Source organism: Paramylibacter kogurei, assembly GCF_002742285.1.
In the GTDB taxonomy this organism is placed as follows: Bacteria; Pseudomonadota; Alphaproteobacteria; order Rhodobacterales; family Rhodobacteraceae; genus Amylibacter; species Amylibacter kogurei.
The window spans coordinates 514,148-1,316,319 of the sequence record NZ_MDGM01000012.1; the positions used below are offsets into that span (position 1 = coordinate 514,148).

An 802,172-nucleotide genomic window follows, 5' to 3' on the forward strand; every position below is an offset into this window, starting at 1 on the left:
GAAAAAGATGTCGCTTGGTTCACCATCAAAGGATTTTCAATCAAAGAAATCGCTCAGTTGCGTGGATCATCCGAAGGCACAGTAAAGGCACAAAGCAACGCGATTTATCGCAAAGTTGGCGTCAGCGGACGTGCGCAGCTTTTGTCGATTTTGGTTGATGATATGTTGATCAACAATGAAAAATTTGATGATCGCGAAGTATCGGATTTTTAGCCCATATTGTTTTTCCGATACCATCTGCGCTAGGCTTGGCCATATCGGTATCGGAGGTTTTGGTATGTTGGCAAAAATTCTGTTCAAGTTATTCCTGTTTTCAACCGTTGCCACGATGGTGCAGGCCCAAGAGGGCGGAATTGATTTTAGTGCGATGAAGATCGGTACAAAATTGACCACCCGCACCGTTTGGACGCCCCAATCAACCTTTGTTGCGGAATATATTGGCGCCAAAGATGGGTTTCATCTGATTCAAAATTACAAAGTTAAAGATGGATCATTAGAGGAAAATATTCTTGATGCCTATGATGATCAGGGGCGGCGCGTTTGGAGCACGCGCAACGGGCACACCAATCGATTTACCCCGTATTCCTGTCACTTTGTGATTGGCGAATGCAACCATCAATATGAATATTACAATGTGTTGACCAAGAAAATGGTGACCAATCAGTCGCGTTATTTCAATCGCCGAGAGGGTGATGTTTTTTATCTGGGAATATATCGCAGCGATGGATCACTACATGAGGTGGCCCATCAATTAGGCGCATATAATCTTCGCCTGTCAAATGTGCATCAAAACGCATTGGGCCAGGATTCTGGTTTTGAATTTATTGAATTGACCGTTCCTGAATAAAGTCTATTCGCGGTTTTCAAGTTGTTGTTTCATTTCTGCGCGATAGTCGCTGATCAGTTTTTTAGGTTCTTCAATCAAGGGTGTTGAGCGTTGTTTTAACCAACCGCGATAAGGTTTGACTTCATCTTTGATGCGTTGGCTTAAAACATCTGCGCATGCGGCCTCTGGCGCGTTTTCTTTGGTGGCTTTGTTGAAATAATGGATCATCGCCACCTGCCGCGCCGATGGATCGTTGCGTTTATAACAGCCAGCCAAAGAGACATATGCATTATGATAAACCACACCGATACGTCCTGCGTTCAGGTGTGTGCAATAATTGAAACGTGCCTGTTGGGCTTCTGCATCTTTGATCGCATTCAATTGATTGCGCAGCGCATTGGCGTCTTTTGCGGCGAAATATGTGCCCCCAGCAGTGTCCGATATCGCCTGAAGCTGGGTCGCAGTGGCATCGTCCACGTCAAACCCGATTGTATTCACAATGGTATTGATCCCCGCATCAACCAAGGCCGTTGCCGCGCCAACAGGATCACCGCCACAGGTTTCTTTGCCATCAGAAATAAGATAAACAACGGGGGCCAGATCGCCGTCTTTGGGGGGTGATAGCTGTGCCAATTCATTGCCGATAAATTCTAAAACCCCGCCAAGTGGGGTCCAGCCATTTGGAGAAAGATCGGCAATGCTGTCCTTAATTTTGGAGCGTCGGGATTTAAACCCATGCACCATTTCAGATGCGGAACAGGATAACGCCTTGCCATCATCTTGGTTATTTCCTTGGTGTCCGTAAACCACCAATCCAACATTCACTTCGTTTGGAATGTCATTCAAAAATGAAATCGCTTCGCGTTTAGCGATGTTCATTTTCGTGTCCTTGCCCAGTTTGCCCGCCATTGACCCCGATGCGTCAATCGCAAGGATCATATGGCTGGTGGGGCGTTTCGTGATTTTGGTTTGTGGAACAGGACATTCATCAAGCGTGTAGGGTGCAACGCTTACATCACAGCTTGCCAAATCAATCGGATATTCATCGACAAAACGTTGATAGAGCGCATCGCAATCGACACTGGATTCTTGTGCGTTGGCGAATGTGGAAATGCTGACTAAACTGGTGAAAATCAATACCGTGCGCATAACTGTCCCTTTGCTTATCCCTGAAAATATTTGATAAGCTTAGGCGCGACGGCAGGTTTTGTAAAATATTGCGGATTTTTCGGACAGGAAAATAACCACCCAACATGCGATTACGCTGGGTGGAATGTTGTTACAGGTATGGTGTTGGATCAACGGCCTCTGTGCCGCGGCGCACCTCGAAATGCACAAATGGTGGGTTACCACCGGCCACTTTACCAATGGTTTGGCCACGGGTGACTGTGCTGCCTTTTTTCACGGATGCATCCGATACGTTTGAATAAACCGTGTAAAGGTTATCTGGGTGACGCACCAAAATGATGGACGAGCCATTCACCGAATTGGACGTCAGTGCAACCGTACCATTTTCTGCGGCTTTGACATCTGTGCCAGCGCTCGCTGCGAAATCGATCCCTTCGTTACCACCAGATTTTGACGAAAACCCACGCAGGATTTTCCCGTTAACGGGTTTAAGCAGCTTACGTGAACTGGTTGTTGGTTTGCGCTCTGGCGCAGCCTCGGCCAGTTTTTCTGCTGGTTTTGCTGCGGGGACAGGTTTTGGTAAACTTGTTGTGGAACTTGGCGGTACGGGTGCCGATGAACCTGATCCGGGTTTGCTTACGGTTGTTGGGCGCGGGGCAGGTTGGGTGGCTGTGCTATTGCTCGCGACCTTCACTGGTGCGGCGGCAACAGCGGCGGAATTATCTTCGACGGGGATCAACAATTGTTGGCCCGTGCGCAAATTCAAATCCTTGTCCAGCCCGTTCCACGAAGCAAGTGACGTAACCGACACGCCATACAGACGCGCGATTGTATATGCGGTTTCGCCCGTTTTCACCACATGGCGTTTGGGTTCAGTTCCCGTTGGAATACGTGCAGGTGAATTTGGCACATCTTCCAATGCGGAGGATGCGATATCTTCCACGCTGGATGGGGTTGCGGCCGTTTCGACAGGTGTGATTGGAACGCCGCGATCGGCATTTTTCGGCAATGCCAAAACTTCGCCGTCGCGGGGCATATGATCAACCTTTAGCCCGTTAAATCGCGCCAATTCATCGGCGGAAATCCCCACACGCGCGGCCAAATCGGCCATTGTGTCGGATCGATTTGCAACAATCACCTGATAATTCGGGTATGTAATCACACCGCGTTCATCCGCTTGTGGGCGGGCTTGCGTTTTTTTAACATTGCTTCCAGGGATCGGATCAACCTTGCGCCCAATATCTGTGATTGAACGAATATCTTTGATATCATCACACGCGGTGAGTGCGAAAATGCTTGCGAAAATTATACCTGTCGACAGGTGAAAACGTTTCGTTTTCAATGACATGTGCCTGTTTCCTTTGCCTGTTCACCCTCTGCGGGGCTTATCTGTGCACGCGTGGTGCGATGCCTTCTATTAATGGGACAAAACGAACGTCTTCTAATTCTTCGTAATCCAAGCCCGATGCGGTTTTTGTGACCTTGATCAGGGTTTGGACTGTGTCCGACTGTCCTACTGGTAATACCATAATACCGCCCTCTTTCAACTGCGCCAAGAGGGTAGCGGGCGGATCTTCTGCAGCTGCGGTTAAAATGATGCGGTCAAAGGGGGCTTGGTCGGGCAGACCCAGCGCGCCGTCACCCACAATTATCGTCACATTCACCACGCCAAGATCGTTTAACGTTTTTGTCGCGGCCTGTGCCAGCGGGCGGTGGCGTTCAACGGAATAAACACGGCGCGAAAGCTGGCTGAGCACGGCGGCCTGAAAACCTGAACCAGTACCGATTTCCAAAACCTTGTGTCTTGGGCCAACCTCTAATGCTTGGGTCATTTTGCCAACAACCGATGGCATGGATAGGGTTTGCCCACAGGCAATCGGCAATGCCGCATCATCATAGGCATGTTTGGAAAAACTGCCCTGCGCAAATGGGTGGCGCGGGATCAATTCCATCGCATGCAACACACGTTTATCGCGCACACCTTTGTTGCGCAAAAGAAGCATGTATTGCATCATCAATTCGGGCGTCACCTGCATTTAAAACACTTCTTTCAATTGTGCGATCTGTGCATGCGCTGTCAGATCTACATGGCATGGGGTGACGGATATATATCCCGCCAGATTGGCGTGCACATCGGTTCCCGCAGCGGTGCTGGCGTGTTGCGGTGTGCCCTTGATCCAAAGCGTGTTTTCGCGCCGTTCTGTGCTAAACGGGGAACCGTGGCGAAACCCTTGTCTGGTAATTTTATGCCCCAAAACTTCGGCTGCGGGAACAGGTGGGAAATTCACATTGTAAAATAACATGCCCTGATCCGCAGCCCATGCATCTGCATCCAGAATTTTTTGAACGGTTTCAACACCAAAGCTGCGCGCAGGATCGAATGTATAACAATCAGCAAGTGCGGGGCCGTAAAATTGCGACAGGGCGATTGATTTAATATCGTGCATCGCCGCCTCTATCGTGGCACCAACAGTGCCCGAATAAAGCGTGTTTTGCGCGGCATTATTGCCCTTGTTCACACCAGAGAGGATCAGATCAGGTTTGTTGCCACCCAGAATTTCAAACACACCCGCAATCACACAATCCGCAGGGGAACCATGCACCGCAAATGCGCTGTCACCCCGATCATCATAATGCAGCGAATTGGTATAGGTAATGCAATGCCCAACCCCCGATTGTTCAACGGCAGGGGCGACAGTAGTGATGTTATTCGCATCTGTGAGTTTGCGCGCAATATCCAACAGCACCGCAAGGCCGGGTGCATCGATACCGTCATCATTGGTTATTAAAATGCGCATCCCGTCCCCGATGTTAACTGCTGTTATCACTGCTAGCGGAGTTGGGGGGTGGTTAAAAGAGTCTTTTGTTCAAAAAAATGATTTCGCTTACCCTTACGTCACAAATTTGTTGCGCCGAATTGATATGTTGATTTGTGATATGTTCAAGGAGTAGGCTTTGAATAATCTTATAACGACAACACAAAACAGGGTGCTGCTATGACAAAAAAACTCCTCACTTCATTGGCATTGCTGGCGACAACGGCTGGTTATGCTTCTGCTGATTATTCGTTGACGATTCTGCATACCAACGATTTTCACGCACGTTTCGAACCCGTAAGCAAATATGATTCAGGCTGTGGCGAAGAAGATAACGCCGAAGGCAAATGTTTCGGTGGGTCCGCACGTTTGGTAAATGCGGTTGCGGATGCACGTAAACGATCCAACAATTCCATCTTGGTTGATGGTGGCGATCAATTCCAAGGCACATTGTTCTATACATATTACAAGGGCAAGGTTGCCGCGGAAATGATGAACAAAATGGAATATGACGCGATGACCGTGGGCAACCACGAATTCGATGATGGGCCAGAGGTTCTGCGCGGGTTCATGGATGCGGTTGATTTCCCTGTGTTAATGTCAAACGCTGATTTTTCTGGTGAACCAAAGCTTGCGGATAAACTGGCAAAATCTACTGTGATCGAACGCGGTGGTGAAAAGCTTGGCCTGATCGGTTTGACACCAGTTGACACCAAAGAATTGTCCAGCCCAGGTGATAACGTTGTTTTCACAGATCCCGTTGGCGCGGTTCAAGGTGAAGTGGACAAGCTCACCGCAGAAGGCGTGAATAAAATTATCGTTCTGTCCCATTCAGGTTACGATGTTGACCAAGTGGTTGCAGCAGGCACAACAGGTGTCGATGTGATTGTTGGGGGCCATTCCAATACATTGCTGTCCAACACGAATGATCGCGCAGCGGGCCCATACCCGACAATGGTGAATGATACGGCGATTGTGCAGGCCTATGCCTATGGTAAATTTTTGGGCGAATTGAATGTCACATTCGATGACGCAGGCAATATTACAGAGGCAAAAGGTGAGCCGCTGATTATTGATGCCGCCGTTGCCGAAGACGAAGCCACCAAAGCGCGCATCGCCGAATTGGCCGTACCGTTGCAAGAAATTCGCGACAAGGTGATCGGATCAGCGGGCGGTGCCATCGAAGGTGATCGCGCAGTTTGCCGGATCGAAGAATGCTCCATGGGCAATCTGATTGCCGATGCGATGTTGGATCGCGTGAAGGATCAAGGCATTTCAATCGCGTTCCAAAATTCGGGCGGTGTACGCGCGAGCATTGATGCAGGCGAAGTGACAATGGGCGAGGTTTTGACCGTATTGCCATTCCAAAACACCTTGTCCACGTTCCAAGTCTCCGGTCAAACCTTAATCGACGCGCTTGAAAATGGTGTGAGCCAAGTGGAAGAAGTAAAAGGCCGCTTCCCACAGATTGCTGGCATGAAATTCACATGGGATGCAGGTGTTGCACCAAACGAAGGTCGCGTCCAAGACGTGATGGTGATGAAAGACGGCGCATGGGTCGCCATTGATCCAGCCGCGATGTATGGCGTTGTTTCAAACAACTTTGTGCGTGGTGGTGGTGATGGTTATAAAATGTTCCAAACTGCTGAAAATGCATATGATTTTGGCCCTGATGTTGCGGATGTTTTAGCCGAATACATCGCCAAAAACGCCGATTACAAACCCTATGTTGATGGGCGTATCGCCAAGAAATAAAGCATAATACATTTGGAAAAGGCCCTGCATTGCGGGGCCTTTTTGCATCTTTAGGTTGATATTGCGTGATCTGTGTCACTGCGAAAAGCGGTGGGATTTGATTAAAGTCTGGTATTCGATTTTTCATCCCATATTTGGAAGGGAGACTGAAATGACCAATACCGATACGAATTTAGACACTTCAGCAAAAATTGCGGATCAACCAGCGCGTCCTGCGCATGTTTGGGAAGTTGTGGTTGGTTCATTTGTGGGGGGTGCTTTTTTAACAATTGCTGATTTGATCTTCAATAAAAGCAATTCCATCACAGGCAAAATTGTGGATTTTGTCACGGCGCGCAACATGATTGGGCTTGGCCAAATTTGGCTGGAACTGATCGCGTTTGGATTGATGATTGGGCTGGGATTAGGTTTGTGTTTTGTTTATCGCCCACAGACCCGATTTGGTGCATTTACCAGAGGTTCCAGCGTGATTGCGGTGCTGACAGGTATGAATATCAGCGCAACATTGATGGCTGGAGAAGCCATAAGCCAGCAATTGATGTTGCGCGGGAATGTGGATGTTGCCACTGAAAAACCGCAAGCATATGGCCCACTGGGGTTGGGAACGTTGTTAAATGGCGATTCCAATGCACATCTGAAAAACGTTCCGATTTCAGGTATGATATCCGTAAATTGTAAAGAAACCCTAAAGGTGGGGCGCGAAGATTATTGCCCTGTGGATGTCGAACAATTGGACGCGGGCGTGCGTGAACAATTACAACCCGCGGGCCAACAGATTTGGTTCAAGAAGTGATCCGCTAAAATGAGCCGGCAAACCTGCATTAGATGAGCTTGGGGCCAAGCCCCAAGCGATGCCATTTGCACCAAAAAGTGCAAATGGTTTTGGATATTTTTACAAAATGGAATTAGGCGAGTTGCCCATCCGCAGTCACCTGTGTTTTGCCGCCCAAATAGGGGTGCAATACGTCGGGCATGGTGATGGAACCATCGGCGTTTTGGCCATTTTCCAAAACCGCAATCAAGCAGCGCCCAACCGCAAGGCCAGAACCGTTTAGCGTGTGCACGAATTCGGGCTTTTTCTCGCCCTCGCGTTTGAACCGTGCATTCATGCGCCGTGCTTGGAAATCGCCGCAAACAGAACACGAGCTGATTTCGCGATAGGTGTTTTGGCCAGGCAACCACACCTCGATATCATGGGTGCGCTGGGCGCCAAATCCCATATCACCCGTGCAAAGAACCACGGTGCGATAGGCCAGATTGAGTTTTTCCAAAATACCTTCTGCGCATTTGGTCATGCGATCCAACTCTGCGCGGGAATCTTCGGGTTTTGTGACCGAAACCATTTCGACCTTTTCGAACTGGTGCTGGCGCAACATGCCCGATGTATCGCGCCCTGCTGATCCTGCCTCGGAGCGGAAACACAAGCTATGCGCGGTGTAGCGACGGGGCAGGTAATCCTCTGAAATCATTGATCCTGCGACAATATTTGTGAGTGTCACCTCTGATGTTGGCACCAACCACCAACCGTTTGTGGTTTGATAACTATCTTCGGCGAACTTGGGCAATTGGCCTGTGCCAAGCATGGCTTCGTCGCGCACGAGCACTGGGGCGTTAACTTCTGTTAATCCGTTTTCTGATGTGTGGGTATCAAGCATGAATTGCGCCAATGCGCGGTGGATGCGTGCGATTGCACCGCTGAGCAGAACAAATCGTGCGCCGCTGAGCTTGGCCGCTGTTTCGAAATCCATACCGGGCATGACGCCTGTGATTTCAAAGTGTTCTTTGGCGTCGAAATCAAATGCTGGCGGGGTGCCCCATTTGTGAATTTCGACGTTATCATTTTCATCCGCACCCTCTGGCACATCGTCATGTGGGCTGTTTGGCAGGGCCATCAGAATGTCGTTTAATTTGGCATCTTCTACCTTTGCCTGTTCTTCGAGATCGGCAATTTCTGCTTTCTTTTCAGCAACTAAGGCGCGAAGGCGTTCAAATTCTGCATCGTCACCCTTGGCCTTGGCAGCACCCACATTTTTAGAGGCCGCATTGCGATCGGCTAGGGCGGCTTCGGCGGCGGTGATTTTGGCGCGACGTGATTCATCAATGGCCAAAATTTCAGAGGACATCGGGGCCACACCACGTTTGGCCAAAGCGGCGTCAAAGGCAGATGGGTTTTCGCGAATTGCGCGGATATCGTGCATGGGTTTGTCCCTGAATTGAAGTTTCGAATTGGGGGCGTGATACACCAAACCCATCGGATGGTTAAGCCCAAATATCGCCCCAAAACCAGCGTGGGACAACTGGCGGACATGCGTGGGACAAGTGTCGGACAACTGTATGGCGCCAACGCAGGACACAGATTTGGCCAAACACTCACGGTTTTGCGATGTTTGCGCGGTTATGCTTGCCAATATCCCATGCCGCCTATAGTAATCGTGCGACTGAAATTTCACGGGTGTTTTGCACCCAAAAACACGAGGGTTTTAAATGTTTGTTTCTCCTGCTTATGCACAGGCTGCGGGTGCACCGGGTGGTGCGTTAGGGTCTTTTATTCCGTTGATCCTGATTTTTGCGATCATGTATTTTTTGATGATCCGCCCACAACAACAGAAAATCAAACAGCATCGTGCGATGGTGGATGCATTGCGCAAGGGTGATCAGATTGTGACATCTGGTGGTATCATCGGCAAAGTGACCAAGGTAGGCAGCGACAATGAAATCGAAGTTGAAATCGCAACCGGTGTTAAAGTGCGCGTTGTACAGCACACGGTGCAAACGGTTTTGAACAAAACCGAGCCAGCGAAATCTGCAAAAACAGAAAAAACCGTTAAAAAATAATCACACTCATACAGGCGCAAGTTCATGCTCCAATTTTCTCTCTGGAAAAAGATCGTTATCTGGGGGCTGTGTGCTCTTGGTATTTTATTGGCAATTCCAAACGGGTTTTACGACCGCGTTGAACAAAGCAATGATGCCAATGTGGTGTTAAGCGGTGGATTGGCCGCAAACCCAGAAATCGGTGCGATGAGCGGGGCAGAGCTGGAAACGGTGGCGGATCAGTGGCCATCGTGGATGCCATCGTCATTGGTGAACCTTGGGCTTGATTTGCGCGGTGGTGCGCATTTGTTGGCTGCGGTGCAGGTTGGCGATGTTTACGCCACACGCATGGATGATTATTGGCAACAAGTATTGGGTGAATTGCGCGGCGAGCGTGCCACGATTGGCACCATTCGCCGTGTGGACGCCGCAGATGGTGAATTGCGCGTGCGCATATCCAAGCCAGAACAAATGGAACGTGCGTTGGAATTGGTGCGTGGATTGGCCAGCCCGATTGTAACCCTGTCTGGTGCCGGTTCCAATGATATCGAGGCACGTGCCGATGGTGATGTGATCGTCATTACGATGTCAGAGGCCGAGATTTTGGCCACCAATGATCGCACCATGGCGCAATCATTGGAAATCGTGCGTCGCCGCGTGGACGAAGCAGGCACACGCGAGCCGATTATCCAACGCCAAGGCGAAGATCGCATTTTGATCCAAGTCCCCGGTATCGGTAGCGCGGAAGAATTGAAATCCCTGATCGGGAAAACCGCGAAATTGACATTCCACCCCGTGGCAGGGCGCACATCGGATGAAAATACCCGATTGCAAGCACGTCAAATTTTGTTGCCTGCGGGTGATGAGCAGGGCGTGTTTTACATTTTGGATAAAACGCCCGTCATTACGGGTGATCATTTGGTAGATGCATCCGCACAGTTTGATCAAAATAATCGCCCAGCAGTTGGATTTCGTTTGAATACCACAGGTGGTAAGATTTTTGGCGAATATACCGCCAATAATATTGGCCAACCCTTTGCGATTGTATTGGATGAAGAGGTCGTAAGCGCCCCGACCATTCAATCACATATTTCAGGTGGTTCAGGCATTATCACCGGTAATTTTAGCGTTGAAGAAACCACAAACCTGTCCATTCAATTGCGTGCAGGTGCGTTACCTGCGGGGCTAACGTATCTAGAAGAGCGCACCATTGGGCCAGAGCTGGGCCAAGATAGCATTGATGCGGGCGCGTTGGCCTGTATGGTTGCCTTTGGCGCGGTGCTGGTTTTCATGTTCCTCAGCTATGGTTTGTTTGGATTGTTTGCCAATGTGGCCTTGATCATCAACGTGGCCTTGATTTTCGGCCTGTTATCCGCAATTGGCGCGACGTTAACCTTGCCCGGTATTGCGGGGATCGTTTTGACGATTGGTATGGCGGTGGATGCCAATGTGTTGGTGTTCGAACGTATCCGCGAAGAATTAAAAGCCGCCAAAGGCCCCGCACGTGCGATCGAGCTGGGTTATGAACGTGCGTTTAGTGCGATTATTGACGCCAATATCACCACATTGATCGCCGCAATCATCCTGTTTGTGATGGGCAGCGGCCCAGTGCGCGGATTTGCCGTCACACTTGGACTTGGTATCGTGACATCGGTGTTCACCGCGATTTGGGTGACACGCTTGATTATTTCAACATGGCTTGCGCATAAGCGGCCAAAAACAATCGACGTTTAAGGGGCGAAAACCATGCGTTTAAAACTGATCCCATCCGAAACAAATTTTGATTTCTTTCGCTTTTCGCCGATTACATTGGGTGCATCTGCGCTGGCGATGATCGTGTCGATCTTTCTGTTCTTTTCTATGGGGTTGAACTACGGCATTGATTTCAAAGGTGGTACAACCATTCGCACGGATTCCACCCATGCCGTTGATGTTGCGCAATATCGCGCGGCGTTGGATGCGTTGAATTTGGGCGATATTTCAGTGACCGAAGTATTCGATCCGACCAAGCCTGACCAACATGTTGCACAGGTACGTTTCGAAGCCCAAGAGGGTGACGAGGCAGTGACAACCGAAACCATTACGGCGGTAAAGGCAGCATTGAATGCCATCGACCCTGATATGACATTCCCACAGGTGGACAGTGTTGGCCCACAGGTATCTGGCGAATTGGTGAAAACCGCAATCATTGCGGTGTTATTATCCGTAGGCGCGGTGTTGTTTTACATCTGGCTGCGGTTTGAATGGCAATTTTCATTGGGTGCGGTGGCCGCTTTGGTGCATGATATTGTGCTGACAATTGGGGTGTTTTCGCTATTTCAAATGAGCTTTGATTTGAACATCATTGCGGCCTTGTTGACCATTGTTGGGTATTCATTGAACGATACGGTTGTTGTATTTGACCGTGTGCGTGAAAACCTTCGCAAATACAAGAAACGCCCATTGGTCGAGGTTTTGAACCTGTCGATCAATGAAACGCTGAGCCGTACGGTAATGACATCTGTCACCACATTGATCGCATTGATCAGCCTGTTTGTGCTGGGCGGTGATGTGATCCACGGTTTTGTTTTTGCGATGATTTGGGGCGTAGTGGTTGGGACATATTCATCTGTATTTGTCGCTTCTGCTATTTTGCTTCGCTTGGGTGTGAAGCGCGATTGGGAAAAACAAGACGGAGCCGCAGGCACGCAATTCGCCAATATCGACGCGTAATATGGAATTGATCCAGCAGGCATTGCAAATTGACGGGCTTTGGCTGTTGGTTTTTGCGGTGAGCCTTGCTGGATTGGTGCGTGGGTTTGCGGGGTTTGGCACGGCGATGGTGTTTATGCCCATCGCCGCACAGGTGGTGGAACCGATCACCGCCATTATCATGTTGCTGGTTTTTGATCTGTTTGGACCGCTGGCGCTGTTGCCCCGTGCTTGGCATGATGGTGAACCACGTGATGTGGGGTTGTTGGGGCTGGGCGCGATTATCGGGTTGCCGTTTGGCGTGTACCTATTGACCCAGCTTGACCCCGTTGTGTTTCGCTGGATGGTGTCATGTTTGGCGTTAATGATGCTGGTGCTGTTGATTAGCGGCTGGCGGTATCGCAATCCGTTGAACGCAATCATGACATCAATTGTGGGGGTGATCAGCGGATTTTTATGCGGCATTGCCGCGCTGCCAGGACCGCCGGTGATATTGTCATATATGTCCAGCCCACGCGCACCTGCGATGGTGCGGGGCAATACGATATTATATCTGTTTCTTGTGGATATCATGACCTTTGTCGTGTTCGCGATCAAAGGGTTGTTAACCATTGTGCCCATGGTCATCGGCGTGATCCTTGCGGTGCCATATGGCATTGGCGGGCTGGTGGGGCAGTGGATTTTCAATCCTGACAAGGAACATATCTATCGCCGTGTGGCCTATGCCATTATTGGGATCAGTGCCCTTGCAGGCATGCCAATTTGGGATTAGGCAGGGGGTATGCAGTTAAAAGAAATCACATATGACGGCCAGCCACCGATTGATTCATACGGGCCTGGCTTTTTCCGTGTCGAAGATAAAATCCATGACGGCCATTTATTGATGCTGCCAACGGGCGTGTTTCAATGGGGCGGGTTTGACGATTTGGAAAAAATCATCGCAGCAATTGATGCATTGGATGTGATTTTCATCGGGACGGGCGCAGATATGGCGCAAATTCCAGCCGCTGCGCGCGCGATATTTGAAAAAAACGCCGTACCATTCGAAGTGATGGCAAGCCCATCCGCAAGCCGCACATATAATATCCTGTTGTCCGAAGGGCGGCGCGTGGGGGCGGCGTTGATCGCGGTCTAATCCCAAAGGATGACGCAAATTTACGCGCCAAAGAATTATTTACCACTGTAATTGCATGGCAGATACGCTATAGCTGAAACAGAAATTACCACCCTAACGAAAGAGGCATAACATGGCTTTTGAACTTCCTGATCTACCTTATGCGCATGATGCGTTGGCCGCTGGCGGCATGTCTGCGGAAACATTGGAATTCCACCACGATCTGCACCACAAGGCATATGTGGACAATGGCAATAAATTGATTGCCGGCACCGAATGGGATGGCAAATCCTTGGAAGAGATTATCGTTGGCACATATGATGCAAAATCTGTGGCGCAAAATGGTATTTTCAACAACATCAGCCAGTTGTGGAACCACAACGAATTTTGGAAAATGATGGGCCCAACAGGGCGCAAAATGCCATCCGAATTGGAAGCGGCGATCAAAGACAGCTTTGGTTCTGTTGAAGATTTCAAAACAGCCTTTGGCGCAGCGGGTGCTGGTCAATTTGGTTCAGGCTGGTGCTGGTTGGTGAAAAATGCCGATGGCGGTTTGGAAGTAACCAAAACCGAAAACGGCGTGAACCCATTATGCTTTGGTCAAACGGCATTGTTGGGCTGTGATGTTTGGGAACATTCATATTACATTGATTTCCGCAACAAGCGTCCCGTTTATTTGTCAAACTTCCTCGACAATCTTGTTGATTGGGAAAATGTAGCGAGCCGTCTGGCAGCCGCATAAACCAAACCGAATAATTGGACGGCCCAAGAATCGAAGTGATTCTTGGGCCGTTTTCATTTGTGCTCTGCACCATTTGGCAACCAATGGTTGTGCGGCAAGTGGATTTAAAGAAGAAAACACAAAATTTGTGCAAAGTTGCGAAATTTGTGCAGAAAATTCGCATGATTTTCTTGACTCTGAACGCTGTTACCGCGACGTTACGTTCAAACGCTAAACAACGGGAGGACTAGACCTTGGTCTAGGTTGTTGGGCAAAGACCCTGCAGAGAAATCTGCGGGGTTTCTTTTTGCAAAAATGAACAAGGATTCGGATATGCGCGACAGCACAAAAGGTGTGATTGCGATGGTTTTGGCCTGTACGATCTGGGGTCTGTCCGCGCTGTATTATCGCCAAATCGCACATGTCCCACCGTTAGAGGTGTTAAGCCATCGCACGATCTGGTCTGCGTTGTTGTTATTGCTGTTCATCGGGATCAAAGGGCGGTTGCATGAATTGCGCGCATTATTGCGCGATGGGCGTGCGATGGCGTTGGTTGTGCTGGCGGCGGTGATGATTTCAATCAACTGGTTTGTGTTCATCTATTCCGTACAGGTTGGCAAATTGGCCGAGAGCAGCCTTGGTTATTACATATTCCCATTGATCGCTGTTGTGCTGGGTTATCTGTTCTTGGGTGAACGATTGTCACACCGACAATGGTTTGCGGTGGCATTGGCGTTTATCGCGGTTAGTTTGCTGACCTATGGTTTGGGCGTGGCACCGTGGATTTCATTGATCCTTGGCGGCACGTTTGGATTATACGGGTTGATCAAAAAACCATTGGCAGCGGGGCCAACCATTACCGTATTGGGCGAGGTGGTATTGCTATCACCATTGGCCGCGATCTGGATTTGGGGTGCGCATACACAAGGTTGGATTGGCATTGTTGATCGCCCCGGTGGATTTTTTGGCAACGGCATTGATACGTTTTGGTTGATCTTTGCAGGGCCAATGACGGCGGGGCCGCTGGTTTTGATGGCCTATGCGATGAAACGGCTCAGCCTTGCGAGCGTTGGGTTGGTGCAATATGTCAATCCGACAATCCAGTTTTTATTGGCAACGGTTATATTCATGGAACCGTTCACCAATTGGCACCTGATCGCATTTGCGTTGATTTGGATTGGGCTTGCGATTTATTCCATAGAAAGCTGGCGCAATCAGGATAAAACCTGATTAAGCACGCGCATTGCGGCGGGAACTGATTCACATATCGTGAAAAAGTCGCGGTTATGCGGGGCGACAAATCCGTTTTCGATCTGATGATCAATCATTGTCACCATCGGATCCCAATACCCATCGATATTCAAAATCACACAGTGTTTTTCATGCAATCCCAATTGGCGCCACGTCAGTAATTCGAAAAACTCATCCAGCGATCCAAGCCCGCCCGGTAACAGGACAAAAGCATCTGAATTCATCACCATCACCTTTTTGCGTTCATGCATATTTTCGGTGATGATAAAATGGGTCAGATCACGTTTGCCCACCTCTTGGTCCAATAAATGCACAGGGATCACGCCAAACGTTTGCCCGCCCGCCGATTGCGCAGCATTGGCCACAGCCCCCATAAGCCCCACATCACCTGCACCATAAACAAGACGCAAATCTGCATCTGCCAATGCGCGTCCCAGATCAATTGCGGATTGTTGAAAACTATCCTGTTTGCCCATGCGCGAGCCGCAATAAACACATACGGATTTGATTAAATTTTGGGTCATTGGAAAAACCTTTGTGAAAAAACTAGGGAGAATGTGTTTTTTGGCATTATAGTTGGGTGAAATCGAATGTCACGTGGGGGTCACATGAACGACGAAATTAATTCAGTATCACACAAGGGAAAATATGGTGTGTTGATCGCCGCACTGGTGCTGCTTGCGGTGATTGTTTGGCTGGTGCAATCCTTGATCCCCAAACCAGTGATTGATGTTGTCGATGATGTGGTGACACCCCAGACCCCTGATAATTCAGCATCTGTTGACGAAGCGCCAAAACCCGTCGAATTGGCGCAACCCGACGCGCCGAAATTTGATGTGGTACGTGTGGATGAAACGGGGGGTGCGGTGATTGCGGGGCGCGGCGAACCATCCACAACCGTCACAATCACAGGGAACGGTCAGGAAATCGGCCAAGCCGAGGTTGGTGCAGATGGTAATTTCGTCGCCCTATTGGATGTGCCAGCAGGGGATGAACCCACCGCTTTGCGGCTCCAATCCCAAACGGGTGATACCACGTCGGAAGACAGTTTTCTGGTAATGCCCATTGCACCTGAATCAAATGCAACACCGATGATTGTTGGCACACAGGATGGTCAGGTGATCACAACCCCATCCCATGTGGTGGATCAATCCCAACCCCCCAGTGTTGTCAGCGAAATCACGTTGGATACAATTGATTATGCCGCCACGGGCGATGTTGTATTCTCAGGGCGTGGCGTTGCCGATAATTCTGTGCGGGTCTATGTGAATAACGAACCCCAGCAAGTTGGACAAATTGACAATGGGCGTTGGTCTGTTGCGCTGCCTGATGTGGACGAGGGGATATATACGGTTCGCATCGATTCCATTTCACAAACGGGTCAAGTGACATCACGCGTTGAAAGCCCGTTTAAACGCGAAATCCCAGATGGGGATATATTAAGCGATAGCGTGACCATTCAACCTGGGTTTACGCTTTGGGCTTTGGCAAAGCAAAAATACGGGGCGGGGATGCGATTTGTGCAAATCTTTGATGCCAATCGCGACTCGATCAAAGACCCCGATTTGATTTATCCAGGACAAGTGTTCACATTACCGAACTAGGCTCTGGTCATTCTGTGCATCGGGGCGTAGTTTCCCGTCAGGCACGATGAATGAAGGAAATTTCCCTTGCGCAGATCCACCCACACAGAACAATCCGTTGACCGTAAACAAGCCGTAAATGTCGTTCAAAAAGTATTGCCATATCTGTGGCCTGAACAACATTCATGGGTAAAGGTTCGCGTTGTTTTGGCTATGATTTCTCTGGTCTTGGCCAAGGTCGTTTCGGTTGCCACCCCGTTTTTCTATAAAGGTGCGGTTGATGCATTGGCGCCAGAAAATGGTGAACCAAACACGGTGTTTATGCTTACGGCAGGTGCGGTGGGTTTAACCGTTGCATATGGTGTGCTGCGTCTGATGTCGGTTGGGTTTAACCAATTGCGTGATGTGATTTTTGCACGCGTTGGGCAACGGGCGTTGCGCCAATTGGCGCTGGAAACATTTCAGCATATGCATCGCTTAAGCCTACGTTACCATATCACGCGTAAAACGGGCGGGCTCAGCCGTATTATTGAACGCGGGGTCAAGGGCGTTGAATTCCTGTTGCGATTCATGCTGTTTTCCATTGGCCCGTTGATTTTGGAATTGTTGTTCATCGCAGGCATTTTGTTTTTCGTCTTTGATGTTTGGTATTTGGCGGTGGTGGTTGTCACCATCGGGATTTACATTTGGTTTACCTTTGCCGTCACCGAATGGCGCGTCAAAATTCGCAAGGAAATGAACGACCAAGACACAGACGCCAATCAAAAAGCGATTGATAGTCTGCTTAATTTTGAAACCGTGAAATATTTCGGTGCCGAAGAACGCGAAGCGATGCGTTATGACGAAAGCATGCGTGGATACGAGGCGGCGGCGTTGAAAACCAACTATTCCCTCGCATTTCTGAATTTCGGGCAATCGCTCTTTATTACAGTTGGTTTGGTTGGTGTGATGGTGATGGCGGCGTTTGGCGTGCAGCGTGGCGATTTGACCGTGGGCGATTTCGTGATGGTCAATGCGTATATGATCCAGATCACCATGCCGTTGAATTTCCTTGGCACAGTGTATCGCGAAATTCGCCAAGCATTGGTCGATATGTCCGAAATGTTCGAACTGTTGGAACAACCAGCCGAAGTGGTGGATAAACCAAACGCCAAATCATTGCGCGTATCTGGTGGCCAAATTGAGTTTGACGGGATTGATTTTGGCTATAACGCCGATCGTCAAATTTTGGATGATCTCAACATCACGGTTGAGGCGGGCAAAACATTGGCTGTTGTCGGACCATCTGGTTCGGGAAAATCCACCATCGGGCGGTTGTTATTCCGTTTTTACGATGTTGACGGGGGCGGGGTGAAAATTGACGGCCAAGACATTCGTGATGTGACGCAATCAAGCCTGCATATGATGCTGGGGATTGTGCCACAGGATACGGTGCTGTTTAATGATACAATCGGGTATAACATCGCCTATGGTCGTGATGGGGCAAGCCAGAATGAAATCGTTGCCGCCGCTAAATCCGCCAAAATCCATGATTTTGTCATGAGCCTTCCAGATGGATATCAAACCACCGTGGGCGAACGGGGTTTGAAATTATCGGGCGGTGAAAAGCAACGCGTGGGCATTGCGCGCACCTTGCTGAAAGATCCGCCAATTCTGGTACTGGACGAGGCGACATCAGCGCTGGATACCGAGACCGAGCGCGATATCCAAGAATCCCTGCGCGGGCTTGGCCGAGGACGCACCGTGATCACCATCGCGCATCGTCTGTCCACCGTGGTGGATGCCGATGAAATTGTGGTGCTGGAGGCTGGCAAAGTTTCCGAGCGTGGCACACATGATGACCTGTTGGCGCAAAACGGGCGTTACGCACAGATGTGGCAAAACCAAATAGCAGAGGAAGAAGAGCAGGGCGTTGCTTGATAAATAGCTGTCCACAGCAAGCAAAGATGGCCTTGGGGAATACTATTTATTTTACTCTAGAGTTTTGCGAAATTCGGATGGGGTGCAATTGGCAAATTTTAGAAAAGCGCGGTTGAATGCGCTCAGCGATTGATAGCCACATTCGCCTGAAATTTGAATAATTGATAAATCGCCTTCGGCCAAAAGTTGCACACCGTGGATCATGCGAAGTTGAGTTACAAGCTGTGACCATGTGATCCCAAGATTTTGTGAAAATCGACGCTGTATCGTTCGTTCAGATTGATTTGTTGCACGCGCAACGTCTTGTGCTGTGATTTTTTTGGATAAGTGTGCGTCGGAAAAATCTATTGCTTTTTGCAGCACGGGATCGTGCGAAAATGGGCGTTTAATATCAATCGCGCTGTTCGCGAGTGCCGCACAAGCGTTTAAAAGCGCTTGAAAGAAATTTTCAGCCTCGGGCGGATGATCGTTATCTTTTCCCCATTCTTTGCAATGTTGCACCATGTGGCGTGTCATTGGTGACATTTGAAATGCAATAGGGGTGTTGGGCATCAAAGTGCAAAACCCAGGTCTTGCAAGGATGGAACAGGCCGTGACTGGTTTTGAGATTTCAACCAACATTGGTGTATTTGCCGGAACCCATGCCGCAAAAGATGGGGCAAGCAGCCAGCTTTCCCCATTGATTGTGACGCGAAGCGCCCCTGTTTTTGCGTAAATCAGATAATCACGATCAAAACAGGCCCGTGTGGCGGGGCGCGGTTCCAATGATTGGAAAAAACAATAACTCGCGGGTTCCGTATTCGTCATATATTATTGTTTATCAATTTCAGCCACTGTCGTCACGGGCGCCGATGTCATCTTGGGGCGTAATCCTGCACCTAATCGCGCGAATGTTTCGCTGGCACGATAAACATCAAATTGTTTCATTGTTTCCCAATGTTGAATGATCGCAATGCCGTCATTTGATGGTTTGCAATATATTTCATAATGCGCGCAGCCAGACATCTTGCGTACGGTCTGCGCCTGATCGGTGAAAAGCCCGATTGCTGAGTTGATGTCTTTTGCTGCAAAGCTGGCTTCTACGGTGATGAGTTTCATGGGTTGATCCTTTCTTAGATGAATGGATCATGATGTAATCTGGATTTGCGTTCCAATGTACGTTCGCCAATAATGCGCCCCAACCCGCCAATATTTGGGGGGGTAGCTTTTGGCGAAAGTCGATTTTTACTTTATTCCGCTGCGTTCAGCTTGGTAACGTTTCCATCATCCACGTTGTCATCATCCCATGACACGGTGCCAAGCGATGCTTTTTTCGTGGATCTTTGCAATGTTCGATCGCGGCCAACGCGGCTGTTGCGCCCAGCGGTTAATGTGCCAAGCCATGCAGATGAATTATAAACACCTTTGTTAAACCAAACACGCAATGCCAAGAGGGACGGTGTGACGACCAAGGTTAAAACCGTGGCGAGCCCAAGGCCAAAAACCACCGCCGTGGATAGCTGTTTCCACCATAGCGCAGTGGGCGCATCTATCGTGTAACCACCATTATAAAAATCAATCGACAGCCCCAAAACCATGGGCGTAAGACCCGCAATGGTGGTGACTGTGGTCAGGAAAACGGGGCGAATGCGATCTTGTGCGGTTCGCGTAATCGCCGTGATTTTTGGCATATATGCGGCGTATTCTTGATAGGTATCAATCAAGACGATGTTGTTATTCACCACAATTCCCGCAAGCGCGACAATCCCTGTACCGGTCATGATAATCGAAAACGGTTGATCCATGACCAGCATCCCAATCAACACACCTGTGGTTGACAGGATCACCGCCAATAGCACCAGAATAGAATTATAAACGCTGTTAAATTGCGCAAGCAAAATCACAAACATTAGGCCAAGTGCGCCAATGAAAGCTTGGCTTAAAAATGCTTGGCTTTCTTCTTGTTCGGCTTGATCGCCTTTCCATTCGTAATCAATGCCAGCGGGAAGGGGATTTTCCGTTTCCAACCAAGTTGTAAGTTTTGCGATTTCTTCATTTGCATTGGCGCCATCAATCACGTCGGCCTTAATGTCGAAATATCGTTTTGAATCGACACGATCAATTTGACCCAGCTTTTGCACGGGTTCCAATGTGATGAAATTTGAAATCGGGATCAGACCGCTGGATGTGCGCACACGCAATGTTTCCAGCGTTGAAATAAGCCGATCCTTTTCTGGCAACCGCACGCGAATGTCGATTTCATCATCGGAAGTATCCACACGCATGGTTCCGAGCTGTAAGCCACGTGTAACCAGTTGCACCATTGCGCCGACTTGGGCCACATCGGCCTGATAGCGGCCCGCTTTTTCAACATCGACGTTGATTTTCCAATCAATGCCTGGGAGGGGGCGTGAATCTTCGATTTTGATCGCGGTATCGGTGTTTTCGAATTTTGCGCGTACCGTTGCGGCGGCGTCCAGCAAATCTTGCCAATCTTGCCCTTTGACGCGCAGTGCCAGTGGTTTGCCCGATGCAGGCCCCATTTCAAGCACCAAAATTTCGGCCTGAACACCTGGAATTTGCGCGATACGATTTGTGATATCGTCGATGATTTCAGTGCCCGTTGGGCCAGACAGGCGGGTATCCCATTCGGTAAGTTCGACTTGAACCTGTCCCACAGTGTCAAGCGGAGCCTGTGCGCCACCGGTGTTGTTGTTCAAACCACCTTCGCCAGCGAATGCAAAAACGTTTTTGATCCCTTCGGTGCCTTGCATTAATTCCTCGACTTGTTGCACCAATGCGTCTTTTTCTGGCAGTGAAAAATTCCCGCGCGCACGTACATATACGATGGCGTTTTCAGGCTGGGTTTCTACGAAAAATTCAACACCTTTGTTATTTTCGCCAAAATAGCCAAAGACCGAAATGACGAAAAATATCGTCGCACCCAGTGTCACCACGGGCATGATGGGATTGCCGACGATGAAATGAATGAAATGTCCAAACCAATTGCGCTGATAACCACCCTTGATCGGTTTTTCACGCGCCCCATGGCGAAGCGCATGACCAAGCGTTGAAACACCAACACAGCCTGCGATAAAGAATATCGCACCTGGCAAAATGTTTCCGCTAAGGAGTGTCATCAAACCAAACACCAAAAGACAGGCCGCCCCGATCAAGAGTGCAAAGCGGATTGTCCAATGGAATTTTGTCCGCAGCCAGCGGGCACCATTGCCAACACCACGTGAAAAACGCCCCGCAACGCCGCCAATAACAGGCAGATAAACCAGTGCCACTAAAAGAGATGCGGATAAAACATAGATCAATGTAACGGGCAGCATTCCCATAAATTCACCCGGCACACCTGGCCAAAAGAGCATGGGCAAAAATGCACAAAGCGTTGTCGCCGTGGATGAAACAATCGGCCAAAACATGCGTTTGGCGGCCATGCCATATGCTTTCATCGGGCCGACGCCCTCGTTAATTTTTTTGTCGGCATATTCCACCACCACGATGGCGCCATCCACCAGCATACCAACCGCAAGGATCAAGCCGAACATCACGATATTTGAAATCGCAATGCCCGTTGTGCCCATGATGGCAAAGGCGAGCAGGAATGATGTAGGAATGGCAAAACCAACCAACAAAGCAGAGCGCACACCAAGAGCCGCCAAAATCACAATCATCACCAGTGCGATCGCGGTAAAGACAGATGATTCAAGCTGGCTGACCATGCCGCCAACCTGAATGGATTGGTCTGTGGAATAATTGATCGCAATCGCATCGCGCAATTCTTGGGGCCATTCATCAACCGCGGCGGCGACTTCTTGTTTTACCAATCCCACCGTTTCGATCAGATTGACACCTTTGCGTTTTACGACCTGTAGTGCGACGGTGCTGTTGCCGTTAAACCGTGCCGTTCCAGCACGATCTTCAAAGGTCAGTCGAATATCGGCCAAATCACCCAGCGTGATAACGCGATCACCATTCACCTTGACGGGCAAGGAATAAACATCCTGAGGCTCGTCAAAGGATGACGGGATTTTAAAGCTAAACGCGCCTGTTTTGGTTTCCAATTCACCCGCTGCGATCAACAGGTTGTTATTGTTCACAACGCTGATCAATTCGCTGGCGGTGACGTTATATGCCTCTAGCTTGAGCGGATCGATCAGAACCTCAAGCATTTCATCGCGATGCCCTGCAAGACCGGCCTCTAACACGCCTGACATGGCTTCGATGCGATCTTGCAGATCTGTTGCCACGCGCAACATGGTGCGTTCGGGAATATCACCAGATAGCGATACAACAACAATGGGAAATTCGGAAAAATTGATTTCGTTGATTGTGTATTGATCCGCGCCATCGGGAAAATCGGCTTCGGCTTGATTAACCTTGTCGCGCACATCGGCAATGACCGCGGATTTATCCCAGCCAAATTCGAATTCAAGCGCAACCCCGCCATAACCTTCGGCGGCGGTGCCTGAAATGGTTTTTAAACCATCCAATCCCTTAAGCTTGCTTTCAAGCGGTTTGACCAACAGCTTTTCGGAATCTTGTGCGGAAATGCCGGGGAAGGGGACAGAAACGAACAAGGCCGGGATATCGATATCCGGTTCGCCCTCTTTTGGAAGCCCCGTATAGGCCAGAATACCCGCGCCAAGTGACAAAAGCACAAGCGCAACAATCATACGCGCACGTTCAATGGCCCAATCAATAATCCCCGTCATGATTTGTCGCCTTTATAAGTCACCTCTACTGGCGTGCCAGTGACAACATATTCATGACCCAACACAATTACGTCGATATTTTCTGGCAACCCTGTCACCCAGATACCATCTGGCGTGTCGCGGATCATTTGAACCGGCATGAATTGGGCGCGCCCATCAACAGCGGCGCGAATGCCAAAGCGCCCATCGCCATCCAGCGTCATTGCTGATTGCGGTAACAAATGCCCCTTTGTGCCATCAAGGCCAATATAGATATCCGCCGTGGATCCATCACGCATTTTCAGCAATGGGTTTGGAACGGTGGTTTCCACCAAAAATGTGCGTGTAATTTGATCGGCAGAGCGTGAAATATAGGTTACTTGCCCTTGCACCTGTTCACCCGTGATCAGGCTGGCCAATGCGGGCGCGCCGACTGCGATTTTGGCAACCTGTTGTTCGGTGGCATAACCTGTCAATTTAATTGGATCGAGCGCGATCACCGTGGCACAGGTTGATCCCGCTTGCAATAAATCACCAAATTCGGCGGCGTCAGATTCCAATAATCCAGAAAACGGAGCCGTAATTTGCAAATGCGCGATATCGTCTTGGGCGCGGATCACTGCGGCCTGTGCGGCCTCCAATGCCGCTTTGCGGCTGATCACTTGGGTTTCAGATGCAAAGCCTTTTTTAACCAAATCTTCGCTTGTTTTGCTGTTGTTTTGCGCCTCGGCAAGGCGTGCTTGTGCTTCTGCCAATGCGGATGCTTTGGTGCCTGGGTCCAATTCACAGAGCAATTCACCCTGTTCAACCAATGTCCCCTTGCGCAGCGGCTGTGAAACAACCGTACCAGAAGTTTCGGATTTCACTTCGACAAATTTGAATGCGGTGGTTTCACCGCGCAGTAAAATACCGCTGGTCACATCCTGTGCCGTGGATTTCATTGCCAATACGGAAATTTTCCCCGAAGTCTGTGTTGCAGGTGTATCTGTTTTGGTTTCCAGCGCGGATTTCGCATTTTCAACGGCCGCGTTTGCCGCATCGCGTTTCGCACGTGCCGCTTCAAATTCGCTTAATGCGATGGCGGCCTCTTCTTCAGCAATTTTTAACGCTTCTTCTTGGGCGCTGCGTTGTTCTTGTGCGGTGCCGCGTGCCAATTCCATGACAAAATCACGTTTCATAATTAAGAAAAAAGTCGCAACACATACCAGAATTGCGGCGATGATTGATGAAATTTTCATAATAGACCCGTGCGTTGTGAATTTGTAACGAAGTTAACTTACGTTTTTTGCAAAATTTCAGCCATAAGTTGTAGCTGTTAGCAATGCTTACTTTTATATGACTTTTGCAATATATCAACTATGTATCTGTGACCGTTGTGGTTTAGAGTCGCAATGATAAAACTTTGCTTATATATATGGCAGACCGAAACAAGAAGAGGCAGCACATGTCAACCACGAGCACAATCTCTAAAAAATCCGCGGTCGCTGACCCTGAACAAGTGTCGGAAACCATGCCAAAGCGCAAAAAAATGACGGTGCCCGCGTTTACGGCGGCCAAGGGTGGAAAACCATTGGTGTGTTTAACCGCATATACCGCGCATGTTGCACATATTGTTGACGAACAGGCCGATATGATTTTGGTGGGCGATAGTTTGGGTATGGTTATTCATGGTATGCCAAATACATTGGGTGTGACCATGGAACATATGATTATGCATGGTCAGGCCGTGATGCGCGGCGCTGAAAAAGCGTTGGTCGTGGTCGATATGCCATTTGGGAGTTTCGAAGAAAGCCCAGAGGTAGCGTTTCGCAATGCCGCACGTTTGATCAAAGAAACGGGTTGTACGGCTGTGAAATTGGAAGGCGGGCGTGAAATGGCACCAACCATTCGCCACCTCACAAATCGTGGTATTCCTGTGATGGCTCATGTTGGCTTGATGCCTCAGCAAATGAATACAGCGGGTGGATTCAAGGCCGTTCGTGAAAAAGATCAATTTGACGAAGTTGTCAAAGATGCCCAAGCTGTAGAAGAAGCAGGCGCATTTTCCGTGGTTGTCGAAGGTGTTGCCGTGCGTTTGGCAAACAAGATCACCAAATCCGTTGGCATCCCAACCATTGGCATTGGCGCAAGTGTGGAATGCGATGGTCAAATTTTGGTATTTGAAGATATGATCGGATTGTTTCCCCGCGTACCAACATTTGTAAAACGCTATGGCAACATGGAAGAAATGATGCGCGATGCGGTTGAACGTTATTCATCCGAAGTGCGTGCACGTAAATTCCCCAGCGATGATTACACATATAAGATGAAAACAGACTAGGGTTTTTGAACCCCCTTTGATGGTGCGTTTATCTGCTTGGCTTTCCTACGCGATTTACGCTAGTTTCCCCGCAGAAATACGCAGGAGCAAAACGTGAGCAATACAGATTCCTTTATCGAAGAAGTGTCCGAAGAGGTTCGCAAAGACCAACTTTATGGATATTTCAAAAAATACGGCTGGATTGCGGGTCTATTGATCGTGGCCATTGTTGGCGGCACGGCTTTCTCTGAATGGTCAAAGGCTTCGAAATCTGCGGATGCGCAAAAATTGGGCGATGACATCGCCGCTGCGATGGCATCTGATGGAAATGCACAACAAGCCGATGCATTGGCTGCGATTTTACCAGAATCTGGGAATGCTGCGGCATTGATTGAAATCCAACGCGCCGCTGTTTTGGCGGATAATGATAACAAAGCGGGCGCATTGGAAATCCTTGACACCTTGGCGCTTGATGGTGCTGCACCAGAAATTTACCGCGAATTGGCGATGTTAAAATCGTTGATGTTGCGCGGTGCGGAAACGGAATATGGCAAACGCATTTTGGCATTGGACGTCTTGGCAAAACCAGGTGCACCGTTTCGCCCCGTTGCTTTGGAACAAAAAGCACTGGCAATGATGGACGAAGGCAAAACCGAGGATGCGATCAAACAATTCCAAGCATTGTTGTTAGAACCCAAAGTCAGCAACGCCATGAGCGAACGCGCGCGTCAAACCATCATCGCGCTGGGCGGCACATTGCCCGACATTGCAGAAATGCTTTCAAATAGCGTGCAAGCGCAATAAACTATTTTAAACAGTGACAAAGGCGATTGGTGTAAACATGCAATTGAATAAATGCTTGATAAGTGTGGTTACTCTGGCTGTCTTGATCTCCGGGTGTTCTCGTAAAGAGGAAATTCTTCAAGGTGAGCGTTTGGATTTGCGCGCATCAAAGGGAGAAACCGCTGGCGTTACCGATGAAACTGCATTGAATGCTGCGAATGGGCAGGCCATTTCATTGCCCGCTATGCGATCAAACGCAAGTTGGACCCACCGCAATGGGACAACGGCCCATGCAATCTCCCATCCTGCGTTATCAACCACACCAACATTGCGCTGGTCGCGCGATATTGGCACCGGAACCACGGCACGTTTGCGTGTATCCAGCGATCCGGTGGTTGCAGATGGGCGCGTGTTTACATTGGATGCAGATGGGCGCTTGTCAGCGTTTTCCACATCAGGTGGGGCCGTTTGGTCCGTTGATATTTCCGCACCAACAGATACCAAAGATTCCATTTCTGGTGGTGGTTTGGCATATGGTGACGGCATATTGGTTGCCACCACCGGATATGGGGAAGTTTATGCAATGGACCCTGCCACAGGCACCAAACGCTGGAGCCACCGCGTGCACGCATCGGTTTCAAGCGCACCATTGGTGACAAATGGTAAGGCGATTTTAATCGCAGGCAATAACAAGGCGGTGGCGTTGGAATTGTCCAACGGGCGTATCGCATGGGAAAAAGATACCGCACAATCAGGTGCTGGTGTGATCGGCACAGGCAGCCCTGCCGCCGCTGGCAAAATCACATATCTCCCATTCGCGACGGGAGAAATTTCCGCCAACCTGATGGACAGCGGATTGCAATTGTGGACACAGGTTGTGTCTGGTTATCGTTTGGGCAGTGCGCGTGGATTTGTGGATGCGTTTTCAGGTGAACCAGTTGTTTCAGGCGATGTCGTTTATGCGGGCAAACAATCAGGGCGTTTAACCGCATTAAATCGACGCACGGGTGAGCGTCTTTGGACGATCAAAGAGGGTGCGCTTGGCCCCGTTTGGCCCGTTGGCAATTCATTGTTCGTTGTTACGGATGAAAACAAACTGAAACGATTGAATGCATCGGATGGTTCTGTGATCTGGTCACAAGATTTGCCGCAATATAAAAACGCCAAACGCAAACGCGGCGCATATGCACATTATGGCCCAGTTGTTGCGGGTGGTCGTGTGATTGTTGCCGGCAGCGATGGTCAATTGCGAAGCTTTGATCCCACAAACGGTAATTTGGTTGCCAGCACATCCATCCCAAGTGGGGCCGCATCACAACCCGCAATCGCGGGTGGCGTGTTGTATATTCTATCGAACAAAGGCCAATTGCACGCTTTCCAATAGGTTCAATAAACTGTATGGGGCGTGCTACACTTAACACACAGGCAATATCATGTCTTTTACACTTGCGATTGTTGGTCGCCCGAATGTTGGGAAATCAACGCTGTTTAACCGTTTGGTCGGGCGAAAGCTGGCGCTGGTTGATGATCAACCAGGGGTCACACGCGATTTGCGCGAAGGTGAAGCACGCCTTGGCCCCTTAAAATTTACCGTGGTTGATACCGCTGGTTTGGAAGAGGCAACAGACGAAAGCTTGCAAGGGCGCATGCGGATGCTGACCGAACGCGCGGTGGATATGGCCGATGTGTGTTTGTTCATGATTGATGGCCGTGCAGGTGTTTTACCCGCCGATCGCGTTTTCGCAGAAATTTTGCGCAAGAAAAACGCACGCGTAATTTTGGGTGTGAACAAGGCCGAAGGCCGCGCAGGTGAAGTCGGATTTTTCGATGCCTATTCACTCGGGCTTGGCGAACCGTTGCAATTATCCGCGGAACACGGCGAGGGCATGATTGATTTGCAAACGGTTTTGATGCCGATTGCGGATGAATTCAAAGATCGTGCATTTGAACCGGAAACGGATATCGTTCTGGACGAAGATGACGAAGGCGAGGAAATCACATTTTCCGAAAAACGCCCGTTGCAAATTTCCGTTGTGGGCCGACCAAATGCCGGTAAATCTACACTGATCAACCAAATTCTGGGTCATGATCGTTTGCTCACAGGGCCAGAGGCAGGGATCACACGCGATTCAATATCCGTAAATCACAACTGGGGCGGTGTGCCGTTTCGGATTTGGGATACGGCGGGTATGCGCAAAAAAGCCAAGGTTCAAGAAAAGCTGGAAAAGCTTTCTGTGTCCGATGGCCTGCGCGCAGTAAAATTTTCCGAAGTGGTGGTTGTTCTGCTTGATGCGGCAATTCCGTTTGAACAACAAGATTTGCGCATCGCCGATTTGGCCGAACGTGAAGGCCGCGCCGTGGTCGTGGCGGTAAATAAGTGGGATGTGGAAACGGATAAACAAGCCAAACTGAAAGATTTGCGTGAAAAATTCGAACGCTTGTTGCCCCAGTTGCGCGGCGCACCAATGGTGACAATTTCGGGCAAAACAGGACGTGGGCTTGATCGATTGCACGAGGCGATTTTGTCGGTGCACAAGGTTTGGAACAAACGTATTTCCACATCAAACCTCAATCGTTGGCTGATGGGCATGACCGAAAGCCATCCACCACCCGCACCGGGTGGGCGGCGTATTCGTCTGCGCTACATGACCCAAGTGAAATCGCGCCCGCCAAGTTTTGTGATCATGTGTTCGCATCCTGATTTGCTACCAACCAGTTATTCGCGCTACCTTATCAATGGTTTGCGCGTTGACATGGGCATGCCGGGCACGCCGATCCGCATTTTCATGCGCTCGCAAGCGGATAAAAACCCCTATGCAGAGAAAAAAGAAAAACGCGTGACCAAGTTGAACAAACACATTGAAGGAAAATTCCAAAAAGATGTGGGCCGCGGAACCAAGCCGAAATCCAAAAAGTGATCAGGACTTAACCGTAATTGGTGGCGCCATCTGGGCTGGGATACAATCCAGATGGGCTGCGATTATTTCATCCAGTGATGGATCATCGCAACGGTTGCAATGCTCAAACGGATCGATCCGATGATCGTAAAATTCATGCCCGCCATCCCAATACAGGATATGGCGATAATCACTTGTGCGTACGGAAATCGCATGTTTGCATTTTTCGGTATCCAAATTTTTGCCCCAGATTGAAACCGCATGCCCGCGCAGCGTTTCATTTGGATTGGTGAAAAGGGGCGATAGGTTTTGGCCAGAAAATTGATCGGGTTGTGGCAGGTTGCATTGCGCAAACAAGGTTGGTGCGATGTCGATTAATGAAACAGGTTCTTGTGTTTGTCCAACATCAACACCTGCACCTGCAAATATTAAGGGTACGCGCAATGCGCGTTCCCAGAGCGAAAATTTACGAAACGTAAGCTTTTCACCCAATTGCCAACCGTGATCTGACCACAAAACAACCAGTGTGTTATCCCAAAGCGCAAGTTCATCCATACGATCCAATACGCGCCCCAAAAGGGCATCAGCATAAGCAATGGATGCCAGATAAGCGCGAATAAAATCTTTGTATTCGCCCATATCGTGTAATGCACGCCCCAGATTTGCATTGCGATTGGCAATGAAACGACCCGCCTTTGGCAATTCCGCTTGCGGGGACAGGTTATCAGGGTCAAATTGGTTCGCGCCCAATCCCGGGGGATCGGCGATATCGCCATCAAACATGTCAAAATACCGTTGCGGTACAATAAATGGCAAATGTGGACGATAAAGCCCAAGCGCCCAAAATTGACCGGTTGAATCGCGGTTCATCCGCTCACAGATCCAATCGGTGTTATGCTCGTCGTTGAGCGTTTCATCGTTCGGGCAGGGGCCAAAATCAGACAGATGGCCAATGTCACCATTTTTCAGAACCTTGCTGATCGGTGCGAATTTATTCTGGTCCAACAGGTTATAATCGGTCCAGTCATGGGCATCGTGATGCGCCGCAGTTTGGTGAAAAACCTTGCCCGCGCCAAAGGTTTCAAATCCCGCATCGCGCATCCGTCCAACCAATGATTTGCGCGCACCTGTTGGATATACATCATGCCATTTATGCGCGTTCGCATATATCCCTGTTTCCCACGGATTTTGACCAAACAATGTGGCCGTGCGCGATGGCGAACAGGCAGGCACGGGCGCATAGGCGTTTTCAAACAACATCCCACGTTTGGCCAATCGTGTGATATTGGGCGTGATCGTTTGGGGATGCCCGCCAAGGGGTTCAACCCAATCGTTCAAATCCTCGATCGACAAAAATAAGATATTTTTCGCAGCAGTCATTTCGCCACTGTCGCAGGTTTTACAGGCTTTGCAACAGACGGGTTGCCTCGACACTGGGGTGTGTCAGCGCATCGCGATCTTCGCCGGGATGAAACCGTGCACGCGTTGCCGTTGGCATTGGGGCAGGGGTGAATGTATGCACATTTACCTTGCTGTTTTCTGTTTCCAATGCCCAGCTATTAAACAATGCATTTTGCGCCGCTTTGGCCGCGCCGTAGTTGCCGTAAAACTTACCCCCGACAACGGGATCATCAAAATGCACTGCGGTGCCTGATTTCATTTGCAGCAATGGTTCGACATTGGCAATTAATCGCCCCGTTGCTGTGACATTCACGGCAATGCTTTTGGCCCAATCTTTGTCACCAATATGAGGAACAGGCGCGAGTGGTGTGGCGTGAATGGCCGCATGTATCCAATAATCCAAGCCTGACCAACGTTCATAGATAGAAAGGCAAAGACGCTGCAACGCGCCTTCATCTGTGATATCAAGCGGGGCCAATGTGGCGCTACCACCTTTGGATTGAATGCGATCATCCAATTCTTCCAGTGCGCCAGATGTGCGTGCGACGGCGATCACATGTGCACCTTGCGTGGCCATTTGTTCGGCAACTGCCGCACCCAATCCACGCGACGCACCTGTGATCAGCGCAATTTTACCAGAAAATTTTGTCATTATTCGGCAGCCAGCTTGAAACCTTTGGCGATTTGATCGCGCGGTTCAACAGGGTATTCACCTGTGAAACAAGCATCGCAATATTTTGGCGCGGCATTGTCGCGCCCCGATTTGATGCCTGTGGCGCGATACAGCCCGTCAATTGAAATGAATTTCAAGCTTTTGACATTTAAATGCTCGCGCATTTCTTCTGCTGTCATTGTCGCGGCCAACAATTTTTCGCGCTCTGGTGTATCCACACCATAAAAACATGGCCATGCTGTGGGTGGTGATGCAATCCGAAAATGCACCTCTGCAGCGCCTGCATCCAAAATCATTTCTTTGATTTTACGACTGGTTGTGCCGCGCACCACGCTATCATCTACCAAAATCACGCGTTTGCCTTCGATCAGGGCGCGGTTGACGTTCAACTTCAAACGCACACCCATATTGCGGATTTGCTCTGAAGGTTCGATAAATGTGCGCCCCATATATGAATTGCGGATAATGCCCATGCCATATGGTATGCCGCTTTCGTGACTGAATCCGATTGCAGCAGGTGTGCCGGAATCCGGTACGGGGCAAACCAAATCCGCCTCGACAGGGGCCTCGCGCGCCAGTTCAACACCGATCTGGCGGCGGGTTTCATATACGGATTGCCCACCCAAAATGCTGTCTGGGCGTGAAAAATACACATGCTCAAAAATACAAGGGCGCGGTTCGTTACGCTCAAATGGAAAGCTGCTTTCGATGCCCGCAGGGCCGATCACAACCATTTCACCCGGTTCGATTTCGCGCACAAATTCCGCGCCAATTATATCTAGCGCACATGTTTCAGAGCTAAGCGCGTAACCATCACCGATTTTGCCCAATACAAGCGGGCGTACACCGCGTGAATCACGCACACCGATCAATTTGGTGCGTGTCATGGCCACAACGGAAAACGCCCCTTCTACACGGGAAAGGGCGTCTTTGATGCGGTTGGTATGGTTTTTGTGCAATGAACGCGCCATCAAATGAATGATGCATTCGCTGTCGGACGAGCTTTGGAAAATAGAGCCACGCTCGATCAATTCTTTGCGCAATGTATCGGCATTGGTCAGATTGCCATTATGCGCAATCGCACAGCCACCCATTGAAAATTCGCCGAAAAACGGTTGCACATCGCGAATGGCGGTGTTGCCCTTGTTGCCAGCGGTGGAATAACGCACATGCCCAATTGCGTTTTCACCGGGCAGGGTTTCCATCAAGGATTTTTTGGTGAAATGATCACGTACATATCCAAATCTGCGTGCCGAGTTGAACCCGTTTTCCGCATCATAGGCAACGATGCCGCCGGCCTCTTGCCCGCGATGTTGTAGTGCGTGCAATCCAAGCGCCACAAAATTCGCCGCATCTGTTACGCCGATCACGCCGAAAACGCCGCATTCTTCTTTTAATTTGTTGTGATCAAATGGATGAGCAAGGAAAGGCTTTGTATCGCTTAAGCGCATGGTGGGGTTCCGACTCGTGCAGCTGTTTTGGTCAACCTGTTTATAGGGGTTGGCCGAACAAGTGTCACGCGCCGATACGCAAGGTTTATTACAATTTTATGTCACCAAACAAAAAACGGCGCAGATATCTGCGCCGTTCCATCCGATTTTCGCGTTGGCTTAATTGCCAGTGCTTGGTGTTTCTGCGTTTGGCGTTGTGCCACCGTTACAGCTGGTGGTGAGTTCGGCGTATTTCGCCATCAACCAGTTTGTTGATTCTTCGGTTGGCAATGCTTCTTGGGCTTGTGCCTGTGTACCGGCCAGCAATTCTTTGGTCTTGCTTTGCTCAACCATGTCGATGCCTTCGTCACCTGGGATGATGAATTGATACAAGATCAATGCAACAAGGATCAAAACGATGCCGCGTGCGATGCCGAATAGAAAACCCAACCCTTGGTCAAAACCGCTGAGCGCGGAACGCTGTACAGCACCTGCGAAGAGAGGGGTAAAGATCGCAACGATAATCAGTGTCAGCGCAAACACAGCCGTGAATGCAACGATCATTGACAATTCGCATGATGACGACAGAAAATTGGATAAAACAGGAACCTCGGCCACCAATGGTTCAACCTGTGGCGCAAAGATGAATGCAACGATTGCCGCAATAACCCAACCCGCAATTGATAGAATTTCGCGAACGAACCCGCGAGAGTAGGCCAGAATTGCCGACAACAATAAAACAATTGCCGCGCCCCCATCTACGATTGTGAAACCTTCCATGATATTCCCCTTGTTATTGCTCTATCGTGCCGAAACAATTTTCGACGAACTGTGCAATATCCTCTATCTTTTGTACATTCATGCCCGATTCGGACGCAAGTTTCATCCTAGAAGGTGCATATGCGTTCGAAAATCCTAACTTTGTTGCTTCTTTAAGTCGGTTTTCAGCCTGTGAAATGGGGCGAAGCGCACCAGAGAGGCTAATTTCGCCAAAAACGACAGTATCCTTGGGTAACGCTCTATCTTGACGCGCAGAGATGAGCGCCGCCGCAACGGCAAGGTCTGCAGCAGGTTCAGAAATGCGCAAACCCCCTGCGATATTTAAATAAACGTCCAAGCCAGCAAAGCTTATCCCACACCGTGATTCCAGCACCGCAAGGATCATTGATAACCGCGCAGAATCCCAGCCAACAACCGCACGGCGCGGGGTGGCGAGCGATGACTGCGCAACCAAAGCTTGGATTTCCACGAGCAATGGGCGCGAACCCTCGATCCCTGCAAAAACGATGGAACCAGCGGCGGGATTATCCCGTTCGCCCAAAAATAGTGCCGATGGGTTTGTGACCTGTTGCAATCCCATGCCTGTCATTTCAAACACGCCAATTTCATCGGCGGGGCCATAACGGTTTTTTACGGCGCGCAAAATGCGAAACTGATGCCCGCGCTCGCCTTCGAAATACAAAACCGTATCGACCATATGTTCAACAACGCGTGGGCCAGCGATCTGACCCTCTTTGGTGACATGGCCAACAAGGATCACGGAAACACCACGGCGTTTGGCAAATGTCGTAAGCTCATGCGCGGTTGCGCGGACTTGGGAAACCGACCCTGGGGCACTATCCACATGATCAGACCACATGGTTTGAATGGAATCGATGATGGCGATGTCGGGGCGTTCGTCTTCTAATGTTGTCAGAATATCGCGCAGGTTCGTTTCAGTGGCGAGCTTTACCGGTGCATCCGCCAATTCAAGACGCTGTGCACGCATGCGGATTTGGCTACTGGCTTCCTCACCTGAAATATAGATCGCCTTTTGTCCGTTACGCGCAAAACTAGCGGCGGCTTGTAACAACAACGTGGATTTACCAATCCCAGGATCGCCACCAACCAATATTGCCGATGATGGCACCAAACCGCCACCCAAGACACGATCTAACTCTTGAATCCCAGACAGACCACGGGGCAGGGGCGCATCAACGGTTGATAAATCCCCGAGTGGAATTTTACGCCCCTTGTTCGCGCCCAGCGTTTTGCCCTTGGGGCCAGCGGCAAGGGGGGCCTCTTCTTGGATGGAATTCCATTCGCCACAGGTTTCACAACGCCCCGCCCATTTTTTATGGGACGCGCCGCAATTGGAACATGTATATGCAAGGGTTGTTTTAGCCATGCGCGTTTCTAGCCCATGCGTATTTCATTGCGCAAGCATATCATTTTGATTTTGCACCAAATAATGTGATTGCAAAGCTGGCCAGAACACATGCCGCAAATAGATATAACCCCCATGCGGTTTCAAGCCGCCCAACGCCAACGCCCTTGGCCACCACGATATAAATTGCGATCAAAAATATATCGGCCATGGCCAGTTTGCCCAATAATGCAAGCACGGGTTTAACGCTATCCTTTAGCAAATTAAATTGAATCAATGATGTTCCCACGACCTTCACCATTGGTGCGATCAGGGCAAAAAATGTGACCATAAGTGCCAGAAAAACATCCTTATCCCATAATGCTTGTAACCCCGTGATGACGCTGATTTCATCCAGTTTAAAAAACGGCAATAACCCCGCGCGCAACAGGGGGGCAAACCACGCGACGGGAAACAGGATCAACAGGGCAAGGTTGGCAATTTTAAGCATCATAATTTATCGTAAACTTCGGTTTGGAAATATTGTGTTAAATCGGCGTGAAATGTCGCGGCTTGTTTAAATATATCATTCTTGTTGATCGCTTTTTCAACCAAACCAGCCAGTTTTTCAAATCGTGCGATGGCATCATCTTCGGCGGTTTTGATCGCGGGGATTTCGCGCATTTCTTGCGCGATCATGCGCCCGCGCTGATAGGCTTGGTTTTCAAACGGCAGTTCAACATCGTTCGCATCCATCAAATGAAACGCTGGTAATCCGATTTGGGGCAGCTTTTTATTTCCATGGGATGCATAGCCACGCAGCATTTTAACCATAAACTCTGCGCGAGATTTACAATGATAGTGGCGCAGTTGTGCGTATGAATAATCAAAGTCCGAAGCGACATTTGCAGATAGGTTTATATTTCGCCCATCCGGTGTAACCCATCGCCAATTGTGATCCGTGGCGTTCAAGGGACGATGGACATTAAACCTGTTGGTCAGGGGCGGTTTAAACGCGGATTTAACTTGTTTAAACGCACGTAGATTACCGTTATTTGAAATCTCTGCCGCGCGGGTGAAACGCTCGCAAACGGGGTGATGCGCAAAGGAGGTTTGCCCAGCGGACCCGAACATGCGCCACGCAAAACTGATGATGTCAGGATGTTCAACACGGGCCATCAGATCCGAAAACGTGTCATCAACGGATAATTCCAGATATTCATCAATATCAGCCAAGAACATGTAATCAGATTGCGCGACCTTATCCAACAACTGGCCCCAGCCATATGCACGACGTTGCGCGGGAAAATGTTGAATGTCCTTAGGGGCGTGTTCAGGATTGGTGTTATCGTAATAGTCAATAAAACCAGCGTCTTGCAATGCGGAGCAAAGGTTGTTTGAACCATCAACGCTATCATTTTGGAAAATCACAATGTGATCAAAACCCAATGCGCGGTAATGGGCGACCCAGTCGATGATATATGGGGCTTCGTCTTTGATCGATGTGATCAAAGATGTGATCACCGCACGGCCTCTATCGGGCCTTCTGCGCGACCATTTAAAAATTGATCTAGGTAGGGATTGTTTGAATGTTCCAATTGATCAATCGGGCCTGTCCATTGAACCGAACCATCGTGCAACATTGCAACCTGATCAGCAATCGCGCGAACAGATGACATATCATGCGTAATGGTCATGGCGGTGGCGCCAATTTCCACAACAATTTCGCGGATCAAATCATTGATAACGCCAGACATTATCGGATCAAGCCCTGTGGTCGGTTCATCAAAAAAGATAATCTGAGGTTCCGCCGCAATCGCCCGTGCAAGCCCCACACGTTTTTGCATCCCACCGGACAATTCAGCGGGGTAACGATCAGCCACATCCGATTTCAATCCAACACGGCGCAGCTTTTCAATGGCCACGTCACGCGCATCGGTTTTGGACAATTTCAACGGCCCGCGTTGCAAACGAAACGCCACGTTTTGCCAAACGGAAAGGCTATCGAATAACGCGCCCCCTTGGAATAACATGCCAAATTGCGCCAAGAATGTATCGCGATCACCCTTTGTCGCATCTTTGCCGTTCACTGTGATTGTGCCGCTGTCGGGCGTGATTAGCCCCAAAATGCATTTCAACAACACAGATTTCCCCGTGCCCGAGCCGCCGATAATGACCATGCTTTCGCCTTTGCCAATCGACATATCAACCCCGTTTAAAACGCGGTTATCACCAAATGCTTTGTGGAGGTTTTCAACGGTAATCATGCGGAAAAGAACAACTCTGTTAATGTGTAATTGGCGGCCAAGATTAGTACAGATGCCGCAACCACGGATGTTTTGGTGGCCTTGCCCACACCCTGTGCACCGCGATCTGATTGCATGCCGTAATAACACCCCATCAATGCGGCGATCACACCAAATGCGGCACCTTTGACTAGGCTAGAAATGATATCCATCGCCTCTAAAAAATCAGCGGTGTTTTGCAAATACGCAGCCGCATTAAAACCAAGCCGCCCCGTGGCCACAAAATACCCGCCCATGATCCCAATGATATCGCCAATGCCCACCAAAATCGGTACAACACAAAGTGCGGCCAAAACCCGAGGAACGGTCAGATATTTCATCGGATTGGTGGAAAGGGTTGTCAGCGCATCAAGCTGTTCGGTCACCTTCATCGTCGCAATTTCTGCGGCAATAGACGAGGTCACACGCGCAGCAATCATCAGGCCAACCAAAACGGGGCCAAGTTCACGCACCATGCCAACGGCGACGATTTGGGGAACAACGGCCTCTGCATTAAAACGCGCACCACCTGCATAGATTTGCAAGGCAAGTGCAGCGCCAGTGAACACCGCAGTCAATCCCACAACTGGCAAGCTGAAATATCCGATATGCAACAATTGTTGTGCGAATTCTTTGGGGTAAAAGGGTGGGCGAAAAATATGGCTGATGCTGCTGAGTGTGAAAATCACAACACGGCCAATGGATGCAAACATGCCCAATGTCGCCGCGCCAATTGCACCCAGAAATCCGTTAATCCAAGACACCAATATCATTGTACCCTCATGCCCCGCCGATATAGCGCCGCGCATAACGGCCACCAAGCGAGGTTAAAATCTCATACCCGATTGTGCCTGCGGCATTTGCCAAATCTTCAATCGTTTGGGTGCTGTTTAACAGGTGCAGTTCATTTGGAACAGTGTCCAAATCGGTGACATCAACGGTCAACAAATCCATCGAAACCCGCCCAATCAACGGGCAAGGGGTGTCGCCTGCGAATAATGATACAGGATTGTGACCCATTGCGCGGATCAATCCATCGGCATAGCCAGCTGCCAGTGTGGCAACAACGCTGTCGCGTTTTGCGGTCCATGTTGCGGAATATCCAACGGTTTCACCCTTGGCCACTTTGCGGGTTTGGATCACGGGAATGGCCAGATGTGCAACCGGTTTTGCATCCGCAAATGGAAACCCACCATAAAGACCAACACCAGGGCGACAAAGATCAAAATGATAATCCGCGCCCAGCAATGTTCCACCCGTCGCAGCAAGCGAACGACGGGTGTTCACCCCATCGGTCATGGCATGAAACGCGGCCAATTGTGCGGAATTTTGGGGGTGTGTTGGTTCATCGGCACATGCCAGATGGCTGATGATCAAATCCGCATCATTTGCCGCATCTTTAACACCCATAAATTCGTCGGGTTCCAACCCCAAACGGTTCATGCCTGTGTCCAATTGTAAACCATATGCCAAATCAGAGGTTTCGTTGCGAAACCTTGTGACCTGTTCTGGCGCGTTGAGCATTGGGATCAGGTTATAGTCACGAATGGGTTGTGCATCTGTCAGCATCATGCCCGATAGAACATAGATTTTTGCATCATTCCCAACGGATTTACGAATAATGATGCCTTCTTCGGCAAGGGCGACAAAGAAACTCTTTACGCCTGCGCGATGCAATGATTTTGCAACCACATCCGCGCCAAGCCCGTATGCATCGGCCTTGATCACCGCCGCTGTTTCGATATTTGGCGCAGATTTACCATCAAGCGCGCGCCAATTTTGCGCAATCGCATCAAGATCAATTGTTAACGTCGCTGTTGCCATCACCAATTCCTTTGTTGGGATGCATTGGCCACAGCCAGCGTTCAAGGTCAAGTGTGGCATGTTGGTGCAGGTATCAAGGATATCCATCTGTCATGCCAAAATTTCCCGATTTGATTGATTTTACGGACGGAAGCTAAACTTATAATTGTTTAACATCAACACGATAGCGTGAAATTGCTTGGTTCTGCCACAATTCAATACTAATTTATAGATGTAAATTAGTTTTTGGACTCCGCACAGGAGGCGTAAATGCCGACAACATATAGCGCCGTCTTTTTGGGCAATATTCCGGATTTAGATCCAACCGAAACGAACGGCAATTCAGAGAATGCGTCAACCATCGTTGGGTCAACTTTTGGTTCCGCTGGGGCGCCATTGTATGATGAAATCGTCACGATGACCGCCAACAACACCAATGGCGATACGGTTATCGAAGACAATGATTTTAACCAGACTGCCGGTAATTTAGAAACCTTTACCATTGATAATGACGGGGTTGTCACAACGATTTCCCCCGACAGCACCCAAGTTTATAACGCAACAGTCAATTTCGCCGATGGTAGCACGGCAAATGTCACCGCCGTTTTGGTGCAAATGTCCAATGGGGACTTATATCTATTCCCAGAAATTACCGCCAATGCGGATAACACATTGTTTGAATCCCAAGCGATGGAAAGCATCACTCTTGATGGCTTGATCGGTGATAATTTTGATATCACCGCCAATCGCAATGACACGCAATTTGTGTGTTTCCTGCGTGGAACATTGATAAAAACGGATAAAAAATATTGCCCGGTCGAAGAATTACGCGTCGGGCAAAAAATTCGCACCAAAGATAATGGTTTTCAAACCATCCGCTGGATCGGTCGTAGCCGCGTCAGCGGAGGCGGCGTGAATGCACCAGTGCGGATCAAAAAAGGCGCTTTGGGCAATCGTCGCGATTTGTGTGTTTCCCAACAACACCGCATGTTTTTACAAGATTGGCGTGCGGATTTATTGTTTGGCGAAAATCAGGTTTTGGTGCCTGCAAAATCATTGGTGAACGATCATTCAATCATCGTTGAAGAACGCGAAGAGGTGGAATATTTCCACATCTTGTTCGATCAACATGAAATCATTTTCGCCGAAGGTATTCCAACCGAAAGCTTTCACCCACAAGCAATGGGATTGTCAAAGTTAGAGGATGCAACACGCGAGGAATTGCTGCGCCTCTTTCCAGAGCTTGCGAAAAATCAATCGCATTACGGTCAAACCGCACGCATTGCGTTGCGCGAACACGAAGCCGCGTTATTGCAATAACTAAAAGCTGTCTTCGCCACCGCCTTGTTGCCATGCTTGTGCAAGATTGCCAAAGCGGGTGAATTGGCCTTCGAATGATAATTCCACGGTGCCGATGGGGCCGTGGCGTTGTTTGCCGATTACGACCTCTGCCTTTCCGTGCAATGCTTCCATTTCTTCTTGCCAGATCATCATTTTATCCGCTTCGTGATCACCCGGTTTTTCGCGCTCTTTGTAATATTCTTCGCGATACACGAACATGACGATATCGGCGTCTTGTTCGATCGAACCAGATTCACGCAAGTCAGAAAGCTGTGGGCGTTTATCTTCACGGCTTTCAACCTGACGCGAAAGCTGAGACAGGGCAATCACGGGGATGTCTAATTCCTTGGCGATGGCCTTTAACCCTTGAGTGATTTCCGACACCTCGTTTACGCGGCTGTCTTTGGCCGATGCCGGACGAACAAGTTGTAGATAATCCACCATTAACACATCAAGCCCATGTGTACGTTTCAAACGACGCGCGCGCGCGGCAAGTTGGCTAATCGGAAGTGCAGCGGTATCGTCAATATAAAGCGGGCAAGTTTCCAAATCTTTGGCCGCTTGCACAAAGCGGCGGAATTCTTCTTCGGTCATATCACCAGAACGGATCTGTTGTGATGGAACCTCTGCGGCCTCTGATAATATCCGCCCAGCCAATTGTTCGGCTGACATTTCGAGCGAATAAAATCCAACAACGCCACCCTCTACCGCGCCTTCTGTACCATCAGCGGTGATGCCTTTTTTATATGCTTTGGCAACATTAAAGGCGATGTTGGTCGCAAGCGAGGTTTTCCCCATTGATGGGCGGCCGGCAAGAATAATCAAATCGGAACGGTGTAAACCGCCCAGTTTTTTATCCATATCACGCAGGCCCGTTGAAATCCCTGCCAAACCGCCATCACGTTGATAGGCGGCGTTGGCTTGCGTCACGGCCTCTGTCACCGCTTGTAAGAAACTTTGAAATCCGCTTTCGACTTGGCCTTGTTCGGACAGGCTGTATAATTTTTGCTCGGCCTCAACAATTTGGTCTTTGGGTTCTGATGCGACCTCAATATTAGCGGCCTTTTGCGAAATCTCTTCGCCGATGGACATTAGATCACGGCGAATGGCCATGTCATAAATCATTTGTGCATAATCACGCGCGGCGAAAACAGACACAGATGCACCCGCAAGACGCGCCAGATACGCAGGGCCGCCCAGTTCGGCCAGACCTTCGTCGTCTTCCATAAATGCCTTGATGGTGACAGGGGAGGCGAGCGCGTTTTTTTGAATACGCGCAGAGATAACTTGAAAGATGCGACCATGCACAGGATCAAAGAAATGGATGTCTTTGACAACGGATGCAATGCGATCATACACATCGTTATTCACCAACAATGCGCCCAACAATGCCTGTTCAGCCTCGATATTATGGGGCAGGGTTGGTGATTCTGATGCTTCGGCGGGGACACCGTTGCCTAACGCGCTAATCTCATTCATGAATTTCTGCTCGCCGCTGGATTATGGTTTTTCTGATTAAAATCACTATGCCACAAATTGGTTGCAGAAGCTATCTGGATAAGCTGTGGATAAGGTGTGAATTACGAAAATTACGCGACTTTCCAATGTAAATCGAAACCTGGATCGAACACGGTGACGGTGCTGTCTGCTGTTTCAATCTTGCTTGGATAGACCACGGGAGCATCCGATTTCACCAGTGTAATTTTGCTGTCATTCACCGGTAAATTGTAATGTTCAGGGCCATTGAGGCTGGTGAATTTTTCTAATTTATCCAACGCATTTGCGGCCTCAAACACATGCGCAAGACATGACATGGTATTGGTTGCGGTGAAGCAGCCCGCACAGCCACATGCGTTTTCTTTGGTGGGGTCAGTGTGCGGTGCACTATCAGTGCCAAGGAAAAATCGTGCATCACCCGATGTTGCTGCATCCACCAGTGCAACGCGGTGGGTTTCGCGTTTGGCAACTGGTAAACAATAATAATGCGGTTTTATTCCACCCACCAAGATGTGGTTGCGGTTGATAATCAAATGATGCGTTGTGATTGATGCTGCCAAGTTGCGATCCGCCGATTTCACATAATCCACCCCGTTTTTGGTGGTGATATGTTCTGATGTTATTCGCAATTCGGGCAATGCATTGCGCAATGGATCAAGGATGGTTTCCAAGAACACAGCCTCGCGATCGAAAATATCAACCTCTGGATTCGTCACCTCGCCGTGGATGCACAGGTTGCATCCGATTGCGGCCATACGTTCCAAAACGGGCATAACATTTTTGATGTTGGATACACCCGCATCGGAATTGGTGGTTGCACCCGCAGGATAATATTTCACTGCATTGATCAGCCCGTCATGAAATGCCGCCGCCACATCATCTGGATCTGTGTTTTCAGTAAGATACAGCGTCATCAGCGGTTTAAAATCGGAACCATCGGGCAATGCGCCCATGATGCGATCACGATATGCGCTTGCGTCTTTGGCGGTGACAACTGGTGGCACCAAGTTTGGCATGATAATCGCGCGTGCAAAATCACGTGCGGTTTCGGGTAACACGGCGCGCAACATATCACCATCACGCAAATGCAAATGCCAATCGTCAGGGCGGGTAATGGTGATGGATTTTGTCATGCTTGGCTCCGTAAATCTGTTGGGTGTTGTTTAACGGTGCATGGTGCATATGTGCAATGCGGGATTTCTGGATTTTCGCGAAATTTGATTGGTGTGTATGGTCGACACTTGCACAGTAAACCCAACGTTACCGTATATTTTTCCCCTTGGCCTGAATTTCAATTTATGCCAAACAACGCATATTCTCAGGGCGGGGTGTAATTCCCCACCGGCGGTGTTTAAGGAAACTTATCAGCCCGCGAGCGCCTTTTTCGAAAGGGTCAGCAGACTTGGTGCAATCCCAAGGCCGACAGTGAAAGTCTGGATGAAAGAGAAGGGGCAGATGGGGGAATCCGTCTGTCTATCGCTCTGGGTTTTGTCTGGGCGTTTCTTGCGATTGCAAGGCGTCTTATTGAAAGGAACCTAAACGATGACAAAACCCCTTAAAATTGCTTATGTAAAGGCGCGCTGGCATGCGCCAATCGTTGATCAAACTCAAATTGGGTTTGAAGCAGAAATGAAATCCCAAGGTGTTGAATGTGATCTGGAAGTGTTTGGCGTGCCAGGTGCATTGGAAATGCCGCTGGTTGCGAAAAAGCTGGCCGCGACGGGTAAATATGACGGCGTTGTTGCCGCTGCATTGGTGGTGAATGGTGGTATCTATCGCCATGAATTTGTGGCCCAAGCGGTTGTTGATGGCTTGGTTCAGGCGGGGATGGAAACAGGTGTACCTGTTTATTCTGTCAGCCTGACACCACATGAATTCCAAGAAACGCCAGAGCATATCGAATTTTACACCAAACATTTCGTGAAAAAAGGTGCCGAGGCAGCGCGCGCCGTGATCATGATGGCAGAATTGGATATCGACTAGTTTCAACAGATGTTGAAATGAAAACGGCGCGCAACGATTTGCGCGCCGTTTTTGTATTCAATAATGATTTACAGTTTTGACATTGGCTCGTCAGTTGTCATCATTGTGTCTTCCATCATTGGTGCTGGCTCTTCTTTTTTGGCGCACGCAGTTAGAAAGCTGGCAGTCAGAATAAGTAGCAGAGATGTTTTTAGTACAGTCATTTCAATTTCCCTTGTTTTTGCCACAATAGGCAGCGCGAAGCGTTACACCATTATCAGCACAGGTAAAGATATATTGCATTTGAACAGCGATAAATTGCCGTAAGGGTAAGTTTGCTCTACTTTTGCGTGTTTTCCAGCTGGGCCAATCGAGCTTTGGCTTTTTTTGCTTGTGCCAAGCTCCACCCAACAAGGATAACGATCAATGCGATGGATATGCCATACGCAAGCAATACTTCTGTGGTGTGTTTTCCAAGATCAACCATGTGACCGCCCCCGATTTGCCAGCGCATTGGCTCGTCGCAGGCGAATTTCAGTGCGGGTGCGCAACAAAACCAAAGTAATGAATAATAAAACAAATGCGCCAATACAGACCAGCAGTGGAAAATAGAATGCGTTGTCCACATGCTGTTCCTTGTCCAAAGAAAGAGATGCACCTTGGTGCAATCCCTGTGACCAAAAATTCACCGCATAGCGTGAGAGCACGGCAAACACAGATCCAACCATACATAGGATTGAGGTAAGATCAGCAGCGGTGTCCTTATCCTCTATCGCTTCCCAAAGGGCGATATAGCCCAGATAAAACACCAGCAATATTACAAAAGCGGTTAAGCGCGGTTCCCATTCCCAATAGGTCCCCCAAGTGGGCTTGCCCCAAATTGCACCAGTGGCGATTGCGATCAAAGTCATGGTGATGCCAATGGGCGCGGCGGCCTTGGCGGCCAATGCGGAAACGTGGTGGCGTCGGATCAACCAGATCAAAGAGGCAACCAACATCATCACCCATGCATTGATTGCCATCATTGCGGCGGGCACATGCAGGAATATGATTTTAACCGTGGCGCCTTGTTTGTAATCGTGGGGCGTGAAAAAGAATCCCCAGATTAATCCAGAAACCAATAACATCGCCGATAAAATCGTAAGCACAGGTAAAACGCGCCCCGAGAGCGCCATAAATTTTACTGGATTTGCATATTCCCATAATGACATAGGCGGCCTTTTATTTGGTTGGTTTCATCGTCGCAACGGTTCAGAACGTCACGCTTGTGTTATTTTAAGTTCACCTTGAGCGCCATAGCACAGGCAAAGGGCATTAATGCGATGGAAAATAAGCTGATCCCAGTGGTCAGCAATAACGCCGGCATGGGGTCAAGTGAAACCGTTGCACGAATAACCGTTTGTGCACCAAACACCAGTGTTGGGATATAAAGCGGAAGAACGAGCAGCGATAGCAAAAGCCCACCACGCTTTACACCAACGGTCACAGCCGCGGCAAATGTCCCGATAAAGCTAAGTGCAGGTGTGCCGATCAGCAAACTCGCAATCAGCCAGATGTAACCGGAGCTGGGCATTTGCAACAGATATGCCAGTAATGGTGCGATCAGTGTCAGTGGTAATCCCGTGGTGATCCAATGTGCGGCGGCCTTTGATGCGGCAATGGATTCAAGGGGCAGGGGTGATGTTGCCAATGCCTCTAATGTGCCATCTTCGAAATCTAGTTGGAAAATACGATCAAGCGATAGCAAACAAGATAAGATCGCCCCGATCCACAAAATGCCAGGTGCAATACGGGCAAGTATCGCGCTATCCGCACCAACGCCCAGTGGAACAAACAAAATCACGATCAAGAAAAATGCAAGTGTCAGGCCAAATCCGCCACCAGATCGAAATGCCAGTTTAATGTCGCGCAAGAAAAGCGATTTCATGAAAAGCTTCCTTGCAAAAACGGATCCGTTTCGATGGTGCCGCTTGGCGCGAAATCCGCCATATCCAAGGTTTGTGTGTTTGGAATGTGCAAATCAATGTGGCTGGAAAGCACGGCAATGCCACCATCAGCGCAATGTTTGGTGATGGACTTTGCGAACACCGCCGCATGTTCCGCATCCAGTGAATTTGTCGGTTCATCCAGCAACCAAATTTGGCAATCTGTCAAAATCATACGTGCCAATCCCAGACGACGTCGTTGCCCGGCAGAAAGCGTTTGCCCATATCGATCCGCCAATGTTGCCAGATCAAATTTCGACATTACCCGATCAAGATCGCGGGCGTTGTAAACCCCAGCCCAAAAGGCAAGATTTTCACGCACGCTTAATTGCGCCTTGATCGCATCCAAATGCCCTGCATATGAAATTTGCGCGGGATCACAGTGAATTTCGCCCGTGGCGCTGGGCAAAATTCCCGCAAGGGTTTTTAATAATGTGGTTTTGCCGCTTCCGTTTGGGCCGCGCAGCACCAGACAATCGCCTTTGTTGAGATCGAAAGACAGGTTTTCAAAAATCGCTCGTCCCGCACGATGACAGGAAATATTTTGCACAGAGAGGCTCATGTTCAATGGCTTAGCCGATCAATAACCGTTTGGAAAGCAGCCAAAGCAGCGCAGATTATGCGTGCTCTGCATACAATAGTATACAATTACCACTTGCCCGACTCATTATAATGTCGCATAAGCCCACTAACCGTAAACTTAGCCATAAATCGGAGGCCTCATGACCGTAATCGTCGGCAAAGATTCTAGCAACACACGTAAAACGCTGACTGTTGGTAGCAAATCAATTGATTATTATTCCATTCCAGCCGCACAAGAAGCGGGACTGGGCGATTTTTCCAACCTGCCAGCAGCGCTGAAAGTGGTCTTGGAAAACATGTTGCGTTTCCAAGATGACAAAACAGTTTCCGTTGATGACATCAAAGCATTCGCCGAATGGGGCGTTAAGGGTGGTAAAAATCCGCGCGAAATCGCATACCGTCCAGCACGTGTTTTGATGCAAGATTTCACCGGAGTTCCAGCCGTGGTTGATTTGGCCGCGATGCGTGATGGTATCGTTGCATTGGGTGGTGATGCGGAAAAGATTAACCCGCTGAACCCTGTTGATTTGGTTATCGACCACTCGGTCATGATTGATGAATTTGGTAACCCACGCGCGTTCCAGATGAACGTGGATCGTGAATATGAACGCAACCTTGAGCGTTACACATTCCTGAAATGGGGTCAGAAAGCATTTAACAATTTCCGTGTTGTTCCTCCGGGCACAGGTATTTGTCACCAAGTGAACCTTGAATATCTGGCGCAAACCGTTTGGACAGACAAAGACCAAAACGGTGTTGAAATCGCATATCCAGATACGCTTGTTGGTACAGACAGCCACACAACAATGGTGAACGGCGCGGCTGTACTCGGTTGGGGTGTAGGCGGGATTGAGGCAGAGGCCGCAATGTTAGGCCAGCCAATTTCCATGTTGATCCCAGAAGTTATCGGTTTCGAACTTACCGGTGAAATGATGGAAGGTACAACGGGTACTGACCTTGTTTTGAAAGTGGTTGAAATGCTGCGCATCAAAGGCGTGGTTGGCAAATTCGTTGAATTCTATGGTTCAGGTTTGGATAAACTGCCATTGGCCGATCGTGCAACGATTGCGAATATGGCACCTGAATATGGCGCAACTTGTGGTTTCTTCCCGATTGATGGCGAAACAATCCGTTATCTTACAAACACGGGTCGCGACGAAGATCGTGTTGCATTGGTTGAAGCATACGCAAAGGAAAACGGTTTCTGGCGCGATGAAAACTATTCACCAATTTACACAGACACTTTGCACTTGGACATGGGCACAATCGTTCCTGCGATTTCAGGTCCAAAGCGCCCACAAGATTACGTGGCATTGACCGAAGGCCAAAACGCATTCCGTCGTGAAATGGAAGAAAATTTCAAACGTCCGATGGGCAAAGAGGTCGCTGTTGCTGGCGAAGATTACACAATGGAATCGGGCAAGGTTGTGATTGCGTCAATCACATCATGTACGAACACATCAAACCCATATGTGATGATCGGCGCTGGTCTTGTTGCACGCAAGGCAGCGGCACTTGGTTTGAACCGCAAACCTTGGGTGAAAACATCATTGGCACCTGGTTCACAGGTTGTGTCCGCATATTTGGAAGCGGCCGATTTGCAAAAAGATCTGGATGCGCTTGGCTTTAACCTTGTTGGTTATGGGTGTACGACTTGTATCGGGAACTCTGGCCCGATCCAAAAAGAATTGTCAGCAGCGATTGCCGAGGGTGATTTGGTGGCGACATCTGTATTGTCTGGCAACCGTAACTTTGAAGGGCGTATTTCACCTGATGTTCGTGCGAACTATCTGGCGTCTCCGCCATTGGTTGTTGCGTATGCAATCGCGGGTACGTTGGACATCAATCTGGCAACCGATGTGATTGGTACGGACAAAGACGGTAAAGATGTTTACCTGAAAGATATCTGGCCAACGACACAAGAAGTTGCGGAAATGGTTGAACAAACCGTGACACGCAAAGCGTTCTTGGACAAATACGCAGACGTATTTAAGGGCGACGAAAAATGGCAGTCTGTTGAAACAACAGATGCAAAAACATACGATTGGCCAGTACAATCAACATATGTTCAAAACCCGCCATATTTCCAAGGCATGTCCAAAGAACCAGGTGTGATTTCAAACATCAAAGGCGCCAAGGTTTTGGCACTGTTGGGTGACATGATCACAACCGACCACATCAGCCCTGCGGGTTCGTTTGCAGAAAGCTCACCTGCGGGTCAGTACCTGACAGAACGTCAAGTTCCTGTGCGTGAATTCAACTCTTATGGTTCTCGTCGTGGTAACCACGAGGTGATGATGCGCGGCACTTTCGCCAACATCCGTATCAAAAACGAAATGTTGGACGGTGTCGAAGGTGGTTATTCCAAAGGACCCGATGGCAAAGAGACCTCCATCTACGATGCCGCGATGGCATATAAAGATGCGGGTATTCCATTGGTTGTATTTGGTGGCGAGCAATACGGTGCTGGTTCATCGCGCGACTGGGCGGCCAAGGGGACAAACCTGTTGGGTGTGAAGGCCGTGATCGCCGAAAGTTTTGAACGCATTCACCGTTCAAACCTTGTTGGTATGGGTGTTATCCCGTTTGAATTCACAGATGGTGACACACGCAAAACGCTGGGTCTGACAGGTGAAGAAACGGTTTCTATTGCCGAACTCGAAGGTGATATCAAACCACAATCATTGGTGCCATGTACAATTACATATCCAAATGGCGATGTGAAAGAGATCACATTGAAATCACGTATCGATACAGAAGTAGAGATCGAATATTTGGAACATGGTGGCGTGTTGCACTATGTGCTGCGTAACTTGGCCAAAGCGTCTTAAAATACATAAAATTACAATTGTTGAAAACGGCTCCTTTTCAGGGGCCGTTTTTTTTATTCTCAAAAGATTCGGCTCTTGAATATTGAATAGGTTGTTCAAATTCCAATTAAGGCGAAAAAAAGGCAACCTTAGGTTGTTTTTGTAACTGATTGAAAAATCAGCAATGGAATTAATGCTTAAAAAATAGGAATTTGCCGACAAAAGTGACTTTATCGTGACGAAATATGTCTTTAATGTGTTTCGAAGGTAAATGGTATTAATCACCAATTTCGGTGAAGTAACGGGAGACATTTCAATGGGTTTTTTTAGTATTTTTAGATATTCTTCTCATAACTCATACAGCACACGAAATTGGTGGGATCGAGATAGCCGCGATGATCGCGATGATTGTCGCGATGGTGATCGCAATTCGTATGATCGCCATGACCGTTACGACCGCCATGATCGTTACGACCGCGATGATCGGGATTGGTGGTCACATGACAACGACGATTGTCAGACTTCTGGATCGCGTTACGATAATTGCAACGACGATCGTGATGATGATTGCGACAACACAAGCTGGTGGCATTCTCACGATGATGATTGCAACGATGATCGCGATAATGACGATCGCAACGATAATGATTGTGATGATGATCGCTGGGGTCACAATCATGATTGGAACTGTGACGATGATACTGTCGATAATGATGACCACGACGATAACGATGACGACCAAGGTGATGACGACGATCAAGGCGATGATTTGTGTGACGGCACCGACGAAGACGGCAATCCAATTTGTGAAGAAGAGGAAGAAGAAGTCGATTCATGTGATTATGACGTGAGCGATTGGTTCTGTTTACCTTCGCATCACTATAACCACAGCTACGATTGTGATGACGAAGATGACGACGAAGACATCGTCGAAGTAGACTAATCAAATATCACAATAAAATTGAACAACGGCGCAAATTGCGCCGTTTTTTCGTTTATGGGATGAATAAATTACACCAACCGATCTTCACAATCCGTCATGAATTCAACGAAAACCATCAAATTCCCAACGTAACACAATGATCGCGATTTCTTTATTAGCGTTTTATAACTCTGCGGATTAAGTTGGTGAAAATCGACATCAAGGAACTGAAATGCGTATATTGCTCACGTCGCTCTCACTGGTTTGTTTTGGAATGGGCGCAGCCCAAGCAGATCAAAAAATGGTAGTCTTGGAATTATACACAAGTCAGGGGTGTTCTTCCTGTCCTCCGGCGGACAAGATATTGACCGAGCTTTCAAAGCATGACGATGTCATTGGTTTGGGGCTTCATGTGGATTATTGGGATTATCTGGGATGGAAAGACAAATTCGCACAGGCGAAATTTAGCAAGCGCCAATCCACATACAACACAATTCTGTCCACGCGCTATCGTCTGGTCACACCACAAATGATTGTACACGGTGTCGGGCAGGTCGCAGGTGGTACGGGCAAAAGCCCACGTTTGATCGAAGACTATATCGCCAAGGCGCGCGCGCTGAAAGAACGCGCCGTTTTGAATATCGCACGTCACAACAAAACCTTGACCGTGCAGTTGGATAAAGCCAGCGCACCAGTGGGGCGTTCACGTGTTCAACTGGTTTATTTCAAACCGATGGAACGTGTGAAAATTGGCCACGGTGAAAATGGTGGGCGCACAATTGAATATACCAATGTGGTGTCGCAATGGGAAACCATCGCACAATGGAACGGATCTACGCCGTTGAACCTTACTTATGATTTGGAACGCGATGAACCCTTGGCCGTGATCGTCCAAGGTGAAAAGCTTGGCCCGATACTGGCCGCGCGAAAATTACAGTAATATAAACGGGTGCAAACGAAAAAGGCTGGGATTAACCCAGCCTTTGTTTTTATTTGCTTGGACCAATCATCATGGTCATTTGGCGGCCTTCGGTTTTGGGTCGATTTTCAACCTTACCCGTTTCGCCAACGGCTTCTTCTACGCGTTTTAGCAAATCCAAGCCAAGGTTCTGGTGGGCCATTTCACGACCACGGAATCGCATGGTGATTTTCACCTTGTCACCGTTTTCCAAGAACTTCATCACGTTGCGCATTTTTACTTCGAAATCATGCTTATCCGTGTTGGGGCGGAATTTGACCTCTTTAATCTCGATGGTCTTTTGGTTTTTGCGGGCTTCTGCCTCGCGTTTTTGTTGTTCGTATTTGAACTTGCCCAAATCCATGATCTTACAAACAGGCGGTTTGGCATTTGGCGAAATTTCGACAATATCCAATCCTGCTTGTTCGGCCAGTTCAAGGCCGCGTTGAGGGGTCACAACGCCGATGTTTTCGCCGTCTGCGCCAATCAATCGAATTTCGGGGGCATTGATGCGCTCGTTCGCGCGGGGTCCAGTATCGCGCTGTGGTGGCGCATGGTGTGGTCTACGGGCTATGGTCTTAAATCCTTTGTATTGTTAACGTATTTGGCCAATGTAGGTATGATTGCACATCTTGGCAACCACAGGTGACTAACTCGCGCTTTATGGCGCAATGGTCAAGGATTCTTGCAAGATTTCGCCGAAGTGAGGGTAAATAAGTAACTTTTTAGGCTTGGCGGTTGATACTTTGCTAAATTACACACACATACGCGATGTAAGCGTCGCGATCCCCCGTGGCGCAACCGAATGGGGTAATTATGAATAAAATACTGTCTTTGATAATCGTTTTGGCTGTTTTGGCTGGTGGATATTGGTTCCTGACCAAAGAAAACCCAATGGAAGCGGCCAAAGAAGCAACAGAAACCGCAGTTGAATCCGCAGGCGATGCCGCGGGTGCCGTTACTGAAACCGCAACAGATGCCGCAACGGCTGTGACCGAAGGTGCGACAGATGCCGCAACCGAAGCCGGTTCAGCGGTAAGCGAAGCTGTTGAAGCGATGAAAGATAACGCCGCCAACGCCGCATCAGAGGCTGCAGACGCCGTAACCGAAAGCGCAACGGACGCCGTTGAATCTGTGATCGATGGTACAAAATCAGTGACAGATGCTGTTGGTGATGTTGCAGGTGACGCAGCAGACGCTGTGAAAGATGCCGCAACAAACGCTGTTGAAGGTGCAACTGAAATGGCAACAGAGGCTGCGGATACAGCCACAGAAGCCGCATCAGAAGCAACAATGGAAGCAACAACAGAAGCTGCAGAAACAGCAGTTGAAGAAGCAGCAACAGAGGCCGCGACCGATGCTGTCGAAGAAGCCGTGACAGAAGAAATGTCAGAAGAAGCTGAAAAAACCATTACAGAAGCCGCAACAGAAGCAGCAAAAGACGCAGCAGCAGAGGCCGTAGAAGCCGCCAAAGATGCAGCGACAGAGGCCGCAACAGATGCAGCCAAGAAATTATTGGAAACAACAACGGGGAATTAATTCCCCGCCACGCGCGCGAATTGGGCCACCTTCGGGTGGCCTTTTTTGTGCGAAATATTTTGATTTTCGCATCATTCACTGATTAGCATAATTCAGGAGAATGAAATGCCAGACGTCGAACTACCCTTTACCCGCCAAGAATATAAATCCCGATTAACCGCAGTGCGCACAGAAATGGCCGCACGTGGTATCGAGGTTCTGTTTACCTGCGATCCCAGCAATATGGCATGGCTGACTGGTTATGATGGCTGGAGCTTTTATGTTCATCAGGGCGTGATCATCGGCCCCACAGGTGATCCCGTATATTGGGGGCGTGCAATGGATGCGGTAGGGGCGAGTAAAACCTGTTATATGGCGATGGACGATATCATCGGTTATCCAGACAATTATGTGATGTCCACAGAACGCCACGCCATGGAACATTTATCGCATACGATGAATGATCGTGGCTGGGGGCATCTGACACTTGGTGTGGAGCTGGAAAATTATTATTATTCGGCCAAGGCACATGCGGTTTTAACGAACGCGCATGGCGGAAAGTTTGTGGATGCCACCGCGTTAATCAATTGGCAACGCGCGGTGAAATCCGAAACCGAGCTAACCTATATGAACCGCGCAGCACGGATTGTCGAAAAAATGCACGCGCGGGTTTTTGAGATTTTCGAACCAGGTAAGCGCAAAAACGAAGTTGCCGCTGAAATTTATCGCACGGGAATTTGGGGGGCAGAGGATAGCGATGGTATTTTTGGTGGCGATTACGCCGCGATTTGCCCGTTGTTACCAACCGGAGAAGAGGCCGCCGCCGCACATTTAACATGGAACGACAAACCCATCCCCAATAATTCAGGTACGTTTTTTGAACTGGCTGGATGTTACAAACGATACCATGTCCCGCTTAGTCGCACGATATGGCTCGGTGAACCGCCCAAGGATATCACCCACGCTGAACAAGTGGTGCTAGAGGGGATTGATGCGGGGATAAACGCCGCTGTTGCGGGCAATACCACGGGCGATGTGGCGCGTGCATTTTATGCGGTGTTAAACAAATATGGGGTCGAGCGTGATGGGCGTTGTGGATATCCCATTGGCCTAAGCTATCCACCAGATTGGGGCGAGCGAACCTATTCGATCCGACCAGAGGATGACACCGTTTTAGAACCCAACATGACATTCCATTTCATGCCCGCATTGTGGATGCCTGATTGGGGATTGGAAATCACAGAAACACTGCGCATATGCGCAACCGGCGCTGCACAACCGCTTGCAGATGTTCCCAGAAAGCTGTTCGTGAAAAAATGACAAATGATTTAAGCGAAACAATTGAAATCTTGGATCGATTGATTGGGTTTGAAACCATATCATCACAGAGCAATGCAGAATGTATTGCATGGATCCAAGAATATCTTGAAAATTTGGGCGCGAAATGTGTGTTGTCATCGGCGGTGGAAGGCAAAGCGAATTTATTTGCAACCCTTGGGCCAGATGTTGATGGGGGCATCATTTTGTCAGGTCACACAGATGTTGTTCCTGTTGCGGGGCAAAAGTGGTCACATGATCCATTTGTAATGCGCCAAAGTGCGGGGCGGCTCTATGGGCGCGGGACGTGCGACATGAAAGGTTTCATCGCCGCCAGCTTGGTTTGCGCCAAGCATTACGCAACGCTCGATTTACAAATACCGGTGCATTTCGCGTTCACCTATGACGAAGAGGTGGGGTGTTTGGGCGCGCGCGTGTTGATTGACGAATTGGTGAAATCAGGGTTGAAACCGTCCGTCTGTATTGTGGGTGAACCAACCTCAATGCGCATTATCAAGGGTCATAAGGGATGTTGTGAATACACCACGCAATTCACAGGGGTGGAGGGGCATTCTAGCCAACCTGATTTATGTGTTAACGCGTTGGAATATGCGACGCGGTTTGTTTCCAAGTTGATGGAGGTGCGCGCAAATCTGCCCGCAATGGCGCCAAAAAATTCACCGTTTGACCCCCCGCATTCCACATCCAGCATTTGCGAATTTCAGTCAGGCGTTGCCCATAACGTGGTGCCAAATACCGCAACCGTGGGCTGGGAAATGCGCGTGGTGCAAAAATCCGATCACACTTATCTGCGCGGTGAAATGCAACGATTTGTTGACGATGTGTTGCGCCCAGAAATGCAGGCCAAATCACCCGCCGCCGATATCGCCGAAACCTTCGCATCAGAGGTGGACGGGTTGGAACCCGAACCCGATAGCGCGGCGGTGAAAATCGTCCAAGAATTGACAGGTGGCAATTCCACCGATGTTGTTGCCTTTGGTACCGAAGCGGGATTATTTCAACAAAACGGGATTAGCACAGTTATCTGTGGGCCGGGCAGCATTGAACAAGCGCACAAGCCTGATGAATACGTCGATCTGTCGCAGCTTGATACCTGTTTGGCAATGTTAAAACGTTTGGGCGATAAGTTGGTATAATTTCGCATTCACCGCTTGCATATCCCCCAAAGTTTTGGGTAAACGAAGGGTAAGCGGGTGTAGCTCAATGGTAGAGCAGCAGCCTTCCAAGCTGAATACGTGGGTTCGATTCCCATCACCCGCTCCATTCCCTTATCTTTGACTTGTCCAAGCGTGATGTAAGCGATACTCATTTGCGCATGTCTACACCCGAATCCACAGCCGCGATTTCCGAAGAACGCGCCAAGGGCAAAGATGTCGGCGCGTTGCGCGGCCTCTATCCCTTTTTTAAGCCATATAAATGGATGACGATTGCTGCGTTATTCATGTTGACCTTTACCGCATCAATTTCATTGATCATGCCACTGGCCGTGCGCCAAGTAGTGGATGGGTTTAACACCGATGATGTGTCGATCATGGATCGTTATTTCATGATTGCGATTTTTGTCGCTGCGTTGTTGGCGATTGGTACGGCGTTTCGGTATTATTTTGTTACCCGCCTTGGCGAACGGGTTGTCGCGGATATTCGCACAGCCGTTTATAATAAAATGATCGGGATGAGCCCCGCATTTTATGAAAAACTTATGACGGGCGAGGTGTTAAGCCGCATCACAACAGATACATCGCTGATCCTGTCGGTGATCGGGTCTTATATTTCATATGCGTTGCGCAACATGTTGATTTTGGTCGGTGGCTTGATTTTGATGTTGTTCACATCGGCGAAATTAACGGGGTTGGTGTTGTTATTGGTGCCATTTGTGTTGATCCCGATTTTCACCATGTCGAAAAAGGTGCGGGTTCTGTCCAAATTGAACCAAGACAAAATCGCGCAAAGTTCGGGCAATGCATCGGAAACATTATTGGCCGCACAAACGGTTCAGGCCTTTACCCACGAGGCCACAAGCCGTGGTACATTTTCACGAGTAACTGAACAAGCATTCGAAGCCGCACGCCAACGCATCGGCATGCGCGCGATCATGACCATGATCGTGATCTTCTTGATCTTTACCGGTGTTGTTGCGGTGTTATGGATTGGCGCACGTGATGTGCGCGATGGCAATATGTCCGCCGGTGTTTTGGTGCAATTCGTGATCTATTCGGTGATGGTTGCTGGTTCCGTTGGCGCATTGGCTGAATTTTGGGGTGAAATGCAACGTGCGGCGGGTGCGACCGAGCGATTGGTTGAATTGTTAAATGCCGATGATTTGGTCGAAGATCCCGATGCGCCCAAATCACTGGCATCACCTGTGCGTGGTGCGATTGCGTTTGATAATGTCACATTCCGATACCCTGCACGCCCCAAGGTTGCTGCACTTGATGGGTTCACGCTTGATATCAAAGCAGGGGAAACTGTGGCGTTGGTTGGCCCGTCTGGCGCGGGTAAATCGACCGTGTTTCAATTGTTGTTGCGGTTTTATGATCTGACCGCGGGTTCCATATCCATTGATGGTGTGAAAATCACCGATATGGCACGCGAAGATTATCGCAAACATATCGCATTGGTTCCCCAAGATGCGGTTATTTTTGGAACGTCTGCAATGGAAAACATTCGCTTTGGTCGCCCTGATGCAACAGACGCAGAAGTGATCGATGCCGCCAAAGCCGCCGCGGCACATAATTTTTTATCTGCACTGCCAGATGGGTATGAATCCGACGTTGGCGAACGCGGTGTGATGTTATCAGGTGGGCAAAAACAACGTCTTGCCATTGCACGCGCTATTTTGCGCGACGCGCCGATCCTGTTGCTGGACGAGGCGACATCGGCATTGGATGCGGCAAGCGAACAAGCCGTGCAAAAGGCAGTGGATGCATTGGCAAAGGAACGCACAACCTTGATCGTGGCGCACCGTTTGGCAACCGTCAAAAAGGCCGATCGCATCATCGTTCTGGATGAAGGGCGCGTTGTTGCACAAGGTACGCATAGCGAGCTGGTCAAACAAGGTGGGCTGTATGCTCAATTGGCAAAACTACAATTCACGGACCATGTTTAATTCGATTTTTTTCTCGGATTTACTTGCAATTTAACCCAAGCCGCCCCAAGTCTTAGACGGGGCGGACAAATCGCCCAAAAGTTAAAAGGAGAGTCCGATGGGTCTGTTAAGTTTTGTGAAAAATGCCGGTAAATCTTTGTTTGGCGCGGCAGAGGCTGCTGAACCAACAGCAGATGTTCTGAAAAAAGAAATCGAAGAGCTGGGTCTGGATGCATCTGGTCTGGATATTTCTGTTGATGGTGACAAAGTGACCGTAGGTGGCAATGCCGTCGATCAGGAAACCAAAGAAAAAATCATTCTTGCGGTTGGTAACGTTGAAGGCGTTGCAGGTGTCGAAGACAACGCAGGTGGCGGTGGTACATTCCACACCGTTGAAAAGGGCGACACGCTTTGGGCGATTGCGGAAAAAACAATGGGCAATGGCGCAAAATACACAGCGATTTTCGAGGCAAACAAACCAATGTTGTCCGATCCTGACAAAATTTACCCAGGTCAAGTTCTGCGTATTCCAGTATAATCCTTTCGTATTATACAATTGACGGAACGAAATTTAGATCAAGGGCGGGTTTTCCCGCCCTTTTTTGCATTTGTACGTACCGTAAGCCTTGCTCGTGATGTGTTTTTTCACCATGCTATGCCCCTATAAGAGCAGCACAGACTGCCTGTTTTGGGAGGAACACATTGACATATCCATTTCGCGACGTCGCCGATATCACGGCGGTTGAACAAAAAGAGCCACTAGGATCCGCTTGGGAATCGAAAACTGTTTATCAACAGCTATCAAAAACCACTGCGCGTTTTCCAAATAACAACGCGGTAAGTTTTCAAATTAAATCGGGGCCAAAGGACAAGGCAACAACCCTGACCTGGACCGAATTGAAACGCAATGTGACACAGGCGGCGAACCTGTTTCGTTCACTTGGTGTTGGCGAAAAAGATGTGGTGGCATATTTATTGCCAACAACACATGAAACACTGATCACGTTGCTTGGTGGTATGACAGCGGGCGTTGTCGCTCCGATCAACCCAACACTTGAACCCGATCAAATCGCGGCATTGTTGCGTGAAACTGGCGCCAAGGTTTTGGTAACGCTCAAGGCATTTCCAAAAACCGAAGTTGCACAATTGGCGGCGGCTGCGGTGGCAGCAGCGCCAAATGTGAAAACAGTTATCGAAATTGATCTGATCAAACATCTGACGCCACCAACATCTTGGATTGCGTCATTGATCCGTCCCAAAAACCCAGTGACCCATACGGCAAATGTGATTGATTTTGATAAATCATTGGCACGTCAAAATGGTGATGCTCTGGATTTCGAAGAAAACCTAGATGATCGTTTCTGTGCGAATTTCCATACGGGTGGCACAACGGGCATGCCCAAAATCGCCCAGCACCGCCATTCAGGCGTGATCTATAACGGTTGGATCGGTGGGCGTTTGCTGTATTCTGAAAATGACGTGGTGCTGTGCCCATTGCCATTGTTCCACGTTTTTGCGGCCTATCCGATTTGGGCTGGCTGTATGCATTCAGGTGCACATATGGTGTTGCCAACCCCAGCGGGGTATCGCGGGGATGGCGTGTTTGATAATTTCTGGAAATTGATTGATCGCTGGGGTGCAACGTTCATGGTTACGGTGCCAACTGCAGCGGCGGCGTTGCTGCAACGCCCTGTGGGTGATGCGGATATTTCCACATTGGATGCGGCATTTTGTGGTTCTGCACCTTTGCCAATTGAATTGTTCAAAAAATTCCAATCCGTCACGGGTGTTGAAATTGTCGAAGGTTATGGCATGACAGAGGCAACATGTCTTGTGTCTTGTAATCCCAAGGACGGGTTGCGCAAGGTTGGGTCTGTGGGCATTCCATTGCCACACACCGATGTGCGCATTTTGGATTGCGATGCTGCTGGCAAAGTTACGAAAGAAATGGGTGTGGACGAGGTTGGCGAAATCTGTGTGTCAAACCCAGGTGTTGCGGTTGGCGAAACCTATACCGAAGCGGCAAAAAATAACGGTTTGTTTGCCGATGGTGGGTATCTGCGCACGGGTGACTTGGGCCGTATCGACAGTGACGGTTATTTGTGGATCACAGGGCGTGCCAAGGATTTGATTATTCGTGGTGGTCACAACATCGACCCCGCCTTGATCGAAGAAGCATTGGCAGGCCATCCCGCAATTGCATTCGCAGGTGCCATCGGACAACCCGATGCCAAAGCAGGTGAATTGCCATGTGTTTATGTCGAACTTAACGATGGTGCACAGGTGGATATCGCAGAGCTGGAAAATTTCTGTAAAGAACATGTTCCAGAACGCGCCGCCGTGCCAAAATACATTGAAATCATGGATGAATTGCCAAAAACGGCCGTTGGGAAAATCTTTAAACCTGATCTACGTCGTTCTGCAATCACCCGCGTTTACAATGCTGCGCTGGCTGATGCCGGGATTGGCGCAGAAGTGAGTGAAGTTATCGAGGATAAAAAGCGTGGTCTTGTTGCGCGTCTCAGCAAAACTGGTGACGCTGATGATGCGGCGGTCACTGCCGCGTTGGGTGGGTTTGTTCGCCCATGGGAATGGCAATAATTCCACACCACATAATGTGAAAAGAGCGCGGATATTTCCGCGCTCTTTTTGCTTTAGGCTGTTGCCGCGCTAAGTGCTTGATCCAAATCAGCAATCAAATCTTTGGGGTCTTCGATCCCGATTGACAAACGCACCACATCAGATGCCGCACCTGCCGCCGCACGTTGTTCATCGCTTAACTGGCGATGTGTGGTGGATGCCGAATGAATCACCAATGAACGTGTGTCGCCAAGGTTGGCCACATGGCTAAACAGATTCAAGCTATCTACCAATTTCACACAGGCATCATAACCGCCTTTCACCGCGACGGTGAACAGGCCACCCGCACCCTTGGGACAGATTTTCGCAATGCGCCCATGATAAGGTGATGATTTTAACCCTGCATATGTCACGGCTGTGATCCGTGGATCATTTTCAAGCCATGTCGCAACCTCGATCGCGTTGGACACATGTTTTTCCATGCGCAGGCTAAGTGTTTCAATACCCATCAACGTGTAATGCGCCGCTTGTGGGTTCATTGTCATACCCAAATCGCGCAATCCAATGGCGATGGAATGGAAGGTAAATGCCATCGGGCCCAATGCCTCGTGAAATTTGATTCCATGATACGCGGGTTCTGGTGCGGATAGGGACGGAAATTTATCCGAAGCCGACCAATCAAATTTGCCAGAATCCACAACCGCACCACCTGTGACCGTGCCGTTCCCCGTCAGGTATTTTGTGGTCGAATGCACAACCAATGTCGCACCATGTTTAATGGGGTTGCACAGATATGGGGTGGCGGATGTGTTATCCACGATCAACGGAATGCCAGCATCATCTGTAATCGCTGAAATCGCATCCAGATCGGTGATATATCCACCCGGATTGGCGATGGATTCACAAAATACAGCACGGGTATCATCGTCAATCGCAGCCTTGACCGCGTCCAAATCGTCAAAATCGACAAATTTCGCGGACCAGCCGAATTTTTTGATGGTTTGGTTGAATTGCTGCACCGTCCCACCATAAAGGCGCGTTGATGCGATCACGTTTTTACCCGGCGACATCAATGGAAACAGCGCCATCAATTGCGCCGCGTGACCTGATGAACAACATACGGCACCAGCGCCACCTTCAAGGGCAGCGATGCGCGTTTGCAATGCACCAACCGTTGGGTTGGTCAGGCGCGAATAGATATATCCAACTTCTTCTAGGTTGAACAATTTCGCCGCGTGATCCGCATCGCGAAAAACATAGGCGGTTGTTTGGTAAATCGGGGTTTGGCGCGCGCCAGTGGCGGGATCAGGTTCCGCACCTGCATGCACCTGTAATGTATCAAAGCCAAGGGTGGGGGTATCGGTCATTGTGTCCTCCGTTAAATCACGGGTCGACTATATCCCCACCAATCTACTTTGCAATCAACTTAGGCGTTTTGCCCCGCAAACCTTGCTTGCATTTCATCGCGTTGATCATCGCTGATTTTTGCAAACATTACGTCTGGCACGTTAAACGCATGCCCTGCAGGCAAGGCGTTAAGCGCCACAGAAACATCCGTTGGCCAAGCAATATCTACATTCATCGCATCTGCCATGGTTTTTGCGGCGTCAGGGATGAATGGTTCAGACAATGCTGCATAAAGCGGGATCAGGTTTAATGCAAAACGCACAGATGTTGCCGCCGCATCTGGGTTTTCCTTGAACACAGTCCAAGGTGCCGCCGATTGCAAATATTCATTGCCCGCAACCCAAATCGCGCGCAGATCACCTGTGGCCTTGCGCATTTCCATCGCCGCCATATTGGTTTCATATGATTTAAGGCGAGCAGTGATTGTTGCAATCACATCCAATTCCGCCGCACCATATTCGCCCCCTGCGGGGACCTCTTCGCCAAATTTGGCACGACAAAATTTGGTGATGCGTGATACGAAATTTCCCAAGACATCGGCCAAATCTTTGTTCACACCTTGTTGGAAACTGTCCCAAGTAAATTCGCTATCCGATCCTTCTGGAACGTGGGTCATCAACCACCAGCGCCAATAATCGGATGGCAGGATATCCAAGGCTTCGTTCATGAAAACGCCGCGCCCTTTGGATGTGGAAAACTGACCGCCATCATAATTGAGGTAATTGAACGATTTAATGTAATCGACTAATTTCCAAGGTTCACCCGATCCCATAATCGTGGCCGGAAATGACAGCGTGTGAAAGGGGACGTTATCCTTGCCCATGAATTGGACGTAATTCACATCATCCGCGCCCTTATCCGTGCGCCACCAGCGTTCCCAATCGGCATCGGTTTTGCCATTGGCATCGGCCCATTCTGCGGTGGCGGCGATATATTCGATGGGGGCATCGAACCAAACATAAAATACTTTGCCTTCCATGCCGCCCCATTCGGCGTCACCACGTTTGACGGGAACACCCCAATCCAGATCACGCGTAATCCCGCGATCTTGCAATCCATCCCCATCATGAAGCCATTTTTTGGCAATTGATGTGGTTAAAACGGGCCAGTCGGATTTGGTATCAATCCATGCATCCAATTTATCGCGCAGCTTTGATTGGCGCAGATACAGGTGTTTGGTTTCGCGCACTTCCAAATCCGTTGATCCAGAAATTGCGGAACGTGGGTTGATCAAATCGGTTGGTTCCAATTGTTTCGTGCAGTTTTCACATTGATCACCGCGCGCACCATCATATCCACAATTGGGGCATTCGCCTTCGATATAACGATCGGGCAGGTAACGACCATCGGCGTTTGAATAAACTTGTTTTTCGGACACTTCTTCGATCATGCCTGCATCGGCCAAACGCCCTGCGAAATGCTGGGTCAGGGTATGGTTGCGCTGGCTGGACGATCGCCCGTAATGATCGAACGACAGGCGAAAACCACGCGCCAATTCGGCCTGAACATCATGCATTTCTGCACAAAAATCAGCGACATCTTTGCCAGCCTTGGCCGCGGCCAATTCGGCGGGTGTGCCGTGTTCATCAGTGGCACAGATATACATCACCTCGTGCCCGATGGCGCGACAGTATCGGGCGTATACATCAGATGGCAATTGGCTCCCGACAAGATTGCCAAGATGTTTGATGCCGTTGATATAGGGCAGGGCGGATGTAATCAGGGTGCGTGACATATTGCGTACCATTCTATTGCGTGTTTGGTGTGATTTAACGCAAACCATCGCCGACTGCTAGTCGCGTTTTTGTCTCTTTAACAGCTTGCCAATTTGAAATGATGTGCGGGGCATATAGCGATAGCTGGTACGCTTGGCGGCGGAAGGACGCGCCAACATGCGCCAGCCGCCAAAAATGACAAGACCAAAATGCGCTATGGATATAAATGCAAACAGCGCTGTTGGGCCATGCGATTGGATCAGGCTTGATGCGATTAACGGCGCAAAAATTGCGCCGATACCATAACAAAACATCAGGGATGCGTTCAATTCCACACGTTTTTCAGCGGTGGTGAAATCATTGGCGTGGGCGGCTGAGACGGAGAAAATTGGAAATGTCGTCAATCCAAATAATGCTGCCATTGCATAAACGCCCATCGGATGGGTATTCCCAAACATGGTGAGCAGAATACAAACCGCGATGCTGGCCAGTGACAACCAGATCAGCACCCAACGGCGATCAAATTTATCGGCCAGATACCCGACTGGAAATTGTGCAATCGCCCCCCCGATTAAAACCGTCGCCAGAAACGTACCAATTTGGCTGCGCGTTAATCCAATTTCGCTGCCGTAAATTGGGCCGACCATACGAAACGCCGCAGATGAAACACCGGCGACAACCACACCTGCCACACCAAGTGGTGATGTGATTGCGGTGCGGATCGGGTGGAGGCGTGGCGCGGATGGCACGGCGGGTTGTTGCGATGTGGTAAGTGTTAGCGGCAAAATACAGGCACAGGCCAATATCGCGAGGATATTGTATGACACATATGATGCAGGTTCCAAAAACGCGATCATGGTTTGCGCCAAAGCAGACGCAGAAATATCGACCACACGATATGCACCCATCACGCGCCCGCGAATTTCATTGGTGAGTTTCGCTTGAAACCATGCTTCGATCACGGTGTAACATCCCGCGACGCACAGACCACTTAGGATGCGCAAAAATGCCCAAACATTTGGGCCGATGATGATGGGATGCGCCAGCGCCCCAATCGCACCCATCGCCGCAAAAACCGCAAATGCGCGCGAATGCCCAATGGTACCGATCAATCGCGGTGACCACCAACAACCGATAAAAAATCCCAGAAAATGGGACGACCCAAGCAACCCAATTTGTGTGGTCGTGAAACCTTCTTGGATGCCAGACAATACATCCAACGGGCCAATCGCACCTGATGACAATTGCAACAGGGTGATTGAAAACAAAAGTGCCGCGAAGGAAATTAAAAGACGCATTGGAAACTGCCGTGCTGTTTTTTGCACTATGGCAGTTTTTTCCGATTAAGAAAGAGGGGAATGTTAACGTATTGTCATACGGCGAAGCGTGTCATCGCGTTTGATGAAATGGCGATACAATGCCGCCCCCGCATGGGCGAGCGCGAGGATCACCAAAAGGGTGGCGGCAATTTCATGTATGCGAAATAATAACAGTTCTAACGTTTCATTTTCGGGCGCGATATTTGGCATGTTCAACAGGTTGAAAAACGATGCGCCCAATCCGCTCGCCGAACTGCCCGCCCAGCCGAGCAATGGGACCAAGACCATCAACAGATACAGGATGCGATGCATAATTTCCGCCAACCGATTGGCACGCGCATCATCACCCAAAGGTTTTGGCGCAGGGTTTGATTTGCGCCAAAATATACGCATCACGATCAGCGCGATCAGCAATATGCCAAAAGATTTATGCAAACCATAGTAATAAATTAAATCACGGCTGGGTGGCAGACCCGTCATATATCGCCCCAACCCAAACATCGCCATGATCAAAAGCGCCATCACCCAGTGAAATGATTTTGTTATCGTGCCGAAACGATCCTTGGAATTGCGCCACATGTTATTGCGCCTGTATTTTTGCATCAATTGCGATGCGAAGAATATCGCCAACCTCTTTGGCGTAACCTGTCGCACCGAACTCTGTACGATCAATCTGGCCAGTGATTTTGATGGTGAGGTTGTCACGTTCATCCGCGGTTGTACCAACTGCACGAAATAGCTTTGCCGTGAGGGTCAATGGTTTGGTGATGCCGCGCACTGTCACATTGCCATTGATCGTGGCGGTATTCCCACCCCCAGTGATGTTGGTTGATTGAAAGGTAATATTGGGAAAGTTATCTACGTTCAAAATTTTCTTTGAACGCAATGCTTGGGTGGCAAATGGAAACCCCGCCGTGGCCTTGGTTGTATCAAGGCGCACATTCACGGTACTGTTTTTCACGCGGTCAAAATCAATACGCAATTCGGCGTCATAATCATTGAACTTGCCCATGATGGTTTCTGGGCCAAACCGATAGGTGAAACCAACAATACTCGCATCCTTGTCAATGTCATAGCTGATCGGCGCAGCAAATGACATTTGCACGGATAACAGGATGGTTGATATGATCACAGCCAATCGCACATGCACACCTCTCTATGGTGTATCATGGTCAGATTGCGGGCAGCTTAGCAAGCAAAGCTTGCGTGATTAGGCGAATGCCTCTGGGTTAATGGCGCGTGCCATGTGATCCAAAACGGCATTAACAAAATTCGCTTCGCGACCTTCGGGGAAAAACGCCTTGGCGACGTCAACATATTCGCTGATGGCGACACGCGGTGGTGTGTTGCCAAGCACCAATTCTGCGCCCGCTGCGCGAAACAATGCACGCAAGGTTGGATCAATCCGGTCAATTGGCCATTTTGCAACCAATGCTTTGTCAGTCATTTGGTCAATTTTGGCCTGCGAATTCACCGCCTCGAATATCAGGGATTCAAACAGGGCGACATTGCCATCGGCCATCTGACCTTCGGCCATTTCTGCACCAAATCGGTGGTCAATGAATTGCTGGCGCACCTCGTCCATGGTTTGATCGGATGCTTCCATTTGAAATAACGCCTGAACAGCGTATAGCCGCGAGGCTGATTTCATTTGGCGTCTGTCTGTGCCTGTCATGTTGTCTTTTTTCCCTGATCGCGTTCAGCAATCAAAATATGTTCACTAGCAGGCTTAAAGCCGATGCCCTTCTTTTCGCCGTTTAACTTTCTGAACAGCGAGATCAAGTGCAAAGCGGCGGCTGCGGCATCACCGCCTGCATCACCGCGTTTGACATTGGCATCTTTCAAAAGGTTTTTACGGCTGTCGGAACAGATGACGCCCATCCCAATGGCAAAGCCTTGTGTGCTGATCTGGGTAATGGCCTGAACGCATTGAGCATAAATTGTTTCTTGAGCAATATCGCCATCAACAACCCCGCCCAAAACGACATAGGCGTCAAATTTCCCCGTGTTTATCGCCATGCGCAACGCAGGCGCCAATTCCAACACGCCAGGAACCTGATGAATTTCAAAGTCAGCACCAGATTGGCGTAACTGTTCGCGCGCACCATCAACCAATGCTTGTTCAACATCGCTATAATATTGCGCAGATATAACAATCACGCGTGGTGGGTTGTCACCAAAATCAAGTTTTGGTTTCACATTTGTTTTTGTCGCACCCAGCATCACAACCCCCTATATTTGTCGCAGTTCAACCAGACGCGCCACATAGCGCGCCAAGGTATCAATTTCCAAATTCACCTGATCATTTAGCGCCACATCACCCCAAGTGGTGTGTGTTTTGGTATGCGGGATCAAATTGACATCAAATCGGTTTCCATTCACCCCGTTTACGGTCAATGACGTGCCGTTCAATGTGACAGAACCCTTTTGGGCAATGAATTTTGCCAATGCTTCGGGTGCTTCGAATTCCACGCGCGTGCTGTCGCCATCGTTTTGAATATCCGTGATGATTGCGATGCCATCAACATGGCCAGACACCAAATGCCCACCCAATTCATCACCCACCTTTAAGGCACGTTCCAAATTCACAGATCGGCCAAGTTTCCAGCCGTTTTGTTTCGCACCGATATTGGTTTTGGAAACGGATTCTGCGGAAATTTCAACATCAAACCAATCGGCACCTGTTTCGATAACAGTCAGGCAAACACCATCATTTGCGATGGATGCACCCAAATCAATGGTGTCGATTTTATATGCGGTTTTAATACGCGCGCGCAGATCGCCGCGTTGTTCCAATTCGATGATTTCGCCGATGTCGGTGATGATCCCAGTGAACACAACATTATCCTTTTACAGTTATCGCGCAGATATATTTTGTTTGCGTGGCGTGCAAGCCTAACCGCGTGAATACCTTATACATAAAACCACACCTTCGCACAGAATTGTTTCAAACTTTCTCATTCGCCATGATCTGGCCATGTTAAACGATTATTGTTGTTGTATTGATAAATAACTGTCAGATATTATCTGTTCATAATTGGTGATCGTACAAGGGGATGTAAATGTCTGAAAAGGCATCGCAAAATCAAAAGCACTTTGTGTTTTTGCAAGGCCCGCACGGTCCGTTTTTCTTTGAATTGTCACGGACATTGATGGCATCTGGTGCGAAGGTAACCAAAATTGGCTTCAACCAAGGTGATCGCCATTATTGGCGCGACCATCAAACCTATGTTGCATTCAGCGATCAAGCCGACCAATGGCCAGCATTTTTCGAAAACATGTTGGGGCAGGGAGTCACCGATTTGGTTTTATATGGGGATGTGCGGACACATCATAAAATTGCGATTAAAATCGCCAAATCCCACAACATTACCATCCATTGTTTCGAAGAAGGATATTTGCGCCCCTATTGGGCAACATATGAACGTGGCGGTGTGAATGGGCATTCGCGCCTGATGGATATGAGCGTAACGGATATGCGCAAATCGCTCGCTAAAATTGACGAAACCCAGCCAGAGGCACCGGCGCGTTGGGGTGATATGCGCAAGCACATCTTTTTTGGTGCGATGTATCATTGGCATGTGATGTTTCGAAATGGAAATTATCCCCATTATCGCCCCCATCGCAACTTGCCCGTATCACGTGAATTTTGGCATCACTTTAAAAAATTGGTTGGCCTGCCGATGCATTCGGCATTGCGTTTCGCCGCGACGCGACGGTTAAAACGAAGCGGGGATGTTTATCATCTTGTGTTGTTGCAGCTGTCGCATGATGCATCCATTCAAGACCATAGCGATTTTGAATCCACCAGCGAATTTATGGATCTGTGTATCGCAGAATTCGCCGCAAATGCACCGCGCCACCATCATTTGGTGATCAAGGCGCACCCGCTGGAAGATTACCGCATACCCTTGGAACACATGGCGCGGAAAATGGCACAAAAACAGGGGCTATCGGCGCGGCTCCATTTTATTCGCGGCGGCAAATTGGCGGAACTGTTGGATTATGCACGTTCCGTCGTCACGGTGAATTCCACGGCTGCACAACAGGCGTTGTGGCGCGGGCTGCCTATTCGTGCATTGGGCAACAGTGTGTATTCAAAACCAGAATTTACATCAAACCAACCGTTGGGGGAATTTTTCGCCCATCCGCGCAAACCAGATTTAAACGCATATCGCGATTATCGCCGTTATTTATTGGCCACATCACAGGTTTCTGGCGGGTTTTATGCCCGCACCAGCCGTGTGCGTTTAGCACGTCAAGTGGTTGATATGGTGCTTTCGGATCGTGATCCATATGATCTGTTGTTGCAATCTGATGCTGCACCCGTGCAACAGTTGAAACTAGTACTGTAAATGTCATTCTATCTTTGCTAGAAATTCGTCATTGCGTTGAGGATACTTCAGGGCAGAATCATAATGCGCTGCTTTGAGGAGCAATAAATGAATTTTACAAAAGTCATCAAATTCGCAACGATACTTGGTGTTTCCGCTGCGCTGGCTGGTTGTGCAATCTTGCCACGCACAGGGCCAAACAAATCGGAAATCTACAAAGGTAGCGTGAACAAAGGCGGCAATGCCTATGTTATCGGGGTTGATGATCGGGTTGCGAAAACGGCCAATTTGGCGCTGCGCTCTGGGTTTAGCGCGGAATTCCGCAATTCTGGCGCGGTGGTTACGGATCTGGTGCGTCCGGGCGATGTTTTGGTGATTTCCGTTTATGAAAACGTTGAAATTGGTGTTTTGGGCACGGCTGGCGTGCCATCCAACCTGAATGAAATTCAGGTCGATCGTTCTGGCAATATCTTTATTCCATACGCAGGTCGCATTCGCGCAGCAGGGCGCACACCTGATAATCTGCGCCGCATTTTGACAAATATTCTGGCTAGCCAAACGCCTGACCCACAAGTGATCGTGCGCCGCGCCTCTGGCGGTGGTTCTAGCGTGTCCGTCATCGGTTCGGGTATCCAAGGTGTTTATCCAATTGAACAGGAAACGACCCATCTGTCGGGTATGTTGGCACGTGCTGGCGGTGTTAACACCGAACCAGAAGTAACCCGCATCACCGTTGTGCGCGGTAAAAACCGTGGTTCAATTTGGTTGCGTGATTTATATGAACATGTGGACCAAGACATCCACCTGCGCCCAGGTGATCGGATCATCGTCGAAGAAGACATTCGCCGTTTCTCCGTGCTTGGCGCTATTTCATCACAGGGTTTAACAACATTTCCAAAACCAACCATGAGCGCGCTGGAAGCGGTTGCTTATGCGGGTGGTTTGTCTGGGCAAACATCTGATCCAACAGGTGTGTTTGTGATCCGCGATGAACCTGCATCCGTGGCCAATACGGTGTTGAACCGTTCCGATATTACGGAACCTGTGCGCATGGCATATGTGTTGAACCTAACCAAGGCGAACGGTTTGTTCACCGCGCGTGATTTTGATATTCGCGATGGTGATACGCTTTATGTGACAGAGGCACCTTATTACCAATTCACCAAGGTTCTCAGCTCTTTGTTGTCACCCATCAGCACCGCAGGGCAAATCAACCGCACATTGGAATAGTATGAGCACAAAACCAAAGACGGGGCAGGGCACAGCGCGACCGCGTCTTTACGTTTACAGTTTGGGTTTGGTGTTTCGCCCGCGTATTCGCCGTATTTTACGCGCGAGCGGTTGGTCGGTCCGCATAGGCATTCCACGAAAGCAACGCGATAGCGTGGGTGTCTGGGGGCGCAAGCGAACCTATCGGCGTGGACGTATGATCGCAGATTGGCGCCAAGTGCCGATGGTCACCATCGAAGATGGGTTTGTGCGTTCTATTCGCACCGGTCGCCAAGGTGAGCCAAGTTTAAGCGTTATCATTGATAAATCCGGTGTTTATTTTGACACGGGAAAACCCAGCGAATTACATGATTTCATCGTGAATGCGCAAAATATGCGCCCCTTGGAATTGGAACGGGCAAAGGCAGGAATTCAGGCGCTGCGTGAAACGCATCTGACAAAATACAACGCCAATGATTTGTCCCCACCTGTGTTACCTGACGAATTCGTTTTGGTGATCGATCAAACCCGTGGTGATGCATCCATCACGCTTGGTGGGGGTGATGCAAACACATTTGCATCCATGCTGTTGATGGCGCGAACAGAACATCCCGATAAAACTATTCTGATCAAAACGCACCCTGAAACCAACGCAGGCAAACGCAAAGGTCATTTTCAAAAAACCGATATTGATGACAATACGATTTTGTTTGATGACGCTTGTTCGCCGTGGCATCTGTTTGATCGGGCCAGTGCGATTTATTGCGTGACATCGCAAATGGGGCTAGAGGCAATTTTTGCGGGTAAAAAACCGATCGTGTTTGGCCGCCCGTTTTATGCGGGTTGGGGGTTAAGCGATGATCGTAATCCTGACCAAACCCAACATGAAAAACGCAGTGCAGAACAATTATTCTGGGCGGCTTATTTGCGATACACACGCTGGTACGATCCTTATTTTGATCGCGCATCGGATTTTTTCAAAACGGCACAGGTGATGATTGCGCGGCGTCGTGCATGGATTGTGGCGCGAAAACCCATTGTTGCCTATGGCATGCGCTTGTGGAAACGCGGGTTTTTGCGTCGCTATTTAAGCGCTGCAAACAGCGAAATCCGCTTTTCATCGGATGCGAGTTTCGCTGTTAATCTTGCCCGTGCAAATCAGGCACAATTGCACGTTTGGGCAGGCAAAGAACCTGCGAATATGGCGGCAGAGGCCGCACGGCAAAACGTTTCTCTTATCCGTGTCGAAGATGGTTTTTTACGCTCTGGTGGTTTGGGTGCGGCCTTGGTGCGCCCAGCGTCGTTGGTGTTTGATGATTTGGGGATTTACTATGATCCCAAACGCGAGAGCAGGTTGGAACATCATATTAATCACAGCGCAAAATTGAACGCACAGCAATGCGAACGCGCGCGTAAAATTCGCCAAGCATATGTGAAACTTGGCCTTTCAAAATATAACCTTGATGGGGCGACATTGGATATTAATCCAACAGGTCGCCAAAAGGTGATTTTGATCCCAGGCCAAGTCGAGGATGACGCATCCATTTTGACCGGTGCGGGCGATGTGCGCACCAACAAAGATTTGGTATGGGCCACGCGCCAGATATATCCCAATGATTACTTGATTTATAAACCTCACCCCGATGTTGCGGCAGGTTTGCGCAAAGGTGTGGTGGAACGTGAGGTATTGAACGGATTGGTCAACAAGGTTGCAACCGATGTGGATATTGCCAGCTTGCTCGGGCAGGTTGATCGGGTGGCAACCATTACGTCATTGACGGGGTTCGAGGCATTGTTGCACGGCAAAACTGTCATCTGTTTTGGAATGCCGTTTTATGCGGGTTGGGGATTGACCGATGATCAGATTTCGCCCCCGTCGCGGCGCATTGCGCGGCCCAATTTGGATCAATTGGTTCATGCCAGTTTGATTGATTATCCAATGTATTGGGATCCCGTAACGGGTGCGCCATGTCCGATTGAAACTGTGGTTGAACGGTTTGAAAATAAACAATTTGGCGCATCAGGATTTGGGGTGCGGATGCTGGCAAAATTACAAGGTGTGTTTGCCAGTTATGCTTATTTGTGGCGCTAGGATCGCGCCCATGTGGCCATCACATCACCATTGAATTTATCCAACGATTTCAATGTGAAGCGCGGTGCATCGGACAGTTTGTCAATACCCATTGATGCAAGTGATGCCGCACCATCAGCGCCGATGGCAACGCCTGCCTGAAACGTGATCAATTGATCCACCAGATTGGCGCTTAATAATCCTGCGGCCAATGTGCCACCACCCTCGCATAAAACACGGGTTAATCCGCGAGCGCCAAGTTGTTGTAACACATCGTTTAAATCCAAACCGTTTGTGGAATTTGCACATTGTATCAAATTCGCGGTGGTGCTGCCCCAAGCGGTGGTATCCGCCGCATGACCGTGACACATCCAAACGGGTGTTTCATCCGTGGTTTGGCCAAGCACGCTTTGCGTTGGTGTTTTCAGATTGCTGTCCAAGACGATACGTACAGGATTGCGATCATCCAACCCATTGGTGCGAATGCGCAAATCAGGATTGTCAGCCAATGATGTTCCACGCCCAACCATGACCCCATCATGATTTGCACGCAGCATGTGCACATAGGCACGTGATTGTGCATTGCTGATCCATCGGCTCTCGCCTGTGCGGGTTGCAATGCGCCCATCAATGCTATTGGCGAGCTTGAGCGTCACCATCGGGCGCCCCTTGGTGATGCGCGTGAAAAAACCGATATGCGCGGCATCTGCTTGTTCTTGCAGGCATTGCGTTTCAACGGCAATCCCCGCATTGCGCAGCAATTGAAACCCTTTGCCACTAACGCGATCATCGGGATCTTGGGTGGCGCAAACAACACGTTTGATGCCCGCATCAATCAACGCCTGTGCACATGGGGGTGTTTTGCCATGATGTGCGCAAGGTTCCAATGTGACATAGGCCGTTGCGCCGCGTGCGGCGTTGCCCGCTTGTGCAAGCGCGACAACCTCGCCATGAGGGCGGCCTGTGGGTTGGGTCCATCCGCGCCCCAAAACAATTCCGTCTTTGACAATAACACAGCCTACGGATGGGTTGGGCCAGACACGCCCCAATCCGCGCGCACCCAATGCGAGCGCGAGGCGCATCCAGCGTTCATCAATGGAACGCGACGGCATGGTTATTTGTCTTCTTTGGGGGCAGGTGGGCGCAATTCGTGAACGAAATCTTCGAAATCATCGGCGGCCTGAAAGTTTTTGTAAACCGAGGCAAAACGCACATAGGCCACGGTATCAATCCGCGCCAATGCGTCCATGACGATTTCACCGATTTTATCGCTATCGACATCGCTATCGCCAAGGCTTTCAAGGCGGCGAACGATGCCGCTGATCATTTGATCAACGCGTTCAGGTTCGATTGGGCGTTTTTGCATGGAAATACGGATCGAGCGATCCAATTTATCACGATCGAAATCTTCGCGTTTGCCGTTCTTTTTCACCACAACCAAATCGCGCAATTGCACGCGTTCGTATGTTGTAAAACGCCCGCTACATGCGGGGCAGAAACGACGCCGGCGAATGGCGACGTGATCTTCCGCAGGGCGGCTATCTTTGACTTGGGTGTCGGTATTTCCACAAAACGGACATCTCATTTGGCCTGTTCCTCGATGTTTTCTTCTTTTTATTGTGGATAACTATAAATTATTTGGCACTGCTTGGGTAGAGTCTATTGCGCAACACTAAATAATGTATGAATGACTAGTGCGCAGCGTCATCACCGATGGCCGCACGCCAGTGTTTTCGACACAGCGAAACATAGGTATCGTTGCCGCCGATCAGGATCTGATCACCTGATTTTTGCACGTTTCCCTTGGCGTCTTTGCGCACAACCATTGTCGCCTTTTTCCCGCACCAACAGATTGTTTTGACCTCTCGCATTTCATCGGCCATGGCAAGCAATGCTGCCGATCCGGGGAACGCATGGCCCAGAAAATCCACGCGCAATCCATAACACATTACGGGCACGTTCAGATCATCAACAACCCGCGCCAGTTGCCAGACCTGATCGGGTGTTAAAAATTGCGCCTCATCAATGAAAACACAGGCAAATTCATCGCTGGCCAAGGCCGATTGAATGGTGTCAAACAGATCGGTTTCTTTGGTGTAACGTGTGGCATCTTGGGAAATGCCGATGCGCGATGCAATTTTGCCCGCACCCGCACGATCATCAAATGCAGCCGTGAGCAAAAACGTATCCATGCCCCGTTCGCGATAGTTATAGGATGCTTGCAACAACGCCGTTGATTTACCCGCATTCATGGTGGAATAATTGAAATATAACTTTGCCATGAACGCCCCCAAATCGCTGTTCAACCCTTGTGGCGGATTGCTTGGATTCGGGCAAGGCTTGGACGCAGAAATATTCAAGAAATTTTGAACGCAAGTGCGACGGAAATCAGTTTATGATCCGTATAAGTCAAACACCCCCAACAAGGAGAGACCAAAATGAACAGAATGACCGCAAAGGATTTCGATCAGGAACTGCTTGATTTATATGACTATTATGCTCATGGCTTAATGTCCAAGCGCGAGTTTTTGGACAAGGCTGGCAAGTTTGCAGTGGGTGGAATGACCGCTGTTGCCTTGCTGAATATGTTGTCGCCTGATTATGCGATGGCCGAACAAGTATCATTTAATGACCCTGATATTTTGGCCAGTTACGAGACCTATAATTCGCCAAACGGCAATGGCGATATCGAAGGCTACATGGTGCGCCCCGCCAATGCGACGGGCAAGTTACCAGCGGTGTTGGTGATCCATGAAAACCGTGGTTTGAACCCTTATATCAAAGACGTTGCACGCCGCGCTGCCAAGGCCGGATTTTTGGCATTCGCACCTGATGGATTGTCATCTGTTGGTGGTTATCCTGGCAATGATGTCAAGGGCAAGGAATTACAGGCCACGGTGGATAACACCAAGTTAATGAACGATTTTTTCGCAGGGTTTGAACATTTGTTGAACCACGCAGACAGTACCGGCAAGGTTGGTGCGGTTGGTTTTTGTTATGGCGGGGGCGTGTGTAATGCGCTGGCGGTTGCCTATCCTGAAATGGGGGCATCTGTGCCGTTTTATGGCCGCCAAGCCAGCGCCGAGGATGTACCAAAAATCCAAGCACCATTGTTGTTGCAATATGCCGGTCTGGATGAGCGCGTGAATGCCGGCTGGCCAGCGTATGAAGCAGCACTTAAGGAACATGGCAAAACTTATACCGCGCATATTTACGAGGGCGTGAATCACGGTTTCCACAACGATTCAACGCCGCGTTATGACGAAGCCATGGCAAAATTGGCATGGGATCGCACGATCGCATTTTTCAACGAACATTTGGCGTAAAAGCTGCGTAGGACACATGTCGGACAACCGTGCGACATGTGTCAGACACCCGTGTGACAGATTGTCAGGCGAAATGTGCAACAACGCGGCGTGCATATGGCGCGTCGCGATGTTCAAACAGATAAATCCCCTGCCAAGTTCCCAGCGCCATACGCCCGTTTGAAACGGGAATGTTTAACGACACGGGCATCATCGCCGATTTGATATGCGCGGGCATATCGTCCACGCCTTCGTAGGTGTGGGTGAGGTATGACATCGATGGATCACTGGTGGGTGGGACAAGACGCGCAAAATAATTGCGTAGATCGGTCTGAACCTCTGGGTCGGCATTTTCTTGGATCAGTAACGAACAAGATGTGTGTTGCACAAACAGGGTCAGTAATCCGTTACCACTTGCCCCTGAAATCCACGATTTCACGTCGCGAGTAAATTCATACAACCCTTGGCCGTTGGTGTGGATTGTGAATGTATCCTGCATCTTATGTGAACCACACGGCGAGCAGGGCGATTGTGGCAGGAACCGTTTGGACATAGAGGATTTTTTTGGATGCGGTTGCGGCACCAAAGATCCCAGCCACAGCGACAAAGATCAAATAACACGTTGCCACATTACGCGCCCAAACGGGATCGTTGATGAACAGCGACCAGAGCAACCCAGCCGCCAAAAACGCATTATAAATCCCTTGGTTCGCCGCCAATGATTTGGTTGGTGTGAACAAATCCTTGGGGAAGCTCGCAAACACATTTGGCCCACGTGTTTCCCACGCAAAGATTTCAAACCACGCGATGTAGAGGTGGAGCAGGGCGATCAGAGTAACGAGAATGATGGCGAGCATGGACATGGGATGCGGTTCCTTTTGGAGGAACCTAGCATGTGGGGCAGGTTTGTAAAATGGGAGAGAAAATACATATTAAGTTAGTTCAGTGAGCAGGCTCCACGCATCACGATACTCTTCAAGCCAACCAGCAGGGTACGGTGTTTCATCAGGGTGCCAAGCTTTGCTATAATCCGGTAAAAGTCTTCGTACCGTACTATCTTTTCGGATGTGACCGTTTTTACCCGGGCGACTTAGCCAAGCTTGATGACTTTCGCGAATGGCATTGCTTACGATTGAAGTAGGAATTACAAAAAACTGTAAGTCGTCATTCAACGTACTACCTAGGTCGACGAACACATAAAATATTCGAGGCTCAGAAAACATCTCGTGTTTTGGTCTCATGTGCCACCCGCCATCGCTCCCAATGTTTCTACGCGTTTTGACTTGGATTCCGCAAAGACTAGTTCCGTCCACGTCAGTTACGACTATGTCCATATTGGGAGCACCTTGTGGCGCCAGCGCTGCTATAAAGTCACGGCGTAATAATTCCGCCATGACATAGTGTTCGCCACACGCACCGGTTAAAGATGTGGTGTTGATGGCCAAACTTACTGATCCAAGAAACTCCGCAGCTTGCGTGACCGCGACGGATGTTTCAGTTTCCGCAGTGCTTTCGCCTCAATCTGGCGGATACGTTCGCGGGTCACGCTGAACTGTTGACCGACTTCTTCGAGCGTATGATCGGTGTTCATGCCGATGCCAAAGCGCATGCGCAGCACGCGTTCTTCGCGTGGGGTCAGGGATGCCAGCACGCGTGTGGTGGTTTCCTTGAGGTTGCCTTGGATCGCGCTATCCAGTGGTAGGATCGCGTTTTTATCCTCGATGAAATCGCCCAGTTGTGAATCTTCTTCGTCACCAATGGGTGTTTCCAGCGAAATTGGTTCCTTGGCGATTTTCATCACTTTGCGCACCTTTTCCAGTGGCATTTGCAGCTTGGCTGCCAATTCCTCTGGTGTGGGTTCGCGACCAATTTCGTGCAACATCTGGCGCCCTGTGCGCACCAATTTGTTGATCGTTTCGATCATATGCACCGGAATACGGATCGTGCGGGCCTGATCGGCAATGGAACGTGTGATCGCCTGGCGGATCCACCATGTGGCATAGGTTGAAAATTTGTAACCGCGACGGTATTCAAATTTATCCACCGCCTTCATCAGGCCGATGTTACCCTCTTGGATCAAATCAAGGAATTGCAGGCCACGGTTGGTGTATTTTTTCGCAATCGAAATCACCAGACGCAGGTTTGCCTCGACCATTTCTTTTTTGGCGATGCGGGCTTCTTTTTCACCCTTTTGCACTTGGTTCACGATGCGGCGGTATTCGGGAATATCCACACCCACATATTGCCCCACTTGTGCCATTTCAGCGCGAAGCTCTTCGGCCTTGTCGCGGTGTTTTTCGATGAATAGCTGCCAGCCGCGTCCGTCTTTTTCGGCGATTTTATCAAGCCAATTTGGATCAAGCTCTTCGCCGCGATAGGCGTCGATGAATTCACGACGGTTGATGCGGCTTTGGTCGGCCAGTTTCACCATGCCGCTGTCCACAGACATAATTTTGCGGTTGATGCCGTAAAGCTGATCGATCAAGGCTTCGATACGGTTGTTATGAAGGTGAAGCGAATTCACCTGTTCCACAAGCGTTTTGCGCAGTTTTTGATAGGATTGCTCGGACTTGTCGGAAAACTTTTCGCTTTCGTTCAGGGTTGCCGAAATCCGCACGTCCTGCATATCGGACAGTTTTGCGTAGTTTTTCGCGATTTTTTCCAGCGTGATCAACACTTCTGGTTTCAATGCTGCTTCCATTGCGGCGAGGGACAGGTTTGCTTGTTCGTCCTCTTCGTCGTCGTCATCATCATTGGTAATCGGGTCGCCGTCTGCGTCCAGCTCTTGCGCTTTTTCGGCATTGCCATCAGCGCCAGCGGTTGGGGTTGCGGTGACCTCTTCTTCGTCGCCTTCGTCAAGCGTGTCACCGAATGTGGTTTCCAGATCGATCACATCGCGCAGCAAGATTTCCTCTTCCAAAAGCTCGTCACGCCAAATGGTGATCGCTTGGAATGTAAGGGGGCTTTCGCACAGGCCTTCGATCATGGTTTTACGACCCGCTTCGATACGTTTCGCAATCGCGATTTCGCCTTCACGAGACAACAATTCCACGCTGCCCATTTCACGCAGATACATGCGCACAGGATCATCGGTGCGATCCAGCGTCGCCTTGCCCGTTTCGGCCAATGCGATGTCTTTTTTACCGTCATCAACGATTGTGACGTCTTTGACCGCTTCGTCATCATCAACTTCGTCGTCTTCGATAATGTTAATGCCCATTTCAGAGAGCATAGACATCACGTCTTCGATTTGTTCGGATGACACCTGATCAGGGGGCAGAACCTCGTTCAATTCGTCATAAGTGATATAGCCACGCTCGCGCGCAACGGCGATCATCTTTTTGACGGCGGCTTGGGACATATCGCCCATACCCTCTTTTGCGTCGCCCTTGTTTTGATCGTTGGTATCTTTTGCGGCCATGTGATGCTCCTTAAGCGGTGCGGTGATCGCGAATCATGCGAATCACTTAATGTGAGGCGAATCAACACGACAGGTGACTGATTCGCAATGCTATTAGCGTTTTTTCTTTACCCAAATCTCGTCATCGAGCATTTTTTGAAGTTGATTTTTCAATTCTTGCGTGTTTTCATTGCTTGAACCTTGGTCTTCGTCCTCTGCGCGGATCGCTTTTTCGCGTGCTTGGGTGGATTGTTGAATGCGCCATGTGATGCCTTCGTCGGCGAGACCTTGTAAATCTTGTTCTGCTTCTTTGATTTCGTGGGCAGAGCCGATTAATGCGGCATGTTTATCTAATTCTTCTTTAAGAGTGCGTTCGCTGAAATCTGGATTTGTGTTTGCCTTTAAATATGGATGTTCGCGTACAGGTTTGAGCGTGAACAACCGTTCAATGGGGTTATAGCCAAGCTGTTCTGACATCGCTGAAATAAGCGTATCAGAGGCATTATCATTAGATAGTTCGATATGAAGCTTTGCCAAGAGGGCGTTTTGAATTTCGTGCAAATCGGGTGTGGAAATTGGACAGCGTTCCAATGCGGTTTCAAATTTTTGTGCGGCGAATGGATTGCGCATAGCCGCGGCAAGGATCACAGATTCACGCAAACGCGCCATGCCCTGATCCGCCTGCGCGAGCAGTGTGGATTTCGTACCAGCAAGGGCAGGGGCATTGAATGGTTTTCGTGCTGTTCCCGGTTTCCAATTGGGTTGCCACGGGCGATTGGTTCCCGCATTTTTTGGCGCAAATAATGTTGCACGCAAATCTTTGATCGCAGCGCCATAATGATTGCGAATGGATCGATCCTGAATGGTTTTGATCGCATTGCGCAGGCTTGCATCTAATGCGGCGCGTCGCTCTGGGCTATCAAAAACCTTGCCTTCTGTTTCGCGTTGCCACAACAGATCGACCATGGGTTTTGCACCATCTAACACATCTTGCATCGCTTCTGCGCCAGATGCTTTCAACAGATCGTCAGGATCAAGTCCTTCTGGTAAGATACAGAAACGTAACGATTTTCCAGCCTCAAGCAATGGCAGGGCAAGATCAATTAATCGCATTGCTGCATTCATTCCCGCCTTGTCACCATCAAGGGCGATGATGGGTTCGGGATGGATGCGCCACATCAAGGCGAGCTGATCCGCAGTGATTGCGGTACCAAGGGGGGCAACCGCGTGGTTAAACCCAAATTGCGCCAAGGCGATCACATCCATGTAACCCTCGGCAACGATCAGGCAATCGGCCTTGCCTGCGGCCTCGCGTGCGGGGGCGTGGTTGTATAATGACTTGCCCTTATCAAACAGCGGAGTTTCGTTGGAATTGAGATATTTTGCCCGCGCATTTGGGTCCATCGCCCGTCCACCGAATGCAGTACATGCCCCTTGGGCATTGCGAATGGGGAACATGATGCGCCCGCGAAAACGGTCATATGGATGGCCGCCATCATCGGGTTTGATCGCCATGCCACATTCCACGATTTCATCAATCTTGGCACCTTTATCCAACAGGTGTTTGGTCAGCGCAGCGCGATCATTTGGGGCGTATCCCATTTCAAATCGTGTTTGGATTTCACCGCTTAAACCGCGCCCATTGATGTAATCACGCGCAGCAGCGCCAGCGCCCGTATTTAATTGCAGACGAAAATATTGCACCGCCTGTTCCATAACGCCCGCAAGAACCTTGTTCCGGTCATATTTTTCTTGTGCCTTTGGATCACGTGCAGGCATGGGCATGCCAGCCTCGCGTGCCAGAATTTCAATCGCTTCGATAAATCCGACATTTTCAGTTTCGCGCACGAATGTAATCGCATCACCTTTTTGGTGACAGCCAAAGCAATAATAAAATCCCTTGCGGTCATCGACATGAAAGCTCGCGGTTTTTTCGGTGTGAAATGGGCAGGGTGCCCAATAATCACCTTTGGCTGCATTGGTTTTTTTCGATTCCCACATCACCTTGCGCCCGACAACATCGGACAACGACAAGCGATTGCGTAATTCTTCGACAAAACCGGGTGGTAAACTCATGTGGTGAATATCTGTTTTGTGAACGTCCGATGCAAGTGTATAGCAGTGTTATGGATAGAAAAACTTTTGATCAATATTGCGCAAGCCTTCATGCCAGCGAAAACGTGATCCAATGGGGCGATGCGTCTGTGTGGAAAATCGGTGGCAAGATTTTTGCGATTTGTTCCAATTGGGGCGAAGGCGCGGGCAATATCAGTTTCAAATGTTCCGATTTGGCGTATCAGGTGTTAACCGATATGCACGATATCATTCCCGCACCATATTTGGCACGCGCAAAATGGGTGCAATTGGCCGCGCCCGACGCATTGTCGGATGATGAAGTTCGCGCCCATATTGATGCAGCCTATGATATCATCGCGCGAAAACTGACACGGGCGAAACGCGCTGAACTGGGCATTGTCGTGACCTAGGTCATTTCACATCTATGTCATGGCGCAGCGCACCATTGGCACGATCAAACACCAATATCCGATCATCATCGGTGACGATCGCATACCAATCGCGCCCCTGAGTAAATGCCGCAGGCTTTGCACCATCGGGCAGCGTGATTTCAGAAGGTAGCGCAATTGGTGCAGGTTCTTGCGAGAAGCGCATGACAAACAATAAAATCAACGCTACAAAGCCCACGATCATTGTGATCAGCAGGATTGTAATCAAGCGACGCAGAAAGCGCAGGTTGGCTGGTTCTGGCATTTCTTCTTGGGACGTATCGCTCATGGTTGACCTTTCGGATGACATTCTCGTTTTGACGGTAACAGAAACACCGCCGCCACGTCTTGATAAAGCCTTGGCCGAGGTTGTGCCAGAGGGTGTTGCGTTATCGCGCTCGCGTTTGGGCAAATTGATTGAAACGGGTGGGGTGCGCGATGGCGACGGCAATGTGATTGATGTGCTGAAATACAAAGCCAGTGCATTGCAAGAATTTCAAGTTCAATTGCCAGCACCCGAAAATTACGAAGCCGCACAGCCCGAAAATATTCCGTTGGATATTGTGTATGAGGACGATCACCTGATCGTGGTGAACAAGGCGGCGGATATGGTTGTGCATCCCGCACCCGGATCGCCCAATGGCACGCTTGTGAATGCATTGCTGCATCATTGTGGCGATAATTTACAAGGTGTTGGCGGCGAAAAACGCCCTGGCATCGTGCATCGCATCGACAAAGGCACATCGGGTATTTTGGTGGTGGCCAAAACCGATGCGGCGCTGAACGGGTTGGCAGCGCAATTTGCGGATCATTCGATTGATCGACGCTATCAAGCGATTGCAATTGGCGTTCCCAGTAAATCAGATCCACGCTTGGCTGGGATTTCAGGGGTGGGCTTCGAAGATGGCGGGGTGGTGCGCATTGCAACCAATATCGCACGTCACAAAACCGATCGCAAACGCATGGCCGTCACCGCGCATAGCGGACGACATGCCATTACCCGATTGACGGTGTTGGAACGATTTGGTGATCCAGATCGCCCCAATGCATCACTGTTGGAATGTCGTCTGGAAACCGGGCGCACCCATCAAATTCGGGTTCACATGAGCCATATTGGCCATGGGTTGGTGGGTGATCCGATTTATGGACGGCGGCGCAAGCTGGCAACAAGCGGTTATTCGCCTCAAGATGCTGTCTTTATAGACAGTTTCCCGCGCCAATGTTTGCATGCCAGAAGCCTTGGGTTTATTCATCCCGAAACGCAAGAATACATGGAATTTGCTGCGGAAATGCCCGCAGATATGCAGCGGATACGCGAAATTTTGCTGAGCTAATTGATTATTAGGAATGTTGAAAATATTTACTGTGATATTGTAGAATTTACATGAAATAACGCTGCGTATCGCATACAGATACTTGAAATTAACGAGTCGCGTACATAGGTCAACGATGCAGACCTAACTATGCAAGCCGAGGGGGCAAATATGAGCTACCAAAATTTACCAGCACCTTCACCCGAACAAGGGTTGAACCGCTATATGCAAGAAATCCGTACCTTTCCCATGTTGGAACAGGAACAGGAATATATGTTGGCAAAATCTTGGGTTGAAAACGAAGATACGGACGCCGCACATCAATTGGTGACGTCGCATCTGCGTTTGGCTGCAAAAATTGCCATGGGTTATCGTGGTTATGGCTTGCCCACCGCCGAGGTGATTTCAGAGGCAAATGTTGGTCTGATGCAGGCCGTGAAACGGTTTGATCCTGAAAAGGGTTTTCGATTGGCAACATATGCCATGTGGTGGATCCGTGCCAGCATTCAGGAATATATCCTGCGCAGCTGGTCATTGGTAAAAATCGGCACGACATCGGCACAGAAAAAGCTGTTTTTCAACCTTCGCAAAGCCAAGAATAAAATTGGCGCGCTCGAAGATGGCGATATGCGCCCTGAAAATGTGAAACGCATCGCAACCGAATTGAATGTTACCGAGGACGAAGTGATCGCCATGAACCGCCGTATGTCGGGTGGGGATGCGAGCCTGAACGCACAAATCGGCGATAGCGAAGAAGGTGCCGCCGAATGGCAAGATTGGTTAGAGGATGAAACCGCAGACCAAGCAGGCGATTACGAAATGCAAGACGAATTACAAACGCGCCGTAAATTGATGGCAGAGGCCATGAGCGTGTTGAATGATCGCGAAAAAGACATTCTGATGCAGCGCCGTTTACAAGATCGCGCCACAACATTGGAGGAATTGTCAGAGCAATACAGTGTCAGCCGTGAACGCATTCGCCAAATCGAAGTGCGCGCATTTCAAAAGTTACAACATGAAATGCGCAAACTGGCGGTTGAACAAGGCATGATGGCGCCACGCCCGCGCGGGAAATAATCCTGCAAGATTTTTGCCTGTCGGTTATTCTGGCAGGCGGTCGCGCAACACGCGGATCATATTTTCACCCATGACTTTGCGAATTTGCACCTCGGTTAATCCAAGGGCGATTAATTCATGGGTTAATGCGGCCAATTCGGATGTGTCATAACCCACCCGCACAGAGCCATCATAATCCGATCCCAATGAAACGTGATCTTCGCCCAGCAATTTAATTGCAGCGTTTATTGTGGCGGCAACACCTTTGGGTGTGGCATCACAGGTAACATCGGCCCAATACCCGATTGCGATCACGCCACCTTTTTGGGCAATCTCTTTCATCAAATAGTTGGGATAGTTGCGTTTCGCAGGACAATGATTGTATATGCCCGTGTGGCTGACAACGATGGGTGTATCCACGATTTCCAAAACGTCTTTGGCCACTTTGGGGCTGGAATGCGCCAAATCGAGGATCAAGTTTTCATCGTTAAGGCGGCGCACAACCGCGCGCCCAAGATCGGTTAACCCATGATTGCCAACGCCGTGCAATGAACCGCCAAGCTCATTATCAAAGAAATGTTGCAACCCGAACATGCGATACCCCGCATCAATCAGACGATCCAAATTTTCGATGTCACCTTCCAGTGGGTGTGATCCTTCGATGCCGAGCAATCCACCAACAATGCTTTTCCCCGCAGCGCGTTGTTCCAAGACAAATTCCAGATCTCGTTGATTACGGATGATATGCAAATCTTGGGGCGATTTTTCTGCAAATTTATGAAGCTTTTGCGCCTGATAAACAGCGCGTTCAAACAGGCTATTCCAGGTGCGCACGGGCCACATCTGTCCCATTGCAAGCAGGGTGATATTATCACCTGCATCAGCCGAATTATGTTCATAATTCTGGTTTTTCGGGCTTTTGGTGACGACTGTGAACATTTGAATGGCAACATTGCCTTCTTGGAGGCGGGGAATATCCACATGCCCACGATCCGCGCGTTTCAAAAGATTGCGTTTCCACAACAAGCTATCTGCGTGCCAATCCCCAATTGTGAGCGTTTCATGCAATGCCGCAGCATCAGCGGAAACGGGATAGGGATCATGGGTTAACATTGTATTTTGCCCTTTTTCCACAATGGCAGGTGCAAAAATCAGAAAGGCGGCAATGCCCAAAATTGCCAAAACGGGCACGACAATGGCCAAAAACTTTATAAAACGCATGATAGATCCTCCTGTTTGGTGCTATGCAAACAGAAAGAATTGCACCTGAATAGCCCTAACGTGGCGTTGTTTCGTCTTGTTCAAAGTTTTCCATCGGTTAATGTTTCTTTATGTCAATTAAACGAGCCCTTGATCGCGCCAAAATTTGCGTTGAACATTTCCAGCAAACCCATTTTTGCACGGAAAAATTTACGTTGACACGGTTGATGGGTAAAACCAACGCGGTGCACGATCATCATGTGTTTTTGATGCAAAGTAACGCGCGAAAATTGGTGCTAAAGCTGTGTTTTACGGCACGTGAAAAACATGGTCTTGGCGAAGAATTTCGAAACCTGCAAAAAGTGTTTGGTGATTTGGGAAATCAAGGCAGATGTCGCGTTCCCGAGCCCATAGCATATTGTGATGAACCGCGGTATTTTGTGTCTGAATTTATCGAAGGCGAAACAGTTTTTGATCTGTTGCATCGTGCAAAAACCGTTGCCCAACGTGATGACCTGTTTGCAAAGCTGGGTGAATTTACAGCAGCACTACATTTGTCAACGTATGTTGAAACGCGCCCGTTTTGGCCCAAGTTTTATATGTCAAAATTGACCGAGCGTTGGGAAGAAGCCAAAAAAATGGACCTGTGGCGCGATCATGATGTCGACGGATATATCAATCAGTTGCGCAAACAAATGAAACATGTGCGTGGGCGCGATGTGATCAAAGTGTCATCGCATGGTGATTTACACGCACGCAATGTGATGATTGGAGCGAACGCCATTTGGGGTATCGATTTTGCAGGCGCGGGGCATATGATGAATGTGATCGATGTGACAGGATTGATGATTGCGTCTGATTGTAAAACGCCGCCACTTGGCGGTGCGCTGTCCGATCTTGGCTTGGTGAAATCACATCAGGATGCATTTTTCAACGCCTATGCGCCAGCGGGATCATTGACCGAGGTTATGGCATTTTCCATGCGCGCAAATTTGCTGCGCACATGGATTGGTTATAGCGATCAAGACTACGCCACCACCAAGAAACGCAAATCATTTGCCTTGGTTGGTGCGCGTGTGAAACATGCCTTTGGCGATTAATCTTCCATCGCTTCCAATTCATCGATCATGCTGGAAATCAGGGATAAACCTTTGTCCCAGAATTTTGGATCGGACGCATCAAGCCCAAAGGGTGCTAGCAATTCTTTGTGATGTTTGGAACCACCAGCGGACAGCATTTCGAAATATTTGTCTTGGAAATCTGCGCCACCTTCTTCGTACACGGCATAAAGCGCGTTTACCAAACCATCCCCAAACGCATAGGCGTAAACGTAAAATGGGGAATGGATGAAATGGGGGATATAGGCCCAGAATGTTTCGTAACCGTCGCCAAATTCAAACACAGGGCCAAGGCTTTCGCCCTGAACAGACATCCAGATTTCATTGATTTGATCTGGGGTCAGTTCACCATCGGCACGCGCGGCGTGTAATTTACATTCGAAATCGTAAAACGCGATTTGGCGTACGACGGTGTTGATCATATCCTCAACTTTACCCGCCAACAGAATTTTACGCGCAGCCTGATCTGGCGCGTTATCCAACAATTTTCGAAATGTTAGCATTTCACCAAACACACTGGCGGTTTCGGCCAATGTGAGAGGAGTGGAAGACAGCAATTCGCCTTGCTCTGCGGCCAGCACCTGATGCACACCGTGCCCCAATTCATGCGCCAATGTCATTACATCGCGCTGTTTGCCCAGATAGTTCAACATCACATAAGGATGCACATCCGTAACCGTTGGATGTGCGAATGCGCCTGGTGCTTTGCCTGGTTTTACACCTGCGTCAATCCAGCCTTTGGTGAAAAACGGTTCTGCGATCTCTGCCATTTTTGGTGAAAACGCACCATAGGCATCCATCACCATTTTTTTCGCATCATCCCATTGCACCACGGTGTTGTCTTCGCGGGGTAGGGGCGCGTTGCGATCCCATGTTTGCATGGTTTCAAGGCCAAGCCATTTTGCCTTGAGCGCGTAGTACCGGTGCGACAGTTTGGGATAGGCCGCAACCACCGCATCGCGCAATGCCTCCACTACCTCTGGTTCCACATGGTTTGCCAGATGACGCCCCGCTTGGGGTGTGGGCAAACCGCGCCAACGATCTTCGATTTCTTTTTCTTTGGCGAGCGTGTTGGTGATGCGTGCGAACAGATTGATATTATCGGCAAACACGGCGGACAAAGCATGGGTTGCTGCCTCGCGTTTTTCACGATCTGGATCAGACAGCAAATTCAACGTTGCTTCCAAATTCAATTCATCGCTTCCAACAATGAATGTCAGGCTGGCCATGGTTTCATCAAACAAACGGTTCCACGCGGTTGCCCCCACAACCGATTGGTCGTGCAGGAATTTTTCCAATTCGTCAGACAACTGATAGGGTTTCATTGCACGGGTTTTTTCGATGATTGGGGTGTAGCGTGCCAAATCGTCATTTGCCGCCAACAATGCATTGAGCGCATCATCATCAATACGGTTTAATTCAAGCGAGAAAAACACAAGCGGCGTGGAAAAATCGGTGATTTTACCCTGCATGTCAGACATGAATTTTGCGCGTTCCGTATCGGTGGTGTTTTGATAATACCGCAGACCCGCGAATGACATGATACGCCCGCTAATCGCTTGGATTTGTTCATAACGCTGAATGCATTTCAACATGCCAGCGGAATCCAATGATGCCAGTTTACCCTCGTAATCATTGGCAAACGCGCTGCATTCGGTTTCCAGCCATTTCATATCACGCGTGATTTCGGTGCCATCCGTATTGGGATACAGATCCGACAAATCCCATTCTGGCAAATCGCCGAATCCATCCGCATTTTGCGCATCACGCGCATCAAATGTCATTTCGGGGCGGGGCATTGGGTGAAACATGGCAGAATCCTATTGTTTGGTTTGCGAAAACCTAGATTGAACGAAAGGGATGGTCAAAGGGCAAAGCGTTATAATTCGATTTGCTCTTTTTCGGGTGTGGGTTTGATCAGCTTGGGTTCGGGCGCATCGGGTTTGCGCCGAATGATGATATCGCCATTTGGCAGAACCTCTGGCGTTTCATAATAATTCAAATCCCCGATTTGATCGCGCAATGCTTCCATTGTTGGTGCAAATTCTTCGATCATATCTTCGAGTATTGCGGGGGCCTCTTTTGAAAATAGTTCAAGCAATTCCATCAACCGATCAGCGGGCTTTTCCTCTGCTGTGGCGGGAAATGATTGAAGCGCAATCGCGCATAATATCGCAATTCTTGTTTTCATTATATGAATATGGGTGAAACCAGATCGAATTTCCAGCCCCTAGGGCATCGCCAAATCAATCGTCACAGGGAAGTGATCGGATGCCAGCAACAATGCTTTGCGCAGTTTTGGTTTGTTAAAACATTTTGGATGATCAAACGGGTGCCAGATTTTCCAATGCGGGGCCAGAGTTTGCGTGATCGTGTTTGATACCATGATGTAATCTAGCAGCGCATTCAAATATGTTTTTGTGCGATGGTTATAAAATCGTGATGTGGTGGGCATGGCACCAATTCGCGCGGTAAACGCCGCCGCAGCATTTGGATCATACAGGTTCATCGCCTTGTCCGCATTATTGCCCAGCACGATTTCAACGCCGGATTGGCCAAATAATTCTTCGTATACATCCAGCCCTGGACCATCATTAAAATCACCCATGACAATCACATTTTCGCCATCGGACAAATGGGTGTCGACACGTTGGCGTATCCAAATGCATTGCGCCAATTGTTTGCGCCGATTGGCGATGGAAATCGAAATTTCCTCTTCTTTGTTTTTGGCGCCATGTGGTGCTTTTGATTTTGCATGTACTCCGATCAGGCGAAATGTTTCGCCTGTGGCAGCACGCATCGCAACCTCTAGCGGGGGTTTGGAAAATGTCACCAGATCGGGTTGACCATCGGTATCAAGATCAACCTTGAACACAGAGTCAAATCGTGGCGCATTGCGCGCCCCCAATTCGGTGCTTTCGAACCCTTTTGGATCGTGTGAAACCTGCATTTTTTTGGGGTCATACAACAGCGCAATTTCTTGCTGTGTGTCATTTTCAAACCCGACCAATGCCTGATTTTGACGCAAATTAAAATGGTTTGCGAAATTTTCCAACGCGTCCTTTGTGGATTGAACAGAGCCTGAATTGGGCGCCTCTATGATCATGATTGCATCGGCATTTATTGCGCGAAATACACGCCCCAAGGCATTGATTTGTTGACGTTTTGTCACATCATATCGCCCAGACCAGCTGTCGTCGTTGATCAATTCATTATTTTGATCGAACAAGCTGGCGAACCATTCAACATTATATGTGGCCAGTCGCATTATGCTGGCTCATGTGCTTCGTAGATTTCTTCCCATGCTTTGTTGGCGGCAATCATGCGTTTGGTTGCCATGCTGATGGCCTCTTCTGGCAAACCTTGCGCCATCAATTGATCTGGGTGCGTTTCGCGAATGATTTTGCGCCATTTTGCGCGGACTTCGTCGATTGGTGTATCCACATCCACGCCAAGCACATCATATGCATCGGGTTCGGCATCGGGAACAAAGCGCGTGCGCAAACCACGAAAGCTACGTTCATCAATGTTGAATTTGCGTGCAACGGTGTGCACGAAATCGTCTTCGGCAGGGTGGTAATGCCCATCTGCCATTGCAATGTGAAACAATCCTTCGACCAAGTTTTCCAATACGGATGTATCTTGGCTGAACATTTTATAAATCGTTTGGGCGTATACCTCGTAACCGGCAACATCGGTACGGGCCAAATTAAATACTTTGGCGGCCTGTGCTTCGTCGCGTTTGGCGATATGGAACACTTGGCGAAATGCGGCGACTTCGTCTTTGGTTACCAGACCGTCTGCCTTGGCCATTTTTGCTCCAAGCCCGATCACAGCGATGGTAAACGCCACGGATCGCTCCGGTTGTGAACGCAATTTTTCCAATACGGTAGATAGGCTTTCGCCCTTGCTCAATGCGCCGATTGCATCCGATATGCGAAGCCAAATAGACATCTATTATTCCTCGTTATTCATTTAGACAAAAATTTCTGCATTAAAACCAAATCATGCCATTTGGAAAATTTATAGCCCACTTCGCGCAAGGTGGCGACAGTTGAAAAACCGATTTTTTTATGAAATGCGATTGCGGCGGTGTTTTGTGCGCTGACACCTGCCATCAAACAATGCACACCATTTTCGCAACAGTGGTTTTCCAAAACCTGCATCAGTTTGCTGCCAAAGCCCCCTTTGGGCGCATCAGGGGCGAGCATAATGGTGTGTTCCTTGCTATGCGCATAACCAATTCCGTTTCGAAACGTGCCATATGTGGCAAACCCAATCACGCGCCCATCACATTCAGCACAAAAAGTAGCGTGATTTTCATCTGCTTTTTGCGCCAGCATCAATTCAATATCGCTCGCGGATTTTTCCACGGCGTTAAACGTCACGAGTGTTTCGCGAATATAGTGGTTCCAAATATCTGCGATAATTGCAGCGTCATTTTTGGTAGCTGGGCGAATGGTCATAAATTCAGTTTGGGCACAAATTTCAGAAGTGCAAGCATGTTTTCACACTGCAATGAATTGACTTCATTCTCATAAGACGGTGTTATTCGCGCAAACAAAGGAATGATTATGAAATACAATGAATTAGGTGGCACCGGGATCAAAGTTTCAGAACTTTGTCTTGGATCAATGACTTGGGGTACGCAAAACACAACCGCAGAGGGACATGCGCAAATTGATATGGCCTTGGAACATGGGGTTAATTTCATTGATACTGCGGAAATGTATCCCGTAAATCCACTGACCAAGGACACCCAAGGCGACACCGAACGTGTGATTGGGGAATGGGTGGCCAAATCGGGCAAGCGTGACACCGTGGTGATCGCAACCAAAGTGTCGGGTTCGGGATATAAAAACGTGCGTGATGGTGCCCCAATTTCACGCAAGACCATTTTAACGGCAGTGGAAAATTCGCTTCGTTCTTTGCAAACTGATTATATTGATTTGTATCAGTTGCACTGGCCAAATCGCGGATCGTATATGTTTCGGCAAAATTGGCATTACGATCCCAGCTCCCAAAATAAATCGCAAACCATTGACCATATGAACGAAGTGTTGAATGTGCTGAATGAATTGGTACAGACAGGCAAAATTCGCGCGGTAGGTTTGTCAAACGAAAGTGCATGGGGCACAACACAATGGGTGCAACAGGCGGATTTAAACGGTTTGCCGCGCATGGCGACGATTCAAAATGAATACAGTTTGCTGTGTCGTTTGTTCGATACTGATCTGGCGGAAACATGTCACAACGAAAACGTTGGGTTGTTGGCTTATTCACCTTTGGCAACGGGATTGCTCACGGGGAAATATCAAAACGGTGCCGTGCCCGAAGGTTCACGCAAATCGCTGGTAAATAATCTAGGCGGGCGCACGTCGGATCGGGTGTGGGAAGCGGTTGATGCGTATTTAGCGGTGGCGAACAAACATGGCATTGATCCAACACAAATGGCATTGGCGTGGTGTTTAACGCGCCCGTTCATGGCATCAGTCATTTTTGGTGCGACCAGTTTGGATCAGCTTGAAAATAGCCTGAAATCATCACAACTTACACTTTCGGATGATGTGTTGAACGACATCGCCGCCGCTCATAAATCGCACCCGATGCCTTATTGATGGCACGTAATTGATGGCCCTGTGGATTCCCATCACGATTGGTGCTGCGTTTGCGCAGAACCTGCGGTTTATGTTGCAAAAACATTTGCGCGCGACAGGGTTATCAACGGGTGGGGCGACATTTGCGCGATTTGTGTTTGCCTTTCCATTGGCGGGATTATTGTCCGCGTTGATATTGTTTACACGCAGCGAAACCTTGCCCACGTTTGGTTCGCGGTTTTGGGTGTTTGCCAGCCTTGGGGGTGTGGCGCAAATTATTGCAACCATGTGTGTTGTAGCATTATTTGCACAGCGCAATTTTGCCGTTGGCATCACCTTTAAAAAGACAGAGGTCGTTTTGGCGGCGGTGTTTGGGCTGATTGTTTTGGGGGATCGCATTTCGGCCAATGGATTTTTTGCGATTATACTTGGGCTTGTTGGTGTGATTATTCTGTCGGACAAGCCTGATTTGGTCATTGCGAAAAAATGGTATCAATCGCTTTGGAACAGATCAGCAGCACTTGGGATTTCATCGGGTGCATTGTTTGGCTTTTCAGGGATCGCATATCGCGGCGCATCGCTATCGCTGGGGCATGGTGATTTTTTGTTACGTGCGACAATTACATTAGCCTGTGTTACCGCGTTTCAAACCCTGATTATGGCGGTGTATTTGCGCATCTCCGAACGTGGGGAATTGCGCCGTGTATTTGCAGCCTGGCGTGTAACGGCACTGGTTGGTTTAACGGGCATGATCGGGTCGTGGTTCTGGTTCATGGCATTCACCTTGCAAAACGCAGCCTATGTCAAAGCGTTGGGTCAGATCGAATTGGTGTTCACCTTTATCGGATCATATTTTGTGTTCAAAGAACGCAACAGCAAACGCGAATTGATCGGGATTGCGTTGGTGGTTTTGTCGATACTTGTGCTTATTTTATGGCACTAAGAAGCATTGGCGATAATCGCGGCCAATGCGATGGATGCAAGGCGTGCCTCTGCGGGGTCGGCGCGGCTGGTTAATAGTATCGGAACTTTTGCGCCCATCACAACACCTGCGGCACATGCGCCAGCGGTGTAAACCAATGCTTTGAACAACGCATTGCCTGATACAATATCTGGAACGATGATTGCATCGGCATTGCCCGCAACGGGATCATCCATGCCCTTGGTTTTTGCGGCATCGCGAGACAAGATCAAATCCATTGCCAAGGGGCCAGATACATCTGCATCTAAAATTTCGCTTGCTGCCCAGTCGGACAAATCTTTGGCATCAATGGATGATGGCACGGATGGAATGGGTGTTTCTGTTGCCGATAAAATCGCGATTTTTGGGCGTTTTTGACCCAACAATTGCATCAGCTTTGCACATTGTATCACCGCAGATTGGCGGGTTTTCATATCGGGGGTTACATTCACCGCCGCGTCTGAAATCAACAATGGGCGGCTGTTGCCTTGGGTCATGTGGAAAATATGAACTAGCCGTTGATCCGTGCGCAAACCTGCATCACGGTTCAATGCAGCCTTCATGAACACATCTGTGTGCAAATGGCCCTTCATCAATACATCTGCGCGGCCTTCACCACACAAATGTGCCGCGGCGATTGCGCTTTCTTCTTCGCCCTGTGCATCAATGATTTCAAATTGCGATATGTCCCAGCCCAATGCGATGGCCTGAACAGAAATTTCATTGGCATCACCTGTGAAAACCGGGGTCATTAACCCCGCTAGCGTTGCCTCCATTGCTGCTTGCATCGGAAGGGTCGCACCCGCCTGTGCAATTACCACACGTGGCGCTGGGCACTTTTTGGCCTGTGCCAGCAATGATTTGGGTGCTGTGATTTTTGCATCGTTCAAAAAGGCAGTGTTCGTCATAAATGTCATTCTCTGAGATGTTTCACAAATCCTAGCAAAGCGCGCAATAGATGAAAAGCCACAGAAAATCCCGAGTTATGTGGTTCTGCCAAACCCATGCATTCGTTTGGCCCATTGCAGCGCAATGAATGCACCCTTAACGCGGGGTAAGAAATAGAGCGCGAATGCAACAAACAAGATGGAAAATCCAACGCTCATTACCAATGGTTCGGGTTCGTATCTTTCAAATACAAAAACCATCATTGGCCCCAACAAATGCGCGGATAATAATATGGTCACATATGCTGGGCCATCATCGGCGCGATGGTGGTGTAATTCTTCGCCACACACAGGGCAGGCATCGCGTACCTTTAGAAAACCATCCATAATGCTCCCTGTTCCACAATTGGGGCACAGGCGTTTCCAACCACGTTTTACCGCTGGCTTAACCGGGCGTTCATTTGACATTGGTTTTCTCGATCGTTGTTTGTGTGATCATTGTATATGGGAAATGGGGGGCATGCGCAGTGGGACAACCTGTCTTGCGGCGGGATGTCGCAAATTTTTTGTTTTTCTTGCGACGGAAGTTTCGCATTTGCGCGTTTTACACTTGAAGCGCACGAAATGGCGCTGAGTAAACCTATGGAGCAGTAAATGAAAAATTATATGACCACGGCAATGATTGCAGCAATTATCACAACAAGCGCAAGCTTGGCATTTGCACCAATCGCATCCGCCAAAGAGGGACCAGCACGTCACGGCATGGCATTTGAAACATTGGATGCAGACAAAGATGGTTTTGTAACCGAACAGGAATTGGTTGCACATAAGACCGTTCGCTTTAACGAAATTGATGCAAACAAAGACGGCGGAATTACTCAAGAAGAAATGGGTGAACACATGAAGGCCCGTTTTGAAGAGCGTGCCGCGCGAAAGAAAGATTCTGAACGTGCTGAAAAAGCAGCCGATCCAGAACGCGCTCAAAAACGTTTGGGTCGGATGTTTCGTGCCATGGATGAAAATACCGATGGTAAAATCGTGATCAGCGAATTGAGCGGGCCAGAGGCCAGCGCGGTTGTTGAACGTCTGGACACGGACAAAGACGGCAAAATTTCAAAGGCTGAAATGGACGCTGCAAAGAAGATGCGCAAAGGCAATAAAGCAGGCAAGCGTCATTCACACGACTAATCTTTGGCAAGCCAGAGGGAATTCTCTCTGGCTTGTCCAACAAGGGGTAATGGGTTAGGCAAAAGGAATATGATGGCCTTTGATGCAACAAATGAAATAAGCGATGACGCGCTCATGGTTCTGTATGCCAATGGGGATGAGCAGGCGGCGCATCTGTTGGCATCGCGCCATGTTTCGCGTGTTTTGGCGTTGGCCTATCGGATGCTAAATGATCGCACCGAAGCAGATGACGTTGCCCAAGATGCGATGTTGCGATTGTGGAAAATAGCACCCAAATGGCGCCAAGGAGAGGCAAAAGTTTCCACATGGTTATATCGCGTGGCGTCCAATCTTTGTACGGACCGGTTGCGAAAACGCCGTGGGACAGGGCTTGATGATGTGCCAGAGGTCGAAGACGACGCCCCATCTGTTGAGGCTGATATCATGGCACGTGATCGCGCGACCGCGTTGCGCAATGCCTTGCAACAATTGCCAGAACGGCAACGGCTGGCGGTGACATTGCGCCATATCGAAGAATTGGCAAACCCAGAGATTGCCGAAATCATGGGGATCAGCGTCGAAGCTGTTGAAAGCCTAACAGCGAGGGGCAAACGTGGTTTGGCAGAAATTTTGTCAGATCAAAAAAGTAAGATTGGATTAGCGACATGAAACCAAGTCAAAATGAAAAAGATGCATTTTTGAACGATTTTTTCGACGCGGAAAAATCCGCTTCGCCCATTGTTGGGGATGAATTGATCAATGCCATTTTGGACGATGCCAAGACCGCGCAATTGCCCAAATCGGCGATTGCCCCAACAATCGATGGGCCCAATATTTGGGAACAGATCGCCAATGCATTTGGCGGTTGGCGCGTCGCGGCCGCTTTGGCCACCTGTGTTTGTATGGGTGTTGGGCTTGGTTACACCAGCTCAATTTCCGAAGTGATCGGAACAGATTATGCCGTTGCCGGCGAAGAAGAATTTGAACTTGGCCTGAGCGGCCTGTTCGACGTAGCAGAATTGTAAGGTGGGGTGATTATGGAAAATCAAATCAAACAAAACAGAAATTGGAAAAAATATCTGTTGATTGGTTCTGTTGGGCTGAATCTGGTCTTTGCAGGATTGATTGCGGGGGCGGCTATCAAAGGCCCGCCAAAACATCATTCGTCTGTTTCTGTTGCGAATATGCGTGCGGTCATGATGGCATTACCCGAAGATAAACGTAAAGAACTGCGTGCAAATTTCGAACAAAACAAAGAGAAAAACAAATTTGACCGCGTTCAATTTCGTGCTGCGAAAGAGGACATCACCAATGCGATAGAGGCGGTTCCTTTTAATCGCAGCGTTTTGGAAAATGCGCTTAACCAACAGCAAAACTTGGTTTCTGTTGCCGCGCAATCCAGCAGCCAAGCATTTGTCGAAGTGATCGCAAATATGACGGATGATGAACGCGCGACATTTTCAAAAAACATGCGTGAACTTCGCAACAAGTCCAAGCGCAACAAAGACAAATAATCAAACTTTGCAAAAATGAAATTGATCACGCCCGTGTTTTTTCGATTGGAACAATGCCGCATCGGCGCGAGATATTAAACTGTCCTTGGTTTCGCGCCCATCGTGAATTGCAATGCCAATGCTGGCAGTAACGTGAAGCCGTTTTTCCAATTTATCAGAAACAAATTCCACCGTTCGAATTTTATCCAATATTCGTTGGGCGATTGTTTGTGCGGTGGGTAAAAAGCAATCGGGAAGCATGATTAAAAATTCTTCGCCACCAATGCGCATGATCATATCTGCGCTGCGCACACTGTTTTTCAATACATCGCCAAGTTCGTTTAAAATTTGATCACCAATGACGTGCCCATGTGTGTCATTCAGTGTTTTGAAATTGTCCAAATCCAACATCATTACCGCCAACGGTTTGGTTTTCGCATTTGGTTTGTGCATCAGGTGGGATAAATATTTCATCCCATAGCGCCGATTATAAAGACCGGTCAGGGAATCCATTTTTGCTTCTTGCACATGGTTGGATAAAATTTCGCGTGTTGATGATTTGCGTTTGGTAAAATGAACGATTGATTGCACGCGCAAGCCAAGCCGCGCAAGATTTTCAGAACCACAAGAATATTCCGACAATCCCAATCGTACCGCCATCGCATGAGATTGCGCATTGGCATGTTCAAAAACCACCAAGACAGGTATTGCGGTTTCCTTGATCAAAGCGTTTATTTTCCACACGATCGCATGATCGGATCGGAACAATTTATCCAAAAACGGAATGATAATCACATCGGCACATGCAATGTCTTTCATCAAAGAAGTTGGTGTATTGTTTATTGAGACACGTTTGGTTTTGCACCGCGACAGGGATGCCGCGATTTGATCGCAAAATAATGACCCATCATCAAGAATATGAACGTTTAAATTCTTTTTGGCATGTTGAAATGCGCTGGGCGTCGTTTCAGAAAATCCAACCAATTCAGCCGCGTGAAGATGGATTAAACTCGCGTCCAACTCTGCTTTGCGCCGATACAGCGTGCGAATGCGTTGGATCAAATATGTTTTATCCAGTGCCATTGAAATGAGGTCGTCCGCACCACAATCTTCTGCCAACACCCAATTTTGAGGCTTTGTATCGTTGATGATAATGACGGGAATATCACTGGTGTCTGGGTTTGATTTTATGGTGCGACAAACATCATATCCGGTGGTTGTTGCAAACCGTTGTGATAACAAAACCACATCCGCGCGGCGCTTTAAGATTGTATCACAAATGCCATCGGGGCACCCGATGAGACAAAGATCAAAATATTCTTTGGACAGCAGCATTTTTAACGCGATACGGTTTGTCACAATCGGATCAGCGACAAGTATTTTTCCAGGCATTTCGATCATTCCACGCTAAAAGTTATGGTGAATTGAACGCTTTTTCTGTTAACGAAAGATTTACAATTTTAGGAAAATTTAAGGAATGCAAATGGCCATGAACAAAGACCGTGCCGAAACAATTGCTTTGCAATGCTTGGAGTGGCTGGTGGGGAATGATGAATTGCTGCCTGTGTTTCTGGGGGCCACGGGCGCATCGGCGCAAGATCTGCGTGATGGTGCGGATCAACCTGCGTTTTTGGGAGCGGTTTTGGATTTTTTATTGATGGATGATAATTTTGTGCGTGATTTTTGTATGGCACAGAACCTTGAGCCTGAATTGCCATTTATGGCGCGCCAAATGCTGCCTGGTGGGGACATCCCCAATTGGACCTAAAGTTGAGAAAAATCGCGTTCTTCACCATCGAGCAGCTTGTTCAAGATATTTTCAAGCTGTTCCAATTCCACGGGTGATAATTTTTCGCGAAACCATTTTCCGATAAATGCCACGCGCGGAATGGCTTGGTTTAAAATGCCCTGCGCTTTGGTGGTCAGCGTAACATTTGTGCTTCGCTTATCGCCAAGCCCACCTGTGCGTACGATCAATCCTTCTGCCTCCATCTGGCGCAGGGTGCGCGATGCGGCGGTGCGATTGATTCCGATAAATTCCGCAATTTGTGATGGCTGGTGAAGCTTTTCTTCGCCAACGGCAACCAGAACGCACCATTTCATCCGCGTCAGTCCAAGCTTTTGTAGCTCGTTTTCAAGCCTGCGCGAATTTGTTTGGCCGATCATCGTAAACCGATAGCCAAATCCAGTTTGTAAGTTATAGCGTTTTGCATTCGACATAGTTCGCAATGTTAATTAACTTGTGCGCACTGTCAAACCCAATCGCGAAAGTTTCGAACATGTCACAGCCCAAAATCAAGGCCGTTCTTTTTGACAAAGACGGAACCTTATTTGATTTCAATGCCACTTGGGCGGCGTGGTGCAAAAATGTGATTTCATTACTCGCACCTGATGATTTACCCCGCCAAATACGTTTGGGAAAATCTTGTGGGTTTGATGTGGAAACAATGGCGTTTGAAACAGGTTCGATCATCGTGAATGGAACAGCAGAGGAAACTGTTGCTGCATGGCTTGGCGCGGATGATGCGCTGACGTTTGAAATGATTGAACAGATCGGGCGGGTTGAATTTGAAAAATTGCTGGCTGTACCAGTAAAAGAGTTGGTGCAAACCTTGCAAGGATTGAAATCATCAGGCTATGCATTGGGTGTTGCAACGAATGATTTGGAAGAAAATGCCATCAAACAATTGCGTGACGCAGGTATTTTCGAAATTTTTGATTTCGTTGCTGGGTGCAATAGCGGGTTTGGCGGCAAACCTGATCCGGGCATGATATTTGGATTTGCCGAGGCGGTTGGTATTCCAGCAAACGCCATTGCCATGGTCGGTGACAGCACACATGATCTTCACGCTGGTGATGCCGCGGGATGTTATCGCGTAGGCGTGTTAACCGGCCCAGCGGTGCGCGATGAAATTGAACATGCCGCCGATATTGTGTTGAACGACATTTCCGAATTGCCAGCGCATTTGGCAATTTAGCGTAAATTTCGCCAAGTCAGACGTTCAAACGTCGCTTCTGCGCATTTTTTGTTCTTGTGCTTGCTAAGCTGTTGGAAAACAGCGGAGGTTCACGTGGCATTACGAAAAAGAGGCGGTGGGCGTGCGGGCAATCAACGTCGCGCGATAAAAACGGCGATTGAACAAATGCCGTTTCGCCAACCCATCAACATAGATCGCCCGACCGAGCCATTGGACAAAGATGGCATTCAAGCCATTCACAATGGTGCAATGGACATTCTGGAAAACATCGGCATTCAATTTATGAACCCAGAGGCGCTTGCAATTTTGCGCAAATTTGGATGCGCGGTGGATGGTGAAAACGTACGCATGGGGCGCGATATGGTGATGGAAATGGTTGCCAAGGCACCATCTGAATTTACCATAACCCCGCGCAATCCCGCCCATCAAATTACACTTGGTGGCAATCACATGGCGTTTGTGAATGTATCGTCGCCCCCAAACATGTGGGATCTGGAACGTGGCAAACGACCAGGTGACATGAACGGGTTTCGCGACTTCATGAAGCTGACGCAATATTTCAACTGTATCCATGTGGCGGGGGGCTATCCTGTGGAACCCGTGGATGTTCATGCATCGGTGCGCCATTTGGATTGCTTGTTTGAAAAGCTCACACTCACAGACAAAGTTGTTCATGCCTATTCATTGGGCAAAGAACGGGTCGAAGATGTGATGGAAATGGTGCGTATCGCGGGTGGGCTTTCTCATGATGAATTTGACGAAACTCCGCGCATGTATACGAATATCAATTCGGTTTCGCCGCTGAAACATGATTATCCTATGCTTGATGGCACCATGCGCCTTGCGCGTCGGGGGCAACCCATTGTGGTGACACCATTTACCTTGGCGGGCGCAATGGCGCCGGTAACAATGGCAGGGGCAGTAACACTTTCATTGGCCGAAGGTTTGGCCGCGATTGTTTTGATCCAGATTATCCGCGCAGGTTGCCCATGTTTGATTGGCACATTTACATCGAACGTTGATATGAAATCAGGCGCACCAGCATTTGGAACACCTGAATATATCCGCGCAACCCAAATGACGGGACAGATGGCGCGGTTTTACGGTTTACCCATGCGTTCATCTGGGGTGTGTGCGGCCAATGTCCCTGATGGTCAGGCCATGTGGGAAACGTCAAATTCATTATGGGCGGCGGTGCAGTCGGGTACAAATTTGGTTTATCACGCGGCAGGTTGGCTTGAAGGTGGTTTAATCGCCAGCCCCGAAAAATTTGTGATGGATTGCGAAGTTTTGCAACACATTCAACGTTATTTTGATCCATCAATCACCGCAACAACACCCGATGACATTGCCATTGATGCCATCCGCGAGGTCGGTCACGCACCTGGCGCGAATTTTTTCGCGATCGACCATACCCAAGATCGGTATGAAACCGCGTTTTACGCCCCATTTGCATCTGACTGGCGAAATTACGAGGCTTGGGAACTGGATGGCGGCGTGTGGACCGCAGAGCGCGCGCATAAAATATACAAAGACATCATAAATGAATTTACGCCCCCACCGATGGACAGCGCGATAAAAGAGGAATTATCCGCATTCGTGGCGCGGCGCAAATCAGAAGGCGGAGCTCCAACCGACTTTTAACCACAGTCTTTGTATCAAATTTGAAATTTCATCAATTTGTTAACCATTCTTCGCAATAGTTGCCCAAAGCGAGAAGGATTGGTTGTGCATGGAATTTTGAATCGGGGATTGCAGTGTTTTATTCGCGATATTTATGGCGGACAGGCGTGGAATCAGGTGCGCGAAACCGTTGGGCTAACGTTTTGTAATTTTGAAACGATGCTCACCTATGAAGATATGATTACCGAACAAATGATTGCATCTATTTGTGACACGACACGACGCAATCGTCACGAAATATTAGAAGATTTTGGAACATATCTGGTTTCCGAACATAGCCCGCCTTCGGTTCTAAAGTTATTACGATTGGGCGGTGAAACCTTTGTTGATTTTTTATACTCGCTCGAAGATGTAAATGATCGGGTTCACATCGCGATCCCAGAATTGGATCTGCCGCGTTTCACATTGTTTGAATTCAACACCAAACGATTTCAATTGAAAAGCGAATTTCATCATACTGGATACGGCGCCATTTTTCTTGGGCTTTTATGCGCGATGGCGGATCATTATCAAACATTGGTATCGATTTCGCGGCGCAATGAATTCATTGCCGGGCAAACATGTGATCTGTTTGATATTGAAATTCATCAACAAGACTGGGCCGCAGAAAAATCACCGCGCAATGCAATGGTGACATATGATGCCTGAAGCCGTGATAAACCTTGGTCAAAATGACCTCGCGCGTTTAATGCCGATGTATGTGATCGTTGGCACCGATGGGAAAATTCGCGATGCGGGCCCGTTGCTTCGAAAGGTGTTGAAAGGCACGCGATTTCGGGGACGACATTTCATGACTTTGTTCGAATTTCATCGGCCGCAAGGGTTTGGTGAATTTGATCAGATTGAATCTCTGATCGACACCAAGGTTTTGGTGAACACACGTTGTAATCGGTTGCGTAAAATGGCCTGTGTATTGGCGCCATTGCCTATGGGCGATGGTTATTTGTTGAATTTCAATCTTGGGATCGGACTGGAACAAATTGTTGATCAGCAAAATCTGGTTGCAACTGATTTTGCACCAACAGACGTCAGCATTGATTTGCTGTATATGATCGAAATGCAAAAGGCCGTGTTGGGGGCGGCGCAGGGGTTAAACCACCAACTTCACGGGGCCAAAATCGAGGCCGAGGAATTGGCAATTACTGATCCGTTGACCGGTCTTGGAAATCGTCGGGCATTGATGCGGTTCGTGCGTCGGTTGCTTTCACGTGAATTGGCAAAAAACTTTGCTGTGATCTTGATGGATTTGGATCATTTCAAGGCTGTAAACGATAGCTTTGGTCACGCCGCGGGTGACTATGTGTTGAAAACGGTTGCCAACCGATTGCGTTCTGAAACGCGCCCATTGGACATGGTCGCGCGATTGGGGGGGGATGAATTTGTGATGGTTTTGCCAAATTTTGGCAATGTCAAAACCTTGGAGTCATTTTTCGATCGTATCATTCGAAAAATATCCGAGCCGATTCAATTCAAACAGGACAATTGTCAAATCGGAATCAGCTTGGGTGCCATCGTAACCAATGGTGATCAATTTGATTCCATAGATCAGATTTTGTCAGTTTCAGATACCGCGCTATATGAATCCAAAAATCAGGGGCGGGGACGATTTACAATTGTTTCGCACTGATACGAACAAACTGACGCTGTGATCGAATTTTGGGAAATGGTACCAGCGCCCCGGCTCGAACGGGGGGCCTCTTGATCCACAATCAAGCGCTCTAACCTACTGAGCTACGCCGGCACTGGGCGTTCAATTAGCGATCCTCGCAAAGGATTGCAAGCCTTGATCGACCTCTTGCATGAAACTTCTCTTATTGTTAGCGAGTTTTATAAAAAGGAGAATAAGATGGGTATCAATACACCAAGCGATGTCGAGGCGAATTTGCAAATTGGGCCAACCACGGATGGTATGGTGCGGTTGTTCATTTTGGGCGAAGCATTTGAAATTCCAATGGATTTTGACCCTGAAGAGGCAGAAGAAATCGCCGAAGAAATCAAGGCAGCCGCAGCGCAGGCGCGGAACGTTAAAGGTGCAAAATAGACTAGATTCGCGGATCAATTTGTTGATGAAGCCGCTGCGCCGCGCAGCGGGCAAAATTCAAAATCAATTTTTTTCGCCGCGCTGGGTTTAACTTTGTAATGGGTGCTGGTCGATTGATTGCCGCACCATACGAATCTGCGAAAATTAACCCTTGATCCGATGGCAATATATCGGTGGGAAAATCTGGTGGCGTGGCAAAATAAAACTGATCGCACCAATCGATATATCCCTGCCATTTATTGTCGGATGTGAAATCAGCACGGCTTGATTTACATTCCACAATCCAAATGTCACCTTTTGGAGTGATTGCCATCACATCGACGCGCAATCTACGAGTTGGCGTCAATTCGGTAATACTGGCGAAATTCATTTCACCAAATAAGCGCTGAACGCCTCGCGCCAAAAGTTGCCCAGCCTGAAGTTCGTGTTCCATACCGAACTGTATCGTTCACGCGAGTTTTTGGTCAAGTTTGCTAGATCACACCAATTGCCTGGAGACGATCAAAACAGCGTTGAGTATAGCGTTGTGCACAATATCGGGTTTGGATTTCCCGTTGTCCACGAAATGCGCGTTGTTTCGCCAAATCATAATCAGTGTATATCTGTTGCAACGATTTTGCGATCGCATCGGGTGAAATATCCGCCCATTGTGCGTTTTGCGTAGGATAAATGGCATGATTTTTGGGAACATCAATCATCGGCGCAACAATTGGATAGCTATTGTCATAGTTGCAAAAATCCTGCGTGCCACCATAATTGGTGACAATCAACGGTTTTGCCAGTGCCAACGCATAGGCGGCAAAATATCCAAAACCTTCGCCTCTGTGGGGGGAAATCAAACAGTCAGCGCTGGCGAGCAATCGGAAATAATTGGCTTGGGTCAAAATTGATTCACAGATTTTTATCCGACTGTCCAAAAATGCGATACGGCGAATTTGTCCGAATTGATTGTTGGGATCACCCCAATGATCCGACTGTGTTTTGGTTGTTTTTATGATGAACTCACAATCAGGAAAACGACGACGTGGGAATGCCTTTTGAAACGCATAAACTGCGGCGATTGGGTTTTTGCGTTCCACCGAAGAATGAAAATCAAATGCAGTTAAGCATCTGAATTTATCCCCGTCGCGCTGACGTGTTTTTGACAAAACGTCCAGCATATCAAGCTCTGGCATGGATTTTCCCATCAGCTGTATATTCACAGACGTTTGGTGGGCATAAAGGTCAGCGACAAATTTGCTTGGGACCCACAATTCGTCGAGCATATCAATGCCAAGGTGATGGATGTCGGGAATGCGTGATAATTCCCAAAGGGGAAACCCGATTTGATAGATGTCATTGCGCCGCGCCAATTCCGGCGTGATCAGTTGGAGCGGAACACGCTCTGCGTTGACATGATGTATCAATACATTTCGTTTTGGGCTGATCGTGTTTCGCTGGTGGGTGGGGGCATCTGTATGTGGTTGAAATGTATCGATTGTTTCAAATTTTAATCCAATCGTATCGAGCGCATTTTGCGTCATGCGCAAATTCGCCGCCAGACCGGAACACCCCGTTGTGATACCATTGATGACAAGCTTGTGCGTTGTTTTGGAAACGGTATTTGGTGTTTGTGGGTGAGCAAAGTTTAAATTTGGGCGTATTTTTGCATCAAACCATTGAACCAAGCGTATGTCGCGCCAAAGCATATCTGCGCCACTTGATTGTGAATGCGCACCACATAACATTGCGAAAAATAGCATTAACCCCGTTGGGCCATGCGCATGTTTTTTGAGCGTGAACAATTCCTGCAATCGGTGGGGAAGCGCGTCGAAATCAGATTTTCCGCTTAAAAACGCGTTGATTTCATCACAATATGGCACCCTAAAAAATTGAGAACGCGGTTTTGTTGAACTTTCAATGCTCTGCGGTATCCATTTTGTGGGAACCTTTGAACGCGCGTTTATTTGATACCAGCTAATATACGCATTGCGTCCACTGGTTGACGATAGATTGAATTTTGATTGGAGATTAAAAACTTGAAATAAATGCAACATATATCGCGTGATATTTGGATATTGAGTAGGTTGCTGTGCCAATTCAATGGGCGATTTTTTTTCGCGTTGAAATGAAATATCTTCGCATGGCCAAAATTGATTTTTGATACGATGTATCATTTCATGTTCGCAAATTTGCGGTGACAAGGCCAAACGGCACAATGTTGCAAGTTCCGCATCATTTGCATGTGGTGAGCGTAAATGACGTAAAATGTAACGCGGGTTTAATGCGCCCGGTTCAAATTCAAAATTGGCATGTCGGGTAAATTGTTGCAGCGATGTTTGATCTTGTCCAACAGATGATCCAACACTTGATGCCAGATCAGACAATGCGTCAATTTCGTTTGTCGTTGATACATAATGAATGCGTGCCCGTGGTTTTGTAAAAAACATAGATTTCATGAATGTGATGCGCTCACGCGCTGTCCCCACAAAAATCACATCTGTGTTCATGTTTACAAAGCGGCGCATCATCTGAACCATGCGGCGGCGTTCCTTGATCCTTTTCCAAGGGTGATCGCCGGTTAATTCTGGTTCAACAATGCATTTTAAATATATGATAATATGAGAAAAATCAGGTAAGTTTCGTCCCAATTGCGCAAAACTTGTTTCATATTTATGCGGGGTTGCGAAATTGATGTGATATTGCGCAAAATCGCGCTGTACACCCGAAACAGTGGTGACCTTTGCCGCCTTGTTTATTGCGCCAGTAACCAGATTTATTGCGTCCCAATTGGGATTTTCATCGGGCGAAAAATGAGCATAAACCAACAGATTAATTGGGGCGTTTTCTGGCGTATTGGCACGAGCGGAATCATTTGTGTTCAAGGCTGAAAATAATTGATGTTTCATAACAATCCCGCATAAATTTTATTCAGATTTACGCCGAGAAAGTTAACGGGCATTTAATGAAAATTGTCTTTGTCGCGCCCCCTTGTGTAGGTCAAACAGAACGACTATCTTAACGCTTGGCGGGTTCTGCCCTTTTGGTGAGAAGTCCTATTCCAGTGGCCGATAATTTTTTTGAGAGGGAGCTGGCTCTGCGACTGGCCGTGGCCTATCATATCTGGCACCCACCTGGTAATCCAGGCTCTCGGGAATAACCCACTTCCACCTCTGCGATCCTTCGGGAATGCGGGCCCGCCACATTAAAGAAATCGGTCAAAATGAATACATCAGAATTAAAAGCAATGGCGCGCAAGGCGGCCTTTGGCGAACGTAAAATCGCACATGGACAAGGGCTTGATGATGATGCGAATGCACAACTTACGTCATTTTTAAAACAACAAGACCAAGCGCTTGTTATCGCGGCATATATGCCCATCCGAACAGAGGTATCCCCATTGCCCAGCATGAAACGCATGGCAATGCGCGGACGGCGCATTTGTGTGCCAGTCATTATTGGCGAGGGTCAACCGCTGGAATTTCAAGAATGGACACCAGATTGCGACATGATTGATGGCCCCTTTGGCGCATCTGTTCCCAAAAACGGTGCAATTTTAGTCCCCGATGTCATTATCACGCCTTTGGTTGCCTTTGATCCATCGGGTTATCGATTGGGATACGGCGGCGGATTTTATGATCGTTCATTCGCACAGATTGGCGAGCAGAAAAAATTCCAAGCCATCGGTTTTGCTTATAGCGAACAAGAATTGATGATCGTCCCGCGCGAAGAAACCGATTACAAGCTGGATGCAGTGATAACTGAAAAGGGCATCTTGTCCTTTTAACCTGTGCAATATACGCAAGGGGCATGAGATTATTATTCCTTGGTGATGTGATGGGCCGTGCGGGACGTGCGGCGATATCAGAGCGGCTTGCAAATCTTCGCAAAGATTGGCGCTTGGATTTTGTCGTGGTGAACGGCGAAAATGCAACGGGTGGCATGGGGCTTTCTGCTGCACATGCCAAGGTTTTATTGGATGCAGGAGCCGATGTTATCACGCTTGGCGATCATGCGTTTGATCAAAAGGACATGCTTTCGTTTGTTGAAACCGAACCGCGTATCATTCGTCCGCTGAACTATGCCGCGACGGCACCTGGTAAAGGTGCGCGTTTGTATACAGCACAAAACGGCAAAAAGGTTTTTGTGGCACAGGCCTTGGGGCAGGTGTTCATGAAAAAACCATTTGCAGATCCGTTTTCCGCGCTGGATCAAGCGTTAAAGGCCGCACCACTGGGTGGACAAGCGCAAGCCGTCATCGTTGACTTCCACGCCGAGGCAACATCAGAAAAAATGGGTATGGGGCATTGGCTTGATGGGCGCGCATCGCTGGTTGTTGGAACACACACACATGTACCAACGGCGGATACGCAAATACTCACTGGTGGGACGGCGGTACAATCAGATGCGGGTATGTGTGGCGATTATGATAGCGTGATTGGCATGGAAAAATTGGAACCGATGCGCCGATTTGTGACGGGCATGGCCAAAGGGCGATTCACCCCCGCAGGTGGGGATGCAACCCTGTCAGGCGTGTTTGTGGAAACCGATGATAAAACCGGATTGGCAATATCGGTGGCACAGGTGCGCGTTGGTGGGCGGTTACAACAATCTGGGCCGCAATAACCGGTTATTAACAAAGACAATTTAGCGATTAATCATAACGGTACTTGAGCAGTGCCCAAACAGTGTTAAATATGTGTTTAACACGCAAAGGGGCAATCAATGCTAGCGAATTTTATTCCTGAATCTTGGCACGCAATTCTGTCGATGGGCGTTGTCGCGGTCATGTTCTATATGTTCATCAAAGAGCTGTATCCAACAGAGGTTGTTGCCTTGTCTGGGGCTTCATTTTTGATGCTGACGGGCATATTGCCCTATGACACGGTGTTAGAGGTATTTTCAAACCCAGCGCCATGGACGATTGCCGCGATGTTCATCCTGTCTGGCGCATTGGTGCGAACAGGGGTTTTAACCAGTCTGACAAACCAAGTGACGACATATGGGGGTAAATACCCCATTCCCGTATTGATTGGCTTGGCAATTTTTGTTGTGGTCGCATCGGCATTCATGAATAATACACCTGTTGTTGTGATTATGATCCCGATTGCGATGCAAATGGCAAAATTGTTCAATGTAACGGCATCCAAGATGTTGATTCCATTGTCATATATGGCAATTCTTGGCGGTATATGTACCCTGATCGGGACATCAACAAATCTGTTGGTTGATGGTGTTGCACGTGCCGAAGGTTTGGAACCATTCACCATGTTCGAGGTTACACCGCTTGCCCTGATCCTTGTTGCATTTGGCACAGTTTATCTGTGGTTGTTTGCAAATCGATTGTTGCCCAGCCGCGAAAGCATGTCCGATCTGTTACGTGACAAAACCACCATGCGATTTTTTACAGAAGTTTTGATTCCAGAAAACAGCGCATTGATTGGTTCAATTCCAGTCGAAGTTGATGAATTCAAACGCGATAGCGGGCGGGTGATTGACGTTGTGCGCGGTGATAAATCATTGCGCCGTCGCCTGAAAACTGTGGAACTGGAAGCAGGGGATCGGGTTGTTCTTAAAACGGCTGTGACAGAATTATTGGGTCTGAAAGAAAGCAAAGACGTGATTGTCGCGGACAAGGTTGCATCGCGAGAGGCAACAACCGTCGAAGCGTTGATCAGCCCAGGATGTAAATTGATCGGTAAACGTTTGGGCAACATGCGTTTGCGCCGCCGTTTTGGTGTTTATCCACTGGCGCTACACCGCAAAAATCAAAACATCGGTAGCCAGTTAGAAGACATCGTGGTCAAGGTTGGCGATACGCTTTTGCTGGAAGGTGCGCCAGACGACATTCATCGCATGTCCGAAGAATTGAACATGGCTGAATTGGCGGAACCAACCGCACGCCCATATCGTCGTCAAAAAGCACCGATAGTGATTTTGGCACTGGGTGCAGTGGTGGTGTTGGCCGCAATCGGTGTTGCCCCAATTTTTGCGGTGGCTGGCGTTGCGGTTGCAACCGTATTGTTGACCCGCTGTATTGATGCGGAAGAGGCATTTGAATCCGTGGATGGAGCATTGCTTGTCCTGATCTTTTCGATGCTTGCCATCGGGGCAGGGCTACAAGCATCGGGTGCTGTGGCGTTGATTGCAAATGCAGTGGCGCCAATGTTGCATGGCTTGCCACCGTTTTTCGTGGTGTGGGCGATTTTCTTGCTGACGTCAGTTTTAACTGAATTGGTGTCAAACAACGCCGTTGCGGTTGTGGTAACACCAATTGCCATCGCATTGGCAACCGCACTTGGTGTTGATCCGCGCCCATTGGTTGTGGCGGTGATGGTTGCCGCATCGGCCAGTTTTGCAACGCCGATTGGCTATCAAACCAATACGCTTGTTTATGGTCCGGGTGGGTATAGTTTTACGGATTTCATGAAAATCGGTATCCCGCTGAACCTGTCGATTGGGTTGTTGACCAGCCTGTTAATTCCATATTTTTGGCCGTTATAATCGGGGCGAGTGATTGCATGTAATTGCCATCACTTGAAACCCGTCGCGCATCTTTCTATAAGGCGCAAAAGCTGTAATTCAAAAGAGGTTCGCACATGGCTGGCCATTCCAAATGGGCAAATATTCAACACCGCAAAGGACGTCAGGATAAACTGCGTTCAAAACTGTTTTCCAAACTGTCCAAGGAAATTACGGTTGCTGCTAAAATGGGCGATCCTGATCCCGATAAAAACCCACGTTTGCGTTTGGCCGTGAAAGAGGCGAAATCAAATTCGGTGCCAAAGGATGTGATTGATCGTGCGATCAACAAAGCGTCTGCTGCGGACGGTGAAAACTACGAAGAAATCCGTTACGAAGGCTATGGTCCAAACGGAGTGGCCGTGATCGTAGAGGCGATGACCGACAATAAAAACCGTACCGCATCCACCGTGCGTTCAACATTCACCAAATCTGGTGGTAATTTGGCGGAAACAGGTGCCGTTTCTTTCATGTTTGAACGCAAAGGTTTGGTTGTTTATCTGGCTGACGCTGGTGATGCAGACACAATTTTTGAGCATGCAATCGAAGCAGGGGCAGAAGATGTGGAAAGCTCAGAAGATGGGCATGACATTTATTGCGCCGATACGGATTTGCATGCGGTTTCAACCGCACTTGAATCCGCGTTGGGGGAATCAGAATCAACAAAACTGATCTGGAAGGCGACAACATCCACAGAAGTGGACTTTGAAGGCGCTGAAAAAGTGATGAAATTGATCGAAGCCTTGGAAGATGACGATGATATTCAGGTTGTCACAACCAACATGGATGCATCTGACGAAGTTATGGCGCAGCTGTAACAATTACAAAGTTTGACAAAGGCGCGGTGGATTTCACCGCGCTTTTTTCGTTTTAATACATAGTATTAAACGAATTTAAGCGTTGCTTTTTATCTTGTTTTGACTTGTGAAATGCGCAATTTTTGTTCAGAAAATCCCGAGTTTTGCAAAATATATTGCGCAGTGCCGTAGGGTATTTTGTAAATTTGCCAGTTTGCCGCATGACCAGCACGTAAATCGATGCTAAGACCGCCCACATGTGTATAAATCCGCTAGCATCCACGCTGGCGACGCTTGAACAAAGGAGGTTTGTCATGCGCATTGGGACTCCGAAGGAGATCTTTGAAGGCGAAACACGGGTGGCGATGACACCCGCATCCGCGCTGGAATTACAAAAACTAGGATATGAATGTCTGATCGAAAAGGGTGCAGGAACAGCCGCACGATTTTCTGATCAAGATTACAAAGACGCGGGCGTAACCGTTGTGCCATCTGCCGCTGCATTGTTCAAACAGGCGGATATTGTTGCCAAGGTTCGCCCACCAGAAGATGCGGAAATCAAACGTCTGCGCAAGGGCCAGACGCTTATTTCATTCTTCTATCCCGCTCAAAACGAAGAATTGATGAATGCCGCCAATAAAAAAGGCGCGCATGTAATCGCAATGGATATGGTGCCACGTATTTCGCGGGCACAAAAAATGGATGCGCTGTCATCCATGGCCAATATCGCAGGCTATCGCGCCGTGATGGAGGCGGGGAATAATTTTGGCCGTTTCTTTACGGGCCAAGTAACCGCAGCGGGTAAGGTTCCACCGGCCAAGGTTTTGGTTGTCGGCGCAGGCGTCGCTGGGTTGGCTGCGATTGGTGCGGCGACGTCGCTTGGTGCGATGGTTTATGCATTTGACGTGCGTCCAGAGGTTGCCGAACAAATTGAATCCATGGGTGCCGAATTTGTATTCCTTGATTTTGACGAAGAACAAACAGATGGCGCCGAAACGGGTGGTTACGCCGCCCCATCAAGCCCTGAATTTCGTGAAAAACAGCTGGAAAAATTCCGTGAACTTGCCCCCGAAATGGACATCGTGATCACCACGGCGTTGATCCCAGGGCGCGATGCGCCAAAGCTTTGGCTTGAAGATATGGTTGCCTTGCAAAAACCAGGTTCGGTTGTTGTTGATTTGGCGGCGGAACGTGGTGGTAACTGTGACCTGACCGTTGCAGATGAAAAAATCGTGTCGAAAAATGGTGTGACCATCATTGGTTATACCGATTTGCCATCACGCATGGCGGCGCAATCATCAACGCTTTATTCCACCAACATTCGACACATGATGACGGATTTGACCCCTGAAAAAGACGGTCAAATCAATCATGATATGGAAGACGATGTGATCCGTGGTGCAACCGCAACGTTTGAAGGGGATATTACATTCCCGCCACCGCCACCAAAGGTGGCAGCGATTGCTGCGAAAAAACCAACCGCACCAGAGCCAACAGCCGAAGAAATAGCCGCTGAACAGGCCGCTGCGATGAAAAAGGCAGGAACACAGCAAACAGCATTGCTCGCGATTGGCGGTGTTTTGATGTTGTTGATCGGTGGCTTTGCCCCCGCATCATTCATGCAGCATTTCATCGTATTTGCATTGTCGTGTTTTGTCGGCTTCCAAGTTATCTGGAACGTCAGCCATTCATTGCACACGCCATTGATGGCGATCACCAATGCGATTTCAGGGATTATCATCCTTGGCGCGTTGCTCCAAATCGGGGGTAATGGTTTCATCGTTGGCTTGTTGGCAGCGGTGAGCGTTTTGATTGCAACCATCAACATTGTGGGCGGGTTCATGGTAACGCGACGCATGTTGAACATGTTCCAAAAATCATAAGGGGGCGATCATGAGCATTGGTATCGTTACCGCTGCATATATCGCAGCATCAGTTTTGTTCATCCTCGCGCTTGGCGGGTTAAGCAATCAAGAAAAAGCCAAACGTGCCGTTTGGTATGGCATAGTCGGCATGGCAATCGCGGTGATCGCAACGGTGTTTGGGCCAGGCGTTGGCGGTTGGTCATATGCCGTATTGATCCCGCTGTTGGGGATCGGTGCATTTTTGGGCATGACCGTGGCACAACGTGTGGAAATGACCGAAATGCCGCAATTGGTTGCTGCATTGCACAGCTTTGTTGGTTTGGCAGCGGTGTTTATCGGGCTAAATTCCGACATCGTTGGCACGCATGGTTTGTCTCATGCGGAAATCGTGATCCACGAAATCGAGATTTTCCTGGGCGTGTTTATCGGCGCGATTACCTTTACCGGTTCGATCGTTGCCTATGGTAAACTGGCGGGGAAACTGGATGGCAAAGCGTTGGTTTTACCCTATCGCCATGGTTTGAATATCGCCGCGTTGGTTATCAGCTTTATCCTGTTGATCATGTATATGAACCATGCGGGAAGTTGGACATTATATTTGATGATGTTCATTGCATTTGCCGTTGGTGCGCATTTGGTTGCAGCCATTGGTGGTGCGGATATGCCCGTCGTGGTGTCAATGTTGAACAGCTATTCTGGCTGGGCGGCAGCGGCGACAGGTTTCTTGCTTGGCAATGATTTGTTGATCGTCACGGGTGCACTTGTTGGGTCATCCGGTGCGATCCTGTCATATATCATGTGTAAGGCGATGAACCGTTCATTTATCAGCGTGATCCTTGGCGGTTTTGGTGGGGCAACTGGCCCTGCGATGGAAATCGATGGGGAAATGGTCGCAACAGATGTGAATACGGTTGCTGCACAATTGCAAGATGCTGACAGCATCGTGATTGTTCCAGGCTACGGTATGGCCGTGGCACAGGCTCAGCAATCCGTGTCCGAGCTAACCCGTCGTTTGCGTGACAAGGGCAAAGAGGTGCGTTTCGCCATTCATCCCGTTGCGGGGCGTTTGCCTGGCCACATGAACGTGTTGTTGGCAGAGGCCAAGGTGCCATATGACATCGTGTTGGAAATGGATGAAATCAACGATGATTTCCCTGAAACCGATATGGTGATCGTGATTGGATCCAACGACATCGTAAACCCCGCCGCACAAGAAGACCCCAATTCACCCATCGCGGGCATGCCCGTATTGGAAGTGTGGAAAGCGAAAAATGTGATTGTTTCCAAGCGGGGGCAAGGTACGGGTTATTCGGGTATCGAAAACCCACTGTTTTTCAAGGAAAACACGCGGATGTTATATGGTGATGCCAAGGCAAGCCTTGATCAATTGCTACAATCCATCAGCTAAGTTTAAGGGCCCCTTGTGGGCCCTTTTATTTGCGTACGTCGATAAATTCAAAAATCGCGGGTTGCCCGCCAACCGACCATAGATCGGTATGATGCCCACCCTTGACGATTTCCATCACTTTATCTTGCGCAGGGGATACGGCGAACACAGATTGCCCAATGGCAAGCGGGACTTCTTGGTCTGCATCGCCGTGAATAACAAACAGCGGTACATCAATATTTTGCAACGTATCCTTTGACATCCACATCGGGCCAAGCGCAAGGCGTACGGGAAAATATGGATACATACCCGCCGCCACGTCGATCAGTGATGTAAACGGTGCCTCTAACATCAATGCCGCTGGTGGGTGTGTGTTGGCAAGTTGGATTGCAACGGCCGTACCAAGACTTTCGCCATAATAAAAAACGTTGCCCGCTGGTGGGGTTCCCAATATCGCAGACAGGTTTTCAATCAGATAAATCGAATCTTGTCTGATCAATGCTTCATTTGGATCGCCCTCTGATCCTGATGACCGCCGATAGGCCATTGCCACCAATCCATATCCACGATCCACAATGGCCTGAAACCGTGCCGCACGATTGGCCAGATTGCCAGCGTTGCCATGGAAATAGATTATGGTTGGATTGTCTCCGACCGCAGGCTGAGCCCAAACGATCAAATTGGTGTTGTCAAAGCTTTTGAAATCAATGGTTTTGATTTGTGGCAAGCTGAATGCGGCTGGGTCGTGTTCGGTGGTATCAAACGAATAAATGACATGGAGCCGCAACGCGTATAACACCGCGAACGCCCCAAGATATACAATAATCCCTGCAAGAAAAAGCTTTCGCATCTTGAACCCTTTTGATGCTTAAAAGCAGCAGGATAGTACGGATTATATTTAATGCAACTCGCTTCGATAATGATCATCCATGCGATCGGCAATCAAATCAAAGATTTCTACAGCAAACCAGCCAACGATAACACCGACGCCAGCGCCCAAAAGAAAAGACATTTTTTATTCCTTTTCTACTAAAACTTGTCGTTATTTTAGGATGTAGTTTATTAAAATTTGGTTAGCCTGCGCATATGCGAGGGGGTTTATTACAATTATTCACGCATGGACGGCATCACTCAAAGGAATGGACATGACCAAAGCACCCAATATTTTGATCATTATGGTCGATCAACTCAACGGGACGCTTTTCCCCGATGGCCCTGCTGATTGGTTGCACGCGCCCAATTTAAAAAAACTGGCGGCGCGTTCCACGCGGTTCAAAAATGCCTATACCGCATCACCGCTTTGCGCACCGGGGCGGGCATCGTTTATGTCAGGCTTGCTGCCCAGCCGAAGCCGCGTTTATGACAATGCTGCGGAATTTGCATCCGACATTCCAACCTATGCCCATCATCTGCGCCGCGCGGGATATCAAACCTGTTTGTCGGGCAAGATGCATTTCGTTGGCCCAGATCAAATGCATGGGTTCGAAGAACGCCTTACCACCGATATTTACCCCGCCGATTTTGGTTGGACCCCCGATTATCGCAAACCGGGTGAACGCATTGAATGGTGGTATCACAATATGGGATCTGTCACGGGCGCGGGTGTGGCCGAAATTTCTAACCAGATGGAATATGATGATGAGGTGGCATATAATGCAACGCGCAAGGTTTACGATTTGGCGCGTGGGTTGGATGATCGCCCGTGGTGTTTAACCGCCAGCTTTACCCATCCGCATGATCCTTATGTCGCGCGCAAAAAATATTGGGATTTATATGAGGATTGCGAACATCTGTTACCCGAAGTTCCCGCGATGACATATGACGATCATGATACACATTCCAAACGGATATTCGATGCGAATGATTGGCGTAGCTACGATATAACAGAAGATAATATCAAACGTGCGCGGCGCGCATATTTTGCCAATATCAGCTATCTCGATGATAAAATCGGTGAAATCTTGGAAGCCTTGGAAAATACCCGCCAAGAGGCAACAATTTTATTTGTATCCGATCACGGTGATATGCTGGGTGAACGCGGGCTTTGGTTTAAAATGTCATTTTTTGAGGGATCGGCACGTGTGCCATTGATGGTATCATCACCCGAAATGGAGGCGGGTTTGATCACTACGCCCGTTTCCAATATCGACGTCACACCAACGCTTTGCGATTTGGCGGGGGTGAGCATGGATGAAATTGCGCCTTGGGTCGAAGGTGAAAGTTTGGTGCATTTGGGGCAAGGGGGGAAACGTACTTCCCCCGTGGCAATGGAATACGCAGCAGAGGCATCCTATGCCCCGATGGTTTCTTTGCGGTATCAACAATGGAAATATAACCGCTGTGAATTGGATATGGATCAGCTGTTTAATCTCGACGATGATCCGCATGAATTAAACAATCTGGCAGAAGCCCCCCAACACCAAGGTACCTTGGTGCAATTACGTGCAAAATCAGAGGCGCGATGGGATTTGGATGCGTTCGACGCCGCCGTGCGCGAAAGCCAAGCGCGGCGCTGGGTGGTTTACGAGGCGTTGCGCAATGGTGAATATTATCCATGGGATTACCAACCACTTCAAAAAGCATCAGAGCGATATATGCGCAATCACATGAATTTGGATAATTTGGAAAATGACAAACGTTTTCCGCGCGGCGAATAATTACCGCGCAAGCAATAACGCCGCCACGTCGCGCACCGCGCGGCGTGCATCAGCAGGGGCGAGCTGTTCGGCCTCTGTCTGTGCTGCTTCCAACCAAACCCCATCCATATAGGCTTGTAACGCACGACGCACCGTTTCGCGGGTTTCAGGGGGCAGCAATTGTTTCAACTCTGCGCGAAAATGCGAACGCACGCGTGATCGGTTAATACGATGCAACCGCGAAAGACTAGTAGAATAGGGCGCGTGCGACCAAAACTGAATCCACACGCTGGTTTGTTCCACGGTGAATAATGCGTCATCAAAATTGGCATCACAAATCGCCATCAGCCGTTCATGGGCATTGCTGGTATTTTCAAATCGCAGCAATAACGCCTGTTTGAGGATATCCAACAAACGCCGCATGGTGGATTCCATCAATTGTTCTTTGCTGCCAAAATAATAATTGATGCTTGCAGCGGACGTTCCCGCACGCGCCGCAATTTCCGACATGGTCACAACGCCATAACCACGTTCGTGCACCGCAAGAATCGCGGCATCTATCAATTCTTCGCTTCGAATATCGCGGATGGTTTTTCGTGTCATGAGAATACAGTGCAGATTTTTTTCTGCTCTTTCAATAGTTTAATTAATTGTTGAAAAACTTAAATGGCTATTTAAATTTTTGTTTTGAAATATTAAATTTGCCGCGTATGCTCTGATCACCAAAAAAGGGCCAAAAAGGTCTGATAAAGGGAGGGTACCAATGCAATTAATACTAACATTTGGCGTATTACTGGCGTTCGCGCTGGTGATTTTTTGCGTCATCAAATGGTGGAACGTGAAATGTATCGGGGTAACACCGGTGCCATTGTTCACATTCATCGCAATTTTGTTCACATCCGGATTGGATGTTGGGCTGATTATGTTTCCGTTGACGGAATTTGGGGGATACGCGGAGGAGGCCGCATATTCATTCACAAATCCATTGGCAATTGAATTTGGATTTTGGGGGTTCCTGATCTGGGCCTTTTATTTCCTGACAGCGTTTTATTTCTGTGTCATCGAACCAAGGGTGAAATTTTTTGAAATTCCTGCCGTTCGGATCTTAAATAACATCGTGATTATTGGCACATGTGCGTTCACCGCCAGTTTGTTTTTGATCTATTTGCCTGGGTATATTCCCGAAATTGGCGATGGTGAATCGGTTGTCGCGACATTTTATGTGATCGTGTTTGCGGTGATTTTGGCCGCGGCATATTCCAGTACGGACATTAAATTTGTGCGTATCCTAAGTGTGGGATCAACATTTTTGTTCATGGCGCTGATTTTGGGCATGTGGATATATGCAGGGATGAGCCTGTCTGAATTTGGTTCAACCATTGGCAATATCGGTGGTTATTTTGGCAATCTGCACAAATTCGTTTTGCCGCTAACAGATTATCACGAATTCTATCTGTTCTGGTGGTTTGCATGGTCAATCATGATCGGGCAATTTACATCACGTTTTGTGGGTGGTTTGACAACATGGCAGGTTTTGCTCTCTTTGTTGATATTCCCATCCATTCCGTTGGCCGTTTGGTTTAGCGTTTTGTATTTCTATCATCTTAATGCCATCCCAACCGAAGGTGTTGTGAATTTGGCCATGATCGTGGTGGGCATAACCTTTGTGATTAACTCACTGGACAGTTTGATCCGCCTTTACACAGATAACCTATCCCTCACAGCGGATCGTTTCGGGCGCCCGTTATATATAGCAGGGAACGTTGCGGTATTGTTCTTGCTCACCATTCTGTTCAAGAGCCAATGGTTGCAAATCCAATGGATTGGTGCTGTGGTTGTCGGAATTTACTTTGCATGTTTGTTGTTCATCTTGTTCACAAAACGCAGCGAAGTGATGGCCATCAATTCATCCCCAGAGGATCGCACGCTTGATTTTTCTAAAATCGAGAAAGCACATTAAATTATAAACAACTGCGGTTTTCGGCATTGTCGAAAACCGCGCAAACCAAAGAAAGTATCGCAGATGCGCGCACAACCAAAAGCAAGCCATTTTATCAATGGCGAATATGTCGAAGACACCGCAGGCAAAGTGATTGAATGCGTCTACCCCGCCACAGGCGAGGTGATTGCAAAACTTCATTCGGCGACACCTGCCATCATTGGACAGGCATTGAATGCCGCGCGCGATGCACAAAAAGCATGGGCAAAATTATCGGGCACCGAACGGGGCCGTGTTTTGCGACGTGCCGCTGATATTATTCGTGAACGCAATCGCGCATTATCCGAGCTGGAAACGCTGGATACAGGCAAACCGATGCAAGAAACGCTTTATGTGGATGCCACATCGGGTGCGGATGCGTTGGAATATTTTGGTGGTTTGGCTGGCAGTTTGACTGGCGAACATATCCAATTGGGCGATGATTGGGTCTATACCAAACGCATACCGTTGGGTGTCTGTGTCGGGATTGGTGCGTGGAATTATCCAACACAAATTGCATGCTGGAAAGGTGCACCAGCATTGGCATGTGGTAATGCGATGGTATTTAAACCATCTGAAACAACACCACTTTGCGCATTGAAAGTTGCAGAAATTTTGATCGAGGCGGGCGCACCCGCTGGTATTTACAATGTTGTCCAAGGATATGGTGATGTGGGTGCGGCACTGGTCACAGATCCACGCGTGGACAAAGTATCACTCACAGGTTCCGCCCCAACAGGGCGCAAGGTTTACGCCGCCGCCGCCGAGGGTATGAAACATGTCACCATGGAACTGGGCGGGAAATCCCCGCTGATCATTTTTGATGATGCGGATGTCGAAAACGCCGTGGGTGGTGCCATGCTTGGCAATATGTATTCCACGGGTCAGGTGTGTTCAAACGGAACACGTGTGTTTGTGCAAAAGGGGATTAAGGATAAATTCCTAAAACGCTTCGCTGAACGTGCCGAACAAATCAAACTGGGTGATCCATTGGATGAAGAAACCCAAATGGGCCCGATGGTTTCCAAAAACCAACGCGATATCGTTTTGGGTTTCATCGAAAAAGGTAAATCAGAGGGCGCGACCCTGATTACAGGTGGCAACGCCGTTGATGGTGATGGTTACTACATTCAGCCTACCGCATTTTCCGATGTGACCGATGATATGACCATCGCACGCGAAGAAATTTTTGGCCCTGTGATGTCTGTGTTGGAATTTGACACAGAAGAAGAGGTGATCAAACGCGCCAATGATACCGATCTTGGGCTTGCTGCTGGTGTATTCACCAATGACATTACCCGCGCACATCGCGTGATTGATCAATTAGAAGCGGGCACATGTTACATCAACACCTATAACGATGCACCTGTCGAGGCACCGTTTGGTGGTGTGAAAATGTCCGGTGTTGGGCGCGAAAATTCCAAAGAAGCGATCAACCATTACAGCCAAATGAAAACCGTCTATGTGAAAATGGGCCCTGTGGATTCACCTTACTGATATGACTATGACTGCTGATTATGTAATTGTTGGTGCTGGCTCTGCTGGTTGTGCCATGGCCTATCGCCTGTCTGAGGATGGTAAAAATTCTGTGCTGGTGATCGAACATGGTGGCACCGATATGGGGCCGTTTATTCAAATGCCTGCGGCACTGTCATATCCAATGAATATGTCGATGTATGATTGGGGATATGAAAGCGAACCCGAACCTCATCTGGGCGGGCGCAAATTGGCCGCCCCGCGGGGCAAGGTGATTGGTGGATCATCTTCCATTAATGGTATGGTATTTGTGCGCGGTCATGCGCGTGATTTTGATCATTGGGATGAAAGCGGCGCGTCTGGCTGGAGCTATGCCGACGTGTTGCCCTATTTCAAACGTATGGAAACTTGGCATGGTGGTGCATCTGAATTTCGCGGCACTGACGGCCCATTGCATGTCACTCGCGGCCCGCGCAAAAATCCGTTGTTTCATGCTTTTGTAAAGGCGGGTGAACAGGCAGGTTACGAAGTTAGCGACGACTATAACGGGGAAAAGCAAGAAGGCTTTGGCCCGATGGAGCAAACCGTTTACAAGGGGCGGCGCTGGTCGGCGGCAAATGCATATTTGCGCCCTGCGTTGAAACGTGAAAATTGTAATATTGTGAATGGTTTGGCGCAAAAAGTTATTGTTGAAAATGGCCGTGCTGTTGGCGTGGAAATCGAACGCAATGGCCGCAGTGAAATCATTCATGCGAATAACGAAGTTATCCTTGCAGCGTCTTCATTCAATACGCCAAAATTATTGATGTTGTCGGGCATTGGTCCTGCGGCACATTTGCGCGAACATGGCATTGATGTTGTTGCCGATCGTGCAGGTGTTGGGCAAAATCTGCAAGACCATTTGGAACTGTATATGCAGGTGGCAAGCCTGCAACCCATCACGCTTTACAAACATTGGAATATATTCAGCAAGGCCATGATTGGTGCACAGTGGTTGTTCACCAAAACGGGGTTGGGGGCATCAAATCAATTTGAATCGGCTGCGTTCATCCGATCAGATAAGGGTGTTGATTATCCAGATATTCAATATCATTTCTTACCCATTGCTGTGCGATACGATGGTAAGGCCGCCGCAGAGGGGCACGGTTTTCAGGCACATACGGGGCCAATGCGTTCCGCTTCGCGCGGATCAGTGACGCTAAAATCATCGGATCCTAAGGATGCGCCAAAAATCCTGTTTAACTACATGTCCACCGAACAAGATTGGGCCGATTTTCGCAATTGCATCCGCTTAACGCGTGAAATTTTTGCCCAAGATGCGTTTAAACCATATGCAGGCAAAGAAATTCAACCAGGTGCAGCCATGCAAACGGATGAAGAGCTGAATGAATTTATCAGCGAACATGTCGAAAGCGCCTATCACCCCTGTGGCACATGTAAAATGGGTGCGATTGATGATCCAATGGCCGTGGTTGATCCAGAATGCCGCGTGATCGGTGTTGATGGGCTGCGCGTTGCGGACAGCTCAATTTTCCCACGGGTCACAAATGGTAATTTAAATGGCCCATCGATTATGGTTGGGGAAAAAGCAGCGGATCACATTTTGGGCAAGAAGATGTTGCCAAAATCGAATTTGCAACCTTGGCTTCACCCTGATTTTGAAAACACGCAGCGTTGATATTTAAGTGGCGATCCGCACGGCGCGTTCGATGCGGATCGTTACAATCGAAGTGATGAGTGCAATAAACGAACTTGCGAAAATACAGGCAACCAGTGGAATGGCCGTGGTGCTATCCACCATCAAGTAACCCGTAAACCCAGCCAATATGGCCCCACCAAAGGTTAAAACTGCACCACCTAAACCGGATGCGGATCCTGCAAGATGCGGATTTACATCCAATAAACCTGCATTCGCACTGGGCAATACCATCCCGTTGCCAAACCCAATGAAAAATGTAAATGCAAACAGGCCAAGGGGATGCGTGACACCCGCCGCAATCACGGCCATTGAAATCAGCATCGGCAAAACGGTTGTAATACCACCCAGCATTAACATGCGTTCAATACCCATTGTTGTTGCAAAACGCCCGCTGATCCCATTGCCGAGCATGTAACCAATTGGGGTAATCATCAGGTAAATACCAATTGTGCTGGGCCCCAGACCATACACTTCTTTTGCGATAAACGGTGCACCGCCAAGATAAGCAAAAAAGGTACCCGCCGCGAACGCATTGGTTGCCGCATATCCCCAAAATCGCCGCGATGACAACAATTCGGGATATGCGCGAAACTGTGCACCGATACTGGTGGATTTATTGATATTTGTTTCGCCTTGGTCAAAATAAGCCAGTGCAAACACCAAAATTCCCGCTGCGGTAAGCACATAAAAATTTGCCTGCCAGCCAAATGCAGCGCCCAAGAACCCACCGATTGGTGGGGCGACCATTGGCGCCAGCGACATGCCCATTGTGACATATCCAATCAGGCTTGCCGCTTTGTCACGCGCCACCATATCGCGCACGGTGGCACGCGAAATCGCCATGCCCGTGCTCGCCGCGGTTTGAAAAGCGCGAAAGATCATAAACATAACAAAGCTTTGCGATAACGCGGCCCCCACGGATGCGAGCGAAAATATCGCGAGCGCACCCAGCATGACAGGGCGGCGCCCGTACCGATCAGACAATGGTCCAATAATCAATTGGATCACCGCCGTTAGTGCCAAATACCCAGATACGGCCAATTGCATCATTGAATTGGGCGTATCAAAATATTCGGCCATCGCGGGCAGCGTGGCCAAGAAAATATTGAGCGGGATCGCAGTAACACCAGCAATTGCAACAAGCGTGAAGATATGCGGCGGGGTCTCTTTATTTAGAAACGTAGGGGGTGGAAGATGTTTCATATGGGAATTGCTATGCCCATGCCCAAGCCTTGTCCAGAATAAAGTTAACAATGTTATCTTTATCCAAGACGATAAGGAACAACACCGCGCGTTTGCATATCAATGTCGAGTTTACGTTCCAATGGCGGAACAGAACGCTGGTGGCAATTTTCCCGCTCGCAAATGCGGCACGAAATACCGATGGGTTCAAATGCGCTGTCTTTGCGCGGCGCAAGATCATCGGCGTAAACCAAGGACGCTGCATGTTTTACCTCGCATCCCAGCCCAATTGCATAACGCCGTGTGGGGGCGTGAAACGATCCACCCGGTTTGCTGACCTCGCGTGCCAAACACAGGTATCGCACGCCATCGGGTGTTTCCGCCAATTGGCGCAAAAATTGACCCGGTGTTTCAAATGCACGGTGCACATTCCACAATGGACACGCGCCGCCAAATCGGGCAAATTGCATCCGTGTGGATGAATGGCGTTTGGTAATCGTACCCGCCTGATCCACACGAACAAAGAAAAACGGTATTCCCTTTAATCCTGGGCGCTGCAATGTGGACAGGCGATGTGCAACCTGTTCGACGGATGCGTTAAACAGATGTCCCAAATGTTCCAAATCATGGCGGTGTTCCTGTGCCGCCTGTAAAAAACGCGCATAGGGCATGACGGCAGCCCCCGCAAAATAATTCGCCAGCCCGATTTTGCAAATCGCGCGCGCTGCATCGGATTGAAACCGCGCGGTATCCAACGTCATTTCCAGCAAATCATCATGTTCGATCAGCGCGGTTTGATGGATGATCTGAAACAATTGCGTTTCGGCGCCCACATGTTGGTTTAAAAATAGGATGTTTTGATCGGGATCAAATCGGCGCAACTGTGTGTCGTGATCATATTTCACATCCACACCGTGGCGCGCCATCAACCAATCCGCGGCGGCCTTGCGCCCATCGCCATCCAAAATATCCGCCTTGGCGGCATAGCTTTCTGCGGCCTTGTCCACCGCATCAATGTAATTGTCGCAATAATGGAAAAAATCGCGCACTTCTTCCCATGGGGATTGCACGATACCGGTTTCTTGACGGCCCAATGCCTCGTCCAAAGAGGCAAGGCGTTCTTGGGTTTGTTTGTAATTGCGATGCAATTCTAAAAAAGCACGGGTTAGGGTGGGCGCGTTGGTGGCCATCAATTGCAAATCGGCCATGGGTGGGGATAGTTCTGCAAACACAGGATCGGCCAATGCCTCTTTCATATCCGCAAGAGACCGTTCTGCGCCCCCTTGGCGAAGTTGTGTCACATCAAACCCAAAGTTTTGCGCAAGGGCGAGTATCACCGAGCTGGCAATCGGGCGATGGTTGTTTTCCATCTGGTTGAGATAGGGCAGGGACACGCCCAAGCGTTGCGCAAAATCTTTCTGCGTGAGATCAAATTTTTGACGGGTTTCACGCAAGGCAACGCCAGCGTAGAGTTTGTTGGACATTTGTATAAACTTTGCAAATTTGCAGTTTGCAATACATCATTTGTCAAATATTTGCAACTATGCCATGTAATCCTTTATTGCTGGCTTAAATTTGCTAAAACAAAGAAACACTTAAGGGAGGATACCGTGCAAGATATTATTCAAGCGCTGGAAGAGCGACGCGACCAAGCGCGCCAAGGCGGCGGGGCAAAACGTGTTGCCGCACAACATGGCAAAGGTAAATTAACCGCACGTGAACGTATCGAAGTCTTGCTCGATCTGGATTCCTTTGAGGAATACGACATGTTCGTGGCACACCGCTGTACCGATTTTGGCATGGCGGATAACAAGGTTCCCGGTGATGGTGTAATCACGGGGTGGGGCACGATTAATGGGCGTATGGTTTATGTCTATTCCCAAGATTTCACCGTTTTGGGTGGGTCATTGTCCGAAACACACGCCAAAAAGATCTGTAAAATTCAAGAAATGGCGATGCGAAATGGCGCACCGATCATTGGCCTGAACGATTCAGGTGGTGCACGTATCCAAGAGGGCGTGTCATCCCTTGCGGGTTATACGGATGTGTTTCAAAACAACATCCTTGCATCTGGCGTGGTGCCACAGATCAGCGTGATCATGGGGCCATGTGCGGGTGGTGCGGTGTATTCGCCCGCGATGACTGACTTTATCTTTATGGTCAAAGGCAGCTCTTATATGTTTGTGACAGGCCCTGATGTGGTGAAAACCGTCACGAACGAAGTTGTCACCGCAGAGGAATTGGGGGGTGCCAAAACCCACACAACCAAATCATCTGTTGCCGATGGTGCATTTGAAAACGACATGGATGCATTGATGGAAGTGCGCCGCTTGGTTGATTTTCTGCCGTTGAATAACCGCGAAAAACCACCCGTGCGCCCATTTTTTGACGATCCAACGCGCCGCGAAAAATCGTTGGATACGTTGATCCCAGAAAACCCCAATACGCCTTATGATATGCACGAGCTGATTGAAAAAATCGGCGATGAGGGGGATTTTTACGAAATCCAACGGGATTTTGCGAAGAATATCATAACCGGCTTCATGCGACTTGAAGGCAGCACCGTTGGCGTCGTTGCCAATCAGCCGATGGTGATGGCAGGTGTTTTGGATATCGACAGTGCGCGAAAGGCTGCGCGATTTGTACGGTTCTGTGATGCGTTTGATATTCCGATCCTAACCTTGGTCGATGTGCCAGGGTTTATGCCCGGCACATCACAAGAATATGGTGGCGTGATTAAACATGGTGCGAAACTTCTCTATGCTTATGGCGAGGCGACGGTACCAAAGGTTACGGTGATCACACGCAAGGCATATGGTGGCGCGTATTGTGTGATGGCACCAAAACATCTGCGTGGTGATGTGAATTACTGTTGGCCAACAGCGGAAATCGCGGTGATGGGGGCCAAGGGTGCAGTTGAAATTTTGTATCGTTCCGATTTGGGTGATCAGGAAAAAATCGACGCTCATGTTGCCGATTACGAAGACCGCTTTGCCAATCCATTTGTCGCTGCCGAACGTGGTTTCGTGGACGAAGTCATCTTGCCCCGCAACACCCGAAGCCGCATTTGCCGTGCATTCGCAGGGTTAAAAACCAAGAAGTTGGATAACCCGTGGAAAAAGCACGACAACCTGCCGCTATGATCAAATATGGCGCGATAGGATTGCTGGCATTTGCTGGTGGGGCAATGGCACAACCTGTGCCTGATTTGCCGTCTGGCTTGGTGGTACAGCTGTATGATCTACGCCAAATTGTCGAGGATGGTGAACCATCGCTCTTATATCTTGGGTTTCTTGCCGATGATCTTTCGTCTGTTGAATATGAAACGGCATCGGTTGATCTGGATTATCTTTGCGAAAATTTCGCACTGGCAGAAGTTGCGCAAAGCGGACAAGAAACGGACGAAGTTTCGATACGCATTATGGATCAGCCAATCGCATATGGCGATGCCGATCCAGACGTAAAACAATTCATGTCATTTTATGACATCACCACGGGCCAATGCACGTGGCACTAACAATAAAGGCTGAAATCAAATGATCAAACATCGTGGGTTTCCATCACGTCTGCCAAGTTCAGACTTTCAATTCACTATCCGCCGTCCCAACAAGGCGGGTGCAACACCGCTTAAGGCGCGCGAACGTTATGCGGATCGCCGTCATGCCGATCGGCTCGCCGATCAGGCGTTTCTAGAAGCATTGATAGAACATTTTGGCGAAGAACCGTTTGAACGTGGCAATTTGGATGCAGGTCGGTTGAGTTGGCTTTTGGGGCGCGAAGTCATGCCCGTTGGTGACTTTGATCCAGCAGATTACGAAGCCTTATTACAGGTGAATATGGCCAAAGCGATGGTGAATTTTCCACAGATATTTGAGGAAGACTAAGCATGGATTGGCTTAACCAACATCAAATTTGGCGGCAAATTGCCGATAACCCAATCACGAAAATGTTAAGAATTGCCGTGGCGGCAGGTGCGCCTTACGCTCGATCTGTGCGTATGGGGAATGTCATTTCCAATGCGCATGCAAAACGGTTGTTGATGCCGTTTGTGGACGCCTGTCCAACACCTATCAACACTATTGAGATGGCCAATTTGGTTAATCCAGTTCGCTGTTTCATTTCCCCTCTACTGACCCCCATTCGTGTTTTGCGAGCGGGGGTTTTTTTCATGGTCGATGCGCCTGAAACCAATTCTGTAACCTGTCTTTCCAATGCAAAGGGTCTCTGATGTTTGATAAAATTCTGATCGCAAACCGTGGTGAAATCGCATGTCGTGTCATCAAAACCGCGCGCAAAATGGGCATCAAAACCGTGGCTGTTTATTCCGATGCGGATAAAAACGCGCTGCATGTGGAAATGGCGGACGAGGCGGTACATATCGGCGCTGCGCCGGCATCCGAAAGCTATCTTGTGATTGATAAAATCATGGATGCGATCAAGCAAACGGGCGCACAGGCGGTGCATCCGGGTTATGGGTTTCTGTCAGAAAACAAACTGTTTGCACAGGCCTTGGAAAAGGCAGGTATCGCATTCATCGGTCCAAACCCGTATGCGATTGAGGCGATGGGTGATAAAATCACTTCGAAAAAACTGGCTGCAGAAGCGGGTGTTTCAACGGTTCCCGGCTACATGGGATTGATTGCAGATGCAGATGATGCTGTGAAAATCAGCAACGAAATTGGTTATCCTGTGATGATCAAAGCCTCCGCCGGTGGTGGCGGCAAAGGCATGCGTGTTGCATGGAACGATGCCGAAGCGCGCGAAGGTTTCGCCCTGTCAAAATCAGAGGCCGCGAGCAGTTTTGGCGATGATCGCATTTTCATCGAAAAATTCGTGACCCAACCGCGCCACATTGAAATTCAGGTGCTTGGTGATGGTCATGGCAACTGTATTTATTTGAACGAGCGTGAATGTTCCATTCAACGGCGCAATCAAAAGGTGATTGAAGAGGCCCCAAGCCCATTTTTGGATGAAAAAACCCGCAAGGCAATGGGCGATCAATCTGTCGCCTTGGCCAAGGCGGTTGATTATAACTCTGCGGGCACTGTCGAATTTATAGTTGATGGGGATCGCAATTTCTATTTCTTGGAAATGAACACGCGATTGCAGGTCGAACACCCTGTTACCGAATTGATCACGGGGGTTGATCTGGTTGAACAGATGATCCGATCTGCTGCGGGTGAAAAATTGTCGCTTAAACAATCGGATATTGGCATTAACGGCTGGGCGATTGAAAGCCGTCTTTACGCCGAAGACCCATATCGCAATTTCCTCCCATCCATTGGTCGTCTGACACGTTATCGCCCACCAGCGGAAACCGCGACAGACGGCGCAATCGTGCGCAATGATACTGGCGTTTTTGAGGGCGGCGAGATCAGCATGTTTTACGATCCTATGATCGCCAAACTGTGTACATGGGCGCCAACACGCGGTGATGCAATTGATGAAATGCGCACCGCATTGGATAGTTTCGAGCTTGAAGGCATTGGCCATAACCTGCCGTTCCTGTCTGCCGTGATGGATCACGAACGATTTGTTTCAGGCAATATTACAACCGCATTCATCGAAGAAGAATACCCTGACGGTTTTGCGGGAGTGACGCTCCCCGATGTATCCTTGCGCAAGGTCGCCGCATCCGCCGCCGCCATGCACCGCGTTGCCGAAATTCGTCGCGCGCGTGTTTCTGGGCGGCTTGGTAATCACGAACGCAAAGTGGGGCGCGATTGGGTTGTCACACTGCAAGACACCCAATTTGCGGTGACGATTGATGCAGATCGCGATGGATCAACGGTTGTGTTCGATGATGGTGAAACCGTTCGGGTGAAATCAGATTGGAAACCGGGCACGAAGCTCGCGACATTTTTGCTCAACGACGAACCATTTGTGATGAAAGTGTCCAAGGTTCCCGGTGCAATCCGGATGCGGGTACGCGGCGCTGATTTAGTGGTGAATGTACGCTTGCCACGCCACGCGGAACTGGCCGAATTGATGCCCGAAATCATTGTGCCAGATACGTCAAATATGCTGCTTTGCCCAATGCCCGGATTGATCGTTTCCATGGATGTTGCCGTGGGCGATGTTGTGGAAGAGGGTCAGGCGCTTTGTACCGTCGAAGCGATGAAAATGGAAAATGTATTACGGTCTGAAAAACGCGCAACCATCACCAAAATCGCGGCACAAACAGGCGACAGCTTGGCCGTTGATGACGTGATCATGGAGTTTGAATGATGTCTGACGTTGAAAACTGGAAAATCGTTGCAAATAAAGAGCTTCGCGGCAAATCTTTAAGTGATCTTACGTGGGACACACCCGAAGGTATCGCGGTAAAACCGCTTTATACTGAACAGGATATGGCTGGTTTGGATCACTTGGGTTCAACACCAGGGTCCGCGCCATATCTGCGGGGGCCAAAGGCTACGATGTATGCAGGGCGCCCATGGACCATCCGCCAATATGCAGGGTTTTCCACAGCCGAAGAATCCAACGCATTTTATCGCAAGGGTTTGGCCGCTGGCCAACAGGGCGTGTCTGTTGCATTCGATCTGGCCACGCATCGTGGATATGATTCCGATCATCCACGTGTGACGGGTGATGTGGGCAAGGCGGGCGTGGCGATTGATAGTGTTGAGGATATGAAAATCCTGTTTGACGGCATCCCGCTGGATCAGGTTTCTGTTTCAATGACAATGAACGGCGCAGTCATCCCGATTTTGGCCAATTTTATCGTTGCGGGCGAAGAACAGGGCGTATCTGCGGATAAACTGGCGGGTACCATTCAAAATGACATTTTGAAAGAATTCATGGTGCGCAACACCTATATCTATCCGCCCGCGCCATCGATGCGGATTGTGTCAGATATTATCGGTTACACATCGCAAAATATGCCAAAATTCAATTCCATTTCAATCAGTGGTTATCACATTCACGAAGCGGGTTCGAACCTTGTCCAAGAACTGGCATTCACACTTGCCGATGGTAAGGAATATGTGAAAGCGGCGATCAAGGCAGGGTTGGATGTGGATGCGTTTGCGCCGCGCCTGTCATTCTTTTTCGCCATCGGCATGAACTTTTTCATGGAGGCGGCAAAATTGCGCGCCGCGCGGTTGTTGTGGCACCGTATCATGGCCGAATTTGAACCAAAGAACGAAAAATCAAACATGCTACGCACGCACTGTCAAACCAGTGGCGTATCCTTGCAAGAACAAGATCCGTTTAATAACGCAATCCGTACTGCATACGAAGCAATGTCCGCCGCATTGGGTGGCACGCAATCCTTGCACACCAACAGCTATGACGAAGCGATTGCGTTACCAACGGATGAATCTGCGCGACTTGCGCGTAACACCCAGCTGATTTTGCAAAATGAAACGGGCATAACCAATGTGGTCGATCCGTTGGCGGGGTCTTATTATGTGGAAAGCCTGACCAAAGAATTGGCGGATAAAGCGTGGGAATTGATCTGCGAGGTTGATGCATTGGGTGGAATGACCAAGGCCGTGGAAAGCGGGATGCCCAAATTGCGGATCGAGGAGGCCGCCGCCCAACGCCAAGCACGCGTTGATCGCGGTGAAGACGTGATCGTTGGTGTGAACAAATTCCAACGCGAAGAAGAGCCCAAAATTGACGTGCGCGAAATTGATAACGCGGCTGTGCGCGATGCACAGATTGCGCGATTGAAACAGGTACGAAAATCACGCGACACGGCGGCTTGTGACGCCGCACTGGCTGCATTGGAAATGGGTGCGAAAAACGGTGGCAACCTGTTGGCGCTGGCCGTTGATGCGGCGCGTGCGCGTGCAACGGTTGGTGAAATTTCCGATGCGATGGAAAATGTGTTTGGACGCCATAGCGCCAAGGTGAAAACCCTCAAAGGCGTATATGGCGCAGCTTACAAAGACGATCCTGATTTTGCAGCGTTACAAACGGAGGTCACAAAATTTGCAGCAGATCATGGCACGCCGCCCAAAATGTTGGTGGTGAAGCTTGGCCAAGATGGTCATGATCGCGGCGGCAAAGTGATTGCATCTGCATTTGGCGATATCGGGTTTGATGTCACCATGGGCCCATTGTTCCAAACACCGGACGAGGCCGCGGATGATGCGGTGGAACAAGGTGTTCATGTGGTTGGCATTTCATCCCAAGCAGCGGGGCATACAACGCTTGCCCCACAGTTGATCCATGCGCTCAAGGATAAAGGCGGGGAAAATGTGATTGTGATTTGTGGCGGGGTGATCCCGCCCGATGATTACAATTATTTGCGCCAATGTGGTGTACGCGCAATTTTCGGCCCCGGCACGAACATCCCACAAGCGGCGAAAGAGGTTCTGCAATTGGTACGCCAAGTGCAAAAATAATATCACATATCGTAAGAGGAGACGATAATGTACAAACAGGTTTACGAAGCATGGCAACAAGACCCAGAAAAATTCTGGATGAAGGCCGCAGAGGCGATTGATTGGGTCAAACCACCAAGCAAGGCATTGTTTGATGACAATGCGCCGCTTTATGAATGGTTTTGCGATGCCGAGGTGAATACCTGTTACAACGCCGTTGATCGCCATGTCGAAAATGGCAAAGGTGATCAAACCGCAATTATTTACGATAGCCCAATCACAGGGCGCAAATCCAAGATTAGCTTTGCTGAACTGCAAGTCAAAACCGCCAATATGGGTGGGGCGCTTTTGGCGCAGGGCGTGCAAAAAGGTGATCGCGTCATCATCTATATGCCAATGGTGCCAGAGGCGATGGTGGCAATGCTGGCCTGTGCACGTATTGGTGCGGTGCATTCCGTGGTGTTTGGTGGATTTGCCGCGAACGAGTTGGCGACACGTATTGATGACGCCACGCCCAAAGCGATTATTGCCGCATCTTGTGGGATCGAACCATCGGGAGTGATCGCATACAAACCACTGGTGGATGGCGCAATTGAATTGGCAAAACATAAACCCGACACGTGTATCATTTTGCAACGCGATGAATTACAGGCCGATATGGTTGCTGGGCGCGATGTGGATTGGCATGAATGCCAACAAGGTATCAGCCCCGCCGAATGTGTGGCGGTTAAGGGTAATGATCCGCTATATATTCTTTATACCTCTGGCACGACGGGTCAGCCAAAAGGCGTTGTGCGCCCCAATGCGGGGCATTTGGTGGCGCTCAACTGGACCATGAAAAACGTTTATGGTGTGAATCCGGGCGAAGTGTTCTGGGCCGCATCCGATGTGGGCTGGGTCGTTGGCCATTCGTATATTTGTTATGGGCCATTGATCCACGGCAACACCACGATTGTGTTTGAGGGCAAACCAATCGGCACACCCGATGCGGGGACATTTTGGCGCGTGATCGAAGAACATGATGTGAAAACATTTTTCACCGCACCCACCGCATTTCGCGCAATCAAACGTGTTGACCCAAAGGGCGAATTTGTCAAAAAATATGACCTGTCTGGTTTGCGCTATTTGTTTTTGGCAGGAGAGCGCGCCGATCCGGATACAATCAAATGGGCGCAAGACCAACTTGGCGTGCCTGTGATTGATCATTGGTGGCAAACCGAAATTGGTTTCCCCGCTGTCTGCAATCCTGTTGGCATTGAAGAGTTGCCAGTAAAACTGGGATCACCCGCTGTGCCGATGCCCGGCTTTGATATTCAAATCGTGGATGATGCGGGTAAACCATTACCAACGGGTGAGCTGGGTGCGATTGTTGCCAAGTTGCCTTTTCCACCTGGAACACTTCCAACGCTTTGGAATGCAGAGGATCGTTATAAATCCGCGTATCTTGAAACATTTCCGGGTTTTTATGAAACCGGTGATGCGGGATATGTGGATGAAGATGGTTATCTTTATATCATGGCGCGCACGGATGATGTGATCAATGTGGCGGGGCATCGTCTGTCCACAGGACAAATGGAAGAGGTGTTATCAAACCATCCCGATGTTGCCGAATGCGCCGTGATTGGTGTGAGTGATGCGCTTAAGGGGCAATTGCCGATGGGTTTTTTGTGCATCAACGCTGGTGTGGATCGTGATCCATCCGAAATTGTGGCCGAATGCGTGAAACTGGTGCGCAGCGAAATCGGCCCCGTTGCCGCATTTAAATTGGCCACGGTGGTGGATCGATTGCCCAAAACACGATCGGGCAAAATTTTACGTGGTATCATGGTGAAAATCGCCGATGGCGCGGAATGGAAGATGCCCGCAACCATTGATGATCCCGCGATTTTGGGTGAAATTGAGACAGCGTTATCCAATCTTGGCTATCCCGCCAAAGGGTAATCTTTGCAAGTTGCAAAGATTTGGTGAAAAATCTATAGTTTAACAAAGCCCTCTGGTTGAGTTGGATTATAGATGTCACCGCGTAGGTTAAAGCCCAGTTTACAAAGCAAATCCGCCAAATCAGCGCAAGATCGCCCGATGATCACGCATGATTTGCAGTCGGCCATGTCGGATGTAATCAATGGGCTAAAGCTCATTGAAACTGATGAATTAAGCAGTGAAAATCAGATTCATTATGATCGTGCGTGCAGCGCCAGCGACACATTGCAACGTATGCTGGCCGTTTTGTTTGACAATCTAAAGGGTGAAAAAAACGATCTGGCCACAGAAATCAGAGCATTCGAACTTGCGAAATTCGTCAGCGACATTCAACGCCGTTGGCATAGCCGTGCATCGGCCAAACAGATCGAATTTAAAATTACTTCGGCGCCAAACTTGCCTGAAAAAATTCAAATTGATCGCACTGCGTTGGAACGTATCCTGTCCAACATTTTGGAAAACGCGATCAAGTTTTGCGACGAAGGTTTGGTGCAGCTTGATATTGGGATCAATCTTGATGAAAACCTGATGTTTGTTGTGCGCGACAATGGTCCGGGGTTTAGCAAAGAAGCATTGAGCCTGTTATATGAATACAAAGGTCGTCCAGAAAATTCGGCAAAGTCGGGGACGGGGCTTGGGCTTCATATTGTGAAACGTTTGGTTGATCAGTTGGATGGAACAATTGATGTTTTCAATCAAACCACGGGCGCGTTTGTCACCGTGGAAATACCATATAGTTCATGGCGCGTATCAGAACAGACCAGCAATGTTCCCGAAGATGAATTTGATTTGTCTGGGCTTCGTATTTTATTGGCAGAAGATAACCAGACAAGCCAAATGGTTTTGCGCAAACAGATCGAAGGATTTGGTGTTATCCCAACGGTTGTCGACAATGGACTAGATGCATTGCGACAATTAGAAAGCGAAGATTTCGACGCGGCATTGATGGATATTGAAATGCCTGTGATGTCTGGCTTGGACACCATTATGCAATTGCGCAAACGCGATGATATCAAGGGGGCGATCCCGATTATCGCGGTGTCTGCATATGTGATGCCAGGGGATCGCGAAAAAATTATGCTGGGCGGGGCGGATCATATCGTGACCAAACCGGTCACAGATGCGGCTGCGTTTCGCGCCACGATTGGCGCAACCATTGCGGCTAAAACCGATGAAAATCAGCGCCGATTTGCCATTCAAAAAAACCGTCGTGAACCGTTGATCGATCAAGAAATCTATCGCGAATTGGAAAGCTCGGTCGGGCGCGAGGATATGCATGAATTGCTGTCAAAAATTTTGATTGATTTGAAATCTGTCGCGGCGGCGTTGAAAAAATTTGTAGCTGCAATGGATGTTGCAGGTGTGCGCGCGCAAACACATGTTTTGGTATCCGTGGCAGGTGCAATTGGCGCAAAATCAGTGCAAAAATCCGCTGAAAGTTTGAACATTTCCGCCAATCACGAAGAAATTGATCAAGTGCGCGATTATTATTTGGAATGCGCAACGGGGCTTAGCAAATTGATCGTAGAGGTTGATCATCTGAAACAGCAAAACGCGCTGATTTCATCATGAAAAAAGTGCTGTATGTCGAGGATACGGATTCAATTTCGATGCTTTACGCATCCTACCTCAGAAAAGCAGGATATATTCCCGTCACTGCCGCAACTGCGCAAGAGGCAGAACAAGAATTCATGGCCCATGATTACGAAGTGATCTTGGTTGATCTTGGCCTGCCTGATCGCAATGGGTTGGAATTGCTTGCGGATTTTTTGCTCCGCAAACCAAAATTGAAGGTCATTGTGATCACGGCAAATGGTTCCATGAACATCGCGGTGGAAGCAATGCGAATGGGTGGGGCGGATTTTTTGGTCAAACCCGTCAGCCAAGAAAAATTTTCCGCAGCAGTAAATAATGCATTTGCACAGCTTGAACAAACCGCTGCACCAGATGTTCGCCATGACGGCGCATTTGATGATCGCCTGAGCGAACGCGTGCGCCCGTTAATCGGTCTGCCGTTTGAAAAGGTAGAACGCGCCTTGATCGAGGCAACAATTCAACATTGCAATGGATCGCTGCCAAAGGCTGCGGATTTATTGCAAGTGGCGCCATCTACTCTTTATCGCAAAAAAGAAAACTGGAAATAGGTACAAAAATTGCCATATTTTGCGGTATAAGACATATCAAATTAACATTGTGATGCTTGAACAATCCAACAATGGCGTTACAAACAGGAATAAATCCGGTGTCGCGCACCTTTTTTACAGGATAAAATGATGATTAACTTGAGAGATTTTGCAATTTTGGCCGTTGTGTCAAGCCTGACCGCAGCTGGTGCTAACGCACAGACTTTGGCCAATTCAAAAGGTCCTGCGAATACCCCACCTGATACATATGGCGGATTGCAATTCGTGGATAACGAAGGTTGCGTTTTTGTGCGTTCGGGATATGCGGGCAAGGTTACGTGGGTACCACGTGTGGATCGCAAGCGTCGCCAATTATGTGATTCATCTTTCGTTCCAACATTTGGTGATGGCAAAGTTGCGCAAGCGAAAACAGGTGGTGGTCTGTTCGCCAAGAAACCAAAACCTGCCAAATTGGAAGAGCTACCAGAGCCAAGCGAAGAAGAAGCTGTTGCAAAAGTTGACGAAAAACCAAAGAAACCTAAATCAGGTCTTTTTGCAAAACGGGTGAAACCCGAGGTCGAAGAAGAAACTGTTTCTGTTCCTGTAGCTGAACCAAAAGCAGCTGAAGAAACAGTACAGGCACCTGCTAAAACAGAAGAAAAGCCAAAACCACGTAAACCGTTGTTTGGCTTGGGCAAGAAAAAGGCGAACACTACAAAAACCGCAGATGCACCAGTTGTTCTTGAAAAACCAGAACCGGTGGCCAAGGTTGAAGAACCGGTTAAAACACCAAAGATTGTAATTTCAAAACCAGCCAAAGTGGTGGAAAAAGAACCCGTCGCGGCGAAACCTGTTGAAAAGGTTGCCAAAACAGCAAAGCCTAAGAAGGTCGCAAAACCAAAACCCGTAAAAACGCCATCTTTCAAAGAGGGATATTACGTGCGCGTTGCGAATTTTTCCAATGCGGATAAAGCAAGCGAAACACTGGATTGGTTCAAGACATCTGGCCATCGTGGGTTGATCACACCAATCGGTGCGAAATCCGAATTGAATGTCGGCCCATTTAGCAGTGCCGCCGCCGCAAAAGCGGCGTTATATCAAGCGGTTGGCGCAGGATATAAATCTGCCAAGATTGTTAAGCATTAATTATAAGGCGCCTTAACCGGCGCCTTTTTTAATATTCTGCGTATGATTTTTCCTCGACCAATGCCGAGCCAAGCGCAATGTTGATTTGGTTTTTCAAATCGGCACGTTTGTCATTTGTCACATAAACCGCGCGCGCCAATTTTACGAATGTATCACCAAAATCTTTGGCGCGTTCGCAATCGCGAATATCATCTTCGATCACCCAAAGCTGTTTATTCACGTCCAGCAATGCTTTTTGCAATGCATTGATTTGGGCCGTGTCTGGAATGTGTTGATCGGCAACGGCCTGTAACGCTGCGCGTTCAGTTTCGACATTCGCCAGTTTGCCCGCATCGGTAATATTTTCGGATTTGATTTCCAAAATGGTCAGCTTGTCCAGCAATTCACCAGGTGCGATAGGGGTTAAAATCTCGGTCATGATTGTTTCTTTACCAATTGTTTTATGTCTTTGTAGAGCGAATTGAAAACGCCGTCCCAATCACCCGCGGATTTCTGTCGGATCAGGCGCATGGTTGGATACCATGGCGTTTCCTTGGGGTGGGGTTCGTATAGCCAGTAAGCCTCGGAATGGAGCAGATTCCAAACAGGCACGCCAAGCGATCCCGCAACATGCGCAATCGCGCTGTCCATCGTGACAACCAGATCAAGCTGTTTGATCAAGGCCGCACTGTCAGCGAAATCGCGATCATGCCCTGCGGCATCAACGATAAATGCATTTGCACCGTCTTTGATGAAATCATCATGCAATGGTCCCTTATAAAGAGAAAACATTTGCAGGTTTTCAATATCAGAAAGTTCCAAAAATTTGTGATGATCAAAGGATCGTTTGTGATTGGCGCGATACGTGACCGAGCCAGACCATAACACGCCCAATTTAAATTGGTTGGCAAAGGGGGCGACAATCGCATTTGCTCGCGCGATTGAATCCTCTGGCGTGTGCAATGTGGCGGGGGCAGGGATCGTGTCAAACGTGGTGTCCAGATATCGGGGCAAATCCATCATCGGCACCCAATAATCAGCACCCGCAATTTCGGATTTCTTGCTGACAAAGGCATCAATGCCCGTCGTTTGCGATAATAATCGCACCAAAGGTTTTTTGCACAGGAATTTCACCTGACAGCCAAGCGCCTTTAATCCCGCAAAAAAGCGCGCCATCAAAATGGTATCCCCAAATCCCTGCTCAGGGGTGACCACAATGGTTTTTCCCGTCAAATCTTGGCCGCGCCAAATTGGAAAATCAAAATCAGGCAGCGATATTTCATCACCCTGCCAACGCCATTCAAATTCGCGAAACCCATCGGGATATTCGCCTAATGACAACAGAGTCATTGCCAATTGAATGCGTAATTCTGCATGATCGGGGAATTTTTTAACCGCTGATTGCAATGCTTTTTGCGCATCTTTGTATTTCCCGGCGCCGCGATAAAATTTGCCCAGCATGGCGTGGTTCATCGGATCATCAGGTTCCAATTTCAAAAGCTGTTTGCGCAGTTTTACCGCTTGCTTTGCATCACCTGCATCAAAATATGCATTGCTGGCGTTTCCCAATATTTGGGCCGAATGTTCACCGCGTAATGCGCGTTCATGTGCAATGACGGCATAATCAAACTGTTGTGTGGAACGGAACAGCGCACCCAGATTTGACCAGATTACATGGTCATTGGGCGCAATCGCCAAATACTGCGCATAAGATTTCTTAGCCAAATCATATTTTTTCGCGCTGTGTTGGGAAATTGCTGTCTGTCGTAATTCTGAAGATTTCATAATTTACGTACCAATATTTCAATTTGCATCAAAATGATGCCTCTCTGTGAGGAATATAGGCATTATATCAACGGTTTGACAGTGAAAATTCATACTGTTTCACATTGTTCTATTCTATTCATGTTTCTAGTTTATATATACCAGCAACATGCGATGTGTTGCAATTACGGGACCAGAAAAAATGACAGATACAATCAGCATTGAACATGCGCAAAGTGATCGCGCCTATGAAATTGATTCAGGGTTTATCAATGCTGTTTTGGCCGCCGCAGAGGATGGCGCGCGTGACGATCTGATCGCCTTGTTCGAACCACTGCACGCAGCCGACATTGCCGATGTTCTGGAACAGGTCAGCGCAACCGAGCGGGAGGCCATTGTTGCCCTTTGGGGGGACGAGGTCGATGGCGAGGTTTTCGCCGAAATGGACGAAGATATCAGTGTCGAGCTGATGGAAAACCTGTCGGATGATATCATCGGCGAGGCGATGCGTGATCTGGATACAGATGACGTTGTTGACCTGATCGAAGATATGGAAGAACCCCAAAAAGAGCGGGTTCTTGGATCACTTGAAGAGGCTGATCGCGCCGCGGTTCAACAATCGCTGTCTTACCCCGAGGAAACAGCGGGGCGTTTGATGCAACGCGAATTGGTCATGGCGCCCACGCATTGGCGGGTTGGTGATGCGATTGATGAAATGCGTAAATCTGATGATCTGCCAGAGCGGTTTTATGATGTTGTGATCGTTGATCCACGTCTGAAACCCGTGGGCAAGGTGCCGTTATCCAGCCTGATGTCGCATCCACGTGATACCGCGCTGACGGAAATTATGGACGAAGAATTTCGCACCATCCCTGTGGGCCAATCCCAAGAAGACGTCGCATATGCATTCAACCAATATAACATGGTTTCCGCACCTGTTGTGGATGAACAGGATCGTTTGGTCGGTGTCATCACGATGGATGACGCGATGGAAGTATTGGAAGAAGAAGCCGAAGAAGACATCATGCTATTGGCCGGTGTTGGCGATGAAACGCTTCACGATAGCACATGGAACACAACCAAGCTGCGCTTTCCTTGGTTGGCTGTGAACCTTGTCACATCAATTTTGGCATCACTAGTGATCGCGCAATTCTCCAGCACGATCGAGGCGATTGTGGCATTGGCCATTTTGATGCCCATTGTGGCCTCGATGGGGGGGAATGCGGGTACGCAAACCCTGACAGTGGCGGTGCGCGCCCTTGCGACCAAGGATTTGACCCCATCAAATGCGTGGCGGGTTATTCGCCGTGAAATGTTTGTTGGCCTGTTAAACGGCTGCATTTTTGCGGTGATTATCGGCATTGTTGGTGTGATCTGGTTTGGTACACCGATGCTGGGTGTTGTTTTGGGTTTGGCCATGATTGTAAACCTGTTGGTTGCAGGTCTGGCCGGTATCTCTGTGCCAATTGTGCTGGATAAATTGGGTGTCGATCCCGCACTGGCGTCGAGCGCGTTTGTGACAACCGTTACCGATGTGGTTGGATTTTTCGTATTCTTGGGGCTGGCGGGCGCGTTATTGTTGTAATTATTTTGTTATTAACAATGTGCGATTGCGCGAACCTTTGGTGATCTTAACCGAGCTTTCACCGATGCCTGACACGCGCCAGCCGCTGACACGTTCCCCGTTTTTCAACGTTACATAACGCCCTGAAGGTGTGCGAAATAATGCGCGGCGTTTTTTGGCAGTGCCAAAAACCCCAACAAGGCTAAGCTGGTTTTTTTGAAAAACCTTGCTGGGCGTGCCACGAGTTACAACGCTTTCTTTTCGTGTTTGTGTGGCAGGGGCAGATGCCAGTTTGATCTGCTCTTTTTTTGTTTTCTCAACGGTGCGTGAAAAACTGGATGATTTGCGTGGGGGAAATGGGCTTACGCGGATGGCGCTACGCGATGCATTTGCGATATTGGATTGAATTTCACGCAAACGGGCCTGTTCAAGCGCACGCGCACGCTGTGCGGCGATTTCTGCAGTGGTGAATTGTGGCTTTGCGGGTTCTGGTTTCGCCGCAGGTTCGGGCGTGGCCACTGGTGCGGCCTTTACCACCAATTGATTGGGGCGTGGTTTGGGTGAAAACCCACGTAACGCAGGGCTTGCGCGATCCAACATGCTGGGCGCGGGCGCTTGTGTTGCGATGTTTTCTGGGCGTGGACGTGGACGCTCACCAGCCAATTCTGGGTTTGCAAGTGCCAACACATCAATTTCGGGTTCTGACGTTGTTTGTGTTTCAACTGGTTGATCAGGATCACTTGGGGAAACGGGGGCATCCGTTTGCACGGAAACCTCTGTTTCAATCGGGGTGGTTTGATCTGCGCGATTGCGCATCTTGGGGCGATATTGCGCCAATTCCGGATTGGCCAATGCCAATAAATCAACCTCTGGTGTGGTTGGTTTTGTGTCCGGCTCAACGGGTGTTTCCACAACCGCCACCGCTGGTGCACCAACGTTTGAATCCAGTGGTGTTATGGGTAAAACGTCGGTTACTTCTGGTGCGGTTTCTGAAATAGCGGGCTGGGCAACGGGCGTTGGTTTTTCACCTGTGGTCAAATGCGCAGGGCGCAATTTTGGGCGTTGTTGATCGGCAGATGGTTCAACGCGTGACGGTGGTAATACCGTTGGCTTACCGCGAAATAGGGTGAATCCATCTGGGCTGATGGTGCCGTCGATGCTTGGTTCCAGTGCTGCAAGTCGGATATATTCCGTAGGGTATGTATGAAGCGAGGTTTTCACCCCTTTGATTGCTTCTTTCGACATCACCGATTTCAAAGCAACACGATCCATTGCAACAGATGTGTTCTGTGTAACAACGATTGGCGTGGATTGCGCCACGACGGATGCATCCACATCCGACCCACCGCTTTGCAAAATGCCAAGGCCCAGAGCCAATGCACCAACCGCAGCAACTGGTTTTAATTTGTTCCAAGGTTTGCGGGCAATCACGGGTTGTTGGAAAATCGGTTCGTTTGCAAAACCAAATTGACGCCAACGTGACGTGTATTCACATGGGTTAAACCCAAGTGTTTGCGCATATGTGCTGGCCTCTGCCAATGTGGTGACAGCCACCGCAGCAACGTTATTTTCACAGGCCGTATCGGCCATACAAATCACCAAATTATCAATGGGAATATCGGTTTGCGCTGAAATTTCATGCGCTACGTTTGTTTCAACGTCGCTGGTAGTGGATGTGAACAAAACTTCGCTTGTGGGGATCATCACCGCAACGCGCGCTGGCATCACGGGGAACGGCTGCACTTGTTTGCGCATATCTTTGATAATGTGATCAAAATCGGGGGCGTCGGTTTGTGTTTCGATCAATGGCACCCAAACATCATCCGTTGCACGGTGAAGCAAACACACACGTTCATTTGAAAGTTCTAATGCATATCTTGGTCGAATCTTCACGTTCGTTTTACCCCTGCGTTGCCCATCACGCTTTGAAATTATCCTATACCTTTTTTCTCCACTGTAAAAGGAAAGCTGTTGTGAACAGGGTATTTCAAGCGAATTTTTACCGAAAAATCAGATCGATAAACCGCGAAATGCGCTTTAGGACATCAAACGGGGATATTCGATTTTTGGACAACGGTTTTGCACCACTTGCAATCCAGCATCGCGTGCGGTTTTCGCTGCACCTTCATGTTCAACACCTAACTGTGCCCAAACCGTTTTTAATGCGGGCAGGGCGCTGATCGCCTCTGTCACGATATCAGGCAGGTTTTCGGAACGGCGAAAAATATCGATCATATCAATATCGATGTCTTTGGGAATGTCGGACAGGCTGGCATAAACTGTTTCACCAAATAACTCTTGCCCTGCCAACCCTGGGTTCACACCAATCACACGATAGCCCAGATCCTTGAGGAACAGCGATACATAATGCGAAGGGCGCGCAGGGTTTGCCGATGCACCCACACAAGCAATGGTTTTCGTTTCGGTGAAAATTTTATGAATCATCGCATCAGTCATGGCGTTACTTTGGCGTGAAATAATAGATGCGCAAGAAAAAAGCGCCCAAAAACTGGGCGCTGAGTGTGGAACGAGGGACAGTTATACGATGAGTTCCAACATCGTATTCTATAGATAGGCATGATCAGTCAAATTTAAAGGGTCTGATCATTTCAACACATCGGGCCAATTTGCATCTGCTCGGCTAATATTGCCGGGGATGTCTTGTTGCCACGTGGCGCGCACATTTGTGTTAAAATTCAGATAAAGTTTATCATCAACGATGGTCCACGCGTCTGGGTCGGTCTTTGCCGTGGCACCATTGGCCACCGCATAGGCACAATACCCACCGTATTGTGGCGCGTATTTTTCAGGATTGTCCATGAACATTGATTTATTTTGTTCGGTTGCAAACAACCACGCGGAACCGTGCCAATCATATGAAATGTCACGATTTCCTTTAACCGGCGCGGATTGCGTGAAATATGCGACGGGATCATACCCATTGATCGCAGCACCATCATTTTCAAACACTGCGGGCTTGGCCGCATGAACGGCGGTGGCAAGGGTGGCAAGGCCCGCAGCAAATGCATGGCGTAAAACACGACGACGAGAGAAAACCATGAGTTTAACCTTTCTATATTCTGATTTGAGATCAGTATAGAAATTCTAAACTCTCGCGCAATTTGGGATACGCGAATGTGAAATCGCGTTACTTTTTCATTGGTCCAAGTGATGTGCGCGCCGCATAGAGCGATACCGCGGCCGCATTGGATACATTCAACGATCCAAATTCGCCCGCAAAATCAATCTTGGCCAAAATATCCACGGTTTCTTTGGTCAAATCACGAAGCCCAGGGCCCTCGGCACCCATAACAATCGCGGTGGGGCGATTGTTATGCACGAACAACACATCATCCAACACATCATTCGCGGTGCCATCCATCCCGATCAGGAAATATCCCATATCCTGCAAGGTTTTCATCGCCGTCACCAAATTGCGAATTTTGATATAGGGTTGGCGTTCCAACGCACCCGATGCGGTTTTCGCCAATGCACCTGTTTCGGGCGCACTGTGGCGGGTAGGGGCGATCACGGCGCGTGCGCCAAACACTTCGGCAGAACGCAAAATCGCACCAACATTATGCGGATCGGTCACGCGATCAAGCAATATGATCAACGGGTTTTCCCCTCGTGGAGCACAAGATTCGGACAGGCTCCCCCAATCTAATGGCTTTACCTCTAGTGCGGCACCTTGGTGAACCGAATTTGGATCAATCGGCACATTGAATTTGCGCGGGTCTTGGATTTCGGGTGTCATTCCGCTTTTGGTGATGGCATCGGCCAAACGATCGGCGGCATTTTTGGTAACAACCAAACGCAAGCGTTCGCGCATCGGGTTTTCCAATGCATCGCGCACTGCGTGAATGCCAAATAACCAGACTGTTTCTGCTGCACTCGCTGCGCGGGCGCGTTCTTTTTCAACCACCCAGATGGGTTTTTTCTTGTTTCGCGGGGCCATAATTACCAATTTTCCTGTGTTGATCCGTCTTTACACGCAACAACAGGCAGGGCAAGTCATCTTGTATCACATTTCTTGCGCTTTTGTGGTTGACGCAATGCGCGGGGCTGACTATTCAGGCGCTCGTTGATAGGCAAATACGCAAATCAATGGGCGACGCGCTGCAAGGTGCGGCAGTGGACTGTAACTCCGCCGAGGTAACTCATGCCTGGTTCGATTCCAGGGTCGCCCACCACTTTCTCTCCTTGATATGATTTCCGCTCAATTCGCTAGGGTCGATCTTTATGGCTATTCTTTTGGGTGAAACTTTCCTAAAGACAATGCCAAGGAACCAGAGGTGAAACCGTGAGCCAGCCATATAACATTTGCGCAATTGTTCAGGCTGGGCGGCTGGAATATGAAGCGTTGATTTTCACGCTGAGCTTTCGCCATCATAATCCCGATTTTGCTGGACGTTTGATTCTGTTGGAACCAGAGCAGGGCGATAAATGGGATCACGATACGCGGGTTTCAAACAATGTGCGTAGGCTGTTGGAACAGTATGGCGCGGAAATTATCCCGTTTCAAAACCGCGATTTTGGACAATGGTATCCACAGGGCAATAAAATCGAAGGTTTGGCGGCCATGCCCGCCAATGAACCCTTTGTGTTTTTTGACACAGATACGTTGTTTACAGGGTCAATTGACGATGTGCCGTTTGATTTTTCCCGCCCAACCGCATCGATGAAGCGCGAAAATACATGGCCCAAGGTCGAATTATATGGCCCCGATGCGCATGTGATTTGGAAATCGCTCTATGATAAATTCGGGCTGGATTTTGATGCATCCCAAGACACCAGTTTTCCCCACGGTTATTGGCAACGTTATCTTTATTTCAACGCAGGTTGGTTTTTTTACAAAGATCCGCACGAATTTTGCGAAATTTATCGCCAATATGCCCATGACATTTTGCATGATTCCCCACCCGAATTGGTGACGCAAACGTTTGATCCGTGGTTGGATCAGGTGGCCTTGCCTTTGGTCATTCATCGCCTTGGCGGCGCACGCAACACGATTCCGACGGGGTTATTGGATGGATCGGTCACATTCCATTATCGGGTGATTTCGCTGCTGTATGCGACAGCACCCGATGAAACCGTGGCGTTTTTACAAGAGCTAGTCGCGCCCAACAAAATCAAAAAGATTTTGAAACAGTACGAGCCGTTTAAAAAGACAATTTATCAATCCAAGGGGACGCGCGCGCGCGATATGTTTGATCGCGAAAATTTGCCGCGCAAAGAAGAAGTGATCCGTAAGCGTTTGAAAAATCGTAATCTTTGGGAACGCTAGGCTTTATTTTTTCTTGCGCTCGGCCTTTTCAACAATGCCAGATTTACCTTCGCGCCGTTCCAATTCGGCCAAGACATCTTCGAATTTCACACCGCGCGATGATAGCATGATCAACAGGTGAAACAAAACATCTGCTGCTTCTTCGGTCAGCTTTTTACGTCGCCCCTTGGCGGCCTCGATGATTGCTTCGACAGCTTCTTCGCCAAATTTTTCTGCACATTTTTCAGGGCCACGTGCAAAAAGTTTTGCGGCATATGATTTTTTCTCGTCTTCGCCTTTGCGCTTTTCAATTGTGTGGGCAAGACGTGTTAATACATTTGGCATTGCTTTAAATCCTGACAGGCACACCCGCGTGCTGCATATACTCTTTTGCTTCTTTTATCGTGTAATCCCCAAAATGGAAGATCGAAGCGGCCAAAACAGCCGATGCGCCGCCCTTTGTCACACCTTCAACCAGATGATCAAGGGTGCCAACACCCCCAGATGCAATCACGGGAATATTCACCGCATCACTAATGGCGCGGGTTAGGGGCAGGTTGTAACCATCGCGCGTTCCATCGCGATCCATGCTGGTGAGCAGAATTTCACCGGCACCTTTGGATGCCACCAATTTGGCAAATTCAACCGCATCAATGCCCGTACCCTTGCGCCCACCATGGGTGAATATTTCCCATTTTCCAGGGGATACGGTTTTTGCATCAATCGCAACCACAATGCATTGGCTGCCAAAACGATTGGCACTGTCTGCCACCACATTGGGGTTGGCCACAGCGGCGGAATTGAACGAAACCTTGTCGGCACCTGCCAGTAACAGATTGCGCACATCATCGGGCACGCGCACACCACCACCAATGGTGAGCGGCATAAAACATTGTTCCGCTGTGCGCCGCGCCACATCAAACATCGTGCCTCGGTTTTCAACAGTTGCGGCAATATCCAAAAAACACAGCTCATCCGCGCCAGCGGCGTCATAGGCTTTGGCCGATTCAACGGGATCACCCGCATCGATCAGATCAACAAAATTGACACCTTTGACCACACGGCCATCTTTGACATCCAAACAGGGGATAATGCGGGTTTTTAACATGTTAGCCTTTCAACAACGCGGTGGCCTCTGCCACATTGATCGCGCCATCATAGAGTGCACGCCCCGAAATCGCACCATTCAGCGGGGCGCCACAGTTTTTCAATGCACGCAGATCATCCATCGATGAAACACCGCCCGACGCAATCACGGGAATGGATACCGCATGGGCAAGGGCGGCTGTGGCCTCCACATTGGGGCCTTGCATCGCGCCATCGCGGTTGATGTCGGTGTAAATGATGGCGGCAACGCCGGCGTCTTCGAATTGTTTGGCCAATTCTGTGACCTCGACATTGGTTTCTTCGGCCCAACCGCGTGTAGCGACCATACCATTGCGCGCATCAATGCCCACGGCCACATGGCCTGGGAATTTCGCCGCCGCTTCGCGTACCAAATCGGGGTTTTCAACCGCAACCGTGCCAAGGATCACGCGTTGCAATCCTTTGGCCAGCCAGTTTTCGATTGTTGCGATATCACGAATGCCACCACCCAGTTGCGCAGGGACATTGCAAGCGGCCAAAATCGCCTCGACAGGGGCGGCATTAACGGGTTCGCCGGCAAATGCGCCGTTCAAATCCACCAGATGCAACCATTCGCATCCATCGTTTTGAAATGATAACGCTTGTGCCGCAGGATCATCATTAAAAACGGTCGCTTGTTCCATCTCACCCTTGTAAAGTCGCACACAATTCCCATCTTTTAAATCAATAGCAGGGTAAAGGATCATGACGATGGCTCCGCAGTTTGGTCATTTTTGCTCCACTTATCCTGTTCAGCGAAACTTTGCAAAGCCTGATCGCGCCGTAACGTTCCGCTTGACGTAACAAGGGCAAATTTTGCACTGTTTGCCCAATCTAGGGAGGATTAATTATGATGAAACGTACACTTTTGGCAGCGGCAATCGCGCTGACCCCATCTTTTGCATTTGCTGATGATATTTTCGGCACTTGGCAAACAGTAAAAGACGACAATGGCAACTATGGCCATATCAAAGTCGAAGCATGTGGTTCAAAAATCTGTGGCACATTGATCAAATCATTCAAATCAGACGGCAGCGCGCTGAAAACCGATAATATCGGTAAAAAACTGATCTGGGATATGACAAATAAAGGCGGCGGAAGCTACACAGGTGGCAAGGTTTATTCACCTGATCGCGACAAAACATACAAAGGCAAAATCAAGCTGAACGGCAATAAGTTGACTGTTCAGGGTTGTGTTGGCCCGATCTGTCGTGATGGCGGTACGTGGTCACGTATCTAAATTCGCGATAAATTCAAATGATCTGACCCGCCTTTTGGCGGGTCTTTTCGTTTAGGGATTCCAACGTAGGAAATTGCCGATCAAACGCAAACCCGTTTCTTGGCTTTTCTCTGGGTGGAATTGCGTGCCAATAATATTATCGCGCCCCACAGCAGCAGTGATCGGCTCGCCATATTCAACCGTGGCCAGCAAATCGGATGGTGCATCTGGCAACATGTGATAGCTGTGCACAAAATACGCATGATCACCCGTTTTGATCCCATCAAACACGGGGTGATCCGAAAGGATATTCAACGCATTCCATCCCATATGCGGGATTTTCAACGAAGGATCATCGGGTTTCAGATGAACAACCTCGCCCTTGATCCAATCAAACCCCGTGTGATCGCCATGTTCACGACCCCAAGTCGCCATCATCTGCATCCCAACACAAATTCCCATAAACGGAACACCTGCATTCACGCGCGCCTCGATCGCACCAAACAACCCGTCAATTGCGCCCAGTTCACGCCGACAATCGGCAAATGCACCAACACCGGGCAACACAACGCGATCGGCGCTGCGCACAACGTTTGGATCAGCGCTGACAATCACATCGCCTGCGTCAAATTCCAGTGCCATGCGTTGGAAACTTTTCTCGGCGGATCGCAGGTTGCCAGAATTGTAATCAACAATGACCGTTTTCATTCGGATAAGGTGCCTTTGGTTGATGGAATTGCATCCGCCTTGCGCGGATCGGTTTCCACGGCGTGGCGTAATGCTTGTGCCACCGCCTTAAACGCGGCCTCTACAATGTGGTGGCTGTTGAAACCGTCCAAGGCCTCTACATGCAATGTAATCCCACCTTGCATCGCAAATGCAGTGAAAAATTCGCGTACCAACTCTGTATCGAACGTGCCGATTTTATCGGTTGGAATGTCGACTTTCCACACCAAATAGGGGCGACCAGATAAATCGAGCGCGGCGCGCACCAATGCATCATCCATCGCCAGCAGGCTGGAACCATAACGGCGAATGCCTTTTTTATCGCCAATCGCTTGGCTCAATGCCTTGCCCAATGCGATGCCCACGTCCTCTACCGTGTGGTGATCGTCGATGTGCAAATCACCGTCGGCGCGAACGGTCATATCAATCAATGCATGGCGCGACAGTTGATCCAACATATGATCAAAGAAACCAACGCCCGTTTGATTGTCGTAAACGCCTGTACCATCCAAATTGATGTCCACGCTGATTTTGGTTTCCGCCGTGTCGCGGGTGATTTTTGCAGTTCGCATATGCTTGCCCAATTGTGGTGAAAGTCATGTTTCAACGCCGTCGAAACAGGGGTGTTATAGAGCGGCGCGCGCATCCTTCCAAGAGGATAACGCGCAGATGGGGCGATCTGTTGCGCCCGCGTGTCAGTCGAACCGATCAACGCGCAGGGCGGATATATCCACATTGGGTGTTTGGTTGCGCACAATCTGGGTTGTGAATTGCGCCAATTTGGGTGCAATGGTCAGACCCAGATGTTGTGATCCAAAGGCAAAAATCACATTTGGATTTGATTTCGCCCGTCCCAACATTGGCAGGCTGTCAATTGTTGACGGGCGGTTGCCCATCCATGTTTCTTCGCCATTCCAAGTGAGGTTCGGAAAAACCTCTTGCGCTGTTTTGCGCAACAGATTGATCGGCATCTGCGAGGGGGCACTATCCAACGGTGCAAATTCCGTTGTCCCAGCACAGCGCAGCCCCATATCCATCGGCGATAACGCCAGTTTCGCATCCGTAACCAAATAGGGCGTTGTAGGTGTCAGATTTGGCGATTTTAGCAACAAATGATACCCGCGCTCGCCTTGCAGGGGAACCTTGTGCCCCAATCCAGCGGTCAGGGATTTTGACCACGCACCAGCGGCCAAAATAATATTATCACCGCGCAGTTTATCCCCGTTTTCAAGGATGACTTCGTTGCCATCAATGGCAGTCACTGCATTTTGCACAAACTGCCCGCCGTGTTTTTGAAAATGCGCAAACAGAGCCTGTAAGTATGCCGCTGGGTTCGAAATGCTGCCATTCGCGCCATAGCGCGCGCCAAAATGATAGGCGTCACCAATCGCAGGGTCTGCCGCCTGTAAATCTGGTAAATCCAGCTTGTCAGGGACACAGCCCAAGCTGGCCTTTAATTCATTGGCAAATGTGCTGTTTTCATAGTCCGCACGGGTGCGATACAGATATGTCAGCGTGCCAGATGTAATGTATTTTTCCGCGCCTGTGCCCTTGGCCAATTGGATATGCTGATCCACGGTATCATGGGTTAACATATCAATTGATGTCGCGATTTTGGTCACACGCGCCGCACTGGCATTGCGCAAAAATCCAAGACCCCAAGGCGCAAATCGGGGCAGATATGACCAGCGCAGGCGCAGCGGGCTATTGCGTGAGAATAATAATTTCGGAAGCTGTGCAAAAACGCTTGGTTCTGCGGCGGGGATGATCGCGGCGCGTGCCAACAATCCCGCATTGCCAAATGACGCCTGGGCAGGGTCGCCAACAGGCACGCGATCAATCAATGTCACCGCCACGCCATCACGGCGCAATTGTTCGCCAATACACACGCCCGTAAACCCAGCGCCAATGATCAATGCTGTTTTTGTCATGATCCCACATTCGGTTTTAATTGCAGACTGTCAAGCAGCGCGATAAGGTTTCGCAATGATTATCGGGGCGGCGTGACCCCAAGATGAAATGCAAAGGCACTCAATGGTTGATACCCCTGGAAAAATGACGCTCTGGGCCGTCGAAATATTTGTCGCAGCGGTGGAAGAGGGCACAATTTCATTGGCGGCCAAACGATTGAACGCCAGCCCGTCATCCGTATCGCAACAGCTTACAAATTTGGAAGCGGGACTTGGCGTTTTGTTATTGAACAGATCAACGCGCCCGATGGAATTAACATCTGCGGGTCGTTTGTTTTTACGCCGTGCGCAAAATATTTTGGGCGAGGTGACACAGGCCAAGGCCGAATTGGCCGTATTCAATTTTTCCAAAATGGTACGATTGCGCATTGGTGTTGTGGATGATTTCGATGCCGATGTCACACCTGCGTTAATGGCCCAATTGTCAAAAAAAATGGATGGCTGTCAGTTCTTGCTTGAATCCGCATCAAGCTATCAATTGGCAGAGGCGCTCGATTCCCGATCAATGGATGTGATCATCACCGCAGATGCTGATATGACCGAGGATTGGATGGATATTCACCCACTGTTGGTTGAACCGTTTTTGGTGGTTGCACCAAAGGGAAGCGTGGATCAATCGGGTGAAGTGATGGAACAGTTGTTGACCATGCCCTTTATCCGATATTCATCGCGCACCATGATGGGCCGCCAGATAGAGGCGCATCTGGCGCGTCAGCGGATCAATTTGCCCAACCGATTTGAATTCAATAATTACCATGCCATCATGTCGATGGTCGCGGATAAGGCGGGGTGGACAGTGACAACGCCGCTTGGCTATTTGCGCGCGCATCGTTTCATTGAATCGGTCGATGTCATGCCATTGCCGTTCAAGGAAATGACACGTGGCATTTCGCTTGTTTCGCGCAAGGATGTGATGGATCGCATCCCCCAAGACGTCGCCGATTTGGCACGCCCCTTGTTACAAGAAAAACTTGTGGGGCCATGCGTTGAAAAATTGCCGTGGCTGCGCGACAAATTTAAAGTGTTGATGTAATTATTCCGCCGCTTGCTGGCTTGATTTCACAGATGCAAGGCTGCTGAGGATAATATCCGCAAGCGTATCCAGATGTTCGCGTTTCAGCGCCGCAGGAAGACGGAGATCACAAGCACGCATCAGCATCGCACGGGTTTTTGGCAAATCTGGCAGGTTTTCCAAAAACTTCCAATTCCAAAAAACACGTGCATTTTCAGACTGTAAGCCAAAGATGCTAATGTTCAATCCGTTGCTAGCGCAGGTTTGCACAAATCGCGTGGCATCGTCATCCGAAAACCCATTGAGGTTAAATTGCATGGAATCTGGTGCGCGATGTTCGCCGTGTAATGCATCGGGAACGGTGATGAAATCCGATTGGTTTAATTTAGCGGCCAGATATTCAAAATTGGTTAAACCATCGCTCGCACGGCGCGCAACCTCGGCCAATTGGGGGCGGATGACAACCGCAGATAGGTTGGACATGCGCGTGTTATATAGGGGCAGCGTATTTTGATACTTCGCAAAAATATTTGCATCCGTCTGATGTTTTTTCCAGTTGTTTTCATAGGCGCCAGACATGATCACAGCCTGTGCATAAACGTCTGCATCATCGGTAATCATAATACCGCCTTCGCCGCCATTTACCAATTTGTAGGACTGAAAACTGAAACAGCCAACCGCGCCAATCGTACCGATTTTTTGCCCATTCCATGTGGTGCCAAGCGAATGTGCCGCGTCTTCGATCAGGGGAATGCCAGCCTGATCACAGGCCGATTTTAGAACATCCATATCGGATGTATGGCCGCGCATATGCGATACCAACACAGCCTTGATATCGCTGGTTAATTTGGTGGCGAAATCATCCATATCCATACGATAATTTTCGCCAACTTCAACCAACACAGGTTCGCAACCTGCGTGAACCACCGCGGACGGCACGGCGGCAAATGTGAAACCAGGGATAATCACCTTATCCCCGTTACCAAGCCCAAGTGCGCGTAGCGATAAAAACAATGCCGCAGAACAAGACGCAACCGCCACGGCGTATTTTGCACCCATCATTTGTGCGAAATCTTTTTCCAGCAATGTCACTGGAGCATTTTCCGCGGCGTGATAGCGAAACAGATCGCCCGATTGCATCAATTCGGTCAAATCTTGGAGTGCTTTTTCAGGGATAGGTTCAGCCGTGTGTAGGTTCTTACCGATTGTCATTTTCTGCTCTTTCAGTTTTTCCGAAACTTACATTCGGGAAATGTTTAGCAGAAAGACTGTCGAAAACATAGGGTAAATACCCGTTTCTTTTCAGGTGCTTATCAGATTGTTACCAAGAAAGAATTGTCGAATTAAACCCGCGATTGCACCCGTTGGCGGGCCAATGCGCTGTCGCGGTCATTGACGCCGAGCAGGTTCGCAACCAAACGCAAAAAGGTGTTTTCTTCGTTATCGCGATGCCCATCGGCCAGCACCAATTCCCACAGGGATTCAACCACGCCAATGCGATCATCGTAATCAACGCTATCCTTGACCACACGGGTAAACCGCACTGTATCTGGGGCCTGTTGTTCCAATTCTTCGGCCTCGCGGCGCAGTGCGTTTGCCTCTGTTTCATCCAAGTGAAACCGGTTGCGCAATACGGCGGAAATGGTCGCCATTTCTTCGGGGGCGTAATCATTATCAACCCGCGCCAAACGTACCATCAATGCGGCGAGCGCAAGGCGGGCATCATCGGTGCCAAATGGGGATGGTTCAGGGGCGGAAAATGCGGCAAGGATATTTTTTAACATGGGCAAAAATTAGGGGTGCGACGGGTGATTTGCAAGCCACAAAACCGTGTAGGACACCTGTGGGACAGGTGGCGGACAAATGGCAGACATGTGGCTGGCAAATCGGGAGGCGTGGATTTATCGAGTGGTTTGGTTAAACCAATCGGCTTTGTTCCACCGCAGCCTTTACAAAATCGCGGAACAATGGGTGTGGTGCGAATGGTTTGGATTTCAATTCGGGGTGGTATTGCACGCCGATATACCAAGGGTGGTCTTTCACCTCGACAATTTCGGGCAATTTGCCGTCGGGTGACATGCCAGAAAAGATCAAACCTTGTTTTTCCAATTGGTCGCGATATTTTGTATCCACCTCGTAACGATGGCGGTGGCGTTCGGAAATGGCGGTGGTGCCGTAGACTTCGGCCACTTTTGATCCTTCGACCAATGTTGCGTTATACGCACCCAAGCGCATGGTGCCGCCTTTGTCATCGTTGACAGCGCGTTCCACGGTGCGGTTGCCCTCGACCCATTCTTTGAGATGGTAAACCACGGGCTCAAAGCGTTTCGCGCCTGCTTCGTGGTCGAATTCTTCGGATCCTGCGGTATCGATCCCTGCCAGGTTGCGTGCAGCCTCGATCACTGCCATTTGCATGCCCAAACAAATGCCCAAATAGGGCACCTTGTGTTCGCGTGCGAATTGTGCGGCCTTGATTTTACCCTCGGTTCCACGCTCGCCAAAGCCACCTGGCACAAGGATTGCATCATAACCCGTCAGATGTGCGGCCGGATCTTCGCGTTCAAAAATTTCCGCATCAATCCATTCGGTGCGTACCTTAACTCGGTTGAACATGCCACCGTGCGTCAATGCCTCTGATATGGATTTATAGGCATCTTCAAGCTGGGTATATTTACCCACCACGGCGACCTTTACCTCGCCATCAGGGTGGTGAATGCGATCGGACACATCTTTCCATGTGGACAGATCGGGTTGTGGGGCAGGGGAAATATTGAATGCATCCAATACGGCCTGATCCATGCCCGCCTCGTGATAGGCCAATGGGGCATCATAGATCGTTTTCAAATCATACGCAGGGATCACGGAATCGGGGCGCACGTTACAAAATAGTGCGAGTTTTGCGCGTTCCTTTTCAGGGATTTCAGTTTCAGAACGACACACAAGAATATCAGGGGCGATACCAATAGAGCGCAATTCTTTTACAGAGTGTTGCGTGGGTTTGGTTTTCAATTCGCCAGATGCCTTGAGGTAAGGGAGCAATGTCAGATGCATGAAAATGCATTGATTTCGTTCCTTGTCTTGGGAAAATTGGCGGATGGATTCGAAAAAGGGCAAGCCTTCGATATCGCCAACTGTACCGCCGATTTCACACAGCATGAAATCAACTTCGTCATCACCGATATTGATAAAATCTTTGATTTCATTGGTCACATGCGGGATCACCTGAATGGTTTTACCCAGATAATCGCCACGGCGTTCTTTTTCCAACACGGTTGTGTAAACGCGCCCTGATGAAATGGAATCGGTTTGGCGTGCGGCCACACCGGTGAAACGCTCGTAATGACCCAAGTCCAGATCGGTTTCTGCGCCATCATCGGTGACGAATACTTCGCCATGTTCAAACGGGGACATGGTGCCCGGATCAACGTTTAAATACGGATCAAGTTTGCGCAAACGCACGGAATAACCACGTGCCTGTAACAATGCGCCAAGTGCGGCAGAGGCAAGACCCTTGCCCAAGCTTGAAACCACACCACCAGTAATGAAAATATAACGCGCCATGGTTCAGGCTGCCCCCGTGTTTTTGTTGTTATTTTGGCTGAAACCACCACGATATTCGATGGGCAAAAGCCATGTATCACGGGATTTAATCTATATTGGATTCGCGAGATTCTGACAAGCCTTAAACCGCTACATGATGTGACGTAACGGTTAAACCTATCAATTTATTGCGTTTATTCCGCGGTTGGCGGCAATGCTGGTTCGTCGCTGGATGATGGTGGCAACAGATTGTCACCCAATGGGTTTTCTGTTGGGGTATCGGTTGTGATCGGTGCAGTGACGCTATCCACAACTGAACCATTGCCTGAACCGCTTGCGGCCAGAATTGTTAATGTGATGCTTGTCGCCAGAAAACAAACCGCCAAAATCCAAGTAAGTTTCGTCAACGCATTTGCCGCTGAACGCCCTGCGGTATTGGCGCCACCGCCGCCACCAATGCCCAAACCGCCACCTTCTGACCGTTGCATCAGAACGACGCCGATCAGGCCAAGCGCCAAAAGAAGGTGAATAGTAAGTACGACATTTTGCATGTGATGCGGCCTTGGGTAAATTTGTTGCAGGTTGTTATGTAGTAAATCAACACGCGCTTGTCGATGGGTATTTACCCACTATTTTGCGATCATTGGGCGGGGCAGGTTTCACATATTTGTGTCACACTGATCTGTTGGTTCAAAATGTCGCCCAATGTTGCGCCGTCACTAAATTGCGTGGTTTTGGTTAGCGTGGTTTTTGAAATGCGATTTTCAAACGACAATGTTTCGCTTTGCGTCAAATCTTCAACGCCGCGTTGATAGATGATATCCAACCCTTGAGAGATCACTTCGGATTCTGTTGGCCAGACCTTGATAATCTGCGGGGATTGCGGGTGGTCATAAATCACCACCAAAACATCGCGTCCATCATGTCTGTGAATGGAAAAATACACATCATCGAATTGGCGCGATTGGTACAAGCGTTTGGAAACACAGCTAAAAAACGCATGATCTGGGTTTGTGGGCAATACATCAATGCATGGGCTGGCCAAATCGGTTTCACGCGCTGGGATCATTTCGCGCCCCAGATAGGTATAAAAATTCGCGGCACGAAGCCCGGATATGTGATATTCGCGCATGGCGTTTGGATCGGCATATGATTGCCCCGCGGAAAATACCGCAAGGGCGACAAACAAAGCGGTTCGCATGTGAAGAATCCTTTGAACATCCCGCGCATTTTCGCGGTGATGAATCAATTCTATAACGGTTTTGCGCCCTCCGCGACTAAATTGTTGTTTCACCCTGCGCGACGCTTGGCTATACACAGCGTCGGAGTTCATAACCGAAAGAATCTAAATATGGCCAATGTAGTTGTTGTCGGTGCCCAGTGGGGCGATGAAGGCAAAGGTAAAATCGTGGACTGGTTGTCAGAACGCGCGGATGTTGTTGCGCGGTTCCAAGGTGGCCACAATGCCGGGCATACATTGGTTGTTGATAGCAAAGTTTACAAATTGCACGCATTGCCATCGGGCGTTGTGCGCGGGGGCAAATTGTCCGTAATCGGCAATGGCGTGGTTCTTGACCCGTGGCATTTAATTGGTGAAATCGAAACCATTCGCGCCCAAGGCGTTGAAATCACACCAGAAAACCTGATGATTGCGGAAAATACGCCGCTGATCCTGCCAATCCACGGCGAATTGGATCGTGTGCGTGAAGAGGCAGCAAGCAAGGGCACAAAAATCGGTACAACTGGGCGGGGTATTGGCCCAGCGTATGAGGATAAGGTTGGCCGTCGTTCCGTGCGCGTTGCCGATCTGGCCGATGCAGCAACACTAGAGGCGCGCGTTGATCGCGCCTTGCAACACCACAATCCATTGCGCAAAGGCTTGGGGTTCGCGGAAATCGATCGCGACGAGCTGATCGCGCAATTGCAAGAAATCGCACCGCAAATTTTGCCCTATGCCGCACCAGTGTGGCAGGTGTTGAAAGAAAAACGCAAAGCTGGCAAACGTATTTTGTTCGAAGGTGCACAGGGTGCGTTGTTGGATATTGATTTTGGCACTTATCCGTTTGTGACGTCATCCAATGTGATCGCAGGACAGGCGGCAACGGGTGTTGGGCTTGGCCCAACAGCGATTGATTATGTGCTGGGCATTGTTAAGGCATATACAACACGTGTGGGCGAAGGCCCGTTTCCAACAGAATTAGAAGACGCAGATGGCCAACGTCTGGGCGAACGGGGCCATGAATTTGGCACAACAACAGGGCGCAAACGCCGTTGTGGTTGGTTTGATGCAGCATTGCTGCGCCAAACATGTGCCACATCAGGTATTACCGGTATCTGTTTGACAAAGCTGGATGTTTTGGATGGGTTTGAGACACTGAAAATCTGTGTTGCCTATGATTTGGATGGCAAGCGATTGGATTATTTGCCAACAGCCGCCGAAGAACAGGCACGCTGCGTTCCAATCTATGAGGAAATCGATGGCTGGTCAGAAAGCACCGAAGGCGCACGCTCTTGGGCGGATCTGCCGGCGAATGCGATCAAATATATTCGCCGCGTCGAAGAATTGATCGATTGCCCTGTTGCATTGGTGTCCACATCGCCCGAACGCGAAGACACGATTTTGGTCACTGACCCGTTTAACGATTGATCGGGGCAGGGCGCAATGAGCGATAAATCCAAAAGCATGTCATACAAATCGCGGCGGCGCTGGTCGTTGATCGTTTTGTTGATTGGGCTGCCGGCCTATATCATCATCTGTGTGACGATCATGAACCTGTTACAGCGATTGCATCCGCTGCTGGAATTGCTGATCTATGTGGTGATGGGGGTTGCTTGGGCATTTCCGGTCAAGGCGGTTTTCATGGGCGTTGGCAAAGACGACCCAAACAGCACCGATACATAAGCAATCATTAAAAATGTGAAGGGCCGCAAACCGAAGTTTGCGACCCTTCCCAACCGAGATAGGTTGTATCTGGTTATTTATTTACGATTTGCAACCAGCACGAGGTTATCTTCTTCCTCGGCGTCGTCATCTAATTGCAAACGAATGCGTTTAAAGCTTTGTGCAACCGCGATTTTGTCCTCATCAATGGGGTCAACCTCTGCCAATGTTGGTTCTTCAACATCTGACATATCGGAAACTGTTGCATCTGGCAGGTCAACAACCACATCGTCCAATTCTGGCAATAGCGCAGATGGTGCAGATTCTGTTGCACCTTCTGTTACGCCAAATTTCAAGCTTGGCGCACCGCGCATGCTGGCCAGAATTTGGCTCGCGCGGTCATCATCGTTTGATGCGGTTTCTTCTGCTGGCAAATCAACCTCTGGCTCTTCGTAAGTGCTACGAATGATGCGCAATGGGCGGCGGAAAACACGGCTCGTGTCAAATGAATCGATGTCGTCAGTCGCGGCGTTCAACGCAGCGGTCAGGCCATCGTCATTATAATAGGGGTCTTCTGGAATTGTTTCGTCCAGGATCAAACGATCTGCGGTATCGTCCGGTTGAATGTATTTTGTATCGAATTCTTGGGTGTCAAAGTTTGCGTCGACGTCGTCTTCAACAAAAATTTCGTTGCTTTGATCGTCCTGTGCATATTCCAGATCATCATCCAAGTTCAAATCGGCACGTGGCAAGATAACCAGACCGCTTTTGGTTGTGGTGATGCTCATTTCATTGTCTTGCAATGTTTTGGCAATAATATCCAACGCACGTGTTTGATCGTTTTCAGACAAAGTACCAAATGTTTTGTCGTCCGATGCAATACGGCGGAAATATTCTGTAACGCGTTTCATGATCGGGAAAGGATCGTCGAACCCTTCGAGTGTGATCGTAAATGTGCCGTAACTAATCGACAGTGCCTTACTATTTACATTCGTAGTCATTTGACCCCCCCGGGTTTGGTTTCGGTTTCCAATAGCCCCTCGCAAGCAGGACTAGATTTGCAGCAAATTCTTGCATAATCAACTAATGACTGCCGTTTGTGGCGAAATAGTGGAATGAAAATGGAAACAGTGCGGTTTAAACACGAACGGGGCGTCACTTTGATCGGTGCGGGACCCGTTGAAAACACACAAGTTTCAACCATTACGGGTATGGCAGATACCGTTTATTGTGCTGATGGGGGCTTGGCCAATGCGCTGTTTGAACCCCATGCTGTGATTGGGGATTTGGATTCAGCGACTGAAAAAATGCCATTTTATCAAAGTGTTAACAAAGTGTTAATTCATGATCAGGATCGCACGGATTTTGAAAAAACCTTGGCAACTGTTACTGCGCAATATTATCTGTGTGTTGGTTTTACGGGCGGGCGGATGGATCATCATTTGGCGGCGTTTAACACTGTTGCAAAAAATCCCGACAAATCGATTTTTTTGATCGAAAAAAACGAGTTCGCATTTCTTTGGTGTGATGAATTTGGCGAATTGTGTCTGAACTTGGGCATCGAATCGCCAATCGGCATTTTCCCAACGACTCGCGCGATGGGTGAGAGTCGCGGGCTTCGCTGGAACATCGATGGGTTGGAATTGGCGCCTGATGGGCGTATTGCCACGTCAAATGAAACCGATGCAGATCAAGTGGTTATCAAAATCACAACAGGCAAAGTTTTGGTAATTTTACCCATTGGTCAACTTTCAAACGTGTTGAAAACCCTGTTTTAACAGGCGGGTAAATTCACCGCCAAACCACCCAAAGATGTTTCTTTGTATTTTTCGTTCATATCCATTCCGGTTTGACGCATGGTTTCGATACAGGCGTCCAAACTGACCAAATGTTTGCCATCACCGCGCATGGATAGGGATGCTGCCGACACGGCCTTGATCGCGCCCAGACCGTTTCGTTCGATACAGGGGGCCTGCACCAATCCTTTGATCGGATCACATGTCATGCCCAAATGATGTTCCAATGCGATTTCTGCGGCGTTTTCGATTTGCTCTGGCGTACCACCCAGCAATGCACATAACCCCGCCGCCGCCATTGCGGATGCGGAACCGACTTCGCCTTGGCAGCCAACCTCTGCACCTGAAATCGATGCATTGTGCTTGATCAACCCACCCACAGCGGCGGCGGTTAACAGAAATTCTGGAATTTTATCCACGCTCGCATTGGGCACATGATCCAGATAGTATCGTAGGGTGGATGGAATAACCCCAGCCGCACCATTGGTGGGGGCGGTCACAACCTGTGCCCCCATGGCGTTTTGTTCGTTTACCGCCATGGCATACATCGAAATCCAATCGTTGATGATATGGGGGGCGGCGAAATTTTGACCATGTTCAGCCAACAGGCTGGTGTGAATATCCTTGGCACGGCGGCGCACGTTTAATCCACCTGGCAAAATACCATCGGTTGCCAGACCCGCATCAATGCAATCATTCATCACCTGCCAGATACGTTTGATCCCCTTGTCCAGCTCTGCTGCGGGGGTTTCAACGGTTTCATTGGCATATTTCATTTGCGCAATGGTTTTGCCGCTGTCACGTGCCATTGCCAACATTTCATTGGCGGATTTAAACGGATAGGGCACACTGGCCTGATACCCGGTGGTTTCCGCACCTGCATTCAATTCTATCGCAGTTTGCACAAAGCCACCGCCGATGGAATAATAGATTTCTTCCAAGATCACACCACCAAGCGCATCATAGGCAAAAAACGTCATGCCATTGGCGTGGCCGGGCAGGGTATTATCATAATCAAACCGCACATCAGCGTTTGCATCAAAATGATAAACAGGGTGGCCAACAGGCTGAATCTGTTTGTTTTTTTCGATGTCCACCATAATTTCCTGTGCCCGTTCGGCATTGAAATTATCAGGCGCCATACCCGCCAACCCCATAATGGTTGCGAAATCCGATTGATGCCCTTTGCCAGTGAACGCAAGGCTTCCATGCAGGCTCGCCCCGACACTCGCGGGTTTTAGACCCAGTTCCAAGATACGATCCAAAAATCGCGCAGCCGCCACCATTGGCCCCATTGTGTGGCTGGAAGATGGGCCAACGCCGATTTTGAAAATTTCAAAGATGCTTAGAAACATGAATTGGGTCTCCTTTTGTGGTCTTGTAACGTGGCTGTGTGATGTTTCCTATAGGAAACCGACGCATCTGTGGCGATTTCGCCCTCGTCGAACTATGTCAAACAACCTATAAGGCGAATAAGAATCTTTTGGGGGGACTTTTGTGATGTTAAACGCTGCTGAAACTGGTAAATTTATTTCCGCAAAACGGGCGTTGGAATTTGTGCAACCCGATATGAAATTGGGACTTGGCACGGGGTCAACTGCTGCTTGGTTGGTGAAATTACTGGCCGATGCAAAATCAAACAATGGTTTGCAGTTTAGCGCGGCGGCAACATCCAGTGTGACGACGCAATTGGCAGAAAGCCTTGGCATTAAAATTCACGCACTTGATGATATCGGACAGCTTGATCTGGCGATTGATGGGGCGGATGAATTTGATCCTGATCTGAACCTAATCAAAGGTGGCGGCGGCGCGTTATTACAAGAAAAAATCGTTGAAACGGCGGCGGATCAATTGGTGATTATCACGGATGCATCCAAACAAGTGCAACATCTGGGCGCGTTTGATTTACCTGTAGAGGTGGTGAAATTTGGTTGGCAAACCACGCAGCGCTTGATCGCTGATGTGTTGAAAACCGCAGATGTTGATGGGCAAACCATCACACGGCGCGGCGGTGATAACCCATTTGTGACAGACGAGGGTCATTTCATCCTTGATCTTCGCCTGAAAAAAATAGGTAATCCAGCCGCCCTTGCCACTGCGCTCACATCCATTGCGGGTGTTGTGGAAACAGGGCTGTTTTTAGATATGACCACCGCGATTGTGGTGGGTGATGGTAATGGCTTGGCGCGTGTTCAACACAAGGGCAGCGCGGATTGGACCGAACAACAATATGATCTGGACGCAGAGGCGGCATTGATCAAACGCGTGATGGGATAAATGATGGATTACGATTTCGACCTTTTTGTAATTGGCGCTGGTTCTGGCGGTGTGCGAGCGGGGCGTTTGGCCGCTGCAACGGGTGCCAAGGTCGCTGTTGCCGAAGAATATCGTTACGGTGGCACATGTGTAATCCGTGGCTGTGTTCCCAAAAAGCTGATGGTTTATGCATCTGAATTTTCCGAAATGTTCGAAGACGCGGCAGGGTATGGTTGGACGGTTGGCGAAACCTCGTTTGATTGGGCGACATTGATCGCGGCCAAAGACAAGGAATTGGAGCGTCTTGAAAAGATCTATGCCAAAAACCTGGGCGGGGCGGGCGCGCAAATGTTTGATACCCGCGCAACCGTAACAGGACCGCATAGTGTGAAATTGGCCAGCGGCGAAGAATTTAGCGCCAAAACCATATTGGTCGCCACAGGTGGCCGCCCATTCGTGCCAAATATTGATGGCAGCGAGCATGTGATAACATCAAACGATATTTTTCACCTAACCAGCCAGCCTAAACGTGCGTTGGTTGTGGGCGGTGGCTATATCGCCTGTGAATTTGCGGGAATTCTCAATGGCATGGGGACCAAGGTCACACAGTTTTATCGCAGCGAACAAATCCTGCGTGGGTTCGATAACCAAGTACGCGATCATGTTGCCAAAGAAATGCGTGCCAAGGGGATTGATCTGCGTGTGAATACCGATTTGGCGGGCGCGATCACCAAAGTGGGTGATGAATTGCACCTGACAGATAACAATGGTGATAAACATGTGTTTGATACCATTTTATATGCAACAGGGCGCGTGCCAAACACCGATAACCTTGGCCTTGAAACCGCAGGTGTAGAGCTCGGCAAATCGGGCGAGGTCATTGTTGATCAATATTCGCGCACAAATGTGGACAGTATCTATGCCATTGGCGATGTAACCAATCGCGTGCAATTGACACCCGTTGCCATCCGCGAAGGTGTGGCATTTGTGGAAACCGTTTTCCATGATAACCCAACCAGTCCCGATCACGATCTGATCCCAACGGCGGTATTTACCCAACCTGAAATTGGCACGGTTGGCATGGGCGAAGAAGAAGCACGCAGCAAAGAAGAGATCGAAGTCTATTCCGCCGCGTTTCGCCCCATGAAACATATCCTTGCGGGTAAGGATGAAAAAATGCTGATGAAATTGATCGTATCAAAAGCAACGCGCGTGGTTTTGGGCGTACATATCGTCGGCCATGCAGCGGGTGAAATGATCCAATTAGCAGGGATTGCCGTGAAAATGGGTGCAACCAAAGAACAGTTTGATGCAACCGTTGCGGTGCACCCCACAGCGGCAGAAGAGCTGGTCACGATGAAATCACCAACGCGCTAGCACACTTGAAATTTTGACAAATGGCTACAGTTATCATTTGATAGCATAAGACCGTAACGAAAGGACGCATTTTACAATGCCAGACAACAAGGGCGGCCCATGGGGCAGCGGCGGTGGAAACCGCGGTTCAGGGAATAACGGCGGCGGAAATCAAGGCGGTGGAAACCGCGGCGGCGGACGCCAACCCGTAAACGAAATCGACGAAATTGTCCGCAAAGGCCAGGAACAATTGCGCGCCATCATGGGCGGCAAATCTGGCAAAGGCGGCACAGGGGGCAATCGCCCATCTGCACCATCTGGTGGTTTTGGCGCGGGGTCTATGGGGCTGTTTGTGATTGCGGCGGTGGCACTTTGGTTATTTGCCAGTGTGTATCGCGTACAGGATGGCGACAACGCGGTCGAACTGTTTTTGGGCGAATGTCGCGGTGAATGTGTCGAAGGTGCGGGCATCAACTTTGCGCCTTGGCCTGTTGTGACCAAAGAAATCTTGCCTGTATCACGCGAAAACACACTGTCCGTTGGCGTTGCACGTGGTGCAGGGGACGACAAAGGTTTGATGCTAACGGGTGATGAAAATATCGTTGATATTGATTTCCAAGTGGTTTGGAACATCCAAAACCCCGAAGATTTCTTGTTCAATCTTGCTGCACCCAATGAAACCATTGCGGCCGTATCTGAATCAGCGATGCGCGAAATTATTGCGCGATCCAACCTTGCACCCATTTTGAACCGTGATCGCGGTGCGATTGCACAAGAGTTGCAAGAATTGATTCAAAGCACATTGAACAGCTATGCCGCAGGCGTGAATATCGTTCGTGTTAACTTTGACCGCGCCGATCCACCACGCGAGGTGATCGATGCATTCCGCGAAGTTCAAGCTGCAGAACAAACACGCGACACGTTGGAAAAACAGGCGGATGCCTATGCCAACCGTGTGGTTGCAGAAGCCCGTGGTGAAGCGGCGCAATTGATGGAGCAAGCCGAAGGTTATCGTGCACAAGTCGTGAACGAAGCCGAAGGTGAAGCATCACGTTTCGTTGCCGTATACGACGAATATGCCAAAGCCAAAGACGTTACACGCAAACGTTTGTATCTGGAAACAATGGAAAAGGTTTTGGGCGGTATCGACAAAATCATTCTGGATGAAAACAGTGGCGGTCAGGGCGTTGTGCCATATCTGCCGTTAAATGAATTAAACAAAAAAGCGGGGACAAACTAATGAACCGTTCTGCATTTATCATGCCAGTCTTGCTGGTGGCCGTTGTGGCCGTAATGTCATCAGTGTTCATCGTGGATGAACGCGAAAAAGCATTGCGTCTTTGGTTTGGTGAAATCACCCAAGAAATCGATGAACCCGGCATGTATTTCAAAGTGCCATTCGCACATGAAATTGTGACATACGACAAACGTATCTTGCCCCTTGATACACAGGCGCTAGAGGTCACACCACTTGATGATCGTCGTTTGGTTGTGGATGCATTTGCACGTTGGCGGATCGCCGATGCCACAACATTCCGCCGCGCGGTGCGCACAGGTGGTGTTGAATTGGGCGCACGTCGTTTGGAACCAATTTTGACCGCTGAATTACGTCAGGTTCTGGGTGGCGTTACTTCCAACACAATTCTTTCTGCGGATCGTGTGAATTTGATGACTCAAATTCGCGATGGCGCACGTTTGGAAGCGGCCGCATTGGGCGTGGAAATTATTGACGTGCGGATCAAACGCGCCGATTTGCCAACGCAAAACCTAGAGGCCACATTCGGGCGTATGCGTGCAGAACGTGAACGCGAGGCTGCGGATGAAATCGCACGTGGTAACGAGGCGGCGCAACGTGTACGCGCGGGCGCTGATCGTACGGTTGTTGAAACGGTATCAGAGGCCACCAAAAACGCCGAAATTATTCGCGGTGAAGCAGACGCACAGCGCAACGCGATTTTCGCCGAGGCATTCGGACGTGACCCTGAATTCTTTGCATTTTACCGTTCACTTAGCGCATATGAAAATTCCTTGAAATCTGGAAACTCATCCATGGTGATGTCGCCAGACAGCGAGTTTTTCGAATATCTGAAATCAGATAACGTAAAATAAATTGCGATAAATAGAATTGAAAAGGGCCGATGTTCGCATCGGCCCTTTTTGCATTTGGTTTGATTGCTGGTTAAATTGAACCCAGATTCGCGCTAAAACCCGCCGATCACAAAATTTGTCTTTAATAATCACATCTATTTGACAGGCTGTGCGCCAGTTAGACTTGCATTGTTGCGCAAACACTACAAATTATAGAACAGGCGCCAGTTTTGGCGCATCGAAGATGTTCCCAAGGAGGATATAAAGTGAAAAGCATCGCGATTACTCGGTCTGATACGACCGACCACAGGCAGACATATTTAATCGGTGCGGTTCTGACGCTCGCGCTTTTGATGGCGCAAACGCTTGTTGCACATGCACGCGGCGCACCAGATAGCTTTGCCGATCTGGCAGAACGGCTCAGCCCATCCGTGGTGAACATCACGACGACAACAACGGTCACACAACGTGCAGATCAACCGATGATGCCCCAAGTGCCAGAAGGTTCGCCATTTCGCGAGCTTTTCCCTGATTTGTTTGGCGGCCCAGACGGCCAAGCGCCATCACGCAAGGCATCCGCACTTGGTTCTGGATTTGTGATTTCCGCAGACGGTTTTATCGTCACCAATAACCACGTGATCGACAAGGCCGATGAAATTATCATCGAATTTTTCGATGGTAAAGAATTAGAGGCCACATTGGTTGGTCGCGATGAAAAAACCGATGTCGCGGTGTTAAAGGTCGAAGCCTCTGAACCGCTTCCATTCGTGACATTTGGCGACAGCGATGTATCGCGCGTTGGCGATTGGGTCATGGCCATTGGTAACCCACTGGGCCAAGGTTTCACCGTAACCAGCGGGATCATTTCCGCACGCAACCGATCATTGCGCGGCACTTATGATGATTACATCCAAACGGATGCTGCGATTAACCGTGGTAACTCTGGCGGGCCATTGTTCAACATGGATGGCAATGTTGTGGGCGTGAACACCGCAATCATTTCACCAACAGGTGGTTCCATCGGGCTTGGCTTTGCGATGTCATCAAATGTGGTGTCCAAAGTTGTTGCACAACTACAAGAATTTGGCGAAACCCGCCGTGGTTGGTTGGGTGTGCGTATCCAAGACGTTGACGCAGAAATGGCCGATGCATTGGGTCTGGACAAGGTCGCAGGCGCATTGGTGTCTGACGTGCCAGAAGGCCCCGCAACAGAAGCAGGCATTTTAGCAGGCGATGTCATCTTGCAATTTGATGGCAAAGACATTGAAGACACACGTGAATTGGTGCGCATCGTTGGCAATTCTGGTGTGGGTGATACCGTGCGTATGTTGATTTATCGTGACGGGAAAACCCAAACGGTCAAGGTTGTATTGGGCCGTCGTGAAGACGCCGAACGTGGCCAGGTTGTGCCTGCATCCGCTGATGCAACTGACACACCAGAAGAGTCTGAAAAATTGGGCATGACGCTTACTGCGATCACACCAGAATTGCGTGAACGTTTGAAACTGGACAATAACGCCAAAGGTGTTGCGGTGATTTCTGTTGATGAAACCAAAGATGCCTTTGACAAAGGTATCCGTTCTGGTGACATCATCGCAGAGGTTGGCCAAACACCAGTGTCCACACCAACAGAATTATCCGACATGTTCAAACAGGCGCGTGATTCAGGACGTAAATCGGTGCTGTTATTGGTGCAACGCGATGGCAATCCACGCTTTGTGGCGCTGTCATTAGAAGAATAAGCCAAGGTCAAATTTATAAAGACCGCGCAATTTGTTAACGCGCAAGTGCTAACAGATCACAATAAATAAACGCTGTCCGATTGATTTCGGGCAGCGTTTTGTCATTGCGCCACACATTATCTGACTTAGCTGCGATTGCTTTTCTGTCGCTGAAAGACAGCTTTGTTCACTCTTTCCAGAGTATTGGCGCGATCGTAGATTTTATGTAAAAATCCAATTACCGCCCCGCGGGCAGACATTTTTGTTGAAATGTTTGGTTCCAAGTTAAAGACATAAAGGAGATATTCTGATCGAAACTGTTTCTACCATAATTTTTGTTGGTGTCCTCCTTGCGATTCCTGTTTTCCTTGGGCGCTCTTTTCACCGTGCTGTCACAACACGAAAGCGCATTGAAAAAGAGGTGCCAAAACTGCACCATGCTTCAGGTCGCATTGTTGGCTTCACGAAAATAAAGTTTGCCTCAGAGAGCAGCTTTGCGGAGCATTATCCGATTGTTGAGTACGAGACCCATGAAAACGAAGTGATCTGGGCGGAAGCTCAACCCTGCAAGGAGGGTATGGTTGGCTTGAACACTGTTGTCGATATCATGTGTCGACCAGGCCGTGCACGGTCAGTCAGGATTGTACAAAGCCCGAACCAAACACAGGGTTTCATAACGCTTGAAAAGAACCTTGAAATCGTTCTGAGCCTTATCGGTATCGGCATCCTATTCGCCGTGGCAATTTGGTATCATGGTTTTGCACTGCACATCCTAGGGCCGATTTTTATCATGTTGGTGTTCGGTTATGCATTGGGTCATCTGACGAAGAAGGGTTTCAGCAAGCGCGAAGAACGATTGGATGCAAACCACTATCAAAGCATTTGTAATCGTCTTATCGCTGCGCAAGACAAAGGCAGTGTCCCTGCCAATCTGGCTGAATGATCCGCTTTATCAAAATCAGCTTTAAACACTGGAAAAAATATAAATGTAACTGCTCGGTCGAAGGTTTCTATTGGAGAACGTTTTGTCGCCTACTGCTGTGAATATGTCAGAATTTTCTGCGGACTTTTTGTTCGGGTTAACAAAAATCCGCAAAGATAAAATCATCTGCTGTGATGTCATCCGCATCCACCCCGCGCAGCTTGATTGAAAAACCTTCGCCCGCAATTGTGATCAATGTTCCATTGCGCTGTTGGGTCAATTGCAATTCTTCGAAACCGCCAATGAAATCGGGCAGGGCGATAACATCCCCGTTGGCATCAAAATCACGGATCGTATCTTGACCATCGGTGTTTTGAAAAAACACGAATGTATCCTGTCCACGCCCGCCACGTAATACATCATCACCAGATCCCGCATTGATCAAATCATCGCCCGATCCACCAAAGATACGATCGTTGCCCGCATCACCTTGGATCGTGTCATTCCCTGCGCCGCCACGCAAAATATCATCGCCATTGCCTGCGAAAATCTGATCATCACCTGCATCGCCATGCAGCCGGTCATTGCCATGCCCTGAAATCAAAATATCATCACCCGCACCACCGCGCCCAAAATTGTTATCAGTTGCATTGCCAAATGTGATTTGATCCGCACCAGCACCCCCAAACAACTGGTTTTGCCCCGCATTGTCGATCAATTCATCATCACCACGCCCGCCAAATATGCGATCATTCCCGTTGGAACCAACGGCAAAATCATCGCCCCCGCGCAAGTGAATTTCATTTGTTTCGCGATAATAACGCGGCTGATGTTCCAGATTGAAAGCATCCATTCCGTGGCCACCATAAAATGCGAAACCTTGTTGCGAGGCGATTTGTAAAATGCTCGGCGCGATATCAACAACCCAACCGCTTTGCCCATTTGCACCGATATTGTCATATGTGGCATCAAGGGTGATCGCGCCGTCAAATGCCAGTTGTCCAATGGCGATTTCTTGCCCTTGTTCCTGACGATAAAGGGTCAGTTGATCCACATTTACGGATACGGTTTGTCCCAGATAAGCATTCGATACTGGCGCGCTAAACTCTGTGCGTATAATCAAATTGGTTCGACCAAGGCTTTCTAAATTTTGCAAATCCTCAGCACCATTCAGCGCGACAAGCTGACCTGCATTATTCTGCGCTGATTGTGTAAACAATGCAGGTGACATTGTGATTTCGGTTGCCGTCAAAGTGTAAAAACCAGCATCTGTGCTGTGAAACGTCATTGCCATAACCCATACCCCTATGTGTTGATTGGGTTTAATTGTGACAAATTTCCATAAAAATCAAACTAAACTATTCGGTTTGGTTAATGCGTAATCTATTATAATTAAACGAAAATTTTCGACAAATTGCATTGATCGCCCCGCGCGCTCACATCGACGTGTTTCACATCAAACCCCTCTGGGCAAAAAGCGCTGGAAATGGCAGGTTTGGCATATTACATAGATTTGAAAGCAAGACATCAAAGGAAATGGCATGGCCAAAATTACCTATATCGAGCATAACGGCAAAGAACATGTTGTTGACGTGGCAAATGGACTGACAGTCATGGAAGGCGCGCGCGACAATAACATTCCAGGGATCGAGGCCGATTGTGGCGGTGCATGTGCCTGTTCCACTTGTCACGTTTATGTTGATGCCACTTGGGTTGAAAAACTTCCTGCTAAGGATGCGATGGAAGAGGACATGCTTGATTTCGCATGGGAACCCGACACTGAAAAATCGCGCCTGACTTGCCAGTTGAAAGTATCAGATGATCTGGATGGCTTGATCGTGCGTATGCCCGAAAAGCAAATATAATGCGCATTGGGGTGAAAATATTTACCCCAATTCTGACATGTGCGGTTGCGCTTGGATTTGGCGCAGCACAGGCTGATATTCTTGCCGCAAAATTTGTCGAACCCACCAAACGCTATGCGCATGCTGTTCTTGGCGACGATATCGAATATGGCGCATTGGAAGTGCGGGTTAAATCTGGGAAAAACCAAGAAACCCGCATTATTACCTTGCCCAAATCCCATGTTTTTGAAGACCTCACACCGCGCCTTGCCGATATGGATGGTGATGGCGATAACGAGGTTGTGGTGATCGAAACCGATGTACAACGCGGTGCAGCTCTTGCGATTTATGATGAAAATGGCAAGATCGCGGAAACACCGCATATCGGAACGTCTCACCGTTGGCTCGCCCCCGCTGGAATTGCCGATTTCAATGGCAATGGAAAAATGGATATCGCCTATGTTGATCGTCCACATTTGGCCAAGATCATGCGGATCTGGGAATTTGATAATGGTCGGTTGAAAGAAATCGCCAAATTGCAGGGGCTAACAAACCATCGCATCGGCGAAGATTTTATATCTGGCGGCGTGCGTATCTGTGATGGACGCGCCGAAATCATCACGGCGGATTCTTCGTGGCAACGGATGCGTGCAACCTATTTCATTGGCGCAAACCTTACATCCAAAGACATTGGCGCGTTGCGTGATAAACAAAGCCTGCAATCCGCGCTCAACTGCTAATCCATTTTGTATAAATATCCAAAACTGCAACCCGTCAACCACCATAAGGTTCAGGATCAGGCGATATCTGGCGTTTTGGATATTTAAAACATTTGGAGATTAGAGCGCCCGCCAGCCGATATCCTTGCGATAAAAACCATCTGGCCAGTCTATTTTCGCAATTGTTTCATATGCAGCGTCACGTGCAGATTGAAGTGTTTCACCACGCGCCGTGATATTTAATACCCGTCCACCATTGGCAAGAACTGTCGTGCCATCGGATTTGGTGCCGGCGTGGAATATATGCAATTTGGTTTCGTTGTTCAGCCCTTCAAGCCCCTTGATCGCGCTCCCCTTGGCATATGAACCAGGATATCCATTTGCCGCCATCACAATTGTAAGCGCATGATCATCCGCCCAATTGATTTGGAATTGATCCAATTGACCCTTGGCACAGGCAAGCATCGCATCAAGCGCTTGCGCGCCAAGGCGCATCATCAACACCTGACATTCAGGATCGCCAAAGCGTACGTTATATTCCACAAGACGAGGTTGCCCATCCTTGATCATAAAACCCGCATAAAGCACACCTTGGTATGGCGTGCCACGACGCGCCATTTCATCGACGGTGGGTTGCACAATTTCAACCAGTGCTTTTTGTGTGACCGCATCCGTCATCACGGGCGCGGGGGAATAGGCGCCCATGCCACCTGTATTGGGGCCTTGATCGCCATCAAAGGCGCGTTTGTGGTCTTGGGCGGTGCCGATGGGTAGGATGTTTTTCCCATCTGACAAGATGAAAAAGCTGGCTTCTTCGCCTTCCATGAACTCTTCGATCACGACCTCTGCACCTGCATCGCCAAATGCGCCGCTGAACATATCATCCAATCCGTCCAAAGCTTCTTGTTCGCTCATCGCGACAATCACACCTTTGCCTGCGGCCAGCCCATCGGCCTTGATCACAATGGGTGCGCCTTGTTTGCGCACGTAATCTTTGGCGGCGTTTCCATCGGTAAAACGTGCATAGGCGGCGGTGGGTGCACCTGATGCATCGCAGATTTCTTTGGTAAATGCTTTGGATGCCTCGAGCTGTGCTGCTGCGGCGGATGGCCCAAATGTGAGGATATTTGCCGCACGTAAATCATCGGCGACGCCTTTGGCCAATGGCGCCTCTGGGCCAACGATGACAAATGAAATGTTGTTGTCTGCGCAAAAGGCAACAACAGCAACGCTATCCTCTGGATCAAGCGCCACACATGTTGCGACATCCGCGATGCCTGCATTGCCAGGGGCGCAAAACAATTCATCGCATTTTGGATTTTGGCGCACCGCCCAAGCCAGCGCATGTTCGCGCCCACCACTTCCAAGGATAAGAATGTTCATTTTTGCGATACTCCTGACTTGGCCTTTGTTGTGATGCGTTCTAAAGTCGTGCAAGAGCAGAGGCAAGGGATCTAACACCAGATGTCCGATTTAATCGACGCACCGAGCGAGGGGCAAAACGCCCCCGAATTTAGCGTGTCTGAAATTTCAGGCGCGGTGAAACGCATGATTGAAGGCGAATTTTCCCATGTGCGGATCCGCGCAGAGGTAGGGCGCGTGTCGCGACCCCGCTCTGGTCATGTTTACCTTGATCTCAAAGATGACCGCGCGGTTTTGGCTGGGGTGATGTGGAAAGGTGTCGTGGCCAAGCTGCGCACCCAACCCGAAGAAGGCATGGAGGTGGTCGCAACGGGCAAGCTCACCACATTCCCAGGGCAATCGAAATACCAAATGGTGATCGAAAATATCGCACCTGCGGGTGTGGGCGCATTGATGGCCATGCTGGAAAAACGCAAACAGATGTTGGCGGGCGAGGGCATATTTGATCAGGATCGCAAACAGCCAATTCCATATCTGCCAGAGGTGATCGGCGTTGTCACATCGCCATCGGGCGCGGTGATCCGCGATATTCTGCACCGCCTTCGCGATCGGTTCCCGCGCAAGGTATTGATCTGGCCCGTTGCCGTGCAGGGTGAAAAATGCGCACCAGAGGTGACAGCCGCGATTGAAGGGTTCAACGCAATGAGCGTGGGCGGGGCGATCCCTCGTCCCGATTTGATAATCGTTGCACGCGGTGGTGGTTCGCTCGAAGATTTGTGGGGGTTTAACGAGGAATCGGTGGTGCGCGCCGCAGCAGCGAGCGATATTCCCCTGATATCCGCAGTGGGTCATGAAACCGATACAACACTGATTGATTTTGCATCCGATTTGCGTGCGCCAACACCCACGGCGGCGGCGGAACATGCCGTGCCTGTGCGCGCCGATTTGTTGGGATGGTTGGGCAATATCGAAACGCGGCGTTTACGCAGCCTGCAATCGGGATTGGATAATCGCCGCCAACGGTTGCGCGATTTATCACGTGCATTACCAAATCCCGCTGAATTGGTTGGAATACAGGGGCAGCGCTTGGATGTTTTGGCGGGGCGATTGCCCCGTGCCTTGCAATCGGTGGCGCAAAACAAACGCACGCGGTTATCCCAAACCAGTGCTGGGTTACGCCCACAGATTTTAAATCAACAAATTGTTCTTAAAAAACAATCCATTGATGCCGTATCTCGCCGTTTTGCCCAAGGTGCAAAAACGCAAGTGTCACAAATTCGTTCTCGTCTGGATGGGTTGGATCGCCTGCGCGAAACATTGGGCTATACCGCCACATTGAAACGTGGATATGCGGTGGTGCGCGACGATGCCGGTGCGTTGGTAAGCAATGCAAAAACCGCAGGCGCGGCGGCGGGGCTGGATATTCAATTCGCTGATGGCCATGTTCAACTTGGTGCTGCGAATAATCACAAACCAAAACCCAAAAAGAATCCGCCACCCAAACCATCAGGTGGGCAAGGTAGCCTGTTTTAGGATGTTAATTCGGGTGCGGGACATTCAATGTCATCATTGGTGATCTTACCCAATTGCAGGTCATAAATCGCAGGGTTTCCATCAATACGCGCGGAATATCCCCGATCACTATGCAATATATTCCAACACGATTTGATTGGGTTATCTTCGTATTCGAAACAAATCTGGTTTCCCTCTGAATGCCAACGCCCGCTTTCGCATGTGCCACCTGCGGGTTTCCAAATGGATTTCCCATCTTGGAAATATTGTTCAACACCGTAAAATTCACCAAATTGGTAGAAATACAATGTCTTACCCTCTGAAATTGCGCGAAATTCTTCGGGTTTGACAATGGTTTCAAGCGTTTGTGCCAAAACCGATTGCATCGAAATAAATGCACAGATGAACACAGCAATAAACCGCATGTCGTTGCCCCAAATTGTTTCGCAAACCATAGAGGATATGAAACCTTGGCGCAAACAATGGTTCAAATTCGATTTAACCGTTGCCAATCGCGCAATCGGGGCTGCATCAGGTTTTGAAACCAACGCGGGAACAAACAGATGAACATCATCGTTATCATGGTGAATGGCAAATGCGGTGATTGCATGTGTGCGCTGTTTTGCGCGGATTTACCATGCGTATGTGGTGAATTTTTCGGCCCGTGCCGACGGGGTGCGATCCAATAATGATGTTGTTGAATTGGTAAATACCGTTTGTAATGATCACGTTCGCGGCGCAATCCATAATGCCGCACATAATCACATAACAGCGTTATCAGCTGTGCCATCATCGACAATCCGATATAAAAACCCAAACCAACGCCACCCATCAGGTGATGAATTGCAATGGAAATCATCAACGGCACAAGCCAATATTTCAAATACGGGTGAAACAGATCCACCTGACCATGATTAAATGCCATGCGGCGTTTGTTTTCGGCGTAAAGCCCCGCCCGATATGATCCAATCCATGCACGCTTGATAAATTGATAGATACTTTCACCTTGTTTTGCGGTGTTGGGGTCAATCGGTGTGGCCTTATGAACCTGATGAATCAAGATTTCAGAGCTGGCGCGATGGCCAAACCACAAGCTTGCAAAAATCAAAGCGCCCAATTGTTGGACATAGCGATTGGGATGACGCAGCAGTTTTTTTGCGTTGGCAAAGCTGATCAATCCGAAAAATGCACCAAAACCCAACAAAAACAAGGGTATAATTGCGTATGGCAACATCGTACAAAGCATGATGACCACCGGAATGAACACAATATGCATAATACCAAAACCAACGCGCCACATCATCTGTGGCCAAAGAATTTCGCGATTACGGGGTTGATGATCTGGCTTTGTCAAAGAGTGTTGCAACAGGTTTCCATGGTTAAGTTCAACGTTCCAACCTTTATAATTTCAGCCGATAAATTTTTGGTAAACCGCCGCCAAGAAGCGTATAAAATTCGATAAAAGTCGTTTTTGTCATGGTTGCACCCATTCAATCCCCGCTATAGCGTTGGGTAACATGAATGGGGAATTCACATGGCATTGGATGACAAAAAAGGCGTTTGGAAATCGGGCAAGGGCAAAGGGCGCAAAACACCCAAAGGTCGCCAAGTCACCGAAGATACGCTGAATGAAATGCAATCCCTGTTGGCGGGGCGCGATATGCGCCGTGATTTGCTGATCGAACATCTGCATGTGATCCAAGATACATTTGGGCATCTATCCGCACCGCATCTGGCGGCATTGGCGGAAATGATGAAGCTTTCGCAAACAGAGGTTTACGAGGTTGCGAGCTTTTACGCCCATTTTGATATCGTCAAAGAAGATGAAGTGGCACCCCCCGCATTAACCATTCGCGTTTGTGACAGCCTGTCTTGTGAATTGGCGGGCTCGGAACAATTGCTACGCAATTTGGCGACGAAATATAATGGCAAGGGTGCGGTGCGTGTGCTGCGCGCACCTTGCATGGGGCGCTGTGATACGGCACCAACCTTGGAAATTGGCCATAATCACATTGATCACGCCGATTTGGGCAAGGTCGCCGCGGCCATTGATGCGGGTGACACCCATGCCCATATCCCTGATTATGAAATCTTTGAAAATTACCGCGATGACGGCGGTTATCGCGAATTGGAAGCGCTGCGCAATGGTTCGAAAACACCAGACGATCTGCAAGACGAAGTGCTTGAAAGTGGTCTACGCGGTATGGGTGGGGCTGGGTTCCCATCTGGCAAAAAATGGTCATTCGTGCGCATGAACAAAGGCCCGCGTTATTTGGCGGTAAACGGTGACGAGGGCGAGCCTGGTACATTCAAAGATCGCTATTTTTTGGAACGCGAACCCCATGTGTTTCTTGAGGGCATGTTAATCGCCGCTTGGGCGGTAGAGGCGGAAAAATGTTTCATCTATATGCGCGATGAATATCCCGCTGTGTTGGAATTGTTGCGCGTTGAAATTGCCAAACTGGAAGCGGCCGGCATCGTTGATGCGGGATATATTGATCTGCGCCGTGGGGCGGGGGCATATATCTGCGGCGAAGAATCCGCCATGATCGAAAGTATTGAGGGTAAGCGGGGAATGCCACGTCATCGCCCGCCATTCGTGGCGTCCGTTGGGATATTTGACCAACCCACATTGGTGCATAACGTTGAAACGCTCTATTGGATTTGCAAAATCGCACGCCATGGCGGCGATATATTCGGGGCGCATGGTGTGAATGGGCGAAAAGGCATGCGCAGCTATTCCGTATCGGGGCGGGTGCGCCATCCGGGTGTGAAAATCGCACCAGCGGGCGTAACCATTCGCGAATTGATCGATGATTATTGCGGTGGCATGGCTGATGGGCATGAATTCAAGGCCTATCAACCCGGTGGCCCGTCATCTGGATTGCTACCTGCCAGCATGGATACCATCCCGCTTGATTTCGACACATTGCAAGAATACGGCACATTCATTGGTTCCGCCGCCGTTGTGGTTTTGTCTGACCAAGACAGCGCACGCGCAGCCGCGCTTAACATGCTGCGCTTTTTCGAAGATGAATCCTGTGGTCAATGCACACCGTGTCGCGTGGGCTGTGAAAAAGCGGTAAAATTGATGCAGGCCGATCACTGGGATCAAGGATTGCTGGAAGAGCTATCAACCGCGATGGTGGATGCATCCATCTGTGGGTTGGGACAGGCCGCACCAAACCCCATTCGTTTGGTCATGAAACACTTCCCAGACGAGATTTAACATGGATATTACCATCCTGATTGGGCTGTCCGCATTGCTTGCGGTTATTCAGTTATTGTTCTTTTGTTATCGCGAAAATTCGTTTGGAAAGACGTTAACAAAAACATCTAGTATATTGTTATTGTTTGTTTTTGCGGTTTTAACAAAATCGCCCATCTTGTTCATTATCGGCCTTGGGCTTTGTGCGGCGGGTGATTATTTATTGTCCCGCGATGGCGATAAAAACTTTATGCTGGGTGTTGGGGCATTTGCGCTTGGTCATTTGTTTTATGCTGCATTGTTCTTAACACATCCTTTGCCCTTGTTTGATATCATTGGCGATGGTTTGGGGCGGCAATTTTTGGCCGCGATTATTGCCATTGGGGCTTTGATGGGGATGATTTTGTGGTCACGCACGGGCGAGTTGCAATTTCCCGTTACGATCTATGTCATCATTATTTGTATCATGGGCATCACATCGCTAAAATTTTTGGGGCTGGATCGGGCAACCATTGTTCTGGGCGTGGGGCTGTTTATGGCATCAGACATCATTCTGGCGCTGGAAAAGTTCGTTTTGCGCGATCATAGCATCTGGCGCAGCTTTACGCCGTTTGTCGTCTGGGCAACCTATTGGGGGGCACAGTTTTTTCTAACTTTCGGTGTTATATACGCCTATCGCATCGCACTGATCTAGTTGCGATAAACCGCACAGACACAGCCACTTGATTTCAGCTTGGAACAAAATGCACCTGCCGCGCGGCGATCATCAAATCCGATCCGTGCGGTATAAACGCGCCGTGTTCCCGCCATGCGTTTGTAAATGTAATCCACCGTTTTTGGGCGTAACAATGCTTTGCAAGATTGCGCACGGCGCCGATAGGCCGCGGCGGCGGCACGTTGGCTATTGCCAGCGGCCAGTTGCACACCCCAGGGTTTATACTGTGGCAGTGCCTTATATTTTGTATAAATTCGCTGCTCCGCCAGATTAAAACAGGCGGGCAGAAACGGTAAATCCCCGCTCAGTCGAAAATCGGGATTGTTTGGCGGATTATCACGCCAGATTTTTGCGCTGATATTGGTGATGATCTGAACATAGTTCCATGTTTCAGTGGGCAATCCCGTATCACCCGCCATAAATGATCGTGCGCGCAATTCACCCGCATTATATGCCGCCGCGGCCAATCCCTCGTTTCCAAATCCACGCACCAAGCGCCCCATGTAACGCGCGGATTCATCCAATGCCTCGGCAGGGTTCCACGGGTTTTTCAGCCCGCGAATTTTTGCAGTGGATGGGATGAATTGTGCAATCCCTTGGGCGTTGGCGGGGCTTCGGGCGTTGGGGTTAAATCGGCTTTCTTGCCAGATCAGTCGCGCAAAAAAATGCGGATTTACACCATGGCGCGTGGCAAAGGTTTCAATTGCGCCACAAACATCTGTTTCAAATTGTGCAGGGTTGATGCAAACGGGCGCGCCGTGTTTATCGCTGGAACATTGTGTTTTTTCATCCGCATCTTGTGCCAACACGGGTGCGGACAATCCACAGAAAACCACCCAGAAAATCATCATAAACAAACGCATGTGCACGTTTACCCTGCTATGATCGGACTGCAAAGATAGAAATCAAAATAACGATGGCTCTTCCATCTTTTGTTGATGCGTATTAGGTGGGGTAAAGGAAATTGGAGCCCGCGTAATGTCTTTCTTCAAAAAACTTAAAACCAAGCTGTTTAAATCTTCTTCCAAACTAGAAGAGGGGCTTGATGCCATTGTTGAAGATGGCGGTGAAGAAGAGATTGTTGAAGAAACGCAAGCGGCCGAACAAGCAAGTGACCAACAAGCGAAATCCGATGCTGAATTTGAGGCACTACAGGGCGATATAGAAAGCGTGAGCGCCGAAGACGCCGCATTGGCCGAAGAACAGGAACCTTGGGTTGAGCCCGAAGATAGTATCGAAGATAATATTGAAAATCAGCTCGATCAGATCGAAGAAAACCTTGACGATTTGAAACAAGAGATCATCTCGCCAGAGCCAGAGCCAGAGCCAGAGCCAGAGCCAGAGCCAGAGCCAGAGCCAGAGCCAGAGCCAGAGCCAGAGCCAACTCCTGAACCTGAATCGACGCCGGAGCCAGAAAAGCCTGTTAAAAAAACAGGGCTCTTGGGGCGTATGTTGGGGCGTGGTGGTGATGATGCTAAGCCAACACCAGAACCAGAAGTTGCACCGACACCAAAGGTAGAAACACCCGTTTCCCAACCCAAAACAGAACCAATAGCAGCGCCACCAGCGCCAGAAGCCAAAGCAAAGGTTGAAAAACCAACACCAAAACCCGCGCCAAAGGTTGAAAAAACAGCGCCCAAGCCTGAACCCAAGGCCGAACAACCCACGCCAGCACCAGAAACACCGGTACGTCCATTGGACACATCAGAAGGGTTACTGGCGGATGATGCGCAAGAGGTTGTTGAAAACAAGGGTATCCTGAATCGCGTACTTGGTCGTTCAAACAAAACAGTGGTGCGTCGCACGTTGGATGATGCGATGCTCGAAAGCCTTGAGGAATTGTTGATCAGTGCTGACATGGGCGTTGACACAGCGCTGCGCGTTTCTGCCAATATGGCCGAAGGACGGTTTGGCAAAAAGCTTTCTGTCGCAGAAATCAAAGATTTGCTGGCCAGCGAAGTGTCACGCATCATGGAACCTGTTGCCAAACCCATGCCGCTTTATGCGAAAAAACCACAGGTGGTTTTGGTTGTCGGTGTGAACGGGTCTGGCAAAACCACCACCATTGGTAAACTGGCATCCCAATTCAAAGCAGCCGGTAAATCCGTGGTCATCGCCGCAGGGGACACATTTCGCGCCGCCGCCGTGGAACAATTACAGGTCTGGGGCGATCGCGCAGGCGTGCCCGTGTTAACTGCACCCGAAGGGTCCGACCCCGCATCATTGGCATTTGATGCCATGGAACAGGCCGAACGCGACGGCGCTGATTTGTTGATGATCGACACGGCAGGGCGGTTGCAAAACCGTCAGGATTTGATGGAAGAACTGGCCAAAATTGTGCGCGTGATCCGCAAGAAAGACCCCGACGCACCCCATAACACATTGCTGGTTCTGGATGCGACCACGGGGCAAAACGCGCTGAGCCAAGTGGATGTGTTTCAGAAAATTTCCGATGTTTCGGGGCTTGTCATGACGAAACTGGATGGCACGGCCAAGGGCGGTGTGCTGGTCGCGCTGGCCGATAAATTTGGCCTGCCCATTCATGCGATTGGAGTGGGTGAACAGATTGACGATCTGCAAGCGTTTGATCCCGACGAATTTGCCCGCGCTTTGACAGGTTTGGAAAATTAACTTTGCCTCATAACGTATTGAAACAATTGCAATAGGTCAAACATGAGCGATTGGATCATCAACATTGCCAACACCCCTGCGGGAAGCAACCTTGCGTTGGGGTTGGCATTATTTGCCGCCGTCATGCATGCCATTTTTGGCGCATTGCAAAAAGGTAAATATGATCCCTGGTTGATGCGTGGTGCGATGGATTTTTGGTACGGTTTGATCGCCGCACCCATCGCATTATTTATCGTCCCTTGGCCCGAACCCCATATGTGGCTGATTTTTGTGGGCATGTTTGTCATTCACGTGATTTACAAAATCACCCAAGGCATGGCGTATAGCCACGGCGCATATACGGTTGTTTATCCCGTTGTGCGCGGGCTTGGCCCATTATTCACGGTGCTTGCGGCGGGGATTGTGTTTGGCGAACATTTTGGCGCGGTGCAATGGGCAGGGGTTGTGTTGCTCACCCTGTCTATCTTGATGCTGGCGCGGCTAAACCTTAATCGCGCCAAACGCAGTGGTGTGAAATTGGAAAGCGATGAATTGAAGCTTGCACTGGCATGGGCGGTAGCGGCTGGGTTCATGGTGGCGGCCTATACCACATATGACGCTTATGGCATTCGCGCCACGGCCAACCCGTTCACATTCCTTGCGTGGTTCTTTTTCATTGATGGGCTGTCGGTGTTTCCTTGGCTTGCCGCTTGGCGTTGGCGGGGGATGGAAAACCGCCCTGATGTGGCACCATTGATGATGCGTGGGCTCATCGGTGGGATTGTTGCCTATTTCAGTTTTGGCGCGGTGATGCTGGCCACAAGATTGGATAAGGTCGGCGAAGCGGCGGTGTTGCGCGAGACATCACCAATATTTGCAGCGCTGATTGGTTGGCTTTTCCTCAAAGAAACCGTAGGTGTAACCCGTGCCATATTCATGGGATTAATCGCGATGGGCGCGGTATTGGTTGAATTTGGCGGCTAAAGGATAGTGAGATGAGCAATAAAAACGTCAGCCCCTTGGTAAAAACCGCATTGGAACTGGGGCCGGTGATCTTGTTTTTCGTGGCTTTTGTTTTGTTAAAAGATCGCGAATTTATCGTGGCTGGCACACCGTACAAAGGATTCATCGCTGCCACCGCGCTATTTATTCCTGTTTTGCTCATTTCCACGGGGATATTGTGGAAACTCACTGGCGAATTATCAAAGATGCAAATCGTCACCGCCGTTTTGGTTCTGGTGTTTGGTGGGCTTGGCATTTGGTTTAATGACGAGCGGTTCTTTAAAATGAAACCAACATTGATCTATCTGATCTTTGGTGGGCTGTTGGGCTTTGGCCTGTTGCGTGGGCAATCATACCTCAAGGTCGTGATGGAACAGGCCTTGCCGATGGTGGATGCGGGTTGGATGGTTTTAACCAAACGCATGACCGCGTTTTTCTTTGCCCTTGCCGTTGCAAACGAAGTTGTCTGGCGCACCATGTCAACAGAGGCATGGGTGAATTTCAAAACCTTTGGGCTCACGGCGGCGCTGTTTATCTTTATGATGACACAGTCAGGATTGTTCGCAAAATACGGAATTGAACAACCCGACGACACGGACGCGGCATAGACCGCGTCCCGAACACTATCGTTTGAACAGATTTTTCTGGGCGGATTTATCGCCCAGTGTTTTGCGTTTTTCCGCCGCCAATGCGCGACCACGGGCAAGGGCAGGGCGCGCCGCACAACGATCAAGCCACGCTGCCATATTGGGGAATTTTGTCAAATCCTGTTCTTGGCGTTCCCACAGGCTCGCCCACGGCCACACGGCCATATCTGCAATGGAAAAATCACCACAAATATAATCCTGCCCCGCCAGTTGTTTTTCCAAAACACCATACAGGCGGGCAACCTCGCTGCGATAGCGATCTTGGGCATAGGGGATTACTTGTGGTGGTTCCAAATTCGGGGCATAGGCCAGAAAATGATGCGCTTGTCCCGCCATCGGGCCAACACCACCCATTTGCCACATCAACCATTGATCGATTTCAATCGCATCGCGTGGTGATGCCCCGTAAAACTTGCCGGTTTTACGCGCCAGATATTGCAATATTGCACCAGATTCAAAAATCGAAATCGGTTCACCATCAGGGCCATCATGATCCACAATCGCTGGCATCCGATTATTGGGGGATATCGCCAGAAATTCAGGTTTGAATTGATCGCCAGCACCAATATCCACAAGGTTCAGATTGTAATCTAATCCCATCTCTTCCAATGCGATGGCGATTTTCCAACCATTGGGGGTTGGCCAAAAATATAGATCAATGGGTTTGGTCATATATGTGTCCTCACTTTGTGAAAACCATTGCAGAAATCGCGCGTATTACAACCCCGTACTACAATCCAGCACGGTGGCGATATGACAATCCGCGCAACCAAGTGAATGAAAGATAGGGCAATTTAAACATCGCACGGATTTTGCGTGGTTGTGCGCCATTGCCCAAACGCATGGATAATTCGGCGGGGGAAAATCCCGCTTCGCGGCGAAAAATGGCGTGATACAATCCAAATACCCCATCACGGGTGTAAAATGACCAGTGGCAAAAACCCGCGCTGGGGCGGGCCATGCGAATGCCCATCATGCCAAGGCATTGTAAAACAGATGTGCAATCAATCTGAATATTCACCCAGTTGGATCGACGAAACGGGAAATCCATACCCAATGCGCGATTGGCGGGGCCGGGGCTGGGCGCGAACCGTTCAAACAGCAAATCATAAAAATCATTTTGCCGCGCGGTGATATTGTAAAATTGTGCACTACGCGCGGCAGGGTATTGCAAAGCGGCCAGCGCCACCGCACCAAATTCCGCGCCCCCCATCATCACAACCCGCCCAAGGTTTTGGTGCAAAATATGGCGCAAGGATTGCAATACAACCCGTGCCCCCATGGAATGCGCCATAATGTCGATTTTGCGGTTCGGTGCGATATCATGCAGGATATTGATCAATCGCGCCAATTGCGCCCCTTCCAATTCGGCGCGGTCATAAACCTGATGCACGGCGGTGCGCGCCAGAAAATAATCAGATCGCGCATGCCATGCAAACCCGATCGCAAGACCGCCCCGATTGTCATATTGCGCGACACCCATCTGGCGCGGCCAAGATCGAATTTTCCAATGTTTACGATCAACATGGCGGGCGAAAATGGTGCGATGGGGGTTATTCGCATGGACAAGGGGGGAAAATTTATACCCATGCACCATGATAATAATGGGGGAACCCACCGGCACGGTTTTCAGATTTTCCGCCAGCAATACCGCCAGATCACGCGCAGGCAAATCGGGGTGAAACAAACGCCCGTTTACAGAATTTACACGAAAGACAGACATCGGACTGCTCGTATCTTGTTTTATCGTTATGTGTTTCATAACCGCTAAAAACAACAAAACCGTAAACATAGCGTTTCAGTTTCATGAACCGAACAAATTTTCTGCAAATTTTTCGTCGCTGCTTGACGTTTTGCCGTTGATGGGCGTAATAACCAACTGTGGCGATTTGTAACCGGATTGTGGGCCACGTTAAACATGCCGCTAAAGAGGTCGAGGCGCGATAACCCCGACTTTGGTTGGGGTTTTTTTATGGGCGGCGCCCAAAGGATATGAATATGGAAAACTGGAAAGCAAAAACAAAATTGGTACACGCAGGTGCCAAACGCAGCCAATTTGGCGAATTGTCAGAGGCGATTTTTCTGACCCAAGGGTTTGTGTATGACACTGCCGAGGATGCCGAAGCACGCTTTATCGAAAGCGGGCCAGATGATTACATCTATGCGCGTTACGCCAACCCAACCGTGCGCATGTTCGAAGAACGCCTTGCAGCACTAGAAGGGGCAGAGGATGCATTCGCCACCGCATCGGGCATGGCGGCCGTGTCTGGCACATTGTTTTCCATGTTACGCGCGGGTGATCATGTTGTATCGTCCAAGGCATTGTTTGGGTCTTGCCTGTTTGTGATTGATGATATCCTGCGCCGCTGGGGGATCGAGGTCACATTGGTTGATGGCACTGATCTGGATGCATGGGCCGCCGCAATGCAGCCAAACACCAAGGTTTGTTTTTGCGAGGCGATTTCAAACCCGACATTGCAAGTGATCGATATCGCTGGCGTTGCCAAAATCGCCCATGCGGGCGGTGCGCAATTGGTTGTGGATAACGTATTTGCCACCCCAGTGTTTCAACGCACGCTGGAACTGGGCGCGGATGTGGTTGTTTATTCCGCCACCAAACATATCGACGGGCAGGGGCGCTGTTTGGGTGGCATCGTTTTGGGAACCAAGGAATTCATCCAAGACACATTTATCCCATTTAACAAACACACAGGCCCCGCGATGAGCCCATTCACCGCTTGGGTGATGCTCAAAGGGCTGGAAACACTTGTTTTGCGCTGCGAAGCACAGGCAAAATCCGCCGCCGCCATCGTTGATGCGCTAAAGGGTCATGCAAAGTTGACCACGGTCATCTATCCCACCGATGAAACCCACCCACAGCACGAATTGGCAAATCGCCAAATGAGCGCAGGTGGCACCGTTGTCGCGTTCGAGGTTAAGGGGGGCAAAGCGGCTGCATTTAAATTGCTGAACAATTTGGAAATCTTCACCATTTCCAACAACCTTGGTGACGCCAAAAGCCTGGTCACACATCCCGTGACCACCACCCATAAAAACCTGACCGATGAAGCCCGCGCAGAGGCCGGGATCACCGATGGCATGATCCGCCTGTCTGTGGGGATCGAGGATACAGATGATCTGATCGCTGATCTGTTGAACGCGCTGAAACAGGTGTAGCGGAATATTAGGGGAAATGTTTCAAAATCAGATCAAAGCGTCGTGATTGCGCCGCTTTGACTGGTAACTTTTGATCTAAACCCCTATATAGACCGTATCAAGGGCACTAGACCGAAAGGAAACCCCTATGAACCTTCCAGATCCATTGAAAAACCAAACAGGCGAATTGGTTGTTGAAAAACCAACCAAGGAACAGGCCGAAGATGCCGTGCGCACTTTGTTGCGCTGGGCTGGGGATAACCCAGAACGCGAAGGGTTGTTGGATACACCTAGCCGCGTGGTAAAGGCATATGGCGAATGGTTTCGTGGATATGAAGAAGACCCGATTGATATGCTGAAACGCACATTTTCAGAGGTCGAAGGGTATGACGAAATGGTGTTGTTAAAAGACATCCGTTTCGAAAGCTATTGCGAACACCACATGGCCCCGATTATCGGTGTGGCGCATGTGGCCTATATCCCAACCGCGCGGGTTGTGGGGATTTCCAAACTGGCACGGGTTGTGGATGCATTTGCCAAACGCTTGCAAGTGCAGGAAAAAATGACATCACAAATCGCAAATGCCATTGAAACCGCATTACGCCCCCACGGTGTTGCGGTGGTGTTGGAAGGCGAACATCATTGCATGTGCACGCGCGGCGTAAATAAAAACGGCGTCACCATGATGACATCCGCCATGCGCGGTGCGTTTAAAACTGATCGCAATCAGCGTCGCGAATTCATGGCGGCAATTGGGAAGTCAGCGTAACCCTTTTGGGTTTTATGCGGATAAGCTGTGCCTCCGGCACGGGTTTTTGCAACTGTTTGGCGCGATGCGGTGGCTGGGTCTTTGTTTGAATTGCTGAGATAATGTCAAAGCAAACCTTTCACCGTTCGCATCTGTAACGCGATTGAAACCCGTTTGCGGGTAAAAGCATTTCGTCGACAATATGATTTTGGGTTTTTGGGATGCATACACATTCCATAAATTATCAACAAACGGATCACTGGTTTTGGGGACCTGCCCATGACCAACAAGGGAAACCTTGTTTTGATGCGGGGGAAACCCTGTCCTGCCATATCATAACGGTGGCGCCGCCAAATCAAAATTCACTTTGCGTGACTTAACCCCTCGCAAACCCCAAGTGACCCCGTTGCAAGACGGGGCGACAGGGTGGTTTGTGGGGCGGTTTTGTTGTGCAATTGTGTGATGGGTGTCACGCTTATCTATCTTGACAGTTTGCCGTCCCTCCACCAAACCTTGCGCATGTTTGATTTTCGCCCTGCGGGTTATGTTATTGGGATGCTGGTCGTAGCGCTGGGCGCTGCGATGTTGCTCCCTATGATCGTGGATATTGTCACGCAGAGCGGCCATGCGGGTGCATTTGCGGTTTGCGCATTTATTACCTGTATTTCAGGGGCGGTGATCGCATTGGCCTGTGCCAATGCCGCCGAGGGCGGATTAACCATTCAACAGACATTTTTCCTGACCACTGGTGTGTGGTTGGTTTTGCCATTTTTTGGGTCTTTGCCGTTTATTTTTGGCGCAACAGAGGCGCGATTTGTTGATGCGTTTTTTGAGGCAATGTCAGGGCTGACCACCACGGGTGGTACGGTATTCACAGGGCTTGATACCATGCCCAAAGGATTGTTGTTTTGGCGTGGGTTGATGCAGTGGTTTGGCGGCATTGGTGTGGTTGTGATGGCGATGGTGTTTTTGCCCATGTTGCGCGTTGGTGGGATGCAGATTTTCCGCACCGAAGGCTTTGATACATTTGGGAAAATCTTGCCACGTGCTGCGGAAATTGCGCGCAATATTTCATCGATTTATATCACGCTGACACTAACCTGCATGGTGGCCTATGCCATGGCGGGGCAATCGTTTTTTGATGCGATGGTACATTCCATGACCACCATCGCCACAGGCGGTTTTGCCAATTATGATTCAAGCTTTAGCGATCTTGGCGCCGCCACCGAATATATCGGTGCAACATTCATGATTTTGGCGGCGCTGCCCTTTGTGCGTTATGTGCAATTCATGGGTGGTTCGGTAAAACCCCTGTTCAAAGACAGCCAGATCCGCGCATTTGCAATGACGCTGTTGGTGGTGGTTTTAATGCTGACAATCTGGCGATTTACTTTTGTGACGCAATCTGGCGAATTTGCATTTCGCAAGGCGCTGTTTAACGGCGTGTCGATCCTGACGGGCACAGGCTATGCCAGCGATGATTATATGCTGTGGGGAGGGTTCCCGATTACGGTATTTTTCCTGATCGGTTTGATCGGGGGCTGTGCGGGATCAACCACATGTTCGATCAAGATTTTCCGCTTTCAGCTGTTATTTGCATCCATTCGTGCCCAAATTCAACGCATTCACAACCCAAGTGGCATTTTTCAGCCCAGATATGAACGCAGACCCGTATCCGAAGATGTTATTTCTTCTGTGATGGCGTTTTTTATGTTATTTATGGTTTCATTAGCCGTTTTGTCCATTGCACTAGGCATGACGGGGCTGGACGCCGTGACCTCAATTTCAGGTGCAGCAGCGGCGCTGGCGAATATTGGCCCAGGATTAGGGGCCGAAATAGGACCATCCGGCAATTTCGCCGGTCTGAACGATGGCGCCAAATGGTTGCTTTCGGCAGGAATGTTGGTCGGACGATTGGAATTAATGGCGGTGTATGTGATGTTTACCGCAACATTTTGGAAAGGTTAACCATGGTAAAGGGTGATTTAGACCCCACCAATTGGGATGAATTTCGCACAACTGCGCATCGCATGTTGGATGCAAGCATAACAAAAATGGAAAACGCGGATCAGGGGCGGGTGTGGACACCTTTGCCCCAAGATTTGCGTGATCAGTTTAGCCGCGATTTACCGCGCACGGGCAGCAATCCCGAACAGGTCATGAATGACATCATGCCATATGGTGCGGGCAATACGCATCCTCGGTTTTGGGGTTGGGTACATGGCGCTGGTGCACCAAGCGGCGTTCTGGCTGATATCATTGCTGCGGCAATGAATGTGAACGCAGGGGGGCGCGATCATATCGCACCCGTTGTGGAACGACAGGTCGTGCGGTGGTGCGCGGATATCATGGGTTTTGGTGATGATGCGTCAGGGCTGGTTGTATCGGGCACATCGCTGGCCACGATTATCGCGCTCAAGGTTGCGCGTGACAAAGCATTGCCAACCGTGCGCGGTGGCGGCATCGGCGATGCACGCCTTGTGGGATACACATCAAAACAAACCCATACCTGTGTAAAACGTGCGTTTGATATGTTGGGTCTTGGCAGCGATGCGTTGCGCATGATTTCCTGTAACGATGCGTTTGAAATGGATCTGGATGATCTTCGCGCTCAAATAGCGGCGGATCGCGCCGATGGTTTGCAACCGTTTTGTGTGATTGGCACGGCGGGTGCGGTGAATATGGGTGCGATTGATGATCTGGATGGGATTGCCGATATCGCCAAGCGCGAAAACCTGTGGTTCCATGTTGATGGCGCCTTTGGTGCCACCGCACGGGTGGGGCATTTGGTGCGCGATCAATTGGCGGGTGTTTCCCGCGCCGATTCACTGGCCTTTGATTTTCACAAATGGCTGCAAACCAATTATGAATCGGGCATTGTCTTGATCAAAGATGAATCTGCCCATCGCCATTCATTTGCCGATCGCCCCGAATATTTGCGTGGTACAGAACGTGGTCTTGCGGGCGGTGCATTTTGGGCGGTTGATTACGGCCCAGAGCTCAGCCGTGGTTTTCGTGCGCTCAAAGTTTGGGCGCATCTGGTGGAACATGGCATCGATAAACTGGGCGCGAGCATTGATCGCAACATTGAAACGGCGCGATATTTGCAGGCCCGCATCGCACGAGAACCCAAACTGGAATCGCTTGCACCTGTGCCGTTGAACATCAATTGTTTTCGCTATGTCACCAATGATGTGAATATGGATGCAATCAACGAGGAAATCGTGATTCAACTCCAAGAAAGCGGTGTCGCGGTGCCTTCAACCACGCGATTGAACGGGCAATTGGCTATTCGTGTGAATATCACCAATCACCGTACACAAAATTCCGATATGGATTTGTTGGTGGACGAGGTGTTGCGCTTGGGCGAAATGTTGAGCGTCGCTGCGGCCTAGCGCAATCCAACTTGTGCATGGCCCGCTTTGCTTTTAGCCTGTTGTGAAAATGGGAGGCGAACATGAGCAAAGAATACAAAGCAGATGTGATCGTCATTGGCGCGGGTCTTGCGGGCATGGTTGCCGCAAGCGAAGCGGTGGCGCGCGGGCGTTCGGTGCTGTTGTTGGATCAAGAAGGCCAACAATCGCTGGGTGGTCAGGCATTTTGGTCGCTGGGTGGGTTGTTCATGGTCGATACCCCGGAACAACGCCGCATGGGCATTCGCGATTCAGTCGCACTCGCCGCACAGGATTGGGCGGGTTCCGCACAGTTCGATCGCACAGAGGATGCAAATCCACGCCTTGTTGCCGATGCCTATCTGGATTTTGCCAGTGGCGAAATGCGCAGTTGGCTGCATAAAATCGGTATGCGTTGGTTCCCTGTTGTCGGCTGGGCGGAACGTGGGGGTGGCATGGCGCATGGGCACGGGAATTCTGTGCCACGCTTCCATTTGACATGGGGCACAGGCCCAGGTGTTCTTGCCCCATTTGAAGCGATGCTCAAAGCGGCAAAAGACGCAGGTAAGCTGCGCTTTGCATTTCGCCACCGCGTCACTGCGCTGGAGGTTCACCATGGTGTCGCCAGTTCCATTGCGGGTGAAATACTGGAACCCACGGATGCACCGCGCGGCCAAAGCACATCGCGCAGCGTTGTCGGTGATTTTCGCGCAATTGGCGAAAGCATCATCGTAACATCTGGCGGTATTGGCGGTGATTTCACCAAGGTGCGCCATGTTTGGCCCACAGATCGTCTGGGGGCAGCGCCCAAAAACATGATTGCAGGTGTACCCGATTACGTGGACGGCCAAATGCAAGAAATCGCACAGGGTGCAGGGGCAGGGATCATCAATGCCGATCGGATGTGGCATTATACCGAAGGCGTGCAAAACTGGGATCCCATCTGGCCCAATCACGGCATTCGGATTTTACCCGGGCCCAGTTCGATGTGGTTTGATGCGCTTGGCAATCGGATGGAGGCACCATTTTTGCCAGGGTTTGACACACTTGGCACATTGCGCCGTATTCTTTCCACGGGGTATGAGCATAGCTGGTTTATCCTCACCCAAAAAATCATCGAAAAAGAATTCGCGCTGTCAGGATCAGAACAAAACCCCGATTTCACCTCTGGCAAATGGGGACAGGTGCTAAAATCCCGCCTTGGCAAAGGTGCCACGGGGCCTGTGGAAGCGTTTAAAAAACACGGCGCCGATTTTGTGGTGGCCGATGATCTGGAAACGCTGATTACGGGGATGAATAAAATCACACCCGATACACCGCTGGCATTTGATCACATCCAATCCCAAATTGTTGCGCGTGATCGTGAAATCGACAATGAATTTAGCAAAGATGCCCAAGTCACCGCCATACGCGGTGCGCGCAATTACCGTGGCGATAAATTGATCCGCACCGCAAAACCGCATCGCATCCTTGACCGATCAGCGGGGCCATTGATCGCGGTGCGTCTCAATATCCTGACCCGCAAATCGCTTGGGGGGATTCACACCAATCTTGATGGGCAAGTGATCGGTCAAGACGGCGAAATCATCCAAGGCTTGTTTGCGGCGGGTGAGGTCGCAGGCTTTGGCGGTGGTGGTTATCACGGCTATAACGCGCTGGAAGGTACATTCTTAGGTGGCTGCCTGTACAGCGGTCGCCAAGCGGGGCGAAAAGCGTAATCAGGCGGAAACTGCTGCGCAGTTACAAGATATTGATCAAAGGGGCTGCCGCCCCTTGCTGTAACGTCATGCAAAGCATGTCATCACATCTACCCCGCGGATATTTTAACAAAATGGAAAGAAATTTGATTCAAATTTGAACTGCGGGACAGGCAGGGATGCCGATGGCCGTCAAAATGGAGGTCGTCTTGCAACTTGCAAGGCGGCTTTTCCAAATGTTCAAAATATCCTCGCCGAAGGCATAAAAGCTTTCGCACGCGATCGGCGAATAAATTGATCCGATTGAATTGACCAAACTCGCACCTTTCCCTAAGTAGGGTTGAACTGTCTATCACAAGGGTTTTGTCAAATGGCTGTCGCTAAACCGCGCTCTTTCCAAGAAATTATTTTGCGCCTTCAGGAATACTGGGCCAAACATGGCTGTGCGATCATGCAACCCTATGACATGGAAGTGGGGGCGGGGACGTTTCACCCTGCAACAACATTGCGCGCACTTGGCAATAAATCTTGGGCTGCGGCCTATGTGCAACCATCGCGCCGCCCAACGGATGGGCGTTATGGTGAAAACCCCAACCGATTGCAGCATTACTACCAATATCAGGTGATCATCAAACCAAGCCCGCCAGATTTACAAGAATTATACCTTGGCTCGCTTGAGGCAATCGGTGTGGATATGGACATGCATGACATCCGTTTTGTCGAGGATGACTGGGAAAGCCCGACGCTTGGCGCTTGGGGGCTTGGCTGGGAGGTGTGGTGTGACGGCATGGAAGTGTCACAATTTACCTATTTCCAACAGGTTGGCGGGCATGATTGCACGCCTGTGTCGGGCGAGCTGACCTATGGTTTGGAACGTTTGGCGATGTATGTGTTGGGTGTGGATCATGTGATGGACATGCCGTTCAATGATCCCGATGCCACGATCCCGCTAAAATACCGCGATGTGTTTGAACAAACCGAACAGGAATATTCGCGTTGGAATTTCGACATTGCCGATACGGATACGTTGTTGCAACATTTCAAAGATGCCGAGGCCGAGTGCGAACGCATTTTGGATGCACCCCATGTGGACCCCAAAACGGGCAAATCCATCATCATGGCGCATCCGGCATATGATCAATGTATCAAGGCATCGCATTTGTTCAATTTGCTGGATGCACGCGGCGTGATTTCGGTGACCGAACGCCAAGCCTATATCGGGCGGGTGCGGGCCTTAGCCAAGATGTGTGCGGATGCATTTGTACAAACGGATGCGGGCGGGGCCGCTGCGGTTGTTTCTTAACTGCGGAGTTTTGGTGTGACCAAACCAACAAGCGACGATAACACCCCAAAGAAACCAGAAGAATTGGTAACACATCTTCGTGCGCAAATTGTGCAAATGCGCGAGACAATGGATAAACAGCGCAGCACCTTGGACAAGCAGCGCGATACATTGGCAAAGCAGCGTAAAAATTTGGAAGACCTGCGCAAACAAATCAAAACACAGGCGGATAAAAAATCCACTGCGAGCGAAAAAGACATCGCCAATTTGCATAAGAAATTAGAAAGCGCAGAGACCAAGCTTGCCACTGAATCTGAAAAACTGGCCAAGCTGCGCAAATCATACAATAGCGCCATGGCCAAGCAAAAAGAGTTGCGCGATCAAAGTGCAGCGCGTCTTGATGCGGTTGCTCAACAGCGCGAAAAAAACGCACATCTGCGCGAATTATCGGTGCATCAATTACAATCAACAGAACGTAAATCCACATCACATGGTATGCTCAAAGGCATGGCGATGTTGCTTGCCCCTGAAGATATCGTTTTTGATTGTGGGGCAAATATCGGTGATGTCACGGCGATTTTTGAACCAACGGGTGCACAGATCACGGCGTTTGAGCCTGATGAAAACTGCGTTGCGAAAATGAAATCTCGCTTTGGCGATGCGCCCAATATCACATTGATCCAAGCGGGTGTTGGCATTTCCCAAACCCGTGCAAAATTATACCACAGTAGCGATTATGCCGATAGCGAAGCACGAAGCCAGGCAAATACCTTGATCCACGGCAATGCGCGGGTGGATTACGATGAGACCCATGCCAGCGAAGTCGAAATTGTTAATCTGATCGAAATTATCGAACAGACAATCGCCAAACATGGTGAAATTGCCGTGTTAAAAATGGATATCGAAGGCGCGGAACTGGACATATTAGAAGCATTGTTTGAAAAATCCCTGTTTGATCATATCCGTTGTAGCGTTGTTGAAACCCACGAACATATTTTCACGGATTTGGCGGATCGTTACGCCGCCATTCGCGCGGCGATTGGTGCGAAATACCCGCCGAGCAAAGTGTTTTTGGATTGGATATAGGGTGATGTCTATGGAACGCCCTTGTACGCATTTGGTAAGTCAAGTAATTGCCATTCCCAAGAACAGGAGAGTACCATGCGTGGAACCGTGTTAATTGGTGGAATTTTGGTTGTTGCGAGTGCGATGGGCGCTGGGCTTTGGTATTCGCAAAACTATGCCTATTACAAAACGGTGGATGGTGTCACGTCCGTGACCGCATATGGCGATGAATTTCCTGTCAGCGATTATCGCGGCATTGATGCGGACACGTCACCATTGAAAATGCGCGCCTGTTTTAATGTGGATTGGGATTATTTCCCAACGGATGAATTCAAGGATGTGGCAACACCGCTGACCGCGCCACGTTGGTTTGATTGTTTTGATGCAAAACAAATCGCAACGGATATCGCCGATGATAATGCGACAACGATCCTGTCGGATGAAAACCAACCCTTTGGGTTTAACACCTATATCGCGCAATATCCCGATGGGCGCGCGTTTATGTGGCGCCAGATTAATGAATGTGGCCATGCGGTGTTTGATGGGCAGGATCTGCCCGAAGGTTGCCCCGATCCAAATGCGCCAAAACCCATTCCAACTTCACCCAGTGATGTGAATATCGCATTAACCCCGATCAGTGGTAGCGCAGAAACAATCGCCATATCCGATGCAATGGGCGTTGCGGCGGGGGATGATTTTTGGGCCTGTTTCACGGTTGATCTGAGTTTTGCTTTTTTAAGCGAAACTTATGAAATCGTCGAAGAGGTTTCGCCAACACCGACTGATCTGTCTTGCTTTGACGCAGATACCGTTGCCAGTGATGTGCATACAGGTGGTGCGCTTGCGGTCATGGGACAGAAAAACATCACACCGGGCGTTGATCGTCTGGTTGCAATTTACGAAGATGGACGTGCCTTTGCATGGCATCAGAAAGCGGCAGAATAAACATGGCTGATTTACTACTTGAACTTTTCTCCGAGGAAATTCCTGCGCGTATGCAACGCAAGGCTGGCGATGATCTGAAAAAGCTTGTCACCGATGCGCTGGTTGATGCGGGCATCACCTATGCCAGTGCGGCTGCGTTTAGCACGCCGCGTCGTTTGACATTGACCATTGATGGATTGCTCAAGGAATCCCCAAATACCCGCGAAGAACGCAAAGGCCCGCGCACCGATGCGCCTGAAAAAGCATTGGATGGATTTCTGCGCGCCACAGGTTTGAACAAGGATCAATTGGAAACCCGTGACGATAAAAAGGGTCAGGTGTATTTCGCCGTGATCGAAAAAACTGGTCGCCCTGCATCCGACATCATCGCCGAAATCGTGCCAAATGTGATCCGCAATTTCCCATGGCCAAAATCTATGCGCTGGGGTGCGGGCAATCTGCGCTGGGTGCGCCCATTGCATTCGATTTTATGCGTCCTGTCCGATGATGACGGGAACGAGGTCGTTTCATTTGATGTCGATGGCATTGAATCGTCGAATTTGACCGCAGGGCATCGTTTTCACGCGCCACAATGGTTTAGCGTGAATAATTTTGAAAACTACCGCGCAGAGCTGAAAAAATCATATGTGATTTTGGACCCAGTGGAACGGGGCGAACATATCTGGGAAGATGCGAAAAACATGGCATTCGCCCAAGGTTTGGAATTGGTCGAAGATGCGGGTTTGCTGGCAGAGGTATCTGGCCTGGTTGAATGGCCCGTTGTGTTGATGGGCGATATTGCCGATGATTTCAAAGACTTACCACCAGAGGTTTTGATCACCTCGATGAAAGAGCATCAGAAATTTTTCAGTGTGAAAAACCCAAAAAAGGGTCGGATTGAAAAATTCGTCACCGTGGCCAACCGTGAAACCGCAGATCAGGGTGCAACGATTTTGGCAGGGAATCAAAAGGTTTTGTTTGCGCGCCTGTCGGATGCGAAATTTTTCTGGGAAAATGATTTGCGTGTGTCCATGGATGACATGGCTGCGAAATTGTCCAATGTAACATTCCACAATAAATTGGGCACACAGTCCGAACGCATTGAGCGCATCGCAGCGTTGGCGGGTGAACTTGCACCCATCGTTGGCGCGGATAAAGATGCCGCGATCAAAGCGGCACAAATCGCCAAGGCGGATTTGTCGTCCGAAATGGTATACGAATTTCCCGAACTGCAAGGTGTCATGGGGCGTTATTATGCGCTGGCCGCAGGGCAGGGCGCGGATATCGCCGATGCTTGCGTTGAACATTATTCACCCCTTGGTCCAAATGATGATGTGCCAACTTCGCCTGTGTCCGTATCCGTGGCCCTTGCCGATAAGATCGACACGTTAACGGGTTTCTGGGCGATTGATGAAAAACCAACAGGCAGCAAAGACCCATTCGCCCTGCGCCGCGCAGCCTTGGGTGTTATTCGTTTAGTGCTGGAAAATGATGTGCGGGTGAATTTGGGGAAAATTTTCGAATGGGGATTGATCGCACACAGATCGCCGCGACCTAACCCAAAGGATGAGGATGATTATACTGGATTGGATAAGGATATGAACCTCCTCTCCTTCTTCCACGACCGTCTAAAGGTGTTCCTGCGCGACAAGGGGATCAGCCACGATATTATCGACGCTTGTCTGGCGATGCCAAACAATGATGATTTTGTGTTGTTGGTCAAACGTGCCGAGGCGTTGCAAGCATTTATCAAAACCGATGACGGTGAAAACCTGTTGCAAGGGTTCAAACGCGCCAACAACATCCTGACCGCAGAAGAGAAAAAAGATGGGGTTTCATACGAGCTCGACCCCGATCTGAAATTTGCCGAGGATGACGCCGAACGCGAACTGTTCGCCGCCTTGGACACGGCGGCCAAATCCATCGCACCTGCGATCAAGTCTGAAGATTTCGCCGCCGCGATGCAGGGCATGGCCACATTGCGCACACCGATTGATGCGTTCTTTACAGCCGTGCAAGTGAACAGCGAAAATCAGATGGTGCGGCGCAATCGTTTGTGTCTTTTGAATCGGATTCGCAATGTCATGGCACAGGTCGCGGATTTCACCCTGATTGAAGGGTGACGCCACGTCATGGGGTGGCGCAATACCATTATGGCGCCACTTCGCCCAATTGAACAAACTAAAATCGCGCAATTGCCCCCATCGTGCCCAAATTTGGTCTTGATTCTAGGTGAAATAGAAAGGGATCAAGCGAGGGTTTAACACCCGGGGGTGGGTAGACTGCTTGGTCAATTCGCGAGGTTTCATACAGCGCGGAACACAAGTGTCCCTAGCCTTGTCCCAGGCTACACATGGTTAGGCGCAATTGATGGCAAATCGCCACAGTTGCGCTTAACTTTTTCTGGCTCCTTGCATATCTGCCCGAATGGGGCGTAACGTGATTGTCAGAGGATTAATCATGGACGGTAGCGCACAAAAATACCCAGATTGCATTGCATTGCTGCCCGGTGCGGATGTTCCATGTGAACTTTACGGCGCACGTGCAGCATCGATTGTGGATCTGATGGCGGCGGATTTGCCTGTGCCAAAAGCATGGGCGTTTTCCGTTGAAACCGTGCGCAAATTTGCCCGTTCCGATTTTAGTGCTGAATTCCCAATGACCGATGCGGTGCGTGCGGGGCGATTGTTATCCGTGCGTGCCAGCGCCCAAGATCGCGCATGGGGTGGGCCTGAAACATTGTTAAACATCGGCATGAATGCGGATTTGCGCGATGTATTGGCCAAACCACTGGGCGAAAATCGCGCTGATGCGCTGTATTTTCGATTTATTCAGGATTACGCGGTCAAGGTTGGCCGTCTTGACGCCGAGGATTTCGAAATCATCCTTGAACGCTGCACGCGTGCAGGTGTGCCCAATTTCGGTGCCGCCGTGCAACAATCATTAGCATTTTTTGAGGATGAAACCGATAGCGCATTTCCATCCGACCCCGAATTACAATTGCGCCAAGCATTGCGATCATTGGCCGTGGCATGGGGTGGCACCAGTGCCAAAATCCTGCGTGGTGCATTGGGTGCACCCAGCGATGCAGGGTTGGGTTTGATTGTCCAAGAAATGGTTCTGGGCGTTGGGCGCGGTGAATTTGGATCGGGCATTGCGCAATTTGTATCCGTTGGCACAGGCGAAAAAACCGCATTTGGGCGGTATCTGAGCCAGAGCCAAGGGCGCGATGCGATGGAAGACACGCAAAAGGCACAGTTTTTGGCCAAGGATCCACGCGGCCCATCATTGGAAGAAATCTATCCAGAGGCATTTGCGCGATTGCAAGAATTGGCCGAATATGCCCGCAAGGCATTTTGCGATGATATGCAATTGGAATTCACAATCGAGGATGGCGCGGTTTGGTTGCTTGATGCGATCCCCGCCGAACGCACGGGGCGCGGTGCGGTGACAATGGCGGTACGCTTGGCAACAGATGGGTTGATTACCCGCCAAGCTGCATTGCAAACCATCAGCCCCAAATCACTAAACGAAATTCTGCACCCCCAGATCAGCGCGAAAGCCGTACGCGATCGCATTGCAAATGGTATCGGCGCAAGCCCGGGTGCCGCAACAGGGCGCATGGTGTTTAGCGCCACCGCCGCCCAAGCATCAGAGGCGCGCGGCGAAGCCTGTATATTAGTGCGCGTTGAAACCACGCCCGATGATATTCGCGGGATGCATTCGGCCAATGGCATTTTGACAGAACGCGGTGGCATCACCAGCCACGCCGCCGTGGTGGCGCGTGGCATGGGATTGCCCTGTGTTGTGGGGGCCGCGGACATTGATATTGATACACGTGCGCGCAAAGTCACCCTGAAGGGGGGCGAAGTTCTGGGCGAGGGCGATGTGATCACATTGGAAGGGGGCACTGGCGATGTTTTGCGCGGTGCACCCGATCTGGTACAGCCCGAATTGGGTGGCGCATTTCAAACATTCATGTCTTGGGCCGATGAATTTCGCAAATTGGGTGTGCGCGGCAATGCCGACACGCCCGAAGATTTCCGCATGGCACAGGCATTTGGCGTGGATGGCATTGGATTGGTGCGCACCGAACATATGTTTTTCGACGAGGGCCGATTAACGGTGATGCGCGAATTGATTTTCGCCGATAGCGATAATGACCGCCAAGCGGCGCTGAACCTGTTGTTGCCGATGCAGCGCGACGATTTCATCGAAATGTTTACGATAATGGGCGAATTGCCGGTTTGTATCCGCCTGCTTGATCCACCGCTGCACGAATTTTTGCCAAGTACACGCGAAGAAATGCAATCGCTGGCCGAAAGCATGGGATTGCCATTGTCCAAGGTGATGACGCGCATTGATGATCTGACCGAATTTAACCCAATGTTGGGCACACGCGGTGTGCGGCTTGGGATTACTGCGCCCGAAATTTACGAAATGCAGGCGCGCGGCATATTCGAAGCCGTCGCCAAGGTGCAAAACGCCAAAGGCATATCAATCAAACCCGAAATCATGATCCCGCTGGTCTCGGCCAAACGCGAGGTCGAATTGGTGAAATCACGCGTTGATGCCGTGGCATCGGCGGTGCAAGTGGAATTGAATACCAAGCTGGATTACGCCATTGGCGTGATGGTGGAAACACCGCGTGCAGCGTTGCGTGCAGGCGACATTGCCCAAAATACGGCGTTCATGAGCTTTGGCACAAATGATCTGACACAAATGACATATGGGTTAAGCCGCGATGACGCCGGACGGTTCATGCGTGATTATGTTGCGCTTGGTGTTTTCCCAGAAGATCCGTTTCACAGTATGGATATTGATGGTGTGGGCGAGCTGATCCAGATTGCTGTGGATCGTGCGAATGCGGTGAACCCAGATATCAAAATGGGGCTGTGTGGGGAACATGGCGGGGATTCTGCATCGGTCGCTTTTTGTCACGAAGCAGGGCTAGATTACGTTTCTTGCTCGCCATTTCGCACACCTATAGCGCGACTTGCCGCTGCGCAAGCTGCATTAAATGTGCCTAAAAATTAGGCAATTTATTTAGACGGTTTTGCTTAACTGCCTCTGAGACAACAAAATTTTCGATGGTGCGGCATTTACGCAGCCCTGCTATGCGTCGAAAATTCTAGACAAGACCCCCTGTGACCCTTTAAAGCCTGCCCGAAATAGAGCAAAACAATGGGATCTGTTCCTCATGGTCACGCGAGTTTCTAAATTTTTGACGTCTGCAATGTGCGGCGCAATACTAAGTCTGTCCGCTGAATCTGCCTTCGCAGAGCAAGCGGCGGAAATCGATGCAGATGTCACACGCATTTTGGCGGATGAACGCATCGTTCTGCGATCTGTACGCAAAAATGATGTCATCATTATGACGCGTGTGGATGAATTGCAGCCAAAATCAAAACCAAAGAATTTGCCAAAAGCGTCTAGCTTGCAACCTGTGGCCGCAAAAACCGTGCCCAGCAAATCGCAACTTGCCGCGATGCCCGTCGCATCTGGCAATGCGGAATGGGCCTGTTTGACCGAAGCATTATATTTCGAAGCACGTGGTGAAACGGTAAAGGGTATGTTTGCCGTGGCAGAGGTGATTATCAATCGCCGCGCATCAAAACGTTTCCCTAATTCCGTTTGTGGTGTGATCAGCCAAGGTTCGCATCGCAAAAACGCATGTCAGTTTTCGTATAAATGCGATGGTCATGCCGAAGTGTATCACGAACCACGCGCATACAACATGGTTGGCAAGATCGCCAAAATCGCATTGTCACGCAAAGCGAGCCCATTAACCAAGGGTGCCACTTTTTATCATGCGAAATCTGTGAACCCAAAATGGTCACGCGCGTTTTCACGCACAGCCCAAATTGGCGCACATTATTTTTATCGCGGCGGCTGATAAATCTTAATCTGCTAAATTTTGCGTCAGGTAGTAGCCACCACAAGGTTGGCTGGTGCGGCGTGAATATCCGATGCCATTCCCGATTTTACGAATACGCGGGTGCATAATGTTTTGTTTATGCCCTGGCGATTTCACCCATAATGCCACCATGCGCGTGGCAAGGCTGGCATAGCTGTGTTGGGGAATGGGGGATTTTGAATCATGAAAAACATAGGCACAAGATTGGCTGTTACGCGCAATAAACGGGGTGCGCCCATAATTTAGCCGCGCATCCAGCCCGACATTTTCCGCCATCACCTTGGCCTTGATGCCTTCTTTGCGATAACGCGGTTTAAGCGAGCCATAGTGGCGGGCCTTGTTGCCACCTGTGCGTGCCATTTTACGGCTATGATCGGCGGCGGCTTGGCGTAATCCGTGAATTTCTTTGAGCTTGGGTTTCCCTGCGCGACACCGGTAATAATTGGTGACCTTGGTCGCGGCAGATGAAAACAGTTTTTGGTTCAACCGATCTGGGCTGATGACTTGCATTTCTTGTTTGGTGAATTTTGGTTTGCTACAACCCATTGCATGGGCCGATGTTGCGCCCATTGTTGCCATTGCCACTGCGTAAATAATGAATTTGCGCATTTCCCCGTTTACCCCGTTTTACGAACCCGTTCACACCTAATATAATTCTGTTTTACCAAAACTTATGTCGTTTTTATGGCATGTTTCCTTGCGAGGGCTGTTATTTCCTGACAAAGAACCTATCTGAAAGATAGAAAGCGACGCCATGACCAATGAAACAACATTAGCATTCGAATTGCCAGAGGCACGCGCGGCCGCAACCAGCGGAAATGCGCCATTGGATCGTATTGCGGTGCGTGATTACACCACAGAAGTGGAAATCGGTGCGTTTCAGGCCGAACGCGGTGTGACCCAGCGTATTCGATTTAATGTGGTGCTAGAGGTTTCATCAAGTGCCGCGGCCAAATTCGACGATGTGGATCAGGTGTTGTCATATGACACAATCACAGAGGCGATTCAGGATCAATTGGCGTTTGAACGCCTAAACCTGTTGGAAACGCTGGCGGAACGTATTGCCGAACAGGTGTTGGTGAACCCGCGCGCCGTGCGTATTTTTGTGCGTATCGAAAAGCTGGATCGCATTCCTGGATCGTTGGGTGTTGAAATCGTGCGCACACGTGGGGATGGTGAAAACCTCCACCCCATTGATACGCCCGCGGCCCAAGAGGTGAGCATTGTGCATCCCTTGGTGGTGTTTTTGCCAAATACAGTTTTGCATGGGGCAGGGTTGCCCGCATGGCTTGATGCCATTGCCGCGCATGAATTGCCCGCAATTATCTGTGTGGAACAGGCGCTTGAAACCGCGCCACAGGCAGATGTGGATGCGGCAAACAATCGTATCGCGTTATTGTCGATCGAACAAAACGCATGGGTTTTGGCAGGCAAAGATAAACGCTGCGTGGTGGTGGACAGCCGCACCGAAATGGATTGGGCGATTAAAAACGGGCAACTATCCGTCTGGGCGCCATCGAAAATGGTGTTGGATGCGGTGCGTAAACCAAAGGTGGGCGCGGATCAACCGCTTGCACTCGCGCAGTGGTTCGCAGCGGAATTTAGCGCCGATCATGTCAGTGTGTTGCAGGGTTTTGATGGCGCGATTGCCAATGAACGCCTGCAAATCGTTGACACAGCCACCGATTTGTAGGATTCCATCAACAGGTTTATTTAAGGTAACTTGTTGATGCAATATTTCAGACCCATCGCGCAAACGGATGCGGCGCGGCCACGCGATGCGTTATCTCTTGCGGGTGGTTCGGTTTGGTTTTCCCATTGCGAGGTTTTATCGCGCGGTGCTGTACCCCAAATAATCCCTGTTTCAGAATTACCAGATGATGTGAAAACGCGCCTGTCGTCCCCACGTGCAGCGATTGCAAATATCGCAATGGATAAACCCGCGATCATGGGCGTGTTGAACGTGACCCCAGATAGCTTTTCTGATGGTGGGCAACATGACGATCGGCTTGGCGCGATATCACGTGCGATGCAGATGATCGGGCAGGGTGCCGATATTATCGACGTTGGCGGTGAATCCACGCGCCCCGGTGCCGATTTTGTGGATAACTCCGAAGAAATCAACCGCACCATCCCCGTGATTGCGGGGCTGAAACTTGCCAAAATTCCCGCACCCATTTCGATTGATACCCGCAAGGCAGAGGTGGCCAGTGCCGCAATTGATGCAGGGGCAGTTCTGTTTAATGACGTAACCGCGCTCAGCTTTGATCCAGACAGCATCGCGCTGGCAGGGGATAAAAAGCCGTTTGTTTGTTTGATGCACGCAAGCGGTGACCCCAAAACAATGCAGGACAATCCGCAATATGATAACGTGTTGTTGGATGTTTATGATTACCTGTCAACACGTGTTGATGCATGCATCGCGGCGGGTGTACCACGTGAAAATATCATTGTTGATCCGGGCATCGGATTTGGCAAAACCCGCGCGCATAACGTTGCGCTGATTAACGGATTATCGTTATTTCACGGGCTGGGTTGCCCTGTATTGCTCGGCGTTTCACGCAAACGTTTCATCGGTGAAATCACTGGTGAGCAAGACGCCGCCAAGCGCGCGGTTGGGTCTGTTGCGGTGGCGTTAAACGGGTTATCACAGGGTGTACAGATTATCCGCTGTCACGATGTAACCGAACATAAACAAGCGTTCGATATGTGGAACGCAATGAACCAAGGATCAAACACATGAGCCGTAAATATTTTGGAACCGATGGTGTGCGTGGGCGTGCAAATACCCACCCGATGACGGCAGAAATGGCCATGCGTTTGGGGGCGGCTGCGGGGCGCTATTTTCGCAAAGATCAAAAAGAGCACCGCGTCGTCATCGGCAAGGATACGCGCCGTTCCAGCTATATGATCGAAAACGCATTGATGGCAGGGTTCATGTCCACGGGGATGAATGTTTTCCCGCTTGGCCCTGTGCCAACGCCCGCTGTTGGGATGTTAACCCGTTCCATGCGCGCCGATGTTGGCGTGATGATTTCCGCATCGCACAATCCACATCATGACAATGGCATCAAATTTTTCGGCCCCGATGGATATAAACTATCCGATGAGGCGGAACTGGAAATCGAAGCCTTGATTGATGGTGATATCGAATTGGCACAGCCCCAAAACATTGGCCGCGCGCGGCGCATTGATGATGGGCTTGGCCGTTATATGGAATTTGCCAAAACGGCCTTTGCCGGTGAAAAGCTTCTTCATGGGATGAAGGTAGTGATCGATTGCGCCAACGGAGCGGCGTATAAGGCCGCACCCGCCGTGTTGTGGGAATTGGGCGCAGATGTGATCGAAATGGGTGTGACCCCTGATGGTTTTAACATTAACGAAGGCGTTGGTTCCACCGTGCCCACCGCCGCCGCCGCACGGGTGATTTCAGAGGGTGCCGATGTTGGCATCTGTCTGGATGGTGATGCGGATCGTGTGATCTTGATTGATGAAAAAGGCCAAGTCGCCGATGGCGATCAATTGATGGGTCTGATTGCCACGCAATGGGCCGGCAAGGGCCGTTTGGCGAAAAACACCCTTGTCGCGACGGTCATGTCCAACATGGGGCTGGAGCGCCATTTAAATGGGCTGAACATCGATCTGGTGCGCACAGGCGTTGGCGATCGCTATGTGGTGCAAGAAATGCGCGCAAATGGGTATAACCTTGGCGGAGAGCAATCAGGGCATATCGTGATGACGGATTACGTCACCACGGGTGATGGGCTGATTGCGGGTCTGCAATTTTTAAGCTCGATGGTGGAAACGGGGCAAAAGGCCAGCCAATTGGCCAATGTTTTCGAACCCATGCCACAGATGTTGGAAAACGTACGCTACGGCGAAGGCAAAACACCATTGGATGCGCAATCTGTCAAAGATGCGATCAAAGACGGCGAAACACGTCTGGCATCCAACGGGCGCCTGTTAATCCGCAAATCAGGCACAGAACCATTGGTGCGCGTCATGGGCGAATGCGAGGATGAGGCATTGTTAAACGACGTGGTGATGGGTATCGCGGCGGCGGTGAAAGGTGCGGCGTGATATAGATGCTGAGTGTGGTAAATGTACATAAAAACAGCATGTTAATACATGTAGTTGCAGGGTTGTTTGCACTTTTATATGCGTGGTCTATTTCACAGTCAGCATATGTCAAAACGGGGATACAGTTTATCAGCCCCTTATTGGTTATAATCACAGTGCATTTGATTTGGCTGGCATTTTGCGATGAATTGAAACGCGGGTTTTCAATGATTGTTTTGACGCGTTGTGCACAAACTGCAATTGTTCTCGCGATTGTCGTGGCGATATCCAGCGTTATCACACCAACACCAGCACAGGCAAATGCTGGGGAATTGATTGCTGCAGTTTTGGGGGTGTTGTTCTGTCTTGCGGTTTTGGCGGCATTGGTCGCAATTCTCGCGTTCGCAATTCTTCTGATCTTTAAGCTGGGGCGCGTTATTTTACGCAAATTGCGCGGATCAAACGATGATGGATCACAGACGCGTTTTTATGATGTGGCATCGATGATCTTGGTGATGACTGTTTTAGGGATCGCCAGCCTTGAAGGGGTGACAAATGCATTCTCATTTGCAACGCGAAATAGCACCACTGCAACAAGGTTGATTAATGCACCTGTTGAACAGGTTTGGGATACGATGGAAACGGCAACCTCGCCACAGTTTGCACTGCCAAAGTTTTTGCAGATATTTCCCCAACCTGTTGATGTGGTGATTGACCAAGGCACAAGTTTAGGCGCGTTAAGACAGGTGGCATTTCGGGGGCGCGAAGGGGCAGGTGACTTAACTCTGCGTGTTGTCAACCGAACGGATGATCGTGCGGTTTTCGCCGTTTTGTCCGATACCAGCCCAATTGCAAATTGGGTATCGCATCGGTTTATCACGTATCATGTTAATCCCGTGCCAAATGGAACCGTTTTAAATGTAACTTTGGAATTTGATCGCGAATTAGCACCAAGTTGGTTTTTCACGCCTTTAACCAATGTTGCAGGGTATTTTGCGATGGACGTTCTTGCGCGCGATGTCAAAATTCGTAGCGAAAACCGGTTGTGATGCGAGAACGAACACCCCAAGAATTGGTCGCAAGCGAGCGGGTGTTTCCAGCTGAAAATACAAACGCAGTTGATGGTGTTATTCGGATTTCTCCAGCCAAAACTCTTTGGATTTTTGGCCATGGTTTGGTTGGTATCGCAGGGATATTTATTTACCCGCAGGTAGGTGCGTTTTTGGTTTTTCTGCTATTAAGTGCGGTCACAATTTGTGCGGGACACAGTGTGGGGATGCATCGCTTATTAATTCATCGCAGCTTTGCCACGCCGCGTTGGGTTGAATATATTTTGGTTTGGCTGGGTGTTTTGGTGGGAATGGCTGGGCCCTTTGGGATGATCCGCCTTCATGATTTGCGTGACTGGCATCAACGCCAAACCCATTGCCCGCCGCATCCTTCGCATGATGCTGTTTTTTGGCGTGATGCGTGGTGGCAGCTTTGCTGTTATTTTGATTTGCGCAATCCGCCAGAAATAATCATTGAAAACAACGTATTAAAAGATCGTTTTTATCGTTTTTTGGAACGTACGTGGATGGTACAGCAAGTCCCATTGGCAATATTGCTGTATCTGTTTGGTGGTTGGGCTTGGGTGTGCTGGGGGATAAGTTTGCGAATTTTTATCTCACTTACGGGCCATTGGATGGTTGGGCATTATGCACATAAACAGGGTGAACAAGGATGGCGCATAGATGGCGTTGCTGTGCAGGGGTATAATCTACCACGACTTGGGCTGATAACCTTTGGTGAAAACTGGCATGGCAATCATCATGCATTTCCCCATTCTGCAAAATTGGGATTGGAACAAGGTCAGATTGACCCAGGGTTTTGGTTGATATCAGTTTTGCATTTCTTGGGGTTAGCATCCAAAGTAAAAACACCTGACAGCGAACCACCAAGAGCGGGGTTGCAGCCGTGTGAAGGTAGCAAACAAATGCACCAAACCTTGTGGCATAGCAATTAGCGCGTACCGATTTGATCCATTGAAACGCTGATCCCAAACAGACGTTCGGCGTTTTTATATGCGATCTTTTCGGCGATTTCGCGGGGGAGCTTGGCCAGCCATGCGCGGTTGGAATCTATGATGCCATCGTAATTGTCCCACTGGCTATTCACCCAAGTGTCGCTGCCAATCATCAAACGATCCGAAAAGGCCATGATGATTCTTTCCCATGCGGGGTTCAGTTTATCGCCATGCCCCAAAATTGCGTGTTCGCGCAGCGATGTATCCGCAACGAGCGCGGGGAAATCATCCATTAACGCATAAACATCACGTGCATTTTCACCAAGCCCCGCATGCGCCCAGATAATTTTCACATCTTTGTCCAAGCTATAAAGCCAACGCACGGGTTCAGTGCCTGAATGCACATGAAGATAGATATCGCGTTCCTTGGCCATGCGGATGACTTCGCGAAACAGTGGTTCGTCGGTTTGATCCAAGCGGTGGATGTGAAATTCACCGATGCCTTGGTGGGTGTAATCCGCAAGCCGTTTTTTAAGATATTTTGTCATCCCCTCGGTCTTGGCCCAATTGGATGATCCTGCTTCGCCGTGATAGGGGCGCAATTCTGGTACGATGCGATTTGGCGCATATTCCCACAACATGATTGTGCCCTGATCGGGGGTGGATGATACCAAACCCATTGCCACGCCGTTGCGATCCATCAATTCGACAATTGATTTCACGGGGTAATCTGCCCATGCAGGTTGTTTGTAATGGATATGAGCATCAAACAGCGGCAAATCGTGAACGCCATCACCAATGGGTGCGTGATTGCCATCTGCCAATGCCAGAGCGCTGGTAAATGCCATATGGATGCAAAAAGAGGCGATGGAAGGGGCGGTGATTTTCATAATGGATGCCTTGCTGCCAGATGTGGTTGGTTTAGGTTAGCTTGGGCATATTATCCTGTCTAGAAAAACACCGCTAATCGCGCCGCAAGATCCCCATGACGGTGAACCATTGGCTGATCAACAGCCCGATTAGGATCAGGCCAAGGGCTGCGATGAATTGGCTGGGCAATGCCTCGCCAAGCAAGAGCACACCAAAAAGCACGGCCCACATGGGGACTTGGTAATTCACAAGGCTCAAAAAACTTGGGCCTGCCGTGTTGATCACAAAGACCAACATCAATGTCGCCAATGCGGTTGGGAAAATACCAAGGTAGATTGTACCAAGCAATGCGGATGTGCTGGGCATATCTGGCCAGCCTTCGACATACAGCGCAACAGGGAGCAACATCAGCGTGCCAACCAACAGGCCAGCGGCGCTAAATGAAATGGTGGGCACAGGGGGGCAGAGGCGCGTATTCATCGCACCAATTGCATAACATATGGCCGCACCAATACAGGCCATGCGCGCAATGGGTTCCATTGATGCACCCGAGTTGGCCAACAGGCTGGCAGGGCCAATCAGAACAACCACGCCAATAAACCCAACGGCAAAGCCGATGAATTTGCGCAGGTTCATTTGTTCCCCTGCAATCAAGAAATGCGCCAGTGGCAGGATCAACAGCGGCACAACCGCCATTGTGATCCCTGCAAAACCGCTGGTGACATAAAGCTGTCCCCAGTTGAGCAAGGTAAAGGGCAGGGCGTTGGTAAACAAACCCATCGCCAGAATATGCAACCAGATACGTTTATCAACGGGCGTTGAAAATCCCGGCAATCGCCCGCCACGCATGGCGTTGATCACCAGTAAAAACACCGCCGCAATCAACAAACGCATTGCCGCCACGCTTAATGGACCAAAACTCGCCAATGCCAGCTTTGCCCCCATGAATGATCCACCCCAGATGATGCCAAGGATAAAGAGCAATGCCCATGCGGATTTAGTTGGTTGAGTCATTGGCACACCTTAGGGGAATTGAGTGAAATAGAAATATGAAAACTTGCGCATTTGGCGCGCGTTACGACATTTTTTGTGATCAGCCCAAAAACAAATTTTGATTAAAAAAGGCCGCCCCAGCGGATGGGGCGACCATGAAAAATTTAAACCTGATTTTGGTTTAGTTCTTTTCTTTGTCGACCATTTTGCCTGCAGAAATCCAAGGCATCATTGCACGCAATTTTGCGCCAACTTGTTCGATTTGGTGTTCGTCATTGGCACGACGTGATGCTTTGATTGTTGGCTGACCAACAGCATTTTCAAGCATAAAGTCACGCACGAATTTACCTTGTTGGATGTCTGACAATACGTCTTTCATCGCCTTTTTCGTTTGCTCGTATGGCAAGATGCGCGGGCCTGTTACGTATTGACCATATTCCGCAGTGTTGGAAATTGAATAATCCATGTTTGCGATGCCGCCTTCATAGATCAAATCAACGATCAATTTTGTTTCGTGCAGACATTCGAAATAAGCCATTTCAGGTTCGTAACCTGCTTCGACCAATGTTTCGAAACCACAACGGATCAATTCAACGATACCGCCACACAGAACCGCTTGTTCACCAAACAGGTCTGTTTCGCATTCTTCGCGGAAATTGGTTTCGATGATGCCTGAACGACCGCCACCAATCGCAGAACAATATGACAGGCCGATTTCTTGGGCTTTGCCAGATGCGTCTGTGTCAACCGCGATCAAACATGGAACGCCGCCACCTTTGGTATATTCGCCGCGCACGGTGTGGCCTGGGCCTTTTGGTGCCATCATGATGACGTCAACGCCTTCTTTTGGCTCGATCAGGCCGAAATGTACGTTCAAACCGTGGGCAAATGCGATTGCAGCACCTGGTTTGATATTGTCGTGGACGTATTTTTTATATGTTTCTGCCTGCAATTCGTCGGGCATTGTGAACATGATCACGTCACACCATGCGGCCGCTTCAGCGATGCCCATGGTTTTCAGGCCTTCGGCCTCTGCTTTTTTGATGGATGATGATCCTTCGCGCAGGGCAACAACCACGTTTTTCGCGCCACTGTCGCGCAGGTTCAACGCATGTGCGTGGCCTTGGCTACCGTAGCCCAGAATAGCAACTTTAAGGTCTTTGATCAGGTTCACATCGCAATCGCGATCGTAATATACACGCATGATTTTCTCCGTATGTCATGTTTGGTGTTCGTCTGGGCCATGTATAATCACGGGCTTGCGAAAGATGCCATCGCATATTGAAAAAAATATCGCGATTTTGTAAAAGTTATTCGTGATTTAACTAATTGGCGAAAAATTCATGCAACAATTGGACGATCTGGACAGGCGGATTTTGCGAATCTTGCAAGATGACGCAAATATATCATCGGCAGAGCTGGCCAAACGGGCAGGGGCAAGTGCGCCATCCTGCTGGCGCCGTGTGGAACGGATGCAGGCCGATGGCGTGATTTTGGACAAGCGCGTGGAAATTGACGCCAAGGCACTTGGCTTCGCGGTCGAGGTATCATTGCGCATCACATTGGATAAAACCCAATCAAATGCATTTGATATTTTCATTGCCGCCGCACGCGATGTGCCAGAGGTAAGCGAAATTCAAACATTTCTGGGTCGTGTGGATGTGCGGTTAACCGTGCTGGCGCGCGATATGCCCCATTACCAAGAAATATATCGCAATCGTATCCTTGCGTTGCCGCACATTGCGGATATCGAGGCATTGATGCTGGTCGCCGATGTAATGAAATCGGAAAGGTTGCCGATATGATCGAACTGGATGATACGGATCGTGCGTTGTTGCGTGCGATGCAGGGTGATGGGAATCTAAGCGCCGCGGGTTTGGCAAAGAAAATCGGCCTATCGCAACCCGCCACTTGGCGGCGGATCAAACGGCTGGAAGATGCAAATGTGATCTTGGGGCGGCATTTGGTGTTGGACAAAGAAAAGCTGGGCTTTGGTGTGACGGTGTTTTTGGGCATTAAACTTGCAACCAAGGGGCGCGTAGGGTTGGCCGATTTTGAACGTGCGGTGGCGGCAATCCCAGAGGTGCAATTGGTGCAACACGTGCTGGGGCTATATGATTATCGGCTCAAGGTCGTTGCGCGTGATCTGTCAGATTTTGAACGGGTGCTGCGCCGTCGCATCATGACATTACCAAGTGTCGGCAATGTGGAAGCAAACGTGCTCTTGTCCGAAGAAAAACGCCCGCTTGCGCTCTAGGGGGTTCAATCGCATTATTTTTTGCCCTAGTGATAGGCCAACATATATCGGAGACCCCCATGAGCGATTTCAAATCCAAAGTAGACCCAAACGGCCACCAAGAATTTTCGGTGGTGTTTACCGATCGTAGCCTCAATCACATGAGCGCGGCGTTTCAGGGGGTAATGAACGATATTTCATCCACCCTGCGCGAGGTTTACAATGCAACCCATATCGCATTGGTCCCAGGGGGTGGAACATACGCGATGGAATCCGTCGCACGCCAGTTTGCGCAAAATGAAAACGTGATGGTGATCCGCAACGGCTGGTTTTCATACCGCTGGACCCAGATTTTCGAGGCGGGCAATATACCCGCATCTGAAACCGTGATGAAGGCCACACAGGTTGGCAACACACCAACATCACCATTCGCACCCGCACCGATTGCCGAAGTCATCGCAAAGGTAAAGGCAGAAAAACCAGCCGTTGTGTTTGCCGCCCATGTTGAAACCGCATCGGGGATGATTTTGCCAGATGCCTATATTCGCGATTTGGCGGCGGCGGTGCATGAACATGGTGGTTTGTTCGTGCTTGATTGTATCGCATCGGGCTGTGTCTGGGTTGATATGGTGGAAAACGGTGTTGATGTATTGATTTCCGCGCCACAAAAGGGGTGGTCGGGTTCGCCATCCGCTGGCATGGTTATGATGAATGATCGCGCCTATGCGCGGATGCAGGAAACAACATCCAACAGTTTTGCCGCCGATTTGAAAAAATGGACATCCATTATGGAGGCATATGAAAACGGCGGCCATGCCTATCATGCGACAATGCCAACGGATGCGCTGCGCGGTTTGCGCGATTTGATGAATGAGAGCCGTGAAATCGGGTTCGATAAACTGAAATCCGCACAGATTGAATTGGGCGACAAGGTGCGTGCCACCTTGAAAAATCGCGGTGTGCAATCGGTGGCCGCCGATGGGTTTGGTGCACCGGGTGTGGTGGTGAGCTTTGCCACGGATGCTGACGTGCAATCGGGCAAAAAATTCGCCGCGATCGGGGTGCAGATTGCCGCGGGCGTACCATTACAAGTGGGCGAGCCTGAAACATATGCCAGTTTCCGCCTCGGCCTGTTTGGGTTGGATAAATTGCTGGATGTGGATGGCACGGTTGCACGGCTGAACGCTGCTCTTGATCAGGTTCTTTAATCCGTCCCAAGCCCCGTTTTCATCAATGTTTGGCGCAGGGGTGTTACATGATGTAATGCCTGCAACCCCTTTAGGCGTAACGATTTTAGCGTATCGTGATCCGTCATGGATGCACGGTTTAACATATCCACACCCTTGATCCGCCGCGCCATATCGGGGTGGCGGATGGATTGATATTGATCCAACATTTCAGCGCTGCCAAAGGTATCGCGATGATCCATGCACAGGGTCAGCAATGTTTCAATATCGGCCAAGCTCATATTCAAACCCTGCGCCCCGATGGGCGGGATGACATGGGCGGCCTCTGCGATTAATGCACTGCGCTGCCCAATCAAATGATCCGCTTGTTGTGTAATAATCGGCCAGATCGCACGGCGGCTGGCAAGGGTCAGTTTGCCCAAGACATCACAGGATCGATCCTGTGCGGCGGCGGTGAATTCGGCATCGTTCAATGCGGCAAGGGCACTGGCATTCGCACCTGTTTCCATCCAAACAATAGATGAATAATGTGCGCCATCCAAATCGGGCATCGGCACGGTGGTAAACGGCCCGCCTGATCGGTGAATTTCGGTGGAAATATCATCATGGGGCTGGCTGTGTTTGACGACAAAAACCAATGCCTTTTGCCCATAACGTTTGGTTTGCGCATTGATACCCAGCGCTTCGCGCACAAACGAATTGCGCCCATCCGCGCCGATCAATAATCGCGCTGATACCTGATCGCCATTATCCAAATTCACCAGCGCATGATCATTGCGCGTGGTCACACGACGCAGCGCCGTTTGGGGAATAAATCGCACGTTTTCAAGGGCTTCGATGCGGTTCAGCATTTCGCGGCGTAACAACCAATTGGGCAGGTTCCAACCAAATGGTTCATCGGAAATTTCCGATGCATCAAAATCGGCAAGTTTTCGAATTTCATTTTCCACACCACCTGCATCGGCCAAACGCATGATTTGCAACGGTGCAGCATACCGTTCCAAATGCGCCCAAATGCCTGCATCGCGCAACGTATTGCGGGCGGGTTGCAAAAACGCAGTGCTGCGCAAATCAGCGCCATCCGCATTGGCATCAGTAATCACAGGGGCGGGATCAACACAGATCACATCAAACCCCGCCGTGCCAAAGGCACAGGCCGCGGCCAAACCCGCGACACCGCCGCCCGAAATTAAGATATCAGTGTGAATACGTGACATGGTGCAATCATAGGCGCAATCATTCAGGCGCGAAACCCTGCGGTATGCAGGCGCGACAGAAAGACCGACAAATCGGTATCGCGAAAATCGATGTAATGGGCATCATCATGCGCACCGATATGAACGGTGGTGACACCCCAAGTTTTGGGGATTTCCAGATTGCGTGCCTCGTCTTCGAAAAAGGCGGATGTTTTGGCATTCACCTTGGCCTTTTCAAACACCATTTCAAACGCATCGGCGCGGGGTTTGGGAATGTAATTTGCATCCTCGACCCCGTAAATTTCATCAAACGCGTTGGTGATCCCACGTGCGGCACAGACACGTTCGGCGTGATTTCGCGACCCGTTGGTATAAATGATCTTGCGTCCTGGCAAATCCGCAATGCGGTTTTGCAATTGTTCATCGGATTCCAGATGATCAAGGTTGATATCATGCACCTGTTGCATGAAATCCTCTGGTTCAATCGCGTAATGTTTCATCAACCCCGCAAGCGTGGTGCCGTATTTCACCCAATAATCGCGGCGCAATGCATTGGCGGTTTTTGTATCAATCGCCAATGTTTCGGTCATGTATTGCACCATCAAGGTTTCAATCTGATCAAATAGCGCGGCCTGTGGCGGATAAAGCGTGTTATCCAGATCAAAAATCCAAGTGTCGATATGTGAAAAAGCCTGTTGCATTTCATAAGGTTAACCGCAGTATACGCACAGGTACAGGGGAAAAGATGACGAACGCAGATGAATGGCAAGGTCAAGTTGGACAGGTCTGGGCGCGACAGGTTTTCGCGCTTGATCGCATGCTATCGGAATTTGGCGATATTGGTATTGCCGCACTTGGTGATCTGAACGGGCGGTGCGTGTTGGATCTGGGTTGTGGTGCGGGGCAGAGCAGTGCGAAATTGGCCGCTGCTGGTGCGCAAGTGACAGGCATCGATATTTCCCCTGATCTGATCAAAGCAGCGCAGGCACGTGGCATTGATGGTGCAAGGTTTTTGCACGGCGATGCGGGGCAGGCGGATATGGGCGGGCCATATGATGCGCTTTATTCGCGATTTGGTTGTATGTTTTTTGATGATCCTGTGGGCGCATTTTCGCATTTGCGTAGGCAGGTTGGTGCGGAGTGTGATTTATCGCTGATTGTTTGGGGGCCATTGGCGCAAAATGATTGGGCGCGCGTGCCGTTTTCATTGTGCAAAGATTTGTTTCCAGAAACACCCGCGGCACCCGCGCCCAAGGTTGGGCCATTTGCATGGGGAAATCCCGATGAATTTGCACCGATTTTGGCCGAAGCAGGATGGCGCGATGTGACATGGGCGGCGCATCAATCACGCGTGATTTGTGCGCTTGGTGATGGTGATGGGCTGGAGATGGGCGTGCAGTTTTGCATGACCATTGGCGCATTGGCGGGACGCCTAAAAGGCACACCCAAGGATTTTCGCGCAAAAATTGCCGATCGTTTGCGCACAGGCTTGGTGTCATATCTGCGCGATGATAAGGTGCAATTTGACGCGTGCATTTGGCATATCAAAGGAAAATCATGACAAACCCATCCCAGAAAATCCAACAGGCACAGCAATTGTTGCGCGAAGCGCGTGGTGAACTTGGCACCGCAATCAAATCGGAGCGCAGCCGTAAACGTGGCGAGCTGAACCGATTGGCGCATCTGGCCACTTCGATGCTGGGTGAAAGCAATTTGTTCTTTTCCCAATCAGGGCAGGATCGTTTGGTGGACAGCTTGCTGGGCGGCAAAACGGGTGGCGTGTTTGTGGATATTGGCGGGTATGATGGGGTGACGGGATCGAACACCTTGTTTTTTGAAATGTTTCGCAAATGGTCGGGCATCGTGGTTGAACCATCGCCAACGCAGTTACGATTGGCGAATGCTGCGCGAAATGTGCCGGTGTTGGGCTTTGCCGTGGCAGGGCAATCAGGACAGGCCGAATTTTTAGAAGTGACCAGCGGTTACACCCAGATGAGCGGGTTTTTGGACAGTTATGATGCCAAACTGTTGGAAAAAGTGCGTGCCAATCCCAAACATCGCGAGGTTTTGCATAAGCTGGATAAAAAAACACTGGGTGAAATTTTGGGTGATCAAGATATCACAAAGGTGGATTTTTTATCGCTGGATGTCGAAGGCGGGGAAATGGGGATTTTAGAAAGTTTCGATTTTAATGCGTTCGATGTGGATATCTGGACCATCGAAAACAATACGCAATCCAGCGATTTACCCAATTTTATGCGATCAAAGGGCTATAATCTGGTGGAATTTGCGGGTGTAGACGACATTTTTCGCAAAATCAGATGATGCGTGACATTGGGTGGTTTTTTGTTAGTCTGCCCCAAATTTAAACGGGGCGGGTATGACGGATCGCAAAGAAAACAAAGACGCGTATGAAATGATCATCAAGGCGATTGATCTGGGCGTTTATGGCCCAGGGGATCGTTTGGTGGAATCCGAATTGGCGGATCGTTTTGGTGTGTCACGCACGCCTGTGCGCGAAGCATTGCAACGTTTGGAAATTGAATCGTTTTTATCGCGTGATGGGCGGTCATTGATTGTGGCGTCACTCGATCATACGCAATTGGGCGAGCTTTATTCTGTGCGTGCTGAATTGGAAGGCTTGGCGGCATATTTGGCCGCGCAACACGCCGCACCCGAAGAAATTCGCGTATTATACGATATGATCGAAAAGGATCGCGAGATTGTTGATGATCCGAAAAAATTGTCACGTGCGAACCGTCGGTTTCACAATCAGTTGCATTTGGCATCGCATAATCGGTTTTTAATCAAACAGTTACACCAAGTGCACCGCACCATGGCATTGCTGGCCAGTACAACATTATCCGCCGATGGGCGCGGGCCGATGGCGCTGGATGAACATCGAGCAATCGTTGATGCGATTAGCGCAGGGGACGGCGCGGGTGCGCGTGCTGCGTTGAAAAAACATCTCTCCTATGCGTTTGAAACCCGTTTGAAATTGGATGCAGGCGAGGTCAAAAGCATCATTTGATTTACGCGGCATGTTCAATTGGGGCATCTGCGCGGGTAAGGCGATCAATTTCTACATCGCAATCATGATCATTGATTCCATGCTGGGTTTTATCCCAATACATCGGATTTACGATCAATTCATATAATGCCTTGTACGCCGCGAAACAGCCAATTGGCCAATAGAATATCATTGTGGGAATGGTGAATGTTAATTGGCGCAAGGATGGCGCGCGCGTGGCAACAAATCCCAATACCATCAACACCAGTTCGGTAAACACAAACCCATAGATTAAGGATAACAAAACACTTTGCGGGATGGCGTTATATATCGGAAGGTCAACGCCCAAACATAATAGCCAAAGCGGTATCACGATTGGCGCACAGAGATAGGCCGAAACCGTGCCCGCCAGCATTGTGTTAAAGGTTAAAAAACCGCGTAGCCCCAGATCGTGGATCAATTCACCTGGGCGGCGCATATGGGTAAGCCATGTAACCATGAAGCCCTTGAGCCAGCGCGAACGTTGTTTCACCCACGGGATGGCGCGATAGTTTGCCTCTTCATAAGTGGTGGAATCCGTCACCTCGCATCGCCAGCCCAAGCGATAGAGCCGCATGCCAAGTTCGGCATCCTCAGTCACGTTATGCGCATCCCATCTCCCCAAGGTTTCAATCGCACTTCGTTTGAAAAACACCGATGTGCCACCCAAAGGAATGGGCAGATTGAAATGTTGAAGTCCCCGCAATATCACACGAAATAAAATAGCATATTCGATTGTAAAACAACGCGATAGCCAGTTTGTCCGCGTGTTGTAATAATCAAGTGCGGCCTGTACGCAGGCCAAATTTTCAGGACCGTTTTGCAAATGTGCGGCCACGGTCAAGATTTGATTTTCTTCTGGCGCGTCTTCGGCATCATAGATGCCAATGATATCACCCTGACAAAAATCGAGCGCATAGTTCAGTGCGCGAGGTTTGGTTTGCAATGTATCATTTGGCACAACAACCACGCGCATCCATTTGGGCAGAATGTGATCGTTCAAATGCGCGCGCGTCGTTGTATCGTTTTCTTCGATCACCAGACAGATTTCCAACAATGAACGGGGATATTTTAACCGTGTCATGCGTAAAATCAGGCGATCAATGATATTTTCTTCGCGTAGCAGCGGGATCATGATGCTGACCTTGGGCAGGTTTAACACAGGCGCAATGTCGGGGGATTTTTGTCGAAAATACCCGATCATACAGATACATTTCATTGCTGTATTAAAAAATAATGTAATGATAATCCACATCACCAATCCCGTGCCAAGCTGATTAAAATAGCCAAGGATACAGAAAAAGATAATTGCGACACCTAAAATGATACGCCGATTATAGGGACGTAATAATTCGCGACAGCTAAATTTTTCGGGGCAGGTGGTGCGTGCCTTTTGCGTTAAAAAATCGCGATGTGTTTCGCACAGATGGTTTAAAACCGCATCGGGTGCGGCGCTGACAAATCGCAAATGAAACGGCAATTTTTTTGCCAACGATTTGATGTGTTCACGCAAACTTGGATCGCCCAAGGCCAAGGTGAGGGTTTTGCCAGATCGTGAAATCGGTACAAACACATGTTTTAAGCACAGGGTTGGATCAAACAAATCTGCCAAAGCAGGATCAATCCGTTCCACATCAATATCAACAAAAGGGAGGTCATAGGTTTGATATAAATGATCAAGCATATCAGCCGCTTGTGCGAAATTCCCCGCACGCGTGACGTCGCTTACGTGTTGATTGGAACCATTGTGCAGTTTTAGAGCATCAAGCAGCGCAAGCGGTGATACACGATCAACATTGCCCACAGACCCAACCGTGGATCGAGATAAACCGCCAGTGTTCGGCGATAAATTTGATTTTAGTCGCGCAACAGCCATTGTCCCAGCCTTTACATGTCATGCAAAGAGCGTCGCGCGATAAGGTTAAATTAGTCTAAATTTTATTTAATTGAGAGAGGCCGCAAAGCGTTCAAACAAATAAAAGCTGTCTTGGGGGCCTGGGGATGCCTCTGGGTGGTGTTGAACGGAAAACACCGGGCGATCCGTCATGCGGATACCACAATTTGAACCGTCAAACAGGGAAACATGGGTTTCTTCCACGCCTTTTGGCAATGACTGGCTGTCCACAGCGAATCCGTGATTCATGGATGTGATTTCAACCTTGCCTGTGCCGTGCTCTTTCACGGGGTGGTTCGCGCCGTGATGGCCGTGATTCATTTTCACGGTTTTTGCACCCAACGCGAGGGCAAGCATTTGATGCCCCAAGCAGATGCCAAAAATCGGAATATCGCCTTTTTCCAAAATGCCTTGGATCATTGGTACAGCATATTCACCCGTGGCGGCCGGATCGCCCGGACCGTTTGATAAAAACACACCGTCGGGATTATGTGCGAGCACTTCTTCTGCGGTGGTGGTGGCAGGCATGACGGTGACATCACAGCCAGCAGAGGCCAAGCAGCGCAGGATGTTGCGTTTCGCACCGTAATCAATGGCGATTACTTTTTTGCCCTTGCCGCTGCGTTTGGGGAAACCATCAGGCCAAGCCCAACGCATTTCATCCCATTGATAGCTTTGCGCGCAAGTAACCTCTTTGGCCAGATCAAGGCCTTCTAAGCCACTGAAATCACGGGCTTGTTGCAACAAATCTTCGATATCGAACACGCCATCGGGGTTATGGGCGATGGCAACATGCGGTGCACCTTGGTGGGTGATTGCGCGGGTTAGGCGGCGTGTATCAACACCGCCAACACCAATGCGACCACGTTTTTCAAGCCACGTAGCAAGGTGTTCTTGGCTACGCCAATTGGATGGATCGGTTGGGTCCCATTTCACCACCATTGCGCGGGCAAATGGATCTGCGGTTTCGTCGTCTTCGTCCGTAACACCCGTGTTGCCAATATGTGGGAATGTGAATGTGACCGCTTGCCCTGCATATGACGGATCAGTCATGATTTCCTGATAGCCCGTCATTGCGGTGTTAAAGCAAAGTTCGGCAACCACTGTGCCACTTGCGCCAAAGCCGTGACCATAGAATATGGTACCATCAGCCAGAACAATACAAGCGGTGGGTTTTGCGAGGGATTGAAGGGAGGATGCAGTTGCGGGCATGGGTGAATCCTTTGGCAAATTTGCGCGAAACTACGCCGTAGTGATCATTCGGTCAAGGTGAGAAAAATGGGTTTTCTGAAAGATTTCAAACAGATGTTTTTATCACTATCTGTTGTGCCTTTGGCAGGGGTTCTATATGCTGTTTCGTTCGAAGAAATGGAAATGAACCGGAGAGATTCCATATGCGCGATACCATTAACACCGCTGTGAAAGCTGCGATGAAGGCAAAAGAATCAGAACGCTTGGCAACCTTGCGTTTGATCAATGCCGCCATCAAAGACCGCGATATTGCCGTACGTGCAGAGGGCAATTTGGACGGCGTGTCCGACCAAGATATTTTGGGTATCCTTGGCAAGATGATCAAACAACGCAACGATAGCGCAAAGGCATTTCACGACGCTGGCCGCACAGAATTGGAAAAGCAAGAACTGTCTGAAATCAAAGTGATAGAGGAATTTTTGCCCAAACAATTGTCAGAGGATGAAACCCGCGAAGCGGTGAAATCCGTGATTGACGATTTGGGTGCGGACAGCATTCGCGACATGGGCAAGGTCATGGGCGCGCTCAAGGAAAACTATGCCGGTCAAATGGATTTTGGCAAGGCGGGCGGTGTTGTGAAAGCGCTGTTAAGCTAATCAAAATCAAACCCGTTTGAAAGCCGCCCATTGAGGCGGCTTTTTTATTTCAGCAGCTTGCTACGATATTGCACAGACCGTGTTTTGCGCGAGCGCAAGTATGGGAAACGTTTCGAGGCTAAAACATCACCTTGCCAATGAAGGTTGCAAACCAATAGTCGATTTGACCAAAAGGGAAAATGTAACTCAGAAGGCTTACCAAAAAATGCAAAATGAGCGCGGTGCCAATACCAACAGACGTACCGAGCAATATGCCATGCATTGTCTTTTCAGGCTTGCGTGCACACCAACAGCCAAGTGCGATGGCAAAAATGCTGGTCAGCATGACGATGACACTTTGGGTCATTGAGATTGAAACGAGCATGACTGTTCCTGTTGGGTGATGCGAGCCTGTGGTGTTTTAGACGATGGCATGTCTGGCTGTCGGCGTAAATGTTTGAGCGCCGTTTCAATATCATTACGCTTTTGGTTATGAATTGAGGTAGCCACCCAAGATTGCGATGAATGCGCCAACATGCACAACCATAATTGCACGATCTTTCCACATGACACCGACGACAAACCACAAAATGATCCCAATCACAAAGGCCAGAATATTCCAAGGTACGATGTTCAGACCCGTCAAGGCATAGCCAACCAGCTGTACCACCGTGGCAACCCATTTTACAATATCAACACGTTTCATCGTTTCGCTCCATTTTTGCGAGACGTTAGAGATTTGCAAAATTGGCGCAATCACAAAACACTAGAGTTGAAATTAATCACGAGCCAATCGGTTCGCGTAAATGTTTGAGCGCGGTATCAATATCATTGCGCAGTGCGATGCGTTCCTCTGGTGACAGAAACGCGCCAAGTTCAATGGTACGTTTGCCATCTGAGGCTGTGAGATAGCTTTGTGCGATGGGCGTGTCTTGTAATTTAAGGCGTACCCAATATGGGTTTGTGACCCAATATTGGTTTGGCGCGCGTGGATTGTTTCGTTCCACGGTGAATGTATCGGGCCAGATGCGGATGCGTTCGCACAGTTTGCTGTCGGTATAGGAACGTTCCAGAAAATACCAAAGGGCCGCGAGTGTGATTAGCATTGCGCCAAGGATTATCCACATCGCTATATGCCCAATGAATGCACCAAGGGGGAGTAGGAACATCACACAGATAATCCCGATCAGCCAGACAAACCCAACACGGGGCAGGGAACGGTGTGCGTGTATCGTATGATCAAACAGTGGGGCATCGTTGCGATTGGTGGCCGCAAAAAAGACCGCTGAATCCTCAGCGGCCTTTGATATTTTTTCAAATTCTACCATGTGAATTAATGGGTATTTTTGTTCCACATATCTTCTGTTGGTAGGATTTCGAATGTGTGCTCTGGCGGTGGGTTTGGAAGTGTCCATTCCAATGTATCCGCATGTTCGCCCCAGTATGCTTTTTCTTCGACCTTTTTACCCCAGCGCAATGTGTAGAACACAACGCCGATGAAGAAGACGAATGAAGCGAATGAAATCAACGCACCGATTGATGATACATAGTTCCAATAGGCGAATTCCACAGGATAGTCGATGTAACGACGTGGCATACCTTGGCGACCCAAGAAGTGTTGTGGGAAGAAGGTAATATTCGCACCGATGAACATCATCCAGAAGTGCAACTGACCAGCCCATTCAGGGTACTGGCGACCAGACATTTTGCCGATCCAGTAATAGATACCCGCAAAGATACAGAAAACCGCACCCAGTGACATCACATAGTGGAAGTGAGCAACAACGTAATATGTGTCGTGATACGCACGATCAACGCCAGCCTGTGACAGAACGATACCTGTGACACCACCAACGGTGAACAAGAACAAGAAACCAAACGCCCAAAGCATCGGTGTTTTCAGCGAAATCGAACCGCCCCACATCGTTGCAATCCAAGAGAAGATTTTAACGCCTGTTGGCACCGCAATCACCATTGTTGCAATCATGAAGTAGCGTTGCTGTGTAAATGACATGCCGACCGTGTACATGTGGTGTGCCCACACAACAAAGCCAAGCGCACCAATTGCAACCATCGCATAAACCATCGGCAGATAGCCAAAGATTGGTTTTTTCGAGAATGTTGAAATCACGTGTGAAATGATACCAAAGCCTGGCACGATGATCATGTAAACTTCTGGGTGACCAAAGAACCACAACAAGTGTTGGTACAAGATCGGATCACCACCACCAGATGGTTCAAAGAATGTTGTGCCAAAGTTACGATCGGTCAGCAACATAGTGATCGCACCGGCCAATACTGGCAATGACAGCAAAATCAAAATCGCGGTGACAAAAATTGACCAAGCAAACAACGGTGTCTTGTGCAATGTCATGCCAGGGGCACGCATGTTCAAGAATGTTGTGATCATGTTGATCGCACCCAAAATGGATGATGCACCTGATACGTGAACAGCAAAGATTGCGAAATCCATCGACATGCCTGCTTCGCGTGTTGAAAGTGGCGCATATAGAACCCAACCAACACCAGAACCAAGCTGGTTATTGCCACCTGGCATGATCAAAGAGAACACGGCCAATGTGGAACCCGTGACATACATCCAGTATGATAGGTTATTCATCCGTGGGAACGCCATGTCAGGCGCACCAATCATCAGCGGCATGAAATAGTTACCAAAACCGCCAAACAGGGCAGGGATCACCACGAAGAACATCATCAAGATGCCGTGGCCTGTGATCATCACATTCCAAAGGTGGCCGTTGGGGGTACAGTTTTCAACGGCTGCTGCGGCAAGGCTCGCGCCTTCCATACACATATGCTGAACACCTGGCTCCATAAGCTCGATGCGCATAAAAACCGTGAAACACACCGAAATAAAGCCCAACAGGCCAGCGGTGAAAAGGTAAAGGATACCGATATCTTTGTGGTTGGTTGACATGAACCAACGGGTAAAGAAGCCTGGACGGGCGTGATCATGGGTGGCTGCGTCTGCCATGTGGTCTCTCCTGACACGTCATTATTGTGATGCGAATCCCGCAAGATACGCATTTTTCCAACGTCCTGATACACAAGCTATGCGTCGGCGACAACTGTTTGAGTTGCCGCAGTTATTCAAAAAGACGGCTTGTCGCAGGCAAATCACCGTTTATTTTTGCACGTCATCGCGTTAACCATGGTAAAAAATGGGAAATGAGCGATGAATTTGAAAACTGTGGTGGGGGCGTTGTTATTATCTATTTCAACCGCAACGGGGTGTTTGGCACAGAATACGGATGAACCAACGGCGCAAATGAAACCTGCAATGGTGGCCTTGCCTGCATTGTTTTCGGTTAGCGGCATATCCAGCGATGATGTGTTAAACGTGCGCAGCGGCCCCAGCGCGAAATTTCGCGATTTGGGTGATTTGAAACTGGGCACAAAAATCGAAGTCACACAAATCGCACCAAACGGTCAATGGGCACGCATCATTTGGAACGAGCGCAACGCATGGGTTTCCAATCGATTCTTAACCCATGTGCCAACCCAACAATTGTTAAACACCAAACTCCCCGCGAATTTGCAATGTTTTGGCACAGAGCCGTTTTGGAATTTAAAAATGGTGCAGGGCAAAGAAATCACATTCGAAGGATTGGGATTGTTGCCTGTTAGCGAACCACTGGATTGGGAACGTGTTTCAGCCAATCACACATTACGCTTCGCCATCGGCAGCGCATCCTGGCGCGCCTTGATGCAAAAGAAAATATGCCACGATGGAATGTCAGACACCGAATACGGTTTGCAAATCGACCTGATGGGCACATCCGCAAGCGATGCGGTTGTATTATCAGGCTGCTGCCGTTTGGTAGAGTAGGGCGCTATTCCTCGCGCCAAAGGTAATTACCCATGGCGTGGTTGCTTCGGAAAATCGAATTCAAAATGAGATCGTCATTTATGACAGTGCGCAGGCTTGGTGTATCTGAAAGCAATGACACCCCCATGTTCGCGCGGCCATCCACGAGCTCATATCCCATCGCATTAAGTAGTGTTGGATAAATATCGAGAGCGATGCCTTCTTTGTCGATTGTACGTGGTTGGGATCCGTCGGAATAATAAAACAAATTCCGTCGCGCATCTTGCATGCTGGATAGTGAGCTTGCCATTGAACTTCGCCGTGCAAAATGATCGCTCATAACTGCGACAACAGTGTTTTCACTTAATCCATTTTCATCAAGGAATTGGTTGAGCTGTTGCAAATGGATGGCTGTGCATCGAATGGCATCAGGAATGCCAGATCCGGTTTTTTCAACATCTTCTGGTGCACAGGTGGTATCCAAAAATCCATCCGGACCATGTGTTGATAGCGTCAACATGGAAAACACAAATGGCTTTTCTTGTGAAGCAAGATATGAAAGCTCCTCGCGTGCCTTGTCGAACAACACTTCATCATTGAACCCCCAAATGTTTCGACGACCTTCTTGTTCGGGCATAGGCACTGAATCTTCGTCAAAAAAACGTGTGAACCCGTGGCTGGCAAGGAAACCACGTTTGGAATATTTTTTCGTACTCGCGCCATTCATGTAGGATAAAATATACCCGTCCTCGGATAAAATATCACCCAGACAGCGGATTTTCGGCATAAAGGTTTCAATAACAACGCCAGAATCTTTGCGCCCATAAAGGCCGTTGTTCAATGCTTTGGGCAACAAAGGAACACCGCATTGTGTGCCGACCATTCCAGCAATGGTATAGGTGGTGCCGATGGTTTGATCGACATTGGTTGCGTTGATAGATTTATCTTCTAGCGCTTGGAAGTGTTTATAAACTTGCTTGGTTTCCGGCAGATCGACATAGCTTCGTTCCAAACTTTCCAAATAGATCAATATCAAGTTTTTTTGCGTTGTTGGTCTGGTGATAATTTCTGGTTCTTTGATCAACTCGGCTGCGGGATAATTCGCGTGAACAGGATTTGGAACCACTTGGCGATATATATATTGCGATAACGGGCTAATCGCCAAATGTGCGATGCAAATTGCAAGTAGGACTTTTGAGAATGATGTGAGGATCTTATTTAAAAAATAGGCCGATAAAATCAAAAGCGAAACAAATGTCATTTCCAAGCCCGCCGCGGATGCAAAACTTCCACGTCCAATTGCGGCGACTTCTTCCATCCCATTGTCACGGAAAAACAATATGATGGGTTCCATGTCATTTGTGCCAAGCGTGATTTTCAACAAGGCAAAGGGCATGGAAATTAGCAGAATAAAAAACCAAAACGCCAGCATACCATAGTGGGTGCGTTCGCTTTGTTGCTTTTTCGCAAAGAAAAATAATGCGAAGAAAAGAATGACAAAGGCATAAAAATAAATGGCTTCTGGAAATGAAACATAATTTATCCGCGTGCCAGCAGTCGCAACCAAATAGTACAAGGAAATAAGGCAAAACAAAAATTGTGCAATAAAACGCACTGTAAACGTTGAAATAAGCTTAATCATTTTGTCCCTTTGCGACGGCTGTGAATGGCTAGGCACCAAATCTATATGGCAAAACTATGAAAAAAATTAGAGTTGTTTGAAAATTCTCGTAAAAGTTGACTTCAACGCCACATCCAGATCATCCATCGTCACAGGGCGGCCCAGATCAACCAGACTGGTCACGCCGTGTTCGGCAATGCCACACGGGACGATGCCGTTGTAATGTGTCAGGTCGGGTTCGACATTGATGCTGATCCCGTGAAAGCTGACCCAGCGGCGCAGGCGTACACCGATGGCGGCGATTTTGTCTTCGGGTGGGGTGCCAAGCGCGGTGAGCGGTTTATCGTGGCGCACAACCCAAACGCCCACGCGCCCATCGCGGCGTTCGCCAACCACATTAAATTCGGCAAGGGTTTGAATAACCCATTCTTCAAGGTTCCAGACAAGTTTGCGCACATCTTTGCCGCGTTTATTGAGATCCAACATGGCATAGGCCACGCGTTGCCCCGGCCCATGATACGTATATTGACCGCCACGTTGGGATTTATAAACGGGGAAACGATCAGGATCGACCAGATCGGCGATATCTGCACTTGTCCCTGCGGTATAAAGGGGAGGGTGTTCCACCAACCACACCTGTTCCGGGGCATTGCCTGCAATAATATCGGCCACGCGATTTTCCATCGCATCAACCGCAAATTCATAGGGTGTTAACCCATCGCTAATTTTCCAATCTAACATGGGGTGTTATTGGCAAAAATGAACGCCAACGTCCAGTTGATAAACAACATAAGGGAATCGCATAAAACCGCTTCACAAGTTGGAATGGCTTCGTTATATCGCCCATACCTTAATGTGCGGCCGTGGCGGAATTGGTAGACGCGCAGCGTTGAGGTCGCTGTTCCTTAACCGGAGTGGAAGTTCGAGTCTTCTCGGCCGCACCAAAAGTCTTTCGTTACAAGGGCTGCAAGGTATTAGGGGTCTCTCGTTAGGCGCACCAAAACAATCTTTAAGTTATTATTATTTAAGCAGCTTTTTGGGTTGCTTGCATAATATTCAACCACGGCGCGAACAAATTCTTTTAGAATGAGTGTTGCAATGCGATATTTTTTGCGCAAAGCTATGCACTGCTCGAACTGACAAAGATCAGGCAATGGGCAAAATGGGAGAATATTTTTGGCTGCTAGCGAAAGTGACAAAGACTTCGTTGTCTTTGACCGCGTACAGAAAAGTTACGACGGTGAACAATTGGTCGTAAAGGACCTTAATCTGAATATCGGTAAGGGCGAGTTTTTAACAATGCTTGGCCCATCGGGTTCTGGTAAAACCACCTGTTTGATGATGTTGGCGGGGTTTGAAACTGCCACGCATGGTGATATTTTGCTGGGCGGCAAGCCGATCAACAATATCCCACCGCATAAACGCGGCATCGGGATGGTGTTTCAAAATTACGCGCTGTTTCCACATATGACCGTGGGTGAAAACCTGTCGTTTCCACTGGAAGTGCGCAACATGAGCAAATCCGTGCGCGAGCAAAAGGTTAAAGATGCGCTTGATATGGTGCAGATGGGCGATTTTGCAGGGCGACGCCCCGCGCAATTGTCCGGCGGTCAACAACAACGTATCGCATTGGCGCGGGCATTGGTGTTTGAACCGCAATTGGTGTTGATGGACGAACCGCTGGGCGCGCTGGATAAACAATTGCGCGAACATATGCAGTATGAAATCAAACATCTGCACGAACGTTTGGGTGTGACGGTGGTTTATGTCACGCACGACCAATCAGAGGCATTAACAATGTCCGATCGTGTTGCTGTGTTCGAAGATGGTCGTATTCAACAACTGTCCAGCCCCGATGATTTGTATGAACGCCCCGAAAACGCGTTTGTGGCACAGTTTATTGGCGAAAATAACAAGCTGTTTGGCAAGGTTGAGGCGATCACCAAAGGTGTTGCCACGGTCAAGCTCCCGATGGGGGGCGTGGTCAAGGCCAAGGCGGTGAATTGTGAACACGGACAGGATACAACCCTGTCGATCCGCCCTGAACGGGTGAAGCTGGGGGCGAGCAAATCCAGCAACGCAACAGACGCCAAAGTTTTGGAGCTGATTTATTTAGGCGATCATATTCGGTGTCGCATGAATGTGCATGGCAACGAAGATTTCGTGGTCAAGGTTCCCAATGCAGCAGGGCATAAACATTTAACCGTTGGTGAAACCACCACGGTGTCATGGCTTGCAGAAGATTGTCGCGCGCTTGACGCATAAGGCGTGCGAATGAACACCTTTTGGGGCAAAGCCCAATCCTAAAAGGCCAAACATAATGGGTACTAACAAGGAGAGAGTTTATGAAGCTCAAATCATTACTACTAGGCGCGGCGGCAACATCGCTTGCAGTTGGCGCAACAGCGGGTGAAATCACTGTTGTATCATGGGGTGGTGCGTATACCACATCCCAAGTTGAAGCATATCACAAACCGTGGATCGCCGAGACAGGCAATTCCATCGTGTCCGAGGATTACAACGGCGGCTTGGCCGAGATTAAATCTCAAGTGGAAGCGGGTAACGTGACATGGGATTTGGTCGATGTTGAATTGTCCGATGCGGTTCTTGGCTGTGACGAAGGTTTGTTGGAACCAATTGATCCATCAATCTTGCCAGCGGGTGCAGATGGTACACCAGCAACAGAAGATTTCTTGCCCGGTACATTGCACGAATGTGCGGTTGCAAACATCGTTTGGTCCACAATCTTTGCTTATGACAGCTCAAAGATGGCGAATGGCCCAACAAGCATTGCAGATTTCTTTGACACTGCAAAATTCCCAGGCAAACGCGGTTTGCGCAAAGGTCCAAAAGCGAACCTTGAATTGGCGTTGGCCGCAGACGGTGTTGCCGCAGCGGATATTTACGATGTTCTGTCCACACCAGAAGGTGTTGATCGCGCATTTGCCAAGCTAGACACCATCAAAGGTGACGTTGTTTGGTGGGAAGCAGGCGCACAGCCACCACAATTGTTGGCAGATGGCGAAGTTGCAATGACAACTGCGTATAATGGGCGTATTTTCAACGCAGTAGCGTCCGAAGATAAACCATTTTCAATCGTTTGGGACAGCCAAATTTATGACCTTGATCTGTGGGTAATCCCCAAAGGCGCACCAAACAAAGATTTGGCAATGGAATTCGTGGCCTATTCAACGGCAACGGAACAACTGGCTGCGCAAGCGTCATATATTTCATATGGTCCTGCACGTAAATCATCGGCACCATTGGTGGGTTCATTCCACAACAAACCCGATCTTGCGATGGGGCCACAGATGCCAACCGCGCCAGAAAACTTTGGCACAGCGATCCAGAATGATTTTGAATTCTGGGCGGATAATACAGACGAGCTGAACGAGCGTTTCAACGCTTGGTTGGCTGGCTGATCTGAACTATTGCGCAGGGGTCATTCCCCTGCGCATCACGACATTGGGTGATCTGCACCCAAGATAATAGCGATTTGGAAACCTAACCCCATGAGCGATGTTGCAAACGGCCCCGTGTTGGCCGCCGATGGCACCCCCCTTAAAAAACGCCTCAGCCAAGCGTTATTTCGCAGTAAGCTGCGCGCATTTGGTTTGGTTATCCCGTTGCTTTTATTGATATTAATGGCGTTCGTTGCGCCAACGATCGTGTTTTTGAAACGCGGCGTTTACAACGATGAATTTGCAAAAGTGATGGTTAATTCCCAACCATTGCTTGCCGCATGGGACGTCACCAGCGAGCCCAGCGATGAAATGTATGCCGCATTGGTTGCCGATTTGGTGCAAGCACGCGAAGACAAAACAATTGGTCGCGTCGCAACCCGTGTGAACCGTGAATTGTCGGGCACACGATCCATGTTCACCAGTACCGCGCGCAAAGCGGCAAAAATGGAACCTCCATTCAAAGACGCGCTGATTGATGCCAATAAAAAATGGGCCACGACAGAGGTTTGGGAAGCGATGAAAATCGCCAATAAAACCTGGACGCCTGCGTATTTGGCCAATGCGGTTGATTTGAAATATAACGCCGATGGCAGTTTCGAGCGTAAATCAGAAGAACGCCGCATTCATTTAAAACTGTTTGTGCGGACCATGGAAATTTCGGTGATTGTAACCTTGATGGGAATTTTGCTGGGCTATCCCGTGGCATTTTTAATGTCGAGCTTGCAGGCGCGAACCGCCAATCTGTTATTGATCCTTGTATTGTTGCCGTTTTGGACATCGCTGTTGGTGCGCACAACCGCATGGATTGCGTTGCTACAGGGCGAAGGTGTTATGAATGATCTGTTCGTTCTGTTTGGTCTGGCCGAAGATCAAAACCGTTTTTCATTGATATACAATAAAACAGGGAGCCTGATTGCCATGACGCATATTTTGCTGCCGTTTATGATTTTGCCACTTTATTCCGTCATGAAAACAATCCCGCCCAGTTATGTGCGTGCCGCGAAATCCATGGGCGCGTCGAATTGGACTGCGTTTTGGCGTGTGTATTTCCCACAAACCATTCCGGGCATTGGTGCAGGGGGAATATTGGTTTTCATCCTTGCGATCAGTTTTTACATTACACCTGCCTTGGTTGGTGGTGAAAGTGGCACGATGATTTCCAATTTCATCGATTTTCACATGCGCAGTTCATTAAATTGGTCGCTGGCGGCCGCAATGGGTGCGGTGCTGTTGGTGATCGTGCTGTTCTTATACTGGCTCTATGATCGGATCGTGGGCATTGATAATATGAAGTTAGGATAATCTAGTGACGCAAAGTTATCGTTATATCCCGCCAAAACCCCCGATGTGGTTCAATCTGGCATGGACCGCTGGATTTGGTGCGATTGCTGGGTTTTTAACGGCCCAAGGTGAAATTCAGCGTATGATCCCATATGCATTAATTGGTGCCGCGATTTTTGCCGCGCTCGCGTTTGGCGTCATCATATTGGTAAAATCCAAAAACCTGTCTGGTCTGATCGGGGCCGTGGTGTTTTTTGCGTTGGGATTTGGATTTATTGGTCTGTCTTATGGCGTGTTGATGGCGGTGATCGGGTGGATCATTGGGCGTATGTCAATTTGGTTGGCCACGGGTGAATACCGCGCGAACCAACCACCATATGCCAGTTCAAACGAAGTTTTGTGGTTTTACAGTTTTCGCACAATTTGCGGTTTCATATTTGTGTTTTTGATTGCGCCCATCATCGTGGTGATGCCGCTGTCGTTCAACCAAGAACCTTATTTCAGCTTTACCGCGGGGATGTTGTCATTTGATCCAGATGCCTATTCATTGCGTTGGTACCAAGACATTTTCCACAACGGCATGGCCGCACCTGATGCGGTTGTCGGCTGGTGGTCGGATATGTGGAATAATGCGCAATGGGTGCGTTCGGTGCGCAACAGTTTCTTTATCGGGATCATGGCCACCATTTTGGCAACGACGCTTGGCACATTGGCCGCGATTGGTTTATCGCGCCCCGAAATGCCATATCGTCGTGCGATCATGGCATTGCTGATTTCTCCGATGATTGTGCCATTGGTGATTATCGCATCTGGCATGTTCTTTTTCTTTTCTGACATGAGCTTGCCCGGTTATGAGCGCGGATTGGCCAAAAGCTATCTTGGGTTGATCATTGCGCATGCCGTATTGGGCACACCTTATGTGATTATCACCGTTACGGCGACGCTGGTTGGGTTTGATCAAAGTTTGGCACGTGCTGCCGCGAATATGGGGGCATCCCCTGTGCGCACGTTTTTCAAAGTGCAAATGCCGTTGATCCTGCCCGGTGTGATTTCAGGTGCGCTCTTTGCGTTTATCACCAGTTTCGACGAGGTGGTTGTTGTCTTGCAAATGGCGGATGTGAAACAACGTACGATCCCGCGCCAGATGTTTAGCGGCATCAAAGAACAAATCAGCCCCACCATTTTGGCGGTGGCGACGATTTTGGTGATCTTGTCGATTATCCTATTGACGGTGGTTGAGCTGTTACGCCGGCGCAGTGAAAAAATGCGTGGGATGAGCCCAGGTTAACCCGTCGTATTTTGGATATTTAAGCAAAATGGAATTGGGGGTGTTATGCCCCCAAAAACGCCAGCCAAGCCGAAATGGTAAAGACACTGATCGCTGTGAGGATAACCACCGCAGATGCGGCCGTGGCCTTGCCCCGATCATAGAGATTAGCAAAGATATATGTATTGATACCTGGCGCCATCGCGGCGGTGATCACAACCGAATTGCGCTGTGCAACGGATAGATCAAACACATGTTGTGCGAGGATATAAGCAAATGCTGGAAACAAGATAAGCTTGAGGAGGCCAAGCACGGCGACCTCTGGCAGGTTATTGGTGAAATGATACCGCACCATCACTCCGCCAAGCGCGAACAGGGCACAGGGAAGTGCGGAACGCACCATCATCTCAATCGCCGAGTTAAGTACCGTTGGTAGGGTAACACCGCTAAAGTTCACCAAAAATCCCAGCATTAGACCGATGGCGAGGCTATTTTTAAATATCGCTTTGAGCACGGATTGAAACGTTGCCATTGCGCCGCGACCATCGGCGCGCAAAACCTCCATCGAAGTGATGCCAATGATATAACAAAACGGCGCATGGATCGAAATCAACGCATAATTTGCCGTGAGTGAATCCGCGCCAAAGGCTCGTTCCATGATCGGAAGACCTAGTAAAACCATATTGGAAAACAGGGCGGTGAAGCCAATTGAAACCGAGGCACCGGGTGTGCGGCGAAATCCAAATGCGGCGATCAAGCCAGAAAGCACAAAAATGCTGGTCGCGGGGATATAATAAGACAGGATCAGATCAAGGCTAAACACCGCCGCAAGATCTAGGTTGGCAACCGCAGTGAACAACAGGCATGGAATAGCGTAGGTTTGGGTGAAATTCATCAGCGCATCGACATGGCTTTCGGCGAACAAGCCTTTCCACACGGTAAAATACCCAGCCCCGATGATCAGGAAGACTGGGAGAACGATTTCAATGATTGAGAGCATTAGATTTTTGCCGTTATTTCAAGGCCGTCATACGCGGCGGTGACATGTTCAGGGGTGTCGTCACAGATTGTTTGATAATCCAGATCGACATGCATATTGGTCAGGATCGCACGTTTTGGCGCGTATTTTTCAATCCATTCCAAGGATTGTTCAAAATGTGTGTGGCTGGGATGGGGTGTGTAACGCAATGCATCAAGAATCCAGCAATCAAGATTTTGCATCGGTGCATCCGCTGGGATTGCGGAAATATCAGGCGTGTAGAGAACATCATTGATCCGTAATGCGCGCACTGTGATATTGCCGTGATCAACATCAAAACTGTCAATTGAAATCGGCCCACCCGCGCCATCAATGGTTAGTGTCGTTAGCAAATCATGCATTTTGAGAATTGGTGGATAGGGGCTCCCGATGGGCTTTTCAAATGCATATCCAAACCGCCCCATGATGGCGGCCCGTGCAGAGGGTGCGGCGTAAACATTGATCAGTTTGCGCATATTGATCACGATCATCCGTAAATCATCCAGCCCATGCACATGATCGGCATGTTCATGTGTATAGATCACGGCGTCCAGTTCGCCGACTTTGGCGTTCAACAATTGTTGGCGCATATCAGGGGATGTGTCGATCAACACATTGGTTATACCTTCCGTACCGATGCGTTGCACCAGTAACGAACAGCGCGTGCGCAAATTGCGCGGGTTTTGTGGATCACATGCGCCCCAGTTATTGCCAATGCGCGGCACACCACCAGACGAGCCGCAGCCAAGTATAGTGAATTTGATCTCAGACATTATGATTTCACCCAAGCGCTGGCCTTGGCAAAGAGGCGATCAAAATTGGCGGTGGTTTGGGCTGCGAATGTTGCGTAATCAACGCCAAATACTTCGGCCCCAACTTGCGCGGTATGGGCGCTAAAGGCAGGTTCGTTGCGTTTGCCACGATGGGGGACGGGTGCCAAATACGGGCTGTCGGTTTCGACCAACACGCGATCAATGGGGGCAGCGGCGAAAATATCGCGCAAGTCTTGGCTTTTGTTAAATGTCGCAATGCCAGACATCGACAGGTAAAAATCAAGATCAAGCGCGGCTTTGGCCAATTCGGCGCTGGATGAAAAACAATGCATCACACATGTATATGCGCCGTTGTCATATCCTTCGCGCAGGATTTCTGCCATGTCATCATCCGCAGCGCGTGCATGAATGATTAACGGCAGGCCAGATTCACGCGCCGCATCAATATGAATGCGCAACGATTGTTTCTGAATTTCGCCACTTTCGCTCGTGTAATGATAATCCAACCCCGTTTCACCAATGCCCACCATTTTGGGATGTTTGGCGATGGTTAATAATTCATCCACGGATGTTAACGGTTCCTCTGCGGCACTCATCGGGTGGGTGCCAGCGGCGTAAAATACGCAATCATGTGCATCGGCAATGGCCCGCACGGACGGTTCATTGCGAAGACGCGTACAGATCGTCACCATCCGCTCAACACCTGCATCATTGGCACGTTTAATTAAATCGGGAATTTCGCCATCAAAATCAGGGAAATCAAGGTGGCAATGGCTGTCAACGATTGAAGGGTTTGTCATTCTATTGGCCCGTTCAGCGCCGATTAGTTACGCGCCGTTTCATCAAGTTTAAGAAACATATCTAGGATGACAGAGGAAGGGTCAAGGTTCACCGCACGCGCATGTGTTGAACGTGATGTGATTTCTTGCAACAGATTGGCCCATTTACGTGCGGCGGCTGCATTGGGTGCGAGTTTGGCGAATAGCGATGCTTCACCCTGTGCGGCCTCGATCACGGTGCTGGGTTGCAACGCGCCGTGGCGTGCAAGACGGGCAAGAAATGTTGCGAAAAGGCGCAATGTCATATCGTATTTTTGTTCCGCCGCTTTGCCAACACAGGCATTGGCCAGTGTAAGTGCCGCGCCACGATCAAGCCCCGGTGCACGTGCGGCGATGGAGACGATGGACGCATAAAGTTTCAAACCATCCGCGCCCAACATTTGAATCGCTTGTCCCGCTGATCCATCGGCTAGGGTGGCAAGTGCAAGGCTATTTTGGGATGCTTCGAATCCTGCCTGTGCCAATACCCCATCCAATTCGGTTTCGTTTAATTGCACACAGCGCAATTCGCGACAGCGCGATCGAATGGTGGGCAACAGGCGCGCGGGTTGATGGCAAACCAGCAAAAGGATCACCTTTTCTGGCGGTTCCTCCAAGATTTTTAGCAATGCATTGGCAGCGGCTGTATTCAATTCATCCGCTGCATCCACAATCGCCACGCGCCATCCACCATCGGCGGCGGAAAAATTGAAAAAGCTTTTCAATTTGCGCACCTCTTCAACGGTGATTGCTTGTTTAAGTTTTTTAGATTTTTCATCATATGGGCGGCGTGCCAAAAACAATCGCGGTTCACCAAGCGCTGCGATGCGCCGTGCCACGGGATGATCAACGGGCACAGATAAATTTGTTGGGGTGGGGGCGGCATCCACGAACATGCCACCATCATCATCAGGTTGTGCCAATAAAAATCGCGCGATGCGCCATGCCAATGTGGATTTGCCCACACCGCGTGGGCCATTGATCAGCCATGCATGATGTAAACGCCCTGAATTAAAGGCCGTTAAAAACGTGTCTTCGGCGGCAGATTGCCCGATCAGTTTTTCGGTCAGGCGCGGGTGTGGTGCGCCATCAATCACATCGGATTGGGGGATTGAATCATCGCTCATCCGATTGCGGCCTTGGCGATGGAAAGAACATCAGATGCAATAGCATCAATCGGGCGATTGCCATCAATCACGCGACAACGGTTTTCATTTTCGCTTGCGAGTGCCAGAAACCCCGCACGTAAATCCATTTGAAATTGCAAACCAAAATCTTCGAACCGATCTTCGCCGCTATTGCGTGCCAAACCACGGGTGAGCGCTTGTTCTGGATCAACGTCGATGATGAATGTCAGGTCTGGTTCAACCTTGATGATCGTATCATGCAGTGCATCCACCGTTTTGCGCAGGTCGGCGCGTGCCACACCTTGGTAAACACGAGTGGAATCGGCAAAACGATCAGAAATCACAACGGTGCCATTGGCCAGTGCAGGGCGTATGGTTTTTTCCAAATGATCGCGACGTGCGGCCGTAAACAACAGGATTTCCGTTTCAGGCGACCAGCGGTCTGTTTCACCCTCTACCAACAATTTTCGAATGTCTTCGGCGCCCACACTGCCACCTGGTTCGCGGGTAATGATGACATCAACACCCTGATCCGCCAGTGTTTTGGCGAGTAATTTCGATTGTGTGGATTTTCCCGAACCGTCGATACCTTCGAAGGTGATAAATATTGCGGTCACGCGATTACTCTTTGGAAAATAGTTTGCCGCCCAAAACATCCTTGCTCAGGATTTCGGCAGAGGCACGCATACGCGAAAGTAAGCCACCTTTGGCAACTTCTTTTTCGGCGTAAAGCGGATATTTTGACGGCTCCATCCCATCGGGAATAACTGTCAGCGTTGCGATGGGTTTATCCGTGCTGATCGGGGCGGCGATGGGGCTTTGGTAGTTTACTTCCAATTTAACAGGGGTGTTTTTATTATATGGGGCAAGGGTTGTGATACCTTCTTTGGAAACAAGATTGACGGAGTTTTCCTTGCCAATCCATACCTTGGCGGATGCGATACGGGTGTTTTTTTCAAACAGATCCTTTTTCACAAATTGGCGAAATGCCCAGCTCGTTAAACGTTCTGCCTCATTGGCGCGATCAGATTCGGAATTCAACCCTGTAATCATGAATATGATGCGTCGATCACCCTGTTTTGCAGACCCAACCAGACCATATCCTGCCTCTTCTGTGTGACCCGTTTTCAACCCATCCGCACCAATACCCAGTTTCAACAGTGGGTTACGGTTTTTCTGGCTGATATTATCCCAGGTGAATTCTTTTTCCGCGAAATAGGCATAAAATTCAGGGAATTCGGTGATAATGCGATTGGCCAAAAACACCAGATCACGTGCGCTCATCCGTTGGCCAGGATGCGGCCAGCCGGTTGAATTGGCGAAAATGGACGATGTCATGCCCAATTCCTTGGCACGTGCGGTCATTTGACGGGCGAACTCTGCCTCTGATCCGGCCAATGCCTCTGCCACTGTGACACAGGCATCGTTTCCTGATTGTACGATAATTCCGCGCAACAGGTTATCGACAGATACGCGTTCCTTGGCACGCAAGAACATTGTGGAACCGCCCATATTATGAGCCTTTTCCGACACAGGGAATTTGGTATCCAATGAAATACGCCCAGCACGCAATGCTTCGAATAACATATTCAGCGTCATCAGTTTGGACATGGATGCAGGGGGCACCGATTGATCGGCGTTTTTCGCCAATAATACCGTACCCGTGGTTTGATCCACCAACATCGCCGATTTTGCCAGCGTTTCAAACGCTTGTGCAAATGACGCGCTAGACATCAATCCAATACATGCCAGAACCCGAACCAGACGCATAAATATTATCCTTTTACCAAATAGGCATCGTTGAAACCCATTGCCTTGACCTTGCCAAGCAATGATTTTTGCGACGCAGCAGTATCCGCAGGGCCAGCAAGCACGCGCCAAAACGATTTGCCTTTTGCCGATGATGCAACGATTTTCCCAGAAATGCCGTTTGAATTCAACTGTGCCAATGTTGCGTCGGCATTTGCCTTGACGCTAAAGAAACCCATTTGCACGAAACGCGCATTCGCGCTTGCCTTGGGGGCAGGGGCGGCGCTTGGTTTTGGCGCGGCTGGTTTTGCGGCGGCAACTGGTTTCACATCACTTGGACGTGGCAGAGGTTTAACCATACCCACCATCGCATCTTCGCCTGAATCCGATTGCGTTGTGGGGGCTGCATCAAGCGAGCTTGCCGCAACGGTTTCGGGTTCACCCGCCGGTGTGACATCCGCCGCCATTTCATCTGCAGGGCCAGCAACAGGCACTTGTTTTGTGCGCATCGCGGTGACGGTTAATTCAACAGGACCACCCGCAAGTGCGCCAATTGCTTCGGCTGCATCGGATGAAAGTTGAAATTCTGGGCCAGGGTTATCACGTTCACGGCGAAATAACGCACCGATCACAAATTTTCCATTGGCGTTGTTTTTGATCACAACACGTTCGGGTTTTTTGTTATCCGCATGTGCAACCCACACACCACCCAATGATGGGCGACCATCCCATAAACCTTTGGCGGTTTTTTGGAATACTTCGGGTGCTTCGACATCTTGTTCAATGGTTTTGCCAACTTGTGCGGCTTGTGCAGATTCTGCACCTGTCGCATCGGTTGGTTTATTCTTTGCCTTTAAAAAATTTGGCGTTTTGCCTTCTTCACAGGCAGATAAGCCCGCGAAAAGCAAAAAGCTGCAGGCGATTTTGGTGGGGAATGCCCCAATACGGTTGCGTGTCACGCCAATCCTCCTGTTGCCACCCGCTGTTTTTCAGCTTGTTCGTGGCATACTGTCTAACCTCTGGGCAAAAAATCTGCCGCTGTGCCATAGTTTAACAGCCTGTTTACATAATGAAAGCGTGTTCTTGCCAAAAAAAATGCAAAAGGCGGTGTTTTGCCACCGAAACGGGCTTGCAGTTTCTGTTCAGCGGATTTATGCAGCACCTCGTAAACGATCATGTTCGCGAATATTTCGCGATCAATGACACGGAGAGGTGGCAGAGTGGTCGAATGCGGCGGTCTTGAAAACCGTTGAAGTGCGAGCTTCCCAGGGTTCGAATCCCTGTCTCTCCGCCATAAAACACATCTATATTATTGATTTTAAACAATTATTATTTACTTTAGATTTTTCAGCCCCACATCTAGCCCCACATTTGTAATGCGCGCTTAGGCTAAATAACTAGCTCTAGAAAAACCTGTTGCACGGCGCTGCAATCTGTAGCAGGTTGTGTCTTGTCGTCACAGTGAACGACATTCGTAAGTCGAAGCATAAGATGTGCTTCCCTTCTTTTTTGAAAAAAAGCCCACGTCGTGGGAAGGGAAACATCTATGTCTAACACACCAAACACCCCCGATCTGTTTGAGTATAATAATTCTGCTGCTGTTAAGCCGCGTGCCGCTTCTGGCGAAAAAACGCCAATATCATCGGAAAACCCTCATCAGCCGTTAGCTACAAAATCAATTCAATCGCCAGTTAATGATCGTATTTATTTGCGCGTCGAGGATGTTGCGGCGCGTTACGACGTGTCTATTGCAACGATTTGGCGTTGGGCGAGTGAAACAGCGAATGCGTTTCCAAAGCCCATTCAGTTGAGCAGGGGGACAACGCGATGGTTGCTTGGTGAGTTGGAAAATTATGATGCGCAGGTGAAAGCGGATCGGGATGGTTCCAATGGCTAAAAGAAACATGAAGAGTTTGTTTAAGGCCAACCGCGTTTATAGCGTCAAGCAAGTCTGTGAAATATGTGGCGTGACCCAAAATGCCGTATTGGGGTGGGTAAAAGTTGGATTACATCCATCAGATGTAACCAAACCATGTGTGTTCCAAGGCTCGTCGCTCATAGCGTTTTTTGAAGCGCAGTCGAAACGAGACAATAGAAGTTTACGAATAGGTGAATTCAAATGTTTCTCATGCCGCGGGGTCTTTTGGCCAGATGCGGAAGCGATCGAATGCATGCTTTCAACGAAATATGGAAACGTGCAGGTAAAGGCCTATTGTGACGGCTGCAAAACCTGCGCCACAAAGTTATTGAATGCAACACAATGGGACAGTGTTCAAAAATGTAAAAACACGGGCGCTAGCCTAGATACAATAGACGAAGGAAAAGCAGGTTTTAAGGCTAAAACAGGCATAAAACAGATCACTAGCGAGAATACTTTCTACTATTCGAATGATAGATTGCTGCATGGGTACATCGTTTTTATGGGCAAGTATGCGACGAAAACGATAGATGCGCATCTTATTGCGATCCGAGATTTCGAACGATTTAGCAAGGGTGTCGCGTTCAAACAGATCACCCCGCAACTTGTTGCGCAATATCGAGAAGACCTTATTCAACGCGGGAGTGAACTTGGCGAAGACGCCATCAGCAATTCGACGATCCGACATCGCGCATCACAACTGCGCTTATTCCTCACTTGGTTGCTTAAGCAAAAAGGGTATCGCAGCCTTGATCAGACTTTGCCAGAATATCTGGATCTTCCCAACGCGCTGATGGCCAAAGTCATGCCGGCAAAGGAGAAGGTCTATCCAACGCTATCGGAAGCAGAAGAGATGCTTCGATCCATGCCCAAGGCAACGCGGTTGGATCGCCGTCAACGCGCCGTTTTTGCCTGTGCTTTTTTAACAGGATTGCGTGCAAACGCATTGGCAGGTTTGCGGCATCGCGATATGGATTTGCAGAAAAGTATCTTTGTTCAAGATGGCACCAATGGGCGTGCAAAAAACGGCAAGAGTTACCGCGGACGGTTTTTTCCAGTTCCAGAAATATTTCTGAGTGTGTTCACGGAATGGGTCAATGAAATGGAAACGTTAGGAGCAAATCGCGATGATGCTGTGTTTCCAGCAGAGCAATCACTTATTCAAAATCGATCCCCTGGTGTTCAACCGCGCAAACCTTTTGAACCTCTAAAAGGTGGAGATGTCGTTCGACAAGCATTCGTAGTGGCCAGCAAGAATACCGAACACCACTATCACCCACATTTAGCGCGTGACTGTTTGGCAGCGTTTGGTGTTGAATTGTGCCGGAGCGAAAAAGAAAGAACAGCGTGGTCACGAAACTTGAGTCACAAAGATATCGAGACCACCCGTCTTCGTTATGGCCCCATGGCTGAGAAAACTTGGCTCGAAGTCATGGAGGTAATTGAAACAGAAAGAAACGAAACGGATGATGAGAAAGACTTAATTTTAAAGTTCGCGCTGCAAGAATTGCACCCACGCGATCCAGATTATGAAAAAGCGAAAGCTCTCTATAATGCGCGAATTGGAAGGCCTAATGAAAGGTAGAAAAGGGCGGGGAGCGGTCATTCGCTGCCAGTGCAGAGTACCGATGTTCATTTTCCGAAAGCGGACATAACGGTGATGACCTGAGTTCTGAAGTTATGAGACCGTTAACATAGCCAAGAGAACTCTTTACCTAGAATTCAAAGCTTGTACGTGCAATATTGCACAATGATTTTGTGTAGATAGATTTGCGAAAAAATGCCTCAACCCAGTAACTTAACAGAAACGTCGATCGGAGCGATGACGGACGCCGGAGAATTCGAGCGGCTTGCGACGAGCGTTCTGAGGATCGCAGATCCATTATACGAGCAGATTGTTCATACAGGTGTGAATACGTCAGGCCAAACGATTGTTGATCCCTTGGATGGGATATCGATTTGCCAAGACGCCACAGGAATAAGTTATGCAATTGCTTGCGAGCACACTATAACCGCACGACCAAGCCTTTCTGACAAGTGGCTTGACCCCACTGATGGAGACCTAATCAAGGCTATTCGCGTACTAAAATCATTCAAGGAAAAGAACCCTAGCTTCTCTCTTAGAGTAGTTCTGACTAGCAAGATCATCCCTCCATCTAAAGTAGTTCAGGATGCCAAAAGCGAGGCCGCAAAGCACTCGGTGGAGTTGGACGTATGGTCAAACGATAGGCTGTCTAATGTTTTAGACGTCCATGAAGATGGGCAGTCCATTCGCTCAAAGTTCTTCGGCACCGACCAGACTAGGTTATCACGCGATCTTGCGGATGAAATTTCACAATGGCAGTTATCAAGACATGCACCGTTGACCCAACGGGACCAACTGATAGTTCGTGACGTTCGGGCGGCATGTCCATCTCTTGAAACAATATCATCGTCTGTCGTTTATCTGAATGGTTCCTCTGGAGCGGGAAAATCCGCGTTTTGTCACCAACTTTGCAGCGCTGTGGTCGATGGAGGTGGTTTGGGTTTTATTGTTACCCATGACGTTTTGGAGAGGACTTCGTCTCTTGCCCAAGCCATCCGCGAGAGCTTAGTTGCAGAAGTTCCCTCCCTAGCCCTTGATGATCCAGTAAGTGAACTCACTCGTTTGTCTCAGGGGCAAGAGGTGCAAATATGGATCGAAGATATCAATTTATCAACGTCACCAACTGATCTGATTTCAAAGCTGGATCGTTCGGCTAGAGAACTCGACGGGTCAAAAAATAGCCCTCAAGCTAGCCCCCTGAAAGTTCTGTGCCCTATTTGGCCGGAGAACCTCCGAGCACTTCCAACCGAAGTGAATAAAGTAGTTCAAAGCCGTGTAGCTGACCTTACGGATTTTAGTGATCACGAAGCCAGAGAAGCAATCCAGAAGCGACGCTCAGCCGCTGGTGTTGAGTTGACGAATGTAGAAGCAGACGAGGTACGCGAAGACCTTGGTAACGACCCCCTCTTGATTGGGCTTTGGACGGGGCACGGTTCTGTAAATGCGAGCGAAGTCCTTTCTGAGTACGTCGCTAATTGCCTTTTAGAAATCTCTAAGACGAACTCGCGCTCCGTATATTCGCTCCGTCAGTCAGTCATCTCAATTGCTGCTTGGATGCTTGAAAATCGAACCAACGATCCTTCGTTTGACCAGCTATCTGCAGAATTTGAATCGACACCAGTGTTCGGAGATATGGAAGCAATATGCGGTGGCGGGAGTCTATTCAGAGAAGTTTATCAAGGAAATCAATCAAAACTAGGTTTTCGTCATGATCGTGTAAGAGATTTCCTACTAATCGAAGCGATTTCGAATGCACTGAAGAAGGAGGACTATTCTCACGATTACCTGTCCGACCCGTTCTACTCCGACTTGGTCGCTCGAGCTTCTGTCCGAGCAGATATACCAGTTAAGTTTTGGGAATTTGCAAAATCCAGCATTCCTTTGATCTGTTTTGGTGCGTTGAAGCACTGCCAGAGGGGGAACCCATCGATTGCCAAGCGCTTGCTGAATGATTGTGAAGAACTGGTTGATGCGGGCTTGCTCGAAAATGTCCCGAAGCAAATTCGATGGGCCATTGAATGGCAAATTTCTGGCCTGCAAGGTAGCCAGTTCAAAAAACTAATTGAGACCACCAAGGAAGATACGCACGCGGGCCGGGAAGCCAGAGTTCTTAATGGGGACGTTAAGGCAGCAGCAAACCTTTGCTATAGAGTAGAGCCCTCATCCAATGCCCCTTTTCGTGATCGTCTCATTGCGCATGCTCGTGCACGGCATGGAACCAAGTGGCTTGAAGGCATAGCTGCGTTGGTCGGCGACACCACCAACACAGAGAAACAACGAGAAGCAGCACTTTACCTCGCTGGGGAGTGTGCCGACGAACGATTGGCAGAGTCCGTCGCTGAGTGTTGGAACACGATGAAGGATCATGAAAATGAGTTATCTCACGGGATGCTGTTTGCTGCCGTCTCCTGTTTAAGTGGCTTCGACGAGCAGACATTGGAGGATGTTTTCAAGGCTTGGGAGGCATTGCCCACCGAAGATCCAGAGGGCAAAGATAAATCAGGGCTGAGTGACCGTCGGTACAATGTGGCCAAATACTGTCTGGCTGGCGGTTTGCGACGAGTTTGTAGCGACAGGACGCTGGAGCCCTTAATCCAACTTGCTACAAACAATGAAGACATGGGGCATGTGGTTTATGCGTGCTTAGAACAGATTGACCATCCACTAGCTGCCGTTTTTGTGGCTTCTTATATAGCCGGTATCGACCAGCGTGTCGAAGGTAAGAAGGGCTGGTTCAACTCGCTCGCAAGTTCAAGGTTTGGTCTTTTCGGCTCCGACATGGACCACAATGTTCGTTACTCCCGACCTGCCTTACTTTCGCTAAAGACCGATTGGGAGAAGACTGAAAACGAATTCTTCTTCCGAAAACGTTGCTTTCAGCTTTGGCGAGCATCTACCAATGTGAAACAGTTACAACTGCTTTCAGAATACCTGCCAAAAGGGCTTGAGGAAGAGTTGCTGCTTTCCAGATGCCACATCGGCGATATCACGGCGATTCCTGAACTAAGGGCAAAGATTGAAGAACGCCGTTCAAATGGCATCTACTGGTTTCAGTTCATTCGCAAATTCGACAGCCGGTTGTTCGAAGATCTCATTTTGCAAAAGTTAGAAGAGGTCGCTGTCGCATTGAAAACAGGCGAAAAACCGGATTACCGCGCGGATAGAACTATAACTGACATTCTCGCGGAGCGCCGCGATGAGTTCGCAGAGAGTACGATTATCAAACATTGGGAAGATTTGCAGCATCGGTACAACTATCCACATGTTTTGTTGTGTATTGCCACACCCGCGACTCTCAGACTCCATGCGCGTCACTTCGAAGGCATTGAGGACAAAGAAGACTATTTCAAGCTCCTTAGCTTTGCTTATGGTTTCCGTAACCCAGACAGATCAGGCATAACTGAGGTCACCCAACTTAAGGCCTTTGAGCCATACCTCGATCACTTCAAAGCCACTTTGATTGATGAGCTTTGGGATGAATGTAACAATAAAGGATTCATAGACTGGCGCATAGAACACTTAGATAAACGGCTTTCTGAAGAGAGTTGGGCCTTCAAGCAAATCAACGACGAAGCGGCTTTCCGCGATCTAGATGAACAACTGGCAAATGGTAACAGCGTAGAAATGGCTGCTTACTCATGGTCAAGCATCCGGCGACGCGACTCAAACTCCCCCTGGCAGCTCATCGACACGGCTGTTCGTTATGTCCAAAGCCGAGCAAGCAGTGACGCCGCTGAGTTCTTTGCAGAACTGTTGGCCTTGATCGGGACGCGAGATGATTTGAAGTTTCTTTCAAAGCAAGTAAGTGCCGGGCTACTCACCCAAGAGCAATACGAAGGTACGGTGTTTGCTGTCCAAAAAAGGTCTTTGATTTAGGAGTAAGTAATGTGGGAAAAGCCCGCCCATCGCAAAATTGAAGGTACCGCTAGACCTCTGCGAGTGGCGTACCTCGTCGACTTGAAAACGTGTGATGACCTATTGATCGACGCGATCATAGCCGAGAGTTTCAGTCGCTGGTCCGGTCGGCGAACTCCGATTATCCCGGCTTCATCAGATGGCGTTGACCCCGCCTATCAGGCATGGCTACATGCCTTCGACGCAGACATAATATATAGCTTTGCAAATCTGACTGATGATGCTGTAGCGCAACTAGACGAATTGATGGCGCCTGGAATTCTCCATCATCATGAGGACAGATATCGCGATCCCGAAGGCGACCGCCGGTTTCGCGTCGAACTACCGCTTCAAGGTTTGTCATGCCTGTCTGTGTTGCCCATGTTTGCCAGTCGCCGATGGGGTTTTGGTGATAGGCCTCAGAGTATTCTGACTTTCGACAAATATTGGGATGGATCCGAAGACACGTTCCTTCGGGAAAACTTTGGTTTTCTTTCGACGAGTTTTGGAAACAGTCAATTGGCGGATTCTGCACCAGAATTGTTTAGTTGCCTCACTCTGATCTCAAAAGAAGCGCTGGAAAACCGCCAACACGGCAAAAGTGAGTGTGCCAAGTATGAGAGCGATCCTCGCGCCTTTTTGGAGGCACTTGCTGAGCCAGCAGCCATTCTACCTCCATGTCAATTATCCGAGTTGTTTTGCCACTATCTTGAGCCGAAGAACTCTTTGAAAAGAGGTGGCGTCAACGTTGTCGTCGGGGACGATATTTCGGATCGCTTGGTATTTTGGAACGGGCATAACCGGTTTCCCCGCAACGAGATGACCGGGACGTCATCAATTCGAATCTCTGTCGAGCAATCAAACGACACAGATTTCTTGCAATTGATAGGAAAGGTTTTGGATCGTCGTGGCGTCCAGGACGATCAATACTCACCGGTAGCAACGATCCGGTCAACGTCGCTCGATGAAAACGAACTTGCCGAAATTGCTGAGCGCATCAAGCCTGAAGGCAAGTCTTGGAAACGCTATGAGACAGAAACCATTTCAGATGCAAACTGGGCAATTCCAAAGTTTTGGGAGGAACGAGCATTCTTTACAACAGGGTCGGTAGCCATTTCGAGAGAACCAAAGGGGCAACAAAGAAGCGAGCTCGCCAACGGTCGCGCGGAACTTCTTCTTGCGACCCCATGGCACCTGTCTGAAAATTACTTGCCACCCAGCGTGCGCGCAGGCCAGTGGATGGTCGACTTGTCGATTGAACGGGAGAATGACCACTGCAGGTTTTCTAATGTCGTTCACGAGTGGGTCCTGCCTCGCAGGCTTCGCATTGATCCATTTTTCTCACTTAGCAGGGACAACTCGTCTTCTCAGATGTATCCACGATACTGCCAGAGACCGACACGGTCTGGCTACTTGAGTGCTTCGACTGAACTTACAGTTCACCAAGCCTCCATCTCGGTGCCGGATGATGATCATGCACTCTTTGGAGGATTACTGGACTTTCAGAGAGATCGCTTCCTCCGGTCGGAAAAAGACAACGATGGCCGCCAAACACATCCTCCGAAAGTTAGGGATGCAAAGTATTCCGACAAAGGGCGCTATCTGTTAGGTGCTCTCCAACATTTCAGTAATTTGCCCGACGCCTTGCAAGCACTGATGCATGACTTTTGGCGTGAAACCCTGCGCAAGTTGGGTGCTAATCCTTCACACTTGGATGACCAACTTGAAACGGATTTCCAGAATGTCCTTTCCAAACGTCTACGGACAAACAGTAATGAATGGATGGTCAGTGATGAGCAGAGTCGCCAAACCGTAGCCCGAGAAGCGCTGAGGGTTGCTTCACAGCTAAGACGTCCAGATCGATTCATACAATATGATAAGTTGTTGAGCCGCTATGACAAATTAGTTTCGTCTTTCTTAATCGAAAACCCACATATGAAAGAGGAAAATCGTGATCAGTATCTTCCACCACAAGAGTTAGATCCTTCGATACAGTACCTTTGTGAGAGAAAAGTGCTGTATCAAGGTTATGAATGGCAGTGTCGAAATTGTTATAACCGGAACTGGATTTCAATTGATGACTTGTCCCGAGTGATGACTTGCAATGTGTGCCAGAATAAAGCGCTTCCGCCCGTCTCAGGTGGATGGCAGTTCAAGGCCAGCGGTTTCCTTGTCGAAGCGTATAGTGACCATGGAACCGAACCGGCGATATGGGCACTTTGGCAGCTTGCAGAACGTGCGCGGAGATCATTCTATTTCTTGCCCTCGATTTTGATCTGGTTCAACGAATACCGAGAAGATGGGGCAAATGACTGTGAAGTTGATCTTTTGGCAGTCGTAGATGGCGAAACCATCGCAGTCGAAGCCACTACTTCCAAGACATTGAAAGCTTCTGAAATCCAGAAGCTCGCCGCGTTTGCGGAGAGGGTGAGGCCCGACAAGTTGTACGTTGTTTGTGGAGCGAATGGTGAGCGTGCGCGTGATAAACTGGTGAAAAGGATTCAAGAAAGTTTGCCAGAGGCAGTGAAAGTCGAGGTAGCGACGTATCAGGTTTCCAGCGAGAGAAATGACCCCTATCTGCCCAGTTAGTCTTGAAGACGAATTCGAGTTTCTCTGGAGCGGATACCGCCTGAATTTCAATCTTATACCCCATTTTGTGAGTTCAAGCTGTCCCAGATTGCGCAATCGTAGCGCAGGTCATCCGCAATGATCGACCCCACCGCAGCATGGCCGAGGGCGGATCAACGGCAGCAATGAGCCGAAACGAACCGTATTGATACCGTGCAGCGAATATCTGCTCGTAGAAAGTTCAAAAATGTGATTTTTGCTGAAAAAAAGACGGAAAGTTTTCATTCTGTCGTTTAACGTCTAACTTTGGCTTAGAAACACTTTGACCTGAAGTCAGAAATTCAAATATCGACATCTCATGGGAGATCGGAAAATAATGTCTAACAAATTTCTCTATGGGACAGCGGCAGCATCGGTTTTGCTAGCCATCGCTTCATTGGTTTTTTCGCCTTCATCGGCTCAAAATGCAAAGCAGTCAAATGACACTGCGGCTGTCGTTGAGGCGGCAAATTGGGCAGACAATGTCATGATCACGGTTGATACTGACGCAAAAACGTTCCGGTTCCAATCCAATGGCATCCCAGATCATGGTTTCGCGGAACAATACTTGATTCCAAGCAATCCAAGTGATCAACCTTTTGCAGACAAGCCGCTGGAGTTCTTTGATGTGGAGAACTCTACCGATTACTTCAAAGAGACAGAGGTTGATGCAACAATAACAACGCAGCCTGTCTATTCAGACAACTCAACTGACACTTCGCTGGGGAGAATTGGCGTGGCCTTAAGTGGCGCACAGATTTTCAACGATTATGAGAATCCCGCGCGCTCCGTCGTTGCGGTCGATGATCAGGTTGTTCATGATCATGTTGCATTTCTGGACAACTGCAACGGGCACACGCTCGTGGACGGGACGAACTACCACTATCACGGCATCCCTGTTTGCATCGCTGAGGCCGCCGCGCAAGCCGGGCAACATTCGCGGATGATCGGTGTTTTGGCAGACGGCTTTCCTGTCTATGGTAACAATGATGTCGGGGGCATTGTCGTGGTGAACGACGATTTGGATAAGTGCAGCGGCCATTTCGGCCCGACACCTGAATTCCTAGAAGGAATTTACCACTATCACCTGACGGCAGACGAGGCGCCCTATATGATCGACTGCTATCATGGTGAGGTCGAAGTGGCCGCGAACAACGGTCCCGGTGGCGGTGGTGGCGGACCAAAATTTTGCCGCAGTTGCCGAGCAACTGGACATCACTGAGACCGCATTGGTCGAGGCACTTGGTGACTCACGTCCGCCAGACTTTGCTGCGGCGGCCGAAGTTCTCGGGATCAGCGAAGACGACCTGCGCGCAGCTATGCCTGCACCTGGCCAGTAAGGACCTGGTCTGGTGGAAAAATTCGCTTACCTGATCATTGGAGCGTCGATGGCTGTCGTGGCCATGACGCTTTTCCAGATATCGCATGACCCCATGTCATCTGACATGGGCACTGAGACTACGAACATGGATTTGGCGAGCGGGTCCGGCGCGATGGAAGCGCACCAGCATCCTCCGCGCGAAGTTTCAGCGGAACTGCCACAGCCAAGCGTAACGCACCTGGTTTTTCCTGACATAATGGGGGGGTATAATGTTCAGATACTGCCCGTTAATTTCAAGTTCACACCCGCAGCTATCAATCATGCACCACAAGACAACGAAGGTCATGCCCATATCTATGTGAATGGCGTAAAGTTAGCCCGAGTTTATTCCAACTGGTATCATTTGTCTGGCGCTTCACTGGCTCTTGGCGAGAATGAAGTTAGAGTGACATTGAATGCGAATGATCACAGCGAGTGGTCGGTGAACGGCATTACAATTTCATCTACTGTCAAGGTTTTCACACCCATGCCCAACCAATAGTTCGTTATTTCAATAGAATTCCGAGGCTTTTGTCGCGCATGCCCGGGCGATTAGTAGGTGAATTTCGCCGATTATCAATCTCTTGAGTATAAGAACGAGAACTATTCATTCAATATTCACAATCGAAACGTGCATTACTTAACAAGCAGTCATTTAGCTTACACGGATGAATGGCGCCTGTGTCCGCTGACTGGTCACTGAATTAATTTTAAGCTGACAAGATTGGTCAGATGATTGGTTTAGGGAAACCGGCTGAACAAATAAGTACAAAGCTGAGTGTCAACTTTGAGCCGAAGGTACTTGACCCGGCCTTCTGAGAGAGTATGGTTTAGTTGGGCTGACGCTCCAGCCTCCCCCCTCCAACGGGAAAGTATTTAACATGCAGAGTTTGAAATAGAGCTTTTTCTGTCGAGCAGGCACATAAGGAGGGATTGTGTATTTTTGCTCGCAATCGGAGAAACTCAAATGATGCTATCTGCACCAATCAATGAACTGAAACACAAAGCAAAGTTACTGCGCCGTTCCAAAGGCATCCGGCTCAATCGAGCATATGCTGTGATCGCCAAAGAGGAAGGTTATGCGAGCTGGAGTCTCTTGATACGAGACTATGAAGCACATAAACCGACACCAAATATGCAACCAAGAACAGGCTATCAAATCACCTCGTTACCGATCGATGATACCTACCGCAAAGAAGCGATCGAGCTGGCCAACAGCATATTCGAAATGGTTATGCATCGGATAGAACCTAAAAATCCAATTGAGACGCGGAAGTTGTGGGACGCGGCGGAATACGTCGATGAACATCATCTCGACTCAAGTATGCTTCCAATCGATAGTGAGTACGCGCTTTCTTTGATCGAGGCGTTTCTGGTCCATTACGTAATTGATCTTGCAATTAAAGCAGAACGTACGACGAACGTCTAATCAGGAACAGGCTATGGTTGGGGGGCTTATTCCCCCGACCAATGACAACTTTGGGTAAAATTCTGGGTCTTAAATTTGTTGGTGTTGAACGGCAGGCAAGGGCCGGGCATGTCTGCTACCCCAAATAATCCATAATTGGGCAATCCGGCCGCTGATCTTCTCCTACATGACTTTATTAGGTGTTCCAGTTCGTCGTGCAGAGATTGGAGCTCCCATTTTTATCTTCAATTTCCTGAGACTTTTTTTAACGCAATGCGTTTGACCTCTGCGCTCGTGCGATCCCTGTCTTGAAAGAGGTTCAAGAGCTCACTGCACTCATCAATGCTAAAGCCAAACGCGCGTGATCTTCGAACAAAAAACCAACTTCCGCACCGAGTTTTCATCATAGGTTATGTATCACGGCGCCGTATGCGCAGGTGCATCCACCAAGTTTATGTGAGCGTATTGACGGCCTGGTTTCACTGGTAATCCGGCGGCGTTGGTGGCGGATGAAATGTTTATGTCGAATCTCCTTGACCTTCCAGCCACTGGAAAGATTAGATGTACATTACCGCAATGACAAGATCGCCTTTAACTAACTCTTCAAGGACGCAGCCGATGACAAAAGCCACCACGCGCAAACATGCCACGCTTTACCGAATGGTAATGAGCGATCACATGTGCCCCTACGGCCTGAAGGCAAAGGATCTGTTGGAGCGCCATGGGTTCAAGGTCGAAGACAGGCACCTCGAGAGCCGCGAAGAAGTTGATGCCTTCAAGGCGCAACACGACATCAAAACGACCCCGCAAATTTTCATCGGCGACGAGCGCATCGGCGGCTTCGATGATCTGAGCGATCATCTTGGAAAACCGGCCAAAGCGAAAGATGGCAAAACCTATCAGCCAGTCATCGCCTTATTTTCCATCGCTGCCCTGCTGGCCGTCGTCGTGACGTGGCTGACCCTTGAAGCTCTTTTCACGGGCCGAACCATTGAGCTGTTCATCTCGATCTCCATGGTGCTCCTTGGACTGCAAAAGCTGCAAGACGTTGAACGCTTTGCGACGATGTTCTTGAATTACGATCTGCTCGCTCAACGCTGGGTGCGCTATGGGTATATCTACCCATTTGTCGAAACAGGCGCGGGATTGTTGATGATGGCAGGCGTTCTGACGTGGCTTTCCGCACCGGCGGCTCTGTTCGTTGCAGGCATCGGCGCGATTAGCGTCTTCAAAGCTGTCTACATCGACAAGCGCGAGCTGAAATGCGCCTGTGTCGGTGGAGATAGCAAGGTGCCGCTTGGATTTATCTCGCTTACCGAGAACTTGATGATGATTGGCATGGCGATGTGGATGTTGGCAAAACTGTGAAGACCAAAGGCAGTTGCAACACATACTGCGCTAAGCTAAGCTTTTGATGTGAAAATACTTCGTGGCATACTCGCGATCACCCTGATTGCCATGCTCTTGATCGGAAACCTGATCGAGAGCGCTGTGCTTGCTGGAACCTCTGAATGCATAGGAGCGCATTGCCACGAATATACGCCAAACTATGATGCTAGCGAGGCTGGCCATTCACATGAAGGCTCGGATAGCGATCAGGTTACGCACGACTGCTGCAACCAGATATTTTGCCAAGCGGTGGCGTTGTCGGACTATCCAACCATGGTACGCCCCGTTGGCCTTCAATCGGTGTCTTGGATACAAACCGGGCAGCTCGCTGCTGTGAATTGGCCAAGAACACCGAAACGACCACCTAACAGTTGATCACGATTTTCGAGCTCTGTTCCATTCTTTTGGGCAAAGCATGATCTGTCGCGTCCAGCCGGGCGATCGACGTTTTTTCAGCATGTTAGGAAATCAACGTGAACCAAAAAGTCTTACTCATCGGAGCAGGCGCCATTGCGGCCGCCACCGTATTTATCTTGCGACAGTCGGAACCTCGGCAGAGCATTCCTCAGGGCATTGACCAGGCGACCCCAGTCACAGATTCAGCTATGGTGGCAATTACCATGCCAGAAATCAGCGGTAATGCTGTGATCGGGCAAAACATTTTTGAAGGCATTTGTGCGGCTTGTCATGGCGTGCAGGGCATCGGCAATGCAGAGGCAGGGCCGCCGCTCATTCACAAAATCTACGAACCCAGTCATCATGGTGACGAAAGTTTTCAGCGTGCGGTTGAAAACGGTGTAACCAGCCACCATTGGCAGTTTGGAAATATGCCTCCGGTTCAAGGCCTCACACGTGGCGATGTTGCTATGGTGATCGATTACATTCGCGCAATTCAACGCGCCAACGGAATAATCTAAGGATATGATCATGAAAAAACTTACCCTATTCGCTTTGCTTGCAATGCTTTCATCAGGTGCATTTGCCCATTCCCGCGTGGACACAACAGCGCCTCATAATGGTGCAGTGCTTGCAGAAGTTCCAACCGAAGTCAGTTTCAACTTTGCCAATGATATTCGCCTAACACGGGTCGAAATGACCCATGCAGATCACCCTTCTGTTCAGCTCGACCTTGGCGAGCTAAAGAGCTTTGAGCGCGCATTCACGCTTCCTCTGGAAGGCATGGGGCCAGGTATATATCGCATCGAGTGGCGCGGGCTCGGAGTAGATGGTCATGTGATGCAAGGCGACTTCACATTTACGGTGGAATGAGCATGCCGGATATATGGGGTCAGGCCGCAATCCTGACGAAGCTTTTGCTGTATGTCGGGGCCTTAGGTGCGAGCGGGCTGATAATTGTTCAGGTTGTCTTTGCCAATGCAACGACTTCTTTGACCCAACGTTTGCGAAACCAAACAGTTTTACTCACCGCTTTGGCGTTGGTGGCATCGCTGCTGGGCTTCATGCTGCGTGGTGCAGCCCTGACCGGCAGCGCAGACGGAATGACAGATCCGGAAATGCTAGGTCTCTTATGGCAGACCCCTGTTGGCGATGCGCTTTTGTACCGGCTCGCGGGGGGCGCATTAATCATCGTCGGATCCTTGATGCCCCGCTTCGGTCAGTGGGTCGCGCTGGCTGGTAGCGTGCTGTTGCTTTGGTCCTTTGCCAAAGTCGGTCACGTTGCAGACATTGGACCGTTTTATATGCGCCTTCTATTGTTGCTTCACCTGCTTGGCGTCGCATTCTGGATCGGCGTTTTACCACCCTTGCATCGGCTCTCACAAACACCAGATCTCCTCAGCCAGGCGGCGAAACTGGGGCATCAATTTGGTCAGGCAGCAATAATCATCGTTCCCGCTCTTTTATTCGCGGGTCTCGGCATGGGGTGGCTGCTGACCGGCACGCTGTCGGCTTTGATTGGAACGGGTTATGGACAAGCCTTGATGGTCAAAATCGCACTCGTTGTCGTGGTCCTTATGCTGGCCGCGGCAAATAAACTCCGCTTTGTTCCGGCAATACAGGCAGGAGACGCCAATGCGGCGCGGCATCTGGCGCGATCAATACAAATAGAGACAGCGGTCATACTGGCGGTGCTTGCGGCAACTGCAACGATTACCAGTGTGCTCACTTTGCCAAACTGAGGCCCATCATGAACAGACGTGACTTTCTTTTGACCGTCAGCGCGGCGGCAGCCCTGCCAAGCGTCTCACTCGCACGAGGCCAATATGAGCTGGTCGCCGAGGCAGTGGAGGCACAGATCCTGCCCTCTGCCGAATACGCGGCGACGCGCTCATTTGGCTTTAATGGCGGCTTGCCCGGTCCGGAAATCAGGGTGCCGCAAGGCCAGCAACTTGACGTTCTGCTGCGCAACCAATTGAATGAGGGCACAGCGGTCCATTGGCACGGTATCCGCCTTCAGAATGCGATGGATGGGGTGCCAATCCTGACGCAGGAGATCGTCGATCCGCAAAGTACCCATGCCTATCAATTCACGCCTCCCGACGCGGGCACCTTCTGGTATCACTCCCATTACATGTCGCACGAACAGGTGGCGAGGGGATTGATGGGGCCTTTGATTGTCGAGGAGACCAACCCGCCAGATGTTGATCATGACATCACCGCCGTGCTGGCCGATTGGCGTCTGGATGAGACCGGGCAAACGACTGACGATTTCGCCACAATGCACGATGTGGCCCACGCTGGGCGCATGGGCAACTTTGCGCGCGCTTTCCTGCCTGACGTGTCACTGAGGAAAGGGCAGCGCATCCGGCTGCGGATGATCAACGCCGCAACTGACAGGATTTTCCCGCTCACACTGACCGGACTTAAAGGCAAGGTTGTTGCGCTTGATGGCATGCCGCTGTCGTCACCACGGGAGTTTGAAGCCATTGATCTGGCCCCGGCGCAACGCGCCGATGTTATCGCAGACGTGGAAGATACTCCGGAAATCGCAATGGCGACACGCGAGGGCAGCTATTTGCTTGGTCAAATTGCAATCGAAGGCGACGTGGAGCCCCGCGCTAGTGCTATACAAATGTTACCGCCAAATGATATTCCGCACCCGAGAAACGTCACACAAGACCTCATACTAACCATGCAGGGCGGCGCTATGGGCGGCAGGCATGGCGGCGATAATATCTGGGCTTTCAACGATCTTTCGGACCTTCAACTTGTGCCCTTTGCTCGTTTTGAACGCGGAGAGACCGCGCGGATCCGCCTCGTCAATGCTACGAGCTTCCCGCATGGTATTCACCTGCACGGTCACCATTTCTTCGAGGCGCACGATGACGGCAGCCTTGGTGATCTGCGTGACACGACATTGGTGCAGGCGGGCGAAACAAAGGATATAGTCTGCGTCTTCGACAACCCCGGCAAATGGATGTTGCATTGCCATATGCTAAGCCATCAGGCGGGAGGTATGAAAACCTGGGTGGAGGTTCTATGAAACTATTTCTGACTATTACGGTGTGCTTTGCTGCAACGAGCGTACTAGCGGATCACGAATTGGACAGCCGTGATCTGGCGAATGGGCAAGCCTTGTACGTAGAACAATGCGCCGTGTGCCATGGCGCCAATCTCGAAGGGCAACCGGATTGGCGCAGTCCCGGCGAAAACGGCGTGCTGTCCGCTCCGCCGCATGACCAAACAGGGCACACCTGGCACCACGACAATCAACTTTTGTTTGAATACACAAAGCTGGGTGGGGAAGCCGCGCTGGCGGCACGCGGGGTCATCGGTTTTGCCAGTGGGATGCCCGAATTTGATGAAACACTGACGGATCAGGAAATTTGGGACATTCTCGCCTATATCCGTTCGACTTGGCCGGAACGGGTTCAGGGTATCCAATCTGGACGAAATCCACCGCACGAATAATGCAATGGGATCGGGTAAACGTTGCGTCAATTTCTGGTTAGTAGCGCTGTGACTTTCACCTCGACGATTAACAAACTTGGGTCAAACAAGGAGACAAAACCATGCTGACACGCCGGAGAACGCTGGGTCTGCTGACCATTGCGCCAGCCGCAGCCACCCTTTTGCCGTCAGCTGCATTGGCGCGTGAATCAGAGGTTTTTCAAAACCCGGTCGCGATAAATGCAATCGATCCCGTCGCCTATTTTGAGCAACAAAAGCCAGTGCCCGGCCAAGCCGAACATGCAAGACGTTGGAATGGCGCAGAATGGCACTTCGCCAATGAAAACAACGCCAACACGTTCGCGGCAAACCCAGAAGCCTTTGCCTCGGTATTCGGGGGCTACTGTGCCTTTGCTGCGTCGCGTGGTTACCTCGCCCAACGATCCCCGAAGCCTGGACCATCTATGAGGGAAAGCTCTACCTGAATGCGAGCTTGAGCGCACAGGAACTTTGGTTGCGGGACGTTCCGGGAAATATCGCCGCCGGTTTGGGCAATTGGCCAGGCATCCTTGGGTGATCTACTTGGTGCCCATACGTGTCTCTTGGAGTGACTTTCTCTGAGCATATTCACCACGCCCAGATTTGCTCAATGCCCCCTGATCAGTCAGGTCTTTCAGAGCCCGATAACAGGCCTCTTTGGTTAGGCCGATTTCGCTCGCAAGCTGTGTAACTGATCCCCGTAACCGACCACTCGCGACCGCTAGGTAAACCCGCTCACGCGCGGATTTAACGGCATGAAGCGTCAAAAGCTGGCGGTAGTTTTGTACCTGCGTCGCTAAACGCTTTGTTAGCCTTTCAGAAAATACGGCATCCTCGCGCTGACGTGTCTGGATGGCGCTCTTTGACAGGCGAATAACTTGTGAAGGCGCGACTGCTACCGCATCACAGTGGTAATGATCGGAATAGAGGGAAGCCTCCGCAAACATGTCGCCCGCTTTGGCATTTTGAAGTGTCACTGCTGCACCCGCTTCGGTCATACGGGTCAGGCAAATCGCTCCAGAAACAACAAAAAACACACCCCGTGTCTTATCTCCCTGACGAAAGGCGTGGTCGCCCTTTGCAAGGATCAAAATCGTGTTCGCATCTTCTTTCAGAAGATCAAAAGGTTCTGGCAACATATGATTTTAATCATATTTCATTTGGGGCGATTAGTCTATCAGAGATTTAGCTTCAACAAAAAACTGGTCCTTCAATGTTCAAAATTTCGCTTTGCACTTTCCTCGCACTCGCCACCGTTCCTGCATTTGCCCAACAAGCGCACCACCAGTCAGCAGGCCCGACAGAGGTCGGACAATCGGCCTTCGCCGCAATCTCCGAAATCGTTGAGGTACTTGGAAATGATCCAGAAACGGACTGGACCAAAGTGAATGTCAGCTCCCTACAAAACCATCTCGTAGACATGGAGCTTCTTACAATGAGAACGAATGCCACCGTGGAAACGATCGATTTGACTGTTGTGATAACTGTTTTGGGCCAAGGCGAAGCTGTTGGGGCAGTTCAGCGGTTGACAACGGCCCATGTACCGATGCTTGCGGCTGAGACAGGTTGGGAGGTAGACGTCGATCCGACTAGATCAGGAACGATTTTGCGTATAGCCGTGAGTTCTGAGACAGAGCTGGCACGGGTGACGGGACTTGGCTTTTATGGCATCATGACCATTGGCGCTCATCATCAGGCGCATCATTTGCAGATCGCTCGTGGGGATGATCCGCACCGCTAAGGCGTTATTGCACTAAGTAACTTGGCACCATTTGTATGGAATTTGGTATTTTCAATGAGCACCCAGCGAATAGCAAAATGCTCAATTTCGTATTCACAATGAATGTCCGCTGATGCAGGCTGCGACTGCAGAACTTAGTCTCGTTTCGAAAGTTGGCTATGTGCCGCCAGTAACGGCAGCCCAATGTTTTAACTCTCAGCTGCTTCTGAAATAGCCCACGCATATTCTAGTTCTACACCAAGATATCGAACGGTGCCGTCCACTTTGGTGTGACCAAGTAGCAATTGAACAGCGCGTAGGTTACCTGTTTTCTTGTAGATTTGGGAAACCTTAGTTCTTCGCATTGAATGTGTTCCATATACACTTGGCTTCAATCCAACTGACGCAACCCGTTTCCTAACAAGGCGTGCATACTGTCTTGTCGATATATGAAGTGGTTTGTGAAATCTTCTTGGCCAAAGAAACTATGAACCAACCATCAGAGGGTATTTTAGCCAACTGGAAACTGATTTACGCGTCCCCTCTGTAATTTCTAAGCACACAGGGTTTTGTATTTTGCTTTGCAAGACTGACGCACGCTCTTTCATTTGCCCTGCGGCAAAAACATCTGTAACTTTTAATCTTACGAGATCACATCCGCGAAATTTGCTATCGTTGGCCAAGTTGAATAGTGCAAGGTCTCGAATTCTTTCAGAAATTTCCAGTCGGTCGCTAATAGCCCAAACATGCTTTGGTAAAAGTGGTCTCTTTTGATCGATTAATCGCCCTTTGTTCCAAGCTGGACGTTTCGGGCAAATGGCGGGTAAATTTGGTGTATGCATGATGTATTCTCCGATCCACTACATTCCTCCTCTCCGCCTACCAGACGTTGCATAGGCTCAATATCATAGAATAGTTCGATACCGCCAAAGGCTATCTTGAGCCCATTTTACCGATTGCTGCGCTTTGCACGAACGTCAAGTTTTTTAGATGCGGTCAAAAACGTGTCAAAGCTAAACCGAGTTTTGCCAAAAGTTTATGGCGCTAGAATTTTCTGTGATTCCGGATGTTCGGCAGTCAGCGAGAATAAGGACCGTTTTGTTGCCATTAGCTCTTTCTTCACAAGATATAAGTATCGCGAAATATAAGTATCGCGAAGAAATGTTATTTTTTCAAAGACTGAAAAAAACGTGACTTGCAATTTTTGCGTTTCCGTCTACTTACTGAGCAATGGAATACGAACTTACATTCAGGATTACCTCGCTTCTGCGGCAGACGCTGCTGATGTGTGTGATATCTTTGTTATTGTTACCCCAAATTGTGAGTGCGGGTGTGGCCCAATCGAGTAAGTTTATGGTTTCCGATTACCTGCACTGTGCGGAAACGCATCATAATGCTGGTAATCCTTCCGGTGATATTGGCGTGCAGCACAATCATTCGGAATCAGACAGTTGCGAAATTATGGGCGCGTCTACTTGTTCTGGTGTAATGGCTGTCCAAGCCGTGCTGGAGGCGCAGATGCAGCAGCTGTTAGCCCCCGCCGGGCTGTCCTTTGAAATAACGCTATATTCTAGCGTCAATTTAGACGCATTCAGAAAACCTCCCAAAGCAGCTTGATCAGTTTTTAGATCGGTGCGCTACTTATTGTGCGCACTATCCTTTTTTGATCATTGGTTTGACCTGTTTCAACAGGTCATGTGGAGATTATCATGAGCGGACGCTATGCGGCACTCAGCATTCTTGCCTTAGGAGCTGGATTGGCTGGGGGAATTTATACAGAACGATTTCACTTGAACCCAACAGATATGGCCGAAAATTCGGGCCCGGAAATTTTATACTGGGTTGCACCCATGGATGCGAACTTTCGTCGGGATGAACCTGGTCAATCCCCTATGGGCATGGATTTAATCCCGGTTTATGCGGGTCAAGAGAGTTCAGAAGACCCGTCTACGGTCACTTTGTCAGCGGCTGAGATTAACGCAATTGGCGTGCGAACTGCCGTAGCGCAGATAAGCGATATTTCCGAAACCATCGAGACCGTAGGCTTCGTCGGGTATGACGAACACCTGACTAGTCATGTTCACACTCGCGTTGAGGGATGGATTGAAGAATTGACGGTTCGTGCGGTCGGGGACCGTGTTCTGGAAGGTGACATATTATTCGAGATGTTTTCCACGGTTATAGGATCCGCAAGCGCCGAACACGTCCGCATTATGAAGGAAGGTAATCGACGCCTGCTGGAAATTTCGCGTAATAAGTTGCGCAGTCACGGTATGTCGGATCGGCAGATTGAAGAAATCGAAGCGACGGGGACTACGGCACGCAACTTGCAGGTTTACGCCCCCCAAGACGGTGTTGTTATCGCTCTTGAAGCCGCAGACGGCATGTACCTGCAGCCCAACACGCGGGCGGTTTCGCTGACAGACCTGTCCACTGTTTGGCTGATCGTGGATGTGTTCGAGCGTGATATTGCCCGTATGACCGATGACATGACGGCATTTGTCCGTTTTGAGCATTTAAATGGGCAAATCTTTAAAGGCCAGGTCGACTACATCTATCCAGAGTTAGATGCCGCGACGCGTACTCTCCCAGTTCGCCTACGCGTTAACAATTCCAAAAGGCTTTTGAAGCCTAATATGTTTGGCAATGTCTCACTCGTACCCAATAAAACCCGTCAAGCGTTGACGGTTCCAACCGAGGCAATCATCCGAACAGGTGGAGCTGAACGTGTTATTCTTAAAACCGGTGAAGGCACGTTCGCACCGCGACTGGTGACAACTGGCTTGCGCGATAACTTTGGTGGTGGCGGGCGAACGGAAATTGTTCAAGGTCTAGCGCCAGGCGAAGAAGTTGTAGCATCCGCTCAATTCCTAATCGACAGTGAAAGTGCGTTGAGCGCAGGTGTGATGCGGATGGCACCTACGGGTGCGGAACCTGCACGAGGCGCAGGTGAATTGCTCGCATTCGATCCGCAGACTCGCGTGGCAACAATTCGACATGGAGATCTGGCAAGTGTTGGCTGGCCTGCAATGGATACAGATTTTGCTGTAAAAGCAGACATTCCCGTTGGCCGATTAACGGCAGGTCAGCAAGTCAAGTTTGAGGTGATCCGTGGCGCAGATGGTTTGCTCTACATAAATGAAATCGCTCCGGATGACGGCATTGCGGCGACAGGTGTGGGAGTTGTCGAGGCCGTGACCGCTGACGGTAAACTCACAATGAGCCACGACCCAATTCCAGAACTTGGCTGGCCTGCAATGGTTATGGACATGCCAGTGTCCAACCTTGATGTGGTTGAGGTGCCACTCGGTACACAAATGGAGTTCGATTTGGCTGAAAACGCCGATGGTATGTTTGTCATCGTGGGGGTGAGGCCTGTTGATGAAAGTGCCGAGATCCAAGAGAATATGGACGAACGTGATCTTATCTTAGAAATGGCGGCAGAATCTTTCGTCGTCGCCGGCACTATTGATGCGATAGACTCAGATGCTAGACGGGCGACCATTACACACGGCATGATAAAAGAAACGGGCATGCCAAGCATGACGATGGATTTCGATCTTTTGGATACCGTTGATATTGCAGAATTACCCATCGGAACGGAAATGACCCTCACTTTTGAGCGCCCAGACGGAATGACGATGGTTTTGGCAGCCGTAGATACAGCTGCGCCGCCCATCGAAGTTTCAGGAACGATCAATGAAGTGGATCCGTCCAGCGGTACGGCAAATATAACACATGGACCGATGACGGATATTGGCATGCCCGGAATGACTATGGACTTTGAACTGTCGCCGTCAGTGGAAGCCAGTTCATTGCCTTTGGGCGAAGAACTGACGCTGCTGATGACCCGTAATCCTGATTTTTCCATGAGGCTAGTAGGCGTCATAACAACAGAGCAGGTGAGCCAATGATCCCCGCCCTTATACGCGCATCTATCAAGAACCGGTTTATGGTTCTGGCGTTGTCCATGATGTTAGCCATAGCGGGGGGCTGGGCGATCAGGTCTACACCTGTTGATGCCATCCCTGACCTGTCAGATGTGCAAGTCATCATTAAAACGCCTTTTGCGGGACAGGCGCCGCAAGTGGTTGAGGACCAAGTTACTTACCCCATCACTACCGCAATGCTTGCGGTTCCGGGTGCCACTGACGTGCGCGGTTTTTCATTCTTTGGGGACAGTTACGTTTATGTCGTTTTTGAAGACGGTACTGATCTCTACTGGGCTAGAACACGAGTTTTAGAGTATTTAGGCCAGATCACAGCCAACCTTCCAGAAGGTGTCTCTCCTCAACTAGGTCCAGATGCGACGGGAGTCGGTTGGATTTACCAATACGCATTGATTGATCGCACCGGAAATCATGATCTTTCTGAACTGCGCACTTTGCAGGATTGGTTTCTGAAATACGAACTCCAGACCGTCGAAGGCGTTTCCGAGGTTGCCACGATCGGGGGTATGGTCAAGCAATACCAGGTTGTCGTGGACCCAAACAAGCTGCGCGCGTTTGATCTTACGCTTGGGCAAATTCGTAACTCGATACAGGGCGCAAACCGAGAAACTGGAGGCAGCGTCATCGAGATGGGCGAGGCAGAATTCATGGTTCGATCGACAGGATATGTTGACGAGTTATCGGATCTGGCCAGTGCCCCATTAATCGTCAACGACCGAGGTGCTGCGATTACTTTGGAAGACGTCGCCGAAATCCGGCTTGGGCCAGAGTTGCGGCGCGGTGTTGGTGAATTTGACGGTGAAGGCGACGCAGTAGGTGGTGTTGTGATCTTGCGGTGGGGCGGAAATGCACTTACCACGATTCAAGCTGTCGAAGCACGGATCGAAGAATTGCGGTTAAACCTGCCTGCAGGTGTTGAATTAATCACTACCTACAATCGGGCTGGTGTAATTGAGCGTGCGATTGAAAACCTCGAGAAGAAACTGACCGAAGAATTCATTGTCGTTGTGTTGGTCTGTGCCGCGTTCCTGCTGCATATCCGCTCATCTCTCGTGATTATTTTATCTCTACCCCTTGGTATTTTTGCCGCCTTCATCATCATGAAGTTTCAGGGTGTGAACGCGAATATCATGTCCTTGGGCGGTATCGCGATCGCTATCGGGGCCATGGTAGATGCCGCTATCGTCATGATCGAAGCGATGCACAGGCGGATCGAAAAGGAACCGCTGACATCGCAAAACCGTTGGCGGATAGTAACTGAATGCTGTGAAGAAGTAGGTCCAGCGCTATTTTTTGCACTAGCGATAATCGCGGTCAGCTTTTTCCCTGTGTTCGTGCTTGAAAGTCAAGAAGGCCGGCTCTTTAAGCCGCTAGCTTTTACAAAGACATATGCAATGGCAGCTGCTTCTATCCTTGCTGTGACGTTGGTGCCGGTGCTGATGGGATATTTTGTGCGCGGGCGTATCATGCCGGAGCGTAAGAACCCGTTGAACCGATTGGTAATCTGGGCTTACCGCCCATTTCTGGATGCAGCCGTCGCGTGGCCTTGGGCTACAACGATGCTCGCTGTAGGTCTGGTGGTTTCGATGGCGTGGCCCTTGCAACGCGTTGGGACAGAGTTCATGCCAGAGCTGAATGAGGGTGATTTTCTCTACATGCCCTCGCTGTATCCGGGTGTTTCCATAGGCAAGGCGCGCGAGGTTTTACAGCAATCGGACCGTTTGATCGCGACCGTACCCGAGGTTCTAACTGTGCATGGAAAACTTGGCCGCGCCGGAACCGCGACGGATCCCGCACCACTTACAATGATCGAAACGACCGTGCAACTGCGCCCCGAAAGTGAATGGCGCGAAGGCATGACGATGGAGCGCATCCGAGAAGAACTTGACCGTATTGTGCAAATCCCCGGTGTTACAAATGTATGGATCCAGCCAATTAAGAACCGCATCGATATGCTTGCCACCGGGATTAAGACACCCGTAGGCGTGAAAATTTCAGGAGCAGACCTGAATGTTATTGAAGCAATCGGCATCGAGATCGAACAGGTCGTCGGGGGCATTGATGGGACAGCATCGGCCTATGCTGAACGTCCTGTTGGTGGCCGTTTCATCGAAATCAACGTCGATAGGGACATTGCCGCCCGCTACATGATGAGTGTGCGAGACGTTCAAGATGTCGTTCAGACTGCAATCGGTGGCATGCAAGTCTCCGAAAGTGTTGAGGGTCTTGAGCGGTTTCCGATCAATCTGAGGTATCCGCAGGAATGGCGCAATAGCCCCGAACGATTGCGCGATTTACCAGTTGTGACGCCATCGGGCGCTCATGTCCCACTTGGAACCCTAGCGGAAATTCTGATCGTTGATGGCCCTGCGATGATCAGATCGGAAAATGCCCGTCGCACAGGATTTGTGTTTATCGACATCTCAGGTCGCGATCTGGGGGGGTATGTGAGTGAAGCCCGAGAACTTGTGGCTGAAATGGTGAACCTGCCACCGGGTTATTCGATTACGTGGTCGGGTCAGTATGAATATATCGAACGGATGCAGAACCGGCTTAAGCTTGTTGCACCTGCAACTCTTCTGATTATCACACTTATGCTATTCATGGCCTTCAGTCGCGTCACCGAAGTGGCGATCATCCTTGCGGCACTACCCGTGGCGCTTGCGGGTGGCGTGTGGCTGATATGGTATCTGAATTTCGATATCTCGGTCGCTGTTCTGGTAGGTTTCATCGCCCTTGCGGGCGTCGCCGTTGAAACGGCGATTGTGATGCTCCTCTATCTCAATTTGGCTTGGGAAAAACGCAAGACAAGCGCCATGCAAGAGCAACGGGAGTTGACAGCATTAGATGTCGAACAAGTCGTTTTTGAAGGCGCGTTGTTACGTGTACGACCGAAAATTATGACGGTGGCAACGATCTTTGCAGGCCTCATTCCAATCATGTACGGTCACGGTACAGGGTCCGAAATCATGCAGCGGATCGCAGCCCCTATGGTCGGCGGCATGGCAACGGCAACGTTGCTAACCCTACTTGTGATCCCGTCCATTTTTGTGATCTGGAAACGCTTTGCGCTGTCTCGGGTGAATCATGAACTGGCGACGGAATACAGGGGCAGGCCAGCTTCCATCCCCAATGCGGTTCCAGGCGAATGATCGTCGGACACGAATGGATGAAAGTTTATTGCAAGGTCATTTCGCTGCAGGTGCGCTAATGTCGGGTGCAGCGCACCGTTCAACAAGCGGTTGTTTTTGGATGGCTGTGCAGATTGAGAAACAGGCTGCCTTTTAATTTAGGTCACTTGGATAAATTCAAAAGGCCAGTTTGCTTCGTATGCCGATACGCCTTCGTTTGCCGCACATTCCCGCACTGCAGGAGAAATACGTTCTGCTACGAGCACGCCATCAAGGCGACCATGTGCGAAATCATCCCGCTTTCCTAGAGCTAACAGGTGTTCCGAGACCTGATGCACTGCAGCAATGTTGGCTTCGGCGCGTTTAAGTTCGATAATTAGCCGGTCGCCACTAGCTCGGTTCCGCGCTAAAATATCAATTCGCCGCGAGGTTAATCCGCCATCGACAGGAAATTCATCTTGGACAACGTCATAACGATGACCCCATGGCGTTTGTTTCCAATTCGATAGAATTTGACGCTGATTTTAGTCAAGCAAGCACTTTCGACGCTGAGCCGGTTGTTAACTCAAATTGTTAATGACTGATATGGATATTCCTGCTTTTTCTATTTGCTATTCAGAATGATGATGCTCTCCTGCAAACAAAAAACTTCCCCAATTCTCCATCATATCACGTCTTTGTTCCAATAAATCAGTGCGATGATACGCGGATTCTGTTTCGCTCTTGATGGCATGTGCAAGTGCCCGTTCGGCGAGGTCGCGGGCATAACCATTTTCAGAGGCCCAATCGCGAAAGCTTGAGCGAAATCCATGAACTGTGGCAAAGCGCTGGGCAGTATCACTTGCGATTTTTGCATCACGCAATATTTTGCTCAGCGTCATGTCACTGAGAGGGCTACGCCCTGATTTCGAAAATACCCAAGGGCCTTCGTGTGCAAAGGGCTTGCGATGCTTTAGTAGATTGAGCGCGGGTGCCGATAATGGAACATTATGCGGTTTGCCCGTTTTGGTGCGATGTGCAGGGATCGACCAAACATTATTTGGTAGATCAATTTCATCCCATGTTGCACCGCGCACTTCTCCTGATCGCGCTGCAGTCAAAATGAGAAACAGTAATGCCTGTTTCCCGCAAGTCATATTGTCAGCTTGGAACAGTTGTTTTGCTGCGCTGGGCAGATCCCGCCACGCAACTGCTGGGAAATGTTGAACACGGTCACGTTTTTTTGGTTGTTTTGGAAGCAGAGCACTCACAGATGACACAGGATTATGTTCGATATACCCCTGCGCGATGCACCAAAGCATCACACGTTCGCAGCGCTGTTTTAATCGACTGGCTGTTTCTGGTTTCGTGAGCCAGATCGGGCGGAGCGCATCTGCAAAATCAGCAATTCTTAATTGATCAACGGTAACATTTCCTATCTTTGGAATGGCATAGCTACGTAACGTGTTTATCCATTGCTGCTTGTGCTTGTTGTTTTTAAAGGCTGGAGAAATATCCGCAAAAACCTTTTCACAAGCTGTCGCGAAGGTCGGAATATTATTCTCTTGCTCTTGAATGCGTGCATCGCGTGCGCGCTGATCAATAGGATCTATGCCATCTTCGATGAGTGCCTTATATTGAAGGGCTTTGGCCCGCGCTTGTGCAATACTGATATGAGGATAGGTACCCAAACCCATATCGCGTCGCTTACGCGTTTCTGGTGAGACAAACCGCAAGGTGAACTTAGCTTTTCCATTTTGAGAAGAGGGTTCAAAGCGCAAACCAGGTACGCCACCAACACTCACAGGTTTATCACCGGTTTTGCATTTTCGTGCTTTTGTATCAGTTAACAACTCTTTCTCAGCCCCACATCCAGCCCCACATTTATTCTGTGATTTGTTGATATTGATTGCGATGGAATGAAGCAAGAAAAATTAATTATGTGTTAAAATTCATTTAATAACAAATGTTTAGTGCGCGAGTATGATGTTTCATGCAACATGACTTTAGCGGACTGTCTCTCCGCCACCATACCCTTTTCATCAGTTTTGAATCATGGTTTGGCAATTTGTCCGGTGCGGTTTTTGTTCGACAATGATTGAATAAAAACTACAATTTTGGGAATGCCACCAAAAGGATCGTTTCATGAAACCCCAAACACCTCGTTTTGCCCCACCCAAAGATGCGGATAAACGACGCAAAATTTCGCCTGTTATTTGCTATCCGCCAAATGCGTGTATTGAGGCTGATCATGGTGCAATTGCAGATTTACGCAACGAGGCAAAACATATCAAAACTGTAACGGTGCCCGCGCGTGATGCCGCTTGTGTGGATGTGCCAGCGGGTGCGTTTTTCCGTATTTTATCGGTGCAGGGACCACAGGTTGGGGATTTAAACCTTTGGAATAAAGTGGATTTACAAGAAAAGTTTTATTCTGGCAAAACCCGCGCATTGCATGGCACACATTTATCCACGGGTAATCGCATGTGGTCAAGTTTTCCCAACCTGCGCCCGATGGCGACTATTGTTGACGATACGCTGGATTGGTATGGGTTTGATGAATTTGGCGGGTCTGTTCATGATGTGATTGGAACGCGATGTGATCCTTATACGGGGCGGCTTTTGTCGGGTGGGAATTATCACAATTGTTGTCATTCAAACCTGACCCGTGCATTGGCACAGCATTGCGAATTATCATTCATGGATGCGGAAAAACACGTGCATGATGTGTTGAACGTGTTCATGTGCACGGGATTTACACGTGACACAGGGCAATATTTTATGAAAGCAAGCCCCGTGCGCCCCGGTGATTATCTGGAATTTTATGCAGAAATTGATTTGATTGTTGGCCTGTCTGCATGCCCGGGTGGGGATTGTGGACAGGAACATACATCAGATGTTGCGCAATGTTATCCGCTTGAAATCGAAATTTATGATCCTGGTGCTCAAGCACGCGCAATGCATAAAACCCCACCAAAATCAGCATATGATCAAAGCCATGGACAAGGATAATCTTGGGCTAGCTGGGACAAATAAGAATTGCACGAAAATCGTTTACATTGGTTAATGTGGGGCCGGTGATAATCTGACCACCCACTTTGGCAAAAAAGCCATGTGCGTTGTTGTTTGCAAGCGCCAATTTGGGGTCCATTTTATGCTTTGATGCATATGCCAATGTTTCGGGCCCTGCATAGGCACCGGCAACTTCTGCAGCGCCATCAACACCATCGGTATCCGCGGCGATAACGTGGATGTTGGGATGCCCGTTTAATGTGATTGCTGTCGCAAGCACGAATTCCGCATTTGGCCCCCCGATACCATCACCACGACGTGTGACCGTGCATTCCCCCCCAGACAAAAGAATGAGGGGTTTGCCAGTTTTATTGACATGGGATTGCAATGACATTGCCATTTTTGCCTGTGATTGGCCAATGTTGCGTGCTTCGCCTTCGATTGCATCGCCCAGTTCGCGGATTTCGCAATTTGCATCAGTTGCGATGCGCGCGGCCTCTGATAACGACATGGATGGTGCGGCAACAATTTGGTTTTTGGTTGTTTGTAGCTTGGGATGATCAGGTGCAATCACTTGGGACGATTTTGCAATCGCACGGCGCAAATGATCGGACAGTTTGATGTTATAGCGATCCAAAATATCAAACGCATCTTGCGCGGTACTGGTATCACCAACTGTTGGGCCAGATGCAATCATGGCAGGGTCGTCGCCCGGCACATCGGAAATCATCAATGTCAACAATTGCGCGGGATAACAAGCCGCGGCCAATTGGCCGCCTTTAACGCGGCTGAGGTGTTTGCGCACGATATTCATGTCACCAATTGGTGCACCAGATGAAAGAAGCTTTTGATTTAACTCTATTTTATCATTTAACGACACGCCATCAATCGGCGCACATAACAAGGCCGAACCGCCCCCAGAAATGAGTGCTAGAACCAAATCATTTGGCCCAAGTGACGACACACGTTCAATCATGTGCCGCGTGGCCGTTTCGCCAGCGGCATCTGGTACGGGATGTGCGGCCTCGACAATTTCGATCCCTTCACATTCACGCGCATAGCCATATCGCGTGATCACCAATCCTTCACATGGGCCATAGTGTTTTTCAACGGCCTCGGCCATGCGCGCACTGGCCTTGCCAGCGCCAATAACAACCAAACGTCCCTTTGGGCGGGGTGGCAGGTATGGTGCCACAACGCGCAATGGGTCGGCCACGCGCACAGCAGATAGAAAAAGAGATGTCAGAAATTGACGAGGGTCAGTAATGGGGTAAGGCATGGTACGTCGTTATTCCAACCAGTTTTTATAATCGCTGACCAACAGGTGTTTAGGTGCGACGTCTTCATCAATTTTGGCAAAACGCCCAATTGGTTCGCGAAAAACATTGTCTGTTTCATCATCATTCACGGTGGATACCTCGCCAACCAAAACATCGCCACCTTCGCCCCAAAATGCGTGCCAATCACCGGGCATCAAAGTTACGCTTTCACCTGGGGCAAGTTTGAGTTTTTCACCAGCTGCAAATTCTCTTTTGATCCCATCGCAATACACCCGTCCACCGCTGGTTTCATCAAAATTCCCTTGGTCATCGGATCCAAATAATTCTATCACCAACGTCGCGCCGCCGCGATTGATGATATCTTCTGCCTTAATAATATGGGTATGCATCGGACTTAGCTGATCTTGGCGAGAGATGAGGAGTTTTTCCGCATAACACATGCCACCACCGCGTTGTAAATCTGCAAGGCGCCCGTTGCGCAGCGTGAACAAGAACAATCCCATTTTATCAAAATCACCTGCGCCATAATCGGTGATGTCCCACCCACAACGCGCATTGATGACGTTGTTGGCGATATCCTTGCGCTGCCGAAATTCATCGGGTGTCCAATATGCAAAGGGCGGAAGAACAAACCCAAAGGAACGGATCATATCATCAGCCGATAAAAGGATATCATTTATACGTGAACGTTTCATGGTAAGCCTTTGTTTATTCTGCATAAGGTGTATGTGCTAGCGAGCGCAATTTTTTTTGAATTTCAGGCGCAATCATGCACCAAACTATTTTATAATGACAGCCGGAATATATCTCTTGATCAAGGTGCTAGTGGCATCTTTAACAGGGCATCATGCAGCGATGTTATATATTCAGGTTTAAACGGATCGAGATGATCGCAATTCAATGCTGTGACCTGATGTTGTGGAAATTGACTGCGCCAATCTGGTCCTTTGATTTGGGGAATTTGATAAATATCGACTGTTGGACCAGATGCGCAATAGATGAGATCAACAGCATTTGAATATTCCCCTTGTTTAAACGCCCATTCCAACAGGATAAGCCGTGAAGGGGCGCGTTTAATTTCATCAAATCGTTTTGCCAATTCCACCGCGATCATTCCGCCCTGACATACGCCCATAATGGCAAAGTTTTGATCACGTAAAATGCCCTGCATTTGTGTGAAATAATGATCGATTAATGCATCATAAGCGGCGCCTGAATAATTGCGCGAAACTTCGACCAGTGATCGCATGGCATAAACGGGTTGATCCTGTCCCATTTGTTTTGCGAGTGCTTCAAATTCGTCTTTGGCCTGACAAATCAAAAATAGGGGCGGTTTGCACCCTTTGGTATTTGCGCCGATGATTAAGCTGTCTGGGTGGGTGCGCTCGCCTGACCATGCGCCAAAGTACAGTGCGATTTTTCGGCGCAACGCCGCTGGATCATTGTTTATGTCAGCGTCTGACATATTCGCGTTACGCTTGGTTGCGTTTTCCAAACAGCGTGCCAAATTGCGCAACGTTGGTTTTTTATAAAACGCTGGCAAATTTATCCGACAGTTGTACTGCTGTTCCACCGCCCCAACCAATTTCGCACAGGTTAATGAATCACCCCCAACGGCAAACAGGTTTGTTTGCCCATCGGGTGGGGTGGTCATGTTGAACGTGCTTTGCCATTTGGTGATGAGCCAAGGATCAATTTCATCTGTTGATGGTTTGCGGCTAAGCGTTTGATAGGAGTGCGGAATCCACCGTTTGTTTTGGTGATCTGACAATAAACGTTGCCGCAAAAGTTTACCCGATGGGCCAAATGGGAATTCGGATTGGGCAATCAAATACAGATGCGCAATGGCAATACCGGTGCGTTCTGCCACGATTTGTTTGACGATCTGGCAAAGCTGTTCTGTTTTATAGGGGCCAAGTTTTGGCGTGGCGATAAAAACCACGAGCGTATCAGTTGCGCTCTTGTCATCGCGTGCACTTACAGCGGCGACATACGGTGGGGAAATCGGATCAATTTGGCCGATTATTTTTTCAATATGTTCAAGTGCAACGTTTTTACCATTTGAAATAATCGTATTCTTTTCCCGCCCGATGACGGTGATTTGGCCGTTATGCCAAACTCCCAGATCACCTGTGCGAAACCATCCATCATGTGTAATTGCATCGCCGCTGGCGGCTGGATCGTTATAATACCCGCTAAATAGCTTGCGCGGTGCATGAACCTCTATCCGTCCTGATTGACCGTTCGCCACGCGATTGCCATCGTGATCTGTGATACGCACGGAAACGCCCGGACGGCAGGGGCCGCTTGTGACATCTGTTTGGGCAAAAAACTCTGTTTGGGATTGGGCGGGGGCCTGACAGATTAATCCGACCTCTGTCATGCCATACCCAATCCCGATGGCTGGGTTTTTGGCACCACATTTTGCCAAAACTTGCGTCATTTCCCGCACAACCGTTGGAACCGTCATTTCCGCACCAAAACCAAGCGTTTTGACATGTGACAGGTCAAAAATCGCACCAGTGTTGTGAAATTCCGTGATAACACGCGCAGCGAAACTGCTTGAAAGGCTGATCAGTGGGATTTTGAACTGTTCGATGATGCGCAACCCCGACAGCGGCTGCGCGGCAAAATGATCGGGTTGTAAATACACCATTTGCGGCGTGTTCGGTAATATGAGCGTGCTGAGTGATAGTCCATCAAAGGGTTGCATTGTTAATGATGCATCTAAAACGGGTGCACGTTTTTGTGTTGGATAGCGATGAAACAAGGTGGGTTCATCCACCACAACCAATTTTTGTCGTGCCGTTGTGCCCGAAGTTTTAAACAAAAACTTAACGGGTTTGCGCGTAATCGGCGCTGGCGCTGTTTCGCGTGTCGATAACAATTCGCCCAAATCAACGATGCGCTGGTTTGGTAATTTATCCATTAACCCATCAAGCGGAATGGACGTGACGATCATTGGTTCAGATAATCGCACCGCCCAATCGGCAACAACATCCACCACTTGTCCGCGTGCAAGAGTGGCTTGGTTGATATGAACGGGCAAAATATGCACCCCACCAATGCGCATCGCTGCCCAAATGGTTGGGATCAGTTCAAACAGGCTGGTGCAAACCACACAGATTGTATCATTGGGTGTTACACCACGCGCGACGAACCCCGCATGAATACGCAGGCTGGCATGGTGCAAATCATCAACGCTGTTGGAAATTTGATCGCCGCGTGCGTTAATCTCGGTGTATTTTGCTTGTGGGTGAGTGGCGATAAAACCTTGGATCAACGCGAATAGATCGGGATGATTTGCATTCACATATGGTTGGAAATCAAACACGTGCATCCGTCATGGAAAACGCGCGAACAACGTCATAGGCATCTGATAAAATCTGTGCGGCCAATGGGGACATATCTCCATCCGCTTTGATCACGTCATAACCATCAAAAAATCGTTTGCTATTTTTGTTGATTGATTGGGTTAATTCATCGGATGTGATTGCATCCAATGGATTGCTTTTTAACAACATATGATTGAATTCTGCCATGCGCGCACAAACGATTGTTGCGTGGTATATGCCATCCATCGGGCGTGGATCGCTGCGCAATGGCGAGCTGTAATTTTGATCCAGTGGATTAAACACCAACGGGTTATCAAAGCTTAGCCCAAACAGGCGGGCATGGGTCGTTTCATGCACCAGAAAATTCACCACTGATAACAGGGTTTGATGGGCATCAATATTGACGAATGTAGCGCCCCAAGTCATCAAGGACGTGACGCTACCAAAACCAGCGATTTTGGGGTCTTTGGTTTTGCTTGATCCACAGATTAAATTGAAACAACCGTTGATTTCATCCCAAAGCTTCGCATCAGTTGATTTAATGATTTCAAATGCTTGATGCAGATGGGATGTAAAATTTTCAAAATCCGCATCGCTGGGTGGGATCATAGGTGATTGGCCAACTTCGGAAAACAAAAGCGGGGGGAACAAATCGTAATTTGCACCAAGCGCGGTTTTGTTAAATGGGCAAATCGACAACCCATCACCACCGGATGTATTTCGCATCGCATCCCAATGGTTTAGGATTTGACCCGTCGAACCATTTTGCGCCGCAATCACAAGATTAAAATAATGTGCAAACATGCTGGCGGGTTGGCGGGTGGTTTTGATCCGTTCCACCATTTCGCCAATTTCATCATCCGATTGATTGATTAATTCGGAAAATGTTTGCGCAATATGAACAAGGCTTTGCGCGAGGTTGGCGCGCAAAGCCGTATCAATTTCATCTGGGTGTTGAGCCCCGTCGAATATTTTCATCTGAATTGTTCAGGAAATTTGATCGGATCAATCAGATTTCGACTTGGCCGCGTTTGGAAAATAACCGACCAAGTTCAGCAACGCTTTCTTGTTGGGGTTCATTTTCGACAACCCCACGTTTGGAAAACAGACGGCCCAGATCACCATCGGTTTGTTTGTCATCTGTCGCATTCGATGCGTGAAGTTTGTTGAACTGACTAAAACCGAATAATTTACCTGTGTCTAATTTTGACTGTGCCATAAGCTGTCTCCTTGTATGTATGTGTGGATGCTGACATCAAACTTGGAACCGGTCAACATTTGTTAACCAATTGTTCGACCTTTTTTGAAACGCATCCGTCAGAATAGGGCAGGGTTCCAACGTTTCAAAAAATAAATTCAAAAAAATTGAATTTGTTGCGACGGAAAAATCCCGACGTTTCGTTGAACCTTTGGTTGCACCATTTATCAGCCAAGGAAATGAAAGCGCATAAATTTTGCACAGAAGGGGAAAGCGGAAAGTAATCTGGTTTCCAAATTTTTGCTCTTGGTTTTTGGGTTGATACGATTTTGATACGTCTTGCTGGCCAGCAGGGAATAAAATGAAAGGCAAAATGCCGTGAAGAATTTATTGGTTATGTCCACAACGCTCGTCATTTTAATGGGCGCTTATGTTGCATCATTTGGGATACCCGCGCCACTTGCGCCAATTATCGGAATGGATGAAGCCGATCAGCAAGCATCACAACAACAAGATGGCCCACGCAGGGGTGGTGGTCGTAACAGCGCAACCAGCGTTGTGATGAATGCGTTGGAAACAGAAAGCTATACGATTGTTTTGCGCACCATCGGGAGCGCAGTTTCAAAACGCAACGCAACCGTGATCACCAGTGAAACGGGCGAAGTGGTTGAAACCAATCTGCGAGCGAATGCCTTTGTCGAAAAAGGTGACGTGTTGGTGCGATTGGATGATCAAACCCAAGTTTTACAATATGACATCGCATTAGCAGAGCTAAAACAAGCGCAAGACACGGTAGAGCGGTATGAAAATCTGCGCCAATCTGGCAATTCCACCATTACCCAAGTCACCATGTCAGAGGCAATATTGGCACAACAACTTGCCGAGGCAAACGCAGGCTTGGCCAAAATCGCGGTCGAGGATCGCACAATCAAAGCGCCGATTTCTGGGCGCCTTGGGTTAAGCGATATTGATCTTGGCGATGTGTTATCAACCAATGACGTGGTTGTTGAAATTGACGATTCAACCACATTGTTGGCTGAATTTGAGGTCCCTGAGCGATCCATCGGTCTGTTGGTTGAAGGGAAAACCGTTCTGGTTGGCACGCCAAGTTTTGCTGGCCGCACGTTCGAGGGCAAAATTGTCGCCTTTGATAGCCGTCTTGATACCGTCACACGCAGCGCCACCGTGCAAGCAGAGGTCGATAATTCCGATGGGATGTTATGGTCCGGGATGACGCTGGGTGTGCGCATGTTAGAGGAAACAGATCCTTTACCTGTGTTGCCAGCAACTGCAATTACTTGGAACCGCGACGGCTCAGGAATTTGGGTGGTAGATGGCGATGGTAAGACCATTCGAAAACCCGCAACAATTCGATATCGCGATGGCGATCGGGTGTGGGTTGATACGGATGTTACTGTTGGTACATCTGTGGTGGTAGAGGGCGCGGCCAAGCTACGCGATGGTGCAAATGTGGTTGATGTTGCTGCACAATCTGTTGGTGGAGCACGTTCATGAGCATTGAGAAAGTGCTTCACAAAGCAGGCTTTGCCGATACATTTGTCGCGCGTCCCATTTTTGGGATTGTTTTAAATCTGTTAATCATCATTGCAGGGCTGGCGGCATTGTCCAGTGTGGACGTGCGCGAAATGCCCGATGTGGATCAGCCTGTCTTATCCATTCGCACCACTTATGATGGTGCCGTTCCCACAACCGTTGACACAGAAGTCACCCAAGTTTTGGAAGATGCGCTCAGCGCATTAGAAGGTTTATCATATATTGAATCAACCTCTAGCTCTGGTTCGAGCCGTATGACAATTGATCTATCTGATGGCACAGATATTGATATTGCTGCGAACGAGGCACGTGAAATTGTTTCGGACACTTTGCGTCAGTTGCCCGATGATATTGACGATCCAACTGTGAGCAAAAGTGATTCAAATTCCGATGCGATTATTCGGCTTGCGTTGATGGGTGATGCAACATTTGACACATTGACCCAAATCGCAGAAGGCCCAGTTTATGAACGCCTGTCCCTGATCGACGGGATCGCAGAGGTCACAGTGCGCGGCAATCGATCAAACGAATTTCGCGTCACACTTGATATGCTGTCTTTGGCGAGCAGAGGATTAACAGTATTTGATGTGACCACGGCATTGGAAGCCTTGCGCGACGATACGGCGTTGGGGGAATTGGAAACTCAATCACAAACGCTTGCGCTTCGGGTTGGGAATGAAACCGTTACCGTTGATATGATTAAACAAATTCCGATTAATGACACCACACAAGTGTCTGATGTCGCATTGGTTCAATTCATGCCCGAAGATCGCGATGTATTTGCGCGGGTGAATGGGCAAACGGCCATTGGGTTGGATATTACGCGCCAATCTGCGGGCAATACGCTTGAAATTTCACGCGCGGTGAATGTTGCGGTGGATGAATTGCGCGCCAATCTGCCCGAGGGTGTTCAGCTCATCATTGCATCAGATGATGGTATTTTCATCGAAGGATCGGTGAACGAGGTCACAAAATCAATCTTGCTTGCTACTGGAATTGTGATTGCGGTGATCTTTCTGTTTTTACGATCTGTTCGCGCCACGTTTATTCCTGCGGTGACAATTCCAGTCGCACTTATCGGGACGGTTGCGGCGATCTGGCTGACAGGGTTTTCGATTAACACGATTAGTTTGTTGGCACTGGTACTGGCCACGGGGATGGTTGTGGATGATGCAATCGTTGTGATTGAAAATATCGTGCGCAAACGAAAGGCAGGCATGGGTGCCTTTGCGGCGGCGGCTGCCGGTACGAACGAGGTGTTCTTTGCCGTGATTTCCACCACTGCAACATTGGCCGCTGTGTTCATTCCAATTTCATTTTTGCCTGGTCAGGCAGGGGGCGTTTTCTCTGAATTTGGTTTTGTTCTGGCATTTGCCGTGACGCTATCTTCGCTTACGGCATTGACCTTGGCACCTGTATTGTCTGCCTTGCTTGATCCCGGCAAACCAAATGGCAATTCAAACAAACCGTCCAAAATTGTGGCGCAACTTTCGCATGGGTTCGATACGGTGATGGATTGGGCAATCCGCACGCCGGTGTTTATTTTGGGAATTGCTGCCGCATTTGCGATGATCGCACTTGGCGCTGCATCAAATTTGCCATCAACCGTTACCCCATCCGAAGATCGCGGTTTCTTTTTGGTTCAGGCACGCGGCGCATCCGATACCACGGTGGAATATTTGGACACACAAGTGAGCCTTGTTGAAGAAATTCTCTCTCCTTACCAAGAAGCTGGCGATATTGCAGCGGTTCAAAGCATTATCGGCGTTGGGGGTGGAACAAATGCCTTTATCATTGTGCGCCTACCAGATTGGAGCGAACGCGATTTTACTCAACAAGAGCTTGTCGCAAAAATTAGCGGTCAATTGTCCAGTGTGCCCGGTGTTCAGGTCAGCGCACGTTCGACAAATAGCTTGAACATTCGTGGCGCAGGGCGCGGGCTTAGCTTTGCCATTACTGGTACAAATATCGAAAATATGACTGAGGCCGCCGATGCCTTGGTGGTGGCGATGTCACAAGATCAAACATTTTTGAACCCGCAACTGTCCAATGACAGTGTACAAGCACAGCTAGAGGTCACAGTCGATGACGCCGCCGCCAATGCAATGGGGTTAAGTGCTGCCGAAGTGACCAGCACCATTAGCGCATTGGTACAAGGTGAAATCGCTGTGAGTGTGTTTGAAAATGACACCGAGATTGACGTGAATGTTGTGCCCGGTGGCCCGCCCATTGATGATCCATCTGATATTGCATCTGTGTCGTTGCGTCTTGATGATGGTGGCTATGTTCCACTGTCGGCGGTGGCATCAATGGACACAATCGTAAGCCAAGCACAGATCGAACGCCAAGGTGGTGCGCTATCGGTTGCGATTCAGGCAAACCTTGGCCAAGGCATTGATTTATCCGCATCTATGGATCGCATCCAAGAAATCGCCCAAGAGGTGTTGCCCGATGATATGAATATCATTTTCACGGGCGAGGCGGCGACATTAAACGATAGTGAATCGGGGATTTACACTGTTTTTGCCGTGGCATTGATTGTCGTGCTGTTGGTTTTGGCCGCCCAATTCGAAAGCTTTTCAAGCGCGGTGGTTATCATTTTAACCGTGCCATTTGGTATCGCCGCGGCATTGCTTGCGATTTCAATTTCGGGTGGTTCGTTGAATTATTATAGCCAAATCGGGCTGGTGATGTTGATCGGTGTGATGGCCAAAAACGGAATTTTGATCGTTGAATTCGCAAATCAACTGCGCGAGGCAGGCGAAGATATCGACACCGCCATTCGCAACGCATTGCGGTTGCGCATTCGCCCCGTGATGATGACCATGGTGTCCACCGTTTTTGGTGGGCTGCCATTGATCCTTACCTCTGGTGCGGGTGCCGAGGCACGCGTTGCCGTGGGCTGGGTAATTGTTGGCGGGCTTGGATTTGCCACGGTGTTCACATTGTTTCTGACACCAATTTTTTACCGCTGGATCGCGGTTTGGGGCGGTGCGCCGGGTGCGGCGGCAAAACGTTTGCAGGTGGAAACAGGACAATTATCACAACAGGGGTAGGGTGTGTTTTACGTGTCATTGATTTGCCCCGCTAATCATTTGGACAGGTTGTTGATGAACCAGTGATGTCATTTCATTTGTTTTGATATACAAGTGTCATCATGATCGATTTCAACAACCATTTCCCCCCGATGAACGCACGCACACACGAAGTGTGCGGCGCATCCGCGTTATTCTTTGCCTTTTCGCTTGCAGCGCGTTTGGGCGGAACAACCATTTGGGTGCGTGAATCTTGGCGTTCAGAACAAATTAATCCATCTGGTTTCGCGCAATATTTTGACCCACAAAACCTGTTGGTGGCGCAGGCCAAAAATCAAACAGATGTTTTGGCCGTTGGCGAAGAATCCTTGCGCGGAAAATCGGTGTCTTTGGTGGTGATAGAACTGGATCAGGATATTTCGTTAACACAGGGGCGACGGTTGCAATTGGCGGCGCAGGCGGGGAATACAACAGGGCTTTGTCTTATTCCTGACGGTATGGGCAGTAATGCCGCCCAAACGCGGTGGCGCTGTTCGCCAATTTTTGATGAAACGGGGGGTGTTGCGGACTCGACTCTTCAAAATTGGAGTATTATTAAGAACAAATCAGGAACATTGACAGCATGGAATGTGAATTGGGATGCAAAAACGCGTCGTATCAATGTGGTTTCCCCGACTGCCCAGCGATAGGGTTCTACGCGTACGTCCATTTGAAACACATTCTGAAACGCCGTTTGTTTTAACCCAAAATCAACAAAATACGCAGCGCGTGTATTGTTTAAACAGGGCTGCGGAAAAACAGGGGCTTTATCGTGGTATGGGGTTTTCCGATGCACGATCATATTGCCCCGAATTACAAAGCCAACCCGCCAATACCAATGCAGATTCACAATTTTTACATGTCTTGGCGCGTTGGGGGAAACGCTATTGCCCTTGGGTTGGGGTGGATGGTGATGATGGGCTGTTGTTTAACGTCAGCGGATCAACACATTTATTTGGCGGCGAACAGGGGATGCTGGTTGATATGCGCCAGCGTTTGGCACGTGCGCAGATTAACGCGCGTATCGGTATTGGCGATACACGGGGGGCTGCTTGGGCACTGGCGCATTATGGCGATGATGCAACCGTGTCTGATGTGGGCGAAATTGCAAATCTTCCTATTGCGGCGCTGCGCGTTGATGCCAAAACGGACATGTCATTACAGCGCGTAGGATTGCGCAAAATATCCGATCTTTTGACATTGCCTCGCGCCAGCGTTGCACGCCGATTTGGTGGGGATGTGTTGTTACGTCTTGATCAAACATTGGGCCAGCAACCAGAACAAATTTCCCCATTGCAAGACGCCCCGCATTACGGGGTGCGTATGACATTTCCCGATCCCATTGGTCTGTATGATGATGTGATGGCGGGAACGGCGCGTTTATTGGATCGCCTCTGCGCAAAATTAAAGGCACAGGAAATGGGCGCGCGGGTGTTGCAATTAACCCTGCGCCGTGTGGACAAGGGTAATCAACAGGTGGAATTGCGTCTGGCCGCGCCATTGCGTGATCACACCCGGATATTGCCGCTGTTTGAACGTGGCGTGCACGATGTTGATGCGGGGTTTGGTATTGATCAATTGCGCCTTGCTGCTGTGCATGTTGAACCATTGCCGAATGAACAAATCACCCCCAGTAGCGCGAAACCCCGCGATGGGTTGGATGATTTGATCACGCGACTTGGCAATCGCATTGGGTTGGAAAATATCCAACGCTTTCACCCCGCTGATAGCCATATACCAGAACGCAGTTTCCAAATTTCCCCTGCCGCATATAGCGATGCATCGGGGAATTGGGTTGCGCTGCGTCCACGCCCGTTGCGATTATTTCCCCCTGAAACAATTCGTTTTACGGGGCAGATCACATCACGCCCTCCCATGCAATTTCACTGGCGGAAAATGTTTTTTAGCATTGCCCGTGCAACCGGCCCTGAACGTATTGCGCCAGAGTGGTGGTTGCCCGATGATAATTGGCGTTCTGGTTTGCGCGACTATTGGCGGATTGAAACACGTCAGGGGCGGCGGCTGTGGCTGTTTTTTACACCACAAAACCCCAATTGGTTTGCACAAGGGGAATTTGCATGATCGCGCTTAATCCATCCCTGTCATCTGGTTATGCGGAATTATGTGCGACATCAAATTTCACATTTTTACGTGGGGCATCTCATCCAGAAGAGTTGATCATTCGCGCCGCTGAATTGGGGCTAAAGGCATTGGCGATTACGGATCGTAATTCACTGGCGGGTGTGGTGCGGGCGTTTTCGGCACGCAAGGAATTGCGCCGTGAACTTGGTGAAAATGCACCGTTGCCAAAATTGATTATCGGTGTGCGATTGGTGTTGCGTAACAGCACAACACATTGGATTGCATTGCCCCAAGATCGCGCCGCATATGCGCGCCTGACGCGGTTATTGACCTTGGGCAAACGGCGCGCGCCCAAGGGTGAATGTTATCTTGATCTGTTGGATTTACAGGCGGGCTGTGCGGGGATGAACCTGATTGCATTACCACAGGGTAAATTGCGCGACAGCAGGGGGGATATTGCGACATTGCGCAAATCATATCCCGCACATGTATTTGTGGGCGCGGCACCGCGATATGATGGTAGCGATCAGCAATATTTTGATGCCTGTGCCACGCTTGCGCATCGTACCGCCGCCCCGATGGTGGCCTTGGGCGATGTTTTGATGCACCACGCCAAACGGCGCCAGTTGGCGGATGTTTTAACCTGTATGCGCAATCACATCACGATTGATGATATTGGCACGCGTGCATTGCCAAATGCCGAGCGGCGGTTAAAGGGCGAGGCGGATATGTTGCGCCTGTTTGCTCGCCACCCCGCCGCATTGCGCCGCACGGTAGAGATTGCGGATAAATCGCATTTTTGTCTGAGCGAGCTGAGCTATGAATATCCCGATGAAATTGCGGGGGGCGAAGACCCACAAAACCGATTGGCGCGGCTGGCAAAAGATGGTTTGAAACGCCGCTATCCCAAGGGTGCGCCCGCCAGTGCCATTGCGCAAATGGACAAGGAATTGGCGCTGGTGAAAGCGTTGAAATTCCCCGCATATTTTTTAACCGTGCATGATATTGTTACCTTTGCGCGTGATCAGGGAATTTTATGCCAAGGGCGCGGATCAGCGGCAAATTCGATCCTGTGCTATCTGTTGGGGATCACGGATGTAAGCCCCGAAATTATCACAATGGTGGTGGAACGGTTTGTATCCGAACATCGCGGTGAACCACCCGATATTGATGTGGATTTTGAACACGAACGCCGCGAAGAGGTGATCCAACATATCTATGCCAAATATGGTCGCCACCGCGCAGGATTATGCGCAACCGTGATCCATTTTCGATCACGCGCCGCCATTCGCGAAGTAGGCAAGGTGATGGGGTTATCCCAAGATGTGACGGCCAATCTGTCTGGGCAAATTTGGGGGATGTCAAATGGTGGTGCTGATCCTGAACGGGTCAAGGAGCTAGGGCTGGATATGACCAATCCGCGTCTTGCGCAAACCATAAGGCTAATTGGTGAAATTATCGGATTTCCGCGCCATCTGAGCCAACATGTCGGGGGATTTATTATCACCAAGGGGCGGCTTGATGAACTTTGCCCCATTGAAAATGCCGCGATGGAGGATCGCACAATTATCGAATGGGACAAGGATGACATTGATGCGCTGGGGATATTAAAGGTGGATATCCTGTCATTGGGCATGCTGACCTGTATTCGCAAAAGCTTTGATTTAATTGAAAATTTTTCGGGCGAGCGATTGTCTATCGCATCGGTGCCTCAGGCGGATAAACCTACCTTTGATATGCTCTGTGTGGCCGATGCGATTGGCGTGTTTCAGGTGGAAAGCCGTGCACAGATGAATTTTTTGCCGCGCATGAAACCGCGCGCATTTTATGATCTGGTGATCGAGGTGGCGATCGTGCGCCCAGGGCCCATTCAGGGGGGGATGGTGCATCCCTATATTAATCGCCGCCAAGGAAAAGAACCGGTTAGTTTCCCATCCAAGGAATTGGAACGCGTGCTGGGCAAAACCCTTGGTGTGCCGTTGTTTCAGGAACAAGCGATGCAAATCGCCGTTGTCGCGGCGGGGTTTTCCCCATCAGAGGCGGATAAACTGCGCCGATCCATGGCCACGTTTCGCCGGATGGGCACCATCGGGCAATTGCGCGATAAGTTCATTACGGGCATGTTGAAACGCGGGTATGACCAAGAATTTGCACAAAGCTGTTTTTCCCAAATCGAAGGGTTCGGTGAATATGGTTTCCCAGAAAGCCACGCCGCCGCATTTGCCATGCTGGCCTATGTTTCTGCGTGGTTGAAATGCCATCACCCAGCGGCATTTGCCTGTGCGTTGCTTAATTCACAGCCCATGGGGTTTTATGCCCCCGCCCAAATCGTGCGCGATGCGCGTGAACATCAGGTTGAAATTCGCCCAATTAGCGTGAACACAAGTGAATGGGATAACACATTGGAAAAACGTGCGGATGGCACGCTTGCCTTGCGGCTTGGCTTTCGCCAGATCAAAGGGTTTCGCCAAGAGGATGCCGCATGGATTGTTGCCGCACGTGGCAATGGCTATCCTGATCCTGAATCGGTTTGGTTGCGTGCGGGTGTCGGTGCGACGGTGTTGGAACGCTTGGCCGAGGCGGATGCCTATGGTGATATGGGGCTAGGGCGGCGCGATGCGCTTTGGGCGGTCAAGGCGATCAAAGGGCAATCTCCATTGCCATTATTCAGCGATCAAATCGACGGAGAAGGCATTCGCGAGCCACAGGTCAATTTACCCGTGATGCATTTGGGCGAAGAGGTGGTCGAAGATTACGTCGCCATGCGGCTTTCGCTCAAGGCACATCCAATGGAATTGCTCCGCCCCAATATTGTGGGGCTAACAACGCATGCGGATCTGGTCACAACACAATCGCGCCGCGTGAATGTGTGTGGCTTGGTCATTACGCGCCAACGCCCGGGCACGGCATCAGGGGTGATTTTTCTAACACTCGAAGATGAAACAGGGGTTTCAAATGTGGTGGTGTGGCCGAAAATTTACAAACAATTTCGCCGCGCTGTGATGGGCGGGCGGTTGTTGCGCGTCACGGGCCATGTGCAACGCGAGGGTATTGTTGTACATCTGATCGCCCAAACAGTGGAAGATGTTTCGCATCATTTGTCTGATCTTGGTCATCCGATGGATGATGCGGTTGGTGTTACCCAACCCCAAGCCGATGATGCCCCACGCCGCCCGCGCAACCAACCCCGCGCCATGCATCCACGTGACCAAGCCAAACGATTATTCCCAAGCCGTGATTTTCACTAGCAGATGCAATATGTGCGCTAATTCGTAACCGTATCCCGCGCTTGTGCAGGTGTCATTCCTGTCCAATCATGAAACGCGCGGTAAAATGAATTGGGATCTTGGTAGGCGAGCAAATAGCTGGTTTCTTCGGCGCTTAAGCGTTGTTCACGCAAATAGGTGAGTGCCAAAGACGCGCGCGTTTCGTCCAATATGGTTTGAAAATTGGTGCCGTCCTGTTTCAATTTGCGTTGCAGACTACGCTTGCTCATGCCGATGCGGGCGCTGACTTGATCTGATGAAACAACGCCAGAAGGCAATAATTCGGTCACAGCACGACGGACACGTTCGCCAATGGATTGGTCTTGATTAGCCTTGTGCAGGCGCAATTGCAATTCTTGTTCGACGACATTGTAAAATGCGGTGTCCGCAGAAATCAACGGGCGACGGGCATCATCCATATGCAATGTCAGGCGCGAAACATTTGACCGTGTGATCGGTGCGCCAACGTAATCTTTGTACGCTTGCGTGACATGATTAAATGTAGGCAATTCCACCGCCATTGGAACGATATGATGGGCGGTGAATTCGCGCATCAAATCCAAGAAAAATATAATTTCAGTGACCGCATAAATATCAGGAATGTTCAACGCACCTTCGCAGGAAAAGGTGATATCAAAACTGTCTTTGGTTTCGCGAAAATTCAATCGGATCGGGGCAACCAATGGTTTAAATACCGCCAATCGATTTATACCAGTGTAAATATCTGGACTGGCCGAAAACGCAAACAAGGCAGGTTGAAACGGCCCACGTGAAACGCCGCGACCCAATGTAAGCGACAGTTCCGGGTGATCCATTTCAGCGGCAATTGCATCCCAAATGGCGAAATACGTTTCGCTATCTACACCTTTGGTTTCATTTTCCAGATAATCGCTTGGCAATCCGCTTCGCGCCAAAACACGCGCAGGTGACACCCCGTGCTGATTGCAAATTTGGCGCAGGTCACCAGTAATTTTGTAAAACCTTGGGTTTGACATCGGCATACTCCTTTGGGTTTTGCATATCTGGTGCTGGATCACGAAAACAGACCGGAACGGCGCGGTGGCGTTATTTGTTTTAATTTTGGCGCGATTTGCAAGTGTTTTTGCATGGGGATTTGCGCATTGAATGATAACATTACCCAAGGTGGTGTTTTTCGGCACGCATGCGCGATGCGATATTCACACCACAATTCAATGACATAACGGAGGAAACGACGTGACACGTGAACTTAAACTTAACGGTGAAACGATCAGTACCAAGGCACAAGACGGCACGCCCTTGCTTTGGGTGATCCGCGACGAGTTGAAAATGACGGGCACAAAATTTGGCTGTGGCGTGGCATCATGTGGTGCCTGTACCGTTCATATTGATGGGCAACCCACGCGTTCTTGTCAGACATTTATCGAAGACGTCGAAGGCGTTGAAATCACCACGATCGAGGCGATGCGCGACGATAAAATCGGCGCAGCGGTGCAACAAGCATGGACAGAACTTGATGTTGTGCAATGCGGTTACTGTCAATCTGGGCAAATCATGTCCGCAGTTGGATTATTGGCCGAAAACAAAAAACCAACAGCGGATGAAATTGATGAATACATGTGGGGCAACGCGTGTCGCTGTGCCACCTATCAACGGATACGCGCAGGCGTTCAGCGCGCCGCAGAAATTTTGGAGGCTTAAGATGACTTTGACAACTTCGCGTCGCCGTTTTTTGCAAGGTGTCGCCGCCAGCACGGTTTTGCTGGTGGGGATGCGTGCCAATGGCGTTCTGGCCGCGGCCAGTGAAACCACCGATATCAATCCATTCGTGCGCATTGATGCCACGGGTCGGGTCACTGCCATCGTGAAACATTTTGAAATGGGGCAGGGACCGACAACAGGGTTAACAACCCTGATTGCCGAAGAATTGGGCGTTACGATGGATCAAATCGATTTCGATTTCGCCCCATCCAACCCACAGGTATACAACAACTTGTTGTTTGGCACGTTTCAGGGCACGGGTGGATCAACCGCCATGGCCAATAGCTTTGCCCAATATCGCAATGCAGGTGCGGCCGCGCGTGAAATGTTAATTGCCGCCGCCGCCAGCGATTGGGGCGTGGATGCAACCACGCTTGATATTGTGGATGGTATGGTTACCGGTGGTGGCAAAACCGCCCCCATCGCCGACTTTGTTGCCAGTGCTGTAACACAAGATGTTCCTGCCGAACCACGGTTGCGCAAACCTGACGAATGGCGATTGATCGGCAAAGAGGGGCGCGTAAAACGCAAAGATACGCCCGCCAAAATTGACGGTTCAGGCATATTTGCGATGGATCTTCATTTGGAAAATCAACTGGTGGTCATGATTGCACATGCGCCGCGCATGGGTGCCATTGTGAAATCATTTGATGATAGCGGCGCAAAAGACATGCCTGGCTTTGAAATGGCAAAAACATTACCTGATAATTCGGGTGTTGCTGTATTTGCCGATACGACGTGGAACGCAATGCAAGCGCGCGATGCAATAACGGTGGAATGGGACGATACAAATGCAGAAATGCGTTCATCCGACACAATCCGCGCCGAATTGATGAGCGCCGTTGAAACGGGTGATGCAACATATCAAACGCGCGGCGTGCAAGCCGAAACAGCAAGTGCAATGGAAAGCGCGGCAAAGGTTATTGATAAAACCTTTTATTTTCCTTTGCTGGCCCATGCCCCGATGGAACCTTTGACCTGTACCATTGAGCCGATTGCAGATGGTGGTGTAATTTTACATGATGGCGCACAATTCCCAACCTTTGGCCATATGACATTGACCCAAGTTTTGGGTCTGCCAATGGAAAAGGTTCAGGTTAAAACCGTGCTTGCGGGGGGATCATTTGGCCGTCGTGCCAACCCAACAGCGGATTACAATTTGGAATGTGCGATGGCATTCGCGCTCACGGATCGTTCGCGTCCTGTGAAATTGGTTTGGTCACGCGAAGATGACATTCGCGGTGGCTATTACCGCCCAGCGTTTGCGCACCGTGTGCGTGTGGGTTTGGATGATGCTGGGCAAATCATTGGCTGGGATCATCGTATTGCGGGGCAATCCATTATGAAGGGCACGGCGATGGAACCAATGGCCGTTCACGACGGGGTTGATCATTCATCCATCGAAGGCGTTGCCGATACCGTGTACGCCGTGCCAGGAATGTCTGTTGGATTGACAGATCACGCCAAAGCGACAAGCGTTTTGTGGTGGCGTTCAGTGGGGCATACCCATACCGCGTTTGTGATGGAAAGCATGATTGATATGATTGCATCCGAAACCGATACCGACCCGATGGAATTGCGCCTGTCGATGTTGCCAGGTGAAACGCCTGAACAAAAACGCATGGCGGGAGTGTTGAACAAACTGGCTGAGCTAAGCAATTGGAAGGCGGGTGCGCCCGATGGACAATCGCGCGGGTTGGCTGTGCACCATTCATTTGGTTCATACGTGGCAGAGGCGGTTGATGTTTCGGGTGGTGGCGATCAGGCCGTGAAAATCGAAAAGGTTTTCTGCGCCGTTGATTGTGGTATCGCGGTGAACCCAGACGTGATCCGCGCCCAAATGGAGGGCGGCATTGGTTACGGAATTGGCCATGTGATGCGTGATCAAATCACCCTGACAGATGGCGAAGTGGATCAAACTAATTTCCCAGATTACGAACCGTTGCGCATTTCTGACATTGGCACGATCGAGGTGGCGATTGTTGCATCTGCGGATGCCCCAACCGGTGTTGGTGAACCGGGTACACCACCATCAGGGCCGGCATTGGCCAACGCGATTGCCCGTGCGGGTGGCCCGCGAGTGACCATGCTTCCGATGATTGACGAAGTTGAATTTGCATAAAGAAAAACGCCGCCCCAATCTATGTTGGGGCGGCGTTTCACAATTCAAAACTGATTTGGGCGATTAAGTTCCCCGTGCAATCGCCGCAACGCCTGTGCGCGCCACATCAATCAGGCCAAGTGGGCGCATCAATTCCACAAATGCATCAATTTTTTCGGGCGTTCCCGTCAATTCAAACACAAAACTTTCAAGCGTGGTATCAACCACCTTGGCACGGAATACTTCGGATGTGCGCAAGGCTTCGACACGTTTGTCATCTGTGCCCGCAACCTTGATCAACGCCAATTCACGTTCAACGGATGGGCCCTCGACCGTAAGATCATGAACATCATGCACGGCAACCATACGGCCAAGCTGTGCTTTGATTTGCACGATGATGGATGGGGTGCCCGTGGTCACAACCGTGATACGAGACAGGTTTTCGCCGTGATCAACCTCTGCCACTGTTAGGCTTTCAATGTTGTAACCACGACCAGAGAATAGCCCGATAACACGCGCCAAGACACCCGATTCATTATCGACTAAAACCGCAAGTGTATGGGTTTCGATGTCATCGCCCATTGTGCTCTTGAGGTTATAGGCGCTTTTGGATGTCGCAGATTTTTTAATGGCCAACGCGTTCATGGCAATTTCCCTTCTCGGATTCGATGACGTAAACAATAGCGGATTGAAAACGAAGTGTCAGCCCGAAGTTTACACCAATTCGTATCCGTCACGCAGCGGAGGTTCACCAAAACCAGACAATGATTTTCGCTGTTTTATCAATGTATCGTAAAACTGTGGAAATGCGCGCCTGAATGCACGGGATTGGGTGCGCGTCATTTCGTGGCGATAGCGGTCTCTGACAGCTTTGTTCATTTGGGTGAACCGATTTTGTGCAACATGTTTGATCACGCGGCGCGGATCAATATCCAGCTGCAATTGCGCCAAAATCCGTCGTGTCGTGTCGATTTGTGAAAATGCCAAGTCAGAATAGTAAATGGGTAAACAATTAGGTCGGTACAACCATTGGGTCAGGCTATCAATTTGGCTACGGATGTTGCGCATTGCGTCGTCTAAATCTTTGATTTCGCTAAATGCGTTCATGCCCGATTGGCGGCTTTTGCGCCCATGATCCAACATTGAAAGCGCCATTTCACGCGGATCACGATATGTGGCCTGAACCAATGCGTCGCCTTGGTCAATCATATTAATCACCACTGGATCTGGGCGGGTATGTGTTTTAATCGCAATAGGGTGACCAATTGCGCGAACTTCATTTTTCAAAGCATTGATATTATTGCTATTTAAATGCTGGCAGAAATTAATTTTTCGCGAAATACCAAGTGCGGATTCAGACAATCGCGGTTGTGGGAACCCCGACAATTCAAGCGCGGATCGTGTTGTTTCAAATGCGAGCGTGCTTCCACATTTTGTCATGCCATAGCAAAACACGGTCTTTGCGCCCAATGGGTGCGTAGTTGTTGGAAAGCGATGGGTTAATATGCTCATGCCGCGATTTTCCCACAGTGGGTTAAACCAACGGTAAATATTTCGCGTGTCAGTAAAATTTTAGACATAAAAAAGCCCCTCACAATGGAGGGGCTTGTCATTCGTTGGGTGGGGTTAAACCATCACCGCGCCGTCGCTGTCGATTGCATCCTTGGTGGATGCATTGCCCAACAGCATTTCATTATGCGCCTTGCCCGATGGGATCATCGGCAAACAGTTTTCATGTTTTTCAACCAAGCAATCGAAAATAACAGGGCCGTCGTGATTGATCATTTCCATGATTGCATCATCCAAATCGGCAGGGTTTGAAACCTGAATACCCTTTGCACCGAATGCTTCGGCCAGTTTTACAAAATCGGGCAGGGATTCAGACCATGAACTGGAATAGCGTTCACCGTGGAGCAATTCTTGCCATTGGCGCACCATCCCCAGACGTTCATTATTCAAAATGAACTGTTTCACAGGCAGACGGTATTGGGCAGCGGTGCCCATTTCCTGCATGTTCATCAGCCATGATGCTTCGCCTGCGACGTTAATCACTAGGCTTTCGGGATGTGCCAATTGGATGCCAACGGATGCGGGCATGCCATATCCCATGGTGCCAAGCCCACCCGATGTCATCCAGCGGTTAGGGTCTTCGAAACCCAGATATTGCGCGGCCCACATTTGGTGCTGGCCAACTTCGGTGCAAACATAACGATCGTGATCTTTTGTCAATGCTTCCAGACGTTCAAGCGCATATTGCGGTTTAATAATGCTGTCGGATGTTTCGTATGACAGGCATTTAACCGCACGCCATTCGTCAATCTGACCCCACCATTTTCTCACATCATTGGCCATCGTTTTGCGGCCACGTGATTTCCAAACCTTGAGCAAATCTTCCAATACATGGGCAACATCGCCCAGAATTGGCACATCAACATGAATCACCTTGTTAATGGATGATGCATCAATATCAATATGCGCCTTTTTGGAATGTGGGCTGAATTTTGGAATGACGCCGGTGATACGGTCATCAAAACGCGCCCCAACACAAATCATCAGATCGCAATCATGCATGGTCAAGTTGGCCTCATACGTGCCGTGCATGCCCAACATGCCCAACCAGTTGTCACCAGATGCAGGATAGGCGCCAAGCCCCATAAGCGTTGATGTGATCGGAAAATTGGTTTCCTTGACCAATTCGCGCAACAATTGGCTGGCTGCTTTGCCAGAATTGATAACGCCACCACCAGAATAAATAACCGGTTTTTTTGCCGTTTCCATCAAGGTCGCCAATTCGGTGATCGCATCCATATCCCCCTTGAGGCGGGGTTGATAATGGGATGTTTTCGCCTTTTTCGGTGGCATATATTCACCGTTTGCGAATTGAACATCCTTGGGGATGTCAATCAAAACGGGGCCGGGGCGACCGCTTGTTGCGATATGAAACGCTTGGTGCAGCGTTTCGGCCAATTGATCGGTTTCTTTCACCAACCAGTTGTGCTTGGTGCAGGGGCGGGTGATGCCAACGGTGTCTGCCTCTTGGAATGCATCAGATCCGATCATGAATGTGGGAACCTGACCCGTCAAAACGATCATCGGAATGCTGTCCATCAACGCATCGGTCATGCCTGTAACGGCATTGGTGGCACCCGGGCCAGATGTTACCAAAACAACGCCCGGTTTGCCCGTGGAACGTGCGTAACCCTCGGCGGCATGTGTGGCACCTTGTTCGTGACGCACAAGGATATGGCGAATATCATTCTGTTGAAAAATCTCATCGTAAATAGGAAGAACAGCACCGCCTGGATACCCAAATACGGTATCAACGCCTTGATCTTTCAAAGCTTTTACAACGATTTGAGCACCTGTCATTTGCTTGCTCATGTGAATCTCCTATGTGTGTCGATGCGATAGATATAAAAAAACCCCCAATTGGGGGCAACACTGAAAGGGAGCCCTTACAGTGTGTTACATCACCACGACGATATTTTGACATTGCGTTTTCATAGGGGCAATGTAGCGTGCTTATGATCAGCGTCAAGGGCATATTTGCAATTTAATATGCTAAATAGGGTGGTTTTTGGTAATTTTATTTCGAAAACATGTCTGAAACGTATTTTAATTACAAAAATACGCTATCCTTTGCCATCGACCAACACATCGGGGAGCTTGATCGTAGCAACCTGTTCCAAAATTGATCCGCGATCCTGTTTCAACATTTCGGGGTTCACATCCTCTGGGCTGGCAAGGGGCTGCCATTGGTTGGCGATATACACCTCTAGCCCTGAAAATTTTGCTTTGTAATCCATCTTGGGCGATCCGGGCACCCAATAACCAAGATAGACATAATCCAACCCCATTTCCTGTGCCAATGCGATGTGATCAAGGATCATATGGGTTCCGGGGCTTTTGCCGCTGCGCTCTGGATTGAAAAACGAATAAACCATCGACAACCCGTCATCCAAAATATCTGTCAGGCTTGCTGCTTGCAATTTGCGCCGCGCGTTTGGCGCATCTTCGAAATATTCAATGATGCGGGTCTGAACAGGCGTTTCTTCGACCATGGCCGCGAATTCGAACATATCCATATCGGCCATGCCGCCATCCGCATGACGCGTTTCCAAATAATCCTTGAACAGATCATATTGTTCATCCGTGGCCCAAGCGGTGTGTGCCTCGCGCATTAAATCGCGATTTTTGCGCATGATGCGTTTTTGCGAATTGCGCGGTTTGAAATCGGCCACACGAATACGTGCCGATAAACAAGCGGCGCAGTTCGCACATGACGGGCGGTAGAGCACATTTTGCGAACGACGAAATCCTTGTTTAGACAGCGCATCATTCAATGCCTTGCCATGTTCGTCTGCCAAACCCGTAAACAGTTTGCGTTCAACCTTGCCGTCCAGATACGGGCAGGGCTGTGATGCGGTAACATAAAACTGTGGTGCAACGGGCAGGGTGTGACGCATTGGTTTACTCTTATTCGTCAGTAATCATTTGATACTGGTGGTTATACCCTAGGCTAGCAAAGGTTTTATGACGTTTCAACCGAGCGACAATCACAAATCCATGGGTTTATTAATGGCGGTCGTGCCCAATAGATAATCATGCAAACCTTGGCCGTGTGAATTCAAAAATGTCATCAACAAGCTAAGAAGCAATAGCGGAAACACCAAAAAGTTAAACATATAAAGACCCGTGTGCCACATGGATTCCTGTTTGTTTAACCGATTGCCGTATTTATTTCGAATTTCGATACCTGCAATCATCATGCCAACGGTGGCGGATTTCTGGTTCAAGAAATACGCACGATAAGCAAAGTTAAGAACAAAGATGAAAAAACCAAAGACCATCATCAACCCAAGGGTCGCAATCGTGGCGGCCAAAAATATCAGCACCAAAATTATAACATCAATCACCCAGGCGATAAACCGTTTGAATGGAACGCCTTCGTAAAATTGTGCGTCCAGATGTGGATCTGGCAGGCCCGATAGATCGTGATCAAAACTTAACATATCTGTTCCCGAAAAAAATGCTCCGCCCCAATATGGGGGCGAAGCGACAAGTTCACAATAGGGGAGATAGCGGAACTTGCAATGCGTTAAGCCGTTGTTTTCTTGGCCTTTGCACGGTCATTCATGAATTCGTCAAATTCGGTTTTATCCTTGGCATCGCGCAGACGTTGCAAGAAAGATTGAAACGCGGATTGTTCATCTTCAAGACGTTGCAAGGTTTCTTCCTTATACGCATCAAACGCGGTGTTCCCCGTGGATGAATGGCGACGGTTTTGTGAACAGTGGAAAAAAGAACGTGACATACGGTTGCTCCATATCATGTAAAAAAGGATGGCAAGACCAACGGGCCAGACAAATATAAACCCAAGTATCATTGCTGCGATCCATGCCTTTTTGCCTTTTGCATCAAGCCAAGCGACAGCATCGGCGAGCCAAATAGCGGGGGTAGACATTTTGGTATTCCTTTCTGTTTGCGGTTCTGAATAATGTAAATGTTATTCACATTAACATATTTAGCAAGGAAATTTTGAATAACAAGGGGGTGGTGCAAAAATGTGTTGTTTTTCATAACAGATCGGCGCAATGCTGATGATATGAGCAAAGATTCACCAAAATCATATGCCTCGCCACCCTGTTTTGCCCATGAATTAATTCAAACCGACGATGGGTTTGGTGTTGTTGATCCACAAGCCGAACTGGACACCGCGCGATGGCGCAAGGCCACGCGGGCGGCATTGATTGACGCACGTTTGGGTGTTTCTGTGGATGAACGCAAAAAACTAGCGCGTGATATCGGTGATATGCTGGATCAGATTATCAATCCAACGGCGGGGCATATTATCAGCCTCTACTGGCCATTTCGCGGTGAATTAGATTTGCGTGGCTGGATGGCGCGGGCATTCGCGCGGGGTGCAAAAATTACACTGCCTGTTGTTGTGAAAAAACACGCGCCGCTGATTTTTCGCGAATGGACGCCAGACTGTGAAATGACGCGGGGCGTTTGGAATATTCCCATTCCCGCCACAAACGCAGAAATAATACCCAATATTGTGATTTCACCGCTGGTTGGGTTTGATCCCCAATGTTATCGGCTGGGATATGGGGGCGGGTTTTATGATCGTACCTTGGCCGCGATGACGAAAAAGCCATTGATAATCGGTGTTGGGCATCCCGTTGGGGCATTGAAAACCATATTCCCTCAACCCCACGATATTCCGATGGATATGATTATTACGGGCGTAGACCACGTGATGGAACGCCCCGATTAGTCATCATTTGGCAAAACGCCCAAACCACGCAGATATATACCAAGCCCGCTTTCCATCAAATCTTCGGGTGAAAACGGCGAACGCTGTCCTGGTTCACCACGAGCGAACAATTCAACCACACCATGGCTCATCGCCCAGATATGTTGGCTGACCATTGTTGCGGGTGGGCGGCGATGGGCTGGTAAATCTTTGATCAATTCTTCGCAGGCATGCACTAATACGCCAAGTGCGCGATTAGCTACTGCGGCCAAATCGGGATCGCTGTTAATCGCAACACCGCTTTCAAACATTGCGATGTAATGCCCCGAATGTTTTTTGGCGAATGCCTGATACGCACGCCCCGTGGATTCCAGTGCGGCCAGTGGCGTATTCCCCTTGGCATAGGCAAATTCCATAAGATCACCGAAAATACCAAACCCTTCGCGTGCGACCTCTGCGATCAAGGCTTCGCGGCCTTCAAAATGGCGATAGGGTGCAGCGGCGGACACGCCGGCCAGTTTTGCCGCCTCTGACATTGTGAAACCTGTGGGGCCTTTTTCTTCGATCAACTGAATGGTCGAATCAATCAAAGCCTGTTTCAGATTTCCGTGGTGGTATCCTTTTCTAGCCAATGATTTCTGGCCCACCAACGATTTTGGGATCTGGTTTTGATACCACCTTTTCGTTTTTTTGTGCATAGGGGATTTGAGCCAAAACCGTGCGAATGGCATTGATGCGTGCACGTTTTTTGTCGTCAGTACGCACAATCACCCAAGGTGCGTGTTTGGAATGGGTTTTTTTGAAATTTTCCTGAATGGCGGTGGTGTATTCATCCCATTTCGCCAATCCTTTGACATCAATCCCAGACAATTTCCATTGTTTCAAACGATCGGATTCACGCGACAAGAAACGGCGCAATTGTTCGCCCCGACCAACATTCAGCCAAAGTTTGATCAAGATGATCCCATCATCCACCAACATGTCCTCAAATTCATTGACCTGTGCGAAAAAATGTTTGCGTTGTTCGTCGGTGCAAAATCCAAAAACCTTTTCCACCACACCGCGATTATACCAGGAGCGGTCAAAAAATACGATTTCACCAGCACTTGGCATGTGTTGGATGTAGCGTTGGAAATACCATTGGCCGCGTTCTGTTTCGCTGGGTTTGGACAATGCCACAACCCGCGCCGAACGCGGGTTCAGGTTTTCGCGAAACCGTTTGATCGTGCCACCTTTGCCAGCGGCGTCGCGCCCCTCGAATATAATTGCGATACGTGCACCAGATTCTTGTGCCCAAGATTGCAGCTTAACCAATTCCACTTGCAAATCTTCGATTGTGTCTTCGTATTCGTCTTTGTCCATCTGTTTGTCATAAGGAAAAGATTTATCCAAAATCTCTTTCTTGCTGGCGGTTTGGATTGATTTTCGAATGCTGTCGGGGGCTTCGTTTTCATAAAATGCACTGATCGCGCCGTCGAATGGTTTTTGCATGGGCTTCCCTTTGAACTTTCACCAACATATGCGCAGATTTTGCGCGCTTGCAAGGTTAGGGGCGCGTTAATCGTGCGATTGCGCTGTAAATTTCGGGTGTCGCCAATTGATGTGCACCGTGTCCCATACTTGGGATCAATGTTAAGTTTGCGTGCGGCACGCGCTGTTTCATCACCTTGGCGTGGATTGCGGCGGGAACGGAACGATCACGTGTGCCGTGGATGATTTCGATGGGCAGGGATAATTCATCATAACGTTGGGACATCAATTTGATATTTCTCAACAATCCGCGCACCTGTCGTGCATTAGCGCGAAATGATTTTGGTCGCACGGTCAACGCCGTGCCGACGTGATCCAGAAACCCGTCTGGTGGGGATTGTGGCGTGAAAACCCGTGCATAGTCATTTCGAATTTTGCGTGTGGGGACAAAGGCTGAGATGATCGGGGCAACGATATAGCTGGTCAATGGATGCCCAACATAATCATATAAATCGGATGGTGGAATGATCCACGGGTTTGAAACCGAAGAGAGCAATAATATCCCATCCAGCATTTGTGGATAATCCAATGCCCAAGCAATTGCGACCGCACCACCCAATGAATAACCAACAACGACGGCGTTTTTAATGCCAAGCTTTTGCGTTGCTTGGCGCAATATGTCGGCCTGATATTGCGGGCTTTCGCCCTTGATATCGTAAACATCGGTATATCCATGACCCGGGCGATCAAAGGCAATAACGGTATAGTTTTTCGATAGCTCAGGCGCGACCTTGAACGTCCAATCGCGCAGGTTTCCACCCGCGCCATGCAACAAAATGATCACAGGCGCACGCCCAATGGGCGGACCCATTTTCACATAATGCACACGCTTGCCCGCGATATTGAGAAAATCACCAATGGGTGGATGGTTTTTTTCGGCAATCTGTACCGAACGCACCGCACTGATCCAGACAATCAATGTGATTGCAATTGCTGCGAACAGACAGATTATGCCAATTTTAACCAGCATCCACACCTATCTTGTTTAGATCATACGGCGTGGACTGATAAATTTCGTTAATCCAGTTGCCATAAAGCAAATGTGCATGGCTGCGCCAACGATTGGTTGGTTCACGCGATGGATCATCATCGGGGTAATAATTCATCGGAACATTGATCGGCGTATTGCTCGCCACATCGCGATCATATTCTTCTTTCAATGTGCCATCATCATATTCAAAATGGTTGAACACATAAATTGCGCGATGATCGGGGTCTTCGATCAAACACGGCCCTGTTTCGGACGAGCTGATCAAGGTTTTCAGACGATCATTTGCGCTGATATCGGCGGGGTCGATTTCTGTCCAACGGCTTACGGGCATGACGATATCATCGGAAAATCCGCGCAAAAATGGCGATGATTTATCTGTGATCGTATGGCGAAAACAGCCAAATGCCTTGGCATCCAACATCTGTTTGTCGATGTTGTGAAAATGATAGATCATGGCCATGGCACCCCAGCAGACGCCAAAGGTGGAATGCACATTGGTCTGTGTCCATTCCATCACCTCTTTCATTTCATCCCAATAGGTTACATCGCCAAATGGCAGATGCTCAATCGGCGCACCCGTGATAATCAGCCCATCGAACTTGCGCGATTTCACTTCTTGGAAGGTTGTATAAAACGCATCCATGTGATCGGCACTTGTGTTTTTGGACGTATGTTCCGTCATTTGGATCAGGGTAAATTCAATCTGCAACGGTGTTGCACCAATCAGGCGCGCAAATTGCGTTTCTGTTTGAATTTTCTTGGGCATCAAATTCAAAAGCGCGATTTGCAACGGGCGGATATCTTGGCGTTGTGCGTCTTTGTTTGACATCACGCTCACGCCTTCGGATTTCAACACGTCAAAGGCAGGGAGCTTGGATGGAATTTTGATCGGCATGGAATTACTCTTTCAATATTCTTGAAATTTAGCGCGGTGATTAACGCGCTTCAAGGGCAGCGGACACAACAGCGGAAAAATCCTCGCAATTGTGAACATTTGCGATGTCTTTGGCATCAACCCGAACGCCCCAGTTTTTTGCAATCTGTGCATATCGGGGCAGGCGGTTTTCCAATAATTTTTGATATCCCCACAGGATAAAATCATCGGGGTTTACATCAACAGGCGCCACCGATTTTTCGGACAGATAATTTTCCCAACAATCAAGCAAGAAATCTTCTTGGTAATACATTGGCTTGGGTGCTTTGGCGAAACGTTCAACCAATACATCCGTATGGCCCGAACCGCCGTCAATCCAGATTGGAAGAACGTGATCAGATAACAATGACATGACCGGATCGTTTTTATCGTTTGGATCAACCACCTCGACCACGGAACCTGATGTGTCACAAACGAAATTGTCGTAATCATAAAGCTCTTTTGCGCGGTGAATAAAATGAACCGTGTCCTTCATCGCATTGATTTCTGCATCACGATGCAACCGCTGGCGGCGCAAATATTCATCAAACGCGATGCCACCTTTGGACGTATCACCGGGTTTACCCAGATATGTGGACAGGGGTGAAAGATCGGAAAATTTCATATTGGCTGCGATATAAATCGCATCGGATCGTAACAATTCCGCCAAGAAAGGATTACGCATCGCCTCTTTCTTAAAGTTATCGGCGATATGTTCGCCCATATAACGTGTGCCAATACGATAATCGACGCTGTAGTGAAACCAACTGCCTTGGTCGCGCAAAATCTGGCTGATATGGGTTTTCCCAAGACCAGACATGCCAAACAGCATGACGCGTTTGGATTTTGACTGGTTCCAATCATTGGCGGTTTTATAAATCATCGCAAGTCTCGTTTGTTTTTCACTCAATAACCAATTTTTGTGGGGCAATTCAAACGGATTGCGCAGATGTTAAAAAAACAGCCGCCTTTATGCCACGGCGCGTTTTTTGCGGTTTTCATCCCAGATATTGAGATAGTTGGACGCGAATATGATAATCGCACCAATCACAACCCAGATTTCAAGCGCTTCGTTGTAAAATACCGCGCCCACCACCGCGATCAACGGCAGGCGGGTGAAATCAACGGGCATCACCACCGTGGCGGGCGCAAGACGCAGCGCCGTGGTCAGGCAGAAATGTGCGAATAATCCGCCAAGTCCGACAACGAACACCCATGGAATGTTGCGCATAGCAGGCAAGGCGATATCTCCATCATATCCTGCGCAAATCACGCCAAATGCCAATTGCATGACAGTAAGCCAAAACAATATGCAAGTGATGGTTTGTGTGCGGGTTAAAATCTTGGTAAAAATTGCGGAACCGGCAAAGCCAAGCGCACAAAGAGCGGCTGCAATAATGCCCGGTGATATGCCAGCCGCCCATGGTCGCGTCACAATCAAAATCCCAATAAATCCTGTAAAAACAGAGAGGATACGCAGCGAAGTTAATCTTTCTGCCAGTAATAATGGTGCGGCCAGCGTCACCCAAATAGGAACCGAAAATTCAAATGCAAAAAGCTGTGCAAATGGGATCAAGGTAATGGCGAAAAACCAAAGGTTTTGTCCCGTGAAATGGCAAAGATTGCGGATAAAATGAAGCCCCAGCCGATCGCGTTTGATTTGCCCCAGCGTTCCAAAATAGCGGGCACAGATCAAAACGACCACAACACCGATCATCGAGCGGTACATCATGATTTCGAAAGTATCCAGATCAAGGCTCATTTCGCGACCAGCCACCGCCATCGCGCTAAATGAAACAACAGACCCCATCATCCACAGGGCCGCCTTGAGTGTATCGGAAAGGGGCATTTGACGCATTCTTTTGAAAATTATTTGCGCCAGATTAGCGGTGATCGATGAATTTACAACCCATCAATCAACGCATTATTCCCATTCAATCGTGCCCGGAGGTTTTGATGTGATATCATAGGTGACCCGGTTGATGCCTTCGACCTCGTTAATGATACGTGTCGCGGTTTCGCCCAAGAATTCATGGCTAAACGGATAATAATCCGCGGTCATACCATCCACGGATGTGACCGCACGCAATGCACAGGCAAAATCATATGTGCGCCCATCGCCCATAACACCAACCGTACGCACAGGCAAGATCGCAACGAATGCTTGCCAAATATCGTCATAAAGCCCGTGTTTGCGGATTTGATCGATATAAACAGCATCGGCACGGCGTAAAATTTCCAATTTGTCACGGGTAATTTCACCAGGACAGCGAATGGCAAGCCCTGGTCCCGGAAATGGATGGCGGCCAACGAAACTGGGCGGTAGGCCAAGTTCAACACCCAATGCGCGAACCTCGTCTTTGAACAATTCACGAAGCGGTTCAACCAACTTCATATCCATTTTTTCAGGCAGACCACCAACGTTATGATGGCTTTTGATTGTTACCGATGGACCGCCAGAAAAGCTAACGCTTTCAATGACATCTGGGTATAATGTGCCTTGGGCAAGGAACTTTGCGCCAATCGGGCGGGCGTGTTTATCGAATACGTCGATGAACAACTTGCCAATGATTTTGCGCTTGGTTTCGGGGTCTGATTGACCATCCAATTCGCCAAGGAACAATTCTTGTTCCTGTGCATGGATCAATTTCATATTGTAATGATCGCGGAACATTGTGACCACTTCTTCGGCTTCGCCCATGCGCAGCAATCCGTGATCCACAAACACACATGTCAATTGATCGCCGATGGCCTCGTGCAACAACACAGCCGCGACCGAACTGTCCACGCCGCCCGATAGGCCACAGATCACCTGTTCATCACCAACCTGTTCGCGAATGGCGGCAATCGCTTGTTCGCGATAGGCACCCATGGTCCAATCACCGGTGAAACCTGCGATGCGAACGAAATTTTCGTATAACATTGCACCGTTGGGGGTGTGGTGAACCTCTGGATGAAACTGTACAGCATAAAATTGGCGTTTCAAATCGGCTGTCACGGCGAATGGTGCATTAGGCGATGTGCCATATACGGAAAATCCATCTGCGATTTTGGAAACGTGATCGCCGTGGCTCATCCAGACTTGTTCTTTGTCTGTGGCGAACCAACCTTGCAAAATATCTAGTTTTTCTGCGGTTGGGGTGACATAGGCGCGGCCAAATTCAGCAGTGCCGTGGCCACGTTCTACTGTCCCGCCTAATTGATGCATCATCACCTGTTGGCCATAACAAATGCCCAAAATCGGCAGACCCATTTCAAACAGCACATCAGGTGCGCGAGGGCTGTCCTTGTCGATGACGGATGATGGGCCACCCGATAGGATGACGGCCTTTGGATCAAATTCACGCAGAAATTTTTCGTCCACATTGTTGAATGGATGAATTTCGCAATAAACGTTTAATTCGCGCAAGCGCCGCGCAATAAGCTGCGTTACTTGGCTGCCAAAATCGATGATAAGAAGGCGGTCATGTGATGGTGTGCTCATGCCAGCAGGGTTTAGGCGAGGGGGTGGATTCGTGCAAGCGCAATCGCGCAACGATACACTTGCAATTATCATGAAATGTCGTTCTTTGATAAGACTTGCCGAATTTGCATGTGTTTTTGCACCGCAAATAGCGCTATTTATTGGCCAGTTAATTCCAAAAGGTTCCAAAGATGACCGAAACAGCATCCCCAAGACGCCGCGCACGCGGTGGCGGCGCAGCACGTCGCGCAGAACGTAGCGCCGTTGTAATCGAAACAGCACGCTTTATTGAACGCAACATCCCAAATTTTGAGGTGTTGAATGATGATGCGTTGGACATCATTTTCAATAACGCCGAAAAAGTGTTGGAAGAAATCGGCGTGAATTTCCCAGACAATCCATCAGCATTGGAAAAATGGGCCGCAGCGGGTGCAAATATTGATGGTGATCGCGTACGCATTCCACGTGGTTTGGCGCGTAAATTGATTTCGACAGCGCCAGCAAAATTTACTCAACACGCGCGCAACCCTGAAAAATCTGTTGAAATTGGCGGAAATACCATGGTGTTGGCACCTGTGTACGGCCCGCCCTTTATTCGCGACCAAGACGGCGGGCGTCGGTATGCCACGATTGATGATTTTCAAAAGCTGGTCAAACTGACCTATATGTCGAAATGGCTGCACCATTCGGGTGGTACAGTGTGCGAACCCACCGATATTGCGGTGAATAAACGTCATTTGGATATGCTTTATGCGCATATGAAATATTCCGACAAACCGTTCATGGGTTCGGTCACGGCACCCGAACGTGCACAAGATTCGGTAAATATGTGCAACATCCTGTTTGGTGAAGAATTCGTTCAAAACAACACGGTGATGACGTCGCTGATTAACGTGAATTCCCCGATGGTGTTTGACGATATCATGATGGGCGCGATGGAAGTTTATGCGCAAAATAATCAGGCATGTATCCTGTCCCCGTTTATCGTTGGCGGTGCAATGGCACCGGTTTCCGTTGCGGGCACATTAACTCAGGTGATGGCGGAGGCATTGGCGGGCGTTGCCTATAATCAGTTATGTCGTGCTGGTGCACCTGTTATTATGGGTGCATTCGTGACATCAATCGATATGAATTCAGGTGCGCCAACATTTGGCACGCCAGAGGCATCCAAAATCTTATACGGTGCAGGGCAGTTGGCGCGCAAATTGGGCTTACCTTTCCGCTCTGGTGGGGGTTTGTGTGGATCAAAGCTACCCGATGCGCAGGCGGCGTATGAAACGGCGAATACGTTGAATGCGGCATTGCTGGGCGGGGTGAACTTTTGTCTGCACGCCGCAGGCTGGTTGGAAGGAGGACTTGTCGCGTCACCAGAAAAGCTGGTGATGGATGCCGATCAATTGGGTATTCTACATTCAATCGCCAAGGGTGTTGATATGTCCGAAGACGCCCAAGCCATGGATGCGATCCAAGAGGTTGGCCCAGGTGGGCATTATTTGGGATGTGCACATACCCAAGCCAATTTCAAAAACGCATTTTGGCGTTCAAATGTGTTGGATTATCGCCCCTATGAAACATGGGCGGAAGATGGTGAAAAGGATACATTCACGCTCGCCAATGCGCGGGTGAAACAGTTGCTGGCAGATTACCAGCAACCGCCATTGGATCCCGCCATTGATGCGGCATTGATTGATTATATCGAAACCCGCAAAGCATCAGAAAAGGATGCATTTGGTTAACGAAATCTAAACAGCAGCATTACCGCGCTGTTTCAAAATCAGGTTCATTTCCGCCAATAGCGCGGTCAGAACCGAAATATGTTCGATCAAACTGTAAGAGGCTGCACCAGAAATGCGTGCGGCCTCTAGCGCTGATTCCCGCAACATCAAATCCTCTTTTGCGCTTCCTTCACGGGGCAGGCGGTTAACTTTTAACAGGTGCTTTAAATCCTTATCACGCACATAATTTTGTAATCCAATGCGCGCGGCGCGTACCAATAATTTGGGGCGAAAGATGTGTTGGTAAACTTGTTGAATTGTCACGATTGTCTCCTTTGTCGTGGAGTAACTGTTGCACATACAAATCAACCGTTGCGGGAATATCAGAGTCACCGAACGCCAAATATTCAATTTATTTAAATGTTTAGGCAAAAATTAACTTATCGAAAAAATTTAACACAATCTTTAGATTTCAATCAAAGGTTGTTTCGGTAATGAATGGTTAACCAATTTTTTAGGATACGAAGTGAGCGATTTTGGGGTTCAAATACAGTTAAATGATCAGATTTTGGCAACAGATACGGATTGCTTGTCCACAAATCTGTATCTGGCGCATACTGTATTGGGCCGAAGCCTGCGAAGCCTTGCACAGGAAATGGGCGTTCACCCATCCACGGTGTTGCGTCGTGTGCGTCGAATCGAAGAATTGCGCGATGATCCATTGGTTGATGAATATCTTGAACAAGCTGAAACACCCCAAATGGTTGATTTTCTAAAAGAAAGACTTGGAAAAAATATGACAACCAAAACCAAAACCGCAGCCACCAAGAAAGTTACAAGCGAAGATATCCGCGTATTGCGCCGCATGTGTGAAGCGGGGGCATTTATGGCGATTTCACCAAAATTGGACAACGGCGCGATTTTGCGAAAATCTGGCCCTGGGCAGCCGACAAAAACAGCGGTGGTTTCACGTGAGCATGCCAAGAAAATGACGGTTAGCGATTGGATTAAATGCACCAAAAACGGTGCGGTTCACGTGTATCATATAACTGAATCTGGTCGCGGGGCATTGCGCCGCGCACTGTCCGAAAAACCACATTCGGGTGATGGTTTTGCCGAGGCACAAACACCCTTTGCCGCACAGCACCGCGAATTTGGTGATAAAAACATATTTGATACCGCGACAGGTCGGATCACCAAAAAGCGTGTTAATTTGCGTGAAAGCCCGCTCACAATGTTGGCGCGCAAAAAAGACAGCAATGGCGAACGGTTTTTATCCCCTGAATTATTACAGGCGGGCGAACGGTTGCGCGAAGATTTTGAATTGTCGCAAATGGGGCCGCGGATTGCACAAAATTGGGATCGGTTTTTAACCGGAAGCGATCGGGGCGCATTTAACAGCGCCGGTGTTGGTGGGTCCGACGCAGCAGCGAAACGTTTGCGCGATGCCTTATCCGCGCTTGGTACAGGGTTGGGGGATATTGCGCTACGCTGTTGTTGTTATCTGGAAGGGCTGGAAGTGGCGGAAAAACGCATGGGCTGGTCTGCGCGATCAGGAAAAATCGTGCTGCGCATCGCATTGCAACGATTGCGCCGCCATTACGAAGAAGAATACGGTGAAATGAACCGTAAAATCGGTTAAGCGTTGCTGAGCGCATCCACGATTTGCGCAAAATCCGCGGCCTTGAGCGATGCGCCACCCACCAAACCGCCGTCGACATTGGACACAGTTGCAATTTCGGCGGCATTTTTGGGGTTCATTGAACCGCCATATAACACGCGCACCGAACGCCCGACACCTTCGCCAAAGCGGCGTTCAAGACGGGCGCGAATAAAATCATGTACTTCGCCAATTTGATCAAGGGTAGGGGTTAATCCAGTGCCAATCGCCCAAACGGGTTCATAGGCCACAACCAATGTTTCCGCCGTGGCTTTGTCTGGAATGGATGTCGCAAGCTGACCACCGATAATATCAAGCGTGTTGGATGCGTCGCGTTGTTCCAGCGTTTCACCAACACAGACAATCGCCGTTAATCCCGCCGCCCAAGCCGCACGTGTTTTATCGCGCACACAAGAATCGGTTTCACCGTGATCGGCGCGACGTTCGGAATGGCCAAGGATCACATATTTTCCACCCGCATCAACGATCATATCAGCGGAAATTTCGCCCGTATGCGCACCCGTTTCATTGGCGTGACAATCCTGTGCGCCGATATTTATTGCCGATTTATCCGCAATTTGCGCAGCAGAGTTAATCAACGTTGCTGGTGTGCACAATAACACATCGCAATTGGGCTGGCCGATCATTTCTGCGAGGGCTGCAATTTCACCAAGGCTCGATTGCAATCCGTTCATCTTCCAATTGCCAGCGGCCAGTTTTTTGCGCATTACATACCTTCGAATTTAATTGATTCACCACAGCCACAGGCCTCGGTCACATTGGGGTTGTTGAATTTGAAACCAGATTCCAACAATGAAACCTCGTAATCAATTTCGGTGCCAAACAGGAACATTTGCGCCATTGGGGCGATCATGACCTTGGCGCCATTATGTTCGACCAGTTCATCGTTTGGATCAACGGCATCGACATATTCCATCGTGTATTCCATGCCAGCACAGCCGCCTTTTTTCACACCAACGCGCAGGCCTTTTTTGTCGCCGTCACCCATCAGTTTAACAATCTGACTGGCGGCGCGATCGGTGATGCTAACGGCTTGTTTACCTGGAATGCCAAACATTACATGAATCCTAGCTCTAATCGGGCTTCGTCGGACATCATGTCCATGCCCCATTGGGGTTCCCAAACCAGTGATACGCTGACCGATTGTACACCTGGAATCGGTTCAACGGCCTCTTCAACCCAGCCGGGCATTTCGCCTGCAACGGGGCAACCGGGCGCAGTGAGGGACATCAATATATCAACCGCACCATCGGCATTGATTTCAATGGTGTAAATCAAACCCAGATCAAAGATATTCACAGGGATTTCAGGGTCATGCACTGTTCGGCATGCCTCGCAAATCGCATCATACAATGGGTGATCCGTCGTTGATGGTTTAATCAACGGGGTACCTTCCATCAGGGGGGCTGTTTCACTGGTCATATCAACGTCTTTCTTGAATTCCTGACTCTTCTTATATGGATTGGCGTTGGCACTGTCCATAAGGGGCGGCTATCAAATCAGATCAACTTTTGCGGCGCGCCGTTGTCGGGCGGACGGATTTTTCGATGTGATCGTAAACTTTGCCCGCTACATTTAATTTGGATGCTTTTTCCATTCCTTCAAGACCGGGGGATGAATTTACCTCCAGTACTTTGGGGCCATCATGCGAGCGTAACAGATCAACACCTGCAAAATTAAGCCCCATGGCCTTGGCTGCGCGCACGGCGGTTTCGCGTTCTTCTTTGGTGATTTTCACTTTTGCGGCGCTGCCACCTTGGTGCAGGTTTGATCGAAATTCACCCGCGGCGGCGGTGCGTTTGATGGATGAAACCACCTTGCCGCCGATCACCATGCACCGCACATCTTCGCCTGCGGCCTCTTTCACAAAATGTTGCACCAAAAAATCGGCCTTTAGCCCGCGAAAGGCGGAAATTACCGATTCTGCGGCCTTGGGCGTTTCGGCCAAAACCACGCCTTTGCCCTGTGTGCTTTCGAGTAATTTCACGATCAACGGCGTTGACCCTGCCAATGTCACCAGATTTTTGGTGTCTTTGGGGGATGATGCAAATGCGGTTGTTGGCATGCCGATTTTATAACGTGCCAGCAATTGATGTGCATACAATTTGTCGCGCGATGCTGTGATGGCCTCTGATCCATTCACGCAATAGGTGCCAATGGTTTCAAATTGGCGCACAACAGCGGTGCCATATGCGGTGATAGATGCGCCAATACGTGGAATCACAGCGTCGTAATGGGGCAGCTTTTTACCGTCGTAATGAATTTCAGGTGCCAATGTGCGGATATTCATATAACAGCGCGATGTATCAATGGTTTCAATCACATGATCGCGGCTTTCGCCTTCTTCGATCAGGCGACGTGTGGAATAGTTATCAGGCTCGCGGGTTAAAATCGCGATGCGCAACGACCGTTTCGCACCGTCTGGGCGTTGGGATTTTTTATAGAGATCATAGCTTAACTTTGGTTGGACAAAGCTTTCGGATGGGTTCACCACGATATCATCACCCAACGCTTGGCGCCCCAACAACATGCGATAGGCCATATTGGCGCGATCGGTCAGGGTGATTTCGATCGGGCGTTTGTGGTCACCAATTTGCATATTTGTCCGCACAACATAGCGTAGTTCGGATTCACCGTTTGAACTGGTCACTTCGCGTCGATCAATCACATCTGCGGAACAAATAACCTCTAGATCATCGCGCCCCGGGATGGGTTGAATAACAAATCGCACACGTGGCTTTGACGCTGTTCCAAAAGGTTCAATATTAAACGCATGAAGCGCAGATGTTCGCGCACCTGTATCAATCTTGGCCTTTAACGCGGGCAATCCCAAATCGGGCAGGGCAAGCCATTCTTCCCAGCCCAATGCCAGTTCATCATGCTGATTTTCGCCATGTGCCATCGTATTTCCCCCAATTTGGTGTTTTTCGCTTGAAATCATCAACTGGTTCTCTAGGGAAGCAGCATGTCAAAATCATTCTCTTTTCATATATCCGCAAATGACGGTCGCGCAAGGACTGGAATCGTTTCAACTCCAAAGGGCGATATCCGCACGCCTGCGTTCATGCCTGTGGGCACTGCTGCGACGGTCAAGGCGATGATGCCCGAAAATGTACGCGAAACCGGTGCGGATATTTTGCTGGGCAATACGTATCATTTGATGCTGCGCCCGGGTGCAGAACGCATTCACAATCTGGGTGGTTTGCACAAATTCATGAATTGGGATCGCCCGATTTTAACAGATTCTGGCGGGTTTCAGGTGATGAGCCTGACCGATTTGCGCAAACTGACCGAAGAGGGCGTAAAATTCCGTAGCCACATTGATGGCAGCGAATATAACCTGACACCAGAGCGCAGCATGGAAATTCAACGCTTGTTGGGATCCGACATTGTGATGTGTTTTGATGAATGCCCCGCATTGCCCGCAGATCGCGCACGGATCAATGAATCAATGCAATTGTCGATGCGATGGGCACAACGTTCGCGCGATGCGTTTGGTGATCGCCCTGGCTATGCACTGTTTGGGATTCAGCAAGGTGGACTAGAACAGGATTTTCGCGAGGAAAGCGCAGAAGCGTTGCAAAAAATCGGCTTTGATGGTTATGCCATTGGCGGATTGGCCGTGGGCGAGGGGCAAGATGCCATGTTTGGTGTGCTGGATTATGCCCCAAACCAATTGCCACAGGATAAACCGCGATATTTGATGGGTGTTGGTAAACCTGATGATATCGTTGGTGCGGTACAGCGCGGCGTTGATATGTTTGATTGCGTATTGCCCAGCCGATCAGGGCGCACAGGGCAGGCGCTCACTCGTTTTGGTGCGGTTAATTTGCGCAATGCCCGCCACAAAGATGACCCACGCCCGTTGGATGAAAATTGCACATGCCCCGCATGTTCCAATTATTCTCGCGCCTATTTACATCATGTGCACAAGGCAGGCGAAATCATCGGATCGATGTTATTAACATGGCACAACCTGCATTATTATCAGGAATTAATGCAAGGGTTGCGCGATGCAATTGCCGCGGGTGAATTGGATGCGTTTGTTGCGCAATTTCATGCGACGCGTGCACAGGGCGACATTGATCCGATCTAATGTGCGCATGGTCAAAAAACGCTGTGGAAAACACATAAACGCGCATTGTTCTCGGTTTTGTTTTCTGTAATAGTGATTTCGAAATTTGTTTTTCATCTTTTTGTGATGCACCGTGTGCTTGACAGTTTTTGTTTGGATGACCAATTTCTAAGAACCTTAACAGGAGAAATATATCGTTGCCGGATGAACTGGGACGTTGAATTTCTTGCTAATATAAAAGGACATTAAAATGACTGACGCGAGCAGCGTAACCTATCCCGTATTGCCATTGCGCGACATCGTCGTGTTTCCACATATGATCGTGCCACTTTTTGTTGGGCGCGAAAAATCTGTGCGCGCACTAGAAGCCGTGATGGAAGATAACAAAGAAATCGTGTTGTCATCCCAAATTGACCCATCCGAAGACGAACCAACATCCGAGAGCATTTATCAAATCGGTGTGGTCGCAACCGTTTTGCAATTGCTCAAATTACCCGATGGCACCGTAAAGGTGTTGGTCGAAGGCAAGGAACGTGTGCGCATCACCGAATATTTGGATAATGACGATTATTTCGAAGCCAACGCAGAGGTGTTGATCGAACACCGCGGCGATGAGGACACAATCGAAGCATTGTCGCGTTCCGTAAGTGCCGAATTTGATCGCTATTCCAAGCTGAACAAAAATGTTCCCGAAGAGGCATTAAAAGCGGTTGAAGAAAGCGATAGCGCCGAAATTCTGGCGGATACGGTCGCTGGGCATTTGTCCATCCGCGTGGATCAAAAACAAGAATTGCTGGAAACGCTGGATTTGGCCGAGCGTCTGGAAACCATTTATGGTTTGATGCAGGGCGAAATGTCTGTGCTGAAGGTCGAGAAAAAGATCAAAAGCCGCGTTAAAAACCAGATGGAACGCACACAGCGCGAATATTATTTGAATGAGCAAATGAAGGCCATTCAAAAAGAGCTGGGCGATAGCGAGGGCGGTGGCCAAGACGAAACCGCCGAGCTGGAAACAAAAATCAGCGAAACCAAACTGTCCAAAGAGGCCAAAGAAAAGGCCGAAGCCGAATTGAAAAAGCTGCGCAACATGTCACCCATGTCCGCAGAGGCAACAGTTGTGCGCAATTATCTTGATTGGATGCTGTCCATTCCGTGGAACAAAAAATCCCGCGTGAAAAAGGATTTGAACAAGGCGCAAACAGTGCTCGATACGGATCACTATGGTCTGGAAAAGGTCAAAGAGCGCATTGTTGAATATTTGGCTGTGCAACAACGTTCAACCAAATTGAAAGGCCCAATCATGTGTTTGGTTGGCCCGCCCGGGGTTGGTAAAACATCGCTTGGTAAATCGGTTGCGCGTGCAACGGGGCGTGAATTTATCCGAATTTCCCTTGGTGGGGTGCGTGATGAATCCGAAATCCGTGGTCACCGCCGCACATATATTGGCTCTATGCCCGGTAAAATCATCCAAGCGATGAAAAAGGCGAAAACCAATAATCCGCTGATCCTGCTCGATGAAATCGACAAGATGGGCCAAGATCACCGCGGCGATCCCGCGTCTGCCTTGCTCGAGGTATTGGATCCAGAACAAAACGGCACATTTGTCGATCACTATCTAGAGGTTGAATATGACCTTTCGAACGTGATGTTCCTGACCACATCCAACAGCTATAACATCCCGGGTCCATTGCTGGATCGTATGGAAGTGATTGCATTGTCTGGTTACACAGAGGACGAAAAGCAAGAAATTGCCAAACGTCACCTGTTGGAAAAACAGATGAAAAATCACGGGCTGCGCAAAGGTGAATTTGAATTGACCGATGATGCATTGCTGGATGTTGTGCGCCGTTACACCCGCGAGGCGGGCGTGCGGAACTTGGAGCGTGAAATTGCGAAACTCTGCCGAAAGGCCGTGACGCAAATCGTCAAAGGTACGGACAAGGCTGTGAAAATCACCGCCAAGAACATCGAAGATTTCTTGGGCGTGAAACGGTTTAAATTCGGTCTGGCCGAAGAAACCGATCAGGTGGGTGTTGTCACAGGTTTGGCCTATACCAGCGTTGGTGGTGAATTGTTGTCGATCGAGGCATTGAAACTGCCTGGTAAGGGTCGGATGAAAACCACAGGTAAGCTTGGCGATGTGATGAAAGAAAGCATCGAAGCCGCTTCATCATATGTGCGCTCAATTTCTCCTGACATTGGTGTAAAACCACCGGTGTTTGAAAAGATTGATATTCACGTGCACGTGCCAGAAGGCGCCACACCAAAAGACGGCCCATCAGCGGGCGTTGGTATGGTGACATCCATCGTGTCAGTGTTGACGGGCATTCCTGTGCGCAAAGATATCGCTATGACGGGCGAGGTGACATTGCGCGGGAATGTTTTGCCGATTGGTGGGCTCAAGGAAAAATTGCTGGCGGCATTGCGCGGTGGTGTGAAAACCGTGTTGATCCCAAAGGACAATCAAAAAGACCTGCCAGACATTCCTGACAATGTGAAAGCGGGGCTGGAAATCATCCCAGTATCATCCGTGTCAGAAGTGTTGAAACACGCATTGATCCGCGCACCAGAAGCCATTGATTGGGACGAGGCCGCAGAAGAGGCCGCCGCCGCATCCAAACTGGCAGAGGCGCAACGCGCATCATTGGCACATTAATCACCAAGATTAACTAAATTCTAAAACAAAGCGGGCATTCCTTGGGGTGCCCGTTTTTTATTGGAATGCCCATGTCACTTGATTCACCAAAACCCGTCATCATTCGCAAACGCGATCTGTTCGAGGCGGTGGTATTACAAACAGGCGTGCGCAAGGGCGAGGTGCGCGAAGTCATCGAAGCATTGCTTGAAAAACTGCATTTTGCCCTTGAAAACAACGCCGAAATCCATGTGCCGCCATTGGGACGGATCAAACCAATCCTGCGTGAAACCGACGATGGGCCACGCATGATTTACAAATTGCACTTGATGAAAACAGAAAATCAAAAAAACTGTAAAAAACCGTAAAACAGCCCTTGATGCCCGCGCAAACAACGTCTAAACACCGCGACACAGGGTGATTAGCTCAGTTGGTAGAGCGCTTCGTTTACACCGAAGATGTCAGGAGTTCGAGTCTCTTATCACCCACCATTTCCTCTCTTTTTATCAATCGTTTCAATTTGGCTTTGCCTTCATTTGAAATTTCTTCGTGATCAATTTGAAAACGCACAGGATCTACCTTGAGATATCTTGGCGTCATTGGATTTTGGCTCGAGGGTGGCGTTGAGCCTAAACGAACCACCATTATTTTCTTTCTTTGTTACCCAGTGGGTTGCGTATACGGTTGTACGTATTGGAGGAAAGGATGGCCGATACAATTGATTTTGAGAACATGGAACGAGATGGTTGGAGCGATCCTTCCATTGCCAAAGGTTATGCCGATGGTTTTGAAATGGCGACACAACTTGTTGCTGAAAAGCTGGCAGACGCAGTTGGTGCCAACCCGAATGTAGAGGTGCTTGACCTGTGTACCGGACATGGAGTGGTTGCAAAAGAATTGGTGACACGTGGTGCAAAAGTAACCGGATTGGATTTTTCCAAGCCAATGATTTTGCTGGCAAAATCCGCTGTTCCCAAGGCCATATTTGTACAGGGTGATGCCATGGCGATGGAGTTCGCAGACGAAAGTTTCGACGCAGTAACAATTGGATTCGGAGTCCCACATTTCCCCGATACCCGTCGTGGGCTGATTGAAGCTGCAAGAGTTTTAAAAACAGGTGGTAAACTTGCGTTTTCAATTTGGCATGGTCAAGGATCAAACGGCTCATTCGGTTGGTTATTTGACGCAGTCGGGCGTTTAGCTGATCCATCGATTACATTGCCCGCAGGCCCCGATGCGCATGAACTGGCCGATTTTGTTACCGCGAAATCGATTGTCCAAGATGCTGGCTTCACTGATGTGAAGTTGAAAGAGATCGCATCCGAATTAAGCCTGAAAAACCCCGAAGCATTGTTTGATCTGTTCGATGGAGGCGCTGTTCGGACAGCCTCGTTACTTAGTCGACAGCCCGATTCAAGACGGGAAGCTATTAGACGTGATTTAGCGATGCGAACTAAACGTGATGGCACCAAGAAAGGACAAGGATATTTTGTCCCAGCTCCATCAGTTGTCATCTCAGCTGTTCGTATTTAATTTGCGTTTGCCAACAAATGGAATTTTTGGGGTGTGAAGAATTGTCATTTTGTTTATATGGCAGACATCGAGCGGGTATTAAGGTTTAGTAAACTTTCATGTAATAGAGCGGCTAACTAAGTCACATTTGCACCTTTCGATCGAACGTCAGATGTATCCTAAAACCGCCCAGACACCGATGCATCTGGGCGCGTGTTGGAACTAGTCCCAATATTTATTACGACGCGATTCTAGCAAAAACTTGTCAGAATCTTTGATCGGACCCTTCGCCTTGGTATAGGCGCAATTTGCCTTGGCTTTGGACAGATTTTTGGCAGAGCGCGCGTTAGAGAAAAAGCGCAAACCGTTCAGAATATTTTCACCGTTCATGGTTAAATATGTGCCGGTGAGTGCTTGGTTGTTAAAGTTGGCCGTAATTGCCCCCTTAAGGTAACCAGTACCACATACAATAATTTGACCGTTATGTTCTGTAATCAAAATCTTGGCAATATATTTGCCACTGCTTCCCCAATTGATGCCCCAATCAGAAAACGTGTCGTTTACCGCAATTTTCCCAGCTTTCTGCCCTTGTTTTGCGGCAAAGCTAGGGGTGAGTGCCATGCACAACACGGTTGATGACAGGGCGATTGTTTTCAAAATACTCATTCTTGATTCCTTATATTGATACACACAACCTATCGGGAGTTTTTGTAAGCCAACACACCAAAGAAGCGTCAATTCTGTCGGTGTGGCATGCCATCAACAGTGTTTTGCAAAATTAGCGCAATGTGGATAACAGATTGCTGTAATCATCCGTCCACAGGTGTCTGTAATCAGAAGTCATGCTGCGCCATGTGTCGTCTTTGACAAATCGCTCAATAGCGCTCTGGTTACGGGCAAAAATTGCAACAGCGGATGCTTGATCCACATTTTTTGCGTTTGTCGCAGGGGCATAGCGAGTGCCAAGCGCAATCAATCCCAATTCGGATGCAATTTTTGACAAGGGTTTTTGTAATGCAAAATATCGGTTGGAAATATGCATCACCAAAATGCCGTTGTCGTTCATATGCGACAGATACAGCTCTATCGCCTCTTTCGTGATTAAATGTACGGGGATTGCATCAGAGCTAAACGCATCAATTAACAGAATGTCAAAATTCTTGGGTGTTTGTTTGGCCAATACCAAACGTGCATCACCAATATGAGTTGGAATATCAGCTGCGCATTGATCAACGAAATTAAACAGATTTGGATTGCGCGCAATATCATCAACCACAGGATCAATTTCGTATAAATCCCAATTTTGATGTGGCTGGCGATAACATGCAAGCGATCCAACACCCAATCCCACAATACCAATGGACGTTGTTTCTTGTGTTTGTGCCGCCAGCATTATACGCCCCATCGGACCATTTGGATGATAATAGGTAAGCGGAGTAGGGCGCGAACCCTTTTCAGATATACGTTCCGCGCCATGCAATGTTGTGCCGTTAAAATATTCGCGAACACCATCGTTATCCACGATGCGATGTACGCCAAATACGCTTCTGGTTTGATAAACATGATTTGGCTGCGCAGCAAAATAAGTGACCAAAACAAACAATGCCAATGAAATTGCGCTTTGCCATGCGCTGTTTTTTAAAATGAACACCAATAAAAACCCGACAAATGTGACCGCGATCAGGTTTGGTTGTGCGAGCGTGTCGCCAATGAATTTGGGCAACAACAACGCCACGAGAATCGCGATCCCACCAAAAACAATCGCGCGGATCATATCGGTAAGTGTTGGTTTTGTTTTGCCGTTCCAGATCAAAATGCTTGCCGCGGCAATCACAATTGGGACTTCATGAATGTCGTTAAACATATGTGTTGCGATGATCGAATTGAAAAATCCGCCCAAGGCGCCGCCAAGTGACATGAATATGTAAAACTGTGTTAAATGATCTTCGCTTGGGCGCGCATCATACAGGCGCTTATGGGCGATGATCGCGAGCAAAAAAAATGTAACGATCAGGATTAAAAAATTGGTCCAACCAACGGCCGATATGCCTTCGATGCGTGTGGCAAAGAGCAAAAATATGAGACAAGCAGGGATGATCACGGCCTGTCGTTCGGCCGATAAAAAATGCCGACCTGAAAATGCGATGATGAATGACACCAGATATAATGCCAGCGGAATAATCCAAACCAATGGAAATGAACCGATATCTGCACTGATTTTAGAAGTGACAGCCAGCATCAATGACGATGGTATCGCGGCAAGAATGATCCAATATAATCGGCGAATATTATTGGGGGCTGGTTCTATCTGTGGTGCGATACTCGATTGTTCGCGAGTCACATTATTTAGCTTGGCCAAGCGACCCGACCAAAACAGCATCCCACCCAGAATCACGAAACCCGCCGTCCAGATCAACCCGATCATACGCGCCCCTAGCAATGGTTCGACGATCAACGGAAATGCCAGTAATGCAATCAATGAACCCAGATTCGAAGCGCTATATAAAAAATAAGGGTCATCGGCCGACGGTCCGCCGCTTCTTGAATACCATTTTTGGATCAATGGTGCATTTGCAGATAAAACAGCAAAGGGCAAACCAACCCCGGTGGCAAATATTAATAAGGTATTTGTCGTGCTTATGGAGCTTGTATCGGCAATCCAATTGGTGTTCACGCTAAGTGGTACAAACAATAGCGCAACCGCCCATAGCCCAATGTGCAAGGCGATTTGCCAAAAAACTGACAAATATTTTGTGCTGAGATGGGCATAGATATAGCCCAACAACAATACTGTTTGAAAAAACAACATTGCCGTCGTCCACACAGACGAAGAACCTCCGACAAATGGCAAAACCAATTTAGCAAAAAGCGGCTGAACAAAGAACAATAAGCCAGCAGAGAGAAAAATAGTGGGGATGAAAACGATTTTTGAAATATGCGGGCGATTGAATGCCATTCATGAAGTTCCGTGTCAATTTTTTGCGTATCTGCCGCAAATTATCCTCGAAATATGGTCTGAAAATGGCTGGAATCCAAACTTAATTTAAAAAGGTGCTTTGAACCGCTTGACGACACTGAACACGCGCCCTACAAGGCCTCCACTTAGTGTGCGGTTGTAGCTCAGTTGGTTAGAGTGCCGGCCTGTCACGCCGGAGGTCGCGGGTTCGAGCCCCGTCAACCGCGCCACTAAGAAAAATGGTTGCATCGCTTTATGCGGTTGTAGCTCAGTTGGTTAGAGTGCCGGCCTGTCACGCCGGAGGTCGCGGGTTCGAGCCCCGTCAACCGCGCCATTTTTCAAAACTTCAAAACGTATATAACGCCAAAGATTTCGCCATTAAGGCGGGCGTTTTGACGTTTTCGATTTGCATCGACACATCAAATTCAAACAAATATTGGCCTTTGCGACGCTCATTGATGCTGTCCAATCCAACATTCGCGCGGATGCGGGCATTTGCACCAACAGGATGCAAAAAACGCACGCGATTTAACCCATAATTGATTTGCGCACGTGCATTTTTGGGAACAGGCGCAACCTGATTTAACATATGCGTCAGTAGCGCAAGTGTGAGATATCCATGTGCAATCGTGCCACCAAATGGTGTTTCTGATTTTGCGCGTTCTGCATCAATATGAATAAATTGATGATCAAGCGTGACGTCGGCAAAGGCATTGATTCTGGATTGGTCCATTTGAAACCAATCTGATACCCCCAGCGGTTTACCAATTTGTTTTAAATATGCTTCTAAATCCAGCTCTTGTGGTGACATTTTAGCGCCTTTCGTTGAATCCGAATGAAACAGGCTTTGTTGACGCAACGCAAGGGTAGGGCGGCGATTCAATTCGATTGATTCCTTTGGCGAAACGTCTAATCTCTCTCTTTAGATTCGAAATACAGGGAGAGTATTATGATTTTGAAATCACTAGGCACTACATTGGGTGTTATGGCATTGACCGCAACAGTGGCGATGTCCGATACCGTTCGCATGGGTACAGAGGGCGCATACCCTCCCTATAACTTTGTGAACGACAAAGGCGAAATTGATGGTTTTGAACGTGAACTGGGCGATGAGCTTTGCGCGCGCGCAGAACTGGAATGCGTTTGGGTGAAAAACGAATGGGATTCGATCATTCCAAACCTTGTGTCTGGTAACTATGACACAATCATTGCAGGCATGAGCATCACCGAAGAGCGCGACGCTGTGATCGATTTCTCTGACGCTTATTTCCCATCTGATCCATCTGCATATGTTGGTTTGGCGGGTGCTGACCCTGCGTTGATTAACGGTGTGGTTGCCGCACAAATCAACACGATCCAAGCAAGCCATGTTGCATCAAGCGGTGCACAATTGATGGAGTTTGCATCCCCTGATGAAACTGTTGCAGCCGTGCGCAATGGCCAGGCTGACACTGCATTGGCAGACAAAGCATTCTGGGAACCAATCGTTGCTGAAAGCAATGGCGAACTGGAATTCGTTGGCGAAGACATCGTTTTGGGTGCTGGTATCGGTGTGGGTGTGCGCGAAAGCGACGGTGAATTGAAAGCAAAATTCAACACTGCCATCGCTTCCATGAAAGAAGACGGTTCATTGAACACGATCATCAAAAAATGGTTCGGTGAAGACGCCGCAACATTTGAATAATTGGTTTGGGGCGTTAGTTTTAGCGCCCCATTCATTTCAGAATGTTTGAATTTTGTACAGATCCAAAATCACTGGAAACATTCCAGTGGTTTTCTTGTTACCTGACAACGCCAAAGCATATGTCGATGTATTACAGCCTGTTTACGGTTGTGGCATTGATTTTGTTGACGGCGCCATTTGGATTGATGTTTGGGTTTATGGGGGCGTTTGCAAGCCGATCCAAAAACATGATCATCCGCATTTTGGGCAAAGGTTACACATCCATTGTGCGCGGTGTTCCTGACATCGTGTTTTTTCTGTTTGTGCCCATCGCACTGGACCAAGCAATCGAATTTATCCGCCATAAAACGCTGTGTTGGGATGTGACCGAACCGATCTGGCGCGGCAATGATTTTGTGGTCTGTCGTGCCGCAAAAATGCCGCTGAGCGAAGCCGCCGTTTGGACGCATGACGTATATGGCTTTCTGCTCGCAGTGGTGGCATTTGCATTTGTATTTGGCGCGTTTTGTTCAAATGTATTGGCAGGTGCGCTTAAATCTGTTCCGCGTGGCCAAATCGAGGCTGGGCGATCAATGGGGCTTGGTGAACGTCAAATTCGCCGCCTGATCGAAGTGCCACAAATGTGGATATATGCATTGCCGGGGTTGTCTAACCTATGGCAATTATTGATTAAATCAACACCGTTGCTATTTTTGCTTGGTGTCGAAGACCTTGTTTATTGGGCCCGCGAATTGGGTGGATCAAAAACCAGCGCCTATGCCTATAGCCATGCTGATTGGCGCTTGGCTTATTTCACCGTTTTGTTGTTATTCTACTTGTTGGTTACGTCGATTTCACAACGCGGATTTGAACGTATGCGCAAACGCTTGGCGCGTGGCCAGAATTTTTCAGGAGCATCCTAAATGACCTGTGGCGAGGCGGTATCAGCCTATCTTTTCCGCGCGATTGGTGTTGGCGAACGCCTGTTACCAAGCAATGACATTGGCATTTGTGAACAGGCGATTTTGATCGGTTCTGGCGTTATGTGGAACATATATTTCGCATTATTCGCGGTGATCCTTGGATTTTTTGCGGCGACTGCGTTGGCGCTTGGAAAATTTGACGGTGGCAAGTTCACTAAAAAATTCTGCGAATTGTTTATCTATTTCTTTCGCGGCACACCGCTGTTTATCCAGTTCTTTTTTGCATATGAATTATTCGTGCTTTTGCCACGTTTGTCGATTGATATTCCGCTGGGGTTCACAACAATCACCGCCGAAACGCGCTGGTTTACGCGTGCGTGGCTGGGTGCGGCGATTGTGCTGTTCCTTAACACCGCGGCATATTCCGCAGAAATATTTTACGGTGCATTGCGCGCCATTCCACGTGGCGAAGTAGAGGCGGGCGCCGCTCTTGGCCTGTCGCGTTGGCAACGCTTTCGTCTGATTGTGTGGCCCACCATGTTACGCTTGGCATGGCCATCATATACAAACGAAGCGATTTTTCTGTTTCACGCTACGACCTTGGTTTATTTTTCGTCTTTCCCTGCGTGGCAACAAAAGGGTGACGCATTATATTACGCCAACTATTTTGCCGAAAAAACGTTCAACCCGTTTATCGCATATCCGATTGTGGCGGCGTATTTTATCGCTGTGACATTGTTTTTGATCTTTGTATTTGGGCGCGTGAACAAACGCCTGACGCGTCACATTTTTTGATAGGGAAGCGTCACAACAAAGACCGCACCGCCATCATGGGCGACACAACGCAATGATCCGCCAAGATTTTTCATAATTTCTTGGCTGATCGGCAAGCCCAATCCAACGCTTCCGGATGGGCTGTTTGATGACAACTGTATGAATTTTTCAAAAATCATTGCGTGATCTTGGGTCGGAATACCTGGGCCGTCGTCAGTGAAAACCAGTTCTACAGAATCTTGATTTTTACGACACTCAATGCTGATTGTGGGGTTGTCTTTGTCCGAATATTTCACCGAATTTGTGATCAGATTAATAAACACCTGTGACAAGCGATCCGTATCGGTTTCAATCACGCTGTCCAATGCATCACCATGATAGGAAATTTTGGCATTTGCCTGTGTCACAATTTGCTGGGTAGATTTTAACACCCGTTCAACCACATCGGATATTTTTACCCGCCGTTTCGTAAGCTGCAATCGCCCGCTTTCAAGAAAGCTTAGGTCAAGGATTTCATCCAACAGATGGGTTAATCGTTGGCTTTCGTCATTGATTACAGATGAAAAATGTTTCAGCGTCTGTGGATCAAGGTTTTCGCTATTGTGCAAAATCTCTGAAAACGAACGAATGGATGTCATAGGTGTGCGAAGCTCATGGCTCACCTTGCTTAAAAAATCATCCTTTTGACGGCCTAGTTTGGTCAACTTGGTATTGGCGGCGCGTAATTCTTCGGCGGTGTTTTTCAACACTTTTGATTGTTCTTCTAATCGGGCGGAATATTCCAAAACCTGTGCGGTTTCGTCCGCCACGGCGATCAAATCTTCGACAGAGATAGCTTCGCTTGCGATGGCTTGCCCGATCATGGCATGGGCCGTTGCCGCCCCAACAGAGCCTGCAAAATTACGTTCCAACGTTTCCATGAATTTGGTCGTAATATCGGGAAGTCCTTCTAACTTACCTTGTAATTTTGCGTGTTCGGCAAACAGCTTTTTCGCATCGTGTCGCCCTAAAATACGCTGGGCAAGAATATATAATTCCTCTGGCGTTGTGGCTGGTTCGATGGGGCGCGGGTTGGTTGGTTGGCCGTAAACATTAATGAATTGTTGTGCCTGAACACGTTCCAGCGGGCGCGGTGATGTGGCAAGTGATGCGATGACAAATGCGAGTGTATTTGCGAAAATTGACCAGAACACCGCGTGGATCAACGGATCGGAAATGGATATGCCAAATAACGCTTGTGGGCGTAGCGCTGAAATTCCAAATGGGCCATTGATGATCGCGTTTTGTGACAGGATAAAACCACCCGCAAAACTTGGTAAAAACAGGGTATAGGCCCACATGGCGAACCCAACGCTAATCCCAAAAAATGCCCCCATTCGCGTTGCATTTCGCCAGAATAATCCCCCAACCAACGCGGGCAACACCTGTGCCACACCCAAAAACGCGATGTAACCAATTGATGCCAACGCGGATCGCCCACCCGTGAGGATGAAATATAAATAACCAAGCCCCAAAATCACCGCGATGCTGATACGTCGTGAGCGTAACAAAACCATTCGGATATCATCACTTTCGGGGATGCGACGACGAAACGTGTAAAGCCATAATGGCAATACGATATGGTTTGAAATCATGGTTGATAATGCGATTGCGGCGACAATCACCATTGATGTGGCCGATGAAAACCCACCCAAAAATGCAAATGCGGCAAGTCCTGCGCGGTTTTCAGATAGTGGAATCGTCAATACGAACAAATCTGGGTTTGATCCTTCGGGCAGGATGTTTAACCCTGTGACCGCGATGGGAACCACAAAAATACACATTAAAAACAAATACATCGGAAATGCCCAACTGGCCGTGGCCAAATGGCGTTCAGCGGCATTTTCAACCACAACCACCTGAAACATGCGTGGCAAACAGATGATGGCGGTCGCCGACAGGAACGTAAGCGTCACCCAGCGCGGTGAAAATATCCCCTCGGTTTGGGGCAGGCGTTGTTCCATCAAGGCAAGCGTTTCGCTTGGTCCGCCCGACACGCCCCAAACCACGAAAACACCCACCGCAATCAATGCGGCAAGTTTCACAATTGCCTCTACCGCGATGGCAGTGACAACGCCGTGGTGGCGTTCATTTGCATCCAAATTGCGTGTGCCAAACACGATGGTAAACGCGGCCAAGCCAAGCGCGATTAACAAGGCGGTGATGGCGGGGCTTACATCTGCAGGGGAGCCTTGTGTAAATACAGTAAAGCTAAGCGTTAATGATTGTAACTGTAGCGCGATATATGGCGTTGATCCAACCACCGCCAAGATTGTCACCAAAACACCCAATACATTGCTTTTGCCGTATCGCGATGAAATCAAATCGGCGATGGATGTGATGCGTTGTGTGCGCCCGATACGCACCAATTTTCGCAAAAACCACCACCAGCCGATAAAAACCAATGTCGGCCCTAAATAGATGGTTAAAAATTCCAATCCATTACGTGCGGCGGATCCAACCGCGCCGTAAAATGTCCATGCAGTACAGTAAACTGATATTGAAAGCGTATAAACAAACGGAGATTCGATGAATCCCATTTTCCCCTGTTTTGCGCGTGTTTCGGCCAATGCCGCAATACCAAACAGACAGGCCACATACAATAACGATATGGTCACAATCAGATTAAAGCTAAGCATTATTCATCCGCCACTTCGCTGACCAAAAAACGCGACAGGATGAACGCGCAAATGATTAATGCCGCCCATGTGCCAAAGATATATGCCAACAGGCCAAGCTTGTTCGGGCCATCTGATGTCAGTGTAAATGCATTGATCATTGGGGTCAGCAACAGACAAATCCCCAAGCCCAAAATACCCAAAGATAGTTCGGATAATTTACGCCGCCGTCGGCGTTTGTCGATCTGTTGTTGTCCGCTGATTTTGTTCATGATTTCAACAGGTTCAAAACACTTGCGACCAATTCGCTATTGGCAAAAGGTTTGGTCATGAACAGGCTAGCACCCGCGGTTTCCGCCGCTGCGCGATCCTTTTTCTGACCTTTGGCAGTTAACATCAATACGGGTAAATCAGCGAGCGTTTCGTTGCTTCGGATATCTTCGAGAATTTTCATACCCGATATGTTTGGCAACATTAGATCCAATATAACCAAGTCAGGGCGTGTTTTTTGAATAAAAGCGACCGAGCCTTCGCCATCGTTGAATGAAGAAACACGCAAACCTTCGCGTTCCAACAGAAATGTCAAAGCCTCGACAATGAATGGTTCATCTTCGATGATCGTAACGGATTTTGCCAACTCTCCCTCCCAAGATGCAGCGGGGACAACCTAGCGGGATTTTTGAAACTAACAAGGGGTTAGGATTTTCCAAGCAAATAAGCATCGCGCCGCGCGGTGCAATTTGGACGCGGACACACCGTGCACTGTAACCCAACCGCCAATTGGGGAAGGGCGGCAAAATTGGCGTTTGCCAACAATTCATAATTGGCGGTGAATAACATAATGCTTTCGTTTTGCGCAGGCATTCCGATTTGCGGCGGCGCAACGGGATATGAAATGCTAAACGTATAAAACCGCTCGCCCGTGGGCATGTCCAAAAATGCGCTAACAGGTTGGCCCGTTTGCGACATGCAACGATACACAGGCCAAAGCGCACAAGCACCACCAAATCGGGGTAGGTTAAAGGTGGACAATTGTTTGCGATACAAAACGGCACCAGACCCATCACATTGCAACAATCCAAATTTTGGCACATCAGCATCGGTTGGCATATGGGCAAGACGAAAACAGATTGACGATATATCGGTGTTCAGCATCTGTGCCAAAACCAAGGGATCATATCCCACCTGTTTGGCCTGTTCCATGAATGGATCAATCGGCAAGCGATGCGCCATATCAACGTAACTGTTAATCGATGCACGCAGTTTATCGCGATCCGCTGAATCACCATCGGTGTTTTCAATCAGCGCATCCGCCGAGGTGGTTTTATATTCAAGATCAGTCAAGAAATGATTGTTTTGCTCTAACAATGCTTCGAAGGATAATGTGCCTTGGGTCATGGATTGGGTTTCAGAGCTGGGTTCAAAATGTTCTAAGACATCCGAAACCGTGGTTGATAAACGGTTTGCCTCGTCGCGCAAGTTGTCCATGAACCGTCTGGCCACATCAATTGGGACATCTGTTTCATTCGCCAAGATTTCTGCGGTGGATCGGATTGTGGTGATGTTTGACAACATCAAATGCATGGCTTCTGCGAAAAACGGGTCGTGGTGCATTTGATCGGCAAGGGCGGTTAATTGTTGCTCCTGTTGATCGACCTGATCTTGTAGGCGTGCAATCAAACGCGCGAATCCGGGGAAGCGGGCGGCGAATTCGGCGCTTCGGTCTGTTTCAATGGCAAAGCCGCGCATTTTCAACCCCGAACGTTTCACGCGATCAATCAGGGATGTATCCATGCCCTCGGACAGGGTTTGCGCATCAATGCCCAAGCCCTTTGCCAGCGCGATTAAGGTTTTACCAGCAATCGAGCGACGGTTGTGTTCAATCAGGTTAAGATACGACGCAGAAATCCCCGCAAGTGACGCAAGGTCCTTTTGCGAGAGGTTTTTTGATTTGCGGTTTTCACGGATACGTGTTCCCAAATGTGTTCGCGCCATAAATTATCCTTTGAAAACAGGTGGTTTTGCCTGTCTTGTAAATTAATTTACATTTTGTGCAGATGCAAATATAAAATATTTACAAAAAAACTGTTGATAAACAATAAGTTATTGTAAAACTTTCTAATCGCGCTAGCCTAAAGGCGTCAATCAGACACTGGCGTATGCTGCGAGGAGGCATCATGCGGCCAGATTTAGGGAGGATAACTATGTCTAACTTTACACGTCGTGGATTGTTGAAAACAGGTGCCGTTGCCGGTGCCGGTCTTGCAATGCCGACATTAATCACAAGCCCACTTGCGGCCTATACGAATGAACCAACAGGTGGTTCAGTTACATTGGGTTTCAACGTACCACAAACGGGTCCATATGCGGACGAGGGCGCGGACGAACTTCGTGCGTATCAACTTGCTGTTGAGCACCTGAATGGTGGTGGCGACGGTGGTATGATGAACACGTTTTCATCAAAAGCGCTTAAGGGTAACGGTATCCTTGGCAAGAAAGTGGAATATGTAACAGGTGACACGCAAACCAAATCTGATGCGGCGCGTGCTTCTGCGAAATCCATGATCGAAAAAGACGGCGCAATCATGATCACAGGTGGTTCTTCATCTGGTGTGGCTGTTGCTGTTCAAGGTCTGTGCCAAGAAGCTGGCGTTATCTTTATGGCCGGTTTGACACACTCGAATGACACAACTGGTAAAGACAAGAAAGCGAACGGTTTCCGTCACTTCTTTAACGGTTATATGTCTGGTGCTGCTTTGGCGCCTGTGTTGGCAAAAGAATATGGTACGGATCGTCGTGCATATCACCTGACAGCGGATTACACTTGGGGCTGGACGCAACAAGAATCCATCCAACAAGCGACCGAAGCCAAGGGCTGGAGCACAGTTAATAACGTGCTAACACCATTGGCGACGACTGACTTCTCGTCATATATCGCGCCTGTATTGAATTCTGGGGCAGATGTGCTGGTTCTGAACCACTACGGCGGTAACATGGTGAATTCACTGACAAACGCGGTTCAATTTGGTCTGCGTGACAAACAAGTGAACGGTAAAAACTTTGAAATCGTTGTGCCTCTGTATTCAGAGCTGATGGCCAAAGGTGCGGGTGAAAACATCAAAGGCATCTTGGGTTCAACCAACTGGTCTTGGACACTTGGCGATGATGGTACCAAAGCGTTTGTTAAAGCATTCGGTGAAAAATATGGTTTCCCACCGTCAAATGCGGCGCAAACTGTTTATGCACAAACATTGTTGTATGCGGATGCGTGTGAGCGCGCAGGTACATTCAACCCATGTGGCATTGCAGAGGCATTGGAAGGCTTTGAATTCGATGGTTTGGGCAATGGTCCAACATTGTATCGCAAAGAAGACCACCAGTGTTTCAAAGATGTGCTTGTGATGAAAGGCAAAGATAATCCAACAAACGAATACGATGCGTTGGAAATCGTCGAAGTCACACCACGTGCACAGGTTGAATATGCACCAGATCACCCAATGTTTGCGGGTGGCGATTTGGGTCAATGTAACCCAGGCGCATAATTTTATCGCACAACTTAACGATCACGCTGGCGTAAATGCTGGCGTGATCTGCTCACCGCGGGGAACGCGGTTTTCAGATTATACAGGGTAGAGAGCAATGGATCAGTTCCTTTTACAGGTATTGAACGGGCTGGACAAAGGCAGCGCATATGCGCTGATTGCGTTGGGGCTTACACTTATTTTTGGTACGCTGGGTGTGGTGAATTTCGCCCACGGCGCGCTGTTCATGGTGGGGGCGTTCTGCGCCGTTTCCATGCAAAAAATCTTTGAAATTTCGAAGATTACAATCGACGCAACAAAAACAGATTTTTTGGGCAATCCGTTAAAGGTGAAAACGCCCTATGTGATTGAATGGTTTGGGGAATCCGCAGGGAATGCGATGATCAACTGGTCGGTTCCTCTGGCGATTTTGCTTGCCATTCCGGTGATGTTGCTGGTGGGCTACATCATGGAACGCGGTTTGATCAAACATTTCTATAAACGCCCCCATGCGGATCAGATTTTGGTGACATTCGGTTTGGCGATTGTGATCCAAGAAATTGTAAAAGCATCTTATGGCGCGAACCCAATCCCAACACCCGCACCAAGCCAATTTGTCGGTTCATTCGATTTTGGTGTGTTGCTGGGCATGGATCCAAACGCGGTCATCTATCCTTATTGGCGTTTGATTTATTTCGCGTTTTCCGCTGTGATCATCAGCGCGGTTTTTGCATTCCTACGCTTTACCACATTTGGAATGGTTGTGCGTGCGGGCATGGCCGATCGTGAAACGGTTGGTTTGCTGGGGATTAATATTGATCGTCGCTTTACCTTGATGTTTGGCGCCGCTGCCGCGGTGGCGGGGCTGGCGGGTGTGATGTACACGCCAATCAATTCCCCCAATTATCATATGGGGATGGATTTCCTTGTATTGTCATTCGTTGTGGTTGTTGTTGGCGGCATGGGCAGTTTGCCCGGTGCGGTTCTTGCGGGCTTTATGCTTGGCATTTTAGAAAGCTTTGCGTCAATGAACGCAGTCAAAGAATTCTTTGAAATGCTTTACCTTCCGTCGATCGACCAAATCATCATCTATCTTGTTGCCATTATCGTTTTGCTGACCCGACCACGTGGTTTGATGGGCAAAGCTGGCGTAATGGAGGAATAAATGAATACTTTCAGCAAAGCAGACAAAAACACACTGTTATTTGTCATTATCATCACCATGCTCGCGCCGTTCATCTTGAACCCGTTTCCAGAAGGCTCGGCCATGGCACAGTTTAACGCAGGCTATCCCGATTTGATGCAGCGTTTCGCAATCTTTGGTATCTTGGCCGTTGGATTTAACATCCTATTTGGCCTGACAGGGTATCTATCATTTGGGCATGCCGCATTTTTGGGTGTGGGTTCATATTCCGCCGTTTGGATGTTCAAGCTCTTGTCGATGAATATCATTCCGGCATTGATCCTGTCAGTGATTATCGCGGGCATATTCGCGTTGGTCATCGGGTTTATCTCGCTGCGCCGATCTGGGATTTACTTTTCAATCCTTACGCTTGCTTTTGCTCAGATGAGCTTTTCGCTTGCGTATTCGGTTTTGACACCAATCACCAATGGTGAAACGGGTTTGCAAATCACGTTGAACGATCCACGTATTTTGGATGGTGGAACAGGTGCGGGTAACTTGCCAGTCACCGGTTTGTTCGGGCTTGAAATGCGTAACACATTTACACTTGATTTGGGTGCATGGGCGTTTCAATTCAACGTTGGCTATTACATCTGCGCGATCTTCTTGATCTTGGCTTTCTATCTGTCGATGCGGATTTTCCGTTCACCGTTTGGGTTGATGTTGCGTGCGATTAAAACCAATCAAACGCGCTTGAACTACACGGGTCTAAACTCGCGTCCATATACATTGGCGGCATTCGTCATCTCTGGCATGTACGCAGGTCTTGCGGGTGGTTTGATGGCGGCAATGGACCCGTTGGCGGGTGCGGAACGTATGCAATGGACGGCATCAGGTGAAATCGTTTTGATGACAATCCTTGGCGGTGCGGGCACATTGCTTGGCCCTGTATTGGGTGCTGGATTCATCAAATATTTCGAAAACATCTTTTCAAAGATCAACGACAATGTGTTGCACACATGGTTTTCGATCCTGCCTGATGGTTTGGAAAATGCGATTGTTTGGGTGCTTCATTTCTTTGTCGGTAAGGGCTGGCATTTAACACTTGGCATGTTGTTCATGCTGGTGGTGATCTTCCTTCCCGGTGGTTTGATGGAAGGTGCGGATCGTATCCGTGCACGATTTGGCCGCAACAAAGGCAAAGGCGAAGATACGCCAAATGCCACCAACCCAGCAGAATAAGGAGCGGATTTCAAATGGGTATTTTAGAAGTCCAAAATGTGAATAAATCCTTTGGTGGGTTGAAGGCATTGCAAAATGTGAACCTCAATATCGAAGAGGGCACAATTCACGCGATTATCGGGCCAAACGGTGCGGGTAAATCAACATTGTTGAACTGTTTTGTGGGCAAATTGGTCCCTGACACTGGAACGGTGATGTTTAATGGGCAATCTTTGTTGGGGATCAAACCCCACGAGATTAACCAAACAGGCGTTTCACGCGTGTTCCAAACGCCAGAGATTTTTACAGATCTTTCAGTGATGGAAAACGTGTTGATCCCGTGTTTTGCAAAACGCGACGGGGCGTTCAAAATGAACGCGCTCAACCGCGTGCGCAACGAGGTTGATATTCAAGAAAAAGCCGAACAGATGTTGATTGATGTCAACATGATCGACAAACGCGATATGATTGCATCATCCATGTCACGCGGCGATAAACGCCGCCTTGAAATGGCGATGTGTTTGGCACAAGACCCCAAGCTTTTGTTGTTGGATGAGCCAACGGCGGGCATGGCGCGTGCAGATACGAATAACACAATCGATTTGTTATCCGAAATTCAGGATCGCCGCCATATCACCATGGCTGTGATTGAACACGATATGCATGTGGTGTTTTCGCTGGCGCAAAAGATTAGCGTGTTGGCACAAGGCACTGTTATCGTTGAAGACTTACCAGAAAATATTAAGGGCCATCCAAAGGTTCAAGAAGCTTACCTTGGGGGGGCACATTAATGGCGAATATGAACGCAAACCACGCGCAAAACGCACCAGCGTATTTTTCGGCACATGATATCCATGCATATTATGGCGAAAGCTATATCGTACAAGGCGTGTCAATGAATGTTCACGAAGGTGAAATTCTGGCACTGCTTGGGCGCAATGGCGCAGGGAAAACATCAACATTGCGTGCACTTGCACGCCTTGATGATCCTGCGGTGCATAAGGGTGAAATCTGGCTTGATCATCAACCGCTTCATACGATGAAATCATATCAGGCGGCGCAGGCTGGCATCGCATTGGTGCCAGAGGATCGGCGCATCATCCAAGGTTTAACAGTTGAAGAAAATATTCAACTGGCACAAATTGAACCGCCCATTGGTTGGTCGCTGGAACGCATTTATGATCTGTTTCCACGTCTGGGCGAGCGGCGCAAACAAGAGGGCACAACCCTGTCTGGTGGCGAGCAACAAATGCTGGCAATTGGGCGCGCATTGTCCCGTGATATCAAACTTTTGCTGCTTGATGAACCCTACGAAGGTCTAGCCCCCGTTATCGTTCAAGAGATCGAAAAAACGTTGCATCTGATCCGTGAGCAGGGCATCACAACGATCATTGTGGAACAAAACGCAGTGGCTGCTTTGAACCTGGCTGATCGCGCTTTGATCTTGGATACAGGGCAAGTTGTCTTTGACGGCACCGCAAAAGAGGTGTTGGATAACGAAGAGCTACGCCACGAATATTTGGCCATCTAGCGCCAATTCAGACGAAAGGTATTGAATATGACCGACCCGATTTTCCCACCAAGCGCGAAAGTCGCTGCAAACGCGCATGCGGATGCCAAAAAATACGAAGAAATGTATGCAGCATCTGTAAACGACCCAGAGTCATTTTGGGGCGAACATGGCAAACGTCTGGATTGGATGACACCATACACAAAGGTGAAGAACACAACGTTCGCATATCCTGATGTGTCGATCAAATGGTATGAGGATGGTGAACTGAATGTATGTGTGAATTGCGTTGATCGCCATTTGGAAAAACGCGGCGATCAAGTTGCAATTATCTGGGAAAGCGATGAACCAGGTGGTGATGAAAAGATCACTTACAAAAAGCTTCACCAAGAGGTGTCAAAGCTTGCCAATGTTTATAAATCATTGGGCGTTAAAAAAGGTGATCGCGTTGTTCTCTATATGCCGATGATCCCAGAGGCGGCATATGCTATGCTGGCCTGTGCGCGTATTGGTGCGATCCATTCCATCGTGTTTGGTGGGTTTTCACCCGATGCGTTGGCATCACGCATCGCCGATAGCAAGGCAGCATTGGTTGTCACCGCAGACGAAGGCCCACGCGGTGGGCGTGCTGTTGGGCTAAAGAAAAATGTTGATGCGGCCTTGGACATTTGCGGTGATGTCACCACACTTGTTGTGGCACGCACAGGCGGTGGACCCGGCAACAAAGAGGGGCGCGATCATGATTACGCAACCCTGATGGCTGATGCATCTCCCGATTGCCCCGCGGAAAAAATGAACGCAGAGGATCCACTATTCGTTCTTTATACATCTGGTTCAACGGGCAAGCCGAAGGGCGTTGTCCATACATCAGGTGGTTATCTGGTGTCCGCATCCATGACCCATCAATATACGTTCGATTATCATGATGGTGATGTGTATTGGTGTACGGCGGATGTGGGTTGGATCACGGGCCACAGCTATATCGTTTATGGCCCGCTGGCCAATGGCGCGACGACCTTGATGTTCGAAGGCACGCCAACATATCCAGACGCATCGCGTTTTTGGCAGGTGTGTGAAAAACACAAGGTCAATCAATTTTACACTGCCCCAACGGCGATCCGTTCATTGATGGCGCTTGGTGATGATCCGGTGAATAAATGCGATCTATCGGCGCTCAAGGTTTTGGGAACCGTGGGCGAGCCGATCAATCCTGAGGCATGGAATTGGTATCATAACGTTGTGGGCAAGGGAAAAGTGCCCATCGTTGACACATGGTGGCAAACCGAAACGGGTGCACATATGATGACCCCATTACCAGGTGCTACACCGACAAAACCGGGCTCAGCGACCAAACCATTCTTTGGTGTGCAACCTGTCGTTCTTGACCCAACCACAGGCAAAGAAATCACCACAACTGAGGCCGAAGGCGTATTAGCAATCAAAGACAGCTGGCCCAGCCAAATGCGCACGGTTTATGGCGATCATGAGCGTTTCGTGAACACCTATTTCGCCGCCTACAAAGGATATTATTTCACCGAAGACGGCTGTCGTCGTGACAAGGATGGATATTATTGGATCACGGGGCGTGTGGACGATGTGTTGAACGTATCAGGCCACCGTATGGGCACCGCCGAAATCGAAAGCGCACTTGTCGCCCATCCAAATGTGGCAGAGGCCGCCGTGGTGGGATACCCACACGCGGTCAAGGGGCAGGGCATTTATTGTTATGTCACGCTGAACGCGGGTGTTGAATCATCCGATGATTTGCGCGTTGAATTGCGCAACTGGGTGCGCAAACAAATTGGCCCCGTTGCATCACCTGATTTGATACAATGGGCGCCAGGTTTGCCCAAAACCCGTTCAGGCAAAATCATGCGCCGCATTTTGCGCAAAGTGGCCGAAGATGATTTTGGAAGCCTTGGCGACACATCCACATTGGCGGAGCCAGAGGTCGTGGATGATCTGATCGCAAACCGCATGAACCGCGGCTAAATTAACAGATGAATTAAATCCCCCAAGACTCTGATCTTGGGGGATTTTTTTATGATTAGCTTTCGGCTAGCAACGCATCAACGCGATCTGTCACGCGATCTTTGTCATAAAGATCAAAATAGGCCGCGTGCATCAAATGTGGTGGTCCGAAAAAGAACCGCTCGTAAAGCGCTTGGCGATTACCAAATCCCGAAACCGCCACATCATGCGCCAAACGGTATAATGCCACGCGATCCTTGGAATCCAAATTTGCAACTTGGAAATATTGCAATACATCTGGGGTCAGATCATTGGCAAAGTCCGCCTCGGCAGGGGTAGCCATCAATGATGATGATCCCATCATTTGCAGAATTTCCACCATGCGCGGGTAATATTTCGGGAACAAATTGCGCGATGTATCAAGCGGGCTGCGCAATGGGATGAAATTGCCATATTCATCTTCATGTGCTTCGGCTTCTGCTTGGTAAAGCAAGGCGCGGATGGTTTCGGTCATTAACATGACCTCTGACACCATGCCCTTCATCGCCAAATCGCGATCACGGCCCGTGGCCTTGAGGATGGACACCAAAATACCTGTTAAAAACTCGGCCTTTGCCAGTTTCCCACATGCCACCTGATGCGCCATATGCACCACGGCATTGGTGGCACCAAACGCTTGGTTGCACAATTCTGGTTCGCCATACATGAACACGCGTTCCCATGGCACCAAGACATTGTCGAATATCACGACCGCATCCATTTCTTCAAACCGCGATGCAAGAGGGGCGTCAAAATGGGATTTTCCGTGATCATATGTATCACGACAAATCATTTTTAGACCCTTGGTTGCAATCGGAATTGCGAATGCAAAGGCAAATGGTTCATTGGCGGGGTCTGCACGTAATACGGTTGATGGGAAAACCTCAATCTCATCGGCCGATGGGCCAAGTGTTGCGAGCAATCGCGCGCCATTCACGATGATTCCGGCATCGGTTTCTTTCACCACATGCAATGCCACTTCGCTGCTAAATTTACCTGCGGCGGCTTGGGCGTGGCTAATCTGTGGGTTGACCAATGTATGGGTTAAAACCTTGTCATTGGTGCGGACATGGTCATAAAAATTGGTCATGTTTTGCGAAAAATCTGCTTGGCCTTTGGTGCCTTGTGCCAAAAACGATGTGGCGGATGCAAATGACATCACCGATGCGTTCTTGTAGTCAGGTGTGCGCCCAAACATCCCGTTCGACCATTTCGCCCATTCGTAATAGGCGCGACCCTTGGCTAGAATGTCTTCTTTGGATTTTGGAATTTTGAACGACATGGCGCAACGCGATCCGTCGTTATCCTGATAGGTGACAGTGTCGCGATATTTTTCATCATGCTGGCGATCCAGAAAACCCGCCAGAGTTTGCACGCCGCGTTTAATGCCAGGCTCGGTGGTGACATCGGCCACGCGTTTTCCACGTGTCCACACCTCGCGTTCATCTTGAAGCCCCGCAATATATTGCGCACCTGTACGAATGCCATTTCCCAAGGTCATTTGTTCCTCCTAACGCTTTGAATTATCGTTGATAATGTCATTTAACGCGACATCAGTCATATTGAGTTTGATAGTGTCTAAAATTCGTTCCAACGCCGCCCAATCATCTGCACTTACAGAATTTTTAAGATGGGTTTGAATGTCTTGAACCAAAGGCAAAACCTGTTGTTGCAGCGCACGCCCTGCATCGGACACGACGATATAGGTTTTGCGCCGATCCGATTGCGAGCGTACCCGTGCTACCAGTCCCTTTTTTTCCAACCGATCAAGGATTCCAACAAGGCTCGGCGCGGGGAGCAATGCTTGTTTTGAAATCTCGATTGCGGTGGTTTTTTCTGATGTCCATAACATGCGCAAAACACGCCATTGTTGTTCTGTCAGATCAAACCGTGCGAATAATTCTCGGTGAACCGGCATTACCGCATCCAGCGTGTAATTTAGAATCATCGGGAGTGATCGTTGAAAACTTTGCATGATGTACATCCAAATTAATTAATATATTAATAATTTAGATATGCAATTTAATCAAGAAAAATCTAATACGGCAACCCGACATAGTTTTCAGCGATACTTGTTTGGGCCGCATTTGATTGCGCGGTGTAGCGAAGCTCACTTTCTTGGATATGTTGATCGAAATCTGTTTGATCGGGAAAACGATGCAATAGGGTGGTCATCGACCAGCTAAACCGAATAGCCTTCCAAATACGATCAAGTGCGGTTTTGGAATAGTTCGCAAGTTGTTCTGAATTTCCAGTATTAAAATGTACTTGCAGCGCTTCGAACAAATAATGCACGTCAGACAGGGCCAAGTTAAGCCCCTTGGCACCGGTTGGCGGCACGATATGCGCCGCATCACCACATAAAAATAGCGTACCATGTTGCATGGGTTCACAGACAAAGCTACGCAATGGGGCGATAGATTTTTCAATGCTGGGTCCCGTAACCAACGCATTTGCATGTTCCACGGGCAGGCGGCGTTTTAATTCATCCCAAAATGCATCATCAGACCAGTTTTCAACCTTATCCGTTAAGGGAACTTGGATATAATAGCGTGATCGTGTTGGGGACCGCATGGACGCCAGTGCAAATCCACGGCGATGATTGGCATAGATCAATTCATCCGCACAGGGTGGGGTATCTGACAGCACGCCAAGCCATCCAAACGGGTATATTTTTTCGTATTCGGTGCGAATATCATCAGGGATGCTGGGGCGGCTAACGCCATGAAACCCATCGCAGCCTGCGATAAAATCGCATTGAATTTTGTGGTTTTCACCATCCAATTCATATGTGACCCGTGGTGCATTTGATTTCAGATCATGCAGTTTCACATTTTCCACGCCATGAATAATCGTTGCACCGATGTCATCTTGTGCATTGTAGAGATCGCGCGTGACCTCTGTTTGGCCATAAACCATCATACGCTTGCCCGTGTGTTCATGAACATCGACGCGGAATTCTTGGTTGTTATAGGCTAAATGAAATCCATCATGCGGTTGGCCTTCGGCATCCATGCGTGTACCAACGCCTGCCTTGCGCAATAATTCGACACTTCCCCATTCCAAAACACCTGCGCGGATGCGCGACAGGACATATTCACGGCTTTGGCGTTCCAAAACAATGGTTGAAATTCCCGCACGGTTCAAAAGCTGAGATAACAATAATCCAGATGGGCCTGCGCCAATGATTGCGACTTGCGTTTTCATGATCCCTCCCGAAATTTGTTAGGTTACATTAACGCGGACAGGGGCAATTCCAAATTGGTTTGATGTTATGCGTTATTCACTTAGGCTATAGGTGGCTTGATCGCGGTCAACAAAAACTGTTCCAAAACATCTGCATCGACGGGTTTCAGCATAAGCTGCAATCCTGCCTCTTTGCATTTTCGACGCAGTTCACCAGATCGATTTGCCGAAATGATACGGGTTGGGATGTCATTGTGTTTTTGCAAAATGGTTTGCGCCAGATTGATACCGTCATCCCCATAATCAAGTTGATAATCGATCACCATCGCATCGGGCATGATTTGGATTTCATCAAGCAAATCCAACGCCTCTGGTGCGCTGGCGACGTCTAATACGTTGATATCCCATTTGTTTAATAACAACACCATTGCGCGGCGTAATTCTTGATCGTTTTCCACCAACAGGACAATCAAACCTTGGTTTTGCAAACTGTTGCGTGGTGAATATTTTGAATTTTGCGTCGTTGGGTTGGATTGGATTTGATCGGAAATGGGGACATTTACGAAAAACCCCGAACCTTTGCCCAAAACGGACCAAAGCTGGAGCGGATGGCCAAGCTGTTCACAGGCGCGTTCAACAATTGCAAGGCCAAGCCCCATGCCCTCGGATGCGCTGGCACGGGTTTCAAGGCGTTGAAATTCATCAAAAATAATGGCCTGATCTGGTTCGCTAATGCCGCGCCCTGTGTCCCAAACCTCTAGCCTTAGCGATCCACCGTTGCGTCGCGCACCCACCAAAATACGCCCCTGATCGGTATATCGAATGGCGTTGCTGATAAGGTTTTGCAAAATACGGCGCAGATAGGATGGATCGGAACGCACTGTGACGCTGCTATTCACCACAACAAGTTCCAAGTTTTTGAGTGCCGCAATCGGTTGGAATTCATTTTTCAACGTCGTCAAAATATCGCTCAGTCTAAAATTACCAACCTCAAGTGATGCAGAACCTGAATCAAGTTTCGAAATTTCCAACAAATCTTCGATAATGGTTTCAACGCTTAACAATGCCTGTTCTGCCTTGGCCAAGATTTCTTGGTTTGCCTTATCTGACAGCGCAGCAAGATAGAGTTTTGCCGCGGACAGGGGTTGCAATAAATCATGGCTTGCGGCAGCAACAAATCGGTTTTTTGATGCGTTTGCGCGTTCGGCGGATTGCAATGCCTGTTGCAAATTATCGGTGCGTTCTTCGACCCGTAGTTCCAGCGTTTCGTTGGCGCGTGCCAACATACGGGTGGCGGATCGTTCGGCGGATACATCGGTGAGGCTGATTACAAAACCACCATCGGGCATACGGCGGACAAAGGCATCCAGAATTTGCCCACTTTTGGAGGTCACCTCAAATGACAAAGGACGTCGAACATTTGGGGATTCCACCCAATTATTCAAAATTTGCATCACCTTGAGGTTTTCCGCGCCAAAACTGCTGCGCAGATTGTCAACAACCCGCGTAAACCCAACCCCCATACGAAGCGATTTTGATTTCAGGCTCAGCAGGCTATTGAGGCTTCGGTTCCAACCGATCAAACGTGATTGTTTGTCAAAAATCGCAACCGCTTGGTTCAAATGGTCCAACGTGGCTTTGATCATCCGCGCCTGATCGTCCAGCAATTTATCCCGCTCTTCGCGTTCGGTGCGGATGATGTCGGTGACATCGGTTTGCATGATTACGGTGCTGCCGTTCAAAGTGCGATCGGTGCTGACCTGTAACCACTGGTCATCATCAATTGCGATATTGAACACCGCGTGTGGTTTTTTGTGCAACTCCTTGCGATCAGCCGCCCAATTTTGGCGGTTGGTTCCTTCGGGTGGGATTAAATGTGGGCTATTGGCGGCAAGGTCAATGAAATCATTCAACATTAACCCAGGTGCCAATTTCGGGCGGATATCGGGCAGGGCGGTGCAAAAACGGCTGTTGTTCATCACCAGAACATCGTTTGAATCAAACAATGCGAAACCTTCTTCGATGGCCTCGATGGCGTTAAACATATCTTCGCGTGCAGATTCTGTGGCATCCATCGCACTGGCAAGGTTTTCGTTGGATTGATTCAACAGGTGCAATGCCTGTTCCAATTCGGCAGTGCGTTTGCGCACCTGATCCTCTAGCAGGACTGCACGTTCAAATTGGGCATAGGCATCGCCGTTTTTATTGGTGTCTTGTTCAACACGCCGCATCAGCGCATCAACAATTTTCAACAGCTTTTCATTTTGCTCGGTGATTGGTTTGGATGTATCGACCAGAGAATTCATGCGTTACACTTTGTTTTCAGGTCGATAAATCGCGACACCTGTCATGGTTTGGTTCACATGCATTGCGCCAAATTGTTCGCCATAGGTGTTAAATCCGATTGCGCGGTTTTTGGCCATGATGTTGGACAATGCAATTGTTTTTTGGCCTTGGGCTGCTTCTAATCTGCGTAAAATACAATCGCAAATCAACATACAATCGAGTGATCCTTGATCGGCAATTTTGGAAAATTCACGTTCCAGATGGGTTTCCATATCTTCGGCATCTGCAAGCGTTAAAACCAACCCTTCATCAATGGCCGAGAAAAACACCAGATCGTTGTCTTTGGTCACCTGTTGGATGGCACGCACATGATGGCGCCCACCCACGCGTACCACCAATGGGTTGGATGCAAATGTAAATTCGGATAGCTGGTTTGGGTCCTTGCCCAAGATACGCGCATATTCACGTGCTGCGGGTTCGGCGTTGATTTCATGCACGATACGTCGCGCAGGATCGGCGCGGGTCACAACCATTTTTTCGCTGCTTGCCGACAGATGATCAAGGCTAAAGGTTTCAATCACACAATCGCTACGAATAAATGTTAAAACGGCTGCGTTTTGGTGGCTGGTACCATTGAAAGAAACAAAGGTTTTTTCAAATCGCGTACCATCGCCCGCAGAACCGCCAAACAATGGCACAGGGCCAAGGCCCGATGATATTTTGCTGACCAATTGATCCTCAAACAGAGATAATCCATCCACGATCAAAAACGCAACTTCGTGCGAAAATGTCGGATTTGCATCGGTTAATTCGGTGCGCGCACGGATCATATCGCCGATAAGGTCGGTCGCATTCACCGATGTCACATCGTTGATAAGTATCGTTTTTGTCGAAAAATGCGCATTTGGTAATCCTACCGCGACTATCTGATCTTCGGTATAGCCAGACATGATTTCGCCTGCTGTGGTACAGGCGACAATACGATCGGTTTTAAATGCGCTTTGGGCAAGATGCACAACGTTGTCAAAATCTGCACTGGGAGACACGTATAAAAATACATGTGCAAAATCTTGGCCCAATTCATCTGCAAGAATTTGAATAGCATTTGGATGATGCGCCGCAACAGATGCGGATCGCACGATGTGATCAATTTGTTGATTCACCACAAACCCCTCCCAAAGTTGTGGTTAATGTGTATTCACGTCCGTTTGCATTTGCGCAAGGTTTTGGAACTTTGCCTGTTGCAGCAACAAAACCGCCTGTGTGCGATTTTGCGCGTTTAGTTTTCGCAAAATGGCCGTGATATGAGCCTTCACCGTAGCCTCTGCAATCGACAATTCATAGGCAATTTGTTTGTTTAATTTCCCATCACTCATCAGGCGCAAAATGCGGCCTTGCTGACGGGTTAATGTGGCAAGGCGATCAATAACGATTTGTGGTGAATCTTTGTCAGTTTCGGCATTTGGAGATTCCACAAATTCTGGGGGTAGATATGTTTTCCCGCTGCGCAGTGTTTCAAACGCCTGTTTAAACACCTCTTTTGGGCTGTGTTTAGGGATAAATCCATTTGCACCAGCGGCAATTGTGGATCGGATCATTTGATTGTCCGACATGGATGATACAACAACGATAATTAGTTTTTCGTTGCGTGCACGAATGCGCATTAACCCATCTAAACCGTTTACGTCAGGCAGGCTGAGATCGAGCAAAACAATATCGGGGGTTAATCCCGCATCAAGTTTATCCAACGCATCTTGTAATGATGCAGCGGTATCTGGTGTTTCGATGTCTGATACCATTTGCACGATTAACGATAATGCATCACAAAATAAGGGGTGATCATCAACGATCAACGCTGAATTGAGATCAATTTGAAGCTGTTCCGTTGCGCTCTCTGTCATTGATTACTTTCACAAAGTTTGATGGTCACATCAGATAATGGCTTACGCTAGCGAATATGGCTGATCTATTCAACTGATTGGCGACTTGGACATTGGTCGTATTTAGGGTTTTGCAGTTCAAGCATAGAGTTACCCCATTATTGGGAGACAAGAATCGTGGAATTAAAAGATACCCGCGTGATCAAGGCCGATCCAGCAACAGTATGGAAAGCAATCCTTGATCCCGAAGTGTTAAAGGCATGCGTGCCAGGTTGCCAAGAAATGACAGGCAACGCCGAACAAGGATTTACAGCAACCGTTGTACAGCGTGTAGGGCCGGTAAAGGCCACGTTTAAGGGCATTGTTAATTTGTCCGATATGAACGCGCCAAACAGCCTGACAATCAGCGGCGAGGGCCAGGGCGGTGTTGCAGGATTTGCCAAAGGTGGTGCGGATGTAACCCTAACGCCAAATGGCGAGGGTACAGAGCTTACGTATAACGTAGAGGCCAAAGTGGGTGGTAAACTTGCCCAACTTGGATCGCGTATCATTGACAGTTTCGCCAGCAAAATGGCGGATCAGTTTTTTCAAAAATTTCAAGATATCGTCGAAGGTGGGGGCGCACCCGCTGCCAGCACAGCACAACCCGTTAAACAGGGTGGGTTCTGGGCATGGCTAAAACGTTTGTTTGGCGGCGCATAAATTACAATAGCGGAGGAAAAAATGACAAAAATAACGATGACAGTAAACGGAAAGGCCGCGAGCGCGGATGTTTCCGATAACACCTTGCTGGTGGAATATATACGTGAACATCTGCGCCTGACGGGCACACATGTTGGTTGTGATACCAGCCAATGCGGCGCATGTGTTGTGCATGTGAACGGCCAAGCAATGAAATCTTGCACGATGCTTGCCGCCGCTGCCGAAGGTGCTGAAGTAACCACCGTTGAAGGGTTGGCCGCATCCAAGGATGATCTGCACCCGATGCAATTGGCATTTAAAGAAAACCACGGTCTGCAATGCGGTTTCTGCACACCTGGCATGATTATGACAGCCACCGATATGGTCAAACGATATCAGGAAGCGGGCAAAGAATTGACCGAAGACGCCATTCGCCACGAGCTTGAGGGCAATATCTGCCGCTGCACGGGGTATCATAACATCGTGAAATCCATTCAGGACGGCGCGTCCAAAATGACAACCGCTTAAGGGAGGAAAAACCATGAGTGAAGGAATTGGCGCAAGAGTCCTGCGCAAAGAGGACAAACGTTTTATCACAGGCAAGGGGCGTTACACCGATGATATCATCGAGCCAAACCAAGCCTACGCCGCATTCGTGCGATCACCACATGCACATGCCAAAGTGAATGGCATTGATGCATCCGCCGCATTGGCGATGGATGGCGTTGTGGATGTTTTGAACGGTCATCAATTAACAGGTGATGGTATTGGTAATATCATCTGTGGTTGGGGTGTAACATCCAAGGATGGCACACCGATGAACATGGGGGCATGGTCCGCACTTGCCACTGATACGGTGCGCTATGTGGGTGATGCGGTTGCGGTTGTGATTGCGGACAGCAAAGAAATCGCCAAACTGGCGGCGGAATCCGTGGTCGTTGATTATGAAACGCTTCCTGTTGTTGTTGGCTCTGTCGAGGCATTGGCAGATGGCGCACCACAAATTCACGAAAACGCACCGGGCAATCTCATCTTTGATTGGGAAATTGGTAACAAGGAACCAACCGATGCGGCTTTGGCAAGCGCAGAACATATTGTCGAGATGGACATTGTGAACAACCGTTTGGCGCCAAATCCGATGGAGCCACGTTCAGCAATCGCAACATTTAATGAATCCGAAGATCATTATACCCTATATACTACATCGCAAAATCCACATGTTGCACGTTTGGTTTTGTCTGCGTTTTATAACGTAGCACCTGAACACAAACTACGTGTGATTGCACCTGATGTTGGTGGTGGTTTTGGGTCCAAGATTTATATCTATCCCGAAGAAATCACATGTCTGTGGGCATCCATGAAAACCAATCGTTCGGTGAAATGGACATCCGATCGCACAGAGGCATTTTTAACAGATGCACATGGTCGCGATCACGTCACACATGCCACGATGGGGCTGGACAAAAACCACAAAATCGTTGGGTTGAAGGTAAATACCAAGGCCAACCTTGGCGCGTATATGTCGCTGTTTAGCTCGGCCACGCCAACCTATCTTTATGCCACATTGCTGTCTGGTCAGTATAACATCGAAAATGTTTATGCTGATGTGCAGGGTGTTTATACAAACACCGTGCCAGTGGATGCATATCGCGGTGCAGGGCGACCAGAGGCCAGTTTCGTTATGGAACGCATGATGGAAACCGCTGCACGCCAGTTGGGTGTTGATCCGGCCGAATTGCGTTTAAAAAACTTTGTCAAAGAATTCCCGCATCAAACGCCTGTTATTATGGCCTATGACAGCGGTGATTTTGCAGCGAACCAAAAACAAGCAATGGACGCTGCCGATTACAAAGGGTTCGAAAAACGTCGGGCAGAGGCCGCAAAACGTGGCAAGCTGCGCGGGATTGGTTTTTCAAACTATATCGAGGCATGCGGTATCGCACCGTCCGCCGCGGTCGGGAGCCTTGGCGCCGGCGTTGGCCTGTGGGAAAGTGCCGAGGTACGGGTAAACCCCGTTGGCACTATTGAAATCCTGACAGGTTCACACAGCCACGGGCAAGGCCACGAAACCACATTCACACAAATTGTAGCGGAACGTTTTGGTCTGCCGACGGAAAACATTTCCATCGTGCACGGCGACACGGACAAGGTACAATTTGGCATGGGTACCTATGGTTCCCGCTCTGGCGCGGTTGGCATGTCCGCCATCGTCAAGGCAATGGACAAGGTAGAGGCCAAGGTCAAAAAAATCGGCGCACATGTGCTGGAAGCATCCGAAGATGACATCATCATCGAAGATGGCGCGGTCAAGGTGAAGGGTACGGATAAACAGATGTTGTGGCACGAGGTCGGCCTTGCCGCCTATACCGCGCATAATATCCCAGAGGGCATGGAACCAGGTCTAAAAGAATCTGCGTTTTATGATCCAAGCAACTTTACCTTCCCTGCGGGCTGTTACATTTGCGAGGTCGAGGTTGATCCAGAAACGGGTGTGACCAAGATCATCCAATTCACAGCATCCGATGACTTTGGCACAATTATCAACCCGATGATCGTAGAGGGCCAAGTCCACGGTGGCCTTGCCCAAGGTATCGGTCAGGCCATGTTCGAAGGTGTGGTATATGATCCCGACGGGCAACAGTTATCCGCATCATATATGGATTACTGTATGCCACGTGCGGATGATGTGCCGATGTATCAGGTTATGCATCAATCAACCGAATGCCCAGGCAATCCATTGGGTATGAAAGGCTGTGGCGAGGCTGGCGCGATTGGATCGCCACCAGCGGTGATCAACGCGATCACAGATGCCATTGGCAACAATAACCTTAACATGCCAGCAACCCCCAGCGCCGTTTGGGCCGCTTTGCAAGAAGCATCCAAACAAGCCGCAGAATAAGGAGAGCAAAGATGTATACGACAAAATATCACAAAGCGTCTGATGCAGCCAACGCGGCATCCCTGTTGGGGGCATCGCCAGAGGCAAAAATATTGGCGGGTGGTCAAACTTTGATCCCCACCATGAAGCAACGCCTTGCAGCACCAACCGATCTGATTGATATCAGTGGCATCGCAGAGTTGCGCGGCGTGACGATCGAGGCGCGCAAAAAACTGGGCGTGTTAAAGGCAAAGGGTGGTGAAACCATCACCATCGGTGCGGCAACCACCCATTACGAGGTTGCCAATAACGCCGATCTTGCAGCGGCTTGCCCTGCGATCACTGGTTTGGCCGCCAATATTGGTGATCCAGCCGTGCGCCATCGCGGCACGATTGGCGGTTCCATTGCCAATAACGACCCTGCGGCGGATTATCCCGCAGCGTTGCTGGCGCTTGGTGCAACCATCCACACGACATCGCGTGACATTTCTGCGGATGATTTTTTCACAGGAATGTTTTCAACGGCGTTGAATGACGGCGAGGTGATTAAATCTGTGTCCTTCCAAGCACCCGCCGCCGCTGGTTATGGGAAATTCCCCGTACCTGCGTCGCGCTATGCGATGGTTGGTGTGTTTGTTGCCAAATCCATTGATGGTGATGTGCGTGTGTCTGTGACGGGCGCGGGTGATGACGGTGTATTCCGCCATGCCGGTTTGGAATCCGCACTAACATCTGATTGGTCACCAGCATCTGCCGCAGGTGTGAACGTTGGCGCCGAAGGATTGTTATCCGACATCCACGGCAATGCCGCGTATCGTGCCAATTTGATTGGTGTGATGGCCAAACGCGCTGTTGAATCCGCTTAATCGGCGGAAAACAAAACTGAAATCCACCAGCCCCTTGTTGGGCTGGTGAAGTTTGTTAGTGTGGCAATATGACGAATAACATACCCAAATCCATCGACGAAACGCTGACCCTGTTACGGGGCCAAGGCTACATCTGTGATCGCGGATTGGGCACATTAACGTTTCTGTCGCTTTCGCTTGATCGCCCGATATTTTTAGAAGGCGAAGCAGGGGTGGGTAAAACAGAACTTGCCAAAACTTTGGCTACTGGATTGGGGCGCGATTTAATCCGTTTGCAATGTTACGAGGGCTTGGATGCATCCACTGCCGTTTACGAATGGAATTTCGCAAAACAAATGTTGGCCATGCGCGGGGACGATGGGCGCGATATATACACGGATGAGTTTCTGATCAAACGCCCACTGTTACAGGCGATGGAACCCCATGCAAATGGTGCACCGATCCTGTTGATTGACGAAATTGATCGCACCGATGCCCCGTTCGAGGCATTCTTGCTCGAAGCATTATCCGATTATCAGGTTAGCGTACCCGAAATCGGTACGATCAAGGCACCCGAACCGCCGATTGTGATCCTGACATCCAACCGCACCCGCGAGGTGCATGATGCATTGAAACGGCGCTGTTTATACCACTGGGTTGATTATCCCGATTTCGAACGCGAATTGGAAATTTTGCAATCACGCGTACCAGAGGCAAAAGCACAACTCAGCAGCGAAATCGTGGCCTTTGTCCAACGATTGCGGGGTGAGGATTTGTTTAAAAAACCTGGTCTTGCCGAAACGCTTGATTGGGCAAAATGTTTGGTCGCACTTGATGTTGTTGCCCTGGCACCTGATGTAATCGCAGACACTATCGGGGCGGTATTGAAATACCAAGATGACATTGCAAAATTACATGGATCAGAGGTTAGCCGTATTCTGGAAACCGTACGCGCCGATCTGCGCGAGGCGGGATGAGCGTTATCCCCATAACACCCCATGGGCGGTTGCCTGAAAACATTACCTATTTTTGCAAAGCCTTGCGCCGCGCAGGTGTGCCGGTTGGCACGGCCCAAGTGATTGACGCCATTCGCGCCGTTGAAACCGTGGGGTTCACCAATCGGCGCGATTTTTTCATTACCTTACGCGCAAGCCTGATCACCCGACCAGAACATTTACAAGTGTTTGAACAGGTGTTTCGCATGTTCTGGCGCGATCCCGAGTTTTTGGAAAAAATGATCACAAACCTGTTGCCCGTGATCAATGCACCACCGGTGGAGAAAAAACCAAAACCCGCCGAAACCCGTGCGGCGGATGCGATGGCGGATGGTGCTTCGCGTGATGCGCCTGAGCAGGTGCGCGATGAATTGGAACTGGATGCGCAATTATCCGTGTCGCAAAATGAATTGCTCAAAAACATGGATTTTGAAGCAATGAGCAATGCAGAAATGCGTGATGCAGAACGCGCCATCGCAAAAATGGAATTACCCGTTTTAAAAACCCCGTCGCGGCGATACCAAACCGCAAGTTATGGTCATATGATTGATGCACGCGCCGCATTTCGCGCTGCACGTCGTCTGGGTGGTGAAGTATTATCATTGCCACGCAAACGGGCGGTGAAACAGCCGCCCAATTTGGTGGTGCTTTGTGATATTTCGGGATCAATGTCGGCATATTCGCGCATGATGATGCATTTCATCCATTCGGTATCGCTCAAACGCGGGGCAGGTTGGGCGCGTGTGCACGCATTTACCTTTGGCACACGTCTGACCAATATCACCCGAATGTTGAATGAAAAAGAACCCGATGCCGCGCTGAAATTGATCGGCAATCAGGTAAACGACTGGGATGGTGGCACATTGATCGGTACATCGCTTGAACGGTTCAACAAAGATTGGTCGCGCCGTGTGCTGGGCAGCAATGCAATGGTGTTGTTGATCACTGATGGTTTGGAACGAGAGAATGTTGAAAACCTGTCGCAACAAATGCAACGGCTATCATTATCCGCCAAACATATTTTATGGCTGAACCCTTTGTTGCGATGGGATGGTTTCGAACCCCAAGCCATGGGAATTCGTGCAATTCTGCCCCATGTTGATAGTTTCAGCGCGTGCCATAACCTTGCATCATTACAAGAGCTTGCAGCACTGCTCAGCAATGTAAATAATACCGGTGAGAAAAACCGAATGAAGGCCATGTTATGACGCAAATTGAACATATGCCAAGCGTGGCAATGCAATTCATATCCGATGGGCGCGGTGCCGCGCTGGCCACGGTTATTTCAACTTGGGGATCCGCACCACGTCCAGCGGGATCGCAACTTGCAATTAGCGAAGACGGCGCGTTTTTTGGGTCCGTTTCGGGGGGCTGTGTCGAAGGTGCAGTGATACTAGAGGCACAGGCCGCCATTGCAGACGGCCAATGCCGTGTTTTGGATTACGGCGTTGCGGATGAAGAAGCATTTGCCGTTGGCCTTGCCTGTGGCGGTGACATCAAAATTTTGGTCGAACCAATTGGTGTTGGCGATGGGCCAACAGTGGCGTTGATCACCGAATTGGTCAAAGCGGCGGAAGAACGTCGCGCGATTGGGTATCAAGTTAATTTGTCAACTTGGGAGCGTAGCTTGGTTACGCCCGTTAATGCCCCTGACGCGTTTGCCGCAGATAAATCAATGTTGGATGGCGACACATATGTGGGCGTGTTCAATCCGCCGCTGCGCATGGCGATTGTGGGGGCGGTGCATATCACGCAATCACTGGCGGCGATGGCACGCATGGCGGGGTATACCGTTTATTTGGTTGATCCCCGCGACAGTTTCGCAACCAAGGAACGTTTTCCTGATGATCAATTCATTGATGAATGGCCTGATGATGCGATGGATGCAATCGGGCTTGATCCACGCACGGCGGTTGTGACTTTGACCCATGATCCAAAAATGGATAATCCAGCCTTGGAACGCGCATTGAAAAGCGATGCGTTTTATATCGGTGCTCTTGGATCGCGCAAAACCCATGCGAAACGGGTGGCACATTTGCAATCTGCGGGGTTTAGCGAGTCTGAAATCGCCAAAATCCATGCGCCAATCGGTGCGGATATCGGGTCAAAATCGCCCGCAGAAATTGCCATATCCACCATGGCAGAAATCACCGAACGACTACGCCGACCAGAGACACGGCGATGAAATTTGGACCTATTTCAACAACCGATGCACGGGGTGCGATTTTGGCGCATTCGTTACGAGCGGGTGATTTGCACCTGAAAAAAGGACAAGTTTTGGATCAGACGCAGATCGCGGCGCTGGAACAGGCGGGTATTTTTGAAATAACCGCCGCCATTTTGTCCAATGCAGATATTGGCGAGGATATCGCCGCGCAAAAAATCGGGGATGCGCTGCAAAACGCAAATATCGGCTGTACCATGCCAGTTGCTGGGCGCGTGAACCTGTTGGCGGGGCATGATGGTGTTGTGGTGTTTGATGTTGATCAGATCAACGCGATGAACAACATTGATGAATCAATTACAATTGCCACGCTTGCAAATCATTCAAAAGTTGCCAAAGGTAGCCTGATCGCAACGATCAAGATCATCCCATATGCCGTTGATAAACAACATCTAAACAGTATTGTTCATGTGATTTTGGATAACACGGTGCAATTGTTTCCGTTCAAACCCAAATCGGTTGATTTGATCCTGACCAAGACCACAGGGTTTAAGGAAAGTTTGCTTTCCAAGGGTGAAAAAATTATCGCAACCCGCATCGCGCCATTGAATATGACGATAAATCAATGCGAAACGGTTTCACATTCAGAAGATGCGATAAAAGCCGCGATAAAGAATTGCCGTTCCGATGTAATCTTGTTGTTAGGTGCATCGGCCACATCGGATCGCCGCGATGTAATACCTGCGGCCATCGCACGGGCAGGTGGGCAAATTTTGCGATATGGCATGCCTGTTGATCCTGGGAACCTGTTGGTTTTGGGGCAAATTGTTGGGCGGCCTGTTGTTGGCCTGCCTGGATGTGCACGTGCGCCCGCGTTAAACGGGGTGGATTGGGTGTTGGAACGCTTGGCAGCAGGGATTGATGTGCAATCAAATGATATCGCCGCAATGGGTGTTGGTGGATTGCTCAAGGAAATTCCAAACCGTATCCAACCCCGCGCAAAACGTGCAAAGGAACCCACGCTGAATTACGGTGTGATGTTGGCCGCAGGTGCATCGCGTCGCATGGGCGATCAGGATAAGCTGCTGCGTAAAATCGATGGAGTGCCATTGTTGCGCCGATCCGTGGAAACCATGTTGGCCGCAAATTTTGATAAATGCGTGGTAACATTGCGAACAGGGGCAGATGCCCACCGCGCAGCACTGTCGGGGTTAGACGTTGAAATTCAAGAGGTTGTGGACGCAGATCAAGGCATGTCCGCATCGATCCGCGCCGCAATGGGATGTGCAAATGGCAAGGCAAAAACTATCACGTTTGCGCTTGCCGATATGCCAGATATTCGCGTTGATCATTTTAATGCGCTGTTGTCAGCGCATGACCCAAATCAAGATCGGCTGATTATTTGTCCAAAAACCAGTGCGGGCACACGCGGGCATCCTGTTTTGTTTGATGCACGGTTTAGCGAAAATTTAAAAGATATCAGCGGGGACAAAGGTGCGCGCGATGTGCTGCGCGCGGTGCCTGAATTTATCCACGAAATTGAAACGGATAACGCTGTGACGGTCGATTTGGACACGCCCGATGCGTGGAAAAATTGGGAATCCAAAAACAATTAACCCAAATAAAAAGGCACCCCGAAGGGTGCCCTTTCAGGGGAGAATTTTTATATTAATTGGCTGATGCCATTTGCTTTGGCAATTTAAATACCCACATCAAGCCACCTTGGTTCAGGTAGTTCACCTTTTTGGCAACTTCGCCACCCCAAAGTGGAACCGCACCGCCCCAACCAGAGGCCACAGCAACATATTGTTCGCCGTCCATGTCCCATGTGATTGGCTGACCTACGATACCAGAACCGGTTTGGAATGACCAAAGCTCTTCGCCGGTTTCATCGTCGAATGCTTTGAACTCACCCTCTGGTGTACCTGTGAATACAAGCCCGCCAGCGGTGGACATTACACCACCCCAAAGAGGCGCGTTGTTTTTGTATTCCCATTTGATATCACCTGTGTCTGGGTCAACGGCCTTGAGCGAACCAATGTAATCTTCGAACAATGGTTTGATGGTAAAGCCAGAGCCAAGATACGCGGCACCTTTTTTATAGGTTACTGGTTCATTCCAGATATCCATGCCCCATTCATTTGAGGGAACGTAGAACAGGCCCGTTTTTGGGCTGTGCGCCATTGGCATCCAGTTTTTACCACCCAAGAACCCAGGAACGGAGAACGTAGTTTCACCTTTTTTACCATCAGCAGCGGCTGTTGGATCACCGGGGCGATTGTTTTCAATGAAAATCGGGCGACCGTTTTCATCAATGCCTTCGGCCCATGTGATGTTTTGCACAAACGGTGATGCGGAAACGAATTTTCCGTCTTCGCGATTCAAGACATAGAAATAACCATTGCGATCCGCAGTGGCGTAACGCTTGTTACCTTCACGATCGGTATAGGCGACAACTTCGTTCACGCCGTCAAAATCCCAACCTTCACGTGGGGTTGTTTGGAAATGCCACTTGATTTCACCCGTTGCTGGATCAATGCCCAGACGGCTCGCGGCATAAAGGTTATCACCAGTGTTGCCATCGGTGGGTTTACCCGCACCGCGCAGATGGCTGTTCCATGGGGCAGGGTTACCTGTACCAAAAATCAGCGTGTCGGTATCGGCATCATAACTGCCACCCAGCCACGTTGCACCGCCACCTGTTTTCCACATATCACCTGGCCATGTGGCATTAAGTGTACCCGTCATGGTGGATTCTTCGCCGTTCAACGTTCCCATGTGACCTTCGATCACAGGGCGTGTCCAGACCAGATCACCTGTTTCGGCATCGCGCGCTTGCACTTCGCCAACCACACCAAATTCACCACCTGAATTACCAGTGATGACCAAACCGTTCACGATCAAAGGTGCGGCAGTGTATGAATAACCAGCTTTGTAGTCAGCGATTTTTTTGCGCCAAACAACGTCACCCGTTTTGGCGTTCAATGCAACGATACGCGCATCCAATGTGCCAAAATAAATTGTGTCACCATAAATGGCGGCACCACGGTTCACCACATCACAACATGGCAAGATACCTTCGGGTAGGCGGGCGTCATATTGCCAGATCTCTTTGCCCGTTTTGATATCAATCGCATACATGCGTGAATATGAACCGGTGATATACATCACGCCATCATGCACCAATGGCTGAGTTTCCTGGCCGCGCTGTTTTTCACCGCCAAGCGAAAATGCCCATGCTGGCACCAAGTTTTTAACGTTATCTTTGTTCAAAATTTCCAACGGGGAATAGCGTTGCAAATGGCGACCCATACCATTGGTAAGAACGCTACTTGTGTTTGCGGCATCGTTGGCGATATCGGCTTCTGTTACGGGGCCTGCTGATGCTGGTGCTGTTGCGATTAGACACGCAACTGCGGCAGCTACGAAATTTCTCATATTTTCCTCCCTTAGTGCAAGGACACGACCCAAAGAGTCGTCCTTATGGTGGGGGAATTATGGAACAGCGGGCACATACGGGGTATTAGCCTTAGGTCGATACGACCAAAGGCTAATATGAAAATGAACAAAAACCCCGTCGCTAATCATTTGGTCGTATATCCGTGGAAATCCCTGCGAATTAGATATGAATAAAACATATAAGGGAGAGAGATATGAAGCAGCTTCGTCTGATCATAACAGCATTTATCGCAACGATGTTAAGCGCCAGCCTTGGTTTTGCAGAAACACCGGTTCTGCGCGCGGCGGTGTTAAAGGTGGGCACGGTCAATTGGGAATTGGACACAATCAAACACAACGCTCTTGATCAAAAAAACGGATTTGATTTGCAGGTGACTGGCATGGCTGGAAATCCAGCAACACGTATTGCATTTCAAGGTGGCGAAGCGGATGTGATTGTCGCCGATTGGATTTGGGTTGCGCGCCAACGTGCAGAAGGAAAAGATTTCGTTTTCATCCCATATTCCAAGGCTGTTGGTGGTTTGTTGGTGAAAAAAGACAGCCCAATTCAATCACTGTCCGATTTAAAGGGTAAAAAAATCGGTATCGCCGGTGGACCAGTGGACAAAAGCTGGTTGTTGCTCCGTGCTTTAGCGGAACAAAAGGGTGGTTTCGATTTGGCGGGGGAAACTGAACAGGTTTTTGGTGCGCCACCCTTGGTGTTTAAATCAGCACTCAGCGGAGAGGTGGATGCCGCAATAAATTTCTGGCATTTCAATGCAAAAATGCAAGCGGCGGGTATGCGCCAAGTTGTTTCCGTTGCTGATGCAGCAAATGAGTTGGGGCTCAGCAGTGAAACACCATTGTTGGGATATGTGGTGCGTGGTGAATTGGTACGCGAACATCCTGAACTGGTGAACGGATTGGCAATGGCATCACGCCAAGCCAAGGAAATTTTGGCAACAGATGATACTGCTTGGGATCGTTTACGCCCAATGATGCGCGCCGAAAAAGACAGTGCATTTAATGCGCTCAAGGATGGATTTCGCGCAGGTATCCCAACAAGCTATGCCGTGAATGAAAAAGACGCTGCAACATTGTTGCAAGTGATGGCAAAATTTGGGGGTGAAAAACTGGTTGGCAAGGCTGTAACATTGCCACAAGGTGTATTTCTACAACCAGAAAGTTAAACAGATTAAAACGCTTTCGCGAATAATATCGATTGCAGCTTTTATCGCAATCTGGGCGGGCTTGGCCTTTGTTTTGCAAGATCGCGAAACATTGCCAGGGCCGCTTGCTGTTTGGCAATTGATGATTGGGGAATTGCAATCGGGCGAATTGTTGTTTCATATCGCGATCACATTGCGCCGCGTTGCATTTGCATTCGTTATTGCGATGTCCTTGGGTGTTGTATTTGGCCTGATCATTGGGCGAAACCGCAATGTAAACCGTTGGTTTGATAGCTGGCTTTTGATATTCTTAAACCTGCCGGCGCTGGTCACGATTGTGCTGTGTTATTTGTGGATTGGGCTTACGGAAACGGCGGCGATTGTAGCGGTGTCGTTGAATAAAATTCCGATGGTCACCGTAATGATCCGCGAAGGTGCACGCGCATTAGATCCCAAATTGTTTGACATGGCACAGGTGTTCCATATGAACCGCGCCGCTCGATTGCGCCATGTGATCCTGCCACAGTTGGCCCCCCAATTGGCCGCATCCGCGCGGACAGGTTTGGCGTTGATCTGGAAGATTGTCTTGGTGGTTGAATTTTTAGGGCGGTCCAACGGTGTTGGATTCCAAATCCATCTGTATTTCCAACTGTTCGATGTGGGCCGTGTTATGGCCTATTCGATCTCGTTCGTGCTTGTGATGTTGGCGGTGGAATACCTGATCCTTCAACCAATTGAAAACCGCGCTAACCGCTGGAGGCATGCATGATTTCTGTGGCCGTAAAGCGCAAATCATTCGGTGCACAAACCGTGTTGCAGGATGTGAATTTTGACATTGCCACAGACGAACGCGTTTCGATTGTTGGTCCGTCGGGCGTTGGGAAATCAACATTGTTACGCCTGATTGCGGAGCTGGATCGCGATTATGAAGGGCAAATATCAACGGTTAAAAACAGTGCCGTGGTGTTTCAAGAACCCACATTATTAAACTGGCGCGATGTGATGGATAATCTGCGGATCACGACGCGCAAGGATGATCGCACGCTTGAAAATATACTGGCCGAGGTTGGGTTAAGCGACAAGAGCGATATGTTTCCATCACAGCTTTCGCTTGGTCAACAGCGTCGTGTATCATTGGCGCGTGCGTTGGCGGTGAATCCTGAATTGTTGATTTTGGATGAACCATTTGCATCGCTTGATGATGAAATGGTTGATGAAATGCTCGCACTCACAAAACAGGTGGTGGATACGCGCAACATGGCATTGCTGTTGGTTACGCATACCAAAAAAGAGGCGGCATTTTTAACGGATCGTCAATTGATGTTGGGTGGAAATCCGGCCACAATTATTCAATAATTTGGTGCGTATTTCCAATTATCCGCATCGGGTGTGACGGTTTCAACGTCGTAATCATCCATTTGTAATTGTTTGGCGATATCTAAACCGTTGTTCGCCGCTTGATCCACATATTGGCGGCCAAGCTCGATATTTTGCGTTTGCCCATGCCCGCGCATCAGATCTAGCCCGTAATTATACATCCCCATTGCATCACCTGCATCCGCTGCGCGCCGATCCCAATCGGCGGCGGCATCTGGATCGTATTCATCGCCATATCCATTATCATCCAGATATGACATCCAAGTCATGGCCTGTGTCCAACCTTGTTTGGCGCATTCGCGAAAAATTGTGCGTGCCTGTTCGTGTGAACCACCTTTGGTCAACAAATAACCTTGCGAGCAGATTACCATATTCACATCGCCACCCTCGGCGCGTTTTACGGATTTTCGCAATGTCATTTCTTCGGGGTTAAGCGTGCCACCCTCGATATCTTCTTCGTTGGCGGCAAAGCCTGGATTTGAAAGCGATAGCGACAAAAGTAGCGTGGTCAGATAATATTTCATGTGCATTCCTTATGATGCGGCTGAAATAGGCTAGCCCGTTTTTCGGTTGGTCATTGTCTTGGCTGGATTGTATCCCCAAAGGCTCGCAATCATAAATACGACAAAAGATGTAACAACCCAGATCAACGCCATCCCGTTAAATTGCCCATAAAGCGCAAAGCGGATAAGCTCGATCGCATGGGTGAACGGGTTATAGGCGCATATATCGCGTAACAATGGCGACCCTTCGGCCATTTTCCACAATGGGTATAGCGCGGTTGACAGGAAAAACATCGGAAAGATGACGAAGTTCATTACACCAGCAAAGTTTTCCAATTGTTTGATCGTTGATGATAATAACAACCCCAATGCGCCCAACATCAAGCCGCTACAAACCAAGACGGGCAGGGCAAAGACATATCCAATCGGCGGGAATGTAATGCCAAATAGTGCTGCGATCCCAAGGAATGCATAAACTTGTAGCAGTGATACAAAAACACCTGCGAATATTTTGCTGAGCAATAACCACCAGCGCGGCAATGGGCTGGTTAACAACAGCCGCATTGATCCCATTTCGCGATCATACACAAGGCTTAACGATGATTGCATGCCATTGAATAATTGGATCATGCCACATAGGCCAGGCACAATATAAACCTCGTAGGTGATATAGGTTTGATAGGGGGGCATGATGGATAACCCCAATGCCGCGCGAAATCCCGCGGCAAAAACAACAAGCCAAATCAGCGGGCGCACAAGTGCAGATAAAAAACGCGAGCGTTGCCCAACAAAGCGGAGCAATTCGCGACGCACAATGGCGAATAGGGCGGTAAAATAGATCATGCGCCCACCGTTTTTTGGGAAAACCAATGTGCCAGATCATTTGTGCCAACCACATCGGATACTTGTCCTGTTTCCAACACTTGACCATGGTGTAACAACACCATCTGATCGGCGGGGTAAATTTCATCGACCAAATGTGTCGCCCATAAAATGGTGATACCATCATCACAAAGTTGGTGAACATATTGGGTGATGGATTGGCGCGTTTCGTGATCCAAGCCAACGGTTGGTTCATCTAGCAATAAAATGGAAGGCTCATGAACTAATGCACGCGCAATTTCCATGCGACGACGATGCCCGCCATTTAGATTGCGCAATTTTTCATCGGCGCGTTCACCCATTGATAATCGATCAAGCGCATCTGTAATCCTTGGTTTTGCGCGGCGTCGTGATATTCCGTGAAGTGCGGCGAAATACAACAGGTTTTCACGAACACTGACATCCAGATCAAGTGTTGGTTGTTGAAACACAACGCCAATATTTTTGCGCGCAATGCGGCCATAACTGGCCAAATCATGACCCAAAACCGAAACCGCCCCATCGGGGGATCGCACCAACCCCGTTAATACAGAAAACAATGTTGATTTCCCAGCGCCATTGGGGCCGAGCAAGGCGCAAAAGCTGCCCGTTGGAATATCAAAAGAGACATTGTTCAGCGCATTTTTTGTAGCATACGAATAGCTTAGGTCGCATACTGATAAGGCATATTTACTCAATGGTGATGGTCACAGTCTGTAGATCACTTCCAGGGACGCCAAAGCGATAGCTGCCTGGCTTAATTGCCACGAATGATAGCTCTGCTTCACCTGCTTCGTCAAATTCCATACTGTCAATGCCATAGGGGCGGATCTCGATGCCCTCGACCACGAATTCATCCACCCAAATGGCGCGGAAAAATCTTGCACCAGCAAGGGCGAGCTCTTGGCTCCCGTCCGCGGTGATTTCCAATTCGTAATAGGTGCCGGATTTAAGTGTAATCGTATCACCATTTTCCAAAAGTGGCATTCCCGATGACAATGAAATTTCCGGAATCTCACCGCGATTGGTTTTGGATAAAATCCCTGCCTGACCAAAGCCTTTATCATCGTCGTCATCTGCGAACGCAATGCTGGTGGCCAATATCAAAGGGATGCACAATAATTTTGCGATTGAATATTTCACTATAATCTCCGTTATTTTGTTGGTCGGTATGCGGCACCCCAAGGGAACCGCCCAACCTTGATTGTGTTTATTGCGGTTAGCTCTGAAACATCAATTACGCTGACGTCACCAGACACACCATTGGTGGTGAAGAGCAATGATTCATCAGCATTGAAGGCCATATGCCAAACGCGACGCCCCACAAGGATATAATCCAAAACTGCATAGGTATTCGGATCCACGACAGCGACGTAATTCGATGGACCAAGTGCAACGAATGCGTATTTTCCATCATCGGTTAATTTAAACCCAACAGGTTGGATGCGATCACGATGCACACCTTGGATTTCAAAGTTTATCTTGGCCTTTTCGGTTTGATCGGCGGTGTTAAACACGCTGATCGTGCCCCCAATTTCGGCGCTGACCCATAATTCGGAACCATCTTTGGTGAATTCTGCGTGGCGGGGGCGTTGATCCACCAATGTATTGGCGAAAATGGTTTGGTTTTCGGTATCAATCCAATGCGCCATATTGGTGGTTTCCGATGTGGTGATAGCGATTTTTCCATCGGGGGAAACGGCCATGCCTTCGGGTTCAATTCCAACATCAATCTGTGCAATCACGCGGCGCGTGTCCGTGTCAACAACTGTTGTAATCGCATCATCTTCGTTGGCGATATAAAGATGTTTGTTATTGGGGTGTAACACGAATTGTTCGGGGTCTTCGCCTGATGGCAAGTCGTGCAATATTTTGCCGGTGTTTGGATCAATCACCTGCACCGCATCGCTATCGGATGCACAGACATAAAGCACCGAAAAATCCTTGGAAAATGTGATGCCTCGCGGGCGTTGACCAGTTTCAATCGTGCGTGTCACTGTTTGGGTTTCAATGTCGATCACCGAAATGGTGTCGTCTTTCTCATTTGTTACCCAAATTTCATCCCCAAACGCGGGTGAACATAACAGTGCGAATAAGAGCGTGAATCGCATTTAATCCTCCTGAAACGCGGTACAGTTGGATTCTGGTTGATCCAGCCCCAACGTGTCCAACTCGTTATATTGATGTAAAAAACCGGCAAGCGGTGCCATTGCAACCGTGGCGTCGTGATGTGCCAAAACAATGGGTTGGCGCATTTGCCCGTTCCATGATCGAAACGACAATTTGCGTCCCTTAAACCCAGCAAGTGCAAATTCATCTGACAGCAAATATGATTTAAGCGTTTTTAAATCATTGGTGTTGGTACGCGTCACAGCTTCGCCAATGGCGCGTATAGCGGCCCAACTTGCGTAATCAGTTTGGCGCATGTCACGATTTGCAAGATCGCTAAAACGATTTTGTAATTGCACCGCACCATATTGTTCCACTGAACGCGCCCAGCCCGTTGTGACCAAACCAACCGAACCGGCAACGGGGCGGGGCAGCCATGTGTTGTAAACCACATATCGCGCAAAATCATTGGTTTCATCGGCAACCACAAGCAATTGGTGATCCTTGAAATCCTGTGTGAACAGGGGAATTTCATTGCTGGCGCTGCGTCGCATGTCCGTGTCAAATGTCCAATCTTTGCGCCCAACCAGATCAATGCCAAATTTGTTGATTGATTTTTCAAATGATGTTGCGAGTGCTTGGTCCGCCGATTGTGGCCCAACAATCATCGCCCAAAGTTGCCATTTTTTCGCAAATGCAAACTGGGCCAATGCATCCGTTAGCATGGCATGTGATGGGGCTGTGTGAAACATATTGGCCAGACAGGATTCATTGCGCAATGCATTGTCCATTGCGCTGGCATTAAATAATATGGCTGCGCTTTCCACCACCATTTGCGATATAGCAATCAGATCGGGTGTGGGTGCATTGGCCACCAGAATTGTTTCCCCAAAATCAATCAGATCTTTCAGTGTTGAAATGTCTTGGTCGGGCGCGAGGGTGATTATATCCAACGCATAATCATGCCCCAGAAATTTCCCTGTGGTCTGATTATCAACCAGACCAAGCTTTGCCCCAACCACACCCAAATCGGTTGGGATGGGATCAAGATTTGAAAGTGTGGGCGCGTGGTTTTGTTCCCGCATTACATATGTGATCGAAACGCGTAAATCATTGGCAAACGCAAAATTTGCCAGCATTGCAATGCTGATCGCCAAAAGCATTCCCAAAAATTTCATTGTGATCCTCAACACTTCCTCAAGACCACGCTATCGGCTCTGTCAAAATTACAAAATGATCCAAAGGTCTAATAGAAGGTTTTGACGGAGTTTGGCAAAAGGTCACAAAGCAAGCATTCGGGAGGTTCGCAATGAACAAGGGTTTTGGTTTTCTGGCGGCAATGTCATGTGGCGTTGCGGCATTGGTTACAACACCAACAGCGCCAGTAAACGCACATGGTGATGTAGCACCACAAGCGGTTGATACAACTGGTCTGCCAAATTTGGGCGATGAACAGTTAGAGGAAAATCCGTGGCGTGACCCAACTGGCGAGGCATGGTCTGCCGCCGTCACCATTGGCGATTCTGGATATAACCAAAACTGTGCACGTTGCCATGGATTGGGTGCGGTATCGGGTGGATTAGCACCTGATTTGCGCTATCTCGAGGCGGATATTGACGGTGACGAATGGTATTTAGAACGCTTTAACGGCGGGTTCACACAAAACGGAATTACGAAAATGCCTGCCTTTGGTGAATTGCTTTCGCAAGAGGCGGCATGGGCCATTCGAACCTATCTGGAAACGCGCCCTGATGACGGTGCACTGGATGATCACACCGATGCATTGCAGGCGATCAAGCTTGATCTGGAAGCAAAGTCCGCATCAATAACGGAGGGTGATAAAACCGTTTCTGATTACGCAACAGAAATTGGTGCGATCAAACAACAGCTTTCGGATATTGCGCAAACTGTTGAAACAGGATCAGGCGCACCGCTGGCGGATTCCGTGGCATCACGTGCTGTGGCGGCACTTGATGACAGTGATGAGAGTTTGAAAAAAGCCGTTGATATTTTATCCATCGGCCTGTCAGTTGCGCAATAATGCGCGGCGGTCTTGTCGCGCTCTCGCTCTTGATTGCAACCCCTTCGTTTGCGCAAAACTGCGAAGGGGTAAAATCGGGTCTGGAAGCCTACGGTAAACCGCAAAACACTGGGCGTGATATCGTAGGGCAGAGCCTGGATGATATCATTGATCGCGGTTGGATCATGTTTGGCGTGTATGAAAATTACGCGCCTTATTCATGGATGAAGGATGGCGAACTTGTTGGCGTTGATGTCGATCTTGGGCGACTAATTGCACAGGATTTGGGTGTCGAAGCACGGTTTTTCCAAACAGCAGCGGATGAAAATGTTGATGCGGATTTGCGCAACAACGTGTGGCGCGGCAAATTGATCAGCGGCCAGATCGCGAATGTGATGATGCACATTCCATATGATCACGAACTGGGCTGTCGTAATGAACAGGTTGTTTTAACGGGCCAATATTTCAACGAAAAAATGGCTATTGCTTATCGCGATGATGTTTATCCCGATGGTGGGCCAACACCTGCGTATTTTCGGTATGATAAGGTTGGCGTTGAAAACGATACCTTGGCCGATTTCTATCTTGCGTCCATTGGCAACGGTTTAATGGTGCCCAACATGGTGCGATTCAATCATATTGATGATGCGATGGCGGCATTGCGCGACAAACAAATTGCCGCCGTAGCAGGGCCAATTGGGCAATTGGAACATGGCGTGGTCGATGGTATTTCTGTTCATCAACCCCCGTTGGTCGGTTTGGCAAAGTCACAATGGACATTGGGCGTTGCCGTGCGTCACAACTGGCGCCCATTGGGATATGCAGTGGATGATGCAATTCGCATGGCTGTGAGCGATGGGCGCATGGCAGATATCTTTGCCAAATATGGATTGCAATTTACCCCACCAGAGTGGTGATTTTCCCATGCTTGTCGATCAGGATACAGCGCTGAATTACACCCGTTTGTACCAATCGTTGCGCCAAGGATAAATCATCCGCCAAGCAAAGCGCGGTTGATATCCCATCCGCGATGCTCGCGCGTTTTGCCACCACGCTTACGCTTTGCCAAACGCTTGGGATTGCGCCGCGTTTGGGATGTAAAATGTGGCCTGTGTGTCCGTTTAACATTAATGCCGATGGTGCAGATGTTGCAATTGCGGCGTTGGACAGGGTGATTGCACTATCGCTACCGCCAATTGCGATTTTTACTGGATTTGTGCCTGTACGATATTCGCCAATGTTGACGGTGGCGTCGGGAAAACCTGCATTGTGAAGCAGAGTGGATATTTGATCGGTGACAAAACCCTGTGCGATGCCGTTTAATGTCATTGCCATACCGGCACGCGCAAATCGCAGGTGATCAGGTGTATTTTGAACATGCCGCCAACCCACTCGGAGCAACGCTTGTTTTTCTGCATCCACTGGCAAATTGGGGTCATTCGCATATGCTTGCCACAATGGCTGTATCGTTGGGTCAAATAATCCGTTGGTCAACGCGTGGATTTCATTCACTTCATTCAATAGCGCATTGAAATCAAATGAATTTGCCGTTTTTCCTGTGTGGTTTAGCGATGAAATTCGCGATTGTGGTTGATAGATCGAAAATTCACCTTCCAACCGTCGGATATGCGAAACCGCGCGGGTGATGATTTGATCCGTGTTTGATTGCTGACTATGCAGCGTGATTGACACATCCGCGCCCAAGGCCACACCACGCCAAGTCCGTGCATGACTGGGCAGGCCAACACCCATTGCGGCGGCTGAAATAGTGATAAAACGACGGCGTGATATTGTCATAGGCTTCGACCCTTTTGTGCAAGGATAAGCGGCACACATTGGTTTGGATTGTCATGGATTGTGATACAGTCAAGACATTGAAAACATTCGCTATACTTGATTTCACCAGACTTCTTGATTGCACCGTAATTGCATTTTACTTTGCACAGCTGACAGGGCGATCCGCAAGCCTTGCGCCGTTCAATCCAATCGCGCCCGCGGATCAATCCACCAATCGCCATCACCGCACCAAGCGGGCAGAGATATTTGCAAAAGCTTTTAAAAACAAACATGCCCAAGATTAACCAGAGCGCCGCATAGGCCACGTAATACCAGTTGCGCATGAAATAGGTGGTGATGGCGGTTTTAAATGGCTCTACTTCGACCAATTTATCCGCCGTATCTGGGTTGTAAAAGGTCATGAATATCAGACCAAACAACACTGGGTATTTTAGATAAACCAAAACCGCATCAACGCGTTCAGGTAGGTTGATTTGGGGCAATCGCAACAAACGCCCTAAATGATGTGCGAATTCTTGCAATGCACCAAATGGGCAAAGCCAGCCACAAAACAACCCACGCCCCCACAATACAAAAGAAAGGATCACCACGAGCCAGATCAACAACGAAAACGGATCGTAAAGTAAGAACGCCAAACTTTGGCCCTCATACACACTTCTCATCACACCCAGAGGGGTGACAATCGACAGTTGGCCTTGGCCCCACCAGCCGATGAAACCCGTAACAAATGCCAGTATCGACAGGCGTATTGGTGTGTAAAACCGATGCCCCGCCAGCCAGTTTATTTTGCCCAGCATTATCCAGATCAGCGCAAAAAGGGTAACGCCTAATATTATCAGATCCACGATCCGCGATTGAATTGCCTCTAACCATGGTGGGGTGGGGACGTGGATATTTTCACGTATAAAAAAGCGTTCATCGGTTTTATGGTTTGCCTCGAAAACGACGTTACCAATTTCGGGGCGGAATGATCCGTGTTCACGTGTGGCCTTGACGCTGATTGTCCAATCGCGTGTGGGATCAAAGCCCAATCGCCGATCGGTGCGAAAAATCATTGCGGTTTCACCTGGAACACCATCGGCCAATTCCACATCAAGATCGGAATCGCGCAACGCAATTGGAAAACCGTCTTGATGTGCCTCGATTAAATCGGGGCTGGTGTTGCGAATGAATGTATCGCTGACCAACCCATGACGCCCGGCGTCGATCACCAACAGCGGTTCATCATGATTGGAAATCTGCATGAAACCTTGCAATTCATCATATGCATCTTGGGATAACACCGCACGTGCAATGGATTGTGGCCCTACATCAACCAGCCAAAGATCGAGATAGGCTTCGTCGGGTTCATCGGCGGCAATGGGGTCGTCATCTTCCCATAACGTATCTTTGAATGCAGCCTGAACCTCGCTATTTTTCACCAACTGACGGGTAGCAATGCCTTTGTCGACCAGCGTTTGCCAATCCAAATCTTCGTTATAATCTACGTTTGGTTTTGCCGGTGGGCCAGATGGGATTTGTTGCAACATTTCCTTGGCAACCTTAAAGCTTGCCGCCAAAATCGTTTCATGTGCAATGCGCACACTGGCCGTGGCTTTGGTTACGCCATCAAGATAAATCAGCGATGATGCCCCGTCTTTGCCGCCATAGGGAACGCCAACAACCAAGGTATCAAATATTGATTTACCTTTGTATTGTTCGACAAAATTGTGAAACAACGCACCATCCAAGCCAGATACAAATATCGGCTCGTTATGTTCAAGAATTTCGGCGTCGATAAATTTACCCTGTAAATCAATCGTCACGAACAGATTGATCGGTGCGCCAGAAAAACCGGGGATCACCGCATAGGGTAGTGTTTCAAATGCATAGCCGCCAACGCGCCCGTCTAGATTGACAATTTGATATGTGCTCGGCCCGATTTCATCACCCAGCGCAAAGGGCGGTTCAATTTTTGCTGCCAAGGTTTCGTAATCAACCTGTGCATACACAGTGTTTGCGATCATCATGATGCAAACGAAAATTGCGATAAAAATTTGGGAAATGAATTTATTCATAGGGGATGCTAGGCATCGTGCAATTCACCACGCAATACGATGTTGGTATTAGATGGTATAAATCCCGTGATCTTCGACTAAAGATTCATTGAACATTGTGCGTTTTTCTGTGCATCTGTTGGCGATGTTAAAAGCCAGAGGAACACCAAATGTTGAAACCAGCCATCATCGCAAGCGCCGTTTTATTGTCCATTTCGCCAGCCTTGGCACAGGATACAAATGCGCCAGAAGAGGCGACAGCCGATGTTCAAGAAGTCACCGAACCAGTTGCTGATGCAGAGGTTATGGAAACAGTTGCGGTTGATCCCGAACTGATCAAGGCGGGTGAAAAGGTATTTCGCAAATGCAAGGCCTGTCACAAGGTTGGGGACAGCGCCAAAAACGGGGTTGGTCCGATGTTAAACGGCATTATTGATCGCCCTGCGGCAACGGTGGATGGGTTTAGCTATTCTGGCGCGATGAAAAAAGCGGGTGAAGAAGGGGTTATTTGGAACGCTGAAAACCTGACTGCATATCTGGAATCGCCAAAGGGGTTTGTAAAGGGAACCAAAATGTCATTCGCTGGATTGCGCAAAGAAAAAGATGTCACTGCGATTATTGCCTATCTTTCAACATTCGCGGAATAATTAGTTCCCATGAACCATTAACGCCACGACCAGTGGTTCGGGATCGGTTCCAAAATACAAATCTTGTTGATCGCGCAAATCTGTTATCAGGGCGGCGCGATTTTGCGTTTTAACCCGCGTCAAATCCATTGCGGAGTTTATTGCATCACCACCACCATTTTGCACGTCGGCTTGTATGGTATCGTGATTGTCGATAACAAATTTTTTCACTAACGCGCGGCGATGATTATAGGCACCGTTTTGCGCACCTGTTGTGATCGCCTGAACGGGCCACGTCAGCGGGTTGCCCAAATGATTGGGCGCATTGCTAACGCATCCCGCAAGGGTGATATATAACAAGAGCCAACGCATGGGGTGATGTTATGAAATTTCACCCAGAAAAACAGGGTTAAATGCTTGACTCTGCAAACGCTTTTGACGATAAGCCGCCATCTGTTGCGCAAATTTGTGCAGAGAAATGTTCATATCGCACCAAACGGTGCGCGCTGTTCGAGGCGCGATTTTATCGCTAAACAGTTGGTTTTAAATATAAAACCATCGGGCCACAGGACGCGGAAGTTAAAGGAAAGACGCATATGTTTGCGGTTCTAAAAACTGGTGGCAAGCAGTATAAAGTTGCAAGCGGGGATATCCTGCGTGTTGAAAAAGTAACTGGCAATGCTGGTGAAACTGTTCAATTCAACGAAATTTTGATGGTTGGTGGCGACAAGCCAGTAATCGGTGTTCCAACAGTTGCAGGCGCAGCCGTTCAAGCCGAAATTCTGGAGCAGGGCAAAGGCCCAAAGCTGATCAACTACGTTAAACGTCGTCGTAAGCACTCTAGCCAACGTAAAAAAGGTCACCGTCAACAGATCACTGTTTTGCGCGTAACTGACATTCTGGCCAAAGGCGCTGACAAATCTGGCGTTGCTGTTGCAGAAAATGGTGCGGGTTTCGTACCTGGTGCCGTAGAAGCAAAACCAGCGAAAAAAGCAGCGGCGAAAAAGCCAGCTGCGAAAAAAGCCGCTCCTGCGAAAAAAGCAGCAGCAGAAAAGAAACCAGCAGCAAAAAAAGCAGCCCCTAAAAAGGCCGCTAAAAAAGCTGAAGACAAGTAAAGGACACGCGAAATGGCACATAAAAAGGCAGGCGGCTCGTCCCGCAACGGTCGCGACTCCGCTGGACGTCGTCTTGGTGTAAAAAAATACGGTGGCGAAGCAGTCATCCCTGGCAACATCATCGTGCGTCAGCGCGGTAACAAATGGTGGCCGGGTGAAAATGTTGGTCAAGGTAAAGACCACACATTGTTCGCACTGAAAGGTGGCGCCGTGAAATTCCACAAGGGTTTCAAGGGTCGCACATTCATTTCAGTTTTGCCGGTAGCGGATGCTGCTGAATGAGCTGATTGATTTCAGATTAACCATATGGTTATTGAAAAGGGTCGGCTGTTACGTCGACCCTTTTTTTATGTAAAGTGAACCCATGAAAGATGTCATTCAAACCAAACGCTTGACCCTGCGCCATTTTACCAGCGCAGATGCCCCCGCTGTGGCCAAAGCATTGAATGATTACGAGCTGGCGCGATGGTTATCATCCGCGCCCAATCCTTATGGTTTGGATGACGCAAAGAAATTCATCAACAAAACCAAGTCGATGAAAATCAAACCCTTTGCGATTTTTGATCAAAACCAATTTGTTGGCTGTATCGGTACGGATGGTTTGGTTGGGCTGGGATATTGGATTGCTCAGGATCATTGGGGCAAGGGATATGCATCCGAAGCTGTGCGTGAAGTCGTGAATTGGCATTTTTCCAATCCACGTAATACCGAACTACGTTCAGGTTATATTGCCGATAATGATAAATCTGCGGCGGTTCAGGAAAAGCTAGGTTTTCAGATCACTGAATATAATACGGTTGATACCGTATTGCTCGGCACTGTTGATCATGTGAACACGGTTTTAACCCGCGATGCGTGGCTTACGTCATTCAATTTACCAATTGAATCTGCACGGATATTTTTGCGCCCGTTATCCTTGGATGATTGGCATGATATGCAGAGCATTTCAGGCAATCGAGAAACCGCGCGGATGGTTTCAAAAATCCCCGTACCGTGGCCCGAAAGCCAAGTTAAACAAATGATCGCAGATACCGCGTTTCGCGGACAGGTTGGTTTCATGCTGGCCATTTGTTTGCATGGTGGGCGCATGATTGGCGTGATTGGTCTGGGCGGGGACAAAGATCCGTCCGTTGCTTATGTGATGTCAAATCAGTTTAAGGGGCGGGGCCTTACAACCGAGGCAGTAAATGCCTTGCTCCATTACAGTTTTAAAACCTTCGAGTTGCCATTTATTGCATCCGAAGTATTCACCGATAACCCCGCGTCGATGCGGGTGTTGGAAAAAGTAGGCTTTGAAAAATGTGGCGAGTCAATCGAACCATCCAAAGCGCGGCTTGAGCCTTCTCCCGTCTTTCTATATCGCTTGACGCGAAGCAAATTCGAAAGCCAAAACAAATGAAATTCCTCGATCTCGCCCGTGTATATCTGAAATCAGGCGCAGGCGGTAACGGCTGTGTATCCTTTCGCCGTGAAGCCCACCAAGAATTCGGCGGCCCTGATGGTGGCAACGGCGGCAATGGTGGCTGTGTTTATGCAGAGGCCGTGGATAATTTGAATACATTGATTGATTTTCGCTATCAGCAACATTTCTTTGCGCAAAATGGACGCCCGGGTATGGGTAAACAGCGTTCTGGCAAAGATGGCGAAGATATCGTGCTAAAGGTTCCTGTGGGCACTGAAATTTTGGAAGACGACCAAGAAACCGTAATTGCCGATCTGACCGAAGAAGGCCAACGTGTGTTGTTGGCTCAAGGTGGCAATGGCGGTTTTGGAAACCTTCATTTCAAATCTTCCACAAACCAAGCACCGCGCCGCGCCAACCCTGGCCAACCGCTGGTGGAATTAGAGGTATGGCTACGTCTGAAATTGATCGCGGATGTGGGGTTGTTGGGTTTGCCCAATGCGGGGAAATCAACATTTTTGGCAGCAACTTCAAATGCCCGCCCAAAAATCGCAGATTATCCGTTTACGACGCTGCACCCCAATTTGGGAGTCGTTGGTATCGATGCCAAGGAATTTGTGATCGCTGATATCCCTGGCCTGATCGCTGGCGCATCTGAAGGTGTTGGTTTGGGGCATCGTTTCCTTGGCCACGTTGAACGTTGTGCGGTGTTGTTACATCTGATTGATGGCACATCCGAAGATGTCGTGACCGATTATCAAACCATTATCACAGAGCTGGAAAAATACGGTGATGATCTTGCAGATCGCCCACGAGTGACGGTGCTAAACAAGGTTGATGCGTTAGACGAGATTGAGCAAGCCCAGAAAATCAACGATTTAGAACAGGCAAGCGGTGGCAAGGTTTTGGCGATGTCAGCGGTGGCACGCACTGGCACGGATAACGTTTTACGCGCCCTTGCGACACAAGTCGAAGATCGCAACGCTCGTGAAAAAGCGGAGGAAAACGCCGACGAAGGGACGACAGGATGGCGCCCCTAGATCAGACAAATCGTATCGTTATCAAAATTGGTTCTGCGTTATTAGTAGATAGCGAAAGCTCCCAATTGCGCCTGTCTTGGTTGCAAGGTGTTGCTGCTGATGTGGCCGCGATGCGCAAGGCTGGCAAAGATGTGGTTTTGGTTTCTTCGGGTTCCATTGCCTTGGGGCGTTTGGTTTTGGGGTTGCCTGCTGGTGCATTGACATTGGAACAAAGCCAAGCCGCCGCCGCTGTTGGGCAAATCCGATTGGCGCGCGCATATGAACAGGTGTTGGAACCCCTTGGGATAAAGACCGCGCAGATATTGTTGACGCTCGAAGATAGCGCAGATCGCCGTCGTTATTTGAATTCCCGCGCAACCATGACCACATTGCTTGGCCATGGTGTTGTGCCGATTGTGAACGAAAACGACACGGTTGCCACAGATGAAATCCGATATGGCGATAATGATCGCCTCGCGGCACAGGTGGCGTCGATGTGTGGCGCGGATATGTTGGTATTATTGTCCGATGTTGATGGGTTTTACACGGGCAATCCCAAAACCGACAGTCATGCAAAACATATGGGCGTGGTTGAAACCATCACTCCAGAGCTGGAAAAAATGGCGGGCGGTGCGGGCACTGCGGGTGCCAAAGGTGGCATGAAAACCAAAATCATGGCCGCAAAAACCGCAATGCGTGCGGGGTGTGGGATGGTGATCATGCTCGGCGATATTGATCGACCGTTGAATGCATTACAAAACGGCGCAAAGCATAGCCTGTTTTTACCCGAAGGTGATCCTCGCCAAGCGCGCAAAAAATGGATCGCGGGCATGAAATCCAAAGGTTCAATCGTCGTTGACGAAGGCGCTGCAAATGCGCTTGGACAAGGGAAATCATTGCTGGTTGCAGGGGTTGCGCAAATCTCTGGTGTGTTTAGCCGTGGTGACATGGTGTCGGTTGAAAATACTACTGGCATTGAATTGGCCAAAGGATTGGTCAATTACGACGCCGCAGAAGCACGCGCAATTGCGGGATGCAAAAGCGGTGAAATCAAAGAAATACTGGGATACCCAGGGCGCGGTGTGTTAATTCATCGCGACGATATGGTGATATGAGGGCATGATGGATATTCAACAAATGATGGCTGAAATTGGCCAAAAAGCAAAATCGGCAAGTGCGGAACTGGCCTATGCCAGCCCGGACAGCAAAACCGATGCATTGAATTTCGCAGCCGATGCTGTTTGGAAAAACCGCGCAGATATCATCTCTGCTAACGACAAAGATATGGTTTTTGGCCGTGACAAGGGATTGAGTGCCGCAATGCTGGATCGCTTGATGCTGGATGAAACGCGGATCAAGGGCATTGTGAATGCGCTTCGCGAAGTTGCGGCACAACCTGATCCTGTGGGGGCGATATTACAATCATGGGATCGCCCAACAGGGTTGAATATTAAACGTGTGCGCACACCGCTTGGCGTGATTGGCGTCATTTATGAAAGCCGGCCGAATGTGACTGCCGATGCGGGTGCGCTGTGCCTAAAGGCGGGAAATGCCGTGATTTTGCGTGGTGGTTCTGAAAGTTTTCATTCATCAAGTGCTATTCATCAATGTTTGGTGGATGGATTAACCAAAGCGGGTCTGCCTGCGGATTCCATTCAACTGGTTCCCACACGTGATCGCGCGGCTGTGGGTGAAATGTTAACCATGACTGATACGATTGATGTGATTGTACCACGCGGCGGCAAAGGTTTGGTTGGGCGCGTGCAATCAGAGGCACGCGTGCCTGTGTTTGCGCATCTTGAAGGTATTTGCCACATCTACGTTGATGTGGATGCTGACATGGAAAAAACCCGCAAGGTTATCATGAACGCCAAAACGCGGCGCACAGGAATTTGTGGATCGGCGGAATGTTTGCTGATCGATCGTCGTTTTTTCGACGCAAACGGTGCACCGTTTATCAGTGATCTGATCGCAGCAGGGGTAGAGGTGCGCGGCGATGAAACCTTGCAATCCATTGACGGCGTGATGGCCGCGACTGATGATGATTGGGGACGTGAATATCTGGATATGATCATTGCGGCGCGGATCGTTGATGGGGTCGGAGGGGCGATTGCCCATCTGCGCCAATATTCATCCAGCCATACAGATTGCATTATGACGGAAAATGACGATACCGCGAATATGTTCTTTCAACGGGTCGATAGTGCGATTTTGATGCGTAACGCTTCGACACAATTTGCGGATGGCGGCGAATTTGGCATGGGGGGCGAAATTGGCATTGCAACGGGGAAAATGCACGCACGTGGACCTGTGGGGGCGGAACAATTGACCAGTTTCAAATATTTGGTCGAAGGGGACGGAACAATCCGTGCATAACACATAAAAAAACCCGTCAAATTGGCGGGTTTATTTTTTGATGATTAGGGTTTAGCCCCAAGTGCGAATTGGACCACAATCCACATGCACAAATCCAGAGCGGTGATATTTACCAACACCGCCACCACGACCAGCAACCGCCGCACGTGCGATGCTGCTGACAGAACGGGATTTTAGGCGCACATCAGATGCCTGTGCTTTCAAGTGATAGCTTTTCTTAGCCACACCAGAACCCCGCGAACGTAACATATTATTGGTACGGCTGGTGCGATAACCAGATAGCAATGTGAATGGTTCATCCGTATCCAGACGGAAATGCGTTGCGGCGATAACGTCGATCAAATTTGGATCCATTTTCGCAACCGAATTTTCACGCCAGTCGCGCATGAAATAGTTGATCTCTTTCATTGCGGGTTTGATATATTGGCCGTCAATCCAGTAAATCGTATCAACCGATTCACCTGTGCGCGATGAACGCAAACGCACGCGGCGAATGTTTCCCGCGCCTTTAACATAACCAAATGTTTTTGAATAAACTGGCGCTGCCGACACCATTGCAATTCCTGCGAACGCCCCTAGCAGGCCACGCCGAGACAAATTTGAATTATCTTGCGATTCCATTTTTGTAACCTGTCCTCTTTTTTAACAGCCCTATTTTGAGCCTTTGCCGATTGCCCCCCGTGGAAATCGGATATGTTTTTATTACACAGGCCGATTCGAAATCCAAGGTAAACTTTATTTTTCAGCGATTTTTTGCTTAGATAGCAGGGGTTTAGGGGCGTTTGGTCAAATTAGTAACTTTGATCACTTTTTGTTCTAGTTGTATTTTGTAAAATCATGATTAATGCGCGAAAAATTGCCGAAAAATTGATTGGCGACAGTCTAACAATTGGTGATAAAGGGGTTATATTACGTGTATAAAACCATGGTTACGGGGACTAAAGCTTATGATTAAGATATTGAAGCCGCTCAAGGTGGCGAGTTTTGCGCTCTTTGCAATTTCGGCAAGCGCAACATTGAACGCACCGGTACAGGCACAATCATTGCTTTACCCAGGTATTCAAAACAGCGCTGCACGACTAAAAGCTGCAGATGCTGACATTGTAAAATTCTATCAAGAACGTCGTTTCAAACCGATTTGGGTAGGAAACCAAAATTCATCGCGACGCAATGCGTTTATCAAAGTGTTGCGTGATGCAGGTGATCACGGCTTGCCCGTGTCGCGTTATAATCCATCAGGATTGGCCAAAGCGTTGAAAACCGCGCGTTCGCCAGAGGATCGTGGAAATGCCGAAATTTTAGCGTCCAAAACATTTGTTCAATATGCACGCGATATTTCATCTGGTGTATTGCAACCAAGCGCAGTTGATCGCGAAATCGCGGTTCAGCCCAAAAAATATGCCGCTTATGGGTTGCTCACAAATTTTGCGAAAAGTTCACCAAAGGGATATTTGGCAAAGCTCGCGCCAAGCAATCCTGAATATGCCGCTTTGTTAAAAGAGCGTGAACGTCTGTCTAAATCCATGCGTGGTGCATCGGTTGCGGATGTGCCTTTGGCCACAATTAAACCCGGTATCAGTAGCAAAAATGTTGTGATCATGCGCCAAAAATTGGGTGCGCTTGGATACGGAAAATTGGGGAACTCTCCAACCTATGACGGGAAACTGGTTGCGGTTGTGAAAAAATTCCAATCCGATCGCGGGTTAGGGGCGGATGGTATCGTAGGCCCATCAACAATTCGTGCGATGAATTTTGGACCAAAGGCACAAATGGTTAAGGTTTTGGTAAACCTTGAACGTCAGCGTTGGTTGAATTTCCCACGTGGTGATCGCCATGTCATGGTGAACTTGCCTGATTATTCCGTGTCGTTGGTGGATAAAGGCAAGGTTTCGTTTAAATCCCGCACGGTGATTGGCCAAACCAAGAACGATTTCCGTACTCCTGAATTTTACGATTCAATGACCCATATGGTGGTAAACCCCACATGGAACGTGCCCAAATCCATCGCTGTGAAAGAGTATGTTCCAATCATCAAGCGTGACCCAGGATTTTTGGCAAAGCGTAATATGTATATGGTGAACGGAAGCGGTAAGGCCGTGCGCCCAAGCGTGGCTGAATTGTCCAAGTACAACAAAGATAACTACGGAAAATTCCCGTATTACATCAAACAAAAGCCTGATCCGCGCAACGCGCTTGGCTTGGTGAAATTTATGTTCCCAAATAAATACAATATTTATTTGCACGACACGCCATCAAAATCGCTGTTCAACAAAGAAACACGCGCGTTTAGCCACGGTTGTATCCGTGTGCACCAACCGTTTGATTTTGCTTACAAATTGCTGGAACGCCAAGAGGCAAATCCAAAGGCATCATTTGCAAATTGGTTGAATGCAAAAAAGGAACGCTTTGTGAATTTGAAAACACCAGTGCCAGTATATATCACATATCGCACGGTTTATTTCGACGGTGGTTCAAAACCAATCTATCGTAGCGATATTTATGGTCGTGACAAAAAGGTTTTCGATGCATTAACCCGCGCAGGGGTGGCAATGATCGCAGTTGAAAGCTAAACACCACATAACGGTGATAAACGGGGCGCCGATTGTGGCGCCCTTTTTTGTGAAGGGTCGGGCATGACTGAACAAACAGTTGGTGAAATTGCACAGGCATTGGGTGCCGAAGCGGTTGGTGATTTAAATATTAAAATCAGCGCAGTACAAGAGCCAGCGAAAGCAGTTTCGGGTCAACTCGCGCTTGCGATGGAGCCAAGCTACGAGGACGCATTACGCCAAGGGTCGGCAAGTGCAGCCATCGTTTGGCCAGATGCGGACTGGCAGGATATGGGGCTGTCTGCTGCAATCATTGCGCCGCGTTCGCGATATGTATTGTCTGGTGTTTCATATATATTTGAACACAAGCCTGAAATTGCCTCGGGTATCCATCCAACAGCAATCGTTGATCCAACGGCAAAGATTGGCGCAAATGCCGCCATTGGCCCGTTTTGTGTGGTTGGTGCGCGTGTGGTGATCGGGGACAACCTGCGCATGGTTGGCCATTGTACCATCGGTGAGGATGCCGTTATCGGCGACAATGCTTTGATGTATTCTGGCGTGCGCATCGGCGCGCGCGTACATATTGGACATGGATTTATTTCACAATCCAACACCGTTGTGGGTGCCGATGGGTTTTCATATGTCACACCACAGCCAGGCGCGGTGGAAGAGGCAAAAAAAACCGGAAAGATTAGCGAACATACCCGCACAGACGGATTTGCGCGGATCAATTCATTGGGCGCGGTTCATATTGGTGATAATGTGGAAATGGGTGCAAATTGCACCATTGATCGAGGCACAATCGCCAATACCACAATCGGCAATGGCACGAAATTGGATAACCTTGTTCATATTGGCCATAACGTTGTTGTTGGGCAAACCTGTTTGATCTGTGGCCAAGTTGGCATCGCAGGCAGTAGCGTGATCGGCGATCGTGTTGTTCTGGGTGGCCAAGTCGGCGTCGCGGATCACATCAATATCGGATCAGACGTTATTGCAGCAGGAAAATCAGGTATTTCATCCAATGTACCCGCTGGGCGCGTGATGATGGGCAACCCTGCGATGAAAATGGATTTGAATATCCAATCCTACACCGCATTACGCCGTTTACCACGTCTGGTTGCAAAGGTCGCAGAGCTACAAAAATCTGTTTCAAAAATACTGGAAACCAAGTAATAGGCAGACGACTAACTGCAAAGGGATCTGAAAAGATGTCTGTTCAAGATAAGATTGTCGAAATCATCGCCGAACAAGCGGTGCTAGAGCCAAGCGATGTATCGCTGTCAATGGGGATCGAGGAATTAGGGCTTGATTCAATGGGGCTGGTTGAAACCGTTTTTGCCATCGAAGAAAATTTTGATGTATCGGTGCCTTTCAACGCAAATGACCCAAGTGCATCTGATTTTGATGTATCATCTGTGCAATCAATTATCACCGCTGTCGAAGGCTTGATCGCCGCGAAATCTGCCTGATATGAAACGAGTTGTCATTACGGGGCAGGGAACGATCAATGCCTTGGGTGCGGACGTTGCACAAACAATCGACGCGATGGCAAATGCACAATGCGGCATCGGTGCGTTAGAATTTCCAAATGCAGATCGATTGTCGATTAAAATCGGCGGTCAGATTAAAAACTTTGATGCCAGCGAACGGTTCAGCCGCCAACAGCTTAATTTCTATGACCCATTCACACAATTTGCGTTGATCGCAGCGGAACAAGCCATTTCACAATCTGGTTTGGTTTTTGATGGTGAATTGGCCGAATTTTCAGGCGTGATTTTGGGAACTGCGGGTGGCGGTCTTCAAACGCAAGATGAAAATTATCGTTCCGTTTACGAAGATGGTAAAAACCGCGTGCACCCGTTTGTGGTGCCACGTTTAATGAATAATTCCGCCGTATCTCATGTTTCCATGACGCATGGGTTAAAGGGGCCGTGTTTTACGGTTTCAACAGCCTGTGCATCATCAAATCATGCGATGGGTCAGGCATTTCAAATGGTGCAATCGGGCGCGGCCAAGGCAATGATCACAGGTGGTAGCGAAAGCATGTTATGCTTTGGCGGGATCAAGGCGTGGGAAGGGTTGCGCGTGATGTCAAACACCGGATGCCGCCCATTCTGCGCAAGCCGTGATGGCATGGTGCAGGGCGAAGGTGCTGCCGTATTTGTATTCGAGGAATACGAACATGCCCGTGCACGCGGTGCAGAAATACTGGCCGAAGTTGCTGGGTTCGCCATGAGCTCGGACGCAAGCGATATCGTCATGCCAAGCGTGGGTGGTGCGCGGCGTGCTATTCAAGGTGCGTTAAACAGTGCGGGGTTAAACCCCACCGATATTGGTTATATCAACGCCCATGGCACTGGCACGGCGGCGAATGATAAAACCGAATGCGCCGCGATCAAAGATGCGTTGGGCGATCATGCATATGATGTGATGGTGTCATCAACTAAATCCATGCATGGGCATCTTATTGGTGGCACTGGCGCGGTTGAAATGTTGGCCTGTATTGCCGCGATCAAAGATGGTGTTATCGCCCCAACGATTAACCTGGCCGAGGCAGATCCAGAATGCGATCTGGATTTTGTGGCCAATGAGGCGCGACAAAAATCAGTTGATGTTGCGATAAGCAATGCATTTGCATTTGGCGGGTTGAACGCGGTAATCGCATTGCGCAAAATATAAAGCCCGCACAATTTGCGCGGGCTTTAAAAATGCGGTTTTAATAAAACTTATTTTGGTGCGATTGCATCCCATGCGGCGGTGATACCTGTCAAAGATACAGCCAATGGAATTGGTTTATCCGGTGCGCCAACAGATGTGATTGTCATCACGGCATTGGCACCTTTTTTCAAAGCATCCAATTCGCTGTTGGGCAGGCCAAAGCGTGAAATACAGCCAGATTTTTCACACCAGCTATATTCATAATTGCGAACCTTGCCAGAATCGATGCGCATTTTCGCACCTGATGGCAACAAGGTGCCAAGTGGTGTGATGAATGTGACGCCGGCAACGGCTTGGCTGCCTTTTGGCAATGCAACAACGTTGAATTCCGCAACGCTATTGCCATCGCTGTCTTTCAACAGTTGGTACAGGCTACATGCGTCCGCTTCGTCACCTTTGATACAGCGCACTTGCCAATCGCCATGGGTTTCGCGAATGAATTCCTGGCCCAGTTGCACTTCGCCATCATCATCGGATGCAACAGGGAATGTTTCGTTTTGCGCTGGCGCTGCCTCAGATTCGGCAGGTGCTTCTGTTGGTGTGGCTGGCGCCTCTGTGGCAGGTGTTTCGGTTGTGGGCGTTTCGGTTTCATCCGATTGCGCCATCGCCAAAGACGATGCAGTCATACCCAATGCCAAAGTGATTGAACATACAGTCAGTTTCATTTGTAATTCTCGCTGCTCTATTTAATTTCGCTGGTTTTTAACGTTATTTGATGGGCTTGTCAGGTAAAATTTCCATCAGGCAAATTTGATCGCCAAACGGGCAAGATTATGCTGAATTTGTTGGGGTAAACAAAAAAGGTACGCCCGTTGGCGTACCTTTTCTAGCTTTTTAAGCTTTCTCCCCTGTCGGACTGGCCGAACATTGGCTAATGCATACGCCATTCAAACGATTTCGTCAACAAATCTTACGTTAAACCGCCCAAAAATATACGTTTTTTGTGATTGAAACCTAGCGTTGGACACGCAACATGCCTATGTTCACGTTACGAACACAAGGGGATGAATATGTCGCAGTCAGATCGCATTTTTATTGGTGGTGGTGGTGCCGAATATGGCGAACCGCAAAACCTGATTTTGAAATACGCCAATCGTCACGGTATGATTGCAGGCGCAACAGGCACAGGTAAAACCGTGACCTTACAAATTTTGGCTGAAAGTTTTTCCAGCCAAGGCGTGCCCGTGTTCTTATCCGATGTGAAGGGTGATTTATCTGGTCTTGCAAAATCAGGCTCGCCAGAGGCGAAGTTGCATGATGCATTCATGAAACGCGCCGCCACGATTAAATTTGACGATTATGATTATTCCGATTTTCCCGTAACATTCTGGGATATGTTTGGCGAACAGGGGCATCCTGTGCGCACCACGGTTTCCGAGATGGGGCCATTGTTGTTATCCCGTCTGATGGAACTGACAGAGGCGCAAGAGGGCGTGATGAATATCGCGTTTCGCGTGGCCGATGAACAGGACATGTTGTTGCTGGATCTAAAAGATTTGCAAGCAATGTTGGTTTGGCTTGGCGAAAATTCTAGCGAGATCGCTTTGCGCTATGGTTCTGTTTCCACTGCATCCATTGGCGCAATTCAGCGCCGTTTGCTGGTTTTGGAAAACCAAGGCGCGACACAGTTTTTTGGCGAACCTGCGTTAAACCTAGAGGATTTGATGCAAACCACGCCAGGTGGGCAGGGGCGTATTAATATTCTGGCGGCGGATAAATTGATGCAATCGCCGCGTCTTTATGCGACTTTCTTGCTCTGGATGTTGTCCGAATTATTTGAAACCCTGCCAGAGGTTGGTGATCCAGATAAACCCAAACTGGTGTTTTTCTTTGACGAGGCGCATTTGTTATTCGACGATGCGCCAAAGGCATTGTTGAACAAGGTCGAACAGGTTGCGCGGTTGATCCGATCCAAAGGTGTCGGTGTTTATTTCGTGTCGCAAAACCCAGCCGATATACCAGAGGATATTTTGGGACAGCTTGGTAACCGCGTGCAACACGCATTGCGCGCATTCACGCCCAAGGATCAAAAAGCATTGCGCATGGCGGCGGATACATTCCGCACCAATCCCGATTTTGATACAGCCGATGCGATCAAAGAGGTGGGTGTTGGCGAGGCTTTGGTTTCCACATTGGAAAAAAAGGGAATGCCATCCATCGTCCAACGCACATTGATCCGCCCGCCCAGTTCGCAACTTGGCCCGATAACATCTGATGAACGTGCCGCCGTTATCGCGCAATCGCCCGTGGCGGGGTTGTACGAAGCGGCGCTTGATCGTGAATCTGCGTTTGAAATCCTCTCTAAACGATCCGCAGAGGCAGCAGAAGCAGCCGCCAAGGCCGAAGCAGAAGAAGAGCGTTTAGAGGCCAAAGAAAAAGAGCTAAAGCTCGCGCGTAAATTTGACGGTTATACAACCAAGAAAACAACGCGATCCACACGTTCATCACGATCAGACAGTCTTGGAACAACCTTGGCAAAAACCATGATTAAACAATTGGGTACGCAATCTGGGCAAAAAATGATCCGTGGTATTTTGGGTGGCCTGTTCAAAGGCAGATAAAGGAAGAGTGGGAGATCAACTGATTTCCCATTTGCCATCAACCCGTCGAACTTGTTGCCAATTTTTCATCTTTGATCGAAACCAAGTGCGCTGACGTTTGGCGTATTGGCGGGTTTGCACCTTTGCCAATTCAATTGCCGCGTCTAAATCCATGTCGCCATTGATATGCGCGATCAATTCTTTTGCACCAATTGCTTGGCAAGATGGCAATGTTTCATCCCAGCCATTGTTCATTACAGCGCGACATTCATCCAACGCACCCATATCCACCATCATATCAAAACGCCGATCAATTCGATCATTCAGCCATTCTTTATCACTGACAAGGTTGAGTGGGACCGTTTGATCAAGGGGGAGCAATGGTGGCGGTGTTTCATCCTGCCATTGTGCCAAACCTTTGCCTGTTGCGCGTAATACCTCCCATGCGCGTTGGGTGCGCGCAGGATTTAAAATGTCTATTTTTGAATATGTTAGTGGGTCACCTTCACGTAGCTGATCCGCAAAAATCCCCAACCCATATTTTGCGCCCAATGCGTTTGCCTCGGTGCGGATTTCTGCGGGAATATCGGGGATATTGGTCAACCCCATGGTCAGGGCCATAAAATACAATCCTGTACCGCCCAGAATGATCGGGCGTAATCCATTGGATCTGGCATGTGCAATTTGATCGCTCACCTCGCGAAGCCAATGCCCCACGGAATAGTCTTGTGCTAAGCCGACATGCCCATACATAAAATGGGGACAGGCGGCCAATTCATCGCCTATCGGGCGTGCGGTGAGGATTTGCCAATCTGCATAAACTTGTAATGCATCGGCATTAATGATGCACCCTTGAAATTCCCGTGCAATTTCAATGCCTAGCGCGGATTTCCCGCTTGCGGTTGGGCCTGCGATCAACACGGGTAAATCATTTTGCAAAACACGCGATAGCATATTTGGTTTCCTTGGCGAGCGGGCAAGAAGGTGCCGAAGATCACTGTCTATTAAATTTCAATCACATTTGCCATTGCAAGAAACTGGAATTTCAGACATTTTGCGCAAAGATAACGAAGGAGACGCAGATGTCGAATGAAACGGGCGATTCAACGCCAAAATTTAAACGTGTTCTGCTGAAAATCTCCGGAGAGGCCCTGATGGGCGACCAAGCATTTGGTCTGCATCCCCCAACCGTTGAACGTATCGCAAAAGAGCTAAAATCCGTCCATGACGAGGGAATCGAGCTTTGCGTTGTGATTGGTGGTGGCAATATTTTTCGCGGGCTTTCAGGGTCTGCACAGGGGATGGAGCGCACAACCGCCGATTATATGGGGATGTTAGCGACCGTTATGAACGCGCTGGCCATGCAGGGCGCCTTGGAGGCGTTAGGTGTACATACACGCGTGATTTCCGCCATTCCAATGGATCAAGTTTGCGAGCCATACATCCGCCGTCGCGCCGTGCGTCATTTGGAAAAGAAACGTATTTGCATTTTTGCGGCGGGAACAGGGAACCCATATTTCACCACAGATACCGCCGCGACATTGCGTGCAACTGAAATGTCCTGTGAGGGCATTTTCAAAGGCACACAGGTTGATGGGATTTACGACAAAGATCCAAAGACCAACCCAGACGCCGTTCGCTATGATCGCGTGACATATGACGAAGTGTTGCAAAAGAACCTGAAAGTTATGGATGCATCCGCAATTGCATTGGCGCGTGACAATAATCTGCCTATTGTGGTGTTCTCGTTAGAGCAAAAGGGTGGTATGACTGGCATTCTGCGCGGCGAGGGCACATATACCGTCGTGGAAAACGGTTAAGAATATCGAACAAGGAATCTGATTATGGCTGATATTGAAATTGACACCGCCGATCTGGAGCGCCGCATGGAAGGTGCAATGGTTGCGTTGAAAAACGAATTTGCCAGTTTGCGTACTGGGCGCGCGTCTGCGTCGATCTTGGATCCTGTTTTGGTTGATGCGTATGGATCAAACATGCCGTTAAACCAATGTGGCACGGTGAATGTTCCAGAACCGCGCATGATCACGGTGACTGTTTGGGACAAAGGCCTGGTTGGCGCCGTTGAAAAAGCCATTCGTAATTCGGGCATCGGGATTAACCCCGTCGTTGATGGTATGGTTTTACGCCTGCCAATCCCTGAATTAAACGAGGAACGCCGTGCGGAACTTGCCAAAGTTGCGGGTCAATACGGTGAAAACGCCAAAGTCGCCGTGCGCAATGTGCGCAAAGACGGCATGGATCAGGTGAAAAAAGGCAAAGCAGACGGCATGAGCGAAGATGATCAGAAATTCTGGTCCGATGAAATTCAATCGCTGACAGATGCCGCGATCAAAAAGGTTGACGACGCAATCGAACACAAACAACAGGAAATTATGCAGGTATAGAACCCTGTGAATTTGTAACACGCAGAATGTCCGAAGTATCAGAAAACTTGCATTTGGCCATCATCATGGATGGCAACGGTCGCTGGGCGACCGCACGGGGATTCGAGCGGTTAAAGGGACATAAACGTGGTGTTGAACGTGTTCGCGAAGTGGTCGAAGCTTGTCCCGATTTAGGTGTCAGCCATCTAACACTTTTTGCATTTTCCACCGAAAATTGGAAACGATCAGAAAAAGAAGTGAATGGACTGATGGCGCTGTTTCGCCGTTACATCCGTTCAGAAGCGGCTCGCCTGTTCAAAGAGGGCGTGCGTGTGCGTTTCATCGGGCGCCGTGGCGAGCTTGATAGCCGACTACAAGATTTGATGGCAGGGCTAGAGGCGCAAACCGCCGAAAATTCCCGTCTGCATATGACCGTTGCGATAAATTACGGTGGCCGCGATGAAATTGTTCGCGCATCGCAAAAGGTTGCGGGAATGGTTGCCGCGGGACAGATTGAACCGCATGACATCACCGAAGATTTGATTTCTGCACAAATGGATACTGCCGAAATTTGTGATCCTGATTTGGTGTTGCGCACATCAGGTGAATTTCGCACATCAAACTTTCTGCCTTGGCAATCGGTTTATGCGGAATATGTATTCGAAGAATCTGCATGGCCAGATTTTACGGTTGAATTACTGGCACAAACTTTGGCTGAATTTCGCAATCGTGACCGTCGCTTTGGTGCGGTTGGCACGAAATGAACAATCCCGCGCAATTTTCTGATCTTGGAACTCGTCTGGCCTCTGCCGTTGTGATGACCGTGATTGGTGGTTTTGCAATTGTGCAAGGCGGGATGTGGTTTCAGGCGCTTGGGATTTTAATCGGTGGATTGATGGCATGGGAAACATTGCGCATGCACGGCGCATCGACAATGTACACCATTGTTGGAGCAGTCGTTTTTGCATTTGCACTGGGTCTGAATGTGTTGGCGCCAAGTGTAATTTTTGCCTTTGCTGCATTGGTTTTGGTGGCGTTATTGTCGCTTGGTGTTTCCAAATCTCGTCTGACAACAGGCGTTGCATTGGTGTTTATCCTGATCGCATGTGCGGCATTGGTGCAATTGCGCCAAGGATCGATGACGAACCTATTGTTTCTGGCGGGTTGTGTGATTGCATCTGATATTGGCGGGTATTTTGCAGGGCGCATAATTGGCGGGCCAAAATTTTGGCCAGCGGTCAGCCCGAAAAAAACTTGGTCTGGTACAATTGGTGGATGGGTTTTGGCGGCGATTGTTGGGCTGTTATTTGTCCTGTTCGCACAGTTTGGCGTAAAATACATCCTGTTTGGCGTGATCCTTGCCATGGCGGCACAGGCTGGTGATTTGGCGGAATCTTGGATGAAACGTTGCGCCGAAATCAAAGATAGCTCTAATTTGATCCCCGGTCATGGCGGTTTGCTGGATCGATTTGACGGGTTTATGGGTGCTGCGGTTTTGACGGGCTTGGTATTGCTTGCCACAGGAAACTGGGGATAACCCATGCGAAGCGTTTCAATTTTTGGCGCCACCGGATCAATCGGGCAAACCACGCTTGATGTGATTTCACAACAAGCAGATGATATTGAAATCAAGGTTCTGACAGGTAACGGCAACGTTGCCTTGCTGGCCAAACAGGCACAACAGTTCAAACCAAAAACAGTTGTGATCGCCGATGAATCCAAGCATGCCCAATTGCAACAATTATTGTCCGGCTTGGATATTTCGGTTCAGGCGGGCAGGGATGCAATATTGCAAGCTGCACGCATTGATGTGGATTGGGTCATGTCCGCCGTGGTTGGATTTGCCGGGTTTGAAATCAGCCTGATAGCAGCGCAACATTGCAAAACATTGGCGCTAGCTAACAAAGAAAGCCTTGTCTGCGGTGGCCCATTGTTACGCAAAACCTGTGATGAACACGCCACCAACCTGTTGCCCGTGGACAGCGAACATTCCGCAATTTTGCAATGTTTAAATGGCGAAAATTTGAACACTGTTGAACGCGTGATAATCACCGCATCGGGCGGCCCGTTTCGCAAATACACTCTGAAAGAGATGCGCGATGTGGATGCATCACAAGCCGCAGCACATCCCAACTGGTCGATGGGACAGCGCATATCAATTGACAGCGCATCGATGTTTAACAAAGCGATGGAAGTTATTGAAGCAAAAGAATTATTTGATCTGTCCAATGATCAGATAGAGGTCTTGGTGCATCCACAATCCATCGTTCATTCCATCGTTGGATTTAACGATGGGAATATGATCGCACAATTGGGCCCGGCGAATATGGCGGGTGCGATTGGATATGCGCTGAACTGGCCAGAACGCGCAGTTTTGGATCAACCACGCTTGTCAGCCAAAGATCTGGTTTCACTAGATTTTAGTGAATTGGATGATAAACGGTTTCCTGCTGTATCCTTGGCGCGACGCGCGATTGACATGGGCGGATTATCTGGTGCTGTGTTTAATGCGGCCAAGGAACAGGCGTTGGACTTATTTTTGGCACAAAGAATTGGTTTTCTGGATATGGCTACGCTTGTTGAACGGGCGTTGGATCATTACATGTTGTCTGACTGGTCGCGAGAAATGTCGCTTGCGAATATTCAGTTTGCCGATGAAACCACGCGCGAATTTGTGCAAAATTGCTTAACCGAGGATGTTGCCTGATGTTTGAAATGATTGAATCTATTCCCGTTTTTGGCAATGGTTTGTTGGTTGTTGTGGCGATGGTGATCGTGCTTGGCACGGTCGTGTCCATTCACGAATACGGCCATTACATCGTTGGGCGCTGGTGTGGCATTGATGCAGATGTGTTTTCCATTGGTTTTGGCAAGGTGATTTATTCACGTTACGACAAACGCGGCACGAAATGGCAGGTGGCTGCAATCCCGTTGGGCGGATATGTGAAATTTCGCGGCGATTTGGATGCGGCGAGCACGCAGGGCAAGGAAAACTTGGCCAATTTATCACCCGAAGACGCGGCGCGAAGCTTTCCAACCGCTCCACTTTATAAACGTGCACTGACGGTTATGGCTGGGCCAGTTTTCAACTTTATCCTCTCAATTGTGATTTTCACGGGGCTTGGGCTTTATTCTGGTCAGGCTGTGGATGATATGACTCTGGGTAAGGTAATCGCGCCCAAAGGTACCCAATACGAAATCCGCGAGGGCGATAAAATCATCGCGGTGGACGGCGTTGAAATGAACAGCTTTTTGGAAATGGCAGAATGGGCCGCCAATGCAGAGGCTAATAAAAACACGATTTACACCGTGGAACGGGACAATGACATCATAGATGTTACGGGGCCGTTTCCAGCACCCGCATATGCCGCGGCAATCATGCCTGTTTCCGCAGCATCAAGTTCGGATTTGCGTGCCGGCGATTTTATCGTGTCTTTGGCAAATCAAGAGGTGAACTCTTTTCGCCAACTGGTAGAGGTAGTTAAAACTGTGGGCGAGGGTGAAATCCCAATTACCGTTTTGCGCGACGGCGAACGCATGACCGTGCCCATTCGCCCACGCGAACAAGTTTATGAAAATGCTGATGGCGAAATTGAAACACGTATTTTGCTTGGCATTTCGGGGGGCAATGCATTTGAACCCGCGATTGTGCCCGTTGGTTTTGGTAAGGCATTGTCCAATGGCGTATCACGCACGTGGTCTGTGATTTCAGGCTCCATTCGTGGCATAAAATTGATGTTTCAGGGCGCGATTAGTCCCAAGAACCTACAAGGTCCTGTGGGTATTGCGCATATGTCCAGTGACGTAGCAAAATCGGGCTGGATCAGTTTGATTGCATTGATTGGGATTATTTCCACCGCAATTGGGTTTTTAAACCTAATGCCGTTGCCTGTGTTGGATGGTGGTCATTTGGTGCAATTCGCGTATCAAGCGGTGGTTGGCAAACCGATGAATGAACGCGTGGTGCGCTATGCCACGGTGGTCAGCTTGTCATTGTTGCTGACCTTGATGTTGTATTCCACATCCAATGATTTGGTGCGCTGGTTTCAATAGCAAAATCTGGCTTTAACTTTGATCTGAATTATCGTAGTTTACCTCAAAAATATACTTGGGGACGACGATGAGCAGTACCAAACGATTGAGCGCCGCTGGGCGTATGGCCGCGCAACTTACGTTTGTTGGCGTATTATCCGCAACAACTGGGCTGATTTCACAGCCCCATGTGGCACAAGCACAATCCATTTCATATCAATCGGTAGAGGTGCGCGGCAACGCGCGCATCGCATCAAGCACGATTTTGTCCATCGCGGCGGTTGAACTGGGTGTTGTGACATCGCCAGCCAAAATTAACTCTGCCGTGCAGCGGTTATATCAAACGGGTTTCTTTGAGGCCGTCGATATCGACGTTCAAGGTTCAAATCTGGTGATTAATGTGGTTGAAAACCCAACCATCAACCGGGTGAGCATTGAAGGCAACCGACGCTTGAAAGACGACATTTTATTGGGTTTGATTGAATCATCTTCACGCCAAACATATTCACCAACCCGCGCTGAATCCGATACACAAAAAATTGCAGAAGCCTACGCAGCATCTGGTCGTGTCGCGACACAAATCACACCCAAGGTTATCAAGCGTTCGCAAAACCGCGTTGATCTGGTATTTCAAGTGGTTGAAGGAAGCATTTCAGAAATCGAAAGCGTCAGCTTTGTCGGTAACCGCAACTATTCCGATCGCCGTTTGCGCAGCGTGATTGAATCCAAACGCGCCGGCATTTTCCGTGCACTTTCAAAACGTGATACATTCGTTGCAGACCGCATCGAATTTGACAAACAAAAGCTGACGGAATTTTATCTAAATAACGGGTATATCGATTTCGAAGTACTGGGTGCATCCAGTGATCTTACTCGTTCACAAGACAGCTTTGGTGTCACATTTAATGTCCGCGAAGGACAGCAATATAACTATGGCGAAGTAACAATCGTTAGCAACGAACCCGATGTTGATGCCGCAGATTTTCAAAACCTGCAAAAAATCAAAAACGGGCGGCGCTATGATCCGCGAAAATTGAATGATCTAATTGATAATATCGAAGTTCGTGCGAACCGCTTGAATTATCCATTCTTGGTGGCGCGCCCTAATATTAGCCGCAATGATGATACGCGCACTCTTGATATTGAAATTAGTTTGGAACGTGGCCAGCGCGCATTCATCGAACGTATCGATATTGAAGGCAATTCAATTACACTGGACAAGGTGATCCGCCGCGAATTCAAAGTTGCCGAAGGTGATCCATTCAATCAACGCGCCATTCAACAGGCTGCTGATCGTGTTCGCGCACTTGATTATTTCGAAGAAGTAAACGTCGAAGCCCGCGAAGGGTCCGCAGCAGGGCGCGCGGTCATTGATGTGAACGTCAAAGAAAAAACCACTGGTTCGCTTGGGTTTGGCGTTGGGTATAACTCGTCCAATGGCCCGGTTGGTAATGTTGAAATTTCACAACGCAATTTCTTGGGCCGTGGGCAAAGTGTGCGTTTTGGGATTTCCACATCGGGCGAGGCCAAAGATTTCCAACTTGCCTTTACAGAGCCTCAATTCCTGGATCGCGATTTGGCGGTTGGGTTCGATTTAAGCGGGCGCACAACGTCATCGTCTTATCTACCTGTGGATTTTGAAACCATTCAATTTTCACCACGCGTATCTTTCCCAACAGGCGAAGACGGGCGGTTTACGATTTACTATAAATTGGCACGATCAGAAGTGTTACGCCAAGAAACCGATGATTCAACCGATGATATGCCGCTTTACGAGGATGCATCTGCGATCACGTTGGCGGATGTCGATGATGGCGCGGTTATGACCAGCTCGATCGGGTTCGGGTATAAAATTGATAAACGTGATTCAATTATATCGCCTACGTCGGGTTACACATTGTCATTTGACCAAGAATTTGCGGGGCTTGGTGGCGATGTTAGCTTTTCCAAAACATCAGCAAACTTCAAAATGTTCCGCTCATTTTTCAACGACAATGTTGTTGTGACTGCTGAACTGGAAGGTGGATATTTACACAATATAGATCGCGGTTCACGCATCACCAATCGTTTCTTCTTGGGTGGAGATCAATTGCGCGGCTTTGAAGATTATGGGATTGGCCCACGGGACGCATCAACAGGTGATCCTGTTGGCGGCAACACATATGCGGTTGCACGCCTTGAGGCAAGTTTCCCAATTGGTTTGCCAGAAGAATACGGCATTTATGGCGGTCTGTTTTATGACATCGGCTCTGTTTGGGGTATTGATGACACCTTTGGTTCAGACCTCAATGGCGAAGATAGTAGTGCGATTATCCGCTCTGCGGTTGGGTTCTCTATTTTCTGGGATACGGCAATTGGGCCATTGCGTTTCAATTTCGCCAAACCATTGAAAAAACAAGCGTATGATGAAACTGAAACCTTCCGATTTACGGTTGATACGCGGTTCTAATGGGCGTTTCGCGGCTGATTGCATCTGGAATTTTAGCGCTTGAATTTGGCATTGCGGGATATGTTTTTCCCGCAACTGCTCAAACGTATCCCGTGTACAAAGAACCAACAGTCGCATCAATTGACCAAGAACGCTTGTTTGCGGAATCCGATTTTGGAAAACAAGCATTGCAAGAAATCGAAACGGTTTCGCGGGAACTCAGCCTTGAAAATCGCCAAATCGAAGCAGAGCTTACCGCCGAAGAAAAAGAACTGGCTGAATTACGTAAAACCGAATTGCCAGAAGTTTTTAAACAAAAGGCCGCTGATTTTGATCGTCGTGTGAAACAAATTCGCGCCGAACAAGATCAAAAATTTGCCAATATTCGCGCTTCGTTGGATGCCGCACGCCAAACATTTAACACCAAGGCCACTCCAATTTTACAACAATTGATGGTGGACACAGGGATCATTTTTATCTTGGACAACAGCGCAATTTTGATTGGACAGCCTGATGGCGATATCACCGATCAAGCCATCGCACGTATCAATCAAGAATTCGAACAATAATTGACCGCTCGCTTGAACAGGTTCGACAGAGTTGTTAGGCAGTAAAAAGAAAAGAAAAAGGGACAAATTCATGGCCGAAAATCAAACCGATGGCGAACTGCATCACGCGGATATTCAAGACATCAAACGGATGATTCCGCACCGCTATCCATTTTTGTTGATTGATGCTGTGCGCGATATGAAACTGGGCGAAAGTGCCGTTGGGATCAAGAACGTAACCATGAACGAACCTCATTTTCAGGGCCATTTTCCTGAACGCCCCGTCATGCCTGGGGTTACGATTGTCGAGGCGATGGCACAAACCGCGGCGGTTTTGGTGGTGAAAACGCTGGATATGATCGACAATGACATGTTGGTGTATTTCCTGACCATTGATAAATGCAAATTCCGTCACGTTGTATCACCACCCGATCAATTGGAATTGCATGTCAAAGTGGTGCGCGGCCGTGGTAAGCTGTGGAAATTTTATGGCGAAGGCAAGGTGAATGGCAAAGTCGTGGCCGAAGCAGAATTTCAGGCCATGATGGTCCCCCCGGAAGAGGCTTAACAAAAATGGCAATTGACCCTAGCGCAAAAATCCATCCCAGCGCGGTCATCGCAGATGGCGCAACCATTGGTGCAAACGCAACCATTGGCCCGTTTTGCGTCGTCGGTGAAGAAGTAACATTGGCAAATGACGTCGAATTAAAATCCCATGTGGTTGTTGAAGGTTGGACAGATGTGGGCGAGGGAACGGTAATTTTCCCATTCGCATCAATCGGTCATATTCCACAGGATCTTAAATTTGGTGGCGAGCGCACAAAATTGGAAATCGGTGCGCGCAATCGTATTCGTGAACATGTCACAATGAACCCTGGCACCACCGGTGGCGGTGGTTTGACCAAGGTCGGTGATGATGGGCTTTATATGATGTCGGTGCATGTTGGGCATGACTGTATCGTTGGCAACAACGTGATTTTGGCGAATAATGCGTCGCTTGGTGGGCATTGTATTATCGAGGATAACGTTGTGATCGGCGCCCTTGCGGGTGTGCATCAATTCTGTCGCGTTGGGCGCGGTGCCATGATTGGCGGATTGGCCGCTGTGGTGGCTGATGTTATTCCGTTTGGCACGGTTATGGGTGATCGCGCGGATTTGCACGGCCTTAACTTAACGGGTCTGAAACGACGCGGTGTCAGCCGTGCAGAAATTTCAGGTCTTCGCGCTGCATTCAAAGAACTTTTTGCAACTGGCGGAAGCTTGAAAGAACGCGCAGCTGTGATGCAAGGCGAAACAGATAACCCATGGGTGAAAGAGGTAGTTGATTTCATCCTCTCGGAATCTAGCCGCTCAATCTCTACCGTGAACCACGGATAGCGTCATGATGGCCGCGCAACAAAACGGGCTTGCTATAATCGCAGGGCGCGGCGATTTACCAAAATTATTGGCCGAGGAATGTGCGCGGCGCAACGAACCCTATCTGGTGATTGGGTTTGGGAATGCTGCGTTAAAATGGGCCGTGGATCACCCGTTTGAAACAGCCCAATTTGAAAAGGCTGGCGCGTTATTTGACACCATTCGCAATGCAGGTTGCACCCGCGTTGTCTTTGCAGGTAGCATGTCACGGCCCAGTTTGAACCCGTTAAAATACGACTGGAAATTTACCAAACTTGCACCGCGATTGCTTAAATCACTTGGCGCTGGCGACGATGAAACTTTGCGTACAATTGCAAGTGTATTTAACGAAGAAGGTTTTGAAATTATCGGTGCGGATAGCATTTTGGAAAACCTTGTTGCAAAACGTGGCATTCCGTCCAAACGTCAGCCCAGCGAAATTGATCGAACCGATGCCAATCGTGCCCGTGAGATTGTAACGCAACTTGGCCAAGTTGACGTCGGGCAGGGGTGTGTTGTGGCAAACGGGATATGCTTGGCACTTGAAACCATCCAAGGCACAGATGCCATGCTGGATTTTGTTGCACAAACTGCGGCACCTTATCGGCACAATGCGGATGCTGGTGTGTTATTCAAGGCGCCTAAACCGCATCAGGATCGTCGCATTGATTTTCCCGCAATTGGCACCGACACAATCCACGCAGCACATCGTGCTGGTCTGAATGGCGTGGTTGTGCCCGATGGTGGGGCGCTTATCATTGATTTGCAAGAAACCGTTAAAATCGCCGATGAATTGAATCTTTTCCTTTGGATACAGGGTGGCGATGAATAAACCGTTAAACCTGTTCATTCTCGCGGGCGAGGCATCAGGCGACAAACTTGGTGGTGCCTTGATGCAGGGGCTAAACACGCTTTATGACGGCGACATCACTTATCGCGGTGTTGGCGGTGATCAGATGATCGCCAATGGTTTGCCCACCCTGTTTGATATGTCCGACCTTTCCGTCATGGGGTTGGTTGAAATTTTACCCAAAATCCCAAAACTATTATCGCGGGTAAAAACCACAGCGCGCGCCGCAATCGCCCAAAAACCCGATGCGATCATCACAATCGACAGCCCAGATTTTTGTTTCCGCGTTGTCGCAAAGGTTAAAGAAACCTATCCAGACATTCCCGTAATTCATTACGTTGCACCATCTGTTTGGGCTTGGCGCCCTGAACGTGCTCAAAAAATGGCGCGATATGTCGATCATGTTCTTGCATTATTGCCATTCGAACCCCCGTATATGATTGATGCGGGTATGACTTGTGATTTCGTCGGGCATCCCGCGGCATTTGACCCGCCCTTGGATGCGGCGGCCCTTGGCGCGATGAAGCAACAATTGGGATTGGAAGGTCCGGTTATCACGCTATTACCTGGGTCGCGGGCTGGTGAAATCAAACGGATGATGCCAATTTTTCGCCAAGTTGCTAAAAATATCTCTGCAAAACACCCCGATACAAATTTTCTGCTCCCCGTTGCACGCCCCGTTGTCAAACAGGTGCAACGCGCCGTGGCCAATTGGGCACTTCCGGTAAAGCTATTGTTGCCACAAGCCGATGCATCTGCGACCGAAGCTCGTAAAAACGCAGCATATGCCATCAGCGATGTTGCCCTTGCCACATCTGGCACGGTTGCATTGGAATTAGCTGCGCAAAACTGTCCGATGGTCGTGGCATATCGCGCCAATTGGGCAACAACGCGAATGGTTAAAAAACTCGCTCAAATTGATACAGCAAACCTTGTAAATATCGTCACGCAAAGCCGTGTCATTCCCGAATTCCTTTTCGAAAAATGCACAGCAGCACAATTAACCCCCGCGATAATGGCGCTTTTGGATGACAAAGCGGCACTTGGCGCACAGGAAAACGCGCTGCAAGATACTATGAAAGCATTGGGGCGCGGTGATCCAGACATGAAACTGGCCGCCGCGCGATCTGTGTTGAACAAGTTGGGCAAATAAATGGTGTTCAAAGGAAATCTGGATATTGATCCGCGTGGCATGATTTATGAATCATTTCGCATTGAAAATATCACAATCGAAGAATGCCGCGTCATTTTCCTTGATTGGGCTATGTTCGCCCCTGCGGGTGATATGTCTGAACAGCTTTCGCAATTTATCACGGAATATGGTGACGCTTATGCCGAACACCCAATGATGACAGTCATCAAAGAAGGTTTGGAAAAAACACCTCAAAAACGCCGCCGTGGTGGTCGAATGGGGCGGCGCAATTCCTAGCGCCACGCCCATCTCCATTTTGTCTAAATATCCAAATCAACAGCGCGTCAAAACGTAACGACGGTAAGATTAGTTCAACGCTGCCAAAATACGCACCCAGCTTCGGATACCCTTGTGAAATGATCGCAGGTCATATTTTTCATTGGGTGAATGAATGCTGTCATCATCTTGGGCAAACCCGATCAGCATGGATTGAGTGCCGATGATGTCTTGAAAATGCCCCGCAATCGGGATGGAGCCGCCACAGCCAACAAACACGCCTTCATTTTCCCATTCATCAGATAATGCACCGCGTGCCTGTTCAAATGCGGGGTGATCGATTGCCATGCTTGATGCGCCAGAATTGCCATGTCCGTGAAATTCCACGCTGCAATCTTCGGGCAGAAAACTTTCAATATGTGCGCGAAAGGCATCGCGAATTTTGACAGGGTCTTGTTGCCCGACTAAACGAAAGCTTACCTTTGCGCTGGCTTGTGCGGGCAGGACGGTTTTGAAACCTTCGCCTGTGTATCCACCCCAAATGCCGTTCACCTCGGCTGTTGGGCGCGACCATAACATTTCCAAAACGCTGCGACCATTTTCGCCAGCAGGTTTGGATAAACCAACATCACCCAAAAAACGTGCCTCGTCAAAATCAAGGTTTTTCCATTGTTCGGCGATCTGCGCGGGCAATTCTGGAACACCGTCATAAAAACCATCGAGCGTTACGCGCCCCGTATCATCATGCAACGCGCCAAGTGCGCGGGTTAACACACGAATTGGATTGATGGACGGGCCGCCATACATGCCTGAATGCAAATCTTTGCTTGGGCCCTTGATGGTGATTTGTTCACCAACCAAACCACGCAACATGGTGACGATGGATGGTGTGTTGGGTTCCACCATGCCTGTGTCACAAATCAATGCGACGTCGGATTTTAGCTCTGCGGCGTTTTCCTTCATGAATGGCACCAATGATGGTGAACCGCTTTCTTCTTCGCCTTCGAAAAAGATCGACACATTTGTTGGCAATGATCCTGTTGCGGCTTTCCAAGCGCGACAAGCCTCGACAAATGTCATTAACTGGCCTTTGTCATCGGATGAACCGCGCCCGCGAATAACCTTGCCATTTGGGGTATCTTCAACGCGCGCATCAAAGGGCGGATTATCCCACAATTCCAACGGATCAACGGGTTGCACATCGTAATGGCCGTAAAACATCACATGTGTTCCATCGGTTTTATCGTTATGTGCAATCACCATCGGATGCCCAGGTGTTTCGCGTTTGCTGGCTTCAAAACCAATGGATTTCAAATCATCCACCAACCAATCCGCGGCGCGATTACATTCAGCGGCATAGGCTGGATCGGTTGAAATGCTTTCAATTTTAAGCAATTCGATCAAGCGGGCGAGCGCGTTGTCTTGATCGGCATCAACATGCGCAAGAACTTTATCCAAAGACATTTTTTTGGCCTTTCTGGGTAAAACCGTTAAACTGGATTACGGGCATAACACACCCTGTAGATCAAAATGAAAAGACCAAAATGAAAATAGTTTCGATGATTTCTGCGTTGTTCGTCTGCTTGGCACATAATGGCTATGCCAATGATATTGCATTGCAATTCCCGCTTGATTGCACGCTGGGTCAGGATTGTTTTGTACAACAATTCATGGATCATGATGATACGAATGACGCACGTGATTTTACCTGTGGCCATGCCACATATGATGGGCACAAGGGTACGGATTTTCGGATCAAGGATTTGGCCGCAATGAAACGCGGGGTGCCCGTCTTGGCGGTGGCTGATGGTCAGATCGTAGCACTTCGCGATGATATGGCGGATCAACTATGGACGACACCCGAACAAAAGGCTGCGATCAAGGGGCGCGAATGTGGTAATGGCTTGGTTATTCAACACGCCAATGGATACCAATCGCAATATTGCCATATGCGATTGAACAGTATCACCGTCGCCAACAAGGATATGGTCAAGGCGGGTGATATTTTGGGCATGGTGGGCGCATCGGGTAACACGCAATTTCCACATCTTCATATCACCATGCGCAAAGCGCGCCGCGTGATTGATCCGTTTTTCATTGATGAAAATGAAAGCTGTGCATTTGATCCCGACAATACATTATGGAATGACGATTTTCTGGATCAGTTTAACCCTCAAATCACTCAAATTTTTGCAACAGGATTTGCGCCAAATGTGGTCGAAATCAAAGATGTGCAAGACGCGCGTTTTACCAATTTTACGCCCCAAGCAGATGATCCCGCCTTGGTTGCATATGCAACCGCAATTAACATGAAGAAGGGCGATGTCTTTCACATCAAATTTATTGGCCCCAATGGTGTGATTGCAAATACGAAAACTGATCCGCTGGATCGGGCGAAATCGCGTTATTTGCGTTTTGCGGGCAAAAAGAAACCCGATGGCGGTTGGCCATCGGGCGAATATAATGCGGTTTTCACCGTTTTGCGTAATGATAAGGTGATCGAAATCGAAATGATAAAGACGCAAATACGCTAACTCATCCGCGATAAATCCAGCCACCACCAAAAATGCGCGTACCATCGGCGTCGTAAAACACACATGCTTGGCCCGGTGCGACACCTTCTTCGGCTGCGATCAATTCAACGGTTGCGGTTGTTGGCCCCGTTGGGCGAATAATTGCATCACGCGGCGCACGCGTTGAACGCACACGCACGGCGACAGTGCGTTCAGATACCGCATCGAACGGCTCATCGCCCAGCCAGTTAACCTCGCGAATTGGAAATGTGGTGGTGGCGAGCGCGGATTTTGGCCCGACAATCACATGGCGTTTGTCCGCATCCAGTTTTACTACATATAACGGTTCACGCCCACCAATACCCAACCCGCGGCGTTGGCCGACGGTGTAATTGATAATGCCCTTGTGTTCGCCCAATACTGACCCATCCAGATGCACAATTTCACCTGGGCTGGCTGCCTCTGGGCGCAGCTTTTCGATAACGGCGGCATATGATCCGTTTGGCACGAAACATATGTCTTGGCTATCTGGTTTATCCGCCACGGGCAGGCCGAATTTTTTCGCTAATTCACGCGTTTCCGCCTTGGATTTCAAATGTCCCAGCGGAAAGCGTAGGTAATCCAATTGATCCTGCGTTGTGGAAAATAGGAAATAGCTTTGATCGCGATCGCCATCGGCGGCCTTGTGCAATTCCGCTTTTTGATCACCCATAAAGCGTTGGATATAATGACCCGTTGCCATGCAATCGGCATCCAAATCCTTGGCCGTTTCCAACAGGTCGCGAAATTTTACGCGCTCGTTACAGCGGATACAGGGCACAGGCGTTGCACCAGCCAAATAACTGTCTGCAAATTCATCAATTACCGCGTCTTTGAATTTATTTTCGTAATCCAAAACGTAATGGGGGAAATCCATTTCCTCGGCCACGCGGCGCGCATCGTGAATATCGCGCCCCGCACAACAGGCACCTTTTTTGGCCAATGCCGCACCGTGATCGTATAATTGTAAGGTGACGCCAACAACGTCATAGCCTTCTGATTTTAGCTGCGCTGCCACAACCGAACTATCCACGCCGCCCGACATTGCGACAAGCACGCGTGTATCTGCTGGGTCTTTGGCAAAGCCCATGGAATTTAGTTTTTGTGGTGTATCTAGCGCCATCACGGCCTCCTAATACGCAGCAATATAATAAAACCTTAGACACTAACAAGGTTCAGTTTCACGCCTGCTTAACCTTCCACTGCAAAAAAGACCATGCGGTAACAAGGAAGTGTTAATGTTTACGAAAAAAGAAATCGGCCCGATCGAGGTGTCTTTGCCCGATGGCAGTAAACTCAATCGTTCCGATCTTCCAGCAAAAGATACAAAACGTTGGGTGGCGCGATTGAAATTGGTGATCGTACAGGCGGTTGTGCATGGATTGATAACCCATGAAGAGGCATGCGAAATCTATGCGCTTTCATCAGAAGAGCTTGAATCATGGATACTATTGTCAGAAAAAGATGGTTCTATCGCCCTAAAGGCGACCGCATTAAAGGAATATCGCCATTAGCGGGTTGTGTCTACACATATTTGTTAATATTCTTAAGGTTGAGTAACCAATGATTAACCATTTTTCTCGATGTTGTGTGGAATTGGTTTACTAGGACTTGGAGAAGTTACGAATGCGAATACTTTTGGTAGAGGACGATCCAACAACGTCCAAAAGCATCGAATTGATGCTGACCCATGCAAACTTCAATGTGTATGCAACGGATATGGGCGAAGAGGGCATCGATCTGGCCAAACTTTATGATTACGACATCATTTTGCTAGATATCAATTTGCCCGACATGAATGGACATGAAGTGCTACGCCAATTGCGTGTGGCAAAGGTAAATACGCCGATTTTGATCTTGTCTGGCAATGATGGTGCCGAAGACAAAGTCAAAGGATTTGGTTCTGGTGCTGATGATTATCTGACCAAACCGTTCCACCGCGAAGAATTGGTCGCGCGTATCCACGCAATCGTGCGCCGATCAAAGGGACACGCGCAATCTAAAATTGAAACGGGTGATCTCACCGTGAATTTGGATGCGAAAACTGTTGATGTGCATGGTGAACCGGTACATTTGACGGGCAAAGAATATCAAATGTTGGAATTGCTGTCTCTGCGCAAGGGAACAACATTAACCAAAGAAATGTTTTTGAACCACCTTTATGGTGGCATGGATGAACCCGAATTGAAAATCATTGATGTTTTCATTTGTAAGCTACGTAAAAAATTGTCAGAGGCTACAAATGGCGCAAATTACATCGAAACGGTGTGGGGGCGTGGCTATGTATTGCGTGACCCGCGTGAAACCCAAACGGGTGAACCGATGGTTGCCAGCGCATAACGCGGTTCGCATTTCACTGGACGCATCACATAAATCAACGTAATTTCTGCGCAAGAATTCTTGCGCAGAAAGCGATGTAATGACAAACGAAATTCCCGTTGAAAATCTTACACGTGAACAGGCCAAAGCCGAATTAAAACAGCTTGCCGATGAATTGCATCGCGCAAATCAAGATTACCATCGCGACGATGCGCCAGTGTTAAGCGATGGTGAATATGACCGTCTTAAACAACGCAATTTGGCGATTGAATCCAAATTTCCTGATCTTAAGCGAACCGACAGCCCATCAGATCAGGTTGGCGCGGCGGTGTCCGAAAAATTTACAAAAATTGAACATTCCGTGCGGATGTTATCATTGGGAAATGCGTTTTCTGATGAAGACGTGGTTGAATTTGACGAACGCATTCGCAAGTTTTTAGGCATCACCGCGGATCAGCCTTTGATCTATACCGCAGAACCAAAAATTGATGGCCTGTCCTTGTCACTTCGTTATGAACACGGGGAATTGGTTCATGCTGCAACGCGTGGTGATGGTGCTATTGGCGAAAACGTCACGGCAAATGCGCGGGTGATCCAAGACATTCCCAAATCGATTAAAAATGCCCCAGAAATTGTCGAAATTCGTGGCGAAGTGTATATGAGCCATGAAGATTTTTTCGCACTAAACAAGGCGCAATCCGAAACAGGTGCAAAAACATTTGCCAATCCGCGAAATGCGGCCGCAGGATCGTTGCGCCAATTGGATTCAGGTATCACCGCTTCGCGTCCGTTGCGGTTTTTTGCATATGCTTGGGGCGAACTTTCTGCACCACTTGGCGATACACAATCACAATCGGTTGTGCGGATGGGCGAATTTGGATTTAAAACCAATAGCTTAATGAAAGAATGTGATAGCCCTGATGCAATGATAGCTCATTACAATCACATCGATGAAATGCGTGCTGATCTGGGTTATGACATTGATGGCGTGGTTTACAAGGTTGATGATCTGGCGTTGCAATCGCGTCTTGGGTTTCGATCAACCAACCCACGTTGGGCGATTGCGCATAAATTTCCCGCTGAAATCGCACATACACATTTGGAATCAATTGAAATTCAGGTTGGGCGCACTGGCGCGTTGTCACCTGTTGCCCGATTAACGCCCGTAACCGTGGGCGGCGTTGTTGTGTCAAACGCCACATTGCACAATCCAGATTATATCGCGGGCAGGGATTCCAAAGGTAATCCCATTCGTGATGGGCGTGATATACGTGTTGGTGATTGGGTCGAAGTTTATCGCGCAGGTGACGTTATACCAAAAATCCGCGACGTCGATTTATCCAAACGTCCATCAGATAGCGTTCCATATGAATTTCCCACCCTTTGTCCCGAATGCAACAGCCCCGCAATCCGCGAAGAAGGCGACAGCACCGTCCGTTGTATAGGTGGGCTGATCTGCCCCGCACAAGCGGTAGAAGGGTTAAAGCATTTCGTATCGCGCGGCGCATTTGATATTGATGGGTTGGGCAATAAACAAATCGAAGCGTTTTATCATGATGAAACCCTGCCGATCAAAACCTTTGCGGATATATTTACCCTTGAAACACGCGATAATGCACAGCTTGCAAAACTGAAAAATCGGGACGGGTGGGGCGTGAAATCAAGTGAAAATTTGTTTTATGCAATCAATGAAAAACGTGTGGTTGCATTGAACAAACTGATCTTTGCCCTTGGCATTCGCCATGTTGGCGATAGCAGCGCAAGCTTGCTCGCCAAACAATATGGATCATGGAGCGCATTAACGGATGCGATTGATTCAATTCAAGACTACCAAGGCGAGGCATGGGAAAACCTGTTATCAATTGATGGCGTTGGTGATGTCATGGCGCGCGCGATTGTTGATCGCTTTCACACCCCAGAACAACGCAAAATTATTGATGATCTGGTTGTCCACTTGGATATTCAAAACGCGATCATGCAGGATAACGCCGGCAGTCCCGTCGCCGGCAAAACAGTTGTTTTTACGGGTAGTTTAGAATTGATGACCCGCGCCGAGGCCAAAGCGCGCGCAGAAACAATGGGCGCAAAGGTTTCTGGATCGGTTTCGAAAAAAACCGACATCGTTGTCGCAGGCCCTGGTGCTGGTTCCAAGGCGAAAAAGGCCCAAGAATTGGGGATCACGATCATGGACGAGGAAACCTGGCTTGCCCTGATCAGCGCAACCTGAGCATACTAGCCCCATGAGCACACGGCCCGAAATTCTGTTCCCATTTTTCACCGCGCTGACGGGGTTAACAGGCGTGGGGCCAAAAACGGCACAGAATTTGTCAAAAATTGCGATTGAACGGCCAAAGGATCTGATTTTCACGCTGCCACAATCGCTTGTAAATCGTGAACCACGCGAAACAATTCAAGGTGCTGTGTTTCCATCCATTGTAACGGTCGAAGTTTTGATCGGGGATCACAAGCCAAACACCGCAAAAGGGCGGCCCTATCGTGTGACGGTATCAGATGCCAAAACCAGTTTTCAACTGGTGTTTTTCCATGCCCGCGCTGATTGGTTGCGAGAACAATTGCCAACGGGTCAGCGGCGCATTGTGTCTGGCAAAGTTGAAATGTTTGATTCCATCGCGAATATGGTCCATCCCGATTACATCATTCCGGTTGGTGCAGTGCATGAAATTCCGCAACATGAACCAATTTATCCGCTAACCGCAGGGGTAACGCAAAAGACCATGCAAAAAGCGGTGACAAGTGCACTTGATCGCGTGGTCGATTTGCCTGAATGGATTTTGCCATCCTTGGCACAAAAACACAATTGGCCAAGCTGGTCAGAGGCCGTGCGATCTGCTCATGCGCCAAAATCGAGTGCAGATTTTGCACCAATGGCACCGGTGCGTGCACGACTTGCTTATGATGAATTATTTGCCCATCAAGTGACACTGGCTTTGGCACGTCAAAAAATGCGCCGCGCCAAAGGCATTGCCACAAAAACCACTGGAAGATTGCAAGATAAGATATTGAAATCACTTCCATTTACGCCCACGAATGCACAGCGCAGGGCCGTATCGGAAATATTGGGCGACATGGGCGAGCCATATCGCATGAACCGACTATTGCAAGGTGATGTTGGGTCGGGCAAAACGCTTGTCGCATTTTTGGCAATGGCGGGTGTTGTGGAAACTGGTGCACAGGCGGTGATGATGGCACCAACCGAAATACTCGCGCGTCAACACTTAGAAAGCCTTCAACCATTGGCCGAACAAACGGGCATTGTGATGGAGATATTAACAGGGCGCGACAAAGGGAAAGAACGCACAGCAAAGCTCGCAGCACTTGCCGCTGGTAAAATACAAATATTGCTGGGCACCCATGCGGTGTTTCAAAAGGATGTGGAATTTCACGATCTGCGCCTTGCCATTATCGATGAACAGCATCGATTTGGCGTGCGTCAACGCATGGATTTGGGCGCCAAAGGTGCGGCCGTTGATATATTGGTCATGACAGCAACACCCATTCCGCGTTCTTTGGCATTGGCAAATTTTGGCGATATGGATGTATCGGTGTTGGATGAAAAACCAGCAGGGCGCAAACCTGTGGATACGGTTTTGGTGAATAATACGCGGCTGGATCAGATTATTGATCGGTTAAAACAAGCAACCCAAGGGGGCAAACAGGCATATTGGGTTTGTCCATTGGTGGGGGAAAGCGAAGTAAGCGATTGGACAGCCGCCGAAGAACGATATCGTTCGTTGCGCGTCGCACTTGGCGATGAAAATGTTGGGTTGGTTCATGGCCAGATGCCCACGGCACAAAAAGACAGCGCCATGGCCGATTTTGTCGCGGGCAAAACCAAAGTATTGGTTGCCACCACGGTGATCGAAGTGGGGGTGAATGTGCCAAATGCATCCATCATGGTGATTGAGCAGGCCGAAAAATTCGGTTTGGCACAGTTACACCAATTGCGCGGCAGGGTGGGGCGTGGTTCCGAAAAATCCAGTTGTTTGCTGCTTTATGCTGGGCCGCTTGGCGCAACTGCGAAAAAGCGTTTGGAAAAGATGCGCGAAACCGAAGATGGGTTTGAAATCGCAGAAATGGATTTAAAACTTCGCGGGGCAGGTGATGTTTTAGGGGTGCAACAATCGGGTCTGCCCCAGTTTAAAATCGCAGATATCGAGATGCAATCTGATCTGATGAAAATTGCATATGATGATGCCAGATTATTAATGACCACAGACCCAACACTGGAATCTGAACGCGGACAGGCGGTGCGGGTTCTTTTGTATTTGATGGAACGTGAGAAAGCTATTCGTTTAATATCAATAGGTTAGCGATAATTCTCTTTTCGTATTGTCATTTTGTTCTCTTTTGTTCCCTTTTTATTCTTTACAAAGCGTAAATAATTTGGAACAAAGAGTAAACAAATTACAGAAACGGCAGGAATATCACATGTTGAAGTCAATCTATGCACTAATGACACGCAATCCCGACAGCGCAGCCGAAGATTACATCGGTTTCGCAGCACTTTTCGTTATCGTTGTGGTTGGATTGAACCTGCCCGCTGTTTTGTAATTCAGTTTCCGCCTGCGGTCTGGCCGAACCCTTTTTTACCTCGGGGGTGAGATTGTTTTTAATCTTGGCATTGGCCGACATGACTTGCCGCGCTTGGTTTATCCAAGCGCGGTTTTTTTATGCGCTTTCAGATTGGATCGCATCATCGAATGCGGCTAATGTAGCATCAAATGCCAACATGATGGATGCGTGGCGGTTCCGATAATCTTTGGCAGATTCCAAAACGATTAGATCCGCAAACGGGGCATCAGGGACGGGGCCGTTTTGGGTTAACATTTCAAACAACTGATCGCGTCCAGTTTCAATTTCATCACGTGTGCGACCAATGATATTGGCGCCCACGACAGATGCAGATGCTTGCCCCAAGGCGCAGGCTTTCACGTCTTGTGAAAATGCGCTGATAACGCCGTCTTTGACATCAAGCGCAACCTGAATGTTAGAACCACAAAGCGGCGATCGCTTTTTCGCCATGCCCATCGGTGCAACCAATGGATCGGTATGGGGAATTGCCGCTGCAAGCGCAAGAATGCGTTTTGAATAGAGCTTGATCAGGTCGGTTGTATCAGACATATGAATTCGCTTTGCAGATTGGTGTTCATTCCCTAATTAGAGAGTGAAATCGGAATTGAAAAGTGCGAGGGCGGTTATGGCAGCGGAATTTGACATAGAAACACTTAAATTTGATGACGCGGGGTTGATCCCAGCCATTGCACAACAACACGACACGGGCGAAGTGTTGATGATGGCTTGGATGAACCGAGAGTCATTAAAGGCAACTTTGACAACGAAACAAGTAACCTATTGGTCGCGGTCGCGCCAAGAGCTCTGGCGCAAGGGGGCAACGTCTGGGCATATGCAGACGTTAAAGTCATTGCGGATCGATTGTGATCGCGATTGTATTTTGATGCTGATTGATCAGATAGGCGCGGCGTGCCACACGATGCGACGCCATTGTTTTTATACAGATGTCACAAATGGAAACGAAGTAGAGCTGATATCACCGATGGAGCCGTGATGCCGCGTTTCTGGCAATGTCGCGATTTGGATATTTAAGCAAAATGGAGATTAGGCATTTGTATCAAAAAGCGCGCGGAGCATTGCGGGGCTGAAACCCTTGTGGCGATAGGATTGTATTGCCATCGCATCATATCGTTTGGCCAAACGTTTCCCGTTTTCATCGCGGATCAATTTGTGATGACGATAGATCGGTGTGTGAAGCCCAAGCAAATTTTGCAAAAGAATGTGAATTTTTGTGGCATCAAACAAATCATACCCACGTGTTACATGAGTAATATTTTGTGCATGATCATCGATGACAACAGCGAGGTGATAGCTTGTCGCGATATCTTTGCGTGCCAGTACGATATCTCCGATTTTGTTGATCAATTCATTCGCGTCAAAGCGGATTGATCCTGTTTCCTGATTTGGGCCAATTCCGATTTCATTGAATGTGAAGTAGGTTTTAGTCAACGTTTCAATCGCGCGGGCCATATCAAGACGCAGGGCAGCATTATTTGGAATTTCGCGGCGGGGTTTGTTGCGACATGTTCCTGGATAGATGATCCCGTCTGGGCCAAGAATTTGTTCGCCGTCTTCCTGTGGGGCGGAGGCGATTGCGATGTCTTTGCGCGTGCAATCACACGCATAAAGCAAGCCGCGATCCCAAAGCGATTGTATGGCGTTTTGATAGGCATTGGTGCGTTCTGATTGGCGCATAACAGGCGTTTCCCACGTGATGCCAAGCCAAGCCAGATCATCAAAGATGGCGTTTTCAAATTCTGTTTTGCATCGCGTTTGATCGATGTCTTCGATGCGAAGTAAAAATTCACCACCGCCTTGCATTGCGCAATCATATGCGGTGAGCGCAGAATAAGCATGCCCAAGATGTAATAGCCCTGTCGGAGACGGGGCGAAGCGTTCGCGAATGATCATATCGCGACCCTAGAATGGGGTGATTATGACTGCAACCATGCTGTCCAATCGGATTTCGCACGATCTGTGTATGCTTTGTAACGTGTGGCGCGATTGCGACGCCCGCCTTTGATATTTTCAACAGGGGGGAAAAGACCGAAATTAACGTTCATTGGTTGAAACGTTTTTGCATCCGCACCGCCAGTGATATGTGTGATCAAAGCACCCATCGCGGTTGTGTTTAGTGGTGATTGCAATGGCTTACCCAAAGATTCAGCCACCGCCAAACGCCCAGCAAGAAGCCCCATCGCAGCACTTTCAACATATCCTTCTACGCCAGTAATCTGCCCCGCAAAACGGATATTTGGGCGCGATTTCAGGCGCATTTGATCATCCAGTAATCTGGGCGAATTGATAAATGTATTGCGATGGATGCCACCAAGGCGTGCGAATTTCGCGTTTTCCAAGCCTGGTATCATGGATAAAACGCGTGCCTGTTCGGCGTATTTCATCTTGGTCTGAAATCCAACGATATTAAAAAGCGTTCCAAGCGCATTATCACGACGAAGCTGTACCACCGCATGTGCTTTGATATCGGGTTGGTGCGGATTGGTCAGTCCAACGGGTTTCATCGGACCAAAGCGAAGCGTTTCGCGACCACGTTCGGCCATCACTTCGATGGGTAAACAGCCATCAAAATAGGGCGTGTCTTTTTCCCAATCCTTGAATTCTGTTTTTTCGGCGGACAGTAACGCATCGATGAATGACTCGTAGGTTTCTTTGTCCATCGGGCAATTCAGATATGCGGTGCGTTCTTCTTCGGTGTCGCCCTTGTCATAGCGTGATTGCATCCATGCTTTGGACATATCAATGCTATCGGCGTAAACGATGGGCGCGATGGCATCAAAAAACGCAAGTGAATCTTGGTCGGTTTGTTTCAAGATTGATGCGGCAAGAGATTGCGACGTCAGCGGCCCCGTTGCGATAATGGTTTGGCCCCAATCATCGCTTGGGATTTGTGTGATTTCAGTGCGATCAATCGTAACCAACGGATGATTGGTCAGCCGATCGGTGACAGCGGCGGAAAACGCATCGCGATCAACGGCAAGTGCAGAACCCGCGGGCAGGGCATGAGCATCGCCCATTTCCATGATCAAACTGTTGGCCGCGCGCATTTCCCAATGCAATAAACCAACGGCGTTTGATTCATCATCATCAGAGCGAAACGAATTGGAACAAACCAATTCAGCCAAATCTGTCGTTTGATGGGCAAAGGTTTCAACTTTGCCGCGCATTTCATGAATGATCACGGGAATGCCCGCGTTAACGATTTGCCAAGCGGCCTCTGATCCGGCCATACCGCCGCCGATGATGTGAATAGGATTTGTCATAGGCGCGGTTTATGCCAGTCCTGCGCAAAAGAAAAGGGGCCGCGATGCGACCCCTTTGAATATTACTAATTCTTTGTTTGCGAATTAAATCGCGCCCAGAATATCAGTAAATGCCGCGATTGGTGCGAATTTTTCGTTGCTTGGGCCAAAGTTGTATTTCACGCCAACGTATGTTGATGTTGAACTTTCGCCCTCTGCAGAAAGACGTGTAACGCCAGCTTCTAGAGTGACACCACTGTTTGCGATGTCATACCCAAGATCAACACCGTAAACTTCGACATCGCCGTCCAAAGAAGCAAAATTTGCAGTCGCGTTCAGACCAAAGTTGAATGTGTAGCCAGCTTCTAGCCCCAAAACTACCAAATCTTCGTCGAATGCGCTTGCCGCACCAAGTTGGAATTTGGCGTTGTATTTGTTGTTGTCAAAGCCGGTGATGATACCGTATTCGCTCACATCATCGCCCAAAAATTCATCAAGATCAGTGTTTGCTAAATACAAACCAGATTGGAATTCTTCGCTGATTGCGAAACCCAAGGCCAATTGTGTACGGCCAACAGTTTCAGAAATGCCACCAGCAGACAAACGAGTCGCTTTGTGTGACAGTTCGCCCAAATATGATTCATGGCGCAAACCAGCGGCAAGATCCAAAACGGTTACATTGATGCCCGCATCGTCAAGCGTGCCGCCCATGCCGTCTTTTTTGATACCGATAGATGCGAAAGAAAGTTCCGCAGCCTGAGAGAAAGAAGAAGTTGCCATCGCGATTGCAGCAACAGAGAGGAGGAGAGTTTTGTTCATTTGTGTATTCCTTTGATAATGATGGGGAAATGTCATGCATTTCGACCCATCACAATCCAAAAATATGTTTAGAAAAACCTGTGATTTTTCTTTTGCATTTTTGCAACTATTTTAACGCGACTTGCGAATTTTTAACTCGCATATCACGACAGTGATTACGATTTATCGACAGATAAACCACCTGCACCTTTTGAGAATAGGATCAAAAATCCACCCGCAAGCGCGATGTTTTTCAACATGCCATTCATATCGGCAATACCGTGGTAAAGCACACCCGTAACAACACAAAATGCTGCCAATGCGATGGCGATCAGGCGTGTTTGAAACCCAACGATAATTGCAATACCGCCCAACAGTTCAAATAACATCACGGGCCATGCCAAAAATCCCATGCCAGGCAATTGAGTTTCAATAAAACCGCCAAATCCAGCGGCGCCCATCATTGTAATTTTTGAATATCCCGCGAATGCGAAAAGAAGCCCTAGCAAGATACGACCAACCGGGTGCGCATATGAATTGAGTTGTGTCATGAGTATTTCCTTTGATTGATTTGTTTTGCGTTTGCTAACGCAGGGAACAAATCAAAACAAAGGTTATTGTTGATACAAACTGTTCACGATATTGCGACAATCGCCGAGGGTTATTCCCCCGACGATTGGTCTGTTTCTACAGGCGTTTCTTGTGCATCGGCATCAATGACGTCTTCTTCCGACGTTTCCGCGATATAGGCCACGGACACAACTTTTTCGCCATCTTTGGTATTAAACACTGTTACACCAGATGATGAACGCCCTTGGCGTGAAATGCCAGAAACGGGACAGCGGATCGATTGACCGGTGGATGTGGCGAGCATGATCTGATCCTCGTCCTCCACGGTGAATGCGGCCACGATTTTATCATCGCGGCGCGACAGGTTGGCCGCCGCAACGCCCATACCACCACGACCAGAGACGCGATATTCATGCGCGGATGATCGTTTGCCAAACCCGCCAGCGGTGATGGTTAAAATCCAATCTTCCATCGCGGCCAATTCTTCGTAGCGTTCGGTTGAAAGTTCACCCGCATCCGATGCAACTTCGCCGCCTTCTTCGCCCGTCAATGCGCGGCGCATTTTGAAATAGGCATTGCGTTCATCCGCCGTGGCATCAACGTGGCGGATCACGGCCATGGATACGACGTTGTCGCCATCAGCCAATCGAATGCCACGCACACCAGATGAATCGCGTCCTTTGAACACGCGCACATCAGTGATCGGGAAACGGATGGCCTTGCCCAACGAAGTCGTGAGCAAGAAATCATCGGCTTCTGTTGCAATGCGCACATTGACGATTGAAACGCCTTCGGACAGTTTCATCGCGATTTTACCGTTTGCCTTCACATTGGTGAAATCAGACAGCGCATTGCGGCGCACGCCCCCATCAGATGTGGCAAATACAATGTGCATATTGCCCCATTCATCCTCTGGCACATCAATTGGCATTAGTGCGGCAATGGACACGCCCTGTTGGATTGGCAACAGGTTCACAATCGCCTTGCCCTTGGCATTGCGCCCGGCAAGCGGCAGGCGCCATGTTTTCAACGTGTAAACCATACCGTCGGTGGTAAAGAACAACAGGGCGGTGTGAGTATTGGCCACAAACATGTTGGACACGAAATCATCGTCCTTGGTCGACATGCCTTGCAAACCTTTGCCGCCGCGTGCTTGTGCACGGAATTCGGCAAGGTTTGTGCGTTTGATGTAGCCACCATTGGTGATGGTGACGACCATGTCTTCTTTCTCGATCAGATCTTCGTCGTCCATGTCCCCAGACCAGTCAACGATTTCGGTGCGCCGTGGCACCGCAAATTTTTCCTTAACTTCGCGAAGCTCGTCAGAAATGATCGCCATTATCCGTTCGCGCGAACGCAGGATATCCAGATAATCTGTGATCTTGCCCGACAATTCTTGTAATTCATCCGTCACTTCTTGCACACCAATTGCGGTTAGGCGTTGCAAACGCAATTCAAGAATTGCACGCGCTTGAACTTCGGACAGGTTATATGTGCCATCGTCGTTCATCGTGTGGCTAGGATCGTCGATCAGCTTGATATATTGCGCGATGTCTTGGGCAGGCCAGCGGCGAGTCATCAATTTTTCACGCGCTTCGGCTGGATCGTTCGAGCTTCGGATCGTTTGAACGATTTCATCGACATTGGTAACGGCCACGGCCAAGCCACACAAAATGTGGCTGCGCTCGCGTGCTTTGCGCAGTTCAAATGCGGTGCGGCGTGCCACGACTTCTTCGCGGAAACTGATGAAATAATCGAGGAACTTAAACAGCGTCAACTGTTCAGGGCGCCCACCATTGAGCGCGAGCATGTTACAGCCAAACGACGTTTGCAGTGGGGTAAAGCGGAACAACTGGTTCAACACCACCTCTGCCGTTGCATCGCGTTTCAGTTCAACAACTACACGCACGCCAACACGATCGGATTCATCTTGGACATGGGCGATACCTTCGATTTTTTTATCACGGGATAATTCCGCGATCTTTTCGATCATGGTTGCCTTGTTCACCTGATATGGGATTTCATCAATGACAATCGCATAACGATCCTTGCGGATTTCTTCCACACGGGTTTTGGCGCGAATGATTACGCTTCCGCGCCCCTCGGTATAGGCCTTGGCCGCACCAGAGCGCCCCAAAATGATACCGCCCGTTGGAAAATCAGGGGCAGGGACGAATTGCATCAAGCGTGAACTGTCCATGTCCGGGTCTTCGATCAACGCAAGTGTCGCATCAATCACCTCGCCAAGGTTATGTGGCGGGATATTTGTGGCCATACCCACCGCGATACCACCAGCGCCGTTGACCAGCATATTGGGATAACGCGCAGGCAGAACCGTGGGTTCACGTTCCTTACCATCATAGTTATCTTGGAAATTAACCGTGTCTTTGTCGATATCTTCCAACAGAAATTCGGTTGGCTTATCAAGCCGCGCCTCTGTGTAACGCATCGCAGCGGCATTATCGCCATCCATCGAGCCAAAGTTACCCTGACCATCGATCAAGGGCAGGGACATGGAAAAATCCTGTGCCATACGTACAAGCGCATCGTAAATCGCGCTGTCACCATGTGGGTGAAAGCTCCCCATCACGTCACCGACGGATTTCGCGGCCTTACGATAGGATTTATTGTGGGTATAACCATTTTTATGCATCGCATATAAAATGCGGCGGTGAACAGGTTTCAAACCATCGCGCAAATCGGGAATTGCGCGGCTGACAATCACGCTCATTGCGTAATCCAGATAGGAGGTTTTCATTTCCTCTTCGATGGAAATATTTGGCCCATCAAAGACTGGTTTTTCAGGGGTGTCGTCCTGTGGAATATCTGTTTCGTCGCTCACGGATTATCGCCTGTTTTGCTTTTCTATATGTTGTGGGAATTTGTATCAGACATTCCCATAAACCGCAATGATTTGTGGTTTTAAATCTGTTACACGCTTTGGATAAATTATGCCAAGAATTTTGGTGGCATTGTGATGTGTAAGGCGTTGATAATACGCACAATTAGCAGATTGCGTGCAAGCGATTGATGGGTTGTTCACGTGCTGATGTTCGCGAAAACAAAAAAGGCCCCTGAAAAGGAGCCTTTGTCACATTGTTTTTGGATCACCTAGAACGGGATATCGTCATCCATATCGTTGCTTGACGATGCAGGTGCGCTGTAGCCACCGCTGCCACCTTGGCCACCCGTCATTGGGTCTTGTTGGCCATAGCCACCGCCGCCTTGGCCGCCACCGTCACCAGAACGCCCATCCAGCATGGTGAGAGTGCCATTGAACCCTTGCAAGACCACTTCTGTGGAATAACGGTCGTTGCCTGATTGGTCCTGCCATTTGCGTGTTTGCAGTTGGCCTTCTACGAATACTTTGCTGCCTTTGCGCAGGTATTGTTCGCACACGCGCACCAAACCTTCGCTAAACACGGAAACGGTGTGCCATTCGGTTTTTTCACGACGCTCGCCTGTGTTTTTATCACGCCAGTTTTCCGACGTTGCGATACGCAAGTTGCATACTTTGCCGCCATTTTGGAATGTGCGCACCTCTGGGTCAGCGCCCAAATTGCCGATAAGCATTACTTTGTTCAATGATCCAGCCATAATTTCATCCCTCGTGCGAATCCAAATAAGTTATTAACCATAGCGTTTAGCCAAGAATGAACCAATGATCAAAACGTAAAAATTCCCCTAATGCCCAGAGGCATTTCATCAATTACTGGTATTGTTGGCATTTTCCCCGTATATGTTTTGCAATTCAGAGGCTGAAAAAAGATTCTTTTATGATTTTGCGAAACTTTATTGCGACTGTTGTATCCGTTTCAATCTTACCCATTGCAGGGTCGGCCACTGGTCTGTCGGAAAAGCATAAGTTGTTGATTGATAAGCGTTTATCGAAACAATATAACAATTCAGCGCGGCTTTTGCCTAATTCAACCAAGATCAATTACGAAACCATTCCAAGCTATCGTGGCAAATACAAAGGCGTGTACAAACCAATGGCAGAGGCTGCGGCGCGCAAACACGGCATCCCCGTTGATTTGTTCAATCGCCTCGTTCAACAAGAAAGCAATTGGAACCCACGCGCCAAATCACATGCGGGCGCGATTGGTTTGGCACAGTTGATGCCGTTTACCGCAAAAACGCTGGGCGTTAATCCACGTGACCCTGAACAAAACCTTGATGGCGGGGCGCGTTATTTAAAACAGCAATATCGCAAATTTGGATCGTGGCGTTTGGCATTGGCCGCGTATAACGCAGGGCCTGGTGCAGTGGAAAAATATTCTGGCATCCCGCCATATCGCGAAACACGCAATTATGTGAAAAAGATCATGGGGCATTGATTTCGTAATTTATATATTACAAACAATGCGCTAATGCATCTAGTTAATCCTAGGTAACATATAACTTTTAATTGAATTATTACATCGTAATAATTTATTAATGTTCTGCTTGTGTTCCGCGTGTTTCATTGCCATCTTAGACATATTGATTTACAGGTCGCACAGGTATCAAGGGCAGGCATATGGCAGAGCTTAAAAACATTGAAATTCGCGGTGCGCGGGAACATAACCTGAAAAATTTCGATGTGGATATTCCGCGCGATAAATTGGTGGTGATCACGGGGCTGTCCGGTTCTGGTAAGTCGTCGCTCGCGTTTGATACGATTTATGCCGAGGGTCAGCGTCGATATGTTGAATCTTTGTCCGCATATGCACGCCAATTCCTTGATATGATGCAAAAACCTGATGTTGATCATATTGCGGGGCTTTCACCTGCGATTTCGATTGAACAAAAAACGACGTCGAAAAATCCACGATCAACCGTTGGCACCGTCACCGAAATTTACGATTACCTGCGCCTGTTGTTTGCACGTGTTGGGACACCATATTCACCAACAACAGGACTGCCGATCGAAGCACAGCAAGTTTCCGAAATGGTTGATCGGATCATGAGCATGGATGAAGGCACGCGTGCCTATCTGCTCGCCCCGATTGTGCGTGACCGTAAAGGTGAATATCGCAAGGAATTTCAAGAACTTAAGAAACAAGGCTTTCAACGGGTCAAGGTAGACGGCGAATTTTACGAACTGGACGATGCGCCAACGCTTGATAAAAAGTTTCGCCATAACATTGATGTTGTGGTTGATCGTATTGTGATCAAGGGGGGCTTGGAAACACGTTTGGCCGATAGTTTGCGCACCGCTCTTGATCTGGCCGAAGGGATCGCGATTTTAGAGACCGCGCCAAGTGATGGCGAAGCCGAACGCATCACGTTTTCAGAAAACTTTTCCTGTCCGGTCAGCGGTTTTACAATCGCGGAAATCGAACCACGGTTGTTTTCATTTAACGCACCCTTTGGTGCGTGTCCTGAATGTGATGGGCTTGGCGTTGAACTTTTCTTTGATGAACGATTGGTTGTGCCTGATCCTTCCATATCGCTCTATGATGGGGCACTTGCGCCTTGGGCCAAGGGAAAATCCCCGTACTTTCGCCAAACCATCGAAGCGCTCGCCGATCATTATGGGTTTTACAAAGATGCCGCTTGGCGCGATTTGCCGGCTCATGTGCATAAAATCATGCTCTATGGTTCTGGAAAGGATGAAATCAAATTCCGCTATGACGAGGGTGGCCGCGTATACGAGGTAACCCGCGCGTTTGAGGGTGTTATTCCAAATATGGAACGGCGATACCGCGAAACCGATAGCAACTGGATCCGCGAAGAATTTGAACGTTACCAAAACAATCGCCATTGCGGCGCCTGTGACGGTTATCGTTTACGCGAAGAGGCCCGCGCCGTAAAAATCGCCGATATTCACGTAGGGCAGGTGGTTCAGTTTTCGATCAAAGAAGCCTTGCAATGGGTCGAGGACGTGCCCGCAACCCTGACCAATCAGAAAAATGAAATTGCCAAAGCGATTTTAAAGGAAATCCGCGAACGGCTTGGATTTTTGGTGAATGTTGGTTTGGATTACCTCACGCTAAGCAGAAACGCAGGCACTTTATCAGGTGGTGAAAGCCAACGCATTCGATTGGCCAGCCAGATTGGCTCTGGCTTGACGGGGGTTTTATATGTGTTGGATGAACCATCCATCGGCCTGCACCAACGCGATAATGATCGCCTGTTGGAAACGCTCAAAAATCTGCGCGATCAGGGAAATACCGTGATTGTTGTCGAACATGACGAAGAAGCAATTCGCACCGCAGATTACGTGTTGGATATTGGTCCAGGTGCAGGTGTGCATGGTGGCGAGATCATCGCCAAAGGCACACCAGCGCAAATCATCAAAAGCAAAAAGTCCATCACGGGTCAGTATTTAACAGGTGCGCGTGAAATCGCGATACCTGTCGATCGGCGCAAGGGGAATGGCAAAGAAATCACCGTCACCAACGCCACGGGCAATAATTTGAAGGGGATTGATGCCAGTTTTCCCCTTGGCACGTTTACCTGTGTGACAGGTGTGTCTGGCGGCGGGAAATCGACATTGACCATTGAAACACTGTTTAAAACCGCATCCATGCGGTTAAACGGTGCCAAACAAACGCCAGCGCATTGCGATGAAATTCGTGGGCTTACCTATTTGGATAAGGTGATTGATATCGATCAACGCGCGATTGGGCGTACACCGCGATCGAACCCTGCCACATATACTGGTGCGTTCACGCCGATCCGCGAATGGTTTGCTGGATTGCCAGAGGCGAAAACCCGTGGCTATAAACCTGGTCGGTTTAGCTTTAACGTCAAAGGCGGGCGGTGCGAGGCGTGCCAAGGCGATGGTGTGATCAAGATAGAGATGCACTTTTTACCAGACGTTTATGTTGAATGTGAAACCTGTCGTGGCAAACGATATAACCGCGAAACGCTAGAGGTGTTGTTCAAGGGCAAAAGCATCGCAGATGTGCTTGATATGACCGTGGAAGACGCCGAACAGTTTTTCCAAGCCGTGCCAAGCATTCGTGACAAAATGACAGCGCTGATGCGTGTTGGGCTTGGCTATATCAAGGTAGGGCAACAAGCGACGACTTTGTCGGGCGGCGAAGCACAGCGCGTGAAATTGTCAAAAGAATTGTCGAAACGATCCACAGGGCGCACGTTATATATCCTTGATGAACCGACAACGGGGTTACATTTCGAAGATGTGCGCAAACTGTTAGAGGTGCTGCATGAATTGGTCGATCAGGGCAACACGGTGATTGTGATCGAACATAATCTGGATGTGATTAAAACCGCCGATCATATCATCGACATTGGCCCCGAGGGCGGCGACGGAGGTGGTACAATCGTTGCCACTGGCACACCCGAAGATGTGGCATCTGTAAAGGGTAGCTACACGGGTTATTATCTGGATCAAATGTTGAACACGGCAATCAAACGCAAAGCGTAAGAGTTTTGCGCGTTTTTAATGACCTAACCGGTTTTTTCTGCTATAAGTTGATTAATATCAACAGGAGAAATATGCATGCTGATCAGCCAAATTTTAACGTCCAAAGCCAAAGATGGTGTTTTAACAATTGATAAAAGTCAATCAGTGCGCGATGCGATTTCAGATCTGTCTGCACATCGCATCGGTGCCTTGGTCGTTAGCAGTGATGGTCACACCGCCGATGGCATTATTTCCGAGCGCGACATTATCCGCGAGGTCGGAAAACGCGGTGTGGATTGTTTTTCTTTGAATGTGGCGGATATTATGACCGCTGATATCAAACATTGTTCCCTAAAGGATACCGCAGAACAAGCATTGAAAATGATGACCGAAGGCCGTTTTCGCCATCTGCCCGTGATCGAAGATGACAAGCTGATCGGGCTGATTTCCATTGGCGATGTGGTCAAGGCGCGATTGAACGAAGTTGAATCCGAAAATTCTGCCATGATCAATATGATCACAGGGCATTAAACAACTTGACGTTCGCGTCAGTATGGGGTCAACCTGCGCCCAACAAAATTATGGGGGGAAATTGCCATGCGCATCGGTCTGTATCCAGGGACGTTTGATCCGATCACGGTTGGTCATATCGACATTATAAAACGTGCATGTACGCTGGTGGATCGTTTGGTTATCGGGGTTGCGATTAATCGTGACAAGGGGCCGTTATTTTCGCTGGAAGAGCGCGTTGAAATGATCGAGCGCAACATGAGCAAGATCGACAAAGGATCAACAGAAATTGTCGTGGTTCCATTTGAAAACCTGTTGATTGATATGGCCCAAGAGGTTGGCGCATCTGTGATCATCCGCGGCCTGCGTGCGGTATCCGATTTTGAATATGAATTTCAACTGGTCGGTATGAACCGTGCGATGAACGATCAAATTGAAACTGTGTTCTTGATGGCAGAGGCAAAACACCAAGCGGTTGCATCACGTCTTGTGAAAGAAATCGCCCGCCTTGGTGGCGATGTTTCGCCGTTTGTGACCAAAGGCGTTCAAAATGCTTTGAACGAAAAATTCGCAAAAAAATAGGGCTTTGGCTTTTCTCTTTGTTCTGCCTGTCGTAGGGTGCGCGCAAATTCAAAAACGGAGGCCATCTTGGCAGATTTTAAAGACCCAGAAAATACCATCGTAATGACACTTGCAGGGGGCGAAGTTCACATCGAACTATTACCCGATGTTGCCCCATTGCACAGCGCACGCATGAAAGAATTGGCACGCGCAGGAAAATACGACAACGTTGCATTTCACCGCGTGATCGACGGTTTCATGGCGCAAACTGGTGATGTTGCAAATGGCAACATGGAAGACAATTTTAACATTGGTCGTGCGGGCACAGGTGGTTCGGAATTGCCAGATTTGCCAGCGGAATTTTCTAAATTACCACATGATCGTGGCACATTGGGCGCGGCACGTTCTGCGAATCCGAATTCCGCCAATTCACAGTTTTTCATCAACTTTGGCGACAATCATTTCTTGAATGGTCAATATACCGTTTATGGGCGAGTGACATCAGGCATGGAACATGTCGATGCGATCACACGTGGCGAGCCACCAGCGAGCCCAGATCGCATGGTAACGGTACGCGTTGCGGCTGATCTGTGATGCGCAATCTGTTTTTGACAGCCGTTTCAATGTTGTTTTTGGGTGCGGGCGTATTTGCGGCCACACCAGAAAACACATTGGTTATCGAGCTTGACGGTGCAAGCACTGGTATAATTGAAATTGAATTGCTTCCAGAGCTTGCCCCTGAACATGTGGAACGCGTTAAAAAATTGGCACGCGAAGGTTCATATGACGGGGTCGTATTTCATCGCGTGATCGATGGTTTCATGGCGCAAACTGGCGATGTTACGCATGGCAACCTAGAAGGTTTCATTCCACGGTATGCGGGTTCTGGTGGTTCAAACTATGAAGATTTGCCAGCAGAATTTTCAAAAGAGCCGTTTTTGCGCGGTGTCGTGGGTATGGCGCGATCATCTGATCCGAACTCTGCCAATTCACAATTTTTCATTATGTTTGCCGATGGTGAATTTTTGAATGAACAATACACCGTATTTGGTCGCGTAATCGAAGGCCAAGATGTGGTTGATGGGATCAAAAAAGGGCACGCACAAACGGGTGCGCTGGATGATCCAGACTATATGAAACGTGTTTATGTAAAATCTGACAATTGATATGGAGGCCCTGACGGGCCTTCACCTTTTGGTGAGGCACACTATCCAAACGTGATGTCTTGGCCTAGCCTCCGTCGGTGGAGGCACCATGAAAAAAATCATCTTAACACTGGTCTGTATATTTCTAGCATCTGGGGCCATGGCGGATGTGCGGTTTTGGAAAATGGCGTGGAAAAACACGGATTTTACCAAGACCATTGTTGATTTTGACACCATCTTGGATGGTGGCCCAGGCAAGGATGGAATCCCTGCGATCAGCAATCCGACAATGATCCAAAATGCAAAAAAAACCGGGTTAGGTGAACAGGAACCCGTGATGGTTGTTCACATCGCGGGACAAACGACGCGCGCCTATCCCATTCGATATTTAATGTGGCATGAGATCGTGAATGACAGGTTGGGGGACACGCCAATCGCGGTAACATTCTGTCCATTGTGTAATTCTGGGGTAGTCTTTGATCGCCGTTTAAACGGTGTTCAGTATGAATTGGGGGTTTCAGGATTGCTACGAAATTCCGATATGATCATGTATGATCGCCAAACCGAAACCTGGTGGCAACAATTCACGGGGCAAGCGATTGTGGGTGAATTGGTGGGGCAAACATTGGTGAAATTGCCCAGTTACACCATCAATTGGGGAGCGTATGTAAAACAACATCCAGATGGATTGGTTATGGCAACGCCAAAGCATAATCGTTCCTATGGTGCCAATCCTTATGCGGGATATGATACGGGTACTCCGTTTTTATATCGCGGTGAAAACCCACCCCATGGGATTAACCCATTGGAGCGGGTTGTTGTGGTGGAGCAGGCCGCATGGCCGCTTCAACGGGTGCGTAAAGAAGGGCGCATTGTTGAGCGGGGCATTGTGATTGAATGGGATGCAGGCATGGCATCAGCGCTCGACACCAGAGAAATCGCAAAGGGGCGCGATGTTGGATCGGTGCGGGTCACAGATCAATCATCGGGGGTTAATGTCGTGCATGATGTTGGCTTTGCCTTTGCATTTCATGCGTTTCATCCAGATGGAAAATGGATGTTAGGAAACTGAGCAAAATGAGATCGCGATTGCGATCATTGTGATAAGCTTGGCCCAAGGGCCAAGCGTGTTTTTGGATATTTAGACAAAATGGAATTTTAGTCTTGGAGTTTAACCAAGGCGTGCTTTTTCTTGCTGGATGAAATTTTTGGTGTTTTGGCGATGTCATCAACCGTGAGCATCAGGCCAATGTCATTCACGGCTTCGTCATTCAGACGCGCACCACCACCTTGGATGATGCGTTTGGCCTCTTTGCCAGAAGGGGCAAGACCAGCACGCACCAAAGTTTGCGCAAAGCTAATCCCATCACCGATGTCGTCACTGTTGAGTTCCAACGTTGGCAGATCATCACCAACACCGCCTTTTTCAAAAACTTCGCGAGCAGTGGTTTCTGCGTTTTTGGCGGCGTCTGTGCCGTGACAAAGCGCAGTAACCTCGTTTGCCAAAATGATTTTGGCCGCGTTGATTTCAGAACCTTCGAGCGCGCCGAGGCGTTCGCATTCTTCCACGGGAAGTTCTGTGAATAGTTTGAGGAATTTTGCCACATCAGCATCAAGCGTATTGCGCCAGAATTGCCAAAATTCATACGGGCTGAGCAGTTCTGCGTTGAGCCACACCGCGCCATTTGCGGATTTACCCATTTTGGTTCCATCCGCCTTGGTCAATAGTGGTGATGTGAGGCCGAACACTTGGTTTTGGTTAATGCGGCGGGTCAAATCAATTCCGTTAACGATATTACCCCATTGATCGGAGCCACCCATTTGCAATGCGCAATCATAGCGGCGGTTCAATTCCAAGAAATCATAGGCTTGCAGGATCATGTAGTTGAATTCAAGAAAGCTGAGCGATTGATCGCGATCAAGACGTGATTTCACGCTTTCAAAGCTAAGCATGCGATTGACCGAGAAAAACTTGCCAATATCACGCAAAAATTCGAGGTAATTAAGATTATCGAGCCATTCCGCATTGTTGAGCATTACCGCATCGGTTTTGCCATCGCCATATGACAGGTATTTGGCAAAAACCTGTTTCATACCGTCAATATTTGCATCAATCGCTGCATTATCCAAAAGCGGGCGTTCATCGGCGCGAAAGGATGGATCACCAACCTTGGTCGTGCCACCACCCATCAGGGTGATTGGCTTGTGCCCGGTTTTTTGCAACCAACGCAACATCATGATGTTCAACAAATGCCCAACATGCAGCGATTTCGCCGTGGCATCATATCCGATATAGGTTGCAAGTGGACCTTCGAGCAGGCGTTCATCGAGCCCCTGTAGGTCTGTGCAGTCCTGCAAGAAGCCCCGTTGCTGCATCACTTGCAGAAACTCTGATTTGGGCTTGTATGTCATCGGTATTGATCCTTTTTAATTCTGTCTTTGCTTCGTATAACGGGTTTATTGCGAAAGGAAAGACAGATGGTGAAATTTACCCCAATTTGGGCGCTTGGATTGATGTCTGGCACGTCTTTGGACGGGGTTGATGGCGCGATGGTGTTAACCGATGGTCAACAAGTTTTAGATTTTGGTGCCACGTTTTTTCGCCCCTATAGTGAACATGAACACGGAATTTTACGCGACGCCTTGGGGTTGTGGCCCGATGGCGATGCGACGCGGTTGCAATTGGCCAAATCCATTGTTGAACAGGCGCATGCCGATGTAATCGCACATTTTCCAACGGCGGATGTGGTGGGGTTTCACGGACAAACACTTGCGCATGATCCCGCAGGTGGGCGAACGTTTCAAATTGGTGATGGTGCGGCGTTGGCAACCGAAACAGGCAAAAAGATCGTGTGGGATTTTCGCAATGCCGATATGGCCGCAGGGGGTGAGGGCGCACCATTGGCACCATTTTTCCATTTTGCATTGGCCAAGCAATTGGGTGGAAAAGAACCAATTGCATTTTTAAACCTTGGTGGTGTGGGGAATGTAACCTGGATTGACCCGCGCAAAGGATTGCCAACAGAGGCTGGGGCTTTGTTGGCGTTTGACACGGGACCTGCGAATGCGCCGATCAATGATTTGATGGTGGCACGCAGCAATGCCACATTTGACGAGGACGGTGCGCATGCGCTGGCTGGGCGCGTTGATACGAATGTTTTAGAAACGTTTTTTAAACATCAATATTTTGAGCGAACCCCACCAAAATCACTGGACCGTAACGATTTTACCCAGATTGAAAACTTGGTTGTCGATCTGTCATTGGATGATGCCGCAGCGACCTTGACAGCATTGGCGGCATCAAGTGCATATGCCGCGCAGATGCATTTTCCTGACGACCCAGCGCGATGGTTGATTTGTGGTGGAGGGCGGCGCAATCCTGCATTGATGAACGGATTGCGGCAACGGCTGGAACAGGTTGCGCCCTGTGAAGACGTCGGGTTTGATGGTGATATGTTGGAAGCCCAAGCATTTGGATATCTAGCCGTGCGTGTTTTGCGCGGATTGGCGACATCTGCACCAAGCACAACAGGATGTAGCGAGCCCGTGTGCGGTGGGATTATCAGCACCCCATAAAAAAAGGCGGCCAAAGCCGCCAATTTATTATCGTGTGTTTTCTGTCAGCCTTCGGCGAACATATTCATCGACCGATCCGATCATCGTATCCATGTGATCTTTTTCAAAGAAGTGGCCAGCGCCATCGATCACCTCGTGTGTGATAGTGATGCCTTTTTGTTCGTGCAATTTGCCAACCAAACCTTCGACATCTGCGGGTGCAACTACGCGGTCAGCAGATCCGTTGATGATCAAGCCAGAGCTTGGGCAGGGGGCAAGGAAGCTAAAGTCATAAGTGTTTGCGGGTGGAGCCGCGGAAATGAATCCAGAAATTTCAGGGCGACGCATCAACAATTGCATACCAATCCACGCGCCAAAAGAAAATCCAGCAACCCAGCAATGTTTCGCATTTGGGTTTTTCGCCTGCAAGAAATCAAGTGCCGCCGCTGCATCTGATAATTCGCCAACGCCTTGGTCATATTCACCTTGTGAACGGCCAACGCCGCGAAAGTTAAAACGCAAAACAGTAAAGCCCATATTATAAAATGCGTAATGCAGATTATACACGACCTTGTTGTTCATTGTACCACCAAATTGTGGATGCGGATGCAACACAATCGCGATGGGCGCGTCTTTGGATTTTTGCGGGTGGTAGCGACCTTCTAGGCGGCCTTCTGGACCGGGGAAAATGACTTCTGGCATCTGTAGCGCGTGGCCTCACATAATATTTTCGTTTCAAGCGTCGTTAATCTTGACGGAATCGCTCGGAAACTTTAGAACCATTCTAAATTGTAAGGTGCAAGCCCCCACTCGAATAACATCTGATAAGGGTTTGTTCCGTTTTCGTCAATATAATCGGCAGTGAAATCATATGAAACTGAGCACAAAAGGCAGATATGCAATGATCGCGTTGGTCGATTTGGCCATTGAGGGCGAAAAAGGGTTGGTATCGCTTGGTGGGATTAGCGAACGCCAAGATATTTCGCTGGCCTATTTGGAGCAATTATTCGTGAAATTGCGCCGTGCAGAAATCGTTTCATCGGTGCGTGGCCCAGGTGGCGGTTACAAATTGGCAAAAACCGCGGATGCCATTCGTGTATCGGATGTTTTGGAAGCGGTTGATGAAACCATGGATGCACTGGCCAAAGGGGCAGGTGCATCGGGTGCATCATCAGGCAGCCGTGCACAATCGTTGAATAATCGGCTGTGGGAAAGCCTGTCTGCGCAGGTTTATGTGTTTTTGCATTCCACACGTTTATCCGATGTGATTGAAAATCAGTTGGCGCCATGTCCTGCGGTGCCTGGGTTGTTTCAAATGGTGGACGAGGCATGAAGATTTTATGCCTTCGGCGAGGATATTTGAAACATTTGGAAAGCGGTGTTTGATATGAGCCGTGTGTATTTGGATTGGAATGCGACAACGCCGGTTCGCACAGAGGCGCGTGATGCGATGATTGCGGCGATGGATGTTGTTGGAAATCCATCCTCTGTCCATCGAGAAGGGCGGGCAGCCACGGCAATCGTGGAAAAGGCGCGAGGGCAAATTCGTGCGGCATTTGGAGCAGAGAACGCAGATTTGGTGTTCACATCCAGCGCAACAGAGGCCGCGGCATTGGCAATGGCGGGGCGTGATATGGCCGCGAGTGATGTGGAACATGATTGCGTGTCTGCGTGGTCAGACGGTGATTTGGTCACCGATGCAAATGGAATTGTCGCGATCAAAGACCCAGAGATGTCTGCGGTTCAGATGGCAAATAGTGAAACAGGGATTTTACAGGATTTGCCAAATGGTGTTGGCGTTGTTGATGCCGTACAGGCATTTTGCAAGGTTTCATGCGCGTTTGAATGGTCTGGTGCGCAAATGGCGATGTTATCGGCACATAAGCTTGGCGGGCCAAAGGGTGTTGGTGCACTGATCCTACGCCAAGGCATAGATCTTAAGGCGCAAATCAAGGGTGGTGGCCAAGAAATGGGGCGCCGTTCTGGAACCGAGAATGTGATTGGTATCGCAGGTTTTGGTGCCGCAGCAGAAGCCGGTGCGCGTGATTTGGCCAATGGCGTTTGGGAAGAGGTTGCACAGCTGCGCGACAAGATGGAAGCAATGATTGCAGATGCAGTGCCTGATGTGGTTTTGGTCGGGCAATCGGTAAAACGTCTGCCCAATACCAGTTGTTTTGCTGTGCCAAATTGGCGTGGTGAGACGCAAGTGATGCAAATGGATTTGGCGGGTTTTGCAATTTCTGCTGGATCAGCCTGTTCCAGTGGCAAGGTTAAGGCAAGCAAGGTCTTGAAGGCCATGGGTTATGATGACATTACGGCGGCAAGTGCTGTTCGCGTGTCACTGGGCCCGACGACAACAGAACAAGAGGTGACTGATTTCGCGCAAGCGTGGATCAAAGCCTATCGTAAATTTGCAGCAAAAGCTGCGTGAGGAAGACAGATATGAGCGAAGTAATCGTAAAAGAAGGCGTCGATGAAGAAACCGTAGAAGCGGTGAAATCCATTGCGGGCAAATATAAATATGGTTTCAACACCGATGTTGAAATGGAATATGCACCCCTTGGCCTGTCCGAAGATATCGTGCGTCTGATCTCTGAGAAAAACGAAGAGCCAGAATGGATGCTAGAGTGGCGTTTGGCTGCGTATCGTCGCTGGTTGCAAATGGAAGAGCCCAATTGGGCGATGGTTGAATACCCCAAAATTGATTTTCAGGATCAGTATTATTACGCGCGTCCTAAATCCATGGAAAACAAACCAAAATCATTGGATGAGGTTGACCCCAAACTGTTGGAAACATACGCAAAATTGGGCATTCCGTTGAAAGAACAGGCCTTGCTTGCTGGTGTTGAAGCACCCGAAGAAGAACGCAAAGTTGCGGTTGATGCGGTGTTTGATTCCGTTTCCGTTGGGACAACATTCCAAGAGGAATTGAAAAAGGCTGGCGTGATTTTCATGCCGATCTCAGAGGCGATCAAAGAGCATCCAGAATTGGTGAAAAAATATCTTGGTTCGGTTGTGCCACAATCTGATAATTTTTATGCAACGCTGAATTCCGCAGTGTTTTCAGATGGATCGTTTGTCTATGTGCCGGAAGGCACAAAATGCCCGATGGAATTATCCACATATTTCCGTATCAATGCGGAAAACACTGGGCAATTTGAACGCACACTGATTATTGCGGAAAAAGGGTCTTATGTTTCCTATCTTGAGGGCTGTACCGCGCCGCAACGTGATATTGCACAATTGCACGCAGCTGTTGTTGAATTGGTGATCTTGGAAGATGCTGAAATCAAATATTCCACCGTTCAAAACTGGTACCCTGGAGATGAAGACGGCAAGGGCGGGATTTATAATTTCGTCACCAAACGTGCCGATTGTCGTGGTGATCGTGCCAAGGTCATGTGGACGCAGGTGGAAACAGGTTCTGCGGTGACATGGAAATACCCATCATGCATTTTACGCGGCGATGATTCACAGGGTGAATTTTATTCCATCGCGATTGCAAACCACCACCAACAGGCCGACACGGGTACAAAGATGGTGCATTTGGGCAAAAACACCAAATCGCGCATCGTATCCAAGGGGATTTCGGCAGGTGTTGCGCAAAACACATATCGTGGTTTGGTTTCAATGCACCCTAAGGCGAAAAATTCGCGTAATTATACCCAATGCGACAGCCTGTTAATCGGCGATAAATGCGGTGCGCATACCGTTCCCTATATCGAAGTGAAAAACAATTCGAGCCGTGTGGAACACGAAGCAACCACATCAAAGGTGGATGATGATCAAATGTTCTATTGCCGCCAACGCGGTATGGACGAAGAAGAGGCGGTTGCCTTGATCGTCAACGGCTTTGCCAAAGAGGTATTGCAAGCCCTGCCGATGGAATTCGCGATGGAAGCGCAAGCATTGGTTGCGATTAGTTTAGAAGGGTCCGTTGGTTAATGGAAAAATTCCGATCCAACACCGGTTCCCCTGCAAGGACGCGACAATCATTACTGTATTCATACATACGTGTTGCCGGTTTTTTGTCATGGTTTCTGATAGTGGCGGGTGCCTTTGCAGGTGTTTGGGTTGGCATTGTATTCGAAAATGAAAATCTGATCCTTTGTGCGATCATTGGCGCGTTTGTGTTTAAAGTGATCAGCTTGGTCATAGATAGGAAACTAGCTCAACTCGCCACTGCAAAAGACGAAGCATTGTTCAAAGAGCGCATTGAGATCAGAGAACAACATACACAGCGCCAGTTGGCCGAAATGAGAGAAAAAGAGAACAAAAATGTTAGAAATTAAAAACTTACAAGTTGATCTTGAAGAAGAAGAGAAAACAATCCTCAAGGGTGTTGATCTGAAAATTGGCGAAGGCGAAGTGCACGCGATTATGGGGCCAAATGGTTCTGGTAAATCAACCACGTCTTATGTTTTGTCTGGCAAAGATGGTTACGAGGTAACCGGTGGTTCGGCCACGTTGGATGGTGCGGATTTGTTGGATATGGAACCAGAAGAGCGCGCGGCAGCGGGGCTTTTCCTTGCGTTTCAATATCCAGTGGAAATCCCAGGTGTTGGCAACATGACATTCCTTCGCACAGCCGTGAATGCACAACGCAAAGCACGCGGTGAAGAAGAGCTATCCGCGGGTGATTTCCTAAAACTAGTACGTGAAAAAGCAAAAGCATTGAAAATCGATGCGGATATGTTGAAACGCCCCGTAAACGTTGGCTTTTCCGGTGGTGAAAAGAAACGTAACGAGATTTTGCAAATGGCAATGTTGGAACCAAAGATGTGCGTTTTGGATGAAACGGATTCTGGTTTGGACGTGGATGCGATGAAATTGGTGGCCGAGGGCGTGAATGCATTGCGCGATGGCAAGCGTTCGTTCCTTGTGATCACGCATTATCAACGTTTGCTGGATCACATCAAACCTGATGTTGTGCACATTATGGCAGATGGCAAAATCGTTAAATCTGGTGGTCCAGAATTGGCGCTAGAGGTTGAAAACAACGGTTACGCTGACATTTTGGCAGAGGTGGCCTGATATGGCTGTTCCTTCAATCAAATTTGATACGGCGGAAACGCTGATCTCGGCATATAAAATGCCAACGGGTGCGAAATGGTCGGATGCAACACGTACAAATGCGATTGCGCGTTTGCGTGAAATGGGTGCACCGAACAAGCGTGACGAATATTGGAAATATACCGATCCATCCGCATTAACAGCGATACCTGCGGCGAATGCGGCGCTATTTGAAAATGATGAAACACCCATGTTTGATAGCATTGATCGTCTTCGCGTGGTGTTTGTTGATGGTGTTTATGATCCTGCGCAATCGGATGATTTATCTGGTGAAAACGTTGTGATCGAAACCCTTGGCGATGCCTTGGGCAAGGATATCCACTGGGCCAAGGATTTGTTTGGTGCGCTGGAAGCAGACGGGCAAAACCCTGTGCCACGCCCATTGGCAACATTGAATACCGCCGTGGCGAGCGAAGGTTTGGTGATCCATGCAACGGGCAAGGTTAATCGCCCAATTGCGATCCGTTATGTTCATTCATCAGAAAGCTCTGATGCGATGGTGCACCACGTCATCAAAGTGGAAGAGGGCGCAGATATCACATTGTTGGAAAGCGGCCCTGGTGCGGCGCGTTTCAATTCCGTGGTCGAGGTTGATATTGCCGATAATGGTGGTTTCCATCATGTGCGCACACAAGGGCGCGATCATGAACGCAAAACCGTGACACATATGTTTGCGCGCCTTGGGCGCGAAAGCACCTTTAAATCATTCACCATGACGGTGAACGGTGTGTTAACGCGCAATGATACGGTGATTGAGCTGACAGGTGATGATGCACATGCAACCGTTGGCGGGGCATCCGCAGGCGATGGTACAGGGTTTCATCATGATGATACCGTGTTCATCACACATGATGCGGTAAACTGCGAGAGCCGTCAGGTATTCAAAAAGGTGTTGCGCAATGGTGCAACTGGCGTTTTCCAAGGTAAAATTTTGGTAAAACCAGATGCGCAAAAAACCGATGGCTATCAAATTTCACAAGGTTTGTTGTTGGATGAAGATAGCAATTTCTTGGCCAAACCAGAGCTGGAAATTTACGCTGATGATGTGGCCTGTTCACACGGTTCAACCGTGGGTGCAATTGATGATGACACGTTGTTTTATCTGACATCACGCGGCATCCCGCGCCAAGAAGCCCAAGATATGCTGGTTCTTGCATTCCTTGGCGAAGCGATTGAGGAAATCGAAGACGAGGCGCTGGCGGCTGATATCTTGGATCGCATGGATGCATGGATGAAGCGGAGACAAGGGTAATGTCGCTGGTTGGTGATATTTTTCAATCGGTGATTACACCGAGAAAAATTATGCGAAAACAGATGGATGCCGGAATTCGCGAAGAACAAACATTGTTCTATGCCTTGTTTTTCGGTGCTATGCATTTGGTATCGCAGATGCCAAATATCGCGGTGAAAGCAACCAAAACAGAGCAAAGCATTGCCAATCTTACGGCGATGCAATTTGCATCATCGGTGTTTATCACGCCATTGGTGATTTACGGTATCGCATTGATTTTCCATTTTATTATGCGAGCCTTTAATGGCGCTGGTTTGGGTGTTCAAACGCGCCGCGCGGTGTTTTGGGCGGCAATCGTCAGCATCCCATTCATGTTGATCAGTGGCATCGTGAATAGCGTCGCGCCGTTTTACTATGTGCTTGGTGCAGGTGCGATCACGACGCTTGTTTTTGCATGGGTTTTGGCAGCCAATCTTACCGAGGTTCATTTCCCAAATAGCGGAAAAAAACAGATCAAAAAAATCTAAAGGCAAGCCCATGTATGACGTGAATGATATTCGCAAAGACTTCCCCATTTTATCACGTCAGGTGAATGGTAAGCCGTTGGTTTATTTGGATAATGGTGCATCCGCACAAAAACCACAGGTGGTGATTGATGCGATCAATACGGCCTATTCACAAGAATATGCAAATGTTCATCGTGGGCTACATTTTTTATCGAACCTTGCAACCGATAAATATGAAGCGGTGCGTGGTATCGTGCAACGTTTCCTAAATGCCAAACACGAAGACGAAATTCTGTTTACCAGCGGAACGACAGAGGCATTTAACCTGATCTCATACAGTTGGGGCATGCCCAATTTAAAGGCTGGCGACGAAATCATTTTGTCGATCATGGAACATCACGCCAATATCGTGCCGTGGCACTTTTTGCGTGAACGTTTGGGTGTGGTGTTGAAATGGGTCGAAACCGATGTGAACGGTGATCTTGACCCACAGGCGGTAATTGATGCCATCACACCAAATACAAAAATGATTGCAATCACGCAAATGTCCAACGTGATGGGCACGGTGGTGGATGTGAAAACGATTTGTGCCGCGGCGCGTGCCAAGGGCATCGTTACGGTGGTGGATGGTTCTCAATCGTCTGTGCATATGCCAGTTGATGTCCAAGACATCGATTGTGATTTTTTCGCAATCACGGGGCATAAATTATACGGCCCATCGGGATCTGGGGCATTATATGCAACACGCGAACGCATGGCTCAAATGCGCCCGTTTATGGGTGGGGGTGATATGATCCGCGAAGTGTCGCGCGATACGATCACGTATAACGACCCCCCGCACAAGTTCGAGGCGGGCACACCAGGCATCGTTCAAACCATCGGAATGGGTGTTGCGATTGATTACATGACTAAGATCGGCATGGATAACATTGCAGCACATGAACATATGTTGCGCGATTATGCACAGGCCAAGTTAAGTGGATTAAACTGGCTGAATATTCAGGGAAATTCCGCAAACAAGGGCGCGATTTTTTCCTTTACCATCGAAGGCGCAGGTCACCCGCATGACATTTCCACGGTGGTTGATCAGCGTGGAATCGCGGTGCGTGCTGGGCATCATTGTGCACAGCCGTTAATGGAACATCTTGGGGTCAGTGCAACGTGCAGGGCATCCTTTGGCCTGTACAACACAACCCAAGAGGTAGACGCACTGGTAAACGCATTAGAATTGTGCCACGAACTTTTTGCATAAAATCAATCAGTTGACTTGATTTGACAGGTTTTATCGGGAATAATTAACAGAATAGGGCAATTTTACCTAATTTTGCCATAATTGAAGATATATTCTGTAGTGTAGCGTTGCGCGTTGTGTGTGGCGCATCCGTTTTAAATGTAACTGCTAACTTGTCGTATGAGTGCATGTAATCTGTTGAGTAAAGAGTAATGACAATTGCATACACAAACTTTGCGTTTGAGGAATAAAATGGCTTTTTCTAATTTTAAGCACCAGATCACGCGTTTCAAAGATGATGAATCTGGTTCATTTATCTTATTTGTTTTGTTTTTATTTGTATCCTTGTTCGTGTTTGGCGGCATGGCGGTTGATATCGCACGATACGAAAACACACGTGTACGTTTGCAAACGACACTCGACTCGGCCATTTTTGCAGTTGCGGTAAGCAATTCAGATGAATCCGATGAAACTGTTTTCAACGACTTTTTCGCGAAATCTGGTCTGAGCAAAGATGAGATGAACGCCGACTGGGATATTGATCCAGGTGCGACACCGGGTGAATTTATTGCTTGGGCAAGTGCCGATAGCAACAATTTGTTCCTATCGCTTTACGGTATTAGCAAATTTGACGTTGATGCCTCTGCTTCGATTGAACAAGAAATTGGTGACATTGAAATTTCATTGGTTGTGGATGTATCCGCATCAATGTCAGGAACGCGCATCCAGCGATTGCGTACCGCTGTGATTGATTTTGCAACGGATGTGTTTGCGAACCCGAACGCAGATGTTTCGGTTTCAATCATTCCGTTTGACTATCAAACATCAGCCGGCCCTGCAATTTTGGATGCATGGGCTGCCGTTCCTGATCAAGCGTTATCCGTAGAAAATATTCTGTCCGATTGTATTGATTTGGACCGTGGAACCTTTGTTGATGGTTTCGGCGTAAACCCCGATCAGATTGTCGGAGGTGATTATTCCGTTACCGCGTTGACCGAAGACTTGGCCGCTGGCTTGCCAACAACATTGCAACGCGCCGGTGAATTCCGCGATCGTTCATCAGCCTGGTTGTTTGGTGACACGCGCGGAGATTCTGGATTCAACTGGAATAGAGATAATATTGCGTCGTTAGGCAACAATAACTATATTCTCGATTTGGTTGGGCAAGGGCACGACAATCCAACGTGTCGTCATACAATTGATCCTGATACTGGCAATTCTTCTGAAAATAGCATCCTGCCGTTTGCAGATAATGTTGGTGCAGTGACGACTTATATCAACAACCTTCAGGCAGAGGGATCCACCGCTGGCGATTTGGGCATTAAGTGGGGTTTGGCGTTGTTGGATCCAACATTCCGCCCAACAGTTGATCAAATGATCACAAATGGCGATGTAGACCCTGTATTTGCTGGACGTCCACACGACTATACAGAAGCAGGCACGATGAAGGTTATCGTGCATCTTAGTGATGGTGCAAATACGCTTCACCAAGCCTTAAAGGATGAATATCGTTCTGGACCGTCTGGTGTCTATTGGCATGAGGAAACCCAAACATATTCAGTAAAACGTAAAACTGGGCCGTACAAAAATCGATATTTCTGCGCAAGCGGCAAAGAAGCGCTGCCTGTATTGCCGTCGCTTTGCGATATTGCTGGCATAACTGGCAATGCAAAGAATAGCCCACTAACACATAGTCCGATTCCATGGGGCAGCTTGCCAATCGTTTCAGAAGCACGCCAGTTGGACATGGAAGAATTGACACGTCGTTTTTCAATTCCTGATATTATTGATCTGTTCTACGGCATGGATGGTATCGAAGCGGAAGACATGGTTGAAGGTGATGGTGAATACACAGGTGGTGTTTGGCAAAGCCCAGAAGCGGACGCACGGATGCTTTCTGTTTGCAGCCTTGCACGTGGATTGAAAGACCCAGATCGTAATAACTTCCTATTGTTTACAATCGGGTTTGAGGTTCCCGCAGGTGGTCTTGCAGAGCGAGCGCTTAAAGGATGTGTGAACAATGATGATGCGTTTTATGAACCCGCTTCAAATGACAACCTGAGTGAAACCTTCCGTGGTATTGCGGCGGCGATCTCTAAACTACGTTTGACAAGCTGATGTCGAAATTTCGAAACAGTGTAAAACAGTTTTGGCAAAGGGAAGAGGGCACCTCGACGCTCGAGTTTATCTTTATCTTTCCTTTGTTCTTTTTCATGTTTGCACTCGCGCTTGAGGGCGGTTGGTTCACGGCACAAAAGGTTTTTTTAGAACGCGCCGTTGATATCAGCGTGCGAAATCTGCGGCTTGGTAAAATTCGCGGAACAGATGAAAAAGACGCTTATGACGTGCTTAAGGATGAAATCTGTGAACACGCAGGGATCGTTAATGATTGCGCTAATGCAATGAAGCTGGAAATGTATCAAGTGTCGCCAGATGAAACTTTCTCTCTGGGGGTTCGTGATTGTGTTGAACGCAAACCCGAAGATCCAGATGCAACACCAACACGCACATTTACGATGGGCGAATTTGGTGATGTGATGTTTGTGCGTGCATGTATCGTTGTTGATCCGTTGTTTAGCATCACACCGATCACACCTGCGTTTGAATTGGATAGCTCTGGTGGCTTTTTCCTATCAACATTTACGGCCTATGCCGTAGAACCCGATGATAATGATTTCTCTACGGGTGCTACGGTTGCGTCTGGTTCTTAGGAGATACTGACATGTCGTTATTAAAACTAAAACGTTTTGGCAGATCAGAAAGCGGAACGATGACCGTGGAAGCGGTGTTAATGTTTCCAATCATGTATTGGTTGATCATTTTTGGACCTGTCTTGTTTGATATTGTGCGTGAAAAAACATCTGTGGTGCGCAATTCGTTTACCATTGCCGATATTATTTCGCGCGAAGAAAACGTAACAGAAGAAACCATGGAATTTTACGAATCCATGTTTGCTAGTCTGATGCCTCAATCATCACGAACTGGTTTGCGCGTCACGAGCATCGTACGTGATGAGGTAAATCCAGATGACTATGATGTGCGTTGGTCACACGGCAATATTTCCGATCGCCCAGAGATTGCGTCACGTTTGGATGAAATGGATGAACTTATCCCATTCATTGAACCTGGTGAATCAATTTTATATGTCGAAGGTTTCCAAACCTATTCATCGGTTATCAGTTATTCTTTCGCAGGATGGAACCTAGGCTGGCGCGATAAAGAGCTTGGACATAATCTATTTATTCGTCCACGCTATTTCGCCGAAGTAAACTACGTTCCCAAAACCCCACCAGAAGAAGAGGGCGAAGAATCCACCGAAGATCCATGATCTTCATTTGGGTGTAGCTCAAACTTTTCATCGGGAAAATATTTGTGTAATCGAATATCGGCGGCGCGCGCGTGGCCTTCCATGCCTTCCATTCGTGAAATACGCGCGGTGGCCTGTGCCACATCATATGAACCTGCGCGTGTTGCACGTTGATATGTAACCAGTTTCATATATTTGTGCACCGATAACCCGCCTGTGTATCTGGCCGATCTGCTGGTGGGCAACACGTGGTTTGTTCCCGTTGCCTTGTCACCAAATGCCACTGTTGTTTCTTCACCCAAGAATAGTGATCCATAACAAGTTAACCGTGAAAGCCACCAATCTAGATTTTTGGCCTGAACGGTTAAATGTTCGGGCGCGTATTCATCGGATGTGGCGGCCATTTCTTCAAGTGTGTCGCATAAAATAACCTCGCCATAATCACGCCAGGCAGATTCAGCATTTTTACGATTCACATCGGGTAGATTGGCAATTTCTTGTGGCATCAAATCAATCACTTGCGTTGCAATATCGCGATCATTGGTCACCAACCACACAGGCGAATTGTAACCATGTTCGGCTTGGCTAACCAAATCTGTGGCGATAACCATTGGATCGGCGGTTTCATCGGCCAAAATTAAACTGTCCGTTGGACCAGCGATCATATCAATACCCACACGCCCAAAAAGTTGGCGTTTTGCCTCGGCAACAAATTGATTTCCCGGTCCCACGATAATATCCACAGCGGGTAGGCCAAACAGGCCAAACGCCATGCTCGCCACACCTTGCACACCACCAAGCGCAAGAATGTTATGCGCACCCGCCCTGTGCGCGGCATAGATAATAGCGGGATGCACACCATGTTTTGGATCGGCAGGGGAACACGCCGTGATATGTGGAACACCAGCAACCTTGGCCGTTGTGACCGTCATCAAAGCGGATGCGATATGGCTGTAACGCCCACCGGGGATATAACACCCCGCTGCATTTACGGGGATCATGCGTTGACCCGCAAACAGTCCCGGTTGAACCTCAATCTCAAATTCGGACATTGCATTTTTTTGCGCGATTGCAAAACGTTCGATGTTTTGATGGGCAAAATCAATATCGCGTTTTATTGACTCGGGAACACGCGCAAGGGCATCTGTGATTGCGTCTTTGCTTAACAATGCTGGGCCGGGGTATGAATCAAATTTTTGCGCATAATCCAATGCCACCTGATCGCCACCTAATTCAATTTCCTGTAAAATTTGTTCAACAGTATGGTTCACAGATTTTGAATCTGTTTGGGCGGTCTTTGATGCTGTTTTTAAATAATGAATTGGCATGAAAGATTCCTTGTTTTGTTATTGATTGCTCAATCTGGCAATCTGGCAAAGGAAAATGTGAAGCATTCAGGAAATGCAAAACTGATGTTCATGTATTTCATTGTATGTGCAGCTTGATTATAAATTCGTACTTGTAAATTGAACGCCACTGGCACATCGTAAACAGCGCAAACAGGCAAGGGGAAACGATGGCTAAGCATCTCAAAACACTGATCAAAAACGCGGATGTTGTTGTTACGATGAATGACAATCGCCAAGAAATCGCGGCCTGTGATATTTTAATTGAAAACGGTGTGATTGTGGGGGTGGGTGAAAACTTGCCCGATGTAGATCAGGTGATAAATGCAACGGGCTGTGTCGTAACACCTGGTTTGGTGAATACACATCATCACCTGTTTCAATCACTGGTACGTGGAGTGCCTGCGGGACAGGATGCGTTGTTATTTGGTTGGTTGAAAACCCTGTATCCGATTTTTGGGCGCATGATGGGCGAAGACATGTATGTTTCGGCGCAACTTGGGCTTGGTGAATTGGCATTGTCTGGCTGTTCAATGAGCAGCGATCATCAGTATATTTTCCCAAATGATGTGAAACTGGAACATGCAATCGAGGGTGCGCGATCCATTGGTGTGCGGTTTCACCCAACGCGCGGTGCGATGAGTGTTGGCGAAAGCAACGGTGGATTACCACCTGACAGCTTGGTTGAACAAGAACCAAAAATATTAGAAGATTTCTTGCGCGTTGTGGATGCATTCCACGATCCATCTGATGGCGCAATGTTGCGCGTTGGTTTGGCCCCGTGTTCACCATTTACCGTGAGCGAAGGTTTGATGAAAGACGCAGCAGAGATGGCCGTGGACAAGGGCGTGATGTTACACACGCATTTAGCCGAAAATGACGAAGACATCGCCTATTCATTAGAGCATTTTGGCTGTCGTCCTGGGCAATATGCCGAAAACCTTGGCTGGACTGGTGATCATGTGTGGCATGCACATTGTGTGAAACTGGACGCTGGGGAAATTGATTTATTTGCGCGTTCCAAAACTGGCGTCGCCCATTGCCCATGTTCAAATTGCCGTCTTGGATCGGGTATTGCACCGGTGCGTGAAATGCGTGATGCGGGGGTAAAGGTTGCGCTTGGCGTTGATGGTTCCGCCAGCAGTGATGCGGGGCATTTGTTAACAGAGGCACGCCAAACGATGTTATTACAGCGGGTCAAAAACGGTGCGGATTCCATGCGTGCACGCGAAGCATTGGAAATCGCCACACGCGGTGGCGCACAGGTATTAGGGCGACATGATTTGGGTTCGATCGAGGTGGGCAAACGCGCCGATATCGCCATTTGGGATGTCAGCGGATTACAAGCCGCTGGGGCATGGGACCCTGTGGCGGCACTTGTTTTAAACGGGCCGTTTAACGTGCGCGATTTGCTTGTAGAGGGAAAACCAGTTGTTGCAGAAGGCCAATTGGTGAACCAAGAAGAGCGCATGATCGTTGAGCGCGTTCAAAAACGTGTGGCGCGATTGATGGCCTAAATCTGTTCAAGCAATCGGGGTAGGATTTCCGCATCATCGCGGTGTTGCTGATGTTCGAAAACACGCCAGTTTTGCGGGGTATATTTATACGCCGCATCAAATTGTTTAAAAACCTGTGCCGTGCACAAACCATGTGGCAAAACATCGACATCACCACCATGTTGATAAAGATACAACGTGAGCGCACCAGGACCCGCGATCCAAAATATATTTTCAATTTTTTTGTCGTGCAAATTGCGTTGCGCGTGATCCAAAAAACCAAGGATGAATGGATGCTCTGCGGGTGCGGCCATGATCCCGTTGATTGTTGTGCAATTTGCAAGGTGGCTATTTGCGGATAGTGTTACGCAGGTATCGTTAGCACAAAAGCGATGCGAAGATGCCTGTGGTTCTGAATCTGCATCAACATAAACGCCACCAATTTTTGCCAAATAATACAGGCGTATGAAATCTGATTTCAGGGCTGGGTGCCAAAGTTTGTGAAATGCACTGGCCGCATCATTTCCAAAATGTTCCCGAATGAATTCCGATGCCGATGTATCATCAAATGCAATGTAATTCGATTTGCCAATCCCACGCCATTTTCCCATGCCTTCAGTTATTCGAGAGGGTGGCGATTGATCCCAATATTGTGCAATTTCTGGTGTTGATGTGCAGGTATTTTTTAATAAATCGCTTTGGCGATGATTATACAGATTTGCCCATCCCATTGCCTCGAACCGCGTTAGCGGGTGCATGTGTTGATCATTTATAATTGTGGTCAACGCTGTGGTTGCGGTGTTTTGAAAACGATCCAATATCGCATCAAACAATAGCGGTTGGTTTTGATGCAAGAACTTTTTCAATCCGCGTAGCTGTTCAAAATTTGGTTTTTTAGGCGCAGATAAAACGTCGTCAAGCAGGGTAAAAACAAACCCCGCCGCATAATTTGAATCTGTTTTTTCCAAAACCTTTGCGATACGCCCATACGCACCCATTTTACGCAGAATTTTCAGGCGCGTTTTGGAAAATGCCTGTCCCACGTTTAGTAATACGAAACGCTGTTAAACCAATCGCGGATTTTTACCCGTTCGGAATCTTCCATAAAGGTAAGGTTTGATGGGGGCATGGCGTGGCTGACCGCTGATTGGATATAGATATCTTTTGCACGCGCGGCAATTTGAGCAGGTGTTTCCAATTCCACGCCTTTTGGTGCCCATAAAATACCCTCGTAAACGGGTTCGGCGGCGTGGCACATTGAACAGCGCCCCATAACAATATCATGCACACCATCAAAGCCAGCAGCGGCCATATATTTTTCCTGTGCGCTGGTTAAATTAGCCTCTTCTGTTTTTGGTTGTCCAACAACGGATAACCACATGATGATTAAAAACAGCGCGGTCGTCGCCATCCATGTCCAATGCGGATTCCCTTTGCGTGCGTGGATGCTGTTGAAATAATGGCGGATGGTCACGCCCATCAAAAACACCAAGCTTGCAATGATCCAGTTGTATTCGGTCGCAAATGCCAATGGATAGTGGTTGGACAACATCAAAAAAATCACGGGTAGAGTGAGATAGTTATTATGCGTTGAACGTTGTTTAGCAATTTTCCCGTATTTGGGATCGGGTGTGCGGCCCTCAATCAAATCGGCCACAACAATGCGTTGGTTGGGCATAATTACCAAAAACACATTTGCGGTCATGATTGTGGCGGTGATTGCGCCCAGATGTAACAGCGATGCGCGGCCTGTGAAAATTTGGGTATATCCCCAAGATAGTGCAACCAAAATGACATAAAGTAATATCATTAGTCGCCTGTTATCACTGCCAAATTTTGAATTACACAGTGCAGAGTAAACCAGCCAAACACCAACCAATGATGCAAGTGAAATCAATATCGCAACAGGCACAGAAATATCGGCAACATTTGGATCGATCAGATACAGATTGGCACCCGAATAATAGACCAATATCAACAGTGCAAAGCCAGACAGCCATGTTGCATAGCTTTCCCATTTAAACCATGTCAGATGTTCTGGCATGGTTTCGGGTGCCACCAGATATTTTTGGATGTGATAAAACCCACCCCCGTGCACTTGCCATTCTTCGCCGTGCGCACCTTTGGGAAGGTTGGGCGTTTGGCGTAACCCTAAATCAAGGGCGATAAAATAAAACGATGAACCAATCCACGCGATTGCCGTAATCACATGCAACCAACGCACCGCAAATTCGGCCCATTCCATGAAAATTGCAAAATCATACATGGGTTAGCTCCCGCGATAAGTTGAATAGCCAAAGGGCGAAAGCAAAAGTGGGACATGATAATGTGCATCCGCATCATTCATTCCAAAACTGATGGGGATTGTGTCCAAAAACAATGGTTCCGCTAATTTGTCATTTTGGGCACGTAAATAGGAGCCCGTCAGAAAATCCAAACGATATTGCCCCGTTTGAAAATCATCCGCTGGCAAAATCGGGCTGTCTGTGCGCCCATCGGCATTTGTTTTCATCGTTGTGATATGCTGTGCCGTGTCGCCATCGATACGATAAAGTTGGATTTCCAGACCCGCAGCGGGTGCACCGCTGGCTGTGTCCAATACATGTGTGGTGAGGTAACCTTTGGGCATTGTCTTACTCTTGTTATTACAAGGTAACACTGCCAGCAGATCACACAAAAAGAAAGCCCCTTCGGGCTTGATTATTTCGCGACATAATGATGAAACTTGTCGGGTGTCTGTGAAAACGGCACATAATGCAGAATGTAAGGATCTGAAAAATGAAACGATATCAACGTGATATGCGTGGGTTTGGACCCAATGCACCCGTTGTAGAATGGCCAAATGGTGCGCATATTGCCGTGCAGTTTGTGCTGAACTACGAAGAAGGTGGTGAAAATTGTGTTTTGCATGGGGATGAAGACTCCGAAGCATTCTTGTCTGAAATTGTTGGTGCCGCCGCATGGAAGGGCCAGCGCCATTGGAACATGGAAAGCATTTATGAATACGGTGCGCGCGCTGGGTTTTGGCGGCTTCATCGCTTGTTCACCAGTGCGGCTATACCAATTACAGTTTATGGTGTTGCTACATCATTGGCGCGATCCCCAGAACAGGTTGCCGCGATGCAAGACGCCAATTGGGAAATTGCCAGCCACGGATTAAAATGGGTGGAATACAAGGATTATACCCCAGATCAAGAACGAGAACATATCGATGCGGCCAAGGCATTACATGCAGAAGTGACGGGCGATGCGCCGCGCGGATGGTATACCGGGCGCAGTTCGGTCAATACCGTTGATTTGATCACCCAAGATGGATCATTTGATTATGTTTCAGACAGTTACGCCGATGATTTGCCATATTGGTATCATCACGGTGATCGCGAACAATTGGTGATCCCATATACATTGGATGCCAATGACATGCGCTTTGCAACACCCCAAGGGTTCAATACAGGCGATCAGTTTTATACTTATCTTAAAGACAGTTTTGATGCGCTTTATGAAGAGGGCGCGGCGGGTTCACCCAAAATGATGTCCATTGGATTACATTGTCGGCTTGTCGGGCGCCCAGGGCGTGTTCAGGCGCTGAAACGATTTGTTGAATATGCGAAATCACATGACAAAGTTTGGTTTGCACGGCGCATTGATATTGCCAAACATTGGCAAAAACATCACCCCGCACCAATGCGCGGCTTGGAACCGATCCATATGACCAAAGACAGCTTTGTCGAAAAATTTGGCGGGGTATTCGAACATTCCCCGTGGATTGCACAGCGTGCGTATGATGATGAACTTGGCCCTGCACATAACAGCGCGATTGGATTGCACAATGCATTGGCGCGTAAATTCCGTGTGGCCAGCGTCGAAGAACGCCTTGATGTGTTAAAGGCACATCCAGATTTGGCGGGTAAACTCGCCGCCGCAAAACGATTAACGGCGGAATCCACGGCGGAACAGGCGGGCGCGGGGCTTGATGCCTTGACCAAGGAAGAGCACGCGGAATTCACCCATTTGAACACAAGTTATACCAGTAAATTTGGCTTTCCATTCATCATCGCGGTCAAAGGATTGACCAAAGAGGATATTTTGACCGCGTTTAAAGCGCGCATCAACAACACCCGCGAAGTCGAATTTAATACTGCGTGCAAACAAGTTGAAAAAATTGCATTGCTCCGATTGTCGGATATTCTGCCATGACGAATAGCTATTACGTGCCGCGCGGTGGTTTGCCATCACAATCAACACCGCTAAAAGGACGCGCTGTTTTCACAGATGCATACGCATTTATACCCGCCGAAACATATAGCGATATCGTCACAAGTTATCTGCCGCATTGGGATCATACACGGGCATGGATTATTGCACGCCCCTTAAGCGGATTTGCAGAAACATTCACGCAATATATTGTTGAGGTTTCCCCAAATGGCGGGAGCAAAATCCCAGACACAGACCCAACCGCACAGTCCGTTTTATTCGTCGTTGATGGTGAAATAATTGTCACGATCAATGGTGAAAAACACAGCATGGGCAAGGGTGGTTACGCCTATTTGCCCGCTGGGTGTGATTGGTCATTGCTAAATCAAAGCAACAATACCGCAACATTTCACTGGCTGCGTAAACGTTATGAACATGTTGACGGGATCGAAACGCCATCCCCATTTGTCACCAATGAAAACACCGTACCCCCGCGTGAAATGCCCGATTGCGACGGCGTTTGGGCGACCACACGATTTGTAGAACCCGATGATTTGCGCCATGATATGCATGTTAATATTGTTACCTTTCAAAACGGTGGTTTAATCCCGTTTGAAGAAACCCATGTGATGGAACACGGGCTTTATGTATTGCAAGGCACTGCGCGGTATTTGTTAAACCAAGATTGGGTTGATGTGGGGCCGGGTGATTTCATGTGGCTTCGTGCATTTTGCCCACAAGCCTGTGTTGCGACAAGCGATGAACCATTTCGCTATTTATTGTACAAAGATGTCAATCGACATCCCAAATTCGCACCCTTTGGCCGATCATGATTAAGATACAAACCAAACCACTTACCAGCCGCGCATTTGCACCATTTGGCGATGTGATCGAAACCGGTAGCGTTGATCCAAAAATTATCAATCAGGGAAACTGTGAGCGGTTCAATGATTTGGCAAAGATGGATTTCACCGATGGGCGCGCAGGGATCAGCCTATTTAGTGCAAAGCCGCGAAGCTTGCCCTATACCCTTGATTTGTTAGAGCGCCACCCGCACGGAAGCCAAGCATTCATTCCCATGTCACAACATCCGTTTTTGGTGATTGTTGCCCATGATGATGGCGGCAAGCCAAGCGATGTACATGCCTTTGTCACAGACATTGGGCAGGGTATAAATTTGCATCGCAACACATGGCACGGCGTTTTAACACCGCTTCATGAACCTGGGTTATTCTGTGTGATTGATCGCATTGGGTCGGGGAATAATTTGCAAGAATATCCGTTACCAACGCCAATAATTGTCGCCTAAATTAAAGGCAGACTATCTTTTCAGCTACTTTATTTAGTCGATTTTTCTTGATTTTTACAAAAAATACACAAAACCTTGATTCACAGTATGCGGTTAACGCATTTAACGCGCCCACAGATGGCGTAATTTTGAAACGGGGAACAAAAAATGACAGATACTTCGATAGGGACGCCAGAACAGCTGCGCGATCCCAATTATACGCCCGCATTGGGCAAGGCGATACCACTTGGCATTCAACATGTTTTGGCGATGTTTGTATCCAACGTGACACCAGCAATCATTATTGCGGGTGTTGCTGGGTTTGGATTTGGATCACCAGATGTTGGAGCGTTGATATATCTTATTCAAATGTCGATGTTATTCGCAGGCGTCGCAACATTGATCCAAACCATTGGCATTGGTCCCGTTGGGGCACGATTGCCAATTGTTCAAGGAACCAGTTTTGCATTCCTGCCTGTGATGATCCCCGCCATGATCGGCGCGGGAACCGCTGGTTTACAGGGCTTAATGTCTGGTGTGATGATTGGCGGGCTATTCCATTTTTGCATCGGCTTTTTCATCGGGCGCATTCGGTTTGCATTGCCGCCATTGGTGACAGGGTTGATCGTTTTGATGATCGGTCTGGCATTGATCAAGGTTGGCATTGAATATGCAGCGGGTGGAGCTGGTGATTTTAATCGTGGCAAACCCACATGGGGTGGCGTTTCCAATTGGTTCCAAGCGGGCGTGGTTATCATCGTGACCTTGGCGTTGAAATTCTTTGCACGTGGATTGTTATCTGTGGCCGCCGTTTTGGTTGGCCTGATCGCAGGGTACATCGTGGCCTTCGTCATGGGCGATGTCAGCCTTGCTGGCGTTGGTCGTGCAGGCTGGTTCCAATTGCCAAAACCATTTGCATATGGGTTTGGGGTGAACTGGGCGATTGTTATTGGCATGTGTTTGATGGCATTTATTTCCGCGATTGAAACCGTGGGCGATGTGTCTGGAATTACAAAAGGTGGCGCAGGGCGTGAAGCAACCGACGAAGAGGTCACAGGCGCAACGTTCGCAGATGGTTTGGGCACCGCAATTGGCGGCATATTTGGCGGGTTGCCAAATACATCGTTTAGCCAAAACGTCGGTTTGATCGCAATGACAGGTGTGATGAGCCGCCATGTTGTCACCATCGGTGCGATATTCTTGATCATCTGTGGCTTGATCCCAAAAATCGGCGCAGTCATCAATTCCGTACCAATCCAAGTTCTGGGTGGCGGTGTGATTGTGATGTTTGGCATGGTCGCCGCCGCGGGTGCATCAATGTTGTCTGATGTGAATTGGAACCGTCGCAATATGGTGATCTTTGCGGTTGCTCTGTCTGTTGGGCTTGGCCTGCAACAGGTGCCTGATGCAATGGCATTCTTGGGCAATACTGCGAAAATTTTGATGACATCTGGTCTGTTGCCAGCGGCATTTATCGCGATTGTTCTAAATTTGGTTTTGCCAGAAGATATTGGTTAATCAAACGAAATCAACTTATTGGCCGCGCCTCTATTTGGTGCGGCCTTTTTTGTTTTTGTTGATCTTGAAACACAAACCTGATTATCTGGTGTCAATGGCACGCCATCCCTTTACGCCACATCGGGGGATCGCAGATTGGCCAAACGGCAGAGACGGTGGCGGATATTTACCATGGAAATTGCGTTTCTTCTGAATGGGGAAACCCAGAATGTCAGCGTTGATAATCCAACGGTCACGCTGCTTGATTGGTTGCGCGAAACCAAGGGTTTGCACGGCACGAAAGAGGGCTGTAACGAAGGTGACTGCGGCGCTTGCACCGTGATGGTGACAGATGCTGATGGCAGTAAATCATTGAACGCATGTATTCTGTTTTTACCACAACTCCACGGCAAAGCATTGCGCACCGTCGAAGGTGTGGGAACGCAATCCGATATGCATCCTGTGCAATCGGCAATGGTTGAACATCACGGTTCACAATGCGGGTTTTGCACACCTGGGTTTGTGATGTCGATGGTATCTGCGCATGCCAATGGCGCCACTGATCACGATAACCAACTGGCGGGGAACTTGTGCCGTTGCACAGGCTACGCACCGATCATTCGCGCCGCAGAAGCGGTTGAAAATGCACCGCGCCCTGATTGGATTGCAGCGGATCAAGACGGCGTTTCGAAATTTGCAAAACCTACAGGCCCGACAACTAGCAATGAATTGGCAGCGTGGTATCTAAAAAACCCAGACGCCACCTTGGTGGGTGGTGCGACGGATGTTGGGCTGTGGGTGACAAAATCGTTGCGCGATTTGGAACAGGTTTGTTTCCTGTCACAGATCCCCGATTTGGCGAAAATTGAACATCGTGATGATGGTTTACACATCGGCGCGGGGGTCACAATAACCGCGCTGCGTGATGCGGTGGCGGATATTTATCCCGATTTCGCCGAAATGTTGCGCCGTTATGCATCTGTGCAAATTCGAAACGCAGCAACGATTGGTGGCAATATTGCAAATGGATCACCCATTGGCGATGGACCGCCCGCATTGATCGCGCTTGGTGCAACGCTAACGTTACGCCGTGGCGATGAACGGCGCGAAATCTTGTTACAAGATTTCTTTGTTGAATACGGCAAACAGGATCGCAAAACAGGCGAATTTGTTGAAAGCATATTCATTCCAAAACAAGATGATCGTCTAAAATGTTACAAACTGTCGAAACGGTTTGATCAGGATATCTCTGCGGTCTGTGGCTGTTTCAATATTTTTGTCAAAAACGGGACCGTGGAATGTTGTGCCATCGCATTTGGCGGCATGGCGGGAACCCCCAAACGCGCCGATGGGGTAGAGGCCGCGTTAATCGGCAAACCATGGACACGTGAAAATGTTGAAATGGCAATGCAACTTTTCCCCAATGATTACACGCCCATGGACGACATGCGCGCATCCGCTGAGTATCGCATGAAAGCGGCACAAAATATGTTATTGCGCTATTTTATCGAGGATACCACCGATCAACCGTGCGTTTTGGAGGTTTCATCATGAACCATATGAAACCAACCCCACATGATGCCGCCCCATTACATGTGACGGGGGCAGCGCGATATATTGATGATATTCCGATGCCCAAAAATGCGCTGTCACTGGCATTTGGATTGTCCGATGTTGCGCATGGTAAAATCACAGCGATGGACTTAGACGCTGTGCGTTCCGCAGATGGTGTTGTTGCGGTCATCACGGCGGATGATTTACCCGCATCAAACGATGTATCGCCGTCCGTGCATGATGAACCAATGTTGGCAAATGGCACGGTGCATTATATTGGCCAGCCAATATTTTTGGTTATCGCCGATACACATTTAAACGCGCGAAAGGCCGCGCGAATGGGTAAGGTTGAAATTCAACCACTTCCAGCAATCCTCACCATTGATCAAGCCATCGCGGCGGATAGCAAATTTGAAGATCCCATTCGGTTTTTGAAGGGCGAGCCAGATTCTGCAATGAAATCTGCGCCACATCAAATTTCAGGAAGCATTGAAATTGGTGGCCAAGAACATTTTTACCTAGAAGGGCAGGCCGCATCGGCATTGCCCCAAGAAAACGGTGATATGCTGGTGCATAGTTCAACACAGCACCCGACAGAGGTTCAACATAAAGTTGCCGAAAGCCTTGGATTGCCATTCAATGCCGTGCGGGTTGAAACGCGACGGATGGGTGGTGGATTTGGCGGCAAGGAAAGCCAAGCAAACGCGCTGGCCTGTGCCTGTGCCGTTGCGGCGCGGATAACCAATCGCCCCTGTAAAATGCGATATGATCGCGATGACGATATGATGATCACTGGCAAACGCCACGATTTTCGCATCAATTATCAGGTTGGTTTTGATGATGATGGAACATTGCAATCGGTGATGATGGAACATTTCGTGCGCTGTGGCTGGGCGCAGGATTTATCATTACCCGTGGCCGATCGCGCGATGTTGCATTCGGACAATGCGTATCATTTGCCACACGCGAAAATTATATCACACCGATTGAAAACCAACACGCAAAGCGCCACCGCATATCGTGGGTTTGGTGGGCCACAGGGTGTTGTGGCGATTGAACGCGTGATTGATGAGGTCGCCCATTATCTGGGGCGTGATCCATTGGAAATTCGCCGCGCCAATTTTTATGAAAACGGGCAAACCACGCCATACCATATGACGATAGAGGATAGCGTGATTGCACCGTTGGTGGATCAATTGGCGAAAGCATCAGATTATGCCAATCGCCGTTTGGCAATTGAATCCGAAAACCGCGCAAATCCAGATGCGATTTTAAAACGCGGCATCGCGCTAACCCCCGTAAAATTCGGGATCAGCTTTACCTTAACTCATCTAAACCAAGCGGGCGCTTTGGTGCATATCTATGCCGATGGATCGGTGCATCTTAATCATGGTGGCACCGAAATGGGGCAGGGTCTGTTTACCAAGGTTGCGCAGGTCGCAGCACATGAATTTGGCCTACCGCTTGATATGATCAAAATCACGGCGTCTGACACGGCCAAGGTGCCAAATACATCGGCAACGGCTGCATCGTCTGGATCGGATTTGAACGGAATGGCGGTGCGAGATGCGTGTCATACGCTCAAAGGGCGGATCGCTGCGTTTTTTGCGATTCATTTTGAAACCGATGCAGCGGTTGAATTTGTGGATGGGATGGTGCGTGCGGGATCACATGAAATGACATTTGCAGATGCGGCAAGTCTTGCCTATCAAAACCGCATTTCATTATCGGCCACGGGGTTTTATGCCACGCCCAAAATCAAATGGGATCGCATGGCGGGAAGGGGCCGTCCGTTTTTCTATTTCGCATATGGCGCGGCGGTGACAGAGGTTGTTGTTGATACACTTACCGGTGAAAATCGGATTTTACGCACGGATATCTTGCATGATGTTGGTGCTTCACTGAACCCGGCCATTGATATCGGACAGATCGAAGGCGGCTATGTCCAAGGGGCGGGGTGGCTTACCACCGAAGAATTGGTTTGGGATGATAAGGGCAATTTGCGCACCCATGCGCCAAGTACCTATAAAATCCCAGCGTGTTCTGATCGCCCACGCGTTTTCAATGTGGAATTGTTTGATAATGAAAATGCCGAGGATACGATTTATCGATCCAAGGCCGTTGGCGAACCGCCATTCATGTTGGGCATTTCTGCGTTTCATGCGCTGTCACATGCGGTTGGGTATGCAGGGGCATCTGATATTTACCCCAACCTAAACGCACCCGCCACGCCAGAGGAATTGTTGCGTGCGGTGTATCGCAACGCGGATGGTACAGATGCATTTTGATCGCGAACACATTGCGCAATTGATCCAAAACGGTGACATCGTGCGCGTGGTCATCGCCACAGATCACGGGTCGGTTCCACGCGCCACGGGTACGTCCATGATTGTAACGCGTGATCGCCAAATTGGCACAATCGGCGGCGGGGCATTGGAATTGCACGGCACAGAAATTGCGCGTGAAATGCTTGCCGATGGTGGGGATAAAAGGGCCGTAAAAATTCCATTAGGCCCCGCGCTTGCCCAATGTTGTGGTGGCGCTGTGACATTGGTGTTTGAACGGTTTAGTCTCGAAAACCTGCCAGAGAATGACATTGTTTTTGCCCGTGCCATTGCCACAAATGATATGTCACTGGATGTAAAACGCATACTTGCCAATATCCGCAATCAATCGATGCAGCCAAATACGATATATCGTGATGGTTGGCTGATCGAACCGATGAAACAAATCAAACAACCGCTGTGGTTATATGGTGCGGGTCATGTTGGGCGTGCGTTGGTTAATGTATTGCATGAATTGGCGTTTGATATCACATGGGTAGATACCGCAAAGGATCGGTTTCCCGATCAAATTGCAAAGGGTGTAACGCCATTAATTGCAAGCAATCCTGCAATGGTCGCGAAACACGCACCTAAAAGTGCTGTGCATTTAATTATGACCTATAGTCATGCATTTGATTTGGAATTGTGCCATCAAATTTTGAACATTCCTCATCAATCTGTGGGGGTGATCGGATCAAAAACAAAACGCACACGTTTTTGCAAACGTTTGGCGCAATTGGGACATTCGACAAGTGACATTGATAAACTGATCTGCCCCATCGGGGATCCAAATCTGGGCAAAGAGCCGGCAGCAATCGCAATTGGGATTGCGCAAATGTTGATCACATCACAAAACAAAACCGCCAAAACGGCGGTGGCTATATGAAAAACGGGGCAGATTTCTCTGCCCCGTTTCAAACGAGGGGTGGCTAAATTAGAAGCCCATTACAACCGCAAGACCAAGTGTGCTGTCGGTTGATTTCAAAAGATCACCCGCGTCAGAGTTGTGCTCTGTGCGATAGCTTACGCGTGTGGTCAATTTGTTTGACACTTTGAAGTTTACGCCCAAATCGTTGGTTGCAACTGTGTTTGTGCTTGAACCCAAAACGTCTGTGTCATTGGTCAACGATACAGTGTCTGTGATCGCATAGTAATAACGTGAAGACGCGATAAAGCCTGCTTCTGATGTTGAAACTTTGGCTTGATCTTCGATGTAACGCATGCCTGGGCCTGCTTGTACACGCCATGTGTGGTTTGGAGAGTTAACGATACGATAACCAAGACCAACACCTGCGAATGCATCAATACGGTTTTCAGACGCTTCGTTCAATTCACCGCGTGCTGTACCGAATGCATACAGTTTTGGTGTGAAATAGCGGCTACCTTCGTATGTACCATACAAATCAGTTGTCGCGTTTGCTTCGTCGCTATCCAAATATTCAGCGGCAAAACCAAAGCTGTGGCTCCAATCACCAACGCCCAAAGTTGCACGACCCGCCAAAGACAAATCAGAAGAGCTGCTGTTACCTGCGTCTTGTGAAGCAGATAGTGCAACAGAACCTGTCCAACCTTGTGCAACGCCCAATGTTGAATAACGTTCGTCGTCATCAGAACGCTCGATGTTGTCATTCACAGCATCTGTGATGTCATCGATACGATCGTCCAAGCCTTCTACGCCTGTCAGCGCGTCTTGCGCGAAAGTAGGTACCGACAGAACAAGTGCCACTGCGGAGGCTGTAGCGAATTTTACTGCATTTTTCATGTGGGTATCCTTTCCCAAATAAAGAACAAGGGCCGAATGACCCAAGAGCATTTCTGCTGAAACGGTATTTAGGAATTGTTATGAAATAAGTAAAATTCAAAATAATCATGCTTTAAACGAGTTTGACTTATGATAAGTAAACCCAAGTATATTCTGCGATTTTATCGGCTTAAATCAGCTAGATTCTGCAAAATATCGTCTTGGGCATGGTCGATACCATCGGCCATGTCACGTAAACTTGACTTTGCAATGGCCACAACATCCGCATCTGCATCATCGCGCCATACGCTCCAGATCGGATAGGGGAAGGTTGGCGCATGTGGAACCAGATGCAATCGCCCTGCATCCAAATGGCGTTTTACGGATCGTGCGGGTAAATAGGCCGCTGCGCGACGATGAATAATGTAATCCAGTGCCATTGCCCCCAATGCGAACGTTAAACCATTATGATGCAAGTTGGGCAGGGCGGCGTTATGCGCATGAATAAATTCCGGGCCCCAATCCACAAACACATATTGCCCATCAAGTGGAAGCGTTGGATTTTTCCAAGATGCCACAAGCACTAGATCATCATCCAACACAGGTTCCACGGTTAACCCAGGGCGTGTTTGGGGCGTGTAAACCAATGCGGCCTGAATAACGCCTTCGATGATAAATCGGGTCAGACGATCGGGCATGCCCACTTCGCCACGGATAGTTAATTCGGGCATGCGTTTTTGCATATCATCCACCCAACGAAACCCAAGGCGTGGCCACAACGAATATTGCGCACCAATGGTCAGGCTTCTGGTGAAACCTTCGGGGATGGCAATTTGTTGGCGTGCTTCTTCCCAGATTTTAATCAGGCTAAGCGCATAGTTTTCGAATTCTTTCCCGGCGGAGGTAAGTTCCGCACCAGCCTTTGATCGGGTGAACAGCGGCTGTCCCAATGAATCCTCTAGGCGTTGAATACGCAGGCTCACGGCGGATTGCGTGACGAATAAATGATCCGATGCGGAAACAAACGAACCTGTGGCGGCGACCTCAAGAAAGGTTTTGATCAGTGTAATATCCATATGCAATGCATAAGGAATACTTGTTTCAACTTCAATTTAAACTGTGATCGGTTAATAAATGCCATTCGCACGTTGCAGGCTTCGAACATAGGCGATGATTTGTTTCACCTCGCCCTGCGTGATGCCCTCTACCGGAGGCATATCGCCAAATTGCCAATGATGTGCGCGCACACCTTGGCTGGCGGCGCGCAAAAACGATTCATCGCCGTGGTGGTTTGGTTCGTAAATGATATGCACAAGCGGTGGACCGTTTTCTGTACCACTTGCATTTGCGCCATGACATAGCGCACATTTTGCATCAAAGAAAGTTTTGCCCATCACGGCCGCACCTGTCAGGGTTGGGATTTGCATTTGTGCTGTTTGTTGCTGGTCTGGTGCATTTTGGGGCGGTTGGTTTGTAAGCATCAAAACCGCAATCAACACCGCAAAGACAATTCCCGTTACTGTGATAATCATACGCATCTGTTATTTTCCTTGTGAAAGTTCGTTCAAGATCGGGCAATCGGGTCGGTTATCGCCCGCACAATGTTTCATCAAATGCGAAAGCGTGTCACGCATCGCCGAAAGTTCGCTAATCTTTTGATCAATCGTTGCCACATGCGCCTTTGCGATTGCTTTTACATCCGAACTGGAACGTGCGGTATCGTCATAAAGTGCGAGCAGGTTGCGACAATCTTCGATTGAAAAACCCAAACCGCGTGCCTTGGCCAAGAAATGAAGCTGATGTAGCGCGTTTTCACCAAACACACGGTATCCATTTGCCGCGCGATTTGGCGTGACCAACCCGATGTCTTCGTAATAGCGAATGGTTTTTTCTGGCAAACCCGTGTGATCCGCCGCTTGTCCAATGTTCATATCAGGCCTCGATTGTTTGTGTTTTGATGAAACGCAGGCGAAGCGCGTTCGTTAGAACAAATATGCTTGATAGCGCCATCGCACCTGCAGCCAAGATAGGCGACAGCAAAATCCCAAAAGCGGGATATAGAAGCCCCGCCGCCACAGGGATTAGCAGGATATTGTACCCAAACGCCCAAAACAGGTTTTGATGAATGTTGCGAATGGTGTTCTTGCTGATCTCTATCGCATTTATCACACCCATCAAATTGCCGTTCATCAACACCACATCACCTGATTCAATCGCAACATCTGTGCCTGTGCCAATGGCGATTCCGATGTCTGCAGCGGCAAGTGCAGGGGCATCGTTGATCCCATCACCAACAAAGGCGATTTGATCATCTTTCCCGCGCAAGGATTGCAATGCGTCAACCTTGCCATCGGGCAAGACCTCTGCCACCACATGATCAATACCAAGGTTTTTGGCAATCGCATACGCTGTGGTTTGATGATCCCCCGTAATCATTGCGGTTTGAATGCCCATGTCATGCAAAATTTCTATCGTTTTTTTGCTGTTGGGTTTGATGGGATCAGATACCGCGATGATGGCGGCCAATTGACCATCAATGGCCACATAGATTGGCGTTTTCCCATCCATTGCCAGCGAATTTGCATCACTGTGCATAGAGTTTGTTTTGATGCCATGATGATCTATCAATCGCGCGGCACCGATCAATACAGTGTGGTTATCAACGTCACCTGAAATACCCATGCCCGTGATCGCTTGGAAATTTGTGGTTTTATGAATGGGGATATCATGTTCATTTGCATGTTTCACAATGGCGCGCGCGATGGGGTGTTCTGATGCGGATTCCACACTTGCGACATATGACAAAACCTCTGGCTCTGAAAATCCATTCACCACGTGAATATCCGTAAGGGTGGGTGAACCAACGGTGAGCGTGCCGGTTTTGTCAAATGCGATAACGTCAACCTGTTGCAGCGATTGTAACGCGCTGCCTTGGCGAAATAACACACCCATCTGCGCAGCACGACCAGTACCCACCATAATTGACGTTGGCGTGGCCAAACCCATTGCACAGGGGCAGGCGATGATTAACACCGCAACACCCGCAACCAACGCATTGCCAATTGATGGCGCAGGCCCAAAGAAAAACCAAATACCAACCGTGATCACCGCAATTGCCAAAACCATCGGAACAAACCATGTGGTTACGCGATTAACGATTTCTTGAATTGGGAGCTTGGCGCCCTGTGCCTGTTCCACCATTTTAATGATCTGAGACAACATTGTATCATCGCCCACCGCCGTTGCGCGATATGAAAACGCACCATTTTCATTGATAGTGCCACCAATAACTTGTTGATCTGCATATTTTTTAACGGGTGTAGGTTCGCCAGTGATCATTGCTTCGTTCACGAATGATTGTCCTTCGATCACAACGCCATCGGTTGCGATTTTTTCACCTGGTTTGGCGTGGATAATGTCATCCAATTGAATTTCGGCAATCGGCAAATCAATGATTTTACCACCCCGTTCAACACTGGCCATTTTTGGCGATAGGGCGATTAATGCGCGAATGGCGGCACCTGTTTGCCCTTTGGCGCGTGCCTCTAACCATCGCCCAAACAGGATCAGAACCACAATAACTGCCGCTGATTCAAAATAGACGTTGTTGGAATTGCTGGGCAACATTTGCGGCGCAAATGTTGCGATGGTTGAAAATGCATATGCCGCGCCTGTACCCAATGCGACCAACGCATTCATATCAGGTGCACCGCGCAATAGGGCAGGAATACCCTTGGTGAAAAATCGCAACCCTGGCCCGAACAGGATCAATGTCGTCAGGGCAAACTGCACAAGACGTAACATGGGCTCACCAACCAAAGCGTTTAAATAATGATGGAGGCTTGGGAATATATGGCCACCCATTTCCATTACAAAAACTGGCAACGCCAAGGCGGCGGCAATCGCGGTTTGTGTTGCCAGCGTTTTTGTCTCTGATGTTTTGTCGATTGGTTTGTGTTCAGATTTAATCGACGCAGGGTATCCCAAAACCGTTACGATTTTCGCAAGTGTGGCATTATTTGTAAGGGTTTCATCAAAGGTAACATTGGCAGATTCAGTGACCAAATTCACAGCCGCACTTGAAACGCCATTGGTATTTTGAAGCGCCTTTTCCACGCGCCCCACGCAAGATGCGCAAGACATGCCTGTTATTTGAAGCTCGATTGTCTGTGTCATGGCCATAACCTTTGAAGCGTATAGCCCTGACTTAATCCTTCCAGTTAATGGAAGGTCAAGCGAATATATGTTCACAAATTTGAGAACGAAAAACGCCGCCCACATATTATGGGCGGCGTTCAAATGTGATCACTCTTTACCTTATTTTGGCAACAGCACCTTGTTGATCACATGAATAACACCATTTGATTGGTTCACATCGGCGATGGTTACGCGGCTTGCGTTGCCGCTTTCGTCATAAATGTAAACGTTGCTACCTTTGACTTGGGCTGACAATGCGTCGCCTGAAACCGCTTTAAAGTGGAAAAAGCCATCTGGGCTTTTGCGTGCAGCGGCAACGATATCCGCGGCCGACCAATCACCAGCAACAACATGTGATGTTAAAACCTTGGTCAATGTGTCTTTGTTTTCTGGTTTCAACAATGTTTCAACCGTACCAGCGGGCAGGGCGGCAAATGCATCATTTACGGGTGCGAATACGGTAAATGGGCCGTCTGATTGCAATGTATCAACCAAACCTGCGGCTTGTACTGCGGCCACCAATGTTGTGTGGTCTTTTGAATTAACTGCGTTTTCAACAATGTTCTTGTCCTCAAACATTGGCGCGCCACCCACCATTGGGTTTTCTGCAAATACAGCAGCTGTTGACAAAATCGTTGATGCAGCGAATGCGGCGATAATACGTGTGGTTTTCATAATTTCTCTCCTATTGGGTGCCGCCCTGATTGGCAGCTATGAAGTATCCACGGGAAGACATTGGAAAAAGTTTCAACACCGGGTGATTTTTTTTGAAATCGCATAAAAAAGGCCCGCCAAGTTTCCTTGACGGGCCATCACGGTGTGTAATGATTACATTTTCGGTGTTAACACCGCATCAATTACATGGATCACACCGTTTGACTGTTTCACATCAGCGATTGTTACGGTCGCCTTTGTGCCGTTTTCATCTTCAAGGATCATTTTGCCATCTTCATATGATGCTTGCAGTGTGCAACCGCCCAATGTTGGAACAGGGTGCTTACCGCCATCATCCTTGATCATTCCTTGCAATGCGTCGGCCATCACAGCTTTGCCAACGGCATGACAGGTCAAAATGGTTGTAAGTGTTTCTTTGTTTTCTGGTTTCAACAACGTTTCAACTGTGCCATCTGGCAATGCATCAAATGCCGCGTTCACAGGTGCGAAAATTGTGAATGGACCTTCTGATTGCAATGTTTCAACCAGGCCAGCGGCCTGTACCGCAGCCACCAATGTTGTGTGGTCTTTGGAATTTACCGCATTTTCAACGATGTTTTTATCTTCGTACATGGCCGCGCCGCCAACCATTGGGTTTTCGGCAAATACAGCAGTGGATGTCAGTGTCAGTGCAGCAGCAGTTAGAATAGATTTTGTAAACGTCATGAGGGTGTTTCCTTTGTTAGCTGCCCGACGTTATGTCAGGCTACAAAGGAACCACGCAGAGTGTTCAGAATAGTTTCAGAAAAAGCTAAGTTTTCTAATCACAGGTCTGTGATGGGTGTCACAACCAATACAGGGCCAGTTGCTTGACCCGTTGGTGAACCACCAAATGGTTCATCACTGATTGCCAATGTGCCACCTTTGATCGCCGCTGCATGTTCAGCCGCCAATGGCATAACACCGCGTTCCTGTTCTGGGATCACACCCAATGACACCGCAACGGTTTCACCCGCAGGGATCAGCCACAATTCCAATGATCGCCCTTCGCCTGTGGTGCCTTTGTGGCGAATGAAATGTAATTCATCGTCGCCGTCTTGGTATCCGGCATGAATGAACAAACTTTCATCCGCTGTGATCATATCGGCCACTTGGGTTGGTGAAAATCTGTTCAAGTTGTAGCTGTAAAAACCAATCATCACCAATGCAGCAACCGCAACAGCAGAGGCAATAAATCGGCGCAGGCTCCAGAAATGGGCACTCACACCGTGGGACGGTGTATTGGCGGCAAACATATCCAATTCGATCTTGGCCTTAAGGTGATCGGGGGGCGACACGGGTTCGAATTCATTCGCCATTGTTGCGAAATCTTCGTCCCATTCGCGCAAAGCGGCACGCAGCGCTGGTTCGTTTAACAAGCGTTGTTCAAAGGCGGCGCGTTCCTTGGCATCCAACAGATGCAGGGCATATTCGCCAGCGAGCGCGAAATCGTCCTTATCTATGTCTGTTGAACCACTCATCTACTCAAACATTCTTTCAGTTTCAAAAGGCTACGGCGTAGCCATGTTCGCATTGTATTTATTGGCACATCAAAACGATCCGCCAACTCTTGGTAACTGTCTCCGTTCAAATAGGCGCCGCGCACGGCATCTGCATGACCATCGTCCAGCTCATTCAGACATGTATCGATTTGTGCACGTTCTGATGATGCAATCGCTGCCGCCTCTGGTGTGGGGCCTTGATCGCGCAAATCGGGCACATCGTCGATATCTGTTGTTGGTGCTTTTCTTGCGCGTAATTTATCAATCGCAAGGTTCCGCGCCAGGGTTATCAACCATGTCATCGGGCTATATCCATTTGCGGAATAGCTGCTTGCCTTTTGCCAGATCCTGACAAAAACCTCTTGCAATGCTTCCTCTGCATCAGCCCGATTATTTAAGATACGTAAGCAAACACCAAAAAGTTTCGCCGATGTTGCATCATAAAGTGCAGAAAATGCATTGCGATCGCCAATTCCGACGCGCGCAATCATGTTTTCGATGTCAGATACAGTGGTCATTACGGCCTTATGTGGATATTTCCCGTGACAATAATCGACTGAATAATAAATACAAGCAATGGTTTAGGTGAATTTACGAAAGAATTTGGTTTCATCAAACATAGATTCCAATTGTTCCATACGTTCACGGGTATCTGGCCAGATAATTTCTTGGACACGTGCGATAATCGTTTCCAAAATCAACATGTTAACAATGGATGAATCCCACGCCGATGGCACAGAGATACGTGCCGCAAAAACCAAATTTGTGAATTTACTGATTGGTGAAATCCATTGATCGGTGATCAAAACCACCTCGGCCCCTTTGGCGGCGGCCATTTCAATCAGCTTGAGCGTGCTGTTTTCATAGCGCCGCACATCAAAAACCACGATCACATCGCCTTGTTTCACATCCAATAAATAATGCGGCCAAGCATTTGAAATGGATTGGATATGGGTCACATCGGGGCGAATAACCTGCATATGGAGGAAAAAGTAATCGGCCAAAGCATGGGTAATACGCCCACCAACAACATAAACAGATCGATTTTGATCGGCCAATAATTCACATGTGCGATCAAACACTTGCGTATCAATTTGATGATATGATTTGCGGATGTTTGTCATCACAGCATCGGTAAAGCGGTTTAAAATATGTGTATCGGGCGCATTTTCGGCCCAGCGATCATGTTTTTCGATGGGTCCCGATATTTTTGCGGCCAGCTCTTTACGTAATTGTGCCTGAAACTCTGGAAATCCTTTGAAGCCCAGTTTTTGCACCAAACGCGCAACGGATGGGGTGGATACGTCTGCTTTTTCCGCCAATTCGGTGATCGAACCCAAACCAGACACGGGATAGTTTTCCATCACAACATTGGCCAACTGTCGCTCGGCGCGTGTGAGGCTATCAAAATGAAGTGTAAGCCGATCTGAAATATTGTTCGATGCCATGAATGCAGTCTCCATATTGAACATATATCGACATTGTTTTTCTTTTTGAAGAGAAATTTACAGAAATGATTTGACAGGTGACGCAAGACTGAACAGAATTTTTCAAAACACGGGACAGGGGAATCAAGTTGGGTCAACGGCAACACGATCATTCGCACGAAGATGCAATGCATCCAGTTGCGGTTGTAAATGCAAATGGTGCATCACCGATTGTGTTTGTCTGTGAACATGCCAGCAATAATATCCCAAATATGTATCATGAACTGGGTTTGAACGCCGCCGATAAAATATCTCACGCGGCCTATGATCCCGGTGCACTTGGCGTGTTGCGCTGTTTGGTGAATGAATTTGATGCAGTTGGGGTATATGGCACGGTTTCGCGTCTTATCTACGATTGCAATCGCCCACCAGAGGCCGCAAGCGCAATGCCCGCCAAAAGCGAAAAAATCATTGTTCCAGCAAATGCAAATATTACGCCGGCAGAACGAGATGCACGTACCAATGCGGTTTATGTTCCATTTACGAACACACTTGCCGATATCATCGCCCAAAAAGGCGGGCAGGGGATTGTGATCACCATTCACAGCTTTACCCCCACATATTTCGATGAACCACGGCATGTTGAAATTGGTGTCATTCACGATGATGACCCAACGCTTGCCAGTGCATGTGTAACTGAATTGCAGGGCGATGGTTCTTTTGTTTGCGAAATTAACGAACCGTATTCTCGTGAAGATGGGGTTGCGCATACGCTCAATCTGCACGGCACAAAAAATGGATTGCAAAACGCAATGATAGAGGTGCGCAATGATTTGATTGCCACACCCGATGATGAGATGAAAATGGGAATTTATTTGGCGCAACAGTTGCGCAAAACATTTAAGAGCCTTGGCATTGATTTGAACGAGGTATCGGCATGATTAACCTTGCACGGCGCTTTGTGAAAATCGTGGATACGATCAACTATCGTATTGGTCGCGTGGTTATGTACGGCATTTTCGTTATGGTTGGCGTACTGCTCTGGTCATCCATATCAAAAACATTTTTCCTCCCATCACTCTGGACGCTAGAGGTCGCACAATTTTGCATGGTGGCCTATTATATCCTTGGCGGGCCGTATTCCATTCAAATGGGATCAAATGTGCGCATGGATCTGTTTTACGGCGAATGGTCGGATCGGCGCAAAGCACAGATTGATTGCATCACCGTGTTTTTCCTGATCACGTATTTGGGGATCATGCTTTACGGTGCGTGGGACAGCACGGCATATTCGCTTCAGTATAATGAACGCAGCCCAACGGCCTGGCGCCCATACTTATGGCCGATCAAAGTAACCATGTGTATCGGAATATTCCTGATGTTGCTGCAAGCGATATCAGAGCTGATCAAAGACATCTTCAAGATTAAAGGGGTGGCTTTGTAATGTCGCACGAAATGATTGCCATTGTGATGTTTTCATCAATGATGCTGATGCTGTTTACAGGTCAGCGTGTGTTTGGTGCGATTGGCGCCGTGGGCGCAATTGCCGCCGTGACATTATGGGGCACGGGTGGGTCTGATATTCCGTTTTCATCGGCGATGAAGCTGATGAAATGGTATCCATTGTTAACACTGCCGATGTTTATTTTCATGGGCTATGTCCTGTCTGAAAGTAAGATCGCCGATGATCTTTATAAAATGTTTCACGTCTGGATGGGGCCGATCAATGGTGGGCTTGCCATTGGCACCATCGGTTTGATGGTTTTGGTATCTGCTATGAACGGTCTGTCAGTTGCGGGTATGGCGATTGGGGCCACGATTGCGCTGCCGGAATTATTAAAACGCGGATATGATAAACGTATGGTCACAGGGGTGATACAGGCGGGATCTTCGCTTGGTATCCTTGTGCCGCCATCTGTTGTGCTGGTTCTTTATGCCATGATCGCACGCCAACCTGTGGGGCAGCTGTGGCTTGCGGGTGTCATCCCCGGTTTGATGATGGCAACGATGTTCATTATTTACATCGCCGTGCGCTGTAAAATTAACCCAAGCCTTGGCCCCGTTTTACCACCCGAAGAACGCACAGTTTCAACCGCAGAAAAGCTACGCTTGTTACGTGCTGGATTATTGCCACTGGTGATCTTTGCCGCGATGATGGTGCCGTTTGTAAACGGTTGGACATCATTGGTCGAAAGCTCCGCCATTGGCGCCATGACCGCATTTGCCGCCGCCGTATTAAAGGGGCGCATGACAAAGGCGGTGTTTGAAACATCGGTGCGCCAAACGCTCGCAATTTCATGTATGTTCATGTGGATCATTCTGGCCGCACTTGGGTTTGGTGCAGTGTTTGATGGGCTGGGTGCTGTGCGTGCAATTGACAATCTGTTTACACAACAATTGGGGCTGGAGCCGTGGATGATTTTGGTGCTGATGCAGCTGTCATTCTTGTTGATGGGCACGTTTTTGGACGACACGGCAATGCTGGTGATTGTTGCCCCATTATACGTGCCATTGGTTCAGGCGCTCGGATTTGATTTGGTTTGGTACGGCGTTCTCTATACCATCACCACACAGATCGCATATATGACACCGCCCTTTGGCTATAACTTGTTTTTAATGCGTGCAATGGCACCCAAGGAAATCACGCTGCGTGATATTTACGGGTCCATCCTGCCGTTTGTGATGATTATGGTTTTGGCACTGACACTGATTATGCTGTTCCCACAAATCGCGTTGTGGCTGCCAGAATATGTTTACGGGAAATAACAATAAGAACTCGCAACGAGCATCACCGCCCTTTGGGCATAACAACCAAAATAGGAGAGTGAAGATGACAACAAGACGTAAGTTTATCACCAGTGCCGGTGCAGGAGCCGTGGGCGCAAGCCTTGCCGCACCTGCAATCGCGCAATCGAAAATCACATGGCGTTTGCAAACATATGCAGGGCCTGCATTGGCCGAACATGTGGTGAAACCTGCCATTGATGCCTTTAACAAGGTTGCAGGCGATGAAATGGAAATCGAGCTGTACTTTGCCGATCAATTGGTCCCCACGGGCGAATTGTTCCGCGCAATGCAAAAAGGTACAATTGATGCGGTGCAATCAGATGACGACAGCATGGCATCCCCAACAGAAGTCACCGTGTTTGGCGGATACTTCCCATTTGCAAGCCGCTATTCATTGGATGTGCCCGTGTTGTTCAACCAATATGGTTTGAATGAAATCTGGGACGAAGAATATTCAAAGGTTGGTGTAAAACACCTGTCCGCGGGTTCTTGGGATCCATGCCATTTCGCCACCAAAGATCCAATTAATTCGCTTGAGGATTTGAAAGGTAAACGTGTATTCACATTCCCAACCGCTGGTCGTTTCTTAACCCAATTTGGCGTGGTTCCAGTGACATTACCATGGGAAGACATCGAAGTCGCCGTGCAAACGGGTGAACTTGATGGCATCGCATGGTCTGGCATCACCGAAGATTACACAGTGGGCTGGGCGGATGTTACGAATTACTTCCTGACCAACAACATTTCGGGTGCTTGGGCGGGGTCATTCTTTGCCAATATGGATCGTTATCAAGAGCTGCCAGATCACTTGAAAGAATTGCTAAAATTGGCAATGGACAGTTCGCATTATTATCGCCAATGGTGGTATTGGGGTGGCGAAGCCGCATTGCGCGTCAACGGCCCGAAAATGCAACTAACCACAATTCCAGACGAAGAATGGGCAACGGTTGAAAATGCCGCGCTTAAATTCTGGGATGAAATCGCAGCTGAATCCGAAACCAAGGCCAAGGTTGTGAATATATTCAAGCAGTATAACGCGGATATGGTCAAAGCTGGCCGCCCGTATCGTTACGGCTAATACTACTGGGCGCGTGGCAACGCGCGCCCATTCACAGACAACAGGAGTTATCATGTCAGGTAACATGAGTTTAGAAACGCTAAAACCGATGGTTCTGAATGGATCGATTGATACGGTTTTGGTGTGTTTGGTTGATATGCAAGGGCGCTTGATGGGCAAACGGTTCCATGCGCAAAACTTCATTGATCATTCATGGGAAGAAACCCATTGCTGTAACTACCTGTTGGCAACAGATTTGGAAATGGCAACGCCAGATGGTTATGCCTCCACCAGCTGGCAAACGGGATATGGCGATTATGTCATGAAACCCGATATGTCCACATTGCGCATTGTTCCTTGGCTGGAAGGCACGGCAATGGTTTTATGTGATGTGCTGGATCACATCACGCATAAGGATGTGCCACATTCACCACGCGCAATTTTAAAACGCCAAATCGCACGACTGGCCGAGCTTGGCTATGTTGCGCAAACCGCAACCGAATTGGAATTTTTCCTTTTCGAGAAAAGCTTTGATGAAATCCGCAAGGGCAATTTCCAAGACCTTGCACCAATCAGCGCATACAACGAAGATTATCATATCCTGCAAACCACGAAAGAAGAGCACGTGATGCGCCCCTTGCGCAACTTGTTGTTCGAGGCGGGATTGCCGATCGAAAACACCAAAGGCGAGGCCGAAGCAGGGCAAGAGGAATTGAACATCCGTTATGCCCCTGCAATGGACAATGCCGATTATCATTCCATCGCAAAACACGCGACCAAAGAAATCGCATGGCAACAGGGGCATGCCGTAAGTTTCTTGCCAAAATGGCACCACGAACGCGTGGGCAGTTCATCACATGTGCATCAATCATTGTGGACATTGGATGGTGACAGCGCGTTTTACGATGAAAACGACGATTTGGGCATGACTGATACAATGCGCCATTATATGGCGGGTCTGATCAAATATGCGCCGGATTACACTTATTTCCTCGCCCCCTATGTGAACAGCTATAAACGGTTTGCAAAGGGCACATTCGCACCGACCAAAACCGTGTGGTCGATAGACAACCGCACCGCTGGTTTCCGCCTGTGCGGTGCAAAAACCAAAGGTGTACGTGTTGAATGCCGCATTGGTGGGTCCGATTTAAATCCGTATTTGGCAATTGCTGCACAACTGGCAGCAGGGATCAAAGGGTTGGAAGATAAACTTGAACTGGCCGCGCCGACCGCAGGTGATGTTTACGAAGATCAAAACACCACACATATCCCACACAGTTTGCGTGATGCGACGGATTTGTTGCGCAATTCAAAAATGCTACGCGCTGCGATGGGGGATGATGTGATTGACCACTACACCCGCGCCGCGACATGGGAACAAGAAGAATTTGACCGCGTCGTCACTGATTATGAAATCAAACGCGGATTTGAAAGAGCCTAAAATGACAAACACTGCAACTTGTATTTCACCCATTGATGGGTCTGTTTTTGCGACACGTGAAACGCTTGATTTCGCCGCGGCGACCAAGGCCGTTGCCGCCGCCAAATCCGCGCAACGCGCATGGGCCGCACGCCCATTGGATGAACGTATCGCATTGGTACGCGCAGGTGTTGCCGCGATTGGCGACATGAATAATGAAATTGTCCCAGAAATCGCCCATCAAATGGGGCGCCCTGTGCGTTACGGCGGTGAATTTGGCGGGTTCAACGAACGCGCCAGCCATATGGCCGATATCGCCACCGAGGCGCTCGCGCCCATTATCGTTGAAGACAGCGCAAATTTTGATCGCAAGATTAAACGCGTACCCCACGGCGTTGTGCTGGTGGTGGCACCTTGGAACTATCCCTATATGACGGCGATAAATTCCGTGGCTCCCGCTTTGATCGCGGGCAATGCTGTTGTGTTAAAACATGCCTCACAAACCCTGTTGGTGGGTGAACGCATGGCACAAGCGTTTCATTCGGTGGGCATCCCAAAAGACGTATTTCAAAACATGTTCCTGGGGCATGATACCACATCCGAATTGATCGCAAATGGTGCATTTGGTTTCGTGAATTTCACAGGTTCTGTTGGTGGGGGCAAAGCGATGGAACGCGCTGCCGCTGGCACATTCACGGGTGTTGGCCTGGAATTGGGTGGCAAAGACCCAGGATATGTCATGGAAGACGCCGATCTGGACGCCGCCGTTGATACATTGATCGATGGTGCGATGTTTAACAGTGGCCAGTGTTGTTGCGGGATTGAACGCATCTATGTGGTCGATAGCCTTTATGATGCATTTGTCGAAAAGGCTGTTGCGATTGTCAGCGCCTATAAGCTTGGGAATCCGTTGGACCCGGAAACAACGCTTGGCCCAATGGCACATGTGCGTTTCGCAGAAGAGGTGCGCATGCAAACCGCAGAGGCAATCAAAGCGGGTGCCAAAGCACTGATTGACCCAAAACTTTTCCCAAATGATGGCGGCGCATATCTAATGCCCCAAATCTTGGTCGATGTGGATCATTCCATGCGCGTGATGCGCGACGAAAGCTTTGGCCCAGTGGTGGGTATTATGCGCGTCAAAGACGACGCAGAGGCGATCAAATTGATGAATGACAGCGAATTTGGCCTGACCGCATCATTGTGGACACGCGATTACGAACGAGCCGAACGTATTGGCGATCAATTGGAAACGGGCACGGTATTTACCAACCGTGCAGATTATCTTGATCCGGCATTATGCTGGACGGGGTGCAAAAACACAGGGCGTGGTGGTGGGTTATCCGTGATTGGATATCACAACCTAACCCGTCCAAAATCATACCACATTAAGAAAGCATAAACCGATGACAATCACAGCAAATTGGTCATATCCAACCGCTATCCGTTTTGGGGCAGGACGCATCAGTGAAATCGCCGATGCCTGCGCCGCCGCTGGCATCAAAAAACCGCTTCTTGTCACCGACAAAGGTTTGGCAAATATGGCGATCACGCAATCCACATTGGATTTGCTGGACGCCGCCGGTTTGGGCCGCGCGATGTTTAGCGATGTTGATCCAAACCCAACCGAAGAAAACGTTGCCGCTGGTTTGGACGTATACCGTGCCGGTGGGCATGACGGCGTTGTTGCATTTGGCGGTGGATCTGGTCTTGATCTGGGCAAGGTTCTTGCGTTCATGGCGGGGCAAACCCGCCCGTTGTGGGATTTCGAAGATATCGGTGATTGGTGGACAAGCGCCGATCCCGATGCAATCGCACCGATTGTCGCCGTACCAACAACCGCTGGTACAGGTTCCGAAGTGGGCCGCGCATCCGTGATTACCAATTCCGTTACGCATGAGAAAAAGATCATTTTCCACCCAAAAATCCTCCCTTCCGTTGTGATCTGTGATCCTGAATTAACGGTTGGTATGCCACCATTCATAACCGCAGGGACGGGCATGGATGCATTTGCGCATTGTCTGGAGGCATATTGTTCCCCCCATTATCACCCGATGAGCCAGGGTATGGCGCTGGAAGGGATGCGATTGGTTAAGGAATATTTGCCACGCGCATATAAAGATGGCACCGATATCGAAGCGCGCGCGCAAATGATGTCTGCCGCCGCAATGGGGGCAACCGCGTTTCAAAAGGGGTTAGGTGCGATCCACGCGATTTCCCACCCAATTGGTGCCGTGCACCACACCCACCATGGCACCACAAATGCGACCGTGATGTTGCAAGTGTTAAAATTCAACAAGGATGCAATTGCAGATCGTTTAACAGATGCGGCGAATTATCTGGGTATCAAAGGTGGCTTTGACGGGTTTTATCAATTTGTATCCGATTTAAACGACAGTCTTGGCATTCCTAAGAACCTGACCGAGTTAGGCATTCAAAACCCTGACATCGATGCGTTGACCAAAAGTGCGCTGAATGATCCGAGCACTGGCGGCAATCCTGTTGTAATGACATATGAAAATACAAAAAAGCTGATCGAAGATTGTTTGTAATTTAGGCAAACGAATACGCCATTGAAGCTTAAATGCTTCGCGTAGCGTATTGATTATATTGCGATAAAATTTAAGCGCTGCTGTCGATACAATGACAGCAGCGCTTTTTCATACGCGGTGAATAAAATTTAATCGACATATAAAAATTTACCATTTGATAAATTTTTGAACCTGTGCGAACCTGATTCCAACAAATTCCAGCAAAGGAGGAGGCATTGATGCCTAATTCAATAGCAACGAATGGGGTCGTCGCAGAACGTTTGGACAAACAAACGCTGGCCGATAATTTCACAGATTTGCATCCACCACTTGACGATCACGAGGCATTGGTTGCCGCTGATCGGTGCTATTTCTGTCATGACGCGCCGTGCATGACAGCCTGTCCAACGGATATCGATATCCCTTTATTCATTCGCCAAATCGCGACGGGTACGCCAGATGCATCCGCTAAAACGATCTTTTCACAAAACATATTGGGTGGCATGTGCGCACGCGTTTGCCCCACCGAAACTTTGTGTGAAGAGGTCTGTGTTCGCGAAACGGCAGAGGGCAAGCCGGTGGAAATCGGGCGACTTCAACGTTATGCCACCGATACATTAATGGGCAAGGGTATCCATCCGTTTGTGCGCGCCAAATCCACGGGCAAAAAGGTTGCCGTGGTGGGTGCGGGTCCTGCGGGATTATCATGTGCGCACCGTTTGGCGATGCTTGGTAATAATGTTGTCATTTACGATGCACGCGCCAAGGCAGGCGGACTAAACGAATTTGGCATTGCCAGTTACAAATCCGTTGATGGGTTCGCCCAAAACGAATTGAACTGGTTGTTGTCCATCGGTGGGATTGAGTTGAAAACAGGGCAATCGCTTGGCGTTGATATCACGTTGGATGGTTTATCAAATGATTATCACGCCGTGTTCCTTGGCATGGGGCTTGCTGGTGTGAATGCGCTTCGTGCGGATGGCGAGGACAAGGATAACGTGCTGGACGCTGTATCATTCATTGCCGATTTGCGACAAGCATCTGATCTATCTAAACTGAGCATCGGACGGCGCGTTGTCGTCATCGGTGGCGGTATGACAGCGGTTGACGCCGCAGTGCAGGCCAAATTGCTGGGCGCAGAAGAAGTAACAATCGCCTATCGCCGTGGCAAGGATCGCATGAGCGCATCTGTTTATGAACAGGACTTGGCAACATCCAAGGGCGTGCGTATTTTGTACAATGTTCAACCCGAACGTATCCTTGGGAATGGCGCGGCCGTTGGTGTTGAATTTGCCTATACGCAAACCAAGGATGGCAAATTGGTTAGTACGGGTGAAACGTTTGAGCTGCGCGCCGATCAGGTTTTCAAAGCAATCGGTCAAACCCTGACAGGCGCACCAGATGCGCTTACTATCGAACACGGAAAAATCGCGGTCGATGAATTTGGCCGCACATCACAATCGGGCGTTTGGGCCGGTGGTGATTGTGCCAATGGTGGCGAAGATTTGACCGTAACCGCCGTCGCCGAAGGGCGCGACGCAGCAATGGATATACATGCAAGCCTCACGGCCTAAGCATTCGAAAGGAGCCTATCATGGCGAACCTCGCAAGTGAATTTATCGGAATAAAGTCTCCCAACCCGTTCTGGTTGGCCTCGGCGCCACCGACAGACAAAGAATATAACGTCCGTCGCGCGTTCGAAGCTGGCTGGGGCGGGGTAGTTTGGAAAACCCTGGGCGAAGAAGGCCCGCCCGTGGTTAACGTCAATGGCCCACGATACGGCGCAATCTGGGGCGCGGATCGCCGATTGCTGGGCCTTAACAATATCGAGCTGATCACTGATCGCCCATTAGAGGTAAACCTGCGCGAAATTAAAGCGGTCAAGAAAGACTACCCCGATCGCGCAATCATCGTTTCCTTGATGGTGCCTTGTGAAGAAGAAGCATGGAAAAAGATACTACCATTGGTCGAAGAAACGGGTGCGGATGGTGTCGAGCTTAACTTTGGCTGTCCGCATGGCATGTCTGAACGCGGCATGGGTGCGGCGGTGGGGCAGGTGCCCGAATATATTGAAATGGTTACACGTTGGGTGAAACAATATTCCAAGCTTCCGTGTATTGTGAAGCTGACGCCAAATATTACCGATGTGCGCAAACCAGCAGAGGCCGCAATGCGCGGTGGTGCGGATGCGGTCAGCCTGATTAACACAATCAATTCAATCACATCTGTTGATCTTGATTTATTTGCGCCCGAACCCACAATTGATGGCAAAGGTGCGCATGGTGGGTATTGTGGCCCAGCGGTGAAACCGATTGCATTGAACATGGTGGCTGAAATTGCGCGCAACCCAGAAACCGCAAATTTGCCAATTTCAGGTATTGGTGGCGTCACAACATGGAAAGACGCCGCCGAGTTTATGGCGCTTGGTGCAGGCAATGTTCAGGTATGCACCGCCGCCATGACATATGGGTTTAAGATTGTTCAAGAAATGATTAGCGGCCTGTCCGATTGGATGGATCAAAAGGGTGTTACATCAGTGTCTGAAATCGTTGGTCGTGCGGTTCCCAACACCACCGATTGGAAAGATTTAAACCTCAATTACATCGCCAAGGCGAAAATTGATCAGGATCTGTGCATCAGTTGTGGTCGTTGTTTTGCCGCTTGCGAAGATACTTCGCATCAGGCGATTAACATGTCCGATGATCGTGTGTTTAGCGTGAATGACGATGAATGTGTGGCATGTAATTTATGCGTAAATGTGTGCCCAATTCAGGATTGTATCACCATGGAACAAATGCCAGCGGGTGCGATTGATCCGCGTACAGGTGAAAAAGTTTCCGATAAACACGGTGATTGGACAACACACCCAAACAACCCGATGGCCACTGCGGCCGAATAATTATTTGCGCGTTAACATCGCGCGAAACATCATATCCAAATGCGCCTGCGCTTGTTCAAAGCGCAGGTTTGCAGAATCCCCAAGCACCGCTTGCACCTGAACATCGAAATCTGCGTAATGTTGCGTGGTCGACCAAATCGAAAAAATCAGGTGATAGGGATCAACTTCGGCCAATTTCCCATCGTCGATCCAGCGCTGAATAACCAATGCTTTGCTGTCGGTTAATGTGCGCAAAGGCCCGGTAAGCTGATCAATGATATGTGGCGCACCTTGTAAAATTTCATTAGCAAACAATCGGCTTTCGCGTGGATAATCGCGTGCCATTTCCAATTTACGTTGAACATAGCCACATATTTCATCAACGGGATCGCCCTCTGGTGAAATTTGCTCTAACGGTTCCAGCCATGTATCCAGCAGATGTTCCAACAATTGCGCATGCATGGTTTCTTTGCTGTCAAAATAATACAGAATATTGGGTTTTGACAGTTGCGCGTTCGTAGCAATCATATCAATTGTGGAACCGCGAAAACCATGTTTTGAAAACACATCAAGGGCAGCGTTTAAAATTGCCTCGGTCTTTTCACGTTGAATGCGGGTGACTTTTTTGGTTGTGCCAGAACGTGCCAATTCAGGTTTGTCTTTCCGTGCAGATGACCCGCAAAACTGCATGTCAATTTTTACTATTTGATCAAAACTAGCAAAGAAATCGAATGGTGAAAAGACAGAGAAAAACATTTCATTCCGTGATCCACAATCTTGGTTGAAATAAAGCATGAATATTTTGCACCAACATATTGTTTTGATGATAAAATAGTCAATTTATGTTGACCACATTTAACGCATGGAAATTTATGATAAATTCCTTGACCCAATGCTTGTCTGGCGTTCATAATCTTTACCAACTGGTCAGAAAAATTATCCAACAAACAGGAGCAAACAATGCCACCAATGAACAGCAATCTGCGCATCAACGGTGATCGCCTGTGGGATAGTTTGATGGAAATGGCCAAAATTGGCCCTGGCATCGCGGGTGGGAATAACCGCCAAACCCTTACGGACGAAGACGGCGAAGGGCGCGCATTGTTTCAATCGTGGTGCGAATCCGCTGGTGCCAAAATGGGTGTTGATGAAATGGGCAATATGTTTGCCACATGGGGCGGCACCGATCCCGATGCGTTGCCCGTTTATGTTGGATCACATTTGGATACACAGCCGACGGGTGGTAAATATGACGGGGTTTTGGGCGTTCTAGGAGGCTTGGAAATTCTGCGCACGCTCAATGATCTTGATATCAAAACCAAACATCCCATCGTCCTAACCAACTGGACAAACGAAGAGGGCACGCGTTTCGCCCCCGCCATGCTCGCATCTGGTGTTTTTGCAGGAATGCACACCCAAGAATGGGCTTACGATCGCGAAGATGCAGAGGGCAAGAAATTTGGCGCAGAGCTGGAACGCATCGGATGGAAGGGCGATGAAAAGGTTGGCGCGCGTAAAATGCACGCATTTTTCGAACTTCACATCGAACAAGGCCCGATATTAGAGGCCGAAGGCAAAGATATTGGCGTTGTCACCCACGGCCAAGGATTGTCATGGACGCAAATTACCATCATAGGCAAAGAAAGCCATACCGGTTCCACCCCCATGCCCATGCGCAAAAACGCAGGGCTTGGTATGGCGCGTGTTCTTGAACTGGTCGATGAAATCGCATGGTCGCACAAACCCCATGCGGTGGGCGCGGCGGGGCATATCGATGTATATCCCAATTCGCGCAATGTGATCCCCGGCAAGGTCGTGTTTACCGTTGATCTACGCTCGCCAAGTTTAGACGTGATCACCGATATGGAACAACGCCTGCAAGCGGGAGCGCAGAAAATTTGCGACGAAATGGGTTTGGAGGTATCATTTGAAAAGGTTGGGGGATTTGATCCTGTCACCTTTGACGAAGATTGCGTAAACGCCGTGCGCAATGCGGCCGAACGCATGGGATATTCGCATATGAATCTGATTTCGGGCGCAGGGCATGATGCATGTTGGATCAACCGCATGGCACCAACCGCGATGGTGATGTGCCCATGTGTAGATGGGCTTAGCCATAACGAAGCCGAAGAAATTTCCAAAGAATGGGCAACGGCAGGCGCGGATGTTTTAATGCAAGCGGTCGTGGCAACAGCGGGGATTGTGGAGTGAGAATTTATTGTAAACAAACAGGACGTGAAGCACGTAAAATTCAGAACAAGAAAACTGATTTAGTACCAGTGTACAAGTGTTTTCCGCCGAATTGTGGCGTGAAAACAGATTCCAAAGCAATTAAATTTGAGCGAATTGGTGATGCTGCAGATTATCTTTCTTCTGTCGAAGGTTCATCGATTAGAGTTGCTGCAAATGGAGAACATCGTAACGCGGTATTGCTAGGTTCTAAACTGGAAATCGGGTGATCAACGGAGAACAAAAATGACAACCAAAGTTATCAAAGGTGGCACTGTATGCACTGCCGATCGCACCTATAAGGCCGATGTTTTGATCGAGGGTGAAATCATCAAACAGATTGGCGAAGATCTGAAGGGTGACGAATATATTGATGCAGAGGGCGCATATGTAATCCCGGGTGGCATTGATCCCCATACACATTTGGAAATGCCATTCATGGGCACAACGGCGGCGGAAACATTTGAATCGGGTACTTGGGCTGCGGCCTGTGGTGGCACAACGATGGTTGTTGATTTCTGTCTACCGGGCGAAGATGGCAGCATCAAAAACGCAATCAACGAATGGCACCGCAAATCCGCGCCACAAATCTGTTCCGATATTGGCTATCACATGGCGATTACGGGATGGGATGAAAATGTATTCACCGAAATGAAAGACGCTGTTGATATGGGCGTGAATAGTTTCAAACATTTCATGGCCTATAAGGGCGCATTGATGATCGAAGACGATGAAATGTTTGCATCATTCAAACGCTGTGCCGAATTGGGCGCATTACCCATGGTTCACGCCGAAAACGGCGATCTGGTTGCCGAGATGCAGCAAAAATATCTGGCCGAAGGGATCACAGGGCCAGAGGGCCATGCATATTCGCGCCCACCTGAATTCGAGGGCGAGGCAGCAAACCGTGCGATCACCATTGCCGATGCCGCAGGTGTGCCATTGTATATTGTTCACGTTTCTTGCGAACAGGCGCACGAGGCCATTCGCCGTGCGCGCCAAAAGGGCATGCGTGTTTATGGCGAACCTCTTATTCAATTTCTGACACTCGATGAATCTGAATATTTCAACAAGGATTGGGAACATGCCGCACGCCGTGTGATGTCACCACCGTTCAGATCAAAAAATCACCAAGATAGCCTTTGGGCGGGTCTACAATCAGGCAGCTTACAAGTGGTAGCAACCGATCACGCCGCATTCACCACAGAACAAAAACGCATGGGTGTGGATAATTTCACCCTGATTCCGAATGGTTCCAACGGGTTAGAAGAACGTCTTGCCGTATTATGGACAGAGGGCGTGGAAACAGGGCGCCTTACACCAAATGAATTTGTTGCAACAACATCAACAAATGTCGCTAAGATATTGAATATATATCCGAAAAAGGGCGCAATCGTAGAGGGTGCAGATGCCGATATCGTGGTATGGGATCCAAAAATCAGCAAAACAATTTCGACCAGCAACCATCATTCTGTTCTGGATTACAACGTGTTTGAGGGGTTCGATGTGAAAGCACAGGCACGATATACGCTGTCGCGCGGTGATGTGATCTGGGCATGGGGCAAAAATAGCCAACCAAGCCCGGGCCGTGGTCGTTTCGTTCCACGCCCTGCATTTCCATCCGCGCACAAGGCATTGAGCCAATGGAAAGCATTGAACAGCCCGCGCAAAATCGAAAGAGACCCGCTAAACATCCCTTCAGGGATTTAAATAAGGCGGGTTCGCCCGCAACCAAAGGAATACCCGCGTGAGCGAAGCAACTGTTATAGAAGCAAAAAACCTCAGCCTGACTTTTCAAACCAATGATGGCCCTGTGCATGCATTGCAGGATATCAATCTGGAAATAAACAAGGGCGATTTTGTATCGTTCATTGGCCCATCTGGCTGTGGCAAAACCACGTTTTTACGGGTGATGGCGGATTTGGAAACGCCAACCGCGGGTGAAATTACCGTCAATGGAATGACCGCGCGCGAGGCACGTAAAAACCGCGCCTATGGCTATGTTTTTCAGGCGGCGGGTTTGTACCCATGGCGCACGATTGGGGGCAATATCAAGCTTCCCCTTGAAATCATGGGTTATTCCAAGGCCGAACAGGATGAACGTGTTGCGCGTGTGTTGGAATTGGTTGAACTCTCTGGCTTTGATCGCAAATTTCCTTGGCAGCTATCAGGCGGGATGCAGCAACGCGCAAGCATCGCACGCGCCCTTGCGTTTGATGCGGATATTCTGTTGATGGATGAACCGTTTGGCGCGCTTGATGAAATTGTGCGTGACCATTTGAATGAACAGCTGCTCGCACTATGGGCACGTACGGAAAAAACCATTGGGTTTGTGACCCATTCAATTCCAGAGGCGGTGTATTTATCGACCAAGATCGTGGTGATGTCACCGCGCCCCGGTCGCATTGCCGATGTGATTGAAAGCACTTTGCCACGTGAGCGCCCGCTCGATATTCGCGACACGCCAGAGTTTTTGGAAATTGCCCATCGTGTGCGTGATGGATTGCGTTTAGGGCACGGCGATGATGTCTAGCGCGGGTTTCATATCGCGTTTTGCACCCGTGCTAACGATCATCGCGATCATTATTGCGGTCTGGTATGCAAGTGCCGTTGCGTTAAATGCGCCTTGGGCACAGGACAAGGCGAAACGGGCAGGGGTGACGTTATCGTTTTCTGAACTTGTGAGCGATACGTGGGCGCAGGAAAAACCAAAATTGCCGGCACCACACCAAGTTGCCACAGAGATTTACAACACCACTGTGATGAAAAAGATCACATCGAAACGATCCTTGATCTGGCACGGGTGGATAACGCTATCCGCTACGCTGCTTGGCTTTGCGCTTGGCACGGGGCTTGGAATTTTGCTGGCCGTGGGCATTGTACACAGCCGTGCAATGGATTTATCGGTGATGCCTTGGGTGATTGCCAGCCAAACCATTCCGATTTTGGCCGTGGCGCCAATGATTATCGTGGTCTTGAATGCGGTTGGTATTTCTGGCTTGCTGCCAAAGGCGATGATTTCAATGTATCTGTCATTCTTTCCAGTGGTGGTTGGCATGGTCAAAGGATTGCGTTCACCAAGTGCGATGCAGCTTGATCAGATGCGCACATGGAGCACCCCCAAAAGCACCGTATTTTGGAAACTGCGCTTACCCAGTGCGATGCCATATTTGTTTACATCATTAAAAATCGGGATGGCCGCATCGCTGGTTGGTGCCATCGTTGGTGAATTGCCAACAGGCGCGGTTGCAGGGTTGGGTGCGCGTTTGCTGGCTGGAAGTTATTACGGACAAACCATTCAAATATGGAGCGCGTTAATTTCCGCAGCGATCCTTGCGGCAGTTTTGGTTGCCCTGATCGGGTTAATCCAACGTATCACATTGCAACGGATGGGGATGCTACGATGATTTGGATCGCATTTGGCATCGTATTTTGGGCGGCAATGTGGTGGTTAAACCTGCGCCTGTCCAAGGCTAAGCCAAACAAATTTACGGGCTTTGTCGTTCCAACCATTTTTGGTGTCACGATACTCGTTCTTTGGGAATGTTTGGTGCATGGTTTTGAAATTAGCCCAGTGTTATTACCCGCACCAAGCGCCATCGCGACACGTTTTGCAAACAGTTTGCCCATCTTGTGGGTCGATTTTGTGCAGACCTTTGTCAAAGGTGCGCTATCTGGGTATATCCTTGGCTGTGGGGCGGCGTTTTTAACCGCAATCGCGGTGGATCGATCACCGTTTTTACAGGCGGGATTGCTTCCCATCGGGAATTTTGTCGCCGCATTACCCATCGTTGGTATGGCTCCGATTTTGGTGATGTGGTTCGGATTTGATTGGCAATCAAAAGCGGCGGTTGTGGTTGTGATGGTGTTTTTCCCAATGCTTGTGAATACAGTCGAAGGGTTAAAAGCATCCGATCACATGCAACGCGATTTGATGAAAACATATGGTGCTGGATATTTTCAAGCGCTTACGAAACTTCGATTGCCAGCGGCAATGCCGTTTATATTCAATGGGTTAAAGATATGTTCAACCCTTGCCTTGATCGGTGCGATTGTTGCGGAATTTTTCGGATCGCCCATCAAGGGCATGGGATTTCGCATTTCCACAGAAGTGGGGCGTTTGGCGCTTGATATGGTTTGGGCCGAAATAACAGTTGCCGCAATCGTTGGTTCGGCCTTTTATGGTATCATCGCATTAATCGAAAAAGCGGTGACATTCTGGCACCCATCACAACGACGATAAGAAAGAGAAATTAAAACCAATACTTACAACAACAAGGAGACGATCATGAACAAATATGTAACAACAGCACTCACAGGTGTGCTCGCCTTGGGTGCGACGTTGGCTCAGGCTGCGGATGATGTGACGCTACAATTAAAATGGGTTACACAAGCGCAATTCGCGGGATACTACGTCGCTCTCGACAAAGGTTTTTATGGCGAAGAAGATTTGAACGTCACCATCAAACCAGGCGGCCCAGATATCGCGCCCGCACAGGTGATCGCGGGTGGTGGGGCGGATGTTGTTCTTGATTGGATGCCATCGGCACTTGCGTCTCGTGAAAAGGGTTTGGATTTGGTGAATATCGCACAGCCCTTTAAATCCTCTGGCATGATGTTAACCTGTCGCAAAGATGCGGGTGTGGCAAGCCCCGATGACTTTGCCGATAAAACGCTGGGCGTTTGGTTCTTCGGCAATGAATATCCGTTCCTCAGCTGGATGAGCAAACTTGGCCTAAAAACTGATGGGTCCGCTGGTGGTGTGACCGTGTTGAAACAGGGTTTCAATGTTGATCCGTTGCTACAAGGGCAGGCGGCCTGTGTATCCACAATGACCTATAATGAATACTGGCAGGTAATTGATGCAGGGTTAACGCCTGATGATCTTCAGGTGTTCAAATACGAAGACCAAGGTGTCGCGACACTCGAAGATGGCATGTATGTTTTGGGTGAAAACCTAAAAGACGAAGCATTCAAAGACAAAATGGTTCGTTTTGTACGCGCCTCCATGAAGGGTTGGAAATATGCCGAAGCAAACCCAGACGAAGCAGCGATGATCGTTTTGGACAATGATGCATCGGGTGCGCAAACCGAAAAACATCAAAAACGCATGATGGGCGAAGTGGCAAAATTAACCGCTGGTTCAAATGGTGCACTTGATGTGGATGCATATCAACGCACGGTTGATAGCTTGTTATCAGGCGGTTCAGACCCTGTGATTACCAAGGAACCTGTTGGTGCTTGGACACATGAAATTTCGGATATTGCACTGAAATAAATCAATACGAAAGCCGCGTAAATTTGCGCGGCTTTCTATCCCCAAAGACGATCGCGCAAACGATAGGCCATAACCGAGGGCACCAAAAACCACGGATGGCCGAAATAATATGGACGTGTGCGAAATGGTACATCGTCAAATGCGCTGGCCTTATCCCGTAAACCCGCAACCGTTTGCCCAATGCGCATTCCAAGATAGCTGGCCATGCCAACCCCAGATCCACAATAACCCATTGCAAAATGCAAACCACGATCATTGCCCGTGTGCATCATGGAATCAAATGTATATCCAACCTTGCCTGTCCAAGAATGGCTTACCTTAACCCCAAGTAATTGCGGGAAAATACGCGTCAATTCCTGGTGTAGTTTGGGTGCAGATTTTTTGGGATCCGTTTCACTTAATGAAACGCGCCCGCCAAACAGGATACGTTTTCGATCTGGCGATGGGCGGTAATAATATACCAATTTTCGCGTATCAGATAACACGCGATTGGTTGGCATAATTTCATCCATGACACTTGTGGGGATTTCATCGGTTGCGATAATATACGATCCAATTGGGATCACCCGACGTTGATGCCAGTTCGACAATCCCCCCGAATATCCGTTCGTTGCCAAAATCACTTGGTCGGCGGTTATCGTTCCGCGTTTCGTCGTCACACTAAAACAATTGGCGGTGCGATCAATTGCGGTTACGGGGCAGAATGACACCAAATGCGTACCTGCGTTGGTTGCAATATTGCGCAATGATTGATGATATTTCGCGGGGTGAACGCTGGCGTGATGGGGATACACAACCCCACCATGATAAACATCTGTCCCAAGCTCTGAACTTAAATCGTGTTTTGATACAACAAACGCATCCGTTTTAATTTTACTGGCATCAAGAGTGCGTTGTAATTTTTCAAACGCTGATTTGCTATGCGCGCCGTGGAAACGTCCGCAAGGTTGATAATCACATTCAACATTTTCAGCGGCAATAAACGATTTGATGTAATCAAGGGATGCTTGCCCTTCGGCCATGATATTGCAAGCAAGTTCTGCGCCAAATTGATGTTTCAATTTGTCATAGCTTGGCTTTATCGATGTGGAAACTTGGCCACCATTTCGTGTGCTTGCACCATATCCGCAATCATTCGCATCAACGATCAGCGTCGATAACCCCGCGCGTGCCGTTTGGATTGCGGCGTGTAATCCCGTATACCCAGAACCAATAATCAACACATCGGTTTTGGTTGGCAAACTGGCATCTGACGCTGGGGCGAGGGGTGCCGCATCCCACCAATATGGGGTTGGTTTAAAATCGTCGGTAAACAGATTTGTCATTGCGCTGCCTGATCGGCCAATATCATATCGGCCCCTTTTTCACCCACCATAATTGCAGGTGCATTGGTGTTCCCAGATGTCACCGTGGGAAAAATCGACGCATCAACAACGCGCAGATTTTGAACCCCGTAAACCCGTAAACGTTGATCGACAACATCAACCGATGGATCAGTCCCCATTCGACATGTGCTGACGGGGTGAAAAACGGTTCCTGCATTGTTGCGAATAAATTCCAAAAATTCTGTATCGGATTGAATGTGCTCGCCCGGTGAAATTTCAAAATCTATGATTTCGGACAGCGCGGGCGTTTGCGCCAGTTGGCGCAGGAACGACATGCCCTCTATCAATTCTTGTCGATCAAATTCGGTATCAAGGTAATTTGGTTGAATTTCTGGCGCTTGGAACGGATCATTTGTTCGGATGTTCAAATACCCACGACTGGTGGGACGGGTGGGCTGTGCGGCCGTTAGAAACCCCGCAAAGGGATCTGGGTTCATCAAGGGGCGTTTGCCCGGTGGCGCTTTGGTATAGCTGACAGGTGAAAAGAATAGCTGCATGTTGGCGCGCGAAAGTTCGGGGCGTGTGCGGATAAATCCACCTGCTTGGTTAACACCCAATGATAATGGGCCGCGCCGCGTCAGCACATATCGCAATCCCTGCCAGAATTTTCCGCGCATGGAATGAAGCTGATTATTCAGGGATGGCACCTTGGATCGGTATAGAAAATCAACGGCCAGATGGTCTTGCAAATGCTGACCAACACCATTTGATTGATGTACTACGTCGATACCGTGTTGTTTCAGCGTTTCTGGCGCACCCACACCCGACAATTGCAACAACTGAGGCGAATTAACTGCTCCTGCGGATAACACCACCTCGCGCTTTGCAAATGCGCGATGGGTTTGGCCGCGTTGTTGATATTCCACACCAATTGCCCGTTTACCATCAAACAAAATCCGCGTTGCATGTGCGCGTTTTTCGATACGCAGGTTTTTGCGTTTTTTCACACCGTGCAAATATGCGCGCGCCGCAGACATGCGAAATCCGTCTTTAGCGGTGTTTTGATATGTTCCAACGCCTTCTTGGCTTGCCCCATTAAAATCACGGTTATGGGGGATTTGCATTTGCGCGCCGGCCTGAATGAATTGATCGCAAAGCGGATGTAAATCACGATCCATTGTACACACATGCAACGGCCCACCAGTGTTGCGATAATCATTGGCGCCTTGGTCGTTATTTTCCATTTTCAAAAAATAAGGAAACACATCATTCCAAGCCCAGCCATCATTGCCCATCTGCGCCCAATCATTGAAATCATCATGTTGACCACGGATATAAACCATAGCGTTGATTGAACTAGACCCGCCAATCACTTTGCCTCGCGGCCAATATGAAACGCGATTGTTCAGGTTTGGGTTTGGTGCTGTTTCATACATCCAATTTAGGTGTTTGTTATAAAACGCTTTGCCATATCCAATAGGCATCCAAACCCAAAAGTTAAGATCGCTTCCGCCTGCCTCTAGCAACAACACTTTGTATTTGCCAGAATGGGTAAGACGATTAGCCAGAACACATCCCGCGGACCCAGCGCCAACGATAATGAAATCATATTGTTCCATTTTTCAGCTCAACTTGGTGGATCACGTTGTACTGCAACACTGATCAACGCGAGCAGTCCAGAACCGACAATCAAGAAAAACGAAACCGCATTTAGCACAGGTGTTGATCCCACCTTGGCCATGCGATCATACATGGTGATGGTCAGCGGCGATTCAGATCCGACCAAAAACAATGTTGTGTTGAAATTTTCGAACGATACCAAAAATCCAACAATCCCCGCCGCAATCATTGCAGGGCGCAGAAACGGCAGCGTGACACTTCGCAATACTTGAATGCGGCTGGCACCAAGATTTAGCGCGGCTTCTTCCATGGAATAGTCGAATTTTTTCAAACGTGCGGTGATGACCAACGACGTGATTGTTGTGATGAATGAAAACTGTCCCAGAACCACCAGCAAAATGCCCGGGCGCAAAAATTCCAGTTCCAGATTAAACCGATCCTCAACTCCATTTGCCATATTGCTGGCCAAAACCAAAATGGAAATACCCAAGATCACACCAGGGATCACCAGCGGCAAAATCATCAGGATATAGAAAAAGTTTTTTGCGGGAAAATTACCCCGCACAAACAAAAACGCATTTGTCGTGCCAACGAATACGGACAGGGTGGATACCAATATTCCGATGATGAAAGAATAGTATAATCCGCGCAGCAAGCGGCGATCATGGAACATGCCCAGTTTTGGTTCGGTATCATTAAAAAACCAATCCAACGTAAAACCTTGCCAAGGCAGGGCGGGGAACAATGAATCGTTAAATGCAAATGCACCTGCTGCGATCAAAGGTGCGGCCAGAAATATGAAAAATGCCGCGACATACAAGCGATAGCCAAACATAAAGGCAGGATTTTTATTTGGGTTTGCCATGTGATCCTCCGCTAGCTTTTGGCGACTGTGTTGGCCAAGGTTTGACCAGATAATTTCAGGCCGAGCCAAACAACAAACGATGTGAACGCAAGCAACAAAAACCCAAATGCCGCGCCAGATTCCCAATTAAATCGGGTAATAAACTGATCGTAAATCTGTTCGGTAAACCAGCTTGAATTTTTCCCACCAAGCAAGATCGGGGTAAGATAGCTGCCCGCGGTCATCATAAAAACCACGATACAGCCCGACACAATACCTGGCATCGCATAGGGTACGATAATGCGGCGCAACACCGTATACCCATTTCCGCCAAGGTTATATCCCGCCTCGATCATCGCATCATCCATACCATCAAGCGTGGACACAAGCGGCACAATCATGAACAAAATCACGGTATAAACCAGCCCCATCACCACGGTGACATCATTATAGAGAAATTCGATTGGCTCGCTCACCATTCCGCTCCATTGTAGGAAACTGGAAAACACGCCTGTTTCGCGTAACAATAATATCCAACCAAAAGCGCGGATAAGATCGCTTACCCAAAGGGGGATAAGACAGAGCAAAAATAGCGCCCCACGTGAACGCCGCCCAGCAATTTTTGCGATGTAATATGCAATTGGAAAACCGATCAATAGCGCCAGAATGGTTACCAAAATTGACATGGATCCAGTACGCAACAACGTGTTCCAGTAAATGGGTTCGTTGATGAAATCGATATAATTGCCAAAGCCAAATTCATAAACGCGTGGCGCTACTTTTTCACGCAACGATAAAACGACCATGCCCAAATGGGGAAGGATAATCAGCAATAAAATCCACAACGCAAATGGCGCAAATAACAAGATGAGCGACAGGCGTTTGATATCACTTTGCATCAAATTCCCCTTTGTCCGCGAAACACATGGTTTGGGCGTGCGCCCATGACATGTTCACGTTATCACCACTGCGCAAATCACTGGCGCTACCCGTTACGACAATATCAGCTTCGATCAATTGTCCATTATCGCTGCGCACCAAAACCCGGCTGTTTGCGCCGTTAAACAGGATGCTATCCACGGCGCCAGACATGGTATTTTGTGTATCCTTGCTAGATTTTGTTTTGGTCTTTTTCGCGGCGATAAATTCGGGCCGCACAAAAATATTGACCGCATCGCCATTTGACAGACCATCATTGGGGTTGCGCTGACAAACCAAGGCCAAGCCGGTGTCGGTTTCCACCTTTATCTGTTTTGCATCCATATTAATAACCGAACCGTTCCAACGGTTTGAATCCCCAACGAACCCTGCAACAAATGCGGTATCTGGTTTGTGGTATAATTCCTCTGGTTTTCCGATCTGTTCGAATTTGCCATTGTTCATAATCGCAACATGATCGGACATGACCAATGCTTCTGATTGGTCATGTGTAATGTAAATAAATGTTGTGTTGAATTGATGTTGAAGAAGCTTAAGCTCGATTTTCATTGCCTCACGCAATTTCAGATCAAGCGCCCCCAATGGTTCATCCAATAACAATACATCAGGGTCCAAAACCATGCAGCGCGCAATTGCGATACGTTGTTTTTGTCCGCCTGAAAGCTGATGAATTTCACGTTTTGCCACATCGGGCAGGGCGATGCGTTCCAATACATCACGCACCTTGGTTTCGATTTCGCCCGCACTTACCCCATTACATTTCAATCCATATGCGATGTTGTCATAAACATTCATCATCGGAAATAATGCGAGGTGTTGAAAAACCATTTTCACATTTCGCTTGTTTGGGGGGGTGTTCAAAACCGAGCTACCCTTGATGCGAATGTCGCCTGAAGTTGGATTTTCAAATCCTGCAATCATGCGCATCAATGTGGTTTTGCCACAACCTGATGGGCCCAAAATCGAAAAGAATGATCCCTTTGGAATGTTGAAAGAAACATCGTCAACCGCACGCACCGCGCCAAAGTGTTTCATCAAGTTTGTGCATTCCAAATCATAATCTTGGGCATTGGTCATGTGGTATTCCATCAATGGTAGTGGTCGAAAAAAGGGCGGCAATCATGCGTGATTACCGCCCCAATTTGTTTTGATTATTCTGTTGCGGCTTTGATTTTTTCCAATGTCTTGCCTTCCATATCTTCCACACCGGGTGGAATGTTGGCAAAGAATTTCAAATTGGCGATATCCGCATCTGTGAACGCGGCTGTTACGGCCTCTTTCTTGTCCGCTGGTAACATATCAAGCCCACCTTTCACGGCGGCAATCGCGCCTGTGCTTCCAGACATGATTGTTACGTTTTCAGGTTCCAGAACAAAGTTGATCCATTTATATGCCGCGTCATCTGCCTTGCCTTTGCGCGGCAGTGCGAATGTATCAATCCACGCAAGCGCACCGGTTTCTGGTGGCACAAATACGATATCTTTGTTTTGACCATAAAGTTTATATGCTGTGGAATCCCATGTTTCAGATGCCACTACTTCGCCAGATAACATCATCGCAGACAGATCATCGCCGCCTTTCCAATAGGCTTTGATATTTGATTTACATTCAATTAATTTATCCGCAACCTTATCCAACAGCGCTTGGTATTTATCCAAATCGCTATAGGCGGCGAACGGGTCTTCGCCCATCGAGTAGGCCGTGCCAAGCAAAATTGTACGTTTCAAACGCATGGACGTTTTGCCCGCATATTTTGGATCGCACAAATCACCCCAACCCTTGAAATCGGGTGCGGCGGCTTTGTTTGCCATCAAACCAGATGTGCCCCATTGATGTGGCACGGCGTAAACTTCTCCATCAATCGTTGTGTTTGCCTTAACCCCATTCAAATGTGAATCTTCCATCACACTGGTGTTAATTTTGGACAGATCCATCGGTTTGTAGATATCATATTCAAGTTGAGCCGAATAAATGCGGTCATGGCTTGGCTGTGCCAAATCAAAACCAGCACCACCCGTTGCGCGCAATTTTGCGATCATTTCTTCGTTGTTTGAAAATGTCACTTCGACGGTAATATCAGGATATTTTTCTTGGAATTTTTGCACCAATTCTTCTGGTGCATATGACCCCCAAGTTAACAAACGCAGTGTTTCAGCATTTGCATATGATGCGGATGTCAGCATCAGCGCAGCGATCAATCCTGCGCCTTTCTTTGTTGATAACATACTTTTCTCCCTTCGATGAAACGCACCACGTGCGTTAGATAACTTAACGAGCTTAGAAACACATTGGTTTACGAGTTATATCCATTACGGAATTAAAAGCAGACCAATTTAGATTTTATGACGAACCAATTTTGCAAGCGTTTTCATACCGGCGTTAATTTGTTCGGGTGTGCTGCTACCAAATCCCAGAACCAGTCCCTTTTGCGCAATGGGTGTTAAACAGTAACGATTCAGTGGTGCAACGATAACACCGTTTTCACCAGCCGCACGCACCAAATTTTGTTCATCTGCATTTTTGTTTAAATAACCCATTGTGTGAAACCCGCTTTTGGTTTCGCCCAATGTGAAACTGTCAGGCATATGTTTACTGGCATCAATCATCGCATCATATCGCGCCGAATAAAGGCGGCGCATCATGCGAATGTGGGTGGCAAAATGGCCTTCGTCCATGAAATCCGCAACAATGGATTGCACCGATGTTGGGGCGGTGCTGATCCATGATGCAAACAGATGATCGAACGTATCAATCAACCCATCTGGCACCAACATGAAACCCAAGCGCAAGGATGGAAACAAGGTTTTCGAAAATGTCCCGACATAGATCACGCGCGATTGTGTATCGATGCTTTTGAGGGGTGGATGCGGTTGCCCACCAAAATAGAAATCACCGTCGTAATCATCTTCTACGATCATCGCTTGCGCCGTGTTCGCAGCGTCAAGCAATTCTAACCGCCGTGCGAGCGACATCACATGACCCAATGGTTGTTGATGTGATGGCGTTACAAAGGCAAGCCGAAAATGTGGTGATTTTTGAACACCTTGCGAAACAATCAAGCCATCTTTATCCACATTTATGGGCACCATTTGCGCACCGCGTGACAAAAATGCATTGCGCGCGCCAGCGGCACCTGGGTTTTCATACCAAACCTGATCACCCGCATTTAGCAACACCGAACCGATCAAGGAAAACGCTTGTTGCGCACCCGCTGTGATAAAAATTTGTTCGCTATGGCAACGAATACCGCGTGATGCATTCAGGTGGGTTGCAATGGCGTTGCGCAATTGAAGCAATCCCTTTGGCTGGCCATAGCCCATGATGTCATCGCGTGATCCCCGCAAATGACGCGCAGATAAACGCGCCCAATGCGCCATTGGAAATGCATCCAATGCGGGCAGGGCAGTGACAAATGCACCAGTGGTATGTGGCAACCAAGAACGCGGTGCATATGTTTCTGTTGCATGTGTTAGATTATGCGCAAGCCGTGGGCGTGTTTCGGTAAATTGTGCAGTGTCCACATTTGGTGTCACAGGGCGTTGGTTTTCTAAAATCTCGCTAACATAGGTGCCCGCACCAACGCGCGATTCTAACAATCCTTCGGCGACCAATCGGTCAATTGCATCAATCACCGTGGTGCGTGACACTTGGATTTCCTTGGCCAATGTACGCGTCGCGGGCAGACGATCACCCGCCATCAATCCCCCCGTCAGGATGATATCGCGCAACCCCATATAAAGCTGCACACCAATTTTTTTCCGTGCGGAACGATCAATTTTGATCGAGGTTAACAATGCGCCTTGTTGTTTTTTCATATCGGCCTTCGTGAAATTGGTTTGATATATTCACTATAATGGACCTTATCTAAATACCAATCGGAATTATCGTTAAGAAAAATCCATAAAACCCAAGGATAGACTGTGAAAATTAGTTCGATTGAAACTTTTACGAATGAATTCGTTTGTTTTGTACGTGTGACTACGGACACCGGGGCACAGGGTTGGGGGCAGGTCGCGCCGTATTACGCCGATATCACGGCTCAGGTTCTGCATCGCCAAGTAGCGCCATATACATTGGGACAAGATGCAAATGACATTGATTTTTTGGTCGATATTGTGCGCGACCGTGAACATAAATTTCCAGGCTCGTATTTGCGCCGCGCACTTGGCGGGCTTGATACCGCATTATGGGATCTTCGCGGCAAGTTAGAGGAAAAACCAGTTTGCGCATTAATCGGTGGCTCTGTGGGTCGCGTGCGCGCCTATGCATCATCAATGAAGCGTGATATCACCCCCGCGGCAGAGGCAGATCGTTTCGAAAAGCTGCGTGACCAATACGGATTTGATGCGTTTAAATTCCGTGTTGGTGCGGAATGTGGACACGATCAGGACGAATGGGAAGGACGCACCGAAGAAATCATTCCAGCAATTCGCCACGGATTGGGTGATGATGTGGCGTTATTGGTTGATGCAAATTCATGCTATTCCCCAAAACGCGCGATCGAGGTGGGTAAAATCCTGATCGACAATGGCATTTCTCATTTCGAAGAACCTTGCCCATATTGGCATTTTGACCAAACCAAACAGGTCACGGATGCGCTTTCGATTGATGTGACAGGGGGCGAACAAGATTGCATGCTGGACAATTGGAAACGCATGATTGATGGCGAAATCGTTGATATTGTTCAGCCTGATATCTGTTATTTGGGTGGTATGACCCGCACATTGCGCGTCACAGACATGGCGCACAAGGCAGGCATTCCCGTAACCCCCCATTGTGCGAACCTGTCAATGGTTACTTTGTTTACCATGCATTTATTGCGCGCCATTCCAAATGCAGGAAAATATCTGGAATTTTCCATCGAAGGGTTGGATTATTATCCGTGGCAGGAAAACCTGTTTGTAAAATCACCTTTTGACATCGTTGATGGCCATGCCACAGTAACGGATGAACCAGGTTGGGGCGTGGAAATCCGCCAAGACTGGCTTGAAAACGCCACCTATCATATTTCTAAACACGAGGCCTAACATGTTGGACAAACTTGATGATTTGATCACTGGAACCGCCAGCGTGGATTTGCCTGACGGCCATTTTATCAATGGTGGATATACCAAAGCTGGTAAAGACATGATCGAAAGCTTTGATGCGGGGCGCGGGGCGGTATTTGCGCGATTTACCAATGGCACATCGTCGGATGTAGATCAGGCGGTCGCGAATGCCCGCACAACATTTCAAAATATCTGGCGCAAAACCGCACCCGTTGAACGTGGGCGCATATTATCCAAAACCGCCGCTTTGATTTTGGAAAACCTTGAACGCCTTGCCATCATCGAAACGCTTGATTGTGGCAAACCACTATCAGAGGCACGCGGTGATGTGCGTGGCGCTGCGCGTTGTTTTGAATATTACGCAGGCGTTTGCGATAAATTACAGGGTCAAACATTCCCACTTGGCCATGATTATCTTGGGTATAGCATATCTGAACCTATTGGCGTGACAGCGCATATTATCCCATGGAATTTCCCCATTTCCACCGCCGCACGTGGCATTGCGCCCGCATTGGCCGCAGGGTGTTGCGTTGTGGCAAAGCCCGCAGAAACAACACCGTTTAGTGCGTTGTTATTAGGTGAAATTTTACATCAGGCAGGATTGCCCTCAGGGGTCTGTAACGTGATTACTGGCACAGGTTTGCAAACCGGTGCGGCATTGGTTGCGCATCCTGATATTGGTCAGGTGACATTCACAGGCTCTGTTGCCACAGGACGCAATGTGATGAAATCAGCCGCGGATAATATAACGCGTGTTGTATTGGAACTGGGCGGGAAATCACCCGTTGTGGTTTTGGGCGATTGTGATCAAGACGCCGCGCTAAACGGTGTGCTCGGGGCGATTTTTGAAAATGCTGGTCAAATTTGCTCTGCCGGTTCACGATTAATTATCGCACGTGAAATCCACGATGAATTTATTGATCGTTTGGTGAAACGCGCAGCGGAAATTTCCGTTGGGCATGGGCTTTCTGATCCACAAATGGGACCGTTAAATTCACAACAGCATCTGCAAAAGGTTGCAGGTTTTGTTGATCGCGCAAAAACGCGTGGGGCAGAGGTTTTAACAGGTGGCAATATTACCCAAGATCCCAAAACAGGGCAGGGTTGGTTTTACGAACCAACAATCATTGCCAACCGCCCCAGCGATGATGAATTGGTCCAAGAAGAAATTTTTGGCCCAGTTTTAACCGTTCAAATCGCCGATGATGTTGATCATGCGCTTACGTTGGCGAATGATTGTCAGTTCGGATTGGTTGCAGGCGTTTATACCAGCAACGCAACAACGGCACATCGTTTGGCGCGTGATATTGATGCAGGGCAAATCTATATCAACGAATATTTCGCAGGTGGGATAGAAGTTCCCTTTGGTGGTAACAAAAAATCAGGCTTTGGTCGCGAAAAAGGGCTGGAAGCATTGCAAAGCTATTGCAAAACCAAAAGTGTTGTTGCCAAAATTTAAGCAAAAATTCCTGATTGGAATTGCAGCTTATCGTCGAGATAAACCGCATTCATCGGTTTGCCCTTTGTAAATGAACCATAACCGCAATGATCGCGCAGCAACGCGATTGGTGCAGATGTTGCCATGCAAATTGCGGTTTCGATATCTGCGCCAACTTGTTTAACCATCACACGCAATGCCGTTGGCATATCCAAATCCGCCCCGGCCAATGTGCCATCGGCCAAGGTTAAACGCCCATTTTTGCGAAAAATTTTGCGCCCGTTCAGGGTAAAGGATTGGATATCTGACCCAACCGATGCCATCGCATCCGTGACCAAAAACATTTGCCCTGTACCGTGATTTGCACGCATTGCATTGCGTATGGTTGCGGGGTGAACATGGATACCATCGGCAATCATACCCATCGAAACATTTTTGTGATCCAACGCGGCACCAACCAAACCTGGTTCGCGCCCCGTAATCTGGCTCATGGCATTAAACAGATGTGTGGCACAGGTTGCACCGCTGGCAAAACGTTCCATACAGGTTTCGTATGTGGCATCTGTATGCCCCAGCGAAACGATCACACCCGCCGCGCTAAGTTGTGCAATTTGTGCATCACTTACGTTTTCGGGCGCGACGGTAATCAAAACATTGGGCAATCGTTTGGCGGCACTTAGTATAATTTGCAAATCTTGATCTGTCATTTGACGGATCAAGTCTGGATCATGCGCACCTTTACGTTTGACCGATAAATGGGGGCCTTCGAGGTGAATACCGATAATACCCGCAATTCCTTGATCTATCGCCGCTTCAACCGCATCAATCGCATTAATTGTGCGCGTGGATGTATCGGTGATCAAGGTTGGTAAAATCGCACCTGTTCCAGTGCTCGCATGGGCATTGATGATGGTTTGCAATGCATCAACCGATTGATCATCATTGAACATAACACCGCCACCGCCATTGACCTGTAGATCAACAAAGCCGGGGCAAATCGTGCCAGCATCAAGAGAAACCTCTGTGTAGCCTGATGGCAAATTGTTCAACGCAACGATGTCGTGAAAATTCTGACCATCACATAAAAACGCATGGTCATTGATCAACCGATGCCCGTCATGAATTTTTGCACCGGTATAGGCGGTGAGGGTCATATCAAACTGTTTCCGTTACTTTTTTCAAATGGCGTGGTGCATCGGGGTTAATCCCACGTGCAGCGGCAACCTTTTCCACCATTGCATAAAAATGTGCAATCATGACGATGGGATCGGTCAATGCATGCCCGCTGCGCACCACATTTAATGGCGTTGCGTGTTTCACCAGACCACTAGTTGAAAATACAACACCACCTTTTTGCGCGATTTCGTCGGCAACAGATGCAAGGGCAGGTTCCGCCGCATCATGCGCGGCCATCGCGATCACTGGAAACCCTTGATCAACAATAGAAACGGGGCCATGTAACACCTCTGCCGAAGAATAGGATTCAGCGTGGATTTGACAGGTTTCTTTGAATTTCAATGCCGCCTCATTGGAAATGGCATAGGATGGTCCGCGCCCCAAACAGAATAATGAATTGCGTGTTCCAATTGCCTTGCGCAGATCGGACCAATCCTCTTGGACGGCGCGTTCTAATGCTTGGGGCAAGTTTTTAATCGCCTTTTCCAGATCAGCGTCTTTTGACCATTTTGCCAATAACCAAATTGCCGAAACAGCAGAGTTTACAAATGTCTTGGTCGCGGCAACGCTTAGCTCCGCGCCTGCGTGGATGTCCAAGGTAAAATCGCTAACCTGTACCAATGGTGAATCCGCATGATTTGTTAACGCAATGGACGTGGAGCCAGCGGCGGTTGCCATACGTGCCAATTCAACAATGTCTGGGCTTTTGCCTGATTGTGAAATTGAAATACAGGCACTGTTTTTCAGCGCCATTTGGCGCTTGTAAACCGACGCAACCGATGGCCCAACCGATGCCACGGGAATGCCCAATAATAATTCTGTCGCATATTTGAAATAAGTAGCAACATGATCGGAAGATCCACGTGCAACACTGACGATATATGCTGGGTCATGGTCACGTAAAACATCCGCAGCACGCGCAATTTCAGGTTCACCATGCGTTAACAGACGATCAACAGCGACGGGCAATTCCAATATTTCGCGCCGCATTTGGGTTTGTGATTTCGTCAAAGTTTCATTCCTTTGCTAATCGCAATTCCGCCACAAAGTTATAGGCATCCCCGCGATAGATTGATTGTGTAAATTCCGCTACGCGCCCATCCGCAAGATAGGACATGCGTTCAATTTGAAGCCCCGCAGCGCCTTGTTCCATTTCCAGCAATTCGCAATTTTCGCCGATGACGTTGATTGCAGAAATTTTTTGCAATGCGCGTATTGGACGACGCCCATATGTTTCCAGCAACTCGTATAATGATCCCTGAACCAATTCGGGGTCAGGCAGGATTTCTGTTGGAAGTGATGCGCGTTCAATCGCCATCGGGCGCTCATCAGCGGTTCGCAGTCGTGTCATGCGCGAAACTGATGCATCAGGTGCCAGTGCCAGCGATAACACCTCTGCCGGGGAGGGCATGTATATTCCCTTGTCCAACCAGCGTGATGTTGAATTTAATCCGCGCCGTTCCATGTCTTCGCTAAATGATGTCAGGCGTGACAATGATTGTTCGATGCGCGATTGATCTGGTGCAACGAACGAACCTGATCCTTGTTTTTGAATGATCTGCCCGTCTTGTGCCAATGTTTGAATGGCTTTCCGCACGGTGACACGTGATAATCCAGTGATCGCACCAATTTCGCGTTCAGGTGGAAGCGGGCTTGATGGTTGCAAAATGCCATCAGCTATTCCAGACGACAACCGATTGCGAAGCTGTAAATAACGTGGCCCCCCATCAGGCGTGAGCCATTTTTCAGGCGCAAGATATTTTGCAACAGTCATGCGCAGGCCTCGTTTGATTGCAAAACCAATTTGTGTGCCATCGCCAACCCACCATCAAGCGCATCGCCCAATGGTTTTGTAATATTTGTGTTGAACGGTTTGCCAAGGTATTCCAAATAGCTTGGCCCAACACCGCCAGTTAAAACCAAACGCTCGCCCGATTGATATCCAAGCGTAGTAAGCGCAGATCGCAAATACGCAGCCCCTTCATTCATCAATGCACGGCCATGTTGATCGTCATTGCTGGCGGCGCGAATAATATCGGGTGCAAAGCGTGCGTAATCACGTGGGGTTGCGGTGACGCTAAATTTCACCATCGCGTTGATGTTATTAAATTGCGCTAGCAAAGATTGGGTTAGGGGGGAGTGTACCAAGATTTTATCATCACATTGCACAACAATTTCAAGCGATCGACGGCCAAGCCATGCGCCAGATGCCTGATCGGAAATATAAAACCCGCGTCCAGAAACAAAATGCATTTGCCCAGCATTTGACGCCCCACAAAACGTTCCCGTTCCAATGCCGATCACATATCCATCTTGTCCGCCAAGCGAACCCAAAACAGTGGTGGGTCGATCATCGGTTAATGACAGTTTGTGAAATTTGAATTTTTTTCGCAAAATCTGGCCTTGCTTTTCATCCATATAGCCCGCCAAACCAAAATGGGCGCAAATATTGGGCGTGGCATGATGATCCAGATGTGCATCTTTTAATGCAGCATTGATCGCAGCGGCGACATTCACACATGCTGAATCAAGGTTTGATGCTACATTTGCCGCGTCACCAATAGCGCCGCCAAGCCGGTTTCCATCACAATCAGCAATGGCCACACGACAGCCAGAACCGCCACCGTCAACCGCCAGAATATATGGTTTTTGTGAATCACTCATGTAATACCTTTATAATACCTTTGTTGAGATGTGAAGCCCAAAATTGAAATCCATATCGGCTATCGGGGCTTTTTAGATTGAAAGGATATTGATTTTACTTAAGTAATTCTGCGAAAATCTGCCGTTTTTAAAAATGACTCGACAATAGGTATTATAAAGGTATTATTTTTGGAATAAGGAGATTCGACATTGCTGCCGCAAACTGAACAGATCGCCAATTCAAATATGCACATTGATGCCGTTGCGCCAATGCGTGCTTTGACCATCATGTTAGACGTGCAACGAAAATCGCTGGATGCAATTGAACATGTCGCATCAGAGATCATCCTTGCAAGCGAACAGGTCGCAAAAACCATTCAGTCAGGTGGCACAATCCATTACGTTGCGGCGGGCAGTTCGGGGTTAATGGCGCTTGCAGATGGCGCTGAATTGCCCGGAACATTTGGCATTTCACAAGATCAAATTCGCATCCATATGGCTGGTGGCGTCCCCACAAATGGTCAAATGCCAGGTAATACAGAGGATGATATTTCCAGCGCACAAGAAATCGTAAATGCGATGCACCAAAACGATTGCATCATTGCCATTAGCGCCAGTGGAACCACGCCATTCCCATGTGAAATTGCCAATGCCGCCAAGGAAAAAAACATTGCGGTTATTGGTATTGCCAATAACCCAGATACCAGATTGCTTAACATCGCGGATATCGCGATTTGCTTGCGTACCCCGCCAGAGGCACTGGCAGGATCAACCCGCATGGGGGCGGGAACGGCGCAAAAGGTTGCGCTTAATTTCATATCAACACAGGCGGGGATTTTGCTTGGGCATGTTCATGATGGCCAGATGATCAATTTGATCGCTGACAATGCCAAGCTGCGACAGCGCGCTGTAAATATCATTTGTTCCATTGCCCATGTATCACCACAGGATGCAGCGCACGCAATGGATATCGCCAATGGAAACACCAAACACGCAATTCTAATTGCCAAAGGATGCCCAGCATCCGAGGTGAATAAACTGCTTGCAACCTATGGGCCGCGAATGGCCGATTGTTTGCTGGCATTAAATGCTGCGAAAACCGCACAAACATAAGGGAGACCACAATGTTAAAACGTACAATTACCGGCAGTTTGCTTGCCACCACTGTGTTATGCACAAATGCCATGGCTCAGGATGTGACATTAACCATCGAAAGCTGGCGCAACGATGATTTGGCTATTTGGCAAGAACAGATCATTCCCGCGTTCGAGGCCGCAAATCCAGGTATTAAAATCAAATTTACCCCATCGGCACCTGCTGAATATAACGCAGTTCTGAATTCCAAATTGGATGCAGGTTCCGCGGGGGATCTGGTGACATGTCGCCCGTTTGACGCATCACTTGCATTATATGATGCGGGTCATTTGGCAAATCTGTCTGATCTTGATGGCATGAATAATTTTTCTGATGTCGCCAAATCAGGCTGGAGCACCGATGATGGTTCCGCAACATTCTGTGTGCCAATGGCATCTGTGATCCACGGCTTTATCTACAACAAAGATGCGTTTTCAGAGGTTGGTGTCGAAGTTCCAAGCACCGAAGCCGAATTTTTTGCAGCGTTAGAAAAAATCAAAGAAGACGGCAATTACATTCCAATGGCGATGGGCACCAACGACCAATGGGAAGCGGCAACAATGGGCTACAACAACATTGGCCCAAATTATTGGAAAGGCGAAGAGGGCCGTCTTGCATTGATCAATGGCGATCAAAAGCTAACCGATCCACAATGGGTTGCACCATTTAGCCAGCTTGCAAAATGGGGCGCATATCTGGGTGATGGTTACGAAGCGCAAACATATCCAGACAGCCAGAACATTTTCACACTGGGCCGCGCGGCAATCTATCCCGCTGGTTCATGGGAAATTTCAGGCTTCAATAATCTGGTCGATTTTGAAATGGGTGCGTTTAATCCACCGGTACAGGCAGCGGGTGACACGTGCTACATTTCCGATCACACCGATATTGCGATTGGCATGAATGCGAAAACCGCCCATCCAGAGGAAACGAAAACATTTCTTAACTGGGTTGGTTCTGCAGAGTTTGCGAAAATCTATGCCAATGCGTTGCCGGGTTTCTTTTCATTGTCAAACCACGAGGTTGGCATGGAGGATCCGCTTGCACAAGAATTCGTAAGCTGGCGTTCAAAATGTGAATCATCCATTCGATCCACATATCAAATCCTGTCACGTGGCACGCCAAATTTGGAAAACGAAACATGGAATGCATCCGTTGCTGTAATCCGTGGGAACGAAACACCAGAAGCCGCGGGCGAACGTTTGCAAAAAGGTTTGGCAAGCTGGTACGCACCACAACAATAAGCGTTTAATCACAACGGCTTGGGCGGTGTATTCGCCCAAGCCAATCAACAGGGGAACAGCATGAACAGCACACAAAAACCATCGCGTATCAAATGGCATATCTTTGTGTTTTTGGCACCCGCGGTGCTGGTTTACACGGCCGTGATGATTTATCCGCTGTTCAATACATTGCGCCTCTCGCTTTATAGCGAGGTTGCCCAAGCCCGCGAATTTGTTGGCCTTGAGAATTTCAAAACTCTGTTTGGCGATGAAAATTGGTCAAAACAGTTTTGGAATGCGCTTGGTAACAATTTCTGGTTTTTTATCATTCATATGCTGGTGCAAAATCCGATTGGTATTTTGCTTGCGGCAATCCTGTCGCATCCGAAACTACGTTTTGCCAGCTTTTATCGTTCCGCCATTTTCATCCCCACAATCCTGTCATTTGTGATTGTCGGATTTGCGTGGAAATTGATCCTGTCACCGATTTGGGGCATCGCGCCGGGAATGTTGGATGCAGTTGGATTAAAATCGCTTTATGCGCCGTGGTTGGGGCGCGAGGCATATGCGTTAACCACATTATCGCTGGTATCCGTATGGCAATTTGTCGGTATCCCAATGATGTTGATCTATGCCGCGTTGCTCTCCATCCCAGAGGAAATCTTGGAAGCAGGGGAATGTGACGGTATCACAGGCGCGGCGGCATTTTGGAAAATCAAACTGCCCCTGATATTACCCAGCATCGGCATTATTTCGATCCTGACGTTCGTGGCCAATTTCAATGCATTCGACCTAATCTATGCCGCCCAAGGCGCGCTGGCCGGACCTGATTTTTCCACTGATATTTTGGGTACATTTATGTATCGCACATTCTTTGGGTTCCAATTGCAATTGGGTGATCCGCATATGGGATCAGCGATTGCATCCGCGATGTTCGCCATCATTTTAGTTGGGGTGTGTATTTACCTGTTCGCAATTCAAAGCCGCATGCGGCGCTATCAATTTTAGGGGTCGGTTATGAACAAAGCTCGCCATAACAAAACCAATGTGATTGCCGCGCATGCTGCGTTGATCGCCTATACATTGATCGCGCTATTCCCCGTTTTTGTTATTGTTATCAATAGCTTTAAAACACGCCGTGCGATTTTTCGCGAACCGCTCGCATTACCAAATGCTGACACGTTTAGCATGGTTGGATATGAAACGGTTTTAAAACAGGGGGATTTTTTCCTTTATTTCCAAAACTCGATGATCGTCACCGTGGTGTCGTTATTTTTCATCCTGTTATTTGGCGCGATGGCCGCCTTTGCCTTGGCGGAATATCGGTTTAAGGGGAATACCTTGATGGGGCTTTACCTCGCGCTTGGGATCATGATTCCGATCCGTATCGGCACCGTCGCGATTTTGGATATGATGGTGGCCACAGGTTTGGTCAACACGTTATGGGCGCTCATCTTGGTTTACACCGCCCAAGGTTTGCCGCTCGCGGTATTTATCCTTAGCGAATTTATGAAACAGGTTTCGGATGATTTGAAAAATGCAGGGCGCATTGATGGGTTGTCTGAATATCGCATCTTTTTCAATCTGGTATTGCCGCTGGTGCGCCCAGCAATGGCAACAGTGGCAGTGTTTAACATGATCCCGATTTGGAATGATCTGTGGTTCCCATTGATCCTTGCCCCCGCAGAAGAGGTGAAGACACTTACCCTTGGCAGCCAAGTGTTCATCGGCCAATTCGTGACCGACTGGAACGCGGTATTATCCGCGCTTTCATTGGCGATCCTGCCTGTTATGGCGCTTTACGTTGTGTTTTCACGCCAGCTAATTCGTGGCATCACATCAGGAGCAGTGAAATGATCCGCGCGATTGTTATTGGCCTTGGTAATATGGGGCAGAGCCATGCGCTCGCGCTGCAAGCAAACAGCGATGTCGAATTGGTTGGGGTTGTGAACCGTAGCAAGGTCACATTGCCCGAAACCCTAACCAAGGTTCCATTCTATTCTAATTTCAAAACCGCACTGGACACATGCAATCCTGATCTGGTCTGCATCGCCAGTTATTCTGACAGCCATGCAGATTACGCCATTGCGGCGATGAATGCGGGTGCAGATGTATTCGTGGAAAAACCACTTGCCACCAATGTCTCGGATGCAAAACGCGTTGTTGAAACGGCGCAAAAATTGGGGCGAAAATTGGTGGTTGGTTATATCCTGCGCCACCACCCAAGCTGGATTCAATTGGTAGAACAAGCGCGCGCATTGGGCGGGCCATATGTATTTCGCATGAACCTGAACCAGCAATCATCGGGGGATACGTGGGATACACACAAGGCATTGATGCAAACAACATCACCCATCGTTGATTGTGGTGTGCATTACGTTGATGTGATGTGCCAGATTGCCATTTCAGAACCCGTTAGCGTCCATGGCATTGGATTGCGCCTGTCAGATGAAATTGCGCCTGATATGTATAACTACGGCCAGCTTCAGGTGCGTTTTGCCGATGGGTCCGTTGGGTGGTACGAAGCAGGGTGGGGCCCGATGATGTCCAACACCGCCCATTTCGTCAAAGATATCGTTTCGCCAAATGGCGCCGTGTCTATCGTGGATAAATCCGACATTCATTCGGATGATGTCGAAGGGCATACACGCGTTGGTTCCATCCTTGTGCATCGCATCGATGGCGATGAAACAATCACCATGCCAGACGAACCCGGCCACCAAGAATTATGCGATCGCGAACAGGCGTTTGTGATCAATGCAATTCAGAACAATATCGATTTGTCTGCCCATATGAATGATGCGGTGCAATCGCTTAAAATTTGTCTGGCAGCGGATGAAAGCATCCGTTCTGGAAAAATTATCCAGTTAGGAGACTTTGAATAATGCCCGCACTTAAACTTGAAAATGTCTATAAATCCTTTGGTTCGGTTGATGTGTTAAAGGATATTAACCTTACGGTCGAAGACGGTGAATTCGTCGTTTTTGTTGGCCCATCTGGTTGCGGGAAATCAACGCTCTTGCGGGTGATTGCGGGGCTAGAGGATGCAACAAAAGGTTCGGTATTTATTGCAGGTGAACAGGTGAACGACACACCACCGTCACGCCGTGGCATTGCAATGGTTTTTCAATCTTATGCTTTATATCCCCATCTCAGCGTCAAGGCGAATATGTCGCTTGGCTTAAAGCAGGAAAAACAACCCAAAGATTTAATAGAAACACGCGTACAAAAGGCGAGTGAGATTTTATCGCTTAATGATTATCTAGATCGCCATCCTGCGGAATTGTCTGGCGGACAGCGCCAACGTGTTGCAATTGGGCGCGCAATTGTGCGTGAACCAAAACTGTTTTTGTTTGATGAACCACTGTCAAATCTAGATGCGGCATTGCGCATGAACACACGGATTGAAATCGCCGAACTCCATCGCACATTAAGCGCCAGCATGGTTTACGTTACCCATGATCAAACCGAGGCGATGACCTTGGCCGATAAAATCGTGGTGCTCCGCGATGGGCGGATTGAACAAGTCGGAAGCCCGATGGAGCTTTATAACAATCCAGCAAATAAATTTGTCGCGGGTTTCCTTGGCTCGCCTGCAATGAATTTTTTGAACAAACCAGATGGGCAGGGGGGAACGATTGGCATTCGCCCCGAACATTTGCGTGTCGCCAAAGGCGGAAAAATAACAGGGAAAATTACCCATATTGAAAATTTAGGAAGCGATACAAACCTTCTTGTGCGCACCGATACCAATGAACCGATCACTGTGCGTTTATTTGGTCAACATGCGATGGATGTTGGTGCCAAAGTTTCGCTAACCTATGATGAGGATCAGGCGTTTGAATTTGACAATGATGGTTTGCGGGTTATGCGATAGGGTTTCGTTCAACTGTCACGGCTGACCATCTGTAAACCAACTATGATTGGTGGCTTTGATTTCTTCGATCAAAGTCAAAATCCTGCTTAGATGTTTTTTAACAACTTGTGCGACAATCTCCGTATCCTGCGCGGCAATTGCATCAACAATTTCAATATGCTCTTCAAGTGCAAAACGTTGCGATGTTTCGTTAAGTGATAACATACGGATACGGTCCATATGGGCCTTGCTGTCACGAATTAAATCCCAGACGTAACCAACATCTGCCAGAACACAAATTTTTTGATGAAATTCATCGTCTAACTTGTGAAAGGTAACACGATCATTCGCACTTACCGCGGCGCGTTGCAGCTCGATCAAGTCACGCAATTGTTTGATCCCATCAGGGGTAAGCCGATCACAAGCGGCCTGACAGGTGTGCACCTCTAACGCGATGCGAATGAACCGTGCGCGAAGCACGGATTCTTCTGAAATCAGGCTAATCTTTGTGCCGCTTTGCGGACGGATTTCCAAGAAACCCAATTTTGCCAATCTTTTAAATGCCTCGCGCACGGGTTGGCGCGATACGCCCATTTTATTGGCGACTTCGGTTTCTGAAATTTTTGTGCTTGGCGGGAGCTCTAATGTCAAAATATGTTTTTGTAATTCATCAAAAACTTGATCTGCCACCGTTGGAGTAGGGGTATGATGAATGGTTGAAAGCGGCAAAGCGGTTTGTGTTTTATGTGTATTTCCACTCATCGATTGCTTGGCCTTTTTTTCACTAATTTCGTATTTTGATTATACAGTAATTCCCGCATCTATCAACTGGGTTATTAGTTGACATGATGTTTTTGTCAAACTAGGATATCAGTTACAGATGGGCAAGACCCGCATTAATGACCGAAAAGGGGACAATGATATGTTGCTTGATAAAGATCGCTTGTTCCCAACGGATCCTGCCGTGCGAAACTTGGCACGTTCGCTATATGACGATATTTGTGACTTGCCGATAATTAGCCCACATGGGCACACCGATCCGCGTTGGTTTGCAGAAAACAAACCCTTTTCTGATCCCGCACAATTGTTGGTCACACCAGATCACTACGTGTTTCGCATGCTACATTCCCAAGGCATACCATTAGAAGCAATGGGCGTTCCACGCGAAGATGGGGGCAAAACGGAACAAGACCCACGCAAAATTTGGCGACTATTTGCGGAAAACTACTATCTGTTTCGCGCTACACCATCGCGTATTTGGGTGGATCACGTATTACAAGAAGTGTTCGGCATTTATAAACCATTATCGGCAGAAACAGCCGACGAAATTTACGACCACATCGATAATTGTTTAACACAAGATGCGTTTCGCCCACGTGCCCTGTTCGAACAATTTAATATCGAGGCAATTTCCACCACCGAAAGCGCAATTGATGACCTCAAGTGGCACAAATTGATCCAACAAAGCGGGTGGGGCGGCAAAGTAGTGACCGCATACCGCCCAGATGCGGTAATTGATCCCGAATTTGATGGCTTTGCCGACAATGTGCAAAAACTGGGTGAAATGGCTGGCGAAGATACAACCACTTGGCAGGGGTATCTGGCTGCACATCGCAATCGCCGTGCGTTTTTCAAATCATTTGGTTCAACCTCATCCGATCACGGGCATCCAACCGCGCGCACCGAAAATTTTGACCCAAGTGTTGCCGCAAACCTGTTTGACAAAGCGCTGCGTGGCGAATGTTCCGCGGACGAGGCCGATGCATTTCGCGGACATATGTTAACCGAAATGGCGCGAATGAGCCTTGACGATGGATTGGTGTTACAGATCCACCCAGGGGCCGCTCGCAATCATTCCGATGCCATTTTTACAAAGTTTGGCCGCGACAAAGGTTACGACATCCCATCGCGCACTGATTATGTAAATGCGTTGAAACCTTTGTTGAATGCGGTGGGTGGAGAACCAGACCTAACAATCATTGTGTTTACACTTGATGAATCCAGCTACGCACGTGAACTGGCACCACTTGCGGGGGTTTATCCCGCATTAAAACTTGGCCCGCCGTGGTGGTTTCATGACAGTTACGAGGGCATGATGCGGTTTCGCGAAATGGCAACGGAAACTGCGGGTTTTTATAACACTGTTGGCTTTAATGACGATACGCGTGCGTTTTGTTCCATACCTGCACGCCATGATGTTGCACGCCGAGTTGATAGCGCGTTTTTGGCGACCTTGGTTGCCACTGGGCGACTGGCGGAAAATGACGCACGCGAAGTTTCATATGACCTTGCATATCGGCTTGCAAAACAAGCGTACCGGCTCTGACATTCAAATTCACATAAAAAGAGAGATATTCATGCTCAAAACTCAAGTAAGACACGCAATAGATCCCGCATCGGCCAAATCACTGGACACTGAACAATTACGCGACCATTTCCATGTGGGCGGATTGTTCAAAGAAGGTGAAATCAATTTGGTTTACAGCCATTATGATCGCCTTATCCTTGGGTCTGCCGTGCCAAATGGCAAAACACTTGTGCTAGATAATGTCGCGGCCACCGGAACGCCATCAATCCTTGATCGTCGCGAAATGGGTATTTTAAACATCGGCGCTACGGGTCAAATCGTTGTGGAGGGGGTTGAACACACGCTTAATAACGGAGAGGTTCTATACATCGGCATGGGCGCAGGCGCCGTTGAATTTAACGGGGACGGGCGGTTTTATGTGTTATCCGCACCAGCGCATCAAACCTTTCCCACACGCGTGATCAAACCATCCGATGCGCGCCGTGTTGAAATGGGTGCACGTGAGACCGCCAACGAACGGGTCATCATTCAGTTTTTGCACCCTGATGTGTGCCAAACCTGTCAGCTTTCGATGGGATATACGCAATTTGAACAAGGTTCTGTTTGGAATACCATGCCTGCACATCTGCATGATCGACGCATGGAAGCGTATCTTTATTTTGACATTCCTGATGATCAAAGAGTTTTTCATTTTATGGGTGAACCAACCCAAACCCGCCATATCGTGATGGCAAATGAAGAGGCAGTGATTTCACCGCCTTGGTCAATTCATTCAGGCGCTGGAACGTCGTCTTATACATTTTGCTGGGCGATGGCTGGCGATAATATTGATTTCACCGATATGGATATAGTCGCGATGGAGGATTTACGGTGAGCAATCCATTTTCATTATCGGATCGCACGGCCTTGGTAACAGGCGCAAATACTGGCATTGGACAGGCAATTGCCATTGGTCTGGCAAACGCTGGTGCCACGGTGGTTTGTGCCGGGCGACGCGAATGTGGTGAAACCGTTGAACACATCACCAATATGGGCGGCGCTGCGTCATCCATATTGGTGGATTTTTCCGACCCAATGGCGGGGCAGGATTTATTTCAAAACCAAAACATCGATATTCTTGTGAATAATGCTGGCATCATTCGCCGCAATGATGCGCTTGATTTCACCGAATCCGATTGGGACGATGTGATGGATGTGAACCTAAAGGCGTTGTTTTTCACAACCCAAGCATTCGCTAAATCGGTGGTAAATCGCAATGCACAGGGTGCGGTGGTCAACATCGCATCGCTTCTGTCATTCCAAGGCGGCATTCGCGTGCCATCCTATACCGCATCAAAACACGGGGTTGCGGGGCTTACTAAATTGCTTGCCAATGAATGGGCGGCGCAGGGCATAAACGTCAACGCAATTGCTCCTGGATATATCGAAACCAACAACACCACGGATTTGCAAAACGATCCTGTGCGCAACAAAGCAATTCTGGATCGTATCCCAGCAGGGCGATGGGGGCAGGCATCTGATATCGCCGGTGCCGCTGTATATCTTTGCAGCCCAGCCGCACGCTATGTGCACGGCGCGGTATTAAATGTTGATGGGGGTTGGCTTGCCCGTTGATCGTTTAAAACCCGTTGGTGCAACACGTCCTAAAGCGGGCGTGGTTCATCTGGGGTTAGGTGCATTTTTTCGCGCGTTTGGCTGTGTATATATTGCGGATGCAATGGCGGCCTCTGGTGGGGATTGGGGGGTTGTCGGCGTATCATTACAAAGTTCGCGCACCGCGGATGCGTTGCGACCACAAGATTGGGCATACACATCCGTGAGCCTTGGCCCAAACGGCGAAGAAACTCGCGTGATCGAGGTTTTGAACAACGTTCTTGTTGCCCCTGAAAACCCATATGCGGTTTTGAATGCAATGGCGGACCCGAATATCAAAATTGTATCATTGACCGTTACCGAAAAAGGATATTGCCATAATCCTGCAACGGGTCGGTTAAACATAGCACATCCCGATATCAAACATGATCTGGAAAACGAAACGCCGAAATCCGCCATTGGCTATTTGTTTCGTGCGCTGCAAATTCGAAATAACGCGCAAACTCCACCGTTCACGGTTTTAACCTGTGATAATTTGCCAGAAAACGGAAAATTGGTGCGGGGATTGGTGTTGGAATTTGCTGAACTAATTGACCCAACATTTGCGGATTGGATTAAATCGGAATGTTGTTTTCCATCAACAATGGTGGATCGTATCACACCCGCCACCACAGATGCGGACATTGAACGCGTGGCAAAGATCACGGGCAAATTTGACGCCGCACCAGTGATGCATGAACCATTTTCGCAATGGGCAATTGAAGATAACTTTGTCGCCAACACCCGCCCAGATTTCGCCGCTGCTGGGGCGGAAATGGTGGCAGATGTGACCGCACATGAACATATGAAACTGCGCATGTTAAATGGTACACATTCAGCGCTTGCATATACGGGATACCTTGCGGGGCACGAAACGATTGCGGATACTATCGCCGATCCCGTTTTTGCAAAATTTGCACGTGCTCTTTGGGCCGAAATTATTCCAACGGTGATCGCGCCAAACGGTGTGAACCTTGCCGATTATGCCGACGCTTTGCTTGCGCGTTATCGCAATCCCACAATCCGCCATAAAACGTGGCAAATCGCCATGGACGGGAGCCAAAAGCTCCCCCAACGATTATTGGGGACAATCACGGAAAATCTGGAATCTGGTCGCGATAATACCGCGCTATTCCTCGCAGTGGCGGCATGGATGCGATATGTATCTGGATCGGACGAACTGGGCCGTGCAATTGATGTGCGCGACCCAATGGCCGCGACATTACATGATGTTTGCCAAATGCACTCGACCCCGTCGGCAAAGGCAACGGCACTATTATCAATGCGCGAAATTTTCCCACAAACACTGGCTGAAAAATTAAAATCCCCCATTGCCAATGCGGCGGAGCAGATTTGGGAACGCGGTGCAAGAAACGCAATTCAAAAGGAGACAACATGATCGAATGCTGGCGTTGGTATGGTGAATATGATCTGATTTCATTGTCAGAGATCGCACAAACTGGTGCGCGTGGAATCGTAAGCGCATTACACAATATCCCTTACGGCGAGGTATGGCCAAATGATCAAATCCAAGCGCGAAATGATCAGTTCAAGAGCGCTGGCTTTCATTGGGCAGTGGTCGAAAGTTTACCCGTGCATGAACGGATTAAACGCGGTGACGGTGATCTGAGCACCTTGTTTTCCAATTATCGCCAATCAATTGTGAACCTTGCCGATCACGGTGTAAAAACGATTTGCTATAATTTTATGCCGCTATTGGATTGGACGCGCACTGATTTAACTGCACCCGTTTTGGGCGGTGGAACATGTCTTCGGTTTGACGCGGTGAAAATGGCGGCATTTGAAATTCATATGCTGGCGCGAAAAAACGCCGAAGCGGATTATGATGAAAGCGTGGTCATTGCTGCAAAACATTGGTTTGATCGATCAAGCCAATCTGATCAGGATGAATTGCTTGACGCAATTATGGCGGGCATGCCAGGTGCATTTGATCGTTACGATGTTGCAGGGCTTAATGATGCCTTGGCGCAATATCAGGGAATTGATCGCAACGTTTTGCGCCAAAATTACAAACGTTTTCTGGACGAGGTGGTGCCAACCGCCGCGGAAAACGGTGTTAAACTTTGCGTGCATCCAGATGATCCGCCGCGAGATATCCTTGGGCTCCCACGTATTGTTTCAACTGCTGAGGATTTGGAATGGATCATGAAGGCTCATGACAATCCTGCCAATGGCGTAACGCTTTGTTCAGGTTCATTGGGTGCAAACCCGCAAAATAACATTCCAAAAATTGCCGCAAATGTTGCTGATCGCATTCATTTTGCCCATCTGCGTAATGTGCGCAGCGAACCAAACGGATCATTCGAAGAAGCGCCGCATTTGGACGGCGACACCGATATGATCGCATTGATCAAAGTGTTGCTTGATGAACAATCGCGCCGGCGTGAAATGGGCCGTAGCGATTATCAAATCCCGTTCAGACCAGATCATGGCCATCATATTCTTTCTGATGCTGATCGCGAATATATCCCTGGGTATCCGCTTGTTGGGCGGTTACGTGGATTGGCCGAATTACGCGGTGTAATGCGCGCGTTGTCACATGTCTGACCCAATCCTGTTACACCCAAACGATAATGTGGTGGTATTAACCACGCGTGGTAATATCGGAGATGACCCGCTAAATTGCGGCAACACATTACAAAACATTATTCCAACTGGGCACAAAATCGCACGCTGTGATATCCCAAAAGGGGAACACATATTAAAATTTGGGCAATTCATCGCGATTGCAACCCAAGATATCGCAACTGGGCAACATGTGCATGTGCATAACTGTCAGTTTGCGCAAACTGCGCAAGATTATGAAATTGGTGCGGATTTAGACATCGCAAACGCCGCGGTGCCAGCGCCAACCGGTGCTACGTTTAATGGATATGCACGTGCAGACGGGCAGGTGGGTACGCGCAATTATATCGCGCTTATCGCCACGGTGAATTGTTCCGCAACCGTCATTCGAAAGGCCGCATTTGAACTGGAATCCAGCGGTATGTTGGATCGTTATGAAAATGTGGATGGTGTTGTGGCATTTGCACATGGTTCTGGATGCGGCATGGCATCGGATGGGCGCGGGTTTGATATTCTTGATCGCGTGTTGTGGGGCCATGCAACGCATCCAAATGTCGGGGCAACAATTTTTGTCGGATTGGGGTGCGAGGTTATGCAAATCGCACGCATGCAAACGAAATTTGGCAAAACTGGCGGCGAACGGTTTCGGGCATTAACGATCCAAGAATCTGGTGGTACACGCACAACCATTGACCAAATCAAGGCACATGTTTGCGAAATTTTGCCCGATGTGAACACGGCAAAGCGCAGCAAACAATCCATGTCTAAACTGCGCGTTGCATTGCAATGCGGCGGATCAGACGGGTTTTCATCAATCACAGCCAACCCAGCATTGGGCATCGCCAGCGATTTAATCGTTGCAGAGGGCGGGGCGGCAATTCTTTCCGAAACGCCCGAAATTTATGGCGCGGAACAGTTATTTTTGCGCCGCGCAGCGTCCAATGATGTTGCGCAACAATTGATTTCGCAAATCAAATGGTGGGAAACCTATGCCGCGCAAAATGGCGGCTCGATGGACAATAACCCAAGCCCTGGGAACAAACAGGGCGGGATTACTACAATTCTTGAAAAATCACTGGGCGCCGCGGCCAAAGCTGGATCAACACCGTTAACTGCTGTCTATGATTATGCCGAAAAAATCAGCGGTGCTGGTTTTGTGTTTATGGACACACCTGGATATGATCCCGTATCCGTCACAGGCCAAATCGCAGGTGGTGCACAGATTGTGGTGTTTACCACGGGGCGGGGATCGGCATTTGGATCTAAACCTGCACCAACAATTAAGTTGGCAACCTCTGATCGTTTATTTGCACAAATGCATGACGATATGGATTTGAACGCAGGAGATGTCATTTCAAATGGCGTGAGCATTCACGACAAAGGACGTGAAATTTTTGACGCAATCCGTGCAACTGCGTCAGGTCAATTAACCAAGTCAGAAATGCTGGGATTAGGCGATAATGAATTCGTTCCTTGGCCAATAGGTGCCGTGATGTGAAGCAGTTATATCAGGCATGCAATAATCCCATAATACATATTATGTTAATTTAATAGATACTAAAACCTAGCCTAAACGCTTATTTGGCGCGATATCACGAATATCTATGGTCAACTCAATGATACCACCTTGTTCGCTAACCTTTTGAAACGCTGTAATAAATTGCGAAGTTTTGGTGACCAGTTGATAGTCAAAACCATATGCGTTGCTAATGTCTTTGAAATTTGGATTTTGAAGTTCTGTACCGCTAATGCGATTGGCATATTTGCCTTCTTGGTGCATTCGGATCGTGCCATAACTTCCGTTATTAAAGATGATCACAACGGGTTTCAGATCATTTTGCATGGCTGTGCCAAGCTCGTTGCATGTCATCTGAAAATCACCATCACCAGCGAAACAAATCACTTGGCGTTTGGGATGGATGGATTTCATTGCAATCGCGGATGGAAACCCTGCGCCCATGGCACCTGATTGTGGCGCAATAAGCCGGCGATTATGATTAAAATTCAAATACTTACTGTGCCAAATTGCGAAATTTCCAGCGCCGTTGGTGATAATTGCATCATTATCCAGCAATCCATTCAGCGCATCACAAATCTGTGCAGGATTAACCGCACCAATGGTTTCCGGTAATTGACGCGCGTCATGATACCCCGTGCGACATTCATTCATCCATTCGGCCCATTGGCAATTTATATTACAATACAAAAGCTGTGAAACCAAGATATTAGGACATGAATTAATATGTGTATCGCATTGATAAACCTTACCTAATTCGTCTGGCGATATATGTGTGTGAATGATTTTTTGCGTCGGTGTTGGCAGATCAAACAATTCCCAACCATCTGTGACAACCTCGCCAAATCGTTGATTTATAACCAAAATCAAATCTGATTGTGCGATGCATGTTTTCATCGCATCTGATTTTCCAAACGATGCATCACCGATATATTGCGCTGAACTGTTGTCCATCAAATCCTGATTACGAAAACCACAGATCACTGGTATTTTGGCGGATTCAGCAAATTGTTGTAGATCAAGGCGCCCTTGCCTATCCCAGCCACCGCCACCAACCATAATCAACGGCCGTTTGGCATTTTGCAACGCAGATTGAATCGTTTCGATGTCTTGCGCAGACGGGCTAGGTTTTGCGATGCTTATCGCAGGTGGAACCGTTTTTTCGGTTACTTCTCGTAACATATCCTCTGGCAAGGCGATGACAACGGGGCCTGGGCGCCCTGACATTGCGGTGCAGTAAGCGCGCGCGATAATTTCAGGGATACGATCAGGATCGTCAATTTCCGTGACCCATTTCGCAATGGGCCCAAAGAATGCGCGATAATCAATTTCTTGGAACGCTTCTCGTTCGCGCATGTCCCGCCCGATTTGACCAATAAACAGGATCATCGGGCTGGAATCTTGCATGGCGGTATGCACACCAATGCTTGCATTCGTTGCACCAGGTCCACGCGTGACAAAACAAATGCCGGGTTGGCCTGTGAATTTGCCATAAGCCTCTGCCATAAACGCCGCCCCACCCTCGTGTCGTGTGGTGATGAAATTTATCGCATCTTTTTGATCATAAAGCGCATCCAACACCGAAAGATAGCTTTCCCCGGGTACGCCATAAATTACATCAGATTTTTGAGCGATAAGACATTTCACCAAAAGTTCAGCAGCAGTTTGCATGTTGATTCCCGTTTTTTTCATCACGCAACCATTTTTGGCTGTGCCGCGCAAGGCGTGATCATTAATTGACCCAAGGGAAAGCAAATGCAGATAAATGTGCGGTTTGTCACTTTTTGTGCAGCGCAAAAACGTTAGCAATACGCCCAGAGGGACACAGAGCACACGGCTTTCCTAGGGCCATTCGCTTCCTCTTTCTGCGTGGGGTCCTGACACTCCCGGTTCAAAGACCCTACGCAACACATATTTAAAGATTTTTCATTCGCCAGCGTGTGGCACAAAACAAATTTTCATAAAAAAAGCCCAGCGTAATGCTGGGCTTAATTTTTTCGATTTAAACGTTGGGAGAATTAGCCACCCATTGTTTTTGCAACTTCTGCTGCGAAATCTTCTTCTACTTTTTCAATGCCTTCGCCCACTTCGAGGCGTACAAATGAAACAATTTCGGCACCTGCGTCTTTGGCAGCTTGGCCAACAGTCACGTCAGGGTTCATCACGAATGCTTGGTTAACCAAGGTCACTTCGGAGTAGAACTTTTTGATACGGCCTTTGATCATGTTTTCGATGATATTGTCAGGCTTGCCAGATTCACGTGCTTGTTCAGTCAAAACTGTTTTTTCACGCTCGATCACGGCTGGATCAAGATCTTCTTCGGACAAGGATGCAGGGTTTGTTGCCGCAACGTGCATTGCGATTTGTTTCGCAGTTGCTTCGTCGCCGCCTTTCAGCGCAACCAAGACACCGATTTTGCCCAAGCCATCAGCGGCAGCAGTGTGGATATATGAACCCACAACATCGCCAGTAACCTTGGCCATACGACGCACAGTCATGTTTTCACCGATTGTTGCGATCGCATCTGTTACTGTGTCTTCGACAGTTTTGCCGTTTACATCCGCTGATTTCAGCGCATCAACGTCGTCAACATTTACGGCCGCAGCAACAATACCGTTCACCATTTTTTGGAAGTCAGCATTTTTACCAACGAAGTCAGTTTCGGAGTTCACCTCAACCGCAACGCCAACGCCGCCTTCGACCTTTACGCCAACCAAACCTTCGGCAGCAGTACGACCAGATTTTTTAGCAGCTTTTGCCAAACCTTTGGTGCGCAACCAATCCATGGATGCTTCGACGTCACCATCGTTTTCAACAAGTGCTTTTTTCGCGTCCATCATGCCAGCACCTGACAGTTCACGCAGTTCTTTTACCAATGCAGCTGTAATCGCCATTGTATTCTCCAATTCGTTCGGAATTGAGGGGGCTATATCGCCCCCTGATGTCAGTAATGTGACAGCTTAACCAGCCATCAATTCTTTTGCTTGGCCGATCCAATCGTCGCGCTCAATGCGGCCTTTGAATGACAGATTGTCATCAACCCACATGATTTCGTCGTTTGACCATGATGCCACTTGTGCAAATTGGTAGATGCCCAATTTGTTCATTGTTTCTTCCAGTTTTGGACCAACGCCAGAGATTTTTTTCAAATCATCTTTGTCTGCTGGTGCTTCTGTGAACAATTGTGGTTTTGAACCGGCGCTTTCAACAGCTTCTTCTTCTGCTGGTGCAGCTTTTGCGGCTGGTGCTTCTTCTACGATTTCTTCGATTGGTGCTTCTTCCAATGCGCCAACGTCGATACCCGCAGAACCCATTTGTGATGCCATGCCGTCCAATGCCGCACGTGCGATCAAATCACAGTAAAGACCAATTGCGCGCGCTGCGTCATCGTTACCAGGGATTGGGTAATCAATGCCATCTGGTGCAGAGTTAGAGTCAACAACAGCGATCACTGGGATACCCAATTTTTTCGCTTCTGCCACAGCCAAAGATTCTTTGTTTGTGTCGATAACAAAAATCAAATCTGGGGTGCCGCCCATTTCGCGGATACCGCCCAAAGATGCTTGCAATTTAGTTTGCTCGCGTTCCATGCCCAGACGTTCTTTTTTCGTAAGACCATCAGCGCCGTTTTCCAATTTTTCGTCGATTTGTTTCAAACGCGCGATTGAATTAGAAACTGTTTTCCAGTTTGTCAGCGTGCCACCCAACCAGCGGTGGTTCATGTAATATTGTGCTGAACGCTCTGCGGCGTCTGCAATTGCTTTGGCTGCTTGGCGTTTTGTACCAACGAACAAAATTGAACCGCCTTTAGCAACGGTTTGTTGAACAACCAACAACGCCTGATCCAACAGGGGAACAGTTTGTGTCAGATCCATGATATGGATACCATTGCGTGAACCATAGATAAACTGGTCCATGCGAGGGTTCCAACGATGTGTTTGGTGGCCAAAATGTACGCCTGCTTCAAGCAATTGACGCAATGAAAACTCTGGTAGAGCCATTGTAACTTTCCTTTTCCGGTTTCGCCTCAGCGGGGTCGAAGGGCAATTTGCCCAACCGGTGGAGTATCAGGGATTTCTCCCCCAACACCCGCAAGCCCCGCCTGTGGATTGATTTGCGCCGTTTATGCCAAGATTATCATATGTTCAAGCCCCTATTTGAACAAATAAGCACCATCGGCGCGCTTTGGTGGAAATTCACATTGCAATTCGGGCGAGACAGACAATAAATAACGTAACGCATGAAACTTAACGAAATACATTAGCACTGATGGCAAAACCAAAACCTAGCAATGCCCCCCGCCCCAAACGTGCGGGACTATTTGCACGATTACGCAATAATTTTTTAACAGGGTTGGTTGTGGTGCTGCCTGTGGCGCTGACAATCTATTTGTTATGGACATTTGTTGGGTTCGTGGACAACCGCGTGTTGCCACTTGTGCCAGAGGCTTACAACCCCGCCACTTATACTGATGCTAATATCCGCGGCTATGGGTTGTTTGTATTTCTTATCTTCACCACATTTGTTGGTGCATTGGCCAAAGGGATTTTTGGGCGTCAATTGCTCCGCTTTGGCGAAAGCTTGGTCGATCGTGTGCCTGTTGTACGCTCCATCTATAATGGGGTGAAACAAATCGTTGAAACGGTGACGAGTTCGTCCAATTCCAGTTTCGACAAGGCGTGTTTGGTTGAATACCCGCGCAAAGGTATCTGGGCCATTGCGTTTATTTCCACCGAAAGTTCGGGTGAAATTCTAACCAAGACCGGCCAAGAAAAAATGATGAGCGTGTTTTTACCTACCACACCAAATCCAACATCTGGTTTTTTGCTCTTTGTACCAAAATCCGATGTCGTTGTTTTGGATATGGATGTCGAAGCAGCGGCGAAATTGGTGATTTCTGCGGGGCTTGTCATGCCACCAAAAGATGGTGAAATCAAAAATGGCAGTGCGAAAACCGCACGCACAGTGACCAAGAAAACCGCCGTGAAATGATCACGGCAGGTTTAACGGGGTTTTCCACCTCTATTTCATTGATCTTGGCAATTGGTGCACAAAATACATTGGTCTTACGCCAAGGTTTAGCAAGGGCACATGTTTTACCCGTTGTCTTGTTTTGCGCCATTTCTGATGCGGTTCTGATTGCACTGGGTGTGGCAGGGTTTTCGGCGATCGTCGATCAATACCCATCCTTGCCAAAAATAATGGCATGGGGTGGTGCGATATTTCTGTTTGTTTACGGTGCGATGCGTCTTTATGCGGCGGCCACATCAGATTATGCCAATGAAATGGCGGGGCGATCCCTGCCCTTGCGCCAAGTGTTGTTCACGCTTGCGGGTGTGACATGGCTGAACCCACATGTATATTTGGACACGCTTGCGCTGATCGGTGCAATTTCAACAAAATTCCCAGCAATGGATGAAAAGTTAAGCTTTGCATTCGGCGCGGTATCCGCATCATTCGTATTCTTTTTCGCACTTGGTTTTGGCGCGAAATATCTCGCGCCATTTATGCGGTCACCGCGCACATGGCGGGTTTTGGATGTTGGGATCGCAATTGTAATGTTCGCGATTGCGATTTTGTTGATTGCCAAGTAACGCCAAGACAATAAAACTTGGCGTTATCAATGCATTAAACGCTATTCTTCAACCCACCAAACCTCTGGCAGGAACCCCTGCCAATCACCATACATCGGCAAGCGTTCTGGGTATTTCAGCTCTTTTTTGTGGGCAATACGGGATTCCTTGGAATACCAAAGCGGGATCATATAGCGCCCCGCAGTCAGGATCCGATCAAGCGCTTTGACCCCAGCCACAAAATCATCTTGGTTTTCTGCGGTCAAAAACGATTCAATCATCGCCTCTGCGGCTGCGCTATCCATCCCCATGAAATTGCGGGTTCCCTGCTCGGTCACGCCATCGCGCCCCCAATATAATTTTTGTTCATTGCCCGGTGACAGCGACAGATAATAGAAATTGTAAATCATGTCATAGTCATAGGCATTGCGCCGTTCGTTATATTGCGCATCATCAATGGATGAAATGGTGGCGCTAATCCCCAACCGTTTCAATGCATCAAGATAGATATTCACGATACCTTCGGTTTGAATGCCGCCAACCGTACCGCCATTTTTCAATAGAATATCAAATGTAAACGGATCACCAGCGGCGTTTTTCAACACACCATCCTGAATTGTCCAACCCGCCGCTTCCAATTGTTGTTGTGCGACGCGCAGGTTTTTACGATTTCGTTCGCCCCCTTGTGCCACGGGCAATGAATAACCGTCGATCGTGCCTGGAACCAAATCATCTTTAAACGGTTCAAGTAATTCCAAAACCTTACCTGATGCGCCGCCGTGATCCATACCCAAAACGGAATTTGAAAAATACGAAGTCGAACGAGGTTCAACCCCACCATTGGTGGTTTGATTGATAAATTCAAAATTGAATGCATGGATTAACGCATCACGCACACGCCAATCTTTGAAAATATCGCGCCGTGTGTTCATCACGAACCCCTTGGAGCCCGATGGACGCGCGTGTGGGATGGTCGATTTCACAACATCGCCCGACGTGACCGCGGGAAAATCATAACGTGTTTCCCACCGCCCCGCATTACCCTCGCGATACCAAGATGCGGCGCCTGATTTAAACGCCTCGAAAATCACATCGCCGTCTTGATAAAATTCGTAACGCAATTCATCCGCGTTGTGCTGCCCTTTGTTAAAGGCCAAATCATTACCCCAATAATCGGGGTTGCGTTTGAAAGAAATGAAACGGTTAGCTTCGAATTTATCAATGACATAGGGGCCAGAGCCGTGGAATGTATCTAGGCTACTTTCATCAAATGCGCGCCCCTCCCAATCCGCCTTTTTCAAAATCGGGCGTAGCCCTAAAATAAGCGGCGCTTCGAAATCAACCACATTAAACGTAAATCGGACAGAATGCTCGCCTGTCTGTTCTACTTTTTCGACCTTTTGCCACGAACCTTGGTATCGTGGATGGCCAATGGTTCCCATTGTTTCAAAAGACCAAATCACATCTTCGACTGTAACAGGTGATCCATCGGAAAATTTGGCGTTTTTGTTCAGCGTAAACTCAACCCATTCGCGATTGGGGCCTGTTTCAACACTCTCTGCAAGCAGGCCATACAGTGTGAATGGTTCGTCATAGCTTCGGCCAAGCAAGCTTTCGACAACATGCGCCCGCACACCCCATGGGGCGCGACCCTTGAGGATGTACGGATTCAACGAATCGAATCCCCCTTTATCCCCAAAAACGATTCGCCCACCTTGTGGCGCATCTGGGTTTGCATAGGGTAATGACACAAAATCTGGTGGTAATGCAGGGTCTCCATACATAGCGATGCCATGTTTTGGTTCTGCCAATGCCATGCCCCCAAACAACAGCGCCGCCGTTGTAACAAGTGCGAGTCGCTTATTGTTGATCGTTCTTCGTGTCATCTGCGCAACATCCCTGTATTGAATCGCTCGTTTTTTGGTTGATAATAGCCTTGAAACGGAATTGTTCAATTTTTTCCTTGGCCTAAGGCGGGGGCTCGCCTATAAATATTGTACTGCTCGATAGGTTTCTTGCCTGTATGAAACCTGCCTCAATACTTGACGCCCTCTTCGTGAGGGCGTTTTTTTTGGCTAATTCAGAGTTGTTACCCACAAAATTACCGCATCCTCTTGCGACGTGGAAATCACGTTATGCCCCATCGCAGCGTCATAATACACGCTATCACCGCGGCGCATTTCAACGGGTTCATAATGTTCCGTGTAAAATTGAATGACACCCGACAGCACATATAAAAATTCCTCACCATCATGGCGTACCCAGCCGTCAAATTCATCAACGCGGCGTGCACGCACACGGGCGCGATATGGCAACATGCTTTTCTGTGTCATGCTTGCCGCCAACATTTCATGTTCATATGTCGGTGTTAGATGCGGTTTACCCTCACCATTTTTGGTGATCGCCATACGCGCCATTACCTGATCGGTTTTTGGCGGGGTGAAAAGCTGTGGAACGGAAATATCCAATCCTTCGGCCAGTTTTTTCACCGCTTCAAACGTTGGTGACATTTGTTCGTTTTCGATTTTTGACAATGTGGAACGTGCCAATCCCGCCTGTTGTGCCGCTTGTTCCAGCGTCCAGTTTTTCGCTTTGCGCAAATCACGCACGCGCGCGCCCAGGTTTAATGGTTCAAGCGGTTCTGCTTTTTTCCCATCAGCACGTGCGATTTTGATAATACTGGCTTTGTCATGTTCTGTCATGAATGTGATATAGACCGCGCAAAACTTGGTTGCAACTTGGATTAAGATCACGCAAACCTCCCCCCATGACAAAAATTGATATTATATCCGACCCAATTTGCCCGTGGTGTTACATCGGGAAAACCCGTCTTGATCGCGCGCTTGAAGCAAACCCAGAACATGATGTTGTTATTGAATGGCATCCGTTTCAGCTTAATCCCGACTTGCCTGCCGATGGCATGGATCGTCGTGAATATCTGGAAACCAAATTCGGTGGCAAAGAAGGCGCCATTCGTGTGTATTCACAGATCGAACAAACCGCGATTGAAACTGGGCTTGATATCAATTTTGCCGGGATCAAACGCACCCCAAATACGATCAATGCGCATCGCTTAATCCATTGGGCGGGTATTGAGGGCAAACAAAACGCTGTGGTTGATCGTTTGTTCAAAGCATATTTCAAAGAAGGTCGCGACATTTCCGAAACCTCTGTTTTGGTGCGGATCGCATCTGGTGTGGGCATGGATGGGGATGCCGTGCGCAAATTGTTGGACGGCGATGCAGATATCGAAGATATTCGCAATCGCGATAAACATGCACGTCAACGCGGCGTGTCTGGTGTGCCCTGTTTTATTGTCGCCGATACCTATGTGGTCAACGGTGCACAGCCTGTTGAAATGTGGGACAAAGCCATCAAAGAAATTTCTGAAAAAAATAAGAGCCAATAACGGCTCTTATTTTTTGGCTTTGGCCGCAATTGCCAATTCACGCGCAATTACAAATGCACCCTTAACCTTGCTGTCATCAGACAACCAATCGCGGCGGATGATGATCTTGTTATCCTTCACCTTGGCCGTGCCGCGTTGGGCTGCCATATAATCAGCAAGACCAAGTGGATTTGCAAATTTATCATTATGAAATTGGATCACGGCCCCCTTTGGCCCGCCATCCAATTTAGCAATTCCAGCGGCATGGCACATGGCCTTGATCCGAACAACGCGCAGCAATGTGTCCACTTCACTTGGCAATTTGCCAAAACGATCTATCAATTCGGCGGCGAAATCTTCCAATTCGACCTTTTTGGCAAGACTGGACAAGCGACGGTATAACCCCAAACGCACATCAAGATCGGGTACATAACCCTCTGGAATCAATACAGGAACACCTAAATTGATTTGGGGCGACCATGTACCGCTATCATCGGTTAACCCTTCAAGCGACCCAGCTTTCATCTTGGCAATCGCTTCTTCCAGCATTTCTTGGTAAAGTTCATAGCCAACTTCACGTACATTGCCCGACTGTTCTTCGCCCAACAAATTACCTGCACCGCGGATGTCCAAATCTTGGGACGCGAGCGTGAACCCTGCCCCAAGGCTATCCAACGACCCCAACACGCGCAATCGTTTCACTGCCGTAGGTGTCAACGGTTTACGTGGCTTGGTTGTCAGATAAGCATAGGCACGGGTTTTCGATCGCCCTACCCGCCCGCGAATTTGATAAAGCTGTGCCAAGCCAAACATATCTGCACGATGGATGACCATTGTGTTCGCTGTTGGAATGTCTAATCCGCTTTCCACAATCGTGGTTGCCAACAAGATACCGTATTGCCCATCGTAAAACGCGTTCATCCGGTCATCCAATTCACCCGCCGCCATTTGACCATGTGCGACGATATATTTGATTTCGGGCAGTTGTTCTTGCAAGAAACCTTCGACTTCGGCCAAATCAGACAGGCGCGGAACAACATAAAAACTTTGCCCACCGCGGTAATGTTCGCGCAACAATGCCTCTCGAATTGTGACGCCATCAAATTCCGAAACATAGGTATGGATCGGCAACCGATCCACCGGCGGTGTTCCGATGATCGACAATTCACGCACACCAGACAATGACATTTGCAATGTGCGCGGAATCGGTGTGGCGGTCAGGGTTAACACATGCACATCGGATCGAATTTGTTTTAACCGTTCCTTGTGGGTGACGCCAAATTTTTGTTCTTCGTCGATGATCAACAAGCCCAAATTGTTGAATTTTATCTCTTTTCCCAGCAATGCATGGGTTCCAACCACGATTTCAACTTCACCAGTTTTTAATGCATCCTTGGTGGTTTTTGCGTCTTTCGTACTAACAAATCGCGATAGCTGGCGCACCTTGATGCCCGTTCCGCGAAACCGTTCGGCGAAAGATTGATAATGTTGACGCGCCAACAATGTTGTGGGTGCAATCACCGCAACCTGCGTTCCACTGGCGGCGGCCACAAATGCGGCGCGAAGTGCAACCTCGGTCTTGCCAAAGCCAACATCGCCACAAATCAGACGATCCATCGGGCGCCCCGATGACATATCGGCAATCACGTCCTCAATCGCATGAAGCTGATCATCGGTTTCGGTATAGGGGAACTTTGCCACAAACCGATCCCATTGATCTTGTGGTGGTTCCATCACTTCTGCCTTGCGCAATGCACGTTCAGCGGCGATGCGGATCAATTTGTCCGCCATATCGCGAATGCGTTCTTTGAGCTTCGCTTTTTTCGCCTGCCACGCACCCCCGCCCAAGCGATCAAGCATGGCGGTTTCTTGGCCGTAACGGCTCAACAATTCAATGTTTTCAACGGGCAAGTAAAGACGTGCATCATTGGCATATTCCAACAATAAACAATCATGGGGCGCACCCGCCGCCGTGACAGTTTCAAGCCCCATGAATCGCCCAATGCCATGATCGATATGAACGACCAGATCCCCCGCAGACAGGCTTGTGGCCTCGGTCAGGAAATTATCGGCGCGGCGGCGTTTGGCGCCAGTGCGCAACATCCGCTCGCCCATCACATCTTGTTCAGATATGACCGTTAAGTCGTTGGTTTCGAACCCTTCTTCCAATGGCCAAACGGTTAAGTAAAGCCCGCCAGAGCGATCCTTAATATCGCCAAAACGCGCAAGGTTGCTGGCATTTGTTACGTCTTGGTCAACCAACATCCCCGCCAGCCGTTCGCGCGCACCTTCGGAAAATGATGCGATCACAACATTGGTGGATTTTTGTTTTGCAACAACATGGTCGGCGAGTGATTTGAAAACACTCGCGTTTTCATCCAATCGATCGGGGGCAAAATTGCGCCCAATCCGCCCGCCTGCATCGGTAATATTGGGCCCAACACCAATGGGCAGCACCGCCAAATGGCGTTGATCATGTCCGCGCAATTGTGCGTGAAAGCTGTCTTCGTCAAGATAGAGAAGTTCAGGCGCAATGGGTTTATAAACACTTTCCAAACGCGATTTGGATTTCAGCGCGTCAAGGCGTGCCTCGTATTGATCCACCACACTTGCCCAACGTTTTGCGTGGGTCTGTTGCAATGAATCATCAATGAAAACAGGTGCTTCTGGCATGTAATCAAACAGCGTTTCCATATGATCGTGAAAATATGGTGCCCAATGTTCAACGCCTTGGTATTTGCGCCCCGCGCTCACACTTTCATACATCGGATCATCAGTTCCCGCCGCCCCAAATTCAGCGCGGTATTTTGCGCGAAAGCGTTCGATGGATGCATCATCCAGTATCACTTCGGAAACGGGTGCCAATTCAAGGCGTTCCAGTTTTTCCAATGTGCGCTGTGTTGTGGGATCAAACCGTCTTGCGCCATCCAGCACATCGCCAAACAGATCAAGGCGCACTGGTCCCACGTCGCCTGGTGCAAAAACATCAATCAACCCACCACGAATGGCGTAATCCCCCGCCTCGACCACCGTTGGGGTTTGAACAAACCCCATGCGGGTGAAATAGGCGCGTAACTGATTTTCATCCAATTGATGCCCAACCGTTGCGACAAAGCTGGCATTTTCCAACACCGCACGGCTTGGCACGCGTTGGGTGGCCGCATTTGATGTGGTCAATAAAATGAACGGTTGGTTAATTCCGCTGTGCAAAGCGGCCAAGGTGGACATACGCCGCGCCGAAATATCGGCATTTGGCGACACCCGATCATATGGCAAACAATCCCATGCAGGAAAATCCAATACCAAAACATCAGGCGCGAAAAAACCCAGTGCGCGTTGAACATTCAACAGACGTTTTTCATCACGACAGATAAAAACAGTGGGTGTTTTATGCTTTTTGACAAAATCAGCCAGAATTTTTGCATCATACCCTTCGGGAACGCCGCCGATTTTTACGATTTTTGGTTCAGTATTTGCCATGCATTCCACCTAGCCGACCATGTGGAATGCTTCAACCGATTAACTAAAATAAAATATCCGAATGCCCGCCCAAACGGATGTGACGATCATGCTTAACATGCCAAAAATCTGTTTGATACGACGGTGCACAACATATGCGGTATAAAGAGACTGTCCGGTGATTTTTTCTGCTTGAATGCGATAGGCAAAGCGCACCGAAAACAATGTTGCACCTGTGAGTGGCGCCATTAACAAAAATATCGCCTGCATGATTTCCATTCGAAACCCAAACCCAAGCGTTGCCGCAGATGCGAGTAAAAATGCGATCACAGCCATGACCGCAACGCCATATTGATCGAATGCCTCCACCGTGTGGCCAGTGTTGATGCGCATCAATTCTTCGAAATCATGCATATAAACGCCTTCGCGTTCATGCCCAAGACGTGCGTCATGTAATGGAACACCCAATGTGAAATATGTGGCGCGTGACCAAATGAACGCCAAAAACAGCCAATACCATATGTTAAAGAAACTTTTCAGTTCCAGAATCTGTAAAAAATCTTCGGTCATACTGTTCAATCTTGGGTTGCTGCACGCCATATTGCGTGGTTGTGAAACAATTGTCTAATGGCTTTTCACTTGAATGTCGGGCAAAATTTAGGCACGAGTTCAAGAAATCAAGCAAGGATACAAAATGATCACGCCAGCCGCACATTTCCCAATGTCTCGCCCGCGCCGCCTTCGCCAAGCAGAATGGATGCGCCGATTGGTTTCGGAAAACACATTAACCGCCGCTGATTTGATCTGGCCGATATTCATTTGTGAAGGCCAAGATGTTGAAGAACCAGTAGAATCTATGCCCGGCGTTTCACGCATGAGCATTGATCGCGCCGTGATCGCAGCCAACGAAGCCGCGAATTTGGAAATCCCTGCGATTGCATTATTCCCCAACACACCCGATGCATTAAAAACGCCAGATTGCGCCGAGGCGTTCAATCCTGACAATCTTGTGAACCGTGCAACACGTGCGATCAAACAAAATGTACCTGACATTGGTATCATGTTGGATGTTGCCCTTGATCCATATAATTCCGATGGGCACGATGGTTTGGTGCGTGAAGGTGTTGTTTTGAACGACGAGACCTTGTTTGTGTTGGAAAAACAAGCGCTTTCCCACGCAGAAGCAGGCGCGGATATCCTTGGCCCATCTGATATGATGGATGGACGCGTTGGTATGATCCGCCAAGCGTTGGAGCAAAACGAATATCAAAATGTGGCCATCATGGCCTATTCCGCGAAATACGCATCTGCATTTTACGGCCCGTTTCGTGACGCAGTTGGTGCAACAGGTGCGCTCAAGGGTGACAAGGCGACATATCAATTAAACCCTGCCAATTCGGACGAGGCCGTGCGCATGGCCATGCGTGATATCGCCGAGGGTGCAGATATGGTGATGGTCAAACCAGGCATGCCCTATCTGGATTTGTGCCAACGTGTTGCCAATGAAACAGGTGCGCCAACATATGCGTATCAGGTTTCGGGTGAATACGCGATGATCGAGGCCGCCGCGCAAAACGGCTGGATCGATCGTGACAAGGCCATCATGGAAGCGTTGCTTGCGTTTAAACGTGCGGGATGTTCTGGGATTTTGACATATCACGCGCTGGAAATTGCCAAAAAACTGGCTGAACCCATTCTTTGATAAAATCAGCGATTTTTTGCGCGATTGTGCGAAAAACCAAGACAATCAAAGAAATAACAGTTAAGATAAACTTGATTTCGACAAAAGATCGAAACAAGAGGCATAGCAGTTACAGGAGCATTCCATGAAAGATTGGACAAGGCGGGGATTTTTCCTTGGCGCAGGCACGGCCACATTGGGCGCGTGTTCAACCGGAACAGGCAGCACAGAGCGGTTTAAAATTGATCGCCGCACCCAAGAAGCATTGCGCGATATGCGCGGCAAATTACCATTCACAGCCGATCTCGAACAAAAGGCCGCTGGCATGTTGGTTATGCCCGTAGTGGGTAAGGCTGGTTTGATTTACGGCGGTTCATATGGCGAAGGGTCATTGTTAATCGGTGGCGCACCGGTTGATTATTATTCCGTTGCAAGTGCTTCGTTTGGTTTACAAATCGGTGTTCAAAAACTTTCAACAGTTCTGTTTTTCATGAGCCATGATCGTTTGGCGAAATTCCGTTCACGCAATGGTTGGACCATTGGCGCAGATTTGGAATACACCCTGATTGACAGCGCGGAAAACGCCGCTGTGGACAGCAACACATACAAAGACGAAGTATACGGTGTTGTGTTTGGCCAAAAAGGATTGCACGCAGGTGTCACCCTTGAAGGGTCGAAATACTCTCGCATTATCCGATAAATATTGCGTTAGCTATAATAGCTAACGCATTGATTTAATTACTTACATGCGTTTTTGATTGCGGCAATGTTTTTGCCGTAATCGTCAGGTGTGCCACCCTTAAACACAGCAGACCCCGCGACCATCACATCAGATCCCGCTTCCCAGCAAAGCGGTGCGGTTGTTGGATCAACACCGCCATCAACCTCTAGCCAAATGGGGCGATCGCCAATCATTTTGCGTGCGGCGGCAACCTTATCCACCACAGAATGGGTGAATTTTTGCCCACCAAACCCTGGATTGATTGTCATCACCAAGATCAGATCGATTTTATCAAGGCAATATTCAATAACGGATAATGGCGTTGTGATGTTCAATGCCACGCCCGCCTTGCAGCCAAAACCGCGAATGGCCTGTAACGTGCGATCAAGATGCGGCCCCGCCTCTGCATGAACCGTTAAAATATCACTGCCAGCATTTGCGAACGCCTCGATATATGTATCGGCGGGTGAAATCATCAAATGCACATCCATCACCGTTTTCACATGTGGGCGAATGGCGGCCACAACGTTTGGCCCGATTGTCAGGTTGGGAACAAAATGCCCATCCATCGGATCAACGTGAATCCAATCCGCACCCTGTGCCTCGACATCGCGAATTTCTTCACCAAGGCGGGCAAAATCCGCCGACAAAATGGAAGGTGCGATTTTTAGCTCGCGTTTTGGGTCGAAAGTGACGGGCATGATATTATCCTTTGTTCAACCGGCGGATCAGGCTGGATGTATCCCAGCGCCCACCGCCCATTTTCTGAACTTCTTCATAATAGCCATCAACAGTTTTCGCCACCGTGATATCTGCGCCATTTCGCCCTGCCTCTTCGATACAAATGCCAAGATCCTTGCGCATCCAATCAACGGCAAAGCCAAAATCGAATTTGTCATCAACCATCGTGTGGCCACGGTTGGCCATTTGCCATGATCCGGCAGCACCTTTTGAAATCACATCAACAACCGCTTTGGCATCAAGCCCAGCTTGTTGTGCGAAATTGATGCCTTCTGACAATCCTTGAACCAAACCTGCGATGCAGATTTGATTGACCATCTTGGTCAATTGCCCTGCCCCAGCACCACCCATCAGGCGCGATGCTTGTGCGAAACACATGATTGCGGGCTCAACGCGTGCATATGCGTCCGCATCCCCACCACACATAACGGTCAAAACTCCGTTTTCAGCGCCCGCTTGCCCGCCTGATACGGGCGCATCGATGAATGAAAAACCAGCATCATCGGCGATTGCCGACAATTCACGCGCGACATTTGCCGATGCGGTGGTGTGATCTACAAATACAGCACCTGATTTCATTGTTGAAAACGCGCCATCATCACCCGTTGTTAACTGGCGCAAATCATCGTCATTGCCGACACAGGCAAATACGATGTCTTGGCCATCGGCGGCGGCGGCGGGTGTGAGCGCAAGCGCACCCTTATGTTCACCAACCCATTTTTCGGCCTTGGCTGTGGTGCGGTTATATACCGTCACATCATGCCCTTTGGCGGCCAAATGCCCCGCCATTGGATAGCCCATTACGCCCAAACCCAAGAAAGCCACTTTTGCCATAAATCACCTGTTTCCTAAATCACATTGTCAGCTTATGAATGGACTGCTAATCAGTTTGCGTCAATACGAAGGTCGGTGAATGGCAGTTACTTTTAAATGGTTAACGCGGTTATTTCTGTTGTTGTGCGTTCTTGGACTTGGCGCGATGGCAATTGCATATTATTTCGCGTCGCGCTCCATTCCTGATTTTAACCAGAATTATACGGTTGATGGTCTGAGCGGCCCGATTGAAATTGTGCGCGATAATCACAGCGTTCCACATATTTTTGCGCAAAATGACCCAGACGTTTATTACGGGCTTGGCTTTTCCCACGCCCAAGATCGATTGTGGCAGATGTTAATCCTGCGCCGCACTGCCCAAGGGCGGTTATCTGAAATTCTGGGTGAACAAACGCTGAGCGTGGATGAATTTGTTCGCCGTCTGGATATTTACAATCTTTCAAGTGCATCGTTTCAATATCAAACCGATGAAACCAAGACCGCGTTGAAATCATATTCTGACGGCGTGAACGCGTGGTTAAAGGTTGTTCAATCGGATGCGTTGGGGCGCGGTGCGCCAGAATTATTCTTGTTTTCACCCCAAATTGCACCATGGACCCCAACCGATAGTTTGGCGGTCATGCGTGTGATGGCATTGCAGATCAGTAATAACCTGCAAGATGAAATTTTACGTGCGAAGGCCGCGTTAACCGTTGGCAATGAACGCATGCGTGATTTGATGCCAGATTCCCCCAATGATGCCGTGATGGCATTGCCTGAATATGCCAGCCTGTTTGAAAATCCGCCCCGCTCGTTTTCGCCCCAGCCCACACAACATGCGCTGCACCCGATCAAACCCCGCGAATTTGCTGGCGCGTCAAACGCATGGGCGGCGGATGGATCACGCGCTGCGCGAAAGGCACCATTGCTGGCCACCGATCCACATTTGGGATTATCAGCGCCCAGCATCTGGATGTTGGCGCGGATGGAGTTTTCCGATGGTGGCGTAATTGGTGCAACCATTCCAGGCCTGCCGTTTATTGTATCAGGGCGCAGCGATGATTTGGCATGGGGGCTGACCACGACATATCTGGATGATTTGGATGTCTATGTTGAAAAACTGAACCCCGCCAATAGCGACGAATATTTGACCCCAAATGGATATAAGCCGTTTATCAAAAAACGCGTGATCGTTGATATCAAGGATCAATTGGGCAAAACCATTGATATGCGCTGGACGGAAAACGGCCCCGTCATTCCATCCGATAGCTTTGATTTGGGCGCGATCACCCCGATTGGTCATGTGACCAGCATCAATTGGACGGCGCTTCGCGAACAGGATCAATCGGTTTCTGCCGGTATTCGCCTGATGCGTTCAAAATCCATTGCTGCTGCACGAAACGCGGTTTCAATGCATCATGCGCCGGGGCAAAACCTGATCCTTGCTGATAAAAACAGTGTGGCATTACAAGTGGTCGGGCATATGCCCAAACGCGATCCAAATCATGCAAGCCTTGGTCGTATTCCATCACAAGGATGGCTGATCCAAAACCGTTGGCTGGGTGATTTTCCATTTAGCGAAAACCCAAATAGCGTGAACCCAGCCAGCGGCGTTGTTGCCAATACCAACAACAAAATCACAGATGAGAAATTCCCAAAACATGTGGGCCATAACTGGGGCGATACACAACGTATCAAGCGCCTGACCAAATTGTTGAATGCACGCAAGGTACATACGCGTGACAGTTTCATGGAAGCACAGCTTGATCCTGTATCATACACCGCGCGATCACTGCTTACGCTGATTGGGCGCGAATTGTGGTTCAAGGGCGAACCTGCCGCCAGTGGCACAGTGGAACGCCAACGTCAAATCGCGCTGGAATTGTTATCAAGCTGGAACGGAGAAATGGATCAACATGTGCCAGAACCGTTGATTTACACGGCGTGGCTTCGCAATTTGCAACAACGTTTGATTGCCGATGATCTCGGCCCGCTGAGCAAGGAATTTTACAAGGTACAACCGGTGTTTATCGAACGGGTATTTCGCGATATCGACGGTGCATCGAAATGGTGCGATATCCTGCCATCCAGCGAAATTGAAACCTGTGTTGATATTGCGCGGATTGCACTGGATGCCGCATTGCTGGAGCTGAGCGAACAATATGGAAGCAGCATCGATAGCTGGCGCTGGGGTCAGGCACATCAGGCAAAGCATGACCATCAGGTGTTGGGCAATATTCCATTGCTGAGCTGGTTTGTGAATATCCGCCAAGATACACCCGGTGGTGACAATACATTGTTGCGCGCACGCACTGCTGGAAAAGGTGCAGAACCCTATGCCAATGTTCATGCCGCAGGGTTTCGTGCACTTGTTGATTTTGCCGATCCGGAAAGCTCGCTCTATATCATTTCAACGGGTCAATCAGGGCATTTTCTGTCGCGTCATTACGATGATCTGGCACAGCTTTGGCGTCGCGGCGAATATATTCCGATGACACTTGATCCTGAATTGGCACGCAGTGGTTCAGACGGTGTTATGGTGCTGTCACCACGCGCACAACCTTAAACCGTATCAAATGTTGCGGCTTGTCGCGCTGTCCATGTAACCGTGATTTCAAACCCGTAATCGGTTGGATCCTCTCCATCGACCACGTTTTGTGCAAATAACCACGCGCGGCGTTTGCCTTCAGCAAAGCCAAGTTTGATTGTTTCCGTTGTGACAGGATCAAGCAATGAATCCTCAATCGTGTCCAACAGATCCGGGATCCCTGCCCCTGTTAGCGCCGAAATTAATTCGATTTTATCGGTGCGCACCGCTTGGTTGGTTTGGGTTTCCAATGCGCGTTCGTCCAACAGATCGGATTTGTTCCACACCTCCACCACATTTTCGAGTGCCGTATCTGTGATGCCCAGATCGCCCAAAATTTCCATCACATCCATTTTTTGTGTCACGGTTTCTGGATGCGCGATGTCACGTACATGCACGATTAAATCGGCGTCTAGAACCTCTTCCAACGTGGCGCGGAATGCGGCGACTAATTGCGTTGGCAATTCGGAAATGAATCCAACCGTGTCCGATAGGATCACCTCGCGCCCATTTGGCAATTCAATCACGCGCATGGTGGGATCAAGAGTAGCGAATAACATATCCTTGGCCATGACCTTGGCCCCTGTCATGTGATTAAACAGGGTTGATTTACCCGCGTTGGTGTATCCGACCAATGCAACAATAGGATATGGCACCTTGGCACGTGCGGCGCGATGAAGGCTGCGTGTTTTGACAACCTTATCCAATTGGCGTTTCAGGCGCACAATCGCATCATCAATGGCACGACGGTCTGATTCAATCTGGGTTTCACCCGAACCACCGATAAACGACAAACCACCACGTTGGCGTTCAAGGTGGGTCCAACTTCGCACCAATCGCGATTTTTGATAATTAAGCGCGGCCAAATCAACCTGCAACACACCCTCGCGGGTTTGCGCACGATCGCCAAAGATTTCAAGGATCAGACCCGTGCGATCCAACACCTTTACACCCCATTCTTTTTCAAGGTTACGCTGTTGAATGGGTGACAATGGCCCATCAATAATCACCAAACCGATTTCCATATCATGGAATATCTGTTTCAACTCTGCGACCTTACCCGTGCCAAACAACAAACCCGCCTGTGCCTTTTTCAAGGTCACAACGGCGCTGTGTTCGATTTCAAGGTCAGGCAAAGCAGAGGTCAGCGCAATTGCCTCGTCCAAGCTATTCTTGGGCAAGCGGCGTGCGCCGATATTGGCGATATCGGGGTGAATGACGCTAACGCGCATCCTAAAACTGATTACTCACTCGTTGATTCACCATCATACAGAACCACAGGTTCTGCGGGCATAATCGTAGAAATCGCATGTTTATACACCAGTTGTGATTGACCATCACGGCGCAATAGCACACAAAAATTGTCAAACCAAGTGATTGCACCTTGCAGTTTCACACCATTAATCAGAAAAATTGTTACGGATGTTTTTGTCTTGCGGACATGGTTCAGGAATGCATCCTGAAGATTTGCTTTATCGGCAGCCATTATTCCTAGCCTTCTTCGTTTTCCCCTACCAAGAGCAGACTTGATGGGTTTTTGTTATTGTTGCGGGCAGTTTTGCAGCTTTTTACTACGATATTCTAGAAAAAACACCTAGCCCCCTGCACGACAGAACTAAAATATGTGTTATTTTCGCCAATAATTGGGGTTCAAAATGGCAATGACGGCCAATGCCTCTAATCGACCAAGGATCATCAGGGCACACAAAACACCTTTGCTGGTGTTTGAAAGCGCTCCATAGGTTATTCCGTTATCACCTGCGGCGGCCAATAATGGCCCGGTGTTTGACAATGCGCTGATGGATAAAATCAAGCTGTCCTCGAAATCCACGCCCATTAACGACAGACACAGCATTCCTACCGCAATGGACACCAAGAAAAGCATGAAAAATATCCACGCGGCATATGCGCCTTCGCGGCGGATATTACGTGCACGGCTCCCTGATCCACCCACCGAATGAGGATAGCTTAGCCGCTGCATTTCACGAAGCCCATGTTTATAGAGCGCATAAACACGCAATAATTTCACCCCACCCGCAGTGGTCGCGATACCCCCACCCATGACCGCAACCGCCATCAAGATTAGCCCCGTGGTGCCAAGCCCCGACCAATCACGCGACGCAGCCCATCCATTGCTTTCAAACCCTGTGGTGGTCAGGAATGACAGCACGGTAAACATGCTACCCCAAAGTGCGGAAATGGCCTGATAAAATTCATTGCCTTGGTTGACTTCGCTCGCTGCGAGCCAATGGCGGAAAAACAAAACGGCGGGGATGACCACCACCAAATAAAGCGCCATGTTCAATTCTTTGTCACGCTTTACCAAGTTTATCGCCGATTCATTGCGATCTACGAAAAACAAATGGCGGGTAATGCCATAGATGAAAAAGCCAAAGATAAACACCTCGCCGATATATCCGGCCGCTGATCCGCTTAACCCGCCAACGGGTGAAATGCCACTGGTGGAAAGCGTGGACATGGCATGGATCACCGCAACCAACATGCGATCACCGCTGAGGATCAGCAGCAATGCCAACACAGCGGTTAACAAAGTGTAAAGCGGAAAAATGACAGCGGAATAGCGGATCAAACGATCGCGCAATGCCGCGCGTTTAATGGTTTGATTCAATAAAACACCGTCTTTGCTACTGGTGTAAACCTCGAAACCGCCCAGATTAACGGGTTTGAAAATCGCAATCGCGACAACCAGCATTAAAAATCCACCCATCCAGGCGGCCAATGCACGCCATAAATGAATAACATCTGGAACGGTTTGATTTGGTAAAAAAACCGATGCACCGGTTGTGGTAAAGCTGCTGACCATTTCGAAATAGGCCGCAAAAAAACCGATTTGGGGCATCAAAAATGACAAGGGCATCGCCATAAAAAACGGCATCAGGACAAAACCCGCCAGAATATCCATCAAACGGTTTGCGCTGCGATTACTGAGGTCACGATTGGACATCGCAATTGCAATCAATGCCGTAATCAACAGCAATACAATGCTGTGATATAAAAACGTGCGTGCAAACAACCATTGTTCCAGTCGCGCGGCAAACAAGACAGGCACCAGCATAGAACCCGCGGTGATTGCCATCATCACCACAAACAACGGTTGATTTCGAAGCGCGATCATTTCTTAGAAAAAATCGATGTTCACTTGGAACAGGCGTTCAACCTCTGGCACATCAGAGGCAAGGGTAAAGATGACCACGATATCGCCCTCTTCAACCTTGGTGCCACCAACGGGGCGCAATACTTTGTCACCCTTTTTGATTGCACCAATAATCGCACCCTCTGGCCATTCGATGTCACGAATTTCACGCCCAGCGATGGGCGAGCTGGACAGGATTTGTGCTTCGATCACCTCGGCCTCTGCATCGCCAATGGAATAAACGGCACGCACACGCCCGTGGCGAATATGGCGCAGAATGGATGAAACGGTTGTTGCACGCGGGTTGATAAACGCATCGATATTCAACGGTTTCATCAAATTGGAAAGCGTTGGATCATTTACCAATGATACCGCCATTGGACAGCCCATTGATTTTGCGCGTGCTGCGGCCAACAGGTTGGTTTTATCATCATCCGTTACGGCCAAAACCGCATCGGTATTTGCGATATTCGCCTCTTCCAGCAATTCCATATCCAAACCATCGCCGTGCAAAACGATTGTGCGTTCCAATTCATCAGCAGCGCGTTCCGCACATGCGCGATTGGCTTCGATCATTTTAACATGAATTTTGGCAGTACTTTGTTCCAAGCGATGCGCAACACTTAGCCCAACATTGCCACCGCCAATAATCAGAACGCGTTCCTGTTTCGAACTGGTTTTGCCAAAAATTTCCAAACAACGCGCCATGTCATCGGTATGAGTGCAAAGATAGATTTGATCACCGGCATAAAGTTCATCAGATGAATTTGGCACCATCAAAACGCCCTTGCGCCGGATGCCAACAACGGTGGCGCGCAGTGTTGAAAACAATTCGGACAATTGTTTCAGTGGCGTATTTAACACCGCACAGCTTTCTTCAAGAGCGAGGCCGATCAATTCGGCATCACCATTCATGAATGGTTCTGTGTCAAATGTTGATGGGGATGCCAACTGACGCAAGGCCTGTTCGGCAACCTCGCGTTCGGGTGAGATCACCACATCAATGGGCAAATGGTCACGTTGATACAGGTCTGAATAAATCGCATCCAAATAGGATTGGCTACGCAGACGTGCGATTTTGCGTGGAATTTTAAACACGGAATGTGCCACCTGACAGGTGACCATGTTCACCTCGTCTGAAAACGTAGCGGCAATGATCATATCCGCATCACGCGCCCCTGCCCGCGTAAGAACATCGGGATAACTGGCGTTACCTGCGATGCCGCTAACATCCAATGTGTCCGTGGCACGTGCAACCAATTCGGCGTTATTATCCACAACGGTTACATCGTTTTTTTCAGATGATAAGTGGCGCGCGATTTGCCAGCCAACCTGACCAGCACCACAAATGATGACCTTCATTATTGGTCTCCTAATTCATCGAACGGCGCACCGTCCATCGGCGCAATTTGTGCCAATTGGACGGGCGCGTCAATGCCAGATTACCCATCTGTCCCTGTTGCAACAGCCTCTAATTCGGCGACACGTGCGCCCGATTTATTGGTTGTTACAACGTTTAGGGTTTTTAATTTGCGATGCAATGCGGATCGCTCCATGCCCACAAATGTGGCCGTTTTGGAAATATTCCCCCCAAAACGGTTGATTTGAACCATCAGATATTCGCGTTCAAACATTTCCCGCGCATCGCGCAAAGACAGGCTTGCAAAATTGCTGGTCAGACCAAGGTTTTCATCCTGTTGCGTTGGTTCTGCGTTTGGCAGTTCATCTGGCATGATTGGCCCTGAATTTGGCCCCAAGATCAAAATCCGTTCAATCACATTGCGCAATTGGCGAATGTTACCCGGCCAAGATTGCATCTGTAATACCGCGCAGGCCTCGTTACTAATCTCGCGTTTTGTAAGACCCTGTTCTTTGTTCAATTCCTCGACGAAGTGACGTGCGATTGCAGGGATATCATCGCGGCGGTTTTCCAGTGATGGCACTTCGATCGGTACAACATTTAGACGATGGTACAATTCTTCGCGGAAATTCCCCGCATCGATTTCCGCCAGCAAATCGCGATTGGTTGACGATAACACGCGGATATCAACACGCACTTTATCCTTGCCCCCCACACGGGTGAATTGTTGTTCCAACAATACGCGCAGAATTTTTGATTGCGTACCAATGGGCATATCTGCAATTTCATCGAAATATAGTATGCCACCATGTGCTTGTTCTAACAAACCTGGTTCATAACCACGATCCGATGATTCACGCCCAAATAGCACGTCTTCCATCCGTTCGGGTTCGATGGATGCGGAATTAACCGATACAAATGGCCCTGCGGCGCGATCTGAATTGGCGTGGATGTAACGGGCGGCAACCTCTTTGCCTGAACCAGATGGCCCTGTCAGCATCACACGCGCATTGGAAGTTGTAACCTTGTCTAAATTTGCGGTCAGCATTTTAAATGCCGCAGAATCCCCAATCATGGTTGTGGATGTAAACCCAGTTACCTTGAGCTTGGCATTTTCGCGGCGCAGGCGTGATGTTTCCATTGCACGAGAAATCACCACCATCAATTGATCAATATTGAACGGCTTTTCAATGAAATCATATGCGCCCTGTTTGATCGCAGCCACCGCAATTTCAATATTGCCATGACCGGAAATAATCACCACGGGGATATCGGGATTATCACGGCGCACTGTTTTAAGGATGTCGATCCCATCAAGTTTGCTGTTTTTCAGCCAAATATCCAAAATGATCAACGCGGGTGGTTCGGCGTTGATCTGACGAAATGTTTCGTCTGATTCCGCGGCCAATCGCGTGCTGTAACCTTCGTCCTTGAGAATATCCGAAACCAATTCACGAATATCTTTTTCATCGTCTACAATTAATATATCTGACATGCCTACTACCCTTTGTTTATGCGACTTTTGCGTCTGCTTTTTGATTATGTTCGGTGGAATTGCTGCCAAGTGGCAAAATGATGCGCGCTAATGCGCCAGTGTGACGACACCCCTTAAATTTCTGGGCATCGATTAATTCGAGGGTTCCACCGTGTTCCTCGATAATCTTTTTCACAATCGACAGACCAAGCCCTGTCCCCTCGTCACGATGGGTGACATAGGGTTCAAACAGACGTGATCTGTTTTCCGCAGGAAGGCCAATGCCATTGTCTGCGATTGTAATTTCAACGGCGTCGTCATGCATTTGCATGGCAACTTTGATCTTGGGTTCAAACCCATCTTCAATGTCTTTTTCTTGATATGCTTCAATGGCTTCGCCGGCGTTTTTGATCAGATTGGTCAGCGCCTGACGGATCATTGTATCGTCGATATCCAGCCAAATGGTACCGGCACGATTTGACATGGAAATATGCACATCCGTTAACGCGGCCTTTTGTAAGACAACGGCATCTTTGACCAATGCGGTCAAATCATGATTGCGCTTATCTGGCTCTGGCATCCGTGCGAATTTGGAAAATTCATCAACAATGCGGCGTAAGTCATTGGTTTGACGCACAATAACATCAGTGTATTGTTTCAAATCATCTGATTGATCACCCAGCATCGGGCCAAATTTTCGGCTTACGCGTTCGGCGGATAATTGAATTGGCGTCAGTGGGTTTTTGATTTCATGTGCAATGCGCCGCGCGACATCACCCCATGCAGCCATGCGTTGCGCAGAAACCAAATCGGATACATCGTCAAAAGTGACAACATAACCTTCAACTTCGCCACCTTCTTCGCGCCGTTCCGCCATGCGCACCAGCAAAATTTCAGATGTGCCAGCACGTGTAAGGCTGATTTGGCGTTGTTTGGATGAAACGGTTTTATCCTCTACCTCGTGGAACAATTCGGAAAATTCGGGGATTGCATCGTCAATTTCACGATCCATGTCACGGGCAAGATCAAGGTTTAACAACCGTTCCGCCGCGCTATTCATCACACGAATGCGCCCATCTTGGGACAGGCCAATCACCCCAGCGGTCACGCTGGACAATACGCCATCAAACAAACGACGGCGGCGTTCGGTTTCGATATTGGCAGCGATCAAATCATCGCGTTGTTTTTTCACCTGTGATGTCATGGTGTTAAACACACGGCTGAGCATCGCGATTTCATCATCGCCACGTTCTTCGACAACGCGCACATCAAAATCACCGCGCCCCAATCGTTGCGCGGCACCCGCAAGCCGCCCAACGGGGCGTGCCAAACGTTCGGCAAAAATCAAACCAATCCAAATCGCAGACAGCGTAATAATCGCAGCAAACGCCAGATAAATCAGACTAAAATCAAACAACAAGCGATCGCGTTCGCTTTCCATTTGATTGTAAAACTGAACGGTTTCTTTGGTATCATCAAGCAAGCTTAGGATTTCACCATCGACTTCGCGTGATACATATAAAAATCTGTCGGCAAAGCTTTCTAATCGGACAAGTGCGCGGAATTCATCGTTTGACCAATCTTCGATCACCACGGTTTTGCCCGCTATCGCGGCCTCTAGGTTTTCGGGTTTTGGTTCTTCAAATCCAAACAGATAGCTTTGTTCGCCCCGCGCGCGAAGCTCTGACCCGCCATCAATGACATAGGCCTCTTTTAATCCGCGTTGCACATTTGTCTGAAGCTGCGTTAAGGCCACGCGCAATTCGCTGTCTTCTAAAAATGGTTGGCGACGTTTTAATTCGTTTAATGAACGCGCCAGCAATGCCACGTCTTCTTGTAAATCTTCGCGTTGTTCGGTTTCGTATGCTTGTGCTGCTGCTAGCGATGAACCAACCACATCACGCACACGGTTGGAAAACCAACCTTCGAGCCCTGCGTTAATGATAAGTGCTGCGAATAACGCAACCAAAACGGTTGGGATCAATGCGATGATCGCAAAGACGCCGCTTAATCGCATATGAAGCTGTGAACCAGCAGAATTGCGTTTTCGCGCGATATAAACCCGCGTGATGCTGGTTATCACCAAAGACACAATTAAAATACCATAAATAAAGTCGGCAAAAATAATGCCACGCATGATTGGCGAACTGCCTGCATCGGCAATTGTACGAAGCGCAACGATCGTAAAAATGATGAGTAACGGGCCAAGCGCCAACAACCCCCATGCGAATGTCATTCGCACACTGGAAAGTTTACGCCACCTGTTGAGCTTGTCGCCCAATCTTATCAGTGGGAACTGCCTCATAGAGTAACCGTTCCGTTTTTACCTCAGTACCTGTGGCGCTTTTACATCATTTTCTTACTGCGTGTCACGACAATATCGAGATCTGATATCTTTTTTCGCAAAGTATTGCGGTTTATGCCCAATAATTCGGCTGTTTTGATCTGATTTCCGCGTGTTGCAGCCAATGAAAGCGCGATCAAGGGCAACTCCACCTCTCGCAAGATACGGTTATACATGCCAGGTGGCGGTAATGCATCACCATGCAAATCGAAATACCGTTTAATATGCGCCTCCACCGCGGTGGATAGTTTTTCACCTGACAGGTTATCATTTTCAGGTTTCATTCGTGGCATGGTCTGTAAGGATTCAGAAACAAATGAACCTGAAATTTCATCCTCTGGCGCCATAATCACCATACGATTTACGAAATTTTCCAATTCGCGCACATTCCCTGTCCATAATGCGGACCGCATATGTTCCAATGCCTTGGCGGAAATGGTTTTGCTGGGCAATCCAGTTGTCGCCGCTTGTTGCAAGAAATGATGCGTCAATTCGGCAATATCGCCCAAACGATCACGCAATGGTGGCAATGCGATGGGCACAACGTTCAGACGGTAAAACAAATCTTCACGAAAACTGCCTTCGTTTACCAAGTCGGCCAAAACACGCCGCGTGGATGAAATAAAGCGAAAGTTTTTCGCCTTAACCGCATCGGAACGAAGCATTTCCAGCAAATGCACCTGTGAATCCGGTGTCATTTCGGCGATTTCATCCAAATAAATCGTGGCACCTTGAAGCGCGACATCAACGCCTTGGTCTTCGTGCCCACCCAGCAATATTCCCTCGATCTTATCTGCGGTCAGGGTTGGCGCATTGATCACAACGTAGTCTTCTTTGTTGCGATGTCCCAATTCATGCAAGCTTCGCGCAAGCAGGCTTTTGCCCGCACCACTTTCGCCAGAAATCATCACGCTCAGATCCGTGTTCAATACGCGGGCCAGCAAACGGTAAACCTCTTGCATGGCGGGCGCACTCCCGATCAGGGGTAAATCCTGACCTTTGGATACATCCAATGTGTTGTGCAAATCCGACGGGCCACCCTGTGACAAAGCCTTGTTAACTTTGGACAGTAACTCTTTCAAATCAAAGGGTTTTGGCAGATAATCGTAAGCGCCAGATTCCGATGCTTTGATCGCGGTCATCACCGTATTTTGTGCCGAAATAACGATCACGGGCAATTCGGGGCGTTTGCGTTTGATGGATGGCAATAATTCCAAGCCATTGCCATCTGGTAACATCACATCGGATACGATGGCGTCACCTTCGCCCTCTTCGACCCAGCGCCATAATGTATTCACGCTGCCTGTCGAGCGCACCTTACAACCAGCGCGCGTCAATGCTTGTGTCAGCACCGTGCGAATAGTGCGATCGTCGTCTGCAACCAATACTGTACCGTCCATTACACCGTTTCCTTTTGTTTTTTCCAGATCGGCAAACGCACGATAAACGTGGTGCGTCCTTCGCCGCTGCTACATTCAATTAACCCGCCATGGCTGCCGATGATTTTTGAGACAAGCGACAGGCCAAGCCCCGTGCCATTCACCTTGCTTGAAACGAAGGGTTCGAAAATTTCTTTGATCAACGTGTCGGGGATGCCCTTGCCGTTATCCGTGACTTCGATTTGCAGCGGCAGGTTTTCGGTTTTATGTCCCGACACCGCAAATTTCACGCCTGAATTATACGAAGTGCGCAGCTTGATAATACCGCCGCGATCATCCACGGATTCGACTGCGTTTTTGATCAGGTTTTGAAACACCTGAAGCAATAAATCCGCATCCCCAGCCGCATCTGGCAATGATGGGTCAAAGTTTTTGTCAAAGGTCACATGCGCACCATATCCCGCCCGTGCAGAAGCAGAAGCGCGATCCAGCACATCGTGGATATTCACCGATGCGCGCCCAATTGGGCGTTGGTCGCCAAAATGTTCCACACGATCCACCAGTTTTCCGATGCGTTTCGCCTCCTGCCCGATCATTTCGGCCAGTTTGGAATCTTCTGCATCTGCATTCATCGCCAATAATTGCGATGCGCCAATAATGCCCGCCAATGGATTGCGGATTTCATGGGCAAGGGTTGCGGCCATCGCGCTCACGGAACGCGCCGCTGTCATATGGCCCAGTGATTGGCTCATTTTTTGCGCAACCCCCGTTGGTTGAATAATCAACAGGATCTTGCCCCGATCAACATCCAAAAAATGCACATGCAAATTACAGGGTAAAACGCTGCGCTCTGCCGTGGCGACATCGACGCCGTATTGCGTAAACGAAGATGTCTGTTCATGTGCCTGTCGGATGGTTTCAATCACAATCGAATTTTTGCCAAAATAGCGCGACAATGGTTTGCCCATCATCTGTTTAACCGAAGTTTGCGCCAATTGTTCGGATGCGGGGTTGCCCCGTTCGATCAAATTATCACGCCCCACCACAAACGCAGGAAATGGTAACGTTTCCCAGATCAATTCAAGCGATATATCTGTCATGCTGCCACCTGAATATGTTCGGGGAAATCTGCGATTAAACGTCTGGTTTCATGAATATCTTTTTGGGTCAAAACCCGTTTGCGCATTTCGGGTGAAAGGTTCATATCATCCATATACCAACCCAAATGTTTACGTGCGACGCGGTTACCCAATTCATCACCGTAAAAATCAAGCATTGCATTGTAATGATTCAAAATCATATCAATCAATGCCTGTCCCGTTGGGATTTTGGGCGCTTTCGTACCATAAATTTGCGATGCAATTTGGGCCAAGACCCAGGGTTTGCCATAACTGCCCCGTCCGATCATAATGCCATCGGCACCTGATTGGGATAACGCGCTGCGTGCTGATGTGGCATCCACAATATCGCCATTTGCGATTACGGGTATTTCAACCGCGTCTTTGACCGCACGAATTGCGTTCCAATTGGCATGGCCTTTGTAAAACTGTTGGCGCGTGCGTCCGTGAATCGTCACCATTTTCACACCCGCACCCTGTGCCCAAGCGGCAATTTGCGGGGCGTTATGGCTTTCGTCATCCCAACCCAGGCGCATTTTTAGCGTCACGGGAACATCCACTGCGCGAACAACCGCATCGATCAGCGTTAACGCAAATTCGGGTTCCTTCATCAACGCACTGCCGGAATACCCCTGTGTTACCTTTTTCGCAGGACAGCCCATATTGATATCAATTATTTTCGCGCCATTGCCTGCGCAAATCTTGGCGCATTCCGCCATCCAATGCGCATCGCGACCAGCGATTTGAACCGATGTACCCTCTACATCAAACCCAAGTTCAGCACGCGCACGCACAGATGCGCGTTCTTGTACCATTTCTTGGCTAGCAACCATTTCAGACACGACCAAGCCCGCACCAAAGGATTTTACCAAATTACGATAAGGTAAGTCTGTAATCCCCGCCAAAGGCGACAAAAGCACAGGAGGCATGATTGCCTGTTTTCCAATCAGAATAGAAGCCATGATTAATATATGTGCACTAAAATTGGTTGGGCGCAATCACAAATTTTGTGCACCGCAATATTAATTAGGCGATTACCAATATAAAACGCACGTTGCCACGCGAAAATACGCCGCTATAAGCGGTATCATGACAATTGCAGCACTTATCGTGGCCGCTGGCCGAGGCACCCGCGCAGGCGGTGAAACACCCAAGCAATATCGTGCATTGGGCAATAAAACTGTTATCTATCATACAATTATGAACCTTTTGGCACATGATGATATTTCTAAAATACGTGTTGCGATTCACGCTGATGATGTTGCGTTGTTTCATGACGCTACACGAAATATTGATGATGCACGGCTTGTCGGGCACATTATCGGCGGCGCAAGCCGGAGCGAAACCGTGCGCTTGGGTTTGGAATCAATCAGTGCGGAATATGTATTAATCCATGACGGCGCACGCCCATTGTTGCCAATTGAAACGCTGACCCGTGTGATAGATCAGGTGCAGATAACAGGTGCTGCATTTTGCGCCCTGCCCATCACCGATGCGATTTGGGCGGTCGATGATGGGCAGGCAACAACGGCGCAGCCACGCGATACATTCTGGCGTGCACAAACACCCCAAGCGTTTGAAACCGCCAAAATTTTGGCTGCGCATCGCGCAACGGATACCCCTGCGGATGACGATGTTGCGATTGCACGGCGTGCTGGTATGGACGTTGATGTTGTGCTTGGATCAGAGCGAAATATAAAAATAACACATGCTGGCGATTTTGCGCTGGCGGAAAAATTGCTGAGGGAATGACGTGATCGACATACGCACAGGGAACGGGTTTGATGTACATGCGCTGGGCGCTGGTGATCATGTGATTTTGAATGGAATTAAAATTCCACATAATAAATCAATGATTGGTCATTCGGATGCAGATGTTGCCATGCACGCAATTACTGACGCTCTCTTTGGCGCCGTGGCACAGGGTGATATCGGACGCTGGTTCCCACCAAGCGATCCACAGTGGAAAGGTGCCAGTTCAGATATTTTCCTGCGCAAAGCAGTTGAAACTGTGCGCGATTTGGGATTCCAGATTAGCAATGTCGATTGCACCATTATCTGTGAAATGCCGAAAATTACCCCACATGCCCCTGCCATGCGTGAAAATATTGCAGGGATATTAAACATTGATCTGGATCGCGTTTCGATCAAGGCAACAACGTCAGAAAAGCTCGGCTTTACTGGTCGAAATGAGGGCATTGCCACATTGGCAACGGCAACGGTGATCAAACAATGACACGCTTTATTGCAACTTGGTTTTATTCAGGGCTGGCACCACGTGCACCTGGCACATTTGGATCATTGGCCGCACTGCCATTTGCATATGTATTACACATGTTTGGGCAATGGTGGTGGTTGGCCATTGCGGCGGTGATTGTGTTTTTCATTGGCTGGTGGGCAACCGCACTGGAAACCAAAGGCAAGGATGATCACGACCCGTCCGAAATTGTTATTGACGAGGTTGCGGGCCAATGGATCGCGTTGATCCCTGTCAGCTTTGCCGCGTCTTACCATCCGGAATTTCCATTCTCACACGGTGAATTGTTTATCTACAGCCTGCTCGCTTTCGCATTGTTCCGCTTGTTTGACATCACAAAACCATTCCCCGTTAGCTGGGCCGATAAGAAAGACACAGCATTTGGGGTGATGATGGATGATGTGCTGGCGGGCATCATGGCCGCGATCTGTATCGTTGCCCTATTTCGCATTCAGGATATGTTTTGATGTCAGAACTGGTCGAAACGATTTTGGAATCTGCACGCAATCGTGGCATTACCATCGCCACCGCAGAAAGCTGTACCGCAGGTATGATCAGCGCGGCATTAACCGATGTTGCAGGATCATCCGATGTATTTGATCGCGGATTCGTAACCTATACCAACGATTCCAAACAACAGATGCTGGGCGTGAACGGCCATACATTGCAAAAATTTGGCGCAGTCTCTGAACAGGTTGCGCGTGAAATGTGTGTGGGCGCATTAAAACATTCCGATGCAAACCTTGCCGTCGCGGTCACAGGCATCGCAGGCCCCGGCGGATCAGAACACAAACCCGAAGGCCGCGTTTGTTTTGGCGTGGTGCGCACTGGCAATGAACCATCGGTTGAAACCGTTGAATTTGGCGCCATTGGTCGTGCAAATGTGCGTCAAAAAACGGTAGAACATGCGTTGGCGTTGTTATTTGCGCAAATAAATGCAGCAAAACTATAATAACCAATTGGTAATTTTTTAGGCTAACACCGTAATTTCTGCACACAATTTAAACAATTACTCGCAACTGCACATTAATTTGGCGTAATGACCGCAGGTTAAGCAATCCGCGCCTTGATCATGCACAATTTCGTGGCATAGACCCTGACAAAGAAAAAAATCAAAGGGAAATGTTCTTATGAATGGTGCAGATACAGCATGGATCATTGTCGCAACGGCACTGGTTCTGTTTATGACCTTACCTGGCCTTGCGTTGTTTTACGGCGGCTTGGTGCGCGCACGAAATGTGCTGAGTGTTTTTATGCAATGTTTTGCAATTGCATGTTTGATGTCGGTTCTTTGGCTGGCATTTGGGTATTCCATCGCTTTTGGTGATGGCAATATGTATTGGGGCGGTTTGGGCAAAATGTTCCTCAACGGCGTTGATGCCGATAGCCTGTCTGGGACAATCCCAGAAATCCTATTTTTCGCATTCCAAATGACATTTGCGATTATCACCCCTGCCCTGATTGTTGGCGCTTATGTTGAACGGATCAGCTTTGCGTTCGTCATGACATTTTCGGGGCTTTGGATGTTGCTGTGTTATGCACCAGTTGTGCATTGGATTTGGGGCGGCGGATTGCTCGCAGGTGGCGAAGGCGCATTATTCGCTGACGCTGTGAATGATTTTGCCGGTGGTATCGTGGTGCACGAAACCGCGGGTCTGGCCGCATTGGTCATTGCCGTGGTTTTGGGTGGACGTCGCAAGAAAAACGTACCCCCACATAATCCAGGTTTCGTAATGTTGGGTGCTGGTATGTTGTGGGTCGGTTGGTTCGGCTTTAACGGCGGATCACAGTTGGCTGCGGATGGTGGTGCGGCGATGGCATTGACGGTGACACATTTGTCAGCGGCAACTGCATCGCTGACTTGGGCTGCATGGGAACGCATAAAATACGGCAAAGCATCCTTGGTTGGCATGGTCACAGGGACAATCGCAGGCCTTGCATCCATTACACCCGCATCTGGTTCTGTTGGCCCGATTGAGGCGTTAATCATCGGTGGGATCGCCGGCATCATGTGCCAGGAAATGTGCTGGGTCATCAAAGAATGGTTGAACATTGACGATACATTGGATGTGTTCGCTGTGCACGGCATTGGCGGCATGTTTGGCATCATCATGCTGGCATTGTTTGGCCACGCAAGCTGGACCGCGCAATTGGGCGGATTGGTTGTTGTTGGTCTATTCACATTGGTTGTGACATTCGTATTGGTGAAACTGGTTGCGCTGGTCTTCCCAATTCGCGTGAGCGAAGAGGACGAGATCACAGGGCTTGATCTGGCATCACACGGCGAACGCGCATACGATCACGCATCGTAATAAATTTACTATAAAGGTGCATTTGGCCGTCCCTTCGGGGGCGGCTTTTTTATGTGTAGAGGTTTTTTGCGCGGGTTTCGAATGCGCCCACAATGCGTTGCATCGCCTCGTTAAACACAACGCCAATCAACCCTTGTAGGATTTTGGATTTGAATTCGAAATCAACGAAAAAATCCACCTCGCACCCATCAGGGTGATCGTTGAATTTCCAGTGATTGTTCAAATACTTAAACGGCCCATCCAGATATTCGACATCAATCTGCATATCATCGGGGTTTAATGTGACACGGCTCCCAAAACGTTCGCGAAACACTTTGAATGAAATCACCAGATCAGCGTCAAGAATTGTTGTGGAATCCTGTTCTGTGCGTTTGCGAATACGCGCCGCAGAACACCATGGCAAAAAGTCAGGATATGCGTTTACATCCGCAATCAGATCGTACATCTGTTGGGGCGTATAGGGCATCACTCGTTTTTCGGCATGGGTCGGCATGGCGCCTCTTTTATCAGGATGAATGGCAAGGTCACGCTTAATCTTGTCGCGGTTGTACAATTTGCTAGGATGAATTGAGAGGAACCAGAATGAACCACGATAATTACCAAGTTGAACCCATGATTTCCGCTAAATCTATTGCTGCGCGCGTGGAATCGCTAGCTACGGAAATTTCCAAACATTTCGCAGATACCGACAAATTGATCGTGGTCGGCCTGTTGCGCGGATCATTCGTTTTCATCGCCGATCTGGCCCGCGAACTGGATTTGCCATGCGAGGTCGATTTTTTGGAAACCTCGTCTTACGGCAACAGCACGGAATCATCGCGCGAAGTGCGGATATTAAAGGATCTTCGCGGCGAAATAGAAGGCAAAGATATCCTCTTGGTCGAAGATATCGTTGATACAGGGCACACATTGCACCATGTGCTAAATCTGTTGAAATCACGCAACCCTGCCCGTTTGGAGGTTTGCGCATTGCTTGACAAACCCGCACGGCGTGAGGTGGACGTTTCCGCAAAATGGATTGGTTTCGAAATCCCCGATGAATTTGTGGTGGGATATGGCATTGATTATGCCCAACGCAACCGCAATTTGGATCATATCGGCAAGGTCGTATTCAAATGAACCTGCACTGGTTGATGCGCGCAAAACGCTGGGCACAACGACCGCCATCTTGGAAACGTGTGAAACTGGTGATGGCCGTTGTCGCGATTTGTATTGCAATCGCAGTGTTTGAACATTTTTTCGGCTGGCCTGATGCGTTAAATGTGAACAATAACCTGCGCGGACGGATGCCAAAATTCTAATCGCTTGACTTATGTGTGCGAAACCTATTGAAGCGCGATCAATGGCATCGGCCATTTGCGCGTTTTGGAATTTGTGTTTGTCGCATGAAAAGAAGAAGCGCAATCATAAATGAAACGCAATGCGAAACCTGTCGTGCCAATGGCACCAGACGGGCTGTTTCGCGTCAGATAGGTATAATCAATGAATACAGGCACCGTAATTTGGTATAACGCCAAAAAGGGCATCGGATTCATCAAACCAGACGAAGCTGGTGATGATGTTTTTGTACATATGAAAGCACTGAAAAAAACAGGGCTAAAACAAATCAAAGAAGGCGATCGTCTTTTATTTGAAATGGAAACAGATGATGTAACGGGCAAACAAGCCGCTGCAAACATCACTCAAATGACAGACGAAGAAGGCCGCATTTTGCGCAATGCAAGCCGCCCCGCCCCCACAGCAAAAAAACAAAAGTCAGAACCAAAGCCAAAATCAGACGCAAGCGCGTTTGCTTCCTTGGGGCTTGATCCTGAAATCGTCAAATCGCTTGGTTTTCAAGGTTATGAAAAACCAACACCGATCCAAGAACAGGCCATTCCAGCCATTCTAAAGGGGCGTGATATTGTCGGCTTGGCGCAAACTGGTACGGGTAAGACCGCAGCATTTTCATTGCCATTGTTGCAAAATTTGCTGATGAACCCAGCCGAATTGAAACCACGTTCGGCACGTGCGTTAATCTTGTCGCCGACACGTGAATTGGCATTGCAAATCCACACCGCGATCAAAGAATATGGCAAACGCATGCCTTTGACGATCACATCTGTGATCGGTGGTGCGCCCATCCGCAAACAAATGCAGGCATTGTCCAAAGGTGTGGACGTTTTGGTGGCAACACCTGGGCGATTGGAAGATTTGGTTGATCAAAAGGCATTGCGCCTTGATCAAACGAATTTCATCGTACTGGACGAAGCGGATCAGATGATGGACATTGGTTTCTTACCATCGATCAAGCGTATCTTGGGCAAGGTTGCAAGCGAGCGTCAAACGCTGCTTTTCTCGGCCACCATGCCAAAAGCGATTAAAGAGCTAACCAATACATATTTAGATGATCCTGTTGAAGTGGCCGTTGCACAAGTGTCTTCAACCGCAGAGCGGATCAAACAATCGTTGATGTATTTGGTCAAGATGAACAAAGGATTGGCGCTGGAACGCATTGTAAAAGCGAACCCAAACAAACGTATCATCGTGTTTTCACGGACCAAACATGGATCAGATAAGCTGGTTAAGTGGTTGGGAACACAAGATATTAAAGCTGATGCGATTCACGGAAACAAATCCCAAGGCCAGCGCCAACGGGCATTGGATGATTTTCGTAAAGGCAAAACCTTTGTTTTGATCGCCACCGATATCGCCGCGCGTGGGATTGATATTCCGGGCATCGAATTGGTTGTGAATTTTGATCTGCCAAACGTGCCAGAAGCATATGTTCACCGCATTGGGCGCACTGCGCGTGCAGGTGCGGAAGGGCGTGCCATTGCGTTTTGCGCACCAGATGAGCAAAAACAATTGGCAGATATTTTGAAGGTGATCAAACAGGATATTCCTGTTGAGGTGATGGAAGGTTTGACCAACACACCCATGCCATCCATGGATAAACCAGCTGGCGGGCGTGGCCGCGCATCGCGCCCACCACGCGGTGGGAAATGGGCAGGCGCTGGCAAGGGCAAGGCGAATTCATCGCGCAACAAAGGCAAGCCAAAGGCGCGCGGGCGCTAGAGCAGATGCCTGCGGCGCGGATATTTTAAACATTTGGAGAGGGCCAGCAATTCATTTGCTGGCCTTTTTTATTAGTGGCCGAGTGCCTTGAGCCGTGCAGCGCGAAGGCGGGCAAAATCATCGCCTGCGTGATAGCTGGATCGTGTGAGCGGCGTGGCAGACACCATCAAGAAACCCTTGTTAAACGCAGTTTTTTCATAATTTGCAAATTCTTCTGGCGTGACAAAACGATCAACCGCGTGGTGTTTTGGGGTTGGTTGCAAATATTGCCCGATGGTGAGGAAATCGATATCAGCGGCGCGCATGTCTTCCATGACTTGCACAACGGATTGTTTGTTTTCCCCAAGGCCAACCATGATACCCGATTTGGTAAACATGGATGGATCAAGCTCTTTCACCCGTTGTAACAGACGCAAACTGTGGAAATAACGCGCACCCGGGCGGACCTCTGGATACAATCCCGGAACCGTTTCAAGGTTGTGATTGAACACATCGGGGCGTGCAGCAACGACGGTTTCAAGCGCGCTATCATCACAGCGAATGAAATCTGGAGTGAGGATTTCGATTGTGGTGTTTGGCGATTGTTTGCGAATGGCGCGAATGGTTTGTGCGAAATGTTCCGCACCCCCATCAGCCACATCATCGCGATCAACGGATGTGACAACAACATGGTTTAAGCCAAGTTTTTTAACCGCAGACGCGACACGACCCGGTTCAAACACATCAAGATCCTCTGGCGGTTTGCCTGTTGCGATATTACAAAAAGTACAAGCGCGTGTACAAACCTCGCCCATGATCATCATTGTGGCGTGGCCTTGTGACCAGCATTCACCGACATTTGGGCAACCCGCCTCTTCGCAGACAGTGACCAATTTGTTGTCGCGCATGATGTCACGGGTTTTTTTGTAACCATCTGACGTTGGTGCCTTGACCCGAATCCAATCCGGTTTTTTAGGCTGGGCATTGTCAGGCTTATGCGCCTTTTCTGGGTGGCGCTGTTCGGGAATATTTAAATCACGCATCACAATCCTCGCTTGTTGCGATTACTATACATACCGCAGATTGGAATGTAACACTTTGTGCATCAAATCAGCCAAATTGTGATGAATTTCATAGCAGGGTTTCACATTCTGCATAGGTGTTGAAATAACGCCGCGCAAAATTGTCGCAAAGACCCGTATGTTACAAATATGTTGTTGTATTGCACGCCTTGAACAATAGGTTGCGCAAGAGAATAATCGATTCTGTGGTTTGCAGTAACCACATTGAAAACAAAGGAAAATACGATGAAAACTGGTGTCACCCTCCCTGACGTTACATTTCACACCCGCGTGCGTGATGACGCAATCGAAGGCCCAAATCCATTTCGCTGGGAAGATAAAACAACGGCTGATTTTTTCGCCAATAAACGCGTGATTTTATTCTCGCTTCCAGGTGCATTTACGCCGACATGTTCAACATACCAATTGCCCGGCTTTGAAGACAATTTCGCCAAATTCCAAGCCGCTGGAATTAATGAAATTTATTGTTTGTCCGTGAACGACAGTTTCGTGATGAACAAATGGGCGCAGAGCCAAGAGATTAAAAATGTCAAAGTGATCCCAGATGGTTCAGGTCAGTTTACCCGCAAGGTTGGCATGTTGGTTGATAAAGATAACCTTGGGTTTGGTATGCGTTCATGGCGCTATGCCGCCATCGTGAATAACGGCGTTGTTGAAGCATGGTTCGAAGAGCCAGGTCGTGCAGATAACCATGGTGATGATCCATATGGCGAAAGTTCACCAGAAAACCTGTTGGCCTATCTAGACGCAGAAGCAAACAAAGCGGCATAAGCCACGCTTTGCAATTCGCATGTTAAGGGCTACGCTGGGCGTGGCCCTTTTATTTTGGAAATGAGTATGAACGACACATTCAACGGTATCACCACCCATCGCGGACGCGAGCATCATATTTCGAAAATGGGCGAATTCATTAAACAGATCATTTATGGCGGCAATGATGGGATTGTCACAACTTTTGCTGTGGTTGCAGGGTTTGCAGGTGCTGGTCAGGACGGCGTGGCGCAGGTTGGTGCAATTGCGGTGTTGTTGTTTGGTTTGGCCAATTTATTTGCCGATGCCACGGCGATGGGCTTGGGTGAATATCTGTCGGCGCGCAGCGAAAACGATTTGTATCATTCGGTACGCGATGATGAATTGGTCGAGATTGCACAAAACCCAGAGATGGAACGCCAAGAGGCATTGGAAATCCTAGCAGACAAAGGCATGAGCGATGCGGATGCGGTTGCCATGGCCGATATATTACAACGCTATCCCGAATATTATGCGGATTTCATGATGGCCTATGAAATCGGGATGTCCGATCCTGCCGATGAAAACCCTGCGCTTAACGGTTTGGCCACATTTGCGGCATTCATCGCATTTGGGATTATCCCGCTGTTGCCATATTTTATGTTTGATCCCGTGCGATCCACATTTCATCTGTCGGTGATTGCAACGTTCAGTGCGCTAACCATATTGGGGCTTTTGCGTTTTGGGGTTATTCGTCAAAACATTTTGCGCTGTGTTGGTGAAACAGTTCTAGTCGGCGGTGTATGTGCCGCCGTGGCATATGGTGTTGGTTTAGCATTTGCGTAAGGGCGGCGATGCTGCCGCCCCCTGCCCGTTCAATTAAAAATGGATAGCTTTGCCATAGGCATCCAGCACAGATTCATGCATCATTTCAGAAAGTGTCGGATGCGGGAATACGGTGTGCATTAAGTCTTCTTCGGTGGTTTCCAATTGGCGACCAACGACATAGCCTTGGATCAATTCGGTCACTTCTGCGCCCACCATATGTGCGCCCAACAATTCACCGGTTTTGGCATCAAAGACGGTTTTGACCATGCCTTCAGCCTCCCCCAATGCGATGGCTTTGCCGTTGCCGATGAATGGGAATTTCCCAACTTTGATACCGAAACCTTTTTCCATGGCCGCCGCTTCGGTATAGCCAACGGATGCGATTTGAGGATGGCAATAAGTACAGCCCGCAATGCTTTCGGGTTTTACAGGATGTGGTTTTTGTCCTGCGATTAATTCGGCCACCATCACACCCTCATGGGATGCCTTATGTGCCAACCATGGCGGCGCCGCCAGATCACCGATGGCGAAAATGCCATCGACATTTGTGCGGCAATACGGATCTGTCACAACATGGGTGCGATCGGTTTTGATTTTGAGCTCTTCCAGACCCAAATCTTCGACATTGCCAACAATCCCCACAGCGGAAATCACTGTATCGAATTCTTGTTTTTCTGTTTTGCCGTCTTTTTCAATATGCGCGGTCACTTTACCCTTGGCGCGATCAAGCTTTTTGACAGTCGCCTTTTCCATGATCGTCATTCCCTGTTTTTCAAAGGACTTTTTGGCGAATGCGGCGATTTCTGCGTCTTCAACGGGTAAGATGCGATCCATCACTTCAACCACGGTCGTTTCTGCGCCAAGCGTGTGATAAAAGCTGGCAAATTCGATACCAATCGCACCTGAACCTATCACCAAAAGCTTTTTGGGATTATGCGGCGGGTTTAGCGCGTGTTTATATGTCCACACGTTTTTACCATCTGCTTCCAGCCCCGGTAATTCACGCGCACGTGCGCCCGTGGCCAAAACGATGTTTTTGGCGGTAAGCTCTTGCGTATCTTTATCCGTTTTCACGGAAATTTTGTTTTTCGAGGTTAATTTTGCCGTACCCATAATTGTGGTGATTTTGTTTTTCTTTAACAAATGGGTCACGCCAGACGACAATTGTTTCGCAACTCCGCGCGAACGTTTCACCACCGCGCCCAGATCATAGTTGATGTTATCCGCAGACAGGCCAAATTCAGCGGCGCGGTGCATCAAATGGAAAACCTCTGACGATCGCAACAAAGCCTTTGTTGGGATACAACCCCAGTTCAGACAGATCCCGCCAACATGTTCGCGTTCAACCACGCAAACCTTTAACCCCAATTGCGCACCGCGGATCGCAGCAACATAGCCACCTGGCCCTGCGCCAATTACAATCATATCAAAGGATGTGTCAGCCATCATAGATCTCGCATATAGTTTAACGTTAAACTATTATATAATGCACCAAATCAAACGATGTGGCAAGCGTGGCTACTCGTTGGATTCCGCGCTTAGCTTTTCAACAATCGAGCGATACCCACCTTCGGCAATGAATGCGGTTTCTTCTGGGGTGTCTTCGCGGCCCAAGGCGGCGTTACGAAATGGAAATCTTCCAAATTTATGAATAATTTCACGATGCGCGCGCGCGTGAATTTGATTGTTTCCAATGTCGCTGGTACGTTTTTTAAACAACTTCACCGCGATATTTTGATCGCCCAAGTTTTCTGAATGCATAAATGGCATGTAAAAAAACTGTCGTACGGGTTCATCAATTTCCTGATCGAAATTTTTACGAATGGCCCGTCCCGCCACATCGCGTGCAAAGGGATCAGCGTCAAATGATTCAGGGCGCCCACGAAACATATTACGTGCAAATTGATCCAACAGAATGATCAACGCCAATGTGCCCGTGGCGGTTTCTTCCCACTCTTCCAACTTGCCACTGGCGGCCAGATCGTAATCGTTCATAAACCGTTGCGTGATTTCTGCGTCTACTTTTTCGTCCGCCACATACCAACCGTCGGGGCCAACATCGTTTACCCAAAAATCAACAATTTCTTCTGCGCGTTCCATGCTTACTCCTGAGCAGCGTGCTGTTCTTCTTCCAGCGCCATTTCGATAGCATATTCTTGTGCAAGCTCAACTGCAACAGGTGAACCAGATGGGGAAATGGGGGTGTAAACGCTGGTATCTTCCACAGACGGTGCTGCGCGTTGGGTCATACGATACATCGCATAAAGCGACATCATCGCCATCAAAACCCCGATATAGGCGAAAAAGCTGTTAGGGCCAAACTGCGTCATCGCCCAACCCACAATCATCGGGCCAACGATCGCACCAAGACCGTTAATAAAGATCAATCCGCCAGAGGCCGCGGCCATATCTTCGTGTTCCAGAAAGTCATTCGTATAGGCAATATATAATGAATACAATGGGTTAGAAACACCACCGATGATAAACCCAACCACAAGATACATCACAAAGGTGCCATCAACAAATGTGGCGAACAATGATGCAACAAATCCAATCGCAGTTATCGCCACGATTAAAATGCGTCGGTCCATCCGATCAGACAGCCAACCAATTGGAAACTGGCAAAGCATCCCACCGGTATAGATTGACGCCACAAACCAAGTGATATCAGAAACATCCATACCCTTTTCCGTGCCAAAAATCGCCGCCATACCAAAAAGAGCAGAAAACACACCACCAAGCAAAAAGTTACCAACCGCCCCAAGCGGTGATGCAACCATCAAATCATAAAGCCGCATGGGTTTTGTCGTTTGAAACTGTGGCGCGGGGCTTACCGACAACAAAATCGGGGCAAATGACAAAGACACCGCAACCGATACAATCACAAACAACGTATATCCGCCTGGATCGGCAAAGTTCATGACCCATTGCGCCAAAACGATACCGATCATTTGCACGATCAAATACATCGATAAGGTTTGTCCGCGCGTTTCATTTGTTGCGCTATCGTTCAGCCAGCTTTCTGCCACAACATAAACGCCAGAAAAACTGAACCCCAGCACGACACGCAGGAAAAACCAGAAATACTGGTTTGGCCAAGCGGCGTATAGGATCAAACAAGCGGAAATAAGCGATGCGAGCGCTGCAAAAACCCGCACATGCCCAACACGTCGGATCATTTCAGGGGCAAGCCGTGATCCCCCCAAAAAGCCAAGGAAATAACCCGCCATCACCCACGACATGGTTACAGGGCTAAACCCTTCGATCGCGCCGCGAATACCGAGCAACGTGCCCTGCAAGCCATTGCCAAGCATTAACAAGAGCATACCAACCAGCAATGCCCATGAATTTTTAAGAACCCCAAACATGGGCATTACTCCGTAAGATTTAGCTGTGACTTAAACGATCACCAAACATACAAATGTGCTGTTTTCGACGAATTTTGGCGTTAACGTACTATGGAACCAATAACGATGCATCACCATAGGAAAAAAAGCGATAATTTTGGGCGATTGCGGTTTGATAAATCTCTTTCATGCGATCCATTCCCATTAACGCGCTGACCAACATTAACAATGTCGATTTTGGCAAATGGAAATTGGTGATCAATGCATCAGTTGCGTGAAATTCAAATCCTGGGGTGATGAAAATATCGGTATCCCCGACCCAAGGTTTGATTTCCCCACCACGTGCTGCGGTTTCGATCAAACGTAATGCCGTGGTGCCAACGGGGATTACCCGCCCACCACTGGCGTGGGTTTGTGCGATTTCGGCGGCGGCGGTTGCGCTCACCTCGCCCCATTCGGAATGCATTTTATGATCTGTAATGTCGTCAACCTTGACCGGAAGAAAGGTTCCAGCACCCACATGCAAGGTCACTTCGCTGGTGTTCACACCCATTTCGCGCAGTTTATCCAACTGATCCGTTTCAAAATGAAGCGATGCAGTCGGCGCGGCAACCGCGCCCATGGTTTTGGCAAATACGGTTTGATAATCCGACATATCTTGTTCATCGGCGGGGCGTTTTGATGCGATATATGGTGGCAATGGCATAAATCCATTGGCGGCCAATTGTTGATCAAACGCGTTTCCAGACTGATTGAATTCCAACACCATGCCCTGTTCGGATTTGGAAATCACCATGGCCCAAAACCCATCGGCGAAAATGATCTGTTCACCAATATTTGCCCGCTTTGCGGGTTTTGCCAATGTCAACCAATGCCCGTTGGTATCCATGGAAAGCAAGGTAATTTCCAACCCTGCAAATGTTTCGCCATTATCCGAAATGCGCCGGCGTTGTCCGTTCAAACGTGCGGGGATAACCTTGGTATTATTTAAAACCAAACGATCGTTCGGGCGCAAAAATTGCGCCAAATCGGCAAATGTTTGATGTTTGATATCGTTTGATTGCGCCACCAACATACGCGATGCAGACCGCGGTTTTGCTGGACGCAACGCGATCAATTCTTCGGGTAATTCAAAATCAAAATCAGACAGTTTCATGAAAACAGCCTGTGTCCGAACGCAGATATAATTGCAAGCCTATTGCGACGGCTTTGGTTGATTTTGGCGAAAAATTTCACGAAAAATGCCAGGTGTTAAAATGGAAAACGGATTTACGCCCACTTTGGGATTTTTTGCGTCACCTTTCATTGTGTAGGTAAAGCTAAACAAACCTTCGCCTTTTTGACGGCCAAATAATTTTCCAAACACACGTTGAAACGCACCGTTCAACACATAAAGCGGTGTGACCACCCCTTCTAGATCAACCGTTTTTTGACCCAAACTATACCAGCCATTCACCGTCATACCCATTGATGGGCCAACCGCGCTTATGTTTTGAAGCTGGATATTTTTAGGCGTGATCGCAAAATTGCCGATGATTTTATCAAAATGAATGCCCTTGGATTTCATTTGTTGCAACAAGCCAACCACCGACATTGCGTTAAGCAATGAAGTCATACCGTTGCTTTGCACCATACGCCCACCGCTGATGGAAAATTTGCCTTTGAAATGTCCGTCTTGTTGTTGTGGCGCGATTTCAAGTATTAAATCCCCCCCCCGATAGGTTTGCATCACACCACCCCCGCGCAATGTGCCCCCTGCATCAGCGGATTGAATGCGAATGCGTGTGCCGTTTTGGCCATTTTCAAATGTTCCCGCGATGTTGGCCTGATTATTTAATCGCGCGCTAAATCGCCCCACCGCGGATGCACCCGCGCCCCGCGTTGCACGCAAACCATGCAATGTGATGGCATCCGTGATGACAAGCTGATCAAGAGTGACATCAATTGCCCCTGCGCCGCTGGCATTCCCAAATTGAAAACGGCGCATATCGGCGCGACCACCGTTAAGAACGATTTTGCTTGCCTGTACACCCTGCCCGATAAGTGTTGCGGATGTGTTAAACCAATTCCCAACCTTGATTTCATTAAATTTTGCGCCCTTGAATGATCCTTTGTCACCAAGATCAACCGTGCCTTTGGCGGTCAGACCATCCGCTGCAAATGTAAATTGATCAATTTTGGGATTTTGCCCCAGTGTTCCTGAAACACGCAAATCACCCGATGAATTTGCGCCCTTGCGCCACCCCAAGGTTGGCACATTCACAGACAGCCCGTTTAGTTTACTTTGCAACTGAAAATCAGGGGCTTGATTTCTGTTCAATTTGATATCGACCGTCGCATTTGTACGGCCATCAATGCTCCCTTTGGGGAAATTTACATTAAACTTGCGTAAACTGTTTTGATCCAGCCGCAGGGTGGATGTGATATTTTGCGATTGCCCTTGCCCAAATGCCATTGTCCATTGCGTGGTGGTATCCAGCCCGTCAAACCGAATTGGCCCTTGCAATGTCATGCCGGCATTATCAACATTCATTGCAACGCTTTTGGCAGTAATTGTTTTACCTGATACAAGTTTTTCAGAGCTAAGGTTTTGAATGTCGCCGTTGAAATCAATAAACAAATCTTTGTTTTTTGTATTTTTCGATAATGGAACGTGCAATTTTCCGCGGGTGCGCAAATTTCCTTGTGCCACATCGGTTTTCAACCCAACCTTGTCCATGAATTGAAACTGTTCAACATTTAACAATTCAAGCGCGGCTGGTACGCTTCCTTGGGTTTCCAAATCAATTTTTGCAATCGCAGGCTTTGCCGTGATTTCAGGAATTGAAAGCATTGAACCCGCCAAATCCACCTGCTCGCCACGCGGGGTTATGACATGCCCCTTGGCCAGCGCAATTGAAAATGCGGTTTCGGTTAACCGCCCCACCCCAGTAGCGGATTGCAATGGTGGCATGGTGCGCATGAATTTTGCATCAACATCGCTGGCGAAAAAATTCATATCCAACGTGGGCGATCCATCACGTAGAACAATATGCCCGTTTAAATCCTGCACCTTGCCCTTGGTGATATTTTTGGCAATCCAGTCGCGGGTTTTTGTTGCTGCTTCCAACGGCCAAAGCGAAATGAGGCGATTTATACCAATTTCATCAACACGAAATTGATAGCTGTTTTGCCAAATATCATCGTTAATCCAAGATGTCCCTTCAACAAAATAGCTACTGTTTTCATCTTTTAAATATACCTTTGGGACATGAACGCGAAATTTTCCGATGTGAAAATCTGCGTTTATATGCGCTGTTTGAAACGCCAAGGTTTTGGAAAACACATCATGATCTGCAAATTTTAACTGAGACACCTCCAAATCAGTTTGCAGAATTTCAATTTCGCCCAGATCATCGCGAACCAAAATCGCGTCACCCTCTGCGGCTAATTTTAAGCGCGGGGCATCAATTTCAACGCTATCAAATGAAAACCGATCTTGCTCCCCTTGATAATTGAAATAGGCTTTGATCTGATCAAATTTGGGTGCGGTTTCATCCAGCAATCCGCGTATACGCCCGTTCGTTAAATCAAGCACGCCAGAGAAATCTTTGACGATTTCTGTTTCTGACAATTCCAATAAAAACGAACCCGATGCCACCGCATCAACCCCGCGCAACCAGCCAAGCGCGCGCACCTGTTGCGCCAAATGCGTCGGGCTTGCATTATCAAACCCAACCTTAAGCTGGCTTGTATCGCTCCCTAATCGATGGCGCAGTGAAATTTGCAACGTGGTGTTTGCATTTTCGTCCTGTTCAAGTTCAAGATTGCTTTGCAAATCAAATAAATCGTCGCTTCGCGTCAGGCTAACATTGGCGCGATCAAATGTATATTGTTGACCCGAAAACCGATCATCATACCGCACCTTGGTGTTGGTAAATTCGATCGTCTGCAAATCTTGCAACCATTCAATTTTTGCAAATGAATTCAGAACACTATCAATCGAATTAAATGCAATATCAGATGTTTCAGTTTGTGTTTGGAAATTGAATGACCCGTCTTTGTGGCGAATGATTGAAAGATTCATTTCCTGAATGCGCAATGCCTCTGGGCGGGCGTCACCTTGCACAGCGGCTATGCTTGAAAATGCCAGCTCGGCCAAAGGAAAGGATAACATATTCGCCCCATTGGCATTTTTCAGAGCAACATTTTTAAGCTGGATATTCACCGCTTGATCCAAATCCTTGGCGTGGATTTGAAACTGTCCGATCTCCACCGATGAACCGTTAATTTCCCGATTGATACGATTTTCTACAAATTCAACCAATTTGGGATGTTCCACCGGTCCCGTTGAAAACCGCAGATACAAAAAGCCAATAAATAACAATGCGATAACAACAGCCGTTATTGTTACCGAACAGCAAAATCCGATAAAATGCAAAAACGGATGTTTCCGTTTACGCGGGGCAACGGCGGTGTCTTTGGTCATTGGTGTCCCAACTGGGTTCCTAGCGTATTTTGGGTGGCATTTTGGAAAATGCTCCACTATTGCATTTTACGACAGATCGCACAGCGCGCCATGTAAAAAGGATGATATAGATGCATATAGGTCAAAAATTGCCTAACGTAACCCTTCCGCGTGACGGCGGTGCAAATGTGGACCTATCAAAATTGGCAGGGAAAAACGTGGTTTTGTTTTTCTATCCGCGTGATAACACGCCGGGTTGCACCACGGAATCCATTGAATTTTCACGCATGAAAGACGCATTTTCCGATTTAAACACAGTGGTTTATGGCGTGTCTAAGGATAGCGTTGCATCACATGATAAATTCGTAGCCAAACGCGAATTAACCATCCCCCTGTTATCCGATGAAAATCACGATCTGTGTGAAACATTTGGTGTTTGGAAAGAAAAAAACATGTATGGCAAAAAATTCATGGGCATCGAGCGTTCGACTTTTCTGTTCAACGCGGATGGTGATCTAGTCAATGAATGGCGCAAGGTCAAAGTTGCCGATCATGTTGAAACCGTATTGCAAGCGGTCAAAGATTTATGAGCCGTCCAACCTTAACCGCCTTGGCGGTGGATGTGCTGACCACCAAAGACGGGCATGAAAAAACGCAAAAATCAATTGCCGCGGCCAAGCTGTGGTTTGATTCAGTCGATGATGGCGACCCGCTTGAAATCGGGAACACAACGCCACCCGATGTGCCTTCGCGCCCTGATGCGCCTGAGCTATTGCCCCCGAATAAAATGCCGAAACGCAAAACAGGCTCCGTCAAAGGGCGTGCGGCGTTGCTACATGCGATTGCGCATATTGAATTGAACGCTGTGGATTTGCATTGGGACATCATCCCACGTTTTGCCCATGTGGATATGCCCCGCGGTTATTTTGACGATTGGGTCAAAGCAGCTGCCGAGGAATCCAAACATTTCAATCTGTTATGTGATCGCCTACATGATATGGACAGCTTTTACGGCGATATCCCTGCACATCTGGGCATGTGGCGATCAGCGCAATCAACCGCAACCGATTTCATGGGGCGCCTTGCCATTGTGCCAATGGTGCTAGAGGCACGCGGGCTGGACGTAACCCCTGGCATGATCGAAATGTTTCGCAATGTTGGTGATGAGAAAACCGTTGAAACATTGGAAATCATCTATAGCGAAGAAGTTGGCCATGTGGCCTATGGTTCCAAATGGTTCCACTTTTTATGTGGTCGCCATAACAAAGATCCAAAGGTTGAATTCCACCGATTGGTCGGTGAATATTTCCCCGGTGGATTGAAACCACCCTTCAATGATGAAAAACGCGCAGAGGCCGGATTGCCGCTTGATTTTTATTGGCCAGTTGCCGTCAGTTAATCAATTTTCAAATCATAGTTTCGCCACCGCGTTTCATCACCATGCTCAAAGTGGCAAAATCCCGCTTATTTAACCGCATATCGTGGGGTTTTTTGAAACACTGGTAAAAACTGTTTGATTGAACATGTTCCATTCCGTAAAGACTGTGGCGGGGTAACTAAGCCAAGCAAAAAATCAAGAGGCTGGGGAATGAAAAGACTATTTGTTTCATTAAATCGCGCATTGGGAAATCAAGTTCCTGAACAACGTATTTATATGAGATCAGATAAATCAACTCGCTACGTCCGTTTGTCGCCACTGGCACAGACGACCATTGGTGCGGCTATCGCTGTGACGGTGTGTTGGAGTGTGATCGCATCATCCGCGTTGTTAATTGATAAACTGACGGCAAATTCCGAAGGAAAACAATCTGCAGTTATTCAAATTGCGTTTCAGGATCGTTTGGAACAAATTTCTGGTGAACGCGATCAGCGCGCATTAGAGGCACAAACTGCACAAGAACGGTTTTACATCGCACTTGAACAAATTTCAGAACAACAATCCGATCTGTTAGAAGCCGAAGAAGAACGCCGTGAATTGGCGACCGGCATCAAGATTATGCAGCGCAAATTGCAAGCTGCTGTCAAAGATCGTGATATCGCACAGAAAAAATCAGATTCATTGTTGAATGAATTGCAAACTGTTTCTGGCAGCATCGACAATCGCATTGGCAATGCCGAGGATGTGCAAACCACCCTGTCGTTTGTCACCGACGCACTTGGCACCACAAGCCAAGAACGCGATGCGGTTTTAATGGAACATAAGGCGCTGAAAGATCGCGTTGCCGAAATGGAGTTTGATTCACGCCTGTTGCAAGAGCGCGGCGATCAAATCTTTGCCCGCCTTGAAGAGGCCGTGGATGTGTCCCTTGGCCCATTGAAATCAAACCTAAACCGTAGCGGCATCAGCGTTGACAACCTCATCAACGAAGTCAGCCGTGGATATTCAGGCACAGGTGGTCCAATGACTCCGCTTGTTGTATCATCCAAAAGCATTTTTGATGATCAAATTTCAAACCGTGCGAACAAACTGTTGAAAGATTTGGATCGCGTTAATCTGTTGAAATTGGCCGCACGCAAAGTGCCATTGGGACACCCCGTTGCAGGCAGCTTTCGTTACACCAGTGGATTTGGATATCGTAGCGATCCCAAAACTGGTGGGCGTCGTTTACACAAAGGCCGTGACATGGCAGGCCCACGCGGCACGCCCATCGTTGCCACGGCTGATGGTGTTGTAACATTTTCTGGCCGTCAAAGCGGTTATGGAAATTTGGTAAAAATTCGTCATAGCCAAGGTTTCGAAACCTTTTATGCACATCTGAATGCTATTCGCGTTAAAAACGGACAGCGTGTTTCACGTGGCGATCGTATTGGTGATATGGGTAACACTGGACGCAGTACAGGCGTTCATCTACATTATGAAATCCGCGTAGGCGGCCAAGCTGTTAATCCAGCGAATTATATGAGGTCAGTAAACTAATGTTTTCGAAAAGCAAAATCAACACACCTGCAAAAGACGCAGCGCCAGCAAAGACAGAGTCAAGCCCAGCAACGGCAAGCAAGCCTGCTGTGACACCGTCATCATCTGCGTCTCCTGCGCCTGTTGCACCAAAGGCAAAGCCGCCAGCGTCGACATTGTCTGCAGATTTGGCGATCAAGGGGAACATGAAAACCTCTGGTGACATTCAAATTCAGGGCACTGTTGAAGGCGACATTCGCGCGCATTTGCTTACCATCGGCGAAGGCGCCACAGTTAAAGGTGAAGTGATTGCAGATGATTTGGTAATCAATGGCCGCATCATCGGTCGTGTGCGCGGCCTTAAGGTTCGTTTGACATCAACTGCTGATGTAAAAGGTGACATCATTCACAAAACAATCGCAATCGAAAGTGGTGCACATTTTGAAGGTTCCGTCACACGTCAAGACGATCCATTGAACGCAACCGTTGCCAAAACATCAGGTAAAGCAGCGGCAAAAGACGCCTAAGCTTCTTCGATTTCGAATTGAAAAGGCCCGTCCATTTGGATGGGCTTTTTTTATCCCAAGAGCTGTGGGATCATAAGATAGGCCAATACCGCGGCCATCAACAACAACAGCAAAGTCAAAAATTTCTGGACATGCCCCATCAGCCCCTTGCGTGGTTCCGCCGTTGGCTTTTCTTTTTTGGCAAACAATCCGCTTAACATGCCGCCCTTTTTCGCGCCATCGTCTTGAACCACATCATTGGCCACGCTGGCTGGCGATGCTTTGCTATCCTCAGCATTGCGAAACAAGGATCTTAATTCGTCTTCGGCACGATCAAAATCGGGATAATTTTTGGGGCCATCACTCATGATAATCTCTCGCTTTGCTGTGCTTTCTACGTTAACACCATCATCCGCGGTTCCCAAAGCCATTTCTGACGTATTCTCAGAATCTGTGACACCAGATTGAAATGGTTCGATTGGCACATAGTCATCGGCAAGATCGGCGTGTTTTGTGACACGCAGATGCACCGCCCCAAACGGATCTGTGCTTGATTTATCTTTGTGGTAAACGTGGATCACTTCATGCGCGGAACGTCCAAAACTTTCACCATGTTTGGGGATGGTTCCCAGATGCCGACAATATTGCATAAACATCAACGACAATTCCAACAGCGTCTTTAACCCCAGCGGAGATTGTTCAAACACCAGTTTTTTTCCGATGAATTTTTCTGAATTCAAAAATCGGGCGCCAATTGATTGTTGCCCCGTTTGTGGGTCGTTTGATCCAAATAAAACTGGGTGAGTGAACAGAAAAATCGGAAATTTTTCACGTGTGGTCGTTTCAAACCCATTGGCAGTCAGTAAATGTTGTGATGCCACCCAATGTACAAGGCTGGGTTCTTGGGCGCGGTTCATCAATTCCACCAGTTTCAACAACAGCGTTAAGCGAAAGGTGTAGTTTTCTTGGGTTTCTTTGCCACCGGATTTATCGGTGCTGTCAATGGATTGCAGCATCGCCAAAACATCATCAGGCATATCATCAACGCTGGGGGCAACGCCGGTTCCTGTGCCCACATGGATCAACACATGGGTTTGATGCGTATCAATCAACCCTTCAAAATCAACGGCAAGTGATTTGTTAAACGGGGATTCCAACGCTTTTTGAAACGCGTTTTTGGCCAGCTTACCATTGTGCAATTCGATTTTAACAAAGCAATTGCCGATGCTAAAATGCAAATCGCTGCCCGTCGCAGATCCCTGGAACTTTTGCCCAAAGCGTTGGTTTGGAAATGCACTGACGATTGATTTTATCAATGCGTCAAAATCAAGGGAAGGAAGCGTATCCGCATAAAGACAAGCCGCGGTAATATCGTGGCTTTTGGCAAAAATTGCTGGATCAAGCTTCATACTAATTACCCTTCTTGTGCCTCCGCACGTGTTTTACCAGAAACATCCAGCGCCAATGCTGCGGCCATGAATTGATCCAAGTCCCCATCCAACACGCCTTGGCTGTCGGATGTTTCCACATTGGTACGCAAATCTTTCACCATTTGATAAGGTTGCAAGACATAGGATCGGATCTGGTTGCCCCAGCCCGCGTCGCCCTTGTTGTCATGGGCTTCTTGAATGCCTTCGGTGCGTTTGCGCAATTCAATTTCATACAGACGCGACTTTAGCGCGTTCATACATGTGGCACGGTTTTGGTGCTGTGATTTCGCCGATGCCTGCACCACAATTCCCGTAGGAATATGAGTCATGCGCACAGCGGAATCTGTTTTGTTGACGTGCTGGCCACCCGCGCCCGATGCGCGAAACGTATCGACGCGCAAATCGGATGGGTTGATTTCAATTTCGATATTGTCGTCAATCACAGGGTAAACCCAGACAGAACTGAACGATGTATGGCGTTTGGCGTTTGAATCAAACGGAGAAATGCGCACCAAACGATGCACACCGCTTTCGGTTTTCATCCAACCATATGCATTGTCGCCTTTGATTTGATAGGTCACGGATTTTATCCCCGCCTCATCGCCTGCGTTATAGGCGACTTCATCCACCGAATAACCCTGTTTTTCGGCCCAACGCACATACATTCGCGCCAGCATAGATGCCCAATCACAGCTTTCTGTGCCACCAGCGCCTGCATTGATTTCAAGGAATGTATCGTTGCCGTCAACCTCGCCGCTTAACAATGCGGCGATCTCTTGTTTGGCGGCCTCTTTTTGAACTTTGCGAATGGCGGATTCTGCTTCGTCGATGACCTCTTGGTCATCTTCCATTTCGCCCAGTTCGATCAATTCGATATTATCGGCCAAATCTTGGGACAGGTTTTTAAACCCATCAATCGCATCCGATAACATTTGACGCTCGCGCATCAATTTTTGCGCTTTTGCGGGATCATTCCACAGGTCTGGGTTTTCGGACAGCGCATTGAATTCTTCCATGCGGTATTCGGCAGTATCCCAATCCATGCGCTGTTTTAACAGCTCTAGCGATTTATTGATTTCACCAACAAGGTTTTCGATTTCTGCACGCATTATTCTGGTCCGTATTATGAACCATCTTTCTATCCATTCGCATAGCCTAGGTAAAGAGCAACCGCATCAATACAACCCACCGCTGGACAAGGAACCAAAGCTGGCTTTGGCGGGAATTTTCTTTTTCTTACCCGTGGATGTACGCACCACTTTGTCCTTTTTCGGGGCGATGGTATTGCGGCTAAAGTTGCTGAAAATTTCGATATTTGTTTCAGCTTCAAAACCACCATCGATGAAATCAAGCAGGCTGTTTGCGTCGATTTCTTCGCCGATGCGGAACAATTCGCGCACAACATGATCGCCTGTTGCATCATCGGGTAAACGAACACCGCTGAAACGGTCGAATTTATAAAATACAGTATCGGCGGGCTGTTCGAAATTGTCCGCCCCGTATTTTTGCACGGCCTTGGCCATAAATTGTTGGAACACTGGGCCACACATACCGCCACCTGATGCGCCCTTACCCAATGTTTTGGGCGTATCAAATCCCATGTAACAACCCGCCACGATATTACTGGTGAAACCTACAAACCACACATCTTTGGCATCGTTTGTTGTCCCTGTTTTACCCGCAACTGGCACACCAAGGTTTACGGTTTTACGCGCTGTACCGCGTTCCACAACGCCGCGCATCATTGATGTGATCCGATATGCGGTAACTTCGTCCATGACGCGTTCTTTGTCTGATGATAGTGTCACGCCCTGCCCGTCGGCCAATTCACCTGGGCCACAATCGGCACAAACACGGCCATCGTGGCGAAATACGGTTTTGCCGCTACGATCTTGCACACGGTCGATCAAGGTCGGATGGATGCGTTCACCACCATTGGCAAACATCGCATAGGATGACACGATTTTATAAAGCGTGGATTCCTGCGCGCCAAGCGCACCAGATAACACGCGCGACATACGATCATAGACACCAAAGCGTTCCGCATACCCCCCAACAACACCCATGCCCACATCCTGTGCCAAACGAATGGTCATCAGGTTACGCGATTGTTCGATACCAACGCGCAGCGGTGCGGGGCCATAAAATTTGTTTGATGCGTTTTTTGGTGTCCACAAACCTTGGGGTGTGTTGATTTTAATCGGTGCGTCAACAACGATGGTCACAGGGGAATATCCACTGTCCATTGCAGCCGCATATACAAACGGTTTGAACACCGAACCCGGTTGGCGCTGTGCCTGTGTGGCGCGGTTAAACACGCTGTGCTGATATGAAAAACCACCTTGCATGGCCAATACACGCCCTGTGTTGGTATCCATCGCAACAAAGCCACCTTGAATTTGTGGCACTTGGCGCAACGACCAAGATTTCACACTGCGATCTTCGTTCAGCGCAGATTTCACCATCACAACATCACCCGCTGAAAACATATCAGCGGCGTTTTTCATGCGGAACCGATCGCCATCTTTGTTGATCTTGTTTTTGGCCCATTTGTTTTCTACGGAATAATACAAACGGTCGCGCTCTTCGTTATAATCAAAACCTTCAACACCAATTTGCGCGGTTTTTTCACCCACACTTAACACCACGGCAGGATACCAGTTTTCGATATCACGCGGCGCTTTGGCGTTGTCCAATGCATCGCGCCATTTGGTTTCATCGTCCAACAACGCAGGATCAATGGTTGTGATCGCACCGAAATACGGGCTGTTGCGGCGGTCGTATGCCTCTAGCCCACGGCGAAGCGCACGTTCCGCTTCGCGTTGCATATCGGTATCCATTGTTGCACGCACAGCGTAACCACCAGTGAAAAATTCATCCTCGCCAAATGAATTGGTTACTTGGCGGCGAATTTCATCGGTAAAATAATTGCGTGGCGGGCGAGAGGATCGCGCCGTTTCCATATGCCCACCCTGCACTGTTTCCAGATCGCTGGCACGGGCCAGTTTTATATCTTCTTCGCTGGCATATCCGTTTTCCGCCATCTCACGCAGCACGAAATTTCGACGGTTCAATGCACGCTCTTTTTGGCGCACGGGGTGATAATTTGACGGTGCTTTGGGCAAGGATGCCAAATAGGCCACCTCTTGCAAATTTAATTGTTCCAGCGTTTTCCCGAAATAGGTTTCTGCCGCCGCCGTCACGCCATATGAATTTTGACCCAAGAAAATTTCATTTAGATACAGCTCTAAAATGCGATCTTTGCTTAACGATCCTTCGATCCGTGCCGATAGGATCAATTCCTTGATCTTACGCTCTGCAGAACGGTCATTGGTAAGCAAGAAGTTTTTCGTAACCTGTTGTGTAATCGTCGACGCACCGCGCAGCGTACCACCCGTGGCGGCATCAATCCCCGCCTTTACGATACCAAGTGGATCGTAACCTTTGTGGTTATAAAAATTCTTATCCTCGGCGCTGATAAATGCATTTTTCAAAATATCTGGCATTTCTTCGACCGGGGTGAACAAACGACGCTCCGATGCAAATTCATCCATCACACGCCCATCAACCGCATAAACGCGTGAAATTGTTGCGGGTTCATATCCTGCCAAGCTGTCATGATCGGGCAAATCACGGCCATAGGCCATAAACACCGCTGCGATCGTGGCAACACCCAAAATCGCACCCAATGTGAGCACCGTAAAAATAACACCGAAAAATGAAACAATTGATCTTAGCACGGGAATTCCTCGTCGAGTTCGACAGTCATTTAGGCGGTTGTTGGGTTTGGGTCAAAACACAAGTGGTAAAAACCCGTCCAAAATCCGCCGATACATTTCGCTCTACATAGGGAATTTTGTGTTTAATTAAAACCCTATTGTCGTAACAATTTTGCGGCTGCTGCGTCTTCGACAGCCCATGAATCCAATGCCAGAACGATACCATCTATTACTTTGGAACGCCATGATTGTGTGATCAAATTATTAAGATCACGCCGATTGGTCATGAATCCAAGCTCGATCAAAATGGATGGGATATCAGGTGCCTTGAGCACGGCAAATCCAGCGGCCAAATGCGGGCGGCTGCGCAGCTTGCCTACGGATTGCGCGATTTCCAGCACCATCATTTCCGCCAACATATCGCTTCGCTCGAATGTTTCGAGACGTGCTAAATCCATCAAAACACCCGCCAATTCGTCATCTTGATCGGTAAGGTCGACGCCTGCCAGCAGATCAGAACGTGAAAGCTGGCTTGCCAATAATTCCGCACTGGTATTGGACGCTTTGTTTGACAAAGTATAAACCGTAATCCCAGAGGCCGATCCAGATGTCACCGCATCCGCATGAAGCGAGATAAGAACATCTGCATTTTCCGCACGCGCCGCAGCGATCCGCCCTGGAAGCGAGATAAATTCATCATCGCCACGTGTCATGAACGCCTGAAACCGACCCGTGCGAATGAGCGCCTCTTTCAATTCAAGTGCAAATTGCAAAACCAAATCTTTTTCGCGGTGCCCATCGTATATGGCACCTGTATCCAGCCCCCCGTGGCCGGGATCCAGCATAACAATGATCGGGCGCGTGCCATCTTGGCGTTTTTTTGGGATCATATCCCCCTTAAACGCAGGCAAATCCCAAAGCGCATCATTGGGTGGCGTTGAATATTTCGCGAAATCTTCGGCGTTAACCTGTTCTAAATAAACCGCTAGCTGCCCAACCCCTGCACTATTTTCCGTGCCCATTTCCGCTGTTTTCACCACCATCGGCTCTGACAAGGTTAAAACCATGCGCGACCAACCTGGGCGAAAGGCACCATAGCGGGCATCTGTAACCGTTTCTGATTGTTCGACAAAATCGCTTGGCAATTGTGCCCAATCAACTTGTTTGAAATCCATCACCAAACGATAAGGTTCGCCCAATGTGTAAACGCGAAACGGAACGGGTTGGGTTAATCCCAATTCAATTTGCAGCCCCCATAATTTATCATCCAGTTTGGTGCGACTTGGGTCAATACGCGCCAATGCACCGAAATCTTGGGCCATAATGATGGTCGCCCAAGATTGAATGAAACAAAAAATTAGCGCTGTTATGATGCTTTTCACTGCTATTTACCGCTCTTTGGCTGTTTTCAACAATATAGCAAATCAAAAACAGATTGTAATTGCCTAATGTTCAACTTATTGATGAACAATCGGTGTTTGAAAAATCACCACAAAGTTTCGCTGGCGGTATTCTTTGCGACAGGCATTTGCTGAAGACCGCAATGAACCCCCAGCAGGCCAAATGGCCAAACAGAACAGCCCATTTTGCGCAATCAGTGCGAAATCGGCCTTATATCAACGCTCACGAATAAGAGCGTCGGAGAAAACCGCGATGAAACGCGCGCCGAAAAACAGCCAAAACACCGCGGACATGTCTGCGCCTGTTGGCGTATCGCGCGCTATCGCCTTAACTAAACATGTAAATCTTTTGTCCCCTGAACAAGGGAGGCTTTGATTTGCGTGTCAGAAAGAAAACATGTCAAAGAAAATGCTTATCGATGCAACACATGCGGAAGAAACCCGCGTTGTTGTTGTAGAAGGAAACAAAGTAGATGAATTCGACTTTGAAAGTCTAAATAAACGTCAGCTTGCTGGGAATATCTATCTTGCCAAGGTTACACGCGTAGAGCCATCGCTTCAGGCGGCTTTTGTTGATTACGGCGGGAATCGCCACGGATTTCTCGCTTTTTCCGAAATTCACCCCGATTATTACCAAATTCCTGTTGCCGACCGCGAAAAGCTGTTGGAAGAGGAAGAAGCATACGCCAAGGCCGTTGCCGAAGCGGAAGAGCAAAAATCAAAGCAAAAACCAAAATCACGCCGCCGCAGCCGTTCAAAATCCAAAACCGTTGCGGAAACAGCAGCAACGGATGCAGTTGTCACAGGCGATGCCACATCACCCGATGTGATTGATCTGGACGAAGAAAACGGTCTGGTCGATGTGCCAGAAAACCAAACGGAGCAACCAACCCCGTCAACAGAATCGGATTCCGATGCGGGTGAGCCCATCGAAAACGAAATCGAAAGCGTTGACACCGTTACCGAAGTTTCAAGCAATGATGCGGATGAAACCGCCCAAGAGGTTGATTCAGAAATCGTCGAAGAAGGCGAATTGCACGATGCGGAAATCTCTGATGACGAAGTTCAAGCAGAGGTGCGCCCACGCAAACCCCGCCCACGTCGTTACAAAATCCAAGAAGTGGTCAAGGTTCGCCAAATTTTGTTGGTTCAGGTTGTTAAAGAAGAGCGCGGCAACAAGGGTGCTGCGCTGACAACATATCTGTCACTTGCTGGTCGTTACTGTGTTTTGATGCCAAACACCGCACGTGGTGGTGGCATTTCACGCAAGATCACCAACGCCACAGATCGCAAGAAAATCAAAGAGATAACCAACGCAATTGAAGTGCCCAAAGGCGCCGGCCTGATCGTGCGCACCGCTGGTGCCAAACGATCCCGCACCGATATCGAGCGCGACTATGAATATCTGTTGCGTCAATGGGAACAGATCCGCGATTTAACATTGCAATCCATCGCCCCTGCGCAAATCTATGCCGAGGGTGATTTGATTAAACGCACCATTCGCGATCTTTATAATCGTGAAATCGATGAAATCATTGTCGAAGGTGATCGTGGTTACGCGGATGCGGTTGAATACATGAAAATGTTGATGCCAACCCGCGTTGAAAAAATCACGCATTACAAGGAATCAATGCCCCTGTTCGCCCGTTATCAGGTCGAAGCGTATTTGGGTGGTATGTTTAACCCAACTGTGCAGCTAAAATCAGGTGGGTATATCGTGATTGACGTGACCGAAGCCTTGGTCGCGGTTGATGTGAACTCTGGTCGTGCCACCAAAGAAGGCTCGATCGAGGATACAGCACTTCGCACCAACCTTGAGGCCGCAGAAGAATTGGCACGCCAAGCACGCCTGCGCGACTTGGCTGGTTTGATCGTGATCGATTTTATCGACATGGAAGAACGGCGCAACAACTCAGCCGTTGAAAAACGCCTGAAAGACAAGTTGAAAAATGATCGTGCACGCATTCAAGTGGGCCGCATTTCGTCATTTGGATTGCTCGAAATGTCACGCCAGCGACTGCGCCCAGGTATGCTAGAGGCCACAACAGCACCCTGCCCGCATTGTCATGGCACGGGTTTGGTGCGTTCGGACGGAAGCCAAGCATTGGCAATCCTGCGTGAAATCGAAGAAGAAGCGACACGCAAACGCACAAACGAAGTGTTGGTTACAACACCCGTTAACGTTGCCAACTATCTGTTGAACGCAAAACGCGAACATATCAGCGAGATTGAAACACGTTATGGCATGTCCGTGCGGATCGAAGCAGACAGCGCGATGATCAGCCCAGACTACACCGTTGAAAAGCTGAAAACCGCAACACGCATCGTGGCACAACATGCCGATGAATCTGGTGCAATCACCATGAGCAGCACATCAACCGATGATCTGACCACAGCCGCACCTGTTCCATCCCCTACTGGTGATGACGAAGAACAGCCCAAGAAAAAACGGCGTCGTCGTCGTCGTCGTGGTGGCCGCAACAAAGGTGCAGCGGATGCACCACAAAATCAGGACGCAAATGATCAAAGCGTCGAAAATGCGCCAAATGATGCTGATGCCCCAGCAAAAGTTGAAGCAAGTGATGCAAATGATGCCCGTGCAAAAACTGATGCTTCTGAACCAGTAAGCGAAGCCAAGGCGGAAACAGCGGCTGAAGAATCGCCAAAAGCGGAGGAAAAGCCCGTTAAAAAACGTGCTCCTCGCAAACCGCGTGCAACCAAGGCAAAGCCAACAACAGAAACGCCAGCGGCGGAACCTGTTGTGGATGACGCAAAACCTGTGGAAACCGCAGAGGTAGACGAAAAGCCAGCGCCGAAAAAACGTGCGCCCGCAAAACGGACCGCCGCCAAAACCACGGCGAAAAAGGCACCTGCCAAGAAAACCACTGCAAAGGCGAAAACCAAAGCAGATGCATCAGAGACGGTTGAAACAACAACCGAGGATGCGCCTGTTGCGAAAAAGACCGCGCGCAAACCCGCAACAAAACGCAAGCCAGCGGCCAAGAAAACCGCCGCTGCGGATACGCCCGTGGAAACCCCATCGCCAAGCCCAACGCCCGCGGATCCAGCACCAACGCCCGCGGATCCAGCACTAGCGCCTGCGCCGACGCCAGAACCCACACAGGTTCCCGCACCCGATCCAACGCCGGCATCACCACCCGCCGAAGCGGTTGCAAAACCTGCACCCAAGCGACGCGGTTGGTGGTCACGCTCGTAATTAATGATAAAAAGCCTCGCGCAAGCGGGGCTTTTTGGGCATAAATTTGCGCATAACATCACTGTGCATTGTTTTTTACAAATCAGAGCGGCATTGTTTTTGAAACCAAAAAGGGAATATTCATGCTTGGTTCAAAAATATACAAATCTGTGCTTACCGCCGCATTTGTTCTGTCCAGCACAATCAGCCTGTCCGCACAGGGATTGATCCGTGATGCCGAAATCGAGCGAACATTAAAACTGGCGGCCAAACCTATCTTGGCCAAAGCGGGTGTCTCGCAAAGCAACGCAAATATTTTGGTTGTGAATGATCGTTCTCTTAACGCATTCGTGGCAGGTGGACGCCATATTTTTGTGCACCACGGGCTGATCCTGAAACTTAAATCTGTGGAACAATTACAATCCGTTTTGGCACATGAAATTGGCCACATAACGGGCGGGCATATCGCCCAACGTGCAGGTGCCGCCGCAAGTTCAAAATCCGCCGCTGGAGTTGGATTTTTGCTGGCAATTGCCGCTGCTGCCGCTGGTTCTGGCGAGGCGGCCGTTGCATTATCCGCAGGTACGCAATCGGTTGCGACGCGCAATTTTTTAACCCACACACGTGCCCAAGAATCCAGTGCTGATCAATCGGGCGCACGATATATGGCCGCCGCTGGCATTGACCCAAAAGCGGCAATCGAAGTGTTGGAAATTTTTGATGGTCAGGATTTGATGTCCGCCAAACACCGCGACCCTTATACATTGTCCCACCCGATGTCGCGCGAACGTATCGCAAATTTGCGCGCCTTTGCAGGGGCTTACAAACCACGCGCGAGCACGCAGCCACCAAATATGGATTATTGGTATGCGCGTATGGTCGCAAAATTCAACGGATTCACCAATAATCCCGCAAGCGTTTTGCGCCGTGTCAAAAAATCCGACAAAGGCGAAATTGCCACCCTTACCCGCGCCATTGCATACCATCGCAAACCGGATCGTAAACGCGCCTTGAATGAAATAAATCGACTGGTCAACATGCGCCCCAAAGATGCGTATTATCATGAATTGCGCGGGCAAATATTGCTGGAAAATCGTGATGTAAACGGCGCGATTAAATCCTATCGCACGGCAACACAGCTTGCGCCAAATGAATCCCTTATTCTTGCGGGATTGGGGCGTGCGCTTAACGCTTCAAACACCAATAACTCGGAAGCATTGAAAGTTTTGCAACGAGCCTATTCCAAGGATGCGCGTGATGGGCGCATGTTGCGTGAATTGGCCGTGGCCTATGCCCGTGCTGGGCAAAATGGCAATGCATCCGTGGTTACGGCGGAGCGATACGCGCTTGCGTCCAATTTCCAACAGGCATCTGTGCATGCAAAACGCGCACAAGGTTTATTGCCCCAAGGTACCAGTGGATGGCTAAAAGCCCAAGAAATCTTGTCATTAGCAAAACAAGCGACGTCACGTAAACGTTAAGACTTTTCACACTGCCAAAACATCTTTATACAGGCTCAAATGACCTTGCCGAAGATAAGGCACAAAATTTCGAGGGTGAAATGACCAAAAAAGATCAAGATACGGATGTTCAATTTGTACAGGCTTTGGCCGAATTGCTACGTGAAAATGACCTGACAGAATTACAGGTAAAACGCGAATATGGTGACGACAAAACATTAAATGTGCGCGTCACACGCCAAACCGCCGTTACAATGGCCGCCGCTGTGCCACAAACAATCGCAGCACCAGCCGCTGCACCTGCACCCGCTGCTGCGGCACCTGCTGAATCTGCCAAGGCCAGCGATCCCGCCGATCACCCAGGTGCGGTGACATCACCCATGGTTGGCACTGCATATTTGCAACCCGAACCTGGTGCGGCACCATTTGTAAGTATTGGTCAAAAAGTTTCCGCAGGTGACACATTGTTGATCGTCGAAGCGATGAAAACAATGAATCAGATCCCTGCCCCGAATGGTGGCACCGTAAAACGTATCCTCATCGAAGACGGCACGCCCGTTGAATTTGGGACGCCACTTGTGATTGTTGAATAAGCGATAAACGAAAGAAACAACCATGTTTTCCAAGATTCTTATCGCCAATCGCGGTGAAATTGCATTGCGGGTCATCCGCGCCGCCAAAGAATTGGGCGTGCGCACCGTTGCCGTTCATTCAACTGCGGATGCTGATGCAATGCATGTGCGCATGGCAGATGAAAGCATCTGTATCGGTCCACCATCGGGTGCGCAAAGCTATCTGAACGTACCAAACATCATTGCAGCATGTGAAATAACTGGGGCCGAGGCCGTTCACCCTGGCTATGGCTTTTTGTCGGAAAACGCCAATTTTGTGCAGGTGTTGGAAGATCACGACATTACATTTATCGGGCCAAGCGCGGAACACATCCGCATGATGGGCGATAAAATCACAGCTAAGGACACGATGAAAAAGCTGGGCGTTCCATGCGTTCCAGGGTCAGATGGCGGCGTTGATACCATCGCAGAGGCACATAAAGTTGCCGATGAAATGGGATATCCCGTAATTGTAAAAGCAACCGCAGGCGGTGGTGGCCGTGGGATGAAACTGGCGAAAACCAAAGACGATCTGGACGAAGCATTTTCAACCGCGCGATCCGAATCAAAGGCCGCATTTGGCAATGATGAGGTTTATATTGAAAAATACCTCACCCTGCCCCGCCATATCGAGGTTCAGGTTTTTGGCGATGGTCGAGGCCGTGCCGTTCATTTGGGCGAGCGTGACTGTTCATTGCAACGCCGTCACCAAAAGGTGTTTGAAGAGGCCCCGGGCCCAAGCATCGACGAAAAAACACGCGAAAAAATCGGCAAGGTCTGCGCCGATGCGATTGCAGACATCAAATACTCTGGTGCTGGTACAATCGAATTTTTGTATGAAAACGGCGAATTTTACTTCATCGAAATGAACACACGTTTGCAGGTGGAACATCCTGTAACCGAAACCATTTATGGTGTGGATTTGGTGAAACAACAAATCCGTGTTGCCGCTGGCGAAGAGATGACATTCAAACAAGAAGAATTGTCCATCAAAGGCCATGCGATCGAGGTGCGGATTAATGCGGAAAAACTTCCAAATTTCACGCCTTGCCCAGGTAAAATCACAACATTCCATGCCCCAGGCGGTTTGGGTGTACGTATGGATTCCGCGCTTTATGCGGGCTATTCCATCCCACCCTATTACGACAGTTTGATTGCCAAGCTGATCGTATCTGGCATTACACGCGAAGCGGCACTTGCCCGATTGCGCCGTGCACTTGGCGAATTGATTGTGGATGGCGTGGATACCACCGTGCCCTTGTTTGACGCGCTCTTACAAGAAGAAGACGTTCTCACAGGGAATTACGATATTCACTGGCTTGAAAAATGGCTGGAAAAACAAGATTCCGAATAAAAATCAGATGGTTGGGCGCATAACATGACCGCCCAACCACAAAAAGTAACCCCGCACCTATTACTGCAAGCCTATGCCCAAGGCGTTTTTCCGATGTCTGAAAGCGCGGATGACCCCGAAATTTTCTGGGTCGATCCACAGATGCGCGGCATTTTCGAACTGGATGCGTTTCACGTGTCACGATCATTGGCGCGGCGGATTAAACGGGGCGATTATACTTATAAAATCAATTCCTGTTTTCCAGATGTTGTCCGTCACTGTGCGGATCGCGATGAAACTTGGATAAACGCGGAAATATTTGAACTTTATTGTCAGCTCCATGCATTGGGCTATGCGCATAGCTTTGAAATTCATCGTGAAAATCGTTTGATCGGTGGGGTTTATGGCGTGGCATTGGGTGGTGCGTTTTTTGGCGAAAGCATGTTTTCAAAGGAAACGGATGCGTCAAAACTAGCGTTATATCATTTGATCAAACATTTGAAATCGCGCGATTTTACGCTGTTCGACACTCAATTTATCACGCCGCATCTGGCGTCACTGGGTGCGATAGAAATCCCGCGCAGCGAATATCGCAATCGTCTGGATCAGGCGTTGGGAATAAAAGCGACGTTTATTTCGGCGCCAGACATTTGATCACCCAAACATCGTAACGCGGGTGTTCCAGTGCGGATAATGCAGGGCTAGATGCCACCATCCAGCCATCAAACGCAGGATTATCCATGCGGGAATCCAAGATCAACAAATGTGCAAATGCATCTGTGTTCAAACGACGCTGAGGATAACGGCATTCTTTGAGCGTAACTTGAATTTTTGCCACTTCGATGGTGGAACCGCTTTGCATTTCAAAATCGGCAACTTGTCCGGTAACGCGGTCCAACATACGAATGATCGCGCCAGAACCATTGGTGGTTTTCACCGCGGCAAAACCGGGCAACGCCATTAAAAATGCCAATGATGTCAGCGCGATACGGATCATTGTTCGCTGCCCGCCACGAATTTAAGCAGCAATGATATCAGGCTTACCGAACCTTGGGTGTCGATAAATTCGCCGCCCTGTTCCATTGCAAATTCGGACCCACCTGGCACGACCTCTACAAATGTGCCGCCAAGCAATCCTTCTTGGGAAATTTGCACGCCTGAATCTTCGGGGATTTTCAAATCATCGCGCATTGAAAACTGCATATTTGCGCGAAATGATTCAGGATCAAGCGCAAGTGCCGTTACCGTGCCAACCTTGACCCCGGCCATGCGCACATCCGTGCCAACGGCCACGCCATCCGCACTGCGAAAGCTTGCGTTTAATTCGTATCCACCTGATTTAGTGGAAAATCCCACGCTGGAAGATGCGAAAATCAAAAATCCTGCGGCAGCAGCGACAACAACGGCGCCAACAGCAGTTTCAGTGAGGTTATGTGCCATCGCCAATACCCTTTGCTATTCAGGTTGCCACGCTTCGTAATCAGTACGATCAGCAGGTTTCGCATGGCGCAAAGATCCCGCCGGCGCATAGGCCATTGCCGTCCCTGTCAGGTTTTCCTGATGCGGTTTTTCCCAAACTTTGTGTTTCAGCGGCTTATCAGTTGGCGGTTCTTTGAACGTGTGGTGCAACCAACCGTGCCAATCGGCAGATACGCGTGATGCTTCGCATTCGCCATTGAAAATTACCCAACGGCGCTTACCGTCACGTGTTTCATAGAAAATATTGCCCTGCTCATCTTCGCCAACCTTCACACCCTTGCGCCAAGTGTAAAACCGTGTGTTAAGCGTTTGGCTGTTCCACCAAGTAAATAAGCTTTTGATAAAGTCCATCTGCGGCTTCCTTTGTTCTGTTATCTTTGTATATGCTACAAACCCAGACCAACGTCCAGCATAAGAAAAATGCACTGGCGGGATTTTCCGCCAATGCATTCAATTTTTTCGCATTTGAGCGTGGTTTAGCCCGCAGATGCGGTTTCTTCGACCTTATCTGCATAAACGATCAAGGGTTCACCTTCGCCGGTTACGGCATCTTCGTTCACCACAACGTCTTGTACGTTCTCAAGGCTTGGCAAATCGAACATCGTATCCAACAAGATGTCTTCCATGATGGAACGCAAACCACGTGCACCAGTTTTGCGCGCGATGGCGCGTTTGGCGATGGCACGCAAGGCTTCGTCTGTGAATTTCAGATGCGCATCTTCCAATTCGAACAGGCGTTGATATTGTTTGACCAATGCGTTTTTAGGTTCAGACAAAATGGTAATCAACGCATCTTCATCCAAATCGGTCAGCGTTGCCAGAACCGGCAAACGCCCAACGAATTCTGGGATCAGGCCAAATTTCAACAAATCCTCTGGTTCCAATTCCGTGAACCATTCGCCTACGGAACGCTCTTCTTCGTCTTTGACGTCTGCGCCAAATCCGATTCCTGATCCTTTGCCACGTTGGCCGATGATTTTGTCCAAACCGGCAAATGCACCGCCACAGATGAACAGGATATTCGTTGTGTCCACTTGCAAGAATTCTTGCTGTGGGTGTTTGCGCCCACCTTGCGGAGGAACGGATGCAACCGTGCCTTCCATGATTTTTAGCAACGCTTGTTGCACACCCTCGCCTGAAACATCGCGGGTGATGGATGGGTTATCGGATTTGCGGGTGATTTTATCCACCTCGTCAATATACACGATGCCACGCTGTGCGCGTTCCACATTATATTCAGACGCTTGAAGTAATTTCAAAATGATATTTTCAACATCTTCGCCCACATAACCAGCCTCGGTCAATGTGGTGGCGTCGGCCATGGTGAATGGCACATCAATGATGCGCGCCAATGTTTGCGCAAGCAATGTTTTACCACAACCCGTTGGCCCGATCAGCAGGATGTTTGATTTCGAAAGCTCGATATCATCCTTGGTATGTTCGGCATGATCCAGACGTTTGTAATGGTTATGCACCGCCACAGACAAAACCCGTTTGGCAACATCTTGGCCAATCACGTATTCATCCAAGAAATTACAGATATCCGCAGGCGTTGGCACACCCTCGCCAGAGGTGGTGATGCCACCTTTGGCCTCTTCACGAATGATATCCATACATAATTCAACACATTCATCACAGATGAACACAGTCGGACCCGCGATTAATTTGCGGACTTCGTGCTGGCTTTTGCCACAAAACGAACAATACAGTGTATTTTTCGCGTCCGTATTGTTTGAATTCGACATATTTTACTCCGCCTTATTTGCGCTTGCCCGATACGATATGGCAGAACCATGCCCGTTACAATGCGATTATTCGTTTCCTAATGGCCAGTCATGGCTAAATTATGACCATTTTTTTGACACAAGATAGCCATGGCAAGATGAATAAACCCTTGATTGTGCGCCCTATTCGTCCGGCAATTCGCGTTTTTGTACGATTTCATCAACCAGACCCCAATCTTTGGCTTCTTCTGCTGTCATGAAATTATCGCGATCAAGGGCGGTTTCGACCTCTTTCAATTTACGACCACAATGTTTGACGTAAATATTGTTCAGGCGATCTTTCAGTTCCAAAATTTCTTTGGCGTGCAGCGCGATATCGGATGCTTGGCCTTGGAAACCACCCGATGGTTGGTGCACCATCACACGTGCATTTGGCAATGCAAAACGTTGCCCCGGTTCACCCGCAGCCAATAACAATGATCCCATTGACGCCGCTTGCCCAACACAAAGCGTTGAAACCTTGGGGCGGATATATTGCATCGTGTCATAAATCGACAATCCAGATGTCACCACGCCGCCCGGGCTATTGATATACATAAAGATATCTTTCTTGGGGTTTTCCGCCTCAAGAAACAACAATTGCGCCACGATCAATGTGGACATGCCATCATGCACGGGGCCCGACAGGAAAATGATGCGTTCTTTTAACAGGCGTGAAAAAATATCGTATGATCGTTCCCCACGTGATGTTTGTTCCACAACCATTGGAACCAATGTATTCATATAAACTTCGTGTGGGTCTCTCATGATATTTCGCCTGTGTTTGCAAATTTCTGCGATAACTGTAGTGCGCCTTGCGGGGGGCTTCAAGGCGCGTTTTTGTCTTGTTGTTTGATTTCGAACTTATCTGGGATCAAAACAAATTTACCTTAATTTCTGGTGAATTATTTGTGGTGTAAAAATGCCACGAGCCTAAATTCCCCCGCGTCACAAATGTCACATTGCGTTTGACCACAACCACATTGTCGCACTAACGTAATCGTGAAGTTTCTAGGGAGAGAGCATCATGAAAATAAAAACAATTTTGGCGTCAGGTGCAGCCGCGTCAACACTCATCGCATCATCCGCTTTTGCTGGCGGTATGGATCGCGCAACATTCAGCCCAAGCATCTTGTTTGAACAAGGCAACTATGCAGAGGCAACATTGGGTTTAACACTACCAAGTGTTTCACCTGCTGGCGCGCCTCATGCATTTAATGTTGCGGAATCTTTCACAACATTGAAATTTGGCTATAAACACCAATTCAATGACAAACTGGCAGTGGCATTCGTTTACAACAACAATCCAATTGGTGTTGATATCAACTACGCTTCATTGGGGAGCCCTCTTCGCGGCTCAGTAGATTCAACCTCAGCGACCTTGCTTGCTAAGTATTCATTTACCGATCGTTTTAGCGCCTATGGCGGTGTTAAACATCAATGGGCCAAAGCAACAGCAGACCTAACGCCAAATGGTATTCCAGAGCCAACTACGTTCTCAAAAGACTCTGATACTGGATATATCCTCGGTGTCGCCTATGAAATTCCTGACATCGCTTTGCGTGTTTCATTGTCTTATGAATCAGAGCTTGAATTTGATCTGGATACAATCGGTGCCGGTTCTGGTACAAATTATGGCGCCACCACTGCGGGTTCGCCAGAAGCATACACACTAGAATTCCAATCTGGTATTGCTACAGACACATTGTTATTTGGTAGCGTACGCCGCGCAAAATGGTCAGATTCCAACATCATTCTACCCGCAGCATTTGGCTCGACCCCACTATCAAACTTCGAAGACACGACATCTTACTCTCTGGGCATTGGCCGCAAAATTAGTGACGCATTTTCAATGTCTGTAACATTGTCTTACGAAGAATCTGGCGCTGAACCAGTAAGCCCACTTGCACCGACCAACGGCATCGCGGGCATCGGAATTGGTGGTGCATATACGGCTGCCAATGGTGTGAAAACATCAATGGGTATTAACTACTCGAAACGTGGAGATGCCGTTACATCAGCGGGAACAAATTTCGCAGATAACGAAGTTATCACAATGGGCTTGAAAGTTTCAAAAAGCTTCTAATACATTGTAAAATATAATAATTAAGCCCGCCTTGTGCGGGCTTTTTTATGCGCGGTTGACTTTTCGTAAGATTCTACTTACCGTAAGCCATGACTTACGATATGATTTTCACTGCCCTCGCCGATCCGCGCCGTCGCAACATATTGCAACAGATTGCAACGCAACCCATGTCGGTGGCGCAACTGGCTGATCAACATAACGTCAGCCGCCCCGCAATTTCGCAACATCTCAAAATCCTGACTGATGCTGGACTGCTATCCGTCACGCCAAAGGGCACCAAACGGATCTATCAGATTAATCGCGATGGGCTGGAACCCGTGCGCGCCTATATCGACGGGTTTTGGGATGATGCGCTCACCGCTTTTCAAGACCACATTATCAACCAAACAAAGGATTAATCATGCTGCCACCTGTCATTAAAACCATCACGGTTCCCTGCCCGCCCAAACACGCGTTTGATACCTTCACCAAAGACATTGATACGTGGTGGCCCAAGGAAAAAAACAGCGTTTCCGCCATGAATGGCGCGGTGGCGCAACGTGTTGTAATGGAACCAAAAACCGGCGGTGCAATTGTAGAAACCGATCACACAGGCACGGATTTAGTCTGGGGGTCTGTCACCGAATTTTCACCCCATACCAAACTGGCGCTCGCATGGCATATCAATCTGGAACCCAAAGATGCAACATTTGTTGAGGTCACGTTTGAACCCAGCAGCACTGGCACAACAGTCACCCTAAAACATTACGGCTGGGAAGCATTCGGCGACAAGGCGCAGGATATGCATGATGGCTATAACGCGGGTTGGGTGGGTGTGTTTGAAACCGCCTTCGCCAATGCCTGTTCATAGACATCCACATAAAAAAAGAGCGCCACTTGGGCGCTCTTTCAATCCGTAATCTGAAAACAGATTAAGCGTCCAATTCTTCAACTGCTTTTTGCAGCTCTTCTTTGGTCACTTCTTTTTCTGTCGTTTTTGCATTTTCTACAATGTAATCAACAACTTTGTCTTCAAAGATTGGTGCGCGTAGCTGTTGCTGCATCTGCTGGTTTTTCTGAATGAATTCAAAGAATTCACGCTCTTGACCAGGGTAGTTTTGCACCTGTTGCATCACCGCTTGCTGCATTTCTGCGTCTGTCACTTCGATCTTTTGGATCTGACCAACTTCTGCAAGCAACAAGCCCAAACGCACGCGGCGTTCTGCCAATTTGTTATGCTCGTCTGTTGGTGTGATTTCTGGGTGATCGTGGCCCTGAACATCTGGGTTCTCTTCGTGCCACAACTGATGTGCGATTTGGTTTGCTTCGGCTGTGATCAAGCTTTCTGGCAATTCAAATGTCACCAATGAATCCAAAGCATCCATCAAATCGCGCTTCATCACCATACGTGCCGCACCAGCATATTCCGCTTCTAGGCGCTCGCCGATTTGTTTTTTCAAATCATCAAGGCTCTCTGCGCCAAATTTTTTGGCCAATTCATCGTCAAGAGCGGCTGCTTTTGGCTCTTTCACTTCTTTCACTTTGCATTCAAAAACAGCGGCTTTACCAGCCAAGTTTTCAGCGCCGTAATTTTCAGGGAAATCAACGTTTACAACAACATCTTCGCCTGCTTTGGCACCAACCAACTGTTCCTCGAAACCGGGGATAAAGCTGTTTGAACCCAGAACCAGCGGATAATCATCTGCTTGACCGCCATCAAATGCAACATCGTCAACTTTGCCCAAGAAATCGATAACCACTTGGTCACCGTCTTTTGCTTTGCTGCCTTTTTTGCGTGGCTCAAAGTTTTGCGCAGTTTCTGCCAAGTTTGCCAATGCTTCGTCGATATCCGCATCTGCTGGCTTAACAGTCAATTTTTCCAATTTCACTTTGGAAAAATCTGTTTCTGGCACGTCTGGAAGGCGTTCATAGTTCAATGAAACCTCTACATCGTCGCCCTCTTTCCAATCATCATTGGTCATTTTAACATCAGGTTGGCCCGCTGGACGGTCGCCTGATTTTTCAAAATGCTCGTTCATTGCGCCATCAATGCTTTCTTGCATTGCTTCGCCCAAAACTTGCTGACCGAATTGTTTTTTCAACAACGCTTTTGGAACTTTACCCTTGCGAAAACCCTTCATTTCGATGGTTGGCGCGGCTTCTTCCAATTTGGCATCAACTTTGTCTGCCAATTCTTTTGCTGTTAAAACAATGGTATAGCCTCGTTTCAGGCCTTCGTTCAACGTTTCGGTCACTTGCATTTTGCGGTCCTTTTAACTGGGGTTTGGCCACACGCCATAACCCACATGCATGGGAAAAACTGACGTCCTTTTAGGGATGGAACGGCATGGGTGCAAGGGCAGATTTTTAAGGGAAAAATTGCGCAAATATGCGCTTGTCTTGGTTTTCATCAATATAAAGTAAGATGGTACGGGTGAAGGGACTTGAACCCCCACGCCTCGCGGCGCCAGAACCTAAATCTGGTGCGTCTACCAATTCCGCCACACCCGCACATATATTCGATTCATATCTCGAATGACGTGCCTTCTAGCGCAAGTATTTGTGGGATGTAAGAGCAAAATTGATCAAATTCGTAAAATTTTTCACCGATCAATATTGCCTATGAATATGGCATGTCTGAATGTTGCAAAACGCGGCACCTTTCTGCATCGCCTAATTATTGCGCATTATGCCCAATTATTGTGCAAATAGATCAACAAACACCCCCTTCACCATCGTCAAAGCGTATCCGAATTGCAAAGCTGCACAAAAGATGGCTGAAACACATGCAGCATATTAATTTTCGGAGACTTCAGCCCCATGAAAAAGATCGAAGCGATCATCAAGCCATTTAAATTGGACGAAGTGAAAGAAGCCTTGCAAGAGGTTGGCGTCCAAGGTCTGTCCGTTATCGAAGCCAAAGGTTTTGGCCGTCAAAAAGGACATACAGAATTATACCGCGGTGCGGAATACGTTGTGGATTTCCTGCCAAAGGTAAAAATCGAATTGGTGATTTCTGACGATCAATTGGAACCAGCGATCGAGGCGATCATCGACGCCGCGCGCACCGAAAAAATCGGCGACGGGAAAATTTTCGTCTCTGACATTGAACAAGCCATCCGTATTCGCACAGGCGAAAACGGCGTGGACGCACTTTAACTAACGCATCATAAGAAGAGGAGCACTCAACATGAGCGCAAAAGATTTAGTAAAACGTATCGCGGACGAAGACATTCAATATGTCGACATCCGTTTCACCGACCCGCGCGGCAAGCTACAGCACGTTACAGTGATCAATGACGAAGTCGACGAAGACTTCCTCGAAGGTGGTTTCATGTTTGATGGTTCATCCATCGCAGGTTGGAAATCCATCGACAAATCAGACATGAAGTTGATCGTGGACACAGAATCCGCATATCTTGATCCATTCTATGCTGAAAAAACATTGGCTGTTCACTGTCACGTTGTTGAACCAGACACTGGTGAAACATATGATCGTTGCCCACGTTCAACAGCAATGCGCGCCGAAGAATATTTGGTAGCATCTGGTATTGGTGACACATCTTTCTTTGGCCCAGAGGCCGAATTCTTCCTATTTGATGATGTGCGTTTTTCAAACACAATCAACAAAGTGTCTTACGAAATTGATGCTGCTGATGCGTCATGGAACACAGACACCGAATATGAAATGGGCAACATGGGCCACCGCCCTGGTATCAAAGGCGGCTATTTCCCTGTAAACCCAACAGACGCGGCACAAGATTTGCGTTCTGAAATGCTTTCAACCATGAAATCAATCGGCATGAAAGTTGACAAACACCACCACGAGGTTGCGTCATGTCAGCACGAGTTGGGCTTGGTTTTCGGCACGTTGACCAAACAAGCGGACGAGCTTCAAAAATACAAATACATCGTTCACAATGTTGCACATGCCTACGGTAAATCTGCGACATTCATGCCAAAACCAATCGCTGGTGATAACGGCACAGGCATGCACGTGAACATGTCCATCTGGAAAGACGGCAAACCATTGTTCGCAGGCGACAAATACGCTGACCTGTCACAAGAAGCGCTGTATTTCATCGGTGGTATCTTGAAACACGCCAAAGCGTTGAACGCGATCACAAACCCATCCACAAACAGCTACAAGCGTTTGATCCCCGGTTTTGAAGCACCAGTTCTACGTGCATATTCTGCGTCTAACCGTTCTGGCTGTGTGCGTATCCCATTCGCCGAAAGTCCAAAGGCAAAACGCGTAGAGGCTCGTTTCCCAGATCCAGCAGCAAACCCATACTTGTGTTTCTCTGCTCTGTTGATGGCTGGCCTTGACGGTATCAAAAACAAAATTGATCCAGGCGAAGCATCTGACAAAGATTTGTACGATCTACCAGCCGAAGAATTGGCAGGCATTCCAACAGTATGTGGTTCATTGCGCGAAGCATTGGAATCACTCGAGGCTGATATGGACTTCTTGACCGAAGGTGGCGTTTTCACAAAATCTCAAATCGAAGGTTACATTGCTTTGAAATGGGAAGAAGTGTTCAAATACGAGCACACGCCACACCCAGTTGAATATGGCATGTACTACAGCTGCTAATCAGTTGATGAATAACGAAAAGGCCCTGTATTTGCGGGGCCTTTTTTTATGGGTGGTTTTTAAAGTGTGGTTAATGTTTCGCGCTGCTCTTGGCTGAGCTTGTTCATTGGCACCACAATTGTATGAATACCAAACACCGTCGTTCCCGTTTGCGGTAAAAATCGCAAAGATTGGCGTTCCACACGCATCCAACCCTGCCCAATTGGCGCGGGTCGATGGGGTGCATTTTCGGATCGCGGTTGATGCAAATCGGGATCGGCGTAAACCAACCAATTGGCACGCCATAACGCCCGCCCATCGCGCATGGTGTCAAACATGCGCTGCACACGGCGCGCAATATCATCGTTAAATGCAGGCACAGGCACATGAATGCGCGACATCGGTTTGCCGATTTTTTCCGATAACGTCCAACTGGCGGGAAAACAAAGTGCTGCACCTTGCAACACATGTTCATCACCCGCTTTGCCCATCAGGCAAAAATCCTGTTGCACCAATCGACGTGCGGTGATCAGCGGATGATCATCATTTCGCGCAATAACAACCCCATCAGGGCGCGTCACAGTTTGATCCGTAATCTGATAATCTGGGCGTGCGTGCAACGATGCAATCACCATATCCAAAAGCTCTGCCGCGGCATCGCTTGCTATGTTTTCCATCGCAAAAACCGCATCGCGCTTTTTGTCCAACAGATGATCGGCATAAGCCATCTGTTGATCAAACGCATCATCCACCAATAACCAATCCGCCGGTTCCAACGGGTTCATCCCCGGCAAACGAGAAAGCCTCTGCTCTGCCCAAGGCGACAGCGATAATTGTGATTGGCAGATGTTTTGAAAATCAATCGTCATGCGCATCTTTTGACAATCAACCGCTGCAAAAACAAGTGTGACAGTTTGTGTAAATATCACGCCAAATTTGATGGGCAAAAAATTTCTTTTGAAAAACCAATGAATTGTGCCACATTTTGCCTATGTCATTCTCGTTACTCAGATTTACGCTCTATATTACAGGGCTGATGATCGTGGCCATCGGCGCGAGCATCTATCTGTTTGGGATATACCCAATGGCACAAATTTTCGCCCCAATGGCAGATATATTGCTGGGCGATATTGCCCCGCTTGATCAATTGAACCACCCCGATATCGACAGCGAAATGCGGTTCTTGGCGATATTTTATGTGGCTTACGGCATGATCGTATTAAATACCGCATCTGATTTACGCCGGCGAATGCATCGCATTCCATTATTGGCAACGGTGGTATTGTTGGGCGCAGTTGGGCGCGGAATTTCGATATATTTCAATGGCATGCCACATGGGATCATGTTGATATTGCTCAGCGTTGAAATCGTCGTGCCGCTGTTCATCATCATGCTTCAGCAACGCGCAAAACGGCGATTATTCTAAAAAACGACATGATCGCGGCGCAAATTGGCGATACGCGGCGGATAAATCAGACTTTGCTTAACCTGCGGAGGATTGATTTTGAACGACCATTACGCATCAATGCGAAAAATCGACCCAACGGCGGGCGCCACCCTGCCCGATGGAACGCCCAATATTGCCGATCGCATCGAAATCGGGCCAAGTTTACTGGCCTTGGATGAATGGAAATTGGCGGGGCTAACCCTGCCTGATTTGCCTGCCATGCGTAAATTTCGCTGGCAACGCTTGGTCGATCATATCAATGCCCGTGATTACGGCGGGTTGTTGATTTTTGATCCGCTCAATATTCGATACGCCACTGACAGCACCAATATGCAGTTGTGGAATACGCATAATCCATTTCGAGCGGCACTGATCTGTGCCGATGGTTATATGGTGGTTTGGGATTATAAAAACGCCATGTTCCTGTCAGAATTTAACCCATTGGTGCGCGAACAACGATCGGGTGCTGATCTGTTTTATTTTGATCGCGGCGATATGGTGGATGCGGGTGCGGATACATTCGCAAAAGAGGTGCACGATCTGATCAATCAACATGGCGGTGGCAATTTGCGCCTTGGGGTGGACAAGGCAATGTTCACAGGGTTTCGCGCGCTAATGGCACAGGGTTTTGAAATCATGAACGGTGAAGAGCTCACCGAAAAGGCGCGATCAATCAAAGGTGTTGATGAAATTCATGCTATGCGATGCGCCCATCATGCCGCCGAAACGGCGGTACACGAAATGCAAGATGCGGTGCGCATTGGAATGTCGGAAAATGAAATCTGGGCCGAATTGCACCGCGCCAATATCGCGCGTGGTGGTGAATGGATTGAAACGCGATTGCTCGCCACGGGGCCGCGCACAAATCCGTGGTTTCAGGAATGTGGCCCGCGCCAATTGCAAAACAATGAAATTCTGGCGTTCGATACAGATTTGATCGGCTGTTATGGCATGTGCATCGACATCAGCCGCACATGGTGGATTGGCGATCAATCCCCTCGCCCCGATATGATTACCGCCATGCGCCACGCCCATGATCATATCATGGAAAATATGGCGCTGTTAAAACCCGGTGTCACATGTGATGAACTGACATTCGGGGGGCATCAATTGGCGCCACAATATGTGCGCCAACAATATGGATGCCGTTTTCATGGGGTTGGTTTGTGCGATGAATGGCCATTGATCGCATATCCAGAAAACCACGTCACAGGCGCGTTCGATTATGAACTGAAGGCGGGTATGGTCCTGTGTGTCGAAGCCTTGGTCAGCCCAGAAAATGGCGATTTTTCAATCAAGCTGGAAGATCAGGTTTTAATCACAGAGGATGGTTATGAAAACCTCACGACCTATCCTTTTTGCCCGCATTTGATGGGTGAAACCCGCTAATTGTTGGGAACCATCGCGGGCTGTGCATTAAGCAATACGCGCAATCGCAGCCCCAGTAATATCGCCGCCAAGCCAAGCCCAAAAACAAGCCCCCACCAAACACCAGTTGCCCCCAGCCCAAATGTGAACCCAAGGAAATAGCTGGTTGGCAAACCAACAAACCAAAATGACACCACCGCAATCATCATCGGGATTAACGTATCTTTTAATCCGCGCAACAATGCCGACATAACCAATTGCAAGGCATCCACAATTTGAAACATTGCCGCGACAACCAACAAGGTTGAACCAAGTGCCACGATTTCAACAACACGGGTTTCTTCGCGATCCAAAAACAGCGGGATCAATCGATCGGGCAGAACCAGATACAACACCATCGTCACCACCGCAATTGCCACGGCCAAGATAACGGCCACGAATGATGCACGGCGCAATTCGTTGTTTTCGCTACGCCCCCAAAACCGCGCGGCACGCACGGTGGCCGCATTGGACATGCCAAGCGGGATCATGAAAAAGATCGTAACGATCTGTAAAACAATCCCATGTGTCGCCAGTGCCAATGTGCCAAACGCCCCAACCATCAATGTGGATGCGGTGAACAATCCCGTTTCCGCAAGCATGGACAGGCTGATCGGCCAACCTAATGAAAACACCTCTTTCAGACGGTGAAAATCAATTTGGAAAAACCCACGGTAAAACAAATATCCGCGAATTTCATCGCGCCAATAGGCATAGCATAAAAACGCAACCAATGTGGCGCTGGTGGTCATCACCGATGAAATCGCCGCCCCGCGTGCGCCCAATTCAGGCATACCAAAATTGCCAAATATGAACACATAGTTCAAAACCGCGTTCCAAATCGCACCCAGAACCACAACCCAAAACACCACTTGCGTGCGTTCAAGCGCTGAAAAAAAGCTGCGTGTGACAAACACCAATGCACCAGGGATCAATGCCCATTGCGCAATGGACATATATTGCCCCGCAATATGGGCAAGTTCGGGTTGTTGCCCCGTCAACAGCAGGAATTTTTCAAGAAAGCTCAGTGGAATAATCGCAAGCATACTGTAAACAAGCGCGATCAACGCGGCCATGCGTACCGATTGGCGCACCTCGCTATCGCGCCCTGCTGCAATCGCATTGGCCGCCATTGGCATCACCGCAAAGGCAAAGCCAGATCCGATCAACAACACAAGGATAAACACCTGTGTTGCCAAAATCGTACCTGCCAATTCTTCGACGCCATACCAGCCTAGCATGACCACATCCGTTGTTTGGATTAACATCTGTGCCAGATGCGATCCAACCAATGGTGTGCCCAATGCGAGCGTTGAACGAACGTGTGATGACCAGCTTTGCAAGCGTTTACCCGATAAATATGTTTTGCAAATCGCAAAAACCAAATGAACTTTTCGATCGCTATGTAATGTCTTGAACCAGAATGTATAATTTCTTCTTTAAAAAACGTGACTAAAATCACTGTTTTTTGTCAAGTTCGGAATAAATGTCACGTGGTTTTATTGAAACTGAAACAATCAATTCCTATCTGTTTGCCACGCCCAGAGGGAACATTGAAAAATGTTGGGTGATTACTGAGTTGCCGACGTCTGCTGTCGGTTGAATTAAGCCGCCACGCGATGTGGCAATGGGGATAAAATGTTAAAAGCTGCTGTTATCGTGGCCACGCTTGTGGCCTCTCCTGTTTTTGCAGGGTCTTGGAATGGGTCAACAACGGATGGGATCCGTCTGGCCAGTGTCACAACCAAATCTGCCGATGAATTGGCCGTGATGTGTGACGTTGGAATCAACGCCCCGATTTCAGCGGTGACAATGACGATCAACGGCACATCACCCATGCCAAATTCCACCGTCATGTTGCAATTTGACAAAGACGCGCCAATCTATGCCACCACCGATGATGAGGGCGGCATTGGCACATTCACCCACGAAGATGTCGCGCAATTCAACCGCATCATCACGTTGATGAAGTCCAAATCCAAGGTAAAGGCACGTTTGTTCAACGGTGAAACCGCCACATTCGCATTGCGCGGATCATCGGCGGCCATTGGTGATGAATGTGCGGTTCACGGCGATACAATGCAAATGGCCTCGCAATAATTGCTATACCCTGTGGGGTAACTTGTTCTATGATCTTGCAAAACGAGCAATAACGAGAATCAAGAGCCCCAATGGCCCCAAACGACCTATTCAAAGACGAACCTGAAAAATCATATGATGCATCCTCTATCCAAGTGTTGGAGGATATGGAACACGTGCGCCTGCGCCCTGGTATGTATATCGGTGGAACGGATGATCGCGCGCTGCATCACATGGTGGCGGAAATCATCGACAACTCGATGGACGAAGCGGTCGCAGGCCACGCCAATTGGATCGAGGTGGAATTGCACGCCAATTTCCACGTCACCATTCGTGATAACGGGCGGGGCATCCCCACGGATATGCACCCCAAATTCCCCGAAAAATCCGCACTGGAAATCATTTTCTGCACGCTCAACGCAGGCGGTAAATTTTCTGGCGATAGCTATGAAACATCCGGCGGCTTGCATGGGGTTGGTTCATCCGTGGTCAACGCCCTGTCCGATCACGTGCGGGTCGAGGTTGCGCGCAACCGCGAATTATTCGCAATGGATTTTTCACGCGGCATTCCCCAAACCAAATTGGAAAATCTGGGCTCCACGCAAAACCGTCGCGGCACCACGGTCACATTCCACCCTGATCCCGAAATCTTTGGCGCATCGGCAAAATTCAAACCAAAACGCCTGTATGACATGGCGAAATCCAAGGCCTATTTGTTTTCGGGCGTTGAAATCCGTTGGAAATGTGCACCCGAATGTCTGGGTTCAGGCGACGAAACACCGCTCACCGACACATTCCATTTCCCAAATGGATTGGCGGATTATCTGTCACAACGCCTTGAGGGTGCGAATACCTATTCCGATCAACCCTTCGCGGGCAAGGTACAATTCGCCGAAAAATTCGGAAACAACGAAATCGGCAATGTTGAATGGGCGATCAACTGGACCCCATCGCGCGATGCGTTCACCCAATCCTATTGTAACACCGTCCCCACACCAGAGGGCGGCACACATGAAAGCGGATTTTGGTCTGCGATCCTCAAGGGGATCAAGGCTTACGGCGAACTAGTGAACAACAAAAAGGCCGCGCAAATCACCCGTGATGATGTCATGGGCGGTGGCTGTGCGCTGGTGTCCGTATTCATTCGCGAACCCAAATTCGTGGGCCAAACCAAGGATCGCCTTGCCACGGTCGAGGCAACTCGCTTGGTTGAAAATTCCGTGCGTGACCATTTTGATAACTGGTTGGCGGCGAATAATAAATTCGCAGGTGCCATTCTGGATTATATGGTCCTTAAGGCCGAAGAGCGCCTCCGCCGTCGCCAAGAAAAAGAAACCGCACGCAAATCCGCCACCAAAAAACTCCGCCTGCCGGGCAAGCTAACGGATTGTTCCAATTCCGCACGCGAAGGCACCGAATTGTTTATCGTCGAGGGCGACAGCGCGGGCGGCAGCGCCAAAATGGCGCGTGATCGTAAAACCCAAGCGCTCTTGCCGCTGCGCGGTAAAATCCTCAACGTGTTGGGGGCGGCCTCCAATAAAATGGCGACGAATAACGAAATCAATGATCTGTGTCAGGCGCTAGGCGTTGGCATGGGTACGAAATTCAACGTCGAAGATTTGCGTTATGAAAAGGTCATCATCATGACCGATGCGGATGTTGACGGTGCCCATATCGCCAGCTTGCTCATGACATTTTTCTTTACCCAAATGCGCCCGCTGATTGATCAGGGTCATCTCTACATGGCCTGCCCGCCCCTGTTCCGCCTCACCCAAGGATCGCGCCGCGTTTATTGCATGGACGATCAGGAAAAAGACGAAATGCTGGCCAAAGGTTTGGGCGGTCGCGGTAAAATCGACATTTCACGATTCAAAGGTCTTGGCGAAATGGACGCCAAGGATTTGAAAGAAACCACAATGAAACCCGAAACCCGCCAATTGATCCGCATCACCATTGACGAAGACGAACCGGGCGAAACCGACAAACTCGTCGATCAACTCATGGGCAAAAAACCAGAGCTACGCTTTCAGTATATTCAGGAGAATGCGAAATTTGTTGAGGAGCTGGATGTATAAGTTTTCGCAAAAGCGAAAATCTTAGGCCGACAGCCAATTGCAATGCAATTGGTGAGAGGTGTTAGACAAGAGAGAAAAAATGCAATTTAGTATAAGCAAATTCGTATTAGAATTACTAAAGAGTTACCCTGAACAAAAATTTACCGCACGCGAAATCGGAGAATGGATAATGCAAAATTATCCCAAAGCGGTAGAAAATAAACGCAATAATAGTACTGCAAGAAAATTTCCACTCGATACTGACACCGCTATGTTAAACCAAATTGTCGCGGAGATAGGTTCACAACGTCCCCAAATTCAAAAAAAGCATCGTGACATCAAAACAACTGAAGGTCGACCTCGACAATTCTACTATAGCTTGAAATCCGATGATCAAGAGATACTTGATCTAAACCAGTTCGATCAAACCAATAAAAATTCAAACCATTCAGAACAAAAACTTTCAGAAGCAGACCTATACCCACTACTAGCAAATTATCTTGGAACTGAACTTTCGGTTTACAGTAAACGAATAGACGAACGTCGGTCCAAAAACAAAAATGGGTCAGGTGGAAACAAATGGCTATATCCTGATCTCGTTGGAATGGAAGATCTCAGTGCAAATTGGCACCCTGAGATTAAAAATAACGTAAAAGAGTACGCTGACAAAAAGACTAAACTCTGGTCATTCGAAGTAAAACTTATTGTAAACAGATCCAACGTACGAGAAGCTTATTTTCAAGCCGTAAGTAATTCAACTTGGGCAAATTTTGGGTATCTCGTCGCGGCAAATTTGGTAGGTGACAATACTTTAAAGGAACTTCGTGTCTTGTCAGGACTGCACGGAATTGGATTTATAAAATTAGATATCGAGAACATAAACGAAAGCCAGATACTTATTCCAAGCAAAGAGCGTTCTGATGTTGATTGGGATACGGCAAATCGACTAGCTGAAGAGAATACTGATTTTGTGAGTTATATTCAATTGGTACTTCAATTCTACCAAACCGGTGATGCTCGTCCAAATGATTGGGACCATAATCCATCTGAAGATTTTGCTTAATCCGCCACCCACATGTCCGCCACATGTCCCACGGGTGTCCGACGCATGTCCTACACACTAAAAAGTTAACGTGAAATTGGTTGGGATTAGTCCCACTCAAGCCGCATTTCTAGGCGCATCATACAGGCGTAAATTGCCAGTAAATTTTCATCCGCCAGCCCGCGCCATTCATGGCCTTCGCCATATCTGTCTTTCAACGTTTCGCGGGTTTTATCGTCTAAAAATCGCACACGGCGTTTTAATTCGGCGACGCGTTTTTCGACCAAAGCCACTGAATTCACTGCAAATTTTTCAAAAAATGGGGACAGGCCGATCACTTCGTGCATCAAATCCGCCTCTTGCTTGGGCGTCAGCGGTGCACGTTTGTTCGGCGCGGATTTTTGCGCAGTTTTACTTTTGACTGGTCGATGAAACTTTGACCAGATATTCGAAGTCGTCACAGTATCCCCCCACTCAATACATGCAAAAACACGTCTTTTTCATCGTTAAAAATATTAACGAGCGGTAACTTCTACTATAGGGGGTATAGTGCCCTTTTCTACCTGTCCTTTTAGACAGGTCGTTGACACAAGGTCAGCAATAAAAATGCAATGAAATCAAGCCTCTTCGGCTCGCATGGACAGTTCCAGCCATTCATCCTCTGCATTTTGCAGCGCGGTATTGCGTTCCACCAAACCATCGGTGGCTTTTTGAAACTTTACCGGTTCCTTAACGAACAGTTCGGGGTCGCTTAAAAACGTTTCTAACTTCGCAATTTCCGCCTGCAGACGATCAATTTCTGCGGGCAAAACCTTTAACCGATGCGCCTCGGTAAAGCTCAATTTATCATCGGATTGTTTGGGCTTTTCACCGACAGGTGCTTGTTTTTGCGACTTTTTCTTGGTTTTTTCGGCTTTTGCAACCGCACGTCGCTGGCTTTGATAATCAGACCAGCCACCCGCATAAACTGTGGCATTCCCATCGCCCTCTAATGCAATCGTCGTGGTCGCAACCCGATCCAGAAAATCACGGTCATGGCTGACCAACAGCACCGTGCCGTCATACCCATCCAGAATTTCCTGCATCAAATCCAGCGTTTCCACATCCAGATCATTCGTCGGCTCGTCCAAAATCAAAAGATTGCTTTCCTTGGCCATAATCCGCGCCAACAAAAGCCGCGCTTTTTCCCCGCCAGACAGAACGGAAACGGGGCCACGTGCTTGATTTTCATCAAATAAATATTCTTTGAGATATCCCACAACATGGCGCGGATTGCCGCGTACCATGATCTGATCATTCTTGCCCGACACGCCCAATTCTGGGTCCTCGGTCAAGCTATCCCATAATGACATTTCAGGGCGCAGCGCAGAACGGTTTTGATCAAAAACCGCAGGCAGCAATTTTTGCCCCATCCGCACAGAACCCGTATCAGGTGCAAGTTCGCCGGTCAGCATATTCAACACCGTGGTTTTACCCACACCATTTGGCCCCACCAATGCGATACGTTGGCCGCGCGTGACCTTGAGCGAAAAGTCGTGGATGATCGTGCGATCGTCAAATTTCTTTGATATATCAAGTGCTTCTAAAACCAGTTTGCCCGATTTTTGACCGCTATCGAGCACCATCGCGGCGGCACCCTTGCGCATGATTTGTCCGGCACGTTGTTCACGTAAATCGGCAAGGCGGCGAACCCTGCCCTGATTACGTTTGCGCCGTGCGGAAATGCCTTCTACCGCCCAACGTGCCTCTGATTTTATCAAACGGTTCAGCTTGTGGCGTTGTTGGTCTTCTTCTTCTAATACAGTATCGCGCCAATCCTCAAATGCCTCAAAACCCTTGGGGTTGTTGCGCACCATGCCGCGATCCACCCACAATGTGCCACGTGTGAGGCTTCGTAAAAATGCGCGGTCGTGTGAGATTAGGACAAACGCTTGATTTGTTTGCTTTAAATGATCTTCGAGCCATTCAATCGCTTGGATGTCCAGATGGTTTGTCGGCTCGTCCAGCAGCATTAAATCAGGTTCTTCGGCCACGATTTTACACAGTGCCGCGCGGCGCCGTTCCCCACCCGATGCGGTGGCAGGCGTGCGATCCAAATCAAGTTTCAAACCCTCGGCCACGATTTCAACCTTGTAAAAATCCGTTTCCAACAGATCAGAACGCGCATAATCGCCAAGGGTGGCATAATCGGCCAATTCGGGGTGCTGGTCCATGTAACCAACCGCCTTGCCCGGGCGCAAAAACCGCTCGCCATTATCAGGCTCGATCAATTTTGCCATCACCTTCATCAAGGTTGATTTGCCCGAACCGTTGCGCCCCACCAGACATAACCGATCGCCGTCATGAATGGACAGGGACAGCCCCGCAAAAACGGGATCACCGCCAAAGGTGAGATGAATATCAGAAAGGGTCAATATCGGAGGAGTAGCCATGCCAGTGCTATCTTGCATCTGATGGGCGGCGTCAAGGTGAATTGGCGTATGAAATATCGCAAAATATGCGCGCAGCGCTTGCCACTTTTGTGAACTCTGCGTAAAACCCAGTAGCAATAAATTTCTGACAGGTGGTAATAATGCTTTCAGCCATGCGCAGCGGTAAAAATCGCTATTTTTTCTACGCTCTTTTGGGGCTTTTGGCCATTGGTTTGATCGGCTTTGGTTCTGGCAATATTGGCGGAGGTTCAGCGCGTTCAATTGGTAAGGTTGGGGAACAAAGTGTTCCAATCAACACCTATGCAAATACATTGAACAATGCGGTGCAAACAATGGCGCAACGCTTTGGGCGCAACCTGTCCCCTGCGGAAATCGAAGGGCTGGGATTACAGCGCAATGTTCTTGCCGCCGTTTTATCCAGTGCAGCACTTGATAACGAAGCAAAACGTTTGGGCATCAGCGCGGGTGACGTCGCAGTCGCAACAGAAATTCGTCAAACACCATCATACCAAGGATTGGATGGCAGTTTTGACAAAGAAGCCTATGAATTTGCGCTGGAACGTTCGAATGTAAGTGCTGGCGAAAACGAAACCGCAATCCGCGAAGGATTGGCACGTGCAATGGTGGAACGCGCGGTTGCAACGGGTTTGTCAGGTGCGCAAACACAGGCCATGAGCCTGGTATCATTTGCAAATGAAACGCGTGATTTTGACTGGATCGAAATTGATGAAACCCATCTGGAACAACCTGTTGGCGCACCGACAGATGAACAATTAAATACGTATTATTCCGAAAACCCAGACCGTTATACAACACCTGTTGCACGCGAAATCACCTATGCTTGGTTGTCTCCGACAATGATCGAAGATCAGGTTGAAATTTCCGCGGATGAATTGCAAAGTGCCTATGATTTGCAAACTGAACGCTATAACCGCCCAGAACGTCGCGCCATTGATCGTTTGGTTTTTGCCGATAACGAAGCGGCGACAGATGCGCGTAATCGGCTGGACGGTGGTGCCATTACATTTGATGCATTGATCGCTGAACGTGGATTAGAACCCGAAGATGTTGATCTGGGCGAAGTTGAAAAATCAGGCGTTTCAACCAGCGTTGCAGACGGGTTATTCGATCAAAATGAATTGGGCATCTTTGGCCCGTTTGAAAGCGATCTTGGCCCAGCGATTTATCGCATCAACGCCATTTTTGATGCAGAAATCACCAGCTTTGAAGATGCACAAGAGGAATTACGCGCCGAAATGGTGGGCGATTCCGCAGCGCGTTTGGTGGCCGATATGCTCACTGACATTGACGAGCGTTTGGCCGCAGGTGCGACATTGGAAGAATTGGCAACCGAAACAGAAATGGAGCTTGGCCAAATTTCATATACCCAAGATTCCGAAGACAGCATCGCCGCATATGATGAATTTCGCGATGCCGCAGAACAGGTAAATGTCGATGATTTCCCAGAAGTTTTGGAATTATCCGACGGTGGCATTTTCGCAATTCGATTGAATGAAATCAAAGACCCGACATTGCGCCCTCTTGCGGATGTTAAAGAATCCGTCGTCACAGATTGGACAGCCGCAGAAACCGCCAAAGCATTGCAAGCACGCGGCGAAGCGATCATCGCAGAAATCGCAGCGGGTAAATCAATTGCAGATTTTGACATCCCTGTGGAAACCAAAACAGGCGTGAACCGTGGTGCACGCGACGAACAATTGCCAGCATCATTGATCCCTGATCTGTTTGACGCAAAAACAGGCGATAGCGTTCTGGCAGCAACCGATGATACGGTTTTAATCGCACAGTTAAAAAACATCACCGCCGTTGATGGCGACAATGGTGAAACCGCAATCTTGTTGGACACGGTCAATTCCGAGCTTCAATCACAAGTATCAAACGATATTTTGGATTTGTTCGCACAAGCGTTACAACAGGAAGCGGGTGTGACCCTCAATCAGGTTGTAATCAATTCAATTGATTCACAAATCGTGTCTGGCCAATGATTATTTCCCCTTCGTTCGATGATTTCGCACGCGGGTTTGACGCGGGCGAAAATCAGGTGGTTTACACCCGATTGGTTGCCGATCTGGATACGCCCGTATCCTTGATGTTGAAACTGTCACAGGCACGCAAGAATAGCTTTATGCTTGAATCCGTGACAGGTGGCGAAATCAAAGGGCGCTATTCCATTTTGGGGATGCAACCCGATGTGATTTGGAAATGTCACGGCGATACGGTTCAGATCAATCACAAGGCATTATATGATGATGATGCGTTTGTGGATGAAACATCTGATGCGCTGACATCATTACGCGCATTGATTGCGGCCAGCCGCATCGAACTGCCCGACGATCTGCCCCCCATGGCGGCGGGGTTATTTGGTTATCTTGGCTATGACATGATCCGACATGTGGAGCATTTGCCAAATGTGAATGTTGATCCGCTGGGTCTACCAGATGCGGTGATGACCCGCCCATCCGTGGTGGTTGTGGTTGACGGTGTCAAAGGCGAAATCACGTTGATCAGCCCCGCGTGGGCATCTGGTGACTTGTCGGCAAAGGCCGCATATGCACAGGCATCTGAACGCGTGGCGGCGGCATTGCGCGATTTGGATCGCCCTGTTGCGCCCGAAACATTGGAACCCCACGGTGTTGCGGTTGGTGAACCCGTTTCCAACATGACCAAGGATGAATATTTTGACGTGGTGAAACGCGCCAAAGAATACATTGTTGCGGGTGATATATTTCAGGTGGTGCCATCGCAACGGTGGACCTCGGAATTTAATCTGCCCCCGTTTTCATTATATCGCGCATTGCGCCGCACCAACCCATCGCCATATATGTTCTATTTCAATTTTGGAGGGTTTCAGGTGATTGGCGCCAGCCCTGAAATCTTGGTCAAGGTTGAACGCGGCGAAGTTACCATTCGCCCGATCGCAGGCACCCGCCCGCGTGGCGCAACGCCAGAACAAGACAAAGCGTTGGAATTGGATTTGCTCGCCGATAAAAAAGAGCTCGCCGAACATTTGATGTTGCTTGATCTGGGGCGTAATGATGTGGGGCGCGTTTCAAAAATTGGCACGGTTAATCCCAATGAACAATTCATCATCGAACGTTACAGCCATGTGATGCATATCGTATCAAACGTGGTGGGACAGTTGTCCGATGATCACGATGCGCTCTCTGCCCTGCTCGCAGGTTTGCCCGCCGGCACTGTTTCAGGTGCACCCAAGGTACGTGCAATGGAAATCATCGACGAATTAGAGCCTGAAAAACGGGGCGTTTATGGTGGAGGCGTTGGCTATTTTTCCGCCAACGGAGATATGGATATCTGCATCGCGCTTCGTACCGCTGTGACCAAGGATCGCAAACTCTATATTCAGGCCGGTGGTGGCGTTGTTTATGACAGCGATCCAGAGGCGGAATTTCAAGAGACCGTTAACAAATCCAAAGCATTGCGCCAAGCCGCAAAAGAGGCGGCATTATTTTCCGCCCAATCAGGAAATGGTTAATTAACGTTTTTTGCGAATGGCGACGCTGACAGGTACGATGGAAACACCCGATGCTTTGCCGCTTTGAACCCAGCTTTGTAATGCGTCAAATGTGGTAGCCGTGCCTGATGCGATAACGATTGCGCTTCCGTCTTGGTTCGCCTGAAAAACTGCGCGATTCAGATTGTTGTAAATCCCATCAGCATCTTCGCCATTGGCATCGAGAACGCGAAAAACTGAACCTGATCGCATGGAACGTTTTGCGGCCTCTCGCGGGGTTGGATCAAGCCCACGTTTATAAGAAATAATCGCATGACCGCTTTCGGCCAATACATTTAAAACATCCTTTTGCGCGACATGCTTTTTTTGAAGCGAGCCCAGCGGATTATCAATGAATGCCACCGCCGTTGGCACAGCAGACAGATAATCACGCACCACTGTTGTGCGCGTATCGCTATCGCTGCCATCGGTTACGCCTGCGCCCGCGGTCATTGGGTTTTCGACCAAAACCTCAAAGCCAGCACCGTAATATTCGGCAGCGGCGCGTTTGGAATCCAGCATGTCACCAGAAATGGCAAAACTTGCGGCGAAATCGGCCTTGAGCAAATCCGCACGGTTCAAACCATCAGGGCCAAGATCTTGGATCACAATGGCAATGGCGGGTTTGTCATCAGAAATGTATTCTTGGGAAAAACTGTCAAACGCGCCAAAGGTTTCCTCTGGTGTTTCTGGTGTTGCCTCTTTGTTCGTCTCACTTTCAAAAAACAGTTGGTTTTCAGACACTTCTCCGCCAACTGTGGGCAATCCACTGTTTGATTTTTCACCAATGCCAGTGCCAATGCGTACCGCTGGTTTTGTGGTGTTGACCGCCACATCATTGGATTCGGGTTGGTTGAACTCTTCGTTGCTTGGCAGGGTTTCAGTGAACGTTGGTTTTTCTGGCGCAGTCTGTGTGATCGCAGGTTGCGTGGTTTCAACGGTTTCTGGCACACCAACCATGCTTGGTTGAAGCGTTGGCGCGGTTTCAGCCGCACCGATTTGTGTATTTACGGGTTCTGAATTGCTCCCGCTGTCATTTTCATCCGGCTGAATGCTGCCATCGGCATCGTCGGCCTGTGGGTTTTCAGATTCTGTGTTTGGCGCCGCATCTGGCTCCGTATCACCCGCACTGGTTGAATCGCTTGTCGCAGAATCACCTGTTGCTGGTGCAACCTCTGTATTGGCTGTTGGTGGCGTCACTGCGATTGGGCTTCGCACGGATACCAAAAACAACAGTAAACCACATGCCAAAAGGCCGAAAATGAATCCTGAAATGGCTTTGACGATTGTCATTCTGCCCCCTTCCCTGTTTTATTTGTGCCACTGGCCTTGACCATTGGTTGCCACATTGGGCATTTATACGTCCAAACGTTAATGGGTACAGCCCTAAATTACAAAGTTTTTTGGAACCGTGACATGCTTCTGTTAATAGATAATTACGACAGCTTTACATATAACCTTGTACACTATCTGTCCGAACTGGGCGCAGAGGTTGTGGTTAAGCGCAATGACGAACTGGATGTGCAAGCCGCAATGGCGCTGAACCCCAGTGCGATCATGCTATCCCCTGGCCCATGTGACCCCGATCAGGCGGGCATTTGTTTGGCAATGACAGCGGCCGCAGCCGAAACAAAAACACCGCTGATTGGTGTGTGTTTGGGGCATCAAACCATTGGTCAGGCATTTGGCGGCAATGTCGTGCGTTGCGGTGAAATCGTGCATGGCAAAATGGGCACGATGCATCATAACGGAAAATCGCTGTTCAAAGATTTGCCAAGCCCGTTTGAGGCAACCCGTTATCATTCCCTGATCGTTGATCGCGATACACTGCCCGATTGTTTGGAAGTAACCGCATGGTTGGAAGATGGCACAATTATGGGGCTGCAACATCGTGAATTGCCCATTCACGGCGTGCAATTCCACCCTGAAAGCATTGCATCCGAACACGGGCACAAAATGCTGAAAAATTTTCTTGATACAGTAAAGGTTCCCGCATGAGCGACGCAATGAAGCCCTTAATTTTCGCCGCCTCCGAAGGGCCGTTAAGCCGTGCACAGGCGAAACAAGCATTCATGCATCTGTTCGAGGGCACCGCAACACCTGCGCAAATGGGTGGATTGTTGATGGCGCTGCGTGCGCGTGGTGAATCCGTTTCCGAATATGCCGCCGCCGCCGAAGTGATGCGCGCCAAATGTTCCCCCGTGAATGCACCCGCTGGTGCGATGGATATCGTTGGCACCGGTGGTGATGGCATGGGCACATTGAACATATCCACCGCCACTGCGTTTGTGACCGCGGGTGCGGGTGTGACCGTGGCTAAACACGGCAATCGCAATCTGTCATCAAAATCGGGCGCATCTGATGCGCTCTCTGCACTGGGTGTGAATGTGATGGTTGGTGCTGATGTTGTGGAACGCGCCATTTCCGATATTGGCATTGGCTTTATGATGGCACCCATGCACCACCCTGCGATCAAACATGTAATGCCAGTACGCGTTGAACTGGGCTGTAAAACCATTTTCAACATCCTTGGGCCGCTGACCAATCCTGCGGGTGTGAAACGCCAACTTACAGGCGCATTTGCCCCTGATTTGATTTTCCCAATGGCGGAAACGCTCAAGGAATTGGGATCGGAAAAGGTGTGGATTGTGCACGGCTCCGATGGCACCGACGAAATTTCAATCGCTGGCACCACCGCCGTGGCCGCATTGGAAAATGGCGAGATTACTGAGCGTGAAATTCACCCATCCGATGCTGGCCTGCCTGTGCATCCGTTCAAGGATATTTTGGGCGGCACACCTGATGAAAACGCCGTTGCGTTTGGCGCATTGCTGGACGGTGAACAATCGGCATATCGCGATGCAGTGTTGCTTAATTCTGCCGCCGCATTGGTGGTGGCGGATAAGGTTTCTACGCTAAAAGAAGGGGTTGAATTGGCACGCGAAAGCATCGATTCAGGCGCTGCGAAACAAAAGCTATCCGCATTGGCTGAATTTACATCAAAGGCAGCATCATAAATGGCCGACATTTTAGAAAAGATCAAAACCTATAAATTACAAGAGGTTGCAGATCAGAAAAAAGCGTTACCTTTCAGTGAATTGGAACAACAAGCGAAAGCGGCATCACCCACACGCGGATTTGCAAATGCATTGTTTAAGGCATCTAAATCTGGTTATGGACTGATCGCTGAAATCAAAAAGGCCAGCCCGTCCAAGGGTTTGATCCGCCCTGATTTTGAACCAGCAAAATTGGCAAGCGCCTATGCCGCTGGTGGGGCGACTTGTCTATCCGTCCTCACCGATACGCCTAGTTTTCAAGGTGCACCTGAATATCTTACCCAAGCACGCGATGCCTGTACCCTGCCCGCATTGCGCAAAGATTTCATGTATGACACCTATCAAGTCGCCCAGGCCCGCGCATGGGGTGGCGATTGTATTTTGATCATTCTTGCATCCGTCAGCGATGCACAGGCGGCGGAATTGGAATCATGTGCATTCGAATGGGGTATGGATGTGTTGTTAGAGGTGCATGATCGCGCTGAACTTGACCGCGCGTTAAACCTTAAATCGCCGCTGTTGGGCATCAACAACCGCAATCTGAAAACATTTGATGTGACACTGGATACCACACGTGAATTATCCAAAAACGTGCCTGCGGATCGCCATATGGTAACCGAAAGCGGGATATTCACACCCGATGACATGGCCCAAATGGCCGCTGTTGGCGCGCGAAGCTTTCTGATCGGTGAAAGTTTGATGCGCCAAGACGACGTCACCCTCGCCACCAAAACATTGCTGGCAAACCCTGTGTTGGCCGCGTGATGGGTGATAAACTGACCCATTTTGATGCAAGTGGTGCGGCGCATATGGTTGATGTGTCCGACAAAGACATCACCGCGCGTATCGCCACCGCCAGTGGGCGTATTGTGATGCGCCCAGAAACGCTCGCCATGATTGCCGATGGCACCGCCAAAAAGGGTGATGTTTTGGGCATTGCGCGTCTTGCAGGGATTATGGGGGCGAAAAAGACGCCTGATCTGATCCCGCTGTGCCATCCGTTACCCATCACCAAGGTGTCTGTGGATTTGGATGTAAATCGCGATGAAAATTGCGTGGACATCACCGCCACCGTGAAAACCACAGGTCAAACTGGCGTGGAAATGGAAGCGCTCACCGCCGTCAATATCGCAGCCCTTACGGTTTATGACATGGTCAAGGCCGTGGACAAGGATATGACCATCACCGACATTCGCGTGATATTGAAAGATGGCGGCAAATCAGGGCGTTACGAGGCAAAGCTGTGATATCCGTTGACGAAGCGCTAGCGCAGGTTTTAGCATTACTTTCCCCAACAGATATCGAAACAATCGAAATTCGTGATGCAACTGCGCGGGTCTTGGCGCAACCTGTCATCGCGAAACGCGACCAGCCCCCGTTTGCGTCATCCGCAATGGATGGTTATGCCGTGAAATCGGGCGAGCTTGATCCTTATGCACAACTATTGGTGATCGGTGAATCCGCTGCGGGCAATCGGTTTGATGGCACCATCAAAGCGGGACAATGCGTGCGCATTTTCACAGGCGCGCCCGTGCCCGAAGGTGCCGATCGGATTTTGATCCAAGAGGATTGCACCCGTAGCGGCAATGTCATCACCGTTAACCCCGATATCGATACCGCCCATTACATTCGCCCCGCTGGTGGTGATTTTCGCGCTGGTTCCACCATTGATGCGCCAACGCCCCTAACCCCATCCAATATTGCATTGATTGCGACGATGAATGTGAATGAATTGCCCGTCTATCGCAAACCCGTGATCGCGCTGGTTGCCACGGGTGATGAACTGGTCCACCCAAGCGAAACGCCAAATCAGGATCAAATCATCAGCTCAAACAATTTCGGGCTAAAGGCATTGATTGAATCCCATGGTGCCACCGCCCGCCTGTTGCCGATCGCACGTGATGATATGGACAGCCTGACAACGGTTCTGGACCTGTGCGAGGGTGCAGATTTGATTGTCACCCTTGGTGGTGCATCTGTGGGCGATCATGATTTGATGGGCAAAATGGCCGCCGATGGCACGCTAGATACCGAATTTTACAAGGTCGCAATGCGCCCGGGCAAACCATTGATGGCAGGGCGATACAAAGGGACACCGTTGATTGGCCTGCCGGGAAATCCCGTGAGTTCGCTGGTTTGTGGCTATGTGTTTTTGATCCCTGCCATTCGCGCCATGCTTGGCCTGCCCCGCGCGGCGCTCGCCACACAAACCGCAACGCTTGGTATCGATTTGCCCGCCAACGGCCCGCGAAGCCATTATATGCGTGCACATTGCGAAATCACTGATGGGCAAAACATCTGTACCCCGTTTGAACGTCAAGACAGCTCTTTGCTGTCTGTGATGACAGCGGCCAACGCATTGATGATCCGCCCGCCAAACCAAGGCGCATTGTCCGCGGGTGATGATGTGCAATTTGTGCCGCTCTGATGGAATTGCCCATCGCATTTTTCGTAATTGCCGCGATCATGGTATTCCTGACGGGGGTGTCCAAGGTGGGATTGGCCGCAGGTTTTGGTTCCCTTGGCGTGCCGATGCTTTCGCTGTTTGTACCACCCGCTGTGGCCGCTGGCATATTGCTTCCGATATTGATCGTGATTGATACCACCAATTTATGGACCTATCGCAATCATTTTCAAAAACAGTATTTTTTGTTGATGATACCGGGTGCCATTTTGGGCATTGGGCTGGGATCACTTGCCTTTGGCGTGGTTGATCCCAATTTTGTCCGCCTAATGGTGGGCTGTATCGCGCTTTGGTTTGCCGCGATTTATTATGGTAAAAAATACCTGCCCGATTGGGGTGGACGGCTGGATATGAAATGGGGCTTTGCCTTTGCTGCGGTATCTGGATTTACCAGCCATCTGGCCCATGCCGGCGGGCCACCAGTACGGGCGTTTTTGCTTAATCAAAATCTTCACAAAAGCGAATTTGTCGGCACGTTTGGGTTTTTCTTTGCGGTGGTGAATTGGATGAAGCTCCCACCCTATATCGCCTTTGGTCAGATCAATTGGGATACACTACCGATCAGTGCGCTTTTGCTCCCGATGGTGCCATTTGGTGTTTTTGTTGGGATATTTTTGCATAAACGTCTGAAACAAGAACAATTCATGCGCGTTGCTTACGTTTTGTTAACCATGACAGGGCTTAAACTGATCTATGATGCTGTTGCGCAATTGATTTAGCGCTTGTTAACTTTTTTCAAAGCAATAATTGACACAAATCAAGAACGCTTATAGAACAGAGTGGAACATAACAGATACATAACAGGGTGAGGCGCAACAATGTTAACACGTAAACAATTGGATTTGCTTGAATTTATCCACACACGTTTGAAAAAAGACGGTGTTCCGCCCAGCTTTGATGAAATGAAAGAGGCGCTTGATTTACGCTCAAAATCGGGCATTCACCGCCTGATTACCGCATTGGAAGAACGCGGATTTATCCGCCGTCTGCCCCATCGTGCACGTGCGATTGAAATTATGCGCCTTCCCGAAAGCATGGATGGCGGTGGCTTTCAGCCCCGTGTGATCGAAGGTAACGCACCAACACCACCTGCCGCAGCATTACCGATTGAGGCTGTTCATGCCATGAACTTGCCCGTGATGGGGCGCATTGCGGCGGGTACCCCGATCGAGGCCATTCAACAGGTTGCCAATAATGTATCCGTTCCCAGTGATATGTTGCGTAACGCGGGGCGTCATTACGCGCTTGAGGTGAAGGGTGATTCAATGATTGATGCGGGTATCAATGATGGTGATATCGTCGTGATTAATGAACAATCGGATGCCGATAACGGTGAAATTGTTGTGGCCTTGGTCGAAGATCAAGAAGCGACACTAAAACGTCTGCGCAAACGCGGATCTGCCATCGCGCTTGAGGCGGCGAACCCTGCCTATGAAACCCGCGTATATCGCGATGATCAGGTGAAAATTCAGGGGCGTTTGGTGGGGTTGATCCGCACCTATTAATTTCTGCGCTTAAACCCGCGCCGTTGATTATTCCAAACCCGCATGCCAACCGATTGGCGTGCGGTTTTTACATTGAGCACACCGTTTTTATCCTCAAACGCCAAAGCACCCATATCGCGAAAATCGTAATAGCCGAAAAATGTGCACCCCTTTGGCGCATCCTCTTTCCATTTAGGGGCCAAAACAATTGCCGCGCTATCGCAATGCCCCGCCAATTGTTCAAATGTCGATTTTGTATCCCAAAGATACGTGATTTTTTGCCCCGCAAGCGTGTAATAAATCAAATCAGGATCGCCTGAAATCAATGTGTTTTCACGTGCGCGCAGATCACCATCATTTTCCAACCAGTTCGTTGCGGCATAACCGCTCCCACGTTTGCGGTTTAACATCCGCCCTTGGGGTGACATCGCGCCAACAAGACGCCCATCATGGGACACCAAAATATCAGGGCGCGGTGCAATTTTCCAAAACACGCCCCCACACAGACAAGCAACCACACCTAACATACGCAATGTTTTGGAAAACATGATGATGCCAATTGCGCCAAGCGCAATGAACGGCAATGCGTATGGCCCAGCGTCCGGTACGCGTGACACGGCACCGGGTAAGTTGGACACCCAATTGGCCACGGATAATATCCAATCAATCCCCTGTCCCATAATCCAAAATGGCACCCCGTCCAACCCAAAGGGTGCAAATATCGCCGCCAATACCGCCGAAGGCATCACCACCATTCCCATGATCGGCAGGGTCGACATATTTGCGATCAATCCGTAATGCGCGACCTGATTAAAATGATAGGCCGCAAATGGAGCCGTCGCAAAACCCGCCACCAAGGATGAGATTAACAATCCCAAAACTGGTTGCAAGAACCTCATTCCACCACGCCCCATCGCACGCCAAAATGGAATATGTTTCAGCCCATCAAAACAGACAATCAATGCAATGGTTGCGGCGAATGACATCTGAAATCCAGGCTCCATCAGGTTTTCAGGCCAGAGCGATAAAATGATCACCGCCGCAATTGCCACGGCACGCAGTGATATGGCAGGGCGATCAAGCAATATCGCAACCAACATGACAGACACCATAATAAACGCACGTTGCGTGGCCACGGCCGATCCTGACAACATCAGATAGCTTGCCCCCGCCAGCAATGCCAAAATAGCCGCGATTTTCTTGGTTTTGATGCGCAGATTGAACCACGGCCAAAGCGCAAGCGAATAACGCGCGATGGCAAAAACCACACTGGTCAATAACCCCATGTGCAATCCCGAAATCGCCAGCAAATGCGCAAGATTTGATTTGCGTAACGCGTGTAAATCGCTGGGGTCAATATTGGCGCGATCCCCTGTTAAAATCGCACTGGCAAATGCACCCGCCGCGCCACCCACATGCGATTGGATATAGGATGACAACGCCATTCGAGTTTTAAATATCTGAAATTGAAACCCGCGCCCGGCACCCCGATCCAATATTTCCACCGTTTTGCGCGAATATCCCACCGCCCCCAATTGATGAAACCAAGAGCGGCGCTGAAAATCAAAACCATAAGGTTCGCTTGGCGGTGACGGTGGTGCAACATTGGCAATCACGCGGATCACATCGCCCGCCGCTGGCACATAGTTATCATCCTTGGAATGGAGCGAAACACGCACATATTTGGGGGTGCGCGGTTTTGATATTTTGCCCATTTTATCCACCGCCAATGTGATGCGTTGTTTGTTGGATGCAGAACGATCAATTGCAACCACCTGCCCCGATATGTCGCCGTAATAGCGCCAGCCCAATACCGGTGCGGCAACAGAATGAGCGCGAACGCTCCCCAACAAAAAACCGATCACAACCCAAACACAAACAAAGATCACCCAACGCAGTGGATGATGCCAAATAAAACCCAAAACAGTTGCGATCACAGCGCCAATGCAAAGCCCTTGAACCAACACAAATGTCGGTTCAACCATCAGCGAAAAATAGATGTATATCCCAACGCCCAAAAAGACGGGAAACCACAAAAGCGCACGATTACGTTGCGCCGCAATTTCGGATATTATTCCCAACGCGTTCACATCACTTGTCACCTTTGCGTCAATTGCCTAAAGACAAGGAAATGCTACACTCACGTTGGTTTCCAAGAGGTTAATATTCCATGTCCACCCCACAGGTCGTCACCCGTTTTGCCCCATCACCCACTGGTTACTTGCACATCGGCGGCGCACGCACGGCGTTGTTTAACTGGCTTTATGCACGTGCCAAGGGTGGTAAATTTTTGCTGCGGATCGAAGACACGGATCGCGAGCGTTACACCCCTGCCGCCGCACAGGCGATTCTGGATGGTTTGGCGTGGCTTGGGCTTGAATGGGACGAAGAACCGACCAGCCAATTTGCGGGCGCAGAACGCCACCGCGCCGTGGCAAATGAAATGCTGGCAAATGGCAGCGCATATAAATGTTTTTCAACCAAAGAAGAAATCGAAGCATATCGTGAACAGGCCCGCGAGGACGGACATCAAAACCCGTTCCCTAGCCCATGGCGCGATGCTGATCCCGCAGATCACCCCGATGCGCCATTCGTTATTCGCCTGCGCGCCCCACGCGAAGGTGGCGTTGCAATCAAAGATATGGTGCAGAAAAAAGTATCTTGGGCCGCGAGCAGCTTTGATGACTTGATCCTGTTGCGATCCGATGGCACGCCAACATATATGTTGGCCGTTGTGGTTGATGATCACGATATGGGTGTCACCCATGTTATTCGCGGCGACGATCATTTGATCAACGCTGGGCGCCAAAGTTTGATTTACAAAGCAATGGGATGGGATATCCCCGTGTTTGCCCATATCCCGCTGATCCACGGCGAGGATGGCAAAAAGCTGTCGAAACGCCACGGCGCGACAGGTGTCGAAGAATACGCGGCCATGGGTTACATGCCCGAAGCCATGCGCAATTATCTGGCGCGTTTGGGCTGGAGCCACGGCAATGACGAATTGTTCAGCACAGAGCAAGCCATTGAGTGGTTTGATTTCAACGGTATGGGCAAATCACCATCACGTCTTGATTTCAAAAAACTGGATAATGTTTCGGCGCATCATATCAAAATTGCGGATGATCAAACACTGACAGATGCGGTGCTGGGTTATATGAGTGCTGCCAACCTGCCGATGCTCACTGAGCAACAAACAGATGATTTAAAACGCGCGATGCCCTATTTGCGCGAGCGGTCAAAAAAACTACCTGATGTTTTGGAAAAAGCAGCGTTCATATTGTCGCACCGCCCCATTGAAAAAGACGAAAAATCAATGGAAATCCTCAATTCAGTATCCAAAGGTATACTGAAACGATTGACCACCGCGATACAAGATGCTAGCTGGAACCATGAAAGCTTGATGCAAGCTTCAAAGACATTCGCCGAGAGTGAAAATTTGAAACTTGGTGAGCTGGCACAGCCAATACGTGCCGCTTTATCAGGCAAGACAGTATCGCCATCTGTTTTTGACATGATGTTGTTACTTGGTCGTGATGAAACCATCGCACGACTAGAAGAAAGTTCCGTGTAACGCCAACAGGCAACGGAACGCGCAAGAGGAAGCGCATTCTAGTTTAAGATGGAATGGATGCGGGCACGCCTGGTGCCCAGACAAAAGGGAAGGTTAAAAATGTCCGACAACGAACGTTCTGCTACATTAATAATTGATAATAATAAGGTTGATCTGCCAATCTATTCACCATCTGCAGGCCCAGATGTTTTGGATATTACCAAACTTTATGGCCAAGCGGGTGTTTTCACCTATGACCCTGGTTTCACATCCACTGCATCGTGTGATTCAACCATCACATATATCGACGGTGGCAAAGGTGAATTGTTGTATCGCGGTTATCCGATTGATCAACTGGCCGCGCAGTCGCATTATTTAGAAGTGTGTTATTTGTTGCTCTACGGTGAATTGCCAACGACAACACAGCTTGAAACTTTTGAAGATAAAATCACAAATCACACAATGTTGCACGATCAGATGCAGCATTTGTTCCGCGGTTTCCGTCGCGATGCCCACCCAATGGCGATTATGTGTGGTGTGGTTGGCGCATTGTCTGCGTTTTATCACGACAGCACGGATATTTCCGATGCCAAACAGCGCGAAATTGCATCCATTCGTATGATCGCAAAAATCCCAACGATTGCGGCATATGCCTATAAATACTCTGTGGGTCAGCCATTTGTTTCACCGCGCAATGATCTGGATTATGCGTCCAACTTCTTGCGTATGTGTTTTGCGGTTCCTGCCGAAGAATACGAAGTGAACCCGATCCTGTCCAAAGCAATGGATCGCATTTTCACGTTGCACGCAGATCACGAACAAAACGCATCAACGTCAACTGTGCGTTTGGCCGGTTCTTCTGGTGCGAACCCATTTGCATGTATCGCAGCAGGCATCGCCTGTTTGTGGGGCCCTGCACATGGTGGCGCAAACGAAGCGGCACTTACAATGCTCAAGGAAATTGGCACGGTTGATCGTATCCCAGAATACGTGGCTCGCGCCAAAGACAAGAGCGATCCATTCCGCTTGATGGGTTTTGGTCACCGCGTTTACAAAAACTTTGACCCACGCGCCAAAGTGATGAAAGAATCCGCTGACGAAGTGTTGGGCTTGCTTGGTATCGAAAACAACGAAACGTTGAAGGTCGCCAAAGAGCTGGAACGCATCGCATTGGAAGACCCCTATTTCGTAGAGAAAAAGCTGTATCCAAACGTGGATTTCTACTCTGGTATCATCTTGTCTGCGATGGGTTTCCCAACATCAATGTTCACGCCAATCTTTGCATTGTCGCGCACCGTTGGTTGGATTGCACAGTGGCAAGAAATGATTGCAGATCCAAAATTGAAAATCGGTCGTCCGCGTCAGTTGTACAAAGGTGCCACAAATCGCGATTACGTCGATTTGGCGAAACGCTAATCACAAAAACAAAGGCCGCTGAAATTCAGCGGCCTTTTTCGTTTGATAATCGTGGCGGTTAACGCCCCTCGTATTTCGCAGAACGTTTTTCCAAAAATGCCATCACACCTTCTTTGAAATCGCGCGTGCGCCCTGCTTTGCCTTGCAAATGTGCCTCTGATTCCAATTGTTGATCCAATGTTTGATCGAATGACAAACGCATCGCCTTTTTCAATAATCGATATGCCTCTGTTGGGCCTGTGGCCAATTGGTGCGAACGGGCATTGACCACATCCATGAATTCATCATCTGGCACGGCTTGCCAGATCATGCCCCAATCCTCGGCCTGTTTTGCGTCGATCTTTTCTGCAAATAATGCTGCGCCCATTGCGCGTGAAAATCCAACCTGACGGGGCAACCAATATGTGCCACCCGCATCTGGGATCAATCCGATACGGGTGAATGCCTGCATGAAAACGGCCGTTTGCGCGGCAATGACCACATCGGCAGCCAATGCCAAGTTGGCACCAGCCCCCGCCGCGGGGCCATTCACCGCCGCGATCGTAGGAACAGGACAGTCATAAATGGCACGCAACAATGGTTCATATTCGTCGCGAAGCGTGCCTTCCAATTCGATGTCATCGACATTGCCCGCATCACCCAAATCTTGGCCAGAACAAAACCCGCGTCCTGCACCAGTATAAACGATCACGCGTGCTTCGCTCGGGGCGCGGCGAAATGCGTGTAACAATTCGGCACGCATCTGTGTGGTCAAACCGTTCATCGCTTCTGGTTTATTCAACGTGATCGTTGCGATGTCATTTTCCACCGCATAGAGGATTTCAGAATATTGCATAACGGCTCCCTTTGGTGCTGCCCTGTATTTGCGCACAGTTGGCGCAAATTTCGATGCAATGTCAAATCTGTTTGGCTATTTCTGTTGCTTGCGCCAATCCTCTAACGCAGCGTTATAATCAGGATCAAGCGCGCCATCTTGTATCATCGGTAAAAACGACGCCATGGGCGCTAAATTTTGCGGTATTTTTATAGTGTTAGATCGAAAATGATGCATTTCCCGCGCCCCAAAATAAAACGAAACGATTGCACCCAGTAACCACCACAACGGCTCGGGCACTTGGTTCAAGCCAACCATACGCAGGCTAAACGCCGCTGGATTGATCATTGCAAACACAAACAACCCCATCGTGCCAAAGGCGAGCATCGGGCGCGGCAAACGGTTTAACCCATTCACAAAGCTGTTGAACAAACCCATCGGCGCAAGCGTAAATTCCTGTGCGTATTGATCAAGGCTTGCACGATACTGTTGATATTCTTGTTTTTGCTTTTCGGTTTTGTTGGGCACGAATACCTCGCTCACGCGTTCGGCGGTACGCCCGACACGTTCCACGGCCTTGCCCACACCCAAAATTTTGCCAATCAAACCCATTTTGAAATCCTTTGTGAATGTTGTGTCGCGGTGAAATGATAGTGCGCGGATATGAATTCTTCGGCGCGTTTGATCCAGCCACCTTTGGCGCCGCTACGTGTATTGGCATATTTGCGCGATGCTTTGCGCCCGTCGGCCAATTTGTAATAATAATTGCGCCGCGCAATGCCATAGGCATCCACCAGATGTTCAGGTGCGCGTCGAAAAATCCGCGCGGTTGCACCAATGCTTTGGGGACCAAGTGCACCATCCACACCAACATCTTCACCAAATTCACGCAACAAGCGTTGCAGAATTTTCACCGCATTGCCCCCTGCATTTACATACATATCAAATACAGACGCCTGCAACGGTTGGGGCAACTGATCAATCTTGGGCTTTTGGTAATAGTGTTTTTTGAAAATATCTTCGGCTTGGGCGCGGGTCAGCTTTTGCACATCACGCGTATCAATATCGCCGTCACGATCCAAATCCAGACCCAATCGGCGCATGGTATGGATGGTGACACCATATTTTGTCGCCCCGCCTGGATCGTCGGGGTCATTCACATATCCGCCCTCGCGGGCAACGATTTCTTTGGCAATTTCATCAACAGTTTGCATTTTTCACCTATCACCCCGCCGTGTGATAAGGATTCCTGCAAAAGTTAAATATATTAACTATTCACCGTTCGGTCGATACACGCCCTGTTCTTTGAGCGCATCTGCTACCTCTTTGGGCATGTAGTTTTCATCATGTTTCGCCAAAATTTCATCGGCAACGAAAATCCCACCGATAAGTCGACCCGTACCGATCATGCCCTGCCCCTCGTCGAACAGATCAGGCAAAATTCCGCGATAGGTCACGGGAACCGATGCACCGCCATCTGTCACACTGAATGAATATGTTTCACCCGATTGGCGAATGCTATTCTCTTCGACCAAACCACCAATGCGAAACACTTCACTGGATTTTGGGCGTTCTTCCATCACCTGTGTTGGGCTGCGAAAAAACGCAATCCCATCACGCATGGCATAGCCGATCACAACCGTCGCCAGCGCCATCAAAACAAAGCCGATGATGATCAACTGTATCCGACGCCGTTTTTTCAGACCAACCGCCATTATGGGAACAATGGGGCCAATTGAAGGCCCATTTCTTCTGGCAATCCTAACATCAGATTGGCGTTTTGCATGGCTTGGCCTGATGATCCTTTGGTCAAATTATCAAGTGCGGCAATCACAATTGCACGCCCCGCGATCCGATCACCGGTCACACCGATATGGCAATAATTTGAACCACGCACATGGCGGGTACTTGGCGCCGTGCCAAAGGGCAACATTTCGATAAACGGTTCATCGGCGTAGGCCGCGACAAGTGTATCGTAAATCGTTTGGGCATCGCCCTTTACATAAACATTTGCGATAATCCCACGGTTTGCAGGCAACAGGTTGGGTGTGAATTGAACCTTCACCTCGCGCCCTGCGATGGCGCTAAACTCTTGGTCAAACTCGGCCAAATGGCGATGTGTGCCGCCGATGGCATATGGGTGCGCTCCTTCAGATAATTCAGCGTGCAAGAATGGCTCTTTCAATGAACGCCCTGCACCGCTGACACCCGTTTTAAGATCAATGATAATATCATCCAGATCAATCACACCACCCGCAATCAATGGGCGCAAAGCATATTGCCCCGTTGCCGCGTTACACCCTGTGCCCGCAACGACGCGTGCGTTTTTGATGTCATCACGGTAAAATTCCGTCAGACCATAAACCGCCTCGGCCTGAATATCCAACGCATCATGTTGGCCGCCATACCATTTTGCATAAACCTCTGGGTCGCGCAGACGAAAATCAGCGGATAAATCCACCACTTTCATATCCTTTGGCAATTCTTTGATCACGGCCTGACTGGTTGCATGTGGCAATGCGCAAAAGCACAGATCAACATCCGTGAAATCGATATCCTCGATTTTTACCAAACTTGGCAAATCCAAGTGTCGCAAATGGGGAAACACATCGCGCATTTCCATGCCCGCCTTACGCTCACCGCTGAGCGCCACAATATCCATCATCGGATGCGTTGCTATCAAGCGCACCAATTCCGCGCCCGTGTATCCAGATGCCCCAAGAATTGCGATATTTTTTGGCTGTGCCATGTGATTTATCCTGTGTTTAAAGCGGGAATAGGCGATTTTTGCGCTCGGCGCAATCAGGCCGCTTGGAATGTGATTTTCTTGCCCAAAAATCGGGTCGCCGCAAGGGATACTTTCGCCGCATCACCGCTGGTTAGAAAACCACCATCGCGCCCATCGCCGGCCATATGGGGATGACGCGCCAAATAATCGGCAAGGCTTTTGGCAACAATTGTGCCTTGGGCGTAAACCTGAACCGTGTCACCCAATGCCGCTTGAAACGCATCGCGCAAAATCGGATAATGGGTGCATCCCAATACCGCCGCCTGTGGGTTTGGCATGCGGCGTTTTAATGCGGCAACATGGCTTTCAACCAGCGCCTCTGCTAATTCCATATCATTGTCTTCCAACGCGTCCACCAACCCTGCACAGGGCTGTGCCTCGATATCCACGCCAATGGCGCGAAACGCCAATTCACGTTGAAACGCGCGGCTGGCAACGGTTGCGGGGGTTGCGAATAATGCAACTTGTTTCACATCCACTTCGCGTGGCGGGGAATTATCGCCCCAGTTGCGTTCGGTTACCGCCTCGATCATCGGGACAAACACACCAAGCACGCGTTTATCTGCGGGCAACCACGTTTCTTGCATCCGTTTTAACGCCACAGCACTGGCCGTGTTACAGGCCAAAATCACCAGATCGCACCCCTCGTCCCAGAGCCGCTCTGTTGCATTACATGTCAGGCGAAAAATATCATCGGCATCGCGCACACCATATGGCGCATACGCGTTATCACCATAATAAACCAATGGCTGATCAGGCAGGCGCGTTTGGATTGCTTGGTGAACGGTCAGCCCACCCAAACCACTGTCAAAAATCCCAACAGGCATCTAGCGATAATGATCCTCGAATTCAAAACCGTGGTCATAATTGCCCAGCGGTGTTGGCGACAAGCTATAGGTCGCTTTGCGCAGGAATTCCATCATTGCCGTTGGGTTATCACGATATTTTGCCAATGTGTGTTGTTCAATTGGATCACCAATCACCACTGGCACGGATTTCCGAATGCGTTTTTTAAATTCGCGGATCAACAACGCCATGCGCAAATTGTAATTGGCGTGGCTTGCGATTTGAAACAACCGGCTGTTTGATCCATCAAAATAAACCGGCACAACCGCAGCACCAGATTTTTGCACCAGCTTTGCGGTGAAATTGCGCCACTGAGGATCCATCGCCTGCCCCATAGGGCGCGCAGATGTTGATACCGTCCCGCCTGGGAAAATACCAATGCATCCCCCATGGCTAAGATAATCAATCGCTTCTTTGCGGGTTTGCAGGTTTTGCTTCACCGCCTCTTTGGTTTCATCAAAGCTAATCGGTAGAATGATTTTGTTAAGCTCTTCGCTCTTGTTAAATACGCGATGTGCAAGAATGCGAAAATCTTTGCGGGTTTGGGACATCAAATGCCCTAAAACCAAACCATCCAAAATGCCAAATGGGTGGTTTGCGATCACGATCACAGGGCCCGATGATGGGATTTTATCCAAACCGCCACCAACGAAATCAAGCGACACGTCATAGCGTTTGACCATCACTTCCCAAAAATCTTTGCCATTGGCGACGTCTTGGTCATAACCCAGAGCTTTTTTCAAAAGCTTAGGCCGCCCTGTCAGGTTTTCCATCGTGCGAATGAATGCGCGTCCACTGCGTGATTTCGCGGAACTGGCATAACTAATTTCGCGTCCAAAAGATTGATGTTTGCCCATTGTCATCTACCGAAAAATTAATGTCCTAGCGATATAAAACAGTAGCGTAACAATACCATGACACAAGGTGAATTTTGCCGCGCTTATGCATTGTTTAAAAACGTTTCAATCGCAACACTTGCACGATCCAGATTTGCAGCGGTTTCACCGTAATATTGCACAAGTTTTTGACGCGCGGTTTCTGCTTGTTTTGGTGATTTTATAAAATCATCTATGTCGCCCAAGCCATTGATTTGTGGTAATATTTCCAAAGGCAGCCATTGATTTTGCAACACGGCCGTTGGCACGCCAAAATATACCGCATCCAGCACTGCGGTTGAACTGTGCGAAATACAAAAATCACAGATTTCAAGACAATCGTTGATGGTTGAATATTTAAAATCACCTGCGTGACGATCGGACACTACGATATTGAAATGCTTCGATAAAATTGAATCCATCGCAGATTTTTCCGCGTCATTTTGACGACCCCGATGTGGCCGATAAATTACCAGTGTTTTTGGATTGCGTGTGCAAAAATCATCCAGCAATTTGTAAAATCGGTTTTTGTCACCCTCTGTCAGGCGGAAATCTTCGTGAAAGTTCGCGCAGATCAACAATCGATGTTCAAATTTTTGCGCAAATTTCATAAATGTTTCGTTGAATTTACGTGTTGGGAACAGGCTTTTCTTGGGAAAGCCGACAACAGATGCCTTTTGCATAATGTCATCATCATAAAATGAATGTTCCCAATGGTTTACCTTGTCCCATAACAGGAGTTTTTCGGAATGGTATTGCACCTTTGGCATGGCCTCATCGGGCCAATTGACCCGTTGTTGCACCAGCCCGTGCTGAATAAATATTGATTTGGTTCCAACCCGTGCGGCGAATTTATCGCGAAATCCATGTTTGCTGGGTTTGGCCAATAAATCACCATGGCTGAAAACCGCATCGGCACGTGCGATCCGTCTGAACATGCCCAGTTCCATACGCAAACGCCCCATCGGCGTGGGTGACAATCCTTGTTCACGGAAAATATCATGATAACGGGGGTCTATACGCAAAAGACGAGATGAAATCACCACATCCAGATCAATATTATCGCGTTGTTTCAACCGCGTTAAAATAGGATAGCAAATTTCAAACAGCGGTTCATGTGCAATAATGCACAGCAATCGTTTGCGGGGGTTTGTCATGCCTGTCTGCGCTCTGCGTCTGTTATTGTTTTGAAGGGGTTATACCCCAAATCTCATCTTTTCGCCACTGCAAAACCATTTGGCCCCATCGCCAAAAACAGCATTACATAGCAACACAACGCATCAAACTTGATTAGCGCGACGGACAATTTTGCCAACTGGCGACAAACTGATCCGATATATAATACAATCCAAAATCGGCTTTCATTATCATAACGCGGCTGCGCCATGTGTTGCCTTCACCTGCACAATTCGCGTCATACAACGTAGCGGTCATACCGTTTACGTTTACAGGATTTGTAAGTTTGCAATTGTTTTCTATACCATAAACCACATTATTCTTGATTGCTATTGCCCCGCCATCCTGTCCAATCGTGATACAGTCCCAGCCCTCGAACATTTGCCCTACAGGTCGATAAACACCGTCATATTTATCTGCAGCAACTGCAATATTTGCCGCATTCATACCGATAGCCACAATCACTGCTCGTCTAAAAAGTGCTGTGAAATATGTCATTTCATTCAATTCCCTTATCCAAAATAATGAAAAAATTAGACACCAGATAATTCCAAATTACAACGCCTAGGCATGGTTTATCTTTTCGCCACTGCAAAAGAAAAGGGCCAGCAAACGCCAGCCCTTGTCCAATAAATGTGTAAAACTTAACGTTTTGAGAACTGGAAGCTCTTACGCGCTTTGGCTTTACCGTATTTCTTACGCTCAACAACACGTGCGTCACGGGTTAGGAACCCAGCCGCTTTCAATGGTGCGCGCAATGATGGTTCGTACAATTGCAACGCTTTTGAAATACCGTGCTTAACCGCGCCAGCTTGGCCAGACAGACCGCCACCTTTAACAGTTGCCATCACGTCGAATTCGCCAGTTACGCCAGCAACGCTAAACGGTTGTGCCAAAATCATTTGCAACACAGGGCGTGCAAAATATTTGTTCAACTCTTTGCCGTTTACGGTCACTTTGCCTGAACCAGGTTTGATCCATACACGAGCAACCGCATCTTTACGTTTGCCTGTTGCGTATGAACGGCCCAATGCGTCGCGCACTGGTTCGCGTTTGATGGTTTCTTCAACAACAACTGCAGATTCTGCAACTGCGTCCTTCAGATCGTCCAATGATTTGATATCGTCGCTCATGATTGGCTCCGCGTATTTTTAGGGTTCATGGCTTTTACGTCCAGAACTTCTGGGTTTTGTGCTTCGTGACCATGCTCTGTGCCCGCATAGATGCGCAAGTTTGTCATCTGTTTGCGGCTCAATGGGCCACCTGGCAACATACGTTGCACAGCTTTTTCCAATAGGCGCTCTGGAAATTTACCTTCCAAGATTTGGCCAGCAGTGCGGGATTTGATCCCACCTGGGTAACCAGTGTGCCAGTAGTGGATTTTGTCTGTGCGTTTTTTACCTGTCATCTGTACCTTGTCGGCATTGATAACGATAATATTGTCGCCCATATCCATTGATGGTGTGAAAGATGGTTTATGTTTTCCGCGCAGGCGGAAAGCGATGATTGATGCCAAACGGCCTAACACCACGCCTTCGGCGTCGATGATAAACCATTTTTTATCAATATCAGCTGGTGTCGCTGAAAAAGTTTTCATGAGTCATTCCCATAGATTTGTCGCGCGTTATCGCGCTTGAAACTGATATGGGGCTTTTAAGGGTTTTAAATGCACAGTCAATGCACATTTATCCGAAATAATTAATTAAAAACAATGGGTTATAAAATAGGTATAATAATACCCCAAATATTACCCCTATTTTCGTGCAGGCGGAATGGCATATGTCAGGTTTGCATGTGCCACAGGTTCATCCATCCCCTCACTATAAAGCATCACATCCCCCACAGACAGGGTTTTGCCCAGCTTCAGCACCCGCGCCTTGCCGATCATATTGCTCGGTGCGGGTTTGCGCATAAAATCAATGGAACAATTGGTTGTGACGGTCAGCGCCTCTGGCCCAATCCGCGCCATCGTAGCGATGTAATAGGCCACATCAGCCAGCGCAAACATGGATGGGCCTGATACCGTATTACCTGGGCGCAGGTGGCGTTCTTTGACATTCATGCGTACATCAACGGTTTCGCCATCCATATGGATAATCTCAAAATCAGCAGCGATTTGTGGGAACACTTTGGCCAAGAAATCTGTCATCTCTTGGATTGTCATTACGGGTTTCATATGCCACCTTTTTTCTATTGCGATTGTGATAGCGAGGATTTCCCCATGAGCCTAGACATTTTGTTACGCCAAGACAGTGGTAACGTTACGACCCTTACGATGAACACGCCAAAATCATTGAACGCGCTGTCTGATGATATGTTGGCGGCGTTGCAAAATGCGTTTGACGACATCGCACAAAACCCAAAAATTCGCGCGGTGATCCTGCGCGGCGCGGGCAAGGCATTTTGCGCAGGTCACAACCTCAAGGAAATGACAGCTGCACGCAGTGGCGCTGATGGCGGCAAGGCCTATTTTGCCGATCTGTTTGCGCGATGTGCCAAGCTGATGTTAACCATCCAATCCCTGCCCCAACCCGTGATCGCACAGGCACATGGCATTGCCACGGCCGCCGGGTGCCAATTGGTTGCCACATGCGATATGGCTGTGGCGGCGGATGATACACGATTTGGCGTGAATGGTGTCAATATCGGCTTGTTCTGTTCCACGCCCATGGTGGCGCTGTCACGCAATGTGCCACGCAAACAGGCGTTTGAAATGTTGACCACTGGTAAATTTATTGACGCGGAACAGGCAGAAAAAATCGGCCTGATCAATCGTGCGGTCGCATATGATGATCTGGACGCTGCGACAATGGAATTGGCGCAAACCGTTGCGGCAAAGCTGGGTTCGGTGGTGAAAATCGGCAAACAAGCGTTTTATAACCAAGCCCAAATGCCAGTAGACGCGGCATACGATTACGCCGCCGATGTGATGGTGCAAAACATGATGTACCAAGAAACCGCCGAAGGAATTGCCGCGTTTATCGAGAAACGCGCGCCGAAGTGGGCGCAGTAAAAACTCCCCCTCACCGCAACTTCTGCGTCGCTGGATACATCGCCACAAACAATGCGCGCAGTATCAAGCACACAACCGCGACTGCGCCCAGTTGGTGCAGGATCGCAACCTGCCAAGGGGCTGCGTATAATACGGTGGTGATGCCAAGGATCATTTGCAAAATGATGGCGACGATCACGACGTTAAACGCGCCTTTGACGGCCGTTAGCGCCGATGCGCGGCTTTTGAACCACGCAAAAATCGCAAGCGCCATAACGGCGTAGCCCAACATGCGGTGGTTGAATTGCACCAGCGCTGGATTTTCAAAGAAATTTTTCCACATCGGTTCGTAATCAAAACTCTCGCTTGGTAAAATTTCACCATTCATCATTGGCCAATCGATATACCCGCGCCCCGCATCAATGCCCGCAACCAATGCGCCAAGGATGATTTGGACAAACACCGCGATCAACAGGATTTTGGCCCAAGTTGCGGAACGCGTATCGCTGTTTCGCCGCGCTTGGAACAGCTCCATTTCATTGCGCCGCAACTGAAATACGAACCACATCAATGTGCCAAGGATAATAAACGCCAGCCCCAGATGGGTCGCCAATCGGTAAGATGCCACATCAACCATGCGCCCCGTCAGCCCTGATGAAACCATCCACCAGCCAATGAATCCTTGTAATCCACCCAGCAAACCAATGATCAAAAACCGAAATTTCCAACCACGTGGAATGGGTTTGGTTGCGATGAAAAACAACGCCCCCACGGCCCAGACCAGCCCAACCAAACGCCCCAATTGGCGATGGCCCCATTCCCACCAATAGATGAATTTGAATTCGGACAATTCCATTGCGTGATTGACCAGTTGATATTCAGGCGTTGCCTTGTATTTGCTAAATTCGCTGTCCCAGTCCGCTGCATTCATTGGCGGCATCGCACCCGTCACGGGTTTCCATTCGGTAATTGAAAGCCCACTGTCGGTTAGGCGCGTCAAACCACCCACAACAATCATGCAAACAACCATCGCAAACAAGATCAGCATCCAGATTGATGCAGGTTTGCGCCATGAATTACGCCCCCCGTCGATATGCCCACCTTTTGGCGCGCTCGCCACGGGTTTGTCGGTTGCGACCTCTTCAAAAATGCTACGCGGTTTACTCATGATTGCCTCCGTTATTGGCAAACTTAGGGGGTTGTTTTCAATCAGACAAGCGTCAGATAATCGCGCCTAGTCCTTATTTTTACCCAATGCTTTGATAATGCCGTGAAATGTGCGCACATCGGCCTGTGTCAATGGCATGCGCGACATCATATTGCGCAAGGTCAATATCATGCTTTCGGCCTTATGCTCTGGCCAGAAAAAGTTCACATCGTGCAGCGCGGATTCCATGCGTTCCAACAGCTTTTGCACCTCGATCGTTTCGGCGAAATCTGTACCGGCCAGCTCGACCACCTCTGGCGGGGTGGCATCGCCCTGACGGCGCCATTCATATGCGGTGAGCAATACACATTGCGCCAGATTAAGCGATGCAAATGCAGGGTTTACGGGCACAGAAATCAGCGCATTGGCCTGTACGATATCATCATTGGCAAGACCGGATCGTTCAGGGCCAAACATCACGGCAACCTTTTGCCCCTGCCCGATCAATGCGCGCGCATGTTCCATTGCGCGTTCGGGTGTCATCACGGGCTTAGTCAAATCACGGCTACGCGCGGTGGTGGCGAATGTGAAATTCATATCCGACAATGCATCAGCGGTGGTTTGTGTTACACCCACCTTGTCCAAAACACGCGCAGCCCCGCTGGCCATCGCGGTGGCCTTGGGGTTGGGCCAACCATCGCGCGGATTTACAAGGCGCATATGTTCCAGCCCGAAATTCCACATCGCCCGCGCAGCGCCCCCGATGTTTTCGCCCATCTGGGGTTCCACCAAAACAAAAACCGGTTGCGGCCCGCCCCAGCCCGTATCCTTTGCGTGATCTGTACCTGACATTAAATCATTCCATATTTATCCATGCGCGTGATACATTTAGGGTCAAGCGATGGCAAGGAGGCAGATATGGCCTATGACGAAGGACTGGCGCAAATTTTGCGCGATCATCTGACCGCATTGCAAGGTGTGGAAGAGAAAAAGATGTTCGGCGGCATCTGTTTCATGTTCAACGGCAATATGTTGTGCGGCGTGCACAAAGGCGGTGGCATGTTTCGTGTGGGCAAGGATAATCACGCAGAGGCATTGAAAATCGACGGGGTCAGCCCGATGGCATTCACAGGTCGCCCAATGGGTGGCATGGTGGATGTAGACCCCGATTTAATGGGTGATGATGAACGGCGCGGACAAGTGATGCGGCTAGCCCTTGATTTCGTGGGGAACCTGCCCGCCAAATAACATACGGTATACATTCGCATACACGCTTTCATTACGTGGCGTTATACGATAAACAACGCGCAATTCCGATTCCAAAAACAGAGGTTACTATGACCAAGATCAAAGTAGAAAATCCAGTCGTCGAACTTGACGGCGACGAGATGACACGCATCATCTGGCAATTTATCAAAGACAAACTTATCCTGCCATACGTGGATCTGGATCTGAAATATTACGATCTTGGCATCGAAGCACGCGACGACACAGATGACCAAATCACCGTGGACGCGGCAGAAGCGATCAAAAAATACGGCGTTGGCGTAAAATGTGCGACCATCACCCCTGATGAAGCACGCGTCGAAGAATTTGGCCTCAAGCGCATGTACCGTTCACCAAACGGCACCATTCGTAACATTCTTGGTGGTGTTATTTTCCGCCAGCCAATCATTTGTAAAAACGTACCGCGTTTGGTTCCAGGTTGGACAAAACCAATTGTTGTGGGCCGTCACGCATATGGCGACCAATACAAAGCAACCGATTTCTTGTTCCCAGGCGAAGGCAAATTGTCCATCAAGTTTGAGGGCAAAGACGGCACAATCATCGAGAAAGAAATGTTCGATGCGCCCTCTTCCGGTATCACCATGGGTATGTATAACCTTGATGCGTCGATCTATGATTTCGCACGTGCGTCATTGAACTATGGCCTGAACCTTGGCTGGCCTGTTTACCTGTCTACCAAAAACACAATTTTGAAAGCGTATGACGGTCGTTTCAAAGACATCTTCCAAGAAGTTTACGAAAACGAATTCGAAGCCGAGTTCAAGAAAAAAGGCATCCATTACGAACACCGCCTGATCGACGATATGGTTGCGGCCGCGTTGAAATGGTCTGGTGGATATGTTTGGGCGTGTAAAAACTATGACGGCGACGTGCAGTCCGACACAGTGGCACAGGGTTACGGCTCACTTGGCCTGATGACATCACAATTGATGACACCCGATGGGAAAATCGTAGAGGCAGAAGCCGCGCACGGCACCGTGACACGTCACTATCGCCAGCACCAAAAAGGTGAAGCAACCTCAACCAACTCTATCGCGTCAATTTACGCATGGACTGGTGGTTTAAAGCACCGCGCGAAACTGGACAACAACACACAGTTGAACGACTTTGCCAACACGCTTGAAAAAGTGATCGTTGATACGGTTGAAAGCGGCCACATGACCAAAGATTTGGCACTGCTTGTTGGCCCAGATCAAGGTTGGCTGACAACCGAAGGTTTCTTGGAAAAAATCGACGAGAACCTGAACAAAGCGATGTAAACCATTGCTTTGATGAATTACACGAAGGGTCGCTGATTTCGGCGACCCTTTCTTTTTGGATGAATACAATGCCCCTAAACGAACCCCATAAACAAACCGATCATAGCCTGCACGAGGATATCCAAGCCTTTGTTCTTGGTACATTATTGATGTCGCTCGCGATGCAATTCATCACGGCACTTGGCCTGATCACAGGGCAAACCGCGGGGCTTGCGGTTTTGCTCAGCTATATCAGCGATTATTCCTTTGGGTTGATTTTCTTTGTGATCAACCTACCGTTTTACATCTTTGGCTATTTGCGGCTTGGTCCGCGCTTTACCATCAAAACATTCATCGCGGTATTGATGGTTTCCTTTGGCGCGGATCAGATGGGGAATCTGGTTTCATTTGACGCACTCAACCCGATTTTGGGCGCGGTTCTGGGCGGGTGTTGCGCAGGGCTTGGGCTGGTTGTGTTTTTTCGCCACGGTGCATCATTGGGCGGTGTTGGGGTCGTCGCGCTTTGGGCACAAGATCGATATGGCGTACAGGCGGGATGGATCCAGATGGGCTTTGACCTGATCCTCTTTATCCTTGCGATTTTCATATTGGCAGATGCAAGTTTGGTCGCCCTCTCCGTTTTGGGTGCCTTGATCCCCAACTTGATAATTGGTGTGAACCATCGCAAGGATCGATACATCGGGCGCTAAACTGATCGCGCTTGACCCATCGCTTAATTTGCTTCAACTCTGGCGCATCACCTCAAAGGATTGTGCCATGCCGATACATTATGTCTATCTTATCGTTGCAGTTATTTTTGAAACCTGCGGCACGGCCAGCCTTAAGGCCAGCGAAGGATTTACCAAGCTTTACCCCAGTATCGGCGTTGTGATCGGCTTTGCCGGTGCGTTTTATTTCCTGTCACTCACGCTCAATTACATGCCCATCGGGATCGTTTATGCGATCTGGTCGGGGCTTGGCATTGTGTTAATTACATTGATCGGTCTGGTGTTTTTCAAACAACACCTTGATGCACCGGCCTATGTCGGGCTTGCGCTGATTATGGCGGGTGTCTTGGTGATCAACGTGTTTTCACGCACAAATTTGCATTAATCACGCACCCCGATTATGTGTTTTCGCATAAAGCGCGGCCACGGTTTTACTCGCTGTTTTTTCACAGGCCACAGGTACAAATGCATGGATCAACGCCGCAAACGCCGCACCGAACAATTTCATTGAAAAACCCAATGCAAACATGAAATGCTCAATGTAACTTTCATCAACGGATTGCGGGTGGTCTAGGAAAATTTTGCGTATCATTTGGATGCTCCTGTAGAATTTCCAACAGAATACTCAGCCTTGCGCAAAACATATCCCAAAGTTTGCAAAAAATGTTCACTTGATGGGATTTTATCCCATGATATAATCAATCTTATGGAAATAAATACACTAGATCGGAAAATACTGGCGCAATTGCAACGTGATGCGGGGCAATCGCTGGATGATTTAGGCGCGGCGGTTGGATTATCGCGCAATGCCTGTTGGCGGCGGATCAAAACGCTCGAATCCGCAGGGGTGATTAAACAACGCGTGGCGATATTGGATGCAGCGTCGGTTGATCTGGGGTTATCCGTGTTTATATCCGTGCGCACCAATCGCCATGAACCAGACTGGCTCGCTGAATTTGCCCGTGCAACGCGCGAAATGCCCGAAATTTTGGGCGCTTATCGCATGTCTGGCGATTTGGATTATTTAATCCGTGCGCAAGTGCGCGATATGGCCGGGTATGATCGGTTTTACCAACGCCTGATCAAGCGCGTAAATCTGGCGGATGTCTCCGCCAGTTTTGTGATGGAACAGTTAAAAGAAACAACTGCGCTGCCTGTTTGACGGTTATACACCCTCAACAATCGTATAATTGCGGGTTGAAACACCCTCTGCCAAGGCAAAGTTCAGAGCCTCGACATATTCTGGGCTGTCGTAAAACTCCACAGCCGTATCGTAATCTGGGAATTTCACAATCACATTGCGCAATTGTTCTGGCCCCTCTTTGGTTACACAACGTCCACCGCGTGCCAAAAACTCACCGCCAAATTTTGCAACCGCTGGTCCCGCCAATTCGGCGTATTTTGCGTATTCTTCGGCGTTGTGCACATTGATTTGCACCATACAATAAGCTGCTGGCATATTAATTCTCCAATAATTTTTCGACGGCTTCCACCGCTTGGTCTGCATTTGCGGCACTTGCACCACCGGCCTGTGCCATATCGGGGCGGCCACCGCCACCTTTGCCGCCCAATTCACCCGCTGCGGCCTTGACCATATCAACGGCGGAAATTTTTGCGGTTAAGTCATCGGTAACACCTGCGGCCACCGCCGCCTTGCCACCTGCATCTGAAATCAACAAAATTGCAGCGGAACCAAGACGGTTTTTATGTTCGTCAATCAACCCGCGCAAATCTTTGCCCGGCACATCGTTTAGCACCTGAGCAAAGAACGGTACACCGTTGATTTCACGTGCATTTTGCGCATCACCCGAACCAACCATTGCCACCGCTTTGCGCAGTTCTGCAATTTCATTTTGCATCAATTTACGCTCGTCCAATAATGCCGCCACACGCGGTGCGATATCGTTTGGCTGTGCTTTCAGCGTGGTTGCAACTTGGTTCAATGACTGGGATTGTCCACGCACATAATCCAACGCGGCCTGCCCCGTTAATCCTTCGATCCGACGCACGCCAGATGCCGATGCCGCCTCGCCCGTCAGAACAAACAGGCCGATTTGCCCTGTGCGCGCCACATGCGTACCGCCGCACAGTTCAAGGCTATATGTGTTTTTGTCCATGCCCTTGCCCGAACCATCCTCTATGCCCATTGACACCACGCGGACCTCGTCGCCATATTTTTCGCCAAACAACGCTTGTGCGCCCAATGCACGTGCATCATCGGGCGTCATGATCCGTGTTTCCACGGGTGCGTTTTGGCGGATATAGGCGTTCACCTCATCCTCGACTTGCGCCAATTGATAGGGCGTCATCGCCTTGGTGTGAGAAAAATCAAAACGCATCCGATCCGCCGCATTCAATGATCCGCGCTGTGCCACGTGATCACCCAATGCGCCGCGCAATGCTTCGTGTAACAGGTGTGTCACCGAATGATTTGCACGAATGGCGCTGCGACGTGCGTGATCAACGATAAGTTCGGCGGCATCAGTGGCGCTTACATTGCCATCTGTGATCTTGCCCATATGCACAAATACGCCAGCCTTTTTGCGCGTATCGGTGATTTCCACTGTGCCATTGTCCGTTTTTAAAACGCCCTGATCGCCAACCTGACCACCCGATTCCGCATAAAACGGTGTTTGGTTTAACACGATTTCCACCGTGTCGCCCTTGGCTGCGCTATCCACAGATGCGCCATTTTTGACGATGGCCACGATCTGCCCCTCTGCGGTTTCGGTGTCGTAGCCCAAAAATTCGGTTGTGCCTTTGTCCTGCGCAATATCAAACCACACGGTTTCATCGGCTGCATCACCCGACCCTGCCCATGCGGCGCGTGCTTTGGCCTTTTGTTCATCCATCGCGGCATCAAAACCAGCGGTATCAACCTCGATCCCTTTTTCGCGCAATGCGTCTTGGGTCAAATCAAGCGGGAAACCATATGTGTCATACAATTTGAACGCCGTTTCACCCGCCAATGACGCACCCTTGTCCATGCCAGCCGTTTCATCGTCCAGCAATTTCAAACCACGATCCAACGTGGTTTTGAAACGGGTTTCTTCCAGCAAAAGCGTTTCTTCAATCAAGGCTTGGCCTTGGGTCAGTTCAGGATATGCCTGTCCCATTTGTTTTACCAAAGCTGGCACCAACTGATGCATCACCGGATCCTTGGCACCCAACAGATGAGCATGGCGCATCGCACGGCGCATGATGCGGCGCAAAACATATCCGCGCCCCTCGTTTGATGGCAAAACACCATCGGCAATCAAAAATGAAGTGGATCGCAGATGATCGGCAATCACGCGGTGATGCACATTTTGATCACCGTAAGGATCAACATGCGTTGCATGCGCCGATGCTTCGATCAAATCACGCATCAGATCGGTATCGTAATTATCATGGCTGCCTTGCAACAGGGCCGCCATACGTTCCAATCCCATGCCCGTATCAATGGATTGCATATCCAGTGGTTTCATTGATCCATCGGCGAATTGTTCGTTTTGCATGAAAACGACGTTCCAGATTTCGATGAAACGATCGCCGTCTTCTTCTGGTGATCCGGGTGGTCCACCCCAGATATGATCGCCGTGATCATAAAAAATCTCGGTACATGGCCCACATGGCCCCGTTGGACCCATGCGCCAAAAATTGTCATCCGTTGCGATGCGAATAATGCGATCATCGGGCAGGCCTGCGTATTTTTTCCAAATATTCGCAGCCTCGTCATCGGTGTGATACACAGTGACGTAAAGCTTTTCTTTTGGGATACCAAATTCCTTGGTGATCAAATCCCAAGCCAGCGGAATGGCTTGTTCCTTAAAATAATCCCCAAACGAAAAATTGCCCATCATTTCGAAAAACGTATGGTGGCGTGCAGTGTATCCGACGTTATCCAAATCGTTGTGCTTACCACCCGCGCGCACACATTTTTGCGCGGTGGTTGCACGTTGGTAATCGCGGGTTTCTTGGCCAGTGAACAGGTTTTTGAATTGAACCATTCCTGAATTGACAAACATCAAAGTCGGGTCATTGCGCGGGATCAGCGGCGAGCTGTCCACCACACGGTGATCGTTTGATTGGAAAAACTCCAGAAATGTGCTGCGAATGTCGTTGAGGCTGGCCATAACTTACCCATGTAGATGTTGTTTCAAGCGGTTTAGCGCAGCCATTGACCCCTGTCCACAGGACTTGCGTTTCTGTGGGTTATACCTTGGTAATAATGTCGTTTTTTCGCACAACGCCATCTTGGACCACACGGCATAAAATTCCACGCAATCGATACGGGATATGTTCGGGGATGGTGATAAAGTTTTTCGCATCAACGCCGTAGCGCACTTTCCATTTGACGCAAGCGTCGTTGAAAACACCGCTGACCTCTACTATCGCACTTCCAATTTTCAAACGCTGCCCCACCGGCAGATTTTCATGCGAACAATCCAAATCTGCGATAATCGTGTCACCCGGATGGGGTGTATTTTCGCGATCCGTCCAAACCGCATCCAATATGCGCTTGCCAAGGATAGACACCTGAATGCGTGGATCAGGGGAACCGTCATCCAATTTCATCCAAGGTGCGGTTTCCCAGCGTTCGCCCGGAATGCCGCGATCAACCGTAAGGGTGATTTCATCAACAAAATCACGCTCACCATAATCAGGTCGCAGACATAGCGTTTCGATTTTTACGTGATCTTTTGGTGCGTCCAAAATATCTGGCAGGCGTGCCATCAATTCATCATGTGTAATATGTTTCATAAAAACAATTAGACACGAAAAAGGGCTGTGCGCAACACAGCCCTTTCATTGGATTGCAAAAGGTTGAATTAACCCTCTAACACTTCGTCGGCATCGGCCTTTTTCACCGCCTCGATTTCGGGTTTGGGCATATCAAAATCCAAACCATTGGCCGCGCGGATCTTATCTTCGATTTCCCACGCAACTTGTGGGTTATCTTTCATAAATGTCTTGGCGTTTTCACGCCCCTGCCCGATGCGTTGATCACCGTATGAAAACCAGCTTCCTGATTTTTCGACAAAGCCAAGCTTAACACCCAAATCAATCAGCTCGCCACGTTTGGAAATGCCTTCACCATACATGATGTCAAATTCAACCTGCTTGAACGGAGGCGCTGTTTTGTTTTTCACGATTTTCACGCGGGTTTGATTGCCCACAACCTCGTCACGATCTTTGATCGCGCCGATGCGGCGGATATCAAGGCGCACAGAGGAATAAAATTTTAGCGCATTACCACCAGACGTCGTTTCAGGGGAACCAAACATCACGCCGATTTTCATCCGAATTTGGTTAATGAAAATCACCATACAGCCAGATTTTGAAATTGAACCTGTCAATTTACGCATCGCTTGTGACATCAAACGTGCCTGTGCGCCAACCTGATGATCGCCCATGTCCCCTTCGAGTTCTGCACGTGGAGTCAATGCGGCAACCGAGTCAACAACAACCAAAGACACCGCGCCCGAACGGACCAATGTATCGGCAATTTCCAGCGCTTGTTCACCCGCGTCGGGCTGTGAAATTAACAATTCATCAATATCAACGCCCAGTTTTTTCGCATAAGATGGGTCAAGTGCGTGTTCCGCATCCACGAATGCACAAATCCCGCCTTTTTTCTGTTCCTCGGCAATCGCATGAAGCGTTAGCGTGGTTTTACCAGAACTTTCCGGCCCATAAATTTCGATGATCCGTCCCTTGGGCAAACCGCCGATACCAAGTGCGATATCAAGCCCGATTGAACCTGTTGATGTCGCCTCGATATCCATACGCGCGTTGTCATCGCCCAATTTCATGATTGAACCTTTGCCGAACTGTCGTTCGATTTGGCCCAGTGCAGATTCTAACGCTTTTTGTTTATCCATTGCTCGTCTTTCGCCCAGATCTAAAAGTGGTGTTCCCATAACTATTCCCTTTTTTACGAGCAAATTGCAATGCGCAATCTGCACCTGTGTTCGCTTCTTGTTCTATTGTTTATCTATGAGACCAAAAAGAGAACATTTCAAGTAAAACTTTATCTATCGACTGTGCGCAATGATTGTTTATAAATGGTAAATAGGTTCGAAATAGTTCGTAAGGCATTCAAAATGCAGATTTTTATAAGCAAATCACTTGTCTTTTTTGCAGTACCAAAAACAGGAACAACTGCGATTGAACGCCAAATTGAACCGCGTGCAGATATATCGTTGCGCCATAATCCAGCGATTAAACACATTCGGCCACAACGTTTTAACCGGTTCTTGGAACCTTATGTTCTAAAACACGCGCCTGCACCCTTGATTAAAATGGCGTTAATGCGCGAGCCATTGGATTGGTTAAAAAGCTGGTATCGTTATCGTCAACGCCCCGAAAATCTGGGACGATCTACCAGCACGGCCTTGGTCGATTTCAATCAATTCGTCCAAGAATATTTGGGAGATGATCGTCCTGATTATGCCAATCTTGGCTCGCAACATCGTTTTTTGACTCTTCAAAATGGCGATTTGGGTGTGACAGATTTATTCCGTTACGAGGAAATGCAACAAGCCGTTTCATTTTTGGAATCCGTTCTGGATCAAAAAATTACGCTTGAGCGCAACAACGTATCACCCCAAATGGATTTAAAAATCAGCCCGACATTGTTAAAAGAGCTGCAAGCAAAGCGCAAAGCGGATTTTGATCTTTATGAAACCCTATCAACCTAAATCAAGAAAGTGATTTAGAAACCATTTCCACCAAAGCCTGCAGCGAAAATGGTTTGGCAAGAAAATCGTAATCCTCTGTTGTATTATTCTTATCTTCAAATACCTCTTCGGCATATCCTGACATGAAAATAACCTTGGCCTTGGCACAGTCTTTGCGCGCCTTTCGAAGCCATTCTGGGCCATTCAAACCTGGCATGATGACATCAGAAATGATCACATCAATCTGATCACAATGTTTTTTGACCAATTCAATGGCTTCTTCGCCAGAACGCGCCGCAACCACATTGACACCCTGTAATTCCAATGCGCGGGTGGCAAAGGCGCGAACGGGGTCTTCGTCTTCGACCAAAAGTGCAAGCGCACCTGACAAACCTTTGGCGTGAACGACGGGTTTCTCGGCCGACAAATCTTCGGAAACTGTGGCGGGTTGTGCGACGGGTAATAAAACGGTGAATTTGGCGCCGTAGTGATCGCCGTTTTCAACGAAAATGTAACCGCCCGTTTGTTTCACAATGCCATAAACTGTGGAAAGCCCAAGCCCCGTGCCCTCGCCAACTTTTTTGGTGCTAAAGAATGGTTCGAAAATTTTGGATTGGTTTTCCTGTGAAATTCCAACACCCTCGTCTTCGACTTCGATACAAACATATTCGCCTTTTACGATGTCGACTTTATCACGTTTGTGATTTTGGGAATATGTTATGGATTTGCTACGCACCCAAATATTTCCGCCTTTTGGCATCGCATCGCGCGCGTTTACGACCAAATTCAAAATCACTTGTTCCATTTGGCGCCCGTCAACATACGCCAAGGGGAGCGATTTATCCTGTTCCAGATGAAGCTTGATCGTTTCACCGACCAGACGATTTAACAGATGTGTCAAATCCGCAAGGATATCGTTTACCTGTACCTTTTTGGGTTGCAATGTTTGCTTGCGTGAAAACGCGAGCAATTGACCAACCAACGCCGCCGCACGATTGGCATTATTTCCAATTTGTTCCAAATCGTTATAGCTCGCGTCACCTTTGTCATGGCGCAATTTCAACAGATCACAATACCCCGATATAGCGGTTAATAGATTGTTGAAATCATGGGCGACACCGCCCGCCAATTGACCAATGGCTTGCATTTTTTGGCTTTGCACAAATTGTGCTTCCAGCGTTTTCAGTTCCGTTGCATCGCTTAAAACCGCAAGCAATTCGTTCCCGCCGATTTTGGCCAGCGTCACCTGCACAAACACATCGTTATTTGCGCGTTTTACTTTCAATATTTGCGGCTTGCTTGCGCATTCATTGCGTTGTTCTGCAGCAAGCCATTGAGATACCGATCGGCCCAAGCCTTGGGTCAGTTCTGAAAACAATGGGGTTTCATTTTCTGAACACCCCAACAGCTCTTTCGCCGCGGTATTGCAACGTGTCGTTTCACCCGCTGTATCTATGGTCACAAGCGCGATTGGCAAATTATCCAAAAGTTCGAATTTGTTGATCTTTTTGGGTAATAAATGCGCCGGGATCGCCGCGCGTTTGCGTTGAAACAGTTTTGAGGGTGAAATGCGTTGCAACACACGTTTTTTCGTGAGCGCTTCAATTGCATCCGAACCCACCTGCCCCGTTAAGAAAAACACCAAGCCAAATGTGCTTACACTTGCCATTGCGATCAGGAATGAAAGCGACCTTGGTAGCATTAATTGCAAGCCAACCGTGCATAGCCCCAAAATCAAGATGATGGACGTATTGAACGTAAACCAATTGTTTACGCTGTTACGGCGGATCAAATTTTCTGACAAAAGCTTGGATTTCATCAAGATATCAAATAGCGAAAAGGTAAACCAAAGGTTAACAACCCTTAAAATTCACCCTTATTTTGAACCTTTTTAAGAACCGCCAGATAAAACCCATCGCCAGCGCCCGTCAGATGATATTTGCGTTCAAATTCCAGTGTAAATTCCGAATTCTTTACCAAAAATTCAGCAATCTGTGCGCTGTTTTCAACATCCAATAGCGAACAGGTGATATAGGCGATACGCCCCCCCGATTTCACAAGGATTGGTGCGTTACGCAATATCTCTGACTGCGTGCCAATGATGTCATCCAGCTCTTGGCTGGTTAATTTCCATTTCCCATCAGGATTGCGCCGCCACGCCCCTGTACCAGAACAAGGCACGTCCAAGACAACCAAATCATAGGATTTACCCAACGAAACAGGGTCTTGTTCCAACACATTCACAGATGCTTGCGCACGCGCCGCTCGGTTAATGAGATCGGCCAGACGATTTGAATGTTTGTCAAATGCATCAATCGCAAGGCTTGGCGACATCGCCGCGATGGCCAGCGATTTACCCCCACCGCCGGCACAATAATCCAGAACGGATGTTGCATGTTCCAGCGGTAAATCCAGAACCACCTGTTGCGAGCCTGCATCCTGTAATTCAATCAGACCGTTTTTATAAGATTCCGTTTGTGGAATTTTTCGGGTTTGTTTGGACAAGCGCAGCGCGGTTTTCACACCTTCAACTGGCGTGGTTGCAAGATCGTCCAGCAAGAGCGCATCGCGCATCGCATCAACATTCGTTTTTGCGACATTAACCCGCAAATCAATTGGTGCACGCGATTGCATTTCCACAAGGTTATTAATCAACCCTTCCCCAAGGCTATTTTGCAATTCGGGCAAAATCCAATCGGGGATATTGTAGCGTGTTGCGATATCATCGCTGGGCGTTGAGCAAATCGCGCCTATTTCAGTTTCGCTTAACGTATCGGGAGCATATCCCTCACCACAAAAAATATCTTGTGGTTTCAAATCGTTATCAAGCAAATGCCCTAAAACAACGCCGCGCCCGCCCGTTTGCCCCGCGCGATGTTGATATGACCGCTTGCACCGCAAACAATCAAATACAATGTCACGCAAAGCGGCGCGATCCTTGGACCCCGCAAATCGGTTTTTGCGCGCCCAATTTGTCAGCGTTTTTTCAGCGCTCGCGCCGTCAAAAATCTGATCCAGAATGTCAATCGCAGAGGCGTATCGCGCAGCAGGTGTCACTAGCCAATCCGATAATTCGGGGATTCACGGGTGATCTGCACATCATGGACATGGCTTTCTTTTAGCCCTGCACCACTGATTTTCACGAATTTGCAATTTTTGCGCATGTCATCAACCGTGGCACAGCCCGTGTAACCCATTGCCGCACGCAACCCGCCAACCATTTGATGCAAAACAGCGCCCGCTTGGCCTTTGTATGGCACTTGGCCTTCGATGCCTTCGGGCACCAATTTGTCGCTGCTGGCTTCTTTTTGGAAATACCGATCGGCAGAGCCGCGTGCCATTGCACCAACAGACCCCATGCCGCGGTACGATTTGAATGAACGCCCTTGGTACAAGATCACTTCGCCAGGTGCCTCGTCTGTGCCGGCAAGCATGGAACCAACCATGGCACAGCTTGCGCCCGCCGCAATCGCCTTGGCGAAATCGCCCGAAAATTTGATGCCGCCATCGGCGATGATGGGTGTATTTGTGGATGCTGCTGCTTTTGCGCTATCGCTGATCGCGCTGAGCTGTGGCACACCAACACCCGCAACAATGCGCGTCGTGCAAATGGAACCGGGGCCAATGCCAACCTTGACCGCATCCGCACCCGCATCAATCAATGCCTTGGTCGCATCACTTGTCGCAACATTCCCCGCAACGATTTGAATGTTGGGATATTGTTTTTTAATCTTTTCAACGGTTTGCGCCACAGAAATGGAATGGCCATGCGCGGTATCAATCACCAAAAGATCAAGACCTGCATTAATCAATTTTTCTGAACGTGCAAAACCCGCATCACCCACGGTGGATGCTGCGGCAACACGCAGACGACCCAATTCATCTTTGCACGCTTGTGGGTTCAAAACCGCCTGTTCCAAATCCTTGATCGTCAGCAAACCCGTCAATTCATTGTCTTTGTTCACCACCAGCAGTTTTTCAATGCGGCGTGAATGCATCAGGCTGCGCGCATCATCCAGATTTGTCGGCTCCTGTACAATCGCAAGATTATCTGTGGTCATCATCACCGAAACGGGCGTGTTATCGTCCGATACAAATCGCATATCGCGGTTTGTTAGAATACCCTGAACACGGCCATCGCCATCGACCACTGGAAATCCAGTGATACGGTATTTTTCCGCCAGCTTTTTCGCATCCGCCAAGGTTTGATCGGGCGTGAGCGTAATCGGGTTGTAAACCGTACCAGATACAAACCGTTTCACACGACGCACCGCATCGGATTGTTGTTTTTCGCTTAGGTTGCGGTGGATCACACCGATCCCGCCTGCCTGTGCCATGGCAATGGCCATTTTGGCCTCTGTCACCGTGTCCATCGCCGAGGATAGGATCGGAATATTCATGCTGATGGATTTGGTTACTTGCGTGCGAACATCCGCATCAGATGGCAGCACAGTAGATGCGCCAGGAACCAGCAAAACGTCGTCAAAGGTGAGTGCCTCACGAATCTCCATTGGGTATCTCCAAGAGTTATCGGTATTGCCGCCGCTCTATCTCATGGTGCAGCGCAAAAGGAAAGGGTAAATTCCCTCTGTCATACGAATTGTGTGAATTTGAGCAAAGTTTTTGCACGAAAGGCATTCAAAGAATGCGCCATGTGCATTGCCACTGGATGGGGCGAAAATTTCACGCTAGGGTTTTGTTGAAATTCAAATGGGGGGTAAATGGCTGATATTATTTTGGTAATTCTGGCGGGTTTTGGTGCTGGTGTTTTAAATGCGATTGCGGGGGGTGGTACGTTTTTAACCTTTCCTGCACTTGTCATGATCGGCATTCCACCCGTGATGGCAAATGCCACAAGCGCGGTTGCGGTTTTCCCAGGTTATCTGAGCAGTGCATTTGGTTTTCGCGCAGAATTGCGCAATTTTGATCGTGCACAATTGATCCGCCTTACCCTGATTACCCTAGCAGGGGGCGTGGTTGGCGCACTGTTATTATTGGTGTCATCCAATCGCGCATTTAGCGTGATTGTGCCGTTTCTGCTTTTGGCGGCGACATTGGTGTTTTTGTTTGGCGATCGCATTCGCGCGGCTCTGGCCCAAAAATCCAAATCGGTCACGCCATATGGTGCATTTGGTTTGTTTTTGGTGAGTATTTATGGCGGTTATTTCAATGGGGGTTTAGGCATCGTTTTGTTGGCGCTTTTCGCCATGTGGGGAATGCAGAATATCCATCAGATGAACGGGTTGAAAAACGGGCTTTCATTTGCCCTGTCGGCTATATCTGTTGGTGTGTTTGCTCTATCGGGTTTGATCGCGTGGCAATCGGCGATTGTGATGATGATTGCATCCACCATCGGGGGATATTTGGGTGCACCACTGGCGCGAATGTTACCAAAATCGGCAATCCGCGCCATTATCGCAATCATTGGGTTTACCATGAGTGCGGTATTTTTCGCCCGCTTGTTTTAACCGCGAAAACCCGTTGCCACCACGAATTTTTCAGAACTGTCTGAACGGCTTGCGGGGGGTTTCACGTTGGCTACCTTGGTGAATTTTTGTTTCAACAGTTTTTGCAAATCACCCTCGGCACCACCGGCCAGAACCTTGGCCACGAATGTGCCGCCCTCGTCCAGCACATCAAATGCGAAATAGGCTGCAGCCTCGCACAGGTTCATGATACGCAAGTGATCGGTTTGTTTGTGCCCCGAACTGGCCGCGGCCATATCGGACATCACAACATCGGCATTCCCGCCAAGCCATTCTTTCACCTTGTTATCCGCGCCTTCGTCCAAAAAATCCAAAACGTGCAATTCACAGCCCGGGATCGGATCAACCTCTTGCAGATCAACACCCAAAATCGTGCCAATTTTTTTGCCTTTTTTATCACCCAATGCATTGACACGTGGCACGGCAACCTGACACCAACCACCGGGTGCACAACCCAGATCAACAACACGTGCACCAGGTACTAAGAAACGGAATTTATCGTCTAATTCCAAAATCTTATAGGCCGCACGACCACGATAACCATCCTTTTGTGCGCGCTGCACATAAGGATCGTTTAATTGACGTTCTAGCCAAAGTTTGGACGACAAACGCCGCCCCTTTGCGGTTTTGACGCGCACGCGCAAATCGCGTTGACCGCGCCCAGATGTGTTTTTTTCATTCGACATGATTCACGCTCTACTTCAAATGGCCCGCTTTGACCATCTGTGAATATAATAAACCTTCGCGCAGGCCCCGATCGGCGATTGTTAGTGTATCGGTGGACCAGACCCGTAAAATCGCTTGTAGGATTGCGGCGCCCGACATGATCAAATCCTTGCGGTTGCGCCCGATACAGGGTTCGCATTCGCGCCCCTTGGGGCCAAGCTGTAAATAACGATCCACTTCGGCATCGACTTGCATCGCGCTCATCGCTTGTCCATCCACCAGATCACGATCATAGCGGGGCAATCGCAAATGCGTGGATGCGATTGTTGTCACCGTGCCCGATGTGCCGATAATTTGGAAATTTTGCAAAAAATCCTGTTCATTGCTTTCCATTACGGGGCCAAATTGGGCGATGTATTCTTCGAAATACCACGACATCATCGCATAACGATCCTTGTCGCCATCCACATCGGAAAATTGATCTCGCAATGTTGTCACACCAAAGGGAACGGAAATCCAATCGACAACCTTGACCCCATCAAACGGTGTGCCAGTGCGTGGTTTTTTCAAATTGCTGCGCAACCCCATCATTGCGGCGCGGCGCATCTTTGGTTCCACATCGGCCAGATCCAGCCAGACCAATTCGGTCGACCCACCACCAATATCAATCACCAAAACCTGTTCGGTGCCACGGCGCAGATGCGCAGCACAGCCAATCGCGGCAAGGCGGGCTTCTTCTTCGGGTTTGATAATTTCAAGACGCAACCCCGTTTGACGAAACACGCGTTTTACAAAATCGCGCCCATTGCTGGCCTGACGACAGGATGCCGTCGCAATCAAACGTGCGTTTTGAACATTATGATGGCGTAACTTTTTGGCACAGACATGTAATGCGTCCATCGTGCGGTGGATCGCTTTGGTCGAAAGCTTGCCTGTTTTTTCCAACCCTGCCCCCAAATAGACAGGTTTGGAAAACGCATCGACAACTTCGAAATGTTCACCACGTGGGTGTGCAATTAACATTCTGCAACTGTTCGTGCCCAAATCCAAGGCACCAAATAATTCCGTTTCTTGCGCCACCCCCGCGGTCTGATTCCCAGCATTCGGGAACGCGATGACCTTATCAGAGGCGTTTTGTGACATTTTATATCCCTAGGTTACGTAAATGTTACGCGCCAAAGCGCCCCTAATCAAGCAATCATAATGAATGAATCAAATATCCTTTATGCAAGATTACCATTTTCGTCGTTTCTTTTAGCAGTGAAGTCGAAAACCGCACCTGTTAAGACTGCATCACCCGCTACAGAAACTAAAAACGCAAAAGAGGTTGAACATGCCATCAGTCACAATCGTATATTGGCGCGATATCCCTGCTCAGGTCATCGTGGGCAAAGGGCGGCGCGGCGCCAAGGTGCAATTGCCCGAACGTTTCGAACAGGCGATTGACCGTTGCGCGATGAAAATCGGCGCACAGGATACGGATGCCTATTTGGCGGAATGGCGCAAGGGCGAACCGTTCGACGTCGAAGGCGATCAAGATCAAGTCGCAAAAGACCAAGCTGAAATGCTGGATAAAGCGTTTGATCAGGAAAAAATAAAAGCGCTGATTGCCAATGACGGCTGGGCGTAAATCGTTTCTTTCAAGGGTGGGTAAGGCCATGTCATTGTTCAATCTCAAACCAAAAATGGTGACGGATTCTGTCAATCCAAATGTGGAATCATTTCTGCAAGGCTACTCGATTGAGGTCATGCCGCGCACCGCCGCCAAGGTGGAGGATTTTCGCGCCCTGCTCCCATCTGGTACGCGCGTTTACATCGCTCATATTGATGGCACCCCGATTGATGACATGGTGGAAACCGCCAAACGTATTACCGATGAGGGTTACGATGTTATGCCCCATTTTCCTGCGCGTATCATCAAGGATCGCGCAACGCTGGAAAACTGGATTTCGCGCTATGCGAATGAGGCTGGTGTAAAACAGGCGCTATTGCTCGCGGGTGGTTTGGACGCACCACAGGGCGATTTTGAAACATCCATGCAATTGCTGGAAACAGGTCTGTTTGATCGTGCAGGTTTCACCAATTTGCACGTTGCAGGCCACCCAGAGGGCAACCGCGATATTGATCCCGATGGCACACGCAAAAACGTTGATGCGGCATTGTCTTGGAAACAGGAATTTTCCAAACGCACCCATGCGAAAATGGCCATCGCCACACAATTTTGTTTTGAAAGCGAACCGGTGATTGAATGGGCCAACAACCTTGTCGCCCAAGGCATTGATATTCCTGTTCATATCGGCATTGCGGGTCCTGCGAAATTGCAAACAATGGTGAAATTCGCCATTGCCTGTGGCGTGGGGCCAAGCCTGCGTGTATTGCAACGCCGCGCCAAGGATGTGACCAAATTGATGTTACCGTTTGAACCCAACGACATCATCACCGAATTGGCCGATCACAAGGCCGCAAACCCAGATTTCAACATTGCACAGGTGCATTTTTTCCCGCTTGGCGGGATTAAAACGAATGCAACTTGGGCCATGACCCACGGCGGCGCATCAGGCGTTCCCGCCGTTCAATCCTAAAGGAATTTACATGACACGCACTATTGTCGAGAGCAAAACCAGAACTTCAATTATCGGTTTTGATCAACCGTTTTGTGTGATTGGCGAACGGATCAACCCTACGGGGCGCAAAATTTTGAACGCCGAACTCGAAGCAGGCGATTTTTCATCCGTGGAACGCGATGCGATTGCACAAACAATGGCGGGTGCTGGGATTTTGGATGTAAATTCGGGTGCCGTGTTCAGCAATAAAATGGCCGAAGACGTGCGTTATGCCGATAACAACTTTGTCGAACCACCGCTCATGCGCCAACTGGTGGAATTGGTTCAAAACACCGTGGATACCCCGATTTGTATCGACAGCTCGGTTCCCGCCGCACTTGAAGCAGGACTAGAGGCATGCAATGGCCGCCCTTTGGTGAATTCCGTGACGGGGGAGCTGGAAAATCTGGAAAAGGTTTTGCCATTGGTGAAAAAATACAACGTTCCCGTTGTGGCCATTTCCAACGATGAAACAGGTATTTCAGAGGACCCAGAGGTCCGCTTTGCTGTCGCGAAAAAAATCGTAGAACACGCCGCCGATTATGGCATCCCTGCCCATGACATCGTGGTTGATCCGCTGGTCATGCCAATTGGCGCGATGGGGTCTGCGGGCAATCAGGTTTTCGCATTGGTGCGAAAATTGCGTGAAGAATTGGGTGTGAACACGACCTGTGGTGCATCGAACATTTCATTCGGCCTGCCAAACCGCCACGGCGTGAATAACGCGTTTTTGCCAATGGCGATGACCGCAGGCATGACATCGGCGATCATGAACCCCGTTCAAATCCCGGTTGGCCCGAAAAAAATCCAAGCAAAATTGGATGAACTCGCCGCCGCTGGCATTATCGTACCCGATGATATCGATCCAGAAATGCTCGCAAAACTTACCGGTATGGGTTCAACCAAATATACTCCTGGCAAAGAAATGGAAGCCATCCGTGCCGCCAATTTCCTGATCGACCAAGACGCCAATGGTGCCGAATGGATCAAGTTTAACAAAATTGACACTGGCGGCGCCCCCGAAGCAGGCGCACGTGGTCGTCGTGCAGGCCGCGGCCGTCGTCGGGGTTAACACCCGATTGAATACGAAATTGTTAAAACCGGCGCTTGCATCAGGCGCCGGTTTTTTATTGGCGTATATCATATCGAAACAATCTGTTTATCTGGTTTTTATTGAACGGTACGTCTTTGGATGTATGGATCATGTGAACAAAGGAGTTTTCACATGGCAGATACCTATCAAATTCCCGCCAAAACCACAGTTGGCCACGTTCACCTAAAGGTTGCCAATATTGACCGCGCGCTAGCGTTTTATCAAAACTTGCTTGGCTTTGAAATTACAACGCGCCTCGGTGATGACGCGGTATTTTTATCGGCTGGCGGGTATCACCACCACATCGCATTGAACACATGGTTCAGCCGCGATCAACCCGCCGCGCCCAAACGTTCGGCAGGCTTATTTCATTTGGCTCTTCTTTATCCAACACGCAAAGATTTGGCGCAAATTTTAAAACGATTGTTGGATCATGGATATCAATTGGATGGCGTATCCGATCACGGTGTATCAGAGGCATTATACCTGCGCGATCCCGATGAAAACGGTGTTGAACTATACTGGGATCGACCACGCAATGAATGGCCACGTGACGGCGATGGGCAATTGCAAATGGTCACCGAACGGCTTGATCTGGATGCGCTTTTGGCATTGGCCTAGGTGAAATATGTCACTGTGGCGAATATAGACATCAAAACGGCGCAAGCGATGCATTGCGCCGTCTTGCCTGTGGTCAAATAGCAGCCTAGAAGGTTTGCAATGAACACAAAGGCAGCCCCATGAGCGACGATAAAAACCCACTGGTTATTTTCACCCCATCAGGCAAACGCGGCAATTTCCCCGTTGGGACACCAATCCTCACGGCGGCGCGCCAATTGGGGGTTGATCTGGATTCTGTTTGTGGCGGGCGTGGGATTTGTTCCAAATGTCAAATCACACCATCATATGGTGAATTTTCTAAACATGGTCTCACAGTTGCCCCCGACGCATTATCCGAATGGAACAGCGTCGAGGAACGTTACAAATCTAAACGCGGCATGATTGATGGGCGGCGATTGGGATGTCAGGCGACGGTTCAAGGCAACATCGTGGTCGATGTCCCCCCCGAAAGTCAGGTGCACAAACAGGTTGTGCGCAAACGCGCCGAAGCACGCGACATTATCGTCAATCCATCGACAAAATTGTTTTACGTCGAGGTGGAACAACCCGACATGCATGAACCATCGGGTGATTTGGAACGCCTTGTCGCGGCGTTGCGCAAGGATTGGGATTTACCCGAATTAGAAGCCGATTTTTCAATCTATGCCACGCTGCAATCCGCCCTGCGCAAAGGTGACTGGAAGGTTACATGTGCCGTGCATTTGGGTGATGATTACGTCAGCCCACGCATTGTTCAGGTTTGGTCGGGATATTACGACGGTTCCGTTTACGGCATGGCCGTTGATCTGGGTTCCACCACCATTGCCGCGCATCTGTGCGATTTACAAACCGGCGAAGTGGTTGCCAGCAACGGCATCATGAATCCCCAAATCCGCTTTGGCGAAGATTTGATGAGCCGCGTTTCATATTCCATGATGAACGAAGGTGGCGCGGTTGAAATGACCCGTGCGGTGCGCGAAGGCATGAACGCCCTGTTCACCCAAATCGCGGCAGAGGCTGAAATCGACCCTGCCTTGATATTGGATGCGGTATTTGTATGTAACCCTGTGATGCACCATCTGTTTTTGGGCATTGATCCGTTCGAACTGGGACAAGCGCCCTTTGCGCTCGCCACATCGGATGCGGTATCAACACGCGCGAAAAACCTCGATCTGAAAATCCATCCTGCGGCGCGGATTTATATTCTGCCCTGTATTGCGGGGCACGTCGGGGCGGATGCCGCGGCCGTGGCATTATCGGAATCGCCCAATACATCGGATGATCTGGTGTTGGTTGTGGATGTGGGTACGAATGCGGAGATTTTACTGGGTGATAAAACCCGTGTTCTGGCCTGTTCATCCCCCACTGGCCCCGCATTTGAAGGCGCGCAAATTTCCAGCGGCCAACGCGCCGCACCTGGTGCGATTGAACGCGTCGAAATTGATCCCATTACCAAAGAACCGCGTTTTCGCGTGATCGGATCCGATATTTGGTCGGATGAAGACGGTTTTGATACCGCAATTCTATCATCAGGTATCACGGGGATTTGCGGATCGGGCATCATTGAAATGGTTGCAGAAATGCGCATCGCTGGCATTGTCGATCAGGCAGGTTTGATCGGCTCCCCCGAACAAACCGGCACCGATCGCTGTTTCCAAGATGGGCGCACATATTCATATCGCGTCTTTGACGGCACGGCGGATGGCGGCCCGCTGATTACGGTGACAAACCGCGACATTCGCGAAATTCAAATGGCCAAGGCGGCACTTTATTCTGGTGCACGTCTGTTGATGGATAAATTTGAGGTTAATCAAGTGGATCGCATCGTGTTGGCAGGTGCATTTGGTGCGCATATCAGCCCCAAACACGCCATGGTATTGGGTATGATCCCAGATTGTGAAATTGCCAAGGTGACATCTGCTGGCAACGCAGCGGGCACTGGTGCACGCATTGCGCTGCTCAACACCGATGCGCGACGTGATATTGAATCTGTGGTGCGCAATATTCACAAAATCGAAACCGCAATCGAACCGCGTTTCCAAGAACATTTTGTTAATGCATCCGCCATCCCCAATAGTGTCGAACCCTTCCCGATCTTGGCCGAAGTGGTGACATTGCCAGATGTAAACTTCAACGCAGGTAGTGGTGATACAGGTGGTGGACGCCGCCGTCGTCGGCGCGGCTAGCTATTGAGAGACTTCCGGCGTGGTTTCGACGATATTTAAAACCCCCAACGATTCAAACCCGCCCAGCACCGCATCCACCGCAACCGTGGCCAAAACCAGCCCCATTACGCGGCTAATCACACTGGCCCCTGTTGCGCCCAGAAATTTCTGGCTGCGGGTGGCGAACAACAAAACGATCAACGTAATGGCCAGAACGAGGATTAACAAACCTGCCGTAACCAATTGATCTGAAATTGGATTTTCATGGTTGTCAGTCAAGATGACCACCGCCAACATCGCCCCGGGTGATGCAATGGATGGCATCGCCAATGGAAACACCGCCCCCGCCAGATGATCACGTTCGGCCTCTTCAATTTCGCGCATGGGTTTGGATTCACCAAAAATCATCGTCATGGCAAACATGAACAACACTATCCCACCCGCAATTTGAAACGAACCAAGCCGCAGCCCCAAAGATTCCAGCACCAATTGCCCACCAATCAAGAACAACAGCAACACAGCGGTCGCCACGACAACCGCGCGGATCGCAAATCGACGATGCAAGGCACTGGGCACACCCATGGTGGCAAATAAAAATACAGGGATTGAACCAATCGGGTCGATCACCACCAAAAGCGTGATAAATTCGCGTAAAATATTTGACCAATCCATCATCACCAATCCATGAAAAAAATAAACGTAGATATCCCCGTTTGATAGCGCACTATCACAGTGTTCTTACCAATGCCAATGTGCCACATTGTGGCATCACTGATTTTTGACAATCGCCATTGCAGAGCAGGAAAACTCAGATTATGAAAGCGCGACGCGGGTATGGTGAAAAGGTATCACGAAAGCTTCCCAAGCTTCAGTTACGGGTTCGATTCCCGTTACCCGCTCCAGCAAATCAATGTTGTGATTAAACCAGAAATTGTAAACGACCAAATTTACAATAGATCCGCTTACTATCCATACACGGACGTTTTCATTAGCCGGTTCAATTTAACAGGATATCAAACGTCAAAATCAGAAATGTTGCTCTGATCCACTTTCTACCTTAAGCTGATTACATGCAAGACAGCCCGCCAGATACCCCAAAGGCCGCGACGCCAGAGGCGCAATCGTTTATGCGCATTCGTCGTGCTGTGGGATATTTGGGGCTGGCATTTCCATTTGTTTTGGTGATTGGCGGCTTGATGCTTTCGATGGATGATCGGGTACTACCGACATTATCCGATTATTTTTTCACCCCCATGCGTGACGTTTTTACCGGTGGGTTAATCGCCATTGGGTTCTTTTTGATTACCTATAAGGGATACGAGGAACCATACGGGTTTTGGTCGGACAAGAACCTGACATTCATGGCAGGGATGCTGGCGATATGTGTTGCGTTTTTTCCGTTTCGCGCCTGCGTCGGGAACACGATATGCACCCTGCCCCAGCAATGGTTTCAGTTTGATGTCAGTCAATATATCCATTACGGCGCCGCGGTTGGATTTTTTGCCATCCTTGCGCGCTTGTGTCTGGTGAATTTTCGCATGGTCAATCATGGCGTAAAAACCAATAGCAAATCTGGGCGCGATCGGATTTATTTTTTGGCTGGGCGCTCGATTGTGGGCGCGTTGATTGCACTACTATCGCTTTATGTTTTGGATCGGCTGTTTGGCGGTGTGCTTGATTTTGCCTATCGCGTATCGCTGGTATTGATCCTTGAATCGATCTGCATCTGGGCCTTTGCCATTGCGTGGCTAGTCAAAGGGCGCGCCGATAATACAAAAATCATTGGCGCACCGATGAAAGCGATTTTAAAGCTGCCAGAGAGTTAGGGTTTTAGCGCTGCCAACAATCCAAGCGTTGATCCATCTTTGCCATCTGGGGCCTCTGCCCCGCTGACATAGCCTTGCATTTCTGTGGCCAAGACCTTGCCCAATTCCACGCCCCATTGATCAAAACTATTCAATCCCCAGATCACGCCTTCGACAAAAACGCGATGTTCATACAATGCGATAATCGCGCCCAGCATTTTGGGCGTAAGTTGTGGGTAAATCAAAGTGGTGCTTGGGCGGCTGCCTTGGAATACGCGGTGACGGGCTTGGCGTTCCAATTCATCGCCTTTCAATCCAGCTGCGGCCATTAAGGCACGCGCCGCGTCAACGTCGCGCCCCAACATCAATGCCTCTGATTGTGCCAAACAGTTGGCCTGTAACAATTCATGCTGATGTGCCAATTCGGGTTCGTGTCCGGCCTTCGCCACCATAAATTCACATGGGATCACCCGTGTGCCTTGGTGGATCAATTGATAAAACGCATGCTGTCCGTTGGTGCCCGGTTCACCCCAAACAATTGGGCCGCTGTCACGTGGCAAATCTGTGCCATCCATCGCAACACCCTTGCCGTTGCTTTCCATATCAAGCTGTTGCAAATAAGCAGGCAAGCGTGTCAGGCGTTGTTCATAAGGCAGCACCGCACGTGTGGCATAGCCACAAATATTGGAATGCCACACCCCAACCATCGCCAGCGCCATTGGCATATTTTGTTCCATCGGCGCGGTTTTGAAATGCGTGTCCATGTCATGCGCACCTTGCAAGAATTGCACAAAATCATCGCCACCAATCGCCAACATTAACGACAGACCAATCGGGCCCCAAACGGAATAGCGCCCGCCAACCCAATCCTCGAACCCAAACACGCGTTCGGGTTTCACGCCAAAAGCCGCTGTTTTGTCAGCGGCTGTTGACAGCGCCACCAGATGATCCGAAATATCATCCACACCCAGTGCTGATTTCATCCAATCGGTTGCGGATTTCGCATTGGTCATGGTTTCAATGGTGGTGAAGGTTTTAGATGCGATAATCAACAACGTTGTTTCTGGGTTCAGCCTCTTCAACGTGTCATGAATATCTGCACCATCCACATTGGACACAAAATGTGTGCGCGGCCCATCATGATATGGCGCCATCGCTGCCGTTGCCATCACGGGGCCAAGATCAGAGCCACCAATGCCGATATTCACAACATCGCTGAATGGCTTACCTGTGGCACCCCGAAGCGATCCATCACGCACCGCCGATGAAAATAGTTTCATATTTTCAAGCGTTTGCAATACCTCTGGCATCACATCTGTGCCATCAACCTTTATCGGTACACCCGATAGGTTTCGTAACGCCGTATGCAAAACCGCGCGCCCTTCGGTATCGTTGATTTTCTCGCCTGCGAACATCGCATCGCGTTTGGATTCAACACCCGTGTTGCGCATCAATTCAAACAACAATCCACGCGCAGTGCTATCTAAATTTGTTTTGGAATAGTCCAAAACCATGTCCACCGCATTTACCGAAAAATGGGAAAACCGCGTGTCATCCACATTGAACAGATCAACAATTGGGCGGTCTTTGATATGGCTGTAATGGTTTTGAAGGTCGTTCCAAATGTCGCGCATGATGGCTCCGTTAATCTGCGTAGAAAATATCCGTATTCACGTCATCGCTCAGTATAACACGAATTGGCGATAGCGCTAACGGTTGTTCGCGCAATGCATCACTATATGCTGCTTTTTTCTCCGCACCTGCGATCAAAACATGAATGTTTTTTGCGCTTTTTAATGCGGGTGCCGTGAGTGTTATGCGCGGCTCTGGTGCACCAGGGGCACGCATGGGCAAAAGGATCGGTGCATTATCGTCCAATGCTTCGTCCAACAAATCCGCCTCTGGGAAAATGGATGCGGTGTGCATATCCGCCCCCATTCCCAAAACACAGACATCAAGCGGCATCGCCGCCGCAACATCACCAATGATATCGCCCAAAACATCCTCTGGGCGATCTGCCGGTTGATAAAACGGCACAAAACGCGCCGCCAAGGCATTATTTTGTAACAATCGCTGTTTAATTAATGTGGTGTTTGATCGATCCGATGTTTCTGGCACGAAACGCTCGTCGGTCAACATAACCGTCACATTGGCCCAATCCAAATCTGCACGGTTCAGCGCATCAAAAAATGGCGCAGGCGTAGAGCCCCCTGGTACGGCCAAAACCGCGCGTCCATTGGTGGCCAAGGCATCGGCCAATTCGCTTGCAACCCGATCCGCCAATCCTTGCATCAATGCCGCACGGTTTTCAAATGTGTGAAATGGTTTTGTCATTGTTTAATCTCTCTCCAGCGCCGACCATCGCGGTGCATTAACATGAGCGCATCATCTGGGCCAGAGCCCCCTGAATCGTATTGAATGGGTTTGCTGCCCTTTTCGACCCATTGATTAATAATCGGATCAATCCAATTCCATGCGGCCTCTACCTCATCGCCGCGCATAAACAGCGTTTGATTACCACGGATCACATCCATGATCAGCCGCTCATATGCATCTGGCAGATCGATATCTTCGCCCTCCAACGCCTCTGCGAATGTCATATCAAGTGGAACTTCGCGAAGGCGCATGCCGCCTGGCCCTGGGTCCTTGATGGTCATGCGCATCGTGATACCCTCGTCGGGTTGCAGGCGAATAATCAACGCATTCCCGCGCAAATGCGTGCCCGTATCATCAAAAATCGAATGGGGCGGATCCTTGAAAACCACAGCGATTTCGGTCAAGCGATTGCGCAATCGCTTGCCCGTGCGCAAATAAAACGGTGTGCCCGCCCATCGCCAATTGGCGATTTCAACTTTCATCGCAACGAAACATTCTGTATCGCTCTCAGGATTTTCACTATCTTGGATATAGCTCCCTTTATCCTCGGTTGCGCTATACTGTCCGCGCACCACTTCATTGGGTGCTACTGGTGATAATGCCTTGATAATTTTCAGCTTTTCATCTCGAACGGCGTTTGCCTCGAATTTGCTCGGGGGTTCCATCGCCGTGAGACACAACAACTGCATCAGATGGTTTTGCACCATATCACGCATCGCACCCGATTTATCATAGTACGCCCCGCGCCCGCCCACGCCTAAACTTTCAGACGCGGTGATTTGCACATGATCCACATGTTGTGCGTTCCACAATGGTTCAAATAATGCATTGCCAAAACGGATCGCCATCAAGTTCTGCACCGTTTCTTTGCCCAGATAATGATCAATGCGATAAACTTGTTTTTCGTCAAAACATTCGGCGAGCTCTGCATTCAACGCCTTGGCCGTTTCCAAATTGCGCCCAAATGGTTTTTCCACCACAATCCGCGCATCCTGATCCGCCAATTTAAATTGCACCAAACGACGCGCGATTTCACCAAATAGCGATGGCGCAACGGAAAAATAAAATGCGCGGATCACATCACCGCGCAACATTTCCCCCAATGCTTTCCACCCATCATCCGTGAAAATATCCAGTTGCAGATAATCAAGCTGGCCCAAAAACGCATCAACATCGCGCTTTTTCAACAGTGATTGATCGACGTGATCCTTTAATCCTTGATGCACATGTTCGCGAAATGCATCTGCATCATATTCGGATCGCGCGGCACCAATAATTCGCGATGTTTTTGGCATTTGCCCCGATAACATCCGACGATAAAGCCCCGGCAAAATTTTGCGCGTTGCCAAATCCCCCGTGCCGCCAAATATCACCAAATCGAAATCTTCTACGGGTATGACTTTTGCAACCATGCGAACCTCTGTTGTTTTATGCCGCCACGTTACCAAAGCAGCATATTTGCGCAAGGTCTGACACACGCATGCTCACATTTGTGTGGGGAACCAGCAGCGACACTTTCTTTTTGGCAAAAATCAAGTTAGCCAAGATGAAAGCAAGGGGTAATGAATAGAATGAACGACCAAAATTTCGATAAATTGGGTGCAACACCCGTGGGCAAGTTTGAAAACCCAAATGTCACTGCCAAGGGTGAAACGCGGGCCTCTGTTGCGCTGACCAACCCAACGACGCTTTGGTTTAATACGGGCACGTTATGCAATATCGAATGTGTGAATTGTTATATCGAAAGCTCCCCCAAAAACGACAGTTTGGTTTATATCACAGCGGCCGAAGTCAGCGCATATTTGGATCAAATCGCTGATCGTAAATGGCCCACAACCGAAATCGCCTTTACAGGTGGTGAACCGTTTATGAATCCGCAAATGATTGATATTACGCGTCTTTGTCTTGAACAAGGGTTTCAAGTTTTGATCTTAACCAATGCAATGCGCCCGATGATGCGCAAATCTGTGCAAACAGGGTTATTGGCGCTTCGCGATAAATTTGGTGATAAATTGACACTACGCATTTCGCTTGATCACTTCGATCCAGACATGCACGACGCTGAACGTGGCAAAGGCAGCTATGATACCACCCTCAAAGGTATGAAATGGTTGCGAGACAATGATTTTCAAATGCATGTCGCTGGGCGTTCCGCCTTTGGCGATAGCGATGAAACAAGCCGCGCAGGTTACGCCGCACTATTTAAAACATATGGATTTCAAATCGATGCGCAAAACCCGGCCACAACGGTGCTTTTCCCTGAAATGGACGAAACAATTGATGTGCCAGAAATTACCACCGAATGCTGGAGCATTTTAAACAAATCGCCAACCGATGTCATGTGTGCCAGTTCACGTATGGTGGTCAAACGCAAAGGTGCGGCAAAACCCGCTGTTCTGGCCTGCACACTCCTGCCCTATACACCAGAATTTGAACTTGGCGAAACTTTGGAACAGGCCGAACGCCCGGTCCAACTCAACCATCCCCATTGTGCAAAATTCTGTGTGCTTGGCGGGGCAAGTTGCAGCGCGTAACGCTCCAAATGTTCAAAATATCCTCGCCGAAGGCATAAAATTTTATGACCGCAAAGCAAGCGCATCGGATAAAACGCTGCGCACAACATCCAAATCCACTTCACGTGTAACAAATGCATCGCCAATGTCGCGTGCCATGATGAACGCGATTTTACCGTCTTTGACCTTTTTATCCTGCCCCATCAACGCAACAAGCGTATCGGCATCAGGTAAATCGCCCGCGATATCGGCCAAATCCACCTTTTGACCCATTGCACGAAGATGTTCACGCACACGGCTTGGCGCTTCTTGGCTGCATAATCCCAATCGCATGGATGTTTCAAAGGCAAGCGCACAACCAATCGCTACACCTTCGCCGTGCAACAAACGATCCGAATATCCCGTTGCCGCCTCTAGTGCATGACAAAATGTATGGCCCAAGTTTAACAGCGCACGCACACCTTGTTCGGTTTCATCCTCGCCAACGATTTCGGCTTTCATCTCGCAACTGCGCTTGACCGCGTAAATGCGTTTTTCGACATTCCCCGCCGCTAAATCTGGGCCGTTCACCTCTAACCATTCAAAAAACGCGGCATCGCCAAGCAATCCGTATTTGGATACTTCGCCATATCCCGCCAAAAAATCGCGCTGTGTCAGCGTGCCCAACAATTCCACATCGGCCAAAACCAATTGGGGTTGATAAAACGCCCCGATCAGGTTTTTGCCACGTACGGAATTGATCGCGGTTTTCCCCCCGACAGAGCTGTCTACCTGTGCTAGCAAGCTGGTTGGGATTTGCACAAATCGCACGCCGCGGCGCAAAATGCTGGCGGCAAAGCCAACCAAATCGCCGATCACCCCACCGCCAAAGGCGATAATCACATCGTCCCGTTCGATTTTTTGCTCTAACAACCATTCAACGCATTCTTGCAAATGCGCCCATGATTTGGTGGATTCACCTGCTGGTAAAATCAACGTTTGCGCATCCACTCCATTTGCGGACAGTCCAGATTTCAATGCTTCCAGATGGAGCTTGGCGACATTTTCATCCGTAATAACCGCAGCACGTGGACGTTTTAGCAATGGGGCAATAAATGCCCCTGACTGCGCCAATAATCCTGTGCCAATTTCAATGTTATATGAGCGATCCGCCAAATTTACATGAACTGTTTCGCGCATTTTATCCAACCTTTTTCAACCCGCTTTCGGGGGTGTTCAACAATTCAGCGATCACTTTATCAGCCATTTGTTCTTTGCTTAAATCTGCACCTGCTTTGACTTTGATTTCTGCTAATGCATATTTTGGTTTGCGTGCGATGAACAGCTTTTCCAATGTCCCATATGGATCTGGTCCTTGCAACAATGGGCGCGTTGCCTTGGATTTCACACGCGCCCAAAGCAGATCCAAATCCGCATCCAACCAGACCGCAACACCTTTGTCAGCGATTGCGGCGCGATTGTCCGCAGACATGAACGCACCACCCCCTGTTGATAACAAACAAGGCGGGCCATCAAGCAGGCGTTGTAATACTTGGCTTTCTTTCAACCGAAAAAACGCCTCGCCGTCGCGGGCAAAAATTTCGGCAATGGTCATTTGTGCTGCGGTTTCGATTTCATCGTCCGAATCGATAAACCGACAGCCCAGTTTTTGCGCAACAATTGTGCCAATTGCGGTTTTACCCGCACCCATCAGCCCGACCAGAACAATTGTTTTTGATAATTGATACCCCACACGACCCTCATTTTTGCGTATTCAATTACGCCCCTTTCTGATAGCATTAAGGGATAAACAGGCAAGAGCAAAGCCGTGAAAAAAGACGGAGGCACAATAAAAATGGGGCGCTTAATCAAGTATTTGTTCTTTTTGGCCATTTTGGTGGCCCTTTGTTTGGTGGGATATTCCTTTTTTGGGGATTTGTCCGCACCATCGGTAAACCATACCGAAACCATCGAACTTGAATCCCAATAGGCCAAAAATGGCGCATCATTGGATACATCCATTTTTGGAAGCCATCCGCGCCGAACGCGATGCGGCGGACAATACCATTCAGGCCTATTACCGTGATTTGGTGGATTTTGAAGAGTTCTTGACCAAAAAAAACCAAGATTTTTCAAATGCAACTCGTGGCGATGTTGAAGAATATATTGTTGAATTAGACACGCGCGGAATGGCCGAAACCACCCGCGCACGCCATTTATCATCCATCAAACAACTTTATCGATTTGCATTTGAAGAAGATTGGATCACCGACAACCCTGCCATGCAAATTAAGGGGCCAAAAAAGAAAAAGCACCTGCCCGACACCATGAGCGAAGCAGATGTGAACGCGATGTTAGAGGCCGCAACAATCACGGGGCGCAACGATTTTGATAAATTGCGCAACACCTGTTTGATGCAAATGTTATATGCCACAGGCATGCGCGTGACCGAATTGGTATCACTGCCCGTGAATGCCGTGCGCGGTGATCCCGAAATGTTGTTGATCAAAGGCAAAGGTGGCAAAGAACGGCTTGTCCCCCTTTCCACCCCTGCCAAATTGGCAGTGGCTGTGTATTTGCGTGAGCGCGATTTGCGCGAAGAGGCGAAACGGGGCGCGGAATCGCGGTTTCTGTTTCCATCCAGTGGTAAGCTTGGTCATCTAACGCGTGTTCGATTTTATACCTTGATCAAAGAGATCGCGCTAAAGGCAAATATTGATCCAGCAAAGGTCACACCACATACTTTGCGTCATGCCTTTGCCACACATCTTTTGGCCAATGGTGCCGATTTGCGCGTGATCCAAATGTTGCTGGGCCATGCGGATGTGGCCACCACCGAAATTTACACGCATGTTTTGGATGAAAAGCTTCGTGAACTGGTGTTTGAACATCATCCACTGGCGGATTAGGTGCAAAAGATTTTATGCCTTCGGCGAGGATATTTGTTCAAAATGGAGATTGGGCTTGCGCATATCTATGGGCAAATTGTCATCTGATGGCCAAATGCCGCTCAGAAGTGTTTGATCATATCCTTGGGTCAGGTTTACGCCGCGCATCGCAGAATTGGCACCATGATGATCGTATGATAGCGCATTGTTTTTAATACCGTTTTCAGAAATTAGTGAAAAATTTGTCTGTGGACGAGAATCATGAGCAGGCATTCCAATTGCGCCGCTATTGTGCCAAATGGTCGATCCGATTTGACGCGTCATAGGCAGGCCTGTGTGCCCCGCAAGCACAATATCAACCGCACCGATTTGTTTGGTTAAAATGGAGATTTCATTTTCAATATCCTGATCTGGCGTTGTGGGCCAAATAAAGCGGCTAATATCGCTGGCAGCGCCGTGTATCACCCCATATCGCTTTCCCGCATGGGTGAAAGTGATGCGATCGGGCAAACCTGCCATCCATTTTTTGGATTCAACAGATGTTTGGGCACTGCCATGCGCATACCATGCACGCGAAAGCAGATTACATGTTGAATTTTCATCAAAACCACAGCCACAATCATCATCACCAATGGCCAAATTGCGTTCACAGTTACCCGCCAAAACAGGGCCACCAAGGGCGCGAATACGTTGGGCACATGCCTCTGGATCGGCGCAATATGCAACAATATCACCGGTACAGATGATATTTTGCGCTGGAATATTTTGGACGCGTGCAATGTCCAAGAACGCGCGCAATGCGTGCAAATTTGAATAAACCCCACCATAAATCAGCAGATCACCGTGTAATTCGCCCAAATCATGAATGATCATAACGCGCCCTTGTGTCATTGCGCCACTTGAATGGGCGCATTAGAACCCCCATAAAAGAAGCTATGCTGTTTTATGCAAGGAACAAATCAGAATGGAAATGATTATTGGCGCGATTGTGAACCTAGACACAGCGTCTTGGGTAACGATTGGGGCGATTGTAGCGTTGTTGGTGATGTCTGCGTTTTTTTCGGGCTCTGAAACCGCGCTGACCGCGGCGAGCCGTGGGAAATTGCATGGGATGGCGGATAAAGGATCATCGGGGGCGGCGCGTGCGTTGAACCTTACCGAAGATACGGAAAAGCTGATCGGGGCGATTTTGCTGGGCAATAACCTTGTGAATATTCTGGCAGCATCACTTGCAACCAGCCTATTCACCCGCTTGCTTGGTGAGGGTGGCGTAGCGATTGCGACCTTGGTGATGACGCTGTTGGTGTTGATATTTGCGGAAGTTTTGCCAAAAACATATGCGATTAATCACACAGAAACCGCCGCAACCAAGGTTTCGGCCCCCATCCAAGTTTTGGTGATGCTACTGTCCCCCATTGTAAAGGCCGTTCAATGGTTTGTTGGCGGTTTGTTACGCCTGTTTGGCGGCAAACCTGATGGTGATGATCTTTCAGAAGCTGCACAAGAAGAAATTGCAGGTGCGATTGCGCTTGGCCATCGCGAAGGTACATTCGAAAAAGACGCCAAAGACCGCCTGTTGGGTGCGCTTGATCTTAAAGATCGTGAGGTCGAAGAAATCATGCTGCATCGTTCCAACATTGAAATGATTGATGTTGGCTTGCCTGCACAGGATATTATCCGCATTTGTTTGGAATCCGCTTATACCCGTTTGCCTTTGTTCAAGGATGATCCAGAAAACATCGTTGGCGTGGTGCATGCAAAGGATTTGCTGCGATCCGTTGAACGGTTGTTGCGGGATGGAAAAAACCGTGCGGATGCATTGGCGACAATGGATATTCAAAACATTGCAATGGAACCTTATTTCGTTCCTGAAACCACAACGCTTGATGATCAGATGCGTGAATTTTTGCGCCGCAAAACCCATTTCGCACTGGTCGTTGATGAATACGGCGCCTTGCAAGGGTTGATCACACTAGAAGACATTCTGGAAGAGATCGTTGGTGAAATCACCGATGAGCATGACGAGATCGAAGACGTTTGGGCGCAAAAAGATGAAATGGGCGATTACCTTGTTGATGGTGGTGCAACCATTCGCGACATCAATCGTGCGCATGATTGGAACCTGCCCGATGATGAGGCTAATACCGTTGCAGGTTTGGTCATTCATGAAGCGCGGATGATACCGCAACCCGGTCAAGTGTTCAGCTTTCATGGAATGCGGTTCGAAGTTGTGGAGCGCGAACAAAACCGTGTTACGCTGATGAAGGTTCGCCCACTAAATTAATACAACATATGAAAACACGGGCGCATTTCTGCGCCCGTATTCATTACCTGTAATTTGCATCATCGGCCGATACGGCCTCTGGTCGTGCAATGGCGCGAACCATTTGATCCATTGTGATGCTGCCAACTGTTTTGCCGTCTTTTGTCACCGTCGCGGTTTCAACATGGCTGTCCACACAGGTTTGCAATGCCTGTTCAATGATCGTGTCATGCGGGATTTTTGGCCCATCACAAGGTTTTTTGGCAGGTGTCATTGCCGTACCCACCTGCAACACCCGTGCGCGGTTAATATCCTGAATGAAATCAGTGACATAATCATCCGCAGGATGCAAAACGATATCCTGTGGATTGCCCGATTGCACCATCTTACCATCACGTAAAATCGCGATGTTATCGCCGATGCGCAATGCTTCATCCAGATCATGGGTGATAAAGATGATGGTTTTATGCAGCTCTTCTTGCAGATCAAGCAACACGTTTTGCATATCGGTGCGGATCAAGGGATCAAGGGCGGAAAACGCCTCGTCCATCAACAAAATTTCCGCATCGGTCGCAAGTGCACGTGCCAAACCGACACGTTGTTGCATACCACCAGACAGCTGTGCGGGGTAATGTTGTTCAAACCCCTTTAGCCCCACACGTTCCAACCAATACTGGGCGCGATCCGCCGCTTCTGGCGCGGCCACGCCTTGGATATCAACACCGTATCGGACGTTTTCAATAACTGTGTGATGGGGCATCAGAGCAAATTTTTGAAACACCATTGATGCCTTGAACCGACGAAAATCGCGCAAGGTCGCTTCAGACATTTGCAACACGTCTTCGCCATCCACGATCATTTGTCCCGCAGTGGGTTCAATCAATCGGTTGATATGACGAATAAGCGTGGATTTACCCGATCCAGACAGGCCCATGATCACCTGAATGCCACGCGCGGGAATATCGAGATTGTTATTATTCAACCCCAATACATGTCCATGTGCATCAAGCAATTCCGGTTTGGACATGCCGTTTTCAATGTGCTGCACCATATCCGCGGGCCTGCGCCCAAAGATTTTATACAGATTTTTGATTTGTACTTTTGGTTCAGACACCGTGGCCTCCTTCGCGATGTTTTTGCAAACGTTTGCCGTATGCCTGTGACACACGATCAAAGATGATCGCAATGGCAACGATTGCCAATCCATTGAACATACCAAGTGCCAAATATTGATTGTTTACCGCACGCAACACGGGCGTACCAAGCCCACCTGCCCCGATCATCGCGGCAATCACAACCATAGCTAGCGCCATCATAATCGTTTGGTTTACACCTGCGAAAATATTAGGGAGCGCCAGTGGGATTTGCACCCCCCAAAGCCGTTCACGCTTGGATGCGCCAAAGGCATCTGCCGCCTCTAACGTATCCTTGTCGACAAGGCGAATACCAAGGTTGGTGAGGCGCACAATGGGTGGAATGGCGTAAATCATCACCGCAATCAATGCGGGTGCCTTGCCAATGCCCAGTAACATCACAACGGGGATCAAATAAACGAAACTTGGGATGGTTTGCATCACATCCAAGATCGGCACAACAATGGATTGCACCCGATCGGATCGCGACATCCACACCCCAAGTGGTATGCCAAATGCAATGCATAACATGGTTGATACCGAGACCATGGCAACGGTTGCCATTGTATCCTCCCACATATCAAGCCAGCCAATGAACAAGAATGATGCAACCGTGGCTAACGCCAATTTCCAACTGCGCGAACCATAATATGCCAAACCCGCAACAATGATTAAGAACAGCGGCCAAGGCGTTGCAATCATTACCTTTTCAAACCAAACAAGAAAGGATTGGAGCGGATCAAAAATCGCTTCGATCCATTCGCCATTAGCACGTGTAAATTCACGAAAACTGCCATCAATTGATTTTTTTACATCGCGAAGATCCTGACGCCCCATTGTGGGTGGATCAATCCACGTTAATTTAGACCAGTCGATAATGCTATCGCTTGCCATTCAATATTCCCCCGTAATTTTTGGATAGAAAAAAGCCCGCCAAGTTGTCTTGGCGGGCTGATATGCGATTAATTTAAAGCGCTGCTTCGATTTTCGCGGCGGCATCTTCTGATACCCATGCTTTCCACAGATCGCCTTGTGTTAGCAAAAATTCAATCGCGGCATCTTCGCCAGTTGCCTGTTCATCCGCCATGTAAACCAACATTGCGTTCATGGTTGCACCTGGGAAAATACGCGTTGATAGATAATCAACCGCAATACCGCCCTGTTTTTTGAATTCATCCGTGACAACGGTGTGCACTTCTGAATGTGTCCATGATGATGGTTTTGGGTCAGCACAATCTTGTTCTGCCTTTACGATACAACCATCCCAGTTTTCAGCACCCGCGAACGGTACGCCAAAATCAACGGGCTGCATGTCGTATTTGCCAACCAACGCAGTTGGCGACCAGTAATAACCAAACCAATTTTCGCCGCGCTCCGCTGCCTTGGCCATGGAACCGTCAAGACCAGCGCCTGAACCTGGATCAACCAGTTTCCAACCCTTTGCTTCCATGTCGAATGCACGGAACATATTTGCGTTTGCCAATTGGCAACCCCAGCCAGCAGGACAGCCAACCAATGCGCCTTTGGATGGGTCTTCGGAATCTGGGAACAATTCTGGGTGTTCCAGAATTTTCAGAACCGTATCCAATTCAGGATGCTTTTCTTTGAACGCAGGTGTTACCCACCAGCCTTCGCCAAGATCGGTAATTGGACCTTTTAGAAGTGAGTGCAAACGACCTTCTTCCATTGCCACTGCAAGCGGTTCACGCACAGCATTTACCCAAAGCTCACTGGCGACATCTGGTTCGCCTTTTTCATCCATGGATGCAAATGTTGTTGTCGTGGCACCGGGAACCAGTTCCACATCACAGCCATAACCGTTTTCCAAAATGAACGCGTCCACATTCGCCATAAACTCGGCAGATGCCCAGTTCATTTCTGCGATTTGCACGGAACCACATTCAGCGTAAGCGGCACCAGACAACATCATAGCCCCCGCCACTGTTGCACCCATTTTTGCCATCTTAAATTTCATTGTTTTCTCCCTGTCTTTGTGCAGTACACGTTACGCAACTCTTTCCTTCGCCGTCACTGCTTTACGAAGCAATGTGGGCATAAAGCGACATCCCCCGCATAAGGTCAAGGTTCAAAGCGGTCACTTTTTCTTTTGTTCAAAGTTTTACTTTTTGGTAAAATTCAAATTAAGTAACAATTTTATAATAAAATTACAAAAACTCCACGACAGGCGACACTTTTGGCAAATACAGCGCAGTTTGAGAAATGGTCTAAAAACGACATTCGGATTATCCGAAAATTACATTTGGGTAATTTACAACAATGGCATTTCACGGCTTACTGCCACAAACAAAAGGATTTGTCATGTCACGCTTCGCACCTCTGCCCGAACCGCCCTATTACGCCGTAATTTTCACTGCACAATTAAGCAAAGATACCCAAGGCTACGCCGCGATGGCGGAAAAAATGGGTGAACTGGCGGCAAGCCAACCCGGTTATCTTGGCATTGAATCCACGCGTGATGCAGGCGGGCTTGGCATTACAGTTAGCTATTGGTTGGATGAAGCCGCGCTGACAAATTGGAAAGCGGTGAGCGAACATCTTTATGCGCAAAAAATGGGGCGCGAAAAATGGTATGAACATTATACACTGCGCGTGGCCAAAGTTGAACGCGCCTATGCCGGGCCAAAGGGGCGATAGAACGCTATCAATTCAGATCGACATAGCGCCCTTCAAGCATTTTGCCCGATTTATCCTCAAATCGCAATTTGCGCCCATCGCTGCTTGCGTGAATTTTATAGCATGTCCATGCTTTATTTGGCGGCCATTGCGAACAATATTTGTTCCCCCGCACCCGCCAACGCCCCCAATGGCCATCGGTCTGGGTTTGATACAATGTTTTACCTGTCGCCTTAAAATCTTGTTGCTCGGTGCCATAACTGATCGTGCGCGATGTCAGCGCAGATTTTATCTGTTTGCCATCCAGCAAATGCCACCCCTGCGCCAATGTGGGATTGGCCAAGAATATCAATAAAAGAACAAGCCTGAACATCGTGCGACACCCCTTACCTTGTTTTGATTGCAAGACCAGTTTAAGAGACGGCTCGTAACATTCCAACACAAAAGGTCGTCATCAATGATCCCCCGCTATTCCCGCCCCGAAATGGTTTCAATCTGGTCGCCAGAAAGCAAATTCAAAATCTGGTTTGAAATCGAGGCACACGCATGTGACGCACAGGCAAAACTGGGCGTAATCCCAGAAGCAAACGCCAAGGCGGTTTGGAAAGCAAAAGACGTTGAATTCGACGTTGCACGCGTTGATGAAATCGAAGCAGTCACAAAACATGATGTGATTGCGTTTTTGACACATCTTGGTGAAATCATTGGCCCAGATGAGGCACGTTTTGTTCACCAAGGCATGACATCATCCGATGTCTTGGACACTTGTTTCAATGTACAATTGGTTCGCGCCGCCGATATTTTAATCGAGGATACAAAACAATTGCTAGCCGCTTTGAAACGCCGCGCGATTGAACACAAAGACACTATTCGTATTGGGCGATCCCACGGTATCCACGCAGAGCCGACGACAATGGGTCTGACATTGGCGCGTTTTTACGCGGAAATGGATCGCAACCTGAACCGTTTGAAAAAGGCTCGTAAAGAAATCGCAACAGGTGCGGTATCTGGTGCGGTAGGCACATTTGCAAATATCGACCCATCCGTCGAAGAACATGTATGTGCGCAATTGGGTTTGGAAGCAGAACCAATTTCAACCCAAGTCATCCCACGCGATCGCCACGCTGCATTCTTCGCTGCCCTTGGCGTTGTGGGTTCCAGCATTGAAAACATCGCAACTGAAATTCGCCACATGCAACGCACAGAAGTGCTGGAAGCAGAGGAATTTTTCTCTAAGGGGCAAAAAGGGTCATCCGCGATGCCCCACAAACGCAACCCAGTTTTGACAGAGAACCTGACCGGCTTGGCGCGTCTGGTGCGCATGGCTGTGGTCCCTGCAATGGAAAACGTGGCGTTGTGGCATGAACGCGATATTTCGCATTCATCCGTGGAACGCAACATCGGGCCAGATACCACCATTACATTGGATTTTGCATTGGCACGTTTGACAATGGTGATTGATAAATTGGTGATCTATCCCGACAATATGATCGCAAATATGAACAAGTTCCGCGGTCTGGTGCATTCACAGCGCGTCTTGCTTGCCCTGACACAAAAAGGTGCGTCTCGCGAAGACAGCTATAAAATGGTTCAGCGCAACGCGATGAAAGTTTGGGAAGAAGGCAAAGATTTCCTAACCGAATTAAAGGGCGACTCAGACGTCAAATCATTCATGACTGATTCTGAATTGGAGGAAAAATTCGACCTTGGGTACCACACAAAACACGTTGATACGATTTTCAAACGTGTCTTTGGCTAATGGTACATGTCTAAAAGGATAGGTCGGTTAAAACTATTTTAACGAATACCACCTAAACGGGAAAAAGAGTGACTATTGTCACTCTTTTTTTTGTGAAAAGGCGTCACAACTTAGGGGCACCTTTTTAGTATGCTTTTTTAGATTATCGGCGCGATAGGGGTCCTAGCCCTTAAGGATTATTCTGTCCTGCAGCATTTGCGTGTTTCTGCTCGCGTCGATCTTTACTCTTTCATCAGGCTTCATTCACCATCTGATCTTTGGCAACCAGCAACAGCTCGGCCATTTTGGCGCGAATGTCTGCTTCTGTTGCCTTGTCACCCAAATCACCAGACAATTTGCGATAAACGTCTTCATCGCCAGCCTCTTCGAAATCGGCTTTGACCACGTCTTTGGCATATGCTTCGGCCTCGCCTGTGGTTTTACCCATCAATTCCGCCGCCCAAAGGCCAACCAATTTGTTGCGACGTGCGATTGTTTTGAATCGCATTTCTTCGTCATGCGCAAATTTGTTTTCATATGCGCGTTCGCGATCATCAAAAGTGGTCATTTGTTTTCTCCATAGGGTTAGTGTCCCACTATATATGATACGAAACCGCGCAGGTCTCAAGATGGGCGCGTGTTGTTCTTGTTCAAATGCCTGTCATTGCCTATAGAGTGGCGTAAATGTCGAAAGACTCAGCTACGCAACGGAGATGCGAATGGCACGCGGCGCTAAAATTTACGAAGGCAAAGCCAAGATTTTATACGAAGGCCCAGAGCCAGGAACAATCATCCAATTCTTCAAAGATGACGCCACTGCGTTCAACGCAGAAAAAAAAGACGTGATTGATGGCAAGGGCGTTTTGAACAACCGTTTTTGTGAACACATTATGACGGGGCTGAATGCGCTCGGTTTGCCAACCCATTTCATTCGCCGCCTGAATGCACGCGAACAATTGTGCCACAAGGTTGAAATTGTCCCGCTTGAGGTAATCATTCGCAATGTTGCCGCTGGTTCCATGGCGAAACGCTTGGGTCTGGAAGAAGGCTATCAATTGTCCCGCCCATTGGTTGAGTTTTCATTCAAAGAAGACTCGCTTGGCGATCCATTGGTTGCAGAAGAACATATCGAAGTGATGCAATGGGCCACGCGCCACGAGTTGGACGCCATGATCGACATGGCATTTCGTGTGAATGATTACCTGTCGGGTATGATGCACGGCATTGGTATCAAACTGGTTGATTTCAAAATCGAATTTGGCCGTCAATTTGACGAAGATGGCAATATGACATTGCTATTGGCCGATGAGATCAGCCCAGATAGCTGTCGTTTGTGGGATATCGAAACGGGGCGCAAGCTTGACAAAGACGTATTCCGCCGTGATTTGGGCAACCTCACGGACGCCTATTCCGAAGTCGCCCGCCGCCTGAACATCCTGCCCAAAGGTGGCAGCAAAACCGGCCCCAAATTGGTAAAGTGAGATAATCCCATGAAAGCACGTGTACATGTAACCCTTAAAGCTGGCGTTTTGGATCCTCAAGGTGCCGCCGTTCGGCATTCGCTTGGCGCACTTGGTTTCGAAGGCGTTGAACGCGTCCGCCAAGGCAAAGTGATCGAGCTGGAATTGGCCGAAACAGATGCGGCCAAGGCCGAAGCATCCGTCAAAGAAATGTGTGAAAAGCTTTTGTCAAACACTGTGATCGAAAATTACACGGTGGAGATTTTATAAATGCGCGCAGCCGTCATTCAATTTCCCGGATCTAACTGTGATCGCGATATGGCGGTGGCAATGGATCGTGTATCTGGCCACAATAAACCAACCCAGTTGATTTGGCACAAAGAAAGCACCCTGCCCGATGGTTTGGACATCATCGCAATTCCAGGTGGCTTTTCATTTGGTGATTACCTGCGCTGTGGTGCAATCGCCGCACGTAGCCCGATCATGCGTTCCGTCATTGATTTTGCCAACAAAGGTGGTTTTGTTTTGGGTGTTTGCAACGGTTTTCAGGTTCTTACAGAATCTGGTCTGTTACCCGGTGCATTGATGCGCAATGCAAATCTGAAATTCATCTGCAAGGATGCAGGCCTGCGCGTTGAAACAAGCGATAGCGTATTCACATCCGCCTATAAAAAAGGCGCTGTTGTGAATGTTCCAGTGGCCCATCATGATGGCAACTACAACGCCGATCCTGAAACATTGAAAACCTTGATCGGTGATGATCGCATTGCGTTTCGCTATGCCGAAAATCCAAACGGTTCGATGGATGATATTGCGGGTATTTTATCCGACAATCGCCGCGTCTTGGGCATGATGCCCCATCCAGAGCGTTTGAACGACCCACAATTGGGTGGCACGGATGGTGCCAAACTGTTTGAAAGCATCGCATCTGCGCTTGTTTCCGCCTGATAAAAATCACACTGCGGGCAACGCTTGTCGCCTGCCCCAGTGTTATTATAGACTGTCTTGATAATGACAGACTCTGCCACCACTGAAAATTCACGCAATCTAACCCCCGGTGCTTTGCGCATGGGGGTGGTTTTGTTCGTCATTGCGGCGGGTTTGGTGATTTGGTTATCAAACCTGTATTTCACCGAAAAATATTCCGCGCAAACCCGCGCAGATGCTGAAAAACAGCTTACGTTATATTCGGGCCGCCTGATTGCGGAATTACAGCGAAGCTCGGTTGTGCCGCTGTTGTTATCCCAAGATACCACATTGTTGCGCGCGCTGAACGATGACGATTATGTCCGTTCATCGCAAAGTTTGATCAAAACCAGACAGGAAATTGGGGCCAAGGCGATATTCTTGCTCGATTCACTTGGGCGTACCGTTGCGGCCAGTGATCGGCGCGAATTGGGTACGGTGCTACGCGAAGAACCGTTTATGACCAGCGCGTTACGCTCTGCTGAAACGGTATTCACCGCACGCGGCGTTGGCGAAGGGCCGCTTGGCTTTTTCTATTCTCGTAAATTGATATCTGGGGGTGAATTGGTTGGTGTGATTGTGGTCGAGGTGGATTTGGACAATTTGTTCAACACTTGGTCAGGATCAGAATCCACCATCATGGTGACAAATTCCGAAGACATCGTGATCCTCTCCACCGAACGCCAATTTCGCAACCAAACCTTGCAACAAGCATTAGAGGCCAAGCCTGTCCTCACCGCCGTAGAACGCGCCATTCGCGCCACTGGTGAATGGTCAAATGCGGTGGCAGATGCGTATTTGTCGGGCCAGCCGCTGTTTCAATTGGAAACAAAAATCCCGTTTCAGGGATGGAAGTTAACCTATTTGGCATCATCCGAACCCGTGCGTGCGCGGGTGAATGGTGTGATCGCACTTGAAATTATGGGGCTCGCGATTTTACTATCTTTGGCGTTTTATACGTTGTCACGCCGCGCAATTCGCCAATCATTCATTTTCAAGGCGGAATCCGAAGAATTGCGCGCATTGAACGATCAGCTTTCAAGCGAAATCACCCAACGAAAACGCGCCGAGCGTGAATTGGAAGTGGCTGAACAAAGCTTGGCACAAAGCTCTAAATTGGCCGCCCTTGGCGAAATGTCCGCCGCTGTTAGCCATGAATTAAACCAACCACTCGCCGCCATGCGCACATATCTTGCGGGTGCCAAGGTTTTGTTGCAACGCAATCGCCCAGAAGAGGCCGCAAGCAGTTTCCAACGCATTGATGATTTGATCGGGCGTATGGGCGCAATCACCAAACAGCTTAAATCATATGCTCGCAAAGGTGGGGATGATTTATTGGCAATTGATCTGCGTGATGCATTGAACGATAGCCTTTCAATGATGTCGCCCCAACTTGGGCAAAGTCAGGTTCAGGTGGACACGTTGTTGCCCAATGAACCTGTGATTATCATGGGTGATCAGGTGCGAGTGGAACAGGTGATCGTGAACCTGTTGCGAAACGCACTTGATGCGATGAAAGGCCAAGAAGAACAGGAAATTCAGATCAGCCTGATCAGCGGAGAAATGGCCACCCTATCCGTCCAAGATAACGGCCCAGGCATCGCCGATTTAAACAATTTATTTGAACCTTTTTTTACCACAAAAAACCCAGGCGATGGTGTTGGCCTCGGCCTTGCCATTTCATCGGGGATCGCCAAGGATTTGGGTGGGCGGTTAATTGCCAGAAACGTATCCCCCAAGGGTGCTGTGTTTGAATTCCAGTTGCCACAAGTAGAAAATGCGGAAAAACTCGCGGCTGAATAACAGCCACATTATTGGCGGAGCAAATATGCCAGAACAAATTACAATTACCATCGTTGATGATGAACAGGACATGCGCGAAAGCATTTCGCAATGGCTCACCCTTTCAGGATATCGCACCAAAACATTCGCCAGCGCCGAAGACGCGCTCAAGGTGATCGACAGCGATTATTCTGGGATCATCATTTCCGATATCAAAATGCCCAAAATTGATGGCATAACGTTTTTGAAAAAACTACAATCCATCGACAGCCAATTGCCCGTGATCCTAATTACAGGTCACGGCGATGTTGCGATGGCCGTCGAAGCGATGCGCATTGGCGCCTATGATTTCTTGGAAAAACCGTTTGATCCTGAGCGTATGGCGGAATTGACTAAACGTGCGGTGCACACACGCCGCCTCACGCTTGAAAATCGCACGCTGCGCCGTGAACTTTCCGATGGCACAGTTTTGTTGCGTAAATTGATCGGCACCAGCCCTGTGATGGAACGCTTGCGCGAAGACATCCTTGATCTAGCACAGGCCGATGGACATTTGTTGATCAAAGGCGAAACCGGCACAGGCAAAAGCCTGATCGCGCATGCACTACACGCTTGTGGCCCACGCCAAGGTAAGAAATTCATTTCGGTCAATTGCGCGGCCTATACAGAAGACGACTTATCAACCCGCCTGTTTGGCCCGTTGGATGATTCCACCCCCCTCGTCGAAAACGCGCTTGGCGGTACGTTGTGCCTTGAAGATATCGAAAGCCTACCCGCATCCATTCAGGCACGATTATTGTCGGAAATCACCGAACATGATCGCGGCGAAGATGGATCGGCATTACGCATTATCGCAATTTCAAATGACACCAGCGATAATGACGAAAACCTTGAATCTGCTCTGCGCCAAGATTTGTATTACCGACTTGCGGCGATGCACATCACTCCACCCCCTTTGCGTCAACGCGGCGAAGATATTTTGAGCCTGTTTAATCGATATGCCGAAACATTTTCCGAAGAATACGGTTGCGAACAACCCGAAATTTCCGCCGAAGATGCCGCAAAATTGTTGCAAGCCCCCTGGCCTGGCAATATCCGCCAGTTGATCAATCTGGCCGAACGCACCGTATTACAAAGCCGTCGCGGCAGTTATTCCATATCCAACATCCTCATGGCCGATGTTGGCGAAGAAGTCCCCGATGTTGTCACCGACGGCAAACCATTGAAGGAACATGTCGAAGCGTTTGAACGCATGTTGATCGACAACACAATGCGCCGCCACAAAGGATCCATTCAATCCGTGATGGAGGAATTATCCCTGCCACGGCGTACCTTGAATGAAAAAATGGCGAAATACGGGCTGACCCGTTCAAATTACGTCGGTTAATAAAAGAGCGCACCATTGGATGCGCTCTTTTCAGTTCAAATGTTTGGAAATTTATTCTGCAATCGCTTTGTTGGTCAAATTATCCAACGCACCGGTCATCATTTTAAACACCTCTAAATTGGCATCGGCACCATGAGCCTGCGCCATATCCGTGGGTGCGCGATAGGTGATCATTACGTTACCATCTCCATCTTCATAGGCCAAAACCCGCAGCGGCAGATCAAGCCCAATTGTCTGGCTCGCAATCATCGCGGGTGTGCCCAACTTTGGATTACCAAACAATAGCATCTCTGTTGGACGCAAATCCATTTCAACGCTTTTGGCACCCGCTGCGTGATCGACACGCGCAAATACTTTGGCACCCGCACCTTCCACTGCGGCCACCATCCGATCAATGGTTTCAGAAACGGAATGCGCAGAGGATTTGGTGATCATCGTGTCGGCATTCGCCATGGCCGTGGTCGCAAGAATGGCAAAAAAACCAGAATAGAAAACGTTTTTCATATGATGTCCCTTTCATTAAAAACAGTCATGAAATCGTAACGACCCAACCCCAATATTGATATTCACAGTTGCGATAGCACCCAAACTTGGCAAAATCACACCAAGCTACCCCTCCAAATGTCCAAAAATATCCTCGCCGAAGGCATAAAATCTTTGTCAGCGGCGCGAAACATCCGCCAATGCAACCGACAAATCGCCGTAACCTGTGAAACGCCGTTCCAACGGTAAACCCATTTTCTGTGCGATCAATTCCGCCTTGCGATCCAATGTTGGGTCATTCACCTGAGCTTGATAAACCAGCTTGGTATAATTTCCAAAATACATGTCGCGCAGTTCAGGATGACGATCCAACCCCATGGGTTTCCAAACAAAAGCATCAAATTGCTTTACCAAAAAATCGGTCAGATAAAATGCGGTGATTTCATCTTCTAATTTGCCAAACGCATCATTGCCTTCAAAAAATGAATAACAATGCGGGCCGGCGATCATATCCACGCCAAGTTCTTTGCATTTTGACGCCAACATCCCGCCCGTACCACAATCGGCATAAGCGACGAAAATCTGTTCATAATTGGCGCGATGTTTTTCCACGGCGTCTGCCACTGCATCGGTGATCTTTTCAGGGTACAGATGCAATTTTGCGGGCAAACAGGTTAAATCCATATGCCCCCAATCATTTAATTTGATCAGCGCCAATATTTCACGCGCCAATGCCCCACACGCCAGAATCAAAACGCGCCCAGCAGGATCACTGGGCGCATCTAATCCTGTTTCGCTCAGTTCTATATCGCTGAGCTGTGCCATGTTATCCCGCGGCCATTTGGTTGTGTTTCTTTGCCATAAATTCCTTGGCCGTTTCCACCGCAACAGCGGCATCACGACAATAGGCATCTGCACCAATGGCCTTGCCAAACTCTTCGTTCAATGGCGCACCACCGACAAGCACGGTGAAATCATCGCGCATACCTTTTTCCACCATCGTATCAATAACGACCTTCATGTATGGCATGGTAGTGGTCAAAAGTGCGGACATGCCCAGAATATCAAATTCACCTGTTTCCAAGGCTTCGATATAATTTTCAACAGGGTTGTTAATGCCCAAATCTTTTACTTCGAAACCGGCACCTTCCATCATCATGGTCACAAGGTTTTTGCCGATATCATGAATGTCACCTTTCACAGTGCCAATCACCATGGCACCCAAACGCGGCGCGCCGGTTTCGGCCAGCAATGGTTTTAGGATGGCCATGCCACCCTTCATGGCACCCGCGGCCAACAACACCTCTGGTACGAACAAAATACCGTCGCGAAAATCGATCCCAACAATGCGCATTCCTTCGACCAACGCTTTGGTCAACACATCATAAGGCTGCCAGCCGCGTTCAAGCAGGATATTCACGGCCTCTTCAATTTCTTCTTTCATGCCGTCATACAGATCATCGTGCATTTGCAGCACCAGATCTTCGTCGTTCAATTCCGACAGGATGATTTCTTCTTCGTCTGACATGTTCTTATCCTTGCATTGCCAACCGCTGGCCTGTGTTTACCAAATTCTTGAAAATCACTGGTTTTGCTGATCATTTTACGACGAAAACAGCCAAATCACCGACTTTCACAACATTTTTAATGCATTAGCCCCGCCCACGGCGACGTTCGCGCCGTTTTGGGCCACCACCATCTGTCCCATCGCTTTCGGATGAAAACCCACCCAATGCGGCGGCAATTTCGTCCAATGTGGGGGGTGCACCAACTAGCGTTTCCTCCAACGCTTTGCGCATGGCGCGCAAATGGTTTGGCATGGTGCCACAACATCCGCCGATGATTTTTGCACCTGAATTGCGTGCCAGAACCGCATATTGCGCCATCAATTCGGGTGTGCCGTCATAATGGATGTGACCATCGACATATTTTGGAATGCCTGCGTTGCCTTTGGAAATAATCGGCTTGGTTGCGCCACCCTCGACAAACCCCAACACAGTGCGAAGCAGATCAGATGCGCCAACACCACAATTGGCACCAAATGCCATGGGTGCATATCCCAGATCATCCACCATTTTCACCATGCCTGCACTGGTCGTACCCATCATGGTGCGCCCTGCAGTGTCAAAGCTCATGGTGCCCGCCCAGGGGTGACCTGTACGCGCAATTGCATCGGCGGCGGCGGCGTATTCTTCGGGGGCGGAAATGGTTTCAACCCATAAAACATCCGCACCACCTGCGATCAACCCTTCGGCCTGTTCGTGAAACATTTCAACGGCATCTTCATGCGATAACGTGCCCGCCGCACCCATTATTTCACCTGTTGGGCCCATAGAACCCGCAACAATAATATCGCGTGATGATTTATCCGCCACTTCTCGTCCGATTTCAGCTGAAATTTTGGATAATTCATGGGCGCGTTTTTCTGCGTTATGCAATTTCAAACGCGATGCATTGCCACCAAAACTGTTGGTCAAAAACAAATCCGACCCTGCATCAACCGCCCCTTGATAAAGCGCTGTAATGCGATCGGGATGCTCTTCGTTCCAAAATTCAGGTGGTTCACCCGCTTGTAAACCTGCGTTAAACAGGTTTGTACCCGTGGCACCATCGGCCAGAACCCAACCTTGCGTTTCGATCAGTTTTGTAAGTTTATCAGTCACTTGCGTATCCATGTTACGGTAAAAATATCATGCGGTGGTGTGTTGTTTTGCTTTAGGATAGCGCATGCCACAGCAAAACACATCAATCCAATTCATATTGGACATAAAGATTATGAACAATCCTTTAGGATTGCGCTGCCTTTGCGGCCACTTCATTGATCCGTGCGATCATAGCACGCAGCCCATTTGAACGTTGCGCAGATAAATGTTGATCCAACCCCAAACGCCCAAATGCAGCAATCGCGTCTGTTTTAAGGATTTCCCCAACCGTTTGCCCATTGAACAGCGCATGTAATATGGCGATCAAGCCTTGCACGATCATCGCATCCGATGCGCCTTGAAATGTGAAAACCGCATCGTTTCCCGACCCTTCGATATGGGGCACCAGCCATACTTGTGACGCACAGCCATCAACCTTGACCGCAGGCACACGCAGCGCATCATCCAACACGGGCAATGCCTTACCCATATCGATCACATGGCGATAACGGTCTTCCCAATCATCCAAAAATTCGAATGTTTCGACGATGTCTTCAAATTCAGCGCTCATTGCGGACTCTTCCTCGTTTGGCGTTGATTTATGACCCCGCCCCGCATCTGTCCAGTGAATTTGCGCAAAACCCGTCAAAGGGCTTTAATTTAGATGCGCGATTGGCTATCGATAGTGAAACGAAAATGAGGCGACCCCATGCAAAATACCGCGCAAAAACTTTTCAGCACCGCAATTATCGGCGCTTTACTTGCATCCTGTTCGGTTTTTGACGGTGCACGCAATTCATCAGGTAACAGCGCAGGAAGTTCTGCTGGCAGTGGCGGTAGCGTTGGAAGCGGTTCCATTGGCTCAGGTTCATTTGGCAACAAACGCAGCGACGAAGAAATCGGCGCGGCAAAAACCGCTGTGGTGGATAATCGCGGCTTGGTACCGGTGATTAAATCGGCAAAACTTGATCGCACCAAAGATGGTTATATCCTGCGTGTGATCGGTGGTGTTGATCGCACTGGATATTATGATGTGGAATTGGTTGCGCGTAATTTTGGCGAGGACGATGAAAATGGTGCGTTGATCTACGATTTTCGCGCCAATGTTCCAAACCCTGGTATCGATGTGCCAACCGAACGGTCCAAGGAAATTTACGCAGGCGTGTTTATCCCGATTGATACCTATCTTCAGGCCAACACAATCAGCGTACAAGCCCTACAAAACAACCTTCGCGTCACGCGATAACCTGTTAAATATTAACGATTTTTACGGATTTTCCGTTTGATGCAAGTGCAACCTTGCCTTCGCACAGGCGCAAGGCATCATTGCCAAAAACCTCTGCTCGCCACCCTTTGAACATTTTACCGTCGCGTTCCCCTGCGGCGATTGCATCCAGCTCTGCTGCATTCGCAATTAGCTTTTGCGCAACGCCGTAACCTTCGGCCTTTGCCTTGAGCATCACACGAAGCAATTCTGCCAAACCTTCGGCACCTTGGGGTTTGATCCGATCATCAACGGGTTTAGGAATATCTGATGCCTGATACCCGCCCGCACGTTTGATGGCCGCTAAAATACCGTCGGCAATGTCGCCTTTGCGTGCATCACGCAACAACAAGCGAGATTTGTTTAATTCACCAATGTTTTGCGGACGTGTTGCCGCCAATTCCATGATCGCATCATCTTTCATCACGCGATTACGTGGGATATTGCGTCTCTGCGCAAAACCTTCACGAAATTCGGCCAATTCACGCACTGCGGCCAGAATTTTCCATGAATTTGTGCGGGTTTTGACGCGCATATAGGCCAATTTGGGATCGCTGATATAGGTTTGGGGATCCAATAGCACCGCCAACTCTTCTTCGACCCAACTTTGACGTTTGGATTTTTTCAACTCCGCCGCCAAGGTTTCATAAATTTCGCGAAGATGCGTCACATCACCAATGGCATATGTCATCTGTTTCGCCGACAAAGGGCGCGCAGACCAATCGGTGAAGCGCGATGATTTATCCAACCCCTGTTTGGCGATTTTGCGCACTAGGGTTTCATACCCCACCTGTTCGCCATATCCACAAACCATCGCCGCCACTTGTGTATCAAAAAACGGTTTTGGCAGAATCTGGCGATCAACATAGAAAATTTCCAAATCTTGACGCGCGGCATGGAAAACCTTGACCACAGATTCGTTTTGAAACAGCTCATACAGCGGATCAAGGTTCAGCGTATCCGCCAACACATCAATCAACACCGCAGATGAATCATCTTCGCCCGGATGGGCCATTTGGATCAAACAAAGTTTGGAATAATAGGTGCGCTCACGTAAAAATTCTGTGTCGATGGTCACATAATCATAGCCAGAACAAATATCGCAGAATGCGGCCAATTCAGCCGTTGTTTTTATCATTTTCATGAAAACCAGCTTTATGCGCTTCGCGCGATCTGTTCAAGCGGTGTTCGGCGATTTTTGGGGATTTACATTTGGCTCCGACGGTAGGGATCGAACCTACGACCAATTGATTAACAGTCAACTGCTCTACCGCTGAGCTACGTCGGAATGTCCAAATGTAGGGGTGATATAACGAAGCCTTTTTAGGGCGTCCATAGCGTTTTTTACAGTTTTTTGCATATTCTGTGAAATTCCCAAGAAAATAGCGCCATTGTGCGCTCGCCTCTTGTCCTTTGCCCCCGTGCAAAGCTAGGCTCTGGCATTATGAGCCTGTTTCACCTTCGCCGATATATGCCCAAAACCCTGATGGGGCGTTCGATTCTGATTCTGATGATTCCGATTGTGGTGATTCAGTTGGTGGTCGGGTTTATCTTTTTTGACCGCCTGTTTCGCGATGTGACATTGCTTAAAACCGGCGAAGTGGCGCGACAATTGGAATTTGCCCTGCAATCAAGCGATCCTGATGCGCTGGTCAAGCTGGGGTTTGAGGTGGAAACAGTTACGGATTTTACAGGAAGCGGTGATTCCATCGCAGCGCTGGATTTCACCGGACAAAATGTAATTGAAAAACTGCGCACACAATTTTCCAATGTCGCCTTTGTTGATCTGACAACGGATGATCATCTGGTGCAACTGGGCATGAATTTTGATGGGCAGTTTATAAAAGTAAGCTTTGATCGCGCCCGTGCCTCTGCACGTAATCCTCATCAATTGTTGGTGGCGATGACCATTGCATCGCTGATCATGTCAGTGTTGGCCGTTTTGTTTTTGCGCAATCAGGTCAAACCCATCCGCCTATTGGCAAAATCAGCAGAGGCTTTTGGCAAGGGGCGCAATATTCCATTTCGTGCCCGAGGTGCTGCCGAGGTACGATTGGCCGCCCACGCATTTCGCGCCATGAAAGAACGCATTGAACAACAAATTCAGCAACGCACCCTGATGTTATCTGGGGTAAGCCATGATTTACGCACCCCCCTAACCCGCATGAAACTGTCACTTTCAATGCTTGAGGATAACGAAGAAATCGAACATCTGCGCAAGGATGTGATTCAGATGGAAGGCATCATGGAAGAATTCCTTGCCTTTGCACGCGGTGATAGCGCTGAACGCCGCCAACAAGTGGATGTTGCCGCACTTGCCCAAACATTGGTGGAAAACAATAAACGTGCCGGAAAAACCATTGTATTGAATGCAAGCGATAGCCCGATTTATCTGACCTGTCGTAAACTGGCGATGACGCGTGCATTGGACAATTTATTATCCAATGCAGCCCAACATGGCGATCAGGTATCACTGACGATTCATAACACTGAAAAGGATGTGAAATTTTCGATCGAGGATAATGGCCCCGGCATCAATCCCAAAGATCGCGAAACCGCCATGCGCCCGTTTGAACGGCTGGATTCCGCACGTAACCAAAACCAAGCCAGCGGCAGTGGATTGGGTTTAGCCATCGTTGCCGATATCGCGCGAAGCCATGGCGGCAACCTAGCGTTGAGTGATAGCAAAACATTACACGGGTTGTGTGCCACGATCACCATTCCAAAGTGATTAACATCACCAAATCAACAATTTAATAATGTTGTTTTTCAGCAAACGTGAGCGACATCACTGAATGTGCGCGCGTGTTGATATGTTCTGATCCCACAATTTCAATTTCATTTTTTCACCCCAATTTGGGATTTTCAGAAAGGGTTATATTATGCCTCTCTATTATTCAGGTACAACCATTACAGGGTCGGGTGACGCCGACATTATTTTAGCACAAGGCGCAAACAACACAGTTTATGGTGGTTCTGGCGCCGATATTATGTTGGGCGATATTGGTGGTTTCCGAAACACTTTCGGTACAAACAACAGCTTTGCAAATGCTTTTAACTTGGATTCCCCTATAGCTTGGTCGACAGATGAAAACGATCTGTTTGGGAATGACGGCCTTGCACATACAACGCTTTCGATTGCTCCACAGGCAAATCAGCAAGAATATTTTGAAATGACATTGGCTGCTGGTGAAACCATCACGCTTGATATCGACGGGGCTGGCGGCTCACTTGGATCGAACGATGACAGTGACATATCGCTACGCATTTTCAACAGCGCGGAAACACAAATCGCGTCAAATTTTGATTCCCCCATCACCAATGGTGGATTGGGATCAGTCAGCGCAGATGACGCATATCTTAGTTTTACCGCACCTTCTGCTGGGACTTATTACATTTTGGTCAATAACAATGGATTGGATTTCCAAGGCGACGAACATTTTCTGTTGAACATCACATCAACACACCACGCAACAGGTAGCGCGGATTTAGCTGGTGATGATGTTATGTATGGCGGTTCTGGCAATGATTTGATGATGGGTGGTGGTGGTGATGACACCATGTTTGGCGGCCAAGGCACCGATACAATGTATGGCGGCACTGGTCATGACACCATGGCAGGCGGACCATTCACCGGTGATCTTTATGGTGGTAATGGCAACGATATTTTCGAAAACTACGGTGGCGCATTTATCGATAACGTTTACGGTGGGTCTGGTTCAGACACGCTGGATTTACGCAATCGGACCGCAGGGAATGCCGATATCGACCTGTCGACGGGAACCTATACCGCAAGTGGACAAACCGCCGATATTTCATCTGTGGAAACCATTTTTGCAACACATGATGACGACACGATCGATCTAGGTGGCTCGAACGGTTATACCGCAAATGGCGCTGGTGGTAACGATACAATCATTGGCGGATTGAACTATCAATTGCTCCGCGGGAATGATGGTAACGATACGATTGATGGTGGTTTTGCATCTGGGTCTGGAGTTGGCGATTCACTTTATGGTGGCAACGGAGATGATACGATTACCGGTGCAAATGGCGATGATTACGCCCACGGTGGCGATGATTCTGACCATATCACACTCAACGACGGTGATGATGTTGCATTGGGCGGTCTGCACATCGACACCATTTACGGTGGCGCAGGCGACGATACAATGTCTGGTGGCCAGCACCGCGACTATCTGTATGGCGGTGATGATGATGACCGTTTGAACGGCAATGGCGGTGATGATTACATGATTGGCGGCAACGAAAATGACCGCCTTGACGGTAACAATGGCAACGACACCATGTATGGCGGGAATGATAATGATCGCCTTTACGGTGGTTCGGGCAATGACATTGTGAACGGTGGTGTTGGCAATGACGTCATGAATGGTGGTAACGACAATGACACCATGTATGGCAGCAACGGTAACGATCGCTTTTACGGCAGCAGCGGTAACGATTTCATGTATGGCGGCGCGGATAATGACCGCATGTTTGGCGGCAGCGGCGACGATTACATGGATGGCGACACCGGCAATGATGTTATGCGTGGCAGCACTGGATCGGATACGTTCAATTTTGAAATCGGCGATGGCGATGATCGCATTATCGATTTTGAAATCAACGTGGATACGATCGATCTTGCGTCAACTGGACTTGGCTATAACAACTTAAACTTCGTTGCAGTTGGCAATAGCACCCGCGTTGAATACAGCGCAACCGACAGCATCATGTTGCAAGGTGTCAATATTAACGATCTCGATCAGAACGATTTCCTGTTCTAAGGAAACTTGATCATTCAATTTGAAAGCCGCCCTTTTTATTAAGGGCGGCTTTTTAATTAAACTTCTGTCAAAATTTCACTGTAGGGCAAGCGCGATTTGGGCAAAGCTTTGTTATAATCATCTGGCGCTTTATGATACCCAATGGGAACCACGACCAAGCTGCGATATCCTTTTTCCGTCAGGCCAAATTCCGCATCCAGTATATCCGTTTCAATTCCTTCCATCGGGGTGGCATCAATGCCAAGTGCGGCAACGCCCAACAAAAATTGCCCAACATTGAGATAGGTTTGATTATCGGCCCAACCTTGCAGATTGTTTTTCTCGTTCTTAAAAATATCAATGAACATGGAACGCCCGCCGTGCATCTGCGCCTTGTGGGTTTCTGGATCGCTTGCAAAACGACCATCAGATTCTTCTTGGGCCAAGATTTTTAACAAATAGTCTTCGTCAACGTTGGTGCGGCTGGCGAATACAACCACATGGGATGCGTTGCGAATGGATGGGCTGTTAAACGGGAAACGGCCATCGGATGATTTTGCAATGCGATCCTTTCCTTCCGCTGTGCTTGCAAGAATGAAATGCCATGGCTGTGCGTTTGTGCTGGATGCGCTAAAGCGCAACAGCTCTTTCACCTTTTCAATATCAGTGTCAGAGATTTTTTTATCGGGATCGTATGCTTTCGCAGTGTGGCGCGATTTGGCAATTGATGTGATGTCTAGTGGCATTGTTTCGTCCATTTCATTGTTCGTATTTTCGACCCCATTGATAATTCAATTTGGTCGCACAACACTATCCACGGAATTGGGAAATCATTCTTTTGGATATTGAAAGAATGACTTTAAAGAAGATCGCCATACAAATTCATGTTGGTTTCAACGATACGTTGTTGCATGAAATTTAAAAATGTCTTCACCCGTGTGGGCATCATCCGCCCTGGTGGACGCACAGCCCATATTTTTCCCTCTGGCATCAAGGTATAATCGGGTAAAACCCGTACTAAACCACCAGATTTTAGATCCAGCGCCGCGTGCCAAAGCGAGGCGCGCCCAATACCCATGTCTGCACGCACCAATTTGGCAACAGCATCGCCCAGATTAACCGTAACTTGCCCCCGCACCTGCATTTCATGCACAACGCCATTTTTATCGCGCAAATGCCAACTGCGCATTGATCCCAACAACAAACAGGAATGATGCATTAAATCATCAGGTGTTTGAGGCGTGCCATGCGCAGCAAGATACGCAGGTGTTGCCACCAACCATTGTGGATTGTCATCAATGCGCTGCGCCATGAGGCTGCTTGGTTCAAGCTCTCCCATGCGAAATGCCAGATCATATCCATCTTGAACAATATCCACATAGGAATCGGACAGATTCAAATCCAACTGCAAATTTGGATGCGCCAACATAAATTCAGGCAAAAATGGCAGGATATGCTGGCGGGCAAATGATGCCGATGCGGTTACACGCAATTTACCCGAAAGCGTGCCGGTATTTTGCGACAATGCCGCGCGCGTCTCATCTATTTCACCCAGAATATGTTTTGCACGATCACACAGCAATTCGCCATCTGGTGTAAGCGAGATGGAACGCGTCGTGCGGTTGAACAATTTCACACCCAGTTCATCTTCTAATGCTTTGATTCTTTGGGTGGCATTGGTGGGCGATAAATCAAATTCTGCCCCTGCCCGTCCAATCGCGCCAATCGTTGCAACACGCAAAAATAATTCCAATGATTTCAGATCAAGAGACATGCACACCCCGTTTCGCATCAACGATAACAGACGGGCGGGAATTTGGTAGGCCCGGCAGGACTCGAACCTGCGACCAAAGCGTTATGAGCGCTCTGCTCTAACCAACTGAGCTACAGGCCCGCCATGGGCTGTAGGTATCACAAGTGGTGCGAAGGTCAAGACGGTTTACACCCCACAATCAATTCATTAGCGTCTATCTGAACGACGTTTTTTAAGGAATAAAATGCCCACATTTAATTTGAAACCTTTGGTCAAACGATTTGCAATTGCCTATATCGTGGCCATCATTTTGGTCATGGTTGTATTTTTCATCTTGGAAAAACTGTTTGGCGTTTCCGCAAATTCGGCATCGGGGCTTATCTCGATCATGGTTGCCGCCATGGATATGGGGCAAAATTTCTATAAACAAGAAAATCGCGTTCCTGAAAAATCAGAAAGCTGGCGCATGGCGCGTGCAGCAACGGGTGTAACACTTTTGATAAGCGCTTTGTTATTTGTTGCGATATTCATTGCATCACCCGGATCATTTGCAAATGTCGGGTTGCCCGGATTGATAGTGGTTCTTGTGATCATGATGTTGATTACGCTTCTCGCTATTCGGTTTTTTGCAAGCTTTGGCGCCAAAAACTATGCCAAGGCATTGGCCCGTCAAAAGTCATAACCAGTTATCATTGTCGTTAAACAGTGGACAGTTCTCGGTACAATTGGTAATGCGCAGCTAAAATTTACCAACCGAAAGTTTGCGCCATGACCCAAGCCAAAAATCCAATCACCTATGCAGATGCTGGCGTTGATATTGATGCGGGCAATGAGCTTGTCGAACGGATCAAACCAGCGGCAAAATCAACCAAACGTGCGGGTGTCATGGACGGGCTTGGTGGGTTTGGCGCGATGTTCGATCTAAAGGCGGCTGGGTTTAACGATCCCGTCTTGGTTTCGGCCACGGATGGCGTGGGAACCAAGCTGCGCATAGCAATTGATACGGGTCATTTGGATACGGTTGGCATTGATCTGGTGGCGATGTGCGTCAATGATTTGATCTGTCAGGGTGCCGTGCCCCTGTTTTTCCTCGATTATTTTGCCACAGGCAAATTGGACATCGACAAAGCCACAGATGTAATCAACGGCATTGCCGAGGGCTGTCGCCAAGCAAACACTGCACTGGTTGGTGGTGAAACCGCCGAAATGCCCGGCATGTATGAAGGCGAAGATTTCGATCTGGCGGGCTTTTCCGTGGGCGCGATGGAACGGGGCGCCACATTGCCGCGTGATGTGGCCGAGGGCGATGTTTTGATCGGCCTGCCATCAACAGGCGTGCATTCCAATGGATATTCCTTGGTGCGCAAGATTGTCGAATCCTCTGGCCTGTCATGGAATGATGATTGCCCATTTGGTGACGGCGTTTTAGCAAAACACCTGCTGGAACCCACAAAAATCTATGTCAAACCCGCTGTTGCAGCACTTGAAACAGGCAAATTGAAAGCCTTGGCACATATTACAGGTGGCGGTTTGACAGAAAACCTACCCCGTGCCCTGCCCGATGGTTTGGGTGCGCAGATTGATTTGGATGCGTGGCAACGTCTGCCGATTTTTGATTGGCTGATTGCACAGGCGGGTCTGGAACAGGCAGAGGCGTTGAAAACATTTAACTGTGGTATTGGCATGATCGCGATTGCGGGGGCCGATGATGCAGATGACATTATGGCCGCCCTCGCCAGCCAAGATATCGCACCCGTGCGTATCGGCCAGATCACAAAAGGAAGCGGCGTCGCCTATACTGGCGCTCTCTAATATGAATAAACGCGTGGCAATTTTAATCTCTGGCAGTGGATCAAACATGATCTCGCTGGTCGAGGCTATGAAAAATCCCGCGTTTGGCGCTGAACCTGTATTGGTATTGGCAAACAACCCGGACGCCGGCGGCATTGCCAAGGCCGATGCCATGGGCATTCCCACCGCAATCGTGGATCATCGCCCATTCAAAGGTGACCGCCCCGCGTTTGAGGATGAATTGCACCGTGTGATCAGCGCCCATTCCCCCGATGTTATCTGTCTTGCGGGGTTTATGCGCGTGCTGACGGCAGGCTTTATCGATCGATGGGAGGGTAAGATGCTTAACATTCATCCATCCCTGCTCCCGAAATACAAAGGCTTGCACACCCATCAACGCGCAATTGATGCGGGGGATGAGGCAGGTGGTGTATCGGTGCATGTTGTAACCGCCGCACTGGATGATGGGCCGATACTTGGACAAGCCAGCGTTCCAATTTTACCAAATGACACTGCGGAAGATTTGGCGGCGCGTGTACTGGTTCAAGAGCACCGACTCTACCCAGAGGTGTTAAAGGAATTTTTAAACTCCTAGGTAAATTTTCACACCAGATTCGCAGAATAAATGACGGATTTGACGGTAATTTGCGAAAAAATAGGCCTCAATTTAAGAAAAATTTGCCCAAATTTGGCAGGTATAAGGCATCATGTTTAACGCAAACCTAGTGTAAAGAACATGTCCTTTTAGCCAGTACTAAAAAGCTTTCTGCCACATTTTTCAATTTACCCCGCCATCTTAACCCCTAATTAAATTGTTATATATCAATTAGTTAAAACATTCACTCAGCAAATCACTTAAAACCAAGTTCCCTTCAACAACTTTGTCGGTTGCTTGTAACTTTTTCTTCATGATCATTACGTAACGTCGAATTTCAGCGCTCGATTTTCCTAATCTTGGTTAACGAAGGAATAAAACGTCATAATTTGCACAATTGCTGCCACATTTCCGCCCAACACTTCTCTACTATGAGATGTACGGACATTGAGCGATGTCCACTAAATCAAACAACCTAGGGGGTTATCACGATGACACAGGACAACAAAATCTTACACACAATCCGCCGTATGTCATTTATCGCGTTGATCGCAACAGTAATCGGTGTGGGCGTATTTGGCCCCGTTATTGCAGAGAGCTTTGCTGACTACCTTATCCAGCAATAATTCCTGATCCCGAATATATGAAAGGGTCATCTGCGATCCTTTTCTACATTCCATCCGCCACATCCAACACGCAAGCGTGGCAGATAAGACTCATAATTCGATAAAATCGCGCAACATTGGGGAAAATTTCCCCAATCGTGCACCCGCTGCCCTAACAATTTGAAAAACATCTCAAAATGAGGGGGAAGTCGTGGCAGTTGTTGATTTTAACCAAGGGTCTGATCCAGACGCCAGCGAAGGTTTAAATATCACCATGCGCAATATTCGCAGGTTTTCATTTACCGCACTCGTGATTGCAATCATCGGACTTACAATGTTTGCGCCAACCATTGCGGACAGTTTCTTAGAATATTTAAAACAATAAAGGGCCCCGAAAGGCCCTTTAAAAATCAAAATGTCTTGGATTGGGCATTCACACTGTGAATACCCTGTCACCCAACATTGTTGGATTAACCAACCAATTCTAGACCAGAGAAGAAGAATGCGATTTCTTCTGCTGCTGTTTCTGGTGCATCTGAACCGTGAACTGAATTTTCACCGATAGACAATGCAAATTCTTTGCGGATTGTGCCTGCAACTGCTTCTGCTGGGTTTGTTGCACCCATGATTTCGCGGTTACGTGCGATTGCGTTTTCACCTTCCAGAACCTGAACAACGATTGGTTCTGAAATCATGAATTCACACAATTCGTCGAAAAATGGACGCTCAGAGTGAACGCCGTAAAATGTTTGTGCCTGTGCCAATGTCAATTGGATGCGTTTTTGTGCGATTACGCGCAAACCGCCTTCTTCGAATTTAGCAACGATTTGACCAACAAGGTTACGTTTTGTTGCGTCTGGTTTCACGATTGAAAATGTGCGTTCTAGCGCCATGAGGAAAATCCTTTGATTTACGGTTCAACTTGCCCCGCAATCGCGGGTTCGCGCTGCCACTAGCACAGGCAATCGCAGTTGAAAAGCCTGCTGTTGACACCCCCTGCTCACTCCTGCAAAGCAGTCCCATGATACGTATTGAAGACATTTCTTATTCTGTTTCCGGGCGCCAGCTGATTAGCGGCGCATCTGTTGTGATTCCTGATGGCCACAAGGTGGGTATTGTTGGGCGCAATGGTACGGGTAAAACCACATTATTTCATTTACTTACGGGTAAATTGGCGCTGGATGACGGTGCGGTGGAACTTCCGCGCAAGGCGCGCATTGGTGGTGTCAGCCAAGAAGTGCCATCAAACGAAGTGAGCTTGCTGAACACCGTTTTGGCCGCTGATACGGAACGCAGCGAACTTTTGGCGGAATCAGAAACCGCAACCGACCCCACCCGTATTTCGCAAATTCACGAACGCCTTGCCGATATCGATGCCTATAGCGCCGAAGCACGTGCCGCCAGCATTCTGTCTGGTCTAGGTTTTGATGCGGCGGCACAGGCGCGTGCCTGTTCCGAATTTTCGGGCGGTTGGCGCATGCGCGTGGCATTGGCCGCCGTTTTGTTTTCCGAACCTGATATTTTGCTTTTGGACGAACCGACAAACTATCTCGATCTGGAAGGCACGATTTGGCTTGAAACCTACCTTGCAAAATACCCCCATACGGTTTTGGTGATTTCGCACGACCGGACTTTGTTAAATAAATCGGTGACGTCTATTCTGCATCTGCATGATAAAAACCTGACACTTTATACTGGCAATTACGACACATTTGATAGCGTGCGCCGTGCGCGTCTGGCCGAACAGGCCGCCATGGCGAAAAAACAAGAAGCCGCGCGCGATCATTTGCAAAGCTTTGTCGATCGTTTCCGTGCCAAAGCATCCAAGGCGAAGCAGGCGCAATCGCGACTGAAAATGTTGGAACGTATGGAACCGATTGCATCATCCGTTGAAAACGGCGTTGCATCGTTCAGCTTTCCCAATCCAGATGAGCTTTCATCGCCGATTGTACGCCTTGATGAAGTGAACGTTGGCTATGACGACACACCGATTTTGCGCAAATTGAACCTGCGGATTGATGCCAATGATCGCATTGCGCTGTTGGGTGCGAACGGGCAAGGAAAATCCACTCTTTCCAAACTGTTAGCAAGCAAACTTGAACCAATGGGCGGCGAATGGATACGGTCATCCAAGCTTAAGATCGGATATTTTGCACAACATCAGGTCGATGAATTACATCTGGATGAAACGCCATTGCAACATATCGCACGCGAAATTCCAAAAGCGGGGCAAGCCAAACAGCGCGCACGCCTTGCCGCGGGTGGTATTGGCCCCGAACAGGCCGATACATTGGTTGGCAAATTGTCCGGTGGGCAAAAGGCACGATTGTCGATGTTGCTGGCCACCCTAGATTCCCCCCATTTGGTGATCTTGGACGAGCCGACAAACCACCTAGATATCGAAAGCCGCGAGGCATTGGCGCTGGCCTTGGCCAGTTACGAAGGCGCGGTTGTGTTGGTGAGCCACGATCCCCATTTGATTAACGCCATCGCGGATCAGCTCTGGTTGGTGAAGGATGGCACAGTATTGCCGTTTAACGACGATATGGAAGCGTATAAAAAGCTGTTGCTTGCCGAACGCGGTGGCACAGCCAAGGCCAAGGATAAAATCCAAACACAAAAGGTGAAAAAGGCCGACAAAGGCCCCAAACCCGCCACCATCGCCAAACGCAAAAACCTGCAACCGTTACAAGCCGATGTCACCAAATGCGAAGAGCGTGTGACAAAAATCGAAGAAATGAAGGGGCAAATCGAACGCCGCCTTGCCAATCCATCATTTTATGCATCCGATGATCCTGCCAAAATTGCGGAATTATCCAAAAAACATGCGGAAATTATACAAGCCTTGAAAAAGGCAGAGATTTTATGGGAACGTGCGTCCGAACGGCTTGACGCCGCAAAAGAGGGTTAAATGGAATTATATATTTCTGTCTTTGCGACACTGTTTGTGGTGATCGATCCCATCGGGTTATTGCCGATATTTATCGCGCTTACCCAAGGCCAAGGGTTATCGTATCGACGCAAAGTCGCCCTTAACGCCAGCTTGATTGGCGCGGTGTTGCTTACGGTATTTGCCTTTGCGGGGGATGCGTTGTTGTCATTCATCGGCATCGGTTTCCCTGCGTTTCGCATTGCGGGTGGGATGTTGTTGTTTCTGACTGCGGTTGAAATGTTGTTTAACAAACGTTCCAAACGGCGCGAAGAAGACGCCGAACAAGAGGATCACGATGATCCATCCGTGTTCCCATTGGCAACCCCCCTGATCGCAGGCCCCGGTGCAATCACCACCATCATTTTGATGACAGGCGATAGTGTGAACGCATGGCAAACCACTGCCATCGTATTGGCCGCAACGTTTAGTGTGATCATCATCGCCTATGTTTTGTTTTACTTTTCCAACCTCTTTGAAAAAATGTTAGGCCAGACAGGGATCAATGTGATTACCCGCCTACTCGGCATGTTATTGGCAGCATTGGCCATTCAATTTATCATTGACGGTATGCGCGGATTAGGAGTGTTTGGATAATGGAAGGCCAAGGTGCAAATATCATTTATCTGCTCGCCTATTTGGCGATGATGGTTTTTTTTGGCGGGTATTTTTTGCGAGAAAACCGCGGTGATATGTCGAAACATATCAAACAGGCAGGTATCTGGATGATGATATTTCTGGGTGTGGCGTTGATCTACAAAATGTTCAACTAGCACCAGAAGACGCCTTTAACGCCCAAGGCCCATCGGCCTGTGACCAATATTTTGCAACGACACCAGCATCGGTAAGCCGTTTCCATTCACTTCGCGCAGCATTCAGTGCGTCGGGATTATTCCCATCAAACAACAGACATGTGCGTTCATATCCGTTGATTTCATCCGCGGTTGCGGTTGCACCATCGACTAACATCAAAACCTGTGCGTTGTTCACATTTTTGTCCGCCTCGGTCAGCAACACCGGTTGACGTGCATCATTCGCACCTGTCATAAACCCATGCGGCAGAAAACTGTCAGGCGTTCCACCCCACAGTATTTCATCCAACCAAACCATGCGTTTGGTATCGGTTCCGCGCACAATCACGCGCCAATCGCGTGACAAACACTTGCCCAATAATTCGGGCAAGGTTTGTTCCAATGGGCTTTGTACGAGATGATAGAAAAAGATTTCGCTCATTCTGCGGATGCGGCAGGTTTCGCTGGTTTTTCTTCGTATTTATCGGCGATCAAACGGTTTAATGCGCGTACACCCCAACCTGTTGCCCCTTTGGGTGCAAAATCGGTTTCGGTTTTCACTGATGCAACACCTGCGATATCCAAATGGATCCATGGCATGTCTGGTTCAATGAAACGTTGCAAGAATTGCGCCGCCGTGATCGAACCCGCCGCACGGCCACCAACATTTTTAATGTCGGCAATGCGTGATTCAATCAATTTGTCATAACCCGCACCCAGCGGCATACGCCATGCGCCTTCGGCCTCTGCGCTTGCGGATTTTAAAAAATTCTCTGCCAACACATCGTTGTTGGAAAACACACCTGCGTTTTCATGGCCAAGCCCGATAATGATTGCACCCGTCAAGGTGGCAAGGTTAATCACACCCGTTGGTTTATACGTTTTTTGCGCATACCAAAGAACATCGGCCAAAACCAATCGGCCCTCTGCATCGGTGTTAATCACTTCGATCGTGTCACCTTTCATGGATTTCACAACATCGCCTGGACGCTGTGCCAGCGCATCGGGCATGTTTTCAACCAACCCAACCAAGCCAACAACATTTGCTTTGGCCTTGCGCAGTGCCAGTGTTTTCATAGCACCCGCAACAACACCGGCGCCGCCCATATCCATTGTCATATCTTCCATGCCACCTGCAGGTTTCAATGAAATGCCGCCCGTATCGAACACAACACCCTTACCCACAAAGGCAAATGGTTTTTCTTTGCCGCCACCGTTCCATTCCATGATCACAATTTTCGATGGGCTGGTTGAACCCTGTCCCACACCCAGCAACGACCACATGCCAAGTTTTTCCATGTCCTTTTCTTCCAAAACCTTGACCTTGACGCCCAGCTTTTCCAAATCGATCAAGCGTTTGGCAAATTCGGTTGTGGTTAAAACATTCGCAGGCTCATTGACCAAATCGCGCGTGAAAAACACACCTTCGGCGATGGCAGATAAATCGGAATAGTCATCCGCGATTGATTCGTGTTTATCTGACATGACGGTCACTTCGCCAAAACCCTTGTCTTTGTCGGTTTTGTGATCCTTGAATTCATAACGGCGCAGGGTCAGGCCAAACACCAATTCGGCAACTTTAAACGGTTTTAAAAACGCCAAGGTTACGGGTTTCGTGCCAACCGCTTTGCCCAAATCCGCACCGATTTTGCGTAGCTCTTCTGATTTGGTTCTTGGATCAATTTTTAAGACCAGAACGCTATCAACCTGCATTCCCAGAGGCGCAGAAATTTCAATGAATTCACCTTGTTTTAGGTTTTCAAACCGCGTTGATTCAACAAATGATTTGATCACACCTTTGGTCAATTTATTCACACGGCGCGCGGCGCTATCCATGCTCCCTGAAGGGGGTAATGCGATGGCGATTTTGCCTTTGATGTCTCCAAATTTTTCCAGATCAACGTCGATAAATTTTGGTGTAATTGGGGCGCTCATTTAAAATACTCCGCTAGCGTGTTTGACTTTGATGGAAACTTAGCGCGTTTGCGCGCAATTCACCACTCTGCTCTGTTGTTTTTTGCAAAACTAAGTTAGAAAAAATAACCAGAACCATTTCAACGGGATAGCGATTTGAAACAGCTTGATCAATATATCCTCAAACAGCTGTTTGGCCCGTTTGCGTTTTTTATGATCGTGTTTATCGGATTGTTATGGTTGAACCGTGCGCTTGGGCTGGTGGATGTGGTGGTTGAAAACGGACAGCCTGCGTCAATCTTTGTTGAACTTGCGATTAATCTTTTGCCCAAAACAATAGAGGCTGCGATCCCAATCGCAGGGTTTGCCGCATCCGTAATGGTAACGAACCGCTTGTTTTCAGAGGCGGAATTGGTGGTGATGATGAATGCGGGGCGTTCGGTTGTAAGCCTTGCGTTTCCTTATTTCATGTTTGGCGTGATTTGTTGTTTGGCGATGTCATTTGTGGTGCATTATCTTGCGCCATTTGCCACAAAACGGCTGGCAGATCGGCAAGAAGAAATCGGGCGCCAATATGTGACGCAAATCGTAAAAGAAGGTGAATTTGTCACTAATGATGGGCGGTTCACCTTTTTCTTTGGCGAAAAAGGCGCGGATGGCACATTGCGCGACATAATGATTTCGGAACAGGTTTCACCAAACAAAACCGTCACCCATGTCGCCCAAAAAGGACAAGCAGTCACCCAAGATGGCACAACCAAACTATTGTTATTTAATGGTTCGATCCAAGATTTCACCCTGCCCGACGTGGCATTGAATGTGATCCAGTTTGGTTCACTTTCATATGATCTAAGCCAGTTTGAAACCGCCGTGAAAACACGGATCACGCGGCCAAATGAATTATATACCTCCGATCTTTATGATTATATCGAGGCACGCACACTTGATGTCAAAAACCAAGCGGGTGCCGTTGCCATATTACAAGATCGTTTTGTGAAACCCCTGTTGTCATTGCTGACCCCAGTGATTGGCATGGCCACATTGCTGGTGGGTGGGTTTTCACGATCAGGGTTTATTTTGCGCATCATCGTTTCCATTGTTTTGATGTTTTCCATCGATACATTTCGTGGCGTCAGCCAATCATGGGTGTCATCTGATGGGGCGCATTGGATTGTATCTTATGCGCCTGTGGCACTGGCGATAATTGTATTGGTTGTTTTGCTGTTTTTGGGATCGAATGATCTAAAAACCATACGAAAACAGATTTTCGGAACCAAGCAACGACAGGTGGCATCATGATGTTAGGCCTGTATTTTGCGCGCCGCTATCTGGTTGCCTTTGTCCGCGTATTTTTGATCGTCGCGGCATTGATGTTTCTGGCAGATTTGTTGGAAAACGTCAGCCGTCTTGGGAGTGTGGAAAACGCCACAAAGCGTGCATTTCAATTGGCAGGCTTAAATGTTTCATCCCTTATTAGTCAGGCATTGCCCATCATCATCATGCTGGCCAGTATTTCGTTTAGTGTCAGTATGGCGCGATCAAATGAATTTGTCGTTTCCCGCGCGGTGGGAATGTCCGCGTTAAAGTCGCTGTTGCTTACGGCAATCTTGGCTGTATCGCTTGGCATTTGCAGCATCTTGTTTTTCGAACCTTTCGCAAATGAAATGTTGGAAAAACGCAATACATTGCGCAATGCGAACAAAACCCAGACCGTTGCGGTGAATGACACGGGGTTTTGGCTCCGCCAGAAATCACAAAAGGGCAATATGATTGTGCAAGCTGCGGCAGCAAATGATAACGGTAAAATCCTGCGCGATGTAACATTGTTGGATTTTGACCAAACAGGATTGGCCGTGGATCGTTATTTTGCCACGGTGGCGTTTCTGAACAATGAAGAATTGGTTTTAACAGATGTTAAACATTGGGATGTGCAATCGGGCAATCCTGAAAACACGGCACAAACACCTGCGATCAAACGCTTTCCAACCACAATCACACCCGCACAAATTTTGGATGGTTTTCCGGCACCTGAAACCATTGCCATTTGGGCACTGCCAAAATTTGCGAAACAGATCGAAGATGCGGGATTTTCATCTTTGAAATATCGGATGCAATTTCAAATGTCCTTGGCCCGCCCATTGTTGTTTTTGGCGATGTTTGTCATTGGCACGGTGTTTACGTTGAAAAACGCACGAATGGGCAATTTGGGTTTGGCGATGCTCTATGCGCTCAGCTTTGGTTTTTCGCTTTACTTCTTGCAGAATTTTGCAAAAACACTCGGCGAGGCAGGACAGGTTGCCGTGATCATGGCGGCATGGTTCCCTGCCCTTGCGGCCTGTCTGATGGCCTTGGCGATGTTTTTGCATTTGGAAGATGGGTAACGGGAATTGAAACGGTTTCAGAACATAGCATTTGCGGCCCTCACCCTGTTTTTATCAACCGGTGCGATGGTCAATGCGCAAAACGCGCCAGAGGGTGTTGGGCTTTTGGCCGATCAAATTTCGTATGATCCCGATACCCAATCATTGATCGCCACGGGCAATGTGCGGGTCATTTATAACGAACAGGTGCTGACAACTGATCGGGTGATTTATAACCAAGCGACGGGCGAACTGACCCTGCCCGCTGCATTTGAATTGGTATCGGATGATGGCACGGTGATCACAGGCACATCCGCCACATTGGATGATCAGGCGACACGTGGATTAATCACAGGTGCGCAGATATTGATCAACGATCAATTCCAAATGGCCGCGTCTGATTTTTCACGAAGCAATGGGCGCTACAAGGTGATGCAACAGGTCGTAGCATCCACCTGTAATATATGTTCGCAAAATGATGTCCCATTCTGGCAAATCCGTTCAAAACGTGTGGTGCATGATGAACAGGAACGTCGCATCCACTTTGAAAATCCAAGTCTGCGATTGTTGGGTGTGCCAGTGCTGTACCTGCCGTATCTCAGCACACCAGACCCAAGCGTTTCACGCGCAACCGGTTTTTTGATCCCTTCGTTTCGTCATTCGTCCAATCTGGGTTATCGTGTTGATTTACCATATTATATTGCGATTGATGACCATCGCGACGCAACCATTACACCATCCATCGCATCCGCTGAAAGCTTTGTCGTGGAGGGCGAATACCGCCATCGTTTTGTCAACGGTCAGATCACCGCAAATGGTGCAATTGCCTTGGCCGATCCGCTGAGCGATACACGATTTCGAAGCTTTGCCACCGTCACGGGTGATTTCAATCTGCGCCGTGATTATCAATTGGCGTTTAAGTTGGATTTATCATCGGATGATACATTCTTGGATCAATACGATTTCAACGATGATGACCGCCTATTCAATTTCATCACCTTGGAAAAAACCACGGACGACAGCTTTTTCTCGCTTGGTGCATCATTCACACAAAGCCTGCGCGCCGATGAAGTTGACGAAGAAATCCCATTGGTTTTCCCACAGGTTTATTACCGCAAAAACCTTGATTTTGATGCCTTGCCAGGGCGGTTTGGATATACCGCGCAAACTGTTTCGCTCATCCGCACCGACGGGAGCCGCTTTGCACGTGTTGGTGGACAATTGGATTGGTACAACAACTGGCAATTCAACAATGGCATTTTGTTGAATATGGAAACCAAGGTCGAAGGCAATGCCTATCTGGTTTCAAATTCGGTGGAATATCCCGAACGCCACTATACCAATTTCACCCCAACGGCGGCGGTTGAACTGCGCTACCCTTTGTCAAAAACAGTTGGCAATGCGATTCACGTGATCGAACCAATTGCACAGCTTGTCTGGTCACCAGATCGCGCATTCGACAGCCCAAACGAGGATTCCCCGCAAGCGGAATTTTCCGAAAACAACCTGTTTTCTACCGACCGGTTTCAAGGGTTTGATGAATCTGAACGCGGGTTGCGTTTGAATGTCGGGGTGAATTATCTGCGATATGATCCGCGCGGCTGGGAATTGGGTGTTACCGTTGGTCGCGTTTTCCGTCAGCGCGATTTGAACCAATTCCCCGACAGTGTTTCAGCGGGTTTGGATGGGATTGTGTCCGATTATGTTGGCGCGTTTAGCTTGCGCTTTCCAAATCAATTCAGCCTGTCTAGCCGTGCATTGTTTGATGGGCGCGGCAAGGTGTCCAAGAACGAAACGCGGTTTTCGGCCACACATAAAAAGCTGAAATTGGATGCATCATACGTCTGGTTGGATGAACAAGTGGTGCTGGATGAAAACGAACGCCAACACGAAATCGCGCTGGATGCACGTTATCAGGCCAACCAAAATTGGTTGTTTAACGCCGAATGGCGCCATGATTTAGAGGCAAACGACGCCACCGAACGCACATTAGGCGTTCAATATGAAAATGAATGTGCAAAAGTGGCTTTTTCGGTCTCGCTTCAAAACGAAGCACTTGGTAAGCTGACGCGCGAATTCGGGCTCAAAATCTCACTCGAGGGATTGGGCGCACGCAAATCGAAACCTAAATTCGCCCGTCGCTGTGGGCTCTAAGTTGGTAAAATAATATGATGAGAATGATGTCTTTGGTGCTTGGTTGTTTGTTATTCTGTGTTCAAATCGCACAGGCTCAGGCACCGTTTCACACCGCGATTACGGTGAATGACGGAATTATCACCAATTACGAAATTTCCCAACGTACCGCGATGATCACAGCGTTTGGCGGGCGTGGTGATACACGTGATACGGCCGTGAACCAATTGATTGACGAACGCCTGTATCAACATGCTGCGAACCTGATCAACATAACCGTTGGCGAAGATGAAATCGCCGAAGGCATGGAAGAGTTTGCAAATCGTGGCAACCTTAGCACCGAACAAATCATTCAATATTTGGCAGCTCGGGGCATCGAAGAACAAAGCTTTCGTGACTTTGTCACCAATGGTTTGTTATGGCGCCAAGTTGTACGCGCACGTTTTTCACGCCAAGCAACCGTAACAGATAACGAAATTGACAGTGCATTGGGTGGTGCCAATCAGGGTGCGCTATCTGTTCTTATTTCTGAAATTGTAATTCCACATTTGGAACGCGGCCCCGATGGTGCCAAACAATTGGCCGAACAACTGTCTGGTTCAATCAATAGCCAAGGCGCATTTGCATCCGCCGCACGGCGATATTCACGTTCGCCAACTGCGCGAAATGGTGGGCGATTGGATTGGGTGCCAGCGGCAAATCTGCCGACATCTATCATTACGCAATTGCTCGCATTGGAAAATAACGAGGTGACAGGGCCAATCGAGCTGAACAACGCAACGGCAATTTTTCAACTGCGCGGCACACGTCGTGATGCCACCGCGCCCAAGGAAACGACGGTATCCTATGCACAGGTTGCCCTGCCCGTGGGTGGCGAGCTGAAACAACAAATTGCTGCGGCACGTGTATTGATTAACAAATCGGATCGCTGTTTGGATCTGCGTGCAAATTCAGAAAAATACGGCGCAAACGCGTATCAAGAATCCGCTGCTTTGCAATCTGAACTGTCCCAAACCATTGCAATGGAATTGGCAAAACTTGATCGCAACGAAGCAGGCTATTATCCAAATTCCGCCGGTGGGTTATCTGTGATTATGTTGTGCAGCCGTACTACAGAATTACAAGAAGGCGAGCGCGAAGCGTTGCGTGGCAATATTTTCAATCGCAAAATCTCGGGGCTTGGCAATGGCTATTTGCAAGAGCTTAAGGGCGCCGCATATATCGAATACAAATGACCGCCCCCATCGCATTAACCAGCGGTGACCCAAGCGGTGTTGGCTTGGAAATCGCATTGCGTGCTTGGGATGAATTGCGCGAAAAATTACCGTTTTTCCTGATTGCGGATTACGATTATATGCGTGAACTTGCGCAACAATCGGGTCATGCCGTTGTTCAGATTACCACACCAGATGAAACGCGCGCGGCGGCAAAGACGGGTTTGCCCGTATTGCACTGCCCGTTTGTTGAACGCCCAAACATCGGCGTGGAGCATCCACAAAATGCAATCAGCACCATTGCGTCCATTGACCAAGCGGTTGAATTCACAAAATCGGGTCAGGCCAGCGCGGTTTGCACATTGCCTATCAATAAAAAGGTTCTGCACGATGGTGCGGGTTTTGCCTATCCAGGGCATACCGAATATTTGGCGCATCTGGGTGGGGTTGATCGATCATTCATGATGCTGCTTGCGCCTGAATTGCGCGTGGTTCCCGTGACCATTCACATCGCTCTGGCCGATGTGCAATCCGCCCTAACCCCTGAATTGCTTATCGCCACAATCACCGCAACACATGGCGCATTACAACGAGATTTTGGCGTCAAAAATCCCCGTTTGGCTGTCGCAGGGTTGAACCCTCACGCAGGCGAAGGTGGCGCAATGGGGCATGATGAAATCGAAATGATCCGCCCAACGCTTGATCAATTGCGCAGCGCTGGTTTGGATATCACCGGCCCTCTTCCCGCCGATACCATGTTTCACCCAGCCGCACGTGAAAAATATGACACCGCCATATGCATGTATCATGACCAAGCGCTTATCCCGCTGAAAACACTTAACTTTAGCGAAGGCGTGAACACCACATTGGGATTGCCCTTCATTCGAACATCCCCCGATCATGGTACCGCGTTTGATATCGCGGGGCGTGGCATCGCAGATGCACGCAGCCTGATCGCTGCATTGAAATGCGCAGGGCAGATGGCAAAAAACAGAGCAAGATATGACGCTAAATAACCTCCCCCCATTGCGCGAGGTGATCGCCGAACATGCGTTGAATGCGCGAAAATCGCTGGGGCAAAATTTCTTGCTGGATCTGAATCTTACGTCAAAAATTGCGCGCATGGCGGGTGATTTATCGGGGCATGATGTTTTGGAAATCGGCCCAGGTCCCGGTGGTTTAACCCGTGGTTTGTTGATGGAAGGTGCGCGTCGCGTTGTTGCGATTGAACGCGATGATCGGTGTTTACAAGCACTCGCAGAAATCACACAAGCGAGTGATAATCGATTACACGTCATCAGCGGCGATGCGCTGGAAATCAACCCGCTGGATCATATGCAATCCCCGATCAAGGTCGTGGCCAACCTGCCCTATAACGTGGGAACGGAACTATTGATCCGCTGGCTCACCCCAGAAAACTGGCCCCCGTTTTGGGATAGCCTGACGTTGATGTTTCAAAAAGAAGTTGCCCAACGCATTGTTGCACAACCAGGGTCCAAGGCTTATGGGCGCTTGTCGATTTTGGCGCAATGGCGTTGCAATGCCAAAATTGTCATGGAAATCCCACCACAGGCATTCACCCCACCACCCAAGGTCACATCCGCTGTGGTGCATATCACACGCCTTGATCAACCAAAATTCGAGGCGGATCGTAAAACATTAGAACGGGTTGTGGGCATGGCATTTGGTCAGCGGCGCAAAATGTTACGCGCCAGCCTGAAATCCATTCATCCAAATATCGAAGATGTTTTATTGGCCTCTGGTGTGAAACCAACAGAACGCGCAGAACAATTAACCATTGAACAGTTCTGCACAATTGCACGCAATCTTTAGCCCGCTTTTTCATCCGCAGATGGCGTGGTTTCCACAGGCTTTGTAGTCTTTTTCGGTGCTGGTTTTGCCAAGGGTTCTGTTACGAAAGTTGGCATAGCTGGCTGTTCACCCTGATCAGACGCGGGTTTAGGCTTGGGCGCACGTTTGGCACGTGGTTTAGGCGCAGGCTTTGGCGCGTCAGCGTTGCTCTCTGGTGTTTGTACCAAATCGCTTGCTTGATCTTGTGCGGGAAACAAATCGTTTGAATTTGCACCAGAAACATCGGGTTGATCACCCGTACCATTTGCCGCGGTATTCTGTGGCGGATTATTTTGTTTCTGGTTGTTTTGCTGTTGATTTTGCTGCGCTTCTTTGCGCTCTTCGATTTCGCGCTGTGCTTCGTTCAACATGCGCAAATAATGTTCAGCGTATTGTAGGAAACTTTCATGGGCGATGCGATCACCAGACAATTGTGCGTCACGCGCCAAGGTTTGGTATTTTTCAATAATTTGCTGCGGTGTGCCGCGAACCTTGCCCTCTGGACCAGAAGAGTCGAATACACGATTGATGATATTGCCGCCTTGATTACGACGGTTGTTATTATTCTTATTTCGTGAACGCTTGTTCGAAGGGCGCATAAATAGAAAGTCCTGTTTTGTGAATTGGCGCGCTTTGCGCGAAGTCCAAGAATGTTTTGCTTGGTTGCGACGAGACCCCCGTGATCAATCGTCTAGAAAGAACTTATACCTTTGCTTGCGTTAATGACAAGTACAAAGCATTCATTTCCTCATTTGGGCGGTTTTTTTGCCTAGATTTTTGGTGATTTTGCACAAATTACCCGCGTATTCCCGCCTAAATCGCGTAAAATTCGTAAATCTGACCAATCGTGCCGTTTTAACAGATCGCTAACCGATTCTGATTGCTGCCAGCCGATTTCCAACATCAGATTTCCACCCGCGTTTAAATGCGACGATGCTTGCGCTGCAATGATGCGATATGCATCCAACCCATCGCCCCCAGGTGTCAGCGCAACATGGGGTTCCCAATCTGCCACGTCACGTGACAAGTCATTCATTTCCGATGCTGTGATATAGGGTGGATTGCTAACAATCAGATCAAATTTTTCATCGATGTTTTCGAACCAATTACTCAGCCTCAAATCCGCGCGATCCGCAACATTTAATGCCTGCGCATTGCGACCAGCCACCGACAAAGCATCGCTTGAAATATCAACACCAACCCCGCTGGCATCGCGCCATTCCGCCAGCAATGTGAACAAAATACATCCCGTCCCCAGCCCCAAATCCAAAATGCGATTTGGGCTGGGTAATTCCAATGCCGCCTCGATCAGGGTTTCCGTATCGGGGCGTGGGTCTAACACATCGGGGGTCACGATAAATTCGCGCCCCCAAAATTCACGCATACCAATGATTTGTGACACGGGTTGAAACGCCGCGCGTTGTGCAATTTTAATTTCAAAATCCGCCACCTGATCGGCGCTGACCGTTTCGCATGAGCGCATGCGCAAACTGGCGGTGGAAATGCCCAACACATGCGCCAAAATGATCTGAGCATCGCGCCCACAATCATCACCCAATATGGGTTGAAGCGTTTTACCCGCACCATCCAACAGATTCTGAACCGTATTGCTCACGGGTTCATTTCGGCCAATCGCGTGGCCTGATCATCGGCAATTAACGCATCAACGATTTCGTCCAAATCACCCTGCATCACCTGATCCAGCTTATAAAGTGTCAGATTGATGCGATGATCCGTCAGACGCCCTTGTGGGAAATTATAGGTGCGAATGCGCTCGGATCGATCGCCTGATCCAACCTGATCTTTGCGTGCCTCGGCCCGTTCATCTGCGGCCTGTTGGCGTTGCAAATCATAGAGCCGCGTGCGCAAAACATTCATCGCAATTTCACGATTGCGGTGTTGTGATTTTTCCGCACTGACCACGATAATGCCCGTGGGCAAATGGGTAATACGCACGGCAGAATCCGTGGTGTTAACGTGCTGACCACCCGAACCAGATGCGCGCATCGTATCAATGCGAATGTCGGTTGCAGGAATATCAACGTCAACAATCTGTGCCTCTGGCATGATTGCAACGGTGGCGGCCGATGTGTGCACCCGCCCCCCGCTTTCAGTTGTGGGTACGCGTTGCACGCGGTGCACACCAGATTCAAATTTCAGTCGCGCAAAAACACCGTCGCCGCGAATATTGGCAATCACCTCTTTATAACCGCCAAGCTCTGTCGCGCTTTCAGATACCATTTCAAATTTGAAACCCGTTTTTTCGCAAAACCGTTGATACATGCGCAATAAATCAGCGGCGAACAATGCGGCCTCGTCCCCGCCAGTTCCGGCGCGAATTTCAAGGATTGCAGGGCGATCATCGGCCTCGTCCTTGGGCAGCAAGGCCAATTGCAATTTATGTTCCGCCGCTGGCAATTCGGATTTCAGGCGTGGCAATTCCTCTTCTGCCAGTGCCTTCATTTCGGGATCGGATAACATGTCCTCTGCTTCGGCCATTTCAGAAACCAATGCGCGATACGCTTCGATTTGTTCTACAACAGGGCGCAAATCGGAATATTCTTTGGACAAAGTGGCGATTTCATCCGCCGCAGACCCGTCGGCCATTTTCGCCTCTAGAAATGCAAAACGGGACAGGATTTGTTCTAATTTATGTTCTGGTACCATGGCGACACATTGCGCGTTGCACGCGTTTGGTCAAGGGCACAGGTGATTTTTGCGCAAAAATATGTTACCTTGTTTTCATGAACAGGTTCATTTTGATCTTTTTCGTGGGTTTTCAGGGCATTGCCAATGCCGACCCCGTTGAATGGCCCGAATGTTATTGCACAGATCGCACAGGCAATCGCGTGGAATTGGGCCAGCAAATCTGTATGCAAGTTGACGGGCGAAGCTATACCGCGCGGTGTGAAATGTCGCTTAATGTGCCGATGTGGCGCGAGGTGAGCACAAATGAATGTGTGACATCATCGCGCGACTTGGGCAAAGCTGTTCAACCATTGCAAAGCGCGCTTTTGGTTCACCCCTAAATCAGAATGACCCACAACAGATCGTGAAAACATCGTAAATGTGGAATTATCCGCATCTATTTCGCGAAAACGCACGGTAATCACATCGGGATAGCGCATCAATTTCGTGCGTTGAACATATGTGATTTTGCCGGTCTCAACATCCCCAGACAGGCGCGTGGTGGATGGCTGTGCCATTGCAAAATCATCAAATTTTTGGGCCAATTCGGTGGCATGAATAGGAAAGACGCCCGCGTCATCCTCTGACAGGGTGTAACCATTTGGTTTGGTCAATTCGGCGGCTTGTGTTTCGGAATTGATGTGCCAAATTTGCGTGTCTAACACCAATCGATCCATGCGAAACCGCATGTAAAAATATCCACCCAAGACAATGGCCAAGACGATTAGTGCGATCATTTTTTTACTCACCTATTCTGCGGCCGTGTCCTGTGCATTTTTTGCATCAAGCACTGCGGCGCGTTGTTCAACCAAATCAACGATATGATCCACCATACCCGCATTATCGGTTTTGTGATCTTGTTTACCAGCCATGTAAACCATACCAGACCCAGCGCCACCACCCGTGAAACCAACATCTGTCATCAATGCTTCACCCGGACCATTCACAACACAGCCAATAATCGACAGCGACATCGGTGTTTTGATATGTTCCAGACGTTTTTCCAATTCGGCCACGGTTGCGATCACATCGAACCCTTGGCGCGCGCATGAAGGGCAGGAAATGATATTCACCCCGCGATGGCGCAACCCCAATGATTTGAGGATTTCAAAGCCAACTTTGACCTCTTGCACCGGATCAGCGGACAGCGAGACGCGCATGGTATCACCAATGCCCATCCACAACAGGTTGCCCAAACCAATGGCGGATTTGATCGTGCCTGATGTTAATCCCCCTGCCTCGGTAATGCCGATATGGATTGGGGCATCGGTTGCCTCTGCCAAACCTTGGTACGCGGCGGCGGACATAAACACATCGGATGCTTTTACCGAAATTTTGAATTCGTGAAAATCATTGTCTTGTAGGATACGAATGTGATCCATGCCACTTTCGATCATCGCATCGGGGCATGGTTCGCCGTATTTATCCAACAGATGTTTTTCCAACGACCCGCCGTTCACACCAATGCGGATGGAACAATTGTGATCGCGCGCGGCCTTGATCACTTCGCGGACACGCTCTGGCGATCCAATATTGCCAGGATTGATGCGCAAACATGCGGCACCCGCCTCGGCGGCCTCGATCGCGCGTTTGTAATGAAAATGGATATCAGCGACCAATGGCACTGGGCTTTCGCGTACAATTTCATGCATCGCCTTTGTCGCGGCCTCGTCAGGGCAGCTAACGCGGACAATATCCGCACCTGCATCGGCACAGGCCTGAATCTGTGCAATCGTCGCCTTTACATCATGGGTCAATGTGTTGGTCATGGTTTGCACGCTGATCGGGGCATCGCCACCAACAGGAACATTGCCCACATGGATTTGGCGGCTTTTGCGGCGATAGATATTTCGCCATGGGCGAATTTCGTTCAAAGACATAACGCTGGCCTGACTTGTTCTGTGTTCAGGATTGATATACGCGGATTTGGCACGGTTTCACACCGAAAAATATCACTTTGGGGTGATGTTTATTCGGTGGGGATTTCTGCCAACTCGGCCAGTTGCGCGGTGTTCACAGGCGGTGCCAATGGTGAATCAAATAAATCTGTCACTTCGGCAAATTTTTCGCTCACTTCGCTGGCACCCAATGGAACCTTGCGTGCAACACCCGTTTTCACACCAACGGGGCCGTATGTTTTATCGCCAACCATGACGTAAACGGAACCGGAATTGCCCGCACGCAACAATGCGTCATGCACATCCGTTGGCACGCGATATCGCTGGCCAGCATCCAATGTTTTTTCAAATAAGACGCCGCCTGATTTTTGGAAAACACGCACCCACGCTGGGCGCAGCGCGACGATATCCACTGCTGGTGGGCCGTCTTCGACCACTTTCACCTTGGTGGGTTGTTCCACCTCAATCGCGGCAACCTGAATTTCGGGTTGTTGTGGTGCGACTGGCATTGTTCCAACCAATTGCGGATCAAGCGCCACAATCGGACCATCACGCGCAACAAGCTGTGGAATTTCCAATTCTTGTGGACGATACAAATCTTCCAATGTCATGCCCGAACTTTCGGCGACATTAAGCGATGTGGTTTCTGTGCTGATGTCATCAATCAGCGCCAGATCAAGGTTCACAGTTTCAGACGCAACACCGGGTGTTTCGTTGATCGGTGCGAACTGTACGCGCTGCACCTCTTGTAAAACCGAATATCCGCCGTAACCGATACCTGCAATCAATGCACATAAAAGTGCGGTTGAAACGATGCCAGACACGGAAATCATTTCAAACATACCAACCGGTGCGGGGCGATTTGGCACGCGCGGGTTGAAAATCGGATCGTTCATCAATGCTTGTGAACGTGGGCTTAACGCGGACGTTTTGGATTTTTTGGCTTTTGCGTCTGTCTCGCTAAGTGCGGGACGCACGCCGTCAAAACCGCTTTCTTCACAGAACCGTTCAAATGATTTTTGCGGATCCATGCCCAGATATTTTGCATATGACCGCACATGACCAGAAATAAAGCTGGGTGTTGGGAAAACTGACAGATCGCAATTTTCAATTGCTTCAAGGTATTTTTGGTTGATTTTTAGGGAATCAGAAACATCGTCCAATGTTTTACCAAGAGTCGCGCGTTCACCGCGCATTTCATCGCCCAGGGTAACTTCAAACTGATCAAAACCAATAAGTTCTTCAGTATATGTTGCTGGATCGACAGCGTCTGTCATACCCAATTTCCCTCTTACCTCAAAGTGTAGACGGTAACTTTTCCGTGTCACTTTTTTATCGTTACGATAACTATATGGCGAAATAGTGACTTTTGCAAAGTCTTCAAGTGTTAATAGGCACTTAACAGGCGATTTCTGACCTATTCAATTCGCAATGCGACCAAAGCTGATCCATTGCGTCCACCAGATCATTAATCATTTTCTGATCATGCACTGGTGACGGCGTGAAACGCAAACGTTCCGTACCACGCGGCACGGTCGGGAAATTGATCGGTTGAACGTAAATGCCAAAATCCGACAACAACCGATCAGATATCATTTTACATTTTTGCGGATTGCCAACATGGACGGGCACGATATGGCTTCCGTGATCATCAAGCGGCAGGCCAAGTGCGCGAAAACGATCCTTTAATTCCTTGGCAACAGCTTGATGCTTGTGGCGTAACTGGCTGTCATTTTTTAGATAACGCACCGATGCCGCCGCCCCTGCTGCAATTGCGGGGGGCAATGATGTGGTGAAAATAAATCCGGGTGCATATGACCGGATTGCATCCACCATATTGGCGTCCGCCGCGATATAACCGCCCATCACACCATATGCTTTGGCTAGGGTGCCATTTACGATATCCACGCGATCTTGCAGACCTTGTAATTCCAACACCCCAGCGCCCGTATCACCATACATGCCAACGGCATGGACCTCGTCGATATAGGTAAGGGCGTTGAATTCATTTGCTAAATCACAGATTTGTTCAATCGGTGCGAAATCGCCATCCATGGAATAGACTGATTCAAATGCGATCAGTTTTGGTGCATCTATCGGATGCTGTTCCAAAAGTTCACGCAGATGATCCACATCGTTATGACGGAAAATATGTTTTTCACAATTACCGTGGCGGATACCTTCGATCATGGATGCATGGTTTAATGCGTCCGAAAAAATCACCAACCCTGGGAAAAGTTTTGGCAAGGCAGATAGCGTTGCCTCGTTCGCGTTATAGGCCGATGTAAAAACAAGCGCCGCCTGTTTGGCGTGCAAATCAGCAAGCTCTTCTTCCAGCGCTTTGTGATATACGGTATTGCCTGAAATATTGCGCGTCCCACCAGAACCAGCACCTGCATTTTCAATCGCATTTTGCATGGCATCAATAACAGCGGGATGTTGCCCCATGCCCAAATAATCATTGCCACACCACACGGTGATGTCTTTTTCAACGCCATCTGCATCTGTCCAAACCGCCTTGGGAAAGGATTGGTTTTTACGACAGATATCCTGAAACACGCGATAGCGCCCTTCGTCGTGCAGTTGGTTAATGGCTTGGTCGATGCGATTTGAATAATTCATAACTGATTCCACTATGGTCGATGTCACCATAAAGCAATGCGACCAAGGCCTTAAGTTCCAAATCGCCGCATCGTGCGATTCGTCACCAAATACGCAGATAATTAATAAATATAGCGGATTTGGTCCCCCCAATAACGTTCCACGCGGTGCAAAGAATTGGTGATATCCTTCAACGTGCTATCGGTTAAAACACCGCGTTCTTTCATTCCCACAGCGTGACGTTGAAATAATTCCGCAACGATTTTGCGCACACGCTGCCCCTGTTCCGTTAACTTTACTCGCACAGCGCGGCGATCCACTTCGCATCGTTTGTGGTGCATATATCCACATTCAACCAGCTTTTTCAGGTTATAGGACACATTCGAACCCTGATAATATCCACGCGATTTCAATTCACCCGCGGTCACTTCGTTATCGCCAATGTTAAACAGCAATAATGCCTGTACCGAATTGATATCCAACAAGTTTAACCGTTCAAATTCATCCTTTACCACATCCAGCAACAAACGGTGCAAACGTTCGACCATCGACAAAGATTCCAAATAATTGCCCAAGAAATCTTGGGATTCGGGGCCGCTGCCCCGTCCGTTCAAGTTTGAATGTATGCTCATGCTCGATTCTCCGCTGTTTGCCATTTGCGGATGTTTTGAAGCATAAGTTCAAACAAGTTCTTAAGGCGTCGAAAATTATTTCGATAATTGCAGAAAATGCGATCTAATTTTGTGTAAAGCTGGCGCAATTTCGTCAGGAATTTCATCAGGATGCGTGATCCAGTAATATAAATCCTGATCGTGCTCTGCCATCATGGATTCATGTGCATCCAACTCTGCATCGGTTAAATTTGCCATCTCTTGATCAGCAAAATTCCCCAAAATCAGATCCATTTCCTTGATTCCCCGCCGCCAAGATCGCAGGCGCAGGCGTTTTAGACGTGTTTCGCGATCTTCTGACATATCAATCCCCTTTTGGCGTTGATTGCGTTTATCACGCCCGTCGCGCGGGTCAATCTTGGCTTGCTGTTTGAAACCACGCTGTCTAAACATTTCATGATTAATTGCGGAGCATCATTCATGTCTTTCTTGGCCAAGTCATTATCACGTGTCAAACCATCGCCCACCATTGCCATCACCACCAAAGCTGGTGAATTGAAAGCGGCGGGGCGTGATGTGATTGCGCTGAGCGCGGGTGAGCCCGATTTTGACACGCCCGACAATATCAAGGCCGCCGCAAAGGCGGCGATTGATGCAGGTAAAACCAAATATACCGCGCCCGATGGCATTATTGAATTGAAACGTGCCGTTTGTGACAAATTCAAACGCGACAATAATCTGGATTATACACCTGAACAGGTGTCCATTTCCACAGGCGGTAAGCAGGTGTTGTATAACGCGTTGATCGCCACATTGAATCCTGGGGACGAAGTGATCATCCCTGCCCCTTATTGGGTGTCATACCCCGATATGGTGTTGCTTGGTGGTGGCACGCCAGTGCCCGTTGAAACGCGGATCGAGGATAATTTCAAACTCTCGCCTGCCGCCTTGGAATCCGCGATCACACCAAAAACCAAATGGTTGATTTTTAACTCACCTTCCAATCCAACGGGTGCAGGTTATAGCCGCGCAGAGCTGAAAGCATTGACCGATGTCTTGGTCAAACACCCCCATGTGTGGGTCATGACCGATGATATGTATGAACATCTGGCCTATGACGGGTTTGAATTTTGCACCCCTGCCGAGGTGGAACCAAAACTGTATGATCGCACTTTAACCGTAAATGGTGTGTCCAAGGCATATGCCATGACCGGTTGGCGCATCGGTTACGCCGCTGGCCCCGCTGAATTGATCAAAGCCATGCGCAAAGTGCAAAGCCAAAGCACATCAAACCCCAGCAGCATAAGCCAATGGGCAGCACTTGAGGCCCTTACAGGCCCCCAAGATTATTTGGACATGAGCCGCCCGATTTTCCAAAAACGCCGCGATTTGGTGGTGGATATGTTGAACAAGGCTGATGGCCTGATCTGCCCCACGCCAGAAGGTGCGTTTTACGTTTATCCATCCATCGCAGGATGCATCGGCAAATCCACGCCAAAAGGTGTGAAAATCGAAAGTGACGAGGTTTTCGCAACCGAATTATTATCCAGCACAGGCGTTGCCGTGGTGTTTGGCGCGGCATTTGGATTATCACCCAATTTTCGCGTAAGCTATGCCACATCAGAATCCGAATTGATCACCGCCTGTACGCGCATCCAAGAATTCTGTGCTTCACTAAATTAACATATTTCAAACACAAAAATGCTAATTCAAACCTTACTTAACATGATGTATCACGAGTAAAGGATTGAAATCATGGGGAAAGTTGTTGCAATGAAAAAACCAGACAGTCTGTTTTTTCGCGTCAAAGAAAACGGTGCCGCTGTTTTTCGGGTTGATACGGAAAACCGCCAGCGACGCTTGGAATTACAACAAATCGCCAATGTGAACACCAAAACAGGTGAAATTAAATCGCAGGGCGATGCAATTCTGACGGCTGCTGAAACCAAATCCATGCAGGATTGGATTAGCGCACGCCAAGAATTGAATGCCCAACAACAATCTGATGAAATTCGTCAAACCATTGATACGATTTCATTAACCGCGCATTTGTTCCAATCACGTGCCACAGATGCCGAAGTGGACGCATTCGCCGATGATTTGTTGATGGCCATGCATGATCTGCGATCGGTCATTGTGCGCAAAAAATCGGAACGTTTGGAAAAATCCATAAAGTCGAAATAGGCGTTATACGGGCAAAAACGTTGTTGATTTAATCTCTTCCATCGACAGCAAAGCCGTGACGTTGAAAATCTTTACCTCGCCGATCAAGGCTTGGTAAAACTTGTCATATGCCTTGGCGTTTCGCACGCGCACTTTTAGGATGTAATCAATATCACCAGCAAGGCGATGTGCCTCTAACACCTCTGGGCGTTCTTTTAATGTTTTCAAGAACTTATCTTGCCATGACTTTTCATGTTCGGATGTGCGCACCAGCACGAAAAAACACGCCTCCAGCCCCAATTTATCCGCATCCAACAGCACCGTTTCACGTTTGATCAATCCGCTTTCGCGCAGCTTGCGAATGCGGTTCCAAACCGGGGTTTTTGATGCGCCGACCTTTTTTGCGATTTCATCCAACGATTGCGAGGCGTCGATCTGCAATTCTACCAAAATTTTCCGATCTATCGCGTCTAATTGGTCGGCCATTCTTCTTTTTCCTCAAATCACGGATTTATTTGCGCACCTTTGCGATTTGATAAAATTATTTCCTTTAAAACCCAGTTTGAACAGGTCTTTCTTGGAAAATTATTCCAAATCGCCTATATCATCTACGAAACCCACAAATTGAAAGCAAGCCCAATGCGACACTTTCCAGTCTTTGTCGATCTTTCCAACAAACGCGTTGTCGTGTCTGGCGCGGGCGAATGCGCCGTGGCCAAGCTGCGTTTGTTGTTGCGCACAGAGGCGGATATTCACGTATTTGGTGCAGATCCTGTCGATGTAGTGCGCGATTGGGCGGACGGCGGTAAAATCACCCTAACACCGCGCGCATTACAAAATGATGACATTGCAGAAAGCGTTTTGTTTTACGCCGCAAATGATGATGCGGCAGAGGATGCACGCGTCGCTGCCATCGGACGCGGCATAAGTCAGCTAACCAATATCGTTGATAATCTGGATGACAGCCAGTTCATCACCCCTGCCATTGTGGATCGTGATCCAGTGACCGTGGCGATTGGGACAGAGGGCGCCGCACCTGTGCTCGCGCGGAAAATCAAACAACAGGTCGAAGAATCTTTGCCCGCAAACCTTGGAATTTTGGCGCGGATCGGTCAGGCATTTCGCCCTGCCGCCGATGCATTGCCCATGGGGCGCAAACGCCGCGATTTTTGGTCACGATTTTATTTTAACGCAGGCCCGCGTGCATTGGATCGTGGCGGCATGGTTGCCGCGCAAGAAACCCTGAATCACCTGTTGGATGATGCGCTGAATACCCGTGCGGCGTCTGGTCGTGTGCATTTGATGGGTGCAGGTCCCGGTGATCCAGAATTGCTCACTCTAAAGGCGCGTAATTTGTTGCACGAAGCGGATGTTGTAATCCACGATCAATTGGTATCTGCCCCGATTTTGGAATTGGCGCGGCGCGAGGCGATTGTTGTTGAAACAGGCAAGCGCGGTTTTGGAAAATCATGGAAACAAGACGATATTAACGCACTAATGATTAAACACGCGGCGCAAGGGCATCATGTTGTGCGCCTGAAATCAGGTGATCCCGTGATCTTTGGCCGCTTGGACGAAGAAATGGATGCGCTGTCAAACGCGGGCATTCCGTTTGACGTTATCCCTGGCATCACATCGGCCAGTGCGGCAGCGGCCAGCATTGGGCAATCGCTTACCAAACGTGGGCGCAATTCAACATTTCGTATCCTGACGGGCCATGATGTTGATGGCTTTGCCGATCACGATTGGCGCGCATTGGCAAGAACCGGCAGCACCGCCGCCATTTACATGGGCAAACGTGCATCGCGTTTTTTGGCGGGGCGTTTGTTAATGCATGGCGCCGACAGCGCAACCCCAATCACCATTGTTGAAAACGCATCACGCGCGGATCAACATATCCTTTCCACATCCCTTGGTGCATTACCTGATCTGATGGATCAGGTGGCATTGGATGGCCCTGCCATCATCTTACTAGGTCTTGCGCCCCGCGCCGCATTGGATGCAATCGACACATTAGAAGAACAGGAATTCGCATAATGGCACGTCCATTCAAACCCAAAGTTTTAACCGCCAATCGTTTGATCGAAGGCGACGTTGTCTATTACGCCGCAAATGGCGAATGGGTCAGCGCCCATGAAAACGCGATGTTTATCGAGGACGAAGCCGAGGCAAATGATTTGTTGGCACAGGCCAATGCACAATCTTATTTGCTGGTTGGCCCTTATTTAGCGGATGCCGTATTGGAACGCGGCAAACCCGTTCCCACCCATTTTCGCGAAGCGTTTCGCACCCGTGGCCCATCAAATTACGACCACGGCAAACAGGCAGAGGCATAATACATGTACAGCTATTCCCAGTTTGACAAAGATTTCGTTCAAACCCGCGTTGATCAATTCCGCGCACAGGTCGAACGCCGTATCGACGGTTCACTAACCGAAGAAGAATTCCGCCCCTTGCGTTTGATGAATGGTCTCTATTTGCAATTGCACGCCTATATGCTGCGCGTCGCGATCCCCTATGGCACGCTGAATTCCGCAAAAATGCGCCAGCTTGCGATGATTGCCGATAAATTTGACAAGGGTTACGGCCATTTCACCACACGCCAGAATATCCAATATAACTGGCCAAAATTGAACGAAGTGCCTGATATTTTGCAAGCACTTGCCGATGTGGAAATGCACGCCATTCAAACATCTGGTAACTGTGTGCGCAATGTCACCGCCGATCATTTTGCAGGTGCTGCCGCCGATGAAATCGAAGACCCGCGCCCAACCGCCGAATTGTTGCGCCAATGGTCAACTGATCATCCCGAATTTGCATTCTTGGGGCGTAAATTCAAAATTGCGATCACAGGATCACCAAATGATCGCGCTGTGACCAAGGCCCATGATATCGGCCTGCGCATGGTGCGCAATGATGCTGGCGAACCCGGTTTTGAGGTGATTGTTGGTGGTGGTCTTGGCCGCACGCCGATGATTGGCAAAGTGTTGCGTGAATTTTTGCCCCGCGAAGATTTGTTGCCCTATGTGGAAAGCATCCTTCAGGTGTATAACATCCTTGGGCGTCGCGATAACAAATACAAAGCGCGGATCAAAATCACTGTGCATGAAAACGGTATCGAAAAAATCCGTGAATTGGTCGAAGAACGCTTTGTCCTGCAACGCGCTGCATTTGGTGAATTCAACCACGCATTGTTTAACGATATCGAAGCCGCATTTGCTCCACCCCCATATATCAGCGCATCCACTGATGCGTTTGAAGCGGCAAAATCATCAGACCCAGCGTTTCGTTCATTCGTGGATACCAACCTATCCGCGCATAAAAACGATGAATACGCGATTGTGTCGATTTCGATCAAAAAACAAGGTGACACGCCGGGCGATGCCACATCCGAACAGATGCGCGTGATGGCGGATTTGGCACAAAAATTTGGCCATGATGAATTGCGTATTAGCCACGAGCAAAACGTGATCCTGCCCCATGTGCATAAATCCCATCTGCATGAGGTTTACAAAACCTTGCAGGCGGTTGGCCTTGGCACCGCAAATATCGGCCTTATTTCCGATATCATCGCCTGCCCCGGCATGGATTACTGTGCGTTGGCAACGGCGCGTTCAATCCCTGTCGCGCAAGAAATCGCAACCCGTTTCGACGAATTGAAACTGGAACATGAAATTGGCGCGCTGAAAATCAAAATCTCTGGCTGTATCAATGCCTGTGGTCACCACCATGTGGGCCATATCGGGATTTTGGGTCTGGATCGTGCAGGCGTTGAAAACTATCAAATCACACTGGGTGGTGATGGTACAGAAACAGCCGCCATTGGCGAACGTGCGGGCCCTGGGTTTAGTGCGGATGAATTGCTGCCAGCGATTGAGCGCTTGATCTATGGCTATCTTGAAATTCGCGCGGATGAGCACGAAACATTTTTGCAAACATATCAACGTCTGGGCGCCGAACCGTTTAAGGCGGCGCTTTATCCTGAAACCAAAATAGCGGCGGAATAATTCCATGCCATTTGAAGCACCAGAATTGACGATTGAGGAGCGTGTTGAACAGCTTAACCATAGCTATCGCCATCACGCGGCCATTCCAATCTTGACCCATGCGCTGAACGATCCAATGGTCGGGCGCGTGGCGATGGTGTCATCCTTTGGGGCCGAAAGCGTTGTGTTGTTGCATATGATTTCGATCATCAATCCCGACACGCCCGTTTTGTTCATCGACACGCAAATGTTGTTTCAAGAAACGCTGGATTATCAAACAGAAGTCGCACAAAAACTGGGCCTGACCGATGTGCGTACCATTCGCGCCGATGCCGCACAGGTGAAAAAACGCGATCCATTTGCACGGCTTCATCTGGCCGATACGGCAAGTTGTTGTGACCTGCGCAAGACCGAGCCATTGTCAAATGCATTGAATGATTTTGATGCATGGATCACAGGGCGCAAACGGTTTCAGGCAGGTACCCGCACAGCACTTGATCTGTTCGAGGCAGAGGAAAACAAGCGTATCAAAATCAATCCGCTGGCACATTGGCGCCGCGAAGATTTGCAAGATTACATTATCAATAACCGCCTGCCCCGCCATCCGCTGGTGGATCAAGGCTATCCATCTATTGGCTGTTCGCCAACCACATGTACATCCAAGGTCGCTGCTGGCGAAGACCCGCGTTCGGGTCGCTGGCGTGGATCAGACAAGGTGGAATGTGGCATTCATTTTTCTAACGGCGGTGCCACCCGCACAGGAGACCAAGCATGAGCGTAATTGTAACAGATTCTGGGTTCGCCCCTGACGATTGGACGGATGGTTTCCACGCTTGGGATGATACCGCCTTGTCGCGCTGGCAACATGCCAATGGTTACGCCATTGATGTGCCAAACACATCTAACCCCGCCGATTTGGTGCCATTCTTTGACGATTGCGCCATGATCCGCATCGCATTCCCAAGCTTTGCCGACGGGCGCGGTTTTTCCATCGCACGTCATTTGCGCCTGTTGGGTTATACGGGTCGTTTGCGTGCAAACGGTCATGTTTTGGCCGATCAATACGCAATGGCGCGCCGTGTTGGTTTTGACGAAGTTGAAATCAGCGACGATCTGGCCAAACGCCAACCCGCCGATCAATGGCAATTTCGCGCTGATTGGCGCGACCATAGCTACCTTGACCATGTGAAAAAAGCTGGCTAAGCCAAAGCCGCAACAAATTCCTCCCTTGTATTGCAGAGATTGAACCGATGAACGAACAAGTCAACGTTACCAAAGCAAAGCCCGTATTGCCCGATGCGCAAACGGTTACCAAAGTTACCCATTACACGGATCGTTTGTTTTCGTTCCGCGTGACACGCCCGCAATCATTGCGTTTTCGCTCTGGCGAATTTGTGATGATCGGTTTGATGGGTGATAATGACCGCCCATTGCTGCGCGCCTATTCCATCGCATCCCCATCATGGGACGAAGAATTGGAATTTTATTCGATCAAGGTGCAAGACGGCCCGCTGACATCTAAATTGCAAAACATTCAGGTTGGCGATCAGGTCATCGTGCGCCCCAAACCTGTGGGAACATTGGTTTTGGATGCATTGCTGCCCGCGAAACGCATGTATTTCATCGCAACAGGTACAGGCATTGCACCATTCGCATCTTTGATGCGCGATCCTGACCTTTATGAACGTTATGACGAGGTCATCATGTGCCACACCTGTCGCGAAGTGGCAGAGCTAAAATACGGTGCTGATTTGGTTACAAGCCTTGCAGATGACCCACTGATTGGTGAATTTGTTGGCGATAAATTGAAATATTATCCCACAACCACCCAAGAAGAGAGCCCAAAAATGGGGCGTATCACCACCTTGCTCAAGGATGGAACGGTTGCGGCAGACCTTGGATTGCCACCATTAAACCCCGAAACAGATCGGGTGATGATTTGTGGGTCCATGGGATTGAACATGGATATCAAAGAAATCTGTGAAAATGCTGGTTTTACAGAGGGTTCCAACAGTAGCCCCGCCGAATTTGTGCTTGAAAAAGCATTCGTCGGTTAAACCAAAAACAAACAATTCATTGCATCAAGGGTGGGCGTTTGCCTGCCCTTTTTTGTGCGCATGCCCAAAAATGTTACAACAGATAAACCACGCGTGTATAACAGGCATGTGAGTGGCGCGTTATGAAATTTCTTTGCTAACACTATTCCATCGCAAAACGCGATACTTGTTCAACAGTTATATCAGAGGAAAATATAATGGCGAAATCAGTTAAAAAGGTGGCAATCGCATCAGCAGTTGCAGCAGCAGTAACATCAATCGCAGGTGGCGCACACGCTGCAAACGTAAAATGTTATGGCGTTGCATTGGCCGGTGAAAACGGTTGTGCGGCGGGTCCAGGCACATCATGCGCTGGCACATCAACCGTTGATTACCAAGGTAACGCTTGGAAACTGGTTGCAGAAGGTTCATGCACAACAATGGAATTGCCGGCAGCGGATGATGGCATGGCACGCAAAGGTTCATTGGAACCATTGGAACGCGACATCCCATCCTAAGCCATTTTTGGGGGCGGCAATGCTGCCCCCAAACACGATCAAGGGGAGTTTTCTAAAATGTTGGATCAATCAAAATCCGCACCAAATACCATGCCAAATCGCGCGGGCGTTGGTTACAAAGCACAACATTTAAACGACATTTTAAAAGACACCTCAGCCATTTCATGGCTGGAAATCCACGCCGAAAATTACATGGGCGATGGTGGGCGCCCGATTGCACAGCTGAAACATCTGGCGGAGATTTACCCAATTTCCTGTCACGGTGTTGGCCTATCTATCGGTGCTGAGGGTCCGCTTGATGCTGATCACCTTGCGCGATTGAAACATCTGGTCGATTGGCTCAACCCTGCCCTATTTTCGGAACATCTGGCTTGGTCCACGCATGACACACATTTTTTGAACGACCTTTTGCCCGTGCCCTACACACAGGGCGTGGTCGATCGCGTTGTGGATCATATCAATCAGGTACAAGTCACCGTCGGGCGCCAAATGTTATTGGAAAATCCCAGCACCTATGTCGCCTTTGCCGAAAGCGATATGTCAGAAATTGAATTCCTGTCAGCGGTTGCCAAACGCACGGGCTGTGGTTTGTTGTTGGATGTGAATAATGTGTTTGTTTCCGCCACAAACCAACACTATTCGCCGCAGGGTTACATCGACGCCTACCCTCTTGAACATGTTGGGGAAATCCATTTGGGTGGACACGAAGAAGACGCCGATGATCACGGTGAAACTTTGTTAATCGACAGCCATTCACGCGCCGTCGTCGATCCGGTTTGGGCGCTTTATGAATATACACTTGCACGTTCTGGCCCGCGCCCGACCTTGATCGAATGGGATAATGATATTCCTTCTTGGGATGTACTCGCGTCAGAGGCGGCACAGGCCGATGCATTGCTGGTAAATGCTGTGTCAAAGGTGGCGTAATGTCCTATCCTTTGCTGGTGAGCCAACCAAAATTTAGCGAAGCGGTTTTGAACCCTGAACTGCCCACGCCATCAGGATTGATCGATCCAAACGGGCGCCCCGCAGGAAAACGATTTGACGTTTATCGCAACAATGTCGTGACCAGCCTGATTGATGCGATGCAAACCGCATTTCCCGTTGTCCACAAATTGGTTGGCACCGATTTTTTCAATGCGATGGCGGGTTTTTATGTGCGCAAATTTCCCCCGCAAAATCCGATGCTGATGTTTTACGGCACTGGTTTTCCCGCGTTTTTGACCACATTTGAACCTGTGGCGCATCTAGCCTATTTGCCCGATGTGGCGCGGTTGGAATTGGCGCGGCGACAATCATATCACGCAGCAGATGCGCAAGGTTTCGATCCACAAACGCTGGTGGATTTGCCCGAGGATGCGTTGTTGCAATCCCGATTTGATCTGGTACCCGCGGCGCAAATTATCCCATCCGATCATCCAATTCAGAGCATCTGGCATCACAACATGATCGACAATGCACACCCGGTGAAATCGCGCGGTGAAATCGTTTTGATCTTTCGCCCTGAATTTGACGTTGATGCAACGCTGATCAGCCACAGCATCGCCCATTTTTTGGAACACTTACAACGCGGTGAAACGCTTGAATCCGCATATGATGCGGCGCAACAAATAGATAACGAATTTGATTTATCAAATGCGATAACGCTGATGCTTTCAACAAGTATCATCAATAAAATAACGACTTAGGGGAACAACATGACTTGGATTTTACAGCTACACGATCGCATTTTTGCACGTATTTCGGCCGCTTTAGGCGGATGGTTTTTGCCAACATTTGCCCGTTTCATCTTTGCCGCAACGCTTTTGATGTATTTCTGGAAATCCGCGGCGACAAAACTGGGTGATGGGTTTGGCGGATTGTTTGCGCTTGATCCAAACGGATATGTGCAAATTTTCCCCAAGGCGATGGAGGCTGTTGGTTACGATCCAAGCCAGCTTGGGTTTATCTACAAACTGATCGCGATTGCGGGCACTTGGGCGGAATTGATCCTGCCGTTATTCATCGTGCTTGGCCTGTTCACGCGTCTGGCAGCACTTGGCATGATGGGGTTTGTTGCTGTGCAAACATTGGTTGATGTCACAGGGCATGGTGCGAAATTTGGTGGCTGGTTTAACAACCAATCGGGTGAATTGATCGCCGATCAGCGCCTGTTTTGGTATCTGTTATTCGCAACCCTTTTGATCAAAGGTGCGGGGCCAATTTCATTGGATCGTTTTTGCAAAACGCCCTAATCCTCTTTTTTCAAAAGACCCGCGGTGAGCGCCAAGATCCCCGCCACCAAACATAGCGTGATGGGGAACATGGTGAAGGCACCAAATTCAAAGCCAAGATACATCCCGCCAGCGGATAATATTAACAACGCGCCTGCCACCAATGGCAGGCTCATGGCCATACCGCCACCAACCAGCGCAAGGATCGGTGCGACCAGTGCCAAAAACCGTGTTTTGTTAACGTTATCAACCTGTTCCGCGATATCTGGGATTTCACCAAACCAGTTGATAAATTCGGTATAACCATATCCGAAAAAGCCAACGATCATTCCCCAAATGCCGGAAATAATCCCCAAAATCAGTGCTGTTCTGCGCATGAAATCTTCCTTATCTTACCCCATCAATGTGGGGGCAATCCTGCGTGTTTTCAAGCGGTGAATTTCGCCGCCACATCGCCACCCCAACCAAGGGTTAATGCCCCATCATGATCAATCACGGGGCGTTTCATCAATGCGGGGTGTGCGACCAACAGATCAATCGGATCACGCGCACGCTCCGCGTCATCCATACCCCGCCATGTGGTGGAACGGGTGTTTACCAATGCCGCGCCAAATGCGCCGTGAAACCGTTCCAGTACGGTTCGGCTGATGCCATCGGCGCGCACATCGACAAAGGTGGTTTCGTCGTCAAATGCACGACAAACCTTTAACGCCTTGCGACAGGTATCGCAGTTTTTCAAACCATAGAGTGTCAGTGCCATTTCACGTATCCCATTCACTTAAATTTTATCCCCATCCATGTTGGCATAAATCCGCACATAGAAAAACCGCCAATCCGTGATTATCGTCACATTCACCAAACCCCTTATTTTATAGGGTTAAATCACTGTATCTTGGTGGCCTTCTCTCCCCGTTTGCACCCACCAGATCGGCGGCAACGCACGGCCCCGTTCGCGTTGCCGCCCCCCGTTACAGTTTACTTGACTTTGAATCGGAATGCCCACAACGTGATGGTGTGAGTTTACTATTCGCCGATCCGATGACTTCTACAAGTAGCATAGACCGAGATAGACTAAGCTACACATGTCAAGCCTTGGCATAATGTCGGGGCATATTTTAGGAGACTACGGAAATGGCTAACGGCACCGTAAAATGGTTCAACCAAACCAAAGGTTATGGTTTCATTGCACCCGAAGATGGCGGCAATGATGTATTCGTACATATCACCGCTGTTCAGGCGGCCGGCCTGCAAGGTTTGAACGACGATCAGAAAGTCACTTATGACCTTGAAGAAGGTCGCAATGGCAAACAGAACGCGGTCAATATCGCATTGGTTTAATCATTCGTTAATTAATTAAAGGCGGCGCCCCTTCGGGCGCCGTTTTTTTGTTTAATTTCAGATATTTGGCCTGTGGGACAAGCGTGGGACATCCGTCGGACACATGGGGGACATGTGGCGGACGGATTTTTGGGTCGTTTAAGGACGAAGGATTGCGGCAATCACCAAGGGCGGCGCAAGCCGCCCGCGCCCGAACCTCCCCCATGGGAGGGCGCATTCGCACCCACCCGAGGTTCTGGCGCTGGTGTTTGCTCATTTGAGAATTTTTTTAAATAGCTGCTGGATTGTCTCATTCAAAACGCGAGATTGAATGTTACTTCCCGCGAACCGTTTCAATTGTTGACAAGTGATCAGCCTTTAGCCCCATTTGTTGTTCGCTATAGTCACCATCTTCAACCAAGCGAAGTAGATCAAATCCTGCTATGTCTATCGGGCTAAGTTCAACAATTACGCCAATATCAGAATTATTCTCATCGAGAGCAGTCAATACACAAAAACTTATTTGTTCACCTTTCAACACAAAACTTTTTCCAGATACTAGTCGTCTTCCCTCGATAAGTACTGGTGTTATGTGCTCTTGCTGGAATGTAGCATAGGCTTGGCTTTTCGATTGCACAAATGTGGGCTCAGCTAAAGTATATGAGATCGAAACCGGTCCTAATACTTCATCCGCTGTTGGCCAACGCACATATCCGTATCCGTCTTCTTCAAAATAATATTTAGGATCAATTGGGGCGTTGATTTTACATTGAATCTCTCGAACAACCATAGACATGTCGGTTGGATTCGAAATTATTGCCTCAACGTCGTTATGGGAAATATTTGAAATAGCAAATTTTAGCTTCTGTAATTTGCGCGCTCGACTTTCCGAAGCCTCCGAAAAGATAAATTGGACCAATGGGGTCAGGACCGCAAAAAGTGCAACTAATAACGCCAATGAGCTTTGGCCGATGCTGATATGTCGGCGCCAGTCTTGCCAATTTTTACAAGTAATGCAGAAGTTCGCACCCGCAGGCATTTCGGCAGCACAAACCTTACAAATCTTTGTTTGATCGGCTTGACCTTGCATCCCTACCCCAACATCCCCTCAAACTCGCGCCACTCACCTTTGCTCATGCCGCTGTTCTCTTGCGTGACGTCTTCACCAGCCAAGCGGCGGCGGATGCAATCGAGACCTTTTTCTGAAATATTCGCGCCACCCATGCGGTAATCCTCAAAAGCGCTGTAGGCTGCTGGCACCCAGTCTTTCACAATCTCGCACATTTTTTCCGCATAGACGCGGATTTCGTATTGGGCGTGGCTGTCTGCACGCAGGCGTAGGAAATGGAACAGATTGTGCAAATCAACCTTCCAATACCATTGGGTATAGACATTGGCGGGCAGGTTCATGCGGGCAAGTTCGCGTGCCAAACCCTGTTTATCATCATCACCTTCGGCCATCATTTCTTCGTAATGATCATATGCTTTGTCGCTATCATCGCGCAAGTATTTCAGCACCGCTTCGGCCTCGGCGCCTGTCAACGCTTCGCCCCGCCCTTGGTTATTAATCACGGATTGTGCGGCCAGATGTTCGGGTTTTGGGATGTAAAATTCGCGATCCAAAATGGAATACCGTGCGGAATATTCATTCACGTTTGCGGTGCGGTGGCGGATCCATTGCCGCGCAACAAATACGGGGAGTTTGACGTGGAATTTCACCTCGCACATTTCAAACGGTGTGGAATGCCAGTGGCGCATCAGATAGCGGATCAAACCCTCGTCATTGGAAACGGCCTTGGTGCCTTTGCCGTATGACACGCGCGCGGCCTGTGTGATCGCGCTATCGTTGCCCATGTAATCAATGACGCGGATCAGCCCGTGATCCAGAACCTCGTGCGCCTTATAAAGATGTTCTTCCATGCCTTCGCTGATGGCGCGGCGCGTGGTGCCCGTTTGGGCGCGTTGTTCTTCGATTTCTGCAGCTTGTTCGGCGGTTAATGGCATTGCTATCCCCAATTTCGCGATGTTTTATGGTCTTTTTTATGATTCAATCATCACTATATCTTGAAGATTGCAAATCGTGAACCACTATATTGTCCAAATTGGCGCTGTTTTTCGAATTTTCTGCGGGTGTTAGAGGATTTTGTATCAATGGGCTGTGATCACCCCTTTAAATCCACGCTGATTGGGCGTATATTGGCGATGTTCCTTCGGGAACTATGGTAATAAACGCGCATGTAATAAGCGGATCGGACCCGGGGGCGGTACCCGGCGACTCCACCAAATATACCGTTCATTTGGCGGTTGGCATGGGGTCGAAATAGGATCGACGGACGTCTAAAGATGTTTGCTTTTGCCCGGTGCGGTGTCGCTGTTATCGACCCACTTAAGCTAGTTGCAAATGACAACAAAGCACCGATGGCTGTAGCTGCGTAAGCAGTTCCAAATATTGGAAAACTTAGGGATTTATTTGGATTTATTTGTCCGCTTCCAACATTCCCGATTTAAACAGCATACCCGCCGCAGCCGCGCCAATCATTGGACCGATGATAAATATCCAAAGCTGTGTTAGCGCCGCGCCGCCTTGGAATAATGCCGGTCCGATTGAACGCGCTGGGTTCACTGATGTGTTGGTAATTGGAATGCCGATCAAGTGGATCGCAACCAGCATCAAGCCAATGGCCAGCCCTGCGATTTGCGCTGGTGCACCAACCTGTGTTGCACCCAAAATCACCACAAGGAACAAGAATGTTGCGATAATTTCGAATAACAACCCGCCAAAGATCGTGTAACCATCCATGACGTGATTGCCCGCGAAATTGCCATCAGTGCCACCATTTGCAATAATTGATAGCGCCAGTGTGGCCACAATTGCGCCCCCAATCTGTGCTGCCCAATATTGCAACATTTCAGGCATGGTCATGCGCCCCGCCATAAATACGCCCAGCGATACCGCAGGGTTAATATGACAGCCCGATATCGGCCCAATGCCATAAGCCATGCCGATCAGCGCCAGACCGAATGCAAATGACACCCCTGCCCAGCCAATAACCGATCCCGCGAAAATGGCAGCGCCACAAGCGATGAATACAAGTGTGAATGTGCCGATAAATTCGGCGATTGCCTTTTTCATAGTCTCTCTCCCCTTAACAAAATGTACTCGTTCACATAATCGTGAAGTCTTGATTTTCAAGGGTTTGGCATTCTAATTCAATCTGTGGGTTTTTCATTTTCGCACTTCCCTCTGTTTCTCACTTTGCTATGCTATGTGCAAACTTGGGACGAATTTCATGAACGACACGATTAACTACGGACATTTGATGCATAATGCCATGCGCGGTTTGCTGGCAGAATTGTTGCGCGATATTTCGGCAAATGGATTGCCGGGCGAGCATCATTTTTTCATCACCTTTGATACCACGCATGAAGATGTGAAAATCGCGGATTGGCTGCGCGAGAGGTATCCAGATGACATGACCGTGGTTGTGCAACATTGGTTCGAAGATTTGAACGTGTTTGACGATTATTTCACCATCACGCTTAATTTTGGCGATAGCCCGGAACCGCTGATCATTCCATTTGACGCGATCAAAACATTCGTGGACCCGTCGGTTGAATTTGGACTGCGGTTTGAACATGCGGATATTGAACCCCTGATGGATGATGATGACATCGAAAGCCCGATGATCGATATTGATACAGAATTGGATCAGATCGACGAAAAACCACGCGGCGATGCCGAGGTGGTTTCATTGGATAGTTTCCGAAAATAACCCCCGTCATGTTGAATTTTTTCATTGGTATTGACATGTGTTTAATATATCAATAATTCATGATGTATGGATACATTACATGCAACCACAGCCTTTGCCGCATTAAGCCAGCCCACACGCTTGGACGTTTTTCGCCTGTTGGTACAGGCGGGGAAAACAGGATTGCTCGCCGGTGAGATTGGCGAAAAACTGGATGTGCGCCAAAACACCATGTCGGCCAACCTGTTGGTGATGCTCAATGCTGGGCTCATTCGCAAAACTCGTGAGGGGCGCGGCATTCGCTATTTTGCCGATATGCCCGCGATGGCCGATTTGATTGGGTTCATGTTGAAAGATTGCTGTGGTGGCAATGTTGATGAATGCAAACCGTTTTTGGAACAAGTCGCGTGCAAATGTTAACGCCGCGGCGAATTGAAAGATTATTACCTTGGATAACCCGCCAAATATAAATGATGATAGTTTTCGCACCAGCGACCGAGACGCACTGTTCCCAACCGATCGCGCCACACATGCGCCGCGCATCCTGTTGCTATATGGATCACTGCGCGAACGATCATTCAGCCGCCTGATGACGGAAGAAGCCGCACGCGTTTTGCGCAAATTGGGCGCAGAGACCCGCATATTTAACCCAACCGACCTGCCCCAACCCGATAGCGTGGACGCCGATCACCCCAAAATTGCCGAGCTGCGCGATTTGGTCACTTGGTCAGAGGGCATGGTGTGGTGTTCGCCCGAACGTCACGGCGCCATGACTGGGATTATGAAATCGCAAATCGACTGGATCCCATTATCCTTGGGCGGTGTGCGCCCCACACAAGGCAAAACGCTGGCGGTGATGCAGGTGAACGGTGGTTCGCAAAGCTTTAACACCGTGAACCAGTTGCGCATCCTTGGGCGCTGGATGCGCTTGTTAACCATCCCAAATCAATCATCGGTGGCCAAAGCGTTTTTAGAATTTGATGACGATGGGCGGATGAAACCCAGCCCCTATTACAATCGTATGGTTGATGTGATGGAGGAATTGGTAAAATTCACCACCCTGACGCGCGATATCAAGGATCATTTGGTCGATCGCTATTCCGAACGCGTGGAAACCGCCGCTGAACTTTCGGAGCGGGTGAACCAAAAGGCGATCTAAATCATTGAGCCAAGACAATCTGCGCAATTGGCAATTGGCATTTTCCATATTATAGATCGCTTGATTTTTAATTACGGAGAAAATCCCCATGTCCGCCATTCGCACCGAAACAGATAGTTTTGGCCCCCTTGATGTTCCTGCACATAAATATTGGGGCGCGCAAACACAGCGCAGCCTGATGAATTTCCCCATCGGTTGGGAAAAACAACCCGTTGCCATCGTGCGCGCACTTGGCGTGATCAAACAGGCCTGTGCCGAGGCAAACCGCGATCTGGGCAAAATCCCCGCCGAATTGGCCGAAGCAATGATTGCCGCCGCGAACGAGGTTGTTACAGGGAAATTGGACGATCATTTCCCATTGGTTGTATGGCAAACAGGTTCTGGTACGCAATCCAACATGAATGCGAACGAAGTGATTTCAAACCGTGCGATTGAAATGTTGGGCGGTGAAATGGGTTCAAAAACCCCCGTGCACCCCAATGACCATTGCAACATGGGGCAATCATCAAACGACACATTCCCAACAGCGATGCATATCGGCATCGCCATGACCGCGCATGATGTGTTGATCCCAGGTTTGGAAAAATTGCACGCGGCATTGGATGCCAAAGCAAAGTCATTCAAAGACATCATCAAAATTGGCCGCACCCATACCCAAGATGCAACGCCCCTTACCCTTGGTCAGGAATTTGGCGGTTATGCGTTTCAGGTGGAACAGGGTATCAAACGCGTCAAACACGCGCTGGAAAATATCTATCCTCTGGCACAGGGTGGCACCGCTGTTGGCACGGGTTTGAACACACCGATTGGTTGGGGTGAAAAGGTTGCGGCGAACATGGCGGCAATCACGGGTTTGCCATTTGTGACCGCGCCAAACAAATTCGAAGCCTTGGCCGCACATGACGCATTGGTTGAAATGTCAGGTGCATTGAAAACCGTTGCTGGTTCATTGTTCAAAATCGCCAATGACATTCGTTTGCTGGGATCTGGCCCGCGTTGTGGTCTGGGCGAATTAATGTTGCCCGAAAACGAACCGGGTTCATCAATTATGCCGGGCAAAGTAAATCCAACACAATGCGAGGCGTTGACCCAAGTTTGTGCACATGTGATGGGCAACGATGCCGCCGTGGGTTTCGCAGGCAGCCAAGGCCATTTTGAATTAAACGTCTATAAACCAATGATGGCTTATAATGTGTTGCAATCCATGCAACTCTTGGGCGATGCATCCGTTGCATTCACCGACAATTGCGTTGATGGGATCGAGGCAGACGAAGAACGTATCAGCACATTGATGTGGGAATCGTTAATGCTGGTTACGGCTTTGGCGCCTGAAATCGGGTATGACAACGCGACCAAAGTGGCCAAAACAGCCCATAAAAACCGCACCACCCTGAAGGAAGAAGCGATTAATTTGGGTTTTGTTGACGCCGAAACATTTGATCGTGTGGTCCAGCCAAAAGATATGATTGGCCCTAAGTAACCAAAAACAAACACTATTTTTTGCGCCGATGCGGATTTTTCCCGTGTCGGCGCGATTATTTTAACCATTTTGCACAATATCGCCCTAATTCAGCCCTGAAAATTCACATTTCCCTGTTCATTTAGGGGTTGAGCGAAAAACTTAATTGGGAACTTAGTATTATGCCTTTGGATTATATTTCACATTCTAACGACGAAAACCGTAGCAACGTGATCATGCTTCCGCTGAAACTTGGTGGAAAAAATGCACCACGTGTGGATGTATCGATGTTGAAAATGATTGGTTCAACTTTCGAAGGCACACCGCGCGAAATGGATTACACAAATAACATTTTCGCAGGCGAATAATTGCCGCTGTGCGGTCTGATCTGGGGGGATCGGGCCGCACAACGCAATGTGACTAGACAAATCGCAATCAATTCGCCAATCAAACACCATGGCCGATGATGCAAGACCACAAAAACATTCTTTGACACTCAAAGGGCACCGCACCAGCGTGTCGCTTGAAGAACCGTTTTGGCGTGCATTCAAACAAATCGCACAACAACGTGGATTGCCGATAAATGTTTTAGCCGCAGAGATAGATGCCGATCGTGGTGTTTCAACAGGATTAGCCTCTGCAATACGGTTATTTGTTTTGGCGCATTACCAAGATCAACTCACACCCCGCTGAACACATTGTTACCCAAATTAGAACGCAAAAACTTAAAATTGTGTCTCTATTTACTAACTATAAAAAAACGAACGAGGAAATGAGCAATGACACGTCTTTTGAAAATGAATGATTTTGAATCTGCATCTCTTGTCGGTGCGGAACATGTCAGCGCGGATCACGGTGGTGACACAGCAAAGAAACGCAAATGGCTGACCCCTGCGGAAGAGGATGCATTGTTTGCTGAAATCTTTGCAAAAGTGAACTATCGTTTGGTCAGCCGCAAATAAATTCCATCCTTTGCACGCACGGTTAAATGTGCAACAGGGGTTGGTTCATGTCCATCCACCACATCAAATTTGAATGCACGGATTAACGTAGCAAGCAATACAACACCTTCGACCATCGCAAACCCTGCCCCCGTGCACACACGTGCACCCGCCGAAAACGGCATATAGGCATCGCGCGCGCATTTGCGCGTTTCATCGGTTTGCCAACGATCAGGATCAAAAACATCTGGGCGATCCCACAACCGTTCGTGGCGTTGGATATGCCAAGGCGATAATATGATCTGTGATCCCACCTTTATTTTACGTTCACGGAATAATTCGGGCTGTGTGGTTTCGCGCACCATCATCGGCACAGGCGGATAGAGCCGCAATGTTTCGCGAAAAACATCACGGGTGAATGGCAATTTCGACAGATTGGCAAAGGTAAAGTCATCAAGCGTTGACGTTTCTGCAAATACACGCGCTTGCGTGTCCTGATCCAATGCCAACAGATATAATGCCCAAGCCAGCGCAGATGCCGATGTTTCATGCCCGGCCAGGAAAAATATCGCCACCTGATCAACCATTTCATCGGATGTGAACAAATCACCGGTTTCAGGGTCGCGTGTCGTCATGATTTTTGTCGCAAGATCATCGGGCGCTGTGCCATTTGCAATCATCGCCGCGCGGTCCATCGTCAAACGGGTGAGCAATCTGCGCACATCATGCGCGGCGCGTTTGGTGGCGCGGCGCTGCATTTTTGGCACCCAGCTTGGGCGTTTCAAAAATGCCGCGATATTTAGTAAGGGCTGTGTGCGCTGATAGGCACGGAATTTTTCAAATGTTTCACTGGCGATTTCATCGCTGATCGGGATGGAAAACAGGGTGCGAAAAATCACATCGGCGGCCAGTTGTGATGTTTGCTCTTCCATTTCAACGGGCGTTCCATCCGCAAAGGGGCGTAACCGTTTAACGCTTTCATCCGCTGCTGCCAGCATGGATGGGAACACATCGCGCAGACGCCCACCTTCGAACGCGGGATCAATGATACGGCGTTGTTTTTTCCACAAATCTCCATTGGTGACAAAGACACTTTTGCCCAATAACGAAAACAAACCCGCCGTGACGATTTCCGATTTTGGAAAATCATCGGGGCGTTTTTTCAACACGGTTTCAACCAGTTTGGGATCGTTGATGAAATAGGATTTGAACAACAACATGCGAAGTTCTGCCATCCATGCACGGTATAATTTCGCAGGTTGTGATGCAAAAATATCCTGTCTAAACAAACGGATATGGGTAAAAACCGAAACGCGTTCCTTGCGCGCGCTGGGTTTTGGTGGGGTGATATCATCGCTCATGCGCTCGGTTCCATGGAACGATATTTCGCATATGGTTTATCAATCCGCGATGGGCTTGGGTTGCGCCCATGATACCGATCCCGCAGGGTTAACGGCCCCGCCGTGATCTGGAAATAATCGTAATCTTTTGGCTGATCAAATGCGCAAAGATATTGAAAATGCATGCGGAAAAATTGATAGCGCAGCTTTTTGAATGTTTCGGGTTTGAGCGATTGTGAAAATGATGCCGAAATCACCAAGGGCCAACGCGCATCATCTGGGGCAACGCCCGAAACTTTGACCGGATCGCACAGCGCATGACACGCGCCATCACCAGGGGCGGTCACATCCACCCAAGTGATGTCATCTCGATTTGAAAGGAAATTTAGATCTCGGCGTAATCGCCATGCATTGGGCAGAAAGCTAACCATCGGTGTGACCTGCCCCAATGATAAAAATGCCAGCTTTGGCGCGTTATCGGGCAATCCTTGGCGTAAAACATCGGCAAGGATTGTTACGGATAAATGCGCACCGCAAGAATGGCCAACGATCAAAACCTCGTCCACATCTTCGGTCATTGCAGCGTGGATTGTATTTGAAAAATCGGCCATGCGTGCGGACATATCGGGCGAATATTCCCCCGCCTTGTAGGATGCAAATGCATAATCCGTCAGCAAATAATTGACATAGGTCTTATTGTCATAACGTTTCACCCAATGCAAAAACGCCCATGCCAATGCAACACCGATCAACGCACCAAACCAGCCCAAAATGGACACCCCACCCCAGACGATGAATATCGCAATAATAAGCTGTAATATCAATGCGATGGATGGATACAATGCGGCAATCATTGGCATATTTGGCATCCGAAACAATTGCCATACAGCACCTGATCCAATGTAAATCCAATGGGTTTTTAACAGGGTGATGAAACTGGCGAACACGCTGGTTTTCATCTGGTTTTCAACAATGTCAGACCACAGCAGAAAATCAATTTCCGTGTCGGTTTCATGCCCATCAATTTGAGCATGCACCGACCAACCGTAATTATCGCGCCCCCCCGTGCGCCCCTTGATTGCCAATTCATAGCCAGAAATTTCAGCCTGCGCCGCACCTTCGCTGCGGTAGCGTTCGCGGTATCGACGTGGCAACATCGGATCATAGCCGGGTACGTAAAATACCTTGCGCTTTTTTACGAATGCGGATGGATCTGTCATGGTCGCCTTACATATCTGTCACCATCATATAAGCAAAGAATTTCCAGAAAGTAACCCTGTGCAATCGCTGGACAATTTCGCACAGAGCCCCTAGATCAACCGGCATGGATTATGACGCAGAACTTGATGCCACCGGCCTGTTATGCCCCCTGCCCGTATTGCGCGCGCGCAAACGGTTGATGGCATTGGATTCGGGGCAAGTATTGCGCATGTTGGCCGATGACCCCGCCGCGATTGTTGATGTGCCTCATTTTTGTGCGGAACAAGGGCATGAATTGATCGCATCTGATGATGACGGCAGCACACAAATCTATTTTCTGCGCAAAAAGTAACTCTGCGTCACTTTCGTACTTTCCACATTCCAGAAATTCGCATACCTTGCAGAAAACGCATAGCAGAACTGTGCAAACAACATAGCTTCTCAGGGAGGTTCCCACATGGATTGGGACAAGTTACGCATATTCCATGCGGTGGCCGATATCGGCAGTTTGACCCATGCGGGTGAAAAACTGCACCTGTCGCAATCCGCCGTCAGCCGCCAAATTCGTGCACTCGAAGAAAGCCTGAACGTGATCTTGTTTCACCGCCATGCGCGTGGGCTTATCCTTACGGAACAGGGCGAATTGTTGTTTAACGCCACACAGGATATGTCTCGGAAATTGGAAACAGCAGAGGCACGCATCCGCGATAGCGAAGACGAGGTTTTTGGCGAATTGCGCGTGACCACCACCACCGGCTTTGGCACGCTTTGGCTCGCCCCACGCATGGGGCGATTATATGAGCTCTACCCCGAATTAAAAATCGATTTGATCCTCGAAGAACGCGTGTTGGATTTGCCCATGCGAGAGGCCGATGTCGCCATCCGCATGAAGGAACCGTCTCAGGCCGATCTGGTTCGCAGACGGATTATGACGGTGAATATGCAACTTTATGCAAGCCAGTCTTATTTGGATAAACACGGCACCCCCGAAACGGTGGAAGATTTGCAAAATCACCGCATTATCAGCCAAAGCCTCACTGCGCGCCAAGTTAACGAAAGTGTTGCTTGGTTGAAAACGGTTTTATCCGACGAACAGCATATTAAACATATGACGGTGAATAACTATTTTGGGGTGATGCAGGCCACAATGCATGATGTGGGTATCGGGGTCATGCCCGATTATGTGTCGTCTTTGGTGCCCGAATTGGTGCGTGTTTTGCCCAATGACGAAAGCAAAGAGATTCCCGTATTTTTGGCCTATCCAGAAGAATTACGCCATTCAAAACGCGTGAATGCATTCCGTGATTTCGTCGTAGAAGAGATAAAAGCATACCGCCGCGCGGTGGATCAGCGCGATTCATTGATGTAATTTCGCAACTTTTATATCGCAATTTCAACAGGTTGCACAATAAATGAACAAGTTATGAATGAATTGCATAACGGTTATGCAGTTTCGGAAGTTGTTATTAACCCTTCTAACTTATAGTTTCATTCATGAAGACAACAGTAGAGCCTTGCGCTCCTGTTACTTCACCTCCCTGTTGGACTTAGGCCGAGCTTTTGCTCGGCCTCTTTTTTTGTCGAAACGGATTTTCTCAATATTCTGTGATGCATTAAACTTGGCATTGTGACAGCAGCATTCGCAAAGTAAGCAGTGCTAACAATTTCAAAAGGAAAACCAATGCCCCAAACATCAGACACCAACCGCCGCCTTGTCTTGGCCGAACGCCCAAAGGGTGCGCCAAATGAAAACACTTTGCGATTGGAAACGGCCGATATTCCAACACCAAAAGACGGTGAAATGTTGCTCCGTACAGAGTTTTTGTCGCTCGATCCATATATGCGCGGGCGCATGAGCGCGGCGAAATCTTATGCTGATCCGGTGGAAATTGGCGAAGTGATGGTTGGCGGCACCATCGCAGAGGTCATTACATCCAATCACCCCAAATTTGAAAAGGGCGAATTTGTTGTCTCGTTCAGCGGTTGGCAGGATTACGCGGTATCAGATGGCGCGATGGTCAACTCATTGGGCAAAACCCCGCAAAACCCGTCTTGGGCATTGGGTGTGTTGGGCATGCCGGGTTTCACCGCTTGGGCAGGTTTGACACAGATCGGCATGCCAAAGGCGGGTGAAACCGTGGTTGTTGGTGGCGCCACTGGCCCAGTTGGGGCAACCGTTGGGCAGATTGCCAAAATCCTTGGCTGTCGCGTGGTTGGTATTGCGGGGGGCGCGGAAAAATGTGCCTATGCGGTTGATGAGCTGGGTTTTGATGCCTGTGTTGATTACAAAACCGATACCCTCAATGATGATCTGGCCGCGGCAACCCCCGATGGGATCGACATTTATTTTGAAAACGTCGGTGGCAAAGTGTTTGATGCGGTGATGCCGTTGTTAAACACAGGTGCGCGTATTCCGTTGTGTGGTTTGATTTCGCAATATAACGCCACATCCCTGCCCGATGGCCCTGATCGTATGGGAATGTTGATGGGGCAATTATTGACGCGCCGCATCACCATGCGCGGTTTTATTATCTTTGATGATTTTGGTCATCTCTATCCTGAATTTGCTGCACAAATGATAAAATGGGTCACCGAGGGTAAAATCAAATACCGCGAAGAAATCATCGAAGGTTTGGAAAACGCCCCAGAGGCATTTATCGGATTGCTCAATGGTGAAGCATTCGGCAAACGCGTTATTCGCGTGGGTAACGCCGACTAAATCCACACAAATGCGATAAAAATTCACGTTTTTTGACATACGCGCCAATTTGCCCGTCTTTTCTGGCTTTTCCCCAAGGCTTGGAACCCATAAAAGGCGGGCAGAGAATCCTATACTGAGGGCGCCCCATGTCGAACGAACCAGAAATCACCCAAGAACTGATCGCATCACACGGGATTTCGCCCGACGAATACGAACGTTTGCTGGAAATCATTGGCCGCGAGCCAACATATACCGAGCTGGGTATTTTTTCTGCGATGTGGAACGAACATTGTTCATATAAATCATCAAAAAAATGGCTGCGCACCCTGCCCACAGAAGGCCCACAGGTGATCTGTGGCCCCGGTGAAAACGCAGGCATCGTGGATATTGGCGATGGTCAGTGCATCGTTTTCAAAATGGAAAGCCATAACCACCCATCATATATCGAGCCCTACCAAGGTGCGGCCACGGGTGTTGGCGGGATTTTGCGTGATGTGTTCACCATGGGTGCACGCCCGATTGCGGCGATGAATAGCCTGTCATTTGGTGAATTTTCACATCGCAAAACAAAATCCCTGATCAATGGTGTGGTCGAAGGCGTTGGCGGCTACGGTAACTGTTTCGGTGTCCCCACCGTGGGTGGCGAGGTGCGTTTTCACGCCGCGTATAACAACAACTGTTTGGTTAACGCTTTTGCCGCAGGTTTGGCCGATACGGACAAGATATTTTATTCTGCGGCCTCTGGCGTGGGCATGCCGGTTGTTTATCTGGGTGCAAAGACGGGTCGTGATGGCGTTGGCGGCGCAACCATGGCATCCGCAGAATTTGACGACACGATCGAGGAAAAACGCCCCACCGTTCAGGTGGGTGACCCATTCACCGAAAAACGCCTGATGGAGGCAACCCTTGAATTGATGGCAACAGGTGCGGTGATTTCAATTCAGGATATGGGTGCGGCTGGACTGACCTGTTCAGCGGTTGAAATGGGCGACAAGGGGAACCTTGGCGTGAAGTTAAACCTCGAAGATGTGCCGCAACGCGAAGAGAATATGACAGCCTATGAAATGATGCTGTCAGAATCCCAAGAACGCATGTTGATGGTTCTGAAACCCGAATTAGAAACAGAGGCACGCGCCGTGTTTGAAAAATGGGATCTGGATTTTGCCATCGTTGGCGAAACCATCCCAGAGGATCGTTTCTTGATCGTGCACAATGGCGAAGTGAAAGCCGATTTACCGCTCAAGGCATTGTCAGGCACCGCCCCAGAATATGACCGTCCATGGGTGGAAACACCCGCAGCGGCACCATTAACAGATATACCAAGCGTTGATGCCGCCGATGCGTTGCATCAATTGCTGGGCAGCGCCAATTATTCATCACGCCGCTGGGTTTATGAACAATACGATTCAATGGTGGGTGCGGATACGGTGAAACGCCCTGGTTCGGATGCAGGCGTTGTACGCGTGCACGGCACAGACAAGGCCGTTGCATTCACATCCGATGTGACACCACGTTATTGTAAGGCCAATCCGTTTGAGGGTGGTAAACAGGCGGTCGCCGAAGCATACCGCAACCTTTGCGCCACAGGGGCGCGTGGGCTGGCCACAACGGATAACATGAACTTTGGCAATCCAGAAAAGCCCGAAATCATGGGGCAATTCGTGGGCTGTATCAAAGGCATTGGCGAAGCAGTCGCCGCATTGGACATGCCCATCGTTTCTGGCAACGTATCATTGTATAACGAAACTGACGGCGCAGGTATTTTGCCAACACCGACAATCGGTGCGGTTGGATTGTTGAACCATATCGATGAAATGATCAGCAATGTGCCAAATGATGGCGATACGCTGGTATTGATCGGCAAAACAGATGGTCACCTTGGGCAATCTGCCCTACTAAAAGAGCTATTTGACCGCGAAGACGGTGATGCCCCGCATGTTGATCTGGCGGCGGAACGCACGGCGGGTGAATTTGTGCGTGCTGCGCATGGTCAAAACATGATCACATCGGCGCATGATTTATCCGATGGTGGTTTGGCGTTGGCGGCGGCAGAAATGGCGATGGCGGCTGGTGTTGGTGTGAAATTGAACGCTGGTGACACTGGCTGGTTCTTTGGCGAAGATCAGGCGCGTTATTTGTTGGGTACAAAAAACGCAGATGGTTTGATCGCGGCGGCAAAATCAGCGGGTGTTCCCGCAGCCGCAATCGGTACATTTGGCGGCAAAGACATTGCATTGGGTGATGCGAAACTGTCCCTATCCGATGCAAATGAAGCATTTGAAAATGGTCTGCCATCACGCGTGATGTAATTTGACATTCATCGCATAACCGCCCTAGGGTTTTCCAAAGATTGGGAAACCCAATGGCCCAAAATGATCAAAAACCTCGTATCCTTATTGTCGGTGCTGGCCCTGCTGGGTTGACGCTTGCGCTGCTATTGGCGCGCGCGGGTATCATCGCCCATGTGATCGAACAACGCGATGCGCCAAATAATCTAAGCCGTGCTGTGGGTGTATTTCCAAAAACGCTGAAGCAATTGCCAGACGATCTTTGCCAAACCTTATGCGCCGCATCACATCAAATGAACGCAGCGCATTTGCATATGAACCGCAAACCGTTAATCAAAATTACCTTCCCCGATGGGGATATGCACAAGGTTTATGGCCTGCCCCAAGATGAAACAGAACAGTTGTTGCGCCAAGATTTTGAAACGCATGGCGGCACGGTGCGGTTTTCGCACCATCTGTCCGAATTATCCCAAACATCGGGCGCGGTTCACGCAACAATCAATGATCGTTTGGAAATATATCATCATGTGATTGGTGCTGATGGGGTGAATTCGGTGGTACGCGAACAGGTCGGACAAGAACACCACGGTTTCACCCTGCCCGATCCTTGGTCAATTGCGGATTTTTATGCGGATAACCTGTCTGATGATTTATCGGTTTGGTTATTGCGCGGCGGGCATTTTGCGGGTGCTGTGCCCATTGGCAACAATCGTTATCGCGCATTTTCAAGCCATCCAGATGCATTGGCCGCAATCCCAATTGACGTTAGATTGCGCAAAACAAACCGCGAGGCAACATTTCACGCAGGCGTGCGTTGCGTCAAAGAATTTCAAATCGGGCGTGTGTTTTTAATCGGCGATGCGGCGCATATTCACACACCGCTTGGGGCGCGGGGGATGAATTTGGCAATGCAAGATGCCGCCGCCTTGGCGCGATGTTTTATCAATAATGATTTCACAAATTTTAGTACCGATCGCGTGGCCCAAGCCCAGTTTTATGCAAAATTAACTGAGCGAATGCGATATGTGCTGACATTGAAAAACCCTGTCGCGGTTTGGCTTCGCAATATCATTATGCGCGGTGTTTTTTGCATCCCACCACTGCGACGACGGGTTGAAGCGCTGTTCACCAGCTTGTAAAGCTGTTGCAAAGAAAAACACAAAGGACATTCCAATGGCAATGCACGCATCACAAATCGAAGCCTTGTTACGCGACGCTTTCCCCACCGCAGATATAATTGTATCTGGCGACGATGGGGTTCACATGGCCGCCGAAGTAAGCGCGACCGAATTTGCTGGTAAAAACCGTGTGCAACAGCAACGCATGGTTTACGCTGCATTAAAGGGTAAAATGGATGGCCCATCGGGTGAACTTCATGCGTTGGCATTAACCACACGTGTCAAAGAATGAGCTTCTTAACCTGGGTTGGTATTGGCGCGATCATTTTGATTGTCGCAGTCGGGATCGAGGCTTACTTGCGCCGCAACCGACCCAAACGCAGCTTGTCTGAATATTTTGGGGCAAGTGACGATACCGATGATGCGCAAAAACCCGATCTTGGCACCGAAGCGATTGATATGGATAAATTCAATGCAGATATGCAGATGAACCGCACATTAGAAGATCGCAACAGAACGTTGATGAAAAGAAGCTCCAAAATCAAACGCTGGTTTAAATAACGGCTGAATTTGCCCCGCCCTATCAAATATGGGTGACAGGGCTTGCGTTAGCGCGAAACAGCGCTAAATGTTGTCGTCAAATCGGAACATATGCAAGGATGAACGCGATGAGCGATGCACAAGCACAAATCAAAGAAACAGTAGACGGCAATGATGTTGTCTTGTTCATGAAAGGCACATCAGAAATGCCACAATGTGGGTTTTCATCCCGCGTGGCTGGTGTGTTGAATTACATGGAAGTGGAATACCAAGACGTGAATGTGCTGGCCGACGAAGAAATCCGCCAAGGTATCAAAGATTTTTCCGATTGGCCAACCATTCCTCAGCTTTATGTAAAAGGTGAATTCGTTGGCGGTTGCGACATCATCACCGAAATGACCCTGTCTGGTGAATTGGACACGTTGTTGGAAACAAATGGCGTGGCTTTTAACAAAGATGCGGCGGATAAAATCCGTGAATCAAACGCCTAAGAATAATTTTCATTCAATAAAAAACGCGCCAGGAAATTCTGGCGCGTTTTTTTATTCTGGCAGATTGGTTTTATTCTGCGGCTGTTTCTATCTGGGTGACAACACGGCGTAATGCGTTGATGGCTTCGTCGCGCTCGTCGGTCAAATCTTCCAGCTTGGTTTTCAATTCATCACGTGCGGCGATTGCTGCGTCACGTTCTGCGATAACTTCTGGATCTTCGCTTGGTTTCTCGTTCAACTCGGAAATTTTTGCGTTCAGCGTTTCAATTTCCGCCTTTGCCGATGCCAATTCATCATCAAGCCCTGCAGATTTTGCAATCACGTCGTCTTGTTCAGCGGATAATTCAGCCGCCTTTTCAAGTGCGGCGTTTAATTCGGCAATCTTAGCTTCGCTATCGCTCAGTGCAGATTGTGCTTCGCTGAGCTCTGATTTAGCTGTGTCCAATGCGGCATCTGCGCTATCGTCATTTTCCATGGTTTCAAAACGTTCTTGCGCCAGTTCAACCGCATGTTCCGCTGCTTCTAATTTGCCTGTCAGCATTTCAATTTCTGCGCGTGCCGTAGAAAGTTCGGCGTGCATATCCGCGCCACCATCCAGATTTGCACTGTCAATTTCGGTTTGAAGTGCGTCTTTTTCCGCCTTGAGTTCAACAATTTTCTGATTGGCCGCGGCCAGTTTGCTATCGGCGGTATTGGCGCGATTGATTTCGCCCTCAAGTGCGGTTTTAAGCGCACCAGTGTCATCCGATTTTGCCGCCTCTTCCAGTGCGGCGGTACGATCGGCCAACATCAAACCAGCCATCATCAACATACGGCTTTCGGTGATGCGTGTACCTGCTTGATCCAGTTTTTGTGCCTCTGCATCCAACATCGCAGCGGCAGAATACAAATATTCCTGTTGCCCCTCTTGGCAGACAACTTGAAAATCGCGCCCACCAATGGTGATTGTTACTTCTGCCATAAAATTAACCCTCTACGATTGGTGTAAGTTTCGCCAGAATTTCATCAACTTCGTCAATGTCTTCTTGGCGCAGGCGACGCAATTCAGCGAGCGTTTCAGATGCGCCAATAATCGCGGCATCTTTTTCGCCATTCACTGCGTTTTGTTCATCAGTGGATTTGATCACGTCCAATTCCATCTGGCCAAAATCCTGACAGACATCCAAGAATTCTTCTTGAAGTGCGGCATGAATGCGTTCCTCTTTTTCCAAAGCTTCGTTTGCTTTGGTTAAATCGGCTTCTAATGCGGTGATTTTGTCGGAAAAGCTTGCGTTCTTGTCAGACGCCGCTGTTGCGAATTTTGCCAAAGCGGCCTCTGCTCTGGCCTCTAGGTCCTTAATTTCGCTCATTTTGTCCCCTAATTTCGTACGCGAATCGCATCTATTTTCTGTTAAGGTTTATTTTAACGCAATTAAATCAGTTTGTTGCAGTAAAAACTTCACATATCGGCAAACAGTTGCTTGACCAACCCACAACACTTGGTATCACGGTTGCGTATAAACCACACCATCAACGAGAAAAGCGAGCTGCCACGTGTCACTCTCCGAGCTTAAAAAAACACACCCCGATCATTGGAAAATGGCTGCGGCCATTCGTATTTTGGCGGCTGATGCCGTTCATGCTGCGAAGTCAGGTCACCAAGGCATGCCCATTGGCATGGCTGATGCCGCAACCGTTTTGTTTGAAAAACATCTGAAATTTGATGCATCTGCCCCCGATTGGGAAGATCGCGATCGTTTCATCCTGTCCGCTGGCCATGGTTCAATGTTGATTTATGCATTGCTTCACCTGACAGGTTACAAAGACATGACCATGGAGGAAATCAAAAATTTCCGCCAATGGGGTGCAAAAACAGCGGGCCACCCTGAATATGGTCACGCCAAAGGGATCGAAACAACCACGGGTCCGTTGGGCCAAGGCATTTCCAACGCCGTTGGTTTTGCAATGGCAGAACAAGCATTGGCAGCGCGTTTTGGCAAAAAAGTTGTCGATCACTACACTTATGTTATCGCAGGTGACGGTTGCCTGATGGAAGGTGTCAGCCACGAAGCAATCGGTTTGGCTGGCAAACAAAAACTGGGCAAATTGATCGTTCTTTGGGATGACAATAACATCACCATTGATGGCACAGCGGAATTGTCCGATGTGACAGACCAAGCAAAACGGTTCAAGGCAGCAGGCTGGTCCGTATTCGAAGTGGACGGCCACGACCCCGATGCAATTGATGCAGCAATCACCGCTGCCAAGAAAACCAACACTCCATCCATGATCGCATGTAAAACTGTGATCGCGGCAGGTGTTGATGGTGTTGAAAACACATCTGGTGGCCACGGTTACAACATCAAGGATGCGCAACTGGAACAGATGCGCAAATTTTATGACTGGCCCTACCCTGCATATGAAATTCCAAAAGATGTCGCCGATGCATGGCGCGCCATTGGCGCACGTGGTGCAACTGAACGCGCGGATTGGGAAACACGCTTTGCCGCACTTTCTGAAAACAAACAAGGCGAATTCAAACGTGTATTTGCAGGCGATGTGCCAAACAGATTGTCCGCGGTGATCAAACGGCTAAAGAAAAAGATCAGCGAAGAGCAGCCCAAAATGGCAACGCGTCAATCATCACAAGCGGCACTAGAGGTGATCAACCCAATCATGCAAGAAACCATCGGTGGTTCTGCGGATTTGACGGGTTCCAATAACACACTCACCGCTGATCTGGGTACGTTTGATGCGGATAATCGCAAAGGGCGCCATGTGTATTACGGCATCCGTGAACACGGCATGGCGGCGGCAATGAACGGTATGGCATTGCACGGCGGTATTCGCCCATATGGCGGCACATTCATGTGTTTCACCGATTATGCACGCCCATCCATGCGCCTGTCTGCCTTAATGGGTGTGCCTGTGGTTTATGTGATGACACATGACAGCATTGGTTTGGGCGAAGATGGCCCAACACACCAACCCGTTGAACATCTGGCAATTTCACGTGCCACACCAAACACCAACGTGTTCCGCCCCGCTGATACCGTGGAAACGGCAGAGGCTTGGGAATTGGCCGTGACCAGCAAATCAACACCATCTGTGATGTCATTGACACGTCAAGGTTTGCGCACAGTACGCACCGATCACAAGAACAAGAACATGACCGCATTTGGTGCCTATACGCTCGCCAAAGAGGTTGCAAAACGTCAGGTGATCCTGATGGCAACTGGTTCCGAAGTCGAAATCGCACTGGACGCCAAGGAGGCGTTAGAGGCCGAAGGCATCGGTACACGCGTGGTATCCATGCCATGTTGGGAATTGTTCGAAGCACAGGACGAAAAATACCGCAAATCCGTATTGCCCGGTGGGTCCGTGCGTGTCGCGGTCGAAGCAGGTGCGCGCCAAGGCTGGGATCGCTGGTTATTTGGCGAACGTGGTCGTGCGGGTCGTGGTGCATTTGTTGGTATGGAATCCTTTGGCGCATCAGCACCTGCGGATGAATTGTACCAAAAATTTGGAATCACTTCAGAGGTTGTTGCCAAGACCGCCAAGGACCTGTTGAAGTAATCATCAAAATCGTTAGCGCTATCACATTAAGAGTTAGCGCTAACGATTGATAAAAAAGGAAAAAATCAGGATTTTTATGCCTGCTTAGCCTTTTATAAAACCCATTTTCCGATTAGTTGAGGGGCAGGATTTACTGCACTCACACCACGTGGATGCCCAAACTGTCGGAGTTTGATATGACATTGAAAGTTGCCATTAACGGAATGGGTCGGATTGGTCGCTGTACGCTTGCCGCGATTATTGAATCTGGACGCAAAGATATCGAAGTGGTTGCGATCAACGCGCCCGCTCCGCTGGAAACCTTGGCACATCTTTTGAAATATGACTCTGTGCATGGGCGCTTCCCCGGTGAGGTGCGCATTGTGGATGGCAAAATTTTCGCAGGCCAAGGGCTTATTGAAATGCAAGCCACCTATAACACCGACGAATTGAACTGGGATGGTATTGATGTGGTGCTGGAATGTACCGGCGCTTTTAATTCCAAAGAACAATCATCAATCCATCTGGAAAAAGGTGCGAAACGCGTATTGATTTCCGCCCCTGCCAAAAACGCAGATAAAACCATTGTTTATGGTGTGAACCACGACAGCATCTCAAAGGATGACATGGTCATTTCCAATGCATCCTGCACCACCAACTGTTTGGCACCACTGGCCAAGGCGTTGAACGAAACTGTGGGTATTGAAATGGGTATTATGACCACAGTGCATTCATACACAGGCGATCAGCCGATGCTGGATAAAAAGCACAAGGATCTGTACCGCGCACGTGCCGGTGCCATGTCGATGATCCCAACATCCACAGGTGCGGCCAAGGCTGTTGGTTTGGTGTTGCCAGAGCTTGAAGGTAAATTGCACGGTTCAGCAATCCGCGTGCCCACACCAAATGTTTCCTGCGTTGATTTAACCTTCACCGCAAAACGCGACACATCGGTCGAAGAAATCAACGCCGCCGTCAAAAATTACGCCGATGGCCCACTGAAGGGTGTATTGGCATATGATCCAGAACCAAAGGTTTCGATTGATTTCAATCACGACCCACATTCATCCACGTTTGCCCCTGCACAAACGCAAGTTACCAACAAACGTTTGGTGCGTGTGCTCAGCTGGTATGACAACGAATGGGGTTTCTCTTGTAGAATGGCCGACACTGCAGTAGCGATGGGGCGACACATCTAAAAGGATAGCCCGTGGGAAATCGAACGTCTATAATTGTGGGAATCGTGATCGTTTTGGCGATCATCGGCGATTATTCGATGAACGATGCACAGGGGCTTCTTTTCCTTGGGAAAAAAATGCTGGCACTGCTGGATTGGATGACATTTTGGAGATGATAAATTGAGCCTAAGAACACTTGACGATTTCGACTTTACTGGGAAAAACGTATTGATCCGTGTGGATGTGAACGTGCCAACCGATAATGGTCGTGTCACCGACCTGACCCGTTTGGATCGTATCGTTCCCACCGTTTTAGAAGTGTTGAAAAAAGGCGGCAAACCAATCCTGTTGTCTCATTTTGGCCGCCCGACGCGCGGGTTTGATCTGAACCTATCAACGCAACAAACGGTGAATGCATTATCCCAAGTGTTAAAACACCGCGTGCATTTTGCGACCTCTTGCATTGGGGAAACCGCGCAAAAGGCGGTTGAAACTTTGCCCGCGGGCGATGTTCTTTTGTTGGAAAACACACGTTTTCATGCGGGTGAGAAAAACAATGATCCTGAATTTGCCGCCGAGCTGGCAAAACTGGGTGATTATTTTGTGTCTGATACGTTTTCCACCGCGCACCGCGCCCACGCATCCGTGGTTGGGGTTGCTGAATTGCTGCCCAGTTGTGCGGGGCGCTTGATGGAAGAAGAAATCAAACAGCTTGAAGCCGCATTATCAAAACCAGAACGCCCTGTTTTGGCCGTGGTCGGTGGCGCCAAGGTTTCATCGAAACTGGAATTATTGACCAATCTGATTACACCAATGGACACCATCGTCATTGGCGGCGGCATGGCCAATACATTCTTGGCCGCCCAAGGTTACAATGTGGGGCAATCGCTGTGCGAACATGATCTGTTGGATACCGCGCGCGAAATTTTGAAAAATGCCAAGGATGCAAATTGCGAAATTGTCCTGCCCGTCGATATCGTGACATCACATGAATTCAAGGCTTATTCAGATAATGAAACGCTTGCCGCGGATGCTTGTCCTGCCGACAGTATGATTTTGGATGCAGGCCCCAAAACCGTTGAATTGATCAAATCACATTTGGATAAATCCAAAACCGTGATTTGGAACGGACCATTGGGTGCGTTTGAAATTCATCCCTACAACGCCGCAACAGACGCCGCCGCAACCCATGTTGCCGCCCTGACCAAGGCGGGCAAGCTGTTATCCGTCGCAGGTGGTGGTGACACTGTCGCCGCATTAAACAGCAGCAACGCGGGCAAAGACTTCACCTATATTTCCACCGCTGGTGGCGCGTTTTTAGAATGGCTAGAGGGTAAAACATTGCCCGGCGTTGCCGTTTTGCAAAATTAATTATCAAAGAATTTAAGGGGATCACCACATGAGCAAATCAGCACAAGCCAAACAAATGGAAACAGGTGCGGGATTTATCGCAGCACTGGATCAAAGCGGTGGTTCAACGCCAAAGGCGCTCGCCCTTTATGGCATTGGTGAAGATGGCTATGCCAATGACGCTGAAATGTACGATCTGATCCACGCGATGCGCGCACGTATCGCCACCGCCACTGCGTTTACAGGGGACAAGGTGATTGGTGCAATCCTGTTTGAAATGACAATGGATCGCGAAATCGACGGCATGCCAACGGCGCAATATATTTGGGAAAAACGTGGTGTGGTGCCATTTTTAAAGGTCGACAAAGGGCTAGAGGCCGACACAGATGGCGTTCAGTTAATGAAACCCATTGATGGTCTGTCCGATACGCTCGCGCGTGCGAACAAGGCTGGAATTTTTGGCACGAAAATGCGTTCCGTTATCAGCGCGGCACATCCCGACGCAATTGATGCTATTGTGTCTCAGCAATTTGACATCGGCAAAGAAATCATCGCCGCAGGATTGATGCCAATCCTTGAACCTGAAATCACAATTTCCATTGATGATAAATCCCAAGCCGAAGATATGCTGCGCGACAGCATTGCAAAACATCTGGCCGATCTTCCCAAAAATCAGAAAATCATGCTAAAACTCACTCTGCCAGAAACGCCAAATCAGTATAAATCCCTGATCGATCACCCACAGGTGATGCGCGTTGTTGCCCTATCTGGTGGATATAGCCGCGAACAGGCCAATGCGAAACTTGCACAAAACGCCGGAATGATTGCCAGTTTTTCACGCGCATTAAGCGAAGGATTGAGCGCAGATCAATCTGATGAAGACTTTAACGCGACGATTGCGGCCACGATTGATGAAATCACAGCGGCATCAAACGCAGGCTAACCATCCGAAATACCTTGTTTTATTGGGGTTTGCATCGGCGAGCCCCATTTTTTTCGAATCAGACGCATTTTTGGGATTCACATTGCGAATCACTTGCCCTATGATTCGGGTATAACCAGCACAAAGACTGGCGTTGAGGCAAAGAATGAAGGTAATACGAAATTCACGTATTGGACTAGGGGCGGCGATCTTTTTCGCCGCCATTCTTTCGTTGTCTGCATATTTTGTTTTTGCCGCAATCCAAGGTGATTTTGGTCACTTCCAACGTGTTCAGATCGAGGCAGAAGAACAATTGTTAACACAACAATTGGCTGAACTGCGCAAGCAACGCGAAGGTATCGCCAATAAAACGCACCGTATGTCGGATGATTATCTGGATTTGGATTTGCTGGATGAACAGGCGCGAAAATTGCTTGGCATGGCGCGCCCTGACGAAGTAATCATTCGTTAATCATCCCAAATATCATTTGTTTTCAATGATATAACCTAACGTCAAAAATGACGTGCGTTTTCCGATTGCTTCGCATATAATATAGTTTAACGTTAAACTATATTCCTTGGGGTATTCTATGGCTGCAAAAAAACCCACGTCTGGTGCCAATGTTTCTGGCGACGAGCTTTTACATTATTACCGTGAAATGTTGATGATCCGCCGTTTCGAAGAAAAAGCAGGTCAACTATATGGTATGGGTCAAATCGGCGGGTTCTGCCATTTGTATATCGGCCAAGAAGCTGTTGTTGTTGGCATCGAAGCCGCCGCCAAAGAAGGCGATAGCCGCCTTACCTCTTATCGTGATCACGGTCATATGTTGGCCTGTGGCATGGATCCCAAAGGTGTCATGGCCGAACTAACCGGCCGCGAAGATGGCTATTCCAAGGGTAAAGGCGGCTCAATGCACATGTTTAGTGCCGAGAAAAAATTCTATGGTGGGCACGGCATTGTGGCCGCACAAGTCCCAATCGGTGCAGGTCTTGCATTTGCCAATAAATACAAGGGCGAAGACACCGTTTCATTCACCTATTTTGGTGATGGCGCTGCCAACCAAGGCCAAGTTTACGAAAGCTTCAACATGGCCGCGCTGTGGAAATTGCCTGTGATTTTCGTGGTGGAAAACAACCAATACGCCATGGGGACAAGCCAAAAACGTTCCGCATCTACCCCCGATTTTTACACACGGGGCGAAGCATTCGGCATTCCAGGTGCTGCGGTTGATGGCATGAATGTTTTGGCCGTCAAAGCCGCCGCAGAAGAGGCCGTCGCCCATTGTCGCGCAGGCAAAGGCCCCTATGTGATGGAGGTGAAAACCTATCGCTATCGCGGGCATTCGATGTCTGACCCGGCCAAATATCGTTCACGCGAAGAGGTGCAAAAGGTCAAGCAAAACCAAGACCCAATCGATATGGTAAAAGAAATGATCGCACAGGGAAAACACGCCAGTGCAGATGATTTGAAAGCAATCGACAAAGAAATCAAAAAAGTTGTGCAAGAGGCCGCGGATTTCGCAGTCGAAAGCCCAGAGCCATCCGTGGATGAGCTTTACACTGACATTTACGCGTAAGGGAAAAATATCATGGCAATTCAAATCCTTATGCCTGCATTGTCGCCGACAATGGAAGAAGGCACATTGGCAAAATGGACTGTGAAAGAAGGCGACACAGTTGAAAGCGGCCAGATCATGGCCGAAATCGAAACAGACAAGGCGACGATGGAATTCGAGGCAGTCGACGAAGGTGTGATTGGTAAATTGCTCGTCGCCGAAGGCACCGCCAATGTCAAAGTGAATACCCCCATCGCCGTTCTGTTAGAAGAAGGCGAAGATGCATCCGCCGCAGACAGCGCAGAACCTGCCAAATCTGATGATACGTCAAGCGATACTTCAAACGATAACGCCAGCGACGATGCACCAAAAGCTGTTGCAAAACCCGCCGCTCAAGAAATCGCAATGGAAGAGGTGCCAGAGGGCACGACATACACATCAACAACCGTGCGCCAAGCATTGCGCGATGCAATGGCCGAAGAAATGCGCGCCGACGAAACCGTATTTTTGATGGGCGAAGAAGTTGCCGAATATCAAGGTGCATACAAGGTTTCGCAAGGATTGCTTGATGAATTTGGTGAAAAGCGCGTGATTGACACGCCGATCACCGAACATGGCTTTGCTGGTTTGGGTGTGGGTGCGGCCTTTGGCGGGCTGAAACCCATCGTTGAATTTATGACATTCAACTTTGCGATGCAGGCGATTGACCACATCATCAACTCTGCCGCCAAAACACTTTATATGTCTGGTGGTCAAATGGGTGCACCGATGGTGTTTCGCGGACCAAACGGTGCCGCCGCACGTGTGGGCGCACAACACAGCCATGATTACGCCGCGTGGTACGCTCAAATTCCAGGGCTCAAGGTTGTGATGCCCTACTCCGCCGCAGATGCCAAAGGTTTGTTAAAATCTGCAATCCGCGATCCAAACCCTGTGATCTTTTTGGAAAATGAAATTCTATATGGTCAATCTTTTGATGTGCCTGATCTGGATGATTTCACGGTACCAATCGGCAAGGCACGCATCTGGCGCGAAGGTGAAGATGTAACTTTGGTTAGCTTTGGCATCGGCATGAAATACGCATTAGAAGCAGCCGATAAATTGGCCGAAGAAGGCATCAGCGCCGAAGTGATCGATCTGCGTTCGTTGCGGCCGATTGATTACGATACATTGCTCGACTCGGTCAAAAAAACCAACCGCTGTGTCACCATCGAAGAAGGTTTCCCAGTGGCATCCATTGGCAATCACTTGTCCGCTGTGATTATGGAACGTGCATTTGATTATCTTGATGCGCCTGTCATCAATTGCACAGGCAAGGATGTTCCGATGCCTTACGCTGCAAATCTTGAAAAACTGGCACTTGTCACCACCGCCGAGGTTATCGACGCGGTGAAACAAGTCACCTATCGTTAAGGGGAAAAGACATGGCAATTCAAATACTTATGCCCGCACTATCGCCAACGATGGAAGAGGGTACATTGGCAAAATGGCTGGTCAAAGAAGGGGACACCGTTGAAAGCGGTGACATCCTAGCCGAAATCGAAACAGACAAGGCAACGATGGAATTCGAAGCTGTCGATGAAGGTGTGATTGGCAAAATTTTGGTCGCCGAGGGTAGTGCAGGCGTAAAGGTTAACGATCCCATCGCCGTGTTGCTCGAAGACGGCGAAGATGCCTCTGCGGCGGACAATGCAAAGTCTGCCCCTGCCCCAAAAGCAGAGGAAAAACCCGCTGAAGAAAAACCTGATACCGCGAAAGAGGCCGCCGCACCCAAGAAAGCAGAGCCCGCAACACCTGCGCCAACAACAGACAAAGGCGATCGTGTTTTCGCAACACCACTGGCGCGGCGCATTGCGGCGGACAAAGGCATTGATCTGAAATCAATTAATGGTTCCGGCCCCAAGGGGCGCATCGTAAAGGCCAATGTCGAAAATGCCAAACCAGGTGCGGCCCCTGCCCCAGCCGCCTCTGCCAGCCTTGCGCAATCGCCAAGCGCGGATCAGGTAAAGGCAATGTATCAAGATCGCGAATTCGAAGAAGTCGCACTTGATGGCATGCGCAAAACCATCGCTGCACGCCTAACAGAGGCGAAACAAACCGTCCCGCATTTTTATCTGCGCCGTGGCATCAAGTTGGACAAACTTTTATCAACGCGTGCTGAAATTAACGCAGGGCTTGCCGAAAGTGGCGTGAAACTGTCGGTAAATGATTTCATCATCAAAGCCTGCGCGAAAGCCTTGCAAGATGTGCCAGACGCCAATGTGGTTTGGGCCGATGATCGAATCTTGAAATTGGATGCTTCAGACGTGGCCGTGGCCGTGGCGATCGAGGGTGGTCTTTTCACCCCCGTTATTCGCGACAGCGACACCAAAACCCTATCGACCATTTCCGCCGAAATGAAAGATTTGGCGGGCCGCGCGCGTGACCGCAAATTGGCACCCCATGAATATCAAGGCGGAAGCTTTGCTATTTCCAACCTTGGCATGATGGGTATCGAAAACTTTGACGCGGTGATTAACCCGCCACACGGGTCAATCTTGGCCGTGGGCGCTGGCATGAAAAAACCAGTTGTTGGCGACGATGGATCTGTTTCTGTTGCCACTGTAATGTCTGTTACACTTTCCGTCGATCACCGTGCCATTGATGGTGCGCTGGGGGCCACATTCCTCGATGCAATTGTGCGTTATTTGGAAAACCCGCTGACAATTTTTGCTTAAAAAATACCAAAACCAATTCCAAGCCTCGCATTTTTGCGGGGCTTTTTTATTGCCGCAAAATCGCAAGATACTTGATTAATAATCAATAACTTGCAAACCTATCCCAAGCATTAGCAAAAGGTTTCATGGATTGTCACAGTTTGAGCAAGGCGTTGTTTTAGGTGCGAGTATCCTCAGCCTTGTTTGGCTCGCGACACGAATTTTGGATTATTGGCTCAAGGCACGAAGCCGCCGCGCCGCAAATAAAAATTTCATTCGATTGCTCTTTGCCGAAATTGATTTCAACGCCAAGGATTTGTTGTTTTTCATCGAATCCTCGCGCAATTTAGATGCCTTGAAACAGGCGTTATTGAATGATGATAATCTTGTGCCACATATCACCGATGCGCATCACGATATCATCTTTAAACAAAATATTGATAAGCTTCCCGCGATCACGGATGATCTGATTGCGAAAATCGTACTGTTTTATGGATTGCTCGACAAAATCAGTGGCCAAGTGGCCGGATTGAACATGCCCAGCTTCAAAACCGTTTCCCCAGATGGGCAGTTCAAAGCAATACAGCATATTTTCGTCAATGCACGCGAAGCAGAGGACGTTGGTAAACAAATTTTAAAAGAATTTTCGCAGCGATATAAATCGCTGCAATTACACAGACAGTTTCGCAGCCACCGTTCTTCGGTGCGCTACTAAAAAACGATGGGTTCAGGGCCGCACATATCGTATCTCTCTTGTTTCATAACTATAATATAGGCCAAATTCGCGAATTTTCAAGATTTATTCAATCTCATCACAGCCTGTGAAATAGTGATCCATGCTTTGTGATGGCTGATCACAGCCTGCTTCGCCAACAACTTTGGCAGGAACACCTGCAACTGTTTTACAGGCGGGAACTTCCTTTAAAACAACGGAACCCGCTGCGATTTTGCTGCAATGTCCAATGGTGATATTGCCCAAAACTTTGGCCCCTGCACCAATCAAAACGCCGTCTTCGATTGTTGGATGACGCACACCATCAGCCTTGCCCGTACCGCCAAGCGTCACAGAATGTAACATGGATACATTGTCACCAACCACGGCCGTTTCACCAATGACTACGGAATGGGCATGGTCAATCATGATCCCCTGCCCGATTTTTGCACCTGGATGGATATCCACGCCATAAACTTCGGATGCGCGCATTTGGAAAAAATATGCCATTTCATTGCGCCCATGTTGCCAGAGCCAATGTGCAATACGATAGGACTGTACAGCTTGATAGCCTTTGAAAAACAACAATGGCTGAATGAATGTATGGCACGCAGGATCACGATCAAACACAGCCACAATATCCGCACGCGCCGCACGCGCGATGGACTTATCGCTTGCCAATGCTTCATCCGCAATTTCACGCAAAATCTGCGCTGGCATTTCGTCAGATGACAGTTTTAATGCAATGCGATAGCTCAGCGCCTTTGAAAAACGCGCATGGTGCAAAACTGATGAATGGACCAATCCGCCCAAAATCGGTTCTTTGGCGATCAATTCGCCTGCTTCGCCAACAATGCGTTCCCAAACAGGATCAACCTGCGTGATGTTTTTCTTTGCGACTTCTGCCATAACATGTCCTTTGCTTTCACGTCTTTATACAACATTGCCCCAAAGGATTACAATATCATGTCAATCACAGGTTTTTGTGCAGTTTTCGTGCCTGATGTGCCCGCATTTTGTCCTGCATTTTAGCAAGAACCATCAAAAAACACTGTCCGAACTCAATATCGGACATGTTGCGTTGTGGTTTCATTTCAAACAAACAAGCGGCCCCGCGCAATGTGCCATCACCAAAAAGCAGATTTTTGCGGCCAAGTCTGCGGCGCAACTTATCCCCAAGATGCGCGATTTCGAACAACGTTGTGATCATTTGATCGCGCTGTTCTGTGGGCACGCATAATAAAACACGTGCCGCGGCCACGATGTCGCTGTGAATAATGCGGCGCATTAGACGGCATCGGGTGGCACTGGTATCATTGCGTGCACCGCAAATCTAATTTCGCCCGAAACAAACGCCCCCGTTTCAGGTTCAATCAATAACGGCGTATCGGCATAATATGCCTGTGGCTGCCCTGTAAGCCCAATGGCGTATGAATTTAACGCCAATCCATATTGAGATCCATACCGCCCTGATGCCCCCGCAACACCCATGCTCCAACTGCTGGCACCATCGGTTATAATGGGTGTGATAACACGTGCTGTCACCGCGCTTATCACGCTGTGACTTGGGATGATATCGGCGGTGGTATTGTCCGCCCCTGCAGTGATCGTATGATCAATGTGGAAAACCGCTGGCGTAAATGCAGCACCATTAATCACTTGATATGGCTGCTCTGCACGCCACTGATTCCCAAGATAGGTATGATAACAACTGCTATCTTCGACCCAGGCCCGCCAGCCAGATTTGGGTAACACATTCACCCATCCACCGTTTGCATATATCGCAATTGTCCCATCCATTCCTGACCATTCCGCGATACCACCAACGGGCACGGCAAATGCATCACCTTGGGTTGGCGTTGCAGGTGGGGAATTGGTGTTTACGGATCGCAAACGCAACTGTGCCAAGGCATCAATCCGCGCCAAGGCTTCGTTCACGGTCACATGTTTTTGCGCCTGTGACGACTGGATCAAAGGTAAATTAAATTGAGAAGTTTCAGACATTTACGGTCATCCTTGTTTGTGGGCCTGGCCCATAGGTTTCTGAAATTTGGCAAACGGAAAATTCGATTTCACCTGTAACACCATCATTTGCCTGCGCGTTGGCGGTGTAATTCCAACCGCTGTTTGTGACGATTTCGCTGCGTAAAACTGTGCCTGCACCAATAATCTGCACCTGATATTCTTCGCGAATTTCACCAAGTGGAACGTCAACTGATTGCCAATTGTCCCCACCAATGCGCGTGCGCCGCACCCAATGAAAGTTTTTGTCGCCATTGGCCAAATTTTCACATTGCAAATGCACAGGCGCATATGGGCGCAACCCGTTCAATTTTGGTGTAAACACGGATTGTTCATAAGCGTCATCGGTATGAAGTTTACTCGCAGGCCCAATGCGCAAGTTCACATCTAAACCGCTCAGGTTATGTGGAATTTGCACCTGTGAAACGCCTGTGTTCAAAAACACGATATCCGCTCCGGTGGGCCATTCTTCAGGGATCAAATGTTCCGTACCCAATTGCCCCCGCAAAAAACCACTTAAAACATAGCTGCCATCGGGTTGCAGATCCGCTATCTGAAATTGCACGATTTCCCAATCCGCACTGGCGCTGTCTTTGATTGCAAACGCGTTTTTGCCATTTAAAACAGATAGCTCACTGGCTGATTGTAAATCATTTTGTGAAACATCAATGTGCAAAACCGTGCGTGACCAAAGGCTTGGAATTGCCGCGGCAAAGGGTTCTTTGGTTTTGCCAAAAACAGCCGCGCTTAACAACTTATTGGTTTGCTCAAACCCGTCATTTTCCGCAGAAATATACACATCCGCTTGACCCCAAGGATTTGCCGTTGCCCCAACATAGGGTAGCAACGGATTGTCATCAGACGATAAATTTGGAATATCCAACACCTTTGCGTAAATTGGTAAATTTGGCGCAATATCGCGGGGTGGCGATATGGCTTGTTGCGGTTCCAACGTTGAATTTCGCGCAGGTTCGATGCGCACGGCGTTCACAATCCGCGCACCTTGTTCTTCGATTTGATCAATCCGATACAACGCAGATTTATCATCACCGTTAATTTCAATGACATCCCCACCCGTTAATCCCAGTTGCGACATTGGCAGAGCAAAACTCATTTGATCTTTGCTGATCTGTGATGTTTTCATCCATTTACGTAGCAATGATTTTGCATGGTTTTTGCGCATTGTCAGTGGCAATTCATGGCGTGAAATTTGGGTTTTATCACCGTCTGGCAATGCCACTTCCACTTCGCCCGATTGATAATGATCTTCGGGGTTATAAAACGCCAAACGCATCCGCCCTGCCAATGTTTCATCCGCTGCACGGGTTTTGGAAAATTGTTCCTGTCCTTCGATATCCAGCGCCATATGTTGATCTGTGATATTTGTTTTTGGGTGCGATGACAGATGCTCAAACACAATCTTGCCGTTAACTTCGCTTGCGCCAAATTCAAACGCTTGCATCAAGGGTTGCAAGGATTCACGTGCGGTTTGTCCCTGCTCGATGGCATAGCCAATGACGTTCCCAAACAGCTTTGAAACATCATAATCACGAAAACCCGCGTTTTCGCAGATTTCACGCACTACATCCGCCAAATCTTGGCCAAACAGCCGCCCCGAAACCCAATGACCGAACATGTAATTTCCACCATCCGACCATACATCACCACGCGCAGGAAATTCGGGCCACGGGCGTGCATCCCACGCCCAGACATGCGCGTGATCCATATCAATCATATGGCCGTGATAGCTGTCTGAAATCGGATTGTTCTTGGGATTGCGCCAATAATCATGCGTTGCCTTTAAATATGCGCGCTGAATCAATTCATCGCTATCACCGTTTGAAAAATACGGCTTGGCGGATTCAGATGATTTTGGATCAACAAAAACATTTGGTTGATTACATCCCTTATCAATCGCAGGGCATCCATATTCCGTAAACCAAATTGGTTTTGACGCAGGAACCCACGCGGTTTCCTGTGCCGCGCGGATGTCCCCGATACGATTGTAATGTTTGCGTGACCACCAGCTTTGCATGTCTTTGTATCGAAAAACCCAAGGCTGCGCATATGCACCATCACTGATGGGTGTGCGCGTTTGCGTTTCTCGATCAAGCGGCGTTGCATAATACCAATCATACCCTTCGCCACCCTCGATATTTGATTGTAAATAGTCTTGGTCATAAGCGGAATTCGCCCCTGCATCCAAGTGATCCGACCCATCACGCCAATCAGACAGCGGCATGTAATTATCAATGCCGATAAAATCGATATCCGCACTGGCCCAAAGCGGATCCAAATGGAAAAACACATCACCGCTCCCGTCTTGGGGGTGATATCCAAAATATTCCGACCAATCCGCGGCGTAACTAATTTTTGTCTCTGGACCCAAAATCGCCCGCACATCCTGTGCAAGTTCAATCAGTTGATCAACCGCGGGGAATGTGTTCCCTGCACCGCGCAATTGTGTCAGTGCGCGCATTTCGGAACCAATGCAAAACGCATCCACACCGCCCGCTGCGGCGCATAAACTTGCATAATGCAAAATAAATCGACGATACGACCATTCCGCAGGCCCCGAATAAATGACATTACCCGCTGAAATGGTGAAATCTGAAACCTGCACAGTGCCAAAAAAAACCGCCACTTCATTTGTGGCGGTTTCTGTTTGATCGGGGCTGTTGTCGCGGCGTGGCGCGGTGCTGCTTGTTATGCGCCCACGCCATGGCATAATCGGTTGCCCGACATCATCATCCCACGGGTTTGGCAATGTATTTCCATCCAAAATATCCATCAGGATAAACGGGTAAAACATCACCTCTTGGTCCATGTTACGCAGATGCTCAATCGCTTGCATGACGGATTCATCAGATGGGGTGCCACCAAAAATACTGCGCCCATCCACTTTGGGGATCACGCTTGCGTCGGCGCGTGATAGTCCACCAGCGCGCCATTTTTGCGGCTTACCATCAACCTCGTTTTGTTCAACCATCGGGCGGATATCACAGTGGTTACAACGCAAATCATTGCCAAACCAGCTCACAACCAATGACACCGATTTGCAATTGGGGGCATCCGCAACCAGATCATCAACCGCATGGATGAAATCCGCACCCCCACGCGCAGTATTCACATTTGCCCCACTATGATCGCCAAATTCACCGGGGAAATGCACCTGTTCTGTGGCCAAGGCATATTCGCCGGTTCCTGGTATTAAACACACGCCATTCACCGTGTGTGCGGCACCGTGCGATGTTTCCCCGCTAATCTGTGCATTGCGAAACACTTCGAAGTTAAGCTGAGGTATGCGATTGCCATATGTCCCAAGTGGCAAGTTTTCAAACACGACATAGGCCGTGCCGCGAAACGCTGGCGTTTGGTCGATACCCTCCACCGCCGCGATCACTGGGTCGGGCAATTGATCACTCGTCCCGCTGTAAAGCGTCATTTGAATATCTTGGCGGGAAATTTCCTGACCATCGGCCCAAATGCGTCCGATCTTGGAAACAACCCCTTCGCCAAGCGCCATCGCGAAACTCACGCTGTAGCTATATGAATCAACCTTGGCACCACCGGTACCTTTGCCTGCTGATTGGGTTTCTTTGTGTTCCATAAAATTGCTGGACCATATCATTTGCCCAGCAATGCGCGAACGCCCCATGATACGGGGAATAATGGCCCCTTCGGTGGTGCTCTGGACGCGAAATTTATCAACGCGTCCATGTTCAACCACTGGTGCACCTTGACCAAACACAGCTTGGTCAATCACACCACCGATGGATGCCCCGATTGCCTGACCAATGGCCGCTGCACCCACACCTAAAAATGTACCACCAACGGCACCACCAACGGCGGCACCAGCAGCGGCAAGAACAATCGTTGCCATTGGTTATCTCCTGTTTGGAAAACGAAATTGCGCCACACAGCGGCGCAACCATGCATTTGTCAGTGGCGTTTCCACCACGCCCCGCCCGCTATAGGCGTGAACAAGCGTGGCAAAGCCAGCGTCTGATTGCGCCACAATGCCCAAATGTTTCGCGACTGATTTTGGTTGCATCCGAAACAACATCACCCCGCCCAGATGCAAGGTTTTGCGATCATCCACATGATGCAAATGGCGCAATGCGGCCTGCCACAATTGTTCAACATCACCAGTTTCAGACCAATCAGGTGTATATGCTGGCGGGCATTCAGGCTCTGCCCCCAATACATCGCGCCACACTCCACGCACCAATCCCAAACAATCTGCACCATGTGCGATTGTGCTGGATTGATGGCGATATGGTGTGCCAATCCATTGTCGCGCCGATGCCACGATTAACCGACCTTCATCAGAAATAATCATGCGTTAAATCCATCTGATGTGAACAAATCCACAATGCGGCTATCGCCTGAATTGTCGTTGTCACGCACGGGATAGGCAACGGCCCAATCTTCGCCGGGGATGAATGGGAAACCCTGAAAATTCACAAAGTTATTGAATTTAGCACGACATGTATTGGCGGATTTATCGCACCCTGCGATCAAACGAATTTTATCGCCGTCTTGGATGGGAAATGCGCTGGATACATCCAGTTCAATCACACGTTCCGAATGAACACGGCCGTCATATTGGATCAAACCAATCATGCCCGCGTTTTCCCCCGTCAGCCATTCATATTTGCCATAGGTAAACCAACCTTCTTGAAAATCGGTCAGCCCACGAAAAAATAAAGTGGCGTTTTGCTCTGATCGTTTCACGGGCACATCTGCGAAAAAACCATCTTCAAGCGGGTTAAAACCACACCCTGCATCACCCAAATTTGCCCCGCATTGGCGCAAATATGCACGCCCGATGGGTACGTTTAATGCTTCTGATAATCCGCGCAGCTCTGCGTTAAACGCACTTGGCCCACGGCGAATTTCGCCCAGATACCCGCGAAAAATCAAACATCGTTGTGATACATTTTGCCAGTTGACCAACCAATGGAACACCTCCGCATGATCATACCGCCCCGCATCGATATCCTTCGCGCTGATATGATCAGAGCTCAGCGCACCAACACCTTCGGCATTATCCACCGATAAACCTGATGCGGATTGCAGTGCACTGGCGTTCATTCCTGATGATGCCTCAAACACAACACCGTCGAATTCCAGTTCACTATCATGATCCGAAAACCCCAAAACCTGCCCATCGCTACGTTGGATTTTCCAGCATCGACAGATGGTCGTTGCCCCCGTATCCAGATGGGATTGCAATGCTTCGCTGACATGTCGCATTATACGCGCACCTCCACCACGGGAACATTAGGAACTTCGCCTGATTGAAAACCAGCCACGGTCATTTCCAATCGATCGGTGTCAAATCGCACAGGCACATCAAATTCAAACCCAGCAGTCACCAATGCCCCTTCCGAAGGAGGATTATGAAAATGGATTTTGCCACTGTTCACATCGATGTTGAAATCATCACCTTCAAAAATTTCCACATCATCAACGGCCAACAAAACAGTGCCCGAAACAGGTTTGGAAATTTCGCGGCAATAATCATGCGCACCACTGCGATAGGTTTTGCACAATTGCCAAATATCGCGCAGGCCATCACCAATTCCCAATTCCTGATCGGTTGGCGTGATCACATTTGACGGTGCCGCGCTTTTGTAATCGGACCAATCTTTCCAGCGAAACCCGAATAACCGCCCTTGGCGTGCCTCGAAAAATGCAATGACATTTTGCATATCATCAAGGCTTCGCATGGCGACCCCTGCATCATATCGACGGCGCGAATGTTTCCAGGGGGAATTGCGTTCCTCAAAACCACTGGCAATGGTCACAATTTCGGTACGCCGTTCTGGCCCCCCGATGGACCCAAGCGATAGCTTGGCGGGAAATCGTTCTTCGTGAAAATTCATTGGTTTGCTCCCTTAAAAATTACGGCGGCCGCGCTGAACTGCGCGGTTTAAACCTGCTGCGACCTGTGTTTGTGATCGACGGAAACTTTCAACATCGGGGCTGGTGATATTCATGTTCACCGTGACAGAACCCCCACCATTGGTGCGCACACCCAATGCACCATCCGCACCGCGTGACAGGGGCATAATCGCCTCTGGCCCTGCTTCGCCCATTAACCCTGTGCCACCACGCATCGGGAATGTAGTTGGCGCTGTTACCACTCCACCTTTGGCAAATGGCATCACGCGCCCTTGCGAAAATGCGCCACCTTTTTCAAATGCCAAGCCACCAGAAAACAATCCGGTTAAACCAGCGGTCAACGCACCCCCCAATGCATCCGTCAGGGGCGCAATCGATGAATTGAACGTGGATTCAATCATCGACATGGCGACATTGCGCAAAACATCGGATAATTTAGCGCCCTCAAAAACCAGATCGCTAAACGCGGATTTCAATCCCGAGCTTAGGTTTTTATTCAGATGTCCCGCCTGTTGCCCTGCGGCGCTGATGCTGGTTTCCATACCAGCCAATTCCGCCTGAAACGCCGCGGACACTTTGGTTGTGGCGCTAATCGCGCCTTCCAGTTGATCCAATTGCGTATCCAGGTCTTGGATATCAGATATGTAATCTGCCATGATCGTCCTTTCGATTAACTGTCAGGAAATTGAGCCATCAACGCGTTTAACCCCGTGCGGCCAAGCACACGCGTATCACCGCGCGAAACACCGGCAATGATGGTCAATTCATATGGTGTAAGTGCCCAAAATTCCGTTGGGTTCAGACGCAGCTGATGCAGCCCAAGCGCCATCAACGCCGCCCAATCAAGCCCGCGCTGTTCATTCATTCCACCGGCCCAAATGACAGCTTTAACAAACGTCCTGCGGCCTTGGCGGCGGCCATGGGGCCACCATCGATATTGGCTGACAACAGATCAGATTGCGCACCATCCCAACCAGCACCCGCTAGGCCGGCATATAACAGGCGCACAATATCATCGGTGCGAAAATGGCCCTGTTCAAACCGCTCGATCAGGGCCAACAAACTATCCTCGCCCAAATCATGTTCCAAACTAGCCAAGGCGCCAAGCGTAAGGCGCATAGGGCGCGTTTCACCGTTTAATGTGATCGCCACCTCGCCACGATGGGGATTCATCATAATGCCGCTGCGAATTGGATCGCACCCGCAGATGCCAGCGATAATTCATATGTCGCCTCGCCCTCGTATTGGCCTGCATATTCGATGGATGCGATTTGAAATGCGCCCTCTACGGTGCCAAAATCGGGGATGACGACCTGAAACATCGGGATATCACCATCGAAAAAAATCTGGCGGGCGCGTTCATCTGTGTTTTCATCACGAAACACCCCTGATCCGCTGATTGCCGCGGATCGCACACCGCCACCCGCCAGCAATTCACGCCAGCCCCCTTCGGATTCGATGCTGGTCACATCCACCGTTTGTGCATTGAAACTAATGCGCGATGCACGCAGCCCTGCCAGCGTTTCAAACGCACCAGAGCCATCCATATCGACCTTGATCAACAGGTCTTTGCCATTTTGAGCAGTCATAATAATTCCTTTCAGGATTGCATTTGGGCCGTGCCCAGTTGTGAAATTAGGGGATCAAAAACCAATTTGCGGCGCGGCGGATAAAGGCAAAATCATAATCTTGCCCCGTCTGCATCTGTGTTGCTGGCAACGGATTGCCATCTGCCCCGCGATAGCTACTGCCCCAGTTAAGGTTCACATCCGCACTGGCGCTGATGCGCAATTCCAGCTGTGATCCATTTGATGATCGGGTCAAATTGGTGTCGGTGACATAATAATTCACACCCACATCAAAAATATGCACCGCACCATATATGTCGGGGCATTGGATCGGGCGAAACCCATATGGGATTGCGTTGTGTTCGGTTAAACTACCGCTGTAACTGCGCCGCTCGATGATCTTGGGGCCCAATAAATTGCGCCGCGTATTGAAAATATTTAGCGTCTGCCCGCTGGCAACTTGGTTCACTTGTGTTGCGGTGTCATTCACCGTTTGCACCACCGCACCAATGCTATTGCCAAAATAAAGCGTCTTTTGGTTATGCACGATATCCGCGCCCTCGCGGCTTGGATTTGCTAATGTGCGAATACGCAGATGTTTCCCCTGATCGGACACACCACATTGGGTGGTTGTCGTCGTGGCAATCACCCCATTATCGGGCATGATCGCAGTGCCAATCACCAAGGCATCGCCCGCATAATGCAACCCCGCCATGCCGTTATCCTGGCATTGCAACAGGTGGATATAACTGGGGTTTTCGCAAGTCCAAACCACGCCTTCACCACCGTTATTTTCGGCCTTGATAAAGCCAGCATTCACCTGACCATAAGCGCCAATAACCACACCGCGACCAGTGTTGTGATGACAATGGATATCGGCGTTGAATTGGCTGGTTCCCACCCGCGTTCCATCAATCCCATCGCGCCCAGAATGGGCAATTTCAACTTTCCCCAGCAAGGTCACGTTATTGTCCGCACCCAAAAAGGCCATGCCATCTTGGGCTGCGTTCAAAATCGCGATATTCTCAAGAACAACGCCAGATACACCATTGAAATCTATGCCATTTATGTCATTGACGCCTTGGCCTGTTTTATTTGCATCAATCACCAAATTGCGAAGCGTGACATTCACATCCCCTGCAATTGTATCAAACGACACCGCCGCCACATCGGCCCCAGCAATCAATTGCAATTGCGTGCCAGTATCCGCACCCACAATGGATTTACCTGCATGTGTATCGCTGATCGCCAAACCCGCAATTGGATATTCACCATGCAACGCCACGCGCGCGCCGACAGCGGATTGATCCAACGCGCGTTGAATGGATGTGGCACCCCCGCCCCACCATTCAGGATGCACGACATCACCATCAACCAGATCCACAACTCCGCCCGATTGCAGATCGAAAATCTGTTCCAACCCCGCTTGAGGCAAAGGCAGTGACAAAACCGCGGCGTTTGTCACCAAAACCCAACCACCGATGAAATGCATCTGTGCCGAAATGCTGGTGTTTGCATCAATCAGATACCCACCTGATTGCAGCAATATGTGATCGCTGACCGCATCCGCCGCGATCAACGCAGATACCGCACTGGTCTGTCCATCGCCAATCGCACCAAACTGTTCCAACGTCACAGGACCATTAAAAATGGCCCGCGCTTGTAAATTCACACCCGTTAAATCAATGAAACTGCCACCATCATCAACGCCGGTGTTCGCTGCCACGATTTCATATCGCGCAGCCCCCGCATCACCGGCTGTGTGATAACCTTTGGTCATCACCACATCGCCAATGGCGATATCACTGGCAACACGCAAATCCACAAGGGTTTCAAATACGCCCGCGGCATCACCCGCCGTGCCAATCGCGGCCAGTTGCGCATCACTGACATAATTGCGATCAACGCTTGGCTCGATATGGGATGTATCCAGCAAAACCGCACCCGTTTGCGCATTCACACTGGAAACAAAGCCACCTCCGCCCCCGCTGGAACCAAAGGTGATATATGTTGGTTTTTTATATAATCCAAAGGGCATAAAAGGCTCCAATCTTGGTTAAACTGCGTCGATATAGGCGCGAAATGTCAGATCAATTTGGCGACGATTGGCAATATTGCCCCGCGTTGCGCGCACAGATCGCAACGATAAATCCACCAAAATTCCGTGGCTTAAATTGAGAGGGGTCGTTTGCAACACCTTCGCAATCTCGCTTGCGGCATGCTTGGCATTCGTAAATCCAGACTCGGTCGCAATCACCAACACGCGAAATTCGTGAATGGCGGCGGATGATGTTTTGCTAGATCGATCCAACACGCGCTCATCGCCGATCAATGCGTATATTTGTGGCAAATCACCCGTTGGTGGCGCATCAAAAATTTGGCCCGATAATTGCGCTGTCAACGCGGCATCATTCATCAACGCATCATAAATCGCGGTCTGTAACGCAACAGAAGCAGCGTAATTCATGTCAAACCCTCCTCACGCGCAACACAAGTTAAAAACCGCCCGAACGCATCGGCCTCTGCCACGGTTTCGATGATGAAAATGCGCGTTCCCTCCACGAAACGTTGTTCGGGTTTGGGACGCTGATCATCGCCAATGGGCGCATTTCGCACGGTAATCTCGTGGCGCAGGGTGGATAGTGTTCCACCCGCGTGCGCACGTTCGGACACGCCCTTGGCGCTGACATGCGCCCATAACGCACCAAGCGCCTGCCAGGTTTGCGTGAAACCACCAGCGCCATCACCAATGCGCACTGGCGTTTCCAACACCAATTTTCGGGTCAATTGCGCGGCATCCATCATCACACCCCCTGTCCCAAACGCATGGGTCGGTGGCGTTCAATCAACGCCATCACCGCCATCGGGAATGTGGTGTTGGCATCAAACGTGCCGTTACGGTTTTCGTAAAAATGCGCGGCCAACAACAACACCGCATGATGCAGATCACTTGGCACATTTTCCCATGTCGGGCCAAACCCCGCGCCAAACACGATCTCAATCGTGTTGCCCGCGCCAATCTGGGGAAAATTCCCCGTGGGTGACACAACGCTCGGGCTTTGATCATCTGGTTCGAATTTGAACAAATCACCGTTCAAAACTGTGGCATTGCCATTCTTATCGATGCTCGAAATCGCAAAATTTCTGAAACGGGTCGGATGGGCAATGGTTGGCGATCAGAACTGCGCCATTTGGTCAAAGACCAGCTAAATCGGCGCGGGATCAGGATCAGCCCAACGCGCCCTTCAATCGTTGCAATCGCTGTGCGCAGGTATAATTCCAACAGGTTATCTTGCAGATCATCCTGCGCAAATCCTGTGCCCAATCGCAAATGGTCTTTGAATGCTTGGATCGGCAAAGCGTCCGCGCCAATACTGGTCAATTCGGTCAGTATCATGGATGTCTCCTGAATTATAAATCGGCATTGCACGCATTGCTCGGACGGAGGGGAGCAGCTAGACAATGCGCACAATGCCAAGGGCACCGCGCGGGATTGCGCGGCACCTTTCAGGGTGGCGAACCACCCTAAACCGTTAATTTATTTGAATAATGTCGCGCCTTAGGATGCAGCGAATTTCAAAAGCTTGATCGCTGCGAAATCCGAAACATCGCCACCAACACGTTTTGTTGCATAAAACAGAACGTTTGGTTTTGCGCTAAACGGGTCGCGCAAAATGCGCAAATCTGGGCGTTCGGCAATGGTGTAGCCAGCGTTGAAATCGCCAAATGCAATGGCGGTGGCATCCGATGCGATGTCTGGCATGTCTTCTGCGATCAACACAGGATACCCCATAAGACGCGCTGGTTCACCCGCGGCCAGCCCATCGGACCAAAGGAAACGACCATCCGCATCTTTCATCTTGCGCACCGCACCCGCAGTTTTGGAATTCATCACAAATGATGCGTTCGCACGGTATCGCGCACCCAGTGAATAAACCAAATCAACAATCGCATCCGCAGGTTCCGTATTGGAAAAATCACCATCCTGCCCCGTGGCGACATAGCCCAGATTGCCCCATGTCCACGCACCATTCGCAACCGATGAATATGTCAAAAACCCAGTTGGTTTATCAACACCATCACCTGAAATAAACGCGCCACCCTCGGCACGGGCAAACTTGTCGGCGATACGCCCGGCGAGCCAACCTTCCACATCAAATGCGCTGTCATCCAACAGGCGTTGCGATGCTTTTGGTAGGGCGGATAATTCATGCAATGGGATTGAAATGCGTTCCACCTGTGGGGTGCCTGTTTCCACCGAACCATCGGTTTCTGTGGCCCAGCCGGCACCAATATCCGTTGTATCAACCAACACATCGAATGCGGTGCTTTCCACGGCAACAACATTGGCAATGGATCGAATGGATGATGCATTGCGCAACACTGATGAAATCGTATCAGATGTTTGTGGATCAACCAAATAGCCACCATCGGCGGCCACCGCCGTTGACATTGCCTTTTCTTCCATTGGCAATCCACGCATCATTTCATCATCCCCAGATCGCAGATATGCTGCGAATGCTTTCTTGTGGGGGACATCCAATTCCGCCGTCGCAGAAAGGTTTGGGCGAGCAGCATTTGCAGATTTGCGTTCCATCATATTCATGCGTTTTTCCTGTAGTTCAATTTGGGATTTCAATTCAGTATTCGTTTTCGTCACATCGGTAAGAAATGCGGCCAATGCGGCCTTAACCTCCAAACCATCGCTTTGCTGGCCTGACAGGGATTTTGTCTGTTGAGTGCTCATCAGTTTTCCTTTTGGGGTTGGCGCTGGCACTCAGGCCAGCAGGGTTTCGCGGGCCGCAGCAATTGCCGAGACCAGCTCATTGGCGAGTGTTGCATCGGATGCACCCACACGCGCCTCGGGGAGCATTGGAAATGTCACCAATGAAACCTCCCAAAGATCTAATTCATTTAAAATGCGCCCACCTTTGGCGTCTTTTTGGGCCTGTTTGGTACGATACCCGATGGATAACCCATCAATTGCGCCCGCCTGTACCAGCGACAATGCCTCTGCACCCGCCTGCACATTTTCCAAAACATGGCCTTTGACGAATAATCCGTGATCATCCTCAAAAATTTCGTCCCACACTCCGATGGGTTTTGTGGGATCATGCTGCCACAACATTTTCACGCTGCGCCCCGCATCGCGCAATGCTTGCAAACTCGCGGCATATGCACCTTTTTGCACCACATCGCCGCCCTGATCCGCCGCCCCAAAAACAGAGGCATAGCCGCTGATTTCGCTGCCGGTTTTCAACCCCGTATTGGTGTCAAATGATTGGAATTTGGTTTCTAAGCCATTGGATAAATACATCTATTTCCCTACCTATGAATTTGAAATTTCAAGCAAAGTCGCAATGCCGCGTGTCAACACCACCGCCAGCACGCCATAAACCGCGAGCCATAATCGGCGTTCCAACCGCTCTAGGCTTGCCTCGATCATGCCAAGGCGACGCTCCAGCGCCAGCCAGCGTTCGTTCAAAACCGCCTCTTGTGCATCTATGCGTGCGTTGGCCGCATCAAATGGTTCATAAAGAAAGCGCGAACCACCGCTTTGCTCGCGGCTCATGCGCCCACCTGATTGGACAGACCAAGCAAGCTGCGTTTTTCAGCGTCGGTTAAAAAATCCGCCTCTGAAATCCGTTTCCAACGCGCATCACGCTCGGTGGCGAGCGCTGGGATCGCATCCAGATCAGCGCTGATCGTCAACGCCTCGCCGTGAAACGTCTGCAACCAATTGCCCAACGCACCGCTGATTTTGCCCAACAATGGCAACACGGTTAGGCGGTAAAACGCACGGTTTGCTTCGACGTAATTCGCATATGAATTATCCCCTGGCAGGCCAAGCAACATCGGCGGCACCCCAAAGGCGAGCGCAATTTCACGCGCTGCACTGTCCTTGGTTTTTTGAAATTCCATATCCGATGGGCTGAACCCCATTTGTTTCCAATCAAGCCCGCCTTCCAGTAACATAGGGCGTCCTGCATTGGCCGCACCTGCATGGTTTTGGGTGATTTCATCCATCAAACGCTGGTATTGATCATTGCCCAAACCGCCCATGCCATCGACACCTTTGTAAACAATCGCACCCGATGGGCGCGCGGCGTTATCCAGCAATGATTTGGACCATTTGCACGCGGCATTATGCACATCCAATGCCGATGCGGCGGCATGCATGGGTGACAATCCGTAATGATCATCCGTTGGGTGAAACGTCTTGATATGCAAAATCGGATCAGCGCCCGTGCGCATGTCAAAGCGATGTTTTTTCCCACCCACGGCATATTCATATGCACTCGGCCAGCCATCCGCACCGGGGATCACCCGCATGCGATCCGATCGCAAAACGTATAATTCCGCTGGAATATCCCCATCAATCAACCCGGCCCCCTCGACATAGGCATCACCTGTCAACAACAGTTGACCAACCAGATTTTCAAACAAATCGGCCTTGCCTTGGGTGGGGTTTGGGCGGCGCAACAAATCCAATATCGGATGGGTGTCGAACCGCGCATCGCCGCCTTGTAAGACCAAGGGAATAGCCGAAACCGCCTCTGACACCAATTTCACACAGCGAAACCCAACGGGATTTGCATTAAACCCGTTGCGCATCAAACTGGCCGTATCGCGCCCAGACCAGACCGCACGCCCTGCCCCGTGAAACGCCACCACGGGCGCGGCTGCGGATGCTTTGGTTTCGGGCACTGCATCACGCGCACCCTTCAAGAATTGCAAAACCATGTGGCATGCTCCTTTTGATTGTCAGAATTTGAATTGCTGTTGAAATTCGTGCCTTACAGCGGGCGAATTTTCGGGTTTTGATAAACATTGCTGGGTTCAACCATCAAATCGGTCAATGCCCAAACCAGCGCATCCACCCGATCGGGGCTGCCGCTGCCTTGGAAGCCCGATTGGGTCATCTGGCACATCTGGTCTTCCAATGCTTTGAATGCGCCGCGATGATGCACACGCCCCTGTTCGTATAATGTCGAAACAGGTTCTGCCCGCGCCAGCTTGCCCCGTGTGGCGCGAACCCCGCGATAGGGTAAAAAAGCGGCTTGTTGGCGCAAAACGCTTTCAACCATTTCACCCCCCATGTTCACCTCTGCCACCACGCGATCTGCGCCAAAATCATGAAATGCGTCAATCGCAACCTGCGCCCATTGATTGGGACTGGCAGAATGTACGCTCAGATCCGCCAAAACATAGGCTTTCCAATCTTGCGGCGCACCTTGGTTGCAAACACCTGCAACGATAATTCCACAGGCATCGGATGATTTGCCACTGGTCGCAGGGGGATCCACGGCCACAACGATGCGATCCAACACGGGCGTTTCCTCAACGCGGCTTGCGTCAAACATCGATAGCTTCCACAACGCGCCTTCGAAATCTTCTAGCAATTCGCCATCCAATTCTTGCCGGCCAAGCCGTGAACCCGCGTAATCCGCCACCACTTTTTGCAAAAAGCTGGGCGCCAGATTAACACGGTTGGCCGTGGTTGGCGCACGGGTCACAACCGTATCACGCGCATCCAATATCTGTTTTAACAACGCCATGTTTTTGGGTGTCGTTGTTACCAATTGCTGTGGGCGATCCCCAAGGCGAAGTGTGAATTGCAACATATCCCATGTTTCACGCGCCTTTTTCCATTTCGCCAATTCATCCAGCCATGCGCAATCAAATTGCGGGCCACGCAGGCTCTCTGGATCATAGGCCGAAACAATCTGTGCCGTAGCGCCATTGGGCCAGATCAATTGTTTGCGGCTCGCGATCCATTCGGGGCGGCGGTCTGGTGGGCTACAGGCCATAATGCCACTGTCGCCAAACACCATCACCTCGCGGGTTTGATCGATGGTTTCACCGATCAATGCCACACGCGAACAACGCCCTGGATCATGCGCCTTGGCACCCTCCACTTGCGCGCGCACCCATTCGGCACCAGCGCGGGTTTTGCCCGCACCGCGCCCGCCCAATATTACCCAAGTGGCCCAATCGCCAACGGGTGGCACCTGATGTTCCAGCGCCCAAAAATCAAACATCCACGGCAGGCTTGCCAATGCATTATCCGATAGCGTGTCCAGAAACTCAGTGATCTCCTCTACGTTCTTTGAACCGAGCCAATCTGGTATGTATTTCCGATCGGGCATCGGCAAGGTCGAGTTGGGATGCGCGTGTTGCGCGGATAAGTTGACCACGTTTTTCAAGATCGGCCTCCAAATTTTGCACCTGCAAATACGCCTTGTGATGATTTTGGATCACCACATTCATATTTTTCAGATTTTCCTCAGGATCACCGCCATTGCGCATGGCGGTAACAATAGTCATTAAATCGTCTTTGATTTGCGCATAGATTTCGCGCATCTGATCCAACTGTTTGGTTGGATCAAACTCCCCCACTGGGATTGTGTCAGTCATGTAGTGATTGCTCTTTCACGGTTGCCCGCCCAAAGAGAGAGAATAGAAAAAGCGGTCACAAGGTTCCCCCTGTGCCGCTTACCCACTTCTTCCAGCTTGACTAAAGTTATACGTTAGACCGTTCGCAAAGTCAAGAAAAATCGTTGTATATCAACGCACTATACGTTAACACCTGATTAACACTTGGGCTAAACCCTAGTTATCATTGGCTTTTGCACGATCCGCCGCTTGTTGGCGTTCGATACGGCGCCAGTTGGCAACATTCTTGTTATGCTCTGCCAACGTCTTGGCAAATGCGTGCCCACCCGTGCCATCAGCCACGAAAAACATGAAATCTGTCTTTTCTGGGTTTACCGCCGCTTCCAATGCGCGTCGGCTTGGGTTGCCAATCGGCGTTGGTGGCAGGCCGGCAAAACGGCGTGTGTTATATGGCGTGTCTTTTAACAAATCCGAACGGCGAATATCGCGCATCTTTTTGGGATCACCACCCGTGAATTCATAAACGGTGGTGGAATCCATCCCCAATGGTGTGCCTTTTTGCAAACGGTTGATGATCACGCCTGAAACCAAACGCAATTCTTCCTTCACCGGGGTTTCCCCTTCGATAATGGAGGCAACGATCAAGGCTTCTTCTTTGGTTTTCAAAAACAGATCATCGGCGCGGTTTTCCCAAACCTCGTCCAGAATAATTTGCTGTGCGACAACCATTTTATCAATGATGCTCTGGCGTGTATCCGCACGATTATAGGCATAGGTATTGGGCGATAACCCACCCTCTGGTGGTAATGTCGTCACCTCGCCCGTCAATTGTTCCTGCGCCATCAAACGTTCAACGATCTGCAGATTTGTCCAACCTTCGGGGAATGTCACATTTTGCGAAATACCCACGCCAGAATTCACAATGTCCAAAACCTGCGCCATCGACGCACCCTCTGGAATGACGTAATCGCCAACCTTTAATTGGCTGTTTTTATTCAAATATTTCGCACCTGCACGGAAAATGGACGCGTCCGAAATAATGCCAGCATCTTCAAGCCGTTCCGCCACGCCCTTTTTCGATTTGGATGAATTGATCCGATCATTGGGGTTTACCGCAAATTCGGTTTCCTGCGTTAACGGCCCTGCCTTGTTGAATTGGGATTTCCCCCACAGGATGGCAACGCCCCCCGCGATCAACAAAACAATCAGCAGATTTACAAAATTAGCAGCAATGTGGCGTGCGAACATTTTCTTATTTTACCCGACCAAAGACCAATGACGCATTTGTACCACCAAACCCGAAAGAGTTCGACAAAACAGTATCAATCTTGCGTTTAACGGCGGATTTGGGCGCAAGGTCAAGCACCGCATCCGCAGGTGGGTTTTCCAAATTCAATGTGGGTGGCGCAATTTGATCGCGCATCGCCAGAATACAGAAAATCGCCTCAACGGAACCCGCTGCACCCAACAGGTGGCCAATCGCGGATTTTGTGGATGACATGGTCGCATTTTTCGCCGCATCCCCCATCAATCGTGTGACCGCACCCAATTCAATTGTATCGGCCATGGTCGATGTGCCGTGCGCGTTGATGTAATCAATATCGGCGGGTGTGATCCCTGCGCGTTTGATCGCTGCTTGCATGGAACGAAAACCACCGTCACCATCTGATGATGGCGCTGTAATGTGATAGGCATCACCAGACAGGCCGTAACCCAAAACTTCGCAATAAATATGTGCGCCACGTGCCTTGGCGTGTTCGTATTCTTCCAGAACAACAACACCAGCACCCTCGCCCATCACGAACCCGTCGCGATCATCGTCATATGGGCGCGATGCGGATTTAGGATCGTCACCACGTTTGGTTGACAGCGCCTTACAGGCGTTAAACCCCGCAATGCCGATTTCGGTGATCGGGTTTTCTGCGCCACCCGCAATCATCACATCTGCATCATCCAGCGCAATCAGGCGCGCCGCATCACCAATCGCATGCGCACCTGTGGAACAGGCGGTAACAACGGCGTGGTTTGGGCCTTTGAACCCAAAACGAATGGACACTTGGCCAGATACCAGATTGATCAAACAGGCGGGAATAAAGAACGGTGAAACACGGCGTGGGCCGCGTTCTTTGAGCGTAACAGATGTTTCCGCAATCGTGCCAAGCCCACCGATACCAGATCCGATCATCACACCTGTACGCAGGCGGGATTCTTCGTCCTCTGGTTTCCAATTCGCATCATCCACTGCCTGTTGCGCCGCGGCAATGCCGTAGAGGATGAAATCATCTACCTTGCGGCGTTCCTTTGGCTCCATCCAATCATCAGGATTGAACGTGCCATTCGAACCATCGCCAAATGGAATTTCACAAGCGTAATTCGTTGCCAAATGATCCGCATCAAAACGTGTGATCGTGCCAGCGGCGTTTTCACCAGTCAACAAACGTTTCCACGTTTCTTCGACACCACATGCTAGTGGTGATACCATTCCTAAACCCGTGACAACAACGCGACGCATGATAATAGTCCCTCATTCATTTTTCTTGCCCCTATGTATCGCCTTGGGGGTATAAGGGCAAGCAAACGCTGCTGGTTTTTCGCCAAGCTAAGGTGAGATTTTTCAACTCAAAGTTGCTTGCCAAATCAAATAAACGGTATAGCCCACATAACTGGCCAACATGATCGCACCTGCGGTGCGTGTAATCCGCCATGCGCTCACGGCAAAGCCAAGCAAAACAATGCTTGAAACTGCCATCACCCAAATATCAAAATTTACGATTTCGGGCGGTATATCAATGGGTTGTACAATGGCAACCACACCCAATATGCCCAAAATATTGAAAATATTACTCCCCAAAACATTGCCAAAGGCCACGCCAGCCTGGCCTTTGCGTGCAGCAATCACCGATGTGACCAATTCGGGCATGGATGTCCCGACCGCCACAATCGTTAACCCGATCAAGGTTTCAGACACGCCAAACCCCGCCGCCAGCGCCACTGCGCCTTGCACCAAAAACTTTGCACCCAAAAGTGTTAACGCCAAACCAAAGGCAACGAACAATACCTGTTTGCCCATATGCACCGGCACCACGGTTTCACCCAGTTGCGCCATGCTTTCGCCCGCGATGGTTTGCGATTTGCGCTCTGACATCAGGGTATAAATCAAATACCCCGCCATTAACGCCAAAAACCCAAATCCAGCACCCCGCCCCAAGGCACCAGAATGCGCCGCGATAAAACAGGCAAGTGTTGCGATACATAACATCGCCCCATCACGCACAAATCCCGTGCGCGCAATGGCCATTGGTGCGATCAGTGCCGCAATCCCGATGATTAAAAACACATTGGCGATATTGCTGCCCACAACATTGCCCACGGCAATGCCAGATGCACCTGACAATGCGGCATTCACACTGGTTAATAATTCAGGTGTCGATGTCCCAAATCCAACCAGTGTCAGGCCGATTACGAATGGCGAAACGCCAAACCGCGCGGCAATCGCCACCGCCCCGCGCACCAACAGATCGCCACCAAAGATCAGACCGATAAATCCTGCGACCAGATAAAAAATACTCAAAATGTCCATGATGAACCCTTTATGCGCGCTTTGCGCAAATCATGCTGTGCAAAATATCATTGCGTCAACACTTGTTGGGTTATCTGTGAAACTGTGTAAGGATTTTCAATGGGCAAAGTTGGTATACCCATAAAAAAAACGGCGCATCCCGTAGGACGCGCCGCTTTGATCGTAATCAGAGAAGCTTAAGCAGCTTCTGTGATGAATTTCACTGCGTCGCCAAAAGACTGAATAGTCTCTGCTGCATCGTCAGGAATTTCGATACCGAATTCTTCTTCGAAAGCCATTACCAGCTCTACTGTGTCAAGGCTGTCTGCGCCCAGATCGTCGATGAAAGAAGCACCTTCAACAACTTTGTCTTCGTCAACGCTCAGATGCTCGACAACGATTTTTTTTACGCGATCTGCGATGTCGCTCATATTCTCAATCCTCAATTTATGGCCAGTGGCCGTTAGACTGCCGCGTTGCTGCGACATGGATGGCCCAAGGGGCCGGTTTTTGCGCAATACAGGTGTAAAACGCTACAACTGCGCTGCGCTATAACAGAATGTTTCAATATGGCAATAGTTTTATCAACCAATCGCCATATCATTCTGCGCCTGTTCCAATATGATGGCTATGAATTTCCTTTATTACAAGGGTAAATTCAACTTTTTGCCACCAATTGGGGAATTAGATCATCGCCATACCGCCGTTCACGTGAAGCGTTTGACCCGTGACATAACTTGCCTCATTCGATGCCAAAAACGCCACTGCGGCGGCGATTTCACCCGCTGTGCCCATGCGCCCTTGGGGGATGCTTGCCAAAATTCCGGTTTGCACATTTTCAGGCAATTCCGCGGTCATTGCGGTTTCGATAAACCCAGGTGCAACACAGTTTGCCGTGATCCCACGCGATGCGATTTCTTGGGCATATGATTTGGTCATGCCGATCATGCCTGCCTTGGATGCGGCATAATTCACCTGCCCTGCGTTGCCCGTCACACCCACGATAGAGGTGATGTTAATAATACGGCCCCAGCGTGATTTCATCATCGGGCGCATCACCGCTTTCATCAAATGCATGGTGGATGTGAGGTTCACATCAATCACGCTTTGCCATTCTTCATCAGACATGCGCATGAAAATATTGTCGCGTGTGATACCTGCGTTATTGACCAGAATGTCCAAACCACCCATTGCCTCTGATGCTTGACCGGGCAATGCTTTGACCGCGTCAACATCGGATAGGTTGCAAGGGGTGACAAACGCGCCTTCGCCCAATTCCGCCGCCAATTTTTCAAGCGGTTCAACACGTGTGCCAGACAATGCAACCTGTGCGCCCTGTGCATGCAATGCACGCGCAATTTCGCCACCGATACCACCAGATGCACCTGTTACCAGTGCATTTTTACCTTTAAGATCAAACATTTGCTTTCCTTTATATCGCTGCGGCTGCGGCAACCGCGCCCTCTGGGTTGTTCACGGCAACACAGTTAATATCGCGGTTAATACGGCGGATCATCCCAGACAATGCTTTGCCTGCACCAATTTCAAACACCTCGGTCACGCCATTGGCACCCATCCATTCCACACTTTCGCGCCAACGCACAGAACCGGTGACCTGCTGCACCAACAATTTTTTGATTTCATCGGCGTCAGATGTCGCACTTGCCAAAACATTGGCGATTACGGGTACGGTTGGTGTTTTTACATCCACCTCGGCCAATGCCGCCGCCATTGCATCAGCGGCAGGTTGCATCAATGCACAATGGAATGGTGCGGATACGGGTAATAACATCGCACGTTTTGCACCCGCTTCTTTGGCCAAATCACATGCGCGTTCGACCGCCGCCTTGTGGCCAGACACCACTACTTGGCTTGGGTCATTATCATTTGCGGCCTGACAAATGTCGCCATCCGCGCTTGCTTTTGTTGCGATTTCTTGCACGGCGGCAAAATCCAACCCCAAGATCGCGGCCATCGCACCCAATCCGACGGGTACGGCGTCTTGCATTGCATTGCCACGAATGCGCAGCAATTTTGCAGTATCTGTAAGTGAAATTGCGCCCGCTGCACATAATGCCGAATATTCGCCCAAAGAATGCCCAGCAACGAAATCCGCTGCATTTATATCAACGCCTTGCGCTTCCAATGCGCGCATTGCGGCAATGCTGGTTGCCATTAATGCGGGTTGTGCATTATGTGTCAGCGTTAATTCGGCGATATCACCTTCCCAAATCAATTTGGAAAGGTTTTCGCCCAAAGCATCGTCAACTTCTTGGAAAACGGCCATCGCGGATGCGTATTGATCCGCAAACTCTTTGCCCATGCCGATTGTTTGGGCCCCCTGTCCGGGGAAAACAAATGCGCGTGTCATTAAATTCTCTGTGTTAGTTCCTCAGCGCTGTTATAACGCCGCGTCAAACTCAACACCAGAGTTTAAACTTACGGATCTTGATCGTCCGATGCTGCTGTTGGGTCCAGACTATCCATTTCTTCGCCCTGAGCAGTGATGATATCTGCAAGAGAACCCATATTTGAATCGATCGCAGCGCTGATTTGCACGGTAATCCCTAGCCCCAGCAGCACCAAAAATGCCGCAACAACGACCCAATCAACCGTAACGGCACCAGATTCATTGCTAAAAAACGCTGAAATTCGCGTTCGTAGAGATGTCGTTATCTCTTTTTGTTCAATATTCATATCAAAGCCCCCTATTGATACGGTTCGTTAAGGAAAGATTCGCCAATCTATCCGTTGCTCAGTAATGGATATAATCGAAACAAGGCATTAAAATGTCATTAATGGGACATTCACGAAGTTTTTTCGCGCCAAAGGTGTAATCCAAGCAACCCACTCGCGCATAATTTCCCGTTGTCATTTCCCCATTTCACGTTATAAGCCACCTTTCTTGCGCAAGTATTTTAACGCGGATGCCTCTCGTACTTGGGCGCGCAAGAATTGGCCCTTGTTTTGAAGCACGCTTGAAAATGGTGAATGAAATGGCGCTCTACGAGCATACATTTATTGCGCGACAAGATTTGTCAAATGCGCAAGCCGAAGGTTTGATCGAACACTTCGGCGCAGTTCTGACAGACAACGGCGGCAAGCTGGTTGAATCAGAATACTGGGGTCTGAAAACAATGGCCTACAAAATCAACAAAAACCGCAAAGGCCACTATGCGTTTTTGAAAACAGATGCACCGTCAACTGCGGTGAAAGAAATGGAACGCCTGATGTCGCTACATGACGATGTTATGCGTGTGCTGACAATCCGTGTTGATGAACACGAAGAAGGCCCATCTGTTGTTGTACAAGCTAAATCTGCGCGTGACGAAAAACGTCGCGACCGTGAACGTTAAGAAGGACCTGTAAATCATGGCAAATAAACCATTTTTCCGTCGTCGCAAATCTTGCCCGTTCACCGGTGAAGGCGCGCCAAAAATCGACTATAAAGATACAAAATTGCTACAACGCTACATCTCTGAGCGTGGCAAAATTGTACCTTCTCGTATCACCGCAGTATCTGCAAAAAAACAACGCGAACTTGCCAAGGCAATCAAACGCGCTCGTTTTTTGGCATTGCTGCCATACGCTGTTAAGTAAGGGGAAAATCCATGGATGTTATCCTACTAGAACGCGTTGCTAAGCTGGGTCAAATGGGCGATGTTGTGTCCGTGAAACAAGGTTTCGCACGTAACTATCTGTTGCCACAGGGCAAAGCCTTGCGCGCATCAGACGCAAACAAAGCACAGTTCGAAGCGCAAAAAGCACAGCTTGAAGCACAGAACCTGGAAACCAAAAAAGAAGCAGAAGCAATTGCTGCAAAATTGGACGGCGAACAGTTCATCGTGATTCGTTCTGCATCTGATGCTGGCGCGCTTTACGGTTCTGTTTCCAACCGCGATTGCGCAGATGCCGCAACCGAGGCTGGTTTCACAGTTGACAAAAAACAAATCATTTTGGCTGCTCCGATCAAAGAATTGGGTCTTCACGAAGTGACTGTTGCTCTGCACCCAGAAGTATCTTGTGTGGTGAAACTGAACGTTGCACGCTCTGTTGAAGAAGCAGAATTGCAAGCATCAGGTAAATCAATCCAAGAATTGGCTGCCGAAGCAGACGCAGAAGCAGATTTCGAAATCGCTGAATTGTTCGACGATATCGGTTCTGCTGCACTGGACGAACTGGAAGAAGCAGTTCCTTCAGAAGAAGCCGAAGAAAAAAGCGAAGAAGACGAAGCGTAAGCTATCCTCTTTTGCACAAAATCAAGGCGCGCGAATTTTCGTGCGCCTTTTTTATCGCGATATCGTGAAACTTTTGTCGGGAAATCTGCGTTACTATATGACTAACGCCACCCCAACAGGAGACACGCCATGAAATTCGCCCCCCTTATCACCACAACAAGTATTGCAATCGGCCTTGCCATGCCAATCTTTGCCGCTGGTAGCGGCACCCCTGAAAAACCCAAACCAACGCAAACCACCATGGAATGCGAAAAAGGCTTTGTTTGGGATGAAAAAACCGAAAAATGCGTCGAAATCGAAGAAAGCAACCTGAACGACGATCAAATCTATCAAAATGCACGCGAACTGGCCTATGCCAATCAATATGAAAACGCGCTGCGCTTATTGGATATGGCGGCAAACCCACGCGATCCGCGCATTCTCACCTACAAAGGTTATGCCCATCGCAAGGCTGGGCGCGTTGATCTGGCCAACACTTACTATACCGCAGCGCTGGAAATTGATCCCACAAATATCACCGCGCGTTCCTATATGGGACAAGGCATGTTGCGCAGTGGTAATACCACTGGTGCCGTTGATCAATTGATCGAAATCGCAAGCCTTTCTGGCAAAGATAACTGGCCATACCGCGCTCTTGCCAATGCCATTCGCGGCGATTTGACAACGGATTATTAACCCACACTTGCAATATCTTTCCAACAGGGGCAAAATTTAATCCTGCCTTTGTTGGGAAAGCCGCCCATGAAACCGCCAACCGTCCAAATCGAGCCAAGCGTGAATGTGCTCGGCGAACCATTAAAACCCTGCTCGCTTGATCCGCTCACGGGTTTTTTCCGCGATGGCTGTTGCAACACAGGGCCACAGGATGCCGGTCGCCACACGGTGTGCATCCAAGTCACCGCCGAATTTCTCGCCTTTTCAAAACAACACGGCAATGATCTTTCCACGCCGCGCCCTGAATTTGGCTTTGATGGTCTTACCCCCGGTGATCGTTGGTGTCTGTGTGCGGATCGCTGGGCACAGGCCGATGCATTTAACGCAGCCCCCCATGTTCTGCTTGAATGCACGCATATCAACACTTTGGAAACAATTCCCTTTGCGGTTTTGCGCGCACACGCACTGGATATGAACTAACACCCCAACTCCAAATGTTCTAAATATCCAAAAAAAACCACACTTCCGCAAACGGCCAAGTTTCGTTTTTCCCGAATGTCGCTGTATTTCCCCCAAAGCATAAAAATCTTTGCTGACAGAATCTAATTTCCCTGCCAACATTTCTTATAAACACGGCTCAGGAGACAGCGATGGATTATCTACAAACAAACGACATTCAGGATATCGTTGAACAAGAACGCGTAAATGTGTGGCATCACCTTAGCCAACATAAGCAATATGAAACATCTGATCCGCGCATCATCGTCGAAGGCAAAGGCATGCGCGTCTGGGATCAAAACGGTAAAGAACACCTTGATGCAGTATCAGGTGGCGTTTGGACCGTGAATGTTGGTTATGGGCGCGAAAGCATTGCCAATGCGGTGCGTGACCAATTGGTCAAAATGAACTATTTCGCAGGCTCTGCGGGATCGATCCCGGGGTCCATTTTCTCTGAAATGCTGTTGTCAAAAATGCCCGGCCTGTCGCGGGTGTATTACGCAAATTCTGGGTCAGAGGCGAATGAAAAAGTGTACAAAATGGTGCGCCAGATCAGCCATAAACACCACGGCGGCAAAAAATCCAAAATCTTGTATCGCGAACGCGATTATCATGGCACCACAATTGCCAACCTGTCCGCTGGTGGGCAAGAGGAACGCAATGCACAATACGGGCCGTTTACACCTGGCTTTGTCATGGTGCCACATTGTTTGGAATACCGCCGTCAAACACCCGATGGCGATTATGGCAAATATTGCGTTGATCAAATCGAGGCCGTGATCCTGCGCGAGGGTGCCGATACAATTGGTGCGATGGTTTTGGAACCCGTGACCGCTGGTGGCGGTGTCATCACCCCACCCGAAGGTTACTGGGAAGGCGTGCAAGCCTTGTGCAAAAAATACGATATCTTGTTGCATATCGACGAAGTCGTTTGTGGCGTTGGGCGCACGGGCACATGGTTTGGTTATCAACAGTATGGCATCAAACCCGATTTCGTGACCATGGCCAAAGGTGTTGCATCAGGCTACGCCGCGATTTCATGCGCGGTCACTACCGAGGCTGTTTTTGACATGTTCAAAGACGACACAGATCCGCTTAGCTATTTTCGCGATATCTCCACCTTTGGTGGCTGTACTGCGGGGCCAGCAGCTGCGATTGAAAACATGAAAATCATCGAGGCCGAAGGCCTGTTGGACAACACTACCCAGATGGGTGAATATCTGATGGGCAAGCTGTCTGAATTACAAGACAAACACGCCGTCATCGGTGATGTTCGTGGCAAAGGTTTGTTTGTGGGCGCAGAACTTGTTTCCGATCGTGAAAGCCGTGCACCCGTTGATGAAAAACTGGTTCAGGCCGTTGTGGGTAATTGTATGCAACAAGGCGTGATCATTGGCGCAACCAACCGTTCGGTTCCTGGTTTTAACAACACGCTTTGCCTATCGCCTGCGCTGATTTCCACGCGTGATGATTTGGATCAGGTGTGCGATGCGATTGATAACGCTCTCACATCTGTATTTGCCTAATATAAAGGTGCACCGCCGCAATTTCGCGGCATTGTATATCGTGTAAAAGGGTCCCATTCGGGACCCTTTTACAATTTCATAACCGACATTTTGCAATAGACGCCTTGATTTACGCGAGCTAGGCTCGTGAAAAAGGGGAATTTTATGGTTGGTACAATAATACTAATCGTTGCAATCATTTATCTGTTTGTATCGACGTCAAAAAAATTCAAACACCTACAATCTCAGATCGAACAATTACAAAGCCAGATTTGGGAACGTGATAACGCAGAGCCAAACAAAACCCGCCCCCCCGTTTTATCACCCAAGGCCGCAGCGGCGGCGGCAACCGCCGATCCTGTTGTCACTAAATCCCCACCCAAGGCGAAAAAGGGCAAAACACTACCAATTGTAAATGCACCCGAGCAAGCCTCACCAAAACCCGCAACAGCGGCACCAATCGTAAAAACACCCCCTCCGCCCAAAACACCTGATTTCACCGATCGTTTGGCGGCCAATTTTCAGGCCAATTGGGTGATCTGGCTGGCGGCGTTATCATTGGCATTTGGTGGTATTTTTATCGTCCAATACGGTATTGAAAACGGATATCTTGGCCCTGTTGCGCGTGTTATTGGTGCGCTTGCCTTTGGTGTTGCGTTAATCATTGGCGCCGAATGGGTGCGCCGCCATGCCCGCGAAGGCGAAGATGGCTGGTTTTCCGTCCCCGTGGCATTGGCCGCAGGTGGCGTTGCATCCCTGTTCGCAGGTGTTGTTTCGGCCCATACACTCTATAACCTGACCAGCCCATTGATCGGGTTCATATCAATGGCGGCGGTCGCGTGGATCGCCATGTTGGGCGGCATCATTTATGGCCCCGTGTTGGCGGTGATTGGTATCCTTGGTGCGTTTTTCTCGCCCATGTTGGTGAGCGCACCGGAAACCAGCCCGATGATGTATTTATATTTCCTGCTTGTTCTTGGGGCGTCATTATTTGTGGAACGCACGCAACGCTGGATTTGGCTGTCCGCACTTGCCATCGCAGCGGCGTTATTTTGGGGTTATGCATTGCATCTGTCATTGCCCAATGATGCGGTTGCATCGCTTTATTTTGCCGCGATTGCGGTGATGGCGGCAACGATCCCTGCCTTTGGTGCGCCACCAAAATGGGAATCGACGCGCTGGGTCGATGTGAAATCAATTGTCGAAGTATCGCATCAATACCCTACGATTTTGGCCGTGGTGACGGGTGGTATTGCAGGGCTTGCGATCAATTGGGCCAATACCATGTCGCTGGATCATTGGCAGGTTGGCGTGATTGCATTGTTGATCCTGACCGCACTTGCGATATTTGCAACAAAACGCGCACAGAATTTGGATCAGCTTGCGGGGATTTTCGGGCTTGGCCTTGTTGGGTCGGTGGGTGCGATTGGGCATATTCCAGGATCTGATCTGACGTATATGTACGGCGCGGATTACCACGCCGCCATTCGCGATTATTTTCCCTTTGCCACGCTTTCGGTTTTGGGCAGCATGGCATTGTTTTTCGCCGCATCTTATTGGCGCACAAACGGATCTGTGCGCCCGTTTTATTGGAACCTGTTGACGGCGACGCTCCCGCTACTCGGCTTTGCATTTTTATATGAAAAATGGTCGCCCGCAGGGGTATTGAATGATGGCAATTGGACGGCGCTTTCATTGGGGTTGGCGGCATATTTGGGCGCGATGAGCTGGCTTAATATGCGGATCAAGGATAATGTGCCCAGCACCGATATTTTGGGCAATGCGGCATTGCTCGCACTTGGATATACCGCGCTGATCACGCTGGGTGGTGAAATCCAAACCATCGCCTTTGCAGCATTATCCGCCCTTGCGTTATTGTTCACCACGCGATTTGGCTTTTTCTTTAGCAAATTCACATCCCTTGCATTTGCCGCGATCACCATGGGGCAATTGGTGGTTCAACCCGGATTATTCTGGGCGATGATTGGGCCCTTGGGACAGGTGATATTCCTGTTCGCCGCCGTGGTTGCGGTATTTGCAGGTGCATTTTTTCATGCCACGAAACACAAACTTGGCAGCGAAATCACCCAATTTGAAACCGCAGGCATTGCCGTATTGGCGATCTTGGTTTGTATCCTGATCGGGCGCAGTGTCAGCGGGCAAAGTGAAGGAATGGTGATCCTTGGCCTGTTTGCCAGTGTTGGCTTGATCCTTGCACTTGTGCAATTTCGCCGCGCTCAAATGGCAGACAGCTTTGTGCGGTTTCGCAAAATCTTGGGCTATGCCTATCTGCTGGCAGGTGGGGTTGCGTTGTTCTTGTCGCTGACGGTGTTTTCGCCCCTTGGGCATCATTTTCTGTCGCGTTCCTTGGTCACGGGTATTTTCCCGATTGATACGGTTACCGTGGCCTATGCCCTGCCCGCGTTGATTTTGATTGCGCATCGCTTTGTAAAACAAATCCCCAGCCTTTTACCCCGCTGGTTGGAAATCCCAATTGTGGCTGCCTTGTTCACATGGGTGGCGATTTTGGAAATTCGCCGTTTCTGGCATGGGCCAGACATCAGCGCGAGTGAAATTTTGAAACCTGAAATGTACAGCTATACCGCCGCGATGTTGATTGCGACCGTTGTGGTGTTCACATGGTCAATCATTCGCCATGATAAAATATTGCGCAAAATCGGCCTAGGGCTAGCAGGTTTGACCGCGTTGAAAGTGTTCTTGGCCGATACATCAGGATTAGAAGGATTGGGTCGCGCCACGTCATTCATCGGGCTGGGTCTGACATTGGCGGGGATTGCGTGGCTGCATCAACGTTTTGCCGTGCATGATGATGTGGTCGCAATTGATGACGCGCCACAGGTTGATCCAGATTACGATCCCGAAGCGGAGGCGTAAAACCAAAAAACGCCCCGCAATCGCGGAGCGTTTTTTGTGGTGTGGTACCCGAGGCCGGACTCGAACCGGCACACCTTGCGGCGGGGGATTTTGAATCCCCTGCGTCTACCAATTCCGCCACTCGGGCCAATGCAGTGATTTGAAATCAAACCAGTGCAGCGTAGTACACGAGGGGTGATTTAGCCAAGACAGCATCTGTCGTCAACGGCAATTCTACATTCTTGTTACACAAAATGCATTTTTATTTGCGCACCCTTACAATGGCTGACCATTGAACGTATCGCATTGATCGAGACGCGGGTTTTGATAGCCCTTTGCGAACCAACGTTGGCGTTGTTCGGATGTGCCATGCGTGAATGTATGTGGCATGGGGCGCCGCCCTGCATTTCGTTGAATCATATCATCACCGATTTGGCGCGCAGCGTTGATCGCCTCTTGAATATCGCCCTCTTCCAGCGTTCCCAATTTTTCGGACACGTAACGCGCCCAAATGCCAGAAAAACAATCCGCTTGTAATTCGATCATGACCGATACGCGGTTTGATTCCACCTTGCTCATGCGTTGGCGAGCGGCGTTTGCTTGTGGCAGAATGCCCAATTCGTTTTGCACGTGATGCGCAACCTCATGCGCCACAACATAAGCAGCGGCAAAATCACCCTTGGCACCCATTTGGCGTTCCATCGTGGTGAAAAAATCCGTGTCCAAATATACCTTGCGATCAGCGGGGCAATAAAACGGGCCAGTTGCGCCCGATGCATTGCCGCATGGTGATTGTGTCACGCCCTTGAACAACACCAATGTTGCAGGATTGTATTTGCGGTTTGCCTCGCGTGGCAGGATGCTGGCCCAGACCTGTTCTGTATCGGCCAATGTGACGGACACGAATTCGCCCGCGGCCTTGTCCTCTGCGGTTAATTCGGTGCTGGTGCTGGTGGCCTGCCCCGGTACGCCACCGCTATTCATCAATGATGACACATCAACGCCAAGGAAATACCCAATCGCCAAAACGGCCAAAACACCAAAGATGCCCATGCCCCCTGCCTGTGCAGTCCGTCGCCCGCGACGATCTTCGATATTGCGACTTCCTTGTCTGCCACGCCATTTCATTGATCTATTCCTTTAATCTGTTTGCCCAGTATAAATAGAGACCACACCGCCAACGTGCAAGGTTATTGCAATCCTTGACCCAAGCGTAAATCCATGTTCGATGGGGCAAACGATTCAAATAGGCCATTTATATGTTACGAAAATTATACGACTGGACGCTATCTTTTGCCGATAGCCCATATTCATTGTGGATATTGGCAGCGATTTCATTTGTCGAAAGCTCGGTATTTCCGATCCCACCGCATGTTTTAATGATCCCTTTGATTATCGCACAGCCCCATCGTGCATTTCTGTTCGCCGCCGTGGCCACGATCGCCAGCGTCGCAGGGGGTGCATTGGGTTATTATATCGGCGCGGAATTATTCGATTCCATCGGCCGCCCTGTTTTGGATTTTTATCACAAGGCCGATGCGTTTGATGCATTCGCAGCCCGTTTCAATGAACAAGGTCACTGGGCCGTTTTGGCCGCAGGCGTCACACCATTTCCATATAAGGTCATCACCATCACATCAGGTGCAACGGGATTGCCCTTTGCCAGTTTTATGTTCTGGTCATTGATCGCGCGCAGCATCATATTTTTCGTGATCGCGGGATTGTTATGGAAATTTGGCGCACCCATACGGGATTTCATTGAAAAACGTCTGCCACTGATGTTTACCCTGTTTATCATTGCCTTGATTGGCGGGTTTTATGTGGTGAAATATTTATGACCAAACAACAGCTTGTTTTGATTGCAACACTTGGTTCTGTCGCCTTGTTGGGGGGCGCATTGGCGTTTCAATATCTGGGTGGATTGCCACCGTGCAAAATGTGTTACTGGCAACGCTGGCCGCATCTGATCGCGATTGCATTTGGCGCATTGGCATTGTTCACCCGCAAACAGTTATTCGCCATTGGCGGACTGCTCGCCGCCGCCACGACCAGCGGCATTGGATTTTACCACGCTGGCGTTGAACAAAAATGGTGGCAAGGGCCAACAACCTGTACATCCTCATCGAACGCAGGGTTAAGCAGTACCGAGCTTTTGGATAAAATCATGAATGCACCATTGGTGCGCTGTGATGAAATCCCTTGGGATTTATTCGGGATTAGCATGGCCGGTTGGAATGGGATCATCAGCCTCGGTATCGTTGTCATCTGGGCGGCTGCGCTGCGTCGCTAGTTTTTTAACCTGATTTATTGCCTGATCAACACGCCCCGATATATCGGGTGACATTACATCAATCGCTTGCGGTAATTTATTGATATGTATGGGGTTTACGGCCTGTGCAATTCCTGATGCCATCGGTGTACTTACCACGTTTTTTCCGATCAATTCTTGCAAAACACCCGCTGCGGTTTGTGCGTCAACTTTCAGGTGGCGCATTAAAAACGGGATCGAACACTGGCTATGTGCACGAGCCAGCATTGCGGCCTTGCTCAGATGTGGTGATGGCAGCGCAACCGCGCCCAATGGCATGGAAGCTGCGCCAAATAACGCTCCAAGGCTTGTGGTGAATTCACGTCTGTTCATGCGCTTAACATAGGCATGTTCGGGTGAAATTCAAACTTATGCGTCCAGTTCGGCGTCCCAATACAGGAAATCCATCCAGCTTTCGTGCAGGTGGTTTGGTGGAAAACGTCGCCCGGAATTCAACAATTGCGATGATGATGGTTCAATCGGTTGCTGGCGCAATTTCATATTCGCCTCTCGCACGGATTTCGATCCTTTGCGCAAGTTACACGGGCTGCAAGATGCAACCACATTTTGCCACGTGGTTTTACCACCACGTGCGCGTGGCACCACATGATCAAATGTCATATCCCCCTTTGAGCCACAATACTGACATGTGAATTCATCGCGCAGAAACAGGTTAAACCGCGTGAACGCCGCCATTTTCGCCGGCTGCACGAAATCGCGCAAAACGATCACCGATGGAATGCGAATTTCCGTGGATGGGGAATGCACCACCTCGTCATATTCTGCAACAATCGTCACCCGATCCAAATACGCCGCCTTGACCGCATCCTGCCACGACCAAAGCGAAAGGGGAAAATACGACAATGGGCGAAAATCGGCGTTCAGCACAAGGGCTGGGCATTTTTGAAGGTTAGAAGGACTGCGAACAAACTCTGAAGAAAATTCGGTATTCATAGTGTCAAAAAGGCTCCTGTTCCGAAATGTTAGAAACACCAGAACGGGACACCCCGTCCCAGTCACTTATCCACAACTATATATCGTGTTTTGGTTATGGCAAGTGTCTATATGAAGCGGTAACAGGATTGCGTAACGAGATTATGACGGCTGAATGATGGTTTGGTGAAATGTTTGGGGGTGTGCTGGGGTTATTCCCCCAACACTTTCTTAATAAACTGCAATGCCATGCTTAACCCATCGGGCGCGATGCCGTGGGCGGTGCCTTTGGATGTGTGGGTGTACACTTCGAACCCTGCGGTTGCCAGACCATTGGCAGCTTTGGCCATATCATCATATGGCACCACATCATCGGCATCGCCGTGTATTAACATCACGGGGGGTTTATTCACGGCCTCTTTGGCCAAATCTTCGGGGTTAAGCAAACGGCCTGAAAACCCGACCACCCCGGCAAGCGCATCTGTGCGCCGTGGTGCTACGTGCAATGACATCATCGTGCCTTGGGAAAATCCAACCAGCACTGTGCGATCAGCGCTAACCCCATGTTCAACAGCCATTTCATCAAGCCATGTGTTTAATTTCGCGACAGCCTCGCGCATACCCAATTCCGCCAATTCGGCGGGCGATCCATCAAGCCATGGAATTGGGAACCATTCATAACCCATCGGATTAACGCTACATGTGTTTGGCGCGTCGGGGGACAGGAACACGGTATCTGGCAAATGGGGCGCGAGCGGATCGGCCAGCCCCAACAAGTCCTGACCATCCGCGCCGTATCCGTGCAGGAAAATCACCATGCTGTCGGGTTTGCCCGATTGGGCGGCTTTGGTGTGGGTGGTTAGACTTGTCATGTTTTGATACCTTCTCTGTTCTTTAACACGCGGTAATACGCCCATAACAGGCGCGCCGCAACACCGCGCCATGGCGACCATTCGGCGGCCAGTTCACGCATTTGTTTTTCATTGGGGCGCCCTGGCAGATCAAATAGGTTTTTCGCCGCCTCTTGCAATGCCAAATCGCCGTGGGCAAATACATCTGCACGGCCAAGGCTGAACATTGCATAAATTTCCGCACTCCATGTGCCGATACCTTTGACTGTGATCAATTCGGCAATCACATCTGCATCCGCTTTGTCGCGCAAGCCATTGAAATCAATTCCAGATGTAGAAAGCGCTTGTGCATATTTCACCTTGGGGCGTGATAATCCACAGGCGCGCAATTCATCCTCGCTCGCGTTTGCCACGGCTGTTGGGGTGATTAAATTCGCATCAATCAGCCGCTGACAAATGCTGGCGGCGGCGGCGATTGAAATTTGCTGACCACATATCGCATCAAGTAGTGATTGAAACCCATCCCCGCGACGGCGCAGCGGCAATTTTCCCACCTTTTCCAAGGCATGTGCAAAGCGTGGATCATATGCGGCAAGCCACGCCGCCCCCTCGGCCACATCAGCGTCTGTTTCGATAATGCGCCCCACGCTCATGTATCAATCCAAGTCATACATTCATCCACCGTTGAAACCCGCGTTGCCACGGGCAATTTGGGGCGACGCAACATTGCAACGGGCATATTCAATGCGCGTGCCGCATCAAGTTTCGAACGGCTAGCCGCGCCACCAGAATTTTTCACCACCAACCAATCAACGCCAAGCAGTTGGAACAATGCAATTTCATCATCAATTGAAAATGGTGGGCGTCCTTGAACAAACGCGCCACCATCAAATGGAAACGGTTTTTTTGGCGGATCAATCACGCGGGCGAGCAGTTTGCGCCCAGACAAGCATTCATATTGCGCCAAGGTTTGCCGCCCTGTGGCCAAAAACACGGTCTTGCCCTGCGCAATCAATGCGGGCGTATCGCTGGGTGCATCAATCATATGCCAATCATCACCCGCCCCCGCGATCCATTCATCGCGTTGCAAAATCACATGGCGCAGCCCCAAATCCGCGCACACTGCCGCCGCGGTATTTGTCATCGTTGCGGCAAACGGATGTGTCGCATCAATCAGCATATCAATCTTTGCATCGCGCAGATATTGCACCAACCCATCCACGCCGCCAAATCCGCCCACGCGGGTTTCAACACCCAAATCGCGTGGCGCTCGGGTTGCCCCCGCCAATGATGCTGTGACCTGTAAATCCGAACGTGTTGCCAAAATTTGCGATAAATCGCGTGCTTCTGACGTGCCCGCCAATATTAAGATACGCATTATACCTGCCCCAACACATTTCCTGTGCGATCAATCACAACAATGTCGATCTGATCAATCATCCCCTTGGATTGTTCCATCGCGTTGATCTGTGCCAGACGTGCGATTTCTCGGGCCAATGCGTTGCCTGTGATTGTGACTGCTTCAAGCGCGGTATTCGCATTGCTGACATCAGGCAGGCCAAGCGATTGCGCCACATCGTTGAGTGCATCAAAATCAACTTGGCTGCGCGATGAATGCAGATCCACCGCGCCCTGTGCCAGTTTCGTAATCTTACCAATGCCCCCACCAATGGTCAGGCGCGGCACGGGTTTTTTCGACAGGTATTTCAACATGCCCCCCGAAAAATCCCCCATATCGAGCATGGCAAAATCGGGCAGATTATACATCCCCTGCACCACGCGTTCCGATGTGGCACCCGTACAGCCTGCAACATGTGGCAAACCATCGGCACGCACCACATCAATACCGCGATGAATGGATGCAATCCATGCAGAACAAGAAAACGGACGCACCACACCCGTTGTGCCCAGAACCGACAGCCCACCAACAATGCCAAGCCGCCCGTTCCACGTTTTTTTCGCAATCTCTGCACCATTTGGAATGGAAATAGTGATTTCAACATCCGCAGGCATATCGTATATCGCCGCCATTTCATCCACCACCGCACACATAAATTCGCGTGGTTTGGGATTAATTGCGGGTTCTCCAACACCAATGGGCAAGCCTGCCTTGGTCACGGTGCCAACACCATCACCCGCCACAAACACCACGCCACCCTTTGATTTTGTAACGCGTGCGAGTATTAACGCACCATGTGTGACATCGGGATCATCGCCTGCGTCTTTGGTGATGCCGACTTCGGCCCAGCCTTCGCCCTTATCCGTATGCGCCAACGGAAATTCAGGGGTTTCACCACGGGGCAATGTGATGCCAACGGATTTTGGAAATCCGTCGCCCCATAACGCCATCAACGCCGCCTTGGTTGCGGCGGTGGCACAGGCACCTGTGGTCCAGCCACGGCGCAAATCACCCGTTGGTTTGCGTGTCATGGCGCAACTATAACAGGTTCATTGGTTTCGCCAATTGCCGATATGCGTCGCTTCGCATCTTTCAGAATCTTATTTTGCGAGTCATAAGGGGGTATGAGCAATGACATAACATTACCATCTGGCGATTTTCCAACACTTGAACAGGGTTGGGTCTGGCTGTGCGGTGCGGGTCCGGGTGATCCGGGGTTGCTGACACTTCATGCACTAAACGCATTAAAACAAGCCGATGTGGTGATTTACGACGCACTTGTGAATGATGCTATCTTGGATTGGGCACCACAGGCGGAAAAGATTTATGCGGGTAAACGTGGTGGTAAACCATCGGCGAAACAGCGTGATATATCGCTCCATCTGGTGGAACTGGCGGAATCTGGCAAACGCGTGTTGCGCCTGAAGGGTGGCGATCCATTTGTATTTGGCCGCGGTGGCGAAGAAGCACAGACATTGATTCAGCACGGTATCCCTGTGCGCATCATCCCAGGTATTTCAGCGGGTATCGGCGGGCTGGCCTATGCCGGCATTCCTGTAACGCACCGCGATGTGAACCAATCCGTCACCTTTGTCACGGGCCACGATCAAAGTGGTGAAACCCCTAGTTCCCTGAATTGGCAGGCCATTTCCGATGGCAGCCAAGTTTTGGTGATATATATGGGCATTAAACATGTCGAACGGATCGCAGGTGAATTATTGAACGCAGGGCGTGGAGTGGATGAACCCGTCGCCGTTGTCACCAGTGCGACAACCCCCGATCAGCGCGTTTTGGAAACCACGCTTGGAAATTTGAAATCCGATATGGATGCGGCGGGCATGGCGCCCCCTGCGATCATTTGTGTGGGCAAATCTGTGCTAATGCGCCAAGTGTTGGATTGGCAAGGTATGATGAACGGTGAACCGCCGCGCAACCTTGACCCATTAAACCGTGGTCGTCCTGCCGAAGCATCATGAACGGCGTGATCATCGCCGCACCCGGTTCGGGCAGCGGCAAAACCACCATCACCCTTGGATTGTTGCGCGCATTGCGCAACGCAGGCATCGCGATCCGATCCGCTAAAAGCGGCCCCGATTATATCGATCCACGATTTCACGCTGCTGCATCTGGCAATGAATGCGTGAATTTGGACGCTTGGGCGATGACGCCAGAGCGTATCCAATCGCTTGCATCAGGTGAAACCCCAATGGTTATTGAGGGTGCGATGGGTTTATTCGATGGCGCACCGCCCGCAGGCAAAGGTGCCAGTGCCGATTTGGCGCGAGTTTTGCAAATCCCTGTGGTGCTGGTGGTTGATGTATCACACCAAGCACAATCAGTTGCCGCCGTGGTATCAGGCTTTGCCAATCACCGCGCGGATGTACGCATTGCGGGACTGATCCTGAACAAGGTTGGTAGCCCACGCCATGAAACCATGCTGCGCGATGCGCTGATTGATACACCAATCCCCATATTGGGATGCGTCCATCGCAATCCAAAATTGCAAACCCCGTCGCGCCATTTGGGACTGGTTCAGGCCAGCGAGCGTGGCGATTTGGAAGAATTTTTGGAAAATGCTGCGGCTGTGATGACAGATTGCATTGATCTGGTCAAATTTCAGTCCCTGTTTTCACCAATGGCAACCACGAATAATGCACCCAAAATCCTGCCCCCCCCCGCACAATCCATTGCCATTGCATCAGACGCTGCATTCGCGTTTTCCTATCCACATTTGTTGGATGCATGGAAATCCGCAGGGGCGTCATTATCGTTTTTCTCGCCTTTGAACAACGAAGCACCTGCCAGCGCCGATTTGGTGATTTTACCTGGGGGTTATCCCGAATTACACGCAGGCAAATTGGCCGCCAATGACACATTCCTAAACGGTGTGCGAAATGCGCCCAGCGTTTACGGTGAATGCGGTGGGTATATGGCCATGGGGGATGGCATTGTTGACGCCGATGGTGTGGCACATAAGATGCTTGGGTTGCTCAACCTTGAAACCAGTTTTTTCAAACGAAAACTGACACTTGGCTATCGTTCCTTATCTTGCAATGGCGGCATTTTTGACGGTCACTTGAACGCGCATGAATTCCACTATGCGACCACGCTGCATGCAAAGGGTGATCCGCTGTTTTGCGCATCCGATGCCAGCGGCATAGCCCTGCCCGATATGGGCCTGATCAATGGACATTTTAGCGGAAGTTTCGCACATGTCATTGACCGCGCGTAAACCGCGCTCTACTGCTTGCGCATGACTTCTGATTCAACTGCACGGCGCAACGTCGCCCTTCTTGTTTTTGCCCAAGCATTCCTTGGCGCACAAATGCCGATGGTATTCGTGATTGGTGGCCTTGCAGGGCAATCGCTGGCGTCAAATGTGTGTTGGGCAACATTGCCAATTTCTATGATTGTGTTTGGATCAATGACCACGGCACCATGGCTCAGCCAAGTGATGCAAAATCATGGTCGCAAGCTTGGCTTTTTCATTGGGGCATTGGGCGGTGTGATCGGGGCAAGCATCTGTGCCTACGCCCTCACCCAATCGTCATTCACACTCTTTATGATCGGTAGTTATTTCACCGGCATATACATGTCCGCCCAAGGTTTCTTTCGCTTTGCCGCGATAGATACCGCATCTGAATCCTTCCGCCCCAAGGCGATTTCCTATGTGATGGCGGGGGGCTTGGTATCTGCGATCATGGGGCCACAGTTGTTGAACCTGACCACAGATGCATTTGTCATTCCATTCCTTGGCGCATATTTGACCATCATCGCAATCAATGTGATCGGCTCCATTGCGTTTTTGTTTTTGCGCATCCCCTTGCCCGCAAAACCAACCGAAGCTGACGGTAAATCGCGCACACGACTTGAACTTCTCTTAACCCCACGCATCGCGGTTTCAATCATCTGTGCCATGGTCAGCTATGCATTGATGAATTTGGTCATGACCGCCACACCTTTGGCGGTGGTTGGCTGTGGATACGCACAATCAAGCGCATCAAATGTGGTGATGGCACATGTGTTGGGCATGTTCGTCCCCAGCTTTTTCACAGGTCATTTGATCGCGCGTTTTGGCGTGGAAAAAATTGTAGGCTCAGGCCTTGCCATCCTGTGTCTTGCTGGCATCGTGAACCTTGCAGGCACTGATTTGTTAAACTTCTATGGTGGGTTGATCCTGTTGGGGATCGGTTGGAATTTTGGCTTTATCGGCGCTACATCCATGCTGGCTGGTGCGCATACCCCCGCCGAGGGTGGCAAAGTTCAGGGTATGAATGACATGCTGGTCTTTGGCATGGTGACAATCGGATCAATCGCATCGGGTGGTTTGATGAATTGTTCGGGTGGCACGCCTGTTCAGGGCTGGATTTCTGTGAACCTTGCCATGGTGCCGTTCTTGTTGCTGGCGGGTGGATCACTTGTTTGGTTGATTAAACAAAACCAACGGTTTGCCTAAGCATCCCTTCTCCATTTTGTTCAAATATCCAAATGGGATTTACACAACTGTGTAAATCCTCGTTTTAGAACCTGTTTCTAAAACTCAAATGTAATAATCGGAATTTTTTCGAAAATTCTGATTGCACCAAACCATCATCTGCAACCAACGCGGGGTTGGCGATCACATCGCGCAGCACCGAGTGCGCCATCCAGCCTGAACGAAGCGCGGCGCGTGCGGGTTTTGCGATATTACGCAACCCTATCCCTGCATCGTTTAAACGGGTCAAGCCATCACGGGCGAGTTCCCCCACGGCCGTATTGCGCCCATCAACCAGCGGATAACGCTGTGCATTTTCCAACGCGGGGATTGCGCGAAACATCGCGGCCAGCCCGACGCCATATCCATATTCCATTAACGCTGGACGCATATCTGCACCCGCGCCCGTGGCCATTGCAGATAATGCCATCAGCCCACCCGCCGTATCACGGATATATGCCTCGAACGCCGCTAAATCACTGTGGGGTTCTTTGTAAATGTCCCAGCGGCGTGCGTTGATCAGCGCATCAAACAAATCGCGCGGCAAATCGTTTTCGCGAATAACTTCAACCAGCGGTGTGACAACCTCGTGACGGCGCACTTCGCCACCTGTGTAAATTTCCTCGACCGCATCCAGCCACCATTGCAGGCGCATTTCTGCGATCATCGCCTCTTTCGTCACCCAAGGTGCGCGCGCGATTTCAAGGTTGAATGCATAAAGCACAAACAGGTTTTCACGCGCCCCAATCGGTGCGGTCATCGCCGACATAAACCGATCAGGATCACCCCGTTGCACCAGTTCTGCACAAGCCTCGATGGTCATACGGGCATCACGCCATCATGGATTAGCTTCCAATTAATCGCGTCTAACAGGGCCTCGAACGAGGCATCAACGATATTGGGTGAAACGCCAACGGTGGACCAATGCACACCCTTGCTGTCCTTGTGTTCGATAATCACGCGTGTCACGGCCTCGACCCCGCCATTGGTAATGCGCACCTTGAAATCAACCAGTTTCATATCGTCGATCACGGCCTGATATGGGCCCAAATCCTTGGCCAATGCCTTGGACAGTGCATTGACGGGCCCGCGATCCTTGCCTTCGTTATCCATGCTTTCGGATACGGACAGAACCTTGTGATCGCCGATTTTGGCAACAACCACGGCCTCTGATATTGTGACCATCTTGTCGCGCTTGTTTTTGCGCCGCTCAACGGTGACACGGTAACGTTTGATGTCGAAAAACTTGGGCAATTCGCCCAACACACGCCGCGCCAGAATTTCAAAACTCGCCTGCGCACTATCGTAGGCATAGCCCTCGTCTTCGCGTTGTTTCACCTTTTCCAGCATCTTGCCCAAACGCGGATCACCCTTTTCCACGCTTAACCCAGCCTTGCTCAAGCGTTCGCGCAGATTGCTTTGCCCTGCTTGGTTGGACATGGGGATAATGCGGGCATTGCCCACGGTTTCGGGTGGGATATGTTCATATGTGCTGGGATCTTTGAGGATCGCAGATGCGTGTAACCCTGCCTTATGCGCGAATGCGGATGCACCGACATATGCTGCCTGTTTGTGGGGCACGCGGTTTAAAATATCGTCCAACATGCGCGAAATTTGTGTCAATCCGCCCAGCGCAGATGGTTTAACCCCTGTTTCATATGCACTGGCATATGGTTCTTTAAGCAAGAGCGTTGGGATCAGGGTTGTAAGGTTCGCATTGCCACAACGTTCACCCAAACCATTCAATGTCCCTTGGATTTGACGTGCACCTGCATTCACCGCGGCCAATGAATTGGCAACCGCATGTTCGGTGTCATTATGGGTATGAATACCGATGTGATCACCCGGAACGCCCAGCGCGATCAAGGCAGATGTGGCCTTTTGAACATCCGCTGGCATTGCACCACCGTTGGTATCGCACAACACAACCCAACGCGCCCCCGCATCATATGCGGTTTTTGCAGCCTTTAGCGCATAATCTGGATTGGCCTTGTACCCATCAAAGAAATGTTCGCAGTCAAACAGCGCCTCGCGCCTCTGTGCCACGATATGTTTCACACTCGCATCAATATTTTCGATGTTTTCGTCCAATGTAATGCCAAGCGCCGTTGTCACATGAAAATCATGGGTTTTGCCAACCAAACACACGGCGGGTGTGTTTGCATTCAGCACCGCCGCCAAAACATCATCATTCGCCGCAGACCGCCCCGCACGTTTGGTCATGCCAAATGCGGTGAATGTCGCGTGTTTGAATTTAGGCGATGTGTCAAAATAATCGCTATCCGTTGGGTTTGCCCCCGGCCAACCACCCTCGATATAATCAATGCCCAGCGCATCGAGCGCATTGCCAATGCGGGTTTTATCATCCGCCGAAAAATCCACCCCTTGGGTTTGTTGCCCATCGCGAAGGGTCGTGTCGAAAAGGTATAGACGTTCGCGGGTCATTTGATGGACTCCAGTTTTTCTAAATCAAAGTGCTGGCTTCTGCCCCACTTTGTACCATCAGACGCAGGATCAACGGCGATCCCAGCTTCACCAAGGCTGTCACGAATGTAATCTGCGCGTTCCCAGTTTTTCTGTTTGCGTGCTTCTCGTTGTTCATCGAGTAAACTATTTACCATTGCTTCTACTTCTGGGGGAAGCATAGTCGCTTCGATGTCTTGGTCCGTTGAAAAACCAAGGAAATCCATTGATGCGCGCAACGCGCCAGCGTTTTTGTCTTTCACCAATCCATGCATCGCAGCAATGGCACCAGCAGTATTAAGGTCATTTGCAAGGGCATCGATCACGCCCGAGTATGGCTGTTGACCATCCTCGGCATGTGCAGCAATTTTCGTCCACTTCCTCAACGTCGCCTCTGCCTCTTTCGCCTTCTTATCCGTCCAATCCATTGGCTTCGAATAATGCGTGCTCAACATAACAAAGCGGATGACCTCGCCGCTATACCCTTGATCCAGCAAATCGCGCACGGTGAAAAAATTGCCAAGGGATTTGGACATTTTCTTGCCCTCGACCTGTAACATTTCATTGTGCATCCAGTATTGGGCGAATGAATCTGTCCCGCAACATGCACAGCTTTGGGCGATTTCGTTTTCGTGGTGGGGGAATTGTAAATCTAGCCCGCCGCCGTGAATATCGAATTTTTCGCCAAATAATTCACGCGCCATTGCGCTACATTCGATATGCCAGCCTGGGCGGCCATATCCCCATGGGCTTTCCCAGCCTGGTGTGTCGCCATCCGATGGTTTCCACAGCACGAAATCCATGGGGTTTCGTTTATATGGGGCAACTTCGACACGCGCACCTGCGATCATGTCATCAACGCTACGCCCTGATAATTTGCCGTAATGCTCTTTCCAGCTATCCACTGCGAATAACACATGCCCCTCGGCGGCGTATGCGTGCCCCTTTTCGATCAGCTCGCCAATCATATCGACCATTTGTGAGATATATTCGGTGGCACGCGGGGCAAGTGTTGGTTCCATTGCACCAAGTGCGCCCATATCATCCAGATACCACTGAATGGTTTCATCAGTGATATCGCGAATGCTGCGCCCTGTTTCGGCGGCCTTGGCGTTAATCTTATCATCCACATCGGTGAAATTACGCGCATAGGTGACGTGATCATCCCCATACACATGGCGCAACAGGCGAAACAGTGTGTCAAACACCACCACAGGGCGCGCATTGCCCAGATGGGCGCGGTCATACACCGTGGGGCCACAGACATACATCCGCACGTTTTTTTCATCGAGGGGTTTGAACTCCTCTTTCTTGCGGGTCTTTGAATTATGTAGCTTGATCGTGGTCATGGTCTATCTCGCGGTTTTGCCGCGGGCATATCACTTGTATCCATGTTTGAAAATAAGAGAACCGCCCGCGTGATGTATCAGCAGGTAATAATACAGCAAATAATGATGCAATTGGTTCTCATGGGGTATTCTTAATGCTAGTTTCACAACAAACGCAAGCCTTTGAGGAAAATTGATATGCCCAAACATGATCCCGCCCCTGCATTTCGCGCATTACACCAACGTGGCAATCCGTTTGTCCTGATGAACGCTTGGGATGTGGGCAGTGCGCGTATCATGGCGGCAATGGGGGCACAGGCAATTGGCACTACATCTTCGGGATATGGGTTTACCCAAGGGTTGCCCGATATGGGGCATTTAACGCGCGATCAACATTTGGATCATGCCGCCGACATTGTGGCGGCAACACCCCTGCCCGTGTCTGGTGATTTTGAAAACGGCTTTGGTGATGCACCAGAAGATGTGGCAGAAACCATTCGATTGGCTTGCGAGGCAGGATTGGCGGGTTGTTCGATCGAGGATACAATGTTGCCCAGCGCAACACCCTATGATTTCGCGCTTGCCGTGGATCGTATCCGCGCGGGCGCGGATGCCGCGCGTAACCTGCCCCGTGATTTTGTGCTGGTGGCACGTGCAGATGGCATTATGAACGGGCAATATGATGTGTCAGAGGCGATTAAACGTCTGCAAGCGTTTGATGCTGCAGGTGCGGATTGTTTATACGCCCCGCTCCCTGCCAGCATGGATGATTTGAAATTGATCTGTGATAGTGTTTCGAAACCCGTCAATGGGCTGGCCGCGGGGGCGTACACAAAATATAACCGCGCGGATTTTGCCAATATCGGGGTTGCGCGTATATCGCTGGGATCGGCATTGTCGCGTGTCACACATCAGGCAATCGTAGATTGCAGCCAGTCCATCCTGCATGACGGGGGTTTTGCCAGCCTGTCTAGTGGTGCAAGTGGTGGCGATATTGATGTACTATTGGCGAAGGGCAGCGTTTGACGCTTGCAATTTTTCATCAAACGCCCACATTGATTGGAACAATACAGGGGAAATTTATGCGCCGTTTATTCATTGTTTTTATCGCGTCATTCCTGCCCATGATGGCAATGGCACAGGATTATCCTGCATCGCTAACATCTTATGTGAATGATTACGCCGATATCATTGATGCGGATACAGAAGCGCGGATTACGCAAACGCTCACCGATTTGCGCGAAACCAAAGGCGTGGAAATGACTGTGGTGACTATCAATTCCACCGCTGATTACGGCGATAAAACGGATGTTCCCACATTCACCACGGGGTTGTTCAATCACTGGGGTGTGGGCGATGCGGCAAAAAACAACGGAATTATGTTTCTGGTGTCCAAGTTTGATCGCGAAATGTTTATCGGGCTTGGCTCTGGCTACCCGCGTGAATTTGATAAACGCATGGATTATCTGTTTGACCAGCATGTAAAATCGCATTTTCAGAAGGGCGATTATTCCAAAGGTATCGAAATTGGTGTAACCGAAACCATCGAACGCACCGCTGATAATTGGGTTGAACCCCAAACACCGCTGTTAGAACGTATCGCGGCCAAGATTGTCCCGATCCTGATTCCATTTGTATTTTTGCTGTTCTTCCTGTTCATCCTGTTTCGCAACAAAATGTCGGATACATGGGTGCGCACCAAATCATGCCCCAATTGCGGAAGGCGTGGATTATCGCGGGATCGCGAAACCACACAAACCGTCACCCGCACCACCCCCGGTGAACAGATATTGCGCACACGTTGCCGCCATTGCGATTATCGCGATGATCACACACATATCATCCCCGTACGCAGCAGCAGTTCATCAGGTGGCGGCGGCAGCTTTGGCGGTGGTGGATCGTCTGGCGGCGGTGGCGGTGGCCGTTGGTGATTTAAACATTTTTCTTGCGCGGTGAAAAAAACCGTGCAAGCATTTTATCCATGATTGATCTTGATTGGATGACAGCGCTGATTGTCCGCACAATTGGTGCAGAGCGCGGTCGTGCCGCACGGGGTTCGCCCGCCTAAGGTTTTCAACCAAATTGAAACCCTTATTCAGAGATTATCACATGACAACAAAAACAACCCGTCGTTCCGGAGGCCGCGCAGCCAGACAAGCGCTTCGTGCTGCCCCATTAACCGAGGATATCCGCCCTATTCGATCTGGAATGGAGGGGGGCAATTATAAACCCCTGTCTGATGCAGAAGTTTTGCGCATTCATCACGCCGCACTCGATGCGCTTGAAACCATTGGTTTGGCCGATGCGCCACCATCGGGTGTGGATGTGATGACAAAGGCGGGTGCAATCCTTGGCGATGATGGTCGGCTGCGATATCCCCGTTCCTTGGTCGAGGATATGCTGGCCAAGGCTGCGAAAAAGGTCACGTTATATTCGCGCGATGGCAAAAACGATCTCGAATTATGGGGTAATCGTGTGCATTACGGCACGGCGGGTGCGGCGGTGCATTTGGTTGATGTGGAAAACAACGAATATCGCGAATGCACGGTTCAGGATTTGCACGATGCCGCCAAAATCACGCAACAGCTTGATAACGTGCACTTTTTCCAACGCCCGATGGTGTGTCGCGATATTCCTGATAATTTTGAAATGGATCAAAATACGATCTATGCGGCCTGTTCAGGCACAACCAAACATGTAGGCACCAGTTTTACCGAACCATCATTCATGCCGGGCATGTTTGATCTGATCTATGACATTGCAGGGGGCGAAGCGAATTTTCGTGCTCGCCCGTTTATATCCAATTCCAACTGTTTCGTCGTTCCCCCCATGAAATTCGCAACCGAGAGTTCGGAAGTGATGGAATACTGCATTCGTGCGGGCATGCCCGTGCTGTTACTTTCGGCTGGACAAGCGGGCGCGACCGCCCCTGCCAGCATTGCAGGTGCAATTGTTCAGGCCGTCGCGGAATGTCTGGCGGGTGTGGTTTATGTGAATGCCATTGCACCCGGACACCCCGCTATTTTTGGCACATGGCCGTTTGTGTCTGATCTGCGCACAGGGGCGATGTCTGGTGGTTCTGGCGAACAGGCGTTATTGACCGCTGGCTGTGCACAGATGCATAAATTTTACGGCCTGCCCGGTGGTGCCGCGGCGGGAATTGCCGATGCAAAAATGCCCGACATGCAAGCGGGATATGAACAGGCACATTCCAACGTTATGGCAGGACTATCAGGGTTGAATATGGTGTACGAGGCCGTGGGTATGCATGCATCCCTACTTGGCTTTTGTCTGGAAAGTCTGATCATTGGTGATGATCTGTTGGGGCAATCATTGCGCTGTGTGCGCGGGATCGAGGTGACAGAGGATAGCCTATCACTGGAAACCATGCGCGATGCTTGCCTGAATGGGCCGGGGCATTATTTGGGGTCCGAACAGACACTGAACCTGATGCAGCGCGATTACGTTTACCCTCGCCTTGGTGATCGCACATCGCCCAAAGAATGGGTGGAACGTGGAAAACCCAATTTAATTGAAAACGCGATAAAGTTTAAAAACGAAATATTGGCAAAACCATCCGCCGTTGGGTTTGATCACGCGATGGATAAAATGTTACGTGAAAAATATAAAATACATTTAAAACAATGAACTAAAGTAAGAAGCGCATGTAAAGAAAATACCATATTCCGAAGCCCGATTTGGGTTTTCCGAAATATCACATTTACAGGGGTTGATGTATTTCATTTCCTGTAAAATTGGTGCAAAACAACGCTAACTGAACACAAGAGATAACAATCCCATGCATCCAGCGCCATCTGTCATTTTATTCACTGCGGCATCTGGGCTTGGTTTTGGGCTCTTGTTTTTCTTGGGTATTGGACGCCCTGATGTAACGGGTACATCGGCGTTTATCTTTTTCTTTTTGGGATATGCGCTGGCTGTGGGTGGGTTGCTCGCGTCTACATTCCACCTTGGCAATCCCAAAAACGCGCTCAAGGCATTTTCGCAATGGCGCACATCGTGGTTATCCCGCGAAGGTATCTTGGCGGTTGTCGCACTGTCGGTAATGGGTATTTACGCCGCCGCCGCGATTTTTCTGAATATTCAAATTCCAGTCATCGGCATGATCGGCGCTCTGCTCTGTCTTGCCACGGTGGGCAGCACATCAATGATCTATGCACAGTTGAAAACCATTCCCCGCTGGAACCATTGGTTAACGCCAGTGTTGTTTTTCTTGTTCGCGCTCACGGGTGGTGCGATGTTGTCCAACCAAATTTGGCTGGCAAAATATCTGATGATCGCGCTGATCATTGTACAGGTGGCATATTGGGCGATTGGTGATGGGTTGTTTAAGGCCGCGGGCTCCACGATGGAAACCGCAACGGGGCTGGGCCATATTGGCAAGGTACGCCAATTCGAACCGCCCCACACGGGTGACAATTATCTTTTGCGTGAAATGGTGCATGTGGTGGGGCGTAAACATGCGGCCAAGCTGCGCATTATATCGTTGATAACACTGGGAATTATCCCGCTTGGTATGATGTTTTTCATCCCCAAGATGGGTCATGCATGGGGTGCTGTGATGTTACTATCGCATATCGTGGGTCTTGGCGTTGCGCGATGGTTGTTTTTCGCACAAGCCGAACATGTTGTTGGATTGTATTACGGCAAACGCTAGGCCAGCGCTTGCCCGCCTTTGCGTTTTCGACCAAACAAACCCAGTGCCCCAAGTGCAGACAGCAATAACACGATTGATGCGGGCAACGGTACGGGTGCAATTTCGATGTTATCAATGGTGAAATGCGTATCCCCTGCGGTCAGATTCACAGATTGATTGGCTCCCAACGTGGGTGGCGTATAAATTCCGCTGATGACAAAGCTTTCAAGCCCAGAGAAATCTGACCCCATGACGAAGCCGAGTGTGTCAACCTCTGACCCTGTGACGGTGCTGGCGACCAAACCTGTTGAATCATATCCCTGAAACAACACATTGTCCCAAACATAAGGCGTGCTTTCAATCCCGCCAAATCCGATATCCGTTTCAATATCCACACCAAAACCAAGCGCACCAATATCCAGTGACATCACATCAAATGCGCCGCCATCATCTCGGGTGATTGTATATGAACTCCCATATGGGCCAGTGAATTGATCAACATGCAGATCACCAAAATACCCAGTGGTGAAATTGGTGGTTACATTGAATCCATCTTGCGAATAGTTGCGCCCAAAATTGGTGCCTTCAAAATCAATCGTTACACCAAATGCCGCGATTGGCGCCCCGATAAGGGTGGTTGCAAGAAGTGCACCATAAATTTTTTGCATAAACATATTTGTCCCCAATAGTTTCCAAGAAAAATATTACAGGCACACGCAAATATTCATTGTCGCCATATCCACACGTTATGGTAGATCACCCATTGAGAAAGTGATTTTCAGCACTGATTGGGTGAAATAAGTACCGCGCAAAATTGTGATCTATACTTGCCACATTGCGCTTGGTCATGATGCAAAAGCTGCATAGGTTGGCGTGAAAATAAAGAGGCCGCCCATGCAAAAATTCTCGCTCCTTGATTTATCCCCTGTGTCAGAGGGTCATTCAACCGCAGATGCGCTCAATAACACGGTTGAATTGGCACAAGCCGCTGAAAAATCAGGGTTTCATCGGTTTTGGCTGGCAGAACATCACAATATGCCAGGGATCGCGAGCGCGGCGACATCTGTGGTGATTGGGCATGTTGCGGGGCACACCAAAACCATGCGTATTGGTGCAGGTGGGATCATGTTACCAAACCATGCGCCTCTGATCATTGGTGAACAATTTGGCACACTTGCCACGCTTTATCCTGATCGCATTGATTTGGGGCTTGGGCGTGCACCGGGCACGGATGGTGCCACCGCACAGGCATTGCGCCGTCATATGTCGCCCGAGGATACATTCCCCCAAGACGTACAAGAATTGATCGCCTATTTCGACGATGCCCCCGATAATACCGCTGTTCGTGCAATCCCTGGAACTGGCACATATGTTCCCGTTTGGATACTGGGATCAAGCCTGTTTGGTGCGCAATTGGCGGCATACCTTGGATTGCCATATGCGTTTGCATCACATTTTGCGCCGTCCATGTTGGAACAGGCTATTTCAATTTATCGCAGCACGTTTCAGCCATCACAGTACCTCGATAAACCGTATTTGATGTTGGCGGCGGGAGTTTGTGCGGCGGAAACGGATAGCGCGGCGCAATATCTGCGCACGTCACAGATGTTGGCCTTTGCCCGTTTACGCACAGGAAAACCGGGTAAGCTGCCCCGTCCCGTTGATGATATCGCGGCGCATATTCCCGCCAATATTATGACAGGTGTCGAACATGCCATGTCATTTTCAGCAACGGGTTCGCCAGATACGGTGAAACAACAGCTGCGATCGATCATTGCCACGCACCAACCCGATGAATTGATGATCACGGGCATGATCCATGATCACGCGGCGCGACTTCAATCGTTTGATATTGCTGCAAAAATTCTGGCAGACCTGTGCAATTAACCCGCTTCGTTATCGGGCGCGTCATCATCAAACAATATCCGCGCGGCGTTCCCGTCTGGGTCATCAAACTGTTTGGTTTTGATCGCCCAGAAAAACGCGAGCAACCCAATGCCGCCCAGAAATAATGAAATCGGGATCAGATAGATCAATACAGACATGTTTACCCTTTCGTTAAGCGCAGCGCATTGAGTGATACGCAAATTGATGACGCAGACATCGCCAAGGCCGCCAACAGTGGTGTTGCCAAACCAATCAGCGCAATAGGAATGGCCACGGCATTATACGCGGCGGCAATGGCGAAATTTTCCAACATGCGCCGTTTCGCCGATTGCGCCAGTGCGATGCAATTTGGGATCAACGTCAAATCATCCTTGATCAACACAAAATCCGATGCCGTGCGCGCCGCATCAATCGCACGTGCGGGCGCCATGGATACGTGCGCACCCGCCAGTGCCGCCGTATCATTCAACCCATCCCCCACCATCAACACATGTTCGCCAAGCGATTGAATTGTTTCCAATTTTTCGCGTGGATGCACCCCACCCCGCGCATCATCAATGCCCAGCTTTTGCGCCAAACGGTCCGTCGCGGATTGTGTATCGCCCGATAACAATACAACGCGCATCCCGCTTTTTTGCAATGCCGTAACCGCGGATTTCGCGCTGTCTTTCAACATATCATCAAACAGAAATGGCACGGGTGGGTTTTGCCCAATGCGTAGCCATGTTTGCACATGATCTGGCACGGTGTCCGCCCCAACCCAATCGGCATGTCCCAGCTTTACAACTTGGCCGCGATACATACCGCTCACCCCTTTACCTGCGATATCTTTGATATGATCCAGCGACAACATTGTTTGATTGGGGCAATATTTTGTAATTGCTTGTGCAATGGGGTGATCGGACTGCGCCGCCAAACTTACCGCGATCTGTAAATCCTCGCCTTTGGGGGCGCTGATGACGCTAAATTCACCGGTGGTGAGTGTTCCGGTTTTATCAAATACCACTGTATCAACACCCGCCAAGCGTTCCAATGCGGCGCCATCTTTGATCAACACGCCGGATCGAAACAACCGCCCGCTTGCCGCCGTCATCACGGCAGGCACCGCAAGGCCAAGCGCACAAGGGCATGTGATAATCAACACGGCGGTGGCAATACCCACGGCCAGTCGGGTGTCACCGCTGTAAAATTGCCAAAACACAAATGCAGCCAGCGCCAACAGATGCACCAATGGTGCGTAAATACCCGCGGCGCGATCCGCCAAACGGGTGTATTTAGTTTTTAGGTTTTCTCCCTGTTGTACCAGATCCATAATCTCGGCAAGCTTTGTACCAGAACCCGTTTGCGTGACCAAAATTTCCAACGGTGCACCCACGTTTAATGTGCCCGCATAAACTTGATCATCCACCCCGACCGTCGCCAACATGGTTTCGCCGCTGATCAAAGACACATCCAGATCGCTTTGCCCTTTGACAATCACCGCATCAACGGGAATGCGCGCACCCTTTCGCACCAAAACACGATCATTGATCGCCAAATCAGACACATTCACGGTGGTGATCTGTCCATCCTTGATCCGTTGCGCACGTGCAACCTCCAACGCGGACAGAGCGGTTGCCGCAGATTGTGCCCGCGCACGGGTTTGGTGATCCAAATACCGCCCTGCCAACAGGAAAAACGTCAACGACAATGCCGCGTCGAAATAGGCATGTGCGCCGCTGTGAAATGTTTCATAAATGGACAAACCCGCCGCCATTAAAATCGCTAGCGAAATCGGGACATCCATGTTCAACCGCTTCACGCGCAACGCGCTGTAGGCATTTTTGAAAAACGGTTGCGCGGTATAGGCCACCGTAGGGAGCGCAATCGCCGCCGACACCCAATGCAAAAAATCACGCGTTAATCCATCCGCCCCTGCCCAGACGGAAACAGACAGCAACATCACATTCATCGCGGCAAACCCGGCGATGCCAAGGCGCATTAACAATCCACGCCCAATATCATCGCCATTTTGGTTTAGCTTGTGATCATCCAATAGATGCGCTTCAAAACCCAAATTGGCGAGCGTGTCCATTATGATGTCTTCGCAATTAGGATTATCATTATGGCGAATGCTGACACGTTTTAGTGACAGGTTCACCCGCGCTTTAAATACACAATCCAACGCATTTAGCCCGCGTTCGATTTTCTGAATACAGGCCGCACAATGGATTGTGGGTACGGATATTTCCAAGGCCCCAATATCCGTGCGGATCTGTTCAATTTTTTCATTGGGGATCGCAACACATGCGGGGCAAACGGCGGTGTTCATATGTGATCCCCGCGAATAATCAACGGAATGATGCGGCGAAAATCGGTGCCATCAAGTGCCGTGGTTTTGATTTGAACCTGCCAATTGCCAGCATCAAGCATGATAGGGGCAAAATAGGATTTACCGTCAAATTCCAACACAAGCGTCTGATCAAACCGATCCGCCGTTGCCCGCCCTACGCGCATCACAACATTGGGCAACACAACGGTTTTCCCAGCGGAAGTAAGATGCAATGTTATCTGTCCGTTGCTGTATTCAACATTGCTGTCCCAATTCAATGCCTCTTGCGCGATGCGACGGGTTTCAAAATGCTGTGCCTCCACATAAGGTTTGCGGGTCTCTAGCCCTGGAAATGATCCAACCGCGGAATAAATCAATGCGACATTCGCCCCGATAATGGTGCAAAACGCACCAAGAAACATCAATGATACCTTGCGCCCTGTCAGGGGGCGTTTTGCGGTTATACTCATTTTGGATCTCCTGCGAAAAAGCTGTCTACGTGATTGCGCTCACCACTTGCACGGTCTTCAACCCAGAAACGGATGGGCGCGTTGTCCATGCGGCTGGTTTCATATTCTGGTTTTGCAAAAACATAGATACGTTGATGCATGGTTTCATCGGCGGGCACGGTGATGTTCATCCCATCAACCCCTTGCAAATCAAGGCGCAGCGGATCATCTGTTTTAATCGACAGATGAAATTCACGCGCCGCACCTGTTTGATTGCTGATCTTTAGATCATAGGCATTGCGCAATGTGCCGTCAGACAATGTCACAAAACGTGGATTGCGATCTGGTTTGATGGACGCGGAAAAATCCGAACGGATGAACAATGCAACAACCATCGCAACACCGATCAATGACCAAAGCCCGAAATAAATAAAATTGCGCAGCCGTAAAATATGTTGCCAGATGGTTTTGGGTGTGACCCCTGCACGTTCCAGCGGTTCATCGGATAATGCGCAATAATCGATCAAACCACGCGGTTTTCCGATTTTTTCCATCATCGTGTCACAGGCATCAATGCACAGCGCACATGTAATACATTCCACCTGTTGGCCATCGCGAATATCGATCCCTTGGGGGCAGACATTCACACAGGCCATGCAATCGATACAATCGCCCTCGGCCTTGCCCAATTTGCCGCGAGGTTCGCCGCGCCAATCACGATAAGCCACGGTTAATGAATCTTCGTCCATCATCGCTGCCTGAATGCGTGGCCATGGGCACATATAGGTGCAAACCTGTTCGCGCAAAAATCCACCAAACAAAAACGTCGTCGCGGTCAGGATCGCAATCGTGCCGTATGCCACCATTGCCGCCTGTCCTGTGATTAATTCACGCAACAATGTCGGGGCATCAGCGAAATAAAACACCCATGCGCCACCCGTTGCCAACGCGATCAACAACCATATCACCCATTTGGTGATGCGCAATCGTGCCTTGCGAAATGACCATTTTGCGCGCAACAATCGGATGCGTTCATTGCGATCACCTTCGACCCAGCGTTCGACCAGAATAAACAAATCTGTCCAAACGGTTTGGGGGCATGCATATCCACACCAGACCCGACCAAGTGCGGATGTAAACAAAAACAACCCCAGCCCCGCCATGATCAAAAGACCCGCCACGAAATACAACTCATGGGGCCAAATTTCGATCCAGAAAAAGAAAAACCGTGCATTGGCCAAATCAACCAACACCGCCTGATCAGGCAGGTTCGCACCGCGATCCCAACGGATCCACGGCGTGATATAATAAATGCCAAGTGTGAATATCATCAGCCACCATTTCAGACGGCGATACCAGCCGCTGACGCGCTGGGGAAAGACCGGTTCGCGCCCTTCGAAAAGACGTGGCGGTTGTTCTGTTTGGGTTGTCATTGGGAACCCCTTATGTCCTGTTCAATCACGTTATCGCGTGGAAATGCGACGCGTGCTTTGATGCAGATCAAGTTTTGAAAAAGAAACACCAGCCCCAATCGGAACAGGACGGGGGCTGGTGCCAGCGCGCCAATGCATCGCGCTTATTCTCCGCCACCTAATTGATGAACGTAGAATGCCACTTGTTTGATTTGCGCATCCGTAATGCGCCCTTGCCATGCAGGCATCACGCCAAAGCGGCTGTTGGTGATGGTGTGAAGTACCGTGTCGCGGTCACCGCCAAACAGCCAGAGCGCGTCGGCCAAATTGGGCGCACCTTGTTCGCGATCCCCTAGCCCCGTTTCGCCGTGGCATGCGGAACAATTGTCTATAAACAACGGCTTACCCAACATTGCTAATGCAACATCATGATCCTGATTTGAAATCGCAAGTACATATTCCGCAATCTGTTTGATTTCTTCTTGGGGTAAGATTTCACCAAATTTTGGCATCTCTGAATATCGCGTATCGTCATCTGCATCGTGGCGGATACCGTGGCGAATGGTGGTTTCTAACGTTGTCAAATCACCGCCCCAAAGCCAATCATCATCTTGTAGGTTTGGATAGCCTTTGGCGCCCTGCGCACCCGCACCGTGGCATTGTGCACAATATGTGCGAAACACTGCCGCCCCACCTGCACTGGCAAAACGTGACAGATCGGGGTCTTTTGCAATTTGTTCCATTGGCGTAGCCAAAAGCAACTTTTCGATATCGGCATTTTGCGCATTCACCCGATCAATTTCGCCCTGTACCTCTGCGCGGGATGAATATCCCAATACACCCTTGGTCGCGCCATTGATCAGCGGAATGGCGGGGTAATAAATCATGTAGCCAATCGAAAACAGGATGCAGAGATAAAACGTCCACAACCACCAACGCGGCATGGGTTTATCGTATTCACGAATGCCATCCCATTCATGACCCGTTGTTGGATAGTCTTCGTCGTTCATTTTGGGTTTACGCATCACGATCCCCTTTCACATCTGTATTTGTCGGCGCGGGGTGTGGTGCATCATCACGAAACGGAATGTTTGCTGCATCATGGTGCATGGCACGCGCACCGGGGCGAAACAGCATCAGAATCGCGCCGATGAAAAACAACATCATTGCCAGTAATCCCCAACTGTCGGCGAAGGCGCGGAATATTGAATAGGTATCCATGTCTGATCCCCCTATCGGCTTGCGTCGGCTTGGAAGGTGGAAAAATCCACCAACGTGCCCAGCATTTGCAAATACGCCACCAGCGCATCCATTTCGGTTAACGCGTCTTGGCCATCAAAATTGCGCACTTGGGCCTTGGGGTATCGTTCAACCATTTCTTCCCAATCACCGTCGGGATCGACTTGAACCTTGAAATCGGACACCGCGCTTTCGATCATTTCGGTGGTATAGGGAACGCCAACACGCATGTTGGCCACCAACATATCGCGGCTTTGTTCTGGTTTTATCGGCGTTTCGAGTAGGAACCCGTAACCTGGCATAATGCTTTCGGGGACAACCGAACGCGGATCCTTAAGGTGATCGACATGCCATTCATCGGAATAACGCGCACCCACGCGTGCCAAATCTGGCCCAGTGCGTTTTGACCCCCATTGAAACGGGTGGTCATAAATGCTTTCCACCGCTAAGGAATAATGACCATAGCGTTCCACTTCGTCTCGCAAAGGGCGGATCATTTGGCTATGACAAGTATAACAACCCTCGCGCACATAAATATTGCGCCCCGCCAATTCGAGCGGCGTATAGGGGCGCATGCCCTCGACCTTTTCAATCGTATTGTCCAAATAAAACAGCGGTGCGATTTCAACGATGCCTCCAACGGAGACCACGCCAAGGCTTAACACCAGTAACAAGGTCGCGTTGCGTTCAACTTTTTTATGATTGTTCAGAAATGACATCATAATCTCCTTATTCTGCGGGGATGGCTTGGGCGGTGGGTTGGGTGTGCGTTTGCCCAACACCGCGTGCGGTCAACCACAGGTTCACACACATGATGATCGCACCGGCCAGATACATCAGACCACCCGTTCCGCGCACCACATACATGGGGAATTTGGCGGCAACCGTATCAGCGAATGAATTCACCAAGAACCCTTGTGCGTCCACCTCGCGCCACATCAAACCTTCCATGATGCCTGTCACCCACATGGATGCTGCGTAAAAAATGATACCGATCGTGGCGAGCCAAAAATGCCAGTTCACCATGGCGGTAGAATAAAGCCGTGCCCGCCCCCACAAACGTGGTGTCAGATAATAAAGTGCGGCGAATGTGATCATCCCATTCCAACCAAGCGCACCAGAATGCACATGCCCAATGGTCCAGTCAGTGTAATGGGACAGTGAATTCACCACCTTGATCGACATTACGGGGCCCTCGAATGTGGACATGCCGTAAAACGCAAGGCTCAACACCATCATTTTCAACACCGGATCGGTGCGCAATTTATCCCATGCGCCATTCAGCGTCATCAAACCGTTGATCATCCCGCCCCAGCTTGGCATCCACAACATGATGGAAAACACCATGCCCAATGTCTGTGCCCAATCTGGCAGCGCGGTATAATGTAAATGATGTGGCCCCGCCCAGATATAAAGGAAGATCAACGACCAAAAGTGGATGATCGACAATTTATAGCTGAACACAGGTTTTTGCGCCTGCTTTGGCACGAAATAATACATCATACCCAGGAACCCAGCGGTCAGGAAAAAGCCAACCGCATTATGCCCATACCACCACTGTGTCAGCGCATCTTGGACACCTGAAAACAACTGAATTGATTTCGAGCTAAAGATCGACACGGGTAAGCTGAGGTTATTAACGATATGCAACATCGCAACGGTCACGATAAAGGCGAGGAAAAACCAGTTGGCCACATAGATATGCGGCTCTTTGCGTTTGATAATCGTGCCCAGATACACCGCCAAATATGCAACCCAAACAATGGTCAACCAGATATCGACATACCATTCAGGTTCTGCGTATTCCTTACTTTGGGTTGCGCCCAACAGATAACCCGTTGCGGCCAGCACGATAAATAATTGATAGCCCCAGAACACGAACCACGACAGGTTGCCCCCCCACAGACGTGCACCACAGGTGCGTTGCACAATATAAAACGATGTTGCGATCAACGCATTCCCGCCAAACGCAAAAATTACCGCAGATGTATGCAACGGGCGTAATCGACCAAATGTTGTGAATGGTAAATCAAGGTTAAGTGCGGGAAATGCCAGTTGGAATGCGATGTAAACGCCAACCAAAAAACCCGCGATGCCCCAAAACGATGTGGCAATCACACCTGCGCGCACCACATCATCCTGATACCCTGTATCAACGGGTGCGCGAGGATCGCCAAATTTTTGCAACGCTTTGACAAATAAATAAAACGCACATGCCATCACAATGAACATATGCACCGAATAGGGCCAATCCTGCCCAAAATTGGCGGCCATTGCTGCAAGCACAGCAATCATCGCCAAGACAATTAACTTGATGATTTCCATAACGCGACCTTTTCGTCCTGTTCTGTTCCCGCTTATGGAACAGCCAGAAAGATCACACTTTGATCTGGATCAATTTTTGAAAATTAGATGCGTTAAATCACATAACCGCCGTCGGCATCATCACCGGTTTCATCCAACAGGCGGGTGAAATCCTTGACGATGACATGGCGTTTCTTTTCCAATTCAATCACGCCGTCTTTTTTCAACGCATTGATTTGGCGGCTCACGGTTTCAAGGGTGAGCCCAAGGTAATCCGCCATTGCCTCGCGTGTCAGGCTCAATTCGAATTTCATTCCAGAATTCATATCAAACGGAGAAAGCGAATTTTGCCGCTTGCCGATAATCATCAAAAGGCTGGCAATTTTTTCACGCGCAGTTTTGCGCCCCAACAACAACATCCATTCACGTGCCGCATCCAATTCATCCAGCACCATTTCCAACATCCGTTCACGCAGTTGCGGTGTGGATTCCAGCATTTTTTCAAAGGGTTTGCGCTCGAATTTACACAGTGTCACGGGTGTGGTTGCGACCACATCGAAACTGGCATATTCGCGCCCAGGACGCCCGACAAAATCACTGGGCAATAACAGACCCACCATTTGGCGACGCCCATCTTCCATTGTTTGGGACAAGCTGGCAACGCCCGTCACCACAGAACCGACAAATTTCATATTGTCACCTGCCATGATGATGGTGTCACCTGCGGCATAATTCGAATATGATTTCATCGTTTCCAACATCATCAATTCGGATTTTTCACAATATGCACACACCGCCCGATGGTGAATCGGGCAATCGGCGCATTTATCGCCAATTTTTGTGTTTAATGCGGGGATATCTATGTTCATGATTCACTAAACCATTTTTGTTTGATCTAGATCAAGGCGCGAAAAATCGCATGCGCTACTTTGCCTCTATGAGCTTTGATCCAGAACTTGCGCATCTTGGCGTTTATGACGCCCGCGCCCCGCGCTACACCAGCTATCCCACCGCTGTGCATTTTCACACAGATGTGGGGGCTGAATTTAGCATGTCGCAAATCCGCGCCCTACCCGTGGATAAACCCGTTTCGATTTACGTGCACATCCCGTTTTGTGAACGGCTGTGTTGGTTTTGCGCCTGTCGCACGCAAGGCACCAAAAACAAATCGGCAATTGCGCATTATTTAAATGTCTTATTGCGCGAAATCGAAATGGTTCGTGCTGCCCTCCCCGCGGGTATTACCATTGGGAAAATCCATTGGGGTGGTGGCACGCCCACGATCCTGTCACCCGATCAAATTCGATTGCTGAGCCTTGCATTGCAAAAAATGGCACCACGCCATGAAAATTTCGAATTTTCCGTTGAAATTGACCCAACATTGGTGTCAGCGGCAAAAATTAATGCGCTCGCAGAAATGGGCATGACCCGTGCCAGCATTGGCGTGCAGGATTTTGATCCAAACGTCCAAGCCGCAATTGGGCGCAAACAAAGCATTGAAACAACGTTGGCCTGCGTGAAAATGCTGCGCCGTGCGAATATTCATTCTCTGAATATGGATATACTTTATGGCTTGCCCCATCAAACCGTTGAAACGGTGAATGCAACCATTGATACGGTGCTGGGTCTGTCACCAGATCGCATCGCGCTTTATGGTTATGCTCATGTGCCGTGGATGGCGAAACGGCAAAAACTGATCCCAGATGATGCATTGCCATCGGGGCAAAATCGACGCGAATTATTTGATGTGATGGCGGCCAAGTTGGAATCCGCGCATTACGCCCCCATCGGAATTGATCATTTTGCCAAAGCAGACGATGCCATGCACATCGCCGCCAAAGCGGGAAAATTGCGGCGTAATTTTCAAGGCTACACAACGGATGATTTGGATACATTGATTGGGCTGGGCGCCAGTGCAATTTCCAAATTCCCCAATGGATTTGCCCAAAATGCCGCAAAATCCGCTGATTATGCAGAAGCGATTTCAAAGGGAAAATTGGCCACCTATCGCGGAATCGCGACAACACAACGTGATCGCATGATTGCGCGATTGATCGAAATGATCATGTGCGATTTTCGCGCGGATTTCGCTGCACTTGCAAATGAATATGCCTGCGAGATGACAATTTTGGCTAAACCAATCTTGCAGTTGCAGCGCGATTTTGGACGCTATATCAAATTTAGCGTCGATGGGTTTGAAATTATCCACCACCAGCGCGCATTGGCACGTATTATCGCCCGCCGCTTTGACGTATATTCCGATGATGTTGAAAATCGGTTTAGTAGCGTCAGTTAGCTAACCCACAAATTTTCAATCTCTCTGAATTTCAGACAATGCCAAACGGCAGTGCTTAATTATTAGGCATTGCCGCATTTTGTTGCAATCTACCGTGCCGCTGCAATGTCCATCTTATCTGTTCACGCATAAATCATCGACAAACAAACGAAAGATTTCTGTGACAGAGCCGCTGCATATCGTTGTGATTGATCCTGACAAGGAACGCGCATTCCTAATTGTTGATGGTTTGCGCGAAACGATGGATTACAAGATTTCTGTGATTGGTGAAACGCTGGGTCTTGCGCGAAAATTACGCGACTTGGAACCAGATATCATCTTGATCGATCTCGAAGATCCATCACGTGACAGTTTCGAACAGGTGATCACCGCACTTGGCCCATCGGAACGCCCTGTTGCAATGTTTGTTGATCAAACAGACGATAAAATGATGCGCGCCGCAATTGATGCTGGCGTCAGCGCATATGTGGTGAATGGGTTGCGCAAGGATCGGATTAAACCCGTGCTTGAAACCGCGATTGCACGTTTCCATTCCTTTGGTCGTATGAAAGCAGAGCTAGAAGCGACAAAAACCGCACTGGCCGAACGCAAAACCATTGATCGCGCCAAAGGATTGTTGATGAAGGCACGTGGCCTGAGCGAAGAAGAAGCATATGCCGTATTGCGCAAAACCGCGATGGACCAAGGGCGGCGCGTGTCCGAGGTTGCCGATGGTTTGGTCACGGCGGCGGGGTTATTGTTATGACGACACTGCTCAATTGTGGGTTCATCCCCCTGACCGATGCCGCACCCTTGATTGTGGCGCACGAACTTGGCTTTGCCGAAGAAGAAAACATCGCGCTGAACCTGAAACGTGAAAACAGTTGGTCGTCTATTCGCGATAAACTGGCCTTTGGCGTTTATGATGCCGCGCATATGCTCGCCCCGATGCCCATTGCGATGTCGCTTGGCAAAGGGCAAGTGAACAGCAAGATCATCGCCCCCATGGTGCTAAGCATGAATGGCGATAGCTTTGTTTTCAAAACAAATGACGAAATCGCGCCACGATTTAACGACACCGCCGCGTTCATCCAATATTTGGTAAGACAAGCCACCAATGGCCCTGTACGCATTGGTGTACCGTTCATGCATAGCATGCATGTCGCACTACTTCGTTTTTTGATCAGACAATCGGGATTTAATCCTGCCGAGATTGTGGATTTTTCTGTCGCCCCACCATTTGTGTTGGCAGAGGTTTTAAAAAGTGGCGAAGTCGATGGCGTATTCGTCGGCGCACCTTGGGCCGCACAAATTACCGATTTGGGCACAGGCACCCTTGCCCTGAACGGCAGTGCGATTTGGGCTGCCGCCCCCGAAAAAGTATTGGGCGTTCGCCAAGAATGGGGTGAACGAAACGAGCTGATTTTACATCGCCTGATCCGTGCCATTTATCGCGCTCAACTATGGATTGAACGCCCCAACTCGCAAGATACATTATGCGAAATTTTGGCGCGTTCGAAATACGTCGGCATTCAATCCGACCTGATCCAACAAGCATTTAGCGGGCAAATGGTGTTGGACGCCAAAGGCCGCGTTGGCCATGATCCGCTGGCACTTCGTATCGGTGGAACCGATGTTGGTTTCCCTTGGCTCAGCACCGCCATTTGGATTGCAAAAAACGAAGCACCTGCATGGGGTGTGGATGAAAAATGGGCAATAGAAACCGCGAAAAATTGTTTTAGACCAGATATTTATCGCAATGCTTTAATGTCAGCGAACAGCCCAATGCCAGATGGTAATTGCAAGGTCGAAGGTTCTTTGAACGAACGCCAAACAATTAATGCGGCGCAAGACTACTACCTTGGCCCTGATCGGTTTTTCGATGGCTCTGTGTTTGATCCAAATTGACGCAATCTATGACAATAGCGTTGACCTTTTTACGAATCAGTTTATGAATACAGGTAACTGCAAACAACGAGGTTCGCAGCATCGCCCAAAGATTTGGGCTCTCCCACCATCACAAGCAATGCCGCTTGGTCTAAACACATCGCATCATCGCGAGGGTTACGTGTGTTTTGATCAAGCGGCTTTTTTATTTGGAGACGCTAAATGAAGCTCAAAACAATCCTACAATCCGTTGTTATTTCCGCCATTTCAACTGTGCCCAGCTTTGCCGAAATGCTGGACGTTGAAAAAGATGAATTGAAACTGGGGTTTATCAAACTGACCGATATGGCCCCGCTTGCCATCGCATATGAAAAAGGATTTTTCGAAGACGAAGGCCTGTTCGTCACCATCGAACCCCAAGCCAACTGGAAAGTTCTGCTTGATGGTGTGATTGACGGCACATTGGACGGTGCGCATATGTTGGCAGGTCAACCATTGGCTGCAACCATCGGTTTTGGCACAAAAGCACATATCGTGACGCCATTTTCCATGGATCTGAACGGCAACGGCATCACCGTTTCCAATGCAATCTGGGATGAAATGAAGCAATACATCCCAAATGACGCCGATGGCAAACCCATTCACCCAATTTCTGCATCTGCACTGAAACCCATCGTTGATCGTTACAAGGACGAAGGCAAGCCGTTTAACATGGGCATGGTGTTCCCTGTGTCCACACATAACTATGAATTGCGTTACTGGTTGGCAGCGGGTGGTATTCACCCTGGCTTTTACACAGAAGACAATATTTCAGGCCAAGTAGATGCAGATGTGTTGTTATCCGTCACCCCACCCCCACAAATGCCCGCAACATTAGAAGCAGGAACAATTTTGGGCTATTGCGTGGGCGAGCCGTGGAACCAAGCCGCCGTGTTCAAGGGCATCGGCGTACCGGTAATCACCGATTATGAAATCTGGAAAGATAACCCTGAAAAGGTTTTCGGGCTTACCCATGAATTTACCCAAAAATACCCAAACACCACACTAGCATTGACCAAGGCATTAATCCGCGCGGCACAATGGTTGGACGAAGACAATAACGCCAATCGCGCCGAAGCCGTGGAAATCCTGAGCCGCCCTGAATACGTTGGTGCAGACGCCGAAGTGATCGCCAATTCGATGACAGGTACGTTTGAATATGAAAAAGGTGACAAACGCGATGTACCTGATTTCAATGTATTTTTCCGCTACAACGCGACATATCCGTTTTATTCAGATGCCACATGGTATCTGACTCAAATGCGCCGCTGGGGGCAGATCACCGAACCCAAAGACGCAAGTTGGTACGAACAAGTATCCAAAGACGTTTACAAGCCCGAAATTTACCTAGAGGCCGCGCAAATGTTGGTGGATGAAGGTTACGTGAATGCCGCCGACATCCCCTTTGGCACCGATGGATACAAAGCGCCAACCGCGGCCTTTATCGATGGCGTCGAATATGACGGCAAAAAGCCATTGGAATATCTTGAAGCATTGAAAATTGGCCTGAAAGACGGCGCATCCTAACCCATCAGAACGGAACATCTGGCGCAACATTGCGCCAGAGCAAACCGATTTCGAAAGGTACAGAAAAATGACAGCAATGGCTGATCCGCAATTGGCAAAATCCGAACGCAAAGAGCGGTTTTTCACGAACATAAACAAGGCCGATAAATATGTATCCCTGCTGGGGCTTGCATGGTTAACGCCGCTGTTGAAAATGATTGGTGGTGACGATTTACGCTCCAATGGCAAGGAAATCTGGCGCTTGCTCGGCGTGCCACTGGTTGCAATTTTCATTTTCCTTGGCGCTTGGGGGATCCTTGCGCCCAAGGTTGTCACATCTTTGGGTGCCGTACCTGGGCCAGTACAGGTTTGGGAACAATTTAAAAACCTCAACACCGATCATGCCCGCCAACGCGACAAAGAAACGGCATTTTATGAACGCCAAGATGCGCGAAACGCAAAATTGGTGGCTGATGGCAATGCGGACAAGGTGAAATATCGCACCTTCACAGGTGCACCAACCTATTACGATCAAATCTGGACATCGCTTAAAACCGTGTTCTTTGGATTTCTGGTTGCGACTGCAATTGCCATTCCATTGGGCATTGCAGGTGGTTTATCACCACTGGTCGGTGCGGGCATGAATCCAATTATTCAGATATTTAAACCTGTGTCACCACTGGCATGGTTGCCAATTGTTACCATGGTTGTTTCGGCCACGGTCACATCCGCCGAACCGTTGTTGGCAAAATCATTTTTAGTGTCGGCAATTACTGTCACCCTGTGTTCAATCTGGCCGACCTTGATCAACACAACATTGGGCGTGGCGTCCATCGACAAGGATTTGGTCAATGTTGGCAAAGTGTTGAAGCTTGGCACTTGGACGAAAATCACCAAATTGGTTTTGCCATCTGCCCTGCCCCTTATTTTCACGGGGCTGCGCTTGTCATTGGGTGTGGGCTGGATGGTGTTGATCGCGGCCGAAATGTTGGCACAGAACCCCGGCCTTGGTAAGTTCGTATGGGATGAATTTCAAAACGGATCATCACAATCCTTGGCGAAAATCATGGTTGCGGTGCTGACCATCGGGATCATCGGCTATCTGTTGGATCGCTTGATGTATGCGCTACAATCCATGCTCACCTTTTCCGCGGATCGGTGATTGATATGGATATTTTATCGCTGAAAAACGTTTCAAAATCTTACGGGGATTCCCATATCCTCTCGGACATAAATCTTGATATTAAAGAAGGTGAATTTGTAGCCATCCTTGGGTTTTCAGGATCGGGAAAATCAACCCTGATGAACATCCTAACAGGTTTGGAAATGCCTGATAGTGGACAGGCATTTTACAAAGACATGCCGATTAGCGAACCCAGCCCCGAACGTGGGCTGGTCTTTCAAAGCTATTCTTTGATGCCGTGGTTAACGGTGGCGGGTAATGTCGCATTGGCTGTGGATTCCGTTCATAAAAAGAAATCAAAATCCGAACGTGCGGCATTGGTTCAAAAATACGTTGATATGGTTGGCCTGTCCCACGCAACGGATCGGCGTCCATCCGAATTATCGGGCGGTATGCGCCAACGGGTTTCCGTGGCGCGTGCATTGGCGATGCAGCCCAATGTGTTGTTGTTGGATGAACCCCTTTCCGCGCTTGATGCGTTAACCCGCGCCAATCTGCAAGACGAGATTGAGGCGATCAGCCAGATTGAGAAAAAGACCATCGTGTTAATCACTAATGATGTGGACGAGGCTATTTTGCTCGCGGATCGGATTATCCCACTGAACCCAGGACCAAACGCAAGTTTTGGCCCCGATTTTACCGTGAACATCCCGCGCCCGCGTGATCGCACAAAAATGAATGACGACCCTAAATTCATCAAGCTGCGCCTTGAAGTGACGAAATACCTAATGGATGTCGGGTTTGAGGCCGCCGCCGAACAAAACCGCACCCTGCCCGATGTGACCGCAATTCATCACCTTGCACCAACAGCACTTCGCGAGGCAGGAAAATCAGAAAGCTTTCACGACGAGCGCTATCTGCAATTTTCCAAGGTCCACAAGGTTTACCCAACACCAAAGGGGCCATTAACGGTTGTCGAAGATTTCGACATGACCCTGCACAAAGGTGAATTTGTATCCATCATTGGCCATTCAGGATGTGGGAAATCAACCGCACTGACCATGGCGGCAGGATTAAACCCGATTTCAAAGGGTGGTATCATTTTGGATGGCAAACACGTCGAAGGTGCGGACCCTGAACGCGCCGTGGTGTTTCAATCGCCCAGCCTGTTCCCGTGGTTATCTGCCAAGGAAAACGTCGCCATCGGTGTCGACAAGGTTTACCCAAAAGCGACACAAGTTGAACGCCAAGAAGTGGTTGAATATTACCTTGAACGCGTTGGTCTGGCCGATAGCATGGACAAAGCGGCCGCTGATATGTCCAACGGAATGCAACAACGCGTGGGGATTGCGCGCGCATTCGCATTATCCCCCAAATTGTTGTTGCTCGACGAACCTTTTGGCATGTTGGACAGCCTAACACGTTGGGAGTTACAAGACGTGTTGATGGATGTTTGGGCTAAAACCAAGGTCACAACGATCTGTGTCACCCATGATGTTGACGAGGCGGTTTTATTATCTGATCGCGTTTGCATGATGACCAACGGCCCACAGGCCAAGGTGGGCAAATTGATGCGCGTTGACCTTCCGCGCCCACGCACGCGCAAGGCGTTGTTGGAACACCCCGATTATTACAAATACCGCGCCGAGGTATTGCAATTTTTGGAGGATTACGAACACGGCGATCCTGTGGAAGAAACCCCAACCAAATCGAAAGAGGAGGCAGCATAATGTCACAGAAACTGATTATTATCGGTGCTGGCATGGCATCGGGCCGTTTGATCGAATGTTTGATCGACGCTGATCCAAATGCATATGACATCACGTTATTTAACGCCGAACCACGGGGCAATTATAACCGCATTATGTTGTCACCCGTTTTGTCTGGTGAAAAAACATATGACGATATCATCACACATTCCGACGAATGGTATGCTGAAAACAACGTCACCACCATATTTGGCGAAGCGGTGACATTGATCGATAAGGTGGCGAAAACCGTTTCATCAAAATCACACACGATTTCATATGACAAGCTGGTCATCGCAACAGGCTCTGCACCATTCATCATTCCCGTCGCGGGCAAGGATTTGGATGGCGTCATGGCCTATCGTGATTTGGACGATGTGAACAACATGCTGGCCGCATCGCGCAAACCAAATGCCAATGCGGTTGTGATCGGTGGTGGTCTGTTGGGGCTGGAAGCCGCGGCAGGTTTGAAAGAACAAGGTATGAATGTCACCGTGTTGCATATCGCGGGGCATTTGATGGATCGCCAGCTTGACCCCGCCGCCGGTTATTTGTTGAAAAAATCGCTCGAAGAAAAAGGTATCACCGTTCACACCGAAGGTTTCACCAAAGCAATCTTGGGCGAAGAAGAGGTAGAGGCCGTATTGCTGGAAGATGGCACAATTTACCCCGCCGACATCGTGGTGATGGCCGCGGGCATCCGCCCTGAAACACGCCTTGCCAATGATGCCGGGTTGCGCGTGGAACGCGGCATTGTCGTGAATGATGCGATGGAAACGTCCGAACCTGATATATATTGTGTTGGCGAATGTCTGGAACATAATGACCAGCTTTATGGTTTGGTCGCCCCCCTTTATGATCAAGCAAAGGTATTGGCGAAAACTTTGCTCGGCGAACCCGCCGCATTCACCCCCGTTGAAATTTCAACCAAGCTAAAGGTCACAGGCTGTGATCTATTCTCGGCTGGAGATTTTTTGGATGGGGATGATCGCGAAGAAATCGTATTTCGCGATGCCGTGCGCGGCGTTTACAAACGTTTGATCCTACAAAACAACAAAATTATTGGCGCGGTTATGTATGGCGACACCGCCGATGGCGCGTGGTTTTTGCAAAAAATCAAATCGGGCGAAGACATTTCCGACATTCGCGATACTTTGATCTTTGGCCCAAACTTTGCAAGCGGGGCCGATGCGGACCCGTTGGCAGCCGTTGCAGCCTTGCCGCTTGATGCTGAAATCTGCGGTTGTAACGGCGTAAGTAAAGGCGACATCATGGCCGCGATTGATGCGGGTTCGAACACGCTCGATGCGATCAAGGCCAATACCAAAGCATCCGCATCCTGTGGCACCTGTTCAGGATTGGTTGGGCAAGTTTTGCAAATGTCGCTGGGCGATGAATTTGTGCTGCCTGAACGCGAAACCGTGTGCAAATGTACCGATCTGTCCCATGATGATGTGCGAAAATTAATCGTTGCAAAGGGTTTAAAAACAATCCCCGCCGCAATGCAAGAATTGCAATGGAACACATCATGTGGGTGTGCCACCTGTCGCCCTGCGTTAAATTATTATATGGTTTGCGCATGGCCCGGTGAATATATGGACGATGGGCAAAGCCGATTTATCAACGAACGCGTCCACGCCAATATCCAAAAGGACGGCACATATTCCGTGGTGCCACGCATGTGGGGTGGCATCACCACCCCTGATGAATTGCGCGCGATTGCCGATGCTGCGGATAAATATAACGTGCCAACGGTCAAGGTCACAGGTGGGCAACGCATTGATTTGCTGGGTGTTGAAAAGGAAGACTTGCCCGCAATTTGGTACGATCTGAATTCCGCAGGAATGGTGTCTGGTCAAGCCTATGCCAAGGGGTTGCGCACGGTGAAAACCTGTGTTGGGAAAACCCATTGTCGTTTTGGCACCCAAGACAGCACGGGGTTAGGGATCAAAATCGAAAAGGCCATGTGGGGCGCTTGGTCGCCTGCAAAATTCAAATTGGCCGTATCGGGTTGCCCACGTAATTGCGCCGAAAGCACCTGCAAGGACTTGGGCATCATCTGTGTTGATAGCGGATATCAGGTGCTGGTTGGTGGTGCGGCGGGGCTTGATCTGTTGGAAACAGAATTGCTCGCACAGGTACCAACCGAAGAAGAGGCGATTGAACTGACCCAAGCGTTTTATCAACTGTATCGCGAAGGTGCGCAATATTTGCACCGTCCATATAAATGGATCGCAAAGGTCGGGCTTGATTGGATCAAAGAGCAATGCGTCGAGAATTTGGAAAACCGCAAGGCACTGTCGGATCGCTTTGAATACAGCCAGCAATTTTACCGCGTTGATCCATGGGCCGAACGCGCGAGCAAAGGCGTGGATGCACATGAATACACCCCCCTTGCCGATTTCACAAAGGTAGCAGCAGAATGAGCAATTATATCGACATCGGTGCCGTCACGGACATTCCAATTCGCGCAGCCCGTCTTGTGAAAACCATGCATGGCTGTATCGCCGTGTTTCGCACCGCCACCGACAAGGTTTATGCGCTGGATGATAAATGCCCCCACAAAGGTGGGCCATTATCAAACGGTATCCAACATGACGAAAGCATCACCTGCCCGCTTCATAATTGGGTGTTTGATCTGAATACCGGCATGGCCAAAGGTGCGGACGAAGGATCGGTGCGCACATATGATATCAAACTGGACAACGGACGTATCTTGATCAACAGCGATGCAATCGCACGTGCAGAGGCCGCTGAATGACAGGGGTTCGCACCACTTGCGCATATTGCGGTGTCGGTTGCGGGGTGATCGCAACGCCACAGGCCGATGGCGGTGTTGATATCAAAGGTGATCCCAACCACCCTGCCAATTATGGCCGCCTCTGCGCCAAGGGTACAAACCTTGGCGAAACGCTCAGCACCGTGGATCGTCTGTTACATCCCATGATTAACGGCGTGCAATCCGATTGGGACAGCGCCACAACCCTGATGGCGGAAAAATTCCAAACGTCCATTCGCGAACACGGTCCCGATAGCGTCGCGTTTTACGTATCAGGTCAATTGTTGACCGAGGATTATTATGTCGCCAACAAACTGATGAAAGGGTTCATCGGGTCTGCCAATATCGACACCAATTCACGCCTGTGTATGGCATCATCTGTGGTTGGCCACAAACGCGCATTTGGCACGGATACGGTACCAGGCACTTACGAAGATTTGGAAAATGCCGATTTAATCGTGTTGGTTGGATCAAACCTTGCGTGGTGCCACCCTGTTTTGCATCAGCGCATTTTGGCAGCCAAGGAAACGCGCGGTACACAAATCATCAACATCGATCCGCGCCGCACAGCGACATCTGATTTGGTGGATATGCATCTGGGGATAAAATCGGGCGGTGATGTTGCACTGTTCAATGGATTGTTGAATGCAATTGTGGATGCGGGTGCGGTTGATCAAGATTACGTCGATCAACATGTGAACGGGTGTGATGCGGCACTATCCGCTGCGCGCGAAACATCACTTGATCAGCTTTTAAATCTTACAGGATTAAATAGTGATCAGTTGGATGCGTTTTATGCAGCATGGATTGAAAACAAACGTGTTGTCACAATTTATTCCCAAGGCGTGAACCAAGCCAGCGATGGTTCGGACAAGGTGAATGCAATCATCAACTGCCATCTTGCCACGGGGCGCGTTGGGCGTGTGGGCATGGGGCCGTTTTCTGTGACGGGACAACCCAACGCGATGGGCGGGCGCGAGGTTGGTGGGCTTTCCAATATGCTCGCGGCACATCTAGATATTGAAAATCCAATCCATCGCGAAAAGGTGGCGGATTTTTGGAATGCACCCACCCTGCCCACGCAAGCTGGCCTAAAGGCGGTTGATTTATTTGACGCCTGCGCCAGCGGCCAGATCAAAGCATTATGGATTATGTGTACCAATCCCGCCGTGAGCATGCCACGCGCCAATGATGTAGCCGCCGCGATCAAAAACGTGGATTTCGTTGCGGTATCGGACATCATTGCCAAAACCGACACCACCAAATTGGCCGATGTATTGTTGCCCGCAACAGGCTGGGGCGAAAAGGATGGCACGGTCACCAATTCCGAACGCCGCATTTCACGCCAACGTGGGTTCCTGCCCGCCCCGATGGATGCAAAACACGATTGGCAAATCATCTGTGACGTTGCCACCAAGATGGGATGGGGTCATGCATTTGCATTCAAAACCCCATCTGACATCTTTGCGGAATGGGCGGCGATGACCCAATTGTCCCGCGATGCGGGTAAAGATTTGGACATCAGCGCGTTTTCAATGATGAATGATGCGGAATATGATGCGTTACAACCTGTGCAATGGCCAATCAAATCCGATCATTCCGACACACGTTTTTTCGCCAATGGTGGGTTTTATACATCTGATGGACGGGCGAATATGCTTGGCATTCGCCCGCAATCGACTCCACAAATTGCGAATACAAAATATCCATTCACCCTGAACACGGGCCGCGTGCGTGACCATTGGCACACGATGACACGCAGCGCGAAATCACCCACGCTCAGCGCACATATGGGTGAACCATATTGTGAAATTCACCCCATTGATGCCAATGCATTGCATATCAAACCGGCAAGCCTTGTTTGCGTTGAAAGCCCACATGGATCCGTGATTTTACGCGCGCTTATCACCGATCGCGTGCAACAGGGGCAGGTTTTCGCACCGTTGCATTGGACCAGCCTTTGGGCATCAAAGGCACGTATTGATACGCTGGTTCCATCATTATGTGACCCCTACTCTGGTCAACCTGAACTAAAACGTGCTGCGGTAAATATACGCCCCTTTGCCGCCAATTGGTTTGCGTTTGCGGTTTGCGTGGATGAGCCCCAACCCTCCACCCCCTATTGGGCCAAGGCGCAAACAAAATCGGGCTGGCGCGTTGAAATGGCAGCCAAAGGTGCACCACTTGATTTTATCACATTTGCCAAGTCCGAACTTGGCCTGTCAGACGAAGAGCCCGTGGTTTACGAGGATAAAAACACGGGCCAGTATCGTGCCGCATTCATGCGTGATGGGCGTGTTGTTGCGACAATATTTGCGGCCAACGAACCCGTTGCCCTGTCACGCACGTTTGTGGTGAACGCCATGAACTCGGGCGCAGATCACAATCTGTTGGCGGGGATCGGTGGTGCAGATCAACCCGATCAAGGCGCAATCGTTTGCACTTGTTTCAATGTGGGCGCGAATAAATTGGCCACACTTGTTCAATCTGGCAAGGCAAGCAGCATCGCGCAAATTGGTGATGCTGTATTGGCGGGAACTAATTGTGGTTCATGCCGACCAGAACTAGCCGCGATCATTCATCGCCACGCACCAAAGATTGCAGCAGAATGAGCAATCTGTCCAAATATGTCTATGCCCTGGGGCGCGGCCCATCCAAGGGGCGCAATTTAACCCGCGCTGAATCCAATGATGCAATGTGTGAAATTTTGTCAGGCACCGCCGCGCCCGAGGCCGTGGGCGCATTATTAATGCTTATGCGCTATCGCGGTGAAACGCCCGATGAAATCGCAGGCTTTGTGGATGCAATGCGCACACGTATAAAACCATGGCAAGAAATCAAAGCAGATTTAGATTGGCCAAGCTATGCCGCTGGTCGCACGCGCGGGAATCCTTGGTTTTTATTGTCTGCCAAACTTGTGGCACTGGCGGGATTTTCAGTTGTTTTGCATGGCTGGAATTCCCATCAAAACCCGGTGGCATCGGTTGTGAATGCGGTTGATACGCTTAACATTCCAGTTAGCAAAAACCCACAACAGACCAAAACCGCACTGGCAACGCATGGGATCACCTATTGTCCGCTTGGCGATATTGATCAATCTGCGCTGGATTTATTAAAACTGCGGGGGGTATTGGGGCTTCGTTCTGCAATTAACACCGCGCTTCGGGCGCTAAATCCATGTATGGCGCCCGCCACAGTTCAGGGTGTTTTTCATCCCAGCTATCGCGGCTTGCAGCAAGCATCGGCCGCATTGCTTGATCAAAAAAACATGACCGTGATCAAAGGTGGCGGAGGTGAATTTGAATGTAACCCATGCAAGGACACCCAGATTTTCATGTGCCAAGATGGGCAAGAACATCAGGCCACTTTGCCTGCCAGTATTGATGAACATCACCGTTTATCGGCGGCCTCTCGTGACATCAACGAAACCGCTGCATTGTGGCACGGCGAAATCCAGAATGAATTTGCACAACAGATCGTTATTTCAACAACAACCTTGGCGCTTAAAACCTGTGATCCTAACCTTAGCCTCGATCAGGCGTCACATTGGGCGGGCACATTATGGTTGGAACGTCACCAAAACCGTGCAACCGCATAGGAGCCAAAGATGAAAAATTTTCCGATGTTTCTTAAAATGACAGATCGTCGTGTTTTGATCATTGGCGGGGGTGAACAAGCGGCACAGAAAATACGGCTTATGCTGAAAACTGATGCTGAAATTTGTGTGATTGCAGATGAGGTTTGCAGTGAAATTCAAACCTTGGTGCAACAAGAACGCGTCAAACATTGGAATGAACCCGTGAGCGTAGCATTGATGCAATCCGCCATATTGGTATTTTCTGCAACAGGCTGTCCATCGCTTGGTGCGCAACATGCACAAATGGCGAAACGTGCGAATACAATCATCAACGTAGTCGATATGCCCGATCTATGCGAGGCAATGACACCGTCGATTGTTGATCGGAGCCCATTGGTGATCGCGATCGGAACCGAAGGCTGTGCGCCAATACTTGGGCGTCAAATCAAAAGCAAAATCGAAATTATGTTGGAACCGACACTGGGTCGGCTTGTTGAATTTGCAGGTCGCATGCGCCCAGATGTGGCAAAACGAATTCCAATGAATCGCCATCGTCAATTTTGGGATTGGGTTTTTAATGCCGCCCCGCGTCAAATGTTTGATGCGGGCAATGAACGGCAAAGTTTTTCAATGATAAAATCCGCGATCAACGAACAAGCTGTTACCCAACCACCCCAAGGTTCGCTCAATTTCATTGTTGCAGATCCCAAAGAGCCTGATTTAATTTCGTTGCGCGACTTGCGCGCATTACAATCAGCAGACCTGATTTTTTACGAAGCTACAGATCATCATGCCGTGTTAGAATATGCAAGACGCGATGCAATACGTGAGCGGCAAAAATTCAAACATTCAAATGATGCAACAAATGCTCCTCAAATCCTCAACGCGCGTCGGGACGGACAAAACGTTGTGGTGATGACCACTACCAAATTGTCCAATGTTTCGCTTCAATTGCTTTCCCCTGCGATCTAATTTTTAGAACTTTGCGATGATATTAATGAACGCGCCTTTGTCGTTATATGTGACATCGCGCAGATCATCGGAGAATTTGCCGAAATTATATCCAGCACCGATTTTCATGTTATTGCCAACATGGCGATAAATTGCGGTGGTGACACCTGTGTCTGTACCGATGTCTTGGGCGTGTAATTGACGATATTCAACCAATGCATCCCATTTGTGCACGATATGATAGCGCAGGTTCACAACACCCAATGTGGCGTTGTTCGACACAAAGCCATCGCCATTATCCTGTTCGGAAAAACGTGCGCCGATTTTGCCGCCCAATGTCCATTGGCGATTGATGTCATAGCTGGCATCAAGGCTAAAGATATGCGCCTTTTGGCGTGGGGAATTGTCAAAATTCGCACCATTGGTTGTGCTCGCGCTGGCACGTTCCGTCATGTCATAT

764 protein-coding genes, 13 tRNA genes, 1 other RNA gene, 6 pseudogenes and 2 riboswitches (1 of these 786 cut by a window edge) are annotated in these 802,172 nt (G+C 49.1%); of the genes and pseudogenes, 423 read left to right on the top strand and 361 right to left on the bottom strand.

Annotated features, from left to right (window positions below; genetic code table 11):
• Together BFP76_RS08040 and BFP76_RS08045 are read left to right on the top strand one after the other, a co-directional pair.
• Positions 1-213 carry the 3' end of a helix-turn-helix transcriptional regulator gene (locus tag BFP76_RS08040; protein ID WP_240514006.1) on the top strand. Its footprint begins 306 nt before the window's first position, so only the last 213 of its 519 coding nucleotides appear in the window; its start codon lies beyond the left edge, outside the window; it ends in the stop codon at positions 211-213.
• Positions 188-847 carry a hypothetical protein gene (locus BFP76_RS08045; RefSeq protein WP_133117411.1) on the top strand — a complete coding sequence of 220 codons (660 nt, stop codon included), beginning with the start codon at positions 188-190 and terminating at the stop codon, positions 845-847. The genes BFP76_RS08040 and BFP76_RS08045 overlap by 26 nt, the downstream gene beginning before the upstream one ends.
• A gap of 3 nt (positions 848-850) precedes the next feature.
• Here BFP76_RS08045 and BFP76_RS08050 read toward each other — a convergent pair whose 3' ends face one another.
• From BFP76_RS08050 to surE, 4 genes are all read right to left on the bottom strand, one after another.
• Positions 851-1,975, bottom strand: a complete 1,125-nt coding sequence (locus BFP76_RS08050) for a vWA domain-containing protein (RefSeq protein ID WP_099592675.1) — start codon at positions 1,973-1,975, stop codon at positions 851-853.
• Positions 1,976-2,105: 130 nt separating this feature from the next.
• Positions 2,106-3,302, bottom strand: a complete 1,197-nt coding sequence (locus tag BFP76_RS08055; protein ID WP_099592676.1) for a M23 family metallopeptidase — start codon at positions 3,300-3,302, stop codon at positions 2,106-2,108.
• Between the two features lie 37 nt (positions 3,303-3,339).
• Positions 3,340-3,990, bottom strand: a complete 651-nt coding sequence (locus tag BFP76_RS08060) for a protein-L-isoaspartate(D-aspartate) O-methyltransferase (RefSeq protein ID WP_099592677.1) — start codon at positions 3,988-3,990, stop codon at positions 3,340-3,342.
• Positions 3,991-4,752, bottom strand: coding sequence for a 5'/3'-nucleotidase SurE (gene surE / locus BFP76_RS08065; protein WP_099592678.1), 762 nt, complete (start codon positions 4,750-4,752; stop codon positions 3,991-3,993).
• 198 nt (positions 4,753-4,950) lie between these two features.
• Here surE and BFP76_RS08070 point away from each other — a divergent pair, with 198 nt between their 5' ends.
• Positions 4,951-6,525, top strand: coding sequence for a bifunctional metallophosphatase/5'-nucleotidase (locus BFP76_RS08070; RefSeq protein WP_099592679.1), 1,575 nt, complete (start codon positions 4,951-4,953; stop codon positions 6,523-6,525).
• Between the two features lie 151 nt (positions 6,526-6,676).
• Positions 6,677-7,318 carry a hypothetical protein gene (locus BFP76_RS08075; RefSeq protein ID WP_099592680.1) on the top strand — a complete coding sequence of 214 codons (642 nt, stop codon included), beginning with the start codon at positions 6,677-6,679 and terminating at the stop codon, positions 7,316-7,318.
• Between the two features lie 112 nt (positions 7,319-7,430).
• Here BFP76_RS08075 and serS read toward each other — a convergent pair whose 3' ends face one another.
• A complete protein-coding gene (gene serS, locus BFP76_RS08080; RefSeq protein ID WP_099594002.1) occupies positions 7,431-8,723 on the bottom strand; it encodes a serine--tRNA ligase in 1,293 nt (430 codons plus the stop codon).
• A gap of 286 nt (positions 8,724-9,009) precedes the next feature.
• On the opposite strand from serS, the gene yajC reads away from it, so the two are divergent.
• The 7 genes from yajC (at position 9,010) to rarD (ending at position 15,095) form a co-directional block, all read left to right on the top strand.
• Positions 9,010-9,360, top strand: a complete 351-nt coding sequence (yajC, locus tag BFP76_RS08085; RefSeq protein WP_099592681.1) for a preprotein translocase subunit YajC — start codon at positions 9,010-9,012, stop codon at positions 9,358-9,360.
• A gap of 24 nt (positions 9,361-9,384) precedes the next feature.
• Positions 9,385-11,073, top strand: coding sequence for a protein translocase subunit SecD (gene secD, locus BFP76_RS08090; RefSeq protein WP_099592682.1), 1,689 nt, complete (start codon positions 9,385-9,387; stop codon positions 11,071-11,073).
• Between the two features lie 12 nt (positions 11,074-11,085).
• Positions 11,086-12,051 (top strand): protein translocase subunit SecF, encoded by a 966-nt coding sequence (secF, locus tag BFP76_RS08095; protein WP_099592683.1) that lies wholly within the window; start codon positions 11,086-11,088, stop codon positions 12,049-12,051.
• A gap of 1 nt (position 12,052) precedes the next feature.
• Positions 12,053-12,802 carry a sulfite exporter TauE/SafE family protein gene (locus tag BFP76_RS08100; protein WP_099592684.1) on the top strand — a complete coding sequence of 250 codons (750 nt, stop codon included), beginning with the start codon at positions 12,053-12,055 and terminating at the stop codon, positions 12,800-12,802.
• Positions 12,803-12,811: 9 nt separating this feature from the next.
• Complete coding sequence (locus tag BFP76_RS08105) at positions 12,812-13,165, top strand: Mth938-like domain-containing protein (RefSeq protein WP_099592685.1); 354 nt, start codon at positions 12,812-12,814, stop codon at positions 13,163-13,165.
• A 112-nt stretch (positions 13,166-13,277) separates the two neighbouring features.
• Positions 13,278-13,886, top strand: coding sequence for a superoxide dismutase (locus BFP76_RS08110; protein ID WP_099592686.1), 609 nt, complete (start codon positions 13,278-13,280; stop codon positions 13,884-13,886).
• A 312-nt stretch (positions 13,887-14,198) separates the two neighbouring features.
• Complete coding sequence (gene rarD / locus BFP76_RS08115) at positions 14,199-15,095, top strand: EamA family transporter RarD (RefSeq protein WP_099594004.1); 897 nt, start codon at positions 14,199-14,201, stop codon at positions 15,093-15,095.
• Here rarD and BFP76_RS08120 read toward each other — a convergent pair.
• The gene (locus tag BFP76_RS08120) at positions 15,080-15,640 is read right to left on the bottom strand and encodes an LOG family protein (RefSeq protein WP_099592687.1); all 561 of its coding nucleotides are present in this window, start codon (positions 15,638-15,640) and stop codon (positions 15,080-15,082) included. The genes rarD and BFP76_RS08120 overlap by 16 nt on opposite strands.
• Before the next feature lie 84 nt (positions 15,641-15,724).
• Here BFP76_RS08120 and BFP76_RS08125 point away from each other — a divergent pair, with 84 nt between their 5' ends.
• On the top strand, positions 15,725-16,720 hold the full coding sequence (locus BFP76_RS08125) for an Ig-like domain-containing protein (RefSeq protein WP_099592688.1): 996 nt from the start codon (positions 15,725-15,727) through the stop codon (positions 16,718-16,720).
• A gap of 66 nt (positions 16,721-16,786) precedes the next feature.
• Entirely contained in the window at positions 16,787-18,619 is a 1,833-nt protein-coding gene (locus BFP76_RS08130) for an ABCB family ABC transporter ATP-binding protein/permease (RefSeq protein WP_099592689.1), read from the top strand.
• 51 nt (positions 18,620-18,670) lie between these two features.
• Here BFP76_RS08130 and BFP76_RS08135 read toward each other — a convergent pair whose 3' ends face one another.
• The 4 genes from BFP76_RS08135 to BFP76_RS08150 all read right to left on the bottom strand — a co-directional run bounded on the left by BFP76_RS08135 (position 18,671) and on the right by BFP76_RS08150 (position 24,539).
• The gene (locus tag BFP76_RS08135; protein ID WP_099592690.1) at positions 18,671-19,426 is read right to left on the bottom strand and encodes a helix-turn-helix domain-containing protein; all 756 of its coding nucleotides are present in this window, start codon (positions 19,424-19,426) and stop codon (positions 18,671-18,673) included.
• 3 nt (positions 19,427-19,429) lie between these two features.
• The gene (locus BFP76_RS08140) at positions 19,430-19,717 is read right to left on the bottom strand and encodes a putative quinol monooxygenase (protein ID WP_099592691.1); all 288 of its coding nucleotides are present in this window, start codon (positions 19,715-19,717) and stop codon (positions 19,430-19,432) included.
• 131 nt (positions 19,718-19,848) lie between these two features.
• Complete coding sequence (locus BFP76_RS08145; protein WP_099592692.1) at positions 19,849-23,322, bottom strand: efflux RND transporter permease subunit; 3,474 nt, start codon at positions 23,320-23,322, stop codon at positions 19,849-19,851.
• Positions 23,319-24,539 (bottom strand): efflux RND transporter periplasmic adaptor subunit, encoded by a 1,221-nt coding sequence (locus BFP76_RS08150; protein ID WP_099592693.1) that lies wholly within the window; start codon positions 24,537-24,539, stop codon positions 23,319-23,321. The genes BFP76_RS08145 and BFP76_RS08150 overlap by 4 nt, the downstream gene beginning before the upstream one ends.
• Positions 24,540-24,745: 206 nt before the next feature.
• Here BFP76_RS08150 and panB point away from each other — a divergent pair, with 206 nt between their 5' ends.
• From panB to der, 4 genes are all read left to right on the top strand, one after another.
• The gene (gene panB, locus BFP76_RS08155; RefSeq protein ID WP_099592694.1) at positions 24,746-25,621 is read left to right on the top strand and encodes a 3-methyl-2-oxobutanoate hydroxymethyltransferase; all 876 of its coding nucleotides are present in this window, start codon (positions 24,746-24,748) and stop codon (positions 25,619-25,621) included.
• Between the two features lie 93 nt (positions 25,622-25,714).
• Positions 25,715-26,404: a hypothetical protein gene (locus BFP76_RS08160; protein WP_099592695.1), complete on the top strand. Its 690-nt coding sequence runs from the start codon at positions 25,715-25,717 to the stop codon at positions 26,402-26,404.
• A 130-nt stretch (positions 26,405-26,534) separates the two neighbouring features.
• Positions 26,535-27,767, top strand: coding sequence for an outer membrane protein assembly factor BamB family protein (locus tag BFP76_RS08165; RefSeq protein WP_165775684.1), 1,233 nt, complete (start codon positions 26,535-26,537; stop codon positions 27,765-27,767).
• Between the two features lie 49 nt (positions 27,768-27,816).
• Positions 27,817-29,301, top strand: coding sequence for a ribosome biogenesis GTPase Der (gene der / locus BFP76_RS08170; RefSeq protein ID WP_099592697.1), 1,485 nt, complete (start codon positions 27,817-27,819; stop codon positions 29,299-29,301).
• Here der and BFP76_RS08175 read toward each other — a convergent pair whose 3' ends face one another.
• From BFP76_RS08175 to alr, 10 genes are all read right to left on the bottom strand, one after another.
• Positions 29,302-30,660 (bottom strand): sulfatase, encoded by a 1,359-nt coding sequence (locus BFP76_RS08175; RefSeq protein ID WP_099592698.1) that lies wholly within the window; start codon positions 30,658-30,660, stop codon positions 29,302-29,304. It abuts the gene before it with no gap.
• 19 nt (positions 30,661-30,679) lie between these two features.
• On the bottom strand, positions 30,680-31,333 hold the full coding sequence (locus tag BFP76_RS08180; RefSeq protein ID WP_099592699.1) for an SDR family NAD(P)-dependent oxidoreductase: 654 nt from the start codon (positions 31,331-31,333) through the stop codon (positions 30,680-30,682).
• Positions 31,333-32,805: an amidophosphoribosyltransferase gene (purF, locus tag BFP76_RS08185; RefSeq protein WP_099592700.1), complete on the bottom strand. Its 1,473-nt coding sequence runs from the start codon at positions 32,803-32,805 to the stop codon at positions 31,333-31,335. Before purF ends, BFP76_RS08180 begins: the two co-directional genes overlap by 1 nt.
• Before the next feature lie 159 nt (positions 32,806-32,964).
• Complete coding sequence (locus BFP76_RS08190; protein WP_099592701.1) at positions 32,965-33,564, bottom strand: CvpA family protein; 600 nt, start codon at positions 33,562-33,564, stop codon at positions 32,965-32,967.
• Between the two features lie 13 nt (positions 33,565-33,577).
• Positions 33,578-34,951, bottom strand: coding sequence for a DNA repair protein RadA (gene radA / locus BFP76_RS08195; RefSeq protein ID WP_099592702.1), 1,374 nt, complete (start codon positions 34,949-34,951; stop codon positions 33,578-33,580).
• A 40-nt stretch (positions 34,952-34,991) separates the two neighbouring features.
• On the bottom strand, positions 34,992-35,423 hold the full coding sequence (locus BFP76_RS08200; RefSeq protein WP_099592703.1) for a paraquat-inducible protein A: 432 nt from the start codon (positions 35,421-35,423) through the stop codon (positions 34,992-34,994).
• Positions 35,420-36,433, bottom strand: a complete 1,014-nt coding sequence (locus BFP76_RS08205; RefSeq protein ID WP_165775685.1) for a glycosyltransferase family 2 protein — start codon at positions 36,431-36,433, stop codon at positions 35,420-35,422. The genes BFP76_RS08200 and BFP76_RS08205 overlap by 4 nt, the downstream gene beginning before the upstream one ends.
• Positions 36,430-37,176, bottom strand: a complete 747-nt coding sequence (locus tag BFP76_RS08210; protein ID WP_099592705.1) for an ABC transporter ATP-binding protein — start codon at positions 37,174-37,176, stop codon at positions 36,430-36,432. Before BFP76_RS08210 ends, BFP76_RS08205 begins: the two co-directional genes overlap by 4 nt.
• Entirely contained in the window at positions 37,173-37,907 is a 735-nt protein-coding gene (locus BFP76_RS08215; RefSeq protein ID WP_240514042.1) for an MlaE family ABC transporter permease, read from the bottom strand. Before BFP76_RS08215 ends, BFP76_RS08210 begins: the two co-directional genes overlap by 4 nt.
• Positions 37,908-37,974: 67 nt before the next feature.
• A complete protein-coding gene (gene alr / locus BFP76_RS08220) occupies positions 37,975-39,018 on the bottom strand; it encodes an alanine racemase (protein ID WP_099594006.1) in 1,044 nt (347 codons plus the stop codon).
• Positions 39,019-39,267: 249 nt separating this feature from the next.
• Between alr and BFP76_RS08225 the strand changes: the two genes are divergently transcribed.
• Entirely contained in the window at positions 39,268-40,317 is a 1,050-nt protein-coding gene (locus tag BFP76_RS08225; protein ID WP_099592707.1) for a Hint domain-containing protein, read from the top strand.
• Here the strand turns inward: BFP76_RS08225 and BFP76_RS08230 are convergent, their stop codons facing one another.
• On the bottom strand, positions 40,318-41,817 hold the full coding sequence (locus BFP76_RS08230) for a replicative DNA helicase (protein ID WP_099592708.1): 1,500 nt from the start codon (positions 41,815-41,817) through the stop codon (positions 40,318-40,320).
• Positions 41,818-41,927: 110 nt separating this feature from the next.
• A complete protein-coding gene (gene pyrC / locus BFP76_RS08235; protein WP_099592709.1) occupies positions 41,928-42,968 on the bottom strand; it encodes a dihydroorotase in 1,041 nt (346 codons plus the stop codon).
• Between the two features lie 177 nt (positions 42,969-43,145).
• A riboswitch (FMN riboswitch) is annotated at positions 43,146-43,288 on the top strand.
• 89 nt (positions 43,289-43,377) lie between these two features.
• Between pyrC and BFP76_RS08240 the strand changes: the two genes are divergently transcribed.
• Positions 43,378-43,818: a 6,7-dimethyl-8-ribityllumazine synthase gene (locus BFP76_RS08240; protein WP_099592710.1), complete on the top strand. Its 441-nt coding sequence runs from the start codon at positions 43,378-43,380 to the stop codon at positions 43,816-43,818.
• Between the two features lie 319 nt (positions 43,819-44,137).
• On the opposite strand, the gene ccmD is transcribed toward BFP76_RS08240, so the two are convergent.
• Genes ccmD through ccmA form a run of 4 tightly spaced genes read right to left on the bottom strand, consistent with a single transcriptional unit; the run spans position 44,138 to position 46,344 of the window.
• Complete coding sequence (gene ccmD, locus BFP76_RS08245; RefSeq protein WP_099592711.1) at positions 44,138-44,284, bottom strand: heme exporter protein CcmD; 147 nt, start codon at positions 44,282-44,284, stop codon at positions 44,138-44,140.
• A complete protein-coding gene (locus BFP76_RS08250) occupies positions 44,277-45,008 on the bottom strand; it encodes a heme ABC transporter permease (RefSeq protein ID WP_099592712.1) in 732 nt (243 codons plus the stop codon). Before BFP76_RS08250 ends, ccmD begins: the two co-directional genes overlap by 8 nt.
• Positions 45,009-45,067: 59 nt before the next feature.
• Positions 45,068-45,724, bottom strand: a complete 657-nt coding sequence (ccmB, locus tag BFP76_RS08255) for a heme exporter protein CcmB (RefSeq protein ID WP_099592713.1) — start codon at positions 45,722-45,724, stop codon at positions 45,068-45,070.
• Positions 45,721-46,344: a heme ABC exporter ATP-binding protein CcmA gene (gene ccmA / locus BFP76_RS08260; protein ID WP_099592714.1), complete on the bottom strand. Its 624-nt coding sequence runs from the start codon at positions 46,342-46,344 to the stop codon at positions 45,721-45,723. Before ccmA ends, ccmB begins: the two co-directional genes overlap by 4 nt.
• Before the next feature lie 160 nt (positions 46,345-46,504).
• Between ccmA and acnA the strand changes: the two genes are divergently transcribed.
• From acnA to BFP76_RS08275, 3 genes are all read left to right on the top strand, one after another.
• The gene (gene acnA / locus BFP76_RS08265) at positions 46,505-49,195 is read left to right on the top strand and encodes an aconitate hydratase AcnA (protein ID WP_099592715.1); all 2,691 of its coding nucleotides are present in this window, start codon (positions 46,505-46,507) and stop codon (positions 49,193-49,195) included.
• 295 nt (positions 49,196-49,490) lie between these two features.
• The gene (locus BFP76_RS08270; RefSeq protein WP_133117412.1) at positions 49,491-50,117 is read left to right on the top strand and encodes a hypothetical protein; all 627 of its coding nucleotides are present in this window, start codon (positions 49,491-49,493) and stop codon (positions 50,115-50,117) included.
• A 280-nt stretch (positions 50,118-50,397) separates the two neighbouring features.
• Positions 50,398-51,036 (top strand): DUF1223 domain-containing protein, encoded by a 639-nt coding sequence (locus BFP76_RS08275; RefSeq protein WP_276307915.1) that lies wholly within the window; start codon positions 50,398-50,400, stop codon positions 51,034-51,036.
• Positions 51,037-51,085: 49 nt separating this feature from the next.
• Here BFP76_RS08275 and infC read toward each other — a convergent pair whose 3' ends face one another.
• Positions 51,086-51,628: a translation initiation factor IF-3 gene (gene infC, locus BFP76_RS08280; RefSeq protein ID WP_099592718.1), complete on the bottom strand. Its 543-nt coding sequence runs from the start codon at positions 51,626-51,628 to the stop codon at positions 51,086-51,088.
• A 242-nt stretch (positions 51,629-51,870) separates the two neighbouring features.
• On the opposite strand from infC, the gene BFP76_RS08285 reads away from it, so the two are divergent.
• The 7 genes from BFP76_RS08285 (at position 51,871) to BFP76_RS08315 (ending at position 59,596) form a co-directional block, all read left to right on the top strand.
• Positions 51,871-52,593, top strand: coding sequence for a hypothetical protein (locus BFP76_RS08285; protein WP_099592719.1), 723 nt, complete (start codon positions 51,871-51,873; stop codon positions 52,591-52,593).
• A gap of 105 nt (positions 52,594-52,698) precedes the next feature.
• Entirely contained in the window at positions 52,699-53,892 is a 1,194-nt protein-coding gene (locus BFP76_RS08290; RefSeq protein ID WP_099592720.1) for a M24 family metallopeptidase, read from the top strand.
• Positions 53,889-55,046 carry an acetylornithine deacetylase gene (gene argE, locus BFP76_RS08295; RefSeq protein WP_099592721.1) on the top strand — a complete coding sequence of 386 codons (1,158 nt, stop codon included), beginning with the start codon at positions 53,889-53,891 and terminating at the stop codon, positions 55,044-55,046. The genes BFP76_RS08290 and argE overlap by 4 nt, the downstream gene beginning before the upstream one ends.
• A 53-nt stretch (positions 55,047-55,099) precedes the next feature.
• Positions 55,100-55,173 (top strand) — tRNA-Gly (locus BFP76_RS08300).
• A gap of 52 nt (positions 55,174-55,225) precedes the next feature.
• A complete protein-coding gene (locus tag BFP76_RS08305) occupies positions 55,226-57,016 on the top strand; it encodes an ABC transporter transmembrane domain-containing protein (RefSeq protein ID WP_099592722.1) in 1,791 nt (596 codons plus the stop codon).
• 97 nt (positions 57,017-57,113) lie between these two features.
• Positions 57,114-57,533, top strand: coding sequence for a peptidoglycan-binding protein LysM (gene lysM, locus BFP76_RS08310; protein ID WP_099592723.1), 420 nt, complete (start codon positions 57,114-57,116; stop codon positions 57,531-57,533).
• A gap of 164 nt (positions 57,534-57,697) precedes the next feature.
• A complete protein-coding gene (locus BFP76_RS08315) occupies positions 57,698-59,596 on the top strand; it encodes an acyl-CoA synthetase (protein WP_099592724.1) in 1,899 nt (632 codons plus the stop codon).
• A 53-nt stretch (positions 59,597-59,649) separates the two neighbouring features.
• On the opposite strand, the gene BFP76_RS08320 is transcribed toward BFP76_RS08315, so the two are convergent.
• From BFP76_RS08320 to BFP76_RS08355, 8 genes are all read right to left on the bottom strand, one after another.
• Positions 59,650-60,942 carry an O-acetylhomoserine aminocarboxypropyltransferase/cysteine synthase family protein gene (locus BFP76_RS08320; RefSeq protein ID WP_099592725.1) on the bottom strand — a complete coding sequence of 431 codons (1,293 nt, stop codon included), beginning with the start codon at positions 60,940-60,942 and terminating at the stop codon, positions 59,650-59,652.
• 59 nt (positions 60,943-61,001) lie between these two features.
• Positions 61,002-62,717, bottom strand: coding sequence for a methionine--tRNA ligase (metG, locus tag BFP76_RS08325; protein WP_099594008.1), 1,716 nt, complete (start codon positions 62,715-62,717; stop codon positions 61,002-61,004).
• Between the two features lie 57 nt (positions 62,718-62,774).
• Positions 62,775-63,995, bottom strand: coding sequence for an MFS transporter (locus BFP76_RS08330; protein ID WP_099592726.1), 1,221 nt, complete (start codon positions 63,993-63,995; stop codon positions 62,775-62,777).
• Between the two features lie 63 nt (positions 63,996-64,058).
• Positions 64,059-64,595: a cytochrome b gene (locus BFP76_RS08335; RefSeq protein ID WP_165775686.1), complete on the bottom strand. Its 537-nt coding sequence runs from the start codon at positions 64,593-64,595 to the stop codon at positions 64,059-64,061.
• Position 64,596: 1 nt separating this feature from the next.
• Positions 64,597-65,160, bottom strand: coding sequence for a YceI family protein (locus BFP76_RS08340; protein WP_133117414.1), 564 nt, complete (start codon positions 65,158-65,160; stop codon positions 64,597-64,599).
• A 66-nt stretch (positions 65,161-65,226) separates the two neighbouring features.
• Entirely contained in the window at positions 65,227-65,691 is a 465-nt protein-coding gene (gene nusB, locus BFP76_RS08345; RefSeq protein ID WP_099592729.1) for a transcription antitermination factor NusB, read from the bottom strand.
• A complete protein-coding gene (locus BFP76_RS08350) occupies positions 65,688-66,239 on the bottom strand; it encodes a 6,7-dimethyl-8-ribityllumazine synthase (RefSeq protein WP_099592730.1) in 552 nt (183 codons plus the stop codon). Before BFP76_RS08350 ends, nusB begins: the two co-directional genes overlap by 4 nt.
• A 9-nt stretch (positions 66,240-66,248) precedes the next feature.
• Positions 66,249-66,854: a riboflavin synthase gene (locus BFP76_RS08355; RefSeq protein WP_099592731.1), complete on the bottom strand. Its 606-nt coding sequence runs from the start codon at positions 66,852-66,854 to the stop codon at positions 66,249-66,251.
• Between the two features lie 224 nt (positions 66,855-67,078).
• Between BFP76_RS08355 and BFP76_RS08360 the strand changes: the two genes are divergently transcribed.
• The 3 genes from BFP76_RS08360 to BFP76_RS08370 all read left to right on the top strand — a co-directional run bounded on the left by BFP76_RS08360 (position 67,079) and on the right by BFP76_RS08370 (position 71,651).
• Complete coding sequence (locus tag BFP76_RS08360) at positions 67,079-68,371, top strand: capsule biosynthesis protein (protein WP_099592732.1); 1,293 nt, start codon at positions 67,079-67,081, stop codon at positions 68,369-68,371.
• 87 nt (positions 68,372-68,458) lie between these two features.
• Complete coding sequence (locus tag BFP76_RS08365) at positions 68,459-69,580, top strand: polysaccharide biosynthesis/export family protein (RefSeq protein WP_099592733.1); 1,122 nt, start codon at positions 68,459-68,461, stop codon at positions 69,578-69,580.
• Between the two features lies 1 nt (position 69,581).
• Positions 69,582-71,651: a capsular polysaccharide biosynthesis protein gene (locus tag BFP76_RS08370; protein ID WP_099592734.1), complete on the top strand. Its 2,070-nt coding sequence runs from the start codon at positions 69,582-69,584 to the stop codon at positions 71,649-71,651.
• On the opposite strand, the gene ribD is transcribed toward BFP76_RS08370, so the two are convergent.
• The 3 genes from ribD to BFP76_RS08385 all read right to left on the bottom strand — a co-directional run bounded on the left by ribD (position 71,648) and on the right by BFP76_RS08385 (position 73,912).
• Positions 71,648-72,742 (bottom strand): bifunctional diaminohydroxyphosphoribosylaminopyrimidine deaminase/5-amino-6-(5-phosphoribosylamino)uracil reductase RibD, encoded by a 1,095-nt coding sequence (gene ribD / locus BFP76_RS08375; RefSeq protein ID WP_240514008.1) that lies wholly within the window; start codon positions 72,740-72,742, stop codon positions 71,648-71,650. The genes BFP76_RS08370 and ribD overlap by 4 nt on opposite strands.
• A gap of 2 nt (positions 72,743-72,744) precedes the next feature.
• On the bottom strand, positions 72,745-73,215 hold the full coding sequence (gene nrdR / locus BFP76_RS08380; RefSeq protein ID WP_099592736.1) for a transcriptional regulator NrdR: 471 nt from the start codon (positions 73,213-73,215) through the stop codon (positions 72,745-72,747).
• Between the two features lie 106 nt (positions 73,216-73,321).
• Positions 73,322-73,912: a thymidine kinase gene (locus BFP76_RS08385; RefSeq protein ID WP_099592738.1), complete on the bottom strand. Its 591-nt coding sequence runs from the start codon at positions 73,910-73,912 to the stop codon at positions 73,322-73,324.
• A 156-nt stretch (positions 73,913-74,068) separates the two neighbouring features.
• Between BFP76_RS08385 and yghX the strand changes: the two genes are divergently transcribed.
• Positions 74,069-74,956 (top strand): YghX family hydrolase, encoded by an 888-nt coding sequence (gene yghX / locus BFP76_RS08390; RefSeq protein ID WP_099592739.1) that lies wholly within the window; start codon positions 74,069-74,071, stop codon positions 74,954-74,956.
• A gap of 64 nt (positions 74,957-75,020) precedes the next feature.
• Here yghX and BFP76_RS08395 read toward each other — a convergent pair whose 3' ends face one another.
• From BFP76_RS08395 to dnaG, 5 genes are all read right to left on the bottom strand, one after another.
• Positions 75,021-75,434: a secondary thiamine-phosphate synthase enzyme YjbQ gene (locus BFP76_RS08395; protein WP_099592741.1), complete on the bottom strand. Its 414-nt coding sequence runs from the start codon at positions 75,432-75,434 to the stop codon at positions 75,021-75,023.
• A gap of 1 nt (position 75,435) precedes the next feature.
• Entirely contained in the window at positions 75,436-75,798 is a 363-nt protein-coding gene (locus tag BFP76_RS08400) for a DUF1304 domain-containing protein (protein ID WP_099592743.1), read from the bottom strand.
• Between the two features lie 69 nt (positions 75,799-75,867).
• Positions 75,868-76,380, bottom strand: a complete 513-nt coding sequence (locus BFP76_RS08405; protein ID WP_205661393.1) for a hypothetical protein — start codon at positions 76,378-76,380, stop codon at positions 75,868-75,870.
• Positions 76,381-76,382: 2 nt separating this feature from the next.
• Entirely contained in the window at positions 76,383-78,356 is a 1,974-nt protein-coding gene (gene rpoD / locus BFP76_RS08410; protein ID WP_099592747.1) for an RNA polymerase sigma factor RpoD, read from the bottom strand.
• 93 nt (positions 78,357-78,449) lie between these two features.
• Positions 78,450-80,411, bottom strand: a complete 1,962-nt coding sequence (gene dnaG / locus BFP76_RS08415) for a DNA primase (RefSeq protein ID WP_099592749.1) — start codon at positions 80,409-80,411, stop codon at positions 78,450-78,452.
• Between the two features lie 50 nt (positions 80,412-80,461).
• Here dnaG and BFP76_RS08420 point away from each other — a divergent pair, with 50 nt between their 5' ends.
• Positions 80,462-80,821 (top strand): MmcQ/YjbR family DNA-binding protein, encoded by a 360-nt coding sequence (locus BFP76_RS08420; RefSeq protein ID WP_099592751.1) that lies wholly within the window; start codon positions 80,462-80,464, stop codon positions 80,819-80,821.
• Position 80,822: 1 nt separating this feature from the next.
• On the opposite strand, the gene BFP76_RS08425 is transcribed toward BFP76_RS08420, so the two are convergent.
• A complete protein-coding gene (locus tag BFP76_RS08425; RefSeq protein ID WP_099592752.1) occupies positions 80,823-81,128 on the bottom strand; it encodes a DUF6476 family protein in 306 nt (101 codons plus the stop codon).
• On the opposite strand from BFP76_RS08425, the gene BFP76_RS08430 reads away from it, so the two are divergent.
• Positions 81,127-82,173, top strand: a complete 1,047-nt coding sequence (locus BFP76_RS08430; RefSeq protein ID WP_099592753.1) for an RluA family pseudouridine synthase — start codon at positions 81,127-81,129, stop codon at positions 82,171-82,173. The two genes, BFP76_RS08425 and BFP76_RS08430, sit on opposite strands and share 2 nt — an antisense overlap.
• Before the next feature lie 150 nt (positions 82,174-82,323).
• Positions 82,324-83,229, top strand: a complete 906-nt coding sequence (rpoH, locus tag BFP76_RS08435; RefSeq protein ID WP_099594012.1) for an RNA polymerase sigma factor RpoH — start codon at positions 82,324-82,326, stop codon at positions 83,227-83,229.
• 24 nt (positions 83,230-83,253) lie between these two features.
• Here the strand turns inward: rpoH and BFP76_RS08440 are convergent, their stop codons facing one another.
• Positions 83,254-84,429 carry a dipeptidase gene (locus BFP76_RS08440; protein WP_099592755.1) on the bottom strand — a complete coding sequence of 392 codons (1,176 nt, stop codon included), beginning with the start codon at positions 84,427-84,429 and terminating at the stop codon, positions 83,254-83,256.
• 110 nt (positions 84,430-84,539) lie between these two features.
• Between BFP76_RS08440 and BFP76_RS08445 the strand changes: the two genes are divergently transcribed.
• A complete protein-coding gene (locus tag BFP76_RS08445; protein WP_099592757.1) occupies positions 84,540-85,508 on the top strand; it encodes a phosphotransferase family protein in 969 nt (322 codons plus the stop codon).
• Here BFP76_RS08445 and BFP76_RS08450 read toward each other — a convergent pair.
• The 5 genes from BFP76_RS08450 to BFP76_RS08470 form a co-directional block, all read right to left on the bottom strand.
• Positions 85,505-87,337 carry a M3 family oligoendopeptidase gene (locus BFP76_RS08450; RefSeq protein WP_099592758.1) on the bottom strand — a complete coding sequence of 611 codons (1,833 nt, stop codon included), beginning with the start codon at positions 87,335-87,337 and terminating at the stop codon, positions 85,505-85,507. The genes BFP76_RS08445 and BFP76_RS08450 overlap by 4 nt on opposite strands.
• Before the next feature lie 68 nt (positions 87,338-87,405).
• Positions 87,406-87,717 carry a hypothetical protein gene (locus BFP76_RS08455; protein ID WP_099592760.1) on the bottom strand — a complete coding sequence of 104 codons (312 nt, stop codon included), beginning with the start codon at positions 87,715-87,717 and terminating at the stop codon, positions 87,406-87,408.
• A 39-nt stretch (positions 87,718-87,756) separates the two neighbouring features.
• Positions 87,757-88,794, bottom strand: coding sequence for an endonuclease/exonuclease/phosphatase family protein (locus BFP76_RS08460; RefSeq protein WP_099592761.1), 1,038 nt, complete (start codon positions 88,792-88,794; stop codon positions 87,757-87,759).
• Complete coding sequence (locus BFP76_RS08465; protein WP_099592763.1) at positions 88,794-89,480, bottom strand: tellurite resistance TerB family protein; 687 nt, start codon at positions 89,478-89,480, stop codon at positions 88,794-88,796. The genes BFP76_RS08460 and BFP76_RS08465 overlap by 1 nt, the downstream gene beginning before the upstream one ends.
• A gap of 17 nt (positions 89,481-89,497) precedes the next feature.
• Complete coding sequence (locus BFP76_RS08470; protein ID WP_099592765.1) at positions 89,498-89,992, bottom strand: GNAT family N-acetyltransferase; 495 nt, start codon at positions 89,990-89,992, stop codon at positions 89,498-89,500.
• Between the two features lie 108 nt (positions 89,993-90,100).
• Here BFP76_RS08470 and BFP76_RS08475 point away from each other — a divergent pair, with 108 nt between their 5' ends.
• Together BFP76_RS08475 and BFP76_RS08480 are read left to right on the top strand one after the other, a co-directional pair.
• Positions 90,101-91,144: an aldo/keto reductase gene (locus BFP76_RS08475; RefSeq protein ID WP_099594013.1), complete on the top strand. Its 1,044-nt coding sequence runs from the start codon at positions 90,101-90,103 to the stop codon at positions 91,142-91,144.
• A 13-nt stretch (positions 91,145-91,157) separates the two neighbouring features.
• Positions 91,158-92,066 carry a DMT family transporter gene (locus BFP76_RS08480; RefSeq protein ID WP_099592766.1) on the top strand — a complete coding sequence of 303 codons (909 nt, stop codon included), beginning with the start codon at positions 91,158-91,160 and terminating at the stop codon, positions 92,064-92,066.
• Here the strand turns inward: BFP76_RS08480 and BFP76_RS08485 are convergent.
• Together BFP76_RS08485 and BFP76_RS08490 are read right to left on the bottom strand one after the other, a co-directional pair.
• Positions 92,063-92,992, bottom strand: a complete 930-nt coding sequence (locus BFP76_RS08485) for a phosphate acyltransferase (protein WP_099594015.1) — start codon at positions 92,990-92,992, stop codon at positions 92,063-92,065. The two genes, BFP76_RS08480 and BFP76_RS08485, sit on opposite strands and share 4 nt — an antisense overlap.
• A 75-nt stretch (positions 92,993-93,067) precedes the next feature.
• Entirely contained in the window at positions 93,068-93,439 is a 372-nt protein-coding gene (locus BFP76_RS08490) for a DUF983 domain-containing protein (protein ID WP_099592768.1), read from the bottom strand.
• Positions 93,440-93,625: 186 nt separating this feature from the next.
• Here BFP76_RS08490 and BFP76_RS08495 point away from each other — a divergent pair, with 186 nt between their 5' ends.
• The 4 genes from BFP76_RS08495 (at position 93,626) to BFP76_RS08510 (ending at position 95,652) form a co-directional block, all read left to right on the top strand.
• Entirely contained in the window at positions 93,626-94,159 is a 534-nt protein-coding gene (locus BFP76_RS08495; RefSeq protein WP_099592770.1) for an EF-hand domain-containing protein, read from the top strand.
• Between the two features lie 72 nt (positions 94,160-94,231).
• Positions 94,232-94,807, top strand: coding sequence for an RNA polymerase sigma factor (locus BFP76_RS08500; RefSeq protein ID WP_099594017.1), 576 nt, complete (start codon positions 94,232-94,234; stop codon positions 94,805-94,807).
• Positions 94,804-95,163: a hypothetical protein gene (locus tag BFP76_RS08505; protein ID WP_099592772.1), complete on the top strand. Its 360-nt coding sequence runs from the start codon at positions 94,804-94,806 to the stop codon at positions 95,161-95,163. The genes BFP76_RS08500 and BFP76_RS08505 overlap by 4 nt, the downstream gene beginning before the upstream one ends.
• A 12-nt stretch (positions 95,164-95,175) precedes the next feature.
• The gene (locus BFP76_RS08510; RefSeq protein ID WP_099592773.1) at positions 95,176-95,652 is read left to right on the top strand and encodes a periplasmic heavy metal sensor; all 477 of its coding nucleotides are present in this window, start codon (positions 95,176-95,178) and stop codon (positions 95,650-95,652) included.
• On the opposite strand, the gene BFP76_RS08515 is transcribed toward BFP76_RS08510, so the two are convergent.
• The gene (locus tag BFP76_RS08515; RefSeq protein WP_165775688.1) at positions 95,653-97,023 is read right to left on the bottom strand and encodes a diguanylate cyclase domain-containing protein; all 1,371 of its coding nucleotides are present in this window, start codon (positions 97,021-97,023) and stop codon (positions 95,653-95,655) included.
• A 91-nt stretch (positions 97,024-97,114) separates the two neighbouring features.
• On the opposite strand from BFP76_RS08515, the gene BFP76_RS08520 reads away from it, so the two are divergent.
• On the top strand, positions 97,115-97,399 hold the full coding sequence (locus BFP76_RS08520; protein WP_099594019.1) for a DUF3572 domain-containing protein: 285 nt from the start codon (positions 97,115-97,117) through the stop codon (positions 97,397-97,399).
• On the opposite strand, the gene BFP76_RS08525 is transcribed toward BFP76_RS08520, so the two are convergent.
• Positions 97,396-97,851: a MarR family winged helix-turn-helix transcriptional regulator gene (locus BFP76_RS08525; RefSeq protein WP_099592778.1), complete on the bottom strand. Its 456-nt coding sequence runs from the start codon at positions 97,849-97,851 to the stop codon at positions 97,396-97,398. The genes BFP76_RS08520 and BFP76_RS08525 overlap by 4 nt on opposite strands.
• A gap of 59 nt (positions 97,852-97,910) precedes the next feature.
• On the opposite strand from BFP76_RS08525, the gene BFP76_RS08530 reads away from it, so the two are divergent.
• The 4 genes from BFP76_RS08530 (at position 97,911) to BFP76_RS08545 (ending at position 101,919) form a co-directional block, all read left to right on the top strand.
• Positions 97,911-98,609 (top strand): HAD family hydrolase, encoded by a 699-nt coding sequence (locus BFP76_RS08530; protein WP_165775689.1) that lies wholly within the window; start codon positions 97,911-97,913, stop codon positions 98,607-98,609.
• A gap of 93 nt (positions 98,610-98,702) precedes the next feature.
• Positions 98,703-100,253, top strand: a complete 1,551-nt coding sequence (locus BFP76_RS08535; protein WP_099592781.1) for a trimethylamine methyltransferase family protein — start codon at positions 98,703-98,705, stop codon at positions 100,251-100,253.
• 84 nt (positions 100,254-100,337) lie between these two features.
• Positions 100,338-100,940, top strand: a complete 603-nt coding sequence (locus BFP76_RS08540) for a heme NO-binding domain-containing protein (protein ID WP_165775690.1) — start codon at positions 100,338-100,340, stop codon at positions 100,938-100,940.
• Entirely contained in the window at positions 100,930-101,919 is a 990-nt protein-coding gene (locus tag BFP76_RS08545) for a GGDEF domain-containing protein (RefSeq protein ID WP_099592786.1), read from the top strand. The genes BFP76_RS08540 and BFP76_RS08545 overlap by 11 nt, the downstream gene beginning before the upstream one ends.
• A gap of 37 nt (positions 101,920-101,956) precedes the next feature.
• Here BFP76_RS08545 and BFP76_RS08550 read toward each other — a convergent pair.
• Positions 101,957-102,033: transfer RNA gene (locus BFP76_RS08550), tRNA-His, on the bottom strand.
• A 105-nt stretch (positions 102,034-102,138) separates the two neighbouring features.
• On the opposite strand from BFP76_RS08550, the gene BFP76_RS08555 reads away from it, so the two are divergent.
• Positions 102,139-102,333: a DUF6324 family protein gene (locus tag BFP76_RS08555; RefSeq protein ID WP_099592789.1), complete on the top strand. Its 195-nt coding sequence runs from the start codon at positions 102,139-102,141 to the stop codon at positions 102,331-102,333.
• A 1-nt stretch (position 102,334) separates the two neighbouring features.
• Here BFP76_RS08555 and BFP76_RS08560 read toward each other — a convergent pair whose 3' ends face one another.
• The gene (locus BFP76_RS08560; protein ID WP_099592791.1) at positions 102,335-102,766 is read right to left on the bottom strand and encodes an MmcB family DNA repair protein; all 432 of its coding nucleotides are present in this window, start codon (positions 102,764-102,766) and stop codon (positions 102,335-102,337) included.
• A gap of 40 nt (positions 102,767-102,806) precedes the next feature.
• On the bottom strand, positions 102,807-105,221 hold the full coding sequence (locus tag BFP76_RS08565) for a glycosyltransferase (RefSeq protein ID WP_099592793.1): 2,415 nt from the start codon (positions 105,219-105,221) through the stop codon (positions 102,807-102,809).
• A gap of 314 nt (positions 105,222-105,535) precedes the next feature.
• Here BFP76_RS08565 and BFP76_RS08570 point away from each other — a divergent pair, with 314 nt between their 5' ends.
• The 6 genes from BFP76_RS08570 (at position 105,536) to pntB (ending at position 112,904) form a co-directional block, all read left to right on the top strand.
• Positions 105,536-106,099, top strand: coding sequence for a 5-formyltetrahydrofolate cyclo-ligase (locus tag BFP76_RS08570; protein ID WP_099592795.1), 564 nt, complete (start codon positions 105,536-105,538; stop codon positions 106,097-106,099).
• Between the two features lie 23 nt (positions 106,100-106,122).
• Entirely contained in the window at positions 106,123-106,938 is an 816-nt protein-coding gene (locus tag BFP76_RS08575; protein ID WP_099592797.1) for a TIGR00282 family metallophosphoesterase, read from the top strand.
• 99 nt (positions 106,939-107,037) lie between these two features.
• Positions 107,038-108,816, top strand: coding sequence for an SLC13 family permease (locus tag BFP76_RS08580; protein WP_099592798.1), 1,779 nt, complete (start codon positions 107,038-107,040; stop codon positions 108,814-108,816).
• Between the two features lie 95 nt (positions 108,817-108,911).
• Positions 108,912-109,652, top strand: a complete 741-nt coding sequence (locus tag BFP76_RS08585; RefSeq protein WP_099592800.1) for a YebC/PmpR family DNA-binding transcriptional regulator — start codon at positions 108,912-108,914, stop codon at positions 109,650-109,652.
• 293 nt (positions 109,653-109,945) lie between these two features.
• Positions 109,946-111,514: a Re/Si-specific NAD(P)(+) transhydrogenase subunit alpha gene (locus BFP76_RS08590; protein ID WP_099592802.1), complete on the top strand. Its 1,569-nt coding sequence runs from the start codon at positions 109,946-109,948 to the stop codon at positions 111,512-111,514.
• A gap of 10 nt (positions 111,515-111,524) precedes the next feature.
• A complete protein-coding gene (gene pntB, locus BFP76_RS08595; protein ID WP_099592804.1) occupies positions 111,525-112,904 on the top strand; it encodes a Re/Si-specific NAD(P)(+) transhydrogenase subunit beta in 1,380 nt (459 codons plus the stop codon).
• A gap of 25 nt (positions 112,905-112,929) precedes the next feature.
• On the opposite strand, the gene BFP76_RS08600 is transcribed toward pntB, so the two are convergent.
• Positions 112,930-113,733 (bottom strand): alpha/beta hydrolase, encoded by an 804-nt coding sequence (locus tag BFP76_RS08600; protein ID WP_099592806.1) that lies wholly within the window; start codon positions 113,731-113,733, stop codon positions 112,930-112,932.
• A 295-nt stretch (positions 113,734-114,028) separates the two neighbouring features.
• On the opposite strand from BFP76_RS08600, the gene betC reads away from it, so the two are divergent.
• Positions 114,029-115,540, top strand: coding sequence for a choline-sulfatase (betC, locus tag BFP76_RS08605; RefSeq protein WP_099594021.1), 1,512 nt, complete (start codon positions 114,029-114,031; stop codon positions 115,538-115,540).
• Here betC and betI read toward each other — a convergent pair whose 3' ends face one another.
• Positions 115,541-116,122 (bottom strand): choline-binding transcriptional repressor BetI, encoded by a 582-nt coding sequence (gene betI / locus BFP76_RS08610; protein ID WP_099592808.1) that lies wholly within the window; start codon positions 116,120-116,122, stop codon positions 115,541-115,543.
• 160 nt (positions 116,123-116,282) lie between these two features.
• On the opposite strand from betI, the gene BFP76_RS08615 reads away from it, so the two are divergent.
• The 3 genes from BFP76_RS08615 to betA all read left to right on the top strand — a co-directional run bounded on the left by BFP76_RS08615 (position 116,283) and on the right by betA (position 120,651).
• A complete protein-coding gene (locus BFP76_RS08615) occupies positions 116,283-117,479 on the top strand; it encodes a BCCT family transporter (RefSeq protein ID WP_099592809.1) in 1,197 nt (398 codons plus the stop codon).
• A gap of 63 nt (positions 117,480-117,542) precedes the next feature.
• Complete coding sequence (gene betB / locus BFP76_RS08620; RefSeq protein WP_099592811.1) at positions 117,543-118,994, top strand: betaine-aldehyde dehydrogenase; 1,452 nt, start codon at positions 117,543-117,545, stop codon at positions 118,992-118,994.
• A 7-nt stretch (positions 118,995-119,001) separates the two neighbouring features.
• The gene (gene betA, locus BFP76_RS08625; RefSeq protein ID WP_099592813.1) at positions 119,002-120,651 is read left to right on the top strand and encodes a choline dehydrogenase; all 1,650 of its coding nucleotides are present in this window, start codon (positions 119,002-119,004) and stop codon (positions 120,649-120,651) included.
• Positions 120,652-120,654: 3 nt separating this feature from the next.
• On the opposite strand, the gene BFP76_RS08630 is transcribed toward betA, so the two are convergent.
• Together BFP76_RS08630 and BFP76_RS08635 are read right to left on the bottom strand one after the other, a co-directional pair.
• The gene (locus tag BFP76_RS08630; RefSeq protein WP_099592815.1) at positions 120,655-121,875 is read right to left on the bottom strand and encodes a multidrug effflux MFS transporter; all 1,221 of its coding nucleotides are present in this window, start codon (positions 121,873-121,875) and stop codon (positions 120,655-120,657) included.
• Between the two features lie 59 nt (positions 121,876-121,934).
• Positions 121,935-123,338, bottom strand: a complete 1,404-nt coding sequence (locus BFP76_RS08635; protein WP_099592817.1) for a helix-turn-helix domain-containing protein — start codon at positions 123,336-123,338, stop codon at positions 121,935-121,937.
• A 126-nt stretch (positions 123,339-123,464) separates the two neighbouring features.
• Between BFP76_RS08635 and BFP76_RS08640 the strand changes: the two genes are divergently transcribed.
• The 9 genes from BFP76_RS08640 to BFP76_RS08685 all read left to right on the top strand — a co-directional run bounded on the left by BFP76_RS08640 (position 123,465) and on the right by BFP76_RS08685 (position 135,436).
• Positions 123,465-124,997, top strand: coding sequence for an acyl-CoA carboxylase subunit beta (locus tag BFP76_RS08640; protein WP_099592819.1), 1,533 nt, complete (start codon positions 123,465-123,467; stop codon positions 124,995-124,997).
• On the top strand, positions 124,967-125,371 hold the full coding sequence (locus BFP76_RS08645; protein WP_133117415.1) for a DUF6497 family protein: 405 nt from the start codon (positions 124,967-124,969) through the stop codon (positions 125,369-125,371). Before BFP76_RS08640 ends, BFP76_RS08645 begins: the two co-directional genes overlap by 31 nt.
• Positions 125,372-125,390: 19 nt before the next feature.
• Positions 125,391-125,738 carry a hypothetical protein gene (locus BFP76_RS08650; protein ID WP_099592822.1) on the top strand — a complete coding sequence of 116 codons (348 nt, stop codon included), beginning with the start codon at positions 125,391-125,393 and terminating at the stop codon, positions 125,736-125,738.
• Between the two features lie 343 nt (positions 125,739-126,081).
• A complete protein-coding gene (locus BFP76_RS08660; RefSeq protein WP_099592826.1) occupies positions 126,082-128,082 on the top strand; it encodes an acetyl-CoA carboxylase biotin carboxylase subunit in 2,001 nt (666 codons plus the stop codon).
• Complete coding sequence (scpA, locus tag BFP76_RS08665) at positions 128,079-130,208, top strand: methylmalonyl-CoA mutase (protein ID WP_099592827.1); 2,130 nt, start codon at positions 128,079-128,081, stop codon at positions 130,206-130,208. The genes BFP76_RS08660 and scpA overlap by 4 nt, the downstream gene beginning before the upstream one ends.
• 24 nt (positions 130,209-130,232) lie before the next feature.
• A complete protein-coding gene (locus tag BFP76_RS08670; protein WP_099592828.1) occupies positions 130,233-132,128 on the top strand; it encodes a propionyl-CoA synthetase in 1,896 nt (631 codons plus the stop codon).
• Between the two features lie 72 nt (positions 132,129-132,200).
• Positions 132,201-133,739 (top strand): ATP-binding protein, encoded by a 1,539-nt coding sequence (locus BFP76_RS08675; RefSeq protein WP_099592829.1) that lies wholly within the window; start codon positions 132,201-132,203, stop codon positions 133,737-133,739.
• On the top strand, positions 133,736-134,311 hold the full coding sequence (locus BFP76_RS08680) for a DNA-binding response regulator (protein WP_099592830.1): 576 nt from the start codon (positions 133,736-133,738) through the stop codon (positions 134,309-134,311). The genes BFP76_RS08675 and BFP76_RS08680 overlap by 4 nt, the downstream gene beginning before the upstream one ends.
• A gap of 129 nt (positions 134,312-134,440) precedes the next feature.
• Entirely contained in the window at positions 134,441-135,436 is a 996-nt protein-coding gene (locus tag BFP76_RS08685; RefSeq protein WP_133117416.1) for an SPOR domain-containing protein, read from the top strand.
• Between the two features lie 28 nt (positions 135,437-135,464).
• Here BFP76_RS08685 and BFP76_RS08690 read toward each other — a convergent pair whose 3' ends face one another.
• Positions 135,465-135,854 carry a DUF6165 family protein gene (locus BFP76_RS08690; protein WP_099592832.1) on the bottom strand — a complete coding sequence of 130 codons (390 nt, stop codon included), beginning with the start codon at positions 135,852-135,854 and terminating at the stop codon, positions 135,465-135,467.
• Complete coding sequence (locus BFP76_RS08695) at positions 135,851-137,200, bottom strand: tetratricopeptide repeat protein (protein WP_099592833.1); 1,350 nt, start codon at positions 137,198-137,200, stop codon at positions 135,851-135,853. The genes BFP76_RS08690 and BFP76_RS08695 overlap by 4 nt, the downstream gene beginning before the upstream one ends.
• A gap of 181 nt (positions 137,201-137,381) precedes the next feature.
• On the opposite strand from BFP76_RS08695, the gene mgtE reads away from it, so the two are divergent.
• A complete protein-coding gene (gene mgtE, locus BFP76_RS08700) occupies positions 137,382-138,764 on the top strand; it encodes a magnesium transporter (RefSeq protein WP_099592834.1) in 1,383 nt (460 codons plus the stop codon).
• Here the strand turns inward: mgtE and BFP76_RS08705 are convergent, their stop codons facing one another.
• The 4 genes from BFP76_RS08705 to rlmB all read right to left on the bottom strand — a co-directional run bounded on the left by BFP76_RS08705 (position 138,765) and on the right by rlmB (position 142,701).
• Positions 138,765-140,636, bottom strand: coding sequence for a hypothetical protein (locus BFP76_RS08705; protein ID WP_133117417.1), 1,872 nt, complete (start codon positions 140,634-140,636; stop codon positions 138,765-138,767).
• A gap of 144 nt (positions 140,637-140,780) precedes the next feature.
• Positions 140,781-141,200, bottom strand: coding sequence for a CoA-binding protein (locus tag BFP76_RS08710; protein WP_099592836.1), 420 nt, complete (start codon positions 141,198-141,200; stop codon positions 140,781-140,783).
• 147 nt (positions 141,201-141,347) lie between these two features.
• A complete protein-coding gene (locus tag BFP76_RS08715) occupies positions 141,348-141,803 on the bottom strand; it encodes a YHS domain-containing (seleno)protein (protein ID WP_099592837.1) in 456 nt (151 codons plus the stop codon).
• An 88-nt stretch (positions 141,804-141,891) separates the two neighbouring features.
• Positions 141,892-142,701, bottom strand: coding sequence for a 23S rRNA (guanosine(2251)-2'-O)-methyltransferase RlmB (rlmB, locus tag BFP76_RS08720; protein WP_099592838.1), 810 nt, complete (start codon positions 142,699-142,701; stop codon positions 141,892-141,894).
• 151 nt (positions 142,702-142,852) lie between these two features.
• Between rlmB and BFP76_RS14665 the strand changes: the two genes are divergently transcribed.
• Positions 142,853-142,936, top strand: a tRNA-Tyr gene (locus BFP76_RS14665).
• A gap of 110 nt (positions 142,937-143,046) precedes the next feature.
• A complete protein-coding gene (locus tag BFP76_RS08725; protein WP_099592839.1) occupies positions 143,047-144,030 on the top strand; it encodes a hypothetical protein in 984 nt (327 codons plus the stop codon).
• 3 nt (positions 144,031-144,033) lie between these two features.
• On the opposite strand, the gene BFP76_RS08730 is transcribed toward BFP76_RS08725, so the two are convergent.
• From BFP76_RS08730 to hisA, 3 genes are read right to left on the bottom strand one after another with little or no spacing between them, the layout of a single operon-like run.
• A complete protein-coding gene (locus BFP76_RS08730; protein WP_099592840.1) occupies positions 144,034-144,354 on the bottom strand; it encodes a phosphoribosyl-ATP diphosphatase in 321 nt (106 codons plus the stop codon).
• 4 nt (positions 144,355-144,358) lie between these two features.
• A complete protein-coding gene (gene hisF, locus BFP76_RS08735) occupies positions 144,359-145,117 on the bottom strand; it encodes an imidazole glycerol phosphate synthase subunit HisF (RefSeq protein ID WP_099592841.1) in 759 nt (252 codons plus the stop codon).
• Position 145,118: 1 nt separating this feature from the next.
• Positions 145,119-145,841 carry a 1-(5-phosphoribosyl)-5-[(5-phosphoribosylamino)methylideneamino]imidazole-4-carboxamide isomerase gene (gene hisA / locus BFP76_RS08740; RefSeq protein WP_099592842.1) on the bottom strand — a complete coding sequence of 241 codons (723 nt, stop codon included), beginning with the start codon at positions 145,839-145,841 and terminating at the stop codon, positions 145,119-145,121.
• 143 nt (positions 145,842-145,984) lie between these two features.
• On the opposite strand from hisA, the gene BFP76_RS08745 reads away from it, so the two are divergent.
• Entirely contained in the window at positions 145,985-146,374 is a 390-nt protein-coding gene (locus BFP76_RS08745) for a DUF2147 domain-containing protein (RefSeq protein ID WP_099592843.1), read from the top strand.
• Positions 146,375-146,425: 51 nt separating this feature from the next.
• Here the strand turns inward: BFP76_RS08745 and hisH are convergent, their stop codons facing one another.
• The 3 genes from hisH to BFP76_RS08760 all read right to left on the bottom strand — a co-directional run bounded on the left by hisH (position 146,426) and on the right by BFP76_RS08760 (position 149,010).
• On the bottom strand, positions 146,426-147,061 hold the full coding sequence (hisH, locus tag BFP76_RS08750) for an imidazole glycerol phosphate synthase subunit HisH (protein WP_099592844.1): 636 nt from the start codon (positions 147,059-147,061) through the stop codon (positions 146,426-146,428).
• Complete coding sequence (gene hisB, locus BFP76_RS08755) at positions 147,058-147,651, bottom strand: imidazoleglycerol-phosphate dehydratase HisB (protein WP_099592845.1); 594 nt, start codon at positions 147,649-147,651, stop codon at positions 147,058-147,060. The genes hisH and hisB overlap by 4 nt, the downstream gene beginning before the upstream one ends.
• Positions 147,652-147,774: 123 nt before the next feature.
• Positions 147,775-149,010 (bottom strand): NAD(P)/FAD-dependent oxidoreductase, encoded by a 1,236-nt coding sequence (locus tag BFP76_RS08760; protein ID WP_099592846.1) that lies wholly within the window; start codon positions 149,008-149,010, stop codon positions 147,775-147,777.
• A 103-nt stretch (positions 149,011-149,113) separates the two neighbouring features.
• On the opposite strand from BFP76_RS08760, the gene BFP76_RS08765 reads away from it, so the two are divergent.
• Positions 149,114-150,082, top strand: a complete 969-nt coding sequence (locus tag BFP76_RS08765) for a LysR family transcriptional regulator (RefSeq protein ID WP_099592847.1) — start codon at positions 149,114-149,116, stop codon at positions 150,080-150,082.
• On the opposite strand, the gene BFP76_RS08770 is transcribed toward BFP76_RS08765, so the two are convergent.
• From BFP76_RS08770 to BFP76_RS08790, 5 genes are all read right to left on the bottom strand, one after another.
• Positions 150,083-151,273: a DegT/DnrJ/EryC1/StrS family aminotransferase gene (locus BFP76_RS08770; protein WP_099592848.1), complete on the bottom strand. Its 1,191-nt coding sequence runs from the start codon at positions 151,271-151,273 to the stop codon at positions 150,083-150,085.
• 131 nt (positions 151,274-151,404) lie between these two features.
• Complete coding sequence (locus BFP76_RS08775) at positions 151,405-151,845, bottom strand: tellurite resistance TerB family protein (RefSeq protein WP_099592849.1); 441 nt, start codon at positions 151,843-151,845, stop codon at positions 151,405-151,407.
• Between the two features lie 133 nt (positions 151,846-151,978).
• A complete protein-coding gene (locus tag BFP76_RS08780) occupies positions 151,979-153,622 on the bottom strand; it encodes a CTP synthase (RefSeq protein ID WP_099592850.1) in 1,644 nt (547 codons plus the stop codon).
• Between the two features lie 173 nt (positions 153,623-153,795).
• Positions 153,796-154,152 (bottom strand): preprotein translocase subunit SecG, encoded by a 357-nt coding sequence (gene secG, locus BFP76_RS08785; protein ID WP_099592851.1) that lies wholly within the window; start codon positions 154,150-154,152, stop codon positions 153,796-153,798.
• A gap of 89 nt (positions 154,153-154,241) precedes the next feature.
• Entirely contained in the window at positions 154,242-154,802 is a 561-nt protein-coding gene (locus BFP76_RS08790; RefSeq protein ID WP_099592852.1) for a hypothetical protein, read from the bottom strand.
• Between the two features lie 150 nt (positions 154,803-154,952).
• Between BFP76_RS08790 and BFP76_RS08795 the strand changes: the two genes are divergently transcribed.
• Both BFP76_RS08795 and BFP76_RS08800 read left to right on the top strand, forming a co-directional pair.
• A complete protein-coding gene (locus tag BFP76_RS08795; RefSeq protein WP_099592853.1) occupies positions 154,953-156,248 on the top strand; it encodes an adenylosuccinate synthase in 1,296 nt (431 codons plus the stop codon).
• Between the two features lie 15 nt (positions 156,249-156,263).
• The gene (locus BFP76_RS08800) at positions 156,264-156,503 is read left to right on the top strand and encodes a DUF2842 domain-containing protein (RefSeq protein WP_099592854.1); all 240 of its coding nucleotides are present in this window, start codon (positions 156,264-156,266) and stop codon (positions 156,501-156,503) included.
• Between the two features lie 77 nt (positions 156,504-156,580).
• Here the strand turns inward: BFP76_RS08800 and BFP76_RS08805 are convergent, their stop codons facing one another.
• Entirely contained in the window at positions 156,581-157,483 is a 903-nt protein-coding gene (locus tag BFP76_RS08805) for a hypothetical protein (RefSeq protein ID WP_133117418.1), read from the bottom strand.
• A gap of 120 nt (positions 157,484-157,603) precedes the next feature.
• Between BFP76_RS08805 and BFP76_RS08810 the strand changes: the two genes are divergently transcribed.
• On the top strand, positions 157,604-158,260 hold the full coding sequence (locus BFP76_RS08810; protein ID WP_165775691.1) for a thiamine diphosphokinase: 657 nt from the start codon (positions 157,604-157,606) through the stop codon (positions 158,258-158,260).
• Here the strand turns inward: BFP76_RS08810 and BFP76_RS08815 are convergent.
• A complete protein-coding gene (locus BFP76_RS08815) occupies positions 158,257-159,633 on the bottom strand; it encodes an L-serine ammonia-lyase (protein ID WP_099592857.1) in 1,377 nt (458 codons plus the stop codon). The genes BFP76_RS08810 and BFP76_RS08815 overlap by 4 nt on opposite strands.
• Before the next feature lie 145 nt (positions 159,634-159,778).
• On the opposite strand from BFP76_RS08815, the gene rpiA reads away from it, so the two are divergent.
• The 6 genes from rpiA to BFP76_RS08850 all read left to right on the top strand — a co-directional run bounded on the left by rpiA (position 159,779) and on the right by BFP76_RS08850 (position 166,642).
• The gene (gene rpiA, locus BFP76_RS08820; RefSeq protein WP_099592858.1) at positions 159,779-160,555 is read left to right on the top strand and encodes a ribose-5-phosphate isomerase RpiA; all 777 of its coding nucleotides are present in this window, start codon (positions 159,779-159,781) and stop codon (positions 160,553-160,555) included.
• 3 nt (positions 160,556-160,558) lie between these two features.
• Entirely contained in the window at positions 160,559-161,911 is a 1,353-nt protein-coding gene (gor, locus tag BFP76_RS08825; protein WP_099594023.1) for a glutathione-disulfide reductase, read from the top strand.
• Positions 161,912-161,987: 76 nt separating this feature from the next.
• Positions 161,988-163,130 (top strand): FtsH protease activity modulator HflK, encoded by a 1,143-nt coding sequence (hflK, locus tag BFP76_RS08830; protein ID WP_099592859.1) that lies wholly within the window; start codon positions 161,988-161,990, stop codon positions 163,128-163,130.
• Complete coding sequence (gene hflC / locus BFP76_RS08835) at positions 163,130-163,999, top strand: protease modulator HflC (protein ID WP_099592861.1); 870 nt, start codon at positions 163,130-163,132, stop codon at positions 163,997-163,999. Before hflK ends, hflC begins: the two co-directional genes overlap by 1 nt.
• Positions 164,000-164,244: 245 nt before the next feature.
• On the top strand, positions 164,245-165,720 hold the full coding sequence (locus BFP76_RS08840) for a DegQ family serine endoprotease (RefSeq protein WP_420818664.1): 1,476 nt from the start codon (positions 164,245-164,247) through the stop codon (positions 165,718-165,720).
• A gap of 400 nt (positions 165,721-166,120) precedes the next feature.
• Positions 166,121-166,642, top strand: a complete 522-nt coding sequence (locus tag BFP76_RS08850) for a hypothetical protein (protein ID WP_133117419.1) — start codon at positions 166,121-166,123, stop codon at positions 166,640-166,642.
• Between the two features lie 136 nt (positions 166,643-166,778).
• On the opposite strand, the gene BFP76_RS08855 is transcribed toward BFP76_RS08850, so the two are convergent.
• Positions 166,779-167,915 carry a calcium-binding protein gene (locus BFP76_RS08855; RefSeq protein WP_099592868.1) on the bottom strand — a complete coding sequence of 379 codons (1,137 nt, stop codon included), beginning with the start codon at positions 167,913-167,915 and terminating at the stop codon, positions 166,779-166,781.
• 247 nt (positions 167,916-168,162) lie between these two features.
• Between BFP76_RS08855 and BFP76_RS08860 the strand changes: the two genes are divergently transcribed.
• Both BFP76_RS08860 and BFP76_RS08865 read left to right on the top strand, forming a co-directional pair.
• Positions 168,163-168,486: a 2Fe-2S iron-sulfur cluster-binding protein gene (locus BFP76_RS08860; RefSeq protein WP_099592870.1), complete on the top strand. Its 324-nt coding sequence runs from the start codon at positions 168,163-168,165 to the stop codon at positions 168,484-168,486.
• Positions 168,486-169,205: an FG-GAP repeat domain-containing protein gene (locus BFP76_RS08865; protein WP_099592872.1), complete on the top strand. Its 720-nt coding sequence runs from the start codon at positions 168,486-168,488 to the stop codon at positions 169,203-169,205. Before BFP76_RS08860 ends, BFP76_RS08865 begins: the two co-directional genes overlap by 1 nt.
• A 99-nt stretch (positions 169,206-169,304) precedes the next feature.
• Here the strand turns inward: BFP76_RS08865 and purD are convergent, their stop codons facing one another.
• Positions 169,305-170,567 (bottom strand): phosphoribosylamine--glycine ligase, encoded by a 1,263-nt coding sequence (purD, locus tag BFP76_RS08870; protein ID WP_099592874.1) that lies wholly within the window; start codon positions 170,565-170,567, stop codon positions 169,305-169,307.
• A gap of 81 nt (positions 170,568-170,648) precedes the next feature.
• Between purD and xseA the strand changes: the two genes are divergently transcribed.
• Positions 170,649-172,079, top strand: coding sequence for an exodeoxyribonuclease VII large subunit (xseA, locus tag BFP76_RS08875; protein WP_099592876.1), 1,431 nt, complete (start codon positions 170,649-170,651; stop codon positions 172,077-172,079).
• Here the strand turns inward: xseA and BFP76_RS08880 are convergent.
• Together BFP76_RS08880 and BFP76_RS08885 are read right to left on the bottom strand one after the other, a co-directional pair.
• A complete protein-coding gene (locus tag BFP76_RS08880) occupies positions 172,076-172,483 on the bottom strand; it encodes a hypothetical protein (protein ID WP_133117420.1) in 408 nt (135 codons plus the stop codon). The genes xseA and BFP76_RS08880 overlap by 4 nt on opposite strands.
• A gap of 62 nt (positions 172,484-172,545) precedes the next feature.
• Positions 172,546-173,412, bottom strand: a complete 867-nt coding sequence (locus BFP76_RS08885) for a fatty acid desaturase family protein (RefSeq protein ID WP_099592880.1) — start codon at positions 173,410-173,412, stop codon at positions 172,546-172,548.
• Positions 173,413-173,592: 180 nt separating this feature from the next.
• Here BFP76_RS08885 and BFP76_RS08890 point away from each other — a divergent pair, with 180 nt between their 5' ends.
• Entirely contained in the window at positions 173,593-175,287 is a 1,695-nt protein-coding gene (locus BFP76_RS08890; RefSeq protein ID WP_099592882.1) for an NAD(P)H-dependent oxidoreductase subunit E, read from the top strand.
• A 1-nt stretch (position 175,288) separates the two neighbouring features.
• Entirely contained in the window at positions 175,289-175,960 is a 672-nt protein-coding gene (locus BFP76_RS08895) for a lysoplasmalogenase (protein WP_099592884.1), read from the top strand.
• Here the strand turns inward: BFP76_RS08895 and BFP76_RS08900 are convergent.
• On the bottom strand, positions 175,957-176,844 hold the full coding sequence (locus BFP76_RS08900) for a lytic transglycosylase domain-containing protein (RefSeq protein WP_099592886.1): 888 nt from the start codon (positions 176,842-176,844) through the stop codon (positions 175,957-175,959). The two genes, BFP76_RS08895 and BFP76_RS08900, sit on opposite strands and share 4 nt — an antisense overlap.
• A gap of 115 nt (positions 176,845-176,959) precedes the next feature.
• Here BFP76_RS08900 and ftsY point away from each other — a divergent pair, with 115 nt between their 5' ends.
• From ftsY to BFP76_RS08915, 3 genes are read left to right on the top strand one after another with little or no spacing between them, the layout of a single operon-like run.
• Complete coding sequence (gene ftsY, locus BFP76_RS08905; protein WP_099592889.1) at positions 176,960-178,612, top strand: signal recognition particle-docking protein FtsY; 1,653 nt, start codon at positions 176,960-176,962, stop codon at positions 178,610-178,612.
• A 42-nt stretch (positions 178,613-178,654) separates the two neighbouring features.
• Positions 178,655-179,575, top strand: a complete 921-nt coding sequence (locus BFP76_RS08910) for an EamA family transporter (RefSeq protein WP_099592891.1) — start codon at positions 178,655-178,657, stop codon at positions 179,573-179,575.
• 11 nt (positions 179,576-179,586) lie between these two features.
• On the top strand, positions 179,587-180,201 hold the full coding sequence (locus BFP76_RS08915) for an inner membrane-spanning protein YciB (protein WP_099592893.1): 615 nt from the start codon (positions 179,587-179,589) through the stop codon (positions 180,199-180,201).
• A gap of 15 nt (positions 180,202-180,216) precedes the next feature.
• On the opposite strand, the gene BFP76_RS08920 is transcribed toward BFP76_RS08915, so the two are convergent.
• On the bottom strand, positions 180,217-180,912 hold the full coding sequence (locus BFP76_RS08920) for a glutathione S-transferase N-terminal domain-containing protein (RefSeq protein WP_099592895.1): 696 nt from the start codon (positions 180,910-180,912) through the stop codon (positions 180,217-180,219).
• Positions 180,913-180,970: 58 nt separating this feature from the next.
• Positions 180,971-181,963 (bottom strand): alpha/beta hydrolase, encoded by a 993-nt coding sequence (locus BFP76_RS08925; protein ID WP_165775692.1) that lies wholly within the window; start codon positions 181,961-181,963, stop codon positions 180,971-180,973.
• Positions 181,964-182,111: 148 nt separating this feature from the next.
• Positions 182,112-182,189: riboswitch (SAM riboswitch) on the top strand.
• Between the two features lie 49 nt (positions 182,190-182,238).
• Here BFP76_RS08925 and metZ point away from each other — a divergent pair.
• The 11 genes from metZ (at position 182,239) to BFP76_RS08980 (ending at position 198,400) form a co-directional block, all read left to right on the top strand.
• Complete coding sequence (gene metZ, locus BFP76_RS08930) at positions 182,239-183,417, top strand: O-succinylhomoserine sulfhydrylase (protein WP_099594025.1); 1,179 nt, start codon at positions 182,239-182,241, stop codon at positions 183,415-183,417.
• Positions 183,418-183,544: 127 nt separating this feature from the next.
• The gene (folE, locus tag BFP76_RS08935; RefSeq protein WP_099592899.1) at positions 183,545-184,165 is read left to right on the top strand and encodes a GTP cyclohydrolase I FolE; all 621 of its coding nucleotides are present in this window, start codon (positions 183,545-183,547) and stop codon (positions 184,163-184,165) included.
• A 498-nt stretch (positions 184,166-184,663) separates the two neighbouring features.
• Complete coding sequence (locus BFP76_RS08940) at positions 184,664-186,112, top strand: TrkH family potassium uptake protein (RefSeq protein ID WP_099594026.1); 1,449 nt, start codon at positions 184,664-184,666, stop codon at positions 186,110-186,112.
• A gap of 2 nt (positions 186,113-186,114) precedes the next feature.
• On the top strand, positions 186,115-187,539 hold the full coding sequence (locus BFP76_RS08945; RefSeq protein WP_099592901.1) for a pyridoxal phosphate-dependent decarboxylase family protein: 1,425 nt from the start codon (positions 186,115-186,117) through the stop codon (positions 187,537-187,539).
• A gap of 62 nt (positions 187,540-187,601) precedes the next feature.
• Positions 187,602-189,254: an FAD-binding dehydrogenase gene (locus BFP76_RS08950; RefSeq protein WP_099592903.1), complete on the top strand. Its 1,653-nt coding sequence runs from the start codon at positions 187,602-187,604 to the stop codon at positions 189,252-189,254.
• A gap of 349 nt (positions 189,255-189,603) precedes the next feature.
• Positions 189,604-190,536 (top strand): glycine--tRNA ligase subunit alpha, encoded by a 933-nt coding sequence (locus BFP76_RS08955; RefSeq protein WP_099592905.1) that lies wholly within the window; start codon positions 189,604-189,606, stop codon positions 190,534-190,536.
• 15 nt (positions 190,537-190,551) lie between these two features.
• Positions 190,552-191,601: an FkbM family methyltransferase gene (locus tag BFP76_RS08960; RefSeq protein ID WP_099592907.1), complete on the top strand. Its 1,050-nt coding sequence runs from the start codon at positions 190,552-190,554 to the stop codon at positions 191,599-191,601.
• A gap of 75 nt (positions 191,602-191,676) precedes the next feature.
• Positions 191,677-192,525, top strand: a complete 849-nt coding sequence (locus tag BFP76_RS08965; protein WP_099592910.1) for a DUF6446 family protein — start codon at positions 191,677-191,679, stop codon at positions 192,523-192,525.
• Between the two features lie 2 nt (positions 192,526-192,527).
• Entirely contained in the window at positions 192,528-194,627 is a 2,100-nt protein-coding gene (gene glyS / locus BFP76_RS08970; RefSeq protein WP_099592912.1) for a glycine--tRNA ligase subunit beta, read from the top strand.
• Positions 194,628-194,964: 337 nt separating this feature from the next.
• Positions 194,965-197,541 (top strand): pyruvate, phosphate dikinase, encoded by a 2,577-nt coding sequence (gene ppdK / locus BFP76_RS08975; RefSeq protein WP_099592914.1) that lies wholly within the window; start codon positions 194,965-194,967, stop codon positions 197,539-197,541.
• 199 nt (positions 197,542-197,740) lie between these two features.
• Complete coding sequence (locus BFP76_RS08980) at positions 197,741-198,400, top strand: cell wall hydrolase (RefSeq protein ID WP_240514009.1); 660 nt, start codon at positions 197,741-197,743, stop codon at positions 198,398-198,400.
• A gap of 6 nt (positions 198,401-198,406) precedes the next feature.
• On the opposite strand, the gene BFP76_RS08985 is transcribed toward BFP76_RS08980, so the two are convergent.
• A complete protein-coding gene (locus BFP76_RS08985) occupies positions 198,407-199,030 on the bottom strand; it encodes a CAP domain-containing protein (RefSeq protein ID WP_099592916.1) in 624 nt (207 codons plus the stop codon).
• 145 nt (positions 199,031-199,175) lie between these two features.
• On the opposite strand from BFP76_RS08985, the gene BFP76_RS08990 reads away from it, so the two are divergent.
• From BFP76_RS08990 to BFP76_RS09010, 5 genes are all read left to right on the top strand, one after another.
• On the top strand, positions 199,176-200,114 hold the full coding sequence (locus tag BFP76_RS08990; RefSeq protein WP_099592918.1) for a dihydroneopterin aldolase: 939 nt from the start codon (positions 199,176-199,178) through the stop codon (positions 200,112-200,114).
• 36 nt (positions 200,115-200,150) lie between these two features.
• Positions 200,151-201,164: a dihydropteroate synthase gene (folP, locus tag BFP76_RS08995; protein ID WP_099592920.1), complete on the top strand. Its 1,014-nt coding sequence runs from the start codon at positions 200,151-200,153 to the stop codon at positions 201,162-201,164.
• Positions 201,161-202,501, top strand: a complete 1,341-nt coding sequence (glmM, locus tag BFP76_RS09000; protein WP_099592922.1) for a phosphoglucosamine mutase — start codon at positions 201,161-201,163, stop codon at positions 202,499-202,501. Before folP ends, glmM begins: the two co-directional genes overlap by 4 nt.
• 155 nt (positions 202,502-202,656) lie before the next feature.
• Positions 202,657-203,529, top strand: coding sequence for an SRPBCC family protein (locus tag BFP76_RS09005; protein WP_165775693.1), 873 nt, complete (start codon positions 202,657-202,659; stop codon positions 203,527-203,529).
• Positions 203,529-204,485, top strand: coding sequence for an acyl-CoA desaturase (locus BFP76_RS09010; protein WP_099592926.1), 957 nt, complete (start codon positions 203,529-203,531; stop codon positions 204,483-204,485). The genes BFP76_RS09005 and BFP76_RS09010 overlap by 1 nt, the downstream gene beginning before the upstream one ends.
• Here BFP76_RS09010 and BFP76_RS09015 read toward each other — a convergent pair.
• The 3 genes from BFP76_RS09015 to ilvC all read right to left on the bottom strand — a co-directional run bounded on the left by BFP76_RS09015 (position 204,482) and on the right by ilvC (position 207,552).
• On the bottom strand, positions 204,482-205,375 hold the full coding sequence (locus BFP76_RS09015; protein WP_240514010.1) for an amidohydrolase family protein: 894 nt from the start codon (positions 205,373-205,375) through the stop codon (positions 204,482-204,484). The genes BFP76_RS09010 and BFP76_RS09015 overlap by 4 nt on opposite strands.
• Positions 205,376-205,448: 73 nt before the next feature.
• Positions 205,449-206,369, bottom strand: a complete 921-nt coding sequence (locus BFP76_RS09020; RefSeq protein WP_099592928.1) for a DMT family transporter — start codon at positions 206,367-206,369, stop codon at positions 205,449-205,451.
• Positions 206,370-206,529: 160 nt separating this feature from the next.
• The gene (ilvC, locus tag BFP76_RS09025; protein ID WP_099592930.1) at positions 206,530-207,552 is read right to left on the bottom strand and encodes a ketol-acid reductoisomerase; all 1,023 of its coding nucleotides are present in this window, start codon (positions 207,550-207,552) and stop codon (positions 206,530-206,532) included.
• Between the two features lie 139 nt (positions 207,553-207,691).
• On the opposite strand from ilvC, the gene BFP76_RS09030 reads away from it, so the two are divergent.
• Genes BFP76_RS09030 through BFP76_RS09040 form a run of 3 tightly spaced genes read left to right on the top strand, consistent with a single transcriptional unit; the run spans position 207,692 to position 209,792 of the window.
• Entirely contained in the window at positions 207,692-208,153 is a 462-nt protein-coding gene (locus BFP76_RS09030; protein WP_099592932.1) for an Lrp/AsnC family transcriptional regulator, read from the top strand.
• Positions 208,150-208,605, top strand: coding sequence for an Lrp/AsnC family transcriptional regulator (locus BFP76_RS09035; RefSeq protein ID WP_099592934.1), 456 nt, complete (start codon positions 208,150-208,152; stop codon positions 208,603-208,605). Before BFP76_RS09030 ends, BFP76_RS09035 begins: the two co-directional genes overlap by 4 nt.
• Before the next feature lie 59 nt (positions 208,606-208,664).
• Positions 208,665-209,792, top strand: coding sequence for an aminotransferase class V-fold PLP-dependent enzyme (locus BFP76_RS09040; RefSeq protein WP_099592936.1), 1,128 nt, complete (start codon positions 208,665-208,667; stop codon positions 209,790-209,792).
• Here BFP76_RS09040 and BFP76_RS09045 read toward each other — a convergent pair.
• Both BFP76_RS09045 and BFP76_RS09050 read right to left on the bottom strand, forming a co-directional pair.
• Positions 209,789-210,988 carry a UbiH/UbiF family hydroxylase gene (locus tag BFP76_RS09045; RefSeq protein WP_099592938.1) on the bottom strand — a complete coding sequence of 400 codons (1,200 nt, stop codon included), beginning with the start codon at positions 210,986-210,988 and terminating at the stop codon, positions 209,789-209,791. The two genes, BFP76_RS09040 and BFP76_RS09045, sit on opposite strands and share 4 nt — an antisense overlap.
• Positions 210,989-211,011: 23 nt before the next feature.
• Positions 211,012-211,668, bottom strand: a complete 657-nt coding sequence (locus BFP76_RS09050; RefSeq protein ID WP_099592940.1) for a pyrimidine 5'-nucleotidase — start codon at positions 211,666-211,668, stop codon at positions 211,012-211,014.
• Positions 211,669-211,712: 44 nt separating this feature from the next.
• Between BFP76_RS09050 and BFP76_RS09055 the strand changes: the two genes are divergently transcribed.
• The 3 genes from BFP76_RS09055 to BFP76_RS09065 are packed head-to-tail and all read left to right on the top strand — an operon-like array spanning position 211,713 to position 213,998.
• Complete coding sequence (locus BFP76_RS09055; RefSeq protein WP_099592942.1) at positions 211,713-212,528, top strand: class I SAM-dependent methyltransferase; 816 nt, start codon at positions 211,713-211,715, stop codon at positions 212,526-212,528.
• A complete protein-coding gene (locus BFP76_RS09060) occupies positions 212,525-213,292 on the top strand; it encodes an FkbM family methyltransferase (RefSeq protein WP_099592944.1) in 768 nt (255 codons plus the stop codon). The genes BFP76_RS09055 and BFP76_RS09060 overlap by 4 nt, the downstream gene beginning before the upstream one ends.
• 55 nt (positions 213,293-213,347) lie before the next feature.
• A complete protein-coding gene (locus tag BFP76_RS09065; protein ID WP_099592946.1) occupies positions 213,348-213,998 on the top strand; it encodes a GntR family transcriptional regulator in 651 nt (216 codons plus the stop codon).
• A gap of 1 nt (position 213,999) precedes the next feature.
• Here BFP76_RS09065 and BFP76_RS09070 read toward each other — a convergent pair whose 3' ends face one another.
• Positions 214,000-215,892 carry a glycosyltransferase family 2 protein gene (locus BFP76_RS09070; RefSeq protein ID WP_099592948.1) on the bottom strand — a complete coding sequence of 631 codons (1,893 nt, stop codon included), beginning with the start codon at positions 215,890-215,892 and terminating at the stop codon, positions 214,000-214,002.
• A gap of 66 nt (positions 215,893-215,958) precedes the next feature.
• Positions 215,959-217,122, bottom strand: a complete 1,164-nt coding sequence (carA, locus tag BFP76_RS09075) for a glutamine-hydrolyzing carbamoyl-phosphate synthase small subunit (protein WP_099592950.1) — start codon at positions 217,120-217,122, stop codon at positions 215,959-215,961.
• Positions 217,123-217,304: 182 nt separating this feature from the next.
• On the opposite strand from carA, the gene BFP76_RS09080 reads away from it, so the two are divergent.
• The gene (locus BFP76_RS09080) at positions 217,305-217,757 is read left to right on the top strand and encodes a GatB/YqeY domain-containing protein (protein WP_099592952.1); all 453 of its coding nucleotides are present in this window, start codon (positions 217,305-217,307) and stop codon (positions 217,755-217,757) included.
• Between the two features lie 118 nt (positions 217,758-217,875).
• Here the strand turns inward: BFP76_RS09080 and BFP76_RS09085 are convergent, their stop codons facing one another.
• The 4 genes from BFP76_RS09085 to BFP76_RS09100 all read right to left on the bottom strand — a co-directional run bounded on the left by BFP76_RS09085 (position 217,876) and on the right by BFP76_RS09100 (position 220,731).
• Entirely contained in the window at positions 217,876-218,121 is a 246-nt protein-coding gene (locus BFP76_RS09085) for a hypothetical protein (protein ID WP_133117421.1), read from the bottom strand.
• A 105-nt stretch (positions 218,122-218,226) separates the two neighbouring features.
• Positions 218,227-218,442, bottom strand: coding sequence for a DUF6552 family protein (locus tag BFP76_RS09090; protein WP_099592955.1), 216 nt, complete (start codon positions 218,440-218,442; stop codon positions 218,227-218,229).
• Between the two features lie 76 nt (positions 218,443-218,518).
• The gene (locus tag BFP76_RS09095) at positions 218,519-219,091 is read right to left on the bottom strand and encodes a DUF2244 domain-containing protein (protein ID WP_165775694.1); all 573 of its coding nucleotides are present in this window, start codon (positions 219,089-219,091) and stop codon (positions 218,519-218,521) included.
• Entirely contained in the window at positions 219,070-220,731 is a 1,662-nt protein-coding gene (locus BFP76_RS09100; RefSeq protein WP_099592960.1) for a cytochrome c oxidase subunit I, read from the bottom strand. Before BFP76_RS09100 ends, BFP76_RS09095 begins: the two co-directional genes overlap by 22 nt.
• 201 nt (positions 220,732-220,932) lie before the next feature.
• On the opposite strand from BFP76_RS09100, the gene BFP76_RS09105 reads away from it, so the two are divergent.
• Positions 220,933-221,586 (top strand): SH3 domain-containing protein, encoded by a 654-nt coding sequence (locus BFP76_RS09105; protein WP_099592963.1) that lies wholly within the window; start codon positions 220,933-220,935, stop codon positions 221,584-221,586.
• Between the two features lie 4 nt (positions 221,587-221,590).
• On the opposite strand, the gene BFP76_RS09110 is transcribed toward BFP76_RS09105, so the two are convergent.
• Positions 221,591-223,207, bottom strand: a complete 1,617-nt coding sequence (locus BFP76_RS09110) for a sulfatase-like hydrolase/transferase (RefSeq protein WP_099592965.1) — start codon at positions 223,205-223,207, stop codon at positions 221,591-221,593.
• 66 nt (positions 223,208-223,273) lie between these two features.
• Positions 223,274-223,927 (bottom strand): lipoyl(octanoyl) transferase LipB, encoded by a 654-nt coding sequence (lipB, locus tag BFP76_RS09115; protein ID WP_099592967.1) that lies wholly within the window; start codon positions 223,925-223,927, stop codon positions 223,274-223,276.
• 116 nt (positions 223,928-224,043) lie between these two features.
• On the opposite strand from lipB, the gene BFP76_RS09120 reads away from it, so the two are divergent.
• The 5 genes from BFP76_RS09120 to BFP76_RS09140 all read left to right on the top strand — a co-directional run bounded on the left by BFP76_RS09120 (position 224,044) and on the right by BFP76_RS09140 (position 229,219).
• Positions 224,044-224,130: transfer RNA gene (locus BFP76_RS09120), tRNA-Leu, on the top strand.
• A 232-nt stretch (positions 224,131-224,362) separates the two neighbouring features.
• Positions 224,363-225,451, top strand: coding sequence for an ABC transporter ATP-binding protein (locus tag BFP76_RS09125; protein WP_099592969.1), 1,089 nt, complete (start codon positions 224,363-224,365; stop codon positions 225,449-225,451).
• Between the two features lie 80 nt (positions 225,452-225,531).
• Positions 225,532-226,608 carry an ABC transporter substrate-binding protein gene (locus BFP76_RS09130; protein WP_099592971.1) on the top strand — a complete coding sequence of 359 codons (1,077 nt, stop codon included), beginning with the start codon at positions 225,532-225,534 and terminating at the stop codon, positions 226,606-226,608.
• Positions 226,609-226,698: 90 nt separating this feature from the next.
• Positions 226,699-227,952 (top strand): ABC transporter permease, encoded by a 1,254-nt coding sequence (locus BFP76_RS09135; RefSeq protein ID WP_099592973.1) that lies wholly within the window; start codon positions 226,699-226,701, stop codon positions 227,950-227,952.
• 43 nt (positions 227,953-227,995) lie between these two features.
• Positions 227,996-229,219, top strand: coding sequence for an ABC transporter permease (locus BFP76_RS09140; protein WP_099592975.1), 1,224 nt, complete (start codon positions 227,996-227,998; stop codon positions 229,217-229,219).
• Between the two features lie 43 nt (positions 229,220-229,262).
• Here BFP76_RS09140 and BFP76_RS09145 read toward each other — a convergent pair whose 3' ends face one another.
• The 7 genes from BFP76_RS09145 to BFP76_RS14765 are packed head-to-tail and all read right to left on the bottom strand — an operon-like array spanning position 229,263 to position 235,642.
• On the bottom strand, positions 229,263-230,198 hold the full coding sequence (locus BFP76_RS09145) for an AEC family transporter (protein WP_099592977.1): 936 nt from the start codon (positions 230,196-230,198) through the stop codon (positions 229,263-229,265).
• Positions 230,198-230,989: an MBL fold metallo-hydrolase gene (locus BFP76_RS09150; protein ID WP_099592979.1), complete on the bottom strand. Its 792-nt coding sequence runs from the start codon at positions 230,987-230,989 to the stop codon at positions 230,198-230,200. Before BFP76_RS09150 ends, BFP76_RS09145 begins: the two co-directional genes overlap by 1 nt.
• Positions 230,989-231,789, bottom strand: a complete 801-nt coding sequence (locus tag BFP76_RS09155) for a TatD family hydrolase (RefSeq protein ID WP_099592981.1) — start codon at positions 231,787-231,789, stop codon at positions 230,989-230,991. The genes BFP76_RS09150 and BFP76_RS09155 overlap by 1 nt, the downstream gene beginning before the upstream one ends.
• Before the next feature lie 23 nt (positions 231,790-231,812).
• Positions 231,813-232,934 carry a DNA polymerase III subunit delta' gene (locus BFP76_RS09160; protein WP_099592983.1) on the bottom strand — a complete coding sequence of 374 codons (1,122 nt, stop codon included), beginning with the start codon at positions 232,932-232,934 and terminating at the stop codon, positions 231,813-231,815.
• Positions 232,931-233,590 (bottom strand): dTMP kinase, encoded by a 660-nt coding sequence (tmk, locus tag BFP76_RS09165; protein WP_099592985.1) that lies wholly within the window; start codon positions 233,588-233,590, stop codon positions 232,931-232,933. Before tmk ends, BFP76_RS09160 begins: the two co-directional genes overlap by 4 nt.
• Positions 233,556-234,704: a D-alanyl-D-alanine carboxypeptidase family protein gene (locus BFP76_RS09170; RefSeq protein ID WP_099592987.1), complete on the bottom strand. Its 1,149-nt coding sequence runs from the start codon at positions 234,702-234,704 to the stop codon at positions 233,556-233,558. Before BFP76_RS09170 ends, tmk begins: the two co-directional genes overlap by 35 nt.
• Positions 234,705-234,709: 5 nt before the next feature.
• A complete protein-coding gene (locus BFP76_RS14765; protein ID WP_099592989.1) occupies positions 234,710-235,642 on the bottom strand; it encodes an SPOR domain-containing protein in 933 nt (310 codons plus the stop codon).
• Between the two features lie 247 nt (positions 235,643-235,889).
• Between BFP76_RS14765 and BFP76_RS09180 the strand changes: the two genes are divergently transcribed.
• From BFP76_RS09180 to BFP76_RS09215, 8 genes are all read left to right on the top strand, one after another.
• A tRNA-Ser gene (locus BFP76_RS09180) sits at positions 235,890-235,977 on the top strand.
• Positions 235,978-236,229: 252 nt separating this feature from the next.
• Entirely contained in the window at positions 236,230-236,580 is a 351-nt protein-coding gene (locus BFP76_RS09185) for a helix-turn-helix transcriptional regulator (RefSeq protein ID WP_099592991.1), read from the top strand.
• Positions 236,573-238,186, top strand: coding sequence for a tyrosine-type recombinase/integrase (locus BFP76_RS09190; protein WP_165775695.1), 1,614 nt, complete (start codon positions 236,573-236,575; stop codon positions 238,184-238,186). The genes BFP76_RS09185 and BFP76_RS09190 overlap by 8 nt, the downstream gene beginning before the upstream one ends.
• Before the next feature lie 237 nt (positions 238,187-238,423).
• Entirely contained in the window at positions 238,424-242,062 is a 3,639-nt protein-coding gene (locus BFP76_RS09195) for a hypothetical protein (RefSeq protein WP_133117422.1), read from the top strand.
• 9 nt (positions 242,063-242,071) lie between these two features.
• A complete protein-coding gene (locus tag BFP76_RS09200; RefSeq protein WP_099592997.1) occupies positions 242,072-244,669 on the top strand; it encodes a hypothetical protein in 2,598 nt (865 codons plus the stop codon).
• Between the two features lie 355 nt (positions 244,670-245,024).
• Positions 245,025-245,909, top strand: a complete 885-nt coding sequence (locus BFP76_RS09205; RefSeq protein ID WP_240514012.1) for a YHYH protein — start codon at positions 245,025-245,027, stop codon at positions 245,907-245,909.
• Positions 245,910-246,039: 130 nt separating this feature from the next.
• Entirely contained in the window at positions 246,040-246,549 is a 510-nt protein-coding gene (locus tag BFP76_RS09210; RefSeq protein WP_133117423.1) for a hypothetical protein, read from the top strand.
• Positions 246,550-247,014: 465 nt separating this feature from the next.
• Entirely contained in the window at positions 247,015-247,476 is a 462-nt protein-coding gene (locus BFP76_RS09215; protein WP_099593002.1) for a P-loop NTPase family protein, read from the top strand.
• 224 nt (positions 247,477-247,700) lie between these two features.
• On the opposite strand, the gene BFP76_RS14730 is transcribed toward BFP76_RS09215, so the two are convergent.
• Positions 247,701-247,862: a MerR family DNA-binding protein gene (locus BFP76_RS14730; protein WP_338064506.1), complete on the bottom strand. Its 162-nt coding sequence runs from the start codon at positions 247,860-247,862 to the stop codon at positions 247,701-247,703.
• 211 nt (positions 247,863-248,073) lie between these two features.
• Here BFP76_RS14730 and BFP76_RS09225 point away from each other — a divergent pair, with 211 nt between their 5' ends.
• The 7 genes from BFP76_RS09225 to BFP76_RS09255 all read left to right on the top strand — a co-directional run bounded on the left by BFP76_RS09225 (position 248,074) and on the right by BFP76_RS09255 (position 253,178).
• A complete protein-coding gene (locus tag BFP76_RS09225) occupies positions 248,074-248,823 on the top strand; it encodes a glutaredoxin family protein (RefSeq protein WP_240514013.1) in 750 nt (249 codons plus the stop codon).
• 494 nt (positions 248,824-249,317) lie between these two features.
• Positions 249,318-249,761: a c-type cytochrome gene (locus BFP76_RS09230; RefSeq protein ID WP_240514014.1), complete on the top strand. Its 444-nt coding sequence runs from the start codon at positions 249,318-249,320 to the stop codon at positions 249,759-249,761.
• Positions 249,762-249,771: 10 nt separating this feature from the next.
• Positions 249,772-250,113: a copper resistance CopC family protein gene (locus tag BFP76_RS09235; protein ID WP_099594035.1), complete on the top strand. Its 342-nt coding sequence runs from the start codon at positions 249,772-249,774 to the stop codon at positions 250,111-250,113.
• A 2-nt stretch (positions 250,114-250,115) separates the two neighbouring features.
• Positions 250,116-250,982, top strand: coding sequence for a copper resistance D family protein (locus BFP76_RS09240; protein ID WP_099593006.1), 867 nt, complete (start codon positions 250,116-250,118; stop codon positions 250,980-250,982).
• Between the two features lie 8 nt (positions 250,983-250,990).
• Positions 250,991-252,286 carry a multicopper oxidase family protein gene (locus BFP76_RS09245; protein WP_099593008.1) on the top strand — a complete coding sequence of 432 codons (1,296 nt, stop codon included), beginning with the start codon at positions 250,991-250,993 and terminating at the stop codon, positions 252,284-252,286.
• A complete protein-coding gene (locus BFP76_RS09250; RefSeq protein WP_099593010.1) occupies positions 252,283-252,714 on the top strand; it encodes a c-type cytochrome in 432 nt (143 codons plus the stop codon). The genes BFP76_RS09245 and BFP76_RS09250 overlap by 4 nt, the downstream gene beginning before the upstream one ends.
• A 101-nt stretch (positions 252,715-252,815) precedes the next feature.
• Complete coding sequence (locus BFP76_RS09255) at positions 252,816-253,178, top strand: YHS domain-containing (seleno)protein (protein ID WP_240514015.1); 363 nt, start codon at positions 252,816-252,818, stop codon at positions 253,176-253,178.
• Between the two features lie 93 nt (positions 253,179-253,271).
• Here BFP76_RS09255 and BFP76_RS09260 read toward each other — a convergent pair whose 3' ends face one another.
• A complete protein-coding gene (locus BFP76_RS09260; RefSeq protein ID WP_099593012.1) occupies positions 253,272-253,871 on the bottom strand; it encodes a Crp/Fnr family transcriptional regulator in 600 nt (199 codons plus the stop codon).
• Positions 253,872-253,945: 74 nt separating this feature from the next.
• Between BFP76_RS09260 and BFP76_RS09265 the strand changes: the two genes are divergently transcribed.
• A complete protein-coding gene (locus BFP76_RS09265; RefSeq protein WP_099593014.1) occupies positions 253,946-254,473 on the top strand; it encodes a hypothetical protein in 528 nt (175 codons plus the stop codon).
• Positions 254,474-254,661: 188 nt separating this feature from the next.
• Here BFP76_RS09265 and BFP76_RS09270 read toward each other — a convergent pair.
• Positions 254,662-255,294 (bottom strand): annotated as a pseudogene (locus BFP76_RS09270) (tyrosine-type recombinase/integrase).
• Positions 255,295-255,682: 388 nt separating this feature from the next.
• Between BFP76_RS09270 and BFP76_RS09275 the strand changes: the two are divergent.
• From BFP76_RS09275 to BFP76_RS09285, 3 genes are all read left to right on the top strand, one after another.
• The gene (locus BFP76_RS09275; RefSeq protein WP_099593016.1) at positions 255,683-256,069 is read left to right on the top strand and encodes a hypothetical protein; all 387 of its coding nucleotides are present in this window, start codon (positions 255,683-255,685) and stop codon (positions 256,067-256,069) included.
• 92 nt (positions 256,070-256,161) lie between these two features.
• Positions 256,162-258,366: an efflux RND transporter periplasmic adaptor subunit gene (locus BFP76_RS09280; protein WP_099593018.1), complete on the top strand. Its 2,205-nt coding sequence runs from the start codon at positions 256,162-256,164 to the stop codon at positions 258,364-258,366.
• Positions 258,363-261,554: an efflux RND transporter permease subunit gene (locus BFP76_RS09285; RefSeq protein ID WP_099593019.1), complete on the top strand. Its 3,192-nt coding sequence runs from the start codon at positions 258,363-258,365 to the stop codon at positions 261,552-261,554. Before BFP76_RS09280 ends, BFP76_RS09285 begins: the two co-directional genes overlap by 4 nt.
• Before the next feature lie 137 nt (positions 261,555-261,691).
• Here BFP76_RS09285 and BFP76_RS14840 read toward each other — a convergent pair whose 3' ends face one another.
• Positions 261,692-262,045: an endonuclease NucS domain-containing protein gene (locus BFP76_RS14840; RefSeq protein ID WP_099593021.1), complete on the bottom strand. Its 354-nt coding sequence runs from the start codon at positions 262,043-262,045 to the stop codon at positions 261,692-261,694.
• Between the two features lie 99 nt (positions 262,046-262,144).
• Positions 262,145-263,440 (bottom strand): tyrosine-type recombinase/integrase, encoded by a 1,296-nt coding sequence (locus BFP76_RS09295; RefSeq protein WP_205661398.1) that lies wholly within the window; start codon positions 263,438-263,440, stop codon positions 262,145-262,147.
• A 217-nt stretch (positions 263,441-263,657) separates the two neighbouring features.
• Here BFP76_RS09295 and BFP76_RS09300 point away from each other — a divergent pair, with 217 nt between their 5' ends.
• On the top strand, positions 263,658-264,524 hold the full coding sequence (locus BFP76_RS09300; RefSeq protein ID WP_099593023.1) for an urea carboxylase-associated family protein: 867 nt from the start codon (positions 263,658-263,660) through the stop codon (positions 264,522-264,524).
• A 7-nt stretch (positions 264,525-264,531) separates the two neighbouring features.
• On the opposite strand, the gene BFP76_RS09305 is transcribed toward BFP76_RS09300, so the two are convergent.
• The 5 genes from BFP76_RS09305 to BFP76_RS09325 form a co-directional block, all read right to left on the bottom strand.
• Entirely contained in the window at positions 264,532-265,803 is a 1,272-nt protein-coding gene (locus tag BFP76_RS09305) for a glycerate kinase type-2 family protein (protein WP_099593025.1), read from the bottom strand.
• 9 nt (positions 265,804-265,812) lie between these two features.
• Positions 265,813-266,499, bottom strand: coding sequence for a D-lyxose/D-mannose family sugar isomerase (locus BFP76_RS09310; protein ID WP_099593027.1), 687 nt, complete (start codon positions 266,497-266,499; stop codon positions 265,813-265,815).
• A gap of 119 nt (positions 266,500-266,618) precedes the next feature.
• Positions 266,619-269,138, bottom strand: a complete 2,520-nt coding sequence (locus BFP76_RS09315) for an AMP-binding protein (RefSeq protein WP_165775696.1) — start codon at positions 269,136-269,138, stop codon at positions 266,619-266,621.
• Positions 269,131-270,117, bottom strand: a complete 987-nt coding sequence (locus tag BFP76_RS09320; RefSeq protein ID WP_099593030.1) for an aKG-HExxH-type peptide beta-hydroxylase — start codon at positions 270,115-270,117, stop codon at positions 269,131-269,133. The genes BFP76_RS09315 and BFP76_RS09320 overlap by 8 nt, the downstream gene beginning before the upstream one ends.
• 31 nt (positions 270,118-270,148) lie before the next feature.
• Positions 270,149-270,358, bottom strand: a complete 210-nt coding sequence (locus tag BFP76_RS09325) for a hypothetical protein (RefSeq protein WP_099593032.1) — start codon at positions 270,356-270,358, stop codon at positions 270,149-270,151.
• A gap of 357 nt (positions 270,359-270,715) precedes the next feature.
• Between BFP76_RS09325 and BFP76_RS09335 the strand changes: the two genes are divergently transcribed.
• The 5 genes from BFP76_RS09335 to BFP76_RS09355 all read left to right on the top strand — a co-directional run bounded on the left by BFP76_RS09335 (position 270,716) and on the right by BFP76_RS09355 (position 280,295).
• Positions 270,716-271,852 carry an efflux RND transporter periplasmic adaptor subunit gene (locus BFP76_RS09335; RefSeq protein ID WP_240514016.1) on the top strand — a complete coding sequence of 379 codons (1,137 nt, stop codon included), beginning with the start codon at positions 270,716-270,718 and terminating at the stop codon, positions 271,850-271,852.
• The gene (locus BFP76_RS09340) at positions 271,849-274,947 is read left to right on the top strand and encodes an efflux RND transporter permease subunit (protein WP_099593039.1); all 3,099 of its coding nucleotides are present in this window, start codon (positions 271,849-271,851) and stop codon (positions 274,945-274,947) included. The genes BFP76_RS09335 and BFP76_RS09340 overlap by 4 nt, the downstream gene beginning before the upstream one ends.
• Positions 274,948-275,048: 101 nt before the next feature.
• The gene (locus tag BFP76_RS09345) at positions 275,049-275,615 is read left to right on the top strand and encodes an ImuA family protein (protein ID WP_099593040.1); all 567 of its coding nucleotides are present in this window, start codon (positions 275,049-275,051) and stop codon (positions 275,613-275,615) included.
• A complete protein-coding gene (locus tag BFP76_RS09350) occupies positions 275,566-277,047 on the top strand; it encodes a Y-family DNA polymerase (protein WP_240514017.1) in 1,482 nt (493 codons plus the stop codon). The genes BFP76_RS09345 and BFP76_RS09350 overlap by 50 nt, the downstream gene beginning before the upstream one ends.
• On the top strand, positions 277,044-280,295 hold the full coding sequence (locus BFP76_RS09355; RefSeq protein ID WP_099593044.1) for an error-prone DNA polymerase: 3,252 nt from the start codon (positions 277,044-277,046) through the stop codon (positions 280,293-280,295). The genes BFP76_RS09350 and BFP76_RS09355 overlap by 4 nt, the downstream gene beginning before the upstream one ends.
• Before the next feature lie 17 nt (positions 280,296-280,312).
• On the opposite strand, the gene BFP76_RS09360 is transcribed toward BFP76_RS09355, so the two are convergent.
• Complete coding sequence (locus tag BFP76_RS09360; protein WP_165775697.1) at positions 280,313-281,308, bottom strand: helix-turn-helix domain-containing protein; 996 nt, start codon at positions 281,306-281,308, stop codon at positions 280,313-280,315.
• Between the two features lie 220 nt (positions 281,309-281,528).
• Between BFP76_RS09360 and BFP76_RS09365 the strand changes: the two genes are divergently transcribed.
• Together BFP76_RS09365 and BFP76_RS09370 are read left to right on the top strand one after the other, a co-directional pair.
• Positions 281,529-281,993, top strand: coding sequence for a (2Fe-2S)-binding protein (locus BFP76_RS09365; RefSeq protein ID WP_099593047.1), 465 nt, complete (start codon positions 281,529-281,531; stop codon positions 281,991-281,993).
• A gap of 1 nt (position 281,994) precedes the next feature.
• Positions 281,995-284,175: a xanthine dehydrogenase family protein molybdopterin-binding subunit gene (locus BFP76_RS09370; RefSeq protein WP_099593048.1), complete on the top strand. Its 2,181-nt coding sequence runs from the start codon at positions 281,995-281,997 to the stop codon at positions 284,173-284,175.
• 63 nt (positions 284,176-284,238) lie between these two features.
• Here BFP76_RS09370 and ilvN read toward each other — a convergent pair whose 3' ends face one another.
• From ilvN to BFP76_RS09400, 6 genes are all read right to left on the bottom strand, one after another.
• Entirely contained in the window at positions 284,239-284,799 is a 561-nt protein-coding gene (gene ilvN, locus BFP76_RS09375; protein WP_099593049.1) for an acetolactate synthase small subunit, read from the bottom strand.
• Between the two features lie 69 nt (positions 284,800-284,868).
• Positions 284,869-285,666 carry a sulfotransferase domain-containing protein gene (locus BFP76_RS09380; protein WP_099593051.1) on the bottom strand — a complete coding sequence of 266 codons (798 nt, stop codon included), beginning with the start codon at positions 285,664-285,666 and terminating at the stop codon, positions 284,869-284,871.
• A gap of 114 nt (positions 285,667-285,780) precedes the next feature.
• Positions 285,781-287,535 carry an acetolactate synthase 3 large subunit gene (locus BFP76_RS09385; protein ID WP_099593053.1) on the bottom strand — a complete coding sequence of 585 codons (1,755 nt, stop codon included), beginning with the start codon at positions 287,533-287,535 and terminating at the stop codon, positions 285,781-285,783.
• Between the two features lie 251 nt (positions 287,536-287,786).
• Complete coding sequence (locus BFP76_RS09390; protein WP_099593055.1) at positions 287,787-288,620, bottom strand: arginyltransferase; 834 nt, start codon at positions 288,618-288,620, stop codon at positions 287,787-287,789.
• A gap of 90 nt (positions 288,621-288,710) precedes the next feature.
• On the bottom strand, positions 288,711-289,166 hold the full coding sequence (locus BFP76_RS09395; RefSeq protein ID WP_099593057.1) for an RDD family protein: 456 nt from the start codon (positions 289,164-289,166) through the stop codon (positions 288,711-288,713).
• Between the two features lie 86 nt (positions 289,167-289,252).
• Positions 289,253-289,618 (bottom strand): DUF2852 domain-containing protein, encoded by a 366-nt coding sequence (locus tag BFP76_RS09400; RefSeq protein WP_099593059.1) that lies wholly within the window; start codon positions 289,616-289,618, stop codon positions 289,253-289,255.
• A gap of 141 nt (positions 289,619-289,759) precedes the next feature.
• Between BFP76_RS09400 and BFP76_RS09405 the strand changes: the two genes are divergently transcribed.
• Complete coding sequence (locus tag BFP76_RS09405; protein WP_099594039.1) at positions 289,760-290,434, top strand: 5-formyltetrahydrofolate cyclo-ligase; 675 nt, start codon at positions 289,760-289,762, stop codon at positions 290,432-290,434.
• On the opposite strand, the gene BFP76_RS09410 is transcribed toward BFP76_RS09405, so the two are convergent.
• The 7 genes from BFP76_RS09410 to guaA form a co-directional block, all read right to left on the bottom strand.
• Complete coding sequence (locus BFP76_RS09410; protein WP_240514018.1) at positions 290,431-291,045, bottom strand: TetR/AcrR family transcriptional regulator; 615 nt, start codon at positions 291,043-291,045, stop codon at positions 290,431-290,433. The two genes, BFP76_RS09405 and BFP76_RS09410, sit on opposite strands and share 4 nt — an antisense overlap.
• Positions 291,038-291,904 carry a polyphosphate kinase 2 gene (gene ppk2, locus BFP76_RS09415; protein ID WP_099593062.1) on the bottom strand — a complete coding sequence of 289 codons (867 nt, stop codon included), beginning with the start codon at positions 291,902-291,904 and terminating at the stop codon, positions 291,038-291,040. The genes BFP76_RS09410 and ppk2 overlap by 8 nt, the downstream gene beginning before the upstream one ends.
• 55 nt (positions 291,905-291,959) lie before the next feature.
• Complete coding sequence (locus BFP76_RS09420; protein ID WP_099593064.1) at positions 291,960-292,913, bottom strand: alpha/beta fold hydrolase; 954 nt, start codon at positions 292,911-292,913, stop codon at positions 291,960-291,962.
• The gene (gene metA, locus BFP76_RS09425; protein WP_099593066.1) at positions 292,903-293,829 is read right to left on the bottom strand and encodes a homoserine O-acetyltransferase MetA; all 927 of its coding nucleotides are present in this window, start codon (positions 293,827-293,829) and stop codon (positions 292,903-292,905) included. Before metA ends, BFP76_RS09420 begins: the two co-directional genes overlap by 11 nt.
• A 40-nt stretch (positions 293,830-293,869) precedes the next feature.
• Positions 293,870-294,730: an ATPase gene (locus BFP76_RS09430; protein ID WP_099593068.1), complete on the bottom strand. Its 861-nt coding sequence runs from the start codon at positions 294,728-294,730 to the stop codon at positions 293,870-293,872.
• An 87-nt stretch (positions 294,731-294,817) separates the two neighbouring features.
• On the bottom strand, positions 294,818-295,696 hold the full coding sequence (locus BFP76_RS09435) for a DMT family transporter (protein WP_205661400.1): 879 nt from the start codon (positions 295,694-295,696) through the stop codon (positions 294,818-294,820).
• 75 nt (positions 295,697-295,771) lie between these two features.
• The gene (gene guaA, locus BFP76_RS09440) at positions 295,772-297,331 is read right to left on the bottom strand and encodes a glutamine-hydrolyzing GMP synthase (protein WP_099593071.1); all 1,560 of its coding nucleotides are present in this window, start codon (positions 297,329-297,331) and stop codon (positions 295,772-295,774) included.
• A 170-nt stretch (positions 297,332-297,501) separates the two neighbouring features.
• Between guaA and BFP76_RS09445 the strand changes: the two genes are divergently transcribed.
• Complete coding sequence (locus tag BFP76_RS09445; protein WP_099593073.1) at positions 297,502-299,046, top strand: trimethylamine methyltransferase family protein; 1,545 nt, start codon at positions 297,502-297,504, stop codon at positions 299,044-299,046.
• A gap of 6 nt (positions 299,047-299,052) precedes the next feature.
• On the opposite strand, the gene BFP76_RS09450 is transcribed toward BFP76_RS09445, so the two are convergent.
• Positions 299,053-299,349 (bottom strand): DUF6477 family protein, encoded by a 297-nt coding sequence (locus tag BFP76_RS09450; protein ID WP_240514019.1) that lies wholly within the window; start codon positions 299,347-299,349, stop codon positions 299,053-299,055.
• Positions 299,350-299,551: 202 nt separating this feature from the next.
• Here BFP76_RS09450 and BFP76_RS09455 point away from each other — a divergent pair, with 202 nt between their 5' ends.
• A complete protein-coding gene (locus BFP76_RS09455; protein ID WP_240514020.1) occupies positions 299,552-300,667 on the top strand; it encodes a DUF6456 domain-containing protein in 1,116 nt (371 codons plus the stop codon).
• Here BFP76_RS09455 and tpiA read toward each other — a convergent pair.
• The 4 genes from tpiA to rimK form a co-directional block, all read right to left on the bottom strand.
• Positions 300,664-301,413, bottom strand: coding sequence for a triose-phosphate isomerase (gene tpiA, locus BFP76_RS09460; RefSeq protein ID WP_099593075.1), 750 nt, complete (start codon positions 301,411-301,413; stop codon positions 300,664-300,666). The two genes, BFP76_RS09455 and tpiA, sit on opposite strands and share 4 nt — an antisense overlap.
• Entirely contained in the window at positions 301,413-301,763 is a 351-nt protein-coding gene (locus BFP76_RS09465; protein WP_099593076.1) for a HesB/IscA family protein, read from the bottom strand. The genes tpiA and BFP76_RS09465 overlap by 1 nt, the downstream gene beginning before the upstream one ends.
• Positions 301,763-302,128 carry a DUF59 domain-containing protein gene (locus tag BFP76_RS09470; protein ID WP_099594047.1) on the bottom strand — a complete coding sequence of 122 codons (366 nt, stop codon included), beginning with the start codon at positions 302,126-302,128 and terminating at the stop codon, positions 301,763-301,765. Before BFP76_RS09470 ends, BFP76_RS09465 begins: the two co-directional genes overlap by 1 nt.
• Before the next feature lie 82 nt (positions 302,129-302,210).
• Positions 302,211-303,608: a 30S ribosomal protein S6--L-glutamate ligase gene (gene rimK, locus BFP76_RS09475; protein ID WP_099594049.1), complete on the bottom strand. Its 1,398-nt coding sequence runs from the start codon at positions 303,606-303,608 to the stop codon at positions 302,211-302,213.
• A gap of 63 nt (positions 303,609-303,671) precedes the next feature.
• Between rimK and tgt the strand changes: the two genes are divergently transcribed.
• From tgt to BFP76_RS09500, 5 genes are all read left to right on the top strand, one after another.
• Positions 303,672-304,802 (top strand): tRNA guanosine(34) transglycosylase Tgt, encoded by a 1,131-nt coding sequence (gene tgt, locus BFP76_RS09480; protein ID WP_099593078.1) that lies wholly within the window; start codon positions 303,672-303,674, stop codon positions 304,800-304,802.
• 229 nt (positions 304,803-305,031) lie between these two features.
• Entirely contained in the window at positions 305,032-307,437 is a 2,406-nt protein-coding gene (lon, locus tag BFP76_RS09485) for an endopeptidase La (protein WP_099593080.1), read from the top strand.
• Between the two features lie 71 nt (positions 307,438-307,508).
• A complete protein-coding gene (locus BFP76_RS09490; protein ID WP_165775698.1) occupies positions 307,509-307,784 on the top strand; it encodes an HU family DNA-binding protein in 276 nt (91 codons plus the stop codon).
• 47 nt (positions 307,785-307,831) lie between these two features.
• Positions 307,832-307,907: transfer RNA gene (locus tag BFP76_RS09495), tRNA-Val, on the top strand.
• Positions 307,908-308,121: 214 nt separating this feature from the next.
• On the top strand, positions 308,122-308,949 hold the full coding sequence (locus BFP76_RS09500; protein ID WP_240514021.1) for a methyltransferase domain-containing protein: 828 nt from the start codon (positions 308,122-308,124) through the stop codon (positions 308,947-308,949).
• A gap of 201 nt (positions 308,950-309,150) precedes the next feature.
• Here BFP76_RS09500 and BFP76_RS09505 read toward each other — a convergent pair whose 3' ends face one another.
• Together BFP76_RS09505 and BFP76_RS09510 are read right to left on the bottom strand one after the other, a co-directional pair.
• On the bottom strand, positions 309,151-309,594 hold the full coding sequence (locus tag BFP76_RS09505) for a hypothetical protein (protein ID WP_099593084.1): 444 nt from the start codon (positions 309,592-309,594) through the stop codon (positions 309,151-309,153).
• 112 nt (positions 309,595-309,706) lie between these two features.
• Positions 309,707-311,407, bottom strand: coding sequence for a fused MFS/spermidine synthase (locus tag BFP76_RS09510; RefSeq protein ID WP_240514022.1), 1,701 nt, complete (start codon positions 311,405-311,407; stop codon positions 309,707-309,709).
• Between the two features lie 630 nt (positions 311,408-312,037).
• Here BFP76_RS09510 and BFP76_RS09515 point away from each other — a divergent pair.
• A tRNA-Asp gene (locus tag BFP76_RS09515) sits at positions 312,038-312,114 on the top strand.
• Positions 312,115-312,141: 27 nt separating this feature from the next.
• Positions 312,142-312,218, top strand: a tRNA-Asp gene (locus tag BFP76_RS09520).
• A 12-nt stretch (positions 312,219-312,230) separates the two neighbouring features.
• Here the strand turns inward: BFP76_RS09520 and BFP76_RS09525 are convergent.
• A complete protein-coding gene (locus BFP76_RS09525) occupies positions 312,231-312,695 on the bottom strand; it encodes a MaoC family dehydratase (RefSeq protein ID WP_099593088.1) in 465 nt (154 codons plus the stop codon).
• A gap of 138 nt (positions 312,696-312,833) precedes the next feature.
• Here BFP76_RS09525 and BFP76_RS09530 point away from each other — a divergent pair, with 138 nt between their 5' ends.
• The 3 genes from BFP76_RS09530 to BFP76_RS09540 are packed head-to-tail and all read left to right on the top strand — an operon-like array spanning position 312,834 to position 315,265.
• Positions 312,834-313,568, top strand: a complete 735-nt coding sequence (locus BFP76_RS09530; RefSeq protein ID WP_099593090.1) for a transporter substrate-binding domain-containing protein — start codon at positions 312,834-312,836, stop codon at positions 313,566-313,568.
• A gap of 41 nt (positions 313,569-313,609) precedes the next feature.
• Positions 313,610-314,470 carry an ABC transporter permease gene (locus BFP76_RS09535; RefSeq protein WP_099593091.1) on the top strand — a complete coding sequence of 287 codons (861 nt, stop codon included), beginning with the start codon at positions 313,610-313,612 and terminating at the stop codon, positions 314,468-314,470.
• Positions 314,471-315,265, top strand: a complete 795-nt coding sequence (locus BFP76_RS09540; protein ID WP_099593093.1) for an ABC transporter permease — start codon at positions 314,471-314,473, stop codon at positions 315,263-315,265.
• Here BFP76_RS09540 and BFP76_RS09545 read toward each other — a convergent pair.
• From BFP76_RS09545 to BFP76_RS09560, 4 genes are read right to left on the bottom strand one after another with little or no spacing between them, the layout of a single operon-like run.
• Positions 315,253-317,922, bottom strand: coding sequence for a sensor histidine kinase (locus BFP76_RS09545; protein WP_099593095.1), 2,670 nt, complete (start codon positions 317,920-317,922; stop codon positions 315,253-315,255). The genes BFP76_RS09540 and BFP76_RS09545 overlap by 13 nt on opposite strands.
• Positions 317,922-318,173, bottom strand: coding sequence for a hypothetical protein (locus BFP76_RS09550; protein ID WP_099593097.1), 252 nt, complete (start codon positions 318,171-318,173; stop codon positions 317,922-317,924). The genes BFP76_RS09545 and BFP76_RS09550 overlap by 1 nt, the downstream gene beginning before the upstream one ends.
• A complete protein-coding gene (locus tag BFP76_RS09555) occupies positions 318,170-318,538 on the bottom strand; it encodes a response regulator transcription factor (protein ID WP_099593098.1) in 369 nt (122 codons plus the stop codon). The genes BFP76_RS09550 and BFP76_RS09555 overlap by 4 nt, the downstream gene beginning before the upstream one ends.
• A 59-nt stretch (positions 318,539-318,597) precedes the next feature.
• A complete protein-coding gene (locus BFP76_RS09560; RefSeq protein WP_099593100.1) occupies positions 318,598-319,896 on the bottom strand; it encodes a helix-turn-helix transcriptional regulator in 1,299 nt (432 codons plus the stop codon).
• A 209-nt stretch (positions 319,897-320,105) separates the two neighbouring features.
• Here BFP76_RS09560 and BFP76_RS09565 point away from each other — a divergent pair, with 209 nt between their 5' ends.
• From BFP76_RS09565 to acs, 6 genes are all read left to right on the top strand, one after another.
• Positions 320,106-321,443: a substrate-binding protein gene (locus tag BFP76_RS09565; protein ID WP_420818665.1), complete on the top strand. Its 1,338-nt coding sequence runs from the start codon at positions 320,106-320,108 to the stop codon at positions 321,441-321,443.
• A 97-nt stretch (positions 321,444-321,540) separates the two neighbouring features.
• Positions 321,541-322,587: a branched-chain amino acid ABC transporter permease gene (locus tag BFP76_RS09570; RefSeq protein ID WP_099593101.1), complete on the top strand. Its 1,047-nt coding sequence runs from the start codon at positions 321,541-321,543 to the stop codon at positions 322,585-322,587.
• Positions 322,588-323,787, top strand: coding sequence for a branched-chain amino acid ABC transporter permease (locus BFP76_RS09575; protein WP_099593103.1), 1,200 nt, complete (start codon positions 322,588-322,590; stop codon positions 323,785-323,787). It abuts the gene before it with no gap.
• A 14-nt stretch (positions 323,788-323,801) separates the two neighbouring features.
• The gene (locus BFP76_RS09580) at positions 323,802-324,557 is read left to right on the top strand and encodes an ABC transporter ATP-binding protein (RefSeq protein WP_099593105.1); all 756 of its coding nucleotides are present in this window, start codon (positions 323,802-323,804) and stop codon (positions 324,555-324,557) included.
• Positions 324,557-325,297, top strand: a complete 741-nt coding sequence (locus BFP76_RS09585) for an ABC transporter ATP-binding protein (protein ID WP_099593107.1) — start codon at positions 324,557-324,559, stop codon at positions 325,295-325,297. The genes BFP76_RS09580 and BFP76_RS09585 overlap by 1 nt, the downstream gene beginning before the upstream one ends.
• 27 nt (positions 325,298-325,324) lie before the next feature.
• Entirely contained in the window at positions 325,325-327,268 is a 1,944-nt protein-coding gene (gene acs / locus BFP76_RS09590; protein ID WP_099593108.1) for an acetate--CoA ligase, read from the top strand.
• A 55-nt stretch (positions 327,269-327,323) separates the two neighbouring features.
• Here acs and hpaB read toward each other — a convergent pair whose 3' ends face one another.
• From hpaB to BFP76_RS09620, 6 genes are all read right to left on the bottom strand, one after another.
• Entirely contained in the window at positions 327,324-328,787 is a 1,464-nt protein-coding gene (hpaB, locus tag BFP76_RS09595; protein WP_099593110.1) for a 4-hydroxyphenylacetate 3-monooxygenase, oxygenase component, read from the bottom strand.
• A gap of 9 nt (positions 328,788-328,796) precedes the next feature.
• On the bottom strand, positions 328,797-329,261 hold the full coding sequence (locus tag BFP76_RS09600; protein ID WP_165775699.1) for a MarR family winged helix-turn-helix transcriptional regulator: 465 nt from the start codon (positions 329,259-329,261) through the stop codon (positions 328,797-328,799).
• Between the two features lie 62 nt (positions 329,262-329,323).
• Complete coding sequence (gene pobA, locus BFP76_RS09605; protein WP_099593114.1) at positions 329,324-330,493, bottom strand: 4-hydroxybenzoate 3-monooxygenase; 1,170 nt, start codon at positions 330,491-330,493, stop codon at positions 329,324-329,326.
• An 80-nt stretch (positions 330,494-330,573) separates the two neighbouring features.
• Positions 330,574-332,778 carry a hybrid sensor histidine kinase/response regulator gene (locus tag BFP76_RS09610; protein WP_099593116.1) on the bottom strand — a complete coding sequence of 735 codons (2,205 nt, stop codon included), beginning with the start codon at positions 332,776-332,778 and terminating at the stop codon, positions 330,574-330,576.
• A 3-nt stretch (positions 332,779-332,781) separates the two neighbouring features.
• On the bottom strand, positions 332,782-333,921 hold the full coding sequence (locus BFP76_RS09615) for an FIST N-terminal domain-containing protein (RefSeq protein ID WP_240514023.1): 1,140 nt from the start codon (positions 333,919-333,921) through the stop codon (positions 332,782-332,784).
• Between the two features lie 24 nt (positions 333,922-333,945).
• Positions 333,946-334,659 carry a response regulator gene (locus tag BFP76_RS09620; RefSeq protein ID WP_099593120.1) on the bottom strand — a complete coding sequence of 238 codons (714 nt, stop codon included), beginning with the start codon at positions 334,657-334,659 and terminating at the stop codon, positions 333,946-333,948.
• Positions 334,660-334,815: 156 nt separating this feature from the next.
• Here BFP76_RS09620 and BFP76_RS09625 point away from each other — a divergent pair, with 156 nt between their 5' ends.
• The 8 genes from BFP76_RS09625 to BFP76_RS09660 all read left to right on the top strand — a co-directional run bounded on the left by BFP76_RS09625 (position 334,816) and on the right by BFP76_RS09660 (position 343,817).
• Positions 334,816-335,340, top strand: a complete 525-nt coding sequence (locus BFP76_RS09625) for an SRPBCC family protein (RefSeq protein WP_099593122.1) — start codon at positions 334,816-334,818, stop codon at positions 335,338-335,340.
• A gap of 21 nt (positions 335,341-335,361) precedes the next feature.
• Positions 335,362-335,847, top strand: coding sequence for a (2Fe-2S)-binding protein (locus tag BFP76_RS09630; protein WP_099593124.1), 486 nt, complete (start codon positions 335,362-335,364; stop codon positions 335,845-335,847).
• A gap of 13 nt (positions 335,848-335,860) precedes the next feature.
• Entirely contained in the window at positions 335,861-338,218 is a 2,358-nt protein-coding gene (locus BFP76_RS09635) for a xanthine dehydrogenase family protein molybdopterin-binding subunit (RefSeq protein ID WP_099593125.1), read from the top strand.
• Between the two features lie 11 nt (positions 338,219-338,229).
• Positions 338,230-339,063, top strand: a complete 834-nt coding sequence (locus BFP76_RS09640; protein WP_099593127.1) for an FAD binding domain-containing protein — start codon at positions 338,230-338,232, stop codon at positions 339,061-339,063.
• Between the two features lie 68 nt (positions 339,064-339,131).
• The gene (locus tag BFP76_RS09645; RefSeq protein ID WP_099593129.1) at positions 339,132-340,019 is read left to right on the top strand and encodes an AAA family ATPase; all 888 of its coding nucleotides are present in this window, start codon (positions 339,132-339,134) and stop codon (positions 340,017-340,019) included.
• Complete coding sequence (locus BFP76_RS09650) at positions 340,016-341,245, top strand: vWA domain-containing protein (RefSeq protein WP_099593131.1); 1,230 nt, start codon at positions 340,016-340,018, stop codon at positions 341,243-341,245. Before BFP76_RS09645 ends, BFP76_RS09650 begins: the two co-directional genes overlap by 4 nt.
• The gene (locus BFP76_RS09655; protein ID WP_099593133.1) at positions 341,242-342,222 is read left to right on the top strand and encodes an XdhC family protein; all 981 of its coding nucleotides are present in this window, start codon (positions 341,242-341,244) and stop codon (positions 342,220-342,222) included. Before BFP76_RS09650 ends, BFP76_RS09655 begins: the two co-directional genes overlap by 4 nt.
• Positions 342,219-343,817 carry an NTP transferase domain-containing protein gene (locus BFP76_RS09660; RefSeq protein WP_099593135.1) on the top strand — a complete coding sequence of 533 codons (1,599 nt, stop codon included), beginning with the start codon at positions 342,219-342,221 and terminating at the stop codon, positions 343,815-343,817. The genes BFP76_RS09655 and BFP76_RS09660 overlap by 4 nt, the downstream gene beginning before the upstream one ends.
• A 52-nt stretch (positions 343,818-343,869) precedes the next feature.
• Here BFP76_RS09660 and BFP76_RS09665 read toward each other — a convergent pair whose 3' ends face one another.
• Positions 343,870-345,639, bottom strand: coding sequence for a PQQ-dependent methanol/ethanol family dehydrogenase (locus tag BFP76_RS09665; RefSeq protein WP_099593137.1), 1,770 nt, complete (start codon positions 345,637-345,639; stop codon positions 343,870-343,872).
• 215 nt (positions 345,640-345,854) lie between these two features.
• Between BFP76_RS09665 and BFP76_RS09670 the strand changes: the two genes are divergently transcribed.
• From BFP76_RS09670 to BFP76_RS09680, 3 genes are all read left to right on the top strand, one after another.
• Positions 345,855-346,829, top strand: a complete 975-nt coding sequence (locus BFP76_RS09670) for an ABC transporter substrate-binding protein (protein ID WP_099593140.1) — start codon at positions 345,855-345,857, stop codon at positions 346,827-346,829.
• A 73-nt stretch (positions 346,830-346,902) separates the two neighbouring features.
• On the top strand, positions 346,903-347,577 hold the full coding sequence (locus BFP76_RS09675) for an ABC transporter permease (protein WP_240514024.1): 675 nt from the start codon (positions 346,903-346,905) through the stop codon (positions 347,575-347,577).
• Positions 347,574-348,164 carry an ABC transporter ATP-binding protein gene (locus tag BFP76_RS09680; RefSeq protein ID WP_099593142.1) on the top strand — a complete coding sequence of 197 codons (591 nt, stop codon included), beginning with the start codon at positions 347,574-347,576 and terminating at the stop codon, positions 348,162-348,164. Before BFP76_RS09675 ends, BFP76_RS09680 begins: the two co-directional genes overlap by 4 nt.
• On the opposite strand, the gene BFP76_RS09685 is transcribed toward BFP76_RS09680, so the two are convergent.
• From BFP76_RS09685 to BFP76_RS09710, 6 genes are read right to left on the bottom strand one after another with little or no spacing between them, the layout of a single operon-like run.
• A complete protein-coding gene (locus tag BFP76_RS09685) occupies positions 348,158-348,709 on the bottom strand; it encodes an SEL1-like repeat protein (protein WP_099593144.1) in 552 nt (183 codons plus the stop codon). The genes BFP76_RS09680 and BFP76_RS09685 overlap by 7 nt on opposite strands.
• 30 nt (positions 348,710-348,739) lie before the next feature.
• Positions 348,740-349,531, bottom strand: a complete 792-nt coding sequence (locus tag BFP76_RS09690) for an ABC transporter permease (protein ID WP_099593146.1) — start codon at positions 349,529-349,531, stop codon at positions 348,740-348,742.
• Entirely contained in the window at positions 349,528-350,247 is a 720-nt protein-coding gene (locus BFP76_RS09695; protein ID WP_099593148.1) for an ABC transporter ATP-binding protein, read from the bottom strand. The genes BFP76_RS09690 and BFP76_RS09695 overlap by 4 nt, the downstream gene beginning before the upstream one ends.
• Positions 350,240-350,692, bottom strand: a complete 453-nt coding sequence (locus BFP76_RS09700) for a cupredoxin domain-containing protein (protein ID WP_099593150.1) — start codon at positions 350,690-350,692, stop codon at positions 350,240-350,242. Before BFP76_RS09700 ends, BFP76_RS09695 begins: the two co-directional genes overlap by 8 nt.
• Before the next feature lie 11 nt (positions 350,693-350,703).
• Positions 350,704-351,660, bottom strand: a complete 957-nt coding sequence (locus BFP76_RS09705) for a YVTN family beta-propeller repeat protein (RefSeq protein WP_099593152.1) — start codon at positions 351,658-351,660, stop codon at positions 350,704-350,706.
• Positions 351,661-352,836 carry an ABC transporter substrate-binding protein gene (locus BFP76_RS09710; RefSeq protein WP_099593154.1) on the bottom strand — a complete coding sequence of 392 codons (1,176 nt, stop codon included), beginning with the start codon at positions 352,834-352,836 and terminating at the stop codon, positions 351,661-351,663. It lies immediately after the preceding gene.
• Between the two features lie 131 nt (positions 352,837-352,967).
• Between BFP76_RS09710 and pedF the strand changes: the two genes are divergently transcribed.
• Both pedF and BFP76_RS09720 read left to right on the top strand, forming a co-directional pair.
• Positions 352,968-353,699 (top strand): cytochrome c-550 PedF, encoded by a 732-nt coding sequence (gene pedF, locus BFP76_RS09715; protein WP_338064507.1) that lies wholly within the window; start codon positions 352,968-352,970, stop codon positions 353,697-353,699.
• The gene (locus BFP76_RS09720) at positions 353,699-354,595 is read left to right on the top strand and encodes a substrate-binding periplasmic protein (protein WP_099593156.1); all 897 of its coding nucleotides are present in this window, start codon (positions 353,699-353,701) and stop codon (positions 354,593-354,595) included. The genes pedF and BFP76_RS09720 overlap by 1 nt, the downstream gene beginning before the upstream one ends.
• On the opposite strand, the gene BFP76_RS09725 is transcribed toward BFP76_RS09720, so the two are convergent.
• Together BFP76_RS09725 and BFP76_RS09730 are read right to left on the bottom strand one after the other, a co-directional pair.
• Entirely contained in the window at positions 354,576-355,475 is a 900-nt protein-coding gene (locus BFP76_RS09725) for an FAD:protein FMN transferase (protein WP_165775700.1), read from the bottom strand. The genes BFP76_RS09720 and BFP76_RS09725 overlap by 20 nt on opposite strands.
• Entirely contained in the window at positions 355,472-357,532 is a 2,061-nt protein-coding gene (locus BFP76_RS09730; RefSeq protein WP_099593160.1) for a 4Fe-4S binding protein, read from the bottom strand. The genes BFP76_RS09725 and BFP76_RS09730 overlap by 4 nt, the downstream gene beginning before the upstream one ends.
• 149 nt (positions 357,533-357,681) lie before the next feature.
• Here BFP76_RS09730 and BFP76_RS09735 point away from each other — a divergent pair, with 149 nt between their 5' ends.
• Complete coding sequence (locus BFP76_RS09735; protein ID WP_099593162.1) at positions 357,682-358,158, top strand: c-type cytochrome; 477 nt, start codon at positions 357,682-357,684, stop codon at positions 358,156-358,158.
• On the opposite strand, the gene BFP76_RS09740 is transcribed toward BFP76_RS09735, so the two are convergent.
• Positions 358,159-358,509, bottom strand: a complete 351-nt coding sequence (locus BFP76_RS09740; protein ID WP_099593164.1) for a hypothetical protein — start codon at positions 358,507-358,509, stop codon at positions 358,159-358,161.
• Between the two features lie 224 nt (positions 358,510-358,733).
• Here BFP76_RS09740 and rplU point away from each other — a divergent pair.
• The 6 genes and pseudogenes from rplU to BFP76_RS09770 form a co-directional block, all read left to right on the top strand.
• Positions 358,734-359,243: pseudogene (gene rplU, locus BFP76_RS09745) on the top strand (50S ribosomal protein L21); the annotation flags it as partial.
• Between the two features lie 21 nt (positions 359,244-359,264).
• Positions 359,265-359,534 (top strand): 50S ribosomal protein L27, encoded by a 270-nt coding sequence (rpmA, locus tag BFP76_RS09750; protein WP_099593168.1) that lies wholly within the window; start codon positions 359,265-359,267, stop codon positions 359,532-359,534.
• An 82-nt stretch (positions 359,535-359,616) separates the two neighbouring features.
• Complete coding sequence (locus BFP76_RS09755; protein ID WP_099593169.1) at positions 359,617-360,651, top strand: GNAT family N-acetyltransferase; 1,035 nt, start codon at positions 359,617-359,619, stop codon at positions 360,649-360,651.
• Positions 360,648-361,694, top strand: coding sequence for a GTPase ObgE (obgE, locus tag BFP76_RS09760; protein ID WP_099593171.1), 1,047 nt, complete (start codon positions 360,648-360,650; stop codon positions 361,692-361,694). The genes BFP76_RS09755 and obgE overlap by 4 nt, the downstream gene beginning before the upstream one ends.
• Positions 361,682-362,788 (top strand): glutamate 5-kinase, encoded by a 1,107-nt coding sequence (gene proB, locus BFP76_RS09765; RefSeq protein WP_099593173.1) that lies wholly within the window; start codon positions 361,682-361,684, stop codon positions 362,786-362,788. The genes obgE and proB overlap by 13 nt, the downstream gene beginning before the upstream one ends.
• A gap of 4 nt (positions 362,789-362,792) precedes the next feature.
• Complete coding sequence (locus BFP76_RS09770) at positions 362,793-364,049, top strand: glutamate-5-semialdehyde dehydrogenase (protein WP_099593175.1); 1,257 nt, start codon at positions 362,793-362,795, stop codon at positions 364,047-364,049.
• 51 nt (positions 364,050-364,100) lie between these two features.
• Here the strand turns inward: BFP76_RS09770 and mepK are convergent, their stop codons facing one another.
• Entirely contained in the window at positions 364,101-364,670 is a 570-nt protein-coding gene (gene mepK / locus BFP76_RS09775; RefSeq protein WP_099593177.1) for a peptidoglycan L,D-endopeptidase MepK, read from the bottom strand.
• A 326-nt stretch (positions 364,671-364,996) separates the two neighbouring features.
• Here mepK and BFP76_RS09780 point away from each other — a divergent pair, with 326 nt between their 5' ends.
• From BFP76_RS09780 to BFP76_RS09795, 4 genes are all read left to right on the top strand, one after another.
• Entirely contained in the window at positions 364,997-366,619 is a 1,623-nt protein-coding gene (locus tag BFP76_RS09780) for a L,D-transpeptidase family protein (RefSeq protein WP_099593179.1), read from the top strand.
• Between the two features lie 63 nt (positions 366,620-366,682).
• Positions 366,683-367,777 carry a UDP-3-O-(3-hydroxymyristoyl)glucosamine N-acyltransferase gene (gene lpxD, locus BFP76_RS09785; RefSeq protein WP_099593181.1) on the top strand — a complete coding sequence of 365 codons (1,095 nt, stop codon included), beginning with the start codon at positions 366,683-366,685 and terminating at the stop codon, positions 367,775-367,777.
• Between the two features lie 35 nt (positions 367,778-367,812).
• Positions 367,813-368,073 carry an acyl carrier protein gene (locus tag BFP76_RS09790; RefSeq protein ID WP_099593182.1) on the top strand — a complete coding sequence of 87 codons (261 nt, stop codon included), beginning with the start codon at positions 367,813-367,815 and terminating at the stop codon, positions 368,071-368,073.
• 1 nt (position 368,074) lies between these two features.
• Complete coding sequence (locus BFP76_RS09795; protein WP_099593184.1) at positions 368,075-369,283, top strand: beta-ketoacyl-[acyl-carrier-protein] synthase family protein; 1,209 nt, start codon at positions 368,075-368,077, stop codon at positions 369,281-369,283.
• A gap of 47 nt (positions 369,284-369,330) precedes the next feature.
• Here the strand turns inward: BFP76_RS09795 and BFP76_RS09800 are convergent, their stop codons facing one another.
• The gene (locus BFP76_RS09800) at positions 369,331-369,987 is read right to left on the bottom strand and encodes an invasion associated locus B family protein (RefSeq protein WP_099593186.1); all 657 of its coding nucleotides are present in this window, start codon (positions 369,985-369,987) and stop codon (positions 369,331-369,333) included.
• A 345-nt stretch (positions 369,988-370,332) separates the two neighbouring features.
• Between BFP76_RS09800 and BFP76_RS09805 the strand changes: the two genes are divergently transcribed.
• A complete protein-coding gene (locus BFP76_RS09805; RefSeq protein WP_099593188.1) occupies positions 370,333-371,883 on the top strand; it encodes a helicase HerA-like domain-containing protein in 1,551 nt (516 codons plus the stop codon).
• Positions 371,884-371,898: 15 nt separating this feature from the next.
• Here BFP76_RS09805 and miaA read toward each other — a convergent pair whose 3' ends face one another.
• Complete coding sequence (gene miaA, locus BFP76_RS09810; protein WP_099593190.1) at positions 371,899-372,816, bottom strand: tRNA (adenosine(37)-N6)-dimethylallyltransferase MiaA; 918 nt, start codon at positions 372,814-372,816, stop codon at positions 371,899-371,901.
• A gap of 128 nt (positions 372,817-372,944) precedes the next feature.
• Between miaA and pyrH the strand changes: the two genes are divergently transcribed.
• The 13 genes from pyrH (at position 372,945) to BFP76_RS09875 (ending at position 384,928) form a co-directional block, all read left to right on the top strand.
• Positions 372,945-373,682 (top strand): UMP kinase, encoded by a 738-nt coding sequence (gene pyrH / locus BFP76_RS09815; RefSeq protein WP_099593192.1) that lies wholly within the window; start codon positions 372,945-372,947, stop codon positions 373,680-373,682.
• A 24-nt stretch (positions 373,683-373,706) separates the two neighbouring features.
• Positions 373,707-374,267: a ribosome recycling factor gene (frr, locus tag BFP76_RS09820; RefSeq protein ID WP_420818666.1), complete on the top strand. Its 561-nt coding sequence runs from the start codon at positions 373,707-373,709 to the stop codon at positions 374,265-374,267.
• 26 nt (positions 374,268-374,293) lie between these two features.
• Entirely contained in the window at positions 374,294-375,010 is a 717-nt protein-coding gene (uppS, locus tag BFP76_RS09825; protein WP_099593196.1) for a polyprenyl diphosphate synthase, read from the top strand.
• Positions 375,007-375,783: a phosphatidate cytidylyltransferase gene (locus BFP76_RS09830; protein ID WP_099593198.1), complete on the top strand. Its 777-nt coding sequence runs from the start codon at positions 375,007-375,009 to the stop codon at positions 375,781-375,783. The genes uppS and BFP76_RS09830 overlap by 4 nt, the downstream gene beginning before the upstream one ends.
• A 3-nt stretch (positions 375,784-375,786) precedes the next feature.
• Entirely contained in the window at positions 375,787-376,953 is a 1,167-nt protein-coding gene (gene dxr / locus BFP76_RS09835) for a 1-deoxy-D-xylulose-5-phosphate reductoisomerase (RefSeq protein ID WP_099593200.1), read from the top strand.
• Complete coding sequence (gene rseP / locus BFP76_RS09840) at positions 376,953-378,299, top strand: RIP metalloprotease RseP (RefSeq protein ID WP_099593202.1); 1,347 nt, start codon at positions 376,953-376,955, stop codon at positions 378,297-378,299. Before dxr ends, rseP begins: the two co-directional genes overlap by 1 nt.
• Positions 378,300-378,366: 67 nt before the next feature.
• On the top strand, positions 378,367-380,727 hold the full coding sequence (gene bamA, locus BFP76_RS09845; RefSeq protein WP_099593204.1) for an outer membrane protein assembly factor BamA: 2,361 nt from the start codon (positions 378,367-378,369) through the stop codon (positions 380,725-380,727).
• The gene (locus tag BFP76_RS09850; RefSeq protein WP_099593206.1) at positions 380,727-381,275 is read left to right on the top strand and encodes an OmpH/Skp family outer membrane protein; all 549 of its coding nucleotides are present in this window, start codon (positions 380,727-380,729) and stop codon (positions 381,273-381,275) included. The genes bamA and BFP76_RS09850 overlap by 1 nt, the downstream gene beginning before the upstream one ends.
• Before the next feature lie 70 nt (positions 381,276-381,345).
• On the top strand, positions 381,346-381,822 hold the full coding sequence (gene fabZ, locus BFP76_RS09855) for a 3-hydroxyacyl-ACP dehydratase FabZ (RefSeq protein ID WP_099593208.1): 477 nt from the start codon (positions 381,346-381,348) through the stop codon (positions 381,820-381,822).
• Positions 381,823-381,827: 5 nt separating this feature from the next.
• Positions 381,828-382,631 (top strand): acyl-ACP--UDP-N-acetylglucosamine O-acyltransferase, encoded by an 804-nt coding sequence (lpxA, locus tag BFP76_RS09860; RefSeq protein ID WP_099593210.1) that lies wholly within the window; start codon positions 381,828-381,830, stop codon positions 382,629-382,631.
• A 4-nt stretch (positions 382,632-382,635) separates the two neighbouring features.
• On the top strand, positions 382,636-383,481 hold the full coding sequence (locus BFP76_RS09865) for an LpxI family protein (RefSeq protein ID WP_099593211.1): 846 nt from the start codon (positions 382,636-382,638) through the stop codon (positions 383,479-383,481).
• On the top strand, positions 383,474-384,652 hold the full coding sequence (gene lpxB, locus BFP76_RS09870; protein WP_099593213.1) for a lipid-A-disaccharide synthase: 1,179 nt from the start codon (positions 383,474-383,476) through the stop codon (positions 384,650-384,652). The genes BFP76_RS09865 and lpxB overlap by 8 nt, the downstream gene beginning before the upstream one ends.
• Positions 384,653-384,928, top strand: a complete 276-nt coding sequence (locus BFP76_RS09875; RefSeq protein ID WP_099593215.1) for a hypothetical protein — start codon at positions 384,653-384,655, stop codon at positions 384,926-384,928. It abuts the gene before it with no gap.
• A gap of 69 nt (positions 384,929-384,997) precedes the next feature.
• On the opposite strand, the gene BFP76_RS09880 is transcribed toward BFP76_RS09875, so the two are convergent.
• Complete coding sequence (locus tag BFP76_RS09880; protein WP_099593217.1) at positions 384,998-386,371, bottom strand: M20/M25/M40 family metallo-hydrolase; 1,374 nt, start codon at positions 386,369-386,371, stop codon at positions 384,998-385,000.
• 80 nt (positions 386,372-386,451) lie between these two features.
• On the opposite strand from BFP76_RS09880, the gene BFP76_RS09885 reads away from it, so the two are divergent.
• Entirely contained in the window at positions 386,452-387,441 is a 990-nt protein-coding gene (locus tag BFP76_RS09885; RefSeq protein ID WP_099593219.1) for a M23 family metallopeptidase, read from the top strand.
• A 1-nt stretch (position 387,442) separates the two neighbouring features.
• On the opposite strand, the gene mnmA is transcribed toward BFP76_RS09885, so the two are convergent.
• On the bottom strand, positions 387,443-388,582 hold the full coding sequence (mnmA, locus tag BFP76_RS09890) for a tRNA 2-thiouridine(34) synthase MnmA (RefSeq protein WP_099593221.1): 1,140 nt from the start codon (positions 388,580-388,582) through the stop codon (positions 387,443-387,445).
• Positions 388,583-388,697: 115 nt separating this feature from the next.
• Between mnmA and sciP the strand changes: the two genes are divergently transcribed.
• The 5 genes from sciP (at position 388,698) to BFP76_RS14770 (ending at position 394,350) form a co-directional block, all read left to right on the top strand.
• Positions 388,698-388,973: a CtrA inhibitor SciP gene (gene sciP, locus BFP76_RS09895; protein ID WP_099593223.1), complete on the top strand. Its 276-nt coding sequence runs from the start codon at positions 388,698-388,700 to the stop codon at positions 388,971-388,973.
• Positions 388,974-389,085: 112 nt separating this feature from the next.
• Positions 389,086-389,799, top strand: coding sequence for a response regulator transcription factor CtrA (gene ctrA / locus BFP76_RS09900; protein WP_099593225.1), 714 nt, complete (start codon positions 389,086-389,088; stop codon positions 389,797-389,799).
• Positions 389,800-389,878: 79 nt separating this feature from the next.
• Positions 389,879-392,005 carry an NAD-dependent DNA ligase LigA gene (gene ligA, locus BFP76_RS09905; protein WP_099593227.1) on the top strand — a complete coding sequence of 709 codons (2,127 nt, stop codon included), beginning with the start codon at positions 389,879-389,881 and terminating at the stop codon, positions 392,003-392,005.
• Between the two features lie 13 nt (positions 392,006-392,018).
• Positions 392,019-394,109: an ATP-dependent DNA helicase RecG gene (gene recG / locus BFP76_RS09910; protein ID WP_099593229.1), complete on the top strand. Its 2,091-nt coding sequence runs from the start codon at positions 392,019-392,021 to the stop codon at positions 394,107-394,109.
• Positions 394,110-394,227: 118 nt separating this feature from the next.
• Complete coding sequence (locus BFP76_RS14770; protein WP_276307905.1) at positions 394,228-394,350, top strand: hypothetical protein; 123 nt, start codon at positions 394,228-394,230, stop codon at positions 394,348-394,350.
• A gap of 117 nt (positions 394,351-394,467) precedes the next feature.
• Here BFP76_RS14770 and BFP76_RS09915 read toward each other — a convergent pair whose 3' ends face one another.
• A complete protein-coding gene (locus BFP76_RS09915; protein ID WP_099593231.1) occupies positions 394,468-394,920 on the bottom strand; it encodes an iron-sulfur cluster assembly scaffold protein in 453 nt (150 codons plus the stop codon).
• A gap of 76 nt (positions 394,921-394,996) precedes the next feature.
• Between BFP76_RS09915 and hisI the strand changes: the two genes are divergently transcribed.
• A complete protein-coding gene (gene hisI, locus BFP76_RS09920) occupies positions 394,997-395,365 on the top strand; it encodes a phosphoribosyl-AMP cyclohydrolase (protein WP_099593232.1) in 369 nt (122 codons plus the stop codon).
• A 50-nt stretch (positions 395,366-395,415) separates the two neighbouring features.
• Here hisI and gluQRS read toward each other — a convergent pair whose 3' ends face one another.
• The 6 genes from gluQRS to ssb form a co-directional block, all read right to left on the bottom strand.
• The gene (gluQRS, locus tag BFP76_RS09925) at positions 395,416-396,282 is read right to left on the bottom strand and encodes a tRNA glutamyl-Q(34) synthetase GluQRS (protein WP_099593234.1); all 867 of its coding nucleotides are present in this window, start codon (positions 396,280-396,282) and stop codon (positions 395,416-395,418) included.
• A 23-nt stretch (positions 396,283-396,305) separates the two neighbouring features.
• On the bottom strand, positions 396,306-397,652 hold the full coding sequence (gene trmFO / locus BFP76_RS09930; RefSeq protein ID WP_099593236.1) for a methylenetetrahydrofolate--tRNA-(uracil(54)-C(5))-methyltransferase (FADH(2)-oxidizing) TrmFO: 1,347 nt from the start codon (positions 397,650-397,652) through the stop codon (positions 396,306-396,308).
• A gap of 84 nt (positions 397,653-397,736) precedes the next feature.
• A complete protein-coding gene (locus BFP76_RS09935) occupies positions 397,737-398,450 on the bottom strand; it encodes a hypothetical protein (RefSeq protein WP_133117424.1) in 714 nt (237 codons plus the stop codon).
• A gap of 155 nt (positions 398,451-398,605) precedes the next feature.
• Positions 398,606-398,980, bottom strand: a complete 375-nt coding sequence (locus tag BFP76_RS09940; RefSeq protein ID WP_099593240.1) for a DoxX family protein — start codon at positions 398,978-398,980, stop codon at positions 398,606-398,608.
• A 110-nt stretch (positions 398,981-399,090) separates the two neighbouring features.
• Positions 399,091-401,757: a DNA gyrase subunit A gene (gene gyrA / locus BFP76_RS09945; RefSeq protein ID WP_420818669.1), complete on the bottom strand. Its 2,667-nt coding sequence runs from the start codon at positions 401,755-401,757 to the stop codon at positions 399,091-399,093.
• Between the two features lie 353 nt (positions 401,758-402,110).
• Positions 402,111-402,596, bottom strand: a complete 486-nt coding sequence (gene ssb, locus BFP76_RS09950) for a single-stranded DNA-binding protein (RefSeq protein WP_099593243.1) — start codon at positions 402,594-402,596, stop codon at positions 402,111-402,113.
• A gap of 179 nt (positions 402,597-402,775) precedes the next feature.
• Here ssb and BFP76_RS09955 point away from each other — a divergent pair, with 179 nt between their 5' ends.
• The 7 genes from BFP76_RS09955 (at position 402,776) to BFP76_RS09985 (ending at position 409,644) form a co-directional block, all read left to right on the top strand.
• The gene (locus tag BFP76_RS09955) at positions 402,776-403,336 is read left to right on the top strand and encodes a lytic transglycosylase domain-containing protein (protein WP_099593245.1); all 561 of its coding nucleotides are present in this window, start codon (positions 402,776-402,778) and stop codon (positions 403,334-403,336) included.
• A 182-nt stretch (positions 403,337-403,518) separates the two neighbouring features.
• Positions 403,519-406,377: an excinuclease ABC subunit UvrA gene (gene uvrA, locus BFP76_RS09960; RefSeq protein ID WP_099593247.1), complete on the top strand. Its 2,859-nt coding sequence runs from the start codon at positions 403,519-403,521 to the stop codon at positions 406,375-406,377.
• A 75-nt stretch (positions 406,378-406,452) separates the two neighbouring features.
• Positions 406,453-406,887 (top strand): CBS domain-containing protein, encoded by a 435-nt coding sequence (locus tag BFP76_RS09965; protein WP_099593248.1) that lies wholly within the window; start codon positions 406,453-406,455, stop codon positions 406,885-406,887.
• 66 nt (positions 406,888-406,953) lie between these two features.
• Positions 406,954-407,448, top strand: a complete 495-nt coding sequence (gene coaD, locus BFP76_RS09970; protein WP_099593250.1) for a pantetheine-phosphate adenylyltransferase — start codon at positions 406,954-406,956, stop codon at positions 407,446-407,448.
• Positions 407,449-407,514: 66 nt separating this feature from the next.
• A complete protein-coding gene (locus BFP76_RS09975) occupies positions 407,515-408,021 on the top strand; it encodes a peptidylprolyl isomerase (protein ID WP_099594058.1) in 507 nt (168 codons plus the stop codon).
• Positions 408,021-408,593, top strand: a complete 573-nt coding sequence (locus tag BFP76_RS09980; RefSeq protein WP_165775701.1) for a peptidylprolyl isomerase — start codon at positions 408,021-408,023, stop codon at positions 408,591-408,593. The genes BFP76_RS09975 and BFP76_RS09980 overlap by 1 nt, the downstream gene beginning before the upstream one ends.
• Before the next feature lie 88 nt (positions 408,594-408,681).
• Positions 408,682-409,644, top strand: coding sequence for a DUF3179 domain-containing protein (locus BFP76_RS09985; protein ID WP_099593254.1), 963 nt, complete (start codon positions 408,682-408,684; stop codon positions 409,642-409,644).
• Between the two features lie 86 nt (positions 409,645-409,730).
• On the opposite strand, the gene tyrS is transcribed toward BFP76_RS09985, so the two are convergent.
• A complete protein-coding gene (gene tyrS, locus BFP76_RS09990; RefSeq protein ID WP_099593256.1) occupies positions 409,731-410,984 on the bottom strand; it encodes a tyrosine--tRNA ligase in 1,254 nt (417 codons plus the stop codon).
• Between the two features lie 66 nt (positions 410,985-411,050).
• On the opposite strand from tyrS, the gene BFP76_RS09995 reads away from it, so the two are divergent.
• Positions 411,051-412,148, top strand: coding sequence for an anhydro-N-acetylmuramic acid kinase (locus BFP76_RS09995; protein ID WP_099593258.1), 1,098 nt, complete (start codon positions 411,051-411,053; stop codon positions 412,146-412,148).
• Positions 412,149-412,175: 27 nt separating this feature from the next.
• On the opposite strand, the gene BFP76_RS10000 is transcribed toward BFP76_RS09995, so the two are convergent.
• Positions 412,176-412,829: an alpha/beta hydrolase gene (locus BFP76_RS10000; RefSeq protein WP_099593260.1), complete on the bottom strand. Its 654-nt coding sequence runs from the start codon at positions 412,827-412,829 to the stop codon at positions 412,176-412,178.
• A gap of 169 nt (positions 412,830-412,998) precedes the next feature.
• On the opposite strand from BFP76_RS10000, the gene iscR reads away from it, so the two are divergent.
• The 11 genes from iscR to BFP76_RS10055 all read left to right on the top strand — a co-directional run bounded on the left by iscR (position 412,999) and on the right by BFP76_RS10055 (position 423,496).
• Positions 412,999-413,460 carry a Fe-S cluster assembly transcriptional regulator IscR gene (gene iscR, locus BFP76_RS10005; RefSeq protein WP_099593261.1) on the top strand — a complete coding sequence of 154 codons (462 nt, stop codon included), beginning with the start codon at positions 412,999-413,001 and terminating at the stop codon, positions 413,458-413,460.
• A gap of 54 nt (positions 413,461-413,514) precedes the next feature.
• A complete protein-coding gene (locus BFP76_RS10010; RefSeq protein WP_099593263.1) occupies positions 413,515-414,558 on the top strand; it encodes a cysteine desulfurase family protein in 1,044 nt (347 codons plus the stop codon).
• 11 nt (positions 414,559-414,569) lie between these two features.
• A complete protein-coding gene (sufB, locus tag BFP76_RS10015) occupies positions 414,570-416,072 on the top strand; it encodes a Fe-S cluster assembly protein SufB (protein ID WP_099593265.1) in 1,503 nt (500 codons plus the stop codon).
• Entirely contained in the window at positions 416,072-416,419 is a 348-nt protein-coding gene (locus BFP76_RS10020) for a hypothetical protein (RefSeq protein WP_099593267.1), read from the top strand. The genes sufB and BFP76_RS10020 overlap by 1 nt, the downstream gene beginning before the upstream one ends.
• Complete coding sequence (gene sufC, locus BFP76_RS10025) at positions 416,406-417,161, top strand: Fe-S cluster assembly ATPase SufC (protein WP_099593268.1); 756 nt, start codon at positions 416,406-416,408, stop codon at positions 417,159-417,161. The genes BFP76_RS10020 and sufC overlap by 14 nt, the downstream gene beginning before the upstream one ends.
• A gap of 1 nt (position 417,162) precedes the next feature.
• A complete protein-coding gene (sufD, locus tag BFP76_RS10030; protein ID WP_099593270.1) occupies positions 417,163-418,452 on the top strand; it encodes a Fe-S cluster assembly protein SufD in 1,290 nt (429 codons plus the stop codon).
• Positions 418,452-418,958 carry a YIP1 family protein gene (locus BFP76_RS10035; protein ID WP_099593272.1) on the top strand — a complete coding sequence of 169 codons (507 nt, stop codon included), beginning with the start codon at positions 418,452-418,454 and terminating at the stop codon, positions 418,956-418,958. The genes sufD and BFP76_RS10035 overlap by 1 nt, the downstream gene beginning before the upstream one ends.
• 10 nt (positions 418,959-418,968) lie before the next feature.
• On the top strand, positions 418,969-420,189 hold the full coding sequence (locus tag BFP76_RS10040; RefSeq protein WP_099593273.1) for a cysteine desulfurase: 1,221 nt from the start codon (positions 418,969-418,971) through the stop codon (positions 420,187-420,189).
• A 231-nt stretch (positions 420,190-420,420) separates the two neighbouring features.
• The gene (locus BFP76_RS10045) at positions 420,421-422,286 is read left to right on the top strand and encodes a TadE/TadG family type IV pilus assembly protein (RefSeq protein ID WP_099593275.1); all 1,866 of its coding nucleotides are present in this window, start codon (positions 420,421-420,423) and stop codon (positions 422,284-422,286) included.
• A complete protein-coding gene (locus tag BFP76_RS10050) occupies positions 422,286-422,879 on the top strand; it encodes a TadE/TadG family type IV pilus assembly protein (protein WP_114365323.1) in 594 nt (197 codons plus the stop codon). Before BFP76_RS10045 ends, BFP76_RS10050 begins: the two co-directional genes overlap by 1 nt.
• An 11-nt stretch (positions 422,880-422,890) precedes the next feature.
• A complete protein-coding gene (locus tag BFP76_RS10055) occupies positions 422,891-423,496 on the top strand; it encodes a TadE/TadG family type IV pilus assembly protein (RefSeq protein ID WP_099593279.1) in 606 nt (201 codons plus the stop codon).
• On the opposite strand, the gene hisD is transcribed toward BFP76_RS10055, so the two are convergent.
• Positions 423,439-424,803, bottom strand: a complete 1,365-nt coding sequence (hisD, locus tag BFP76_RS10060) for a histidinol dehydrogenase (RefSeq protein WP_099593280.1) — start codon at positions 424,801-424,803, stop codon at positions 423,439-423,441. The two genes, BFP76_RS10055 and hisD, sit on opposite strands and share 58 nt — an antisense overlap.
• Positions 424,804-424,991: 188 nt before the next feature.
• Between hisD and BFP76_RS10065 the strand changes: the two genes are divergently transcribed.
• Complete coding sequence (locus BFP76_RS10065) at positions 424,992-426,338, top strand: 8-oxoguanine deaminase (RefSeq protein ID WP_099593282.1); 1,347 nt, start codon at positions 424,992-424,994, stop codon at positions 426,336-426,338.
• Here BFP76_RS10065 and BFP76_RS10070 read toward each other — a convergent pair.
• The 3 genes from BFP76_RS10070 to uraH are packed head-to-tail and all read right to left on the bottom strand — an operon-like array spanning position 426,335 to position 428,946.
• On the bottom strand, positions 426,335-427,360 hold the full coding sequence (locus tag BFP76_RS10070) for a glycosyltransferase family 32 protein (RefSeq protein WP_099593284.1): 1,026 nt from the start codon (positions 427,358-427,360) through the stop codon (positions 426,335-426,337). The genes BFP76_RS10065 and BFP76_RS10070 overlap by 4 nt on opposite strands.
• Positions 427,361-427,362: 2 nt before the next feature.
• On the bottom strand, positions 427,363-428,583 hold the full coding sequence (locus BFP76_RS10075) for a urate hydroxylase PuuD (protein ID WP_099593286.1): 1,221 nt from the start codon (positions 428,581-428,583) through the stop codon (positions 427,363-427,365).
• A 3-nt stretch (positions 428,584-428,586) separates the two neighbouring features.
• Complete coding sequence (gene uraH / locus BFP76_RS10080) at positions 428,587-428,946, bottom strand: hydroxyisourate hydrolase (RefSeq protein ID WP_099593288.1); 360 nt, start codon at positions 428,944-428,946, stop codon at positions 428,587-428,589.
• A 149-nt stretch (positions 428,947-429,095) separates the two neighbouring features.
• On the opposite strand from uraH, the gene puuE reads away from it, so the two are divergent.
• From puuE to xdhC, 7 genes are all read left to right on the top strand, one after another.
• On the top strand, positions 429,096-430,514 hold the full coding sequence (puuE, locus tag BFP76_RS10085; RefSeq protein ID WP_099593290.1) for an allantoinase PuuE: 1,419 nt from the start codon (positions 429,096-429,098) through the stop codon (positions 430,512-430,514).
• On the top strand, positions 430,511-431,344 hold the full coding sequence (locus BFP76_RS10090) for a bifunctional allantoicase/(S)-ureidoglycine aminohydrolase (RefSeq protein WP_099593292.1): 834 nt from the start codon (positions 430,511-430,513) through the stop codon (positions 431,342-431,344). Before puuE ends, BFP76_RS10090 begins: the two co-directional genes overlap by 4 nt.
• Positions 431,341-431,820 (top strand): ureidoglycolate lyase, encoded by a 480-nt coding sequence (locus BFP76_RS10095; RefSeq protein WP_099593293.1) that lies wholly within the window; start codon positions 431,341-431,343, stop codon positions 431,818-431,820. The genes BFP76_RS10090 and BFP76_RS10095 overlap by 4 nt, the downstream gene beginning before the upstream one ends.
• Positions 431,821-431,967: 147 nt before the next feature.
• Positions 431,968-433,317 carry a uracil-xanthine permease family protein gene (locus BFP76_RS10100; protein ID WP_099593295.1) on the top strand — a complete coding sequence of 450 codons (1,350 nt, stop codon included), beginning with the start codon at positions 431,968-431,970 and terminating at the stop codon, positions 433,315-433,317.
• 171 nt (positions 433,318-433,488) lie between these two features.
• Positions 433,489-434,850, top strand: coding sequence for a xanthine dehydrogenase small subunit (gene xdhA, locus BFP76_RS10110; protein ID WP_099593298.1), 1,362 nt, complete (start codon positions 433,489-433,491; stop codon positions 434,848-434,850).
• A complete protein-coding gene (gene xdhB, locus BFP76_RS10115; protein WP_099593300.1) occupies positions 434,847-437,138 on the top strand; it encodes a xanthine dehydrogenase molybdopterin binding subunit in 2,292 nt (763 codons plus the stop codon). The genes xdhA and xdhB overlap by 4 nt, the downstream gene beginning before the upstream one ends.
• The gene (gene xdhC / locus BFP76_RS10120; protein WP_099593302.1) at positions 437,128-438,060 is read left to right on the top strand and encodes a xanthine dehydrogenase accessory protein XdhC; all 933 of its coding nucleotides are present in this window, start codon (positions 437,128-437,130) and stop codon (positions 438,058-438,060) included. The genes xdhB and xdhC overlap by 11 nt, the downstream gene beginning before the upstream one ends.
• Positions 438,061-438,108: 48 nt before the next feature.
• Here the strand turns inward: xdhC and BFP76_RS10125 are convergent, their stop codons facing one another.
• The 10 genes from BFP76_RS10125 to BFP76_RS10170 form a co-directional block, all read right to left on the bottom strand.
• A complete protein-coding gene (locus BFP76_RS10125) occupies positions 438,109-438,936 on the bottom strand; it encodes a DUF481 domain-containing protein (RefSeq protein WP_099593304.1) in 828 nt (275 codons plus the stop codon).
• 161 nt (positions 438,937-439,097) lie between these two features.
• Complete coding sequence (locus BFP76_RS10130) at positions 439,098-439,991, bottom strand: LysR family transcriptional regulator (protein ID WP_099593305.1); 894 nt, start codon at positions 439,989-439,991, stop codon at positions 439,098-439,100.
• Between the two features lie 51 nt (positions 439,992-440,042).
• On the bottom strand, positions 440,043-440,453 hold the full coding sequence (locus tag BFP76_RS10135) for a c-type cytochrome (RefSeq protein WP_099593307.1): 411 nt from the start codon (positions 440,451-440,453) through the stop codon (positions 440,043-440,045).
• 3 nt (positions 440,454-440,456) lie between these two features.
• On the bottom strand, positions 440,457-440,846 hold the full coding sequence (cueR, locus tag BFP76_RS10140) for a Cu(I)-responsive transcriptional regulator (RefSeq protein ID WP_099593308.1): 390 nt from the start codon (positions 440,844-440,846) through the stop codon (positions 440,457-440,459).
• 1 nt (position 440,847) lies between these two features.
• Positions 440,848-443,091 carry a heavy metal translocating P-type ATPase gene (locus BFP76_RS10145; protein WP_276307908.1) on the bottom strand — a complete coding sequence of 748 codons (2,244 nt, stop codon included), beginning with the start codon at positions 443,089-443,091 and terminating at the stop codon, positions 440,848-440,850.
• Positions 443,092-443,232: 141 nt separating this feature from the next.
• The gene (locus BFP76_RS10150) at positions 443,233-443,787 is read right to left on the bottom strand and encodes a fasciclin domain-containing protein (protein ID WP_099593311.1); all 555 of its coding nucleotides are present in this window, start codon (positions 443,785-443,787) and stop codon (positions 443,233-443,235) included.
• Positions 443,788-443,940: 153 nt separating this feature from the next.
• Positions 443,941-444,492: a fasciclin domain-containing protein gene (locus BFP76_RS10155; RefSeq protein ID WP_099593313.1), complete on the bottom strand. Its 552-nt coding sequence runs from the start codon at positions 444,490-444,492 to the stop codon at positions 443,941-443,943.
• A gap of 98 nt (positions 444,493-444,590) precedes the next feature.
• Positions 444,591-445,286: an anti-sigma factor gene (locus tag BFP76_RS10160; RefSeq protein WP_099593314.1), complete on the bottom strand. Its 696-nt coding sequence runs from the start codon at positions 445,284-445,286 to the stop codon at positions 444,591-444,593.
• Positions 445,283-445,825, bottom strand: coding sequence for a sigma-70 family RNA polymerase sigma factor (locus BFP76_RS10165; RefSeq protein ID WP_099593316.1), 543 nt, complete (start codon positions 445,823-445,825; stop codon positions 445,283-445,285). Before BFP76_RS10165 ends, BFP76_RS10160 begins: the two co-directional genes overlap by 4 nt.
• Positions 445,826-445,888: 63 nt before the next feature.
• A complete protein-coding gene (locus tag BFP76_RS10170; RefSeq protein ID WP_099593318.1) occupies positions 445,889-446,755 on the bottom strand; it encodes a MurR/RpiR family transcriptional regulator in 867 nt (288 codons plus the stop codon).
• Between the two features lie 128 nt (positions 446,756-446,883).
• On the opposite strand from BFP76_RS10170, the gene BFP76_RS10175 reads away from it, so the two are divergent.
• The 9 genes from BFP76_RS10175 (at position 446,884) to preA (ending at position 457,428) form a co-directional block, all read left to right on the top strand.
• Positions 446,884-447,675, top strand: coding sequence for an N-formylglutamate amidohydrolase (locus BFP76_RS10175; protein WP_099593320.1), 792 nt, complete (start codon positions 446,884-446,886; stop codon positions 447,673-447,675).
• Positions 447,672-448,178, top strand: a complete 507-nt coding sequence (locus tag BFP76_RS10180; RefSeq protein WP_205661406.1) for a TRAP transporter small permease subunit — start codon at positions 447,672-447,674, stop codon at positions 448,176-448,178. Before BFP76_RS10175 ends, BFP76_RS10180 begins: the two co-directional genes overlap by 4 nt.
• Positions 448,178-449,500, top strand: a complete 1,323-nt coding sequence (locus BFP76_RS10185) for a TRAP transporter large permease (protein WP_099593321.1) — start codon at positions 448,178-448,180, stop codon at positions 449,498-449,500. Before BFP76_RS10180 ends, BFP76_RS10185 begins: the two co-directional genes overlap by 1 nt.
• A 64-nt stretch (positions 449,501-449,564) precedes the next feature.
• The gene (locus BFP76_RS10190) at positions 449,565-450,599 is read left to right on the top strand and encodes a TRAP transporter substrate-binding protein (protein WP_099593323.1); all 1,035 of its coding nucleotides are present in this window, start codon (positions 449,565-449,567) and stop codon (positions 450,597-450,599) included.
• 52 nt (positions 450,600-450,651) lie between these two features.
• Positions 450,652-452,019: a glutamine synthetase family protein gene (locus tag BFP76_RS10195; RefSeq protein ID WP_099593325.1), complete on the top strand. Its 1,368-nt coding sequence runs from the start codon at positions 450,652-450,654 to the stop codon at positions 452,017-452,019.
• Between the two features lies 1 nt (position 452,020).
• Positions 452,021-453,400, top strand: a complete 1,380-nt coding sequence (locus BFP76_RS10200) for an aldehyde dehydrogenase family protein (protein WP_099594061.1) — start codon at positions 452,021-452,023, stop codon at positions 453,398-453,400.
• A 4-nt stretch (positions 453,401-453,404) separates the two neighbouring features.
• Positions 453,405-454,550, top strand: coding sequence for an iron-containing alcohol dehydrogenase (locus BFP76_RS10205; RefSeq protein ID WP_099593326.1), 1,146 nt, complete (start codon positions 453,405-453,407; stop codon positions 454,548-454,550).
• Between the two features lie 218 nt (positions 454,551-454,768).
• Positions 454,769-456,103, top strand: a complete 1,335-nt coding sequence (locus BFP76_RS10210) for an NAD(P)-dependent oxidoreductase (RefSeq protein ID WP_099593328.1) — start codon at positions 454,769-454,771, stop codon at positions 456,101-456,103.
• Between the two features lie 20 nt (positions 456,104-456,123).
• The gene (gene preA, locus BFP76_RS10215) at positions 456,124-457,428 is read left to right on the top strand and encodes an NAD-dependent dihydropyrimidine dehydrogenase subunit PreA (RefSeq protein WP_099593330.1); all 1,305 of its coding nucleotides are present in this window, start codon (positions 456,124-456,126) and stop codon (positions 457,426-457,428) included.
• On the opposite strand, the gene BFP76_RS10220 is transcribed toward preA, so the two are convergent.
• Positions 457,429-458,163 carry a TetR family transcriptional regulator C-terminal domain-containing protein gene (locus BFP76_RS10220; RefSeq protein ID WP_420818667.1) on the bottom strand — a complete coding sequence of 245 codons (735 nt, stop codon included), beginning with the start codon at positions 458,161-458,163 and terminating at the stop codon, positions 457,429-457,431.
• 204 nt (positions 458,164-458,367) lie between these two features.
• Here BFP76_RS10220 and BFP76_RS10225 point away from each other — a divergent pair, with 204 nt between their 5' ends.
• Genes BFP76_RS10225 through BFP76_RS10250 form a run of 7 tightly spaced genes read left to right on the top strand, consistent with a single transcriptional unit; the run spans position 458,368 to position 464,914 of the window.
• Positions 458,368-459,618 (top strand): Zn-dependent hydrolase, encoded by a 1,251-nt coding sequence (locus BFP76_RS10225; RefSeq protein WP_099593332.1) that lies wholly within the window; start codon positions 458,368-458,370, stop codon positions 459,616-459,618.
• Positions 459,615-459,866 (top strand): hypothetical protein, encoded by a 252-nt coding sequence (locus BFP76_RS14585; protein ID WP_133117426.1) that lies wholly within the window; start codon positions 459,615-459,617, stop codon positions 459,864-459,866. The genes BFP76_RS10225 and BFP76_RS14585 overlap by 4 nt, the downstream gene beginning before the upstream one ends.
• 16 nt (positions 459,867-459,882) lie before the next feature.
• A complete protein-coding gene (hydA, locus tag BFP76_RS10230; RefSeq protein ID WP_099593334.1) occupies positions 459,883-461,346 on the top strand; it encodes a dihydropyrimidinase in 1,464 nt (487 codons plus the stop codon).
• 37 nt (positions 461,347-461,383) lie between these two features.
• Positions 461,384-462,169, top strand: a complete 786-nt coding sequence (locus tag BFP76_RS10235; protein WP_099593336.1) for an ABC transporter ATP-binding protein — start codon at positions 461,384-461,386, stop codon at positions 462,167-462,169.
• Complete coding sequence (locus BFP76_RS10240) at positions 462,159-463,043, top strand: ABC transporter permease (protein WP_240514025.1); 885 nt, start codon at positions 462,159-462,161, stop codon at positions 463,041-463,043. Before BFP76_RS10235 ends, BFP76_RS10240 begins: the two co-directional genes overlap by 11 nt.
• A gap of 35 nt (positions 463,044-463,078) precedes the next feature.
• Entirely contained in the window at positions 463,079-463,879 is an 801-nt protein-coding gene (locus BFP76_RS10245; RefSeq protein ID WP_420818670.1) for an ABC transporter permease, read from the top strand.
• 45 nt (positions 463,880-463,924) lie between these two features.
• Complete coding sequence (locus tag BFP76_RS10250; RefSeq protein WP_099593339.1) at positions 463,925-464,914, top strand: ABC transporter substrate-binding protein; 990 nt, start codon at positions 463,925-463,927, stop codon at positions 464,912-464,914.
• A gap of 35 nt (positions 464,915-464,949) precedes the next feature.
• On the opposite strand, the gene BFP76_RS10255 is transcribed toward BFP76_RS10250, so the two are convergent.
• The 7 genes from BFP76_RS10255 to pdxR all read right to left on the bottom strand — a co-directional run bounded on the left by BFP76_RS10255 (position 464,950) and on the right by pdxR (position 473,457).
• Positions 464,950-466,239, bottom strand: coding sequence for an NAD(P)/FAD-dependent oxidoreductase (locus BFP76_RS10255; protein ID WP_099593341.1), 1,290 nt, complete (start codon positions 466,237-466,239; stop codon positions 464,950-464,952).
• On the bottom strand, positions 466,236-467,858 hold the full coding sequence (locus tag BFP76_RS10260; protein WP_099593342.1) for a GMC family oxidoreductase: 1,623 nt from the start codon (positions 467,856-467,858) through the stop codon (positions 466,236-466,238). Before BFP76_RS10260 ends, BFP76_RS10255 begins: the two co-directional genes overlap by 4 nt.
• Positions 467,859-467,866: 8 nt before the next feature.
• A complete protein-coding gene (locus BFP76_RS10265; RefSeq protein WP_099593344.1) occupies positions 467,867-468,724 on the bottom strand; it encodes an ABC transporter permease in 858 nt (285 codons plus the stop codon).
• An 11-nt stretch (positions 468,725-468,735) separates the two neighbouring features.
• Entirely contained in the window at positions 468,736-469,602 is an 867-nt protein-coding gene (locus BFP76_RS10270; protein ID WP_099593346.1) for an ABC transporter permease, read from the bottom strand.
• Positions 469,592-470,719: an ABC transporter ATP-binding protein gene (locus tag BFP76_RS10275; protein ID WP_099593348.1), complete on the bottom strand. Its 1,128-nt coding sequence runs from the start codon at positions 470,717-470,719 to the stop codon at positions 469,592-469,594. Before BFP76_RS10275 ends, BFP76_RS10270 begins: the two co-directional genes overlap by 11 nt.
• A gap of 74 nt (positions 470,720-470,793) precedes the next feature.
• A complete protein-coding gene (locus BFP76_RS10280) occupies positions 470,794-471,867 on the bottom strand; it encodes an extracellular solute-binding protein (protein WP_099593350.1) in 1,074 nt (357 codons plus the stop codon).
• Positions 471,868-471,975: 108 nt separating this feature from the next.
• On the bottom strand, positions 471,976-473,457 hold the full coding sequence (gene pdxR / locus BFP76_RS10285) for a MocR-like pyridoxine biosynthesis transcription factor PdxR (RefSeq protein ID WP_099593352.1): 1,482 nt from the start codon (positions 473,455-473,457) through the stop codon (positions 471,976-471,978).
• Positions 473,458-473,562: 105 nt separating this feature from the next.
• On the opposite strand from pdxR, the gene BFP76_RS10290 reads away from it, so the two are divergent.
• Together BFP76_RS10290 and BFP76_RS10295 are read left to right on the top strand one after the other, a co-directional pair.
• Positions 473,563-474,669 (top strand): mandelate racemase/muconate lactonizing enzyme family protein, encoded by a 1,107-nt coding sequence (locus BFP76_RS10290; protein ID WP_099593354.1) that lies wholly within the window; start codon positions 473,563-473,565, stop codon positions 474,667-474,669.
• 1 nt (position 474,670) lies between these two features.
• Complete coding sequence (locus tag BFP76_RS10295) at positions 474,671-476,149, top strand: aldehyde dehydrogenase family protein (protein WP_099593355.1); 1,479 nt, start codon at positions 474,671-474,673, stop codon at positions 476,147-476,149.
• On the opposite strand, the gene nagA is transcribed toward BFP76_RS10295, so the two are convergent.
• From nagA to BFP76_RS10315, 4 genes are read right to left on the bottom strand one after another with little or no spacing between them, the layout of a single operon-like run.
• On the bottom strand, positions 476,146-477,282 hold the full coding sequence (gene nagA, locus BFP76_RS10300; RefSeq protein WP_099593357.1) for an N-acetylglucosamine-6-phosphate deacetylase: 1,137 nt from the start codon (positions 477,280-477,282) through the stop codon (positions 476,146-476,148). The genes BFP76_RS10295 and nagA overlap by 4 nt on opposite strands.
• Position 477,283: 1 nt before the next feature.
• Entirely contained in the window at positions 477,284-478,315 is a 1,032-nt protein-coding gene (locus BFP76_RS10305; RefSeq protein ID WP_240514026.1) for an SIS domain-containing protein, read from the bottom strand.
• A gap of 4 nt (positions 478,316-478,319) precedes the next feature.
• Positions 478,320-479,078: a GntR family transcriptional regulator gene (locus BFP76_RS10310; protein WP_099593359.1), complete on the bottom strand. Its 759-nt coding sequence runs from the start codon at positions 479,076-479,078 to the stop codon at positions 478,320-478,322.
• Positions 479,075-479,968, bottom strand: coding sequence for a glucosamine kinase nucleotide-binding domain-containing protein (locus BFP76_RS10315; RefSeq protein ID WP_099593361.1), 894 nt, complete (start codon positions 479,966-479,968; stop codon positions 479,075-479,077). The genes BFP76_RS10310 and BFP76_RS10315 overlap by 4 nt, the downstream gene beginning before the upstream one ends.
• Positions 479,969-480,157: 189 nt before the next feature.
• Here BFP76_RS10315 and BFP76_RS10320 point away from each other — a divergent pair, with 189 nt between their 5' ends.
• Genes BFP76_RS10320 through BFP76_RS10345 form a run of 6 tightly spaced genes read left to right on the top strand, consistent with a single transcriptional unit; the run spans position 480,158 to position 486,181 of the window.
• Complete coding sequence (locus BFP76_RS10320; protein WP_240514027.1) at positions 480,158-481,060, top strand: N-acetylmuramic acid 6-phosphate etherase; 903 nt, start codon at positions 480,158-480,160, stop codon at positions 481,058-481,060.
• Positions 481,061-481,071: 11 nt separating this feature from the next.
• Positions 481,072-482,325 (top strand): ABC transporter substrate-binding protein, encoded by a 1,254-nt coding sequence (locus BFP76_RS10325; RefSeq protein WP_099593363.1) that lies wholly within the window; start codon positions 481,072-481,074, stop codon positions 482,323-482,325.
• Positions 482,326-482,385: 60 nt separating this feature from the next.
• Complete coding sequence (locus BFP76_RS10330; RefSeq protein WP_099593365.1) at positions 482,386-483,312, top strand: carbohydrate ABC transporter permease; 927 nt, start codon at positions 482,386-482,388, stop codon at positions 483,310-483,312.
• A gap of 9 nt (positions 483,313-483,321) precedes the next feature.
• Complete coding sequence (locus BFP76_RS10335) at positions 483,322-484,161, top strand: carbohydrate ABC transporter permease (RefSeq protein ID WP_099593367.1); 840 nt, start codon at positions 483,322-483,324, stop codon at positions 484,159-484,161.
• Positions 484,158-485,189 (top strand): Gfo/Idh/MocA family protein, encoded by a 1,032-nt coding sequence (locus BFP76_RS10340; protein ID WP_205661408.1) that lies wholly within the window; start codon positions 484,158-484,160, stop codon positions 485,187-485,189. Before BFP76_RS10335 ends, BFP76_RS10340 begins: the two co-directional genes overlap by 4 nt.
• Positions 485,189-486,181, top strand: a complete 993-nt coding sequence (locus BFP76_RS10345) for an ABC transporter ATP-binding protein (protein ID WP_099593369.1) — start codon at positions 485,189-485,191, stop codon at positions 486,179-486,181. Before BFP76_RS10340 ends, BFP76_RS10345 begins: the two co-directional genes overlap by 1 nt.
• Before the next feature lie 15 nt (positions 486,182-486,196).
• Here the strand turns inward: BFP76_RS10345 and BFP76_RS10350 are convergent, their stop codons facing one another.
• Positions 486,197-486,922, bottom strand: coding sequence for a GntR family transcriptional regulator (locus tag BFP76_RS10350; RefSeq protein ID WP_099593371.1), 726 nt, complete (start codon positions 486,920-486,922; stop codon positions 486,197-486,199).
• A 160-nt stretch (positions 486,923-487,082) separates the two neighbouring features.
• Between BFP76_RS10350 and uxaC the strand changes: the two genes are divergently transcribed.
• Genes uxaC through BFP76_RS10380 form a run of 6 tightly spaced genes read left to right on the top strand, consistent with a single transcriptional unit; the run spans position 487,083 to position 494,184 of the window.
• Positions 487,083-488,486, top strand: coding sequence for a glucuronate isomerase (gene uxaC, locus BFP76_RS10355; protein WP_099593373.1), 1,404 nt, complete (start codon positions 487,083-487,085; stop codon positions 488,484-488,486).
• A gap of 31 nt (positions 488,487-488,517) precedes the next feature.
• Positions 488,518-489,342, top strand: a complete 825-nt coding sequence (gene kduI, locus BFP76_RS10360) for a 5-dehydro-4-deoxy-D-glucuronate isomerase (RefSeq protein ID WP_099593374.1) — start codon at positions 488,518-488,520, stop codon at positions 489,340-489,342.
• The gene (gene kduD / locus BFP76_RS10365; RefSeq protein WP_099593376.1) at positions 489,339-490,082 is read left to right on the top strand and encodes a 2-dehydro-3-deoxy-D-gluconate 5-dehydrogenase KduD; all 744 of its coding nucleotides are present in this window, start codon (positions 489,339-489,341) and stop codon (positions 490,080-490,082) included. The genes kduI and kduD overlap by 4 nt, the downstream gene beginning before the upstream one ends.
• Complete coding sequence (locus tag BFP76_RS10370) at positions 490,060-491,499, top strand: mannitol dehydrogenase family protein (protein WP_205661441.1); 1,440 nt, start codon at positions 490,060-490,062, stop codon at positions 491,497-491,499. Before kduD ends, BFP76_RS10370 begins: the two co-directional genes overlap by 23 nt.
• Positions 491,496-492,668, top strand: coding sequence for a mannonate dehydratase (gene uxuA, locus BFP76_RS10375; protein WP_099593381.1), 1,173 nt, complete (start codon positions 491,496-491,498; stop codon positions 492,666-492,668). The genes BFP76_RS10370 and uxuA overlap by 4 nt, the downstream gene beginning before the upstream one ends.
• Positions 492,661-494,184 carry a UxaA family hydrolase gene (locus BFP76_RS10380; RefSeq protein ID WP_099593382.1) on the top strand — a complete coding sequence of 508 codons (1,524 nt, stop codon included), beginning with the start codon at positions 492,661-492,663 and terminating at the stop codon, positions 494,182-494,184. Before uxuA ends, BFP76_RS10380 begins: the two co-directional genes overlap by 8 nt.
• A gap of 66 nt (positions 494,185-494,250) precedes the next feature.
• Here BFP76_RS10380 and BFP76_RS10385 read toward each other — a convergent pair whose 3' ends face one another.
• From BFP76_RS10385 to rpsB, 3 genes and pseudogenes are all read right to left on the bottom strand, one after another.
• The gene (locus tag BFP76_RS10385) at positions 494,251-495,894 is read right to left on the bottom strand and encodes a thiamine pyrophosphate-dependent enzyme (RefSeq protein ID WP_240514028.1); all 1,644 of its coding nucleotides are present in this window, start codon (positions 495,892-495,894) and stop codon (positions 494,251-494,253) included.
• A 326-nt stretch (positions 495,895-496,220) separates the two neighbouring features.
• Positions 496,221-497,096 carry a translation elongation factor Ts gene (gene tsf / locus BFP76_RS10390; protein WP_099593384.1) on the bottom strand — a complete coding sequence of 292 codons (876 nt, stop codon included), beginning with the start codon at positions 497,094-497,096 and terminating at the stop codon, positions 496,221-496,223.
• A gap of 336 nt (positions 497,097-497,432) precedes the next feature.
• Positions 497,433-498,203, bottom strand: a pseudogene (gene rpsB, locus BFP76_RS10395) (30S ribosomal protein S2); the annotation flags it as partial.
• A gap of 268 nt (positions 498,204-498,471) precedes the next feature.
• Between rpsB and BFP76_RS10400 the strand changes: the two are divergent.
• A complete protein-coding gene (locus BFP76_RS10400; protein WP_099593388.1) occupies positions 498,472-499,194 on the top strand; it encodes a DUF502 domain-containing protein in 723 nt (240 codons plus the stop codon).
• On the top strand, positions 499,191-499,796 hold the full coding sequence (locus BFP76_RS10405; protein WP_205661409.1) for a LysE/ArgO family amino acid transporter: 606 nt from the start codon (positions 499,191-499,193) through the stop codon (positions 499,794-499,796). The genes BFP76_RS10400 and BFP76_RS10405 overlap by 4 nt, the downstream gene beginning before the upstream one ends.
• Positions 499,797-499,837: 41 nt before the next feature.
• Here the strand turns inward: BFP76_RS10405 and BFP76_RS10410 are convergent, their stop codons facing one another.
• Together BFP76_RS10410 and BFP76_RS10415 are read right to left on the bottom strand one after the other, a co-directional pair.
• Positions 499,838-501,661, bottom strand: a complete 1,824-nt coding sequence (locus BFP76_RS10410; RefSeq protein WP_420818668.1) for an extracellular solute-binding protein — start codon at positions 501,659-501,661, stop codon at positions 499,838-499,840.
• A gap of 189 nt (positions 501,662-501,850) precedes the next feature.
• Positions 501,851-502,477: a helix-turn-helix domain-containing protein gene (locus BFP76_RS10415; protein ID WP_099593390.1), complete on the bottom strand. Its 627-nt coding sequence runs from the start codon at positions 502,475-502,477 to the stop codon at positions 501,851-501,853.
• Positions 502,478-502,542: 65 nt separating this feature from the next.
• On the opposite strand from BFP76_RS10415, the gene BFP76_RS10420 reads away from it, so the two are divergent.
• Entirely contained in the window at positions 502,543-503,184 is a 642-nt protein-coding gene (locus BFP76_RS10420) for a DsbA family oxidoreductase (RefSeq protein ID WP_099593392.1), read from the top strand.
• Positions 503,185-503,190: 6 nt separating this feature from the next.
• On the opposite strand, the gene mfd is transcribed toward BFP76_RS10420, so the two are convergent.
• Positions 503,191-506,643, bottom strand: coding sequence for a transcription-repair coupling factor (gene mfd / locus BFP76_RS10425; protein WP_099593394.1), 3,453 nt, complete (start codon positions 506,641-506,643; stop codon positions 503,191-503,193).
• Between the two features lie 39 nt (positions 506,644-506,682).
• Positions 506,683-507,192: a hypothetical protein gene (locus BFP76_RS10430; protein WP_099593396.1), complete on the bottom strand. Its 510-nt coding sequence runs from the start codon at positions 507,190-507,192 to the stop codon at positions 506,683-506,685.
• 124 nt (positions 507,193-507,316) lie between these two features.
• Between BFP76_RS10430 and hemB the strand changes: the two genes are divergently transcribed.
• Both hemB and BFP76_RS10440 read left to right on the top strand, forming a co-directional pair.
• A complete protein-coding gene (gene hemB / locus BFP76_RS10435) occupies positions 507,317-508,324 on the top strand; it encodes a porphobilinogen synthase (RefSeq protein ID WP_099593398.1) in 1,008 nt (335 codons plus the stop codon).
• A 124-nt stretch (positions 508,325-508,448) separates the two neighbouring features.
• On the top strand, positions 508,449-509,003 hold the full coding sequence (locus tag BFP76_RS10440; RefSeq protein ID WP_099593400.1) for a lipid-binding SYLF domain-containing protein: 555 nt from the start codon (positions 508,449-508,451) through the stop codon (positions 509,001-509,003).
• A 38-nt stretch (positions 509,004-509,041) separates the two neighbouring features.
• On the opposite strand, the gene rpe is transcribed toward BFP76_RS10440, so the two are convergent.
• A complete protein-coding gene (rpe, locus tag BFP76_RS10445) occupies positions 509,042-509,725 on the bottom strand; it encodes a ribulose-phosphate 3-epimerase (protein ID WP_099593401.1) in 684 nt (227 codons plus the stop codon).
• Positions 509,726-509,729: 4 nt separating this feature from the next.
• Positions 509,730-510,599, bottom strand: coding sequence for an NAD(P)-dependent oxidoreductase (locus tag BFP76_RS10450; RefSeq protein WP_099593403.1), 870 nt, complete (start codon positions 510,597-510,599; stop codon positions 509,730-509,732).
• A gap of 79 nt (positions 510,600-510,678) precedes the next feature.
• On the opposite strand from BFP76_RS10450, the gene BFP76_RS10455 reads away from it, so the two are divergent.
• On the top strand, positions 510,679-513,144 hold the full coding sequence (locus tag BFP76_RS10455) for a penicillin acylase family protein (protein WP_099593405.1): 2,466 nt from the start codon (positions 510,679-510,681) through the stop codon (positions 513,142-513,144).
• On the opposite strand, the gene hflX is transcribed toward BFP76_RS10455, so the two are convergent.
• The 9 genes from hflX to dusB form a co-directional block, all read right to left on the bottom strand.
• A complete protein-coding gene (gene hflX / locus BFP76_RS10460) occupies positions 513,141-514,397 on the bottom strand; it encodes a GTPase HflX (protein WP_099593406.1) in 1,257 nt (418 codons plus the stop codon). The two genes, BFP76_RS10455 and hflX, sit on opposite strands and share 4 nt — an antisense overlap.
• An 11-nt stretch (positions 514,398-514,408) precedes the next feature.
• Positions 514,409-514,651: an RNA chaperone Hfq gene (gene hfq, locus BFP76_RS10465; protein ID WP_099593408.1), complete on the bottom strand. Its 243-nt coding sequence runs from the start codon at positions 514,649-514,651 to the stop codon at positions 514,409-514,411.
• 141 nt (positions 514,652-514,792) lie between these two features.
• Positions 514,793-516,301, bottom strand: coding sequence for a TrkH family potassium uptake protein (locus tag BFP76_RS10470; protein WP_099593410.1), 1,509 nt, complete (start codon positions 516,299-516,301; stop codon positions 514,793-514,795).
• Positions 516,302-516,304: 3 nt separating this feature from the next.
• Positions 516,305-517,681, bottom strand: a complete 1,377-nt coding sequence (gene trkA, locus BFP76_RS10475; RefSeq protein WP_099593412.1) for a Trk system potassium transporter TrkA — start codon at positions 517,679-517,681, stop codon at positions 516,305-516,307.
• Positions 517,682-517,761: 80 nt separating this feature from the next.
• Entirely contained in the window at positions 517,762-519,174 is a 1,413-nt protein-coding gene (ntrX, locus tag BFP76_RS10480) for a nitrogen assimilation response regulator NtrX (protein ID WP_099593414.1), read from the bottom strand.
• Positions 519,175-519,190: 16 nt separating this feature from the next.
• Entirely contained in the window at positions 519,191-521,389 is a 2,199-nt protein-coding gene (locus BFP76_RS10485; protein WP_240514029.1) for a sensor histidine kinase NtrY-like, read from the bottom strand.
• Between the two features lie 110 nt (positions 521,390-521,499).
• Positions 521,500-522,897 carry a sigma 54-interacting transcriptional regulator gene (locus BFP76_RS10490; RefSeq protein ID WP_099593417.1) on the bottom strand — a complete coding sequence of 466 codons (1,398 nt, stop codon included), beginning with the start codon at positions 522,895-522,897 and terminating at the stop codon, positions 521,500-521,502.
• The gene (locus BFP76_RS10495; RefSeq protein ID WP_099593419.1) at positions 522,897-523,976 is read right to left on the bottom strand and encodes a two-component system sensor histidine kinase NtrB; all 1,080 of its coding nucleotides are present in this window, start codon (positions 523,974-523,976) and stop codon (positions 522,897-522,899) included. Before BFP76_RS10495 ends, BFP76_RS10490 begins: the two co-directional genes overlap by 1 nt.
• The gene (gene dusB / locus BFP76_RS10500) at positions 523,973-524,923 is read right to left on the bottom strand and encodes a tRNA dihydrouridine synthase DusB (protein WP_240514030.1); all 951 of its coding nucleotides are present in this window, start codon (positions 524,921-524,923) and stop codon (positions 523,973-523,975) included. The genes BFP76_RS10495 and dusB overlap by 4 nt, the downstream gene beginning before the upstream one ends.
• A gap of 160 nt (positions 524,924-525,083) precedes the next feature.
• Here dusB and ispD point away from each other — a divergent pair, with 160 nt between their 5' ends.
• The 5 genes from ispD (at position 525,084) to BFP76_RS10525 (ending at position 528,563) form a co-directional block, all read left to right on the top strand.
• The gene (gene ispD, locus BFP76_RS14795; RefSeq protein ID WP_099593423.1) at positions 525,084-525,746 is read left to right on the top strand and encodes a 2-C-methyl-D-erythritol 4-phosphate cytidylyltransferase; all 663 of its coding nucleotides are present in this window, start codon (positions 525,084-525,086) and stop codon (positions 525,744-525,746) included.
• A 1-nt stretch (position 525,747) separates the two neighbouring features.
• Positions 525,748-526,230 (top strand): 2-C-methyl-D-erythritol 2,4-cyclodiphosphate synthase, encoded by a 483-nt coding sequence (gene ispF, locus BFP76_RS14800; RefSeq protein ID WP_338064508.1) that lies wholly within the window; start codon positions 525,748-525,750, stop codon positions 526,228-526,230.
• Positions 526,227-526,718, top strand: coding sequence for a phosphatidylglycerophosphatase A family protein (locus BFP76_RS10515; protein ID WP_099593425.1), 492 nt, complete (start codon positions 526,227-526,229; stop codon positions 526,716-526,718). Before ispF ends, BFP76_RS10515 begins: the two co-directional genes overlap by 4 nt.
• Positions 526,718-527,203: a CinA family protein gene (locus BFP76_RS10520; RefSeq protein ID WP_099593427.1), complete on the top strand. Its 486-nt coding sequence runs from the start codon at positions 526,718-526,720 to the stop codon at positions 527,201-527,203. The genes BFP76_RS10515 and BFP76_RS10520 overlap by 1 nt, the downstream gene beginning before the upstream one ends.
• Before the next feature lie 178 nt (positions 527,204-527,381).
• Entirely contained in the window at positions 527,382-528,563 is a 1,182-nt protein-coding gene (locus BFP76_RS10525) for an ammonium transporter (protein WP_099593429.1), read from the top strand.
• A gap of 49 nt (positions 528,564-528,612) precedes the next feature.
• On the opposite strand, the gene BFP76_RS10530 is transcribed toward BFP76_RS10525, so the two are convergent.
• Positions 528,613-529,056, bottom strand: coding sequence for a type II toxin-antitoxin system RatA family toxin (locus BFP76_RS10530; RefSeq protein ID WP_099593431.1), 444 nt, complete (start codon positions 529,054-529,056; stop codon positions 528,613-528,615).
• Between the two features lie 89 nt (positions 529,057-529,145).
• On the opposite strand from BFP76_RS10530, the gene hpt reads away from it, so the two are divergent.
• From hpt to BFP76_RS10545, 3 genes are all read left to right on the top strand, one after another.
• Positions 529,146-529,682, top strand: coding sequence for a hypoxanthine phosphoribosyltransferase (gene hpt, locus BFP76_RS10535; protein WP_099593433.1), 537 nt, complete (start codon positions 529,146-529,148; stop codon positions 529,680-529,682).
• Positions 529,679-529,864 carry a hypothetical protein gene (locus tag BFP76_RS10540; RefSeq protein ID WP_099593434.1) on the top strand — a complete coding sequence of 62 codons (186 nt, stop codon included), beginning with the start codon at positions 529,679-529,681 and terminating at the stop codon, positions 529,862-529,864. Before hpt ends, BFP76_RS10540 begins: the two co-directional genes overlap by 4 nt.
• Positions 529,865-530,045: 181 nt before the next feature.
• Entirely contained in the window at positions 530,046-531,620 is a 1,575-nt protein-coding gene (locus tag BFP76_RS10545; protein WP_099593436.1) for a DEAD/DEAH box helicase, read from the top strand.
• 71 nt (positions 531,621-531,691) lie between these two features.
• Here the strand turns inward: BFP76_RS10545 and lipA are convergent, their stop codons facing one another.
• Positions 531,692-532,648 (bottom strand): lipoyl synthase, encoded by a 957-nt coding sequence (gene lipA / locus BFP76_RS10550; RefSeq protein WP_099593438.1) that lies wholly within the window; start codon positions 532,646-532,648, stop codon positions 531,692-531,694.
• 258 nt (positions 532,649-532,906) lie between these two features.
• On the opposite strand from lipA, the gene BFP76_RS10555 reads away from it, so the two are divergent.
• Together BFP76_RS10555 and BFP76_RS10560 are read left to right on the top strand one after the other, a co-directional pair.
• Complete coding sequence (locus BFP76_RS10555; protein ID WP_099593440.1) at positions 532,907-533,452, top strand: peroxiredoxin; 546 nt, start codon at positions 532,907-532,909, stop codon at positions 533,450-533,452.
• 66 nt (positions 533,453-533,518) lie between these two features.
• Positions 533,519-534,256 (top strand): VIT1/CCC1 transporter family protein, encoded by a 738-nt coding sequence (locus tag BFP76_RS10560; protein WP_099593442.1) that lies wholly within the window; start codon positions 533,519-533,521, stop codon positions 534,254-534,256.
• A 33-nt stretch (positions 534,257-534,289) separates the two neighbouring features.
• On the opposite strand, the gene lpdA is transcribed toward BFP76_RS10560, so the two are convergent.
• From lpdA to BFP76_RS10585, 5 genes are all read right to left on the bottom strand, one after another.
• Entirely contained in the window at positions 534,290-535,684 is a 1,395-nt protein-coding gene (gene lpdA / locus BFP76_RS10565; protein WP_099594079.1) for a dihydrolipoyl dehydrogenase, read from the bottom strand.
• Between the two features lie 72 nt (positions 535,685-535,756).
• Positions 535,757-536,338, bottom strand: coding sequence for a DUF924 family protein (locus BFP76_RS10570; RefSeq protein WP_099593444.1), 582 nt, complete (start codon positions 536,336-536,338; stop codon positions 535,757-535,759).
• A 2-nt stretch (positions 536,339-536,340) separates the two neighbouring features.
• Positions 536,341-537,606 carry an MFS transporter gene (locus BFP76_RS10575; RefSeq protein ID WP_099593446.1) on the bottom strand — a complete coding sequence of 422 codons (1,266 nt, stop codon included), beginning with the start codon at positions 537,604-537,606 and terminating at the stop codon, positions 536,341-536,343.
• Between the two features lie 88 nt (positions 537,607-537,694).
• Positions 537,695-538,741, bottom strand: coding sequence for a tRNA preQ1(34) S-adenosylmethionine ribosyltransferase-isomerase QueA (gene queA / locus BFP76_RS10580; RefSeq protein WP_099593448.1), 1,047 nt, complete (start codon positions 538,739-538,741; stop codon positions 537,695-537,697).
• A 39-nt stretch (positions 538,742-538,780) separates the two neighbouring features.
• Complete coding sequence (locus tag BFP76_RS10585; RefSeq protein ID WP_099593450.1) at positions 538,781-542,053, bottom strand: YhdP family protein; 3,273 nt, start codon at positions 542,051-542,053, stop codon at positions 538,781-538,783.
• A 110-nt stretch (positions 542,054-542,163) separates the two neighbouring features.
• Between BFP76_RS10585 and BFP76_RS10590 the strand changes: the two genes are divergently transcribed.
• The 4 genes from BFP76_RS10590 to BFP76_RS10605 all read left to right on the top strand — a co-directional run bounded on the left by BFP76_RS10590 (position 542,164) and on the right by BFP76_RS10605 (position 545,455).
• A complete protein-coding gene (locus BFP76_RS10590) occupies positions 542,164-542,622 on the top strand; it encodes a peroxiredoxin (protein ID WP_099593452.1) in 459 nt (152 codons plus the stop codon).
• Positions 542,619-543,431, top strand: a complete 813-nt coding sequence (locus BFP76_RS10595) for a ferritin-like domain-containing protein (protein WP_099593454.1) — start codon at positions 542,619-542,621, stop codon at positions 543,429-543,431. The genes BFP76_RS10590 and BFP76_RS10595 overlap by 4 nt, the downstream gene beginning before the upstream one ends.
• Positions 543,432-543,620: 189 nt before the next feature.
• The gene (locus tag BFP76_RS10600) at positions 543,621-544,949 is read left to right on the top strand and encodes a DUF5930 domain-containing protein (RefSeq protein WP_099593456.1); all 1,329 of its coding nucleotides are present in this window, start codon (positions 543,621-543,623) and stop codon (positions 544,947-544,949) included.
• Positions 544,949-545,455 (top strand): bactofilin family protein, encoded by a 507-nt coding sequence (locus BFP76_RS10605; RefSeq protein WP_099593458.1) that lies wholly within the window; start codon positions 544,949-544,951, stop codon positions 545,453-545,455. Before BFP76_RS10600 ends, BFP76_RS10605 begins: the two co-directional genes overlap by 1 nt.
• Positions 545,456-545,505: 50 nt before the next feature.
• Here the strand turns inward: BFP76_RS10605 and BFP76_RS10610 are convergent, their stop codons facing one another.
• From BFP76_RS10610 to BFP76_RS10625, 4 genes are all read right to left on the bottom strand, one after another.
• Positions 545,506-546,843, bottom strand: a complete 1,338-nt coding sequence (locus BFP76_RS10610) for a hypothetical protein (protein ID WP_099593460.1) — start codon at positions 546,841-546,843, stop codon at positions 545,506-545,508.
• A 5-nt stretch (positions 546,844-546,848) separates the two neighbouring features.
• Positions 546,849-547,973 carry a peptide chain release factor 2 gene (gene prfB, locus BFP76_RS10615; RefSeq protein WP_099593462.1) on the bottom strand — a complete coding sequence of 375 codons (1,125 nt, stop codon included), beginning with the start codon at positions 547,971-547,973 and terminating at the stop codon, positions 546,849-546,851.
• A 66-nt stretch (positions 547,974-548,039) separates the two neighbouring features.
• Complete coding sequence (locus BFP76_RS10620; protein ID WP_099593464.1) at positions 548,040-550,604, bottom strand: penicillin-binding protein 1A; 2,565 nt, start codon at positions 550,602-550,604, stop codon at positions 548,040-548,042.
• A gap of 134 nt (positions 550,605-550,738) precedes the next feature.
• Positions 550,739-551,905, bottom strand: coding sequence for an N-acetylmuramoyl-L-alanine amidase (locus BFP76_RS10625; RefSeq protein WP_133117427.1), 1,167 nt, complete (start codon positions 551,903-551,905; stop codon positions 550,739-550,741).
• 475 nt (positions 551,906-552,380) lie between these two features.
• Here BFP76_RS10625 and BFP76_RS10635 point away from each other — a divergent pair, with 475 nt between their 5' ends.
• From BFP76_RS10635 to aat, 5 genes are all read left to right on the top strand, one after another.
• Entirely contained in the window at positions 552,381-555,200 is a 2,820-nt protein-coding gene (locus BFP76_RS10635; protein ID WP_099593470.1) for a ribonuclease E/G, read from the top strand.
• Positions 555,201-555,322: 122 nt separating this feature from the next.
• Complete coding sequence (locus BFP76_RS10640; RefSeq protein WP_099594081.1) at positions 555,323-556,660, top strand: M48 family metalloprotease; 1,338 nt, start codon at positions 555,323-555,325, stop codon at positions 556,658-556,660.
• Between the two features lie 80 nt (positions 556,661-556,740).
• Complete coding sequence (gene accB, locus BFP76_RS10645) at positions 556,741-557,232, top strand: acetyl-CoA carboxylase biotin carboxyl carrier protein (RefSeq protein WP_099593472.1); 492 nt, start codon at positions 556,741-556,743, stop codon at positions 557,230-557,232.
• A 22-nt stretch (positions 557,233-557,254) separates the two neighbouring features.
• The gene (accC, locus tag BFP76_RS10650; protein ID WP_099593474.1) at positions 557,255-558,604 is read left to right on the top strand and encodes an acetyl-CoA carboxylase biotin carboxylase subunit; all 1,350 of its coding nucleotides are present in this window, start codon (positions 557,255-557,257) and stop codon (positions 558,602-558,604) included.
• Between the two features lie 24 nt (positions 558,605-558,628).
• The gene (aat, locus tag BFP76_RS10655) at positions 558,629-559,237 is read left to right on the top strand and encodes a leucyl/phenylalanyl-tRNA--protein transferase (RefSeq protein ID WP_099593475.1); all 609 of its coding nucleotides are present in this window, start codon (positions 558,629-558,631) and stop codon (positions 559,235-559,237) included.
• On the opposite strand, the gene BFP76_RS10660 is transcribed toward aat, so the two are convergent.
• From BFP76_RS10660 to clpP, 5 genes are all read right to left on the bottom strand, one after another.
• On the bottom strand, positions 559,215-559,580 hold the full coding sequence (locus BFP76_RS10660; protein WP_205661410.1) for a DUF2155 domain-containing protein: 366 nt from the start codon (positions 559,578-559,580) through the stop codon (positions 559,215-559,217). The two genes, aat and BFP76_RS10660, sit on opposite strands and share 23 nt — an antisense overlap.
• Positions 559,577-560,023, bottom strand: coding sequence for an outer membrane lipid asymmetry maintenance protein MlaD (gene mlaD, locus BFP76_RS10665; protein WP_099593477.1), 447 nt, complete (start codon positions 560,021-560,023; stop codon positions 559,577-559,579). Before mlaD ends, BFP76_RS10660 begins: the two co-directional genes overlap by 4 nt.
• Before the next feature lie 15 nt (positions 560,024-560,038).
• Positions 560,039-560,413, bottom strand: a complete 375-nt coding sequence (locus BFP76_RS10670) for an NADH:ubiquinone oxidoreductase subunit NDUFA12 (RefSeq protein ID WP_099593479.1) — start codon at positions 560,411-560,413, stop codon at positions 560,039-560,041.
• A 125-nt stretch (positions 560,414-560,538) separates the two neighbouring features.
• Entirely contained in the window at positions 560,539-561,807 is a 1,269-nt protein-coding gene (gene clpX / locus BFP76_RS10675; RefSeq protein ID WP_099593481.1) for an ATP-dependent Clp protease ATP-binding subunit ClpX, read from the bottom strand.
• Positions 561,808-561,969: 162 nt separating this feature from the next.
• Entirely contained in the window at positions 561,970-562,593 is a 624-nt protein-coding gene (gene clpP, locus BFP76_RS10680; RefSeq protein WP_099593482.1) for an ATP-dependent Clp endopeptidase proteolytic subunit ClpP, read from the bottom strand.
• A 259-nt stretch (positions 562,594-562,852) separates the two neighbouring features.
• Between clpP and BFP76_RS10685 the strand changes: the two genes are divergently transcribed.
• The 3 genes from BFP76_RS10685 to BFP76_RS10695 all read left to right on the top strand — a co-directional run bounded on the left by BFP76_RS10685 (position 562,853) and on the right by BFP76_RS10695 (position 564,761).
• On the top strand, positions 562,853-563,911 hold the full coding sequence (locus BFP76_RS10685) for an outer membrane beta-barrel protein (protein ID WP_099593484.1): 1,059 nt from the start codon (positions 562,853-562,855) through the stop codon (positions 563,909-563,911).
• A gap of 101 nt (positions 563,912-564,012) precedes the next feature.
• Positions 564,013-564,309 carry an ArsR/SmtB family transcription factor gene (locus BFP76_RS10690; protein ID WP_240514031.1) on the top strand — a complete coding sequence of 99 codons (297 nt, stop codon included), beginning with the start codon at positions 564,013-564,015 and terminating at the stop codon, positions 564,307-564,309.
• 2 nt (positions 564,310-564,311) lie between these two features.
• A complete protein-coding gene (locus tag BFP76_RS10695) occupies positions 564,312-564,761 on the top strand; it encodes an SRPBCC family protein (protein ID WP_099593488.1) in 450 nt (149 codons plus the stop codon).
• A gap of 61 nt (positions 564,762-564,822) precedes the next feature.
• Here BFP76_RS10695 and tig read toward each other — a convergent pair whose 3' ends face one another.
• Positions 564,823-566,151 carry a trigger factor gene (gene tig / locus BFP76_RS10700; protein WP_099593489.1) on the bottom strand — a complete coding sequence of 443 codons (1,329 nt, stop codon included), beginning with the start codon at positions 566,149-566,151 and terminating at the stop codon, positions 564,823-564,825.
• 165 nt (positions 566,152-566,316) lie between these two features.
• A tRNA-Leu gene (locus tag BFP76_RS10705) sits at positions 566,317-566,401 on the bottom strand.
• A gap of 309 nt (positions 566,402-566,710) precedes the next feature.
• On the opposite strand from BFP76_RS10705, the gene BFP76_RS10710 reads away from it, so the two are divergent.
• Both BFP76_RS10710 and glnA read left to right on the top strand, forming a co-directional pair.
• The gene (locus BFP76_RS10710; RefSeq protein ID WP_099593491.1) at positions 566,711-567,049 is read left to right on the top strand and encodes a P-II family nitrogen regulator; all 339 of its coding nucleotides are present in this window, start codon (positions 566,711-566,713) and stop codon (positions 567,047-567,049) included.
• Positions 567,050-567,080: 31 nt separating this feature from the next.
• On the top strand, positions 567,081-568,487 hold the full coding sequence (gene glnA / locus BFP76_RS10715) for a type I glutamate--ammonia ligase (RefSeq protein ID WP_099593493.1): 1,407 nt from the start codon (positions 567,081-567,083) through the stop codon (positions 568,485-568,487).
• A gap of 59 nt (positions 568,488-568,546) precedes the next feature.
• Here the strand turns inward: glnA and BFP76_RS10720 are convergent, their stop codons facing one another.
• Positions 568,547-569,335, bottom strand: coding sequence for a heme-dependent oxidative N-demethylase family protein (locus BFP76_RS10720; RefSeq protein ID WP_099594085.1), 789 nt, complete (start codon positions 569,333-569,335; stop codon positions 568,547-568,549).
• 122 nt (positions 569,336-569,457) lie between these two features.
• On the opposite strand from BFP76_RS10720, the gene BFP76_RS10725 reads away from it, so the two are divergent.
• Together BFP76_RS10725 and dddP are read left to right on the top strand one after the other, a co-directional pair.
• On the top strand, positions 569,458-569,892 hold the full coding sequence (locus BFP76_RS10725; RefSeq protein ID WP_099593495.1) for a DUF4345 domain-containing protein: 435 nt from the start codon (positions 569,458-569,460) through the stop codon (positions 569,890-569,892).
• A 78-nt stretch (positions 569,893-569,970) separates the two neighbouring features.
• The gene (dddP, locus tag BFP76_RS10730; protein ID WP_099594087.1) at positions 569,971-571,302 is read left to right on the top strand and encodes a dimethylsulfonioproprionate lyase DddP; all 1,332 of its coding nucleotides are present in this window, start codon (positions 569,971-569,973) and stop codon (positions 571,300-571,302) included.
• On the opposite strand, the gene BFP76_RS10735 is transcribed toward dddP, so the two are convergent.
• Positions 571,299-572,705 carry an MATE family efflux transporter gene (locus BFP76_RS10735; RefSeq protein WP_099593497.1) on the bottom strand — a complete coding sequence of 469 codons (1,407 nt, stop codon included), beginning with the start codon at positions 572,703-572,705 and terminating at the stop codon, positions 571,299-571,301. The genes dddP and BFP76_RS10735 overlap by 4 nt on opposite strands.
• A 253-nt stretch (positions 572,706-572,958) precedes the next feature.
• Here BFP76_RS10735 and BFP76_RS10740 point away from each other — a divergent pair, with 253 nt between their 5' ends.
• The 3 genes from BFP76_RS10740 to BFP76_RS10750 all read left to right on the top strand — a co-directional run bounded on the left by BFP76_RS10740 (position 572,959) and on the right by BFP76_RS10750 (position 576,516).
• Positions 572,959-573,420, top strand: a complete 462-nt coding sequence (locus BFP76_RS10740; protein WP_099593499.1) for a hypothetical protein — start codon at positions 572,959-572,961, stop codon at positions 573,418-573,420.
• Positions 573,421-573,491: 71 nt separating this feature from the next.
• Entirely contained in the window at positions 573,492-575,474 is a 1,983-nt protein-coding gene (gene parE, locus BFP76_RS10745) for a DNA topoisomerase IV subunit B (protein ID WP_099593501.1), read from the top strand.
• Positions 575,475-575,553: 79 nt separating this feature from the next.
• The gene (locus tag BFP76_RS10750; RefSeq protein ID WP_099593503.1) at positions 575,554-576,516 is read left to right on the top strand and encodes a COG2958 family protein; all 963 of its coding nucleotides are present in this window, start codon (positions 575,554-575,556) and stop codon (positions 576,514-576,516) included.
• A gap of 86 nt (positions 576,517-576,602) precedes the next feature.
• On the opposite strand, the gene BFP76_RS10755 is transcribed toward BFP76_RS10750, so the two are convergent.
• Both BFP76_RS10755 and BFP76_RS10760 read right to left on the bottom strand, forming a co-directional pair.
• Entirely contained in the window at positions 576,603-576,956 is a 354-nt protein-coding gene (locus BFP76_RS10755) for a hypothetical protein (protein ID WP_099593505.1), read from the bottom strand.
• Positions 576,957-577,112: 156 nt separating this feature from the next.
• Positions 577,113-578,927 (bottom strand): ABC-F family ATP-binding cassette domain-containing protein, encoded by a 1,815-nt coding sequence (locus BFP76_RS10760; RefSeq protein ID WP_099593506.1) that lies wholly within the window; start codon positions 578,925-578,927, stop codon positions 577,113-577,115.
• A gap of 140 nt (positions 578,928-579,067) precedes the next feature.
• On the opposite strand from BFP76_RS10760, the gene BFP76_RS10765 reads away from it, so the two are divergent.
• Both BFP76_RS10765 and trpE read left to right on the top strand, forming a co-directional pair.
• Positions 579,068-580,933: a peptidylprolyl isomerase gene (locus BFP76_RS10765; protein WP_099593508.1), complete on the top strand. Its 1,866-nt coding sequence runs from the start codon at positions 579,068-579,070 to the stop codon at positions 580,931-580,933.
• A complete protein-coding gene (gene trpE, locus BFP76_RS10770; protein ID WP_099593510.1) occupies positions 580,930-582,441 on the top strand; it encodes an anthranilate synthase component I in 1,512 nt (503 codons plus the stop codon). The genes BFP76_RS10765 and trpE overlap by 4 nt, the downstream gene beginning before the upstream one ends.
• Here trpE and BFP76_RS10775 read toward each other — a convergent pair whose 3' ends face one another.
• Positions 582,442-583,752, bottom strand: a complete 1,311-nt coding sequence (locus BFP76_RS10775) for a divergent polysaccharide deacetylase family protein (RefSeq protein ID WP_099593512.1) — start codon at positions 583,750-583,752, stop codon at positions 582,442-582,444.
• A 123-nt stretch (positions 583,753-583,875) separates the two neighbouring features.
• On the opposite strand from BFP76_RS10775, the gene BFP76_RS10780 reads away from it, so the two are divergent.
• From BFP76_RS10780 to lexA, 7 genes are all read left to right on the top strand, one after another.
• Positions 583,876-584,457, top strand: coding sequence for an anthranilate synthase component II (locus BFP76_RS10780; protein ID WP_099593514.1), 582 nt, complete (start codon positions 583,876-583,878; stop codon positions 584,455-584,457).
• A complete protein-coding gene (trpD, locus tag BFP76_RS10785; protein WP_099593516.1) occupies positions 584,454-585,476 on the top strand; it encodes an anthranilate phosphoribosyltransferase in 1,023 nt (340 codons plus the stop codon). The genes BFP76_RS10780 and trpD overlap by 4 nt, the downstream gene beginning before the upstream one ends.
• Positions 585,477-586,280: an indole-3-glycerol phosphate synthase TrpC gene (trpC, locus tag BFP76_RS10790; RefSeq protein WP_099593518.1), complete on the top strand. Its 804-nt coding sequence runs from the start codon at positions 585,477-585,479 to the stop codon at positions 586,278-586,280.
• Complete coding sequence (gene moaC / locus BFP76_RS10795) at positions 586,280-586,762, top strand: cyclic pyranopterin monophosphate synthase MoaC (RefSeq protein WP_099593520.1); 483 nt, start codon at positions 586,280-586,282, stop codon at positions 586,760-586,762. The genes trpC and moaC overlap by 1 nt, the downstream gene beginning before the upstream one ends.
• A complete protein-coding gene (locus tag BFP76_RS10800; RefSeq protein ID WP_099593522.1) occupies positions 586,759-587,943 on the top strand; it encodes a molybdopterin molybdotransferase MoeA in 1,185 nt (394 codons plus the stop codon). Before moaC ends, BFP76_RS10800 begins: the two co-directional genes overlap by 4 nt.
• The gene (locus tag BFP76_RS10805) at positions 587,943-588,698 is read left to right on the top strand and encodes a sulfite exporter TauE/SafE family protein (protein WP_099593524.1); all 756 of its coding nucleotides are present in this window, start codon (positions 587,943-587,945) and stop codon (positions 588,696-588,698) included. Before BFP76_RS10800 ends, BFP76_RS10805 begins: the two co-directional genes overlap by 1 nt.
• 99 nt (positions 588,699-588,797) lie before the next feature.
• A complete protein-coding gene (gene lexA / locus BFP76_RS10810) occupies positions 588,798-589,484 on the top strand; it encodes a transcriptional repressor LexA (protein ID WP_099593526.1) in 687 nt (228 codons plus the stop codon).
• Here the strand turns inward: lexA and BFP76_RS10815 are convergent.
• Entirely contained in the window at positions 589,481-591,553 is a 2,073-nt protein-coding gene (locus BFP76_RS10815) for a ComEC/Rec2 family competence protein (RefSeq protein WP_133117428.1), read from the bottom strand. The two genes, lexA and BFP76_RS10815, sit on opposite strands and share 4 nt — an antisense overlap.
• 80 nt (positions 591,554-591,633) lie before the next feature.
• Here BFP76_RS10815 and gltX point away from each other — a divergent pair, with 80 nt between their 5' ends.
• Together gltX and gltA are read left to right on the top strand one after the other, a co-directional pair.
• Complete coding sequence (gene gltX, locus BFP76_RS10820; protein ID WP_099593530.1) at positions 591,634-593,037, top strand: glutamate--tRNA ligase; 1,404 nt, start codon at positions 591,634-591,636, stop codon at positions 593,035-593,037.
• Positions 593,038-593,136: 99 nt separating this feature from the next.
• The gene (gltA, locus tag BFP76_RS10825) at positions 593,137-594,432 is read left to right on the top strand and encodes a citrate synthase (protein WP_099593532.1); all 1,296 of its coding nucleotides are present in this window, start codon (positions 593,137-593,139) and stop codon (positions 594,430-594,432) included.
• Positions 594,433-594,490: 58 nt separating this feature from the next.
• Here the strand turns inward: gltA and BFP76_RS10830 are convergent, their stop codons facing one another.
• The 12 genes from BFP76_RS10830 to BFP76_RS10885 form a co-directional block, all read right to left on the bottom strand.
• Positions 594,491-595,267, bottom strand: coding sequence for an enoyl-CoA hydratase-related protein (locus tag BFP76_RS10830; protein ID WP_099593533.1), 777 nt, complete (start codon positions 595,265-595,267; stop codon positions 594,491-594,493).
• Positions 595,268-595,342: 75 nt separating this feature from the next.
• Positions 595,343-595,858 (bottom strand): holin family protein, encoded by a 516-nt coding sequence (locus BFP76_RS10835; protein ID WP_099593535.1) that lies wholly within the window; start codon positions 595,856-595,858, stop codon positions 595,343-595,345.
• A complete protein-coding gene (locus BFP76_RS10840) occupies positions 595,849-596,460 on the bottom strand; it encodes a holin-associated N-acetylmuramidase (RefSeq protein ID WP_099593536.1) in 612 nt (203 codons plus the stop codon). The genes BFP76_RS10835 and BFP76_RS10840 overlap by 10 nt, the downstream gene beginning before the upstream one ends.
• A 57-nt stretch (positions 596,461-596,517) precedes the next feature.
• Entirely contained in the window at positions 596,518-596,961 is a 444-nt protein-coding gene (ccmE, locus tag BFP76_RS10845; protein WP_099593538.1) for a cytochrome c maturation protein CcmE, read from the bottom strand.
• Positions 596,961-597,995 (bottom strand): N-acetyl-gamma-glutamyl-phosphate reductase, encoded by a 1,035-nt coding sequence (argC, locus tag BFP76_RS10850; RefSeq protein ID WP_099593540.1) that lies wholly within the window; start codon positions 597,993-597,995, stop codon positions 596,961-596,963. The genes ccmE and argC overlap by 1 nt, the downstream gene beginning before the upstream one ends.
• Positions 597,996-598,048: 53 nt before the next feature.
• The gene (locus BFP76_RS10855) at positions 598,049-598,861 is read right to left on the bottom strand and encodes a glutamate racemase (RefSeq protein ID WP_099593542.1); all 813 of its coding nucleotides are present in this window, start codon (positions 598,859-598,861) and stop codon (positions 598,049-598,051) included.
• Entirely contained in the window at positions 598,862-599,737 is an 876-nt protein-coding gene (locus BFP76_RS10860; protein ID WP_099594089.1) for a lysophospholipid acyltransferase family protein, read from the bottom strand. It lies immediately after the preceding gene.
• An 83-nt stretch (positions 599,738-599,820) separates the two neighbouring features.
• Entirely contained in the window at positions 599,821-600,912 is a 1,092-nt protein-coding gene (locus BFP76_RS10865; protein ID WP_099593544.1) for a hypothetical protein, read from the bottom strand.
• A gap of 133 nt (positions 600,913-601,045) precedes the next feature.
• The gene (locus tag BFP76_RS10870; protein ID WP_133117429.1) at positions 601,046-601,429 is read right to left on the bottom strand and encodes a hypothetical protein; all 384 of its coding nucleotides are present in this window, start codon (positions 601,427-601,429) and stop codon (positions 601,046-601,048) included.
• Between the two features lie 146 nt (positions 601,430-601,575).
• Positions 601,576-602,064, bottom strand: a complete 489-nt coding sequence (gene rpsI, locus BFP76_RS10875) for a 30S ribosomal protein S9 (protein WP_099593548.1) — start codon at positions 602,062-602,064, stop codon at positions 601,576-601,578.
• Positions 602,061-602,528, bottom strand: a complete 468-nt coding sequence (gene rplM, locus BFP76_RS10880; protein WP_099593551.1) for a 50S ribosomal protein L13 — start codon at positions 602,526-602,528, stop codon at positions 602,061-602,063. Before rplM ends, rpsI begins: the two co-directional genes overlap by 4 nt.
• 156 nt (positions 602,529-602,684) lie before the next feature.
• Positions 602,685-603,107, bottom strand: coding sequence for a PaaI family thioesterase (locus BFP76_RS10885; protein ID WP_099593553.1), 423 nt, complete (start codon positions 603,105-603,107; stop codon positions 602,685-602,687).
• Between the two features lie 45 nt (positions 603,108-603,152).
• On the opposite strand from BFP76_RS10885, the gene BFP76_RS10890 reads away from it, so the two are divergent.
• Positions 603,153-603,944 carry an enoyl-CoA hydratase gene (locus BFP76_RS10890; protein ID WP_099594091.1) on the top strand — a complete coding sequence of 264 codons (792 nt, stop codon included), beginning with the start codon at positions 603,153-603,155 and terminating at the stop codon, positions 603,942-603,944.
• Between the two features lie 10 nt (positions 603,945-603,954).
• On the opposite strand, the gene ctaA is transcribed toward BFP76_RS10890, so the two are convergent.
• Positions 603,955-605,091 (bottom strand): heme A synthase, encoded by a 1,137-nt coding sequence (gene ctaA, locus BFP76_RS10895; RefSeq protein ID WP_099593555.1) that lies wholly within the window; start codon positions 605,089-605,091, stop codon positions 603,955-603,957.
• A gap of 66 nt (positions 605,092-605,157) precedes the next feature.
• Positions 605,158-605,922: an RNA methyltransferase gene (locus BFP76_RS10900; RefSeq protein WP_099593557.1), complete on the bottom strand. Its 765-nt coding sequence runs from the start codon at positions 605,920-605,922 to the stop codon at positions 605,158-605,160.
• 66 nt (positions 605,923-605,988) lie between these two features.
• On the opposite strand from BFP76_RS10900, the gene BFP76_RS10905 reads away from it, so the two are divergent.
• The 4 genes from BFP76_RS10905 (at position 605,989) to BFP76_RS10920 (ending at position 608,708) form a co-directional block, all read left to right on the top strand.
• Positions 605,989-606,318 (top strand): TfoX/Sxy family protein, encoded by a 330-nt coding sequence (locus tag BFP76_RS10905; RefSeq protein ID WP_099593559.1) that lies wholly within the window; start codon positions 605,989-605,991, stop codon positions 606,316-606,318.
• Between the two features lie 89 nt (positions 606,319-606,407).
• On the top strand, positions 606,408-607,616 hold the full coding sequence (locus BFP76_RS10910) for an NADP-dependent isocitrate dehydrogenase (protein WP_099593561.1): 1,209 nt from the start codon (positions 606,408-606,410) through the stop codon (positions 607,614-607,616).
• Between the two features lie 68 nt (positions 607,617-607,684).
• Positions 607,685-608,305 carry a YitT family protein gene (locus tag BFP76_RS10915; RefSeq protein ID WP_099593563.1) on the top strand — a complete coding sequence of 207 codons (621 nt, stop codon included), beginning with the start codon at positions 607,685-607,687 and terminating at the stop codon, positions 608,303-608,305.
• Positions 608,306-608,372: 67 nt separating this feature from the next.
• Positions 608,373-608,708: a DMT family transporter gene (locus BFP76_RS10920; protein WP_099593565.1), complete on the top strand. Its 336-nt coding sequence runs from the start codon at positions 608,373-608,375 to the stop codon at positions 608,706-608,708.
• On the opposite strand, the gene BFP76_RS10925 is transcribed toward BFP76_RS10920, so the two are convergent.
• A complete protein-coding gene (locus tag BFP76_RS10925) occupies positions 608,709-608,915 on the bottom strand; it encodes a DUF6356 family protein (protein WP_099593567.1) in 207 nt (68 codons plus the stop codon).
• A 114-nt stretch (positions 608,916-609,029) separates the two neighbouring features.
• Between BFP76_RS10925 and BFP76_RS10930 the strand changes: the two genes are divergently transcribed.
• On the top strand, positions 609,030-609,485 hold the full coding sequence (locus tag BFP76_RS10930; protein ID WP_099594093.1) for an Lrp/AsnC family transcriptional regulator: 456 nt from the start codon (positions 609,030-609,032) through the stop codon (positions 609,483-609,485).
• Positions 609,486-609,488: 3 nt separating this feature from the next.
• Here BFP76_RS10930 and BFP76_RS10935 read toward each other — a convergent pair whose 3' ends face one another.
• The 4 genes from BFP76_RS10935 to recA form a co-directional block, all read right to left on the bottom strand.
• Positions 609,489-609,782 (bottom strand): DUF1330 domain-containing protein, encoded by a 294-nt coding sequence (locus BFP76_RS10935; protein WP_099593569.1) that lies wholly within the window; start codon positions 609,780-609,782, stop codon positions 609,489-609,491.
• A gap of 1 nt (position 609,783) precedes the next feature.
• Entirely contained in the window at positions 609,784-612,438 is a 2,655-nt protein-coding gene (gene alaS / locus BFP76_RS10940) for an alanine--tRNA ligase (RefSeq protein ID WP_099593571.1), read from the bottom strand.
• A gap of 79 nt (positions 612,439-612,517) precedes the next feature.
• Complete coding sequence (locus BFP76_RS10945; protein ID WP_099593572.1) at positions 612,518-613,066, bottom strand: MOSC domain-containing protein; 549 nt, start codon at positions 613,064-613,066, stop codon at positions 612,518-612,520.
• A gap of 68 nt (positions 613,067-613,134) precedes the next feature.
• Positions 613,135-614,226: a recombinase RecA gene (recA, locus tag BFP76_RS10950; protein WP_099593574.1), complete on the bottom strand. Its 1,092-nt coding sequence runs from the start codon at positions 614,224-614,226 to the stop codon at positions 613,135-613,137.
• Between the two features lie 183 nt (positions 614,227-614,409).
• On the opposite strand from recA, the gene BFP76_RS10955 reads away from it, so the two are divergent.
• Positions 614,410-615,006 (top strand): gamma-glutamyl kinase, encoded by a 597-nt coding sequence (locus BFP76_RS10955; protein WP_099593576.1) that lies wholly within the window; start codon positions 614,410-614,412, stop codon positions 615,004-615,006.
• A 1-nt stretch (position 615,007) separates the two neighbouring features.
• On the opposite strand, the gene BFP76_RS10960 is transcribed toward BFP76_RS10955, so the two are convergent.
• From BFP76_RS10960 to guaB, 3 genes are read right to left on the bottom strand one after another with little or no spacing between them, the layout of a single operon-like run.
• Complete coding sequence (locus tag BFP76_RS10960) at positions 615,008-616,804, bottom strand: hybrid sensor histidine kinase/response regulator (protein WP_099593578.1); 1,797 nt, start codon at positions 616,802-616,804, stop codon at positions 615,008-615,010.
• 44 nt (positions 616,805-616,848) lie between these two features.
• Entirely contained in the window at positions 616,849-618,042 is a 1,194-nt protein-coding gene (locus BFP76_RS10965) for an RsmB/NOP family class I SAM-dependent RNA methyltransferase (RefSeq protein ID WP_099593580.1), read from the bottom strand.
• Positions 618,042-619,496, bottom strand: a complete 1,455-nt coding sequence (gene guaB, locus BFP76_RS10970) for an IMP dehydrogenase (protein WP_099593582.1) — start codon at positions 619,494-619,496, stop codon at positions 618,042-618,044. The genes BFP76_RS10965 and guaB overlap by 1 nt, the downstream gene beginning before the upstream one ends.
• 210 nt (positions 619,497-619,706) lie before the next feature.
• On the opposite strand from guaB, the gene BFP76_RS10975 reads away from it, so the two are divergent.
• Positions 619,707-620,453 carry a sulfite exporter TauE/SafE family protein gene (locus BFP76_RS10975; protein ID WP_099593584.1) on the top strand — a complete coding sequence of 249 codons (747 nt, stop codon included), beginning with the start codon at positions 619,707-619,709 and terminating at the stop codon, positions 620,451-620,453.
• Here BFP76_RS10975 and BFP76_RS10980 read toward each other — a convergent pair.
• Both BFP76_RS10980 and BFP76_RS10985 read right to left on the bottom strand, forming a co-directional pair.
• Entirely contained in the window at positions 620,450-621,157 is a 708-nt protein-coding gene (locus BFP76_RS10980) for an RlmE family RNA methyltransferase (protein WP_099593585.1), read from the bottom strand. The two genes, BFP76_RS10975 and BFP76_RS10980, sit on opposite strands and share 4 nt — an antisense overlap.
• Positions 621,158-621,167: 10 nt before the next feature.
• Complete coding sequence (locus tag BFP76_RS10985; protein WP_099593587.1) at positions 621,168-622,280, bottom strand: Ppx/GppA phosphatase family protein; 1,113 nt, start codon at positions 622,278-622,280, stop codon at positions 621,168-621,170.
• A 190-nt stretch (positions 622,281-622,470) separates the two neighbouring features.
• Here BFP76_RS10985 and BFP76_RS10990 point away from each other — a divergent pair, with 190 nt between their 5' ends.
• The 5 genes from BFP76_RS10990 (at position 622,471) to BFP76_RS11010 (ending at position 627,619) form a co-directional block, all read left to right on the top strand.
• A complete protein-coding gene (locus BFP76_RS10990) occupies positions 622,471-622,767 on the top strand; it encodes a virulence factor (RefSeq protein WP_099593589.1) in 297 nt (98 codons plus the stop codon).
• A gap of 28 nt (positions 622,768-622,795) precedes the next feature.
• On the top strand, positions 622,796-623,719 hold the full coding sequence (locus tag BFP76_RS10995) for a methylenetetrahydrofolate reductase (RefSeq protein ID WP_099593591.1): 924 nt from the start codon (positions 622,796-622,798) through the stop codon (positions 623,717-623,719).
• 10 nt (positions 623,720-623,729) lie between these two features.
• On the top strand, positions 623,730-624,812 hold the full coding sequence (locus BFP76_RS11000; RefSeq protein ID WP_099593592.1) for a dihydropteroate synthase: 1,083 nt from the start codon (positions 623,730-623,732) through the stop codon (positions 624,810-624,812).
• A 153-nt stretch (positions 624,813-624,965) separates the two neighbouring features.
• Complete coding sequence (locus BFP76_RS11005) at positions 624,966-625,454, top strand: VOC family protein (protein WP_099593594.1); 489 nt, start codon at positions 624,966-624,968, stop codon at positions 625,452-625,454.
• Positions 625,455-625,573: 119 nt separating this feature from the next.
• Positions 625,574-627,619, top strand: a complete 2,046-nt coding sequence (locus BFP76_RS11010) for an ASKHA domain-containing protein (RefSeq protein ID WP_099593596.1) — start codon at positions 625,574-625,576, stop codon at positions 627,617-627,619.
• On the opposite strand, the gene BFP76_RS11015 is transcribed toward BFP76_RS11010, so the two are convergent.
• Positions 627,620-628,273, bottom strand: coding sequence for a MarC family protein (locus BFP76_RS11015; protein WP_099593598.1), 654 nt, complete (start codon positions 628,271-628,273; stop codon positions 627,620-627,622).
• Between the two features lie 153 nt (positions 628,274-628,426).
• Here BFP76_RS11015 and BFP76_RS11020 point away from each other — a divergent pair.
• Positions 628,427-628,500: transfer RNA gene (locus BFP76_RS11020), tRNA-Gly, on the top strand.
• Positions 628,501-628,668: 168 nt separating this feature from the next.
• On the top strand, positions 628,669-629,424 hold the full coding sequence (locus BFP76_RS11025) for a hypothetical protein (RefSeq protein WP_099593599.1): 756 nt from the start codon (positions 628,669-628,671) through the stop codon (positions 629,422-629,424).
• Here the strand turns inward: BFP76_RS11025 and pgi are convergent.
• The 3 genes from pgi to zwf are packed head-to-tail and all read right to left on the bottom strand — an operon-like array spanning position 629,421 to position 633,191.
• The gene (pgi, locus tag BFP76_RS11030; protein WP_099593601.1) at positions 629,421-631,037 is read right to left on the bottom strand and encodes a glucose-6-phosphate isomerase; all 1,617 of its coding nucleotides are present in this window, start codon (positions 631,035-631,037) and stop codon (positions 629,421-629,423) included. The two genes, BFP76_RS11025 and pgi, sit on opposite strands and share 4 nt — an antisense overlap.
• Positions 631,038-631,047: 10 nt before the next feature.
• The gene (pgl, locus tag BFP76_RS11035; protein ID WP_099593603.1) at positions 631,048-631,737 is read right to left on the bottom strand and encodes a 6-phosphogluconolactonase; all 690 of its coding nucleotides are present in this window, start codon (positions 631,735-631,737) and stop codon (positions 631,048-631,050) included.
• Entirely contained in the window at positions 631,734-633,191 is a 1,458-nt protein-coding gene (zwf, locus tag BFP76_RS11040; RefSeq protein WP_099593605.1) for a glucose-6-phosphate dehydrogenase, read from the bottom strand. Before zwf ends, pgl begins: the two co-directional genes overlap by 4 nt.
• A gap of 159 nt (positions 633,192-633,350) precedes the next feature.
• On the opposite strand from zwf, the gene BFP76_RS11045 reads away from it, so the two are divergent.
• On the top strand, positions 633,351-634,313 hold the full coding sequence (locus BFP76_RS11045) for a radical SAM protein (RefSeq protein WP_099593607.1): 963 nt from the start codon (positions 633,351-633,353) through the stop codon (positions 634,311-634,313).
• 42 nt (positions 634,314-634,355) lie between these two features.
• Here the strand turns inward: BFP76_RS11045 and aroB are convergent, their stop codons facing one another.
• Both aroB and BFP76_RS11055 read right to left on the bottom strand, forming a co-directional pair.
• Positions 634,356-635,471, bottom strand: a complete 1,116-nt coding sequence (aroB, locus tag BFP76_RS11050; RefSeq protein WP_099593609.1) for a 3-dehydroquinate synthase — start codon at positions 635,469-635,471, stop codon at positions 634,356-634,358.
• 1 nt (position 635,472) lies between these two features.
• Positions 635,473-636,024, bottom strand: a complete 552-nt coding sequence (locus tag BFP76_RS11055) for a shikimate kinase (protein WP_099593611.1) — start codon at positions 636,022-636,024, stop codon at positions 635,473-635,475.
• Positions 636,025-636,268: 244 nt separating this feature from the next.
• Between BFP76_RS11055 and BFP76_RS11060 the strand changes: the two genes are divergently transcribed.
• Positions 636,269-637,180: a site-specific tyrosine recombinase gene (locus BFP76_RS11060; protein WP_099593613.1), complete on the top strand. Its 912-nt coding sequence runs from the start codon at positions 636,269-636,271 to the stop codon at positions 637,178-637,180.
• Between the two features lie 12 nt (positions 637,181-637,192).
• On the opposite strand, the gene BFP76_RS11065 is transcribed toward BFP76_RS11060, so the two are convergent.
• On the bottom strand, positions 637,193-638,032 hold the full coding sequence (locus tag BFP76_RS11065; RefSeq protein WP_099594094.1) for a metallophosphoesterase family protein: 840 nt from the start codon (positions 638,030-638,032) through the stop codon (positions 637,193-637,195).
• 91 nt (positions 638,033-638,123) lie between these two features.
• On the opposite strand from BFP76_RS11065, the gene BFP76_RS11070 reads away from it, so the two are divergent.
• Positions 638,124-639,443, top strand: a complete 1,320-nt coding sequence (locus BFP76_RS11070; protein ID WP_240514032.1) for an HlyC/CorC family transporter — start codon at positions 638,124-638,126, stop codon at positions 639,441-639,443.
• 43 nt (positions 639,444-639,486) lie between these two features.
• Here the strand turns inward: BFP76_RS11070 and BFP76_RS11075 are convergent, their stop codons facing one another.
• The 3 genes from BFP76_RS11075 to BFP76_RS11085 all read right to left on the bottom strand — a co-directional run bounded on the left by BFP76_RS11075 (position 639,487) and on the right by BFP76_RS11085 (position 642,530).
• The gene (locus BFP76_RS11075) at positions 639,487-640,536 is read right to left on the bottom strand and encodes a quaternary amine ABC transporter ATP-binding protein (protein WP_099593615.1); all 1,050 of its coding nucleotides are present in this window, start codon (positions 640,534-640,536) and stop codon (positions 639,487-639,489) included.
• Positions 640,529-641,449 carry an ABC transporter permease gene (locus tag BFP76_RS11080; protein ID WP_099593617.1) on the bottom strand — a complete coding sequence of 307 codons (921 nt, stop codon included), beginning with the start codon at positions 641,447-641,449 and terminating at the stop codon, positions 640,529-640,531. Before BFP76_RS11080 ends, BFP76_RS11075 begins: the two co-directional genes overlap by 8 nt.
• Before the next feature lie 73 nt (positions 641,450-641,522).
• The gene (locus tag BFP76_RS11085; RefSeq protein ID WP_205661411.1) at positions 641,523-642,530 is read right to left on the bottom strand and encodes an ABC transporter substrate-binding protein; all 1,008 of its coding nucleotides are present in this window, start codon (positions 642,528-642,530) and stop codon (positions 641,523-641,525) included.
• Between the two features lie 344 nt (positions 642,531-642,874).
• On the opposite strand from BFP76_RS11085, the gene BFP76_RS11090 reads away from it, so the two are divergent.
• Positions 642,875-643,210: an antibiotic biosynthesis monooxygenase family protein gene (locus BFP76_RS11090; protein ID WP_099594098.1), complete on the top strand. Its 336-nt coding sequence runs from the start codon at positions 642,875-642,877 to the stop codon at positions 643,208-643,210.
• A 7-nt stretch (positions 643,211-643,217) separates the two neighbouring features.
• On the opposite strand, the gene BFP76_RS11095 is transcribed toward BFP76_RS11090, so the two are convergent.
• A complete protein-coding gene (locus BFP76_RS11095; protein ID WP_099593621.1) occupies positions 643,218-643,562 on the bottom strand; it encodes a hypothetical protein in 345 nt (114 codons plus the stop codon).
• Between the two features lie 84 nt (positions 643,563-643,646).
• On the opposite strand from BFP76_RS11095, the gene purB reads away from it, so the two are divergent.
• Entirely contained in the window at positions 643,647-644,948 is a 1,302-nt protein-coding gene (gene purB / locus BFP76_RS11100; RefSeq protein ID WP_099593622.1) for an adenylosuccinate lyase, read from the top strand.
• Positions 644,949-645,180: 232 nt separating this feature from the next.
• Here the strand turns inward: purB and BFP76_RS11105 are convergent, their stop codons facing one another.
• Positions 645,181-645,495, bottom strand: coding sequence for a DUF1476 domain-containing protein (locus BFP76_RS11105; RefSeq protein WP_099593624.1), 315 nt, complete (start codon positions 645,493-645,495; stop codon positions 645,181-645,183).
• A 151-nt stretch (positions 645,496-645,646) separates the two neighbouring features.
• Here BFP76_RS11105 and purC point away from each other — a divergent pair, with 151 nt between their 5' ends.
• The 5 genes from purC (at position 645,647) to BFP76_RS11130 (ending at position 650,522) form a co-directional block, all read left to right on the top strand.
• Positions 645,647-646,408 carry a phosphoribosylaminoimidazolesuccinocarboxamide synthase gene (purC, locus tag BFP76_RS11110; RefSeq protein ID WP_099594099.1) on the top strand — a complete coding sequence of 254 codons (762 nt, stop codon included), beginning with the start codon at positions 645,647-645,649 and terminating at the stop codon, positions 646,406-646,408.
• Between the two features lie 9 nt (positions 646,409-646,417).
• On the top strand, positions 646,418-646,657 hold the full coding sequence (purS, locus tag BFP76_RS11115; protein WP_099593626.1) for a phosphoribosylformylglycinamidine synthase subunit PurS: 240 nt from the start codon (positions 646,418-646,420) through the stop codon (positions 646,655-646,657).
• Positions 646,658-647,335 (top strand): phosphoribosylformylglycinamidine synthase subunit PurQ, encoded by a 678-nt coding sequence (purQ, locus tag BFP76_RS11120; protein WP_099593628.1) that lies wholly within the window; start codon positions 646,658-646,660, stop codon positions 647,333-647,335. It begins immediately after the preceding gene.
• Positions 647,336-647,398: 63 nt separating this feature from the next.
• Positions 647,399-649,156: a sensor histidine kinase gene (locus BFP76_RS11125; RefSeq protein ID WP_099593630.1), complete on the top strand. Its 1,758-nt coding sequence runs from the start codon at positions 647,399-647,401 to the stop codon at positions 649,154-649,156.
• Positions 649,157-649,181: 25 nt separating this feature from the next.
• Positions 649,182-650,522 carry a sigma-54-dependent transcriptional regulator gene (locus BFP76_RS11130; protein ID WP_099593632.1) on the top strand — a complete coding sequence of 447 codons (1,341 nt, stop codon included), beginning with the start codon at positions 649,182-649,184 and terminating at the stop codon, positions 650,520-650,522.
• Positions 650,523-650,573: 51 nt separating this feature from the next.
• Here the strand turns inward: BFP76_RS11130 and BFP76_RS11135 are convergent, their stop codons facing one another.
• From BFP76_RS11135 to BFP76_RS11155, 5 genes are all read right to left on the bottom strand, one after another.
• Positions 650,574-651,026: a DUF302 domain-containing protein gene (locus BFP76_RS11135; protein WP_099593633.1), complete on the bottom strand. Its 453-nt coding sequence runs from the start codon at positions 651,024-651,026 to the stop codon at positions 650,574-650,576.
• 156 nt (positions 651,027-651,182) lie between these two features.
• The gene (locus tag BFP76_RS11140; RefSeq protein ID WP_099593635.1) at positions 651,183-651,830 is read right to left on the bottom strand and encodes a DUF1638 domain-containing protein; all 648 of its coding nucleotides are present in this window, start codon (positions 651,828-651,830) and stop codon (positions 651,183-651,185) included.
• Position 651,831: 1 nt separating this feature from the next.
• On the bottom strand, positions 651,832-652,533 hold the full coding sequence (locus BFP76_RS11145; protein ID WP_099593637.1) for a corrinoid protein: 702 nt from the start codon (positions 652,531-652,533) through the stop codon (positions 651,832-651,834).
• 124 nt (positions 652,534-652,657) lie between these two features.
• Positions 652,658-653,668 (bottom strand): betaine--homocysteine S-methyltransferase, encoded by a 1,011-nt coding sequence (gene bmt / locus BFP76_RS11150; RefSeq protein ID WP_099594101.1) that lies wholly within the window; start codon positions 653,666-653,668, stop codon positions 652,658-652,660.
• 124 nt (positions 653,669-653,792) lie between these two features.
• A complete protein-coding gene (locus BFP76_RS11155; protein ID WP_099594103.1) occupies positions 653,793-654,218 on the bottom strand; it encodes a SufE family protein in 426 nt (141 codons plus the stop codon).
• Between the two features lie 138 nt (positions 654,219-654,356).
• On the opposite strand from BFP76_RS11155, the gene BFP76_RS11160 reads away from it, so the two are divergent.
• Positions 654,357-654,893, top strand: coding sequence for a hypothetical protein (locus BFP76_RS11160; RefSeq protein WP_099593638.1), 537 nt, complete (start codon positions 654,357-654,359; stop codon positions 654,891-654,893).
• Positions 654,894-654,897: 4 nt separating this feature from the next.
• Here the strand turns inward: BFP76_RS11160 and rnd are convergent, their stop codons facing one another.
• Complete coding sequence (rnd, locus tag BFP76_RS11165; protein WP_099593640.1) at positions 654,898-656,055, bottom strand: ribonuclease D; 1,158 nt, start codon at positions 656,053-656,055, stop codon at positions 654,898-654,900.
• Positions 656,056-656,124: 69 nt separating this feature from the next.
• Positions 656,125-656,199: transfer RNA gene (locus tag BFP76_RS11170), tRNA-Asn, on the bottom strand.
• A gap of 156 nt (positions 656,200-656,355) precedes the next feature.
• On the opposite strand from BFP76_RS11170, the gene BFP76_RS11175 reads away from it, so the two are divergent.
• Both BFP76_RS11175 and BFP76_RS11180 read left to right on the top strand, forming a co-directional pair.
• Positions 656,356-657,642, top strand: coding sequence for an ATP-binding protein (locus BFP76_RS11175; protein WP_099593642.1), 1,287 nt, complete (start codon positions 656,356-656,358; stop codon positions 657,640-657,642).
• A 151-nt stretch (positions 657,643-657,793) separates the two neighbouring features.
• Complete coding sequence (locus BFP76_RS11180; RefSeq protein ID WP_099593643.1) at positions 657,794-659,701, top strand: calcium-binding protein; 1,908 nt, start codon at positions 657,794-657,796, stop codon at positions 659,699-659,701.
• Positions 659,702-659,757: 56 nt separating this feature from the next.
• Here the strand turns inward: BFP76_RS11180 and nfsB are convergent, their stop codons facing one another.
• From nfsB to BFP76_RS11195, 3 genes are all read right to left on the bottom strand, one after another.
• A complete protein-coding gene (gene nfsB / locus BFP76_RS11185; protein WP_099594104.1) occupies positions 659,758-660,426 on the bottom strand; it encodes an oxygen-insensitive NAD(P)H nitroreductase in 669 nt (222 codons plus the stop codon).
• A gap of 113 nt (positions 660,427-660,539) precedes the next feature.
• Positions 660,540-661,454, bottom strand: a complete 915-nt coding sequence (locus BFP76_RS11190; protein ID WP_099593645.1) for a LysR family transcriptional regulator — start codon at positions 661,452-661,454, stop codon at positions 660,540-660,542.
• A 43-nt stretch (positions 661,455-661,497) separates the two neighbouring features.
• Positions 661,498-661,574, bottom strand: a tRNA-Ile gene (locus tag BFP76_RS11195).
• Positions 661,575-661,677: 103 nt separating this feature from the next.
• Between BFP76_RS11195 and BFP76_RS11200 the strand changes: the two genes are divergently transcribed.
• The 5 genes from BFP76_RS11200 to BFP76_RS14670 all read left to right on the top strand — a co-directional run bounded on the left by BFP76_RS11200 (position 661,678) and on the right by BFP76_RS14670 (position 664,809).
• Positions 661,678-662,115, top strand: a complete 438-nt coding sequence (locus BFP76_RS11200; protein WP_099593647.1) for an ABZJ_00895 family protein — start codon at positions 661,678-661,680, stop codon at positions 662,113-662,115.
• Between the two features lie 86 nt (positions 662,116-662,201).
• Positions 662,202-663,245, top strand: coding sequence for a phosphoribosylformylglycinamidine cyclo-ligase (gene purM / locus BFP76_RS11205; protein WP_099593649.1), 1,044 nt, complete (start codon positions 662,202-662,204; stop codon positions 663,243-663,245).
• Between the two features lies 1 nt (position 663,246).
• Positions 663,247-663,819, top strand: a complete 573-nt coding sequence (purN, locus tag BFP76_RS11210) for a phosphoribosylglycinamide formyltransferase (RefSeq protein WP_099593651.1) — start codon at positions 663,247-663,249, stop codon at positions 663,817-663,819.
• A gap of 491 nt (positions 663,820-664,310) precedes the next feature.
• Positions 664,311-664,445: a hypothetical protein gene (locus BFP76_RS14775; protein WP_268247194.1), complete on the top strand. Its 135-nt coding sequence runs from the start codon at positions 664,311-664,313 to the stop codon at positions 664,443-664,445.
• A gap of 190 nt (positions 664,446-664,635) precedes the next feature.
• The gene (locus BFP76_RS14670) at positions 664,636-664,809 is read left to right on the top strand and encodes a hypothetical protein (protein WP_165775703.1); all 174 of its coding nucleotides are present in this window, start codon (positions 664,636-664,638) and stop codon (positions 664,807-664,809) included.
• Positions 664,810-664,894: 85 nt separating this feature from the next.
• On the opposite strand, the gene ndk is transcribed toward BFP76_RS14670, so the two are convergent.
• The gene (gene ndk, locus BFP76_RS11215; RefSeq protein WP_099593653.1) at positions 664,895-665,317 is read right to left on the bottom strand and encodes a nucleoside-diphosphate kinase; all 423 of its coding nucleotides are present in this window, start codon (positions 665,315-665,317) and stop codon (positions 664,895-664,897) included.
• 128 nt (positions 665,318-665,445) lie between these two features.
• Between ndk and BFP76_RS11220 the strand changes: the two genes are divergently transcribed.
• From BFP76_RS11220 to BFP76_RS14675, 3 genes are read left to right on the top strand one after another with little or no spacing between them, the layout of a single operon-like run.
• Positions 665,446-667,335 (top strand): ABC-F family ATP-binding cassette domain-containing protein, encoded by a 1,890-nt coding sequence (locus BFP76_RS11220; RefSeq protein WP_099593655.1) that lies wholly within the window; start codon positions 665,446-665,448, stop codon positions 667,333-667,335.
• A complete protein-coding gene (locus BFP76_RS11225; protein WP_099593657.1) occupies positions 667,336-667,950 on the top strand; it encodes a MarC family protein in 615 nt (204 codons plus the stop codon).
• The gene (locus tag BFP76_RS14675) at positions 667,950-668,126 is read left to right on the top strand and encodes a hypothetical protein (RefSeq protein ID WP_165775704.1); all 177 of its coding nucleotides are present in this window, start codon (positions 667,950-667,952) and stop codon (positions 668,124-668,126) included. The genes BFP76_RS11225 and BFP76_RS14675 overlap by 1 nt, the downstream gene beginning before the upstream one ends.
• On the opposite strand, the gene BFP76_RS11230 is transcribed toward BFP76_RS14675, so the two are convergent.
• A complete protein-coding gene (locus BFP76_RS11230) occupies positions 668,119-668,586 on the bottom strand; it encodes a DNA polymerase III subunit chi (protein ID WP_099593659.1) in 468 nt (155 codons plus the stop codon). The two genes, BFP76_RS14675 and BFP76_RS11230, sit on opposite strands and share 8 nt — an antisense overlap.
• The gene (locus BFP76_RS11235) at positions 668,583-670,079 is read right to left on the bottom strand and encodes a leucyl aminopeptidase (RefSeq protein WP_099593661.1); all 1,497 of its coding nucleotides are present in this window, start codon (positions 670,077-670,079) and stop codon (positions 668,583-668,585) included. Before BFP76_RS11235 ends, BFP76_RS11230 begins: the two co-directional genes overlap by 4 nt.
• 135 nt (positions 670,080-670,214) lie before the next feature.
• Here BFP76_RS11235 and BFP76_RS11240 point away from each other — a divergent pair, with 135 nt between their 5' ends.
• From BFP76_RS11240 to rsmA, 6 genes are read left to right on the top strand one after another with little or no spacing between them, the layout of a single operon-like run.
• Complete coding sequence (locus BFP76_RS11240; RefSeq protein WP_099593663.1) at positions 670,215-671,357, top strand: LptF/LptG family permease; 1,143 nt, start codon at positions 670,215-670,217, stop codon at positions 671,355-671,357.
• On the top strand, positions 671,354-672,439 hold the full coding sequence (locus tag BFP76_RS11245) for an LptF/LptG family permease (protein WP_099593665.1): 1,086 nt from the start codon (positions 671,354-671,356) through the stop codon (positions 672,437-672,439). Before BFP76_RS11240 ends, BFP76_RS11245 begins: the two co-directional genes overlap by 4 nt.
• Before the next feature lie 6 nt (positions 672,440-672,445).
• On the top strand, positions 672,446-674,572 hold the full coding sequence (locus BFP76_RS11250) for an LPS-assembly protein LptD (RefSeq protein ID WP_099593666.1): 2,127 nt from the start codon (positions 672,446-672,448) through the stop codon (positions 674,570-674,572).
• Between the two features lie 14 nt (positions 674,573-674,586).
• Complete coding sequence (locus BFP76_RS11255) at positions 674,587-675,786, top strand: peptidylprolyl isomerase (protein WP_099593667.1); 1,200 nt, start codon at positions 674,587-674,589, stop codon at positions 675,784-675,786.
• Entirely contained in the window at positions 675,783-676,781 is a 999-nt protein-coding gene (gene pdxA / locus BFP76_RS11260) for a 4-hydroxythreonine-4-phosphate dehydrogenase PdxA (RefSeq protein WP_099593668.1), read from the top strand. The genes BFP76_RS11255 and pdxA overlap by 4 nt, the downstream gene beginning before the upstream one ends.
• Positions 676,768-677,598 (top strand): 16S rRNA (adenine(1518)-N(6)/adenine(1519)-N(6))-dimethyltransferase RsmA, encoded by an 831-nt coding sequence (gene rsmA / locus BFP76_RS11265; RefSeq protein WP_099593670.1) that lies wholly within the window; start codon positions 676,768-676,770, stop codon positions 677,596-677,598. The genes pdxA and rsmA overlap by 14 nt, the downstream gene beginning before the upstream one ends.
• Here the strand turns inward: rsmA and BFP76_RS11270 are convergent.
• The 3 genes from BFP76_RS11270 to prfA all read right to left on the bottom strand — a co-directional run bounded on the left by BFP76_RS11270 (position 677,595) and on the right by prfA (position 680,283).
• Positions 677,595-678,215 carry a DUF4167 domain-containing protein gene (locus tag BFP76_RS11270; protein WP_099593672.1) on the bottom strand — a complete coding sequence of 207 codons (621 nt, stop codon included), beginning with the start codon at positions 678,213-678,215 and terminating at the stop codon, positions 677,595-677,597. The genes rsmA and BFP76_RS11270 overlap by 4 nt on opposite strands.
• A gap of 170 nt (positions 678,216-678,385) precedes the next feature.
• Complete coding sequence (gene prmC / locus BFP76_RS11275; protein ID WP_240514033.1) at positions 678,386-679,231, bottom strand: peptide chain release factor N(5)-glutamine methyltransferase; 846 nt, start codon at positions 679,229-679,231, stop codon at positions 678,386-678,388.
• Positions 679,228-680,283, bottom strand: a complete 1,056-nt coding sequence (gene prfA, locus BFP76_RS11280; RefSeq protein ID WP_099593674.1) for a peptide chain release factor 1 — start codon at positions 680,281-680,283, stop codon at positions 679,228-679,230. The genes prmC and prfA overlap by 4 nt, the downstream gene beginning before the upstream one ends.
• 77 nt (positions 680,284-680,360) lie before the next feature.
• On the opposite strand from prfA, the gene BFP76_RS11285 reads away from it, so the two are divergent.
• Entirely contained in the window at positions 680,361-680,645 is a 285-nt protein-coding gene (locus tag BFP76_RS11285; protein ID WP_099594108.1) for a hypothetical protein, read from the top strand.
• Here BFP76_RS11285 and BFP76_RS11290 read toward each other — a convergent pair.
• The 6 genes from BFP76_RS11290 to BFP76_RS11315 all read right to left on the bottom strand — a co-directional run bounded on the left by BFP76_RS11290 (position 680,583) and on the right by BFP76_RS11315 (position 685,777).
• Positions 680,583-681,041, bottom strand: coding sequence for a DUF1499 domain-containing protein (locus tag BFP76_RS11290; RefSeq protein ID WP_133117430.1), 459 nt, complete (start codon positions 681,039-681,041; stop codon positions 680,583-680,585). The two genes, BFP76_RS11285 and BFP76_RS11290, sit on opposite strands and share 63 nt — an antisense overlap.
• A 12-nt stretch (positions 681,042-681,053) precedes the next feature.
• Positions 681,054-682,184, bottom strand: coding sequence for a flavodoxin-dependent (E)-4-hydroxy-3-methylbut-2-enyl-diphosphate synthase (ispG, locus tag BFP76_RS11295; RefSeq protein ID WP_099593678.1), 1,131 nt, complete (start codon positions 682,182-682,184; stop codon positions 681,054-681,056).
• Positions 682,185-682,273: 89 nt separating this feature from the next.
• Entirely contained in the window at positions 682,274-683,479 is a 1,206-nt protein-coding gene (locus BFP76_RS11300) for a helix-turn-helix domain-containing protein (RefSeq protein WP_099593680.1), read from the bottom strand.
• A 121-nt stretch (positions 683,480-683,600) separates the two neighbouring features.
• Positions 683,601-684,824 carry a 5-aminolevulinate synthase gene (gene hemA / locus BFP76_RS11305; RefSeq protein ID WP_099593682.1) on the bottom strand — a complete coding sequence of 408 codons (1,224 nt, stop codon included), beginning with the start codon at positions 684,822-684,824 and terminating at the stop codon, positions 683,601-683,603.
• A 101-nt stretch (positions 684,825-684,925) separates the two neighbouring features.
• Entirely contained in the window at positions 684,926-685,435 is a 510-nt protein-coding gene (locus BFP76_RS11310; RefSeq protein ID WP_099593684.1) for a MarR family winged helix-turn-helix transcriptional regulator, read from the bottom strand.
• A gap of 75 nt (positions 685,436-685,510) precedes the next feature.
• Positions 685,511-685,777: a succinate dehydrogenase assembly factor 2 gene (locus tag BFP76_RS11315; RefSeq protein WP_099594110.1), complete on the bottom strand. Its 267-nt coding sequence runs from the start codon at positions 685,775-685,777 to the stop codon at positions 685,511-685,513.
• Positions 685,778-685,894: 117 nt separating this feature from the next.
• Between BFP76_RS11315 and BFP76_RS11320 the strand changes: the two genes are divergently transcribed.
• Positions 685,895-687,097 (top strand): pyridoxal phosphate-dependent aminotransferase, encoded by a 1,203-nt coding sequence (locus BFP76_RS11320; protein ID WP_099593686.1) that lies wholly within the window; start codon positions 685,895-685,897, stop codon positions 687,095-687,097.
• Positions 687,098-687,169: 72 nt separating this feature from the next.
• A complete protein-coding gene (locus BFP76_RS11325) occupies positions 687,170-687,598 on the top strand; it encodes a hypothetical protein (RefSeq protein ID WP_099593688.1) in 429 nt (142 codons plus the stop codon).
• 3 nt (positions 687,599-687,601) lie between these two features.
• Here the strand turns inward: BFP76_RS11325 and BFP76_RS11330 are convergent, their stop codons facing one another.
• The gene (locus BFP76_RS11330) at positions 687,602-688,063 is read right to left on the bottom strand and encodes an Lrp/AsnC family transcriptional regulator (protein ID WP_099593690.1); all 462 of its coding nucleotides are present in this window, start codon (positions 688,061-688,063) and stop codon (positions 687,602-687,604) included.
• Positions 688,064-688,216: 153 nt separating this feature from the next.
• Here BFP76_RS11330 and cysG point away from each other — a divergent pair, with 153 nt between their 5' ends.
• From cysG to BFP76_RS11380, 10 genes are all read left to right on the top strand, one after another.
• Positions 688,217-689,614, top strand: coding sequence for a siroheme synthase CysG (cysG, locus tag BFP76_RS11335; RefSeq protein WP_099594112.1), 1,398 nt, complete (start codon positions 688,217-688,219; stop codon positions 689,612-689,614).
• The gene (locus BFP76_RS11340) at positions 689,614-689,913 is read left to right on the top strand and encodes a DUF2849 domain-containing protein (RefSeq protein ID WP_099593692.1); all 300 of its coding nucleotides are present in this window, start codon (positions 689,614-689,616) and stop codon (positions 689,911-689,913) included. The genes cysG and BFP76_RS11340 overlap by 1 nt, the downstream gene beginning before the upstream one ends.
• Positions 689,914-689,916: 3 nt before the next feature.
• The gene (locus BFP76_RS11345) at positions 689,917-691,584 is read left to right on the top strand and encodes a nitrite/sulfite reductase (RefSeq protein ID WP_099593693.1); all 1,668 of its coding nucleotides are present in this window, start codon (positions 689,917-689,919) and stop codon (positions 691,582-691,584) included.
• Between the two features lie 4 nt (positions 691,585-691,588).
• Positions 691,589-692,338: a phosphoadenylyl-sulfate reductase gene (locus BFP76_RS11350; protein ID WP_099593696.1), complete on the top strand. Its 750-nt coding sequence runs from the start codon at positions 691,589-691,591 to the stop codon at positions 692,336-692,338.
• Complete coding sequence (locus BFP76_RS11355) at positions 692,335-692,766, top strand: DUF934 domain-containing protein (protein WP_099593698.1); 432 nt, start codon at positions 692,335-692,337, stop codon at positions 692,764-692,766. The genes BFP76_RS11350 and BFP76_RS11355 overlap by 4 nt, the downstream gene beginning before the upstream one ends.
• Positions 692,767-692,813: 47 nt before the next feature.
• On the top strand, positions 692,814-693,620 hold the full coding sequence (locus BFP76_RS11360; protein ID WP_099593700.1) for a ferredoxin--NADP reductase: 807 nt from the start codon (positions 692,814-692,816) through the stop codon (positions 693,618-693,620).
• Between the two features lie 197 nt (positions 693,621-693,817).
• Entirely contained in the window at positions 693,818-694,117 is a 300-nt protein-coding gene (locus BFP76_RS11365; RefSeq protein ID WP_099593702.1) for a BufA1 family periplasmic bufferin-type metallophore, read from the top strand.
• 57 nt (positions 694,118-694,174) lie between these two features.
• Positions 694,175-695,044 carry an MNIO family bufferin maturase gene (bufB, locus tag BFP76_RS11370; protein ID WP_099593704.1) on the top strand — a complete coding sequence of 290 codons (870 nt, stop codon included), beginning with the start codon at positions 694,175-694,177 and terminating at the stop codon, positions 695,042-695,044.
• On the top strand, positions 695,044-695,805 hold the full coding sequence (locus tag BFP76_RS11375) for an HvfC/BufC N-terminal domain-containing protein (RefSeq protein ID WP_240514034.1): 762 nt from the start codon (positions 695,044-695,046) through the stop codon (positions 695,803-695,805). Before bufB ends, BFP76_RS11375 begins: the two co-directional genes overlap by 1 nt.
• A gap of 9 nt (positions 695,806-695,814) precedes the next feature.
• Positions 695,815-696,351, top strand: a complete 537-nt coding sequence (locus BFP76_RS11380) for a DoxX family protein (protein ID WP_099593706.1) — start codon at positions 695,815-695,817, stop codon at positions 696,349-696,351.
• On the opposite strand, the gene BFP76_RS11385 is transcribed toward BFP76_RS11380, so the two are convergent.
• Both BFP76_RS11385 and BFP76_RS11390 read right to left on the bottom strand, forming a co-directional pair.
• On the bottom strand, positions 696,348-696,707 hold the full coding sequence (locus BFP76_RS11385; RefSeq protein ID WP_099593708.1) for a hypothetical protein: 360 nt from the start codon (positions 696,705-696,707) through the stop codon (positions 696,348-696,350). The two genes, BFP76_RS11380 and BFP76_RS11385, sit on opposite strands and share 4 nt — an antisense overlap.
• Positions 696,708-696,757: 50 nt before the next feature.
• A complete protein-coding gene (locus tag BFP76_RS11390) occupies positions 696,758-697,084 on the bottom strand; it encodes an arsenate reductase family protein (protein WP_099594115.1) in 327 nt (108 codons plus the stop codon).
• A 377-nt stretch (positions 697,085-697,461) separates the two neighbouring features.
• Here BFP76_RS11390 and BFP76_RS11395 point away from each other — a divergent pair, with 377 nt between their 5' ends.
• Positions 697,462-697,668 carry a cold-shock protein gene (locus BFP76_RS11395; protein ID WP_099593709.1) on the top strand — a complete coding sequence of 69 codons (207 nt, stop codon included), beginning with the start codon at positions 697,462-697,464 and terminating at the stop codon, positions 697,666-697,668.
• Positions 697,669-697,981: 313 nt separating this feature from the next.
• Here BFP76_RS11395 and BFP76_RS11400 read toward each other — a convergent pair whose 3' ends face one another.
• Positions 697,982-698,737: a hypothetical protein gene (locus tag BFP76_RS11400; RefSeq protein WP_099593711.1), complete on the bottom strand. Its 756-nt coding sequence runs from the start codon at positions 698,735-698,737 to the stop codon at positions 697,982-697,984.
• Between the two features lie 2 nt (positions 698,738-698,739).
• Positions 698,740-699,651: an FAD-dependent thymidylate synthase gene (gene thyX / locus BFP76_RS11405; RefSeq protein ID WP_099593713.1), complete on the bottom strand. Its 912-nt coding sequence runs from the start codon at positions 699,649-699,651 to the stop codon at positions 698,740-698,742.
• Between the two features lie 161 nt (positions 699,652-699,812).
• Here thyX and ssrA point away from each other — a divergent pair.
• Positions 699,813-700,152: a transfer-messenger RNA gene (gene ssrA / locus BFP76_RS11410) on the top strand.
• On the opposite strand, the gene BFP76_RS11415 is transcribed toward ssrA, so the two are convergent.
• Entirely contained in the window at positions 700,124-700,780 is a 657-nt protein-coding gene (locus BFP76_RS11415) for an aquaporin (RefSeq protein ID WP_165775705.1), read from the bottom strand. The genes ssrA and BFP76_RS11415 overlap by 29 nt on opposite strands.
• 157 nt (positions 700,781-700,937) lie before the next feature.
• Between BFP76_RS11415 and BFP76_RS11420 the strand changes: the two genes are divergently transcribed.
• The 7 genes from BFP76_RS11420 to BFP76_RS11450 all read left to right on the top strand — a co-directional run bounded on the left by BFP76_RS11420 (position 700,938) and on the right by BFP76_RS11450 (position 704,979).
• A complete protein-coding gene (locus tag BFP76_RS11420) occupies positions 700,938-701,420 on the top strand; it encodes an SspB family protein (RefSeq protein WP_099593714.1) in 483 nt (160 codons plus the stop codon).
• Between the two features lie 66 nt (positions 701,421-701,486).
• The gene (locus BFP76_RS11425) at positions 701,487-701,819 is read left to right on the top strand and encodes an ArsR/SmtB family transcription factor (RefSeq protein ID WP_099593716.1); all 333 of its coding nucleotides are present in this window, start codon (positions 701,487-701,489) and stop codon (positions 701,817-701,819) included.
• A gap of 28 nt (positions 701,820-701,847) precedes the next feature.
• Complete coding sequence (gene arsH, locus BFP76_RS11430) at positions 701,848-702,558, top strand: arsenical resistance protein ArsH (RefSeq protein ID WP_099593718.1); 711 nt, start codon at positions 701,848-701,850, stop codon at positions 702,556-702,558.
• Positions 702,559-702,646: 88 nt separating this feature from the next.
• Entirely contained in the window at positions 702,647-704,038 is a 1,392-nt protein-coding gene (fumC, locus tag BFP76_RS11435) for a class II fumarate hydratase (protein ID WP_099593720.1), read from the top strand.
• 215 nt (positions 704,039-704,253) lie between these two features.
• On the top strand, positions 704,254-704,385 hold the full coding sequence (locus tag BFP76_RS14780) for a hypothetical protein (RefSeq protein WP_276307911.1): 132 nt from the start codon (positions 704,254-704,256) through the stop codon (positions 704,383-704,385).
• 88 nt (positions 704,386-704,473) lie between these two features.
• The gene (locus tag BFP76_RS11445; protein WP_099593724.1) at positions 704,474-704,710 is read left to right on the top strand and encodes a ribbon-helix-helix domain-containing protein; all 237 of its coding nucleotides are present in this window, start codon (positions 704,474-704,476) and stop codon (positions 704,708-704,710) included.
• 86 nt (positions 704,711-704,796) lie between these two features.
• Complete coding sequence (locus tag BFP76_RS11450) at positions 704,797-704,979, top strand: hypothetical protein (RefSeq protein WP_099593726.1); 183 nt, start codon at positions 704,797-704,799, stop codon at positions 704,977-704,979.
• On the opposite strand, the gene BFP76_RS11455 is transcribed toward BFP76_RS11450, so the two are convergent.
• Positions 704,955-706,319, bottom strand: a complete 1,365-nt coding sequence (locus BFP76_RS11455; RefSeq protein WP_099593728.1) for a cytochrome P450 — start codon at positions 706,317-706,319, stop codon at positions 704,955-704,957. The two genes, BFP76_RS11450 and BFP76_RS11455, sit on opposite strands and share 25 nt — an antisense overlap.
• Complete coding sequence (locus tag BFP76_RS11460; protein ID WP_099593730.1) at positions 706,316-707,518, bottom strand: hypothetical protein; 1,203 nt, start codon at positions 707,516-707,518, stop codon at positions 706,316-706,318. Before BFP76_RS11460 ends, BFP76_RS11455 begins: the two co-directional genes overlap by 4 nt.
• 104 nt (positions 707,519-707,622) lie before the next feature.
• Here BFP76_RS11460 and BFP76_RS11465 point away from each other — a divergent pair, with 104 nt between their 5' ends.
• From BFP76_RS11465 to grxD, 8 genes are all read left to right on the top strand, one after another.
• Positions 707,623-707,850 (top strand): sulfurtransferase TusA family protein, encoded by a 228-nt coding sequence (locus BFP76_RS11465; RefSeq protein ID WP_099593732.1) that lies wholly within the window; start codon positions 707,623-707,625, stop codon positions 707,848-707,850.
• Between the two features lie 105 nt (positions 707,851-707,955).
• Complete coding sequence (locus BFP76_RS11470) at positions 707,956-708,867, top strand: LysR family transcriptional regulator (RefSeq protein ID WP_099593733.1); 912 nt, start codon at positions 707,956-707,958, stop codon at positions 708,865-708,867.
• Positions 708,868-709,179: 312 nt separating this feature from the next.
• Entirely contained in the window at positions 709,180-710,217 is a 1,038-nt protein-coding gene (locus tag BFP76_RS11475; RefSeq protein ID WP_099593735.1) for an NADP-dependent oxidoreductase, read from the top strand.
• A gap of 128 nt (positions 710,218-710,345) precedes the next feature.
• Entirely contained in the window at positions 710,346-712,508 is a 2,163-nt protein-coding gene (gene purL, locus BFP76_RS11480; RefSeq protein WP_099593737.1) for a phosphoribosylformylglycinamidine synthase subunit PurL, read from the top strand.
• 53 nt (positions 712,509-712,561) lie between these two features.
• Positions 712,562-713,626: an FAD-dependent oxidoreductase gene (locus BFP76_RS11485; protein ID WP_099593739.1), complete on the top strand. Its 1,065-nt coding sequence runs from the start codon at positions 712,562-712,564 to the stop codon at positions 713,624-713,626.
• Positions 713,627-713,660: 34 nt separating this feature from the next.
• The gene (locus tag BFP76_RS11490) at positions 713,661-713,897 is read left to right on the top strand and encodes a BolA/IbaG family iron-sulfur metabolism protein (protein ID WP_099593741.1); all 237 of its coding nucleotides are present in this window, start codon (positions 713,661-713,663) and stop codon (positions 713,895-713,897) included.
• On the top strand, positions 713,894-714,166 hold the full coding sequence (locus BFP76_RS11495) for a hypothetical protein (protein WP_099593742.1): 273 nt from the start codon (positions 713,894-713,896) through the stop codon (positions 714,164-714,166). Before BFP76_RS11490 ends, BFP76_RS11495 begins: the two co-directional genes overlap by 4 nt.
• A 107-nt stretch (positions 714,167-714,273) precedes the next feature.
• Entirely contained in the window at positions 714,274-714,636 is a 363-nt protein-coding gene (gene grxD, locus BFP76_RS11500) for a Grx4 family monothiol glutaredoxin (protein ID WP_099594117.1), read from the top strand.
• 748 nt (positions 714,637-715,384) lie between these two features.
• On the opposite strand, the pseudogene BFP76_RS14855 reads toward grxD, so the two are convergent.
• Positions 715,385-715,597, bottom strand: a pseudogene (locus BFP76_RS14855) (cell division protein ZapA); the annotation flags it as partial.
• Between the two features lie 4 nt (positions 715,598-715,601).
• Positions 715,602-715,985 (bottom strand): hypothetical protein, encoded by a 384-nt coding sequence (locus BFP76_RS11510; protein ID WP_099593746.1) that lies wholly within the window; start codon positions 715,983-715,985, stop codon positions 715,602-715,604.
• Positions 715,986-716,169: 184 nt separating this feature from the next.
• Here BFP76_RS11510 and tkt point away from each other — a divergent pair, with 184 nt between their 5' ends.
• The 9 genes from tkt (at position 716,170) to BFP76_RS11560 (ending at position 726,590) form a co-directional block, all read left to right on the top strand.
• On the top strand, positions 716,170-718,191 hold the full coding sequence (tkt, locus tag BFP76_RS11515; RefSeq protein ID WP_099593748.1) for a transketolase: 2,022 nt from the start codon (positions 716,170-716,172) through the stop codon (positions 718,189-718,191).
• Positions 718,192-718,367: 176 nt separating this feature from the next.
• Positions 718,368-719,369: a type I glyceraldehyde-3-phosphate dehydrogenase gene (gap, locus tag BFP76_RS11520; protein ID WP_099594119.1), complete on the top strand. Its 1,002-nt coding sequence runs from the start codon at positions 718,368-718,370 to the stop codon at positions 719,367-719,369.
• Between the two features lie 159 nt (positions 719,370-719,528).
• On the top strand, positions 719,529-720,719 hold the full coding sequence (locus BFP76_RS11530; RefSeq protein ID WP_099593751.1) for a phosphoglycerate kinase: 1,191 nt from the start codon (positions 719,529-719,531) through the stop codon (positions 720,717-720,719).
• Between the two features lie 28 nt (positions 720,720-720,747).
• Positions 720,748-721,641 (top strand): fructose bisphosphate aldolase, encoded by an 894-nt coding sequence (locus BFP76_RS11535; protein WP_099593753.1) that lies wholly within the window; start codon positions 720,748-720,750, stop codon positions 721,639-721,641.
• A gap of 145 nt (positions 721,642-721,786) precedes the next feature.
• Complete coding sequence (locus BFP76_RS11540; protein WP_099593755.1) at positions 721,787-722,092, top strand: FtsB family cell division protein; 306 nt, start codon at positions 721,787-721,789, stop codon at positions 722,090-722,092.
• A 118-nt stretch (positions 722,093-722,210) separates the two neighbouring features.
• Positions 722,211-723,200, top strand: a complete 990-nt coding sequence (gene pdhA, locus BFP76_RS11545) for a pyruvate dehydrogenase (acetyl-transferring) E1 component subunit alpha (RefSeq protein ID WP_099593757.1) — start codon at positions 722,211-722,213, stop codon at positions 723,198-723,200.
• Positions 723,201-723,212: 12 nt separating this feature from the next.
• Positions 723,213-724,592, top strand: a complete 1,380-nt coding sequence (locus tag BFP76_RS11550; RefSeq protein WP_099593759.1) for a pyruvate dehydrogenase complex E1 component subunit beta — start codon at positions 723,213-723,215, stop codon at positions 724,590-724,592.
• An 11-nt stretch (positions 724,593-724,603) separates the two neighbouring features.
• A complete protein-coding gene (locus BFP76_RS11555) occupies positions 724,604-725,896 on the top strand; it encodes a pyruvate dehydrogenase complex dihydrolipoamide acetyltransferase (protein ID WP_099593760.1) in 1,293 nt (430 codons plus the stop codon).
• A 130-nt stretch (positions 725,897-726,026) separates the two neighbouring features.
• Entirely contained in the window at positions 726,027-726,590 is a 564-nt protein-coding gene (locus BFP76_RS11560) for a hypothetical protein (protein ID WP_099593762.1), read from the top strand.
• Between the two features lie 84 nt (positions 726,591-726,674).
• Here BFP76_RS11560 and cysE read toward each other — a convergent pair whose 3' ends face one another.
• The 28 genes and pseudogenes from cysE to BFP76_RS11705 all read right to left on the bottom strand — a co-directional run bounded on the left by cysE (position 726,675) and on the right by BFP76_RS11705 (position 750,740).
• The gene (gene cysE / locus BFP76_RS11565; RefSeq protein ID WP_099593764.1) at positions 726,675-727,496 is read right to left on the bottom strand and encodes a serine O-acetyltransferase; all 822 of its coding nucleotides are present in this window, start codon (positions 727,494-727,496) and stop codon (positions 726,675-726,677) included.
• Positions 727,497-727,560: 64 nt separating this feature from the next.
• Positions 727,561-727,875, bottom strand: a complete 315-nt coding sequence (locus tag BFP76_RS11570; protein WP_099593766.1) for a DUF7742 family protein — start codon at positions 727,873-727,875, stop codon at positions 727,561-727,563.
• A complete protein-coding gene (locus BFP76_RS11575; protein ID WP_099593768.1) occupies positions 727,875-728,591 on the bottom strand; it encodes a DUF2793 domain-containing protein in 717 nt (238 codons plus the stop codon). The genes BFP76_RS11570 and BFP76_RS11575 overlap by 1 nt, the downstream gene beginning before the upstream one ends.
• Entirely contained in the window at positions 728,584-732,492 is a 3,909-nt protein-coding gene (locus tag BFP76_RS11580; protein ID WP_099593769.1) for a baseplate multidomain protein megatron, read from the bottom strand. The genes BFP76_RS11575 and BFP76_RS11580 overlap by 8 nt, the downstream gene beginning before the upstream one ends.
• A 3-nt stretch (positions 732,493-732,495) precedes the next feature.
• Positions 732,496-732,951 (bottom strand): C40 family peptidase, encoded by a 456-nt coding sequence (locus BFP76_RS11585; RefSeq protein WP_099593771.1) that lies wholly within the window; start codon positions 732,949-732,951, stop codon positions 732,496-732,498.
• Complete coding sequence (locus BFP76_RS11590; RefSeq protein ID WP_099593773.1) at positions 732,948-733,868, bottom strand: DUF2163 domain-containing protein; 921 nt, start codon at positions 733,866-733,868, stop codon at positions 732,948-732,950. Before BFP76_RS11590 ends, BFP76_RS11585 begins: the two co-directional genes overlap by 4 nt.
• Positions 733,868-734,500 (bottom strand): DUF2460 domain-containing protein, encoded by a 633-nt coding sequence (locus tag BFP76_RS11595; protein ID WP_099593775.1) that lies wholly within the window; start codon positions 734,498-734,500, stop codon positions 733,868-733,870. Before BFP76_RS11595 ends, BFP76_RS11590 begins: the two co-directional genes overlap by 1 nt.
• Before the next feature lie 12 nt (positions 734,501-734,512).
• A complete protein-coding gene (locus tag BFP76_RS11600; protein ID WP_099593777.1) occupies positions 734,513-735,175 on the bottom strand; it encodes a phage tail tape measure protein in 663 nt (220 codons plus the stop codon).
• Positions 735,176-735,189: 14 nt separating this feature from the next.
• Positions 735,190-735,384, bottom strand: a complete 195-nt coding sequence (locus BFP76_RS11605; RefSeq protein WP_099593779.1) for a rcc01693 family protein — start codon at positions 735,382-735,384, stop codon at positions 735,190-735,192.
• Positions 735,381-735,695 carry a gene transfer agent family protein gene (locus BFP76_RS11610; protein ID WP_099593780.1) on the bottom strand — a complete coding sequence of 105 codons (315 nt, stop codon included), beginning with the start codon at positions 735,693-735,695 and terminating at the stop codon, positions 735,381-735,383. Before BFP76_RS11610 ends, BFP76_RS11605 begins: the two co-directional genes overlap by 4 nt.
• Positions 735,692-736,108 (bottom strand): phage major tail protein, TP901-1 family, encoded by a 417-nt coding sequence (locus BFP76_RS11615; RefSeq protein WP_099593782.1) that lies wholly within the window; start codon positions 736,106-736,108, stop codon positions 735,692-735,694. The genes BFP76_RS11610 and BFP76_RS11615 overlap by 4 nt, the downstream gene beginning before the upstream one ends.
• A gap of 46 nt (positions 736,109-736,154) precedes the next feature.
• The gene (locus BFP76_RS11620; RefSeq protein WP_099593784.1) at positions 736,155-738,125 is read right to left on the bottom strand and encodes a right-handed parallel beta-helix repeat-containing protein; all 1,971 of its coding nucleotides are present in this window, start codon (positions 738,123-738,125) and stop codon (positions 736,155-736,157) included.
• Positions 738,126-738,143: 18 nt separating this feature from the next.
• Positions 738,144-738,554, bottom strand: coding sequence for a DUF3168 domain-containing protein (locus BFP76_RS11625; protein WP_099593786.1), 411 nt, complete (start codon positions 738,552-738,554; stop codon positions 738,144-738,146).
• On the bottom strand, positions 738,551-738,892 hold the full coding sequence (locus BFP76_RS11630) for a head-tail adaptor protein (RefSeq protein ID WP_338064510.1): 342 nt from the start codon (positions 738,890-738,892) through the stop codon (positions 738,551-738,553). The genes BFP76_RS11625 and BFP76_RS11630 overlap by 4 nt, the downstream gene beginning before the upstream one ends.
• Positions 738,892-739,484, bottom strand: a pseudogene (locus BFP76_RS14740) (head-tail connector protein). The gene BFP76_RS11630 and the pseudogene BFP76_RS14740 overlap by 1 nt, the downstream one beginning before the upstream one ends.
• Positions 739,485-739,646: 162 nt before the next feature.
• Positions 739,647-740,834, bottom strand: a complete 1,188-nt coding sequence (locus BFP76_RS11645; RefSeq protein WP_099593792.1) for a phage major capsid protein — start codon at positions 740,832-740,834, stop codon at positions 739,647-739,649.
• Positions 740,835-740,864: 30 nt separating this feature from the next.
• Positions 740,865-741,404: an HK97 family phage prohead protease gene (locus BFP76_RS11650; RefSeq protein WP_099593794.1), complete on the bottom strand. Its 540-nt coding sequence runs from the start codon at positions 741,402-741,404 to the stop codon at positions 740,865-740,867.
• A 12-nt stretch (positions 741,405-741,416) separates the two neighbouring features.
• A complete protein-coding gene (locus tag BFP76_RS11655; protein WP_099593796.1) occupies positions 741,417-741,659 on the bottom strand; it encodes a GTA head formation protein, RCAP_rcc01685 family in 243 nt (80 codons plus the stop codon).
• Positions 741,656-742,831 (bottom strand): phage portal protein, encoded by a 1,176-nt coding sequence (locus BFP76_RS11660; RefSeq protein ID WP_099593798.1) that lies wholly within the window; start codon positions 742,829-742,831, stop codon positions 741,656-741,658. The genes BFP76_RS11655 and BFP76_RS11660 overlap by 4 nt, the downstream gene beginning before the upstream one ends.
• A 53-nt stretch (positions 742,832-742,884) precedes the next feature.
• Positions 742,885-744,237: a DNA-packaging protein gene (locus BFP76_RS11665; protein WP_205661412.1), complete on the bottom strand. Its 1,353-nt coding sequence runs from the start codon at positions 744,235-744,237 to the stop codon at positions 742,885-742,887.
• Positions 744,176-744,505, bottom strand: a complete 330-nt coding sequence (locus BFP76_RS11670) for a hypothetical protein (protein WP_099593800.1) — start codon at positions 744,503-744,505, stop codon at positions 744,176-744,178. The genes BFP76_RS11665 and BFP76_RS11670 overlap by 62 nt, the downstream gene beginning before the upstream one ends.
• A gap of 195 nt (positions 744,506-744,700) precedes the next feature.
• Positions 744,701-745,732: an endolytic transglycosylase MltG gene (gene mltG, locus BFP76_RS11675; RefSeq protein WP_099593802.1), complete on the bottom strand. Its 1,032-nt coding sequence runs from the start codon at positions 745,730-745,732 to the stop codon at positions 744,701-744,703.
• Between the two features lie 4 nt (positions 745,733-745,736).
• Positions 745,737-746,996, bottom strand: coding sequence for a beta-ketoacyl-ACP synthase II (fabF, locus tag BFP76_RS11680; RefSeq protein WP_099593804.1), 1,260 nt, complete (start codon positions 746,994-746,996; stop codon positions 745,737-745,739).
• Positions 746,997-747,098: 102 nt separating this feature from the next.
• The gene (locus tag BFP76_RS11685; RefSeq protein ID WP_099593806.1) at positions 747,099-748,064 is read right to left on the bottom strand and encodes a calcium/sodium antiporter; all 966 of its coding nucleotides are present in this window, start codon (positions 748,062-748,064) and stop codon (positions 747,099-747,101) included.
• A 176-nt stretch (positions 748,065-748,240) separates the two neighbouring features.
• Entirely contained in the window at positions 748,241-748,474 is a 234-nt protein-coding gene (locus BFP76_RS11690; protein ID WP_099594125.1) for an acyl carrier protein, read from the bottom strand.
• 253 nt (positions 748,475-748,727) lie between these two features.
• A complete protein-coding gene (gene fabG, locus BFP76_RS11695) occupies positions 748,728-749,465 on the bottom strand; it encodes a 3-oxoacyl-[acyl-carrier-protein] reductase (RefSeq protein WP_099593808.1) in 738 nt (245 codons plus the stop codon).
• A 10-nt stretch (positions 749,466-749,475) separates the two neighbouring features.
• On the bottom strand, positions 749,476-750,414 hold the full coding sequence (gene fabD / locus BFP76_RS11700) for an ACP S-malonyltransferase (protein ID WP_099593810.1): 939 nt from the start codon (positions 750,412-750,414) through the stop codon (positions 749,476-749,478).
• A 68-nt stretch (positions 750,415-750,482) separates the two neighbouring features.
• Positions 750,483-750,740 carry a hypothetical protein gene (locus BFP76_RS11705; RefSeq protein WP_099593812.1) on the bottom strand — a complete coding sequence of 86 codons (258 nt, stop codon included), beginning with the start codon at positions 750,738-750,740 and terminating at the stop codon, positions 750,483-750,485.
• Between the two features lie 299 nt (positions 750,741-751,039).
• Here BFP76_RS11705 and rpsF point away from each other — a divergent pair, with 299 nt between their 5' ends.
• The 7 genes from rpsF (at position 751,040) to BFP76_RS11740 (ending at position 757,833) form a co-directional block, all read left to right on the top strand.
• Entirely contained in the window at positions 751,040-751,399 is a 360-nt protein-coding gene (gene rpsF / locus BFP76_RS11710) for a 30S ribosomal protein S6 (protein WP_099594127.1), read from the top strand.
• A gap of 16 nt (positions 751,400-751,415) precedes the next feature.
• A complete protein-coding gene (rpsR, locus tag BFP76_RS11715) occupies positions 751,416-751,643 on the top strand; it encodes a 30S ribosomal protein S18 (RefSeq protein WP_099593814.1) in 228 nt (75 codons plus the stop codon).
• Between the two features lie 11 nt (positions 751,644-751,654).
• Positions 751,655-752,281 (top strand): 50S ribosomal protein L9, encoded by a 627-nt coding sequence (gene rplI, locus BFP76_RS11720; protein ID WP_099593815.1) that lies wholly within the window; start codon positions 751,655-751,657, stop codon positions 752,279-752,281.
• Between the two features lie 129 nt (positions 752,282-752,410).
• Positions 752,411-752,956: a tetratricopeptide repeat protein gene (locus BFP76_RS11725; RefSeq protein ID WP_240514036.1), complete on the top strand. Its 546-nt coding sequence runs from the start codon at positions 752,411-752,413 to the stop codon at positions 752,954-752,956.
• A 66-nt stretch (positions 752,957-753,022) separates the two neighbouring features.
• Positions 753,023-753,415: a DUF2237 family protein gene (locus tag BFP76_RS11730; protein ID WP_099593817.1), complete on the top strand. Its 393-nt coding sequence runs from the start codon at positions 753,023-753,025 to the stop codon at positions 753,413-753,415.
• A gap of 170 nt (positions 753,416-753,585) precedes the next feature.
• Positions 753,586-754,959, top strand: a complete 1,374-nt coding sequence (locus tag BFP76_RS11735) for an aminotransferase family protein (protein ID WP_099593819.1) — start codon at positions 753,586-753,588, stop codon at positions 754,957-754,959.
• A 144-nt stretch (positions 754,960-755,103) separates the two neighbouring features.
• Positions 755,104-757,833, top strand: coding sequence for a DUF2339 domain-containing protein (locus tag BFP76_RS11740; protein WP_099593820.1), 2,730 nt, complete (start codon positions 755,104-755,106; stop codon positions 757,831-757,833).
• A 42-nt stretch (positions 757,834-757,875) separates the two neighbouring features.
• Here the strand turns inward: BFP76_RS11740 and BFP76_RS11745 are convergent.
• Positions 757,876-757,960, bottom strand: a tRNA-Leu gene (locus BFP76_RS11745).
• A gap of 128 nt (positions 757,961-758,088) precedes the next feature.
• Positions 758,089-758,940 carry a KPN_02809 family neutral zinc metallopeptidase gene (gene ypfJ / locus BFP76_RS11750; RefSeq protein ID WP_099593822.1) on the bottom strand — a complete coding sequence of 284 codons (852 nt, stop codon included), beginning with the start codon at positions 758,938-758,940 and terminating at the stop codon, positions 758,089-758,091.
• Between the two features lie 131 nt (positions 758,941-759,071).
• On the opposite strand from ypfJ, the gene BFP76_RS11755 reads away from it, so the two are divergent.
• Positions 759,072-759,650, top strand: coding sequence for a YqaA family protein (locus tag BFP76_RS11755; RefSeq protein WP_099593824.1), 579 nt, complete (start codon positions 759,072-759,074; stop codon positions 759,648-759,650).
• Positions 759,647-760,102: a disulfide bond formation protein B gene (locus BFP76_RS11760; RefSeq protein WP_099593826.1), complete on the top strand. Its 456-nt coding sequence runs from the start codon at positions 759,647-759,649 to the stop codon at positions 760,100-760,102. The genes BFP76_RS11755 and BFP76_RS11760 overlap by 4 nt, the downstream gene beginning before the upstream one ends.
• Here the strand turns inward: BFP76_RS11760 and BFP76_RS14590 are convergent.
• The 6 genes from BFP76_RS14590 to BFP76_RS11790 form a co-directional block, all read right to left on the bottom strand.
• Complete coding sequence (locus BFP76_RS14590) at positions 760,019-760,453, bottom strand: hypothetical protein (RefSeq protein ID WP_133117431.1); 435 nt, start codon at positions 760,451-760,453, stop codon at positions 760,019-760,021. The genes BFP76_RS11760 and BFP76_RS14590 overlap by 84 nt on opposite strands.
• Before the next feature lie 36 nt (positions 760,454-760,489).
• Positions 760,490-761,074, bottom strand: coding sequence for an HNH endonuclease (locus BFP76_RS11770; protein WP_099593830.1), 585 nt, complete (start codon positions 761,072-761,074; stop codon positions 760,490-760,492).
• A 191-nt stretch (positions 761,075-761,265) separates the two neighbouring features.
• Positions 761,266-761,925 (bottom strand): alpha/beta hydrolase, encoded by a 660-nt coding sequence (locus BFP76_RS11775; protein WP_099593832.1) that lies wholly within the window; start codon positions 761,923-761,925, stop codon positions 761,266-761,268.
• On the bottom strand, positions 761,922-762,557 hold the full coding sequence (locus tag BFP76_RS11780) for a DNA-3-methyladenine glycosylase family protein (protein ID WP_099593834.1): 636 nt from the start codon (positions 762,555-762,557) through the stop codon (positions 761,922-761,924). Before BFP76_RS11780 ends, BFP76_RS11775 begins: the two co-directional genes overlap by 4 nt.
• Positions 762,554-763,282, bottom strand: a complete 729-nt coding sequence (locus BFP76_RS11785; RefSeq protein ID WP_099593836.1) for a cobalt-precorrin-6A reductase — start codon at positions 763,280-763,282, stop codon at positions 762,554-762,556. The genes BFP76_RS11780 and BFP76_RS11785 overlap by 4 nt, the downstream gene beginning before the upstream one ends.
• Positions 763,282-764,334, bottom strand: a complete 1,053-nt coding sequence (locus BFP76_RS11790; protein WP_099593838.1) for a cobalt-precorrin-5B (C(1))-methyltransferase — start codon at positions 764,332-764,334, stop codon at positions 763,282-763,284. Before BFP76_RS11790 ends, BFP76_RS11785 begins: the two co-directional genes overlap by 1 nt.
• Before the next feature lie 93 nt (positions 764,335-764,427).
• Between BFP76_RS11790 and cobA the strand changes: the two genes are divergently transcribed.
• The 3 genes from cobA to BFP76_RS11805 are packed head-to-tail and all read left to right on the top strand — an operon-like array spanning position 764,428 to position 767,759.
• The gene (gene cobA / locus BFP76_RS11795; RefSeq protein WP_099593839.1) at positions 764,428-765,279 is read left to right on the top strand and encodes a uroporphyrinogen-III C-methyltransferase; all 852 of its coding nucleotides are present in this window, start codon (positions 764,428-764,430) and stop codon (positions 765,277-765,279) included.
• A complete protein-coding gene (locus BFP76_RS11800; RefSeq protein WP_099593841.1) occupies positions 765,276-766,535 on the top strand; it encodes a cobyrinic acid a,c-diamide synthase CobB in 1,260 nt (419 codons plus the stop codon). The genes cobA and BFP76_RS11800 overlap by 4 nt, the downstream gene beginning before the upstream one ends.
• Positions 766,536-766,556: 21 nt before the next feature.
• Entirely contained in the window at positions 766,557-767,759 is a 1,203-nt protein-coding gene (locus BFP76_RS11805; RefSeq protein WP_099593843.1) for an MFS transporter, read from the top strand.
• A 64-nt stretch (positions 767,760-767,823) separates the two neighbouring features.
• On the opposite strand, the gene BFP76_RS11810 is transcribed toward BFP76_RS11805, so the two are convergent.
• The 3 genes from BFP76_RS11810 to cysS are packed head-to-tail and all read right to left on the bottom strand — an operon-like array spanning position 767,824 to position 771,589.
• Positions 767,824-768,600 (bottom strand): phytoene/squalene synthase family protein, encoded by a 777-nt coding sequence (locus BFP76_RS11810; protein ID WP_099593845.1) that lies wholly within the window; start codon positions 768,598-768,600, stop codon positions 767,824-767,826.
• Entirely contained in the window at positions 768,597-770,222 is a 1,626-nt protein-coding gene (cimA, locus tag BFP76_RS11815; protein ID WP_099593847.1) for a citramalate synthase, read from the bottom strand. The genes BFP76_RS11810 and cimA overlap by 4 nt, the downstream gene beginning before the upstream one ends.
• A complete protein-coding gene (gene cysS, locus BFP76_RS11820; RefSeq protein WP_099593849.1) occupies positions 770,219-771,589 on the bottom strand; it encodes a cysteine--tRNA ligase in 1,371 nt (456 codons plus the stop codon). Before cysS ends, cimA begins: the two co-directional genes overlap by 4 nt.
• A 177-nt stretch (positions 771,590-771,766) precedes the next feature.
• Between cysS and BFP76_RS11825 the strand changes: the two genes are divergently transcribed.
• The 5 genes from BFP76_RS11825 (at position 771,767) to BFP76_RS11840 (ending at position 776,246) form a co-directional block, all read left to right on the top strand.
• Positions 771,767-772,594, top strand: coding sequence for an isocitrate lyase/PEP mutase family protein (locus tag BFP76_RS11825; protein ID WP_099593851.1), 828 nt, complete (start codon positions 771,767-771,769; stop codon positions 772,592-772,594).
• 56 nt (positions 772,595-772,650) lie between these two features.
• On the top strand, positions 772,651-773,499 hold the full coding sequence (locus tag BFP76_RS11830; RefSeq protein WP_133117432.1) for a TPM domain-containing protein: 849 nt from the start codon (positions 772,651-772,653) through the stop codon (positions 773,497-773,499).
• A 14-nt stretch (positions 773,500-773,513) separates the two neighbouring features.
• Positions 773,514-773,636: a hypothetical protein gene (locus tag BFP76_RS14785; RefSeq protein WP_276307912.1), complete on the top strand. Its 123-nt coding sequence runs from the start codon at positions 773,514-773,516 to the stop codon at positions 773,634-773,636.
• Between the two features lie 41 nt (positions 773,637-773,677).
• Positions 773,678-775,216 carry a trimethylamine methyltransferase family protein gene (locus BFP76_RS11835; protein WP_099593855.1) on the top strand — a complete coding sequence of 513 codons (1,539 nt, stop codon included), beginning with the start codon at positions 773,678-773,680 and terminating at the stop codon, positions 775,214-775,216.
• Positions 775,217-775,367: 151 nt separating this feature from the next.
• Complete coding sequence (locus tag BFP76_RS11840) at positions 775,368-776,246, top strand: dimethyl sulfoxide reductase anchor subunit family protein (protein ID WP_099593856.1); 879 nt, start codon at positions 775,368-775,370, stop codon at positions 776,244-776,246.
• Here the strand turns inward: BFP76_RS11840 and BFP76_RS11845 are convergent.
• Complete coding sequence (locus BFP76_RS11845; RefSeq protein ID WP_099593859.1) at positions 776,243-776,899, bottom strand: VPLPA-CTERM sorting domain-containing protein; 657 nt, start codon at positions 776,897-776,899, stop codon at positions 776,243-776,245. The two genes, BFP76_RS11840 and BFP76_RS11845, sit on opposite strands and share 4 nt — an antisense overlap.
• A 220-nt stretch (positions 776,900-777,119) precedes the next feature.
• Between BFP76_RS11845 and BFP76_RS11850 the strand changes: the two genes are divergently transcribed.
• Complete coding sequence (locus BFP76_RS11850; RefSeq protein ID WP_099593861.1) at positions 777,120-778,112, top strand: LLM class flavin-dependent oxidoreductase; 993 nt, start codon at positions 777,120-777,122, stop codon at positions 778,110-778,112.
• Here the strand turns inward: BFP76_RS11850 and ccoS are convergent.
• The 9 genes from ccoS to fnrL form a co-directional block, all read right to left on the bottom strand.
• Positions 778,109-778,270: a cbb3-type cytochrome oxidase assembly protein CcoS gene (ccoS, locus tag BFP76_RS11855; RefSeq protein ID WP_099593863.1), complete on the bottom strand. Its 162-nt coding sequence runs from the start codon at positions 778,268-778,270 to the stop codon at positions 778,109-778,111. The two genes, BFP76_RS11850 and ccoS, sit on opposite strands and share 4 nt — an antisense overlap.
• A gap of 2 nt (positions 778,271-778,272) precedes the next feature.
• On the bottom strand, positions 778,273-780,423 hold the full coding sequence (locus BFP76_RS11860) for a heavy metal translocating P-type ATPase (protein WP_099593864.1): 2,151 nt from the start codon (positions 780,421-780,423) through the stop codon (positions 778,273-778,275).
• Positions 780,420-780,893, bottom strand: a complete 474-nt coding sequence (locus BFP76_RS11865; protein ID WP_099593866.1) for a FixH family protein — start codon at positions 780,891-780,893, stop codon at positions 780,420-780,422. Before BFP76_RS11865 ends, BFP76_RS11860 begins: the two co-directional genes overlap by 4 nt.
• The gene (gene ccoG, locus BFP76_RS11870) at positions 780,890-782,305 is read right to left on the bottom strand and encodes a cytochrome c oxidase accessory protein CcoG (RefSeq protein WP_099593868.1); all 1,416 of its coding nucleotides are present in this window, start codon (positions 782,303-782,305) and stop codon (positions 780,890-780,892) included. The genes BFP76_RS11865 and ccoG overlap by 4 nt, the downstream gene beginning before the upstream one ends.
• Positions 782,306-782,448: 143 nt before the next feature.
• Entirely contained in the window at positions 782,449-783,309 is an 861-nt protein-coding gene (ccoP, locus tag BFP76_RS11875) for a cytochrome-c oxidase, cbb3-type subunit III (RefSeq protein WP_099593870.1), read from the bottom strand.
• Positions 783,302-783,505: a cbb3-type cytochrome c oxidase subunit 3 gene (locus BFP76_RS11880; protein WP_099593872.1), complete on the bottom strand. Its 204-nt coding sequence runs from the start codon at positions 783,503-783,505 to the stop codon at positions 783,302-783,304. The genes ccoP and BFP76_RS11880 overlap by 8 nt, the downstream gene beginning before the upstream one ends.
• 11 nt (positions 783,506-783,516) lie before the next feature.
• Positions 783,517-784,242, bottom strand: a complete 726-nt coding sequence (gene ccoO / locus BFP76_RS11885; RefSeq protein WP_099593874.1) for a cytochrome-c oxidase, cbb3-type subunit II — start codon at positions 784,240-784,242, stop codon at positions 783,517-783,519.
• Between the two features lie 10 nt (positions 784,243-784,252).
• A complete protein-coding gene (gene ccoN / locus BFP76_RS11890) occupies positions 784,253-785,848 on the bottom strand; it encodes a cytochrome-c oxidase, cbb3-type subunit I (protein ID WP_099593876.1) in 1,596 nt (531 codons plus the stop codon).
• 92 nt (positions 785,849-785,940) lie between these two features.
• The gene (fnrL, locus tag BFP76_RS11895; protein WP_099593878.1) at positions 785,941-786,696 is read right to left on the bottom strand and encodes a transcriptional regulator FnrL; all 756 of its coding nucleotides are present in this window, start codon (positions 786,694-786,696) and stop codon (positions 785,941-785,943) included.
• A 50-nt stretch (positions 786,697-786,746) separates the two neighbouring features.
• On the opposite strand from fnrL, the gene hemN reads away from it, so the two are divergent.
• The 11 genes from hemN to BFP76_RS11950 all read left to right on the top strand — a co-directional run bounded on the left by hemN (position 786,747) and on the right by BFP76_RS11950 (position 801,733).
• Positions 786,747-788,123 (top strand): oxygen-independent coproporphyrinogen III oxidase, encoded by a 1,377-nt coding sequence (hemN, locus tag BFP76_RS11900; protein WP_240514037.1) that lies wholly within the window; start codon positions 786,747-786,749, stop codon positions 788,121-788,123.
• Between the two features lie 160 nt (positions 788,124-788,283).
• Entirely contained in the window at positions 788,284-788,868 is a 585-nt protein-coding gene (locus BFP76_RS11905; protein ID WP_099594130.1) for an ANTAR domain-containing response regulator, read from the top strand.
• Positions 788,865-790,010, top strand: a complete 1,146-nt coding sequence (locus BFP76_RS11910; protein ID WP_099593881.1) for a CmpA/NrtA family ABC transporter substrate-binding protein — start codon at positions 788,865-788,867, stop codon at positions 790,008-790,010. The genes BFP76_RS11905 and BFP76_RS11910 overlap by 4 nt, the downstream gene beginning before the upstream one ends.
• A 201-nt stretch (positions 790,011-790,211) precedes the next feature.
• A complete protein-coding gene (locus BFP76_RS11915; RefSeq protein ID WP_099593883.1) occupies positions 790,212-791,555 on the top strand; it encodes a CmpA/NrtA family ABC transporter substrate-binding protein in 1,344 nt (447 codons plus the stop codon).
• A gap of 67 nt (positions 791,556-791,622) precedes the next feature.
• Positions 791,623-792,696 (top strand): ABC transporter permease, encoded by a 1,074-nt coding sequence (locus tag BFP76_RS11920; protein ID WP_099593885.1) that lies wholly within the window; start codon positions 791,623-791,625, stop codon positions 792,694-792,696.
• A gap of 5 nt (positions 792,697-792,701) precedes the next feature.
• Positions 792,702-794,387 carry an ABC transporter ATP-binding protein gene (locus BFP76_RS11925; protein WP_099594132.1) on the top strand — a complete coding sequence of 562 codons (1,686 nt, stop codon included), beginning with the start codon at positions 792,702-792,704 and terminating at the stop codon, positions 794,385-794,387.
• Positions 794,387-796,831, top strand: a complete 2,445-nt coding sequence (gene nirB, locus BFP76_RS11930) for a nitrite reductase large subunit NirB (RefSeq protein WP_099593886.1) — start codon at positions 794,387-794,389, stop codon at positions 796,829-796,831. Before BFP76_RS11925 ends, nirB begins: the two co-directional genes overlap by 1 nt.
• Positions 796,828-797,166 (top strand): nitrite reductase small subunit NirD, encoded by a 339-nt coding sequence (gene nirD, locus BFP76_RS11935; RefSeq protein WP_099593888.1) that lies wholly within the window; start codon positions 796,828-796,830, stop codon positions 797,164-797,166. The genes nirB and nirD overlap by 4 nt, the downstream gene beginning before the upstream one ends.
• Complete coding sequence (locus tag BFP76_RS11940; RefSeq protein WP_099593890.1) at positions 797,163-799,796, top strand: nitrate reductase; 2,634 nt, start codon at positions 797,163-797,165, stop codon at positions 799,794-799,796. Before nirD ends, BFP76_RS11940 begins: the two co-directional genes overlap by 4 nt.
• Positions 799,793-800,782, top strand: coding sequence for a glycosyl transferase family protein (locus BFP76_RS11945; protein ID WP_099593892.1), 990 nt, complete (start codon positions 799,793-799,795; stop codon positions 800,780-800,782). The genes BFP76_RS11940 and BFP76_RS11945 overlap by 4 nt, the downstream gene beginning before the upstream one ends.
• Positions 800,783-800,791: 9 nt before the next feature.
• Complete coding sequence (locus BFP76_RS11950; protein WP_099593894.1) at positions 800,792-801,733, top strand: siroheme synthase; 942 nt, start codon at positions 800,792-800,794, stop codon at positions 801,731-801,733.
• Between the two features lie 3 nt (positions 801,734-801,736).
• On the opposite strand, the pseudogene BFP76_RS14680 reads toward BFP76_RS11950, so the two are convergent.
• Positions 801,737-802,172, bottom strand: a pseudogene (locus BFP76_RS14680) (hypothetical protein); the annotation flags it as partial.

What these genes read in the sequence shown, in the direction of transcription:
- BFP76_RS08370 (WP_099592734.1), top strand. Translation starts at nt 69,582, where the DNA reads ATGAGCACAAAACCAAAGACGGGGCAGGGCACAGCGCGACCGCGTCTT.
- BFP76_RS11585 (WP_099593771.1), bottom strand. Translation starts at nt 732,951, where the DNA reads ATGATTATTTCTGATGAAGGTCGGTTAATCGTGGCATCGGCGCGACAA.
- BFP76_RS08215 (WP_240514042.1), bottom strand. Translation starts at nt 37,907, where the DNA reads ATGTTTGCATCCATTGGCCGTGTTGTGATTTTCACACTCAGCAGCATC.
- BFP76_RS08075 (WP_099592680.1), top strand. Translation starts at nt 6,677, where the DNA reads ATGACCAATACCGATACGAATTTAGACACTTCAGCAAAAATTGCGGAT.
- BFP76_RS09060 (WP_099592944.1), top strand. Translation starts at nt 212,525, where the DNA reads ATGACAAACCCATCCCAGAAAATCCAACAGGCACAGCAATTGTTGCGC.
- trmFO (WP_099593236.1), bottom strand. Translation starts at nt 397,652, where the DNA reads ATGACAAATCCTATTCACATCATCGGCGGCGGTATGGCCGGATCAGAG.
- uraH (WP_099593288.1), bottom strand. Translation starts at nt 428,946, where the DNA reads ATGCCCAAAGGTTACCTCACCACACATGTATTGGACACAGCCAGCGGT.
- gap (WP_099594119.1), top strand. Translation starts at nt 718,368, where the DNA reads ATGACATTGAAAGTTGCCATTAACGGAATGGGTCGGATTGGTCGCTGT.
- BFP76_RS10400 (WP_099593388.1), top strand. Translation starts at nt 498,472, where the DNA reads ATGGCAAAACCAAAACCTAGCAATGCCCCCCGCCCCAAACGTGCGGGA.
- BFP76_RS09055 (WP_099592942.1), top strand. Translation starts at nt 211,713, where the DNA reads ATGACGAACGCAGATGAATGGCAAGGTCAAGTTGGACAGGTCTGGGCG.
- ppk2 (WP_099593062.1), bottom strand. Translation starts at nt 291,904, where the DNA reads ATGCAAAAACCATTCGACGGCGCGATCAGTGCATTTTATGAAAACGAA.
- BFP76_RS10720 (WP_099594085.1), bottom strand. Translation starts at nt 569,335, where the DNA reads ATGACGATTGATTTTCAAAACATCTGCCAATCACAATTATCGCTGTCG.
- BFP76_RS08855 (WP_099592868.1), bottom strand. Translation starts at nt 167,915, where the DNA reads ATGGCAATGACGTTTCACAGCACAGATGCTGGTTTTTACACTTTGACG.
- guaA (WP_099593071.1), bottom strand. Translation starts at nt 297,331, where the DNA reads ATGAGCACACCATCACATGACCGCCTTCTTATCATCGATTTTGGCAGC.
- BFP76_RS11760 (WP_099593826.1), top strand. Translation starts at nt 759,647, where the DNA reads ATGACCAAACAACAGCTTGTTTTGATTGCAACACTTGGTTCTGTCGCC.
- BFP76_RS09500 (WP_240514021.1), top strand. Translation starts at nt 308,122, where the DNA reads ATGGCCGATACAATTGATTTTGAGAACATGGAACGAGATGGTTGGAGC.
- BFP76_RS11605 (WP_099593779.1), bottom strand. Translation starts at nt 735,384, where the DNA reads ATGAATGAACAGCGCGGGCTTGATTGGGCGGCGTTGATGGCGCTTGGG.
- BFP76_RS08455 (WP_099592760.1), bottom strand. Translation starts at nt 87,717, where the DNA reads ATGAAAACAAGAATTGCGATATTATGCGCGATTGCGCTTCAATCATTT.
- acnA (WP_099592715.1), top strand. Translation starts at nt 46,505, where the DNA reads ATGACCGTAATCGTCGGCAAAGATTCTAGCAACACACGTAAAACGCTG.
- nusB (WP_099592729.1), bottom strand. Translation starts at nt 65,691, where the DNA reads ATGACAGGCACAGACAGACGCCAAATGAAATCAGCCTCGCGGCTATAC.
- BFP76_RS08190 (WP_099592701.1), bottom strand. Translation starts at nt 33,564, where the DNA reads ATGGAAGGTTTCACAATCGTAGATGGGGGCGCGGCAATTGTTTTATTG.
- rsmA (WP_099593670.1), top strand. Translation starts at nt 676,768, where the DNA reads ATGACGCTAAATAACCTCCCCCCATTGCGCGAGGTGATCGCCGAACAT.
- alaS (WP_099593571.1), bottom strand. Translation starts at nt 612,438, where the DNA reads ATGGCCAGCCTCAACGACATTCGCAGCACATTTCTGGAGTTTTTCCAA.
- BFP76_RS08920 (WP_099592895.1), bottom strand. Translation starts at nt 180,912, where the DNA reads ATGACCAAACCCATTGATCTATATTTTTGGCCAACCCCCAATGGTTGG.
- BFP76_RS11665 (WP_205661412.1), bottom strand. Translation starts at nt 744,237, where the DNA reads ATGCCCGATCGGAAATACATACCAGATTGGCTCGGTTCAAAGAACGTA.
- BFP76_RS08600 (WP_099592806.1), bottom strand. Translation starts at nt 113,733, where the DNA reads ATGCGAAAGCTTTTTCTTGCAGGGATTATTGTATATCTTGGGGCGTTC.
- purF (WP_099592700.1), bottom strand. Translation starts at nt 32,805, where the DNA reads ATGCGCTTAAGCGATACAAAGCCTTTCCTTGCTCATCCATTTGATCAC.
- BFP76_RS10170 (WP_099593318.1), bottom strand. Translation starts at nt 446,755, where the DNA reads ATGGCATCGAACAATATTTCAGATCGGCTTACACTTCATTTTGATAGC.
- BFP76_RS09645 (WP_099593129.1), top strand. Translation starts at nt 339,132, where the DNA reads ATGACGAATAACATACCCAAATCCATCGACGAAACGCTGACCCTGTTA.
- BFP76_RS11160 (WP_099593638.1), top strand. Translation starts at nt 654,357, where the DNA reads ATGCAAAATACCGCGCAAAAACTTTTCAGCACCGCAATTATCGGCGCT.
- BFP76_RS08710 (WP_099592836.1), bottom strand. Translation starts at nt 141,200, where the DNA reads ATGACTGATGCGATGATTCATAAAATTTTCACCGAAACGAAAACCATT.
- BFP76_RS08520 (WP_099594019.1), top strand. Translation starts at nt 97,115, where the DNA reads ATGGCCATGAACAAAGACCGTGCCGAAACAATTGCTTTGCAATGCTTG.
- BFP76_RS11225 (WP_099593657.1), top strand. Translation starts at nt 667,336, where the DNA reads ATGGAATTATATATTTCTGTCTTTGCGACACTGTTTGTGGTGATCGAT.
- BFP76_RS08965 (WP_099592910.1), top strand. Translation starts at nt 191,677, where the DNA reads ATGCGTGGAACCGTGTTAATTGGTGGAATTTTGGTTGTTGCGAGTGCG.
- BFP76_RS09540 (WP_099593093.1), top strand. Translation starts at nt 314,471, where the DNA reads ATGACCTGTGGCGAGGCGGTATCAGCCTATCTTTTCCGCGCGATTGGT.
- BFP76_RS09580 (WP_099593105.1), top strand. Translation starts at nt 323,802, where the DNA reads ATGGGTATTTTAGAAGTCCAAAATGTGAATAAATCCTTTGGTGGGTTG.
- purD (WP_099592874.1), bottom strand. Translation starts at nt 170,567, where the DNA reads ATGAACATTCTTATCCTTGGAAGTGGTGGGCGCGAACATGCGCTGGCT.
- lexA (WP_099593526.1), top strand. Translation starts at nt 588,798, where the DNA reads ATGTTAACACGTAAACAATTGGATTTGCTTGAATTTATCCACACACGT.
- ccmB (WP_099592713.1), bottom strand. Translation starts at nt 45,724, where the DNA reads ATGAAATCGCTTTTCTTGCGCGACATTAAACTGGCATTTCGATCTGGT.
- purM (WP_099593649.1), top strand. Translation starts at nt 662,202, where the DNA reads ATGACCCAAGCCAAAAATCCAATCACCTATGCAGATGCTGGCGTTGAT.
- BFP76_RS11540 (WP_099593755.1), top strand. Translation starts at nt 721,787, where the DNA reads ATGAAGGTAATACGAAATTCACGTATTGGACTAGGGGCGGCGATCTTT.
- BFP76_RS10670 (WP_099593479.1), bottom strand. Translation starts at nt 560,413, where the DNA reads ATGGACTTTATCAAAAGCTTATTTACTTGGTGGAACAGCCAAACGCTT.
- BFP76_RS10640 (WP_099594081.1), top strand. Translation starts at nt 555,323, where the DNA reads ATGCTTGGTTCAAAAATATACAAATCTGTGCTTACCGCCGCATTTGTT.
- BFP76_RS11490 (WP_099593741.1), top strand. Translation starts at nt 713,661, where the DNA reads ATGGCAATGCACGCATCACAAATCGAAGCCTTGTTACGCGACGCTTTC.
- BFP76_RS11705 (WP_099593812.1), bottom strand. Translation starts at nt 750,740, where the DNA reads ATGAATATTGAACAAAAAGAGATAACGACATCTCTACGAACGCGAATT.
- BFP76_RS10350 (WP_099593371.1), bottom strand. Translation starts at nt 486,922, where the DNA reads ATGAGTGGAAATACACATAAAACACAAACCGCTTTGCCGCTTTCAACC.
- BFP76_RS09445 (WP_099593073.1), top strand. Translation starts at nt 297,502, where the DNA reads ATGACCGAAACAGCATCCCCAAGACGCCGCGCACGCGGTGGCGGCGCA.
- sciP (WP_099593223.1), top strand. Translation starts at nt 388,698, where the DNA reads ATGTTTACGAAAAAAGAAATCGGCCCGATCGAGGTGTCTTTGCCCGAT.
- BFP76_RS09400 (WP_099593059.1), bottom strand. Translation starts at nt 289,618, where the DNA reads ATGTCTACCCCCGCTATTTGGCTCGCCGATGCTGTCGCTTGGCTTGAT.
- nagA (WP_099593357.1), bottom strand. Translation starts at nt 477,282, where the DNA reads ATGACCCTCACCGCCTATACCGGTGCAAAAATTCATGACGGGCATCGG.
- BFP76_RS09575 (WP_099593103.1), top strand. Translation starts at nt 322,588, where the DNA reads ATGAATACTTTCAGCAAAGCAGACAAAAACACACTGTTATTTGTCATT.
- proB (WP_099593173.1), top strand. Translation starts at nt 361,682, where the DNA reads ATGGCGCCCCTAGATCAGACAAATCGTATCGTTATCAAAATTGGTTCT.
- mnmA (WP_099593221.1), bottom strand. Translation starts at nt 388,582, where the DNA reads ATGGCGCTAGATACACCACAAAAACTAAATTCCATGGGCTTTGCCAAA.
- BFP76_RS09830 (WP_099593198.1), top strand. Translation starts at nt 375,007, where the DNA reads ATGAACAATCCCGCGCAATTTTCTGATCTTGGAACTCGTCTGGCCTCT.
- BFP76_RS08330 (WP_099592726.1), bottom strand. Translation starts at nt 63,995, where the DNA reads ATGCGTCTTTTAATTTCCTTCGCGGCACTTTTGTTTTCAATCACCCTG.
- BFP76_RS09305 (WP_099593025.1), bottom strand. Translation starts at nt 265,803, where the DNA reads ATGCCTTACCCCATTACTGACCCTCGTCAATTTCTGACATCTCTTTTT.
- BFP76_RS08320 (WP_099592725.1), bottom strand. Translation starts at nt 60,942, where the DNA reads ATGACCGATACCCCCACCCTTGGCTTTGATACATTACAGGTGCATGCA.
- BFP76_RS09550 (WP_099593097.1), bottom strand. Translation starts at nt 318,173, where the DNA reads ATGAACAAAATCAGCGGACAACAACAGATCGACAAACGCCGACGGCGG.
- dusB (WP_240514030.1), bottom strand. Translation starts at nt 524,923, where the DNA reads ATGCCTCCTGTGCTTTTGTCGCCTTTGGCGGGGATTACAGACTTACCT.
- recA (WP_099593574.1), bottom strand. Translation starts at nt 614,226, where the DNA reads ATGGGAACACCACTTTTAGATCTGGGCGAAAGACGAGCAATGGATAAA.
- BFP76_RS10540 (WP_099593434.1), top strand. Translation starts at nt 529,679, where the DNA reads ATGAACCTGCACTGGTTGATGCGCGCAAAACGCTGGGCACAACGACCG.
- BFP76_RS11255 (WP_099593667.1), top strand. Translation starts at nt 674,587, where the DNA reads ATGATGAGAATGATGTCTTTGGTGCTTGGTTGTTTGTTATTCTGTGTT.
- gyrA (WP_420818669.1), bottom strand. Translation starts at nt 401,757, where the DNA reads ATGAAAACCTCCTATCTGGATTACGCAATGAGCGTGATTGTCAGCCGC.
- nirD (WP_099593888.1), top strand. Translation starts at nt 796,828, where the DNA reads ATGAGCAATTATATCGACATCGGTGCCGTCACGGACATTCCAATTCGC.
- BFP76_RS11365 (WP_099593702.1), top strand. Translation starts at nt 693,818, where the DNA reads ATGGCGAAATCAGTTAAAAAGGTGGCAATCGCATCAGCAGTTGCAGCA.
- BFP76_RS14775 (WP_268247194.1), top strand. Translation starts at nt 664,311, where the DNA reads ATGACACAGGACAACAAAATCTTACACACAATCCGCCGTATGTCATTT.
- BFP76_RS10340 (WP_205661408.1), top strand. Translation starts at nt 484,158, where the DNA reads ATGATCCGCGCGATTGTTATTGGCCTTGGTAATATGGGGCAGAGCCAT.
- BFP76_RS08175 (WP_099592698.1), bottom strand. Translation starts at nt 30,660, where the DNA reads ATGACTGCTGCGAAAAATATCTTATTTTTGTCGATCGAGGATTTGAAC.
- obgE (WP_099593171.1), top strand. Translation starts at nt 360,648, where the DNA reads ATGAAATTCCTCGATCTCGCCCGTGTATATCTGAAATCAGGCGCAGGC.
- BFP76_RS10975 (WP_099593584.1), top strand. Translation starts at nt 619,707, where the DNA reads ATGGCTGATATTATTTTGGTAATTCTGGCGGGTTTTGGTGCTGGTGTT.
- BFP76_RS09235 (WP_099594035.1), top strand. Translation starts at nt 249,772, where the DNA reads ATGAAAAAACTTACCCTATTCGCTTTGCTTGCAATGCTTTCATCAGGT.
- BFP76_RS09535 (WP_099593091.1), top strand. Translation starts at nt 313,610, where the DNA reads ATGTTTGAATTTTGTACAGATCCAAAATCACTGGAAACATTCCAGTGG.
- BFP76_RS09800 (WP_099593186.1), bottom strand. Translation starts at nt 369,987, where the DNA reads ATGAAACTGACTGTATGTTCAATCACTTTGGCATTGGGTATGACTGCA.
- BFP76_RS10905 (WP_099593559.1), top strand. Translation starts at nt 605,989, where the DNA reads ATGGCCTATGACGAAGGACTGGCGCAAATTTTGCGCGATCATCTGACC.
- BFP76_RS09585 (WP_099593107.1), top strand. Translation starts at nt 324,557, where the DNA reads ATGGCGAATATGAACGCAAACCACGCGCAAAACGCACCAGCGTATTTT.
- rpoH (WP_099594012.1), top strand. Translation starts at nt 82,324, where the DNA reads ATGAGCTACCAAAATTTACCAGCACCTTCACCCGAACAAGGGTTGAAC.
- BFP76_RS09090 (WP_099592955.1), bottom strand. Translation starts at nt 218,442, where the DNA reads ATGAAACGTGTTGATATTGTAAAATGGGTTGCCACGGTGGTACAGCTG.
- BFP76_RS08230 (WP_099592708.1), bottom strand. Translation starts at nt 41,817, where the DNA reads ATGAATGAGATTAGCGCGTTAGGCAACGGTGTCCCCGCCGAAGCATCA.
- tyrS (WP_099593256.1), bottom strand. Translation starts at nt 410,984, where the DNA reads ATGACATACAAGCCCAAATCAGAGTTTCTGCAAGTGATGCAGCAACGG.
- BFP76_RS11755 (WP_099593824.1), top strand. Translation starts at nt 759,072, where the DNA reads ATGTTACGAAAATTATACGACTGGACGCTATCTTTTGCCGATAGCCCA.
- miaA (WP_099593190.1), bottom strand. Translation starts at nt 372,816, where the DNA reads ATGCTATCGCGTGTTTTGCAAAATGATTTACCCGTGTTGATCGCAGGC.
- BFP76_RS08630 (WP_099592815.1), bottom strand. Translation starts at nt 121,875, where the DNA reads ATGAAACATCTTCCACCCCCTACGTTTCTAAATAAAGAGACCCCGCCG.
- xdhA (WP_099593298.1), top strand. Translation starts at nt 433,489, where the DNA reads ATGGAAATTGCGTTTCTTCTGAATGGGGAAACCCAGAATGTCAGCGTT.
- BFP76_RS10415 (WP_099593390.1), bottom strand. Translation starts at nt 502,477, where the DNA reads ATGACAGAACATGACAAAGCCAGTATTATCAAAATCGCACGTGCTGAT.
- rpsF (WP_099594127.1), top strand. Translation starts at nt 751,040, where the DNA reads ATGGCGCTCTACGAGCATACATTTATTGCGCGACAAGATTTGTCAAAT.
- hpaB (WP_099593110.1), bottom strand. Translation starts at nt 328,787, where the DNA reads ATGACCTTGGGAAATGGCATTCGTACAGGTGCGCAATATATTGCGGGG.
- BFP76_RS10890 (WP_099594091.1), top strand. Translation starts at nt 603,153, where the DNA reads ATGAGCCTAGACATTTTGTTACGCCAAGACAGTGGTAACGTTACGACC.
- scpA (WP_099592827.1), top strand. Translation starts at nt 128,079, where the DNA reads ATGATGTCTGACGTTGAAAACTGGAAAATCGTTGCAAATAAAGAGCTT.
- lipB (WP_099592967.1), bottom strand. Translation starts at nt 223,927, where the DNA reads ATGTTAGATTGGAAAATTAGCGATGGGTTAACACCCTATGAATTTGCG.
- BFP76_RS14780 (WP_276307911.1), top strand. Translation starts at nt 704,254, where the DNA reads ATGCTTCCGCTGAAACTTGGTGGAAAAAATGCACCACGTGTGGATGTA.
- uvrA (WP_099593247.1), top strand. Translation starts at nt 403,519, where the DNA reads ATGGCAGAGCTTAAAAACATTGAAATTCGCGGTGCGCGGGAACATAAC.
- BFP76_RS11600 (WP_099593777.1), bottom strand. Translation starts at nt 735,175, where the DNA reads ATGGCAGATTACATATCTGATATCCAAGACCTGGATACGCAATTGGAT.
- BFP76_RS09325 (WP_099593032.1), bottom strand. Translation starts at nt 270,358, where the DNA reads ATGGCACAGTCAAAATTAGACACAGGTAAATTATTCGGTTTTAGTCAG.
- purB (WP_099593622.1), top strand. Translation starts at nt 643,647, where the DNA reads ATGATCCCCCGCTATTCCCGCCCCGAAATGGTTTCAATCTGGTCGCCA.
- purN (WP_099593651.1), top strand. Translation starts at nt 663,247, where the DNA reads ATGAATAAACGCGTGGCAATTTTAATCTCTGGCAGTGGATCAAACATG.
- pobA (WP_099593114.1), bottom strand. Translation starts at nt 330,493, where the DNA reads ATGAAAACGCAAGTCGCAATCATTGGCGCAGGCCCATCTGGATTATTG.
- BFP76_RS10180 (WP_205661406.1), top strand. Translation starts at nt 447,672, where the DNA reads ATGATTAACCTTGCACGGCGCTTTGTGAAAATCGTGGATACGATCAAC.
- BFP76_RS10955 (WP_099593576.1), top strand. Translation starts at nt 614,410, where the DNA reads ATGCAGATTTTTATAAGCAAATCACTTGTCTTTTTTGCAGTACCAAAA.
- BFP76_RS08780 (WP_099592850.1), bottom strand. Translation starts at nt 153,622, where the DNA reads ATGGCGCGTTATATTTTCATTACTGGTGGTGTGGTTTCAAGCTTGGGC.
- BFP76_RS09680 (WP_099593142.1), top strand. Translation starts at nt 347,574, where the DNA reads ATGATTTCTGTGGCCGTAAAGCGCAAATCATTCGGTGCACAAACCGTG.
- glyS (WP_099592912.1), top strand. Translation starts at nt 192,528, where the DNA reads ATGGCTGATTTACTACTTGAACTTTTCTCCGAGGAAATTCCTGCGCGT.
- BFP76_RS08305 (WP_099592722.1), top strand. Translation starts at nt 55,226, where the DNA reads ATGTCTACACCCGAATCCACAGCCGCGATTTCCGAAGAACGCGCCAAG.
- radA (WP_099592702.1), bottom strand. Translation starts at nt 34,951, where the DNA reads ATGGCTAAAACAACCCTTGCATATACATGTTCCAATTGCGGCGCGTCC.
- BFP76_RS09545 (WP_099593095.1), bottom strand. Translation starts at nt 317,922, where the DNA reads ATGCTTAGCTTTAATCTGATTGTGACCATATCGTTATTGTATGTGGCC.
- BFP76_RS11625 (WP_099593786.1), bottom strand. Translation starts at nt 738,554, where the DNA reads ATGAATTACGCTGCTTCTGTTGCGTTACAGACCGCGATTTATGATGCG.
- BFP76_RS10280 (WP_099593350.1), bottom strand. Translation starts at nt 471,867, where the DNA reads ATGTTATCAACAAAGAAAGGCGCAGGATTGATCGCTGCGCTGATGCTG.
- recG (WP_099593229.1), top strand. Translation starts at nt 392,019, where the DNA reads ATGAGCACACGGCCCGAAATTCTGTTCCCATTTTTCACCGCGCTGACG.
- BFP76_RS11385 (WP_099593708.1), bottom strand. Translation starts at nt 696,707, where the DNA reads ATGCGCAGAACAGCACTGATTTTGGGGATTATTTCCGGCATTTGGGGA.
- BFP76_RS09685 (WP_099593144.1), bottom strand. Translation starts at nt 348,709, where the DNA reads ATGAAATATTATCTGACCACGCTACTTTTGTCGCTATCGCTTTCAAAT.
- BFP76_RS09690 (WP_099593146.1), bottom strand. Translation starts at nt 349,531, where the DNA reads ATGATCTATTTTACCGCCCTATTCGCCATTGTGCGTCGCGAATTGCTC.
- ilvN (WP_099593049.1), bottom strand. Translation starts at nt 284,799, where the DNA reads ATGAACGCGTTGGCCATTAAAAAATCTGCGACATCCAAAAGCGCCTAT.
- rseP (WP_099593202.1), top strand. Translation starts at nt 376,953, where the DNA reads ATGTTTGAAATGATTGAATCTATTCCCGTTTTTGGCAATGGTTTGTTG.
- BFP76_RS11355 (WP_099593698.1), top strand. Translation starts at nt 692,335, where the DNA reads ATGAGCGTAATTGTAACAGATTCTGGGTTCGCCCCTGACGATTGGACG.
- BFP76_RS10545 (WP_099593436.1), top strand. Translation starts at nt 530,046, where the DNA reads ATGAATACAGGCACCGTAATTTGGTATAACGCCAAAAAGGGCATCGGA.
- folE (WP_099592899.1), top strand. Translation starts at nt 183,545, where the DNA reads ATGAACCTTCCAGATCCATTGAAAAACCAAACAGGCGAATTGGTTGTT.
- tpiA (WP_099593075.1), bottom strand. Translation starts at nt 301,413, where the DNA reads ATGCGCAAAAAACTGGCCGCTGGCAATTGGAAGATGAACGGATTGCAA.
- mepK (WP_099593177.1), bottom strand. Translation starts at nt 364,670, where the DNA reads ATGGAATCGCAAGATAATTCAAATTTGTCTCGGCGTGGCCTGCTAGGG.
- BFP76_RS09260 (WP_099593012.1), bottom strand. Translation starts at nt 253,871, where the DNA reads ATGTTGCCAGAACCTTTTGATCTTCTGAAAGAAGATGCGAACACGATT.
- BFP76_RS09465 (WP_099593076.1), bottom strand. Translation starts at nt 301,763, where the DNA reads ATGTTTGGCATTCCAGGTAAACAAGCCGTTAGCATCACCGATCGCGCC.
- rpsI (WP_099593548.1), bottom strand. Translation starts at nt 602,064, where the DNA reads ATGAGCGACGATATCAAATCATTGGACGATCTGAAGGACGCAGTTGCA.
- moaC (WP_099593520.1), top strand. Translation starts at nt 586,280, where the DNA reads ATGGGTGATAAACTGACCCATTTTGATGCAAGTGGTGCGGCGCATATG.
- xdhB (WP_099593300.1), top strand. Translation starts at nt 434,847, where the DNA reads ATGAACCATATGAAACCAACCCCACATGATGCCGCCCCATTACATGTG.
- secD (WP_099592682.1), top strand. Translation starts at nt 9,385, where the DNA reads ATGCTCCAATTTTCTCTCTGGAAAAAGATCGTTATCTGGGGGCTGTGT.
- BFP76_RS11085 (WP_205661411.1), bottom strand. Translation starts at nt 642,530, where the DNA reads ATGAAATTTAAGATGGCAAAAATGGGTGCAACAGTGGCGGGGGCTATG.
- BFP76_RS11235 (WP_099593661.1), bottom strand. Translation starts at nt 670,079, where the DNA reads ATGAGCGCCCCAATTACACCAAAATTTATCGACGTTGATCTGGAAAAA.
- parE (WP_099593501.1), top strand. Translation starts at nt 573,492, where the DNA reads ATGGCCCCAAACGACCTATTCAAAGACGAACCTGAAAAATCATATGAT.
- BFP76_RS11230 (WP_099593659.1), bottom strand. Translation starts at nt 668,586, where the DNA reads ATGAGCGAAATCTTTTTCTATCATCTCGTACAAAGCCCATTGGAACAA.
- BFP76_RS08560 (WP_099592791.1), bottom strand. Translation starts at nt 102,766, where the DNA reads ATGGAACACGAACTTCAGGCTGGGCAACTTTTGGCGCGAGGCGTTCAG.
- BFP76_RS08100 (WP_099592684.1), top strand. Translation starts at nt 12,053, where the DNA reads ATGGAATTGATCCAGCAGGCATTGCAAATTGACGGGCTTTGGCTGTTG.
- rpiA (WP_099592858.1), top strand. Translation starts at nt 159,779, where the DNA reads ATGTTAAACGCTGCTGAAACTGGTAAATTTATTTCCGCAAAACGGGCG.
- BFP76_RS08530 (WP_165775689.1), top strand. Translation starts at nt 97,911, where the DNA reads ATGTCACAGCCCAAAATCAAGGCCGTTCTTTTTGACAAAGACGGAACC.
- BFP76_RS09530 (WP_099593090.1), top strand. Translation starts at nt 312,834, where the DNA reads ATGATTTTGAAATCACTAGGCACTACATTGGGTGTTATGGCATTGACC.
- BFP76_RS11190 (WP_099593645.1), bottom strand. Translation starts at nt 661,454, where the DNA reads ATGTCTCTTGATCTGAAATCATTGGAATTATTTTTGCGTGTTGCAACG.
- BFP76_RS09040 (WP_099592936.1), top strand. Translation starts at nt 208,665, where the DNA reads ATGAGCGATTTCAAATCCAAAGTAGACCCAAACGGCCACCAAGAATTT.
- BFP76_RS08575 (WP_099592797.1), top strand. Translation starts at nt 106,123, where the DNA reads ATGAGATTATTATTCCTTGGTGATGTGATGGGCCGTGCGGGACGTGCG.
- BFP76_RS09345 (WP_099593040.1), top strand. Translation starts at nt 275,049, where the DNA reads ATGATCGATTTCAACAACCATTTCCCCCCGATGAACGCACGCACACAC.
- BFP76_RS08210 (WP_099592705.1), bottom strand. Translation starts at nt 37,176, where the DNA reads ATGATTACCGTTGAAAACCTCCACAAAGCATTTGGTGATAACCGCGTT.
- sufB (WP_099593265.1), top strand. Translation starts at nt 414,570, where the DNA reads ATGAGCGAAGTAATCGTAAAAGAAGGCGTCGATGAAGAAACCGTAGAA.
- yghX (WP_099592739.1), top strand. Translation starts at nt 74,069, where the DNA reads ATGAACAGAATGACCGCAAAGGATTTCGATCAGGAACTGCTTGATTTA.
- hydA (WP_099593334.1), top strand. Translation starts at nt 459,883, where the DNA reads ATGACAACCAAAGTTATCAAAGGTGGCACTGTATGCACTGCCGATCGC.
- BFP76_RS10125 (WP_099593304.1), bottom strand. Translation starts at nt 438,936, where the DNA reads ATGAAAAATGCAGTAAAATTCGCTACAGCCTCCGCAGTGGCACTTGTT.
- BFP76_RS08240 (WP_099592710.1), top strand. Translation starts at nt 43,378, where the DNA reads ATGACAAAACCCCTTAAAATTGCTTATGTAAAGGCGCGCTGGCATGCG.
- rlmB (WP_099592838.1), bottom strand. Translation starts at nt 142,701, where the DNA reads ATGGCCCCGCGAAACAAGAAAAAACCCATCTGGGTGGTTGAAAAAGAA.
- BFP76_RS09850 (WP_099593206.1), top strand. Translation starts at nt 380,727, where the DNA reads ATGGGCGTTTCGCGGCTGATTGCATCTGGAATTTTAGCGCTTGAATTT.
- purQ (WP_099593628.1), top strand. Translation starts at nt 646,658, where the DNA reads ATGCGCGCAGCCGTCATTCAATTTCCCGGATCTAACTGTGATCGCGAT.
- BFP76_RS11360 (WP_099593700.1), top strand. Translation starts at nt 692,814, where the DNA reads ATGAACGAACAAGTCAACGTTACCAAAGCAAAGCCCGTATTGCCCGAT.
- BFP76_RS08945 (WP_099592901.1), top strand. Translation starts at nt 186,115, where the DNA reads ATGGTAAAGGGTGATTTAGACCCCACCAATTGGGATGAATTTCGCACA.
- pdxR (WP_099593352.1), bottom strand. Translation starts at nt 473,457, where the DNA reads ATGAAAAAACAACAAGGCGCATTGTTAACCTCGATCAAAATTGATCGT.
- ccmD (WP_099592711.1), bottom strand. Translation starts at nt 44,284, where the DNA reads ATGGTTGATCTTGGAAAACACACCACAGAAGTATTGCTTGCGTATGGC.
- BFP76_RS11495 (WP_099593742.1), top strand. Translation starts at nt 713,894, where the DNA reads ATGAGCTTCTTAACCTGGGTTGGTATTGGCGCGATCATTTTGATTGTC.
- BFP76_RS09620 (WP_099593120.1), bottom strand. Translation starts at nt 334,659, where the DNA reads ATGACAGAGAGCGCAACGGAACAGCTTCAAATTGATCTCAATTCAGCG.
- BFP76_RS11800 (WP_099593841.1), top strand. Translation starts at nt 765,276, where the DNA reads ATGAACGGCGTGATCATCGCCGCACCCGGTTCGGGCAGCGGCAAAACC.
- prfB (WP_099593462.1), bottom strand. Translation starts at nt 547,973, where the DNA reads ATGCGTGCAGAAATCGAAAACCTTGTTGGTGAAATCAATAAATCGCTA.
- cobA (WP_099593839.1), top strand. Translation starts at nt 764,428, where the DNA reads ATGAGCAATGACATAACATTACCATCTGGCGATTTTCCAACACTTGAA.
- BFP76_RS11375 (WP_240514034.1), top strand. Translation starts at nt 695,044, where the DNA reads ATGTCCTATCCTTTGCTGGTGAGCCAACCAAAATTTAGCGAAGCGGTT.
- BFP76_RS08815 (WP_099592857.1), bottom strand. Translation starts at nt 159,633, where the DNA reads ATGTTTCTAAGCATCTTTGAAATTTTCAAAATCGGCGTTGGCCCATCT.
- ppdK (WP_099592914.1), top strand. Translation starts at nt 194,965, where the DNA reads ATGGACGGTAGCGCACAAAAATACCCAGATTGCATTGCATTGCTGCCC.
- BFP76_RS09600 (WP_165775699.1), bottom strand. Translation starts at nt 329,261, where the DNA reads ATGCAAAGTTTTCAACGATCACTCCCGATGATTCTAAATTACACGCTG.
- BFP76_RS11175 (WP_099593642.1), top strand. Translation starts at nt 656,356, where the DNA reads ATGAGCCTGTTTCACCTTCGCCGATATATGCCCAAAACCCTGATGGGG.
- BFP76_RS10585 (WP_099593450.1), bottom strand. Translation starts at nt 542,053, where the DNA reads ATGACCAAAGACACCGCCGTTGCCCCGCGTAAACGGAAACATCCGTTT.
- BFP76_RS09145 (WP_099592977.1), bottom strand. Translation starts at nt 230,198, where the DNA reads ATGCTCTCAATCATTGAAATCGTTCTCCCAGTCTTCCTGATCATCGGG.
- BFP76_RS09105 (WP_099592963.1), top strand. Translation starts at nt 220,933, where the DNA reads ATGAATTTGAAAACTGTGGTGGGGGCGTTGTTATTATCTATTTCAACC.
- ligA (WP_099593227.1), top strand. Translation starts at nt 389,879, where the DNA reads ATGACAAACGAAATTCCCGTTGAAAATCTTACACGTGAACAGGCCAAA.
- BFP76_RS10995 (WP_099593591.1), top strand. Translation starts at nt 622,796, where the DNA reads ATGTCATTGTTCAATCTCAAACCAAAAATGGTGACGGATTCTGTCAAT.
- BFP76_RS08715 (WP_099592837.1), bottom strand. Translation starts at nt 141,803, where the DNA reads ATGGTTTTCTCTCGTCGTCGTGTTTTACGCCATGCATTTGCTGCGGGC.
- BFP76_RS10255 (WP_099593341.1), bottom strand. Translation starts at nt 466,239, where the DNA reads ATGACAAATCTGTTTACCGACGATTTTAAACCAACCCCATATTGGTGG.
- BFP76_RS09205 (WP_240514012.1), top strand. Translation starts at nt 245,025, where the DNA reads ATGTCTAACAAATTTCTCTATGGGACAGCGGCAGCATCGGTTTTGCTA.
- BFP76_RS10870 (WP_133117429.1), bottom strand. Translation starts at nt 601,429, where the DNA reads ATGACATATTTCACAGCACTTTTTAGACGAGCAGTGATTGTGGCTATC.
- BFP76_RS09020 (WP_099592928.1), bottom strand. Translation starts at nt 206,369, where the DNA reads ATGACTCAACCAACTAAATCCGCATGGGCATTGCTCTTTATCCTTGGC.
- BFP76_RS11590 (WP_099593773.1), bottom strand. Translation starts at nt 733,868, where the DNA reads ATGCGACATGTCAGCGAAGCATTGCAATCCCATCTGGATACGGGGGCA.
- BFP76_RS10635 (WP_099593470.1), top strand. Translation starts at nt 552,381, where the DNA reads ATGTCAAAGAAAATGCTTATCGATGCAACACATGCGGAAGAAACCCGC.
- BFP76_RS09880 (WP_099593217.1), bottom strand. Translation starts at nt 386,371, where the DNA reads ATGTCTTTGGATAAAGTTCTTGCGCATGTTGATGCCGATCAAGACAAC.
- BFP76_RS09050 (WP_099592940.1), bottom strand. Translation starts at nt 211,668, where the DNA reads ATGCAACAGGCTTTTTCACATATCGACACTTGGATTTTTGATCTGGAT.
- BFP76_RS10055 (WP_099593279.1), top strand. Translation starts at nt 422,891, where the DNA reads ATGTCGTTATTAAAACTAAAACGTTTTGGCAGATCAGAAAGCGGAACG.
- BFP76_RS11555 (WP_099593760.1), top strand. Translation starts at nt 724,604, where the DNA reads ATGGCAATTCAAATACTTATGCCCGCACTATCGCCAACGATGGAAGAG.
- BFP76_RS11220 (WP_099593655.1), top strand. Translation starts at nt 665,446, where the DNA reads ATGATACGTATTGAAGACATTTCTTATTCTGTTTCCGGGCGCCAGCTG.
- BFP76_RS10470 (WP_099593410.1), bottom strand. Translation starts at nt 516,301, where the DNA reads ATGATCGCGCTTCGAAATCAACCGTTGTTTGTGGTGATGATGGCAATC.
- BFP76_RS09285 (WP_099593019.1), top strand. Translation starts at nt 258,363, where the DNA reads ATGATCCCCGCCCTTATACGCGCATCTATCAAGAACCGGTTTATGGTT.
- BFP76_RS11445 (WP_099593724.1), top strand. Translation starts at nt 704,474, where the DNA reads ATGGCCGATGATGCAAGACCACAAAAACATTCTTTGACACTCAAAGGG.
- BFP76_RS10485 (WP_240514029.1), bottom strand. Translation starts at nt 521,389, where the DNA reads ATGACATTCGCATGGGGGTTGTTGGCGCTTGGCCCGTTACTCATCATT.
- BFP76_RS10190 (WP_099593323.1), top strand. Translation starts at nt 449,565, where the DNA reads ATGACAACAAGACGTAAGTTTATCACCAGTGCCGGTGCAGGAGCCGTG.
- BFP76_RS11945 (WP_099593892.1), top strand. Translation starts at nt 799,793, where the DNA reads ATGAGCAATCTGTCCAAATATGTCTATGCCCTGGGGCGCGGCCCATCC.
- BFP76_RS11920 (WP_099593885.1), top strand. Translation starts at nt 791,623, where the DNA reads ATGACAGCAATGGCTGATCCGCAATTGGCAAAATCCGAACGCAAAGAG.
- BFP76_RS10775 (WP_099593512.1), bottom strand. Translation starts at nt 583,752, where the DNA reads ATGACAATCGTCAAAGCCATTTCAGGATTCATTTTCGGCCTTTTGGCA.
- sufC (WP_099593268.1), top strand. Translation starts at nt 416,406, where the DNA reads ATGTTAGAAATTAAAAACTTACAAGTTGATCTTGAAGAAGAAGAGAAA.
- mltG (WP_099593802.1), bottom strand. Translation starts at nt 745,732, where the DNA reads ATGTTCGCACGCCACATTGCTGCTAATTTTGTAAATCTGCTGATTGTT.
- BFP76_RS09085 (WP_133117421.1), bottom strand. Translation starts at nt 218,121, where the DNA reads ATGCTCGTTTCAATCTCAATGACCCAAAGTGTCATCGTCATGCTGACC.
- BFP76_RS11420 (WP_099593714.1), top strand. Translation starts at nt 700,938, where the DNA reads ATGAACGACACGATTAACTACGGACATTTGATGCATAATGCCATGCGC.
- BFP76_RS10740 (WP_099593499.1), top strand. Translation starts at nt 572,959, where the DNA reads ATGTTAAAAGCTGCTGTTATCGTGGCCACGCTTGTGGCCTCTCCTGTT.
- BFP76_RS08810 (WP_165775691.1), top strand. Translation starts at nt 157,604, where the DNA reads ATGGAAACAGTGCGGTTTAAACACGAACGGGGCGTCACTTTGATCGGT.
- BFP76_RS08555 (WP_099592789.1), top strand. Translation starts at nt 102,139, where the DNA reads ATGGGTATCAATACACCAAGCGATGTCGAGGCGAATTTGCAAATTGGG.
- BFP76_RS10610 (WP_099593460.1), bottom strand. Translation starts at nt 546,843, where the DNA reads ATGAAGCTTGATCCAGCAATTTTTGCCAAAAGCCACGATATTACCGCG.
- BFP76_RS11455 (WP_099593728.1), bottom strand. Translation starts at nt 706,319, where the DNA reads ATGAGCGATGATATCACCCCACCAAAACCCAGCGCGCGCAAGGAACGC.
- BFP76_RS11285 (WP_099594108.1), top strand. Translation starts at nt 680,361, where the DNA reads ATGAACAGGTTCATTTTGATCTTTTTCGTGGGTTTTCAGGGCATTGCC.
- sufD (WP_099593270.1), top strand. Translation starts at nt 417,163, where the DNA reads ATGGCTGTTCCTTCAATCAAATTTGATACGGCGGAAACGCTGATCTCG.
- BFP76_RS10455 (WP_099593405.1), top strand. Translation starts at nt 510,679, where the DNA reads ATGGCAGTTACTTTTAAATGGTTAACGCGGTTATTTCTGTTGTTGTGC.
- BFP76_RS09385 (WP_099593053.1), bottom strand. Translation starts at nt 287,535, where the DNA reads ATGAGCAAGCAAATGACAGGTGCTCAAATCGTTGTAAAAGCTTTGAAA.
- BFP76_RS09720 (WP_099593156.1), top strand. Translation starts at nt 353,699, where the DNA reads ATGCGCGGCGGTCTTGTCGCGCTCTCGCTCTTGATTGCAACCCCTTCG.
- ispD (WP_099593423.1), top strand. Translation starts at nt 525,084, where the DNA reads ATGACAATTGCAGCACTTATCGTGGCCGCTGGCCGAGGCACCCGCGCA.
- fabZ (WP_099593208.1), top strand. Translation starts at nt 381,346, where the DNA reads ATGGCCGAAAATCAAACCGATGGCGAACTGCATCACGCGGATATTCAA.
- BFP76_RS11330 (WP_099593690.1), bottom strand. Translation starts at nt 688,063, where the DNA reads ATGGCCGACCAATTAGACGCGATAGATCGGAAAATTTTGGTAGAATTG.
- BFP76_RS11655 (WP_099593796.1), bottom strand. Translation starts at nt 741,659, where the DNA reads ATGAGCCGCGAGCAAAGCGGTGGTTCGCGCTTTCTTTATGAACCATTT.
- BFP76_RS09155 (WP_099592981.1), bottom strand. Translation starts at nt 231,789, where the DNA reads ATGACAAACCCTTCAATCGTTGACAGCCATTGCCACCTTGATTTCCCT.
- cysS (WP_099593849.1), bottom strand. Translation starts at nt 771,589, where the DNA reads ATGACCACGATCAAGCTACATAATTCAAAGACCCGCAAGAAAGAGGAG.
- BFP76_RS11790 (WP_099593838.1), bottom strand. Translation starts at nt 764,334, where the DNA reads ATGACACGCAAACCAACGGGTGATTTGCGCCGTGGCTGGACCACAGGT.
- hisI (WP_099593232.1), top strand. Translation starts at nt 394,997, where the DNA reads ATGGCAGCGGAATTTGACATAGAAACACTTAAATTTGATGACGCGGGG.
- BFP76_RS10915 (WP_099593563.1), top strand. Translation starts at nt 607,685, where the DNA reads ATGCCCCTAAACGAACCCCATAAACAAACCGATCATAGCCTGCACGAG.
- BFP76_RS11310 (WP_099593684.1), bottom strand. Translation starts at nt 685,435, where the DNA reads ATGAGCATACATTCAAACTTGAACGGACGGGGCAGCGGCCCCGAATCC.
- BFP76_RS11615 (WP_099593782.1), bottom strand. Translation starts at nt 736,108, where the DNA reads ATGACTGCTCAAAATGGCAAAGACCTGTTGATCAAGGTCGATATGGAT.
- puuE (WP_099593290.1), top strand. Translation starts at nt 429,096, where the DNA reads ATGAAACGATATCAACGTGATATGCGTGGGTTTGGACCCAATGCACCC.
- BFP76_RS09560 (WP_099593100.1), bottom strand. Translation starts at nt 319,896, where the DNA reads ATGGCGCGAACACATTTGGGAACACGTATCCGTGAAAACCGCAAATCA.
- BFP76_RS09505 (WP_099593084.1), bottom strand. Translation starts at nt 309,594, where the DNA reads ATGAGTATTTTGAAAACAATCGCCCTGTCATCAACCGTGTTGTGCATG.
- acs (WP_099593108.1), top strand. Translation starts at nt 325,325, where the DNA reads ATGACCGACCCGATTTTCCCACCAAGCGCGAAAGTCGCTGCAAACGCG.
- BFP76_RS11730 (WP_099593817.1), top strand. Translation starts at nt 753,023, where the DNA reads ATGAAACCGCCAACCGTCCAAATCGAGCCAAGCGTGAATGTGCTCGGC.
- BFP76_RS09370 (WP_099593048.1), top strand. Translation starts at nt 281,995, where the DNA reads ATGACTTTGACAACTTCGCGTCGCCGTTTTTTGCAAGGTGTCGCCGCC.
- BFP76_RS10100 (WP_099593295.1), top strand. Translation starts at nt 431,968, where the DNA reads ATGACAGATACTTCGATAGGGACGCCAGAACAGCTGCGCGATCCCAAT.
- aroB (WP_099593609.1), bottom strand. Translation starts at nt 635,471, where the DNA reads ATGCGCGAAACAGTTCATGTAAATTTGGCGGATCGCTCATATAACATT.
- BFP76_RS09070 (WP_099592948.1), bottom strand. Translation starts at nt 215,892, where the DNA reads ATGGCTGTTGCGCGACTAAAATCAAATTTATCGCCGAACACTGGCGGT.
- BFP76_RS09650 (WP_099593131.1), top strand. Translation starts at nt 340,016, where the DNA reads ATGAGCGTTATCCCCATAACACCCCATGGGCGGTTGCCTGAAAACATT.
- BFP76_RS09740 (WP_099593164.1), bottom strand. Translation starts at nt 358,509, where the DNA reads ATGCGTTGGCTCTTGTTATATATCACCCTTGCGGGATGCGTTAGCAAT.
- BFP76_RS08770 (WP_099592848.1), bottom strand. Translation starts at nt 151,273, where the DNA reads ATGACAATCGGTAAGAACCTACACACGGCTGAACCTATCCCTGAAAAA.
- pntB (WP_099592804.1), top strand. Translation starts at nt 111,525, where the DNA reads ATGAGCATTGGTATCGTTACCGCTGCATATATCGCAGCATCAGTTTTG.
- preA (WP_099593330.1), top strand. Translation starts at nt 456,124, where the DNA reads ATGGCGAACCTCGCAAGTGAATTTATCGGAATAAAGTCTCCCAACCCG.
- BFP76_RS11735 (WP_099593819.1), top strand. Translation starts at nt 753,586, where the DNA reads ATGGATTATCTACAAACAAACGACATTCAGGATATCGTTGAACAAGAA.
- BFP76_RS10145 (WP_276307908.1), bottom strand. Translation starts at nt 443,091, where the DNA reads ATGACACAGACAATCGAGCTTCAAATAACAGGCATGTCTTGCGCATCT.
- der (WP_099592697.1), top strand. Translation starts at nt 27,817, where the DNA reads ATGTCTTTTACACTTGCGATTGTTGGTCGCCCGAATGTTGGGAAATCA.
- BFP76_RS08450 (WP_099592758.1), bottom strand. Translation starts at nt 87,337, where the DNA reads ATGTTTCACCCAATGCCCCGCCCCGAAATGACATTTGATGCGCGTGAT.
- BFP76_RS10245 (WP_420818670.1), top strand. Translation starts at nt 463,079, where the DNA reads ATGTGGTGGTTAAACCTGCGCCTGTCCAAGGCTAAGCCAAACAAATTT.
- BFP76_RS11470 (WP_099593733.1), top strand. Translation starts at nt 707,956, where the DNA reads ATGGATTGGGACAAGTTACGCATATTCCATGCGGTGGCCGATATCGGC.
- BFP76_RS08490 (WP_099592768.1), bottom strand. Translation starts at nt 93,439, where the DNA reads ATGTCAAATGAACGCCCGGTTAAGCCAGCGGTAAAACGTGGTTGGAAA.
- BFP76_RS11015 (WP_099593598.1), bottom strand. Translation starts at nt 628,273, where the DNA reads ATGATGGATTGGTCAAATATTTTACGCGAATTTATCACGCTTTTGGTG.
- BFP76_RS09140 (WP_099592975.1), top strand. Translation starts at nt 227,996, where the DNA reads ATGTGGTTCAATCTGGCATGGACCGCTGGATTTGGTGCGATTGCTGGG.
- BFP76_RS10325 (WP_099593363.1), top strand. Translation starts at nt 481,072, where the DNA reads ATGTTAAAACGTACAATTACCGGCAGTTTGCTTGCCACCACTGTGTTA.
- BFP76_RS11915 (WP_099593883.1), top strand. Translation starts at nt 790,212, where the DNA reads ATGAAGCTCAAAACAATCCTACAATCCGTTGTTATTTCCGCCATTTCA.
- pedF (WP_338064507.1), top strand. Translation starts at nt 352,968, where the DNA reads ATGAACAAGGGTTTTGGTTTTCTGGCGGCAATGTCATGTGGCGTTGCG.
- BFP76_RS08795 (WP_099592853.1), top strand. Translation starts at nt 154,953, where the DNA reads ATGGCCAATGTAGTTGTTGTCGGTGCCCAGTGGGGCGATGAAGGCAAA.
- lpxA (WP_099593210.1), top strand. Translation starts at nt 381,828, where the DNA reads ATGGCAATTGACCCTAGCGCAAAAATCCATCCCAGCGCGGTCATCGCA.
- BFP76_RS09340 (WP_099593039.1), top strand. Translation starts at nt 271,849, where the DNA reads ATGAGCATTGAGAAAGTGCTTCACAAAGCAGGCTTTGCCGATACATTT.
- BFP76_RS10200 (WP_099594061.1), top strand. Translation starts at nt 452,021, where the DNA reads ATGACAAACACTGCAACTTGTATTTCACCCATTGATGGGTCTGTTTTT.
- BFP76_RS10205 (WP_099593326.1), top strand. Translation starts at nt 453,405, where the DNA reads ATGACAATCACAGCAAATTGGTCATATCCAACCGCTATCCGTTTTGGG.
- BFP76_RS11425 (WP_099593716.1), top strand. Translation starts at nt 701,487, where the DNA reads ATGGATACATTACATGCAACCACAGCCTTTGCCGCATTAAGCCAGCCC.
- BFP76_RS08440 (WP_099592755.1), bottom strand. Translation starts at nt 84,429, where the DNA reads ATGCGTTTTATAAAGTTTTTGGCCATTGTCGTGCCCGTTTTGGCAATT.
- BFP76_RS08495 (WP_099592770.1), top strand. Translation starts at nt 93,626, where the DNA reads ATGAAAAATTATATGACCACGGCAATGATTGCAGCAATTATCACAACA.
- BFP76_RS09380 (WP_099593051.1), bottom strand. Translation starts at nt 285,666, where the DNA reads ATGAGCATATTAACCCATCGCTTTCCAACAACTACGCACCCATTGGGC.
- BFP76_RS08775 (WP_099592849.1), bottom strand. Translation starts at nt 151,845, where the DNA reads ATGTTAAAAAATATCCTTGCCGCATTTTCCGCCCCTGAACCATCCCCA.
- BFP76_RS09195 (WP_133117422.1), top strand. Translation starts at nt 238,424, where the DNA reads ATGACGGACGCCGGAGAATTCGAGCGGCTTGCGACGAGCGTTCTGAGG.
- BFP76_RS10225 (WP_099593332.1), top strand. Translation starts at nt 458,368, where the DNA reads ATGCCACCAATGAACAGCAATCTGCGCATCAACGGTGATCGCCTGTGG.
- mfd (WP_099593394.1), bottom strand. Translation starts at nt 506,643, where the DNA reads ATGGCAAATACTGAACCAAAAATCGTAAAAATCGGCGGCGTTCCCGAA.
- trkA (WP_099593412.1), bottom strand. Translation starts at nt 517,681, where the DNA reads ATGAAGGTCATCATTTGTGGTGCTGGTCAGGTTGGCTGGCAAATCGCG.
- BFP76_RS09110 (WP_099592965.1), bottom strand. Translation starts at nt 223,207, where the DNA reads ATGATTAAGCTTATTTCAACGTTTACAGTGCGTTTTATTGCACAATTT.
- BFP76_RS11650 (WP_099593794.1), bottom strand. Translation starts at nt 741,404, where the DNA reads ATGTATTTATCCAATGGCTTAGAAACCAAATTCCAATCATTTGACACC.
- BFP76_RS08505 (WP_099592772.1), top strand. Translation starts at nt 94,804, where the DNA reads ATGAAACCAAGTCAAAATGAAAAAGATGCATTTTTGAACGATTTTTTC.
- tmk (WP_099592985.1), bottom strand. Translation starts at nt 233,590, where the DNA reads ATGTTTTGGGCGGCAAACTATTTTCCAAAGAGTAATCGCGTGACCGCA.
- lpxD (WP_099593181.1), top strand. Translation starts at nt 366,683, where the DNA reads ATGACTGAACAAACAGTTGGTGAAATTGCACAGGCATTGGGTGCCGAA.
- BFP76_RS09160 (WP_099592983.1), bottom strand. Translation starts at nt 232,934, where the DNA reads ATGAGCGATGATTCAATCCCCCAATCCGATGTGATTGATGGCGCACCA.
- BFP76_RS09875 (WP_099593215.1), top strand. Translation starts at nt 384,653, where the DNA reads ATGGTGTTCAAAGGAAATCTGGATATTGATCCGCGTGGCATGATTTAT.
- BFP76_RS11070 (WP_240514032.1), top strand. Translation starts at nt 638,124, where the DNA reads ATGGAAATGATTATTGGCGCGATTGTGAACCTAGACACAGCGTCTTGG.
- BFP76_RS09035 (WP_099592934.1), top strand. Translation starts at nt 208,150, where the DNA reads ATGATCGAACTGGATGATACGGATCGTGCGTTGTTGCGTGCGATGCAG.
- BFP76_RS11805 (WP_099593843.1), top strand. Translation starts at nt 766,557, where the DNA reads ATGACTTCTGATTCAACTGCACGGCGCAACGTCGCCCTTCTTGTTTTT.
- BFP76_RS14590 (WP_133117431.1), bottom strand. Translation starts at nt 760,453, where the DNA reads ATGAACAGACGTGAATTCACCACAAGCCTTGGAGCGTTATTTGGCGCA.
- BFP76_RS10530 (WP_099593431.1), bottom strand. Translation starts at nt 529,056, where the DNA reads ATGCCGACCCATGCCGAAAAACGAGTGATGCCCTATACGCCCCAACAG.
- hemN (WP_240514037.1), top strand. Translation starts at nt 786,747, where the DNA reads ATGCGCTACTTTGCCTCTATGAGCTTTGATCCAGAACTTGCGCATCTT.
- BFP76_RS08350 (WP_099592730.1), bottom strand. Translation starts at nt 66,239, where the DNA reads ATGCTGGGTGCGACAAAAACAAATGTGAAACCAAAACTTGATTTTGGT.
- BFP76_RS11140 (WP_099593635.1), bottom strand. Translation starts at nt 651,830, where the DNA reads ATGGCACAGCTCAGCGATATAGAACTGAGCGAAACAGGATTAGATGCG.
- BFP76_RS10250 (WP_099593339.1), top strand. Translation starts at nt 463,925, where the DNA reads ATGAACAAATATGTAACAACAGCACTCACAGGTGTGCTCGCCTTGGGT.
- BFP76_RS10420 (WP_099593392.1), top strand. Translation starts at nt 502,543, where the DNA reads ATGACAAAAATTGATATTATATCCGACCCAATTTGCCCGTGGTGTTAC.
- argE (WP_099592721.1), top strand. Translation starts at nt 53,889, where the DNA reads ATGACAAATGATTTAAGCGAAACAATTGAAATCTTGGATCGATTGATT.
- rpoD (WP_099592747.1), bottom strand. Translation starts at nt 78,356, where the DNA reads ATGGCCGCAAAAGATACCAACGATCAAAACAAGGGCGACGCAAAAGAG.
- nirB (WP_099593886.1), top strand. Translation starts at nt 794,387, where the DNA reads ATGTCACAGAAACTGATTATTATCGGTGCTGGCATGGCATCGGGCCGT.
- BFP76_RS10990 (WP_099593589.1), top strand. Translation starts at nt 622,471, where the DNA reads ATGCCATCAGTCACAATCGTATATTGGCGCGATATCCCTGCTCAGGTC.
- BFP76_RS10750 (WP_099593503.1), top strand. Translation starts at nt 575,554, where the DNA reads ATGCAATTTAGTATAAGCAAATTCGTATTAGAATTACTAAAGAGTTAC.
- BFP76_RS08150 (WP_099592693.1), bottom strand. Translation starts at nt 24,539, where the DNA reads ATGAAAATTTCATCAATCATCGCCGCAATTCTGGTATGTGTTGCGACT.
- cysE (WP_099593764.1), bottom strand. Translation starts at nt 727,496, where the DNA reads ATGGCAGAAGTCGCAAAGAAAAACATCACGCAGGTTGATCCTGTTTGG.
- BFP76_RS08420 (WP_099592751.1), top strand. Translation starts at nt 80,462, where the DNA reads ATGGATAGAAAAACTTTTGATCAATATTGCGCAAGCCTTCATGCCAGC.
- kduI (WP_099593374.1), top strand. Translation starts at nt 488,518, where the DNA reads ATGCTCAAAACTCAAGTAAGACACGCAATAGATCCCGCATCGGCCAAA.
- alr (WP_099594006.1), bottom strand. Translation starts at nt 39,018, where the DNA reads ATGGCAACAGCGACGTTAACAATTGATCTTGATGCGATTGCGCAAAAT.
- BFP76_RS08125 (WP_099592688.1), top strand. Translation starts at nt 15,725, where the DNA reads ATGAACGACGAAATTAATTCAGTATCACACAAGGGAAAATATGGTGTG.
- BFP76_RS09320 (WP_099593030.1), bottom strand. Translation starts at nt 270,117, where the DNA reads ATGAAAATATTCGACGGGGCTCAACACCCAGATGAAATTGATACGGCT.
- BFP76_RS10930 (WP_099594093.1), top strand. Translation starts at nt 609,030, where the DNA reads ATGGAAATAAATACACTAGATCGGAAAATACTGGCGCAATTGCAACGT.
- BFP76_RS09010 (WP_099592926.1), top strand. Translation starts at nt 203,529, where the DNA reads ATGCGAGAACGAACACCCCAAGAATTGGTCGCAAGCGAGCGGGTGTTT.
- BFP76_RS10405 (WP_205661409.1), top strand. Translation starts at nt 499,191, where the DNA reads ATGATCACGGCAGGTTTAACGGGGTTTTCCACCTCTATTTCATTGATC.
- BFP76_RS10695 (WP_099593488.1), top strand. Translation starts at nt 564,312, where the DNA reads ATGCTGCCACCTGTCATTAAAACCATCACGGTTCCCTGCCCGCCCAAA.
- bufB (WP_099593704.1), top strand. Translation starts at nt 694,175, where the DNA reads ATGTTGGATCAATCAAAATCCGCACCAAATACCATGCCAAATCGCGCG.
- BFP76_RS08545 (WP_099592786.1), top strand. Translation starts at nt 100,930, where the DNA reads ATGATGCCTGAAGCCGTGATAAACCTTGGTCAAAATGACCTCGCGCGT.
- BFP76_RS10220 (WP_420818667.1), bottom strand. Translation starts at nt 458,163, where the DNA reads ATGTTTTTCTCTGTCTTTTCACCATTCGATTTCTTTGCTAGTTTTGAT.
- BFP76_RS10570 (WP_099593444.1), bottom strand. Translation starts at nt 536,338, where the DNA reads ATGGAACGCGCAGAAGAAATTGTTGATTTTTGGGTAAACGATGTTGGC.
- pdhA (WP_099593757.1), top strand. Translation starts at nt 722,211, where the DNA reads ATGGCTGCAAAAAAACCCACGTCTGGTGCCAATGTTTCTGGCGACGAG.
- BFP76_RS10380 (WP_099593382.1), top strand. Translation starts at nt 492,661, where the DNA reads ATGTCTGACCCAATCCTGTTACACCCAAACGATAATGTGGTGGTATTA.
- BFP76_RS09190 (WP_165775695.1), top strand. Translation starts at nt 236,573, where the DNA reads ATGGCTAAAAGAAACATGAAGAGTTTGTTTAAGGCCAACCGCGTTTAT.
- BFP76_RS11005 (WP_099593594.1), top strand. Translation starts at nt 624,966, where the DNA reads ATGGCAGATACCTATCAAATTCCCGCCAAAACCACAGTTGGCCACGTT.
- cysG (WP_099594112.1), top strand. Translation starts at nt 688,217, where the DNA reads ATGCGACACTTTCCAGTCTTTGTCGATCTTTCCAACAAACGCGTTGTC.
- BFP76_RS11475 (WP_099593735.1), top strand. Translation starts at nt 709,180, where the DNA reads ATGCCCCAAACATCAGACACCAACCGCCGCCTTGTCTTGGCCGAACGC.
- BFP76_RS10075 (WP_099593286.1), bottom strand. Translation starts at nt 428,583, where the DNA reads ATGTATGATTTTGCAATTTTCATGGAATGGGCCGAATTTGCGGTGCGT.
- BFP76_RS11465 (WP_099593732.1), top strand. Translation starts at nt 707,623, where the DNA reads ATGGATTATGACGCAGAACTTGATGCCACCGGCCTGTTATGCCCCCTG.
- BFP76_RS10150 (WP_099593311.1), bottom strand. Translation starts at nt 443,787, where the DNA reads ATGAAAACCACACGTATTATCGCCGCATTCGCTGCATCAACGATTTTG.
- BFP76_RS10560 (WP_099593442.1), top strand. Translation starts at nt 533,519, where the DNA reads ATGAACGACACATTCAACGGTATCACCACCCATCGCGGACGCGAGCAT.
- BFP76_RS09525 (WP_099593088.1), bottom strand. Translation starts at nt 312,695, where the DNA reads ATGTCACCACAAGAGCTGGATTTAGAAGCATATTTAAAACAAATTGGT.
- xseA (WP_099592876.1), top strand. Translation starts at nt 170,649, where the DNA reads ATGTCCGATTTAATCGACGCACCGAGCGAGGGGCAAAACGCCCCCGAA.
- BFP76_RS08730 (WP_099592840.1), bottom strand. Translation starts at nt 144,354, where the DNA reads ATGCCAAATGTATTAACACGTCTTGCCCACACAATTGAAAAGCGCAAA.
- BFP76_RS10925 (WP_099593567.1), bottom strand. Translation starts at nt 608,915, where the DNA reads ATGATACGCAAAATTTTCCTAGACCACCCGCAATCCGTTGATGAAAGT.
- BFP76_RS09730 (WP_099593160.1), bottom strand. Translation starts at nt 357,532, where the DNA reads ATGAATAAATTCATTTCCCAAATTTTTATCGCAATTTTCGTTTGCATC.
- BFP76_RS11105 (WP_099593624.1), bottom strand. Translation starts at nt 645,495, where the DNA reads ATGACCACTTTTGATGATCGCGAACGCGCATATGAAAACAAATTTGCG.
- BFP76_RS08105 (WP_099592685.1), top strand. Translation starts at nt 12,812, where the DNA reads ATGCAGTTAAAAGAAATCACATATGACGGCCAGCCACCGATTGATTCA.
- BFP76_RS11670 (WP_099593800.1), bottom strand. Translation starts at nt 744,505, where the DNA reads ATGACTGACACAATCCCAGTGGGGGAGTTTGATCCAACCAAACAGTTG.
- trpE (WP_099593510.1), top strand. Translation starts at nt 580,930, where the DNA reads ATGATTATTTCCCCTTCGTTCGATGATTTCGCACGCGGGTTTGACGCG.
- BFP76_RS10960 (WP_099593578.1), bottom strand. Translation starts at nt 616,804, where the DNA reads ATGAAATCCAAGCTTTTGTCAGAAAATTTGATCCGCCGTAACAGCGTA.
- BFP76_RS11865 (WP_099593866.1), bottom strand. Translation starts at nt 780,893, where the DNA reads ATGAGTATAACCGCAAAACGCCCCCTGACAGGGCGCAAGGTATCATTG.
- BFP76_RS09350 (WP_240514017.1), top strand. Translation starts at nt 275,566, where the DNA reads ATGCAAAAACGCGTCGTATCAATGTGGTTTCCCCGACTGCCCAGCGAT.
- BFP76_RS09130 (WP_099592971.1), top strand. Translation starts at nt 225,532, where the DNA reads ATGAAGCTCAAATCATTACTACTAGGCGCGGCGGCAACATCGCTTGCA.
- BFP76_RS11320 (WP_099593686.1), top strand. Translation starts at nt 685,895, where the DNA reads ATGTCTTTCTTGGCCAAGTCATTATCACGTGTCAAACCATCGCCCACC.
- BFP76_RS10440 (WP_099593400.1), top strand. Translation starts at nt 508,449, where the DNA reads ATGAAAGATTGGACAAGGCGGGGATTTTTCCTTGGCGCAGGCACGGCC.
- ssb (WP_099593243.1), bottom strand. Translation starts at nt 402,596, where the DNA reads ATGGCTGGATCATTGAACAAAGTAATGCTTATCGGCAATTTGGGCGCT.
- BFP76_RS08060 (WP_099592677.1), bottom strand. Translation starts at nt 3,990, where the DNA reads ATGCAGGTGACGCCCGAATTGATGATGCAATACATGCTTCTTTTGCGC.
- BFP76_RS10840 (WP_099593536.1), bottom strand. Translation starts at nt 596,460, where the DNA reads ATGCAAACTGTTGATGAAATTGCCAAAGAAATCGTTGCCCGCGAGGGC.
- BFP76_RS08290 (WP_099592720.1), top strand. Translation starts at nt 52,699, where the DNA reads ATGCCAGACGTCGAACTACCCTTTACCCGCCAAGAATATAAATCCCGA.
- BFP76_RS09215 (WP_099593002.1), top strand. Translation starts at nt 247,015, where the DNA reads ATGATGCTATCTGCACCAATCAATGAACTGAAACACAAAGCAAAGTTA.
- BFP76_RS11575 (WP_099593768.1), bottom strand. Translation starts at nt 728,591, where the DNA reads ATGTCTGAAACTTCTCAATTTAATTTACCTTTGATCCAGTCGTCACAG.
- BFP76_RS08485 (WP_099594015.1), bottom strand. Translation starts at nt 92,992, where the DNA reads ATGACGAACACTGCCTTTTTGAACGATGCAAAAATCACAGCACCCAAA.
- BFP76_RS10525 (WP_099593429.1), top strand. Translation starts at nt 527,382, where the DNA reads ATGAATGGTGCAGATACAGCATGGATCATTGTCGCAACGGCACTGGTT.
- BFP76_RS11510 (WP_099593746.1), bottom strand. Translation starts at nt 715,985, where the DNA reads ATGAGCGAAATTAAGGACCTAGAGGCCAGAGCAGAGGCCGCTTTGGCA.
- BFP76_RS08395 (WP_099592741.1), bottom strand. Translation starts at nt 75,434, where the DNA reads ATGCAGGATACATTCACAATCCACACCAACGGCCAAGGGTTGTATGAA.
- BFP76_RS11200 (WP_099593647.1), top strand. Translation starts at nt 661,678, where the DNA reads ATGCCCACATTTAATTTGAAACCTTTGGTCAAACGATTTGCAATTGCC.
- BFP76_RS11845 (WP_099593859.1), bottom strand. Translation starts at nt 776,899, where the DNA reads ATGTTTATGCAAAAAATTTATGGTGCACTTCTTGCAACCACCCTTATC.
- BFP76_RS09770 (WP_099593175.1), top strand. Translation starts at nt 362,793, where the DNA reads ATGATGGATATTCAACAAATGATGGCTGAAATTGGCCAAAAAGCAAAA.
- BFP76_RS10945 (WP_099593572.1), bottom strand. Translation starts at nt 613,066, where the DNA reads ATGAAACATATTACACATGATGAATTGATGGCACGCCTGCCAGATATT.
- BFP76_RS11810 (WP_099593845.1), bottom strand. Translation starts at nt 768,600, where the DNA reads ATGACCATCGAGGCTTGTGCAGAACTGGTGCAACGGGGTGATCCTGAT.
- aat (WP_099593475.1), top strand. Translation starts at nt 558,629, where the DNA reads ATGACCGCCCAACCACAAAAAGTAACCCCGCACCTATTACTGCAAGCC.
- BFP76_RS08055 (WP_099592676.1), bottom strand. Translation starts at nt 3,302, where the DNA reads ATGTCATTGAAAACGAAACGTTTTCACCTGTCGACAGGTATAATTTTC.
- BFP76_RS08695 (WP_099592833.1), bottom strand. Translation starts at nt 137,200, where the DNA reads ATGAAATCTTCAGAATTACGACAGACAGCAATTTCCCAACACAGCGCG.
- BFP76_RS09310 (WP_099593027.1), bottom strand. Translation starts at nt 266,499, where the DNA reads ATGAAACGTTCACGTATAAATGATATCCTTTTATCGGCTGATGATATG.
- fabD (WP_099593810.1), bottom strand. Translation starts at nt 750,414, where the DNA reads ATGACACGCGCATTTGTTTTCCCCGGACAGGGGGCCCAAACAATCGGC.
- BFP76_RS09980 (WP_165775701.1), top strand. Translation starts at nt 408,021, where the DNA reads ATGCGCAATCTGTTTTTGACAGCCGTTTCAATGTTGTTTTTGGGTGCG.
- gor (WP_099594023.1), top strand. Translation starts at nt 160,559, where the DNA reads ATGGATTACGATTTCGACCTTTTTGTAATTGGCGCTGGTTCTGGCGGT.
- BFP76_RS10260 (WP_099593342.1), bottom strand. Translation starts at nt 467,858, where the DNA reads ATGGAACAATATGATTTCATTATCGTTGGCGCTGGGTCCGCGGGATGT.
- BFP76_RS10515 (WP_099593425.1), top strand. Translation starts at nt 526,227, where the DNA reads ATGACACGCTTTATTGCAACTTGGTTTTATTCAGGGCTGGCACCACGT.
- ypfJ (WP_099593822.1), bottom strand. Translation starts at nt 758,940, where the DNA reads ATGAAATGGCGTGGCAGACAAGGAAGTCGCAATATCGAAGATCGTCGC.
- BFP76_RS10270 (WP_099593346.1), bottom strand. Translation starts at nt 469,602, where the DNA reads ATGCAAAGTGATATCAAACGCCTGTCGCTCATCTTGTTATTTGCGCCA.
- BFP76_RS10045 (WP_099593275.1), top strand. Translation starts at nt 420,421, where the DNA reads ATGGCTTTTTCTAATTTTAAGCACCAGATCACGCGTTTCAAAGATGAT.
- BFP76_RS08365 (WP_099592733.1), top strand. Translation starts at nt 68,459, where the DNA reads ATGAATTTTACAAAAGTCATCAAATTCGCAACGATACTTGGTGTTTCC.
- BFP76_RS11880 (WP_099593872.1), bottom strand. Translation starts at nt 783,505, where the DNA reads ATGGATACCTATTCAATATTCCGCGCCTTCGCCGACAGTTGGGGATTA.
- BFP76_RS08865 (WP_099592872.1), top strand. Translation starts at nt 168,486, where the DNA reads ATGCGCATTGGGGTGAAAATATTTACCCCAATTCTGACATGTGCGGTT.
- fabG (WP_099593808.1), bottom strand. Translation starts at nt 749,465, where the DNA reads ATGTTTGATCTTAAAGGTAAAAATGCACTGGTAACAGGTGCATCTGGT.
- BFP76_RS08180 (WP_099592699.1), bottom strand. Translation starts at nt 31,333, where the DNA reads ATGACAAAATTTTCTGGTAAAATTGCGCTGATCACAGGTGCGTCGCGT.
- nfsB (WP_099594104.1), bottom strand. Translation starts at nt 660,426, where the DNA reads ATGCCACTAGACATCACATCAATTGCCAAATCGCGCCACACTGCGAAA.
- BFP76_RS11610 (WP_099593780.1), bottom strand. Translation starts at nt 735,695, where the DNA reads ATGATGAATCCCCATCGTGGCGAGGTGGCGATCACATTAAACGGTGAA.
- BFP76_RS08805 (WP_133117418.1), bottom strand. Translation starts at nt 157,483, where the DNA reads ATGACTACGAATGTAAATAGTAAGGCACTGTCGATTAGTTACGGCACA.
- BFP76_RS11690 (WP_099594125.1), bottom strand. Translation starts at nt 748,474, where the DNA reads ATGAGCGACATCGCAGATCGCGTAAAAAAAATCGTTGTCGAGCATCTG.
- BFP76_RS08925 (WP_165775692.1), bottom strand. Translation starts at nt 181,963, where the DNA reads ATGTCTGTCTTTCGTGTAAATTCTGTAAACGGGCGTTTGTTTCACCCC.
- BFP76_RS09915 (WP_099593231.1), bottom strand. Translation starts at nt 394,920, where the DNA reads ATGTCTGATACAACCGACCTGATCAAGCTCTATTCAAAACGCATTCTT.
- clpP (WP_099593482.1), bottom strand. Translation starts at nt 562,593, where the DNA reads ATGAGAGACCCACACGAAGTTTATATGAATACATTGGTTCCAATGGTT.
- BFP76_RS09985 (WP_099593254.1), top strand. Translation starts at nt 408,682, where the DNA reads ATGAAAAAAATCATCTTAACACTGGTCTGTATATTTCTAGCATCTGGG.
- BFP76_RS10135 (WP_099593307.1), bottom strand. Translation starts at nt 440,453, where the DNA reads ATGCGTATGATTATCACAGTAACGGGAATTGTCTTTGCGGTGTTGATT.
- BFP76_RS08910 (WP_099592891.1), top strand. Translation starts at nt 178,655, where the DNA reads ATGAGCGATTGGATCATCAACATTGCCAACACCCCTGCGGGAAGCAAC.
- BFP76_RS10660 (WP_205661410.1), bottom strand. Translation starts at nt 559,580, where the DNA reads ATGATCCGTATCGCGCTGACATCATTGGCATTTTTAATGGCGTTGCCC.
- gltX (WP_099593530.1), top strand. Translation starts at nt 591,634, where the DNA reads ATGTCCACCCCACAGGTCGTCACCCGTTTTGCCCCATCACCCACTGGT.
- BFP76_RS11300 (WP_099593680.1), bottom strand. Translation starts at nt 683,479, where the DNA reads ATGACAGACGCTGTCGATCCAGCAACATATACTGAAGAACTTATTGGT.
- BFP76_RS09955 (WP_099593245.1), top strand. Translation starts at nt 402,776, where the DNA reads ATGATTTTGCGAAACTTTATTGCGACTGTTGTATCCGTTTCAATCTTA.
- BFP76_RS10855 (WP_099593542.1), bottom strand. Translation starts at nt 598,861, where the DNA reads ATGCCTGTTGGGATTTTTGACAGTGGTTTGGGTGGGCTGACCGTTCAC.
- BFP76_RS10555 (WP_099593440.1), top strand. Translation starts at nt 532,907, where the DNA reads ATGAAAACTGGTGTCACCCTCCCTGACGTTACATTTCACACCCGCGTG.
- BFP76_RS10385 (WP_240514028.1), bottom strand. Translation starts at nt 495,894, where the DNA reads ATGAAAAAAACGGGAATCAACATGCAAACTGCTGCTGAACTTTTGGTG.
- BFP76_RS11380 (WP_099593706.1), top strand. Translation starts at nt 695,815, where the DNA reads ATGACTTGGATTTTACAGCTACACGATCGCATTTTTGCACGTATTTCG.
- ispG (WP_099593678.1), bottom strand. Translation starts at nt 682,184, where the DNA reads ATGTCTTTGAACGAAATTCGCCCATGGCGAAATATCTATCGCCGCAAA.
- BFP76_RS09390 (WP_099593055.1), bottom strand. Translation starts at nt 288,620, where the DNA reads ATGCGTCACACCCTGCCCGTTGCACCACAGTTTTATGTTACCGCATCA.
- BFP76_RS08515 (WP_165775688.1), bottom strand. Translation starts at nt 97,023, where the DNA reads ATGCCTGGAAAAATACTTGTCGCTGATCCGATTGTGACAAACCGTATC.
- hflX (WP_099593406.1), bottom strand. Translation starts at nt 514,397, where the DNA reads ATGCGCGTTAGCGTCATTCACCCCGATATCGCCAATATCGGCGCACGC.
- pgi (WP_099593601.1), bottom strand. Translation starts at nt 631,037, where the DNA reads ATGCGCGACATTTGGAACGACCTTCAAAACCATTACAGCCATATCAAA.
- BFP76_RS09635 (WP_099593125.1), top strand. Translation starts at nt 335,861, where the DNA reads ATGAGTGAAGGAATTGGCGCAAGAGTCCTGCGCAAAGAGGACAAACGT.
- BFP76_RS10935 (WP_099593569.1), bottom strand. Translation starts at nt 609,782, where the DNA reads ATGCCAGCAGCTTATTGTATGGTGCAAATCAATGTGCACAACGCCGAA.
- BFP76_RS10020 (WP_099593267.1), top strand. Translation starts at nt 416,072, where the DNA reads ATGGAAAAATTCCGATCCAACACCGGTTCCCCTGCAAGGACGCGACAA.
- BFP76_RS09275 (WP_099593016.1), top strand. Translation starts at nt 255,683, where the DNA reads ATGGAATACGAACTTACATTCAGGATTACCTCGCTTCTGCGGCAGACG.
- secF (WP_099592683.1), top strand. Translation starts at nt 11,086, where the DNA reads ATGCGTTTAAAACTGATCCCATCCGAAACAAATTTTGATTTCTTTCGC.
- BFP76_RS08200 (WP_099592703.1), bottom strand. Translation starts at nt 35,423, where the DNA reads ATGATGCTTAAAATTGCCAACCTTGCCCTGTTGATCCTGTTTCCCGTC.
- BFP76_RS09045 (WP_099592938.1), bottom strand. Translation starts at nt 210,988, where the DNA reads ATGTCACGTATTCACACTGATATCTTAATTTCGGGCGGCGGTGTCGCG.
- BFP76_RS09805 (WP_099593188.1), top strand. Translation starts at nt 370,333, where the DNA reads ATGTCGCAGTCAGATCGCATTTTTATTGGTGGTGGTGGTGCCGAATAT.
- BFP76_RS10050 (WP_114365323.1), top strand. Translation starts at nt 422,286, where the DNA reads ATGTCGAAATTTCGAAACAGTGTAAAACAGTTTTGGCAAAGGGAAGAG.
- lon (WP_099593080.1), top strand. Translation starts at nt 305,032, where the DNA reads ATGACTGACGCGAGCAGCGTAACCTATCCCGTATTGCCATTGCGCGAC.
- BFP76_RS09170 (WP_099592987.1), bottom strand. Translation starts at nt 234,704, where the DNA reads ATGCGTCTGGTTCGGGTTCTGGCATGTATTGGATTGATGTCTAGCGCG.
- rpmA (WP_099593168.1), top strand. Translation starts at nt 359,265, where the DNA reads ATGGCACATAAAAAGGCAGGCGGCTCGTCCCGCAACGGTCGCGACTCC.
- BFP76_RS08765 (WP_099592847.1), top strand. Translation starts at nt 149,114, where the DNA reads ATGGTTGATACCCCTGGAAAAATGACGCTCTGGGCCGTCGAAATATTT.
- BFP76_RS11395 (WP_099593709.1), top strand. Translation starts at nt 697,462, where the DNA reads ATGGCTAACGGCACCGTAAAATGGTTCAACCAAACCAAAGGTTATGGT.
- BFP76_RS10330 (WP_099593365.1), top strand. Translation starts at nt 482,386, where the DNA reads ATGAACAGCACACAAAAACCATCGCGTATCAAATGGCATATCTTTGTG.
- BFP76_RS10295 (WP_099593355.1), top strand. Translation starts at nt 474,671, where the DNA reads ATGTTGGACAAACTTGATGATTTGATCACTGGAACCGCCAGCGTGGAT.
- BFP76_RS11315 (WP_099594110.1), bottom strand. Translation starts at nt 685,777, where the DNA reads ATGTCAGAAGATCGCGAAACACGTCTAAAACGCCTGCGCCTGCGATCT.
- BFP76_RS11660 (WP_099593798.1), bottom strand. Translation starts at nt 742,831, where the DNA reads ATGGTTTTGCAATTCTTGAAGGGTGCGCGTGATGCAGTGCCCGAAACC.
- BFP76_RS08860 (WP_099592870.1), top strand. Translation starts at nt 168,163, where the DNA reads ATGGCCAAAATTACCTATATCGAGCATAACGGCAAAGAACATGTTGTT.
- hisB (WP_099592845.1), bottom strand. Translation starts at nt 147,651, where the DNA reads ATGCGAACTGCAAAAATCACCCGCGACACGGCGGAAACCAAAATCAGC.
- pdxA (WP_099593668.1), top strand. Translation starts at nt 675,783, where the DNA reads ATGACCGCCCCCATCGCATTAACCAGCGGTGACCCAAGCGGTGTTGGC.
- BFP76_RS08525 (WP_099592778.1), bottom strand. Translation starts at nt 97,851, where the DNA reads ATGTCGAATGCAAAACGCTATAACTTACAAACTGGATTTGGCTATCGG.
- BFP76_RS10065 (WP_099593282.1), top strand. Translation starts at nt 424,992, where the DNA reads ATGGCTAAGCATCTCAAAACACTGATCAAAAACGCGGATGTTGTTGTT.
- BFP76_RS08120 (WP_099592687.1), bottom strand. Translation starts at nt 15,640, where the DNA reads ATGACCCAAAATTTAATCAAATCCGTATGTGTTTATTGCGGCTCGCGC.
- hisD (WP_099593280.1), bottom strand. Translation starts at nt 424,803, where the DNA reads ATGCCAATTCATTATTTAAAAACAGCATCAAAGACCGCCCAAACAGAT.
- BFP76_RS10910 (WP_099593561.1), top strand. Translation starts at nt 606,408, where the DNA reads ATGACCAAGATCAAAGTAGAAAATCCAGTCGTCGAACTTGACGGCGAC.
- BFP76_RS08110 (WP_099592686.1), top strand. Translation starts at nt 13,278, where the DNA reads ATGGCTTTTGAACTTCCTGATCTACCTTATGCGCATGATGCGTTGGCC.
- BFP76_RS10590 (WP_099593452.1), top strand. Translation starts at nt 542,164, where the DNA reads ATGCATATAGGTCAAAAATTGCCTAACGTAACCCTTCCGCGTGACGGC.
- frr (WP_420818666.1), top strand. Translation starts at nt 373,707, where the DNA reads ATGGCTGATATTGAAATTGACACCGCCGATCTGGAGCGCCGCATGGAA.
- zwf (WP_099593605.1), bottom strand. Translation starts at nt 633,191, where the DNA reads ATGGTTGCAAAAGTCATACCCGTAGAAGATTTCGATTTGGTGATATTT.
- BFP76_RS10885 (WP_099593553.1), bottom strand. Translation starts at nt 603,107, where the DNA reads ATGAAACCCGTAATGACAATCCAAGAGATGACAGATTTCTTGGCCAAA.
- BFP76_RS09300 (WP_099593023.1), top strand. Translation starts at nt 263,658, where the DNA reads ATGAAACCCCAAACACCTCGTTTTGCCCCACCCAAAGATGCGGATAAA.
- surE (WP_099592678.1), bottom strand. Translation starts at nt 4,752, where the DNA reads ATGCGCATTTTAATAACCAATGATGACGGTATCGATGCACCCGGCCTT.
- BFP76_RS11025 (WP_099593599.1), top strand. Translation starts at nt 628,669, where the DNA reads ATGCAAGACAGCCCGCCAGATACCCCAAAGGCCGCGACGCCAGAGGCG.
- BFP76_RS11910 (WP_099593881.1), top strand. Translation starts at nt 788,865, where the DNA reads ATGACGACACTGCTCAATTGTGGGTTCATCCCCCTGACCGATGCCGCA.
- BFP76_RS10710 (WP_099593491.1), top strand. Translation starts at nt 566,711, where the DNA reads ATGAAAAAGATCGAAGCGATCATCAAGCCATTTAAATTGGACGAAGTG.
- cimA (WP_099593847.1), bottom strand. Translation starts at nt 770,222, where the DNA reads ATGACCCGCGAACGTCTATACCTTTTCGACACGACCCTTCGCGATGGG.
- BFP76_RS09405 (WP_099594039.1), top strand. Translation starts at nt 289,760, where the DNA reads ATGAGCAAAGATTCACCAAAATCATATGCCTCGCCACCCTGTTTTGCC.
- BFP76_RS09710 (WP_099593154.1), bottom strand. Translation starts at nt 352,836, where the DNA reads ATGAAATTTTTGGGAATGCTTTTGGCGATCAGCATTGCAATGCTGGCA.
- ccoS (WP_099593863.1), bottom strand. Translation starts at nt 778,270, where the DNA reads ATGTCTGTATTGATCTATCTGATCCCGATTTCATTATTTCTGGGCGGC.
- BFP76_RS09965 (WP_099593248.1), top strand. Translation starts at nt 406,453, where the DNA reads ATGCTGATCAGCCAAATTTTAACGTCCAAAGCCAAAGATGGTGTTTTA.
- lysM (WP_099592723.1), top strand. Translation starts at nt 57,114, where the DNA reads ATGGGTCTGTTAAGTTTTGTGAAAAATGCCGGTAAATCTTTGTTTGGC.
- BFP76_RS08800 (WP_099592854.1), top strand. Translation starts at nt 156,264, where the DNA reads ATGAGCGATAAATCCAAAAGCATGTCATACAAATCGCGGCGGCGCTGG.
- BFP76_RS08250 (WP_099592712.1), bottom strand. Translation starts at nt 45,008, where the DNA reads ATGTCATTATGGGAATATGCAAATCCAGTAAAATTTATGGCGCTCTCG.
- BFP76_RS11155 (WP_099594103.1), bottom strand. Translation starts at nt 654,218, where the DNA reads ATGAGCGCTGAATTTGAAGACATCGTCGAAACATTCGAATTTTTGGAT.
- BFP76_RS09065 (WP_099592946.1), top strand. Translation starts at nt 213,348, where the DNA reads ATGACGGATCGCAAAGAAAACAAAGACGCGTATGAAATGATCATCAAG.
- lpxB (WP_099593213.1), top strand. Translation starts at nt 383,474, where the DNA reads ATGAATAAACCGTTAAACCTGTTCATTCTCGCGGGCGAGGCATCAGGC.
- BFP76_RS08880 (WP_133117420.1), bottom strand. Translation starts at nt 172,483, where the DNA reads ATGCGGTTTATTGCTGTGTTCATCTGTGCATTTATTTCGATGCAATCG.
- BFP76_RS10920 (WP_099593565.1), top strand. Translation starts at nt 608,373, where the DNA reads ATGCCGATACATTATGTCTATCTTATCGTTGCAGTTATTTTTGAAACC.
- BFP76_RS11580 (WP_099593769.1), bottom strand. Translation starts at nt 732,492, where the DNA reads ATGGCAACGATTGTTCTTGCCGCTGCTGGTGCCGCCGTTGGTGGTGCC.
- accB (WP_099593472.1), top strand. Translation starts at nt 556,741, where the DNA reads ATGACCAAAAAAGATCAAGATACGGATGTTCAATTTGTACAGGCTTTG.
- BFP76_RS11685 (WP_099593806.1), bottom strand. Translation starts at nt 748,064, where the DNA reads ATGGACATTTTGAGTATTTTTTATCTGGTCGCAGGATTTATCGGTCTG.
- BFP76_RS09240 (WP_099593006.1), top strand. Translation starts at nt 250,116, where the DNA reads ATGCCGGATATATGGGGTCAGGCCGCAATCCTGACGAAGCTTTTGCTG.
- BFP76_RS08360 (WP_099592732.1), top strand. Translation starts at nt 67,079, where the DNA reads ATGTCTGAAAAGGCATCGCAAAATCAAAAGCACTTTGTGTTTTTGCAA.
- BFP76_RS10335 (WP_099593367.1), top strand. Translation starts at nt 483,322, where the DNA reads ATGAACAAAGCTCGCCATAACAAAACCAATGTGATTGCCGCGCATGCT.
- serS (WP_099594002.1), bottom strand. Translation starts at nt 8,723, where the DNA reads ATGCACGATATCCGCGCAATTCGCGAAAACCCATCTGCCTTTGACGCC.
- BFP76_RS08070 (WP_099592679.1), top strand. Translation starts at nt 4,951, where the DNA reads ATGACAAAAAAACTCCTCACTTCATTGGCATTGCTGGCGACAACGGCT.
- BFP76_RS08500 (WP_099594017.1), top strand. Translation starts at nt 94,232, where the DNA reads ATGGCCTTTGATGCAACAAATGAAATAAGCGATGACGCGCTCATGGTT.
- BFP76_RS08510 (WP_099592773.1), top strand. Translation starts at nt 95,176, where the DNA reads ATGGAAAATCAAATCAAACAAAACAGAAATTGGAAAAAATATCTGTTG.
- hfq (WP_099593408.1), bottom strand. Translation starts at nt 514,651, where the DNA reads ATGGCTGCCGATAAAGCAAATCTTCAGGATGCATTCCTGAACCATGTC.
- BFP76_RS11000 (WP_099593592.1), top strand. Translation starts at nt 623,730, where the DNA reads ATGACACGCACTATTGTCGAGAGCAAAACCAGAACTTCAATTATCGGT.
- bamA (WP_099593204.1), top strand. Translation starts at nt 378,367, where the DNA reads ATGAGCAGTACCAAACGATTGAGCGCCGCTGGGCGTATGGCCGCGCAA.
- uxuA (WP_099593381.1), top strand. Translation starts at nt 491,496, where the DNA reads ATGATCGAATGCTGGCGTTGGTATGGTGAATATGATCTGATTTCATTG.
- hisA (WP_099592842.1), bottom strand. Translation starts at nt 145,841, where the DNA reads ATGATCCTTTACCCTGCTATTGATTTAAAAGATGGGAATTGTGTGCGA.
- BFP76_RS08580 (WP_099592798.1), top strand. Translation starts at nt 107,038, where the DNA reads ATGCTAGCGAATTTTATTCCTGAATCTTGGCACGCAATTCTGTCGATG.
- BFP76_RS09185 (WP_099592991.1), top strand. Translation starts at nt 236,230, where the DNA reads ATGTCTAACACACCAAACACCCCCGATCTGTTTGAGTATAATAATTCT.
- betI (WP_099592808.1), bottom strand. Translation starts at nt 116,122, where the DNA reads ATGACACGAAAAACCATCCGCGATATTCGAAGCGAAGAATTGATAGAT.
- BFP76_RS09355 (WP_099593044.1), top strand. Translation starts at nt 277,044, where the DNA reads ATGATCGCGCTTAATCCATCCCTGTCATCTGGTTATGCGGAATTATGT.
- BFP76_RS08565 (WP_099592793.1), bottom strand. Translation starts at nt 105,221, where the DNA reads ATGAAACATCAATTATTTTCAGCCTTGAACACAAATGATTCCGCTCGT.
- carA (WP_099592950.1), bottom strand. Translation starts at nt 217,122, where the DNA reads ATGCCCGCAACTGCATCCTCCCTTCAATCCCTCGCAAAACCCACCGCT.
- BFP76_RS11460 (WP_099593730.1), bottom strand. Translation starts at nt 707,518, where the DNA reads ATGACAGATCCATCCGCATTCGTAAAAAAGCGCAAGGTATTTTACGTA.
- BFP76_RS09080 (WP_099592952.1), top strand. Translation starts at nt 217,305, where the DNA reads ATGCGCGATACCATTAACACCGCTGTGAAAGCTGCGATGAAGGCAAAA.
- BFP76_RS08400 (WP_099592743.1), bottom strand. Translation starts at nt 75,798, where the DNA reads ATGTCCATGCTCGCCATCATTCTCGTTACTCTGATCGCCCTGCTCCAC.
- BFP76_RS10520 (WP_099593427.1), top strand. Translation starts at nt 526,718, where the DNA reads ATGTCAGAACTGGTCGAAACGATTTTGGAATCTGCACGCAATCGTGGC.
- BFP76_RS08650 (WP_099592822.1), top strand. Translation starts at nt 125,391, where the DNA reads ATGATCAAACATCGTGGGTTTCCATCACGTCTGCCAAGTTCAGACTTT.
- BFP76_RS09660 (WP_099593135.1), top strand. Translation starts at nt 342,219, where the DNA reads ATGAAATTTGGACCTATTTCAACAACCGATGCACGGGGTGCGATTTTG.
- metA (WP_099593066.1), bottom strand. Translation starts at nt 293,829, where the DNA reads ATGCCGATCAAAATTCCATCCAAGCTCCCTGCCTTTGACGTGTTGAAA.
- BFP76_RS09795 (WP_099593184.1), top strand. Translation starts at nt 368,075, where the DNA reads ATGAAACGAGTTGTCATTACGGGGCAGGGAACGATCAATGCCTTGGGT.
- BFP76_RS09200 (WP_099592997.1), top strand. Translation starts at nt 242,072, where the DNA reads ATGTGGGAAAAGCCCGCCCATCGCAAAATTGAAGGTACCGCTAGACCT.
- uppS (WP_099593196.1), top strand. Translation starts at nt 374,294, where the DNA reads ATGTCCGAAGTATCAGAAAACTTGCATTTGGCCATCATCATGGATGGC.
- ilvC (WP_099592930.1), bottom strand. Translation starts at nt 207,552, where the DNA reads ATGCGTGTATATTACGATCGCGATTGCGATGTGAACCTGATCAAAGAC.
- BFP76_RS08335 (WP_165775686.1), bottom strand. Translation starts at nt 64,595, where the DNA reads ATGTGGCGCAATTCCAAGGATCGTTTCGGCACGATAACAAAATCATTT.
- BFP76_RS09780 (WP_099593179.1), top strand. Translation starts at nt 364,997, where the DNA reads ATGATTAAGATATTGAAGCCGCTCAAGGTGGCGAGTTTTGCGCTCTTT.
- BFP76_RS11775 (WP_099593832.1), bottom strand. Translation starts at nt 761,925, where the DNA reads ATGACAAGTCTAACCACCCACACCAAAGCCGCCCAATCGGGCAAACCC.
- glnA (WP_099593493.1), top strand. Translation starts at nt 567,081, where the DNA reads ATGAGCGCAAAAGATTTAGTAAAACGTATCGCGGACGAAGACATTCAA.
- BFP76_RS08895 (WP_099592884.1), top strand. Translation starts at nt 175,289, where the DNA reads ATGGATATTACCATCCTGATTGGGCTGTCCGCATTGCTTGCGGTTATT.
- BFP76_RS14730 (WP_338064506.1), bottom strand. Translation starts at nt 247,862, where the DNA reads ATGATGAAAACTCGGTGCGGAAGTTGGTTTTTTGTTCGAAGATCACGC.
- BFP76_RS10725 (WP_099593495.1), top strand. Translation starts at nt 569,458, where the DNA reads ATGTCATTCTCGTTACTCAGATTTACGCTCTATATTACAGGGCTGATG.
- BFP76_RS11940 (WP_099593890.1), top strand. Translation starts at nt 797,163, where the DNA reads ATGACAGGGGTTCGCACCACTTGCGCATATTGCGGTGTCGGTTGCGGG.
- BFP76_RS11325 (WP_099593688.1), top strand. Translation starts at nt 687,170, where the DNA reads ATGGGGAAAGTTGTTGCAATGAAAAAACCAGACAGTCTGTTTTTTCGC.
- nrdR (WP_099592736.1), bottom strand. Translation starts at nt 73,215, where the DNA reads ATGAGATGTCCGTTTTGTGGAAATACCGACACCCAAGTCAAAGATAGC.
- BFP76_RS09755 (WP_099593169.1), top strand. Translation starts at nt 359,617, where the DNA reads ATGAAAGATGTCATTCAAACCAAACGCTTGACCCTGCGCCATTTTACC.
- BFP76_RS08685 (WP_133117416.1), top strand. Translation starts at nt 134,441, where the DNA reads ATGATTAACTTGAGAGATTTTGCAATTTTGGCCGTTGTGTCAAGCCTG.
- panB (WP_099592694.1), top strand. Translation starts at nt 24,746, where the DNA reads ATGTCAACCACGAGCACAATCTCTAAAAAATCCGCGGTCGCTGACCCT.
- BFP76_RS09995 (WP_099593258.1), top strand. Translation starts at nt 411,051, where the DNA reads ATGGTGAAATTTACCCCAATTTGGGCGCTTGGATTGATGTCTGGCACG.
- BFP76_RS09100 (WP_099592960.1), bottom strand. Translation starts at nt 220,731, where the DNA reads ATGGCAGACGCAGCCACCCATGATCACGCCCGTCCAGGCTTCTTTACC.
- BFP76_RS10155 (WP_099593313.1), bottom strand. Translation starts at nt 444,492, where the DNA reads ATGACGTTTACAAAATCTATTCTAACTGCTGCTGCACTGACACTGACA.
- BFP76_RS11785 (WP_099593836.1), bottom strand. Translation starts at nt 763,282, where the DNA reads ATGCGTATCTTAATATTGGCGGGCACGTCAGAAGCACGCGATTTATCG.
- BFP76_RS09655 (WP_099593133.1), top strand. Translation starts at nt 341,242, where the DNA reads ATGACGCAAATTGAACATATGCCAAGCGTGGCAATGCAATTCATATCC.
- pgl (WP_099593603.1), bottom strand. Translation starts at nt 631,737, where the DNA reads ATGACAAAACCATTTCACACATTTGAAAACCGTGCGGCATTGATGCAA.
- BFP76_RS10760 (WP_099593506.1), bottom strand. Translation starts at nt 578,927, where the DNA reads ATGGCTACTCCTCCGATATTGACCCTTTCTGATATTCATCTCACCTTT.
- BFP76_RS10160 (WP_099593314.1), bottom strand. Translation starts at nt 445,286, where the DNA reads ATGAGTGGTTCAACAGACATAGATAAGGACGATTTCGCGCTCGCTGGC.
- folP (WP_099592920.1), top strand. Translation starts at nt 200,151, where the DNA reads ATGCAATATTTCAGACCCATCGCGCAAACGGATGCGGCGCGGCCACGC.
- BFP76_RS10625 (WP_133117427.1), bottom strand. Translation starts at nt 551,905, where the DNA reads ATGGCCCAAGATTTCGGTGCATTGGCGCGTATTGACCCAAGTCGCACC.
- queA (WP_099593448.1), bottom strand. Translation starts at nt 538,741, where the DNA reads ATGAAACTGTCTGATTTTGATTTTGAATTACCCGAAGAATTGATCGCG.
- iscR (WP_099593261.1), top strand. Translation starts at nt 412,999, where the DNA reads ATGAAACTGAGCACAAAAGGCAGATATGCAATGATCGCGTTGGTCGAT.
- betA (WP_099592813.1), top strand. Translation starts at nt 119,002, where the DNA reads ATGACTGCTGATTATGTAATTGTTGGTGCTGGCTCTGCTGGTTGTGCC.
- BFP76_RS08680 (WP_099592830.1), top strand. Translation starts at nt 133,736, where the DNA reads ATGAAAAAAGTGCTGTATGTCGAGGATACGGATTCAATTTCGATGCTT.
- BFP76_RS09665 (WP_099593137.1), bottom strand. Translation starts at nt 345,639, where the DNA reads ATGAGAAATTTCGTAGCTGCCGCAGTTGCGTGTCTAATCGCAACAGCA.
- BFP76_RS08585 (WP_099592800.1), top strand. Translation starts at nt 108,912, where the DNA reads ATGGCTGGCCATTCCAAATGGGCAAATATTCAACACCGCAAAGGACGT.
- pyrC (WP_099592709.1), bottom strand. Translation starts at nt 42,968, where the DNA reads ATGACAAAATCCATCACCATTACCCGCCCTGACGATTGGCATTTGCAT.
- BFP76_RS10240 (WP_240514025.1), top strand. Translation starts at nt 462,159, where the DNA reads ATGATGTCTAGCGCGGGTTTCATATCGCGTTTTGCACCCGTGCTAACG.
- BFP76_RS08465 (WP_099592763.1), bottom strand. Translation starts at nt 89,480, where the DNA reads ATGTCTATTTGGCTTCGCATATCGGATGCAATCGGCGCATTGAGCAAG.
- BFP76_RS10495 (WP_099593419.1), bottom strand. Translation starts at nt 523,976, where the DNA reads ATGACAGATATATCGCTTGAATTGATCTGGGAAACGTTACCATTTCCT.
- BFP76_RS09885 (WP_099593219.1), top strand. Translation starts at nt 386,452, where the DNA reads ATGAAAATAGTTTCGATGATTTCTGCGTTGTTCGTCTGCTTGGCACAT.
- metZ (WP_099594025.1), top strand. Translation starts at nt 182,239, where the DNA reads ATGGAAAACTGGAAAGCAAAAACAAAATTGGTACACGCAGGTGCCAAA.
- BFP76_RS08955 (WP_099592905.1), top strand. Translation starts at nt 189,604, where the DNA reads ATGGCTGTCGCTAAACCGCGCTCTTTCCAAGAAATTATTTTGCGCCTT.
- BFP76_RS08140 (WP_099592691.1), bottom strand. Translation starts at nt 19,717, where the DNA reads ATGAAACTCATCACCGTAGAAGCCAGCTTTGCAGCAAAAGACATCAAC.
- BFP76_RS11620 (WP_099593784.1), bottom strand. Translation starts at nt 738,125, where the DNA reads ATGCCCTTTGGATTATATAAAAAACCAACATATATCACCTTTGGTTCC.
- BFP76_RS11060 (WP_099593613.1), top strand. Translation starts at nt 636,269, where the DNA reads ATGGCGCATCATTGGATACATCCATTTTTGGAAGCCATCCGCGCCGAA.
- BFP76_RS11850 (WP_099593861.1), top strand. Translation starts at nt 777,120, where the DNA reads ATGCAAAAATTCTCGCTCCTTGATTTATCCCCTGTGTCAGAGGGTCAT.
- BFP76_RS09255 (WP_240514015.1), top strand. Translation starts at nt 252,816, where the DNA reads ATGCTGACACGCCGGAGAACGCTGGGTCTGCTGACCATTGCGCCAGCC.
- rpsR (WP_099593814.1), top strand. Translation starts at nt 751,416, where the DNA reads ATGGCAAATAAACCATTTTTCCGTCGTCGCAAATCTTGCCCGTTCACC.
- glmM (WP_099592922.1), top strand. Translation starts at nt 201,161, where the DNA reads ATGAGCCGTAAATATTTTGGAACCGATGGTGTGCGTGGGCGTGCAAAT.
- BFP76_RS10600 (WP_099593456.1), top strand. Translation starts at nt 543,621, where the DNA reads ATGAAAAGACTATTTGTTTCATTAAATCGCGCATTGGGAAATCAAGTT.
- dxr (WP_099593200.1), top strand. Translation starts at nt 375,787, where the DNA reads ATGCGAAGCGTTTCAATTTTTGGCGCCACCGGATCAATCGGGCAAACC.
- trpD (WP_099593516.1), top strand. Translation starts at nt 584,454, where the DNA reads ATGAGCGACGCAATGAAGCCCTTAATTTTCGCCGCCTCCGAAGGGCCG.
- betB (WP_099592811.1), top strand. Translation starts at nt 117,543, where the DNA reads ATGCGCGCACAACCAAAAGCAAGCCATTTTATCAATGGCGAATATGTC.
- lpdA (WP_099594079.1), bottom strand. Translation starts at nt 535,684, where the DNA reads ATGGCTGACACATCCTTTGATATGATTGTAATTGGCGCAGGGCCAGGT.
- BFP76_RS10185 (WP_099593321.1), top strand. Translation starts at nt 448,178, where the DNA reads ATGTCGCACGAAATGATTGCCATTGTGATGTTTTCATCAATGATGCTG.
- BFP76_RS11125 (WP_099593630.1), top strand. Translation starts at nt 647,399, where the DNA reads ATGACAGACTCTGCCACCACTGAAAATTCACGCAATCTAACCCCCGGT.
- BFP76_RS08690 (WP_099592832.1), bottom strand. Translation starts at nt 135,854, where the DNA reads ATGACCGAGATTTTAACCCCTATCGCACCTGGTGAATTGCTGGACAAG.
- BFP76_RS08050 (WP_099592675.1), bottom strand. Translation starts at nt 1,975, where the DNA reads ATGCGCACGGTATTGATTTTCACCAGTTTAGTCAGCATTTCCACATTC.
- BFP76_RS10210 (WP_099593328.1), top strand. Translation starts at nt 454,769, where the DNA reads ATGCCTAATTCAATAGCAACGAATGGGGTCGTCGCAGAACGTTTGGAC.
- hflC (WP_099592861.1), top strand. Translation starts at nt 163,130, where the DNA reads ATGAACCGTTCTGCATTTATCATGCCAGTCTTGCTGGTGGCCGTTGTG.
- ccoN (WP_099593876.1), bottom strand. Translation starts at nt 785,848, where the DNA reads ATGGAAATCATCAAGTTAATTGTCTTGGCGATGATTGCTGTGCTTGCA.
- BFP76_RS10430 (WP_099593396.1), bottom strand. Translation starts at nt 507,192, where the DNA reads ATGACCGAAGATTTTTTACAGATTCTGGAACTGAAAAGTTTCTTTAAC.
- BFP76_RS09245 (WP_099593008.1), top strand. Translation starts at nt 250,991, where the DNA reads ATGAACAGACGTGACTTTCTTTTGACCGTCAGCGCGGCGGCAGCCCTG.
- fumC (WP_099593720.1), top strand. Translation starts at nt 702,647, where the DNA reads ATGTCCGCCATTCGCACCGAAACAGATAGTTTTGGCCCCCTTGATGTT.
- BFP76_RS09395 (WP_099593057.1), bottom strand. Translation starts at nt 289,166, where the DNA reads ATGTTAAGTTTTGATCACGATCTATCGGGCCTGCCAGATCCACATCTG.
- BFP76_RS08045 (WP_133117411.1), top strand. Translation starts at nt 188, where the DNA reads ATGATCGCGAAGTATCGGATTTTTAGCCCATATTGTTTTTCCGATACC.
- BFP76_RS11045 (WP_099593607.1), top strand. Translation starts at nt 633,351, where the DNA reads ATGAACGACCAAAATTTCGATAAATTGGGTGCAACACCCGTGGGCAAG.
- BFP76_RS14675 (WP_165775704.1), top strand. Translation starts at nt 667,950, where the DNA reads ATGGAAGGCCAAGGTGCAAATATCATTTATCTGCTCGCCTATTTGGCG.
- BFP76_RS08135 (WP_099592690.1), bottom strand. Translation starts at nt 19,426, where the DNA reads ATGACGAATACGGAACCCGCGAGTTATTGTTTTTTCCAATCATTGGAA.
- purC (WP_099594099.1), top strand. Translation starts at nt 645,647, where the DNA reads ATGGCACGCGGCGCTAAAATTTACGAAGGCAAAGCCAAGATTTTATAC.
- betC (WP_099594021.1), top strand. Translation starts at nt 114,029, where the DNA reads ATGACCAAAGCACCCAATATTTTGATCATTATGGTCGATCAACTCAAC.
- ccoO (WP_099593874.1), bottom strand. Translation starts at nt 784,242, where the DNA reads ATGTCATTTCTGAACAATCATAAAAAAGTTGAACGCAACGCGACCTTG.
- ribD (WP_240514008.1), bottom strand. Translation starts at nt 72,742, where the DNA reads ATGCCGTCGCGTTCCATTGATGAACGCTGGATGCGCCTCGCGCTCGCA.
- ccoP (WP_099593870.1), bottom strand. Translation starts at nt 783,309, where the DNA reads ATGCGTAAACCCAAAATGAACGACGAAGACTATCCAACAACGGGTCAT.
- BFP76_RS10315 (WP_099593361.1), bottom strand. Translation starts at nt 479,968, where the DNA reads ATGAGTGATTCACAAAAACCATATATTCTGGCGGTTGACGGTGGCGGT.
- BFP76_RS11400 (WP_099593711.1), bottom strand. Translation starts at nt 698,737, where the DNA reads ATGCAAGGTCAAGCCGATCAAACAAAGATTTGTAAGGTTTGTGCTGCC.
- BFP76_RS11135 (WP_099593633.1), bottom strand. Translation starts at nt 651,026, where the DNA reads ATGAAAAACGTTTTCTATTCTGGTTTTTTTGCCATTCTTGCGACCACG.
- purS (WP_099593626.1), top strand. Translation starts at nt 646,418, where the DNA reads ATGAAAGCACGTGTACATGTAACCCTTAAAGCTGGCGTTTTGGATCCT.
- BFP76_RS10040 (WP_099593273.1), top strand. Translation starts at nt 418,969, where the DNA reads ATGTATGACGTGAATGATATTCGCAAAGACTTCCCCATTTTATCACGT.
- BFP76_RS08445 (WP_099592757.1), top strand. Translation starts at nt 84,540, where the DNA reads ATGTCAATTAAACGAGCCCTTGATCGCGCCAAAATTTGCGTTGAACAT.
- fabF (WP_099593804.1), bottom strand. Translation starts at nt 746,996, where the DNA reads ATGCGTCGCGTTGTTGTCACGGGTTTAGGAATGGTATCACCACTAGCA.
- BFP76_RS08470 (WP_099592765.1), bottom strand. Translation starts at nt 89,992, where the DNA reads ATGACCATTCGCCCAGCTACCAAAAATGACGCTGCAATTATCGCAGAT.
- BFP76_RS10805 (WP_099593524.1), top strand. Translation starts at nt 587,943, where the DNA reads ATGGAATTGCCCATCGCATTTTTCGTAATTGCCGCGATCATGGTATTC.
- thyX (WP_099593713.1), bottom strand. Translation starts at nt 699,651, where the DNA reads ATGCCATTAACCGCCGAACAAGCTGCAGAAATCGAAGAACAACGCGCC.
- BFP76_RS11080 (WP_099593617.1), bottom strand. Translation starts at nt 641,449, where the DNA reads ATGGCAAGCGATAGCATTATCGACTGGTCTAAATTAACGTGGATTGAT.
- ndk (WP_099593653.1), bottom strand. Translation starts at nt 665,317, where the DNA reads ATGGCGCTAGAACGCACATTTTCAATCGTGAAACCAGACGCAACAAAA.
- secG (WP_099592851.1), bottom strand. Translation starts at nt 154,152, where the DNA reads ATGCAAAATGTCGTACTTACTATTCACCTTCTTTTGGCGCTTGGCCTG.
- BFP76_RS10345 (WP_099593369.1), top strand. Translation starts at nt 485,189, where the DNA reads ATGCCCGCACTTAAACTTGAAAATGTCTATAAATCCTTTGGTTCGGTT.
- BFP76_RS10090 (WP_099593292.1), top strand. Translation starts at nt 430,511, where the DNA reads ATGACGAATAGCTATTACGTGCCGCGCGGTGGTTTGCCATCACAATCA.
- BFP76_RS10095 (WP_099593293.1), top strand. Translation starts at nt 431,341, where the DNA reads ATGATTAAGATACAAACCAAACCACTTACCAGCCGCGCATTTGCACCA.
- hemA (WP_099593682.1), bottom strand. Translation starts at nt 684,824, where the DNA reads ATGAATTATTCAAATCGCATCGACCAAGCCATTAACCAACTGCACGAC.
- BFP76_RS08790 (WP_099592852.1), bottom strand. Translation starts at nt 154,802, where the DNA reads ATGCGAACCGCTTTGTTTGTCGCCCTTGCGGTATTTTCCGCGGGGCAA.
- BFP76_RS10310 (WP_099593359.1), bottom strand. Translation starts at nt 479,078, where the DNA reads ATGACTGTTGCAAAATATCTTGCGCCTGAAAAATGGCTCACGCCTGAT.
- BFP76_RS10765 (WP_099593508.1), top strand. Translation starts at nt 579,068, where the DNA reads ATGCTTTCAGCCATGCGCAGCGGTAAAAATCGCTATTTTTTCTACGCT.
- BFP76_RS10000 (WP_099593260.1), bottom strand. Translation starts at nt 412,829, where the DNA reads ATGCCAGAAGTCATTTTCCCCGGTCCAGAAGGCCGCCTAGAAGGTCGC.
- BFP76_RS11350 (WP_099593696.1), top strand. Translation starts at nt 691,589, where the DNA reads ATGCCATTTGAAGCACCAGAATTGACGATTGAGGAGCGTGTTGAACAG.
- prfA (WP_099593674.1), bottom strand. Translation starts at nt 680,283, where the DNA reads ATGGTACCAGAACATAAATTAGAACAAATCCTGTCCCGTTTTGCATTT.
- BFP76_RS08660 (WP_099592826.1), top strand. Translation starts at nt 126,082, where the DNA reads ATGTTTGATAAAATTCTGATCGCAAACCGTGGTGAAATCGCATGTCGT.
- BFP76_RS08745 (WP_099592843.1), top strand. Translation starts at nt 145,985, where the DNA reads ATGATGAAACGTACACTTTTGGCAGCGGCAATCGCGCTGACCCCATCT.
- BFP76_RS11450 (WP_099593726.1), top strand. Translation starts at nt 704,797, where the DNA reads ATGACACGTCTTTTGAAAATGAATGATTTTGAATCTGCATCTCTTGTC.
- BFP76_RS11145 (WP_099593637.1), bottom strand. Translation starts at nt 652,533, where the DNA reads ATGTCAGACGAAGAAGAAATCATCCTGTCGGAATTGAACGACGAAGAT.
- ccmE (WP_099593538.1), bottom strand. Translation starts at nt 596,961, where the DNA reads ATGGCGGTTGGTCTGAAAAAACGGCGTCGGATACAGTTGATCATCATC.
- BFP76_RS09470 (WP_099594047.1), bottom strand. Translation starts at nt 302,128, where the DNA reads ATGACCAGTGAAACAGCCCCCCTGATGGAAGGTACCCCGTTGATTAAA.
- BFP76_RS10370 (WP_205661441.1), top strand. Translation starts at nt 490,060, where the DNA reads ATGGGGGTTGGCTTGCCCGTTGATCGTTTAAAACCCGTTGGTGCAACA.
- BFP76_RS10830 (WP_099593533.1), bottom strand. Translation starts at nt 595,267, where the DNA reads ATGCAATATTCTGAAATCCTCTATGCGGTGGAAAATGACATCGCAACG.
- rarD (WP_099594004.1), top strand. Translation starts at nt 14,199, where the DNA reads ATGCGCGACAGCACAAAAGGTGTGATTGCGATGGTTTTGGCCTGTACG.
- BFP76_RS09705 (WP_099593152.1), bottom strand. Translation starts at nt 351,660, where the DNA reads ATGCGATTCACGCTCTTATTCGCACTGTTATGTTCACCCGCGTTTGGG.
- BFP76_RS11840 (WP_099593856.1), top strand. Translation starts at nt 775,368, where the DNA reads ATGCATCCAGCGCCATCTGTCATTTTATTCACTGCGGCATCTGGGCTT.
- BFP76_RS09610 (WP_099593116.1), bottom strand. Translation starts at nt 332,778, where the DNA reads ATGAATTCTCTGGTCGATACATCCAAACCAATCACCGAGCAAAATGAA.
- BFP76_RS11630 (WP_338064510.1), bottom strand. Translation starts at nt 738,892, where the DNA reads ATGATGGATGCCGCGCAATTGACCCGAAAATTGGTGTTGGAAACGCCA.
- BFP76_RS10690 (WP_240514031.1), top strand. Translation starts at nt 564,013, where the DNA reads ATGATTTTCACTGCCCTCGCCGATCCGCGCCGTCGCAACATATTGCAA.
- ccmA (WP_099592714.1), bottom strand. Translation starts at nt 46,344, where the DNA reads ATGAGCCTCTCTGTGCAAAATATTTCCTGTCATCGTGCGGGACGAGCG.
- BFP76_RS09940 (WP_099593240.1), bottom strand. Translation starts at nt 398,980, where the DNA reads ATGACACAACTCAATTCATATGCGCACCCGGTTGGTCGTATCTTGCTA.
- BFP76_RS11245 (WP_099593665.1), top strand. Translation starts at nt 671,354, where the DNA reads ATGATGTTAGGCCTGTATTTTGCGCGCCGCTATCTGGTTGCCTTTGTC.
- BFP76_RS08900 (WP_099592886.1), bottom strand. Translation starts at nt 176,844, where the DNA reads ATGCGTTTGTTTATGATGATTTTCTGGGTGGTTTTCTGTGGATTGTCC.
- BFP76_RS08570 (WP_099592795.1), top strand. Translation starts at nt 105,536, where the DNA reads ATGAATACATCAGAATTAAAAGCAATGGCGCGCAAGGCGGCCTTTGGC.
- BFP76_RS11780 (WP_099593834.1), bottom strand. Translation starts at nt 762,557, where the DNA reads ATGAGCGTGGGGCGCATTATCGAAACAGACGCTGATGTGGCCGAGGGG.
- BFP76_RS10165 (WP_099593316.1), bottom strand. Translation starts at nt 445,825, where the DNA reads ATGACCACTGTATCTGACATCGAAAACATGATTGCGCGCGTCGGAATT.
- BFP76_RS08425 (WP_099592752.1), bottom strand. Translation starts at nt 81,128, where the DNA reads ATGAGCGATACGTCCCAAGAAGAAATGCCAGAACCAGCCAACCTGCGC.
- BFP76_RS10195 (WP_099593325.1), top strand. Translation starts at nt 450,652, where the DNA reads ATGTCAGGTAACATGAGTTTAGAAACGCTAAAACCGATGGTTCTGAAT.
- BFP76_RS10900 (WP_099593557.1), bottom strand. Translation starts at nt 605,922, where the DNA reads ATGTCAGGTACAGATCACGCAAAGGATACGGGCTGGGGCGGGCCGCAA.
- BFP76_RS08890 (WP_099592882.1), top strand. Translation starts at nt 173,593, where the DNA reads ATGGCATTGGATGACAAAAAAGGCGTTTGGAAATCGGGCAAGGGCAAA.
- rimK (WP_099594049.1), bottom strand. Translation starts at nt 303,608, where the DNA reads ATGGCACATGGCGAAAATCAGCATGATGAACTGGCATTGGGCTGGGAA.
- uxaC (WP_099593373.1), top strand. Translation starts at nt 487,083, where the DNA reads ATGTTGCTTGATAAAGATCGCTTGTTCCCAACGGATCCTGCCGTGCGA.
- BFP76_RS10130 (WP_099593305.1), bottom strand. Translation starts at nt 439,991, where the DNA reads ATGGATATTACACTGATCAAAACCTTTCTTGAGGTCGCCGCCACAGGT.
- BFP76_RS11130 (WP_099593632.1), top strand. Translation starts at nt 649,182, where the DNA reads ATGCCAGAACAAATTACAATTACCATCGTTGATGATGAACAGGACATG.
- rnd (WP_099593640.1), bottom strand. Translation starts at nt 656,055, where the DNA reads ATGAAAATGATAAAAACAACGGCTGAATTGGCCGCATTCTGCGATATT.
- BFP76_RS10010 (WP_099593263.1), top strand. Translation starts at nt 413,515, where the DNA reads ATGAGCCGTGTGTATTTGGATTGGAATGCGACAACGCCGGTTCGCACA.
- BFP76_RS08615 (WP_099592809.1), top strand. Translation starts at nt 116,283, where the DNA reads ATGCAATTAATACTAACATTTGGCGTATTACTGGCGTTCGCGCTGGTG.
- BFP76_RS08480 (WP_099592766.1), top strand. Translation starts at nt 91,158, where the DNA reads ATGGCCCTGTGGATTCCCATCACGATTGGTGCTGCGTTTGCGCAGAAC.
- clpX (WP_099593481.1), bottom strand. Translation starts at nt 561,807, where the DNA reads ATGTCGAATTCAAACAATACGGACGCGAAAAATACACTGTATTGTTCG.
- BFP76_RS09935 (WP_133117424.1), bottom strand. Translation starts at nt 398,450, where the DNA reads ATGAACAAAACTCTCCTCCTCTCTGTTGCTGCAATCGCGATGGCAACT.
- BFP76_RS11595 (WP_099593775.1), bottom strand. Translation starts at nt 734,500, where the DNA reads ATGAATTTTCACGAAGAACGATTTCCCGCCAAGCTATCGCTTGGGTCC.
- BFP76_RS11180 (WP_099593643.1), top strand. Translation starts at nt 657,794, where the DNA reads ATGCCTCTCTATTATTCAGGTACAACCATTACAGGGTCGGGTGACGCC.
- rplI (WP_099593815.1), top strand. Translation starts at nt 751,655, where the DNA reads ATGGATGTTATCCTACTAGAACGCGTTGCTAAGCTGGGTCAAATGGGC.
- BFP76_RS08225 (WP_099592707.1), top strand. Translation starts at nt 39,268, where the DNA reads ATGCCGACAACATATAGCGCCGTCTTTTTGGGCAATATTCCGGATTTA.
- ccoG (WP_099593868.1), bottom strand. Translation starts at nt 782,305, where the DNA reads ATGACAACCCAAACAGAACAACCGCCACGTCTTTTCGAAGGGCGCGAA.
- BFP76_RS10410 (WP_420818668.1), bottom strand. Translation starts at nt 501,661, where the DNA reads ATGACACGAAGAACGATCAACAATAAGCGACTCGCACTTGTTACAACG.
- BFP76_RS10605 (WP_099593458.1), top strand. Translation starts at nt 544,949, where the DNA reads ATGTTTTCGAAAAGCAAAATCAACACACCTGCAAAAGACGCAGCGCCA.
- BFP76_RS09640 (WP_099593127.1), top strand. Translation starts at nt 338,230, where the DNA reads ATGTATACGACAAAATATCACAAAGCGTCTGATGCAGCCAACGCGGCA.
- BFP76_RS08385 (WP_099592738.1), bottom strand. Translation starts at nt 73,912, where the DNA reads ATGGCAAAGTTATATTTCAATTATTCCACCATGAATGCGGGTAAATCA.
- BFP76_RS10450 (WP_099593403.1), bottom strand. Translation starts at nt 510,599, where the DNA reads ATGGCAAAAGTGGCTTTCTTGGGTTTGGGCGTAATGGGCTATCCAATG.
- BFP76_RS08475 (WP_099594013.1), top strand. Translation starts at nt 90,101, where the DNA reads ATGAAATACAATGAATTAGGTGGCACCGGGATCAAAGTTTCAGAACTT.
- BFP76_RS11770 (WP_099593830.1), bottom strand. Translation starts at nt 761,074, where the DNA reads ATGAATACCGAATTTTCTTCAGAGTTTGTTCGCAGTCCTTCTAACCTT.
- BFP76_RS08915 (WP_099592893.1), top strand. Translation starts at nt 179,587, where the DNA reads ATGAGCAATAAAAACGTCAGCCCCTTGGTAAAAACCGCATTGGAACTG.
- tgt (WP_099593078.1), top strand. Translation starts at nt 303,672, where the DNA reads ATGTCAAAATCATTCTCTTTTCATATATCCGCAAATGACGGTCGCGCA.
- BFP76_RS10265 (WP_099593344.1), bottom strand. Translation starts at nt 468,724, where the DNA reads ATGGCAAACCCAAATAAAAATCCTGCCTTTATGTTTGGCTATCGCTTG.
- BFP76_RS11835 (WP_099593855.1), top strand. Translation starts at nt 773,678, where the DNA reads ATGACAACAAAAACAACCCGTCGTTCCGGAGGCCGCGCAGCCAGACAA.
- hisF (WP_099592841.1), bottom strand. Translation starts at nt 145,117, where the DNA reads ATGTTAAAAACCCGCATTATCCCCTGTTTGGATGTCAAAGATGGCCGT.
- BFP76_RS11095 (WP_099593621.1), bottom strand. Translation starts at nt 643,562, where the DNA reads ATGTTCAGGCTTGTTCTTTTATTGATATTCTTGGCCAATCCCACATTG.
- rplM (WP_099593551.1), bottom strand. Translation starts at nt 602,528, where the DNA reads ATGAAAACTTTTTCAGCGACACCAGCTGATATTGATAAAAAATGGTTT.
- BFP76_RS08275 (WP_276307915.1), top strand. Translation starts at nt 50,398, where the DNA reads ATGGTAGTCTTGGAATTATACACAAGTCAGGGGTGTTCTTCCTGTCCT.
- BFP76_RS09030 (WP_099592932.1), top strand. Translation starts at nt 207,692, where the DNA reads ATGCAACAATTGGACGATCTGGACAGGCGGATTTTGCGAATCTTGCAA.
- BFP76_RS09150 (WP_099592979.1), bottom strand. Translation starts at nt 230,989, where the DNA reads ATGTCTGAGATCAAATTCACTATACTTGGCTGCGGCTCGTCTGGTGGT.
- BFP76_RS11645 (WP_099593792.1), bottom strand. Translation starts at nt 740,834, where the DNA reads ATGAGCACTCAACAGACAAAATCCCTGTCAGGCCAGCAAAGCGATGGT.
- BFP76_RS11740 (WP_099593820.1), top strand. Translation starts at nt 755,104, where the DNA reads ATGGTTGGTACAATAATACTAATCGTTGCAATCATTTATCTGTTTGTA.
- BFP76_RS10275 (WP_099593348.1), bottom strand. Translation starts at nt 470,719, where the DNA reads ATGACCAATGCCCAAGATTATGATTTGGAATGCACAAACTTGATGAAA.
- rpe (WP_099593401.1), bottom strand. Translation starts at nt 509,725, where the DNA reads ATGCCCGTCACTTTCGACCCAAAACGCGAGCTAAAAATCGCACCTTCC.
- BFP76_RS11570 (WP_099593766.1), bottom strand. Translation starts at nt 727,875, where the DNA reads ATGCGCCGCATTATTCACAGCGACATCGTGGCCGCGGCACGTGTTTTA.
- BFP76_RS11290 (WP_133117430.1), bottom strand. Translation starts at nt 681,041, where the DNA reads ATGATCGCACTAATCGTCTTGGCCATTGTCTTGGGTGGATATTTTTAC.
- purL (WP_099593737.1), top strand. Translation starts at nt 710,346, where the DNA reads ATGTCGAACGAACCAGAAATCACCCAAGAACTGATCGCATCACACGGG.
- BFP76_RS08950 (WP_099592903.1), top strand. Translation starts at nt 187,602, where the DNA reads ATGAGCAAAGAATACAAAGCAGATGTGATCGTCATTGGCGCGGGTCTT.
- BFP76_RS11340 (WP_099593692.1), top strand. Translation starts at nt 689,614, where the DNA reads ATGGCACGTCCATTCAAACCCAAAGTTTTAACCGCCAATCGTTTGATC.
- BFP76_RS10780 (WP_099593514.1), top strand. Translation starts at nt 583,876, where the DNA reads ATGCTTCTGTTAATAGATAATTACGACAGCTTTACATATAACCTTGTA.
- BFP76_RS08675 (WP_099592829.1), top strand. Translation starts at nt 132,201, where the DNA reads ATGTCACCGCGTAGGTTAAAGCCCAGTTTACAAAGCAAATCCGCCAAA.
- BFP76_RS09265 (WP_099593014.1), top strand. Translation starts at nt 253,946, where the DNA reads ATGTTCAAAATTTCGCTTTGCACTTTCCTCGCACTCGCCACCGTTCCT.
- BFP76_RS08460 (WP_099592761.1), bottom strand. Translation starts at nt 88,794, where the DNA reads ATGCGACTGGCCACATATAATGTTGAATGGTTCGCCAGCTTGTTCGAT.
- BFP76_RS09670 (WP_099593140.1), top strand. Translation starts at nt 345,855, where the DNA reads ATGAAGCAGCTTCGTCTGATCATAACAGCATTTATCGCAACGATGTTA.
- hisH (WP_099592844.1), bottom strand. Translation starts at nt 147,061, where the DNA reads ATGAAAACGGTCATTGTTGATTACAATTCTGGCAACCTGCGATCCGCC.
- dnaG (WP_099592749.1), bottom strand. Translation starts at nt 80,411, where the DNA reads ATGAGTTTACCACCCGGTTTTGTCGAAGAATTACGCAATCGCTTGTCG.
- BFP76_RS09570 (WP_099593101.1), top strand. Translation starts at nt 321,541, where the DNA reads ATGGATCAGTTCCTTTTACAGGTATTGAACGGGCTGGACAAAGGCAGC.
- BFP76_RS08760 (WP_099592846.1), bottom strand. Translation starts at nt 149,010, where the DNA reads ATGACAAAAACAGCATTGATCATTGGCGCTGGGTTTACGGGCGTGTGT.
- BFP76_RS11415 (WP_165775705.1), bottom strand. Translation starts at nt 700,780, where the DNA reads ATGAAAAAGGCAATCGCCGAATTTATCGGCACATTCACACTTGTATTC.
- grxD (WP_099594117.1), top strand. Translation starts at nt 714,274, where the DNA reads ATGAGCGATGCACAAGCACAAATCAAAGAAACAGTAGACGGCAATGAT.
- hpt (WP_099593433.1), top strand. Translation starts at nt 529,146, where the DNA reads ATGAACCACGATAATTACCAAGTTGAACCCATGATTTCCGCTAAATCT.
- BFP76_RS09225 (WP_240514013.1), top strand. Translation starts at nt 248,074, where the DNA reads ATGACAAAAGCCACCACGCGCAAACATGCCACGCTTTACCGAATGGTA.
- BFP76_RS08940 (WP_099594026.1), top strand. Translation starts at nt 184,664, where the DNA reads ATGTTTGATTTTCGCCCTGCGGGTTATGTTATTGGGATGCTGGTCGTA.
- trpC (WP_099593518.1), top strand. Translation starts at nt 585,477, where the DNA reads ATGGCCGACATTTTAGAAAAGATCAAAACCTATAAATTACAAGAGGTT.
- mlaD (WP_099593477.1), bottom strand. Translation starts at nt 560,023, where the DNA reads ATGGCACATAACCTCACTGAAACTGCTGTTGGCGCCGTTGTTGTCGCT.
- BFP76_RS11010 (WP_099593596.1), top strand. Translation starts at nt 625,574, where the DNA reads ATGAGCGACGATAAAAACCCACTGGTTATTTTCACCCCATCAGGCAAA.
- coaD (WP_099593250.1), top strand. Translation starts at nt 406,954, where the DNA reads ATGCGCATCGGTCTGTATCCAGGGACGTTTGATCCGATCACGGTTGGT.
- BFP76_RS09135 (WP_099592973.1), top strand. Translation starts at nt 226,699, where the DNA reads ATGAGCGATGTTGCAAACGGCCCCGTGTTGGCCGCCGATGGCACCCCC.
- BFP76_RS11550 (WP_099593759.1), top strand. Translation starts at nt 723,213, where the DNA reads ATGGCAATTCAAATCCTTATGCCTGCATTGTCGCCGACAATGGAAGAA.
- BFP76_RS09015 (WP_240514010.1), bottom strand. Translation starts at nt 205,375, where the DNA reads ATGAAAATCACCGCCCCTTCCATCGCCTCTTTTTGCATCCATATGGCA.
- xdhC (WP_099593302.1), top strand. Translation starts at nt 437,128, where the DNA reads ATGCATTTTGATCGCGAACACATTGCGCAATTGATCCAAAACGGTGAC.
- BFP76_RS11065 (WP_099594094.1), bottom strand. Translation starts at nt 638,032, where the DNA reads ATGATCATTCATGATTTGGGCGAATTACACGGTGATCTGCTGATTTAT.
- tig (WP_099593489.1), bottom strand. Translation starts at nt 566,151, where the DNA reads ATGCAAGTGACCGAAACGTTGAACGAAGGCCTGAAACGAGGCTATACC.
- BFP76_RS09435 (WP_205661400.1), bottom strand. Translation starts at nt 295,696, where the DNA reads ATGCCCCTTTCCGATACACTCAAGGCGGCCCTGTGGATGATGGGGTCT.
- BFP76_RS08980 (WP_240514009.1), top strand. Translation starts at nt 197,741, where the DNA reads ATGTGCGGCGCAATACTAAGTCTGTCCGCTGAATCTGCCTTCGCAGAG.
- metG (WP_099594008.1), bottom strand. Translation starts at nt 62,717, where the DNA reads ATGTCACGCACCCTGATTACATCCGCCCTGCCCTATATCAACGGCATC.
- BFP76_RS09865 (WP_099593211.1), top strand. Translation starts at nt 382,636, where the DNA reads ATGATGGCCGCGCAACAAAACGGGCTTGCTATAATCGCAGGGCGCGGC.
- tsf (WP_099593384.1), bottom strand. Translation starts at nt 497,096, where the DNA reads ATGGCGATTACAGCTGCATTGGTAAAAGAACTGCGTGAACTGTCAGGT.
- ftsY (WP_099592889.1), top strand. Translation starts at nt 176,960, where the DNA reads ATGTCTTTCTTCAAAAAACTTAAAACCAAGCTGTTTAAATCTTCTTCC.
- BFP76_RS10860 (WP_099594089.1), bottom strand. Translation starts at nt 599,737, where the DNA reads ATGGGCAAACATCAATCTTTTGGACGCGAAATTAGTTATGCCAGTTCC.
- BFP76_RS11485 (WP_099593739.1), top strand. Translation starts at nt 712,562, where the DNA reads ATGGCCCAAAATGATCAAAAACCTCGTATCCTTATTGTCGGTGCTGGC.
- BFP76_RS08990 (WP_099592918.1), top strand. Translation starts at nt 199,176, where the DNA reads ATGACCAATGAAACAACATTAGCATTCGAATTGCCAGAGGCACGCGCG.
- hemB (WP_099593398.1), top strand. Translation starts at nt 507,317, where the DNA reads ATGATCACGCCAGCCGCACATTTCCCAATGTCTCGCCCGCGCCGCCTT.
- accC (WP_099593474.1), top strand. Translation starts at nt 557,255, where the DNA reads ATGTTTTCCAAGATTCTTATCGCCAATCGCGGTGAAATTGCATTGCGG.
- BFP76_RS09725 (WP_165775700.1), bottom strand. Translation starts at nt 355,475, where the DNA reads ATGACAATATCACGCCGTCGTTTTATCACTATTTCAGCCGCCGCAATG.
- BFP76_RS08590 (WP_099592802.1), top strand. Translation starts at nt 109,946, where the DNA reads ATGCGCATTGGGACTCCGAAGGAGATCTTTGAAGGCGAAACACGGGTG.
- BFP76_RS10835 (WP_099593535.1), bottom strand. Translation starts at nt 595,858, where the DNA reads ATGGGTTTGATTGGCAAAATTTTGGGTGTGGGCAAGGCCGTGGAACGT.
- BFP76_RS10985 (WP_099593587.1), bottom strand. Translation starts at nt 622,280, where the DNA reads ATGTCACAAAACGCCTCTGATAAGGTCATCGCGTTCCCGAATGCTGGG.
- BFP76_RS09250 (WP_099593010.1), top strand. Translation starts at nt 252,283, where the DNA reads ATGAAACTATTTCTGACTATTACGGTGTGCTTTGCTGCAACGAGCGTA.
- BFP76_RS09790 (WP_099593182.1), top strand. Translation starts at nt 367,813, where the DNA reads ATGTCTGTTCAAGATAAGATTGTCGAAATCATCGCCGAACAAGCGGTG.
- BFP76_RS08985 (WP_099592916.1), bottom strand. Translation starts at nt 199,030, where the DNA reads ATGCGCAAATTCATTATTTACGCAGTGGCAATGGCAACAATGGGCGCA.
- BFP76_RS09360 (WP_165775697.1), bottom strand. Translation starts at nt 281,308, where the DNA reads ATGTCAAACCCAAGGTTTTACAAAATTACTGGTGACCTGCGCCAAATT.
- BFP76_RS09420 (WP_099593064.1), bottom strand. Translation starts at nt 292,913, where the DNA reads ATGCTGGTTAAAATTGGCATAATCTGTCTGTTCGCAGCAATTGCAATC.
- BFP76_RS10035 (WP_099593272.1), top strand. Translation starts at nt 418,452, where the DNA reads ATGTCGCTGGTTGGTGATATTTTTCAATCGGTGATTACACCGAGAAAA.
- BFP76_RS11535 (WP_099593753.1), top strand. Translation starts at nt 720,748, where the DNA reads ATGAGCAAATCAGCACAAGCCAAACAAATGGAAACAGGTGCGGGATTT.
- BFP76_RS11825 (WP_099593851.1), top strand. Translation starts at nt 771,767, where the DNA reads ATGCCCAAACATGATCCCGCCCCTGCATTTCGCGCATTACACCAACGT.
- BFP76_RS09565 (WP_420818665.1), top strand. Translation starts at nt 320,106, where the DNA reads ATGTCTAACTTTACACGTCGTGGATTGTTGAAAACAGGTGCCGTTGCC.
- BFP76_RS11270 (WP_099593672.1), bottom strand. Translation starts at nt 678,215, where the DNA reads ATGCGCCCTTCGAACAAGCGTTCACGAAATAAGAATAATAACAACCGT.
- BFP76_RS10685 (WP_099593484.1), top strand. Translation starts at nt 562,853, where the DNA reads ATGAAAATAAAAACAATTTTGGCGTCAGGTGCAGCCGCGTCAACACTC.
- BFP76_RS11860 (WP_099593864.1), bottom strand. Translation starts at nt 780,423, where the DNA reads ATGAACACCGCCGTTTGCCCCGCATGTGTTGCGATCCCCAATGAAAAA.
- BFP76_RS08285 (WP_099592719.1), top strand. Translation starts at nt 51,871, where the DNA reads ATGAATAAAATACTGTCTTTGATAATCGTTTTGGCTGTTTTGGCTGGT.
- BFP76_RS10865 (WP_099593544.1), bottom strand. Translation starts at nt 600,912, where the DNA reads ATGACAAACCCCCGCAAACGATTGCTGTGCATTATTGCACATGAACCG.
- BFP76_RS08635 (WP_099592817.1), bottom strand. Translation starts at nt 123,338, where the DNA reads ATGTCCAACAAACTCTACGCTGGCGTTGCCTTGCGTGAAACCCGTCAA.
- BFP76_RS11725 (WP_240514036.1), top strand. Translation starts at nt 752,411, where the DNA reads ATGAAATTCGCCCCCCTTATCACCACAACAAGTATTGCAATCGGCCTT.
- BFP76_RS09630 (WP_099593124.1), top strand. Translation starts at nt 335,362, where the DNA reads ATGACAAAAATAACGATGACAGTAAACGGAAAGGCCGCGAGCGCGGAT.
- fnrL (WP_099593878.1), bottom strand. Translation starts at nt 786,696, where the DNA reads ATGAACATAGATATCCCCGCATTAAACACAAAAATTGGCGATAAATGC.
- BFP76_RS11830 (WP_133117432.1), top strand. Translation starts at nt 772,651, where the DNA reads ATGCGCCGTTTATTCATTGTTTTTATCGCGTCATTCCTGCCCATGATG.
- BFP76_RS09490 (WP_165775698.1), top strand. Translation starts at nt 307,509, where the DNA reads ATGTCACTTGATTCACCAAAACCCGTCATCATTCGCAAACGCGATCTG.
- BFP76_RS09280 (WP_099593018.1), top strand. Translation starts at nt 256,162, where the DNA reads ATGAGCGGACGCTATGCGGCACTCAGCATTCTTGCCTTAGGAGCTGGA.
- BFP76_RS10595 (WP_099593454.1), top strand. Translation starts at nt 542,619, where the DNA reads ATGAGCCGTCCAACCTTAACCGCCTTGGCGGTGGATGTGCTGACCACC.
- yajC (WP_099592681.1), top strand. Translation starts at nt 9,010, where the DNA reads ATGTTTGTTTCTCCTGCTTATGCACAGGCTGCGGGTGCACCGGGTGGT.
- guaB (WP_099593582.1), bottom strand. Translation starts at nt 619,496, where the DNA reads ATGGAGATTCGTGAGGCACTCACCTTTGACGACGTTTTGCTGGTTCCT.
- hflK (WP_099592859.1), top strand. Translation starts at nt 161,988, where the DNA reads ATGCCAGACAACAAGGGCGGCCCATGGGGCAGCGGCGGTGGAAACCGC.
- BFP76_RS09430 (WP_099593068.1), bottom strand. Translation starts at nt 294,730, where the DNA reads ATGATTTATAAAACCGCCAATGATTGGAACCAGTCAAAATCCAAACGC.
- gluQRS (WP_099593234.1), bottom strand. Translation starts at nt 396,282, where the DNA reads ATGATCATTCGCGAACGCTTCGCCCCGTCTCCGACAGGGCTATTACAT.
- BFP76_RS09735 (WP_099593162.1), top strand. Translation starts at nt 357,682, where the DNA reads ATGTTGAAACCAGCCATCATCGCAAGCGCCGTTTTATTGTCCATTTCG.
- ctrA (WP_099593225.1), top strand. Translation starts at nt 389,086, where the DNA reads ATGCGAATACTTTTGGTAGAGGACGATCCAACAACGTCCAAAAGCATC.
- BFP76_RS08270 (WP_133117412.1), top strand. Translation starts at nt 49,491, where the DNA reads ATGGGTTTTTTTAGTATTTTTAGATATTCTTCTCATAACTCATACAGC.
- BFP76_RS11925 (WP_099594132.1), top strand. Translation starts at nt 792,702, where the DNA reads ATGGATATTTTATCGCTGAAAAACGTTTCAAAATCTTACGGGGATTCC.
- BFP76_RS11950 (WP_099593894.1), top strand. Translation starts at nt 800,792, where the DNA reads ATGAAAAATTTTCCGATGTTTCTTAAAATGACAGATCGTCGTGTTTTG.
- ctaA (WP_099593555.1), bottom strand. Translation starts at nt 605,091, where the DNA reads ATGAGTAAACCGCGTAGCATTTTTGAAGAGGTCGCAACCGACAAACCC.
- BFP76_RS10490 (WP_099593417.1), bottom strand. Translation starts at nt 522,897, where the DNA reads ATGGACGGTACAGTATTGGTTGCAGACGACGATCGCACTATTCGCACG.
- BFP76_RS11345 (WP_099593693.1), top strand. Translation starts at nt 689,917, where the DNA reads ATGTACAGCTATTCCCAGTTTGACAAAGATTTCGTTCAAACCCGCGTT.
- BFP76_RS10575 (WP_099593446.1), bottom strand. Translation starts at nt 537,606, where the DNA reads ATGTTTGGGGTTCTTAAAAATTCATGGGCATTGCTGGTTGGTATGCTC.
- BFP76_RS08430 (WP_099592753.1), top strand. Translation starts at nt 81,127, where the DNA reads ATGGTTGACCTTTCGGATGACATTCTCGTTTTGACGGTAACAGAAACA.
- ntrX (WP_099593414.1), bottom strand. Translation starts at nt 519,174, where the DNA reads ATGTCAGATATATTAATTGTAGACGATGAAAAAGATATTCGTGAATTG.
- BFP76_RS11090 (WP_099594098.1), top strand. Translation starts at nt 642,875, where the DNA reads ATGTCACGCTTCGCACCTCTGCCCGAACCGCCCTATTACGCCGTAATT.
- cueR (WP_099593308.1), bottom strand. Translation starts at nt 440,846, where the DNA reads ATGAACATTGGACAAGCGGCGGATCACACGGGTTTGCCAGAAAAAACC.
- mgtE (WP_099592834.1), top strand. Translation starts at nt 137,382, where the DNA reads ATGACAGATACAATCAGCATTGAACATGCGCAAAGTGATCGCGCCTAT.
- pyrH (WP_099593192.1), top strand. Translation starts at nt 372,945, where the DNA reads ATGTCGAATGAAACGGGCGATTCAACGCCAAAATTTAAACGTGTTCTG.
- gltA (WP_099593532.1), top strand. Translation starts at nt 593,137, where the DNA reads ATGTCCGACAACGAACGTTCTGCTACATTAATAATTGATAATAATAAG.
- argC (WP_099593540.1), bottom strand. Translation starts at nt 597,995, where the DNA reads ATGGCACAGCCAAAAAATATCGCAATTCTTGGGGCATCTGGATACACG.
- BFP76_RS08145 (WP_099592692.1), bottom strand. Translation starts at nt 23,322, where the DNA reads ATGACGGGGATTATTGATTGGGCCATTGAACGTGCGCGTATGATTGTT.
- BFP76_RS10980 (WP_099593585.1), bottom strand. Translation starts at nt 621,157, where the DNA reads ATGTCGAATGAAAAAAACACATCTGGGCGCGGTCAACGCGATTTGCGC.
- BFP76_RS14770 (WP_276307905.1), top strand. Translation starts at nt 394,228, where the DNA reads ATGTTGAAGTCAATCTATGCACTAATGACACGCAATCCCGACAGCGCA.